The 922,746-nt window shown below is 38.7% G+C and carries 705 protein-coding genes, 8 tRNA genes, 1 other RNA gene, 3 pseudogenes and 1 riboswitch (1 of these 718 running past the window's edge); of the genes and pseudogenes, 352 read left to right on the top strand and 365 right to left on the bottom strand.

What is annotated here, in order from left to right; all coding sequences use genetic code 11:
* The first annotated feature begins 125 nt into the window (after positions 1-125).
* Entirely contained in the window at positions 126-1,970 is a 1,845-nt protein-coding gene (locus tag P0077_RS16375) for an Ig-like domain-containing protein (protein WP_276166284.1), read from the top strand.
* 30 nt (positions 1,971-2,000) lie between these two features.
* Here P0077_RS16375 and P0077_RS16370 read toward each other — a convergent pair whose 3' ends face one another.
* Positions 2,001-3,062 (bottom strand): sugar-transfer associated ATP-grasp domain-containing protein, encoded by a 1,062-nt coding sequence (locus tag P0077_RS16370; RefSeq protein WP_276166283.1) that lies wholly within the window; start codon positions 3,060-3,062, stop codon positions 2,001-2,003.
* Between the two features lie 300 nt (positions 3,063-3,362).
* On the opposite strand from P0077_RS16370, the pseudogene P0077_RS20970 reads away from it, so the two are divergent.
* From P0077_RS20970 to P0077_RS16295, 14 genes and pseudogenes are all read left to right on the top strand, one after another.
* Positions 3,363-3,947: pseudogene (locus P0077_RS20970) on the top strand (transposase); the annotation flags it as partial.
* A 341-nt stretch (positions 3,948-4,288) separates the two neighbouring features.
* On the top strand, positions 4,289-5,386 hold the full coding sequence (locus tag P0077_RS16355; protein ID WP_276166280.1) for a glycosyltransferase family 4 protein: 1,098 nt from the start codon (positions 4,289-4,291) through the stop codon (positions 5,384-5,386).
* 27 nt (positions 5,387-5,413) lie between these two features.
* Complete coding sequence (gene murJ / locus P0077_RS16350) at positions 5,414-6,754, top strand: murein biosynthesis integral membrane protein MurJ (RefSeq protein WP_276166279.1); 1,341 nt, start codon at positions 5,414-5,416, stop codon at positions 6,752-6,754.
* A gap of 115 nt (positions 6,755-6,869) precedes the next feature.
* On the top strand, positions 6,870-7,802 hold the full coding sequence (locus P0077_RS16345) for an ATP-grasp fold amidoligase family protein (protein ID WP_276166278.1): 933 nt from the start codon (positions 6,870-6,872) through the stop codon (positions 7,800-7,802).
* Positions 7,803-7,892: 90 nt separating this feature from the next.
* On the top strand, positions 7,893-9,032 hold the full coding sequence (locus P0077_RS16340; RefSeq protein ID WP_276166277.1) for an O-antigen ligase family protein: 1,140 nt from the start codon (positions 7,893-7,895) through the stop codon (positions 9,030-9,032).
* A gap of 45 nt (positions 9,033-9,077) precedes the next feature.
* Entirely contained in the window at positions 9,078-10,112 is a 1,035-nt protein-coding gene (locus P0077_RS16335; RefSeq protein WP_276166276.1) for a glycosyltransferase, read from the top strand.
* 74 nt (positions 10,113-10,186) lie between these two features.
* Positions 10,187-12,043, top strand: a complete 1,857-nt coding sequence (gene asnB, locus P0077_RS16330; protein WP_276166275.1) for an asparagine synthase (glutamine-hydrolyzing) — start codon at positions 10,187-10,189, stop codon at positions 12,041-12,043.
* A 22-nt stretch (positions 12,044-12,065) separates the two neighbouring features.
* On the top strand, positions 12,066-13,205 hold the full coding sequence (locus tag P0077_RS16325; RefSeq protein WP_276166274.1) for a glycosyltransferase: 1,140 nt from the start codon (positions 12,066-12,068) through the stop codon (positions 13,203-13,205).
* A gap of 45 nt (positions 13,206-13,250) precedes the next feature.
* Positions 13,251-14,396 (top strand): glycosyltransferase family 4 protein, encoded by a 1,146-nt coding sequence (locus P0077_RS16320; protein WP_276166273.1) that lies wholly within the window; start codon positions 13,251-13,253, stop codon positions 14,394-14,396.
* Positions 14,397-14,596: 200 nt separating this feature from the next.
* Positions 14,597-15,220, top strand: a complete 624-nt coding sequence (locus P0077_RS16315) for a sugar transferase (protein WP_276169217.1) — start codon at positions 14,597-14,599, stop codon at positions 15,218-15,220.
* Positions 15,211-16,230, top strand: coding sequence for a glycosyltransferase (locus P0077_RS16310; RefSeq protein WP_276166272.1), 1,020 nt, complete (start codon positions 15,211-15,213; stop codon positions 16,228-16,230). The genes P0077_RS16315 and P0077_RS16310 overlap by 10 nt, the downstream gene beginning before the upstream one ends.
* Positions 16,227-17,195 carry an ATP-grasp domain-containing protein gene (locus P0077_RS16305; protein WP_276166271.1) on the top strand — a complete coding sequence of 323 codons (969 nt, stop codon included), beginning with the start codon at positions 16,227-16,229 and terminating at the stop codon, positions 17,193-17,195. The genes P0077_RS16310 and P0077_RS16305 overlap by 4 nt, the downstream gene beginning before the upstream one ends.
* A complete protein-coding gene (locus tag P0077_RS16300) occupies positions 17,179-17,835 on the top strand; it encodes an HAD family hydrolase (RefSeq protein ID WP_276166270.1) in 657 nt (218 codons plus the stop codon). The genes P0077_RS16305 and P0077_RS16300 overlap by 17 nt, the downstream gene beginning before the upstream one ends.
* 445 nt (positions 17,836-18,280) lie before the next feature.
* Positions 18,281-20,332: an HAD family hydrolase gene (locus P0077_RS16295; protein ID WP_276166269.1), complete on the top strand. Its 2,052-nt coding sequence runs from the start codon at positions 18,281-18,283 to the stop codon at positions 20,330-20,332.
* Between the two features lie 5 nt (positions 20,333-20,337).
* Here the strand turns inward: P0077_RS16295 and P0077_RS16290 are convergent, their stop codons facing one another.
* The 9 genes from P0077_RS16290 to P0077_RS16250 form a co-directional block, all read right to left on the bottom strand.
* On the bottom strand, positions 20,338-21,516 hold the full coding sequence (locus P0077_RS16290) for an OmpA family protein (protein ID WP_276166268.1): 1,179 nt from the start codon (positions 21,514-21,516) through the stop codon (positions 20,338-20,340).
* A gap of 119 nt (positions 21,517-21,635) precedes the next feature.
* Entirely contained in the window at positions 21,636-22,091 is a 456-nt protein-coding gene (locus P0077_RS16285) for a hypothetical protein (protein WP_276166267.1), read from the bottom strand.
* An 8-nt stretch (positions 22,092-22,099) separates the two neighbouring features.
* On the bottom strand, positions 22,100-23,245 hold the full coding sequence (gene bshA / locus P0077_RS16280) for an N-acetyl-alpha-D-glucosaminyl L-malate synthase BshA (protein WP_276166266.1): 1,146 nt from the start codon (positions 23,243-23,245) through the stop codon (positions 22,100-22,102).
* A 143-nt stretch (positions 23,246-23,388) separates the two neighbouring features.
* Positions 23,389-26,301 (bottom strand): serine hydrolase domain-containing protein, encoded by a 2,913-nt coding sequence (locus tag P0077_RS16275; RefSeq protein ID WP_276166265.1) that lies wholly within the window; start codon positions 26,299-26,301, stop codon positions 23,389-23,391.
* A 105-nt stretch (positions 26,302-26,406) separates the two neighbouring features.
* Positions 26,407-26,889 carry an ABC transporter ATPase gene (locus tag P0077_RS16270; RefSeq protein ID WP_276166264.1) on the bottom strand — a complete coding sequence of 161 codons (483 nt, stop codon included), beginning with the start codon at positions 26,887-26,889 and terminating at the stop codon, positions 26,407-26,409.
* A gap of 39 nt (positions 26,890-26,928) precedes the next feature.
* Positions 26,929-27,720, bottom strand: a complete 792-nt coding sequence (locus tag P0077_RS16265; protein ID WP_276166263.1) for a (Fe-S)-binding protein — start codon at positions 27,718-27,720, stop codon at positions 26,929-26,931.
* A gap of 51 nt (positions 27,721-27,771) precedes the next feature.
* A complete protein-coding gene (locus P0077_RS16260; RefSeq protein ID WP_276166262.1) occupies positions 27,772-29,100 on the bottom strand; it encodes a 4Fe-4S dicluster domain-containing protein in 1,329 nt (442 codons plus the stop codon).
* Complete coding sequence (locus P0077_RS16255; RefSeq protein ID WP_276166261.1) at positions 29,101-30,078, bottom strand: MlaD family protein; 978 nt, start codon at positions 30,076-30,078, stop codon at positions 29,101-29,103.
* Between the two features lie 100 nt (positions 30,079-30,178).
* Positions 30,179-31,525 (bottom strand): N-acetylmuramoyl-L-alanine amidase family protein, encoded by a 1,347-nt coding sequence (locus P0077_RS16250; RefSeq protein WP_432422810.1) that lies wholly within the window; start codon positions 31,523-31,525, stop codon positions 30,179-30,181.
* Between the two features lie 131 nt (positions 31,526-31,656).
* Here P0077_RS16250 and P0077_RS16245 point away from each other — a divergent pair, with 131 nt between their 5' ends.
* Positions 31,657-34,404, top strand: coding sequence for a putative LPS assembly protein LptD (locus P0077_RS16245; protein ID WP_276166259.1), 2,748 nt, complete (start codon positions 31,657-31,659; stop codon positions 34,402-34,404).
* 86 nt (positions 34,405-34,490) lie between these two features.
* Complete coding sequence (locus tag P0077_RS16240) at positions 34,491-34,871, top strand: RidA family protein (protein WP_276166258.1); 381 nt, start codon at positions 34,491-34,493, stop codon at positions 34,869-34,871.
* Positions 34,872-34,930: 59 nt separating this feature from the next.
* On the opposite strand, the gene P0077_RS16235 is transcribed toward P0077_RS16240, so the two are convergent.
* The 4 genes from P0077_RS16235 to P0077_RS16220 form a co-directional block, all read right to left on the bottom strand.
* Positions 34,931-35,782 (bottom strand): N-acetylglucosamine kinase, encoded by an 852-nt coding sequence (locus P0077_RS16235; protein WP_276166257.1) that lies wholly within the window; start codon positions 35,780-35,782, stop codon positions 34,931-34,933.
* Between the two features lie 82 nt (positions 35,783-35,864).
* The gene (gap, locus tag P0077_RS16230; protein WP_276166256.1) at positions 35,865-36,866 is read right to left on the bottom strand and encodes a type I glyceraldehyde-3-phosphate dehydrogenase; all 1,002 of its coding nucleotides are present in this window, start codon (positions 36,864-36,866) and stop codon (positions 35,865-35,867) included.
* A gap of 21 nt (positions 36,867-36,887) precedes the next feature.
* A complete protein-coding gene (gene pfkA / locus P0077_RS16225) occupies positions 36,888-37,874 on the bottom strand; it encodes a 6-phosphofructokinase (RefSeq protein WP_194526833.1) in 987 nt (328 codons plus the stop codon).
* Between the two features lie 274 nt (positions 37,875-38,148).
* Complete coding sequence (locus tag P0077_RS16220) at positions 38,149-42,579, bottom strand: translocation/assembly module TamB domain-containing protein (RefSeq protein ID WP_276166255.1); 4,431 nt, start codon at positions 42,577-42,579, stop codon at positions 38,149-38,151.
* A gap of 81 nt (positions 42,580-42,660) precedes the next feature.
* Between P0077_RS16220 and tsaD the strand changes: the two genes are divergently transcribed.
* From tsaD to P0077_RS16170, 10 genes are all read left to right on the top strand, one after another.
* On the top strand, positions 42,661-43,692 hold the full coding sequence (tsaD, locus tag P0077_RS16215) for a tRNA (adenosine(37)-N6)-threonylcarbamoyltransferase complex transferase subunit TsaD (protein ID WP_276166254.1): 1,032 nt from the start codon (positions 42,661-42,663) through the stop codon (positions 43,690-43,692).
* Positions 43,693-43,760: 68 nt separating this feature from the next.
* Positions 43,761-44,468: a 16S rRNA (uracil(1498)-N(3))-methyltransferase gene (locus P0077_RS16210; protein WP_276166253.1), complete on the top strand. Its 708-nt coding sequence runs from the start codon at positions 43,761-43,763 to the stop codon at positions 44,466-44,468.
* A 155-nt stretch (positions 44,469-44,623) separates the two neighbouring features.
* On the top strand, positions 44,624-45,271 hold the full coding sequence (locus P0077_RS16205) for a DUF4159 domain-containing protein (RefSeq protein ID WP_276166252.1): 648 nt from the start codon (positions 44,624-44,626) through the stop codon (positions 45,269-45,271).
* Between the two features lie 24 nt (positions 45,272-45,295).
* Positions 45,296-46,396, top strand: a complete 1,101-nt coding sequence (locus P0077_RS16200; RefSeq protein ID WP_276166251.1) for an AI-2E family transporter — start codon at positions 45,296-45,298, stop codon at positions 46,394-46,396.
* 73 nt (positions 46,397-46,469) lie between these two features.
* The gene (locus P0077_RS16195; RefSeq protein ID WP_349292960.1) at positions 46,470-47,588 is read left to right on the top strand and encodes a THUMP-like domain-containing protein; all 1,119 of its coding nucleotides are present in this window, start codon (positions 46,470-46,472) and stop codon (positions 47,586-47,588) included.
* A gap of 317 nt (positions 47,589-47,905) precedes the next feature.
* Positions 47,906-51,121, top strand: coding sequence for a SusC/RagA family TonB-linked outer membrane protein (locus P0077_RS16190; RefSeq protein ID WP_276166249.1), 3,216 nt, complete (start codon positions 47,906-47,908; stop codon positions 51,119-51,121).
* 3 nt (positions 51,122-51,124) lie between these two features.
* The gene (locus P0077_RS16185; protein WP_276166248.1) at positions 51,125-52,828 is read left to right on the top strand and encodes a RagB/SusD family nutrient uptake outer membrane protein; all 1,704 of its coding nucleotides are present in this window, start codon (positions 51,125-51,127) and stop codon (positions 52,826-52,828) included.
* A 40-nt stretch (positions 52,829-52,868) separates the two neighbouring features.
* A complete protein-coding gene (locus P0077_RS16180; RefSeq protein ID WP_276166247.1) occupies positions 52,869-54,476 on the top strand; it encodes a fasciclin domain-containing protein in 1,608 nt (535 codons plus the stop codon).
* A 216-nt stretch (positions 54,477-54,692) separates the two neighbouring features.
* Entirely contained in the window at positions 54,693-58,025 is a 3,333-nt protein-coding gene (locus P0077_RS16175) for a VCBS repeat-containing protein (protein ID WP_276166246.1), read from the top strand.
* Between the two features lie 84 nt (positions 58,026-58,109).
* Positions 58,110-59,630: an FG-GAP-like repeat-containing protein gene (locus P0077_RS16170; protein WP_276166245.1), complete on the top strand. Its 1,521-nt coding sequence runs from the start codon at positions 58,110-58,112 to the stop codon at positions 59,628-59,630.
* Between the two features lie 45 nt (positions 59,631-59,675).
* Here the strand turns inward: P0077_RS16170 and P0077_RS16165 are convergent, their stop codons facing one another.
* Positions 59,676-60,395, bottom strand: coding sequence for a carboxylesterase family protein (locus tag P0077_RS16165; protein ID WP_276166244.1), 720 nt, complete (start codon positions 60,393-60,395; stop codon positions 59,676-59,678).
* A 127-nt stretch (positions 60,396-60,522) separates the two neighbouring features.
* Positions 60,523-69,297, bottom strand: a complete 8,775-nt coding sequence (locus tag P0077_RS16160; protein WP_276166243.1) for a T9SS type B sorting domain-containing protein — start codon at positions 69,295-69,297, stop codon at positions 60,523-60,525.
* Between the two features lie 136 nt (positions 69,298-69,433).
* Between P0077_RS16160 and P0077_RS16155 the strand changes: the two genes are divergently transcribed.
* The gene (locus tag P0077_RS16155; protein WP_276166242.1) at positions 69,434-70,555 is read left to right on the top strand and encodes a PQQ-dependent sugar dehydrogenase; all 1,122 of its coding nucleotides are present in this window, start codon (positions 69,434-69,436) and stop codon (positions 70,553-70,555) included.
* A gap of 51 nt (positions 70,556-70,606) precedes the next feature.
* Positions 70,607-71,008: a c-type cytochrome gene (locus P0077_RS16150; RefSeq protein WP_276166241.1), complete on the top strand. Its 402-nt coding sequence runs from the start codon at positions 70,607-70,609 to the stop codon at positions 71,006-71,008.
* A 2-nt stretch (positions 71,009-71,010) separates the two neighbouring features.
* Here the strand turns inward: P0077_RS16150 and P0077_RS16145 are convergent, their stop codons facing one another.
* Together P0077_RS16145 and P0077_RS16140 are read right to left on the bottom strand one after the other, a co-directional pair.
* Positions 71,011-71,820 carry an N-acetylmuramic acid 6-phosphate etherase gene (locus P0077_RS16145; protein WP_276166240.1) on the bottom strand — a complete coding sequence of 270 codons (810 nt, stop codon included), beginning with the start codon at positions 71,818-71,820 and terminating at the stop codon, positions 71,011-71,013.
* Positions 71,821-71,825: 5 nt separating this feature from the next.
* Positions 71,826-72,575 carry a DeoR/GlpR family DNA-binding transcription regulator gene (locus P0077_RS16140; RefSeq protein ID WP_194526818.1) on the bottom strand — a complete coding sequence of 250 codons (750 nt, stop codon included), beginning with the start codon at positions 72,573-72,575 and terminating at the stop codon, positions 71,826-71,828.
* A 195-nt stretch (positions 72,576-72,770) separates the two neighbouring features.
* On the opposite strand from P0077_RS16140, the gene nagB reads away from it, so the two are divergent.
* The 7 genes from nagB to acs all read left to right on the top strand — a co-directional run bounded on the left by nagB (position 72,771) and on the right by acs (position 82,971).
* The gene (nagB, locus tag P0077_RS16135) at positions 72,771-74,699 is read left to right on the top strand and encodes a glucosamine-6-phosphate deaminase (protein ID WP_276166239.1); all 1,929 of its coding nucleotides are present in this window, start codon (positions 72,771-72,773) and stop codon (positions 74,697-74,699) included.
* A 183-nt stretch (positions 74,700-74,882) separates the two neighbouring features.
* Positions 74,883-76,157 (top strand): MFS transporter, encoded by a 1,275-nt coding sequence (locus P0077_RS16130; RefSeq protein ID WP_276166238.1) that lies wholly within the window; start codon positions 74,883-74,885, stop codon positions 76,155-76,157.
* Positions 76,150-77,724 (top strand): glycoside hydrolase family 3 protein, encoded by a 1,575-nt coding sequence (locus P0077_RS16125; protein ID WP_276166237.1) that lies wholly within the window; start codon positions 76,150-76,152, stop codon positions 77,722-77,724. The genes P0077_RS16130 and P0077_RS16125 overlap by 8 nt, the downstream gene beginning before the upstream one ends.
* 3 nt (positions 77,725-77,727) lie before the next feature.
* Positions 77,728-78,804, top strand: coding sequence for an anhydro-N-acetylmuramic acid kinase (locus P0077_RS16120; RefSeq protein ID WP_276166236.1), 1,077 nt, complete (start codon positions 77,728-77,730; stop codon positions 78,802-78,804).
* A gap of 153 nt (positions 78,805-78,957) precedes the next feature.
* On the top strand, positions 78,958-79,218 hold the full coding sequence (locus tag P0077_RS16115; RefSeq protein WP_194530209.1) for a DUF4212 domain-containing protein: 261 nt from the start codon (positions 78,958-78,960) through the stop codon (positions 79,216-79,218).
* Positions 79,219-79,241: 23 nt separating this feature from the next.
* Positions 79,242-80,954 carry a sodium:solute symporter family protein gene (locus tag P0077_RS16110; RefSeq protein ID WP_276166235.1) on the top strand — a complete coding sequence of 571 codons (1,713 nt, stop codon included), beginning with the start codon at positions 79,242-79,244 and terminating at the stop codon, positions 80,952-80,954.
* 109 nt (positions 80,955-81,063) lie between these two features.
* Complete coding sequence (gene acs / locus P0077_RS16105; protein WP_276166234.1) at positions 81,064-82,971, top strand: acetate--CoA ligase; 1,908 nt, start codon at positions 81,064-81,066, stop codon at positions 82,969-82,971.
* A gap of 72 nt (positions 82,972-83,043) precedes the next feature.
* On the opposite strand, the gene P0077_RS16100 is transcribed toward acs, so the two are convergent.
* A complete protein-coding gene (locus P0077_RS16100) occupies positions 83,044-84,267 on the bottom strand; it encodes a multidrug effflux MFS transporter (protein WP_276169216.1) in 1,224 nt (407 codons plus the stop codon).
* Between the two features lie 109 nt (positions 84,268-84,376).
* Here P0077_RS16100 and udk point away from each other — a divergent pair, with 109 nt between their 5' ends.
* The 8 genes from udk to P0077_RS16060 all read left to right on the top strand — a co-directional run bounded on the left by udk (position 84,377) and on the right by P0077_RS16060 (position 91,828).
* Positions 84,377-84,985 carry a uridine kinase gene (gene udk, locus P0077_RS16095; RefSeq protein ID WP_194526809.1) on the top strand — a complete coding sequence of 203 codons (609 nt, stop codon included), beginning with the start codon at positions 84,377-84,379 and terminating at the stop codon, positions 84,983-84,985.
* Positions 84,986-84,989: 4 nt separating this feature from the next.
* A complete protein-coding gene (locus P0077_RS16090; RefSeq protein ID WP_276166233.1) occupies positions 84,990-85,322 on the top strand; it encodes an FtsB family cell division protein in 333 nt (110 codons plus the stop codon).
* A gap of 411 nt (positions 85,323-85,733) precedes the next feature.
* Entirely contained in the window at positions 85,734-86,507 is a 774-nt protein-coding gene (locus P0077_RS16085; protein WP_276166232.1) for a ParA family protein, read from the top strand.
* A complete protein-coding gene (locus P0077_RS16080) occupies positions 86,507-87,409 on the top strand; it encodes a ParB/RepB/Spo0J family partition protein (protein WP_276166231.1) in 903 nt (300 codons plus the stop codon). Before P0077_RS16085 ends, P0077_RS16080 begins: the two co-directional genes overlap by 1 nt.
* Positions 87,402-88,040 (top strand): DUF5683 domain-containing protein, encoded by a 639-nt coding sequence (locus tag P0077_RS16075; protein WP_276166229.1) that lies wholly within the window; start codon positions 87,402-87,404, stop codon positions 88,038-88,040. Before P0077_RS16080 ends, P0077_RS16075 begins: the two co-directional genes overlap by 8 nt.
* A gap of 56 nt (positions 88,041-88,096) precedes the next feature.
* Positions 88,097-88,798 carry a 4-hydroxy-tetrahydrodipicolinate reductase gene (dapB, locus tag P0077_RS16070; protein WP_276166228.1) on the top strand — a complete coding sequence of 234 codons (702 nt, stop codon included), beginning with the start codon at positions 88,097-88,099 and terminating at the stop codon, positions 88,796-88,798.
* 106 nt (positions 88,799-88,904) lie between these two features.
* Positions 88,905-90,605 (top strand): signal peptidase I, encoded by a 1,701-nt coding sequence (lepB, locus tag P0077_RS16065; protein ID WP_276166227.1) that lies wholly within the window; start codon positions 88,905-88,907, stop codon positions 90,603-90,605.
* Entirely contained in the window at positions 90,578-91,828 is a 1,251-nt protein-coding gene (locus tag P0077_RS16060; RefSeq protein WP_276166226.1) for a molybdopterin molybdotransferase MoeA, read from the top strand. Before lepB ends, P0077_RS16060 begins: the two co-directional genes overlap by 28 nt.
* 31 nt (positions 91,829-91,859) lie before the next feature.
* On the opposite strand, the gene P0077_RS16055 is transcribed toward P0077_RS16060, so the two are convergent.
* Positions 91,860-92,927 carry a DUF3810 domain-containing protein gene (locus tag P0077_RS16055; RefSeq protein ID WP_276166225.1) on the bottom strand — a complete coding sequence of 356 codons (1,068 nt, stop codon included), beginning with the start codon at positions 92,925-92,927 and terminating at the stop codon, positions 91,860-91,862.
* Between the two features lie 134 nt (positions 92,928-93,061).
* On the opposite strand from P0077_RS16055, the gene P0077_RS16050 reads away from it, so the two are divergent.
* Positions 93,062-94,522 carry an aminoacyl-histidine dipeptidase gene (locus tag P0077_RS16050; protein WP_276166224.1) on the top strand — a complete coding sequence of 487 codons (1,461 nt, stop codon included), beginning with the start codon at positions 93,062-93,064 and terminating at the stop codon, positions 94,520-94,522.
* A 55-nt stretch (positions 94,523-94,577) separates the two neighbouring features.
* Here P0077_RS16050 and P0077_RS16045 read toward each other — a convergent pair whose 3' ends face one another.
* From P0077_RS16045 to P0077_RS16030, 4 genes are all read right to left on the bottom strand, one after another.
* Positions 94,578-94,934 carry a DUF805 domain-containing protein gene (locus tag P0077_RS16045; RefSeq protein ID WP_276166223.1) on the bottom strand — a complete coding sequence of 119 codons (357 nt, stop codon included), beginning with the start codon at positions 94,932-94,934 and terminating at the stop codon, positions 94,578-94,580.
* Positions 94,935-95,159: 225 nt separating this feature from the next.
* Positions 95,160-96,272, bottom strand: a complete 1,113-nt coding sequence (locus P0077_RS16040; RefSeq protein WP_276166222.1) for a peptidylprolyl isomerase — start codon at positions 96,270-96,272, stop codon at positions 95,160-95,162.
* Between the two features lie 48 nt (positions 96,273-96,320).
* Positions 96,321-96,866, bottom strand: a complete 546-nt coding sequence (gene gldI, locus P0077_RS16035) for a gliding motility-associated peptidyl-prolyl isomerase GldI (protein ID WP_276166221.1) — start codon at positions 96,864-96,866, stop codon at positions 96,321-96,323.
* Positions 96,863-97,879, bottom strand: coding sequence for a DHH family phosphoesterase (locus P0077_RS16030; RefSeq protein ID WP_276166220.1), 1,017 nt, complete (start codon positions 97,877-97,879; stop codon positions 96,863-96,865). Before P0077_RS16030 ends, gldI begins: the two co-directional genes overlap by 4 nt.
* Positions 97,880-97,957: 78 nt before the next feature.
* Between P0077_RS16030 and P0077_RS16025 the strand changes: the two genes are divergently transcribed.
* Positions 97,958-99,007, top strand: coding sequence for an alkaline phosphatase D family protein (locus P0077_RS16025; RefSeq protein ID WP_276166219.1), 1,050 nt, complete (start codon positions 97,958-97,960; stop codon positions 99,005-99,007).
* Positions 99,008-99,055: 48 nt separating this feature from the next.
* The gene (locus tag P0077_RS16020; RefSeq protein ID WP_194526795.1) at positions 99,056-99,475 is read left to right on the top strand and encodes a nucleoside-diphosphate kinase; all 420 of its coding nucleotides are present in this window, start codon (positions 99,056-99,058) and stop codon (positions 99,473-99,475) included.
* A gap of 59 nt (positions 99,476-99,534) precedes the next feature.
* On the opposite strand, the gene P0077_RS16015 is transcribed toward P0077_RS16020, so the two are convergent.
* Genes P0077_RS16015 through recF form a run of 3 tightly spaced genes read right to left on the bottom strand, consistent with a single transcriptional unit; the run spans position 99,535 to position 101,349 of the window.
* Positions 99,535-99,831, bottom strand: coding sequence for a DciA family protein (locus P0077_RS16015; RefSeq protein WP_276166218.1), 297 nt, complete (start codon positions 99,829-99,831; stop codon positions 99,535-99,537).
* Position 99,832: 1 nt separating this feature from the next.
* Positions 99,833-100,249 carry a hypothetical protein gene (locus P0077_RS16010; protein WP_276166217.1) on the bottom strand — a complete coding sequence of 139 codons (417 nt, stop codon included), beginning with the start codon at positions 100,247-100,249 and terminating at the stop codon, positions 99,833-99,835.
* A gap of 20 nt (positions 100,250-100,269) precedes the next feature.
* Complete coding sequence (gene recF / locus P0077_RS16005) at positions 100,270-101,349, bottom strand: DNA replication/repair protein RecF (RefSeq protein WP_276166216.1); 1,080 nt, start codon at positions 101,347-101,349, stop codon at positions 100,270-100,272.
* A gap of 115 nt (positions 101,350-101,464) precedes the next feature.
* Between recF and P0077_RS16000 the strand changes: the two genes are divergently transcribed.
* The 7 genes from P0077_RS16000 to P0077_RS15970 all read left to right on the top strand — a co-directional run bounded on the left by P0077_RS16000 (position 101,465) and on the right by P0077_RS15970 (position 107,684).
* A complete protein-coding gene (locus tag P0077_RS16000) occupies positions 101,465-102,232 on the top strand; it encodes a tetratricopeptide repeat protein (protein WP_276166215.1) in 768 nt (255 codons plus the stop codon).
* The gene (ribH, locus tag P0077_RS15995; RefSeq protein ID WP_276166214.1) at positions 102,232-102,714 is read left to right on the top strand and encodes a 6,7-dimethyl-8-ribityllumazine synthase; all 483 of its coding nucleotides are present in this window, start codon (positions 102,232-102,234) and stop codon (positions 102,712-102,714) included. Before P0077_RS16000 ends, ribH begins: the two co-directional genes overlap by 1 nt.
* A gap of 170 nt (positions 102,715-102,884) precedes the next feature.
* Entirely contained in the window at positions 102,885-103,184 is a 300-nt protein-coding gene (locus P0077_RS15990) for a riboflavin synthase subunit beta (RefSeq protein WP_276166213.1), read from the top strand.
* Positions 103,184-105,040 (top strand): DNA mismatch repair endonuclease MutL, encoded by a 1,857-nt coding sequence (gene mutL / locus P0077_RS15985; RefSeq protein WP_276166212.1) that lies wholly within the window; start codon positions 103,184-103,186, stop codon positions 105,038-105,040. The genes P0077_RS15990 and mutL overlap by 1 nt, the downstream gene beginning before the upstream one ends.
* A complete protein-coding gene (locus tag P0077_RS15980; RefSeq protein ID WP_276166211.1) occupies positions 105,041-105,784 on the top strand; it encodes a rhomboid family intramembrane serine protease in 744 nt (247 codons plus the stop codon).
* Position 105,785: 1 nt separating this feature from the next.
* Positions 105,786-106,655 (top strand): rhomboid family protein, encoded by an 870-nt coding sequence (locus P0077_RS15975; protein ID WP_276166210.1) that lies wholly within the window; start codon positions 105,786-105,788, stop codon positions 106,653-106,655.
* A gap of 3 nt (positions 106,656-106,658) precedes the next feature.
* Positions 106,659-107,684, top strand: a complete 1,026-nt coding sequence (locus tag P0077_RS15970; RefSeq protein ID WP_276166209.1) for an endonuclease/exonuclease/phosphatase family protein — start codon at positions 106,659-106,661, stop codon at positions 107,682-107,684.
* Here P0077_RS15970 and P0077_RS15965 read toward each other — a convergent pair.
* The 9 genes from P0077_RS15965 to P0077_RS15925 form a co-directional block, all read right to left on the bottom strand.
* Positions 107,664-107,984, bottom strand: a complete 321-nt coding sequence (locus P0077_RS15965; protein ID WP_276166208.1) for a DUF6122 family protein — start codon at positions 107,982-107,984, stop codon at positions 107,664-107,666. The genes P0077_RS15970 and P0077_RS15965 overlap by 21 nt on opposite strands.
* A complete protein-coding gene (locus tag P0077_RS15960) occupies positions 107,977-108,609 on the bottom strand; it encodes a WbqC family protein (protein ID WP_276166207.1) in 633 nt (210 codons plus the stop codon). The genes P0077_RS15965 and P0077_RS15960 overlap by 8 nt, the downstream gene beginning before the upstream one ends.
* Before the next feature lie 27 nt (positions 108,610-108,636).
* Positions 108,637-109,413 (bottom strand): sulfite exporter TauE/SafE family protein, encoded by a 777-nt coding sequence (locus P0077_RS15955; protein ID WP_194530190.1) that lies wholly within the window; start codon positions 109,411-109,413, stop codon positions 108,637-108,639.
* Entirely contained in the window at positions 109,397-110,470 is a 1,074-nt protein-coding gene (moeB, locus tag P0077_RS15950; RefSeq protein WP_276166206.1) for a HesA/MoeB/ThiF family protein, read from the bottom strand. The genes P0077_RS15955 and moeB overlap by 17 nt, the downstream gene beginning before the upstream one ends.
* Positions 110,467-111,063 carry an NTP transferase domain-containing protein gene (locus tag P0077_RS15945; RefSeq protein ID WP_276166205.1) on the bottom strand — a complete coding sequence of 199 codons (597 nt, stop codon included), beginning with the start codon at positions 111,061-111,063 and terminating at the stop codon, positions 110,467-110,469. The genes moeB and P0077_RS15945 overlap by 4 nt, the downstream gene beginning before the upstream one ends.
* Positions 111,047-111,520 (bottom strand): cyclic pyranopterin monophosphate synthase MoaC, encoded by a 474-nt coding sequence (moaC, locus tag P0077_RS15940; protein ID WP_276166204.1) that lies wholly within the window; start codon positions 111,518-111,520, stop codon positions 111,047-111,049. The genes P0077_RS15945 and moaC overlap by 17 nt, the downstream gene beginning before the upstream one ends.
* Positions 111,521-111,524: 4 nt before the next feature.
* Positions 111,525-112,508 carry a GTP 3',8-cyclase MoaA gene (gene moaA, locus P0077_RS15935; RefSeq protein WP_276166203.1) on the bottom strand — a complete coding sequence of 328 codons (984 nt, stop codon included), beginning with the start codon at positions 112,506-112,508 and terminating at the stop codon, positions 111,525-111,527.
* Positions 112,509-112,583: 75 nt separating this feature from the next.
* A complete protein-coding gene (locus P0077_RS15930; protein ID WP_276166202.1) occupies positions 112,584-112,826 on the bottom strand; it encodes a MoaD/ThiS family protein in 243 nt (80 codons plus the stop codon).
* Between the two features lie 49 nt (positions 112,827-112,875).
* Positions 112,876-113,679, bottom strand: a complete 804-nt coding sequence (locus P0077_RS15925) for a DUF6503 family protein (RefSeq protein ID WP_276166201.1) — start codon at positions 113,677-113,679, stop codon at positions 112,876-112,878.
* A 62-nt stretch (positions 113,680-113,741) separates the two neighbouring features.
* Here P0077_RS15925 and P0077_RS15920 point away from each other — a divergent pair, with 62 nt between their 5' ends.
* The 12 genes from P0077_RS15920 to P0077_RS15865 all read left to right on the top strand — a co-directional run bounded on the left by P0077_RS15920 (position 113,742) and on the right by P0077_RS15865 (position 129,697).
* Positions 113,742-114,554, top strand: coding sequence for a TrmH family RNA methyltransferase (locus P0077_RS15920; RefSeq protein ID WP_276166200.1), 813 nt, complete (start codon positions 113,742-113,744; stop codon positions 114,552-114,554).
* Positions 114,555-114,610: 56 nt separating this feature from the next.
* Entirely contained in the window at positions 114,611-115,837 is a 1,227-nt protein-coding gene (locus tag P0077_RS15915; protein WP_276166199.1) for a M48 family metallopeptidase, read from the top strand.
* A 103-nt stretch (positions 115,838-115,940) separates the two neighbouring features.
* Entirely contained in the window at positions 115,941-118,145 is a 2,205-nt protein-coding gene (locus tag P0077_RS15910; RefSeq protein WP_276166198.1) for a RelA/SpoT family protein, read from the top strand.
* A gap of 55 nt (positions 118,146-118,200) precedes the next feature.
* Positions 118,201-118,656 carry a Fur family transcriptional regulator gene (locus tag P0077_RS15905; RefSeq protein ID WP_276166197.1) on the top strand — a complete coding sequence of 152 codons (456 nt, stop codon included), beginning with the start codon at positions 118,201-118,203 and terminating at the stop codon, positions 118,654-118,656.
* Between the two features lie 12 nt (positions 118,657-118,668).
* Complete coding sequence (locus tag P0077_RS15900) at positions 118,669-119,940, top strand: adenylosuccinate synthase (RefSeq protein ID WP_276166196.1); 1,272 nt, start codon at positions 118,669-118,671, stop codon at positions 119,938-119,940.
* A 197-nt stretch (positions 119,941-120,137) separates the two neighbouring features.
* A complete protein-coding gene (locus P0077_RS15895; protein WP_276169215.1) occupies positions 120,138-121,844 on the top strand; it encodes an OstA-like protein in 1,707 nt (568 codons plus the stop codon).
* On the top strand, positions 121,841-123,022 hold the full coding sequence (locus tag P0077_RS15890) for an aspartate aminotransferase family protein (RefSeq protein WP_276166195.1): 1,182 nt from the start codon (positions 121,841-121,843) through the stop codon (positions 123,020-123,022). Before P0077_RS15895 ends, P0077_RS15890 begins: the two co-directional genes overlap by 4 nt.
* A 97-nt stretch (positions 123,023-123,119) precedes the next feature.
* Positions 123,120-124,520 (top strand): tetratricopeptide repeat protein, encoded by a 1,401-nt coding sequence (locus P0077_RS15885; protein ID WP_276166194.1) that lies wholly within the window; start codon positions 123,120-123,122, stop codon positions 124,518-124,520.
* A gap of 115 nt (positions 124,521-124,635) precedes the next feature.
* Positions 124,636-125,550 (top strand): polyprenyl-phosphate transporter, encoded by a 915-nt coding sequence (locus P0077_RS15880; RefSeq protein ID WP_276166193.1) that lies wholly within the window; start codon positions 124,636-124,638, stop codon positions 125,548-125,550.
* Between the two features lie 11 nt (positions 125,551-125,561).
* Positions 125,562-126,590, top strand: a complete 1,029-nt coding sequence (locus P0077_RS15875; protein WP_276166192.1) for a DUF368 domain-containing protein — start codon at positions 125,562-125,564, stop codon at positions 126,588-126,590.
* Positions 126,591-126,620: 30 nt separating this feature from the next.
* Positions 126,621-127,361 (top strand): shikimate dehydrogenase family protein, encoded by a 741-nt coding sequence (locus tag P0077_RS15870; protein WP_276166191.1) that lies wholly within the window; start codon positions 126,621-126,623, stop codon positions 127,359-127,361.
* A 191-nt stretch (positions 127,362-127,552) separates the two neighbouring features.
* Complete coding sequence (locus tag P0077_RS15865; RefSeq protein ID WP_432422809.1) at positions 127,553-129,697, top strand: DUF349 domain-containing protein; 2,145 nt, start codon at positions 127,553-127,555, stop codon at positions 129,695-129,697.
* A gap of 54 nt (positions 129,698-129,751) precedes the next feature.
* Here P0077_RS15865 and P0077_RS15860 read toward each other — a convergent pair whose 3' ends face one another.
* Positions 129,752-130,483 carry a response regulator gene (locus P0077_RS15860; protein ID WP_276166189.1) on the bottom strand — a complete coding sequence of 244 codons (732 nt, stop codon included), beginning with the start codon at positions 130,481-130,483 and terminating at the stop codon, positions 129,752-129,754.
* 2 nt (positions 130,484-130,485) lie between these two features.
* Positions 130,486-132,447, bottom strand: a complete 1,962-nt coding sequence (locus tag P0077_RS15855; protein WP_276166188.1) for a sensor histidine kinase — start codon at positions 132,445-132,447, stop codon at positions 130,486-130,488.
* Positions 132,448-132,665: 218 nt separating this feature from the next.
* On the opposite strand from P0077_RS15855, the gene P0077_RS15850 reads away from it, so the two are divergent.
* The 4 genes from P0077_RS15850 (at position 132,666) to P0077_RS15835 (ending at position 136,065) form a co-directional block, all read left to right on the top strand.
* Entirely contained in the window at positions 132,666-133,184 is a 519-nt protein-coding gene (locus P0077_RS15850) for an ester cyclase (RefSeq protein ID WP_276166187.1), read from the top strand.
* A gap of 57 nt (positions 133,185-133,241) precedes the next feature.
* Positions 133,242-134,177, top strand: coding sequence for a nuclear transport factor 2-like protein (locus P0077_RS15845; protein WP_276166186.1), 936 nt, complete (start codon positions 133,242-133,244; stop codon positions 134,175-134,177).
* A gap of 398 nt (positions 134,178-134,575) precedes the next feature.
* Positions 134,576-135,178, top strand: a complete 603-nt coding sequence (locus P0077_RS15840; RefSeq protein ID WP_276166185.1) for a class I SAM-dependent methyltransferase — start codon at positions 134,576-134,578, stop codon at positions 135,176-135,178.
* 182 nt (positions 135,179-135,360) lie between these two features.
* A complete protein-coding gene (locus P0077_RS15835) occupies positions 135,361-136,065 on the top strand; it encodes a hypothetical protein (RefSeq protein ID WP_276166184.1) in 705 nt (234 codons plus the stop codon).
* A 105-nt stretch (positions 136,066-136,170) separates the two neighbouring features.
* Here the strand turns inward: P0077_RS15835 and P0077_RS15830 are convergent, their stop codons facing one another.
* Positions 136,171-137,481 (bottom strand): sensor histidine kinase, encoded by a 1,311-nt coding sequence (locus P0077_RS15830; RefSeq protein WP_276166183.1) that lies wholly within the window; start codon positions 137,479-137,481, stop codon positions 136,171-136,173.
* Between the two features lie 331 nt (positions 137,482-137,812).
* Between P0077_RS15830 and P0077_RS15825 the strand changes: the two genes are divergently transcribed.
* Positions 137,813-138,715, top strand: a complete 903-nt coding sequence (locus tag P0077_RS15825) for an RluA family pseudouridine synthase (protein WP_349292959.1) — start codon at positions 137,813-137,815, stop codon at positions 138,713-138,715.
* A gap of 10 nt (positions 138,716-138,725) precedes the next feature.
* Here the strand turns inward: P0077_RS15825 and thiH are convergent, their stop codons facing one another.
* The 9 genes from thiH to P0077_RS15780 all read right to left on the bottom strand — a co-directional run bounded on the left by thiH (position 138,726) and on the right by P0077_RS15780 (position 157,885).
* Positions 138,726-139,835 (bottom strand): 2-iminoacetate synthase ThiH, encoded by a 1,110-nt coding sequence (gene thiH / locus P0077_RS15820; RefSeq protein ID WP_276166182.1) that lies wholly within the window; start codon positions 139,833-139,835, stop codon positions 138,726-138,728.
* Between the two features lie 11 nt (positions 139,836-139,846).
* Entirely contained in the window at positions 139,847-140,617 is a 771-nt protein-coding gene (locus P0077_RS15815) for a thiazole synthase (protein ID WP_276166181.1), read from the bottom strand.
* A 2-nt stretch (positions 140,618-140,619) separates the two neighbouring features.
* Entirely contained in the window at positions 140,620-141,273 is a 654-nt protein-coding gene (thiE, locus tag P0077_RS15810; protein ID WP_276166180.1) for a thiamine phosphate synthase, read from the bottom strand.
* Between the two features lies 1 nt (position 141,274).
* The gene (locus P0077_RS15805; RefSeq protein ID WP_276166179.1) at positions 141,275-141,910 is read right to left on the bottom strand and encodes a thiamine phosphate synthase; all 636 of its coding nucleotides are present in this window, start codon (positions 141,908-141,910) and stop codon (positions 141,275-141,277) included.
* On the bottom strand, positions 141,911-143,770 hold the full coding sequence (gene thiC / locus P0077_RS15800) for a phosphomethylpyrimidine synthase ThiC (protein ID WP_276166178.1): 1,860 nt from the start codon (positions 143,768-143,770) through the stop codon (positions 141,911-141,913).
* A gap of 107 nt (positions 143,771-143,877) precedes the next feature.
* Positions 143,878-144,081: a sulfur carrier protein ThiS gene (gene thiS / locus P0077_RS15795; protein ID WP_276166177.1), complete on the bottom strand. Its 204-nt coding sequence runs from the start codon at positions 144,079-144,081 to the stop codon at positions 143,878-143,880.
* Between the two features lie 111 nt (positions 144,082-144,192).
* A riboswitch (TPP riboswitch) is annotated at positions 144,193-144,289 on the bottom strand.
* A 120-nt stretch (positions 144,290-144,409) separates the two neighbouring features.
* Entirely contained in the window at positions 144,410-146,347 is a 1,938-nt protein-coding gene (locus P0077_RS15790) for an OmpA family protein (RefSeq protein WP_276166176.1), read from the bottom strand.
* A 10-nt stretch (positions 146,348-146,357) separates the two neighbouring features.
* A complete protein-coding gene (locus P0077_RS15785; RefSeq protein WP_276166175.1) occupies positions 146,358-147,290 on the bottom strand; it encodes a PorP/SprF family type IX secretion system membrane protein in 933 nt (310 codons plus the stop codon).
* 23 nt (positions 147,291-147,313) lie between these two features.
* Positions 147,314-157,885, bottom strand: a complete 10,572-nt coding sequence (locus tag P0077_RS15780; protein ID WP_276166174.1) for a T9SS type B sorting domain-containing protein — start codon at positions 157,883-157,885, stop codon at positions 147,314-147,316.
* Between the two features lie 606 nt (positions 157,886-158,491).
* Here P0077_RS15780 and thiD point away from each other — a divergent pair.
* From thiD to P0077_RS15740, 8 genes are all read left to right on the top strand, one after another.
* Positions 158,492-159,292 carry a bifunctional hydroxymethylpyrimidine kinase/phosphomethylpyrimidine kinase gene (gene thiD, locus P0077_RS15775; protein ID WP_276166173.1) on the top strand — a complete coding sequence of 267 codons (801 nt, stop codon included), beginning with the start codon at positions 158,492-158,494 and terminating at the stop codon, positions 159,290-159,292.
* Positions 159,293-159,394: 102 nt separating this feature from the next.
* Positions 159,395-159,643 carry an ArsR/SmtB family transcription factor gene (locus tag P0077_RS15770; protein ID WP_349292958.1) on the top strand — a complete coding sequence of 83 codons (249 nt, stop codon included), beginning with the start codon at positions 159,395-159,397 and terminating at the stop codon, positions 159,641-159,643.
* Positions 159,644-159,688: 45 nt separating this feature from the next.
* Complete coding sequence (locus tag P0077_RS15765; RefSeq protein ID WP_276166171.1) at positions 159,689-159,958, top strand: CBU_0592 family membrane protein; 270 nt, start codon at positions 159,689-159,691, stop codon at positions 159,956-159,958.
* An 11-nt stretch (positions 159,959-159,969) separates the two neighbouring features.
* Entirely contained in the window at positions 159,970-160,572 is a 603-nt protein-coding gene (locus tag P0077_RS15760) for a short chain dehydrogenase (protein ID WP_276166170.1), read from the top strand.
* Between the two features lie 162 nt (positions 160,573-160,734).
* Positions 160,735-161,481, top strand: coding sequence for a 3-keto-disaccharide hydrolase (locus P0077_RS15755; protein ID WP_276166169.1), 747 nt, complete (start codon positions 160,735-160,737; stop codon positions 161,479-161,481).
* A 25-nt stretch (positions 161,482-161,506) separates the two neighbouring features.
* On the top strand, positions 161,507-163,015 hold the full coding sequence (locus tag P0077_RS15750) for an alpha-L-fucosidase (protein ID WP_276166168.1): 1,509 nt from the start codon (positions 161,507-161,509) through the stop codon (positions 163,013-163,015).
* Between the two features lie 15 nt (positions 163,016-163,030).
* Positions 163,031-164,425 (top strand): sulfatase-like hydrolase/transferase, encoded by a 1,395-nt coding sequence (locus P0077_RS15745; protein WP_276166167.1) that lies wholly within the window; start codon positions 163,031-163,033, stop codon positions 164,423-164,425.
* 28 nt (positions 164,426-164,453) lie between these two features.
* Positions 164,454-166,133 carry a sulfatase-like hydrolase/transferase gene (locus P0077_RS15740; protein WP_276166166.1) on the top strand — a complete coding sequence of 560 codons (1,680 nt, stop codon included), beginning with the start codon at positions 164,454-164,456 and terminating at the stop codon, positions 166,131-166,133.
* A 335-nt stretch (positions 166,134-166,468) separates the two neighbouring features.
* On the opposite strand, the gene P0077_RS15735 is transcribed toward P0077_RS15740, so the two are convergent.
* The 3 genes from P0077_RS15735 to P0077_RS15725 are packed head-to-tail and all read right to left on the bottom strand — an operon-like array spanning position 166,469 to position 173,550.
* The gene (locus P0077_RS15735; protein WP_276166165.1) at positions 166,469-168,472 is read right to left on the bottom strand and encodes a SwmB domain-containing protein; all 2,004 of its coding nucleotides are present in this window, start codon (positions 168,470-168,472) and stop codon (positions 166,469-166,471) included.
* 21 nt (positions 168,473-168,493) lie between these two features.
* The gene (locus P0077_RS15730) at positions 168,494-170,404 is read right to left on the bottom strand and encodes a RagB/SusD family nutrient uptake outer membrane protein (RefSeq protein ID WP_276166164.1); all 1,911 of its coding nucleotides are present in this window, start codon (positions 170,402-170,404) and stop codon (positions 168,494-168,496) included.
* An 11-nt stretch (positions 170,405-170,415) separates the two neighbouring features.
* Entirely contained in the window at positions 170,416-173,550 is a 3,135-nt protein-coding gene (locus P0077_RS15725; RefSeq protein ID WP_276166163.1) for a SusC/RagA family TonB-linked outer membrane protein, read from the bottom strand.
* Positions 173,551-174,237: 687 nt separating this feature from the next.
* On the opposite strand from P0077_RS15725, the gene P0077_RS15720 reads away from it, so the two are divergent.
* Together P0077_RS15720 and P0077_RS15715 are read left to right on the top strand one after the other, a co-directional pair.
* Entirely contained in the window at positions 174,238-178,488 is a 4,251-nt protein-coding gene (locus P0077_RS15720; protein ID WP_276166162.1) for a two-component regulator propeller domain-containing protein, read from the top strand.
* A 157-nt stretch (positions 178,489-178,645) separates the two neighbouring features.
* Complete coding sequence (locus P0077_RS15715) at positions 178,646-180,163, top strand: sulfatase family protein (RefSeq protein WP_276166161.1); 1,518 nt, start codon at positions 178,646-178,648, stop codon at positions 180,161-180,163.
* Positions 180,164-180,340: 177 nt separating this feature from the next.
* Here P0077_RS15715 and P0077_RS15710 read toward each other — a convergent pair whose 3' ends face one another.
* Entirely contained in the window at positions 180,341-181,897 is a 1,557-nt protein-coding gene (locus P0077_RS15710) for an alpha-L-fucosidase (RefSeq protein ID WP_276166160.1), read from the bottom strand.
* 361 nt (positions 181,898-182,258) lie between these two features.
* Here P0077_RS15710 and P0077_RS15705 point away from each other — a divergent pair, with 361 nt between their 5' ends.
* The 18 genes from P0077_RS15705 to P0077_RS15620 all read left to right on the top strand — a co-directional run bounded on the left by P0077_RS15705 (position 182,259) and on the right by P0077_RS15620 (position 214,163).
* Complete coding sequence (locus P0077_RS15705) at positions 182,259-184,736, top strand: glycoside hydrolase family 2 TIM barrel-domain containing protein (RefSeq protein ID WP_276166159.1); 2,478 nt, start codon at positions 182,259-182,261, stop codon at positions 184,734-184,736.
* A complete protein-coding gene (locus tag P0077_RS15700; protein WP_276166158.1) occupies positions 184,733-186,136 on the top strand; it encodes a glycoside hydrolase family 28 protein in 1,404 nt (467 codons plus the stop codon). Before P0077_RS15705 ends, P0077_RS15700 begins: the two co-directional genes overlap by 4 nt.
* Position 186,137: 1 nt before the next feature.
* Positions 186,138-187,715: an alpha-L-fucosidase gene (locus P0077_RS15695; RefSeq protein WP_276166157.1), complete on the top strand. Its 1,578-nt coding sequence runs from the start codon at positions 186,138-186,140 to the stop codon at positions 187,713-187,715.
* A 44-nt stretch (positions 187,716-187,759) separates the two neighbouring features.
* Positions 187,760-189,151 carry a glycoside hydrolase family 28 protein gene (locus P0077_RS15690; protein ID WP_276166156.1) on the top strand — a complete coding sequence of 464 codons (1,392 nt, stop codon included), beginning with the start codon at positions 187,760-187,762 and terminating at the stop codon, positions 189,149-189,151.
* A gap of 4 nt (positions 189,152-189,155) precedes the next feature.
* On the top strand, positions 189,156-190,724 hold the full coding sequence (locus P0077_RS15685; protein WP_276166155.1) for a sulfatase family protein: 1,569 nt from the start codon (positions 189,156-189,158) through the stop codon (positions 190,722-190,724).
* Between the two features lie 34 nt (positions 190,725-190,758).
* Complete coding sequence (locus P0077_RS15680) at positions 190,759-192,375, top strand: sulfatase-like hydrolase/transferase (protein ID WP_276166154.1); 1,617 nt, start codon at positions 190,759-190,761, stop codon at positions 192,373-192,375.
* 25 nt (positions 192,376-192,400) lie between these two features.
* Positions 192,401-194,215, top strand: a complete 1,815-nt coding sequence (locus P0077_RS15675) for an alkaline phosphatase D family protein (protein WP_276166153.1) — start codon at positions 192,401-192,403, stop codon at positions 194,213-194,215.
* Positions 194,216-194,254: 39 nt separating this feature from the next.
* Positions 194,255-195,520, top strand: coding sequence for a LamG domain-containing protein (locus P0077_RS15670; RefSeq protein WP_276166152.1), 1,266 nt, complete (start codon positions 194,255-194,257; stop codon positions 195,518-195,520).
* Positions 195,521-195,550: 30 nt separating this feature from the next.
* Positions 195,551-198,172 carry a VPS10 domain-containing protein gene (locus P0077_RS15665; RefSeq protein ID WP_276166151.1) on the top strand — a complete coding sequence of 874 codons (2,622 nt, stop codon included), beginning with the start codon at positions 195,551-195,553 and terminating at the stop codon, positions 198,170-198,172.
* A 49-nt stretch (positions 198,173-198,221) separates the two neighbouring features.
* Positions 198,222-199,484 carry a glycoside hydrolase family 117 protein gene (locus P0077_RS15660; RefSeq protein ID WP_432422789.1) on the top strand — a complete coding sequence of 421 codons (1,263 nt, stop codon included), beginning with the start codon at positions 198,222-198,224 and terminating at the stop codon, positions 199,482-199,484.
* A gap of 204 nt (positions 199,485-199,688) precedes the next feature.
* On the top strand, positions 199,689-201,221 hold the full coding sequence (locus tag P0077_RS15655; protein ID WP_276166150.1) for an alpha-L-fucosidase: 1,533 nt from the start codon (positions 199,689-199,691) through the stop codon (positions 201,219-201,221).
* A 45-nt stretch (positions 201,222-201,266) separates the two neighbouring features.
* Positions 201,267-203,741, top strand: coding sequence for a hypothetical protein (locus tag P0077_RS15650; protein WP_276166149.1), 2,475 nt, complete (start codon positions 201,267-201,269; stop codon positions 203,739-203,741).
* 59 nt (positions 203,742-203,800) lie between these two features.
* Positions 203,801-204,076, top strand: coding sequence for a hypothetical protein (locus tag P0077_RS15645; RefSeq protein WP_276166148.1), 276 nt, complete (start codon positions 203,801-203,803; stop codon positions 204,074-204,076).
* Between the two features lie 260 nt (positions 204,077-204,336).
* On the top strand, positions 204,337-206,595 hold the full coding sequence (locus P0077_RS15640) for a DUF7133 domain-containing protein (protein WP_276166147.1): 2,259 nt from the start codon (positions 204,337-204,339) through the stop codon (positions 206,593-206,595).
* 19 nt (positions 206,596-206,614) lie between these two features.
* On the top strand, positions 206,615-209,539 hold the full coding sequence (locus P0077_RS15635; protein WP_276166146.1) for a glycoside hydrolase family 2 protein: 2,925 nt from the start codon (positions 206,615-206,617) through the stop codon (positions 209,537-209,539).
* Positions 209,540-209,787: 248 nt separating this feature from the next.
* Positions 209,788-211,581, top strand: coding sequence for an FAD-dependent oxidoreductase (locus P0077_RS15630; protein WP_276166145.1), 1,794 nt, complete (start codon positions 209,788-209,790; stop codon positions 211,579-211,581).
* Entirely contained in the window at positions 211,578-212,696 is a 1,119-nt protein-coding gene (locus tag P0077_RS15625; RefSeq protein WP_276166144.1) for a hypothetical protein, read from the top strand. Before P0077_RS15630 ends, P0077_RS15625 begins: the two co-directional genes overlap by 4 nt.
* Positions 212,697-212,720: 24 nt before the next feature.
* Positions 212,721-214,163 (top strand): carbon starvation CstA family protein, encoded by a 1,443-nt coding sequence (locus tag P0077_RS15620; protein WP_276166143.1) that lies wholly within the window; start codon positions 212,721-212,723, stop codon positions 214,161-214,163.
* A gap of 9 nt (positions 214,164-214,172) precedes the next feature.
* On the opposite strand, the gene P0077_RS15615 is transcribed toward P0077_RS15620, so the two are convergent.
* The gene (locus P0077_RS15615) at positions 214,173-215,189 is read right to left on the bottom strand and encodes a GntR family transcriptional regulator (RefSeq protein WP_276166142.1); all 1,017 of its coding nucleotides are present in this window, start codon (positions 215,187-215,189) and stop codon (positions 214,173-214,175) included.
* 359 nt (positions 215,190-215,548) lie between these two features.
* Between P0077_RS15615 and P0077_RS15610 the strand changes: the two genes are divergently transcribed.
* From P0077_RS15610 to P0077_RS15545, 14 genes are all read left to right on the top strand, one after another.
* Positions 215,549-218,656 (top strand): SusC/RagA family TonB-linked outer membrane protein, encoded by a 3,108-nt coding sequence (locus tag P0077_RS15610; protein ID WP_276166141.1) that lies wholly within the window; start codon positions 215,549-215,551, stop codon positions 218,654-218,656.
* Between the two features lie 18 nt (positions 218,657-218,674).
* Positions 218,675-220,483: a RagB/SusD family nutrient uptake outer membrane protein gene (locus P0077_RS15605; protein ID WP_276166140.1), complete on the top strand. Its 1,809-nt coding sequence runs from the start codon at positions 218,675-218,677 to the stop codon at positions 220,481-220,483.
* Positions 220,484-220,671: 188 nt separating this feature from the next.
* Positions 220,672-222,261: a sodium:solute symporter family protein gene (locus P0077_RS15600; protein WP_276166139.1), complete on the top strand. Its 1,590-nt coding sequence runs from the start codon at positions 220,672-220,674 to the stop codon at positions 222,259-222,261.
* Positions 222,262-222,307: 46 nt separating this feature from the next.
* Positions 222,308-224,599, top strand: coding sequence for an FAD-dependent oxidoreductase (locus tag P0077_RS15595; RefSeq protein ID WP_276166138.1), 2,292 nt, complete (start codon positions 222,308-222,310; stop codon positions 224,597-224,599).
* Positions 224,600-224,614: 15 nt separating this feature from the next.
* Entirely contained in the window at positions 224,615-226,567 is a 1,953-nt protein-coding gene (locus tag P0077_RS15590; protein WP_276166137.1) for a glycoside hydrolase family 97 protein, read from the top strand.
* Between the two features lie 9 nt (positions 226,568-226,576).
* Entirely contained in the window at positions 226,577-228,868 is a 2,292-nt protein-coding gene (locus tag P0077_RS15585; RefSeq protein WP_276166136.1) for a glycoside hydrolase family 2 protein, read from the top strand.
* 23 nt (positions 228,869-228,891) lie between these two features.
* A complete protein-coding gene (locus P0077_RS15580; protein ID WP_276166135.1) occupies positions 228,892-230,331 on the top strand; it encodes a sulfatase family protein in 1,440 nt (479 codons plus the stop codon).
* Between the two features lie 14 nt (positions 230,332-230,345).
* Entirely contained in the window at positions 230,346-233,396 is a 3,051-nt protein-coding gene (locus P0077_RS15575; RefSeq protein ID WP_276166134.1) for a glycoside hydrolase family 2 TIM barrel-domain containing protein, read from the top strand.
* 4 nt (positions 233,397-233,400) lie between these two features.
* On the top strand, positions 233,401-234,552 hold the full coding sequence (locus tag P0077_RS15570; protein ID WP_276166133.1) for a glycoside hydrolase family protein: 1,152 nt from the start codon (positions 233,401-233,403) through the stop codon (positions 234,550-234,552).
* Positions 234,553-234,601: 49 nt separating this feature from the next.
* Entirely contained in the window at positions 234,602-235,903 is a 1,302-nt protein-coding gene (locus tag P0077_RS15565; RefSeq protein WP_276166132.1) for a glycoside hydrolase family 117 protein, read from the top strand.
* A gap of 176 nt (positions 235,904-236,079) precedes the next feature.
* Entirely contained in the window at positions 236,080-237,531 is a 1,452-nt protein-coding gene (locus P0077_RS15560; RefSeq protein WP_276166131.1) for a sulfatase family protein, read from the top strand.
* 29 nt (positions 237,532-237,560) lie between these two features.
* The gene (locus P0077_RS15555) at positions 237,561-239,048 is read left to right on the top strand and encodes a sulfatase family protein (RefSeq protein ID WP_276166130.1); all 1,488 of its coding nucleotides are present in this window, start codon (positions 237,561-237,563) and stop codon (positions 239,046-239,048) included.
* Between the two features lie 30 nt (positions 239,049-239,078).
* A complete protein-coding gene (locus P0077_RS15550; protein ID WP_276166129.1) occupies positions 239,079-241,019 on the top strand; it encodes an early set domain-containing protein in 1,941 nt (646 codons plus the stop codon).
* Between the two features lie 102 nt (positions 241,020-241,121).
* Positions 241,122-242,189, top strand: a complete 1,068-nt coding sequence (locus P0077_RS15545) for a lactonase family protein (RefSeq protein WP_276166128.1) — start codon at positions 241,122-241,124, stop codon at positions 242,187-242,189.
* Between the two features lie 90 nt (positions 242,190-242,279).
* Here P0077_RS15545 and P0077_RS15540 read toward each other — a convergent pair whose 3' ends face one another.
* From P0077_RS15540 to P0077_RS15500, 9 genes are all read right to left on the bottom strand, one after another.
* Complete coding sequence (locus P0077_RS15540) at positions 242,280-242,696, bottom strand: GreA/GreB family elongation factor (protein ID WP_276166127.1); 417 nt, start codon at positions 242,694-242,696, stop codon at positions 242,280-242,282.
* A gap of 11 nt (positions 242,697-242,707) precedes the next feature.
* On the bottom strand, positions 242,708-244,000 hold the full coding sequence (locus P0077_RS15535) for a Glu/Leu/Phe/Val family dehydrogenase (RefSeq protein ID WP_276166126.1): 1,293 nt from the start codon (positions 243,998-244,000) through the stop codon (positions 242,708-242,710).
* Between the two features lie 326 nt (positions 244,001-244,326).
* The gene (locus tag P0077_RS15530) at positions 244,327-244,692 is read right to left on the bottom strand and encodes a hypothetical protein (protein WP_276166125.1); all 366 of its coding nucleotides are present in this window, start codon (positions 244,690-244,692) and stop codon (positions 244,327-244,329) included.
* A gap of 31 nt (positions 244,693-244,723) precedes the next feature.
* On the bottom strand, positions 244,724-245,134 hold the full coding sequence (locus P0077_RS15525) for a GreA/GreB family elongation factor (protein ID WP_276166124.1): 411 nt from the start codon (positions 245,132-245,134) through the stop codon (positions 244,724-244,726).
* Positions 245,135-245,325: 191 nt separating this feature from the next.
* Complete coding sequence (locus P0077_RS15520; RefSeq protein WP_276166123.1) at positions 245,326-246,648, bottom strand: sigma-54-dependent transcriptional regulator; 1,323 nt, start codon at positions 246,646-246,648, stop codon at positions 245,326-245,328.
* A 2-nt stretch (positions 246,649-246,650) separates the two neighbouring features.
* On the bottom strand, positions 246,651-247,739 hold the full coding sequence (locus P0077_RS15515) for a sensor histidine kinase (RefSeq protein WP_276166122.1): 1,089 nt from the start codon (positions 247,737-247,739) through the stop codon (positions 246,651-246,653).
* A 171-nt stretch (positions 247,740-247,910) separates the two neighbouring features.
* Positions 247,911-249,041, bottom strand: a complete 1,131-nt coding sequence (locus P0077_RS15510; protein ID WP_276166121.1) for a Gfo/Idh/MocA family oxidoreductase — start codon at positions 249,039-249,041, stop codon at positions 247,911-247,913.
* Between the two features lie 12 nt (positions 249,042-249,053).
* Complete coding sequence (locus tag P0077_RS15505; RefSeq protein ID WP_276166120.1) at positions 249,054-249,911, bottom strand: sugar phosphate isomerase/epimerase family protein; 858 nt, start codon at positions 249,909-249,911, stop codon at positions 249,054-249,056.
* Positions 249,912-249,931: 20 nt separating this feature from the next.
* Positions 249,932-253,432: a PVC-type heme-binding CxxCH protein gene (locus tag P0077_RS15500; protein ID WP_276166119.1), complete on the bottom strand. Its 3,501-nt coding sequence runs from the start codon at positions 253,430-253,432 to the stop codon at positions 249,932-249,934.
* A 161-nt stretch (positions 253,433-253,593) separates the two neighbouring features.
* Here P0077_RS15500 and P0077_RS15495 point away from each other — a divergent pair, with 161 nt between their 5' ends.
* The 5 genes from P0077_RS15495 to P0077_RS15475 all read left to right on the top strand — a co-directional run bounded on the left by P0077_RS15495 (position 253,594) and on the right by P0077_RS15475 (position 263,245).
* Positions 253,594-254,457 carry an AraC family transcriptional regulator gene (locus tag P0077_RS15495; protein ID WP_276166118.1) on the top strand — a complete coding sequence of 288 codons (864 nt, stop codon included), beginning with the start codon at positions 253,594-253,596 and terminating at the stop codon, positions 254,455-254,457.
* A gap of 198 nt (positions 254,458-254,655) precedes the next feature.
* Positions 254,656-257,310 carry a PAS domain S-box protein gene (locus tag P0077_RS15490; protein ID WP_276166117.1) on the top strand — a complete coding sequence of 885 codons (2,655 nt, stop codon included), beginning with the start codon at positions 254,656-254,658 and terminating at the stop codon, positions 257,308-257,310.
* Positions 257,311-257,314: 4 nt separating this feature from the next.
* A complete protein-coding gene (locus tag P0077_RS15485) occupies positions 257,315-257,713 on the top strand; it encodes a response regulator (protein WP_276166116.1) in 399 nt (132 codons plus the stop codon).
* 551 nt (positions 257,714-258,264) lie between these two features.
* Positions 258,265-261,468 carry a SusC/RagA family TonB-linked outer membrane protein gene (locus P0077_RS15480; protein ID WP_276166115.1) on the top strand — a complete coding sequence of 1,068 codons (3,204 nt, stop codon included), beginning with the start codon at positions 258,265-258,267 and terminating at the stop codon, positions 261,466-261,468.
* A gap of 70 nt (positions 261,469-261,538) precedes the next feature.
* Positions 261,539-263,245: a RagB/SusD family nutrient uptake outer membrane protein gene (locus P0077_RS15475; RefSeq protein ID WP_276166114.1), complete on the top strand. Its 1,707-nt coding sequence runs from the start codon at positions 261,539-261,541 to the stop codon at positions 263,243-263,245.
* Positions 263,246-263,326: 81 nt separating this feature from the next.
* On the opposite strand, the gene P0077_RS15470 is transcribed toward P0077_RS15475, so the two are convergent.
* The 7 genes from P0077_RS15470 to P0077_RS15440 form a co-directional block, all read right to left on the bottom strand.
* Complete coding sequence (locus P0077_RS15470) at positions 263,327-265,207, bottom strand: sulfatase family protein (protein ID WP_276166113.1); 1,881 nt, start codon at positions 265,205-265,207, stop codon at positions 263,327-263,329.
* A gap of 166 nt (positions 265,208-265,373) precedes the next feature.
* Positions 265,374-265,664 carry a chaperone modulator CbpM gene (locus tag P0077_RS15465; RefSeq protein ID WP_276166112.1) on the bottom strand — a complete coding sequence of 97 codons (291 nt, stop codon included), beginning with the start codon at positions 265,662-265,664 and terminating at the stop codon, positions 265,374-265,376.
* 4 nt (positions 265,665-265,668) lie between these two features.
* Positions 265,669-266,568 carry a J domain-containing protein gene (locus P0077_RS15460; protein ID WP_276166111.1) on the bottom strand — a complete coding sequence of 300 codons (900 nt, stop codon included), beginning with the start codon at positions 266,566-266,568 and terminating at the stop codon, positions 265,669-265,671.
* Between the two features lie 264 nt (positions 266,569-266,832).
* On the bottom strand, positions 266,833-267,885 hold the full coding sequence (locus tag P0077_RS15455; protein ID WP_276166110.1) for a family 16 glycosylhydrolase: 1,053 nt from the start codon (positions 267,883-267,885) through the stop codon (positions 266,833-266,835).
* Between the two features lie 89 nt (positions 267,886-267,974).
* Positions 267,975-269,585 carry a hypothetical protein gene (locus P0077_RS15450; RefSeq protein WP_276166109.1) on the bottom strand — a complete coding sequence of 537 codons (1,611 nt, stop codon included), beginning with the start codon at positions 269,583-269,585 and terminating at the stop codon, positions 267,975-267,977.
* A gap of 66 nt (positions 269,586-269,651) precedes the next feature.
* Positions 269,652-271,418, bottom strand: coding sequence for a RagB/SusD family nutrient uptake outer membrane protein (locus P0077_RS15445; protein WP_276166108.1), 1,767 nt, complete (start codon positions 271,416-271,418; stop codon positions 269,652-269,654).
* Between the two features lie 56 nt (positions 271,419-271,474).
* Positions 271,475-274,561, bottom strand: a complete 3,087-nt coding sequence (locus P0077_RS15440; protein WP_276166107.1) for a SusC/RagA family TonB-linked outer membrane protein — start codon at positions 274,559-274,561, stop codon at positions 271,475-271,477.
* A gap of 929 nt (positions 274,562-275,490) precedes the next feature.
* Here P0077_RS15440 and P0077_RS15435 point away from each other — a divergent pair.
* Positions 275,491-277,065 carry a hypothetical protein gene (locus tag P0077_RS15435; RefSeq protein WP_276166106.1) on the top strand — a complete coding sequence of 525 codons (1,575 nt, stop codon included), beginning with the start codon at positions 275,491-275,493 and terminating at the stop codon, positions 277,063-277,065.
* Between the two features lie 149 nt (positions 277,066-277,214).
* On the top strand, positions 277,215-278,051 hold the full coding sequence (locus P0077_RS15430) for a phospholipase A (RefSeq protein ID WP_276166105.1): 837 nt from the start codon (positions 277,215-277,217) through the stop codon (positions 278,049-278,051).
* A gap of 70 nt (positions 278,052-278,121) precedes the next feature.
* On the opposite strand, the gene P0077_RS15425 is transcribed toward P0077_RS15430, so the two are convergent.
* The 5 genes from P0077_RS15425 to P0077_RS15405 form a co-directional block, all read right to left on the bottom strand.
* Positions 278,122-278,571: a ferritin-like domain-containing protein gene (locus P0077_RS15425; protein ID WP_276166104.1), complete on the bottom strand. Its 450-nt coding sequence runs from the start codon at positions 278,569-278,571 to the stop codon at positions 278,122-278,124.
* A 121-nt stretch (positions 278,572-278,692) separates the two neighbouring features.
* On the bottom strand, positions 278,693-278,914 hold the full coding sequence (locus P0077_RS15420; RefSeq protein WP_276166103.1) for a hypothetical protein: 222 nt from the start codon (positions 278,912-278,914) through the stop codon (positions 278,693-278,695).
* Between the two features lie 337 nt (positions 278,915-279,251).
* Entirely contained in the window at positions 279,252-279,773 is a 522-nt protein-coding gene (locus tag P0077_RS15415; RefSeq protein WP_276166102.1) for a DUF421 domain-containing protein, read from the bottom strand.
* A gap of 51 nt (positions 279,774-279,824) precedes the next feature.
* Positions 279,825-280,229: a VOC family protein gene (locus P0077_RS15410; protein WP_276166101.1), complete on the bottom strand. Its 405-nt coding sequence runs from the start codon at positions 280,227-280,229 to the stop codon at positions 279,825-279,827.
* 209 nt (positions 280,230-280,438) lie between these two features.
* Positions 280,439-281,293 carry an SDR family oxidoreductase gene (locus tag P0077_RS15405; RefSeq protein ID WP_276166100.1) on the bottom strand — a complete coding sequence of 285 codons (855 nt, stop codon included), beginning with the start codon at positions 281,291-281,293 and terminating at the stop codon, positions 280,439-280,441.
* Positions 281,294-281,569: 276 nt separating this feature from the next.
* Here P0077_RS15405 and P0077_RS15400 point away from each other — a divergent pair, with 276 nt between their 5' ends.
* The 3 genes from P0077_RS15400 to P0077_RS15390 are packed head-to-tail and all read left to right on the top strand — an operon-like array spanning position 281,570 to position 284,537.
* Positions 281,570-281,977, top strand: coding sequence for a hypothetical protein (locus tag P0077_RS15400; RefSeq protein WP_276166099.1), 408 nt, complete (start codon positions 281,570-281,572; stop codon positions 281,975-281,977).
* A 49-nt stretch (positions 281,978-282,026) separates the two neighbouring features.
* On the top strand, positions 282,027-284,168 hold the full coding sequence (locus P0077_RS15395; RefSeq protein ID WP_276166098.1) for a catalase: 2,142 nt from the start codon (positions 282,027-282,029) through the stop codon (positions 284,166-284,168).
* A 24-nt stretch (positions 284,169-284,192) separates the two neighbouring features.
* A complete protein-coding gene (locus tag P0077_RS15390; protein ID WP_276166097.1) occupies positions 284,193-284,537 on the top strand; it encodes a hypothetical protein in 345 nt (114 codons plus the stop codon).
* 65 nt (positions 284,538-284,602) lie between these two features.
* Here the strand turns inward: P0077_RS15390 and P0077_RS15385 are convergent, their stop codons facing one another.
* A complete protein-coding gene (locus P0077_RS15385) occupies positions 284,603-285,346 on the bottom strand; it encodes a DUF3891 family protein (protein WP_276166096.1) in 744 nt (247 codons plus the stop codon).
* 227 nt (positions 285,347-285,573) lie between these two features.
* Here P0077_RS15385 and P0077_RS15380 point away from each other — a divergent pair, with 227 nt between their 5' ends.
* The 3 genes from P0077_RS15380 to P0077_RS15370 all read left to right on the top strand — a co-directional run bounded on the left by P0077_RS15380 (position 285,574) and on the right by P0077_RS15370 (position 289,400).
* Positions 285,574-285,888: a hypothetical protein gene (locus tag P0077_RS15380; protein ID WP_276166095.1), complete on the top strand. Its 315-nt coding sequence runs from the start codon at positions 285,574-285,576 to the stop codon at positions 285,886-285,888.
* Positions 285,889-286,122: 234 nt separating this feature from the next.
* On the top strand, positions 286,123-287,190 hold the full coding sequence (locus P0077_RS15375; protein ID WP_276166094.1) for a substrate-binding domain-containing protein: 1,068 nt from the start codon (positions 286,123-286,125) through the stop codon (positions 287,188-287,190).
* Positions 287,191-287,228: 38 nt separating this feature from the next.
* Positions 287,229-289,400: a T9SS type A sorting domain-containing protein gene (locus P0077_RS15370; protein ID WP_276166093.1), complete on the top strand. Its 2,172-nt coding sequence runs from the start codon at positions 287,229-287,231 to the stop codon at positions 289,398-289,400.
* 135 nt (positions 289,401-289,535) lie between these two features.
* On the opposite strand, the gene P0077_RS15365 is transcribed toward P0077_RS15370, so the two are convergent.
* Together P0077_RS15365 and P0077_RS15360 are read right to left on the bottom strand one after the other, a co-directional pair.
* Positions 289,536-290,864 carry a Gfo/Idh/MocA family protein gene (locus tag P0077_RS15365; protein ID WP_276166092.1) on the bottom strand — a complete coding sequence of 443 codons (1,329 nt, stop codon included), beginning with the start codon at positions 290,862-290,864 and terminating at the stop codon, positions 289,536-289,538.
* Complete coding sequence (locus P0077_RS15360) at positions 290,864-292,273, bottom strand: 3-keto-disaccharide hydrolase (RefSeq protein WP_432422788.1); 1,410 nt, start codon at positions 292,271-292,273, stop codon at positions 290,864-290,866. Before P0077_RS15360 ends, P0077_RS15365 begins: the two co-directional genes overlap by 1 nt.
* A gap of 641 nt (positions 292,274-292,914) precedes the next feature.
* Between P0077_RS15360 and P0077_RS15355 the strand changes: the two genes are divergently transcribed.
* Together P0077_RS15355 and P0077_RS15350 are read left to right on the top strand one after the other, a co-directional pair.
* On the top strand, positions 292,915-293,346 hold the full coding sequence (locus P0077_RS15355; protein WP_276166091.1) for a response regulator: 432 nt from the start codon (positions 292,915-292,917) through the stop codon (positions 293,344-293,346).
* Positions 293,347-293,530: 184 nt separating this feature from the next.
* Positions 293,531-294,079 carry a lipid-binding SYLF domain-containing protein gene (locus P0077_RS15350; protein WP_276166090.1) on the top strand — a complete coding sequence of 183 codons (549 nt, stop codon included), beginning with the start codon at positions 293,531-293,533 and terminating at the stop codon, positions 294,077-294,079.
* Positions 294,080-294,149: 70 nt separating this feature from the next.
* Here the strand turns inward: P0077_RS15350 and P0077_RS15345 are convergent, their stop codons facing one another.
* Positions 294,150-294,545, bottom strand: coding sequence for a response regulator (locus P0077_RS15345; protein ID WP_276166089.1), 396 nt, complete (start codon positions 294,543-294,545; stop codon positions 294,150-294,152).
* 453 nt (positions 294,546-294,998) lie between these two features.
* Between P0077_RS15345 and P0077_RS15340 the strand changes: the two genes are divergently transcribed.
* From P0077_RS15340 to P0077_RS15320, 5 genes are all read left to right on the top strand, one after another.
* The gene (locus tag P0077_RS15340) at positions 294,999-296,795 is read left to right on the top strand and encodes an alpha-amylase family glycosyl hydrolase (RefSeq protein WP_276166088.1); all 1,797 of its coding nucleotides are present in this window, start codon (positions 294,999-295,001) and stop codon (positions 296,793-296,795) included.
* Between the two features lie 268 nt (positions 296,796-297,063).
* Positions 297,064-297,225: a lmo0937 family membrane protein gene (locus P0077_RS15335; protein ID WP_276166087.1), complete on the top strand. Its 162-nt coding sequence runs from the start codon at positions 297,064-297,066 to the stop codon at positions 297,223-297,225.
* Between the two features lie 18 nt (positions 297,226-297,243).
* Positions 297,244-298,128: a DUF808 domain-containing protein gene (locus tag P0077_RS15330; protein WP_276166086.1), complete on the top strand. Its 885-nt coding sequence runs from the start codon at positions 297,244-297,246 to the stop codon at positions 298,126-298,128.
* 584 nt (positions 298,129-298,712) lie between these two features.
* The gene (locus P0077_RS15325) at positions 298,713-299,276 is read left to right on the top strand and encodes an RNA polymerase sigma factor (protein ID WP_276166085.1); all 564 of its coding nucleotides are present in this window, start codon (positions 298,713-298,715) and stop codon (positions 299,274-299,276) included.
* Positions 299,263-299,922 carry a hypothetical protein gene (locus P0077_RS15320; protein WP_276166084.1) on the top strand — a complete coding sequence of 220 codons (660 nt, stop codon included), beginning with the start codon at positions 299,263-299,265 and terminating at the stop codon, positions 299,920-299,922. The genes P0077_RS15325 and P0077_RS15320 overlap by 14 nt, the downstream gene beginning before the upstream one ends.
* Here the strand turns inward: P0077_RS15320 and P0077_RS15315 are convergent.
* Entirely contained in the window at positions 299,919-301,019 is a 1,101-nt protein-coding gene (locus P0077_RS15315) for an adenylate/guanylate cyclase domain-containing protein (RefSeq protein WP_276166083.1), read from the bottom strand. The two genes, P0077_RS15320 and P0077_RS15315, sit on opposite strands and share 4 nt — an antisense overlap.
* Positions 301,020-301,238: 219 nt before the next feature.
* Between P0077_RS15315 and P0077_RS15310 the strand changes: the two genes are divergently transcribed.
* The 8 genes from P0077_RS15310 to P0077_RS15275 all read left to right on the top strand — a co-directional run bounded on the left by P0077_RS15310 (position 301,239) and on the right by P0077_RS15275 (position 307,646).
* On the top strand, positions 301,239-301,763 hold the full coding sequence (locus P0077_RS15310; protein WP_276166082.1) for a DUF5004 domain-containing protein: 525 nt from the start codon (positions 301,239-301,241) through the stop codon (positions 301,761-301,763).
* 396 nt (positions 301,764-302,159) lie between these two features.
* Positions 302,160-302,969: a hypothetical protein gene (locus P0077_RS15305; RefSeq protein ID WP_276166081.1), complete on the top strand. Its 810-nt coding sequence runs from the start codon at positions 302,160-302,162 to the stop codon at positions 302,967-302,969.
* 1 nt (position 302,970) lies between these two features.
* Positions 302,971-303,567, top strand: coding sequence for a hypothetical protein (locus P0077_RS15300; protein WP_276166080.1), 597 nt, complete (start codon positions 302,971-302,973; stop codon positions 303,565-303,567).
* 85 nt (positions 303,568-303,652) lie between these two features.
* Positions 303,653-304,888 (top strand): DUF3644 domain-containing protein, encoded by a 1,236-nt coding sequence (locus P0077_RS15295; protein ID WP_276166079.1) that lies wholly within the window; start codon positions 303,653-303,655, stop codon positions 304,886-304,888.
* Between the two features lie 113 nt (positions 304,889-305,001).
* On the top strand, positions 305,002-305,379 hold the full coding sequence (bamE, locus tag P0077_RS15290; RefSeq protein ID WP_276166078.1) for an outer membrane protein assembly factor BamE domain-containing protein: 378 nt from the start codon (positions 305,002-305,004) through the stop codon (positions 305,377-305,379).
* 322 nt (positions 305,380-305,701) lie between these two features.
* Positions 305,702-306,175, top strand: coding sequence for a hypothetical protein (locus tag P0077_RS15285; RefSeq protein WP_276166077.1), 474 nt, complete (start codon positions 305,702-305,704; stop codon positions 306,173-306,175).
* 381 nt (positions 306,176-306,556) lie between these two features.
* The gene (locus P0077_RS15280; protein ID WP_276166076.1) at positions 306,557-306,967 is read left to right on the top strand and encodes a hypothetical protein; all 411 of its coding nucleotides are present in this window, start codon (positions 306,557-306,559) and stop codon (positions 306,965-306,967) included.
* Between the two features lie 118 nt (positions 306,968-307,085).
* Positions 307,086-307,646, top strand: coding sequence for a hypothetical protein (locus P0077_RS15275; RefSeq protein ID WP_276166075.1), 561 nt, complete (start codon positions 307,086-307,088; stop codon positions 307,644-307,646).
* A 90-nt stretch (positions 307,647-307,736) separates the two neighbouring features.
* On the opposite strand, the gene P0077_RS15270 is transcribed toward P0077_RS15275, so the two are convergent.
* Positions 307,737-308,378 carry a hypothetical protein gene (locus P0077_RS15270; protein ID WP_276166074.1) on the bottom strand — a complete coding sequence of 214 codons (642 nt, stop codon included), beginning with the start codon at positions 308,376-308,378 and terminating at the stop codon, positions 307,737-307,739.
* 2 nt (positions 308,379-308,380) lie between these two features.
* The gene (locus tag P0077_RS15265; RefSeq protein ID WP_276166073.1) at positions 308,381-308,893 is read right to left on the bottom strand and encodes a hypothetical protein; all 513 of its coding nucleotides are present in this window, start codon (positions 308,891-308,893) and stop codon (positions 308,381-308,383) included.
* 451 nt (positions 308,894-309,344) lie between these two features.
* Here P0077_RS15265 and P0077_RS15260 point away from each other — a divergent pair, with 451 nt between their 5' ends.
* The gene (locus P0077_RS15260) at positions 309,345-309,806 is read left to right on the top strand and encodes a RidA family protein (RefSeq protein WP_276166072.1); all 462 of its coding nucleotides are present in this window, start codon (positions 309,345-309,347) and stop codon (positions 309,804-309,806) included.
* A 148-nt stretch (positions 309,807-309,954) separates the two neighbouring features.
* Here the strand turns inward: P0077_RS15260 and P0077_RS15255 are convergent, their stop codons facing one another.
* Positions 309,955-312,924, bottom strand: coding sequence for an Ig-like domain-containing protein (locus P0077_RS15255; RefSeq protein WP_276166071.1), 2,970 nt, complete (start codon positions 312,922-312,924; stop codon positions 309,955-309,957).
* 731 nt (positions 312,925-313,655) lie between these two features.
* On the opposite strand from P0077_RS15255, the gene trpB (P0077_RS15250) reads away from it, so the two are divergent.
* From trpB (P0077_RS15250) to P0077_RS15235, 4 genes are all read left to right on the top strand, one after another.
* Positions 313,656-314,858 (top strand): tryptophan synthase subunit beta, encoded by a 1,203-nt coding sequence (trpB, locus tag P0077_RS15250; protein WP_276166070.1) that lies wholly within the window; start codon positions 313,656-313,658, stop codon positions 314,856-314,858.
* Between the two features lie 156 nt (positions 314,859-315,014).
* On the top strand, positions 315,015-315,515 hold the full coding sequence (locus P0077_RS15245) for a hypothetical protein (RefSeq protein ID WP_276166069.1): 501 nt from the start codon (positions 315,015-315,017) through the stop codon (positions 315,513-315,515).
* A gap of 10 nt (positions 315,516-315,525) precedes the next feature.
* Complete coding sequence (locus P0077_RS15240) at positions 315,526-315,966, top strand: hypothetical protein (RefSeq protein ID WP_276166068.1); 441 nt, start codon at positions 315,526-315,528, stop codon at positions 315,964-315,966.
* Positions 315,967-316,080: 114 nt separating this feature from the next.
* Entirely contained in the window at positions 316,081-316,266 is a 186-nt protein-coding gene (locus tag P0077_RS15235; RefSeq protein ID WP_276166067.1) for a hypothetical protein, read from the top strand.
* A gap of 9 nt (positions 316,267-316,275) precedes the next feature.
* Here the strand turns inward: P0077_RS15235 and upp are convergent, their stop codons facing one another.
* Positions 316,276-316,929 (bottom strand): uracil phosphoribosyltransferase, encoded by a 654-nt coding sequence (gene upp / locus P0077_RS15230; protein WP_276166066.1) that lies wholly within the window; start codon positions 316,927-316,929, stop codon positions 316,276-316,278.
* Positions 316,930-317,088: 159 nt separating this feature from the next.
* Positions 317,089-317,388, bottom strand: a complete 300-nt coding sequence (gene trxA / locus P0077_RS15225) for a thioredoxin (RefSeq protein WP_276166065.1) — start codon at positions 317,386-317,388, stop codon at positions 317,089-317,091.
* A gap of 190 nt (positions 317,389-317,578) precedes the next feature.
* Between trxA and P0077_RS15220 the strand changes: the two genes are divergently transcribed.
* From P0077_RS15220 to P0077_RS15205, 4 genes are all read left to right on the top strand, one after another.
* Complete coding sequence (locus P0077_RS15220) at positions 317,579-318,214, top strand: hypothetical protein (protein ID WP_276166064.1); 636 nt, start codon at positions 317,579-317,581, stop codon at positions 318,212-318,214.
* 109 nt (positions 318,215-318,323) lie between these two features.
* Positions 318,324-318,752, top strand: a complete 429-nt coding sequence (locus tag P0077_RS15215) for a DUF1801 domain-containing protein (RefSeq protein ID WP_276166063.1) — start codon at positions 318,324-318,326, stop codon at positions 318,750-318,752.
* A 17-nt stretch (positions 318,753-318,769) separates the two neighbouring features.
* Positions 318,770-319,351, top strand: a complete 582-nt coding sequence (locus P0077_RS15210) for a YdeI/OmpD-associated family protein (protein WP_276166062.1) — start codon at positions 318,770-318,772, stop codon at positions 319,349-319,351.
* A 55-nt stretch (positions 319,352-319,406) separates the two neighbouring features.
* Positions 319,407-320,834 (top strand): DUF1593 domain-containing protein, encoded by a 1,428-nt coding sequence (locus P0077_RS15205; RefSeq protein ID WP_276166061.1) that lies wholly within the window; start codon positions 319,407-319,409, stop codon positions 320,832-320,834.
* Between the two features lie 28 nt (positions 320,835-320,862).
* Here P0077_RS15205 and P0077_RS15200 read toward each other — a convergent pair whose 3' ends face one another.
* The 33 genes from P0077_RS15200 to P0077_RS15040 form a co-directional block, all read right to left on the bottom strand.
* Positions 320,863-322,026, bottom strand: coding sequence for an alpha-hydroxy acid oxidase (locus P0077_RS15200; protein ID WP_276166060.1), 1,164 nt, complete (start codon positions 322,024-322,026; stop codon positions 320,863-320,865).
* A 67-nt stretch (positions 322,027-322,093) separates the two neighbouring features.
* The gene (fucP, locus tag P0077_RS15195) at positions 322,094-323,416 is read right to left on the bottom strand and encodes an L-fucose:H+ symporter permease (protein ID WP_276166059.1); all 1,323 of its coding nucleotides are present in this window, start codon (positions 323,414-323,416) and stop codon (positions 322,094-322,096) included.
* Between the two features lie 4 nt (positions 323,417-323,420).
* Positions 323,421-324,209, bottom strand: coding sequence for an L-fucose dehydrogenase (locus P0077_RS15190; protein WP_276166058.1), 789 nt, complete (start codon positions 324,207-324,209; stop codon positions 323,421-323,423).
* Positions 324,210-324,215: 6 nt separating this feature from the next.
* Entirely contained in the window at positions 324,216-325,070 is an 855-nt protein-coding gene (locus P0077_RS15185; protein ID WP_276166057.1) for a fumarylacetoacetate hydrolase family protein, read from the bottom strand.
* A 48-nt stretch (positions 325,071-325,118) separates the two neighbouring features.
* Positions 325,119-325,895, bottom strand: coding sequence for an SDR family NAD(P)-dependent oxidoreductase (locus P0077_RS15180; RefSeq protein WP_276166056.1), 777 nt, complete (start codon positions 325,893-325,895; stop codon positions 325,119-325,121).
* A gap of 7 nt (positions 325,896-325,902) precedes the next feature.
* Entirely contained in the window at positions 325,903-327,228 is a 1,326-nt protein-coding gene (locus P0077_RS15175) for an L-fuconate dehydratase (RefSeq protein ID WP_276166055.1), read from the bottom strand.
* Between the two features lie 159 nt (positions 327,229-327,387).
* On the bottom strand, positions 327,388-329,229 hold the full coding sequence (locus P0077_RS15170; protein ID WP_276166054.1) for an arylsulfatase: 1,842 nt from the start codon (positions 329,227-329,229) through the stop codon (positions 327,388-327,390).
* A 73-nt stretch (positions 329,230-329,302) separates the two neighbouring features.
* Entirely contained in the window at positions 329,303-330,808 is a 1,506-nt protein-coding gene (locus P0077_RS15165) for a RagB/SusD family nutrient uptake outer membrane protein (RefSeq protein ID WP_276166053.1), read from the bottom strand.
* 16 nt (positions 330,809-330,824) lie between these two features.
* Positions 330,825-333,968, bottom strand: coding sequence for a SusC/RagA family TonB-linked outer membrane protein (locus P0077_RS15160; RefSeq protein ID WP_276166052.1), 3,144 nt, complete (start codon positions 333,966-333,968; stop codon positions 330,825-330,827).
* A 405-nt stretch (positions 333,969-334,373) separates the two neighbouring features.
* The gene (locus P0077_RS15155; protein WP_276166051.1) at positions 334,374-335,801 is read right to left on the bottom strand and encodes a sulfatase-like hydrolase/transferase; all 1,428 of its coding nucleotides are present in this window, start codon (positions 335,799-335,801) and stop codon (positions 334,374-334,376) included.
* A 35-nt stretch (positions 335,802-335,836) separates the two neighbouring features.
* The gene (locus tag P0077_RS15150; RefSeq protein WP_276166050.1) at positions 335,837-337,645 is read right to left on the bottom strand and encodes an alpha-L-fucosidase; all 1,809 of its coding nucleotides are present in this window, start codon (positions 337,643-337,645) and stop codon (positions 335,837-335,839) included.
* 490 nt (positions 337,646-338,135) lie between these two features.
* The gene (locus tag P0077_RS15145) at positions 338,136-338,999 is read right to left on the bottom strand and encodes an AraC family transcriptional regulator (RefSeq protein WP_276166049.1); all 864 of its coding nucleotides are present in this window, start codon (positions 338,997-338,999) and stop codon (positions 338,136-338,138) included.
* A 28-nt stretch (positions 339,000-339,027) separates the two neighbouring features.
* Entirely contained in the window at positions 339,028-340,503 is a 1,476-nt protein-coding gene (locus P0077_RS15140; RefSeq protein WP_276166048.1) for a sulfatase family protein, read from the bottom strand.
* A gap of 38 nt (positions 340,504-340,541) precedes the next feature.
* Entirely contained in the window at positions 340,542-341,306 is a 765-nt protein-coding gene (locus tag P0077_RS15135) for an SDR family NAD(P)-dependent oxidoreductase (RefSeq protein ID WP_276169211.1), read from the bottom strand.
* Positions 341,307-341,339: 33 nt separating this feature from the next.
* On the bottom strand, positions 341,340-342,170 hold the full coding sequence (kduI, locus tag P0077_RS15130; protein WP_276166047.1) for a 5-dehydro-4-deoxy-D-glucuronate isomerase: 831 nt from the start codon (positions 342,168-342,170) through the stop codon (positions 341,340-341,342).
* Between the two features lie 21 nt (positions 342,171-342,191).
* Complete coding sequence (locus tag P0077_RS15125) at positions 342,192-343,505, bottom strand: sugar porter family MFS transporter (RefSeq protein ID WP_194526597.1); 1,314 nt, start codon at positions 343,503-343,505, stop codon at positions 342,192-342,194.
* 5 nt (positions 343,506-343,510) lie between these two features.
* Entirely contained in the window at positions 343,511-344,719 is a 1,209-nt protein-coding gene (locus P0077_RS15120) for a BT3233 family polysaccharide utilization protein (protein ID WP_276166046.1), read from the bottom strand.
* A 31-nt stretch (positions 344,720-344,750) separates the two neighbouring features.
* The gene (locus P0077_RS15115) at positions 344,751-345,491 is read right to left on the bottom strand and encodes a DUF6250 domain-containing protein (protein ID WP_276166045.1); all 741 of its coding nucleotides are present in this window, start codon (positions 345,489-345,491) and stop codon (positions 344,751-344,753) included.
* 105 nt (positions 345,492-345,596) lie between these two features.
* On the bottom strand, positions 345,597-347,255 hold the full coding sequence (locus P0077_RS15110; RefSeq protein WP_276166044.1) for a sulfatase family protein: 1,659 nt from the start codon (positions 347,253-347,255) through the stop codon (positions 345,597-345,599).
* 23 nt (positions 347,256-347,278) lie between these two features.
* Positions 347,279-348,718, bottom strand: a complete 1,440-nt coding sequence (locus P0077_RS15105) for a sulfatase-like hydrolase/transferase (RefSeq protein ID WP_276166043.1) — start codon at positions 348,716-348,718, stop codon at positions 347,279-347,281.
* Between the two features lie 298 nt (positions 348,719-349,016).
* On the bottom strand, positions 349,017-350,219 hold the full coding sequence (locus P0077_RS15100) for a putative glycoside hydrolase (protein ID WP_276166042.1): 1,203 nt from the start codon (positions 350,217-350,219) through the stop codon (positions 349,017-349,019).
* Between the two features lie 68 nt (positions 350,220-350,287).
* Entirely contained in the window at positions 350,288-350,590 is a 303-nt protein-coding gene (locus tag P0077_RS15095; protein WP_276166041.1) for a LamG domain-containing protein, read from the bottom strand.
* A gap of 12 nt (positions 350,591-350,602) precedes the next feature.
* Entirely contained in the window at positions 350,603-351,349 is a 747-nt protein-coding gene (locus P0077_RS15090) for an SGNH/GDSL hydrolase family protein (RefSeq protein WP_276166040.1), read from the bottom strand.
* Positions 351,346-353,037: an FAD-dependent oxidoreductase gene (locus P0077_RS15085; RefSeq protein ID WP_276166039.1), complete on the bottom strand. Its 1,692-nt coding sequence runs from the start codon at positions 353,035-353,037 to the stop codon at positions 351,346-351,348. Before P0077_RS15085 ends, P0077_RS15090 begins: the two co-directional genes overlap by 4 nt.
* Before the next feature lie 169 nt (positions 353,038-353,206).
* Entirely contained in the window at positions 353,207-355,714 is a 2,508-nt protein-coding gene (locus tag P0077_RS15080) for a glycoside hydrolase family 95 protein (RefSeq protein WP_276166038.1), read from the bottom strand.
* A 47-nt stretch (positions 355,715-355,761) separates the two neighbouring features.
* Positions 355,762-357,291, bottom strand: a complete 1,530-nt coding sequence (locus tag P0077_RS15075; protein WP_276166037.1) for a sulfatase-like hydrolase/transferase — start codon at positions 357,289-357,291, stop codon at positions 355,762-355,764.
* 41 nt (positions 357,292-357,332) lie between these two features.
* A complete protein-coding gene (locus P0077_RS15070) occupies positions 357,333-360,086 on the bottom strand; it encodes an endo-acting ulvan lysase-like protein (protein ID WP_276166036.1) in 2,754 nt (917 codons plus the stop codon).
* A 28-nt stretch (positions 360,087-360,114) separates the two neighbouring features.
* Complete coding sequence (locus P0077_RS15065) at positions 360,115-362,064, bottom strand: hypothetical protein (protein ID WP_276166035.1); 1,950 nt, start codon at positions 362,062-362,064, stop codon at positions 360,115-360,117.
* A 221-nt stretch (positions 362,065-362,285) separates the two neighbouring features.
* The gene (locus tag P0077_RS15060; protein WP_276166034.1) at positions 362,286-363,641 is read right to left on the bottom strand and encodes an alpha-L-fucosidase; all 1,356 of its coding nucleotides are present in this window, start codon (positions 363,639-363,641) and stop codon (positions 362,286-362,288) included.
* A gap of 16 nt (positions 363,642-363,657) precedes the next feature.
* On the bottom strand, positions 363,658-366,036 hold the full coding sequence (locus P0077_RS15055; protein ID WP_276166033.1) for a PDZ domain-containing protein: 2,379 nt from the start codon (positions 366,034-366,036) through the stop codon (positions 363,658-363,660).
* A gap of 3 nt (positions 366,037-366,039) precedes the next feature.
* The gene (locus tag P0077_RS15050) at positions 366,040-368,790 is read right to left on the bottom strand and encodes a heparinase II/III domain-containing protein (protein ID WP_276166032.1); all 2,751 of its coding nucleotides are present in this window, start codon (positions 368,788-368,790) and stop codon (positions 366,040-366,042) included.
* Positions 368,791-368,895: 105 nt separating this feature from the next.
* The gene (locus tag P0077_RS15045) at positions 368,896-369,768 is read right to left on the bottom strand and encodes an alpha/beta hydrolase (protein WP_276166031.1); all 873 of its coding nucleotides are present in this window, start codon (positions 369,766-369,768) and stop codon (positions 368,896-368,898) included.
* A 63-nt stretch (positions 369,769-369,831) separates the two neighbouring features.
* On the bottom strand, positions 369,832-371,025 hold the full coding sequence (locus tag P0077_RS15040) for a glycoside hydrolase family 88 protein (protein ID WP_276166030.1): 1,194 nt from the start codon (positions 371,023-371,025) through the stop codon (positions 369,832-369,834).
* Positions 371,026-371,780: 755 nt separating this feature from the next.
* Between P0077_RS15040 and P0077_RS15035 the strand changes: the two genes are divergently transcribed.
* The gene (locus tag P0077_RS15035; protein WP_276166029.1) at positions 371,781-375,095 is read left to right on the top strand and encodes a SusC/RagA family TonB-linked outer membrane protein; all 3,315 of its coding nucleotides are present in this window, start codon (positions 371,781-371,783) and stop codon (positions 375,093-375,095) included.
* Between the two features lie 20 nt (positions 375,096-375,115).
* On the top strand, positions 375,116-377,017 hold the full coding sequence (locus tag P0077_RS15030) for a RagB/SusD family nutrient uptake outer membrane protein (protein WP_276166028.1): 1,902 nt from the start codon (positions 375,116-375,118) through the stop codon (positions 377,015-377,017).
* 94 nt (positions 377,018-377,111) lie between these two features.
* On the opposite strand, the gene P0077_RS15025 is transcribed toward P0077_RS15030, so the two are convergent.
* Positions 377,112-381,278: a hybrid sensor histidine kinase/response regulator transcription factor gene (locus P0077_RS15025; RefSeq protein ID WP_276166027.1), complete on the bottom strand. Its 4,167-nt coding sequence runs from the start codon at positions 381,276-381,278 to the stop codon at positions 377,112-377,114.
* A gap of 412 nt (positions 381,279-381,690) precedes the next feature.
* Between P0077_RS15025 and P0077_RS15020 the strand changes: the two genes are divergently transcribed.
* Entirely contained in the window at positions 381,691-382,821 is a 1,131-nt protein-coding gene (locus P0077_RS15020; protein ID WP_276166026.1) for an MBL fold metallo-hydrolase, read from the top strand.
* 544 nt (positions 382,822-383,365) lie between these two features.
* Positions 383,366-384,151, top strand: a complete 786-nt coding sequence (locus P0077_RS15015) for a phosphatase PAP2 family protein (RefSeq protein WP_276166025.1) — start codon at positions 383,366-383,368, stop codon at positions 384,149-384,151.
* A gap of 228 nt (positions 384,152-384,379) precedes the next feature.
* On the opposite strand, the gene P0077_RS15010 is transcribed toward P0077_RS15015, so the two are convergent.
* The gene (locus P0077_RS15010) at positions 384,380-385,894 is read right to left on the bottom strand and encodes a Do family serine endopeptidase (protein WP_276166024.1); all 1,515 of its coding nucleotides are present in this window, start codon (positions 385,892-385,894) and stop codon (positions 384,380-384,382) included.
* Positions 385,895-386,270: 376 nt separating this feature from the next.
* Between P0077_RS15010 and P0077_RS15005 the strand changes: the two genes are divergently transcribed.
* Positions 386,271-386,720, top strand: coding sequence for a ferritin-like domain-containing protein (locus P0077_RS15005; protein WP_276166023.1), 450 nt, complete (start codon positions 386,271-386,273; stop codon positions 386,718-386,720).
* 378 nt (positions 386,721-387,098) lie between these two features.
* Here the strand turns inward: P0077_RS15005 and P0077_RS15000 are convergent, their stop codons facing one another.
* Positions 387,099-388,757 (bottom strand): hypothetical protein, encoded by a 1,659-nt coding sequence (locus P0077_RS15000; protein WP_276166022.1) that lies wholly within the window; start codon positions 388,755-388,757, stop codon positions 387,099-387,101.
* A gap of 287 nt (positions 388,758-389,044) precedes the next feature.
* A complete protein-coding gene (locus tag P0077_RS14995) occupies positions 389,045-389,527 on the bottom strand; it encodes an arsenate reductase family protein (protein ID WP_276166021.1) in 483 nt (160 codons plus the stop codon).
* Between the two features lie 895 nt (positions 389,528-390,422).
* Here P0077_RS14995 and tkt point away from each other — a divergent pair.
* The 10 genes from tkt (at position 390,423) to P0077_RS14945 (ending at position 406,829) form a co-directional block, all read left to right on the top strand.
* Positions 390,423-392,426: a transketolase gene (gene tkt / locus P0077_RS14990; protein ID WP_276166020.1), complete on the top strand. Its 2,004-nt coding sequence runs from the start codon at positions 390,423-390,425 to the stop codon at positions 392,424-392,426.
* 37 nt (positions 392,427-392,463) lie between these two features.
* The gene (gene tal / locus P0077_RS14985; RefSeq protein WP_276166019.1) at positions 392,464-393,558 is read left to right on the top strand and encodes a transaldolase; all 1,095 of its coding nucleotides are present in this window, start codon (positions 392,464-392,466) and stop codon (positions 393,556-393,558) included.
* A 532-nt stretch (positions 393,559-394,090) separates the two neighbouring features.
* A complete protein-coding gene (locus tag P0077_RS14980) occupies positions 394,091-395,656 on the top strand; it encodes a sulfatase family protein (protein WP_276166018.1) in 1,566 nt (521 codons plus the stop codon).
* 37 nt (positions 395,657-395,693) lie between these two features.
* Complete coding sequence (locus tag P0077_RS14975; RefSeq protein ID WP_276166017.1) at positions 395,694-397,283, top strand: sulfatase; 1,590 nt, start codon at positions 395,694-395,696, stop codon at positions 397,281-397,283.
* Between the two features lie 33 nt (positions 397,284-397,316).
* Complete coding sequence (locus P0077_RS14970) at positions 397,317-399,233, top strand: glycoside hydrolase family 97 protein (protein WP_276166016.1); 1,917 nt, start codon at positions 397,317-397,319, stop codon at positions 399,231-399,233.
* Positions 399,234-399,419: 186 nt separating this feature from the next.
* A complete protein-coding gene (locus tag P0077_RS14965; protein ID WP_276166015.1) occupies positions 399,420-400,946 on the top strand; it encodes a sialate O-acetylesterase in 1,527 nt (508 codons plus the stop codon).
* Between the two features lie 34 nt (positions 400,947-400,980).
* The gene (locus tag P0077_RS14960; RefSeq protein WP_276166014.1) at positions 400,981-402,426 is read left to right on the top strand and encodes a sulfatase family protein; all 1,446 of its coding nucleotides are present in this window, start codon (positions 400,981-400,983) and stop codon (positions 402,424-402,426) included.
* A 200-nt stretch (positions 402,427-402,626) separates the two neighbouring features.
* Positions 402,627-403,916 (top strand): DUF6786 family protein, encoded by a 1,290-nt coding sequence (locus tag P0077_RS14955; protein WP_276166013.1) that lies wholly within the window; start codon positions 402,627-402,629, stop codon positions 403,914-403,916.
* Between the two features lie 13 nt (positions 403,917-403,929).
* A complete protein-coding gene (locus P0077_RS14950; protein WP_276166012.1) occupies positions 403,930-405,522 on the top strand; it encodes an alpha-L-fucosidase in 1,593 nt (530 codons plus the stop codon).
* A 266-nt stretch (positions 405,523-405,788) separates the two neighbouring features.
* On the top strand, positions 405,789-406,829 hold the full coding sequence (locus tag P0077_RS14945) for a family 43 glycosylhydrolase (RefSeq protein ID WP_276166011.1): 1,041 nt from the start codon (positions 405,789-405,791) through the stop codon (positions 406,827-406,829).
* Positions 406,830-407,146: 317 nt separating this feature from the next.
* Here the strand turns inward: P0077_RS14945 and P0077_RS14940 are convergent, their stop codons facing one another.
* From P0077_RS14940 to P0077_RS14905, 8 genes are all read right to left on the bottom strand, one after another.
* Positions 407,147-409,186, bottom strand: a complete 2,040-nt coding sequence (locus tag P0077_RS14940) for a sulfatase-like hydrolase/transferase (RefSeq protein WP_276166010.1) — start codon at positions 409,184-409,186, stop codon at positions 407,147-407,149.
* Positions 409,187-409,268: 82 nt separating this feature from the next.
* Complete coding sequence (locus P0077_RS14935; protein ID WP_276166009.1) at positions 409,269-410,804, bottom strand: glycoside hydrolase family 30 protein; 1,536 nt, start codon at positions 410,802-410,804, stop codon at positions 409,269-409,271.
* A 25-nt stretch (positions 410,805-410,829) separates the two neighbouring features.
* Positions 410,830-412,422 (bottom strand): arylsulfatase, encoded by a 1,593-nt coding sequence (locus P0077_RS14930; protein ID WP_276166008.1) that lies wholly within the window; start codon positions 412,420-412,422, stop codon positions 410,830-410,832.
* Between the two features lie 94 nt (positions 412,423-412,516).
* A complete protein-coding gene (locus tag P0077_RS14925; RefSeq protein WP_276166007.1) occupies positions 412,517-413,173 on the bottom strand; it encodes an SGNH/GDSL hydrolase family protein in 657 nt (218 codons plus the stop codon).
* Positions 413,170-415,716 (bottom strand): alpha-amylase family protein, encoded by a 2,547-nt coding sequence (locus P0077_RS14920; RefSeq protein ID WP_276166006.1) that lies wholly within the window; start codon positions 415,714-415,716, stop codon positions 413,170-413,172. Before P0077_RS14920 ends, P0077_RS14925 begins: the two co-directional genes overlap by 4 nt.
* 115 nt (positions 415,717-415,831) lie before the next feature.
* Positions 415,832-417,307, bottom strand: coding sequence for an arylsulfatase (locus tag P0077_RS14915; protein WP_276166005.1), 1,476 nt, complete (start codon positions 417,305-417,307; stop codon positions 415,832-415,834).
* Between the two features lie 65 nt (positions 417,308-417,372).
* The gene (locus P0077_RS14910; RefSeq protein ID WP_276166004.1) at positions 417,373-418,929 is read right to left on the bottom strand and encodes a RagB/SusD family nutrient uptake outer membrane protein; all 1,557 of its coding nucleotides are present in this window, start codon (positions 418,927-418,929) and stop codon (positions 417,373-417,375) included.
* Positions 418,930-418,939: 10 nt separating this feature from the next.
* Complete coding sequence (locus tag P0077_RS14905) at positions 418,940-421,987, bottom strand: SusC/RagA family TonB-linked outer membrane protein (protein ID WP_276166003.1); 3,048 nt, start codon at positions 421,985-421,987, stop codon at positions 418,940-418,942.
* A gap of 286 nt (positions 421,988-422,273) precedes the next feature.
* Here P0077_RS14905 and P0077_RS14900 point away from each other — a divergent pair, with 286 nt between their 5' ends.
* The 5 genes from P0077_RS14900 (at position 422,274) to P0077_RS14880 (ending at position 430,353) form a co-directional block, all read left to right on the top strand.
* Entirely contained in the window at positions 422,274-426,386 is a 4,113-nt protein-coding gene (locus tag P0077_RS14900) for an ATP-binding protein (RefSeq protein WP_276166002.1), read from the top strand.
* Positions 426,387-426,541: 155 nt separating this feature from the next.
* On the top strand, positions 426,542-427,975 hold the full coding sequence (locus P0077_RS14895; protein WP_276169210.1) for a sulfatase: 1,434 nt from the start codon (positions 426,542-426,544) through the stop codon (positions 427,973-427,975).
* A 244-nt stretch (positions 427,976-428,219) separates the two neighbouring features.
* A complete protein-coding gene (locus P0077_RS14890) occupies positions 428,220-428,675 on the top strand; it encodes an alpha/beta fold hydrolase (protein WP_276166001.1) in 456 nt (151 codons plus the stop codon).
* A gap of 233 nt (positions 428,676-428,908) precedes the next feature.
* Positions 428,909-429,466, top strand: coding sequence for a Crp/Fnr family transcriptional regulator (locus P0077_RS14885; RefSeq protein ID WP_276166000.1), 558 nt, complete (start codon positions 428,909-428,911; stop codon positions 429,464-429,466).
* 77 nt (positions 429,467-429,543) lie between these two features.
* A complete protein-coding gene (locus P0077_RS14880) occupies positions 429,544-430,353 on the top strand; it encodes an SDR family oxidoreductase (RefSeq protein ID WP_276165999.1) in 810 nt (269 codons plus the stop codon).
* 195 nt (positions 430,354-430,548) lie between these two features.
* On the opposite strand, the gene P0077_RS14875 is transcribed toward P0077_RS14880, so the two are convergent.
* Entirely contained in the window at positions 430,549-431,709 is a 1,161-nt protein-coding gene (locus P0077_RS14875) for a PAS domain S-box protein (protein ID WP_276165998.1), read from the bottom strand.
* Between the two features lies 1 nt (position 431,710).
* Positions 431,711-432,523, bottom strand: a complete 813-nt coding sequence (locus tag P0077_RS14870; RefSeq protein ID WP_276165997.1) for an alpha/beta fold hydrolase — start codon at positions 432,521-432,523, stop codon at positions 431,711-431,713.
* Between the two features lie 449 nt (positions 432,524-432,972).
* On the opposite strand from P0077_RS14870, the gene P0077_RS14865 reads away from it, so the two are divergent.
* From P0077_RS14865 to P0077_RS14855, 3 genes are read left to right on the top strand one after another with little or no spacing between them, the layout of a single operon-like run.
* Positions 432,973-433,227: a SemiSWEET family sugar transporter gene (locus tag P0077_RS14865; RefSeq protein ID WP_276165996.1), complete on the top strand. Its 255-nt coding sequence runs from the start codon at positions 432,973-432,975 to the stop codon at positions 433,225-433,227.
* Positions 433,228-433,881: a guanitoxin biosynthesis heme-dependent pre-guanitoxin N-hydroxylase GntA gene (gene gntA / locus P0077_RS14860; protein ID WP_276165995.1), complete on the top strand. Its 654-nt coding sequence runs from the start codon at positions 433,228-433,230 to the stop codon at positions 433,879-433,881.
* A gap of 5 nt (positions 433,882-433,886) precedes the next feature.
* Positions 433,887-434,462, top strand: coding sequence for an urea carboxylase-associated family protein (locus P0077_RS14855; RefSeq protein ID WP_276165994.1), 576 nt, complete (start codon positions 433,887-433,889; stop codon positions 434,460-434,462).
* 347 nt (positions 434,463-434,809) lie between these two features.
* Here the strand turns inward: P0077_RS14855 and P0077_RS14850 are convergent, their stop codons facing one another.
* From P0077_RS14850 to P0077_RS14745, 22 genes are all read right to left on the bottom strand, one after another.
* Positions 434,810-436,372 (bottom strand): sulfatase family protein, encoded by a 1,563-nt coding sequence (locus P0077_RS14850; protein WP_276165993.1) that lies wholly within the window; start codon positions 436,370-436,372, stop codon positions 434,810-434,812.
* A 28-nt stretch (positions 436,373-436,400) separates the two neighbouring features.
* Positions 436,401-438,707, bottom strand: coding sequence for a family 20 glycosylhydrolase (locus P0077_RS14845; protein WP_276165992.1), 2,307 nt, complete (start codon positions 438,705-438,707; stop codon positions 436,401-436,403).
* A gap of 32 nt (positions 438,708-438,739) precedes the next feature.
* The gene (locus P0077_RS14840; RefSeq protein ID WP_276165991.1) at positions 438,740-440,041 is read right to left on the bottom strand and encodes an alpha-L-fucosidase; all 1,302 of its coding nucleotides are present in this window, start codon (positions 440,039-440,041) and stop codon (positions 438,740-438,742) included.
* 39 nt (positions 440,042-440,080) lie between these two features.
* Complete coding sequence (locus P0077_RS14835; protein WP_276165990.1) at positions 440,081-441,757, bottom strand: glycoside hydrolase family 172 protein; 1,677 nt, start codon at positions 441,755-441,757, stop codon at positions 440,081-440,083.
* Positions 441,754-443,217: a sulfatase family protein gene (locus P0077_RS14830; protein WP_276165989.1), complete on the bottom strand. Its 1,464-nt coding sequence runs from the start codon at positions 443,215-443,217 to the stop codon at positions 441,754-441,756. The genes P0077_RS14835 and P0077_RS14830 overlap by 4 nt, the downstream gene beginning before the upstream one ends.
* A gap of 87 nt (positions 443,218-443,304) precedes the next feature.
* Entirely contained in the window at positions 443,305-444,708 is a 1,404-nt protein-coding gene (locus P0077_RS14825) for a sulfatase family protein (protein WP_276165988.1), read from the bottom strand.
* A gap of 18 nt (positions 444,709-444,726) precedes the next feature.
* On the bottom strand, positions 444,727-447,075 hold the full coding sequence (locus P0077_RS14820) for a GH92 family glycosyl hydrolase (protein ID WP_276165987.1): 2,349 nt from the start codon (positions 447,073-447,075) through the stop codon (positions 444,727-444,729).
* 21 nt (positions 447,076-447,096) lie between these two features.
* Positions 447,097-448,581 carry a sulfatase family protein gene (locus P0077_RS14815; RefSeq protein WP_276165986.1) on the bottom strand — a complete coding sequence of 495 codons (1,485 nt, stop codon included), beginning with the start codon at positions 448,579-448,581 and terminating at the stop codon, positions 447,097-447,099.
* 5 nt (positions 448,582-448,586) lie between these two features.
* On the bottom strand, positions 448,587-450,443 hold the full coding sequence (locus tag P0077_RS14810; RefSeq protein WP_276165985.1) for a beta-N-acetylhexosaminidase: 1,857 nt from the start codon (positions 450,441-450,443) through the stop codon (positions 448,587-448,589).
* A gap of 3 nt (positions 450,444-450,446) precedes the next feature.
* Positions 450,447-451,229, bottom strand: a complete 783-nt coding sequence (locus P0077_RS14805; protein ID WP_276165984.1) for an SGNH/GDSL hydrolase family protein — start codon at positions 451,227-451,229, stop codon at positions 450,447-450,449.
* A gap of 11 nt (positions 451,230-451,240) precedes the next feature.
* Entirely contained in the window at positions 451,241-453,931 is a 2,691-nt protein-coding gene (locus P0077_RS14800) for a glycoside hydrolase family 3 protein (RefSeq protein WP_276165983.1), read from the bottom strand.
* A gap of 14 nt (positions 453,932-453,945) precedes the next feature.
* Positions 453,946-455,331 (bottom strand): sulfatase family protein, encoded by a 1,386-nt coding sequence (locus tag P0077_RS14795; RefSeq protein ID WP_276165982.1) that lies wholly within the window; start codon positions 455,329-455,331, stop codon positions 453,946-453,948.
* A 1-nt stretch (position 455,332) separates the two neighbouring features.
* Positions 455,333-457,621, bottom strand: coding sequence for a glycoside hydrolase family 95 protein (locus tag P0077_RS14790; protein ID WP_276165981.1), 2,289 nt, complete (start codon positions 457,619-457,621; stop codon positions 455,333-455,335).
* Between the two features lie 26 nt (positions 457,622-457,647).
* The gene (locus tag P0077_RS14785) at positions 457,648-459,459 is read right to left on the bottom strand and encodes an arylsulfatase (RefSeq protein ID WP_276165980.1); all 1,812 of its coding nucleotides are present in this window, start codon (positions 459,457-459,459) and stop codon (positions 457,648-457,650) included.
* On the bottom strand, positions 459,452-461,056 hold the full coding sequence (locus P0077_RS14780; RefSeq protein WP_276165979.1) for a sulfatase family protein: 1,605 nt from the start codon (positions 461,054-461,056) through the stop codon (positions 459,452-459,454). Before P0077_RS14780 ends, P0077_RS14785 begins: the two co-directional genes overlap by 8 nt.
* Before the next feature lie 25 nt (positions 461,057-461,081).
* Complete coding sequence (locus P0077_RS14775) at positions 461,082-462,716, bottom strand: alpha-L-fucosidase (RefSeq protein WP_276165978.1); 1,635 nt, start codon at positions 462,714-462,716, stop codon at positions 461,082-461,084.
* A 22-nt stretch (positions 462,717-462,738) separates the two neighbouring features.
* On the bottom strand, positions 462,739-464,232 hold the full coding sequence (locus P0077_RS14770; protein WP_276165977.1) for a sulfatase family protein: 1,494 nt from the start codon (positions 464,230-464,232) through the stop codon (positions 462,739-462,741).
* A gap of 31 nt (positions 464,233-464,263) precedes the next feature.
* Positions 464,264-465,862, bottom strand: coding sequence for a sulfatase family protein (locus tag P0077_RS14765; RefSeq protein ID WP_276165976.1), 1,599 nt, complete (start codon positions 465,860-465,862; stop codon positions 464,264-464,266).
* A 289-nt stretch (positions 465,863-466,151) separates the two neighbouring features.
* On the bottom strand, positions 466,152-467,861 hold the full coding sequence (locus P0077_RS14760; protein ID WP_276165975.1) for a RagB/SusD family nutrient uptake outer membrane protein: 1,710 nt from the start codon (positions 467,859-467,861) through the stop codon (positions 466,152-466,154).
* A gap of 12 nt (positions 467,862-467,873) precedes the next feature.
* Positions 467,874-471,428 carry a TonB-dependent receptor gene (locus P0077_RS14755; protein WP_276165974.1) on the bottom strand — a complete coding sequence of 1,185 codons (3,555 nt, stop codon included), beginning with the start codon at positions 471,426-471,428 and terminating at the stop codon, positions 467,874-467,876.
* A gap of 141 nt (positions 471,429-471,569) precedes the next feature.
* Positions 471,570-472,775: a FecR family protein gene (locus tag P0077_RS14750; protein ID WP_276165973.1), complete on the bottom strand. Its 1,206-nt coding sequence runs from the start codon at positions 472,773-472,775 to the stop codon at positions 471,570-471,572.
* Positions 472,776-472,962: 187 nt separating this feature from the next.
* On the bottom strand, positions 472,963-473,619 hold the full coding sequence (locus P0077_RS14745; RefSeq protein WP_276165972.1) for an RNA polymerase sigma factor: 657 nt from the start codon (positions 473,617-473,619) through the stop codon (positions 472,963-472,965).
* A gap of 208 nt (positions 473,620-473,827) precedes the next feature.
* Here P0077_RS14745 and P0077_RS20965 point away from each other — a divergent pair.
* Positions 473,828-474,283, top strand: a pseudogene (locus P0077_RS20965) (transposase); the annotation flags it as partial.
* Positions 474,284-474,599: 316 nt separating this feature from the next.
* Here the strand turns inward: P0077_RS20965 and P0077_RS14740 are convergent.
* The 3 genes from P0077_RS14740 to P0077_RS14730 form a co-directional block, all read right to left on the bottom strand.
* Positions 474,600-474,674: transfer RNA gene (locus tag P0077_RS14740), tRNA-Pro, on the bottom strand.
* 75 nt (positions 474,675-474,749) lie between these two features.
* Positions 474,750-474,838, bottom strand: a tRNA-Ser gene (locus P0077_RS14735).
* Between the two features lie 184 nt (positions 474,839-475,022).
* The gene (locus tag P0077_RS14730; RefSeq protein ID WP_276165971.1) at positions 475,023-477,071 is read right to left on the bottom strand and encodes an HD family phosphohydrolase; all 2,049 of its coding nucleotides are present in this window, start codon (positions 477,069-477,071) and stop codon (positions 475,023-475,025) included.
* A 121-nt stretch (positions 477,072-477,192) separates the two neighbouring features.
* On the opposite strand from P0077_RS14730, the gene P0077_RS14725 reads away from it, so the two are divergent.
* Together P0077_RS14725 and P0077_RS14720 are read left to right on the top strand one after the other, a co-directional pair.
* On the top strand, positions 477,193-478,365 hold the full coding sequence (locus P0077_RS14725; RefSeq protein WP_276165970.1) for an acetyl-CoA C-acyltransferase: 1,173 nt from the start codon (positions 477,193-477,195) through the stop codon (positions 478,363-478,365).
* Positions 478,366-478,390: 25 nt separating this feature from the next.
* A complete protein-coding gene (locus tag P0077_RS14720; protein ID WP_194526507.1) occupies positions 478,391-479,143 on the top strand; it encodes a C40 family peptidase in 753 nt (250 codons plus the stop codon).
* Between the two features lie 87 nt (positions 479,144-479,230).
* Here P0077_RS14720 and P0077_RS14715 read toward each other — a convergent pair whose 3' ends face one another.
* Together P0077_RS14715 and gyrA are read right to left on the bottom strand one after the other, a co-directional pair.
* Entirely contained in the window at positions 479,231-480,493 is a 1,263-nt protein-coding gene (locus P0077_RS14715) for a tetratricopeptide repeat protein (protein ID WP_276165969.1), read from the bottom strand.
* Between the two features lie 43 nt (positions 480,494-480,536).
* Positions 480,537-483,077 (bottom strand): DNA gyrase subunit A, encoded by a 2,541-nt coding sequence (gyrA, locus tag P0077_RS14710; protein ID WP_276165968.1) that lies wholly within the window; start codon positions 483,075-483,077, stop codon positions 480,537-480,539.
* 256 nt (positions 483,078-483,333) lie between these two features.
* On the opposite strand from gyrA, the gene P0077_RS14705 reads away from it, so the two are divergent.
* Together P0077_RS14705 and P0077_RS14700 are read left to right on the top strand one after the other, a co-directional pair.
* Positions 483,334-485,880 carry an ATP-dependent Clp protease ATP-binding subunit gene (locus P0077_RS14705; protein ID WP_276165967.1) on the top strand — a complete coding sequence of 849 codons (2,547 nt, stop codon included), beginning with the start codon at positions 483,334-483,336 and terminating at the stop codon, positions 485,878-485,880.
* A gap of 203 nt (positions 485,881-486,083) precedes the next feature.
* Complete coding sequence (locus P0077_RS14700; RefSeq protein ID WP_276165966.1) at positions 486,084-486,485, top strand: STAS/SEC14 domain-containing protein; 402 nt, start codon at positions 486,084-486,086, stop codon at positions 486,483-486,485.
* An 86-nt stretch (positions 486,486-486,571) separates the two neighbouring features.
* Here the strand turns inward: P0077_RS14700 and P0077_RS14695 are convergent, their stop codons facing one another.
* Positions 486,572-488,128, bottom strand: a complete 1,557-nt coding sequence (locus P0077_RS14695; RefSeq protein WP_276165965.1) for an NAD(P)H-hydrate dehydratase — start codon at positions 488,126-488,128, stop codon at positions 486,572-486,574.
* 378 nt (positions 488,129-488,506) lie between these two features.
* On the opposite strand from P0077_RS14695, the gene thrA reads away from it, so the two are divergent.
* From thrA to thrC, 3 genes are read left to right on the top strand one after another with little or no spacing between them, the layout of a single operon-like run.
* Positions 488,507-490,951 carry a bifunctional aspartate kinase/homoserine dehydrogenase I gene (thrA, locus tag P0077_RS14690; RefSeq protein ID WP_276165964.1) on the top strand — a complete coding sequence of 815 codons (2,445 nt, stop codon included), beginning with the start codon at positions 488,507-488,509 and terminating at the stop codon, positions 490,949-490,951.
* A 2-nt stretch (positions 490,952-490,953) separates the two neighbouring features.
* Entirely contained in the window at positions 490,954-491,877 is a 924-nt protein-coding gene (locus P0077_RS14685; RefSeq protein ID WP_276165963.1) for a homoserine kinase, read from the top strand.
* Entirely contained in the window at positions 491,877-493,172 is a 1,296-nt protein-coding gene (gene thrC / locus P0077_RS14680; protein ID WP_276165962.1) for a threonine synthase, read from the top strand. Before P0077_RS14685 ends, thrC begins: the two co-directional genes overlap by 1 nt.
* Before the next feature lie 44 nt (positions 493,173-493,216).
* Here thrC and P0077_RS14675 read toward each other — a convergent pair whose 3' ends face one another.
* The gene (locus P0077_RS14675) at positions 493,217-494,830 is read right to left on the bottom strand and encodes an aminopeptidase P N-terminal domain-containing protein (RefSeq protein ID WP_276165961.1); all 1,614 of its coding nucleotides are present in this window, start codon (positions 494,828-494,830) and stop codon (positions 493,217-493,219) included.
* 140 nt (positions 494,831-494,970) lie between these two features.
* Between P0077_RS14675 and gcvT the strand changes: the two genes are divergently transcribed.
* The 5 genes from gcvT to P0077_RS14650 all read left to right on the top strand — a co-directional run bounded on the left by gcvT (position 494,971) and on the right by P0077_RS14650 (position 499,005).
* Positions 494,971-496,056: a glycine cleavage system aminomethyltransferase GcvT gene (gene gcvT, locus P0077_RS14670; RefSeq protein ID WP_276165960.1), complete on the top strand. Its 1,086-nt coding sequence runs from the start codon at positions 494,971-494,973 to the stop codon at positions 496,054-496,056.
* Positions 496,053-496,967: a glutaminase gene (locus P0077_RS14665; RefSeq protein ID WP_276165959.1), complete on the top strand. Its 915-nt coding sequence runs from the start codon at positions 496,053-496,055 to the stop codon at positions 496,965-496,967. The genes gcvT and P0077_RS14665 overlap by 4 nt, the downstream gene beginning before the upstream one ends.
* 3 nt (positions 496,968-496,970) lie before the next feature.
* Positions 496,971-497,792 carry a sugar nucleotide-binding protein gene (locus tag P0077_RS14660; protein WP_276165958.1) on the top strand — a complete coding sequence of 274 codons (822 nt, stop codon included), beginning with the start codon at positions 496,971-496,973 and terminating at the stop codon, positions 497,790-497,792.
* Between the two features lie 92 nt (positions 497,793-497,884).
* Positions 497,885-498,172, top strand: a complete 288-nt coding sequence (locus P0077_RS14655; RefSeq protein WP_276165957.1) for a 4a-hydroxytetrahydrobiopterin dehydratase — start codon at positions 497,885-497,887, stop codon at positions 498,170-498,172.
* 122 nt (positions 498,173-498,294) lie between these two features.
* Positions 498,295-499,005, top strand: coding sequence for a YebC/PmpR family DNA-binding transcriptional regulator (locus P0077_RS14650; protein WP_194526493.1), 711 nt, complete (start codon positions 498,295-498,297; stop codon positions 499,003-499,005).
* 107 nt (positions 499,006-499,112) lie between these two features.
* Here P0077_RS14650 and P0077_RS14645 read toward each other — a convergent pair whose 3' ends face one another.
* From P0077_RS14645 to P0077_RS14610, 8 genes are all read right to left on the bottom strand, one after another.
* Positions 499,113-501,371, bottom strand: coding sequence for a DUF7133 domain-containing protein (locus P0077_RS14645; protein WP_276165956.1), 2,259 nt, complete (start codon positions 501,369-501,371; stop codon positions 499,113-499,115).
* An 878-nt stretch (positions 501,372-502,249) separates the two neighbouring features.
* Complete coding sequence (locus P0077_RS14640; protein WP_276165955.1) at positions 502,250-503,275, bottom strand: YncE family protein; 1,026 nt, start codon at positions 503,273-503,275, stop codon at positions 502,250-502,252.
* A 119-nt stretch (positions 503,276-503,394) separates the two neighbouring features.
* Positions 503,395-503,928 carry a 1-acyl-sn-glycerol-3-phosphate acyltransferase gene (locus P0077_RS14635; RefSeq protein ID WP_276165954.1) on the bottom strand — a complete coding sequence of 178 codons (534 nt, stop codon included), beginning with the start codon at positions 503,926-503,928 and terminating at the stop codon, positions 503,395-503,397.
* An 82-nt stretch (positions 503,929-504,010) separates the two neighbouring features.
* Positions 504,011-505,138 carry an iron-containing alcohol dehydrogenase family protein gene (locus tag P0077_RS14630; protein ID WP_276165953.1) on the bottom strand — a complete coding sequence of 376 codons (1,128 nt, stop codon included), beginning with the start codon at positions 505,136-505,138 and terminating at the stop codon, positions 504,011-504,013.
* Positions 505,139-505,141: 3 nt separating this feature from the next.
* Positions 505,142-505,843: an HAD family hydrolase gene (locus P0077_RS14625; protein ID WP_276165952.1), complete on the bottom strand. Its 702-nt coding sequence runs from the start codon at positions 505,841-505,843 to the stop codon at positions 505,142-505,144.
* Complete coding sequence (gene kdsB / locus P0077_RS14620) at positions 505,834-506,547, bottom strand: 3-deoxy-manno-octulosonate cytidylyltransferase (RefSeq protein WP_276165951.1); 714 nt, start codon at positions 506,545-506,547, stop codon at positions 505,834-505,836. The genes P0077_RS14625 and kdsB overlap by 10 nt, the downstream gene beginning before the upstream one ends.
* Before the next feature lie 84 nt (positions 506,548-506,631).
* Positions 506,632-507,207 (bottom strand): DUF4126 domain-containing protein, encoded by a 576-nt coding sequence (locus P0077_RS14615; protein WP_276165950.1) that lies wholly within the window; start codon positions 507,205-507,207, stop codon positions 506,632-506,634.
* A 103-nt stretch (positions 507,208-507,310) separates the two neighbouring features.
* Positions 507,311-508,750, bottom strand: coding sequence for an ATP-dependent DNA helicase (locus P0077_RS14610; protein ID WP_276165949.1), 1,440 nt, complete (start codon positions 508,748-508,750; stop codon positions 507,311-507,313).
* Positions 508,751-508,851: 101 nt separating this feature from the next.
* On the opposite strand from P0077_RS14610, the gene P0077_RS14605 reads away from it, so the two are divergent.
* From P0077_RS14605 to P0077_RS14595, 3 genes are read left to right on the top strand one after another with little or no spacing between them, the layout of a single operon-like run.
* Positions 508,852-509,505: a hypothetical protein gene (locus tag P0077_RS14605; protein ID WP_276165948.1), complete on the top strand. Its 654-nt coding sequence runs from the start codon at positions 508,852-508,854 to the stop codon at positions 509,503-509,505.
* Positions 509,480-510,313, top strand: coding sequence for a DUF3822 family protein (locus tag P0077_RS14600; RefSeq protein ID WP_276165947.1), 834 nt, complete (start codon positions 509,480-509,482; stop codon positions 510,311-510,313). Before P0077_RS14605 ends, P0077_RS14600 begins: the two co-directional genes overlap by 26 nt.
* Complete coding sequence (locus P0077_RS14595; protein WP_276165946.1) at positions 510,313-510,861, top strand: RsmD family RNA methyltransferase; 549 nt, start codon at positions 510,313-510,315, stop codon at positions 510,859-510,861. The genes P0077_RS14600 and P0077_RS14595 overlap by 1 nt, the downstream gene beginning before the upstream one ends.
* A 13-nt stretch (positions 510,862-510,874) precedes the next feature.
* Here P0077_RS14595 and rnpB read toward each other — a convergent pair.
* An RNA gene (gene rnpB / locus P0077_RS14590) (RNase P RNA component class A) lies at positions 510,875-511,184 on the bottom strand.
* A gap of 125 nt (positions 511,185-511,309) precedes the next feature.
* Between rnpB and P0077_RS14585 the strand changes: the two genes are divergently transcribed.
* Positions 511,310-513,145 carry a DNA polymerase III subunit gamma/tau gene (locus P0077_RS14585; protein WP_276165945.1) on the top strand — a complete coding sequence of 612 codons (1,836 nt, stop codon included), beginning with the start codon at positions 511,310-511,312 and terminating at the stop codon, positions 513,143-513,145.
* On the opposite strand, the gene P0077_RS14580 is transcribed toward P0077_RS14585, so the two are convergent.
* Genes P0077_RS14580 through P0077_RS14550 form a run of 7 tightly spaced genes read right to left on the bottom strand, consistent with a single transcriptional unit; the run spans position 513,142 to position 519,938 of the window.
* Complete coding sequence (locus tag P0077_RS14580) at positions 513,142-513,501, bottom strand: transmembrane 220 family protein (protein WP_276165944.1); 360 nt, start codon at positions 513,499-513,501, stop codon at positions 513,142-513,144. The two genes, P0077_RS14585 and P0077_RS14580, sit on opposite strands and share 4 nt — an antisense overlap.
* Positions 513,502-513,503: 2 nt before the next feature.
* The gene (locus P0077_RS14575; protein WP_276165943.1) at positions 513,504-514,877 is read right to left on the bottom strand and encodes an alkaline phosphatase family protein; all 1,374 of its coding nucleotides are present in this window, start codon (positions 514,875-514,877) and stop codon (positions 513,504-513,506) included.
* 3 nt (positions 514,878-514,880) lie between these two features.
* Entirely contained in the window at positions 514,881-516,074 is a 1,194-nt protein-coding gene (gene eboE, locus P0077_RS14570; RefSeq protein ID WP_276165942.1) for a metabolite traffic protein EboE, read from the bottom strand.
* Between the two features lies 1 nt (position 516,075).
* Positions 516,076-517,236 (bottom strand): 3-dehydroquinate synthase, encoded by a 1,161-nt coding sequence (locus tag P0077_RS14565; RefSeq protein WP_276165941.1) that lies wholly within the window; start codon positions 517,234-517,236, stop codon positions 516,076-516,078.
* Between the two features lie 32 nt (positions 517,237-517,268).
* Positions 517,269-518,171, bottom strand: coding sequence for a UbiA-like protein EboC (gene eboC / locus P0077_RS14560; RefSeq protein WP_276165940.1), 903 nt, complete (start codon positions 518,169-518,171; stop codon positions 517,269-517,271).
* Complete coding sequence (locus P0077_RS14555) at positions 518,171-519,079, bottom strand: TatD family hydrolase (protein WP_276165939.1); 909 nt, start codon at positions 519,077-519,079, stop codon at positions 518,171-518,173. The genes eboC and P0077_RS14555 overlap by 1 nt, the downstream gene beginning before the upstream one ends.
* Position 519,080: 1 nt before the next feature.
* Positions 519,081-519,938 carry an EboA domain-containing protein gene (locus P0077_RS14550; protein ID WP_276165938.1) on the bottom strand — a complete coding sequence of 286 codons (858 nt, stop codon included), beginning with the start codon at positions 519,936-519,938 and terminating at the stop codon, positions 519,081-519,083.
* A 178-nt stretch (positions 519,939-520,116) separates the two neighbouring features.
* Here P0077_RS14550 and P0077_RS14545 point away from each other — a divergent pair, with 178 nt between their 5' ends.
* Positions 520,117-520,698, top strand: a complete 582-nt coding sequence (locus P0077_RS14545; RefSeq protein ID WP_276165937.1) for a MiaE family protein — start codon at positions 520,117-520,119, stop codon at positions 520,696-520,698.
* Between the two features lie 61 nt (positions 520,699-520,759).
* Here P0077_RS14545 and ppk1 read toward each other — a convergent pair whose 3' ends face one another.
* The 9 genes from ppk1 to rpsA all read right to left on the bottom strand — a co-directional run bounded on the left by ppk1 (position 520,760) and on the right by rpsA (position 529,342).
* A complete protein-coding gene (gene ppk1, locus P0077_RS14540) occupies positions 520,760-522,862 on the bottom strand; it encodes a polyphosphate kinase 1 (protein WP_276165936.1) in 2,103 nt (700 codons plus the stop codon).
* Positions 522,863-523,348, bottom strand: coding sequence for a SixA phosphatase family protein (locus P0077_RS14535; RefSeq protein ID WP_276165935.1), 486 nt, complete (start codon positions 523,346-523,348; stop codon positions 522,863-522,865).
* Positions 523,349-523,410: 62 nt separating this feature from the next.
* On the bottom strand, positions 523,411-524,058 hold the full coding sequence (gene pdxH, locus P0077_RS14530; protein ID WP_276165934.1) for a pyridoxamine 5'-phosphate oxidase: 648 nt from the start codon (positions 524,056-524,058) through the stop codon (positions 523,411-523,413).
* A gap of 69 nt (positions 524,059-524,127) precedes the next feature.
* Complete coding sequence (locus P0077_RS14525) at positions 524,128-525,033, bottom strand: ribonuclease Z (protein ID WP_276165933.1); 906 nt, start codon at positions 525,031-525,033, stop codon at positions 524,128-524,130.
* 4 nt (positions 525,034-525,037) lie between these two features.
* The gene (locus tag P0077_RS14520) at positions 525,038-525,511 is read right to left on the bottom strand and encodes a DUF3291 domain-containing protein (RefSeq protein ID WP_276165932.1); all 474 of its coding nucleotides are present in this window, start codon (positions 525,509-525,511) and stop codon (positions 525,038-525,040) included.
* Complete coding sequence (locus P0077_RS14515) at positions 525,508-525,840, bottom strand: ribonuclease Z (RefSeq protein ID WP_276165931.1); 333 nt, start codon at positions 525,838-525,840, stop codon at positions 525,508-525,510. The genes P0077_RS14520 and P0077_RS14515 overlap by 4 nt, the downstream gene beginning before the upstream one ends.
* A gap of 7 nt (positions 525,841-525,847) precedes the next feature.
* Positions 525,848-526,774, bottom strand: a complete 927-nt coding sequence (locus P0077_RS14510) for an aspartate carbamoyltransferase catalytic subunit (protein WP_194526467.1) — start codon at positions 526,772-526,774, stop codon at positions 525,848-525,850.
* A gap of 2 nt (positions 526,775-526,776) precedes the next feature.
* On the bottom strand, positions 526,777-527,316 hold the full coding sequence (gene pyrR, locus P0077_RS14505) for a bifunctional pyr operon transcriptional regulator/uracil phosphoribosyltransferase PyrR (RefSeq protein ID WP_276165930.1): 540 nt from the start codon (positions 527,314-527,316) through the stop codon (positions 526,777-526,779).
* 193 nt (positions 527,317-527,509) lie between these two features.
* Positions 527,510-529,342: a 30S ribosomal protein S1 gene (gene rpsA / locus P0077_RS14500; RefSeq protein ID WP_276165929.1), complete on the bottom strand. Its 1,833-nt coding sequence runs from the start codon at positions 529,340-529,342 to the stop codon at positions 527,510-527,512.
* Positions 529,343-529,605: 263 nt separating this feature from the next.
* Between rpsA and P0077_RS14495 the strand changes: the two genes are divergently transcribed.
* Positions 529,606-529,986, top strand: coding sequence for a LysM peptidoglycan-binding domain-containing protein (locus tag P0077_RS14495; RefSeq protein ID WP_276165928.1), 381 nt, complete (start codon positions 529,606-529,608; stop codon positions 529,984-529,986).
* Positions 529,987-530,042: 56 nt separating this feature from the next.
* Here the strand turns inward: P0077_RS14495 and cmk are convergent, their stop codons facing one another.
* The gene (cmk, locus tag P0077_RS14490) at positions 530,043-530,735 is read right to left on the bottom strand and encodes a (d)CMP kinase (protein WP_276165927.1); all 693 of its coding nucleotides are present in this window, start codon (positions 530,733-530,735) and stop codon (positions 530,043-530,045) included.
* Positions 530,735-533,185, bottom strand: coding sequence for an endopeptidase La (gene lon, locus P0077_RS14485; protein WP_276169209.1), 2,451 nt, complete (start codon positions 533,183-533,185; stop codon positions 530,735-530,737). The genes cmk and lon overlap by 1 nt, the downstream gene beginning before the upstream one ends.
* Before the next feature lie 230 nt (positions 533,186-533,415).
* Between lon and P0077_RS14480 the strand changes: the two genes are divergently transcribed.
* From P0077_RS14480 to P0077_RS14465, 4 genes are read left to right on the top strand one after another with little or no spacing between them, the layout of a single operon-like run.
* Positions 533,416-533,970, top strand: a complete 555-nt coding sequence (locus tag P0077_RS14480; protein ID WP_276165926.1) for an RNA polymerase sigma factor — start codon at positions 533,416-533,418, stop codon at positions 533,968-533,970.
* 1 nt (position 533,971) lies between these two features.
* On the top strand, positions 533,972-534,532 hold the full coding sequence (locus P0077_RS14475; RefSeq protein WP_276165925.1) for a hypothetical protein: 561 nt from the start codon (positions 533,972-533,974) through the stop codon (positions 534,530-534,532).
* A complete protein-coding gene (locus P0077_RS14470; protein WP_276165924.1) occupies positions 534,513-535,604 on the top strand; it encodes a hypothetical protein in 1,092 nt (363 codons plus the stop codon). Before P0077_RS14475 ends, P0077_RS14470 begins: the two co-directional genes overlap by 20 nt.
* Positions 535,605-535,637: 33 nt before the next feature.
* The gene (locus P0077_RS14465; RefSeq protein WP_276165923.1) at positions 535,638-536,360 is read left to right on the top strand and encodes a head GIN domain-containing protein; all 723 of its coding nucleotides are present in this window, start codon (positions 535,638-535,640) and stop codon (positions 536,358-536,360) included.
* Positions 536,361-536,390: 30 nt separating this feature from the next.
* On the opposite strand, the gene P0077_RS14460 is transcribed toward P0077_RS14465, so the two are convergent.
* The 4 genes from P0077_RS14460 to glgB all read right to left on the bottom strand — a co-directional run bounded on the left by P0077_RS14460 (position 536,391) and on the right by glgB (position 543,032).
* On the bottom strand, positions 536,391-537,728 hold the full coding sequence (locus P0077_RS14460) for an MFS transporter (protein WP_276165922.1): 1,338 nt from the start codon (positions 537,726-537,728) through the stop codon (positions 536,391-536,393).
* Between the two features lie 60 nt (positions 537,729-537,788).
* The gene (locus tag P0077_RS14455) at positions 537,789-538,598 is read right to left on the bottom strand and encodes a M48 family metallopeptidase (RefSeq protein WP_276165921.1); all 810 of its coding nucleotides are present in this window, start codon (positions 538,596-538,598) and stop codon (positions 537,789-537,791) included.
* Between the two features lie 36 nt (positions 538,599-538,634).
* Positions 538,635-541,034, bottom strand: coding sequence for a glycoside hydrolase family 31 protein (locus tag P0077_RS14450; protein ID WP_276165920.1), 2,400 nt, complete (start codon positions 541,032-541,034; stop codon positions 538,635-538,637).
* A 99-nt stretch (positions 541,035-541,133) separates the two neighbouring features.
* Positions 541,134-543,032 (bottom strand): 1,4-alpha-glucan branching protein GlgB, encoded by a 1,899-nt coding sequence (gene glgB, locus P0077_RS14445; protein WP_276165919.1) that lies wholly within the window; start codon positions 543,030-543,032, stop codon positions 541,134-541,136.
* A gap of 188 nt (positions 543,033-543,220) precedes the next feature.
* On the opposite strand from glgB, the gene P0077_RS14440 reads away from it, so the two are divergent.
* The 5 genes from P0077_RS14440 to P0077_RS14420 all read left to right on the top strand — a co-directional run bounded on the left by P0077_RS14440 (position 543,221) and on the right by P0077_RS14420 (position 546,986).
* Positions 543,221-543,787: a collagen-like triple helix repeat-containing protein gene (locus tag P0077_RS14440; RefSeq protein ID WP_276165918.1), complete on the top strand. Its 567-nt coding sequence runs from the start codon at positions 543,221-543,223 to the stop codon at positions 543,785-543,787.
* Between the two features lie 166 nt (positions 543,788-543,953).
* Positions 543,954-544,451 (top strand): peptide-methionine (R)-S-oxide reductase MsrB, encoded by a 498-nt coding sequence (gene msrB / locus P0077_RS14435; protein ID WP_276165917.1) that lies wholly within the window; start codon positions 543,954-543,956, stop codon positions 544,449-544,451.
* Between the two features lie 51 nt (positions 544,452-544,502).
* On the top strand, positions 544,503-545,030 hold the full coding sequence (locus tag P0077_RS14430; protein WP_276165916.1) for a DUF1572 family protein: 528 nt from the start codon (positions 544,503-544,505) through the stop codon (positions 545,028-545,030).
* 165 nt (positions 545,031-545,195) lie between these two features.
* A complete protein-coding gene (gene lpdA / locus P0077_RS14425) occupies positions 545,196-546,587 on the top strand; it encodes a dihydrolipoyl dehydrogenase (RefSeq protein ID WP_276165915.1) in 1,392 nt (463 codons plus the stop codon).
* A 108-nt stretch (positions 546,588-546,695) separates the two neighbouring features.
* The gene (locus tag P0077_RS14420) at positions 546,696-546,986 is read left to right on the top strand and encodes a DUF3817 domain-containing protein (RefSeq protein ID WP_276165914.1); all 291 of its coding nucleotides are present in this window, start codon (positions 546,696-546,698) and stop codon (positions 546,984-546,986) included.
* A 17-nt stretch (positions 546,987-547,003) separates the two neighbouring features.
* Here P0077_RS14420 and P0077_RS14415 read toward each other — a convergent pair whose 3' ends face one another.
* The 3 genes from P0077_RS14415 to P0077_RS14405 all read right to left on the bottom strand — a co-directional run bounded on the left by P0077_RS14415 (position 547,004) and on the right by P0077_RS14405 (position 548,793).
* Positions 547,004-547,522, bottom strand: a complete 519-nt coding sequence (locus P0077_RS14415; protein ID WP_276165913.1) for an outer membrane beta-barrel protein — start codon at positions 547,520-547,522, stop codon at positions 547,004-547,006.
* Between the two features lie 171 nt (positions 547,523-547,693).
* Positions 547,694-548,110, bottom strand: coding sequence for a type II 3-dehydroquinate dehydratase (aroQ, locus tag P0077_RS14410; RefSeq protein ID WP_276165912.1), 417 nt, complete (start codon positions 548,108-548,110; stop codon positions 547,694-547,696).
* 95 nt (positions 548,111-548,205) lie between these two features.
* Positions 548,206-548,793 (bottom strand): porin family protein, encoded by a 588-nt coding sequence (locus P0077_RS14405; RefSeq protein ID WP_276165911.1) that lies wholly within the window; start codon positions 548,791-548,793, stop codon positions 548,206-548,208.
* Positions 548,794-549,032: 239 nt separating this feature from the next.
* Here P0077_RS14405 and xerD point away from each other — a divergent pair, with 239 nt between their 5' ends.
* Positions 549,033-549,929 (top strand): site-specific tyrosine recombinase XerD, encoded by an 897-nt coding sequence (xerD, locus tag P0077_RS14400; RefSeq protein ID WP_276165910.1) that lies wholly within the window; start codon positions 549,033-549,035, stop codon positions 549,927-549,929.
* 6 nt (positions 549,930-549,935) lie between these two features.
* Here the strand turns inward: xerD and P0077_RS14395 are convergent, their stop codons facing one another.
* The 3 genes from P0077_RS14395 to P0077_RS14385 all read right to left on the bottom strand — a co-directional run bounded on the left by P0077_RS14395 (position 549,936) and on the right by P0077_RS14385 (position 551,127).
* Positions 549,936-550,073, bottom strand: coding sequence for a hypothetical protein (locus tag P0077_RS14395; RefSeq protein WP_276165909.1), 138 nt, complete (start codon positions 550,071-550,073; stop codon positions 549,936-549,938).
* A 27-nt stretch (positions 550,074-550,100) separates the two neighbouring features.
* Positions 550,101-550,439 (bottom strand): hypothetical protein, encoded by a 339-nt coding sequence (locus tag P0077_RS14390; protein ID WP_276165908.1) that lies wholly within the window; start codon positions 550,437-550,439, stop codon positions 550,101-550,103.
* A gap of 178 nt (positions 550,440-550,617) precedes the next feature.
* Positions 550,618-551,127 carry a hypothetical protein gene (locus tag P0077_RS14385; RefSeq protein WP_276165907.1) on the bottom strand — a complete coding sequence of 170 codons (510 nt, stop codon included), beginning with the start codon at positions 551,125-551,127 and terminating at the stop codon, positions 550,618-550,620.
* A gap of 220 nt (positions 551,128-551,347) precedes the next feature.
* Between P0077_RS14385 and P0077_RS14380 the strand changes: the two genes are divergently transcribed.
* Positions 551,348-553,042: a glycoside hydrolase family 13 protein gene (locus P0077_RS14380; RefSeq protein ID WP_276165906.1), complete on the top strand. Its 1,695-nt coding sequence runs from the start codon at positions 551,348-551,350 to the stop codon at positions 553,040-553,042.
* Here P0077_RS14380 and P0077_RS14375 read toward each other — a convergent pair.
* Positions 553,027-554,349 (bottom strand): NAD(P)/FAD-dependent oxidoreductase, encoded by a 1,323-nt coding sequence (locus P0077_RS14375; protein ID WP_276165905.1) that lies wholly within the window; start codon positions 554,347-554,349, stop codon positions 553,027-553,029. The two genes, P0077_RS14380 and P0077_RS14375, sit on opposite strands and share 16 nt — an antisense overlap.
* Before the next feature lie 318 nt (positions 554,350-554,667).
* On the opposite strand from P0077_RS14375, the gene P0077_RS14370 reads away from it, so the two are divergent.
* Both P0077_RS14370 and P0077_RS14365 read left to right on the top strand, forming a co-directional pair.
* A complete protein-coding gene (locus tag P0077_RS14370) occupies positions 554,668-555,162 on the top strand; it encodes an RNA polymerase sigma factor (RefSeq protein ID WP_276165904.1) in 495 nt (164 codons plus the stop codon).
* 9 nt (positions 555,163-555,171) lie between these two features.
* Positions 555,172-555,822, top strand: a complete 651-nt coding sequence (locus P0077_RS14365; protein WP_276165903.1) for a DUF8845 family protein — start codon at positions 555,172-555,174, stop codon at positions 555,820-555,822.
* Here P0077_RS14365 and P0077_RS14360 read toward each other — a convergent pair.
* On the bottom strand, positions 555,819-556,634 hold the full coding sequence (locus tag P0077_RS14360) for a lysophospholipid acyltransferase family protein (protein ID WP_276165902.1): 816 nt from the start codon (positions 556,632-556,634) through the stop codon (positions 555,819-555,821). The two genes, P0077_RS14365 and P0077_RS14360, sit on opposite strands and share 4 nt — an antisense overlap.
* 25 nt (positions 556,635-556,659) lie before the next feature.
* Positions 556,660-557,304: an NUDIX hydrolase gene (locus tag P0077_RS14355; RefSeq protein ID WP_276165901.1), complete on the bottom strand. Its 645-nt coding sequence runs from the start codon at positions 557,302-557,304 to the stop codon at positions 556,660-556,662.
* On the opposite strand from P0077_RS14355, the gene P0077_RS14350 reads away from it, so the two are divergent.
* A complete protein-coding gene (locus P0077_RS14350; protein ID WP_276165900.1) occupies positions 557,303-558,019 on the top strand; it encodes a peptidylprolyl isomerase in 717 nt (238 codons plus the stop codon). The two genes, P0077_RS14355 and P0077_RS14350, sit on opposite strands and share 2 nt — an antisense overlap.
* Before the next feature lie 13 nt (positions 558,020-558,032).
* Here the strand turns inward: P0077_RS14350 and P0077_RS14345 are convergent, their stop codons facing one another.
* Together P0077_RS14345 and P0077_RS14340 are read right to left on the bottom strand one after the other, a co-directional pair.
* Positions 558,033-558,650, bottom strand: a complete 618-nt coding sequence (locus P0077_RS14345; protein WP_276165899.1) for a trimeric intracellular cation channel family protein — start codon at positions 558,648-558,650, stop codon at positions 558,033-558,035.
* A gap of 61 nt (positions 558,651-558,711) precedes the next feature.
* Positions 558,712-559,428, bottom strand: a complete 717-nt coding sequence (locus P0077_RS14340) for an RDD family protein (protein ID WP_276165898.1) — start codon at positions 559,426-559,428, stop codon at positions 558,712-558,714.
* A gap of 32 nt (positions 559,429-559,460) precedes the next feature.
* Here P0077_RS14340 and P0077_RS14335 point away from each other — a divergent pair, with 32 nt between their 5' ends.
* The 11 genes from P0077_RS14335 to P0077_RS14285 all read left to right on the top strand — a co-directional run bounded on the left by P0077_RS14335 (position 559,461) and on the right by P0077_RS14285 (position 571,887).
* A complete protein-coding gene (locus P0077_RS14335) occupies positions 559,461-560,420 on the top strand; it encodes a stage II sporulation protein M (RefSeq protein ID WP_276165897.1) in 960 nt (319 codons plus the stop codon).
* Positions 560,417-561,289: a hypothetical protein gene (locus P0077_RS14330; protein ID WP_276165896.1), complete on the top strand. Its 873-nt coding sequence runs from the start codon at positions 560,417-560,419 to the stop codon at positions 561,287-561,289. The genes P0077_RS14335 and P0077_RS14330 overlap by 4 nt, the downstream gene beginning before the upstream one ends.
* A gap of 2 nt (positions 561,290-561,291) precedes the next feature.
* Positions 561,292-562,032 (top strand): DUF4129 domain-containing protein, encoded by a 741-nt coding sequence (locus tag P0077_RS14325; RefSeq protein WP_276165895.1) that lies wholly within the window; start codon positions 561,292-561,294, stop codon positions 562,030-562,032.
* The gene (locus tag P0077_RS14320; RefSeq protein ID WP_276165894.1) at positions 562,025-563,248 is read left to right on the top strand and encodes a DUF4350 domain-containing protein; all 1,224 of its coding nucleotides are present in this window, start codon (positions 562,025-562,027) and stop codon (positions 563,246-563,248) included. The genes P0077_RS14325 and P0077_RS14320 overlap by 8 nt, the downstream gene beginning before the upstream one ends.
* Entirely contained in the window at positions 563,238-564,236 is a 999-nt protein-coding gene (locus tag P0077_RS14315) for an AAA family ATPase (RefSeq protein WP_276165893.1), read from the top strand. The genes P0077_RS14320 and P0077_RS14315 overlap by 11 nt, the downstream gene beginning before the upstream one ends.
* A gap of 2 nt (positions 564,237-564,238) precedes the next feature.
* Positions 564,239-565,570 (top strand): DUF58 domain-containing protein, encoded by a 1,332-nt coding sequence (locus P0077_RS14310; protein WP_276165892.1) that lies wholly within the window; start codon positions 564,239-564,241, stop codon positions 565,568-565,570.
* A 281-nt stretch (positions 565,571-565,851) separates the two neighbouring features.
* On the top strand, positions 565,852-566,385 hold the full coding sequence (locus P0077_RS14305) for a hypothetical protein (RefSeq protein WP_276165891.1): 534 nt from the start codon (positions 565,852-565,854) through the stop codon (positions 566,383-566,385).
* Between the two features lie 137 nt (positions 566,386-566,522).
* Entirely contained in the window at positions 566,523-567,542 is a 1,020-nt protein-coding gene (locus P0077_RS14300; RefSeq protein ID WP_276165890.1) for a DUF3500 domain-containing protein, read from the top strand.
* Between the two features lie 76 nt (positions 567,543-567,618).
* Entirely contained in the window at positions 567,619-568,074 is a 456-nt protein-coding gene (locus P0077_RS14295; protein ID WP_349292955.1) for a DinB family protein, read from the top strand.
* 98 nt (positions 568,075-568,172) lie between these two features.
* On the top strand, positions 568,173-568,406 hold the full coding sequence (locus P0077_RS14290) for a putative signal transducing protein (RefSeq protein WP_276165888.1): 234 nt from the start codon (positions 568,173-568,175) through the stop codon (positions 568,404-568,406).
* Positions 568,407-568,476: 70 nt separating this feature from the next.
* A complete protein-coding gene (locus P0077_RS14285) occupies positions 568,477-571,887 on the top strand; it encodes a HEAT repeat domain-containing protein (RefSeq protein WP_276165887.1) in 3,411 nt (1,136 codons plus the stop codon).
* Between the two features lie 65 nt (positions 571,888-571,952).
* On the opposite strand, the gene P0077_RS14280 is transcribed toward P0077_RS14285, so the two are convergent.
* From P0077_RS14280 to P0077_RS14260, 5 genes are all read right to left on the bottom strand, one after another.
* Complete coding sequence (locus P0077_RS14280; protein WP_276165886.1) at positions 571,953-572,894, bottom strand: NAD(P)H-dependent flavin oxidoreductase; 942 nt, start codon at positions 572,892-572,894, stop codon at positions 571,953-571,955.
* A 27-nt stretch (positions 572,895-572,921) separates the two neighbouring features.
* Positions 572,922-574,112, bottom strand: a complete 1,191-nt coding sequence (gene mnmA, locus P0077_RS14275) for a tRNA 2-thiouridine(34) synthase MnmA (RefSeq protein WP_276165885.1) — start codon at positions 574,110-574,112, stop codon at positions 572,922-572,924.
* A gap of 268 nt (positions 574,113-574,380) precedes the next feature.
* Complete coding sequence (gene yidC / locus P0077_RS14270) at positions 574,381-576,234, bottom strand: membrane protein insertase YidC (RefSeq protein WP_276165884.1); 1,854 nt, start codon at positions 576,232-576,234, stop codon at positions 574,381-574,383.
* A 120-nt stretch (positions 576,235-576,354) separates the two neighbouring features.
* Positions 576,355-577,971, bottom strand: a complete 1,617-nt coding sequence (gene pyrG, locus P0077_RS14265) for a CTP synthase (protein WP_276165883.1) — start codon at positions 577,969-577,971, stop codon at positions 576,355-576,357.
* A gap of 58 nt (positions 577,972-578,029) precedes the next feature.
* Positions 578,030-578,263, bottom strand: coding sequence for a DUF3820 family protein (locus P0077_RS14260; protein WP_276165882.1), 234 nt, complete (start codon positions 578,261-578,263; stop codon positions 578,030-578,032).
* Positions 578,264-578,311: 48 nt separating this feature from the next.
* Here P0077_RS14260 and P0077_RS14255 point away from each other — a divergent pair, with 48 nt between their 5' ends.
* A complete protein-coding gene (locus P0077_RS14255) occupies positions 578,312-579,181 on the top strand; it encodes a hydroxypyruvate isomerase family protein (RefSeq protein WP_276165881.1) in 870 nt (289 codons plus the stop codon).
* 30 nt (positions 579,182-579,211) lie between these two features.
* Here the strand turns inward: P0077_RS14255 and P0077_RS14250 are convergent, their stop codons facing one another.
* Both P0077_RS14250 and P0077_RS14245 read right to left on the bottom strand, forming a co-directional pair.
* Positions 579,212-579,958: a LytR/AlgR family response regulator transcription factor gene (locus P0077_RS14250; RefSeq protein WP_276165880.1), complete on the bottom strand. Its 747-nt coding sequence runs from the start codon at positions 579,956-579,958 to the stop codon at positions 579,212-579,214.
* Positions 579,959-579,965: 7 nt separating this feature from the next.
* The gene (locus tag P0077_RS14245; protein ID WP_276165879.1) at positions 579,966-582,044 is read right to left on the bottom strand and encodes a tetratricopeptide repeat-containing sensor histidine kinase; all 2,079 of its coding nucleotides are present in this window, start codon (positions 582,042-582,044) and stop codon (positions 579,966-579,968) included.
* Positions 582,045-582,284: 240 nt separating this feature from the next.
* Here P0077_RS14245 and P0077_RS14240 point away from each other — a divergent pair, with 240 nt between their 5' ends.
* From P0077_RS14240 to P0077_RS14215, 6 genes are all read left to right on the top strand, one after another.
* A complete protein-coding gene (locus tag P0077_RS14240) occupies positions 582,285-582,977 on the top strand; it encodes a hypothetical protein (RefSeq protein ID WP_276165878.1) in 693 nt (230 codons plus the stop codon).
* Between the two features lie 28 nt (positions 582,978-583,005).
* The gene (locus P0077_RS14235) at positions 583,006-583,290 is read left to right on the top strand and encodes a hypothetical protein (RefSeq protein WP_276165877.1); all 285 of its coding nucleotides are present in this window, start codon (positions 583,006-583,008) and stop codon (positions 583,288-583,290) included.
* A gap of 39 nt (positions 583,291-583,329) precedes the next feature.
* Entirely contained in the window at positions 583,330-583,884 is a 555-nt protein-coding gene (locus tag P0077_RS14230) for a hypothetical protein (protein ID WP_276165876.1), read from the top strand.
* 72 nt (positions 583,885-583,956) lie between these two features.
* Positions 583,957-584,646: a hypothetical protein gene (locus tag P0077_RS14225; RefSeq protein ID WP_276165875.1), complete on the top strand. Its 690-nt coding sequence runs from the start codon at positions 583,957-583,959 to the stop codon at positions 584,644-584,646.
* A 94-nt stretch (positions 584,647-584,740) separates the two neighbouring features.
* The gene (locus tag P0077_RS14220) at positions 584,741-585,259 is read left to right on the top strand and encodes a hypothetical protein (protein WP_276165874.1); all 519 of its coding nucleotides are present in this window, start codon (positions 584,741-584,743) and stop codon (positions 585,257-585,259) included.
* Positions 585,260-585,393: 134 nt separating this feature from the next.
* On the top strand, positions 585,394-585,924 hold the full coding sequence (locus tag P0077_RS14215) for a hypothetical protein (RefSeq protein WP_276165873.1): 531 nt from the start codon (positions 585,394-585,396) through the stop codon (positions 585,922-585,924).
* Positions 585,925-585,960: 36 nt separating this feature from the next.
* Here P0077_RS14215 and P0077_RS14210 read toward each other — a convergent pair whose 3' ends face one another.
* The 4 genes from P0077_RS14210 to guaA form a co-directional block, all read right to left on the bottom strand.
* Positions 585,961-586,509: a DUF922 domain-containing protein gene (locus P0077_RS14210; RefSeq protein ID WP_276165872.1), complete on the bottom strand. Its 549-nt coding sequence runs from the start codon at positions 586,507-586,509 to the stop codon at positions 585,961-585,963.
* Positions 586,497-586,901, bottom strand: a complete 405-nt coding sequence (locus tag P0077_RS14205; RefSeq protein ID WP_276165871.1) for an OsmC family protein — start codon at positions 586,899-586,901, stop codon at positions 586,497-586,499. The genes P0077_RS14210 and P0077_RS14205 overlap by 13 nt, the downstream gene beginning before the upstream one ends.
* Before the next feature lie 86 nt (positions 586,902-586,987).
* The gene (locus P0077_RS14200; protein WP_276165870.1) at positions 586,988-589,168 is read right to left on the bottom strand and encodes a LysM peptidoglycan-binding domain-containing protein; all 2,181 of its coding nucleotides are present in this window, start codon (positions 589,166-589,168) and stop codon (positions 586,988-586,990) included.
* A gap of 2 nt (positions 589,169-589,170) precedes the next feature.
* Positions 589,171-590,703 carry a glutamine-hydrolyzing GMP synthase gene (gene guaA / locus P0077_RS14195; protein ID WP_276165869.1) on the bottom strand — a complete coding sequence of 511 codons (1,533 nt, stop codon included), beginning with the start codon at positions 590,701-590,703 and terminating at the stop codon, positions 589,171-589,173.
* A 734-nt stretch (positions 590,704-591,437) separates the two neighbouring features.
* On the opposite strand from guaA, the gene P0077_RS14190 reads away from it, so the two are divergent.
* Positions 591,438-591,680 (top strand): carboxypeptidase-like regulatory domain-containing protein, encoded by a 243-nt coding sequence (locus tag P0077_RS14190; RefSeq protein WP_349293004.1) that lies wholly within the window; start codon positions 591,438-591,440, stop codon positions 591,678-591,680.
* Between the two features lie 309 nt (positions 591,681-591,989).
* Entirely contained in the window at positions 591,990-592,535 is a 546-nt protein-coding gene (locus P0077_RS14185) for a pyridoxamine 5'-phosphate oxidase family protein (protein WP_276165868.1), read from the top strand.
* Between the two features lie 13 nt (positions 592,536-592,548).
* Here P0077_RS14185 and bshC read toward each other — a convergent pair whose 3' ends face one another.
* Entirely contained in the window at positions 592,549-594,150 is a 1,602-nt protein-coding gene (gene bshC / locus P0077_RS14180; protein WP_276169207.1) for a bacillithiol biosynthesis cysteine-adding enzyme BshC, read from the bottom strand.
* Between the two features lie 151 nt (positions 594,151-594,301).
* Between bshC and P0077_RS14175 the strand changes: the two genes are divergently transcribed.
* Together P0077_RS14175 and P0077_RS14170 are read left to right on the top strand one after the other, a co-directional pair.
* Complete coding sequence (locus P0077_RS14175) at positions 594,302-596,758, top strand: M14 metallopeptidase family protein (RefSeq protein ID WP_276165867.1); 2,457 nt, start codon at positions 594,302-594,304, stop codon at positions 596,756-596,758.
* Between the two features lie 114 nt (positions 596,759-596,872).
* Complete coding sequence (locus P0077_RS14170) at positions 596,873-597,910, top strand: MBL fold metallo-hydrolase (protein ID WP_276165866.1); 1,038 nt, start codon at positions 596,873-596,875, stop codon at positions 597,908-597,910.
* Between the two features lie 6 nt (positions 597,911-597,916).
* Here P0077_RS14170 and P0077_RS14165 read toward each other — a convergent pair whose 3' ends face one another.
* A complete protein-coding gene (locus P0077_RS14165; protein ID WP_276165865.1) occupies positions 597,917-598,522 on the bottom strand; it encodes a DUF4337 family protein in 606 nt (201 codons plus the stop codon).
* A gap of 204 nt (positions 598,523-598,726) precedes the next feature.
* Between P0077_RS14165 and P0077_RS14160 the strand changes: the two genes are divergently transcribed.
* From P0077_RS14160 to P0077_RS14120, 9 genes are all read left to right on the top strand, one after another.
* Positions 598,727-599,251, top strand: coding sequence for a GNAT family N-acetyltransferase (locus P0077_RS14160; protein WP_276165864.1), 525 nt, complete (start codon positions 598,727-598,729; stop codon positions 599,249-599,251).
* Positions 599,252-599,433: 182 nt separating this feature from the next.
* Positions 599,434-600,366 (top strand): DUF6929 family protein, encoded by a 933-nt coding sequence (locus P0077_RS14155; RefSeq protein ID WP_276165863.1) that lies wholly within the window; start codon positions 599,434-599,436, stop codon positions 600,364-600,366.
* A gap of 149 nt (positions 600,367-600,515) precedes the next feature.
* Positions 600,516-600,845, top strand: coding sequence for an ArsR/SmtB family transcription factor (locus P0077_RS14150; RefSeq protein WP_194526392.1), 330 nt, complete (start codon positions 600,516-600,518; stop codon positions 600,843-600,845).
* 46 nt (positions 600,846-600,891) lie between these two features.
* Positions 600,892-601,359, top strand: coding sequence for a DUF6428 family protein (locus tag P0077_RS14145; RefSeq protein WP_194526391.1), 468 nt, complete (start codon positions 600,892-600,894; stop codon positions 601,357-601,359).
* An 11-nt stretch (positions 601,360-601,370) separates the two neighbouring features.
* The gene (locus tag P0077_RS14140) at positions 601,371-602,009 is read left to right on the top strand and encodes an arsenate-mycothiol transferase ArsC (RefSeq protein WP_276165862.1); all 639 of its coding nucleotides are present in this window, start codon (positions 601,371-601,373) and stop codon (positions 602,007-602,009) included.
* Between the two features lie 3 nt (positions 602,010-602,012).
* The gene (arsB, locus tag P0077_RS14135) at positions 602,013-603,062 is read left to right on the top strand and encodes an ACR3 family arsenite efflux transporter (protein WP_276165861.1); all 1,050 of its coding nucleotides are present in this window, start codon (positions 602,013-602,015) and stop codon (positions 603,060-603,062) included.
* A 188-nt stretch (positions 603,063-603,250) separates the two neighbouring features.
* Entirely contained in the window at positions 603,251-604,711 is a 1,461-nt protein-coding gene (locus P0077_RS14130; RefSeq protein ID WP_276165860.1) for a potassium/proton antiporter, read from the top strand.
* 45 nt (positions 604,712-604,756) lie between these two features.
* Positions 604,757-605,122 (top strand): hypothetical protein, encoded by a 366-nt coding sequence (locus P0077_RS14125; protein WP_276165859.1) that lies wholly within the window; start codon positions 604,757-604,759, stop codon positions 605,120-605,122.
* A gap of 98 nt (positions 605,123-605,220) precedes the next feature.
* Complete coding sequence (locus P0077_RS14120) at positions 605,221-605,706, top strand: hypothetical protein (RefSeq protein ID WP_276165858.1); 486 nt, start codon at positions 605,221-605,223, stop codon at positions 605,704-605,706.
* A gap of 67 nt (positions 605,707-605,773) precedes the next feature.
* Here P0077_RS14120 and P0077_RS14115 read toward each other — a convergent pair whose 3' ends face one another.
* The 4 genes from P0077_RS14115 to rimO form a co-directional block, all read right to left on the bottom strand.
* On the bottom strand, positions 605,774-606,772 hold the full coding sequence (locus P0077_RS14115; RefSeq protein ID WP_276165857.1) for an SMP-30/gluconolactonase/LRE family protein: 999 nt from the start codon (positions 606,770-606,772) through the stop codon (positions 605,774-605,776).
* Between the two features lie 34 nt (positions 606,773-606,806).
* A complete protein-coding gene (locus tag P0077_RS14110; protein ID WP_276165856.1) occupies positions 606,807-608,129 on the bottom strand; it encodes a GntP family permease in 1,323 nt (440 codons plus the stop codon).
* A 71-nt stretch (positions 608,130-608,200) separates the two neighbouring features.
* Positions 608,201-609,358, bottom strand: a complete 1,158-nt coding sequence (gene dgoD, locus P0077_RS14105) for a galactonate dehydratase (RefSeq protein ID WP_276165855.1) — start codon at positions 609,356-609,358, stop codon at positions 608,201-608,203.
* Positions 609,359-609,563: 205 nt separating this feature from the next.
* Positions 609,564-610,865 carry a 30S ribosomal protein S12 methylthiotransferase RimO gene (rimO, locus tag P0077_RS14100; protein WP_276165854.1) on the bottom strand — a complete coding sequence of 434 codons (1,302 nt, stop codon included), beginning with the start codon at positions 610,863-610,865 and terminating at the stop codon, positions 609,564-609,566.
* 120 nt (positions 610,866-610,985) lie between these two features.
* On the opposite strand from rimO, the gene P0077_RS14095 reads away from it, so the two are divergent.
* Positions 610,986-612,086: a serine hydrolase domain-containing protein gene (locus tag P0077_RS14095; protein WP_276165853.1), complete on the top strand. Its 1,101-nt coding sequence runs from the start codon at positions 610,986-610,988 to the stop codon at positions 612,084-612,086.
* A 30-nt stretch (positions 612,087-612,116) separates the two neighbouring features.
* On the opposite strand, the gene ftsY is transcribed toward P0077_RS14095, so the two are convergent.
* From ftsY to recR, 10 genes are all read right to left on the bottom strand, one after another.
* Positions 612,117-613,073 (bottom strand): signal recognition particle-docking protein FtsY, encoded by a 957-nt coding sequence (gene ftsY / locus P0077_RS14090; protein WP_276165852.1) that lies wholly within the window; start codon positions 613,071-613,073, stop codon positions 612,117-612,119.
* A gap of 178 nt (positions 613,074-613,251) precedes the next feature.
* A complete protein-coding gene (locus P0077_RS14085) occupies positions 613,252-613,404 on the bottom strand; it encodes a DUF4295 domain-containing protein (RefSeq protein WP_076456632.1) in 153 nt (50 codons plus the stop codon).
* 37 nt (positions 613,405-613,441) lie between these two features.
* A complete protein-coding gene (rpmG, locus tag P0077_RS14080) occupies positions 613,442-613,624 on the bottom strand; it encodes a 50S ribosomal protein L33 (protein WP_038234759.1) in 183 nt (60 codons plus the stop codon).
* Between the two features lie 12 nt (positions 613,625-613,636).
* On the bottom strand, positions 613,637-613,873 hold the full coding sequence (rpmB, locus tag P0077_RS14075; RefSeq protein WP_276165851.1) for a 50S ribosomal protein L28: 237 nt from the start codon (positions 613,871-613,873) through the stop codon (positions 613,637-613,639).
* 66 nt (positions 613,874-613,939) lie between these two features.
* Positions 613,940-615,190 carry a competence/damage-inducible protein A gene (locus P0077_RS14070; RefSeq protein ID WP_276165850.1) on the bottom strand — a complete coding sequence of 417 codons (1,251 nt, stop codon included), beginning with the start codon at positions 615,188-615,190 and terminating at the stop codon, positions 613,940-613,942.
* Positions 615,190-615,528, bottom strand: a complete 339-nt coding sequence (locus tag P0077_RS14065) for an Hpt domain-containing protein (protein ID WP_276165849.1) — start codon at positions 615,526-615,528, stop codon at positions 615,190-615,192. Before P0077_RS14065 ends, P0077_RS14070 begins: the two co-directional genes overlap by 1 nt.
* Positions 615,528-616,139, bottom strand: coding sequence for a fumarylacetoacetate hydrolase family protein (locus P0077_RS14060; protein WP_276165848.1), 612 nt, complete (start codon positions 616,137-616,139; stop codon positions 615,528-615,530). The genes P0077_RS14065 and P0077_RS14060 overlap by 1 nt, the downstream gene beginning before the upstream one ends.
* 20 nt (positions 616,140-616,159) lie before the next feature.
* Positions 616,160-616,936, bottom strand: a complete 777-nt coding sequence (locus P0077_RS14055; RefSeq protein WP_276165847.1) for a 3'-5' exonuclease — start codon at positions 616,934-616,936, stop codon at positions 616,160-616,162.
* 138 nt (positions 616,937-617,074) lie between these two features.
* Positions 617,075-618,451 (bottom strand): dihydrolipoamide acetyltransferase family protein, encoded by a 1,377-nt coding sequence (locus P0077_RS14050; protein ID WP_276165846.1) that lies wholly within the window; start codon positions 618,449-618,451, stop codon positions 617,075-617,077.
* An 82-nt stretch (positions 618,452-618,533) separates the two neighbouring features.
* Positions 618,534-619,154 (bottom strand): recombination mediator RecR, encoded by a 621-nt coding sequence (recR, locus tag P0077_RS14045; protein ID WP_276165845.1) that lies wholly within the window; start codon positions 619,152-619,154, stop codon positions 618,534-618,536.
* A gap of 57 nt (positions 619,155-619,211) precedes the next feature.
* On the opposite strand from recR, the gene P0077_RS14040 reads away from it, so the two are divergent.
* A complete protein-coding gene (locus P0077_RS14040) occupies positions 619,212-620,690 on the top strand; it encodes a sodium:solute symporter (RefSeq protein WP_276165844.1) in 1,479 nt (492 codons plus the stop codon).
* 62 nt (positions 620,691-620,752) lie between these two features.
* Here P0077_RS14040 and P0077_RS14035 read toward each other — a convergent pair whose 3' ends face one another.
* The 4 genes from P0077_RS14035 to P0077_RS14020 all read right to left on the bottom strand — a co-directional run bounded on the left by P0077_RS14035 (position 620,753) and on the right by P0077_RS14020 (position 624,446).
* Positions 620,753-621,112, bottom strand: coding sequence for a CoA-binding protein (locus P0077_RS14035; protein ID WP_276165843.1), 360 nt, complete (start codon positions 621,110-621,112; stop codon positions 620,753-620,755).
* A gap of 207 nt (positions 621,113-621,319) precedes the next feature.
* Positions 621,320-622,327 (bottom strand): 3-oxoacyl-ACP synthase III family protein, encoded by a 1,008-nt coding sequence (locus P0077_RS14030; protein ID WP_276165842.1) that lies wholly within the window; start codon positions 622,325-622,327, stop codon positions 621,320-621,322.
* Positions 622,328-622,438: 111 nt separating this feature from the next.
* Entirely contained in the window at positions 622,439-623,749 is a 1,311-nt protein-coding gene (locus P0077_RS14025; protein ID WP_276165841.1) for an ABC1 kinase family protein, read from the bottom strand.
* A 37-nt stretch (positions 623,750-623,786) separates the two neighbouring features.
* Positions 623,787-624,446 carry a TetR family transcriptional regulator C-terminal domain-containing protein gene (locus P0077_RS14020; protein WP_276165840.1) on the bottom strand — a complete coding sequence of 220 codons (660 nt, stop codon included), beginning with the start codon at positions 624,444-624,446 and terminating at the stop codon, positions 623,787-623,789.
* A gap of 426 nt (positions 624,447-624,872) precedes the next feature.
* Here P0077_RS14020 and htpG point away from each other — a divergent pair, with 426 nt between their 5' ends.
* The 3 genes from htpG to P0077_RS14005 all read left to right on the top strand — a co-directional run bounded on the left by htpG (position 624,873) and on the right by P0077_RS14005 (position 628,885).
* The gene (gene htpG, locus P0077_RS14015; RefSeq protein WP_276165839.1) at positions 624,873-626,765 is read left to right on the top strand and encodes a molecular chaperone HtpG; all 1,893 of its coding nucleotides are present in this window, start codon (positions 624,873-624,875) and stop codon (positions 626,763-626,765) included.
* Positions 626,766-626,866: 101 nt separating this feature from the next.
* A complete protein-coding gene (locus tag P0077_RS14010) occupies positions 626,867-628,213 on the top strand; it encodes a hypothetical protein (RefSeq protein WP_276165838.1) in 1,347 nt (448 codons plus the stop codon).
* 297 nt (positions 628,214-628,510) lie between these two features.
* Complete coding sequence (locus tag P0077_RS14005) at positions 628,511-628,885, top strand: hypothetical protein (protein ID WP_276165837.1); 375 nt, start codon at positions 628,511-628,513, stop codon at positions 628,883-628,885.
* Positions 628,886-628,940: 55 nt separating this feature from the next.
* Here the strand turns inward: P0077_RS14005 and P0077_RS14000 are convergent, their stop codons facing one another.
* Together P0077_RS14000 and P0077_RS13995 are read right to left on the bottom strand one after the other, a co-directional pair.
* Complete coding sequence (locus tag P0077_RS14000) at positions 628,941-629,750, bottom strand: inositol oxygenase family protein (protein ID WP_276165836.1); 810 nt, start codon at positions 629,748-629,750, stop codon at positions 628,941-628,943.
* A 63-nt stretch (positions 629,751-629,813) separates the two neighbouring features.
* A complete protein-coding gene (locus P0077_RS13995) occupies positions 629,814-631,412 on the bottom strand; it encodes a solute:sodium symporter family transporter (protein WP_276165835.1) in 1,599 nt (532 codons plus the stop codon).
* 214 nt (positions 631,413-631,626) lie between these two features.
* Here P0077_RS13995 and P0077_RS13990 point away from each other — a divergent pair, with 214 nt between their 5' ends.
* A complete protein-coding gene (locus P0077_RS13990; protein WP_349292954.1) occupies positions 631,627-632,361 on the top strand; it encodes an MOSC domain-containing protein in 735 nt (244 codons plus the stop codon).
* Entirely contained in the window at positions 632,358-632,717 is a 360-nt protein-coding gene (locus tag P0077_RS13985) for a DoxX family protein (RefSeq protein ID WP_276165834.1), read from the top strand. The genes P0077_RS13990 and P0077_RS13985 overlap by 4 nt, the downstream gene beginning before the upstream one ends.
* Before the next feature lie 62 nt (positions 632,718-632,779).
* On the opposite strand, the gene P0077_RS13980 is transcribed toward P0077_RS13985, so the two are convergent.
* Positions 632,780-633,364 carry a hypothetical protein gene (locus P0077_RS13980; RefSeq protein ID WP_276165833.1) on the bottom strand — a complete coding sequence of 195 codons (585 nt, stop codon included), beginning with the start codon at positions 633,362-633,364 and terminating at the stop codon, positions 632,780-632,782.
* A gap of 215 nt (positions 633,365-633,579) precedes the next feature.
* On the opposite strand from P0077_RS13980, the gene P0077_RS13975 reads away from it, so the two are divergent.
* The 3 genes and pseudogenes from P0077_RS13975 to P0077_RS13965 all read left to right on the top strand — a co-directional run bounded on the left by P0077_RS13975 (position 633,580) and on the right by P0077_RS13965 (position 635,562).
* Complete coding sequence (locus P0077_RS13975) at positions 633,580-634,467, top strand: AraC family transcriptional regulator (RefSeq protein ID WP_276165832.1); 888 nt, start codon at positions 633,580-633,582, stop codon at positions 634,465-634,467.
* Positions 634,467-635,066, top strand: a complete 600-nt coding sequence (locus P0077_RS13970; RefSeq protein WP_276165831.1) for an alpha-ketoglutarate-dependent dioxygenase AlkB family protein — start codon at positions 634,467-634,469, stop codon at positions 635,064-635,066. The genes P0077_RS13975 and P0077_RS13970 overlap by 1 nt, the downstream gene beginning before the upstream one ends.
* 216 nt (positions 635,067-635,282) lie before the next feature.
* Positions 635,283-635,562, top strand: a pseudogene (locus tag P0077_RS13965) (TIGR03643 family protein).
* 9 nt (positions 635,563-635,571) lie between these two features.
* Here the strand turns inward: P0077_RS13965 and P0077_RS13960 are convergent.
* Positions 635,572-636,342: a S1/P1 nuclease gene (locus P0077_RS13960; RefSeq protein WP_276165830.1), complete on the bottom strand. Its 771-nt coding sequence runs from the start codon at positions 636,340-636,342 to the stop codon at positions 635,572-635,574.
* A 106-nt stretch (positions 636,343-636,448) separates the two neighbouring features.
* Here P0077_RS13960 and P0077_RS13955 point away from each other — a divergent pair, with 106 nt between their 5' ends.
* The 3 genes from P0077_RS13955 to P0077_RS13945 are packed head-to-tail and all read left to right on the top strand — an operon-like array spanning position 636,449 to position 640,868.
* The gene (locus P0077_RS13955; RefSeq protein ID WP_276165829.1) at positions 636,449-638,698 is read left to right on the top strand and encodes a penicillin-binding protein 1A; all 2,250 of its coding nucleotides are present in this window, start codon (positions 636,449-636,451) and stop codon (positions 638,696-638,698) included.
* An 18-nt stretch (positions 638,699-638,716) separates the two neighbouring features.
* A complete protein-coding gene (locus P0077_RS13950) occupies positions 638,717-639,520 on the top strand; it encodes a Cof-type HAD-IIB family hydrolase (RefSeq protein WP_276165828.1) in 804 nt (267 codons plus the stop codon).
* Positions 639,521-639,551: 31 nt separating this feature from the next.
* Positions 639,552-640,868, top strand: a complete 1,317-nt coding sequence (locus P0077_RS13945) for a DUF819 family protein (RefSeq protein ID WP_276165827.1) — start codon at positions 639,552-639,554, stop codon at positions 640,866-640,868.
* 27 nt (positions 640,869-640,895) lie between these two features.
* On the opposite strand, the gene P0077_RS13940 is transcribed toward P0077_RS13945, so the two are convergent.
* The 3 genes from P0077_RS13940 to rpiA are packed head-to-tail and all read right to left on the bottom strand — an operon-like array spanning position 640,896 to position 644,164.
* Positions 640,896-641,861 carry an aldo/keto reductase gene (locus tag P0077_RS13940; RefSeq protein ID WP_276165826.1) on the bottom strand — a complete coding sequence of 322 codons (966 nt, stop codon included), beginning with the start codon at positions 641,859-641,861 and terminating at the stop codon, positions 640,896-640,898.
* Between the two features lie 10 nt (positions 641,862-641,871).
* Positions 641,872-643,440 (bottom strand): protein adenylyltransferase SelO, encoded by a 1,569-nt coding sequence (locus tag P0077_RS13935; protein ID WP_276165825.1) that lies wholly within the window; start codon positions 643,438-643,440, stop codon positions 641,872-641,874.
* Between the two features lie 49 nt (positions 643,441-643,489).
* Entirely contained in the window at positions 643,490-644,164 is a 675-nt protein-coding gene (gene rpiA / locus P0077_RS13930) for a ribose-5-phosphate isomerase RpiA (protein WP_276165824.1), read from the bottom strand.
* 207 nt (positions 644,165-644,371) lie between these two features.
* Here rpiA and P0077_RS13925 point away from each other — a divergent pair, with 207 nt between their 5' ends.
* Positions 644,372-645,073 carry a DUF4369 domain-containing protein gene (locus P0077_RS13925; RefSeq protein ID WP_276165823.1) on the top strand — a complete coding sequence of 234 codons (702 nt, stop codon included), beginning with the start codon at positions 644,372-644,374 and terminating at the stop codon, positions 645,071-645,073.
* Positions 645,074-645,116: 43 nt separating this feature from the next.
* Here the strand turns inward: P0077_RS13925 and P0077_RS13920 are convergent, their stop codons facing one another.
* The 12 genes from P0077_RS13920 to P0077_RS13865 form a co-directional block, all read right to left on the bottom strand.
* Entirely contained in the window at positions 645,117-645,386 is a 270-nt protein-coding gene (locus P0077_RS13920) for a hypothetical protein (protein WP_276165822.1), read from the bottom strand.
* A gap of 81 nt (positions 645,387-645,467) precedes the next feature.
* On the bottom strand, positions 645,468-646,430 hold the full coding sequence (locus tag P0077_RS13915; protein WP_276165821.1) for a type I phosphomannose isomerase catalytic subunit: 963 nt from the start codon (positions 646,428-646,430) through the stop codon (positions 645,468-645,470).
* A 39-nt stretch (positions 646,431-646,469) separates the two neighbouring features.
* Positions 646,470-646,877 (bottom strand): 6-pyruvoyl trahydropterin synthase family protein, encoded by a 408-nt coding sequence (locus P0077_RS13910; RefSeq protein WP_276165820.1) that lies wholly within the window; start codon positions 646,875-646,877, stop codon positions 646,470-646,472.
* Positions 646,861-647,406, bottom strand: a complete 546-nt coding sequence (idi, locus tag P0077_RS13905; protein ID WP_276165819.1) for an isopentenyl-diphosphate Delta-isomerase — start codon at positions 647,404-647,406, stop codon at positions 646,861-646,863. Before idi ends, P0077_RS13910 begins: the two co-directional genes overlap by 17 nt.
* A 138-nt stretch (positions 647,407-647,544) precedes the next feature.
* Entirely contained in the window at positions 647,545-648,498 is a 954-nt protein-coding gene (locus P0077_RS13900; protein ID WP_276165818.1) for a PorP/SprF family type IX secretion system membrane protein, read from the bottom strand.
* A gap of 5 nt (positions 648,499-648,503) precedes the next feature.
* Positions 648,504-650,531, bottom strand: a complete 2,028-nt coding sequence (locus P0077_RS13895) for a T9SS type B sorting domain-containing protein (RefSeq protein ID WP_276165817.1) — start codon at positions 650,529-650,531, stop codon at positions 648,504-648,506.
* 21 nt (positions 650,532-650,552) lie between these two features.
* Positions 650,553-659,801 (bottom strand): hypothetical protein, encoded by a 9,249-nt coding sequence (locus tag P0077_RS13890; RefSeq protein ID WP_276165816.1) that lies wholly within the window; start codon positions 659,799-659,801, stop codon positions 650,553-650,555.
* 547 nt (positions 659,802-660,348) lie between these two features.
* Positions 660,349-666,441 carry a PA14 domain-containing protein gene (locus P0077_RS13885; RefSeq protein ID WP_276165815.1) on the bottom strand — a complete coding sequence of 2,031 codons (6,093 nt, stop codon included), beginning with the start codon at positions 666,439-666,441 and terminating at the stop codon, positions 660,349-660,351.
* A 172-nt stretch (positions 666,442-666,613) separates the two neighbouring features.
* Positions 666,614-671,110 carry a beta strand repeat-containing protein gene (locus P0077_RS13880; RefSeq protein ID WP_276165814.1) on the bottom strand — a complete coding sequence of 1,499 codons (4,497 nt, stop codon included), beginning with the start codon at positions 671,108-671,110 and terminating at the stop codon, positions 666,614-666,616.
* Positions 671,111-671,396: 286 nt separating this feature from the next.
* The gene (locus tag P0077_RS13875) at positions 671,397-673,334 is read right to left on the bottom strand and encodes an OmpA family protein (RefSeq protein WP_276165813.1); all 1,938 of its coding nucleotides are present in this window, start codon (positions 673,332-673,334) and stop codon (positions 671,397-671,399) included.
* Positions 673,335-673,345: 11 nt separating this feature from the next.
* Positions 673,346-674,305 carry a PorP/SprF family type IX secretion system membrane protein gene (locus tag P0077_RS13870; protein WP_276165812.1) on the bottom strand — a complete coding sequence of 320 codons (960 nt, stop codon included), beginning with the start codon at positions 674,303-674,305 and terminating at the stop codon, positions 673,346-673,348.
* A 14-nt stretch (positions 674,306-674,319) separates the two neighbouring features.
* Positions 674,320-677,424, bottom strand: coding sequence for a T9SS type B sorting domain-containing protein (locus P0077_RS13865; RefSeq protein ID WP_276165811.1), 3,105 nt, complete (start codon positions 677,422-677,424; stop codon positions 674,320-674,322).
* A 387-nt stretch (positions 677,425-677,811) separates the two neighbouring features.
* Here P0077_RS13865 and P0077_RS13860 point away from each other — a divergent pair, with 387 nt between their 5' ends.
* Complete coding sequence (locus tag P0077_RS13860; RefSeq protein ID WP_276165810.1) at positions 677,812-679,401, top strand: peptide chain release factor 3; 1,590 nt, start codon at positions 677,812-677,814, stop codon at positions 679,399-679,401.
* A 57-nt stretch (positions 679,402-679,458) separates the two neighbouring features.
* Here the strand turns inward: P0077_RS13860 and P0077_RS13855 are convergent, their stop codons facing one another.
* The 25 genes from P0077_RS13855 to P0077_RS13735 form a co-directional block, all read right to left on the bottom strand.
* Positions 679,459-679,770: a DUF3467 domain-containing protein gene (locus P0077_RS13855; protein ID WP_038234848.1), complete on the bottom strand. Its 312-nt coding sequence runs from the start codon at positions 679,768-679,770 to the stop codon at positions 679,459-679,461.
* A gap of 55 nt (positions 679,771-679,825) precedes the next feature.
* Positions 679,826-684,124 (bottom strand): DNA-directed RNA polymerase subunit beta', encoded by a 4,299-nt coding sequence (rpoC, locus tag P0077_RS13850; RefSeq protein ID WP_276165809.1) that lies wholly within the window; start codon positions 684,122-684,124, stop codon positions 679,826-679,828.
* 54 nt (positions 684,125-684,178) lie between these two features.
* Positions 684,179-687,988 carry a DNA-directed RNA polymerase subunit beta gene (rpoB, locus tag P0077_RS13845; RefSeq protein ID WP_276165808.1) on the bottom strand — a complete coding sequence of 1,270 codons (3,810 nt, stop codon included), beginning with the start codon at positions 687,986-687,988 and terminating at the stop codon, positions 684,179-684,181.
* A 144-nt stretch (positions 687,989-688,132) separates the two neighbouring features.
* Complete coding sequence (gene rplL, locus P0077_RS13840) at positions 688,133-688,510, bottom strand: 50S ribosomal protein L7/L12 (protein WP_276165807.1); 378 nt, start codon at positions 688,508-688,510, stop codon at positions 688,133-688,135.
* Between the two features lie 50 nt (positions 688,511-688,560).
* Positions 688,561-689,076 carry a 50S ribosomal protein L10 gene (rplJ, locus tag P0077_RS13835; RefSeq protein ID WP_276165806.1) on the bottom strand — a complete coding sequence of 172 codons (516 nt, stop codon included), beginning with the start codon at positions 689,074-689,076 and terminating at the stop codon, positions 688,561-688,563.
* A 28-nt stretch (positions 689,077-689,104) separates the two neighbouring features.
* Positions 689,105-689,794 (bottom strand): 50S ribosomal protein L1, encoded by a 690-nt coding sequence (gene rplA / locus P0077_RS13830; RefSeq protein WP_276165805.1) that lies wholly within the window; start codon positions 689,792-689,794, stop codon positions 689,105-689,107.
* A 20-nt stretch (positions 689,795-689,814) separates the two neighbouring features.
* A complete protein-coding gene (rplK, locus tag P0077_RS13825) occupies positions 689,815-690,252 on the bottom strand; it encodes a 50S ribosomal protein L11 (RefSeq protein ID WP_276165804.1) in 438 nt (145 codons plus the stop codon).
* Between the two features lie 67 nt (positions 690,253-690,319).
* Positions 690,320-690,871 (bottom strand): transcription termination/antitermination protein NusG, encoded by a 552-nt coding sequence (gene nusG / locus P0077_RS13820; RefSeq protein WP_276165803.1) that lies wholly within the window; start codon positions 690,869-690,871, stop codon positions 690,320-690,322.
* A gap of 9 nt (positions 690,872-690,880) precedes the next feature.
* The gene (gene secE / locus P0077_RS13815; RefSeq protein WP_276165802.1) at positions 690,881-691,069 is read right to left on the bottom strand and encodes a preprotein translocase subunit SecE; all 189 of its coding nucleotides are present in this window, start codon (positions 691,067-691,069) and stop codon (positions 690,881-690,883) included.
* Between the two features lie 21 nt (positions 691,070-691,090).
* A tRNA-Trp gene (locus P0077_RS13810) sits at positions 691,091-691,163 on the bottom strand.
* A gap of 70 nt (positions 691,164-691,233) precedes the next feature.
* Positions 691,234-692,421: an elongation factor Tu gene (gene tuf / locus P0077_RS13805; RefSeq protein ID WP_276165801.1), complete on the bottom strand. Its 1,188-nt coding sequence runs from the start codon at positions 692,419-692,421 to the stop codon at positions 691,234-691,236.
* A 55-nt stretch (positions 692,422-692,476) separates the two neighbouring features.
* Positions 692,477-692,548 (bottom strand) — tRNA-Thr (locus P0077_RS13800).
* A gap of 69 nt (positions 692,549-692,617) precedes the next feature.
* Positions 692,618-692,690 (bottom strand) — tRNA-Gly (locus tag P0077_RS13795).
* A 55-nt stretch (positions 692,691-692,745) separates the two neighbouring features.
* Positions 692,746-692,827: transfer RNA gene (locus P0077_RS13790), tRNA-Tyr, on the bottom strand.
* Positions 692,828-692,853: 26 nt separating this feature from the next.
* Positions 692,854-692,927: transfer RNA gene (locus P0077_RS13785), tRNA-Thr, on the bottom strand.
* Positions 692,928-693,028: 101 nt separating this feature from the next.
* Complete coding sequence (gene hpf / locus P0077_RS13780; RefSeq protein ID WP_194526326.1) at positions 693,029-693,331, bottom strand: ribosome hibernation-promoting factor, HPF/YfiA family; 303 nt, start codon at positions 693,329-693,331, stop codon at positions 693,029-693,031.
* A gap of 45 nt (positions 693,332-693,376) precedes the next feature.
* The gene (locus P0077_RS13775) at positions 693,377-694,267 is read right to left on the bottom strand and encodes a tyrosine-type recombinase/integrase (RefSeq protein WP_276165800.1); all 891 of its coding nucleotides are present in this window, start codon (positions 694,265-694,267) and stop codon (positions 693,377-693,379) included.
* Between the two features lie 153 nt (positions 694,268-694,420).
* Positions 694,421-694,615, bottom strand: coding sequence for a 30S ribosomal protein S21 (gene rpsU, locus P0077_RS13770; RefSeq protein WP_038234876.1), 195 nt, complete (start codon positions 694,613-694,615; stop codon positions 694,421-694,423).
* A gap of 133 nt (positions 694,616-694,748) precedes the next feature.
* Positions 694,749-695,918 carry an acyl-CoA dehydrogenase family protein gene (locus tag P0077_RS13765; RefSeq protein WP_276165799.1) on the bottom strand — a complete coding sequence of 390 codons (1,170 nt, stop codon included), beginning with the start codon at positions 695,916-695,918 and terminating at the stop codon, positions 694,749-694,751.
* Between the two features lie 11 nt (positions 695,919-695,929).
* Complete coding sequence (locus P0077_RS13760; protein WP_276165798.1) at positions 695,930-696,829, bottom strand: ComEA family DNA-binding protein; 900 nt, start codon at positions 696,827-696,829, stop codon at positions 695,930-695,932.
* A gap of 19 nt (positions 696,830-696,848) precedes the next feature.
* Entirely contained in the window at positions 696,849-698,921 is a 2,073-nt protein-coding gene (locus P0077_RS13755; protein ID WP_276165797.1) for an amino acid carrier protein, read from the bottom strand.
* Between the two features lie 111 nt (positions 698,922-699,032).
* Positions 699,033-700,046: a potassium channel family protein gene (locus P0077_RS13750; RefSeq protein WP_276165796.1), complete on the bottom strand. Its 1,014-nt coding sequence runs from the start codon at positions 700,044-700,046 to the stop codon at positions 699,033-699,035.
* Complete coding sequence (locus P0077_RS13745; protein WP_226968015.1) at positions 700,043-700,270, bottom strand: PspC domain-containing protein; 228 nt, start codon at positions 700,268-700,270, stop codon at positions 700,043-700,045. The genes P0077_RS13750 and P0077_RS13745 overlap by 4 nt, the downstream gene beginning before the upstream one ends.
* Positions 700,271-700,331: 61 nt before the next feature.
* Entirely contained in the window at positions 700,332-701,606 is a 1,275-nt protein-coding gene (locus P0077_RS13740) for a DUF2851 family protein (RefSeq protein ID WP_276165795.1), read from the bottom strand.
* Between the two features lie 149 nt (positions 701,607-701,755).
* Positions 701,756-702,067, bottom strand: coding sequence for a rhodanese-like domain-containing protein (locus tag P0077_RS13735; RefSeq protein WP_276165794.1), 312 nt, complete (start codon positions 702,065-702,067; stop codon positions 701,756-701,758).
* Between the two features lie 160 nt (positions 702,068-702,227).
* Here P0077_RS13735 and P0077_RS13730 point away from each other — a divergent pair, with 160 nt between their 5' ends.
* The 12 genes from P0077_RS13730 (at position 702,228) to P0077_RS13675 (ending at position 712,621) form a co-directional block, all read left to right on the top strand.
* A complete protein-coding gene (locus P0077_RS13730; RefSeq protein WP_276165793.1) occupies positions 702,228-702,677 on the top strand; it encodes a MarR family winged helix-turn-helix transcriptional regulator in 450 nt (149 codons plus the stop codon).
* Between the two features lie 34 nt (positions 702,678-702,711).
* Positions 702,712-703,287, top strand: a complete 576-nt coding sequence (locus P0077_RS13725) for a YceI family protein (protein ID WP_276165792.1) — start codon at positions 702,712-702,714, stop codon at positions 703,285-703,287.
* Between the two features lie 241 nt (positions 703,288-703,528).
* Positions 703,529-704,926, top strand: coding sequence for an anthranilate synthase component I family protein (locus tag P0077_RS13720; protein ID WP_276165791.1), 1,398 nt, complete (start codon positions 703,529-703,531; stop codon positions 704,924-704,926).
* A 2-nt stretch (positions 704,927-704,928) separates the two neighbouring features.
* Positions 704,929-705,492: an anthranilate synthase component II gene (locus P0077_RS13715; RefSeq protein WP_194526316.1), complete on the top strand. Its 564-nt coding sequence runs from the start codon at positions 704,929-704,931 to the stop codon at positions 705,490-705,492.
* 56 nt (positions 705,493-705,548) lie between these two features.
* Positions 705,549-706,544 carry an anthranilate phosphoribosyltransferase gene (gene trpD, locus P0077_RS13710; protein WP_276165790.1) on the top strand — a complete coding sequence of 332 codons (996 nt, stop codon included), beginning with the start codon at positions 705,549-705,551 and terminating at the stop codon, positions 706,542-706,544.
* 27 nt (positions 706,545-706,571) lie between these two features.
* On the top strand, positions 706,572-707,354 hold the full coding sequence (gene trpC, locus P0077_RS13705) for an indole-3-glycerol phosphate synthase TrpC (protein ID WP_276165789.1): 783 nt from the start codon (positions 706,572-706,574) through the stop codon (positions 707,352-707,354).
* A 25-nt stretch (positions 707,355-707,379) separates the two neighbouring features.
* The gene (locus P0077_RS13700; protein ID WP_276165788.1) at positions 707,380-708,057 is read left to right on the top strand and encodes a phosphoribosylanthranilate isomerase; all 678 of its coding nucleotides are present in this window, start codon (positions 707,380-707,382) and stop codon (positions 708,055-708,057) included.
* Positions 708,058-708,131: 74 nt separating this feature from the next.
* Complete coding sequence (locus P0077_RS13695) at positions 708,132-709,388, top strand: glycoside hydrolase family protein (protein WP_276165787.1); 1,257 nt, start codon at positions 708,132-708,134, stop codon at positions 709,386-709,388.
* A 37-nt stretch (positions 709,389-709,425) separates the two neighbouring features.
* Complete coding sequence (gene trpB / locus P0077_RS13690) at positions 709,426-710,655, top strand: tryptophan synthase subunit beta (protein ID WP_276165786.1); 1,230 nt, start codon at positions 709,426-709,428, stop codon at positions 710,653-710,655.
* A gap of 72 nt (positions 710,656-710,727) precedes the next feature.
* Entirely contained in the window at positions 710,728-711,492 is a 765-nt protein-coding gene (gene trpA, locus P0077_RS13685; RefSeq protein ID WP_276165785.1) for a tryptophan synthase subunit alpha, read from the top strand.
* Positions 711,493-711,689: 197 nt separating this feature from the next.
* Positions 711,690-712,358 carry a DUF6563 family protein gene (locus P0077_RS13680; RefSeq protein ID WP_276165784.1) on the top strand — a complete coding sequence of 223 codons (669 nt, stop codon included), beginning with the start codon at positions 711,690-711,692 and terminating at the stop codon, positions 712,356-712,358.
* 119 nt (positions 712,359-712,477) lie between these two features.
* Positions 712,478-712,621: a hypothetical protein gene (locus P0077_RS13675; RefSeq protein ID WP_276165783.1), complete on the top strand. Its 144-nt coding sequence runs from the start codon at positions 712,478-712,480 to the stop codon at positions 712,619-712,621.
* Positions 712,622-712,692: 71 nt separating this feature from the next.
* On the opposite strand, the gene P0077_RS13670 is transcribed toward P0077_RS13675, so the two are convergent.
* The 4 genes from P0077_RS13670 to P0077_RS13655 form a co-directional block, all read right to left on the bottom strand.
* Positions 712,693-714,429, bottom strand: a complete 1,737-nt coding sequence (locus tag P0077_RS13670; protein ID WP_276165782.1) for a RagB/SusD family nutrient uptake outer membrane protein — start codon at positions 714,427-714,429, stop codon at positions 712,693-712,695.
* A 172-nt stretch (positions 714,430-714,601) separates the two neighbouring features.
* A complete protein-coding gene (locus P0077_RS13665; protein ID WP_276165781.1) occupies positions 714,602-717,148 on the bottom strand; it encodes a phosphoenolpyruvate carboxylase in 2,547 nt (848 codons plus the stop codon).
* A 300-nt stretch (positions 717,149-717,448) separates the two neighbouring features.
* Positions 717,449-718,114, bottom strand: coding sequence for a uracil-DNA glycosylase family protein (locus P0077_RS13660; protein ID WP_276169205.1), 666 nt, complete (start codon positions 718,112-718,114; stop codon positions 717,449-717,451).
* 16 nt (positions 718,115-718,130) lie between these two features.
* The gene (locus P0077_RS13655; protein ID WP_276165780.1) at positions 718,131-721,583 is read right to left on the bottom strand and encodes a pyruvate carboxylase; all 3,453 of its coding nucleotides are present in this window, start codon (positions 721,581-721,583) and stop codon (positions 718,131-718,133) included.
* Positions 721,584-721,776: 193 nt separating this feature from the next.
* Between P0077_RS13655 and P0077_RS13650 the strand changes: the two genes are divergently transcribed.
* A complete protein-coding gene (locus P0077_RS13650; protein ID WP_194526306.1) occupies positions 721,777-721,905 on the top strand; it encodes a 30S ribosomal protein THX in 129 nt (42 codons plus the stop codon).
* Positions 721,906-721,990: 85 nt separating this feature from the next.
* Here the strand turns inward: P0077_RS13650 and P0077_RS13645 are convergent, their stop codons facing one another.
* The 6 genes from P0077_RS13645 to P0077_RS13620 all read right to left on the bottom strand — a co-directional run bounded on the left by P0077_RS13645 (position 721,991) and on the right by P0077_RS13620 (position 726,532).
* On the bottom strand, positions 721,991-722,566 hold the full coding sequence (locus P0077_RS13645; protein WP_276165779.1) for a hypothetical protein: 576 nt from the start codon (positions 722,564-722,566) through the stop codon (positions 721,991-721,993).
* Positions 722,550-723,347: an alpha/beta hydrolase gene (locus P0077_RS13640; protein WP_276165778.1), complete on the bottom strand. Its 798-nt coding sequence runs from the start codon at positions 723,345-723,347 to the stop codon at positions 722,550-722,552. Before P0077_RS13640 ends, P0077_RS13645 begins: the two co-directional genes overlap by 17 nt.
* Before the next feature lie 73 nt (positions 723,348-723,420).
* Positions 723,421-724,029, bottom strand: a complete 609-nt coding sequence (locus tag P0077_RS13635; RefSeq protein WP_276165777.1) for a Crp/Fnr family transcriptional regulator — start codon at positions 724,027-724,029, stop codon at positions 723,421-723,423.
* A gap of 17 nt (positions 724,030-724,046) precedes the next feature.
* Complete coding sequence (gene yaaA, locus P0077_RS13630; protein WP_276165776.1) at positions 724,047-724,808, bottom strand: peroxide stress protein YaaA; 762 nt, start codon at positions 724,806-724,808, stop codon at positions 724,047-724,049.
* 107 nt (positions 724,809-724,915) lie between these two features.
* Positions 724,916-725,941: an RluA family pseudouridine synthase gene (locus tag P0077_RS13625; protein WP_276165775.1), complete on the bottom strand. Its 1,026-nt coding sequence runs from the start codon at positions 725,939-725,941 to the stop codon at positions 724,916-724,918.
* Positions 725,942-725,944: 3 nt separating this feature from the next.
* Positions 725,945-726,532, bottom strand: a complete 588-nt coding sequence (locus P0077_RS13620) for a PASTA domain-containing protein (protein ID WP_276165774.1) — start codon at positions 726,530-726,532, stop codon at positions 725,945-725,947.
* A gap of 94 nt (positions 726,533-726,626) precedes the next feature.
* Between P0077_RS13620 and P0077_RS13615 the strand changes: the two genes are divergently transcribed.
* The 5 genes from P0077_RS13615 (at position 726,627) to P0077_RS13595 (ending at position 732,367) form a co-directional block, all read left to right on the top strand.
* Positions 726,627-727,610 (top strand): D-alanine--D-alanine ligase, encoded by a 984-nt coding sequence (locus P0077_RS13615; protein ID WP_276165773.1) that lies wholly within the window; start codon positions 726,627-726,629, stop codon positions 727,608-727,610.
* A gap of 43 nt (positions 727,611-727,653) precedes the next feature.
* The gene (gene coaD, locus P0077_RS13610) at positions 727,654-728,109 is read left to right on the top strand and encodes a pantetheine-phosphate adenylyltransferase (RefSeq protein WP_276165772.1); all 456 of its coding nucleotides are present in this window, start codon (positions 727,654-727,656) and stop codon (positions 728,107-728,109) included.
* A gap of 203 nt (positions 728,110-728,312) precedes the next feature.
* Positions 728,313-730,166 carry a sensor histidine kinase gene (locus P0077_RS13605; RefSeq protein ID WP_276165771.1) on the top strand — a complete coding sequence of 618 codons (1,854 nt, stop codon included), beginning with the start codon at positions 728,313-728,315 and terminating at the stop codon, positions 730,164-730,166.
* Positions 730,153-730,557 carry a response regulator gene (locus P0077_RS13600; RefSeq protein WP_276165770.1) on the top strand — a complete coding sequence of 135 codons (405 nt, stop codon included), beginning with the start codon at positions 730,153-730,155 and terminating at the stop codon, positions 730,555-730,557. Before P0077_RS13605 ends, P0077_RS13600 begins: the two co-directional genes overlap by 14 nt.
* A gap of 34 nt (positions 730,558-730,591) precedes the next feature.
* Positions 730,592-732,367: a M14 family metallopeptidase gene (locus P0077_RS13595; RefSeq protein ID WP_276165769.1), complete on the top strand. Its 1,776-nt coding sequence runs from the start codon at positions 730,592-730,594 to the stop codon at positions 732,365-732,367.
* 2 nt (positions 732,368-732,369) lie between these two features.
* Here P0077_RS13595 and P0077_RS13590 read toward each other — a convergent pair whose 3' ends face one another.
* Positions 732,370-732,957 (bottom strand): NUDIX hydrolase, encoded by a 588-nt coding sequence (locus P0077_RS13590; protein WP_276165768.1) that lies wholly within the window; start codon positions 732,955-732,957, stop codon positions 732,370-732,372.
* Positions 732,958-732,964: 7 nt separating this feature from the next.
* On the opposite strand from P0077_RS13590, the gene pyrE reads away from it, so the two are divergent.
* Both pyrE and P0077_RS13580 read left to right on the top strand, forming a co-directional pair.
* Positions 732,965-733,606 (top strand): orotate phosphoribosyltransferase, encoded by a 642-nt coding sequence (gene pyrE, locus P0077_RS13585; RefSeq protein WP_276165767.1) that lies wholly within the window; start codon positions 732,965-732,967, stop codon positions 733,604-733,606.
* Between the two features lie 7 nt (positions 733,607-733,613).
* On the top strand, positions 733,614-734,006 hold the full coding sequence (locus P0077_RS13580; protein ID WP_276165766.1) for an SRPBCC family protein: 393 nt from the start codon (positions 733,614-733,616) through the stop codon (positions 734,004-734,006).
* Here P0077_RS13580 and P0077_RS13575 read toward each other — a convergent pair whose 3' ends face one another.
* Positions 734,007-734,738, bottom strand: coding sequence for a biotin--[acetyl-CoA-carboxylase] ligase (locus P0077_RS13575; RefSeq protein WP_276165765.1), 732 nt, complete (start codon positions 734,736-734,738; stop codon positions 734,007-734,009).
* A gap of 93 nt (positions 734,739-734,831) precedes the next feature.
* Here P0077_RS13575 and rsfS point away from each other — a divergent pair, with 93 nt between their 5' ends.
* Genes rsfS through P0077_RS13545 form a run of 6 tightly spaced genes read left to right on the top strand, consistent with a single transcriptional unit; the run spans position 734,832 to position 739,622 of the window.
* Positions 734,832-735,215, top strand: a complete 384-nt coding sequence (gene rsfS, locus P0077_RS13570) for a ribosome silencing factor (protein ID WP_276165764.1) — start codon at positions 734,832-734,834, stop codon at positions 735,213-735,215.
* Positions 735,216-735,224: 9 nt separating this feature from the next.
* Positions 735,225-737,228, top strand: a complete 2,004-nt coding sequence (gene ftsH / locus P0077_RS13565) for an ATP-dependent zinc metalloprotease FtsH (RefSeq protein ID WP_276165763.1) — start codon at positions 735,225-735,227, stop codon at positions 737,226-737,228.
* A 57-nt stretch (positions 737,229-737,285) separates the two neighbouring features.
* On the top strand, positions 737,286-737,900 hold the full coding sequence (locus tag P0077_RS13560) for an LUD domain-containing protein (protein ID WP_276165762.1): 615 nt from the start codon (positions 737,286-737,288) through the stop codon (positions 737,898-737,900).
* 4 nt (positions 737,901-737,904) lie between these two features.
* On the top strand, positions 737,905-738,708 hold the full coding sequence (locus P0077_RS13555; protein ID WP_276165761.1) for a phosphatidate cytidylyltransferase: 804 nt from the start codon (positions 737,905-737,907) through the stop codon (positions 738,706-738,708).
* A complete protein-coding gene (locus P0077_RS13550; RefSeq protein WP_276165760.1) occupies positions 738,698-739,381 on the top strand; it encodes a phosphatidylserine decarboxylase family protein in 684 nt (227 codons plus the stop codon). Before P0077_RS13555 ends, P0077_RS13550 begins: the two co-directional genes overlap by 11 nt.
* Positions 739,356-739,622, top strand: a complete 267-nt coding sequence (locus P0077_RS13545; protein ID WP_276165759.1) for an acyl-CoA-binding protein — start codon at positions 739,356-739,358, stop codon at positions 739,620-739,622. The genes P0077_RS13550 and P0077_RS13545 overlap by 26 nt, the downstream gene beginning before the upstream one ends.
* A gap of 12 nt (positions 739,623-739,634) precedes the next feature.
* Here the strand turns inward: P0077_RS13545 and P0077_RS13540 are convergent, their stop codons facing one another.
* The 5 genes from P0077_RS13540 to P0077_RS13520 all read right to left on the bottom strand — a co-directional run bounded on the left by P0077_RS13540 (position 739,635) and on the right by P0077_RS13520 (position 746,127).
* Positions 739,635-740,396: a creatininase family protein gene (locus P0077_RS13540; RefSeq protein WP_276165758.1), complete on the bottom strand. Its 762-nt coding sequence runs from the start codon at positions 740,394-740,396 to the stop codon at positions 739,635-739,637.
* A 72-nt stretch (positions 740,397-740,468) separates the two neighbouring features.
* Positions 740,469-741,737: a sterol desaturase family protein gene (locus tag P0077_RS13535; RefSeq protein ID WP_276165757.1), complete on the bottom strand. Its 1,269-nt coding sequence runs from the start codon at positions 741,735-741,737 to the stop codon at positions 740,469-740,471.
* Positions 741,738-741,815: 78 nt separating this feature from the next.
* On the bottom strand, positions 741,816-742,409 hold the full coding sequence (locus P0077_RS13530; protein WP_276165756.1) for a hypothetical protein: 594 nt from the start codon (positions 742,407-742,409) through the stop codon (positions 741,816-741,818).
* A gap of 294 nt (positions 742,410-742,703) precedes the next feature.
* Positions 742,704-743,273, bottom strand: coding sequence for a TetR/AcrR family transcriptional regulator (locus P0077_RS13525; RefSeq protein ID WP_276165755.1), 570 nt, complete (start codon positions 743,271-743,273; stop codon positions 742,704-742,706).
* Between the two features lie 223 nt (positions 743,274-743,496).
* Positions 743,497-746,127, bottom strand: coding sequence for a valine--tRNA ligase (locus P0077_RS13520; protein WP_276165754.1), 2,631 nt, complete (start codon positions 746,125-746,127; stop codon positions 743,497-743,499).
* Between the two features lie 199 nt (positions 746,128-746,326).
* Between P0077_RS13520 and P0077_RS13515 the strand changes: the two genes are divergently transcribed.
* The gene (locus P0077_RS13515) at positions 746,327-746,713 is read left to right on the top strand and encodes a DUF1573 domain-containing protein (RefSeq protein ID WP_276165753.1); all 387 of its coding nucleotides are present in this window, start codon (positions 746,327-746,329) and stop codon (positions 746,711-746,713) included.
* A 55-nt stretch (positions 746,714-746,768) separates the two neighbouring features.
* Here the strand turns inward: P0077_RS13515 and P0077_RS13510 are convergent, their stop codons facing one another.
* A complete protein-coding gene (locus tag P0077_RS13510) occupies positions 746,769-748,097 on the bottom strand; it encodes a PDZ domain-containing protein (RefSeq protein ID WP_276165752.1) in 1,329 nt (442 codons plus the stop codon).
* 140 nt (positions 748,098-748,237) lie between these two features.
* Here P0077_RS13510 and P0077_RS13505 point away from each other — a divergent pair, with 140 nt between their 5' ends.
* The 9 genes from P0077_RS13505 (at position 748,238) to P0077_RS13465 (ending at position 757,227) form a co-directional block, all read left to right on the top strand.
* Complete coding sequence (locus P0077_RS13505) at positions 748,238-749,428, top strand: pyridoxal phosphate-dependent aminotransferase (protein WP_276165751.1); 1,191 nt, start codon at positions 748,238-748,240, stop codon at positions 749,426-749,428.
* On the top strand, positions 749,428-750,447 hold the full coding sequence (gene murB / locus P0077_RS13500) for a UDP-N-acetylmuramate dehydrogenase (RefSeq protein WP_276165750.1): 1,020 nt from the start codon (positions 749,428-749,430) through the stop codon (positions 750,445-750,447). The genes P0077_RS13505 and murB overlap by 1 nt, the downstream gene beginning before the upstream one ends.
* A 207-nt stretch (positions 750,448-750,654) precedes the next feature.
* Positions 750,655-751,221, top strand: a complete 567-nt coding sequence (locus tag P0077_RS13495) for an RNA polymerase sigma factor (RefSeq protein WP_194526277.1) — start codon at positions 750,655-750,657, stop codon at positions 751,219-751,221.
* Between the two features lie 4 nt (positions 751,222-751,225).
* Positions 751,226-751,984 carry an anti-sigma factor gene (locus P0077_RS13490; protein ID WP_276165749.1) on the top strand — a complete coding sequence of 253 codons (759 nt, stop codon included), beginning with the start codon at positions 751,226-751,228 and terminating at the stop codon, positions 751,982-751,984.
* Between the two features lie 84 nt (positions 751,985-752,068).
* Positions 752,069-752,263 carry a membrane or secreted protein gene (locus tag P0077_RS13485; protein WP_276165748.1) on the top strand — a complete coding sequence of 65 codons (195 nt, stop codon included), beginning with the start codon at positions 752,069-752,071 and terminating at the stop codon, positions 752,261-752,263.
* A 51-nt stretch (positions 752,264-752,314) separates the two neighbouring features.
* The gene (locus P0077_RS13480; RefSeq protein ID WP_276165747.1) at positions 752,315-752,869 is read left to right on the top strand and encodes an RNA polymerase sigma factor; all 555 of its coding nucleotides are present in this window, start codon (positions 752,315-752,317) and stop codon (positions 752,867-752,869) included.
* Between the two features lie 171 nt (positions 752,870-753,040).
* On the top strand, positions 753,041-753,916 hold the full coding sequence (gene lipA / locus P0077_RS13475; RefSeq protein WP_276165746.1) for a lipoyl synthase: 876 nt from the start codon (positions 753,041-753,043) through the stop codon (positions 753,914-753,916).
* 75 nt (positions 753,917-753,991) lie between these two features.
* Positions 753,992-755,002 (top strand): type I glyceraldehyde-3-phosphate dehydrogenase, encoded by a 1,011-nt coding sequence (gene gap, locus P0077_RS13470; RefSeq protein WP_276165745.1) that lies wholly within the window; start codon positions 753,992-753,994, stop codon positions 755,000-755,002.
* Positions 755,003-755,076: 74 nt separating this feature from the next.
* Complete coding sequence (locus P0077_RS13465) at positions 755,077-757,227, top strand: tetratricopeptide repeat-containing hybrid sensor histidine kinase/response regulator (protein ID WP_276165744.1); 2,151 nt, start codon at positions 755,077-755,079, stop codon at positions 757,225-757,227.
* On the opposite strand, the gene lpxK is transcribed toward P0077_RS13465, so the two are convergent.
* Positions 757,217-758,215: a tetraacyldisaccharide 4'-kinase gene (gene lpxK / locus P0077_RS13460; protein WP_276165743.1), complete on the bottom strand. Its 999-nt coding sequence runs from the start codon at positions 758,213-758,215 to the stop codon at positions 757,217-757,219. The two genes, P0077_RS13465 and lpxK, sit on opposite strands and share 11 nt — an antisense overlap.
* A gap of 47 nt (positions 758,216-758,262) precedes the next feature.
* Between lpxK and P0077_RS13455 the strand changes: the two genes are divergently transcribed.
* From P0077_RS13455 to P0077_RS13445, 3 genes are all read left to right on the top strand, one after another.
* Positions 758,263-759,357: a Nif3-like dinuclear metal center hexameric protein gene (locus P0077_RS13455; RefSeq protein ID WP_276165742.1), complete on the top strand. Its 1,095-nt coding sequence runs from the start codon at positions 758,263-758,265 to the stop codon at positions 759,355-759,357.
* Positions 759,358-759,362: 5 nt separating this feature from the next.
* Positions 759,363-760,142: a zinc ribbon domain-containing protein gene (locus P0077_RS13450; RefSeq protein ID WP_276165741.1), complete on the top strand. Its 780-nt coding sequence runs from the start codon at positions 759,363-759,365 to the stop codon at positions 760,140-760,142.
* Positions 760,143-760,226: 84 nt separating this feature from the next.
* Positions 760,227-760,661, top strand: coding sequence for a DUF4174 domain-containing protein (locus P0077_RS13445; RefSeq protein WP_276165740.1), 435 nt, complete (start codon positions 760,227-760,229; stop codon positions 760,659-760,661).
* On the opposite strand, the gene P0077_RS13440 is transcribed toward P0077_RS13445, so the two are convergent.
* Complete coding sequence (locus P0077_RS13440; RefSeq protein ID WP_276165738.1) at positions 760,658-761,998, bottom strand: FAD-dependent oxidoreductase; 1,341 nt, start codon at positions 761,996-761,998, stop codon at positions 760,658-760,660. The two genes, P0077_RS13445 and P0077_RS13440, sit on opposite strands and share 4 nt — an antisense overlap.
* A gap of 339 nt (positions 761,999-762,337) precedes the next feature.
* Positions 762,338-762,886, bottom strand: coding sequence for a ClpP family protease (locus tag P0077_RS13435; RefSeq protein WP_276165737.1), 549 nt, complete (start codon positions 762,884-762,886; stop codon positions 762,338-762,340).
* Between the two features lie 321 nt (positions 762,887-763,207).
* Here P0077_RS13435 and P0077_RS13430 point away from each other — a divergent pair, with 321 nt between their 5' ends.
* Positions 763,208-763,888 carry a hypothetical protein gene (locus tag P0077_RS13430; RefSeq protein ID WP_276165736.1) on the top strand — a complete coding sequence of 227 codons (681 nt, stop codon included), beginning with the start codon at positions 763,208-763,210 and terminating at the stop codon, positions 763,886-763,888.
* Here the strand turns inward: P0077_RS13430 and P0077_RS13425 are convergent, their stop codons facing one another.
* The 4 genes from P0077_RS13425 to P0077_RS13410 form a co-directional block, all read right to left on the bottom strand.
* The gene (locus P0077_RS13425) at positions 763,889-765,046 is read right to left on the bottom strand and encodes an MFS transporter (RefSeq protein ID WP_276165735.1); all 1,158 of its coding nucleotides are present in this window, start codon (positions 765,044-765,046) and stop codon (positions 763,889-763,891) included. It abuts the gene before it with no gap.
* Positions 765,047-765,172: 126 nt separating this feature from the next.
* Positions 765,173-766,228, bottom strand: coding sequence for a M12 family metallopeptidase (locus P0077_RS13420; protein ID WP_276165734.1), 1,056 nt, complete (start codon positions 766,226-766,228; stop codon positions 765,173-765,175).
* Between the two features lie 201 nt (positions 766,229-766,429).
* Positions 766,430-767,701 (bottom strand): kynureninase, encoded by a 1,272-nt coding sequence (gene kynU / locus P0077_RS13415; protein ID WP_276165733.1) that lies wholly within the window; start codon positions 767,699-767,701, stop codon positions 766,430-766,432.
* Positions 767,702-767,757: 56 nt separating this feature from the next.
* Positions 767,758-768,225, bottom strand: coding sequence for a GNAT family N-acetyltransferase (locus P0077_RS13410; RefSeq protein ID WP_276165732.1), 468 nt, complete (start codon positions 768,223-768,225; stop codon positions 767,758-767,760).
* A 67-nt stretch (positions 768,226-768,292) separates the two neighbouring features.
* Here P0077_RS13410 and P0077_RS13405 point away from each other — a divergent pair, with 67 nt between their 5' ends.
* Positions 768,293-768,934, top strand: coding sequence for an O-methyltransferase (locus P0077_RS13405; protein ID WP_276165731.1), 642 nt, complete (start codon positions 768,293-768,295; stop codon positions 768,932-768,934).
* Here P0077_RS13405 and P0077_RS13400 read toward each other — a convergent pair.
* From P0077_RS13400 to P0077_RS13375, 6 genes are all read right to left on the bottom strand, one after another.
* Positions 768,900-769,472, bottom strand: coding sequence for a phosphatase PAP2 family protein (locus P0077_RS13400; protein WP_276165730.1), 573 nt, complete (start codon positions 769,470-769,472; stop codon positions 768,900-768,902). The genes P0077_RS13405 and P0077_RS13400 overlap by 35 nt on opposite strands.
* A gap of 2 nt (positions 769,473-769,474) precedes the next feature.
* Positions 769,475-769,813 carry a Sec-independent protein translocase subunit TatA/TatB gene (locus P0077_RS13395; protein WP_194526257.1) on the bottom strand — a complete coding sequence of 113 codons (339 nt, stop codon included), beginning with the start codon at positions 769,811-769,813 and terminating at the stop codon, positions 769,475-769,477.
* An 83-nt stretch (positions 769,814-769,896) separates the two neighbouring features.
* A complete protein-coding gene (locus tag P0077_RS13390; RefSeq protein ID WP_276165729.1) occupies positions 769,897-772,209 on the bottom strand; it encodes a M1 family metallopeptidase in 2,313 nt (770 codons plus the stop codon).
* 60 nt (positions 772,210-772,269) lie between these two features.
* On the bottom strand, positions 772,270-772,776 hold the full coding sequence (locus tag P0077_RS13385) for a DUF6702 family protein (protein ID WP_276165728.1): 507 nt from the start codon (positions 772,774-772,776) through the stop codon (positions 772,270-772,272).
* Positions 772,777-772,825: 49 nt separating this feature from the next.
* Complete coding sequence (locus P0077_RS13380) at positions 772,826-773,605, bottom strand: carboxypeptidase-like regulatory domain-containing protein (RefSeq protein ID WP_276165727.1); 780 nt, start codon at positions 773,603-773,605, stop codon at positions 772,826-772,828.
* The gene (locus P0077_RS13375) at positions 773,592-774,341 is read right to left on the bottom strand and encodes a hypothetical protein (RefSeq protein WP_276165726.1); all 750 of its coding nucleotides are present in this window, start codon (positions 774,339-774,341) and stop codon (positions 773,592-773,594) included. Before P0077_RS13375 ends, P0077_RS13380 begins: the two co-directional genes overlap by 14 nt.
* 329 nt (positions 774,342-774,670) lie before the next feature.
* Here P0077_RS13375 and P0077_RS13370 point away from each other — a divergent pair, with 329 nt between their 5' ends.
* From P0077_RS13370 to P0077_RS13350, 5 genes are all read left to right on the top strand, one after another.
* Complete coding sequence (locus P0077_RS13370) at positions 774,671-778,264, top strand: beta strand repeat-containing protein (RefSeq protein ID WP_276165725.1); 3,594 nt, start codon at positions 774,671-774,673, stop codon at positions 778,262-778,264.
* Between the two features lie 33 nt (positions 778,265-778,297).
* Positions 778,298-779,449: a T9SS type B sorting domain-containing protein gene (locus tag P0077_RS13365; RefSeq protein ID WP_276165724.1), complete on the top strand. Its 1,152-nt coding sequence runs from the start codon at positions 778,298-778,300 to the stop codon at positions 779,447-779,449.
* A 449-nt stretch (positions 779,450-779,898) separates the two neighbouring features.
* Positions 779,899-786,534: a phage tail-like protein gene (locus tag P0077_RS13360; protein WP_276165723.1), complete on the top strand. Its 6,636-nt coding sequence runs from the start codon at positions 779,899-779,901 to the stop codon at positions 786,532-786,534.
* Between the two features lie 157 nt (positions 786,535-786,691).
* Positions 786,692-787,576: a hypothetical protein gene (locus P0077_RS13355; RefSeq protein ID WP_276165722.1), complete on the top strand. Its 885-nt coding sequence runs from the start codon at positions 786,692-786,694 to the stop codon at positions 787,574-787,576.
* An 8-nt stretch (positions 787,577-787,584) separates the two neighbouring features.
* Positions 787,585-788,745, top strand: coding sequence for a T9SS type B sorting domain-containing protein (locus P0077_RS13350; RefSeq protein ID WP_276165721.1), 1,161 nt, complete (start codon positions 787,585-787,587; stop codon positions 788,743-788,745).
* A 370-nt stretch (positions 788,746-789,115) separates the two neighbouring features.
* On the opposite strand, the gene P0077_RS13345 is transcribed toward P0077_RS13350, so the two are convergent.
* Together P0077_RS13345 and P0077_RS13340 are read right to left on the bottom strand one after the other, a co-directional pair.
* On the bottom strand, positions 789,116-802,015 hold the full coding sequence (locus tag P0077_RS13345) for an Ig-like domain-containing protein (protein ID WP_276165720.1): 12,900 nt from the start codon (positions 802,013-802,015) through the stop codon (positions 789,116-789,118).
* A gap of 46 nt (positions 802,016-802,061) precedes the next feature.
* Entirely contained in the window at positions 802,062-802,781 is a 720-nt protein-coding gene (locus P0077_RS13340; RefSeq protein ID WP_276165719.1) for a phage tail-like protein, read from the bottom strand.
* A 456-nt stretch (positions 802,782-803,237) separates the two neighbouring features.
* On the opposite strand from P0077_RS13340, the gene P0077_RS13335 reads away from it, so the two are divergent.
* The 3 genes from P0077_RS13335 (at position 803,238) to P0077_RS13325 (ending at position 808,400) form a co-directional block, all read left to right on the top strand.
* Positions 803,238-803,603 carry a hypothetical protein gene (locus tag P0077_RS13335; RefSeq protein WP_276165718.1) on the top strand — a complete coding sequence of 122 codons (366 nt, stop codon included), beginning with the start codon at positions 803,238-803,240 and terminating at the stop codon, positions 803,601-803,603.
* Between the two features lie 191 nt (positions 803,604-803,794).
* Complete coding sequence (locus P0077_RS13330; protein ID WP_276165717.1) at positions 803,795-806,938, top strand: SusC/RagA family TonB-linked outer membrane protein; 3,144 nt, start codon at positions 803,795-803,797, stop codon at positions 806,936-806,938.
* A 4-nt stretch (positions 806,939-806,942) separates the two neighbouring features.
* Positions 806,943-808,400 (top strand): RagB/SusD family nutrient uptake outer membrane protein, encoded by a 1,458-nt coding sequence (locus P0077_RS13325; RefSeq protein ID WP_276165716.1) that lies wholly within the window; start codon positions 806,943-806,945, stop codon positions 808,398-808,400.
* A gap of 80 nt (positions 808,401-808,480) precedes the next feature.
* On the opposite strand, the gene P0077_RS13320 is transcribed toward P0077_RS13325, so the two are convergent.
* Together P0077_RS13320 and P0077_RS13315 are read right to left on the bottom strand one after the other, a co-directional pair.
* Positions 808,481-809,722 (bottom strand): hypothetical protein, encoded by a 1,242-nt coding sequence (locus tag P0077_RS13320; protein ID WP_276165715.1) that lies wholly within the window; start codon positions 809,720-809,722, stop codon positions 808,481-808,483.
* Positions 809,719-810,231: a TlpA family protein disulfide reductase gene (locus P0077_RS13315; protein ID WP_276165714.1), complete on the bottom strand. Its 513-nt coding sequence runs from the start codon at positions 810,229-810,231 to the stop codon at positions 809,719-809,721. Before P0077_RS13315 ends, P0077_RS13320 begins: the two co-directional genes overlap by 4 nt.
* A gap of 268 nt (positions 810,232-810,499) precedes the next feature.
* Here P0077_RS13315 and P0077_RS13310 point away from each other — a divergent pair, with 268 nt between their 5' ends.
* From P0077_RS13310 to P0077_RS20935, 3 genes are all read left to right on the top strand, one after another.
* A complete protein-coding gene (locus P0077_RS13310; RefSeq protein WP_276165713.1) occupies positions 810,500-811,234 on the top strand; it encodes a M15 family metallopeptidase in 735 nt (244 codons plus the stop codon).
* Positions 811,235-811,271: 37 nt separating this feature from the next.
* Positions 811,272-812,036, top strand: a complete 765-nt coding sequence (locus P0077_RS13305; protein ID WP_276165712.1) for a M48 family metalloprotease — start codon at positions 811,272-811,274, stop codon at positions 812,034-812,036.
* Positions 812,037-812,234: 198 nt separating this feature from the next.
* A complete protein-coding gene (locus P0077_RS20935; protein WP_349292952.1) occupies positions 812,235-812,402 on the top strand; it encodes a DUF6747 family protein in 168 nt (55 codons plus the stop codon).
* Positions 812,403-812,511: 109 nt separating this feature from the next.
* Here P0077_RS20935 and P0077_RS13300 read toward each other — a convergent pair whose 3' ends face one another.
* Positions 812,512-812,904 (bottom strand): ankyrin repeat domain-containing protein, encoded by a 393-nt coding sequence (locus tag P0077_RS13300; RefSeq protein ID WP_276165711.1) that lies wholly within the window; start codon positions 812,902-812,904, stop codon positions 812,512-812,514.
* 343 nt (positions 812,905-813,247) lie between these two features.
* Between P0077_RS13300 and gpmI the strand changes: the two genes are divergently transcribed.
* The 3 genes from gpmI to P0077_RS13285 are packed head-to-tail and all read left to right on the top strand — an operon-like array spanning position 813,248 to position 816,429.
* A complete protein-coding gene (gene gpmI, locus P0077_RS13295) occupies positions 813,248-814,765 on the top strand; it encodes a 2,3-bisphosphoglycerate-independent phosphoglycerate mutase (protein ID WP_276165710.1) in 1,518 nt (505 codons plus the stop codon).
* Positions 814,766-814,797: 32 nt separating this feature from the next.
* Positions 814,798-815,616, top strand: a complete 819-nt coding sequence (gene map / locus P0077_RS13290; RefSeq protein ID WP_276165709.1) for a type I methionyl aminopeptidase — start codon at positions 814,798-814,800, stop codon at positions 815,614-815,616.
* A 42-nt stretch (positions 815,617-815,658) separates the two neighbouring features.
* Positions 815,659-816,429: a class I SAM-dependent methyltransferase gene (locus P0077_RS13285; protein WP_276165708.1), complete on the top strand. Its 771-nt coding sequence runs from the start codon at positions 815,659-815,661 to the stop codon at positions 816,427-816,429.
* On the opposite strand, the gene P0077_RS13280 is transcribed toward P0077_RS13285, so the two are convergent.
* The 8 genes from P0077_RS13280 to P0077_RS13245 form a co-directional block, all read right to left on the bottom strand.
* Positions 816,426-817,436: an FAD:protein FMN transferase gene (locus P0077_RS13280; protein WP_276165707.1), complete on the bottom strand. Its 1,011-nt coding sequence runs from the start codon at positions 817,434-817,436 to the stop codon at positions 816,426-816,428. The genes P0077_RS13285 and P0077_RS13280 overlap by 4 nt on opposite strands.
* Positions 817,429-817,797 (bottom strand): DUF8840 domain-containing protein, encoded by a 369-nt coding sequence (locus P0077_RS13275; RefSeq protein WP_276165706.1) that lies wholly within the window; start codon positions 817,795-817,797, stop codon positions 817,429-817,431. The genes P0077_RS13280 and P0077_RS13275 overlap by 8 nt, the downstream gene beginning before the upstream one ends.
* Positions 817,798-817,908: 111 nt before the next feature.
* A complete protein-coding gene (gene nqrF / locus P0077_RS13270) occupies positions 817,909-819,216 on the bottom strand; it encodes an NADH:ubiquinone reductase (Na(+)-transporting) subunit F (protein ID WP_276165705.1) in 1,308 nt (435 codons plus the stop codon).
* A gap of 2 nt (positions 819,217-819,218) precedes the next feature.
* Positions 819,219-819,959, bottom strand: coding sequence for an NADH:ubiquinone reductase (Na(+)-transporting) subunit E (gene nqrE / locus P0077_RS13265; protein WP_194526231.1), 741 nt, complete (start codon positions 819,957-819,959; stop codon positions 819,219-819,221).
* A gap of 21 nt (positions 819,960-819,980) precedes the next feature.
* Positions 819,981-820,628, bottom strand: a complete 648-nt coding sequence (locus P0077_RS13260) for an NADH:ubiquinone reductase (Na(+)-transporting) subunit D (protein WP_038235046.1) — start codon at positions 820,626-820,628, stop codon at positions 819,981-819,983.
* 1 nt (position 820,629) lies between these two features.
* Positions 820,630-821,379 (bottom strand): Na(+)-translocating NADH-quinone reductase subunit C, encoded by a 750-nt coding sequence (locus P0077_RS13255; RefSeq protein WP_194526229.1) that lies wholly within the window; start codon positions 821,377-821,379, stop codon positions 820,630-820,632.
* Positions 821,380-821,381: 2 nt separating this feature from the next.
* On the bottom strand, positions 821,382-822,656 hold the full coding sequence (locus tag P0077_RS13250) for an NADH:ubiquinone reductase (Na(+)-transporting) subunit B (protein ID WP_276165704.1): 1,275 nt from the start codon (positions 822,654-822,656) through the stop codon (positions 821,382-821,384).
* Positions 822,657-822,658: 2 nt separating this feature from the next.
* Positions 822,659-824,011, bottom strand: a complete 1,353-nt coding sequence (locus P0077_RS13245) for a Na(+)-translocating NADH-quinone reductase subunit A (RefSeq protein WP_276165703.1) — start codon at positions 824,009-824,011, stop codon at positions 822,659-822,661.
* A gap of 152 nt (positions 824,012-824,163) precedes the next feature.
* On the opposite strand from P0077_RS13245, the gene P0077_RS13240 reads away from it, so the two are divergent.
* The 5 genes from P0077_RS13240 (at position 824,164) to P0077_RS13220 (ending at position 829,432) form a co-directional block, all read left to right on the top strand.
* Complete coding sequence (locus tag P0077_RS13240) at positions 824,164-825,408, top strand: type IX secretion system plug protein (RefSeq protein WP_276165702.1); 1,245 nt, start codon at positions 824,164-824,166, stop codon at positions 825,406-825,408.
* 30 nt (positions 825,409-825,438) lie between these two features.
* Positions 825,439-826,566, top strand: a complete 1,128-nt coding sequence (locus tag P0077_RS13235; RefSeq protein ID WP_276165701.1) for a DUF3667 domain-containing protein — start codon at positions 825,439-825,441, stop codon at positions 826,564-826,566.
* A gap of 11 nt (positions 826,567-826,577) precedes the next feature.
* A complete protein-coding gene (gene apaG / locus P0077_RS13230) occupies positions 826,578-826,964 on the top strand; it encodes a Co2+/Mg2+ efflux protein ApaG (RefSeq protein WP_155597605.1) in 387 nt (128 codons plus the stop codon).
* A 211-nt stretch (positions 826,965-827,175) separates the two neighbouring features.
* Entirely contained in the window at positions 827,176-828,804 is a 1,629-nt protein-coding gene (gene pruA / locus P0077_RS13225; protein ID WP_276165700.1) for an L-glutamate gamma-semialdehyde dehydrogenase, read from the top strand.
* Between the two features lie 115 nt (positions 828,805-828,919).
* Positions 828,920-829,432: a DinB family protein gene (locus tag P0077_RS13220; RefSeq protein ID WP_276165699.1), complete on the top strand. Its 513-nt coding sequence runs from the start codon at positions 828,920-828,922 to the stop codon at positions 829,430-829,432.
* Positions 829,433-829,948: 516 nt separating this feature from the next.
* On the opposite strand, the gene rsmG is transcribed toward P0077_RS13220, so the two are convergent.
* A complete protein-coding gene (gene rsmG / locus P0077_RS13215; protein ID WP_276165698.1) occupies positions 829,949-830,584 on the bottom strand; it encodes a 16S rRNA (guanine(527)-N(7))-methyltransferase RsmG in 636 nt (211 codons plus the stop codon).
* A 106-nt stretch (positions 830,585-830,690) separates the two neighbouring features.
* On the opposite strand from rsmG, the gene P0077_RS13210 reads away from it, so the two are divergent.
* Both P0077_RS13210 and P0077_RS13205 read left to right on the top strand, forming a co-directional pair.
* Positions 830,691-831,791, top strand: a complete 1,101-nt coding sequence (locus tag P0077_RS13210; RefSeq protein WP_276165697.1) for a fatty acid desaturase family protein — start codon at positions 830,691-830,693, stop codon at positions 831,789-831,791.
* Between the two features lie 71 nt (positions 831,792-831,862).
* Positions 831,863-833,071, top strand: coding sequence for a pyridoxal phosphate-dependent aminotransferase (locus P0077_RS13205; protein WP_276165696.1), 1,209 nt, complete (start codon positions 831,863-831,865; stop codon positions 833,069-833,071).
* A gap of 75 nt (positions 833,072-833,146) precedes the next feature.
* On the opposite strand, the gene P0077_RS13200 is transcribed toward P0077_RS13205, so the two are convergent.
* The 3 genes from P0077_RS13200 to trkA form a co-directional block, all read right to left on the bottom strand.
* On the bottom strand, positions 833,147-835,297 hold the full coding sequence (locus tag P0077_RS13200; RefSeq protein ID WP_276165695.1) for a zinc metalloprotease: 2,151 nt from the start codon (positions 835,295-835,297) through the stop codon (positions 833,147-833,149).
* Between the two features lie 311 nt (positions 835,298-835,608).
* Complete coding sequence (locus P0077_RS13195; RefSeq protein WP_276165694.1) at positions 835,609-837,099, bottom strand: TrkH family potassium uptake protein; 1,491 nt, start codon at positions 837,097-837,099, stop codon at positions 835,609-835,611.
* Complete coding sequence (gene trkA, locus P0077_RS13190) at positions 837,099-838,448, bottom strand: Trk system potassium transporter TrkA (RefSeq protein ID WP_276165693.1); 1,350 nt, start codon at positions 838,446-838,448, stop codon at positions 837,099-837,101. Before trkA ends, P0077_RS13195 begins: the two co-directional genes overlap by 1 nt.
* A gap of 213 nt (positions 838,449-838,661) precedes the next feature.
* On the opposite strand from trkA, the gene ubiE reads away from it, so the two are divergent.
* Complete coding sequence (gene ubiE / locus P0077_RS13185; RefSeq protein WP_276165692.1) at positions 838,662-839,390, top strand: bifunctional demethylmenaquinone methyltransferase/2-methoxy-6-polyprenyl-1,4-benzoquinol methylase UbiE; 729 nt, start codon at positions 838,662-838,664, stop codon at positions 839,388-839,390.
* A 77-nt stretch (positions 839,391-839,467) separates the two neighbouring features.
* Entirely contained in the window at positions 839,468-840,187 is a 720-nt protein-coding gene (gene porT / locus P0077_RS13180; protein WP_276165691.1) for a type IX secretion/gliding motility protein PorT/SprT, read from the top strand.
* Between the two features lie 3 nt (positions 840,188-840,190).
* Here porT and P0077_RS13175 read toward each other — a convergent pair whose 3' ends face one another.
* Positions 840,191-840,913: a TrmH family RNA methyltransferase gene (locus P0077_RS13175; RefSeq protein ID WP_276165690.1), complete on the bottom strand. Its 723-nt coding sequence runs from the start codon at positions 840,911-840,913 to the stop codon at positions 840,191-840,193.
* A 185-nt stretch (positions 840,914-841,098) separates the two neighbouring features.
* Between P0077_RS13175 and tamL the strand changes: the two genes are divergently transcribed.
* The 4 genes from tamL to P0077_RS13155 all read left to right on the top strand — a co-directional run bounded on the left by tamL (position 841,099) and on the right by P0077_RS13155 (position 846,375).
* Positions 841,099-843,711: a translocation and assembly module lipoprotein TamL gene (tamL, locus tag P0077_RS13170; RefSeq protein ID WP_276165689.1), complete on the top strand. Its 2,613-nt coding sequence runs from the start codon at positions 841,099-841,101 to the stop codon at positions 843,709-843,711.
* Positions 843,712-843,918: 207 nt separating this feature from the next.
* Positions 843,919-844,986, top strand: coding sequence for a class II fructose-bisphosphate aldolase (gene fbaA, locus P0077_RS13165; RefSeq protein WP_276165688.1), 1,068 nt, complete (start codon positions 843,919-843,921; stop codon positions 844,984-844,986).
* Between the two features lie 34 nt (positions 844,987-845,020).
* Positions 845,021-845,896: an acetyl-CoA carboxylase, carboxyltransferase subunit beta gene (gene accD, locus P0077_RS13160; RefSeq protein WP_276169204.1), complete on the top strand. Its 876-nt coding sequence runs from the start codon at positions 845,021-845,023 to the stop codon at positions 845,894-845,896.
* Positions 845,897-845,958: 62 nt separating this feature from the next.
* The gene (locus P0077_RS13155) at positions 845,959-846,375 is read left to right on the top strand and encodes a hypothetical protein (protein ID WP_276165687.1); all 417 of its coding nucleotides are present in this window, start codon (positions 845,959-845,961) and stop codon (positions 846,373-846,375) included.
* Between the two features lie 124 nt (positions 846,376-846,499).
* Here P0077_RS13155 and P0077_RS13150 read toward each other — a convergent pair whose 3' ends face one another.
* A complete protein-coding gene (locus tag P0077_RS13150; protein WP_276165686.1) occupies positions 846,500-847,417 on the bottom strand; it encodes a DUF302 domain-containing protein in 918 nt (305 codons plus the stop codon).
* Positions 847,418-847,668: 251 nt separating this feature from the next.
* Here P0077_RS13150 and rpsO point away from each other — a divergent pair, with 251 nt between their 5' ends.
* From rpsO to P0077_RS13095, 11 genes are all read left to right on the top strand, one after another.
* Positions 847,669-847,938: a 30S ribosomal protein S15 gene (rpsO, locus tag P0077_RS13145; protein ID WP_194526211.1), complete on the top strand. Its 270-nt coding sequence runs from the start codon at positions 847,669-847,671 to the stop codon at positions 847,936-847,938.
* A gap of 187 nt (positions 847,939-848,125) precedes the next feature.
* The gene (locus P0077_RS13140) at positions 848,126-850,354 is read left to right on the top strand and encodes a polyribonucleotide nucleotidyltransferase (RefSeq protein ID WP_276165685.1); all 2,229 of its coding nucleotides are present in this window, start codon (positions 848,126-848,128) and stop codon (positions 850,352-850,354) included.
* 164 nt (positions 850,355-850,518) lie between these two features.
* Positions 850,519-851,382, top strand: coding sequence for a sigma-70 family RNA polymerase sigma factor (locus tag P0077_RS13135; RefSeq protein ID WP_194526209.1), 864 nt, complete (start codon positions 850,519-850,521; stop codon positions 851,380-851,382).
* A 232-nt stretch (positions 851,383-851,614) separates the two neighbouring features.
* Positions 851,615-851,854: a VF530 family protein gene (locus tag P0077_RS13130; RefSeq protein ID WP_276165684.1), complete on the top strand. Its 240-nt coding sequence runs from the start codon at positions 851,615-851,617 to the stop codon at positions 851,852-851,854.
* A gap of 8 nt (positions 851,855-851,862) precedes the next feature.
* A complete protein-coding gene (locus tag P0077_RS13125) occupies positions 851,863-852,315 on the top strand; it encodes a tRNA (cytidine(34)-2'-O)-methyltransferase (protein WP_276165683.1) in 453 nt (150 codons plus the stop codon).
* A gap of 129 nt (positions 852,316-852,444) precedes the next feature.
* Positions 852,445-853,464, top strand: a complete 1,020-nt coding sequence (locus P0077_RS13120) for an adenosine deaminase (RefSeq protein WP_276165682.1) — start codon at positions 852,445-852,447, stop codon at positions 853,462-853,464.
* Between the two features lie 91 nt (positions 853,465-853,555).
* Positions 853,556-854,236: a ribulose-phosphate 3-epimerase gene (gene rpe, locus P0077_RS13115; RefSeq protein WP_276165681.1), complete on the top strand. Its 681-nt coding sequence runs from the start codon at positions 853,556-853,558 to the stop codon at positions 854,234-854,236.
* Positions 854,215-855,195 carry a YpdA family putative bacillithiol disulfide reductase gene (locus P0077_RS13110; RefSeq protein WP_276165680.1) on the top strand — a complete coding sequence of 327 codons (981 nt, stop codon included), beginning with the start codon at positions 854,215-854,217 and terminating at the stop codon, positions 855,193-855,195. The genes rpe and P0077_RS13110 overlap by 22 nt, the downstream gene beginning before the upstream one ends.
* 98 nt (positions 855,196-855,293) lie before the next feature.
* Complete coding sequence (locus P0077_RS13105) at positions 855,294-855,788, top strand: hypothetical protein (RefSeq protein WP_276165679.1); 495 nt, start codon at positions 855,294-855,296, stop codon at positions 855,786-855,788.
* A gap of 64 nt (positions 855,789-855,852) precedes the next feature.
* Positions 855,853-857,781, top strand: coding sequence for a tetratricopeptide repeat-containing sensor histidine kinase (locus tag P0077_RS13100; RefSeq protein WP_276165678.1), 1,929 nt, complete (start codon positions 855,853-855,855; stop codon positions 857,779-857,781).
* Positions 857,771-858,415 carry a response regulator gene (locus P0077_RS13095; RefSeq protein ID WP_276165677.1) on the top strand — a complete coding sequence of 215 codons (645 nt, stop codon included), beginning with the start codon at positions 857,771-857,773 and terminating at the stop codon, positions 858,413-858,415. The genes P0077_RS13100 and P0077_RS13095 overlap by 11 nt, the downstream gene beginning before the upstream one ends.
* Here P0077_RS13095 and P0077_RS13090 read toward each other — a convergent pair whose 3' ends face one another.
* The 6 genes from P0077_RS13090 to P0077_RS13065 all read right to left on the bottom strand — a co-directional run bounded on the left by P0077_RS13090 (position 858,416) and on the right by P0077_RS13065 (position 869,532).
* Positions 858,416-858,925, bottom strand: coding sequence for a hypothetical protein (locus tag P0077_RS13090; protein ID WP_276165676.1), 510 nt, complete (start codon positions 858,923-858,925; stop codon positions 858,416-858,418).
* 20 nt (positions 858,926-858,945) lie between these two features.
* Positions 858,946-861,324, bottom strand: coding sequence for a TonB-dependent receptor (locus tag P0077_RS13085; RefSeq protein ID WP_276165675.1), 2,379 nt, complete (start codon positions 861,322-861,324; stop codon positions 858,946-858,948).
* A gap of 122 nt (positions 861,325-861,446) precedes the next feature.
* A complete protein-coding gene (locus P0077_RS13080; protein ID WP_276169203.1) occupies positions 861,447-863,375 on the bottom strand; it encodes a heavy metal translocating P-type ATPase in 1,929 nt (642 codons plus the stop codon).
* A gap of 180 nt (positions 863,376-863,555) precedes the next feature.
* Entirely contained in the window at positions 863,556-864,755 is a 1,200-nt protein-coding gene (locus P0077_RS13075) for an efflux RND transporter periplasmic adaptor subunit (RefSeq protein ID WP_276165674.1), read from the bottom strand.
* A 4-nt stretch (positions 864,756-864,759) separates the two neighbouring features.
* Positions 864,760-869,097: a CusA/CzcA family heavy metal efflux RND transporter gene (locus P0077_RS13070; protein ID WP_276165673.1), complete on the bottom strand. Its 4,338-nt coding sequence runs from the start codon at positions 869,095-869,097 to the stop codon at positions 864,760-864,762.
* Between the two features lie 126 nt (positions 869,098-869,223).
* Positions 869,224-869,532: a DUF6660 family protein gene (locus P0077_RS13065; protein WP_349292951.1), complete on the bottom strand. Its 309-nt coding sequence runs from the start codon at positions 869,530-869,532 to the stop codon at positions 869,224-869,226.
* 254 nt (positions 869,533-869,786) lie between these two features.
* Here P0077_RS13065 and P0077_RS13060 point away from each other — a divergent pair, with 254 nt between their 5' ends.
* Positions 869,787-870,128, top strand: coding sequence for a hypothetical protein (locus tag P0077_RS13060; protein WP_276165671.1), 342 nt, complete (start codon positions 869,787-869,789; stop codon positions 870,126-870,128).
* A gap of 18 nt (positions 870,129-870,146) precedes the next feature.
* Positions 870,147-871,112, top strand: a complete 966-nt coding sequence (locus tag P0077_RS13055; RefSeq protein ID WP_276165670.1) for a TlpA family protein disulfide reductase — start codon at positions 870,147-870,149, stop codon at positions 871,110-871,112.
* 129 nt (positions 871,113-871,241) lie between these two features.
* On the opposite strand, the gene P0077_RS13050 is transcribed toward P0077_RS13055, so the two are convergent.
* Positions 871,242-871,379, bottom strand: coding sequence for a hypothetical protein (locus tag P0077_RS13050; protein ID WP_158499738.1), 138 nt, complete (start codon positions 871,377-871,379; stop codon positions 871,242-871,244).
* A gap of 549 nt (positions 871,380-871,928) precedes the next feature.
* Here P0077_RS13050 and P0077_RS13045 point away from each other — a divergent pair.
* The 10 genes from P0077_RS13045 to P0077_RS13000 all read left to right on the top strand — a co-directional run bounded on the left by P0077_RS13045 (position 871,929) and on the right by P0077_RS13000 (position 882,679).
* Positions 871,929-873,461 carry a TlpA family protein disulfide reductase gene (locus P0077_RS13045; RefSeq protein WP_276165669.1) on the top strand — a complete coding sequence of 511 codons (1,533 nt, stop codon included), beginning with the start codon at positions 871,929-871,931 and terminating at the stop codon, positions 873,459-873,461.
* Positions 873,462-873,734: 273 nt separating this feature from the next.
* On the top strand, positions 873,735-874,556 hold the full coding sequence (locus P0077_RS13040) for an alpha/beta hydrolase (RefSeq protein WP_276165668.1): 822 nt from the start codon (positions 873,735-873,737) through the stop codon (positions 874,554-874,556).
* Positions 874,557-874,686: 130 nt separating this feature from the next.
* Positions 874,687-875,268: a DJ-1/PfpI family protein gene (locus P0077_RS13035; protein ID WP_276165667.1), complete on the top strand. Its 582-nt coding sequence runs from the start codon at positions 874,687-874,689 to the stop codon at positions 875,266-875,268.
* 170 nt (positions 875,269-875,438) lie between these two features.
* Positions 875,439-876,770: a cytochrome ubiquinol oxidase subunit I gene (locus P0077_RS13030; protein ID WP_276165666.1), complete on the top strand. Its 1,332-nt coding sequence runs from the start codon at positions 875,439-875,441 to the stop codon at positions 876,768-876,770.
* 3 nt (positions 876,771-876,773) lie between these two features.
* Positions 876,774-877,847, top strand: a complete 1,074-nt coding sequence (gene cydB, locus P0077_RS13025) for a cytochrome d ubiquinol oxidase subunit II (RefSeq protein WP_276165665.1) — start codon at positions 876,774-876,776, stop codon at positions 877,845-877,847.
* 11 nt (positions 877,848-877,858) lie between these two features.
* A complete protein-coding gene (locus P0077_RS13020; protein WP_276165664.1) occupies positions 877,859-878,161 on the top strand; it encodes a hypothetical protein in 303 nt (100 codons plus the stop codon).
* A gap of 270 nt (positions 878,162-878,431) precedes the next feature.
* Positions 878,432-879,391, top strand: a complete 960-nt coding sequence (locus P0077_RS13015) for an MBL fold metallo-hydrolase (protein WP_276165663.1) — start codon at positions 878,432-878,434, stop codon at positions 879,389-879,391.
* A gap of 52 nt (positions 879,392-879,443) precedes the next feature.
* Positions 879,444-880,898: a nuclear transport factor 2 family protein gene (locus P0077_RS13010; RefSeq protein ID WP_276165662.1), complete on the top strand. Its 1,455-nt coding sequence runs from the start codon at positions 879,444-879,446 to the stop codon at positions 880,896-880,898.
* A gap of 74 nt (positions 880,899-880,972) precedes the next feature.
* Positions 880,973-881,599, top strand: a complete 627-nt coding sequence (locus P0077_RS13005; protein WP_276165661.1) for an O-methyltransferase — start codon at positions 880,973-880,975, stop codon at positions 881,597-881,599.
* A gap of 117 nt (positions 881,600-881,716) precedes the next feature.
* Entirely contained in the window at positions 881,717-882,679 is a 963-nt protein-coding gene (locus tag P0077_RS13000; RefSeq protein WP_276165660.1) for a tRNA dihydrouridine synthase, read from the top strand.
* A gap of 114 nt (positions 882,680-882,793) precedes the next feature.
* On the opposite strand, the gene P0077_RS12995 is transcribed toward P0077_RS13000, so the two are convergent.
* From P0077_RS12995 to mraZ, 15 genes are all read right to left on the bottom strand, one after another.
* Positions 882,794-882,867, bottom strand: a tRNA-Arg gene (locus P0077_RS12995).
* 4 nt (positions 882,868-882,871) lie between these two features.
* Positions 882,872-883,318, bottom strand: coding sequence for a GatB/YqeY domain-containing protein (locus tag P0077_RS12990; RefSeq protein WP_276165659.1), 447 nt, complete (start codon positions 883,316-883,318; stop codon positions 882,872-882,874).
* A gap of 99 nt (positions 883,319-883,417) precedes the next feature.
* Positions 883,418-885,385, bottom strand: coding sequence for a cell division protein FtsZ (gene ftsZ, locus P0077_RS12985; RefSeq protein WP_276165658.1), 1,968 nt, complete (start codon positions 885,383-885,385; stop codon positions 883,418-883,420).
* Between the two features lie 35 nt (positions 885,386-885,420).
* Complete coding sequence (ftsA, locus tag P0077_RS12980; RefSeq protein ID WP_276165657.1) at positions 885,421-886,764, bottom strand: cell division protein FtsA; 1,344 nt, start codon at positions 886,762-886,764, stop codon at positions 885,421-885,423.
* 3 nt (positions 886,765-886,767) lie between these two features.
* The gene (locus P0077_RS12975; protein WP_276165656.1) at positions 886,768-887,487 is read right to left on the bottom strand and encodes a cell division protein FtsQ/DivIB; all 720 of its coding nucleotides are present in this window, start codon (positions 887,485-887,487) and stop codon (positions 886,768-886,770) included.
* The gene (gene murC / locus P0077_RS12970) at positions 887,477-888,829 is read right to left on the bottom strand and encodes a UDP-N-acetylmuramate--L-alanine ligase (RefSeq protein ID WP_276165655.1); all 1,353 of its coding nucleotides are present in this window, start codon (positions 888,827-888,829) and stop codon (positions 887,477-887,479) included. Before murC ends, P0077_RS12975 begins: the two co-directional genes overlap by 11 nt.
* Before the next feature lie 20 nt (positions 888,830-888,849).
* Entirely contained in the window at positions 888,850-889,953 is a 1,104-nt protein-coding gene (murG, locus tag P0077_RS12965) for an undecaprenyldiphospho-muramoylpentapeptide beta-N-acetylglucosaminyltransferase (protein WP_276165654.1), read from the bottom strand.
* Positions 889,940-891,139 carry an FtsW/RodA/SpoVE family cell cycle protein gene (locus P0077_RS12960; protein ID WP_276165653.1) on the bottom strand — a complete coding sequence of 400 codons (1,200 nt, stop codon included), beginning with the start codon at positions 891,137-891,139 and terminating at the stop codon, positions 889,940-889,942. The genes murG and P0077_RS12960 overlap by 14 nt, the downstream gene beginning before the upstream one ends.
* A 12-nt stretch (positions 891,140-891,151) precedes the next feature.
* A complete protein-coding gene (murD, locus tag P0077_RS12955) occupies positions 891,152-892,486 on the bottom strand; it encodes a UDP-N-acetylmuramoyl-L-alanine--D-glutamate ligase (protein WP_276165652.1) in 1,335 nt (444 codons plus the stop codon).
* 1 nt (position 892,487) lies between these two features.
* The gene (gene mraY, locus P0077_RS12950; RefSeq protein ID WP_276165651.1) at positions 892,488-893,708 is read right to left on the bottom strand and encodes a phospho-N-acetylmuramoyl-pentapeptide-transferase; all 1,221 of its coding nucleotides are present in this window, start codon (positions 893,706-893,708) and stop codon (positions 892,488-892,490) included.
* A gap of 37 nt (positions 893,709-893,745) precedes the next feature.
* Positions 893,746-895,209, bottom strand: coding sequence for a UDP-N-acetylmuramoyl-L-alanyl-D-glutamate--2,6-diaminopimelate ligase (locus P0077_RS12945; RefSeq protein WP_276165650.1), 1,464 nt, complete (start codon positions 895,207-895,209; stop codon positions 893,746-893,748).
* Complete coding sequence (locus P0077_RS12940; protein WP_276165649.1) at positions 895,206-897,212, bottom strand: penicillin-binding protein; 2,007 nt, start codon at positions 897,210-897,212, stop codon at positions 895,206-895,208. Before P0077_RS12940 ends, P0077_RS12945 begins: the two co-directional genes overlap by 4 nt.
* On the bottom strand, positions 897,212-897,538 hold the full coding sequence (locus P0077_RS12935; protein ID WP_194526174.1) for an FtsL-like putative cell division protein: 327 nt from the start codon (positions 897,536-897,538) through the stop codon (positions 897,212-897,214). The genes P0077_RS12940 and P0077_RS12935 overlap by 1 nt, the downstream gene beginning before the upstream one ends.
* Before the next feature lie 36 nt (positions 897,539-897,574).
* A complete protein-coding gene (rsmH, locus tag P0077_RS12930; RefSeq protein WP_276169202.1) occupies positions 897,575-898,480 on the bottom strand; it encodes a 16S rRNA (cytosine(1402)-N(4))-methyltransferase RsmH in 906 nt (301 codons plus the stop codon).
* A complete protein-coding gene (mraZ, locus tag P0077_RS12925) occupies positions 898,458-898,931 on the bottom strand; it encodes a division/cell wall cluster transcriptional repressor MraZ (RefSeq protein ID WP_276165648.1) in 474 nt (157 codons plus the stop codon). Before mraZ ends, rsmH begins: the two co-directional genes overlap by 23 nt.
* A gap of 254 nt (positions 898,932-899,185) precedes the next feature.
* On the opposite strand from mraZ, the gene P0077_RS12920 reads away from it, so the two are divergent.
* Positions 899,186-899,950, top strand: a complete 765-nt coding sequence (locus P0077_RS12920) for an alpha/beta fold hydrolase (protein ID WP_276165647.1) — start codon at positions 899,186-899,188, stop codon at positions 899,948-899,950.
* Between the two features lie 36 nt (positions 899,951-899,986).
* The gene (gene yihA / locus P0077_RS12915) at positions 899,987-900,604 is read left to right on the top strand and encodes a ribosome biogenesis GTP-binding protein YihA/YsxC (RefSeq protein WP_276165646.1); all 618 of its coding nucleotides are present in this window, start codon (positions 899,987-899,989) and stop codon (positions 900,602-900,604) included.
* On the opposite strand, the gene P0077_RS12910 is transcribed toward yihA, so the two are convergent.
* The gene (locus P0077_RS12910) at positions 900,601-900,981 is read right to left on the bottom strand and encodes a GTPase (RefSeq protein ID WP_276165645.1); all 381 of its coding nucleotides are present in this window, start codon (positions 900,979-900,981) and stop codon (positions 900,601-900,603) included. The two genes, yihA and P0077_RS12910, sit on opposite strands and share 4 nt — an antisense overlap.
* Before the next feature lie 48 nt (positions 900,982-901,029).
* Here P0077_RS12910 and bla point away from each other — a divergent pair, with 48 nt between their 5' ends.
* Entirely contained in the window at positions 901,030-901,770 is a 741-nt protein-coding gene (bla, locus tag P0077_RS12905; RefSeq protein WP_276165644.1) for a subclass B1 metallo-beta-lactamase, read from the top strand.
* 27 nt (positions 901,771-901,797) lie between these two features.
* Positions 901,798-902,511 (top strand): pirin family protein, encoded by a 714-nt coding sequence (locus tag P0077_RS12900; RefSeq protein WP_276165643.1) that lies wholly within the window; start codon positions 901,798-901,800, stop codon positions 902,509-902,511.
* A 1-nt stretch (position 902,512) separates the two neighbouring features.
* Here the strand turns inward: P0077_RS12900 and gldC are convergent, their stop codons facing one another.
* Both gldC and gldB read right to left on the bottom strand, forming a co-directional pair.
* Positions 902,513-902,845 carry a gliding motility protein GldC gene (gldC, locus tag P0077_RS12895; protein WP_276165642.1) on the bottom strand — a complete coding sequence of 111 codons (333 nt, stop codon included), beginning with the start codon at positions 902,843-902,845 and terminating at the stop codon, positions 902,513-902,515.
* Position 902,846: 1 nt separating this feature from the next.
* The gene (gene gldB / locus P0077_RS12890; RefSeq protein ID WP_276165641.1) at positions 902,847-903,830 is read right to left on the bottom strand and encodes a gliding motility lipoprotein GldB; all 984 of its coding nucleotides are present in this window, start codon (positions 903,828-903,830) and stop codon (positions 902,847-902,849) included.
* 71 nt (positions 903,831-903,901) lie between these two features.
* On the opposite strand from gldB, the gene nadE reads away from it, so the two are divergent.
* Together nadE and P0077_RS12880 are read left to right on the top strand one after the other, a co-directional pair.
* Positions 903,902-904,690, top strand: a complete 789-nt coding sequence (gene nadE, locus P0077_RS12885; protein WP_276165640.1) for an NAD(+) synthase — start codon at positions 903,902-903,904, stop codon at positions 904,688-904,690.
* Positions 904,691-904,859: 169 nt separating this feature from the next.
* Complete coding sequence (locus tag P0077_RS12880; protein ID WP_276165639.1) at positions 904,860-905,489, top strand: response regulator; 630 nt, start codon at positions 904,860-904,862, stop codon at positions 905,487-905,489.
* A gap of 86 nt (positions 905,490-905,575) precedes the next feature.
* On the opposite strand, the gene dnaG is transcribed toward P0077_RS12880, so the two are convergent.
* Together dnaG and P0077_RS12870 are read right to left on the bottom strand one after the other, a co-directional pair.
* On the bottom strand, positions 905,576-907,555 hold the full coding sequence (gene dnaG / locus P0077_RS12875; protein WP_276165638.1) for a DNA primase: 1,980 nt from the start codon (positions 907,553-907,555) through the stop codon (positions 905,576-905,578).
* 68 nt (positions 907,556-907,623) lie between these two features.
* Positions 907,624-908,895 carry a PQQ-dependent sugar dehydrogenase gene (locus tag P0077_RS12870; RefSeq protein ID WP_276165637.1) on the bottom strand — a complete coding sequence of 424 codons (1,272 nt, stop codon included), beginning with the start codon at positions 908,893-908,895 and terminating at the stop codon, positions 907,624-907,626.
* Positions 908,896-909,127: 232 nt separating this feature from the next.
* Between P0077_RS12870 and P0077_RS12865 the strand changes: the two genes are divergently transcribed.
* Together P0077_RS12865 and P0077_RS12860 are read left to right on the top strand one after the other, a co-directional pair.
* Positions 909,128-909,553: a hypothetical protein gene (locus P0077_RS12865; protein ID WP_276165636.1), complete on the top strand. Its 426-nt coding sequence runs from the start codon at positions 909,128-909,130 to the stop codon at positions 909,551-909,553.
* A gap of 58 nt (positions 909,554-909,611) precedes the next feature.
* The gene (locus P0077_RS12860) at positions 909,612-910,220 is read left to right on the top strand and encodes an SIMPL domain-containing protein (protein ID WP_276165635.1); all 609 of its coding nucleotides are present in this window, start codon (positions 909,612-909,614) and stop codon (positions 910,218-910,220) included.
* An 87-nt stretch (positions 910,221-910,307) separates the two neighbouring features.
* Here P0077_RS12860 and P0077_RS12855 read toward each other — a convergent pair whose 3' ends face one another.
* From P0077_RS12855 to rsgA, 9 genes are all read right to left on the bottom strand, one after another.
* Positions 910,308-911,285 (bottom strand): polyprenyl synthetase family protein, encoded by a 978-nt coding sequence (locus P0077_RS12855; RefSeq protein ID WP_276165634.1) that lies wholly within the window; start codon positions 911,283-911,285, stop codon positions 910,308-910,310.
* A gap of 179 nt (positions 911,286-911,464) precedes the next feature.
* Complete coding sequence (rlmN, locus tag P0077_RS12850; protein WP_276165633.1) at positions 911,465-912,505, bottom strand: dual-specificity RNA methyltransferase RlmN; 1,041 nt, start codon at positions 912,503-912,505, stop codon at positions 911,465-911,467.
* An 86-nt stretch (positions 912,506-912,591) separates the two neighbouring features.
* Positions 912,592-913,641 carry a tRNA preQ1(34) S-adenosylmethionine ribosyltransferase-isomerase QueA gene (queA, locus tag P0077_RS12845; protein WP_276165632.1) on the bottom strand — a complete coding sequence of 350 codons (1,050 nt, stop codon included), beginning with the start codon at positions 913,639-913,641 and terminating at the stop codon, positions 912,592-912,594.
* 171 nt (positions 913,642-913,812) lie between these two features.
* Complete coding sequence (locus P0077_RS12840) at positions 913,813-915,042, bottom strand: 3-phosphoshikimate 1-carboxyvinyltransferase (protein WP_276165631.1); 1,230 nt, start codon at positions 915,040-915,042, stop codon at positions 913,813-913,815.
* Positions 915,043-915,143: 101 nt separating this feature from the next.
* Positions 915,144-915,470, bottom strand: a complete 327-nt coding sequence (locus P0077_RS12835) for a nucleotide pyrophosphohydrolase (RefSeq protein WP_276165630.1) — start codon at positions 915,468-915,470, stop codon at positions 915,144-915,146.
* Positions 915,436-917,496, bottom strand: a complete 2,061-nt coding sequence (locus tag P0077_RS12830) for a DUF3858 domain-containing protein (protein ID WP_276165629.1) — start codon at positions 917,494-917,496, stop codon at positions 915,436-915,438. Before P0077_RS12830 ends, P0077_RS12835 begins: the two co-directional genes overlap by 35 nt.
* 31 nt (positions 917,497-917,527) lie before the next feature.
* A complete protein-coding gene (locus P0077_RS12825) occupies positions 917,528-919,438 on the bottom strand; it encodes a DUF3858 domain-containing protein (protein ID WP_276165628.1) in 1,911 nt (636 codons plus the stop codon).
* 79 nt (positions 919,439-919,517) lie between these two features.
* On the bottom strand, positions 919,518-919,970 hold the full coding sequence (gene dtd / locus P0077_RS12820) for a D-aminoacyl-tRNA deacylase (protein WP_194529739.1): 453 nt from the start codon (positions 919,968-919,970) through the stop codon (positions 919,518-919,520).
* Between the two features lie 41 nt (positions 919,971-920,011).
* A complete protein-coding gene (rsgA, locus tag P0077_RS12815) occupies positions 920,012-920,965 on the bottom strand; it encodes a ribosome small subunit-dependent GTPase A (RefSeq protein ID WP_276165627.1) in 954 nt (317 codons plus the stop codon).
* A 175-nt stretch (positions 920,966-921,140) separates the two neighbouring features.
* On the opposite strand from rsgA, the gene P0077_RS12810 reads away from it, so the two are divergent.
* Positions 921,141-921,584 (top strand): hypothetical protein, encoded by a 444-nt coding sequence (locus P0077_RS12810; protein ID WP_276169201.1) that lies wholly within the window; start codon positions 921,141-921,143, stop codon positions 921,582-921,584.
* A gap of 65 nt (positions 921,585-921,649) precedes the next feature.
* On the opposite strand, the gene P0077_RS12805 is transcribed toward P0077_RS12810, so the two are convergent.
* A complete protein-coding gene (locus P0077_RS12805) occupies positions 921,650-922,732 on the bottom strand; it encodes a bifunctional 3-deoxy-7-phosphoheptulonate synthase/chorismate mutase type II (protein WP_276165626.1) in 1,083 nt (360 codons plus the stop codon).
* Positions 922,732-922,746, bottom strand: the 3' portion of a protein-coding gene (locus P0077_RS12800) for a prephenate dehydrogenase (protein WP_276165625.1). 846 nt of this gene lie beyond the right edge of the window; only the last 15 of its 861 coding nucleotides appear in the window; its start codon lies beyond the right edge, outside the window; the stop codon is at positions 922,732-922,734. The genes P0077_RS12805 and P0077_RS12800 overlap by 1 nt, the downstream gene beginning before the upstream one ends.

The raw sequence follows: 922,746 nt of genomic DNA, 5'->3' as shown, positions 1-922,746 counted from the left end.
ATATTTCAACAACAATATTTGGCATAATAAGGTTATGATATAACCAAAGATTTCTATACGTAATAACAGGTATATAATTAAAAACTAAGACAAGGATCCCAAATCCCAAATCTTAACACCTACTTATGAAAATTCTAAACATAAAAGCCATTAATTTGGCCATGCTATTATTTGCTCTAATTTTAAGTATTTCTTGCAGCAAGGACACTGACTTACTTGCCGAGTATGTCGTTTCCGATTCTCAAGAAGCCCAGTTGACCGGAAACCTATTTATAAATGACTCCTATGTGTTGACTGGCAAAGATGTAATGGTCTTAGACGTATTGGCCAATGATATTATCGCTAATCAAGATAAAGTTAAAATAGTTGACACTTCTCCTCCGGAAAATGGCATCGTAATCATTAATGAAGATAAAACTCTCACCTACATCCCTAATACAATTGATGAAAAACCAGAATCTACTAGTAATATAGGTGTAGAGGAAGAAAAGACGCAAGAACCAGAACAAACCATAGAAGAAGAAGCCCTCGCCCAATCAGAAAATATTACTGAAAATAACCAGAATTCTATAGAAAGTTCAGACGACACAGAAAAAAATTCTTCGGATGAAGACACCTTTACCTATACCGTGGAAATAGACGACAACGGTAAAAAAGTAACCCAAGAAGCAACAGTGAAAATTGTAAAGGATATGGGAGAACTTCGAGCCTTTCCTGGCGCTGAGGGTTTTGGCAAACACACAACTGGTGGACGTGGTGGATATGTATATGCCGTTACGAATTTAAAAGATTCCGGAAAAGGAAGCTTGAGATATGGCGTGGAGACAATCTCTGGAAATCGTACAATTATTTTTAATGTTTCCGGATACATAAATTTGACAAAACCTTTAAAAATAAGAAAAGGATTTGGAAACATTACTATAGCAGGACAATCAGCACCTAATCAAGGGATAACTTTAAAAGGCTCTAGCTTTTGGATACAGGACTCGAACGTAATTATAAGGTATATTAGGATTAGACCAGGTAAAGATTGGACGACGACGACAAACACAGCTTTGGATGAAAATTACGAACCCGATGATGTCTTAAGAATTATTGCTTATAGCGGCCAACATTTGAGCAACATAATTATTGACCACTGTTCGCTATCCTGGGGAAGAGACGAGATTCTTGATATCTCAAGTTCAAAATCTGGATCTATAAGTAATGTAACCATACAGAATTGTATAATCTCAGAAAACCTTGATAAGGGATACGGTGTATTAGTTTCAAACAATGTTAGCAATCTAACTTTTTACAAAAATGTATTAGCTCACAATAAGGAGAGAAATATTTTATTCAACAATTATGTTGATGGTGTTGAGTTTATCAATAATATTATCTACAATTTTAGCAGAGGAACAATTTTATTCTATGGAGTAAAAGGCGATTTGATTGGCAACGTTTATAAAACAAATTCTACATCCAACAGAAAATTAGAAACCGTTCGTTTGGAAAGTAGCGAAAAAGCTAAAGATAACACAGGTCTGTTCATATTCGATAATTATGAAAATTCTAATGATATTACAATATCGTCAAAAGGCTCTAACAATTTAATTACACATATTTCCAGCAATCGATTTTTTAACTCTAAAACACCGAACATTCCTAGCGGTCAGGTTTTAGATAATGTATTGCCAACCGTCGGCGCTTATCTCTTCCAAGACGCTATTGACAAAAGAATTATTACCGAAATCATAAATGGTAACGGAAAGAGAATCACTCACGAGAATCAGGTTGGAGGATATCCTTCCCTACAATCCATTTCACGACCAGAGAAATTTGATAGCGATTTAGATGGTATTCCTGACCAATGGGAATATTCAAATAACTTAGAACCTCTTAATTCTGACGACGGTTCTAGTGACCAAAATAATGATGGATTCACTAATTTAGAAGACTATTTGTATTCATTAGAAATTTCTAATTAAAACGAGGAATATCCCTTATTTTTGGGAAGGCTACAATTCATCCAAGAGCAATTTTAAAACAGGCCCATTATTCAGTTGATGAAACGTTATATCCTGACCTTTTAAATTTACTTCGATTAAAACAACATCTCCTTTTTTATCAATGGCCAAATCCCATGAAATTATTTTGAAATAAGGCATTTCACGATGAAATTGTTCAACTGATGACCTTATTTCTTCAAAAAAAGGTAGGTGAATTTGATCAAATTTAGTTCCAGTACTAGTAGCAAAAAATTTATCTCCTGATAGCTGATATCCTATTGCATTCAGTGTACCGTCAGGTTTAACCCCACAAGAGACACCTCCCGTAGTAGAATTATCTGTGACAGCTCCATTTCTTCCCATTCTAACAATAGCAGATAGAATAACAACTTCACTGTTTCTTAAATAGGTCATTACTCTAAAAGTATTGAGTGATGAGAAATTTAAATTAGCCATAAGTTCATGCTGCTCCAACTTTTGTTGAACTATAAAGTTTTTACCATAAACATCAAGTAATTGATTCAAATTATCTTTCCCCATATCCTTATTAGTCAGGATAGAAACATTCTTTCCTCCTCCAGTATCCAAAGAAGGTTTTATCACCACCGCAGCATATCTTTTTAAAATTTCTAAAACAGTATTTCTGGTAATGATTTCACCTTTATTGTTAAAAAAAAAACCATTAATGTTTTTAATTACAGTTTTAGGCTGTTTAAAGCCAGGGATAAGTTTCTCCAACATATTTTTATCCATCAATACAGAGGCTGTTTCTCTATTGTTTAATTTAGGTTCCATATATATATAAAACAAGTTCTCAGGGATATACTCAGCCGAATAAATTCCATTGCAACCAAAGTAAAATCTATGCCAATACGTTTTGATACCCTGTACCTTCTTTTCAGAATAAAATTTCTTAATATCAACAACTTGCTCTTTAGATAATTTCGGACAACGACCAGATTTAAGAAGATTTTTAATCTTTATCTGCCATTTCATATCGTGAGAAATCCTTGATAATACTTCATAAGCTTTCAAAGCCCCATAAATAAATATACTCAATGGATTCATCATCAATATAATTTTGATATTCTTCAGATAAATATACATTTAAATATCCAAACTTGAATATCTCAATAATTACCCATAATTTGAAAAGAAAAAATTGAATTAAGTGATAAGCTTTAACTATAACATCCAAAATCGCGCTCATCAATAAACATATAATCTACATGTTCAATACACTATCGAGAAGTTTTTCGAGGATGCCTTCAACAATGCCGATTCTTCAAAAGAAAGCAAAACCTCGATGATAAATACCCCAAAGAGACAGTAACCTGAACTCTGTCTGAAAAAAAGGTGCTCGAACAGTTCATGTCGGGCAAGAACCTTTTCGGAGAGGGGGGAGCCTTTGCCCCCATGTTGAAGAATATGATCGAGAAGGCTCTGGAGGCGGAGATGGACGACCATCTGGACAAAGGCTGGCGCAGCAATGGCAATAAACGCAACGACAAAATGAAAAAGACCCTGAAAAGTGGTTTTGGCACCTTCGACATCGACACCCCTCCCAAGACCGCCAGAGCAGCTTTGAGCCCGAGCTGGTGAAGAAACGCCAGACCATTTTGGCGGACAACCTTTCGGAGAAGATCATCGGCCTCTACGGCCTTGGGCCAGATCAGCGATAGGGTCCTCCCGGAGGTAAAAGCTTGGCAGAACCGCCCCCTGGAGCCCCTCTATTGCATCGTATGGCTCGATGCGATGCACTACAAGGTGAAGGTGGACGGGAAGATGGAGCACAAGTCCCTTTACAATATCCTTGGTATCAACAAGGAAGTTCTGGGCATGTACATCTCCGAGAGCGAAGGTGCCAACTTCTGGCTCCAGGTACTGACCGACCCAAACAACCGGGGATTGGAGGATATCCTTATCACCTGTACCGATGACCTGAAGGGCTTTACATGCCCCAGAGGGATTGATAGATCGGACAGAGTTTAATTTACATACCCTCAAATTACTTAAACATCTAAAAAATCACAATATCTTCCCTCTGGAAAGTTCTGTTAAAATTATAAAAAAACGTTGTTCTGAAGGATTAACAAACCCTTTTCTTTCAGAAATACTTAAAGTTTCAAATTGTAGAAATGCTCCCATAAGATTATCCATTGTGAATTTCTATCTTTGCAATTATATTAGAAATAATCTTTTTTAATCGTTTATCACATTGCCATAAATAGTTCTAAAAGCTTAGAAACAATAAATAATCTTCTCTATCGTTTGCTTTTGGCTTTATCCCTATAGAAATGAAAAAAAAAAATCTAGCTTTTGTAATACACTCAATGGCCTCAGGTGGGGCTGAGCGTGTAGTAAGTATTATTTCAAGTAGACTTGTATCCGAATACAACGTTTTTATTTTCACCCTCACCGCGGAAAAAAGCTATTATCATTTACCTCCAGAGGTAACACACATTTTTTGTTGTGAAGGCTCAATGCCCAGTGCTAATATTTGGGATGCACTAAAAACAAATTACAAGATATACAAAGCAATTATCAAACATCTAAAAATGTATCAAATTCATAACTGTATAGCTTTTATGACATCAACCAATATAATTACAACTTTAGCTAGTAAATCCCAAGGAATCCCCGTAATCATATGTGAGAGAAACAATCCCTATATAGAAACTAAATCAATAAATTTATTTTGGAGAATAATAAGAAGGTTAGTATACCCTTTAGCAAATAAGCTTGTTGTCCAAACAGATCAAGTCAAAACTTTCTATCAATCATTTATTATCGAAAAAAAGTTAAAAACTATACCTAACCCTATTAATCCTGAATTTCAAACCCTCAAAACTTCGAATATACCCAAAAAGAATATTCTTTTAAACGTTGGAAGATTAGAATATCAAAAAGGACAAGATGTGCTAATAAGAGCTTTTAAAAAAGCCAATCTTGAAAACTGGGTTCTATTTATCATTGGTGAAGGAAGCTTGAGAAACCCACTAGAAAATCTAATTGATGAACTTGGATTAAAGGACCAGGTATTTTTATTGGGTAAAAGAAAAAATGTGTCAAAATACTATCTCTCATCCACGATTTTCATATTCTCATCTCGCTTCGAGGGATTTCCAAATGCACTCCTTGAGGCAATGTATTTTGGTATGCCGTGCATCTCTACGGATTGTCCTACCGGTCCATCTGAAATGATCAAGGATAATGTAAGTGGCTTGCTAACACCCGTCGACAATGTTGACAAATTAGCAAAAAAAATATCTCTTTTATCAAAAAACCCCACCTTAAGAAACACTTTGTCAAAAAATGCTTACGAGTCTGTAAAACAATATTCTTGCGGAAACATAATAAGCGAGTGGAGAGACTTAATAGAGAAATTACCTTAATAAATCAAGTTAGATTTACTACCCACGATGAAAAAGATTAAACAATACCTTTATATTCTCAGAAATAATATTGTTGCTCAAAATATTATTTTAGTAGGCATAATTACTTTTATAATAAAAGGCTTAGGCTTTTTCAAAGAGACAATTGTAGCATCTAATTTCGGGTTAACTGAAGTACTAGACACCTTCTTTATCGCAATTCTTGTTCCCACATTTATTAGTAATGTTTTTTTAGGAGCTTACCAAAGTGTTTTTGTCCCGAATTATATTGCTGAACTGAAAATTAAAGGAGATAGGGCGTCTTTTCAAAGTTCAGGGTTTATTGTTACCCTACTGGTTAGTATTTTTTTTATGTTTATTGCCTATTTGGCTACTGATGTGTTTTTAGAAAACCTTTATCCTGGTCATGACACAGAATTTTACACTTTAGTCAAACAACAGTTTTACCTCATGCTTCCTTGTGTTGTCTTTTGGGGATTCTCTTCCTTATTTGGAGCATTACTGAACATAGCCAGTGCGTATCGCCTTTCTTCGTTTGCAAATGCCCTTACCCCTATTAGTGTAATTCTATCGTTGTTTTTCCTAAAAGATATACTCGGAGCAAAAGTTTTGGCTTTTGGCACACTGGTTGGCTCTGCACTATCCTTTATATACTTGCTTACCCTAGCAACCTCTAAAAAACTTATTGCGTTAGCTCCCCCCAATTTCAACAACAGAAACATTAAAATTTTATTTCGGCAAATACCAGCCAAAGTAGGCTCTGGTTTATTGACAGGATTGAACCCTGTGGTAGATCAATTTTTCGCGGCTAAATTGGCAATAGGTTCAATTGCAGCTCTAAATTACGGGCTAAAAATACCGGCATTTATCACTGGGCTAGTTACTATAGCCATATCTAATGTTATGCTTCCTTATTTCTCAAAATCTATTTTTGAAGATAAAAATAAAACATATTCCATCTTATTCAAATCACTTAAAATAGTGTTTCTAGGAGTCAGCATTTTAGTTATTTTAGGTTTCTTTTTTTCAGAAGAAATTATTGAAATTTTATTTGAAAGAAAGGAATTCACTAAAAACGATACTATTGTAGTCTCACAAATACAACAAATATTTTTGGTTTACCTACCTTTCTCCATATCGGGTATGCTTATGGTAAATTTTCTGACAAGTATTAACAAAAACGCAATTATGGCATATACCGCTCTAGTAGCAGTTTTTTTAAACCTATTATTTGATTTTCTCTTAATTGAACACTATGCCATAATTGGAATCGCATTAAGCACAACAATTATTGTAATTCTAAAAAATGTTTATACTTTTATTTACATTCGTTCCTTGAGAAACAAAGAAATCTCTTCGGAACTTTAGCACTCGAAAATTATCAGTTTAATTGAATAATACTAATCATAATATTCTAAAAAACACTAATTAATCAAATAACACGTTTTAACTTTAGTTATAATCCCATACGAGATAATTATACATGAAAACCTCCCTATTTAACTTTTATCATAAAACTATTTTAGGTAATGGGATCCGAAAGATTTTCCATATTGTTTTGCAACACCTTCCTGACTCCATCTACCAGAGATATAGATTTAAAAAATATACTGGTAAATATTTAAACCTTAATCAACCGAAAACTTTAAATGAAAAAATAAACTGGCTAATGCTGAATGACAGAAGACCTCTACTTACGCAGTGTGCGGACAAACTTGCTGTTAGAGACTACATTTCAAAAACAATTGGCCCTGAATTCTTAGTACCCCTATTCTTTTCCACAAAAAAAATAGAGGACATATCCCCTAAAACAATTACCCAAACCCCTTGTATAATAAAGACTAACCACGATAGTGGTGGAGGATATTTTATATATGATGTAGCAGAAATCGATTGGAATAGCATTCGGCAAAAACTTAAAGAAAGACTATCTAAAAATTACTATCGCAGTTCAAGAGAGTGGCAATATAAAAACATAGAACCAACTATAATTGTAGAGAAATTACTCTTGACAGAAAAGGGTGATATTCCATATGATTTTAAAATACACTGTTTCAATGGAAACGCTAGGATGATTCAAGTAGATGTTAATCGAGGAACCGATAAACACTATCGAAAATGGTATAATCGAAACTGGCTTCCAGAACCCTATGAATGGTTTAAAAAATCGAGAAATAAAGGGATAACATACTATGAAAAAGATGTTCCCAAACCAAAGTTGTTAAAGAAAATGCTCGAGTTATCCCAGCAACTGGCATCCCCTTTTGATTATGTCAGAGTTGATTGGTACGATGTGGACTCACAACTTTATTTTGGAGAAATGACCTTTCATCATGACGGCGGGACCAATCCTATTATACCGGAAATATGGGATTTGAAACTAGGTCAAGAATTAAAATTAACCAATCACCTGTAAGGTCATAATCAGAAAATAACTTGAAATTCGGCGTAACATTTTTTTCCGTGAATAAATTGTCGTTAGTTTTGTAATTAGACACTTAATAATTTGAGAGCTTTAGAACCAATAAAATATATTCTGTTATTTCTGTTGTTATGTAATATCCCTGCTTATTCCTTGGTTTATTTTGGGCCTGGATCAGGAGCGACAACAAGTGTTTTGAGTTCCCTGTTACTAATTATTTATTTTGCTCTTGCCAAACCAAAACATAAGCCACCCCTTCCTTTTATCATTTTTGGTCTAATGTTTTTTTGTTTTAGTAGCTTCAATTATTCCGAAGTAGACACGACTAACTTTTTTATCAAGGAGTTTTCTCGGTTTATGATTGTAGCATTCTGTTCAGCTACCTTGTTATATCATTCTAAAACTAGCGATTTTTTTTTTATTTTACTTATAGGCGCACTTAGTATTATTTGCAACGCTATTTTATTTCCCGAAGCGAATGCCGAACATAATTTGGTAATTGGCAGATTCAGTGGATTTTTCCTCAATCCGAATTATGCGGGTAGTGCCTGCCTAATCGGGTTTGCCCTTTCCTATAGAATAAATTCACGCTATATTATGCTTGCCGGACAGTTTCTCTTTACATTTGCAGGAATCCTAACACTGTCGCGTACATTTGTAATTGTTTGGCTATTAATTAATCTTATTGCCATTTATAAAAGCAGAAAAAACCTCATGGCTCCATTAATAGGGGTCGGCGTATTATTAGTGGTTTTTACAATGACAGATACTAAAATTTTTGCCAGTAACCGTTTCTCTGCTTTGGAAAGTTTTTTTGGTGATGGTCCGGTTGAAACGGAAACTTTAAAAGAGGATTCAAGAACAGATACATGGGCTATGTATTACGACATGATTACAGATAAGCCTTTGTTTGGACATGGGTTCATGAAATTACAAAAACATACCTCAGAATTACCGGGAGTTCATAATACATACTTATTAGTAATTGGAGAAGGAGGTATAGTCCCATTTTTGATTTTAATAGGAATTTATTTCTACCTCTTGATAAAAAGTTATAACCATTTTGGGTCACATCCTGAATTATTATATATCATTCTAATCGTAATGCTTTCTATGACCACTGGTCATACTTATTTTTTTATTTATAACAATATTCTGTTCTCAATCTATGTTTTTATAATGATAAAAAAATTAAAAGCTATGCCATCCTTGATTTCAGACTAAATTACTCTATGTAATTAACCAAATTCACTTACAATAAACACTGCCATGAACCCAAATTTTAAAAAAAAGACTGTTGTTTTTATAATCCCCTCCCTTTCTCCAGGAGGAGCAGAGAGAGTTTTTTGTTTTCTTTCCCAAAATCTTTCTTTGGAAAAATTTAACACAGAACTAATCGTAATCGGTAGTGCCAAAGACACATCATACGCTGTAGAAAACGTACCAATAACATACTTAAACAAAAATAGGGTAAGACAAGCAATACCCCAACTGTATTCTTTATTGGCAAAAAAAAAACCTGATTTTGTTCTTAGTTCAATAGCTCATCTAAATGTCATCATGGGCTTGTTCTCATACCTTTTTTCTAACATAAACTTTATTATTCGCCCAAGTAATATAGAAAATGAAAATAAAAATTTTATCTCTCAGTATTATTATCGCGGTATTTATAAAATTGTTTGCCAATCACATGACATGGCGAACAATTTTCGCAAGAAATATAAGGTTGCCCGAAATAAAATTATAATTATAGGGAATCCAATTACCAACTTTGAACATATTCAACCAAAAGAAAGTTACCGTACTCCAAAAAAATTTATAACGGTAGGTCGCTTAAACAAAATAAAAGGGCATTCTAGAATCATTTCCATTTTAAGTAAGCTTCAAGCCGATTTTCATTATACACTTGTGGGAGATGGGCCAGAACTAAATGAGTTATTTCGATTGGCAGAAACACTTCAAATAAGGGATAAAATTACACATATTCCATTCACTAAAAATGTAAACATGCACCTTAAGGAAAGTGACCTGTTTTTACAAGGCTCTTATTCAGAAGGTTTTCCAAACGCAGCTTTAGAAAGTTGTTCTGTTGGAGTACCCGTATTAGCTTTCGATGTTCCAGGAGGGACTAAAGAAATAATCGATAACTATAAAAATGGATTTTTAGCAAAAACAGAAGAGGATTTTCTAAATTTCATCAAATCCAAAACAAAATGGAATAATTTGAGTGTTCAAAGCACCGTTGCCAACAAATTTTCATCTAAAAATATCTTAAAAAAATATGAACAACTATTATCCTCTTAAAATTAAAAAACCCAGTATCTTGAAGAATATCATTCATCCAACCTAGTCGTCTTAAATAACTAACAACGAAAAATATGTGTGGAATATACGGAACTACAATTAGTTACACTGAAAGGCAAGTTAAAAAAAAACTTGAAGTAACAAGTTTTCGAGGGCCTGATCAAATGGGAATCGAGACCTATAAAAACAGGTTATCAACTATCACTTTTGGACACAACCGTCTATCAATTATAGATCTTGACCCACGATCAAACCAGCCTTTCAACTATCAAAACAGAGTGAATATAGTATTCAACGGGGAAATTTTTAATTTTGGGGAATTAAAAGCAATTCTTAGAAAGAAAGGACATTCATTTAGTACAGAAAGTGACACTGAGGTTATATGTGCAGCCTATTTGGAGTATGGCACAGAGTGTCTATCTCTCTTCAATGGAATGTTTTCTTTTGTTATTTACGATATTGAGAAACAACTTCTTTTTGGTGCTCGAGACCGCTTAGGCCAAAAACCTTTTTACTACTACCATAATGGAGATAAATTTGAGTTCGCTAGTCAATTATCTTCAATCCAGCTCTTCAACCCAAACTTAACTATCTCTGAAAATAGCATTACAAGCTATCTAAACTGGAATTCAGTACCTCCACCATCTTCTATTTTCAATGAAATAAAAAAATTAAAAGATGGGCATTTTCTCATCTTTGATATTAAAGATTCAACTCTAAACATTGAAAAATATTGGGATATTGATTATCAAGGTAAAACCCAATTTACAGGAAGCTATGAACTAGCCCAAACGCAACTAGAATCATTACTAAAAGACGCAATAAACAAACGTCTTTTTGCAGACGTCCCTGTTGGAGTATTTTTGTCTGGTGGAATTGACTCCTCTTTAATCGCTGCTATTGCAACTGAAACGAGTGAAAAACAAATAAAAACGTTCTCCGTGAAATTTGATGAAAAAAAATTTGACGAAAGTGAATATTCTAAAGAAGTTGCAAATCATCTGGGTACGAACCACAATATAATAGAATGTAATTATAAAGAAGGTATCAACTTAATTCAGAATTTTCATGACTTTTTTGATGAACCCTTTGCTGACTCGTCGGCAATACCTTCCATGCTACTATCGAAACACACAAAAAAACATGTAACCGTAGCCCTATCAGGTGATGGAGGAGATGAAGCGTTTTTAGGATATAGCCGATATACATGGGTAAAGTCCAAAAAGAAAATTTATAAAATCCCTTCTCCTGCAAGAGATATTATCTCAAATTTTCTAAATACAATTCCATACAAAAACAATAGGTTTAAAACATTTTCGCAATACTTAAAACTTTCGAATATCGAAGAGGCATATATTAAATCCATGACAACACCAGACACTACATGGATAAAACCTTACCCCAAAAAACAAACTATAGAAGAGCTGAAGTACTTATTCCACACAAAAAAAAATATTTATGAACGTATTTCCGATTTTGATTTAAAAACCTATTTATCTTGGGACATCAACACTAAGGTAGACCGAGCTAGTATGGCCTATTCCTTAGAAGTTAGGTCTCCCTTATTAGATTATAGAATTATCGAATTTTCACGTTCTCTTCCAACAAGTTATAAATTTGATGCAAACTCTCAAAAAAAGATTTTAAGGTCAATTTTATTTAAGTATGTTCCAAAAGAAATTTTTAATAGGCCTAAGAAAGGGTTCAGTATTCCATTTGAAGAATGGTTCAGAAATGAATTAAAGGATTTTGTAATGGATGAGCTATCTCCTACTCAATTAAAGACTATTCCTGGAATTAACCATTTAGAAGTAAAAAAACTTATAACACAACATATGGATGGATCATGGAATCATTATTTATTAATCTGGAAACTCTTAGTACTTAAACAATGGCTAGACAACAACGGAAAGGGTTTTTCTATACAATAGCCAGATTACATCTAAAAAAAGAATGAACGTAACCCTTTTTATATATTCCATGGCCGGTGGTGGTGCCGAACGAGTAGTTTCCTATCTACTACCCTACCTAAAAGAACAAGGATTTTCCGTTCATTTGGTGCTTATGAACGACACTATCAGTTATGACATTCCCAAAGACATTAATATCCATTATTTAGAAAGGTCAAAGGGCGATGAAAATGGAATAATCAAACTATTAAAACTACCTTTTTTGGCTTTTAAATATGCCAGACTACTGAAAAAAATAAATGTTAGCCATTCGTTTAGCTTGCTTACACGACCCAACTACATTAACACTTTGTCTCGGTTGTTTTCTTCATCTAGTCCTGAAATCATTATAAGTGAACGATCGTTTCCTAGTCTTCAATATGGCTATGGTAATTCTCAATCAAAAATAAATAATTGGCTAATTTCTAAGTTGTACCCGAAAGCCGATTATATACTTTGCAATTCACAAGGAAATGCAAACGATTTAATAGCAAACTATGGTATTGATTCAAATATAACCGATGTTATTTATAACCCGGTCGACATTGAGAATATTACCAAGAAGCAAGCGGCTAACTCGTTTTTCGACCCCGACTATTTCAACATGATTACGGTGGGGAGACTTGATACCGGTAAAAACCATGAACTTTTGATTCGTGCTCTACAAAATTTGTCCCAGGCCAGGTTATATATTTTGGGCTCGGGAGTACTATCGGAATATTTAACCGAACTCGCAAAAGAATTGAGATTACAAGACCGCGTATTCTTCTTGGGTTTTGACAATAATCCTTATCAATACTTAAAATCGGCCGATTTATTTGTTTTCGGCTCCAATCATGAAGGATTTCCCAATGTATTGTTAGAGGCCATGTGCTGTGGGTTACCTATCTTGACCACAAATTGCAAATCCGGTCCAAGTGAGATTATGAAGCTTGAAGAAGCCCATGACGAAGACATAATGATAACACCTTACGGCATCCTAACCCCTGTAGGTGATGTTCAGGCTATGTCAAAAGGAATGGCTTATTTTTTAGAAAATCCAGAATATTTAGAAAGCTGTAAAACCCATGTTCTTGAACGAATAAAAGACTTTAGCAAGGAAGGAATCTTAAAATCATATGAATTAGCTTTATCCAAACAATAAAGGCCTTCATCTATAATTTCATTGGTGCAAACACCTTAATCAATAATGAAAAAAAAACTTTTTAGAATCGCTGCTGCTCCCGGCTCACTTGCCGTGCTCTTAAAAGGTCAATTATGCTTCATGAACGAGAGTTTTGAGGTTAGCGCAATAGCTTCTGAGGGCGAGCAACACCAAACTATAAGAGAAACCGAAGGTATCAACACTATAGTGGTCAATATTGATAGAAGGATTAATATTTTGGCCGATATAAAATCCCTTTGCAAATTATATACCCTCTTTAGAAAGGAAAAACCGTTTATTATTCATTCTATTACTCCCAAGGCCGGACTTTTAAGCATGGTTGCCGGATACTTAGCTGGTGTACCCAATAGACTGCACACTTTTACGGGGCTTGTATTCCCTACTCAAACTGGGATCATGAAGAAAATGTTGATTTTTTTTGATCGTATCATCTGCTTCTGTGCCACAAACATCTACCCTGAAGGCCTAGGAGTCAAAAACGACTTAATCTCTTATGGAATTTCCAAAAAACCTTTAAAAATAATTGGCCACGGAAATATTAATGGAATAGACCTCAGTCATTTTGATCCAAATTTATACTCCAACACTGTACTGCAAGATATAAGGAACGAACTTTCTATTCTAGAATCCGACTTTGTTTGGTGTTTTGTAGGTCGCATTGGGCGTGATAAAGGTATAGAGGAGATGATTACTTCATTTACTCAGATACAGAAGCAATCAAAAAATTCAAAATTATTACTCGTAGGGCCATATGAAAAAGAACTGGACCCCTTACCTACTTCAATCGAACATGAAATTGAAACAAACAAATCTATAATTTCAGTTGGTTGGCAGCAAGATGTAAGACCTTATTTTGCTATCTCAAATGTTTTTGTTTTTCCCAGCTATAGAGAGGGTTTTCCCAACGTCCTATTACAGGCAGGTGCCATGGGTATTTACAGCATTGTTACCGATATAAACGGTTCCAATGAAATAATTGAGGACAAATTAAACGGCACCATAATTCCTGTCAAGGACAGCAATGCATTAACAGAAGCTATGCTAAACTGTCTAAAAGACAGGTCTAATCATGTCAATTACAATGAAAAGTATAGACAGATGATTGCTAAAAAATACAGTCAAGAGTATGTTTGGTCCGAACAATTAAAAGAATATCAGCTTCTAAAGTAATTAGCATTTATTGAACTATATAAAAATCTACTACTATTTTTAAGCTTAAACCCATTAAAATATAATGTAATTCTGTTTAAAACCTAAGCTAGACCTAGCTTTTAATTGTATTTTAACAAAAAAGCAAGTACTTGGTCTATATCCAAAATTAGTAGGTATTTTTATAGTTATTTTGCGATAGGAATTAGAATTGTTTTATGATTTACAGGCATTTTTTTAAGAGACTAATTGATTTTATACTGGCATTGTCAATTTTAGTATTGACTTCTCCCATTATACTGCTTGTCATTATCTTTTTAGGAATTGCAAATCATGGCAACATATTTTTTGTTCAAAGCCGTCCAGGAAAAAACGGTAAGGTTTTCAAAATACTGAAATTCAAAACCATGAACGATAAAAAAGATGCCTCAGGCAATCTTTTACCCGATGAAGTAAGGCTTACCACCGCAGGTAAATTTGTTAGAAAGACATCACTAGATGAATTGCCACAATTGTTAAACGTTTTAAAAGGAGACATGAGCCTCATTGGTCCTCGTCCTTTATTGGTTTCTTACCTGCCCCTTTACAGTGATTTCCAAAAGCGAAGACATGAAGTTAAGCCCGGCATAACAGGGTGGGCACAAGTAAATGGTAGAAACGCTATTTCTTGGGACAAAAAGTTTGAATATGATGTGTCGTATGTAGACCATTTGACATTTATACTGGATTTAAAAATACTGGTTAAGACCGTATTGAAAGTTATTAAAAGTGATGGTATTTCCTCCGATACAAGCGCTACAATGGAACTATTTACAGGAACGGGAAATAACAAATTATGCGATTAAGTATCATTATACCATGTTACAACATGGAACTTTATTTAAAAGAATGTGTAGACAGTCTTTTAGATCAACAAATGACAGAAACAGAATGTGAGATAATTATCGTAAACGATGAATCTAAGGATGCTACGCTAAAAATTGCTCAAGACTATTCCAATAAGCATTCCAATATCCATATAATTGACAAAAAAAACGCCGGAGTTGGTGCGGCCCGTAATTCGGGCTATGATTTAGCACAAGGGGAATATATTTATTTTTTAGATCCTGATGATTATGTTGCCGAGGGTACATTGCCCGTCCTTCTGCAAATTGCAAATAACAACAACCTAGATATTCTTACTTTCAAGACTAAATCTGTTGTAGAAAAGAGATATCCCGTTTCGGATAATTTGGGTGATACCTTAAATACTCTTATTATAGAGGACGGTATTTCCTATCTCGCGCACAGAAAACACCAAAACGAAATCTGGTGGTACCTCATAAAAAGAGAGTTTATAAAAAATACGGGCATACGTTTTATTGAAGGCAAATGGATGGAAGACGCTATACTTACTGCCGAGCTGTTCTGTCAGGCCAAAAGAATGGCGCATACCAACTTGGACGTACACAGATACCGGATTTTGCCAACGTCGGCAATGCGCAATAAGAGTCCGGAGCATTACAATAAAGTCATTTATGACAATGCCAATGCAGCCCATGTATTTGACAAGCTAATTGCAACTGTTCCCAAAGAACATGAAAATGCCCATGCATGTATTAAAAGATTAAAAACCAGACAGCAATCGTTTGTTTTTTTCCTTATGGTACGTCTAATGAAATCAGATATTTCGGTATCAGAAATTCCTGCTATGTTATCCGATTTTGAAAAAATAGATGCGTATCCCCTAAAAAAATTCTTAGGTGAAGATTATCACGGTATAGGCTATTCGTGCTTGGTTTTCGTATTTAATAGAAAGCCTTTGATAAATCCATTCATAAAGATGTTCCGATCTTTTTATTCTTTAACTCAATGAATATTCTTATATCTTCTGCCGGTAGACGAGTGTCTCTCGTCCGAGCATTTCAAAAAGAACTTAAAAAAATATATCCTAATGCAAAAGTCTTTGCATCAGATGCGAATCCTATACTTTCAGGAGCTTGCCAAATAGCCGATGGATTTTTTAAAGTTCCTTTTGTTACCCATCCAGATTATTTTGATGTCTTAATAAAAGAATGTAAAAGTCGAGACATAGGTTTACTCATCCCTACCATTGACACAGAACTACTTCCCTTGGCGGAAAATAGATCGCTTTTAGAAAAAAACGACATCAAACCCATTGTTGCTTCAACAGATTTTGTTGGTAAATGCAGGGATAAAAGGCAGATTCATACATTTTTTGAAGCACACAATGTAGAGGTGGCCAAAGAGTTTACTAAAGAAAACTACACGCTTCCCCTATTTATTAAACCCATTGATGGCAGCAGGAGCGTAGATACTTATCTGATAAGAGAGCAAAATGAATTAACGGATTATCATTTTAAAAATGATAAACTTATGTTCTTGGAGTATCTAGACCATGATATTTATGACGAATTTACATGCGACCTCTATTATGGTAAAGACCACAAATTAAAATGCGTAGTACCCCGCAAAAGGATAGAAGTAAGAGATGGTGAAGTGTATAAAGCCTTGACCGTAAATAATCTTTTGGTAGATTATATCAAAAAGAATCTAGCTACAGTAGATGGAGCTGTGGGGTGTCTTACTGCTCAGTTCTTTGTTCACAATACCGAAGATAAAGTACGTGCCATAGAAATCAATCCCAGGTTTGGTGGAGGTTACCCCTTATCCTATTTGTCCGGAGCGAACTTTCCTAAATGGATTCTAGAAGAGTATGTACAAGACAAACAAATTGATGAAAAATTTGATTGTTGGGAGAGTGATCTTCTAATGATTAGATATGACGATGAAATCTTGGTCCATGGATATAAAGGTTGATGAAAATTCGGTCATTGTTTTCGACTTAGATGACACTATCTATAATGAAATCGACTATCTCAAGTCTGCATACACTGCCATAGCCAAAAAACTGGACCCAGAGCAAGGGGAAATCCTTTTTTCTCAAATGTTCTCCATGTACCGTAACAAGGAGAATGTCTTTGAATATCTTACAACCCATTTTAATGTTAAAAAAGAGACATTAATTGAGCTCTATAGAAATCATATCCCTTCAATTAGTCCGTTTAAAGGTGTTTTTCCTTTGTTTAATGCAATTAAGAACCAAGGTGGGAAACTTGCTTTAATTACTGACGGACGAAGCAAAACCCAAAGAACAAAACTAGCGGCTTTGGGAATTGAGGAATATTTTGATAAAATAATTATTTCGGAAGAAATAGGGTCTGAGAAACCAGATGAGAACAACTACTTGGCGATAGAGAAAACTTTCAAAAATCATCGCTACTGTTACATTGCCGATAATGTTAGAAAGGACTTTATCTCTCCTAATAAGCTAGGTTGGGACTCCATTGGACTTATTGACAACGGACTGAATATCCATAGCGACTCCTATCTTTACTTTACTAAAAATTGTCTTCCAAAAAGATTTGTAAGAAGTATTGAAAATATTAAAATTATCTAATTCCCTTTAGGAAATCGACTAAAATGGGTGAAAAATTACCCTTTCATTTATTTTTACTACTTAAAAATCCTACTTGGTTATAGGAAAAAGGAGTAAATCTATGCTTTCCTATACTGCTATATAGTCCATCTTTTTAAGATAAACATATATAAAAACCAACCATTTCTAAATGGTTCTACTGTTTATCGATTTTTTTCTTAATATTTTCTTAAAAAACATCCATACACTACACTTCGTCGTATATATTCGCAGTTAAACCCCGTAAACGACAGCACCGTGGCTAAGTTAAAAAACAGTTCCCCAAAATCGAGCCTAAAAGTATGGTTCGCAGAATTAAAAGAAGATATTATTCTTTCAATCTATCATAGATCACCTATAATTTTTCTGTTGTTTATCCGTTAAATTCTTTCAATTTAGAATTTAACTTACTTTAAATAAACTCCCCTTGGTTGACCTGAAGCGTAGAATTACGCGGTTTTCTAATAAAGATGTAATTTTTACAGACTTCTTTGATACATTAGTTCACCGTACTGTACACCCTAATTATGCCTTACGCTTATGGGGCAAATTTATGGTTAGAGAACTTGGCATGAGCCTCTCCTCCGAGATTCTCTTTACGATACGTAACGAGTCCTTATCATACGTTGCCAAGAAGCAAGGTCGTTCTACCTTAGAAACCACGTACGAAGATGTTGTTAAGGAGGTTTATCAGAGACTGGTGAACACAAACCATCTGAAAAACACATCTTTTAGTAGGTTTAAAACACTTTTTGAAAAAGCCGATTTAATTGCGGAAACCTCAGTTCAATTTAAAAATGAGGAACTGATTGAAATTCTCTCTTATTTTAAACAAAAAGGATATCGTATTTACTTACTATCTGACTTTTATCTTTCTGAAAAAATAATTTCAAAAATTTTAGAATTTCATAAAATAGACCATCTTTTTGAGGATGTTTTTATTTCAGCTACCGTTGGAGAAAGTAAAGAAAAAGGCGGTTTATACCCGTACGTTTTAAACAAAATCAATACAGATGCCAAATCTGTGCTTATGATTGGTGACAATAAAAAAAGTGATGTCTCCAATGCTGCCAAGCACAATATTGATTCGTTACACTTAAAACATTTTTCTCATAAATTTCGAAACAAAAAGAACCTTTTTGGATCGGACAAAGGAGATTTTAAAAAAGTCTGCCATACTCTTGAATCTAAGTGCTTGCAAAGTGAATACCTCTTCAGTGAGTATATTATCCATTTTTATTTTTTTACCGAAAGGCTTTATATCAATGCCAAAAAGAATGGCATTAAAGACCTCTACTTTCTTGCTAGAGAAGGTCATTTTTTGAAACAATTATTCGATAGTTACCAAGAGATGAATCTTTTTCAGAGTGAAGAGAAGATACACACGCATTATCTTAAAGCCTCTAGGCAATCCGCTACTCAACTTGCTTTACGCCCATTAGCAGAAGAAGATTTTGAGAAATTGATGAAAAAGTTCGGGGATATGTCCTTAGAACATTTTCTTGATTGGTTTCCTTTTTCGGATGATACAAAAAACAGTATTATAAAAGGTATTCCTGTTGACAAAGATGAGACTACCGCCAACTTTTTTAGTTCGCATACCATGGGTCACCTTAGAAAAAATATAATTTTTCAAGAAGCCTATGAAAAGAACAGGATATTACAGAAAACTGCATTCTTAAAATATCTAGAATCTTTTGGAGCTAACTATAGAGAAGATGGTTTAGCGCTTGTAGATGTGGGTTGGGGCGGTACTATGCAGGAAAGCATCTATAAATTTTTCTCAAGAGAGATTCCCGTTACAGGTTATTATTTAGGTCTAAAAGAAATCTACACTATTGAGCAAGATACCAAGAGATATGGTCTAAATTTTTCAATATACCCGAATCATGATTTTTCGGATGATATTCTTATGGCCAACGGGCAACTTTACGAACAATTACTAGCAGCGCCTCATGGTAGTACCTTATCATACCAATTTGCTGAGGAGGGAAAATCTCCTACCGTTGAGTACCATGAACCTAGCGAAAAAAAGGTTTATGACGAATATATTGGTTCTATCCAAGAATACATGTTTTCAGAATTTAAGAACTTGTTCGCCCAGCTACGTCCCATAGATTATTCCCAAACCGTTACTCAGGAATATCTAACCGATATGGCTATGAGAACGGGAATATTTACTACCAGAAAGAAACTTAAGTTCATTCAACAAATTACAAAAGGCTTTTACCAAAATGTTGGTGAGAATAAGGTTGGACTTGAGTACAACCCTAATCACATAAGTATATCCAAAATTGGACTGTTAAAAACCTTTATTAAATCACCTGAAAAGGTTTTCCGTTACTTAGTTAAAGTTAAGCCGTTCTTATATTACAGGGGATACTATTGGCTATCGTGGCCCGTGAACCTGTCATATTACTACATTAAACTTAATTTTTGGGCCAAACGAAAATGGCTTAAAAAAGGCCTTATCTCATAGTAATCCTAAAATTTGGTGATTATAAATTCTGAACGCCTATTTATTTGGTGTTTTTCCTCTTTACAGTAGGTAGAGTCATCACATTCATTTAGCAGATGTGATTCACCGTAAGCCTCAGTTTGAAGCCTATTAATGTCTATACCTATTTTGATAAGATAATCCCTAGTACGTACAACTCTCCTTTCGGACAACCAATCGTTATACGTAGAAGCGCCTCGTGAATCTGTATGAGAACTTATCTTAAGTTCTAAGTCAGGATATTTACGTAATATTTGCGCTAAACCATCAAGCACGGATTTCGACTCCGCATTCAGATAAGATGAATTCAAATCAAAATAAGCAAATCCTAAATTATCTATTTCCGTTTTTATTTTCAATTCCTGCTGTTTTTTAGCATCTAATTTAGCTTTCTCGACAGCGGCCAAACGAGCTTGTTCCTTTTCTTTTGCTAGACGAGCTGCAATAGCAGCCTGTTCTTTCTCTCTTTGAACAGCAGCAATTGAATCTTGTTCTTTTTGACGTTTCGCTGCTAGTTCTTCTAACAAAGCTAGTTTTTCTTCGCCTTTCTTTGATAATCCTTTCTCAATACCAAATTGGTAAACTACCCCTATAGCGTGTTGTAGATGATTGGTTGCTTTATCATTATTGACCGCCCATTTACCGGACGAACTTAAGTCCAGCCCTATCCTATCCGAGAACCACGTTCTAAATCCTACTACCGCATTGTAAGTGGTACGTGGTTTATTATCCGCTTCAGTATAACCTGCTCCAACACCTAAATAGGGGTCAAACCAACCGGTTTCACCTATTAGTTTATTCAAGTCATAGCTCAATCGGGCATCTAAACTATAATAATGTGATTCTTCAAGATTGATACGTCCATCAATTAATTTCCCTACCCTATACTTATTGTAACTACCAATGGCCTCTACTCCAATTCCACTTTTAAAATAGCGACCAATACTTAGTCTTGAAGGATACGAAAGTGTGTTCCATTGTTCTGAATATGAAAATAAATCATCAAATACGTCTCCGGAATCATCAACAACATTATAACCAACCCCAAACATCCACGAGCTTTTTACAATACTGTCCTTTTGGGTAAGTTTTAACTCTTCCTGCGCCTGCAATAGATTGAACGAAGCGCATAGCAAAAGCGCCACATAATGGGTGTAAGTTTTCATAGCAACTAAATTTGGGTGTCCTCACCACAAAGTAATGACTATCAAAATAATAAGCCCAAAGAATGCTGTGAATGGCAGTAATAATCGGTAGTACGTAAAATTTATATTTTCATTAACAGCTACTCGCTTTGCTCCTGAAGTATAATTTTTTTTCCGGTAAGCGGTAATTTATAAACTGAAAACGGAGTAGTGATAGCGGTATTAATTTTCTCTGATTCTTTTTTTTCTACACCTAGAATTAGATTTTCAGATGTTTCATTTTCAATAAAGACTTTAGGTCGAGAAGAATCTTGTTGTTTTCCAGCACAGTAAACCACAAGTAATTCTTTAGTGAAATCTATTTCTGGAATTGGAAGACCGGGTTTTCGAGTTTTATTGACCGTTAAATAAAATTTTTGTAAAGTTTTTATATCCGATATAACTAAAAACTCCTCCGTATCCGAACCACTATAATCATCACTTTCAACCAATTGTAATCGGTCATTATCCATTGACTCTTCACCATTTCCTGCACTCTTCTCTTGTCCTTTACAGGATAAAAAAACCAGTAATACGCTGAAGAACAAATATTTCATACAAACAACTACAGATAAGATTTATCAAATCTGGCTTTATACGCTTTTTCGTAAAGCGACTCATACAGAGGAAGGACTTTAATTATATCGAAACGACCAGCGGACTCCACTGCATTTTTCTTAAATTCTTCCAAAGTAGCATCATTTCCTAAAATACGAATGGCGTTCTTGGCCATATCCTCAACATCTCCAACATCGCTTAAAAAACCTGTTATGCCATGTTCGTTAACTTCTGGTATACCACCGGCATTACTTGATATCACCGGTACTTTGTTGATCATTGCTTCTAGAGCAGCCAAACCAAAACTTTCCGACTCTGAAGGCAACAAGAACAAATCTGAAAAACAGAGAATTCTATCTATTTCATTGCTATTCCCTAAAAATATGACCCGGTCAGCTATTCCTTTTTCTTCGCATAATCTCTCGGCATTTTCTTTTTCAGGTCCTTCACCTACCATTACCAATTTTGCCGGAATCTCTTTTTGTATGCGATTGAAAATCTCAATTACATCAGGAATACGTTTTACTTTTCTAAAATTACTTATATGGGTAACGATTTTTTCATGGTCCTCGGCCATTAAAGAACGCTGACAGTCCGTAAACGAGGTGCTGTAATTAGATTTATCTATAAAATTAGGTACTACTTCAATTTCTTTTTTAATATCGAAAAACTCCATTGTACGTTGCTTCAAATTTTCCGATACAGAAGTAACCACATCAGATTGATTGATGCTAAATGTAACTGCAGGCTTATAGAACGGGTGTTTTCCTACCAACGTGATATCCGTACCGTGCAGAGTAGTAATCATAGGCACAAATATTCCTTCTTCCTCCAACATTTTTTTCGCCATATATCCTGCGTAAGCATGAGGAATGGCATAATGCACATGAAGTAAGTCTATATTATGTAGTTTGACGGTATCGACCAACTTACTGGATAAAGCCAGTTCATACGGCTGATATTTAAACAAGGGATATTCCGGTACATGAACTTCATGAAAGTAAATTTTATTACCCAAAAGTCCCAAACGAACCGGTTGCTTATAGGTTACAAAGTGAACTTCATGACCTCTATTGGCCAAAGCTATACCCAGTTCTGTGGCTACTACACCGCTGCCCCCAAAGGTGGGGTAACAAACTATTGCTATTTTCATTAGTCAAATTTAGCTAAATCTATAAAGTAAGTCGGTATAACTTCTTTTAAATTTCAAGACAGGGTACAGATAATACAATATGTCTGCTATTAATCACGTAAGCGATTCGTTTTCAAATAGCTAATACAATAAACTTGTTCGATTTAATTTAAGATAGCATCGTAGATGACTTGCTGAATTCGTGTTCGCAAACCTGATTTAATCAAAAGTGTATTTGAAGAGGATGGGTAAGTTCTATTGGAAAGAAACACATAAACAATCTCTTCTTCTGGATCGGCCCATGTATAGGTGCCTGTAAAACCACTATGTCCAAAGCTTTTTCGGGACACACAACCACAAGTAGGGCCACTATCTTTCAATTGTGGTTTATCAAAACCAACGCCTCTTCTTACATTTTCATCACAAAAGTAGCAGGTATTGAATTTCTTTACTGTTCGTGCATCTAAAAATCGAGTTCCTCCATAAATGCCGTTTTGCAAGTACATCTGCATGATTTTCGCCACATCTTCCGCATTACTGAATAATCCGGCATGGCCACCTACTCCTCCTTGCATGGCAGCCCCCATATCATGAACGTATCCTTGAACTCTATCGTAGCGGTAATATTTATCCTCTTCCGTAGGCACAATCCTATTTTTGGGGAATTTTTCAAGTGGATTATAACTTGTACTCATTGCACCAATAGGTTGGTACAAAAACTCATCCACTTGCTTATCCAACCTTTCTTTACCCACTTTTTCTACGAAATTTTTCATGACATAGTAAGCTACATCACTATACCGATAGCGGTTAGATTTTAAATCTTGACGTCCAATTCTGTTATAAATGGAATCGTTATACGCATCGGTTAAATAAAGCTTGTCCGTTACTTTATATGAAAATCCATCGGTGGGTTCCGTTCTATAAAATTCTTTTGATGGCTTTCTGTTTTTATCCAACGTATCAACATAAAAAGCAATCCACGCTGGCAGCCTGCCATAATGTGATAATGCTTTCAGTACGGTAACATTTTTAAGTTCAGAATCGGCATAAGCAGGAATCAATTCTTGAAAAGTATTGTTGAGCTTAATACTGCCCTCTTCTTCCATTTTCATTATCATGGGAAGTGTACCCAATATTTTGGAAATAGAAGCTAAATCATAAATACTTTTGGTGGTTATACTATCCTCGGAATCATATGTAGGTTTCCCAAATCCCTTATTATAGACCACTTTTCCTTTTCTTGCAATTAGAACCTGAGCACCTGGAAACATTAGGGAATCTATGCCATGTTGGACCATAGTATCTACCTTTGCTAATTTAGCGGCATCAAACCCAACTCTTTCAGGAAAACTATATCCCAATCTTAAAAGCGATTTTAACTTTACTTGAGTATTAACAGGAAACTCTTTATTTGCCGTAACCGGTAACTTTCCTTCCGCAGGAATAGCTCCAAATATCAACTGAGCTGCCTTACGCTGGGCCAGTTCGCTATTTTGATATGCCACCAAAACCCCATCAATACTTTTGAACGAAGGTATATCCAAGAGTGCATAAGGCTTAGCAAAAACAGAGAGTATTAGATTAGAAGTCCGTTCTTCTGCAATTTCTTTAAGCCATTGTAATTCTTTTTTAGAAAATTTATAGGCTTTCCAAGGGCTTTCATTGCTTTTATGATGACCTATAATCACCAAATTATAATTCTTTAATTTATTTTTTAAAGTACTAATATCACTAGCGTTAACTTGTGTTACAGAAGCATACTTATTAAGTTCCTCTATGAACGGGTCACTATCCGAATCACCAAACTTAACGTATGCGATTTTCTTATTTTCCAGGCGCTTAATCCCCATCAAATAAAAATCGTTTTTTAATACCGTCAATGCATTCTCAATAGCCTCTTCGTAAATAAGGTCGTCCGTTCGTGAGTTTAAGTCCTCATATAGATTCTCTACCTCCACAGGTTTGTACCTATTTAATCCCACTTTATATTTTGCCATCAAAATCTTCTTGACGGAACCGGCCAAACGCTCTTCGGAAATTTTGCCCTTATTATAGGCCTTGGTAAGTTTTTCTTTCGCCTTTTCTACTTCCGTTGGCATCAATAGAATATCATTACCCGCCATAAATGCAGCAACTTCTGCATCGCCATCTTTACCATGATTGGTAACACCTTTCATATTTAAGGCATCGGTAAACACCAACCCTTTAAAACACATTTCTTCCTTCAGTAACCCGGATATAATCTGTTCGGACAATGACGATGGAAGTTCTTTTTTCAGCTCAAGTGCCGGTACTTCCAAGTGAGCCACCATAACACTGCTCAACCCTTCATCTATTAATCTCCTAAACGGATATAATTCTAAACTATCTAAACGTTCTCTGGTAAAATTGATAATTGGCAAGGCCTTGTGGGAATCGGTAGCCGTATCCCCATGACCTGGAAAATGCTTGCCGCTAGAAAGCACACCTGCACTTTCCATTCCTTTCATAAAAGCGATACCTTTTTCAGCTACATTTTCACGGTCTTCACCAAAAGAACGGTTTCCTATTATTGGGTTTTGCGGATTAGTATTGATATCTACATCCGGTGCAAAATTAATATGTACGCCCAAACGCTTAGCGTGTTTACCTATTCGCTCACCTACTTTTTGTACAATAGTGTTATCCGTTATTGCTCCTAGGGTCATATTCCACGGAAAAGCATATGTAGAATCCAAGCGCATGGCCAAACCCCATTCTGCATCCATACCGATCAGTAAAGGTATCTTTGAAGCCGACTGATATTCGTTGGCAAGTTTTGCTTGACGGACCGGACCTCCAGTAGAAAAAATTACTCCACCTATTTGCTGCTCCTTAATTAATGTCCGGACTTTATCCGTACTTGCTTTAGACTGATCCGAAGCCACCATTACCATAAAAAGTTGCCCTAATTTTTCATCAAGGGTCATTTTATTGTATTGTGCATCTACCCAATTGCTTTGTGCCAAACTATCTTTTGTTACCAAAGGATGTTGCTGGGCACTGGCCGTTAGAAAAGCGAAAAATAATAAGGAAAAAACAGGAAAAAACCGCATTACTAGATTGATCTATGGCAATAACTAAAAACTAAAGGGAATATTGCATTTCATCCGATATATATAATAAAATCAATACTTCGGAAAACACAACAAACAGGAAACCTACATAAAACGGGCATGCCAACTTTCAGAAGCGGGCACTTCCCAATGTTCTTGGTACTCCTGTTTATTAGTAACCAAGTTGTTAAAAACAATGGTGTTTTTTGACACTGCTTTTTGTTTGGCCATCTTTTTGAAATCTACCAAAGACTTATAAGCAATATGCTCGCCTTGTTTGTAAGAAACATTCATCTTATCCAACAATTCAACATTGTACTTTTTCTCTAAATGCTGAATGAAATGAACTGAAGCATCTATAGAGCAACCAGAAGCTGCAGTTGCACTCTGATCTAAGGCAAGAATGATGAATCGCCTATATTTTATCTCATACCCGGCCTTTAATTGACTTCCATGGGCGGTCCATTCGGTTATAAAACTATCCAGCTCTTTGTGTATCTCGTCTAATTCCGCTTCCGTAAAACTACGGTTGGCTTGGTATATCCATATACGGGAAGCGTCCGGTAAGGTGTTAAATTCTACTAACATTAAATAGTGTTCTAATTTGGGGTTCTAAAATTGGAAGTTCTACAAGTCTCCGGCGGAAGCCATAAGCTCCGCTATATCCATAACTGCAATAGCTCCTTCTTTTTCTTTATTCTTTACGCCGTCTGTCATCATGGTATTACAAAATGGGCATCCTGCTGCAATTATTTCAGGTTGGGTTTCCATTGCCTGTTCGGTACGCTCAATATTCACATCCTTATCACCTTTTTCAGGTTCTTTGAACATTTGCGCTCCACCTGCACCACAACACAAACCTTTCTCTTTACAGCTTTTCATTTCGATAAGCTCGGCATCCAGTTTACGAATCAAATCCCTAGGAGCCTCATAAACATTATTTGCTCTACCTAAATAACAAGGATCGTGATAGGTAATACGCTTACCTTTAAATTTACCGCCCTCTAAAGTAATTCTTCCATCTTCAAAAAGCTTTTTTAAGAACTGTGTATGATGAACTACTTCATAATGACCTCCAAGACCTGGGTATTCATTTTTAATCGTATTAAAACAATGCGGACAAGCCGTTACAATCTTATTTATTCCGTACGCATTCATTACCTCAATATTGGTAACCGCTTGCATTTGAAAAAGAAATTCGTTACCAGACCTTTTTGCAGGATCCCCAGTACAACTTTCTTCTGTTCCTAAAACTGCAAAAGAAACATTGGCCCTGTTCAATAATTGAACAAATGCCTTGGTTATTTTCTTTGCCCTATCATCAAAACTTCCTGCGCAACCTACCCAAAATAACACTTCTGGTTTTTGACCTGCGGCAAAAAGCTCTGCCATTGTTGGAACTTTTAATTCGTTCGCCATTATAAAAAAATTCTAGTTCTAAAAATTAATTGAAAAAAAGCCGAAGCTTTCTTATTCTTCCTTGGCCCAATTTAATCGGTCCATTTGGTTAAAAGGCCATGGAGCACCATTATTCTCTACGTTCCCCATCATATTATTTAAGTCTGTAGGTGCTGCGGACTCTTCCATTACCAAGTACTGACGCATATCCATAATAATAGAAAGCGGGTCTATACTCACAGGACAGGCCTGAACACAGGCGTTACAAGTTGTACACGCCCAAAGTTCCTCTCTAGTAATATACCCGTCCAACAACTGTTTTCCATCATCTACAAACTGCCCTTTGTTGGCATCCATGTTTTTACCAACCTCTTCCAGCCTATCTCTAGTATCCATCATTATCTTTCGTGGAGATAACTTTTTCCCCGTCTGGTTTGCAGGACATTCATCCGTACAACGACCACATTCCGTACAGGTATACGAATTTAAGAGTTGTACCCAATTTAAATCCATAACATCCGAAGCTCCAAACTTAGCCGGTTCGGCAGATTCATCCTCGGCAGGTGCAGCGAAAGGGTCTGCAGATGGATCCATCATCAATTTCACCTCTGCCGTTACGACATCTAAATTTTTAAATTGTCCCTTTGGCGCCAACTTACCGTAGTAGGTATTTGGAAAAGCCAAAAGTATGTGCAAGTGTTTTGAGTAATACAAATAATTTAAAAAACAAAGAATCCCAATAATATGCAACCACCACGCGGTTCTTTCCAGAACAATTAAAGCACTCATGGACATGCCGTTAAAAAGTGGCGCAATAAACTGGCTTACAGGAAACATACCTGCCTCTGTATAATGTGCAGCACCCATTTGCTGTAATTGATAATCAGCACCGTTCATGGTTAAGAACAATACCATCAGTACAAATTCTATATACAGAATAAGGTTTCCATCCTTTTTTGGCCAACCGGTCATTTCTGGTTTTATGAATCTCTTGATGCGGACAATATTTCTTCGTACCCAAAAAACAGTAACCGCTACAATTACCAAAAATGCCAATACCTCAAAAGATGCAATCAGTATATCATACACCGTACCTAAAGGAGCAAATAAACGGTGCGTACCGAGAAGACCGTCTAAAATAATTTCTACGACTTCAATATTTATAATAATGAAGCCAACGTAAACTATAATATGTAGAAAACCGGCTATGGGGCGAACAACCATTTTGGTTTGGCCCAAGGCTATTTTCGCCATATTCTTCCATCGTTGGCCTGTATTATCAGAAACATCAACATCTTTACCCAATTTAATATTCCGTGATAGGCGCTTTACATTTCGGACAAAAAAGCCAATACCAACAAGTAGTACGACTAAAAATATAATATTCGGCAGGTATTCCATTTATTGTTGTGGTTGCGGTTGTAGTTGATTGGCTGGATCTTCTTCAGGAAGTTCATATTCCTTCTGTTTTTTACCAAAAACAGATACATTAACGTAACGTTTAGGATTCAAACGAAAATCTTGTAATAACAGATCTAACTCTCTAGATGCATTATTAAGGTTATTATAAAGCTCTTCATCTTTTACAAGTTTCCCTAAGGTACCATTTCCATTTTCTATATTGGCCATTAACTTATTCAAGTTACCCATGGTAGACTCTAGATTTGCCAAAGTACGCCCCAAACCTGCATTGTTTAACGAATCCGATAGTTTTGCAAAATTAGAAGTCAACTCTTCAAAATTATCCAAAGATTCGTTCAACCTACTTTCGTTGCCACTTAAAATTCTATTGAGCACATCTGCACTTTTCTGAAAACTGGCTACAGTACTGTTCAGTCCACTTAAGGTTTCCCGTAAATCCCGTTTTGCCTTATCATCCAAAACCTCATTAACGTTCATCAGTAAACTGTCCGCATTGGTAACCGCACCTTCAACCTTCTTCTGCAATGGAGTAAGTTGTTTTTGAACCAATTGAGTTAGCCCAAGTTGAACTTTACTAGGTAAGGTATCACCGGATTTAGCCATATTAGCTCCGTCAAAAACCGGCTTCACCTGTATGCCCTTACCTCCTATTATACCTGTATCGTACAGCTCGGCAGGACTATTCTTAGAAAATTCGAAATCGCTTTTAATAAAAAGCTCTACTACGAGATTACCACTATTATCTTTAAATCTTACGCCTGTAACATTACCTACAATAAAACCGTTAATGGTTACCGGAGTTCCCACCTGAAGTCCTCCAACTTCTTTATAAACAGCATATACCGTTTTTCCATCTTCAAATAATGGAGACGATTTTAAGTAGCTAAAGCCTAAGATGAATAACAGTATACCGCCTATTACGATGATTCCTGTTTTGATTTCCCTGGATAGTTTCAAAAGGATCGATTTTGGATTAATAAGAGACTTACTTAAATCTATAGGTCTCTAACAAAATTAGAAATAAAATATGGAAGGTACTTATTTATTGCTGTGAAACCTATTTGAGACTATCTTTAAAAGGTATTCGCTTACCGTCTCTATAGGCCACAATATATGATGTTTTATACCCTTTTAAATCTGCATTGGATTTTAACATTTTTGCCTCCTCCAATGAACTTGTTTTACCATACACGTATCTAAATAAGTTTTTAAAAGGCTCTTTCTCAACACGATTTAGTCCATTGAAAGAAGAGGGACGCAAAGGAATATTCTTTGCACTAGCCATAATTTGCACCTTATAAATTACATTGGATTTAGCTTTTGGTTCTTCTACATCATTTATTTTAGAAGGTTTGGCCACCTGCTTGGTTTCGGTTTCTTTTTTAGTGACAACCGTACTTTTACCGCTTTCTTTTGCTTCCTCTATAATCTGAGTCGCCGCTTTCGCTTTATCCTCCACGGGCAACTCTGCGGTTTTAGCTACAGAAGCCTCATCCTTTATCTCAACCACCTTTTCTTTCTTAGCAACAACCACTTCTTTTTTCTTTGGAGCTTCATTTTGCTTCTTTACAGCTTCAGGTTCTGGTGCTGCCGGAATGCTATTTGCCGAGAAGTCCGCTATATTGGCCATTGCATTCTTTTTATAGGTAACGATAGCGTCTGCAATAGAAGTTGCAATTTCTAATTGCCCTTTCTTTGAATTTAGATAAGCGCCTTCTTCTTTATTGGTTAAAAACCCTGTTTCCACTAAAACACTTGGCATTACGGTCTGATGTAAAACTATAAAACCGGCCTGCTTCACCTTTCTATCCGTTCTTTTTAACTTGTTTGAAAAATTATCTTGCATAAACTTGGCCAAGGCAATACTTTGATCCAAAAACTCTTCTTGCATTATGGTAAGCCCTATAACCGATTCAGGCGAATTGATGTCATAACCCGCATATTTAGACTTATAATTATCCTCAAGATAAATTACGGAATTCTCCTTTTTGGCAATTTCAAAATTCTGCTTGTTCGCATGCAACCCCAACACAAAGGTCCCTGCTCCATGGGCATTTGAAGTGTGGGAATCACAATGAACAGAAACAAAAAGGTCCGCATTGGCCTTATTCGCTATCTGTCCGCGTTCGTACAAATCCACGAACGTATCATCCTGTCGTGTATAAATAACTTTAATATCAGGGTTCTTTTCTAGCAGTTCACCTGCTTTTAGAACAATATTCAAAGCTATTTTCTTTTCCAAATAGCCATTTCCCAAGTTACCGGGATCATGTCCTCCATGACCTGCATCCAACACAACGGTAAATTTACCATCATCGTTATCTTGAGTGTTATTTTGATGAAAAGAAGATAAAATTAGCGTTAAAAAAACTATAGGAAATAAAAAAAACCGTCGTACACGCATGTTCACACTGTATTTGTAAGCCTTCATTATGGTTAAATTTATGGTAACACCCTGTATGGGGAACGAAAAATATATGTAAGTTTGAACTCCGAAAATAAAGCCAAACGGTTACAAAAATAGGATATATAGCCTTGCAATCAAACAAACATCTTTTTCTTTTACTGGCATTGCTATTTGTTGGCACTTTCTATTCAGTTGCTCAGGAAGATGGCATTATACCACTTCCCATTAAAGCTGAAAAGGATACAATTATTGCGCCACTTTTTCCGGACCCTGCTAAAAAAGACAGTATTTCGGGCGACTCCACTGCTTTAAAAAGAAACAATGGAAAAGAGCCCCTTTTGCTCGATAAAATTAAATACAAGGCCAAAGACCATGTTAGGCTTAGCCAAAAAGACCAAAAAATATACCTCTACAACGAAGCTGAAATCTATTACCAGGATACCGAATTAAAGGCCGGCATCATTATAATGGACTATATTAAAAATGAAGTTTATGCGGGTAGAATTAAAGATTCTTTAGGCAATTACACGCAGCTCCCCTATTTTAAACAAGGGGACAATGAGGTAAGACCAGATAGTATTCGTTTTAATTTTGATACTCAAAAAGCACTTATTTGGAATTCCAGGACCGAACAACAAGCTGGTTTAGGCCAATTGGGAAGTGATGCAATGAAAGTATATGCCGAAATCACTAAAAAAGAGAACGATTCTGTATATTTCTTACATGAAGGAAAACTAACAACCTCTGCGGACACCATAAACCCTGATTATTACATCCGTATTAGAAAAGCGAAATTTGTGCCCAAAAAGAAGGTTATTGCAGGTTTTAGCAACTTGTATATTGCAGACGTCCCTACGCCTATTGCGTTGCCCTTTGCCTACTTTCCTTTAACAGTAGGGCGCTCCGCTGGTGTAATGATGCCTACCTTTGGTAATGACCCGGATAGAGGGTACTTTTTACAGAACGGAGGATATTATGTTCCCTTTTCCGATTATGCGGATATTACCCTTACGGGGGATTTTTACACTAACGGAAGTTATGGTTTTAGAACACAAAGTGTATACACCAAACGCTATAGGTATCGAGGTAATGTAAACTTTAGATACGAAAACTTGGTGACAAGCCAGAAAGGATTTGACGACTACAGCAATAGCAAAGTCTGGAATATTCAGATTTCCCACTCTCAGGACACCAAGGCAAGCCCAAATTCGAGGTTTTCCGCCTCGGTGAACCTAGGAAGCAGCTCGTATTACCAGAACTCTTTAAATCAAGTTAACTTACCTTTAACGCAAAACAACAACCTGTCCTCGTCAATTTCGTATTCCAAGACGTTTCCCGCATACCCATCAGTAAATATGAGTCTTACGGCTAGCCACTCGCAAAATACGAGTCCCGCAGCGAGGGCCGACCCTGATTTAGATAATATACAGATGACGCTACCAACGTTTCAAGCCAGTATGGAGCGTATATTTCCTTTTGCCAAGAAAGATGGTATCAAAAAAGGGGTCATACAAAATATTAATTTTCAGTACGACGTTAACGCACGTAACTCGCTGACAACAAACGATGCAGACTTTTTAAAGGCTGCAATGTTTGACAATGCTTTGGTTGGCGCAAAACATAGAATCCCCATAAGTACCAACTTTAAAGTAGCCAAATTCTTTAGTGTTACAATGGGCGGTAGTTATGAAGATGTATGGGCCCTTGAAACTTACACCCAACGGTATGAATTAGGTGAAGATGGAGCTACAGGTTCAGTGGTTAGAGATACTATTTCCGGTTTTGACCGCTACAACAAATACAATATGAGTGCCAGTATCGGTACAACGGTTTACGGTACTTTTAATTTTGGAGAGGATAAGAAAATTCAAGCTTTACGCCATGTAATGCGGCCATCCTTAAGCTATGGCTACGCCCCTTCATTTGATCAGTTCTATGATGAATACCTGAATAATGACACCGGAGAAATTGTTCAGTACAGCCGGTTTGAAGGCACATTGAACGGAGCACCAAGTTTAGGAAAAAGTAACAGCCTTAGCTTTTCTTTAGCGAACACATTAGAGGCCAAGGTCAGAGATAAAGATTCCACTGCTACGGAACCAAAAAAAGTGCCTATTCTTAGCAATTTTAATATTTCGACAGGGTATAATTTTGAATCCGATTCTTTAAGATTGAGTCCGCTTAGAATTAATGGCGGAACCAATATTTTGGATAATAAAATGTCTATTAACTTTTCCGCAGGCTTAGACCCTTATGCTATCGATAATAATGGGAGTAGAATAGAAAAGTTCAATATTGACAACGGAGGAAGCCTGTTTAGGTTAACGCAGGCCAATATTAATGTAGGATATTCCATTGATAGCGAAACTTTTGGAAAAAGGAAGGAAGACGAAGAGGAGCAAGAAGAAGAGACTGGTGCCTACGATTATGTAGCACAAAGCGGTGGTAGAGATGACGACCTTTTTGGTAGGGCAGATAATTTTGACGACAGGCGAGGCTTAGACGACTACGATAAAGACAAAGATGAGGACATTGAAAATCCTAGATACGCCACTAAAATACCGTGGAACTTTCGATTGGCCTATTCTGCCAGTTATTTTAACTCTGCCAGACAGAATGAATTCAGTAGTCACTCTTTAATGTTCTCTGGAGATATTGAACTTTCCCCTCGCTGGAAAGTAGGTGGCTCTAGCGGTTACGATTTTAAAAATAAAGGATTTACCCTAACTCAGTTACGATTTGAAAGGGACCTTAAAAGTTTTAGAATGAACTTTAACTGGACCCCTTTTGGACAATACTCCAGATGGTATTTCTTTATAGGCATAAAAAGTTCTATCCTTAGCGACTTAAAATGGGAAAATCGTAGCCAGAACTAATTGGTTTAGTTTACACATCTCTTATCGTATTTATAGCTGTATTTAAGTATTTTTACTCCACACTTAAGACTTAAATACACAATCAGATGAAAAAAATAATTAATACCCCAAATGCCCCAGCACCTATAGGTCCTTACAACCAAGCCATCCTTAGCGGAGATACTTTATATATTTCCGGTCAAATTCCTATTGACGTAGCCACTGGAAAACTAATTGAAGGTGATATTAAAAAAGAGACACGCCAGTCTATGGAAAATTTAAAGGCCATCCTTACCGAAGCGGATATGACTTTTGAAAATGTTGTTAAAAGCTCAATTTTCTTAAACGACATGAATCAATTTACAGATGTAAATGAAGTCTATGGGGCCTATTTTGATAGTGAGACCGCTCCTGCCAGAGAGACAGTAGAAGTTGCCAATCTACCAAAATTCGTAAATGTAGAAATTTCAATGATAGCTGTACGCTAAATTAAAACGGGCCTTGATGTGATAATCAAGGCCCGTTTTATTAATATAGAAAACTAAATTTAGATGGTTTCCGCATGAAACTCCATCAAACCTTCTATTGGTCTTTGTCTTATGACACCAACAATTAAATCGTTACGTTCCAGTACCGTAATAAGCTCATCACGCAAGTAATGTGCAATACTACCTACAAAGTTAATTGGCACCTTGGTAGCTAGCTCAAACTGCATAATATAGTTGTTAACGAACTGCTGGAAGCCTTTGTCTATAACCCCTTTACAATACGGATGATTCTTATTCTCTACTAAAAACCTGGCAAAGGTTGCCAAATAGGTATTTGGATTGGGCTGCTTATACAGGTTCTCTTTTATCACATCGGCATCTAAGTCATGCTCTTTAGCGAATCTTATACCTAAGTCTTGAGGCATTTTATGAAAGTAGTAATCCCTAATTAGTTTTCTACCAAAAAAGTTACCACTGCCATCATCCATTGGTATATATCCCAATGAAGTTACCTTCTGAAACAACTGGTGCCCATCATAATAACTACAGTTAGAGCCTGTACCTAAGATACACACAATACCTTGATGCCCTATTTTTGTGGTGGAAAAAATAGCCGCATAAGTATCCTCCCTAACATCTGCCTTTGCATTCGGAAAAAAGTCCTTGAAAATATCTCTCAGAAAATTTTTCATACGCTCCGTACCACATCCGGCACCATAAAAATGTAACCGAGTAACCTTCTCTTTATTTTTAGAAAGTTCAAAATTATTGGCCAATCTATCTTCTATAACCTCCCTCGTTAATACTTCGGGACTCAAACCTAATGTTTGGGTCATAAACAACTGATTTCCCTTTTCATCCAAGGCAATCCAATCCGATTTTGTGGCACCACTATCTACAATTAAAATCATAATGTTCGTTTAAAAAAATAATCCTGAAAATAAGCAAAATTTTGCCCACTCTCAGGATTACAATTAGTAATATTCAAAAAAATTACAAACTAGCAACGTGCTGAGCTAAATCTACCATTTTGTTAGAGAAACCAGCCTCATTATCATACCAGCAAATTAATTTGAAGAACTTAGAGTTTAGTTCAATACCGGCACCGGCATCAAAAATACTCGTACGTTTATCACTTACGAAATCCTGAGAAACAACAGCTTCTTCAGTATAACCTAAAACACCGCTCAACTCCCCTTCAGAAGCAGCTTTAAATGCTTTTTTGATTTCTTCGTAAGAAGTTTCTTTTTCTAGACGGACCGTTAAATCCACTACAGAAACATCAGCAGTAGGAACTCTAAATGCCATACCCGTAAGTTTTCCTTCTAATGCAGGAATTACTTTAGTTACCGCTTTAGCTGCACCCGTAGACGCAGGAATAATATTTAACATTGCACTTCTACCACCTCTCCAGTCTTTCTTAGAAGGACCATCAACAGTCATTTGTGTTGCTGTAGTAGCATGAACCGTAGTCATCAATGCTTCCTCAATACCAAAGTTATCATTCAATACCTTAGCCATTGGAGCTAAACAATTGGTAGTACAAGAGGCATTGGAAACAATTGTATTAGAAGCTTTAACTTCCTTATGGTTAACACCCATAACGAACATTGGCGCATCTTTAGAAGGAGCAGAAATAACTACCTTTTTAGCACCACCATCAATATGGTATTGAGCCATTTCCAAAGTAGTGAAGATACCAGTACATTCAGCAACTATTTCAGCGCCAACAGCATCCCATTTAATACTTTTTGGGTCACGTTCTGCAGTAATTCTTACTGTTTTTCCATTGACGATCAAGTTACCATCTTGAATATCAACAGTACCATCAAATTTACCGTGTACCGAATCGTACTTTAAAAGGTAAGCTAAGTGCTCAACATCCAACAAATCGTTGATTGCCACTACATCTACACCTTCTCTTCTTACAGTTTCCCTAAAAACCAATCTTCCGATACGGCCGAATCCGTTAATCCCTATTTTTAAATCTGACATGCTCTATTGTTTTGAATTAAATTATGTTGTCATTATTTCCGATACTCTAATAAGCTCCTTATCTATTTTAGTATGCCCTTTTATAGCCTTACTGATAGGAGTTAATATAATTTTGTTGTTCTGAATACCAACCATAAAATTGGTCTGACCTTCCAACAAACTTTCCACAGCTTTTACGCCCATTCTACTTGCCAAGACCCTGTCATAACAAGATGGGGAACCACCACGCTGCATATGCCCTAGTACGGACACCCTTACATCATATATTGGCAAATGTTCCTCTACATATTCCTTAAGCTCAAAAACGCTTTTTCCGATTTTATCACCTTCGGCAACTACTACGATACTGGAGGATTTTCCCGATTTTTTGCTTCGTTTTAAAGACTCAAGCAAACGCTCAAGGCCACGGTTAGCCTCAGGAATTAGAATTTCTTCCGCTCCTGCACCAACACCTACGTTTAATGCAATATGACCTACATCCCTACCCATAACCTCTACAAAGAAAAGTCGGTTATGCGAACTAGCTGTATCCCTAATTTTATCAATTACATCCACAACGGTATTCATGGCCGTATCAAAGCCCACCGTATTGGATGTTCCAAATATATCATTGTCTATTGTACCAGGTATACCTATTATAGGAAAATGATATTCTTGATTGAATACCATTGCTCCGGTAAAACTGCCATCTCCGCCAATTACAACAAAAGCATCTATGCCTTCTGCCTGTAACTGTTCGTAGGCCTTTTTCCTGCCTTCTGGAGTTCTAAAGTCGTCACAACGTGCAGATTTAAGAATGGTCCCACCCTTATTGATGATGTTGTTAACGCTTCTTGCGTCCATTGGCTTAAAATCCCCTTCTATCATGCCCTGGTATCCTCTATAGATACCTACGCAATCTACTTTCATGTAGGCACAAGTTCTAACCACGGAGCGTATTGCTGCATTCATACCGGGGGAATCTCCTCCTGAGGTCAAAACACCTATTTTCTTTATTTCTGAAGCCATTAAAAAAAACTAAGTCGCAAAACTAACAAACTTATTTGAATTCCAACTGTCTTATCCTTCTAATTTAACGTCATGATAACTTAGCTCACATTTTCTTAGTTTTTTCTTTAAATTATAACAAACTTACACTTGTAAGCCCCTATATATTGAGAATGCCACAAAATGAGGTTTTACCCAAAACTATAACGTTTTCGTAAGTTTTTAGTGATTTTAGTATGACGGAACAACCCCATTTACCGTCGAAGTCTGGGGCTCATTTATCACATAAACAGTTTTAGTTTAACCGTTTATCCTTTGGGTAAAATCGCAATAGACTATCCTTACCCATTACAGCACTTGGCACTTCCTTGGGGTCCGGAAGTTTTTCTTTAGGTTCTTCTTTTTTCAAAAGATTTTTAAAAAGCTCCCTAAAACTGTTAAAATCTACCTCATAAGAGATACCTACACCCTGAGTATACCCTAATCTATCCGCTAAATATTCCTGAATTTCATTCTCCCGGTTGAAAAACTTGGCACTTAAAGTCCCTTCCTCGTTCAATAACAGCTGAATTTCAAAATTACCAGCAACAACGGTTTCCGTAGTTCCACCTACCGGAACCCCTACTTTACCATTAAAAAGTAAACGATCACTAATTTGGGTGGAGACGGTTACCCCTATTCTGTTTTCTGTCTGATAATCCGCACTTCTATCCAAAATACCCTGCTCATAGGATAATCCAAGATTGAATTTATCATTATTCCCTAAAACCTGATTCAACAGCCCCGAAGCGGACTGTAACAAGTTACCCGTTACCGCTTGTTGGTCAATACCGGTTTGGTCATTTACAAAAGAACCCTGTGCCAATAAAAACAGTGCATTCTTTTCCTCTACGGTAGGATCCTGTAGCCTATATTCCAACTCTGATTGCACAATGGAATTTGTTCCCGGAAAATCAATATTAAACTCAATATCCGGGCTTTCAAGGTCATCCGTTAGCTTAATTACCACCTCTGTTGCTATTCGCCTTGTGTACCCTGGATTATCCAGTAGCGGCGCTGGATTGGCATTTAATGCATAAACTGCCTCTAAATCCAAAGTTGCTTTTAGCGGTTCTCGATCCCAAACAATGGTACCACCGGGCTGTACTTGAAAAGTTTTATTGATTACACCGCCAAATTTATAATTGTACTGCCCTTCTACTACTACAAAATCACCGTACATTTCAAAAGCACCCCGTGTATTGATACGGATTAACAAAATACCAACACCACTTCCTTTTAACGAACTTCCTGTTTTGGTATCCGTTACAATTTCAACCTCCGCATCTGGCGTAACATCTAAATCAAATGTGAGTTCCAACCCCTGAAATTCATCAAGAATACGCTCTTCTTCAACGTGGTTTAACTGATTCTTTTCTACAAAATTTATGAATGAATAATCCCCTACCGACGCCACATCGCTCAGCGGAATTTTCAAAGAAGTACCCCTTGCCGTTTTTCCTTCAACCTTTATATTCAAAGCCTTTGTTGGCCCAAATATCCTTCCTTTTCCATCTAAATAACCCGTACCATAATACAGAACCTCTTCCTCAAAATCTGTATTCAATATTAAAAGACGGTCATTCTTGGTGTCTACATTTAAATCTAGGACCCAATTATCAAAAAAGGAATGAGAGATAGTCCCATCTAATGTTGCTTTGGTTTTCTTATCTACATCGGTAATTTTAATCTGATCAAAATCAAACGTTTGCTTATCCAAATTCACTCTTGAATTAGCGGCAAAATTATAATTCACATTCAAATAAGGTATGCCCAGTCCAGCTTTGTCCAACGAAAGGACACCACTAAAATCAGGATTATCTACCGGTCCTTGAATGCGCGCATTACCACTAACAAAACCTCTAATATTATTTATAACATCCTCACCCAAGGGCGCAAATGGCTCTAAATCAAACTTATCTAAGCTAACAAGTAAATTACTGGTAGGAATATCCCCTTTGTTACTCACATTACCCACCACGCTCAACTTCTCAACCCCCTTGTCCGTAATTTGCGAATTAACTGCAAATTCAGTCAAATCCTTATTCCCAACAATGCCTACGGTGAGGTCCCCCAAGCGCATATCATTGATTGAAAAATCCTCTACGGCCAAATTAGAAGATGGCAAATAAATATTATCTTTTTGCAAAATGTTCAAGGTTCCGTTCACCTCACCTTGCAATTTAAGACTGTCTATAGCCGGGGTTATCTTATTAAGGGAAACTATTTTAAACTGCAGCTGCAAGTCTTTATATGTAGAATCTGCCAATTGCCCTTTTAACCTGATCTGCTCTTGCTCGCTATTGTTCATTACAATCTCACGAATATCTATACTATCTAACGTACGGTTAATAACCACTTTGTTCTTATTGTCCCCGTCTTTATTAAGAACCCATTTGTTCCCTTTAAAGTTTACGTCAGATGTCTTTAAACCGATTACAGACTTATTGTCCTTGTTAAACGTATGATAAAAATTAAGGTTATAACTATCGTTGAGCTCACTACCTCCTTTAAATTCCGTCCTAAAAAACAGCGTATCCTTTAAAGTGGTATTAATTAGGTTGAAATCTTTTACATCATAATAGTTGGTAGAAAGATCGCTCACCGAAATATAGGTATTGAAGAGCGGATTCTTATTATCGATTTTAACATCAATATTATCGGCCTCATTACCAAAAGCGACTATACTTGGCGATTTAAAATTGAGTTTAAAATCGCCTTCATCTGCTACAATCCTGCCTTTTATAAAGGTATTAGGGTCAAACTTTACTTCTGGAAAGAAAACATCTACAATTTTATTGTAGATTTTAAAATTGAATGCAAGGGTCTGCCCGTCAGAAATTTGAAAAGGCCTGTAATTGGTATAAATACTACCTAAGGAGTTCTGGACCAAACGGCCTAACTCCTTTACCTTAAACCTACCTTTTAAATAGCCCGTAATAATATCTGGTGAGTTGATATCTATGACCCGAATATTATTATTCTCAAAAGTAGAGGACACCTTAAAATCTTCAAAATAGTAGATATCATTCTTATTTTGGAATATAGTTTTAGTAAATTTTACGTCTCCGACCAGATTATCAAGGGTATTACCCGTAATATCCATATTTACGTTTCCCTTAAATATGGAAATGCTATCGTTTATGAAATTTAATTTATTAAGGTCTGCATAATCAACAGAAGCAATAAAGTTGAAATTGTTTCTCGCCTCCCCAAAATCAGCAAGTCCTTTAAAACTAAACTGTATGTTTTCATCATTACTTAAAAGCGTACCGTCAAACAATTGCTCCTTTAAAATTCCCGAAACCTTTAAATCATTGTATTCGTAATCATTGAATTCTATAGCGTACACCTCCCCTATCACTTCCGTATTCAGGGTTTCCTGCACAAATCCCTGCCCTTCTACATTAAAATCCAAAGTTGTCTTCCCAAGCTGTTTATTATCCGTAAAATCGCCGAGGTCAAAATCAATTAGAGAAACGAAACCTTTATAGGTTGCATTATCTATATTATTAATGTCAGAAAGCTCAAGATCCGCATAGCTACTACCAATTGCCGTATTTAGATTTACCTTGGCATCTATAGAGTTTTCAGTCACTACGGTATTGCCCCGTATAGTAAACTGTCCTAATTTCTGAAACGAAGAAGGTAACGATTTACCCAGAATATTAGGCATTAACGAACGTAACTCATAATAACTAGAGGTTACATTTTTCATATCGGCCCGCATGATAAACGGCTGTTTTCTAACGAATAGATTTTTAAAATTAAAATCGCCCCTTATTCCCGTATTATCAGACTGTAGAAAAAGTTCCTTTGTATCCAGATCGTTTAATACACCACTCACTTTTGAAGAAAAATTGACCGTTTTTCCCTTTCCAAATTGATTATACAGTAGGTTTATCTCATCAAAAGCAACCTCAGACTCAACAAATTCGGCATTTAGATTCACCTTATTCAAGAAATCGGCAAAATCTTTTCGCTCATAATCAAAAACCAAATCTCCCTTTAAATGAGAACCAACCGTCTGTATTCGCAAGGAATCAAAACGCATCTGTTGTTTGGTATACTTAAAGTCCGTGGACATCTGCTCAACGTTGATACCACGCTGACTATTAAAGGCCATTGTATTGATATCCGCAGACACCTGAGGGCCTAAAATTTGAAAATCCGATGCGGCAATATTCAGCTCTTTAAAATCCAGTAAAAGTTCATTTTCAAAATTTTCATCTATCAAACGAAAGGTACTATTTGAAATCTCCACATCTGAAGACGAAAAAAAGAAAGGATCTGTACCCGGTTTTCGTGGCTGGCCATCATCAAACTTATCTATAAATACCTCTAAGTTGGTATTTCTATTATCTAAATAAGTTTTCAACTTAAAATCGAGCTCGTCAATTTTAATATCACCAAACTCCAGTTTTCCCTTGCTCAGATTCCGAACACTCAGAATTGAAGTAGTAAGTCTGTTAACGTAAAAAAGTGTGTCTTTTTGGTAATCTTCAATATAAACACCCTCAAGGTTCGTATCCCAAGTAATCAGGGATATACGTAGTTTATCTATATTAATATTTGTTCCAAAATCTTTGTTTAGGCTATCAGTGGCATATTTGGCAAAACTTGTTTGAACGAACGGCAAAGAAAGTATGACCGTACCCAAAATACAGATCAGCACGATCACCATCATGGCTCTAATCAGTATTTTTCTAAGTTTTTTGATAGATCTTTATGTTTTACCTTTGCGACGTCAACTTTTATTCCAAACTCGGTGAAAAACGAAACTATTTATATTCTTGCTATTGAATCTTCTTGCGACGACACATCCGCTGCTATTTTAAGCAACAAAAAAGTGCTCAGTAATGTTACGGCCACTCAAAAGATTCACGAGGAATATGGGGGTGTCGTTCCTGAACTTGCCTCACGGGCTCACCAACAAAACATTGTTCCGGTAGTACACCAAGCTTTGAATAAAGCAAATATCGACAAAAAACTAGTATCTGCCATAGCTTTTACACGCGGTCCAGGATTGATGGGGTCACTTCTTGTGGGCACCTCTTTCGCCAAGTCTCTTTCTTTGGGTCTCAACATCCCATTGATCGAAGTAAACCACATGCAAGCCCACATCTTGGCGCATTTCATTGAAGGGCAACCAGATGGCGCTCCAGAATTCCCTTTTTTAGCCATGACCATTAGCGGTGGACACACTCAAATTGTGCTGGTTAAAGACCATTTTGACATGGGAATTTTAGGGGAAACACTAGATGATGCAGTAGGCGAAGCTTATGATAAAAGTGCAAAAATTTTAGGTTTACCCTATCCCGGTGGACCATTGGTAGACAAATATGCACAAGAGGGAAACCCTAAGGCCTTTCTCTTCCCCAAACCAAAGGTGGATGGCCTAAACTTTAGTTTCAGCGGATTAAAAACGAGCATTTTATATTTTGTTCAAAAAGAAACCGCCAAGAACCCAAACTTTGTTGTAGAAAACCTGAACGACATCTGCGCATCCATTCAAAAAACGATTGTTCATATTTTAATGGATAAGCTCAAAAAAGCGGTAGAACAGACAGGAATTACCCAAATAGCCATAGGAGGCGGTGTCAGTGCCAATTCCGGAATTAGAAACGCACTGAAAATGGCAGAAAAAAATAGAGGTTGGAAAACGTTTATTCCTAAGTTTGAATATTGCACGGACAATGCAGGTATGATCGGCATTGTAGGTCATTTAAAATATAAACAAAACCAATTCACCAAGCAAGATGTTACCGCAAAGGCACGATATGTTCTGTCTTCCAAATAACATTGGTTAATATTTATCACGTCATATTGTGAACCGTAACCGTTCAAAATTGTTTATACCTTTGTGCTATGCAACTATTTTACAATCCAGATTTAGACAAGAGTGTTTCGCAGTTTACTTTCTCACAAGAAGAAAGTAGGCACATTGTAAAAGTACTCCGTAAAAAGGAAGGCGATGTACTGCACATCACCAATGGAAAAGGCTATATTTTTGAGTCCGAAATTTTATTTGCCGACCAAAAAAAATGTAAAGCCCAAATTATTTCTACAAAGAAAAAACACGCCAAGGCACATTGGCTTCATATAGTAGTAGCCCCCACCAAAAATAACGATCGTTTTGAATGGTTTTTAGAAAAAGCTACCGAAATAGGAGTAGATGAAATCACACCCGTCTTTTGCGATAGATCAGAGCGAAAAATCATAAAAAAAGAACGGTTGGAAAAGGTAATTCAATCTGCTATGAAACAAAGTTTACGCAGCTATTTACCAAAATTAAACGAAGCCATACCCTTCAAGGATTTCATTGAAAAAGAACAACTAGGGCTTCTTTTCATTGGGCATTGTGAAGAAGAGGAAAAAGTTGATTTAAAACGTAGAGTTGCACCTGATCAAGACATAACCATTCTTATTGGTCCGGAAGGTGATTTTTCCCAAAATGAAATTAAAACTGCCTATGAGAAAGGTTTTTTACCCGTTTCCCTAGGCGAGTACCGTCTTCGTACTGAAACTGCGGCAATTGTAGCCTGCACTACGGTAAATATGATCAATAACGGTTAATAATTTCCGATTTCATTTTACTATTGCTTGCTTTAGGCTTTTCCTAATTTTAGAACGTATTGTAACATCGCCGTGCAAAACAATACACATAAGAGCAATTCGTATCCCCATCATAATTCATACATTTGATTTATGGTTATTCAGTTTGATTACAAATGAAACAACTTTCGTATTTTGTTATTATCCTCACCCTAGCATTAGCACAGGTTCAGGCACAAGAAGTTGCTATTTTAAAATATAATGGCGGCGGGGATTGGTATGCGAACCCCACGGCACTACCCAATCTAATTCGGTTTTGTAATGAAAATGCCGGTACTGAAATAAATGAGAAACCTCAAACCGTAGAAGTGGGTAGCAGTACTATTTTTCAATATCCGTTTTTACACATGACAGGACACGGTAATGTAGTTTTTTCCGATGAAGAAGCGGAAAATCTAAGAACCTACCTGTTTTCCGGTGGTTTTTTACATATTGATGACAATTACGGCATGGCCCCTTACCTAAAAAAAGCGCTAGAAAAGGTATTCCCTAACAGTACTTTAGAAGAGCTAGGTAGTGACCATCCTATTTTTAAAGAAATTTACAAGTTTCCCGATGGATTACCTAAAATCCATGAGCACGACGGAAAAAGACCTCAAGCTTTGGGTGTTTTTCAAGAAAACCGACTCGTACTGTTATTCACTACAGAAAGTGATTTGGGTGATGGCTGGGAAGACCCATCCGTACATAATGACCCTGAAGAAATTAGAACAAAAGCACTACAAATGGGTGCCAATATAATGACCTATGCCTTTAAAAATTAGTGAAAGACAAAAACCAAATTACTAATGGACGCAAAAACAATTAGCCAAGGTATTCTACGCTCAGTAGGCATTATACTTGGTGTAGCGCTATTACTTTACTTTTTATGGATGATACAATCCGTAATTGCATATTTAGCTATTGCAGCGGTAATCGCCCTAATAGGGAGACCCGTTGTATTTTTCCTTAGACGTAAATTAAAAGTGCCCAACACCTTGGCAGTTATAATTACAATGGTCCTAATGGTAGGTATCTTAGCCGGGATTATAGCCCTTTTTGTACCCTTACTTACCGAACAAGGTAAAAACCTTTCTTTACTAGACATAAATCAACTGGAACAAAACCTAGACTCCTTACATGATCAAATTGTGAATTTCATAGGAACCGCACCTAACGTGGTTGACGAAATTATTGAAGAAACGGACTTTGAAAAGACCATTGTAGATAGTTTAAACATTGGTTTTATCCCCAATTTTCTTAATTCATTTTTAAATGTATTAAGTACAGCCAGTATTGGTCTGTTTTCTGTTCTTTTCATCTCTTTCTTTTTCTTAAAGGATAGCAACCTTTTTCAAAGTGGAATCTTGGCTTTCGTAAACGAGAGTAACGAAAAACGAACCATTCATTCTATAAATAAAATCAATAATCTTCTTTCCAGATATTTTGTTGGTTTACTACTTCAGATTTTTATTTTGTTCGTAATCTATACCATAACATTGCTCATCGTAGGTATTGAAAATGCCATTGTAATTGCCTTCTTATGTGCCTTGTTCAATATCATTCCTTATGTAGGTCCGATCATTGGTGGAGTCATCATGATCGTGCTTACAATGACAAGTAATTTGGGTATGGATTTTAGCACTGTAATTTTACCAAAAGCAGGCTATGTTTTAATAGGATTATTAGTAGGACAGTTAGTGGATAATTTCTTTTCTCAACCCCTAATTTTTTCGAATAGCGTAAAGTCTCATCCGCTTGAAATTTTCTTAATAATAATTATCGCAGGATTACTCTTTGGGGTAGTAGGAATGATAGTTGCCGTACCCGGATACACCGCAATTAAGGTGATTCTGAAGGAGTTTCTATCCGAAAATAAGCTGGTTAAATCACTTACCAAAAGTTTATAGTTTTAGTTTGAATAAAAATATATTACATACTGGTGTACAGAAATTTATAATAAAAAATAAGAGTACTGACATCATGTCAGTTTTACTCAAAAAACCTATTTTTACCAATGTTTCCAATAGTGAGCTGGTAGAACAGCTCGAAGCACGTAAAAAATCAGAAAAAAAACTACCAACTTGGTTTTCTGCCAGCAATATCTACTACCCCAACAAATTAAATATTGAGCAAACTTCTTCCGAAATTACAGCCAAATATAAAGCGGATTTAGTCAGTGGAAAATCCCTTGTAGATGTTACTGGAGGACTAGGTATTGACAGCTATTTTTTCAGCAAGAAAACAGATCAAGTTCATCACTGTGAACTAGACCCAAATCTATCTGAAATTGCAGCTCATAATTTTAAAATTTTGGAAGCCATCAACGTAACATCGCATGCGCAAAATGGCTTGGACTTTATAAAGAATTCTAAGACCAATTTTGATTGGATTTATATTGACCCATCCAGAAGAGACGATTTAAAACAACGTGTTTTTTTACTCTCGGATTGTCTACCCAATGTTGTCGAAAATTTGGATTTATTATTCTCCAAATCCGATAAAATTCTTATAAAAACAGCTCCCTTATTAGATATTTCCGCAGGAATAAATGAACTGAATCACATTAAGGAAATACATATAATTGCCATAAATAATGATGTAAAAGAATTACTATGGGTTTTACAAAAAGGGTATCATGGAGGCATTTCTATAAAAACAATAAATAAAAGCGCTCAAAACAATCAAACCTTTGATTTTTCCCTTAATTCCGAAAAAGAAGTGGTTTCCGAGTTCTCGGAACCATTAACCTACCTCTACGAACCCAATGCAGCCATCCTCAAATCAGGAGCGTTTAAAATCATTGGTCAAGTAAAGCAATTAAAGAAACTACATACAAATACCCATTTATACACTTCGGACAGCCTGATCGATTTCCCTGGTCGCAGGTTTATAATTGAAGACATCCTACCCTACAATAAATCGGCTTTAAAAAAAGCAGGAATCAAGAACGCAAACATAACTACAAGGAACTTTCCTGAAAGCGTAGCTACCATTAGAAAGAAGATGAAAATCAAAGATGGCGGCGAAAATTATCTCTTTTTCATTAGAAATCTTGACGAAAACGTTATAGTTCTACAGTGCAAAAAGGTCAAATTTTAACACTTGCCATTAAATTTTTGTGTTAATCTTTAATTTTTTTTTCAGAAAAACTAAACATGTTTACAACATATGAAGCATTGGCTAAAACACCCCTAATTGTTCGTATTAGACACAATATCAACGTAAACATAGTCCTACAAAAATTTATGCGCGACATCCATGCAACATTTTTACCATTGCCCTGATGATACGCTTACAAAAATAACCTGCATCCTATTTTTTACATATTTATATAATTGTTACATTTATTTTTTGTTTTTCTTAACATTCGGCAAGAAAAATAAGGATTTAATAAACTAACAAACAACACTCACACTATGAACCAAAAACGCGATTACAAATCGTTAAGGTCCAAGAGCAAAATTTCCACACTAGGAATTGGACTTTTCTCAATGATGATTTGTGCTGGGCCACAAACGGCCTTTGCAAATTCAAGTTCAGACCTCAAAATTGAGGTAAAGGACATTTTTCAAACAACAATTACCGGAACGGTGTTAGACTCTGGAGGTCTTCCGTTACCGGGAGCCAATGTAATAGTTAAAGGAACTACTACGGGCACACAAACAGATTTTGATGGTAATTACACCATAAATGCAGATGAAGGATCTGTTTTGGTCTTTAGCTACATCGGGTTTAAAAACCAAGAAGTAACTTTAGATGGCCAAACTACTGTAGACGTTACTATGGTAGAAGATGCTGCTGCATTAGAGGAGGTAATAGTTACAGGGTACTCTACACAAACTAGAGGAGATCTAACAGGTTCTGTTGGAAGCGTAGATATTTCAGAAGCCACCAAAGCTCCTATAGTGAACGCGGCAGAAGCGTTACAAGGTAGAGTTTCCGGGGTTACCATAACCAACAATGGATCACCAGGCTCATCTCCAACCGTAAGAATCAGGGGGTATGGTACTGGTAACAGTAACGATCCATTATATATTATTGATGGAGTGCAGACAGATGATGCCAGTATCTTAAACTCCATAAACCCTGCGGATATATCGCAAATGAACGTACTTAAAGATGGTGCGGCAGCTATATATGGAGCAAGGGCTTCTAACGGTGTTGTGATTATTACTACCAGAGGTGGTGGTTATAATATGGATACGGCAAGGGTCTCGGTTGACACCTATACTGGTTTTTCAACCGCCACAAACTTACCGGAGCTACTAGACACAGAGCAGCATGGAGCAATGATATTCCAGAGTATTAGGAATGACGGTGGTATCCCATCACATGCACAGTATGGTAGCGGAAGAAATCCCGTGACACCGGAAACTTTACAAAGAACCCCGGACGGAATTTCCGCAACTGTAAAACCAAATGGAGGAACAGACTGGCTAGATGAGATATACAGAACTGCAATTACTCAAAATGCCTCTATAACCCTTGAAAACGGAAATGAAAAATCTAAATTCTTGTTTTCAGCTAGCTATTTAAACCGTCAGGGTATTCAGATCGCTACTGGTTTTAAAAGGGGATCCACTCGATTGAATTCAGAATTCAAAATTGGTGATCGTATTAAAATAGGACAACACGCTAATATCTCTTTTGACAGAAAGAGCGGAGGTCAATCTTGGTTTAACTTTGCAACCAGAATGTCTCCATTAGTTCCTGTCTATGATGACGCAGGGGCTTACGCAGGTAACTATAGCAATGACACAGGACTCTCTAATCCTAACAACCCGGTTGCCGAAGCAAATAGGCAAGCAGATAATTTTGAAAAATCTTTCAGAGTTTTTGGTGATATATATGCAACACTCGACATAATTGATGGATTACAATTCAAAACTTCTATTGGTGGATCAATTAAAGCATACAATGATAGACGTTTTAGAGCTTTGATTCCTGAGTCTTCTGAGCCCATTGCCACAAACACCCTAGAAGAACGTGATTACGATAATTACGAATGGGTATGGAACAATACGTTAAGCTACAACAAATCTTTTGGTGAACACAGTATAAATGCTCTAGTAGGTATAGAAGCATTAAATGTTACATCAAAAGGTAAAGATATTTCAAGAACCGATTTTTTCTTCGAAACCCCTGAATACTATTTGTTAGAAAATGGTGGAGGCGCTGCAAACGTTGCAGAAGCCTATGACAATGCTTCTTCCCTATTTTCAGTTTTTGGTACTGCCAACTATAGCTACGGAGGTAAATATTTATTAACCGCTACTGTGCGTCAAGATAAATCTTCAAGATTCATCGGAGACAATAAAAGTGATATTTTCCCATCTTTCAGTGCAGGTTGGGTGGTTAGTAACGAAAATTTCTGGCCTGAAGATGGTCTCGTAAGTAGGTTAAAATTTAAAGGGTCATGGGGACAGTTAGGAAACCAAACATTACCTGTGGGCAACCCTACTTATAATATTTCTGTTTTAAGTGAACAATACGCCAATTACGGTTTTAATGGTAGTGGCGGTGTATCACAAGGTGCTATTTTAGAATCAGCAGGTAACCCAGATTTAAAATGGGAAACTAGTGAAACCACCAACTTTGGTATTGAACTTGGTTTCTTTGACAATAAATTAAGCCTTGGTGCGGAATACTTCATCATCAACACCAAAGATTTAATTAATCAAGATGGTAACTTATTTAGTTCTACATCAATTGCTTCAAATGCTCCCTATGTAAACCTTGGTTCTATAGAGAACAAAGGTATTGATGCTACTCTTAGCTTTGCAGATGAATTAAATTCAGGTTTCAGGTATGGTATTGACCTTAACTTCTCTAGTTACAAAAACGAGGTTACGGAGCTAATTAGCGCTTTTCAAGTAGGGTTTGATAACTTTAGAACAACGGGTGCTGTTACAAGAACACAAGAAGGGCAACCTATTTCTTCTTTTTATGGCAGAGTGGTTGATGGAATATTTGCTTCTGAGGCCGAAGTTAGTGCTAGTGCTGATCAAGGCTTTGCAACCCCTGCTGATGGTGTAGGTAGATTTAAGTATAGTGATTTAAATAACGACGGTACAATTGATGATGCAGATAGAACTTTCATAGGTTCTCCTCACCCAGATTTCACGTATGGTATTAACCTTACAATGGGTTATAAAGGTTTTGATCTGTCTGCCTTCTTACAGGGCTCTCAAGGAAATGACATTTTCAACAACGATAAAGTTTACACGGACCTTCCCACTTTCTTCAACGCTAATAGAAGCGTGAGAGTATTGGATTCATGGACACCAGATAATCTTGATGCTAGTTTACCGGCCCTTAGCCAAAGTATCACCAACAATGAAGGGTCTGCAAATTCATTTTTCGTAGAAGATGGTTCGTACATGAGAATGAAAAACCTTCAGATCGGTTACACATTTAATGATAAGATTTCTGGTTTATTAGGTATGGATAGTGTTAGATTCTATCTTCAAGGAACAAACCTATTCACTATTACTGGTTATGATGGTGTTGATCCAGAATTACAACCAAGATTTAAAGATGATGGTTCTATCGACAACCTTACAATTGGGGTATCCGATAACAACTATCCGTTAGCCTCAATTTATTCACTAGGTGTTAACTTAAAATTTTAAAAAATGAAAAAGAATATATTTTACTCAATAACACTCGCATGCGCTATGCTAGGTGCATGTAGTGACGACTTCACAGAAGTTGCCCCAACCGGAGCACTTTCGGACGAAGCCTTGCAAAATGCAACGGGCGTTGATTTGAAACTGACCGCGGCATACTCGGCAATGGATGGTGAACGCGTTAACCGACAAGGAGAAGGAGTTTCCACTGGTGGTGATAACTGGTGGACAGATGTAGTTGCTGATGATGCCCACAGAGGAAGTACCGATGGAGATAACACTGAATTATTTCAAATCGAGACCTTAGACTGGCAAACCGGTAACGGCTGGTTTTTAGGAAGGTGGAGTGCTCTATATGGTGGGGTCAATAGCGCAAACGCCGTATTGTCTTTAATTGCAACTATACCGGAAGGAGATTTTGCCCAACAATTTGGAGAAGCTTCTTTTTTAAGAGGATATTATAACTTTGAATTACAGAAATTTTACGGAAACCCTGCTTTTATTTCTGTTGAAAATCTTGATAATTTGGAATTCAACCAACCAAACCCAGGGCCGGTATGGTCTGAAATTGAAGCTGATTTTCAAGCTGCAATTGATAACCTAGGACCAGAAGTGGTTAATGGTAGAGCAAATTCTTGGGTTGCAAAAGCATTCCTAGGAAAAGCGTATTTGTATCAAGAAAAATGGGACGAAGCCTTTACTTTGTTAAACGAAGTTGCTATGGAAAGTCCATATTCCTTAAACCCTGAATACGTAAGCAACTTTAACTTCGCTGGAGAAAATAGCTCGGAATCAATGTTTGCCATACAGTTCGTCTCTGATGACGGACGTTCTTTTAATGGTAACGGTGCGGGAACTTTAAATTTTCCCGGTGGTGGTCCTTTAGGAACATGCTGTGGTTTTTACCAACCTACTCAAGATTTGGTAAATGCTTACCAAACAGATGGTAGCGGACAACCTTTGCTAGACACCTTTGCTAATACTGATGTAGCAAGTGACTACGGTATTGATAGTGCCGATGACTTTACCCCACACACCGGACCTTTAGATCCTAGGTTAGATTATACAGTGTCTAGAAGAGGTATTGACTATAATGGTTTTGGTCCAAATCCTGGAAAGGAATGGATAAGAGCTACTTTTAAAGATATCTCTGGACCTTATTTACCAAAAAAGAATGTATATCAAGCAGATGAAGTAGATGCTAACCGTGGTACAGGCGGCTGGGGGTCTGATTGGTCTGGGATCAATTACAACGTAATGCGTTTTGCTGATGTTTTGTTAATGGCTGCTGAAGCCGCTGTTGAAAAATCCACTCCAGATCTTTCTTTAGCACTTGAGTATGTAAATATGGTTAGAAACAGAGCGAAAAACATGACCTATGTTCAAAATGAAGCAGGTGATGGTCCTGCCGCTAATTACCAGATTGAGCCCTACGGAGCTTTTGCCGGCCAAGAATTTGCAAGAAAAGCGGTTCGTTTTGAACGTCGCTTGGAATTTGGTATGGAAGGTCACCGTTTATTCGACCTTAGAAGATGGGATGTTGCGGAACAGGTAATCAACACCTACATTGCCAATGAAGCAGAAGACCTTAACCAGTCCGATTATGGTTCTAAGTTTAAAACATACACGGAGAAACATGATTTATTCCCAATTCCTGTAAATGCAATTGACCAAAGTGGTGGCATTTTAGAGCAGAACCCTGGGTATTAATTAAAACTTTAAGCAATAAAAATCTTAACAAAATATAGACATGAATAATTTTCGAACTATAAGTATTGTTTTATCGATGCTCGCATTACTAGGACTCGGATCCTGTAATGACGATGATGTCGACGGGCTTGGCAGTGCCATCATTGGCCCGGGTACGGTTTATACAAGAATTAGTGCCAGTGGTAGCTTAACATCCTTGGATGCTGCCCTTAATACTGCTACAGGAGACCTACCCTCTACTTTAGAAGGTACTGGTCCCTTTACTGTATTTGCCCCCACCGATGGTGCATTTACTACGCTTGCGGAATCTCTTGGTTTTGAATCCAACGATGACAGATCCGCAACTGATGCTATGTTAGCGGATATAGATCCTACACTACTTTCACAGATATTAACATATCATGTAGTTCCTGGTAATCTAGAAGCCAGTTCATTATCAGATGGAGCAACACTAACCACTGTTCTAGGAGACGACCTTTCGGTAGTGGTTACAGCAGATGGAGATGTTCAGTTATTGGATGCTACTAAGCTAACACAAACCAACCCCGTATCTAACGTTTCCCAACCAAATGGTTATGCCGATAACGGTATTGTGCATTTTATTGATAAAGTTCTTTTACCACAGGGAGCAATTGAAGCTTTAAGTTTTGATACTAGACCTTCTATCCTAGAATGGGCAAAAGGTACAGAAGACTTAAGTCTATTTGCAATTGCCCTAGATACGGCAGGTTTGGCAGATGCAGTTGTAGAATTAGATACCGCAAGACTCCTAGCCCCTAACAATCAAGCTTTTGAGGATTTGTTTGCTGCATTGGGAAGTGACTACAACAGCTTTGAAGATTTTGATAATGATGTTGAAAAATCTTTGTTGGCAGATGTTCTTTCATATCATATATTAAAGCCTGTAGATGGGTCTATCGATTTAATGGCAGGAGCTGCCGAAACTCTTTTAGAAGATAACACTGTTGAAGTAACGGGGGCATCCGGAGGATTTGAGTTTGGAGATAGTACACCAATAACGGCTACTAGAGTTACCGCAGATATAGACGCTAAAAATGGCTTTGTAGATATAATTGACAAAGTACTTTTACCTCAGGCCGCATTAGATTTTATAGCATTGTTAGAATCTGACGATTTAGCAACTACAGTAGCCAGCACGCCTCAATTGAGCGTATTAGGGGAAGCCTTGGCTCAAACTGATTTAGTAAAAACCTTTGAGGACATGACCAATGTTCAAGATACTACGGCTACAAATTTCAGCTACCATATGCCTGCAACTGTATTTGCACCAACAGATGCAGCTTTTGCAGACCTATTTGATGCTTTTGGACCTGATTATACGAGTATAGCTAGTTTTGATACAGACGAAGAAAAGGAACTTCTTAGTGAAATACTTCTATATCATGTACTAGAAGGAAAAATAGCAAGTGAAGATTTAGAAGCGGGATCGGTAACCACAGTTTCCGAAAATGATATCGAAATCATTAGTGTTGTTGGCACTGAGAATTTTGTAATAGGTGATGCAACTAACGATGTAAATGCCAATATAACAACACCGGATGTTTTTGCAAGAAATGGTATTGCCCATATTATAGATAAGGTGTTACTACCAAAAAGTGCTATTGATTTTATTAATTCAATGGAGTAATAAAATTATTTTACCAAGACGTTGTTATCAAACGTCCATAACTACAAACCACCCTGTACCCTATGGCGTAGGGTGGTTTTTTATTAACACCTCTAAAAAGGTAATCTATTTATTTCCTACTGATTACTATGTATTTCTCTAAATTTGTTAACTACTTAATAGGATATTTTCGTAGTAGCTTATTTTATTACCTACCACAACACAAGTAAAAACACAATGAAAAAAATCATCTTCATTTCATTTATTACACTTATAGTACTTAGCTCTTGTGAGAAGAAAGCTGACACCCTGTTCACGCAAGTAAATTCTGACCATTCTAACATAACATTCAACAACACAATTGTTGAAACGGATAGTTTCAACATCCTTACCAGCGAATACATATTTAATGGTGGTGGTATCGCAGTTGGAGATTTCAACAACGATTCAAAACCAGATCTTTTTTTTACCGGGAATCAAGTAGCCAATAAACTTTACCTAAACCAAGGTGATTTTCAATTTAAGGACATTTCTAAAAAGGCAGGTATAGAAGCTATAAAATCTTGGAAAACCGGTGTGGCCGTAGTAGACATTAATAGTGATGGCTTTTTAGATGTATACGTTTGTGCGGCCATGTATACTAAACCAGAAGAAAAGACAAATATGCTTTTCGTAAATCAGGGGCTAAACCAAAATGGAGAACCTACATTTAAAGAATTAGCTAAAGAATATGGTATAGCCGATGCTGGCAACAGTATGAACGCTACGTTCTTTGACTATGACAAAGATGGGTTACTGGACCTTTATGTACTTAACAATGTAGACATTCATGAACTACCCTCTAATTACCGAGAAAAAATTACAGATGGTTCCGCATTGAGCAATGATAGACTATACAGAAATAACGGAGATAACACTTTTACCGATGTTACTTTAGAAGCTGGTATTACCATAGAAGGGTATGGTCTAGGCCTTGCTATTGCAGATTTAAATTATGATGGGTGGCCAGACATATATGTCAGTAACGACTACCTTACTAATGATATCCTGTATACCAATAATGGTGACGGAACTTTCTCTAACACCATAGATAAAGTTATAAAGCACCAAAGTAAGTTTTCTATGGGCTCTGATATTTCGGATTATAATAACGACGGTTTTTTGGATATCATTACCATAGACATGTTGGGAGAAACCAATTATAGACTTAAAACTACTGTCCGCGACAGCAGATATAATGATTATAACCTTAATGAGAAATTTGGCTATGGCTATCAATATATGAGAAATATGCTTCACGTGGGGCAAGGCTTGGATGTACCGTTTAGTGAAGTTGGGCTTATGGCGGGCGTATCACGGACGGACTGGAGCTGGTCTCCCCTATTTGTAGATGTTGATAACGACGGGGCCAAAGATTTACTTATTACAAATGGTTTCCCTCGCGATATTACGGACCTAGACTTTGGAGAGTTTAATTTTAATGTTCGCCGTTTCCTATCACCAAGTCAAATCTTAGACTCTATTCCTGTTGTCAAAATACCAAACTATAGTTACAAGAATGAAAAAAATGGTCTTTTTAGTGATGCTGGTAAAGAATGGGGACTAAATATTCCCTCTTTCTCTAATGGTGCTGTCTTTGCTGATTTAGATGGCGATGGAGATATGGATTATGTAGTGAACAACATTAATGAAGAGGCCTTTGTGTTTAAAAACAACCTTAACACAGGCAAAGAAAAAAAGAACAACTACGTTACAATAAAACTGCAGGGGCCAAGATCAAATGCTTCTGGTATAGGGGCTAAAATTGTAGTTCGCTCAGAAGACGGTTCTTTTCAATATCAAGAACATTATTTAACAAGAGGTTATATGTCCTCCGTCCAGGACATTGTTCATTTCGGCCTGGGCAACACTAAAAGTATTGCTTCAATAGAAGTAGTTTGGCCCGATGGAAAATTTCAGCAAATCAAAAATACGGAGGTAAACAAAAAAATAGATGTCAATTACGAAAATGCAAGCAGCTTAGAATTGAGTAAATTGAGTTTTCCTCTTATCCAAAAGGAGCTACCAACTATTTACAAAGAAGTTTCCAAAGCTGTAGGCATTGATTATGTTCATCAAGAACAAGACAAGGTAGATTATAATTTGCAACGCATCCTACCCCACAAACTTACACAGAACGGCCCATGTTTAGCCACTGGAGACATTAATGGAGATGGTACCGAAGACTTCATAGTTGGTAGTGCTTCTGGGTTTTCTCCTGTAATTTTTCTTCAAAACCAAGATGGGACTTTTGTAAAATCGCAATTATTTAAAGATGATAAAAACAAAGAGTTTGAAGAAGAAGGGATTGCATTGTTTGATTTAGAAAATGATGGCGACCTTGATCTTTACCTTGTTTCCGGAAGTAATGAGTTTGATAAAGAAAGTCCTTTTTATACAGATAGATTATTCATCAATGATGAATCCGGTAATTTTTCTATGACCACTGATAAAATGCCGAAAATTAACTCTAGTGGATCAGTTGTAAAAGCACATGATTTTGATGGTGATGGATTCGTTGACCTTTTTATTGGAGGAAGAACACCGTTTGCTAATTATCCACTCCCCGAAAACAGTTACCTTCTTAAAAATTCAGGAGGAACCTTAGAAAATGTTACTGACTCGTACTGTCCCCAACTCCATAAAATTGGTATGGTAACAGATGCTACTTGGGCAGATATGGACAAAGATGGATTGGCAGATCTAATAGTAACCGGAGAGTTTATGCCAATTACAATCTTTAAAAATGAGAAATCTAAATTTGTCAAATTTAAGGAAACCGGCCTTGACAGCTTAACAGGTTGGTGGGAAAGTATGGTAACCCATGATTTTGACAATGATGGCGATTTAGATTTAATTGTTGGGAATTTAGGTTCCAACAATATTTATCAACCTTCAAAAGACAGACCTGTTACTTTACTTTCTAAAGATTTTGACAACAACGGAACTGTAGACCCTGTTATGTTTGCATACATCAAAGACAATTTTAATGATCAAACATACCGGTCGTTCCCTATTAATTTTTGGGGTGATCTATCTGGTCAAAGTCCAATGTTTCGTGCAAAATTTGATTTTTACCGAGAATATGCAGAAACAACCCAAGCTGAATTATTTAGTCCAAAAGAATTAGAAGGCGCCTTAGAAATGAACGCTAACCATGATAAGACCAGCTATTTTGAGAACGTAGGGAATGGAGGATTCAAATACCATCAATTGCCCTTACAAGCTCAAGTTGCTCCTATAAACCGAATACTCACTACAGATTATGATGGAGATAATAATGCGGATTTGCTTATGATAGGCAACAATTATGGAAATGAAGTTTTTGTGGGTCGCTATGACGCATTTAATGGCGGGCTTCTAAAAGGTGATGGTACAGGTGATTTTAAATTTATAAATACATTAGAAAGCGGATTTAAAGTATCCGGAGACGCTAAGGATATGATTACGGTCAAAAATGCTAGTGGAGGCAATCCTTTTATTATCGTATCTCAAAACCGGGGAAAAATAAACGTATTTCAACAAAATTAAATCGTCTTAATTTTGAAAAAAATATCTTATAATCATTTTTATTGATCTCATACACTGTTATAGTAAAATAACAGTATAAAATAGATGGAAGAAAACAGATATTTTATCCGGGTTATCATTTTAGCAATCGTTGGGCTAGCTATTTCATGCACTTCTCCGTCTGAAAAAAAAGCTGCTGTTTTATACAATACCCATTGTGCTAGTTGCCACTTACTACCAGCCATAGATGACCTTCCAAAGCATATCTGGAAAAATGGCGTGCTACCAGATATGACTGCCAGAATGGGCATTAAGGATTCTACGGTAAACCCTTACAAAAATGTTTCTTTTACCGAGCAACATGCTATTATGCAAACAGGAATATATCCTTCAAGACCTCAACTGTCCTTACCTGAGTGGCACTTACTTAAGGAGTACATAATTTCTTTAGCACCAGATTCCTTGCGAGCTAGTGCTACCAAGGAATATAAAAAAATTGAACAGTTTGAAGCTGTACCTATTCAACTAGATAGCACAAAAGGAACATTTATAACATTTTTACAATTTGATGAACGAGACAATTCTATTATCTCGGGCGATTTAAAAGGGGACTTGTTAAAGTACAATTTTATACGCAAGAAAATAGATACGTTAACAACCACTGGCGGGCCTATTACAGGATACACCAATAACCTAAAATCTTCCTTCATTACAAATACCGGCAACCTAAATCCGTCTGAAATTGCTCGTGGTGATATCCAAATTAACTCCAAGAATGTTAATGAACAATTACCTTTTGTCCTCCACCGACCTGTTCATACGCTCGCAAAAGATTTAAACAAAAACGGTCATGATGAATTAGTGATATGTGAATTCGGAAACTTCACGGGAAGCTTATCATTACTTTCAAAAGAAAACAATGGGAATTATAAAAAAGAAATTCTGATAAATCAGCCAGGGTTTATAAGAACAATCGCCAAGGATATGAACGGAGATGGTAAAGATGATTTAATAACACTCGCCTCACAAGGAAAAGAAAGCATCTTTATTCTCTATCAACAAGGCAATCTTGAATTTACTATTGATCCTGTGATTAAATTTAGTCCTGTTTACGGTACTAGCTGGTTTGAGCTTATTGATTATGATGGGGATGGAGACGATGACCTAATTACAGTACATGGCGATAATGCGGACAAAAGCTATGTTCACAAACCGTACCACGGTCTTCGTATTCACATAAATGATGGTACAAATCATTTTGAAGAGAAATTTTTCTTTCCTTTAAATGGAGCCACTAGAGTGGTTGTAAATGATTTTGATCAAGATGGAGATTTCGATTTTGGCATACTATCTACATTTCCCGATTATTCAACGAATCCAGAATCCTCTTTTGTCTATTTAGAAAACAAAAACGCGCAGATGTTCTCCTTTAAGCCTTTTACTTTTTCAAACTCAAAACTAGGTCGTTGGTTATTGCTAGACTCAGGTGATGTTGATTCCGATGGAGACATAGACATTATTTTAAGCTCCTTTACATATGGCTTCACCCCCGTACCTAAAGATTTTCTAAACATTTGGAAAGATACGGATGTAGATATAATGTTACTCAAAAACGAGCTTAACTAATTTTAATAAATTTCAAGGAGAATAGAAAAGAAGCTGATACCCTACTCACTCCACTCGCTCCTGCTCCATAAACCACTCATACAATTCATCATCTTCATAAGCTTTTATCCAAGAATCGTGGCCTACTCCTGGATATCGCGTGAAGCGAATATCATGTCCCATACTTTTTAATTTGGAAACCATGGTTTCCGACTCTGAAATTGGAATGGATCGGTCTTCTTCCCCATGAAAAACCCAAATGGGCATTTTCTTATCTATCCAAGAAGCATAGGGCAAGGGCGTCATTCCGCAAACAACGGCCATGGCAGCAAATCTTGTAGGGTATTGAACTGCCATTTCCCAGGCGGCCCCTCCTCCTCTACTGAGCCCGGTTAGATAAATTCTATTTTTGTCCACGCGATTATTCGCTACTATAGTATCTAGCAATTGCATAACAGAACGGGTATTCCACCACATTTTCTTTTGTGGGTTCTGAGGTGCTAAAATCAAGAAAGGAAACTTCTTTCCTCTTTTAATCAATTTAGGCGGTCCGTTTCTTTTTACATATACCAAGCTATCTCCTGACTCTCCTCCTCCATGAAGGAACAATAATAAAGGATACTTTTCTTCCGGTTTTTCATCATATCCTTCCGGGAAGTATAAATAATAGCTATAATTCTCTTTGATAATTGTTTCTTGTTCAGCATCGACCAATTTATATTTTGACTGGGCGGCACAACTCTGTAACACAAAGCAGAGTAAAATGAAATATAATCTTTGCAGCATTTATCAATTCTTATCCGCAGAAGTACAGCGGAATTCATCCGTTAAAAATACGACATTAAAAAGAGCGCTAAAAAGAAACGGATGCCTAAATGGACATCCGTTTTTCATTTTAATAATTAATTAACTTTTATCTATAGAGTGTAAAATGTCCTACGTAGCGTATATCCCTATCATCATTTTGGTTCACAACATACCAGTAGTCTCCAGTTGGCAGCTCTTTACCATCATAAAGACCATCCCATTCGCTTACCTGGTCCAACTCCGCAACAACTCTACCATAACGGTCATAGATAATTACTTCTATATCCGGGAAGAACTCTCGGTTACCCGGTGCCCAGAAATCATTTTCATTATCACCGTTAGGCGTAAAGAAATTAGGTATTTCTAACATTCCAGTAAATTCAAACGGAATAACAGCTACTGCCACACAACCATTCTGATCTACTACTCTAATTTCAACCTCGCCACTTTCGGTAGTGGTATACAAGCCTTCGCTTCCATAAGACTGTCCATCAAAGAAGAATTCATAACCTCCAAAACCACCTTCCGCAGTTGCTGTAATTTCATTTGGACCTGTTTTCTCTGCCACTAATGTTAAAGGATCATACGCCTCAATCGTAAACTCAACAAAGTTGGTACATCCGTTTTCATGGTAAATATAAACCGTATGGTCTCCCGCAGGTAAGTCTCCCCATGAACGTTCGGTTGTGGCCAAAGCCGTAATGGCATCTGTTGGGTCTATAGGATTCAATGCGAACAACAGTTCAGGAATCAAACTCTCTTCTTGCATTTGAACCGAAGCCGTACTATTTGGGAATATACCTTCACAACCGTATTGAACTAGAGGTTCTGCTGTTAAATCTACTCCTATATCTATAGGAATAAACACATTTGTACTACACCCATTGGCATCTTGTACAAAAACAATATACCCTTCACCCCCTATTAAGTTATCAAAATATAAATTATCATTTCTTAAGAACACTTCGGTTCCATCAGAATTAGGACCAACTAAACGAGTCTCATAATACTCATCTAATGTTGTAGGGTCTACAAATGGCGTACCACCGGTTATTGTAATTTGTGCCGTACCATCTTCAAAACCGATACATGTTTCAGGGGTTGTACTGAAATCTGTAACTTCTAATTCTTCTGGTTCGGTTACGGTAATTTCAAAAGTCTGCGGACAACCTTCTGCATCTTGTGCCAATACCGTATACGTAGGGTTGCTGGGCGTATTAGCGGGTAAATCCGTAAACGTATAGACAGTTGGGTTATCTGGATCACTAAAGAACTCACTTAAATTAGGCTCTATGGCAAACTGAACTAAACCTGCCGTGGCACTTGTAACCTCCATTGTAATGGTACCATCATCCTCTCCATAACAAGTTGTTGGCGTGCTTGATTCAACAATATTTACCGGTATGGCTGGGTCTATGGTAAACGGACCTTCAACCACCCCGCAATTAGCGCGGCTAATTACAGAAATCCAGTAATCACCAGCATCTAGGTTTTCAAAAGTTCCAAAATCTTGCATTGTACGGTTTTGGTATGTAGGCATCGTTTCTGCTGCGAAAGCATCAGAACCTGGGTCAGAATTATAGATTCGGAATTCATAAATACCCGTACCTCCATTAGCAATACCTTCTATTCTACCATCTACTTCGTAGGCACACGAAACATCAAAAGTAGGAGAGTTTATATCTATACTCAATGGTTCTGCATCAGTAATGGTAATACCGTTGGTCTTAACTGCCAGACAAGAACTTAAACTACCCACCTTACGAACCTCATAGCGATATGAGTTACCAATAGTACCTGGAATACCAGTTGCTACCGGAAGCCCATTGGAATCTGTTCCACTAATAAGCGTCCAAGGACCACCAGATCCATTTACACTGTATTCGTACGTTCCTCCTTGCGGATTATTTACACGGATCATCATAGTCGCCGCGTTACCACAGGCCGGAACTGAAGTCTGAATCAATGCCGGATTAATTGGTGGTGGCGGAATTACTTGAATAGGTGCTGATACCACCCCACAATTTAATGTAGATGCTACTTCAACAGCGTACCAACCTCCAGGAATAACACCCGAAGTACCAGAAAATTCTGGGTCATTTTGGTAACCGGTCATAGAATCTATGTCGGTATTATCATTACTTCCTAAGTGCAATAATCGATACTGGTATCCTGCTCCAGGTTCACCACCAATTGCCCCAGGATTTGTTGTTCCCGGCTCCACAGCCACGATTATAGCATCATTACCCGTAGGGCATTCCAATTCTCGTGTGATAATAGCTTCCACCTCTATAGGAGGCAGAGCCACTAATTCAATCTCTCTACTATGGGTACATCCTTCAATGTCCCGTACGGTTACTCGGTAATTACCACTGGATAGACCTGTAAAGGTGTCATTGGTTCCATTGTTTGCAAAATCAGCATACGCAGGATTTGAATGAGGTGTGAATCCACTACCCACGGTACTTTCATATTCCAGCATATATTCATAAGGTGATGCATCCCATCCTCCTTGGGTAGTAGCTACAATCTCACCTAAATCATTAGTACATCCTACTCTACCAATTTCATCCAAAGAGGTGATAGCGAGGGTGCCATTAGGCGTGTTCAAAACGGTTACATTGCTAAATACGTTACAACCCGTTACTGTTTTTCCTTGTTCACGAATCACAACACGGTGGTTACCGCCTTCAATACCCGTAATTACAGCAGGGTTTCCATCTATTGCGGTATCAATTAATCCTGTTGAGTTTCCAGCAACCGGTGTTCCAAAAGCTCCACCAGTGAATCCTGGGTCAGAGGATTCATAAACCCAATATTCATATACTCCCGTAAATCCGCTTACATCAATTGTTAGCTCACCATCTGTGGCGCCAAAACAACCCACAGCTTGTGATTCCGTAATAGTAACAGTAGGCAATACCGGTTCATCTACATTATATGGCTCTAATGGATAGTTACATCCTCCATTATCGTTTATTTGCAAACGGTATTCACCAGATGACATTGGCAAGTCTAATATGGCAAAAGTAGCTCCGTTGACAACTTCCGTAGTAACAGGCATTACCGAGTTACCTTGATCAACTATACTAAAGTCAGTTGTACCAGTTACATCTATTCTGATAGTCTCAGGATTTTCACAATCCATAGCAGATTCTTGTGTAATTACCCCCGTTACATTACTAGGAGGACTAATAGTTACATCTGCACTAATATATTCACAACCATTACTATCTATGGCATATACATTAATAGTTTGGACTGATCCATTATCTACAATTTCAAAATCCATAGTATTACTACTTGTAGTTTGATAACTATCCGTAGCATTGATTTTAAAGCCATAATCAGAACCGTTACCAACTCCACTAACCGTAGCGGTCAGGATGGTTGTACTGAATCTGTTCGCTCCAACCTCACATAATAATGTACCTGCCGACGCATCTACAGTGAAAACTGGCGGTTCACCAATAATCACTTCTTCCCTATCATAGCAATTTCTATCCGTTACCACCTCTAATACATAGGTACCTGGAGCTAGGTTTGAGAAAGAACCTGATAAGTTATCATCGATGCGAGATGAGTTATCATAGTTTGAAGGCATCGAAGCCAAATCACTATTATACAAGTTGTACTCTTTAATACCATCTACATCAGTTCCCGCAATTAATGACGCCGAGATACTTCCATCATTTAGACCATTACAACTTACATCGGTAGCTCCCGTTTCATCAATATCCGGACTCGTTGGAGCGGACCTCACTATACCATTAACCGTAAATGTACAGGGGTTTATCCCATCTGTAACCTGATTATCAGTCACTTCTACTTGATAATCTCCGGCAGCAATACTTGGAAAAATACCGTCATTGTTAGGATCGGTAATATTCACGGGACTACCAAAAATATCCGTACCAGTCAGTACATAGGTGAAATCGCCACTACCGCCATCTGCCGTAATTGTAATCTCTCCATCCGTTTCTTCACAACTTGGCTCACTAGAAAAATCTCCTGAAGCCGATAACACTTGGTATACCTCTGCCACATCATCCACATCACATCCGTTGGCATCAATAACATTTACAGGGTAAGAACCTATATTGTTTACCGTAAACGTAGCTTGAGTAGGCGTACCAGCTACGTATGCAGGGGTTTGACTCTCACCATTCAAAGTGAAGGTAGGTGTATCTATATCTCCCGGAACCTCTACAGTAATCGTAAAGCCACCTACGGGAGTTGTAACATCACATTGGTTATCAACACTAATGGTTGGCGCTGGTAAATCAGGATTCAACTGTATAACCGCTGCAGAAATTCTATAGGCACAATCATTGGCATCCTTTACCCAAATATCATAATCAATACCGGGAGCCAATGCACCAGGCAGTGCAACCGTAGAAGCGTCACTAAAATCATCGGAAGAATCACTTGGCGTGGCTGTTCCGTCATTATCTACAGGAGTACCCGCTGGCACATAGGCATATAAATATGGACTTCCAGATGCATAAGGCGTACCTCCACTACCTCTGACCGTTAACTGACCCAGGGCATTACAGTTTGCATTTTCGTTACTAATAATATCAACTCGTGGAGCCAACAAAATTGCTTCGCCCTCATCTCCATAGGAGCAACCTCCATCATCCTCAACAGAGACCCCATATCTACCACCAGGAACTGAAATAGCAGATGCCATAGTGGTTAAAGAAGTACCTAAATCCGTATAGACAACCTCACCTGTATCAAGATTGGTTATAACCACGTCAAACGGAGCGGTACCTGAGGTAATATTATAATTTACACCAACATCACCATTTCTACATGTGGCATTATCCACAACTATGTCAACATCTCCTCCTGGGCCATCTGGCAAGGTAATTACTTCTTCATAGGTACAACCTGTACCTAAATCACGCACCTCAACAGTATAGGACACTCCCCACAACAAATTGTTGAAACAGTGGTTTGCAGGCGGGTTACTTGGTGTAGTCCATCCCACTAATGGATCCGGATCCGCCAATCGTATTTCATAACTACCTGATCCGTTTACGATATCTACACAAACTGTAGTTCCTCCCGGAGAGCAAATTGCTGGCGGTGGTGGAAATGTTGGAACAATATCCAAACTTAAGGTACCAATAGTAAACGCCTCAATATCTCTACACCCTCTTGAGTCCAATACAATTAACTGATAATTACCTGGAACAAGACTAGGGTCCGTCACGGTTAAAGAAAAATCAGAATCCGCTACGTTATTTTGTGTATAGAAGGGGTTTCCAAAATTATCTTCAATTATTACGGTATAGTCCTCTACACCAGGAGTAGGCAAACCAATAGTTACTCCACCTGATAGTGCACCGGGAGAACCGGGAGAGCAGGTAGCATCAATTGGAGTTGCGATAACATCCGGAGAGGGACGAGTATCATCGGCTACCGTTAAAGGAATTACTGCCGTGACACAATTTCTAGCATCCTTAACAACATACTCATAGTTACCGGCTACTAATCCTGAATATATAGTTTGATCAGAGAATACATAAGTTAATGTCGGATCCGGATTACTAGGGTTGGCAGTCAAGTTCCCAGCGGGAGCAAAAACGACCTCAAATGGAGGAATACCAGATGATACTGTAGGTATAACCTCAACAAACCCGCTATTTGGATCACCACAACTTGGACCTTCTATTCTATGCGTAGCAGCAATATTCGTAGGTTCTTCAAAAGTTATAATTTCTGAAGTATTGGCACATCCATTGGAGTCGGTAACTGTTACTTGGTAATCTCCATGGTTTCCAAAAGGAACTGTATAGTTGAAATTCCCAGAAGGTAGCTGTACCCCATCATGGCCCGATACGGGTGTAAAGGGATTAGGGCTTACATCACGATACTCAATAGTATATGATGTGGCACCCAAATTGGAAATATCGCCTCCATTTATACTTATTTCCATCTCTCCATCTCCTCCACAAGGTATTTCACTTGCTATATCCAAACTAACTTGAACCTGCGGTGGTATTCTAATTGATGATGTTGATGCCGTACAACCGTTACCATCTACTACCTCAATAGTATAATTACCCGGTACCAAACCTGTAAACGTATGTGTGCCACCGGTTCCTACCAATGATCCACCATTAATACGATATTGATGTGTACCCAGGGCTGCGGATCCCGCCGTTGACGTAACCGAAATCTCTCCTTGATTAGTGGCTGAATAGCAATAATCTATTGTTCCTTCTGCAATAGTTGGGGCATCTAAACTAGTCAACGAAAAAGTCGTTGAAGCCGTACATCCTTCAGAGTCTATTACCGTTAAGGTATATGTACCTTCTTCCGTTAAATTACCAAAAGTCCTTCCTGTTTTTGGGCCTTGTAAAGTTCCTCCTGGCCATTCCAATTCATAACGATATCCGCCAAAGCCGCCAACACCTGTTCCTGTTACTCTACCAATGTTGTTATTCTGACAACTCATATCGGTTACCGCTCCGGTAACACTTAACGGAGTTGCAGCTTCTATTACATCAAAAGACGCAGTTGAAGTACAGTTGGTATCATTATCGGTTACTGTAATTTCATAAGTACCGGCACCTAGACCCGTAATGGGAATTTCTTGATCTGTACTGGTTCCACTAGTAATTGTAGTACCAGGTAATTGAACTATGGTATAATCATAATCCACAGCAAAACCATCTATTAAAAATGCGCCGTTCCCATCTGTAGCAGAAGGACAAACTCTTCTATCTCCACCAGATTTTACACGAGCTCTAATAGTACTAAATCCACCGGTTGTAAAACTTGCCGTATGGGTACAACCACTATCATCTGTAATTTCAAATTGGTACGAAGTATCTAAATCCAAACCAGGAAAAACATTACTTGCCTGCGCTGGAGGAAGTGTCGTAGAAGGATTAGATGAAACAATTTCGTATTGTGTAACCGTATAAGTTGCCGGAAGAACATCAACAGTAACCCTACTGGTCCCTGTACTACAATCCAAGTTATCTTGAGCGAAAGTTATGGAGTCCGGTGGTGTCGGCTCCGTGATATCTATTGGTCCTAATGCCTGCAAACACCCTGCATCGTCCCTTACGTAAGGAATATAGCTGCCTGGCGTTAAACCAGTAAACGTAGTTCCGGATTGGAAGGTTACATTATCCACACTGTATTCGTACCCGGTACCTGAACCACCAGTTGCCGGTGTGAAGTCGATTATTCCTCCTCCATTGATACAAGTATAGTCTTGGGTCATTGAAGCCGTACTGCTCAGGCCACCTGCTGACGTAACCGTAACCGCAGGCAGAGACAATACACAAGTAAAAGCTCCTTGAGAATACTGAACTTCTACAATATTATAAGTTCCATCAGCAACAGGTATGGTAGAAGAACTTGTAAAAGGGTCGCCAGCGTTATTGGTAGCCCTAAATTCTAAGTTAAAACCTTTAGGATCGATAACGTTAAAATCTACCTTTCCACCTCCATTGGTACACGTACCTACTATGTCAGATGCTGTAACATCCGGCGCCTCCAATTCCGCTACATATTCAGATTTTTCCGCTGTACATCCCTGATCATCGGTAATATAAAATGTATAGGTACCTGGACTGGTAACCGTATATGAGCTAGTTCCTGTAAAGTTACCGCCCGAATTTCCTCCATCACTTACCGTATAGCTATACGTACCCGAACCTCCAGAAGGTGTAACATCTATATCTACACTTGAAATCGTTGAACATCCAAAGCTCATACCATTGGTATCCGTAATGACAGTTATAGGACTTAGCCCTGTTCCTACCGTAATTGGGTTTCCACTAGTATCCGTATATTGAATTGGAGCTGCAATTCCATTTGGAATATCTTCCTTACAATCATTTGTTTCTACTTTAACTGCATACGTACCTTCACTAACAGCTCCAAACGTATAGGTGTTACTAGATATAGTTGAAGTAAACTCTATTTCCGCTCCACTATCATCTAATAAAGTATACACATAAGGACCAGGAACTTCAGGATTCACCGTTACATCTATTGAACCTGTCTCTCCACTACATGTAGGATTTGTGAATGTTACATCAATTTCAATATCTACTGGCTCAATCTCAATAGGGCCAATTAAATATTCACATACCTGCCCGGAAATATTCAATCTTGCTTTTACGGTATAGGTACCTGGATCTAAATTTGAAAAAATAGAAGAAGATTGATAAGGCCTTACAACCGATCCTCCTTCGCTAAGGTTAAATTGATAACTGTTGGGAAGACCTGTAATCTCAATTCTACCAGGGTTGTTACAAACATAATCTTTAGAAGAAACGCCGTATGAAATAGTACTTTTCTTAACCTTAAAAAAGTATTGTTGCCCATCGGCAACAACACGATACTCTGCTCCAGAGGTAGCTGAAATACTACTCGCATCTAATTGAAAAGTATCCGTATTAGCTACTTCCGTATAACAGGATATATTTGTATTGGGACAATCTTGGTTTATATCAGGACTACAACTACCTCCTAGGACTTGCCACGAAACATTAGAGTATGAACCGGAAAGCGAAATAATTTCATCATCAGAATCACCACAAAGATTAAAACGTGCCACTGTAAAACCATTGGCCGTACAACCCACTTCTTCATCTGCATTCTGAATAATAGTCGAAAACATAGGAGCGGCAGCGGCTTCTTTAGCCGTGCTACTTTTTAGAGCCTTGGTTGAAATAGACTTGGCACTATTGGCAGCTTCGCTTTTAACTGAAACTACTTCTTTAACGGCAGAGGCTACTTCAGCATAGATATTGAAGGCCTTCTTGCCGGCTATAGCAGAAGTACAAACCACTGAAAAGGTCATTAACAGTAGCGCGTACAGAATACGCTGTGTTTTTTTTGGGAGCATAGGTTAAGTCATTTTAAAAAGAAAATGAGCGATTTGGGATGCATCACTTTCTCTCGGGTATTTCTTTTAAACTTATAAATTCTCGTTATCTTTAACCATAACGGGATACCTTAATAATATCATTTAACGTCAAATTATGCAAAATAGTGTATTAACGATAGCCTTAGCTGCGATAACTCTTAGTTATTCTTGCGCTCAAGATACTGAAAACAAGGTAGATACCCCACAAAACACCCCGTACACCGCTCAACTACTGATCGATGAACTGCAGACTCCATGGGGTTTCGTTTTTTTAAACGAAAATGAGCTTTTGATTACCGAAAAATCCGGAGAACTGATTCATTACAAAAACGGAGAAAAGACGAATGTAAAAAACGTTCCCGAAGTATACCAAAGAGGACAAGGTGGACTGTTAGATATTGAATTGCATCCAGATTATAAAACTACGGGGTGGATTTATATTTCTTATGCGTCAGAAGAAGGGGAAGAAAAAGGTGGGCACACGGCATTAATGCGATGCAAACTAAGTGACAACACACTGACTAACAAAGAGGTAATTTACAAAGCTTCTCCAAATACAACAAAAGGCCAACACTTTGGTTCGCGTATTGAATTTGATAATGATGGCTACTTATATCTATCCATTGGTGAACGTGGTGCACGAGATGAAAATCCACAAGACATAACCCGCGATGGTGGCAAAATTTATCGATTTTATGACGATGGAAGAATTCCTGAGGATAATCCCTTTGTAGGGAAAGAAGGTGCCAAAACCGCAATTTACAGTTACGGACACCGAAATCCACAGGGCTTGATTAAACATCCTGAAACCGGTGAAATATGGGATAATGAGCATGGTCCAAAAGGCGGAGATGAAATAAATATTATTAAAGCAGGTGCCAATTACGGATGGCCTGTGGTTACCTATGGTGTAAACTATAGTGGCACTTCTATCACGGATAAAACCGAGATGGAGGGCATGACACAACCTATTCACTATTGGGTGCCTAGCATAGCACCAAGTGGCATGGCGTTCGTAACTACGGATAATTATAAAAACTGGAAAGGTAGTATTCTTGTAGGTTCGTTAAAATTCCAATACATGGAACGTCTAGAAATGGAGGGTACCAAAGTTGTAAAAAGAGAAAAATTATTGACGGATTTAGGTCGGGTGCGAGATGTAAAAGAAGGTCCTGACGGGTTAATTTACGTAGCCATCGAAGGAAAAGGAATTTACAAACTAGCGCCTAAACCCTAGACAAAAAACTGTTTTATCAATCGTTTGCTTAATTTCAACCGAACAATATAAATGAAACTTATTTTCAATACCCTAGTCTGCTTGATTTCAATGGGATGCTTCGCACAAGCACAAGAATCTGAGTTAGCAGAAAGTATGCTCAGAGGTAGTGAAATCTATGCCGATTTCTGTGTTACTTGTCATTTAGAAGAAGGAGAAGGTATAGCAAGCACATTTCCCCCTTTAGCAGAGTCCGATTATCTTGCTCAAAACCGACAAGCAAGTATACATGGTGTAAAATACGGTCAGCAAGGACAAATGATTGTAAACGGAGTCACCTATAACAATATCATGCCTTCGATGGGGCTTGAGGATGAAGAAATAGCGGACGTTATGAACTACATAATGAATTCATGGGGGAATTCTTCAGACAAAATAGTAACACCTGAAGAGGTAGGGGCTATAAAGAAGTAAGCCTATGCACCAGCATCAATAGCCGCTTTTACAGACCCATGTTTTTTAAGTAATTTCTCCGCTTTATCGTAATCAATACCTAAACCTTCGGAAACATAGCGCGCTCCCCTATCCACCAATTTACTATTGCTCAACTGCATATTGACCATCTTGTTGCCTTTTACCCTACCTATCTTTATCATTAAGGCTGTAGAAATCATGTTTAAGGCCAATTTCTGAGAGGTTCCACTTTTCATTCTTGTACTTCCTGTCAAGAATTCAGGACCTACATTTAATTCTATGGGAATATCTACAGCAACCGCCAAAGGAGCCCCTGGATTATTTGTAATACCAGCTGTAAGAAGTCCATTTTTCTTTGCTTCGGCAATACCTCCTAAAACATAAGGGGTGGTTCCGGAAGCAGCAATACCAACTACCACATCAATATCTGTTATATTGTGCTCCATCATATCTTTCCATGCTTGCACACCGTCATCCTCTGCATTTTCAACTGCTTTTCGTATGGCAGTATCACCACCGGCAATTAGGCCAATAACCCTAGTATGTGGCATACCAAAAGTTGGCGGAATTTCAGAAGCGTCCAAAATGCCCAATCTGCCACTAGTTCCTGCTCCAATATAAAATAAGCGACCTCCTTTTTCAAAACGTTCCGCTAGCCCATCTACCAATTTTGTGATTTGTGGAATTGCCGCAGCAACGGCATCAGCCACTTTTTGGTCCTCTTCATTCATTTTTTGAAGTAAGGTAGTGGTATCCATCTTTTCTAAATGGTTGTGGTTAGATGGTGTTTCGGTTATTTTGGAATACTGCATACTACTTAAAGGATTCTAATATCGTGGTTTCTAAATGAGTTTAAAAGGTCGTTCTCTGGTTCTAACTCCGTTATTAGGGTATTAATTGCATTAATATCACATGTTTTATAGCGATGTTGCGAATTGAGTTTTTCTGAGATGGACAAAAGTACCGTTTTTTTTGAGCATTTAATTACGGCTTTCTTCACTTGCACAATATCCCAATCAAATTCTGTTAACCCAAAATATGAGTCCACATAACCGGTTCCAATAAAACTATAGTCTACTTTTATTTCCGCTAAATTGTGAATGGCATTGGCACCAATAGCGGTCTGTGATTCCCCTGAAACCTGCCCGCCAACCATTATAACGGTCACATTGGGTTTTGTAAGCAACTCCATCGCTACCGGTAGACTGTGTGTAAAACAGGTTACTTCTATATGTTCGGGTATCAACTGCGCCAACTCTAGACAGGTAGTTCCTCCATCAACAAAAATCACACTACCATCTTTTATAAGGGCCAATGCTTTCTCTGCTATTCTAATTTTGTCCTTCTGTTTATATATATTACTGTTACGTGTACTATTCGTAGTAAAACCCAGAGATATGGCTCCGCCGTGAACACGCCGCAACTTTTTTTCGGCATCTAGCTCCTTAACATCCCTTCTAATAGTATCAATAGAAACATCTAAAGTATCGGCTATATCGGTCAAGAGAATCCTATTATGCAGTTCCACTTCGTTAAGAATAGTCTGCTGCCGCTCTTCTTTTAACATTATCGCTTAAATTAAATTCATCAACAAAGATAGCAAAATATGAGAATTGCCGTTTTATTCTAGACTAAAGTTAAATTATCATTAATAATTGCAAAAAACAGCATCTTAAAAACGCATAAAACAGCAAAAATGGATTTCGTTTGCATATATTTGCCGTATTGAAACAAACACAACGCACACAAAATAGCAGCTAATATGAAAACAATTCTAGAAAAAAATAGGGCCGATATTAAGTACAGGCCCGTAGGTCAATTTGAAGAAACCCGCTTTGAGAAGATTCACAACGTGATATTCTCTGACTCTTACCAGGCTTCTATTAAAGTTGCCGAAGAGATTGCTACGCTCATCAGAAAGAAACAAGCTGCTAATAAGAATTGTGTGTTAGGCCTAGCTACCGGATCGTCTCCCATAAAAGTGTATGAGGAACTCGTTAGAATGCACAACGAAGAAGGCCTTAGCTTTCACAACGTAGTAACCTTTAATCTAGACGAATACCTTCCAATGGAAAAGGAAAACCGTCAAAGTTACTGGTATTTTATGCATGAGCACCTTTTCAATCATGTGAATATTGCACCTGAAAACATCCATATTCCCGATGGTACTATACCAAGCGAAAAAGTGATTGAATATTGTATTGCCTACGACGATAAAATCAAAAAAAATGGTGGGCTGGATTTTCAACTTCTAGGTATTGGCCGTACGGGTCACGTGGGGTTCAACGAACCGGGATCACATTACAATTCCGGTACACGGGTTATTACATTGGACCATATTACCATAGTTGATGCGGCACCTGCCTTTTTAGGAATAGACAATGTACCTAGAAAAGCGATTACCATGGGTATTGCCACGGTTATGAGCGCCAAACGGATAGTCCTTTTAGGATGGGGTGAAAACAAAGCTAGCATTATTAAAAAAACAGTTGAAGGAGAGATTTCCCCTCAAGTTCCGGCTACGTATTTACAAAACCACAAAAACTGTACGTTCGTTTTAGATACCGGTGCCGGGAGCCAATTAACACGTAACAAAACTCCTTGGCTCGTAGATGAGTCTTTAGAGTGGACAGAGAGTTTAAGCTCCAAGGCAATCGTCTGGCTTTGTAAAGAAACCAATAAATCTATCCTGAGCTTAACCGATAAGGATTACAATGACAATGGTATGTCCGGGTTGCTTGCCATGGAAGATTCCTATGACCTGAACATTAAAATGTTCAACAAACTACAACATACTATTACGGGCTGGCCGGGAGGAAAACCAAACGCTGACGATTCTAGCCGTCCCGAGCGCGCAGAACCTGCAAAAAAACGGGTGATCATTTTTAGCCCTCACCCTGATGATGATGTAATTTCAATGGGTGGGACCTTTGATAGGCTTATAGAACAAGGGCATGACGTTCATGTAGTGTACCAAACTTCCGGTAATATTGCCGTTTCGGATACTGACGCTATGCGATATGCCGAAATATCAAAGCGAATAGCACCCTCAGAGGCCGCTCAAAAGATAATCGATACGATTAAAGAGAAGAAAGACAGTAGTTTTGATTCTCTAGAAGTAAGAAAATTAAAGGGGAATATAAGACGAGGTGAATCTTACGCAGCCGTTCGCTATTTAGGTTTGGACGATTCAAATGTTTACTTTCTAGACCTTCCGTTTTACGAAACCGGAACCATCAAAAAGAACAACCTTTCCGAGACGGATATAAAAATTATGATGGACATTATTTCCGAAATAAAACCACATCAGATTTTTGCTGCAGGAGATTTGGCAGACCCACACGGAACTCACAAAGTGTGTCTTGATGCAGTTTTTGAAGCAATGAGAAGGCTAAAACCTGAACCGTTCATGGACGATTGTTGGTTGTGGCTTTACAGAGGTGCGTGGCACGAATGGGATGTTGATGAAATTGAAATGGCCGTACCAATGAGTCCTAGTCAAGTTCTCAAAAAACGTTATGCTATTTTCTGCCATCAGTCTCAAAAAGACGGGGTTATGTTCCAAGGTGATGACTCTAGAGAATTCTGGATGCGCGCCGAAGAACGAAATAAAAATACCGCCGAGAGATACCGTGCCCTTGGGCTTTCACATTACGCGGCCATGGAAGCTTTTGTACGGTACAGATTCTAATTAGCCTTATAAACAAAGGCCTGTTACGTAAAATTAACAGGCCTCTGTTATTTCTAGAAAACAAAAATCATCCTTCCCAGACATGTTAAAAAAATCTGGAACAAGGGTTGATTTCTACACAAGATACTCTTAAAAATAGTAGCTTTAAACCACTTTTAAATTTCAAGCTACACATTTCACTTCATGATAGAAAAAGACAAAGGAGCATGGGTCTGGGTACCCATTCTATATTTTACCCAAGGCCTACCCTACGTTTTAGTTGTAAGCGTATCGGTTATAATGTACAAACAGCTGGGCGTAAGCAATGAAGACATTGGCCTATACACCAGCCTTTTATACTTACCATGGGTTTTAAAACCGCTGTGGAGTCCGTTCGTAGACCTTAAAAGTACCAAAAGAAAATGGTTTTTGTCTATGCAGCTATTAATCACAATAGCTCTTTTTGGGGTCGCACTTACTATTCCAACGAGCCTTTTTTTAACCACTACCTTGGCTTGCTTTTGGATGGCGGCTTTTGCTTCGGCTACCAATGATATTGCTTCAGATGGTTATTATATGCTAGGTTTAACCGAGAAGAAACAATCGTTTTTTGTTGGCATGCGCAGTACTTTTTATAGACTTGCCATGGTTACCGGCGAAGGTCTAATTGTAGTGATGGCGGGGTTCCTAGAAAATAAATACGGAGACAATTCAAAAGCCTGGAGCCTCACGATGACAGCAGCCGCTTTTCTTATGCTCATCTTAACGGTTTCTAACTTTTTTGCAGCTCCCAAGTATGAAGCTTCAACAGAGGTTATCAAAGACACCCCAAAAGGTTTTTTTGAAGTATTCGCTTCCTTTTTCAAAAAACCGGGAATAGGCATTGCTCTAGCCTTTATTTTAACCTACCGTCTTGGTGAATCTCAATTGGTAAAAATGGCCGCTCCTTTTTTATTGGACGCTCCGGACCAAGGTGGTTTAGGCTATTCAACTGAACAATTAGGAACTATTTTTGGCACCGCTGGCGTTATATTCCTTTCTATTGGAGGGATTCTTGGAGGTATTTTAATATCTCGTGATGGACTTAAAAAATGGATGTTACCTATGGTGATATCCTTAAACCTACCCAATGTACTCTACGCTGTTTTAGCCATGACCAAAACTACAAGCGTTTATGCCGTTACAGGAACCGTAATACTTGAGAAATTTGGTTACGGATTTGGCTTCGCCGCCTTTTTAATGTACCTCATTTACATCTCCGAAGGGAAGTCCAAAACCTCTCACTACGCCATTGCAACCGGGTTTATGGCACTGGGGATGATGCTCCCGGGAATGATCAGTGGCTTTATGCAACAATGGTTAGGATACGGAGGGTTCTTTGTGTGGGTGGTTATTGCTGCACTACCCGCTCTATTTCTAGTGAAATTTATAAAATACCCCGCAGATTTCGGGAAAAAATCAACCAAATTAGATGCCTAAGATAGCACCATATACCCAAGCCGAGCAAACATTAAGCTTAGCCGAAAAAGTAGGGCAACTCTTCATGCCTGCCGCGTTCATCAATGACACTGAAGAAGAAATTCAGCAATTGGAAAAACTGATCAAAGAACACCATATTGGCTCTTTGTGCTTTTTCCATAGTAGGGCCAGTGCGGCGACTAATTTTGAAGGAAAGAAAAAAGTGGTTTCTAACGCAAAGAGTTTTGAAACATTACAAAATCTAATCGCCCGTTATCAAAAAGCAGCTAAATATCCATTACTCATTGCGATTGATGCGGAATGGGGACTGGCCATGCGTATTGAAAAAACACCTCAATATCCATATGCCATTACACTAGGAGCACTACCGGATGCACACAATGATTTGATTTATGAAGTAGGAAAAAGTATTGCAAAAGACTGCAAAGCTGCTGGAATTCATTGGAATCTTTCACCTTGTGTAGACATCAATAATAACCCAAATAACCCCGTTATTGGCTATCGTTCTTTTGGAGAGGACAGAGTAAAAGTTGCTCAAAAAGCCATGGCCTACATCCATGGCACCCGCTCTGAGGGAATATTAACAAGTATTAAGCATTTTCCCGGTCATGGAGATACGGCAACAGATTCACATTTGGGACTGCCCCTAATAAACAAGACCAAAGAAGAGTTGACCAATAATGAACTATATCCATTTCAACAACTAATTTTAGAAGGTGTAGATTCCGTTATGGCGGGACATTTATCCGTTCCTGCTCTAGCAAACGAAACGGATACACCTTCGAGCATATCAAAAGATATTATAAAAGGAGTTCTTAGAACAGAAATGGGATATAAGGGAGTGGTTATTTCCGATGCACTGAACATGCATGCAGTTTCAAAAAACTTTCCAACAAAAGGAGAGTTGGAATGGCTTGCTTTTGATGCTGGAAATGATGTGCTTTGTTTTGCTGAACATGTTAAAGAAGGCATAGATACCATCTTGAAAAATAGTTCCGAAACACAGATACAAGAGAGTTTTAATCGTTTTTGGAGATTAAAAGAAAAAGCGATTGCGTCCACAAAAATTTCAAGTACCACCTTAACAAATCCTGATGTATTAAACACAGAAATAGCCCAGCAAAGTATTACACTATACCAAGGCACAAATGAGGTAATTACCGAATTTAATACAGGAGCATTTACAGGTGTACAACTACCGTTGTATCATGAAAATCGGTTTTTTAACTCGATTAAAAAACACAAAAAATTCAACGTAGTATCAGATAAAACCCTTACTGAGGAAAGTGACAAAAATTTTCTTTTAGCGATTTTTCCACCTCAAATAAAACCTACTAACAACTTCGGTTTTACTCAAGACGAACTGGCTTTCATCAATGAAATTATAGCTAAAAAAAATGTGATTCTTTACCTATTTGGAAATCCCTATGTACTAAACCATATCAATGTTGAAAATGCTAAGGCAGTGGTTATCGCATATCAAAATTTAATATCGTTTCAAGAAGTCGCAGCAAATCATTTTTTAGGTAATTTAGAAGTACAAGGAAAACTACCCGTAACCATTTAAACTATGACAACATATAAAATTTTAGGGCTTATGTCCGGCACCTCATTAGATGGGTTGGACCTGGCCTATTGCACTATTTGGCAGGAAGGGCATACCTGGCAATTTGGTATTAAAAAAACCAAAAGTGTTTCATACTCCGCTGAAATGCAAAGCCAATTAAAAGACGCCATTCTTTTGCCCGCAGACTCACTTTTAAAACTAAATAATACATACGGCACCTGGCTGGGTGAGCAATGTAACTTATTTATTGAAGATAATGGCCTAGAGGTAGACTACATAGCTAGTCATGGTCATACAACGCACCACCAACCAGAAAACGGACTTACCTATCAGATTGGTAGTGGGCAACATTTAGCCAATGCAAGCAAGCAAAAAGTAGTATCTGATTTTCGTACGAATGATGTTGCCCTGGGTGGTCAAGGAGCACCTCTTGTCCCCATTGGAGACCGACTGTTTTTCAACAAATATGATTTCTGTTTAAATTTAGGAGGCATAAGTAATATCTCCTTTGAGCATAACGGGAGTCGGGTTGCCTATGATATTGGTCTCGCCAACATGATTTTAAATTACATTACCCGAAAAAACGACTTGGATTATGATGCGGGCGGAAATCTTGCAAAAAACGGCAAAATAAATACCGTAATGCTCCAAAAGCTAAATGCACTTGAGTTTTATAAGCTTCCTTTTCCAAAATCGATAGGGTATGAATGGTTTATAGAAGAGGTTGTTCCCATCGTTGAGAGTACAGAAGACAGCATGGAAAACCTATTGTGCACGGGAGTCCATCACATCTGTGAGCAGGTGGCTATTCAAATAAAAGCAAATAAGAAAAAAACCGGAAGTACACTGTTCGTTACCGGCGGAGGTGCATTAAATGACTTTCTTGTAGAAACACTTCAGCAAAAATTAGGTGATTCGGCAAAAGTAGTTGTTCCCTCTAAACAGTTGATCGAGTTCAAAGAGGCTTTGGTCTTTGCTCTAATGGGTGTTCTGAGAATAGAAAAAAAGATAAATGTTTTAAGTTCAGTTACCGGAGCAAAAAGAGACTCCTCTTGTGGCGTTCTTTTTTTGCCCAGCTAAAAACCCCTGCTTTATTTGAGTGAAGTACTTCAGGACAAGACCATGAGGCATTAAAATGATACAATTTGAATTCTAGGAAAGCCTAGGAGTATTTAATCTCTATTTATCGAGTAAAAATCATTATTTTCAACATCACAATCTAAATTCCTAAAAATGTCTGAAAAACAAGAACACGCATCTGCCTACTGGAAAGAAAATATAAAATATCTATTTATTTTACTGGCCATTTGGTTTGCGGTTTCTTACGGTGCGGGCATCTTGTTCAAAGAATCTTTAAATGAAATAAAAATTGGCGGATTTGAACTAGGTTTCTGGTTTGCTCAACAAGGTTCTATCTATGTTTTTGTCATCCTCATTTTTGTCTATGTACGGCTCATGAACAAATTGGATAAAAAATATGGATTCAACGAATAAATAGCAACCTAACCAACCCGATTATGACAGTTCAAACCTGGACGTACCTTTTAGTAGGACTCACATTTACCCTGTATATAGGCATTGCCATTTGGTCTAGAGCCGGATCAACAAAAGAATTTTATGTTGCCGGTGGTGGAGTATCCCCTTTGGCCAATGGTATGGCTACAGCCGCAGATTGGATGTCCGCCGCATCATTTATCTCCATGGCCGGCATTATTTCCTTTGCAGGTTATGATGGGTCCGTATATTTAATGGGGTGGACCGGTGGCTATGTACTGCTAGCACTACTCTTAGCCCCCTACCTCCGAAAATTCGGGAAATTTACGGTACCGGATTTTATCGGTGACCGCTATTACTCAAAGACTGCAAGAATCGTTGCGGTTATCTGTGCCTTAATTGTTTCGTTTACCTATGTAGCCGGACAAATGCGGGGCGTTGGGGTTGTATTTTCTAGGTTTCTTGAAGTAGACATCAATACAGGAGTAATCATAGGAATGGTTATCGTGCTGTTTTATGCTGTTTTAGGCGGAATGAAAGGTATCACCTATACGCAAGTAGCCCAATACTGTGTTTTAATATTCGCCTTTATGGTTCCAGCTATTTTTATATCCATTCAAATGACCGGAAACCCTATTCCACAATTGGGCATGGGCGCTAAATTGAACGATGGCTCCGGTATGTATTTACTGGATAAACTAAACGGCCTTTCCACCGAACTGGGTTTTGCTGAATACACCGAAGGAAAAAAATCCACAATAGATATTTTTATGATTACGCTGGCCTTAATGGTGGGTACGGCAGGATTACCTCATGTAATCGTTCGTTTTTTTACTGTAAAGCGCGTGAAGGATGCCCGAAAATCCGCTGGGCTCGCCCTGCTGTTAATAGCTATTCTTTACACCACGGCACCGGCTGTGGCCGTATTTGCTAGAACCAATATGATTAAAACGGTCAGCAATCAAGAATACGCCAAAATGCCTGAATGGATCACAAACTGGGAAACCACAGGGCTGTTAAATTTTACCGATAAAAATGGAGATGGAAAGATTCAATATGTAGCCGATAAAGCAAAAAATGAACTCATTGTGGACCCAGACATTATGGTTCTGGCAAACCCGGAAATTGCAGATTTGCCTGCGTGGGTAATCGCCCTTGTAGCAGCCGGAAGTTTGGCTGCGGCCCTATCCACTGCTGCAGGACTACTTCTAGTGATTTCCGCATCGGTTTCACATGACTTGATCAAAAAAATAATAGCACCTAGTATTACGGAAAAAGGAGAACTTTGGGCTGCTCGTGGCGCTGCTACCGTAGCAGTTGTAGTTGCCGGCTATTTTGGCATCAACCCTCCTGGGTTTGTAGCAGCAGTGGTTGCCCTAGCTTTTGGTCTCGCAGCGGCTTCTTTCTTTCCCGCAATTGTATTGGGGATTTTTTATAAGAAAATGAATAAAGAAGGGGCTATTGCAGGCATGGTCATTGGTATTTCCTTAATGTTGTTCTATATGCTAAAGTTCAAGTTTGGCCTATTTGATGGAGGAAAGGAAGCTGTAGCCGATCTAGAAAAAGATTGGTGGTTTGGCATATCACCAGAGGGTTTTGGAAGTGTTGCCATGTTCGTGAATTTTATTGTTTCCATCGTCATCATGAAATTCACTCCAGAACCGCCAAAAGAAGTACAGGAAATAGTTGAAGATATTCGCATTCCTACAGGTGCAAAAGAAGCAACAATCCACTAAATTTTATGTAATTTTAGGTATCCTTTAAAAATTACCATTAGATCTTAAAGATAAGTGGTAAATGATTTTTTTTGGATATTAACCATATAATTAAAACAATCAAGGCAGAATGAGTAATTACCACATTAAACATTTAGAAGAATACTACCAAGTATATAGAAAATCCGTTAGAAATCCTGAGGCCTTTTGGGAAGAGATTGCGGAAGAACATTTTGTTTGGCGTAAAAAATGGGACAATGTTTTAAGTTGGGATTTTACTAAGCCTGAAATTAAATGGTTTGAAGGGGCGAAACTCAATATTACCGAAAATTGCATTGATAGACATTTGCCCACACGGGGAGAAAAAACGGCCCTACTTTTTGAACCGAACGACCCTAATGAGGAAGCGCAACATATTACCTACAGAGACTTGCACGAGAGAGTATGCCGCATGGCAAACGTCTTAAAAGACCACGGGGTTCAAAAAGGTGATCGAGTTTGTATCTATCTACCGATGATACCTGAACTTGCTGTTTCCCTTTTGGCCTGTGCAAGAATTGGAGCCATTCATTCCGTTGTTTTTGCAGGGTTTTCATCCAATGCACTTTCCACGCGGATCAACGACTCCGATTGTAAGATTGTACTAACATCGGATGGTTCTTATCGGGGTTCAAAAACAATCGACTTAAAAAGCATTGTAGACAAAGCTTTAGAAGATTGCCCAGGAGTTAAAAATGTGTTAGTTGCAAAACGCATCAACACTGATATACCTATGGAAGAAGGTAGAGATAAATGGTTACAGCCATTGCTTGACGAAGCCTACGCCGATTGCGTTGCGGAAATTATGAATGCGGAAGACCCATTGTTCATACTATACACCTCTGGATCTACAGGAAAACCTAAGGGAATGGTACACACTACAGCGGGCTACATGGTCTATTCGGCATATACTTTTAAAAATGTATTTCAATACAGAGAGGAAGATGTATACTGGTGTACCGCGGATATTGGATGGATAACAGGACACTCGTATATTGTATATGGTCCGTTAGCTAATGGTGCTACTACGGTTATGTTTGAAGGTGTTCCCTCCTACCCAGATTATGGACGTTTTTGGGAAGTTGTAGAAAAGCACAAGGTGAACCAATTTTACACGGCTCCGACCGCCATTAGAGCGTTAGCCAAAGAAAACCTTGAATTTATAGACAAACATGATCTTTCCTCATTAAAGGTATTAGGCTCCGTAGGTGAACCTATCAACGAAGAGGCATGGCACTGGTACAACAACAACGTTGGAAAAACCAATAGCCCAATTGTAGATACTTGGTGGCAAACCGAGACAGGCGGTATTATGATCACCCCTATTCCTTATGTTACACCCACTACGCCAACCTATGCCACTTTACCGTTTATTGGTATACAGCCCGCATTAATGGATGAAGAAGGGAAAGAAATAAAAGGCAATCAGGTATCGGGAAGGTTATGTATTAAATTCCCATGGCCTTCTATCGCGAGAACTATTTGGGGAAATCACGACAGGTACAGAGACACTTATTTTTCCGCCTATAAAGACATGTATTTTACAGGAGATGGTGCATTACGCGACGCTGTTGGCTACTACAGAATTACGGGACGGGTAGATGATGTTATTATTGTTTCAGGGCACAACCTAGGAACAGCGCCAATTGAGGACGCGATCAACGAACATCCAGCGGTTGCGGAAAGCGCTATTGTTGGCTTCCCTCATGATGTAAAAGGAAATGCATTATACGGTTATGTTATTCTGAAAGAATTTGGGGAAACTAGAGATCGTGATAATGTACGAAGAGAAATTAACCAGCAGATTACAGAACATATCGGCCCTATTGCCAAGTTGGATAAAATTCAGTTTGTATCCGGATTGCCCAAAACACGTAGCGGAAAGATTATGCGCCGTATTCTTAGAAAAATAGCTTCAAAAGACACTTCCAATTTGGGAGATACCAGTACGCTCCTAAATCCAGAAGTGGTTGAAGAGATTATAGAAAATGCTATATAAATCAACATAAAATTCGGGTAGAAGAGACTACTTAATATACCCTTCTACCCGAATTATTTTACTTTCAAAAATTTAAAGACTACTTCGCTCAGCAGTGGCAAGCACCTTTCCTTTGGTTCCCAATAATATGGTCACCAAAGAAAGTACACCACAAATAGTAAGACCTGCAAACATGGGCCAAACCGTATCCTGAACATATCCGCCTATATAATTTGCTATAGGCACGGAAAGAAGGGTTGAAATAAAACCATTTATAGCAGCTCCAATTCCTGCTATATGCCCAATAGGCTCCATAGCTATAGATCTAAAATTTCCCCATAAAAAACCTAAACACAAGAATTGAGCGAATAAAAATGCAACCAGCACTGGCATACCCGGGTTGGGCCTACCCCAAAACATCACCACATAAGACATTGCTATGATACAAAATGCACTCATAGCCGTCAGCGCCAAACGGCGCATACCAAAGCGTATTACCAGCGTACCGTTCAAAAAAGTAGAAAGGCCAATGGAGCAAGCAAGACCTGCAAATATGTAGGGAAAGTTTTCCACCATACCGTATTGATCCTCAAATACATGCTGAGATGAACTTAAGTACACCAAAAAAGCACCCGTTACAAAGCCAGATGCAAATGTAAAAGCAACGGTTTCGCGATATCTAAAAAACTCTTTTGAGCCACTGATAAAAACCGAAGCAGAGAACGGTATTTTAAATTGAGGTTTTAAAGTTTCCGGTTGCCGTTTCCAAAACCAGATACTCACTATAAAACTGAAAAACAATTGGATGTAAAATATATATTCCCATCCAAAAGCGTCCATAATCCACTTGCCAATGGCTGGAGCCACTACAGGTACCAAAATAAAGAACGCGGTAACAAAAGACATAATTTTTGCCATATAATCGCCTTTATAGGTATCCCTAATTATAGAAATAGCTATGGTACGTGGTGCTGACAGGCCAATACCTTGTAGAATACGACCTACAATCATTATTTCCAATGTAGGTGCTAATACACATATTACGCTTGCAACAGCAAAAAGCGAGAAACCAATGTAAACTACAGGCTTCCTGCCGTAACTATCGGACAAGGGTCCAAAAAACAATTGTCCCACGCCAAGACCTAGGAAAATCATGGTGATTAACAGCTGATTTTTTATTGGGTCTAAGCTGTTAACGGTAATCCCAATGTTGGACAAAGCAGGCAATAACGCATCTATGGCCAAGGCCACAATAGACATAAGAGAAGCCATTAAGGCTATGAATTCAAAATTGGGTTTTACGTTGTCATTTTGCATGGTACAAAAGTACATATTCAGGTAGAAAAGGGCATTGTTAAAAGTTCCTTTTAGGTATAAGTCCAATAATGCTTCACAAATATGTATTTTTGACAAAAAATTAAATAGCATGCTGATAATTGGAATAGCGGGAGGCACAGGTTGTGGGAAAACTACAGTTGTAAATCAGATCATAGACTCGCTACCAGAAGGTGAAGTTGGAGTTATCTCGCAAGATTCTTACTATAACGACCTCTCCGAAATGCCATTGGAGGAAAGAAGAAAGACAAATTTTGACCATCCAAAATCCATTGATTTTGATTTACTTGAAGAGCATTTGAAGCTTCTAAAAGCAGGACATTCCATTAAACAGCCGGTATATTCTTTTTTAGAATGCAACCGCACGGGAAAAACGGTGCCTGTTCACCCCACTAAAGTGCTTATTGTAGAAGGTATTCTTATTCTGACCAATTCCCTACTTCGCAAAATGATGGACATTAAAATATTTGTTCATGCAGATTCTGATGAAAGATTGATTAGAAGGTTAAAAAGAGACGTAAACGAAAGAGGCTGGAACCTAGATGAAACCTTAGATAAATATCAGTCTAACATAAAACCCATGCATCTTCAGTTTATAGAACCTACTAAAGAATATGCAGATATTATCATTCCCAACAATAAATATAATACAGTGGCAGTTGATATTGTAAGAACAATCATCAACGAGAAACTGGTATAGAGAGATGGGATTCAAAGATTTGAAAAAGAAAAAATGGTTTAGCATACTTACCAATATGTACGTGTTGGTGCTGACCGTATTTGTTATATGGATGTTATTTTTTGACACCAATTCCTTATTAATTCATCTAGAACTCAAAAAAGAAATCCAAAAACTGGAGAAACAACAGGAATTCCTAAAGGATGAAATTGCTAATGACAAGAAGATCCTAGAGAAATTATCCGATCCAGAGGAGTTGGAAAAGTTTGCGAGAGAACAGTATTTTCTCAAAAAAAAGAATGAAGAAATTTACCTAATAGAGTATGAGGATAGCCTAAAAATCAAAGAAAAAAAGTGAGATCAGCATTGCTTTTCCCATAGTCATCTTAAGAATGTTAATAACATCCGTGGTTTTTATTAAGAAATTACTTTTCTGACAATTTCTGTTTAGCAAACGATAAAACACCTGTTAAAACAAGAAATTGAAAGTTTACATAAAAAACAGTAACCATCTAAAAACAAGTAATTTAATCCAATAAAAACCCTTAAAATCAAAAGTTGTTTGAATTTTCACTTCTAAATACCCCTTCCAATCCAGCTTCCAATTTTCAGCAGCAAATCTCCGTTTAGAAACATTATATTTCAAAAAAAGACACTTTCAGTTAACGAACTTTAACGCAAAAGGCCACACTTATTCACTTTGTGTTAACAAAATGGTTTCAATAGCATTGTAAATAATCGTATTTTTACCCCCTAACTCAGACTGATAATGGGCAAGATTATTGCTATTGCGAATCAAAAGGGAGGAGTGGGCAAAACCACTACAACAGTTAATTTGGCAGCTTCTTTAGGTGTTTTGGAGAAGAAAGTATTGCTAATAGATGCGGATCCACAGGCCAATGCTACTTCAGGTTTAGGCATTGATGTAGAAAGTGTTGAATATGGTACGTATCAACTTCTTGAGCATACTAAAAATGCCAAGGAAGCGATTATTAGCACTGACTCCCCCAACTTAGACTTAATTCCTGCACACATTGACCTGGTAGCCATTGAAATTGAATTGGTGGACAAGGATCAACGGGAATATATGATGAAGAAAGCAATATCTGACCTTAGGGACAGCTATGATTATATTTTAATTGATTGCGCACCTTCTTTGGGTCTACTTACTTTGAACGCCCTTACTGCGGCAGACTCGGTAATTATACCAATACAATGTGAATACTTTGCTTTGGAAGGCCTTGGAAAACTACTGAACACCATTAAAAGTGTTCAGAAAATACACAACGCCAACCTAGATATTGAAGGCATGTTATTGACCATGTACGATTCTCGTTTAAGACTTTCAAACCAAGTAGTAGAAGAAGTACGCAAGCACTTTGTAGATATGGTTTTCGATACTATAATTCAGCGTAACGTAAGGTTAAGCGAGGCACCTAGTTATGGGGAAAGCATTATAAAGTATGATGCAAGCAGCAAAGGCGCTACTAATTACTTGAACCTGGCCCATGAAGTCGTCAAGAAAAACAAAGAGATAGCTTAATGGCGAAAGCAACAAAAAAACAAGCACTAGGCCGCGGACTCTCCGCTTTATTAAAAGACCCTGAAAACGACATTCAATCTGCTGCAGACAAGAATGCGGACAAAGTGGTCGGAAATATTGTAGAGCTGGATATTGAGTCTATTGAAATGAACCCTTTTCAGCCGCGTTCTAATTTCAATGATGAGGCGCTTCAGGAATTGGCCACTTCAATTAGTCAATTAGGTGTTATACAACCTATAACGGTTCGTAAATTAGATTTCAATAAATATCAACTGGTTTCTGGTGAACGAAGATGCCGTGCTTCCAAACTGGCAGGTCTCACCACTATACCAGCATATATACGTATTGCGGATGATCAAGAATCATTGGAAATGGCCTTGGTGGAGAATATCCAACGCCAAGACCTAGATCCAATTGAAATTGCGCTGTCTTACCAAAGGTTGCTTGATGAAATTCAACTTACCCAAGAAAAACTTAGTGATCGTGTAGGTAAAAAACGCTCTACCATTACCAATTACCTGCGTCTCTTACGTCTAGACCCTATTATCCAAACAGGTATTAGAGATGGCTTTTTAAGCATGGGACATGGTCGTGCACTGGTAAATATTGAAAAGAAGAGTGACCAGATAGATCTATACGAAAAAATTATAGGCCAGAATCTTTCTGTACGTGATACGGAACGTGCCGTAAAAGCTTATCATGAAGGTAGTTCCCCTGAAAAACCTGCAAAAAAGGCTCCAAAAACCCCGGAATTTGCAAAGGGAAATATTAAACCCTTTACCGACCATCTTTCGGTAAAAGTAGATATTTCCGCTACAGAAAAAGGGAATGGAAAAATAACTATTCCGTTTCATTCTCAGGAAGAGTTCAAACGAATAAAAAAATTGATCCTAGGTGAGTAAATCCCTCCTAACCCTTGTTTTCATTACTCTTTTTACATTAACTGCTACTGCACAGGAAGAAACAGCTAAAGGTAAAGAGGTAGATTCACTCCAAACTGATTTAGCGGAAGAGGGAATTATAGTAGTGGATACGCTGAAAAAGAAAAAGGTTAGAATCAACCCGCTTGCCCCAAGCAAAGCGGCTTTTTATTCTGCTGTTTTACCTGGTTTAGGTCAGATTTACAATAAGCGGTATTGGAAAGTGCCAATAGTTTATGGAGCAATTGGTGCCGCTGTGTATGGGTATACTTGGAATAACAATAATTATCAACGTGTACGAACGGCTTTTAAAAGAAGAAGGGCCGGTTTTACCGATGATGAATTCTATGACCCTAACAATACCGGAAGTGGGCCGCTTTTAGGTTTAGACGATTTACAGAGTCAACAAGAACGTTTTCAAAATGATCGAGATTTGTTGTTACTTGTATCCATTGCATTATATGCTTTAAATATTGTAGATGCCAATGTAGATGCACATTTAAAACAATTCAATATTGATGACGATTTAAGCTTTGATATGGAACCGTTTCTAGATTTGGACCCCATAACCAACAACCCTAGTTACGGGATGGCCCTGATTATAAAATTTTAAACACAAATAACTGATTTTAAGGAGACTAAATTCAGTTGTCAAAATAATTACATACCTTGAAAATAGCACTATTCGGATACGGAAAAATGGGTAAGATGATTGAGAAAATCGCCCAAAGCAGAAACCACACTATTGTTGCAAAGATTGATGTTGATGCGGTTGATATTGATTTCTCCGAAATGGATGTCGCTATTGATTTTAGCATGCCAAGTGCCGCATTTGGCAACCTTACCAAATGTTTTGAACACGGCGTACCCGTGATTTCGGGAACAACAGGTTGGTTAGATAAATATGATGAAGCCGTCGCCTTGTGCAAGGAAAACAAAGGAGCCTTTATTTATGCATCCAATTTCAGCTTGGGGGTTAACGTATTTTTTGAACTTAACGAATATTTGGCCAAAATGATGAAAACCTTAGACCAGTACAAGGTATCTATGGAAGAAATTCATCATACCCAGAAGTTAGACGAACCCAGCGGTACGGCTATTACTTTAGCGGAAGGCATAATCAAAAACACGGATTATAAAGCTTGGAAACTTGAAAATGCGCCTGCGGGGGAAATTCCGATCGTATCAAAAAGAATTGGCACAACGCCTGGTACGCATAGCATTGATTATAGTAGCGAGGTTGATTCTATAGAAATTAAGCATACCGCCCATAACAGAGAAGGATTTGCCCTTGGCGCTGTTATTGCAGCTGAATGGATTGTAGGAAAAACTGGTGTTTTCACTATGAAAGATGTGTTAAACCTTGGTTAACGGATATAATAATTGAACAAGAATTAGGCTTATTTGCAATAGAAGCACTAGATTTCAATGCTTTAAGAATTTAAATAGGAGCATTTTTACAATATAAAATACACAAATGGACGCAACACAGTGGTTACTTTTTATTCTGATTATTCAGATAATCCATTTTGCAGGAACCTGGAAACTTTACGTAAAAGCAGGTAGAAAAGCTTGGGAAGCTGCTATTCCCGTATACAATGCTATAGTCTTAATGCAAATTATCAATCGCCCAAAATGGTGGACGATACTTTTGTTTATTCCAATTATCAATCTATTAATGTTTCCGATTATATGGATTGAAACCATACGCAGCTTTGGACGTAACAGCACTGCAGATACATGGTTGGTAATACTTACTTTAGGCTTTTACATCTATTATGTAAACTATGCTTTGGATGTCAAATATATTGAAGACCGAAGCCTTCAACCAAGAACGGCGACAGGAGAATGGGTAAGCTCAATAGCCTTTGCAGTTATCGCCGCAACCCTTGTTCATACCTATTTTATTCAACCTTACGTAATTCCGACACCTTCGTTGGAACGAACACTGCGTGTTGGTGATTTGTTGTTTGTTAGCAAGTTTCATTACGGAGCCAGAACCCCCATGACTACCATTGCAGCTCCAATGGTACATGACACACTGCCCCTTGTTCATACCAAATCATATCTATCAAAACCACAGCTTCCGTATTTCAGGCTTCCAGGTTTTACCAAAGTAGACCGGAATGACATTGTTGTTTTCAGCTGGCCTGCGGATACGGTGCGTCAGTTTTTCAAAAGAGAAAAAGGAGTTATAAAACCTATTGACAAAAAATCGAATTACGTAAAACGTTGCGTAGGTATTCCAGGGGATTCATTGGCTGTTAAAGATGGCTATGTTTATATCAACGGGAAACAATTGGAACTTTCGGATAGGGCTAAATTACAATTTGATTACGCCTTGTATTCCAGCAAAGGAGTTTCTTCCACCATGCTAGAAAAAGTGGATGCTACAGGATGGAATAGAAAGTATATCATCAATTCACTGAACCAACAGCAACTGAACAGTATCCAAAAATATGTAAAAGGCTACAGGCAACGAAATGATGGTAAGTTAGAAGTCTATACAAATGAAGGCGGTATTCCTATTTCTGTAGCCCGCAAAAATTCCATTTCCCTAGCCGAAGAAACAGGTCTTGAGCGTATTGCCCCCTTAACGGATGAAATGGTGGCGGAACTTAAAAAAGAGCCTTCCTTGGATTCTATCGTAAGGATAGTAGAGAAAAAAGGCGTTCCCGGAGGTAACATATTCCCTCAGAACCCAGATTACCCATGGAATTACGACCAGATGGGCACCATTTATATTCCAGAAAAAGGAGCCACAGTACCGCTAAATCTAAAGGTATTACCGCTCTACAAAAAAATTATAAGAGAATATGAAGGCAACACCATTAGTGTATCTGGTAACCAAATAAAAATTAATGGGGAAGTAGCGGACTCATACACCTTTAAACAAGATTATTATTGGATGATGGGTGACAACAGGGACCACTCAGAAGACAGTAGAGCTTGGGGTTACGTACCGGAAAACCACATTGTTGGTACCCCTATTTTTATTTGGCTAAGTGTTGATAATTTCAATGAAGGTATTTTTAACTGGAAACCAAGATGGGATCGTATTTTTACCACGGTAAACGGAAACGGCGAGCCGGTTTCTTATTTTAAATATTTCCTGATAGCCTTGGTTGCTTACTTTGTAGGAAGCTGGTTATGGAACAAGAAGAAAGCCAAGGGATAATTAAGAATCCCACTTCTAAAAATACATTCAAAATGATTGCCTTTGAAAATGCTTTTAATCAGGTAGTACAACATACTCTGGACCTTGGGAATGAAACGGTTGCACTTTTAAACAGTACCGGAAGAATTCTAAGCGAAGACATCAAAGCTGATAGGGATTTCCCGCCGTTCAATCGTTCCACTAAAGATGGCATCGTCATAGCTTTTTCAGCAATCGAAAAAGGAATTACACGTTTCAAAATTGAAGGTGTCCTTAGTGCAGGTATGCCCCAGCAATCGCTATCAACAGAAACCAATTGCCTTGAAATCATGACAGGTGCCGTCCTTCCAAAACAGGCCGATACTATAGTTATGTATGAGGAAACGGAAATTGAGGATGGTTGGGCAACCCTCAAGAATATCCCTAAGAAAGGTCAGAATATTCATGGCCAAGGCAGTGAGGAGCAAAAAGGCGCGATTCTCTTAAAAAAAGGAACAGAAATCACAGCTGCCGCTATAGGCGTACTTGCTTCGGTCGGAAAAAAAGATGTACTGGTAAAAAAGCTTCCTAAAATCTGTGTCGTCTCTACCGGAAACGAACTTGTAGAAATACACGAAACTCCACTACCTCATCAGATTAGGAAATCCAATTCCCTTTCATTGGCAGCTGCACTGGAAAAAGTAAAAATAATACCCACCCTCCTACATATAGCCGATGACAAAAAGACTATAGAAACAGAGCTTGAGAAGGCTTTTTCCAAATATGACGTTGTAATGCTCAGCGGTGGTGTCTCCAAAGGTAAGTTTGATTTTATCCCGGATGCTTTAGCTAATCTTGGTATAGAGAAAATATTTCACCGGGTTGCCCAACGTCCTGGTAAACCTTTCTGGTTCGGAATTCAGAAGGAGAAGCAAAAAGTAGTATTCTCCTTTCCCGGCAATCCTGTTTCCACATTTGCCAATTATCATGTTTACTTTTTACCTTGGTTAAAAAAATCGCTAGGCTTGGAAGTGGAAAAAGAGAGCGTTATTTTAGATGAAGCCATACAACCCCACCCTTCTTTAACCCTTTTCATACAGGTTACCACGCAATGGAAAGAAGGGAAGCTATTAGCAAAAACAATTAAGGGTAACGGGTCGGGAGATTTGGTAAGCTTGGCTCTCGCCGATGGATTTATCCGAGTTCCTCAAGGAGGTGAAGAAATAGCTCAGAATACGGTTTTTGATTTTATTGTGGCCTCCTAATTGTTTATTTCAAATTACTCCTATCTATTTCTTAAATTGGATATTTTTCGTGATACCCAACCATTAATTCTACGATTTTGCTATAACTTTTAATACCATCTTTTTGCTGATTTGCTTTTAAAAAGGTATTAAAGATAGATTTAAAAATAGGTTCAAAAGGATTTATGTACTCCATATTATGCTCATAAAGTTCCCGGTAATTCTCCTGCACTCCAAGATTAACTTTCGCATACAACTCATCAAATTTAGCCTTGTCCGAACGCCGTATCGCACTTAAACAATGACTTAGCGCGTAAGCTGAAGCCGAATATTGAAAATAGCGGTCCTTATTTTTTACGGTTACCAAATACCCAATAAAATTGGTTTCATTCTCTTTAGAGTATCCTACTTGATGTCCAACCTCATGCCCACTTACCACGGGAAACCGAAATACTGGAGTTAGTGCATTTACCTGCGCTTCGTTCGTGAACGGATTTAAGTATCCTCCAATTCCCATATAACTGGCCAATGAACTGAACATTGATTTTTTTAGACTACGATGTTTATATTTTAGCAGGGGCACCTCACCCTCTAATTGCTTGTATCCTTGTTCCGTCTTATCAAAAATTTCATTACCGGTATAGGGTACTTGCACTCTCTTGGTGCTATCCGAGGTCAATTCAAATTGAAGTCGGTTTGTTTTGACAACTAATTTCTCCGCAAGGTCTACCACCTCTTCCGTAGTAACGCTATCCCGGATGGCAAAGTTCTCAGCAATTGGTTTTCTATAATAATTCAATCCCCAAACCAGATTGAAAGTCAAATAAAACACGGACAGGACAACCACTATATTTCGCAAAAATTCAAGAGGTCGTTTTTTAATTTTCAATCGGTTCACATACACATACCTAATACCGAGAACAATGAGTAGTACGTAAATAATTTCACCAACCGAAAAAGGAACCCATCCAAAGAGAATTCTAAAAAACTGACTAATTACCGGGTAGATACCATTACTATAATATGTTTCTACAATTTCCGGGTTACCACCAAGCCAAGCCACTATTAGAATTTGTGGAAGTAGACTTAATGCAATACCATTTCTTAATTTGTTTTTCAATACGCAGCTTTTACTTGAAACAGGCCTACCCAATTAAATGATTTCTCAATTATATAAGGATATAAAGCCAAAATTAACCAAATATCATCCATACCAATTTTTGACTCCGTATTTTTGCAAAAATATAACATCACATGAACGAAGCTATAAGAGAATTACAACCCAAGGAGGTCTGGAATAAATTTGCAGATTTGAATGCCGTACCACGTCCGTCCAAAAAAGAGGAACGTGTTATAGAATTCATGTTAAACTTTGGGAAGTCACTCAATCTTGAAACTTTTAAAGACCATGTGGGCAATGTCATCATAAGAAAGCCCGCAAGTAAAGGTATGGAAGATAGAATTACCGTAACCTTACAGTCGCATTTAGATATGGTACATCAAAAAAACAATGACACTGTTTTTGATTTTGAGAACCAGGGGATTGAGATGTTCATACAAGAAGATTGGGTAAAGGCAAAAGGCACCACCCTTGGTGCGGATAATGGTATGGGAGTGGCGGCTATTATGGCCTTGCTACAAAGTTCTGAGATTACGCATCCAGCTATAGAGGCACTTTTTACTATTGATGAAGAAACCGGAATGACCGGTGCTATGGGACTAGAAGGAGGCGTTCTTAAAGGCGATATTTTATTAAACCTGGATACCGAGGAAGATGACGAATTAGATATAGGTTGTGCCGGCGGTATAGATATTACTGCCACCAGAAGTTATAATGAAAAAACAGCACCTCGTGCAACCACTGCTTATGAAATAAAAGTAAACGGCCTAAAAGGAGGTCACAGCGGCATTGAAATACATAAAGGTCTTGGTAATGCCAACAAGATAATGAACAGGATTCTATATACCGTTTCCAACTCATTTATGCTACGTATTTCTGAAATAGATGGAGGTAGTCTAAGAAATGCTATCCCAAGAGAAAGCGTAGCTAAGATCGTAATACTAAAAACTCAAAGTGATGCTTTTGAGAGTTCCGTAAAAGAACTAACTCAAACCATTCAAAAAGAATTGAGTGTTATTGAACCTAACCTACAAGTGACCCTTGAAACGACAAAATTACCAAAAACAGTGATGGGGCTTGGAGCTCAAGAACGTTTGCTGCAAGGTGTTTATGCCGCACATAACGGGGTTTATGCAATGAGCGCCGCAATACCGGATTTGGTAGAAACGTCTAACAACGTTGCTAGGGTTTTGGTAAAAAATGGAAAGGCCAAAATAGGATGCCTTACCCGTTCTTCCGTTGATTCCGCAAAAATGGATTTAGGTAATGCTTTAAAATCTACATTTGAATTAGCTCGTTTTGATGTTGAATTTAGTGGCACCTACCCTGGGTGGACACCAAATGCAGATTCTAAAATTCTTAAAGTTGCAGAAGAGAAGTACATTACTCTTTTTGGAGAAAAGCCAAAAGTAGCGGCATGCCATGCTGGGTTGGAATGTGGGATTTTAGGTCAAAACTATCCTGAAATGGATATGATAAGTTTTGGTCCTACAATTTTAGGAGCGCACTCACCAGATGAACGCGTGAGTATTTCCTCGGTACAGAAATTCTGGAAATTCCTTTTAAACATCCTAGAAGATATTCCTAAAAAATAATTTAAAAAAAAGGGTTTGCTGTTATAGCAAACCCTTTTTTTTTATTGTTATAAGACTATACTTTCTGTAAGCTAGCTTGTTCTTCACTTTTTGGGTTTGGACCATATTGGTTGTCTCCTTCCTCACTATCCGTACATGCCAAAATAAGATTGTAAATAGGTACAAGTATGAACCATCCGCTTTTACCAACATCATGCATTCTTCGTACACCCACGGCAATACCGGGAATTAATACCCCTAATGAGTAAATAAGCGATAAAAATAGAAGTGCTGGCACATCTATTACTACAGCTACAATTTGTAAACCGTAAGAAATTAAGATGTTGAACAAAAAGAACATCCAATATTCTTTTCTTCTGGCGCGGCCTTCAAATCCGGCATAGTTTTGCAATACTTTTAAGTACCAATTCATAGTTTAAGATTTAGGGTTAACTATTAATGAATGATATAAACGGACAGCATTACATTGTATTATGAATTATTAGATGAACTGCACAAAAAGAGAAAAAAACTCGGTGAACACTAAAAAATAGACTGATCAACCAAGTCTATTGCTATTTTAAACATGCCAAAAATCTTAAATATCCGCATAAAAAAACCCGCAACTTGCGGGTTTTGAATTGTATGTTCTTCTTTATTACTCGGCTATTCCGGTAATTTCAAGATCAAAAACCAAATCTGCACTAGGAGGTATCGGCCCTGTTCCTTGTGGTCCATATCCTAAATGAGAAGGAATAAAGATTCTTACTTTATCTCCAACCTTCATATTTAAAAGACCTTCTTTAAAACCGGCTATTAAACCCGCATCAGGACTATATTCCATGGGTATTGGCTCGTAACCTCCACCTTGCTTTCTTCTTGCATCAAATTTATTATACTTAGTAGCAACATCTTCATAGTTGCTATCAAATAAAGTTCCGTCTTCCAAGAAACCTGCATAATACACAAGTACTTGACTACCTATAGATGGCTTTTCTCCTTCACCTTCTTTTAGTGTTAGTATTTTCAGTCCGCTTGGTAACTCCTTGGCCTCTTGTTTTTGTCCCTCAAGACTAGCTTTAAAGTCGGTTTTCATTTTCTCAAAGGCAGCAATCTTCGCTTCTTCTTCCGCAAAATAATCGCTCATTACCTGAACGGCATCAAACTTTTTAGCTGTTTTTCCATTACGAACGATCTCAACAGTATTCATTACTACATCCACTACCGGTCTATCTTTGGTCATCGGGTCTTGAGAAACCTCTGTAGTAGCTATAGAATCAACTACATCCAAACCTTCAACTACATGACCGAAAACTGTGTGTCTTCCATTTAAAAATGGAGTTTCCTTATGCGTAATAAAAAATTGACTACCATTGGTTTTAGCACCTGAATTTGCCATAGACAAAATTCCTTTTTTATCATGCACCAAAGAGTCATTAAACTCATCTTTAAACTTGTAGCCTGGATTACCACGTCCCGTACCCGTTGGATCCCCTCCTTGAATCATAAAATCCTTAATGACCCTGTGAAAAATAAGTCCGTCATAATATTTCTTCCCTTTTAAGCTATCCGTAACAAATGGGCTATCGCCTTCCGCTAAGGAAATAAAGTTAGCCACCGTAACTGGTGTTTTCTCGTATTCTAATTTAATAATAATATCACCTTTGCTAGTATGGATATCAGCAAATACGCCATCACCTAATTCGGCATATTGACTTTTACAACTAGACAACAAAACCACTAGGGTCAATAAGTAATAGATTTTTTTCATCTTTAAATCCTTTGTTTTTATTTTACTTTTATTGTTTACTGGTAAGCGTTATTCAATTAACTCGTTTTCTTTTTCGATTTTAAAAATAGATAATGTAACCTTAAAGGGTACATTAATACCTATCCTATCATTATCTCCATGATATCCATATCCTAAAGATGAAGGAAACAAAAAAGTAGCTGTTTCCCCTTCTTTTAACATCTTTACACTATTTCTTAAACCTGGGAATAAATCTTGCTTGTCTACTTTATATGTTAACGTACCTATATCATCCGCACTGTAAATAGTATCGTTCCTTAGGCTAACAATATTGTAAGTCATCACCACTAAATCATCTGGCTGTGGGGTATAATTTGCATCTTCGTTCTTTTCGTCATAGTAAAACCATGACCCACTAGCGGAATGTGTATATTCATGCAAAGTATCATTGGCCATTACCTCTTGCATTAACTTTTCTTCTTTTGCCAAAAGTTCTTTACTCCGCTTAACGGATTGCTTAAAAAAACTGCCTGACTTAACTTCAACAGGTCTTCTAGCCTCTGGACCTCCACAGCCCACAAGTGCCATTAAAAAAATAAGACTTAAGATTCTCATGCCTGTAATTGATCTTTATAATTTTCTAAAAGTGACTCAAAATAAACCGCTGTTTCCTCTAGTGACCTATCACTTTTACCACCAGCGGCATTGTTGTGTCCACCGCCATTAAAATAGGTCCTAGCAAATTCATTTACGTTGAAATCCCCTATAGACCTAAAGGATATTTTTATTATTCCTTCTTCTTTATTTTCTATAAAAATAACAGCAAAGATAATACCTTCAAGAGTAAGTCCGTAATTGACAAAACCTTCCGTATCTCCTTTTTGATACTTATAGGTATCGAGTTCATCTTGACTTAACGTTATATAGGTCGTTCTGTACTGATCATGAATAACCATGTTCTTTAGGGCACACCCTAAAAGGTGTAACCTTCCTGGGGTATTCGTATCATAAACACGGTGATGTATCTGCGTGTTCTCGGCACCCCTATCTATTAAATCGGCAATAATACGGTGCGTTCTACCGGTAGTAGACCTAAATTTAAACGAGCCTGTATCCGTCATAATACCCGTATACAGACAATTTGCTATATCTGCCGTTATTTTATCCACATCACCCAAAAACTCAATGAAATTATACACCATTTCACAAGTAGAACTCATTGAAACATCTGAGTACATTATCTTTGCATAATCCGACGGTGCCTGATGATGGTCTATCATTATAAACGGAACTGTCAAATCCTCCAAAACAGCCTGCATTTGACCTATTCTTCCCAAATGATTGAAATCTAACGTAAAAACTACCGTTGCTTCGGCTATCTTCTCCTTAGCTTGACTGTTATGTTTTTCGAAATTCAATATATTCTCGTTGCCGGGCATCCATTTTAAAAACTTAGGATAATCATTGGGCGCGACAATAACGGCCTCTTGCCCCCTATCAAGAAGGTAATGACATAGCGCTAAAGTTGAACCAATGGCATCACCATCAGGGTTTTTATGTGGTACGATTACGATTTTTTGCGGTTGGGAAAGTAGTTGCTTTACCGCTTCTATAGACTCCAAATTCATGCGTGCAAAGATACAATTTAATAACGTAGTCTTTTACGACAATGTTTTATTTTTACCGCATCAATTTAAAACCAAAATATGCTCAATAAGTATTTGGCCTTTTGTTTCGTTTGTTTAATCGCTGCTTGTAAGACCAAGGAACAAACCACACAGACCATTAAAAATGAAATAACGGCCCCAACATTTACAACAGACTTTACATTAGCCTTTGGTTCTTGTAACAAACAAAACGAAACCAATTCGCTCTGGGACGATATTCTAAAATCCCAACCGGATGTTTGGGTTTGGGGCGGTGACAATATCTATGCCGATACCGGCAACATGAAGCGGCTAAGAAATATGTACGCACAACAAAATGCAATTGAAGGTTATAAAAAACTAAAGAACCAAGTACCTGTAATTGGTACGTGGGACGATCATGATTATGGCCTGAACGACGGCGGTGTAGAATTTGATAAAAAGAAGGAGAGCCAACAAGAGTTTTTAGATTTTATGGGGGTAGATAAAAATGACCCTAGGAGAAAACAAGAAGGCGTGTACGCTTCTCACACTTACAACACTCCCAACGGAAGCATTAAAGTATTAGTTTTGGACACCCGGTACTTTAGAACGGCCTTGACACCCGATATAGGTAGTACTAAACGCACCAAGCCCAACGAATACGGAGAAGGTACCGTTTTAGGTGAAACCCAATGGAATTGGCTAGCAACGGAACTAAACAGTTCAAAAGCAGATTTTAATATTTTGATCAGTAGTATTCAAATACTATCCAATGAACATGGTTTTGAAACTTGGGGCAACTTTCCGCATGAAGTAGATAGACTTGAAAAACTGATACTTGATTCTAATGCAGAAGGTGTAATTCTTTTATCAGGTGACCGACATATCTCCGAATTCTCAAAAACCGAGATATCAGGATTAACATATCCTATAATTGATTTTACAAGCAGCGGATTAACACATACCTATACCAAATTCAGTGGCGAACCTAATCCTTTTAGGGTTGGAGAAGTAGTTTCAACCAAAAGCTTTGGACTAATTAAATTCAATTTTAAAACTAAAGAGACGCAAATGCAAATGATGGGTAATGATTTAAAAGTTCTAGGAGAGTTACATCAAACCTATTAAAACTTGCCGATTGTTGAATAAAGCGTATTTTTGCAAAAAATTTTTACAATGACAACGAACAGAACATTTACGATGATCAAACCGGATGCGGTTGAAAACGGCCACATTGGTGCCATTCTGGAAAAAATAACTTCCGCAGGTTTCAAAATCGTAGCCATGAAGTATACACAATTGAGCACAAGAGATGCACAAGAGTTCTACGCCGTTCACAGTGAGCGTCCATTTTACGGAGAATTGGTAGAGTTTATGAGCCGTGGTCCTATTGTTGCCGCTATTTTAGAAAAAGACAATGCAGTTGAAGATTTTCGCGCATTGATCGGGGCTACAAACCCAGCTGAAGCAGCAGAAGGTACTATTAGAAAATTATTTGCTTCCAATATTGCAGAAAATGCGGTTCACGGATCAGATAGTGATGAAAATGCAGCTATAGAAGGTTCTTTCCACTTTGCTGGAAGAGAAATTTTCTAAGAATATTATAACTTTTATATAAAGCCTGTAGGTTTCTAGTTCCTGAAATCTACAGGCTTTTATCTTAATACCAGTTTTGTAACAAGCTCCTTACCCAAATCTTCATTGAGCATTCTAATAATTTTTGATTTGCCAAGACTCAGCTCCTCTCTAAGTACGGAAGACGATAACGCTACAAAAAGCGTATCTCCCCTAAGTTCAATATCCGTGGTGTAGTTATTTACACCGTTCCCCATTAGATTACGCCAGGCTTCCCGCGCATCTACCTTATCCATTCCTTTTTGCAGCCTATTCTCCTTGATGAATTCATTCAAGGCTTGACTCATATTCAAGTTCTCATTTCTTCTCTTTGCCATTTTATTGAATTGAAATAGGTTCAAATCTTTTGTAATCATACCGAATACCTTCTGCATTCTTTACCGAAAACGAAGTATCGTCCAGCTCAATTAGTTGCTCTGACCATTCACTAAGCTCAGTCTTATAGTCTATAGAAAAAGATTGTTCTTTTTGGGTGATCACAAATGCCTCGGCATCATCAGATGTTTCATACGTGCCGTTTAGCCTTGGTTGCATCTTTTTTCGGAAACCTTCCTCTCCATCTATGGAAATATAATCAACACTGGTATTTACGTTGTATTCTTTAACATTTCCATCGGGCAAAGTTACTTTTGTAATTTCCCAGTAGCCACCCAACTTACTTAAATCTTCCTTTGAAATACCCGAAGAACATCCCAAAACCAGGCCTACAAATCCTATTAAAACATATTTATTCATCCTTCTCAAAAATCTAGTCCTTATAATTTGAACAGTTTATACGTTTGATGGATCTGTTTTACAACCTCTTCCGTACGTTCCGCATGTGTATCACTAATGAAAATCTGTCCAAAATTCTCATTGTTCACCAAAGCTACAATATGTGACACTCGATGTTCGTCTAATTTATCAAAAATATCATCCAGTAATAAAATAGGTGTTGTTTTAGATCGGGCCTTTATAAACTGAAATTGGGCAAATTTTAGGGCGATCAAAAATGATTTCTGTTGCCCTTGGCTCCCAAATTTTTTTATAGGATGTCCCGAAATTTCAAACCCCAAATCATCTTTATGTATCCCAACCGATGTATACTGCAAGGCTTTATCCTTTTCAACGGACTTTTCCAAAAGACTCAATAAGTCTTCATTTAGCAATTTACTTTCATAACGCAATGCAACTTCTTCATGCCCTCCAGAAATGGCAATATATTGTTCTTTAAAAATAGGAATGAAATCCTCTAGAAAAGCAACGCGCTTATCAAAAATCTTGGTCCCATAATCATTCAATTGCTCATTGTACACCGCAAGGGTATCTTTATTAAAGGTATGGTTGGCCGCAAAATATTTTAAAAGCGAATTTCTTTGTGCCAACACCTTATTATACTTTATAAGGTCTTGGAGGTACTCTTTATCGGATTGGGAAATGACTCCGTCTATAAACTTCCGTCTTGTATCACTCCCCTCAATAATAAGGTCTCGGTCTGCCGGAGAAATTATCACCAATGGCAGTAAACCTATATGATCGGACAATCGATCATACGTCTTGCCATTACGCTTAATAATTTTTTTGGCTCCCCTTTTTAAGCTGCAGACCACTTTCTCTTCTCGTTCATCTTTTTGAAACTCGCCCTCGATCACAAAAAAGTCTTCATCGTGCTTTATGTTTTGTGTAGAAACCGGGTTAAAATAACTCTTACCAAAGGAAAGATGGTATACGGCATCCAACACATTGGTCTTCCCTACTCCGTTCGGCCCCACCATGCAATTGATTTTTTTATCAAGCTCTAAATCCTTTGAATCAAAATTTTTGTAATTAATAAGGGATAATTTCTTTAAAAACATGCGCTATAAATCCAGTTTTGACGGTACTTGGTTCACAAACCTCAAAAATAACGAATAAATACCTGTTCGGTTTTGGATAAAACCTTTATTTTTGCGCGACCAATAAAATTAGAAAATGGCAACATACAAGAAGCGGGGATTTAAACCAAAAGATAAGGTTGAAGAGCAAGAGTTTACAGAACAAGAAAGCGCGACTGCGGAAGTCTTTAGTACGTTAGACGAAAGTGCTTCAAAAACCGAAGCTTGGGTAGCCAGTAACCAGAACTATATTCTGGGTATCATTGGCGTTATTGCTGTTGGCGTACTTGGGTATTTAGCTTACGCCCAGTTTGTAGAGAAGCCTAAAGAGGCCAGTGCTGCAAATGAAATGTATTACCCACAGCAATATTTTGATCAAGCCCTTAACAGTCCAACGGCAAAAGATTCTTTATACAATCTTGCTTTGAACGGTGCTGAAGGAAAATATGGCTTTCTAGATATTATAGAAGAGTACAGTGGCACCAAGGCAGCTAACCTAGCGAATTACTCTGCTGGTATGGCCTTTTTGAACATGCAAAAATACCAGGAAGCCATTTCCCATCTTGAAGACTTCAGCTCTGAAGATGATATCCTTGGCGCTTTGGCAAAAGGTGGCCTTGGCGATGCTTTTATGCAATTAGGACAACCGGAAGACGCTTTAGGGTACTATGATAAAGCTATATCCCATAGCAACAACAACTACACAGCTCCTAAATTTTTGTACAAAGCTGGTGTTACAGCTTTAGAGTTGAACCAAAACGACAAAGCGCTAACTTATTTTCAAAAAATTAAAGACGAGTATTCATCTTCGGATGAAGCACGTTCTATAGATGCTTTTATAGGAATGGCTAAAACCTCCAATTAATGGCTACGGCAAATAAAAATTTATCAGTTTACGATAAGACAAAAATCCCAAATGCGAAAGACCTTCGGTTTGGGATTGTTGTTTCTGAGTGGAATACAGAAATTACGGAAGGACTATATTCCGGAGCTATTGAAACGCTTCTAGATTGTGGTGCACTGGAGTCCAATATCCTCCGCTGGGATGTTCCAGGGAGTTTTGAACTAACTTTTGGATGCAAAAAAATGGCAAACACACAAAATGTTGATGCCGTTATAGCTATTGGAAACGTTATTCAAGGTGAGACCAAGCATTTTGATTTTGTTTGTAGTGCTACGGCACAAGGCATCAAAGACTTGAACGTGCTATTGGATACCCCCGTTATTTTTTGCGTATTAACGGACAATAACATTGAACAGTCTAGAGAACGTAGTGGCGGTAAACATGGTAACAAAGGTACCGAAGCTGCAATCGCTGCTATTCAAATGGCTGTTTTAGGTAAATAATCACCTTACATCTGCTTTTAAAATCTTGCTTTTCCGGCATGGTATGCTTTAAAGTATTCATGCTTAAAATCTGCCTATCAGGACTTACAACCTCTCATTTTGTGGTCTGTTAACAAATTTTGGCAGCGGTAGCGCAGCATATTTTTCGATTTTAAGTAACTTTGACGTTCATGGGAATGCTAAGTAAATTTACACGCTTAAAGCGAAGCAAGAAGTTTGAATACAATCCTCGTTATTATGACGATAAGGGCAAGGGCAGTCCGTTTAAAATTGAACCAAAATTCGACCAATACAGAACTACGCTTAACCCATCAAGGGGTCTAAAGAATAAGTTTGGTAGTGCAATGTCAGATATAAAAAGGAAAGGCGATACCAATCTAAAAATACGGATGGGCGTCATTCTAGCCATTTTAGTTCTTATAGTCCTTTACATAATCGATTTTGACCTCTCTATATTCTTACCAAAATAATGGCAGATATTATAAAACTTTTACCGGACCATGTTGCGAATCAAATTGCAGCTGGTGAAGTGGTACAACGTCCTGCCTCAGTGGTTAAAGAGTTACTTGAGAACGCTATTGATGCCGGCGCCAACACTATAAAACTGATTATTAAGGACGGAGGTAAAATTCTCATTCAGGTCGTTGATGACGGTCTGGGTATGACCGCTACCGATGCTCGTTTGAGTTTTGAACGTCATGCCACTTCAAAAATTAAAAAAGCGGAAGACCTTTTCAATTTAAATACAAAAGGTTTTAGAGGCGAGGCTTTGGCATCAATTGCGGCAATAGCCCATGTGGAGATGCAAACCAAGCCCGAGAACGAAGAACTGGGTACACACCTAAAAATAGAAGGCAGTAAAGTCACATTTCAGGAAGCTACTGTAACGCCAAAGGGGACTTCCATGGCCGTTAAGAACCTGTTTTTTAATATTCCCGCAAGGCGAAATTTTCTAAAAAGTAATCAAGTTGAGCTGCGCCATATTACAGATGAATTCCATCGGGTTGCATTAGCGCACCCAACCATAGCATTTCATTTTTATAATAACGGAAACGAACTTTTTAACCTTCCGTCCGATAATTACCGGAAACGTATTGTCAATATTTTTGGAACCCGAACCAATCAAAAACTGGTTCCCGTAGAAGAAGAAACTCCAATAGTTAAGATAAGCGGCTTTATCACCAAGCCCGAATTTGCAAAGAAGAGTCGCGGTGAGCAGTTTTTCTTTATCAATAATAGGTTTATAAAAAGCCCCTATCTACATCATGCCGTAGTCGCAGCTTTTGAAGGGCTCATAAAATCAGATAGCTACCCTGGCTATTTCCTTTATCTGGAAGTGGACCCTGGTTCTATAGACATCAATATACACCCAACTAAAACCGAGGTGAAATTTGATGACGAGCATAGTTTGTACGCCATTTTAAGGTCTACGGTAAAGCACAGCTTAGGACAGTTTAACGTTGCCCCTGCTTTAGATTTTGAACACGACCCTAATTTACAGACGCCTTATGATTTTAAAAATAAGTCCGTTGTACAACCCAAGGTTTCGGTAGATGCCGCGTTTAATCCTTTTCAGGAAGCTAAAAGCACACCTTCCGCACCTCGTAATTCTAGTTATAAAAAACAGGAAACGAAAAGCTGGGAAAGTTTGTATGTTGGTTTGGAGTCAAAAATGGGTGCCGAAGATGATTTGGGCAGTATCAGCTTTGAATCTGACACAATTACAGGTTCTATTTTTGAAGGTGAAAAAGAAACTACGGAACCTGTTACGACTACTTTTCAAATTAGAAGAAAATATATTGTTACAACTATAAAATCGGGCATGGTGGTTATAGACCAAAGCCGTGCTCACCAAAGGGTTCTTTATGAAAAATTCTTAAAGAATAGCACTGTAAAACAAGCAGTTAGCCAACAATTACTATTCCCATTGCATCTCACATTTTCAAAGTCAGAAATTAATGCACTTCAGGAAATTGAAGATATTCTAGTTTCCATTGGTTTTATATTCGACAAGATTGAAGGAGAATCTATTACGGTAACCGGAGTACCTTTATTGGTGGCAGAAAGCGAAGTTGGCATGATATTAGACCAATTGATTTCTGATTACCAACAAGAACTAACGGACGAAAGTTTTTCTCATACAGATATCCTTTCTAAAACTTTAGCAAAAACATTGGCGGTCAAGACAGGAGAAACACTGGACAATGCTTCTCAAATTGCCCTTGTAAACGACTTGTTCGCTTGTAAGGAATCTATGGTGAGTCCGTTTAATAAACCGGTATACATCACCATTACCGAAAATGACATTGACAAAAAATTTATTTAGATGGGAAGATTGACCGACGCCATAAAACACCTGCTCATAATCAACATTTTGTTTTTTGTGGCTACTTCTATGTATGGCGACCAAATGTATCAATGGTTTTCACTTTGGTTTCCAAAGAATGAAAATTTCACATTTTACCAGATAGTTACCCATATGTTCATGCATGGAGGCTTTATGCATATTGCTTTCAACATGTATGCGTTATGGGCTTTTGGCACTCCCCTTGAACAGCTTTGGGGTCGGAATAAGTTTTTCTTTTTTTATTTTTCAGCAGGTCTAGGCTCTGCATTAATTCATACCGGGGTTAATTATTTTTATTTTAACGAAGGTATGCAGGCATTGGTCAGTAGCGGCATGACCGAAAGTAATGTACTAGAAATCATATCTTCCGGTCAATACAGTCCAGATTGGTATAATGTTGCCTCAAAAAGCACAATAGACAATTTTTTATCAGCATATAACACCCCAGCAGTAGGTGCGTCAGGAGCAATTTATGGAATTTTGGTTGCCTTTGGAATGATGTTCCCAAATAGCGAACTTTTCTTGATGTTCATTCCCGTTCCTGTAAAAGCAAAGTATTTTATACCTGTTTTAATAGGGTTGGATTTGTTTTCAGGGGTAACAGGGTACAGTCTTTTTGGTCAAGGCATTGCTCATTTTGCCCATATTGGAGGCGCTCTTTTCGGCTTCTTGATGATGTGGTATTGGAAGAAAAATCAGTTTAACAATAACCGCTGGGATTAATATGACAAATGGAGACTTAAGATATCAATATGCACGGTTGAGCGTTTCTGAAAAGCTCATAGCCATTAACGTTCTTGTTTTTATCGTTATGGGTCTTATTACAGCGCTTATAAGCCCAAGCGTTGAAAATTGGTTCGCCCTGCCCAAGGATTTTTTCGATTTTCTAATGCAACCTTGGTCTATTGTGACCTATTCGTTCTTGCACGGAGGTATTTTTCATATTCTCTGGAACATGTACGTACTCTACGTAGCGGGACGTATTTTACTCAACCTTTTTGACGGTAGGCGCTTCTTGAACATTTACTTTTTAGGAGTCATTCTAGGCGGCCTTTTATTCCTTTTAAGCTACAATATTTTCCCCTCGCTTATTGGTGTTAATGCCTCACTCATAGGAGCGTCGGCAGGAGTTATGGCCGTACTTATTTTTGTGTGCACCTATATTCCCAATCAAGAAGTACGTCTTTTTATTTTTAACGTAAAACTTTGGCAAATAGGTCTTTTTGTGGTACTAATGGATTTAGTTCAAATTCCTATGGGCGGTAATGTTGGTGGGCGGATAGCCCATTTAGGAGGTGCACTTTTAGGCTATATGTATGCAAGACAATTATTCAATGGAAGGGATATAGGAGAAGGATTTTCAAACTTTATCGATGCCATAGCCAACCTTTTCAAAAAGAGCGAAAAGAAAGCGCCCATGAAAACGGTTTACAAAAACAAACAGGCTACCGCATCTAAACGGGCGGCCAATCACGACAAAGAAACTCACCAGAAAAAAATTGATGCTATTTTAGATAAAATCAGCAAATCTGGATATGAAAGTCTTTCTAAAGCTGAAAAGGATTTTCTATTCAAGGCTGGCAAGGAAGACTAATATATGAGAGGGCTTTCGATTTTTAATAAAATTCTCTTTTTTATAAATATCATTGTTGCAGCTATACTTTTGGTTGCCTGCGCAGTGCCCTACCTTTCCTTAGAAATTTTTCCGTTTTTGTCTATTTTAAGTTTAGGTGTTCCCGCTCTGGTCGTTGCCAACACTATTTTTTTTCTATATTGGTTGCTAGGTCTCAAAAAGCAAGCCTTCACCTCTTTGTTTGTTCTTGTCTTTGGCTATTTTGTACTGGGTACTTTTGTTAAACTCTCTCCTAAATCTATTGATTTTAAAGAGGATGAACTAAAAGTAATGACGTTTAATGTACGAGGTTTCAATAAGTACAATTTTTTAGATAACGATAGCATTCCCCAAGAAATAAAGAACTTGGTACGGCAGGAAAGTCCTGATATTATTTCCTTTCAAGAGGTGGGTTATGATATGGAGGAAAATTATTTAGATTATCCGTATCATCATCTAGAGCGTATATATTCAGGCGAAAAGGTACACATGGGTATCTTTTCAAAATATCCGATTGTTAAGGCAGAAATCATAAATTTTCCCAACAGCATCAATAACGGGTCTTATGCGGATATTCTTTATAAAGGCGATACACTACGCCTCTACAACTTACACATGCAATCCCTTGGCATTACTCCCGGAACCGGAGTTTTGCGCTCACAGTCCTCAGAGAGGCTTTTGAGGCGTATGACCAGTAAATTTAAAAAACAACAGCAGCAAGCCCAGATTATAGCCGAGCATAAGGTAAAAAGCCCATACAAAACTTTAGTTTGCGGCGATTTTAACAACACTCAATTTTCATCTGTATATCATACCATTAAGGGCGATATGCAAGATACTTTTATTGAAAAAGGTTCTGGCTACGGACGTACTTACAACTTCTTAAAAATTCCTATCCGTATTGATTTCATTATGGCCGATGATAATTTTGAAGTAATGGCCCACAAGAATTATGACCAAAAATTATCGGACCATTTTCCGGTCATGGCCTCATTTCGACTGAAACATTAGCCAGCAATCGGTGATATCCGCCACAATATGAATTATTAAGGCCAACCCGTAAATTCTCGTTTTCTTAAAAAACAACAATCCAACATAAATGGCAATGGCCCAATAGCTATGTAAGGGGTGAAAACCGACACTACAGCGGTCTGGAGCAAAAATAGGAGTGGCCAACAGATGGTCTACATCAATTACAATACCAGCCAAAAGTATCACTATTGCTTTTGCTCGATACTCTTTATAGAAATACCAACCAATAACTATTGGCACTATAAAGTGGATGCCGTAGTGAACCAAGAACCTAAGCATCCAAAAAGCTTAATTTTTGATTTTTCAAATAGCTCAGCGCATTGGTTCCCTCGTTAAAAAGTACATCTAGAATACTAGCATTGGGGACAAAATCATTCCTGTCAGAAAAAACCTGAGTATATTCTTCCTGATTAAAGTTCAATTTGTTTTTTGCATCAACTAGAAAGCGACCATCAAAAAGATGTTCAGGTTTTGTTTCGTAAACCGTTGTTCTATCCTTTGGCATATCCATCTGAAGACAATCACAAATAGTTTCTATGGTCAGCAGGTTAAAATCCATCAGAAATTTATACTCCTTTTCATAAAGTGGTGCAATTTCATCCTCATAAAACTCAAAAAAAGGAGACGTTCTATACGCTGTTTGCATAGACCGCCAATGTTGACGTTGCCAATGATAGGCATTCTCCAATTTAACATCCCTATATTTTTGTTTGCCTTGCCCCTTGCCAATATGTTGAATAGGGATACTCAACATTTGTTTACCCAAATCATTACAGATATAGGCGCGGTTACGGTAGGTCTGTTTCTGAAAATTATCTTGAACCTCCCAGCAAACATCATGTTGAGCTATGGTAGAAAATGTGGCAACATCCGGAATATACGCTGGGCTTAAAAGAATCGTCAATGCTATTGTGTTTTTAAATCTGTTATTTTAGAATACCTGGGGAATATATTTCAGCAAAATACGAACCCCGACCACAAAAACCAATAGGGCCGTGACCCTTTTAATTCCTTTAGGCGTCAATCTTTTTAAACTGATCCGTATTCCCAATTGCCCTCCTACCAAAACGGAGACCACAAGCGCCAATGTTTCTTTCCAAGGTAACTCTAACATACCTCCTTGAACCAGTCCCGCTAGGCCCGAAATAGAATTCACCAATATAAAAAAACTGGCTAATGCGGCAATTTTAATCGATTTATCCCATTTAAGGTGATTTAAAATAGGTGCCAAAAAAATACCTCCTCCAATACCGACAAGTCCCGACAAAAGTCCTATTCCACCTCCTAAAACATAGGTCAAAAACTTAGGGTAATTGGCTGTCTTTTCAGAAGTTTCCCTCTTAGAAAAAGTCTGTGATGCCAAAAAAATGGCAGAAGTAACCAGTGAAAAGCCCAATAAAAGAAAGAAAACATGCTCTTCTAACCGAAAAGAAGCACCAATGAATGCCAACGGAATACTGGTTAGCACAAAAGGCAAAAAATCTTTTAGTTTAGCGTGACCATTTTTAAAATATAGATACGTACTACCCGATACCACCACCAAATTACAAATTAAGGCAATAGATCTAATGGCAAAAAAACCTCCTAAGAAAAGTGTTAATAAAGCTAAATAACTAGATCCACCACCAAATCCAACCGAAGAATACAAAGTAGCTACAATAAAAAAACCCACGCACAGGAGCACTAGGTTTTCAGTACTTAACAACATATTTAGAAATTTCGTTCATTCCTCCTTCAACATTGATCAAATTGGCATTAGCATAAACACCTTCCAAAAATTCAACGCCCTTACGACTCCTCACTCCTGACTGGCAAACCACATAAACCGGTACTTTAAATGAAATTTCATTGTGTCTTTCATTCAGTTCGGATAATGGAATATTCTTTGCAAACGACAAGTGGTTTCTCTCAAACTCCGTTGGCGTACGGACGTCAATAAGTTGCACCTCGTCTTTTTCAATAATCTTATGAAAAGTTTCCGAAGAAATAGAACTTACTGGTACTTCGCAATCAAAATCGTAACTATCTTGAAGTGTTTTTATATTCAAGTTATCTGGATTCACCGCAAAGCGGATTTTCTGAAAATTATTTGATAACCCATCACAAAGTAGCAATTTACCTGATAAGGTCTCCCCTATTCCCGTAATCATTTTCACCACCTCTAAAGCTTGAAAGTTACCAATGATTCCGGGTACAATACCCAAAACGCCATTTTCGTTGCAATTAGGCACCTCATCCGCTTTTGGCATTTCAGGAAAAAGACAACGATAGGTAGGTCCTCCTTCAAAATTAAAAACGCTAACTTGCCCCTCAAAACTATGCAATGCCCCATAAACAAAGGGCTTATTTAAAATCACACAGGAGTCGTTCACTAAATATCTTGTAGGGAAATTATCGGATGCATCAACCACCAGGTCGTAATGGGTAATAATTTCGAGTGCATTTTCACGTGTTAAAAACGTTTCGAGGGCAATGATTTCCGTCTCCGAGTTCTGCTCCTTTAATTTTTGAACTGCGACCGTAACTTTAGAGCTATTGACATCCTTTTCGGAATACAAAACCTGGCGGTGCAAGTTGGATAACGAAACCACATCATTATCTACAATACCCAAAGTTCCCACACCCATGGCGTTCAAATAGGTCAACACAGGAACTCCAAGTCCGCCAGCCCCAACAACCAAAACCTTGGCCGCTTGCAGCTTCAATTGGGCATCCATGCCAAATTCTTTGAGAATCGTCTGTCGGTCGTAGCGCTCAGTGTTCATTCCACTGCTAATTTCACGATGGCTTCCTTATACTCTTCCTCAGAATTGGCATTTAGAAGTACATTAGGGTTATCAGGAAAAACCAATTTTACATCACTATTAATTAAATATTTTCTTGGGCAAGTTCCATTACCACTTGCTAAATAAGCGATACTTTCTTCAAAGGCCTTGGGTTCCCAAATAGCACAAAGTGGCTCCGGTAACGGGTCTTCTTTTTGAGCAAAAGAAGTAGCTATTTTATTGGGGTCGCGAGCCGCAATCAACTCTTGCAAGGCCAGAAGGTCAATTAAAGGAAGGTCACAAGCCAAGACCAGCCATGCAGCATCAGGATGCTGATGGTGTGCGGATAACAGTCCATTATATGGCCCTTTATAAGTATTTTCATCTATAACAACCTCAATATCATCCTTTAACTCACTCTGTTGTTCCGGTCTGATACTCATAAAGGTTTTCTCACAAACCCTACCCAACAAATTATATAGATAGTCGCGCTGTGGCATTCCGTGATAAGGTATCAACCCTTTGTCTTTTCCCATTCGGGTACTTTTTCCACCAGCAAGCACCAAACCGTATATTTTAGGACCTATAATCATTCTTTCCCCCTGTTTTTTGTTTCAATTGAACATCAGTGATCTTAATATCATGAGAAAGTGCCTTGCACATATCATAAATAGTTAACGCACTTACAGAAACCCCGGTCAAAGCCTCCATTTCAACCCCTGTTTTTTCCGTACATTTTACCGTACAGTCAATTTCCAAAGATTGCCCGTTTGGCACAATATCTATCTGAACCTTTGACAAGTTAATTTGATGACAAAGCGGAATTAACTCAGATGTTTTTTTGACCGCCTGAATACCCGCAATAACCGCTGTCTGGATTATGCTTCCCTTCTTTCCTAAAAAATCCTGTCCTGCCAGAGTATCAAAAACCTCTTTAGGGAATTCTACCCTACCCGAAGCCATGGCCATTCTAGCCGTTACTTTTTTCTCGGATACGTCTACCATTGCCGCGTTACCCGAGGCATCAATATGTGAGAGTTTTTTTTTCATAAACCTATCCTCCTATTGAAGTCATTGAATTGGCGAAAACGCCTTTGTATTTCTCCTGTGCCTCAAAACCTGTTTTAGAACGGCTTCCTATCGCTTTTAAAATACTCTCCTTAATTTTTTCTTCCGAACCTTCACTTCTGAAAATATCACGAATATTCATACTAGGTTGGGCATAGAGACAAGTAATAACATCTCCCGTAGCAGAAACCCGTAAACGATTACAGGAACCACAAAACGTTCTACTAAATGAAGGAATTACACCAAAAGAACCTTTATAACCAGGTATTTTATAATTAATGGAGGTAGACGTTTTAGGGGACGGCAACTCATAATAATCAGGATGCGCCTCTTTTACATAACTTAATATACGCTTATAGTCCCACGCAATGCTTTCAAACTTCTTACTGCCTCCATTAAATGGCATTTCTTCCAAAAAGCGGACAGATACCTCATAGTGTTTGGTAAGTTCCAGCATAGGTAGAATATCTTCCGTATTCTGACCTTCCAATGCGATAAAATTGATGCGCACATTAAAACCTTCGGTAATTAACCTAATGATATTGTTATGTACTGTATCATACTGGTTACGGCGAGTGATTTTCTCAAAAGTTTCCTTATTAATGGCATCCATACTCACATTGATGTTCTTAATACCCAACTCTTTGAGTTCATCAATATATGGCCCGATCAGCGTAGCATTTGTAGTTACGGAGATATCGTTCAATCCTTCCATTTGAGACAGGTTGCGCATAAGCACCATCAAATCTTTACGCACAAAAGGTTCCCCTCCCGTAATACGTATTTTGTCCACACCCTGCGCTACTAAAATTTCGCTTAAACTAGAGAGCTCATCTATTGTAAAAAGCTTATCGTTTTTAGCAAAGTTTATTCCCTCTGCAGGCATACAATAATTACAACGTAGGTTGCAACGATCGGTAACCGCTAAGCGAACATAATTAATAGTTCTATTGTGATTATCTATCAGCATATATTGTTCCTTCTCATTTCATTTTCGGTAACTGCAATGCGTTACATCTATTACTTTTAATATTAAAAGTATAAACTACCCGCCACTAACGGGAGGGATTACAGCAACTTCGTCTCCTCTATTTAAATTCATGGCATCTTCTGCATACTCACTATTTACCGCTATCGCTAAAGAAGAAAGCTTCCCGAAATCCGGAAAGCTGTTTTTTAATTTCTGTTTCAACTCCAAAACAGATTTAGGCATTTCATCATTCTCCTCAAAACGAAAGGATGACCTACCTACTATATCTTTGGCAATACCAAATAACAAGACCTCCATATTCAAATAAAATTTTGAAGATACAAGGTACTATAAAAAATAGGAAATCTTAAGGTTTTAAGATGACTTTTGCATTTCCCGGGACGGCATAAAACGCATCAGGTTGTGAGCCTTCATGAAGTGAACTATTTTCAAAAACAACGGTTTTTTTAGGCTCTTTTATTGTTTTTCCATCATTTACATGCCAAGTGATGGATTTAGGTAATTTAACCCCATCAACATCTTCCCAATCATTATAACGAATAAAGCTCAATTTGTCTGATTTTTCATCTGTTCCAAAGGTAAAGGTATATGCCAACCAAGCCATTTCGTGCGATTCTGAATCATAGTACAAATAATAATCATCTTTAGAGGAAGCCCCTACCCCATCATTATAGGATATATGAATGCCCGGGTAGTTTTTACCCTCATACTCCAGGTCTTTTGCAACTTCATATTTTATACCGGGATCTGCCAAAACAAAAGGCATGGCATAAAAATAAAACATAAGATTATGATACAGCGCCGCATTCCCTTTATAGGCTTTTTGCTCATCCAACAACCAAGCATCTTTACCGTTAAAACCTAATGTAACCGGAGGAATCTCAATTTTATCCTTTCTGCTATACAAGTCTACCGTATGCGTTTCGTTTCCGCTAGGCTTAACGATTTCAAAAGTTAAAGTACGTTTGCTCTTAAAGTTTTTAAGGCCTCCGTGAGCATCAAAAACTTCAATCAATGCCTCCGGATAATTATTATCCTGTGCTCTCGTAATTTCAGTTTCCGCTTCAACCGGTTCAACATTATCTTTCTTAGTCGCCTCTTTACAGCTTAGTAAAGTTAGAATGACAAGTGTACTAACAATGATCTTCATGTCTTTATTTTTAGTTTTAGGGAAATAGGTCGCACAATTCCACTTTTATTTACATTTGTAGTATGCACAAAACTAAGCAAATCTCTAGCGTTCAAAATTCCCTGGTAAAGAAAATACTGCTTTTAAAGGAAAAGTCTAGAGAGCGAAAAAAATCGGGTTTATTTATTATTGAAGGCCACCGAGAAATACAACTAGCACTCAAAGGAGGTTATGAAATTGAAACGGTACTATTTCATCCGGAATTAATGAGCGAAGCGGAAACCTCCACACTTTTTGCGAACGGTTCATCCGCAGTAGATTTTATTGAAATAACAAAAGAAGTTTACCAAAAGCTTGCCTATAGACAAACTACGGAAGGTATTTTAGCAATTGCCAAAAGTCAATCTTCCTTATTGACCGACTTACAACTACCCAATAAAAACCCATTGATTCTTGTTGCCGAAGCTCCAGAAAAACCGGGAAACATAGGCGCTTTATTACGTACTGCAGATGCCGCAAATCTTGACGCCGTAATCATTGCCAATCCAAGAACAGACCTTTACAATCCTAATATTATACGTTCTAGTGTAGGTTGCGTTTTTACGAATAAAATAGCCACAGGAAGCACTTCCGAAGTTATTGAGTTCCTCAAAAACAAAAATACAAACATTTATTGCGCAGCATTATCAGCATCCGAAAATTATGTTGAAACCAATTTTAAATCCGCATCGGCAATCGTTGTTGGAACCGAGGCAGACGGACTCACTAAAGAGTGGCTCAATAGCTCAAAACAAAACGTAATCATTCCCATGCAAGGAGAGATAGATTCCATGAACGTATCGGTCTCGGCCGCTATTCTTATCTTTGAAGCAAAAAGGCAGCGGGATTTTAAATAGCCCCTGCTGTATTTTTTATCCAGACCAACCCCAATTCACCTAAAAACAAAAAGTAAATGAGCACATTGTTCTATATCATCATTACTATTCTCGTGCTACAGTTTATTCTAGAGACCGTTCTTGATCGCCTGAACGCCCAACGCTACAATGACCCTGTTCCAGAAGAACTAAACGATGTTTTTGACCAAGCTGAATACAAGAAATCTCAGAAGTACAAAAAGACCAATTACAATTTTGGACTTATAACATCTAGCTTTTCATTTATATTGACTTTAGGTTTCCTGATTTTTGGAGGCTTTGAGTGGGTAGACCAAATGGTACGTAGTGTAACAACAGAACCTATTCCCATGGCCCTTATGTTCTTTGGTATCATTATGATAGGAAGCGATATTGTAACCCTTCCCCTCTCTTACTACTCTACTTTTGTAATAGAGGAAAAATTTGGTTTTAACAAAACTACCAAAAGCACCTTCTTTTTGGACAAAATAAAAGGGTGGCTCATGATGGCCGTTGTTGGCGGAGCTATATTGTCTTTGATTATTTGGTTCTTTCAGTTGACAGGCTCATATTTTTGGATTTACGCTTGGGGGCTAGTAGCCGTATTCACCATCTTCATGAACCTATTCTACAGTAAAATTATTGTTCCATTATTCAATAAGCAAACCCCATTAGAAGAGGGAAGTTTAAAAACCAAAATAGAGACTTTTGCTAAAAATGTTGGCTTTGAGCTTAACAACATATTTGTTATTGACGGCTCCAAACGATCCACAAAAGCCAATGCCTATTTCTCAGGATTTGGCAAAGAAAAAAGAGTTACGCTATACGACACCCTAATCAACGATTTAGAGGAGGAGGAGATTGTTGCTGTTTTAGCCCATGAAGTGGGGCATTACAAGAAAAAACATATCATTTTCAACTTAATTGCTTCGGTAATGTTAACAGGCGTTACCCTATTCGTGCTGTCCCTGTTTGTTAACAATCCAGCTGTATCCGCAGCCATAGGAGTGTCCCAACCCAGTTTTCATGCGGCACTAATCGGTTTTGCAATTCTATATAGTCCTATTTCAGAAATCACCGGTTTGATTATGAACCATTTTTCAAGAAAATTTGAATATCAGGCAGATGATTATGCCAAAGACACCTATGCGGCGCTACCGTTAATCACCTCGCTCAAAAAACTATCAAAAAATAGCTTGAGCAATCTGACGCCTCATCCTGCATTTGTATTTATGCACTATTCCCACCCTACACTTCTTGACCGAATTCAGAATCTAAAGCGTTAAAACTGACATCGACATTTAAAATTAGTACCACTTTAGTCAGAGGCTTAAAAGAGGAATAATTTTTGTTGTACGACTGCTAAGATTGTGCTATTTTTATTTGAATATGACGCAGGAAGCTATAGAGAAAGAAAACAAAGAGATTGCCAAGCAATATAAAGAATTGCTACGCATTAGCTATCAACATCTATCCGATGATGACAAAACGCTGATACGCTCTGCATTTGAGATTGCGGTAGACGCCCATAAAAACCAACGTAGAAAATCTGGTGAAGCCTACATTTTTCACCCCATAGCGGTAGCTAAAATTGTAGCTTCGGAAATTGGCCTTGATGCTACATCCATTGCCTCTGCCCTTCTTCACGATGTCGTAGAAGATACGGAGTACACCTTGGATGATATTGAGCGTATGTTTGGGGAAACCGTGGCCCGTATTGTTGATGGTCTCACGAAGATAGCGCACCTTAAAAAGGACATGAGCACCTCACAGCAAGCGGAAAACTTCCGTAAAATGCTACTCACCTTACATGATGATGTTAGGGTTATTATAATTAAGATCGCAGACCGTTTTCACAACATGCTTACTATGGATGCCATGCCAGAGCACAAGCAGGTACAAATGGCTTCTGAAACTCTATATATCTATGCTCCATTAGCCCACCGTATTGGACTTTACAATATAAAGACCGAATTAGAAGACCTTAGTTTAAAATATACGGAACCTCATGTATACAATGGTATTAAGGATAAGATTGAGGAGTCCAAAGAGGAGCAGCAAGCCTATATTGACGCCTTTTCGGGGGTAATAGACAAATCACTAAAAGAAGAGGGTTTAAACTATTACATCAAAGGCAGGATGAAGTCAATTTTCTCCATCCGGAAAAAGATGAAGGCTCAAAACGTGACTTTTGATGAGATCTATGACAAATTTGCCATTCGTATTATTTATAAATCCGACCGGCAGAACGAAAAATTCCTAGCATGGAAAATTTACTCCATTGTAACGGATAATTTCACCCCTAACCCTGTACGGCTCAGAGATTGGATATCATCACCAAAATCTACGGGTTACGAAGCTTTGCACATTACTGTCATGGGACCAAAAGGCAGATGGGTAGAGGTTCAGATACGCAGTGAACGTATGCACGAAATTGCGGAAAAAGGATATGCGGCCCACTTTAAATACAAACATGGGGACCAAAAAGAACAAGGTATAGAAGTATGGTTAAACCGTTTGCAAGAAGCACTTGAAAACGCCAATACCAACGCGGTAGATTTTGTTGAGGAATTTAAACTGAACCTTTATGCTAAAGAAATTTTTGTCTTTACCCCAAAAGGGGAGTTAAAATCGTTACCCAAAGGTGCCACCCCTCTAGATTTTGCATTCAACATTCATACAGAAGTAGGTATGCGTACCCGAGGCTCCAAAGTAAATGGAAAACTCGTTCCTCTCAACACCACCCTACACAGCGGTGATCAGGTAGAGATAATTACCTCTGATCAAGCAAGGCCTAACCAAAATTGGTTGGATTACGCCACAACGGCAAGGGCCAGAGCAAAAATAAAATCTTCGCTAAGAGAAGAGAAAAAGTCGGTTGCGGAAGAAGGCAAAGAAATTTTACGCAGAAAATTAAAATCTCAGAAAGTTGCGCTTAATGAAGATTCCATTAATAAAATGGTGACCTTTTTTAAGCTAAAGACCAGTCTAGACCTCTTTTACAGAGTAGGCATTGGATCTATTGACAACCAGATGCTAAAAGAATTTTCCTCATCTTATTCCAATGCATTCATCAGTTTCTTCAAAAACAAAATGCGAAGAAACCCCAACCCTCTTGAGGTTCAGAAAGAAGAGATTACCACCAAATATGATGTACTTGTATTTGGAAAAGAAGAGGAAAAACTTGAGTATAAACTTTCTCAATGTTGCAACCCTATTCCCGGAGATGAAGTATTTGGATTTGTTAGTGTAAATGAAGGTATTAAGGTTCATAAGAAAAACTGCCCTAATGCCATACAATTACAATCTAACTATGCCTACCGTATTATTAGTGCTAAATGGATCGATTCCAGTCAGGAAGAATTCTTATCTGAGATTCGATTAACCGGAATAGACAACTTAGGTCTGGTAAGTGAGATTACGGAAGTTATATCCGATAATATGCACGTTAACATCAGAAACCTCAATTTCAGTACTGATGGCGGGACTTTTAAAGGCACCATTACCGTAGTAGTCAAAAATAATGGCATTCTAAAAAAGCTGATGGCAAATCTCAAGAAAATTAACGGAATAGATAAAGTCTCAAGAATTTAGAATTGTAATTAAAATATAACCGTACCTTTGCGGATTGACGAATATAACCCTAGTTATGGCAGCCAACAAAAATCAAGAAATAGTAAAAAATGTTTTCACCACTTTTTTAGAAGAAAATGGGCATAGAAAAACACCCGAACGCTATGCCATACTTCAAGAAATTTATGATAGCGAAGAGCATTTTGACATAGAGTCGCTATACATAAACATGAAGAATAAAAATTACAGGGTAAGTCGTGCTACGCTCTACAATACTATTGAACTTTTACTAGAGTGCAAATTGGTTCGCAAGCATCAGTTTGGCAAGAACCAGGCACAGTACGAGAAATCTTATTTTGATCGCCAACATGATCACGTTATCCTAACGGATACCGGTGAAGTTGTAGAATTTTGCGATCCTCGTATTCAATCAATTAAGAAAACCATTGAGGAAGTTTTTGATATAAAAATCAATACACACTCCCTTTATTTTTATGGTACTCGAAATAAAAACGAAAACACGAACAGCTAACCAAAATTTTAGATGGCAGTAGATTTATTGTTAGGATTACAGTGGGGAGACGAAGGAAAAGGAAAAATCGTTGACGTACTTACGACGGATTACGACATTATTGCAAGATTCCAGGGAGGTCCAAACGCAGGGCACACATTAGAGTTTGATGGTATTAAACACGTTTTACACACAATTCCTTCAGGCATTTTCCACAAAAACGCTTTAAATATTGTAGGTAACGGGGTAGTTATAGACCCTGTAATTTTCAAAAAAGAGTTAGACGCATTAAAAAAGTTCAATTTAGATATTAATTCAAAATTGTTCATTTCAAGAAAAGCGCACCTCATATTGCCAACCCACCGTTTATTGGATGCTGCTTCCGAAGCATCTAAGGGGAAAGCTAAAATTGGTTCTACCCTAAAGGGAATAGGACCAACATACATGGACAAAACAGGCCGTAACGGTATGCGTATCGGTGATCTTGAGATGTCTGACTGGAAAGAACAATATCGCAACTTGGCAAACAAGCACGAGGCTATGATTGCCTACCATAATGTAGATATACAGTATGATTTAGCTGAACTGGAAAAAGATTTCTTTGAGTCCATAGCCGAACTTAAAAAATTGAAGTTTATTGACAGTGAGGAATACTTGTACCAAGCTCAAAAAAGCGGCAAGAAAATTTTGGCCGAAGGCGCACAGGGCTCATTATTAGATATTGATTTTGGAACATATCCTTTTGTAACTTCCAGTAATACTACCGCCGCAGGTGCCTGTACCGGTCTTGGGGTTGCTCCAAATCAAATAGGTGAGGTAAAAGGTATCTTTAAAGCCTATACTACAAGAGTGGGTAGCGGTCCTTTTCCAACAGAACTTTTTGATGAAGATGGCGAAACTATGGCTCGCGTAGGTAATGAGTTCGGTGCTACTACAGGACGTCCTAGAAGATGTGGCTGGTTAGATTTGGTTGCTCTAAAATATGCGGTTATCATTAACGGTGTAACCGAATTGATGATGATGAAAGCCGATGTTCTAAGTGGATTTGAAACCTTAAAAATCTGTACGGCTTACAATTATAAAGGCGATAAAATAGAACACCTTCCTTTTAACATCGAAGCTGAAAACGTAACCCCTATTTACTCAGAAATGAAAGGCTGGAAAGAGGACCTTACTAAAATGAGTAGCGCAGATCAGTTGCCACAAGCATTACAGGACTATATAGATTTCTTGGAAAAAGAACTAGAAGTGCCTATTAAAATAGTTTCTGTAGGGCCAGACCGTACACAGACTATATACAGATAACCAAAGGTTAAAAAGAACTTCGGAACGTAAATTCCGATATGTAGTTTAGGATAGTGAGGAACAATACAGATTTCAGTGCGGTTTGTAATCGTCCTAAATCTATCCTAAACTACATTGCTTCCTTTAAAAAAAAGCTATTTTTGGTCAAAATTCAGATAGCATTGAATCTACTCCGTATTTTTTCGTTTTTCCTTGGCATGACTCTTATTGGCCATGCTCAAGAAGAAAAGACTTCCCCAAATGATACTACACAGAGTAAACAGATCAATATTGTTTACGGGGCCAACTTTACTAAAAATGAAGAACAATTTCCCGGAGCTTCAATCTTTAGTAAGGACGATAGACAGGTTCAATTTGAACATCAAGGCGCAGACCTTTGGTGCGATATTGCCATTTACTACCAAAAAGAAAATAGGCTACGAGCTTTAGGAAACGTTCGCCTTCAGCAAGGTGATTCTATAGAAATGACCAGTGGTAAAATCAATTATGATGGGGAAACAAGGCTGGCCAAGGCTTTTGAAGACGTACTTTTAGAAACCGATCAGCAGAGTGGTAAAATGACGCTAAGAACGGACACTCTCTATTTTGATCGTGAAAAACAAGAATCATATTACAATAGTTCAGGTACCATCATAGACTCTACCAATACACTTACCAGCGAAATTGGTCGATATTTTATGGAATTGGACAAGTATCAGTTTCTAGACAGTGTTCATATAGACAATCCGCAGTACATACTAGATTCCGAACAACTAGATTACTATACCTCCTCCAAGAACGCGTACATGTATGGCCCTTCTACAATTACTGGTGAGACATACAAAATTTATTGCGAGCGTGGTTTCTACGATACTAAAGTTGAAAGCGGATACGGTATAAAAAATACGCGCATTGACTACAACAACCGTATTATAGAAGGTGATAGTGTGTACTTTAACAAAGCCTCTGAATTTGCTTCTGCCACTAATAATATTACAGTTACAGATACCGTAAATAACGGAATTATCCGTGCGCATTATGCCGAAGTATTTAAGGCAAAAGATTCTGTATTTGCTACAAAACGAGCCGTTTCCATTAGCCTGGTAGAACAGGATTCTCTTTACATGCACGGTGACACCTTAATGATTACCGGAAAACCTGAAAACAGGGTGCTACGTGCCTTTAGAAATGCAAAATTCTATAAAACCGATTTGAGCGGAAAATGCGATTCCATTCATTCTTCTGAAAAAACCGGAATCACCCAATTAATACGCAATCCGGTTTTATGGAACGGTGACAATCAAATGACCGGAGACAGCATCCATTTGATATCCAACTTGGAAACAGAAAAATTAGATTCGCTCAAAGTATTGGAAAACGCTTTTATTATCTCGTTAGATAGTATAAGTATGACGGGTTATAACCAAGCCAAAGGCAAAGACCTATTTGGTAAATTTGTAGATAACGAGCTTAAATACATAGACCTGGTTAAGAATACCGAGGTTATTTATTATATGTATAATGATGATGACGAGCTTATAGGTATAGATAAGACCATTTGTAGTAAGATAAATATAGTAATGGCCAATAACGATGTTGAAGACCTTACTTTCTTTATTGAGCCCGATGGCGATATTTTTCCTGAAACAGAACTCCCTGTTGAAAGCCGAAAATTAAAAGGATTTATATGGCGAGGCGATGAACGTATTGCTACCAAAGAAGATATTTTTGACGATGACGATAACAATATTGTCTTACCCATCATTAGAGGTATAGAAAATCCTATTGATATTGATGCCGAGGAAGCAGAACGCTCCGGAAACTCAAATGATCCCGTCAATAATATCCCCCCTACCAACAACAAAGCCCCCAAGCCCATACTTAGGCCTAAGCTTAAAAAAGTGACATCAAGTCCTGTTCAATGAAACAAGATTTTCTAAAATATCAAGCGCAAACTTCACCACACCCACTGGCTTTAGAAGTTTCGCATGCCAAAGGCAGTTATATATATGACTCCCAAGGTAACGCACATTTAGACTTTGTGGCTGGCGTCTCCGCATGTAGTTTGGGGCATTGTCACCCCAAAGTGATTGCCGCTGTTCAAAAACAGGCCGAAACCTACATGCATGTTATGGTGTACGGGGAGTATGTTCAGGAACCTGCCGTAGCCTATACAAAACTGCTTGCATCGGTTTTACCTAGTTCTTTGGAAACAACATATATGGTCAACAGCGGAACAGAAGCCGTTGAAGGTGCCATAAAACTGGCAAGGAGAGCTACGGGGAGAAGCCAATTGCTGGCAATGAGGCATGCCTACCATGGTAACACCATGGGTAGTTTGAGCCTTATGGGCTTTGAAGAACGAAAAAGTGCCTTTAGACCACTTATTCCAGATGTAGGTTTTATTGAATTCAACAATGAAGAGGATTTAAATAAAATAACCAAAAAGACAGCAGGTATAATTATCGAGACCATACAAGGCGGTGCCGGTTTTATTGAACCTACAAACGGGTATTTAATAAAAGTACGTCAGCGCTGTAACGAAACAGGCACTTTGTTAATTTTAGATGAGATTCAACCTGGTTTTGGTCGAACCGGAAGATTGTTCGCTTTTGAGCATTATGACTGTGTTCCTGACATTTTAGTAACAGGAAAAGGAATGGCTTCCGGCCTACCCGTAGGTGCATTTACGGCTTCTAACAAATTGATGTCCACCTTACAGGATAGCCCTAAACTGGGCCATATTACCACTTTTGGCGGAAATCCGGTTATAGCGGCGGCCTGTCTGGCCACGTTAAAGGAAATTACCGAAACAGAACTCATTAAGGAAACACTAGAAAAGGAGACCCTTGTTAGAAATCTCCTCAAACACCGACTAATTAAAGAAATTAGGGGAAAAGGTCTTATGCTAGCTTTAATACTAGAAAATGCCGAGATAGCCAATCATTTAATCCTTACTTGTGCTAAGAAAGGTTTAATTCTATTTTGGTTACTTTTTGAGCCCACTGCGGTTCGGATTTCTCCGCCATTGACCATTTCTACAGATGAAATTGAAAGCGGTTGTGGCATAATACTTGAAGTTTTAGAAGGTTACAAGCAATAACCTGTTAACTAATTTGTTAATAATATAGGTGTAATCAAGTTTAAAAGAGTACTTCAAAAGGTTACTTTTAATAACATAGTTTAACCAAAACGTTCCTATGGCGTTAGAATCCAACGAAAGGCCAAACAGGCCGATTGCCAAATTTGAATCGATGCTTAAAACCGACGACATCTATTTCTTTGATGCCGAGGATTTTGAAGATATCATACATCATTATTTGAACAATGGTAAAATAGCGCTAGCGAAAAAAGCAATTAAAATTGGTCTACAGCAACATCCAGATTCCACGGAACTGAAGTTGTTGAATATTGAAGTGCTGGTTTTTGAAAACCAGTTGGATATTGCCGAGCAACATCTAGATGAGCTTCAGATATTAGATGCCACCAATGAGGAAATCTTTATTCAGCGGGCAAATATTTATTCAAAAAAAGACAACCACGAGGCGGCCGTAGCCCTGTTAAACCAAGCTTTGGATTTAGCAGAAAACAGCTTTGACATTCATTCTTTATTAGGAATGGAATATCTTTTTATGGACGATTTTAAATTGGCCAAAGAAAGCTTTATGCGTTGTGTTTCTTTTGACGAACAAGACTATTCCTCATTATACAATGTCATTTACTGCTTTGAATTCTTAGAAGATCACGAAGGGGCAATTGTATATCTTAACGATTATCTAGAGCGAAATCCGTATTGCGAAGTGGCATGGCACCAGCTGGGTAAGCAGTACATGTACAAGAAAATGTATACGGAAGCACTTGCCGCATATGACTTTGCCATAATATCGGACGACACCTTCATTGGGGCCTATTTTGAAAAAGGTAAAGTTCTTGAGAAAATGGGCAAATACAATGAGGCCATTGAGAATTATGAGGCTACCATAAAAATGGAAGACCCTACTTCTCACGCTTATTTACGAATTGGTAAATGCCATGAAAAGCTACAGAATGACGATATGGCCAAGTATTATTACTACCATACGGTTCACGAAGACCCTTTATTGGATAAAGGCTGGTTAGCAATTACCGATTTTTATTACCGTAGAGAAAATTACACTAAGGCACTTTACTACGTAAACAAAGCTCTAAATATAGATGGTGAAAACCCACTCTACTGGAAAAAATGCGCATACATAAATGCAGCCTTGAAAAAATATGATCAAGCCGACTTTGCTTTTAAACAAGCCGTAGACTTGGGTAATTATGAATTAAAGACTTGGCTTAATTGGGCAGATGTTGTTCTCAACAATGAAGATGCTACCAGTGCTCTACAAATTTTAGCGCAAGGCCAAGAGTTCTACCCTGAAAACGCAGAACTTAAATACAAAATTGCCGGTTTTCATTTAGCCAACAATGATATTATCAACGGGCGCATTAGTTTAATGGATGCCTTAAAACTTGATTTACAAAAACTACCACTTTTCTTTGAAGAATTCCCGCAATACACCAAATCTGACTGGGTATTGAAGGCTGTAGAAAAAGCCGAAAAGTCTTCAAAATAAACAACTAATTAACAAGCCCTTATGATTTTTATAGTATAAAATTATAAGGGCTTGTTCCATTTTTTCCTACGTTCAAATTTTAAAAGCTATTTTTGCTTTTCAACGAACAAATCACATGGAAAAAAGAAACTTTTTAGACTATACCTTTATTACCCTAAAAGGAATGGCTATGGGCGCTGCAGATGTTGTACCGGGAGTCTCAGGAGGAACAATTGCTTTTATTTCTGGAATTTACGAAGAGCTTATCACCTCAATAAACAACGTAGACCTTTCCCTCTTTAAAGAACTTAAAGAAAACGGACTAAAATCTGCATGGACCAAACTGAACGGTAATTTTCTCATGGCCCTATTTTTAGGTATTGGTATAAGTGTGCTCTCTTTAGCAAAACTTGTGAGTTGGTTGTTAGAAAATAAACCTATTCTAATATGGTCCTTCTTTTTTGGTCTAGTTATAGCAAGTATACTGCTTGTAGGTAAAGAGGTTCAAAAATGGAATGCAAAAACTATAATCGCTTTAATTGTAGGTGCAGCAATAGCATATTACATTACTATTTTACCACCTTCGGAAAGTGCGGACAGCCTACCCTACCTCTTCCTTTCAGGAGCATTAGCCATCTGCGCTATGATTCTTCCTGGAATTTCGGGAGCGTTTATTTTAGTTTTGCTAGGATCTTATAAAACTATAATAGATGCGGTACATAATCTTGATTTTAAGGTTATAGGCGTTGTTGGTGTAGGTGCTATTTTTGGCCTTTTAAGTTTTGCTAAGCTTTTAAAGTGGATGTTCAATAACCAAAAAAACCTGACCCTTGCCTTATTGACCGGGTTTATAGTTGGTTCTTTAAATAAAATATGGCCTTGGAAAAGAGTTTTGGAAACAAAGACCATTGGAGAAAAAATTATCACCATAGACGAAAATGTGAGTCCGTTTAACTTTGAAGGAGATAATCAACTTATGGTAGCTATCATAGCCGCACTGGCCGGTTTCTTGGTTATATTTATTCTTGAAAGAACTGCTTCAAAAAAATAAGTCCCCCGTGCATGTATAACACCAGAACATTTACTGACAAATTCTTTTTGGTCATAAAAGGTCTGTGCATGGGTGCTGCAAACAAAGTCCCCGGTGTTTCAGGTGGTATAGTCGCTTTTGTAGGCGGGTTCTATGAAGAGTTTATTTACTCCCTTCAAAAAGTAAATGGAAAAGCCTTCAAACTACTATTAAACGGAAGGTTTAAAAGCTTTTTTAGATATATAAACGGTACATTTTTATCGCTTCTTATTTTTGGAATGCTTGTAAGCTATTTCAGCGTTTCCAAACTGCTTGATTATTTTTTGGCACAAAAAGAGCTTTTTGTATGGTCTGCTTTTTTTGGGATGATTTTGGGTTCCATTTATTATATTTCAAAAGACTTTGAACACTGGAACAGAAAAACAATAATAGCTGGTATAGTTGGGCTTATTGTAGGAATTTCCATAAGTTTCCTAAACCCGGCAAAAGAAAATGATAATCTATTTTTCATTTTTGCCTGTGGTATCATTAGCGTATCCGGTATGACTTTACCTGGTCTTTCGGGCTCATTTATCCTTATACTTCTAGGCAATTATGTATTGCTCTTGGTAGATTCCGTAAACGCACTTTATGATACTTTTGCTGAACTTCTGAAAGGAGATTATAGTTTTACGAGTAACCCGGAACGACTGGACACTTTAACTATTCTAGCAGTTTTCACAGCAGGTTCAGCCACAGGCTTAGTAAGCCTTTCTCATTTATTGACCTATGTTTTAAAACACTTTAAACACATTACCACCGCCGTTATTATTGGGTTTATAACCGGTTCTTTAGGTGTAGTTTGGCCATGGAAACGTACTATTTTTAAAATGGATGCTTCCGGAGAAATGATTCTTGATAGTAATGGAAAACAAATTATTAGTAACTATGAGCGTTTTTTTCCTGACTTAGGGAGTTCTGAAACCTGGTGGGCGCTCTTTTTTGTTGCTGTAGGAATTGCCATTTTGTTAGTATTGGACTGGTATGGCAAAGTTAGAAAAGATACAGAGGCTACAGTATAAAAGGCTTCGCATTTATCTCAAAACAGAAAAATGAAAAAAGTAAGATTCGGATTAATAGGAAAAGATATTTCATATTCATTCTCTCGTGGGTATTTCACGGAGAAATTTTCTAATATGGGTCTAGATGACCATTCTTATGAGAACTTCGACTTTCAAGCTATTGAAGAAATTACAGACGTGCTAAAAGACAACAAGGATATTTATGGTATGAATGTTACCATACCCTACAAACAACAAGTAATGCCATTTTTAGACGAACTCGATCAGGAAGCTGAAAAAATAGGAGCCGTGAATACCATCCAATTTACGGAAAACGGCTTAAAAGGCTTTAATACGGATGCTTATGGATTTAAGAATGCCATGTTGCCTTTTTTAAAACCTCACCACACCAAAGCATTAATATTGGGTACCGGTGGTGCTTCCAAAGCCGTAGCATATGTTTTAGGTGAGCTTGGTATTTCCTATACTTTCGTCTCGAGAAGTCCTGGTAATAATAAAATAAGCTATGATCAAGTTACTAAAGACGTATTAAAAGATCATACAATTTTAGTGAACTGTACTCCTCTTGGTACTCACCCAAATATTGAGGAGCGTCCTTCCCTACCCTACGATTTTCTTAGTGATCAACATTTTCTATTCGACCTTATCTACAATCCTGAAAAAACTGCCTTTTTAAGAGCAGGAGAGTCCAAAGGAGCCCAAATCTGTAACGGTTTACGAATGTTAGAACTTCAAGCAGACCGTTCATGGCAGATTTGGCAAGAAAGTTAATCCGGTCTTCCTTCTTTCGTTTCACATCTAATCAACTTACTAAAAGACAGTTACAATTTCATTGGCTTTTACAAGGTCTGCGGAGAAATCCACATTTTTGCTAAAAGCTAAAATACCCCTATACCTTTTGTTGTTAGAGTGGTTGTTAGTATCTTACCCTTGCATTTTGCAAAATCAATATCTTAGAAATGATGGAAGATAAGGAACGGGAACTACAACATAACGTAGGGGAAGAAAACAAAGAAGAAATCATCGAAAATACGGAGAATTCCACTAGTACGGAGGCTTCTCAAACGGTGGCTACTCCTGAAAAAGAACTATCCGGAACACCCGAGGATGAAGGCTCTTACAACGAAGCACAAACAACGGTAACTCCCGAAGTTGAGCAACCTTCAGCTTCCGAAAAAGAATCTCCGTCCGAATCTATTAAAGAAGAAACTGCTACTGCTGCTCCTAAAAAAGAAGAGAAAACGGAGGAAAAAGAAGATGTTCTTGACGAAATTGACGAGAACAATGCTGAAGATGCAGAAGATACGGACAACAAAGAACGCCATACTATTCCACTTTTGGATTACCATTCCATGTCTATGGAAAATTTGGTAGGTGAACTTCAAAAATTGGTTCGTAATGAAAAAGTGCAGGCCATAAAGAAACATGTAGATGGCATTAAATCTGAATTTGACCTAAAATTTCAAGAATTCATTGAAGGGAAAAAGGAAGATTTTATAAATGGAGGAGGTAATGAAATTGACTTTAGATACAATTCAGTAACTAAAAGACAATTCAACGAGGTTTATGGTGATTATCGTGAGAAACGCAATCAATACTATAAATCCCTCGAAAAAAACCTCAAAGAAAATCTTAACAGACGCCTTGAGATCATTGAAGAACTAAAAGGTCTTGTCAATGTTGATGAGGACATGAACACCACTTACAAAGCGTTCAAGGAACTTCAGGAAAACTGGCGTAATGCTGGCCCCATACCAAGGACCGAGTACAACAATGTATGGCGTACCTATCAACATCACATTGAAATCTTTTATGATTTTCTACACCTGAACCGAGAGTTACGGGACCTTGATTTTAAACATAATTTAGAAGAAAAGGAGAAATTAGTGATACAGGCGGAAACCCTAGCCAAAGAGCCAGACCTGACCATTGCTTTTAGAGATTTACAGACCTTGCATAAAATCTGGAAAGAGGATATTGGTCCTGTAGGTCAAGAACATCGTGAGGAAATATGGGAGCGTTTTAGTAATGCCACAAAGGTCTTGCACCAGAGAAGGCAAGACCATTACAAAGAGCTTGATGCACAATACGAGCAGAATCTGGTTAAAAAGAATGAAATAATAGCTACTATTGAAGCTATGTCCCAAAATGTTGCTACCAGCCACAAAGCGCTACAGCAACAAATCAAAAAACTGGAAGAACGTAGAAATGCTTTTTTCGAAGCTGGTAAAGTCCCTAGAAGTCAAAATGAAAAAACCTGGGATGCTTTCAAAACGGCCGTTCGTAATTTCAATAGGAGCAAAAATGCCTATTACAAGAACCTAAAGAAGGAACAACAAGAAAACCTAGACAAAAAAAGAGCATTACTTGACCGTGCCGTTGCGCTAAAAGATAGCGAAGAGTATGACAGGGTTACCCCAGAAATGAAACGCATTCAGAATGAATGGAAGCAAATTGGACACGTACCTAGAAAATACTCAGATAAGATATGGAAGGAGTTCAAAACCGCTTGCAACCATTATTTTGACCGTCTACATGCCCTAAAAAATGAAGGGCTTAAAGAAGAGCAAGAAAACTTTGAGAAGAAAAGTGCCTGTCTTGAAAAAGTGTCCGCTTTTAAACTGTCCGGCAAGCGAGACGAAGACCTTAAAGCTATAAAAGCGTTTATTGCGGAGTGGAAATCATATGGTAGAGTTCCTTTTAAGAAAAAGAACATAGACCAAAAGTTCAATAAAATTCTAGACGGAATTTTCAAGAAATTGGATATTGACCGTCAAGAGTCGGAATTGTTGAAATATGGAAATAAAATTCAGGAATTGGCAAATGCCGATAACGAACGAGCTATACAAAACGAGCGTAGTTTCATCCGTAAGAAAATAGAGGAAAGTAAAGGTGAGATTCGTCAATTAGAAACAAACCTTCAGTTCTTCTCCAACGCTTCCGAAGATAACCCTTTAGTTCGTGATGTAATTAAACGCGTAGACGCGCATAAAGAAACTTTAGAGACCTGGAAAGCGAAGCTAAAGAAACTCAACATCTTAAAAAATGATTTAAACAGGGCTAACGATGCTGAGGAAGAAACAGCAGAAGGAAGCGAAGAAGAGTAAGATGTAGCTTTAATGCAGCTAATATATTTGAATGGTATGGGGAGTAATACCCCATTAAATGGTCTGTATCCTCTGAAATAGTAGTTCTTTCTGGGATTTACTCAATGGAATAACCTTTCTATTGATAACTAAATGGTCATCAGCAATTGTATCAAGCTTAGAGATGTTCACTATAAACGATCGGTGTACGCGAACAAAATTGGCTTTCGGCAGTCGTTCTTGCATTATTTTCAGGGTTTGGCTCAATACAAAACGTTTCGTTTGGGTCACCACAGTGCAGTAATTCCGGTTCGCTTCAATATAAAGCATATCATCTAGCAGCAGTTTTTCCATTTTACCATTATAGCGAATAAATACGCGATCCTCAAGAACTTCTAGATCAGGTAGCGATGCTGTTTGGACATTCTCCTTCACTAGCTGGTCAGCTACCAATTCTATAGTCCGCTCTAGATTTAATTTATTGAAGGGCTTTGTTATAAAGGCCTTGGGTTTGGTTTCCTTGGCCGCAGAAAATGTGGCTTCATCTGTATTGGCCGTAAGATAGATAACGGGAATATCACTATGCTTATGAATTTCCATTGCCGTTTGAATACCGTTCAAAGGTCCTTTTAAATTAATATCAAGCAATAAAATATCAGGTGCATTCTCTTTGGTTTGCATTAAAGCTTCCTCTCCCCTTGTTACGATGCCAGTAACTTCATATCCCAAACTCTCTAATTGCAATGAGATATTGGCAGCTATAATCATGTCATCTTCCACTATAAGTATTCGGGTCTTGTTCTTCATATTCACGCCGCTTTGCCAGGTTCAAATTGAATGGATACTGCTGTTCCCGGATTTATTTTAAGTATCATTTTGCCATCCAATTGTTTTGTAAGCAACTCTACCAATTGTGTGCCAAATCCTGTGCCTTGGGTATTTGTATCTAGTTGTTTCCCTATACCGTTATCCATAACCTCTAACTTTAGTTTCCCTTTTTCTTCTACCAGGCTTATTCTAATCTTCCCTTTTCTTCCTTTTGGAAAAGCATATTTTAGTGAATTCGTAAACAGTTCGTTTACAATAAGTCCAATGGGAATAGCCAAATCAACATCTAACTCTAGATTTTCCATTTCAACCTCTAAACGCACATTTTCATTGGCTCCAAAAGCATCAATAATATATTCGCCCAACTGCTTAAAATAGCCCTTCATTTCAACCGCTGCCAAATTCTTGCCGGTATACAGCTTTTGATGGATCATACCCATACTCTGAACCCTATGTTGGCTTTCCCTCATGGTGGAAAGCATACCGGCATCCTTTATTCGTGCAGATTGTAGCGATAGTAAACTAGATACAATTTCCAAGTTGTTCTTAACCCTATGATGTATTTCCTTTAGCAAAAATTCCTTCTCCTTATTTTGCTTTTCGAGCATTTTGTTTGCCTTTAATTTATTCTGAATTGCCTTGTAGGAAATTAACAGAAGTAAAAGTAACAGTCCGGCAATAACAATAATCAGGTTTTGTGTGGTACGCTGTTTTGAAATGAGGGCTTCTTGTGAGCGAATCTTTCCCTCTTTACCGGCTACGTCAAATTCTGTTCTTAACAATGATGTTCTATTGTCTGCCTCGGCCGTAAAAACAGCAGCCTTATATGTATCGTACTTAGCAAGTGCGGTATAAGCTTCTTTATACTGATGGTTTCCCGCATGCGCCTTGCCCAAAGCCTCATACGCCTGACTCAAAAAGAATGCATCGCCAAAATCATCTGTAGCTATGGTAATGGATTTTTCAAGACAGTCAATGGCAGAGGTATACTTCCCCTGCAGGTTCTTCACCTTACCAATGGAGAGCCAACTTCGCATCGTTAGAAAATTATTATCTAGCAACTCCGCATATTTCAAGGCATTGGAACCAGCTTCTTCAGCTTTTTCAAATTCGTTGAGATAAGCATATGTATCCAACATAACCATATAGGCATCGCTCAGGTTATTGTAAAAACCATAACGCTCGCCAATAGCAATAGAATGCCGAAGGTAGTTTAAGGCCTCTTCATGCCTGCCCAATGACAAGTAGTTATTTCCAACGACAAAAAGCGTAAAATCATAATCTAAATCATTAATACGGCGCTCTTCATATAGCAACAATGATTTGAGTCCGTATTCTAGACCCGTTTCAAACTTTGACTGTTTCCAAAAGAGATTACTTAAATCGCTATATGCCATTGCAATTGCCCGATTATCGTTCAATTTTTCACCTACTCGTAAGGCTTCAAGGGCATAGTCTGCGGCTTTGCCTAATTTCCCCCTACGCTCGTATACATACCCTAATTGGGTATTTAAATGCGCTAAATCCTTTTCCATAACCTTACACTTTGCACTTTCCAGCACTTTTTCGGCTTGGTCAAGCTTTTCCTTTCGGAGTAAAATTGCGGCTTCGGTTATCTGAAAACGGCCTTCCCACAGCGTGTCATTACTTGTTTTGGTCAATGCCAAGCCTACTTTAGTAAACTCCATCGCTTTGGTCAAGTTTCTAGTGTGCCAATAATAAGCAAGATCATTAAGCATGGAGAACTTAACGGAATCCGGTCTTGCCAAAGGATAAGATTTCTCTAGGAAATCTAAGTAAGAAGCTCCGAAATTATCCGTTTCTACAAATATTTTTTTATAGGATTTGCCATCGTACAACTCCGTAATTTGAGCAAAGAGCGGCGTACAATTCAGGATAAAAAAAGAAAAGAAAAAAACGGAGTAGAATATTTTTTTTTCCATGGTTGGTTGTGTTTCTCACCAGGGGAAAAAATGAGGATGTTTAAATATACAACAATCCTACAATATTTACTTCGGTAAAATTATTTGGCTATTCGGACAGTAATTAGAGTACTTCGTCCTTTTTCACAAACCTTGCGTATTAGAAATCAATAGCTTCATTCAAAATTATATGCAAAGTTCCTCCTGCTAAATTAATAACCTTCATATGTAGGGTAGCTATGAAAGCTTTAGGACTTTTATTCTCATTTCTTATCATTATACCGCTGTCTTGCAAAGACAATGGCACCACTCATGATCCTACCGCACAAGAGCAACAACTCACTGCTAATTTCAAAAACTTCATAGAAATAGCATGGAACGAAAAAAACATGGATACTCTAAAATCCACCATTGCAAATAATTATACCTGTAATCACAACGGTATCCGAATAGCCAATAACCAAAGTGAAAAGCAGGCCTTTATGACCCTCTATTTTACAGGCTTTCCGGATGCCAAAATCATCACTGAAACCATTACGATCAAGGATAGACAACTATTCACCCAATGGACATTCACCGGCACAAATACCGGAACATTTAGTGAAATACCTGCTACGGGCAAAAAAATTAAAATAAACGGCTACGCTACTATCCTATTTAATAACCAGGGTAAAATAGCACAAGAAGACATCTATTATAATGAGCTGGAGTTTCTTCAGCAGTTAGGCTACACCTTAAATCAACCTATACTTGAATGACAACTAAAATTAAACCCAATAAACATTAAACCACTTTAATAATCAAACCTTTACAAAATGAAAAAAACAATTGTAATTCTCGTAATGATGACTTCGCTCATCACTCTGGCCCAAAAGAAAAATGGAACCGTTTATTCTGAACACCCATCTATTGATGTCCTTGCAACTTTTACAGAGGCCTTTGCCAGTGGAGACACTGTTAAATTAGCCAGTTTATTGACCGATGATTTTAAATCTTATAATGGGGTGTCTACAGATTCTAATATAAAAGGAACAGAAAAGGCACGCTATTTAAAAAGTGCTTACCGCTGGTACGATGAACTTGACTACTTCTCTATAAGTGATTTCCCTGGTGCTTACCCTGATGCCATTGAGTACAAAAAGGACAATGAAAACGGTGAAATATGGGTGCAAACTTGGGAACTGATAAAAGGAGTTCATAAGAAAACCGGTGTGAAATTCACTTCCCCCGTTCACGGCCTGTACCTGCTTACCAAAGACCTAAAAATAAAAACAGAAATCATCTATATGAACGAAGGCATTTTTGAGGAAATGTATAAAAGTTTATCAGATCGTACCAATGGTACCATCTACAACCACCATGATAATATCAATACCGTCCGAAAGGCTGTGTATGCCTTTGAAAATGGGGATTTGGACAAGGCTATCGACTATTATAGTGAAGATGCCCGATTCTATAATATTAACGATGACTTGAACGCTCCAATTACTAGAGATGCCGTAAAGGCAGTCAGGCAAGAATTTTTAGACAATTTTGAAATAAAAAGTATAGATATGATCGGTTACCCTGATTATCTGGAATATGAAATGGACAATGGCAGATCGGTTCTATCCTGGTGGAATTTTCACCTGATTAGAAAGTCGGATAAAAAAGAAATAGAGCTTGCCATGCACATTAACGATGATTTTGATGAAGAAGGAAAAATCATATCAGAAATAATTTATTTCAACCGCACTTTATTAGAAAAGTAATACTGCTGAGCTTATCCCGAACAACTATAAACTCAAAACGATTGTGTCTCGTCACTAATGGTTTGAATTAGCTACTTACCAAAACTGACCGACTTTAGAAAGGCCCGGAATTCATTTCTGGGTCTTTTTTTTATACCGAAAAAGTCCGATTTCCAAATAATTGATAACATCTGATTTTAGGATGGAAGTTGAGTTAGAAGCTTATAACTTAAATTGAAAACAAAGTAAATCAGCCAGATATAGGCGTGCCGGGTTGTGTAAAAGTATAGCCCAAATTTAATATTGACTTTTATGCTTGTTCACAGAGTCTGTGTATCTTTAAGTTTATAAAACCAATTAACTGTTTTAGCTGCACTACAATTAAACTGGAAGGTTCGATAAAATAAAAACTATAAAAAATGGCAGAATTTTGGGAAGAAAATTTCAGCGAAAAACAAGAAATGTGGGGCCTTGACCCTGCAAAATCCGCTGAATTGACCAAAGATTTCTTTGTTGAGAAAAATTTAAGAAATATACTTATTCCTGGTATTGGATACGGGCGCAATGCGCAAGTTTTCAGAGAAAATGGAATTGAGGTTACGGGAATTGAAATCTCTAAAACCGCTATTGATTTAGCCCAAAAACATTATGGTACCGAAATGACCTTTTATCACGGTTCCGTTACAGAAATGCCATTTGACAATAAAAAATATGACGGTATTTTCTGTTACGCACTCATACACCTACTTGACACAAACGAAAGAACAAAATTAATACATGACTGCTATAACCAGCTGGCAGATAACGGCCAAATGGTTTTTACCGCAATAACAAAAGGTGCCCAAAATTTTGGTAAAGGAAAGCGAATTGAAAAAGACCGATACGAATTTCACAAAGGGGTGAAAATATTCTATTATGACAAAGAATCAATTGCATCTGAATTTGGTGATCATGGCCTCTATGAAATTGTTGAAGTAGAGGAAAACCAGCCCATGTTTTTAATTAAATGCGAAAAAAACTAAAAAATTTTTCCTCGCAAAACTCCAAACTTTCAGTTTTTCTTATGATTGCAGTCCCCATTTTTAATGAATGGTTTGCCTATTTTTGTACCCCAAAAATTTAACAAAGCTGCTGTATTATGGGTTTAGAAGTAAGTTGTTTTACCTATAGCTAACCCGATTATCGGAAACTTAAAAGAATGTTGATGGATACAAATGAAGAATTGCAAAATGGGAGCAACGCTATTGCCCCAACAGTTTCAAAACAAAGCCTACAGACAGCATACAATGATGTTTTTAGAAAGTCTGCCAATGAACCCGGATTTTACGTTTGGAATTTTGGAAATAAAATAGATTCCACAACATTTAGGCAAAATATGGTGGATATTAAAAACGAACTTTCTAAACTCTGTGAGCTGCACTTAAACAAGCAACTTAATTTTCAAAGTATCGGCAGGTTCAACCACCAACATTCTAGCAGACCTCACCGAGACACTGCCAAGCCACACTCATTTTTGATGTTGGGCTATGAACCAACAAAGGTGAACAATAAAGTATATGTTACGGACTATTCCAAATACATTGATAGCCAGCAAATTTCTCTTAAAGAATTCTTTGGAGGTGACCCAGATGCAAACCTTATTCTAGATAACAGTGTTCTAGAACCTTTTATTACCGAGTTAAACCCTTTCCCTAAAGAGAATTATAGACTATTGTTACTGAATAACAGTAAATCTTTTGAAGATGCCACATTTGGTGTTTTTCATAGTGCAGAAATCATAGAAAAACTTGAGGGAGAAAACAGGGTCCTAAACTACAACATGATGCATTTATGCAATTTAAACACTGAAGAAGAGTACAATTTACAAGCGATCAACGACTTTGTACAAACCGACCAAATTGATGGCTAATAAGTGATAACGTGGGGTATTCCAATTTCAAATAGAGCTTGACAAATTAAAAAAAAAGAACTTAGTTTAATTTATGGCCCTAATTGGTAATCATTAAATACTTAGCTACTTTTTTAAAATAGTAAAATAAAAGGTGCTTCCAGAGCCTTCTTGGCTTTCCACCCAAATCTTTCCACTGTGGTATTCCACAATTTTTTTAACAATGGACAAACCTATTCCCGAAGAGGAACTGGTACTTTCTAATTTTGTAAAAACCTTGAATATTCGTTCAAAATAATCAGGATTGATTCCAATTCCATTATCTTTTACAAAAAACTCGTAAAACTCATTGTTTTCAGTAAATCCAATTTCAATGACTCCTTGCTCTTTATCGCTATACTTTATGCTATTGGTAATTAAGTTTTGAAAGACTTTCTCAAACTTCCAAGTACTGCCAATCAGTTTTGGCATATTTTCCTGTACAGAAATTTTTATATTATCCGGTACCGTAATCGTCTTTAGAACCTCACCTATCAATCCGTTAATATCAATTTGCCTGTCATCAGACTCTAATTTATCAATTGTTGAATAATCTAAAATACCTTTAATAATTTGGTCCATTTTCTCCACATTAAAGAGAACTTTATGCAATGGCTCAAATGAATCTTCGCTCAGCGCCTCTTTATTATCATCTATAAACCAACTAATTAAGGTGTTTATATTTACTAACGGGGCCTTTAAGTCATGAGAAACGGCATGAGCATACTCATTTAACTGCTCATTCTGAAGTGATAAACTTTTTAGCAATTCTTCCTTTTTCCGTTCTTGTTCTTTAATAAGTTCTTCGTGCTCTTTTCTTTGGATAACATTTACCAGCATATTTGCGAACACAAAAAGAATTTCCTTCTCATTTTCGGAAAACTTGTTAATTTTTCTAACCGAATCAAAACCAATAAACCCGATTAATTCATTGTTTTTAATCTTTGGTATGGCAATTAGACTTTTAATGCCTTGAGGTTCTAAAATTCCACGCACACTATTTTCTCCACCATCAGGTAACTGGCTAACATCTTCTATATACAAGGCTTCACCTTTTTTATGGGCGTCCAGCCATTGGGTAAGAAACTCAATAGGAATATTTTGCAAATTATCAATCTCCGCCTCTATTCCCGTATTACACCATTCATAGGTATTAGAAGTAGTCCGATTGACCAAGTCATAAGAAAAAATATAGCTTCTGTCCGCTTCTACAAATTCACCAATTTGTTTTAAAGATTTGTTTAGAACCTCATCTATATTTGATAAATCCGTATTAATGTATGTGGTAGAAATACTGATTAATAACTCTTGAAAACGTAATTGGCGCTCTATAATTTTATCTTTCTCAACCTGTCCAAAATCATCTGTATTACTATCAATTAGATTCTTTTCGCCCATAACAATTTTGCTTTTTCCTTAAAGTTGATTTATCTAAAATCCTTTTAATTTTCTGTTATCCTATAGTGAAACGTTGCTGTCACACACTTTATTGGAGATTTGCATGTATTTTTATAATATTTGAAGGTAGAATTACAGACTACCTTTAAGAATTTACCCCTATATCTTTCTATAATATTATTCTTACAAATAATTTAAGATTTAAAGTTACCAAAATTCATAAATTAAGCGAAAGTTAAAAAGCTAAAAATGAATATAGTAACACCTACAAAACCGGATTAAAACATTCTACTACCTACAATAGGTTTCCAAAACCATATTTCTTTACTCTTTGTGGTATCTTGCACCTTTATCTAATGCTGATATCATCGCTTCAACAACTTACCATATCGTACCCCAACTGACCACGCCTATACGACTACAAGAGTACGGTGTGGGTATTTTTGCTTCGGTACCCACAAAATCCGCATGGAAAAAAGTCCTAAATAAAAATTTGGTTACGGTAAACGATACTATTGCCAATACAGCGACTTTTATAAAGGGCGGGGAAACCATTTCTCTCTTGAAACCACTGGAACCGAAAACTCGAAAAAAACTGATTTTTGAGCTCAAAGTTATTTTTGAAGATGAACATCTTGCAATAATTCATAAACCTGCTGGTATTCTGGTAAGTGGCAACAGTTTTAAAACCATTGCAAACGCGCTTCCTCAAAATTTAAAACCTAGCTGTCTGGTGGACGCCACAACGCCACAGCCTGTACATAGATTGGATTATGCCACCACCGGGCTTTTGTTAATTGGAAAAACGGCTAGTAGCATTCGCAAACTCAATTTACTTTTTGAAAATAAAAAGATTCAAAAGATCTATTATGCTGTGACCATAGGAGAAATGGAGCTTTCAGGAAAAATAAGCTCCGAAATTGACGGTAAAAATTCTGAGAGCCTTTATGCTGTGATTCATTCTGTTGCTTCAGAAAAATATGGATTATTGAACTTAGTAAAAATAGACCCAAAAACGGGAAGACGCCACCAGTTGCGAAAACATTTGGCTTCTATTGGCAATCCTATTCTTGGAGACCAAACCTATGGAAAAGAAGGTTTTATTTTAAAAGGAAAAGGACTCTATCTACATGCTTATTCGCTAGAATTCACCCACCCTTTTACGGCAGAGCAAATTCATGTGAAAGACAATTTACCGAAACGATTCACTAAAATTTTCGGCATACTAAAATAGATTTTCAACACTACCCTGCAAAAATCTCCCAATCTTTAAAAACAGGCTCATATCCTTGTTTCTTAATCATTTCGCTGATCTCGGAAGTGGAACGCTCATCGGAAATTTCAAATTGCTCCAAAGATTCCGGTTCGGCAGTGTACCCACCGGGGTTGGTTTTGGACTCTGCACTAATCGAAGTTATACCTAATTTAATGATGTTGTTTCGGAACGTTTCACTTTCCCGTGTTGACATTGAAAGTTCTACATCTTCATCCAACAGCCTGTAAGCACAAATAAGTTGAACTAAATCGGCATCGGTCATTTCAACCTTCGGCTGCACATCCCCTTGGTGTGGCCGCAATCTCGGAAATGAAATGCTATACTTCGTTTTCCAATACGTCTTTTGCAAATATTTTAAGTGCATGGCCGTATAAAAACTATCCACACGCCAGTCTTCCAAACCGAACAAAGCACCTATTCCTATTTTATGTATTCCTGCTTTTCCCAATCTATCTGGCGTATCCAATCGGTAATTGAAGTTGGATTTCTTCCCTTTAGGATGATGCACTTTATATGTAGCTTCATGATAGGTCTCTTGATACACCAAAACGGCGTACAACCCAGCCTCCATCAACTCCTCATATTCTTCTTGGTCCATGGGCTGCACCTCCATACTTATATTGGAGAAATGCGATTTTATCAACTCGATGGCATGTTTTATATAAGCGACGCCCACTTTTCTGTTCGCTTCACCGGTTACCAATAAAATATGGTCGTATCCCAATTCTTTGATATGGGCTACTTCTTTTAAAATTTCAGCATCCGTAAGTGTTTTTCTTGGGATTTTGTTTGTCATGCTGAATCCGCAGTAGGTACAAATATTTTGGCATTCGTTGGAGAGGTACATTGGCAGGTACATCTGTATGGTATTTCCAAAACGTTTTTTGGTCAATTGATGGCTCCGTTGCGCCATTTCCTCTAAAAAAGGTTTAGCGGCCGGAGAAATCAGCGTTTTAAAATCATCCAAAGAAATACTTTCCTTTTTTAAAACGGCAGCAACATCTGCTTCGGTTACGGTATAAATTTCCCGTTCCAACGTATTCCAATCATAAGTATCAAATGTATCTCTGAAGGACATAAAATTTGGTTCTAATTTAAAAATGAGGTCAACGGGCTACTCGCTTCGGCAACTTCTTTCATTGGTGCCAGTTTAGCTCGGTAGGCCATCCGACCTGCTTCCACGGCCATTTTAAACGCTATTGCCATTTCAACCGGACTTTGGGAAACTGCTATGGCTGTGTTCACCAAAACTGCATCTGCACCCAATTCCATGGCATAAGCGGCATGCGACGGCGCTCCAATACCGGCATCAACTATAACAGGTACATTGCTCTGTTCCATAATTATTTTGAGAAAATCATCGGTTTTTAAACCTTTATTACTGCCAATAGGCGCTCCCAAAGGCATAACGCACTGCACACCCACATCTTCCAATCGCTTGCATAATACCGGATCGGCGTGAATGTAGGGCATCACTACAAAACCTAGTTTCACCAATTCTTCGGTAGCTTTTAGGGTTTCAACAGGGTCTGGCAATAGATATCTGGGGTCAGGATGAATCTCTAATTTCATCCAATTCGTTTCTAAAGCCTCACGTGCCAATTGTGCTGCAAAAACGGCCTCTTTAGCTGTCCTCACTCCAGAAGTATTTGGCAATAGGTTGATATGTTCCGCATTCAAACTCGTAAGCATATCATCAGCCTTGTTCTCTACTTCTACCCTTTTTAATGCCACGGTAACCAATTCGCTTTCAGAAGCTAAAATAGCCTCTCGCATCTTCTCGGAACTTGAAAACTTACCCGTACCAGTAAATAATCTGGAGTTAAAAGTCTTATCCGCTATTTGAAGTACATCTTTCATGACTAAAATTTTGTTTCGCTATTCCAAACTTGCTCGTTTGCACTAGGTGCTTTCAATAATTGGTGAAAAGCATTTATTTTATTGAAGTCACGTGTAATTTCTCCTGATGCTGCAATACCGTGCACCTTTGTTTTTAATATTGCCGGAACATCATCTAAAGTGATGCCACCGATGGCAATTATGGGCGTATCGGACTTCAACTCTTCTACGATACTATGATACCCCATAAGTGGGATAATCGGACTCAGATTTTCTTTTGTTGTCGTAAAACGAAAAGGCCCAAGACCTATATAATCGACTCCCTTCTTCACTAAGGCCAAGCAATCATCTAGTGTATTTGCCGTACCACCGATCATGTAATATTCACCTAGCAGTTTTCTGGCTACTGCTGGGTCGGCATCAGTTTTCCCCAAATGAACTCCATCTGCTTTAACCTCTTTGGCAATTTGATAATGGTCGTTAATTATCAATCTCGTTTGATAATGAGCGGTAATCTCCCTTGCTTTCTCCGCGGTCTTCAACACCACATTTTTCTTTACGTTCTTCAAGCGCAATTGTACTAATTCCGCTCCTGATGTACATGCCTTCTGAATGTTTTCAAGATGTTCTTCAGGTGTCTTTCCTTGAGATATATAATGTAATTTTGGTATGTTCATATTACGTATTTCTATAAAATTCTTGCATCGCCTTAAAATCTTCAATAGGCGTTTTACTGTTCCAAATTCCTCCTAAAACCCCAACACCTTGAAATCCCAATTTTTGAATTTCAAGCAAATTGTTTTGGGTCACCCCACCCATACCAATGATTTTTTTATCGATATGGTTTACATCAAAACCCCTGCCTTCATATCCTTTTTTTGATATGGATGAAAACACGGGACTCAACAAATGGTAATCAAAAGCAAAGGTACAGTCCTGCAACTGTTCAGGTTCATGAAAGGAAGAACTTATAGTTTTGACCTTCGCCCTCTCCGCTCCCAATGACGAAATATATGCTTTTATTGTCTCGTCGGTGCTCTGCTTCTTTTCTCTTCCGGATTGAAAAATAGTTCTCCTCTTCTGCTCTTGAAAATGGATTCCCTTTAAATCAAATTCACTTATCAACTCATGATGAAGGTGTGTTATAATTCGGTTATGATATTTTTTATCAATTCTTTTCAAATATGCTAAATGCCCCTCGTAATCCTTATTAGGTTTACGTAGGTGATAATATTCCAATCCTTCTTGAAACAACTTATTTAGCAGCTCCAATTCATTGGTCACATCGGTTTCAGGGGCAATCAGAACAACCATTTACAAATATACTTCTGAACCTTTATCCTTAAATTCTTGCGATTTTTCTTCCATTCCCTTTTGAATGACTTCATTATCAATAATGTCATTTTCAGCCGCAAAATCACGTACCTCTTGAGATATTTTCATGGAACAGAATTTTGGTCCGCACATCGAGCAGAAATGTGCAATCTTGGCACCATCTGCAGGTAAGGTTTCATCATGATATTCTCGTGCCAGTTCCGGATCTAGACCAAGGTTGAACTGATCCTCCCAGCGGAATTCGAATCGCGCTTTGCTCAAAGCATTGTCACGATGCTGTGCACCGGGATGCCCTTTTGCCAAATCTGCCGCATGGGCCGCCAGTTTATAGGTAACAACCCCTGTGCGAACATCATCCTTGTTGGGTAATCCTAAATGTTCTTTAGGCGTTACATAACACAACATAGCACAACCGAACCACCCAATCATGGCAGCTCCAATACCGGAAGTAATATGATCATAACCGGGAGCAATATCCGTAGTTAAAGGACCTAATGTATAAAACGGCGCTTCGTCACAAACCTCAATTTGCTTCTCCATATTTTCCTTTATCATATGCATAGGCACATGACCAGGACCTTCAATAAAACATTGTACCTCGTGTTTTCTGGCAATCTGTGTTAACTCACCCAAAGTTTCCAATTCAGCAAACTGAGCTTCGTCGTTCGCATCGGCAACAGAACCAGGTCTAAGCCCATCACCCAATGAGAATGCTACATCATATTGTTTTAGAATCTCACAAATATCTTCAAAATGGGTATACAAAAAGCTCTCTTTGTGATGCGCCAAACACCATTTTGCCATAATAGAACCGCCGCGGGAAACGATACCAGTTACCCTTTTTGCGGTCATTGGTACATAACGCAACAATACGCCTGCATGAATGGTAAAATAATCCACACCCTGTTCGGCCTGTTCAATTAGGGTATCTTTAAAAATCTCCCAAGTTAGGTCTTCAGCAACCCCGTTTACCTTTTCCAACGCTTGATAAATAGGCACTGTCCCCACTGGTACCGGTGAATTACGAATTATCCACTCGCGGGTTTCGTGTATGTTTTGACCAGTTGAAAGGTCCATTATATTATCCGCTCCCCAACGGCAAGCCCAAACTGCCTTTTCTACTTCTTCCTCAATAGAAGAGGTTGTGGCCGAGTTACCGATATTTGCGTTAATCTTTACCAAGAAATTACGACCTAATATCATAGGCTCCGCTTCAGGGTGATTGATGTTTGAGGGAATCACTGCACGCCCACGAGCCACTTCTTCACGAACAAATTCCGGCGTTATTTTAGACGGAATAGCAGCACCAAAATGCTCTCCTTTGTGTTGTTTTACAATCTCTGTCATTTCATCTATTCGCTGATTCTCACGAATGGCAATGTATTCCATTTCTGGGGTAATAATGCCTTGTTTTGCATAATGTAACTGAGTAACATTCTTTCCTTTTTTTGCGCGCAAAGGCATTCTCAGATGCGAAAAACGCATATGGTCTAAACTGGTATCGTTTAAACGTTGGTTGCAATATTCCGAAGAAAAGCTATCTAATTGCTCTACATCATTTCGGTCTAAAACCCATTTTTCACGAATCCGCTCAATTCCTTTATGCACGTTTATATCCTTCTCTGGATCTGTATACGGACCCGAAGTATCATATACAGTTACAGGCTCGTTCGGAGTCAATTTTCCCGTTAAAGAATCTTTGGTATCGCTCAGCTCAATCTCACGCATAGCCACTTTAAGCTCTGGGTGAATTTTTCCATTTACATAAATTTTCTTTGAATTTGGAAAGGGCTGTCTTGTAATTTGACCTTCTTTTGGTGCAGTGTCTTTGTTTTTCATTTTTTTAGTGGCTATATGCTTTAAGCTATTTGCTCTTGGCTTGTTTAACTATGTGTTCAATTCTTTAGTAGATAGACTGATGGAAGTTGGATACGTATGTTTATCCATTAACCACCTTGCGCAGCTTGAATGACCAAAATCTGATCTTGGTCTTTCAGTTCTTGGGTCTGCCAATCACTTTTGGATACAACTTGTTCGTTAATAGCAACGGCAACACCATTTAGTGAAGAATCAATTTGATTGAGAAATTGATAAATGGTAGTTTTCGGGTTGACCTCTAACCGTTTTTGGTTCATGTGAATCGTTATCATACAGAATAGTTTTATGCTGTAACGATAGAGGCCCGTACGTCTTTGAAAAGAAAGTGCTCCGTGAGAAAACCTCGGACACTTTATTGAAAAGTGTTGTAAACATCTATTTCAAAATGTTTTTCAACTTTTCCCTTCGTCGGTACTAACCGCATCAGGTTCAAAGGGTATGTCTCAGTCCCAATAAATAGGAACACCCCTAAAGTTTACATTTACAAATGTATACAATGAAGATTAAAAAAAAGAATTTAGTTGCGCCAAATTGGTCAAAACAAAAAAAGGGAAAAAGCTATGCTCCTTCCCTTTCTTCCCTTCAAGTATTTATTTTCTTCTATTCTACTACTATAAACTCCGATCGTCTATTCATCTGGTGCTGTTCCTTGGTACAGGGCACCCCGTTGCTACAATCGTTGGTCAACTGGGTCTCGCCAAAACCTTCAAAGGAGATACGGTTCTCAGCAATACCCTGCCCTACTAAGTATTCTGCAGTAGACTTGGCCCTATTTGCAGAGAGTTGCATATTGTAACTGTCGTTCGCACGAGAGTCCGTATGCGATCGTACCTGTACCTTTACGTTCGGGTATTCGTTCAAATACGCCAGTACTTTGTTTATACTGATGCGTGCATCATCACGGATAAAGTGCTTGTCAAAATCAAAATAGATCGGTTCAATATTCAGATACTTCGCAAGGTCCGTCCCAACTGGTGCCGATTTATCCGCTTGCGCCAATACTACCTCTATACCCGTAGCGTCTTGCGCATTGACCGTAGCGAACATCTTGTCTCCCTCATCATAATCCGCCTTCGTGGCCACAATTCTATAGTTCCCGTCAGTACAGTCGCCCTCCATGGCAAATTCGCCGTTGGCATTCGTTTCGGAACTCGCCATTAGGTTCTTTTTGCTATCATACACTTTTATGGAGGCGTTGGCCAGCAATGCTCCTGTTGTTTTATCCTTAACCGTACCCGTAATATTGGTGTGGCAGGTAAAATCCAAAGATTCCGTCTCTAAGAAACCATAAATGTCGTCACTACCTAATCCACCTTCACGATTGGAGGCGAAGTATCCTTTTTTTGTTTCTTCATTTACTATGTACGAAAAATCATCTTCTTCACCATTCAATGGCCTTCCTACGTTAATGACCTTGCCACTATCATTCTTTAGGTCTGTAGCGAATACATCAAGACCGCCCAAACCCGGATGTCCGTCCGATGAAAAATAAAGAATATTGGATTCTGTTACAAAAGGAAAGGTCTCCCTAGCCTCTGTATTTATTTGTGGCCCTAAATTTTGTGGTGCCCCAAAAGTTCCGTCTTTGTTGATTTCCACGGAAAATATATCGGACTCCCCAGCTGTTCCCGGCATATCCGATGCAAAGAACAGTTTTGTTTCGTCCTTATTGAGCGTTGGGTGCGCCACGGAGTAACCGTCTCCGTTAAAAGGTAACTCTGTGATATTGCCCCATTCCCCGTCTAAAAGATTGGCCCTGTATATCTTCAGTCTACTTATCCCTTCCTCATCCCTGGAGAATTTACCATTGTCCGAGTTATTACGGGTAAAATACATGGTCTGCCCATCTTTGGTAAAGGCCGTAGAGGATTCATGTGTTTTCTTGTTCAGTTTTCGGTCCAGCTTTTCCAAAGCCGTAAAGTTACCTTGATCGTCTCCCGTAGCTTTGTAAAGGTTTAGAAAGGCTCCGTTGTTCCATCTATGGATGTTTTTGGATATCCGTCCGCTGTCTCTTGCTGTGGAAAAGACCAGGTCCTTTCCATAAAAAGAAGGTGCAAAATCCGATACTTTTGAATTCAGTGCTAGATTTTTTAGCTCGTATCTTCCCGAGCGTTCCTCGATCTGGTCCAAATAATCCAGGTTGTTACCAAATGCCAGTGCCCGTTGATCATTAGATCTTGCCGTCTTAAACTTGTTCATCCAAATATCGGAAGCCTCGTACTTTTCCAAGGACTTTAGCGTTTGGGCGTAGCGGTACATATATTCTGGGTCTATATCCGTTATCCCTAACTGGAACAATTGACCGTACCAATTGGAAGCTTCTTGATAGTTCGCGTTCAAATAGTTCGCGTTGCCCAGGTTTTTGAAGATCTCCTCTTCCGTATACCCATCCTCCACTAAATCCTCATAAGAACTTATTGCCGAGGCGTAGGCGTAGTTCGTAAACTTGGTATCCGCTTTTTTTATCTTTTTCTCTTGTGCCTGAGAGACCATGGTCATTACCGCTAGGCCACAGAATATATATCTTGCTTTTTTCATGTCTTGTCTATTAGAAGAATCTAGGGGTAATCACTCGTTTGTAACGGTTCAGGAATTCGTACCTAAGGAAGACTTCAAAAGAGCCATGATTGAACCTCGTTGCACCTAAATCGGTAATCTCTCGATCATAGGCGAGACCCAGCATTAACTGGTCGTTTAGCTGAAACCCGAACAGCGCACTCAGGGCAGCGTCCCATCTATAGGCAAGTCCTAACGAAAACTTATCGTTCATTAAAAAGTTAGCACTCAGGTCTACTTGTAATGGTGCTCCTTTTACCGCTTTGACCAATGCCGCAGGTTTGAACTTCAACCTTTGGTTTACATCAAAAACATAACCCGTAATGAAATAGAAGTTCATACGCTCCTCCGCAAGAAATGAACTGGCATCCGTATTGGAACCGTCAAAATGCTCCGTCTGAAGGAAGTTGGGTACCGATAGCCCCGCATAAAAATGGTCCGTGTGGTAGTATACACCGGCTCCAATGTTGGGAGAGAACTTATTGTCTATATTGGGCAGGTTACTTTCCGCTCCATAGTTCCTCAACTTAGAAAAATCTACGTTCAGAAGGTGACCGCCAGCTTTCAGACCAAATGACAGTTTGCCCTCACGAGACGTATTCACCGTATAGGAAAATGCCGCATCTACATAGGTATCCTGGTTCGTTCCGTTACCGATTTCATCGTTCACGATAGATAGGCCCAACCCCACTTTACCTGAAACCGGTGTATGGAAATTCAACGTCTGGGTCGTTGGGGCCCCATCTAGGCCCACCCACTGCGAGCGGTGCAGTGCGGCAATACTAAACACCCCTCTAGAACCTGCATAGGCCGGGTTTACCGATATGGTGTTATACATGTACTGTGTGTACTGTGCATCCTGCTGACTAAACACCGAGACCAGACCGGCAAATAAGAAGAGGATCGTTGTTACTACTTTTTTCATGGTTATTTGTTTTTTTGGGGAATTTATCTGTTGATATATAGGTAGCCTGCTTTACTTAAGTTCTCTCCGTTGTTTTCATATTTGATTACGTAGAAATACACTCCTACAGGTAATTCTGAATCCGTTTGAATTGTCATTCTTCCGTTAGAAATACCTCTAAACGAATTAGCTCCGTTGTCATAACCTGACATTTCATACACAATAATACCCCAGCGGTTATATATCTGTACGGTATTATTAGGATAGGATTCTATATTATCAATTATAAAAGAATCATTGGTACCATCACTATCCGGTGTTATAATCTCATTGGTAACAGAAACACCTGTTTCTACTAATTCCGGATCACAACCTGCTTCTAAGGTAGGTACTCCGTTCAATGAGTCGCACGGGTTAAGTGGATCTGTTCCATCTTCAATTTCCTGACCATCTACAATAGTATCTCCATCCGTATCCGCAACATCCGGATCGGTACCGATCGCTTCTTCTTGAGCCGTAGTTAAACCGTCTCCATCACAATCAGATATAAGATAATCCCCTTCTTGTTGTAAGGTAATACTATTTTTATTGTAATCGCAAGGATCTTCTGGATTGGTATCATCTTCTAGCTCCTGACCATTTATTACACCATCGCCATCACAATCTGCAATAAGGTAGTCACCTCTGAATTCTAAAGTAACGTTCTCTATTACATAATCACATGGGTCGTTCTTATCCGTGCCGTCGGCTTCTTCTTGGGTGTCAAGAACTCCATCTCCATCGCTATCCCCTATTTCCCTGAAATTCACTTCGGGAGTTGTAGCGTCATCATCATTATCCGTACCATCAGCACCAGTATCCAAATCATTGTTTACATCCAAACCTGGAGTATCATCAAAGCCATCATCCAACCCATCAGAATCAGAATCAACACCTGTAAAAGTTCCTTGTCCCGCATCTTCTATATCTAAGACACCGTCATCCTCGGAATCAAGGTCTAGATAATCCGGAGTTCCGTCGCCGTCCGTATCTTCTGGCACCAAACCACTTGGGTAGTTGGTATCCAAGCCTACTATATCATAAGCATTAGCAGGTACAACATACGATAAGGTTGGCTGTGCTTCCACGTTATCGGGGATACCGTCATCATCCGCATCGATATCCAAGAAGTTAGCTTCTCCAGAACCATCTGTATTTGGAGGTGTTGTCCCTTCCGAGCTATCGGCCTGACCGTTATCGTCCGTATCCGTGAAACCGGTATCGTTATTGTCGATTACTCCATCGTTGTTCGTATCAAGGTCAGCGCTACCGGCTTCCACTACATCTACGATACCATCATTGTCCGAATCGAAATCGAAGTGGTTGGGAATACCGTCTCCATCGAAATCGAAGGCCGGCTCCGTTGTTCCGTTCACGTCACCAATAGTTGGGTCCGCCGGGTCATCATCGGAATGGTTTGGAACACCGTCATTGTCATCATCTCCACTTGGATCTACAGCGTTGGCCTCGTCCAAATCGGAAATTCCATCGTTATCATCATCCAGATCAAATGTATCTGGAATACCATCTCTATCAAAGTCTAGAATATCCCTAAAATCAACTTGAGTTAAATCAGCATCATCTTCGTTATCCGTTCCTTCCGCTCCGGTATCCAAGTCATTGTTGACATCCAGACCCGGAGTATCATCGTAAGCGTCGTTAAGTCCGTCACCATCAGCATCAGCCATAGGGTCTGTCAATGTTCCTTGACCCGCCTCTAATGCATCTACTACTCCATCAGCATCTGAATCGGTATCAATATAATCAGGAATACCATCCATATCCGTATCTTCTGGTTCTAATCCACTTGGATAATTTGTATCCAAGCCAGAAGCATTAAGAGCATCTGCCGGTACTATATAATCATCCGTAGGTTGTGCTTCCACGTTATCGGGGATACCGTCATCATCCGCATCGATATCCAAGAAGTTCGCTCCGCCGGTACCGTCCGTATTTGGAGGTGTTGTCCCTTCCGAGCTATCGGCCTGACCGTTATCGTCCGTATCCGTGAAACCGGTATCGTTACTATCAATAACACCGTCATTGTTCGTATCAAGGTCAGCGCTACCGGCTTCCACTACATCTACGATACCATCATTGTCCGAATCGATATCGAAGTGGTTGGGAATTCCGTCACCATCGAAATCGAAGGCCGGCTCCGTTGTTCCGTTTACATCACCAACCAATGGATCGTTAAGATCATCATCGGAATGGTTTGGAACACCATCGTTATCATCATCTGCACTTGGGTCTATTCCGTTGACCTCGTCCAAATCCGAGATACCGTCGTTATCGTCATCTAGATCAAATGTATCTGGAATTCCGTCCTGGTCGTGGTCCAGAACCGACCTGAAATCGACCTCGGACATATCCGTATCATCCTCGTTATCCGTTCCTTCCGCTCCCGTATCCAAATCATTGTTCACATCATGACCGGGTGTATCGTCAAAGGCATCGTTCAGTCCGTCTCCGTCAGAATCCGCCAACGGATCGGCGATAACACCTTGACCCGCCTCCAACATATCCGATATACCGTCATCCTCGGAATCAAGGTCTAGATAATCCGGAGTTCCGTCGCCGTCCGTATCTTCTGGCACCAAACCACTTGGGTAGTTGGTATCCAAGCCTACTATATCATAAGCATTAGCAGGTACAACATACGATAAGGTTGGCTGTGCTTCCACGTTATCAGGGATACCGTCATCATCCGCATCGATATCCAAGAAGTTAGCTTCACCTGAACCATCTGTATTTGGAGGCGTTGTTCCTTCCGAGCTATCGACCTGACCGTTATCGTCCGTATCCGTGAAACCGGTATCGTTACTATCAATAACACCGTCATTGTTCGTGTCAAGGTCACCGTTACCGGCTTCCACTACATCTATGATACCATCATTGTCGGAATCGATATCGAAATGGTTGGGAATACCGTCACCGTCAAAATCGAAGGCCGGCTCCGTTGTTCCGTTCACGTCACCAATAGTTGGGTCCGCTGGATCGTCATCCAAGTAATTTACGATACCATCTCCATCAGCATCGCCACTTGGATTTACACCGTTCGCCTCGTCAGAATCGGAAATCCCATCGTTATCGTCATCCAAATCGACAGTATCCATAATACCATCTTGATCACGATCTAGGATAGATCTGAAATCGACCTCGGCAGTATCCAAATCATCCTCGTTATCCGTTCCTTCTGCTCCCGTATCCAAATCATTGTTCACATCATGGCCCGGTGTATCGTCAAAGGCATCGTTCAGTCCGTCTCCATCGGCATCGGCCAAAGGATCGGTGATTGCTCCTTGACCAGCTTCTACCGCATCTGGAGTACCATCATCGTCAGAATCGGTATCCAAATAATCCGGTATTAAATCGCCATCCGTATCTTCCGGTGTAATTCCGTTTGGATATTGTGTATCCAGTCCTTCAGCGTCAAAAACGTTATCAGGAGCGTTATAGGCCGCTGTAGGTTGTGCTTCCACGTTATCGGGGATACCGTCATCATCCGCGTCGATATCCAAGAAGTTCGCTCCGCCGGTACCGTCCGTATTTGGAGGTGTTGTCCCTTCCGAGCTATCGGCCTGACCGTTATCGTCCGTATCCGTGAAACCGGTATCGTTATTGTCGATTACTCCATCGTTGTTCGTATCAAGGTCAGCGCTACCGGCTTCCACTACATCTACGATACCATCATTGTCCGAATCGATATCGAAGTGGTTGGGAATACCGTCTCCATCGAAATCGAATGCCGGCTCCGTTGTTCCGTTCACGTCACCAATAGTTGGGTCCGCCGGGTCATCATCGGAATGGTTTGGAACACCATCGTTATCATCATCTGCACTTGGGTCTATTCCGTTGGCCTCGTCCAAATCCGAGATACCGTCGTTATCGTCATCCAAATCCGCAGTATCCGGAATTCCGTCCTGGTCGTGGTCCAGAACCGACCTGAAATCGACCTCGGACATATCCGTATCATCCTCGTTATCCGTTCCTTCCGCTCCCGTATCCAAATCATTGTTCACATCATGACCGGGTGTATCGTCAAAGGCATCGTTCAGTCCGTCTCCGTCGGCATCCGCCAACGGATCGGCGATAACACCTTGACCCGCCTCCAACATATCCGATATACCATCATCCTCGGAATCAAGGTCTAGATAATCCGGAGTTCCGTCGCCGTCCGTATCCTCTGGTCTTAGACCGTTTGGATAATTCGTATCCACACCATTTCTATTGAAAGCATCTGCAGGAGTAACATAAGCTGCTGTAGGTTGTGCTTCCACGTTATCGGGGATACCGTCATCATCCGCATCGATATCCAAGAAGTTAGCTTCACCTGAACCATCTGTATTTGGTGGCGTTGTCCCTTCCGAGCTATCGGCCTGACCATTATCGTCCGTATCCGTGAAACCGGTATCGTTATTGTCGATTACTCCATCGTTGTTCGTATCCAAAGCATCGTTACCGGCTTCGTACACGTCATATAGACCGTCGTTGTCAGAATCGATATCGAAGTGGTTGGGAATACCGTCACCGTCAAAATCGAATGCCGGCTCCGTTGTTCCGTTCACGTCACCAATAGTTGGGTCCGCTGGATCGTCATCCAAGTAATTTACGATACCATCTCCATCAGCATCCGCACTTGGGTCTACACCGTTGGCCTCGTCCGAATCGGAAATCCCATCATTATCGTCATCCAAATCGACAGTATCCATAATACCATCTTGATCACGATCTAGGATAGATCTGAAATCAACTTCGGACATATCCGTATCATCCTCGTTATCCGTTCCGTCCGCTCCCGTATCCAAATCATTGTTCACATCATGGCCCGGTGTATCGTCAAAGGCATCGTTCAGTCCGTCTCCGTCGGCATCGGCCAAAGGATCGGTGATTGCTCCTTGACCAGCTTCTACCGCATCTGGAGTACCATCATCGTCAGAATCGGTATCCAAATAATCCGGTATTAAATCGCCATCCGTATCTTCCGGTGTAATTCCGTTTGGATATTGTGTATCCAGTCCTTCAGCGTCAAAAACGTTATCAGGAGCGTTATAGGCCGCTGTAGGTTGTGCTTCCACGTTATCGGGGATACCGTCATCATCCGCATCGATATCCAAGAAGTTCGCTCCGCCGGTACCGTCCGTATTTGGAGGTGTTGTCCCTTCCGAGCTATCGGCCTGACCGTTATCGTCCGTATCCGTGAAACCGGTATCGTTATTGTCGATTACTCCATCGTTGTTCGTATCAAGGTCAGCGCTACCGGCTTCCACTACATCTACGATACCATCATTGTCCGAATCGATATCGAAGTGGTTGGGAATACCGTCTCCATCGAAATCGAATGCCGGCTCCGTTGTTCCGTTCACGTCACCAATAGTTGGGTCCGCCGGGTCATCATCGGAATGGTTTGGAACACCATCGTTATCATCATCTGCACTTGGGTCTATTCCGTTGGCCTCGTCCAAATCCGAGATACCGTCGTTATCGTCATCCAAATCCGCAGTATCCGGAATTCCGTCCTGGTCGTGGTCCAGAACCGACCTGAAATCGACCTCGGACATATCCGTATCATCCTCGTTATCCGTTCCTTCCGCTCCCGTATCCAAATCATTGTTCACATCATGACCGGGTGTATCGTCAAAGGCATCGTTCAGTCCGTCTCCGTCGGCATCCGCCAACGGATCGGCGATAACACCTTGACCCGCCTCCAACATATCCGATATACCATCATCCTCGGAATCAAGGTCTAGATAATCCGGAATTCCGTCGCCGTCCGTATCTTCCGGTGTAATGCCGTTCGGATATTGTGTATCCAGTCCTTCAGCGTCAAAAGCGTTATCAGGAGCGTTATAGGCCGCTGTAGGTTGTGCCTCTACATTATCCGGGATACCGTCATCGTCAGCATCAATATCAATATAGTTTGCACCACCTGTAGTATCTGTATTTAATGGGGTCGTACCTTCGGTCGCATCAGCTTGACCATTATCATTTGCATCTGCAAAGACATCGTCGGTACTGTCTATAGCACCATCATTATTGTTATCTAAAGCACCAGTACCGTTCTCAACTACATCTAGAATACCATCATTATCTGAATCTATGTCTAGGTGGTTAGGATTTGCATCACCATCAAAATTATCGATTGGCAACGCGGTACCCGTGCCATCTGCAGGCGTAGGTGTTGTATTGTCATCTGGATCTACGATATCCGAAAGTCCGTCACCATCTGCATCATCAATAGTACCTGTTCCGATAACACCATCATTATCTAGATCTGAACCACCGGCTTCTGTAACATCTGGAATTCCATCATTATCAGAATCTGTATCAATTCTATCATCAAACTCGTCACCATCGGTATTCGGATTTTCAAGAGGAGTACCTGGTGTAGTAGCATCCACTGGATCAACACTATCTGCTAAACCATCACGGTCTGTATCTGTTGCGAAAGTATCAATTACACCATCACTGTCCGTGTCAGGACCTCCGGCTTCAGTAACATCTGGGATACCGTCATTATCAGAATCCAAATCTAATCTATCTTCAATACCGTCGCCATCAGAGTCTTCGTCCGGTAAAGGTGTAGTTGCAATTTCATCTGCAAGACCGTCATCATTAGTATCCGTCATAGAAGTTGGGTCTCCCGGAATTGGGTAGTCTATATGACCGTCTCCGTCCGTATCCGTACCTCCTGCCTCCGTAACATCCGGAACACCATCGTTATCAGAATCTAAATCGATACTATCTGGAATACCGTCTCCATCCGTATCACCTGTTTCATCCGTGTCTAAAATTCCATCATTATCATCGTCAATATCGACTGTATTCATTATACCATCGTTATCCGAATCCAAAATAGATCTGAAATCAACTTCAGCTGGGTCTAAATCATCTACATTATCAGTAGCAATCGCACCAGTATCCAAGTCATTATTTACATCATAGGCTGAAGTAGTATCGTCAAAAGCATCGTTTAAACCATCACTATCGCCATCGGCCAAAGGATCGGTTATTGTTCCTTGTCCTGCTTCCTCCGCATCATCAACACCATCATTATCTGAATCTGCATCCAGATAATCTGGAATTAAATCATTGTCTGTATCTTCAGGAGTTAATCCTGTCGGGTAGTTATTATCTAATCCGTTTGTAGCTTCTGTTTCATCGGGAGCAATATAACCAGCTGTAGTTTGTGCCTCAACATTATCTGGAATGCCGTCATCATCGGCATCTATATCCAAATAATTCGGGCCACCAGTACCATCTGTATTTGTAATTGGAAGTGGAGAAGCTGATGTAGCATCATCCCAACCATCGGTTGTAGCGGTATCATCAAAACTATCTATGGCACCATTACCATCGGCATCTGTACCCCCTGCTTCGGTAGTATCCGTAATACCGTCATTATCAGAATCAATATCTATATGGTTCGGTACGCCGTCGCCATCAAAATTATCGATTGGCAGCCCTGTTCCAGGACCATCGCCCGGTGTTCCGGATGTGGCATTGTCATCTGGATCTACAATATCCGAAAGTCCGTCACCATCATCATCTGCGATAGCTCCCGTACCTATTCTTCCATCATTATCCGGATCTGTTCCTCCTGCTTCAATTACATCTGGAATACCATCGTTCTCTGAATCTAGATCCAATCTATCATCTAAACCATCATTATCCGTATCTGGATTTGGAATAGGAGTACCCGGGGTAGATGGACCAACTGGATCTACACTATCGGCAAGACCATCGCTATCAGTATCTGTTGCGAAGGTATCAATGATACCATCACCGTCACCATCCATACCACCAGCTTCGGTTACATCTGTAATGCCGTCATTGTCCGAATCTAAATCTAATCTGTCTAAAATTCCATCATTATCCGAATCTTCATCTGGTAAAGGCGTAGTATCTACGCTATCGGCAACACCGTTATCATCAGCATCAACAAAACTATCTATGGCACCATCACCATCCACATCTTCGCCACCAGCTTCTGTAGTATCCGTAATTCCATCGTTATCAGAATCCAAGTCCAATCTATCCTTAACACCGTCATTATCCGAATCTTCATCAGGTAACGGAGTCGTTGCAATTTCATCTGCAAAACCGTCATTATTCACATCTGTCATAGAAGTCGGGTCACCGGGAGTAGGATAGTCTACTTGACCATCGTCATCCGAATCAGTACCTCCAGCTTCGGTAATATCTAGAATACCATCATTATCCGAATCTAAATCCAAATGGTCCGGAATATTATCATTATCGGCATCCAACAATGTGCAATACTGGAAATGAAATAACTGCATAGTGACATTTCCGCTGTTTCCTGCACTGTTTTTCCCTGCTATTATTTTTATCTGTGTTACAGGTCCGGGTATAGAAACGAAAATACTATTTGAAGGGGCATTGCTTCCCGGTGCACTACTAACTACTGATTGACCTGTAAAGGTTCCATTTGCCCCTAAATTATCATCAGAAAGAAAAACGGAAGTATTCATTCCCGAGTTAGATGCAGTAAAATCCGACCTGTCATCATTATCCAATCCTCCCCATTGAAATTGAACATTGTAAACCGGGCCATTAACAAAATCAATAGTATAAACAGCGACATCCCCGTTGGAGAAATTTGTATTTTGAGGTTGTACATTTATATAATCTCCAGTAATGGACCCGTTACTTTGACTTGCCACACCAGAACTCCATGTGGTTGAACCTTGAAGTTCATAACTGAAATTAGCATCTACACCAGAGAAAGCATAAATATCATTTATTGTACCTGGATTACTTGTGGAAGCGAAACTTTGACCTAAATCTACAAAGCCAGGAGAACAGTTTAATTCGTCTGTATCTAATATTCCGTCATTGTCATCATCTAAATCGTCAAGGTTTCCAACACCATCATTATCGGTATCATATTGTACTGTAATTGTTTCCGACAAATCATCAGAATTGGTAATTGGATCCGCCAAGTTATCGGCGTTTGCAGCCCCACTAATAGTATTAGTGATTGCAGTTCCTTCTGTTCCCGGATCTACTTGAGCATTTATTTCTATGCTGGCCGAATTGCCGTTGGCCAAGTCACCAATTTCCCAAAGACCAGTACCACTATTATACGTATTTATTGTACCTCCGGTAGGATTGGTTGAGCTTACTAAAGTCAAACCTGTTGGTAGCAAATCGGTAACTTCTACATTAGTTACATCTTCAGGTCCGTTATTGGTAACATTTAAATTGAATTTAATTATTTCGCCCGCTATTGGGGTGTTATTGTCTACGGTTTTGGTAGTAACCAAATCACTATCAATAGTTGAACTAAAACAATAATCTAAAACAGGAAAGACTCCACAATCTAAAGAATTATAAACGCTAGACCCTGTATCATCACCATCACCAACATTACCTTCGGCTTTATGACCACCAAAGCAAGGTTCATCTTGCCCAAATTTCTTCACTAAAACGTAATGCCCCGAAATTCCTATGTAACTTGCAAATTCCGTTCCTTGAACAAAACCGTCGGGAACCCTTGGACTATTATACTGCGCCCCAGTACCCGTAAGCATGCTGGTACTATTATCTCCCCAGAAATAAGGGGTTCCATCACTTGTAATAGCCCCTGCTGCCGGGTGTCCTGGGCTATTGTCCGCAGCACTTAAAAAATTTACATTTTCTAAGTCTCCTGTATTTGTTTCATTTTGAACAATTACCCATGACAATTGATCTGTAGTATTACCTATTCCTAGTTGTCCATTTTTGTTTTCACCAAAAGTGTATATTTTATTATCATTAGGATTAAGAGCATAATAAGACATCATATCTCCTCCATCACCACTAGCTGTAACCGCTAATGAAACTGCTTGCCCCACAAAGGGTGCTGTCATCTGTGTTGGATTATTTCTGGAAGCAAATGCTGAGCCATCACCTAAAGCAGTCAAATTTCCCCATGTAAAATACTCCCCTGAAGTATTCATAGCGAATATGGCTTTTTCCGTTACTTTAATATTTGATACATTGGAAATATTGGCTTTGTGCCAATTCACATCCAAAGCGGTAGACCCATCACCAAATAATTCAAAATCATCATCGGCCATAACATATACATCACCAATATTGGTTAGTAATACAATTACACCTTTAGAGGCTGACATATATTTTATATCCGTTGGGTCTATACCAATTGGCATACCGGTAAGCGGATTTCCTGTTGGAGCTGATACGGTTAACAATTGAAATGCTTCACTTGTAGTTAGCGAACCGTCAACAACAGCATTCTCCTGCCCCCATACATATATACCGGCAGTTGTTAAGATAAAGTTTTGAGGGTTGGCCCCTCCTTGCGCATCATCACCAATGGTACCAAGTAGGGTTGTACCACTATAATTGTATCCATTGGCAGGTGTAATAGCCTGGGGGGTTCCGGTCGTAGCTCCACTGGCTAGTGCGTTATCCCCCCATATTACATAACCCGTTTCCGTACGGACCATTGTACTGTGATACCCTTCAATTAATATCTCAGAATCATTGGTAAAAGGTAAGGATGGACAATCCTGAGCATTTATACCGTTAAAAGATATGGTTGCCATAAGTAGAACCAATATCAATCCATAATTAATTTTAAATTGAAAAAAGTGCATTTTAAACAGAAACTTCAAATAAAAAACAGAATAGTAATTCGTTAAGTTCATTTCATTTTTTTTCATACAGGGGGGGGACTTGTCGGTTGTTATTGGATGTTAGCAATATAAGTAGGTGAAAGACTACATATATAAAGTTAATATTCTCAAATATATTTGCAAACCATAGCTTGTGCTATTTATTGTTGTCTATTATGAGAGATTGTATGGGAAAGTCCATATTTTGTATATGACACAACCAATTAAAATGCATTTCATCGAAAAAGCCCTTTATATCAACAGGTTCAAGACACAACGTTTTATCGACGAAACGCACTATCAACTATAACGTTATAGTTAACTCTTGTATTTTTTGGTTTTCAACTCAAAAAAACAATAAAAATATTATATCCAGAAAGTGCGTGATCCAGTGTATAGTTCAGGGAGAGGATAGAATGCAACCATCATATATTTGTAAGAATAAATACATGGACATACAAACTTCAATTCTACTTCTTTCCAATTTATTTTGATACATTTGGTTTTCTTATTCTCACCCTTTGTTTTACTGTAATTATGAATTCAGCATATCCTTGTGTCCTAACTATTGCCGGTAGTGATTCTGGAGGTGGAGCAGGTATTCAAGCAGACATTAAGAGTATTAGTGCTAATGGTGCCTATGCTGCTTCTGTTATAACAGCAACTACCGCTCAAAATACAATGGGTGTTTTTGACATTCACCCTATTCCCGTAGCCCATATTGAGAATCAACTAAAAGCAGTTCTTGACGATATTCAATTTGGAGCAGTTAAAGTTGGAATGCTCCATTCGTCAAATGTTATTGAAACTGTTCAGAACATGTTGCGCAAATACCGTATAAACAATATTATTATAGACCCAGTGATGGTAGCAACTTCAGGTGATAGACTGCTAGCCGAAAACGCGCTGGAAAGTCTAAAATCTTTTATGGGCGACGCCCTTCTTATTACTCCAAATATTCCAGAAGCTGAACTTTTAACCGGCAAAAAGATAAATTCAGGCAATCTGGCTCAAATTTGCATAGAAATTGGAAATACTTATAAAACTTCCGTATTACTGAAAGGTGGCCATTTGGAAACATTTGATCAAATGACGGACACTTTATTTCTATATGACACTCAGAAAACCATTTCTATTCACAATACCTATATTCAGACAAAAAATACCCATGGTACCGGTTGTACTTTGTCTTCGGCTATTGCCGCACAAATAAGCTTAGGCAAGAATTTAGAAGAAGCTGTAAAAGAAGGTTGTTCATATTTAAACAAAGCCATAACACAAGGAAAAAATATACGTTTAGGTCGGGGACATGGGCCTGTAAAACATTTTGTAAAATAAATCATGTTTTTTTACCCATCATATCGATATTTACCGATATTTGCATATATGAATTTAAAAGAAGCGGTTGAAATAAGTAAATGTTTATCAAATAAAACCCGAATGCAAATAATGGAGTGGCTCAGGGAACCTGAAAATAACTTTCCGCCACATGTAAGCATAGACCATTTTAATGATGGGGTCTGTGCTACCTATATATTCGAGAAATCTAAACTATCTCAATCAACCATTTCCAATTATTTGACCAACATGGAAAAATGTGGTCTATTGATTATGACCCGTCATGGAAAATGGTCTTATTTTAAAAGAAACGAAGCTATAATTACGGAATTTGCAAAATTCTTATTATAAAAATTTATTAATACAAATCGACATATATAGATATTACAATTTGAAATGAAACTCCTTATTGATATTTTTGGATGGATGGGCTCGGGGCTCATTATCCTGGCCTATGCCATCACCATGATGGAGAACCAAAAATTTATAGGCTACAGCAAGTACCTTAACCTGCTTGGTGGATTATTAATTGCGACGAACTGTTATTACTACAGTGCCATACCCCCATTTGTATCTAATATGTTGTGGAGTATTATAGCTACGCTTACTATTTATAAAACCCGAAAGAAAGGACCAAAACAGAATAATAGAAAACGTTTGACCTAAAAACATTGCACATGAAAATCTTAATTATTGGCGGACACGGAACCATAGGTAAAAAAGTAACCGCTCATTTTGCCCAACATAACCAGGTTATAATTGCAGGTAGAACAAAAGGCGATGTCCTTGTAGATATTGAGGATACTGCCTCTATAACCAAAATGTTAGAGCAAACTGGAAAATTAGATGCCATAGTCTGTATTGCCGGCGAAGCAAAATGGGCCAATTTCAATGACCTTACGGAAGACGATTTTCATGTTGGTTTGAACAGTAAATTAATGGGGCAGGTCAACTTGGTACGAATTGGTCAGAACTACCTTACCCAAAAAGGCTCTATAACACTCTCCACAGGTATTCTTGCGGATGACCCCGTAGCTATGACCACCAGTGCGGCAATGGTAAACGGTGGTATTCATAGTTTTATTCAGGCAGTTGCCTTAGAAATAGAAAGCGGAATTAGAGTAAATGCGGTGTCATTGGGTATGGTAGAGGACGCTTATGAGAAATATAAGGATTTCTTTCCGGGTCACAACCCTATTCCAATGAACAAAGTAGTTAACGCTTACATAAGGAGCGTAAACGGAAAAGGCAACGGCGAAGTTATTCGTATTTACGATTAAAACGGTTTTATTTTTAGAGACTTTTTCCATTTGGTCTACACAGCGGCATAATTATGCCGAAATTGGTTAAGAATAAACATATGTGGTAGAATAAAAAATGTTCGTCGCCCATCAACAGACATTATTTTTAGAATTTGCCACCGTGTTACTAGACCTTACCAAATGAAAATTAAAATCGCTTCTATTTTAACGTGGACACTTTTTTCTAGTGCCCTGTTATCTCTTTCAGCTCAAGAACCTGGGGTAAAATGGACCAACCCATTTCCAAAGAACGAACTCGGTTCCAGTTACACCATCACTCCAAATGAGTTACCCTCCAATCAAAAATTATTCGAAATAAAAAAGAATAAAATAGAGGTACTCTATGATTGGAAGGGAGAAAAAGCTCCCTTTGGTATGATTACCACAACCAAGGAGTACAGTCATTTTAACTTGGAACTCGAATATAAGTGGGGGGAGCGCAAATTTGCTCCCCGTCTCGAAGCCAAAAGAGATGCCGGTATCGTTTTTCATGTACAAGGAGAAAAGGTAATCTGGCCTACCTGTTTAGAATGCCAAATTCAAGAAGGCGATACGGGTGACCTCCGGGTCATAAAAGGACCACAAGTAACTTGGTTCCAAAAAGACGGTTCTGAAATATTTCTACAATCCAACGGTAAGAAGACATACATAGAAGGCGATAAATATGCCAACCATGAAGTAGAGGGTTGGAACAAGGTACGTGTGGAGGTTAGAGGTTCCGAAAGCGCCAAATTCTTTGAAAACGGCCATCTTGTTAACGAGCTGAAAGACTTTTTAGATTCCGAGGGCAATCCTTTGGAAAAAGGGAATATAGCCCTACAAGCTGAAGGTGCCGAGATTATCTACAGAAATATTAAGATACAAGAAATTGAACAATACCCTCAATAAATTTCATTAACCCTTCCCATATTAAATGAAAAATCTCTCTACAGTATTCCTATTAATCTTCACCTATGCCGTTTCTGCCCAAGAAAAATTTAAACCGGAATGGAATAGCCTTAAACAACATAAAGCTACACCTGAATGGTTTGCAGATGCAAAGTTGGGTGTCTATTTTCATTGGGGCGTATACAACGTTCCTGCCAATGGAAATGAGTGGTACGGGCGTTTCATGTACGAACATGACCGCCAAAAAACCTGGGGAAAGGATGTTTACGATTACCATACAAAAACTTATGGGAGAGATGTAGATTATCACGACTTTATACCACAATGGAAAGCTGAAAAATTCTCGGCAAAACGATGGGTGGATATGTTTGAAAACATGGGGGCAAAATTCATAGGAACCATTGCCGAACACCACGATGGATTTTCACTCTGGAAAAGTGATGTGAATCCTTGGAACTCATTTGATAAAGGTCCTGGTATTGACGTGGTACAACAAATTAGCGAAGAAGTAAAAAAACGTGACTTAAAGTTTATGACCACTTTTCACCACGGATTTCATATGCTTTTTTATCCTAAAAAGGAGAATAGTTTCCTTCGTCCGGTAAGTTCGCACTCGGTTACTTATGAAAACCCCGAAGTTCCGCAAGATGAAAAATACCGTATTCTATATGGAAATACCACGTACCAAGAAGAATGTGATATCTGGTTGGGAAAACTTAATGAAGTAATCAATGCCTATTCTCCGGATTATATTTGGATGGATTTTGCGCAGGGTTATGTAAAGGAAGACTATCGCAAGCAATTTTTGGCCAATTACTTCAATGAAGCGGCCGAACTGAACAAAGAGGTAGTGGTAAACACCAAAGGGTCGTTTTTCCCAACGGATTTAGCCGTGGTCAATCTAGAAAGAGCCACTGTAGAAGACATTGCTCCAGAAGTTTGGGTAACCGACTTTCAATTAGGTAGTTCGTGGGGATATAACAAAAACAAACGCACTGCTTTGGACCCCAAAAAAGCCATACGCATATTGGCCGAGGTTGTCAGTAAAAACGGGGTAATGATTTTAGCTGCGGCTCCAATGGCCGAAGGCGTTATTCCCCAAGAACAAGCCGAAGCCATGAAAGGTATTGGCGCTTGGCTCAAACTATATGGAGAGGCTATTTACAACACACGTCCTTTTGTGGAATATGGCCAGGGACCCACCCAAATGAAACGAAACCCAGAAGACGAGTGGAACGACTACGGAGCTATAAAAGCTGGTTTATACGACCTGAACGCAAAAGATATACGGTATACCACCAATAGTAAAACAGTCTACGCCATTCAATTGGGATGGCCAGCCGAGAACAAAGAATCCGTATTGACCGCTTTTGCCAACAAAGCAGAAAACATGGAAATTAAATCCGTCTCGGTCTTAGGAAGTAAACAAAAAATAAAATGGAAAAAAACCGCAGAAGGACTTACAGTTATCGCTCCAAAAAAAATGCCCGCTGAAGCTGAAGCCGCTTTAGTCTATAAAATCACTTTAAAATAAAAAAGAACACCATAAATGAAGAACATCAAACTCTTATTCATATTTGCTATAGGTTTTATGACAACCCTGCCGAGCAGAGCTCAACAACAAAAACCGAACATTATAGTAGTCTTAACGGATGATCAGGGCTGGGCAGACGTTGGCTTTAATGGTGCAACGGATATTCCTACTCCCAACCTAGACCGGATTGCCTCTGAGGGTGTAATCTTTGAGAACGGATACGTTTCTCATCCCTATTGCAGCCCTTCCCGTGCCGGACTTTTAACAGGTCGTTACCAAGCCCGTTTCGGACACGATTGTAACATGCCTTACGAAGCCGAAAACGATGATACGGTAGGCACTCCTCTTTCTGAAAAAATGATTCCCGAAGCCTTAAAGGAACAGGGCTATCGTACCAGCGCCATTGGTAAATGGCATCTGGGCGACCATGCCAACCTGCACCCCCCGCATCAAGGTTTTGACCATTGGTTCGGTTTTGCCGGTGGCGGAATGAACTATTGGGGCAAACCTAGTGGGCCAATAAAAACTGTTGTAAGAAATGGCATACCGGTTCCTGAAAATGAACTACGGTACCTTACGGATGACTTTACGGATGAAGCCATAGACTTTATCAACAAAAAAGATGATAAACCCTTCTTTATGTATTTGGCCTATAATGCCCCACACGCACCTGACCATGCTACAAAACAATATTTAGAGAACACAAAGCATATTGAATATGGTGGACGAAGTATTTATGCCGCTATGGTAAATGCCTTAGATGCAAACGTAGGCAGAATAGACTCAACACTAATTGTCAATGGTATGAAAGAAAATACAATTCTAGTATTTCTAAGTGATAATGGCGGACGCACGCAGCATGCGGACAACAGACCTTTTCGTGGTCATAAGGGCATGTTGTTCGAAGGGGGAATAAAAGTTCCCTTCTTTATGACATGGCCCAATAAATTGAAGGGCGGTCAGCGTTATGAGAAACCCATTAGTTCATTAGACCTCTTCCCTACCTTTCTAGAAGCAGCTGGAGGAAACGTAAAAAAGGAAAACCAATTAGACGGTACTACCCTTCTACCCTACATTTTAGAAGGAAAAACGGACACTCCACATGAAAAGTTGTTCTGGCGATCGGTGGGAGGTTTTGAATATGCCGTCCGAATGGGAGATTACAAACTCTACAAAAGCGCATACAAAGCTAAAACCCTACTTTTTAATCTGAAAAACGACCCTTGGGAACGAACGGATATAGCAGATAAACATCCTGAAGTAATTGCAGAATTAGAAAAAGCTTATACCGCCTGGGATGCTAAAAACCTAGTTCCGGGCTGGTTCGACCCCCACCAAGAAAATGTAATCAAAGAAGAAAAAGCATTGCAGGGCATGCGCAAAAAAGCCCAGGGTACTACGGGTAAATAAATAATACTAATAAAAATGCAATTATAATATGAACCGGACAGCTATAAAATCAATTTTCACACTGCTTTTTATTTACGTAACCTCAATAACTACAGGCTACGCCCAGGATAATCCGAACTTTATATTCATATTGACGGATGACCAGCAATATGGTCTTATGGGCTGCACAGGAAACACAATTGTTCAGACTCCGAACCTAGATAAATTGGCGAATGACGGTGTACTTTTTACTAATGCCCATATTACCAGTGCCATTTGCACGCCCAGTAGAGCCAGTATCCTTACGAGTCAGTTTGAAAGGAAACACGGTATAAATTTCAATTCGGGTACGAGCATGTCAGAAGAAGGCTGGACTAACACCTACCCTATGGTCATGAGAGAAAATGGCTATTACACGGGATGGGTAGGTAAAAACCATGTACCTGTAGGCGAAGGTGGATACGACAGCGGAGTAATGGAAAAAAGCTTTGATTACTGGTATGCCGGTCATGGTCATTTAGGTTTCTATCCTAAAGACCGCCACAAGATTTTTAAAGACGCTATAAACGATACTCAAGTAGAAGTAGTTGGTGAAGGTATTCAAGATTTTCTATCGAACGAACAGAAGCTAGGTGGAGCAATAAAATTCATTGATAACCGACCAACCAATAAGCCCTTTATGCTTTCCGTTTGCTTTAACCTTCCCCATGGGAACGGAACAGGCTCTATGGAAATGAGAGCGAGTGACGATGAGATATACAAAACCTTATATCGCGACCAAAACTTGCCTTTACCAGAAAATTATGTAGCTCGAAAAGATATTAAAACCCCGAAACTTCCTAAGGAAATCCATCATGCAGAAGACCGTCAGACAGGCTATGACTATGTAGATACACCTGAAGGTTTTAAAGAACGCTACACAAGACAACTAGAGGCTATGACAGGCATAGATCGACTTATTGGTCAACTAAGACAAACCTTGAAGGACCAAAAAATAGATAAAAATACCGTTATTGTTTTCACCTCGGACCACGGACTTTTTATGGGACAATTCGGACTTGGCGGAAAAGCTTTGTGTTATGAGGAAACCACTCACGTCCCTATGATTATATTTGACCCTAACACAAAAAAATCAAAGCGGGGTAAAACTTCGGATGCCTTGGTACAAAGCATAGATATTGCTCCCACTATGATGACCATGGCGGGTATATCCATTCCGGATAGCTACCAAGGCAAAAATTTGACACAATTATTAGCCGGAGAAGAAGATGCCGTTCGCCCTTACCTTTACACTGAAAATTTATGGTCCACTCAATTTGGAAACCCAAGATGCGAATCGGTTCAAGACCATGAATGGAAATACATTCGTTACTATAAAAACGAAAATCTATCCGCATTAAAAAAGATTGAAACAGCAAAAAAAATGGGCATCAACACGAGCGCCATGCTCTATAAAGTCCATGATCCAGATATAGCGTTGTACCGTTCTTTTGCTGATGGCCCTTTGCAAGGTGAACCCGCTGTTTACGAAGAATTGTTCAATCTAAAGAAAGACCCAAAAGAAACTACCAACTTAGCTTCGGATGCATCAAACCAAAGTAAATTAGAAGAGTTGAGAAAGGTGTGGAAAACAGAAATCACCAATGCTAGAGGCACTGAATTCCCAAAGGTTCTTAGGTATACCGCAGACAGTGAAGGAGAAAGAGGTGTTATTATTGAACCAAAGTAAAACTAAGGTTTGTAATTATAAAAATTAGTCCTATTGAAATAATTTGCAACCCAAGAGTAAATAAGTGGTCTGCCTGTTTTAAATTGTTAAGAGGTAAGAGCTTATTTGGTTTCCCCCAATCTTTTAAGGGTTGATTTTACCCCTGATTCATTCTTTCAAAAAATACGGTAAATTATTACACTGTCATGAATGGATTTTGCCAAGAACGTTTTAATAGCAACAGTTGCCTATCCATTTTTCTTTGAATAATAGATAAATAAAAACCGCTCCTATGTTTCCATAGAGAGCGGTTTTACCTAAACAATTAACACACTACTAACTCTACTCAAAATTATTTATGGCCGATTATCATCTACTTGAATTATATAATCGTCATAATAAACATCACTTATTCCTGCTGGTACGGGTTGAATCCTTACCGTTCCGTTTGAGGTGGCATCTGCAGTAAAAGTGAACTCAACCAACTGCCAAGTTCCCAATACGTCTTCCGCACCGTTCCAAGAATCATCAATTTGCTGATTCCCAAAATAATGCTTGGCAAATGTAGTTGTGGTGGTACTGCCCAAATACCTTTTGAATTTCACCCTGTATGCTACACCAGCTTCAAACGGAAAGGTTGCACTGGTAACCGTATTAGGTTTGTTCCCATCCGGAGCGGACAAATGCATGACGTTTCCTGTGGGCTCCACCATAGAGATGACATCAGGTGTTGGTGCCACAATTATATCAGCTGCTCCCGCACCATTAGAACCCGTATTTAACCAATCCGTATCAATCGGATTTTCATAATTACCTACGTCACCTAAAATATTGTCTTCATTCGCCATGACCATATCAGGACCAAAATCTACTAATTCCCCAGCCCCAATAGAACGAATATCGCCTGGACCAGCATAGGAAACGGTAATCTCATCATCTCTATATAACTCTTCGTTCAGTATCATTCTTAAACGAGTAGAATCTGCAGGATCCACTTCAACCGAGGCGACTGTTAAAGGAACACCGTTCACCATGACCGAAAAGCCCATAGCAGCGTCTGCAGAGGCAGTAACCGAAGTTGGGTCTAGCGGTTGGTCAAAAGCCACCAAAATTACATCGTCCTCAGTAGTTTTTTGAATCATTCCTACCCTATTCACAGGAACGGGAACATACACCTCAACGGGAGCACTACTAAAAGCTTCCAGCACACGTTCATCTACAGATTGCAATGTAGCACTACCACCGTCATAGGAAACCGTAACCGTATTAGCTGCATCAGTACCCTCTAATTGAGTGTCTAAGCTAAGTACAAGTACAGAGGCATCTTCAGGACTCTGTACTACAGAAGTAACAGACCTAGCCGTACCATTTACTTCAACTACAAAGTTGGTGGAAACATCTTCTGTAAGAGGTACCAATTTAGAACTTAAAGGCACTTCAATAGTATTATCCGCCAATTCAATTACATCTCCAGACTGTTCTAGAGCTTCGTCCAATGCGGTCACATTGAAAACTACGGGTATCTCATAAGTTTCGTCGTCTGCCTGAACGGTTTCGGTCCTATCTCTTCTTGAAACCAAGCGGCCTTTGAACTTACCAATACGCTTGTTAAAGGTTAGCGTATCAATAGTTTTTTCTTCGTTTACATTTATAATATTCACCTTGTCTTCTTCATTCTCCTCTATGGTATGAATAGTCCAAATTGTAGATGTTGGTCTAGAAGTATTGTTTTGGCGACTTAAATCTTCAAAAATAAGTTGCTCACCAAACTTAATATCTATTTCAGCTTGATTTTTAAAATCGATAGTATTCCCTTCCAAGTCCCTGATTTCCATATCTGCCACGATAGTATCATAAACATCAATAAAAATGGTGTAATCCAAAACCCAGGCCGAACCTTTTTGCACGGTCTTTAAGGTATCTATAATTACCGAGTTGGTTTCCGCATCCCAACCCGTGGGCAAAGCAAACTCCGTATATTCCTCATATTCATTATGGAGTTTTATAGGAGTTAGGGAATCTCCTTTTGTAAACAACACATGTACCGTTCTTTCATCCGAAACCTTTCCCGTACCCTCAATAATATTAGACTCAAAGCTATCTGCTCTGGTGGGTAGAGGCCCTTCCAGAAAAAAGGTTCCTTCCGGTATGGTCCATTCGTGTTTTGTGGTTCCATTGGATAGGTCCATAAACGACCCATAATTGTTGATATCTATATCTCTTACTGTCGCTGTACCCCATGTAGTGGTAAAAGCTGCATCTACAAAGGTATTCGGTGCTATGTACTCGTCATCATCTTCACAGCCAACAACAATCAGCAGCAAAAAAAGAAACCTAATACTATATTTTATATCTCTCATTTTCTTTGGTTTAGATTTGATTTATTGAACAAATTCGTCCCAATTAAGGTTAGAATCAATTTCACTTTGTGGCATAGGTAAATAGGCATGTAAGCTTTCATTAAATTTCTGAGCTCCTACCGTTGCATCCTGCACTTCCGGTGGTTGGTTAAATACCTTTTTACCCTCAAACGTTGCGGGCGCTTCTCCCGAAAGCGTCAAGAAACACTTGAATCTTGTACCATGTTTCCCGTTCAAGTTTTTCTCGTAATGCCAGTAATCATATTTTATTGAAGCTAGATTTTCCAATTGCTCCTTAAATTTACCCCAACGTCTTAAATCCGTAGCACGGTCTCCTTCCAGGGCTAATTCTAAAGGTCTTTCCGTAAAACGTAAATGTTCCATTAAGTTTTGAACGGTAACAGGCTGTTGGCCGTTTGAAGAATCAAAATCTATATCATCCATATAAGTCGTCTCCAAATTATTGAACTCTGCACCTGTCTCCGAAGACTTGCCCAATAAAACCAAGTGTGAACGCTTTCTAATTCTATTGATATACTTTAGGGCCTCGGATAGATTACCGGCCTCTAACATACATTCTGCATACATTAAATACACATCTGCCAAACGTATCACCGGAATATTAATCCCGGAACGATTGTTCATTAAGGTTGACCTATCTTCTCCTGCACCACCGCCAATGGTATTCCAGTGCAAGAACTTTTTAAACATATTAACACGGTTCCTGGCAAAAGGAGCAACCCCTGATGCATTACCGTACTCTCCATTTATCACACCATACATGGGGGAATCCGGGTCATCTACTTGCCCCATACAATCGCCCATTCTTTTACTGTACAACCGCATACGATCCTCCGTACCAATTACTTCCCCGTTATCATTGTACACATCTGCTCCAACATTAATATTAGCTGGATCCGCTGGATCCGGTTTTTCCGATCTATACTTCATTACCAACCATGAACTGGGCTGAATGTTAGCGTTAAAAACTATGTAAGTGATATTCTGGGATAATGATTCCTCTCCCGTCGTTTCAAGGTTTACATTGGTTGTATAATTAATCTCAAAAATAGACTCTGAATTGAATTCTGCTATGCCCGTTACGGTTGTAGCAATATCCTCTACCAATGCATAATTATAATTCTCAATTACACTTTTAAAGTAGACCTCAGCATTTTGAAAATCATTTTCCGTCAAATAACTTTTGCCCATAAGAGCTTCACATGCCCCGGCAGTAATACGACCTAGATTATTACTCCCCAATGACTCCCATTCCGAGTAGGTTTTGGGTAAATTGTCCATTCCATATTGCAAATCATCACGGTAAAAAGCCTGTACCGCTTCTGAAGAAGACAATGCTTTTTGAAAATCTTCAAAATTCTTAGGAACCGTACTTACCAAGGGTACATTCCCGTTATTGAAACTTGTATTAAGTACATAATAAAAATACCCTCTTAACGCACGTGCTTGCGCGTATATCCTTAGCCCTTCTTCTTCAGCCGCCTCAGTAGTATAGCTCTCTGCTAATCGCTCATAGTTCTCAATAACTTGATTGGCCCTAAACACACCTAAGTACAGCGCGTTCCATTTGTTCTCTACATACTTTGTATTTGACGTAAAATCCTGAAAATACATTTCATCCGGTCTTGTTGCTTGTCTATAACCGCTGGGAACGGCTAAATCTGTTCGGATAGATTCATTTTGAATACCTAAAATGTCATTATCCTTCAATGCACTATAAACTGAATTTAACCCCTGATTAAGTTGAGTATTGTTTTTCCAAAAACTTTTTGTAGTCAGGGAATTAGGATTTGTCTGGTCCAAAAAATCCTCGCTACATGCCTGAGAAACCAGCACTAGTAGGCACACCGCCATAGCTCTCCTGTAGAGACTAAGCATTGTTCTCTCTTTTATTTTATATATTTTTTTCATCTTTAGTTGTGTTAGAATTGTAATTGTAGACCCACTTTATATTGTGAGGTTACCGGGTATGTACCTTGGTCAATACCTCTGCTACTGAAACCATTGTTCCCCACCTCTGGGTCAAAACCTGAATAGTCGGTGATAGTAAGTAAATTCTGAGCTTGGACATAAATTCTAAGCTTGGCTATTTTCATCTTATCCGTAAGTTTTGACGGCAATGAATATCCTAGACTAATATTTCTAAGTCTAATGAAAGAACCATCTTCTAAGAAGTAATCCGAAGCATCTCTATATGAATCCGTATTTGGCGAACCATCATAATATGGAATATCCGATAATGGGTTAACCACGGTCCATGAGTAATAAATATCCGCATGTGTTCCCGATTGGTAGGCATAGGCTTTACTACCGTTCATAACTTCCGCACCTTGAGAACCATACCAGTTCATCGAAAAATCTACACCTTTGTAGTTCGCTCCAAAATTGAAGCCCATGTTAAAATCTTCTGAGCCACTACCCTTGTATACCTTATCATCTTGGTCTATTTTGCCGTCACCAGCATCTGGAATACCATCACCATCTGTATCTACGGTTGGTTGATCCACATACCTTAACTGGCCCAATGAGGCCGCTGGATCAATTTCTCTATATGCTTCCAGTTCCTCCTCCGTTTTAATAATTCCGTCCGTTTCACGTAAAAAAAAAGCCGCCGCCTCATAGCCTTCGCGGATAACACTTACCAGTTCCCTAGGTCCTCTCTGTGAGATATAACTATTATCCAAGAATATAACAGGGTTGTTAGGACTTGTTTTGGTTACCATATTTACGTTTTTGGCATAGGTAACACCAACATTCCATTTGAATCCTTTCTTACCATAGTGATTGAATTTCAGAGCCATTTCATGACCTGTATTTCTCATATCACCAATATTTAGAATACTACTTCTATTACCTCCAAAAACTCCTGTTGATGGTGGGTTGACTACTCCAAACAACAAATCTTTCTTTTCACTTACATATACATCATTGGAAAAAGTAAGCTTACCGTTAAAGAAGGCTAAATCAACCCCAAGGTTTCGTTCTTTGGAAGTTTCCCATTTTACATTTTCATTGGCATACCTCTCTTGCGTTGTTCCCAAAGCCGGTGTTTCTGTTGTAGAATTCAGACTTGGATCAACATCGGCACTTCCAAAAAGGTAATCCTGCCCAAGATCTACAACGGCTTGGTTGCTGTACGATGCAAACCTATCATTACCTGTGGTACCGTATCCGACCCTTATTTTAAAGGAGTTGACGGTTTCTTTAATTGGTTCCCAAAATGGTTCATCAGACACATTCCAACCAAAGGAGGCACTAGGAAACCAGCCCCACCGGTTCTGCGGACTGAACTGGGAGGAACCGTCCCTTCTAATACTTCCGCTAAAAATATACTTACCATCATAGTTATACTGTATCCTACCCAAATACCCAATAAGAGTTCTTGTATAGTCCCTTCCACCGGAAGTAATCAAATCTCCCGTAGTATAGCCATCAAAAACAGTTACTGCAGCATCGGCATTATCTCTTTTTTCTGCCCTGAAGTATTCATTTTCCGTACGTTCCATAGAGTTTACCAACAAAACGTTTACATCATGTTTACCAAACTTCTTATGGTAATTCATCATACCTTCAAACGTTAGCTTATTATTATCCGTGACAGCGGTCTGTATTAATGAAATATCCCATGGATTTGGCGGAATCAAATCACCGGCCGTATTATAAACGTCTAACCTTGGTATAATTCTAACCCCTTTTTCATGTGAAAAATTAGCTCCTCCCCTAGCTGTTAATTTTATAGATGGAGTGGCGTCAAAATCAATTTGAATATTGGCACCGTTACTGGTACCATCTCTTACCTCTTTGGTATTTAAATTTCTGGCTACCCCTCCTAGATTTCTAATCGGACCGATTCCTCCAGTCTCATCCACATCATCCTCAGTAACATCGGTCAATTCTGTTTGTCCAAGTTCTATATCCGGTTGATACGGTTTGTACTCCAAAATTTTATTGAAAACGCCATAATTAGGTAGTGTCTTCTCATCTCTCTTAAAGGTCAGTCCGGTTGCTATTTTCCATTTCCCCTTAGTAAATTGGGTGTTTGACCTAATATTAAAGCGACTATAATCCGAATTGATCATAATACCAGATTGGTCATAGAAACTAGCATTGAAGTTATACGTTAATCCATCTTTACCCCCAGAAACGTTTACCGAATGATTTTGAATAGGAGCTAAATCGTTAAGAATCAAATCTTCTAACTGAGTATCGTTTGTAAACCATGATCTATTTCTATGAATCTCTGCATTTACACCCCCCTGAACCTTGCCGCTGGATTGAGCGCCGCGTAGCATTTCCATATAGGTGAGTTGATAAGGGGTCATAAGTGGTGTGCCCGAAGTAATGTCCTGGACTCCATATTCAGAATTCACCCGAATATCCATTTTACCAACTTTACCCTGCTTGGTAGTAATTAAGATAACTCCACCCGCGCCACGCGTACCATAAATAGAAGCAGATGCGGCATCCTTTAAGACATCTATAGATTCTATTTCACTAATACTTAATTGTGGATCACTATTATAAGGAATACCATCAACCACATAGAGCGGGCCATTCTGCCCATCTAATAGCGAGCTAAAACCACGAATAAGAATATTGGCTTCCTCTCCGGGTTGTCCAGAACTGGCCGTAATGTTCACACCTGCAATCTGGCCTTGTAAAGCGGTACCGATATCCGATGTTGTAGTCTTGGTCAATTCTTCTGACTTTACCTGCACCACCGCACCGGTAAGTTCCTTTTTTCGCTGTGTACCATAACCGACAACGATAACCTCATCTAATTCCGAAGCGTCTTCCTCTAAACTAACGTTCAAATTTGTTTTACCGCTTACGGCTATTTCTTTGGTTGCAAAACCAATATAACTGAAGGTTAATACATCAGTAGACTTGGCAATAATACTATACAGACCGTCAAAATCTGTAACGGTACCGGTTTGCGTTCCTTTTACTAACACACTTACTCCCGGCAATGGAGCACCATCGGCGGAGACCGTACCCGAAACGGATAGCTCCTGCGCACTAGCAATACCAAAGCAGAGACCCAAGATGAGTATCATGAGCTTCCGCCTAGATTTTTTAATTAATAATTGCTTGTTTTTCATATATTCTCGTTGTTAAAGTTTAGTTAAACAAATGTTCCTTTTTTATTTCAACGAGATAATCACAGATGAGTTGATCTTTAGATCAAATGATTAATGACCAAGTAACATTGTGCCGTATATGGTTAATCAGCAATATCTTAACTCAAAAAAACCTAGTACAAAGAGTAAATAAAAAATGCAATTAACAGAGGTAATACTGCCAATGAAGTGTGTAATGACAGGCTTTCCAAAAGTTAAATTTATGTTATAGAAAGGCATTTATATAGGACAGACAAGAAATAGCTGAATACAATCAGAAGCACTATGATCAAAAGATAGTTAAAACAGAAATATTCCAAAATACCCCTAAAAACAAGGGCTAACAGAAATAAACCAGATATGATTAATCATATGTTTTACTATCAAAACCATTTACTCCATTTCAAATCTTAGTTTTATCTTACATTGTTATCAAAAAATGGACGAGATTTTTATCATACTCATTTCAGAAGAAAGAGAGTAAACCGCCAAACGGAAATTTGGATAAATGATAAGTTTCTTTTGAAGTATCTCAGGTTAGAATAAATTTTCCAAAAGTGAACAGTGGATTCCATTTATATCTCACCCTATAAGCTTATCATAATTATTAATGCATTGTATTAAATGGGTCAAGTATCTAACAAAATAAAATCAATTTATTTCTTCTCACTCCTATGCTTAGGGGTTCTGACGCATTCATTGGGTCAAAATCAAATCTCATTTCAGCATATATCTACCAAAGACGGGCTATCACAAAGTGATGTCAACATAATTTATCAGGACAAACAAGGCTTTATGTGGTTTGGAACCCATGACGGCATCAACAAATATGATGGATATGAATTCACGGTATATAACCTTGATGACAATGACCCGGAAAGCATAAGCAGTAATCTTATTTTTGATATTGCAGCGGATAATGATGGTAATCTTTGGATCGGTACAACCGGCAGCGGCCTCAATTTTTTTAATGTTACCACAGGTAAGTTCACGCAATACACCCACGATAAAAATAATCCTAAGAGTATTTCTAGCAACCATATTACCAAAGTTTTTATAGATAGTAAACAACGCTTGTGGGTAGGTTCTAGAAACGGACTTGATAAATTAGACCTCAATACCGCTTCTGAAAAATTAGATTCTGAAAAGCTAGAATTTGAACATTTCAATTCTGACATCAATTCTCATATTGCCAGGTATGACGGTACATTTGTAAGCTCTATTTATGAGAATAAAAAAGGGGGGCTGTTCGTAGGTGGTAAAAGTGGAATTTACAAGCTTAGAAAAGATGGCAAAGGCAAAGACTTCTTTGCCAATATTACTGATGAAATCGGATTACCTTCAACTACTATTAAAGGTATAGCAGAAGATGCCACAGGCCGGTTATTTATAGCTACCAGCAGAGGCCTATATTACCAAAGCCACGGATTGGAGAATAATTTTAAACGCTTTCATACAGGAACATTTAGCAGCATTCTTCTTGATAAGGATAATCATATTTGGGCAGGATCTGACCGTGGGCTATTTTATTTTGAAAATTTTACCCATGACAAACAACCCGTCTTTTTAAAAAAATTCATTTATGACTCAAAAGACCCTACAAGTTTAAGTAAAAATATTGTACGGTCATTATTCATGGATGATACGGGTATTATATGGATTGGCACCAACGGAGGAGGAATCAATACTTTTGACCCAAAGAGAAAACAATTTCAACATGTTAGAAACACCTCTGATCCTAAAAGTCTGAGTTATGACAAAATCAGGTCCATGTTCGAAGATAGTAACGGCACCTTATGGATCGGTACGGAGGGTGGTGGTCTTAATATGTTGAAAAAAGAAGAAGCCAATGGCACCTACAAAAATTTTAAGCATTTCAACTCCATTTCAAAAATCTTTGCCATAGAAGAAACCGTCATAGGCGATAGTCCCATCCTAATGATAGGCACGGAGGGGTTCCCCGGGCTTTACTTTATGGATATTAGCGATCCTCACAAAATATCAAAAGAGGCTTTGACCAAAACAAATTTGAACAATGGTGTTTTTAGCCTATTGTCAGATTCTAACGAAAATATGTGGATCGGCACTTATAATTCAGGAATTCATAGGTGGATAAAGACCGACACCGTGGGGCATTTTCAAAGACAAGCTTTTGGGTATTATCCCGGTAAATCAAACTCGATCTCTAGTAATATCATCCGGAACATTTTAGAAGATAGCAAAGGTAACATGTGGTTTGCTACCGGAGATGGGCTTGGCATGCTCTCCAATAAAGAGAGATATAAAAAAAGGCCTAAGTTTAAAGTATACAAACATGACCCGGACGACCCAACATCTATAAGCCATAATTATATTCTTTCTCTCTACGAGAGTACTGCGGGTACTTTGTGGGTAGGCACTTTTGGTGGCGGACTTAATAAGTTTATTCCGGGAACAGATGAAAGTCAGGCCACTTTTGAACTGTATTCTACTCTAGACGGGCTACCAAATAATGTAATCAAAGGAATCTTAGAAGACGGTAAAAAAAATCTCTGGTTATCTACCAACAAAGGGCTGTCTTGTTTTGATACTGAAAAGAAAACGTTTCAAAATTACAATCCAAGTGATGGCCTTCAAGACAATGAATTTCAAGAGCTTGCCTGCCTAAAAAGAGCAGATGGAGAAATGCTTTTTGGTGGCATTAACGGCTTCAATGCTTTCTACCCTGATGAAATACGTGAAAACAAATATCCCGCAAAAACGGTAATTACAGATTTACTATTATCTAACAAATCCGTAGAAATAGGCGATAAAATAAATGGCAGGGTTATTCTACAAAAGAACATCAGCAAAAGTAGGGAGATAGAGCTCAAATACGGTAACACCAACTTTTCCTTTGAGTTTGCCGCTCTACACTATGCCGCTCCTTCCAAAAACGAATATGCGTATATGTTAGAAGGTTTTGATACGGATTGGACACAAACAACTGCAAAAAAGAGGTATGCTACTTATACCAATTTAAAGCCCGGTAATTATATCTTTAAAGTAAAAGCGTCCAACAATGATGGTGTTTGGAACCCGGAACCCACTATCTTGCATATTAGAATTATACCTCCGTGGTATCTTACCCATATTGCTTACGTTTGCTATGGGTTAGTTCTAATAGGGCTACTTTGGTTATTTTGGAGATATACTTTTATTAGAACATCTGAAAAACATCAATTGGAACTGGAATCCGTTGAGCGCGAAAGGTCAGAAGAACTTCAACGTATGAAACTGGAGTTTTTTACCAATATTTCGCATGAGTTCAGAACGCCACTTACTCTTATAAAAGGCCCATTGGAATACGTTCAAAAAAACGTTTCCACCCTAGATCAAAAATCGCTTAAAGTGCAATTTGGCCTGATGCAAAAAAACACCAACTATTTATTACGTTTGGTAACGCAGCTTTTAGATTTCAGAAAAATTACTCAAGGTAAGATGAGGTTGGTTATGAGAAATAGCGATATTATTGCGTTTATACGTGAAGTCGCGGAACCCTTCCAATTCATGGCGCACAAGCAATCTATAGATTTTGAAGTGGATGCCATCTCGGATACGCTCATTACCTGGTTTGATCATGAGGCTTTAGAGAAGATCATGAACAACTTGCTCTCCAATGCTTTTAAATTCACCGAAGCAGGTGGCCGAATTAGAGTAAAAATATCAGAGGATATCATTGAGGGAAAAAACGAAGTCGTCATTAAAGTGAAGGATTCCGGAATTGGTATGCCAAAAGCCAAAATGTCAAAAATATTTGAACGTTTTAATTCTGCAAAAGAAGGGACTAACAATCAAAAAATAAACCCTGAAGGCATTGGTATTGGACTTTCGTTTACCAAAAACCTAGTGGAGCTCCATCAAGGACGAATTGAAATCTTTAGCAAACCGGATAAAGGGACCAAGTTTGTAGTTCACTTACCAAAGGACAAAGAAACCTATACCAATATTAACGAGATTAGCTGTAAAGACGTTTCCGATAATGATTTTCTCGTCCGCTCCTCGGAAACCGAATCTTTTGCCATTGGTCTAAACGATGACCTAATTGATGAGGGCTTATCCGAAACCAGGTCTAAACTACCTGTTTTATTGGTAGTAGATGACAACCCGGACATTCGTACGTTCATAAGCAAAGTGCTTGGCAAAACTTATACTGTCTATCAAGCGGAAAATGGTAAGAAAGGATTGGAAATCGCCAAAAAGGTAATGCCCAACATTGTTATTTGCGATATTGTAATGCCTATTATGGATGGTATTGATTTTTCCCGTCACTTGAAAAGTCAACCTGAAACCAGTCACATTCCTATCATTATACTAACCGCAAAATCATCGCAAGAGATAGAGCTAAAAAGTCTTGAATTAGGTGTTGATGAATATTTGCGTAAGCCTTTTGATTTTGAACTTTTAAAACTCAAACTTTCAAATATAATTAAGCGAAGAGAACAATTAAGAAAAAGGTTCAACAGAAAAATAACGGTTCAACCTAGCGAAATTGCCGTGACCTCCATGGATGAAAAATTCCTGAGCCAGGCCATAGAAATCGTTGAAAAACATATGATGAACACCGATTTTAATGTAGAAATGCTCGTAAAGGAAATGGGTCTGAGCAGAAGTACCCTCTACCTTAAATTCAAAGAACTTACTGGCTTATCTTCAAGCGAGTTTATTAGGAATGTACGTCTAAAACGTGCCGTGCAGTTCTTTAACCAGAGTAGCTATTCCGTAAAAGAAATCATGTACAAAACTGGTTTCAGCACCGCATCATACTTTTCTAAATGCTTCAAAAAACAGTTTGGAGTGGTCCCTAGCGAATACGTGAAACAAATCAGTAAGAAAAAAGAAGCTGCTGATACCTGAAAAATGTTGAAATATTCAATTGATACTAGTCAGTAATACACAAAAATCATTTATAATCAGAAGCATAATAAGTATCCAAAATACACTTTTGAACATGATTTAGTATATTTACAATGACCTTATTCAATACAAACTATTTAACCCAAAAATTAATCCTTTGAAAAATTTAACGCTTGCCCTTATCTCGGTTTTGCTATTCTCCTGCAAAGCCGAAAAAAAAGAAAAACCCCTTTCTAAACCTAATGTAGTTTTCATTTTTGCCGATGATATGACGTACGACGCCATAAACGCCTTGGGAAATAAAGAAATAAAGACTCCAAACCTGGATAAATTAGTCCATAACGGAACCACCTTTACACATGCCTTTAATATGGGCGGATGGAACGGTGCTATTTGCGCAGCTTCTAGAGCTATGATTATTTCCGGTAGAAAGTTATGGGAAGTAAATGAGTTTCGTAAAAACTGGAATAACGGTAAAGAGTTTGATAAAACATGGGGTAAACTCATGGAAGGTGCCGGATACGATACATATATGACGGGAAAATGGCATGTTGATGCCAAGGCTCAAAATGTATTTCAAAATGTAGTTCACACCCGCCCGGGAATGCCTGGAGACCTGTGGGCTAGCGAGAATATTCAGGCAAAATTTCGCACTTTAAAAGAAAAAGGACTGACTCCTGCAGATATAATGCCTACAGGATATAACAGACCCTTAAACGAAAGTGATACTACCTGGACGCCCAATAACATGAAACATGGCGGTTTTTGGAAGGGTGGTAAACACTGGAGCGAAGTCCTAAAAGATGATGCCCTTGGATTTATAGAACAAACTGAAACAAGCGATAATCCTTTCTTTATGTATTTGGCTTTTAACGCGCCCCATGACCCTAGGCAGGCGCCAAAAGAATTTGTAGATATGTATTCTTTGGATAGTATTAGTGTTCCGGAAAGTTTTCTTCCCCTCTACCCTTACAGAGATGGTATGGGCAATGGACCCAGTCTAAGGGATGAAGCTTTAGCTCCTTTTCCTAGAACCAAATTTGCCGTTAAAGTGCACACCAAAGAGTATTACGCCCTTATTACCCATCTAGATTTTCAAATCGGGAAAATTATAGAGGGATTGGAAAAAACGGGTAAAATGGATAATACGTATATTATCTTCACGGCCGATCACGGTCTAGCTGTCGGTAAACACGGACTTATAGGCAAACAAAGTCAGTTTGATCATAGTATACGAGCTCCTTTCCTAATAGCTGGTCCCAAAATACCTAAAGATAAAAAAATAGATGCCGATATTTATTTACAGGATGCCATGGCCACTAGTTTAGAGTTGGCTGGGATTAAAAAACCAGAGTATGTATTCTTCAATAGTGTGCTAGACCTAGTAAACGGGGATAAAAAAGAAAGTCATTACGATGCTATTTACAACGGCTATATAGACTTACAGCGTATGATTCGCAAAGACGGTTACAAACTGATCATATATCCTAAAATGGATGTAGTATTACTCTACGACTTGAAAGCGGACCCAAAAGAAATGAACGATTTGGCAGCAAACCCGGAATACCAAGAAAAAGTTGACACCATGTTCGCTGAGTTGCTACAACTTCAAAAAGATATGGAAGATACACTTGATATTAGTAGTGTACTTAAAAATTACAGAGCAAAAAAGTAGCACCTTCAAACAGAATACCATTATTAAATCGCCCTATTCGTAGTCATATGAACAGGCGGTTTATTTGTTTAAAAGCTTTTTATTACCTAAATACAGGCACAAAAAAGTGCCCCGGCTATGAACGACCGGGGCACTTAAAACTAACACAAAAAAAACAATCTTAAAATAGAGTTTACATTAAATTGAAATCTCTAATACATGGGCATATTCACCCGATTTTTCACCTAAATCCGTAATGGACAATGCATCTTCCGTTTGCTGAAAATTAACTGTAACATCACTGCCCAATAAACGAACCGATTTTATATTAAGGTCTTTGGCGTATTCCGTAGTGCTACCTAATGATTCAATAGCGATTTCACCATTTTTAGGCCAAGCCAGCATAATAGCGTAAAGCTTATCTCCTTTATGGGTAAAGCGAATATCCTGTCCTGTAAATTCTTTGTTTTTCCCTTCGGAATGGTGACCTTTCTTTACCTCCGTAGGGCCTTCGCCAAACGTTTTCCAATATCTGGTATCATAAATGGCATCTCCATTAACGGCAAGCCAATCACCAATTTGTAATAGAATTTCTTTCTGGTCATCAGGAATGGTACCGTCGGCTTTGGGACCTACATTCAATAGCAAGTTTCCGTTTTTGGAAACGATATCCACTAAATCATCGATCAGCTGATTGGCGGTTTTAGAATCCCAATTGGTAACATGAGACCATGAGTTTTTACCAATAGATGTATCGGTCTGCCATGGAAGTTTACGAATGCCAGGAAGTTTACCACGTTCTAAATCATAGATTACGGTTCCCTCGGGAAAAGCTTCGTGACCAAAATTCTTATCATTGATCAGAACCTCTTTGCCCCATTCACGACCTTTGTTGTAGTAATAGGCAGCCAATTTGGGTCTTAAATCGGCAAAATCCTCTATATCCACATAAAAATCAAAATAAAGAATATCCGGTTGGTAAGTATCTACCAAGTCAATGGTTCTGTTCCACCAGCGCTCTTTGAATTTTTCGGAAACAGGTTCTCTCAAGTCTTTTCCTTTACTGGAATATAAGTCGGCATACTCAGGGTCTACCGTATCAAACTTGTCCTTTTTATTGTAAAAAGACCAGTTGAAGGCAAAGTGGGAAGAGGCTCCCATTTTCAAGCCTTGAGCACGACCTTCCTTAAAAAGCTCTCCTAAAACATCTCTTTTCGGGCCCATGTTATACGAATTCCAACGCGTAGTGTTGGATTTGTACATAGCAAAACCATCATGATGATCGGCAACGGGAACCACATATTTGGCTCCTGATTTCTTGAATAAATCTATCCATTCTTTAGCATCGAATTTTTTGGCCTTGAACATTGGGATAAAATCTTTATAACCGAATTCCTTTTGGTCTCCCCATTTCTCTTTATGATGTGTATACGTTGCATTTGGACCCTTTTTACCAGGTTTTAATTGTGCCGAAAACGTAGCCGTATCCATGTACATTCTTCTGGGGTACCATTCCGAACCAAAAGCGGGAACGGAATATGCGCCCCAGTGAATGAAAATTCCAAACTTATCATCACTGAACCACTTTGGGTCTTTATAATTTTTCTTGATCGATTCCCAATTGGGCTGAAACACTTTAGAGGTGTCCGCAAGGCTCAACTGAGCTTTGTCCTTTTGATTTTTCTTATCCGAGCTGCCACAAGAAGCAATACAGACAATAGCGACGGATAATGCCGCTAAATGTTTAAAATTCATAGCGAGGTTGTTATGACGATAGTACTTTTCTATCGCCCTGTTAAGAATTGCTAAATTCTATTTTTACGGTCTATACACGCGCTACACATGTTCTAAAGTTTACAACAAATGGACATACAGGCATTTGTTTTATAATGGGGTCCGCACAAGTTTAAGGGTATCGCCCCACTTAAAACTTGACAATTCATTGACAACCTCTATTTTCTTATGAACGCCAATGCCTACTATAAAAAGGCATTAAACTAAGTGCTTCCGATATAGAGCAAACAAAAAAAACCATCTGTTCTATAATTTCAACTGTTCGTGGTCTTTTGCCCAATAATTATTTAAGACTTTCACCACAATAAATATTAACGTGAAAATGATGTTGAGAAAAAGCTTTCTATTTATCCTCTTACTTCAATTTGGTTTTTCCTTTGGTCAACTAAGTTCTAAAGCTACCCATGGTGATGTATCCTTTAATAACGATTGGCTCTTTACAAAAGGAGACCCAAAAGATGCAGAAAAAACCACTTTTAACGATGCCACATGGCGAAAATTAAATCTACCCCACGATTGGGCCATTGAAGGTCCTTTTGATAAAAAATATAATGCCCGCACGGGCGGTTTGCCAGTTCATGGTACAGCTTGGTACCGCAAACATTTTACTGTAGATAAGAAATATGCGGAACAGCAAATAGCGGTCTTATTTGATGGTATAATGAATAATAGTCAAGTGTACATTAATGGCAAATACAATGGCGAACGTCCTTTTGGTTATATGGGTTATGAGTTGGATTTAACCCCATACATAAAATTTGGAGGGGATAATGTAATTGCGGTAAGGGTCGCTCCGGAAGATTTAGCCTCCCGTTGGTATTCAGGTGCCGGTATCTATAGAAGTACCTACCTGAAAATTAACAATGGTGTTCATGTTCCATTATGGGGAACTTATATTACTACTCCCCAAGTATCCGATGAAAAGGCGACAGTTAAAATTGAAACTACAGTTAAAAATGCTGGCGACAAAAATGCTATTGTAACCCTGGAAACAAAAATAATTGGTGGGCTGAATAATGTAGTTGTAAGCAACAGTCAGGAAATTAAACTAGAAAAATCTACGGATAAAATTATTACAGAAGAGTTGGTCGTAGGCAACCCCAACCGCTGGAGCATTGAAAACCCTTATTTGTACGACGTAGTCACCCAAATTAAAAAAGGCAGTACAGTAATAGACGAATTTAAAAGCACGCTGGGTATCCGCAGTATTTCCTTTGATGCAAAAAAAGGGTTCCTACTGAACGAAAAACCTGTAGAATTCAAAGGGGTATGCATGCACCATGACCTTGGCCCTTTAGGTGCCGCAGTTAATTATAGGGCTACGGAACGTCAAATGGAAATCATGCAAAGTATGGGCGTGAATGCCTTGCGTACCAGCCACAACCCGCCATCACCAGAAATGCTACAGATTTGTGACAAACTAGGAATTGTGGTCTTGGACGAAGCTTTTGACGAATGGAAAATACCCAAAGTCATTAACGGATACAACAAGTTTTTTGACGAGTGGCATGAGCGCGATTTAAGGGATATGATAAAAAGAGACCGCAACCACCCCTCCGTAATCATGTGGAGTATTGGTAACGAAATCATAGAACAGCGCGAAAAAGATGGATGGAAAGTCGCCAAAATGCTGAATGACATCTGTCATGACGAAGACCATACCAGGCCCACTACAGCCGGTTTCAACAATTATAGGGGAGCGTTTAAAAATAAATTGGCCTATCAAATTGATATTGTTGGTCTTAATTATAAACCTTACGATTATGCCGCAACGGTAAAAGAAAACCCAAATATGATTCTGTACGGTTCTGAAACCTCATCGCAGACCAGTAGCCGTGGTACCTATCATCTACCCATTACCTATGAACATCAAAAAGAAACCCATCAAGTATCCAGTTATGATGTAACCGTAGGGCCATCGTGGGCGTATCCTCCGGATGTTGAGTTTGATGTGCAAGCCGAAAACCCAACGTTTTTAGGTGAATTTATGTGGACAGGCTTCGACTATTTGGGCGAACCTACCCCATATGGTGGTCGTGACAATTCTACAGATGGGTATTGGAATGATGATTGGCCCGTACACGCTTCTTTCTTTGCCCCCGTTGATTTATGTGGCTTTCCAAAAGACCGATATTATTTGTATCAAAGCCAGTGGACCACGGAGCCAATGGTACATGTTCTTCCCCACTGGAACTGGGAAGGCAAAGAAGGTGATGAAATTCCTGTTTTTGCGTATACCAATTGTGATGAAGTAGAATTGATCGTGAACGGAAAATCTATGGGCAGAAAAATAAAAGGAGTTGACACTACAGATATCCCGGCGGAATTCCGCGGGTTTGAAAGAGGAATGTACACTTCTAAATACCGATTGAGCTGGAAAGTGCCCTATCAACCGGGTAATCTAAAAGTTATAGGTTATAAAGACGGAAAACCCGTAACGGTAAAAGTTATCAAAACAGCTGAAAAAGCATCAAAGATAAGCTTGACGCCTGATCGCACCGAAATTACAGCAGACGGAAAAGACCTTTCTTTTATAACGGTGGATATCACCGATGCAGACGGAAATATAGCTCCCTTGGCCAACAATGAAGTGAGCTTCGCTGTAGAAGGTGCTGGGGTTTTAGCCGCTGTAGGAAACGGAAATTCAGCTTCCTTGGAAGGATTTCAAGAAACGAAAATCAAAGCTTTTAATGGAAAATGTTTGCTCATCGTAAAATCTACGGATGCAACCGGAAGTATTACCATCACCGCCACTTCCAATGGATTAGAAGGCGCAAAAACCACCTTAAAAACCCTATGAAACGAGTACAATTATTTTTTATAGTTCTCTGTGGTATTTCCTGCCTGCAGGCCACAGCTACTGATTTTAACGTGGTAAACTACGGAGCAAAGGCAGATGGAATTACCGTAGATACACAGGCCGTTCAAAAAGCGATAGATGCCTGTACAAAAAATGGCGGAGGCAGAGTTTTGATTCCCGCCGGAAAAACGGTCGTGACAGGTACTATTTACTTAAAGGACTTTGTAACACTACACGTAGAAAACGGTGCCGTGCTTTTGGGAAGTCCCAATTATAGGGATTATACAACCAATACCCATAAGAACATGTACAAAAACGAACCTCATATGGATCGTTGTTTGATTTTCGCCAAGGATGCACGCTCCATCGCCATTGAAGGCTATGGTACTATAGACGGTAATGGGCATAAAGAAAACTTTACCAAGAAAAAAGGAGGTAGACCTATGATGATTCGGTTTGTAAACGTAAAGGACATCCATTTAAACGATATCACCTTAATCAACCCTGCTGCATGGACCTCTGCATGGCTGTATTGCGATAATATTTCCGTGAGCGGCATCAATATTATCAGTCGCGTGAACAATAATGGTGATGGACTAGACTTTGACGGATGCACCAATGTGCGGGTTACCAATAGCAATTTTGATAATAGCGATGACAGTATTTGTTTACAAGCATCACGACCGGATAAACCTTGTAGGAACATTTCCGTAAGCAACTGTCACTTTAGTACCAAATGGGGCGGCATGCGTATAGGCTTATTGTCCCGTGGAAATATTGAATCGGTTACGGTAACCAATTGTACCTTTAAAAACATTCAAGATTCAGGACTCAAAATTCAGCAAAACGAAGGTGGGGAAATGAAGAATATGGTTTTTAGCAACTTGGTTATGGAGAACGTACCAAGACCGGTATTCATGACCTTTACACAACAACGAGCCTCCGTAGACACTCCAGAAGGAGAATTGGAGCCTCTAAAAAGAATGCACAATTTTAGCTTTAGCAATATTGTAGTGGACAATTCAAAATCGGACAAAAATTCGGCCTTTTTCTTAACAGGTTTCCCTGGGCACAATATAGAGGATATCACCATTAAAGATGTACAGTTTACGGTTTCTGGAGGAGGAACCCTAGAGGATGCCAAAAAATTGGAAATTAAGGAATATACCCAAGAAGTATTAAACGGCTGGTGGCCAGAATTCAGCTTGGTAGGCTCCCTACCCGCTTCCGGAATTTATGCAAGACATATAGACGGATTGGTAGTAGATAATTTTATTCTGAATACAGTAAATACCGATTCCCGAAAACCGATAGTACTTCAAAATGTAAAAAACGAAATGATTACAGGTGTACGGCTAAACCGAAAATCGATTTCAGAAAACGACATACTTAAACAATAACATGCTAGAACGAACACACAACAAAAACAATTCAATCAAGAAACACACTCTTCAAGGATACTTATGGGCAATTGTTGCCCTTGTTTCAATTCAAGTTAGTTCTGCCCAAGAATACCAAGCGGATTGGGAGTCACTAAAACAACACACTACTCCTGAATGGTTCTTAGATGCCAAATTCGGAATTTATTGCCATTGGGGACCTTACTCGGTTCCAGAATTCAAAAATGAGTGGTACTCCCATTGGATGTATGTAAACAAAGACAATCCCGAAGCTAAAAATGGCAAAGCAAGCCAATTCTATGAACATCACGTAAATACCTACGGGCCTTTAGACGAGTTTGGGTACAAAGATTTCATCCCCATGTTCACTGCAGAAAAATTTGACGCAGCAGAATGGGCCGACCTCTTTGAAAAATCAGGGGCTAAATTTGCCGGTCCGGTATCCGAACATGCAGATGGTTTTGCGATGTGGGACAGCGACCTCACCAAATGGAACGCCAAGAACATGGGGCCTAAGCGGGATATTATGGGGGAACTATCCAAAGAAATAAAGAAGAGGGATATGAAATTCATAGCTACCTTTCACAGGCATTGGTTATTGGGTTGGTTTCCTACTTGGGACGAATCTACGGATGCCAGTAACCCAAAATACGCCGGACTTTACGGCCCTAAAATGAAGAAGGGCGACTTTCAATATCCGCCTTCAACCCATGATATTGATGCAGGAATAGAAAAATATTATCCGCTTGCAGGTGAAGAGTTCAATAAAGAATGGTTGGCCCGTCTTAAAGAAATCATTGACAAATACGACCCCGATTTAGTTTGGTTCGATAATAAAATGGATGTTATTGGCGAGGATTACCGAAAGGAATTTCTTCAATATTATTACAACCAAGCTAAAAATAAAAAACAGGAAGTTGTTACTACTTACAAGTTTTATGATTTAGCCAAAGGCACGGCCGTTTTGGACCTTGAACGTTCCCGTATGAAAGACAAAATGGAGTTTCCATGGCTAACAGATGATTCTATAGATTGGAATTCCTGGAGCCATATTAAAAATCCCAAATACAAATCCGTTAACCGATTAGTTGATTTCTTAGTTGATGTGGTAAGTAAAAATGGAGCGGTTCTCCTTAATATTACGCCAAAGGCCAATGGCGAAATTCCCGAGCCCGTAAAAGAGCGTTTGTTAGAAATGGGCCAATGGCTAAAAGTAAATGGCGAGGCAATTTACGGAACAAGAACCTTTGAAGTGTACGGAGAAGGTGAAACTAAAGTTATTGAAGGTCATTTGAGCGAACAAAAAAATGCCGATAACACGTCAAAAGACATCCGTTTTACTACCAAAAACGATCAGTTGTATGCTATTGCCCTTGACTGGCCTTCCAATAACGAGTTGCTCATAAAAACATTAAAACAAGGAAACACGGTGTATCCAAAATCGATTAAAAAAATTGAATTATTAGGGTACGAAAAATCCTTGGAATTTGATGTTACTACAAAAGGACTACGCATACAGTTACCCAAAAAACAAGTGGGCGCGCATGCTTTCACCTTTAAAATCATCACTGAACAATAGCCATTTTGGAACCGCTTAAAATTAGAAGCCACAAAGAGCGCAAAATGAAATTGAAACAAAAACTAATTATTCCCGTAATACTCTTATTTTCAATGCTCATAGCCTGTTCCGAAAAAACGAACACCTATAATGTAACCGATTATGGTGCCGTAGGCGATGGCAAAACAATGAATACCAAAAATATTCAGAAGGCCATAGACGCCTGTAATTTTGCTGGTGGAGGCACTGTAACTATTGAAAATGGCGATTACCTTTCAGGAACACTTCTTTTAAAAGACAACGTAACCCTGCATGTAGCGGAAGGTGCAAAACTGATCGGAAGTTCAAATCCGTTAGATTATAAAAGTATAGATTCGTTTCAAGATGCCACTGGACAATTACGCGGCAATTGCCTAATTGGGGCAAAGAACGCAACAAACATTGCCGTAACCGGAAAAGGAATTATTGACGGAAACGGAGAAGCTTTTCTATCGAAAAATATAAAGGCAAAAATTCAGGAATTGAATATTACCGAAACTAAAAATTTTGGCTCCAATAGGCCCTTTCTTTTGCGGTTCGTAAACTCCTCTCAAATAAAAGTACAGGATATTCATTTACGCCAGCCGGCCGCATGGACTTGCCATTTCTATCAATCCAATGCTATCTTGGTAGATAACGTTTCCATTTATAGTCATGCCCACAAGAATAATGATGGTATTGATTTAGATTCCAGCTATGATGCAATAATCAAAAATTGCGATATCAATACGGGAGATGATGCCATTTGTATTAAGACTACAAGCCCAAAGCCTACGTACAATGTTCAAGTAAGCGATTGCAAGCTCAAAAGCGATTGGGGCTCTATTAAGTTTGGCACCGAGTCTATGGGAGATATGTACAACATAGATATTAAAAACTGTCAGATTTATGACACCAAAGGTGGCGGAATAAAAATCCTAAGTGTAGATGGTGCCAACATTCACGATGTGACTATAGACGGCATCCAGATGGACAGAGTAGATATGCCTATTTTCATTCGTCTTGGAGAACGCCTACGCACCTATCGTAATGCAAAAAAACAAGAAGTAGGCTCCATTACCAATGTGGTCATTAAAAATGTAAAAGGTAACGCCCGAGTTTTAGATAGTTCTAGGGTAAAGCCACCATCCGGTATACTAATTACGGGAACGCCGGACCATAAAATCGGTAAAATAACTTTAGAAAATATAAACTTGGAACTCCCTGGAGGAGGAACTATGGAGCACACTATGGCCAAGGTTGAAGAAGATGTAAAAAGGTATCCGGAATTCAGCTTTTTCAAGGTCCTTCCGGCGTATGGAATTTACGGTAGGCATATAGAAAGCTTACACACGGAGAATATCTCCTTTTCCTTGAACGATGATGATCAAAGAGAAACTCAAATTTTAGTGGATACACATTCAGTTCAATCAGAATAACAATATGAAGTTTAGAAATCGATTTTCACTTTGCTTTTTAGTCGTTTTTTGTACGTTATTGGTGCTTCCCGTAAGGGCTCAAAAACGTAAAACCAAAAAGAAAGACCGGCCTAATGTACTTGTAATCTATACGGATGACCATCGCTTTTCAGGAGTACATGCCTTGGGTGGCATGCAAGTAAAGACTCCAAATATGGATGCTTTGGTTGCTGATGGCATTTCATTTTCCAATGGATATTTAATGGGTGCTTTTTCCGGTGCTACCTGCGTTCCCAGTAGAGCTATGTTATTGACCGGTAGAAACGTATTTGAATTACAGGGTCAGGGACACACTATTCCGCCCGAACATTCAACCATAGGAGAAGCCTTACAGGCCCAAAACTACAACACCCATATTGTGGGCAAATGGCACCAAGATAATGCCAGTCTGTCTCGTTCTTTTGATTCAGGAGATCGTATAATGTCCAGAGGTATTTACTTGGTCGATCACTTTCGTATGCCTTCTTGGGACTGGAAAAAAGACGGTGATTACAAAAAAGAGGATGGATATCTACTAGTATATGATACCGATGGAAAAGTGGTCCGTAGACCGGTAACCAAAGAGGATAAAAGAGGCCCTTTCGGCACAGAAAAAAACGGTCCACATACCTCTCAAATCTATGCAGAAAGTGCTTCCAAGTTTATTATGGATTATAAAAAGAAAGATCCCTTCTTCATGTATTTGGCATTTCACGCGCCTCATGATCCAAGACAGGCACCACAGAAATACAAAGACATGTACCCAATTGAGGATATCATCCTCCCCCCTTCCTATATGGCACAACACCCTTTTGATAATGGGCATATGTTTTTAAGAGACGAAGAATTGGCCGTGTGGCCCAGAACACCGGATGTGGCGAAAGAACAACTTTCCGATTACTATGCCATTATCACTCATTTAGATGACCAAATAGGTAAAGTCATTGCATCATTGAAAGAAAGCGGCGCCTATGAAAATACGTTAATTGTTTTTGCTGGTGATAGTGGTCTGGCAGTTGGCAATCATGGTTTAATGGGGAAACAGAATATTTATGATGAAGATGGAGTTCATATTCCACTCGTTTTTTCAGGTAATCTCATAAAAGACAAGGGCGGTAAAAGAGAGGCTTTAGCCTATAACTTCGATATCTTCCCTACGATCTTGGATTTTATCGGTAATGATGTGCCTAGTTCGGTTACCGGTAAAAGTCTTTTGCCTGTAATCAATAAAGAAAAAACCAGTGTTCGGGATTATACCTACCATGCTTACAGGCAGTTCCAAAGGGCATATAGAAAAGGGGACTATAAATTAATTGAGTACGTCCGTGCAAATAATTATGACAAAAAGAGCGGTGAAACCGTAATGGGATCCCGCGTTACCCAATTGTTCAATATTAAAAACGACCCCTGGGAGGTTTATGACCTTTCCTTCTTTCCCGAATACGCCGATCAAGTACGGACCATGCGCAAAGAAATGAAGGAGAAAGCCAAGGAATTGGGTGATACTAAAAAAAATATTGAAGGTGAGAAATACGGATTTTGGGAATTTTATTGAATCCAGACTACTTAAAAACATATCAAACCAGAACATGAAAATTTCAAATCATAAAGTCTTATGGGTTTTACTAGGAAGCCTGATGATAACCTCATTAGGAATAGCCCAAGAAAAACCTAATATCATTCTTTTATATGCCGATGATATTAGTGCCCGTGAACTGCCCATTTACGGCTCTACGGTTTGGAGCCCTCCAAAAGGAGGTAATACCTCAGATATGCAATACCGTGCAGAAACACCTGTATTGAACACACTTGCTGAAGAAGGTTGTTATATTAAAACCGCCTGGGCAGCTACGGTTTGCGGACCAAGTAGGGCTATGATGATGACAGGCAGGTATGCGCATTTACACAAATGGTGGCATAATAAAGACAAAGGTAAAGCTCCCAACGGCAAAGGCGTTTGGAACTTATATGACAGTTCACCTCACTCCATCGCCAATGTGGCCAAAGCAGGTGGCTATGTTACGTTTTGGGCAGGAAAAACACAAATGGAGATTGAAGGATTTCAGTTTGACGAAGGGTGTTTTACGCCAGGAGAAGGCTCTTACAATAAAGCCATACACACCACGGACTTCCGTTTGGAAACTAGAGAAATAAACGGAAAGAAGAAGATTTTTAATGCCGATACCAATAAGGAAATCCATAAGAAAAGCTACGTACAATCCGGTTGGTATTGGAAACCACATGTACAGCTCATGAACCACCCCGGCACGAACAAAAAACTTGTGTGGTGGCCCAATACTAAAAAAGCGGAAAAAGAATTTGGATTGAACACCTTTGGTCCCGATGTGGAACTAGATTTTATTTTTGAGTTCATGGAAAGAAAGCAAAAAGAAAAAGAACCTTTCTTTGTATACCATACCAGTCACTTGGGTCATGATGCTTGGGACTTTTTCAACCCAGACTCCGGAAACAAATGGCCCGGTACGCCAAAAATTTCATGGGACGGATCAAAATACACACGTATTAAACCTAATGTTACCGGAGATAACGGAGTGTATGACACCCATGGTACGGTTACCGATAGCGGTATTCACCATCATATAAACTATCTAGATTATCAGGTTTGGCAGTACATGAACAAACTTAAAAAGCTAGGTATTGAGAACAACACCATTTTTATTTTTTGTGCGGACAATGGTACTAGTGGCTACGGCAAATCAAGTCCAGTATCTCAGAAAGGTACGCACGTACCTCTAATCATCTACGCTCCAGGAATGAATATGACCAAAAAAGGAATGCAAGATGTGCTTGCAAATATGTCGGATGTGCTCCCTACCATTGCCGATATCGCTAATGTAGAAATTCCCAATAGTTATGAAATCAATGGAGAAAGTTTAATACCCTTTTTGACTACGGATAAAACAACACATCGGGAGTGGGTTTACGGCTATCATAAAGAAACCCAAATTGTAAGAGGGAACCTTGTTCTAAAAGATGGAAACGATGTGTGGTATGATGTAAGTAAAACACCGGATGACCTTATCAGCTATCCTAAAATAAAAGATTGGAGTCAAGTTTCACAAGCACATAAAAATGAACGTGACAAATTATTAAAAACTATTCCTACTTTTAATCTTCATGAAACCCAACATGATGCTCCTACAAATGGTATAGGAAAAATTGATTCCCTTAAAAAAACAAAATAAGCGGTTGGGACTAAACTATTATCAAATGAAAACCATTTTAAAATCATTTATTTTACAACTTTTCATAGGTCTAACCATTGGTGTACAGGCACAGGCACAGAAAAAGACAGCGCCGCACTCCTCTAAAAGTCCGTCTCCAAAAGACAAAATATGCTTTGCCTTATATACCGTTCATGAGAACACCTTAAAACTTACCGCTCAGTTCTATCCTATAAAGGATTATGAACCATTTTCCGCAGAGCTACAGATTAAAGAAAATAATGAATGGAAGACCGTTCAAGAATCACGGATTAACTATCCTGGCTACACAGCTCTTTTCCGGATAGATAACTGGGACGACACCCTAAAGAAAGAATACCGGGTGGCGTATAATAAAAAGTCGTTTTACACAGGCACCATTCAAAAAAATCCTGTAAACAAGGAAGAAGTAATTATGGCCGCCTTTTCCTGTTGGTCCATTTACAAAAGACATGGCGGTCAAGGCCCAGCAGACGACATCATAAATAATTTAAACAAATTAAAACCAGATGTGCTGTTCTTTGCGGGAGACCAAGTGTATGACCATAGTCAGCATTACAGCTATTGGTTAAAATTCGGGGAGGTTTTTGGAGATATCATCAGGAATACGCCAACCATTACCATTCCCGATGACCACGATATAGGTCAAGGTAATTTTTGGGGCGATGGCGGAATAAAATCCGAAAACAGAGACGGTACAAAGGGAGGGTATTACATGCCTGTTTCATATATTCAGGAAGTTGAGCGTGCACAGACCAGCCACCTACCGGACCCCTATGACCCTACTCCTATTGAACAGGGCATAGGTGTCTATTATACCGATTTAAAATGGGGCGGAATCAGTTTTGCAATCATAGAAGACAGAAAATTTAAATCGGGGCCGGACCGCGTATTGAATAAAAGAGGTTTTACAGATACACGCGAAATGAACGTGCCCGAGGCTACCCTACTGGGAGAGCGCCAAATGGACTTTTTAGAAGATTGGACCACAGATTGGGAAAATGCGGAAATGAAAGCTGTACTCTCCCAAACCATTTTTGCCAGTGTTTCCACCCATTCCCCTACCCTAGAAAAAAGACAACGCTATAGTGTAGATTCCAACGGCTGGCCGCAATCGGGAAGAAACAAAGCACTCGGTATCATTAGAAAAAGTTTTTCCTGTATGATTGCGGGAGACCAACATCTAGGTTCTGTGGTTCATCATGGAATTGAAGATTGGAACAACGCCGGTTATTCATTTGCAGTACCTGCTTCATCTAACTTTTGGTTACGTTATTGGAAACCTGAAAAACCCGGAAAAAACAGAAAACCCGGCACAGCAGATTACACGGGTGAATATTTGGACGGATTTAAAAATAAAATTACGGTTCATGCCATTGCCAACCCTACCCATGAAGACAATACTCCCACAGAAAACCTATTGAACGGAAGAGCTTCAGGCTATGGCATTATTCGCTTTAACAAACCTAAAAGAGAAATCACTTACGAATGCTGGCCAAGAAATACGAATATGTTTGCAGACGATGCAAAACCGTATAGCGATTGGCCGATCACTTTTAAGCAAACGGATAATTTTCAAATTAAAAATGGTTATGAATTACCCGGTTTAAAGATTTCAAAACCCGATCAAGTAGTCACCGTAAAGGACTTTTATACAGGTGAAGTAATAACCTCTCTCCGAATAAAAGGTGCTGAATATAAACCCAAAGTGCTCCAACAAGGTGCTTACACCATTGAAGTTGGGGAAGGAGAAAAACTTCAGCGCTTTTATGAAGTTGAAGCACAAAAGAAAAATAACAAGAAAATAAGCGTGAGCATCTAACTTTTGCTCTCCAAAAAATAATAACCTAAACGAAATAAAATGATTTTTAAACACGCCATTATATTTTTTGCATTTGTAAGCGGTAGCCTATTTGCTCAAGAAATACCTAATACCAATGAAGAAACTCGCCAGGGACCCCCAAAACCGCCTATGGGCAAGCGTTGGGTTTTGAACCCTGATTTTTCAGATGAATTTAACGGTACAGAACTAGACACTACCAAATGGTACGACCACCACCCCACTTGGATTGGACGTCCACCGGGACTTTTTATGGCATCACAGGTTTCTGTGGGTGATGGTTTTCTGAAAATGACAAGTAAAAAACTTGAGAAGGATACTATAGTTCATGCCTACGGTAGAGATATAACTTTTAACGTTGGAGGGGCCGCCGTGGTTTCGAAAAAATCGACTCAATTTGGTTATTACGAATGTCGTGTTAAAGCTGCCGCTACGACCATGTCCACCACATTCTGGTTTTCGAGCAGCAACAATTTTAAAGGACCGAACGATTGTGACAAATACGGTTTAGAGTGGGATATTCATGAATCTATTGGGCGTGAAGGGGATTTTAATGGAAGTTACTTTGCCAGTGGAATGCACTCCAATTCCCATTTCTGGTATACGGACTGCGATGGCGAAAAACATGATTACCGAGCCCCACAAGTAAAATTTGAAGACGAAAAACTTACCTCGGAAGATTTTAATATATATGGAGGTTGGTGGCGTAATGAAAGTACAGCGAGCTACTATTATAACGACCGACAGCCAAAACATCAAAAATTTTACGATAAGATAAAAGAGAAACCCTTTGATCAACCTATGTACATGCGTTTAGTGAGTGAAACTTATCCATTTCCGTGGATAGAAATTCCTAGTGCCGAAGAATTAAACGACCCAAGTAGAAATACGGTGTACTATGATTGGGTTAGAGCTTATAAGCTGGTAGACGCCAATGACGCCAATTCAACGAATAAGAGTACGTTGAAACTTTATAAAGAAAATGTATCGTTCAATACGGCCATTATCTCTCAAAAAGAGTCTAACACTGTTCAAATTCCACTTACCTATCAGGCAAATCAAGACCGAGAAATAGAACTGAAATTGTTTGATGCAGAAGGCGAAAAAGTGGCGGAGTCCAAATTTATTGCTTATGCGGGATATGCCAATATTACCACAGTGGTTCAGGTGGAAGAAAAGCTATCTACCGAATCGCCCTATAAGCTAACGGCCAACATTCGACCTGTAAACGGTGATAACAAAAATATTTTAGATCAAAACACACTGTATATCAACTTGATAAAATAAATAGGCTTCCATTTTCCAAACCACAGTGATATGAGTAAAACCTCCCTTTCTAAAATAGCCACCCTATCCTTTCTCTTCATGGGAATGCTGATATTCGCTCAAGCACCGCAAAAAGGTTCTACTTTTTTCAAACGCCTAAAGACCGAAAAAGTATCATCCGACCCTTCTGTGGTTTGGCAACAATTTGGCCCTGGCATGAGTGGCAACAACAAATGCGCCTTTTGGCACCCTACGGACCCAAATGCTCTCTATATAAGCCCTAATATGGGTAATTCTTACGTTTCTTTTGATAAGGGAAAAACGTACAATACCATATTGAACGGTGATGAATCCGGTTACAGGGAAGGGCACCGAGGCCCCATGCAACTTTTTAGTGTAGATTTCTCCCACCAAAACCATGATTTTGGTTTTTGTAGCGATGACAAGAATAAGGGTATTTTCATTACCAAAGACCGAGGCCGCTCTTGGAAAAATCTCAATCATCCTGTTTTTAAAGGCAAATACGTTTCCTGCGTAACCGTCGACCCTAAAGACGATAATATCTGGTATGCCGGTGGTGGTGAAATGAGACATTTAGGTAGAATGTTGTTCCCCAATAGCAAACCCCACGGCTCTAAAGAACATGAACCTAGTTTAAACAAACTTTGGAAAAGTACGGACAAGGGTAAAAACTGGGTAGTACTGAACAAAGGTTTGCATCCAAAAACCCAATTCGAAACTTTATTGGTAGACCCAAAAGACTCAAATATTATATACGCCAGTACCAACTATGGTTTTTATAAAAGCGCGGATGGTGGAAACAACTGGTCCCAAAAAAACAATGGTTTTGATTATGATGTAATGCGAGCTATGAGCCATCACTACAACAAAAAAAATGATGTCCTAACCCTATACGTTATATGTAACCCCATGTGGAAAGCAGATGGTAAAACATTGACCAATGACAAGGGTGGGATTTTCAAAAGTATTGACCGTGGCGAAAGTTGGGAAAAATTAGATGGCAACTTGCCTTTGGATATGCGGCAATTTCAAAAGAATGCAGATGTCAAAAAGAGCTATGTACACTGCGCAGCTTATGTTTTTGATATGAAAGACCATGATTTTAAGGAAAAATTCCCGGAAATGCCCTCGGCCATTACCATCCGTTTTAACACTATTGCGGTAGACCCTAATGATGCAGATAATATTTACCTTAACAATGAATATTCCAACGCTTCTCGGAACAACTTCAAACCCGGTCAGATTTGGCGCAGTAAAGACGGAGGTAAAAATTGGCATGTTGCCCTTCGTAACGGAAAAGCCTGGAAAACGACCTCCAAAGATTATGCCTACTGGAAAGAAAGAGGCAACCCTATGGAAACCAACATCTCTCTTCGTTACCTAAAAGATTGGGTAGACAGGGACTTCTATGAACGTAAAGGGTCCAATTTTATACGATGGAATGCAGACGGTACAGTGCTTCACACCCAAATGGCCAAAATATCCCTAATGAGCTACGACAAAGGTGAAACTTGGGTAGATACTGATGATGAGTATACCACTCCGGATACGGAAAGTTATGTAGGGGCCGGAAACAGTAATCTGCCAGGTCATGGTTTCTACCAACATCCGGATATAAAGAATAAGGTATTCTGCATGGCGGGAGAAAACAGTTTGTGGATAACCAACGATGAAGGGTCTCAGGTTCGTCCCGGAGCTCAAGGTGCAGAATCCCATAATTTTCTGGACCATGAAACATCACTCAGTTGGTATGCCATACATCCAAAAGATACCTTGGTTCATTATGCTCTGTTCTTCAGACAGGCTGCAAAAGGTAAATTGTTAAAATCCGTTGATAATGGAAAAACATGGAAAGAACACGGTATTGCCATTCCTAAATGGGAGATAAAGGCGCATAGTGGAGACCAAAGCGTACATCAAAATCACCTTATCATAGACCCTAAAAATCCGGATAACATGTACTTTGTAGTCCCTAAGAATTCTATTGATATGGAATGGGTAGGTAATTCCGTAACCGGATTTGGAGTTCATAAAAGTCATGATGGCGGCAAAACCTGGCAAGAAGCCAATACAGGTCTGCCCGATTCACGAGATGCTACCAAAATAGCCTTTGACCCGAAAGACCCCAACACATTGTATGCCACCATACAGAATAAACATGGAGGTCTTTTTAAATCCGTTAATAATGGTACTTCCTGGGTAAAAGTTACGTCCACCGAGAACATATCGGGCAGTCAAGGCATAAATGACATTCATTTTTCCAGAGACGGGAAAGCCTATATTACCGCCGGAACCAAAAGAGGAAAGCCAAATGCCGGAGGAGTTTGGGTGAGCGATGATGACTTACGTACCTGGAAACCTATTTTTGATTATCCTTGGACCAACCGTATTGAAACGGCGTATTATAACCCGAATACCATTTTGGTATCTACTCTGGGTAACGTTTCCATCGGCACAAAAAATGCAGGTACCTATCTTTCCCAAGACGCCGGAAAAACTTGGACCAAAATTAATCGGGGCAATGGTCAAAGTGATCGTATAAACGATATTGCCATAGACAACTATACGCCAGGAAAATTCTATGTCTCTACTCGTGGTAGCGGGTGGTATGTAACGCAACACCCTAAGCCCAACCAAACCATTAAGCTATAACAAACAACTTTATAAAACATATTTCAACCACAAATACCAGAACAGTAATATGAAAAAATATATTTTACTAACATTAAGTTTGAGCACTTTTATTATGGCTCAAGGCCAAGAAAAGGCGTTCCCTTATGACTTGCCAGAGGAGAAACCCAACAGACCTTTAAGCGCTGCTTTACAACGGAACTATGATAATTATTTAGGCCCTCGTCAAGAAAGCAATGAACTTTACACTCAGTTTAAATATACGGAACTTAAAGGCTTTGATTACAATGGGAACGATGGTACTATAACCCGGCGTGACCCTTCAAAGGTGATTTTTGAAAATGGCCAATATTATATTTGGTACACCCACCGTGAAACTCCAGTGGCGCCAGTAGGAATATCAAGAGTTGAAGAATCTAATGATACCATACCTTCTGCAGATTGGGATTTATCAGATATTTTCTATGCAACCTCTAAAGATGGATTCACATGGGAAGAACAAGGTGTTGCCGTTCCGAGACCTCCAAAACCACAAGTTGGCTGGCGCTCGGTTACCACTACTGATATTTTAAAGTGGAAAGGGAAATACTATTTATACTACCAAGCTTTTTCTGAAGCCCCGGGAAAAAGTGGCGGAGACAATTGTCCCGTTGCCGTTTCTTATGCCGATTCTCCAAACGGTCCGTGGACACCTTTTAAGAAAGAAGTGATTCCCAATGGGGCTCCTGGCTCGTGGGACCAATTTTCAATTCATGATCCCTACCCCATCGTCCATAATGGAAAAATTTACCTGTACTACAAATCGGATTTTGGAAAAGTTAATGGAAAGAACAACGTACGCATGCACGGTCTTGCCATAGCAGATGACCCGTTAGGTCCGTTTAAAAAACATCCTTTGAACCCGATTATGAACTCCGGACACGAGACTACCTTGTTTCCGTTTAAAAAAGGAGTTGCCGCTTTTGCCATTAGAGATGGTAATGAAGCCAATACGATTCAATATGCCGAAGATTGGGTGAATTTTGAAATTGCGGCTATGGTTGAAATGATGCCCAATGCCGGCGGGCCTTTTGTTCCAGATGCTTTCACGGACACAAAGGATGGTCGTGGTATTACTTGGGGTATTTCTCACTTTGCAAATCCTAATCGCGATTGGAAAAAAAATCATGTTATTCTAGTCCGTTTCGATTGCGATCTAAGCCTAGACGTGGATGACAAACAAATGAAACGCCATCATAACACACCTAGGTTAGAATACTTGCTACAACACGGTTTAAATGCCGAACAACGTGAGCGTGTAGCTAATGAGACAAAGCAATTAAATCAAAAGTAATGTCTTTTCTAAAGCTTTAGCTCCCTTTTAAAAAAGAACGGAATCAATATTTGCCTTTATTTTCTAAAAGTCCAATCCCCTTACGGGCAAGTTCACTCCCGAAGAAAAATATGAAATGAAAGAGCTTGGTTTTTGGGATTATCGGCCATGGCGTTATGAAGCAGATGCCCTTCTTATCATTCGGAATTTAAAACCAAAAAACAAATGAAAAACCTAACTAAGATTAACCGGCTTAAACTACCAATATTCCTGATTTTCTTTGTGATAACCACAATAAATTATGCTCAAAATTCGAACCATGAAAATGAAATACCGGCTGTGCCGTATGCAGCAGATTGGTCGTCTTTACAAAAACACAATACGCCAGATTGGCTTTATGGATTGAAATTCGGGATTTACTGTCATTGGGGGCCGCAAACTGTACAAGTAGCTTCCAAAAACACCCAAATGACCATCCTTGAAGCAATTGATAAATGGAAAGGAGAAAAATTCGATGCCAAAAATTGGGTCGATTTAATGGAGGATGCAGGCGCTCAATTTGGCGGCCCAGTAGCATGGCACGGTAGCGGGGTCGTAAATTGGGATAGCGATATAACGGATTGGAATTCGGTAAAAAAAGGACCAAAAGTAGATATTTACGGTAGCTTGGCAAAAGAACTACGTAAACGAAATATGCCCTTGATATCCTCTTTCCACACAGGTGATTTTTGGAGCCGTATGTGGGGCCAACTATCCAAAGAAGACTCAACTTACCTCAACCCCTATGAAGACAATTCAAAGTACGCTAATGCCAATGAAGGCCGATTGGCGGAGGTTATTTTCAAAGCTTGGTTTGACCGCATTTCTGAAGCTATAGATACGTACGAACCGGATATGATCTGGTTCGATACCGGCTTTGGGGGAACCGTAAAAGGCGAATTAAAAAAGTACACAGATCGAGGCCGACTTTTACCGGCCGGGGATAACGAATTAATCAGTGTACCGGAAAGCTATCAACAAAAATTAATCAGTGATTATTTCAACAAGGGACTTGAATTAGGCAAAGAAGTAGAAGTCTTTTATAAAACCCATGATATTCCACCAGGAATAGGAATTCGCGATATAGAAGATGGGAACCTGCAGGGAATGCAATATGACCCATGGATGGCAGATATCAATATGCAACGTCACTTTGTATGGCCCAGTCCTTGGTTCTATAATCCTGCCAACAAGGTAAAAGAGGCCGGCACATTGATTGATATGCTCATTGACATGACCAGCAAAAATGGTAGAATGCTTTTAAATGTGCCTCCAAAGGCCGATGGTAGCTTTGCCGATGAAACTAAAAAGGAACTTTATGCCATGGGGCAATGGCTAAAAATTAATGGAGAAGCCATTTATAACACCATGCCATGGATATTTTACGGAGAAGGCCCCACGGAAGTAACCAATCCCGGCCATCACGGACAAGGTAAAAGCCATGGGGAATTGATACCAAAATACACTTCGGAAGATATTCGGTTTACCCAAAACGGAAAAAACTTGTACGCCATCTGTATGGAATGGCCAGAGAAACAAATTACCATTAGAACTTTAGGCAGTAAGGGAAAGCTCTATCCTGGAGACATTCAAAGTATTTCAATGTTGGGAAGTAAAGACCGTGTCAGATGGGAACAAAAACCCGAAGGTCTCGTTGTTCAATTTCCAAAAGAAAAACCATGCGATTTCGCTTATGTTTTAAAAATCGAGCGCCGTTAAAATTTCTCTATTAAGTCATATAACAATACTGTAGTCACTCAGAAAATGATACATCTAAATTACCATCTAAAAAAAGAAAATCTAGCAATTACATTTAAGTTATGTTCTATTATTTTCTTTATTTTTTGGAATCTGGGTGTATCGGCCCAAACCGTTCTTCTTGGGGATAACGCCCCCTACCCTAATGTAAATGATGGTGATTTTAATTTGATAAATGCCGGTTCTTGGCGTCTTGGGTTACAGTCTCCTTTCTGGACGCCCTCTAACCAACCTCAAAAAGAAGGACATTCCATGGGCTTGGTTCAAGGAAAGTACTTTAGTTCTTTTGACTATGCTTATATCCATTCGAAACCACTAAACACCAACTCGAATTACCGAATCTTAAAGGAAGGTGATGTATTACATTGGAGTATGGGTGCCGATTTAGAATATATCAGCAACGGTACGGTTTCATTACATCTCTTCTTTGGTGAACAAGCGCGACTTTTAGTCGAAAAAGTAAAGCTCATTGGCTCAGACAAAACGGTTGAACACTTCTCAGGAAATTATACCGTAACAAAAGAAGATGCCCTAGCGGGCGCCCCAAGTGTACGGGTTTCATTTTACTCAAGTGAAGACGTTAAGGTTTATCTGGATTATGTAAACCTGAGCCTGCAAACTCCCGAGAAAAGAGGTCCTACGCTGTCAGGAGAAATCGTTGAAAAAGGTATTCAATTGGATTGGAAAGATGAAAAAGCGAATTCAGACACTCAATTTTCAATCTACCGAAGTAAGGGAAAAAATGGAGCGTATCAAAAACTCACGACTACCCAAAATTTTAGTTTTACCGACACTAACCTCATCAACGGTATTGCTTATAATTACGTAGTTACTCGCCTTGATACTTCTGAGTCTACAGGCTCTAACAAAGTACATCTCAAGAAAATTGATAATGCATCACCCGCTCCTCCAACCGCCCTAAAAATTGAAGCCCTTAATACTGAAATTAAGTTGGAGTGGAACAAAAGTGTTGATATTGATGTGGCCAACTATTCAATCTATAGAGGTGATACAGAAGGCAAGAATCTAAGACAAATAGCACATGACATAAATGACACTGAATATATAGACTTTACACCAAAAAAGGACGTAACTAATTCTTATATAGTTTTCGCTCACGATTATTCCGGCAATAAGAGTAGAGCCTCAAAAATGATAAAAGCCAAGGTAAGAACTGTTTTGGGAACTTCTTTTAGCGACCTAATTCTTCCGATGCCCATACACAAAAAACTAAGAACCGACCTCTGGGGAGCGGATGCTGTTCTTCCACGAGATGCAGACAACGGAATTGAAGACCCGGAATGGAGTTACTGGGGAGGAAGACCTGTAAAAGACAAAGACAACAAATACCATATGTTGGTAACTAGGTGGCCAGCAAACGCAACCAAAGGTCATTGGGAGTGGCCCAATTCAACCGTTGCCCATGTGGTTTCCGAAACGCCTACAGGACCCTATAAAGTGAAAGAAGAAACAGTATATGACTTTCATAATGGGTTGGGGCACAATCCAGATATAGTTTTGTTAAATGATGGCTCATATCTCTTCTACTCTTTAGTAGATTGGGAAGCTACACTTTTCACTTCAAAATCTATGAACGGCCCTTGGAAACGGTTAGGAATTATGACCGTAGACTGGAAAAGTACGAATGAAAACAAAAAACTATCCTATCGGTATTACAGAAACTTATCGGGTGTGCAACAAGAAGATGGGCGTTTTCTGTGGGTAACAAAAGCAGGAGAAATGATGCAAAGTAAGACCGATGATCCATTAGGGCCCTATACCGTACTTACTGACCAAATTAGATATAACAAAATCATTCCAGAAAAATACCGAAACTCCAATTACGAAGACCCAGTGCTTTGGAAAGATGATGTGCAATATCATATGTTGATCAATGCTTTTTGGGACTATCGGGCCATCTACTTACGTTCACCTGATGGTATCCATTGGAAATTCAACCCCGGTACGGCGTACACTCCAGACAATACTTCCTATGAAGATGGTTCTAGAACCCATTGGTATAAATTGGAACGACCACATGTACTTCAAGACGAACATGGTAGGGCAACGCATCTTTCATTGGCTGTTATAGATGTACCAAAAGCAGACGATTTAGCACGAGATAAGCACAGCTCAAAAAACATCATTGTTCCCCTTACCGTACACAAGCGCATTCAGCTCTTGAACAAACAGAAAATAGGCCCATCAACAAAGAAGATAAGGGTCTTGATACATTCAGAAGCGGATTTTGACGCCCAAAACGATATAGAACTGCCCTCTTTACGATTTGGTGCTTCAGAGGAAGTCGATTTTGGAAGAGGATCAAAAGTAACCAAGACCAAGAAAAAAGGTAAAGACCTGATTATTGAATTTAACGGCAGGGGAAACGGATTGTCCGAAAACAATTTTGCAGGAAAACTACTTGGAAAAACAAAGGAAGGTAAGCTGATTATAGCGTATTCAAAGTTGCTTCATGAGTAAAATCATCTTCAGTTCAACTAGTTTGCCCGTCATACTCTGATTAAAAAAACAACACTTAAATGAAACCAATCAAACACCTCTACAGACTAGTTTGCTTCCTATTTCTTGCTATGATTCATATCTCATGTATGGCACAAGAAAACCCGAATATCATTCTCCTTATGGCCGACGACATCGGTCTTGGCGATATTGGTTTTTACCACAAAGATAATACTGGCCAAGAGCCTATTGTCCCCACACCTAATATAGATGAACTCATAGCCCTCATGGCACAAAAAGGGGATATAAAGACCGCTCTTTTTCAAAAATGGAGAAAGGTCTTCAACTATATTTAAATAAAATTATACTAGATGAATCTGCAAATGTTTTAAAATCAAATTGAACTAATTAACATTTCCGAAAGGAACAAAAATGATGTTCAGGAGCTTTCTACAAAGGAAAAATCACTAAAAATCCATTTGATATAGCCATCTGATCATATGTAACAAATTCAGCAAAGTGCTATGATTATTTTTACCTCTGGAGAAAATTTGTATTGATGTTTACTAAGACCCAAACAAAAACTAACAACGAGTACCGACTCAAAAAAAAGTATATGACTCAATTCCCTTACCAACTCAAAAAAATCTTTACCAACAACCACGTATTTTTTATTTCCGCTATTTTACTAAACTCCCTCGGCAGTTGTAAAAAAGAAAAACCGGTTTACGCAGATGTTATTTACTCTAAACCTACACTTGTAAAAGACCCGCCGGTCACTTTTATGTCGCCCGAGGAAAGTATGAAAACTATGCACCTGCCTGAAGGCTATAGAATGGAGCTGGTTGCCAGTGAACCCATGATCAATGAACCCGTAACTATTGCATGGGCTCCCGATGGCAAACTGTATGTTGCCGAAATGCTGACCTATATGCAAGATATAGATGGTACGGACGAAAATGAACCGTGGAGCCGAGTTTCTGTGCTTGAGGATTTGGACGGAGACGGCAAAATGGATAAGAGTACTGTTTTTGTTGATAGTTTGATTCTGCCGAGAATTCTACTTCCGTTAGACGACAGGGTGATCATTGGCGAGACATACAACCGCAGCCTTTACACGTACAGGGATACGGACGGCGACAATGTTGCCGATGAAAAAAAGCTCATCCTAGAAAATAATAAACGTGACAATGCAAATCTAGAGCACCAATCCGCCACAATGATTTGGGGGCTGGATAATTACCTTTATCAATCCAATGGCTCTTTGCGCTATAGATTTACAAAGGGTGAAATGGAGGTTGATACTTTAATGGATGCACCTTCGGGTCAATGGGGCATGACGCAAGACGAAGTAGGTCAGATTTATTATTCCAGCGCAGGTGGCGAAACCCCTGCATTGGGCTATCAACAACATCCCTATTATGGTAATCTAGAAATGGAAGGCAAATGGGAAGAAGGTTTTGAAAAAGTGTGGCCAATTATTGGAACACCAGATGTGCAGGGCGGTCTCCATAGGCTTCGAGAAGACGGTACACTCAACCATTTTACCGCAAGTTGCGGGCAGTCGGTATTTTTAGGCGATAAATTGCCCATGTATGGCGACCTTTTCATTCCCGAACCAGTTGGGCGCTTGATTCGTAGAGCGAAAGTGAACCTAGTGAACGGAAAAAAAGTACTTTCCAATCCGTATGGTGAAACAGAGTTTCTGGCATCCACAGATACCAACTTTAGACCAGTTGACACTCAAACCGGACCTGACGGTTGTTTGTACGTTGTAGACATGTACCGCGGAATTATTCAAGAGGGCAACTGGGTTAGAAAAGGTAGTTTTTTACGTCCTGTGGTAGAACGGAAAGGATTTGACAAGAATATTGGAAAAGGTAGAATTTACAGAATAGTTCATGAAGAAATTGCACCTGCCAAACAGGAAAACCTCTTGAACAAATCAAATGCCCAATTATTGGATTATCTGCATCACCCTAACGGTTGGTACCGTCTTACCGCTCAAAAACTTTTGGTACTCAAGGAAGACAAATCCATAGTTCCGGATTTAAAAGATATTGTAACTGGCGGTGACCCTTTTATGGGTTCAATGCTAGGTGATACGGATTATGCATTGGGTAGACTACATGCTATCTGGGCTCTAGATGGTCTTGATGCCATTGACAAATCTCTTATTCTATCAGCTCTGCAAGATGATGATGCCCGGGTACGTATGGCAGCGCTTCGGGTAGCCGAACCTTTGCTAAAATCCGGTGATCAAGAAGTTATTGAAGCGGTCCAGACATTAAAAAATGATACAAACCCAGAAGTGTTGCAACAACTGGTGCTTTCTCTAAGGTCTGCAAAAGACAAAGCAGGAAACAAAACCATTGCCCAGGTCATTTCCTCAAATCCATCAAACGAAGCTATTGCGGTCATTGGTGAAGAGAGTCTAAAAGAAGTACCTCTAGAAATAGAGCAAATCAAGAAGAAACACGTGCTTCAGAATACTCATACCCGCAGCAGAATTGTAAAGGGATACACGCATTTTAAAAATTTATGTGCGTCCTGTCATGGTAAAAATGGTAATGGTATTGAAGGCATGGCTCCTTCATTGATCGGTTCTCCCAGGGTGACCGCCAAAAAATGGGATATTCCCGTGAAAATTCTTCTAAATGGTCTTACGGGACCTGTTGATGGCAAAGAATATTCCGGTGTTATGGCAGGTATGAAACAACAAGATGATGATTACATTGCAAGCGTCGTCACCTATATCAGAACGCACTTGAACAATGAAAGAGGCGTTGCTCCTTGGCAGGTTGCCAAAATCAGAAGAGACCAAAAAGACCGAGAAGATTATTGGACCATAGAAGAACTGGAAAGCAAAAACTAAAACAATCAAATTACAGCCAATGCATAATAAACTCATAGTAAAATCTATACTCATAACGCTGCTATTTCATCTTACAGCTCATGCACAACAAACGACCTTACCCGAAGGTTTTGAAAAAACAGATCGTACCAAACTCAATATTAATCAAGGGTGGAAATTTCATTTGGGTCATCCTGATGCCGATTTTTTTAAGACGGATGTTGATGATTCCAGCTGGGAAACCGTAAACGTTCCTCACGGGCTGGAGCTCACCACAATGGACTTGAACGGCGTTCAAGATGATAAATACCAAGATACTTTTATGCGAAAAGTAGGATGGTACCGAAAAGAAATTGAGGTTTCGGACAACTCCCAAAGCAAAGTTTTTCTTGAATTTGAAGGCGTTCACCAAGTAACGGATGTATGGGTAAATGGCAAACACATAGGTCAGCATGCCGTTGGTGGGTACACCCCTTTCCATTTTGATATTACCGATTTTGTAAATCGAGATGCAAAAAATTTAGTTACCGTTTTAGCCGATAACCGCAAGCGCGAAGACGTGCCGCCGGACCCAGGCCCTATGGACTATATTAAATTTGCCGGTCTGTATCGCGATGTGTATTTGGTCGAAACCAATCCGTTACATATCACCTTTAATTGGGAAGCCGAAAACGCAGGCCAATACATTACCACCCCCACCGTAGATCCGGTGAATATGAATGCAACGATTAATATTAAAACTACGGTTCGGAACGAAAATAATCAACCTAAAATAACTACGGTTATAAATAGGGTTGTTGATGATAAAGGTTTGGTGGTTTTAAAATTGGAGCAGACAAAAACCATTGCTTCCGGTGCAGATGTTCAATTTAATGTAATAGGAAGTATTGAAGACAACTTGAAGCTTTGGTCTATAGATGAACCTAACCTATACCGTGTAAATACTTTGGTTTTAGAAGCCGATAAAGTAGTAGATCAGATAGAGGTAAAAACCGGATTCCGTAAGATTGAAATGAACAATCATGACGGTATTGTTCTCAACGGAAAACCTCTAAAACTCATTGGAACCAATTTACACCAGCACTATGGTTTTATTGGGGATGCCATGCCCAATTCACTGCATTACAAAGATATTCTTCAATTAAAAAAATTGGGAATGAACGTCATTCGTACGGCACATTATCCGCATGACAATTCGTTGTTGGAAGCCTGTGACGAACTCGGTATGCTGGTGTATGAAGAAGCCCCTACGTGGATGTCAATAGGTAACGAAGCTTGGTTCGATAATTTTGAAAAGTCCGCCAGAGCAATGGTGCGCAACCACAGAAACCATACGTCCGTTTTTATTTGGGGGGCTGGTATAAACCATAGAGGTTATGTTCCAAGGGCTCATAATGTTATCAAACAGGAAGATCCGGTTAGGTATACCGCATCACAAAGTAGTAGGTGGACAGGCTGGCAGACTTCCGGCTTGACCGATATTTATGGTCAAATGGTGTACGGCCCTTATTATTGGAGCGGAGATGAGCCTATGGTTGCCATGGAAGGCCGTCGCGGTCCGGAGGCGGTTAATGAATACATGAACGACCCAATGAAACTGGGACTTATTTCGTGGACAGCCCATGCCTACTATACTTTTCACCCTACTAAAACACCTAAAAATAGAAGTAGAGGTGGTTTCATGACGGCCTTTCGCTATCCTAGACCTGAGGAAAACTTGGCTTGGTACCCAGCTGAACTAACGGATTACCCCTATTTACATATTGCGTCCGATTGGAATGAAGACACAAAAGAAGTGGTGATTTTTAGTAATTCGGAAAAAGTACAGCTTAAAGTAAACGGTAAAACAATTGCCGAGGAACATCCTTCGCGAGCGGATAAGTACAAATATTTAAAACACGCACCATTTGTATTTTCCATTTCAAAATATGAAAAAGGAACACTGACCGCCAATGGATTGTTAGATGGTAAAATTGTGGTTTCCGAAACTACAAAAACTCCGGAAGAAGCCTATAGAATCATCCTAGAGCCAGATATGAAAGGACGTAAGTTCGTTGCCGATGGTTCCGATATTCTGGTGGCATATGCCAAAATAGTGGACAAAAATGGCATCTTGCTTGGTGATGCAGATGTAGCTGTAGAATTCTCAGTAAAGGGTGATGCCGAAATAATTGGAGACAAGGAAGGTATTGGCTCTAACCCTATGCAAACGGAATATGGAGTAGCTCCTGTTTTGATTCGTGCAGGAAACTCTCCTGGGCAGATAACCATCACAGCAAAGGCAAAGGGACTTAAATCAGCAACAGAAACAGTTACTACCGAAAAAGCGAATTTTGACATGATTACTTCTACTGCCGAACCTATTTATGATTTTGAGAGCATTCGGGTAGATTTAGGTGGAGATGAACAATTGGTGCAGTTTGATTGGATTCCGTGGAATGGAAAAGATAATGCTGCCTCTACCAAACAATTTGAAGAACTTGGTGGTTTTTCAGCTACTGTTCAAAGTAATGGCGATGCCAGCTCTACACGCTGGTTGGGCGAAATCAACGTCATAGGTAAATATGGATTTGCCCATGGCGAAGGGGTTTTAGGAGTTTCAAAAGAGGGGCTGACCTTAAAATTTTCTGGTTTGAAAAAAGGAAAATATAAACTGAATACGGTTCATCATGCACCAAGAACCAATACAGATAGTATGGACCCCAATCAAGAAAAAATGGCTACATATAGAATTTACAAAATTCCGTATACCAAAGAGCTGGATGTGACCATTTCAGATGCCAATGGAACCTCTACCCTATCGAACGTTACCGTTACCGAGGGCGAGACCATGCAAACTTCGCCGTTTCAACCCACCGAGATATATTTTGAATCCGATGGAAAAAGTAACATTCAATTCATTTTTAAAGGAACAGACCAAAAAGCAGTTTGGCTTAACAGTTTTGTGCTAAGTGAGTGGCATTAGATAATCTTTTCATCCATTAAGAAATCCCCGGAGCATGGCTTCGGGGATTTTTTTATGTCTATTTATTTGGGCTTTACTATATAACTTAAAAATCACCTTTATATCAAATCTTCATATTTACCCTACAATTAATATTAACATCACTTATTTGACGCTAGATTATTAGATTAAAAATAATTTTATATATTTACCAAAACCATACTAGACCATACTAGTTTTATTTTCACTATTTCTATTCCATGCCACTTATGAAAAAGTTACTGATTGTTACCCTGCTCCTCTTTAGTTCAATTTCTTTGTTCGCTCAAGACGTACTCGTTGAAGCCGAAAGCTTTGATAATCCGGGTGGTTGGCTGGTAGACCCACAATTCGTTGAGCAAATGGGTTCTCCTTATCTGAATGCACATGGTATGGGAAAACCCGTAAAAAATGCTTCCACAAAAGTTAATTTCAATAAATCCGGTTCGTACCATATTTGGGTGCGCACTATGAACTGGGTTCCAGGGGAATGGGAAGCTCCTGGAAAATTTCAGTTAAAAGTGAACGAGGCCGTACTAGATACGGTATTGGGCACACGTTCCGGTTGGGGCTGGCAATATGCAGGCGAAACAAAAATCAATAAGAAAAATGAAACACATATAGAGTTAGTTGACCTTACTGGTTTTAACGGCCGCTGTGATGCCATCTATTTTTCTACCAAAAAAACAACACCTCCATCATCTCCTAAAAAGTTAGCGGCTTGGCGTCAAGAACTAGCTGCGGAACCAAATGCACCAGAGGAATTAAAAACCTATGATTTAGTGGTTGTAGGCGGAGGATTGGCAGGCTGCGCTGCAGCAATAGCCGGTGCAGAACAAGGTTTAAAGGTGGCATTGATTCATGATCGCCCAGTTTTAGGGGGTAACGCCAGTGAAGAGATACGTGTTCATACCGAAGGTATTTATGGCAATTTTGAGCGTATCCTTAAAAAAATAGACACCAAGCACTACCCTAACGGTTCGGCAGAATCTAAACTGGACCAGCAAAAAAGAGACGAAAATGTTAAGAGCTATGATAATATAGATTTATTCCTAAACTGGCGTGCTTATGATGCTATTTCGGAAGAAAACAGTGTAAAATATGTAGATGCCAGACAAACGTTTACAGGGGAAAGAAAACGGTTTACAGCACCCTATTTTGTAGACTCTACAGGTGATGGCTGGATAGGTTTTTGGGCTGGCGCCGAATTCTCGTACGGTCGTGAAAGCGTAGATACCTACGGAGAATATTGGGAAGAGCACGGTGAATTATGGAGTCCAAAAGAAGCGGATAATGCTGTTATGGGTTCTTCCGTTCTTTGGGGATCTAAAGACACGGATAGTCCGCAGAGTTTTCCAGAAGTACCTTGGGCCATGCCGGTATCAAAGGATTATGCAGAAGTCAATGGCGAATGGCAATGGGAGTTCAGTAGAAACGACCTGAGCCAAATTGACGATGCCGAAGAAATACGCGACCACATGCTACGTGCTATTTATGGTTCATTTTCCAATGCCAAAAAAGACGAGGTAAACAAGAACCGAAAATTGGAGTGGGTTTCATACTTGGTTGGAAAACGGGAATCGAGAAGACTAGTGGGCGACCATATTTTTACCTTTAACGATGCTAAAGAAGGACGTGAATTTCCCGATGGCGTCGTTATCGAGAAAAGAGCGGTAGACGTTCATTACCAAACGGTATTAGAGGACGAGAAAAATCCAGATTTCATTTCGGAAGCCTTATTTTATAGAGGGCCGCAATATTACATTCCGTACAGAAGCCTGTATTCTAAAAACATTAGCAACCTTTTTATGGCCGGTCGTAATTTCAGCTGCTCCCACGCAGGGCTCGGTGGGCCACGTGTTATGCTTACTACCGGGCAAATGGGTGCTGCCGTTGGTTATGCGGCTTCCCTTTGTAAAAAATACGAGGTTATGCCACGTGAAATTTACACAGGTTATTTACAGGAATATCTAGATTTAATAGAAGAACAGAAATACGAAAAGATTCCTACGTCTAAAAAATGAGAAGACTTGCATTAGGCATCCTTTTACTTCTAACCCATCTTTGTGAAGCTCAGTTTGGGTCGGCTGTTTCTTTTCCTAATAGTTCGGAAAAAACGGTTTTGGATAAGAGTCCGGAGTTTTTTGTGTTGAGTTGGAAACAAGGCACTATTCTAAATAGATCAGAAACCCCAATGGAAATTGTTGTGGATTCCGTAGGTGCTCAAAAAGTAAATATTTTTCAAGATAATTCGGATGCACCGGTGCTGTATTCCTCAAATATTATTACCCCAGTTTGTGCCGATGGCGATTGTAGACTGATGCATATTACTTTGTATTGGACGCTTTTGGGCGATTACGCCGGTTTTGACCGATCTAGCGAAGAACCGTTGACCAAACATGACCATGACGAATTTTTGTTCTCCGACTACTGGAAGCTTCATGAACTGCTGAAAGACCACAATTCCATTTTAAAAAGAAGGGCTATAGATGAGCTGGTCACAAAACCGAAGCCTTCAACAATAGAAGGCGTAGATGCTTTGTCCGGTGCCACTATAAAAGAGGTAAAAGAATCTGTTGTCTCCGGTGCCCTTTACTCCTGTTATGTAGCCTGGCACCTGGTGCATGGTGATATTAAAGACCAAATAAAAGCATTTACCGTTGCACAACAAACTGAAGGAATGTTGGTTCGCATGTTGAACAATGAGAACATTAACTATCAAATGTATGCCCTTGAAAATCTGACCAAAAATCAATATGACACCAATTTTTCAAGAATATCAAAGCTTTTTAAGTCGGGTATTCCACTAGTACGTTCGTTCATCATTAAAAATTTAGCGGAATCCTTTTCAAAAGAACCGAATAAGATGCAACCCTTTTGGGATGCTTTACCTTATATTGACATCAACACTCGAAGCTTGTTATTGCAACACATAGATACTGCATCGGAAGCTACGGTGACCTCCATTTCCGGACAGTTAAGTGTGCTCACTAAAAATCAGATACGAGATTTTTTATCACATTTAGAAAATAAATCGCAAATTTCCTCCGAAATTCTCAAGAATCTACGCAATTTTGCAGGTTCTAACAAAGAGAAGAATTCTTATCTTGTAGTTCAATTTTTAGAGGATAATAGCTAATCTGCCGTTTAAAATCTACTCTTTATGGTTTCCTTCATTATTTCTGTTCTTGTACTTATACTGGGTTATTATACCTATGGCAAACTGGTAGAACGTATTTTCGGAATCGACACGGAAAAGGAAACCCCTGCAATTCGTTTACGGGATGATATTGATTTTATGCCACTACCGGCTTGGCGTATATTTCTTATTCAATTTTTGAATATTGCGGGACTAGGACCCATTTTTGGTGCCATTGCGGGAGCCATGTTCGGACCTGCCGCTTTTCTGTGGATTGTCCTGGGAAGTATCTTTGCCGGAGCCGTTCACGATTATTTTTCCGGTATGCTCTCCGTTAGACATGACGGATTGAGTATTAGCGAAATAGTGGGCATCTATCTGGGGCCTCAGATGAAACATATTATGCGTTTTTTCACGGTGATATTATTAATTTTTGTGGGGACCGTTTTCCTAATGGGACCGGCAAAAATTATAGATGGCATGACCGGAAACATGTGGAATCTTTGGATATGGGTAGGTATAATTCTAGTATATTACATTTTATCCACCTTACTCCCAATAGACAAAATGATAGGAAAATTGTATCCTATTTTTGGTATTGCCATGCTCTTAATGGCCTTTGGATTGGTCATCGCCCTCTTTTTTGGAGACTATCATATTCCGGAATTGGTACCGGCAAATTTAGTGAACATGACGTCTGACCCGGAAGCAACGCCGCTCTTCCCCATTCTTTTTGTTACCATTGCCTGTGGAGCTATTTCTGGTTTTCATGCTACACAATCCCCACTTATGGCCAGATGTATGAAAAATGAACGGTTAGGGAGAAAAATTTTCTTCGGCACCATGATTACCGAAGGTATCGTAGCACTGATCTGGGCTGCCGCTGCAATGACGTTCTTTGGCAATGTAGGCGGTCTAAACGACGCTATGTTGGCCAATGGAAATAACGCAGCTTGGGCGGCTAATGAAATCTCTTTAAACATGCTAGGTAAAATAGGAGGTGTTTTAGCACTATTGGGAATTGTTGCAGCCCCAATTACATCAGGTGATACCGCATTTCGCTCGGCACGATTAATTTTATCAGATATTATTAAAACCGACCAGAAACAGATTAAAAATAGGCTTTACATCAGTATTCCCCTATTTATCATCGCCTTTGTTCTCACTCAAATTGATTTTGGAATTATTTGGAGGTACTTTGCTTGGAGCAACCAGACCTTGTCCACCGTGGTCTTATGGACGATTACCGCATATCTTATTTATGAAAACAAATTGTATTGGATAACCCTAATTCCGGCCATATTTATGACCATGGTATGTACCACATATATACTTATTGCTCCAGAAGGCTTTGAACTAGAGAACAACATTGCCTACATAGGCGGTACAGTCCTTACCATTGGATTTTCATTACTGTTCTGGTATTATGCCGTTCAGCGAAAAAAAGTTTATGTGAGTTTAGGGTAAATTCTATTTCTAGAAAGAGCTTCTAAGAATCAGTTGGCTCTCATTTCCTTTCCGCTCTCTTCGTCCTTCTAAAATCATTTTAGCGGCTTCTTCTCCCATTTTCTTAAAATCGGTACTGATAACGGAGATTCCTCCATCTAAAATTTCCTTCGTACTCGTATCATTATAGCTGATAAGGCCTATTTCATTACCTAATTTCCAACCCACTTTGCGACACATTTTTATAATCTCTACCATATCTCTATCATAAGCATCAATAGTGATGTAGAGACAACCTTTCTCAAAATAATCCGTAGAAAAGCCATTTTGAACATCGCTTTCAAAAGAAAATTCAGTACAAAATCGTTCAAAGCCTTTCTGAACAAAATCTCCGTGAGGTGCATTTAATGGGTTCAATAGCATCAATTTGTTATACTTTTTCACCCTTTCAAGATTCTCTGACAGCAAATTGAAAATGTCATTTTCAAAATCTTGAAAAACCATGCCACAATCCCCATCAATATTAGGCTCATATTTATCTAGAATTATAAGTTTTTCCGGTGGAACCTTGTTCAGCACCTTCTTCACTGTTTTAGAATCCCTTATATATGTAGTGATAACGAAATGTGTATAATTTTTAAGATTGTCTAGAATTAATGGGGCAAATATCTCTTCGTTTTGATGATGAAAATAAAGACGAACCTTTACTTTATCACCTAACCGAGCAATTAAAGAGTTATATAAATCCTCTTTAAAAGGAGTAAATTTATCCAACATAAAAAACACCTTGAATTCCGTCTCTACGGAAAGGTCATTAACAAAGTAACCTATCTTGTCCACGGCCCTAACGATGCCCTTTTCACTAAGGTGGTTGAGCGCTTTAAATACGGTTTCTCGACTAAAATTAAAATGTGCCGATAGCTTGTTTACTGAAGGTAAACGCTGATTAAGAACCAGTTGCTTTTGTTCAATTTGAGAGGTAATACTGTCTGCCAGCAGAAGGTATTTGGGCTTCTTTGAGTTCTTTTCTATACTAAGCTTTACCATCTGTTCTGTCTTGTCAATTTGGAAAAACGCAAAAATACTAAAACCAAAATTATCTATTCTGTAGCCCAATTTGCAACAATTCGCTCCACTTTATAGAATAATCATCGATTTTTCAGTTTCTAATTTAGACAAAATCAGCTTAATAATCTTGTGACACCTCATTTTCGAGCAAGAAAAATCTTATAAATTATCAGGATATTTAAGAGAATACCAATCCTTACACCCTAAAATTCAACATTTAGCAAAAAATATTTGGCAAATATAGAATAATGTTATTTATTTGTTAAACAGACTAGACCAGACTAGACTTTTATTGGTCTGTATTGTATAACTCTCAATTATCAACTAAAACTACTCTTATGAAACAAGCAATTGTATGCTTTCTCCTCACGGTATTTGCATTTAGCGAAATATCGGCCCAAATTACGGTTTCGGGTACCGTAAGTGATGAACAAGGTGTTCCCATACCCGGGGTCAACATTGTAGAAAAGGGAACAACAAATGGAATTGTGGCCGACTTTGATGGCAATTTTTCCATTGAAGTACCTGAAGATGCCACTCTGGTATTCAGTTCAATTGGTTACGGAACCATTGAAAAACCAGTAAACTCCCAATCCACGATCAATGCTACCATGGCGGAAGAAGCGTCACAACTAGACGAAGTGGTCGTAGTGGGCTACGGGACCCAAAAAGCGGTTAATCTAACCGGTTCTGTAGAAACGGTAAAAGCGGAAGAAATAGCAAAACAACCGGTTGCCCAAGCCTCTCAGGCACTAGCAGGTCTTGTTCCTGGTCTTACCGCAACCCAGTCCAGTGGCCAGCCCGGTGCCGATGGTGCCGCTATTCGTATTCGCGGTGTAGGCACTCTAGGAAATGGCGCTAAGAACAATCCCTTGATCTTGGTAGATGGTATCCCGGATGACATTAACGGATTGGACCCTAGTGATATTGAATCCATATCTGTTCTTAAGGATGCTTCGGCTTCTGCAATTTACGGGTCTCGTGCCGCTAACGGTGTGATTCTTATTACTACCAAAAGAGGTAAGGAAGGTAAAATATCAACAACTTATAATACCTACGTAGGTATACAAAGCGTAGCGCAAAACTTAAAGTTCATGGACGCTTTGGGATATATGGAAGCCTTTAATAGCGCTGAGCCAGGTGCATTCTCGGAAGAAACCTTAAATCAATACCGTTCTGGGAATGGGGTTGGTACAGAGGCATTGCCCAATACGGATTGGGTAGACCTTCTTTTTAGTTCTGCAGCAATACAACAGTACCACAGCTTGTCCGTTCGTGGTGGTTCAGAAAAACTGAAGACCGCTAGTTCTATCTCTTTTACAGATCAAGAAGGTAACATAGCAAATTTTGATTTTCAGCGATACAACGGTAGGTTCAACATAGATTATGCGCTTAGCAAAAAGCTAGATGTTGCCTTTGACTTGAACTTTAGACGAGAAGTAAAAAGCCAGCCTGCAAGACTGCAAGACCTTACGCGGTCTGCATACCGATTACAGCCGCTATTTGTTGCGTATAATGATGACGGCACTTACGGCTCTGGTTTTGGTGGCAGTAATCCTGTTGCACTTGCAAACTCGACGGCAAAAGACGAAACAATTTCTAATTACTTTAGAGCGCTTGCCAAAGTAACATACCGGCCTTTTAACAATTTCTCTATTTCTGCAACCTATGCTCCTCAGTTTTTTGACAGAGATCAAGACGACTATAGAGCTAAATATATGTATTACGAAGGTTCTGGAGGAACAATGCAAACTTCTGTTGGAGGTGGTTCTTCTGAAAGTTCATTGTTCAAACAAACTTTTACCACTTTCCAAGACAACTTCAACGCTGTTGCCAACTGGGGAAAAGAATTTGGAGACCACAACGTTTCTGTTTTAGGTGGATATGAATTTTTAAAATTTCAATCTGAAATATGGTCTGCAAGCAGAAGAGGTTTCGTACTTGATGACTACAGAGGTTTAGACAATGGATTACCTGATACCCAGCTAAACTCAGGAAATTCCACACTTAACGGACTAGAGTCTCTATTTGGTAGATTCAATTACTCTTATAAAGACAAGTATCTTTTAGAGGCCAATGTTAGGAGAGATGCTTCCTCTCGTTTTGCAGAAGGTTTTCGTTCTGCAACCTTTCCTTCATTCTCTTTGGGATGGGTAGTATCGGAAGAAAACTTCTTAAAAGATAGCGAAACGTTGAACTTCCTTAAGTTTAGGGCTTCTTGGGGTCAACTAGGGAATCAATTTATCTTTTCGGCAAATCAAACGGATAACAATGGAGACGCTGTACAAGGAGCTGATGGCTCTGCGGTGGCACAGGAGGTTAATTTCCCTTATACGTCACTATTTGGTCTAGGTAACGCCAATGCTGTAATTGGTGGTACGCCAATTGTTGGTGGGGCACAGACGGTACTGGCAAATTCACAATTACAATGGGAAACGGGTGAGACCCAAAATATTGGTGTCGATGCAAAATTTTTAAACAGTAGACTTTCGTTTACCGGTGAATACTATGTACGTAAGACCAAAGACATTTTATTAGGCGTTACCATACCTACTTCCGTTGGCCTTGATGCTCCAGTCCAAAATGCCGGTGAAGTTTGGAATACAGGTTATGACATTTCAATTGGATGGAACGATATGATTGGTGAGGATTTTAGATATGGCATTAACCTTAACTATTCCGGTTTTGATAATGAAATCAAAGATTTGGGCGGATTGAACCAATTACCTCCTACAAACACGATAAATAGAGTTGGCGAGGAAATAGGTGCTATCTACGGTCTAAAGGTAGAAGGCTTATATCAAGAAAGTGATTTTGACACAGACGGAAATCTGAACAGCGCATTACCAAGTCCTGGTTTTGGAGCTATTCAGGCCGGTGATATTAAATATGCCGATATTTCTGGACCGGATGGCGTTCCTGATGGTGCCATCACAAATGATGACCGTACCATTATAGGAAGCAACATTACTACCGAAAACTGGGGGCTTGAGCTTTTCTCAGCGTATAAAGGTCTAGACCTTTCTATTTCTCTATTAGGAGCAGGAGGACGTGATGTAGTGTTGGAAGGTGATGCAGGTTGGGCGTTTTACAATGCCGGTAAAATTCAAGAATGGCAAGGTGATTACTGGACTCCTGATAATACAGATGCAGAGTATCCTCGTTTAACCCCAGGTAGTTCTCACTCAAACTGGAGAGTTAACGAAACCTGGATGCACGATGCCTCATACGTAAGGTTAAGAAATGTAACCTTAGGCTATAAACTGCCACGAGATTTTATCGATAAATTCAATATTGCGAATGCTAGAATCTACCTATCAGGTCAGAACTTGGCAACTTGGGATAATATGCCAGATGGCATAGACCCATTAACCCCGCAATTCTCAACTGGGTCATTTTACCCTGTAACCAAGGTATTTACCATGGGGCTTAACGTAACTTTCTAATCGTATAATTTCTATAAAATGAAAAATATAAAATATATCATCATCTTAAGTATCGGCCTACTTGTTTTTGGGTCATGCGAAGACAATGTCCTTAATCTAGAAGATCCCGGAAGTCCTACCGATGCAACCTTCTTTAGAACGGAAGCGCAACTAGAGGTAGCCTTGACCGGTATTTACGAACAAATAAATTATGTTAGTTCGGTTCCTTTTCCACAATTATTGGATCACACCACAGATTACGCTTTTAACAGAGGTAATGTAGGGGGAACCATTGCTGCAACCACTGGAGGCCTTACCTCTACTGAAAGCCTTGTAAATGGTTTTTGGAACAATTTCTATACAGGAGTGCAACGCGCTAACAACCTATTGACCAATATGGACAAGGCGGCAGACGCATCAGACCCTAATCGTTTTGAGCAAATTAAGGCAGAAGCCCTTTTTCTACGTTCTCTTTTCTATAGTTACCTAACGGAACTTTATGGAGATGTTCCCTTTAGAACCGAGGTAACCTCGCTAGAAGAACTGGAAATAGTAGCCAGGACCCCAAAGGCTGAAATAGTAGCAAGCATTATATCTGATTTGCAGGAAGCTGCTGCCATACTCCCTCCTACCCAACCGGCTACGGAGAGAGGTCGTGCATCGGCAAACGCTGCAAACGCACTAATCTCGCGTATTGCTCTCTATAATGAAGACTACGAATTAGCGGAAAGTGCCGCTCTTAAAGTAATGAACTCGCCAGAAACTCCTTCATTGTACCCAGATTACGAGGGGCTATTTACAGATGCTGGTGTAGGTTCTTCCGAAGTGTTATTTGACCTTTCCTATATTAACGGAACAAAAACCCACGGCCTGTCTCAAAGACAAGGTAGTAGATTTGGTGGATGGTGCCAATTGGTACCTGCGCAACAAACGGTAGACAGTTATGAAACAATAAACGGATTACCTATTGACGAAGATCCAGAATACGACCCTGCTAATCCGTTCGAAAATCGTGATCCAAGATTGGCGGCAACAATTGCCTTGCCCAACAGAGTTTGGACGGGCCATATTATTCAACAGCATAGTGATAGTATTGCTACATGGCGAATAGAAGACGGTGTTAAAGTAGAGCGTGTATTCAACCCAAATTCGGCCAATCCTGCAGGACGTACCATAGTTGATCCTTATGACGGTACGGAATATGTAACCGGCGGCGCTAACCGTTTTACCGCTTTTAGTGGTTATTTCTGGAAAAAATTCTCGGATGCCCCAAGGTTATTGGGCTCATTATCCGGTGGACCTAGCCCATTACAATCAGAACAGACCATTTATTTGATTCGGTATGCCGAAGTACTTTTAAACTATGCAGAAGCTAAAATTGAAGCTGGTTCCATAGACGGTAGCGTTTTAGACGCTCTTAATTCCGTGCGTGAAAGAGCTTATGCCAATAGTGGCGTTCCTTTTCCTGCTGTATCCACTACCGATCAGGCAGAGCTTAGAAAAATTGTTAGAAGGGAACGTAAAGTAGAGTTTGCAGATGAAGGTTTAAGATTGTTTGATATTAGGCGATGGAAAATTGCCGAAAAAGTATTGAACACCACTCTTTTGGGTGGCCCCGCAAACGGATTCAGTAAAATAGGAGATTTAGGTTTTGTACCTAACATTGATGATGACGGTCATATAGATTATACCGGAGCACCAACACAACCAAGGGTGGAGTTAGGCAACCTAGATTATAGAGAATTGGAAGAAAGAACTTTTGATGCAGGCAAGCATTACTTATGGCCTATACCACAGGCGGAAATTGATGCCACAGAAAAAGTTGTTACCCAAAACCCAGGATATTAAAAAGTGTGTTAGTTTTTGTTAGTTTTAATGAAATAGGAGGTACAAGTTTACCTCCTATTTCTTAACTAGCAAACTTATAAACAGTAAATCCAGCATTAAGAATGGGCCCAATAGATATTACAGTTATACTGATTTTCACTTTACTTGTCTTTGTATGTGGATTAAGCTTCTCAAAGTCGGGTAAAAACATGAAATCATTTTTTGCCGCAGGTGGTGCCCTACCTTGGTGGATGAGTGGTCTCTCCCTGTTTATGAGTTTCTTTTCCGCAGGAACATTTGTGGTATGGGGCTCCATTGCATATTCAAGTGGTTGGGTCGCCATTACCATACAAACGACCATGTGCATAGCCGGTGTTCTAATCGGTTTTTTCATTGCACCTAAATGGCAAAAAACAAAAGCTTTGACCGCAGCAGAATTCATTACGGATCGTTTAGGTTACAGCACTCAAAAAATATACACTTACCTATTTCTATTAATATCCATCTTTACCACGGGTGCCTTTTTGTACCCAGTCGCTAAAATTGTGGAAGTATCAACGGGTTTCCCTATAAGCACGAGCATTATCGTCTTAGGTATTTTAATATTAATATACACCGCTGTTGGCGGACTTTGGGCAGTAATTGTTACAGATGTACTTCAGTTCGTTGTACTAACTGCAGCTGTTTTAATAGTGGTTCCCCTTTCGCTAGATAAAATTGGGGGGATGAACAATTTCATTACACAAGCTCCCGAAAACTTTTTTGCTTTGGTGAACGAAGAATACACTTGGGGCTTTATGATTGCCTTTGGATTGTACAACCTTTTCTTCATTGCAGGAAACTGGGCCTATGTACAACGTTATACTAGTGTAGCCACGCCCAAAGATGCAAAAAAAGTAGGTTGGCTCTTTGGCGGACTCTATTTGGTAAGTCCTTTAGTTTGGATGTTGCCGCCAATGATCTATAGAGTTCTTAATCCGGAATTGGGCGGCTTGGCAGATGAAGGCGCCTATCTCCTAATGTGCAAAGAAGTGTTGCCGGTAGGAATGTTGGGCCTAATGTTGGGCGGAATGATTTTCGCTACTTCCAGCTCGGTAAATACCACCCTGAACATTTCTGCAGGAGTTTTGGCAAATGACGTTTATAAGCACTTTAGACCTAATGCAGACGGAGATAGACTTGTAAAAGTAGGTAGATTGGCCACCATATTTCTTGGCGTTCTTACCATTATCATAGCATTATTGGTTCCTTATATGGGCGGTATTGTAGAAGTAGTTATGAGTCTAGCGGCCATAACTGGCGGTGCTATGTTCCTACCTCCTATGTGGGCTTTATTCAGTAGACATCAAACAGGTAAAAGCGCTCTGATTGTTACGGTTATCACCTTAACAATTAATGCTTTTTTCAAATTCTTGGCCCCTACCCTTCTAAATTTTTCATTTGACAGGGCTCAGGAAATGGGATTTGGAATGGGTATTCCCATCGTTCTACTAGCGGCATTTGAAATATATGCCCGTACACAAAATACCACAACGGTAGAATATGACAATTACCAACTTAAAGTTGCTCAAAAAACATCGGAAGCGGAAGATGATGCTGCTTCTGGAAACAAAAAAGGTACTCGGGTCATAGGTATAGGCGTAGCGCTCACCGGCCTAATGATTTTAATACTGTCGTTCATAGCCGAAACTGGTGCCATATTAGTGGGTAGCATGGGATTTTTAGTAATGCTTTTAGGTAGTTATATCATTTTTAAAGCCACTAAAAAACACCCTGATCAAATGGCGCAATCCAATTAAGGCATATAAAATCCAAATCTAATTACTAAAGTACAAATCGCATTTTATGATTTCAGAAGCATATAGTTCCCAAACCAGAAAAACAAAGACCATACCCCTAGAAGCAGACTTGGTGGTTGTAGGTGGTGGTCTATCAGGTGTTTGCGCTGCAATTACGGCAGCCCGCTCAAACCTAAAAGTTGTCCTTATACAAGACCGACCCGTGCTTGGCGGCAATGCGTCTTCCGAGGTTCGTTTATGGAGCTTGGGTGCCACCTCCCACATGGGGAACAACAACCGTTGGAGCCGTGAAGGTGGATTAATCAATGAGATCCTATTAGAAAACCTAAAACGTAACAAAGAAGGAAACCCGTTAATTTTTGATACGGTTTTGCTTGAGAAAGTCTATGAAGAAAAAAACATCACCTTACTGTTGAACACAGCGGTGTATGAGGTTGAAAAAGGCTGTGATGAAAAAGTGAAAAATGTGACCGCTTTTTGTAGTCAGAACTCTACTACGTATATCGCCTCATCGCCTTTATTTTGTGATGCCTCCGGTGATGGTATTGTTGCTTTTATGGCGGGCGCCTCTTTTAGAATGGGTGCTGAGACCAAAGGAGAGTTTGATGAAGGTTTTGCCCCTAATATTAAAGATTATGGGAACCTTTTAGGGCATTCTCTTTATTTTTACACCAAAGATGTAGGCAAGCCTGTTTCATATACAGCACCTTCTTTTGCTATAAAAAATGCAGAAAACCTTCCTCGAATAAAAAATTATCAACTCGGAGACCATGGTTGTAAATTATGGTGGGTTGAGCATGGCGGTCGCCTTGACACCGTTCATCAGTCCGAAGACATTAAATTTGAGCTTTGGAAAGTTGTTTATGGCATTTGGGATTACGTAAAGAACAGCGGAAAATATCCGGAAGCGAATAACCTTACGCTAGAATGGGTAGGTACGATTCCCGGAAAGCGAGAAAGTCGTCGGTTTGAGGGCGATTTTATGCTGACCCAAAAAGATATTGTAGAACAACGCGATTATTACGATGCGATTTCATTTGGCGGTTGGGCAATGGACCTTCACCCTGCAGATGGCATCTACAGTGAACATAACTCGTGCACGCAATGGCACGGCAAGGGAGTATACTCTATCCCATATCGTTGCTATTATTCCAAGAACATAGATAATCTTTTTTTAGCGGGTAGAATCATCAGTGCCAGTCATGTTGCCTTTGGTTCCTCTCGTGTTATGCTTACGTGTGCCCATGGTGGGCAGGCGGTAGGCAAAGCAGCGGTTCTATGTAAAGAAGAAGGATTACTTCCCAGAGATATTGCATCTAAAGATAAAATAGAAAAATTGCAATTGGCACTGAATAGAGATGGGCAGAGTATTCCTAGACTTTCGTTGGAAGATACTGCGGACTTAACAACTAACGCAACTATCCATGCTAGTTCCACTTTGGAATTCAATGGTTTCGCTGCCGCGGATGATTGGCAGACCTTAACCTTTGGTCTTGCACAGATGCTACCTTTAAAAGCCAACGAAAATATAACCCTTGAAATTGAAGTTGAGGCTGTAGAGGATACCGTTTTGGAACTACAACTTAAAAGCAGTTCGGCATGTACGCATTTCACTCCTGATATTGTTATCGACAAACAAGAAGTTGAGCTTAAAAAAGGGAAGCAGACCGTCACTTTTTCAACTACTAAAACGCAAAGTCAAGACCATTATTCATTTTTCTGTCTTATGAAAAATGAAAATATTAAAGTTCGTCTTTCAGATGATCGTGTTACCGGTTTAATGACTGTAGAGAACAAAATAAACAAAGCTGTTTCTAACTACGGGAGACAAGACCCACCTGCTGAAATTAATGTAGATAGTTTTGAATTTTGGACGCCTCAACGTCGCCCTGAAGGAAAAAACATAGCTCTTAAACTATCAAAATCACTATCAGTTTTTCAGACCGATAATCTAAAAAATAGCGAAGTACGTCCTACTTCGAACGGAAACACTAATGCTTGGGTAGCGAATATAGAGGACAAATCTCCTAGCCTTGCGCTGCACTGGAATGAAAAAGTAGATATTAAAACCATTAAGCTCTTTTTTGACTGCGATTATGACCATGCCTTAGAAACTACATTGATGGGCCACCCCGAGGAGGTCATTCCTTTTGTAGTATCCGATTACCGGATAAAAGATGCTTCAGGTTCTATTCTTAAGGAAGTGACAGGAAATTACCAAGCCATAAACACTGTTGAATTGGAAGAATCCATTTCCACGGAAAAACTTCTTTTCGAATTTATTCAAAATGAAGAACAAATACCTGTTTCGGTTTTTAAAATATCGGTTTTCGCATAAAAAAAAATCAGTAGTATGAAAAAAGTAAAATACCAGTTTAGCCTTGTCATTGGTCTCTTTATGTTGATTTCGGCCTGTAGAAATAGTAATTCTCAGAAAGAAACGGCTACCTCAATGACAAGGGGCAATACAACCGTTTCCTTATTTACGGCAACCAACGGACAACTTGCTTTTCAGATTCATAAAGACCAAAAGATTGTTCTTGATACTTCCCTATTAGGTATTTTTATTGATGAGAGGCAACTGGGGAAAAATGCAGAAATAATACTTGAAGAACAAAAAGAAATAAAAACAGAATATCCGTTAAACGGAATTAAGAGCGAAGCTTCCTATACAGGAAATCAATACACGTACATAATTTCAGAAGCAGATGGAAGCCAATGGAATTTAGAATTTCAGCTTTCTAATGAAGGTGTAGCCTACCGGTATATTGTATCTGGTAATGGTACTCAAAATGTAAAGGGTGAAGAAAGTAGTTTTAAATTGCCCAGCGAAACCAAAGTCTGGTACTTTGAACGCGATAGCGACTGGAAATTAAAATCGCACGCCGGCGAATGGCTCTCCGCCGATATTTCCGAAATGCCTACCGTTTCTAAAATGGGGCCGATACAAGGGTTAACACTAACTTGTGAGCTTCCACAAGGTGGTTATGCCTTGCTAGCAGAAGCTGCTCTCTATAACTACAGCGGTATGCGACTAGAAGCCATTGGCAACAACACGTTCAAAGCTAATTTTGAGGAAGGCGATAATGGTTTTGCTATCAACGGAAAGGTTACCACTCCATGGCGCTGTATTCTTTTGGCAGATAACCTTAATGATTTAGCGAACAACACCATGGTGGCATCGTTAAACCCTGCTCCTGATCCTGAAATTTTTAAAAATACAGATTGGATAATTCCCGGAAAATCCGTTTGGCACTGGTGGTCAGGGAAATATGTAGATTATAACGAAGAACATGATATGGTAGATGATGCCCAAGCTTTAAATTTTGCCTATTCCATGGTAGATGAAGGCTGGGAAAGATGGGCAAACAAATGGGAGTCGGTTACCAAACTTTGTGACTATGCGGAGGAAAAAGGTGTTGGTATTTTTGTATGGAAACACTCCAAGGAAATTAACTTCCCAGAAAACGATTATGCCTTAATGGGCCATTTTTTAGATAGCGTGAAGCAAACTGGTGCCGTTGGAGTAAAAGTGGATTTTATGAACGGCCAGAGTAAAAGTATCATATCGTTTGATGAAGCCTTATTGAGAAAAGCGGCAGAAAGACAATTGATGGTCAATTTTCACGGCTGCCAACAAAGTTCCGGCGAATACAGAACCTACCCGAACGAAGTTACACGTGAAGGTATACGAGGTTTGGAGGTCAACCATATGAAAGAAGGTCCCTTAACGGCTTCCCACAATGCGGCATTGCCGTTTACAAGATACGTAACCGGACACGGAGATTACACGCCATTAGGGTTTACTGAACCGGGGGAAACCACATGGGCTCATCAATTGGCCACATTGGTTACTTTCTACTCCCCTTTTAACTGTATTGCGGAAAATACTCAGTTTCTACTTAAAACCAAGAGCATTCAACCCGCGTTGGATTTTATTAAGACCGTACCTTCGGTCTGGGATGAGACCTTTGTCTTTCCCCAAAGTAAAATTGGTGAATTAGCGGCCATAGCCAGACGTACGGACAACAATTGGTATTTGGGCGTTCTACGTAGTGGCCCGGCCCAAGAACTACAAATTGACTGTAGCTTTTTAGGCGATGGTGAGTATACTGCTGAAATATTTACGGATGACACCAAAGCCAAACGCATCAATTTAGAAGGACTCAATAACGAAGCTAACCTGCGCCAATGGAACACGGCCGTTCCTTTTAAAAAATCATCGGAAACGGTCTCCAAGGAAAAAACACTTACGGTTCACCTAGCGGAACATGGTGGTGCCGTCATAAAATTTATCAAAAAATAAAAAGTACCCATGAGAAATTTTGCTTCCATTGCACTTTTTACCATTGCCTTTCTAAGCGCCTGTACAGAGAAAAATTCGGAAACGTCTTCTGAAAACGAAATTCTATCCCTGAATGGGAACTGGCACTTTTTTGCCTCCAGCGATGAGAGTGATCAAGACCTACTAAATGCAGATTATGCACAATGGGACACCCTTACCGTTCCTGGTAATTGGGATGTTGAAAATGAATATGCCCACTTTAAGGGTAAAGGCTATTACCAAAGAGATTTTACCCTTCCCGAGAACTGGAACGACAAACAAATCCGATTAAAATTCGATGCTGTTTACGAAACATCCAAAGTATGGTTGAACGGCAAATTATTAGGTGAGCACGAAGGAGGCTATACCCCTTTTGAATTCAATATAACAGACCAAGTACGGACCGATAAACCCAACTCTCTTTTGGTCATGGCCGATAATACGTTTAAAAGAGGCGCTTGGTGGGCATGGGGCGGTATCAGCAGAGATGTTTCGCTACTCGCAAACAATAATGTACGTTTTGTATGGCAACACATTACCGCTGTGCCGGATTTTACTTCTAACGAAGTTGACTTTGCCATTTCGTATAAAATCGAGAACAATTCCAATGAGGTGCAAAACCTTGAAATAAATACCAAAATCAACAACCCTAATGGGCAGCAGTGGCATAATAAAACACTTAAAATACAGGTGCCCGCAAATAAGACCGTTGAAAAGACATTAAAATTCTCAAATGAGTTGAAAGAGGTTGAACTATGGCATTTTGACCGTCCAAACCTTTATGAACTGAAAAGTAATGTTTCAGCAGGTAACCAAGAAATTGATAGGGTAAAAGATAAGTTCGGTATTCGCAAAATGGAAGCCATTGGCGAACAACTTTATCTTAACAACGAACCTGTACGATTAAACGGTTTCAACCGAGTGCATGACCATCGTCTGTACGGGAACACAGAACCCGATGAGTTGATAAAAAACGACATTTTAGATATCAAAAAACTGGGCGGTAACTTCTCAAGAATTATGCATGCACCTTCTGCTGAAAACCTCTTAAAATTCTGTGATAGTATTGGGTACATGCTTATTGAAGAAATTCCGATTTGGGGTCGTGGTGCTCCAAACGCAATTCCAGATAATCCAAGAACGAAAAAATGGCTAGATGAAATGATTGCTCGCGATTTCAACCACGCAAGTGTTGTGGGTTGGAGTGTGGGCAACGAAATAGGCGACCCTGATGGTGATTGGCAAGAAATGACCATGACACCGGGGCAATATGAATATGTAAACGATATGATCGACCATGTGGCCAGTTTAGATTCCACAAGACTAAAAACGGTGGTCAGTTTTACATCCCATTTACCCTTAGCCAAGCCAGGGAACGAACCTTACGAAAAACTAGATTTATTATGCATGAACTCCTATGGGGAAACCTATGAAAAAGTGGGTAGAGCTCATGAAAAATTTCCTGGAAAACCTATTTTCATTTCCGAAATAGGTGATAACCAAATAGGACTCACTCCCGATGCTAAATTCACGGACCGACTTATAAGCGAACTGGGCAAAATTAGAACATTACCTTACGTGGTAGGTTCGTCTTTGTGGACGTATAATGATTATCGCAGCGATTACAAGGCAACTCCACCATCAGAAAATAGAGCTTGGGGTGTGGTTGATGTTTGGCGCAATAAGAAAAAGGCATACAAGCAAATTCAGGATATTTATGCACCCGTTCAAAGTTTAGGTGCTACCATGGACAAAAATGGAATAACAATCACTTTGCGCCCTAGAAACAAACAAGATATTCCCGCTTATATTATGGAGGGGTATACGCTGGTATACGAGCTTTTTAACGACCGAGACAAATCAATCGGTAAAGAACGAATTGATCTCCCGATCGTAAAACCTGGGGACGACTCCCTCGAATTCAGTTTCAAAAATGAGCAAAGTGCAACTCGAATAGATGTTTCCCTATGGTCGCCCATGCAAATTGAAGTTAAAACCTCCTCTTCAAAAGAATGGGAGAAACCGTTTGTTGAAAGCTCCAATTCTCCCGTTATAGAATTTTTGGGCAAGACAGATAATGGTATAGGCATAGGCTATACCGTGAGCGAAAAAGACTCCATTTTTACAGTTAAATACGGAAACAACAAACAAAACCTCAATAAAAAGAAGACCACAAACCTAAAAGGAGCTGTTAAAATTGAATGGCCACACAACGAACCTTTCTTTGTGAAAATAAAATCCGATATAACGGATTGGTCTCCCATAAAAGAACTTAAAAAGTAAATATTAATATAGCATCATCCCATATGAAACTGATTAAAATTCTACATCTGGCGCTTATACTTCTGCCTTTTACAGCGATATCGCAAAGCGATTCTTCCGAACGCCCCAATATTGTTTGGATAATGCTAGAAGATTGGAGTCCAGATTTAAGCTGTTACGGAACTAAAGGAATTGAAACCCCGGTTACCGATAAATTGGCCTCTGAAGGTGTGCGCTATACCAATGCTTTCTGTACTTCTCCCGTTTGTTCAACCTCCCGTTCTGCAATGCTTACGGGGTATCATCAAAATTATATTGGGGCAGAACAACACAGAACGGCAAAAGAAGAAAAAAAACCATTGCCTTTTGACATTAAACCTATGCCTTTACTTCTCAAAGAAGCGGGTTATTTTACATCTCTTTCAATCTATAATAAAACCGATGCCAATTTTAGCGGCGACTTAGGTTTTATGGGTAAGGATTGGAAGGAGCGTAAAAAAGGGCAACCTTTTTTCGCTCAGATTACCTTGGGAGGAACACATAGAGCTTGGAACCGTGACCCTAAAAACCCCATAGACCCATCAAAAATAGAGCTTCCCCCCTATTATGTTGATACGCCTTTTGCTCGACGCGATTGGGCGAATGGCCTTGAACAAATGCAAGTTTGCGACAGAGAAATTGGCGACATTCTACACCGACTTGATAAAGAAGGTTTGACGGATAACACTTTGATTTTCTTAATTGGAGACAACGGTAGATGCCATTTTCGTGGCAAGCAATTTTTGTACGACCCAGGTTTACAGGTTCCTCTTATTATAAAATGGCCCGGGCACGTAGCTCCTAACCAAGTGAACAAAGATATGGTTCAAACCATTGATATTACTGCTACCATCTTAGATGTAGCCGGCGCAAAACCTGAGCATCCATTACAAGGAAAGAATCTATTTAAAGAGGAATCCAAAAACAGGAAGTACATTTTCGCGGCACGCGGTCGTATGGGAGGAACACATGATGCTATGCGGGCTATCCGTTCAAATAAATACAAATTGATTCATAACCTAATGCCTGAACGAGCCTATTTGCAATACAGTGGTTACAAGGAAGATATGTATCCTATGCTGGCAGAAATGAATGTTATGAATTTGGAAGGAAAACTTAACGAAGATCAGGCCAAATTCTTTGCCCCTACCAAACCAGAGTTTGAGCTTTATGATATTGTAGCTGACCCTTATGAGCTGAACAATCTTGCTTCTGCCCCTGACTATGGAGACCTTAAGGATGAAATGTTGGAAGAACTTTATGTTTGGAGGAGGTCTATTAATGACAAAGGTGTTTCCCAAGAATTTAGAAAAGGTGGACTTTCATCAAAATACCCCACCCGAACTTTAGAGGAATGGAAAGAACGCTACGAAGCATGGAAACCGTGGGTTTTTAGAAAACCAAAAGAAAAAGTAAAACATCCTTTCGTTAAGAAAAACTATTAAAATATTTTGACTAAATGCAGCTCAAACCTCTCCTAACCAGCATTTTCATTTTAAGTCTCTGGTTTTGTCATGCTCAAAAGGCAGAATATGTTGCCGCTGGAGAAGAAGAACTTTTGTTAAGCGGTGATTGGAAATTCCATACTATTTACGGCGAAGGTTCCAATTACATTACTGTTTCCGAAACTCCTGAAGATATTGTAATTGAGAATTCCAGTAAAGAACATGTAAAGGTAAAAGGAGAATGGATATTGAAGACACAAGGCGACCGAGGTTCTACTTTCTATGGCAAAAACTACCTACAGCGTAGTTTTGGAAAAGATGAGTCTGAGAACAATTATGTGAGGTACAGTCCAGATTTACCCCAATCTGGGTTTTACGAGGCCTTTGTATGGTTTCCTTTCGCTTCGCACCTTACTGCCCAAGTAAACGTAAATCATGCTGGTGGTCTTACCTCTTCTTATTTTAACCAACGAAACCGATGTGACCAATGGTTAAGTTTAGGTGTATTCACTTTTGATAAAACCGATACCAATTATATTGAAGTGACCGCAATAACGGCAAATACCGTGGTTGCAGATGCCGTTATGTTCCGCCCGGTTTCCACCGAAAAAATGGAAACTTCCAAAGAAGAAAAAGCAACCATCTTTAAATCTGATTTTGACGATTCCAATTGGAAAAACCTAAGTGTACCGGGACATTGGGGAATGCTAAACGAATATTCCAATTACACGGGAATAGGTTGGTACCGCAAAACCTTTAACCTCCCTCCAAACTGGAAAAAGAGCTCAGAAGAACGTATTCGGATCAAGTTTGATGCCGTATATCACCTGGCAAAAATATTCTTGAACGGAGAGTTGATAGGTAGTCATCAAGGCGGTTTTACTCCGTTTGAATTTGACGTGACCGACGAACTCAATTTTAACGGTCCCAATGTAGTGGCCGTGGAGGTTGATAATAGTGCATTGGTAGGTGCTACATGGAATTGGGGCGGAATCATTCGTGATGTGCATTTGGTAAAAAACAATGATGTGCGCATCAGTTATCAGTACATACATGCCGAACCCGACCTAAAAAAAGGCTCTGCAAACCTGAAAATTAAAATTCGGGTCAAAAATTCATCCGCAAAAAAGCGTATGGTTTTGCTTGCTTCCCACATTGACGAAGCTCCACAAACAACTGATTTACAACACACGATAACTATACCGGCAAATAGCACAAAAGAAGTTCAGTTAGCAAGTACGTTGCCGGCAAGTGCAGTTAAATTATGGCATTTTGATGCGCCTCATTTATACCATATAACCACAACGGCAACTGAAGACGACAAAGTAGTTCATACTCAAAGAGACCGTTTTGGTATCAGAAAAGTAGAATTGACCGATTCCCAATTAATTTTAAACGGCGAACCTGTACGCTTAGCAGGTTTTAACCGTGTAAGCGACCATAGATATTGGGGTTCCTCAGAACCGCAATATTTAATCAATAAAGATGTAGACCTAATGAAAAATGCCGGTGCCAATTTTATGCGCATCATGCATGGCACACAGAATAAAAAGTTGATTGAGCGCTGTGATGAAAAAGGGATTCTAATTTTTGAGGAAGTCAATGTAAGAGAACTTACCAATCCTGAGTTTACGGCTCCAGATTATCCGTTGGCAAAACAATGGCTAAAAGAGATGATAGACCGCGATGTAAACCATCCTAGTATTATTGGCTGGAGTGTTGGCAACGAGCTAAAAGATCACTACGATTACGCTAAACTGACCATTGATTATGTTAAGAACGAGCTTGACCCCTACCGCTTAGTAACCTGTGTAAGTAACAGTGGATGGCGTGATACGGCAACTCCCGAGAACGACCCGAATTCGCTGGTAGATATGATTATGCACAACCTGTATCCGTTTCAAGGTAAACCGGAAGAAGTGTTTAAAACCCTACGTTCCAAATGGCCCGATAAACCTATTTTTATTTCTGAATATGGTATAAAACCAATGGCTACCACCTCCTTGGACGGTGATATTCCTGAAATATCAGAATGGAACTCAAGTTTACAAAACAAAAAACCTTTTGTAATTGGAGCTTCGTTGTGGACATTCAATGACTACCGAAGTGGTTACGCAGCAACATCACCTGAGGAAAATCGGGTATGGGGACTTGTAAATGCTTGGCGCCAAAAGCGGAAGTTATATAACAGAATAGAAAATGAGCATAGTCCTGTTGAGCAGTTAGAAGTATTGGACTTGGATGTTAAAAAAGGCCACGCACAAATTACGATTACGACCAAGAACTCGGGAAATTACCCAAGTTATACCTTAAGAAACCACAGTTTAGTCTGGTCGCTTCATAATACCAAAGGAGACACCTTAGCTAAGAATGCCGTAGAACTTCCCACGTTACAACCAGGAGATACTGCAAGTAAAATCAGTATGAATTGGAAACCGTATCTCACTGATGTCACCAGTTTAGATGTTCGCGTTCTTTCCCCCAACGGTTATCCCCGAAAGAAAAAACGTATTGCCCTAACCGTTCCTGAACGACCCTCAATTTCAACAATAGAAAATGGTGATGCTTCCGTTAGAATTCATTTTAATCCTGTTTTTAATGTAAATACCTACCATGTTACGCATCAAGATAATAAAGGGGAAATTGTAAAATCAAAAGAGACGATGACCAATTTCATAGAACTGAACAATTTAGAGAACGGAAAAGAATACTCCTTTAAAGTTATCGCCACGAATGAAAAAGGTGAAAGCAAGCCTTCCGAAACGCGGATGGCCAAACCTAATGGTAAAGTATTACCACCAGTTATCTGGGATGCATTTGTTGTTGGTGACAAACTTATTGTGGGCTATTCCGGAGAATCTAACGATGTGGAATATACCGTGAAATATGGGTTAAGAGAAACTTACTTTCAGTATAAAAGCACCACTATAACCAGAGGTATGACCGTTATTGCCTATGAAGGGGACGCTCCGCATTTTATCAGCATTATGAAAAAAACAAAAAATGGAAAGAGCGATTGGTCTAAACCAACACACGTTTATTCATTGATAAATTTTGACAAATAGAAATATGAAAAAATTAAATGTAATTCTTGCCTTTGCCACAGTTTCACTTCTCTTTTCGTGCAAATCGGAAAAGAAATCAAACTCGGAAGCTGAAACCTTGGCAAACTCAAATATTGCTGCGAACGAAGCGGTTCCCGATTATAAAATAGAATTCGGTGAAGTTTCTCCAAAATCCGTTTTCAGAAATGATAGTTTGAGCATCTGGGGCGGGTCGTTGGTCAAAGGAGAAGACGGACTATACCATATGTTCTATTCCCGATGGCTTAAGAATATAGGTTGGGAATGGGTAAATTATTCAGAAGTGGCCCATGCGGTTTCAGAATCGCCTTTCGGACCTTTTGAGCATAAAGATGTGACATTACCCGACCGCGGTGCTGAATTTTGGGACGGTTCTACCACCCATAACCCAACTGTGCATAAGTTTAACGGAAAATACTACTTGTATTATATGGGTAATACCGGAGACAAAAAGATTGTAAGTACCCCCGGTAAACCCAAGATTAACTGGGTACACCGTAACAATCAACGTATTGGTGTTGCCGTTGCCGACTCCCCCAACGGACCTTGGAAACGTTTTGACAAGCCCGTTTTAGATGTTTCCCCTAATGATGATTCTTATGACGCTCTAATGACTTCAAACCCATCCGTTTGTCAAATGCCAAATGGAAAAATATTAATGGTATATAAGGCTGTTGGCAAAACAGACCCATTGCCAGGCGGTGGTCCTGTAGTACATATGGTAGCTATTGCGGATTCGCCCACAGGTCCCTTCAAAAAATATCCTGATCCTGTCTTTACATTCGAAGGTGAACGTTTCCCTGCGGAAGACCCTTATATCTGGTACCAAGACGGTAAATTTAGAGCGATTGTAAAACGTATAAAACATGAAGGCAAAAAACGTGAATTCTCTTTGGTACATTATGATTCTGAAGATGGTATTAAGTGGGAAAAGGCCAAGAACTTTGAAATCTCTAAGCGCATTGTAACCTGGAAAAATGGCCGCGAACAACAATTTACCCATCTAGAACGGCCGCAAGTTTTCAGAGAAAATGGAGAACCGGTTGCACTGCTATGCGCTGCCGATACTCTTGATGCTAATGGGGTTCGAGAATCGTTCAATATTCAGATTCCTTTAAAAATCGAAAAAAACAAATAACTAAACACTTACAAACTAAAAACTCATTTCAAACTCTAAACCACATATTATGCAGCTCAAACCTCTGTACAAACACTATTTTTTGAGTTTTTTACTGGCGGGTTCTTTCATTGCCTGTTCAGATTCTAAATCAGAAAAAGCTCCTGCCGCTTCCGAAGAAACCGCTTCAACGGAACATCAAGTATTTCCACATAAACTACCTGCGGAAAAACCCGATATGCCATTGAGTGCTGCAGCCGAACGTATGTTTGATTATCCAGCTCCAAGAGTACAGGACAACGAACTTTTTTCTCAATTTAAATACACACGTTTAAAAGGTTTTGACTACAATGGCGGTGATGGAACCGTATCGCGTCGTGACCCTTCAAGACCCATTTTGGTAGATGGCAAATACTACATGTACTACACCAAAAGGGACACCAAAGTGCCACCTATTGGTTGGAACCGTGCTAAAGAGGCTACAGATGAAATTCCCTCTACGGATTGGGACCTTTGCGATATTTGGTATGCTACGAGTGAAGACGGAAACTCATGGAAAGAAGAAGGTATCGCTATTAAAAGACCTGAAAAACCAAATCCTGGTTGGCGCTCGGTTGCTACTCCCGATATTTTAATTTGGAAAGGAAAATACTACCTCTACTACCAAGCCTTTAACGAGCCAAGTGGATTGAGAGGTGACTGGTGCCCGGTTTCCGTATCGTATGCCGATTCACCTGCCGGTCCATGGACACATGGAGGAGATTCTGTAATTCCTTTTGGAAAGAAAGGGGAATGGGATCAGGATGCCACACACGATCCACAGCCCATAGTTTACAAGGGAAAAATTCACCTGTATTACAAAGCCGCCTATAATAAGTGGCCGGACATTCGTGATAAGTATGCCGTAGGTCATGGTCTTGCCATTGCCGAAGATCCCCTTGGTCCATTTGAAAAACACCCTTTAAACCCAGTTATGACTTCCGGACACGAGACCACTTATTTCCCGTTTAAGGAAGGTGTAGCCACATTGGCCATAAAAGATGGTAATGAAAGATACACCATGCAATATGCCAAAGATGGTGTCAATTTTGAAATTGCTTCGGTTGTGTCCCTAGCACCTACGGCAGCAGCTCCTTTTGCTGCGGATGCTTTTACCGATTCGGGTAACGGAAGAGGAGTTACTTGGGGACTTAGTCATTTCACAAATGCGGGCAGGAGCTCTAAAAAAGCATATTCCATTATGGCGCGTTTTGATTGTGACCTGAGTTTAGATGTTGATATTCCCTCTTATAAAAAAACAGGAGTGTATCATGACCCTGAAGTTTATTTTGCACAAAAACCTAATGAAAATAGAAATCCCGAAGGACGATAAAACAGTTTCCCTTTGAAATTATAACAGTCCGTGAGTAGGTTGTTAAACAGTGGTAAAAGCTTAATAAATACCTTACATTTAGCAAAGGACTTTTTTGAGGATCAAGGAGCTATCTATCCTCTTGCTCGTTCAAAAAAGTCCTTTTATAGTTCAATGACAACCAAACCACCGCTTACATGAAATACTCGTCTATTTTTCTCGTTTTAATCGCCCTACTCCCTATCAATCCCTGCTTTGGACAAAATCAAAATAATCGCCCACCTAACGTAGTTCTCGTTTTTATTGATGACGAAGGCTATGGGGATGTTGGTGTGTATGGTGCCACGGGTTTTGAAACCCCAAATATTGACCATCTGGCCGCTAAAGGCACACGATTTACCAATTATTATGCCGCGCAACCGGTTTGCAGCGCATCGCGAGCAGGTCTTTTAACCGGTTGTTACCCCAATAGAATAGGGTTTTCAGGTGCACTTTTCCCAAAACATGACATTGGACTGAACAAAGACGAACTTACCATTGCAGAAATGTTCAAAAAGCAAGACTATAAAACGGCATGTTTTGGGAAATGGCATTTGGGCTGGCAAAAAGCATTCTTACCTCTACAACATGGGTTTGACGAATTTGTTGGCCTGCCCTACTCTAATGACATGTGGCCACAAGATAATGTTACCGGTGAAAATCTTTCCGATAAGATGAACAGAGCTAACTTTCCGGACCTACCTTTAATTGAAGGAAACAAAGCTACATCCTACATCAAGAATTTACAGGATCAAGACCAACTAACTACGATCTACACTGAAAAAGCTGTCGACTTTATAAATCGAAATGCAGACGAGCCCTTTTTTCTATATGTACCGCACACCATGGCCCATATACCGCTGGGCGTTTCGGATAAGTTTAGGGGAAAAAGCGAGCAAGGACTTTACGGCGATGCGATGATGGAAATTGATTGGTCCGTTGGTGAAATCGATAAGGCCCTTAAAACAAACGGAATTGCCGATAATACCATCTTTATTTTTACCACGGATAATGGGCCTTGGCTAAATTTCGGAAATCATGCTGGGTCTTCCGGTGGTTTACGCGAGGGGAAAACCACCAGTTGGGAAGGCGGACAACGTGTGCCCTTTATCATTCGGTGGCCAGGCAATACTCCAGAAGGAACGGTTACGCACAAATTGGCCTGTGCCGTAGATTTACTTCCTACGTTCGCGGCCATTACAAACGGAAAATTATCCAACCATAAAATAGATGGCGTAGATATTTCATCTCTCTGGAAAGGAAAATTTTCCGAAACGCCCCGTAACACCATATTATATTATCACGGGAAGAACAACCTAAACGGAGTACGAAAAGGCAATTGGAAACTGGTATTGCCCCATACTTACGCCAGCTATAACACAGAACCCGGTAATAACGGTAATGGTGGTAGACGCATAAAAACGGTTGTTGAGGAACCTGAACTTTACGACATGATGCGTGACCCAGGCGAAAGGTTCAACGTAATTGCTTATTACCCAGAAAAAGTAAAAGAACTGATGCTTGAGGTCAATAAAGCTAGAAAAGAACTTGGCGACCTTAACGTTGGTATCGAAAAAGGTACCGAGAACCGAGAAATCGGGAAACTATAACAAATCACTTGAACTCAAAACAACTCCATATGAAACTCAACAAATTCTTCTTTTTAGTGGCTTCACTACTTCCACTACTCTCAATCGCACAAGAAAAGAAACCTAATATTGTTTGGATTTTTTCCGATGACCATTCCTATCAAACTATTGGTGCGTATGGCGGTAAACTTCAAACTTTAAACCCTACCCCAAACATTGATAAATTGGCTGCCCAGGGAATGCGATTTGATAAAGCTTATGTTGAAAATTCTATATGTGCCCCTAGTAGAGCCACTTTATTGACGGGAAAAATGAGCCACCTCCATAAAAAACTGGACAACACCAAGAAAACCATTTTTGACCACGATCAACAACAGTTTCAGAAAATCCTTCGTCAGAACGGTTATCAAACGGCTATGATCGGAAAGATACACCTGCCAGGTAAAATGCAAGGTTTTGATTATTGGGAGGTGTTACCGGGACAAGGAAAATACTACAATCCCGATTTTATCACCGAAGAAGGTAATACCAATTACAAAGGTGAATATGTAACGGATGTTATTACAGACCGAGCCCTTAACTGGCTTGAAAACGAGCGTGATCAGGACAAACCGTTTATGATGATGGTACACCATAAAGCACCACATCGTAATTGGGACCCTGCGGAGCGCTATATGAACAAATATGAAGACGTAGAAATTCCCGAGCCGGACAACTTTTTTGATGATTATGCTACACGTACTACAGCGGCCCATAAACAAGAAATGGATATTGCCACAAGCATGAATACCCATATTGATTTAAAAGCCGAAGGTGACCGCTACGCGAACGACCCAAGGTACAAACAGCGTTTTGAAAAGTTCAAAGCGGATAACCTTAAAGGCAAAGACCTTGTTAAATGGAAATATCAAACCTACATTAAAGACTATTTACGTTGCATTTGGTCCGTAGACGAAAGTGTGGGCGAAATAATGGCTTCGTTGAAAGCGCAAGGGCTTGATGAAAATACCATCGTAATCTATTCTTCTGATCAGGGTTTTTATATGGGTGAACACGGCTGGTTCGATAAACGTTTTATGTATGAAGAATCTTTCCGTACACCCCTTATCGTAAAATGGCCCGGTACCGTTAAACCGGGAAGCGTCAATACCGAATTGGTTCAGAATATAGATTTTGCAGAAACCTTTCTTGATCTTGCCGATGCCCCTATTCCAAATGATATGCAAGGTAAAAGTGTAGTACCGCTTCTAAAGGGAAAAGCCCCTAAAAACTGGCGAAAATCTATGTACTACCATTACTATGAATACCCTGGAGCACATGCGGTACGTCGTCATGAAGGGGTTGCAAATAAACGCTACAAACTCATTCGGTTTTATGGCGAGGATGTTCCTAACGGGGAAGAGTGGGAGTTTTATGACTTAAAAAATGACCCTTCGGAAATGAACAATATGTATGGTACTTCGGCCACCGAAAAAAAGGTTGCTGAAATGAAAAAAGAACTTAACGAGCTGCGTACTCAATATGCGGTTACCCAATAAAATAACTCCGTTATACAAACTGAAGATAGAATGAAAAAAATAGTATTGGCAGCCTTAATATTGGCTTCTATGTATTGCAATGCCCAGGAAACAAATGAAACCAGAAAGTTTGAACCCTATGTCAATCAATTAGGCTATAACCTAAACGAATCAAAACGCTTTGTTTGCTATGGGGCCGAAGATGGTACTTCTTTTAAAATTACAAACACCGGCACTTCAAAAGTTGTTTTTGAAGGAGAAATACTGAACAACGAAGGTTGGTTTTCAGATTTTAATCCGGACGGAATTACCGATGAATTTATAATTACGGTTGATGGCCATGGCAGTTCGGTTCCATTTTTAGTAGCCGATCACCTTCTGGAAACAACATCCTCAAAATTAGCCTATGACTTTTTTGTAGATGCCAGAGGATTTTCAGATTTAAACACCTATGATATGGCTGCGGTCTACGGTGGAGGACCTACGCGTGATGGTGGTGCTTACGGATTAGAAACTATTTTTGAAATTCTACAATATGCCAGTAACCCTGCGCTTTTTGACAACTGGAAATCTGAATTGGGCGATAAAAAAGTAGCCGACCTCATTGAACTGATTCTTTGGCATGCCGAATTTGCGTACAAGTATGTAGATTATAACGGTCCCGTAAAAAAACGCCATGGTACTTTAGGCTACCAAGGACAACCCAGAATGACCTATGATTATTGGAATACTTTAGATCAACTGGCTGCAGTTTGCGCTGCATACCATACTTTTCTAAAACCGCATCTAGACGAAGAAACCTATCAAAAATATCGAAAAGCCTGCTTGGACAACTGGGAAGCCTATGACCGGCATAAGGTGGTCCGGTTTTGGACGTATAGTACCAAATGGGTAGACCAAGGTTTTCAGGAATTCAATGAAATGGGCAATGCCTACGGGCAATCGGTTTTTCGTAATCTTTTAATGTATGAATGTGAAAGACATGAAAAAGATGGTTCACCGGAAAAATTTCTAAAATGGGCACAAGCCGGTGCATCGGATATTATAAAGAATTGGGATTTTGAAAATCCCAGACATATGTGGTGGATTAGAAATGCAGAACATATTACCCCACAAGCATTATCTTTCTTTTTATTATTGGCGCCTGAAAAAGCACCAAAAGAGACCAAAGAAAAACTGGAAGCCTGGGCACTTCACATGAAACAAAAAACCAATAATTTCTGGAAATATCGCATGCATAGCGAAACCGAATGGGCTCACCCAAAAACCAAAGAATTGGGAGGTGCACCTGCTCTTGGCGGATCTATGTTCGCTATAGCCTACCTATTGGAAGACCCTGAGCTACGAGCATTAGGATGGGCACAAACTGATTTTGTTTTTGGTGTAAACCCTGTTGGCACCCACCTGAGCAACAAAAGTGATGACCGAGTGAAAATTGGTGGTTATTGGCCAGGGGTTGAAAAAGGATGGCCACAATCCCATCCGCATGGGTATGGGGAATTGGGCAAAGTAAGAGGAACTTTAGATGGTTCTCCATTGGATAGTCAATTTCCTATAGCCGAAACCGTGGAAGCGATTGAAGGTAAAAATGAAGGTCGGGTTTTTGGTAAAAATGCCTACGCAACAGAAGGTTGGGGCATCTCCAACCGTGGATGGCAAGCTACGCTAACCTTTTCTACTTTGGGCAGTCATAGTCTAAAAATTCTTGATTCTGAAAGTACAACAGAAATTAGCGAGGTAAAACCCGGTCAGACGGTGAATATCCTGTTAAAAGCAGCTCTTAATGTGGACAGAAACACTAAAGATAAAGGCTGGGTTCTATTAAAAACAGGGGAACAAACTGAAAAAATAGCGCTTACCGAAACAGGTATAAACACTGGAATCTTTACTACCAAGTTTAAAATTCCCAAAAATACAGATGTAAATATTTTAGAACTATCTTACGGGTTCTTAGGATTTGAACAATCTTTGACCCTGAACGTACAGCACTAATTTAACGTCATTTTTAACATGAAACATTTTTCAAATTATCTAGTATTTTTTATTCTCGTAACAACGTTACTTTCATGTAAAAACGAGCCTAAAAAAACGGTTATGGACAATGCTGAACAAGAGATTGAAAATTCAAATTTAAAACTACTCGTCGGGACGCATGCAAGCGGTGACGAACAAGGTATATATCAATTAGACTTTAATGCTGAGACCGGAGAGTTATCAAATTCAGAGCATTTGGTGAAAGAAGACAATTCTGGGTATTTATACCTCTCCAAAGATGGCAAGCGCGTATATTCTTCCAACGGAACAAAACCGGGAAGTGTATCGGCATTTGAGTGGAACGAAGACGGAACTCAATTAACCAAAACCTCAAATTTTTCCAGTGAAGGCGATGGTGCTTGTTACATTGAGTTAAGTCCTAAGGAAGATCTTCTTGCCGCTGCCAATTATGGTTCAGGAGGTATTGTTATGTACCCTGTTGATGAAAAAGGAAATATCATAGACCAACCAGATGCCAAACAACATGTTGGCACAGGACCTCATAAAAATCAGAAATCGGCGCATGCGCACTGTGTAAAATTCAGTAAAGCAGGTGACTTTTTATATGCCGTAGATTTAGGAATCGATAAAATACTCGCCTACCCCATTGATAGTGATGATAAGCTAGGAAAGGTGCATATAGCCTTACAATTGGATCCTGGGGATGGTCCACGTCATCTTATTTTTCATCCAACAAAAAACAGGGTGTACATAATTAATGAATTAGGAAGTTCCGTAGTTTCTGCCAATGTGGATACCGAAACGGGAACTTTTACCAGAATTGATAAGAAAAGTACTTTACCGGAAGATTACGATGGAGATAACGCCTGTGCCGATATTCACTTGAGCAATGATGGTAAATTTCTATATGCAAGTAATAGAGGCCATAACAGTATAGCAACCTTTTCCGTATCCGATACAGGACAGTTGAATTTACTGGGGACCGAGTCCGTTCAGGGTGATTGGCCTAGAAACTTCTCACTATCACCGGATAATAATTTTCTGCTCGTAGCGAACAGAAAAACGGGAAATATAACTGTATTTAAAAGAGATGCAAGCTCTGGACTATTGTCCTTTACGGGTCATGAAGCAAAATTGCCTCAGCCTGTGTGTTTAAAATTTAGATAGCTTGCTCCCCTATTGGACTTCAAAAGAGTAAAAAAATTGCCATGAATTTACAGTGCCAATAAGAGAGCTCCGATTAGCTATCTTCTAAAATTAGATACTATCTATATCTATATACTTATGTTCTTGTTCTACAAGTTCTATGCGCATACGTTGCTCTCCCGCAGGGAAATCCCATATTAAAGAATCGCCTTGAGCATAACCAATTACAGCAGCTCCCATTGGAGTTAAGATGGATATTTTACTATTGTATACATCGCTTTCCGTGGGAAGTACCAGTTTAAACTTCTTTGTCCACCCATTTTCGGAGGTAATAGTAATAGTAGAATTGAACCGGATTACATCTTCGGGCATATCCGCCTCATCGTGTATTTGAGCCGATTCCAACTCACCCACCAATTTCTCTACTGATTTACGTAAAGTTTTATCCTTATAATAGCCTGAAAGGTTCATGAATCTCTTCAACAACACATATTCTTTCTTTTCTATAACCAAGCCACCGTATTTCATTTTACTAGTATTTATGGAAAAATTCCTCTTTGTACATACGTTTCTTCAAGTCTTTCAATTGCAATGATAAACGCGGCGGTTCTCATATCAATCTCTCTTTTAACCGAAGTTTCCACTACCTTAGTGAACGATTCCCTAAGCTTTTTTTCCAGTTTTTCCAAAACTTCATTTAACTGCCAAATCTCACCGTTACGGTTCTGAAGCCATTCAAAATAACTTCCTATTACCCCTCCGGAATTGCAAAGAATATCCGGTAAGATGGTAACGCCTCGTTTTAACAAAATTTCTTCCGCTTCAACATCTGTTGGTCCATTTGCACCTTCTGCAATTAAATATGCTTTTATTTTTGAAGCATTAGTCGCAGTAATTACGTTACCCAAGGCTGCAGGAATACATATATCACAATCCAAACCGAAAAAATCCGCATTCTCTAAGGTTTCCGCTCCGGAAAAGCCCATGATACTGCCTTTATTAGCCTTAGTATACGCCAATAGATCATCTACGGAAATACCTTCTTCATTTATGATACTACCGTAAGCATCTTGAACGGCAACCATTGAGGCCCCTTCTTTCTCAAGAAAGTAAGCTGCCCAAAAGCCCACATTACCAAAACCTTGGACAATAAAGCGTTTATCCTTTAACTCTATATTCTTGTGTTCTGCCCAAAATTTAATATTCAGAAAAACACCGTAGCCCGTTGCCCTATCACGACCTTGTGAGCCACCGGCGCCAATAGGTTTTCCGGTTACCACATGCATGTTAGTTGACCTTTCTGCCGGAGATTTTGTAGACATATACGTATCCAAAATCCAAGCCATAGTCTGCGGGTTGGTATTTACATCCGGAGCGGGAATATCCAACTCAGGACCAATATTGTCGCCCAATGCATAGGTAAACCTTCTGGTAATACGCTGCAATTCCTCGTTTGAATATTTTGTTGGGTCTAACTGAATACCTCCTTTAGCACCGCCATAAGGCAAACCTGCCAAAGAAGTTTTCCAAGTCATCCACATGGCCAAAGCCCTAGCCGCATCTATATCTACCGTTGGGTGATAACGCAAACCACCTTTATAGGGGCCCAAAGAATTGTTATGCTGTACTCTATAGCCCGTAAATATTTCAACTTTGCCATCATCCATCCTCACAGGAAAATGAACGACCAATTCATTATTGGTGACTTCTAATATCTTTCTGATATTAGAGTTTAAACCAATGATGTCCGCGGCATTATCAAATTGTCGCATGACGTTGGAGAGCATGCCTTGCTTTACAGCCGTTTTCTGCTCAGGAGTTTTTACAATCATAGATTTACACTTAAAATAAGACCTTTTTAGGTCTTCGTTTTTGAATTACGCGTTTTGGTACTTGTTTCTTTTGTACCAAAATTGCGTTTATCATTGGTTCATCTTCAAATAGATGAACGTATTCACTACAGGAGTTAATAGTGTTTTTGTTGGTTGTAATCACACAATGCGTAACGTACCTACAGGTACTGCAAATACTTCTTTTGTACCCATTCATTTTATGATTTGTTAGAAACTATAAATTAAAATCTACCCGATATTCCTGAGAATTCAACAAAAAACTCAGGTGCGGACAATCGGGTAGATATAAATAACCAACTATCAAACTAATTCATTAGCAACTCACCTGAAGCCAGTGCATTGCTTATATCTGCAGCAACAACGGTGTGGGTTCTAAAAAACCGGTTACCATCCTTACGCTTTATTTTTATCTCGGTAGAACCGTTTTTCTTGTTTTCTACAGAGGTTACAACTACATTATTGCCTTGCAAAGCTTTGTAATTTGCCAAACCACCTCTTTTTATAATAAAATTGGCTCTTGGAAATTTTATATGTTTATAATTCGTGGTTACGGGTGCACCTATCTCTAGGACATCTCCTACTTTCACGTTATTCGCGTTGATCTTAGTTTCATCTTGAGCATATAAAAAACTTCCTGAAAGCATTAAGGCTAATACAAATTTCTTCATCATCGATTCTATTTTAAATTAAACATATTACTTTTTACACTTCTACTCCCTCCGCTTCTACTCCGCCTACCTTTCTTATTCTTAAAGAAATACGATCTGCGGGAGGCCCATAATTAATAATATCATCTTCTGAGCGACCAATTACAGAAGCACCCATGGTACTTGTAACCGATATTTTTTGATTCGGAGAATCTTCATCTTGTAATAAAACCAGTTGAAAAGTATAGTCAACATTGGATATGCTGGACATCGTTACCGTAGACTCAATTCTAACGATATCATTTGGCATATCTTCAGAACTTAAAACCAATGCGCTCTTTAAATTTTTATCTAAGGTTTCAAGTGCGTCTTGATGTATATAGTCTACTAGGTACAAATTAGAATTTAGGTACTTTTTCAGTACCGTATAATCATTCTTTTCTATAACCAGACTACCATACTTCATCTCGTTTACTTTTCAATTTAGCCACCTATTACGGATGACGTCATCAAAAGCAAATGGTATGCCTATTGGAAGAACAAAAACCTAGACGCACACAACAACCTGATTATCAGAACTAAAAAATAAATTAAATTTTACAAGACAGAAAATGTAGTGGGGAGAATTTACCCGATTGGGTAAATTCTCCCGTGTAGTTATTTAATTTTTTCACGTAAAGTTTTACGGTCTATTTGAAGAATTTCTGCCGCTTTTGTCTTGTTACCCTGAGTATGGAGAAGTACACGCTGAACATATTCTTTTTCCATTTCCCGTAGTGGTTTATAGTTTTCTTCCGGGAAATCTATTTGGTATTTTAATGCCTCGGGAAGGTCTTTAACTCCAATGGCACCGTCACACATGATTACGGCCCGCTGTACTACATTCTCCAACTCCCTAATATTACCTGGCCAGTTGTATCTTTTTAATATCTCTAAAGCATCGGGAGATATCTTTAACAATCGGTCTTTGTACTCTACACCGTATTTCAACAAAAATTTATCTACCAATAACGGGATATCGCTTTTACGATTTCTTAGTGGAGGCACATTAATTTCTACTACCGTAAGCCTATAATAGAGGTCTTCTCTAAACCTCTTTTCTTGAATATCGTTCTGTAGGTCTGCATTTGTGGCGGCAATAATACGTATATCTATCTTTTCGTTTTTTCTGGAACCCACTTTGGTGATTTCCTTTTCCTGTAAAGCACGCAATAACTTTGTCTGCACGGTTAGCGGTGCGGTTCCTATCTCATCTAAGAAAAGTGTACCACCTTCCGCTGCCTGAAAGAAACCGGAACGGTTATCGTTCGCTCCCGTAAATGCTCCTTTTACATAACCGAACAGCTCGGATTCGAGCAAATTTTCTGGAATCGCCCCGCAATTAACCGCTACAAAAGGTGCTCGAGAAAACTTTCCTGAATAATGTATGGCACGCGCCACAAGTTCCTTTCCTGTTCCGCTTTCACCTTGTATCAATACGGTGGCCTTATTATCCTTTACTCTTTCTATTACATCCGTTATCTCTTGAAAAGCTGCAGACTCCCCTATCATTTCACTATGAACGGCCCTATTCCCATTAGCTTTTTTAGGCCGTATGTTTTTGCGGCTCTCGCCATGCGCAAAAGCTTTTTCAACCGCCAGTCTAAGCTCTTCTTTTGTAAAAGGTTTGGTTAAATAGTCTATTGCGCCAGATTTAATTACTTCTAAGGCCCCATCAACAGATGGGTAACCGGTAATAACCAGTTTTGGGATTTCAGGATAATGCTCATCCGAGAATTTTAACAATTGTAAGCCATCTACCTCGGGCATTTGAATGTCCGTTATCAACAAATCAATAAAAGTATCTTTCAATATATACAACGCTTCTTTTACCGAAACAGCCTTGTACGTATGGTAATTCATTGATTGAAGATGACGCTGTAAAAGCTCCAAAATATTAATATCATCATCTACCAGTAAAATATTCTCTCTTTTAAGCATACTTACAATTTAGGAAAATCTAGAACGAAAACCGTTCCCTTTGGTTTGTTTGGCCTATGTTGAATTGTACCCTTGTGGCTGCTAATTATACCGTGAACAACACTCAAACCCAAGCCAGAGCCTTCCCCCAAAGGTTTGGTGGTAAAAAAGGGCTCGAAAACTTTATCTTCTATCTTTGGATCAATTCCTTCGCCTTCATCTGAAATGCAAATTTGAATTTTCTTTCCCTTTTCAACGACAGACACTCCAACCGTGCCCTTTACCGGAGAATAGTAAATGGCATTCATAACCAAATTGAAAAGCACCTGTGTAAACTGAACTTTATCGGCACGCAACCGTATATCATCTGATCCAAACTTTTTAGTAAGCTTAATATTTTTGGTCCGTAAAGAAGGCGTCAGTAATTTTAACGTACTCTCTATCATTTTATTAAGCTCTACCGGCTGCATTTCCTGGGGCATCTCACACGCAAAGAACATCAGTTTTTTTACGATCTCACGACTAAATATAGTGTTCTCAACAATTTTATCCAGATCACGAACGGCTCCTGAGTCATCTATTCTTTCTTTTAGTAGTTCCGTAAAACCTAAAATATTAGCCAAGGGTGTATTGAGCTCGTGCGCAATACCGGCGGTAATTTCCCCTAAAATATGAAGCCTGTCCGTTCGTTCCATCTGCCGTTTCACTTTGGCTTCACTTTCCCTAATTTGTTTTCTTTCTAGCAAGTTTCCAATAGCGATGGTAACATTATTCAAAAGGTCTTTTTCCTCCTCAAGGAAATCCGCATAAAAATATCTGTCCTCTGGGTATCCTACTTTTATAATTCCGCTGATCTTATTGAAGACTTTTATGTTGGAATCCATCATGGTCATGGAATCACGAAAACCTTCGGTTTGGATCGTATAATCACCCAAACTGAGATGTACCTGCGTTACCTCATCAAATTGCCATGCATTTTTTAAGCAATACACTATAGCCTCCAAAGATGTTTCTATCTGATCAAAGTCGGAGTTTGCTATTATTGAAGTTACCTCATAAAGACAGGTCAACTCCTTTATACGCTCTTTTAATTTGTCTTTAACAGTAGTCATACACAAAAATAGTTCTTATTACAAAGATCATATTTAAAGTGGACTTCAAACAAAATATTTGAGATTCTTACAGTTTACACGCTAGAACTCCGAGAACATAAAACAGAAAAAGTTGAGATTTAAAAATGTTATCAACCTCAACTTCTAATTTTATTGGTACTTATATACTATTTAATTTTCAAGAGTGAAATCCGGTAGTTTTATAAGCTCACCTCCTTTTAATGCCGATTCATGTGCCAAAATACCAACACAAGTAATATTTGCCGATTGCCTTGCATTTGGGTAGGGTGCTATTTTCTCTATTAGGGCATTTACAAATTCATGCACCAAATGTGGATGTGAGCCTCCATGGCCCGCTCCTTGTGTAAAACTAAGGTGTTGATGTTCTTCGGAATCATAAACCCCTTGGGTGGTGAAATGCTGAATTTCTTTTGGTAACAATTTTGCGAAATCAGGACTTTCTATCTCCTCAGGAATTTCCGGTTCCGGTTTTTTTGCGGTGTGCACTACTAGGGGTTCACCTTCAATAAGTGGCCATTCTACGGATTTTTTAGAACCGTACACTTCAAAACTTTCCCTGTACTGACGTGCTACATCAAAAAGTGAACGGTATACCTGAGCACTCAAATCCGAGTTTCTAAATTTGATATGAGTGGTTTCCACGGCAAAAGGTGAGCTGTAATGGGGTATCAAATCCTCACGAATAGTACCAGAACCAAAACAGGACACATATTCTGCCTCGGCCCTATTTAAGGCTAAAACAGGACCAACGCAGTGAGTAGCGTAGTGCATAGGCGGAAGCCCCGGCCAGTAGTTGGGCCAACCATCCATATCTTGCTGGTGACTAGCTTTTAGAAATTGAATTTTACCTAGTTTACCACTTTCATATAATTCTTTCATGAATAAAAACTCCCTGGCATATACCACGGTTTCCATCATCATATAAGTTAGACCGCTTTCTTCCGTTAAACGAACTATTTGCTCACACTCCTCTAAAGTTGTAGCCATAGGTACAGTACATGCCACATGTTTACCCGCTTTTAAAGCCTGAATAGATTGCCTGCCGTGATCAGGTATGGGTGTGTTGATATGAACCGCATCTATATCCGGGTCCTTCAGTAGTTCTTCATACGAAGTAAAGCGTTTTTCAATTCCAAAAGTATCTGCAAGCTGAATTAACTTTTCTTCGTTACGCTGACATACCGCTACCAAATTTGCATACGGATGCTTTTTATAAATAGGAATGAACTCAGCTCCAAAACCAAGCCCGACAATGGCTATATTTAATTTTTCTCTACTCATAGTTCTCTTTTATTATGCGAATGTTTTCTTCAAAAAATCGATGCCTTTAACAGCAAACTGGTCTTGGCTATCTGCCAAATTTTTCCAGATACAAACGGCACCTGCCAGTTCCTTAATTTCCGGCGTAAAGCTTTCAATCACCAGTGCCCCTTTATAATTTATGTCATCAAGGCCCTTCTTAAAATCGCCCCACGCTGTAAGTCCCGTTCCGGGAATGCCCCGATGATTTTCCGATACCTGTACGTGAATTAATTTATCTCCTACTAAGTTAATGGCTTCCCTAATATTCTGCTCCTCAATAGTCATGTGAAACCCATCAAGTAAAACCTTTGCATTTGATTGATTAATATCATTGACCAACCGCATTACATCTTTTGCCGTATTGACCAAATCCGACTCAAAACGATTTAAGGGTTCCAAAGCAATGGATAGACCATAATCCCCCGCCATTTTGCACACCTTACCTAAATTGGTTACTGCACGGTTCCATTCTATTTTGCGCTGTTCTTCAGAAACCATGCGTGCTTTCCCCACCGCCGAATACATCGGCCCTGCAAAAAAATTGGTCCCTAAAACTGCACACAGCTCAAAACAATCGGCTATATAATTGAAACTGTTGCTATGCAAAGCGGCATCGTCTGCAGTAAAATCTTTTGTTGGACCGAACGCACCGCAGACAGTAGCACAAAGGCCATTATCGTCCAAAGCTTTTCTAACTAGCTTACCATCTATCCTTGCAGGGTCTTCCACTGGTATTTCGACCGTATCAAAACCCATTTCTTTTATCTTTGGAAACAGGGAAATAGAACCTGAGGTAAAGGGTGATTGCCATAACCAAGTACTTACCCCAAAAGATATAGTATTACTCATTTATCCGTTGTTAGAGATAATTAATTAGCTACAACCTTCATTACACCTTTCATTATGCGCCAGTGCCCCGGAAACGTACAAATAAACGGATATTCCCCTGGCTCAATGGGTGCTGTAAATTTTAAGGTTACCGTTTGCTGTGGATCAACCAATGCTGTGGCAAAAAGAACCTCATCCATTTCAGGAACATAATTTTGTTTAGCTCCATTAGGGTCCGCTGCCAGTTTATCTGAAGCCTCACCTACCTTATCCATCGTTCCTTGTTTTACAATGACCAAATTGTGCTGCATAAAGTCTACATTCTCCAGAATTAATTCTACAGGTTCGCCCGCTGGCACAACAAATTCTGAGAGATCGTATTTCATTTCGTTCTTAACCGTACGCATTCTAATTACAAGTCGCTCATCAACATCATCGTTTTTTTCTTCATCATCAATTTTATGCATATAGGCTTTGGCAAAAACTTCGGCAATGCTGGATTTAGAAAAAAGGTCATCTGTTTTCTGTAAAAGGTTTTTTTCCACTTCATATTTCCAATCTCCGGCCAATGCTATTTTCTCGTTTCCTAATGCTAAAAACATTAGATTTTCCTTACCATATATTCCACCACCTCCACCAGTGTCCTCTACGCGAATGGCAATGTGGTTTTCTCCTTTCTTTAAAATCCCTGTAGCTATTTTATATACACGTTCATCCGCATAGCTCTGCTCGGTCCCTCCAACCTTAACGCCGTTTATATAGACAACATCAGAGTCATCAATCGGCCCCATGGAAATGGTTGCTTTACGATTTAAAAGCTCTTCTGAAATGGCAACCGATTTGCGAAACCAAATGATTCCGTCCATATCCAGCCCGGCATCTTCTATATATTGAGGTAATTTCATTGTTTTCCAATGACTATCTTCATGGTTCATTTTATGTCTGTCTACACTTTCGTCTTTTTCGGTTGTAATACTAGTATCAACTTTAATATGCTGCATAAACCCCTTTCTATGCGAACTAGCTGCAGCATACACAGCCTGGGACAGCCATGGGTCTTCCACAATTTCCTTTTCAGTACTCATTTCGTACAGTAGGTTCCCCACCTGTAATGAAGGGGGGCGCTCCGTAAAATAAAGCAAGGCAGCCAAACGAACTTTTGGGTCTTTATCGAATAACAGTTTTCCGTTTAATATGGCCTCATCGGTTTTATCCGTTTTCGGTAATATTTGTATAGCTGCTTTGCGCACCGCTGCAGAAGGGTGATACAATGAATTGGTTACCACCTCATATATTTCAGGGTCTGATTCAATAGCTCCCAACCCTTCTAAAGTCCATAAAGTGTGTAGCACGGACGGATTCATACCCAGTTCATCAACTTGGGTATTAGAAATTAATTTGGCTAACTTTTTCAATACCGTTGCATCGCCACTTTCTACCAACAAGCGTTGGGCGGTCATACGCCAGAACAAATTACTATGAGAAAGTGTATTTATCAATTCCTCAGGTTTTTCTTTATGTAAAACTATCCTTTCATTTGATTTGCTGGCCTTGGAAACAACTCTATAAATACGTCCTCTAGATTTATCCCTAAGAGGATTTTCATACGCATTTCCCTTTCCGTTAACTGCATTATAGCCACCTCGGTCTACGTTTGGCGTAGGATTATGTTGAATGATAAAATTATACCAATCCAACACCCATACGGCACCGTCCGGACCTACTTTAGCTTCAACTGGTGATACCCACTCATCAGAACTAGCAAAAAGATTACCTCCATCCGTTTCTTTATACCCTGCTCCTGTTTCATTAATTTTTGCCATATGAACAATACCTCCAGTGGGTTCACAAACAAAAGCAACTTTATTAAAATAAGCACTAGGAAACTCTCTAGCGGTGTAAAAGTGGTGACCTGCAGCAGCAGTGAATCCACCAAAAACATCTACTTGCCTAATATTTCCTGTTATCGGTTGCATATCATAATGCCCGTCTATTTTTAAACTTCCATTTATAGGTATACCCTCTACGCCCTTTAAATTTTTGTCCGGAATACCTAAATAAACACTGTGTGTATTATTTGCTGTAGAGGCAAAAAGTGAATTGTCTTCGGTTATGCCCAATCCCCATGTATTATTACTGGTTCTCGTTAAGAAATCGAAGGTTTTCTTTTTGGGATCAAAATGATACATTCCTTGAGAAAACTGCTCATCTTTACCAAAAATACGTCCCGAAAACCCGGAATAACCAACTACCCCATAAATAGTATTATCAATTCCGTTCTGAAGGTTAGAAGGTCCTGCATGAGTATCAAAAACTCCCCACCCATCTATAAGGGTCTCTTTAATATCAGCTTTATCATTACCATCCGTATCCTTCAAAAATAAGAATTGGGGCGCTTGGGCAACTATAATTCCGCCATCATGGAATACGAAACTTGTGGGTATATTAAGTTTATCAGCAAAAACGGTTACCTTATCCGCACGACCATCACCATTAGTATCTTCTAATATTTTAATCTTATCGTCACCTACCCCTTTGTCATCACGAACCGTATTTGGATAATCTACGGTTTCTATAACCCACAGTCTACCTTTTTCATCCCAATTTGCGGCAATAGGGTTTATTATATCCGGTTCAGCTGCAAATAACTGCAACTCAAAACCGGCTGGTACTTGAATTAGTTTTGCCGACTCATCAGGTGCTAACGGCAACTGATATTTTAAAGGAGGATTCCGTTTTTCATAATTGGGTATATTCAGCCTTTCTTCATATTTCAATTGGGGCATATCTTTAGCAAAAACTTCCCAATTTTGTTTTACATTATCGTTCACCGACCAGAGAACCCCCTCTTTGATCAAGTTAAGAAACTCCAGATTCTCCCACGTCCGCTCATCATGCCCTAGGGCGGTGTAAAAAACTTTTCCTTTTCCGTATTTTTTTACCCAGGTATAGGGTTCACGATAGTTACCTTCAACACGCTCCATTAGTACCGTAATATCATCTGCTAACTTATCATGTACATAGGTCTCGTCCCAAGTCTTGAATTCCTTAACATTTCGCATAGCGGCATGTGTACTATCGATTATTTCTGCCGTGAAAGTTCCAGTTTCATGCGTTGCGAATTGAGCTCCGACCAAATCAATATATTTCTCTGAATTCTTAAAGCAAAAACTGGCCGAATGAATAGGAATAAACCCATTGCCCTGTTCTACAAAATTGAGCAATGCTTTTTCCTGTTCGCTATTAATCTCTTCGTGATTAGCATATATGATTAGCCCATCATATAGGTCTAGGTTTTCAGAATTTATATCCGACAGGCTCTCTGAATAAGTAAGATTTATTCCTTCCTTGGCTAAAGCTGAAGCCAAAATTGGCATATAGGCCCTAGAATTATGGTGCTCTAAATTGTGGCCCAAAAACAATAGTTCCATTCTCCGCGGACGATTGTCCAAAGCCTTGTTTTCTTTTGTTTCCCCTTTACAGGACAGGAATAAGACACCCATTACCAAAAAGCTAAAAAACACCTTCTTTATATTTCCCATAATCATGTATTCTTGATACACCCCAATTTTATAACTATTTCAAAGACGGTATAGACTTTCTAATATCATATTTTGACTCTTTTATATCATCATATATTATTATATGTATTTTTAAAGATAAATTAGTGTCGTTCTGTCAAAACATATTGAAAAAATCATTTATGAAAACCGCCCTCAGAAAATCGCCTATCCCCAAGACTCACGCATTTGTGGTGCAAAAGTTAAAACAACCCATTTTTGACCCTAATTGGCATTTTCACCCTGAATACCAATTATTTATGGTATTAAAAGGAAAAGGGACTCGGTTTATTGGTGACCATGTAGAACAATTTCAAGAAGGAGATATCACCTTCACCGGACCAAATCTGCCCCATTTATGGAAAAGTGACATGGATCATCCTGACCAAAAAATAAAAGCGGAGGGCATTGTAGTTTACTTTGATCATGATTTTATAAGTGCGCCATTGTTACACAAAGAAGAATACATTAGATTAAGGCAACTATTTAAAAAAAGCTTACGCGGATTTAAAGTAGTGGGAGCAACAGCAAAATCACTTCGAAAAAAAATAGCCGATCTACCCACTTTAGAAGGATTCGATTCTGTATTGGGCCTATTACAAATTCTAAATATTCTAGCTAAGACCGAAGACCTTAACCTACTTGCAAGTTCTGGCTATACAAATACTTTGCGAGAAGGAGATACGGAACGTATGAACCGGGTATACGCTCATGTAATGAAGCATTTTAAACGAAAACTACCCATAACCGAAATGGCGCAATTGACCAATATGACACCTACCTCGTTCAGTAGGTATTTTAAAACACATGCCAATAAAACATTTTCTGAATTTGTAAGTGAAATAAGAATAGGGCATGCCTGCAAATTACTTATAGATAAAAAGATGAATCCTTCGCAAGCCTGTTACCAGAGTGGGTTTAGAACATTATCAAACTTTAATAGACAATTTAAAATAGCTACGAGCATTACCCCAAGTGCCTATAAACAGAGGTATAGGATGAATTAATATATCAATTCTATACCGTAACCCCTGTTACCTCTTTGCAAAAATCATGAAACTACAATGACTACTACAATTGTACTTCCTAATCAAGTAATCCACACAAATATCAAATATTTGTCTTTTCAAAAATTACAGAATCACCTAAACTTATAGGTAAATTATGACTATATTGAAGGTGTATTCCTATAAATTACATGGATTTTGGAAAGAACCTCTAAAAAATCGAAGTCAAAAATACCATACCACGAAATATTTATTGAACAGGCACCTACTGCCATTGCCATGCTCGATAAGAATATGTGTTTTATAGCTGCTTCTAATCGTTGGGTTGAAGAATATAAATTACAAGGCATAAATATTAGCGGCAAAAGCTACTATGACTTATTTTTTGAAATAAGCGACGATGTAAAAGAACTTCACCAGCAATGTCTTGACCAAGCCATAAGTATACAAGACGAGGCTCCTTTTAAACGTAAAGATGGTACCGTGCAATGGTTGTACTGGGACATTAGCCCTTGGTATATAGCTAAAAACAAGGTAGGAGGGCTTTTTATTCATACTATTGATATTACACCCCACAAAGAAAATGAGTTAAAAAAGGCGAGAACAAAGGACATTTTCTTAAAAACAAAAGAGGTTGCTAAAATTGGTACTTGGGAATCAAACATAGCTTTAGATAAAGTATATTGGAGCAAAATGGTACGCAAAATACATGACCTACCGGAAGACTTTCAGCCCTCTTTTGAAAATACAATTCACTTTTATACCAAAGAGAGTCAGGAAAAAATCAATAAACTTATACCTACAGTTACCGAAAAAGGAGAATCATTTGATATTGAACTTGAGCTCGTTACCGCAAAAGATAATCATAAATGGATTAGACTGATTGGAAAAACAGAAGAGGTTGACGGCATCCCTAGCCGAATTTTTGGTATCGTTCAAGATATAACAGAAATAAAGCAAAACAAATTAGAACTTAACAAAGCACAGGCCGAGTTAAACGCCATATTCAATTCTGAAGCACTTTCTATTTTTTCTACGGACGCTAATGGTATGATAAAACACTTTAATAAAGGTGCTGAAAAATTCTTAGGTTATGCTGCCGAAGAAGTAATTGGAAAAATGAAACCCTCAGGCTTTCATCCGGAAAAAGAAGTCAAAAAATTTAAAGCCGACCTAGCCGCTAAATACGGTAAAAATCCTGTAGGATTTAATCATTATAAAGATTTAAGGAATGAAAATGTAAACGACACTAGACAATGGACTTACATTAATAAAGATGGTACCTCCCTACCCGCCCAAGCTACTGTCTCCTCTGTTAAGGATAATCAAGGTAAAAATATTGGCTTTATAGCCTTGGCAACCGATATTTCAGAAATAAAAAACTATCAAAACGAACTTCTTGCCAAAAATCAACTTCTCAATTTTGCCGAACAAATGACCTTAATGGGCCATTGGCGACGCAATTTTATTACAAACAAAGGGTATTGGTCAAAAAGTTTACATAGGATTTTTGAAAGTGAAAAAGATAGCTCAAATTTTAATCAAGAAAAATTTGAAAGCCTCATACATCCTGATGATCGACAAATAATTTCCGATCATATACAAGAGACCTTACAAACAAAATTATTTAAGAGTTTTTCACATAGAATTATTACCCCTTCCGGAAAATTAAAGACCATTCACGTAATGGGTAAAGTTATCACCAATGATAAGGACGAAATTGTGGAGATAATTGGTACAACGCAAGATGTAACCGAACTTAGAATGGCCGAAAAGAAATTTAAAGGCCTGTTAGAATCCGCTCCGGATGCCATGATAATAATAGATGAGCGAGGTTCTATTCAATTGGTAAATAAACAAACGGAAAGTTTGTTTCAATATTCCGCCAATGAATTAGTACACGCTTCCGTAGAACCTCTAATTCCGTGTATTACCGCTTCGGTTAAAGCTGCCAAATTTTCTATCAATAATAACACAAGACAAGTTGGTATCATAGAAGAGCTATTTGCTATACAAAAAATGGGTAAAAAAATACCCATTCAGATAAACATGGCTCCATTGCAATGGGAAGAAGGAATTTTAGTCTCTCTGGCCATACGCGATATTACCAAGCAAAAAGCTGCAGAGAGGAAACTTATTAAAGCTAAAGAAAACCTAGAAGGATTCGCAAAAAAATTAACGGAGCAGAACAAACAGCTTGCAGATTTTACTCATATCACTTCCCATAACTTACGTTCACCAGTTAGCAATCTTAACTCTCTCCTTGATATTTACAGAACAACAGATGATGAAACGCTACGAGCAAGTTTGTTCGAAAAATTTGAAACAGTAATAAATCATCTTACTTTAACACTAAATACCTTGGTAGAAGCGTTAAAAACAAAGAGTCTGTATTCCGATGAAGATATTCAAGAAGTTGAATTTGAAAAAGTACTGAATAAAACCAAGGAGGTATTGGCTGGGGAAATCCTGAAAACAGGCGCTATCATTAAAGCAGATTTTTCTAAATGCCCCGGGATTGAGTATCATAAAATATATATGGATAGTATTTTTTTAAATCTACTAAGCAATGCTATAAAGTACAGATCTAAAGATCGGAAACCAGAAATTGAAATTGAAACCATAATTGAAGATGGTAAAATAATGTTAGATTTTAGAGATAATGGGTTGGGCATAGATTTAGAACAACACGGTCATAAACTGTTTGGTCTAAATAAAGTTTTCCACAGACATCCAGACGCCAAAGGAGTAGGTTTGTTCTTAACCAAGTCTCAAATAGAAGCTTTGGGCGGTACCATTTACGCCACAAGTAAAGTAAATGAAGGCACAACCTTTACAATAAATTTTAATTGACCCAATGAAAGAAACACCAAAAATCTGTATTATAGATGATGATTATATCTATCGTTACACTGTAGTTAAAAAAATGGAAACCATGAAGTTACCTGTAGAAACAGTAACTTTTGGTGATGGTGAAATGGCTTTGGCGTATTTATTGGAAAATCTAAATATTGATTCTGAATTACCTGATGTCATCCTTTTGGATGTTGATATGCCCATCATGGATGGTTTTCAATTTCTAAAGGAATACTCTAAAATTGAAAAGCAATTAAATAAGAAAATACGTATTTACATGATTTCCTCTTCTTTGGACCCTATAGATATTGAAAGAGCTCAACGGGTACATTTTATTGCAGATTACTTTGTTAAGCCCATAAACACAGAACAAATAAAATCTGTTTTTTTAAACCTTTAAGTTTCTAGCTTTTACGTTTAAAGATTTCCACACTATTGCATCCTAAAAGCAGTTATAGGCTATTCCCTATACCCCAATCTTTATAAGTAATACTCCAAAGAATAACTATTATTCCCTCATTGTCATTCTATGGTAAGTAGTTTAGCTCAACGAATGTTTATTCAAATTTACATTATGAGCCACTCCCCTCTTTTCTGCGAATTGATTTGAATTTCTCATTAAACGAGACTTTTAATTAGCACACACTCAATTATTGCACAAATTTCACAACAAAACCTTAAAAATGGTAAAATAGTGCAATCGCTAGTTAAATTTCGCAAATACCCCCCCTTCTTTTTATGGTTCTTTTGTAGAAACAAATTGAATATTATCAATATCGCATACGCCATAACCAAATATGACTCACACAATTAATACTTTAAAAGCTAAAATATAACCGACCATAAAAGGAGAGTGCGCTAACACTCCCCTTTAGAAATTCATGCAATGCATGAAGTAAAGTAATACCCCATTGACTCTGGGGCATGTTTAACTCTAACTAATTCAAATTTATGAAAATTAAATGGTTCATTGATGGGGATTGCCTAGGCAACTCTATCAAAAGGTTACACGTTTTAAAATTCGTGCTAATCTTAGCAATAGCGATTCCCATGAAAGGGCATGCAAAATCAACTTCTACCGAATCGTCTTTAGAAAATGACCTCACAGCTAACTCCGTGCAACGTACGGTAACAGGTACGGTATCTGATGCAATGGGACCACTTGCCGGTGTTACTATCCTTGTAAAAGGTAGCACTAATGGTACTTCCACAGATTTTGACGGTAACTATAGTATTGAAGTACCAGATGACCAAACTACTCTTGTATATTCCTATATTGGGTATTCTTCAAAGGAAATCCAAGTAGGTAACCAAACCGAGATCAACGTAACTTTAGAAGAAGACGCCGCTAAACTTGATGAAGTGGTAGTTTTGGGGTATACGACACGTAAAAAAGGTGAGCTTACCGGGTCTGTAAGTACCGTAAGTTCAGAACAGATTGCCAAGGCAGGTAACAAAGATTTAGCCAAATCCCTTTCTGGAACCGTACCGGGATTGATCATAGCGGATAGAGGTGGCTTACCAGGTTCAACTAATGATGATGATTTAACCCTTCTTATTAGAGGTAAGTCTACCTTGGGAAACAATTCGCCTTTAATATTGATTGATGGAATCACAGCCAGTACATTTTCCCATCTGGCTCCACAAGATATCGAGTCCCTAACCGTACTAAAGGATGGTGCCGCTGCTATTTACGGAGCTAGAGCGGCTAACGGTGTTATTTTGATTACTACAAAAAGAGGTAAATCCGGAAAACCAAGCATTAATTTAAGTTCTTCCTATAACGTCTCCAAATTTTCGGTTGCGCCAAACTTAATGTCTTCAGAACAGTACGCCATTTACAATAATGAAATCGCAGAACGAAACGGAACACCGCTGCCCTATACACAACAACAGATTGACAATTATGCATCTGGAACAGACCCTATTAACTTCCCAAATACAGATTGGGCCGATCTTACTTTTGCCAAATCTTCACCGGAATCCCGTAATTCCATTTCCATTTCTGGAGGTAGTGACAATGTAAAGTATTTTGTGAGCGGCGATTTTATAAGTCAAACCGGGATGTATAAATCCGGTGATCTGAACTTTAAACAAAAGCAGGTACGATCTAATATTGACATTAACCTAACTGATAACTTTAAAATCGGGGTAGACCTTTCGGGTAGATTCGGAGATAGAAATCAACCGGGTGTAAGTGTAAGTGAAATTTATAGTCGCATCAATACCAACGAACCAACGGAAGTTGGCATCTACCCTAACGGTTTACCTGGGTGGGGTGGAGAAAATGGAGCCAACCCTTACGTAATGGCTACACAACAGTCCGGTTATTCAAAGCAAACAGATAATGAGCTTCGCGGAAGGTTCTCCTATGACTGGAACTTGGACAATTTTATCTCAGGACTTCGTTTAAAAGGGTTTGCGGGTGTAAGACGGATGAACAATGATATAAAAGCGTGGTACACTCCGTGGACCGTTTATACCTATCAAGAAAGTACGGACGACTATACTCCTTCGCAAGGTTTTGCCCAAGGGCAAGGAAGCCAGAGAACGCTTCGTGAGAGTTTTTGGAAGTTTGATGAGCTACTTTTAAATTCTACACTTCACTACTCCAAAAGTTTGGGAGACAATCATTCCATTAGCAGTTTTGTAGGTGTTGAACAAGCTACTTCCGATCAGCGTTCTTTTTGGGCCGAAAGAAGAGGTTTCCCAACTTCGGAACACAGTGAGCTTTTTGCGGGAAGCGATGAAGGCCAACAATCTTACGGAGAATCTCAGGAATGGGCGCGTGTTAATTATTTTGGTTCGTTTTCATATGATTTTAAGAAAAAATACTTCTTGGACCTTACCATACGTCACGATGGTTCCAGCAACTTTGGACCTGGAAAACGATTTGGTACATTTCCTGGTGTAGCCGCTTCATGGGCCATCAACAAAGAGTCATTTCTTGAAAATGTAGAATGGTTAAATGCTTTAAAAATAAGAGCTTCATGGGCAAAAATGGGTAATGACCGTATTGCGCCTTTTCAATATTTAACTCGTTATAACTATGGTGGACCAACAAACAATGCTCAGCCTAATTACGCCATTTTTGGTACTCCCGGCGTAAGTTACAACGGCTATACCAGTGCCAATGTTCCCAATGAAGACATAACCTGGGAAACGGCATATATGAAAAATATTGGATTGAACTTTACTCTATTTGACAACAAACTTTCTGGTGACATCAATTACTTCTACCAAAACAGAGAGGATATTTTGGTTACCCGTGCCGCAGCCATTCCTGATGCAGCAGGTATTACCCTTCCTGCAGAAAATATTGGAAAAGTAGACAACTTTGGTTGGGAGGTAGAACTAAGCTGGAGAGACAAAATAGGAGAAAACTTAAGTTATAATCTTGGAGCAAATTTTACCCAAGCAAAGAATGAAGTGGTATTCTTGGCGGAAGCGGCAGACGTTCCAGAATGGAGAAAAAGAGAAGGTCATTCATTGGATTCTTACATTACCTATCCAACAGCCGGTATTTTTAGAGACCAAGCTCAAGTTGATGCTACGGAAGTAAAATTAGATGGTACCGTAGAAGGTGAACCTATCTATTTAGATACGGATGGAAATGGTATAATAAATGCCAATGACCGTGTACGGGCCTACTCTTCCAATGTTCCTGAAATTCAATTTGGTTTCTTTGGAGGTTTCAATTATAAAGATTTTGACTTTAGTTTCTTGTTTCAAGGACAGGCCGAAGCTGAAATGCTGATTTTCTTTGAACGTCCCGGCGCTAGACCCGATTTCCTTTTTGATCAAAGGTGGACACCGGAAAACAGAAACGCAAGATACCCTAGAGCATACGCTACGGGCGACAAATTTAGTGGTAACCAAAGTGGAAGCTCAGCAGATTTTGAAGGTGCGGACTTCTGGTTGCACGATGCATCTTTTGTTAGATTAAAACAACTGGAACTGGGCTATACCTTCCATAAAGAAGATATTAAACTTGGTGATTTAAAGCTTTTTGTAAGAGGCTATAATATGTTGACCCTATTTTCTGATGTGGCCGATTTAGGCTTAGACCCAGAAGCTAATGGATACTATGATTTTAGAGAAAGTACGTATCCATCACTACAGACCTACACCTTGGGCCTTAATCTAAGCTTCTAATTTGTAATGAAAATAATCAAGCTCATTAATCTTATAGCGCTAACGAACGTTAACAAAAAACTAAATTGAAATGAAACATATTAATATAAAACAAGTCTGGGCATTAATTGCCCTATTTGCAACACTTGGTTGTGAAGATGTATTGGACACCGAAGCTTCGGATGCCTTTACGGAGGACATTATCTACAGTGAGCCTGCTCAGGTAGAAAGATTGGTTTACCCAGTTTATAACAGTACCGAAAGTTGGGGATTGAACAAGGCCCAATGGTGGTCACGTAGATTTAATATTGAAGTGGGTTCTTTTGAGGCCAAATTCAACTTCAATGATTTAGATCAACTTAGATTAAGAGCAGGTTGGTCGCCTAGCAATGTGGGGGTTCTTGCTCAAAAATGGAGTACTTATTGGGATTATGTTAGGCTTGCTAATGAATTCTTAGATAAAATAGATGACAGCGAGGCAATGAAAACTGACCCGGACAAGGTGGCTATTCTTAAAGCTGAAATGAAATTCCTTCGCGCTAATATTTACAGTAAGCTTATTAAATTTTATGGTGGCGTTCCTATCCTAGAAAACGCTTTAGGGCTTGATGCCGATTTTGCTTTGGTGAGAAACAGCTACGAGGAGTGTGTAGATTTTATTGTAAAGGAGCTTGATGAAGCTGCTGCTATTCTTCCGGAAACCCGTCCAGACAATGAATTTGGCCGTGCTACAAAACTCTCTGCATTAGCTGTAAAATCACGGACTTTACTTTACGCCGCAAGTACATTGCACGACCCAGCCACTGAGCCTAGCGGTCCACTGTATGACTATACCAAAACTAGTAAATGGCAAGATGCATCGGATGCCGCCAAAGAAATCATAGACCTGGTAGGTGCCCGTGACCTAATAGCCGTTACCAATGCCAAAGAGTATCAAGATCTATTCTTATCGCCCAATCAAGATATACTGTTTGCTCGCGCTTATAGTAGTCTGTATTATGATTTTGGTACGGATGCCAACTCGCTATGGAATCAAACCCAAGCTCCAAGTGGCTATGGAGGATGGGCGCTATCCTCTCCTACCCATAATTTTGCGTTACAGTTTAATATGGCAGACGGCACTAGTACGTCCGATGCTGGTTATGATCCTGAAAACCCAAATGACAATAGAGAACTACGTTATTATGCGGATTTGTTCTATCAAGGCGCATCCTTTAGAGGGAGACCTGTTGATTATGCTTTAGCGAATAACCCCACCGAGGCTACCCCACACGGATTGGATTCTCCAGAAGGTCTTGGAAACACCGGACATTCATCAAAAACAGGATATAACATCAGAAAGTTTCAAGACGAAAGCGTTGGCCTTACGGATGTATCCCCTAATCGCCCATACATATTATATCGCTTGGCCGAAATCTATTTGAACTATGCAGAAGCCCAATACCACTTAGGTCTAGAAGGAATTGCCCGTGAGTTCGTAAGCAAGGTTTCCACAAGGGGACTTCAACCGGCAATTACCGCCTCTGGCCCAGAACTACTTGAAGCCATTAAGCGGGAAAGACGAATAGAACTAGCTTTTGAAGGTCATAATTTCTTTGATGAAAGACGATGGATGAACGAAGAGCACCTTGGTTTTGATGTTAAAGGTTTAAAATGGACAAAAACCGCGGATGGTAGTTTAACCAATGAAGAATATACCGTAGTAGAAAGACCATGGTTTGAGAGACAATATTACCTACCCATACCACAATCTGAAGTTGAAAAGGCACCTTCAATGGTTCAGAATGATGGATATTAAAAACACCTGTAGGTACTTCTTATAAAAGTTGTTTGTTGAGTTAGTTTGTAACCGGAGCGCGATTAAACCGCTCCGGTTTTTTTATTTGATTTTTTTATTGTGCCTGTTTTTCAAAAACTCAAGTCGGCTTAGTAGTTCAGACTTTTCCCCTAGAAAATCTGTATTTATTTTCTTTTCGTCAACATTAAAATCATAACCGTAAGTTGAAGAATTTAGCAGCACGATGGAATTCAAAATAAGTAAAGCTTCTGTTTCAGATTCCGCAGAATAAAGCGCATCTAACATGGTAGGCACAGGATTTCCTGATTTTGTTATACCTAAAAATTCAGCTGCTCTCACTCTATTTATTCGCTCCTCATCATTCGTAACGATTTTCTTGATTATAGGGTTAAGGCCCTTCAATTCATCACCAAAACTGCTACAGACAATCAGCGCCCAATACCGTTGCCATGGATCTGAAGATTGCAGTGCTTTTTCCAACTCCGTCCGTATGGTGGCAGCATCGTTCAAAATTAAATTTGCTGTTTTTAAATAATTCTTAATATCCTTTTTATGCTCCCTACCAAATTCAACAGGGTTACCCAACGCATTTCTTACCAAATAAAACTCTGGATAGAAAGAAAGGTCGGGCATGTCTGAAATCCAATCATTTAACAGACCGCGCATTTCTTTTAAAGTTGGCTCAAAAGTAGAATTGTGCGCCAAGTTTGTAGTCTCATAAGGATCGTTTTCAACATCAAAAAGCATTTCTGGAGCACGAGATTTAAAAAAAGTAGATTGCACATCCGTTAATTTTCCTTCTTCGTACATTTGTTGCCATTCCCTATAGGCAGCCTGCTTATAACGGTATTCGTTCATTAGACCATCAAAATTGAACGTATTGAAACTTCTAATATATTTGTATTTTCCTTTACGTACCGATCGGACCATGTCATACTTTTCATCAAACCTGTCGGCATATCCATAGGCAACATTTTCTTTGGCAAGTTTTTTCTCATCTATATTTTTACCCAAAAATGGCACCCCGTCTATTTGCACCGGTATTTCTACTCCAGCCAAATTCAATACGGTTGGGGCCAAGTCTATAAAGCTTACAAAACGATCGGTTTGGCTACCAACCTCTAAGTCAACCATATCTTTATATTTTTCAGGAATGCGCACCACCATAGGTACATGAAGACCGGTTTCATACAAATATCCTTTGCTTCCGGGCAGTACCCCGCCATGATCACCATAATAGAATATAAATGTGTTTTCCAATTGCCCATCGGCTTCTAGAGCTTTTACAACTTCACCCAGTTCATTATCCATTTCAGAAATTCTATCTCTATATCGCGCATTTGTATAGCGAAAAAGGTCTGTATCTGGGTGATTGGGTTGTACGTGGTAGTCATTCACTCTTGCCTTAGTAGGGGCATCTTTCATATCACTTTCAGGAAAGTGAAGTCGGGATTCATGTGTTGTTCCTATATTGTGAACGTAGAAAAATGGCTGACCGGGCTTACGGTTTTTCCAATTCCCTTTTCCAGAAGATTCATTCCAAACATCATCTCCTTTAACGAAGTTGTAATCCTCTTTACTGTTATTCACGGTATAATATCCGGCATCACGCAAGTAAGCAGGGAACATACGAAGCGAATCCGGTAAATTAACCAATTTTGAGTGTCTATGAAATTGGGTTCCTGTTCGTGGGGCATAGCATCCTGAAATAATTGTAGACCGAGCTACACTACACACAGGTGCGTTAGAAAATGCTCGGTTGAATTGTACACCATGTTCAGCCAATGCTTTTATATTTGGAGTTTCAATTCCGTTGGGATCGAACATTTTTAAATAATGTTTTGAATTGTCTTCAGAAACTATCCAGACAATATTCGGTGGCTGTTCCGATACTTTTTCTTGCCCCTTGCAGGCCACATTAAAAATTAATAGAAGTGTGATAAGGAAAAAACGAAATTTCATAAGTATACGATTATAAGTGCCCACATTCATTGGTAATTTAAGGCCGAGCATCAAAAATGGCATATATCTTTTAAAATTCCCATTACTAAGGGCCTAAAATGTAGAACAAAAGTTTTTTGTATAACAGTTGTTAAGTTTTAAAAGGGGATGATTTACCAAAGAAGCACTACTCATACAAACTGAGTTTATTCCTGAGCTTTACCATTTCTTCATTTGCTCGTTCTATTCGCTCCAAGAGTCTTGTAATGACCTCAACTCCTTCTAGATTAATATTTAAATCTGTGTGCAGCCGTAGCATTTTTTCGGTCTTAGGAAGTTCTTCTAAGGGTATATATAAACTATCACTACGTTCTATGACTCTTACAAGTCCAAATTCGTTCAGCTGACTTATAATTGAGGTTGAAATGCTATGACCATTACAAAACTCGGTTACCGACACATATTCTTGTTGTTCCATAATCTTAGTTTTTAAGTGATGCTAATTGTTTGAAAAGGTTTTTCTCTTGATCCGAAAGATCACTAGGGGTTTGAACGGTATAGGTGATAAAAAGGTCTCCAAACTGGCCTTCCTTCTTATAAATAGGGAATCCTTTTCCTTTTAATTTCACCGTTGTTCCACTTTGTGTTTCAGGTTTTACCTTAAGTTTTGCTTTTCCATCAAACGTATCAACTGTGATTTCCCCGCCCAGAACAGCAGTATATAAATTAAGCGCTATAGTTTTATACAGGTTGTTCCCATCTCTTTTAAAAGAAGTGTTGTTATCTATACTAAAAGTTATGTACAGATCGCCTTTGGGGCCGCCGTTCCGGCCAGGGCCGCCATGACCAGATATTTTTATGGTCTGTCCGTTCTCTATTCCTGCGGGAATTGTTATTCTTATATTTTTACCATTTACCGTTAAGGTTTGCTTTTGAGTTGTATAGGCATCCCTTAAGTTGAGACGTAGTTCCGCATTGAGGTCTTGCCCCCTGAATCTGGCCTGCTGCCGACCACCAGTAGAAAATCCGCCGCTACCGCCAAACATCGATTCAAAAAAATCCGAAAAATCCCCACCTTCAAAGTCCTGGGTGTATTGTTGTCCCGAACTGCCTCGTGAACGTTGCTGTTGTGCTTTTGCTTCTTCAAACTGTTCGGCATGCATCCAGTCCTTTCCGTACTGGTCATATTTCTTGCGTTTTTCAGGGTCTCCTAAGACTTCGTTAGCTTCATTGACCTCTTTGAACTTTTTCTCCGCAGCGGCATCATTGGGGTTCACATCCGGGTGATACTTCCTTGCCATTTTCCTGAAGGCTTTCTTAATATCCTTTTCACTGGCGTTTTTGGTCACACCCAAAACTTGATAATAATCTATATAATCCATCTTAAGCTCTATTTAAAGAATGACGCTAATTACACTATGAAATTAACCAAAAATCGTCTCGGGGTCAACCCTTTAAAAGAATGTTTTTGATTCAAAAAAAGATAAATAGAAATGAATGATAAAAGTCAGGTAAAAGAACCTTAAGCACAAAAAAACCATAGGTTCATAGTTTAAATTATGAGGGAACTACCTATGGTTAATTACAAAATTTTAAAAAATCCTCTGATTACAGCTTTATATAGTTTTAGGCAAGAGTTGTGACATCTATTCCTTTACAGGTTTATAGATTCTTATCCAATCTACTTTAAACGTATTATTATCTATATTTTCCAATTCTTTATCAGTTGGTGTACGCGTTTCGGACTGAAGTCCAGATGCCGGGGATGACCTCCAGGTTTGGTCTTCCGTATTTATAATAATATCCATTTCTTTATTGAGACCAGTCCGAGTGTCAATTTCTGTGTTACCCGGTTCCGTGGCATTCGTAAAAAATTTAGGGTCTATGATATCCTTCCCGGAAACCGTACGTACCAAAATGCCGTCTATATAATATTCCAAATGCCATGGATTTTTCCAATACACACCGTAGGTATGAAAATCTTTGTTCCAAACTGTTCCATTTTCATACCAAGAACCGGCATCCCTAGGCTGATAGTCTTGAAAGGGATCGCGAATAAAAACATGATGACTGATATGGATTTTCTTTGAAAAATAAGACTGTTCACTTTGTGCACTTTCTGAATAATCTGCGCCATACGCTTCTAAAATATCTATTTCCTGAGTATCATCTGGGCTCAACAGCCATACATCCGAGGCCAAAGTAGAGTTCATTACCTTTGCCCTTGCCTCAATGTAAACAGGATAGACCACACGAGTTTTTGAAGTTATACACCCCATGTTGATTTTATTGGAGCTGGGTTTTCTTGTTGCCCACATCTGTAAATGACCATTTGCAACATAAGAAAACTCCCTTTTCCACTCTGTTAGTCCAGGGCCCGCCCAATTGTTATGGTAAAAGTCGTCCCATTTATCAAAAAAATTATCTCCCTTGTTATCTCCAGGAGCATTGTACTCAAAGTTATCGGAGATTTCTTGAAATTCCCAAATCATACCAACACCGGCATCTGCAGGCACGGGAAGTTCATTATAATCAAGGTCTACATTATTTTCTTCAACAGGAGCTTCTTGATCTTCATCAGTTTGAACTCCATCTAACGCTTCCTCTGTTGCAGTATCAACATTTGAACTTGTACCACAACTATATAGTAAAGCGAAGCAAAAGACCATTACAATATGGTATGCATATCTATTTTTCAATTTGATTGTCTTTGGAATTATTGGTTACTAAGCGAATAAAAAAGGGAGAACCTCTCAATTCTCCCTTAACTTAAACAACTCAATGGGGACTATGGTCTTTCTTCTTTTTCTACAATTGTGAAGTTGTCATAATAGACTGTCACGTCTGTCGTTTTCTCTGCGTTAGGTAGAATTCTAAGGTAGAATTGTGATAAAGCAGAAGTATTGACATATTCTTTTGTGATTGTTATCCAAGAGCCTTCAGGGTGCTCAAAAACAGTCTGTACTTGGAAATTCCAGTTCTGAAGTAAGAATAACCCTGTCTCCGCATCTTCAGAACCTACTGTACCGGGCTCCACATACATATCATAGGAAACTATATATGTTTTACCTTCTTCAAAAATTATAGGGTTCTCGAACATAGCACTAGCCTCTGCATTATCCTGACCCGCTTCAATTTGAAGCTTCAGGCTATAATCACCAGTTGCTGCTTGTTCAGTTGAATACTCCACAGTTCCCTTATTACTCCAAAATGTACCCCAGCTATCAGCTCCAGTCTCTAAACCAGAAATATCTGCTGGTACTAAATTAACAGTACTCATAATTACAGGTTCGTCCGTAAAGGATAATGCCTCTCTTGTATCTGCTGATTCTATAGTTCCTCCAGCATACGACACAGTCACGACATCCGGTCTATATATTGGCGCCGCCAACTTAATATCCATCTTTGTACCATCATCCTCATTAACTGTCACCGAAGCAACATCAAAAGGCTCACCGTTCACCATTACGGTAAAGAACTCTTCTTGACCTCCAAAAGGAGCGAATTCTCCATTATACGGTACTTGGATAGTTTCATCCTCTAGCTCTCTAATTTCGCCTGTAAGCTCAAAGGGTTTAGAAGAAGGGATTACTTTAATTGGTGCATTTATTGGGTAAGTGGTTGAAGCTCCAGGAATATTCTGCCCTGATCGAGAAAGGTTCATACTAGCTCTAAAACTCCCCAATTGATTGAAGGTAATATTGGCAATAGAATCTCCACTACTGTTCACTACAGGATTTTCTGCTACCTCTTCACCGGGTTTTAAAGCTCTTCTAATTGACCAATTACGACCTGTAGGCTCACCGATTGTAGATAAATCCGTAAACTCCAAGGTATTGCCCGCTTCTACATAAATGGTATCGTTGGCTTCATGATTCACCGTTGCGTCTCCATTTCTAACCTTAATTACCGGAACTAATTCAGGATATACCTTAACCATGAAAGTAGTATCAATTACATAGACGTCTCCTTTTTTAACTGCCGCCATTTCATAATCCACATCAGCGCGATTACCCTTAAAAGTCACCATTTCATTAAAGGTGTTATATAGCCTTACCTTTTTCATTCCAGAAGTCTGAAAAAGAACGTGCACCGTTTTGTCAAAAGACGTAGTTACCCTTGGTTCAATGATAAATTGTTCCGTAATAGAGTCCGTCCTGTCTATAGGCCCCTCAAGAAAAACATCCGTTTTCTCAATTGTCCATGAATGGGATACCGCTCCTTGGGACAGATCTGTAAAAGACAAGTATTGATCAAGGTTAATCAGAAGTTCGTTGGCCGTACCTTTACTTGTATAAAACCCTATATCCGAAAAAGGGAATGGAGCTTCGTAATCATCATCTTCACACCCTACGAAGAGCATGGCCAAAACAGCTAATATTCTTATTGCGTTTTTCATTTTATGATATTTTAATTTCTTGTTTTTTCGCATTTTGAATGATTTAATTATAGTTCCCTACAATTTTTAATCATTCAATTGTGGGTTAGATATAATTTCTGAATTCGGTAAAGGCCAGTAAGCATGTAAAGACTCATTATAATTAGCCGCTGCCTCCTGGAACTCGTTCCAGTTTTCGTCAATATCAGGATCACCTACTGGTAGTTCCTTTACAATTGATCCCCATCTAGTGACAGGTTCACCTTCTTCACTCACCATTTCATAATGATCTGCAGAGTATCTTTTCTGAGCCAGTTCTTGAAAACGTTCCGCCTTTACACCCCATCTTCTCAAATCGATATTTCTATTTCCATCACCTTCTGCCGAAAGTTCCAATGGTAATTCAGTGTACCTCAAATGCTCCATCAAACTTTGTGCGTCATATGCTACATTATCATGATCATTAGCCGGGAATTCACCCGTGCCTGCCAGTCCTAATAATTGTACCCCTGATCTTCGTCTCACTTTATTAATATACTCTAATGCCACATCAATATTACCTAATTCAATTTGACACTCAGCATATTGAAGATATATTTCGGCTAAACGAATCAAACGCTCATTTACTCCAGATCTAACTTTACCTGGAGACAAATCTTCTTCTGATCGTGTAATATCCCAATTGGTGTGTTTTCTCCAAAATGCTGTCATTTTCACATTAAAATTTGAAGCTTGCCCAGTTTCTTCCCTTAAATAATACCCCATATCAGTATCATCTACAAGGGCAACCGACCACGATGTTCTTAAACTAAATTTTCTAAAACTTTCGTTGCCTTCATCATCAATAATTTTATTTCTTGGGTCTGAAAAATCTAATGGTTCTTCCCTGTATTTTAAAATTAACCAGTTCGCAACAACGGCACCAAACCATTTACCATCACCACCAGTAAACTGTCTAACATAAGCAGCATTCGCAACATCTCTACCATCATAAGCATTTAGTTCATTTTTATAATCCAATGAGTACCCTACTTCTAGTATGGATTCCTCATTAAATTCATCCATAGTGGTAAAATTACTACCTATGTTTGGCGTTAAAGCATAACCAAAATCATTGATAACACTTTCAAAATATGTAGCCGCGGTTTCAAAGTTTCCTTCATAGAGGTAGGACTGTCCAATTAAAGCAACTGCCGCACCTGCTGTAACCCTACCCTTATCTTGACCTTCCCAAGAAAGAGGTAGGTTTTCTGAAGCAAATTGTAAATCATCTAGATAAAATTTCTTTACATCTTCTGCCGGGGAAACGGACTGATAGAATTCACTTTCTTCTACAGGAACAAAATCATAAATTGGCACAGAACCTCCATTAAAAGCATGATAGAGATTAAAATAGGTATAGCCTCTTAAAAATCGTGCTTGAGCAAGCATCACAAGGCCATCTTCCTTCTCTTTATCTGTAGTATATGTTTCTTCTAGCGCTGCTGCAGCTTCAATCACTTGATTAGCCCTGAAAATAGTGGTATAACTTGTACTCCACTTATTATTAGGTACGGACGAAGCGTCATTAAAGACCTGTAAGTAATATTCGTTGGTGTTATTTGGTCGTTGATATCCACTGGACCAAGCTAGATCGGTCCTAGCAAGTTCCCCCACCAAATTAATGGTATTAGCATTTGCGAAACCCTTATAGGTGGCGATTAACCCTTGTTCCAAATCTTTGTTATCTCTCCAAAAAGTTTCGGTAGAAATCTGATTGGGATTGGTCTGCTCAAGAAAATCATCTGAACAGCTCAAAAATGCTAACACAGGTACCAGTATGCATAGCAACCGTTTTGTTATCGTTGTTTTCATAACTCTTATTTTTTCATTTTTTTTATCGGAATTTATCATCTTCATTTCAATTTTCATTAAAATTCGATTTGAAGTCCGGTTCGTATCTGCGAGCTTACGGGATACGTTCCTTGATCAATACCTCGTGTACTTAGTCCGTTGTTACCAACCTCTGGGTCATACCCGTCATATTTGGTTATAGTCAACGGGTTTTGAGCAGCGACGTAAATTCTAAATTTTGTAACACCCAATTTTTCGGTATATTCTCTAGGTACTGTGTACCCCAAAGAAATATTACGTAATCTCACAAAAGTACCATCGTCCAACCAATAGTCCGTCTGACCTCTGAAGTTGTTATGGGTCGCATTTCTATAAACAGGTATATCCGAAGTGGCATTTTGTGGTGTCCACTGGTATACTAAATCTTGGTGATTTCCTTCTTTGTAGGCCAAAGCTTTATTTCCATTTATAATTTCTGAACCAAATGCACCATACCATTGCATGGAAAAGTCAAGTGCCTTGTAATATGCTGAAAAATTAAAGCCCATTTCAAATTCCGGGGTACCGCTACCCATATATTGACGGTCATCTATATCTATAGTTCCATTATTATCAAAATCAACATATTTTAAATCTCCCATTTTAGCATCGGGTACAATTGCCTGATAAGCTGCCAGTTCTTCTTCCGTTTTTATGGTACCATCCGTCTCCACTAGAAAGAATGCACCACCTTCGTAGCCCTCAGCTAAAGCCGATACCAAATCTTGGTCATTACTGTGGCCAGAAATACTACTGTCATCAAAATAAATGATTTTGTTGCTCCCACTCATTTTGGTAATAATATTATCGTTGCGAGTATACGTTACTCCTGCATTCCATGATAGTTTACCTGAGTGACGGTAGTTCATGGCGAATTCCACACCTTTATTGGTCATATCACCAACATTAAGTGTCACTTCTGCATTTTGACCACCACCCGCAGTTGGTGGTAACAATACAGGGAACAACATATCTTCCTTTTTTGTTTCATAAATATCTCCGGAAAGTGTCAATTTATTATCGAAAAGGCCCATATCGAAACCTGCATTCAAAGAAACCGAAGTTTCCCAGCGTACTTTTGGATTGGCAAATCCGGTTTGGATGGCACCCAGAACTAGATTTTGATCATCACCCGAACCTAGAACATAGTCATTTTCTAATGTTATTGTTGGCGTGTAGCTATAGTCTGCAATACCCTGATTACCTGTTGTACCTCTACTACCCCTCAATTTAAATGAAGAAATGGTATTTTTTATAGGATTCCAGAAATTTTCATCCGATACATTCCATCCGGCAGAAACCGAAGGAAACACCCCCCACGGTTCTTCTTTGAAACGAGAAGAACCGTCTCTTCTAACCGCACCACTTAGTAAGTATTTTCCTTTATAGTTGTATTGAAGTCTTGCCAGCATACCAATTAAAGTACTTTCACGATCTTGGGTCCACTGATTGTTACCCGAACCCACATTTGGATCGGCAGTAGCTCCATTTAACACCGTTATATCATTGGAAGCCAAATCGCTTTTTTCAGCGAAAAATTCTGAATAATTATATTTTTCCGAAGAATAAACCCCTGTGAAGTTAATATTATGATCACCAAAGCTTTTTTGATAATTCAATATATTCTCCCATGTAAATTTTTTCGCAAGAGAACTTAAATTACGCACTTTAGATCGTTGCGATGTTACTTCTGAACCATCATCTCTATACGCTGTAAATTTAGGGTTAATGGTGATTCTAGTTCCATTATCATAGCTGGTTGCCATTCTAGATGTAAACTTCAGGTTATTTGTGAAGTTATAGGTCAAACTCAAGTTACCATCAAAATAATTATTCTCTTGGTTATCTTCCTGCAAGAACTTATACCCTAAATTAGAAATGTTAGTAGCTCCATTTCCATCAGGTCCGGCATTTTCTATTACACTTTGGTTTGGGTCAATACTTGGGCTGTACGCCGTAAATCTAATGGCATCCCTAAGTAGCCCCCACGGAGCATGTTCCCTATTCTCTACCCGAAAAGACAAACCTGTTGTAATATTCCATTTACCTTTTACGAACTGGGTGTTTGCTCTAACATTAAAACGATCATATCCAGATTTAATGATGACCCCTTCTTGATCAAAATAGTTACCCGTTACGTTATACGTAAGACCATCTTTACCGCCCGATAGTGTAAGGCTATGGTTTTGTATAGGCGCCATATCGTTTAGAACAACCTCTGTCAAATCCGTATTGTTCGTAAGAAAATGTGGGCTTTGCTCAATTGTTGTCCACGTATTACCATAGCTACTTCCATTTAATGCAGCTCCTTGTATAAACTGAACATACAACTTGTCTTCAACATTCAGTAATGGAGTTGCAGAGGTTATATGTTGCAGACCGTAGTAACTATCAGCAGCAATTTTCATCTGCCCTTCTTTACCTCTTTTGGTAGTTATTAAAATTACACCTGCAGCACCTCTAGTTCCATAAATAGCGGCTGAAGCGGCATCCTTTAGTACATCTATAGTTTCAATTTCATTTATACTTAATTTAGGATCGCCCTCAAAAGGAATACCATCCACAACATACAGCGGTCTATTAGCACCACTAATAGAAGTAAGTCCACGAATTTGAACGTTAGCCTCGGAGCCTGGTGCACCAGAACTAGCAGTTACGTTTACACCTGCAATTTGACCTTGTAACGCGGCACCGATATCTGAAGTAGAAGTTTTCATCAACTCTTCAGACTTAACTTGTGCTACTGCACCGGTCAATTCTTTCTTCTTTTGGGCACCATAGCCAATGACCACTACTTCTTCAAGAGCGGATACATCTTCCTCTAGGATTACATTTACAGTTTTATTGCCTCTAACAGCAACTTCTTTTGATTTAAAACCAATGTAGCTAAACACAAGAACTGCGCTAGATTCTGCGTTTATGGAGTATAACCCGTCAAAATCCGTAACCGTTCCGTTGTTGGTTCCTTTTACTACCACACTAACGCCCGGCAAAGGTGCATCATCTGCAGATACTGTTCCACTTACCGTTTGAGACTTTACTGCGGCCGTAGTTAGGCACAGGACCAAAAACAGCACCATGCTCTTACCATGGAATCTGGAATAAAAAATGTTTTTGAAATTCATATTAAGTTTCTTGTTAAGTTTTAAATAATCTACAATCCAAGTGGCACTTTAGCATACAAGCAACCATTGAACAAAATCCGTTGCATAACGAAATTGCCAGTTGTTCCAGCTATTAAAGAAGATATTGAACGAGGCGATTGATCACCCTTTTTTCTATTACCTATTTCTTTATTTAGATAGAGATTATTCTTTTGTAATTTTTAATGAAAATTCCTGAATTCTAATTCAATAGTTATTCGTACTATATTCTTTTAGTAGAAAATTTGATTTTGCTCCGATCAGAGGAGGAGCATTGTTCTGTAAGAAACAATTTTTTCTTTTCATAATGAGTTGGTTTAAGTGTGAGTAATGTTTGTTTGTCAATTCATCAATTAAAGGCTTAAATAATTTTCATAAACCATTTAATCTGTGTCCAAAATAGAGATATTGTTAATTTACTCCTAAAAAAAGGGCTTGACAAAAACTTGACAAAACCATATGTTATACACATACTACCATCCTAAAACCCTGATAGAACCGTGTTTTGTGAAAAAAAACACCGTAAAACTACACTACAAACGGGCAAAATCAGACTATGTTAAAATTTGTTTAATTTTAGCTGGTGTAAATGTATCTAAAGAGTAAAAAAACCATTTGTAACCTTAAAACTGCCCCTATCATCAACACAGAATTTTGTAATTACTAGATAAAATGCCCGTAGACCAAGAAGTTAAAACGTAGACCTATAGGCGAAATAATTTTGATAAATTAAAGAAATTAGTTACACTTGATACGCTATGATAACATTGCCCTAATTTATAATAAAGATTAAAGAAACATACGAACACTTCTTTCATTCATTAAGTATTAAAAACAGTACTATACCATTGGGTTACACAAATAATATTAAAAGACGTTGGTCTCTTAAAAGCTGTATTATCTTTCTTTTTTTGAAGAGCTCCCTGCTTATTGCCCAGGACTCTTCAATTCCTTTGAATGCTGTCGTTACCAATAGTGATAGTACCACTGTAGTGGTTCAAGAAAACAATATAGATTTTCTTAAATCTGCGGTTGAAGAAACATTAAAGACCGGAGATACTGCACAAACCGCTTGGAAACTACTAACGTTAACGGATGCTTACAGCCATCATGCCAACTATGCAAAGGCCTATGAAACTATCTGGCGTGCACTTAGTTTAACGGACAATTATGACAACCAGGTCCTAAGATCATATATTTATAGACGACTTGGAGCACTATATAGCTATAACAAAAGGCAGAAAGAAGCGCTGAAATACTTGCAAATGTCCCTTGACATTATGAAAAATTTGGTGGATCGCGGCGTTATGCCCAGAGCTAGCCTAGCCAATAACTATTATACCTTCAGTTATACCTACAGAGGCTTAAACCAGGCCAAATTAGCTAGGAAATATCTGGACAGTAGCTATATCTACTATTCTGATACATCTGATAAACTAGCTCTTCCTTTTTATAAGTTTGAAGAATCATATGTGCTACGCGAGGAAGGAAAAAACGAAGAGGCCTTGCAAACTTTAAAAGATATAGAGCCTTGGTTTAAGGAAAACTATCCTTCATATCTTGTTCTGATCTATGCGTATTTTGCCGAGATCTATAAAAAATTAGGCGAACTAGAGAAAACAATCGATTACTATAAGAAGGCTATTGAGATTTCTGATAAATACCAAAGCCATATTGATTTTACGCCTTTCATATATGAAAAAATAGCAGAAAATTATCATCTGCTGAACAACGATACAGAGGCGTTTAGAAATCTAAATAAGGCGAAGGCCTTGAATGCCAAATTTTTTGATGGTAGAAGTGAAAATAACATTTCACTAATGGAAATCAAAAATGAATATCGGCTTCAAAAAGAGCTTCAAGAAGAAGTAATACGCCAGCAAAGGCTAGAAAAATTGGAACAGCAAGATAAGATTTCAATGCTGCAACGCATTATTCTCATCGGTTCGCTGATCTTTATTATTATCATTGGCTATATCTATGTAAAGCACATACGCTCCAAACATTTGGCAGAGAAGCAAATGATACGAAAAACCAAAGCGCTTGAGATGCAGAAAACCAAGGAGCTTCTGGAAACTAAAAACAAAGAATTGGCCGCCTCTACACTTCAACTTGTGGAAAAAGACGAGTTTTTGAAAAAACTTAAAACCGAATTACGCGGCGAAGACGGGACTATAAAAGTGGCCGAAATTAATAGGGTGCTAAAATCAATTTCAGTAGGAAGCAACAATAATTGGGAGGAATTTAAGCTACGGTTTACCGATGTTAATAAGAACTTTTATAAAAAGTTGAACAGCACCTACCCTAACCTAAGCCAGACCGATCAGAAAATTTGTGCCTTGATCAAATTGAATCTTACTAGTAAAGATATGGCGAGACTGTTGGGTATTTCCACAAAATCCGTTCATACAACACGACATCGATTACGCAAAAAAATGGGCCTTCAGCGTAGTGATAACCTTGAAGAATTGATAGCGTCGTTGTAAAATTGCCTTTGACATACTAAATCTGCCCTACTTAAATAGGGTGTCTTTTTTTCATTGCACTAAAAATTTGTGTTATCACAACAGGGCATAGACCACTGATGGGTTACTTTTGCAATCTCCTAAGTATCCATTAAAAAGAATACCATCTTATGAAACTTAAAATCTCGCTCTGGATTTTAATAGGCTTACAATTTCTTATTGCAGACCTATCCGCACAAACTCTTACTAGAGAAGAGGTGCGTGACACCATGCAAAGAATACCATCCTTCACCATTCATAAAGACAATTACTTTATTACCGGTATCCCCACAAACAACCCCATTAACAGTTCTACGGCAAATGCCAAATATCAAATAAGCTTTAAACAGATTATAACCCGTACAATTCTTCCTTGGGAAACCTATCTGTATTTAACGTATAGCCAAAAGGCATTTTGGGATATTTATAAGGATTCTTATCCTTTTAGGGAAATCAATTTTAACCCAACATTGGGTGTTGGCAAAGCTTTTTATAACTCTGATGACCGTGTGAATGGCCTAGCTACACTTGTCTTTGAGCACGAATCCAATGGAAGGGACAGTATTTATTCTAGAAGCTGGAACCGCCTTAGCCTTCAGTACTCTACTCTAGTAGGAAAGAAAACCATGCTTCATGTAAAAGGTTGGCTCCCCTTTGGATATAAAGAAGGAAACCCTGATTTATTGGATTATGTAGGGTTAGGGGAAGTGAGTGTATCGCGCGATTTGATTCCCGACAAACTAATTTTTGAGCTCAAAGTGAGAAAAGGTCTAGATTTTGATACAAGAGGATCTATCCGAACACGATTAAGTTACAGGCCGTTTAAACATAATTCCAATCAATATATTATGTTTGAGTGGTTTGCCGGCCATGCCGAAAATCTAATTGATTACAAACAGTATTCAAGTATGGTACGTATTGGGTATGTAATTAAAAGTACAGAATTTGGTTTCTTGAAACCAAAATAACAACTACTCCCTAACTTCTAAGACATAAAAAAAGCCCCATTTTAGGGGCTTTCAATTTAATTGAAAGTAATTATTTAACGTCTTCCAATGTTTTAATGGTTTTTAAATCTGTCATTAACCATTCTCTCTGCTTTCTAATTACTTCTGCAGCTTTAATTGGCAAATGTGTGTCTGCCAAAACTTCATTATACTCTTCTATTGCGGCTTTGTCACCACGTATAGCTTCTTCCAACATAGCTTCATCGTTATCTCCCGAGAAGAAAGTCTTCACATCCATCCAGGCTCTGTGCATAGCTCCTGTTGCGCTCCCATCTATATCTTCTCTAGTTTTAAGGGCCGGTGCCGCTGCTTTCAATTCAACAAGAAAATTTCTTCTTTCTATTGATTTATTCTGAAAATAACTCTTAAGACCTATTCCTTCCGCATTTTCTGCTGCTTTATCATATCCTTTGATTGCATCTTCGTTTTTCTGAATAATATCGTTCAGTCTATCTTCAATTTCTTTTATATCGGTATTCATGTCATTTTATTTTGCGGTAACTTTGATGCCTACCGTTTGGCATTTCTCCAAATTTAACTGGAAAACTTGGTCTAGATCGATTCCAAAAAATATCAATTGAACGTTTTTAAAAATATCTGTTTCATGCTACCCTCCTGCCATTACCTAGCCGAACTATACAGATATAATCTTCATTTGCCAATTTACATTCGCCCAAACGCTGCATCTCTGCCTCGGTTGCTATATATTGAAAAAAATCATTGTTACGCAAAACACCAATTTTACTCAAATCATTAATGTTCGAAAAAAGTGTTTCACCTGTAATTTTGTCTTTGACCGTGTACGTATACTTAAAATTCTGCATAACCTAAATATTTAATTAAAAACTAACCTGAACTTTCACAGGCTCTCTCATTGCTCTTTTTATCATACAGACTGTCATACCCCCTATTAAAAGGACACTCCCACCTATTGTATAAAAAGAAATACCAAATTTCAGTTGTACTTTCGGTTTGAAGTAGCGAAAGCGTAGCTATCCGTTTTAATGGAAATCCTACAAAACTTCTGAAATTTCTTATGAAATTATTTAATCTTATCTAGTTATTTGAACACTTTTAATAGAAAAATGAGCGCAATCAATTACAAAAAAGATACTTCCATTTTCATGGAAGTATCTTTTAGAAGAGTAATCTGTATTTTTATTATGAGCGGGTAACGTCTTCCATTAGAAAATCTTCAATGGGACGGTCATGTTGCTTGTGAAGTACAGAAATATCGCCAGTAGTCTCAAAAACAACTGCTTTTACCTCAGAAAGCTCGGTTATATTAGCCTCCCTTAATTTAGCTCGTAAATCGGATTTTGCTACTCTGCCCTTACGTAAGTTGTCTTCCAAAATGATTTCCCCATCCATGAGCAATAAAGGCGTATTGTCCATTACTTTTTTTACCATGTCGTTCCGTCTAGCGTAGGCGGCTCCCATTTGTAAAAGGTAAATTGTAACAATGCCAATAATACCATCATACAAACTCACTGTTTTTGATAGTACCGTGGTGGCTATTACAGACCCTACCGCTACGGTCATGGCAAAATCAAAACTCGACATTTTTGAGAAGCTACGATTACCGCAAATACGTGTCATTAGTATCACGGCAATATAAATACCCAAAGCGGTAATGATGGTAGCACCAAAAGCATCCCAGGAAAATTTAAACCACTCGCTCATACTTTTTTATCTATTCTGATTATTGTATTCACTTTACTTAGAAACAAAATGTTAGTTTAAATCACAGTTAATCATCCAATTAATACCATAACGGTCTGTAAAACGACCAAACAACGCATTCCATTCTCGCTCTCTCAATTCATGATGCACACGGCCACCAGCGGATAGCTTGTCATATAAATCCTGTGCCTCGTTCTTATTGTTTAGGTCTACACTTAAATGTATTTTAGTACCTTCTGTAAGCGGCGTATCCGGTGCGGCATCATAGGCCATAAAATTGACACCTTTACCTTTAAGCTCTGCATGCTGAAGTCTATCTCTATATGCTGAAGGAACATCTATTTTCTTATCGGCATAGGTCTGTCTATTTTTTATCTCTGCACCGAGTACATCGGCATAAAAATTAAGTGCTTCTTGACAGTTTCCATCAAATGCTAAATATGCTTGTGTTTTCATTGTATGATTATTTTAAGTTGAATAGCAAGATACCTCTAGATAATCGGCACTATTGATTTCATCACATTTAACCTTGACACAAATGATCAGTTTGATTAAAAAACGTTGATGACCGTCCATTTAATCCATTTTTGAAGATGATAACGAATAAAAAAAGGGCATCCGCTAAAAAGCGAACACCCTAGGAATCAAAAAAGCGTCTTTAAATCTTAACTCCCTATAATTTCACCTCCATTAATATGTAAGACCTGCCCTGTCATATAACTACTATCTTCGGATGCCAAGAAAACGTAAGCCGGTGCCACCTCAGATGGCTGACCACACCTACCTAAAGGGGTGTCTTCTCCAAAATCTTCTATATCATCCATGGTTGCAGGAATTAAGGGTGTCCATATGGGCCCCGGAGCAACACCGTTCACCAAAATATTCTTCTCTGCCAACTGCGAGGACAATGCTCGCGTAAAAGAAGTAATAGCACCTTTTGTAGAAGAATAATCTACCAATACCTTATTGCCCCTATAACTGGTTATGGAAGTTGTATTGATAATGCGAGCACCTTCTCGTAAGTGAGGATATACCTGCTGGGTAAGGTAAATCATTGCTACAATGTTCGTATCAAAAGTTTTCTTTAACTGTTCCAGTGGTATCTCGCTAAAATCTTCCTGGGTGTACTGGGTAGCCGCGTTATTGACTAAAATATCTATTCTGCCGTAGGCATCTATCACTTTTTCAACCAATTCATTACATAAATTATGGTTTCTAAGGTCTCCCGCAACGGTCAAACATTTTGTGCCTTCCTTTTCTACCATCTTTTTTGTGGTGTCCGCATCTTCGTTTTCATTTAGGTAGGCAATGGCAACGTTAGCCCCTTCTCTTGCATAATGCACTGCAATGGCACGGCCAATACCACTATCACCACCGGTAATCAATGCTACTTTACCTCTTAACTTATCACTGCCCTTGTAACTAGATTTTATAGTTTCTGGCTTTGTTTTCATATTCGCCTCAAGACCTGGTCTACCTAAATCTTCTTTTCCTTTTTCAATAGTTGCTGTATCTGACATAATGTATATTTTAAAATTAATTTTCGTGAACGACTTTTGAAGGTTATCGCATCTTTACAAAGCGAAATTTCCTTCAAAAACCAAATCGAATTTAATTATGAGATTCCACAAGAAATAGCTCAGTTACGATTAAAATTGATTCAAATACCTTTCGTTTCAATCTTTTAACATCCAACCTCGCATAATTAGCATTTGCACTAATAATCATTTTTTTACAGCCATAATCTTATAGTATCCTTGAATAATTTTATGTATTGTGAAATTTGAATCAACTCTATGGAATGTCTTGAACAACTTCTGAAAGTATATGTAATAAGTGAAATACACTATGTAGAATGCGCTTTGAAAGAGAAAAATCCAATGATGCGGATGCTCATGGAACAATGTGCTATTGAGCGTTCAAACTTCTTGCTGGATATATGGCACGTTGCTATAAAAGAATCGGATGAAATTGAATTTTCAGAATTGTACGCATGGCACAATCAGCTGTACGGTAAAAACTATCTTAATATGATGGTCGGCACCAGTCTAAACATTGACTTGTTGGATAGAAAAGCTTTGGAGATTTGTCATGTTATGATACAATTGGACCTCCCCCAAAAATTAAACTGCCTACTAATAGAACAGGCTACAAAAATAGAAGCCAGTATTCTGGCCAAAGCTCATTTCAGGGCAATGGATTAAAGCTAAAAAATTACTCCCCAACAATTTTCAATTAAATGCACTAAAAAATATGGAATCAAAAAAAAACTCCAATAAAGTAACTACAAACAAAGACGAACAACTTGAAAAGTATTCTGTAGACTACACCGGTAAACCGTTAACTACTAGACAAGGATTAAAAGTCAATGACACCAACAACTCTTTAAAAGCAGGTGCACGAGGCGCTACGTTGCTTGAGGATTTCATGTTGCGTGAAAAAATCCACAATTTTGACCACGAAAGAATCCCAGAGCGTATCGTTCATGCCAGAGGAAGTGGAGCTCACGGTTATTTTGAACTTTACGATAGCATTGAAGAATACTCAAAAGCAGGTATTTTTACGGATACATCTAGAAAAACACCAGTGTTTGTTCGCTTTTCTACAGTGGCAGGGTCTAAAGGTTCTACTGATTTAGCGCGAGATGTTCGGGGCTTTGCCGTAAAATTTTACACAGATGAAGGTACATGGGATCTAGTGGGAAACAACATGCCTATTTTCTTTATTCAAGATGCGATGAAATTTCCAGATTTGATTCACTCGGTAAAGCCAGAACCTCATCAAGAAATTCCGCAAGCAGCATCTGCTCATGACACATTTTATGATTTTGTATCGTTAACTCCAGAAACGCTTCACAACCAAATATGGTTAATGAGTGACCGTGCCATACCACGTAGCTTTCGTATGATGGAAGGGTTTGGTATCCACACTTTCCGTTTGATCAATAAAGAAGGAAAAGCCCATTTTGTAAAATTCCACTGGAAACCTAAACTGGGTGTACATTCCGTAACATGGGATGAAGCCGTAAAAATTAGCGGAGCGGATTCTGACTTTCATAGGAGAGATTTATGGGATGCCATTGAAGCGGGGCAGTACCCTGAATGGGAACTGGGATTGCAAATTGTACCTGAAGAAGACGAACATAAATATGACTTTGACCTTCTTGATCCTACAAAACTGATTCCGGAAGAGATGGTTCCTGTAAAAGTCGTGGGTAAAATGGTTCTGAACAGAAACCCTGAAAATTTCTTCGCAGAAACGGAACAGGTTGCCTTTATGCCCGGAAGTATCGTACCTGGTATAGATTTTACCAATGATCCTTTGTTACAAGGTAGATTGTTCTCATACCGAGACACCCAACTTTCAAGACTGGGCTCTCATAATTTTCATCAAATTCCAATAAATAGACCTGTGGCCGAAGCACAGAACAATCAGCGTGACGGTCATATGCAAACCGAGATACCAAAGGGCAGAACGGCATATTTTCCTAATTCAATCAGTGGAGGATGCCCATACCTTTCTACGGTTGCCGAGGGCGGTTTTGAGTCGTATCAAGAGCGAATAGACGCTAAAAAAATTAGGGCTCGTAGTGAGAGTTTTAATGATCATTTCTCTCAGCCTGCATTATTCTATAGAAGTCTTGCCGATTGGGAAAAAGAACATGTAGCCGGAGCCTATACCTTTGAATTGGGCAAATGCGAATTCAAGCATATAAAAGAACGTATGCTCTACCTCATTGACCAGATTGATTCTGATTTGGCTAAAAAGGTAGCTACAAACTTGGGTATTGAAGTTCCTTCTTCGGTTGAAATGCCATTAAACCAAGCTATTGGAGCGGATGCGAATGTGGAAGAACAACAACCAGGCGAGAAAAAAATATATCTGGACGAGTCCCCAAAATTGAGTCAGGCCAACACTAATTTTGACTCCATCGCCACCCGACAAATAGCTGTTCTTGTTGCGGATGGATTCCATATGGGTATTTTCAAGAAAGTGAAAGAAGAACTTGAAAAAGAAGGCGCTATGGTAAAATTGGTTGCCGCACATGGGGGAACGGTGAAATGTGATAAGGATAAGGACCATAAAGTAGATGCAGCTATAGCAACTACGGAAAGTGTCCTTTTTGATGCGGTCTACATTCCTGGAGGAAAAAAATCTATTGAAACCCTAATGGCACAGGCCAAATTTACCAAATTCGTTAACGAAGCCTATAAACATTGTAAGGCCATTGCTGTAGATGGAGAAGCAGAAGAGTTTTTAAAAAGTACAGCGGTTATGGATATTTCAGATGACGACGCTCTATTTGTGAACGGTAAGCCAGAAGCTTTTATCAAAGCAATAGCGAAGCACCGTAACTGGAAAAGAAGAGAGAAAGCGGAGAATATACCCGCTTAATTATAAAACTTAAACGATACTATTATGAGCAATGAATATGCAAAACATGAGTCGAATTATATTAAAGAATATGAAAAACTAGGATATACAGACTCCTACCGCTTTGTTGACGGAAAACTAAAGAGCACCAAGACGGATAAATCCTTTGAGGCAAGCGATATTACCATAGTAAAAGAACATAGATACGAAGGTATGAGCAACCCTTCGGACATGTCTTTACTCTACGTTATGGAAACAAGTGACGGTAGCAAAGGAACATTGTTGGCCGGTTACGGCCCAAGTGCCAATGCAGACCTGTATGAGTTTTTAGAAAACGTTCCGGAAGAGCAGGTAAAAGATAAAGATTTACTTCCCCCGAATGCAGTATAATTTTTGAGTTATACTACTAAAAAACCAGAAGCTAAGCTTCTGGTTTTTTTATGATTTTTAAATAGTTAATCGAATTTTGAAAACTGAAATGTTTTTATTTCAATGGAAGCTTCATCCAGTTTCTGGTTGAAATGTTTTTCATCTTTAAATTTAAGCTCCTTTAACACACGGGCGTCTACACATAAACTAAAATGGTTTTTTCTAAAAGGCCATGGTTCTACCGTAAAAACCGTGTCCTTTGTTTTGTAAATGAAGTACCGATGGTTCTTGATAGATTTATTTATTTCCAGCTTTCTGCCTAAGGTAGGTGTTTCTTCCTGACACAAAATAAGGGAAAGCCGATCTGAAAAAAGCATGATTTTATAGAGTTCCTCTGCTCCTGCTTCATCAATACCATGAAATTTAATGCTCTCTGACCGAAAATCCTTTAGTTCCTTCAAAAATGCTTTAAAGTCTTCTACCTCTTCCATTTTATCGGAATATAAAAATTCAAGATGGTAGGTAAGTAACATAGCCGACCAACTAGATTTTTTCAATACTTTTTTAAAAACGGCTTTGGCATGGACCAACATCTTTTCCAAAGGCACTTGGTGAGTAACAAAATCCATCGCCATACCCAAATCGGAAATATTGTTTTTGGCTTCATTGCTCAACTGTTCATCATCGTGCTCAATAATAGCAGTGAGCGTTTCCATCCAATGATTTTGGTATGGACGATTCTTTAGTTGATCCGCAATTTTACCTGCAAGCAGCCCGTGCGCAGGATGCGATATAACCTCTATACCCTTTTCTAAAAAATTAATGATCATAAAGTCTAAATGCTAGGTATTCCTAAATCCTAATTAAAAATAAAGTACGGTAACCAATTCCTTTGTTTTTAAAGTAATTAGGATTGATGCAATCGCTTATAGCGTATTTAAGTTCAGTAATTGCGATAAAATTTAGAGCAATTACGTTCCTTGTAAAACTATCACCTCTTTAAATTTGATGAAAATTAAGATTTATGAGGTCTCCCAGAATATCTAAAAACAGAAAAGTGATCAGAAAAATTGCTAGAGAAAATACATTGAATTTAAGAGCAAAGCATCTCAATAGACAGATTAGAGAACTAAAGAGAACCTTTGAAAATAACTTTCCACAGTACCCGTCTGATAAATTTGAAATGGTACGAGATTTTAATATCAAATTAGTTCGTGCCAAATCTCGTTTAAAACGTATTTCAAAAATAATCGTGAAGAATAGAAGACAAGCACGTCAAATGTTGATTCGTGTTACTAAAGAAATTCAAATATTAAAAGATACGAATAGACAGCTTTCTAAATCATCGGAGAGCAGTACCAACCTCTTGTGATTTTATTTGATTTTCCCTTTACACAGTAAAAGATAACATCAAAGAAAAAGTTTCGATATCGTAACGCCCATCTAATTCATTTTCTTAACCTAGCAAACCGTGTGCGTACACAAAAACAGTGCATTTGTTTCAAATCACTAGATTTATCCCTATATTTGGCATACAAATAATTCAACTCCAATAAATTAAACACCGAATGAACTGAGGTTGAATACTACATTTTAAACTAAGTTATTGAAAACGATTAAAGATATTGCCGAAGAAGCCAAGGTTTCAACAGGCACGGTAGATAGGGTAATTCATAAACGCCCTGGAGTATCTCCCAAGACTAGGGAAAAAGTTCAGAAATTACTTGATAAGTATGATTTTGAAAGAAACATTCTTGCGAGTACTTTAGCTTTTAAAAAGAAATATAGGATTGCCACCCTTATTCCCTCTGTCGTTTCTAAAAATCAGTTTTGGTACGGTCCCCATTTAGGTATGAAATCTGCCGCAAAGGAAATTCAAAAGTACGGTGTAGAAACACATCGTTTTTTCTTTGACCAATATGATTTAAAATCCTACGAACAAGCCCTGGACAAAATTCTGGCGCTAAAGCCCAATGGTATCGTCTTTGCTCCTTTCTTTTACAATACCTCATTGGCCTTTGCTGAAAAATTGAAAGAAGAAGAAATACCGTGTGTCTTTATAAATATTGATTTGGACACCTCAAACAAACTTACGTACATAGGTCAAAATGCGTTGCAAAGTGGTAACCTATGTGGTAAGATGATGAACCTGATTACTAAACCTGAAGACTCAATTGCTATACTAACCTCCCAAAAGAATGTGGGCAGGCATCTGGCTATTGAAACCCGAATAAAAGGTTTTCTAGATTACTTTTCCGATAACGTAAGCGATAAGAAAATCAAAAAAATAATCATTGATGATTTTGATACGGAAATGATTGAAAAAGCACTTTCTAAAGAATTAGAAAACGAAAAACAGATTACAGGTATATTTGTCCCTTCTAGTGCCATTTTTATGATTGCCAGCTATCTAGAAAGGAAAGGTATTACTACCATCCGCACTATTGGTTATGATACCCATTTGGACAATCTTGAATATATTAGAAAGGGAAGTATTGACTTTGCCATTGATCAAAACCCTTTTGAACAAGGGTATATGGGCCTAAAAATACTTACGGAATATTTATTATTGAATAAAACACCCAAACCAAAATATAGCTCTGCCATTAATATGGTTACTAAAGAAAATGTAGACTATTTTGATGTAGCCGATACTATTGAATACGCCGTATAGATTAACTTATTGCGTTGTATTTTACGCACAGACCAACCATGAAAAAACTACTTCTATTAACTCTGTTCTGTGTAGTTTGCATAGGCAATGCCCAGCACTCGGTTGCCAGGCAATGGAATGAAGTTTTACTGGGTGCCATTAGAGTAGATTATGCCAGGCCAACGGTACATGCACGTAATCTATACCACAGTTCCATGGTCATGTATGATGCTTGGGCCTTATTTGACAGCACTGCACAAACCGTTTTTTTAGGCCAAACGTATGGTGGTTATGAGTGTAGGTACAATGGAATTCTACAGCCCGATAACGCTGATGTCGCGCGACAGGAAATCATGAGTTATGCTTTGTTCAGGTTACTAACGCATCGCTTTTCTACATCACCGGGAGCCTTTGTCACTTTAAACAATATAGAAGAGTTATTCTTTTCTTTTGGATATGACCCAGAATTTACATCTACAGATTACAGCAGTGGTTCATACGCGGCACTTGGAAATTATTTAGGGAATGAAATGATCGCTTTTGGTAGACAGGACGGTTCCAATGAAGATTTTGAATATGGCAATCAGCTGTACAACCCTACCAATCCCCCATTAGTACTTGCGGAATATCAGGATATAACCGATATAGACCCCAACCATTGGCAGCCTTTGTCTTTTGACCTTTTTATAGATCAATCGGGAAACTCAGTTCCTGTAGCCATTCCTGACTTTCTTGGACCGGAATGGGGAACCGTAGTTCCTTTTGCCTTAGACGAAGCCGACTTACAGGTAAAGAACAACGGTTTTGACTCTCACCTTTATTTTGAAACTCAAGATCCACCACAAATAGGCGATTCTAGAGCTGATGGCATTAATGATCCTTACAAATGGAACTTCACATTGGTAGCTGCATGGTCTGCGCATTTAGACCCGGAAGACGATACTGAAATAGACATCTCTCCTGCAAGTTTAGGAAATGTCGATATTGACACCTACCCTACTACGTTTGAAGCGTTTCAAAATTTCTATAACCTTATGGAAGGTGGGGATACAGGTCAAGGATGGGACCTTAATCCGTATACGGACAGACCTTACGAACCTCAACTGGTAAAACGCTCCGATTATACACGGGTTCTGGCAGAATTCTGGGCAGATGGCCCAGATTCCGAAACTCCACCCGGACATTGGTTTACAATTCTTAACTATGTGAGCGACCATCCTATGGTCACTAAAAAGTTTAAGGGAGAAGGCGCTGCCATGACCAGTTTGGAATGGGATGTAAAATCGTATTTAGCGCTGGGTGGAGCTATGCACGATTCAGCCATTGCTACATGGGCCATAAAAGGTTATTATGACTATGTAAGACCTATCTCGGCCATTAGATATATGTGCGGTAAAGGACAAAGTAGCGATTCTTCCTTACCTAGTTTTGACCCACATGGCATTCCGTTAATCCCAGGGTTAATTGAACTTATTGAAGAAGGTGATGCACTTGCTGGTGCGATGGGCGAGTCCGTAGGAGAAGTTAAGATTAAAGCATGGCGCGGACCAGACTTCATAAACGACCCTGAAACCGATGTTGCCGGCGTTGGATGGATTTTAGGAACCCACTGGTGGCCCTACCAGAGAGGAACTTTTGTTACCCCTCCGTTTGCCGGTTATGTTTCCGGACATTCCACTTTTTCCAGAGCTGCTGCCGAAGTTATGACGCTACTTACAGGAGATGCATTTTTTCCTGGAGGTATAGGGACTTTTGATATTAAAGCGAATGAGTTTCTAGTTTTTGAAAATGGACCTTCAGAAGATATTACGCTGCAATGGGCAACATATAGAGATGCATCCGACCAAACCAGCCTCTCAAGAATATGGGGCGGTATACATCCTCCCATAGATGATATACCAGGACGCTTAATAGGTGATGAGATTGGTAAGCAGGCATTCGCTAAAGCGGAAAGTCTTTTTGGCGACCGTACGTCTTCCGAACAAACAACTGATAGCTCTGTACTCTACCCTATCCCCTTTCAACAAGAAATGAACTTGGCAACGGACCTACAGGGTATATGCACAGTTCAAATTTATAGTATGAACGGAGAATTAACCCATACCGAAACTATTGATCTAAACGAAAAATCGAAAATAGATACTTCAGCAATTTCTTCTGGTGTTTATATTTTGGTCATCAAGAATGCCGATGGAACTACAGTTCACCGCCAAAAGGTAATCAGGAGATAGTTTTCTTTACCCATTCATTATCGTTTTACAAAAAATATAAATACATAAAAAAGGTCCGCATAACATTGTCATGCGGACCAATTAACTAACAAAAAAACAAAATGTATTTAGCTTGCCCTTTGCTGGGTATGGCACTTATAATTTAGGCTCCCAACCTTGGGCATATTCCCGTTTCCAATTGGCCATAGCCTTTTCGTTATTCAAAATTTTACCGGTAGCCTGATCAATCTTTAAGGTTTCTCCTGCATCCTGAGCCATATTGCCCAAGTGGCACAACATGGTTGAAATACTGGCATCCTGTATATCTGCATGAAGCGATTTATCCGTTCTTATAGCATCAAAGAAGTTCCCTACATGATTTACATCTAACTGTCCCTGCCCCATTGTATTGGTTGTTGCACTGGCAGCTCCTTCTTTTTCCTCTTTTATAAGGTTACCTTCTAAATCGAATAATTTATAAAAGTTTCGGTCCAACTGAATAATACCTTTACTACCGTAAATGGTAGCGCCACGACCGGGTTGGCTAGGTAAAATTTTCCCTCGGCTATGTCCTGTCCATGTAATGAATTTATCATCTTTATATTTATAGGTAACCTGTTGGTTATCTACAAACTCCCAATCGTCATCATATGCATATTTACCCCCAAAAGAAGTAACACTTTCCGGTAGGTCTACACCCAATGCCCAACGGCATATATCAATCTCGTGTGTACCATTATTATGCACTTCTCCGGTACCCCAAGTTTTAAACCAATGCCAGTTATACGGGTGTACATTATCCCTGTATTTCTCTCTTGGCGCCGGTCCTTGCCACATATCCCAGTCTAATGTACCCGGAACGGCAATTTCAGTACCTTTGCCAATGGACCCTCGATTATTGCTGTAGTACGCCTCTCCTTTGTACACCTCACCTATAACTCCGTCCCTAATATCCTTAACACCCAAAATAGAGGTCTGTGCCGAACGTTGTTGGTTACCCATCTGTACTTTTTTACCGTACTTCTTATGCGCTTCAACCAGCAAATCGTTCTCATAAGGATTATGACTACATGGTTTTTCTACGTACACATGCTTTCCTGCCTGTAAAGCCATAATAGCCATTGGTGCATGCCAATGTTCTGGCGTTGCAATAAAAACAGCATCTACATCCTTATCTTCTAGAACCTTTCTAAAATCCTTTTCATTTTTAGGGATGTATCCAATATTTTCTTGGCACCATGCATTGTGTTCTTCCAAAATAGTATCATCCACATCACAGCTATAAATAATCTTAGCATTTTGCTGCTCATGAATTGCCATTACATGTGCCTTTGCTCTACTTCGAACCCCAATTATTGCACAATTGATATGGTCATTTGCACCCAAAATATTAGCATGCGCCATAGAAGGTAAAATAAGGCCGCTAAACGATAAGGCCATTGAACCTGTTGCCGTTTTCTTTATGAAATTTCTTCTACTGGTCATTACTTATCTTCTTTTGGTGTTTTTATTTGAATGTTTTTAAAGCTAACCCTATCTCCATGGTCCTGTAATAAAATCTGACCCGTTTCCAGCTCGCCAAAATTTGGCCACTTAACGTACTTACTTTCAGAAACCAATTTTCTAAAGTTGTCGCTCTTTCTTTCATATTCAAGAACTTTAGCGCCATTCAGGTAATGTTCTACGTGATTCCCTTTTGAAACAATGTGAGCCGTATTCCATTCGCCAATAGGTTTGATCGGCTTTTTAGGGTCTGCTTTAATTAAATCGTATAGTGAAGAAACCGTACGGCTACCTTCGTGGTTTCCTTTTTTAGCATCAGGATGTTTGTCATCGTCTAAAATTTGGTATTCCAAACCTATAGAAGAACCTTCACCTTTATTGATATTGGTATCAACATAGTATTTAATTCCACTGTTTGCGCCTTCGGTTAATTTAAAATCTAATTTCAATTCAAAATCACCATAGTTTTCCGTAGTAACGATATCACCACCTGCTGCCGATTCTTCACCTCCAGAAGATAAAACGGTAAGGATACCATTTTCAATTTCCCAACCCTTATCTGGGAAGCTTTCCAGTTTAGCACCTCTCCAACCTTCAGTAGTTTTACCGTCCCAAAGTAATTCCCAACCTTGGTCCTTTTCATTTTTGGTTAACTGATTTGCCATGTTTACTGCTGGCAGCGGTGTCTTTTGAGAATATTTCTCTACATCTTCTGTAATGATCTTAATATCCTTCCAAACGATTTCTGTACCAGGAGTTTTGTCCTTGCCGATAGAGTGTACCTGTAAACCAATAAAACCACTGTCTGTTTGCGTATCTATCAAATGCGATGCCGGTACTCCGTTAATCCACGTTTTTAGGGTATCACCAATGGCTTCTATACGATAATGATTCCAATCATTTTGTTTGAAAGCTTCTTTAGCCTTGGTATTGTCATCCGCTAGAGGATGCAACCAGCCTCTACGGGCTTCATCATAAATACCCGCACTCCAAGCACGATCAGACGGGTCAATTTCTACTTGATAACCATGTATTCTTCCATTCATATAAGGTGGAAAACTATTGCTACGAATCTGAATACCGGAATTCATGGAAGGGTCTACCTTATAATCTAACTCCAAAATAAAATCATCATACATTTTATCCGATGTCATAAAAGAGTTTGGAGTATTGCTAACCGTTGTTCCTACAATGGCATTATCCCTAACTTCATAAATGGCTTCTCCTCCTTTTTGGGTCCAGCCCGTTAATGTTTCACCATCAAAAAGTTCTGTCCATGGTTGAGTTTCTTTTTTTTCGGTCTCACAGCCTATAAAAAGACTTGATGCCATTAACAACAGTGCACTATTATATCCAAAGGTCTTTAGTTTGCTCAGTTTTAAGTACTTCATTTTAATTATTTAAATTGTTTTGATGTTTATGATCTTAGAAATATGTATGACTTATGTAGCCAAACACATTTCTTATAATTCTGTCTAACTCTAAACTAGTTTCAATATAATTTCGTCATCCATACTAATAAATCCTGTACATAAAGTCAATATTAGCTGGATATTCATATTTTATAACTATATAAATTTTTACGAATGTAATTTTCTGCCCTCAAATAACCTAGTAAAATCTCTTAAAATGTGTGCGCACACAGAAAATAATCGTGTCCGAACACGGTTAACATTATAGGATTCTATCAAAAAAGAGGTCTTATATTGTCAAAAACGTACCCTAAACCCTACCTAAGTAAGACTTTTAAAACCGCTCCCAAGGTTTACGAAAATCTATAATTTTTGAAAATAGCTCAGTCTTTTGAGTTAACTTCTGTACCAATCCAAGCCTTCTGTTTAATCTAAAGACGTTATTTTAGCACCATACTTTGTTTTTTGAATATATACACATAAAACAAGGTTCCAAACAAAACCACGTGACGTATATGTGAAAAATATTTTTTCTAAACTCAATATAGTGCTAGCCCATATTTGATAGATAAATGAAAGTGTACACACCGTTTCACGACCAAAAAAAATAAAACTTTGATATGCTTGACCTTTTTTTAGCGGATGATGATACCGAAGACCGAGAATTGTTTGTTGAAGCGCTTAGTGAGATCAACATGCCCACCAAAGTAACCGAGTTTGATAATGGTGTAGATTTAATGGATGACCTTTTCTCAAAATCTCCTCTACCCGATGCTATTTTCTTAGATTTAAATATGCCGCTCATGAACGGTTTTGAGTGCCTAACGGATATTAGAAACTTTCCTCGTTTTAAGGATATTAAGGTTATTGTATACTCTACCTCCTACCGTCAAAGAGAAGTAAACCAATTACAAACGGACGGCGCCAACCAATATATTCAAAAGCCCTCCTCTTTTGAAGATCTAAAAATTATGCTTCAAAAAAGCTTGAAAACAATAATTCAAAAAGATGCACAAGAACCGAGTGCTGCGCAATTTGTTATTCTGGTTTAAACCCTACACTTATTCTATTATAATGGGACGTAAAACCGTCGATTTAGTTGTGCTGAAATCCTTTTATTATTACTCCTAAAACTATACTTTTTTTGCATCATAAATTCAATTCATAGCGACAATCCAACTGGTAAACACCCTGTATTTTTGTGTCAGAATTAAAGTTTAATCTAAAACTAATGATATGAATATTACAAAATCAATTTTAATAACAGCAATGCTACTTTTCTCACTAGGTACGTATGCCCAAGATAGAGATGATCAGCGTGTTATAGCAGATGCCGAAAAAGCTAAAACTAAAATACAAAAGGCAAACTACGGTCTAGACCATTTCTTTGATAATGCATCAGGTTATGCCGTTTTCCCAAATGTTGGTGAAGGTGGCCTAATTGTAGGCGGTGCATCCGGTAATGGTGTTCTTTATGAAAATGGAAAAGCAATGGGAATGGCAGATTTGAAAAAATTGGACGTCGGACTTCAAGCGGGTGGACAAGCATCAACCGAAATTATATTCTTTGAAACCGAAGAGGCTTTAAATGAATTTAAAAGCGGAGACTTTGAACTTTCTGCTGAAGCTACTGCTGTAGCCCTAGAAAAAGGGGTTGCTGCCAAAGCTAATTATGATGACGGTGTTGTTGTATTTGCGAAGCCTAAAAAAGGACTTATGGCAGACCTATCCGTAGGTGGTCAAAAGTTTAACTATACAGACATGGAGCTGATTGAGAAGAAATAATACGTAAATTCCCCCGAATTAAAGCTGGTCCTAGACCGGCTTTTTTTATATCCATTTTTTAAATAAAAATCTAAAAGAGGTGTGTCATAACAATTTCCTTCAACTGTTTTTTTAAGTCTTCATAGGACCTAGACTTGGTTACGAACATATTCGCTCCTAAATTCAAACATTTGGAATGGTCTTCTCTGCTACTGGATGTTGAGTAGATAACCACCGGGATTTGCGAAAAGTGTGTGTTTTTTCTAATGTGCTTCAAACATTCTTCACCACTTACCACGGGCATATTCAAATCAACGAATATCAACTTAGGTAAATTAGATATGTCGTTACTTAACCGTTGTAAAAAAGACGTTCCACTTTCATAGGACTCCAAAGGCAGCTTTGGAAACAATTCTTCAATCGCTTCTTGAAACAACATGCGGTCATCTTCGTCATCATCAATATAAACAAGTGGCCCAAAATTCATACGCTCCAATTCTAAGTGTCCCGCCCCCCTATTAAGAACTTAAGGGGAATTGCAAAGATACATCACCCCGCGCCACAAAAATCACAAAAAGAGCTAATTAGGCATAATTTATCAAATTGACATAAAACACTTGTATTCCCTAATTTAAATCTTCCATATTCCTCCTTAGAAGCATTACTACCTCATTCTAATATGAATTTCGCAACCAGTTTATATGGTAACCCATAGGGTAATTCAGCAATTTTGTGATACATGTCATTATTTTGAGCGGACATCATTTGTGTTTTAAAAAAGGTTTTATGCATTCTCTACTTTAAAATTATTTATAGCGTTACTTTTTTAGATGATTTGGGTTATTTATAACGATGCGATTTCCAGCATTAAAAGTGGTTTCCGCGTATTTTTGACCTTATGGAATATAGGCTCCTTTGCTTATAGAAAAAAACAGATATCATGGAAACTATTGTAAATAAAAGTGAGGGTATGGGAGCCATCCTAACAGATGAGGGTACTACTACATTTAGGGTTTGGGCACCTAACGCCGATAAAGTTTTTGTCATTGGCGATTTTAACGATTGGAAAAAAGACAATTTTGAACTGGAACATGAAGAAAATGGCTATTGGGCAGGCGTTACCAATGAATGTAAAGAGGGTGATGAATACAAATTCTTGATTGTAAATGGAAAGGACGAATACCTGAGAAATGACCCATATGCAGTAGAGGTTACGAACAGTAATGGCAACTCTATTGCCAGAAAACTGGATTTTGATTGGAAGGATGACAATTTTAAAATTGCCAGTTGGAACGAACTGGTTATCTATGAACTTCATGTGGGTACTTTCAACCGTAAAAAACCGGATCAGGTGGGCACCTTTGAAGGTGTAATAGAGAAACTACCCTATCTAAAAGAATTGGGCATTAACTGCATAGAATTACTGCCCGTAGCAGAATTTGCCGGTGGTATTTCATGGGGCTACAATCCCGCGCACCCGTTTGCTATTGAGCAGGATTATGGCGGTCCGGACGGTTTTGCCAAAATGGTCAAAGAAGCCCACAAACACGGTATTGCCGTAATTATGGATGTGGTATATAACCATTTTGGACCGTCTGATGTAGACCTTTGGCAGTTTGACGGGTGGAGCGAAAACGACAAAGGGGGTATCTACTTTTATAATGATTACCGCTCGGAAACTCCTTGGGGAGATACCCGCCCTGACTACGGCCGGCCCGAGGTTAGAAAATACATTGCGGACAATGCCCTGTTCTGGATAGAAAAATACCATTGTGACGGTCTGCGTATGGATGCCACTTCTTATATTAGATTTGAAGGTGGCGGTCTAGGAATGGATACCGAAATTAACGAAGGGAATATTCTCATGCGAGATATTAACATGCAGATACAATCTAAATATCCACATATACTCACTATAGCAGAAGATTTAAAGGGCCATGATATGGTTACGGATGGTACGGAACACGGCGGTCTGGGCTATGGCTCTCAATGGGATATGAATTTTGTGCATCCCATCCGTGAGGTATTGATCCAATTAAACGATAAGGATAGAGATCTGCAGCAAGTGGTAAATGCCTTAACGTACTGCTACAGTGGCAATGCCTTTAAAAGAATAATATATACGGAATCCCATGACGAGGTGGCGAACGGAAAAGCTAGGGTACCCGAAGAGATTCAACCGGGCGATGCCGAAAGTCCGTTTGCAAAAAAGAGAGCTATTTTGGGGTTGGTACTAACTCTTACCGCACCCGGTATTCCTATGCTTTTTCAAGGTCAGGAATTTATTGAAGATGAATATTTTCAAGATACAAAAGAGCTGGATTGGGGCAAACTTGAAAAACTTAAGGGAATCAGCAAACTGTCTACGGACCTCATTGCCCTACGCACCGGAAAAGCAGAAAAGACCAACGGATTACGCGGCCAGCAGCTAGATATTGTTCATTTTAATCAAGACAATAAAATACTGGCGTATATACGGAGTACGGATGAAGAAAACAATGAGCCTGTTCTTGTCATTCTTAATTTTGGCAATACAAAGTTTGAGGAATACGGCATCGGCATAAAAAAAGATGCAGACTGGAAACTACGTTTTAATAGTACTTGGAAAGGCTATGATGAGGATTTCTCCGCTATAAAGGTTGAGGACATGGAAAAAATTGAAGAGTCAACGGACAAGAAACCGTTCACTGGTCAGGTTACCATTCCGGCCTATGCGGCGCTTATCTATTCAAAATAGAAATACGCAGGTTTTAAAGCTCATAAGGCTGCTCAATGGTATATAGACCTTCTAAATATCTTGGGCAGTTTTTCCGTATTACCCTTTTAGGTTTTAGTTGTACGCTTTCCATCAAAAATGGAACGGATAAGGACTACCCGGCTCAAAACCTACCCTTAACTTGGGCTAAATAAAAGAATAGTACCGTTCCACATCTGCCTAGATGTGGTAGGATTTATGTATAAAATTTCTGTAATACCATAGGAACACCTTAAAATAAATACGAATTATGAAATATCTCACATATACTCTAATAATACTATTGATTATTGGATGGATTTTAGGATTTTTGATCTTTAAGATTTTAGGAGGCCTCATTCACCTGTTATTGGTGGTGGCAGTACTCTTACTAATCTATAATTGGTTTACCGTACAAAAGAACAAACACTAACTAAAAGTACTTTTTCCTATGGCCTCCGGATTTTTTGCGTTACTAGATGATATTGCCACCCTAATGGATGATGTGGCCGCTATGAGTAAAATTACCGCTAAAAAAACGGCTGGTATTCTGGGCGATGATTTAGCCGTAAATGCGGAGAAAGCCTCTGGGTTTATGTCCGAGCGGGAGATTCCCGTGCTCTGGGCCATCTCCAAGGGTTCTATGATAAACAAGCTGATTATTCTTCCCGTTGCCTTTTTACTCAGTGCTTTTCTGCCTGCGGCTATTACCGTGGCCTTAATTTTAGGTGGACTCTATTTGGCCTATGAAGGAGCAGAAAAAATATATGAAATCTTTGTGCCGCACGATGATGCTTCCCACAACACCGTAAGTGCTGAAATGACGGAAGCGGATATTCTTGCTTTGGAAAAGGAACGTGTTAAGGCCGCTATTGTAACGGACTTTATTCTTTCGGTAGAAATTATAATTATAGCTTTAGGCGCCGTTGCCGCAGAACCACTTTCTATACAGATACCCGTGGTGTCGTTAATTGCTCTCATTGCTACGGTGGGAGTTTACGGTATTGTTGCCCTTATTGTGCGTATGGATGAATTTGGTTTAAGACTTATCAACCTTAATGAGGAAGAGAATAGCTTTTCTGACAAAGTAGGTAGACTGCTAGTGAGTGCCCTACCTTGGGTTATTAAGAGTTTATCCATAATAGGTACCATTGCACTGCTATTGGTAGCCGGTGGTATTTTTGCACACAACATTCATTTCTTCCATGACTTTTTACACCAACTTCCGGATATTGTAAAAGAATTTTTAGTGGGACTTATAGTGGGCTTTGTGGTGCTCCTGCTGGTTATGGGCGTAAAGAAAATCATCCGTTTATTTAAGGGGAAGAAACATTAAATTCAATTTTTTTCGCGATCAGCAAGCTTATTTAGCCTTGTAACACAAAAATATAGGTAAGGTTACGGTCAAAATTTTTAGACCACATATGAAAACCATTATCGGTTCCAATGCGCAGCGCATTATACCAATCCTTTCTTTCATATAGCGCACACTACCTTCTAAAGCGTTTTTACTCAAATCTCGTTCCTAATATGCCGGGACTCCAATGGTCGGTTTTTATAACAAGAAGAGACGCGTGCCGTTACTTCTAAATCTTCAATTTTAGTAAAGTCGATTTTTAATCATTTGGGTAATTCCATCCTAAAAATACGCATGCCCATCTTTTCCGGTGTTGAGAAAAGGAAGTCTAAAACAACCACAGAAAGGGCTCTTCACGAAATTCTACACCTCTAACTTCTATCCATTTTAGCTATCCTAATTTACAGGCGTCCAACAAACTATAAAAAAAATATTCATAAAAGTGTGATATATTTCAAGTGGATGCGAATAATATAGTAAACAATCATAAAACGAAACCATCATGAAACATGTAGTATCCAAAAGCACAAAACCCATATTTTGTAGTAGCTATTTACCTATGAATGTGGAAAGCACAAGACAATCATTTAAGAACCAAGATGCAGACGACTAAAAAAGAGCGATTCATAGGTTTAATAGATGAGCACAAAAAAATCATCTATAAAATTGTGAACTCGTATTGTGCCAACCCAGCGGACCGAAAAGACCTTGAACAAGAAATTATTATTCAATTGTGGGACGCCTTTGACAAATACAATCCGGAATTTAAATATAGCACCTGGATGTATCGCATTGCACTGAATACGGCCATCTCCTACTATAGAAAAGAGAAGAAGTGGCACACTAAAACGGACTCTTTTGACAACGCCACTATTTTTCATCTTAGGACAGAAGAAACGGAGCACCGGGAGCAAATGAACAAAAAGGTTGAAATGTTACAGCATTTTATTCAATCGTTGAATGAGCTGAACAAAGCCTTAATGCTGCTATACCTAGAAGAGAAAAGCCATAGTGAAATTGCCGAAATACTAGGGATTAGCAAAACAAACGTAGCGACAAAAATAGGTCGCATAAAACTTAAATTAAAAAACGAATTTTTAAAAAATCTGAATTATGAAACCGAATGAACTCAATGAAATCCTATCTGCTTACGACGCAAAACTAGACCGTATATTAAGCTTAAATAGCGCCTCAATTCAAAAAATAAACTTGCAAAAAACAAAGAAAAAGACCCAAACCGTATTAATTTTTAGAAGCATAGAAGTAGTCACATTTTCTGCCCTATTACTGTTTTTAGGCTCGTACATTGCAAACCATTGGTTCAGCACTCATTTAGCCGTTAGCGGTGGTATTCTTTTTGTATTTACCCTTATAGCCCTTATTGGCAGTATAGGCCAAGTAACGCTTTTAAATCAAATAGATTACTCAAAACCTGTTGTTGAAATTCGGAAAAAAATAGAAAGGGTCAATGCTCATGTGCTCTTGTTCGTAAAGCTTCTTTTTCTCTCGGGGCCGGTCTGGTGGGCGTATTCCCTGGTGGCTATTGATGTTTTTCTAGATACGGACCTCTATGTACATTTAGACCCGGACTTTGTACAGCGGTACCTGATTATTAACGGAGTATTGATTTTTCCTTTACTATGGTTTTTGAACAAACTGAGTTTTAAAAACTTACACCTAAAATGGGTGCGAACCATCATCTCTTGGGTTACAGGAACCAAAACGCAACAGGCCCTAACATCATTAAAACAAATTGAGGAATTTGAGAACTAGGCACGGGCAATCGTCACCAGTTCTACGGTTTCTTCTTTACCCCGTAATTGGGTCGTGCCCAAAGCCGTAGTTACAAAGTCGTATTTTAGGTTTAGTTGGCTGACCAGCTCTTGAGAAACAATAAAATCTACTTGGTAACTATTGCACAACCCTTGAATACGTGCCGTAGTATTAAGCACATCTCCGGTAAAAATAATCTCTTTTTTGAGTGCCCCAATTTCTCCGGTAGTTACCTTTCCATAATGCAGACCTGCTTTAAAAGTGGGAGCCACTCCAAATTTAGTTTGGTAGGCTTCCGCTTTTTTTGCTAGGCTGTCTTTCATGGCAAAAAAGCAGTTGATGCAATGGTTGTTCTTTATTCCGTTTTCGTAGGTCCAAGAAATTACAATCTCATCGCCAATGTATTGGTAGACCTCTCCGTAGTTATTTATAATGGCATCCGAGAAATCCGAGTAGTAGGTTTTAAGCAATTCAAAATAGGAAATGTGTCCCAGATTTTCTGCTATGGTTGTGGAAGACTTCATATCCAAAAACATAAAAATGCGTTTTTCCTCCACCGGTATATGGTATTTTCCGGTGAAAAAATTGGTCAGTACGCCATAGCCAAGGTTCTCACTGATTTCCGAATAGAAGAGCGAAAGAAACAAGCTGAACCCCAAAGTAACCAAGGTGCTTATAAAATCCATTCCCGTAAGCCATTCGGTAAACTTTTCCCAAACCATTGAATCCAGTGGGGAAACGTCCAACTCAATACTGGCCGCTATAGGATAGAGCACTATCATTACCCCCAAAAAAAAGAGGATATAGAATCCCATTTTAGAAGCAATTTCCTTGGCCAAACTCCGATTGTTAAAAATATTTTTCAACCAGAAAATTTCTATAAACCCCACCAACAAACCCAATAATAGCACGGAAATACTGGCAAACACAAACACCTCTAAAGTAAGGTGAATGGTAGCATTGGGGTTAGATGTCTGACTACCGCTTGCCACTTCTTGGGTAAACAGAATTATCCACCCCACAAGGAGCCAAATGACACCAAAAGGAATGATGCGGCTAATATTCCGTCTTGTTTTAGGTGATAGGCCCGTTTTCATGGCAGGTACGTTAAATCATAAGTCTCAACTACTAAAGTAAAGTTCTTTTTTTAAAACTATATAAACCTACTACTTAGAAAGATAAAAACCTTGTTTGCATCTTCTTTTAAATTCCCACCAACCCTATGCGGTGGTGGCATGCCACTTTTAACACCTCTCTTCGCAACCTTTTTAACTCCTTTACATCTAGCTATTAAACCTATAATCTAAACTATTGAAATGAGAAGAAAACTTATTTTTGTATTGACCGCTGTTCTTTGCAACGGATTGTTTTTAGCCTGTGATTCTACGGATAATAGTATTGACTGCCCTGAGGATTTTACCGGCGCTTTGACCACAAATGAAGAAAAACTGCCTGGTGATTGGGTGCTGACCGCTATGACGGCCGATACCGAAGTAGACCTGACCAATGACCAAACGGACAACCCCTCTATGGACCTTTTTGCACAGTACGAAGATTGCCAAAAGGATGCCAGGTATTCCTTTGGCGCCAACCGTACCTATCTATACCTACAAAGCCAAAATGCCGAAAATTGCGATAACGAGGTTACCCTTGGCGGTACCTGGCAACTTACGGAAGACCTATTGTCTTTAACCGGCTCTTGTAGCGTGAGCAATATTCCGTTGAACTTTAAAGATGATGCTACCGCTTTCTCTTTTACGGAAACTTTTAATATTGCGGATGCCGAAGGTAAAACCATACAGGCCAACGTAACCTTTACCTATACGCTTACCGAGTTATAACCGGTTATATGCTATCTGCGCCTCCTAATCTTTGGTACGGAGGCCCATTTGCCACTTTAGAACGAACGCGCTCTAAAGTGGCATTTTTTTGTTCCCTACTCTTCATAACTTCTTTTGTTAGAAGGCTTAAGAAAAATTCGATTTATAAAAACCGTTCCAGAACCCACCTTTTGACGATAAATTTCTACACTTAAACGAATAGTGTAATTCTTACACGCTACTTACGGATTTCTGTAAACATATTTTGATTTTTAGTGTGATATTTAAGGAGTGAATCTATAGGAGAAACTCATTTGTGGATAAAGCAACCTGCGTGTTTTCACATAAAAATTAAAGATATAGAGTGAGTAGTTGCTTTATACGATATTGTAGTGCATTTGAAGAAATATTCGAGTAATGAACAAACTAACTAAAGTAGAAGCAATAGAGAAAGTTAAAAACGAACTTTCTAAAATAGATGGAAAAGGAAAGAAAAATCGAACTGGACGATTTGTGGTTTCAGCTTTGAGCAGTATTCCTTGGGTTGGCGGTGTAATTGCTGCAAGTTCGGCTCTACACGCAGAAAAAGAACAAGGAAAAATTAATGACTTGCAAAGAATTTGGCTAGAAGAACATCATAGGAAAATCGAAGAATTGTATTATACGATTTACCAAATTCAAGAAACTTTAGACAACGCTGGAGAAGAAGTTCAAGAAAGAATGGAAAGCGAAGAATATTTAGCTTTAGTCAGAAAAGGGTTTAAAGAATGGGATAACGCTGAAACATTTGAAAAGAAAGAATATTTAAGAAAATTACTGACAAATGCTAGTGCGATAAATCTATCAACAGATGACTTAATCCAACTTTTTATAGAGTGGATTTCTAGATATCACGAAACACATTTTATGGTAATAAGAGAAATCTACAAAAATCGTGGAATAACAAGAGGTCAAATTTGGGACAACTTAAATGGCACTCTTCCTGCAGAAAACTCTTTAGAAGCAGACTTATTTAAGCGTCTGATTAGAGACTTAAGTATGGATGGAATTATAAGACAAGAACGAGCTACAGATTACGCTGGTAATTTTATAAAAAAATCTACTAGACGTTCTAAATCTTCAACTTTGAAGTCAGCTTTTGATAATTTAGAGCCTTATGAATTAACTGAACTAGGACAAAGCTTCGTCCACTATACAATGGAAGAAGTTGTAACAAAAATTGAATAATATGAAACACCTTTTCAAAAACATAAAATTTTATGATTTAGCAAATTCATTAGCGAAAGCGATAGAAAATCGAATCAATAATTATGACAAGTCTAAATTTGACAACAACACAATTGAAAATCTTACAGAGCAATTAGTAGAAGAATTTAAAATTGAGCTTCCCGAAATTAAAGAGGAAGCTATTTATCAAAACAAACCATCAGACACTAAAATAAGGCATTCTAGGAGAGAAAGTTATGGAAGAAATACATCGGTAGATGGAACTAAATATACTTTAATAATACCATTTACAGGAGATTCAACGATGTTTGGAATTTTTCCTTCATCTTTTACATCTGTTCTACCCTATGGAATCATAGAATCTGATGAACTAAAAGTTGTTTATGAAGTTCCTGTTGGACAAGATGCCACACGAATAAAAGTAGATTTCGATAATAATTTGGGAACTATTAAAAAGTATTTAGAATTCCTAGCGCAAGATATTACTGATTTTAACTTAAAATTAGAACCATCTATTAAGGCTCGTCTTGAACGCAGAAAAGACAAGCTGGATAATGATGATGAAATTGCTAATACTTTTGGATTCCCGATTAAATAAAAAACGCACTAAAACAAAGAATTGCAGAGAAAAACATATAAATAATTCATAGCGTAATTTATAAAATTTAACGAATACATTAAACATGGCAGTTAAATATAACGAGAAACAAAAACTAACTCTTCAATTTCTACAGGAAATGGAAAAAGAGGATATAGAATTCACTGACCTTGAGCTTGCAAATGCCTCCACTTACCCTTTAGGTGCTTCCCTGCGTGCAAAATTGAGTCGCAATGAATTTGGAGAGTTCATAGTAAAAAAAAGCAATGGTCTATTCAAAGCTCAAAACACTATTGGAATTAGCATAAATGATTATGCCCTAAGAGTTAGCTCTAAATATAGGCATGCAAACCCCGTTAAACATTCAACCGCAAATTCTACCTTAAAATTATCAAATACACTACTTGATAAAAGTGTGCAAGCCGCCTTGGCGGCTATTGAAATATATAATAAACCCGATTTTGGTTATCGTGAAGAAACTTTTTCTATTCTGTTAGTAAATGCTTGGGAGGTTTTATTAAAAGCAAAAATTTTAAAAGATAACGATGAAAAAATAGAATCACTATATATTGCTCATAAAGAAAATGCCGGAGTTTTCATTAAGTCTAAATCAGGGAATTATAGAACCATAACTATTGGCAGAGCATTAAGTTTAATCAATCTGGATGAAACATTAAGAGCCAACCTCTCTATTCTTGTCGAACTTAGAGACAACGCAATTCATTTTCGGAATGAAAGTCCAATTTTAAACACAAAACTTCTGGAAGTTGGTACTGCAAGTCTTTTAAGTTATTTAGAAATGTGTAAAGAATGGTTTCAAAAAGATTTAAGTAAATACAACTTTTATGTAATGCCAATGTCCTTTTTTCATCCACACGAACTTAAAAGTTATTCCGTGAATAAGGATAGTATTCAAAATCAAAATTTACTTAGATATATTGGTAAAAAGGAAAATAGCTTTCCTCATGACCCGATATCACAACATAGTATTAGCCTGAGATTGGAAACAAAATTCGTTAAAAGTAAAATGCAAATCAACCCAGATGATCCAGATGCTATATCTGTTGTAGTGGATGAGGAGGATGCTTTTACCAAGACTTATATTTGGGGTTGCAAAGAGCACCTAGTACCTGCATTAAAAAAAAGATACCTCGATTTTAAAGTTAACCCTGTATTTTGGAGCCTTTTAAAAACACTCAAACAAAATCCTAAATTTTGTAGAGTACGCTACCTGAATGCTAAGACAAAAACAGGTACAAAACAAGAATGGTACAACCCCAATATTATACGTGAAATTGACCGGCACTATACCAAAAAATAATGTTTAAAAGTTTGAGTAATTCATATCTAAAATATAGATACCAAAATTCTCATTTCACAATAATAACACATTAATTGACAAATAAGTAAGTTCCTGCAAAACCACTCTAACCTATGCAAAAATATCTACCACTTTTAATCCTAACTATATTTTTATCCTCTTGTGGTATTAACAAAAAGCACCTTAAACAAAATCTATCTACATCATATCAACTGAGTCCAGGAATGTCAAAGGCAGAAGTAGAAAAAATCATGGGTCAACCAGCTAAAAGTGATTTTTCAAAAAATGTGGAAGAATGGCATTATTGCAAGACAGGTATGGGATCTGACGAGTTTATAGCACTTTTCTTTTATGAAGGTAACCTAATTGAAAAATTAAATTACACAGTGACATTAGCAGATGCTAGAGGAGCGACAGGTTCTTGTGAGAAATTTATTAAAATGGGAAATTATCGAGAGCCAAGTCAAGTGTTAGAAATAAGAATGAGGTAAATTAAACAAAGAAATTATTATCTAATTGTATGGCAAAATTTACGGAAGACCAATTGTCTAGCTACACTAAACCCCCCGCTGGCGCTCGTTTGCAACAAGTGCTCTACACTATGTCTGCTCCTGAAATAAGTTTTACATATTTATAGTTAATTCTAATACAGATTTGCACCTCTAAATATAGCCTAATTAAGGTTTTTTGGCCAATACTCCGTATGGTACATAAATAATGGGTTTACATCTTTTCCTCTATCTTTGTTTTTCACAAACAACTTGTCCCTAATTGAAAACGCAACCGCTACCTACCCACTTCTACAATGTATTATTGATAGTTTTTCTAATAGCCTACAACCCTATTTTTGCACAAAAGAATTTAGAAAACAACAAGATAGTAACCACTGTATTCAAAGCCTTTAAAAAGAACAACGAAAAGAAAATTTTAAAGTGCCTGCCTACCAAAAAAGATATTGAACACCTTGTTCCGCTAATTAAAGAAGCACAACCGCAGGAAACCATTCCTGAAACAGATTCTGTATTAGCTAATTTTAAAGTGGAGCTAATTAAAAATTTTAGACAATTAATTAAAAAAGGAAACTCTTTTGGTGTGGAATGGGAAAATATAGCTTTAACGGGAGTCCGTTATAATGTTAATCCATACCGGAACATACTTGTTGAGCGAGGAGATATTACTCTAGAATGTTCTAGTGGTTCTATAGAATTTCTTTTAATCATAAAAAAGTCCATGAATATCCGTGGAAATTGGAGAATAATGAATCAAATGAAATTTAGGCTACTGTAACATTGCACAACAGAACTGTAGGTTTAAGAAGCTAAAAGAAGAGTTTCTTGTCATAAAATAGATTTACAACTCTAAATAGAAGCCTTTTAACTTTAAAGAAAATCGACTTTTGCAGAAACTAAAGGAGAAAAAAGGTTTAATCATTTTTTCAATCATTATTGCTGTTATACTCATTGGATATTATTCTAATTGGCGTAATGAAACCTCTTTAAACGCAAATAGAAAAATGACGATTGGTAGAGTAACCTGTAGCCTTCCCTAAAAATGTAGCCTTCCCTAAAAAGGGTAAGGCTACAATACAAAGGTGTTGGAACAGTATGGGAAAGAGAACCTAATAAAGATTGGAATGAAGTCTTTGACTATCCGTTAGAAGACGATTTTATGGTTGATAATCAATTAACCGAAAATTGGAAACTTTCAATTAATAATCTCTTTATTAAAAATAAAGATGAAGATGGTATCATGTTTACCACTAACGACAAAACACTACGTTTAGATATTTGGAGCTACGATGGTAAATCCAAAGAAGAAATTTTGAAGGAGAAAAAAGAAGAAATCAGCAATAGAAATGCTAAGAATGAGATACTGAAGAAGTATCAACTTGATCAAGGAAACCGAATTAAAGTTGGTTATCACATAAAAGAATATAGCCAACAAAAAGATATAGAATATAACTTAATTTGTGGCTTTTGTATTGTTGATAATGAAGTATTGAATGCCTTTTTTTATTTTGACAATGAAAATGATTTGGAATGGGCTTTAAATACTTGGAAAATGATTGAGTACAACTAACTAGTATCATATAAGCAAGCTTCTAGCTCTACAGGAGTATTAGACTTAGAATTACTATTTTTATTCATTCAATTAGTAATTATTTGTTACTAAAAACACCTTTCTAAAAGTTATAAGAATGAAAAACATTTTAATTGTAATAGTATTATTTACAGTTCAAACAACATCCGCCCAAAATAATTTTTACGAATTTACCTGTGATTGTATCAATCAAATAAAGGACAAATCCAATGAAAGTACCCTAGCCTATCAAACCAAAGACTGTTTAAAAAAATCAACCTCAAATCATCCTGAAAAAGTCAAGAAAATTTTAGAAAACTTCGCGAATGACAATCCTAAAAAAAGCCCTGAAATAATAGAAAAGAATACCTCTTACATATTAACCGAAGGACTAAAAGCCAATTGTCCAGAATTTGCTAGAATTGATTCCCTGTTTAGAACACTGCGAAACAATTCCGAAAATATTATCGAAAAAGTGGCTGATGACATTTGTACCCAGGCAAGAAATGAACCAGAATTATCAGGGCAAATCGTTGACAGAATTAGAAAAAACAGTATCGAAAAATATTTAATCAGTATTTATGGGCAGTATAACCTTAGTGATAGTTTAGATTTCAGCCGATTTGAAAATGATCTTAAAATAGAACTTGAGGAAAACTGTGATGTTCCAAACAAGTAAGAAACTAATGTTTCCTAACGAACCCGTGTTACAAATTAGACTTACATCCAATTAAAAAAGCAGTACCGGACATTGATTCCTAATAGCAACTCAATCCATTTCTATACTATTATATTCCCCCTGCTTTTTCAACATACCAATTAAGTGTTGTTTTATGGTTTGCATAGGTTCAGAATCCACCACAAAGTCCGTAGAAAATATGAGGAATAATTTATTGTTTTGTTGTACCCATATCCAACTAATGAATTTAAAATGTATTTCTCGTTCCCTATAATTTTGTAAACTCTGAAAACAAGATTTAGCGGTGTTCTCTTCTTTAAAAAACCATTCTTCCACCTTAATGCTTCCCTTTGGGTTTTCTTCTTTTTTGGTTAAAAAAGAAACGTTTAATCGGGTTGCCTTTGTAAAATCACTATTATCAAAATCTTGGGCCAAGGTTCCCGCAAATCTTTTGGCTTTGTAATTGTTTAATCTTCGTGTTACATATTCTTCATCCTCTACAGCTTCAGCATCTTTGTACAAACTGCTTAAGCTTTCATTAAGCAGTGTTAATTGTTCTACAGCGTCTGTCTGAACGCTATCAAATAGCACATTGAACACCTTAATGGGTGTTTCTGAAACACTATCACTTTGTACAGTTAATTGCTCAGGTATCAATTTGGTTTTGTTGTTAGCGCTCTTACAACTACAAAAAGTGAGAACACTAAATAAAGTAATATATATCCGTTTCATCTTTACACAAGTATTAAAGGAGGGCGTGTGGCGCTTTCATACTCAGCCGTCAACAATTGACTATTGCTTATCTGAGTTAAGCTATTCTGTCCTGTCAGATTCTTAATTGTATCATTAAATCGGTCCCATTCACCACCACCACAAATTTCTATGCACCCAATTGAACCATAACCACCGGAAATAGGATTACTGGGACCTTGATGAATAAAAAACCCATCATATACTCTCCATGCATCATCGTCCATTGTACTTATATAATCCCATGTTAGGTTATGTGTTTGAGCGTCGGCTAATCCCACAATACTAGGTCCTTCCGTAGTTGTTCTCTGCACTCCAAAACGTATAGCTTCAAAATCTTCGATTACCGAATTATTTCCGGAGGTCTTACCCTCAATGCTAACACGGTATAGAGGGACTCTATATAAAATAGAAGGTCTGTTTGGTCTATAAGGATAACTTGTTATGTGTGCATTTCCTAATGTTAGATTGGTAACTCGAACGGTAACGGCTCTCATGTTTATATAGTTTGAAAAAGTCCTTGAATTCTAAGCTTGCTTGCAATAGTGGAGCAAATACCTGAATAGCGGTTAGTCTTGACCAATATACTTATTTCAGTTTACTAAAATGTGTTTAGAAGACTAAAAGAGGTAGATTTCGTATCATATATACAAAATTAATTTAAACTGCTTTAAAGAAAAGAGCTACTTATTTGGAGATTAAAATTCTGATATTACATTTAATTTTGCTATTAACGTTCTATCAATTATCATCTTATTGGCACATTAGTGGTTTTACTTTGAATATGACAGAAGTCAAATAAAACAATTGCCTAGTCCTTACACCCTGCTAGCTACAATAAAACAGCTAATACAGGCTTGTCCAAGATGTTGTATATTATCCAAAAAGTTAACGCTTATTTGTTGGTGCCACTTTTCACAAGCCAGACGTTTTAAGTAATTTTAAAACATGAACCCAAAAGAAAATCTAAAAAAGCTGAACCTTGAACTCCCTGAGGTATCAACGCCAGGAGGAAGCTACGTTTCGGTCAACATTCGAGAAAACATAGCCTATACAGCAATTCAATTTCCTATACACAATGAAGAATACCTGTATCAAGGAAGGCTAGGAAATGAGATTACCACAGAACAGGGATATAAGGCAATGGAATTGTGTGCCTTAAATGTCTTGGCACAAGTAGACCATAAAATCGGTTTTGATAAAATTGTTGGCCTGAACCATATGGATGCCTATTTTCAGGCTGGTGAACATTGGGACGACTCTCCCATTGTAGTAAATGGAGCATCGGATTTATTTGTAAACGTGTTGGAAGAAAAAGGAAAACATTCCAGGGCTATTTTCGGCGTAGAACGATTACCAAGGAATTTTAGTGTAGGGTTAACCGCTACGTTTACCATACTTACGGGGTGAAATTGCTTGTAATAATGGATTCCGCTGGCACTAACGTTACACCAGTTTTCAGTATCAAACCAGTCCTGGAAAATCCGTCTAAAATCCTATTTATAAAAGGGAAGTACTTATAGTATAGTTTTGATGTTTTTCAATAAAAAAACACATACTATTGTATCTCACTATTCTCGGTCATAGTATGTGATTTCATGGATGATCCGTCATCTATAGAAACAAAGCTATCCGCCTGAGGAATAATAGAAAAATGTCTTCCATAAAAATAAACCTCTCCGCTAGGAGGCATTGTAAAACTACCATTGTCTTCATCTATAAATGATGAATTAACCGGTTCGTCCCAAGTAGTTTGTAAAAAAAGAAGAGAGGTTCCCGTCTGATTACTACCCGTATGCGCTCTTAATGTGGCATTACCTTTGCCCGTACCAATCGATTCAAGTTTCACATTTATTTGAGTGCCTGACGGAGCCGTATACCTACCTGTGACAGGGTCAAATGTTGTTGGGGTTTCTATTGTTATGCTAATTGTCACTGAATCACTTCCCCCATTACCGTCGTTAACCGTTAGTTCTACATCGTAATCACCGGTATTTGTATAGGTATGAGATGGATTCATTTGAGTTGAAGTATTACCATCACCAAAATCCCATGAATAGGTTAACGTGTCTCCGTTAGGGTCCGAAGAGCCGTTCCCTGCAAATAATACCACAGAATTAGGCGCAGCACTACTAGGGCCCGAAGCTACCGCATCCGGATCAATATTCATTACGGTTATCGTTAGGGTTGCACTTACTTCAGGGTTATTTCCATCATTTACCGTGTAAGTGATTTCATCCTCGCCGGAAAAACCATTGTTCGGAGTATAACTGATGATTGTTCCGGAGATGGTGGCATTACCGTTCGTAGGGCCAGTTCCTATACCCACCGCAAGGTTGTCATTCTCAGGATCATTGATTTCACCGGACAGTTCAATGGCATTGTTGCTAGAGTTACCATTTACCGTAACCGTAAAATCATTGGCCCTAGGCGGTTCGTTCGGCACCGCATTGACTTGTATGGTTAGCGTTCCGCTTACTGCAGGGTTGCTTCCGTCATTGACCGTGTAGTTGATTATGTCATTACCGGAAAAACCGTTGTTTGGGGTATAGCTGATAATCGTTCCGGAGATGGTTGCATTGCCATTAAAAGGTCCGCTTCCTATGTCCACGATGAGATTCTCATTTTCAGGATCGTTAATTTCACCGGACAGTTCAATGGCATTATTACTGGAGTTAGCATCTACCGTAGCCGTAAAATCGTTGGCCGTAGGTGGTTCGTTTACCGCCGCATTGACCTCTATAGTTAGCGTTCCGCTTACTGCAGGGTTGTTTCCGTCATTGACCGTATAGATGATTTCATCGTCTCCGGAAAAACCATTGTCCGGAGTATAAGTGATAACCGTTCCTGAAATAGTTGCAGTACCGTTGGCAGGGCCTGTTCCTATACCTACGGTAAGATTATCATTTTCTGGATCGTTGATTTCACCGGACACATCAATGGCATTATTACTGGAGTTAGCATCTACCGTTGCCGTAAAATCGTTGGCCGTAGGTGGTTCGTTTACCGCCGCATTGACCTCTATAGTTAGCGTTCCGCTTACTGCAGGGTTGTTTCCGTCATTGACCGTGTAAGTGATTTCATCCTCGCCCGAAAAACCATTGTCCGGAGTATAAGTGATAACTGTTCCTGAAATAGTTGCTGTACCGTTGGCAGGGCCTGTCCCTATGCCTACGGTAAGATTATCATTTTCTGGATCACCAATATGCGGTTCCATATCAATACTGTTGTTAACAGAATTAGTAATAACATTAACCGTAAAGTCATTAGCCGTAGGTGGTTCATTTGCAACCGTAGTGACCGTAACCGAATATACTTTAGTCATACTACCTTCCATGACCGTATACGTAACCGGATTACTAAAATCCTGTTCCACACCGGACATTGGGTTCACCGATTCACCAATAAACTCTATGGTAGGAACCAATGCCGTGACATCTGTGCCAGCTGGCAATTCTACCATAATTTCCGTGTCCGTAATACTTCCTTCTACTCCATTAATACTAAACGAAGTTATTTCAATAGCAATAGCTTGCTCCGTTACTGTTACCGTCCACTCTTTATCATCACCGTTCTCTGCTGTGACCGTATAGACAACCGGACTCATAAAATCTTGCTGCTCTTCTACTCCTGGTGAGACTGTGGCGCCCTCTGACACCGTCAGTACCGATGGAGCAATATTCCGGTCACTTCCTTCCGGAACAGTTACAGATATAGTGTGGTTATCAGAATCGATTATAGCCGTACCAATCTGTTCAGGTAGAGAAAAAGTTAGAATGTTATTCTCTCCGGATGAGAGTTCCTCCACTACTTCAAGGACCACCTCTGTTGTAATCACTTGTCCGTTACCGTCCTGAAGATCAAACGTAAGAACTATCCTGCCCAGTTCATTTGCTACGAAGTTATATCGATAAGTACCAGGAACAATTTGAACATACGCATCAGTTTCCAGTCCCGTGCCGTCTTCCTTAGTCCATTCCCCTGAACCCATGGTAATATTATAATTACGATCGTACGAGGTATATTCAGCTCCTTCATCACCAAGGATCACCGTAATAATTGTACCCCCTCCCACAAGAAGTTCCTTGTCGGCAGCGGTGGCCGTCCATGTTACAGGCACATTTGCAAAAGTATACATTAACTCAAGTTCCTCGGTAAAGCCATATGAATCTTCTGCTTGAAAGAGAATCTTATGCTCTCCGGCTTCAGAACCAATATAATTCAGGTTCCGGGACAACCCATCAAAAGTATACATTTCTCCCGGTACTAAGGGTTCTCCGTTATCATCCTCAAAAAAGCCTTCCCCTTCCTCTACCGTATATTTAAAACTATAGGTAATTCCCTCTAAAATTTCCTCTGGAGAAACAGTTAATACCGTTGGAAGAGATTCTTTAACATATCCTTCCTCCGTATTATCGCCCAATAGGTCGAACTCTACTTCAGTTACAAGGTTAACCTCCTTCGTACACGCGATAAGGATGGCCAACATCATAACAAAATACATCAAAAATTTATAGCTCTTGATCATACCGTTTTGGGACTCAAATATCTAAATAAAAACATAAGCTTATAGGCTCTTGTTCAAAAGTTTACCTCATTAGTTCCTCTAAATATAGATAACTTAAAGGTGAAGTAATTAACTTTTACGCAATAGCATAGCTCCTTCAGCATCAAAAATATTTAAATTAAACTCAATTATAAAAGAGATAGTTAAAACAGAAAAACTATAGCATTATTGCCACATAAAGTATTTTTCGACGTAAAGGGCACTGTGGTTTGACTAAAGTTAATCAAGTACAAATCAACCTGAATTGTAATTGTTACGAGCGCCCATAATTTTTGAAGTTTCAAGAGTTGTGAAAGCTTACAGCTTAGTGTACGCGCAATATGCAAAATACTCGCTACTTCTCTACTTTACTTTCAGAATACAGAAATAACTCCATATCAAAATCCCCACAAAATCTATAACTGTTTGTTAAGTAATTGTGGGATTGTTTTAGGGTTTAAATACCAATTTTAAGCTTATTCTAATTGACTTAAAAAAATCATCTCTCCTTCCAAGTAATATGTCCGTTTCCTTCTATTTTTTTATAAACCCTCAGGTTATAGACCTTAGTTTCTGTATATAAATCACTTACGAAATTGATTACAAAAAGTATACCCTACAATGCTGCAAAACTCTCCTAAAAAACAGACTTCACCACATATGACGATTACATAAATTTCATTACTTTAGTCTGTAAATAAAAAAGACATCCCATGAAAAATCATTTTAAAACATACCCTGACGAAAAAGGTTTCTTTGAAGACTATGGAGGAGCATTTATTCCCCCCGTGCTAGAAGTTGAAATGAAAAAAATAACGGATGCCTATCATAAGATCAGTAAATCTCATGACTTTATTCAAGAATTACGAAGCATAAGAAAACATTATCAAGGTCGTCCTACTCCTGTGTACTATTGTGCACGCCTATCGGAAAAATATGGGGCACGTATCTACCTAAAACGTGAAGACCTAAACCATACCGGAGCGCATAAATTGAACCATTGTATGGGTGAAGCGCTACTTGCCAAACACTTAGGCAAGAAGAAACTCATTGCGGAGACGGGAGCGGGTCAGCATGGGGTAGCATTGGCGACCGCTGCAGCCTATTTTGGTCTGGAGTGCGAAATACACATGGGGGAAGTAGATATCGCAAAAGAACACCCTAATGTGGTCCGGATGAAAATTCTGGGAGCTACCGTTGTTCCTGTTAGCCACGGTTTAAAAACTCTAAAAGAAGCGGTTGATTCTGCTTTTGAAGCGTATCTAAAAGACCCTGTTAATAGCATCTATTGTATTGGGTCTGTAGTGGGGCCTCACCCCTTTCCTATGATGGTACGGGATTTTCAGCGTGTGGTTGGTATTGAAGCCCGCGAACAGTTTTTTGACATGACCGGTGAGCTGCCGGATAATGTTGTGGCCTGTGTTGGCGGAGGAAGTAATGCCATGGGCATATTTTCCGCATTTCTTGATGATGAGGAATGTCAGCTTTATGGTGTAGAACCAGCCGGACGTTCTTTTGAATTGGGCGAACATGCGGCAACCATGAAATTTGGAACTCCGGGAATTATACACGGTTTTAAATGCTACACCCTACAAGATGAAAAAGGAGAGCCGGCACCGGTACACTCCGTTGCCAGCGGTCTTGATTACCCTGGTGTAGGACCAGAACACAGCATGTTGAAGGACATGGACAAGGTTAATTACGACAGTGCCAACGATAAGGATACTATTGATGCCTTTTATGAATTAAGTCGATTAGAAGGTATTATTCCCGCATTGGAAAGTGCGCATGCCGTGGCTTACGCATTGAAATTAGCTCAAAAAGAACCTCAAAAATCGATTTTGGTTAATTTAAGTGGCCGAGGTGATAAAGACATTGATTTTGTTGTGGACACCTACGGTCTGCCTAAGGAATAACATCCTGCTTTTTTCTGGAACCATACTTTAGTCCGTGCTACTTTCAATTTAGCATTCGGTAAGATATATCTCACGTTTATGTAGTCACATGTCCGTATATTTTACGATATTAGTGAGGTAATTTTCAGATTCGTATTCTATCATATTCAGCAGAACATGAAAACTAGAAGCAACTTCCCACTAACACTTACACAACGGCAAGAGGTTGCTATTTTAAATAATTTGCAAATAGATTCCCAAAGACTCCTTGCAGCTACGAACGGGTTTCTTCAAAAGCTTAATTTTAAAACAAAAGAGGAAATCAATAGCGTTGGTTTTATTTATCCGGTTGGGTTCACTACCCATTCAGGACAAAATGAATTAGAGGGAATGAGAACCTTACGGCAAGGGACCATTGAGCTCATTAAGCTGCCAAACGATAAAATTGAGATTAAAAGTAGTACCAACCTGAAACACCTTGCTATTGTGGCTAGCGGTATTGGATTGATATTTTGTCTCGTGGGGTTTTATATTTCAGAGGTCGATAGAACTATTGAACATATAGCGCTAAGCTTAATTCTCACAGTCAGTATTCTAGTAATCGGTAAAAATTACATCAAAAATAAAATTATAAGTATTCTAAATGAAATAGTGCAAAGCGCTGCTAAATCAATCTAAAAGTATTTCAATGAAAAAATTAATTCTAAGCCTATTTCTACTTCTATCCATAGTATCTTGCGACGACTGTAGTGTTGCCTGTGTCACTAGCCCACCAGTCTTTTATTTGGAACTTGTTGACAAGGTTTCCGGTGAAAATTTGCTTACCAATGGTACCTATAGTGAAAGCGATATAAGCATAACAAACCTTGAAGACCAGAGCGAAGAAGTGGAATTTGTCTTTGAAGAAGAAGATGGCGTGAACCTTATATATTTATATCCAGGCTCGGAACCGGGAAGTGTTGCTTACAATTTTAAAATTGGTTCAGAATCCATTTTTAATTTATTTGCAACCCTTGAAACAAGAGAAAGCGACTGTTGTTCTACTACAGTTACTACGGATTTTAGTATTGAAAATGCTGAGTACGAACGAGATGAAAATACCGGAAACTATAAAATTTTAATAGAATAGAAATTCTTTTTTATATTTAAAAGTTTTGTACTAACTTAGTAGAACGCCCCTTAAACTACTAGCATACAGTAGTATATGTTATCTTATTACCCTCTAATCTTAAACCTGAACACCATGGAGCTACTATTAAAAGGGAACACCTACACGGACTATTTTTTCATTCTTTTCGGATTAATTGGTGCTACATTGTACTTTATAAAAGGTAGTTATGCCCAAGGAAGCATTTTGGCCGTTATAGGTCTATTGTACCTGGTAAAAATTTTAGAGCCTTTATTTAAAAAGAACCGAAATCCTGTTTAATAGCTTTACTTAAAGCTTGGCTCCATACGCTAAATCGCCTGCATCTCCAATACCGGGCATGATGTACCCTCTTGCGTTCAATTCTGGGTCAATAGCCGAAATCCATAAATGGGTATTTTCTGGGAAAACTTTTTCTACATGTTCAATACCGGCTTGCGCGCCAATTACGGAAACAATATGTATCTGTGCCGGTGTGCCATGGTCCTTGAGTGCCTTGAGCACATTTTCCAAGGTTCTACCCGTGGCCAACATAGGATCGGCCAGCACTAAAATTTTACCTTCCAAAGACGGGGCTGCAAAATAGTTCACGATTACCTCAAACGCATCTTCATCTCCCTCATGATGCCGATAAGCGGATATAAAAGCATTCTCCGCATCATCAAAATAATTCAACATACCTTGGTGTAACGGCAAACCCGCACGTAATATAGAGCACAGAACCAACTGGTCAGTAGGCAATTGCAGGTCTTTAGTTCCCAAGGGGGTGGTTACCTCACTTTTTTTAAACTGTAAAGCCTTGCTCATCTCATAACTCAGCACCTCTCCTATTCGCTCAATATTGCGCCGAAAACGCATGGTATCTTTTTGGATGGCTACGTCTCTAATTTCAGCAATAAATTTATTCATGAGCGAATTGGTATCGCCAAGATTATGGATGGTCATAGCAAGTGTAGCTTTTGAGTTAAATATTCCGTTTCCAACAAAGGTATCTTACTTTTTTAATAATCTCAAGGGGTATTACATGAATTGGTTTAAAATAGAAAAAGGGCATCGCGTTGGCAACACCCTTTTTCCTTCCCCATAAATAAATATTCAATCCTATTATACTTTGGATTTGACAACTTGCACAATATCGTTCTTCTGTAGTACCCCAGACTGCCTCCATACTTGCTTGCCGTTCTTGAACAAAAGCATTGTAGGCACACCACGTACATTGTACTTACCCGCTAAGGGTTGGTTCTTATCTACATCGATCTTTACAATTTTTATGTTCTCGCCCATTTCGTCTTTCACTTCTTTTAAAATAGGAGCCAACATTTTACAAGGGCCACACCAGTCCGCAAAAAAGTCGACCAATACAGGCGTATCCGATTCTATGATTTTATTGAAACTGCTTTTCATTTCTCTTATTTTAGAGGTTACAAAATTACTTAATCTAAATCTGCCATAAACTGACTTTTATCATGTACAACAAAGTTTCTGTCGCTTACTTTTATATCATGACATGATTACGGCAAAATTGTATAAAAATAGTCGGTTGTACTCCAAAGACCTTACGCAATCGCATCACCCCTAAACTCCATAGAAAACCATGAAAAAACTAGCCTTACTAATCTTTTTTCTTTCTCTAGGATGTTCCTCAACTAGCCTAGTGGAAAATTGGAAAAATCCGGATATTGTTTTGTTTCATGCGGAAAAAGTGCTTCTAGTGGGCATGACCCAAAACCAAAGTGCACGCAATAATTTTGAATCTCAATTACAAAAAGAGTTTACCAAGAGAAATGTGGAAGCCATGCAGAGCCTTGATGTTTTTGATGTTTCTTTTACAGACAATCGCAAAACCGAAAAAGAATTGGATGCCGTAGAACAAAGCTTGCTAGACAAAGGGTTCGATGCCATTCTATTTACCAAAATAACAGGCTCTGAAAACCGCGAAAGTTTCCTAAGTACCATTTCTAAATTGGATAATTACAAAGGAAGATTTAACGATGATTATCTGAAAAACCAAAATATTTATTATGACGAAAACTATTACGATGATTTTAATATCTACCATGCCGAGACCACTCTATACTGCATTTGCCAAGGAAAAGACCGCTCTATGATTTGGCGCGGCAGTATTGATATTACGGACCCAAAAAACATAGACAAGGCCGTAGACGACTACATTAATTTAGTGGTGCGCGCTATGGAAGAGCAAGATTTGGTTTTTAGAAAAGACGATTAGATCTCTATTGGTGTTCCTACTACCCTGCTGCTTATTTTTGATTGCCAAAACGGATGCTTTTGGTTACATTTAACTGCGGAACCACGCAATCATCTTATTACTATAATCCATGGAAGGCATTCAACTAAAATCTAACCCGCAAGTAGCTTCGGTATTTACCAACTACCCCGATTATGTGCGTTCGCAAATGTTAACCCTTAGGGAGCTGGTTTTGGAAACCGCCAAAGAAATAGATAGCATTACCGAAGTAGAAGAAACGCTAAAATGGGGCGAACCCAGTTACCTCACCAAAATAGGAAGCACCCTTCGCATGGATTGGAAAGCGAAAACACCCAATCAATATGCACTCTATTTTAAATGCACCAGCAGGTTGGTAGAGACTTTTAAAGCTGTATTTAAAAATACTTTTGAATTTGAAGGAAAGCGGGCTATCGTATTTCAATTGAACAATGAACTCCCCAGAGAAGAACTTAGTTATTGCATTAAAGCCGCGTTAACGTATCATAAAGTTAAACACTTACCCACATTGGGTATTTAAAAAACATTCCGATTCGTATGAAAAAACCGGAACCTGATATGTTTTGCCCTTCTAATCCTGAAGAATGGCGAGTATGGCTCAAAACCAATCATGTTCAAAAAGATTCCGTGTGGTTAATCATTTACAAAAAGAGTGCTGCAAATGCTAATTTATCATGGAGCGAAGCGGTAGACCATGCGCTTTGTTTTGGGTGGATAGACAGTGTAAAAAAAACGATAGATTCAGAAAAGTACAAACAGTATTTTAGCAAGCGAAAAGCAACCAGCATATGGTCACGAATAAACAAGAATAAGATAGAGCAACTTACGGCACAAGGTCTAATGCAATCAGCAGGACTCAAAAGTATTGAAATTGCCAAAAACAATGGCTCTTGGTCAATTTTAGACAGTGTAGAAGCCCTCATAGTGCCCAAAGATTTAGCGGTTGCTTTGCAAAAAACAAATGGTGCTTCTTCGTATTATGAAGGTTTAAGCAAGTCTTCCAAGAAAATGCTGCTGTATTGGGTAATCAGCGCAAAACGACCGGAAACGAGAGAGAAAAGAATTATAGAAATCTCTGAAAACGCTGGTAAAAACCAGATGCCAAAATCGTTCAGGTAAAGCAAAATAACTACTTTTAATGGTAACCCCAACAAACCTCCAACCCAAGTCCATTATGAGAATATCCTTATATCTATTGTTTTTAGTATTGAGCCATAGTTTACTCAATGCTCAAGAAACGCTTCAGAAAAATAGAGTGATTATACTTACGGATATTGAAGCAGATCCGGATGACACACAATCTTTGGTGCGCCTACTTTTATATGCCAACGAGATTGATATTGAAGGCATCGTGGCGACAACCTCCTGTTGGTTAAAAAATTCCATTCACCCAGAATCCATACAAAAAGTACTTAAAGCTTATGGCAAGGTCCAGCCTAATTTGAAGAATCATAGTTCTGAATTTCCTGAGGTTGAGGAGCTGACTTCACTAGTAAAAAAGGGTTTGCCGGTTTACGGAATGCTAGGTGTGGGAGAAGGAAAAGATTCCGAAGGTTCTGACTGGATCATAAAAAAACTGGAAGAAAAAGATGAGCGCCCCTTATGGGTTTCCGTGTGGGGAGGTTCCAATACTTTGGCCCAAGCTTTATTTAAAATAAAGAATAGCAAAACAATAGCAGAGCAAAAACAGCTTATTTCTAAATTAAGGGTCTATACTATTTCTGATCAAGATGATAGTGGTATATGGATCAGGGATACATTTCCTGACCTATTTTATATTGTTAGCCCAGGAGATGATTATGGCAGTGCTACTTGGAACGGTATAATGACCGTTGTTGATAATATAGACAATTCAGAAATTAGTAATACATGGCTTTCTGAAAACATTCAACAAGCACACGGCCCACTTGGTGCACTATATCCTGATGTTGCTTGGGGAATTGAAGGAGACACACCCGCTTTTTTATCTCTAATTCCAAACGGATTGAACGCACCGGAACATCCTAATTGGGGTGGATGGGGCGGTAGGTATGAATTTATTAGACCTACCTTCTCCGGTCGTAAGCAAGGGAATTCCGGTGTTCCTTTTGAAGTTGAAACCAGAAAAATATGGACCAATGCAGAAGATAGTTACTCGCCCTATTTAGCTAATGATTATGGTAGAAACGTAAAACGGGACACTGAGGTTTTTAAAGGTGATAAAGTTACACTATGGCGTTGGCGAGACGATTTTCAAAACGATTTTGCCGCACGAATGGATTGGTGCACCCAATCTTTTTCGGAAGCTAATCATGCTCCCAAAATTGTTTTGACACCCGCAGATCCTATTACGGTCAAATCCGGCAAAAGCTTTACTCTTGATGCCTTTGATTCTTCCGATCCAGATGGCGACAGCCTAAGTTTTCTTTGGTTTGATTATCCCGAGGCGGGCACCTCTAAAAAACAGTTAACAATAGGTGGTACCGAAAATGCCCATTTGGTGTCCATTACAGCTCCAAGAGTAGAAGAAGAAGTTACCGCCCATATCATTCTAAAGGTAACGGATAAGGGCACACCTGCTCTTTCTAGTTACAAGCGAATTATTGTAACTATTCAACCATAACAAAGAATACACATCCTGAAATAGGATTCTATTTTGTAATCAGATGCTTTGGAAAATCTTCTACACGCTCACAGCAAATTTGTTCCATTACCTGTTGCAGTTCCGTTTTTAACAGTGAAATGGTGTGGTTTCCTCCGTTATTGCCCAACGCGCTTACACCATACATGAACGAGCGTCCCATAAAGGTAAACTTGGCGCCACTTGCCAAAGTACGTGCCACATCCGGCCCGGAACGTATGCCACTATCCATCATAACCGTAAGCTGGTCGCCATACTTCTCGGCAATTCGGGATAGGGGTTTTATAGTCGATTCCCCTGCGTCCAACTGTCTTCCACCGTGGTTGGAAACGATTACACCGTCTATTCCCAAACGAATAGCCTTTTCCGCATCGGCTTCATTGGCTACACCTTTTAGCACCAACTTACCTTTCCACATATCACGAATAGGTTTAATTTTCTCTTCGTTCAATCGGCCTGAAAACGTTTGATCCATGAATTTACCCAATTGTTTTAAATCCAATCCCTTGGGCATATAGGGTTTTAAGGTCTCAAAATTAGGCTGCCCGTGAAGAAGGGTTTTTATTGCCCATTCCGGTTTCCCCATAATCTGAAATATATTTTTCACTGACATTTTAGGGGGCATGGCCAGTCCGTTTCTAATGTCCCTTGGCCGAAAACCGAATGTGGGCACATCACACAGAATAACCAAAACCGGACATTCCGCTACTGCTGCCCTTCTGATAATATCATCTCGTAATGCATCTTCCGTAGGATGATACAATTGAAACCAAGCATTTCCCTCGGTTATTTCAGAAATCCGCTCAATGCTACTGGTGCTTACCGTACTTAAAATAAAAGGAATATTATGCTCAAATGCCGCTTTTGCCAGTATTTCCGGAGAATTGGGCCACATAAGTCCTTGAAGCCCTACAGGTGCAATTCCAAATGGCGCATCATAAGTATGCCCAAAAATTTCCGTTTTCATTACGGATTCCGTATGCTTGCTCAAGTAATAGGGTAGCAACTCTATATCACGAATTTCTGAGGTATTTTTGCGTAGGTTCACGTCCTCATTACATCCTCCATCCAAATACTCAAAAGCGAACTTCGGAATCTTTCGCATCGCTTTATTTCGTAAATCATCTACGGAAGGGTACCGTGTATCATAACCCTTTGCTATTTTTTTTCCCATGGTAGTCACTGTAAATTGAACGGCACGTCAGTAATTGCGGCACCGTGAACCTTTAAAACCAAATTTCTTATTCTAAACCGTACTTTTTATAAGCCCTATAACCGTAGAAAGCCACAACAAAAAAGCAGAGCATAGGAAGTATAAAAGAGAAATTTACCTCTGGTACCCCAAGTATAACAACATCACTATACCCAGATCCACCCAGATCTAAAATCAAACCTTGTAGCATGGGCATAAAAGCACCGCCAACAATGGCCATGACCAAAAATGCGGATGCGGATTTGGCATCATCGCCCAAGCCCGTTAGTGCTATTCCGTAAATAGTAGGAAACATCAAAGACATACAAAAAGAAACCATTACCAATGAATACAGACCTAGTTCCCCCTGAATGAAAATGGTACCCGCACAAAAGCCGATTGCCATGATGGAGAGTATCATTAAAAGTTTCCCCGAATTGATAAATTTTAAAAGATACGTACACAAAAACCGACTCAGCAGAAAAATAACCAGTGCAGCATAGGCGTAGTTTACTGCATCTGCATTGTTAATACCAATGTTCTCGGCGTACTGGTAAATGTAGGTCCAACACATGATCTGTGCACCTACGTAAAACATTTGGGTAAGCATACCGCCTACAAAACGTTCTTTTTTAAATATCCGTTTTATAGATTCCCCTAAACCAACAACTCGGTTTTCCTTCTTGCCTTCCGGCATTTTTACCAGTGCAATAACCACGAACATAAAAATAACGAACAGCCCCAAGCCCACGTACGGGTTTCGGATTACCATTAGATCGGAAGTCTTTACGGCCGCTTTTGCGGATTCTGACAACGTATTATATATATACGAACCGTCTTCCGCAACATCATCGGACTGTAGCGCACCTAGAATAAAAAACTGAGCCACGAACAAACCAGAAAGTGCACCTAACGGATTAAAAGCTTGTGCCAAGTTTAATCTTAAAGTAGCCGTTTCTTCATCGCCCATTGCCAGAATATAAGGATTGGCCGTAGTTTCCAAAAAGGCGAGGCCAAAGGTTAAAACGTACAATGCCAATAGAAAGAATAGATAATTTTCCATTGCCGCCGCTGGATAAAACATAAGCGCACCCACTGCATATAACCCCAAACCAACCAAAATACCGACCTTATAACTGAATTTCTTCACGACATAGGCGGCGGGCAAAGCCATGGTAAAATAGCCCCCGTAAAAAGCTGCCTGTACCCAAGAGGCCTGAGTATTGTTCAGTTCTAAAATTCGCTTAAATGCCGCTACCATGGGATTCGTAATATCATTGGCAAAGCCCCAAAGGGCAAACAAGGAAGTAATCAGTAAAAAAGGTACTAGTAATTCCCTAGGAACTACGGCTGGTTTTTGGTCGTTTTTCATGGTTTTATTTGGCTGTAATTGATCGGTCTAAATGTGTATATCCTCCGTCTACAAAAATTAATTGCCCCGTAGTGTGGCTAGATACATCGGATAATAGGAAAACCACTGTATTTGCTATTTCCGCAGCTTCGGTCATGCGATTTCCCAAAGGAATCTGGTCTGTAATGGATTTCAGTTTTTTCTCCGGTTCCGGAAACGTATTGATCCATCTTTCGTAAAGTGGGGTATAACACTCCGCAACAATTACAGCATTTACCCTAATTTCGTATGGCAAAAGCTCTACGGCCCACTCTCTGGTCATTGCATTTCTTCCTCCGTTGGAAGCTGCATAGCCCGATGTTCCACCTTGTCCGGTAAATGATGTTTTTGAGCCAATATTCACGATTGCCCCTTTGTTCTTTTTTAGCTCCGGCAACGCATATTGCGCCATTAAATAATAATGGACCAAACTTTTTTGAAGTGAGGCCATAAAATCTTCATAATTACCGTTTTCCAGACCTACACCATCATTAACACCCGCATTATTTACGAGTCCGTCTATTCTCCCGAACCTTGAAATGACCTGTTCTACGGCCACTTTACATTGTTCTGGATCCGTTAACTCCGCAAAGGCAAAACCCACTTGGCCACCGGTTTTTTCAATCTCTTTGGCCACCCCGATGATATTAGGTCTGTTTCTTCCTATGATATAGGGAATAGCTCCTTCTTTTGATAAAGCCTGACTTATAGCTAGACCAATACCTTTAGAACCACCGGTTACAATTATGACCTTATCTTTCAAGTTCAAATCCATAGGTTCCTATTTATATGCTTTGACTTGCTGTTTTGAAGTTCCCAAACCTTCAATACCCAACTCTACAACATCACCAGCTTTCAAATATTTATTGGGACTAAAACCAAAACCTACTCCCGATGGGGTTCCGGTAGAAATAATATCCCCTGGTAATAACGTCATATATTGACTAATATAACTTACTACTTGTTCTATATTGAAAATGAAGTCCGAGGTATTACTATCCTGTATTTTTTCTCCGTTCAACTTCAACCATAAGTCCAAATTGTTAGGGTCTTTAATTTCATCTGTAGTTGCTATAAACGGACCTATAGGAGCAAAGGTATCACAACCTTTTCCTTTACACCACTGCCCTTCTTTTTCAATTTGAAAAGCACGTTCGCTATAATCATTGTGTAGCACGTAACCCGCAATGTGGTCGTAAGCATCCTTCTCTTCTACATACGAAGCCTTCTTTCCGATAACGACTGCGAGCTCCACTTCCCAATCGGTTTTTTCACTGTTCTTTGGAATGATAACATCATCATTAGGCCCCACAATAGCAGAAGTAGATTTAAAGAAAAGTACGGGTTCCTTTGGAATGGCCATACCGCTTTCTGCAGCATGTTTGGCATAGTTTAAGCCCACACAAACAATCTTTGAAGGACGAACCAAAGGCGAACCTAAACGTACCTCGTTAGAAACTACGGGACAATTTCTTTCGTTTTTCGCTAACCAATCGCTTAACTCCGATATACCGTTACCTCCAAAAAACTCTTCGGTGTAATCCGATATAAATTCAGAGACGTCCAATCGCGTTCCGTTATCCAATTGCACACCCGGTTTTTCTTCACCTATACTTCCAAATCTTATTAATTTCATCTCTATTTTTTAAGTTGATATGTGTCTGTTTTCTTTAAAAGCAATATCCTATGAACCGTTTAAGGTAACGAATCCACCATCTATGGGGAAATTGGTCCCCGTAATAAATGACGCTTCTTCCGAACAAAGATATACCGCCAAATTAGCTACTTCCTCCGGTTTGCCCATACGACCTATAGGTTGGGTTTTTGAAAGTTTTTCAAAAATTTCCTTTTCCCTACCGGGATAATTTTTATTTATAAATCCGTCTACAAAAGGTGTATGTACCCTACCTGGAGATATGCAGTTGCACCGAATGCCATCTGCCAAATAATCCTTAGCCACGGAATAGGTCATGGTTAAAACGGCGCCCTTGGTCATAGAATAGGCAAACCTATCATTAATCCCCACCGATGATGCAATTGAAGCCATATTTATTATTACTCCGCTAGACTTTTTCAATGATTCAATACCTGCATGCATGCAATTATAGACGCCCTTAATATTAACGTCGTACAAACGGTCTAAATCTTCCTCTTTGCAATTCTCTAGATTTCCAATATGGGCAATGCCTGCATTATTAACGAGAATATCAATTTCCCCATTCTTCCGTAAGGTTTCAAATGCCGTTCTAACCTCACTTTGTACAGCCACATTACAACCATAAGCAAAAGCACTACCGCCCATAGTTTCTATTTGAGTAATCGTATCCGCGGCATTCTCTTTGTTCAACTCCAGAATATGAACAATTGCCCCCTGCTCCGCCAGAGCTATACAGATAGCCTTACCAATACCACTGCCGCCACCGGTGACCACAGCCGACTTATTTTCTAAACTAAATTTCATAGCTAAATTATAATGTTGCACTTAATTCTTTCTCCCAATAACTTCCGTTCGGAAAACTATATTCCGCTAGGGATTCGGGTTTCATCGTAATGCTATATCCTGCCATACTAGGTGGCATATACGCTCCCTTTTTAATGACTACGGGGTCGAAAAAATGTTCATGTAAATGGTCTACAAACTCAATAATACGATTTTCTAAAGAACCGCTGATTGCAATATAATCGATCATGGATAAATGTTGTACATATTCACACAAACCAACACCGCCCGCATGCGGACAAACCGGAATATTGAACTTTGCCGCCATAAACAGAATGGCCAATATTTCATTGACACCTCCTACCCTACAACTATCTATCTGACATATTTCTATGGCTTTGGCCTGCATCAACTGTTTGAACATTACCCTATTCTGACAGTGTTCACCTGTTGCCACTTTAATAGGTGCAATGGCTTTTGCAATCCTGGCATGTCCTAAAACATCATCAGGACTTGTGGGCTCTTCAATCCAATACGGATTGAACTTTTTCAGTGCCGCCATATTTTCGATGGCTTCGTCAACATCCCATTTCTGGTTGGCATCCATCATCAATCTTAAATCGTCACCTATTTCTTCACGAATAATCGCGGCTCGGCGCATATCATCTTGCAGGTCAGAACCGACCTTTATTTTCATATGGTCAAATCCAGCAGCTTTAGCCTCTCTACACAGCCTTCTCATCTTATCATCAGAATACCCCAACCAGCCTGCGGAAGTAGTATATGCCGGATAGCCCGATTCTTTCAAACGGTCAATTCGTTGTTGCTTTGAACTTTCTTTCTCTTTTAACATCGCAAGAGCCTCTTTAGGCGTAACGGCATCCGTTATGTACGTAAAATCAACACAACGCACCAATTCCTCTGGAGACATATCCGCTAATAATTTCCACAAAGGTTTGCCTTCCGCTTTGGCGTATAAATCCCAAACGGCATTCACCATAGCTCCTGTTGCCAAATGAATCACTCCTTTTTCGGGCCCCAACCAACGTAGCTGACTATCACCAGTAATCATTTTCCAAAAGGCACCCATATCCGCGGTAAAACTTTCTAAGGTTTTACCAATGACCAAAGGTGCTAAAGATTGAATAGCCGCAGCACACAATTCATTACCACGACCAATGGTAAAGGTTAATCCATGACCTTCCAACCCATCTACCGAATCAGTTTTGAGAATAACATAAGCTGCCGAATAATCCGGATCTGGGTTCATGGCATCAGAACCATCTAGTGATTTACTCGTTGGAAAACGGACGTCTTTTATTTGAACATCCGTAATTTTTATCGTTTTGGACATAAGTTCTATTTAATAGCGCAAATTTATATTCTCGTTTTACTCCAAACCACCACATTAAGCACCATATTCGATACTTTTTTTGCCTTTACTTGATTTTTAAGTAATAATTAGTCCTATTACTACAAGTGCTTGAGTGTACTAGTTGCTCTTGAAAAACCATTAGAGCTTTTCTATATACACATAATAAGCAGGGTGAACCCTTTTATCTTTATCTATTAATTGAGCCTCCATATTATATTTTCCTGCAGAAATATGGCTTGTAAAAGTTACTTCTTGTTGGTTTTTCTGAATTTCTGCCGTTTCTTCTAAATCAGCCACAAAAATATAAGCACTCTCAAAATCCGACTTTACACTAGCCGGCATCGTTCGATCTAGTTCTACTGTTTTTTTCTGCTCTGGGAAAGTCTCATTTATTCCGAATCCGCTTTCACGAGGAAACCGACGTAGGGTAATTTTATACTCACCATCTTCAACGAATTGAATTTTCCAACTACCCGTAGCTTGAACCGCACTGGCGGCTCCATACTGGTGCCACATATGGGAGAACTTGCCCGTTAACATATCATGGGCTGAAATACGACTGGGGTTCTCTTGTGGTGTTCCCACTTTGATATAGGCGTAGCGTTCGTTAACACCATCATCTGTTATAGATTGCCACCACTTTTCATAACCTAAAGCCAATTTTTCTACAACTTCTGGGTGCTTATCAAAAACATTGGTTATCTGGCTGCGGTCTTGATTCATATTATATAGTTCCGTACCGTTTACAAGACGCCAATTGTCATCCATTACAGCGTACTTTCGATACTTCACCAAATTCTGCAGGCGCTGGGTATCCATATATAAAGTTCTGTTAGGCCAATCTTGTGCAGTATCATAGAGCAAGGGTTTTAAACTTTTGCCATCCAATGGCTTTACCGGATTAAAATCAAAACCTAATAAATCTACAAACGTAGGAAGCAGGTCGTAATGTGCTACCAATTTATCAATATCCTTACCACCCGTAAGCTCACCATTTGGCCATCGGACTAGAAAAGGTACACGGTGGCCACCTTCATACTCGCTACCTTTAGAACCTCTTAGACCAGCATCAAAAACACGATTCCCTCCTGCGGTTCCATTATCCGTGGTAAAAATAAGAATGGTGTTATCCGCAATATTCAATTCATCTAGCTTATCTTCTAAAAGTTTAAAATTGTCATCTATATTGGTAATCATCCCATAAAAACGTTGGAACTTTTCTTCTAGACCTTTTACCCCTTTGTACATATTCATATACTCTTCTGGCACATTTAATGGTCCATGAGGAGCATTGGTAGCTATGTAACAGAAAAACGGGTTGTCCTTGTTCGTTTCTATAAAATCCATGGCTTCCGAAAAGAAGACATCCGTACAGTACCCTTCATATTTTTCAGTTTTACCATTGTGCCAATAGGTATCATCAAAATAATCATTGCCCCAATAATCCGGTCCTTGGGTTATACCACCTCCTCCATGACGCACAACTTCATGAAAACCTCTGTCTTCTGGACGATATGGATAATTATCACCCAAATGCCACTTGCCGAACATACCATTGGTATACCCATTTTGAGCGAATATTTGAGGGAGAATTACCTCATCTTCAAAAAGTATTGAACGCCCCGCAATTGTATGAAACACATTTAGGCGATTGGTATGTCTACCACTCATTATAGCCCCTCTACTTGGTGCACAGGTAGTAGATACGTGATAATTGTTCAATCTTACTGCATCTTTATAAAATGCATCAATATTGGGCGTTTTTATATACGGGTTTCCGTAGCACCCCAAATCTCCCATTCCCTGATCATCAGTAATGACCACGATCACGTTCGGTTTTTCCTTGGATGGACTTTGTGCTTGTCCAAACATTAACGACCCACAGAAAAAAAACATGAATATTAAAAGGTCTTTTAAAGCCAGGTTCCTGTTATTATAGCGCATGACTCCCTTACTGCTGTCTACTAATTTATAGTCCATTCTCATTTTTTATATCTGATATTTTTATTACTTCCTAAAACAAACAAATTACCCGTCAAAGGTCCACTTGCTATTAATATCCCGGATTTTGAACAAGATTCTCATTGTTTCTTAATTCATCCGTAGGTATGGGAAACAATAGTTCACGTTCCGTAACTGTTGGCCCATAGACAAATTGATGTCCTACATAATCATCAAAGGATCCAGTAGTAACGTTAAATGCTTTTCTCAATCTGACCATATCAAACCAAGTAACGTTTTCATAACTGAGTTCATGCCATTTTTCCTTCCACACAGCTTCTCTAAACTGGTCTTTACTGAGTCCTGATAATTCCGGAAGTTCCGCTCTTATCCTAATACTATTAATAGCTTGATAAGTATCAGCAGTTGGCCCTGAAACTTCATTTGCAGCCTCCGCGTAAATTAATAACACTTCGGCATAACGAATTAAGTCCCAATTTAAATCACTACTGGCGGTATCTAAATTAGCGGTGATATCAAAGTGCTTATACAAAAAATGACCTCCTAAAACTATGGTATCGTTCCTGTCAAATTTTGAAGTATAGGTCGTATAATAAAACTCTTTTTCCGCTACTCTTTTATCGCCTTCATCATAGGAATTTATGAATTCTTGATTGGCATAAATAGCCCCCGTTTGTTCGGAATAAGCAGAAATATTCATGTTATATGGTATAACCAAAGGTTGCCAATCTGATGGGTCAACAAATGCCTCATATTGGACCATAAATATGTTTTCTCCCATATTGTTTTTTGCAGGGTCGTGCAGGTCGCTGTAAGAAGGGAATAAACTATACTCTGCAGAATCTATAACTTCTTTGGCCTTATCCGCTGCTTTTTGATAATACTCAGAACCTTTCTGCAATGGGTATCCCGCCATTGTTAAAAACACGCCGGACAACAGTGATTTTACGGCTCCTAAAGTTACCTTTCCCGTATCATCATTAAATGGCAATCCTGACGATTCTGCCTTGGTTAAATCCACGACAATCTGAGCATAAATATTTTCTACCGTTTCTTGAGATGAATACAAGTTTTCCGAGCCTAAATCTATTGGGTCTATAATTAAGGGGACGCTACCAAAAATACGGACGAGATTAAAATAATAGTAGGCTCTTAAGAAATGTGCTTCACCTAATAGTTTATTTTTTTCAGTTTCATCCATAATAATATCGGGTATATTAGCAATTGCCAAATTAGCATTAGCTATGCCTTTATAACTGCTATCCCAATAGGACTTACCGTAAGCATTATCTGAAGTATTGGTTAGGTTTCGAATAATGTTACTATTATCTGCTTGGCCGAGGTCACTTTCAGCAATTCCTGTTGCAAACTCCATCATTAACCAAGGACTTCCTCCATATGCCCCTCCACGTACTGACCTTAGACTGGAATATATGGAATAGACAGAGGTTTCTGCATGCTCGGCCGTTTTAAAATAACTGTCTGCAGTAATATTGGATGGGTCTGTTTCATCAAGAAAATCGGAACACCCCACTCCTATTACAAGTAAGAATGCCATCAGCACTACTTGAATTCTAGTTTTTATTGTATTTTTCATGTTTTCTTTTTTTTGTTTAGAAAGTTGCATTCAATCCAATCATAAATACTCTGGGTTTAGGATACTGGTCAAAGTTTACCTCTCCTTGACCAAAAGTGGTATCACTGGTCTGCACCTCTGGATCATAACCTTGATATTTTGTACTCACGAAAAAGTTTTGAGCAGAAGTGTAAATTTTCAGTCTGCTCAACATTAGTTTTTCCGCTATATCCGGCGAAAAATTATAACTTAAGAGTAAGTTTCTTCCTCTAACAAATGAACCATCCTGAATCATATGGGAAGTATCTAAATTGTCATATCCTGCGGAAACAGGTCTCCATTGTGCAATTGGTGTATCTTGATTTTCTGGTGTCCATCCGTCTAAAACAGTAGAAAGACTATTAGCTATCCCCTGACGGTTTTCTTGAGGTCTTGTGGTTATATACATTACATCATTACCATACTGAAACTGCAAATCCACCAACAACTCAAAATTCTTATACCGAAAAGTGTTTATTAAACTTCCATAACCATCCGGCATACCTTTGCCTATAATGGCCCGGTCTGCCTGGTTGATTACCCCATCATCATTTCTATCTTCTATTTTAACATCACCGGGTAGTCTAAAATATTTTGCAGCCTCATCAGCTTCATCCGTTCCCCAAGTACCCAAATGCACCAATCCAAAAAATGAGCCCACTGGCTCGCCTTCTCGGATTATGGTTCGTCCAGAAAAAATATCGCTCCCTCCAGAAAGTGCCACTACTTCATTTTTGTTCATTGCGATGTTAAAATCCGTATCCCAAGAAAAGTCCGTGTTCACAATATTCTTAGTTCCCAAAGAAAACTCAACACCTTTATTTTCCATACTTCCTATATTTCTGAATACCGAAGCATATCCGCTACTTGTTGGTACAGGTGAATTCAAAAGCATGTCCTCTGTAAGTTTTCGATATATATCTGCTTCTAAAGAAACCCTTCCATCAAACAGACCAATTTCAATTCCCGCATCTACCTGATTTGTTTTTTCCCATTTCAAATCAGGATTAGCCAACCGGTCAATACCTATACCGTTTACCACCGCATCATTAACCACATAGGCATAATTGCCTAAGCCTGGTAACGCACCATATGCCGGTATTTCTGAATTTCCCGTTACCCCGTAACTTGCCCTTAACTTTAAGTTAGAAATAGTAGCGGATTCTTTTAAAAAGTTTTCTTCCGATACTTTCCAAGCTAAGGCTGCAGAAGGAAAGAATGCATATTTATTGGAGGCCCCAAATTTTGAAGATCCGTCTACACGACCTGTTACAGTTAACAAATACTTGTTTTGAAGACCATAATTTATTCTTCCAAAATACGAATTGAGGCCGTAGGCAAAAGCACTTGAGCTTGGTGATCCAATAACGGACCCTGCGCCTAAATTATCAAAGCTAAAAAAGTCATCAGAAAAATTTTCTGCTCTGGCACTAAAACCAGTATTGTTTATATGTTGCCAGGAAATACCTAATAAACCAGTTATTGAGTGAGTTTCTGCTATTTCCTTATTATAGGTTAGGTAATTTTCAAATTGCCAAGAAGTATACTCATTTGCTTCTCTAACCGCATATCCATTAGTATTTGTACCGATAAAACTAAGTTCACGACCTGCGTATTCATCCGTTTTTTGCTCAACATTGTTGACTCCTATAGAAGTTCTGAAATTAAGCCCTTTAGCTAGGGTTATATTCGCAAAGATATTTCCTAATATGGTACTGGTGCGTAAAAACTTTTTGTATTCTTCTCCAACCCGAACAGGGTTAGGCCCCCCTTCCATACCAGGGTAATCTGCGTTACTTGCCCAGCTTCCATCTGGGTATTTTACCGGAATAATTGGTATATTTTCAATCATGTTCCTCCCTACCCAAGAAGCATGAATTACTCTTTCCTTTTGATTATTGTAACTCAGGCTACCGCCAACTTTCATCCAATCCCTAATATTAGAATCAAAAACAAATCTTCCCGAGTAACGCTTTAACCATGAGTCTTTCATGATTCCCTCTTCGTTCATATATCCTAAAAAGGCTCCATAACTACCTTTCTCGCTTCCTCCTGTAAATGAAAGTTGATGATTCTGTGTAAAAGCGGCCCGGGTTACTTCATCCTGCCAGTCCGTATCGTACAAAGGATTTCCATTGGCATCAAAAAGGTTGGGATCCGTTCTTTTTAACGCTGGGTCAGTATACTTGCCATTTGCAAAACCCACAGCATCATATTTTTCTGCATTCTGATATGCTACTTCTTCTATCATCAAAAATTCTTCAGAATTCAACACTCCTACTTTTTTTGAAAGACTTCCTAAACTGTAATAGCTATCATAACTAATTTTTCCTCCAGAGACACTACCTCTTTTTGTTGTCACCAAAATAACCCCATTTGCCCCTCTAGACCCATATATTGCCGTTGCTGAAGCATCTTTTAGTACTTCAAGTGAAGCAATATCATTTGGATTAATGTAGTCTATGGGCGAACTATTGTTCGCCAATCCTGATGAGACCAATATAACTCCATCTACAACATATAAAGGATCATTAGAAAGACTGACCGATGAATTACCTCTAATCCTAATATTAGATTTACCACCTGGCCTACCGGAATTAATAGAGACGCTTACACCTGGCATTTTTCCCGATAATGACTGCGTAAGAGAGGCAGCGGGTCGCTCTTGTAATTCGGCCGCAGTAACTGAACCAACGGCTCCCGTAAGATCGCTTTTCTTTTGGGTACCATAACCAATTACCACCACCTCATCAAGACTAGCTGCATCTTCTTCCATGGTAATATCAACACTATTTGATTGTCCAACGGTAAGCGACTGCGTTTTCATTCCTATATAGGAAAAAATCAATATGTCACCAGCGCTGGCTTCAATGGTATACTGCCCATCAAAGTCTGTTTGGGTACCTATTGTACTTCCGTCAATTAGCACGTTTACTCCTGCCAATGGCACCCCTATATTATCTTTGACAACACCTGTAATTTGTTTCTGAACCTCGTTAAAATTAGATTCCGACACCCTGGGCACAGTTACAGCATAAACCTCTATGGAAAATGCGGATAAAAGGAATGCACAGCAGCAAACCTTAAAATGCTCCTTGAATGTTACCCAAAAAGGATAAACTTTGGTTTTCTGTTTTTTCATTTTTTTGTTATTAAGTTAAATTGGCTTAGAATTTAAGATTGAGTACATCTTAAAAAACCATTTACTATAACAAAATATCCACACTTATATGCTAAAATAATTATTGTTTTAGTAAATAATCTAACCAAAACTAAGAATGTGAAAAAGCTAAAACCACCTCAAAAAATACAAGGTTCGATACTTTTTGTGCAATTTCAATCCTTTTTCTAACTTTTCTAGATTATTCTTACCCAAACATATGTATAGAAAACATCTGTTGCCAAGACTGGAATTATACTCTAATTCACCTACAGGAAATGTTGCATTTAGACGTAATAAAACGGACAAGAAAAAGCTTCTGATCGGGAAACTTTTTCTCGTCCGTTTTAGCTAAATTATGCTCTCAGGGAAGAAATGAGGCCATTTTTATTTTCTATCGGCAAGTGTTCTTGCCTTTGAAAAGCAATTAGGAGATGGTATTATAGGTAAAGACACTTCAAAAGTTTTAAACTTCCCCATTAAGTCTTTTACTTTTTCCGGGTTTTCTGCAGACATATCTTTCTGCTCTCCCCAATCCGTAGAAATATCATATAGTTCCTCTCTTCCTAATTCTTCATTCATCAATAACTTCCAATTCCCTTCCTGTACCCCTGCACTTGGCCAAAAATGCGGTCGGTCATTTGGAAAACGCCAATCCCAGAAAATAGGTTTATCTCTTTTAAAAGACTTCCCTTTTATAGCCGAAACTATGCTCTCTCCATCAGATTGATAATTATCCAGAGAGGTTGTATTTGCCAGTTCTAAAAATGTAGGTAACAAATCAACAGAAGCTAGGGCTGTAATACTGTCCACCACACCAGCCGGTGCATTGTTTGGCCAACGTACTAAAAAAGGAATACGTACACCCCCAGCAAACAAAGAACGCTTACGGCCTTTTAATTCTCCTGTTTCTCCTACCGAATAATATGTTCCCAAACCGGGACCTGTAGAATTATCTTCCGTAATTTTATTTTTACCTGTTATTTCAGGACCGTTGTCCGAAGAAAAAATTACTAAGGTATTATCATCAATACCAAGAGTTTTTAGGGTTTGGAACAACTCCCCGATACGAGCATCATATTCCGCTACGACAGCAGCATACACCTGTTGCTGTTCATTAAGATGTGTAAATTGTTGCATGTACTCTTCTTTTGGGTAGTGTGGCGTATGCGTAGCATGAATCCATGCATTTATAAAAAACGGTTCATCTTTTTTACGCTTTACAAAATCTATTGTTTTGTATAAAGTTGAATCTGCTTGCATTTGATGAAGATTGTTTGACAGATTAAACGCTCCATACTCATCATATCCATATTCTAATGGACTAGGCGCATCTGTAACATGTGTATTAGAAAGGTGCCACTTACCAAAATGGGCCGTACTATAACCCGCTTCTTTTAGCATTTTAGGAAGCAAAGGTGCTTGAGGGTCTAGCCAATCCGGCATATTTCTTTTGATGTGCGATTCCACAGAGGCAAAATGTCCGTGAACACTCTGGCGAGCAGGAAATTGTCCGGTCATTACCGCAACCCTGCTTGGCGAACACACCGGATTCAACACTGAGAAATTTTGAAAATCAATACCTTCCGCGGCCATCTTATCCAAATTGGGTGTTTTGCAAAAAGTACTTCCATGGACTCCCAAATCTCCATACCCCCAATCATCGGCGAATATGAATATAATATTAGGTTGCCTGTCCAAATCTTCTTCTATTTCTTTTTTTCCTCCTTGCTCTTCACCACATGAAAGAAGTACAAAAGAGGTTAAGAGAAAAAAAGAACCGATACCTCTTGAAAATTTAATAATTTGGAACATACTATCTAATTTTAGCCTCTAAGATTTTTTACTACTTACTCAATACTTGCCCAAGGTGTCAATCTAATTTCCTTTAGACTGGCAATACTCTTTTCACCATCTATTAAAGACACGGATATGGTATGTTTTCCAGGCTTATTAAATTTTAAAAGGCCCATCTCATAATAATTATATACTACCGAGGAATTCTGTTGGTTCCGAACCACCTCTCCTTCTTCTGAAGTAATATTCCAAACCAAGCGACCATCTCCCGCATAATTAAGTTCGGTTTGGTAATAGCCAGGTTCCAAAACTTCTATTTCCCAGGTCACCTTACTGTAGTCCGTCCAATCTTGTGCTTGCTCAATGTGTTTCCACTCTCCAAATTTTTCCATCCATCTTTTTGCTGCAATAACACAATCCTCTGCACTGGCAAAATCTACTGGAAGTACAGTGGGGAGCACGGGGTCTATGCTATTTGATACAACCACCTCTGGGCTACCTTCAATCTCTATTTCTATTACCGATACTAATTTCTCACTTCTAGAAGCGGGAAGTGAAATAGCCACCCAACCATCTTTAGCACTGGTCTCTAACTCCCGTTGCTCTTTATTACTCCATAAGTTTGCAGATCGGATATGATTTTTGAGCCCTGGAAGCCATATTTTTCCATCTAAAGGCCACTTATAAACACAAATGTTCAATTTTCCATTTACCCCAATTGTAACGTCACCCCATGGTAACGCATGTCCCCAGGGTGAAGCATCTGAATTATATACAACTTGAGGGTATCTCCTAATCCATTCTCCAGATTCTTTGAGCGACTCTTGCGCTTGAACGGGAATGGTACCATCTGGTTCAGGACCTACATTTAACATATATGTACCTCCACGGGCCACAGTAGAAATGATACTTTTTAAAATCCGTTTTGGGCTTTTCCAATTTTGGTCATACCAAGCGTAACCCCAAGAGTCATTAGTAACATCCACTGTTTCCCAAAGTCCGCTTATATTTTTAATGGGAATATTCATATCCCCCAAAGACTTGTAATCTCCTAAACCATGCCCTGCCCGGCCTGAAATCATTGCATTGGGTTGGTGTTTACGAACTACCTCCACCAATTGCTCCACATATTTTTTTTCCATATCTCCTGGAGTATCAAACCAGACCATGTCGATATCTCCATAGTTGGTCACGATTTCTTTGACCTGCGGAAGACATTTTTTCTTAAAATAATAATCAAATCCAACCTCTTTACCCTTCTCATTCACCTTTGGTCCACCATTACCACCAGGAAATGTCCAATCTTGATTATGTGAATAGTAAAAACCAAAACCAAGTCCCAGTTCTTTACAGGCTTTTGATAATTCTTTCATTGGATCTCTGGCAAAAGGTGTTGCTTTAACAATATTAAAGTCATTACTTTTAGAATCATACATAGCAAAACCATCATGGTGCTTACTGGTTACCACAATATATTTCATACCCGCATCTTTTGCCAGTTTAGCAATGGACATGGCATCAAAATTTACAGGATCAAAAGTCTTTGCCTCTGCCATATATTCATCAACGGGAATGTTAGCACGTCTGGGATTCATAATCCACTCGCTTATACCATAATACGTACTATCTTTCCATTTGTTAGCGATATTTGAATAAATACCCCAGTGAATGAACATGGCATAATTACCTTCATCAAACAAGCTTGTTCTTGAATCTGGGGCTTTTTCTCCTAACGAAGTTTGTTGACCCCACATTTCATCCATATGCTTTTCTTTCTTCTGACCGAATAGAGTTCCGCTTTGGAGGATAAAAAATATCAGTAAAATTGATACTACGCTCACCCCGTTATTTTCAAGTTTCATTGGTTTGGTTTTTATGTTGTACTGATAAACTCTAAATAGGATATAAAGGGAATAAAATGAACTACACTTTAGATTCTAAAAATCACATAACCCAGTGTACGCTTTCCCTCGAACACTACTTATGAGACCGATTTCCTTTGTAAAACAATATCAGATGGACATACACCTTCAAATAGGTAATTTAAAGACTGCTGAAATCACAATATCTTAATTAAGTTCCTGTTTTTTTAAGAATATATCAGTGTTCATAAAACTAATAATCTATACAACTGTCGACTACCAAAAAAAACACCATTTACAATACTATTTTTGCCCAAATCCTCTAATTTAACTAACTATGGTTACAATTACTGAGAAATGAGAAGGATTTACCATATTAGGAAGATAGCTTCTATGGTAACAGCATTAGCTATAAATGAACAAGCAAATAATCTAAAAATACGTCTAAATATTGATGCCAAAATGGCCTGAAAAAGCTAACTTTCTAACTCTAAGAGGAATGATTTTTTAAATAAGCAGAGGGTGCCATATGGTGAATGGCCCTAAATTGTCTATTAAAATTAGAAATATTATTAAAGCCCGATAAATAGGCGATGGAAGTAATGCTTTCTTTGTTTTCCAATAGAAGTCTGCAAGCGTACCCCACCTTAATTTCATTAAGATATCTTGTAAAAGATTTTCTATGTGCTTTCTTAAAATACCGGCTGAATGCAGATTTATTCATTCCTGTCATCTCAGCAACATCGCTGGCACTTATACCATTATTAAAATTTTCAAAAACGTATGCATATATCTTATCCATGCGCAGATTATCCGTTTTTTGAAAGGAATTTACGAAGCTTGAACTTGACAACAATTGATAATTATCGTGTTTGGACAAAGCATATAAAACCTCTATAAACTTGAAAACCCTAGTGGTGGAGTCATAATTGATCAGGTTCGTGATTTCACTAATTCGGCTATCACTCAAACCCTTAAACTTGACACCTCTATTTGCCCTATCTAAAAGTGATGCTATCTGTTTCATTTCGGGTATATCAAAAAAACCTTCTCCTAAAAATCCTTTTGTAAAATGAATAGCAAAAGCCTCGGCCTCCAAGACACTATCGGGCTTAAAATAAACCTCATCATTCAACCACATATGTGGCAAATTTTTTCCGATGAGAACCACTTCCCCCTCTTGAAACTTTTCAATATTATCGCCAATAAAACGTGTTCCCGAACTTTTAAGGATAACCACCAGCTCAATCTCTGGATGATAATGCCATACCCTTAAAAAATTAGGATACAAATTATGTGAGATGGAAAACGACCGATCAGATACGGACGTTCTATTTAATAAATGAAGTTTCATGTTCTACAATTCAATTCAGAGCAATGGCCTATTTTGCTTGTTGATCCCATAATCTGTAGGGATCGTCATGGGATTCCATTTCAGACAACAATAAGGCTTCCATTTCAGTTCGCTTATCCGCAAATTTTGGGTTGTCGGCCAAATTGGTCTGCATTTCCCCGTCTTTATTATGATCTTTTAAATATTCATTGGGATTTTCTGCCAAATTAAAAAGCTGTGTTTCTTGTACCGCTCCATCCATCATATCATATTTAATCAACTTCCAGTCGCCTTTCTTAACGGTACGCATTCCCGGTTTCGTTCCTCCGCAATACATCCCGTACATAACCTCTCTTACGGTCTCCCTTTTCCCCTCCAAAACGGGTTTAAAGCTTTTTGCCTCTACAGTGGTAGGCGTTTCAATTCCTGCTAAATCACATAAAGTTGGCAGAATATCCATTAAATAAATATTGCCTTCTGCACGTTTTCCAGAAGGAAGCCCTGGGCCTTTTATTATCATGGGCACACGCCATGTATGCTCGTACAAATTCTGTTTTCCGGTGAGACCATGACGCCCAATGGACATTCCATGGTCCGATGTATAAATGATATAGGTATTATCCAATTCGCCCATAGCCTCTAGTTTATTGAGTACCTTGCCCAATTGAATATCTATATTTTCCGAACAGGCGTACTCCCTGCCCAACTCGTTACGAATGGTCTGCTCGTCCCTATTCTTCCAGACGCCGCTAACCCGTTCTTCATCCCGAAGTTGTGGATGCCCGTGAAAGAATGGATGGGCTTCCAAATAATTTTCTTGAAGCGGTGGTTGCTTGTCATTCGCAAGAGGAAGACTATTTTTATCCGTATGGTTTACGGCTCCATATTTTTCCAATAACTCTGGGGTGCCATCTCTTACATCGTGAGGATGTGAAAATCCAAAATAAATAAAAAACGGATTGTCTTCTTGCTCTTTTTCCCGGTCTCCCAAATACTCCAACACCTGCTTGGCATGCCAGGCACTGCCCGTTTCTTCGGTGCCGCCTCTTTTGGTAGCATCATGTACTACGGTGAACTGTTCGTTTGCTGCAGGATATGAATTTCCTTTTTTACAGGTTCTCATGGTTTTATAGCCCGCGCGATTAAATACCGCACCTATGGTCTGCTTTTCAAGACCTACAGGATTGTTTGGATTCTTAAACTCTCCTCTAGAGGGAAGGTGCCAAACACTACGCCCGCTCATAATCATATGCCGGGACGGGGTGCAAACAGCTCCTGACCATGATCCCATATGCCTCGCACTCTCTATTACCGTTCCTTCCGCTGCCAATTTTGAAATAACAGGGGTTTCCAATATGGATTTTGGGTCATAGACCTGTAAATCAAAAGGCGATTGGTCATCGACCAAAACAAATAGAAAATTAGGTCGCTTTTTAGGTTCCGGTTTTCTCTCTTCGGATTTATATGAGGATAAACTCAACATGATGATTAAAGTGAACAAGATGCCTTTGTATGCAATTTTCATTTCTGTTTGTTTTGGTTTTTGACTCTAATTGATTTTTGTTATCTGCCCATCCAGCCACCGTCTACGAGCATAACGGAACCTGTCATGTAGTTGGAAGCTTGTGATGCCAAAAACACAATAGGACCTTTAAAATCTTCAGGTTCACCCCATCTTCCGGCCGGAATTCGCCCTAAAATGGATGTACTACGGTCTTTATCATTTCGTAAAGCTTCCGTATTATCCGTAGAAATATAGCCTGGAGCAATGGCATTTACCTGTACTCCTTTCCCGGCCCATTCATTTGACAACGCCATAGTTAACTGACCTATCGCTCCTTTTGAAGCGGCATATCCCGGAACGGTAATACCTCCTTGGAACGTCAATAATGAAGCGGTGAAAATGATTTTTCCGTTCCCTCTTTTCACCATTTCTTTTCCTATTTCCCTAGAAAGTATGAATTGTGCATTTTGGTTTACTTCAATTACCTTATCCCAATACTCATCACTATGTTCGGTTGCCGGTTGTCTTAAAATAGTACCAGCATTGTTCACCAAAATATTAATAGTAGGGTTTTCTGATTTTACCTTTTCAAGAAACGCATAGAGTGCTTTTCTATCACTAAAATCGCACTGATAGGCTTTAAAGCTTTTCCCCAACTCGGTTATGCGATTTTCAATTTTTGAACCTGAAAGCTCCAATGAAGCGGAAACCCCAATAATATCCGCTCCGGCTTCCGCCAAAGCTTCCGCCATGGCAAAACCGATTCCACGCTTACACCCTGTTACCAAAGCTGTTTTTCCTTTTAAACTGAACTTATCCAATATCATAATTTGTTCTAACTATCGTTTTTAAAAAATTTAAAGTACCCCTTGTAAAGGTTCTCCATCCATATCCGTAAAAGCTTTATTTTCACCAGCCATTCCCCAGATAAACCTATAGTTATTTGTACCCGAACCTGAATGGATAGACCATGGTGGAGAAACTACCGCTTCAAAATTTTTCATGGCGATATGACGTGTTTCTTGGGGTTGCCCCATGTAATGCATCACAATATTATCCCCAGGAATATCAAAATAAAAATAGACTTCCATTCTACGTTCATGGGTGTGCGGTGGAAAGGTGTTCCAAACGCTTCCTTTTTTCAATTCGGTATATCCCATTACCAACTGGCAGCTCTGAATTCCGTCTTCATGAATGTACTGATATAATGTTCTTTCATTACTGGTTTCTGCAGCACCTAACTCTACTATATTAGCATCTGAACGGGTTGCTTTTTTGGTTGGATACTCTTTGTGTGCGGGAGCGGAATTCAAATAAAATTGCGCCGCCTCGGAATTGTCCGAACTCGCAAAACTTACCTCTTTTGAACCTTTCCCCACATATAGAGCCTCTAAATTTTCCAATTCAAAAACTTCACCGTCTACGGTAACTGTTCCTTTGCCTCCAACATTGATAACGCCCAATTCTCTTCTCTGCAAAAAATAATCGGCTTTTAGTTCATCATAACTTTCCAGTTGAAGGTCTTTGGATTTAGGAAAAGCTGTACCATATATAAAACGATCATAATGCGTATATACCATGGTTATAGCATCTTCACCCATAAGGTCCGAGCTGTGAAATTCTTTTCGTATTCTTTGTGTGTCATATAATTTGGCATCATCCGGATGCACAGCGTACTTAACTTCCATTTTCTGATTTTTTTGATTTAATTATTTTGTTATTATTTTTTGTAACTCTTCTAATGTCTTCCCTTTTGTTTCCGGCATCATGAAAATGACGAACAACAGCTGTAGCACCATCATACCGCTGAAAAAGAAAAACACAATACCAGGGTTTGATAAACTACCCAAGGCAATAGGCATGATGAGGGTTATCAATGCAGCGAGTACCCAATGGGTAGAAGTACCGAAAGACTGCCCTTGAGCCCGTAATTTTGTGGGGAATATCTCGGATATAAATACCCAGATTACCGCACCCTGCCCAATGGCATGCGAGGCAATGAACATGAAAAGGAAAATTGGCACCATCATTCCTTCCCAATCTAACATAAAGGCCAAACCGACCATAGTTAAGGAAATAATATACCCAATAGAACCGATGTACATTAATACTTTACGCCCTACTTTGTCTATTAAATAAAGTCCCAATAAAGTAAATACCAAATTTGTAACGCCTATACCAATACTACTCAGCAAAGCCGAATTTTCTCCCAAACCTGCAGAACTGAAGATCCGCGGTGCGTAGTATAGAAAGGCATTAATACCGGATAATTGATTGAAAAAGGCAATCAAAAAGGCCAGCATTAAAGGGAATTTGTATTTTTTAACGAACAATGCGGATTTCTCGGTTTGTTCAGCTTTCAACTCATGAATGACCGATTCATCCAACTCGGTACCCGTGAGGTCCAGTTGTATCCTCTTTGCTCCCTCCAAATCATTTTTCTTCTCCAGCAACCATCTAGGGCTTTTAGGAACCCCCAACATAGCCAAAGTGTAGATTAATGCCGGAAGCGCTTCAATACCGATCATCCAACGCCAAGGTTCCGAGCCAAAATCCTTCAACAAGAAGTTAGAGATAAATGCAATCAGAATTCCGAAAACGATGTTGAACTGATACAAGGCTACCAGACGGCCACGACTATTTGCCGGTGCTATTTCCGACACGTAGGTAGGTGCTGCAACTGTAGATGCTCCTACCCCCAATCCTCCTAAAAACCGAAAGAACGAAAATAGATACGGATCAGTGGCCAAACCTGAACCTAAGGCCGACACGAGATACAAAACACCAATCCACAACAGTGTATTTTTTCGGCCTATTTTATCACAGGGAATGTAGGCAAAAATAGCTCCTAAAACCGTTCCCCAAAGTGCCATAGACATAATAAAGGTGCCATGAAAAAGGTCTGAAGTACCCCATAAAGCCTGTAATTGTTGGTCCGCTCCCGAAATCACAACGGTATCAAAACCGAATAAGAATCCCGCTAGGGCCACTACAAAAGAGGTAAAAAGTAATTTATTTTTCATGAGGTTTATTTAGATTCCTGTATAGTTACCGCCAAAGGGTTGGATAGTATTTGTGCTTGTTGTTTTAAGAGAATTTCCCAATCATTAACCGAAGACACTTGCCCACTTTTTTGCCATGCAAAACCGGCGTAGTAGCTCAACTTTTCTTGAGGTTTGGTAACAATAAACAAGTTGCTTTGGTCCGTAACATCCGATTTATAAGCAATTGCATCCTTCACTATTTTGGGGTCAACAACAACACCCTCCCCTACTTTTGAGCTATCTATAGTTTCCCAATGACGGAACCACCCCTCTTCTTTGTTTATAGCGGCATCACCTTCATTTTTGTGCAGCGTAATCCCCACCGTGTAATTAGGAACCTCTTTTTCCGAAGAAAGGGATATATCGAATTTTGAAAAATTAGAACCTAAATCAAGGGTAATTCGCTTGGTTTCCTTCACTCCATATGCACTCCACGGGGCATAGTCCAGCTCAAAAACCGTTCGCAAAGGCCCGTCAGCCAATGTTCTAGAAGCCGTAAAATTATTGGAAACCAAAAGGCTGTCGTTTTCCCAAATACCAATACCACCGGTACCACGGCTTCCGCCCACATGGTACGGGTCATACCCCTCACCGCGATCTTTATGGTAAGCGCCAGGATTGGCTTCGTGCGCCTTGTACCATTTATTGATGATGGCCTTATTCGTACGTTTTAACCATAAGTCTATTCCGCTAGAAAGTGTACTGCCCGGAACGCCGGCCAAAGCTTCTTTTTCACCTGTTGGCCCATAGGTTCTGAAAGCTACTTTATCATTTTCCCATGTATAATCATCCGTTCTTTCTGGTACGAGACGCGAGTAGGCAATGACTTCACTTTCTTCCGGAGCCTTTGTACTATCGACTAAAATGACATATTCAGAACTTGCATTTGCCGCTATATCCGCTTGAAAAAGCAACTCGTCATTTGTTCCATCTTGATCGTTATCCATCCACTGTGTACGAAGGTACTCTTGGGAGCCAACTTTTTTAACCCGAAGGTGGTTCTCCCCATTATTTTTAAGAACTCCGGATAAATCTTGAATGTGCACGCCCACAATTTCATTTCTAGGGAAATCAAGGTTATTTTTAACCGCCACAGAAACTGTTTCACTCTTGGCTACAGGTTCGCAAGCCACCATCAGACAGAGTGCAGATAGCTGGGCGAGTTTTAAAGGAATAGATAGGTTGCTTTTCATGAGTTACGTTTTAGTGTTACTATGCTATTTTTTATTCAAGACTATAGACCTTAAAATTATCTATGGTCATGTGATTGTTAACTGTCCTAATACCGAAATATCCTGAGGAATATGCGTTTGGATCATTATACTCTATAATTAATTCCCCGTCTCGGTAGTACTGAATGATTCCGTTGTAGGCTATAATTTTTATCTGGGTCAACGCATTCGCCTCTAGAAGATATTTCTCTTTTGACAAATCATATTTTGGTAACAACGGCCGTTCACCATCTCCACTATACCTACGGAAACGGGTTTTGGTATTATCGTGGCCACCAACCCCCATATAGTACAATCTAAGATGGTCGTAGTTTGAAAATTTACCGCCACGTTTCGCAGAGTTAGCGAAAAGATTATCCGGGTTTTCCATATCCTTTGCCATCCAAAAACAATTAAGGTCTGATACACGATCTTGTGGTCCACCTTCATCTATTACATAAGCATCGTAGGTTATCATAAGTGGGCCTTGCAATTCTTTCATGAGCCAGACCGTACAACCGGCAACATCTGTAATTTCCATCTTTCCATCCTTTAAGGCTACCGTGCCTCCAGGCATCTGCTCAACCTTCCAATTTTCCATCCCCAATTCAAAAGAATCCAAATACATTAGACTAGCATCTGCTGTAAACGTATCATTAATTTTCACCTTTTCTTCTTGACCTATTACGGTATGCGTAATTGACCCTACGAGCAGTAGGATTAGTAGTATATTGTTTTTAATTCTGTTATTCATAAGTACTTTTAAAATCATCTTCTCTTCTCTCCTCCTATTTCTTCTTGAGTAAACTCTTCCTTTATACTTGAAGAAGTTTTGCTATTTATCCTATCAAATATCAGTCTACTTTTTTGCCTCCATTTCCTTATAAATGTCTATATACTTCTGGTCTAATTCTGGCGAGTCTTTATACTTCTTTCTAAGTTCTTTAAGCTTAGCTTGTAGTTCTTCTACGGTTTCGGCATATTCTGGATCATCAAAAACATTGTTCAGTTCTTTAGGGTCCTTCAATCTATCATACAATTCCCATTCATCTACATCGTAATAAAAATGCGCCAGTTTAAATTCTTTGGTAACGATACCATAATGGCGCTTCACCATATGTACGCTAGGGTATTCATAATAGTGATAGTATACCGCATCCCTATCCCACTTTTCACTTTCTCCTTTTAATAGCGGCATTAGACTTTCCCCTTGCATATCCGAAGGAACATCAATACCTGCAGCTTCCAAAAACGTAGGGGCAAAATCCAGATTCTGAACCATTTCATTTTCTACAGAACCGGGTTTAATAGTCTCTGGCCATTTTATGATGAGTGGGGTCTTAAATGATTCGTCATAAATAAATCGTTTATCGAACCAGCCGTGCTCACCCAAGTAAAATCCTTGGTCGGAAGTGTACACTACTATGGTATTTTCTGCCAATCCACTTTCCTCCAGATAGTCTAGTACTCTACCTACATTATCATCAACCGATGAAATACAAGCTAAATAATCTTGCATGTAGCGTTGGTATTTCCATCGCATCTTTTCCTCCTCTGTCATTGATGGCCAATTCTTTTCAAAATAGGCATTAATTTCATCTAATATCTTATCGTACTTCGCTTTTTGTTCGCTATTTGCACGATCGTACGGGCCATAAAACCCGTTCTCGAATTCCTCTACTTTAGGAGTTACCTTATCTCCCATTTTCTCTACCAGTTCCGGTCTTATCTTGCTATCATGACTGTACATCATATGTTTTAGCAAGTTCATTTCTGCTGTTTTTGCAGCCGTTCCCCTATTTTTGTAATCGTCGAACAGGGTTTCCGGCTCAGGAAATTCTTTCTTTGTAAACTCCTCGAATTTTTCTGGACTTGGCCACCATGGTCTGTGTGGTGCCTTATGAAGGTACATCATCATAAAGGGCTTGTCTTCTTCTCGGTCTTCTTTTAGCCAATTTAAAGTAACATCGGTAATAATGTCCGTAACATAGCCGGTAATAGTAGTATCTCCTTTGGATGTAATAAAATCAGGGTTGATATAATGTCCCTGTCCCGGAAGGATCATAAACTCGTCAACTCCCTTTGGATTGTTTCCAAAATGTAGCTTGCCGAACATGGCGGTCTGGTAACCGTTCTTTTGAAAAATCTGCGGAAAAGTAACCTGCGTGGTATCAAACGGCATCAGGTTATCGATCTTACCGTTAATGTGAGTATGTTTTCCCGTGAGAATAGTCGCTCTTGAGGGGGCACAAATTGAATTGGTTACACTGGCATTGGTAAACAACATACCTTCTTTTGCCAAGCGATCTATATTGGGAGTCTGTACCAATTTATTATCGTAAGCACTGATGGCCTGGTAGGCATGATCATCGGACATGATGAACAAAATGTTGGGTTGTTTCGCTTTTTCAGGCTTTTTCGTTTCCTTAATTTCGTTACACCCCACAAATGCTAAAACACCGGTAAGTGCCACTAAATAGCTCCTCATTTTTACTGTTCTAAACCCAATTCTGTTCATATCTATATTTATAATTATTCCGATTATTCTTGCCAGATATGACTACCGTTCAAAAGAGTTTGATATTCCTTTTGAAGCAAATTCTTCATTTGATTAAAAACTTTTGGGTCAACGGTAGCCAAGTTTGAGGCTTCCCTGCTATCATCCCTTAAATTATATAATTCAAAATCGGTCAATTCACTACTCTTAATCAGTTCTTCGTTTCCCTTATACATGTTGTTAAGGTTGGGAAGATACTCCCCATTGTTCTTCAGTCTGGCCAATATTTTATAATCACCGTGTCTCATAGCGACCTGGTGTTCGTTCAATGCATTATAAAATCCCCAAATTAGCGGTTTTTTTCTTTTAAACTGTCCATTTTTTAGAAGAGAAGCAAAAGATTCCCCATCAAGTTCTCTATTTGGCAATTTAGCGCCGGTAATTTCGCAAAGTGTGGGCAAAATGTCAAGTGCAGAAACTACGGCATCGGTTGTACCGTTATAGGTGTCCTTCCCGATCCATTTTACGATTCCAGGAACGCGAAAACCAGCTTCGGTCGTCCATAATTTTCTTCCTTTTAACCCTCCGGTCTGTCCAAAGGTTCGTTTTGCACCAGAATAACGCGAAAATGTTTCCGGTCCGTTATCCGAAGTAAAAATAACCAAAGTGTTATCCGTACCGTTTTCTTCTAAATATGCCAATAACCTACCCACTGCCTTGTCTACATTGGCTACATTGGCATAAAACTCGGCTTCGGCACGACCATTAGAATATGGTAAATACTCCTGAACCAAATCCTCTGGAGAAGCTATGGGTTCATGAGGTTCATGAAAAGTTACTTGTAAATAGAAAGGATTATTATTCTCCTTTTTATCGAGCCAATCGATAGCCTCATCAACCACAATCTGACAACTAAAACCTTCAATAAGACCTGCTTTTTCGCCATTTCTAACAAAGTTTCTAGGGTTCTCATGACTAGGTGAAGCATTATTGTGTGTTGCGAACCAATAATCGAATCCAAAATAATCGGGTTGTGGCTGTGCCGGATTGTTAAAAAGTGAGCTACAGTGCCATTTCCCAACCAAAGCTGTAGCATATCCTACCGTTTTTAAACGTTCAGGAATAGTTTCTTCCCCTTTCTGAAGATGGACCAAATGACGCAAATCTTCACTCTGTTTAGGACCCGGGATAAAATCATAAATACCCGCTCTATTGGGACTACGGCCAGTAAGAAGGCCAACTCGGGATGGAGAGCAAACGGGTGCCGCGGAATAGAAATCGGTCATTTTTATACCAGTTTCCGCTAGCTTATCGATATTCGGTGTTTTTATGGTTTGATGTCCGTATGCCGATAAATCTCCATAGCCCAAATCATCACATAGAAAAACAACAATATTGGGTTGTTTCGATTTTTTTTCGGCCTGTGCTTCGGCAGATAAAAATGAAACTATTAACATCAAAAAAGAAACAAAACGAATAGTCATTCTAACTAAATTTTCAAATTATTATTGAATTGCAAAGTAATTCTAGCGCTACAAATAGGATATAAACTATATGCCCTATACTATCACTCATGATTCATTTTGCTTAAAATCAAGGTGATATCAGGGCAATAAAAATCTAAGGACGTATTTCTATATCAAAAAATCCTTTGAGCAATGTTTGGGTATAAAACTAAACTTTTATACGTTCTACACCATCTTGTACTATCATGGTCAATAGCGCTTAAATTGAGTATAGCAACAAAGAAGACTCTAATAAATCCGTGACATCTTTAACCCATTAATGCCAGGTAATTTTTGCGGTTTTTGCTTCCGTATCCACCCAAACACTTGCATGTTGAAATTCTCGTGTAAATACCCAACCATCAGGTTTTTCACGTTTAAAAGCTCCTTTGGGCTTTCCTAACGGTTTTTGTAATGTAGGGTAATCAACCAAATTACCATCTGCTAGATTCCAACCCCAATTCCATTGAAAATAAGAATATGGCTGAGCGCCTATGAGGTAACATGCGTGGTGAAATTCTAACTGATCATGAGACCTCTTCTCTATTCCACCCGTCTTTGTAGCCCCTTTGGTAATATCATTTTTACCTTTTCCTTTGGCTCCAAAGCGATAGATTGATATTTTACCAGCTTCCGCAATGCGGGCCATATCGCTCCATTCTTTAAGCAAATTTTCTTTATTGGTCACGGATGAATTATAATGCTCGAACATAAACGCATCACAATGAGGAAAAACCTCTTTGGTTCGAGCCGCGTTATTCCCTACTAGTATTTTATCAGGTCCCATTTGTTCTTTTAGGGCAGCCATCATTTTCCCTTTGGCTTTTGCTAATTCCGCTAAATCGTCTACATGATAATCAGAATTCTCATCTACATTCATTCGGTCGACAAATATTCCGTCAGAACCTGAAATTTTAACACCCTCAACGGCCGATGCCACCCACCATTCACGAAATTCAGGGTTTAAGGCATCAAAATAGTACGAAAATGCAGGTCCGTTTGTCTTTTCCAAAAGTTTTCCAGTCTGGGGATCACGGGCCAAAAACTTGGTCAATTCTTTGTTTTTTACAATGCCTTCCCGAGTGAATTCTTTATTAAATTGGGAGAAAGGCCATACCACATACGAATTGTAGTAGAACAACACTTTAACATCTGGCTTCACTTTATGAAATGCCTCAACTTCATGCTTTGTACCCAATACCTGGTCACCAAGCTGGTTGTATGCATGTGATTTCTCCATGCAGATAAAATCCGTTCTATCTGATATAAATTGAATCTCTTCTGGTTCCAATACCCGGTCAATATCTCCAAAATGATAGTACATAGGCGTAGTGTCCCAACTGAATTTAGGGAAATACGACTTTCCTTTGAAGCTCGTATCATTCTGCTGTCCGTAAGCACATGCGATAACTGTAAATAAGCACAATATGGTAATCCGGATTCTATTTGAATGGTTTCGTATTAAGATTTCGTCTCTCATTTTAAGTCAGTTTATTACAATTCAATTTTTCGTAATGCATCAGCATTAAATTTCTTCTCCGAATGTTCTTAGGTTATAGTGATAGGGACTTCGTTATGCAATAGAAGTTCTCCTTCTTTAAACTCCAACACGATGTTGCCGAAACTATCTGGCATGCACTTAAAAACATGCACCATACCATCTTCAATAGTATATACTTCTTTCGCCTTGGCACTATCTCCATTCCTCAGTTTTAGATGCCAACCATCAAAATTTTCACCATTGAACAATTGTATAAAACCATTCTCAAACTTCTTTTGATTTTGTCCATTGGAGATACCCACATTTACAATTAGTGTGACGCAGATAAGTAATAATCGGTGATTTCTCATTGTTTAGTTTTTTCAGTTCTTGGTTGTTCTATTTACACGGTTGTATTCTTTTATAAAATTTTGAAGTATTGCGGGATAGGTATCTCCCGTAGCTGTTCCCCTGCCTTGCATACCACTGCCATAGGTTATAGAATCGCCTAGACAAATGATTTTCTGAGACTTTTCCAGTAGCTGGTTTTCCTTTAAATAGTGGAATACCAGTTCACCAATAAACCGATAGCCCAACGCCGTAGGATGCACTCCGTCCGCGGCACCACTATTGCTTATATTCTTAAAAAATAAATCGATGTTGTGTTTTGGCAAATCCATATCTTTAAAAATCTGAAATAGATCCAGATAATGCACCGACATTTTGTTTGCTACACGAGACACACTATTTCTTGCACTATCTAATTTAACGTTGGGTGCCTCATTGAACAACTTTTTATCATGCCTTTTAAACAAATACACGGAATCTGCCGGAGGTGAAGTCATAAGTATTACTTTACTATGCGTTTGCTTTATGCTTTTTACGATATGCTCTAAATTATCTTCATATGCCCGATATGAAACCAACTTTCTAGAATTCAGCATATCATTGGTACCGACCATTACTATTACCAGATCTGGTTTTTTTTCCAATACATCATTTTGTAATCTTTCTAAAAGTTGTACAGTAGTGTTACCGCCCACACCGGCATTTATTACTTGAGCATGGGTTGATAATGAAGTTGCAAAAAACAATGCGATGAAAATGATATGATTTCTGGTTATTCTCATTTAGACGCTTCAACTAGTTGTTTATTATACTCTAACACTTGGTCGTCTTTAAGCAACTGCTCCTTTAAAGCCGTATAGTCAACATCATGAATATTTTTATCCGCATCTATGGCCATCGCGGCAAGTGTACCTGCACTTTGACCCAAAATCATAAACACAGGCTCCATTCTTATAGAACCAAATGCAATGTGCGAACTAGAGACCGCCGCAGGAACCAATAAATTTTTACATTCATCTTGCTTTGGTAAGATTGTTCCTAAATGTATTTGATATGGAGCGTCTGGTTCTATTCCTAGATCACCTTCATTTTGTACATAACCTTCTTTGGTGATATAGCGTTGAACATTATGGGAATCCATGGCGTAAGAACCCATACCTATTGGTTTCTGCACTTTCTTTTTACCTAGGATCTCGTTATCTGTCATTACAAATTCCCCAATCATTCTTCTAGCTTCGCGAACGTAAATTTGATAGGGCCAGTGACCGTTATCCACAAACTCGTCTTTGGCAAGTCCCCACTTTTTAATGCTGGTTCTAAATCGCTCCGGTACACTTTCATCATGACCCCAGAAATAAAGCAAACCTTTGTGATAGTCTATATGCTCTTGCAATATTTCTTTTCTCTTTTCATAAGATGCTTCGGGATAATCGTAATTCATTCCAATATTATCTGAGCTGAACGGTCCTACGTTATTGACATCGCGCTTTTTATTGGGAATCTTTCCTCCTCCGAACATGGAATATCTACCACCTTCAAACACCCTTCTCAATAACTCATATTGTGCTGGGTCATAATTTTCTGGTTTCTCAAAAGGTACCACGTTACCTTCTGCATTGGTAGTACATAATCTATAGTTATATGCCTGCACACCTTTATCACCCGAACCATTTTCACCAGGTGGCGCTGTTGATATTCTTGGAAGCACACCGCTGGTGGAATCGCCAGGTATTACATACGGACTAATATTCAGCTGTTGAAAGTTGTGGCTATGGTGATAAATGCCTTTTTGTACGCCGTTCCATTCTTCACCATATACACTATTAGCTTCCCTACCTACATGATAATTGACACCTGCAGCTGCCATTAAATCTCCTTCGTAGGTGGCATCAACGAATATATTGGCTTTATAATTCTCCCCGTCTAACATGGTGATAGATTTGATCACGCCGTTCTCTACTTCTACCCCTTTTTCCCTATCGAGCCATTTATCGCGATGTATGGTAATGTTATGCTCCTTTATAAATTGCTCAAAGATTTGTTCAGCAACATGGGGCTCAAATGTCCACATGGTCTTGAGTTCATCATCTATAGCAGTAGTACCTTGCCCCTCGTTACCATACTCTTCCCTTGGTTGCCAGTTCCAAGCTTCTTCATTTTGGTAGTGCTTGTATACTTCTTGATAAAACTCTTTTGAAATACCACCGATGACCTCTTTATTTCCCAAATCGGTGAATCCCAATCCGCTAGATGAGAGTCCGCCAATATGGGTTTCCGGACAAACAATAATGACCGATTTATCCATTCTTGCCAATTGCACCGCTGTAGCAATGGCGGCAGATGTGCCACCATAAATGACCACTTCTGCATCTATATTTTTTTCATTATTTGGAGCGCATGCTATTTGCATCAGCAAAAATGCACAAACTATGGACTTGAAAATTGAGGTGTTCGATAAGAAATTCCACATAGGTAAGAACGAGTTATAAGTTGTTGATTATTGATTTAAACAAGTTTATTCTTTATTGAACAAAACGTGTATCTCTTATTGTTCAACTTCTATAAATTATCACCTATTATTCCAATACATGGGGTTTTAAGAGCACTAAAGCAAACAAGTAAGTTTGACTTTTATACTACTAGTTAGCAAGCAAGATGATTTCTTGCCCAACTTTTGTAGATATGTCATATAAGAATGTTGGTTTTAAATCTAGCCTTTCTGATTTTGTCGGATCGGAAACGACCGGCGTTTTTATTTTTGGCACTTGATAAAATTGATTTTGATTTTCTCCGGAAGCAGCAGCCAATTCCTTTGCATTCTGATTTTTTAGTTTACTGTATGAACGCACTCTAAGATTCCCTCCTAAATTCGACTTTATTTTTGCTTTTACAACTTTTCCTTCTTTCCATGCTAAGGAAGTTATTTCGAATCCTCCTCGAGCTTGTAAACCTAATACTTCACCATCTTCCCATACGTCTGGTAATGCAGGTAACAAATGGATTGCTCCGTCGTGACTTTGCACCAACATTTCCGCAACACCCGAAGTAAACCCAAAATTGCCATCAATTTGAAAAGGTGGGTGAGCATCGAGCATATTGGCATAGGTACCACCACCTTTTGGCGAATCTGGTCTACCGACCAACTTTATCTGGTCGCCCATTAATTTATAAGCGTGGTTGCCATCTAACATTCTAGCCCACAAATTAATTTTCCAGTTCATTGACCAGCCTGTAGAAGGGTCTCCCCGCTGTATAAGCGTGTTCTTGGCTCCTTGAAATAATTCCGGATTTCTATATGGTGAAATTTGATTGGAAGGATACAAACCGTACAAATGAGATACATGACGGTGATCATCTGTTGGGTCATCTAAATCTTGCATCCATTCTTGAAGCTGCTGATATTGACCAATCTTCATTGGTGGTAACTTCGCCAAAGCGGACTGCATTTCAACTACCAATTTATCATCTACCCGTAGTAATTTTGCTGCTCTTATTGTTTTTGTCAACATATCGAACACCAACTGATTATCCATGGTAGTCCCTGCCGCAATGAACACATTTTTAGAACGGTTCATGGGACCATGTTCTGGAGAGATAGATGGCGAAACTACCAGAAAACCATTTTCAGGTTCGGGGGTCAAGATGCTTAAACAGAATAGCGCGGCACCTTTCATGGCGGGATATACCGTACTTAAATAATCTAAATCTCCATTAAATTCAAATTTATCGAATAAGTGCTGGCTTAACCATGTGCCACCAGTGGGCCACATTCCCCATGTTGCACCATCTACGGGACCTGTAATTCTCCATAGATCGGTATTATGATGGGTTACCCACCCATCTGCACCGTACATAACCTTGGCGGTTTCTTTACCCGTTATTGAAAGGTCTTTTACCATTTCAATTAATGGATCATGCATTTCCGATAAATTGGTGACCTCAGCAGGCCAGTAATTCATTTCAGTATTGATATTTACGGTATATGCACTTTTCCAAGGCGGGACTAATAGATTATTCCATAAGCCCTGTAAGTTTGCCGGCTGACCACCAGGTTGCGATGAGGAGATCAATAAATATCTTCCAAATTGAAAATACAAAGCAACAAGCGATGGGTCAAAACCTGTACTAAATTCCTTTATTCTAACATCGGTGGGATTTTTTACCGCATTTGAACTGCCTAAATTCAATGAGACCCGGTTAAAATACTTTTGGTAAAAATCTGAATTTCGGCTTACCAATTCATCAAAGGTTTTAGATGTTGCCTTAACCATATAATCTGCCGCCCTTTTATGGGCATCTGCACTTACATCATCGTAGTCGACAAAATTTGTAGCTATTGAAATGTACAGCATCACGCTATTTGCCTTTGTTACTTTTAATTCTTTTCCTGTTGACGTTAGCGCTCCCCCTTCCGGAACTATTTTTATTCTGGCATCAAATTCTACTTCACCTTTAATTGAGTCTGCATTTTCCGGTAAGCGTTTGTTCTTATTATCACTACCAAAACCTGTCATGACCAAAATAGCATCACCTTCATTATACAAGCTAACTTTGGCAGGTGCGGGTCGATCCATTGTTGCCGTAAAACTAATTTGAGCTTCTTTATTTGCGGTAAGTCTCATTACAATAACCTCATCGGTAAAAGAGGAGAAAACCTCCCGTTTATATTCCACTCCTTCTACCGTGTACGTGGTGGTATTCACTGCATTTTCAATATCCAGTTCTCTATAGTAATTGGTGTAATTTTCTTGATCTTTAAAATTCAATCTCAAATTTCCAACCGTTTCATAGGGCATTCCATGAGAGGTTTTTGAAATAAAATCTCGATTAGCTAAGTTATGGGCTTCATCATATTTTTCTTCAAAAATCAATTCTCGTATATCGGATAATGATTCTTTTGCCTTTGGATTTTCGTTTCTGTGCGAACCACCTGCCCAAAGTGTACTTTCGTTCAACTGTATATTTTCACTTGTTGGATTACCGAAAACCATCGCTCCCAAACGACCGTTGCCAATTGGCAAAGCTTCGTTCCAATCTGCCGCTGGTGCCGTATACCATAATTTTAAAGGGTTTTCCTGTTGTGCATGACCATTACCCATAGCCACTAAAAGCAGTATGAATAGAATTTCCGAATATTTCTTTATCATTTCTTATAAATTAATTGTCATAGAAAATGTTGCTTTCATAGTTCTAGCTAGCGCAGTGCCTCTAAATACATTTCTTCCGTTTGTTTTCTTAAGCGCTTTAACACATCAACATACTCCTTATTATTTGCCAGATTATTTTGCTCAAGAGGGTCATTCTCTACATCGTACAATTCCTCAATTTTAGGGTTGTGTTCGTAGTAAACAAAATACTTATAACGATCTGTTCTTATTCCACGACTGCGGTAAGACCTGTTGGCGTTTATCAATTCTTGGTTAATTTCATCAACATTTTCTTTGTAACGTTGGTGAAACATTTCCTCAATAAAGAGGTCTTCCATAAATATGGCGTTTCTCCATTGAGACATATCTTGAGTCTTATTCAACAAGTTACTAAAGTCCTTGCCCTGCATACTTTTCGGAGCGGTTATACCTGCCAGAGATAAAATAGTGGGTGCAATATCTACTGATGAAATAAGGGCATTTTCCCTAAATCCACGTTCAGATTCCGGTACTCTACCATCATACACAATTAATGGTGCTTTCACCGATTCTTCATAAAGCAAACATTTATCAAAAAGACCATGAGTGCCTTGAAAACGACCGTTATCACTGGTATAAATGATAATTGTATTATCTAACAGTCCCTTATCCTTTAATTTTGCCACCAATAGACCAACTTGATCATCTACACTATACCCTTGCGTTGCAAAGCGACGCACCAACTTTTGCTGTAATTCTGGAGTGGACGACCTTTGTTTGTGTAAACGAACTCCGCGTGCATTTTCCTTCACAACTGTTGGCAATTTATCATTCTCCCCCTCAACCCAATTTTCTGGTACCGACAATTCTTTATCCTTAAATAAATCATGATGCGGCATGTACATATCTTTATCCCTATCATGTTTTACCGCATAAAAACTGACCGATAAACAAAAGGGCTGATTTTTGGGCTGGGTATCTATAAAGCGTAACATTGCCTCACCTGTTCTTAGTGTTCTCCCAGAATTGACCCTTCCTTTTTTATATATTTCCTGTAAACCCTTATCATCTTCTGGCCACATGACCACCCCATTTCTATCATGTTCTTGACTACCGGCAAAAAAATCGAATACAGCAGCCATATTCTGTTGATAAAAATGTTCTTTAGGCATACTTGGTCTCTGTGCTTCTTTAGTCACCGTAAAACCAACTTTCCCTATAAATCCGTTACGATATCCTGCTTTTTTTAGAATGGCAGGATACCCGTTATTAAAATCCCTTTGAGATAAAGTATAGTCGGTAGGAGCAACAAAACCTACCTTGTGGTTGGAGTTAAAACGACCTGTTATCATGGTCACCCTACTGGGCATACAAATTGCAACGGCTTGGTACGCTCTATCAAAAACTACAGCAGAACTTGCCAACTTATCAATATTGGGAGTATTAAATTCGGGCTTGCCATAACACCCCATATTATCCCATTTTTGATCATCCGTCATCAAGAAAATAATATTGGGCGGTTTTACTTCTTTTTGACCGTAACTACTAGATAGCACCAGTAATCCTAGGCAAAAAATAAAGTATCGTGTACTTTTCATAAGCATCTGTACTATTTATGCTAGTCACATATCTATTATTATTATTTTATAAATCGATACTCACCTACTGGGTAGTCATTGGCAACACCATCGATGGTTATCTTAACTGGAACTTCATTGTGCACATACCATTTTCCATCTTTACGCTCTAACACTACATTGCCTTTTTCCGCAGCGGAAATCGTTACATCTTTTGTTGTCAATTGTGTGCCATTGCCCATAAACATGACTAAATTTTCGTTATTCTCTTTGCTAATTAAAGCATATGTGGCATTCGTACTTGTTTCCTCATAGCTTGCTGTTTGGTTATCGACTGTAGAGAATACCATATCTTCCCTACCCGATTTATGTGTAATGCTCAAGCCTACAAATCCTTTACTATTATTTTGATCTTCAAAACCGTTTATACTGCTAATGCTTTTTCCTTCGGATGAAGTAAAGGGTTCATATACCGATACAAACGGATGCTCCCAAGCTTCGCCATGTTGACGTGCCGCAAAGGTTAAATATGGTTCTTTATCAACCTTGTAGGGAATACCATGATTGCCCCTGAATGCTTTATTTGGAGGCGATTTTATGGAAAATACTTCACGACCCTCGGTGCCTTTCATCCATAGGTTCATGAAAACATCTTCCTCGCCTTCGGGCATGTCTATTTTCCATTGGGCTTGGTAATCATTATCTAATTTTACCGATTTTTTATCCCACATATAATCCAATGCATAAAGGTGTCCGCCGGCGAACGCCATTTCTTCACTAGGTGTTAATGTTAGTGGATTTCCATCGGCATCCATCACACTCATGGTCTGACCTAAATTGTGGTAGTAGTAATCATGAAATTTATCGCCTTTACGTTGTTTTCTTGAGCGAAAAATGTCAATATAGTATCCGGAAGTTTCACCTGTTTTAACAATACTCACCAATCTACTTTGATCACTCTGGGTTTCAGGTTCTAAAAAATATACATCTGAATACGTGATATGTTCATAGAAGCCTTCTTTTTCTTCTGATTTTGGATATTCGCCCAAAAGGTCAAAAGCGTGGTAGCTCAACATTTCGGTATATGAGGAAGCCCCATCTACCATAACCGTATTATGTGCCGGAAATTGGGAGTAATATTCCAAATAAATTGGCTCTAAGTAGCCTGCTCCTTTGCCTGGATCGGCACCTTGTACAAAGCCTTTACCATACAATTCCATATTAATACCATTGGCATGCATATGGTTACCTAAAGAGCCGTTTAAAGAAACCATCATTCCGTCTTTTCCGCTTCCCATTCGTTGTACATGCCAACTTACATTTGGTGCATTAAATGTCTGGGTGATGTAATCTTTTATATCGTGCTGCTTGTACTTCGGATTCAGTACCAAAGGTTTTGTGGCAAAAAAGGAAGATATACCCTTATTTCTTCTGCCTCTATTTTTACCTGATGCATCCGTATCTTTTACGAACAAACGATACATACCCGTAAAATCTTCTTCTAGCGCATCATCGCCATTTTTTTGGGCAATTCTAATCATATCCCCAATTGCTTCGGTACTTATGGGTCCGTAGTACGAATCTCCAAATGCCACAATCTGATTGTTGGGGAATAAATATTGCGGCATCATTTTTACCGCTTTGCCCATCACCGGAGTGTAAGGCAGAATATTATGGTCAAAAGTATTGTCAAAATCCCTTATGAAATGGGTAAGACTGCTGGTTACTCCTAAAGAATAACTAGGGCATTCGTTCCACACTCCATTGCTTTCGTCATAGCCATAATCTATAAATTTTGATAACGACCATTGTCTTGCCGAAGTAACATTCAATATATAATCAATGTAATATTCACGTCCTTTTTTATCCTCATAATTTTCGTTGTCTTGCAGTACCATTGCAGCTTTTAAAATGATGTTTGCTTGGTGAAGGTTCCAATTGTTCTGCGGCACGCCGTTTTTAATGACCTGGTCTGTCCATCTTTTAATGGTCTTATCATACATTGCTATATGTTCTGGATGGTTGACTTCAATATATCCGTGTAAAAAATCATACAAAATGGAAACTTCGCGCAAAGCCCGTTCGTGTATTACTTGAAAATGCGTAAAACCAACAAGGGTTTGTATGTGACCGTTCAACAGATCTATAGGCTCGCTACGGTAAGACATGCCCTCCATATACGTATGGAAAATATCATAGGAAAACTTGGCAAAACGCTCATCTTTTTCTAACCAATACAAAAAAGCGGCATCTCTTGCCAAACCAATGATATCTTCGTTTATAGAAACAATGATATTACCGGTTTCTGACTGTTCTGCCCATTCAAATGGATGTCCTTCTTTGGTTTTATTCGGTAAATACAAACCTCTGGGATCATCCATATACGGTTGTATATCTTCTAGTTTTGGCTTGCCATATGCAGTGGCAGAATTTCTAGAACCTGTAAATCTAACGGTTGGCACAGGAGCTTCACCGTCTGCATGTGAATAATCTACTCCGTTGACATATACGTTGGTAGACTTTGTTTTCCAATACATCTGTAAACGAGACACCATCCATTCCGGATCAGAAACATGACGTTCTACGTGCTCATCTACCTTTTCATGTAACCCTGACAAAACATCTTTTGCCCATGCTTCTTTTTTGATGGTTTTTTGTAGGTCTTTCTTTTCTGAATTGGTAATGTACAGTCTTGGGTAGCCTTGTTCTAAATTAGTGGGTAGTGGGATTTTATTACTTTCCTGAGCCATTAGGAAAGAACCTATTGCACAAAGAATACCTGTTAGATATTTTCTGATGTTAGTTTCAATTGTCATAAGTGTTGTTGTTATTAAAATAGCCGTTCTATAAAGGTGTATATATAATTCTTAAAATCCCTTCTTCCGTAAGATTCTTAGCTTCAATTCCTATTTTGTACGCAGGACCGCCTTCTCTCAAATGCTTTACAGGAACTAGTTCATCTTTAATTCTAAATAAAAAACCCTGGCTCCTAATTTCGGCTTTTACTTTCTGATATTCCGTTTTTAGAATGACCGTATTTTCATCAATAATTTCATACGCATTTAAAGTCATTAGTGCAGAACCAAAACTAACGGGTTCTGTGGCTATAAAATGGTCTTCTATGGTTATGGTTCCTTTTCCGGACTTATCATTTGTTACGGTCCTTTCTAGGGTTTGCAACATGGGCAACTCATAAGCAGGCAAAATATCCATAACCACTTCATCCATTTTATCCTTGAAGTTGGTGCTTGTTATGATTCCTTTAAATTCTATTCCGTTAGACTGTAAAGTGTTATTGATCCTTGGCACAGGATGTCCCCAAGAACTTCTGGCTTTATTATCTGGCGAAAATGATCCTGCTCGATACGATGGAGCTCCTATATCTCCAGCAATAATTTCATCGTTTAAAACCAAAGAATAGGTACCAACATCACTGTGATTATGATTTTCTGCGTTGTGACCCGCTTTTACCGCTATTGAAAAGGGCACTTTTTGCTTTCCCCTTGAAATGACCATTCCGAAATCATTAAAATAAGTATGATCAGGTAACTGCGAGGTATTTGATGTATCCGCAACTTGAAACATTTCTGGGTTTTGCCAAGCAATTAATTGCTCTGCTGCTTCTTCCATTCTAATTTCCGTCGGGGTAATAGCTCCGTAATATTCAGCTGATAATACATCGGCAAAATTGCTACCCTTTCTGGAGATGGAGGAAACCCCATCTGAAAAGGGAGAACAGACCATTTTCTGAATTTCAAAACCTTCAGGAAAGTTGCCTACGTTTTTCATTTTTTCGGCATTATTGAATGTAAACAAATCGATTCTACCATCTGTATAATCATATAGTATTTGAGCTAAATACAAATAATGACCAAAGCCGTAGCCCCAATATCCCAAACCTTCCGAACAATACCCGTCATCGCCAAATCCGCTTAAATAATACGTCATGCTATTCAGCGCCGAACCTACTGTCGCCAAACGCTTTTCATAACTTTCTGAACTGGTAATCGTAGTCAATACCGTGCCACTTGTACAAACCGAATTCCAATTACTGGTACTCTTAATCCACTTATTATTTTCGTCCAAATACTTTGTACTTTTTAAATACGAATCGGTAATACGCTTTTGTAGCTGTACATGAATGTCGTCTCGTAACGACTTTGGTAATTTATCTTCCAACAGGTTTTCTGCCAATGCAAGAACTCCGCCAAATTTTCGAGCGCCCAAATCAATGGAAATTCTTCTTCCTTCCAGAACGCCATTATTCGCGTCATCATGATTGGGGTGCAACCATGATTTCATGCTCATTATCGCTTTACTATACGTTTCTATCTGTGGTAAAAAACGCCCATTATTCTCGATACACTCCGCAAGAATAAAACGTTCTAAACGGTCCATGGTTCGGTAGTATCTTGGTTTGTAAATTCCTCTGTTACCATCTTTATTGGCAAGACGATAAATACTGTCGGTAATGGGTACCTCGGGTTTTCTATCTAAACGCTCTAATGCCTTTGCCAAATATTCTTTACCCGAGGTAGTTTCCGAAATACCCCTCCAATACGCCCTGTTCGATATTTTTGGGGCTGGCTGAAATGCTTCTTTTGGCATAACTTCTTTAAGTATTGCCAATTGCTTGTCAGTAGGGTAAATAGTATCCTTATCGGCAAGGCTTAAATACACATTCATATCTAAACCTAAAGGCTTCTCACTATTTTGACTTGTACAAGAGAATACCATTACTAACAGTAAAGCCGGAAGAATGGTATGTCTTATTTTATGGAATGATTTTATCATAATCAAATTTCAAATAATACTGAAATGTGAAGGCAAAAAAATAACATTGCCTCACTTTGTTAAGCTGATAGCAATGTTACTTTTTAAACTGAAAATTCTATTAAATCATAGTTCATTCTTTATAAACTATGATGCTTTATATACTAATTAGCGTTATTTGATTTAAAAGCTACTTAAACCATTAAAAACCTTCAATTTATAACACATTGAAAAACTGTTTTTTATAGGCTCAATTTTACAACTGTAACAAATTCTTCTTTTGAAGTTTCCGGTAATTGTAATATGACACCTTCCGATGTTTTATCTAAACTGATATTAGCTTCAGTATTTGATAAAAACGAAGCTTTCTTCAGCTTAATAGCTTTGTTCAATTTCAACTTGCCATCTTCTGGCCAATTGAAAATGTGTGCGTAAATAACTCCATCTTTTGAGGTATATCTTCCCCACTCTGGCATATCGAACGGACTAGCTTTTGCTCCATAAACTGCTTCACCGTTTGCATCTGTCCAATCGCCCAAAGCCTTTAATCGTCTAATACTTTGAGATGGAAATCTACCATAACCATCAGGACCAATATTCAACAAGAAGTTTCCTCCTTTTGATACGATATCGACCAATTTTTGAATTAAATCTTCACTACTTTTCCATTTGGTATCGTCTGGCTTATAGCCCCAAGTACCGTTCATGGTCATACAAGCTTCCCAATCTTCATCTATACCCGTTGCAGGTATTTCTTGCTCTGGAGTACCAAAATCTCCTGCGAAATTCCCTTCCATATCCATGCCTTCCATGCCTTTTCTACCTTTATCAACCCTGTTGTTTATAATGGTATTCGGCTGCATATCTCGTATAAAACCGTACATTTCCTTACCCATTTCTGTGGTATAATCGGCAATCCAATCCCCATCGAACCAAACCACATCAATATCTCCGTAATTGGTCAGCAATTCTTTCACTTGTGGTTTGAGATAGTTTTTATAATACTGCGGAAACTCAGGATTCACAACGGTCTGGTCTTTTTGACCTGCATTGTAATTAGGGTAAAGATTTCCCTGCGCCTGTGGATGGTGCCAATCTACGATGGAGTGATACACTCCAAACTTAATTCCCTGCTTTCTTGAGGCTTCTGCCAATTCCTTAATAATATCGCGTTTAAAGGGTGATGCATCCATAATATCATAATTCGATACCTTAGAGTCCCATAAACCGAAACCGTCATGGTGTTTAGAGGTGATAACGATATATTTCATACCGGCATCTTTCGCCATTTTCACCCAATCATCTGCATTGAACAACTCAGGATTGAACATTGCCGGAAACTTTTCATACTCTTCAATAGTATAATCCAACTTATCCATTGCCCATTCAGCACCACCGCCTGCAATTTTTTCTCCTCTTTCTCCACCAATTATAGAGTAGGCTCCCCAGTGAATAAACATACCGAACTTGGCATCTCGCCACCACTCCATTCGCTCATCATCAGAAAGCTTTTTTACTTTCTTTTCCTGAGAAAAACCATTTCCCATAGTAAGCATTATTGCAAATGCCAATAAAGTTGATTTCATTATTATCTTCATTTTCCTTGATTTTAATTTATTTGGTTCTAATAGTTATTTTCTGTTCTTCTTGATCTCTCATAATCACTAAATCAAGCGTCTCTTCCGCTGAATATTCAGAGGTAAGTTTGAAAAAATCCTTAACCTCCTTTACTTTTTTTCCATTTGCACTTAGAATCACATCCCCTTGTTTTAGTCCATTATCCTTAACAGCAGGGCTTTGGTTCCAAACATTCAGCACGATAACACCTTCGGCAGTTTTAAGACCGTAAGCAGATTGCTCTTCCTGTGAATCAACACTTTTTAGGCCATTTCGCAACCACTGAACAACAGGAGAAGAATCATTGCCTACACCTTGCGGTTTTTCTAACTTAGGTACTTCAGGAGTTTTGGCTATTTCCTTTAGATTCGGTTTCTGCACACCAAATTTATCCATAGGAAAATTCTCAAATCCGATTTTTAGTGCAGGAGATTCCGGCAAAACAGAGAAATCTAGATTCTCAGGTTTTTTGAACATTGGGTCTCCATAAGCGCTATGCAGATCTCTATTGTATATCTGAGATTTAAGCATCGTCACTTCGTTAGGGAAAAGGTTATAGTCAAGTTCTTTGCCCCAACCCTCCAAACGTACATCTTGGTATGCACCGCCTACAATATTATGCTTAAAAACGTCTTCGCTATTGACGAACCAAACATGCGGGTGGAGTGAATTATTAACCATTATATTATTTTTGGCAACCCTATGAAATCCTTCCCTTAACTTCAGTCCGTTATTCAATAATAAATTGTTGTAAATATGGTAATTTGAGGATCCATCGTCCAAGTCAATATCCCAACCGTGGTCACACCTGAACCGGTTATTTCGGATTATAGTGGTATGCACAGCATCCCATTTCCACATATCCGGTCTTGCTGTTGTTAGACTATCCATTTCCTTACGATTCGGAAGCCAAAAACGGTCCCTCCCCCATGAATTAAACGAACCATGATCACTGGTTTCCAAAACGGTATTGAAAACGTCATTATATTCTAAAATGTGACCACCCCAAGTTCCATCTCCTATATTTATTCCTGCCCTAGGTACATCATAAATACTGTTGTGCCGAACGGTAATGTTCATTGCCATGGCTATCTGAACACCAGCGGTTTGCTTTTCTAGTCGACCTATTCTATGAATGAGGTTATTTTCAACTAAGCATTCACGAGGGTAAAATTCATTTTTAGGTCCGGGTACAGTATCCATTTCTGCCATGGCCACAAACTCAGAATAATTAAAAGAAGGCGATCGTACAGCTGAAGGGTCTCCTATAAAGGATATGGCACTAGCACCACAATTGTAGATATGATTACCACTTACAGTCAGGCCTTTATTGTACTTACTTGCCATAATTACATTCCCTCCCAAATTGGTAAAAACGCTATTTTCAACAGTGCAATTCTCCGTGTTTTCAAAGAAAAGAGATGCACCTCTATAGATCATCCAGTCACTACGTAAGAGCGGTTCATAATCCTTCATAAACGTGCGCTGGGTATTCTTAAAGGTTATTCCACTAATGCGCACATTAGTCACGGGTTCTTCTAACGTTCCTACCACCTTGACCAAATCGTCTAGAACCGATACCTCAAAAGTTGCAGTACTTAATTCTATATCCGAAGTTGGCCAATAAAATAATTTCTTCTTTTTAGCATCAAAAAACCACTCTCCAGCACTATCCAACTCCTCAAAAACATTCTCTACCATTCTAAACTCCTTATGAGGTTTTGAAGCTCTATTGTTCTGTTGTCCACCCTTTAAAACAGGGCTTCCATTGTCATCCACACCGGAAATCTCATAATGAAATCCGCCCCATCTGCCACTATGCAACGCATGAAAATAGGCTCCTTTAGGATGCTCCCAAGAAGCCAACCGCTCTTTGGAAACAGCATCTTCTGCATAGCCTTGCCAATATCTAGCTTCCTCATTATAATTGGGATAACGTGCCAAAACCTGAGGTTCTTGATTAACTAGAAACTGATCGAATTTTAAATCATCGTTAACCTCAGCAACAAATATATTTTCATCATACTTTTGCCACTTTAACTGAAGCTCTTTTCCTCCTGTTATAATTACCTCTTCAGCATCAGAACCTTTAATTGTCAGGTCACTTAATGATGCCGGTATTTTAATTGCTTCTTGAAGGTGATAAATACCTGGTGCCACAGTTATAACCACCTCTGCATCCGAAGTCTTTTTCCTAAGATTCACTGCTTGGTCTATTGCTTCTTTAAAAGTTACAAACTGAAGTTCACCCGGCTTGGCTTCACTCCCATTTTTAGAAACCGAAATTTCTATTATTTTTTCTGTTGTGGCGCATGAAAAAATCAACACTATAAAACCAAGTGCCACCACAAATTTTATTACCTGCCTTTTCCCCATCACTTAATAAATTATTTCAATTTTCTTATACCCTTTCGTTAGCTTAAACACCACTTGACCTGGGTCATTTCTATTCACCGTGGCCCTTCTACTCGATACCAATTTCCCATTTTCATACAATTGCATTTCAGGCATTTTAGCTCCGTTGGATATAGGCATATTTATTGTTATAGGATTATCATTACTAATGATATAGCCGTTTTCAATATTCTCTAGGCTAAAAGAAAAAGGTTTACCAGAAGAAACAATATCCCAACCATGAGATTCAAATTTTGTCATTCCGGCAAGAAACATAAATTGGATTTCTTTTTTTAACCTGGATTGACGAATGATAGATAACAATCCTTTTTGATAATACGCTTCGTCTAGAGCAACATCATTGTCCGAACTATTTAATACGATATGGTCTTCCCTTTTTTCGTCGTGGGACAAAACCTTAATAATCTGTGTATTCGGATAGTTTTTCAACGTAGAAAAGGACACGTTGGAAATAGGGTTTTCCTCTCCTTCTAGGTATGGATTAAATACCAAAGCGAAGGGATTCTGCCAAGCTGCTTCTTCTCTCTTTAGAATTAATGTTGGTATGGGTTTTTCCAAAACTTTCTTTGGAGCAGTGCCTTCACTAAGCGCATTGGATTTGGGAGAATTGACATTATACAAGGTTTGATTGTGACTTCCTTTCACCCATAACTTCATAAAGTTATCCGGATGGTTGTCGCTTTTTAAGGTAAACAGGGCCTTTATATCACCAGAATTGACGGTTTTTCTTTTATCGAAGAAATAGTTATACCCGTTTAAATCTCCTTTTTTAGAAGATAAATCATCCGTTGGCACCATTTTTAAAAGTTCATGGTCGGCATCAAAAATCTCCAGCGATTGCCCCAAATTATGGTAAATGTATTCATGTTTTTGTTTCCCTTCTTTTTGTTTTTTAGACCAAAATACATCTAGTATATAAGGTTTTGAAGATGTTGATTTTATCAAAGCTGTAAAACGCTGCTGGTCGGAAACCGTCTTAGGCTCTACAAAAGATACTTTTGAAAAGGTAACTTTATCGAACGTGGTTTCTTCTCCTGATTTGGGATATACGTGGTCTAACGTAAATGGAAAATAAGTTCGCATGGCCGCATAATCAGATTTACCATCAACAACCACCGTATTATGTGCGGGAAATCGGGAATAAAAATCGCGGTGGTCTTTATGCCAATAACTAGGTCCGCGACCCATATCGGGCCCTATGGCATAATTATTCGCGTAAAGTTCTAGTGAGATTCCATTGGCATGTGCGTGATTTCCATAAGAACCTACTGTTGAGGCCATCACCGCATTTTTCCCATCGCCCATTCTTTGATTTACCATGCTCACATTAGGAGCATAAAATGTTGGTGACACCAAATCACTGGTATTCAACTCTTCCGAAGGGTTATGTTTTAAATCATCTACATAGAAAAACAATTCAAAAAAGCCATTTGCCTTTCGGTCATACAGCCCTTCTGAAACCATGGCAGATAGAAGTCCGGATATCAATTTTTCCTTTTTCTCTTGACCGTACTTTCTATAGTTGGCTATTAGGAGTTCAAAATTCTCCGGAGGAAGGTTTTTATGATGTGAATCGCCAAAACCAACCATATAACCACTTGGGAACAGATATTGAAAAGAAGCTAACGCCGCTCTTTCTACCATAGGGTAATTATTGAATTCATTTGCATTTGTTGCATGATCCAATAAGGTAAAAATCTTTAAAAATGTTGTGATTACATGCACCGAATACGAAGCACATTCGGGCCACATGGCATTCTCTTGATCATAGACCAACAAACTTTCTTTTATGGCTATCTGTCTATCGGTTGAAATATTAAAAGTGTGATCCAAGAAGTATTCTTGCCCCTTTCCATTCTTGTAATTGTCATTTTTTTCAAGTACTAATCCTATGTACGTAAGAAAGCGAGCTTGAAACAAGTTCCAGTTATTATCCGGTATTCCTTTTTTTATAATTTGATCTCCCCACTTTTGAAATACAGCCACAGAAGTATCTAAATTTTGCCTATTCCTTTTAAAATAATTGTACAAAAAATCATAAGTGGCAACCAATGAAACCACAATACCTTCATGAATAACCTCAAAAGTGGCAAGCCCCGAAATATGTTGCTGATTCGAATTTGCCAAATCTATAGGGGCATCTCTATGATACATCCCTTCCATGTAGGTAAAGAATACAGGTGATGCAAAATCGGCATATTGCTTCTCACCGGTCAACCAATACAAAAATGCGGCATCGGCAACCAACGCCATAATTTGCTCATTGATTTTATCAATCGCAAAACCCGATTCAGAAGGATGGACCCATTCCATCTTTCCGGTTTTTTTATGTTTTAAATAGAGCCCGCGTGGATCATCAAAATACGGTTCAACCTCTTCTATTGAAGGTCTCATATACTCCGAAGCCCAATCTCTAGTGCCTGAATATCTTACCGTGGGAACTGGGGCTTCCCCTTCCGAATGCGAAAAATTACCCTCCCGTAAAAACACCTTATCATGCTTCGTTTTCCAGTTCATTTGAAGTCTGGAGACCAACCACTCTGGGTCTTTTTTACAATATTCTATATACTTTTCAAGCCGCTGTTTCTTCTTATCGACTAGTTCTTTTTTCCATTCTACTGTAGCTAATGTATTCTCAAAATTCTCTTTTTCTTGATTCGTAATATAAATTCTGGGATGTTGAATGGTTTGGCTTAAACCAATGAAGGCCTGCATCAAAAAAAGTAATGATAACAGACTTTGCTTTTGATGAAATATATAACTCAAAAAAAATATCCACTTAAACTTCATACTACGTAACAAGATACTTATTGATATTATTTAGATTGTTGGCTTCCCCTTTATATACCCTAACGATTCTAAAAACACATCTGCCTCATGTGTGGTTTTTCTATAAAATTCACCGTTACTTCTATCCTTATTAAAAAAACCATGGGTTTGATCCTTGTATAAAAAAAGATCACATCTGCTTCCTACCTCTTCCATTTTTGCTTTATACTTTTCTACCGTGGCTGTAGGTATCAATGCGTCTTTTCTTCCTAGAAAAATTATAGTTGGCGGTGTTCCTTTTTTTATGTTATGCATTGGTGAGAATTCAACGTAACGCTCCCCTATTCTATCATAACCGTACCCCTCTTTACTATTATCTATGACAGGGTTAAATAATACCAATGCATTTGGAACTGAACTTATATTCATATCATCACTGGTCTCATCCAGTCCGGTTAAAGTGGCGGTGGCAGCGGCTAAATGTCCTCCTGCAGATCCTCCTGAAGCTACAATCCTATCATCGTCTATCTGAAATCTATCAGCATTACTTCTTACAAATCGCATAGCGGATTTTGCATCGCTCACTGCTTCAAAAGGTGTAGTCTTATGTCTGGATTTCACTCTGTAATCCACCAAAATACCGATCATACCTCTTGATGCGAAGTATTTGGCTTGATTTTCAAACTGTTTGGTCGTGCCTCCGTTCCATCCGCCTCCAAAAAAGAAAACAATAGCAGGGTAAGTTTTCTTGCGTTTTATGTTTTGGGGATATATGAATTCCATTTTTAAGGTATCACCATCTACCACCTTATAAATCAATTCACTAGGCAAGGACGACACAGCAGCCGTTTCTTTTTGAGCTTGGGCCGTGGTCATGACCACCAGCATTAAAATTGATCCTACTTTAATTTTTAAATTATTCATCTGAAATATATTTGTTGATTCACAGTTCTTGATAAATTTAATAATCTTGACTGCAATATCTATTTATTCCGATGCTTCTAACTTTTTTAAACGCAACAGCGCCTCCATATAGTAATAATCGGCATAAACAATAGGGACATCTATTTCAGAATTTCTAGGATGATGTCCTGTAGAATGTAAAAGAAGAGCTTGGTTGGCATCTCCGCTATAATAAGGAGCGTTAGACAATTTTTCTATCAAAATCTTGGCTGCCTCAGTATATTTTTGTTTCTGTTCCAAATCCTCAACCAATCCTGCAAGTTCTAACATGCCACTAGCTGCTATTGCGGCCGCAGATGCATCTTTAGGCGCATTGGGGATTTTTGGGTCGTCAAAATCCCAATAAGGAATACCATCTTCTGGCAAACGCTCTAAAAAATGGTCCGTAAGTTTAATAGAAGTGTTCAAAAAGTCCTTGTTTCCCGTTTCTCTATAGGCAATGGCAAAACCGTAAATTCCCCATGTCTGTCCTCTTGCCCACATAGAATCATCTGCATATCCTTGATGGGTAACACCTTTCAAAAATTCGCCGGATTCACCATTAAAAGAACCTAAGTGGAACATAGAAGCATCATCACGTACCAAATTATCCATAGTTACTTTAGCGTGACTTTCCGATAACTCATACAAATGTTTACTACCCCCGTTCTTCGCTGCCCAAAAAAGCAATTCTAAATTCATCATATTATCCACAATAGTATTGTGGTCATATTCATCTTTTTTTATAGGCCATGACAGGATACTACCCACATTTGGGTTGTATAAAGTAGCCAAGGTATCCGCAGCAGCCAATAACACTTTTTTGTATTCTTCTTTTTTGGTAAGGCGATATCCGTTACCATAACTACAATATAGCATGAATCCAATATCATGGTTTTCTGCAGGGCTGTAAGCTATCTTTTCTAACGCTTCGGTAGATTTCATAGCATTACTTTTTAAGCCTGCATCGTTAGAGTGCTCATAGGCATACCATAATATACCAGGCCAAAAACCACTACACCAATCACGGGCGCCCACCATTTCCCAATTGGTCTGACCTTCGGGTATATTTCGTGGAAAATCACTTACGTTTTGTATTGAAGATTGTGCTTCCTTAATTTTCTCTACACTCTGGTCAAGTACTTTCTCCGGAGAGAATTGAGCAATTTCCTTCTTTTTGGAGGCGCATGAAAACAGTATAAACGAAACAAATAAAATTAATGATAGCCTTATTCTCATCTGAAGTAATTTTAGAACCTTAATAAGGTTCATTAAAGTATGGTTTATTGATTGCTGAAAAACGGAAGGGTCAGTACTTCTAAGACTAAAATTTCGAATTTTTAAGAAGTAGTTTACACCTTGGTTTTCTCTCTGTACAATTTTACCTAGAATGGAAATAAGGACTCATAAATTATGATGCATAAGCTATAAAATAGTGGCCTTTTACAGTTTTTTTGGACGAAAATCATACCCAAAATGTGCACACCCATATATTTTAAGTGTTTTTGATACGATTCTCTTTTTGCCATCTTAAAAGGATATTGAACCTCTTACAATTTAAACGGATTTTTTCCGTCAGCAACAATACCCTATGGAATTTCTTGGTCCATAGTCAAATCAAATCACCTACATTTTCTACAAAAAACCAATGAATATAGTAGCTGCGAAAGCACAACCCAAGTGAGCATAACCTTTTTCATAGTTCTAAGTTGAAAATTCCTGTCAATGAAACAAGCTATATTTAGTTAAAAACCTAACTATTCTATGCATGGTTTTTCTATCATTATTTCAGTTTTATAAACTGAAATTTTTATCAATATTTTAATTTAAAGCCATTGAAACTGATAATGAACAATAGTTTACAGTCATTGAATAATAATTTATCGGTTCTGGCCTCTATTCTCTTTAACATTGGCTTAACAATTTAATCGGCTCGTGTGTAGCTCATATGAATCGGAAAATTAATTCAACAAAAACTATTAAATAACACTTTTATGACCACTGAAAAAAACTATCGATCCAACTTGAAGTATGTGGCCGGTCTTTTAGGAATCTTAACATTTCTTATTAGCGGCACATGTACTAAACTATATGCCGCTACAGGCAGTAGTAGTATTCCGGACATTACAGATGTTCAAGACATGACCATAAGCGGTACTGTAATAGGTGCAGAAGACGGCCTACCAATCCCCGGGGCCAACGTAATCGTAAAAGGAACCAACACCGGTACCACAGCTGATTTTGACGGGAATTACTCTATCAACGTTCCTTCTACCAATAGTATACTCGTATTCTCTTCCATTGGGTTTGCTTCTCAAGAAATTACCGTTGGTAACAATACTACAATCAATGTTTCACTAGTTACTGATGTTGCTGCTCTAGATGAAGTTATTGTCGTCGGATTCGGAACGCAGAAAAAAGCCACCCTTACCGGTTCTGTAACACAAGTAAAAGGTGAAGATATTATGAAAGGTAAAGGAACCTCAAATGCTGCACTGGCCTTACAAGGTGAAGTACCTGGCGTTGTTGTGACCCGTACCTCTTCTCGGCCAGGTAATGAAGGTACCAACATAAAAATTCGTGGCGACATTTCGGTTAATAATATAGGTCCACTCATCTTATTGGACGGTCTTGAAATACCAGAATGGCAACTTGCTACCTTAAATGCAAATGATATCGAATCTTATTCAGTCTTAAAAGATGGTGCTGCCGCAATATACGGTACCAAAGCTGCAGGTGGTGTTATTTTAGTGACCACTAAAAAGGGTAAACAAGGTAAGATAAAAGTAAATTATAAGGGGGAAACACAAATGAACATTCCTCATGATTTTCCTACTGCCAACCTACAAGAATGGGCCCAGCTATGGCTGCAAGCTGGAGACAATGATGGAATCAGTTATGTAGATACAGATGGTGTAACACAGCAAGCCGCATCTAACTATCGCTTTTTTACTAGAGAAGAGTTAGTTTCAATCGGAGATGGCACATTACCGATGGCCCCTGATTCTTATTTCTGGCTCGGTAAAGACCATAGATTTGAAGACATAAACCAGTTCGATGCCATTTATGGTTCTACCCTTTCTCAACGACATGACCTTTCTGTTTCAGGTGGTAGTGAAAACGCTACGTATAGAAGTTCAATTGGGTATGCAAACGAAAGATCTCCTATATCTTTTGTATACGATGGTGCGAAGAAGTACAATTTTAGAACCAATCTTACCTATGATATAAGTGATATGTTTAAGACAGAACTTATTGTATCTTATGACAATAGGCTAGTAGACGAGCCGACCCAAGGTGTTGGTCATGGGGTTCAAGATATGTACCTCTTCCCTCTTTACAACCCGCAAGGTCAATACTACGATATTTTTGGTGCCAACAATTTACTTGCTAAGCTAGATGAAGGTGGCCGCATTAAGAACAAAGAAGAAATTTTTCGCTTAGGTGGTGTAATCACAATAAATCTAGATAAGTATGTAAAAGGGTTATCTTTTAAATATAATGGTAATTTCAGCTCTCGTAATGGTAGAAAAACTGAAAGAACAACTTCTGTAACCATGTATGACTGGGAAGGCAATGTAAGTTTTACGCCCACCACCTTGTTAACCTCAGGAGTAAAAATTTACCAAACAGAAATTATGTTTCAAAACCATGTAATGCAAGCAAATTACAACAGGTCTTTTGGCAAGCATAATATCGGACTTCTTTTAGGTATGACATCTGAAGAAGAGCAAGTGTATAGATATTTCCAATCACGCTCCAACATGGCCTCAGATGAATTAGACGACATAAATACAGGTGATGTTACTACCCAAGTAAATGGCGGGTCACCCAAAGACGCAAACGGAAACACTTTTAACTCAGGTAGTAATGCAGTCGGACTTGTATCCTACATTGGTAAAATAAACTATGACTACGATGGAATTTATCTTCTAGAGGCTTTAGGGCGCAGAGATGGTTCTTCAAGGCTACACCCCGATTACCGATGGAAAAATTTCTTTAGTGCGTCAGGAGGTATTCGTTTATCAGAAATGGAATTTATGAAAGATGGTTTCTTCAACAACTTAAAGTTACGAGCTTCTTATGGTGAAACAGGTTCCGTTACGGGCATAGGCGCTTATGACTATATTTCAAATATAACCGCAGGTACCACAATTTTTGGGGCTACACCAGCTTTAGCCAATACCGCAAGAATTGCCTCGCTTACCTCTACTGAAAGAACTTGGGAGCGTGTTGCCACTACCAACTATGGTGTTGATTTTTCAGTATTCAATAGCCGTTTAAGTGGTTCCGCTGAATATTTTAACAGGAAGAATAATGACATGTTAATTCCTATAACCTATCCACAAGTTCTAGGAGCTTCTGCACCTAAAACCAATAGTGGTGATTTTGAAACCAATGGTTGGGAAGTTTCTCTAAACTGGCGTGATCAAATTGGAGATTTAAAATACAACATAGGAGTTATGGTCTGGGACAGTAAAAGCGAGGTTACCCGTATGGAAGGCGCCACAGCTATTAATATAGGGGTTAACAAATCCAGTGGAACAGATGCTAATATTATTGAAGGTAAACCTCTAAATGCCATTTACACCTATAAAACAGATGGTTATTTACAAACTGAAGACCAAGTTTTAAACTATTACAACCAATATGGTTTTGTAGACCCTGAAAATCAGTTAGAGATGAAAGCCGGTACAGTTCTGCCTAATTACAGAAGTGCAGACCGTTTAGTACCAGGTACCGTAAACCGTATTGATGTTAATGAGGATGGTATAATTAACCAAGATGACCTCGTATATTTTGGTGATGCCAACCCTCATAAAAGTTATGGAATTAACCTTGGCCTAGAATACAAAGGGTTCGATTTCAGTGCATTCTTTCAAGGTGTAGGAGAGCAAAACATTGTTAGAGAAGGAGCTTTGGCTTATCCTTTTAGTAGTTGGTGGACAAACCAAAATTCTGCTTTCTTAGACACCACGTGGACCGCAGACAACCCGAACGCAGATTACCCTGCGAGTTTTTATAATGGTCAAAGAAAAAACTGGAACTACGGCCACACCAACGATATAAATGTTATAAAAGCCTCATACTTAAGAGCCAAAGTGTTGACTTTGGGTTATTCTTTACCTCAAGAAGTTTTAGGGCAGTCAGGGTTTGATAGAGTACGCCTCTCGGTAACCGGAAACGACCTATTCGTAATTTCAAATGTAAAAGATGGCATGGACCCGGAAATGGGCAGTAGTGCCAGTCAAGGTAATACCGTGCCTTATACATCGACTGTTTTATTAGGTCTTGAAGTATCTTTCTAACAAAACTAAACATCAATAAAATGAAAAATAAAAAATTAAATCAGCAAGTATCATATCTAGCTCTGCTTTTAGTGGTGGTCTTTTTAGGCGGATGTGACGACTATTTAGAACAAGTACCACAAGATTCGCTAAGTGAAGTGGTCTATTATGAAACACCTGAACAATTCACCAGTGCAGCAAATTTCTTTTATACGAGACTGGGCTTCGAATATGGAGATGAATCATCAGATTTATCGGGTAATATTTCAGGAGACCCTTTATATGGTCAGGGCAACACGATTACCCCAACCACCGATGATATCTGGGAAGACAATTACACCTATTTACGAGCACCAAATCAACTTATAGAAAAGGCTGAGGCCTACACAGGTGATATGGCCGATATAGCAGAACCTGTTGCCACCGCATATTTTTTTAGAGCTTGGCATCACTTTACTCTACTAAAACGATTTGGCGGTGTCCCATTGGCTACCGAAGCATTTAGTCTGGATTCAGATGAAGATATTATGGAGTTTTATGGTGCTCGAAATAGCCGATACGAAGTTATAGCACAAATTCTAAGCGACTTAGAAGTTGCGATAGCGGATTTACCTTCACAAAACCAATTGACCGACGATAAGCAAGGAAAAGTAACCCTAGAAGCTGCCAAATCATTTAAAGCACGTGTTTTGCTTTATGAAGCGACATGGGAAAAATACGTAGGCACAGCTACCGATGGTGATGGAACAAGTGAAGGTGCCGGTTCTACTGTACCAGCTAATTACCCGAGTATTGCTGACATGTTTTCACAAGCAAAACAAGCAGCCAAAGAGGTTATGGATAGTGGTGCTTTTGAATTATGGGATTATCGTAATGCCATCGGTGAAGACCATCTCTTCTACTTATTCAACCTAGAAGATGGTGGATCAAACCCTGCCGGTCTTTCAAAAGCTGATAATAAAGAATTTATTTTCCAAACGGTTTACGATTTCACATTACGAAAAATAAATCAAAACCTTACCCATGCAAAACCAATCAGTCCAACTAGAAAACTCATGGATATGTATCTTTGTACCGATGGTTTACCGGTTCAACATTCTGCCGTTTTTGAAGGGTATGATGAAATGTCATCAGAATTTCAAAATCGTGATTTTAGGCTAAAAAGTTTTATAAAAGAGCCTTTAGAGCAGTATTGGGGATGGGGTTCAAACACTAACGGTGGAGGTGCGCAATATGGTGTTGCTTTTGAAGATAGTGGAATTACTTTTGATTATATATATGTACCTCAATTGACATCTCCCGGTGGTGCAAGAAACGTAGGATATCAAGGTAGAAAATTTACCACTGAATATAGATTAAGAGAAACAAGGGAAGAATCTTATAACTACCCCCTAATACGTCTAGCAGAAGTTCTGCTTATTTATGCAGAAGCAGTTTGCGAAATGAATGGTGGTACTATCTCAGATGGCGACCTTAATATCTCTATTAACAAAATCAGAGAACGCTCAGGGGTTGCCCCATTATCAAATGCACTAATCGCACCGTATCCCGATTTGAATATGTTAGGTGAAATACGTCGTGAACGTGCTATTGAATTAGATGGTGAAAATTTCCGTTTCGATGACTTAAAACGCTGGAATGTAGCTATTGAGACTTTGAATAAAAATGTATGTCTTAATTATATTGCTGGAACAGAGTTTGAGACAGCGGAAAACCCTCTAGACCCAGGAAACCCTATTTATGTTGCTGGAGCATTTCCTTACGGATTGACACAAACGGAACAAAGTCCTTCTACTTACCAAGGTATTGCATCAACTAAACCTGGTGCCCTAATCCTAGATCCGGCAGGTAACAGAAATTGGACTATTAAAAATTATGTTGATCCTATTCCAACGAATCAAATAGAGCTTAACCCGGCTTTAAATCAAAACCCAGGGTGGTAAAAGCTTTCGTTCTATACGAGAAAATCGTTTATTTAGTTTTGAGTTAGTTGAGCTGAAAAGCAGTTGTATTTATATACAGCTGCTTTTTTTATTTCTATTCAGTTTCTTGCTTTTCTATAAACTCCGTAGGGGTAACATCAAAAAGTTCCCGGAATGTTTTACTGAAGTATGCCGTAGAATTGAAACCGGTCATATACGAAATCTCCTTTATGGAATATTGATTCTCCTTTAAAAGTTCAGAAGCTTTACGCAATCGCACGGTACGCATAAAATGACTGGGATTATTGCCCGTTAATGAGTTAATTTTTCGGTATAGCTGAGACCTTCCAATGCCTAATTCTTTAAGAAGGTCTTCTTGCTTAAAGTCCATATCACCCACATTGTCCAAAATAGTCTTTGTGACCTTATCTAAAAACACCTCATCAATATTGTTGGTGGTAACCTCACTGGCCGGAATAATACCTCCTATTTCTGAAAATCTCTGGCGCAATCTTTTCTTGGTTTCCAGCAGGTTATTAATTCGGGCAATCAAAACGCGTGTTACAAAAGGTTTTGAAAGATAACCGTCCGCCCCACTATCATACCCCTCAACCTTATCATCATCTAAACTTTTCGCCGTTAAAAGAAGTACCGGAATATGACAGGTTTCAAATTCGCTCTTAACGGCTTTACAAAGTTCAAAACCATCCATTATAGGCATCATTACATCGCTAATAATAATATCCGGCAAATGTTTCTTAGCCATCTTTAGCCCTTTCTCGCCGTTGGCAGCTTGCTTCACTTGGTAAAACTCCATCAAGTCATTTACCAAATGGGTTCGCAGTTCTTTATTATCTTCCACTACAAGTACGGTTGGGCGGTTCTTATCCTCAACTTGCTCCTTAAAATCTTTTCGTGTCACCAACTCATTGGTCGTAAGCATTTCATATTCCACGGCTTTCATGGAGTTGATTCGGAACTCATTCTTTATGTTCTCGGTACCGGCAGCTTCTTTATCTAAGTTCAATGGTAACTTCACTATAAACTTACTGCCTTTTTTAAACTGACTTTCAACGGATATATCTCCCCCATGCATTTCAACTAGGGCCTTGCTAAAGTTCAGTCCAATACCTGTTCCTGTTTTTGAAGGGTCTAGATTATAGAACCTAGAAAAGATGTTTTTCAACTGTACCTTATCCAACCCTCTACCGCTGTCCTCAACTATTATCTCTACATAATCACCCATTTTTTCTTTATAGAAAAAAACAGAATCGTAGGTTTTTACCTTTTGTGTGACCTTATGAATGGAAACCGTTATTGTTCCTTCCTGCGGTGTAAACTTTATGGCATTTGAGATTAAATTGGTAATTATTTTCTCCACTTTGTCCAAATCAAAATGAGCCAATATTGTTTCCGAATCTGCACTAAAAGTATAATTCAATTCCTTTTGATCGGCCAAACCTTTAAAGAGCATGAAAATGTCTTCGGAAAACTTAACAATGTTCCCTTTCTCTAATTGTAAAGGCATCATTCCTACATCCATCTTCCTATAGTCCAACAACTGATTTACCAAGTGTAACAATCTTCTGGCACTCCGCTGAATCGTTTGTGCAGAATTCATCATGGGACTAGACTCATTAATACTCGAAAGTATCTTGTCTACCGGATTCAAAATTAAAGTTAACGGTGTTCTGAACTCATGGGAAACATTTACAAAAAATTGTAGTTTCATCTGATCCAGCTCGTGTTGCTGATCTTCCCTTACTTTTTGCGTGTAGTAATTCATAATCACCCATAAAATAAGTCCGCCCGCAATTGCATACAGGGTATACATCCACCAGGTTTTCCAGAAAGGGGGTAAAATCTCTATGTTCAATTGGGTAGTGCCCGCCTCTGCCCATTTGCCATCAACAGAAGCTTTCACTTCAAAAATATAGTCGCCCGGCTGAAGGTTGGAATGATTTACTACCCTATTGTTGCCTATTTGAACAAAATTATCATCAAGTCCGTGCATCTTATAAGCATATTGGACCTGTTCTGGATTTTCAAAGTAAAGGGAGACAAACTCAAAAGAAATATAATTTTCATCATATTTTAATTTGATGTTTTTACCAGCGTCTAAATCGTCTTTTATAAGCACACGTCCGTTTAATGAATCGCCTTTTACAATCTTTTTATTGTTAAGTTTAAAGTCGGTAATTAAAGGTTTAAGTTTAACAGCTTCCGGTAGCTTAATATGATCTGGGTGAAAAATATTAAATCCGTTAATACCGCCCGCCAATATGCGGCCATCCATTGTTTTTTCTATGGATTTTGTCTGAAACTCGGAACCTTGCAATCCATCATGAGCATTAAAGTTCCTAATCTCGTCCTTTTCAGGATCAAGAAAGGACAATCCACTTTTTGTGGTAATCCAAAAATTATGATTGTCATCCTCCTCAAGCCCCACCACCAGGTTATTGGGCAGCCCATCTAGCGAGGAATATGACTTTATTGGCTTTAACTCTTTATTGAGTACAAAAATCCCAGAATCTGTACCCAACCAAATATTATCTTTGTGATCTTGTGTTATATAATTGATCCTATTGCCTTCAACCCCTTTTTCGTTGACTCTCCCAAAATCAATTTCCTCTGGTGCAAACTCTTTTAAGTTATTTAGTTCCACCACGTTCAACCCTAGTGTAGTTCCTATTAATAAACGTTCTTTTGAATCAACAAACAGATATAAAATTATATTACTAGTTAACCCAATATCTTTAATGACGGTGTTCTTATAGGTATAAAAAGTCTCCGTTCTAGGGTCTAAAATATTCAGGCCTTCCGTTCGTAAACCAAGCCATATTCTATTTTGAGAATCCTCGGTTCCCGCCCACACGGAATTCTGGTCAATAGATTGCGGATTATTAGCACTGTGTTGATACTGTTCAAAAACCTCCGTTTCCGAATCAAAACTATTGAGACCGCCATCTAGGGTACAGATCCAAATTTTTCCGTTAGACGACTCAAATGTGTAAAGTATTTTATCGGAAGAAAGCGAATTATTGTTTCCTGCTACATGATTATAATGCCTGTACGATTCATTTTTTTCATCGAACAAATTAAGGCCTCCATTATACGCTCCCAACCAAATTCGCCCTTTTGCATCTTCTAGCACGGATTGTATTATTTTCTCACTAAGTCCTTTTTCATTGTTCGGCTGGTAATAATAGTGACCAAAAGAATATTTAGAAGGATCTAACTTACTCACCCCTTTATCATAACTGCCAATCCATAAAATGCCGCTACGGTCCTCATAAATTATAGAGGGTTTATCATTGGCCAAGGAAAAAGGATCAAAAAGATTATTAACGATTTGTCTTGTTATTTGATCCGTTTTCTTATCGTATAAAAAGATACCTTCACCATCCGTAGACAACCATAAAATACCCGTATCATCTTGGTAGATGTTACTGACCGGAATATGGGAATTCGCCAAAGAAAAGTGCCTGAATTCATTTTTATCTCTCTTCCAAATAATCATATTGGACAGGTCGTTACCAATCAAAAAATCGCCCTCGTCATCTATAAATACCCTCTTAGGAATATGGTTAAGCTCATAGGGTCTTTCACTTTGGATAAACACTCGGTCAAAATCGTCCTTAGAGCGGTCGTACCGGTTGAGATGTTGACCATCGGTAGTAATCCATAATTCATTATTGGCTGCGGTAAGAATGGTGTTTACCTGATTATTGTCTAAAGAACGATTGTTTGAAGTGTCATTTAGGTAATAAGAAATTTTAAGGTTCTGCAAATAATCGGATTCCCCTAAATTAATTTTTATAGCTCCGTTTTGTGTAGCTACCCATATTGCATTCCCCGTTAGGTCATAGACCACATCGTTAATTATCTTTCTAGGACTGCTGGATAATGACAAAGGACCGTACAGATCTATAAGCGTAAATTTATTGGTCTGCCTATCATAAACGTTTAAGCCGTTATTCGTCCCTACCCATATTCTACCAAATTTATCTTCGGTAATGGTATTGACCCTATTGTTACTAATAGATGTAGGGTCATTTAAAACCGACCTGAAAATTTCAAATTCATACCCATTATATCTATTGAGTCCGTCTATGGTTCCAAACCATAAAAAACCCTCTTTATCTTGAAATATTTCTGAGCAGGTACTACTTGATAAGCCTTCCGGTGTCTCAAAATTTTCGAATTTTAAAGTGTTAAATTGAGCACTCAATGTGGTTGAGAACAGGAGAAAAAAAAAGTAAACATTCTTAATTGTAACCATATATGGCTTGGCTTTAATTTACGTGGTAAACAACGGATATTATTTACCGACAAAATCTACGAAAAGATGCATTAATAGTATAAGAAAACCGATACTTATTTATCTCGTTAACTACATTTTTATAAAATTTGATGAATAGAAAGGCTTAATCTATATGTTAATCTCTATTTCCTAATCCAACTAAAAAATTAAAACACGGAACCAGTCTTAGCTTTTCCGTATTTTGTGATCCAGAAAAATAGACAATTGAGCAATATGCTACATTACACCCTGAACTGTCGTATACAAAGATTTTAAAAACCAATTCTTCAATTATTCAATACGCATTATGGCTGCTCATTATATTATATCGATTTAAATCCTTTAACGAAAGAATACTAATTACCCAGTAAACAAACCAATCCATGTTACCATGCTAAAAATTCTAAAAAAAATTATTAAGTATCTATTCATTTCAATTCTTTCGATTATAGTATTCTTAATTATTGCCGCCACTATTTTTGTAAATACAAGTCCACAAATAGGGCAACGACCTGTGGGAGAGGATTTGAAGCGTATTCAAAACTCCCAAAATTATAGTGAAGACGTATTTGTCAATGAAATTGAAACAAGCCCTGGCAATATTTGGAAAGCAATGCAGAAAATGCCGGAAATGTTATTTAACGATACTAAAAACCCACATAAACCATTGCCTGTTGCCTTCTTAAAAGAGTCCGTGCAAGCTACTGACAGTCTAACGCACATAACATGGTTTGGACATTCCGCTTTTCTCGTAGAATTGCAGGGCAAACGAATTCTTATTGACCCTATGTTAGGTGACGTTGCCTCTCCACTTCCTTTTGGCACCAAACGTTTTGCCTATCAAAAACCGATTCCCCTAGATCAATTAACGAATATTGATGTAGTTATTATATCACACGACCATTATGACCATTTAGATTATCCAACTATTAAAAAAATAAAAGACGATGTAAAACATTTTATCGTTCCATTGGGGGTTGGTTCGCACCTTAAATCATGGGATATTTCGGCTAAAAAAATCACGGAACTAGATTGGTGGGAAGACACAAATTTGGCCGGCGTTCAATATACCGCAGCACCTTCACGCCATTTTTCAGGACGTGGACTTACTGACCGCGATGCTACCCAATGGGCCAGTTGGGCCATAAAATCCGATACTACCACAATTTACTTTAGCGGCGATGGTGGTTATGGACCCCATTTTAAGGAAATAGGCGATAAACTAGGTCCTTTTGATTTTGCCATGTTGGAATGTGGACAGTATAATGAAGCTTGGAGTAATATTCATATGATGCCCGAAGAAACCGTACAAGCCGGATTGGATGTAAACGCCCAAATTACCATGCCCATTCATTGGGGCGCTTTTAGATTGGCTCCGCATGGATGGACGGATCCCGTAGTTCGTTTTACCAAAACTGCCAATGAAAAACAGTTACCCTACATCCTTCCTAAAATAGGCGTACGTTTTCAACTTGGTAAAGACTACCCCAAGAAAGAATGGTGGTCAGAGGTTTTAAACTAGTAATCCCTTCGCACTGGGAGTGCAGGGATTTAAATCAATTAAACAGTCCCATATTCTTTCTTTCACCACATTTCATTCAGTAGATTCAGCTTTTTATCAGTTTTACCTTGTACCCTGTTAATCCATAAAAAATAAGGTATACGTAACATAACATAGGCACCAAAAAGGACATTTGAATACCAACTTCATCTACAACCGCCCTGTTAACAATAGGTACAATGGCTCCACCCACAATCATCATAACCAATAACGATGACGCTTGGCTTGTATATTTTTCTAAGTCTTTAATTGCCAGTGTAAAGATAAATTAGAAATGAAAAAATTCGACCAGCTACAAATAGGATTATAAAGCATCTTTTTGAGTACATTTCTGAACCTTTGGGCAATAACCAGATACCCCTTCCTTTGCCCCTATAAAAACCGATTTTCTATTTTTTAGCGATATTATTTTCCGCAATTACAGCAGCCTTAGTGTATGAAATCGCCCATCTTGCCATCAAACAAATTCATGCAACGTCTTACATTATATTTTTTGCTCAGCGTCGTGTTCCTATCGTTAGAGGTAAGAGCACAAACATCGGATTCCCCCTATGAATGGAACTGGAAAATAGATGGCCCATGGCTCGCCGCCGGATTCGGAGGCACCGCCGGAGGGCTTTTAATTGGAAGGGAAAAGAAAGATTTTACCGAGGCTGAACTCAACGATTTAGAAAAAAATGACGTTTTCGTACTCGATCGCTGGGCCGCTGGTAATTATGACAAAAATGCCGATTTAATTAGTGAATACCCATTTTACGGTTCCTTTGCCGTGCCCTTCGCCCTTTTGTTCGATAAAAGGGCCAATAACCATTCAGCACAAGTATTAGGGTTGTACATTGAAAGTCTTTCCACCACATCCGCCTTGTTTACCATTACGGCCGGACTGACCAACAGGGCCCGACCCTTGACTTATAGTGAAGAAGCCCCAATGGGCAGGCGAATGCGCAAGAACAGCAAGCGTTCGTTCTATTCCGGTCATGTAGCCGCAACGGCCACCGCACTCTTTTTCGCAGCGAAAGTATATGCGGACTTTAATCCCGATTCACCATTACGTCCCTATTTTTGGACGGCCGCTTTCGCCATACCCGTAGGGGTTTCCTATTTCCGTTTAAAGGCCGGAAAACATTTTTTGACAGATATTGTGCTGGGCTATACCCTGGGTGCCTTAACTGGATATTTAGTACCGGAACTGCACAAACGCAAAGACAGCTCACTGAGTGTATATCCGAAAATAGAAAGGACTCCTTTCGGCGAGGAAGCGACGAGTCTGGCGGTTAGTTTTAAATTTTGATTTTTTTGGAGTGGAAATCATGAAGTTTCTATAGCAGAAGGCTCATACCATAATATGTTTATTAGTAGCTAAGAACTATTAAGTCGAATATTTAGCTGCAATCGGTGTTATAGTTTCAAATAAGGAGTTGTTCATGAACTATTGAAACAATTAGTGCTTCTGAAAAAAGAAACCCCACCAGAAATTTTCCGGCGGGGCTTCCCACATAAACAACTAACCAACTTAAAATTAGCTCACTCCGAAAGCGTAGTATTTTTTACCTGGAGCATCTTCATAGACACCTTCCAGCATAACCCCGCCTTCTTTACTTTCAAGGGTTGCGACCACATCTTTGACATCGGTTACCTTTTTACCATCAATATGGGTAATAATAAATCCGGTGCGTATTTGGGTCTGTTGGCGCAATTGCCCTGCATATAGATTTTTGATTTTAACACCACCATCGATACCCAATTTCTTGGCGGTCGCCTTATCAACAGTCTCGAAATCAGCACCCAGGAAATTCAATACTTCCTTGTTTTCCTTTTTGATCATGTCGGTAGTACCGTTAGCATTTTCAAGGGTAACCTTAAGTTCCACCTCTTTTCCGCCACGGTTCACGACCACATCTAGTTGGTCACCGGGTCTATGCTGAGCCACAATTTCTTGTAATCTAGGCGAAGTAGTAACCCTAATATCATCGATTTTCACCAAAACATCTCCAGCCTTCATGCCCGCTTTATCCGCAGCACTATTTTCGCCTACGTTTTCGATCCAGACTCCATGCACGAAATCCATGTTCTTTTCTTTTGCCATACTACCGTCCATGGTACGGATGCTCACTCCGAGCATTCCACGCTGTACACCTCCATATTTGAGTAGGTCTTCTACCACTTTAGTAACGATATTGCTGGGAACAGCGAATCCGTACCCACTATAGCTTCCGGTCTTGCTGGCAATAGCAGTGTTAATACCCACAAGGTTTCCTTCTAAATTGACCAAAGCACCACCACTATTTCCCGGGTTGATGGCCGCATCGGTCTGAATAAAACTCTCTACCGCAAATTGCTCTTTATTGATATTAATATTACGTGCCTTGGCACTAACGATACCTGCAGTAACGGTAGAAGTGAGGCTAAACGGGTTCCCGATGGCCAGTACCCATTCGCCGATTTCGACATCGTCGGAGTTGACCAAGGAAATAGATTTAAGGTTATCGGCTTTGATCTGTATCAACGCCAAGTCCGTAGTTGGATCGGTACCGATTACCGTAGCTTCATAAGTTTCATTATTGTGCAAGGTAACTTCCAATTCTTGGGCATTATCTATTACATGGTTATTAGTTACGATATATCCTTTTTCATTGATGATAACCCCTGAGCCCGAACCGACTTGGGGTCGTTGCTGCATACCACCTTCCGGCATTTGAAAGCGATCCCCAAAAAATTGCTTAAAAGGGTCGGGAAGTTCGCGGGGCATTCCCTGTTTGTTCCCAACGGACTGCGATTGTGTGGCTTTGATATGTACCACGGCATCCAATACCTTTTCAGAGGTATCCGTAAAATCCAGAGGTGTAATATTTCCTTCTTTATCTGCCGTATAGAGTACGTGCTTTCCATTGACCCCTTCCACCTTTTGTAGTGCAACGGTATCACTTTTTTCATCTGATAGATACTTTTGTCCGCCAATGACACCGACACTCACAGTCAATGCGATCAAAGCGGAAAAAAAGTACGTTTTTGTACTTGAACTGTGTCTTTTCATTTTCTGTTTTTTTAGATTATTAGAATTCAAATATGTTTTGAACAAGAAATGTGTGTATTACAAATTCATTTCCGGTTAAGCAAAGGGCATGCCACGAAGTGTGAGTATTTTCTTAAAATAACTTAAGAAGTTGCTAATATTTTTCGATGACCTCCTCCCCTGTTTAAGTATCGGTATTTACCACCGGGGTCGGGCTCCTTTACTATACCCCATACTATTTAAGGTTCTACGGATTTTTTTATATCCGTTCTAGTGGTAACTTCTAAACCATCATAACGGTTTATCTTTAAGGTCACTTTTATTCGCTTTTGTAGCAAGAAATATCCTGCAAAAACAGCAACTTTACTTTTATTAACCCAAATAAAATTAGAATATCATGGAAACAAAATATGACAAGTTAGTTGATCAATTAGAAGAGATATTAGAGAAAAATAGAGATGCCGAAAAAGGCTTTAAAAAAGCGGCCGAGAATGCAGATAGCCCAAATCTAAAAGCCTATTTTGAAAATAAGTCGCGTGAACGCGCCCAATTCAACAATGCGCTGAAAACGGAAATGATAGCCAGTTATGATTCTATTGATGACAATAGTAGTTTTACTGGTAACATACATAGAGCATGGATGGACATTAAAGCACTCTTTTCTGCCGATAATGATGAATCTATGTTGGAAGAAGCCATTAGAGGGGACAAAGCCGCTATAGAAGAATATGACGAGGTTTTGGACGATACTACACTGCCCGCATCAATAGCTGCTCTCATACGCGATCAAAAATTAAAAATTAGAACTGATTTAAATAAAATCAAGTCACTTGAAGATTTGGCTTAATAGTCAATACTTTATTAATCAATTAGGAGCTATTTTACAATAGCTCCTTTTTTTGTTGCACTATAAAGATTTTCTTTTCGAACACGGTTCAAACAAAAAATATTTGTTCATCCGGTATCTCTTACCCCATTCTTTTCTAATTGTATTCATAATTATTTGCACCTACTGGGCTTAGTGCAATCGCCATTATAAGCTAGAATTTTGGTAAGTGAGCAAAACAAATGCCCTTTCGCTCCGATCTTTGGGATATGCTTTCGTAGAAATTGTTGTGATTTCAACTTTGAAGCTAATTCCTCCCAATGTATCGGTGCGGATAGGGCATTATGATATATCTAGACAAACAAAGATTGTCTGGCATTCCTAAATGCAGGCAAATGCCTAACTTATTGTTACTACGCTACCTACCATAGCTGCTACAGCAGATAATATGGTTGTTAGAACTAGCCACCACGCTGCAGACATAGCTGTTTCTCTTGCATGCTCTGCTTTGATAACCGCTTTTCGCTCTATTTTCTTGACACGCTTAAGAGCTTCCTCTTCTATTTTTTCCACCTTACCAGCAAGCTGTTCTTTAGCACTCGTAATTGAGTTTATTACATCGTCAACCTGACTTTCTTCAACATACTTGTTATCGGAAATATATTTTTTTACGGTCTCAAGATCCAAAGAGGCCAATTGACTCTTGATATCTGCCAAACTTTTATTGGGATTATATACAGCATTTTGCACTTTTCTTCCTAAATCTTTAAGTTCAAAAGAACTACCTGAGTCTGCTCCAGTGAAATACGCCGTTACCTTAGAACTCACTTTATTTAATAGCTCATCACCGCTCGCCTGATTCACCTGATTGCTTACGGTTTTGAAAAGGTTTTCAATCTTGTCGGCATAATCGCGGATATCTTCTTTATTCAGATTGCTGTTGTTGGATAGAATATTAATTATATTTTCCCTATCCAACCCACTTGTTTGATCTTTTAAAATTGCCTTAATCATTTTTGGATGATTAATCGCTCCTTTAAGAAGTGTTCCCAATTTATCTGCGGACAAATCTTCTGGAGTGGCATTGGAAATGTAGTCCTTAATTTTCTGACTCCTAGTATCAATTTCCTTTTTATCTAAAGAGGTAAATTCTTCAACCACGTTTTTAACACCCTCTTCCCGACTATCTGCTTGGTCAAAATTTTCACTAATAACAGTGACTGCTTCTTTAAGTTTTTGAGCTTTGGATTGCTTATCGGCGTCAGGGCTTTTGCTATTTTCAGAAATAGCACTGGTTACCATCTGTTGTATGGCCATCCATTTACCAGTAGAATTCTCGGATTTGGATTCTTTCGCAATATCTTCCAAATCTTTCTTTATCGTATCCAGATTTGGAGTTCGTTCATCTATTCTACTAAAAAAGTGGTCAATGACCGAATTAACGGTATCAGAATCCATTCCATTATCAAACTCAGAACGCACTTTGTCTATCGTATGGTCTAAAATATTATCAACTTTCTGATAAGGTTTTGTCTCAAACATAGAGGTAATGGCGCTTGCACTATTTCGGAATCCATTGGTTATAGTAGTAACAAGATTACCTAGCAATGAACCTACAATACGGGTCTCTAGGTAGAATAATATTAGAAAAAACAGACCCCAAATAACCAGAGCTGTAGTAATGTTGGAAGCCGACGATTCCATAGTGCTAATATTCAAGGCCAAGGCCGTTGCGCCAAATAAAGCTATACTAGTAGTTACCAGACTCCATATTCCGAATAGTGAGGTATATTTCACCCCGGCATTAATCGTGTCATTCTCATCTTGCTCGTTTTCACTGACTTTTGCTTTGGATTCTGCATAACTGCTCTTCAGGTTGCCTATAGAAGTGACTCCAGCGGCCACAGAAATTGCAGTAAGAATTATCTGAAACACCAAAGCCAATATAACTCCGGATAAGATGGTTATAAAAAAATTGGAGTCGAGCATAAAATTGTTAGCAATAGAACCTTGTAATGCAAACGTGTCTACATATAAAAGAAATAAGTTATTTATCATGGTTAAATTTTTTATGTTAAACTAATGTTATACAAATACAACACTATTTAAAATAAAAAGGGTGCTCTAAGAATATCAATTTTAGCCTAATGAGTTGGTGTAATGACAGATATAAATCCCAATCTAAATGCGTCATTTTTCCGAAGTAAACCTATACCCTTAAACCTAACTTTTATAGCACCTTATCCAAGGTAATCGGCAAGTCCTTCACTCGTTTTCCAGTGGCATTGTAGACTGCATTGATATTAAATTTATGATAAGCTCTATATACTTTGGGCATCATACCCTCAATCCATTGAACCTTTCTTTTTTATTTCAGGTACGAATGTTTCCTTTTCGGTTTTCGAAGAGATTTCGGGACCACCCTCTGAAGGACTCTGTTCCAATCCCGCAGAATCAACACCGTAAAATGAAAGGATATCGGCTCGAGATTCTATTAATTTAGCCCTGTTATTTAAGATTGCGATAGGTTTTTGCAAAAGAAAAGGGTTCTTATCCAGAATCTTCAACCAGCCCGTAGTATCAAAACTACCTTCTTTAACTATTTCTGGAGCGCTCGGATGTTCCGTTGCCAGGAAGTCTTCAAATGGCATCCCCAGCATTTCTGATATCTCTGTCCATATGGTGTTCCCGAGGTTTTCTCTAGAAATATCTACAGTCCGGATTTTTTTCTCAATTCCCTCAACATACCCCAGAACTTTTCTGCCCAAATCCGATTCTGAACTATAGATATAGCTAATTTGTCTTTTATTTTTTGCTAATACACTCATTTTATTTTTTTTTAATAATTATCGTTTTCCTAAGGTTTCAGTTAGTGCTACGAATACGTTTACACCTGCTCCAGAATCACAACTTTTGAGAAACCTGTACTCCCGCTGCTCTTCCTTGCGGAGCGTATCCTATTTCAATACTAGAAGGACCGCTGTTTCTACATTAGAGCTTACTTGCGAAACTATACCTGGTAAATCCCTTTTTTGTAATGCATTATACCCAAAGACACTTTCCCTTAAATCAATAGCGGCTCTATTATCAAAGTGAGGGCTAGCCCTTAGAAAAAAACATATGAAAAATATAGGGAACAAGCTCAAATAGTATCTTTTACTCCCGAGGAATTTAACCGAATTAAAATTACCTGATACCATATTTTCCATACGCTACATTTTAATAAAATGCCTGCAAAAGAAGTATTTACAATTAGGTAAGTATAAGGTTTTAAGACAAAGAAAATTAACGGTTGAGTATTTTAAACGCCGAATCGGAGTATTTTTTAGCCCATTTAAAACTTTAACAAATTGGGTTTTTTAAGAAATATAAAAAGCTCATATCTCAAACCTCTATTGATGATAATGCCCGCAACAGAAGAATAAAGCTGGCTTATACTAAAGAAAAATTACAACTGAGAAGTCAATTTTAAAAGTAGAACTCTTTCTTTCAACAGTTCTTTACCGGAACCCATTCTCCACTTTTTTAAATCCCATAACCCTATTTTAAACACAGATGGTCAAACCACTTAAAATTTTGCTGACAAAAATTCGCTAGTTATTAGAACAACTTTCTGATGGATTACGTCAACACACTTAACAAACAAGATATAATTTCATGTAAACAATTGAAAATCAATTTTTTGAAACCTATAGCTGCTTAAATAAATATAATACTCCAAATATGAACGAAACTATACAGAATCTAGAAACAAAAGCGATTGACACCGTACGAATATTAGCTGCAGACGCAGTCCAAAAGGCAGAATCCGGCCATCCGGGTACAGCCATGTCCCTAGCCCCTATGGGGCATGTTTTATGGACGGAAGCAATGAACTACAGCCCTAAAAATCATAAATGGCCTAATCGTGACCGATTTATCCTTTCTGCCGGGCACGCCTGTATTCTGCAATACAGTTTCCTATACCTAACGGGATACGATATAAGTATGGAGGATATAAAGAATTTTAGACAACTACATAGCAAAACGGCAGGACATCCAGAGTATGATTTGTTAGATGGTGTTGAAGTAACTACCGGCCCGTTGGGACAAGGTTTTGCTAATGGGGTTGGATTTGCCATTGCGCAAAAGTTTCTGGCATCACGCTTTAATAAACCCGATTTTGAAATCTTTGATTATAACATTTTTGTTATTTGTAGCGATGGTGATATGATGGAAGGTGTTAGTGCCGAAGCTGCTTCCTTGGCAGGAAATCTAAAGTTGGGCAATATGATTTATTTGTACGATGACAATCATATTTCCATAGAAGGTGATACGGATATTACATTTCGGGACAATACCGCCAAAAGATTCGAATCATACGGCTGGCATGTGCAGGAGCTTGATGATGGCAATGACACAGAAGCTATTGCCAAAGCCATTGAAAAGGCGAAACAGGAAGAAGACAGACCATCGCTAATAAAGGTGCGAACACATATTGCCTACGGTAGCCCAAATAAACAAGATACAGCCGAAGCCCATGGTTCCCCGTTAGGAGATGATGAAGTGAAACTGGTGAAAGAGAATTTTGATTTTGATCCGGAAGAAAAATTCAATGTCGATGATGATGTACTGGAGTATTACCGTCAAACAGGTGATAAAGGAGCCAAGAAGGAGAAAGAATGGAATCAACTTTTTGAGCGGTATAAAGAAAAGTATCCTGAACTGGCTCAAGAATACGAGCAGATAACGGAAGGCAAATTACCCGATGGCTGGAGAGATAAATTACCTGTATTCGATTCCTCAGAAAAAATAGCGACCCGAAAAGCATCAGGAAAGGTATTGAACGCTATTGCGGAATATTTTCCTAATCTAGTTGGTGGATCGGCTGACCTTGCCCCCTCTACAGCGACCAATTTGGATGACTATGAATCGTTTTCATTTGAAAATTGGGGAGGTCGCAATTTCCACTTTGGAGTTAGGGAGCATGCCATGGGAGCTATTTTAAATGGTATGGCGTTAAGTGACTACCTCATCCCTTATGGCGCTACATTTCTCATTTTTTCCGATTATATGAGGCCACCCCTGCGCCTTGCCTCCATTATGAAAATCAGTCCTATTATGGTCTATACGCACGATAGCATTGGCTTGGGCGAAGATGGCACCACCCACCAACCTGTTGAGCAGCTGGCCGGATTGCGTTCTGTACCTGACCTGACACTCATACGCCCCGCGGATGCCAATGAGACGGCACAAGCTTGGCGGATAGCACTTGAACATACGGGTGGACCGTTAGCCTTGGTACTGACACGACAAGGACTTCCAGTTATAAACCAGGAAAAATACACCAAGGCCACAGCACTTGAAAAAGGAGCCTACATACTTTCCGAAGCCGATAATGAGCCAGATATTATACTTATAGGCACAGGCTCAGAAGTGCATTTATTGCTTGAGGCACAAATGAAGTTGAAAGATGAGGAAATATCCGCACGCGTGGTAAGCATGCCGTCCTGGGAACTTTTTGAAAAACAGGATAAAGACTATAAGGAAAAGGTATTTCCAGTATCAATTCGTAAAAGATTGGCTGTGGAGGCCGCATCTCCTTTTGGTTGGTGCAAATACGTAACGGATGAAGGTGACGTACTTGGTATTGAACGGTACGGTGAATCTGCGCCCGGGGAAGAAATTTTAAAGGAATATGGTTTTAGTGTCGAAAACGTAATTAAAAAAGCAAAAGCATTGCTTTAACAAAACTCAGAAAATTAAACAATCTAAAAATATAAAGATGAACAGACTACATAAAATTCAGGAGCATGGCCAAAGTATCTGGCTTGATCTATTGGACAGAAAATTAATGGATTCCGGGAAATTAAAACAACTTATTGAAGAAGATGGCCTACGCGGTCTAACTTCCAATCCCGCTATTTTTGAAAAAGCAATTAGCAACAGTAGCGATTATGATGAAGATATCATAAGCCTATCACAAAAAGACTTGGACACCCAAGGTATCTTTTTTGAACTCGCTATAAAAGACATTCAACGGGCCGCAGATATATTCAAACCGGTCTATGACCAAACCAATGGAATAGATGGTTATGTAAGCCTAGAGGTCTCCCCTCTTCTGGCCAAGGATTCCCAGGCAACTTTTGAACAGGCGCAAGAGCTTTGGAACAAAATTGACCGTAAAAATGTAATGATAAAAATTCCAGGTACCGAAGAAGGCCTAGAAGCCATACAAAAATGTATCACAGAAGGCATAAACATCAACGTGACGTTGCTTTTTGGTTTAGATAGATATAGGGCCGTTGCCGAGACGTATTTAAAGGGCTTGGAAGATAGGGCAGCCGCCGGAAAATCCGTTAGCGAAGTGAGTTCCGTAGCTAGTTTTTTCTTAAGTCGTATTGATGTACTGGTAGAACCCTTATTAAAAGAAAAGGGATTGGAAGACTTGAACGGCGAAGTGGCCATTGCCTCTGCAAAGAAAGCATATGAAATCTACAACGAGGTATTTACCACGGACCGCTTTAAAGAACTAGAAGCGAAAGGAGCTAAACCGCAGCGGTTACTATGGGCAAGTACCAGCACCAAAGACCCTTCGTTTAGAGATGTAAAATATGTAGAGGCCCTTATTGGAGAAAATACCGTCAATACAGTCCCTATGGATACCCTTGACGCTTTTCGTGATCATGGAGAAGTAACCGATAGCCTGAGCACTGATTTGGATAAGGCCACAATGGCTTTGCACCGAATAGACCAGTCAGGAATTGACATAAGCGATTTAACCCAACAATTAGAAGATGAGGGAATTGAAAAATTCAATACCCCTTTTAATACGTTGCTGACCAGTATAGAAAACCAGAAAAAAGAATCCGTGCAGTAATATGTAATATTCACAATGGAGATAAAATCATATACTACCAACCGTAGTATATGATTTTTTTGGTTCTGGACTTAAAACTAGTACTGATTTGTTAAAATTCTAGATAGAAAAAATCCCTAGCAAAACTTTTAAATTTTGATAAAGAAGGCAGAGATAGTATTTGAAAGATTCAATCAATGTACGTCTTGTTTTAAAAAGTGACAAACCATCTCAAAAATTTAAAATGACCAAAGAGGAGATAAAGGCAGATAGATTGACCTGCCCGTTTTTACCTCCCAAGCCCCCTTGTTATTCCTACGACAATCAGGCATCAGATTATTCTAATTGCCTTCAGCAGTATTCCCTTTAACGGGGTTTTTTATTCCCATGAAAATTTCAATAACGAAGCATTAAAAGTCATTTTATGCAAAAAAAGTATCGAAAGGTGTAATTTTTATAGTGGCTATATTCTTTTACACCAACTAACTTTAAAAAATTTTTGATTGAAAGACCATTCGATTAACTCAACAAATTAACCTCCAACTTTTTATAAATGAGAAGATTCATAAATCATTTATGTATACTGCTAGTCTCAACACAATTTTATTGTTATTCACAGGAAGACCAAAGAACAAGTCAATTCCCCAACGTCATTTATATTCTCGCAGATGATTTGGGCTATGGCGATATTAAAACCTTTAATCCCGAAGGAAAAATTCCAACCCCGAACATAGATGCAATGGCTTCCAATGGTATAAAGTTTACAGACGCCCATACATCATCCGCTGTTTGTTCACCAACCCGGTATGGCATTTTAACAGGCAGGTACAATTGGCGCACATCATTAAAGAGTTCCGTACTAAGTGGCTATTCCAAGTCTTTAATAAAACAGGAGCGGACAACCATTGCAGAAATGCTTAAAAGGCAAGGATACAATACTGCCTACGTAGGCAAATGGCATCTGGGTTGGGATTGGGATATTTTAGACAAGAACCCTAACCTTGAACACGATAAACTAAACATAAACCCTAAGGTTAATTTTAGTACTCCTATAAAAAATGGCCCATCTACACACGGTTTCGATTATTCTTTTGGTTTTTCCGGTTCACTTGATATGGCACCATATGTATATGTAGAAAATGATAAGGCCACGATGTTACCTACGAAAACTACCATATCGGTGGATGAAAAAGGATTTTGGAGAGAAGGTTTAACTTCAGATGATTTTGTACATGCAAATGTGCTCCAAGATTTGACCGATAAAGCGGTTCAATATATCAATCAGAACGCTAAAGACACCTCTCCTTTCTTTTTGTACTTTCCGCTACCGGCCCCTCATACACCTATATTACCTACAACAGAATTCTTAGGAAAAAGTAATACCAACATGTATGGTGATTTTGTTATGCAGGTTGATGATGTTGTTCGTCAAATCCGGGAAACTTTAATTAAACAAGGCATCTCGGAAAACACCCTTTTGGTTTTTACCAGTGATAATGGGTGTTCTCCTAAAGCTGATTTTGAAGAGCTCGCAAAAGTAGACCATAATCCGAGTCATATCTTTAGAGGTACAAAAGCGGACATCTATGAGGGGGGACATCGCGTGCCTTTTATTATAGAATGGCCCAAAAAAGTATTGAAAAATTCAAGCTCGGACAAAACCATATGCACAACGGATTTTTTTGCCACCTGTGCAGAACTAACGGGTTATCAAACTCCAGATACCGAAGCCGAAGATAGTTTTAGTATGCTCCCAATATTAAATGGGGACAATACGGCGGAGGTTCGCGAATATATAGTTCACCATTCTATTGATGGGTCCTTTGCCATTAGAAAGGGAGATTGGAAATTAATAGCCTGTCCTGGATCTGGAGGATGGAGCTATCCAAGATTACAGGATATCAAACGTGAAAAACTGGAGCTACCCGCTATGCAACTCTTTAATTTAAAAGAGGATATAGGAGAAACGAAAAATTTAATTGTAGAACATCAAGAGAAAGCCCAGGAGTTAAAAACTGCTCTCAAAAAGATTATTCTAGATGGAAGGAGCTCCATTGGGACAACTCAAAAAAATGACGGAATGGAGGGTTGGAAACAAATTGAAACAGTTATTAATTAAGATTTCCCTCCAAACAAATCAACCAACACCTCAACCAATGCAACGATTTTATATATCCATTCTATGCTTGTTTTTTGTTTGTTCAACCGCTTGTCAAAAACAGCAAAGTAGCGATCGCCCTAACATTCTTTTTATTCTTGCGGATGATTTGGGCTATACGGATCTGAGCTGTATGGGCAGTACCTTCTACGAAACCCCAAATATTGATCGAATCGCAAATGAAGGAACCAATTTCACCAACGGTTACGCAGCTAGTAGGGTCTGCAGTCCTTCACGGGCAAGTATAATGTCTGGCAAATTTCCCGCTAGACATGATATTACCGTGCATATTGGGTCGCCTTCGGGTGAAGATTGGCGAAAAAGGAATCGCTTTACAAAATTGCTTCCCGCTGAATATCAGCATAATCTGCCCAAAGTGTATATAACAATGCCCGAAGCATTAAAGCAGGCAGGGTACAAAACATTTTTTACCGGAAAATGGCATTTGGGGGACAAAGGTTCTTGGCCGGAAAATCATGGATTTGATATTAATGTTGGGGGTTGGAGTTCAGGAGGTCCAAGGGGAGGTTATTTTTCACCCTATGAAAATCCCAAATTAGAAAATAGAAAAGATGGCGAGAACCTTTCCCATAGACTGGCCAAGGAGACCGTGAACTTTATTCAAGAAAATAATCCGCAGAATACCGGAAAACCTTTTTTTGCTTATCTCTCTTTTTACGCTGTTCATTCGCCCATTCAGACCACAGAAGAAAAATGGAGAAAATACAGAGATAAAGCGGAACAACAAGGAGTAGCGCAAAGCGCATATAAAATGGGAAAATTTCTACCTATTCGACAAACACAGGACAATCCCGTGTATGCAGGATTGGTAGAACAAATGGATGAAGCCGTTGGTCACGTTCTTTCTGCCCTGGATGAGTTGGGACTTGAGAAAAATACGATTGTGGTATTCACCTCTGATAACGGAGGCGTAGCGGCAGGCGATAATTTTTCTACAAGTAACAAACCTTTGAGAGCCGGCAAAGGATATCAGTTCGAAGGTGGCATAAGGGAGCCCTATTTCATCAAAATCCCTGGACTATCCAAAAGAGGAGAAAAAATTGATTATCCTGTTTCAGGAACAGATTTTTATCCCACATTATTAGAATTAGCGGGCGCTCAACAACTCCCCCAAGAGCATAATGATGGAATAAACCTCGTTCCACTATTCAAAGGCAAGGTTTTGGCCGAACGTGCCCTTATTTGGCACTTTCCCCACTACGGAAACCAAGGCGGAGAACCTTCTTCTATAATCAGAAGAGGGAACTGGAAACTCATCCATTACTACGAAGACGGAAGAAATGAATTATATAATCTGTCCAAAGACCTTAGTGAGACCACAGATCTAACGGAAACCCACCCTGACAAGGTGCAAGAACTTAATAAAGAGCTGTTCGACTATCTGACCGAGGTTGGTGCCAAATTCCCAATACCTGACCCTGAATACTCCGAAACTCAAGCAATCGAGTTTTTGCACAAAATGGAATATGATAAAATGCCAGCATTGGAAAAACAACGGATGAAGATGTTATCCAATGAATTTGACCCCAATAGTAACTGGTGGGGAAGTAAAGCAACAGTAGATTAAAATGATTCAGGTAAAAATTTAACAAATACAATAATGCGTAGAATTTTCTTTTTTATTGCACTCTTAACAGGCTTGTCATCGTGCCAAAAACCTCTTGACAATTTCACCCTAAGTTCTCCGGAGGGTAATCTTTCCTTTGATATAAAACTAATTAACAACAAGTTGAATTATCGTGTACACTCCGAAGATAAAGAGAGTATAGGTCTTTCAGAACTAGAAATTATTCCAAACGCCTCAGTAACTATTCTAGATGCTTCCGAAAGGGAAAGCAATAGCACCTGGAATCCGGTATGGGGGCAACAAAGCAGCATTAATGACCATTTTAAGGAATTACAACTAAATATAGATATGGATGGCATAGAGGGTAAATTGCTCGCTAGGGTCTATAATGAAGGGGTTGCTTTTAGGTTCGTGCTCAATGAAGGTGACAAACCAAAGGAGGCCCTATTAAAATGTAATTATAATTTACCTGACACAAGCAATTATTATACTCCTGCAGGCGAAAGCGAACCGTTAGGCCCTTTAGATTTTCAGGGGTTGAGCGATTATTTAAACGAAAAAAATCGTAAAAAAAGAAAAATAAGTGTTCCCCTAGTAGTGGAATCGCCGGATCAAGGCTATATAGCATTATTAGAATCTGACTTATATGCCGCGGAAGGTATTGACCCGATACAGCTGAATATAGCCGGTGCGGAAGAAAAAATAATAGCAACGAACAAAGTGGAACTAAACGAAAAGGAATGGGTAAGTCCGTGGCGGGTAATTCTTTTTGGAAAATCCGCTGGTGATTTAGTTGTGAACACCGTACCTATCAATTTAGCAACTCCATCAAAACTTGAAAATACAGATTGGATAAAGCCTGGTAAAACATTATGGGATTGGCGTGTTCATGGTTATACAGCTCCTGATGGTTTTGAGTATGGCATCAATACCGAAAGTTACTTTCGATTTATCGATTTTGCGGCTGAAAAAGAAATCGACTATTTCCTAATTGATGATTCTTGGTATAAAAAGGTAACCAAAGGACACTTTGAACTTTCGGATAAACTTGACCTCCAAAAGGTCATCGATTATGCTGCGGAAAAAAAGGTAAACCTAATGTTGTATTACGACAGAAGACATGGTGAATATGGTGACGAGGAACTATTTCCATACTATCAGTCTTTAGGTATGAAAGGCATTAAGTACGGGTTTATGGGCAGCGATGTTGATTTTACTAAAGATGCTATTCAACAAAGTGCTTTAAGTAATTTACTGATCGATTTTCATGACGGGCCGGTACCTTTAACGGGAATACGACGTACCTACCCTAATGCCATTACCCGTGAGTACTGTCATGCACAACAAGATTCACGACGCGCCTTTACCCCTGAATCGTTCATTAAAATGGCACTGATAAATGCCATTACAGGTCCTTTGGATATGAACAACGGTAACTTTGATCTAACGGGAATCAACAACGGACTACGGCAAAAAGGACCAAGAAAAACGAATAGCTATTTTTCAACCGTTACTTCCGAAGCCGCTAGAACACTAGTCATTTTTAGTGGTCTAGTCTGTATTCCTGATGCGCCGGAGGCGTATACCGCCAAGGCCGATTTGTTTGAGTTTATTCAAAAATTACCTGTTGGCAAATGGGACGAGAGCCAGATTCTACATTCCAAAATAGGCAAATATATTACAACGGCAAGACGCCATGGTAAAGAATGGTTTATTGGTAGCGTATACAACCAAGAAGGAGGAACTTTAGACATCAATCTAGATTTTTTGGAGGAAAACCAAGAATACGATGTTACTTTTTATGAAGACACACCAGAAACCCATTGCAAGACCAACCCTGAAGCTTACCAGGTACATAAAGGAAAAGTAAAAAAAGGCGAGATAATTAAAGCTGTAATGGCTCCAGGCGGCGGACATTGTATGTGGATAAGGCCTGCAAACGGTAAATAATTCTTATGAAGAACTTTCTATGGGCCTATCCCCTAATTGTTATATCTGTACAACAACATGCGAGAATGCTATTAAGATTAGCTGAGCCTTCTCGTGATTCAAGAGTAAATAGGGGCTTGATAAAACCGAACAAGCCGGTACGCCAAGCCAACTAATTCCCTCAAACTAAAATGTCTTATGTGTAAAATGACACGATTAAAATACTTAATAGCTTCCTTATTGATTTGTCTTGGTACGGCCATGGCACTTGGCCAATCTTTAAAAGCTGCTCACATTTTCGGCGATGATATGGTATTGCAAAGAGAAAAGCAAGTTCCTATTTGGGGTACTAGCTCACCAAATGAAAAAATAACGGTTTCATTTGGCGGACAGTCAAAGACCACTCAATCAGGTGCCGATGGCAAATGGATGGTAAAACTAGACCCTTTAGAAGCATCCTCAGACCCCAGAAAAATGATTATTACCGGAAAAAGTGAAGTTACTATTTCTAACATTCTGGTTGGAGAGGTTTGGATATGTTCCGGGCAATCTAACATGTTCTTTCCAACATCAAAAGTACCTGAAGCAACCGGTCTCATACCGTTTATCAAAAATATTAGAACTTTTGATGTTCAAAACACTGTAGCCTTAGAAGAACAAGAAGAAGTAAAAGGACAATGGCAAGCAAAGCACCCTAACAGCGCAGTAGCTATTTCATTTGCCTACTTTCTACATACTATCTCTGATGTACCCGTAGGAATTATAAAAACGGCATGGGGAAGCTCATCCATTGAAGCTTGGATGCCAAGAGAAATGACCGAAGTTCTACCTCACTTCAAGACTATAATGCAAGAGTTTGATTCAGACAGCACAAGACTTGCACGTATCAAAGAAATTATAAGTACTGCAAGTAAGTGGTCTAACAAAGATGACATCTATTTAAGACGCCAACCTAATATTTTGTACAATGCCATGATGCACCCGCTTATTCCTTTCGCCTGTAGAGGTTTGCTATGGTATCAAGGTGAGCGAAATACACGTTACATGTCCGGTATGCCAGAAGTTGGCAAAAACAACTGGTTTCACCGCGTGTCCGGCATGCGAGATTATGAAGACGTTCTTAAGAAATGGATACTTAATTATCGTAAACAATGGCAAGATCATGAAATGCATTTTATGGTTACCATGCTTCCCGGTTATGGCGGAGGACCTGAGAACCAAAAAAAAATAGACCCAGAAAGTCCTACCGCACCATCTTGGGCCTGGATGCGCGAATCGCAAATGGCCTCGCTTGACCTTCCCCATACTTCGGTAATCAATACTATTGATTTAGGGGATGTAACCAACATTCACCCCACGGACAAACTTCCCATAGGACAAAGAGCAGCTCTTCTTGCTGCAGATAAAACACTCCATAAAAATGTTCCTTCGGAGGGACCTTCTCTAAAAAATATAAAATTAAACGGAAACAAATTAGTCGTCTATTTCAATAATTCAACCGGACTGAGAACTATAAACATGAAAGTTCCTTCCGGTTTTTGGATTGCGGATGATTCAAAAAAATGGGTTTCTGCAGAAGCGGTGATTGACGGCGAATCTGTAATTCTGAGTTCTCCGGAAATAGAGAAACCTAAATATGTTCGCTATGCTTTTGCAGGTAAGCCTAATGTAAACTTAGTGAATGCGTATGGGCTTCCAGCTTACCCGTTTAGAACGGATAATTGGGACAAATAGTCAGCCTGTTTTTAAGTATCAGAAAACTCTTAAAATGGATATCAAACCTTCCTCGATTTTAATAAAAGTAATAGGCATTCTATCCATGCTCTTTTATTGTTCCGCTTTTTTAAAATTGCAGGCTCAAGAAACGCCGAACATTGTTATCCTTTTTGCGGATGACCTAGGTTACGGCGATTTAAGTTGTTATGGGGCTCAAGATGTTATTACAACTCATATAGACAAGCTGGCCAGTGAAGGGTTACGGTTTACGGATTTTCAGGTGACCTCGTCAGTTTGTAGTCCTTCCAGAGCATCATTACTAACAGGTCGTTACCCCATGAGAAATGGATTTCCAGTTGCTCAAAGCGAAATTGAAAAGCATGAGAACTATGGCCTGCATCCTGATGAAATTACAATAGTGGATATACTTTCGGGTAAAGGGTACTCAACTCTGGCTATCGGAAAGTGGCATTTAGGTTTTAATGAGGGTTCTCGGCCTATTGACCATGGTTTTCAACATTTTTACGGTTTACAATCCAATTGGCATAAAAGCCATCCTGACTTAGACGACCTCTATAGCGACGATAAAATAGTAAAAGAAAATGTTGCTTTTGAAAGCCTAATGAAAAGATACACAAATAAGGCTGTTCAATTTATAGAAGAGAATAAGAAGAATCCTTTCTTCCTTTACCTCGCATATCATGCAGTTCACTCCCCTATTCTTCCTAGTAAAGAATTTATAGGAACTTCTAAAGGAAGTCTTTACGGTGATTTTGTACAGGAACTTGATCATTATGTTGGTGAATTAATGACGTCAATAAACAAAAATGGTCTTGATGAAAATACAATTGTTGTGTTTTTGTCCGATAATGGTCCTGCTATTTGTCATTATGGAGGTTCGGCAGGAGCATTAAATGGAGGAAAATACACAACTATGGAAGGAGGTTTTCGCATTCCGGCAATCATCAAATGGAAAGGAAAATTTGCCACAGGAGTCAATAACACTATGTTGTCTTCTATGGATTTGCTTCCAACTCTAACATATCTAGCCGGTGCTGAACTTCCTAAGGATAGGGTAATTGACGGAAAAGATATCTCCTCCATTTTAAAGTCGGGAGAAGGAGGCTCACCACACGAATTTGTATATTATTATAACGGAACGAACTTACAGGCTGTAAGAAAAGGAAAATGGAAACTTCATCTGCCTAGAACATCAGAAGACCAACCTTTTTGGTCTAAAAACAAGAACGAAAAACCGTTCTATGGAAACAACTTAAAAAATATCTCATGCAAAGGGCTTTTAGTATTGGGGCGCCCACTGTTATTTAATTTGGATACTGATATGGGTGAGTTGACGGACATTTCCAACATTCACCCAGAAATTGTAAAAGAATTATTAAAAGAAGCTAATAGGGTCAGGTCAGAATTAGGAGATGTGCATAGTACCGGTAGTGACCAAAGAGTACCGCCGTTTAAGGATATTCAAGAAAAAATGTAAATAGAGAAGACAGGTAGAGTTAAAACTGCTATTGTGAACGGGAAAACAAAAAAAGACGCTCTACTTGCAAACCTTACAATCTTAAACAGATGTAAATTAAACTACCTATGTCTTAAATAAGCATCCTGACCTCGTAAATGAAATGGATTCGATTGTAGAAACATAGAAGCCAAAAACGAAAGAATGAACAAAATATAACCATGATGATGAAATCACTATTTACAAATATCAAAATCGGAATTCTACTATCTTTCATTTTAATCGTTAGTGCATGTAAAGAAGATTCAAAAAAAATAGAAGGACCTAGTAAAACCAATGTATTGAAGACGGTCGATAAAAGTACTATTACATATTCCGATGACATAGCTTTTATGAAATCATATATTGATGTAATTCAGATTTCTGACGCTTCTGGCACGTCTAAAGTAGCCATATCCGCGGCACTTCAAGGTAGGGTTATGACAAGTAGTGCTTCAGGAGAGGACGGAAGAAGCTATGGTTGGATCAACAAAACTTTATTTGAATCAAAAGATACTTTAGAACATATAAATGCCTTTGGCGGAGAAGAACGTTTTTGGTTAGGACCGGAAGGTGGCCAATATTCAATCTTCTTTAAAAAAGGAACTGAATTTACTTTAGAGGATTGGTATACACCACACCTTCTTGATCTAGAACATTTTGATGTAGAAACTCAATCTAACGATAAGGTTGTATTCACAAAAAAAGCATCGCTAAAAAACTATTCCGGATTTCAGTTTGATTTGGGAATTCGACGGGAAATTTCAATTCTTTCTAAAGAAGATTTACAAAAAGAATTGGGACTGAATTCGCTTAGTGACAGCATTAGATCCGTGGCCTATAAGACTACTAATACTCTAACGAACATCGGAAAATCCGATTGGAAAAAAGAAACAGGACTGCTTTCAATTTGGTTGTTGGGAATGTACAACCATTCCCCAAATACTACGATTATGATACCGTATACTGAAGGTGAAGAATCGGAATTAGGAGTGGCTGTAAACGATACCTATTTCGGTAAAGTGCCTTCCGACCGACTGGTGGTGAATGAGAACATAATTTACTTTAGTGGTGATGGCCAATATAGAAGTAAAATTGGTTTATCCCCTTCGAGAGCCAAAGATATTGCTGGCTCTTACGATTCCAAAGAGGGTGTTTTGACTATTGTGAAATATAACAAACCAAAAAATGAGACCGACTATGTTAATTCTATGTGGGAAATTCAAGACAACCCTTATAGTGGGGATGTTGTAAATGCCTATAATGATGGAGCGCCAGCACCTGGCGAAACACCTCTGGGACCATTTTATGAGTTAGAAACATCATCGCCAGCTTTAAAATTAAAATCTGGAGAAAGTGGAACACATGTGCAATTAACCTGTCATATTGAAGGAGATGAAAAAACGTTAAGCCCCATCATACGTCAACTTTTTAGAGTGAATATTGAAAATGTAAAAAAAGTTTTTAAATAATTATACAGATAAAATGAGCATTAAAAATCTAATTCCCATAGCAATTACAATCCTTATGTTCATGGCTTGTAATACAAATAAAACGAAGAAAGAAACTGTAAAACCTCCATATGACGGAAGCTGGGAGTCCCTTCAAAAAATGCCGGTACCCAACTGGTTTAACGATGGAAAGATTGGAATTTTCATCCATTGGGGGCCGTATAGCGTCATCGGCCACCGAAAAAGTGGTAAAGGATATGCCGAACATGTTCCAAAACTTATTTACTCAGATTCATCTTATTATTACCCATATTTACGAGAACGCTGGGGAGCTGCCCCACCAGAATTTGGTTACAAAGACATTATTCCCGAGTTTAAGGCAGAGAATTGGAATCCTGACGAATGGGCTGAACTTTTTGCCAAAGTAGGCGCAAAATATGTTGTTTTAACTGCAGAGCATCACGACGGTTGGGCCAACTGGGATTCAGAATTGACACCGTGGAACGCGGTAGACAAAGGTCCTAAGCGAGATTTGGTAGGAGATTTAGGGACTGCGGTCAAAAAAGTAGGTTTAAAATATGCTCCATCCTACCACAGAGAAAGACACACTAGCTTTTTTACAACAAAACAGTACGTAGTTGATGCAGAACCACATTATGATATTTTGGAGGAAATCAAAAGAAATCCAGAAGCAAAATTGCTTTATGGCCCTTTTGGATTCAGCAAAGAAGCTGTTGATGAATATGTAAGCCGTTGGAAGGAAATTCAGAAGAAATACCAACCCGACTTTTTGTGGATCGATGATATTCCGATTTTTACTAGAGATGGAAACAACACGCAAGTAGAACCCAAAGTGTTTAAGCCAGAAATACAATATCTGTATGACCAGAACAGGTTAATGATTACTGATTTTATGAATAACGGAATTGAAAATGGACAGGAAGTTTATGTCAATAACAAAGGATCAAATAGAAACTGGCCTGACGGGGTAGGATGTTTGGAAAAGGATAACTTAAAATTAGAAGTAATTGGTCCAAAATGGCAGAGCTGTACCACCTTTGGGACCTCCTTCGGCTATTTAGAGAATGACACTTATAAAACAGTAGCTGATATTATTACAGAGATGGTGGAGGTAATCTCCCGAAACGGCAACTTTTTAGTGAATATAGGCCCCAAGGGCGATGGCACTATTCCCCAAGAGCAAATAAATCGATTGCACGAAATGGGTAGGTGGCTGGATATAAACGGTGAGGCTATTTATGGAACTCGATATTGGAAGGTAAACGACCAAAAAGAAGCAAACTTAGCTTTTACTACCAAAGGAAAAACTTTGTACGCAATTGCATTGGAAAAGCCATCTTCTTGGATAACGATCGAGGCTACAAAAGGCTGGAAAAAAGAGGAGGTTAAATCTGTAAATTTACTAGGCTATAATGGCGAGGTTGAATGGAATATAACAAATGAAGGCTTGAAAATACTTCCTCCAAAAGATTTGGGCAAGAGTAAATATGCCTGGTCTTTTGAGATTGAAACGGCTAATGAACAACATGCCACCACCGCAATACAAACAGATGCAGATAAAGCTTTGAAAGGGACTAAAAAGGTTGATTTGGATGGGAAGCATTAAAATAAGTCTATGTTTCTTCCTCTGCCATTGTTGGACAGTAAACGGTTTGCAACACCTTACCTAGATATTTTAGTTGAAATAGATATGTGTTCAATCAAGCCTATAAGCAACCAGCATATTCACCCTAAAGCAATTATATAGAACATGAATTTTTACTATACCTGTGCTTGAAAAAGGAGATAACAATCATAATATATTCTCCCAATAAAGTCCAGCATCAACTTTATCTTTTTAACTAAGTCATTTAATAGAACCCCATCACACCTATGAAACTAATAAATCAAAACAGTTTAGGTTACTTTAAAACTTTTATGGCAATTGCCCTAATTTCTTTAGTAAGCTGTAAATCGAAAAATGAAAATAAATCCATAGAAACATCATCGGTAAAACCATCGAATTCAAATTTTTATAATTTTACCTATCAAGAGATTAAAGGTATTGGTCCTGATAGTACCTATAACAGACGTGATAATAGTGACATTATAAAAGTAGGAGACACGTATTATGTTTGGTATTCTAGAATGGATAGTCCGGTAACCTCCGGTTATTGGGCTACTATTTGGTACGCAACCTCAAAAGATGAAGGTTACACTTGGCAAGAACAAGGTATGGCTCTTGATATAGGAAAAAAAGGGGGATTTGATAGCCATTCCGTTTTTACACCTAATATTCTGGTCTACAATGGTAAATATTACCTGTATTATACCGGTGTGCAACCAACGCCAGGAAACCCGAACAATGAATTTGAGGGAAACCATACAACCGACTTTACGGCAATCGGACTTGCTGTTTCCGATAGTCCTGAAGGTCCTTTCAAAAGAGTAGAGAACAATCCTGTTTTGACTGTTAGTGAAACCCCGGAAGATTTTGACAGTTACAGAATAGACGATGCCAGCATGTTGGTCAAAGACAATAAAATATGGCTCTTCTATAAAGGAAGATCTATTGTAGATGGAGCAAAAGGGCCAGGTCTAACCGAAATGAGTGTTGCATACGCAGAAAAACCTGAAGGACCCTTCATAAAACATAAAGGTTCCCTTTTAGATAAAAGCCATGAAGTTTTGATATGGAAAAACAATACAAATATTGCCGCGCTTACCTCAATAAGCAAAAGTATATATAGCGCTGATGATGGCATACATTTTTCAATTCTGCAAGATAGTCTAACCCATATTCCTAAAGCACCAGGCTTATACCGACCCGATTTAGAAGATGGAAATACCGCTACAGAAACACCAGGTTGGGGCATAGCAATGAAAGGAAAGAAAGGTCAAGTTCATTTAGTTCGTTTTGAAATGAATAAGTAGAAAAGTAATTACTATAATCCAGTAAAAAATAATATAGACTCAACTTTAACCTGTCTTTAGCATCGCTCCTAAAAATGAGATATGAAAAGATAATAATTTCGATTTCTGAACGGCCCGTATTACAGCTCTAAGTCAAACCACTAAATCCATTTAGCCGTGGGTGTGCTTAACGGAATGCTTTTAGTGGGCGGCAATAGTAGAGTCTTGAAATTATTTTATTTTATAGATTTGAAAATCACCCCCCTATTTAGACAACTTTATATTCAAAATCAGCAACTAAAAAAGGTTCTATTAGCTATAGTAGCCAAATATCGCCTTTAATGAAAAATCAATTCCGCAGGAATTGTTTCTCGTGTAAAACCTGGCCCACTCCATTCCAAATTAAATTGTGGCTTTCCTTTTCTTCCATTTTTTAAATAAAGCCGAATTGGATGCAAGCCTGCCTCTAACCGATACTTCCCTCTCATATTAGAGTTTTTGACATATTCGAAGTCGGCATCAATAACCGTAGATTCATGTATGCGCAATACTCCACTGCGGCCAGTTCTTAGGTAAAAATTATATTCTCCATCAGAAGGAACTTTAATATACCCTTCAAAATAAGTTACATCACTTTCCTCTTTACTATTTATGGCCGACCTTATTTCATGAACGACTCCAGCATCCACAGGAGATAAGCCTTCAGTACGTGGCACCCAAGGAAAATACCCTTTGAAAGATTTGTAAACAATACCCTTTTTTAAATTTTCTATTGATACGGAAGGAACCAGAGCATCGTCATAGGGTCTGGCAGCACTTGGGTTCGGCATCCTTTGCTGCAAAACGGCGCCTTTCATTTCTTCTTGTAAGGATTTGAAATTAGCTTCTGAAGCAAGATTTTTGGATTGTCGCGAATCGTCGATTACATTATAGATTTCAAAATCATCGTTTTCCGATTGAATGTCGTATCGAATGCCTACATAATCCCCTTTTCGAATCATCTGCATTTGATTCCGTCTTCGTTTTCTTAAATCACTTGCGAAAGCATCATATTCAGGGGTTTTCCCAGATTCGTAGTACTCAATATACACGTTACTTTCAGGCTGATCGCCAATACCTTTTAAAGATGGCAGTAACGATGTGCCATCCGTAACCGCTGGTGCGGGAATCCCGGCAATTTCTGAAAAAGTAGGCATCCAATCGTATGAGATACTAGGGCTTTCAACTACGGTTTCTTGTTGAATTGTGCCTGGCCACCGTGCTATAGTAGGCATCCGAACGCCGCCTTCCCAACAATCTCTTTTAATACCTGTAAATGGTCCATAGCTCTCAAAAAATGTAGGTACAATCGGTTGGTTATCTAAATAGGACTCCACCGAAGGACCATTATCAGATGTAAAAACTACCAATGTATTATCATCAATATGTAAGTCTTTTAACAGCTGAATAATATCACCAACGGCACTGTCAATTCTACGCGTATCGGTAGCATAGCGTTTATATACATCAGGCCACGCTACGGGTTTCTTTGTCCCCTCGGGAATATACTTGGCATTGGCATAATCAGGATGCACCCATGAATCCACCGTACCACTTGCCGTATTTATCATTTTGTCCGGTTCGCCTGTCCATTGCAGGCCTCCTTCTAAACCGCCTCCTTTTGGGTAGGCTTGGGTAGGCAACTCTAAAACTGCGTGTGGCGTATCGTAAGCCAAATACATAAAAAACGGCTTGTTACCTTCTTCACCTTGCTTGTGATCTACGATCCATTTTTTAGCTGCGGCAGTCCATAAATCCGCTGTATAACATTTATCTAGATCGGGAGTAATATTTGTACGGTTCTCGTACACCTCTTTTGTACCCCGGTAAATACCTTCTTTTGGGTAATGCTCATGTCCATCTCCATGGCGAATGTATCCCAAATAATAATCAAAACCTTGATTTAATGGATGGGAGGGCCAATTGGGACCTTTGCCCTTACCTTGCAAACCCCATTTACCTATAGCCGCCGTTTTGTAATCTGCTGCCTGCAGAATAGTGCCTAAGGTATGGTTGTTTGCCAGAGCTTTGTCAAACTGATTGTCCCTAATGTTAGCATGACCCTGACTTTGCCCTAATAAAAGGGATGCCCTAGACGGAGCACAAACCGGGGCAGCAGAATAATGGTGAGGCATTAACGCTCCTTCTGCGGCCATACGATCTAAATTTGGGGTAAATTCCAACTGAGAACCAGTTTTTCCCTTATTGGTCCTCTGCTTTTGAAATAATACGCCTAGATCACCAAACCCTAAATCATCAGTTAGAATGAAAATAATATTCGGTTTCTGAGAAGTATCCCAGGTATTTTGTGCGCTTACATCCCAACTTAAAAAAATCATTAAAATTACAATAGTTGCGACACATCTTATTTTGTTAAAATGACCCATGCGTAATATTTGTTACCTGTTCTTAATTCAATTATTATCGGAAAACAAAAGTGGTTACTGATTTTCTGTTCAGTGTATATTTATCATTCCCCTGTTTTTCTAAATCCTTACTTTTTAAGTTCTGCTCGGCGTCCGTTACATAGCAGTTCACTTTCTTGAAGGATTCAAGATCTAGTGATAACATTAAATCTACAGCCGTATTCTTTTGGTTCACGGCCACTACCACCACGCTGTTATCCTTATTTTTATATGCCGAAATCAATACCCCATTTTGCAATGTTTCCGTGGAGGTATCGTTTTTATAGATTGCAGAAATTCTTGAAGCTCCAGGGCGAATGAAACGGGAATAATTACCAAAGGCCCAGAGCAGTTTTGAATCATAAATATCCCCATCGTCAACGCGCTTATCATGATATACCAATCCGTCCTTAAAATCATAGGGACTCATTGCCAGCCACCAATGCCATGCACTCGCATTGGCTATCGTGAGGTCTGCATGTATAACACGTGCTACATATAAAGCAGTTTGCATAGCTACCCCTCTCCCCTTGCCTTTGATTTCTTCGTTATTTTCCAAGATGCAGTATTCACTCATCCAGTATTCTAAAAATGGGTATTTATGTAATTTTTCCGCTATGCGTTCTCTCTCCCTTTTAAGTTTTTCAACATTCCAAGTAGTAAAGTAACTATGTGCAGCCACCTTGGGTGCCAGACCTTTAAGATTACCCAAGAAATGAGGGTTATCCGGATTAAAAAAGGTTTCTATTTGATCGCTTCTATTTGGATATTTCTCTTTACTTCCCGTTAAATAGTCAATGGCACCGGCTTCTGTGATTTCTATCTTCGAGGATATATTTCTAGATTGAAAAACAGAGTCGATCATCCGAGTTGCGGACGCCAGCTCGTCATTATTCCAAGGTGAGCCTTCTTGCCCTCCTTTCCATTCCCATTGTGGTTCATTAAAAGGACTGGTATAATTAAAATCAATCGCTAAACTATCTTTAAAATGTTTTAGTACATCAGCGAGGAAGTTGCCATAAGCTGCATAGTTTTCTGTGGACAAGTTTGCCGATTTACCATTGGTAGAATGTCCCTTTCCATTCATTGTCATTGATACGGGCGGACTGTTTGAAAAGGCTATGAACTGCTCTACCCCATTTTTCTTAGCCGCTTGCAAAAACCATTGCTGCCCTGCTTGTTTTTGCCAATCGTACGAAGAACCATCATCTTGCAAAAAACCTTCGCTACGTCGCCAAGAATCCTTTATACCACTTTCACCGCCCTGTCTAGCACTGCCTGCACCAATATTGAAACGCCATGCTGTTAAACCGATTCCTTTTGGAGACCCCATTTTATCCGTTTCGGTACTAAATAACCATTCTGCAACTTGGTTTCTTTTGACCTCTGGCCAAAGCCCAACATATTGTGCCGCCCAAGCATCTGAAGCAGCAAAATTATGAATGGTCTGAAAAGAAGTAGCTGTATCAATTTCTATAGAAATCACATTTTCTTGTCCTGATACAAAACAAAAATTACTAATTGCTAAACCGAATAAAACCCATCTTTTCATCTTGAACCTGAATATCTAAATTGTCCTAATTATTTTCCCCTTTGGAAACTGTTAGAATATTTCCCTTATCCGTATACAGTCCGTTTCTAAAATCCCCTTCACAGACTTTAAGAAGTTCCTTTTTAAGAGCCTCCACTTTTATGGGGTGTTCACCAGAGAGGTCGTGCTCCTCTTTATAATCATCGGGTAAAAAGAAAAGTTCAAAAACGTTCTTTTTCAAATCGGTTCTAAGCTTCCACCCTTCCTTGGTAATTAATGTGGGCCCGGTATATGATGAATAGACAATTGACGTATGCTCGTCACCTTTGCTTGAACTAACTAACTCATCGTAGAAAGAAATACCGTCCGTATGAAATGTTTTGCTAAAACCCGTGGCTTCCGCCAGTGTAGACAACAAATCGTAATTGGCAATAAGACGCTCACTGGTTTTTCCAGGTTTGACCTGGTCAGGCCATCTAATTAATAAAGGAACCCGGATGCCGCCTTGAAGGTTACTTCTTTTCAACCCAGCTTGTCCGCCGTTTCCATCAAATACATCACCCGCTAGGTGGCTATAATATTTGTGTGCTACATTATCGAACCGCTTACCTGTTTCAATATTTGCATACGGTTTTAAAACTCGTCCTTCTTGAGCGTAATAGATTTCATGACCGTTATCCGCAGTAAAAATGACAATTGTATTTTGGTCTAGTTCCAATGCTTTCAATTTTTGCATAAGCTGCCCCACATTATCATCCAACATTTTAACCATAGAGGCATACTCCTTCTCTATTGTGGTCAACCGATCATCGTTTATAAAATCAGAATGTATCTCAGGAATAGACACAGGACCGTGCGGTAGTTGAGTTGGGAAGTATAGAAAGAAAGGTTTATCTCGGTTGGCCTCCATAAAATTCAGGGCTTTATTCATAAAAAGGTTCTGAGAATATTGTACTTTACCTTTCAAATTATGCCTTTCTGCACGATTTTCCGGGGTTTCCGGCTCACCAGATTTTCCACTATTGGCAAGGGTATTCCCTTTAATATTTACCTTTTTACCATTTTCGAACAAGAAAGGAGGATAAAACCCATGTGCACGTACATGATCTAAATACCCATAATAATAATCCCATCCATGTCTCTTCATTTGCTGGTCCGTAGCCGAAAAACCCCATTCTAGCTTACCTATTTGCCCAGTTTTATACCCTGCTTCTTTTGCTATTTGTCCTAAAAACACCTGGTCTTCCGATATAGGACGAAGGGCTTTATTTATTCTATTTTCAATTTGAGCGTAGGATACGTTTTCTGTACTTATTTTTTTGTACATGGCTCCAGGAGTAATCTCAAATTTCTCAGCTCGGCAATCTCTGAGACCTGTAATTAGAGAAGCCCTTGCTGGTGCACATAACATATTGGAATAGGCGTTCGTAAAACGCATTCCTTCTCTGGCCAATGCATCTATATGAGGTGTTTTAATAATTTTTTGACCTTCTTGACCTAATAATCCAACACCTAAATCATCTGCATAAATCAAAATAATATTCGTCTTCTTTTTTACCGTTTTACTATTCTTATTCGAATCGCACGAAGAGAACAGAACGCACAACATCAATGTTACTAAAAAGGTTATTTTACTCATGTATTCTTAAGTTTTTCTAACTGACTTTTAGAATTTTATGGCGTTAAATCTGACTAGTTCGTTGGATAAACAACTCTCTTTATATACGTTGATTTCAAATGGATTTTAGATGTTTTTCTATACTTCTTACAACGGGTTCGGAAAGAAGTTTGTAACCTTTTTTTGTATAGTGTACATCACCTTGACCTGAAGCGTGTTTTCTATGTACTTTTTTTGCGAAACTATGTATATCATTAACGGTGATGCCGTGTTTTTTCATAACCGCTAAAGCCACTTTGTTATATAGATTATCAGATTTTACAACACGACCTACCTCTCCTTTTGGCACATAACTGGTGGTAGCGAAAATTAGTTTGGCTTTTGTTTTTTTCAAACGAACAACCAGCTTTTCGAGATTTTCACCATATTCCGTTGGAGTGTAAGTAACGGTTCCGTTTCTCTTATCTCTATTGCCGCTCTCTTTTGAGTCAGGATGTCGATAACACAAATCCCATAGGCCCCAATTAAAATGAATAATATCCCATTGTGTTTCTCCCAACCACTCTTCTATTTTCTCTAGACCAGTACCGGTGTGTTGGGCATTGCCTTCATTGTGGAATACATTGGCCCTATCCTGCAAAGCCGTTTTTACATAGGGAGTATAGCCTATAGAAATGGAGTCGCCTATAATGAGAACGTTAGGCTTGGTGTCCTGTTCAAAACCTACTAAAATTCCACATAATGCGATAATCAGAAGTAATTGTTTTTTCATTCGTACACATATTTAATAAATTTATAAGAAGCAGGGTTATCTATTTTGAACCTTGCTATACCATCTTCCTTTATATATACCGATTTAGATTCTCCACCTTCCAAATCTGTGAACACTACGTTTGTGTTTTTTAAAAACCTTAATTTCAATTCCGTTTCAGAATCATTATTTTCTAACTCTCTAAACAATAATAAATAACCTGATTTTCTATTCTCTTTATACCACTGAAAACCCGACCAAGTTTTATTATTGGGTTCATTACCAAGAGAAAACACATAGCTATCGTACATCTCCTTTCTATGTTTTTTATAAACCTTTAATAGTGCTTTTATTTCTTCCCTACTGTTTTGCTCGTAGTTTTGAGTTTCTTGAAAAAACAAAGGAGTCCCTACTAAACCGATGGCTACAGCATAAGGGTCGGTATGCAAATACGCATCGCTGACCTTTTTATTGGTCATACCGGTATTTTGAATAGAAGTTTGAAACTTATTGATATTTGTATAGTTGGTTAAATGCCAAATATCCCTTAAAACCAAATGTGGAATATAAACCACATTTTCAGGCTTATCCGGTTTGCGGTTTTCTAAATAAACACTGCCGTACTCTTTGGCCCAAAAATATCCAAAACGTGGTGCATTCTCTGTTAAATCCCAATTAACACGAACTTGCTGGTTGGTATACAGAATAAACTTTCTAATTTTACCCATGAGCTTTTCCATATTCTCATGCGTACCCAAACTTGCAAAATCTAATTTATAAGTGACAAAATTGGCCTGGTCAGAACTGTTTTTTAAAGCTTCATAGGTAACTGGCATTGCCGCTGCCCACAGTCCAAGCTTCACTCCCGTTTCTTTTGATTTGTTTACAACGTTCTGCCATCCTTCTGGATACCAATCTTTGCGTAAACCCCAATCATTATTCTGCCAACCGTCATCAATTTGTTGTATATCGATACCTAAATCTGCCTGAGATTCTAGCTCTAGCAATATATTCTCTTCTTGGGAAGCCGTTTTGCCCCTACCAGAACCCCACGTATTTGCCTGTATATAAATGTCCCTATCTTCATCTATAGGGTAACGAATACGATCAAACTTTTTAAGAGCCAGCTCACTCCCATATTCACCACCCGAATAAGCAATGCTCCATGATGGCCAACACCATTTATATTCTTCACTATTCAATTCCGAAGAAAACAGTGATGTTCCTGTATTCTCAATACCATTTTCACCAATGATAAACTCACCTGTATCTACCCCATATTGATTGACGCATTTGTGTGATTCTTTAACCACTATAATCCCAGAGCCTTCTTCATCTACTCGCACCATATTGCTCCATTGAACTTTTTGCGTTTCCTCTACCCGGGAGGTCTCTATCTTTATCAATGGCGTTTCCGTTTTATTACGGTGTTGCGTATCATTATAATATCCTATATGGGTCGTAGTTTTATTTTTGTTTGAAACCGGTAAAAAATCGACGCGGCCTGTAGCTACCATTTTTTCTGCTTGAATAGCTTCTCCACAATCAATGTACCCTATTAAAGAATACCCGTTAGGTGCTTCGGTTCTCAACTCTTCCAAGCGATTTACCATATTAGAAGAAATTTCCACTTTACGATTGCCCTTTTCATAAATGAAAACCTCGCTTACTTGAGCACGTTTGCCTTTTACTTTATCAAAAAAAACACGAAAAGTACCGTCATGTAGAATAGTTGAAGGCAAGTCCATTTGCCTAGCCTCATAGAGCCGCTTCTCATTTTTATAATCCGGCAATTTTGCCTCCTTAATTACTTTTTCATTAATTTCACCATCAACACTAGTTACCCTAACGTTCTGTACAAGCCCTTCTCCTTTAAAATCCCACCAAGTAAAACCAAGTTTATATTGCTTTTCCGGGTCTAGCCCTTTTACATGGTACTGTACCGAATTTTCATTTTGCGCAGTTGTTGCTATATATCTTTCAGCAGTCTCACCTGAGAAATAATCAAAATTTGACGTACCATTTACTAAATCATAACTGAAATTATTTTTAGGTCTCAAATCCGATTCATCCATATATTTTTTCGCATCACCTTTAATAAAAAGTTGGGTACGAATACCTGGTGCATCAGGGTATGCCCAAATAACATATTTAACCGAGCTCTCTATTTTAGGGTATCTAAACTCGGCAACTATCTCAATATGCTCAGATGTAAATTTTTCATCATCAGATCTTTTCGCCCTCAAGGAAATTAAATTTCCTTTTGTTTCGCCATTAATTAAGCCGTAGTATGCCCAATCACATTTTACACCAACTGATGGTGCGGAGTACGTTTCATCTGTTTCTAAATTTTTAAACGATGTTGTTATAAAACCACTTTTTGTTAATTGCCAAGTACGTTCTACGTTACCCGTAGAAACTATTAACCGATTTTCTATAGAGCGTACATTTGCTTTTTTAAAACTGAAATCTAGCGATGGTAGAAGTCCTTGCGCTTTATCTTGGCATGACGCAAAGTGACTACAAAACAAAAAGATGAAAAAATAATTCAATGGGATTTTCATAATACTCTGATTTCAGAAAAATACATTTTAGGCTAAACTAAAATAGTACTGAAATAAGAGGCCCTGAACAAGGGCCTCTTGTAAAAAAACTCAACTAACTAAAACGATTTTTTTTCTATTTGCTATTTAAATAGGTTTCTTGATTAAATGTAAACACGTCTGATGGGGTCCTTGCTTTTTCAAAGAGTACTTTCATCTCCTCAATGATTTCAGGATTTTTGCTAGCTACATTATTTTGTTCCCCAAGATCCGTGGTCAGATCATACAGTTGAATAGGCACATTGGAACCTTTAAAAACATCATACTTTACAGCCTTCCAATTCCCTTTACGAATGGCCTGTCTACCTCCTTTTTCATGAAATTCCCAATACAGGTATTCATGATTTTTCTGTTGATCGCTGTTTCCTAAAAGGGTGGGTAAAAACGAAATTCCGTCTAAGCCTTCGGGAGCTTCAATACCTGCTATGTCCGAAAAAGTAGGAAACACATCCCAAAAAGCCGATACTAACTCCGTTGTACTACCCGGCTTGATTTTACCTGGCCATGAAGCAATCATAGGAACTCTAATTCCTCCTTCATAAAGATCTCTTTTCGTTCCACGGAACGGCCCGTTACTATCAAAATATTCCGGGTCTGCACCACCTTCCGTGTGTGGCCCATTATCCGATGTAAAAACCACAATGGTATTTTCTGCAATACCCAATTGATCCAATTTGGCTATAATTTCTCCTACTTGTTCATCCAATAAATGGACCATAGAAACAAATGCTGCATGGGGTTGTTCCTGTGAGCGATAAGGCCCTTGATTAAACTCTGGACCGTCATCTACACCTTCATAAGGGGTTTCCGGCGGAAACTCACCTCTGTACTTTTTCATGATTTTTTCAGGAGCCGCCAATTCTGCATGCGGTATAATGGAGGCCACATACAAAAAGAAAGGATTGTCTTTGTTCAGCTCTATAAACTCTAATGTTTTTTCATGAATCAACCCCGGCGCATAGGTTCCGTTATTTCCTCCCGTATTATCCTTAAGAACCAAAGAATCTTTATTGGCCCATAGGTGACCTGGATAGTAATTATGCCCCAACCGTTGACAGTTATACCCAAAAAATGTATCAAAACCTTGGTTTAAGGGATCTCCTTCAGATCCCGGAAACCCTAAGCCCCATTTACCAAAAGCCCCTGTAGAATATCCTGCTTTTTTCATGGCTTCTGCCATAGTAAAGGTATTGTCCGGTAAAGGATATTGACCTTCAGGCATAATTTCTTTATTTCCCCTCACCACGGTATGGCCCGTATGCATACCCGTTAACAAAGCCGACCTGGAAGGTGCACAAACCGTACTACCGGAATAATGCTGGGTAAAAAGCATACCGTCTTTTGCTAGCTTATCTATATTGGGAGTTCTGAATTTTTGTTGGCCATAGGCACTCAAATCTCCATACCCAAGATCATCTGCCAGAATGTAGACAATATTAGGTTTTGTTAAAGACGTATTCGTTTCTGTATTAGATTCGTCTGTATTTTGAACTTTGTCTTTACATGAAAAAAAAACAGAAACCAGTAAAATTGAATAAAGAATTTGTTTCATATGGTGGGCTTAATAAATGCCATGAAACCACCAGCGTGCTCCATGACATTTATAATTTCAGTTAATTATCTATATCCGTTATTGGTAGGGTCTGTATCCAATAAGGCAGGGTTTAACTCTAACTGGTTTTGAGGGATCGGCAATAACACATGGTAAGGTTGAATGTTTGCCCCAGGATTGTTCCATGCCCTATGCTGAACCGTTTTTACTTTATCTAATAAAATACCCCAACGAATCAAATCCATACGACGATGTCCCTCTGCACTCAATTCAAATTTTCTTTCTTCATACATAGCCTCCCTGAATACTTCTTTGGACAAACCGCTCCATGGTTGGTCTGGCTCAAAAGCTCTTTCCCTAACCTTATTCACATAAAAATATGCAGCTCCAGGACCGTTCAACTCGTTTTCTGCCTCAGCTGCCATTAAATACACATCTGCCAAACGAAAAACAATATAATTTTCTGGATGATTTTCACGTAGGGAATTCTCTTGATCTAAATTCCAATTTTTTCGGAAGTAAGGGAACGCTAGTTTCCATCCTAAATACTCAGTTACAATAGTTGCATCATATCTTAGATCACCATCTTGCCAGTTTTCTTGTAAAGCAAACTCCGGTAGTGGTACTGACCAACCGTAACCGGTCATATCCTCGCCTTGATCACGCAAAAGGCCTTGAAATATATCCACTTTTGTTCCAGATACCCCATTTACAATAGTATCATTATTTCTACCTGCGGGTTCGTCCCTAATACGTGGATTGTAGTCATCTGTTCTTGTGGTAAATAAGCCATTATAATCTGCCTCAAAATCTATTACAAAAATATATTCCTCATTATATTGATTGCTAGGATCAGACTGATTAAAAACATCGGCATAATTATCTAATAACCGGTGCGCTCCACCATCTATTACAACATCACACTCCGCTTTTGCCAAAGCCCATTCCTCATCAAAAAGATGGTATTTTGCCTTTAACGTTGCGGCAGCCCATTTACTGGCTCTACCTAAATCGTTACCTGAGTAAGAGCTAGGCAGTAAGTCAAACGCCTTTGCCAAATCGTCCTTCATGGCACTTCTTACCTCTTCTTTTGGAGTTCTTCCTAAAACCGACCTTTCCAATACAGGCAACTGCTCCGTATAAAAAGGTACATCTCCCCATAAATTGGTTAAGTGATAATACGCCAAAGCTCTTAGGAAAAGTAACTCCCCTAATCTGCTATCCATAGCTTCTTTAGATAAATTTTCATTACCCTCAATATTTGAGATAAATTCTGTTGTATTATTAACCACTTTATACAACTGTATCCAAGTTCCGTTACCATCTGCTGTTCCTTCCTGAATTAGGTAATTATGAATAGAGCCGTTCACATCTCTATTGGCGGCTTGTATATCTGCACCGCTCGTGTAATAATTATCTAACCCGCGTTGTCTGTACACATTATTATCATGAAATAACCTATACACACCATTTACAGCCAATTCTGCTTCTTTGTCATTTGTAAAAAAGGCATCAGGTGTAATTTGATTTCTTAAATCCTCTTCCAGGAAATCATCACATGAGCTCAAAACAAGAAAGCCCACAAGTAGTATTAAAAATTTACTCATTATATTAGTTTTCATATCTGATTTTTTAAAATTCTACTTTTACACCTAATGTTATTGATTTCGCATACGGATATTGACCAGATGCAAAACCTTGGGAAACAGAGTTAAGACCGCTTCCATCGCTAAAATTATTTACCTCAGGATCACCCAAAGTAAAGTCTGTAAAAAGTAAAAGATTTGTTCCGGTAACATAAACGTTCAATGAACTGAACACATCACTAAGCCCCCCTGATTCTAAAGGCACATTGTAATTTAATGATAGGGTTTTTAACCTTAGGTAAGAACCATCTTCAATATTTAAACTACTATTTGGGTTAAACAAGCTGTTAGATGGCCCCGCTCTTGGAATATCTGAGGTTTCATTAACTCCAGCAATCCAGCGATCCAAAACAATAGGATCAACATTTTGTTCGCCTCTACCGAAATAGGCTGTCTGCGTTCTGACATTATAAATTTCGGCACCATAGCTACCATGAAAAAACATGTCTAGCGTAAGGTCTTTGTATTTAAATGTATTTCTAATACCGCCATAAAAATCTGGTATAGGACTACCTAACACTACAAAATCTTCATCATTAATGTTGGAGTCTCCGTTAAGATCCTCATATCTAGGTCCACCAATAAAAGAACGTCCCTCTCTACCATCAGCAATAATTTCATCTGCACTCTTGTACGTACCTAAATATGTAGCTCCAACAAAAGTTGGTAATGCTTCTCCAACAATTAATCGTGCTGAATTTCCTCCTTGATTTCCCGTAGATTGCAAAGATATATACTCTTGACCATCCAACTCTAATATTTCACTCTTGTTAGATGATACGCTCAGATTTGTTTCCCATGAAAAATTATCGGTCTCTACATTAACCGTATTCAACCCTATTTCAAAACCACTATTTCGTACAGAACCCAAATTCTGTAACTGGGTGGTTGAATTTGCTCCTACTTGACCAGATAATGCAACGGCCAACAACAAGTCTTCCGTGGTCTTCTTATAATAATCGGCTTCAAAACTTATCCTATTATTTAAAAAACCTAATTCAATACCTAAATCTAGCTGCTTAGTGGTTTCCCAGCTTAAACCACTACTAGGCACATCACCTACTACCACACCGTTCACCAAAGAACCGTTAAAGACGGTAGTTGTGTTATTATAAGTTGCTAAAGAATTGTAGGCAACAACACCTTGCTCCCCTACAATACCGTAACTACCTCTAAGTTTGAATCTATCGATAACCTCAGAATCTACCATAAAGCTCTCCTCATCCACATTCCAAGCCGCACCGATAGAGGGGAAAAAAGCATATTTATTACCGGTTTCGAAAACAGAAGATCCATCATACCTACCTACCAAAGTAAGTAAGTATTTACTTTTATAGCCATAGTTAACACGACCTAAAAACGAACTTAAGGTACGTTGACTATAACCCGAACCTACCACTGCAGTTGAAGCATCACCTAACGCCAAGTTATTAAATAGTACTACATCATTAGGAAACTGGTCTGCTTCTGAAAATGTACTTTCGTTATTGTCTTTCTGCCAAGTAAAACCACCTAGTACTTTTATGGAGTGGTCTTCTAAATCTAAATCATAATTAAGTGTATTTTCATTCAATATACTTTTAGAAAAATTGGTGTTGATTCTACCATAACCTCCATTTACTCTTTCAGGAAGAATACCTGGTAAATAGTTGTTTTGTTTTGTATAATTTAATTGAGCACCAAATGTAGATTTAAAAGAAAGGTTTTTTGCCAATTCATATTCTACATAAGCGTTAGTTATAATTTGGGTTACCAAATCGTGATCTACGCGCAACTGTATATCGGCCTCAGGGTTACGTTCCAAGCCTGCACTTATTGGATTTTCGAACGAAAAACTTCCATCTTCCAAATAAACTGGTCGTGTAGGAAGCACGCTAGAAACGATGTTCCCGTAGTTTACTTTGTTGTTCTCTATCTTGTAATGGGTAATATTTGCTCTAATACCTGTTTTAAACCTATCCGAAACCCGAACATCAAGATTAGTTCTAAAGTTTACCCTATCTAGGCCGGATCCTCTAAGAACACCGTTTTGACTAAAATAATTCCCTGAAATAAAATAGTTCGCATTTTCAGAGTTCCCCGTAACGGATACATCTGTATTGGAAATTGAACCTGGTTGCTCTACTAAATCCAACCAATCCGTAGTGGTTGTATTATCCGGATCTAAGACCAATGGTAAAGTAGTATCCGTAAATCCAAAACCATCTGGTCCGGGAACAAATTGATACGACTCATTTTTATAATCTACGAAATCTTGGCCGCCCAAAATATCTATGCGGTTAGCCGTTTCTTGCATGCTTTGGTAATGATTAATAGTAACCTTGGGTTTCCCTGGCGCCATACCTTTACCATTTTTAGTAGTAATTAAAATTACCCCAGACGCACCCCTTGTACCATATATAGAAAGGGCTGTTGCATCTTTTAATATTTCAATGGATGCAATATCGTTTACGTTTATTGTATTAAGGTTAAAACCTGTTCCCGCAATGAAACCGTCAATAACATATAACGGGTCATTATTTCCGTTGATAGAACTATTACCCCTAATACGAATAGTAGAACCAGAACCTGGTGTACCGTTATTTGAAGTAACCTCTACCCCAGTAGCACGCCCTTGCAACGCTTGATCTACTCTAGCTACAGGTTGGTTTTCTAGAACATCTGATTTAACAGAAGATACAGAAGACACTAAATCTTTTTTGGTAGATGTACCATATCCAATTACGACCACTTCGTCCAACAATGCTACGTCTTCTTGTAGCACGGTGTTTATAGTAGTTTCGTTCCCTACTTGAACGCTTTTGGCTACAAACCCTAAATAACTAAATTCTAAAGTAGCACCTTCAGATGCTTCAATAGAATAGTTTCCGTCAAAATCGGCTACGGTGCCTACCGTAGTTCCTTTTACTAAAACATTCACACCCGGTAGCGGTTGGCCAGACTCATCCGTAATAGTTCCTGTCAAATTTTGTTGTGCCTGTAGAGACACCATACTACCAAATAGCAGTAGCAATAACAATCTTTTTAATTTCATAGTGGTTTAATGTTAGTTACAATTAGTAGCCTTAAGTTGAGTTGTTGAAGGCCTATGGTAAATATATTGCAGGGTTTGATCGTGAATGTCTCATAATGGTACACTTATGTTGCATATTGCCATTTTATGGGCTTTAAGAGATCTTTTTGCAACATATATACCCTATATTTAGTACATCTTTTAACCTTCTTTTAACTTGTTGATATTGGAATAAGCATATTGGCCCTTAGAAAAAAACTATAAAACCCTATTTGAAACTTAGTAACCCTACCAACCAATACTCTTTATGAAACAAATTCTCCCCCTTTTCCTTTTTGTTTGTTGTTGGGTTACCGGTAATGCCCAAAACATTCCAGCCTATTTTCATGCACTACATATAGACGATAGTCGTTTTAACAAAAAGACAAACGTGGTCTTTGAAGATCACTTGGGCTATTTATGGTTTGGGACGGATAGTGGCCTATATAGGTACGACGGCCACGCTCTAGTGGAAAACCAATACGATGTTTTTGATGAGACATCCATTCCTAACAACAGCATAAATTCTATTATAGAGGATAACTATGGGAATTTATGGATTGGAAGTGAAAGTTATTTAATATGGTACCATAGAAGTACCAATAGCTTTAAAGGGTTTTATAAAAACAACACCACTGTTATCCTAGGAAAATCAAAAGATGGTACAGTCTGGGCAAATTTAAGGAATACCGGTATTGTCAAAATCACACCTAAGGATACACTTCCCGATATTAAATTTCAAACAGAACTAAATTATCAGCAAAAGAATAGCATATGGGCCAGTAACAACGTAATAAACTACTATGCCGAAGATATTTTTGGTAGAAGTTGGTTTGCAACGCCCAAAGGAATACTGGCGTTGAACAAGGAGGAGCAACTTATAGATACCGGATTTCCTAAGAACACCTCTTTTCTCATACCCGCAGAAAATAATACCTTTTTGGCAACTACAGATGCAGGTATGTTCCTTTTGGAATACAGAAAAGAGGAGTTTAAGCTCAAGATAGTGGAAAAAATAATAGGTTTTAAAGAAACTCCAGAACCCATGGAGTTTACTTCTATCTCAAGAGACCAAGAATCCGGTATAATATGGGTGAGTACTCAATCCGGTCTCTACAAGGGGCAAAGAGTGGCTAATTCCTATATTTTCAACTTTGTGGAAGAAGAGCAACAAACAAATAAAAATCCTTACGAAAACAGCATCAATTCATCCATTATAGATAAGTACAATAACTTATGGATTACTACCAACAAGGGTATTAAGAAACATATTGATAGAAATTCAATTTTCTCATACACAACCCTTGGCAAAAACTTGAACAACCGCTTCACCCAAGACCTATTAATGTTCGGAAACAACCAATTATTGGTAACGTTGGACAGAGACGGGCTATATAGTTTTGATGTAAATAACGATACCAAGAAATTATTAACGCACGCCAATCAAAATTACAGCGTTATCAAGAAAGATTTTTCTCAAAAGGAAATACTCTATGGCACCGGAAATCATCTATTGCTTTCCACAAATTATAGTACCGACAACAAAAATGTACAATTTGACACCTTAAAAAAATACCACTACAACGTACGCGATGTCATTGCCCTAAACCCAACTGAAATCTGGGTAGGACTTTGGGGAGGAGGTATACACATCATTAATCCAGACGATTCAGTAAACACTTTTAAAAAGAAAGCGGTTTCTACCCTTTTTGGAAAAAATGTTTCGGTCATGCATTTGGATCGGAATCACAATTTATGGATCGGAACGCGTGGTGATGGTTTATTTAAGATAAACCTAATTGAAGAGGAAATAGATATATTTAATCCTTCTGTAGAGAATGGTCTAAGTTCAAATGCCATTTTATGCCTACTTGAGGACGAACAAGGCAATATGTGGATAGGCACCAGAGGTGGCGGCCTAAATTTTTACAACACCAAAGATCACACCATTACCAGCTATGGTAAAACCGAAGGTTTGGTATCTACAACCGTTGCGAGTATTGCTAAAGATAAATCCCAGAACTTATGGTTGAGTACAAGAGACGGTATTTCACGATTTGATGTAAAAGAAAAAAAGTTCGTGAATTTTGGAATTGAAGATGGTGTAACCGAGAGTCATTTTATATTCAATTCATCTGCTGTTGCTGAAACTGGAGAAATTTATTTTGGTTGTCCAGAAGGTTTTTTTACGGTCAGCCCAAAAAATTATAAAAAGGAATTATTGGTACCCAATACTATTATTACCAACTATACCATATTTGGAGACTTCAACAAATCTAACACCGTAAACAAGAAAAGCCATTCAAAAAAGTTTCTCAACACCACAGATAGTCTACGATTGGAGCATAACAGAAACAACATTGCATTTGAGTTCTCTACCTTAGATTTTACGGCCCCCAATAAAAATGAATTTGCCTATATGTTAGAAGGCATAAACGATTTTTGGCACTACACCAAAGCCTCTAACAGAAATGCAAATTATAATGATTTACCTCCCGGAAACTACACATTTAAGGTCAAAAGCTCTAATAGTGACGGGGTATGGAACGAGAAACCTGCAACTTTCAATTTTACAATTAGTCCGCCTTACTGGAAAAGTACCCTAGCCTACCTACTCTACTTTCTTTTATTAATTATTTCTATCTACACAACAGGGTTGGTTATCAGAAGGTGGTATAAACTAAAAAAGAAATTGGTAGCGGAAACCGTAAGCAGAGAAAAAGACAATGAAATGAACCGTATGAAAATGGTATTTTTCACAGACATTTCTCATGAATTGCGTACACCCCTAGCCCTAATATTAGGTACCATAGAAAAGGTAGTTAAAGAAAAGAAGTTTACGTTAAGCCCCATTACATCACAAAGAATTTACAACAATACATTACGAATGCACCGGCTTATAAACCAGCTAATGGACATTCGCAAGTTTGATGAAGGCAAACTAAAATTACAGATTTCAAAAAATAATATTGTTAACGATATTGAAATCATAAAAAATGCATTCAATGACTTTGCCAAGATTTATGAAATAGATTACCTATTTACTACTGAAGAAAGTAAAATTATAGGGTGGTATGATGTAGATATTTTAGAAAAAATACTGTTTAATCTTCTCTCCAATGCATTCAAATACACGCCAAAAAAAGGAACGATAAAAGTTTCATTGAGTCTGGCATCAAAAAAGGAGAAAAGCCATTTTGGCAAACAATTTATACTGGCCCCCCATATAAAATGTAGTGTACGGGATAATGGCATAGGCATACCCAAAGAGGATATTGACCAAATTTTTGACCGTTACTATCAGGCAACTAAAAAATACAGTAACCAAATACCCGGAACAGGAATAGGAATGGAACTGGTACAAAAGCTTATAGAAAGACACCACGGTACTATACAAGTAGAAAGTGAGGAAAATGCCTTTACGGAATTTACCTTCTATCTGCCTATCAACAAAACCAGATATCATAAAAAAGAACGTATTAACAGGGGCACACCTCTCACCAAAAACTTTATTAAGAATTCAGAATTTCAGGTAATAGAAGAAATTTCTTCAGAATTTGATGCTCAGCCTGAGAAAACCAACACCTCTAAACCCAAGGTTTTGCTAGTAGAAGATAATGAGGACCTAAGGTTTATGGTGAAAGAGGAATTAAAAAGCGACTTTAATATAATTGAAGCTTGCAATGGCAAAGAAGGATACAACACCTGTTTAACCCAAAGTCCTGATTTAATTATTTGTGATATCCTTATGCCCATAGAAGATGGAATCTCTATGTTACAAAAAGTTAAAAACAATCCGGAGATTAAAACCATTCCCATTTTTATGCTGACGGCTAAAAATTCCGAAGAAACAAAAATAGAGTGTCTTAGTCTAGGTGCCGATGATTATATAGAAAAGCCGTTTAGTCTAGAGTTTGTAAAATGGAAGGTTAAGAACACTTTTAGCAGAAGAGAAGGTCTTAGGAATAAATACAGTAAAATTATTACACCCGAGCCATCAGAAATAAAAATAGACTCGAACGATGAAAAGTTTATCAGGAAGCTAATTGTCATTGTAGAATCAGCTATAGATGACAAAAATCTTAATGTTGAATTTCTGGCAGCAGAAGCAGGAATGAGTAGGGCCAATCTATACCGGAAGCTACAAGCCATAAATAACGATACTCCGGTAAATTTCATCAAACGAATACGGCTGAAACGTGCTGCTCAATTATTAAAGAACAACAATGTATATATTTCCGAAGTAGCTTACATGACAGGCTTTAGTAATCAGAAATATTTTAGTAAGTGCTTTAGTAAAGAATATAATATGAGCCCTACCGAATACGCAAAGCAATTACATAAAGAAACCCGCACAAACGTGGGAATACAAAACGAGTAACACCAACTTTTTACAAAGGTTAGACATTATTGCCCCCTATATGAATCATTAGAACCCTTACTCATTTACAAAAATGAAATATTTTCACAGTTTTGTAGTCCTATGACCCTGTTCATAAAAGGGACAACCTTAGTTTGATTCGATTAGATACCCATATGAACCTTTCCGTTAGCCACAACCTACTCAGAAAATCACTACTACTATTTTTCATATACATATTTCAAAGCTGTAAACCTGCTAAAACCGACTACCCAAAGGATACAAAACCAAACATAGTTCTAATTAACATAGATGATCTTGGGTATAAGGACGTTGGCTTTATGGGAAGCCAATATTATGAAACACCAAATTTAGACGCACTGGCTGCAGAAGGTATGGTGTTCTATAATGCATATGCCGGGGCTGCAAATTGCGCTCCTAGCAGAGCGTGTTTAATATCTGGTCTAAATACACCCAGACATGGAGTCTATACGGTCAGTCCTTCTGACAGGGGCAACGTAAAAACTAGAAAGCTCGTTCCTATAAAAAACACCGACCATTTAAACGATACTATTTATACGTTACCGGAAATGCTAAAATCAGCAGGTTATGTTACCGGTAGTTTTGGCAAATGGCATGTAGGGCATAATCCCAGCACTCAAGGAATTGATATTAACGTAGGCGGAAGCGCAAAGGGCAACCCCGGCAAAGGAGGTTATTTCTCTCCGTACAAAGTAGACCATATAACCAATGGAGAGAAGGGAGAATACTTAACGGATAGACTCACTAATGAAGCCATTGAGTACATAGAGAAATACAAAGACACCACTTTTTTTCTATATATGCCGTATTACACGGTACATACCCCAATAATGGGGAAAGAATCACTTGTTACCAAGTTTAAAGCGAAAAAAAGTAGTAATGGACAAAACAGACCTGATTATGCTGCAATGGTTTATGCTATGGACCAGAATGTGGGTAAATTATTAGATGTACTAAAATCGCATGGTTTGGAACAAAATACGCTTGTTATTTTCACTTCGGACAATGGCGGCATTAGAGCTATATCCGAACAAACACCTTTAAGGGCAGGAAAAGGCTCGTACTACGAAGGTGGTATTCGTGTTCCCTTGATCATAAAATGGCCGGAGAAAATCAAGCCCAAATCTACTTCAGTCCATATAATCAGCAACTTAGACATTTATCCTACGCTACAAAATATTGTTGAACCAAAGATTAAAGCAGGAGCTCTTGATGGCATTGACCTTATCCCCATATTAGTAAAAAATGATTCGGTTAAGCGCAATCTTTATTTTCATTTTCCTATATATCTTCAGAAATACAACGAGTTGAAAGACCAAGGCAGGGACCCACTCTTCAGAACTCGTCCTGGATCCGTCATAATTTCAGGAGACTGGAAACTTCATGAATATTTTGAGGACAGCGTTTTGGAGCTATATCATTTAAGTTCCGATATAGGTGAAAAAATCAACTTGGCACAACAAAACCCTAAAAAAGTAGAACAACTGTACGAAGACTTAAAGAAATGGCGCGAACGCACCAAAGCACCTGTACCATTTGAAAAAAACAAAGATTATATTCAAAATTAAGGTTATATCATAAGGAGATATCAATCTTAAAAGTCTCGTGTAGATTGCCCCTTCACTACCCTTGTTATCCCCTATCGCACATAGCTAAAATTCCTCAAATGCCTTGCACTTGGATATCTTTAAGATATCCCGAAAATGTAATTGGATTGCACTTAAACTATATTTCCGGCTCTTATAAGCCGAATTTAAAAGACGGAGAGCAGTTAACTGAAGAAGTTATAGCATATCAAAAATTTGCAATGGAATGGCTTCAAAAGAAGGTGCCTATTCCTATATTCAAAGTACAAAACCGTTGACTTTGCCCTACAGATTAAATGATTCGCCGGTAGGATTATGTACTTGGATTATTGAAAAGTTTAATTCGTGGAGTGATAACAATGGAGAAATGAATTCTGTTTTTACAAAGGACGAATTACCTGCAAACGCAACACTTTATTGGATTACTCAAACAATTCACTCGTCAATCCGAATGTATAACGAAAATAGTAAAAACCTTTTCCGATTTGGTGAAAACGATGATATAAAAGTTTCTGTTGGATTTGCTAAATTCCCAAAAGAATTACCCACGCCACCACGTTCATACATTGAAAAAGGTTTCAATATAACTCATTGGACTGAAATGGAATCTGGCGGACATTTTGCAGCAATGGAGCAACCAGATTTATTAGCAAAAGATATAAAAGAATTTTTAAACATTTAGCTCTTTAGAAAAAACGGCAGTTAACATGGTATAAAAATTATTGATTGGTTCTCAGTTACTTGTAGAATTCTACGGATTTTCGTCTGGTTCATTCCATTTTTAGTAAGTTAGTTGCTTCCATACGCAATCCTTACACATTAACGTTGCCAGCAAGACAAAATGACACTTAAGCTGAAAAAAATCCTTTTACCAAATGGTAAATAATACAGAAAGACTATTGTTAATTTTGTATAATGAACGAATTTATAGCATACATTCTTCAGTTTGGTAATTTAAACCAACAACAAATAAAGCTTGTCACAAGTAAAGCAAAAGAAATACAACTTAACAAAGATGACTATTTTGCTGAAGCAGGAAAAGTTTTAAGGCAAGTCGGTTTTATTATTGACGGCATTCTACGTATCTGCTATTACAACAATAAAGGAGAGGAAATCACCAAAATTTTTATTGAAGAAAAGCACTTGCTTTATAATCTGAAAAATGTACCCTCTACGGAATACATACAGGCTGCAACAGACTGTAAACTACTTGTGTTTTCCAATTCCGATTGGAAAGAAATTTCAGACACTATAATGGATTGGGAAAATATTATCCAAAAAATCACCAACAAATCACTTGCTCAAAAATTGGAAAGAGTTAGTCCACTCATTTCACAGGATGCTACTACACGCTATTTGGAATTTATGAGAAAATATCCAACACTTCTCAATCGAATTCCTTTGTCATACATTGCTTCGTATTTGGGAATCACACAACAATCCTTGAGCAGAATAAGAAAAAATATTCGCTAAATTGCTTTTTACCAAATGGTAAACAGGTTCTTTTTTTAAGTCTGCATTTTTGCCATATCAATTTTATAATTAAAAAAATGAGCAAATCAATTTTCATCACAGGAACTTCGTCAGGATTGGGAAAAGCGACCGCCAAATTGTTCGCCTCAAAAGGTTGGACCGTAATTGCTACAATGCGAAAGCCCGAAAAAGAAACAGAACTTACACAGTTGCCAAACGTACATCTCTTAAAATTAGATATAACCAATAAAAAGCAAATTACTGAAGTGGCTGAAAAAGCAGAAAGCATAAGCCCAATAAACGTACTAATCAACAATGCGGCGTATGGACTTATGGGTGCTTTTGAAGGAACTACCGACGAACAATTAGAACAACAAATCAACACCAATTTTTTAGGGACAATACTTGTTACCAAGGCACTGCTTCCCTATTTCAGAGCAAGAAAAAGCGGAACAATTCTTACGGTAACATCTTCAACAGCGAATATTCCCTATCCGTTTGTATCAGTTTATGCAGGCACAAAGTCGGCATTAGAAACGTGGACAGAAGCAATGAGTTATGAACTAAATCAATTTGGAATAAATATCAAAACGGTCGTGCCAGCCTATATGCAAACCAATTTTGGAAGTAATGCACAAATGGTTTCTCATCAAGATTACCAAGTAGTTTTCAATAAATACATTACAGCAATGAAAGCTGACTCTTCAACAAAACGAGACTTGCCCGAAGACATCGCTAACGTTGTTTACCAAGCAATTACAGATGATAAAAAACAATTACATTATACCGCAGGTAACCTTTCGACAACAGAATATGAATGGTTGAAAAAAGACGGAATAGAAAAAGTAATGGACACAATGAACAAACGATTTTTTGAGCACGAATAATGACGTGAGAAAGCTTAGCTGCTAACAAAGGCTGAGCTAAAAACAACTGTTATCTTGTTATTTATGCTACCATAAAAACAATCTTTGGAGCTTTTGCTGCCCAGTTTAATAAAAACTAACAAGATGGTCTTTTAGTCTACCTAGCTCGCTTTTACGTGTACATTAATTATAAGATACTTCCTTATTACTTTTCTTCTAAAGAGATACATAGGGAAGTACTATCTCTATACTAATTTTTCCGGGACCTAGGATTTCCAAGTTAAACGAGCCTCCATGTAGAGATGTTATTTTCTCACAGAAAGCGTTATCCAAGCTAACACCTAATAGGCGATGGCCACCACCCCTATCCATCATCCTTAAGGCATCCCCATTTTGTACTTCGGGATCTGCCATAAGCCTAATTATCAATTCCTTTCTGTTAGCGGAACTTGGTACGTCTTCAATTGCCTCTACTGTCGAAGCTACAGATGCTATATTCACGGACTTCACTCCATACGGACCTATTAGCCGGCCAATGAGATTAAACAATTCCGTAAATAATACATTTACCTTATTCTCATCTCCATAAAGCGAATTAATTTCCAAATCATAATTAAAACCATATTGAGATAAGGTGCTATGTTTCTTTGTCAATTCTATAACACCCACCAAATCTAGATGAGCCTTCCTTAATGGATAATATTCAAGCTCACTAAATAGCTGTAGCCGTTTGGTCAATGAGTGTCCCTCGTTTGCTATATCTATAATCCTATTCAGGTTGCGCTGTATAACTTCCCCACTGATTTCACCCGTAGGTTTTGAGAGGGTTTTACTGGCAAAAAGCTGAATTTTCCGTAGAGGTTCTTGCAAATCGTGAGAAATCATTTTGTTCAGTATACGCAATTCTTTATTGGTTGTCCTTTCCTCTTGTAATTGGTTTTCAAGTTCCTTTTGAACCTTACCAAGTTCTTTTTGAGCCAACATTAATTCCTTGTTTTTCAACAAGGCGGTTTCCGCTGCATTTTTAGCTTCAATAAGCCCACTCTCGAAATCACTTCTCTTATTTAGGAATAGTCCCGTGATAAGGATGCCACTAGCATCCATTGACATATTAAAAAGAAAAGGATGTTTAGTTCCGTCTTTTCCTGCAAGACTTAACACTATTTCATGAACTATATTCTTCCCCACTAGAATGGGGTAAAAATGAGTTTTATAAAGGATTCTACTACCTGGGCTTAAAAGTGAATTGATGCTGTTATTCTTCAGTTCTTCCAGTTTATAGCCTAATTTTTTAAGTATATATGGGTTTACATTAACTATTGTTTCCTTAAGATTTAAGCAAATTACCCCGGATGGCAACAAATCAAAGTCTGGCATTTTATCCAAGGAATTTTTCAGTAAAAAGTTCATTCTTCAGAACATCAATAGTCTCTTGCGGATGACTCATATGGGGGCAATGGCCCGATGCCTCCATATAGGCAATTTTACTGTTGGGCAAGTTATCCTTCACAAATTGACCCACTCTCTCATTTGCTATATCGTCTTCCGCGCATTGAATTATAAGGCAAGGAATATCCACTTTTTTCAAGTCCTGTCTATTGTCAGAAAAAAAAGTTACCCTAGCAAAATTCTTTGTGATGCTTTTGTCCATAGAGCAAAAGCTTTCGGCCAATTCCTGAGATAGGTGTGACCTTTCTTGGTTTTTCATGACTACCGGTGCCAGATAATTTGCCCATTCAATATAATTCGAATCAAGCATTTCCAATAAATCTTCCAATTCGTTTTTTTCAAATCCACCGTAATAATCATCCATATTCAAATAGCAACTGGATGGACAGATCATTACCATTGACTGAAAAATTTGTGGCCTTTCAATATAGGCCAACACTCCAATCATTGAACTTACAGAATGACCAATAAATATGGACTGTTCAATATTAAGTTCCTCACAAATTTCAATAATATCTTGGGCATACCCGGATAAAGTGCCATATCGATTATCATCATAAGAAGTAACATCAGATTTCCCACATCCTACATAATCAAAAACCAAAACTCTAAAATGTTTTTCTAGAAAGGGTATAACATAGCGCCACATTGCTTGGTCACACCCAAAACCGTGGGCAAGAATAATGGTTCGGTCTCCATTACCGAACAATCGTACATTATTTCTGATGCTTATGGAAGACAACTTATTGGGGATGTTTAGTAAGTCGCAAGTTAGACAAATAAAATTGATTTTTTCAAGGGTTGAAAGTAATCGATAGAATTAACATCCGCGTCGCTTAGCTTATATGAAAATTACTATTTATTACTTCTCATCTAACACATTTTTACTTTATGAACATGTTACAGATTTGCTCCCTAAAAATAAAAATACTGCGCTAAACATGACCGGTTGCTTAGTTTACTCGCAACGTCTTTTTTTGGTAAACACCAAAATACGCAATAAATGAAGTCCTACGCAACGCGAGAAAGCCATACTAAAGTATGAGCTTTTATTCCCCCTTTATTTACCACCATAATCCAATAGGGTTATCAATTATCCCTTTATAGACACCTTTCTTGGTTGTAGACATCTAATTTTAATCTTATTAGTACAAAGCACCTTTTATGATGCAAAAAATTTAAAGAGAATTTATGACCTCTACTGAAACTATTGGCTTATTAGCTGGCTTGTTTACTACAATTGCTGTTATTCCGCAAATTGCAAAAGCTATTAAATCTGGTGACGTAGGTAGCATAAGTCCATTTTTTTTTATCATCCTGATAATTGGTGTAGGTCTTTGGACGGCATATGGAATCTTAAAAGAAGATTGGCCCATTATTATTACTAATGGTATATCGTTTTCTCTAAATGTTACAATGTTATTTATTTACTATAGCAAAAATTAAATGGAAATTTTAACAAATAAAAAATTAGAAGCTGAGGCAATGGTTCGCGAGTTTATCCTTGATGACCACCCGTGTGTAATGGCCCAAAGTGTAGTAGCTGATGATAATCTTACCGTTTGCTCATATGACAATATGGGCGAGGGCGCCGCAAGAATACTTATAGAAGATTTAAAAGATTACCTAAACGATGCTTCCACAGACTCTATGAAGTTTCAAACCTTTATTGCAGTTTTCAATGAAAGCGAGTTTTCTACGGAAAAGGATTTTGAAATCGCCTTATGGGGCTTATTAAATAATTTACATAAATTGGATGACTCACCTTGGGACGCAAGAACAAGTCCGGACCCTCAATCTCCCAAGTTTAGTTTTAGTCTATTTTCCGAATCATTTTATATTGTTGGCATGCACCCTAATTCTTCCAGATGGGCACGTTCATCACCCGTACCAATGATCGTATTTAACCTTCATAGCCAGTTTGAACTGTTAAGGAAGGCAGATAGGTACACACGTGTTAGAGATTTAATAAGAAGAAGAGATAAGGCATACCAGGGATCTATAAACCCCATGTTGGAAGATTTTGGCACTCATAGTGAAGCTAGACAATATAGTGGTAGAGCTGTTGGCAAAACTTGGGAATGTCCTTTTAAATATTAAATAAAATGCAAATAATTCCTCCTAAATCCGGAACATCCTTCCAACTTAAAAAAGAGCAAGTACTCAAAGTTACAGATATTGAAGGCTCGCAAGTTTCAGATATCCTATTTTTTAATAATAGTGATGTCAAAGAAAAACTGTCCTCAGGTAAAACTATGGATTATGAAGAATCTATTCTCTTAACAAAAGGAAATTATCTATATAGCAACCGCAGCAACAAGATGGTTAAAATTATAGAGGACACGAACGGTCGTAATGATTTTTTGTTGGCACCTTGCGATGTAAAAACCTTTAAGCATTTTTATAATATGGATGGTCACCACCCGAGCTGTTTTGAAAATTTATATACCCATTTGGATAAGTTTGGAATTAACAAAGATGAAATCCCTACTGCATTCAACATTTTTATGAATGTACAGTTTAATGAAAAAGGTAAAATCAGCGTGATGCCCCCCACAAGTAAAGCTGGTGATTATATTTGTTTTAAAGCTGAGATGGATTTAATAGTTGGCATTACAGCTTGCTCCGCAAAGGATAGCAACGGTGGTAGCTTTAAACCAATTGGTTATGAAATTTTATAGGAGATGAAGAATTTTTAGAAACAATTTCAAACTTCGTATTTAGTACCAAAAATTGATAAACACAACACTCACATAACCTTGTCAAGTACCTTCAATTACAGTTGGCAAGAAATTCCTCCATTCGATGGGAATAGAAAGAGGCAGAGGTCTGAAAAGCGACATTGCGAAGTTAATGGACGACATCCTAGTCCATCCTTTCATTTTTTCGTTTTCGGTGCTGAGAAAACCTCTATGTTTTTCTTATAGAAATTCGGCTAATTTTCATATCACCATACTTAATTCATACACTCTATTTGTAATATTTCATGAAATCCGTAGTACGTATTACTCCTTATAAAAACGAAAACTTATTCAGAATATATCATGGTATCTTCTGGCCAATTCTCATCAATATAATCTTGCTGTGCCCCTGGGGTAGACCTCCCATTTTTTATAATTTTCGCAAACTTCTGCGTCAATTGTTCTACAATTTCTGGTTTTTCTAAAAAAAGATTAGTAGTTTCAGAAGGATCATTTGCCAAATTATACAGTTCAAACTTTGGTTCGCCAGACTTAGGTTCAATTAAAATTGGCCTCAATGAACCGCCTGATCCCCTCACAAAATTTAACTTCCAGTCACCATCACGTATGGCAAAAAATCCTTGAACGGAATGGTGAATTACGGGACCATGGGTAATTGTATCAGCGTTTTCGTCCTTTAAAATTGGTAACAAGCTAAAACTATCTTCTGCCTCGTCATCCCTCAATGGCTGATTGACAATATCGGCAATGGTGGCCAGATAATCGGTTTGACATACCGTTACATCCGTTTTACTTCCCGGTTTAATCATTTTAGGCCATCGCATTAGATAAGGCACTCTATGTCCTCCTTCATAAATATCTCGTTTTCCTCCTTTAAAATTAAGACTACTGTAATGCCCAAAAGTATCTCTTTGATATACATAGTTGGTTTCCGCTCCATTATCGGATGAAAAAATTACCAAGGTATTTTCTTCAATGCCGTTTTCCTTTAAGGCGTTCAGTACCTGCCCTACCCTGTAATCGGTTTCTTCTACAAACGCTCCGTAGTTACCGGCATCGCTCCTTCCTTGAAAATCTGGATGCGTACTATGTGGCAAATGCGGACTATTCAATGGAAGATAAAGAAAGAAAGGTTTTTTCTTATTGGCGTTTTCGTTAATATACGCAACGGCCTTATCCGCAAAATGCTCCAGGACATACTCATCATTAAACCCTGGTGCTACTTCTACCCAATTTCCTTTTCCTTCACGTATGGTGTCGTATGGTGAGGTCATTCGGTATGTTCTTGGTGTAACGTCCAGTTTTTTCTTCGTCCACAAGGTAGGTGCTTCTAGAACGCTATCGTTCTCTAAATAGGTCAATATTCCGTAGTTCATAGAGGCCGGTATACCGTAAAAGTAATCGAACCCTTTCTCAATAGGACCTTGTGTAAAAGGTTTGGACCAGTCCCTATTTTTACCCAAACTGCCTTCGAATTCCATTTGAAGATGCCATTTTCCTACCATTGCGGTATTATAACCGTTTTTTTGCAAAAGTGATCCAATCGTAGTACGACCTTCTTCTATTAAACATGGGCCATCCGCCCTCAGTACGCCTTTTTTCAAATCGGTACGCCAACTGTACCTTCCCGTTAATAACGAGTATCGTGAAGGAGTACAAACTGCATCGCTACTATGGCCATCGGTAAATATGATACCTTCATTAGCTATTTTGTCAATATTCGGGGTACTGAATTTTGCATCGGGATTCAGGGCACGTACATCGCCATATCCTTGGTCATCCGTATAAATAATTACTATATTCGGCTTTTCTGTATTCTGGCTCCACAAAGGAGCGCACAATAGACCAAGAAAAGAGAAGATCACAATCGTTCTTGCTTTGCTTTTCATCTGTATCTGTTTGTATTCAAGATTTGTTTCAATAGCCGGTTACTCCAATATCCAAAGGTAAAAGTGTTTCTCCTTGAGGAGCATATTTAACCTCTATTACCCTTTGGTTGTCACTTGGTCTATATTTTAAAATTATTGGATGCCATCCTTTTCGCAATGCAATTTTTCCAAATCGTTTGCGAGGACCGTGCCAACCACTATTGTCTACTACAAGTTTGTCCGATACATATAAATAATCTCCACCATCTGAACGGGTTTCAAACTCATAAATATCGTCCTTATCTGCATAGAAATACCCGGTATAGACCAAATTAAAGTTTTTTTCACCCTTAAAATCCGCTATATCCACGCTATCCACTTTTTCCCATTTAGCATTGGTCCATGCCTTTATATCATCAACTTCCTTAAATTTTCCTTTTACAATATAACACATTAGACCTTTCTCTTTTATGTTGGCGGTTGCTGCATCAACATACTCAGTCTTTACCACTTTGGCCGTTTTAATATCGTTGAATATATCGTCTCTATACGCTCTAGCCTTGATCGTCATGGTATCTTTTACCGTAAACGGTTTTTCATATTTCAAGGAGTTTCTAGTAGGTATGCTACCATCCTTTGTATAAAAAATCTCTACACCTTCCAACGGATATGCTAACTCTAATAGTACCGACGTACTATCTACAATCGCTATTTCCCTATCCAGCCCTTTAACCGCAGGTATGTAATAATGCACCCCTAAAACATCTAATCTATCGTATTGTTTTTCTACCCTTGTATTAAACGTTGCAAAATCCTTACCCTCTTTAGGTGCCCAACCATTTTCTGCTACGGCTAGCATTCTAGGAAATGCCTGGTATTGCAGTCGTTTAAAATTAGGAATCCACTCGGACCATAAATTGGCCTGTATACCCATGACATTCTCGGATTGCTCTTTAGTGAAACTTTCCGGTACGGGCTCGTAACCATAAATTCTTTCCAATGGGTTACCTTCATTTAAATAATCAAAATAATAGGCATCCGTAGTCGTAATCACCACATCATTACCATTTTCAGCAGCTTTCTTTAAGGCATCCGGGCGCCAGCCACGCCACCACATAATTGTTGCCTCTTTGGTTAAGCCTCCTTCAACAATTTCATCCCATCCCATTAGTTTTTTTCCTTTGGAGTGTAAAAATTTTTCTATATCCCTATTGAAATGAGACTGTAGTTCATGTTCATCCGCTAAATCATTTTCTTTGATAGCTTTCTGACAATGCGGACATTTTTCCCAAGATTTTATATTTACCTCATCACCACCGATATGAATATATTCGTATGGGAAAATTTCAACAACCTCCGATAAAATATTCTTCATGAATTCATATGTGGTTTCCTTACCCAAACAAGCTGGGTATGTAAACACCGTATCCCAACCGGAATCTTCATTACAGGACAAATACGGGTAATTATCTATAGCCGATTTAAAATGTCCTGGCATATCAATTTCAGGGATGACGGTAATGTTACGTTCTCCTGCGTAGGCTATGATTTCCTTGATTTCTTCCTGTGTAAAAAAACCACCGTACTTCCGTTCTCCATCAACTTCCTTAAAATTAGATTCGTCTATTTTATAAAGCTCATTTTCAACAGCTCTGGTATTACAGATACTATCTTGATTGTTGGGAATACGCCATGCACCTTTTTCCGTTAATAACGGGTACTTTTTAATCTCCATACGCCAACCTTGATCATCGGTCAGGTGCATATGGTAGGTATTCATTTTGTAGAGCGCCATATAATCCAGAAAGGATTTTACCTCCTCCATTTTAAAGAAATGACGGCTAAAATCCATATGCATACCCCGCCACTGAAACCTTGGTTGGTCCTTAATAGAGACCGCCGGAACAAACCATTCATTTTGTTTAGTATCGGCAGATTCAATCGTAACCGGAAGTAGTTGACGAAGTGTCGCTACCGCATTAAAAAATCCGTTTTCATCCGAAGCACCTATAATTACTTTGTCTGCATTTACATCTAAGGTATAGCCGCCTTTTTCCAATCCTTCAACTGTTGTAAAAACGATACTATTTTGATCAGCAGCAGCAGTGGTCTCTAAAGAGAAATCAGAGGCACGATCCAAAAGCTCTGCTAAAAGAGCTACAGCTTTCGTTTGGCTATCGTCCGTACTAACTAACTTGGTGTCCGCAAAAATTTTAAAGGAGCCTTCTCCCAACTCCATGCTTGCCGGTTTGGGCAATAAAGCAATATCTTCTTTGTTAAACGATGGATTAGGCGAAGTACACGCCGTTAACACTACTGTAACGGCTATCGCCAGAAACAAGATTTTCTTCTTCATCTATTTCCTTCTAGTTTTGTTTCTATTAATTTTTAACGTATTTCCATTTTAAAAATGGTATCTATACTATCCTCGTCCAAAGATTTTGGATATAGAAATATGCCTTCTTTAACCTGCTTGAACTTTATTTTTTCCGATCCATCAAAAGAAGAAACGGATTTTACTTTTTTAGTGAGTTCTGGAATAAAGATGTAGGGCTCGGAAGGTACATCCAACACATGTACGTAAAGGGTTTTTTCCTTTTGGGTTATAGTTCCCCAATCCTGTGTTTTTATCAGGCCGCCCCTTGTGCCGTAAATACTTTCTCCGTACTGGGTGGTCCACTCTCCCATTTCACCAAGGGTAGTAACAAATTCAGGTTGAATTTCACCGTTTGGCATTGGACCTACATTAAGCAATAAATTTCCGTTTTTACCTGCTGCTTTAACCAAAAAGTGAACCAGTTGTTTTGTGGTTTTGTACTTTTTATCGTTCAGGTCAAAACCCCATGTTTTAGCCATTGTAGCACAAGACTCCAAAGGCAAAGGGCTAATCTCTACACCAGCACTATATCCACCTTTGTTTTCCCCTGGCAGATCTCTTTCAAAAGTTTGAACATCTTCTCCCGGTATAGGCTGTATGTGGTGATTGTTGGCTATTAACGTATTAGGGCTCAACTCATGAATCAAGGTATACAGCTCATCATAATTCCAATTCGCTTTTTTCCTATCCCAGTGACCATCGAACCAGATGCAACCTATGTCACCGTAATTGGTAAGAAGTTCCGTTAACTGTGCTTTCATAAACGTAACATAATCTGCCCATGCTTCTTCATCGCCTTTCTTTCCTTTTTTATAATCGTCCCTGGCCCAATCTAAGAGCGAATAGTAGAAATTTAACTTGATGCCTTCTTTTTTACAGGCCTCGGCCAGCTCTCTAAGTGGGTCTCTTTCAAACCGCGTAGCATCTATAATATCATAGTCGGTAGCATCTGTGTCGAACATGCTAAAACTATCATGATGTCTTGAAGTTATAGTTATGTATTTCATACCTGCCGATTTGGCAATTTTAACCCATTCCTCTGCATCAAAATCTACTGGATCAAAGAATTTTGGAAGTTTTTTATAGGTGTCCAAATCTATTTTCTGCTGGTACATTACCCATTCGCCATCGCCTAAAACGCTATAAACGCCCCAATGTATAAACATTCCGAATTTCATATCCTGGAATTCTTTACGCGCTTCTAGGTTTCCCTTAGTTGGCGTATACTCCGGCATTGGGTATTCGTATTTTACCTGTGCGCCAACTTGGTTGACCATTACGGTTAATACAGCTAATAAAAATAACTTTTTCATCTGTTCAGTTTAATTTCTAGTTAATCTCGTTAATATTAATTATTCCTCTATAATTATTTTGGTAGCACCCAACAAATCTTTAACGGCCTCAGGATCTGCTTTACAATTAGATTTTGTAGCCGCATCTCCATACCAATACACCCCGACCCCATACTCCATATCGCATTTAGTCCAACTCCAAATTTCCATATCCAGTTGTAACGAGCTGCCAAAAGGCATACCGTCTAATGCGCGGGTTCTTGTTTCCGTGCTGTATTTTTGGGTGTTTCTATCACCTATCTCTGCTTCGGTTTTTCTATTGTGCTTATTGTATTTATTAGAGTTTGGTTGTGCATGAAACGGATGTTCATAAAAATCGTTGCTCATACCTCCCCATGAATATCCATAATAGTCTTCGGTTCCGGTTCCGAAAATTGATGGAAAATCTTCTCCGTCTACCCAAATCTTTTCATCGCCTTCACCCCACCATCTCTTTACAGGATTCCATATCGTTAAAGCATCACCAACATATACACCTCTTCCTTTTAGGGTTACATAATTCCAGTCGGAGAATGGTCTTGTAGAAACGGGATATTCCCCTCTCCAGGCCGCATTAAAATACATGCTATTTTCATCCCAGGTATAATCGCCAACTACAGCTTCTAACTTTACATCGATAGGATTGCTCCCTAGATTAACAACAGAGATTCTTCCGTTTTTTTGATATGGCATTACCCATCTACTGGACATCGTACCATCATTCGCAACGGTTCTGTACCAGCCTTGAAAAGGGTTCAAACCTATTCCACTACCAAAAAAGTCGCCAATAGGACTCCATACCGTTTCTTGCCCATCAAATTCGATTTTTAAAACTACCGATCGTGTAACCGTAGAATCTTTATAACTATCTAATTTCAATGATAAACCTCGAACAGCATTTGTACCAGAAGTTAATTCAACAGATTTTTCTTCACCTGTATTTAAGGTTTCCGATAACGTAAAATGTTTTCCTTCTGTTATTTTTTCCGGAGCCAATAAAGCATCACCAACTTTTTTAACTAAAGTATTTTCCTCTTTAAAATCTTTTAAAGTGAAGGTTTTAATTTTGGTTCCCTCATCATACTCGCGATACGTAAATTGATAGAAAAATGGTTTTTCGGTTACTGTTATCTTACAACTTTTAGCATATGGAATAGGAAAAAAAGAAACCGCCGATCGCAATGATTTATGGGCAAAAGGAAAAGGAAACAAACCCGTGCCATTCAAAAGTCCCAACATATTTCCTTGTAAAGTTGGTTCTTTAGCTCCATCTAGATAAATTTTGATAGTACTGGTTGTTGTTGGTTTTTGTGCGTTTAAAAAAGGCATCCACGTACGAACTATAGCACCAGGGCCTTGATGATCCATTAATACCCATTCTTTTTGGCCATTGATTTCTTCTGTTCGAATAAAATTTTGGTCTTCTTCCTTATTTTTCCTGTTGAAGTCCTGATTTGTAAACCAGCCTACCGTATCATTTGGTGTTTTTGATGCTCTGTTGTAACTACTTTCTTGATTTAAGCGAAAATCCTTTGTTGGGAATTTAGTAATAGCATCGCGATCGATCATTTCATTTAACAATGACGAAATACTTACACCGGATTCTTTAGTTTCTTGAGTTGTGCAAGAAACGGTTGATACAATTGCAACTATAGCTAAATGAAACTTTAATTGTCTTAAATTTAAAATCTTCTTCATTGGTTCGGTATATTAATCTGTCCAACAGGTCTTCGGTTCTCTTCTAGCCATTGATAAAAATGTTCTGCTTCTTTAAGCAGTTTATTTACTATCTCCGGGTATTGGCTTATTCTGTTATATTTCTCGGAAGGATCTTCGTTTAAGTGGTATAATTCAAGAGGTTTAAACTCACTGGAATCGGTTCTTTTTACAAATAATTTCCAATCTTTATTACGGATGGCTTTGTAATTAGAGGGCTTCTTATAATTATTCAACGCAAAATAATGAAGGTATTCATGAGGGCTACCTTCAGCTTGCCCGGTTAGTAGCGGCATTAAATTCTTTCCATCAACAACTCGGTCTTTTGGAATCTCTACCCCAGCTATATTAGCAAATGTTGCCAATAAATCTATGGTACTGGACATAGCATTGCTTCTCGCTCCGGAAAGAATAGTCCCTGGCCATCTAAATATCGCAGGAACCCGTAAACCACCTTCATACATGCTGCCTTTTGCTCCTTTTAATAGTCCCGCAGAACCACCATCGGTGGCGTATTTTGGTGTTGGCCCATTATCAGAAGAAAAAACAACCAAGGTATTATCATCTATTCCTAATTCTTTTAATTTATTTAGTATTTGTCCGGTACTCCAGTCGACTTCCATTACAGCATCTCCATATAAACCTCTTTCAGATTTTCCTTTATAATTATCACTTACAAAAAAGTTTGTATGTGGCATTGTGTGTGCCAAATAAAGGAAAAATGGTTCTTTGCTATTCTCTTCAATAAATTCAAGAGCTTTATCGGTATAACGTCTGGTCATTTCGTTTTGATCCGGATCTAACTCAATTACCTTTTCGTTTTCCATAAGTGGCAAATCAGGGAAATTCCAAGAACCTCCAACGGTATACCCTAACTTTTTCTTGCGCTTTAAAATTTCCTGCATCAAGACTGTATCCTTTAATTCTTCTACCACTGTGTTACAATGATAAGGCCACATATCGTGCGAGTACGGAAAACCAAAAAACGAATCGAACCCTTGATTTGTAGGTAAAAACTCGGGAACATCTCCCAAATGCCATTTGCCAATATGCATGGTTTTATAATCTGCTTTTTTTAAAACTTCGGCAATGGTAATTTCGTCTGGATGAAGTCCTAATTTTGAATTCGGTAATTCGTTAAAAGAATGACTAACTCTAGAATGGTAACTACCTGTCATTAATTGTGCGCGAGAAGGCCCGCAAACGGCTGCTGCATAAAAGCTAGTTAGCCGAATACCTTCACTCGCCATTAAATCTATATTTGGTGTTTCTATATTGGGCGAACCATAACAGCCTAAATCTCCATAACCTTGATCATCTGTAAAAATTAAAATGATATTAGGTTTAACAGCATCTTCAACAACATTAACAGCCTTTATATTTTTTTGTTTACACGACACAAATAATAAGATAACCAATGAAAACAGTGCTATTTTGTTCATCGGTTCAGCAATTAGTTTATATGTTAATCTAAATGTTTTTATTATTTTTTAATTTTAAGGAAATAAGTGTTACACCTCATAAGATTATTACTTTTTAGCTTGTAAAGCTATTTGATCTCCTTGTTGTTGCATCCATCTTTCGATGGCTGTTTTTAGCTCTTTAATATTTGATGTGAATCGGGAATCTTCGGCTAAATTGTTCATCTCAAACGGGTCATCGTCTAAATTATACAATTCAAATTCTGGTCTTTTTTTATAGCGTTGTACTAAGCTGCTTGCTGTGTTATCATACCCTGCTTTTTCAAGCCAAGAAAGATATATCTGTCTAACATCTCTATCTGGCATTTTTTTGTCTACATAACCATAATCAAACCCATTAATTACACGTACCGCATAAAGATTGTCAGGTGTTAAATTCCAGATAAGTTTAAATTTCCCATCCGTAACAGCTCTAGAAGCATACTCTGGACCTTCAGTACCACTGTTGTATAAGAAAAAAGCATAATCTCTATGTGTTTTAGCTTTCTTCTTAATAATTGGCATTAAGCTTTTCCCATCAAGATTAGCGGGTACTTTTCCTCCAGCTGCATCAATTAAAGTTGGAACAATATCACAATATTGAGCAATAGCATCGGTTTCCAAGTTTTGATTATAAGATTTTGGCCACTTCATTACACATGCAGACCGAACACCCCAATCGTATGTTGTCCACTTACCACCTGGCATACCAGTACCGTTTTCATCTAAAACAATCATAGCAGTACTGTTTTCTAAATCATTGTCTTTTATCAGGTTTATGGTTTTACCAACTTGTTCATCAAACGCTCTAACTTCAGCTAAATATTCTCGAAAATATTTACGAGTAACCTCCGTATCTACTAGATTGTCTGGTAATATTAAGTCTTCAGTATTCCATAAACTACTATCTCCTGCATCCCAAGGTGCGTGGGCATTAACAGAACATATAAGTAAGCAAAACGGTTGATTAGAATTGCGAGTTACGAATTCTTTTACTCCGCTCCAATCTTCTGGTGCTGGCCCTCTAAAACCAACACTTTTTGTAAACCCATCTATAAACTCATAGGGATAAACTGAATGTGGTTTAAAATGTCGCTTACCTGTTAAGCCTACACGATACCCTAATTTCTCTAAATGTTGCACAATACTAAGTGTGCCTTTTTTTGTGGCTGCATGGTTAATATCGCACCCGTTTTTTATTGGCATCATGCCTGTCATTAATTCTGCCCGAGCTGGTGCACATATAGCTTGAGAAACAAACATATTGGTAAACTTTATACCTTTACTTGCCAATTTATCTATGTTAGGAGACGTATTTGGATTTGGAGAACCGTAGCTACCTAAAGTATTGGCACTAATATCATCCCCTAAAATAATTACATAATTTGGCTTATTATTTTTTTGAGCATTAAGCAATGAATAAAAGCTTAAAAGCCCCAATAAGAAAAACTTTAGTGAACTATTAAATTGCATCCGGTTCTTATTTTAAATTTACTTTTTTGGTTCTGCTCCCATTTCTAGTTCTAAAACACCGCCTTTAGTTATTTCCCCATGCGTAATCCAATACCTATCTAATGTTTTTCCATTTAGTTTAATAGATTGGACATAGATATTCTCTTCTGAATTATTGTTTGCTATAATTTTGAAGGTTTTTCCTGAATAGTAATTGTTGTCTAATTTTATTTCAGCTTCAGAAAACACCGGACTTGTTATTTGATATTTATTATCACCGGGATTTATAGGGTGAATTCCTATGGATGCTAAAACATACCAAGCAGACATCTGCCCTACGTCTTCATTTCCGCATAAACCGAAGGCATCGGTTCCATAGGCATCACTACAAATAGTACGTGTGTATTTTTGAGTTAAATAAGGCACTCCGGCTTCGTTTAACATAAATGGCACATGATGAACCGGTTCGTTAGGGTGATTGTAATAATTGTTCCAAAGAAAATCTTCCGGTGTATCATCAAAGAAAGAAATCAATTCATTTTTAAAAGCTTCTTCACCGCCCATTAGCTCTTTTAAACCATCAATATCATGTGGCACAAACCACCCTTGTTGGTACGGATTACTTTCAATACAACCTTGACCATGTACAGTTTTTCCTTCCCATTCTAACCAAGTACCTGTACTATCTTTTGCTCTAAACCAATTAACCTCATCGTTCCAGATGCTTTTATAGTTTTTACTGCGTTTAAAATATTCACTGGCTATTTCTTTTTTTCCTAAAGACTCAGCCATTGTCGCCAAACACCAATCGGAATAGGCATATTCTAAGGTTTTTGAAATATGCTTATGTGAATATCCTAACTCACCATTGCCTGTATTATTAACTGTATTTAATGAATATTGAAATGCTTTCTCAATATCGTAATTACGGATGCCTTTTTGGTACGCATCATTAATTACTGAAACCGCAGGGTTACCTAACATAACACCTGAATACGAGTTTAGCATTTCCCAACGTGGTAGATATTCGCGACCGCTTAATTCTGCCATTTGTAATAATGAATTGATTTCATCATTCACCAAACTTGGGTTAATTATAGTTTGAAGCGGAAACTGTGAACGAAACACATCCCAACCACTAAAAATGGTTCGATATGTAAAATCGTTGGTCTGGTGTACTTTTTTATCGGCACCAATATAATTTCCGTTTACATCTGAAAAAGCTCGCGGATCTATTAACGTATGATATAACGAAGTGTAAAAAATAGTTTTTTCGGCATTTGTACCGCCTTCAACTGAAATATTTGAAATAGCATCACTCCAAAGATCTCTAGCTTCTTGTCTGGTTTTATCAAAATCCCAGTGGTTAATATCATGCTCTAAGTTTTCTTTGGCACCAGCTATGCTCACAAAGGAAATACCACTTTTTACTAAAACTTCCTCATCCTCTTTCGTATTAAAGTTTGTATAAAAACCTAGATGCTTGCCTTGTAATTCGGTTTTATCGGTATAAATCTTAGCATTTTTTACCGCATTTTGGTAATTGTCCTTTCTTATCCAACGCATTTTTCGTTTTACATCAGGTAAATCTGCACTCCAAATACCATAATCTTTTAAAGGCTTGCTAAACTGACAGTAAAAATATACTACATAATCGGCATTTCCGGCTCCAGCTCCCCAACCGCCACCTTCTGGTGGACATTTCATCCAACCTTCAATCGTGTTTTCATTTACAATTTTAATGTATTGCTCGGTTGATGTTCCACCAACTCTACGCGATAAGTCAATCTGTACACGGGAACTATCGCTTTCAGGATACGTAAACCTAATAATTCCAGCTCTTGGCGCTGCCGTTAGTTCTGTTCGCACCTTGTAATCCTCCATAGTTACCGCATAATATCCGGCTTCTGTAACTTCGGTATCATGGGAATAACGTGAACGGTAACCACTTTCCGGTTTCTCGGGTACACCACGGTTGGTCTGTAAAGCACCTACCGCTGGGGTAACCAGAAAATTACCTAAGTCTCCAAACCAGCCAATTCCGCTCATGTGGGTAAAGCTGAACCCTTCCATAGTGGGGTGTTCATAGGAATAACCCGGTCCGTTATCCCCTCCCGTAAAGGTATCCGGACTTAATTGTACCAGACCAAATGGTGTAGCGGCACCAGGAAAAGTTTTACCAAAACCATGGGCATCCTCTGACTTTTTGCCATAGGTAACCGCACCTATAATAGGGTCTATATAATCCACCGCCTGCTTTCCGATTATCGCTGCCGCTTCATCCTCCTGAACTACCTTGTTCTCAACATTTGTGGAAGAACAGGCAACCATGATACAAGATAGTAGCATGCTAAAACCTGCGGTTATTTTCATTTTTTCATTCTTCATATAGACGCTATGTTCTAGTTCTTAATGTGCTGTATCTTGTTTGGACGCTTTATTCTTGAATATATCTACGGTAACATCGTTGGCCTGTGCCGTTCCGGATGTTGTGCGCCCATTTTCAACAATACGCACCAACTCCACCGTTAATTTTTCTACCAACTTGGGATGTTTTTCAGACAGATTTTTAGTTTCCCCAGGGTCTTTCTGCATGTTGTACAATTGAATGGCAGGAAGTCCTATTTCAATAGCTTTATTATCCTTTGGATTACTCCAACCTCCAGAGCCAGGGGTAAGCTCTAATTTCCATTTCTTATTCCGAATAGAAAACTTACCGTTAATAGAATGATGCACCACCAACTTGTAATCCGTTTTGGTTTTTCTATTTTTCAGCATAGGTAGAATACTGTAAGAATCCACACCTGTGGAATCATCTAATGCCACGCCAGCAATTTGCGCTGTGGTCGCCATTAAATTTGTCTGGCAGATAAGCTGATTATTGGTAGTGCCGGGTTCTATTACCCCAGGCCATTTCACGATAAACGGAATCCGATGTCCGCCTTCCCAAATATCCGATTTATAACCTCTAAAATCCGCACTTGGATAGTGACCATAGTTCTTTTCCAATTGTTTTGCTTTTGAAACTGGTTCCGAACAACCGTTATCGCTTGTAAAGAACACCAAAGTATTGTCCGCAATCCCATTTTTTTCCAAGGCATCCAAAACCCTGCCAACTACATCATCCGTTTCCATCACAAAATCTGCATAATCGCCCATACCGCTTTTACCTTGCCATGCTTCGGATGGTACTACGGGACTATGGGGCGAGTTCAAGGCCAAGTACATGAAAAACGGTTCGTTTTTAGGCGTGGCTTTCGTAATATAATCTTCCGCCTGATCTCCTAAAAATTGAAGCATCTGTATAGGTGGCATTTTATCGATAACCTTATCATCTTTAACAACGGTCTGCATATCTCTAGAATGATGAAAACCAATATAACTGTCAAAGCCACGGGATATTGGTCCATTTGGAACGGTAGCGCCGATCGGTGCTCCAATCATCTTTTTGCCTTCGTATAATTCATAGGAGTTTCCTTTATCATCTACATAATCGAAACCCAAATGCCATTTCCCTATTGCTGCCGTGGTATAGCCCGCCTTCTTTAGCATCTTAGGTACCGTTGTCAGATCTTGCGCAATTAAAGGGTCTACACCACCTGTCAACACACCTGCCTGCAATCTCGTTCTCCAATTATACCTTCCTGTTAGTATTGCATACCTAGATGGCGTACAGACTGCCGATGCCGAATGAGCGTCTGTAAATGTCATAGCTTCGCTAGCCAATGCATCTACCCGTGGGGTTAGTATTTTACCCTTTTCAGGGTTCAAAAACTGTATATCTCCGTAACCCAAATCATCGCAGATAATGTATACGATGTTCGGTTGTGTCTGTGCCAATGCTAATTGTAGCCCAAGCAAGCAAAAAAATATTGTAGACCATGTCCTTTTCATATGCTTCACTTTAATCTTAATTCCAATACGTTACCCAATAGTTTTCCTTCTTTATTAAAAAGTCCAGCTTTGAGTAATGTTTTGGCTTCTGTTCTAAATTTTCCGTTGTACTTTTTACTCCTACTAGTCGGATCCTTGCCATCTAGTGTGTAATATATTTCGTTACCATCGGTCTCGGTCTGTAGAAAAACAATGGCCTGGTTATGCAATTCGTCTATTGCATAGGATGGGTATACGCTAAACACACTATGAGCGGCATTTACCTGCCAATCCTTTAATTTTTTAAAGTGATAATCACCTAACGATTGTTGAAACCTGAGCCAGTTTTTATTTTCAGGTACGCTCCATGACACCTCGGCACTTGCCAAAGCGCGCGGATATAGCATATATTCGTTATGTTCTTCTGTGGGGGTAAATTCTCCCCATAAACTGGCCTGATTGCCCAAAACCAATTCTTGTTGTTCTGCTGTCAATTCTTTGGGCATAGGTTCATGGCTGTATACTTTGGATAATGGGAGTACAACTTTAGGCCCTTCGGGCTCAGAAACGGTAGCACCTTGTATTTGACTGATGTACATGTATTTGTAGGATGTCATTATGGTAGGGTACCCGTTTTGAGGTGCAGTAATCTGCGGTGTATAAGTGCCGCGTCTCCATGCCATAATAGTTGCTCCTGGGGCTCCGTTTCCACTTAAGATTTCATCCCATCCTATCATGGTCTTTTTTTTGTCCTTTACGATTTTGTGTATCCTCTGAATAAAGTGGCTCTGTAGTTCTTCTTCATCCTTAAGGTTGTTTTCCGCTTTGGTTTTCTGGCAATACGGACATTTTTTCCAGTTACTCTTGTTGCACTCATCACCCCCTATATGCAGGTATTCCGAGGGAAACAATGCAGCAATTTCTTCTATTACACCTTCCAAAAATTCGTATGTATATTCTTTTCCGGCACAAACAGCATTATCTGGAGCCTTACCTCCTACGGCTACTTCAAAATTAGCCTCTGCATCATCATAACAGAACAATTCTGGATATGAGGCTACAAGTGCTTTACTATGGCCGGGAATATCTATCTCTGGAATTACCTCTACATTACGGACCTTTGCATAGGCGATTACTTCTTTTATATCTTCTTGTGTATAAAAACCTCCAACCGTTTTGGGCTCATCGGCCGTAGCCTTTTCTCTTTGCCACCAGCTAATTCCTGTTCTGTCTGCGCGCCATGCTCCTTTATCCGTAAGGTTGGGGTACTTTTTTATCTCTATCCGCCACCCTTGGTCATCCGTTAAATGCCAGTGAAATTTGTTGATTTTATAAGCTGAAAGCACATCTATCTGTTTTAAGATATACTCCTTATCCTGAAAATGCCTGGACACATCTAACATAATACCACGCCACCCAAATCTGGGGTTATCATTTACATTCATTGCAGGTATGGTTACTACTTCCGATTTTTCTAATGGAAAGGTTTGTCTCAGGGTTTGAAATCCATTAAATAGTCCGCCATAATCTTTGGCCGTAACAGTTATTGACTCTGGCGTCACCTCCAGCTGATAACCTTCATCCTGTAATTCTGATTTTTTGTTTAACTTAAAAAGTATATACTTTTCACCACGATTTGCTTCCTTGTAGGAATATGTCAGGTTTAGCTTAACGTCGTTTTGAAACTTTTCCGCCAAATAAGGAATTAACGTTCCCTGTAATTTTTTGGGTACAATGACTTTTACATTTTCATCTAGCTGAAAAGCTCCTTCTGTAAAAGAAACAGACTCCGGTTGCGGAATAAAAAAAGATTCTTGGGCCAAGGCCGGTAAACCGAAGACCAAGGCAGAAAAAACGATGATATGACTTATAAATTTATGCATGTATTACTGATCTAATTGTTCTAATATTACTTGTGCAACCCGCTTGCCCTGCGCTGTTCTTCCTAGTTTATTGTAATGTACATTTCCTGGTTCTTCCATCCATTCTTCATGATGCGGCAAAGTGTAGTCGTATAAGTCGTTTATACTTATAGATGGATAATTTTTTAAAACCTCCCGAGCGGCAGTATTGTATTTTTTAGCATCTCCGGCAAACCTGCCTTTGGCATTTTCCGGTACCGGCGTCGTAGTAGCAAAAACTAGTTTGGCTTTCGGAAATTTCTCTTGTAGATAGTCACAGATATTTTTTAAGTTTTCCTTGTATGTGGCTACGCTAGAGACAATTTTTCCATTCTCTTTGTCCAAACCTTTGCTACCCATATATTTTATATCATGCAACCCAACATTAAAATGAATAACATCCCATTCAAAACCCCAACCTCCTTTAAGGTACGGCTTGAACATGGTCTTTTCCAGCTTTTCCATCTTAGTGATCAATATGTTGCTGGACATACCATTATTATAAATTCTATAAACGGATGCTTTTCCCTCTAGTTCCGCTCTGACAGTCGTTGTATATCCAATGGAAATAGAATCGCCGTACAACAAAACATTGGGAACCCCTTTTTTAGGATGGACATATGCAAAAACAGGACCATCTCCTGACCGAATACCGGCCCATGCCGCTTCTGCTTTATTTTTGTTAGTAGCACAGGAATAGACTTGTGGCAAGAGTATCAAACCTATACTACCCGCTCCTGCTCTTTTTAAAAAATCCAGTCGTTTCATTCTATCTTACTTCAATTTTCATTCACTTTTACAAAACCTCTCAATCTAATATCTTTTGAGGATGCACCTACCATAATTCTAAAATCTCCTGGCTCTACAATACGGTTTAAGTCTTTGTCCAACATGGATAGCTCCTTTTCTCCCAACTCAAAGGAAACGGTCTTTTGCTGTCCCGGTTTTAAAGTAATTCGCTGAAAGCCTTTCAATTCCTTGATGGGCCTTACTACACTAGCCAACTCATCCCTTATGTACAATTGTACTACCTCATCTCCAATTACCTCCCCGGTATTTTCAACCTTACAACTTACCGTTACGGTTTCATCGGCGGAAATATTGGTCTTACTAAACTGCAGGTCACTGTATGTGAAGAAGGTATAACTGAGACCATATCCGAAAGGAAATAAGGGCTGACCGGTAAGATTATGATAATTGTCTCCTCTACCCGTTGGTTTATTATTGTAATATAATGGACATTGAGCCACGTCTACAGGGAAGGTTATTGGCAATCTACCCGCTGGATTGGCATCTCCAAAAAGGACATCGGCTAGACCGTTCCCTCCATTTTCACCGGAGTACCATGCCATTAAAATACCATCTATCTCATTGATCCAATTCCCCATAGTTATAGCGCTTCCGCCTACAAGAACAACAATTGTTGGGGTTCCCGTAGCGGCCACTGCCTTAATCAATTCTTCTTGGTGTCCCGGTAAATCCAACAGTGCCCTATCCCTGAACTCTCCTTCGTTAATACCAGCGGTAATTACGGCTACGTTCGCATTTTTTGCCGCGGTTACGGCTTTGTTTATCCGTGCTTGATAATCTTGCTCGACACCTGCATCCCAAACTAATTTAATTTTGGAATTCCCTGCGGATTCAAAAAATTCGATTCGGATATCGTATTCCTTGTCCTTTTCAAATTCGAATGGTTTTACAATGGTATTGTATGATTGCTTTTTCCAGTTGTCAATAAATAATTTACCATCAAGGTAAATCCTGTATCCGTCGTTCCCTTCTATACCAATAGTAACCGGACCGTTTTTAGGACCTTTGATCTTACCGTTCCAGCGCACGGAAAACCAATCGTACGGCAAATCTTCATGAGGCGAGAAAAGTGTCCATGAAAAAGCCATTTGCTTATCAATGCGCTTCACAGTTGGTGTGCCTTTTAGCGATATGTTATCGTAGTATTCGGCAGAAAGGCCAACAGCTTTTTTACCAGACTCCTCAGTAGACAGATAGGTTTTGTCTACTGTTTGGTAATTTTGTTCCTTTAATGGCACGCCGGGAGCATAGTTTATATTTTCTTTACCTATTTTGGCAACCAGGCCATCATACATAGAGACCACTTTATTACCAGGACCGCTATAGCCTCCTAACCTGGCCTCCTTGGCATCAAAGCCTATAAGGGCTACCTTTTTATTTTTATCGATAGGCAATACTTCTTGATCGTTTTTCAAAAGCACCATAGAGGAGGCCGCCGCTTTACGTGCCAATTCTTGATGGTCTTGATGACCGTTCCAGAACGCAGCATCCTTGGCATCTACATACGGATTTTCAAAAAGTCCAAGTCCAAATTTTGCTTTTAATATCCTTGAAACCGCTTCATCTATGGCTTTTATATCTACCATTCCCTTTTCATAGGCTTCCCAAAAAAGAGGATAATGATTATAACTGGTCTGAAACAATACATCTAGACCTGCTTCCACGGCATCTTCCGTAGCCTCTGCATAATCTTTGGCCGTAAAATGGAGCACATTAGCGCCACCAGTAGCTCCGGCATCGGAAATAACGAAACCTTCAAAACCCCATTCTTCTTTAAGTTTGGTTCTTAGCAACCATTCATTGGAAGTACAAGGTGTTCCATTTAGTGAGTTATACGATGTCATTACGGACCTTGCTCCCGTTTCTTTAAAAACCTCTTTGAAGGCAGGAAAATAGACCTCTTCTAGAATACGTTCGTTAAAATCTATTGGGTAGCTATCACGACCACCTGCACCTACATTGGCTACAAAATGTTTAGGCGTGGTTATGACGCCTTCACGCTCAAACGCTCCAATATAAGTTTTGGCCATTTGAGTAGTTAAAAACGGGTCTTCTCCATAGGTTTCCTCCGTACGGCCCCAACGTACATCTCGTGCAATGTTCAATACAGGAGAAAGAATCTGCCGAATACCCCTTGTTTTGGTTTCCTTCGTAACCGCACGGCCAACGTTGCCCACCAATGTCGTATCCCAACTTGCAGCTAAGGCTATTGCTTGCGGAAAAACCGTTGCCCCATCACGGGCCAAACCGTGTAAAGCTTCATTAAAAGGAATAATTGGAATACCCAACCGTGTTTCTTCTAGAAAATACTTTTGAATCTCATTGATTTTATTGGTCATTTCCTCTGCGCTACCAGAAGGACCGTAATCCATTAACTGTTCGGCTGCATTATCGTTTTTTCCTTTTGAGGATACTTGAAATCCGAAAATACCATGCTTATATTTTTCTTTTCCATCGGAAAGGTCTCCAGGAATCATAAACATTTGCCAGAATTTCTCTTCCAACGTCATCTTGTCCAAAAGATCGTTTACCCGATCTTCAATTGGCGCATCTGGATTTTTATATACGGGTGTTTTTTCTTTCTCATCCGTATAGGCAAAAATGGCAATCATTACCATGGAAAAGATTACAACTTTGGTTATTTGGTTCAAGTATTTCACTCTAACTAATCTATTTATTGATATCTGTTGACATCCGTTTTTAATTCCGCATCAAATTCATCTAACATCTTGGTCAGCTCTCTTACTTTTTTAGGGTTGGAAGATGCAACATTGGTCGTCTCCGATATATCTTCATCCAAATTAAAAAGTTCTATGACTCCTTCAACTCTGCGTAGTTTCCAATTTTCTTTTCTAACCGCTTCTGCAGTGGTTTTCTTATAGTAGTAAAAACCGGTTTTTGCATGTGGCGACTTTTTGGATTTACCTTGCATTATCGGCCAAATATTATAGCCGTCTATCTTTTCATCGGGTAGCTTGCAATCCGTTAGGTATGCTACGGTAGGCAATATATCTATGGTAGAGGTAACTTCGGAACAAACGGTATTGGCCGGTATTTGTCCTTTCCATTGTGCTATCATTGGTACGCGCATACCGCCTTCGTAGGTATTGAACTTATACCCTCTTAGTGGGTACGCACTACCTCCATGGCCGTTATCAAGTTTCCAAGGACCATTATCCGAAGCAAAAATCACCAAAGTATTATCGTCAATTTCTAGCGTCTCTAAAGATTTTAAGATTTGCCCCATGCTCCAATCCAACTCTTCTATCACATCCCCATACAAACCGCGGGCACTTTTTCCTTTAAAATTATCAGAAGCATATAATGGGATATGCGGCATAGTATGGGCTACATAGAGAAAGAAAGGATTGTCTTTATTCTTCTGAATAAACCCAAGAGCTTCTTGCGTATATCGCTGGGTTAAGGTTGTCTGGTCTACAGGATACTCTATTACTTCATCCTGTCTGAACAAGGGTACTTGACCTCCTCTCCATTTCTCTTCACGTAAACTATCCAAGGTCATTCCCTCTCTAAAAAGAATATTATCGGCAACCTTGGCGCTTGTATTAGCAGACATATCATTGCTAAAAGGAATTCCATAGTAAGAGTCAAAACCTTGTTTTATTGGTAGGTATTGCGCCTCATCTCCTAGATGCCATTTACCAATACAAGCTGTGGTGTATTTCTTGGTTTTTAACATATCGGCAATGGTCAGTTCTTTGTTTGAAAGACCGCCTTCTTTATTGGGCCACAACACCACTGGCACGTTAACTCTAGGCGGATATGCCCCTGTTAGTAAAGCAGCTCTAGAAGGAGAACAAACAGGAGAAGCGGAATAAAAATCTGTGAACCTCATTCCGTTTCCGGCCATCTCGTCCAAATTCGGGGTTTTTATCAATGGAGAACCAAATACGCCTACATCTTCATACCCTTGATCATCCATGAAAAATATAATCACATTTGGTTTCTTGACTCTCCCTTGTCCCCAAATATTAGGAACTGCTACCACCAAAAACATGAAAGAAATTACCAATATCCTCATCCTATCATTTTTTTTCATGCTACTTCAGTTCTTTGTTAAACTTATACTTTTTACCAGCTTCTGTCTTAAAGCTTAGGGTTTTGCCTTTATACTCCACTTTACAATCGGAACCATTTTTAGATAGTATTTCCAAAGATTCCATTTCTAAATCTTTCCATTTTAGGGAAATTTCAAAACCACCACGGGCCATTACACCTGTAATTTCTCCGTTTGGCAGTGCATTCGGCAGCGCAGGCAAAATTTCTATTTTATCCATATGGCTTTGTATCAACATTTCTAATATTCCCGCGGCGCCACCAAAATTTCCATCTATTTGAAAAGGTGGATGTGCATCAAAAAGATTGGGATATGAGCCTCCCCTAATTTTTCGCTCTGGAATTTCAGCAGGACTCAAAAGTCTGTGCATCAAACTATATGCCCTATTGCCGTCTTTAAACCGCGACCAAAAATTAATCTTCCAAGCCAAACTCCAGCCTGTACCATTGTCACCTCTATATTCCAAAGACTGCCTTGCCGCTTTCATTAACTCCGGCGTCTCTTCCCAATTTATCTCCTTACCCGGGTGTACGGCCCATAAATGGGATACATGTCTGTGATGATTTTCAGGATCATCCTTATCTTCCATCCATTCCTGTAATTGACCATGCTTTCCTATTTGGTTCGGGGCAATTTTAGGAATCATTGCCTCTAGTTTTGTAGCAAAAGTTTGGTCTTCGCCTAAAATTTCAGAAGATTCAATTACCGTTCGAAACAATGCTCTAATCAGTTGATGGTCCATAGTGGGCCCAGCTACTAGACCACCTATTTCTGGGGAATTGGAAGGAGAACTAATCAAATAACCTGTCTTCGGGTCTTCGTATAAAAACTGGGAATAGAACAATGCCGATTCTTTGATAATCGGAAAATACTCCTTCAGAAACTCTTTATCTCGCGTAAATAGATAATGCTCCCAAATATGGGAACTCAACCAAGCCCCTCCACCTAACCAGATACCGTGATTAGACGCGTTAACGGGTGCGGCACCTCGCCAGATATCTATGTTGTGGTGGGCTATCCAACCGTCTGCATTGTAATGCTTTTTAGCTACTGCCTTTCCGCTTTCGGACAGGTCTTTTATAAGCCCGAACAAGGGTTCGTGACATTCGCTCAAATTTGCAATTTCAACCGGCCAATAATTCATTTCCAAATTAATATTGGTAGTATAGCTACTGAACCATGGCGGATTTAATTTATGATTCCAAATACCTTGCAAGGTTGCAGGTTTTGTACCGGGTCTACTGCTCGCAATAAGCAAGTATCTTGCATATTGTACGTAAAGTGCCACTAGTTGAGGGTCATTGGGGTCTTTCCAAAAATCGTAAATTCGTTTATTCGTGGGTGATTTAGACCTGCCGTTATCACCAAGGTCTATGGTTAGGCGATTATATAACCCTTGGTAATCTTTAATATGTTTTGCTTTAATCTTTTTGAAGTCTTGCCCTTTTATTTTTGTTAAAACCTTATCTACTTCTCCTTCAGGGTTACCGCTGACATCCGTATAATCTACATAATTGGTGGCGGCCGTAAGATAGATTGTAGCGTAGGATGCTTTCGCGATTGCAACTTTACCATCTTCAATAGTTAGCTTCCCATCTGTCTCCACCTCAAATGAAGCAACGCCTCTTAACGCCCCGTCTTTAACCGCTACAGATAGCGTTTGTGTAGCTCCGGAAGTATCCAACTGTTTATTCTCGTGCAGGGCATCCATATAGACATTGAAATTCAATGCTTTGGATTTGCTCGCACTAATATTGAGGGCAAGTACATTGTCCGGAAAACTCGAGAGGACTTCTCTTTTATAATCTACTCCATCCACCTTATAAGAAACAGTACTTATGGCATTTGAGATATTTAGGTTTCGATTGTAGTTTTCATAATTTTTATGTTCAGGAAACTCTAGGAACAAATCGCCGAAAGGTTGGTAAGGCACTTGTTTTAGCGGTACGCTCATGAATTTTTCGGTGGCTAGATTTTGTGCTTCCAACTGTTTTCCTTTAGCAAGCAAGTTTCTAATTTCCGCCAAATAGTCTCCAGCTCCTTCATGAGAATAATCGTGCGGTTCTCCCGCCCAAAGTGTTTCTTCATTGAACTGAAGGTGTTCTTTCTCCACTCCACCAAAAATCATCGCTCCCAAACTACCATTACCTACGGGTAAAGCTTCCGTCCATTTTACTGCAGGCGTATCATAAGATAGTTTCATGCCGTCTTGCCCGTAAACTGACAATTGAGTAATAGTCAGCACTAGTGATAGAATATATAATCTCATCATTTCCATAATAGCTTTTCTTATAATTCTTATAAACTCTTAACCTCTACATAAAAGGGGTACTTGTATTCCATTTCTCCATTATGCATAACATAAAGTTTTGGCATTATGGTAATATCCCCTTCGCTTAGTTCTAGGTCTTTAAAAACAAAATTGGTCTGCCCCTCTCCCTTAAAGCTAAGTGCTTCTCTTTGGTCACCTATGACCAACTCCAGCTCACCATTATCCATCATTGCTTGGTCTAGATGGACGATGATGTCATAATTTTTTGTTTCCTTAATAATCGCATCCCAATAAATAAGTTCTTTTTTTTCGCCTTCTTTCTTTATAAAATTCGCATCGTTTTGGTTTAACATCACCGGGTTTTCAAAGACCGTACCTATAATTGGACGTGGCGAATCCAGTATATGCTCCGATGTTTCCATCGTATTAAGCCAATTGTCCATCTCAACCTTAAGTTCGTCAACCAATTTTTTATTCTCGCTTGAAATATCATTTTGCTCGTAAGGGTCCTTATCCAAATTGAATAACTGAAACTGATCGTTCCCATTATCGTCCTTACCTACGCCTACCAGTTTATAGTTCCCCTTTCTGGTAGCTATATTCCTGTATCTTACAGGTGCATCCCTAGACCAATACCGGTTGATAATACGCTCCGGCAACTCGCTTTCTTCTTTAGTCAATAGAGGCATCAAACTGGTTCCCTCAATCTTTAGGTCATCTGGAATCTTGGCTCCCGTAAGCTCCGCCAAAGTTGGCAGTATATCATAATGTGCGGCTGGTGTCTTAATATCCCTAGGTTCCTTAAATGCTTTTGGGTAATACCAAAAACTTGGCACTCTTACCCCACCTTGAAATGCCGAACCTTTTCTACCACGCATGCCTGCAATATATCTTGGATGCTGCGGACCATTATCCGTCATAAAAATCACTAGGGTATTTTCCTCAAGCTCCAACTCATCCAAACTTTTAAAAAGTAACCTTAAGTTATCATCGATATTGGTAACCATACCATAGACTTTTCGTGCGTTCTCCCTGCTGTGCTCGGTTACCTTAGGGTAAGGCAGGCCTTGGTCCTTAACATTTGCATCAGGGTCTATATCCTTATATAAATCATAGTACTTCTGAGGCAGTTGCAGCGGGCCATGTGGCGCATTGTACGACAGGTACAGAAAAAACGGACTCTCTTTGTTTTCCTTGACAAAATCTATAGCTGCTTCTGTAAAAACATCCGAGCAATACCCTTGGGTTTGTACCTGCTCTCCATTTTTCCATAGAATAGGATCAAAGTAGCTACGGTCTCCTTTTAAGGTATTGGGCCAGTCCCCATATTGACCTATACCCCCAGACAAGTGATTTAAAGTATAATCAAATCCTTGATCCTGAGGCCTCATGGGGTAATTATCGCCCAAATGCCATTTTCCTATCATTCCCGTCTTATAATCTGCTTCTTTGAGTAGCTCTGCAATGGTAACCTCAGATGGTGCCATCATAGCTCCTCCCCTATACGTATCATGCACACCGGTACTCATAGCATACTTTCCGGTCATAATAGCAGAACGCGTAGGAGCACAAACCGGGTTGACCAAAAATTCATCGAACCTTACGCTTCGTTCGGCAAGGCTGTCCAATACGGGAGTCTTTATATTCGGGTTTCCATAATAACCCAAATCTCCAAAGCCTTGATCATCCGTTATAATGAGTATAACGTTTGGCTTTTTGTCCGGTTTGTTCTCAGATTGGTTACTACAAGACAACATACCTTGTGCTATTATGAAAAATAACAGCAGTCGAAAAGCTTTTGATCCTAATACATCAATTGACACCCTCGTTTTAATCATTCCAATGTTTCTTGATAATTTCCAGTACCTCTTTATTATCGTCATCCGTATCACCCAAAGCTTTTCGTTGTGCCAATATCTCTTTTTTCATCTCTGAGATGATATCTTGATATTGAGGGTCTTCGTATGCGTTGTGTAATTCGTTAGGGTCTTCCTCCAAATCGTAAAAATCCCAGTATTTCCTTGGTTCCTCTCCCGGTTTGTACTCGTTAACCTTTAATCCATTTCCATAGAAAAAAGCCAACTTATAGCGTTTACCCCTAATTCCAAAATGACCCGGACGATCTTTAGAATGGTCCCAATACCGGTAATAGCCATATTTTCTCCAATCGCTTGGCGTATTTCCTTTTAGATTTTCACGGAAGCTACGTCCTTGCATAGTCTCCGGATAGTCTATGCCAGCATAATCTGCAAACAGAGCTGAAAAATCGGCATTTTCTATCAAATCTTTATTTCTAGCACCTGCACGTATTTCTTTTGGATATCTAATGACAAATGGCATATGGATGGATTCTTCAAAAATCAATCTTTTGTCGAACCAGCCATGTTCCCCTAAGAAATAACCTTGATCTGCAGTGTAAATGACTACCGTATTATCTGCAAGTTCGGATTCTTCCAGATAGTCCAATAGCTTACCGATGTTATCATCGGCTGCAGCTCCGCAACGCATAAAATCCTTTACATACTTTTGATAGGTCTGGTAACGTGCCTCATCATTGGTCAATCCATCTACGGAAAAAGGTAGTTCCGGATAGTTCATAAAATCTTTTCGCAAAGATGGGTCTGCCGTTGCATCCAAATAGCGTTTCTTCAGGTTGTCAATAGATTGTCCCTTAAATGAGCGCCCCGTGGTTTCCGATCCTTTATCGTAAAAAGACGCAGGAACTGGAATATCAACATCTCGGTTTAAATCGCTAAATCGTTCCGGATAATCAAAAGGCTCGTGGGTAGCTTTAAAGTGGCACATGGCCATAAAAGGTTTATCCTTATCCCTGTTTTCTATCCAATCAATCGTTTTATCCGCTATTAAATCTGTGCTGAATCCTTCATATTGTTTGCCTCCACCGTAATAATCTTCCCAATTTTCTTTGGTTTTCATTACAGGATTCCAATACTCACCTTGGCCTGGAAGCACGCAATAGTAATCAAAACCTGCAGGCTCTTGTTTAAGATGCCATTTACCAATTACCGATGTTTGGTACCCTCCTTTTTGAAGCTCTTTAGCAATGTTGTTATATTGAGGTGAAAGGCCAGCTCCCAAGGTAGTTACTCCATTTACATGACTATATTGCCCCGTAAGAATAGTAGCCCTACTAGGTGTACAAATTGAGTTGGATACCAAGCAATTTTCTAGAACCGTGCCCTCTGCGGCCAACCTCTTAATATTTGGTGTATGTACGTAATCTTCCAGAATGCCCCCATATATACCCCAGGCCTGGGAAGTGTGGTCATCCGCCATTATAAAAAGAATATTAGGCTTTTGTTTGGGTGCTTCCGGTTCCTTTTTTTCTGCTTGGTTACAGGAAATAAAAACTAACGTTACCGCACACAAAAGAACGGAATACATATGTTTTTTTAGTCGATTTAGTTTGGCCATGGTAAAATGAATTTGGATTTGCGTTTTAAAAGTTGACGTTTTTAAATTCAGCTTTAAAAACTATAGGATAACTCCTGCCATTAACGACGGGTATAGTTATAGATGTCCCTACCTCTGTTTGCTTAAAACTTATATTTGTATCGGTATCTAGGCGCACCAATGATTTTAGTTTTCCGGGATTTGTTGACTTGCCCAAACCAAGCGTTGGCATCAACAGCGGGCCTATTTCAGGGTTAAGTGCTATTATATAGAACGTTTTGTCCTTTACGGTAAACCTTACTTCGTCATTGGCATAAGCTGGCGAGGCGGTAGTACGCTGGTTGTAATGTTCGCCCTTGTGCCTCATGGTTACCGCATTCTCATCTACGTTTCTAATTTCTCCATTTGCGGAAAGAGAGCTGCCCCCACGTACACTTTCTCCGTCTCCGTATACATTCCATGGCCGTGTTTCATAAATTGCCTCACCATTTATCGCTAACCAATCACCAACAATATTGATTATCACCTCTTGTTCGCTAGGTATGGTTCCGTCTGGATGTAATTCTATATTTAGAAGTAAATTTCCGTTTTTGCTAACCGCATCTATCAGCATTTCTAAAATCGTCCGTGCATTATGCGTAAGATGTCTATCCTTTTTATAAAACCAATCGGTAAATGTTATTTCTGACTGCCATGGTTCATTACGTAATGTATTACTTCCTCCACTTTCAACCTCGTTAACTGTTCCCGGTACTCTGCCCTTTAACAACATTACGGCTTCAATAGTTCCGTTTTCCGCAAGACTGTTATTGTATAGGCGTCTACTTACTTCTTTACCATATTCCCCGTATGAAAACCTGCCTCCATCATAATACAGTAAGTCGGGTTTATACATATTCACTAGTTCCAGATGTCTTTTTTCCCAATTCTGCTTAATACTCTCAATGACTTTGGGCGTCCTGTTTTCCGGTATTGGTCCATATAGATCCGCAGGATCCAATCCTTCCCACCATTTCCCTTTTCCGTCTTCCTTGGTAAGTCTACCATCGTAAGGCACTCCTTTTAGTTCTTCGCTTTCATCAGCTCCAAAGGCCGGTTTCCACCATTCCAAATGCCTATTATCATGACTTGTGACCCCAAACTTTAAGTTGGATGCTCTGGCAGCATCTGCAAATTCCTTAATTATATCTTTCTTGGGCCCGACATTTACGGAGTTCCAAGGATGGTAGCTAGAGTTAAACAAATCAAAATGATCATGGTGATTTGCTAACGCTACAATATATTTTGCTCCATTTTTCTTAGAAAAATCAATTAGCTCTTCTGCATTAAAATTTTCTGCTTTCCATGAATTTATGACATCTTTAAATCCAAATTCCGAAGGGTGTCCATACGTTTTTAGATGATATGGATTAGCCATTTTACCAAAAACCTGTTTGCCCACATCTTTCATATACATGTGTCTTGCATACCATCCACCCCCTTGTTCAGGTACACTTTGTGGTCCCCAATGAAACCAAATGCCGAACTTTGCATCTCTGAACCATTCCGGACATTTATAAGATGCCGCCAGAGCATCCCATTCTAAATTTGTATCCCCCTCTTGGCTTTGAACGCACAACGTACAGAGCATTAAAGTACTTAGTATACTTATTTTAAAAAGTGAAATTCTCTTAATTTTCATTTAAATTCTTTGAACTATAGTTTTATTCGATGTGTTCATATAACCCAAACATATCTTTCTCTAAATCCGCCGGATCATTCACTCTTCGAATCAAGGTTTTCAGTTCTAACAGCAGGTCGGCTTTTATTTTTTCGTATTCTGAATTAGAATTAAGGATATTCAATTCCCAAGGATCCTTTTTTATATTAAAAAGTTGGTGGGTAACCTCACCATCCCTACTGCTCACTATTAATTTATAATCACCTTTTCGAACGGCTCTGTGCGCTCCTCTCTGATTGGGCTTTTTATCTCCAGGCCAAGCATTATATGCGTAGAGCATCGATTCTCTAACCTGTTCTTTTTCGCCCAATAAAACCGGAGTTAAATTTAAGGTCTGAGTGGATTCAGGAATTTCTAAACCCACCAACCCGCATAACGTTGGAAAAACATCATGTAAGTAGGCAAAAGCTTCTTTTTTTTCATTTTTTGGTATACTCGGACCTACAAAAATTAGTGGAACCTTTATACTATGTTCATAAACGCTTTGTTTACCCAACAGACCATGCTGACCTATAGCAAGACCATTATCCCCTGAAAAAACAATGATGGTATTATCTGCTTTTCCTGAAGCTTGCAATGCTGCCAATACTCTTTTAATTTGAGCATCTGTGGCGGTTATCATTGCATGATAATCTGATATATGTTTTTTCACCTCTTCTTTTGTTCTTGGAAAATCAGCCAACTTTTCATCGCGGATTTTCATATCGGCAATAGGAAAAGGGTGTTCTTCCATAAAATTTTCAGGAACTTTGGTTACTGCTGCCGGGTACATAGTATGGTATTTTTCCGGAGCGGTCCTTGGATCATGTGGTGCCGTAAAGGCTACATACATAAAAAAAGGACTATCTGACCTCTCATTTTCCAAAAAATGAATAGCGGCATCAGCGAAGAGCTCACTAGAAAATTTATTTTCATTGACATAAGGTTTGGACCAGCCTTCCTTTTTGTTGAAATCTTTGACCTTCGTACCAAAATGTTTGGTCATTCCTCCCAAATACAATGATTTTCCTTCATCAAAGCCTTTCTCAACCCACTGAACACCATTATGCTGTTTCCCAGTAGCAAAGGTGTGATAACCGTTAGCCTTAAAATATTCGGGAAAAGTCAAAAATTTAGAGATTCCCTTTAAACTATCGGCAACGGAGAACTGAGCGTATACATTAGGTTCTAGATTAAAATAATGCCGCCCTGTCATTAACATGGCCCTACTAGGTGAACAAACAGCTCCATGCGGAGCTCCCAAGATATAGGAATTGGTGAAAGAAGTGCCCTGCTCCATCAGACCATCTATTGCAGGGGTTGAGACCTCTTCAATTTCCAAACTACCAACGGATGTATAGCGCTGGTCATCAGTAAACAAAAAAAGTACATTAGGCCTATCTGTTTTTGCAACGGTTGTGGTTTGTGCTTTGCACCCTATTAAGAGTATAACCACCAATAATAGAATAAAGTAATTTAGGCTTATTCTGTACTTCATTAATCAATAGTTTTAAACTTTATTATTTTCATCATTTTTTTAATCCCTTGGCCTCTAAAAACCGATCTAAATTCTGTTGTGTAAGTTCGTCACTATCCCTATATTTTTTTCTCAGCTCATCTAACTTTTCATGCATTTCCTTTTTGATAGACCCATACTGAGGATCATTATATATATTATTCATCTCAGAGGGGTCCTCTTGAAGGTCATATAACTCCCAATTATCTATATCATAATAAAAGTGGATTAATTTATAGCGTTCGGTTCTAACCCCATAGTGTCTTTTTACCTTATGCTCGCCAGGAAACTCATAGTACGTATAGTAAACGGCATCCCTCCATTCGTCAGCTTCGCCATTAACCAACTTTCTAAAGGAATTACCTTGAATTTCTTTTGGGATATCAAGTCCGGCATAGTCTAAAAAAGTAGGTGCAAAATCAATATTCTGAACCAAATTATTGACTACAGTACCTGGTTTTATTTCTTTTGGATATTTGACCAATAATGGAGTTCTAAAAGATTCTTCATACATGAACCTTTTATCGAACCAACCATGTTCTCCTAAATAGAAACCTTGGTCTGAAGTATATACTATGATCGTATTGTCTTCTAAATCATTTTCTTTTAGGTAATCTAATATTTGGCCAACGCCATCATCTACGGATTGAACGGTGCTTAAATAGTCCTTTATATATCGGTTATATTTCCAAAGTGCCAAGGTTTCCCCTTCTAGTTCTTTTGATTTGAATTCCTCAATTATTGGATTATAATATGTATCCCAAGCTTCTTTTTGCTCAGGATTCATCCTGTCGTATTTTTTTTGAAACATATTGCGATATTTTGTTTTTATATCGCCATTCACGTCCAGCATTTTTAAATCGTATACCAAATCTAAATCCTTAAAAATGGACATTTCTTGAGTCTTGGCTGCTTCCCTACTCTCATAGTCATCAAAAAAATTGGCAGGTGGATCTATTGTTATGGTATCAAAAAGGCCTAAGTATTTTTCTTCAGGCATCCATGTTCTGTGTGGTGCCTTTTGGTGATAAAGCATTAAAAACGGTTTGGAGGAATCTCTTTTTTCAGATAGCCAGTTCAAGGCTAGATCCGTAGTTATTTGTGTCACGTAACCCGGAATAGTTTTTTTGACACCATTTTCAATAAAATCGGGAGAATAGTATTGCCCTTGCCCGGGGAGCACGTTAGAATAATCGAAACCTTGAGGACGGCCATCTAAATGAATTTTTCCGATTAAGGCCGTTTCATACCCTGCCCCTTGCAACGTTTTAGCAAAATTATCTTGATTCCAATTAAAAGGACTAATATTATCTACTTTACCATTTATATGGCTATGTTTACCAGTTAACATTACCGCCCTACTAGGAGCACAAATGGAATTGGTAACAAAAAAACGATTGAATATAGCACCTTCCTTACCAATTCTGTCAATATTTGGTGTGTTGTTCAGACCGTATCCATAGGCACTAATTGCCTGATATGCATGGTCATCACTCATTATAAAGACGATATTGGGAGGCTGATCCGTTATTCTATCATTAACTTTTGTTTGGCAACTTGTGAACAAGAGTGTTAAGAAACATACATTAACCACTACAGTTACTTTGTTCATATTACCTTTTTGGCAATACATTTTTTTCAGCTTCATCAATGATTCCATTAAGGATGATTCTCTTTTGTTAAAACTAGACCCTTTTAAAGAGCTAAATTGTTTGTTGTGCGTTGAAAATAGTCGTTATAGGATGTGCTATTTTTTGCCAGATTCCCTACAATTTAAAGACTTCATGGACAAGGTTGAATAATTTAGGAAAAGGTGATAAAAAAGGGAGGAAACACCTCCCTTCTCCAACTACTAAACTAATAAACAGAGGGAACTAACTAAAATTTTATAAAACAACTAATTACCAACCAGGATTTTGCTCTAGGTTGGGATTTAGTATAATTTCATTTGAAGGAATTCCGGTGAGATAGGCCTTTTCAGGGTCGAAGTTATAAGACCCATCACTTTGAAACGGATCTAAGTAACCATTGGCGTCTAATGATACTTCAGATTCACTAGCCATTGTTTCTATATGACCATCATAGAAGTAAGCTCCCTTAGGCAAACCACTGTTGATTAGCTCATGCGCCCTCCATCTGAATAAGTCGTCCAATCTAAAACCTTCACCAATTAACTCTACAGAGCGCTCCCTACGTATTTCGTATAGAACATTGGAAAGGGTGTACCCATAATCTGGCCACATAGGATCAGTAACGATAGTTGCCATTTCTAATGCCGGCATACCAGCTCTACTTCTCAATAAATTAATCGATATGTCTAAATCACTTTGACTCAGAGTACCCAATTCTGCTTTAGCTTCGGCATATATCAATAATAACTCAGCGTAACGCATAATAATTTTTGAAGTGTTTCTAGTAAATTGATTGGATGATTCCTCTATATTCGGATCTCTATATTTTTGGGATTCATATCCCGTACTGGCCGCATTCTGCCCCGTAATTACCGGAGCAACGAACAATTCTACCGAACCATCTGAATTTATTCTCACAGTATCCCCCGGTACCATAATGGTAGCGGCAAGTCTTGGGTCTCGGTTGTTCTCTATGGTCGAAAGGTCATCGTCACCTTCAAAAAGCGGACTTACCGAAATGGGATCTCCGTCAATGCTGAGATAACTTTCAAGAGCAAATTTTGTGTACGAAGATTTATTGGGCCAACCTATCTGTAAATCGTTACCAATATTAAGACCAATATAATCATACTGTCTCCAAAGCAAAACTTCACTATTTCCGCTTAAATCAGTTTGATTGAAAAGGGAACCATAATCGCCATGTAACCGAAAAATACCACTATCCATAACCTCTTTGGCAGCATCTGCGGCTATTTGCAAATATGAAGATCCATCTGAACCGTCTACACCGAAAACCGTACCACTATGATACTTTTCCCAGGTTCCTTCGTACAAAGCGATTCTTGCTTTAAGCGCCATGGCCAACTCTTTGTTAATTCGCTGTTCTGCTACATCTGGGTAAGACCCTAATAAGCCAATAGCAGTGTTTAAGTCTGAGAGAATGAAATCTACTACTTCGTTTCTTGGATCTCTTGCCTTATATAAATATTCTTCATCTGCATCGGTAATATAGGTATCGATTATTGGCAAATCGCCATAGTCTTTCAAAAGATCGAAATAATAATAAGCCCTAAAAAAATAACCTTCACCGGTATATTGATTTAAGTCACTTTGGTCTCCCTCTGCCTCATTTACCTTACTAAGATAAAAGTTAATTTCCCTTACTTCATCCCAGCTCCAAATGGCATTGGTAGCATCCGTCGGAGTAGTATAAAAACCTAAAAATCTATTAGTGGCAAATTCGCCAATAAGTAAATCGGAATTATTATCGGGTATTCCAGCAAAACCATTCCCGGCACCTTGCCATCTTTGTAATGGCAAATCTCCGTAAAAGCTGTTAACGGCCGTTTCTAAATCTTGGGCTGTTTTATAAAATTCTACTTCCGTAATATCGTCTAAAGGATTTCTGTCTAAATAGTCATCACAAGAAATCATCATCCATGCGAAGCTTATAACCGTAATTTTGAATATATTTTTCATATGCTTTTTTTTTTAGAATGAAAGATTAAGGCCGGTAGATATAATCATTGACAAAGGATATGATTGAGCACTACCGAAACCAGAAGGAATGGTCTCTGGATCGTAAAAAAGCATATCTGTTTTGGTAAACAAATTCTCACCACTAGCAAAAATCCTTAGTTTGCTAATTTTAAGTTTTTCGGTAAACTCAGTTGGCACGGTATAACCAATTTGCAAGCTTTTCAACCTAGTGTAAGCCCCGTTTTGTACATAGCGATTTACATTATACTGGTAATTCCTGTTATTCCTACCTGGGTTTTCAGAGTACGGAGCAGGAAAATAAGCGTCAGTATTTGGGCCTAAGGGGCTTGTCGTATCTTCTGGTCTGTAATAATCTACGTGCTCTTCAAAAACCATGGCATGAAAAGGGCCTTGAGCGGGACCCCTAAACCTTTGATGATTGGAAACGAGTACATCACGCTTTCCTACCCCTTGAAAGAATACATTAAAATCGATGCTCTTATAATTCAACCCTAAATTTAATGAGTACTGGTACCTAGGTGTAGTATTTCCTATTACGGACCAGTCACCCATATCTTCTGACGTAAACTCGCCTCTATCTATCACTCCATTCCCGTCTAAATCGGCATATTTGGTATCTCCGGCCCAAAAATTGCCCGCAACAAAAGATTGGTCAATTTCATAGGTTTGGTACTCTTCATCGGTAGAAAACCAGCCATCCCAAGTGAAGCCATAAATATCTCCCAAATCTTGACCTTCAAAATAGGGTTGTGCCAAAGAGCTTGTTTCATTCGGGTACTCGACCATTGTTCTCTGATAATCCGACAAAACGGCTCTCAAACTGTAGCTAAAATCTTGATTTATGCGTTGGTTCCAATTAATTTCAAATTCCCAACCCTCAATTCTAGAAGTACCAATATTAGTATTGGGCGAGGTGGTACCCAACACGGCCGGAAGGTCTAATCCTGGGCCTTGAATACCCTCAACATCTGTTCTATACCAATCGAAAACCACGCCCAGTTTATTTCCGAAAGCATTCACATCAAGGCCAAAATCTGTAGTTTTAACGGTTTCCCAAGTTAAACTCTGGCTCAATAAGTCAGGAGTACCTGCAAATATGGCACGATTTCCATTGAACAGGTAACCAGTACCTGGGCTATTTATAGGAATAGTAGATAAGTATTGATAATCTGCTACATTTTGATTACCCAAAGTACCATAAGAGCCCCTTAACTTAAAAGTGCTAACAGCGTCCAAAGGCCAAAAATTTTCTCTGGCAACATTATACCCTGCCGAGTAGGAAGCAAAACCTGCTACTCTCTCATCCGGCTCAAACCTTGAAGAGCCATCTGCCCGATAACTGACCTCAAAAAGGTACTTTTCATCGTAATTGTATCGCAACCTTCCGAAACCACTTTGGGTTGACCAATGGGTAATTACCTCATCTACTGTTTGGTTTTCACCTAATGAGGTATTGAACGAAACTACATTATCGGTAATCAAATAAGTAGTATTCGCACCTAATAAATGGTATTCGTTCAATTGACTCTGATACCCAATCGTAGCATCTAGATTATGTTTACCAATACTTTTATTATAATTAACAAAAAGGTTGGGCGACAAATATTCGTAATTAATAAAAGTAGGTTCATAAACCGTTGATTCTTGATCCCTGGCGAACACCGTCTCTTCAAATGAATTTAAATACGATGTAGTTAATAGTTTATAGGTATTTGAATCATTGTTTCTTCTGTAGTTGAGCTGTAAATTGAACTTAAGATTTTCTATAGGCTCAATAATTACCCTTGGGGATAGTACAATTTGATTGGTTTCTTCATGATATCTTTGATTTTCCCAATACGGATAATACGCTTGAATCAGTGGTTCTCCAAAGGGATCTACTGTTGGTAGAGTCGGCTTTATTTTTGATAGCAAATCAAATACCCTTGAGGTATTATTTGCTGTACTACCCCTATTAATATCGGTAGGATAATCAGATTCACTTTTGACTAATTTCGTGTACAGCTCCAATTCCAACCAATCTTTTGGTTTCGCAGAAAGCTTTGCATCTAAATTAAGTCTCTTATAATTTTCCAATCCAACCGCTAAAAGACCATCTTCTTGGTATAGACCGGTAGAAATGTAGTAATTTAATTTTTGATCACCGCCGGCAATACTAAGGTTATGCTTTTTTCTTTCTGCCCAATCCTTGAACAAAAAATCTTTCCAGTCGGTTGCACCAGTAGCCCCTAGGCCCGCACTACTTTGATCCCAATTACCATCATTATTTTCATCTAAAAGAGCCGGTGCACTTCCTGGGTTTTCAACATTCATTGCAATTCTCTGAAGAGCAGCTTCATCCCAATAAGCCCCCGCATTACTGTTGGCCCTAGCATCGTTCATAACATAAGCAAAGGTGAGAGCATCAACAGATTCTGGCCATATAGTAGGTTTTGACAATGAGTAGTTCATATTATAGGAAACACGAACACCACCTTCTAATTTTTTACCGGTTTTGGTAGTAATCACTATGGCTCCTCCGGCCGCTTCTGCACCGTATATGGAAGCCGCTGCCGCATCTTTCAATACCGATACCGATTCAATATCTTCGGGGTCAATATTGTTGATATTCATACGAATACCATCAACCAAAACTAGAGGTGCGCTGTTCGATAGATTACCATCGGCATCCGTAGCCTGAAAGCCGCGAATATTAATATTGGGGCTAGCTCCTGGCTGACCTCCACTTTCAGAATTTGTAATTACCAGATTGGACACCGCGCCCTGCAAGCCTCTACTTGTGTTTGCAATAGGCCTGTTTTCAAAAACCTCTGAATCTATTTGTGAAACGGAAGCTGTTAGATTTACTTTTTTCTGAGTTCCGTAACCAACAACCACTACTTCTTCAAGGCTTGAAGCATTTTCTGATAATGTAATCGACAATTGTGTCTCATTACCTACCGCTATTTCTTTTGTAGTATACCCTACATACGAAATCATTAAAATGGCATCATCGTTTTCCAAATCTATAACAAACTCCCCATCGAAATTAGCGGTAACTCCATTTGTAGTTCCTTTTTCAACAACATTGGCACCAGCCAATGGCATACCCTGTTCATCAACAATTACACCTGAAATTTGTGACTTTTGACTATCATCTGACGATTTTGCTTCTACATTTGAGCCGTCTCGTATATCGGGGCCTGAGATAGGAGTTAGCACAATTTGCCTATCAATTACCTTAAAATTGAGACTACCCTTGAATATTTCCTCAAGAATATTTTCAACCTTTTTCTTACTCACCTTAATACTGATATTACCAAGCGAAATTACATCTGGTCTGTGGTAAAAAAATTTAAACTCTGATTTTGATTCGATTTCCGTTATTACGTTGAGAACGGATACATTATGTAGATCTAAAGAAATTTTTGTCTTTTGGGCATAGCCTATGTTTGCTTGTAGCTGAAGCAAAGTAGTAAACAAAAAGAGTAGTGATAACTTCATCTTTAAATCGAATTTCGGAAAAATAAAATTCCAACATTCAGGAGCATTCCTTTGTTTTTTCATAATTTTGAATTGATTTTAGTTGTAAAGCGACTGAGTCATTTAATCTTCGGAAAGTGCTGCAACACTTTCCGATTTTTTTTGTTTCAAATCATGTTTTTTTTGATTTTAGAATTTGGTTGGTCATTGGCACCACTTTGATGCCTAAAAGTTTAGGTTATCTAATTTCTCTTGGATTACTATCTTATTTTTTTCTATAGAAAATTTAAATGGTGTATGTTCACTACAAATAGTAAGAATTTGCTCTAAAGATTCATCATCAAAAGTTCCGGTAAACTCTTTACTTCCCAAGGCCTTATATTGGTTGTCGATTTCAACATTGAAATTACGTTCCAACTCTTTTAATATCAAGTTAAACGGATCATTTACAAACAATAATTTATTGTCTTTCCAAGCAATATACTTATTGATGTTCACCACATCGACACCTATCTTATCATCCGCAAAAATGGCGCGTTCTCCCGGTACTAGTTGTACAGGTTCACGAGTTTCATTATTTGTAGTTTTAAAGACAACCACACTTCCTTCAACCAATACAGTTGAAGTATTATTCTCATTTTTATAACTCGAAACATTGAATTCAGTACCTAACACTCGAGTGTCCATATCATCGGTTATAACGGTAAAAGGACGTTCACTATCCTTCTCAACCGAAAAATATGCCTCTCCATCTAAGTAAACATTTCTTGGCATGCCCGATACAAAGTTTACGGGATACTTAAGTTTTGACCCCGAATTAAGAAAAACATGCGAACCATCTGAAAGTTCTACCTGAAATTTCTTTCCGTACGGAACCGTAAGTTGATTATATTTTAAAGTGTGAGATATTGAATCACTATGAGCGTAGTACAATGTATTTTGATTCTGCTCACCTACAGTTTTTCCGGAAGCATCGGTAAGGATTTTCATTGACCCTTCCTTTAGGACCTTTACGGTTCCGTCTTCAAGTTCTAACGTTATTTGAGAATGATTCTCAATAGAAGCGGAGGCTCCAAAACTTGTATAAAAAACAGCTAATGTAGTTGCCATAAGCCCCACAAAAACAGCTGCTACTTTTAAAGCAACATTTGTTTTTGACCTTTTTTCACCTTTATTATACGGAAGAACAACACTTCTTCTTTCCACGATATTTCGCCACATTGCATTAAAATCTTGTTCTGGCAGCTGATTTTCTTCAACATTCAACAACAGTACAAATCGGCGGGCCTTCTCTACCGTTTTTACCTTTTCCGGATAATCTTTTAACCAGTTTTGCCAAAAATTATCGCACATAGTATCAGAATCCAATACCCACTTTTGAAAGTATTCGTCCGCTATAAAATCTTCTAATAAATAATCATTATACCTCATTCTATACTATTGAATGCCTTTTAAATAGCTGCGTTCGATTAGTAAGAGAGAGTTAACATAATTTTTACTTAAAAAAAACATGCTTTTTTTGAAAAATTTAATAAATAGTAGTATTCATGGTGGTTTGCAAATAATTATAGAACCACTATAATTACCTCAAAACACTACCAGATTCAGAGAAAATATGTTAAAACTTAAAAGAAAGCATCATCAATGAGATAGTTACCCAATGCTGGCGAAGTAATTTAATAGTATGAGCCATAAGGTTATAGGTGCCCTTTTTATCCAAGGACATAATTTCAGAAATTTCATCGTAAGAAAGATTACCGAAATATTTCAAATGAATAATCTCACGTTGTTTATCGTTTAATTTATTCAAAGTCTTTACCAGCTTTTTTCTTTTATCATTGAAAAGTTGCTTCTCTATCAAGTTAATTTCGATAGAACTGGTTTCTCGGTGAATAACTTCCAAATCATGGCCATCACTAAATCGTTTTCTTTTCTTGGAAGCTTGTGCTATTAATTTTCTTCTAATGGATTTATATAAGTAGGATTTTATAGATTTTACATCTCCCAACTTCTCTTTTGCATCCCATAGCTCAACAAAAAGGTCTTGAATAGAGTCTTTTACCAAACTTTTATCATTAACCAATTTTATTCCGTAGCTATAGAGACGGGCTACATTGTCTTTATAGATTCTTGCAAAAGCACTCTCCTTACCCATTTTGAACTCTTGCCAAAGATAAAAATCAGAAGACTCGTAAGTGCCATTTTCATTAGTAGACATGCGCTTATCGGTCTCCTTAATAATTCCATTACCATTATGTAAAGACTTAGGATTCAAACTTAAAAATTAAATTTTTTTTCAAAAAATCAATGCAAAAAGCAAATAAATTTAATAAAAAAACAACAACAACTCAATAAATCTATTAAATTCTTAATAAAGAGTCTTTATCAACTGCTTTCTTAGCTGATTCAAAAATAATGGACTTACTATATTTAACCGGACAGTAAGATAAGAACATATTGGCTGTTTAAGTTAATTATGAAAGATGTCAGAAAAACGAGAGTACACACAGGAATTCAAACAAAAATCCATTGAACTAAGCTATGCCAGGGGCAATGCTGCGGAGGTATGAAGGGATCTGGGACTGAACCCTTACTTTCTTGTTCGTTGGCGAAGGGAGGCCGAGGAGTACGGCCCGAACAGTTTTCCTGGCAAGGGAAACCTGAAACTTACCGATGAACAACGGGAGATCGCCTAGTTAAAAAATAGTAGATAGAATTGATATCCTGAAAAAGGCGATAGCCACCTTCTTCTAGGACTAGGACGACATGAAAAATATAGGTTCATAAAGCACCATAGACTTAAATTTCCAGTTGGGAAGATGTGCAAAATATTTAAAGTAAGCAAAAGCGGGTATTACAATTGGCTGGACAGGGGGCCGTCCAAGAGGTGGTCGGAAAACCAAACGATATCCTGGGTCATTGGAGATATTTTCAGGGATGGGTGTATCTGACCGTAATCATCGATCTGTTAAATAGAAAGGTAGTGAGGTGGTCGAAACCTTAAATAGGTATTGAAAGTTGTTGTGCATCACTTTCGTTTTTAATTAAAAAATCAGTTAAACGAAAGCCAAATCGCCTCGAAAGTCAAATAAGGCATGTGCATAAATTCAGGAAATTATTTCCTAAAAAAATAGATCATTAAATAGGACACTAATAAATATGCCCACAAACGGGCATAAAAAAAACCAGTAAAAATGTATTTTACTGGTTTTCATTCATTTATGTATTAAAAAATTAATTTCAATACACTATTTGTCGGGGTGGCAGGATTCGAACCTGCGACCTCCGCGTCCCAAACGCGGCGCGATAACCGGGCTACGCTACACCCCGATACTATGGTTATCTTCTTTATTCAATATTTTGAGAAATATTTTCTGCCCTCGCAATTTGCTTTGACAGCCATTGCGGAGAGACAGGGATTCGAACCCTGGGTAAGTGTTTCCACCTACGACGATTTAGCAAACCGCTCCTTTCGGCCACTCAGGCACCTCTCCAATAATCTCTTCAAAGAACTTCAATTTAGTACGTCTCCGTGGCTAAAATTGCGGTTGCAAATGTATGTCTTAGAATTCAAGTTCGCAACTATTTTTCGCGTTTTTTTCAAGAAGTTTAAAACTATTTTAAATCGGCATATAAAAAAGAGAATTTCATCTCCTTTTAAGTGTTCGTACTTCTTTACTATTCAGGATATTCCACTCGCAAGTGATAAATATTTATCAATTTCTGTTTAAAAATCTTTTTTATCGCTTCTATCTCCTTGAACGTAATATTCGCATTTAAAAACTGCCCGGCACCCATTTGTCCTGCTACAATCTTATCTACAAAATCTTCTATAATACTAGATGTAGGATTCTTCAAGCTTTTAGATGCCGCTTCTACAGAATCTGCCATCATGAGTATAGCTGTCTCTTTTGAAAAGGGTATGGGCCCCGGGTATCTAAAATCACTTTCGTCAACCTCTTCCTCCAACTCTTGTTGCTTTTTGAAAAAATAATAAACGAAAGTTGTACCATGGTGGCATCTAATAAAATCAATTACACGATCTGGTAATTTATTTTTTCTAGCTAGTTCAATTCCATCAATCACGTGGTTAATAATAATCCTTCCGCTGTCTTTGGGGGATAATTCATCATGCGGATTCACATTGGTTATCTGGTTCTCCGTAAAATAAGTTGGATGGTTCATTTTGCCTATATCATGGTACAAAGCCCCTACTCTAACCAACATAGCGTTAGCTCCAATTTCATTAGCTGCGGCTTCGGCCAGGTTCGCTACTTGTAAAGAATGATGAAAGGTACCAGGTGCCTTGTTAGATAGTTCCTTTAACAGCTTAGAGTTCGTATCAGACAACTCTAACAAAGAAACGTCCGAAACCAGACCAAAGACTTTTTCATACACATATATTAATGGTTGTACGAACAGGGTTATCATTCCATTTAAAAAGAACAATCCTAATGTAAACCACTGTATGTTATCTAAATTACCTTCATGTATAATGTGAAACGCCAAATAGCCAACAACATATATCAGCGTAATTTGCCCTACGGATATAAAAAGATTCGCCCTCTTATATAGTTCCGAAACTGTCAATATGGTAACAATACCCACTATAATCTGTAAAAAGATATATTCAAAACTATTGGGCACTACAAAACCCAATATAAGTACAGTAAGTACATGCACAAAAAGTCCTAATCTAGCATCAAAAAAAGTTTTAAGCACTAAGGGCAAAATGCATATTGGCACCACAAATACAAAGGCTTCGTCATATTTCACCACCATAGTGGTAACGAATACCATAAATAGGATATTGAAGAAAATGAACGTAACCTTAGTGTTGTTCTCAAAAGTATCCTTCCTATATTTTTTAAGAAAAAGAAAAAGCATCATAAGTACTAATGCCACCAGAATGGTATACCCGAATAATATAAAATAGTAGTTATTAGCGGTCCATAATTCCGACTCATATTCTGTTTTAAGAGAATTTAAAATATTCAGGTTTTCGGCCTCAACTACCTCTCCCTTAGCAATTATCAACTTGCCTTCATCTACCGTGCCCCTAGTATGGGATATCCCCGATAGGGCATCGTTCAACGCTTTCTCCGACAAGTTCTTGTCATATGTAATATTAGGTTTTACAATATCTAGAAATAGGTCTTGGAATTCTTGAGCGTAGATGGCCAAGTCTTTTTTCTGCAATATTTTTTGCAATACCGATCTTAAATTTTGAATCTGAACAAGGTTATGTATAGATACACTCTCCGCTTGATTATCCTTTACAAGATATATCTCTTCTTTCCCTGCTCTTTTGCCCGTCTTAGCTAAAATTCCATTCTTATACAATTGTTTAAGAATGTCCTTTCCTGAAGAATCAAGAGCCTCTAGTGCGCTTGCGCTAAACCTTTCTCCGGTAAAAACTGTGGTGAATTTCTGGTCATATTCCTCGCTGACCGCATCTTTTACGGAAGAATCAAACCTAAAATAATCTATTTGATTATTGAGCAGCTCTGTCTTTTCCTTAGCAATATCATCACTACTTTTCTGAATGGAAAAATCAAAAGGAGCATATAAGTTTTCATACTGCCATGGCTTTCCTTTTTGAAACTCATATTTAAACTTTCCTCCTTGCGGAAAGAACAAAACAATACAAACAACCGATACCAAGTATAGAAAATACTTAAATAGAAGCGATTGGTTTTTAAAAAGTTTATCCAAAAAATTGCTCATGGGCCAGGTATCTGAGTCAAAAATAGAAAATTATAAACTTCCGAGGGGCTTTTATGAAAACTAGGAAATGTATTGCCCATTAATTTCTTAGTTTTGTCATAAGAGAAATTCTTGCTTTAATATGAAAAATGTAGTAATCGTATCTGCCACCAGAACTCCTATAGGAAGCTTTATGGGAGCCTTATCCTCTGTTCCGGCACCTAAACTGGGAGCCACAGCCATAAAAGCGGCACTGGACAAAATAAACCTTGACCCAAATCTAGTTGAAGAAGTTCTAATGGGTAACGTTGTACAAGCAGGAACCGGACAGGCACCAGCTAGACAAGCTGCAATTTTTGCAGGCATACCAGACAGCGTTCCATGTACTACTATAAATAAAGTTTGTGCCTCTGGTATGAAAGCGGTTATGCAAGCCGCCCAAGCTATAGCATTGGGCGATATTTCAATTGCCGTTGCAGGTGGAATGGAAAACATGAGCCTTATTCCGCATTATGTTCATATGAGAAATGGTCAAAAATTTGGCCCAACCACCTTAGAGGACGGGATGCAAAAAGACGGATTAGTGGACGTCTACGACCAACAAGCCATGGGGGTTTGTGCAGACGCTTGTGCAACTGAATACAAGTTCTCTAGAGAAGACCAGGATAATTTTGCAATACAATCTTACCACCGATCTGCGAAAGCATGGGAAGAGGGGAAATTTAATAACGAGGTAACACCGGTTGAAGTACCTCAGCGGCGTGGAGAACCCATTATTGTTTCCGAAGATGAGGAATTCAAAAATGTAAAAATGGATAAAATTCCGGCGTTGCGACCAGCATTTTCTAAAGATGGTACCGTTACCGCAGCAAACGCTTCTACGATTAATGATGGTGCCGCTGCATTGGTATTAATGAGTGCGGACAAAGCAAAGGAACTAGGACTTAAGCCTTTAGCAACAATAAGAAGTTATGCAGATGCCGCGCAAGAACCTAAATGGTTTACTACGGCCCCTGCAAAAGCACTTCCAAAAGCAATTGCCAAGGCCGGCCTCTCAATAGACGATATAGACTTCTTTGAATTTAACGAAGCCTTTTCTGTAGTCGGTTTGGCCAATATGAAAATATTAGGACTTACAGATACCAATGTAAACGTAAATGGCGGTGCCGTATCCCTAGGACACCCGCTTGGCTGTTCAGGAGCACGTATCCTTATTACGCTCCTCAACGTTTTAGAACAGAATAATGCAAAAATAGGGGCTGCCGCAATATGTAATGGCGGAGGTGGCGCTTCTGCAATAATTGTAGAACGATAAAGAATACCTTCACTCAACCAAACATATGCAATACGGAATTTGTCCCCTAAGTATAGTTTCCGTTCGTGTAAATGCCGATGAAACGTCCGAAATGGTCTCACAATTGGTATATGGCGAACATTTTAAAGTCCTGGAGCGCAGAAAGGCATGGAGCCGCATACGCATTGCTTTTGACAAATTTGAAGGCTGGGTAAGCAATCACCAAATGATTCTGATTTCGGAGGAAGCTTATAAAAATATTGAGTCTTCGGATAAAGTAGGCTACACATCTGATCTTATTTCTTTTGTTGAAACAGAAAATTCAGTACTCTTACCTGTAATCCTAGGCTCCTCTACCAGCAACTGTGCGGTACTTTCTCACTCATTTGACGGTAAGTGTAACGGCCACAAAAAAGACAAGTCACAGCTTATACAGACCGCTTTATTATATCTTAACGCCCCTTATTTATGGGGAGGCAAAACGCCTTTTGGAATTGATGCCGCTGGCTTTACCCAAATGGTCTACAAGATAAACGGATACCGATTGCTTAGAAAAGCAGCAGAACAATCTACCCAAGGGTATGCATTAAGCTTCATTGAAGAAACCGAAGCGGGAGATCTTGCTTTTTTTGATAATAATGAAGGGGAAATATACCATGTTGGCATTATCATGGAGAACAACTACATCATTCATGTAGATGGAAAAGTACGTATTGACCGCATTGACCATACCGGAATCTTTAATAACGAAACAGGGAGTTACACCCACAAACTAAGAGTCATTAAACAGATTGCCTAACATCTATAATTGATAACAACTTACACCATAAAAAAATCCCCTTGGAAATTTCCAAGGGGATTTTTTATTACTTGTTTTGGCTGTAAATTACTCGCCTAACATCTTTTTAATTCTCATAAAGTTCTCATTGTCGCCCATTGCGCCATAGATATTCTTTAATTGAGTTAAGATACCCTGGTTATCAGGGTTCATTTTTAAAGCATCTTCCAATACTGTAGCTCCTTGATTAAAAAGATCATCTTTTTTCTCTTTCAACTCATCGTAACGAGCGATGTCTTTCTTAGAATTACCCAAAGAGTTCATCTCATCAATAAGACCGTTACCTTCGTTTACATAAGTAGTAGAAAGGTTTAACTGCGCATTAGTATACCCAGGATTGATTTCCAAAGCTTTCTTATAAGACGCTCTAGCTTCCTCTAAGTTACCTTGCTCCATATTGATCACACCAATGTTATAATGCAAATCCGGATTGTCCGGAGCTACAGATGCTGCCTCAGCCATTAAAGCTTTAAATTGCTCCTTATCACCCATTTTGTAATACAAATTGGCTTCATTCAAGATAAGGTTAACATCGTTTGGATCGTTAGCTCTTGCCGCTTTATACGCTTCTAAAGCTTTATCATCCTGACCTAATTGCGTATAGATCAAAGCAGTATTCTTAACAATTTCCGCTTTCTTAGAAGGAGATTTCTCGTCTTTAGGATCTTTGTAAGTTCCAGACTTTACCATCAAATCTCTTTGAGTTTTGTCCATTTCTTCTTCCTGACCAGTCTCAACGTTAGTAGCTTTATAAACAACACCACTACCATCATAACCAATTTCTTGCAGCTCGTTATAATACGCCAATGCTTCCTCATAGTGACCACCGTTTACGGCGCTACTTGCGGCATAGTAAAGATAAGAAGTATCCTTTGGGCTAATTTTATAACTGGTATACAACTTTTCGGCAGCTTCTTTAAATTTCTTATTGCCGTTATCCTCTACAGCAGAGTTCACCAAATCGGCACTTAAAGCGGCCATATGTTGTTTGGTTTCGTCACTATATTTAGACTTACCACTAGCATCCTCTACTTCAATAACTTTTTGAAAAGCATCTGCTGCTTTTTTAAAAGCGCTTGCATCACCTTTTTTAGCTAAATCGGCATAAGCTTTACCACTAACAAAGTAGTATTGCGACTGTAACTTAGCATCGGCTCCTGAGATAGAACCCGAAACCGCCTCTAAAGAGCTGCTAGCAGATGCCGCATCTCCGGCTTTCAATGCCTTTTCGGCTGCTTTTATCTCGTTCTTCTGTGCGAATCCTGCCATGCAAAAACAAAGGCTCGCAACTATTAAAAATCTACGTTTCATTTTCAATTTAATTAAATATTAGCGTTATAATTATAGTTAAAATTTATTCTTCTTCGGGTGCTTCTGGCGTATCATTATCAAGAGCCGTGCCATCTTCCTCAGGCTTTACGTCAATATCCAACACATCAGCTTCAGTTAATTCATCCTCATCTTTCATAACCTTTGCTACAGCGGCAATTGAATCGTTTCCTTTTAGGTTTATCAAACGAACCCCTTGAGTTGCTCTTCCCATAACCCTTAAATCCTCCACACTCATACGGATGGCGATACCAGATTTGTTTATAATCATTAAATCATCAGAATCGGAAACATTCTTAAGAGCAACAAGTCCTCCTGTCTTTTCTGTAATGGAAATAGTTTTAACTCCTTTACCACCCCTATTGGTTATACGGTAATCCTCAATATCGGACCGTTTACCATATCCGTTTTCAGAAACAACAAGCAGGTTATCCTCCATATCATGAACGGATACCATACCAATTACCTCATCATTATCATCTGCCAAAGTAATACCACGAACACCAGAGGCATTTCTTCCCATTGGGCGCGTTTTACTTTCTTCAAAACGTATAGCTTTACCAGATTTCAAACCTAAGAAAATTTGGCTTGTACCTGTAGTTAATTTTGCTTCCAACAACTCATCGCCCTCACGAATACCTATGGCATTAATTCCATTTTGTCTTGGTCGCGAGTATTGCTCTAAGCTTGTTTTCTTAACTACACCTTTTTTGGTGGCCATAATAACATAATGACTATTTACATACTCCTCATCCTTAAGATCTTGAGTACAAATAAACGCCTTAACATTATCATCTTGCTCAATATTAATAAGATTCTGAATAGCCCTACCTTTTGAAGTTCTGCTGCCTTCAGGAATTTCATAGACCCTCATCCAGAAACATTTTCCTTTTTGAGTAAAGAAAAGCATGTACTGGTGGTTGGTTCCTACGAAAAGGTATTCTAAGAAATCCTCATTTCTAGTGGATGATGCTTTTTGACCTACACCTCCTCTGTTTTGAGTTTTATATTCGGAAACTGGAGTTCTTTTGATGTATCCGGCATGAGAAATTGTAATCACCACCTGCTCATCTGGAATCATATCCTCGATACTCAAATCCCCACCGGCCATATTTATTTCAGAACGACGCTCATCACCGTATTTATCTTTTATCTCTAAAAGCTCTTCGGTAATGATTTCCATTCTTCGCTCTTTTCTAGCCAAGATATCTTTGAGGTCCGCAATAGTTAAAATAATTTCATCGTATTCGGCACGAAGCTTATCTTGCTCCAGACCGGTCAACTGACGTAATCTCATTTCAACTATAGCCTTCGCCTGAATTTCAGTCAGCTTAAAGCGCTCCATCAGGTTTGTCCTAGCTTCATCTGCGTTAGACGATGCCCTAATAATGGCAATTACTTCGTCAATATTATCCGAAGCAATAATCAAACCTTCTAAAATATGGGCACGAGCCTCTGCTTTTTTAAGCTCAAACTCAGTACGTCTTACCACTACTTCGTGACGGTGTTCCACAAAATAATGAATCATCTCCTTAATGTTCAGCAACTGAGGACGACCGTTTACCAGCGCAATGTTGTTAACACTAAAAGAGTTTTGTAATGCCGTATACTTATATAAGGTATTAAGAACGATGTTTGGTATAGCATCTCGTTTTAAAATATAAACGATACGCATTCCATTTCTATCGGATTCATCTCGAATACTAGAAATACCTTCAATTTTCTTTTCATTGACAAGATCGGCAGTTTTCTTGATCATATCCGCCTTGTTGACCTGATATGGTATCTCTGTAACTATTATGCATTCCCTACCTTGCACTTCCTCAACAACGGCCTTTGCCCTTATCTTAACCCTACCTCTACCGGTATGAAATGCTTCTTTTACACCATCGTAACCGTAAATAGTACCACCTGTTGGAAAATCCGGTGCCTTAATATGGGTCATAATTTCATCGACCTCAATATCATTGTTCTCAATATAGGCTACAGTACCATTTATAACTTCCGTTAAGTTATGTGGCGGCATATTAGTGGCCATACCAACCGCAATACCTGAAGCTCCGTTCACCAATAAGTTAGGAACACGTGTAGGAAGCACTATAGGTTCTTGTAAAGAATCATCAAAGTTTAATTGATGATCTACCGTATCCTTATCTATATCCGCCAACATGTCATCGGCAATTTTTCTCATTCTGGCCTCAGTATAACGCATAGCCGCAGGGCTATCACCATCTACAGACCCAAAGTTACCTTGCCCATCTACGAGCATGTACCGTAAACTCCACTCTTGCGCCATACGCACCATAGAGTCATAAACAGAGGTATCTCCGTGAGGATGGTACTTACCCAGAACCTCACCCACGATACGCGCAGATTTCTTATGTGAGCTAGTAGATCGAACCCCTAACTCATACATTCCATACAACACCCTTCTATGTACCGGCTTTAATCCATCCCTAACGTCAGGTAAAGCACGTGACACAATGACCGACATCGAATAGTCGATGTAAGCAGATTTCATTTCCTCTTCGATGTTAATCGGAATCAATTTTTCTCCTTCTGCCATTTTTAAATCCTAGAATTATTTTAGTTAAAAAACATGCCAATATACACAAAATGATAGCCTTTAAAGCACATACACACTTCTTTATTAAACAATTTATCAACACTTTTTCAAGACCAAAACTTCCTTCTACTTTTACCTCTTAGGTTTTAACCTCATTCCTTTTTCAGTATTTAGGCCAATTTTATCTAATATTAGGTACACTATTTGCGTTAGATTGGTATAGTTTTACTAATTTTATAGATGAAAGGATAAATTTATGGATGATAATTTTTCACCGAGAGTAAAAGACGTAATTGCTTATAGTAAGGAAGAGGCGCTACGGTTAGGCCATGATTTCATTGGTACCGAGCATCTAATGTTGGGGCTTTTACGAGATGGTAACGGCAAAGCAATTAGTATTCTTGACGCTATGGAGGTCGATTTAGATCATCTTAGGCGAAAGGTCGAAATTCTTAGCCCTTCCAACCCTAACCCGAACACTTTACAAAAAGATAAAAAGAACTTGCATTTGACGAGGCAGGCAGAGCGTGCCCTAAAAACCACTTTTTTAGAAGCCAAGCTTTTCCAGAGTTCCTCTATCAATACTGCACACTTACTATTATGCATTTTGAGAAACGAAAATGACCCCACCACAAAACTACTTCACAAACTTAAAGTAGATTATGATGGTGTTAAGGAACAATTTAAATTTATGATTACAAGCGACGATGATATTGTAGATTCACCAACTTCTGAATCTTTCCCTAGCGATAATGATGATACCGAGGGCAAAGAAGGCAGTTTTGGTACTACGGCCGGACAAAAAGGCAATAAAAAATCCAAAACTCCTGTATTGGACAACTTTGGTCGTGATCTAACGCTTATGGCGGAAGAGAACAAACTAGACCCCGTTGTTGGTAGAGAAAAAGAAATTGAACGTGTATCACAGATCCTAAGTAGAAGAAAGAAGAACAATCCTTTATTAATAGGTGAACCCGGTGTGGGTAAAAGTGCTATTGCGGAAGGTTTGGCATTGCGCATTATCAACAAAAAGGTTTCGCGTATTCTTTATAATAAAAGGGTTGTAACCTTAGATTTAGCTTCTCTGGTAGCGGGCACAAAATACCGTGGCCAGTTTGAAGAGCGAATGAAAGCGGTTATGAACGAGCTTGAAAAGAATGATGATGTTATTCTTTTTATTGATGAGATCCATACCATTGTGGGTGCCGGTGGCGCAACGGGTAGCTTGGATGCCTCAAATATGTTCAAACCCGCCTTGGCCAGAGGAGAAATTCAATGTATTGGTGCCACTACACTAGATGAGTACCGCCAATATATTGAGAAGGACGGTGCCCTGGAAAGACGTTTTCAAAAAGTTATTGTAGAACCTACAACGGTTGAAGAAACCATTGAGATTCTTCATAACATAAAAGGAAAATATGAGGATCACCACAATGTAAACTATACAGATGAGGCAATTGTGGCATGTGTAAAATTAACGAACCGTTATATGACGGACCGTTTCTTACCGGACAAAGCTATTGATGCGCTTGATGAAGCCGGTTCCCGTGTTCATATTGTTAATATGGATGTTCCCAAACAGATTCTTGAGCTTGAAAAACAGCTTGAAGATGTTCGTGAACTAAAGAACAGTGTAGTCAAAAAACAGAAATACGAAGAAGCCGCTAAATTGCGAGACGACGAGAAACGTCTTGAAAAAGACTTGGCCAACGCACAGGAGAAATGGGAAGAAGACAGTAAACTGCACAAAGAAACCGTTAGCGAAGATAATGTTGCCGATGTTGTTTCTATGATGAGCGGTATACCGGTCAATAGAATTGCACAAACCGAAAGTAATAAGTTAGCGGAATTACCTAGTCTAATAAAGTCTAATGTAATTGGTCAGGACGATGCTGTTGCCAAGGTTGCAAAAGCGATTCAAAGAAACCGAGCTGGATTAAAAGACCCTAACAAACCTATTGGTTCGTTTATTTTCTTAGGACAGACCGGTGTTGGTAAAACCCAATTGGCAAAAGTACTTGCAAAAGAGCTTTTTGACTCAGAAGATGCGTTGATTCGTATTGACATGAGTGAATACATGGAAAAATTCGCTATTTCTAGGTTAGTAGGTGCACCTCCAGGATATGTTGGTTACGAAGAGGGAGGCCAGTTAACCGAAAAAGTAAGACGTAAGCCTTATTCCGTTATTCTATTGGACGAGGTTGAAAAAGCGCATCCAGACGTGTTCAACATGTTGTTACAAGTATTGGATGATGGTTATCTTACGGATAGTTTAGGACGAAAAATAGATTTTAGAAACTCTATTATCATTATGACCTCTAATATTGGCGCCCGTAAATTGAAAGATTTTGGACAAGGTATCGGTTTTGGAACTTCGGCAATGAAATCCCAAGAAGACAGCCACCAGAAGAGTGTTATTGAAGGTGCGCTTAAAAAAGCGTTTGCTCCTGAGTTTTTAAATAGAATTGATGATGTTATTGTCTTCAATGCTCTAGAAAGAGAAGACATCCATAAAATTATTGACATTGAGCTTCGTAAACTGTTCGCTAGAATTAAAGATATAGGTTACGATTTAAGTTTAACGGACAAGGCAAAAGACTATATTGCGGACAAAGGTTTTGACAAGCAATATGGCGCCAGGCCCTTAAAAAGAGCCATTCAGAAGTATATTGAAGACGCTCTTGCCGAAGAAATAGTAAATTCCAAGCTTGAGGAAGGAGACACTATTATGATGGATCTGGACCAAAAGAAAGAAGAGCTTACTATCGATATTAAAAAAGCAGAAAAATCTTCCAATACATAAACTTAACGTAAGAATTGTTTGCAAAGGGAGTCAATTAAATTGACTCCCTTTTTTCTTATGCTAAAATGCTGACTGTAAGAAAGAAAATACAATACCATTCCAACAACCGCACTATAAACGATATTTACGCTTTTAATCTATTATTTTTCACAATAGATTACGATACATCTACATTCGTCTCAGGACATTATAATATATTTAAAATGAAAGTGAGACGACCAAAAAAGACTGTCATAGTCAGGGAGTATCAATTAGATGTGGGAAAAATACAGGTTTATGAAAACTATATGGTTTCACTGTTCGATGAAGGGGCAACACTTACATTAGAAAGAGTTTACCAAATTATAGGGATTTCAGAGATTCATTTTAGGGATAAAAACTTTGGCTACATTAGCCTTAGAAAAAATTCCTATGCCGTAGACCCTACCATATACACCTACTTGAGACAATTAGACAATTTAAAAGCATTGGCCATTGTTTCCGTTAAGGAAATAGATATGCATAACTTCAAAATTGAAAAACTATTCTACAAAAAACCTATGAAATTCTTCATTGAATTTGATAATGCAGTAGCTTGGATCAAGAGACGTGTAAAAGCAAAATAAAACTATATACTGTACCAAAAAGCAAAGCCTCAAGATTTTAAATCTTGAGGCTTTTAAATTCATACCTGTTAGTTATACATTCATTCTTATTGTTCAGATGGCCTTTCATTTTCATTCACCTCCGGCCTATTCTCTGGTTGTGCGAACAAATCAATAAAAGCAGCGCCAATATTCGCTACAACATCAGTTGCGGTAAGCGCCTGGTACCCTGTTTTTTCAACTGCAATATCTCCTGCCCTACCATGCAAATACACTCCGAACACTGCTGCATTTAATGGATTGTACCCCTGAGCTATTAATCCGGTTATCATTCCGGTAAGCACATCGCCTGTGCCTCCCGTTCCCATACCGGGGTTTCCCGTGGTGTTCACATATCCTTTATTATCATACACAGTAATGGTATGCGAACCTTTAATCACTAAAACACAATCGTATTTTTTTGAAAATGCTTTTGCCTTATCAAGCTTGTCAAAATCTCCTTTCCAACTACCAATTAATCGTTCCAATTCTTTTGGATGCGGTGTTAGTACGGTTTGAGCGGGTAATTTTTCAAGCAAATCATTATTCTCAGAAAGTATATTTAGTGCATCGGCATCAACAACCAGGGGCTTTTTGTTTTCGGTCAAAAATGTGTCCAACGCTTTTACGGTGTCTTTATCTTTACCCAAGCCCACACCAATACCTATAACCGTTGGGTCTATATTAAATTCGATTTTAGAAACATGATTTTCATCTGCATCGGTCAAAACCATAGCTTCTGGAAAATTCGTTTGCAATGGTATATATCCGCATTTAGGCACATACGCGGTAACCAGCCCGCTCCCCGATTGTAGACAGGCTTTTGAAGCCAAATGTACGGCTCCTATTTTTCCATAACTCCCTCCTATTATTAAACCATGCCCATGCGTACCCTTATGGGAGAACTTTTCTCTAGGAATATAAACAGGAAGCATTTCATTTTTACCTATGAGTTCATATTCCGTTTCAGTAGTCATTAAAAACTCCGGATCTAGACCAATATCCAAAACTTCCCATTGTTCGGTAAAAATTCCGGTTTCCGGCAAGAAAAACACCAATTTAGGCACTTGAAAACTTAAGGTGTGATTCGCTTTCACGACCGCTTTTTCGTCTTCTGGCACCCTATCCGTAAATAATCCCGATGGTATATCCACCGAAAGCACAAAAGCTTCCGACTTTTGAATGTTTTCAAAAAGGTTCACTACCCATGCATCTGGAGTACGGTTCAGTCCAATTCCAAAAATAGCGTCAACTATAATATCATCCTTGCTTATTTCAGGTAAATCCGAACTTTCTTCTATAAACTCAGGCCATATTTTACGATCTTTCAATCGATCTAGATTCACTAAAAAATCATCTGACCTTTTCTTACTATAGTTAACGACATATACAGCAATATTATATCCATGATCTTGTAAGTGCCTAGCCAAAGCTATCCCGTCACCACCATTATTACCAATACCACAGAATAAGTGAATTTTTACCGGCGCCCCTTGAATTCTGTAATGCAACCAGTTGAAGAGTTGCACGGCCGCACCCTCCATTAATTGATCACTAGAAATATTATTCTTTTTAATCGTTGCTTTATCAGCTTCGTAAATTTGCTTTGCAGAGAAAATCTTCATGTAGAATAGTATAGAGTTATCTGGTTATTAAGTACGTTCCTAGTTGCTAATTATTAGTTCTGCATAAATAAGACAGCTGCTAAACCCTAAAATCATTGTGAAAATCTCACAAAAATTTTAATAATGTAAGTAATTAACATTCTAGCTCAATAACTAACAACAAAAATTTGATTAAGAATCCAAAAGTACTACATTTGATGCTTTCATTCTTACTATGTATAAGCATATCGCAAACATAACAACTGAATTTTTCTTCACGACCAATGGTTCAATCAACACATTTGGCACCATCACCCCATTGGGGTAGGCAAAAACATATCAGTTCGTTAACGCGTTATTTCGCACCCAATCTATTTTTAAGAGTTAATTTCATCTAACATGAAAGTTTTAAAATTCGGCGGCACTTCTGTTGCCAACGCCTCTAACATTGCATTAGTAAAAAATATAGTATCAAATGCCAATACGGATAAGACCATAGTAGTGGTATCTGCATTTGGTGGCATTACGGACCTTCTGTTAAATGCTGCACACTTGGCCGCTCAACAAAGTGAAGGCTACAAATCCATTTTACAGGAGATTGAGAAAAGACATTTGGATACCACAAAAGAATTAATCAATGTAAACGCACAGAGCAAAGTACTCAGCAAGGTAAAAAGCGAACTGAATACCTTAGAAACCTTAGTGGAAGGGGCATTTTTAATAGGCGAAACCACTCCCAAGCTTTCCGATAAAATCGTGAGCTACGGGGAGCTCTTATCATCCTACATTATTAGTGAATATTTTGCCCAAGACGGACTAAACGCTGGTTATATTGATAGTAGGGAACTTATAAGGACCAACAATATTAACGGAAAGGCCATGGTCAATTTTGATTTGACCAATGCAAATTGCGAGACATTTTTCAGCAAAGACAATCACGAAGTTGTGGTTATGGGTGGCTTTATCGCCTCTTCCGAAAATGGAAACTCTACTACCTTAGGTCGCGGTGGTTCCGACTATACCGCGGCAATTGTAGCTGCGGCCGTAAATGCCGAGTTTTTGGAGATATGGACAGACGTAAGCGGTATGTATACGGCCAATCCTAAATTAGTGAAGCAAGCCAAAGCAATCCCTCATATATCATACGAGGAAGCAATGGAGCTTTCGCACTTTGGTGCTAAAGTTTTATATCCACCAACGATTCAACCGGTTTTGGCAAAAGGTATCTCCATCCTTATAAAAAACACATTCCAGCCTGATAATTCGGGAACCCTTATTACGAAGAATAAAAACGAAAAAGGCAAGACCGTACGTGGCATAAGTCATGTTGAAAATATAGCTCTTTTATCTTTGGAAGGGCCAGGAATGGTAGGTATACCGGGAACTTCAAAACGGTTTTTTGAAGTACTTTCCCAAGCCGATATTAGTGTAGTTTTAATTACCCAAGCTTCTTCCGAACACTCTATCTGCGTAGGTATTTCCGCAGATGATATTGATAGGGCTACAGAAGTGGTCAACACTGCTTTTGAATATGAAATCGAAAGAGGTAAAATAAAACCGGTCATAGCTGAGAAAGATTTGGCCATCATCGCTCTGGTTGGTGATAACATGAAAAGCCATCAAGGTTTGAGTGGCAAAATGTTCAGTACTTTAGGGAAGAACAACGTCAATTTACGTGTGATTGCACAGGGAGCTTCTGAGCGAAATATTTCGGCTGTCATCAAAAAAGAAGATGTCAAGAAAGCCCTAAATGCATTGCATGAAGAGTTCTTTGAGGAAAACATAAAACAACTGAACCTATTTGTAATGGGTGTCGGTAACGTGGGATCCAAATTTTTGAAGCAGGTATACCAACAGAAGAAATTCTTAAAAGAAAATCTTAAGCTGAATATACGGGTCATTGGCATGTCAAATTCCCGTACTATGGTATTCAATGAAACCGGAATTCCACTTAAAGATTGGGAGACCGAATTAGCCGCCGGCGAAAAAGCGGATAAAGCAGCCTTCATGAAAAAGGTAAACGAGTTGAATTACCGCAACAGCATTTTTGTTGATAATACCGCAAGCGCAGAGGTTTCTCAAACGTACAACACCTATTTAGGAAATAGCATTTCGGTAGTGACCTGTAATAAAATTGCGTGCTCATCGGCTTTTGAGAACTATCAGGAATTAAAATCGTTGGCGAGGACCTACAACGCTCCGTTTTTATTTGAAACCAATGTGGGCGCTGGATTACCGATTATAGATACTTTGAAACATTTGATTGCCTCAGGTGATAAAATCCTTAAAATTCAGGCGGTACTTTCCGGTAGTTTAAATTTTGTTTTCAATAATTTCAATGACACCACTACATTTCATGACATCGTAAAACAAGCACAGGAAGAAGGTTATACCGAACCAGATCCAAAGATAGATTTAAGCGGTGTGGACGTAATGCGAAAAATTTTGATTTTAGCCAGGGAAAGCGGAAATCAATTAGAAATAACGGATATCGAAAATAAATCTTTCTTGCCACAAGAAAGCCTTGATACTGATAATAATGATGACTTTTTTGCTACCCTTATCAAACACGAAGGTGATTTTCAAAAGCTGTATAAGGACGCGAAAGATTCCGATAGCAAGTTAAAATATGTAGCCCAGTTCGAAGACGGAAAAGCAAGCGTAGGCCTACAGGCCATACCAAAAGGGCACGATTTCTATAACTTGGAAGGAAGTGACAATATCGTTTTATTTTATACGGAGCGCTACCCCAATCAGCCAATGATTATCAAGGGTGCAGGAGCGGGTGCCGATGTTACTGCATCCGGTATTTTTGCCGATATCATCAGAATTGGAAATTTCTAATCATGGAGGAAATCAAAGTATTTTGCCCAGCTACAATTGCCAATGTTTCTTGTGGGTTTGACGTTCTCGGGGTTGCCCTAGATAATGTGGGTGACGAAATGGTGGTTAGAAAAACCCAGGAAAAAGGGATTCGAATCACAAAATTGGAAGGTCAAGAGTTACCCATAGAAACGCTTCAAAACGTGGCCGGCGTAGCCGGTTTGGCACTCTTGGAAAAAAGTGATTACACGGGCGGATTTGAAATAGAGATATACAAAAAGATAAAAGCCGGAAGTGGTATAGGGAGTAGCGCAGCAAGTTCAACAGGAGCCGTGTGGGCCATGAACGAACTTCTGGGCAAACCTTTTTCAACACAAGAACTCGTTCAATTTGCCATGGAAGGCGAACGATTGGCAAGTGGCGTAGCCCATGCGGATAATGTGGCTCCTGCACTATTTGGTGGTTTTACATTAGTGCGCAGCTATACGCCTTTGGATATAGTTCCAATTCATACACCAAGTGATTTGCACGCAACCGTAATCCATCCACAGATAGAAGTTAAAACCTCTGATTCCCGTAAAATACTGAAAACCAATATTACCTTAGCAGACGGCATTAAACAATGGGGAAATGTAGGCGGACTCATAGCCGGACTATATACCGAAGATTACGACCTCATCGGGCGTTCTCTGGAGGATCACATTGTTGAACCCATTCGTTCAATTCTTATACCTGGTTTTGACCAAGTCAAAAGTGAGGCTTTAAAGGCCGGTGCTTTAGGTTCTGGCATTTCGGGCTCTGGCCCGTCTATTTTTGCGTTCAGCAAAGGCATAGAAACCGCTAATAAAGTGGCAACGGCAATGAAAGAAGTGTACAAGAACATCGGCATTGATTATGATGTTCATGTTTCTAAAATTAATAGTGAAGGAATTAAGACCATACAGTAATGAATTTTTACAGTCTAAATAAAAAAGCACCCGAAGTTTCTTTTAAGGATGCCGTTATACAAGGGATTGCACCTGATAAGGGTTTATATTTCCCCGAACGGATAGAACCGTTACCTCCCCGTTTCTTTGAAAACATAACGGATTTAACAAACCATGAGATTGCGTTTAACGCTATTCATCAGTTTGTTTCTAAGGAGATACCGAACGATAAGCTTCGTGAAATTATAGCCAAGGTTCTCGATTTTGATTTTCCCGTTGTAGAAATTGAAGAAAACGTAGCCACATTAGAGCTTTTTCACGGTCCTACCATGGCATTTAAAGATGTGGGAGCACGGTTTATGGCCAACTGCCTTGGTTATTTCTCGGAAGGCGAAAAACAAGACGTGACGGTTTTAGTAGCTACTTCTGGTGATACTGGCGGTGCTGTTGCCAATGGATTTTTAGGCGTGGATGGTGTTCGTGTCGTAATTTTATATCCAAACGGAAAAGTTAGCGACATTCAAGAACGACAATTAACCACTTTAGGACAAAATATAACCGCTCTTAAAGTTGATGGTACGTTTGACGATTGCCAAAAAATGGTTAAAACTGCTTTCTTGGATGAAGCACTTCTTGAAAAAATGCAGTTGACATCCGCCAACTCTATTAATGTGGCACGGTGGCTTCCACAGTTGTTCTATTTCCTTTTTGCTTATAAACAGGCTAAATCCCAAGGAAAAGAAATTGTCTTTTCAATTCCTAGCGGAAACTTTGGAAATGTATGTGCCGGTATGGTCGCTCAACGTTTGGGTATGCCCGTAAAGCACTTTATAGCTTCAACCAATGTGAACGATACGGTGCCTGAGTTTATGAAAACTGAGACGTACAATCCAAAGCCATCTACAGCAACGATTTCCAATGCCATGGATGTAGGTGACCCGAGCAATTTTATTCGCATTAGACACCTGTACCAAGACAATTTTGAAACCTTAAAAGAAAACCTTTCGTCCTACTCCTTTACGGATGATGAAACTAGGGAGACCATGAAGAAAATACATAGCGAAAGTGGTTATGTAGCGGATCCCCATGGCGCAGTTGGCTATTTGGGATTAAAAAAATACCAAGAGTCGCATCCTGATGTTTATGGTATTTTCTTGGAAACCGCCCATCCCGTAAAATTCTTGGACGTTGTAGAAGAAACTATTGGACAAACGGTTACTATCCCTGGGCAGATTAAGAAAGTGATGGATAAAGAGAAGAAATCCATATCAATTAAAGAATACGAAGAACTAAAACAATATCTGTTGAACAGATAAGATTTAAAAAGCCCCTAAAGAAGTTTCTTTAGGGGCTTTTTTTATTAGTTTAAAGTTGGAAGTTCAAACTTGTCCAACGGACTCGGTTGCTTCATTACTTTTTGAATTTCTTCTGCCTTTCTTGGCGCCATAGCGGAAAGATTCACGGGGCCATTTTTTGTAATAAGAATATCGTCTTCTATACGTACGGCAATTCCCCACCACTTTTCATCGCAATCACTGCCTTCTGGAATATAAATTCCAGGTTCAACCGTAATTACCGTATTCTCTTGAAATGGTTGATACGTGCCTGCGTCATGCACATCTAACCCCAAATAGTGAGAGGTTCCATGAGGGAAATAAATTCTAGCATCTTCCTCCTTTTTAATAATTCCCAACTTCATCAAACCTGCAGTTACCACTTTACTTGCCGCTTGTCCTGGAGCCTGAAACGGAGCTCCTAAAACACTCTCTTTGATTCCTGCTTCCTGAGCATCATAAACTATGTCATATATCAATTTTTGCTCTTTCGAGAATTTCCCGTTTGCAGGTATGGTTCTGGTTACGTCGGCTGTATATCCGTGATACTCAGCTCCTAAATCCATCAACACCAAATCATTACCAACCTTCATCTTGTTGTTTTCAATATAATGTAAAATACAGCCGTTATGCCCCCCTCCTACAATAGATGGATAACCTTCATATTCCGCACCGTATTTTTTGTACACATACTCATGGACCCCTTGTATCTCCGTTTCGGACATATTTGGATGCATGGCTTTCATTACCTCGATTTGACCCACCGCAGAAATTTCAATAGCTTTTTTCAGAAGTTCCATCTCCTCTGCAGATTTAGTTTCACGAAGTGTTGCCATAATTTCACCTAGCATTGACGAGTTTAAGTTATTGGCATCTAACTTAAGCGTTACTTTCTCCTTAATTTCACTTCTTAATTTATCATCGTTCGCATTTACAAAACCACTGATCAGTTCGTCTTTTTGCAACTCTTTGTCCCTGCTAAGATATCGACCTAATGTCTGAGCTACATTAGCACTGTTCTCAACATCGGTAGAAGTAATCATAGAATAAAAGCGATCCTTTGAACTATCATAATCCGCTGGATAATTGGCTTTCGTTTTAAAGGTTTGAATCAGGTCATATAGATCCGCTTCATCTCTAGAATCGCGATAATCGTTCTCGAAATCGAAGAAAAGTACTTTATCAAAATTTTTGAAATCGATATTGACATCTTTAAAGGCACTTCCGTTAAAAACAGTTGTAAAACCAAGTTTACCCTTTGCCCCCTCAACCCCTAATCGTTTTCCGTTCCATTGTTCGGCCCGTGGGTCCCTTTCCTGAACATATAATATTTCATTATCACTGGTGCCTGCAATTTGTTGTTCTTCCGAAAAGAGAACCAACACCGCATTAGGCTCCTTATATCCCGTTAGGTAATAAAAATTAGGGTCTTGGTGATACACATAATCCACATCATTTGCTCGATTACGCACGGCATTCGCAAAAAATACGGCCACGCTATTCTGGGGCATCATACTGCGAACAGCCTCTCTCCTGCCCTTATGAAAATCCGAGGAAAGAAAATCAGTGGGTTCGCCTTGAGCTATTATAGACAAGGGAACCAATAATAGGGCTACGATTGAATAAATGTGTCTTATCATGTTGTTTGTTTTAGAAAATTGGTTTTGAGCTAAAGCTATTCGTACTTGGTAATTTACAAAGATTATGCAAAACATAACAAAGCGCAATTATACAATAGTTAAATATTTCAATAGCTTTGCACACCTAAATACGAAGTACAATGAAAAATACTGCCTTGACCCAGACCCATGAAGCCTTAGGCGCTAAAATGGTTCCCTTTGCGGGATATAATATGCCCGTATCTTACGAGGGTGTAAATATTGAACATGAAACAGTACGTAAAGGCGTAGGTGTTTTTGATGTTTCGCATATGGGTGAGTTTTTAATCGAAGGCCCAAAAGCCCTTGATTTAATTCAAAAAGTATCTTCTAATGATGCTTCTAAACTTACTATTAGCAAGGCTCAGTATAGCTGCCTGCCCAACGAAACAGGGGGAATTGTTGACGACCTTATCGTATATCACATAAAGGAAGAAACATATCTGTTGGTAGTCAATGCATCGAATATTGATAAAGATTGGGCACACATTTCAAAATACAACGAGGAGATAGGTGCGACCATGCGCAATATTTCCGATGGGTTTTCACTTTTGGCCATTCAAGGTCCAAAGGCTGTTGAAGCCATGCAATCACTAACCTCAGTAGATTTAGCCGAAATTAAGTTTTATAATTTTGTTGTTGCCGATTTTGCAGGAATTGAACATGTTATCATTTCCGCTACCGGATATACAGGTTCTGGAGGATTCGAGATTTATTGCAAGAACAGCGAAGCACAACAAGTATGGGACAAGGTTTTTGAAGCTGGAGCTGATTTTGGCATTAAACCTATAGGTCTTGCCGCTCGTGATACTCTGCGTCTTGAAATGGGTTATTGTCTCTATGGAAACGATATAGATGACAGTACTTCTCCCTTTGAAGCAGGCTTGGGCTGGATTACCAAATTCACTAAAGATTTTGTCAACAGCGAAGCATTGGCCAAAATAAAAGCACACGCCCCAGAACGCAAACTCATCGGTTTTGAATTGGATGAAAGAGGCATTCCCAGACAGGGTTATGATATAGTGGACGGGCAAGGGAATAAAATAGGAGTAGTGACCTCCGGAACGATGTCTCCCTCTTTAGGAAAAGGAATCGGTTTAGGTTATGTGCCCCAAGTTTTTTCTGAAGTCGGCTATAAAATAAACATTCAGGTACGCAAAAAAGCAATACCTGCAACCGTAGTTAAGCCTCCGTTTTATAAAGCATGATAGATTATCAATCCATAATAGATAAAATTGTAACTCATTCTAAAGAAGCAACCAACAGAGGCGAGGTAGCTTCTTATATACCCGAACTTGCTAATGTAAGTCCGCAGAAATTCGGTATTCATATTCTTGATGCAAACAAGAATAATTATAGTTCGGGAGAGGCGTTAGAAGGTTTTTCCATTCAAAGTATTTCCAAAGTTTTAACGCTTGCCTTTTCTTTTGGGCTAGTAGGTGCTGATCTGTGGAAAAGGGTTGACGTTGAGCCTTCTGGTGACCCGTTCAACCACTTATCACTTTTAGAACAAGAGAATGGCATCCCAAGAAACCCTTTTATTAATGCCGGTGCCATAGTTATTGCAGATATACTCGTTTCAGAATTAAAAAATCCCAAAGAAGAGTTTCTGAATTTTATTCAAGAGCTAACAAATGACCCTTCTATTCGCTATAATGAAGAGGTTGCATTATCTGAAAAAAGAACAGGATATAAGAATTACGCTGCTGCCAGTTTGTTAAAATCTTACGGCAACCTAAATAACGATGTGGAAGCAGTCCTTGATTTCTATTTCTTTCAATGTTCGCTAGAGATGAATTGCCAGCAGCTCACCAGTGCTTTTTATATCTTCATGAACCACGGCAAATGCCAAAGAGGAAAAATGTACCTTACCATGAATCAGGTAAAGCGTATAAATGCATTAATGTTAACGTGTGGTTTTTATGATGAAGCAGGTGAATTCGCTTTTGAGGTCGGGTTACCTGGTAAAAGTGGCGTTGGCGGCGGTATCGTAGCCTTGCTTCCCAACACCTATTGTGTTGCCACTTGGTCCCCTGGTTTAAACCCTAAGGGAAATTCCAAACTAGGCATGGCAGCACTGGAAGAACTAACCACCAAGACGGGACACTCAATTTTTTAAGGATTGGAGATTAAAAAAATTTTAATACTTGGGGGAAGCGGCTTTATAGGTAACGCTATTTATAAGGAACTAAATCCTTATTTCAATACGTTTGCCACCTATAATTCCGCAAGGAGGTCATTCGATAAGAATCAGCAATTCTTAAAATATGACATGGAAGAGGATGACATTTATAGCATTCTCGAAAATCTAAAACCGCAAGTTATTATCTCTGCCGTGCGAGGCAATTTTGCCGCTCAGATTACGGCGCACCAACATATTGTAGAATATTTAAAAGATAACGATTGCCGCCTTTATTTTATTTCTTCGGCGAATGTCTTTGACGCCTATAGAAAATACCCATCGTACGAGCACGACAAAACCCTTTCCGAAAGTGTGTATGGAAGGTTTAAGATAAAAATAGAGAACATGCTATTAAGGCTACCTCAGAAAAAAATGGGCATACTACGTGTACCGATGATTTTTGGGAATGGTTCTCCAAGAATAAAAGACATAAAAAAATACATTTGGGACAATGAGCCGGTTGAAGTTTTTCCAAACCTAGTTTTGAACGTGACCAATGATGACAAGCTTACCCAACAAATTCATTACCTTATCAACCGAGATAAAACGGGAATCTTTCATCTAGGCAGTAAAGACCTTGTTCACCATGAAGATTTTATAAAAGAAGTAGTTGAGCGCATTGGTGAATTCACACCTATCTACAAACGGGTATTTACAACTAACGAAGAACGCTATCTGGCAGTGCTTCCAAAAGACAATAAATTGCCTAAAAATTTACATTTCGGTTATCAGGACATCATTGATCACCATGTAATGCGATAGTATTAAAAACAATCGCTTTCCAGACCTCTAAGAGATTTGATTTGTGTAATTTACAAGCATTAATTTTTACATAAAACCTCAATCTGAATCCTATGAAAAAACTATCTGAACAAGAAATTGAAAGTCAACTTGCGAAACTTAGCGGTTGGGAATATGTAGATGGTGCTATTGAAACCTCTTTTGAATTTAAAGATTTTAAAGATGCTTTTTCCGTCATGACACGAATTGCCTTTGAATGCGAAGCGCAAGAACACCACCCCGATTGGAGCAATGTTTACAACTCATTGAATATTAAGCTCAACACCCATGATGCAGAGGGTATTACCGAAAAAGATTTTAAACTCGCTCACAGCATTGAAGAAATTATAGAAAGTGAATAGCTAATTATTTGCTATAAAAACGAAATAATCAAAGTTCTTTTGAATAGATGCGGCGCGGTTACTTGCAACCATTACCATTTTTATTAAATTTGCTATCTTCAACAAATATTTAGTTACAGATTATGGGAAGAGCTTTTGAATTTAGAAAAGCACGTAAAATGAAGCGTTGGTCAGCAATGTCCAAAGCTTTTACACGTATTGGCAAAGACATTGTAATGGCAGTAAAAGAGGGTGGACCAGACCCAGATTCTAATGCCAAATTAAGAGCGGTTATACAGAATGCCAAATCTGTTAACATGCCTAAGGACAATGTAGAACGTGCTATTAAAAGAGCTTCGGATAAAAGTCTTGGTGATTATAAAGAAGTGCTTTTTGAAGGTTACGCACCGCATGGCATTGCTATATTGGTTGAAACCGCAACGGATAATAATACAAGAACCGTTGCCAATGTTCGTAGTTATTTTAATAAATGCGATGGTAGTTTAGGAACATCAGGTTCGGTAGAATTTATGTTTGACCATACCTGTAATTTCAGAATTCCCGCTGAAGGTATTGACCCTGAAGAACTAGAATTGGAACTTATAGATTTTGGTGCAGAAGAGGTTTTTGTTGATGATGATGGAATCTTGATTTACGCCCCTTTTGAAAGCTTTGGAGCTATTCAAAAAGAATTGGAAAACAGAGAGATTGAAATTCTATCTTCCGGATTTGAGCGTATTCCACAAGTAACCAAACAACTTACGGAAGAAGAAGCTGCCGACGTTGAGAAGCTTTTAGAAAAAATTGAAGAGGATGATGATGTACAGAATGTATATCATACCATGCAGGAGTAAGCTTCAGCAATTATTTAGACTAGCAAATAAAGTTCCTAAATAGAAATATAATAAAAAAGTGAGGTTTTAAACCTCACTTTTTTATTGCTCTAATATACCATTACTAGCTATTTCTTCGTCATTCGTTCAACCGCTTTGGCATAGGTCGTATCCATTTTAATTAGTTCGGCTTCTGTGTACATTTCACGGTCCTTCGTTTCTTTACGTACTTTCGCCACCTGTTCCGGAGTTATGTATGAAGCTCGGTTACCAAAAGTATTTCTAATATAAGACAGTACGGAAGCTATATACTTGTCGTCATTGGATTTTAAAGGCGTCATGACATCCGCTCCATATTTTTCACCTCTAAGAGGCCCTTTTAATCCATGCAGTGCCACACCAATAATCGCATCTGGGTTTTCAATGCCAATAATTTGGCTTCTAAAGAACGATGGCGCCAAAGTAAGGCCTCCTGATTTGGTTCCCCTTCCATTTTGTGCATGGCAACTAGCGCATAAGTTGTTATAATTGTTTTGACCCATTTCAAAAACCGGTCTATTCTCCTTTTGCCTTTGAGCTTCGGCAATACGCGTACGCTGTGCTTCGTACGTATGAATCAAGGATGAGAAATACTCTTGAAGCCCGTCTTTACCCTTATGCATATCCTTAATGGCCACAAGTTTCTTTTCTGCCGCTTCCTTCATGCATCGTTTTAGTGTAAGTGCATACTGTATAACCACTTTGGGGTTATCATGTATTCTGAGACCTTCAAAAATCTTAAGGTATTCTTTATTCCCATCAAGAATAGATGCTTCGGCAACTCGCATTGCCTGAATCATCATATTATCTTCTCCACCATCAACGATTTGCTTGATAATTTCTTTATCAACAACCCCTATACCTTCAAGACTCCATAATGCATGCATCTTTTCTAGTTCATTGGAACTGGAAAGTACAATACTTTTTAATTCGGGAATTATTGATTTATCCTGTTTGAGGACGATTAATTTTTGTGCAGTTGAACGCCACCATCCGTTTGGATGGCTCAGATAACCAACTAGTTCTTTTGCTGTCTTTTGCAAAAGCTGTGGTTTGTTGGTATCCCTTTTATAATCTTTATGTACAATCCTGTAAATCCTACCATTGTTGATCACTTTTGCCATATCTAACGTATCTATCACGCTACGCAAATACGATCCAGGCTTGGTCCAGTTTCCCTGCTGGATAATTCCCCTATACATATCTACTATGTACAAACAACCGTCAGGACCGGTACTCATGTTAACAGGTCTAAAATAGGCATCCGTTGTACGTATAAACTCTCCTTTATCCTTTTCATATGGATTTGAAAGGATTGTCTTTCCACTGGAATCATCTATTTGGCTACGGCGGATCAAACGCCCGACCGGCTCACAGAAAAACAATTCCCCTTGCACCTCTTCGGGCAAACGATCACCTCTAAAAATAGCAGGACCACACGTACCGGTAAAGTGGTTCAGCGTATTATCATTTCTTAAACGCTTACGCCCTCCTTGGGTATCCGGAATCTTATCTATTGGCCATACGGTTTGCCATAAATCTTTACCTTCTCCTTTTAATGACAACGGCCCATATTGAAGGATCTGTTGGAAATTTAACGGACCAAGCTCCCTACCTGCATTTACGTACCATACCTTACCATAATCATCTTGCGAAACTCCCCATTGACCGTTTCCTGCCGGGACTTTTTCACTATAAATTTTTCCATCTTTGTAACGTTGCCTATATTGGTTGTAAGTAGTGTATAGATAATTATCCATATTCCAAATTAAACCCGACGGCTGATGCTCCATATTCCCCCCTCGTTTGCCTCCTTCGAATATCAATTCTTTTGTATCCGCTTTACCATCTCCATCCGTATCCTCGTAAACATAGAGGTCTGTGGTGTTCGTTTCACCTATGACTACGCGACCACCCATAGGTAGTACCATTCTTGGCAGCAAAAGATTATCTGCAAAAACCGTACGCTTATCCATTTTACCATCACCATCCGTATCTTCTAGGCAAACCACGCGGGATCTAGCCTCACCCTCTCCGGTAAAATCTGCATCTTGCATATAAGTATTCATTTCGGCAACGTACATTTTACCGTCTCCATCCCAAACCACAAGAACAGGTTCTTGCACCATGGGCTCAGCTGCAACCAGTTCTAAACTGTAACCAGGTTGCATTTCCATACTTTTCATACTCTCCTCAGGACTTAGGGCCTTAAGGGTTGGATCGTTTTTATTTACAACCAATGTGTCTTGGGTTTGCAATTTTTCTTCAGAGCCTTTTTTCTTTTGCGTACAAGAACTTAAAAAAACAATTGCCAATATGGTAGTTATTGGCAGGAGTGATTTACTCATAATTCTAATTTGATCAAGTGGGGAACAGTTATTCATTCGGTTTGGTATATTAAAAAGTGTATTCAATAATGTATTACATATAGTGTTATCTATTTTATTAAAACTTAAGATTGGCGTTGATTACACCATGTATCTGGTATTGTTTTTATTTTGGCCGTTTTTTTTCTTTAGCGCGATTTTCGAAAAAAATCCTATTATAACATCTTCAAAAATCTACTCGCCGGCTGTATTTACACTTATACATTTTTCCAGTACAATCATAAATTCTCAAAATAAAAGCACATTGACCAAAATTAAACTATACCTGAAAATAGCTTTAGTTGTAATTTATTTCAGCAATCAAATACGAATCAGCCTCGTATAAAAAAATCAATTTAACAGAACATAAAACAATATAAATCAACATATTACTATTAGTTTAATTTTTAGAAATAGGTTTCGTAAAAGCAATCTCAAAATCTATGTTTTCCATTTCGTTTACAGTATAACCTTCGCTACAGCCACACAAAATCTTTCTTCAATGAAAATTTTGCAAAGCGGTTTCACGCCTAAAGCCTTAAATAAAACATCAGAATTATAAAAAGATATTACCTGGCTATATAGACTGTAGTCAAACGTATTCGTGCTAGTAAAATATCTTTGAGTCAACCTAAACTAATCCCTTTCATTCTTTATAAAGTATTGAATACTCTATGTAGTAAGAGGTGTGAATTAATATTTTACTGAAAAAATGCAGAAGATGAACCAAACTATGTGACCCAAGATATCCGATTACGCTCTAAAATCCTGTTGGAATACCTATGAAACATTCAGTTTAAAAACTAAAAAAGCGACCTGAATTTCAGGTCGCTTTATTCAACTATTTATTTTTTTTGGGACTAGTTAGAATAAAAATAAAGTGAAGAAGCAGAAGCTAAACTATTGTTCACTGAAGGAGCAATATTTCCACCTGCATCAGTATTTGAGAATGCCATTACACGTCCGCCGCCATTGGCTGCTTCAGCTATAAAGACCATTTTTGAATCAGCATCGTACTCAGCAGCTACTGGATTCCCCAAAAAGGTACTTGCACCAGCAACTCTAATTTGATTATCTTCTACCACCATAGTTTCTCCATTTGCTACAGCACCAAATTTGGAATCAAAATCCGAAATAATATGAAAGGCCCCATCCGAGTCGGAAGCAGCATCACCCACATCCGTAAGAACCATAGTTCCATCATCATAAGCCAAACCGTGCGTACGTACAATTCCTTCAATAGCTACACGCTTTGAAGCACTGACCGTAGCATCAGCTGTATTAGACGCAACAAAGTCAGTATAAACAGCTAACTCGTTTGTCTTATCGACTACCGCATATAAATCATCGCCCACCATTTCAATTCCCCAAAGGGCAAAATCCGTAGTAACCACGTTCCTCAAACTAATTTCTCCGTTACTTCTAGTATAGATAAATAATCGTCCATCTGGCGTGTCTGTATTTCCATCTACATCGGCATTATCGGCAACTACAATATAATCGTCGTCAACAGCAATATCTCTTGGACTTTCTAAATCCGCAGAGCTAGAAATAGAGGCTGTAATTGTAGCATCTACCAAAAAAGTAGAAACATCCGCAAATGCGTTCAATTGATTAGAAGACCTTGATGCTTGAATGATTTCATCTGTATCATCATCATAATAAATACCTTCCGCAGCAGTAGAAGTTGTAGTCAAAGTACTCACCTCTCCACTGGTCATATCATAGACCGTAACGTTTCCGTTACTATTGTTGGAAGCGAATAATTGCACTTGTTGTTCATCTTGCTGGTCCATTTCAACTGTATCGTCATCACTATCACATGAAACCATTAAGAAAGAACCTATTGTGATTGCTAAACCGAGTTGTATTACATTTTTTTTCATCTGTTCGTTTTTATATTTAACTATACCTACGAGGAATGAACAAGATGGTTTTAAAAAAAATGTTAAAAGTTGAAGACCGAATATAACACAATAATTGCCAGGTAATTAAAACGAAAAAACTATCTGGATACTTTACCTTCTACCCCTTTAAAAAATTCTTGATAGACTGCAAAATCGGCCTCTTTATCTGCGGTAGTAAATAATGGTTCTGAAATTTTGACTTGCTTTTTCCCAAAGTCAAAAGCGACTAAAACAATAGGTACCTGAGCTCCTTTGGCTATATAGTAAAAACCCGTTTTCCATTTATCAACTTTCTTCCGGGTGCCTTCAGGAGCAATTGTTAATCTAAATTTCTCCCGCTTTTGAAAAACCTTTACCGTGGCCGAAACCATATCATTATTCTTGCTACGATCTATAGGCTCACCTCCTAAACGTCTAAAAATATAACCGAAAGGAAATGTAAAAAGGCTTTTCTTACCTACAAAGTTGATTTGCTCATCCCATACTTTTCGGATAAGCAATCCTAGAAAAAAATCGACATAACTGGTGTGCGGGACAACCGCGATGACGAATTTGTTTAAATGGCTTGGGAAATTGCCCACCATTTTCCAGCCCATCACCTTAAAATATATAAAACTTGCCAGTTTTTGCATACGAGGGTTACTTTACAAATGGAAAAATGTAGAACACTTTAACCATAGTAAATAAATGTTCATTTCCCCAAAAAGGGTAAATCTATATTTTTCTGTAGATAGATTCTAATTTTTCTGGAGTAATGGTATCCCTCCAATTCTTACCCAAAGCATTTTCCCACAGCGGTACCATGTTCATTGCAACTTTAATCATGGTCTCAAACTCGGATTCACTCAAATTAGAGCAAATACCCGTAGGTAGCTCAATACCGTGTTTATCTTTCATTTTATTAAAAAGTGCTACGCCTTCAGGATAAAACTCTTCTAGATGCTGAAACACCAAACAATTACCAATACCATGCTTAACTCCTAACAAATATCCAAGTCCGTAACTCATAGCATGTGCAACACCTACTTGAGAATAGGCAATACTCATACCACCATGCCATGAAGCCATCATGAGTTTATCTCTAGATTCTTCTTCAGACAAATCGCCTAAATACACTTCTTTACATAGATCCAAAGCTTTTTCGCCATAACTCTGGCTAAAGGCATTTAAATAGGTACCCGTTAAAGACTCAACACAATGGATGTAACAATCCATACCGGTATAGAACCATTGCTCTTTTGAAACCCCTTGCGTTAAATCCGGGTCTAATAAGACCTGGCCGAACGTGGTATAATCCGAATTGATTCCCAACTTTTTCTCCGGCCCCAATAAAACAGTAGTTCTAGAAACTTCGGCACCCGTACCGCTAATGGTTGGTATACCTACATGAAAAATTGATGGTTTATGAACTAAATCCCATCCCTGGTATTCCGAAGAGCTACCATTATTGGTCAATAAAATAGCAACGGCTTTGGCTAGGTCCAATAGGGTTCCACCACCAATACCAACAATACCCGAGGGCAAATCTTGGTATTCATCTTTAATTTTGTCCACCAAAGCATCTACTTGAACCGTTTTAGGCTCTTCTTCCGCCGAAATAAAAATTATTTGGTCATTAAAGATTAAAGGAATTCTTTTGGCCAATTCTGTATTTTCAAAAACATCGTCGACCAAAAAAATAAAAGGTGCTTCAGAATGCTTTCGCTTAGGCATTAAAATATCGCCTAGCTGATCAAAGCTTCCTTTACCAAAAACTACTCTAGGTACCATCGGAAAATTCTTGAATTCCGGCTTAACACCTACAGCCACTTGTTCCTCTCGCATATCTTTCTTTAACTCCATATCCTATTTCAAATACTCTAATATATCTGACAATTTATTTATTTTCAGATACTTATACTCCCCTTCATTAATTTTCACTTGCTCATGCTCCCATGTGGTATGAAAAGGAACATGAACTGCTTGCGCCCCAATATCTATTAATGGCAAAACATCTGATTTTAGTGAATTTCCTATCATCAAAAACTCCTTCACATCTATTTCTAAGTGATCTAGCAAATGCTGATAATTCTCTTCTTTCTTATCGCTCAAAACTTCAACATGATGAAAAAATTCTGAAAGTCCTGATTTCTCTAGTTTACGCTCTTGATCTAAAAGATCACCTTTGGTCAAAACAATTAAGCGATAATTACCGCTTAATTTACGTAAAACTTTTCTTACGTCTTCCAATAATTCTACCGGTTGGCGTAACATTTCTTTACCAAGATTTAAAATATCCTCAATGGTCTGCTGCGAAACCTGATTATTAGATAGTTCTAAAGCAGACTCTACCATAGAAAGCATAAAACCTTTTACACCATAACCATATAGCTCAAGGTTTTTAATCTCCATTTTAAATAATTCCTGATCAATTTTATTTTTCGTTTCGTACCCTTCTAGAAGTGCACTAAACTTTTCTTCAGCCTCCCTAAAATAGGTCTCATTGATCCACAAAGTATCATCGGCATCAAACCCGATAACCTTAATTTTACTATAATCTATCTCCATGCTTGTTGCGCTCTTTTCAAATCTTCCGGGGTATCAATCTCAATTCCAGAAACGGTAGTTTCCACCATTTTAATCTTTTTTCCATATTCCAAATAGCGAATGGCCTCAATCTTCTCTATCGCCTCTAACGGCAACATGGGCAGTCTTTGGAAAGCCATTAAAGCACTTTTTCTAAAGGCATATATACCTTTGTGCTTGTAATAAACACTTTCAATTTCTTTATTTCTAGGGTAGGGAATTGGAGAACGTGAAAAGTACAGCGCAAAATTACGGTTATCCACTATGACTTTAACCGTGTTGGGGTTGCTTATTTCCTCTTCATCCGTAATTCTGACCATAAGAGAAGCTAAGTCTATTTCTTTTTCCGGATCATTTTTAAATACTTCCAAAACACTCGCTAAGCTCTCTCTATCGGTAAATGGTTCATCGCCTTGAACGTTTACGATAATATCTACGTCCATTTCAGTAACAGCTTCTGCAATTCTGTCACTACCACAATCATGCTCTTTTTGACTCATTAGAGCCTTCCCTCCCGCATTAGTGATGGCATTAAAAATAACATCACTATCCGTCACAACGTACACCTCATCAAATAATTTGGTGTTAATCGCTGCTTCATAGGTACGTAGAATTACGGGCTTCCCAGAAAGGTCTTGCATTAATTTTGCAGGAAATCTAGATGCCGCATAACGGGCCGGTATCATGGCTATTATTTTCACTCTGTATTGATTATCGTTAACTATTATACTTTTGGCTACTCGTAAAATTCACCTTTTTCAACTTGAATCTTAGGCTTGCTCATTCCGTTTTGGCCTTAATTTTCGGTAAATACGAAAAATAAAAACCAAAATGATTATCACCAGAATTACCGCTAGAACAGGTGCAAAAATAGAGGCAGTTGTAACCACTACCGCTGTACCCGTTTCTACAGTTGATACTACAGGATTTGCAAGCCCACCAGTTGTTGCCGTTGATGCCAACCTACTGGTCGCGCCCGCCCCTTTTATGGCCGTTGCAGTTCCTCCTCCCGCTATAATTGCCAAAGACCAAGTTACCACAGGGTCCAAATCAGCAACAGTAGACACCATTACCGCAGTACCCGCAATTGCCGCCAAAGGCACTGCAAAGCTATCCAAAACATTATCTACCCAAGGTATGAAGTATGCAAAAATTTCTACAAAAGTAGCAGCTCCTAAGGTAATCAAGGCAGCTACACTACCTATCCATTGCCAACTCTCGTTCAATTCCCATACACCAGTGTACGAGGCAAGACTCAATGCAAAAAGAGGTAAGAATACACGAAAACCCACCGAAGCAGCCAAACCTATACCCAAAAAAATACTGGTAATAGTTTCCAATGTCATGACAGTACAAAATTATTTCTGGTGAGTGAGAGACTAAAACAAAAGTCTTCTTAAATGAAGAAAACGGATTCCATCCCAACACTTTACAAAGTTGCAATTTAACCTATTCCGAACCAACAAAAAAATCATCCTTAAAACCAATGAGATACAGTTGTTTTTTTGCCCTAGTGACAGCAGTGTACAACCAACGTAGGTACTCTCTATCCACTCCATTGGGCAAATAAGGCTGTTCTACAAAAACAGTGTTCCATTGTCCACCTTGGGATTTATGGCACGTAATAGCGTACGAAAATTTTACTTGCAAAGCGTTAAAGTACTTGTTGCTCTTTACCCCTAAAAACTTCTTGTATTTGGAAGATTCATCTACAAAATCTTTCATTACCTCTTGATAAAGTCTATTCCCTTCCTCATAAGGCAATGAAGGTGTTTCCGCCTTAATGGTATCTAACAACAATACCGTTTCAAAAGGTTTTTGATTAGGATAATCTACCATTTGTACCTTCACTTCAGCAAATCTAAAACCATACAGCTCTTTTATTGCGAACAGCTCCAGCACCTCAATAATATCTCCGTTTGCAATAAAACCAGCCTCTGTATTGGGAGGTAACCAGAAATAATTATTCTTGACCACCATCATATAATCCCCTACGGAAATCTCGTTCTCCAAAAATAAAATCCGACTACGGATATTCTCATTATAAAGGTTAGCCCTTTTATTAGACCTGACTATAAAAGCGGTCTCTTCTTTTCCATTTTCAGAATAGCTCGTATCTATAGCCTCCTGTATTTCATACCCATCCACTAGCCGTACAATATCTCTAAAACTGCTGAGATGAAATTTAAACTCATCTACAAAACTACTTTGTAGCTGCTCACGAAGTAACGTTGCATTCACCAATATACCGGAATCTTCAGCTTGGCGCACTACCTCGTCCAATTCTAATCGCACTACCTCTTTATCATAATTCAGAGCCAATTTATCAGGATCCAAGGCAGGACTCAAATTTAAATGCACCGGTGGTAACTGAGCGGTATCCCCAATTAAGATCAGTTTACAATTATGGCCTCCATACACAAACTGAATTAAATCGTCCAAAAGGGAACCATTACCAAAAAGCTTAGAGTCCGTTGGGGCATCCGGTATCATAGATGCTTCATCAACAATAAAAATTGTATTTCTATGCTTGTTGGGAGCCAGAACAAATTGGATACCACCTCCACCCTGTTTTTTAGGAAAATAAATTTTACGGTGAATGGTAAAGGATTGCGTATTCGCGTAGTTAGACATCACCTTTGCCGCCCGGCCGGTAGGAGCCATCAAAACAGCTTTCATTCTAGTATTCCACAAGCTGCTTACCAAGGTTCCTACCAAGGTTGTTTTACCAGTACCGGCAAAACCTTTAAGTAAGAACACATCGTCCCTTCTGTCAGAAAGTATATACGTAGCTAGTTTTTGCAGTGCTATCGCTTGCTTAAGAGTAGGCTCGTGTGGAAATTTCTCCTTTAATATTTTGTAAAAAGATGCATCGTTCAACGTAGTCATAGGTATCAAAGATAAACAGGATTTTTAGGCGAAAAACTTTTGCGATTGAAAAAAAATTGTAGATTTGTGACAACCACTAAAATATAATTAACACTAGAGAAATGAAGACCATAATTCAAATTGTACTTTGGGTTGCTTGTGTAGGTTTAGCATACCTTATATATCAATCAGTTACAGGCCCTATCCAATTCAACGAAGTCAAAGAACAACGTTTCGGGCAAGTTATTGCTAAATTGAAGGACATTAGAAATGCTCAAGAGGCCTACAAAACGGTCAACAGAAGATATGCTAAAGATTTCAACAGTTTGATTAAGTTTATCGATACTGCAGAGTACACTATTACTCAGCAAAGAGATTCTTCTTATATGGAATTCGATAAAACATACCAGATTGACTTATTGAAAGAAGTGAAAATTATAGATACACTAGGTACCGTTTCTGTAAAAGATTCACTTTTCAAGAGTGACAATCGTTACAAGACCCTTATGGAAGTACCTTTTGCTAAAAATGGCGAAAAGTTTGAAATGAAGGCCGATGTTCTTACCAAAGGAAATTATAAAGCTCCTGTTTTTGAAGCTAAAGTTGACAAGTCAGTTGTTTTATACGATCAGCAGCCTACTCTTTTAAAGAAAGAAAAAGCAGAGGTTGGTGTTGAAGAAGTAAACGGACCATCCATAAAAGTAGGTTCTTTAACTGAAGTTAGTACTGCCGGAAACTGGCCCCCTATATATGATAAAAAAGGAGACCAAAAATAATACTGGAGAACCAGTGGAGAATTTTAAAAAACTGTCCATTCAAGTTAGCTTGAATGGACTTTCTTTTTGTGTTTTTGACACAGTAGCCCATAGTATTTTAGATTCCGAAAAAGTGGTTTTTGCAAAGGAACTGACCCCTTATGAAATACTTAAACGTTTAAAACTTCTTTTTTCCACGCATAAAATAGAGCAAGAACAGTTTTCTGAAATTGTAGTAGTACACAGAAACAACCTTTTTAGTCTTGTTCCAAAAACCCTGTTCAACGAAAACGAACTGGCCAATTACCTTAAGTTCAACACCAAAATATTGGCTAACGACCACTTGGCTTTTGATGAACTTGAAAGTTTTGATATCAACAATGTTTACGTTCCTTTTGTAAACATCAACAACTACATTTACGACCTTTTTGGTGAATTTACCTTTAAGCATAACGGCACCGTTATGGTAGAAGCATTAATGAACGGGCAAACCCCTAACAAAAATGCCGTGTGCTACATACACACATCACAACGCCAAATGGACGTGACTATTATTGCGTCAAAAAAACTGTTACTCTTCAATAGTTTTAATTTTGTCACTAAAGAAGATTTTCTCTACTACCTACTTTTCACCTTAGAACAGTTAGAACTTGATGCGGAATCAGTATCCATTAAATTGTTTGGCGATATTGAAAAGGATGATGATATCTACGATTTGTGTTACAACTACGTAAAGGATGTTTCCATGTTTTACCCATCGTTCACCGAATATCCCGGCATTGACAAACCAGAAGAAACTATTGATTTCACCGTAATAAACGCTTTTTAATGCGCATTATATCAGGTATACATAAAGGAAAGCGAATAACGGCTCCAAGAAAATTACCCGTTCGCCCTACCACGGATATGGCCAAGGAAGCCTTATTCAACATTTTGAACAACCGTTATTATTTTGATGAACTCGTTGTCCTGGACCTATTTGCAGGCACGGGAAACATCAGTTACGAGTTTGCTTCCAGAGGAACGCAACAAATTAGCGCGATTGATGCCGATTATGGATGTGTGAAATTTATAACCGAAACCTCGGAAGCACTTGAAATGGGCATCGTCGCCTTTAAAAGTGATGTATTTACCCATCTTGAAAAGTCAAGAGAAAAAGCAACCATAGTATTTGCTGACCCACCATACGACCTCCCTGTGGAATCTTTCGAAAAAATACCCGAAATGGTATTCAAAAATGGGCTATTACATAACAACGGTGCAGTCATAATTGAGCACGCCAGTCATATGGACTTGTCGCATATCGATAATTTTTCTGAAAAACGAAAATACGGAAGTAGCGTTTTTAGTTTCTTTGAGGCTCCAAATCAAGACTAACAATCACCAAAAAAAAATAAGCAGGCCATAAGCCGGATTCTGTTGAGTCCCTAAAGACCTCCCTATCATTTATCTAGTACTAACATTACTATTAGTCTCAAACCGCCTACCCTTCGGCTCGGGCGTGCAGCCCTCAAGCACCGATTTACATGACGTTTCACCGCATAGAGTTTACCTGGTTTCACTACAGCATTACCTGTACATACTTTCTGCTGCACTTGTCCTTTCCGTAAAACGGACGACGGGCGTTACCCGCTATGCTGCACTATGGTGTCCGGACTTTCCTCTCCCGTTTTCACGGCAGCGATAAGGCGGCCTGCTTAACGTGCTAAATTAGTACAATTGTTGATAAATAAAGACTTTATCCCATCGAAATAAAAGGCACTTACCATTCCTTATTTTATATTTGTAGTATTGAGTTAAAGTAAATTCTAAACCGCAAGTTTTTTTGGAACCCTTTATTGTATCGGCACGTAAGTATAGACCTCAAACATTTAGAGATGTTGTGGGGCAACAAGCCATTACCAATACCCTAACTAACGCCATTGAACACAATCACTTGGCGCAGGCCCTTTTATTTTGCGGTCCTCGTGGTGTGGGCAAGACTACTTGTGCACGAATCTTGGCCAAACAGATAAATTCTGATGGAACGGAACGGGAAGGTGAAGATTTTGCTTTTAACATTTTTGAGCTCGATGCCGCTTCAAATAACTCGGTAGATGATATTCGTAACCTTATTGACCAAGTGCGCATACCGCCCCAAGTTGGTAAGTACAAGGTATATATTATAGATGAGGTGCACATGCTCTCACAATCGGCCTTCAACGCTTTTCTAAAAACGTTGGAAGAACCACCAAAGCATGCCATTTTTATCTTGGCCACCACGGAAAAACACAAAATCATACCTACGATACTTTCTCGTTGCCAAATATTTGATTTTAAAAGAATTACAGTTAAAGATGCTGCAGAATACTTAAAATATATTGCGGAGAATCAAGGCATTGTTGCGGATGATGACGCTTTGCATATTATAGCTCAAAAGGCTGATGGCGCTATGAGAGACGCCCTTTCTATTTTTGACAGGGTTGTTAGTTTTTCAGGAAAGGAACTAACTAGAAAAGCAGTTACGGAGAATCTTAATGTTCTTGATTATGACACCTATTTCTCGGCAACAGATTTAATACTTGAGCATAACATTCCGCAGTTACTCCTTTTGTTCAATAAAACCTTATCACTCGGTTTTGACGGTCATCACTTTATAAGTGGTTTAGCTTCTCATTTTAGGGATTTAATGGTCTGTCAACATCAAGATACCATTAACTTGCTGGAAGTTGGTGACGTAGCCAAGCAGAATTACTTGGAGCAGTCAAAAAAGACCGGCATGCAGTTTTTACTTCAAGCTTTAAACATAGCCAATGACTGCGATTTAAAGTATAAAACCAGCAAAAACCAACGGTTGCTGGTAGAACTTACCTTAATGAAATTAGCTTCGATTGGATTTGAGGCAGAAAAAAAAAATTCTGAATCTGACGTCCTAGACGGTTCTACTATCGATTTTATAGCACCTGCTTCCTTTTTTAAAGGAAATAGCTCTCCTGAAAAAGCTCTGGCACAAACTGCCACACCCGCTAATCAGGAGCAACCAAAAACCGCTACTTCGGAAACAACTCCTACAGTTGAAAAACAGGAAAATCAACAGTACCAAGAAGAAGTAGCCACAAATGCACCTAGCACCAGAGCTGTTGCTGAACCTAGAATAGAAGAAACCAACACTCCTCAACCCGAAGCCTCACCAGCAAAGAAAATAAATATAGGCGGAGGAAAACGAATATCCGGACTTTCCATTTCTAGCCTAAAAGCAAAAAAAGAACACGAGCTTAGTCGCAAAGACGAAACCATTGACGAAAGCAAACTGCCAAAAGATGCTTTTACAGAAGAGGAAATGCAAAAACATTGGGCAGATTTTGTTGATAAAATCGATTTGGAAGGAAAGAAAATTCTAGCTTCCAACCTCAATGCAGATGTACCTAAATTAGTTCAAGACAAAATCATTTGGATAGAACTACCTAACGGAACCATGAAAAAGGAAATTGAGCGTGAGCAATATGGTTTAATGGAGCATTTAAGACGAAATCTCAACAACTACTTTATTGAACTGAAAATCACGGTTAATGAAACCGTAGCAAAGAAGTTTGCATTTACCCCTGAGGAAAAATATGAAAAGTTAAGGGAGAAAAACCCGGCTATAGACCTGCTTAGGCAAACTTTTGATTTAGACCTTTAATGCTGCACACGCTTATCAAAACGGATTCTAAGCGCATACATAAGCATTACTATTGCTATAATTAGCAAACCACAGGCTTCCCTTCCGCGTTCTATATTTTCTATCTCACCTTCACCTATTGTAAAACCTTCAAATTGAACGGGCCACTGTTTGAAAGTTCCTATAATAGACAACAAACAAAAGAAAATAGCGACTTTAAAACTCAAACGATTTATCACGAAAAGAATTGAAACCAAAGCCGCCAAGCCGTAGATTACATACCAGATCGTGGCGTCCGGGTCGTTATACTGCACAAGAGCTCCCCAAGCAAAAAGAATTGCAAACACAACACCCGTTATTTTGAAGAAAATTTTCATACTTACTCCGTTATATGGTCCTTTAGAATTGCATATACGTCCGTAGCCTCCACATCATCATTAAAATTTGCATTGACTTGATCGGTTATTAGGATAGGAAAATCTGCTTTATCTTCCGGTATCCTCCCGTGCGAACCTTTTACCAAAGTTGCATCCAAAGGAATGATGTTCATTACCGTTCTGAATCCCATTTTTTTCTTCAACAACATAGCTACAACCTTGGCCATCACTAATTTATCCTTAGGATCCGTCAACATCTCTACGGGATCATAACCCGGTTTTTTATGAATATCTACCATACGCGCATAATCTGGCGCCTTAGCATCATCCAACCAGAAATAATAGGTAAACCAAGAATCGGCATCGGCAACCACAACAAGGTCTCCGCTTCTTTCATGACTCAGATTCGCTTTTTGCAATTCATCGCCCGTCAATACTTTTTCCACGCCAGAAATGGATTCTAACAAAGCCTTTACCTCTAGCTTTACGGAAGGGTCATTTAAATAAATATGTGCAATTTGATGATCGGCAACTGCAAAAGCCTTACTCTGACCAGCATCCAAAAGTTCCAATCCACGCTCTTCTCGTATAGCTATATAACCTTTAGAGCGCAAGATTCTGTTTAAATGTATAGGGTTGTTTACATCCGTTATACCATACTCGGAAAGCAAAACAATTTGTGCATTACGCTCCTGGAAATGCTTTACCAACTGCTCCACTACCTTATCAATCTCTTTAAGGTCTTTTTTAATCTTGTCACAATCCAATCCATGACGTTGCAAGTTATAATCCAAATGAGGAAGGTATACCAATGATAAAGTGGGATTATGCATCTCGTCCGTCCGAATAGCTGCATCAGCAATCCATTTACTCGATTTTATAGAGGTTTTAGGACCCCAAAACTGAAACAAGGGAAAAGTACCCAATTCATCCTGCAACGTATCTCTCAACTCAGGAGGGTACGAATACACATCCGGTATTTTTCGACCATCCGCTAAATAGTTTGGTCTTGGCGTTAAACTATAATCTACGGAAGAATACATATTATACCACCAAAAATGGTTCGCTACGGTAAAATGTTCATCTTCTTTTTTAAGTTCGTCCCAAAGTTTATCAGACTGAACTAATTTATTAGACTGCCGCCAGAATTTCACCTCACACTCATCTTTAAAGTACCAACCGTTCCCAACAATACCATGTTCGTCAGGAGTTTTCCCTGTTAAATAAGTGGATTGTGCAGAACAGGTTACTGCTGGCAAAACAGGACTTATATAAGCCGATTTTCCTTTTTTTAGAAAGGATTCTATAAATGGGGTATGCTCCCCAATAAGACGCTGGGTCAAGCCCACCACATTAATCACTAGCGTTTTCTTCATCTTCTAAAACTTTTCTACAAACCAATCAATCTCCCTAATAATAGACTCCGAAAGGTCTTTTTTTAGAGCAGATGGGAGAACGTCCCAAGTATAGGTCTCAATCTCCAAATGTTTAGAAACAGGGTGTTCTTTTAAATATTTCATCACTTTTAGAATATGGTCTTGGGTAGAGTCTAAAGCGCCAAACCGTTCCAAAAATATAGGTACATGAAAATGTGCTCGTAATTCCTTAAATTCCCTTTTATGCTCAAGAACTATAGGCAGGTCATTATAGGTTTTCACCTTGCCACCTACCTTTTCAGTAACTTGATGTAAATAGGTAGGCTCATCAAAAAGAGCTAAAGCTTTCCATATTTCCTCATTTCCAGATGGATTTGAAAGGATTTTTAAAGCGGCACTTACTTGAATTTTACCTATTGCGATTCCTGCTTTTTCAAATTTTTCAAAAGTTTCCTTTGGCTCCTCATAAGCCAATGAAAAATGGCAGATATCATAACAAACCGTAAGATAACGGTAAATTAATTTCTTCGCATCTTCTACATCCAAGCCTAACGTATCACCTATCATGGTCTCACCAATAGGCAATAGATAATCTTTAAAAAATTGAAGAACCTCATCGCTATTCTCCAACATACCGTCCGGTTCCGGTTCAATATCAAGATGTAGATATTTTCCTGTTTCCTTTTCTATTTTATGCAGATGAATAGCGACTTCGACCATACCTTTGCCACCCGTTTCAAAAGCCGATTTTGTTGCCTCTTCCGTGGCGTGCCAATATTTATAACTTACAGGAGATGTTGAAATCCCACCTGTATTACCTTCCGGAAGCAAAGCGGCCAATTGATCAAACATTCGTTTCGTATAAATCAATCGCTCTGGAGTGGTCCAATCTGGTGCATGCACATCATCCTTAACACGTTCGTTATGAAAATTACCATAGGGAAAGCCGTTCATGGTAAAGACATATACCTCATTCTCACTTAACCATTGCTGAAATTCATCTAAATTTCCACTCAAGGCAAGTTCTTCACTCGCTTTATTAGACAATCTTAAACCCAACCCAAAAGGCTCACTAGGAGATACTTTTTGCTTAATCTGTGGAACATGATTCTTAAGACTGTCAAAAGTGGTCTTCCAATCAAATCCTGGGTGGATATTGGTACAATATGTAAGTTGAAAATTTTTATCTATGCGCAAGCTACTCTACTTTAAGTTTAGAAATTTCGTTTACCAACTCCAATGCGTTTTTCATGATTTCCCTATCTATTTCATGAACATCATGTTTTTTACCAATGTCCGAAATTAGAGTAATAGTGAGTTCTCCTCCTAAGTGCTCCCGGAATTCTTCAATTCCATTTAACAACTCCGTTACTTCTTTCTTAAAAGCCAACGGAAAACTCAGATCAAAACCTATATTCTGAAAAACACGTACCACACGATTTAAATCGGCTTCATTAATCAAACCGATTAAATGCGCATAGGCAACATCTAGAACAATTCCTTTTGCAACCGCTTCACCATGACGCAGTGCATAATTGGTCATATATTCTAATTTATGGGCAGCCCAATGTCCAAAATCCAATGGTCTGGAAGAACCACTTTCAAACGGATCTCCACCTTGAGCTATGTGATGCATATGCATTTCGGCACACCTATATATAGTGTACTGCATAGCTTCCATATTTCTATCTCTTAATAGATGTGCATTTTTTTCCAAATACTCAAAAAAGACCCCATCTTTAATCAGCGCAACTTTTAAAGCTTCCGAAATACCGGATATCCAATCGCGCTGCTCCAAGGTTTTTAAAAAATCCGTATCGTTTATTATAGCGAACGGAGGAACGAAAGTTCCTATAAAATTCTTCTTCCCAAAGGCATTTACACTATTCTTAACCCCTACCGCAGAATCATCTTGAGATAATACCGTTGTTGGTATACGTATAAGTTTCACACCTCTATGGGCAATTGCCGCGGCATAACCTGCCATATCAATAACCGCACCGCCGCCAATTACGACTACAAAAGAATGCCGGCAAATGGCGTATTCACTAACCGCTTTTAGAATATCTTCAACCTGACTCTCATCATTCTTACAGGCCTCACCACCTTGTACCAACATACTTTTTGTATGTACCAAATTCTCCTGATACTGCAAACAGTAGGTTTTAATGTTTTTTATTAACTCCGGATGCGCCTCGGCCACTCCATCATCAACAACAAAAAGCAACTTTACGGGCTCATTTTTATAAGCCTTGATTACATCCCTGAATAAGGTGTTTTTTATACCGAACAAGTTTTCGGTAAAGTGGAGGCCATATTGATATGAAACCTCAAATTTCTGTTCTATTGTTTTAAACATCGAATTTGTTTTGAACGCCAATAAAATTGGCCTTAAGTAACGGCAAATAGTTTTGACAAGCCTTTAGAAACCGGCAACAATGCCAATATTATTAATCCATACCACCAATCTGAAAAGACAACAGCGATAGACGAATCCAATAATATAAGCGATATAACTCCTGCCATTACCGCTTTTTTAATATTCTCAGGAGAGTTTACGGAATGGGCTTTGACCAAAGGCCTAAAGACCGTGAACGCAAACACTACTAGAAACAATAACGAAAATATTAAGGCATCCGTATATAAAATAGCTATCGATGCTACGGCCAAAATTACCATGCCATAAAGGACACCTGCCAATACAATATGGTTTTTGTTTTCGCCATGCACCTCCCCCCTACTAATCAGCGTGATAGCAAAGATATAGACGATAGGAATAATAGCCATAAACCAGTAATTGAAATCTCCTAATATGGACATTCCAAGCAAGAGATTTATACCTCTACACAGGCCCATACTCAATGGACCAAAAAAATCATATTTTTTAGCAATCCCATCATACAAAAGTATAGCCAAAGCGAGAGCAACTGCTACAACACCCGAAATATTGGACACCAAAAAGGCCAACATTACCCCTATAACCAATGCAACCGAACCATACAGAGTTGCAGCGGTTAGCGACACCACCCCACTAGGTATAGGACGTTCCGGTCGTTCTGCTTGATCTAACTTAAAATCAAAAACATCATTAAGAATAACCCCGCCGGCATATAAAAAAACGGACGAAAACACTAGGTACAGTATATGCGTAAACATTTCCGAACCTAAAAAGCCTAATGTAACACCACCCACAAAAACACCACCAATGGCTACACCAGCCAAAATATCGGCTGCTGCAGTCGGTAAGTTAGCAGGTCTTGCCAATCGCGCATATCCAAGAAATGTAGAATTCATTATGTAATCTGATCAGAATCTATCCTTGGCTCTTGCCCTCTTAACACACTATTATCATTAAAAAGTTGAGCCTGGTTCACCCCTTTAGGCTTCAGCCAGTGCTCCTCTTTCATTTTTCCGTTAGAACCAAAAATGTCCAATGCATTTTGGTAACAGGTTTTTACAACGTCTTCTTTTGCTATACCCCTTTTTAGCATAAGATTTGCTGTTTTTGGCACGGCCAAAGGATCACTTACACCCCAATCCGCAGAACTATCTACAATAATATTATTGCTTCCGTATTTTTCCACGACGGCAACCATACGTTCGTTCCCCATTTTTGTTTTTGGGTAAATAGTAAACGCTGCTATAAAACCTCTATCTAAAACGTCTTTAACCGTTTCTTCATTATTATGGTCAATAACAACTTTTGAAGGGTCTAAGCCATGCTCCAAACAAACCTCCATACTTTTTAAAGTACCGGCTTTTTTATCGCGGTGAGGCGTATGTACTTGCACGACCATATCCAATTCTTTGGCCATTTCTAGCTGCATACGAAAGTATTTGTCCTCCGCAGGAGTTTGATCGTCATAACCTATCTCACCTATAGCCACCACATTCTGCTTGTGCACGTACAAAGGCAAAAGCTCAATAACCTGTTCCGCCAGGGCCTCATTATTCGCTTCTTTAGAATTTAAACCTATTGTACAATAATGTTGAATACCAAACTGGCTAGCCCTAAACGGCTCCCAGCCTACTAAACTGCTATAATAATCTTGAAAAGAACCTACTTGAGTCCTTGGTTGTCCCAACCAAAAAGAAGGTTCAATTATAGCAACTACTCCGGCCGCGGCCATGGCTTCATAATCGTCCGTAGTTCGCGATGTCATGTGTACATGCGGGTCGATTATCATCATTTTATCTTCCATATTAAGCTTTTATATTTTTCCAGGTAATTTCTTTATTTGCTACTTGAGCTTCTAATTCCGGGTGCTTTGCCAATAATTCCTTAGCCCTTTGCTCTTGGGAACTATAGCAACACAATGCCGCTACTTTATTTTCAATAGGATTATCGCTAGCAAACAACCGCTCTATATCTTTCAATAGGGTATCATCTAAAAATGCCGCAACAGGCCGCCAAAATAACGGCTCTATGTCACGAGATGCCGCCCATCGCTCATGTGCGTAATCAGATATAATTCTTGTTAAATCCTTATTCGCTCGCTCATCAATACTTAAAATGGCAGAAAGATCTAACTGCATAAAAGCAGCTTTAAGGAACATTTGGTTCCATTGTTGATCATTAAAATATATTGCGGGATACGGATTCTGCATGCTTATTGCCTCGAATATGGTAGCAATATTGGTCCGCAAAGCTTCTACTGCGGTCTGCTTATAATTTTCGGCATTGGGCAACAGAATGAGGTACTTCAAGAATGTTTCCAGCTCAGAGGTATCTGCCACCTGTATAAGATTGGCAACTTTAGGAACAAAGAAATCCCCATCTGCCTTCAGGACCTTTATTAAAAGATAAATCCGCGCTATTTGCAGTGTTGTTGCGTTCTGTGCACGTAAATACTCCGTCACTTCATCTGTATCAGGACCTAAATTCAAAACAGTGTTCGAATCTATTTTACTAGCCAATAGGCTATAGGTCATGTACAGGTCTTTGGTTGAACTAGCACTAATTATTTGCTCTAGTTTTGAATGCAGCCATGAATTTGTATCAGGGTCTAAATTACTGCTCAATAAAGACTGAAGTTCTTGGTCTAATTTGGTTAATTCCATATTCTGTTTTTCGGGTTTCTTGATAAGTGGTAACAACCCTGTTTTCTTTTACCTTTTGGGCATAAAAAAAACAACTATTCACAAAACTAATTATTCTTTGGGATAACATGATATTTAAGATGCTAAATTCAAGTTATAGTTTACAAAGATTCTTGCTAATTTTACGAAAAATTGAATTATGCTAGGTTTAAAGTTGCCAACTGACCCAAGATGGGTAAATATTGTTGAGAAAAATATAGATGAAATATTGACCGATCATGCGTATTGTGAGCAAAAAGCAGCAAGCACAGCCATATCCTTAATCATAAGTTTTCCGGAATATACAGAGTTGGTGGAAGAAATGATAGCACTTTCACGGGAGGAAATGGCCCATTTTAAAATGGTTCATGACCGAATTACAGCAAGAGGCCAAAGCTTAGGACGTGACCGAAAAGATGAGTATGTTCTTCAATTAATAAAGTTCTTTCCAAAAGGTGGAAGCCGTACTACCCAATTGGTGCATCGTCTTTTGTATGCGGCATTAATTGAAGCTCGGAGCTGCGAACGGTTCAGGTTACTATCAGAAGAACTTGAAGATAAAGAACTTGCCGATTTTTACCATAAACTTATGGTGAGCGAAGCAGGTCATTATACCATGTTCTTAAAGTTTGCAAGACAATATGGAGACCGCACAGAAGTTGATGAAAAATGGCAGGCCCTTTTAGATTTCGAGGCTGAAATAATGAAGGACTTAGGCAGTAAAGAAAGTATTCACGGATAAGAATTTCAAGTTTTAGGTAAAGACAATTCAATTACCTAAAACTTGAAATATAAATTATGCCTTACTCCGTAGTGGGAATATCGGAACCTAATTTATCTAGATAATAATCATAAGTCGCAAACTGTGAACGCAACTTGGGCTTATCATTTATTCGATATGCATTATCCTGCGCTTCATTGAAAATCCTTGCTTTGACATTATCGTTCCAAGAAATCTCGTACGTATCTATCAATTCTTTTTTTACGTCTTCATCATAAATAGGACAACCTACCTCTACTCTATTTTCAAGATTACGGGTCATAAAATCTGCCGATGAAATAAATACTCGTGTATCTCCAGCGTTACAGAATATGAACATACGTGGATGTTCCAAGAATTTATCTACAATACTGATCGCTTCAATATTTTCACTCATTCCCTCAACTCCCGGAATTAAGCAGCAGATACCACGAACAATCAACTGTATCTTAACACCTGCATTGCTAGCCTCATATAATTTATCGATCATCTTATAGGAGGTGAAACTATTCATCTTAATTTTGATAAAAGCTTCCTTACCCGCATTTGCATTCGCAATTTCTTTATCTATCAGCTTTACAAAGAAAGATTTAGTATAATGAGGCGATACTATTAAATGCTTGTATTTGTTGATTTTATAGGTAGTCTCAAAAAAGTCAAATACTTTGTTCAACTCCTTCAAAATAGGCTCTTTAGCCGTAAACAAAGTATAATCTGTGTAAATTCTGGCGGTAGACTCATTAAAGTTACCCGTGCTAATAAAGCCATAGCGCTTCATAACGCCGTTCTCCTCGCGATCGATCATACATATTTTACTATGCACTTTTAAACCGGGTACGCCAAAAATAAGTTTTACGCCTTCCGCCTGAAGTTCTTCGGCATATCTAATATTCGCCTGTTCATCAAAACGGGCACGAAGCTCTATTTGTAAAGTTACCTGTTTTCCGTTCTTTACCGCATTAGAAAGACATGCCGCCACTTGAGAATCGTTGGCCAACCGATAAACGGTAATTTTAATGGCTTTTACCTTGGGATCAAGAGCTGCTTCCCTTAAAAACTTTAATATATAGGAAAACGTATGATACGGTGTATACTGTAAATAATCTTTCTCCGCTATTTGCTCTAGCAAACTCCCCTCAAGGCTAAGCCCTTTTACAGGTAACGGGGCTATCTTATCATACATTAAATCTTCTCTTCCCAAACTGGGGAAGCCCATATAATCTCTTTTATTATGATATCTACCTCCTGGTATGACGCTATCCGCATCTTCAATACCCATCTTTTCCTTTAAGAAATCCAGTGTGTCCGTTTCTATATTTTTATCGTATACAAAACGAACAGGATCACTAATTTTCCTATGCTCCACACTAGAGTATATTTTCTCGATAAAACTCTTACTCAAATCATTATCAATATCAAGTTCGGCATCCCGCGTAATCTTGATCATGTGAGAGGATATGGACTTGTAATCGAACATAGGAAAAACACTGTCCATACAGTAGCGAATGATATCATCTAGTATAATGACATAATTCTTATCCCCTTCTTTTGGCAGAACAATAAAACGATCAATACCTTTAGGAATCTCAATTAACGCATAGCGCTTCTCTTTTTTCTCAAACGTGCTTTTGGTACGATCATCACTTTTTAGGACCATTTTTACAGCTAAATAGGCTGCAGTATCCTTTAGCATTGGGAACTCCGCCAAATCATTTAAAATAATGGTCATGAGTTGCGGACTCACTTTTTGGGTAAAGTATTTTTTAGCGAACGCACCTTGCTTTTCAGAAAGTTCGGTTTCGTTTAGCAGATATATATCCTGGGCCTCAAGTTCGTTCTCAATGTTCTTAAGAATTTCAACACTCTTACGCTGCTGTTCTATTACAAACTTGGTTATCTCTTCAAGTAAATCCTTGGCTTTCTCACCACCAAGCACACTTTTACCAGATTTTCCTGCTTCAAAAATTCGTTTTACCGTAGCATAACGAACTTTAAAAAACTCATCTAAATTATTGGAAAAAATACCTAAAAAACGAAGACGTTCAATTAATGGCACGTTTTCATCCTCACACTCTTGAAGCACTCTTTCATTAAAACGTAGCCAACTTATCTCTCTATTTATATACTTCGGTTTTGTCTTTATCATTTATCTTAGGTCTTTCGGGAAAATTGTTTGTTTCGTGGTTCCTTTCTCAACTAAACTCCAGCTGTCTACATCAAAAACAAGATGTACCAACCCACTGGTAGAAACGTTGTCAATATAGGTATTTCCCAAAGAATTGGCAACATGCGTAAAAGCATGATTATGACCAAAAATCATTACCGTATCCAAAGAATCATCAAGCGCTGTTACAAAATCAAAAACCGACTCTCCCGAAAAATCATAGAGATTATTCGTTAAGCTCACAGATGCCAACGGAACCTGTAACTGTCGTACAAAAATCATACAGGTATGCAGTGCCCTATTTGCAGTACTTGAGAAAACCGCATCTATAGTATTACCTTCCGACTTGAATTTATCCGACACTAAAAGCGCATCGTTAATTCCTCTTTCTTGCAGTGGCCTATCTCGGTCGCTCACCGAATAATCCCAAGAAGATTTACCATGCCTGACCATTATCAACGTTTTCATTTAACCAAGATTTAAAGTTTTAAAAATATTTAAAAAAGTACTATCGGCACTAAAAAAACGGATTACGGCGCCAAACGCTCCATCTTCCAATCTATATTATCCATTAAAGAATATCTAATACGGTCATGCAACCGGTTTGGTCTTCCTTGCCAAAACTCAATAGACTGTGGTTTTACTATATAACCTCCCCAATGTTCTGGTCGTGAAATTTCTTTGTCTTCAAATTCCCGCTCAAGCGACCGGAGCTTATCCTCTAACACTTCCCTTGAGGAAATTACGGCACTTTGGTTAGAGACAATAGCCCCTAGTTTACTTCCCTCGGGGCGAGACTCAAAATAACCGTCCGATAAATTCTCCGCAATTTTTTCCGCCTTGCCCTTTATAATAATCTGCCTTTCTAAAGTAGGCCAAAAGAAAGATATACATACATTAGGATTAGCAGCAATAGCTTTTCCCTTCTCACTGTTATAATTGGTATAAAAAATAAAACCTTCATGGGTAAACTTTTTTAGCAATACCACCCTACTTTTAGGGTAACCATCCAAACCAATGGTAGAAACGGTCATAGCATTGGGCTCTTCAACCCCATCAGAAGCTTCGGTCTCATAGAACCACTTCTGAAACAGCTCCATTGGATTATCTGAAATAGCACCTTCTAAAAGGGCACTTTTTTCATATGACTTTCGGTAATCTCCTAAATCTTTTTGCATAGTCTTCTTGCTAAAATCCTTTTAATCAAAGTTCAGCAAAAGATTGGTAATGTAAAAGCTGTAAAGGGACTAAAAATCAAAAAACTTACCGTCATCCGCAAGCTCTACATTTGGAAAGACCTCTAAGGCCTCTTCTTTAAAAAGTTCAATAGACTTATAACGTGTGGAATAATGCCCTAGGATAAGCTGCCCAATATTGGCCGCTTTAGCAATTGCCGCAGCTTCCTTAGCCGTGGAGTGCTTTGTTCTTTCCGCTAGGTGAGCCTCAGACTCTAAGAAAGTAGATTCATGATACATGGTCGAAGCATTTGTTATTTGCCCTACAATATCAGGTTTGTATGCCGTATCACTACAATACGCATAACTTTTTGGCGTTGGAGGGTCAAAACTTAAATCCGTATTAGGAATTACCGTACCGTTATCCAAAACCACATCTCTCCCATTCTTAATATTTTGAAAATAGGCTTTATCGACTTTATATTTTGCAACTGCTTCCACATTCAACTTTCGTTCGCCCAGTTTTTCTTTAAAGAGAAACCCGTTTGTATATATCCTATGGTTTAAGCGAATGGTCTCTACCTTAATTTTATCGTCTTCAAAGACCACCTCTGGCTCTTTACTGGTGAGTTCATGAAAATATAAGGGGTAGTTGGTCCATGAATCCCCAAGTTTTAACAAAAGGGTAATTGCCTCTTTAATTCCATTTGGGCCGTATACGTGCAATTCTTTTTCCCTACCCAACAAACGAAAAGTTGAAATAAGACCTGGCAAACCAAAAAAATGGTCACCGTGTAAGTGAGAAATAAAAATATGGTTAATACGGGAAAACTTAATTTTATGTTTTCGCAATTGCACTTGCGTGCCTTCTCCACAATCTATTAAAAACATGTGATTTCTAACTTCCAACACCTGAGAAGTAGGGTTGGTCATTGTACGGGGTGTTGCAGCATAGCAACCAAGAATATGCAATTTCATTTTTCTAGTTCTTGGGCGTATAGTTCAGCGCTTCTTCAACTGTAAATTGCCCCTTAAAACTAAACGCATACGGAGACTCGCCATGCTCGTTAAGATATTTTAGGCGTTCTTTTGCTTCTGCCGGAGTTGGTATATGCCCCTCTTTCGTATACCAAAGACACATGTGCATATCTGACATAGCATGAAACCATTTTTTCTTTTTCATCATTACCCCGGCATGCTGTGAAGCATAGGTAAAATTGAACAAAGCTTCTTTAGTTGTCCATACAGACATGTTTATGATCAGAAAATCATCTTCAAAAACACGTAATGCCGTAGCATTGTCATCTTCACCTTTCAACCGCCATACGAACCCAGTACTTTTATCGGCAATACCATTAATACGATCCAGATCACTAACAAAATCTGCCATTATGGGATCGTCAATAGGCGCAAGCATTCTTGCTATGTTAACTTGTGAAAGGTGGTGGTTGATCATATTTCTAAATCACGTTCTATTTCCTCCATTTCAATAACATCCCTAGCCTCTTGAATTGTGGGCACAACCAGGATAGCATCTGGCACCTCATCATAAGAAACCTTATTGGTCACCAACACAAACGATTTCTTGGATTTTTTATGCAAATCTGAAAGTTGCAAAAATTCAAGAACATCACCTGCCTTTAGTTTTGAAAAGGAAAAAAGATTTACGACAATATTGTCATTTTTTATTTTTGGATAAGCCTCATTTAAGTTTTTCAAGAAAATAGAAAGCGTGGCATTTTCTTGAGAAACGATAGTTGTAGAACCGTCTGAATCAAAAATCATACTTTTATTATTTTATTTTTGAAGCTAGTAAATAAATTACTGCCATACGAATGGCTACGCCATTTTCTACTTGATTTAATATAATAGACTGCTTTGAATCCGCTACATCGCTCGTAATTTCAACCCCTCGGTTAATGGGTCCGGGATGCATAATTACGATTTCTTTGTCCAAACTATTTAGCAACTTTTTATTGACTCCAAATTGCTGGGTATACTCCCGTGTTGTGGGGAAGTAGCTAATATCCAGTCTTTCATTCTGAATACGTAACATATTGGCTACATCACACCAGTTCAACGCCTTTCTTAGGTCGGTTTCTACTTCTACTCCTAACGATTCTATATGCTTAGGCAATAAAGTTTTTGGTCCACAAACTTTTACATTCGCTCCCTGTAATTTTAAAGCAAAAATGTTCGATAACGCTACACGGGAATGCAAAATATCACCCACAATTACCACATTTTTACCAGCTACATCACCCAACTTTTCCCTAATAGAATAGGAATCCAACAATGCTTGTGTAGGATGCTCATGAGCTCCATCTCCTGCATTCACAATTGATGCATTAACATGTTTGGACAAAAATATTCCTGCGCCAGGGTTAGGATGGCGCATGACCACCATATCCACCTTCATGGACAGAATGTTATTGACCGTATCTATTAAGGTCTCTCCTTTTTTTACTGAAGATTGGGCTGCGGAAAAATTAATGACATCTGCGGATAGCCTCTTTTCTGCAAGTTCAAATGATAATTTTGTTCGCGTACTGTTTTCAAAGAAGATATTCGCTATGGTAATATCACGCAAGGAAGGAACCTTTTTGATAGAACGATTGATAACTTCCTTAAAATGATCGGCGGTTTCGAAAATGAGCTGAATGTCATTCTCATTTAAATATTTGATTCCTAATAAGTGTTTTACACTCAGTTCCGCCATTGTTATTTATTTATCAAATATATCACGTCTTCACCATCGTTCTCTTTCCAAAGAACCTTGACTTTTTCATTGTTGATTGCATCTACCTGCCTACCTCTGTAATTGGGTTGAATAGGTAGATGTCTACTAAACCGTCTATCTATAAGCGTCAGCAACTCTATTTCGGAAGGCCTTCCAAAAGATTGTATTGCCGTTAGTGCCGATCGTATACTACGGCCCGTATAAAGCACATCATCTACAAGCACTACTTTTTTATCCTCTATTAAAAAGTCTATTTTAGTTTTGGTCGCTTCCAGAGTTTTATCTCCCCTTCTAAAATCGTCTCGGTAAAAAGTAATATCCAGAAAACCTAGTTTAATTTCTTTTACGCCATATTTCTCTTTCAAGATTTTTGTTAATCTATCAGCCACAAAAGTACCTCTTGGCTGAATGCCAATAAGAACGGTATCTTTAAAATCCAGGTGATTTTCGAGGAGTTGACATGCCAAACGGTGAAGTATGATGTTTATTTCCTTTTCAGAAAGAAGTACCTTTTGACTCATACTGCTTTAATGGTTTAGCTTCACAAAAATAGGGAATTCTACTTAGAAAAAAAGCGCCATTCTAAATGTATATGGTTTTCTTTAGAAGTACTGGTATAATCTACATAAACCCATTACATTATAACATGTTTGAATAAAAAAAATCCCCATAACCAAAAAGGCTATGGGGATTTTATATGAATTGATATAAGGTTTACTTCTTACCTTCCATCTTATCTTTCAACGCTTGCAATGCTTCGTTAGCGTCACCTAATGTAGGTTTAGCCTCGTCTGCAGATGCAGCAGCTTTCTTCTGTGCTGCTTTAACGTTACGCTGCTCTTCCTCGCGGAAAATAGCAGTGTGACTTGCAACAACACGCTTGAAATCTTTATTGAATTCAATGATCTTAAATTCGGCTTCGTCTCCTTTACCTAATTTCTTACCATCTTCTTTCTCTAAATGACGTTGCGGAATGAAAGCAGTGATATCTTCGTTAAAGTCTATTGTAGCACCTTTATCAACGATATCGGAAATAGTAGCTTTATGAACGGTATCTACAGCAAATTCAGCTTCATACTTATCCCAAGGATTCTCAGTAGTCTGTTTGTGACCTAAGCTAAGCTTACGACCTTCAACATCCAACTCTAACACTTCAACTTCCATTTTGTCTCCTACAGAAACAAATTCAGATGGGTGCTTGATTTTCTTAGTCCAAGAAAGATCAGAGATATAGATAAGACCATCAATACCTTCTTCCATCTCAACAAAGACACCGAAGTTAGTAAAGTTTCTAACGATACCTGAATGCTTAGAACCTACAGGGTACTTAGTAGTAATATCTGTCCATGGGTCTGGAGTCAATTGCTTGATACCAAGAGACATTTTACGATCTTCACGATCCAATGTCAACACTACAGCTTCTACTTCATCACCAACTTTTACGAAATCCTGAGCTGAACGCAAGTGCGTAGACCAAGACATTTCAGAAACGTGGATCAAACCTTCAACACCTTCAACAACCTCTATAAATGCACCGTAATCTGCAATTACAACTACTTTACCTTTTACTTTGTCTCCAATTTTGATTTCATCGCTCAAGGCATCCCAAGGATGTTTCTCCAATTGCTTCATACCCAACTGGATCCTAGATTTGTTCTCATCGAAATCAAGTATAACAACGTTGATTTTCTGATCCAATTCTACAACCTCGTTCGGGTGGTTGATACGGCTCCAAGAAAGATCGGTAATGTGTACCAATCCATCAACACCACCAAGATCAACAAACACACCGTAAGAAGTAATGTTTTTCACAACACCTTCTAACACTTGTCCTTTTTCTAACTGGCTGATGATTTCTTTCTTCTGCTCTTCAATATCCGCTTCGATCAACGCTTTGTGAGATACTACAACGTTCTTGAATTCATGGTTAATTTTAACCACTTTGAATTCCATTGTCTTACCAACATACTGATCGTAATCACGAATAGGCTTCACATCAATTTGAGAACCTGGTAAGAAAGCTTCGATGCCAAAGACATCTACGATCATACCACCTTTAGTTCTACACTTAACGAAACCACTAACAATTTCTTCTTTATCATGGGCCGCATTTACACGATCCCAAGCCATAATGGTTCTAGCCTTTCTGTGAGAAAGAACCAATTGACCACTCTTATCTTCACGGATATCAATAAGAACTTCAACCTTATCACCTACTTTTAAGTTAGGGTTGTAACGGAATTCGTTCAATGAAATAACACCTTCAGATTTGGCGTTGATGTCTATAATCGCCTCACGGTCGGTTAAATAAACAACCTTACCTTCAACTACCTCTTCATCGGCAGTGTCTACGAAGTTCTCAGCTACCAATTTTTCGAATTCCTCTAATTTAGAGTCATCTACTCTTTCAATACCTTCCTCGTATTTCTCCCAATTAAAGTTTTCCAAAAACTCTTTTGGATCTTGCTTAGGAGCTTGTTCTTTTACTTCTTGTTTTGCTTCGGCAGCAGTTTCTTCTACCTGAGCTGTTGTTTTTTCTTCAGCCATTGCTGATCTTAAATTTGTATTCTACGATGTTACAAGAGCTAAACAATGACCGTAGAAGTAGTTATATGTAAAATTTTATCTTTCCTTTTCACTCTTGATGTATTTGTAAAAAAGGAGTGCAAAAATACATCTTTTTTATTAGTTTACCAACCTTCTTACAACCACAATCCTTTTAGGTCCTTTTTTTACTCTATTTTATACGCAAAACAGTGGTTTTATCGTTATCTTGGGGTCAAGAATATTAACCATTAAAAAGTATAAGTATGAGCGTTAAAGCAAAATATCAAGAAGTTTTAAATCTTGGTGAACAATTGGGTATAAAAAACGGGGATGTTTCCGAAGAAAACGGAGTGCTAAAAATTAAGGGCGAAGCCGAAACCCAATATGAGAAAAACTTGCTTTGGGATAAAATAAAGCAATTAGGTGGTGAAAACCCTTCTGACCTTAAAGCCAATATCACGGTAGCCGATTCTTCAGTATATCATAGACACACTGTAAAAAGTGGTGAATCTCTAAGTAAAATTGCAAAGGAGTATTATGGAGACCCAATGAAATACAAGCAGATTTTTGCTGCCAACACAGGTGTATTGAGTAACCCGGACGTTATTCACCCTGATCAAGTTCTTGTTATTCCTAATATCTAAGAATAACCGAAGACACATAAGCAAAAAGCTGCCAGATTTAAATCTGGCAGCTTTTTTTATACTTTTTCAATACAGCGATCGGCAATACTGAGCAGCCGTTCAAACTGCTCTTTCAGTCCCATATCACTATTATCAAATTCTATAGCGTTTTCTGCTTTTCGCAAAGGAGAAAACTCACGGTGAGAATCTATAAAATCCCGTTTTTGAACATTTTCCAAAACATCTTCATAAGAAACTTCTTCTCCTCTATTTAATAACTCTTTATATCTACGGGTAGCCCTTGCTTGTGGAGAGGCCGTCATAAACACTTTAAGTTCGGCATCAGGAAAAACTACAGTTCCAATATCCCTACCGTCCATAACAATACCCTTCTCCTTGCCCATTGCTTTCTGCATTTCCACCAACTTGTAGCGCACTTGCTCTATTTCAGCAATTCTACTAACAAAACTGGACACCTGCATGGTACGTATCTCCTTTTCTACATTCTCATCATTAAGATACATTTCAGAAAAACCTAGCTCCGGATTGGGTACAAAATGTAATTTGATCTTAGGTAAAACTTTCACCAATTCTTCTAGCCTTTCTTCTCCGCTACCAATGAAACCATTACGCATTGCAAACAATGTTATAGCACGGTACATGGCACCGGTATCTACATACACATAACCCAACTCTTTGGCCAGTTGTTTAGCTAGCGTACTTTTCCCTGTTGAAGAAAACCCATCTATGGCAATCGTTATCTTAGACATTAGAGTTTTTTAGCGTTCTTTACTTTCTGTCCCGTAATAGCTATATCCACCACTTCGTGCATATCCGTAACATAATGAAATTTCAGACCCTTAAGGTACTCTTTTTTTATCTCTAAAATATCTCTTTCATTGTCTTTACAAAGAATTAACTCTTTGATACGTGCCCTTTTAGCCGCAAGAATTTTTTCTTTTATCCCCCCTACCGGTAATACTTTTCCCCGTAGGGTTATTTCACCGGTCATAGCCAAACTCTTCTTCACTTTCTTTTGTGTGAACAAAGACACCAAGGAGGTTAGCATAGTAATACCCGCACTAGGTCCGTCTTTTGGAGTAGCACCTTCTGGTACGTGAATATGCACATTATACTTTTCAAAAATTTCCGGATTTATTTCAAATCGCTCTGCATTTGATTTGATGTACTCCATGGCAATCGTAGCCGATTCTTTCATTACCTTACCTAAGTTTCCGGTAATGTTCATAGCTCCCTTACCTTTTGATAAGATCGATTCAATAAAAAGAATATCGCCACCTACACTTGTCCATGCCAGACCCGTAACAACTCCTGCCACATCATTATTCTCATACTTATCGCGCTCCAAGCGTGCTGGTCCCAAAACTTTTTCAACCACCTCATTGGTGACCTTAATTATGTATTCTTCCTCAGTAGCAATGTTCTTTGCCGCATAACGCACCATTTTGGCAATCTGCTTTTCTAAAGAACGAACGCCTGACTCACGCGTATACCCTTCAACTATTTTTTCCAGTTGAGGCTTTCCTATTGACAAATCTTTTGAAGTAAGACCGTGTTCTTTTAATTGTTTTGGCAACAAATGTCTTTTAGCTATTTCAACTTTTTCTTCAATTGTATACCCCGTAACATTTATGATTTCCATACGATCACGAAGTGCAGGTTGAATAGTGCCCAAATTATTGGCCGTAGCTATGAACATTACCTTAGAAAGATCATACCCCATCTCCAAAAAGTTATCATAAAACTCACTATTCTGCTCTGGATCCAAAACCTCTAGCATAGCAGAAGAAGGGTCACCTTGGTGACTACTGCTAAGTTTATCTATTTCGTCTAGGATAAAAACAGGATTAGATGTTGCGGCCTTTTTAAGGCTTTGAATAATTCTACCCGGCATTGCCCCTATATAGGTTTTTCTATGCCCACGTATTTCCGCCTCATCTCTTAAACCTCCCAAAGAAATCCTCACATATTCACGACCAAGGGCTTCAGCAACCGATTTACCCAAGGAAGTTTTACCGACCCCTGGAGGCCCGTACAAACATAAAATGGGCGATTTCATATCATTTCTTAACTTCAAAACTGCCAAGTACTCAATTATACGTCGCTTCACATCCTCAAGTCCGTAATGGTCTCTATCTAGAATTTTTTGAGCGCGTTTTAAATCAAACTTATCTTTTGAAAATTCGTTCCATGGCAAATCTAGAAAAAGGTCTAAATAATTTCTCTGGATGGAATACTCCGCCACTTGCGGATTCATACGTTGCATTTTGGCCAGTTCCTTTTCAAAATGCTCCTTAACCTTATCGTCCCATTTTTTCTTTTTGGCCTTTTTTCGCATTTCAAATATCTCATCATCATGCGAAACACCGCCCAATTCTTCTTGAATGGTCTTCATTTGCTGATGCAAGAAATACTCACGCTGCTGCTGATCCATGTCATTGCGGACCTTAGACTGAATGTCATTCTTCAACTCCAATTTTTGGAGCTCCAGATTCATATGCTTTAAAGTAGCTAGCGCACGTTCTTGAAGATTATTGATTTCCAATAACTCCTGTTTTTCATTCACACCAAGATTTAGGTTAGAAGAAACAAAATTAATTAAGAACGAGTTGCTCTGAATATTCTTAATTGCAAAGGATGCTTCACTTGGTATATTGGGGTTATCCCTAATAATTTTTAACGCTAAATCTTTTATAGATTCAATAATCGCTAAAAATTCAGGTTCTGTAGGGTTAGGCCTTTCTTCATTCGTATCCCTTACGGTTGCGGTCATATACGGCTCTTCCGTAAGCATCTCGGCAACTTCAAAACGTTTTTTACCTTGCAGGATTACCGTAGTATTCCCATCTGGCATTTTTAACACACGTAAAATGCGTGCTACCGTACCCAGAACATTTATATCATTTACAGTTGGGTTTTCTGTATCCTTATCCTTTTGAGAAACAACACCAATTACTTTAGATCCATTATTCGCATCTTTTATAAGATTGATGGATGAATCCCTGCCCGCGGTAATAGGAATTACAACGCCAGGAAACAAAACGGTATTACGTAAAGGAAGGATAGGAAGTGTTTCGGGCAAAGCCTCGTTATTCATTTCCTCCTCGTCTTCTGCGGTCAAAAGGGGTATAAGCTCAGCATCTTCATCGATGGACTGTAGCGACATATTGTCAAAATTCGTGAATTTAGAATCTCCCATAGTATCAATTGCGGTCATTCTGTCATTTTAATGACAAAACCCTTAGTTATCTATTAACATCATATTCATCTAAAGTGCTAGTATAGGTAGCCTATACAAGCATAGCACCTTTTCTATCGGTGCAATATTGGCAATTCTTATGCCATCCTCCCAAATCATGTTTATTTATTTTTTTCGACCCAACTGTAACAATCCATAACTTACGTCATCTATAAAGAAACCATTCACTTTTGAGCCACGAAAGAGAACATATTGATACATTGTTACAATTGTGTCTAAACGGAAAGCAAAGTGCCCAGCTTGAAGTTTACAACCGCTATTACAAAGCCATGTACAACACGGCTGTGCGAATTGTAAAAACGAGCGACCAAGCCGAGGACGTTATGCAAGAATCGTTTCTAAACGCGTTTACGAAACTGCATACGTTTAAAGGCGAGGTTACATTTGGCTCTTGGTTGAAACGCATTGTAATAAACAACAGTATCTATCATTACAGAAAGCAACAGAAAAAAAACGAAGTTGCTTTTGAAGATGTGTTGTACAAGGTCGAAGATAACGAAATAGGCGTTGCCGATTCTCATGCGTTTACAGAACCGAAGGCTCAAAAAGTGATGGATACCATGAAGCAATTGAAAGACAATTATAGAATTTCTTTGACCTTACATCTTATTGAAGGGTATGATTATGAAGAGATATGTGAGATTATGAATATAAGTTATTCAAATTGTAGAACTACTATTTCCCGGGCCAAGGAAAGCCTGCGAAATAAATTAAAGGTAGCGTAAGATGCAAAAAGATAGTATAGATAAACTGTTCAAAAACTTAGAGGGTTCTTTTGACCTTGAGGCTCCTGCCCCTGGTCACGAACAACGATTTTTAGAAAGGTTAAATGTCCAACAGGGCGCTAAAACCTTAGACACTAAAAATAGAATATGGTGGAAGCCTTTATCAGTAGCGGCCTCAATTGCCATTATATGTGTAATTACTTTTGGTATTTATAACTCTGAACCCTCAATTGAGGAACAGGTGGCAGAAATCTCACCAGAAGTTTCACGTACCGAATTTTACTTTGCCAGTCTCATTGAGGAGCAGGTTAAAGAACTTAAAAACGAAAGCACGCCTGAAACCAAAAGAATTGTTGATGACACCATGATACAGCTTAAAAAACTGGAAACCAACTATACCAAATTGGAACAAGACCTGATTAATGGAGGGAACAGCAAACTTATCTTAAGCGCTATGATAACTAATTTTCAAACTCGTATTGACCTGTTACAGGATGTTCTCAATACCATTGAATCTATAAAAAACTTAAAAAACTACGATAATGCAGAAACTACTATATAACCCATTCACCATTCTGTTGTTCATGCTTCCCATATTGCTATCTGCAAACAATGGGCCGCTAAAGGGAAGGTATACCAAAGAAAAGACCATAAAAAAGGAGTTCCAGGTCAATAGTGATGCACTTTTGGATGTTCAAAACAGTTACGGAAACCTTAATATCATTTCTTGGAACGAAAACCGCATTCTAATAGAGGTACACATAACCACAAATAGCAACAATGAAGAAAAAGCTCAGGACAAACTAGATGAAATAACGGTAGATTTTGACGCTAGCAAAAGTTCCGTATCCGCTAGAACTATTTTCAATGCGAATAAAAGTAAATGGGGCTGGAACTGGGGCAGCAGTAACAATGTAAACATGCAGATCAACTACACCATAAAACTTCCCGTAAAGAGCAATATTGACTTAGACAATGATTACGGCAGTATTAGTATTGACCGTATAGACGGACATGCAAAAATAAGCTGTGACTACGGAAGGTTGGACATAGGGGAACTCAGAGGTCGTAACAATCAGTTAACCTTTGATTACACTACAAAATCAACAATTTCGTATATTAAGAGTGGTAAAATTTCAGCGGATTATTCTGGTTTTGAAATTGAAAAAGCCGGAAACCTTATCATTAGCGCAGACTATACCAATAGCTCCATAGAGCAGATGGAAAATTTACAATACTCAAGCGACTACGGAAAAATTGAGGTTGGCGAGGTCAGTAACGTTCAAGGGACAGGCAACTATATAACCGTACGATTAGGAACGGTTCATGGCAATGTAGATATAGCTGCAGACTATGGTTCTCTTAAAATAGAAAACATGGCAGAAGATGCAGGAAATATGCAATTGAAAACTGATTACACAGGTATAAAAATAGGGTATTCTCCAAGTTACCATTTCAATTTTGAAATCAATACCTCATATTCAGGAGTGAGTGGTAAAGACGATTTTGAGATCAACATAAGTCAAGAAAAGAATTCAAGTACGTATTACAAAGGCTTTCACGGTTCTGCAAATAGTGAAAATTCGGTTTCTATCGTTAGCGACTATGGAGGTGTATCATTTTACAAAAATTAAATCATCATCAAAAATCAATTAAAACAAACAGTCATGAAAAAATTTATTGTATTAGGTTTAGCATTTGCAACCATCTCTTGTTCCGCACAATGGGGCAAAGGGGTGAGAGGAAACGGAAACGTAGTTACCATAGAGCGTAACGTTAGCGATTATGAAGCCATTGCGGTATCCGGATGGTTTGATGTTGATTTAGTTAGCGGTAACGAGGGCGAATTGGTCATAAAGGGCGAAGAAAATCTCTTGGAATATATTATTACCGAAGTAGATAAGGGTAAATTGATCATCAAGGTTCAAAAAGGAGTGAACTTAAAACCTTCTTTACGCAATAATAGCATACAGATTAAAGTACCAGTAGAAAGCATAGATGCACTCAGTCTATCTGGCTCTGGTGATATAGTCGGCCAAACGACGCTAAAAACTTCTCGCTTAAAAACATCGATGTCCGGCTCCGGTGATATCACTTTAGAAGTTGATACGGATACGATGGTAGCTACCATGTCTGGATCAGGCGATATGAACCTCAGCGGAAACACCCGTGATTTTGAAGCTACCATTTCCGGTTCGGGAGACATTAAAGCCTATGACCTAATTGCCGATAATGTGGAAGCCACGGTTTCCGGTTCGGCCGATATTAAGGTTACGGCAAATGAAAAACTAAAAGCTAGAGTCTCAGGTTCTGGAGATATTAACTACCGTGGCAACCCTAAAAAAGTGGATACAAAAACATCCGGCTCCGGAGATGTTTCAAGTTATTAATACATCAAAAAGCGAATAACGGTCATCAAACTAAGCCTCTTTTATAGGGGCTTTTTTATTGACCCTCGTTAAAAGGAACATGCCTATTAAGAAAAATAGTCCCAAAAAGATAATTGAATATCTAATGCTTCCGGTTAGTTGTGCTATATAACCGTAACTCAACATTCCTATGACAATTCCTATTTTTTCGGCTACATCATAAAAACTGAAGTAAGATGCGGTATCGACTGCATCCTCTGGCAGAAGCTTGGAATACGTAGAGCGAGATAACGACTGTATACCCCCCATTACAAGACCGACTGCTCCAGCCGTAATATAAAATTCCATAGGTGTGGTTATGGTATAAGCAAAAACGCAGATGAAAATCCAAATGAGGTTTAAAACTACCAATGTGCTAATATTCCCAAAACGTGCAGAGCAACGGGAAGTTACGAATGCGCCTAACACAGCTACAATCTGAATTAAGAGAATACTCACTATTAGTCCCGTAGTAGAGTTGGTCGCACCCCAGTCCAGCTCTTCTATTCCAAAATAGGTTGCGATGAGCATAATGGTCTGTACTGCCATACTGTAGACAAAAAATGCGCCTAGATATCGTTTTAACGGTACATTGAGCTTAATTTTTGACCAAATCAATCGCAACTCTTTAAAACCGTTGAACAGAATATCCTTTGTAAAAGTTTCTTTCTTGTTACCCTTTGGCAGATGATAATAGGTGTATTGACTAAAACCTATCCACCAAAGCCCCGTAAGAACAAAAGACAGACGTGTTGGCATACCCTCATCTTCAAACCCAAAAGCATCATACTTAAGAATCATGGCCAAACAAATAACCAAAAGTATTACACTACCTATGTATCCTAAAGAATAACCTTTAGCACTGATGCGGTCCTGCTGCTCAGGAAAAGCTATATCGGGCAAATAGGAATTGTAAAAAACAATACTCCCCCAAAAACCAATTAAAGCCATAAAGTAACATAACAGGCCAAACCAAAGAAAATCCATACTAAACCAATACAGCCCAATACATGATGCAGCTCCTAGATAGCAAAAGAATTTCATGAAGATTTTCTTATTCCCCACATAATCCGCTATTCCACTTAAAAATGGACTCAGAAAAGACACGACCAAAAATGCTGCCGCCGTCACATAACTAATTAAAGTATCATTGTTAAAATCGACACCCATAAAGTGAACGGTATCGTCCAAAACTTTACCGTTTTCATCTTTCACCAAGGTAAGTGCTCCATAAAAGATAGGAAATATGGCAGATGAGATTACAAGGTTGTAAACTGAGTTGGCCCAATCATAGAATGCCCAAGCATTCAGGAGTTTTTTACTTCCTTTTGGAAGGTTGGTTTCTGACATAATGGTATAAAAAAACCGTTCTTTTTAAGAACGGTTTTAAATATACAATAATTGTAAGATCTATTGAAAGCTGGTTACACCAAACTTCTTAGCTTCTGCTCTTGCTGCTGGTGCCCATTCCGTTAAGTTATTGATTCTTGTATCGTTAGATGGGTGCGTACTCATAAATTCTGGTGGCGCTTCTCCCCCACTATTCGCTTTCATACGCTTCCACAGTTCGGCAGCTTCCTTTGGATCATACCCGGCAATTGCCATAATCTGCAAACCAATACGGTCGGCCTCGGTTTCATGACTTCGGCTAAAAGGCAACATTACACCTACTTGAGAACCTACACCATAGGCCTGATTGAACATCTCTCTTTTCTGTGGATCCTGAATAGCCACATTACCCGCTACAGCTCCTAATTGCTGTAATGTACCCGCACTCATACGCTGCGCCCCATGATCTGCCAAAGCGTGAGCTACCTCGTGGCCCATTACAACGGCAACACCTCTTTCGCCATCACAAATAGGTAAAATACCCGTATAAAAAACAATCTTACCACCTGGCATACACCATGCGTTTACCGTTTCATCTGCTACTAGGTTATACTCCCACTTATAATCCTGAAGATATCCGGAATATCCATTTGCGCTCAACCATCTTTCGGCTGCAGAAGAGATACGTTGACCAACTTTGGTTATCATCTTTGCCTCTGCCGAATTCTCAACTACCTTGTTTTCCGTTAAGAACTGGTCATATTGGGCAAATGCCGTTGGAAAAATTTGACTATTGGGATAAAAATTCAATACTTTTTTGCCTGTAAACGGATTTGTTTTACAAGCGGCTACCCCCAAAAATAGGGCTAAAACTAAAATTATCTTTTTCATTGCGGTTATGTTTAGAGCCGTAAAGTACAAAAAAAGTTATTCAGCAGTAATGCGCAATTGAGTAAAATCTTTGCTTACATGCACGGTATTATCCCCATTTGGCATAATGTCCTTTATGGATACCTTCTCATTATCTATCTGTACTTTTCCTATTTTAAAAGGAAGGCCATGCAATTTAATTTTAAATGTTTCATAGCTAGTTATAAAAGCACCGTCTTTAAATTGCTCTATCTTCAGCTCGCCCTCTTTCCCTAAAAGTTTAAAGTTTCTTAAACTATATTTTCCGTTTTCATACGTGTAGCCGTCTTCGGCATCTTCATAAACGGTAGAGTTTTCAGCGCCTTCTGTAAAATATACATCCAACGTTAATTCCTTGATTTCCAACTCACCTACATACTGCTGCACCGGGTATTTTGGAATAATAGCACCTGCTTTAATGAATAACGGAATCTTATCAATATCTGCAACTACCCATTTTTCTTTTCCTCCTTCTACAACTTCATCATTCCAATAATTATACCAATCGCCTCTAGGAATATACATTCTACGGCCTTTTGCGTTTGGTTCTTGAATTGGACAAACTAAAATCTGTTCTCCAAAAATGAACTCATCTGTTCTAAAATGTGTTTGTGTATCCTCTTGGTCATAACAAACTATTGGCAATAACATTGGCGTCCCTTCTTTAGAGTACCTCCAGAACATGGTGTACAAGTAAGGTAACAATTCGTAACGTAACTCAATGAACTTTCTAACAATGTCCGTAACCTCTTTACCGAAAGACCAAGGTTCTTGATCACCGTGATCACCACTTGAATGTACCCTACAAAATGGATGAAAAACACCCAACTGAATCCACCTTGCAAAAAGCTCTCCGTTAGGCTGCTCAGCAAAACCACCAATATCCGACCCTACAAAAGAATACCCGCTCATACACATACGCTGCATCTGAACGTTGGCGATCCATAAATGTTCCCAAGTGGCCACATTATCCCCTGTCCAAGTGGATGCAAAACGTTGCGTACCGGCATAGGCCGCTCTGGTTATTACCAAAGGTCTTTTAGGATATACATATCTTTTTACACCTTCATAGGTTGCCCGCACCATTTGCATACCATAAATATTATGCGCTTTTCTGTGGCTACTAGGGTTTCCGTCATAATCGTGGCGTGTATCCAACGGAGCTGTTTTCGTTGGCACTTCCATTACCGCAGGTTCGTTCATATCGTTCCAAACGGCATGAACGCCAATCTCGGCCATGAATTCCTTATAAAGTTCCGCCCACCACTCACGCACTTCCGGGTTTGTAAAATCTGGAAAATTACATTCTCCCGGCCATACTTTTCCTTTCATTCTTGGTCCATCGGCACGTTTACAGAAATAATCGTTTTCTACGGCTTCTTGATAGATCCAGTAATCCTTATCCACCTTAATACCGGGATCGATCATGACTACGGTCTTAAAACCATCTTCAAACAATTCATCGATCATACGTTTAGGCTCTGGAAATCTCTTCTTATCCCAAGTAAAGCACCTAAACCCGTCCATATAATCAATATCTAAATAAATGGCATCACATGGTATTTTTAGATCCCTGAACTGCTTTGCGATATCTTTTACATTGCTCTCTGGAAAATAACTCCACTTGGACTGGTGATATCCCAATGCCCATAACGGCGGTAGCTCGGGAGCTCCGGTTAAATTCGTATAGGCCCTAACTACTTTGTGCATTTCTGGCCCGTAGAAAAAATAATAGTTCATTTCACCACCGTCTGCCCAAAAGCTGGTGGTAGAACGGCGTTCATGTGCAAAATCAAAATGGGTCTTAAAACTATTATCAAAGAAAACACCGTAGGCTTGACCGCTGTGCAAGCCAATATAAAAAGGAATTGCTTTATAAAGTGGGTCTTGGTCTTTACCGTAAGCGTATTGATCCGTTACCCAATTGTTTACTCTTTTTCCTTTAAGGTTACTATGGGTAGCTTTGTCACCCATACCATAGAAACTTTCGGTATTTTGAGTGATTTTACTCATTTTTACAGTGTTACCACCGTGTTCATAGTTTTCTTCCCAATGAAAACCAAGTTCGTCTTCCATTATGATATTACCGTTTAAATCGGATATCTGGGTACGTAGTGTCTTTTTATCAACAAGTATCTGAAGCCTAGAGGTTTCAATTATGTACTCTGTTTTAGTTTCCAAACAGTCTAGATGACTGTAACCCCTGCTCGCATTAGGGTCTATAGCATAAGAAAAATCTGGCTGAAATGCATGTTCAGTTCCATAACGGAACCTAATAGTTCTATCTTGAATTACGGTAACTTCTAAAATTACCCCGTTTTCCGTAGTAAAATAAAACTTATCCTTATCCCTTACATAATCTACAATATGATTGGGGTATAAGTTTCCTTTATATTCTAGTTCTGTGTTGGTTATCATTTGTTTGATCTTTAAAGACTAACAAAAAAAAGACTTTAAACCTTAAAAACGAAATGATTTCAAAACATTTACCAACTATTATGATTAAAGATGGCCTACCTACTGAAAAATGACAATACTTAAAGGCGGAATCGTCAATTCTACCGATTGTTCGCGGCCATGCCAAGCGTTTTTCTTGATACTAGAAATTTTTGGATCCATACCGGCTCCTCCATATTTTTTATCATCGCTATTTAAGATGATTTTAATCTTACCAGAGGTCTTTGGAATACCTATTTTATATTTTTCCCTGGGAACCGGCGTAAAGTTACAGGCAATGAATATATCATCTTCCGTATCATGACCTCTTCTTATATAAGTCAAGACAGAGTTTTCATGGTCTCCATAATCTATCCACTGAAAACCATCCGGGCTAAACTGCTTCTGATATAAAGCCGGGAAACCTTTGTAGATAGCGTTCAAATCTTTTATAAGCTCTTGCACACCGCTATGCACTTCGTACTGCGTAAGATGCCAATCTAAACTTTTCTGAAAATTCCATTCACTGGTCTGTCCAAATTCGCCTCCCATAAAAATAAGGTTGGTACCGGGGTGCGTAAACATATAACCGAACATCAAACGCAAGTTTGCAAAACGCTGCCATTCATCGCCCGGCATGCGGTACACTAAGGATTGCTTGCCGTAGACCACCTCATCATGTGAGAAAGGCAACATAAAGTTTTCCGTAAAGGCATACGTGGCGCTAAAAGTAAGATCGTTCTGATGGTGCCTTCTATAAATTGCTTCTTTTTTAAAGTACTCTAAAGTATCATGCATCCAACCCATCATCCACTTCATACCAAAACCTAGCCCTCCATACATTACTGGTTTGGAAACCCCGGAAAAAGCAGTAGATTCTTCCGCAATGGTCTGTACATCCGGAAAGCTACCGTAAACCGCTTCATTAAACTCCCTTATAAAAGATAAAGCTTCAAGGTTTTCGTTATTGCCGTACATGTTGGGCTCCCACTCCCCATCTTCCCTAGAATAATCTAGGTAAAGCATTGAGGCCACAGCATCAACACGCAAGGCATCTGCATGAAACTGATCTAACCAGAATATGGCATTACTGATTAAAAAGGCACGGACTTCGTTTCTTCCGTAGTTAAAAATTAAGCTCTTCCAATCTGGGTGATATCCTCTTCTTCTATCTGGATGTTCATATAAATGAGACCCATCAAAAAAGCCAAGACCGTGTGCATCCTCAGGAAAATGAGAAGGAACCCAATCCAATATTACTCCTATTTCAGCTTGGTGCAATGCATCTACCAATAATTTAAAGCCTTCAGGATCACCAAACCTAGATGTTGGTGCAAAATATCCCGTAAGTTGATAACCCCATGATGGATCGTATGGAAATTCCATAATAGGCATGAATTCCACATGTGTAAAGCCCATTTCCCTAACATAAGCCACCAAGTCTTGAGCGAGTTGTTCATAGGTCAAAAAGTTTCCATCCTTATCTCTTTTCCAAGAACCTAAATGTACTTCGTAAACTGAGAAAGGTGCATCCAAAGCATTTTTCGCTTTCCGTGTTTCCATCCATTTTTTATCCTCCCACTTATAATCTTCCTTCCAAATAATAGAAGCGGTCCTTGGGGGCTGCTCGCAATATCTTGCAAATGGATCTGCCTTTTCGGTTACGGCACCATGGTTATTTGAATATATTTTATACTTATAAATCTCACCAACTCCAACTTCTGGAACAAAGCCTTCCCAAATACCACTGCCATCCCATCTAACATTTAGCAGGTGTTGGCTATCGTTCCAATCATTAAAATTACCAATTACGGATACCGCCCTTGCGGATGGTGCCCAAACTGCAAAATAGGTACCCTTTACCCCATTCAATTCCATTGGGTGAGAACCTAACTTTTCATATAATCTAAAATGTTTTCCTGATTTGAAAAGGTCAATATCAAAATCCGAGAAAAGACTAAAAACAGTTACTTGTGGCATAGTGTTCGATTAGTTAGGTGATGCTGACAAATCTAAGGAACTTTACAAAAAAGCTTACCTATTTGTTAATTAAGTTTTAATCAGCATTTCAATGTTACAAATAAAAGATACGAATAATTGAAAAATGGAACGCTTTTTGAAAAAAGAATCTTAAATATGTTAAGAAATTCAATTTTAAAATAAATATTATGAAGAGAACGCTTCTTTTACTCGGTACAGCTTTTACACTTTTTTTTATATCATGCGAAGGACCCACAGGACCTCCGGGATTTGACGGTGAACCTGGCCAGGATGGCTTAGATGGCATACAGGGTCAAGTATTTGAAGTAGATGATGTAGACTTCACTTATATACCAGAAGATAATTTGTACGAAAGCATTTTGGTCTTTGAAGATTTTACAAGTTTTGAGGTATTGCCCAACGATGCCGTATTAGTATACCAGTATGATAGAACAGTAGAATTTCAGGACGGTAGCCAAGATGATGTTTGGAATCTGATACCGCAAGCTTTCTTTACAAACAACGGAACCATTCAATATACTCCGGGGCACACTACAAAAGATGTAGAAATCCTTATTTCTGGCAACTATGACCTATCAAATTTAGAAACCCAATTTACACAAGGCCAGCTTTTCAGGTTCGTTATAGTGCCCGGTCAAGCTGCAACTGCCAAAATAGACAAAAGCAGCATTTCTGCGGTAATGAGCAGCATGGGGCTTACGGAGGCAGATGTTCAAAAAATATCACGGAAATAATTCACCCCCCGAGGTACAAAACAAACACCCTACTCATTTTTGAGCGGGGTGTTCGTTTTTACGGCCAAATCAAAACTATTCTTAAAAAACACCGTAAATACAGTTAAATTTGAAAGGAAGCCACTTCTCTTTCGTCTAATAAAGAACTGAAAAACTAAAAAAAGCTATGTACAAAAATATACTTATTGTCATTGGATTTGCCCTTGTAGGCTGCCAAGGAAATTCTCAGAAAAAGGAAATAGCACAGGAAACAACCGAGAAAAAAGAATCTAACTTTAGTGTTGTAAAAACCGAAGCCGAATGGCAAAAGGAGCTTACCCCTGAAGAGTTTTATGTACTTCGTAAAGCGGCTACGGAAAACCCTTTTACATCTGACCTGTTGGACAACAAAAAAGAAGGCACCTATGTCTGTGCTGCTTGTGGTACAGAACTTTTTAAAAGTAATACCAAATTTAAGTCCGGTACGGGATGGCCAAGTTTCTATGAAGAAATAAAGGGAAATGTAGCCTACGATGTTGATTATAAAATTGGCTACAAAAGAACCGAGGAACACTGCGCTACTTGCGGAGGACATTTAGGTCATGTTTTTGAAGATGGCCCTGAGCCTACAGGACTAAGACATTGCATTAACGGAGTGGCATTAGATTTTGTGCCTGCCGAATAGTGCAACTACTTGGGTATTTCAATAATTTTATATTCAAAATCATTCACGAAAATGGAATACCCCAAAGAGTTTATAAAAAGTGTCCTTTTTGAATTTAGTCGCTACAAAACCATGGGCGAGCAAACTTTTGTTCAGCTCAACGAAAGTGATATACACTGGAAACTGAACGAAAGCGACAATTCTATTGCCTTAATTGTTAAACACATGTCCGGCAATATGCTCAGCCGTTGGACCAACTTCTTAACCGAGGACGGAGAGAAACCGTGGCGCAATCGCGAAAACGAATTTGAGCAACCATACCGGACCAAAGAAGAAATGCTAGCTGCTTGGGAAACCGGTTGGCAGTGTTTGTTCAACGCATTGAATTCGGTATCTCCAAAGAATTTCAACACAGTACTAAAAATAAGAAACGAAGACCACACTATAGTCCAAGCTGTACACAGACAGTTGGCACACTATAGCAGCCATGTAGGGCAAATTGTACTGCTGGGAAAGATGATCAAAGCAGAAAAATGGAAACCCCTTTCTATTCCAAAGGGCGAGTCCGAACGTTTTAACAAAGACCATTTTAATAGGTAAGGTGTTACGAATACCACAAAAAGTTAGTTTTAAGCAACACTCAACCTGTTCTTTTTGGCTTTAGACTTTAAATTTGGTATTGATCTTTCCGTTTGGTTTTGTACTTTTGCACCTGCTTAGCTACGGCGGGCTTCATAATTTTACAACAGCTAAAAAATAAAAAATATGAGCAATTTCGATGTTATTGTTTTGGGTAGCGGGCCCGGAGGATATGTTACCGCTATTAGAGCCTCACAATTGGGCTTTAAAACGGCCATAATCGAGAAAGAAAGTTTAGGCGGTGTATGTTTAAATTGGGGGTGTATACCTACCAAGGCACTTTTGAAATCGGCTCAGGTTTTTGAATATCTGAAGCATGCTGGAGACTATGGTCTTTCCGCAGAAAATGTAGACAAGGATTTTGATGCCGTAGTTAAGAGAAGCCGTGGCGTTGCCGATGGTATGAGCAAAGGGGTTCAGTTTTTAATGAAGAAGAACAAAATTGAAGTTATCAAAGGTTTTGGCACATTAAAACCGGGCAAAAAGATTTCCGTTAAAGACGCCGAAGGCAAAGAAACAGAATACAGTGCAAACCATATTGTTATTGCCACCGGAGCTCGTAGCCGTGAATTACCTAGTTTACCGCAAGACGGTAAAAAAATTATTGGGTACCGTGAGGCTATGTCTTTAAAGGAACAACCAAAGAAAATGGTTGTGGTAGGTAGTGGTGCTATTGGTATTGAATTCGCACATTTTTATAACGCTATGGGTACGGAAGTAACCGTAGTAGAGTATTTACCCAGCATTGTACCGGTAGAGGACGAAGATATCTCCAAACAACTAGAGCGCAGCTTAAAGAAAGCGGGTATAGAAATCAAAACTTCTGCAGAGGTTACTTCTGTTGATACTTCTGGAGAAGGCGTTAAAGCAACTGTAAAAACTGCTAAAGGCGAAGAAATTCTAGAAGCGGATATTGTACTTTCTGCCGTTGGTATCAAAACCAACATTGAAAACATAGGTTTAGAGGACGTTGGTATCTCTACGGACAGAGATAAAATTTTGGTAAACAACTACTACCAGACCAATATACCGGGATACTACGCTATTGGTGATGTAACTCCAGGTCAGGCGCTAGCACACGTTGCTTCTGCCGAAGGTATTCTATGTGTTGAAAAAATAGCGGATATGCATGTTGAGCCGTTAGATTACGGAAACATACCAGGATGTACGTACTGTACACCTGAGATTGCATCTGTTGGTCTTACCGAAAAACAAGCCAAAGAAAAAGGATTGGATATCAAAGTAGGTAAATTTCCTTTCTCCGCAAGTGGTAAAGCTAAAGCTGCTGGTACTCCAGATGGTTTTGTTAAGGTTATTTTTGATGCTAAATATGGCGAGTGGTTAGGTTGCCATATGATCGGGGCCGGTGTTACGGATATGATTGCCGAAGCCGTTGTTGCTAGAAAACTAGAAACTACAGGTCATGAAATCCTAAAAGCGGTTCACCCTCACCCCACCATGAGTGAAGCTGTTATGGAAGCTGTAGCGGCTGCTTATGACGAAGTGATACACTTGTAACCAATTTAAATTAGATTAAATTATACATGGGCCTATAAGATTGTTCTCAAAACACATCTCTTAGGCCCATTCTTTATCTCAGAACGAATACATTAAAATCCATTCCGTATGCTAAGTCTTTTTCGGGTTACTGCAATTTTAGAAGGTATTTCTTATTTGGCCCTATTTGCCGTTACTATGCCGTTAAAATATTTGGCAGATTTACCCATGCCCAATAAGTATGTTGGGTACGCGCATGGCGTGCTCTTTATTGCTTATATTATTTTAGCAATTGTTCTGTGGATGGAGCAAAAATGGAGTATCAAAAAAGCGTTCTTTATACTCATTGCATCTCTTTTGCCTTTTGCTACTTTTTATGTAGAAAAGAAATATTTAACAGAAGACGCTACTCCAGCTTAGAGCCCAGTTCAACCAAACTATCTAAAATGTCTTGCCGACAAAAAGGTGTAGACATATCCCATTGTAATTGTAGACCATGTGCTATCATTTATGGTGATACCAGTGTACGAGAAGTTAAGTTCGGATTGCGGACCTACCTGAAATCCAACTTGTGGTCTGTAATATAACCCACCATCATTTCCTTCATTCAATCCAAAAGCATTCCCAATATCGCCTCCAATGGAAAATGTTTTTGCAGGCCATAATCTAATTGAAGCTGCAAGTGGCAAAAACTGAACACTAGGATAATCAACAGTGATATTCTGAGCCGTAAAAGTTTCGGCAAAACCGTGAACGATTCCTGCCTTTATACCCAGGTCAAAAACTTTGTTCGGGGCCCACATATAGCCTACATCAGCACCAATAACGACACTAACATAATCATTATACTCTCCAAGAGGCATACCGGCATGCGCGCCAATTTTAAAGCCCTCTTGGGCAAACATTGAAATACACGAAAACGTAAGGGTCAGAAATAAACAAAAAGATTTGGTCATGGCAATTTAAGATTTGGTTTGTGCTTGGTTTTTTTGGTAAAACTAAAGGCTAAACGAAATTCATTACCTTTTTGTTGTAGCTACAAATCAAAAATCGGTGTGTGACAGGAGAGCAAGCTCTCTTAGAAACCATGTTTATAAAAGAAATATCTACCTATATCAGTATTGTGCCTACTTCAAAAAACTCTGAATTGCCAAATCATAACTCTGAAGACCAAAACCTAGAATCACACCTCTTGCCACAGGAGAAATATAAGACACATGCCTAAATTCTTCACGTTTATGTGTGTTTGAAATATGCACTTCAATGACCGGTGTTGTCACTGCCTTTATAGCATCACCAATACCCACTGAAGTATGGGTGTAGGCCGCAGCATTTAAAATGATGCCGTCATACGAAAAACCTACTTCCTGTATTTTATCTATAAGTTCACCTTCTATGTTAGACTGATAATATTCCAGTTGAACTTCTTTAAACTTAAACTGCAAATCTGCAAAGTAGTCTTCAAAAGTTTTGTTCCCGTATACTTCGGGCTCACGCTTTCCTAATAGATTTAGATTAGGACCATTGATGATGATTAATTTCATATTTCAAAAATAAACTTTTTACGGTGATATTAGATACTCCCTACAAAAAACGACCACTCTAGGCGGCCGTTTAATTCTATATTTTGTTTCTATACTTACAAGAAGTACACCGCACCTACAGATACAGCTCCATTTCTCGCGTTTGTTATATCCAGAACCTTGGAAAGGCCAACGCCTATTCTTAGTTGAAAATAAAAATTTTCGTCCATACGGTAACCACCTCCCAGATTAAGGCCTATATCAATTGACTTTGTATCTTGAAATTGCAAGTCTTCTTCCCAGTTATCCGCTAAAAGGAATCCTATTTGAGGCCCTAGCTCTACAGCAAACTCTTCCGTTATGTGATATTTCCCCATAACAGGCAATTGAATATAGGCCAAATTCACATTAGACGGTCCTAAATCCGCACCTTGCAATGCAAATAATAATTCTGGCTGTACATAAAAATCATCCATAACGGGTATTTCTGCAATACCTCCAAAATAAGCGCCCACTTTGGCAGAAACACCATCAAAATCGTTTCCAAGCCAAGTGGTAAAATTAAGCCCTGCTTTACCTCCAAAAGAAATATCTCCAATGTTAAATCCGCTAGAGGGACCGGTGCCTTGAATCACAGTTTGTGCAACGTTGCTTTGAACTCCAAAAAAAACCAGCGCTATAAAAGCGCAAAACTTAATTTTCATAATTACAGTTGTTTTTACGTACCCAGTTTTTAATTGCTACCACTCCCTGTTTTATAGTTCACATGGGGTTTAAGGAGTAGGAAACATCAAATAAAACTAGACTTGGTTTATAGTTATATCAAAATCAAAGATAGAAAACTTTACTTAGCGTCAGTTCTTTAGCTACAATTTCACCCATTATTTTTGTCATCCCATTATAATTGAATTGCCACAACCCTAGCAATGGTTAACTTTACACTATGAATTGGAACAACGCGCTTCAAGACTACGGGCATTATCTTAAAATAGAACGAGGACTATCGGACAATTCTATTAAAAATTATAGTTGGGACATTACGAAGCTCATCGACTTTTTAAAAAACAATTCATTAAAAGACACCCCGGTACAAATACAAAAAGAAACCCTTCAGCAATTTATTTATGAAGTGGCAAAGACCATGAACCCACGGTCTCAAGCGCGCATAATATCTGGCTTAAAAAGTTTTTTCAATTACCTGGTATTCGAAGATTACAGAGAGGACAATCCTATGGACCTCATAGAATCCCCTAAAATAGGACGAAAACTACCGGACACTTTATCTGAAGAGGAGATAAACGCCCTAATTGGCGCTATAGATCTCTCAAAACCCGAAGGTGAACGTAACCGAGCCATGTTAGAAACACTTTATGGATGTGGACTTCGGGTTTCAGAACTAGTCGGCTTAAAAATTTCTGATTTATTTTTTGAAGAAGATTTTATAAAAGTAACCGGTAAAGGAGACAAACAGCGGTTTGTTCCCATAAGTGAGGTAAATAAAAAATACATTACCATTTACCGCAATGAAATACGGGTGCACCAAGATATTAAAAAAGGTTTTGAAGATATACTTTTTCTAAACCGCAGAGGCCGTCAATTGACCCGCGCCATGATTTTTACGATTATAAAAAGGCTTGCGGTAGAAATTAACTTAAAAAAGAGTATTAGTCCGCATACTTTTAGACACTCATTTGCAACACATTTATTACAAAATGGGGCAGACCTAAGAGCTATTCAACAAATGCTGGGCCATGAAAGTATTACAACTACCGAAGTTTATGTTCATGTAGACCGCACACACCTTACAGAGGTTATGAACAAGTTTCACCCAAGAAAATAGTAGGTTTTAGAATTTTATTTTGCTCTTTACAGAAAGTAGACTTGGCATTCCATAAGTGCCTATGTTGGATTGATTGAAATTCAAGTCGTGATTAACCTCCATCATAACATTTTTGTTAAGGTCATAACCAACGCCGTTGGTCATAATATAACGTGGCTTGGCCGCATCAAATCAATGTTTATCCAATTCTCGCTCCATTGCAACCCCGTTCACGAAGTATAACTTATCACTAACATATTTTTTTAGTTTAAGTTCTACACGTTGCACATCAAACGTTCTATAGGTATCATAAAAATTCTGGAGTTCTACCGCAAATTTTTCATCCAACTTATAGCCCAATGTAAATTCTGAATGCATTTCATTATCCATAAAAACAGGATAAGAAAAGGCCTCTATTGAAAGTTTGGAAGTTTCAACTTGTGGTTCAAACGCACTTGACTTTTGAGGGTTTTGAGCCCTTCCTACAATCATACAGAGAAAAATAAATAGGATTCTAACCAGTGTAATCATAGCTTGGTTTTACTTCCCTAAATATAAGAATAGTCAATGACCCTAAGGTCTGATTCTGAAAAGTTTAACCTTTTGAAAAGAAAAATAAATGATTACAAAAAAGCCGATTAACCTAATTGAGAATATCAATTTTTTTAAAATAATAAGTAAAAGTAAACAAGGGTTTAACACTGCTCGTCTAAAACTTAAATTTGCTTAGAACACTAAACATACTAGATTTTCCCGGAGCCTTATTTTCGTTTTTATTGATGTTCAGATCATACCTTGCTTCCATCATCGTATTTGTTTTTACTTCGTAACCCACACCATTTGTTAACATAAATTGGGGTTTGGGCGCTTCTTGACCATGTTTATCTAATGATTTCTCAATAGCTACCCCGCTAAATAAGTACAGCTTGTTATTTAGGTAATATTTCAGCTCCAATTCTGCACGGTGTAAATCATGAGTCCTATAAGTATTATAATAATTTTGAAGTTCCATCATAAAATTATCATCAAACTGGTAACCTATGGTAGCTTGTGTATGCATTTCATTATCCATAAAAACAGGATAAGCAAAACCGTTTGTATAGAATTTAGAGCTTTTAGCTAATTGGTATTGCCCCAGGTTGAGATCAAGAACCGGATTTTGAGCTTTTCCTATAGCCGCACAAAGAAGAAAAAATATGATTCGTACCAGCGTAATCATAGTTATGATTTGTTTTGATAAATATAAGCATCACTCAAAATTATGTAGTCCGTTTCTTATAAATTTAACCTTTTAATTAAACATCAAATTGCAATTCTTAGCTCACAAAACTAGTGATCAAAGAAATTTATGAACCGAAAACGTTGTAGTTCCAGCGCATATACTTTAACGCCGTTTTCTTTCATTTACTAATTCTATCTTTAAAGCTAAATAGTTGAATATGAGCAATAGTTCTGAGCGAAAATGGTGGAAAGAAGGTGTTGTCTACCAGATATATCCAAGAAGTTTTCAAGACACTACAGGTAATGGAGTGGGCGATTTACAAGGAATAATCAAAAGACTGGACTACATACAAAGTCTGGGGGTAGACATTATTTGGCTTAACCCTGTTTATACCTCTCCAAATGACGATAACGGATACGATATTTCCAACTACAGAGATATCATGGCCGAGTTTGGCTCCATGGCAGATATAGATGAGCTTATGGCAGAAATGAAGAAAAGGAACCTTCGTTTGGTAATGGACCTTGTGGTAAATCATAGTAGTGATGAGCACCAATGGTTTGTAGAGTCCAGAAAATCCAGGGATAATCCATATCGTGATTATTACCACTGGTGGCCCGCGGAAAAAGGCACACCACCAAAACGGTTTAGCTATTTTGATGTGGATAGCAATGCATGGAAATATGATAAGCCTACAGACGCCTACTACCTGCACTACTACTCTGGCAAGCAGCCTGACCTAAAATGGGAAAACCCTAAAGTGCGACAAGAGGTATATGACCTTATGACCTTTTGGTTCGATAAAGGTATAGACGGCTTTCGTATGGACGTTATTTCTTCCATATCCAAAGACATTGACTATCCTGAACTTCCTAAGCGCTATAAAGGGGATTTCATTACCTATTACGCAGAAGGCCCGAATTTGCATGATTATTTACGAGAAATGAATAGAAAAGTTCTTAGTAAATATGATGTAATGACCGTGGGTGAAGCTCCCGGCGTTCATAAAGAGCAAGCATTGGATTTTGTTGATGAAGACCGGAACGAACTAAATATGTTCTTTCATTTTGACCTTATGGGATTGGACAGAGAGCCGGGTGAAACATTTAAAATGAGCCAAGAACCTTGGAAACTGACTGAATTTAAAAAAATATTCTCTGATTGGGATGATACTTTTTCAAAAAAAGGGTGGGGAAGCCTGTACCTAAACAATCACGATTTTCCAAGGAGTGTAAGCCGCTGGGGCAACGATTCTAAGGCGCACTGGAAAAACTCGGCAACTTTATTGCAAACCTTTTTACTTTCCATGCGCGGTACCCCCTACTTTCTTTATGGTGAAGAAATTGGCATGACCAATATAAAGTTCGACAGTATTACAGATTACCAAGATATCAATACCCTAACACGCTATAAAAGCATCAAAAAAGCAGGAGGCGATTTAGAAGCTTTTATAAATGATGAAAAAAAAGCCGGAAGGGACAATGCCAGAACTCCAATGCAATGGAACACGGATATTAATTCAGGCTTTTCAGAAGAAAAACCATGGCTTAAAGTAAACGAAAATTTTAAGGAAGGAATTAACGTTGCCGAACAGGAAACGGAAACGGATTCCGTTCTCAACTACTTTAGAAAAATGGTACAAGTTCGTAAAGACTCCCTAGGACTAGTATATGGTTCATACCGTCTGCTATTAAAGGACAACGAGAAGGTTTATGCCTATTTACGTACATGGGAAGAAGAACGATTTTTAGTGCTGCTAAACTTCTCCACGGAATTAAGTTTGGTAGACCTGGATGAAGTGCAATTTAATCAAGCACAACTAGTAATTTCAAATGACAATGCCGCTAGTCACAAAACAGACCACAGTTTTGAACTTAACCCATATCAAGCAGCTATCTATAAAGTCTTCTGATTTTTAAACAAGGAATAATCGCGTTGGTAGGGACGTATGATCAATCGTGCTTCCCTATCAAAACGCACATAATTATACACCCAGTTTACGAATACCACTACCCTATTTCTAAATCCTATTAAAAAGAAAAGGTGCACGAACATCCAAACGAACCAGGCAAAGACCCCTTGAAATCTATACTTTTTTAAATCTACCACTGCCTTATTCCTACCTACTGTGGCCATGGTTCCCTTATCCTTATACACAAAAGGCTCCAGAGGCTCATTACGCACCAATCGCAATAAATTATCTCCTAGATTTCGCCCTTGTTGAATAGCAGGTTGCGCCATCATTGGATGACCACGAGGTGTATCTTCGGTCTGTATGCAGGCAATATCGCCAATAGCAAAAATAGCCTCTTGACCCTCAACTTGATTGAATTCATTTACCTTTAGTCGGTTACCCGGAACCAAAAACTCCTCGGCATCCAAGCCACCAATAGGTACGCCTTTTACACCAGCGGCCCAAACAAGGGTAGCTGCTTCAAAAACAAGGTCTGTCTTGGTACCTGCCGTTTTGCCATCATAGCTAACAACCCTAGTGTTTTTCCAAATATTGACGCCAAGGCCTTCAAGAAAATCTTCGGCTTTTTTAGATGCGTTATCACTCATTCCCTTTAAGATCTGATTCCCGGACTGGATCAAATTTATTTGCGCCCTACGCGTATCTAAATCTGGATAATCTTTAGGAAGTATTCCCTTTTTAATTTCAGCTAAGGCACCTGCTAACTCAACACCCGTAGGCCCTCCTCCCACAATCACAAAATTCATTAAAGCATCCCGCTCATGAAGGTCATCCGTTAATAACGCTTGTTCAAAATTTTCAAGAATAAGGCTTCTAAGGTTCAAGGATTGTGGTATACTTTTCATAGCCATACCATTGGCCTCTATCTCTGTATTACCAAAAAAATTGGTGGTTGAACCTGCCGCTATTACCAAATAATCATATCCTAGTTTACCAATGTTAGTGGTAACCGTTTTTGATTGCGGCTCTACGTTTTGCACTTCCGCCAAGCGAAAGAAAAAATTACTGTAATCCTGTAATATCTTTCTAATAGGGTATGCGATAGAATCCGGCTCAAGGCCACCTGTAGAGACCTGATACAATAATGGTTGAAACGTGTGATAATTATTCTTGTCCAGAAGCACAACTTGTACTTCTTTCTTACTTAATTTTTTTGCTAAGGCTACCCCTCCAAATCCTCCACCAACAATTACAATTCTTGGTAGGCTAGATTTAGGTAAGTTAAGTGCATCTGTATCTGACATGGACTAAAAAATATGGGCAAAATTAAACATTCGTAGCGTACCCCAACCGATAAACTATAGGTTTTATTATATTTAAACCATTCAAAATGTAAGAAAATTCTATGGTTCGTTAATTTTACTGGCATATTGAACAGGAGGCAATCATTAAACAAAAAGCAACACCGGACAATTCTTCTATTTAAAAAAATACAATCCTCTATAAATCAATAAAATCAGAATATCTCAACTCATAACTTTATAAGATTCTTCACTCAAATTAAATATGTCTGTAACAATTAATCCTTTTAGGCTACTTATAGTCTAACAACTACCAACTGCGTGAACAAAGAACTGGAACATCAATTTGTGACGGAACTTGAGAACAACCAAAACATTGTTCACAAGGTCTGTACCCTATACACTAATGATAGAGATTCTCACAATGACCTGTTTCAAGAAATTACGATTCAGCTCTGGAAAGCTTACCCTAAATTCAGAGGGGAATCCAAATTTAGTACATGGATGTACCGCGTGGCTTTGAACACAGCTATTACGCTGTACAGAAAGTCTAAACGACGGGTTCAGACGCAGGATTATGAATCGGTAATTTTTAAAATAAAAGCCGACGAATATGATGCTACGCAAGAAGAGCAATTGAAGCTCATGTACAAAGCCGTAAAGCAATTGGGCGATATAGATAAAGCCCTAGTTTTCTTATACCTAGAAGACAAGGATTACAGAGAAATAAGTGAAACTCTAGGTATTACCGAAGTAAATGCGCGTGTGAAGATGAACAGGATCAAAACAAAATTAAGAACCATATTGAATCCTTAAGGAGCTGAGATGATGGACGAACTGGAACTTTTAAAGAAAGATTGGCAAAAGAAGGGAGATCAACTTCCTAAATTGACCTATACGGATATACACAAAATGACTTGGAAAAAATCTTCTTCCATAGTCAAATGGATATTGATCATCAGTATCCTAGAAATTGTACTACCCAACCTTTTATATTTAATACCGTCCTTTAGAAAAAGTATGAGCATCTACGAAAACACCATTGTAGACCAATACTTTTTAGGTATGACCATTATTTACTACCTGGTAGTATTTTACTTTGTATATCTATTTTACAAGCGATATAAAGAAATTTCCGTGCTGGATAGCGCTAAGAGCTTAATGCGCAAAATTATTAGAACCAGAAGAACTGTTAAGTACTATGTTATATTTTCATTATCCACCATTCTAGTATTCATAGCCATTGTTATTATAGGTATTTACCTAAATGATAGTTTTATGGATAATTTTACGGAAATGGCCGGTGATGGTGAAAGTGTTTCGCCAGAAAAGTTAAAAACTACATTAATGGTATCTATGGCTATTTTAGGCGTATTAATGATCGCCTTCTTTGGCGGCATCTACTTCCTGCTCTATGGTTTGCTACTACGCAAACTAAAGAAAAACTATAAGGAACTAAAGAAATTAGAGGTTTAGATTTTATGTCTGTTACGATATCTACGCAGTTCATTCTCCTCTTCGTAGGCTTGTAGGTCCTCTTTAGAAATTACCTTTAAGAAAGATGGGTGCTGCTCAATTGCATACTCTAGCTTTTCAATAATGGACTCAAAGGATTCGTTCTCATAATCTATGTCCAACGGTTCTTTGATTACTATAGATTGAAGGATACCCTTTTTCTTGATACGAAGTCCTTTCTTATCAAAAGAACGTCTAAAACCATCAATAACTACCGGAACTACAACCGGTTTATATTTTTTAATAATGTGTGCGGTACCCTTTCGTAAAGGTTTCCACGGCATAGTGGTTCCTTGGGGGAAGGTAATTACCCAACCGTCATTTACAGCTTTCCCTATACTTGAAATATCGCTCATTTTAACCTGACGCTTCACATCTTTTCCTTCGGCACGCCACGTCCGCTCCACGCTTACCGAGCCTGCATATGCGAATATTTTGGTTAAAAGACTCTTTTTCATGGTCTCCGCGGCAGCAACATAGTACATGTTCAACTTAGGGTTCCAGATATAACCTACATTCTTAATGTTATTATCCCTCCCTTTAAGACTTGCATTGAATACATGAAACATGGCAACCACATCTGCAAAATAGGTTTGGTGATTACTAACAAAAAGCACCTTCTTATCCGGCAGTGATCGGATAACGTCCGATCCTTCTATTTCTAGACTATTAAACCGTTTGTACCTAGAGTGCGTAACTATCCCGATAAGGCGGATCAACCACTTTTTTAGAAACAAGATATGCCCGAAAGGATTTTCTTTAAATAAGCTCATAGGCGGTAAAAATACAAATTTACCCCTATAAAACCTGTTGTAACAAACTCTTGATTTCACTTAGCATCATTCCTGTAGCTCCCCAAACCGTATAACCATTTAGTTTAAAGGCAGGTACAGGAACGTTCGAAGCATATGAAGTAGTCATTTCTTCTATAAAAATATTGCTGTCATCCATAAAATCTATTAACGGAACCTCTACCAACTCCTCTACTTCAGTCTCTTGAAGTAAAAAAGGTTTTGGATTTGTATAAAGCCCCATAAAGGGATGAACATTAAAATTACTGGGAGGAATATAAATTTCGGTGAGTGATTTTATAACTTCTATTTCTTTAGGCTTAACCCCCACTTCTTCATAAGTCTCACGAAGGGCAGTAGCCATCATATTGGCATCCTCAACCTCAACCTGCCCACCTGGAAAACCTATTTGATTGGAATGAACGTCTTTGGGGTGGCTCTTTCGTAAAATGAGCAAAAGCTTGGTAAGGTTAGCCGTATCAGGATAAAAAAGAGCCATTACAGCTGCTTTTTTTGTTATTTGAGGCTTTTCTCGTGCCGTTTGAAGCTCCTCCAATCTAAACTGGGGTGCCATTTTTAAATGCGAAGCCTCACCTGGTAAAGGCAGATTCTTTATTTTTGGTATCCGAATAGAGAAATCATCAAAATTCATGGCAATCAGAAATTCTTTTTTAGTAACAATATTACCACTTATTTTTCTTGCTGCTTGTGGCGAAAGTCCTAAAGAAAAGCAAAAACCTTCTGTTCAAGAGGAAAAAAAGAAGGACTCCGTCCAGATAGATTCCGCAAAAATAAAGGAAGAGGAAAAAGAAGAGTTTGTACTGACGGAAGAGAATGCCATTGATTTTTTCTATGAATATCAAAAAGACTTAAAAGTTGACAAAGTAAAAATCACCACACGATTTGGAAGTTTCACGGTTCTGCTTTTTGACAATGTACCTTACCACAAAGCCAATTTTATCTATTTAACACGCAAGGGGTATTTTAATGATACACAGTTTCACCGTGTGGTAAAGAATTTCATAATTCAGGGCGGTAATTCAGATGATAGAAAAACGGGTAAAAAACGAAGTGAAATAGGAAGGTACCTACTTCCTCCGGACACCCGTAAAGGCCATAAACATCACAGAGGGGTAATATCTATGCCCAGTAGTGAAATTGACAATCCGCATATGCTTGCATCACCTTACGAGTTTTTTATTGTGGTGACCAAACCAGGATCCTATCATCTAGACGGTGAATTTACTCCCTTTGGTAAAGTAATTGAAGGTATGGATGTAGTGGATAAAATAAATAGTGTAAAAATAGGAGAAGGTGATTGGCCATTACAGAATATCTACATTCAAAAAGCAGAAGTCATAGAATAAAAAAACGAGTTATTCAACTATCTGTTTTCCCGTAAATATTGGGCAAAGCTAAGCCCAATTTCACCGCCAACAAACGAGTAATTATAATGATTAGTATGGCCGCAATGTATGCATAGGCTCCATCTATGGGTAAGAGTACCAATACAAAATAACTGATACCACCTAAAATACAGGCTGTAGCATAAATTTCTTTGGTTCTAAAAATCACTGGAATCTCATTACATAACATATCCCTTATAACACCTCCAAAACAAGCCGTAATAGTCCCCAGGGCAATACACATTACCGGTAATAAATCTACCGTCAATCCTTTTTCTATTCCCAACATCGTAAAAAGGCCAATACCAATGGTATCGAACAAAAACAATGTTCTCCTTAAGTGCTTTAAATGTCTTGCAAAAATCACAGAAAAGACAACAGCACCGGCAATTACGGTAATATAAATGGGCTCACGCATCCAAAGTACGGGCGTGTTGCCTATAAGCATATCTCGCAGCGTTCCACCACCCACTGCAGTAACGAATGATATAATAAATATACCGAACAGATCCAGTTTTTTATCCATCGCCACCAAAACTCCAGAAATAGCAAATGCTATGGTACCCAGAATATCAATTAAGAAGTAAAACATATGGTGAGATGTATTTTTGTTTTCTCGCTACCTACAAGGCTTCCCAAAAAGGAAAATATTCTTAAAGCTGCTGGGTATAGTAACTATAATCCTTGATAACCCTATCAACAAAATCCACAGGTATCATTTCTGTGGCTATGCCAGTAACTTTTTTAATTTGATCGCTCAAAGATACAATTACATTGTGATTTCCGTTACGTTTTGCCGCATCATAAAATTCTTTTATGGTCTGCATCTCGCGATCTTTAAAAATAGTGACTTGTGGAAATTGTGGTTTGTAATCTTCGGGCAAATCACGCAGCAAGGTATCTTTGAGAGAAATTCGTTTTTTTTCACTGATCACGGTCGTTCCTGCAGCTATATCACCTACTCTTTGCCCATTACCTCTTATCAAAATTGTTAGTACGGCAACGCCTCCTGTTGTGAGAACAACATCTATAATTCGTAAAATCCATCGTACAAAATAACTAGAGAAACCAGGTTTAGAACCATCTAGTTTCACCACCCGTATTTTCATTACGGTCTTACCCACGGTTTGCCCATCCATAAAGGTTTCCAAAAGCACGTAGTACAGGAAGGCCGGCAAACTAATGAGCATATAGAGTGCCCACATATCCCCAAAATCAATATCCAAAGAAAGCAGCGCCATAATCATGAGTATGGTGTAGGCCAGAATGATAAAGCTATCTATTATATAAGCAAGCATACGATCTCCCAGATGGGCCGTACGCTGATTTATGGTTATATTTTGGGCTGTTTCTATTTGAAATTGTTCCATAGTTTCGTTTCTTTGGTATAAACCAAACGTTAATGCGCGAAGCCGCCTTTGTAAAGCAAAATAAAGACAAATGGGCTACTTTTGAAAATGCCCTGACCAACAAAACGGCTTTGACCCCTGATAAATTGTCCGATCTCTATATTGAAATTACGGACCATTTAAGCTACGCCAAAACCTTTTACGCGGGCAGCAATACAGAGTTCTACCTAAACACCTTGGCCTCACAGGCACACCAAAAAATATACAAGACCAAGCGGGAACCTAAAAACCGCATTCTAGAATTCTGGAAAACGGAATTTCCTACAATGTTCTTTCACCACCAACGCGAACTTTTAATTGCCTTTTTGGTCTTCTTCTTTTTTAGCTTAGTAGGTGCATTTTCATCTGCTAACGAAGGTACGTTTGTTCGTTCTATTTTAGGCGATGGCTATGTAAATATGACCTTAGAGAATATTGAAAAAGGAGACCCAATGGCTGTTTATAAGCAAATGGGAGAATTCAATATGTTCTTGGGTATTACCATTAATAATATTCGGGTGGCATTAATGGCTTTCGCTTATGGTATTTTATTGGGAATAGGAACCTTATTTGTAATGATGCAAAACGGAATTATGCTCGGCAGTTTCCAATATTTCTTCTACGAAAAAGGGTTACTTTGGGAATCCGTTCGTACCATTTGGATACATGGTACCATAGAAATATCCGTTATTATTATTGCGGGCTGTGCAGGGCTTGTTCTTGCCAATGGCATTTTATTTCCCGGTACGTACACACGACTGGAATCTTTTAAAAGAGGGGTGCAAAACGGATTAAAAATTATGATGAGCACCGTTCCTTTCTTTATCATTGCCGGTTTTTTGGAGGGCTTCGTAACCCGCCATACAGAAATGCCCGATGCATTGGCAATCCTGATAATTACTGGCTCTTTGGCACTAATTTTATTTTATTACGTTATATATCCTAATCGACTTAATAAAAAACCTACTGCATGAAACAATATATTGAGTTTAAGAAACAACGGGAGATGAGTCAGATTCTATCTGATACCTTTGGCTTTTTACGCAATGAGTTTAAATCGTTTTTTGGCGTGTTTTTTAAGATCATTGCCCCTTATTTAGTGGTAATGCTCATAAGTTATGGATTCTACATGTTTCAGGTAGGCGATTTAATGAGCCTTAGTTTAGGAGGCTCTGAATCAATTATTAACGGTATGGCCATTTTTATGATTGCCCTCATCTTTATTATAGCCACGGTAACTACCTACGTTTTGGCACAGGCTACTACCCTTTTCTACATTAAATCGTACATTAAAAATAACGGCGCCATTGATTTTTCTGAAATCAAGCAAAATGTATACGGCTCTTTCTGGAAATTTATAGGACTAGGCTTTTTATTTGTCATTTGTGTGGGTGCGGGTTTGATATTTTGCATTATACCTGGCGTTTATCTTTATGTACCTCTTGTACTATCTTTTAGTATTTTAGCTTTCGACGAAAAAAGCATTACAGATGCTTTTAGTGATAGTTTTACTTTAGTCAAGGAGTATTGGTGGATCACCTTTGCCTCTCTATTTGTAGTGTTTATAATTGTCATGGTAGCTGGGTCTGCATTTGCCCTTCCCGGCACTATATATTCCTTTGCAAAAACGAGTATTCTCCCTGGAGAAATGGATGCAGAAAATTTTAATTTTGCAGACCCCGTCTCCATTATTCTAGGAATAATTAGCAAGCTTGCCCAATTTCTATTACATCTTATCTCTATTGTTGCAAGTGTTCTGATTTACTTTGATTTGAACGAGAAAAAAAACTTTACGGGTACTTTTGAGCGCATAAAAAATCTTGGAGGAGATACTGAAGAATAAATATGCGGAAACTGCATTTTCTTTTACTACTTATTTTATGTTGTGTTGGAGGTACTTCTGCCCAACAAGATTCTTTGAGAATTGCTTATGACACGGTTCCCCTTCAGGTGAAAACCATTAGTGAAAAAGAACTAAGTAAGTTTTATGAAGATGCCGCCTTTCAATATGAAGCTTCAGAGACCGACCCTACCTGGTGGGACGATTTTAAGAGTTTGCTCGCCAATATAATGCTCCGTATTTTTGAAGGTATTTTTGGGGTTGATGAAGCTTCAGGTATTCTTGCTCTGGTGATTCGTATTTTTCCCTATGTTCTATTGGGAATATTGATTTATATTCTCATTCGGTTTTTTCTGAACATCAACTCTACTTCACTAAAACAAGCTAAAGCCAATGCAGCTTTGGTTTCGCTATCGGAGGAAGAACAGATTATTAAGAACGAAAATATTCATGACCTAATTGAACAGGCCCTTGCCCAAAAGGACTATCGCTTAGCCGTACGTTATTCGTATTTGCATGTACTGAAATTAATGAGCGAGAAGGAATTGATTACTTGGGAACCGCAAAAAACCAATGACGATTATTTGCAAGAGATTTCAAAAACTAACCTCCAAAAACCATTTACAGCAATCACCCGTTTATACGACTTTACTTGGTATGGTGATTTTCACATTAGTGAAATAGATTACCAAAAGGCAAAAAGAACATTTCTATCCATAGAACAAACAATTGGCACTAATGGATAAAAAGGGACTCAAATACATAGTCATAGCCGTGGCAACCGTTGCTTTGTTAATGGTCATGCAGTACAACAGTCCTAAAGAAATAAACTGGACCAACTCCTATGTAGCCAAACACAAAATTCCTTATGGCACTTTTGTATTGAATGATGTAATGGAGCATCTTTTTGAGAATAAAATACAAGATGTACACATACCTCCTTTTGAATTTCTGCAAGCAAATGAAGATGTATCGGGAACATATTTTTTTGTCAACAATACTATCAATTTTGGTGAATCGGAATTATTTTCACTTTTAGATTGGGTAGATAAAGGGAACACCCTTTTCATCGCGTCTGAAAATTATGAAGAACAACTTTTGGACACTTTGAAGCTAAATACCGCTACTCTTTTCAGTGGATTGGAAAATATACGTTCACACAAACACAGACTTGTCAACCCTCAATTGGCGTCTAAAGATGGTTACTTTTTTAACAAAGAAGACCATGTCACCTACTTCCAAGATTTTAAAACGGATACTATGACCATCTTAGGGACGGTCACCAATATAGATAAGTCCAAAACCGAGGTAGAAACAGAACAAGTTAACAATGTAGTTAAAACTTCATTTGGTAAAGGAGAAATCATACTAAGCACTTTTCCAAAAGCCTTTACCAACTATTTTATTTTAAAGGACAACAACAAACAGTACACGGCAGGCCTCCTATCTTATCTGGATGACTCTCGTACGATTTACATGGACAACCATCATAAAAGCGGCAAAGCTGTTTATACCTCGCCCATGTACGTTTTTTTAAATACAAAAGAATTTAAATGGGCGTACTATTTAGCTCTGATAGGGGTAGTGATTTACGTGTTTTTTGAAGGAAAACGGAAGCAGCGTGCCATACCTATCATAATTCCGCTTAAGAATCAGACACTGGCGTTTACGCGGACTATTGCAGATATGTATTTTGAAAAGGGAGAGCGCAAACAAATTGCAGCACATAAAACTGCCCACTTTTTAGAATACATACGCTCCAATTTTTATTTGAACACATTTAATAAAGATGATGAGTTTTATGAAAATTTAGCCGCACGAAGTAACCATAGCAAAGAAGAAGTTAAAACACTTTTTTCGTTAATAGAACAACTGGAAGCAAAAGATATTTTGACCGATACGGAGCTACAAAAGCTCAATACGGCAATAGAAAAATTTAAAAAGAAATCACATGGAAAATAATGAGATTCAAAACGAAGATCTTAACTTCAATAACCGCATTCCGCTAGAAGATTTAAAGAATGCCGTTAGCGATATAAAAAGAGAGCTTTCTAAAGTTATAATCGGGCAGGAAAACTTTGTAGAACTGCTAATTGTTTCGTTGTTGGTTGACGGGCACGTACTCATTGAAGGGGTGCCCGGCATTGCTAAAACGGTTACGGCAAAGCTATTTGCCCAAACCCTAAAGACGGATTTTAACCGAATTCAGTTTACGCCAGACCTTATGCCCAGCGATATTTTAGGCACTTCTATTTTCAACGTAAAAACGTCTGAGTTCGAATATAAAAAAGGGCCTATTTTCTCTAATATTGTTCTAATTGATGAAATAAACAGGGCTCCTGCAAAAACTCAGGCCGCTATGTTCGAAACCATGGAAGAACGCCAAGTTACCATGGATGGTACTACTTATAAAATGAAAGCTCCATTTATGGTTTTGGCCACCCAGAACCCAATTGAACAAGAGGGCACTTACGCCCTGCCCGAAGCCCAGTTAGACCGGTTTCTATTCAAGATAAAGGTAGATTATCCTTCGGTAGAGGAAGAAATATTAATTATAAAAACGCATCACGAACGCAAAGGTGCCATAGTTAAAGAACTAATTAACGGCGTGCTAACCCCTGAACAATTAGTAAAGTATAAAGCCAATATTCAGGACGTGATAGTAGAAGAAAAGATAATAAAATATATTGCTGAGATTATCTCAAAAACAAGAAACCATCCGCATCTATATTTGGGAGGTTCACCAAGAGCTTCTATTGCCACCTTAAATGCGTCAAAAGCCTATGCAGCAATAAGCGGAAGAGATTTTGTAACCCCAGAAGACATTAAAAAAACACTTGTACCCATTCTTAACCACCGGGTAATTCTAACCCCGGAACGTGAGATGGAAGGCATGACCACAGAAAGTGTAATTCAAATGATAACAGAGTCGGTTGAAATACCGAGATAAGTATGCAGTTTCTAAAATCGTTCTACATACACAATGTTTTTTTTAGGTATACAGCTATACTTTCGGCCAGCTTTATCCTTAGCTACTGGATACCTGTACTCTACCCTATCGCTTGGCTTCTGAGTCTACTCTTAATTGCCCTGTTTTTGTTTGACACCTACCTTTTGTACGCAGCTAACAAAGGAATAATCGCTTCTAGAATTCTTCCTAAGAAATTATCTAATAGCGACCTTAATCCTATTCTAATAAAGTTTGAAAGCCATTACGCATTTATAACACAAGTATCGATTATAGATGAGCTTCCCGTTCAATTCCAAAAACGTGATTTTGAACACAAAGCCAGTTTATCAAAAGGAGATAAAAAAGAATTTAATTATACCGTTAGGCCGGTAGACCGCGGAGAATACGTTTTTGGAAATCTTATTGTTTTTGCTTCTTCGCCTTTAAAAATAGTAAAGCGAAAATTTGTTTTCCAAAAAGACCAGATGGTACCGGTTTATCCTAGTATCATCCAAATGCAGCAATATGACTTTCTAGCCATAAATAACCGACTTACAGAAGTTGGATTAAAAAAAATACGCAGGATTGGGCACACTCAAGAATTTGAGCAGATAAAGGAATACGTACAAGGGGACGACTTTAGAACCGTTAATTGGAAAGCAACGGCCAAACAGAACCATTTGATGGTCAATCAATACCAAGATGAACGCTCGCAACCCACTTATTCCATTATTGATACTGGGCGGGTAATGAAAATGCCTTTCAATGAGTTAAAATTGCTCGATTACGCAGTAAACTCTGCTTTGGCTTTTTCAAATGTTGCTTTAAAGCGAAATGATAAAACCGGAATGATTTCATTTTCAAAAAAAATAGAATCGTTCGTGCCTGCCGTTCAAAAAATCACGCATCTAAATACTATTTTAGAAAAGCTGTACACCATCAATACCGAGTTTACCGATGCCGATTTCGGGATGCTTTATGCCCATATTAAACGTAAGGTAAATCAGAGAAGTCTACTACTGCTCTACACTAATTTTGAGCATATTTCAGCTTTAAAGAGGCAGCTTCCGTTTTTGAGTGCTATTTCCAAAAAACATGTGCTTGTGGTTATCTTCTTTGAAAACACGGAACTAGAAGCTTTAATTTCTAAAGACGCCGAAGACTTACAAACCATTTACCACAAGACAATCGCCGAAAAATTTACTTTAGAAAAGCGCTTAATGCAAAAAGAATTGCAGAAGTATGGCATACAGACCATCCTGACGAAGCCAGAAAATCTCACTATGAACACAATCAACAAGTACCTAGAAATCAAAGCAAGAGGGCTTCTATAATCACAATAAACATTTATCACCCATAAAATTTAAAAAAGTTTTCAATAAGTTATCACCAATGATTTTGTTGATAACTTATAATTGGAGTATTAAGGTATTCGCAACCCTAAATATTCCGAGTCTTCATCGATAAAGTGTTGTTTTTATAACCTCAACTTATAGCTCAACAGTCGTTTAAGCGTTCAAAAATATCGTCATAATTCTGTAGATTGCAGTCCCCCAAGGTATGTAGAATACCGCCCCTTATTATCTAACAAACCAACCAAACCTGCTGAACAGAAATGAAAAGTACGTCTTCTTCAACTGCGAAATTGTCCACGTCTTTTTTTAAATTTCTTAAACCCAAAAAAAAGTTCAAATTTAGACTTGTAGACTTTAAGAACAAGGACTACAAAACAGATTTACTTTTAAGTCAGACCAAATGTAATTTAGAAATATTGCCAAAGGGGATAATGGTGGTTGGCAACTTTGATAATCATGAAAGTATCATTCCCGTTTTAAAAGATGAGATAGAATCTATTAACCTTGTTCGTGGCAAAGAAACTATAGATACTTTTTATTTGTCTCCCATGCATATTTTAATGAAGTTGGGCATGCCTAGCCGTATATCTCGTTTTGTCAAAGTCTTCCCTTCAGAGTATAAAATATCTGAAACGCAGATTATAATTAAATGTGAGAACTATCAATTAAAATTAATTACCAACGGCAGTAATTTTGAATCCATCCTGCGCAACTTTAAAAAATCTGGATATTCAGAAGAGCTAGACCTTCTGCGCAAACCTACTCTAAGTCACCTTAGCTATAGTGTTTATTAAATTTCCGAATCTTATATAACACCTCCTAGATACCATTTGCGCTAGTACTTAAATTTTAGGTCTAACCCCTCGTTAGAACTAATTTTAGTTAACTACATTTATGAATTGCCAGAACATTAGACCGCCAAACTTTTCTCATGAGACTAAAAAATATATTTTTCTCCATCATTAATTTCTTCATGTTGACAATGGGGCAAGCGCAAGAATTGCATGAATTGGCCCAAGATTTCCTAAGTACTTTGGACCATGAACTTCTAGAAAAAGCCCAATTTAAAATCAATGATGATGAACGTTATAATTTTAATTATGTGCCTATAGCCCGTAAAGGGCCCACTTTTAATGATTTTAACCCAATTCAAAAGGAGGCAGCAATCCATTTACTAAAAGCTTCATTAAGCGAAGAGGGATTTAAAAAAACATCGGAAATCATGGCGCTAGAAAACGTGCTGATGGTTTTAGGACAGAATAAAAAGAAAATGCCCGATGGTACTCCTATGCGAGATGCCTTAAACTACCATTTTACTATTTATGGAAAACCGGACAAAGATGAATTTTGGGGTTGGCGCTTTGAAGGTCATCATGTATCATTAAACTTTGTTGCTTCCAAAGAAACCATTCTATCCGGCACACCAACCTTTATGGGCTCCAATCCTGGCGTTGTGCCCAGCGGAAAGTCAAAAGGAAAACAAGTATTAAAAAAAGAGACCGAAATAGGTTTTGAACTACTCAATTCACTTTCAAAAGAACAATTATCCCAAGCCCTATTCACTGAGGAGGCCCCTTACGAAATATTCTCCCGAAATAACAAAACTGCCATCAATTTAGAACCCAAAGGAGTTCCATTTTCCGCCTTATCCCAAGAACAAAAAGTTATTTTTCAGAAACTACTAAACCTCTATTTAAATAACTACGAAGCTGAATTCTCAAAAATATTCAGAACCAAAATAGAGCATGCGGATATCAACAAGCTCTCCTTTGCTTGGGCAGGAAGCATAGAACCCGGAAAAGGCCATTATTACCACATCCAAGGACCCACACTTTTAATTGAGTATGATAATACTCAAGATAATGCCAACCACGTACATACTGTAGTACGTGATTTAACCAATGATTTTGGAGAAGATGTTTTGAAAAAACATTACGAGCACAGCCATTAAACCTTAATTAAACAGCATGAAAAATACAAAACCCGAAGTTTGGCTCCGCGGCCCTCTCCCTAACGTTCCTTTACTATTGCAACCAGCAGCACATGCGCTACTACAATCTTCAGAAGAAGTAGAACGTTACCTGGCTGATTTTCCCAAAGACCAATTATGGACGCAAATTGCTGGCCGAGCTTCCGTTGGTTTCCATTTGCAACATATTACTGGTGTTCTGGATCGTATGATGACCTATGCTAAATCAGAAACATTATCCCAAGCGCAATTTGCATACCTTTCCGAAGAAGGTAAACCTAACACTACAATCAACGTTGATGATTTAGTTGCAGCATTCCAAAATAAAGTTGAAGAAGCATTATCGTTTTTCAATACACTTAATGAAGCTACCTTGAAAGGAACTAGAACCGTGGGCCGAAAAAAACTGCCATCCACAACATTAGGTCTTCTCTTCCATGCCGCCGAACATAGTCAACGGCATATAGGTCAATTATTAGTAACTAAAAGTGTCCTTACGTTTTCGGAAGATTAGATTAAGAGCCTAATATTTATTTCATCAATAATTAATGTTTTAAGGTTCTTGAATTTTAAATAACACCCTAAATTTATATTGTTATAAAAACTCACACTATGGAATCTAACTACACAAAAATATACTCCGGAAATCGTTTTACCGCTCAACGAATTGAAGAAAAACTACTTGAAGTTGGCATCGTCGCAATTATGAAAGATGAGTCTGAATCCGCTCGCTTAGCGGGTTTTGCAGCAAATATTGATGGCGCACTCGAGGTTCACGTTCAAAAAGAAGAGGAAGAAAAGGCTATGATGATTGTCAGAGCTATTGCAGCTCAACAAAAAGATTAGTAAGCATTGCCATCCTGTATTCATTATTCCCTATTTTTATCGGCTCTATACCAATGAATACATAACAACAATGACAATCAACACCAAACTCACCCAATTTTTAACATTCTCACTAGTTTTCTCCCTTTTACTCTCTTGCGAATCAAAGCCTAAAAAACCAAAGGAAACCCCTTTGGTTATCACTGAAGACTCACTCACGGAAGTCAGCAGGGCAAAAGAAATACGCGAAGGCATCAGTCCTAAAATTGCAGACGGACTGGAATTAACGCTCTGGGCTTCGGATTCTTTGGCTCCCGACCCTATTGCTATGCAAATAGATGACAAAGGTAGAGTCTATTTAACGCGTACCAATCGCCAAAAAAATTCGGAATTTGATATCCGCGGACATCAAGATTGGATGACCCCGTCCATCTCATTACAATCCGTTGAAGACCGTCGGAAATTTTTGCATGAAACCTTTGCTCCTGAAAAGAGTGAAGAAAACGAATGGTTCCCAGACCTTAACGAGGATGGTAGTCATGACTGGAAAGACCTTACCGTAGAAAAAGATGAAATTTGGATGCTAGAAGACAGCAATAACAATGGTATTGCAGATAAATCTACCCGAATTCTAGAAGATTTTAATGATGAAATCACAGATGTTGCCGGTGCACTTCTAGTGCGCGAGAACGATGTGTTTGTTGGCGTAGGCCCAGATATGTGGCGAATGACCGATACTAACGATGATTTAATTCTGGACGAAAAAACATCTCTAGCCCATGGTTTTGCCGTGCATATTGGTTTTGCCGCCCACGGAATGTCCGGTGCTATTGAAGGCCCAGATGGTAAAATATATTGGGGAATTGGAGACATTGGCGCTAACCTTACAACTGTGGACGGTCAGAAACTAAAATATCCTAATCAGGGTGTTATTGTGCGCTCCAATCCGGATGGAAGCAATTTTGAAGTATTTGCCAGAGGTTTACGTAACACCCATGAATTTGTTTTTGATGCCTACGGAAATATTATTTCTTCCGATAACGATGGTGACCATGCCGGCGAAAGTGAAAGACTCGTACACTTGGTAGAAGGTTCGGATTCTGGATGGCGTTCCAACTGGCAGTACGGTAAATACACAGACCCTAAGAACAATGGCTACAAAGTTTGGATGGATGAAAAATTGTTCACTCCACGTTGGGAGGGCCAGGCTGCCTATATTGTTCCTCCTATTAAAAATTTCCATAACGGACCAACGGGTATGACCTATAACCCAGGTACTGCTTTGGGTAAAGATTGGCTGAATAAATTCTTTTTAGTGGAATTTGTGGGTAACCCTGACCGTTCCAATATCTGGTCTTTTGACCTTACTCCCAAAGGGGCCTCTTTCGATTTAAAAACCGACACCAGTATCTTAAGCGGTGTACTCCCTACGGGTATTCAATTTGGTCCTGATGGAGCCATGTACCTTGCAGATTGGATTACGGGTTGGGGAACAAAGAATTATGGTCGTGTTTGGAAGTTAGATGTCAGCGATTCTAAAAACGACCTTGAAAAAGAGCGTCAGGAAACAAAACGCCTAATGACTTTGGACTATAATGAACAGTCCACAGAGGAATTGGTAAAATTACTTTCCTATGGCGACATGCGAATTAGAAAAAAAGCACAATTTCAGCTGGTTAAAAATGGTTCCAAAGGGTATAAGGCCTTAAAAGAAGTATCTGCAGATAATAAAAATCAGTTTGCACGTATCCATGCCATTTGGGGAATAGGTCAAATTGCTGATAAAGATGCTTCCGAAGCAGAACCTCTTGTTTCCCTTTTAGCTGATAGTGACCCTGAAATAATTGCTCAGGCCGCTAAGATTTTAGGCGATGTAAAATATACCGAAGCAGGTTCAAAATTGATTCCGCTTTTAAAACATGACAATGCAAGAGTTAAGTTTTTTGCTGCCCAAGCATTGGGTAGATTTAAGACCGAAGCTGCCGTTCAGCCCTTATTGGACATGATTGTAGCGAATAATGATGAAGATGTTTATTTAAGACATGCTGCTGTATTGGCCCTGTCTCGAATTGGCAATACCGAATCCATAACTACTTTGGCCCATAACCCAAACCGAAGTCTTAGAATTGCCGCGGTGCTGGTTTTACGCAGACTTCAAGACCCTGCCGTTGCCGAATTCTTAAATGATGAGGATGAATATATTGTTACGGAAGCCGCAAGAGCCATTAATGATGATTGGTCTATTGAAGCCGCTTTACCTGCATTGGCCAATATGCTTACGGTAGAAAAATTTAACTCAGAGCCATTACTTCGTCGTGCTATAAATGCAGCGTTACGCGTTGGTGGAGATAAAGAATTGGAAAACCTTATTGCATTCGCCAAGGACAAAAATAGGTCTAACGTGCTACGCGGCGAAGCTCTTGCCACTATTGGTACTTGGGCAGAACCTTCCGTACTTGACCGTGTTGATGGCCGTTTTAGAGGAGAAATTAAAAGAGACCCGAATATAGTTAAGCAGAAAATAGAAAAAGATATTCCAAGTTTCATTGAAGACACGGATACGGATATCCTTATTGGTATTTCTAACACACTGGCCAATTTAGGAATAGACTCTCATAATGATGCGCTTTTTGCTGTTATGAAAAAACATAAGTCGGCTAAAGTCCGTTCTGAAATGTTGAAAGCCCTGGGGACGCTTAATTTTAATAAGATTGAAACGGCCATGCAGTATGGTATGAAAGATGACGATAAAAATGTTCGTACCACAGCTATCAGCCTAATGCCCAAAATGGATATTTCAAAAGAAAATCTACCTAACATTGTAAACCCCATTTTCAAAAATGGTTCAGTACGCGAGCAACAACAATTATTGAGTGTTTTAGGTGAATTACCAATTGAAAAAAGTGGAGAGTTACTGGGAAGTTTAATTAAGCAAGCTACTGCAGACCGCTTGAATCAAAGTGTTATACTAGATTTAATCGAAGCTGTAGAATCCACGGAAAATGAAGATTTAATAGCACAACTTAAACCACTTAAAGAAAACGGAAACTCAGTAGAGGCTTTTAAAGAAACCTTAGTAGGCGGGAATTATAGAGATGGTCGGAATGTATTCAATAAAAACCCAACCGCTCAGTGTACCCGTTGCCATGCCATAGGCAGTGCTGGAGGAGACGTTGGTCCTTCATTGGAAAACATAGGAAACATTTTAAGCCGTGAACAGATTCTAGAGGCACTTATTGAGCCTGGAGCTCGTTTGGCACCTGGTTACGGAAGCGTTACCCTTACTTTAAAAGACGGTTCTAAAGTAAGCGGTATACTAGAAGCCGAAACCGATGAGGAGCTAACCCTGAAAACCGGTGAAGCAGAACCTTTGGACATTCATATTTCAAGAATAGAAAAACGAGAAAATATGCCATCTGCCATGCCACCAATGGGTCGTTTAATATCCAAAAGAGAACTGCGAAACTTAATAGAGTATCTAGCCAACCTCAAAGAAGGTTAAATAGAGTCCCAACAAAAAAATCCCTCCAATCTGGAGGGATTTTTATTTTTATGAATCCCTATATGTTATAAGGAAGCTACAGCCTTTTTAGCCTGCTCAAATTCAGTCATCATATCATTTACAATAGTTGCAGCTGGTTTTATGCTCTTAATAAGCGAAGCTACTTGACCTATTTCCAATTCGCCTTCCTCCATATCACCTTCAAAAATCCCTCTTTTAGCACGTGCTCTTCCAAGCAGGGAAATCAAATCTTCTTTAGTGGCTCCATTGGCATACGCCCGTTGCACATCATTATAAAATTTGTTCTTTATGAGCCGAACTGGCGCCAATTCTTTTAGAGTAAGATGAGTATCGCCCTCACCTGCTTCTACTACTTTCTGTTTAAATAATGGATGAGATGATGCTTCTTCACTTGCCACAAAAAGGCTACCTACCTGTACCCCATCAGCACCTAAAATCATTGTAGCGAGCATTGCTGCACCTGTGGCAATTCCGCCTGCGGCAATTATGGGAATGTCTATTTTCTCTTTAACTGCGGGAATAAGCGTTAGTGTAGTGGTTTCGTCTCTTCCGTTATGACCTCCAGCTTCAAAACCTTCGGCTACAATAGCATCTACTCCAGCCTCCTGGGATTTTAAAGCAAACTTTAAACTACTGACCACGTGAACTACGGTAATCCCTTTTTCTTGCAAATAAGAAGTCCATGTTTTTGGGTTTCCAGCGGAGGTAAACACAATTTTAACCCCAAGGTCAACAATGATTTCCATGAGCTTGTCCAAATCTGGATAAAGCATAGGAACGTTTACTCCAAAAGGTTTATCCGTGGCCTGTTGACACTTTTGAATATGCTCGCGCAAAACCTGCGGATACATACTACCGGCACCTATTAGCCCCAAACCTCCTGCATTGGATACGGCGGAAGCCAGACGCCAGCCACTGGTCCATATCATACCCGCTTGTATAATTGGGTATTTTATTCCAAAGAGTTCTGTTATTCTATTTTGCATGCAATTCTTATATTGATAGCCTTCCTACTATGAAATTACACCGGAGCCAATAAGCTCGTCACCTATGTACCAAGCCGCAAACTGGCCTTCCATAATAGCTGATTGTTTTTCTTGAAAATCAACATACAAACCTCCTTCAACTTTATACAAAGTAGCTTTTTCCAAAGGTTGGCGATATCTAATACGCGCCATTACCTCCAAAGTTTCATCTTCTTTTAAAGCTAAGTCCGTCCGTACCCAATGTAATTCCTCGTCCGTAATAAACAGTGTTCTACGGTATAAACCTGGATGCATTTTACCTTGACCCGTGTATATCACATTCTCATTTACATCAGTTTCAATAACGAACAAAGGTTCCTTTGTTCCTCCTACATCCAGCCCTTTTCGTTGTCCTTTTGTAAAATAATGCGCTCCTTGGTGGTCACCCACAACTTTTCCATCTTCAACTTTATATACAGGCTTCTCTGAATAAAAAGATAACTCTTCTTGTTTGCTCTCAAATTGAGGCAATTCTCTTTGATATTGAGAAACATCAGAAGACACCTCAACAATAACTCCCTTTTTAGGTTTTAATTTTTGCTGAAGAAACTCAGGTAAACGCACTTTTCCAATAAAGCAAAGCCCTTGAGAGTCTTTTTTATCAGCGGTAATCAAACTATTATCCGCAGCAATTTGGCGCACTTCAGGCTTATTTAAATGACCTATAGGAAATAGAGTTTTTGATAATTGTTCCTGTGAAAGCTGACAAAGAAAATAGGATTGGTCTTTGTTGCCATCCACACCTGCCAAAAGCTGATAGGTTTCCGTGCCGTCATCATTCTTGATAGTCCCTTTTCGACAATAATGTCCTGTAGCTACATAATCCGCTCCCAATTGCAGGGCTATATCCATAAAGACATCAAACTTGATCTCACGATTACAAAGTACGTCCGGATTTGGCGTACGCCCTTTTTCATATTCAGCGAACATATAATCTACAATACGCTCTTTGTATTGAACGCTTAAATCTACGGTCTGAAATGGAATACCTAGTTTTTCGGCCACAATTAATGCATCATTGCTATCTTCCAACCATGGGCATTCTTCTGAAATAGTAACCGAATCATCATGCCAATTCTTCATAAACAAGCCAATTACCTCATATCCTTGTTCTTTTAAAAGATACGCGGTTACGCTTGAATCCACTCCTCCTGAGAGGCCTACAACTACTTTTTTCATTATTCTAATTATTGCATACAAAAATACGAAAACTTGGTCAAGACTTCCTTACATACCTTACATACCTTACATCTAAAATACACACATCATTATCACCTGGGTTAGCATACAAAAAAGAGCTCTTGACAACTCTCTTTTTTTTAAAGCTTGGTTAAGCTGCATCTTTACAATCCCAAATCTTATCAAACCAAACTAACTAAATGCTAAAAACCCCGACAGAGATGTCAGGGTTTTTTCGTATTAATAAAATCTAAGAGATTCTTTCTAATTACTTTCTGCCTGTCTTTTTCTGTTCCTCGGCCTGCTCCATCATTTCGCGCATTTTCTTCTGAAACTTATTCTCTTTCTTAGGCTTTTTCTTATTCTCCTGTATTTGGGCGTGTATTTTATCATCGTCCAAAATAAAGTTCTTTATCACCAACATGATACCAATAGTAATTAAGTTGGATACAAAATAATACAAACTCAATCCACTTGCGTAGTTGTTAAAAAAGAACAACATCATTAAGGGCATTAAGTACATGATGAATTTCATGTTGGGCATACCAGGTTGTTGTGGCATGTTCTGCCCTGTAGTCATAGTCATATAAAAGAAAATAGCTACAGAAGCTAAAATAGGAAACAAACTTACGTGATCTCCGTAGAAAGGAATCTCAAAAGGTAAATTGGCAACCACATCATAAGACGATAAGTCATCTGCCCATAAAAATGCTTTTTGACGTAACGCGAACGAGGTTGGGAAAAACATAAACAACGCATAGAAAATCGGCATTTGCAATAATGCAGGTACACAACCGCTCATAGGGCTGACACCGGCCTTACCATAAAGCTTCATGGTTTCTTGTTGCTTCTTCATCGCATTGTCTTTGTACTTCTCGCCCAGCTCTGCCAATTCAGGTTTTAAAACCTTCATTTTTGCCTGAGATAAATACGACTTATACGTTACAGGAGACATTGCCAACCTAACCAAAATAGTCATAACAATAATTGCTACACCAAACGGTAAGAACGAACTTAAAAAGGAATAGAAAGGAGTAAAGAAATAACGGTTCAACCAACCAAAAATGCCCCATCCAAAAGGAATGGAATCATCCAATCCCAACTCTTCATACTGATTCAACACCTCAACATCAGTAGGGCCATAATACCAATGCATATTTTGAGCCAATTCACCACCTGTAAGTTCCAAAGGCGCTGAAGCACCAAACAATTTGGTGAATTTTGTTTCCTTACTTTCCTCTTCCACTAAATTTTTGGAAGTAAGTGTCGCATTCTTAAAATTATTTTTGTTTGCTAGGATAGAGCTAAAAAAGTGCTGGCGGTAGGATAACCATTTTACATCTTCTTCCTCTTCCTCATCATCACTGGTAAGAGACAGATAGCTTATTTTACCATCTTCATGATTATAGGTAAGCTCAGTATACTTATTCTCGTATTCTACACTTTTATTATGGCGAATACCTTTTAAACTCCATTCTAAATCTATTGGTCTTGTACCATCTATTATACCATTAAGACCCTGAGAACGGATGGTAAAGTCTACGAGATAATCATCTTCTCTCATTTCATAACGGTACTCCAAAAATTTATTCGGACCTGCTTTGGCCTTCATTGAAAGTACCGTATTACCATTACTCTCAGTTACCGATGGCTCAAAATAAAGGTCTTTGGTGTTCAACACTCTATTATCCGATGTGGTAAAATTCAAACCAAAAGAAGCATTACCTTCATGAACAAGATACACAGGTATAGAATCATAGGTATGGAATTGCTTCATACGTGCCTCTACAATTTGCCCACCCTTATTACTTATATCTAAAGAAAGTAGTTTATTCTCTAATTTGGTAATCTTGTCAGAGGGCTGTGTATATCCAAAAGCACCTATTTTACCTTGGTAGTTGGCAACAGCTGTAGAATCCTGAAGATTAATTTCCGGAGTCTGCGCTACATTTTCAGACGGCAAGGCTTCATTACTTTCCTCATTTGCAACCTGCTCTTGTTGTGCCTTTTCAGCTGCTAACTCTTCTGGAGTAGGCCTATTCTGATAAAACATAAATATCAATATTCCGAAAATCAGCACAAAGCCAATTATGGAATTTATATCTACTTTCTTTTCTTCCATCTAGATAATTGTTAGTAGACCGATCGTTCAATTAATTAAATCGGTCATGTACAAGGGTTTGATTCAGTCAATTAGCAAATATATGTCCAATTGACCAGATTATGCCAGAATGGCATTAGTTTATTGCTTTTTATGTTTTAATGCCGCTTTTACAAAGCCTATAAATAAAGGATGCGGACTAACCACCGTACTTTTGTATTCTGGGTGATATTGCACTCCTATAAACCAAGGATGCTCCGGTATCTCAACAATTTCTACCAGACCCGTTTCTTTATTTATTCCCGTTGCTTTTAAGCCTTGTTCTTCAAGTTGATCTTTAAAATCACTATTAAACTCGTAACGGTGACGGTGTCTTTCTGAAATATTTTCGGCTCCTTTATAAACGCCCTTTACCAAACTACCTTCCAACAACTCACAGTCCCAAGCACCTAAACGCATAGTACCTCCTTTGTTCGTTATAGTTTTTTGCTCTTCCATAAGGTTGATGACCGGGTAAGGCGTTTTTTCGTCCATTTCGGTTGAATTGGCGTCAGCAAGCCCCAGTACGTTCCGAGCATATTCAATTACCGCCATTTGCATGCCCAAACAAATACCCAAGAACGGAATATTGTTTTCACGTGCGTATTGTACGGCCTGTATTTTTCCTTCAATACCCCTTTCACCAAAACCAGGAGCAACGAGTATACCGTCTAAATCACTAAGTTTTTTCTCTAGACTTTTGCCCAGTAAATGTTCTGAGTGAATAGACTTAATATTTACACGAACCTCATTGACGGCTCCTGCATGGATGAAAGCCTCTAAAATAGATTTATAAGAATCTTGAAGCTCAACATACTTACCAATTAAGCCAATGTTTATCTCATTCTGAGGATTCTTATGTTGATCCAGAAAATCTTTCCATTGGTCCAAATCAGGTTTTACAGTATCGGCCAAAGCCAATTTTTTAAGTACCACTGTATCCAAACCTTCTTCTTGCATTAATAACGGAACGTCATAAATGGTAGAAGCATCAATAGATTGTATAACCGCTTCTCGTTTCACATTACAAAAAAGCGCTAATTTTTCTTTTATCTCGTCAGATATTTCATGTTCTGTTCTACAAACCAGCACATCAGCCTTTATACCACTCTCCATCAACGTTTTAACGGAATGCTGTGTTGGTTTTGTTTTCAATTCGCCCGCAGCAGAAAGATAAGGCACCAATGTTAAATGAATAACGATACCATTATTATCTCCAAGCTCCCAAAGCAACTGTCTAACAGATTCTATATAAGGTAAGGATTCAATATCACCTACAGTACCCCCTATTTCGGTAATTACTATATCATATTCACCGCTCTTCCCCAACAGTTGAACACGTCGCTTAATTTCATTGGTAATATGTGGGACAACTTGCACGGTCTTTCCCAAAAACTCTCCACGGCGTTCTTTGTCAATTACACTTTGGTAAATACGCCCGGTAGTTACGTTATTGGCCTGAGAGGTACGAACATTTAAGAAACGCTCATAATGCCCAAGGTCCAAATCGGTCTCGGCCCCATCATCTGTCACATAGCATTCGCCATGCTCATAAGGGTTTAACGTACCTGGATCTACGTTGATATACGGGTCTAATTTTTGAATCGTTGTCTTATAGCCACGTGCCTGTAGCAATTTGGCGAGCGATGCGGCTATAATACCTTTCCCTAGAGAAGAAGTAACACCTCCCGTAACGAAAATATACTTTGTCTGCGACATATTGGTGTTCTTTGTTACGGGGCACAAAGATATAAATTGCCTAGTGAAATCATAGGTATTACCTGGGAAAATCTTTTTGAATCTTACGAATTAACGGCTCTAGTCCATTAATCTTAATTTCTAACATGGATTTAAGTAGAATTCCTAATTTTCCGTCAGGAAACCCTTTCTGTTGATACCAAACAAGATATGGTTCAGGAAGGTTCACCAAATATCGTCCCTTAAATTTTCCGAAAGGCATCTTATAATGTGCCAATTCAATCAATTTTTCTTTATCTGGTGCCATATTCATTTTTAAATCTAAAAATTTTATCTTTATTTTCGCCTAATAGCCAAAATTATGAAACGAAGAAAATTTATTGGTACATCTGCCGCTGCATCGGTTGGTATGGTGGCCTGCAAAACTACGAATGCCATGGCACCTTCTAATACAGAAAGCGTAAAATTAAAGGAAAATATTCATCATAGTGTTTGCCGCTGGTGTTATAAGGATATTCCCATGGAAGATTTCTTAAAAAGCCTAAACGAACTAGGTATTAAGGCCATGGACCTTACCGGTCCCGAAGATTGGCCTTTGATGAAAAAATATGGTATTCATGCCTCTATGTGCTGGGGTGCCGGTTTTGGGATAGAAAAAGGCTTCAATGACCTTTCTCTACATGAAGAATTAATAGCCGACTATTCACAACACATTCCAAAAGTTGCAGAAGCGGGCTATACCAATCTCATCTGTTTTAGTGGAAACCGAAACGGAATGGACGATGCCGAAGGATTAAAAAACTGCGCCGAAGGCCTTAAAAAGCTAATGCCTATTGCAGAGAAACACGGTGTTGTTCTTCAAATGGAACTCCTAAACTCCAAAGTAAACCACCCGGATTACATGTGTGATACCAGCGCATGGGGCGTTGAACTTTGCAAAGCCATAGGTTCCGAGAATTTTAAATTGCTTTATGACATTTACCATATGCAAATTATGGAAGGTGACATTATCCGTAACATTCAGGATTACCACCAATATTTTGGCCATTACCATACAGGAGGAAACCCTGGCAGAAATGAAATAAACGATACGCAAGAACTTTTTTACCCTGCTATAATGAAAGCAATTCTAGCAACGGGTTACAAAGGCTACGTGGCACAAGAATTCATACCCACATGGGATGACCAAATTGCAGCCCTAAAAGAGGGGATTACCATTTGCGATGTATAAAATTATAAGCCTCCCTTAGGGGAGGTTTTTTTATCCCATTAATTTTTTTAGGAAGTCTTCTTTTCTGCGCACGGCTACTTCTATATGTGAACCATCGTTCATGAGTGCGTACCCACCTTTCCCCTTCACATATTTATCTACGCAGGTAAGATTTATTAAATGCGATTGATGTGCTCTATAAAAATGGTGTTTCTCCAAAAGAGCTTCAAAATATTTTAATGTTTTTGCTACCGTAAGTTTTCTATCACCTTTTAAATAAAGGTGGGTGTAATTAACGTCTGACTGACACCTTACAATATCATATATGGCAATCATGGAAAGTCCATCGACCGTGGGAACCGCTATTTTCTGAAAATCACTGGCCTTTTGCCCTTCTAGATTATGGAACAGGACCTCCATTTTTTTTGATATTTCCTGTAGGGAAACTTTCTTTGTCAGCTTCTCCAATGCCGTATGCAAATCCTCTTCAGCAATGGGTTTCAACAAATAATCTAAGGCCGAAAACTTAAAAGCTTCCAGTGCATACGTATCATAACCCGTGGTAAAAATAACCTCAAAATTAATATCCGGCACTGCTTGAAGCAGTTCAAACCCTGTTCTATCATGCAACTGCACATCCAAAAAAACCACGTGAGGGCTATATTTTTTTATAGCAGCTAGACCTTCTTCATATGAAGATGCCACATTAAGCACCAGAACAGTATCAAAAGCATTCAATAGGAGCAGTAATCTATCCTGACAGTGTTTTTCATCGTCTACAATAATTGCATTTAACATACACTCATTAAAATTGAAGTTCCAAAGGTAATTTCAGTTCAACGCGAAGTCCTTCATTCTTATCGAACATTTGAATGCTTCCGTTTTCCTTTTTCAACTGATTAATAATATCAAGCCTGTTTCTGGTAATTTTGAGTCCCATTGAAGTTTTTCCCTTTTGAGCTGCACCATTTTTTTTTCGCCCTACCCCATCATCATCTACTCTACAGACCAAAAACTGATTTTCAATTTTCACCGAAACATCTATATGCCCAAGGGTTTCTTTTGGTGATATACCATGCCATATACTATTTTCAATAAACGGCTGTAGTATTAATGGTGGCACCATGGTATTTTCTACATCAACTTTTTCATCAATACTAAAAGAGTGCACAAATTTGTTCTTTAAACGCAGTGCTTCAATTTGCATATAAAGCCCTGTGATTTCCAAGTCCTCCTCTAACGAGATCCATTTTTTCTCCGAACTTTCTAAAATAGCCCTAATCAACTTGGAAAATTTCACTAAAAAAGTATTGGCAGTTTCCAAATCGTTCTTAGCCATATAGTCACTAATGGAGTTCATGGCATTAAAAATAAAGTGGGGGTTCATTTGTGACCGCAATGCCTTTAGTTCAGTTTCTGCCACTTTGGTCTTAAATTCGGAAATTTTCTTTTCGGACAATATCCGTTCTCTTTTTTTATACAATTGAAAGGCAATAGCCGAAAAAACCACAATCAAAAGCGCCCCCATGGACAAACCCGTTATCATTAGTTTTTGACGTTCCATTTCTGCATTAGAAATGGCTTGCTCCTTTTCATGGGCAGCCAATAGGGCTGATTTTTCTTTTTCATACTCGTAATCGGCCTCAAGAAGTGCTATTTCCTCTTTTTTCTCAACGGAAGCAAAACTATCGCGTAGAACCACAGCATCTGTTTTATTTTTATAGGCATTCTTATAATTACCCATTTCATTTTGCAAAACCGCTAGTTGATCAAGTGCATTAAACTGTAGATTTATACTCCCCGCTTCCTTGGCATATTGAAACGAAGTTTGATAATTCTTTTCGGCAAGCTTTAGGTTTTTCTGCTTTCCCAAAGCGTAACAATCGCCTAAATGTTGGTGCACTATAGCCAGATTATTGGCATTCTTTAACTTTTCATAAATCCTTTGGGTCTGCTTAAAATAAGCTATAGCCTCCTCATATTGCCCCATTTCCGTATAAGCGATTCCCGTGTTGGTCAAAGCACTGGCCATTCCCCTTTCATTGCTATTCCGCTCCATTATGTCATAAGCCTCCTTATAACTCTCTATGGCTTTATTGGATTTTCCCGTTTCATTGTAAACCCTACCAAGATTTGTAAGGGCATTTGCTACACCTTCTTGAAAATCATTCTTCTTAAAAAACGAAAGCGCTTGTTTCTGATAATCTTCCGACTGGTCAAATTTCTCCAATCTGGCATACAAAAGTCCTATATTACTTAAAATTGACGCATATTGCTTGTCGTTTATCAAGTCAATATCCTCATAAATACGCTTGGCATCCAAGTAACTCTTAATAGCTTCTGGATATTGCGAAAGATACATATGGTTAATACCAATACTATTCAACATTTTAGCCATTAAAAAGCTATCCTTAGCCTGCTCAAAGACCTTGTAGGCTTTTCGGTTATTATCGTTGGCACGGGCATAGTCAGATTCATTAAAGTAGACCAACCCCTTATTATATATTAGTCTCGCGGCGCCTATTTGATCATTATTTTCCTCTCTTATCTTCATTGCCTTATCGTACGCATCCAAAGCCAGTGAATCCTCCCCTAATGCGCTGTAGTTATGACCCTGATATGCATAACTAGTAGCAACAGCTTTATTATTTTTTAACTTAAAACCAAGTTTTACGGCATTTTTAGATAGTTCCACACCCTGCCTAGGATCAATAGAATAATAGGTATAGGCCAATTCATTTAAAATATTCAACCTAACGGAATCTTGTTTCGGGGCCTTTTTTAGAAGATAATTTAAACTATCTATTTTAGCGCGCTGTGCACTTAAACCATATACTGACAGCAAAAGCAATAAGGTGAGTAGTTTTATTCTATTGTAAGGCATAGACACATATGTATATGAACTCCAAATTTAACAGTTTAGCAGAAGTGAGCACTACACAGGCTGAGGAAATATTGTGATAAATTGTTCTTTTTGAGGTTTCTACATATAAATGAGGCCAGATTACGATTATACCTAAAAAACCTACACATACCTCACCCATCATCACGGTTAATAAATACCCATGGTGAGGTAAACCGCTTCTGCTTACTTTCATTGTACCAAACCAAGCAACCAATAGCTATGACCAAACAAAATTACTCTTTCACAATTTTTGCTATCCTTATCCTTATTCCCCTGATGTTCCTTACGGGATGCGACAGTCACCCCGCGAATGAACTAGCCGAGGATATAGCTGATCAAATTGAGGAAATTGAAGACGACTCAAAATTAGAGGAAGAACAAGAGCAGGAAGAAGAAGAAGAAGAAACCGTATACACCGGTTCCATGACCGCTACAGCTAACGGAAAAGAATTTCAATCATCCGAATATTCAGAACAATTCAACGGTATGCCCGCAGCCATTACGAAAACTGATGGAATATATATGGTGTACATTTCAGGTTATGACACAAGCTTGGGCCTAGTTAATACAAAAGCTGTTGTTTTATGGGCCGTAGGAGAAGATTTTTCCACACTAAAGGTTGGAAAAACATGGGATTCCCCTCTAGTAGATTTTCTTCATGAAGGAGTGATTGCCAATTATTACGAAGCTGAAGTGACCGATGATGATGATGATGATGATGATGATGATGACGACGACGACCCCAACCTTGAAGAAGTAGATAATATATATCTAAAAATTACCGCAATTGATTTCGAAAACCAAAAATTTTCCGGTGAGTTCAGTTTTGCAGGAAAAACTGAAGACGGTACCTCCATAACCGTAACCGACGGCAAGTTTACCGACTATACTTTTGAATATAACGAACAATAACAACCTTACCTATAAACCGACCAAGACCATGAAAAAATCATTCTTTTATTTATCAGCTTTTCTTTTAGCCTTAGCAACCCTAGTAAATTGCTCTGTAAAAGATGTTGTAGACGACCTTAGCGACACACAAAAAGCACTGGACTGCGCCAACTTATTGGTAGAAATAGATGAAAAATGGGACGAGCAAGACCGCAATTGCAACGAAATAAAGTCTGATGTAGCCAGGATTCTAGACACTTGCAATGATTTTTTAGATGCAGAACAAAAAGAACAACTGCAGTTTTATATTGATAATTGCGTTGAAGACAATTAACTCCGTAGACCAAACTTAACCTCAAAAAATGTTCTGCAGATGAAAACCTCCAGAATACACCTTAACCACTACCGCACTAACCTACTTTTACTAGGCCTAAACCTACAGTTGCCCATTAGTAACAAACCCACCCAAAAATCCAAAAAGAAAGACCAAAGCATCCTAGGAGAAATAGTATTGTCCGGCAAGGAAACCAAAAACCTGGGCACCACTTTAAAGGTTGGTAATTTAGCTATAGGCCGCTCAAACCGAAAAGTTAAGGGCAAAACAATAATACTTACGGACCGCCACACGAAAATTAACGAAAACGGACCTATACCCAATGACCGCCCAAACAACTTTATAATTATTGGTTTGGACATAGAAGCATCTAAAATATGTAATGCCAGCAGGTCATTATCCATGAATATCACTGTAGACGGCATGGAGTATAAACACAGCCGTACTCCCGCTAATTATAAGGCCTACACCAATTGCTCCTCAGATTTCAAAATAGATTTTACAAATAAAAAAATCACATTTATAGAAACCAAAATTACCAACACAAAAACGGATGCCGTTTTAACGATAAACGGAACCATAACTTGGAAATAGTTCTTGAAACCTACTATCCCTTTTAAGTGACACGGAATATTATTAGCAATTAACAATCTTGAACACTACAAAATGAAATCATCAAAAATCATATCAGCAATACTAATTGCCTTTTTTCTATGCTTCACCACTTCATGTTCTGAGGACAACACCCCTATTGATCAAGAACAAGAACAGGAAGAGCAAATTGAAGAAATAGAGGAGGAAACACAAGAAGAAGAAGAAGAAGAAGAAGAAGAAGAAGAAACTGAGGAAGAAACCGAGGAAGAAACCGAGGAAGAAAGCCAAGAAGAGGAATCAGAAGAGAATCAAGAAGCAAGCGATGGTTTTGGCACCATAAAATTATCCGGCGATGAAACTTCCGATGTGGGCACTACGTTAGTTGTAGGCCACCTTAAGGCAGGCTTGGCCCACCTAACAGGTAACGAACGTACGGTTATCATAACGGACGAAAACACACCCATTTCAGAAGATGAAGGGCCAGAACCGAACGATATAGGAAATAATTTTATAATTGTAGGCTTAGACTTAGGAGATCAGGCAACCCAAGATGCAGAAAGAGGCCTCTCCATAAATATTTCGGTAGATGGCACCGACTACAAATATGCCTGTGCCGTTCCGATTGTTTCTGATTTCGTTCATTGTGGTGAGGATTTTCAAATCGATTTTGAGAAAAAAGAGATTCTATTTTCTGAAACCAAGGTCATCAATACAAAAACAGCATCCATTCTAACTATGGATGGGACAATTACCTGGGAGTAACCTCAAAAGCCGAATTACTTATTAAAAACGAATTGCACCATAGAACTGCACCTATAAAGTCCCTGTCAGAACACGAAACTTTAAAACCAAAAAAATGAAAACAACAAAGACACTATTCGCACTTATTTTTGTCTTTTTCTTAAGCACAAGCCATCTGTTGGCGCAAGAAAGCAAGGGACAAACTGAGACCACCAAAGAAAAAAGCTCGATCAAAGAGGTTGATCAAATAAACCAAGCTTCAGGCGAGATTAACGAGACATCCGCAAATACCGCCGAAGCCGTTAAAGGTACCGTCTCAAACACTAAAGAAACCTTTAAAGAACTTGGCTCTTTATTCGGCTCCAACAAGGAAAAAGGAGTAATCAGCATCGGCATTAAGCCTATTACCTATGACGACCCTAATTTAAATGCACTTTATAATCAAATTAAAGATATTCGTGGCGTCAAAAATCCCAATAAAAATTTTAGCGACAACAGTGTAAAGATTACCGCTGAATACAAAGACGGAGCAGATGCGCTATGGCAAAATGTAACTAGTGAAGTACGGGCCGCCTTTAAAATGGTACAAATGGGAAACGACATGATCGTAGTAAAGCCGGCTGACCAGAAGTAACTTAAAAATCAAATAATATAAAAAAGTCGACAAAATGTTGAAATAATTTAGATATTTACCCAATCAAATGAGAACAACACTTTAACGCTAACTAATTTAACCAGTATAGATTTTTAAAGTTCAATTATATGAAAATGAAAAAAACAATTATTTATCTAGCCCTAACATTTCTAACGATTTCGTTTGCTAATGCACAGGAATTTGAACAAGGCACCAACGTTATTAATGCCGGTATTGGGCTTGGCGGTTATTATGGAGGATATAATACTTCCACAACCAGCCCCGTATTCAGTGCCAGTTACGAAAGAGGTATTTGGGATGTTCCCGGCCCTGGGGTAGTTAGCCTTGGAGGTTATCTTGGCTATAAAAGATTTACTTATGACAACAACTTTAATAATGTGGATTATAGCTGGTCCTATACGGTTATAGGAGCTCGTGGTGCGTATCATTACACCGGCCTGAACGTTGACAACCTAGATGTTTACGGCGGAGCTATGCTATCCATGCGTATTTATAATGGTGATGATTTTGATGATTTAGATAGTAGACCAGGTGCTACTGCTTTTGTTGGTGGGCGCTGGTACTTTACGGACAGTGTAGCTGGTTTTGCAGAAGCAGGTTACGGAGTTGCCTTCTTAACATTAGGAGCTTCTTTCAGGTTTTAGAACCACTGAATCATATCAAAAAAAATCCTTCTCAATTTAGTTTTGAGAAGGATTTTCTTCTTTTAGTGCCGCTTCAATTTGTTTGTTCCAAAGCAATTGCTGGTGTAAATCCCTAGAAAAATTGGTTTCCCTATCGTACTTATTTTGGAAATTCATTAGTTCTCGCAAAATAGCCTTATAAATAGTTCTGACCTCTGCCTTAGCATCCATTGTAAATTGGGTTTGAGCAAGTTGTTCACGAAATTTTCGGGCATAGAGCTCGGATATATCAAAATGCAATTGTTCGTGGCTTAAAATTACCGAATCGCAAATTTCGGGCCTGTACCAAGATTTGTTAGGGTAAAACTCGCTCTGTACCACAAAATCCAAATACAACTGACCTTCCTTTTCAAAAGACGAAAACGAGTAACTTATACCGCTGGCAGTTGTTGCCGCAGCCCATTCCGTCTTAAAATAACTCCCTTTGAAATCTGACCATTGCAGTTTTGTATCCGCATTCCAAAGCATTACCTCCTCTTTCTGTGCAGAAGCTATACTGACAACACATAGACAAATTACCCCAAGAACGTATTTTAAAGCTCCCAATTGAATGTAATTACTTTTTCTATATCTGGATGCAAGCTATAATGTACGGGGCACGTCATAGCCGTATGCTCTAAAATCTTCCTGTTCTTATCAGAAACATGTGCAGGTAAAATTAATTTTGCTTCAATTTTAGAGATTCGTCTTGGCCCGGCAGCCATGTGTTTCTTGATTTCTACAGTAGATCCGTTCAAATTTACATCAAGACCTTTGGCTTTGATTCCCATCATGGTCATCATGCAACTCCCTAATCCGGTAGCCACAGTGTCCGTTGGGGAAAAAGCTTGTCCCAGGCCATTGTTGTCCACAGGCGCATCCGTAATAAAGGTATCCCCAGAGCGCACATGCTCACAAGTGGTCCGTAAATCTCCGTTGTAGGTTACTTTTGATGTCATACTAAAATTGGGTTTAGAATTAATAACTCTGTTTGTTTGCCCTAAGTTAGTACTAGACTTTTCAAAAAAGAAATTAAATCGCAGATTTACTCGGCTTCCTTTATACGAAGGTCTTCAAACTTTAGAATATATGAAGACTGGTTGAAGTAACCTGAAGCGCCTTCCTTTTCATAATCAAACTTATTACCTGAGTACTCAGTCTCACCAATCACCTTTGAAGCTTCAATAAGATTGTTCTTATACGCCAACTTTAACAAAAGGTCATACGTAATATCAAAACCTCTTACAGCATATCTATCCGGTGTGCTTCCAAATCGTTTTTCATAGCGCTTGGAAAATGAATCATTAGACCCCATTTTGTACACCGATGGATAAGTGAATTGAAGATTGGACAAATGTGCGTTACTGATTACCTCATTATCAAAAGCACTGTTCTTGTTCGTCGTGAACATCCGCACTTTGATATCTTCAGTATTCATTGAATTCAAAATAGAAGTAACACTGGACACCAATTTAAAGTTGTCTGTTTCTACAAACACCCAATTATCTCCCTCTTCCGAGAGCATTTCGGTTAACTTCTTAATATCAATTCCAATATTTTTCTCTTCTTGAGTCACCTTTAAGGTATCGGATTCCGGAAAACTCGTCATTAATTGTCCTTGAACCGCTTTATTCTTATCATCTGCAATAATTATGACATGCTGGTCTTCCAATTTATCTTGCACATAGCTAATCATCCGATCACGAAGCACCTCATCAGAAGTATAGGAGAAGAACACATTAGACAGACTCAAATCACTTTTTGCCGGAATGGGCGCAACCAATGGTACGTTCTTACCATTAGCCCTTACTGCCGTTTCCTTTAGGGATGGCATATCTAGGGGTCCTACAACAGCACTATATGTCGAAAGGTTTTCTTGTTGTAAAATCTCTTTTGTCCTTGCTAGATCTAATTGGTTATCAAAAGTCTTAACATCTACAGAAACCCCTAGGTCCGCAATAGAATCTATAGCGACCAAAGCCCCCGAATAAAGACCTAGGCTATATTTTAAGCTGTTTCTCTTATCAATAATAGTAGCAACACGATCTTTATCACTAAGATCTAACTTATCCAACCTAAAAGGCAAAAGAAACATCAACTTGGGTCTATTGACCACATTGACACTATCCAAAAGGTTGATTTTATCCAAAACCAATGAATTTCGAACTTCAAAATTACCCTCTTGTTCTTTTGGCAGTTTTAAAATCATACCCGCTTTCAGCCCTTGTGCCAAATCAGGATTCAATGCCAAAAGCTCTTTATAGGTAATCCCAAACTTACGGGTAAGAGAAAATTCTGTCTGTTTAGGCTTTACTACGTAAAAGTTATAATTATCGGTATTGATTTCACCGCTTTCCGCTTTGGCTTGTGGAATACGAATGACCATACCCTCTTTGAGTCCGCCTCTTTCTGTAATCTCCGGATTCAAGCGAACAATTTCATCCGATTTCACCCCAAATTTCTGCTCCAACTGAAAGAAGTTCATTTTTGGAGGAACCGTATACGAGGTATATAATTGTGTTTCTTGATTCTCAACTGTACTACCTGCAATTTTTGGCAATCTTAATTCCTGCCCTACGGCCAAATAATCATTTGATGCCGAAAGCTCGGGATTTAAAACCACCATACTATCTACGGTAATACCATACTTATAAGCTATACTCCATCTTGTTTCCTTTGGAGCGACTTGATACGTTTCATAATCATCTTCGTTAACAATAACCTCATCTTCCGGTTTTACCCTTCGGTATTTCGGAATTTTAAGTGTTATTTTTTTCTGCAACTGAGAAGAATACAGTTCAGGATTGTATTTCTTTATATCCTCTTCCGTAATATGAAAACGCTTGGCTATACTATATAAAGTTTCTTTCTTTTTAACACGATATGATGTAAAACCAATAGGCTCCTCCTGCTCTTCATTACCCTTACTTTTCCCGATTGTAGCTTCAGTGGAAGTTTCAAGATTTCTTGTAGATCCTGCTGCAACCGCCTTGGCTTTACTATCTTTTGGAATCACCAATATTGTATTCACCCTCAGCTCATCACCCCTTCTTACTTCTTTGTTTAATTTAAGAATGGTCTGAGCATCTACCCGATACTGCTTTGAAATGCTTTCAAGCGTTTCACCCTTCTTAACAGCGTGGGTGGTAAACTTCTGTGCAGATGATTTACACCCTACAAAAACAAATAATAAAAGTGTAAGACTAACTTTAAAAAACTGATTCATATTTATTCCCATTCAATGGTTGCCGGTGGTTTTGAGCTTATATCATAAACAACCCTATTTACACCTGGCACTTTGTTGATAATATCGTTTGATGTCTTTTGCAAGAATTCGTAAGGTAAATTCACCCAGTCAGCAGTCATACCGTCCGTACTTTCTACGGCTCGCAAAGCTACACATTTTTCATAAGTGCGCTCATCACCCATTACCCCTACACTATTTACGGGTAAAAGCATTGCTCCGGCCTGCCAAACCTTATCATAAAGACCCCAATCACGTAAGCCTTGAATGAAAATATGATCTACCTCCTGTAATATAGACACCTTTTCTGGCGTAATGTCACCCAAAATACGAATTGCGAGTCCAGGACCTGGAAATGGGTGTCTTCCCAAGCGCTCATCACCTATAGCCATACTCTTACCTACGCGACGAACTTCATCCTTAAATAACATCTTTAAAGGCTCAACTACTTTTAACTTCATAAAATCCGGTAAACCACCTACGTTATGATGACTCTTTATTGTTGCCGAGGGTCCACCTGTTGCAGAAACGGATTCTATAACATCTGGATATATCGTTCCTTGAGCAAGCCACTTAACATCCTTTACAAGATGGGCCTCATCATCAAAAACGTCTATAAAAATCTTGCCAATAATCTTGCGTTTCTTTTCAGGATCACTTTCTCCCGCAAGTGCATCCAAAAAGCGTGCCGAAGCATCAACACCCTTTACATTAAGCCCCATATGCTCGTACTGATCCAGTACATCTTGAAATTCGTTCTTTCTAAGAAGTCCGTTATTTACAAAAATACAGTAGAGGTTCTTTCCAATAGCCTTATGAAGAAGCACAGCTGCAACCGTAGAATCAACGCCACCGGAGAGACCCAACACCACTTTATCATTTCCAATCTTTTGTTTCAACTCCGCAACCGTCAAATCCACAAACGCATCTGGCGTCCAGGTTTGAGCAACATCTGCAATGTTTACCAGGAAGTTTTCCAGTATTTTTTTACCGTCTTTAGAGTGATAAACCTCTGGATGAAATTGAATAGCATAAGTACTCTCGTTTTCAATTTTATACGCAGCATGTTTAACATCGTTTGTACTTGCCAAAACCACTCCGTAATCAGGAAGTGTCTGAATGGTATCACTATGGCTCATCCACACTTGGCTCCCTTCTGAAACACCTTCAAAAAAAGCTTCATCAGACTTAATATAAGACAGATTTGCACGACCGTATTCTCTTGTGTTTGACGGAGCAACATTACCTCCACCGAAGTGAGCCAGATATTGCGCACCATAACAAACTGCCAACAAAGGTTTTTTACCCCTTATTTGCGACAAATCAGGATGGGGAGCATCATCTGCCCGCACCGAAAAAGGCGAACCTGATAAGATTACAGCTTTATAAGACGACAAATCGTCTGGAAGCTTGTTATACGGCTTTATTTCACAGTAAATATTGAGTTCTCTAACCCTTCTAGCGATGAGTTGTGTGTACTGAGAACCGAAGTCTAGGATAAGGACGTTGTTTTGCATGGCCAAAAATAGCAAATTCCGTCCGCTCAAAAAGACTCTTTAGGCATATTTATAATCGGGTTTTTAACAATCACCCCAAATAACACCAATATCCAACTAGAGGGTAGGCTAAAATGAAACACCTAATTCCTACAAGTGATTCAAAATATTACGCCGTTATAAAAACTTTATTCCCAATATTATTCAGGCTTAAATTAAAATCACCAATCTACTTTAAAGATATTTTTTCAAGAATTTACCAAGGAAATCACTCAAAATCCCAGATTTTACTCAAAATGCAAAAATATGAATCAAAACTTTATATACTTTATTTTAATAAACTGGATTTAAGTTAATTAAGTTAATTCCTACAAAATGTTAAATTGTATTAAAAATGACCAAAATAGACCTGTTTAACCACTTTTTCCGAAGTTTTAAGGTTATACCCTTAAAAAAACGAGCTTGATTTCTTGTCTAATTTAGACTTGTTTTTATTTATCTTTTCATTAACCGTTTCCTCTAAAGGTTACGACTTTCTTGCATAAGAATTTACTGCTGTATTATCATTTTATCAATGTGTAAAAGCAGTAATTATATCAATCAAAAAACGAACATATCTTGAAAAAAGCGATCTTGCTGTACCTCATTTTTTCTTGCACTTTTTCATCAAGGTCAAGCAAAAATGAGTAGACTTCCATGCCTGCCCAAAAGTGGAATTCACAAAAATATTGGAGCTCTTTTGATTTTTAAAGACAATCACCCAACACGTAATAAAGCTGAAAAAAAAATATATAGTTAGTGGGTATCTTACGGAAAGTGGAAGCGGGAAACATCTCATGGGAGTTTCCGTTTATGTTCCCGAACTAAAGTTGGGCTCCACTACAAATGACTACGGGTTTTTCTCTTTGACACTTCCCGAAGGAAACCACGAAGTAATCATTTCTTACATTGGTTACGGAAATGAAAAACGGAAGACAAAACTTTCTCCGTTACGTTAAAACCTTCGACCCAAAATCTGGACGAAGCAACTACTGCTGTAAACAGGAATAAGGGAGAGTAAGGTTAATTAAATGGCTGTATTTAATAACTATTTTAAAAAGGAAGATTGTAAATTACAATCGCTTAAAAAAGTAAAAGTCCGGGATACCAAACCCGGACTTTTCATCAAAATCAAAAAAACCAACCTAAACACATGAAACGGTTTAATTAAAAATCGTTTTCATAGCATTTTTACTAATAACACCCTACTTTTAAAATACCCTACCCGCTTTTAAAAGTTTTTTCTAATTTTATTCAAAAAGACGTACATGACTTCTACTTTTTGGAACGAAACGCTAGCCGAAATAAGAAAAGGAATTACCGAGAGAGGCCACCCATTTAGGTTTTTCACCTTAGCTTCTACAGGGCAGTCAGGAGCTCCAAACCAACGCACCGTAGTTTTTAGACATTTTAATGACGATTTAAGTTTGGTATTTTATACGGATGAACGCTCGCCAAAAGTCTCACAAATTCAAAAAAACGACACGGTTAGTCTATTGTTCTATCACCCAGGAAAGCTTTTACAGATTACTATAGAAGGAAAAGCCTCAGAAGTTACGGACCCGCAAATATTAAAGGAGTACTGGAGCCATGTACCTGATGGCAATAAAAAGGATTACACCACTCATATTGCTCCAGGAAGCACTATAAAAGCACCGGACACTTTAGAATATTTAAATGGTGACCACCATTTTTGCGCCATACAAATTGAGCCCACAAATATTGAGTACCTAAAAATAAAACAACCCAACCACATACGGGTACTTTTTTCTAGAACCAATGAATCATGGCTGGGAGAATTTTTAACGCCTTAACTAATTACCGAGTTTATGTTTTTATAATGGTAAACTCTTGCTGTAAGGGCTGCAACGTGTCAAGAAGCATTGGAACCAAGTTCTCCCCTAATTCCAAATAAAGTTCAGAAAAATTCACATTCCGCTCTTGCAGCGATTTATTTGGAAAAAGTTCGTTCTGAATTTCGGTCATGCGGAGAACATGATCCTTCAGTTTACGCTTCTGAGCTTGCAGCAGTCTTTTTTCTAGATGGTCCAGACCTTTCTTTTGTTTTACCTCTTGCGCCTTTACCGCGCCTAAAAATGAAGCATCGGTCTGTTCCGCTAATTCATACATACCTTTGAACTGCTCTTCAAGAAGTTGTTTTTGAGCCGAAAAATCAATATCAATATTGGATATTTCCCTTATCTTTTTATTGATAAAGCTACTTTGCTTTAAGAAAAGGTCTTTTACGGAGAGGTTCATTTTAATCAACTTTTCCGTTTGTTTCTCGGTAATAATTAAGACTGAATTCCTAAGTAACAAAACAGGAAAGGGTACTTGCATAGCCTCAAACATGGCTTTCAATTCCAACCAATAGGCTATTTCGCCTCCTCCACCAATATAACAGAGGTTAGGCAAGATAACTTCTTGGTATAATGGTCTTGCAATTACGTTGGGGGAAAATCGTTCAGGATGTTCCTTCAACTCCTTCTGGAGCTCTTCTTTGGTAAAATGGATTTCGGTATCGTTTATAAAATAGGTGTCGTCCTGCCCTACTATGCGCTCCCGAAGACCATCTTTTAAATAAAAGTAGTTGATTTCACGCGGGTTTACCTGCACGCCATAATTTTGGTCAAGGGCATCAAACTCCGTTACGGTTTCCGATACTTTTTTATGTGCCAGATTATCAAAAATATCTTTCTCCGCATAAGGGACTAAAAGACTTTTTAAACTCTTATCATCACCATCTACAATCACCAAACCTTCCGAACCAAAAAGTTCATTTGCCAAATATCGGGTAGCATCGGCTAAATTATCATGCTCTAAATATGATTTTTCAAACAGCTGCTTTAACGCAATGGCATTTGTGCTATTTCCTATTTGATTTGAAAAAGCTTCAAAAATTTCATCAAGGCCTTTTGTATCTAAATGTCCTACCGCACCAGATGCATTTTTGTTCCACTTTAACTTTTTTCCACGAAAATTAAAATAGTTGATTTCTTCAAAGTCATGGTCTTCCGTAGCCATCCAATACACGGGTACAAAATTATACTTTGGATATGCTTTTTTGAGTTCCTTCGTCAGGTTTATAGTGGAAACTATTTTATATAAAAAATACAAAGGCCCAGTAAACAGATTAAGCTGATGCCCTGTAACAATAGTAAAAGTGATAGGTTCCTTAAGTTTCTTAAGGTGTGTTTGGGTTTCATTGCCAACCTTAAACCCCTTGTATTGCAATTGCAATGCATCATAAAGAATTTCTCTGTTTTCATCAGGGAAACTGGTAGCCTTTTCAGCTATTTGCGCTTCAAAATTCTTTAGGTTCGGAAACCTATTATAAAAGTTTTGTACTTGAGGTTTTTCGGCAAGATAATCACAAATAAATTCCGAAAAATAGCCGGTCCTGTAAAAGGGTAAACAGTCAATATCCATAAGGGTGTAAATATAAAACTCTTCATCTATGCGACTTCCTAAAAATACGTTAATTACTTTAACCTGATTTATGTGCCGGTAATGGGAAATCCATCCCTTTATTTGGCAATAATCAGTAGCTTTGGTAGTAGTCCAGGGAAATACCTTACATATGAAGTTATTAGTATCCTTTTTTGCACTTTGCATTTGTCTTTCCGTTTCAGCACAAGAATTAAAATCGCCTTCTGAATTTTTAGGTCATGAACTTGGCACCCAATTTACCCGTCACCATAGAGTAATAGACTATTATAAGCACCTTTCAGAATCAGCATCCGAAATGGTACAACTAGAATACTACGGACAAACCTACGAAAGCAGGCCCTTGGCCTTAGCGTATATTTCTTCGGCTGAAAACATTAAAAACCTAGAAAAAATTCGCCTGGAACATCTAAAAAACACAGATGGTGATGGCAGCCCTACCATAGCAATCGTCTGGATGAGCTACAATGTACATGGCAATGAAAGTGTAGGTACGGAAGCCTCTATGAAAACGGTTTATGAACTGCTGACCGAAAAAACCGAATACCTTAAAAATACAATTGTAATTGTAGACCCATGTGTAAACCCAGATGGCCGTGAACGTTACGTAAACTGGTTTTATCAATTTAAAAACGGACCAAGTACGGTAGACCCTAATAGTAAAGAGCATCATGAACCGTGGTTAAACGGAAGACCAAATCATTATATGTTTGATCTAAACAGAGATTGGGCATGGTTAACACAAGTGGAAAGTCAACAAAGAATTAAAAAGTATAACAAATGGCTGCCCCACGTACATGTAGATTTTCATGAGCAAGGCGTTGACAATCCCTATTATTTTGCTCCCGCTGCGGAACCATTTCATGAGGTTATAACAGATTTTCAAAGAGAATTTCAGACAACTGTTGGCAAAAATCATGCAAAATATTTTGATGCCAACGGGTGGTTTTACTTTACCAAAGAGGTTTTTGACTTGCTCTATCCCAGCTATGGAGACACTTACCCAACCTATAACGGGAGTATTGGCATGACCTACGAGCAAGGCGGTAGCGGCAGTGCCGGTTTAGGAGTTATTAGCAGTATTGGCGACACCCTTACTTTAAAGGATAGAATTCTGCACCACCACACCACTGGACTTTCAACGCTTGAAGTTGCATCACAAAATGCGATACGGTTAAACGAAGAGTTCAAAAAATTCTATCGCCCCAAAGATTATAAATACAAAAGCTATGTTTTAAATGGGCCCAATGATAAGTTGAACGTTCTGACGCAATTACTGGAAGCACATGAAATTAAATATGGCTGGGCAAATACTAAAACTTCCAAAGGCTTTAACTACAGTACCGGAAAAAATGGTCAAATAAAAACATCCAACCATAGTTTGGTCATAGATACGGACCAGAAAAAAGGAACGTTGGTAAAGGTACTTTTTGAGCCTAATACCAAACTTACGGATTCTCTAACGTATGATATAACCGCCTGGTCCCTACCCTACGCCTACGGACTTGAGGCTATAGCCTCAGAAACAAAGGTAAATGCCGATTTAGATTCCGGAAACATTATGAAGACCGCTTCCAACCACTATACCAATAACGCTTATGCCTTTATTGCGGAATGGAACAGCTTTAACGATGCGCAATTTTTAGCAGACCTTCTTAAAAACGACATTAAAACAAGATATGCCAAAGTACCATTTGTGCTAGATGGAGTTTCATATGATCGTGGCACACTCATTATTACAAAAGCAGATAATAAGAACACACCAGATTTCTTAAACACCCTTTCTGCGTTAGCTACTAAACACAAACAGGTTTTAAACTCTACCGACACCGGTTTTGTTGAAGATGGAAAAGATTTTGGTTCTGCTTCGGTACAGCCATTGAAAGAAATGAAAGTCGCTATACTTTCAGGCAAACCTACTTCTACCTTAAATTTTGGTGAAATCTGGCACTTTTTTGAACAGCAATTAAATTATCCTGCTACTATATTGGACTCCGATTATTTCAAAAACATCGACCTTGCCCAATATGACATACTCATTCTACCAGATGGTAATTATAAAAAATTCCTCAATGAAAGCAGAATGACCGAACTCAAGGATTGGATCAATGAAGGGGGAAAATTAATTGCTCTAAGCGGTGCTTTAAAAACACTCTCTAAAGAAGATAAGTTTCAATTGAAAGCAAAGCAAAACGAAACAGATAGCACCACAGTTATTCCTGTTTATGATCACAACCAAAGGAATCAAATCAAAAATGAAATTACGGGTGCTATTTTTAAGACCAAAGTAGACTATACACACCCTTTGGCATACGGCTACGGCGACTCCTATTTTAGCTTAAAATTAGGAGGTGCCGCTTACAACTATCTTGAAACAGGTACTGTAGCATATCTAGACCTTGATAATACGATTCCCGTTTCTGGATTTGCCGGTAGTGATGCTCAAGCCAAGATTGGAGAAACCTTAATTTTTGGTGTTGAAAAATACGGTAAAGGTGAGTTGGTTTATTTGGTTGATAATCCTTTGTTCAGAGGTTTTTGGGAAAATGGAAAACTACTTTTTGCCAATGCTCTTTTCATGGTCAACTAATAGCTCATAAATAGTATCCTTACCTAAAACCGCTTCCCAGTTTTTTTTGAATGAAGTCAGCCTCGTCCCACTGGTAATGGTTTACCTTTGTACTCCATAAGGCATAACGTTCAAATGAAAAACTTTAAAAAACAGTTCGGAGCAAAGTCAACGGATTCTGATATTAAACTTTACAGTCAATCCAAAAATTGGAAAAAAGGCAAGTTTCTTAATCTTGAAGAAACAAGTATGTCTATCAGTTTTTGGGAGATTCCCAAACTGTTGTACAAACAGTTTACCGATAAGGAAAAAAGAGAACCTGCAAAACCCATACCGGTTACTCCTTTTAATAAAGCAGCTTTCTTATCGGACGATATTGAATTTAAATACATCTGGTACGGCCACTCCGTTATATTAATGCGTCTGAACGGCAAAACCATTTTGATAGACCCCATGCTGGGCCCGAACGCCTCCCCTATTGCTCCTTTCAAAACGAAACGTTTTTCGGAAAATACCTTAAGTTTAATCGATGATTTTCCTGAGGTAGACCTTATGCTGATTAGCCACGACCATTATGACCATCTTGATTATGACAGTATCAAAAGATTAAAAAGCAAAACAAAAGAATATTTTGTAGCCCTGGGTGTAAAACGCCACTTGGTCAGTTGGGGAATAGACCCTGAATTAATTACCGAATTTGACTGGTGGAATGACGCTACCTATTCGGACATAAAAATTACCTTCACCCCCAGTAGACATTTCTCTGGTCGTGGCCTAACCGATAGGGCAAAATCACTTTGGGGAGGGTGGACCTTCAAAACACAAAACCATAATATCTGGTTTAGTGGAGATGGTGGTTATGGGAAACACTTCAAAGAAATTGGAGAGAAATTAGGGCCATTTGATTTTGGTTTTATGGAAGATGGCCAGTATAACGAGAAATGGCATCAGATACATATGTATCCTGAAGAAAGCGTTCAAGCCGCAATAGATGCCAAGGCTAAAAAAGCTATGCCGGTACATTGGGCAGGATTTGCCCTGGCCCAACATGATTGGACGGAACCTGCGGAAAATTTCAAAATTGCCGCTCAAGAAAAGGGGTTGGACGTTGCTTTTCCCCAATTGGGAGAATTATGTTCGCTTAAGGATGATAATGATACGTCTTGGTGGTAATTTAAATTATAGAATTGCGTAGTATCCATAAAAACAAACTGCTAGACCTATAAATCCAACGCCTATCATAAATAAAGTAAAAACCTGTTGCAGCTTTTTATTTTCATTGATAATAAGTCCTAAAACGCCAAATAAAATGCTGATTTGAAGAAATAGGATACCAATATCTATTTGTGTAACCAAACTTCTAGTCTTTAGACTTATGTCTTCCCAAGACCGCAGACCAACAATTTTGCCCATTTCACCGTTTAAATCCTGAGACCATGCAGACCGAGCTATATTATTTGAGCCCAACAAAATTTCGGTCTTTTCCTCTTCATATTTCCGAATAAGGTCATCGGTCACATCTATTCTAAAATCTAACTGCTCTAGTTTATCTTCTGCCACTAATCCTGTACCACGCAAAGACTCTAGATAATCTCGTTGGTTTTCTTTTAAAATTTGTTTGATACTTTTTGCATTATACCAACTGGAATAACTTACATGTTTGTAATTGGCACGTGCAATCTTTTCTTCTAGATTACTATTAACCACTTTCATAACGGCCAACATTGCCACAAGAATTATAATTATTACCCCTCCTCTATTCTCTATTTTATTATTTTTAGACATTACTTTGTTTTAATGACGTGCTTGGTTTTGGTCAAGACTAACTTTGAAAAAAATCAATCTTATATAGTATACGTAATAAACCCCGGTTATAGTTGGCGCGGAGCCTCTTACATCTACCCTTTTTCGACAATAGGCCTAGTTTATAGGAAAATAGGTTGTCATATCTTTTAATCACTCACAAATAAAAAATATATTCCTACAATAATGTATTTAGATAGTTTTGAAACAGACCGCTTAGAATTAAGGGCCACAACACAAGATGACGCAGACTTCCTATACCAATTATTAAATTCACCTAGCTGGCTCAAATATATTGGTGATAGAAAAATATACAGTACGGCACATGCCGAAGCTTATATCAACACCAGAATAACGCCTCAATTTAAAAGGCTAGGTTTTGGCAACTATACGATTACCCGAAAATCCGATGGTGTAAAAATGGGGTCTTGCGGTCTTTATGATAGGGAAGGACTCTCTACAATTGACATAGGTTACGCCCTTCTACCTGAATATGCCAAAAATGGGTATGCTTTTGAAGCCGCGCTGAAGTTGAAAGAAATGGCATTCTCTACCTTTGAACTAGAAAAATTATGTGCCATTACCTCAAAGGATAACATAGCTTCCCAAAAACTGCTGTCCAAATTAGGCCTTGAATCCAAAGAAACGATCACGTTACCGGGTGACACTATTGAATTAATGCTCTATACTATCAATAAAACAAACTCCTAAGTTTTTAAATTTCAGCTTATAAACCTAAAAGTCATTTGAAAGAAAATATCCTGTTAAACCTTTACTAACTAGAATATTCTTTCATTAATTGACCTTAAATTTGCCCTCCCAAATTAAATCCGGCTTACGGGTATAATCAAGGAACATCATTAAAATTTGTTCCAAAAAAGCAATTAATAAAAATGAAACTCCTCATTATTTCTTTATTTCTTACCCTCGCAACTACATGCAATAGGCAGTCCCTAGAACTGGAAGTCACCAATACTAAATTACTACAAGACGTCCCCAGTGCTTCCGGTATTACCAAGGGCGGTAATAATTTTTATGTTGTAGGCGACGACTCCCCGTACCTCTTTGAAGTAAAGGGTGACGGAGAAATATTAAATAAGACAGCAATTTATTCTACCGCATTATTAGAGGGAAACCGGCTTGACAAAGTTAAAAAACCAGATTTTGAAGCTTTGGAAACTATAAACAACAATGAAATACTTGCCTTTGGATCAGGAGCAAAATCGCCAGAACGAGATATTTTTTTACATATTTACACCAAAGATAGTGTGAGCGTAAAAACCTATCAAATTACTGAATTCTATGATAACTTAAGAAAACATAGTATTCTTAAAGACGCGCATTTAAATATTGAAGGTGTAGCTCTATATCATAAAAATATTTACCTTTTTAATCGAGGAAAAAACGTGATTTTCAATTTTGTTTATTCCGATTTACTTGATTTTCTAGAAAACAGGAAACCTTTTCCTGCATTTACTACCATGGCTTATGAATTGCCAAAGATAGATGGGTATCAATCCGGATTTTCAGGTGCCACTATTCTAGAAGATGAGAATTTGGTAATCTTTACCGCTTCGGTAGAAAAAACGGGTACAGCCTATAACGACGGAGAAATAGCAGGGAGTTTCATTGGAGTAATCCCAATAGTTAACGGTACTTTTTCAAAACAATATAGGGTGGCCCCTATTCCCAATTCAGATGAACCCCTAAAGGTAGAATCGGTTACAGTAGCCAACAAAATAGCTCACAACAAGTTTGAAGTTGCTTTAGTTACAGATGATGATAAGGGAAATTCACTACGGCTAAACTGTTTGCTGAAATTATAGCGGGAAAAACAGTCTCCTTCCAGCTAAAAAACAAAATTCAACTTAGTCATAACCAATCAACTAATCCCCAAATCTACAGTTAATTGGTTAATAAATTCGTTAAGTCAAATATTAATCGTAATATTGCAATATACTAAACAAGCAAAAAAATGGGACTTGCCAAAACCGAAATATTTTCAGACGTTCAAAATGAAATTGCACTATATGCAAAAGTCTTTGGGCACCCGGCAAGAGTCTCTATTTTACAACATTTGTTTAAAATAGATACATGCGTTTGCGGAGATTTGGTTAATGAAATAGGCCTAGCACAACCTACAATTTCTCAACATTTAAAAGAACTTAAAAATTTAGGGCTTATACAGGGTACGGTTGAAGGCACCAGTGTTTGCTATTGTATTCATAAGGAAAATTGGACTAAAATGAAAAATGTAATGTTTGAGTTCTTGGATCAAGATATATCCAAATCCGATTGTTGCTAAAAAAATTTGAAATTATTTATCGTAAAATTACAATTAATATATAGTTATGAAATTATCACAGATTAAATCAGAGCTTTCAAAATTAGACAAAATAGCATTTCAATTACCTAACGGAGAGTTAGTACCTAACCATTTTCATGTAACGGAGGTGGGTAAAATCACCAAGAACTTTATTGATTGTGGCGGTACGGTTAGAAATGAAGAGGTTGTAAACTTTCAACTTTGGAATGCAGATGACTACGATCATAGATTACACCCAGAGAAATTAGTCCATATTATAGAGCTTTCTGAAAAAACCTTAGGTATAGGCGATTTGGAAATTGAAGTGGAATACCAAGGAGACACTATCGGTAAATTTGGATTGGATTTTGACGGAACCAACTTTCTGTTAACTACCAAACAAACAGATTGTTTAGCCAAAGACAATTGTGGTATTCCTGCCGAGAAGCCAAAATTACAATTTTCGAGTTTAAGCCAAGGAAGTTCATGTGACCCAAAAAGTGGTTGTTGTTAAAAACATAGATTATGATACCTAAAACAGTACAAATGCGCACTTTTGAAAAGATTGAGAACACTATTGCTTCTCTGCAAACCGACTCTATATCTAAAGAGCGACAAGAAACATTGCAGCCCTTAATTGACTTTATTCAAGAAAAGGTGACAGCAAATGAGGAAATTAGACTAAATTTTATTTGCACCCACAACTCACGTAGAAGTCACCTTTCACAAGTTTGGGCTCAGGCAATGGCATATCACTTTAATATAAAGAACGTTTTCTGTTATTCAGGAGGAACGGAAGCTACGGCATTGTTCCCCATGGCAGCGGAAACGCTTAAGAATACCGGTTTTGAAGTTGTTAAACGTTCTGAAGACAAAAACCCGGTTTACAGTATAAAATATGCTGAGAACGAACATCCGGTTATTTGTTTTTCTAAAACCTTGGATGATGATTTTAATCCAAAATCAGGTTTTGCTGCAATTATGACCTGTAGCCAGGCAGATGGCGGTTGTCCTTTTATTGCTGGAGCGGAAAAACGTATTCCTATTACTTTTGAAGACCCAAAAGCTTTTGACAACACACCGCAACAAGCAGAAAAATACAATGAGCGAAGTATTCAAATTGCTACAGAGCTATATTTTGTTTTCTCTAAAATAAACTCATAGAAAATGCCCAAAAAGTTAAGTTTTTTAGATAGTTACCTAACCCTATGGATATTTATAGCCATGATACTGGGGGTTGCCATTGGCAATTTTGCACCCCAGTTTCCAGAACTTATAAATTCCGCAAGCAGCGGAACTACGAACATACCCATAGCCATAGGTCTAATTTTGATGATGTACCCGCCACTGGCCAAAGTGAACTATGCATTGCTGCCCAAAGTTTTCAAAAACGTAAAGATTCTATCCATTTCGTTAGTGCTCAATTGGGTTATTGGTCCTGTACTCATGTTTTTATTGGCCATTACGTTTCTACAAGATTATCCTGAATATATGGTGGGTCTAATTTTAATTGGGCTTGCTCGTTGTATTGCCATGGTCTTGGTTTGGAATGACCTTGCAGAAGGCAGTAGTGAATACGGCGCAGGTCTTGTAGCTTTAAATAGCATTTTTCAGGTCTTTGCCTATAGTTTTTACGCCTATATCTTTATAACCGTTCTACCTCCATACTTTGGCTTTGAAGGTGCAATTGTAGATATCTCCATTGCTACTATTGCCGAAAGTGTAGCCATCTATTTAGGTTTACCCTTTCTATTAGGAATTTTAAGTAGGGTGATATTGGTAAGGTTAAAGGGCGAAGAATGGTATACCCAAAAGTTCATTCCCACTATTTCTCCAATGACACTGATTGCCCTATTATTTACCATTGTGGTCATGTTTTCATTAAAAGGAGAAATGATTGTTGAAATCCCTATGGATGTTCTGATTATTGCCGTACCGCTGCTAATCTATTTTGCCTTAATGTTCCTAATTGGCTTCTTTGTTACAAAAGCTACCGGTTCTGAGTATGATAAAACTACCTCAGTAGCATTTACTGCTGCCGGAAATAATTTTGAACTTGCCATTGCCGTAGCTATTGCGGTCTTCGGGCTAAATTCTGGGCAGGCTTTTGCCGGGGTCATAGGACCACTAGTAGAGGTTCCTGCTTTAATTTTACTTGTTCGGGTGTCCTTTTGGTTGAAGAAAAAGTATTATAAAAAGGAAGAAAAATTCGCTTAACAGTTTATTTAAGAATACCATCATTATCAGCGTCAACCGTGTTTTACGCCCTGATATTGATGGTATTTTTTTTATTTCCGCTTAAAACGGTATTTATTCGCTTAAACCATAAACTCCCTCTTCGTTTTGATTGATTACCTTACCTAGAAACGATATCTTGCACAGATATTTTTAAGGACACAAAAGGAATGAATCTCACTATTGAAAATATTGTCTTAATTGGCTCTTTACTGTTGTTCATTAGCATTGTTGTAGGTAAGACTTCCTATAAATTTGGAGTTCCTACACTTTTACTTTTCCTTGGTATAGGCATGTTGGCCGGTTCTGAAGGCATTGGCGGTATTTTATTTGATGACCCAAAAATGGCCCAGTTCATTGGTGTGGTCTCCCTTAATTTCATATTGTTCTCCGGCGGATTGGATACGAGTTGGCCTGCCGTAAAACCCATCCTTAAGGAAGGTATTCTGCTTTCTACTCTTGGCGTTCTCCTAACTGCGGTATCACTTGGTACATTTGTCTATTTCGTAACGGATTTTACGGTCTATGAAAGTTTATTATTGGGTTCTATTGTTTCATCTACAGATGCTGCTGCGGTCTTTTCAATATTGAGAGGCAAAAGCCTTGCCCTTAAAACCAATCTAAGACCTACGTTGGAGCTTGAAAGTGGTAGTAACGACCCTATGGCATACGTACTTACCATTGCCTTTCTTTCTTTGGTAGTGAATCAGGACCAAGGTTTGGCATCAATTATACCGCTATTCTTGCAACAAATGATTTTAGGCGGAGCAGCAGGTTTTGGCTTTGGAAAGTTGAGCAAAATTGTAATCAATAGGATACGATTAGATTTTGAAGGTCTGTATCCCGTACTTGTTATTACCTTGATGTTCATTACCTTTTCGGCAACCGACTTTATTGGCGGCAACGGCTTCCTTGCCATCTACATTTGCGCCGTGTATTTGGGTAATCAAGACCTTATCCATAAAAAGACCATCTTTAGAATGTTTGATGGATTAGCTTGGCTGATGCAGATAGTACTCTTCTTGACATTAGGTCTTTTGGTTTTTCCAAGTCACGTAATCCCCTATATGGGTATTGGTCTGCTTATTTCGTTATTCTTGATTTTTGTAGCACGTCCTATTGGTGTATTCATAAGCCTCATGTGGTTTAAGATGAAACTACGTAGGCGGTTCTATATTTCTTGGGTCGGGCTTCGCGGGGCTTCACCAATTGTATTTGCCACCTACCCCCTATTAGCGGGTATTGATAAAGCAAATATCATTTTTAACATTGTTTTCTTTATTTCGGTTTCCTCGGTTCTGATACAAGGTACCACCTTGGCCGTGTTGGCAAAATGGCTACATGTTGGGCTACCCGAGAAAGCCAAACGTATTTACGAAAACGAGAAGTTTCTTGCCGAAATTCCAAAGGCGGTTATGAAAGAAGTGGTCATAACTCCAAAATGCTTTGCCGTAGGCAAAAAAATTGTTGAGCTGAGTTTTCCAAAAAATGCCATAATCGCTATGATCAAGCGAAAAGATGTGTACATAACCCCAAAAGGTTCTACAGTTATTGAAGCAGGTGATACTTTGGTTGTTCTTTCAGACAATGAAGAAGGTCTCAAAGAGGTTCAAGAATGCCTAAATCAATAACATTTTTTTGGCAACTTCAATTGATTATAGTTTTACCTTTGCTTTGTGAAATCGGTTAAAAAAATATTTGGCTTATCCTTATTGACGGCAATTTATTGCTGTGCAATTGGTATGGGCTTAAGCGGCGACCAAACACTTAGAGTAAATAGCTCTGACAATTCGCAAAAAGAATTGGTGTCTTCGGTCAATGCCAAACTTTATTTTCACACCTCCGAATCCGAAACGGCCGTTGACAACCCTTCAAACAATTCTCAAAATCCACTTGAAGGCCCGAGCAAACTATCGGGAACACAAAAAACCAGCGAAAATATCTTTGAAAGTAGGCTGGCACAATACACGCGTTTTTCGCAAAACCTTCTTATCTCCAAGCGAAAGACAGATATTATTTTCCCTTTTCATTATTTCTGGTAATTCCATTTTTGAGTAACCCGCGTCAAATCCTGTTTTGACAACTACTATTGGGCTTGCAAAATGCATTGCCCTATTTATCAATTTAAAAAATTTAAAAAATGGATTTAGATTTAGGCACGACCCTTATTGGGGCCGTATCCGTACTACTATGTGTAACCCCTTTTGTACTGGTTACCAGAAGCGTAAAGAAAAAAGAAAAAGCAATGCTCCGTTCCTTGAGTAATTTTGCGGAACAAGACAATTGTAAAATACATGAACATGAGTACGTTGGCGATTTTATAATAGGCATGGATACTAATAAAAGCGCTGTTTTTTTCTATAAAGAAGAAAAAGATGCTACAGAAAAATTATCCGTGAACCTGAAAGATGTAAAAAACTGCAAGGTTTCCAAAATAGGAAAATCAGTTCGTAACCATGGAAAAGTAGAACAGACCATTGAGCGAATTGAGCTCATCTTCAATACGAGTCCATCGGCCAGTAAGGATGTTGTTTTTGAACTTTTTAACTATCAAAATAACTTGCAATTAAATGGAGAGTTACAAACGGCAGAAAAATGGGCCAACAAGGTAAACGCTATTGTTTAAACAGAAGTCCACAAATCAAAATCCCCATAGCAAGCTGTGGGGATTTTTCTTTTCCTAGAACAGGACTTTATTTAAGTGAAACGGTCATGATATAATCATCAGCGGTCAAATAGAGTACTTTCTCATCTTTTCCAAAAGCACAATTGGCCGTTTTCTCACCTGTATGAATTCGCGCCAATGCTTTTCCTGTTTCATTGAATACCCAAACTCCACCAGGACCTGTGGCGAACAAATATCCTTTACTGTGCATTTTCATACCATCTGGCAAACCTTGCTGACCATCTTGTCCTATTAAGTTGGTTACATCATAAAACAACTTTTTATTATCTGCAGTGCCTGCATCGAAAATATCATATTGGTACCATACGGCATGTTCAGGATTGGAAACCGCTACGTACAATTTAGAACCATCATTACTAAGCGCCACACCATTAGGTCTAGACAATTTATCTACCAAAACCACCTCTCCTGAGGTCTTTAAACAGTATACACCTTGGTAATCCAGCTCCTTGTTTGAATCTTCCATTTGTTTAGGAAGCCCGTACGGAGGGTCTGTGAAGTACAGATTACCATCGGCATCAAAAACCCCATCATTAGGGCTATTGAATCGTTTTCCTTTGAATGAATCCGCAAGAGCAACATACTCCGCTTTAGGCGCACCTAAATCAGCTGTCATTTGTGCTACTCGTCTTTCTCCATGCTGCATCAAAATTAATTTTCCTTCCGGACTTAATAACAATCCATTAGAACCGGGCTCCGCTCCGTAACCACTTTTCCCCAAATAGCCTGACGGTTTTAAGTATTCACTTGTTTTCCCCAAAGCATCAATCTTAAAAACGGTATTATTTGGTATATCAGAAAATAAAAGGTAATCGCCATCAGCAATCCACAATGGACCTTCCGTCCAAGTAAAACCACTACCTATTATTTTGATTTCGGCGTTCTCATCAATAATTGATAATGCTTCATCATCAAGAATTTCAACTGAAAACAAATGTTTTTTTTCTTGAGAAATAAGAGTTGCGTGAAGTCCTAATATTAAAACAAGCATATAAAATTTACTCATGGCCACATAATTTAAAATCGATTATAAATTGATACTAACCCATAATTTTTGAAATACAGAATATTAACGTCATGGCAGATGTACCTAAAATTAAGGTACCCACCGTTTGTATTTGATTTCCTTGTTTTACATCCATACCCGTTAATTGTGTAAACACCCAAAAGAAACTATCATTGGCATGCGAAACCACAGTAGAACCGGCACCAATAGCCAAAACGGTCATGGTTTTCATAAAAGCTTCATCCAGACCTAGTGCAGGCATCATTGGTGCTACAATTGACGCTGTGGTAATTAAGGCGACGGTTGATGAGCCTTGCGTAGTCTTTAAACAAGCTGCCAATAAAAATGGAAAAAACAGACCTATGGACATTCCTGAAAAGCTTTCAGTAATCAGGTCTGCAAAACCAGAATTCTGAAGCATGGCACCAAAAATACCTCCAGCACCGGTAATCAAAATAATAGGTGCCGCAATACGCAATGAGTCCCCTAACCAACCTGTAGCCGAATACACTTGCTGGTCCAATTTTTCAGGCAACAACAATGACAAAACAACTCCTATTAAAAGTGCTATTACCGGCGTACCTAAAAAAGCAATGACAGGATAAATAGCGAACCCGGTCATATGGAGTTCTGGATAATCAAATATCGATTTTAAGACAATTAAAATAATGGGGACTATAATACACAATAAAGAAAGTGACAATTTTGGCCTATGCACTACATCCGGAGCCACTTCCATACGAATAGGAACGTCCACTTTGGAAGCAATTTTGGTTGCAAAAAAATAACAAGTGATCAAAGACAATGAACTCACTATCAAACCCCATAGAATTACACTGCCCAATTCCGCATTCAAAATTCCTGCTGCGGCAATAGGACCGGGAGTGGGTGGTACCATTACATGCGTAGCCGTAAGCCCCAGCGCCAAAGCTGCCGTGGTACCTGCATAAGCTACCTTTGCCTTTTCCGAAAGGGCTTTGTTCAACGCGTTCATTATAATAAAAGCACTATCTGCAAAAACGGGTATGGAAAGCAAATATCCCGTTAACATCATGGCCAAGTGAATTGATTTTTCGCCAATAAGCTTAATCATCCGGCTAGCAATGACCATAGCTCCACCAGATTTTTCCAGTACCGTACCAATAGCTACACCAAAAAAAATGATGAGCCCTATTTTGCCCATAATACTGCCAAAACCATTATTGACCGAATCAATGATTGTCTCAACGCTCATTCCGGTTATGAATCCATAACCGATTGCGGCCAATAATAACACAAAAAATGGATGAATTTTCCAGCGAACGATACCCAAGATAATAAATGCAAGAGCGCAGACCAAGGCAATAATATAAAGCATAATCGGTTGGTTTAAGTTCTCTGAATTTAAGAACTAAATCGTTCAAAAACTGTAATTTACATAGTTTTTTTTTACCATTCGGCAAAACTACCATCTTCATTTCTCCACACCGGATTTACCCAGTTATGTCCAATTTTCTGACCTTCTTTTAACTTCTCTTCATTGATATCCACTCCTAAACCGGGCTTCTTCAGCAGCTCTACATAGCCATCCTTTACATCAAAAACTTCAGGATTATCCATATAATCCAACAAATCAAAACCTTTGTTATAATGTATGCCCAAGCTACTTTCTTGGATTACCGCATTAATAGAATTAAAATCTACATGAAGACAGGAAGCAAGTGCAACAGGACCTAATGGGCAATGAGGCGCCAAGGCAACATCATAGGCTTCCGCCATAGCGGCAATTCTTCTTACTTCTGAAATACCTCCGGCATGACTTAAATCCGGCTGAATAATATCTACCGTGCCTCTGTGCAATATTTCTTTAAAATCCCAACGAGAAAACATTCGTTCACCAGTAGCAATAGGCACACTGGTGTATGGATAAATATGATCAAAAGCCTCTTTGTTCTCGCTCAACACGGGTTCTTCAATGAACATTGGGCTGTATGGTGCCAGTTCATCAATCAAACGTTTTACCATTCCCTTATGTATTCTTCCATGAAAATCCAAGCCCACGTCTAGCGTATCTCCAAATTCTTCACGAAGCATCCGAATGTTATTGGCAACGGTCTTTACCTTCTGCAATGAATCTATCCAGGCAAAAGCACCTGTCGCATTCATCTTAACCGCCTTATACCCTTGTGCTACTTTTTCCCGTGCTTGCTCTAGGACAACTTCTGGATGGTCTCCCCCGATCCAACAGTACATTTTCATTTTCTTACGAACGGCACCACCTAAAAGGTCATAAACAGGAACGCCCAAATGCTTGCCTTTTATATCCCAAAGCGCTTGATCTATACCAGAAATTGCACTCATAAGAATAGGACCTCCACGGTAAAAACCTCCTCCGTACAAGGTTTGCCAAATATCTTCTATATCATTGGCAGAACGACCGATTATATATTGCGAAAGTTCTTGGACACAGGCCTCAACCGTAGCAGCTTTACCTTCTACAACAGGTTCCCCCCAGCCTATGATTCCGCTTTTAGTAGTTATTTTTAGAAAAAGCCAACGTGGTGGCACTTTAAAAAGTTCAATTTTTTCAATTCGCAGGTCATCCATACTATTCTACTAAAGTTCAAAGTTTGATTAATAAAACAATCTAGGTTTAATGTGATTAGATTGGTTTCCCCTAAAGTAGTGAATATTATTGAAGTGTAATTAATACGTTTAAAATGATAGGAAATAAGTAACCCGTTGATATAAAAAAACCTGTCCGACATCGGACAGGTTTTAACTATTTCTGTAAACAACTAAAATGAATTAATTATGCAGGTTCCCCGTACAAATCAAAATCCGCTGCTTCTGTAATTTTTATATTTGCAAATTCACCTTGTTTCAAATAATACTTTGCGGCATCAATAAGGACTTCATTATCTACATCCGGAGAATCAAATTCAGTACGGCCTACAAAATAATTTCCTTCTTTACGGTCTATGATACAACGGAAAGTCTGTCCTATTTTTTCCTGATTCAGCTCCCATGAAATCTGAGATTGTAACTCCATTATTTCATTCGCCCTTTCCTGTTTCACATCCTCTGGCACATCATCTTCCAAGGTGTAAGCATGGGTGTTTTCTTCATGACTATAGGTAAAGCAACCTAAACGTTCAAAACGCATATCTGCCACCCATTTTTTTAAGGTCTGAAAATCTTCTTCAGTCTCTCCCGGATATCCCACGATTAGAGTAGTACGAATGGTCATTTCTGGAACAGCCGCCCTAAACTCCTTCAACAATTTTGTCGTTTTAGCCTGTGTAGTTCCACGACGCATACTTTTTAGAATAGCATCTGAAATATGTTGTAGCGGAATATCCAAATAGTTACAAACCTTTAGCTCTTCTTTCATTACATCAAGCACATCCAATGGAAAACCTGTTGGAAAGGCATAATGCAACCGTATCCACTCGATACCCTCAACTTTCACCAAAGCCCGAAGTAGTTCCGCCAAATTTCGTTTTTTATAAAGGTCAAGACCATAATACGTAAGATCTTGTGCGATAAGAATAAGCTCTTTAACCCCTTTTGAAGCTAATTTCTCTGCTTCAACAACTAAATCTTCAATAGGCGTGCTTCGGTGTTTACCTCTCATGATAGGTATTGCACAGAAAGAACAAGGTCTATCACATCCTTCCGCAATCTTTAAATACGCATAGTTTTTAGGTGTAGTAGTTAAACGTTCTCCTATGAGCTCATGCTTGTAATCTGCACCAAGAGCCTTCAATAAATTAGGTAATTCACTAGTTCCGAAATACTCGTCTACATTTGGAATTTCCTTTTGCAAATCTGGCTTATAACGCTCACTAAGACATCCGGTTACGAATACTTTATCTACATGACCCGCTTCCTTTTTCTGAACATATTCCAAAATGGTATTGACACTTTCTTCTTTTGCGTTCGCGATAAATCCGCAGGTATTGATTACAACAACATTGCCTTCCTCTTCATGTACCACTTCTTTCTCATTGGCACGCAACTGCCCCATAAGCACCTCGGAATCATACACGTTTTTCGAGCATCCCAAAGTAACTACATTAATCTTATTCTGCTTCTGCGATTTTGTTCTCATAACTAGAAATTGAGCGCAAAAATACAACAAGATGAACGAACAGCTTCCTTTTGGCACGATTTCTTGATGAATTACGTTAAACTTTAATAACTAACTGATGGCCAACACGAAACTGGAATTATGAAAAACCATATTTCTCACCTATTCGCTATAATCCTTACCGTTCTTACAAGTTGCTCAAAAAACAATGCCGAAGTTGGGCCTGAATATGATAACGACCCCATGGAATTGTATTTCCCCGAAATAGGGACTACCCCTTGGGAAACCATAAGTCCCGAACAACTCAATTGGAACGAAGGAAATTTACCTGATTTATACGACTACCTAGAAGCCAAAAATTCCAAAGGGTTCATCATTCTTAAAAATGGACGGATTGTAGTTGAAAAGTATTTTAACGGTCATTCCCAAAATAACAATTGGACCTGGTATTCTGCTGGAAAAACTTTAGTTTCCAGCACTGTAGGTATCGCGCAGGAAGAAGGGTTATTATCCATCACCAATAAATCATCTGATTATTTAGGTAATAATTGGTCATCATTGACCACAGAAAAACAAGATCTAATAACGGTTAAGGACCATCTTAGTATGAGTACGGGCTTGAAAGATTATATTGGACAGACCCTAAAATGGATTTGTACCGCTCCCCTGTGTTTTGAGTATGAAGCCGATGCTGGTTCTAGGTGGGCCTACCACCAAGGTGCTTTTACCGCGTTAAAAGATATAGTAACCTCCGCCACAGAAACCAACTTTAATGAATATTTCTATGCCAAAATCAGGGATAAAATAGGCATGAACGGTTTTTGGCATGAAGAAACATTGCTAACCTTATACACTAGCGATACCAGGAGCATGGCACGTTGGGGCTTATTGATTCAAAACGAAGGAGTTTGGGATACGGAAACTATTATTAGCAAAGATTATTTTCATGCAATGACCAATACTTCTCAAGAAATTAATAAATCCTACGGATATTTATGGTGGTTAAACGGTAAAGAAAGTTACATTGGAACTACCTCACAAACTGTAATTCAAGGTTCTTTGATACCGAGCGCTCCTGCAGATATGTTCGCTGCCTTAGGAGCAGATGACCAAAAAATATATGTTGTACCTAGCCAAGATTTAGTCGTAGTACGTTGTGGAGATAGCGCCGAGGAAATGCAACTAGGTCTTTCTAGTTTTGACAATGAATTATGGAAAAAAATAAATGCGGTAATAGAGTAAAGTTCTTAATAGAAACTATATAGTACTGTTTTAAACATTAAAAAACGAGTCTACAAACTCATGTTTATTGAACACCTGAAGGTCTTCAATTCCCTCTCCTACCCCAATATACTTAACAGGAATTTGAAACTGATCTGATATACCAATAACAACTCCACCTTTTGCCGTACCATCTAATTTGGTCACTGCCAATGAAGTTACCTCTGTTGCTTTGGTAAATTGTTTGGCCTGCTCAAAAGCATTCTGCCCAGTAGAACCGTCTAGTACCAACATAACATCATGCGGTGTATTTTCTACTACTTTTTGCATTACACGTTTTACCTTGGTCAACTCGTTCATTAGGTTGACTTTATTGTGAAGGCGTCCAGCAGTATCTATAATAACAACATCTGCATCCTGTTTTACCGCTGAACTTAACGTATCAAAAGCCACCGATGCTGGGTCACTACCCATATTCTGTTTTACAATAGGCACATCTACCCGGTCTGCCCACACCTGCAATTGGTCTATAGCGGCAGCTCTAAAAGTATCTGCTGCGCCTAGAACTACTTTTAAACCTTGTTTTTTAAATTGATAGGCAAGCTTACCAATGGTCGTAGTCTTACCTACCCCATTCACACCAACTACCATAATAACATACGGTTTTTTATCTTTAGGTATAGAAAATTCCGTTTGGTTACCTAAGTTGGTCTCAGAAAGCAGTCCGGAGATTTCGTCACGAAGAATAGCATTGAGTTCATCGGTACCCATATACTTATCCTTAGAAACACGAGCTTCTATTCGCTCAATTATTTTTAAGGTCGTGGTTACACCAACATCCGAAGAAACAAGAACTTCTTCAAGGTTATCCAATACATCATCATCTACTTTAGACTTACCCGCAACAGCTTTGCCCAGCTTAGAAAAAAAAGAAGTTTTAGATTTCTCCAAGCCCTTATCAAGGCTTTCTTTTTTCTTTGATGAAAATATATTCTTGAATAAACTCATTTGTTCTTTGTATTAATAGGTTCAAAGATAATAAAGTAAGCGGAAGTTTTTACTTTAAATAACACTACCATTGGCTTATTGGCACCTGTAATACATAGAAACCGAACTAAGTTGTACTTCTATCAACAAAAAAAGCCCCTTCTATATGAAGAGGCTTTATAATACTATTGAAAGTATCTTACTTTTTAGACAACCATTCATTAACCGCTTCTGGGGCCATAACTGACTCAACAAAAGTGTATGAACCACTTTTTGCCGACTTTACCATTTTAATGGCTTTTGTCAATCTTTTTGAACTTGTCTGTAAACTTGCTACCGTCTTCTTTGCCATGACTAATATGCTTTTATGTTCTCGCTAAAACGAAAACTTATTTAATCTCCTTATGGATTGTCATCCTCTTTAAAATAGGATTGAACTTTTTAATCTCCATTCTTTCGGGAGTGTTCTTTTTGTTCTTGGTAGTAATGTACCGTGAAGTACCTGGCTGCCCCGATTCTTTATGCTCGGTACATTCCAATATTACTTGTATTCTATTTCCTTTCTTTGCCATCGTATTCTAAGCTTATTTTACCAATCCTTCTGCCTTTGCGTCTTTCAACACAGCAGAAATACCCTTTTTGTTGATAATTTTCAACGCCTTCGCAGAAACCTTTAAGGTTACCCAACGGTCTTCTTCGGGAAGATAAAAACGTTTCTTAGAAAGATTAACATTGAACCTTCTTTTGGTCTTATTAATAGAAAACGATACGTTGTTACCGAACATCGCTCTCTTTCCCGTAATTTCACAAACTTTTGACATCGCGCTGATTTTTCTTTAAACAGGGTGCAAATTTATATCATTTTTATGGATAGACAAAACAATATTTCAGATTTTTGAAATTTCTTTTTGCAACAGCTCAAAAGCCTTGTTTACCGACTTCTCTACAATACGCTCTCTATGGTTGCCCATATTGAATTTTTGTGCGTATACACCTTCCGGAGAAGCAATTGCTATGAAGGCCGTTCCAATCTCTGCATCCGAGTCCCCCTTTGTAGGTCCTGCATTTCCCGTAGTGGATATGGCATAATCCGTTTTGAAAAGTTTCCTTACATTTTCCGCCATCTCCTTGGCTACCTCCGCACTTACTACTGAATAGGCGTCCACAACATCACTGGAGACCTTAAGCACATTTATCTTTGCTTCCGTTGCATAACTTACCACACTACCTTTAAAATACGCGGAAGCACCCGGCAAAGCGGTTAAATGCTCCGCAATCTTTCCTCCCGTAAAACTTTCTGCAGTTGCCAATGTCAATCCCTTTTTCAAACAGAGTTTAGCAACCACCTGCTCTAGTGTTTCTTCGTCTTCGGTACCGTACATGATATCACCGATCAGCGGATATAACTTTTGAATTTCCGCATCTACGGCCCCTTCTATTTCTTGTTTATCGACACCTTTGGCAGTCAACCTCAACCTTACCTTGCCTAAATTGGGTAAATATGCCAATCTAATGTAAGGGGGTAAATTATTCTCCCAATCTTCAATTTTATCGGCAATAGCACTTTCACCTAAACCATAGGTAACGACCGTTTTGTGCAAAATAAAAGGACGTTTAAACTCCGAAATAATTTTAGGGATTACCTTATCCGTTATCAAATTCTGCATTTCATAAGGCACACCAGGTAATGAAACAAATGCAACTCCATCTTCCTGTATCCACATGCCGGGCGCAGTACCAAAGGCATTATGCAAAACTGTAGCCTTAGAAGGAACCAAAGCTTGTTTTCTATTGATATCCGATATTGGAGTGGTAGTAATATATTTTTTAAATAGTTCCTCTACATGCTCTAAAACACCTGTATCCTCTACCAAAGTATCGTTAAAAAACTCGCACAATGTATGTTTTGTAATATCGTCTTTTGTTGGACCAAGGCCTCCGGTTATGATAACCACCTGAACTCTCTTTTTAGCGTCTTCCAACGCCTGGAGTATATGTTCTTTATCATCTTGAATGGAGGTTATCTGGTATACAGAAACTCCAATTTTATTAAGTTCTTTGGATATAAAAACGGAATTGGTATCAACAATCTGCCCGATTAAAATCTCATCTCCAATAGTAATTATTTCGGCAAGCATCAGAAATTAAAATCTTTTTTAAGCTCGGACACCACTTGATCTATGTCTTTTTTTAACATAGGAAATACCACTTGTATCTCAGACATATTGGCTTCCGCCTTTCCTAAAGTCTCTATTTGTAAGGCCGCCGCACGGGTTTGCTCCATACCAAGAAGATCTACATTAGGTTTTATTTTATGAGCTAATTTATAAACCTGATCATGGTTTTGCTCATTTAGTGCAACTTCAAGGAGTTCCAAATCCTGAGGCACTTCTTCTAAAAATACTGAAATAACCGAGTTGATGAAATCTTCATCTCCTTCTGCCATCTCATTGATTTTATCAAGATTGTAAATCATTATTTTACTTTTAAGTGAAAAAGTTCACGTTCCCCCAGAATACCCGAAAGGTAATCATTTGCTTCAATTCTACCAACACCGGCAGGTGTTCCTGTAAAAATCACATCGCCTTTTTTTAACATAAAAAATTGAGATACATAAGAGACCAGTTCATCTATCTTCCACAACATGAGACCAGTATTGCCCTTTTGCACTTCATTATTGTTCTTCAACAAAGAAAAATCTATATTGTTTAAATCTTCAAAATTTGTTTTCGGTAGCCACTCTCCAATAACCGCAGCTCCGTCAAAACCCTTAGCTTTTTCCCAAGGCAAACCTTTCTCTTTAAGCTTTGATTGTAAATCTCTTGCAGTAAAATCTATACCCAAACCAATCTCATCATAATAATTAGGTGCGAATTTTTCGCTTATATGCTTCCCTACCTTTTTTATTTTAACAAGCACCTCTACTTCATAGTGTACATCTTTTGAAAAATCCGGAATATAGAAATCTTGTTCTTTGGGTAAAATTGCAGAATCCGGTTTAATAAAAACAACTGGTTCTTCCGGCCTTTCATTTGCTAACTCCTCTATATGCTCAGTATAATTTCTACCGATACAGATAATTTTCATTAAAGTCTTTTTAGAGTTTTCTAACCTAACTTGTTATTGAGCTGACTCAATTTTACTTGGGTCAATACTTTTTTTGTGTACAAAGGAAAATCCGCATTAAGAATCCAACCAAAGTAACCGGGTTCTTTCTCTAGTACATCTAGCACCTTTCGACCTTTGTGTTTGCCGAACGCAAAAATTTCAACTCCGTCCTCATCATACCCCAAAAAGCCCGCAAAATCAGCAAACTGGCGATGGGTTGAAAATTCAGCCAATTTCTTAACGTTATTTTCAAGTTCCGGATATTTATCCAACTGTGACAATAAAACCTCGTAAGTTGCCAAGGTATCGGCTTCTGCACTATGCGCATCAGTAAGATCCTTATCACAATAAAATTTATACGCAGCCACTAAAGTCCGCTTTTCCATTTTGTGAAAAATAGTCTGTACATCTATAGAAACCATACTTTTCATGTCAAAGTCCAGATCGGCCCGTAGCATTTCTTCTGCCAATAAAGGAATATCAAAACGATCAGAGTTGAATCCGCCTAAATCGCAATCCTTGATCATGCCATAGATAGTTCTAGAAAGTTCTTTGAAAGTTGGTTCGTTTGCCACTTTCTCATTTGAAATACCGTGTATGGCAATTACCTCTTCAGGTATTTCCATCTCAGGATTCACTAGCCAAGTCTTACTTTCTTTATTCCCGTTAGGGTATACCTTTAAAACAGATATTTCTACAATTCGGTCTTTGGCAACATTAGTTCCCGTAGTTTCCAAATCAAAAAAACAAATGGGACGTGTGAGGTTGAGCTCCATAGTCTTTGCAATTTTTTTTAACAAAGATAATCTTTAACAGGGTTCAAGAAAGCATATCCATACTTTTCTTAGGAAAGAAAATACAGTTAAAGGCTTGTATTTACTACAGTATGAAAAAAGAGGAATTAATAGTATATACTACACCTCCCTATCAATGTCCCAAGCTTCAAGATAATCCGCAACTGCCTTGGCAAACATACTCCCAAGTGCACCATTTACCACTCTATGGTCATAACTATGGGATAAATACATCTTACTACGGATTCCAATAAAATCACCTTCTTCGGTTTCTATGACCGATGGAATTTTACGGATTGCACCCAATGCCAATATACCCACTTGCGGTTGATTAATGATGGGTGTGCCAAAAACACTACCAAAAGTACCCACGTTAGTTACCGTGTAGGTACCATCTTGAATTTCATCTGGCTTCAACTTATTCTCTCTAGCCCTAGATGCCAAGTCATTTATTACTTTGGCCATACCTACCAAATTCAATTGGTCTGCATTCTTAATTACCGGAACGATAAGATTTCCGTCCGGTAAGGCTGCGGCCATACCTATATTAATGTTTTTCTTTTTGATAACCGTATCACCTACCAGAGAAATATTCATTAAAGGATACTTCTTTAATGCCTTTGCTACGGCCTCAATAAAAATGGGGGTAAATGTCAGCTTCTCGCCTTCTCTTTTTTCAAAAGCGTTCTTTACCTTGTTTCTCCAATTAACAATCTTAGTAACATCTACTTCAATAAAACTCTGTACATGTGCGGAGGTAGAAACACTATCCACCATGTGCTTTGCAATCAATTTACCCATTCTGGACAATTGAATTACTTCGCCATCAGCACCCTCTTTTACACCTATTCCGTTCGTAGAAGACTTAACTTCCGGAGTTTTTGGACTAGCGCTAGCCGGTGAAGGTTCTTTTACTTCCGGGGCAGTAGTTTTTGCTACTGGCTGCCCTACCTCTTTACCACTCCCGTTTTCTAAATACGCAAGAATATCATTCTTGGTCACACGGCCATCATTACCGGTACCTTCAATAGTATCTAGTTCTGCAACGGAAATACCTTCTTGTTTTGCTATATTCTTTACCAATGGTGAATAAAAACGTTCGGAAGATTCCGATTTTTGAGCTTGATGAACCGGTGCAGCAACGGCTTCCTTAGCAACCTTAACCGTTTCCTCTACCATTGCGGCAGATTCCTCTGCTCCATTGAAAGCCTCAACCGGAGTATTTTTTACCGGAGGTTTTACAACCTCTACAGATTGTTCCGTTTCAATAATAGCAACAGTATCACCTACTTTGATTACATCGTCTACATCAAAAAGTTTCTCCACCAAAACGCCTTCTACCTCACTAGGAACTTCTGAATCTACCTTATCCGTAGCTATTTCAAAAATAGGTTCGTCCAATTCAATAGTATCCCCAACTTCTTTCAACCAAGTGGTCAACGTTGCCTCTGCAACACTCTCACCCATTCTCGGTAATTTCAGTTCAAACTTTGACATATTCTTATTTTAGACTGCTTTTATTCTAATTTTATCGCAAAAATACCAAAAAAAACACCCATCAGTTACACTTATCATATTTTTAATTCGCTTTCAACGAACCTTCAAACGGAATTCGGTTTAAGATACTCCGTCCTAACGTAACCTCATCGGCATATTCCAATTCATCACCAACCGCTATCCCCCTGGCTATAGTAGAGGTATTGATATCTAGACCGTTCAATTGTTTATAAATATAAAAATTGGTCGTATCCCCTTCCATAGTAGAGCTCAGCGCAAAAATAAACTCTTTTACCTCTCCCCTTTTAGCCTTATCCACTAAAGAACCAATGGTCAGGTCTTGAGGACCTATGCCTTCCATAGGCGATATTTTACCTCCTAAAACGTGATATAAGCCGTTATATTGACTTGTGTTTTCAATAGCCATTACATCTCGAATATCCTCTACCACACAAACCAAACTTCTATCTCGCTTAGGATTGGCACAAATCTCACAGAGAACCACATCTGAAATATTGTGACAGTTCTCACAAAATTTTATCTCGCTACGCAAACTCAATAGCGCATTAGAAAGCCTTTCCGTTTGCTCTTTAGGCTGCTTTAACAAATGAAGCACCAACCGAAGTGCCGTACGTTTACCGATACCTGGTAATTGCGACATTTCGTAAACGGCGTTCTCAAGAAGCTTAGATGAAAAATCCATAGGCACAAAATTACGTACTATTTTTACTTTTTGTACTTTGGTTTGAAATTTTATTACATGACCGCCACCCATATCCTAATCTTAATAGGGGCTTATTTCCTTCTGCTTTTACTGATATCCTATTTTACGGGGAAAAATGATTCCAATATCGATTTTTTTAAGGCAGGAAAATCATCACCATGGTACTTGGTAGCCTTTGGCATGGTAGGCGCCTCATTATCAGGAGTTACATTTATATCCGTTCCAGGTTGGGTAGAAACTTCTGAGTTCAGTTATATGCAGGTAGTCTTTGGCTATTTGGCAGGATATTTTGTTATTGCCTTTATTTTATTACCCATCTATTACCAACAGAATGTTACCTCTATTTATGAGTACTTAAAAAAACGTTTTGGCACAGTAAGTTACAAAGTAGGCGCCGTATCTTTCTTTATTTCTAGGGTTCTGGGTGCCGCTTTCAGACTTTTTTTAGTGGCTATTGTTCTGCAACAATTTGTATTTGATGAACTGGGAGTACCTTTTGAAGTTACCGTTATCATTTCTATTTTATTAATATGGATCTATACTTTTAGAGGAGGCATTAAAACGATTGTTTGGACGGATACACTGCAAACTGCCTTTATGCTTTTATCCGTTGGACTTAGCATTTACTTCATCAACCAAAAATTAGACTGGAGTTTTTCCGAATTCTTAGTATCCGAAGAACTAAAACAATACAACCAAATACTATTTACCGATAGTTTTTTTGATAAGAACCATTTCCTAAAATCTTTTTTAGGCGGTATGTTCATAACCATTTGTATGACGGGCCTTGACCAAGACATGATGCAAAAGAACCTGACTTGCAAATCCTTAAAAGATGCTCAGAAAAACATGATTTCTTTTAGTGTGGTATTAGTGGTCGTTAACTTTGTTTTTCTATTGTTAGGAGCGCTGTTGTTCATCTATGCCGCTAAGTTCAATATTGCCACTCCATTAATGGACGGACAACCCAAAGCGGACCTTCTGTTTCCGGAAATAGCTTTGAATAGTGGCCTGGGGATGGTAGTTGCCATCACTTTTATGCTAGGTTTGATTGCTGCTGCCTATAGTAGCGCAGATAGTGCCCTTACTTCCCTAACCACCTCTTTTTGTGTAGACTTTTTAAATATTGACGAAAAGGCCGAAAAAGACCAAAATAGAATACGGAAAACAACGCATATAGGCATGAGCCTACTTTTGATCGTAACCGTAATTCTGTTCAAATATATTCTGGACCGTAACGTTATTGACGGCCTTTTAACCGTTGCCACTTATACCTACGGTCCGTTATTGGGGCTATTTACCTTTGGTATATTTACAAAGTTCTCTGTAAAAGACAGATATGTGTGGCTAGTAGCTTTTCTATCCGTTGTGGGCATATTAAGTTTTGCCAATCTTCCAATAGAATACCTAGGCGGTTATAAAGTGGGATATGAATTACTACCTTTGAACGGGCTTTTGACCTTTATAGGACTGTATGCTATTCGTAATAAAAAGGTTACCCAAGTGGCGGAATAGACCATAATTGCTAAACGTTAAATTTACATAGGAAAAACCCTACTAGCAGTTCGTCGGTCTTTTTAATATTGCCCCGTTGCCAAAAGAACTAAAGTACAAGCTACTAGCACCTCAATCCCTTCTTTTTCAAGTATTTTATAAAAATCGGGATTTTCGGTTCCAGGGTTAAAAATAACCCGTTTCGGCTTCAATTGTAAGATTTTGTCGATATATTCAGGCTGACGGGCGGGTCCTATGTACAAAGTAATAGTATGAATGTTTTGAAATTCATTTAAATTGGTCTTTATTTGTAATTCTCTTATTTTACCCTCGCGTAAGCCGAATGCTTCAGTTTCAATGTTATGGTCCAAAAGTCGATTAACGGCAAGATTACTATAACGATTCGTTTTAAGGGAGGCTCCGAAGACTAGTGTAGTTTTCATATGTTAAATATGATGTTAAAGTTCATAAAAGGTGTAACTTTTGAAGAAAATAACCGTCTATTGTAGAACTCGGTCTAAAAAAGATACCTTTAAAAAATATTGGTCGGTGATAAAGCTATATGTTTATAGTTAATGGTTAGTGTTTAGTATAGCAGAATCAACGACAGAAACCCCGATGGAAACATCGGGGTTTTGTGTACTATAAATTTACCATTGTATAATGGCGCTGCCCCAAGTAAAACCACTACCAAAAGCAGCAAGGACTACTAAATCCCCTTCTTTTACTTTTCCACTCTCCCAAGCCTCTGTAAGGGCTATAGGTATAGATGCAGCAGTAGTATTACCGTATTTCATTATATTATTAAAGACCTGATCATCTTGCAGACCAAACTTCTTCTGAATGAACTGGGAAATACGCAAGTTTGCCTGATGTGGCACCAACATATCAATATCTTCTGGTGTTAGGTCATTGGTTTTTAGACCTTCCATGATTACTTCACTAAACCGTACTACCGCATTTTTAAAAACAAACTGCCCATTCATGTACGGAAAGTACGATTCATCATTAGGGTCATTATCCTCCATAATATCCGTAACCCAACGTTTACCCATTCCCGGGGCCATTAAGGATAATTCTTCGGCATGTTGGCCCTCACTATGCAAATGGGTAGAAAGTACTCCTTTTGAAGTATCTTCTTCCCTACTCACAACGGCGGCACCAGCTCCATCTCCAAAAATAACGGACACCGCCCTACCTCTTGTTGTCATATCCAAACCATGGGAATGCAGCTCGGAACCGATAACAAGAATATTTTTATACATCCCCGTCTTAATATATTGATCTGCCACGCTAAGTGCATAAATAAAACCGGAACACTGGTTTCTTACATCTAATGCTCCTACGGTCTTTATCCCTAAATCTCGTTGCACCAATACACCTGGACCTGGAAAATAATAATCTGGACTAAGGGTTGCAAAAACAATAAAATCAATATCATCTTTATCTATACCGGCCCTTTCAATAGCAATCTTTGCCGCTTTAACGCCCATAGTAGTGGTAGTATCCCCACCTTTAACTACATGTCTTCTTTCTTTGATACCGGTTCGTTCTTGAATCCACGCATCATTAGTGTCCATAACCTTGGACAAATCATCATTGGTCACTACGTTTTCGGGCACAAAGTATCCTAGTCCCGTTATTTTTGAATTATACATAGAAGGTTTTTTAAAATAATTAAAAGCACAAGCTTTCAACCGAATTGCAAAGTAACCCGTAATTTTCTAAGATAAGCAAAATTAATAAGATGATTTTTACCTCAATGCCATTTAAGATAGGTATTGTTTAAAGCTATTCACCTCAATTTTAGCCTTGAGGTCGTGTAGTAAGTTATAAAGACCAAAGAAAGTTCTGTTCATATACAGAAAGTGCTTGGACCCTCTGTTTCCGTTCATTTTACGAATCTGACTATCTTTAGAATAACGCTCGCTCAAATCTGCTATTTTCTCCCAAAACTCATTTGAACCAAAATCAAAATGAGTTTCATGAAAAGGGGAAGTAAAAAGCGTTAACATCTCTTTAAATAGAGCCTTGAAGAATTTTAATTCTTCCGGAGAATCTGTTTCTGTTAGAATTTCCAACTCGTACAGTTTTTCCATGAAAATGGTATCATTTTCTATATTCTGCTTTTGGGCCAACTCAAAATAAGGCACATAAAATTCGTTAGGCACTTCTTTTATACATCCAAAATCAATAGCAATCAGTGTTTCTTTTTCACTAACTAAAAAATTTCCGGGATGTGGGTCTGCATGCACTTTTTTTAAACCATGAATCTGAAACATATAAAAGTCCCAAAGCGTCTGCCCTAATTTATCACCAAGTTCTTGTTCAAAATCCTTATTTGTAAACTCACTTAAATGCTGACCGTACATCCAGTCCATGGTAATGATACGCTCGCTTGATAATTCTTTGTAATATTTGGGAAACTCAAGATCCTTAATAACCGAACAACTTTCAGTAATGTCTATACTTTGCTGTATTTCCAAAAAATAATTGGTTTCCTCAATAAGCTTACTTTCAACTTCTTTAAAATATTTATCGGAATCTTTGCCTTGCAGGTTAAACATTCTAATAGCAATAGGTTTTACCAACGCCAAGTCACTAGATATACTTTGGGCTACACCTGGGTACTGAATTTTAACCGCCAATTCCTTACCGTCTTTGGTAGCCTTGTGTACCTGACCAATACTGGCAGCATTAATACTATCTTTCTCAAAGGTGTCGAACAATTCTTCCGGGTACTTTCCTAAATACTTTTTAAATGTTTTACGAACCAATGGTGCGGAAAGTGGTGGAACAGAAAACTGCGACAACGAAAACCTATCTACATACGCCCTTGGTAACAGATTCTTTTCCATACTAAGCATCTGGGCCACTTTTAAAGCGCTGCCTTTAAGATCTTTCAGTCCATCATAAATATCCTCTGCATTATTTTCATTCAGTTCCTCCTTATCCAATTCAGGGTTCACCAACTTTTTACCAAAATACTTTACATAATTACCGCCGATTTTCACACCCGTCTTTACCAATTTACCGGCTCTTTCTATCTTTCCTGTTGGTATACTATCTAATGTTTTCATAGCATTTTTTTTAAAGCGTAATTACGCTAACCTTCTATTAAACAAATGTTTCTTTATACAGAAACTTCCCAAAGTCCAGTATATTTTCAAGCGGTGTATTGTCAAAAATATCAAATACGGTATTAATTGATTTTTCTATGGCCATATCGGTTTTTTCGAACCCAGCAGAACTATCTTCCATCCAAAACTTAAGAACGAATAAAAACTGTAACCAAGCTCCTTCCGAGAAGACTTTAGGATTATACCTGGTAATTTTCAGGTTCTTATCTGCATTTGCATCGTTTATGAGCCCTACCGCAAAAGTTTTAATGTGTTGACGAAGTCCTTTTAACTGTCCTAAATTTTTAAGCGGACTGTCATTCTGTTTTAAAGCGAACAAAACATAACTACGGTTTAAGGTAAGAAGCTCAAAAAAAGTATAGAAAAACGTGAGCATCTTTTCCTTATTGGTAAAAACTTCATACTCCTTGTTTTTAAGAAGAAGAGCTTCGGTATTCGCATAGAATTTGTTCCAAATCTCTTTTTGCAGAACCTCTATGGACCTGTAAAAGGAATAAAAATCGGTCTCAGAAATCTTATTCTCTTTACAAAATTTATATATGGATCTAGGAACGCTATCGTGCTCCAAGACATACTCCATATACATTGTTATAATGCCATCTTCAGTAACCTTATTTGCTTTTGCTTTTGCCACCATCTTAAACAATTTTATATAGTAAATTTACGGCTAAAGGGCTGTTTTTACTGTTAAGGGTATACCAAATTCTTGAGAAAATAAAAACGTGCTTTCGCATGAAAGCACGTTTTAAAACAACCTAACCAATAAATGATTATAAACGTGATATTGATCGAAAATTTTCCCTTTCACAGCAATCTTAATCACATCTGTATCAAATATATAAAATGTTTAACAAAAACAAAAATAAATTAAACAAAAATTATTTTAAGCCTACAATTTAGTCAGCTAAAGGTGTCAGTTTGTCACAATCTTTGCATATGGTATTTTTTTTGACAACTACGCAACAGGTAAGCACTACCCTATTCTGTTATTATTTAATAGAGAGAAAACTAGTATTAAACAAAGTTCAAGCGCTAGCAAGAACATTTATAAAATTTATAATTTATGGCTACAGGTAAAATCAATGTTTCGGTGGAGAACATATTTCCGCTGATTAAGAAATTTTTGTACAGTGACCACGAGATCTTTTTAAGAGAGCTCATATCCAACGCAACAGATGCTACTTTAAAGTTAAAGCATCTTACTTCTATAGGTGAAGCCAAAGTAGACTACGGCAGTCCTAGAATAGAAGTAAAAATTGATAAAGAAGGAAAAAAAATACATGTTATTGACCAAGGTATCGGTATGACCGAAGACGAGGTTAAAAAATACATTAATGAACTTGCTTTTTCCGGAGCTGAAGAATTTTTGAACAAATATGAGGATGGCGCCAAAGAATCTGGAATTATAGGCCATTTTGGTCTTGGTTTCTATTCTGCATTTATGGTTGCGGATAAAGTGCAGATCAGCACTAAAAGCTTTAAGGAAGATGCAGAGCCTGTGTTGTGGAGCTGCGATGGTTCGCCTAACTTTACGCTAGAACCTGGTGACAGACAAGAGCGTGGTACGGAGATTATTCTTCATATTGCAGATGACTCTACTGAGTTTTTAGAAGAGAACCGTATAACCGAGCTTCTAAACAAGTACAATAAGTTTATGCCTATTCCGATCAAGTTCGGAATGAAAACGGAAACTTTACCTAAGCCAGAGGATGCAAAGGAAGAAGATCCTGCACCTACGCAAGAAGTAGATAATATAATCAATAATCCTAACCCAGCTTGGACAAAGCAACCGGCTGATCTAGAGGACCAGGATTATAAAAATTTCTACCGTGAGCTATATCCTATGCAGTTTGAGGAGCCTTTGTTCCACATTCACTTAAATGTAGACTATCCGTTTAACCTTACCGGTATACTTTACTTTCCTAAGCTGACAAACGATCTTAACGTACAGAAAGACCGTATTCAATTATACCAAAATCAAGTTTTTGTTACAGACAACGTAGAAGGTATTGTACCGGAATTCTTGACCATGTTACGTGGGGTAATCGATTCTCCGGATATTCCTTTGAATGTTTCTAGATCGTATCTTCAGGCAGATGGAGCGGTAAAGAAAATCTCTTCTTATATTACTAGAAAAGTAGCTGATAAATTGAATTCGCTCTTTAAAAACAGTAGAGAGGAATTTGAGCAAAAGTGGAACGATATTAAGATCGTTATTGAATATGGGATGCTTAGCGAAGATAAATTCTTTGATAAAGCAGATAAGTTTGCACTCTACCCTACCGTAGATGGTTCTTACTTTACTTTTGAAGAACTTCAAGAAAAAATTAAAGAAGCACAAACAGATAAGGATGACAAGCTCGTTGTTCTGTACGCTTCGGATAAAGTTTCTCAGCACAGTTATATTGAAGCTGCAAAAGCTAAAGGATATGAGGTTCTGTTGATGGATTCTCCCATCATTGGTCACTTAATGCAAAAATTGGAAACATCTAAAGAGAAGGTTTCTTTTGCTCGTGTAGATGCGGACCATTTGGATAATCTTATTAAAAAAGAGGATACTCAAATCTCTAAATTATCTGATGAGGAAAAGGAAACTCTTAAAAAGAACCTAGAAGAAGTAATTGAGGACAAGAGTTATACTATACAATTGGAACCGATGGATAGTGATGCATCTCCATTCATCATTACGGAGCCTGAATTCATGCGCCGTATGAAAGAAATGCAGCAGACCGGTGGCGGTGGAGGCATGTTTGGCATGGGTTCTATGCCAGATATGTACAACCTTATCGTAAACACCAATCACGAATTGGTAGGCGAAATTTTAAACACCAAAACTGCTAAGAAACGTGAGCGACTAATAAGCCAGTCTATTGACTTGGCACGACTTTCAAAAGGTTTATTGAAAGGTGAAGAGTTGACTAACTTTATCAAACGTAGTTATGATATGGTGAAGTAGTTTCAACCCAAACAAATACAAAAACGCCCGATTGCTGAATTCAGCAATTGGGCGTTTTTTCTTGTTAAAATTCATAACTTCCGAACAAATTTGTATAGGATATGGATTATACCAGTTCTGAATTTAAAAAATGGTTAGATAAGCTTCAACAAGAGAGTTGGCAATTAGAACTAATTATATCCGGATTCGCTATTTACGGGTTACTTATGGCCTATGAGCCGCTTCAGATTAAACTATTCAAGTTGTCATTGGCCGACCAAGAATTACAATCCAATGCCCTTCAATTAGTTCTAATATGCTGCAATATACTTACCTTCAATCTTATACTGCACGTTCTGCTTAGAGGTCTCTGGATTGGAGCCATAGGCCTCAGATATGTTTCCGGTGATATTGATTTTGAAAAATTAAATTATTCTGAAAAATTCGATTCATACTTAAAGAGAAAAGTAGGTTCTTTTGATCGTTATATTTCTAAATTAGAGAACTATTGTAGTATACTGTTCACCATTTCCTTTCTCCTTATTTTTTATATCACGGGTATTTTTACCGCTTTTTCTGCTTTTTATTTGTGCTTCCAATTGCTTGACAGCTTAACATTCGTTCCGGAAAATATTCTTGAAATTTTGGGAGGGTTCATTGAAATTCTATTTTTATTGGCCTCTCTTTTTGTAATGGTTGATTTTTTCGGTCAAGGTATACTCAAGAAAAAAAGATGGACTTCAAAATTCTTCTTTCCAATATACTGGGTGTTTAGTAAAATTACTTTCTCTTTTTTATATCGCCCTTTGGCCTACAATTTCTTAGATAACAAATTAGGCAAAAGAGTAGTTATATTACTGATTCCCATCTACATTCTATTAGCACTAATTACAGATTCTTATTATAAAAACTCTGGTTACCTATTAAATTTAAATAATTCTACATCGTTTTATGCAGACTCTAGAAATTATGAAAACGAAACTTTAAAGGATACCGAATTCATTAATATTGCAAGCATACCATCAAAAGTTATCGATAAAAACTACCTAAAAGTCTTTATGACATATAGGGAACATATTGAAGATTTTGTAATAGAGAAAAATGAATCATTAAAATCTGATGATAATGAAAGAGGATATACTTCTTCTTTCTTGGATGGTGTCTCCGTAGCAGTAGATAAGAAGGAGGTAATTGGAGAAAAAAAGCAAAGTAATCTAGATTTATATTTAAAAACAGTTGATCAGCTTTATTATATTAAAATAGACTCACTGCCCTATACTAGTAATTTTGTGGTTTCCAGAAATGCAAAAAAAAGATTAGGATTTGAGACTTATTTAAATATCAAGAATCTTTCAGATGGAAAACATGTATTAACAATTACTGGCCCTGCAAAAGAAAACAAATGGAATGAAGATTCAAAAACTATTTCTAAGACTTTGCTCACCATACCTTTTTGGTATTACCCCTGAATAAAATTATTTTTTTTGTGAAACGCAGTCATCTTTATTCAACCTTATTCTATACAAGAAATTACAACATATACACAGTCTCTTCTAAAATTCAATTAATTTCAACCATATATTCTTGTTAAAATTTAAACAGTTTATACCGAAATGCAACAAATATTCATCAGATTTTGTACTATTTTACTTTCTTTAATGAATATTCTTGATGATCTTTGTGATTGAAAAAAACTACATAATTTCATGTCACTGCACCTGTTCCCCCTATCAATTGTGCACTACAGTACAATCTAATCATTTTGCATGGTCATAACAGAACTAAACCCAAAAGGTAATTTCGATAATTGGAATAAAGACAAACTCAAGGAAATTGAAGAAGGTAACTTCAGCGATGATATAGGTGAAATTCTTTTTGAAAATGATGAACTAGCTTTTAGGGAAATTATCTTAAAACCTAAAGAGCGTCTTCCGTTCAGAATTCATAAATATGACTGCAGTTGTACCAGTTTTACCGATGGATTGTTACTTTCCAGAAATATCAACGGAAGAATATCCTTGCTTCGTATAGAACAGAAAAAGTGTTTTTATTGGACCAGTGGTAGAGACGATATGATCCATGATCTAGAAAATATTAGCGACAATACAGTAATTATCCGCATTATAGAGATAAGAAAATAACAGCCACTTTATTTTAATTAAAGTGGCTGTATACATTTTTTTGTCAAAAAATCGATTACCAATAAATAGGTCCTTTACCCAAATATTTTTCTGCTATAGGCTGGTAATAATCCCTTACATCTTCTAAATCATATATTTTTTGAGATTTGGTATAAAGATCGTATTTATTAAAATCTTTAATCAGCTCCAAATATTCTTTATCTCCTTCATTTAGTAGTTCTTTATAGCTTCCTCCGGTATGCCAAGGATAGAAAGAATGGTATCTGATCATAACCATTGCCTCCTTTGGTAAAGTATTTTCTTTATGGTTTGCAAGTACCTGATATAAGTATTCATCATGGCCCCAAGCCAATTCAAGATTATCCATACCGCATCCTTTCTCATAAATTCCGGTAGGTGTATTGTAACGGGCATCCGCCATATCCGGATTCAACTGATTAAATTCTGGGTAGACACAAGTATTGGGAAATTCACAACCTACCACAAATACATCTCCAACAGTTCCCCATTGTTCGTCTTGACTGGTTCCGTCTTCATCGCTTCCCCACAGAAACATCACCTTACCCAAATCATGAATGAGTCCGGTAAGTTGCATCCAATCCGGGCGGTTATCTTGCCTTATGGCTTCGGCACTCTGTATTAAATGTTGTACGTTGGGCAAATCCAAATCCGGATCACTTACATCTATAAGCTTATTTAAGTGCCCCATAGCTTCCCACAAATCCATGGGCTTGTCATAGGTCAGATACTTTTTCTTCATTCGCTTAACATAGTCTACAGTTTGCTTTTTTCGCATTTTTCTATAATGCTCCTTAACAGCCGCCGACACATCTACAGCCTCATAATCCCTGAACGTTTTTTCCATCTTTAACAATTTAACATTAAACAACTTACCACAACTACCTCACTTCATTACCCGGGGCAACATTTAGACATTCCCCAGAATAAGGTATAAAATAACAGTAAACACCACTAGAAAGAGACTAAAGGGTTTTGCATACTTCCATGGTTTAAGGTTCAAAACACCCACATCTTTCATTATAAATCTTTCTTCTTTTTTTGCAAAGGCCGAAACCAAATGCATAATCAATATATTAAGTACAAATTCTATTCCCCATATATGTATAAAATGAAGGTTCACTTCAATTACATAATACATTACTACGTAGAACAGCAATCCAAACCCGAGTCCTGCTTTTGCTCCAGTAGCGCTCACCCGAGGAAAAAGGAAACCAGCAATAATAACACTAGCTATTGGAATGAAAAATATACCGTTCAATTGCTGTAACAATTGGTAAAGACCATCTGGAGCATTTGCTACAAAAGGAGCTATACCTATGGCCAGTACGGCCAAAATAGCGGATGTACTTTTCCCAATAATTACTAGCTTCTTTTCACTAGCATTTTTCTGAATGTATTTTTTAAAAATATCCAAACTAAAAACAGTAGCGGCACTGTTTAAAGCACTATTAAAAGTGCTTAAAATGGCACCCATCATTACAGCTACAAAAAAACCGGTAAGCCAAAGCGGCAATACTTTCTTCACCAAAAGAGGATATACATTATCCGGATTATCATAAAGGCTTTCTCCAAAATAATAAAAACCGATTAAACCTGGCAATACGATTACAAGTGGCACTAAAATTTTCAGTAAACCGGTAAATAGCAGACCTTTTTGAGCTTCTTTTAAATTGACGGCCCCCAGCACCCTTTGAATTATAGATTGATGCATAGTCCAGAAATATATCTGGTTCACCATAAGACCCGTAAACAGGACTTCAAACGGTAATATTGCGGAACGGGCTCCCTCACCTACCCCTGACTCATTGCTCACCACATTAAATTTTTCGGGACTATGATTAAAAACAGTTGCCATTCCCTCGAGTAAATTTCCTTCCCCAATACTCAATAACGCCAAAATGGGAACCAATAAGCCGGCTACTAAAAGCCCAAAACCATTAATAGTATCCGTATAGGCCACCATCTTCAATCCGCCAAAAATGGCATATATGGCACCAATAGTGCCTACAATTAAAATCGTTACCCATATGCCTTCGCTCTTCGTAACATTCAATAATTCAGAGATATCAAAAATAGCTTCTATATTCAGCGCTCCGGTATACAGAACAATAGGCAATAATGTAGCAACAAACGATATAATCAAGAGCATAGCTACGAACGTGCGTGTGAGTCCATCAAATCGTTTTTCCAAAAATTCCGGAATTGTGGTCAATCCCATTTTTAAATAACGTGGTGCAAAATACAGCGCAGCAACGACCAGTGCCAAAGCAGATGTTACTTCCCAAGCAACAATTATAGCACCATTTCTATAGGACGATCCATTCATGCCCACCAAATGTTCCGTAGAAATATTGGTTAATAACAGTGAACCTGCAATAACAATTCCCGTTAAAGACCTACCCCCTAAAAAGTAACCATCTTTGGTATTTAGTTTGTCGCGTCTAAGCTTATAGGTAGCATAAAATGCAACAAAACCAGTGAATAGTAAAAATGTCAATAATGCCATATAGAACAATATTAAATAGGAAATATTAAAAATTAACCTCCTATAAATATCAAATTAACATAAATAAAATGAATAAACCGGTGTAATTTCAAACTTTTCGTGTGCGCAAACGAAAAATTGTATTATTAAGACGTTTACTGTAGTATTCATGAGACCACTTGATGTTTATCTCCAATAAAATGCTTCTCATAACATAATACAAAATGCCTATCATATGGACCTAGATATTTTACCTTACCATAATACCAATGTTTTAAACCCTAATTATCATTCGTTAATTGCCTTTAGTTTATCTATTTTTAATCCCATGAAAGTTATCTCTACCAATATTGGCAGCCCTACCACAATTGCTTGGAACGGCAAAGAAGAGCTGACCGGTATATATAAATATCCGGTTGAAGAACCTCTATTTTTAGGAAAAACAGAGGTAGCCAAAGACACCATAATTGACCGGAAGCACCATGCAGGAGTAAACAAGGCTTGCTACCTATTTTCTAAAAACCACTATGCCTACTGGAAAAACTTATATCCAAACCTGGATTGGAACTGGGGTATGTTTGGTGAAAATCTGACCATTAATGGTCTGGACGAATCTAAAATTCGAATAGGAGATATTTATAAACTAGGGACCGCATTGGTACAAGTTTCCCAACCCAGAGAACCTTGTTATAAATTAGGTATCCGTTTTGAGGATCAAAGTGTTTTAAAACAGTTCATAGATTATGGATTTCCAGGCACCTACGTACGCATACTAGAAGAAGGAGAAGTAAAAAAAGGAGATGCACTGGCCTTAGTGGAACAATCAGAAAATACGCTTACGGTAAAAGATTTCTATCACCTTCTATACATGCGCCCTAAGGATCCTAGAATATTGCAACTGGCTTTATCAAATACCGCATTGCCCGAATACAAACGAGAACGACTTAAAAAACATTTACCTAAACCATGAATTATCCTTGGCACTTATACCTAATGGGTATAATTTACGTGATGGCGGGCATCATGCATTTTATAAAACCGAAATCCTATATGAGGATTATGCCTCAATATTTACCCAATCACAAACTATTGGTACTTCTTAGTGGCGTAGCAGAAATTGTTTTGGGAATCGGCATTTGTCTGCCTCCCACAAAAAACTACGCCATTTATGGTCTAATTCCTATGCTAGCCATCTTCTTGTTGGTGCACTTTTACATGCTATCTAGCAAAAAAGCTTCGGCAGGCTTTCCAAAATGGTTGTTGCTTTTGAGATTGCCTTTACAATTTGCTCTAATGTATTGGGCTTATAGCTACTTACCGCTATAAAAAAAGCCCCTAACGCTCTCAACAACATTAGGGGCAATTAACTCAACTCAACTTAAACTATCTTAATTTACCGAAACCTCTTTGTAATAAGTTTCCTTACTATCTCTTACTACAACGGTGTACTCACCTTCGTAGGCTTTGGTAAAATCAAATGCTTTCTCAATAACCATTTGGTTTTCTCTTTTTTCCGAGAAGACCAATCTGTTACTGCTATCAAAAACCTTTATTTCAACATCTTTGCTGTCAAGGTTCAATAAGTTCAAGAAAACCATACCTTCTTTTACTCTAAAAACTGGCTTGCTGTTTTCTTTTTTATCAACTATCTCAATATCCTTTCCTTTTACACTAATTGTGTAAGAAACTGAACTTAATTCATCTTCAGATTTGAAGAAGTACAAACCATCTTTAAGGTTAGAAAGGTCAAATTTCTTGGCATAGTCAGCCTTTTCAACAGTTTCAAAGAATATAATATTTTGCTCTTCGTCCATGAACTTGATAGTTGTTCTTCCCGCATGGGAATCTAGTTCATATACAAAGCTTTTTACATTTTCATTAGGTACAACGCTAAGTTTGGGTTCGCTGGCAAAGCCAACTGTTGTAGATAATAACAAAGCGATCATTGCGGCGGTTCTTACTACTCTTTTCATATCGTTTTTGTTTTAGTATCCTGTTGTGAAACAGGGTAGGTTAATATTACAGTACAAACTTACCGCTGTTTTTCCCCTCTCACTACTCCACAATTCGCCAATAAATGTGCTATTTTACCATCGCTCATATACTAAAATGGCCTTTAGGGTAAGATTGAATATATTTTGGTTAATTTTGCAAAGAAATCAAGAAATAGCTTGTTTAATTTTGTACTATGAGTAAACCCCCACTAATAAATCAGAAGCCCGCTTTTGAGTCTATAGAACCAAGTTTTGGGCATTCTTATACGTATCAAAGATTTGATGCGAGTAAGAACAATAAGAATACGGTCTGGCATTATCATCCGGAAATAGAACTAGTTCACGTTAATGGTGGATCGGGGAAAAGACAGATTGGTAGTCATGTGTCATACTACTCTAAAGGAGACCTTATATTAATAGGTAGTAATTTACCGCATTGTGGACTCACCAATGAACTTACCGGTAATGAAAGTGAGACTGTTATTCAAATGAAGTTGGATTTCTTAGGAAATGATTTTTTTAATATTCCAGAGATGAAAAAAATCCAATCCCTTTTTGAAATGGCCAAAGGTGGTATTGCCTTCTCTGGTAAGACCAAAAGAAAGATAGGTGAGAAAATGCAGATACTGGAATACCAGACGCATTTTCAACGTTTACTTTCCATATTGAACATCTTAAACGAATTGGGTAGCTCCAAAGAGTTTAAAATTCTCAATGCCGAAGGATTCTCTATGGAAACCGAAGTAAAGGACAACGACCGTATTAACGTAGTCTTTAATCACGTTAAAAACAATTTTAAAGAAGAGATTACTTTAGATGAGATAAGTAATATGGTTAGTATGACCGTTCCTTCTTTCTGTCGTTACTTTAAAAAGATTACCAATAAGACTTTTGTTCAGTTTGTAAACGAGTATCGCTTGGTACATGCATCTAAGCTTTTGGCAGAACAACCATTAAGTATAACGGAGGTTTGTTTTGAAAGCGGATTCAACAACTTTTCTCACTTTAATAAACAGTTCAAGAACTTTACAGGACAAAACCCTTCTGAATATAGAAACGAATTGAAAACGGTTCTTAAATAATGAACGGTCTGTTCTCAGATGAAATACATTTAAATTTACCTGATAGTGATATCATCTATTATCCCAATTTTATGGATCAGGAAGAGGCTGATGGTTATTTTAATGTACTGCGAAAAGAAACTCCCTGGCAACAAGATGATATTACCGTATTCGGTAAAACCTATGCGCAACCTAGACTTACGGCATTATATGGAAATAACGGAAAGCCCTACTCCTACTCTAACCTTATTATGAAGCCATATGCATTTACGGCTGAATTGTTAGGGGTTAAAAAAAAGGTGGAGAAAATAACGAATTTAACATTTACCACCTGCCTCCTCAACCTCTATAGGAATGGGCAGGACAGCAACGGTTGGCATGCAGATAATGAGAAAGAGTTGGGAGAAAATCCAATTATTGCTTCGGTAACTCTGGGACAAGAACGCTTCTTTCACCTAAAACATAGAGAAAACAAAAGCCTAAAAAAGAAGATTCTATTGAAGCACGGTAGTCTTTTAATCATGAAAGGTTCTACACAAAAACATTGGTTACATCAAATTCCAAAGACCGCAAAAGATGTTGACGAGCGTATTAACCTAACTTTTAGAATAGTGATATAAAAAAATCGGCCATTAAAAATGACCGATTTTTTTTTGCCCTTTACTTATGAGAAGGCTACTGTCTTTAACCGCTGGGCTCCGACTAATTTCCTCGCTACCATCTACTTAAATATAACGCTAGATGATACCTATTTATGTATATTCTCGTTGAATTTCTTATTTTTTAGTCCTATTGAATCATTTGTTTTATTCGGTCTTTTGTAATTTTACATAGCTATGAAAAAGAATTTTACAGAAAGAGAATTAGACCGAATAATAGAAATGGCTTGGGAAGACCGCACCCCTTTTGATGCAATTACTTTTCAATTTGGCATATCAGAACAGGAAACAATTGATATAATGCGTTATACCCTAAAACCAAGCAGTTTTTAGAATGTGGCGAAAAAGGGTTCAAGGTAGGAGCTCCAAACACTCAAAATTAAACACTACCAATGACCACCGGTTTAAAAGTACCAGACAGCGTACTATTTCTATGAACAAAATATCAAAACGTTAATAAGGGCCATTAGAAAAGTTCGTTCAAGACCTTTGCCAAGCGTAGGCCACCTTTTTGCAATTGCGTTTCTACGGTACCCCACCAATTATAACTATAGCGATAATATAACTTCTCACCCATCTCTACGGAGTCATACAACTTGTTTGCAATTTCCTGAGACTCTTCAACCCAATCATAAATATCCCCCTCCTGAATAGCTTCCACCTGTTCCGTTGAAACTTCCGGTAAGTTAGATGCCAGTTCGGTATAGCTCATTCCGTAATCATCGATCATATTGGAGTCCCACACCCTATGTAAATTTGTTCCTTGATTGAACCATTGTAACTGAATATCGTTCCCTCCTTTATCCTCAAAGCGGCCAACGTGCATAGGCTGATGCAGGTCTCCTATTAAATGAACCAGCATTTTAAGGTAGAAAACCTTGTCTTCTTTTTTACTGTTTTCATCTTTAATGATTTCTATACATTTATTTATACCAATAATAAGGTCTCCATGCTCACTAGGCTCAATATCAGCATAATCCTTGCCTTCAGGAATATTCACATAATGCCACGCACTGAATTCTTTATAGGCCCTGTCGGCTTTTATCTCATCTGCAAACGTAGATACATGGGCAAGGCTCTCTCCGTTCAAAAGTTTTTTTAGAGCCTTCTTTGCTTTTTTAGAAAGATGGTGTTGCGCAACTTCGCCCACTGTTCGGTGTCCAGTTTTAGACCATTCACCATCATTTGCGTTAGAAAGCGTTGTTATTAAGAACAGAAAGAATACTATTTTACGCATGAAATAAATTTAGCGGTAAAAGTAAAAAAATGAAGTTTAATCTATTGTTAAGAAACTCAAGGGTTTCGATTTTTAATTTGATATTGCACCCATAAAATTTATCAGTTTGATTTTAAAAAAAATAAAGTCTCCATTTTTAAGATATGCCGTTTTAGCACTTCTTACATTAGTTGCGTTCTTCTTTGTATTTATTATTAGTATTTACTGGGGTGCCTGGGGCAAAATACCGGGTAAAGAAGAGTTATCCGACTTCCAATACCAAAGGGCATCAGAAGTATATACGGCCGATAGTGTGCTTATTGGTAAATTTTATTTGTACGATAGGCAACCCATTCCTTTTGAAGCTATTCCCAAACATGTGCTGAATGCATTGGTGGCCATTGAAGACGAACGTTTTTATGACCACAAAGGTATTGACTACCAAAGTTTGGGTCGTGTAGCCGTAAAGACCGTACTGATGCAAGACCAGTCAGCAGGTGGCGGTAGTACCTTAACACAACAGCTTGCTAAAAATTTATATCCCCGAAGGGATAGAAAAAGGGCCAACATTGTGGTCGATAAAGTTAAGGAGATGTTCATTGCTTCACGATTGGAAGAAATCTATACGAAAGATGAAATCCTTGCCCACTACTTGAATACCGTTTCTTTTGGTGATAATACTTTTGGGATTGAAAGTGCCTCTCTCAAATTTTTCAATAAGAAAACAAACGAATTAACCGTTGAGGAAGCTGCTGTTTTAGTGGGTATGTTGAAGGCTACCTATGGTTACAACCCTCGGATATTTCCAGAAAGAAGTCTTACTCGAAGAAATCTGGTGTTGCTCTCAATGGCGAACAATGACTACATTTCCGCAGAACAAAAAGATAGCCTAACTGATATCCCAACAAAACTGGACTATCGTGAATTTGATAACAATGCCGGGTTAGCACCTTACTTTCGGGAAGAAGTTAGAAAGCAATTGCTAAGATGGAATGAAAAGCAGAAAGAGGAAGGCAACGAGTACAACATTTATACTTCCGGCTTAAAAGTTTACACTACGCTAGATTACAACATGCAGTTTTGGGCGGAAGAGGCTATGCGAGACCATATGAAATCGTTACAAAGTAGCTTTGAAAAAAGTTACGGCAAGAATGCGCCATGGAAAACGAACAAAAAGCTGATTGAAAAAGTGGTTAAAAATTCAGAGGTCTATAGGAAACTCAAAAAACAAGGTCTGGAACATCCACAAATTATGGATTCCCTCAGCATTAAAAAGCAATTGGTCCTGACCGATTGGGATGGTGAGAAAACCATTAAGGGAAGCTCTATAGACAGTATTACCCATTACATGAAATTCCTGAATACAGGTTCTTTAGGTATCGACCCAAAAACAGGAGCCGTAAAAACGTGGATCGGTGGCGTAGATTTTGAACACTTTAAATACGACCACGTTGCTCAGAGCAAGCGTCAAGTAGGTTCTACTTTTAAACCGATTGTATACACAGCAGCACTCGAAACTGGAATATTGCCTTGCACTTATTTTTCTGCGGAAGAGGTAGAGTATAAAAACCTAAAAGGATGGTCGCCCAGTAATTCGGGGGATAAAGACGAGACGTACCTCAACTATTCAATGAAACAAGCGTTGAGCCATTCTGTAAATACCGTTGCCGTTAAGGTTATGGAAGAAGCTGGAATCAACAATGTTATTACCGTAGCAAAAAACATGGGTATATTCTCCAAACTACCGGCAGAACCTTCTTTGGCTTTGGGTACGGGTGAGATTTACTTGAACGAACTTGCCGGGGCATATGCTAGCTATGTCAATGACGGAAGGGCCGTTCTTCCATATCTCATAGAGAAAGTTACGGATAGAAAAGACTCCCTTTTAACCAAATTTGAACCTAAAAGGGCTGCAGAAAAGGCTTTTTCTGAAGAGACAAGACAAATTATGGTAGAAATGATGAAAGGTACTATTGACGAAGGCACCGCTTCAAGAATTCGTTCTTCATATAAATTGAATAATGACATTGCCGGAAAAACGGGAACTACACAAAACAACAAAGATGCATGGTTTGTGGCCATTACACCAAAATTACTGCACGTTACCTGGGTAGGATTGGACCATCATGAAATCGGTTTCCGAAGTACCAGTTTAGGACAAGGAGCAAATGCCGCCCTTCCTATTTTTGCCAAATGGATGCAAGAAATGAACAAACATCCATCTTATAACGAGATTACAAAGGCAAAGTTCAAACGCCCTAATCCCGCCACTTTGGAAATGCTAGACTGTGAACCTATTAAACGCGACGGCTTTTTTAAACGTTTGTTTAAAAACCCTGACAAGAAAAAGACTAAAGAGTTTAGAAAGAGAAATTAAAAATTTAAAACCAAACCATTGACATACAAAATACTCTGTTCAGATTTAGATGGGACTTTATTGACCTCCAAAAGTGATATTTCCGAACTAACTATATCCGAAATAAAACGCATAAAATCAGAGGTGAAAATTATTCTGGTTTCCGCGCGTATGCCCACTGCCATGACCTATATTCAAGAAGACCTTGGTATTAAAAACCAACCTATTATCTGTTACAACGGTGCTTTGGTTCTTGATGGCGATAAGGAAATTTCTTCAGTACATATTGGTACAGAACTCCTTGATGAGATATATCATTTAGCCGAAATCAATGATACTAAACTCGGTTTATACTACAATAATGAATGGTATGTAGAAGAAGATTCCGAACGGGTTCAAAAAGAAATCAAGTACACCAAAACTACACCTGTTTTTAGACCCACATCGGATACGCTTACCGATTGGGCAACCCGCGAAATTGGAGCTCACAAAATAATGCTCATGAGCACCAAAGACAGTGCAGATACCCTCTATCCTATTCTGGAAGAAAAATTTGGCGAACATCTCAACTTATATCGGTCAAATGATACTTTAATTGAAATCGCTCCAAAATCGGTTTCTAAACTATCGGCTATAGAATCGTTGCTGCAAGAAGGTGAATCCCTTAAAGATATCATCTCATTTGGTGATAACTATAATGATATTATAATGTTAGAAAGTAGCGGTTGTGGTGTGGCCGTTGGCAATGCCAGAGAAGAAGTAAAAGCTGTTGCCAATGCCGTTACCCTACCCAATACGGAGAATGGGGTTGCTCACTATATTAAAAAGCATTTGGTAATTTGATTATATTTGGAGAAAAGCATCCAAAAAGCATATGACCGAATCATTGTTACCCGCTCCGCTAATAACCGATGACACCGTTGTTTTTGGGTTATTAGCGCTCTGCCTTGGCTTTATTTTTTATGGCTCATCCAAAAAAACAGGGTTTTGGAGTAAATTCTACGGTATAGTTCCGGGAGTACTTATGTGTTATCTTTTACCCGGCATATTGGCCTCTACAGGCATCGTAGCCGAAAAATGGGAAACCGTAAACGAGGCGGGCGAAGTCATTACGCATACCTCCAGTCTATATTATGTAGCTAGCAGATATTTACTCCCCGCAGCTCTAGTTCTTATGACGTTGAGCATTGATTTAAAAGCTATAATGAACTTGGGTTCAAAAGCGCTTATTATGTTCTTAACGGGTAGCGCAGGCATCATTATTGGCGGTCCTATTGCTATTTTAATCGTTTCTATATTTTCTCCCGATACGGTGGGCGGCAATGATTTTGATGCTATTTGGAGAGGGCTTGCCACCATTGCCGGTAGTTGGATCGGTGGCGGTGCAAACCAAGCTGCCATGTACGAGATTTTCCAATATACGCCTGAAAAATATGGCGCTATGGTCTTGGTAGACATTGTGGTCGCCAATATTTGGATGGCAATTATTCTTCTTGGCGTGGGACGTACCAAACAAATAGATAAATGGTTAAAAGCTGATACCTCGGCTATTGAAACCCTAAAAGTAAAGGTGACCGCTTTTGCCGAAAAAATAACCCGTGTCCCCACTTTAAAAGATTATATGATGATGCTCTGCTTTGCTTTTACAGCCACAGGTATTGCGCATTTCTTCGGTAATCATATGAGTACCGTACTGACCAATTCATTTGAAAGTGTAAGCGATCAGAAAAGCTTTTTGTCTTTCTTAGGCTCTAGTTTCTTTTGGATGGTGGTGATTGCCACAGCTGCCGGTATAGCCTTATCCTTTACCAAAGCAAAAAATTATGAAGGTGCCGGAGCCAGTAAAATTGGTGGTATGTTCATTTACCTTTTGGTTGCGACCATAGGTATGAAAATGGATCTCGGAAAAGTTTTGGAAAATCCCGGTTTGATTGCTATTGGCTTTATATGGATTTCGATTCATGCGGGGTTACTGATTCTCGTGGCCAAACTCATTAAAGCTCCCTTTTTCTTCTTAGCTGTAGGTAGTCAAGCGAATGTAGGTGGGGCTGCTTCTGCTCCAGTTGTTGCTGCTGAGTTTCACCCATCATTGACTTCTGTAGGCGTGCTTTTGGCTGTTTTTGGCTATGTAGTAGGTACTGGTGGAGCGTTGTTGTGTGCGTATTTAATGGAAGTGGCTTCGGCTTTGTGAGTTGAATCAAAACGTATTTACGTAGACTCAATCCCAACTCAACTTACTTCGCTCTTCCCAATACTTTCTAGAATCCACTTTTTCTTTCGAAAGTTGAGCCAATTCATCTTCGCTTAAAGTAAAGTAATTCGCTTTTAAATTTTGCTCCAATTGTTTTATATCAGCTGCGCCACTGAGCACAAAATCGGGTTGTAAAGCATCCATAACATACCGTAAAGCTATGGCATCTACACCTACTTCATATCTTTCTGCTAACGACTGCAGTTTGGCATACAAAGATTGATAATGAGGATATTTTTCATTTTCAAAAACCCGACCGTTGGCCATGGCTTCCTTTATAATCAGTTTTTTACCTTGAGCTTTTACATCTTGTAAAACGGATAGTGTAGCTTGTTCAAGCATATTGAAGGTAACCTGAAAACTATCAAAAACCACCTCGCCATTTATCCGGATTTGCAAAGCATTTTCTATGACCTCATTTTGGTTGGATCCACTTGTAGAAATACCAATTTTGAGTCCGGTCGTTCTTTTTATTTCCAACAACTTTTCTAAAACGGGTTTGTTTTGAAGCACGCCACTCTCAAAAGTTGCGGAATGAACCTGATAATATTCTAAAGCAGGAAGCAAGTATTGTGACACCTCCCACTGTTCCGTAAGCTTCGCTAGTGAGTGTTCCTTTACTTCGTGAGCGCCTTCGTATCCCAATTGCCAGTCGGCTACATAGGTATACCCCCACTTTGTACCCAGAACTACATCCGTATAATTACGGCTATCGTTCCAGTCTTTTAAAAAGGCTTCTCCTTTCCCATAAGAGGGTGCTGTATCAAAATAACGTACTCCTTTTTCGTATGCGTCATCTAGCACTTTGAAAGCATTTGTACGAAAGGCAACTTCCGATTTATCCCTCCCAGAACTATCTATATTTATGTACTCGGGGCGGCCTAAAGCGGCCATGCCCAAACCTATTTCGGTTTTGGATTTCTTCTCTGTCATAATTACTGGTTTATGAACTGCAGGACAACATAGAACAACCTACTTTGTTACGAGCCCAATCGGGACGTTTGGCAAACCACTTCTGATGTTGGGGTTGTTCGTCATAGGGCTTTTTCAAAAGATTGAATAATTCATCAATTAGAGTATAATCCCCTTCATCTGCAGCATCAATCGCCAATTGCGCCATATAGTTACGCAATACGTATTTTGGGTTTACGGCATTCATTTTTTCCTTTCGTTCAGCATCAGTAAGACTTTCTTTACTCAAACGAGCTTGATAGGTATCAAACCAAATCAACCATTTATCCAATACTTCACCTTTAACCTCTTCAGGAATATAGAACGCATCTTCAACCACTTTTACATAAGAGTCCGCATTCTCAACTTCTTTTTTAAAATCGGCTAGATTTCTAAAGAATAGGGTCATATCGGTTTCTGTCAGTTGTAAATTTTCTTCTAAATCATCTAACAACTTTTGGTCATTTACATCCTCAGAAAACAGTCCGATTTTAGACTTCATCATCTCCCGGTACTTCTCCTCAAACTTCGTTTTAAAACCTTCCAGAACATTTTCTAATGGTTCCGCTTCCTCAACCAATGGATATATAGCATTGGCAAGTTGAAATAAGTTCCATAAACCGATGTTTGGTTGATTTCCGTATCGGTACCTACTATGCTGACGGTCAGTTGTATTTGGTGTCCATCCATGGTCATAGCCTTCCAACCAGCCGTAAGGGCCATAATCTATTGTTAGGCCAAGAATAGAAAGGTTGTCCGTGTTCATCACACCGTGTACAAAACCTACGCGCTGCCAATGCACCAACATTTCTAAAGTAGCATCTGCCACTGCCTGAAAAAACTGAACATACGTTTCTTTAGATGGTTCGCCCAGCTCCGGAAAAAAATGTTTGATCGTATAATCTACCAGCGTTCGCATAGTTTTAATGTCTTCCCGAGCAGCAAAAATTTGATAATTCCCAAAACGGAGAAAAGAGGGCGCAACGCGACAAACAATGGCGCCTTTTTCATACGCAGCATTACCATTATACAGCACATCGCGAAGCACTTGATCTCCGGACAATGCCAATGAAAGGGCTCGTGTTGTTGGCACACCCAAATGAAACATAGCCTCGCTACATAAATATTCCCGAATGGATGAACGTAAAACCGCGAGTCCGTCCGCTGTTCTAGAGTACGGTGTTTCTCCGGCTCCTTTTAACTGCAAAGCCCAATGTTTACCATTGTGTTCTATTTCGGTAAGATTAATAGCCCTACCATCTCCTAATTGCCCCGCCCAATTGCCAAATTGGTGTCCACCATAACACATGGCATAAGGAGTGGTTCCTTCTAAAACTTTATTACCAGTAAAGATTTTTAGAAATTCCTCGCTCTGAACGTCCTCTTCGGAAAGGCCTAATTCTTTTGCCATTTCCGGAGATACATGAACCATACTTGGGTTGGCGGTCTGCTTTGGTGCGGCATAGGAAAAACAAGCTTTTACTACCTGTCTCCTACTATTCTCCAAAATTGGGTCCGCTGGTAATTCTTTATTAAAAGTCTCTTGTATATTGAATTTCATCTGTTTCTCATTTTTCATTTTCTCGCCCTCAACAAACAGCTAAAAAAGTCTACTTCTTAAATGTTGCCACCTTGTTTCCCTGCCCTACCAAAACCAGATCCGTAGAGGACAGAAAAAGACCTGTTTCGACGACTCCAGGAATTTGAATAAGAAGCGTATTTAATTCTTTTAAATCATCCTTTTGAAAAATATCAACGTCAAGAATGTAATTGTTCTCATCCGTTTTATACACCTCATCGTTTTTCATTCGCAACTTAGGCTGCAAATCCAAATGTTCCAACTCCGCAATAATGGTCTGGGTTGCAAAGGGAATAGTTTCTATGGGAAGTTTAAATTTTCCTAAACGTTCTACTTCCTTACCCGAGTCTGCTATAATTATATTGAACCTTGAGTTATGTGCCAATATTTTCTCCCGAAGCAATGCTCCTCCTCCACCTTTTATTAACTGTAGCTGTGGGTCGAATTCATCCGCTCCATCAATGTTGATATCCATGGTTCCCGCCTCATCCAACGAAAGCAAGGAAATGCCTGCTTGTTTTGCCAATCTGGCCGTGGCATCTGATGAAGGTACACCCTTCATAATCAATCCGCCTGCTACCCTCTTACCAAGTTCGGCAATCATGAAGGCCGCAGTAGATCCTGAGCCTAAACCTACCAGCATGCCGTTCTTTACATAATCTGCGGAGGCGATTGCTGCAATCCACTTTTCATTTTCAACATTCATATACTAACTTTTATTAAAGTTCAATAACCGAAAAGATATTGAATTATTTGCAGAATAACAGCTCTTGTTAGTCGTAAACTGAGCTATTTTCTTTCTTATTTCTACTACAAAAATACGGTACACTTTGTGAACTGCTTCTCAATTTTGAAAATAGCTTCTAAAGGAAACCAAAAAAAATATGGATATTTGCCCCACCAAAAACTAAACATGAAAAACATAATTCTTTTAAGCGCTATTTCTCTTCTGTTGCTTTCTTGTGGAGGTGATAGCAAAAACACTATGACCGTTACCGGAAATGTAAAGGGACTCAAGAAAGGAACACTATACCTTCAACATGTACCGGATTCCGTTTTAACCACTATAGATTCCTTGCAGATAGAAGGTGATGGTAATTTTAGTTTTACTACAGAACTTGAAAGTCCAGAGATCTTTTATCTCTACCTCAACAAAAAAGATGCTAATGATGTGAACGACCGTATCACTTTTTTTGGTGAGCCTGGAACTATTACCATTAACACCTCTTGGAACACATTTGATACCAATGCTAAAATAACCGGTTCTGAAAGTCAGGAAAGACTGGAGGATTACCGAAAAACAATGTCCCGGTTCAATATGAAAACCTTAGAAATTATTCAAATGGCTAATGATCCGGATAATGTATTGGATTCTTTACAACTGGATTCAGTTCAAAGATTAAGTGATCGCAATATCCAAAGAGGCTACGCTTTTTCCCTGAACTACGCATTAAACAACAAGAACTCATATATAGCGCCGTATATAGCGCTTAACGAAGTACCTGATGCGAATGTAAAATATCTGGATTCTATTTATAATGTACTCTCGCCAGAGGTATCCGAATCTAAATACGGCAAACAATTGAAATCGTATTTAGAACGTATTAAAAAGTAAAAAAGCCCGCAAATGCGGGCTTTTTCATTAGTTCTAAAAAGGCTTAAGCCAATTTGTTCACCTTTTCAACTAGACCTGTAGCCTTAGTTTCCAATTCTTGACGAACTGCTGTTAGGTGTTTCTTTCTATTATCAACACCTCTTTGGTTTACTTTCCGAATTAAGTCATCAAAAGTTTCAATAGCTTCATCAATAACTTTTGCTCCTTCTTTAGACTCTTGGTTCTCATTTGCAGCCTCTACAATGTATACCGCTTCAATGATGTCTCCCAAGACATTATTAATGTCTTTCTTTAATTCTTTTACACTTGCCATTATCAATAAATTTTACGCAAAAATACGCTATTTATAATCAATTTGAACAGAAAATATATGAAGTGAAACGCTAAAAAGGCGTTAAATAGTCACCTCTAAAAGTTTTGCTCCCGTTGTTGTTATTTTTATAGAGTTGGTTTGAGCGGGCAAGAGTGTAGTTTCCCCTTTTTGAATTTGTACCGAACCACTTTCATTTGCAATGGTTGCCGAACCACCCACGCACATAAAAATGGTGAACGAATCACGCTCCGTAACATCTTGGGTTAACTCCGAGTCCAAGTCTAAAAAATCGGTTTTAAAATATGGGCAATCTACCATATCGTTCACCTTGTTCTTATCATTGTTATACTTTACCTTAAAATCATCTTTCTTGGTATAGTCAATTGCATCTAAAGCCTGTTCTGTATGCAACTCTCTAAGGTTTCCGTTTTTATCCTTTCTGTTGAAATCAAAGACACGATACGTAACATCTGATGTTTGCTGAATTTCCGCTAAAAGAACACCCGCACCAATAGCATGAATTTTCCCGGTATTAATAAAAAAGGTATCCCCTTCTTTCACTTTCTCGTAGTTTAAAAGGTCTAGAAGCGTATCGTCTTTAATACTTTTGGCATATTCCTCTTTACTAACATCTTTGTTGAAACCCACTATTAGGCTAGCATCATTATCTGCATCCATAACATACCACATTTCTGTTTTTCCAAAAGAATTATGGCGTTTTTTGGCCAGTTCATCATTAGGATGCAACTGAATGGAAAGGTCTTGCTTGGCGTCAATAAACTTAATTAGGATTGGAAAATCCGTTCCAAAACGTTCGTAAACACTTTTCCCCAATACATTTTCCGGGTCTTTTTCTATTAGGTCTTGTAGAGAAGTTCCTGCTAGTTCTCCATTGGCAACTACAGAAATATCTCCTGGAACCGTAGAAAGCTCCCAACTTTCTCCTGTAATATCATTTTCAATTGGTTTACCCAAAACATCTTTGAGTTTAGTTCCGCCCCAAAGGCGCTCTTTTAAAATAGGGTTGAATTTTAAGGGGTGCATAGCGTTACAGTGTTTGTTTATTGTTAATTATTTTTCTGTTTAACCGGAATAGGTAACAAAATTTCGGGGGGTTTCATATAGTACGACCTCAAGTTCATGATTTTTATTGATATGAGGTCTCAATTTATTCCAGATTACAAGAGATATATTCTCGGCAGTTGGGTTGATATCTTTAAATTCAAGAACTTCAACATTTAAGTTTTTATGATCCAGCTCATCTTCTACCTTTTCAGCTATTAAGTCTTTCAAAACCTTCATATCCATAACAAAACCTGTTTCTGGATCTATTTCTCCCGTTACACTCACAATCAACTCGTAATTATGACCGTGATAGTTGGGATTATTGCATTTACCGAAGACCTGGGTATTTTTCTCATCATTCCAATCTTTTCGATACAAACGATGTGCTGCATTAAAATGTGCCTTTCTACTAACCTTTACTTTCATCTTCCGTGTTATTTTGACCGATGTACCCATAGAACTTTTCAAAGATAATCTTGAACCATGCCGTATACGCATCTGGATTTTCCGCGATATCCTTTTTAACGTCTTCGGGTTTCATCCATTTCCAATCGGCAACCTCATCTGGGTTAATATTCGGTTCGGCATTATAGTTTCCCATCATAACATGATCAAACTCATGTTCGGTAAGTCCGTTATCAAAAGGAGCCTTATAAATAAATGAAAATAATTCTTGAAGTTCAGTTACAAAGCCCATTTCTTCTTGCAACCTTCTTTTTCCGGCTTCTATATTACTCTCACCCATGCGTTGGTGACTACAACATGTATTCGTCCAAAGTTGGGGTGAATGGTATTTATGGGCCGCACGCTGTTGCAACATGGTTTCCCCTTTATCGTTCATTACAAAAACTGAAAAAGCCCTATGGAGTTCAGCTTTTTCATGGGCTTCCATTTTAGGCATGGTACCTAATGGGTTATTCTCTTTATCAACTAAAATTACTTCTTCCTCTTTCAAATATATCTTTTTTACGTAGTGCTTCAAAAAAATGCACTTCCACAAAAATAATATCTTTAAACTAGTATATTGTGAACAGGATGATAAATTATGGAAAGTTGTTTTATTGTGATAAAAATTACTTCTTTAGAATCGGTTCTAAAAGAAACGAGGTGATTTCAAATTGCTTTTTGTACTGATAAAATCATATCGTAAAATAGCTTCAAAAGACCCGGAATTGAATACCGCTTGACCCAATTCAGTTACCTCACGATCGTAAGCAAGACCGATAAAGAATTTTTCAGATATATTAAAACCTACCATGCCACTTACCGCTGCGTCCCATCTATAAGCAGCACCTAGAATGAATTTCTCACTGAACATAAAATTGGCTGAAACATCAACCTGTAGTGGTGCTCCCGTAACTAATTTGGTCAACAGTGCAGGTTTAAATTTTGTATTATCGTTCAAATCCCAGACATAGCCCGTTATCAAATAAAAGTTCATCTGTTCTTTTGCCGTTGTAGGCTCCGGGCCATCCTTAAAATGTAGCGTCTGTAAAATTCGTGGCACGGATAGACCTGCATAAAACCGTTCATTATGGTAATAAACCCCTGCACCAACATTAGGTGAAAATTTATTCTCTATATCGTTCTGCAGACTTGAATCTGAAGTATATTGGTTCAATTCTGAAAAACGGACATCAAGTAGATGAGCACTCCCCTTTAAGCCAAAGCTTAGTCTACCTTCCGTAGACGTATAGACCGTATATGAAAAATCCACATCAAAATAAGTTTCAGAGGTTGGTCCAATTTTATCGTTTACGATAGATAACCCCAAACCTACTCCCCTATATCCTATGGGTGAATGTAAATTGAAAGTCTGGGTGGTAGGCGCACCATCTAATCCCACCCATTGTGAACGATGTAACAATGCCGTACTCAAATGACCTCGTGAGCCTGCATAGGCCGGATTAACACTCACCGTATTATACATGTACTGCGTGTATTGTGAGTCTTGTTGTGCCGTTAGGTCTTGAATTGCCGTGATAAAAAGAAAGGCAACCAAAATACCTAGTTTACGAGCGGTTATTCTGAGATTTGGGATCATCATTACTGCTATCTGTTAATATAAATATATCCTGAAAGGGATTTCTGTTCACCCTGTTGGTCTTTGTAATCTAAAATATAGAAGTACGTACCCACAGGAAGCTTTCTATCCGCATCAACAGTTACCCTACCTTGAGAGGTTCCATCAAATACATTTCCTTCCGTATTGTAGGCTTGCGTATTGTAAACCAGAACCCCCCATCTGTTATAGATTCTAATTGAGTTATCCGGATAGTTTTCCAAACCTGTAATTGTAAGAACATCATGGGCTCCATCATTATTAGGTGTTACCACATTGAAAACTTCAATAGGGTCTTCCTCTACATTAGGCTCTAGATATTCGGGTATACCATTTCCATCTATATCGTCATTGGCATAATTACCGTCAATATTGGTGTCTTCATCCTTACTTTGAATACCATCATCATCATCATCCGTATCTCTGTAATCAGATTCTCCATCACCATCGGTATTTGGTAAATCATTATACGGATCATTAATTTCATCATTGACATCAAGATCAATAGCAGCTTCCCCTTCATAGCCATCATCAAGACCATCTCGGTCTTTATCAGAACCGATTAAAGTAACATCAGGAATACCGTCTCGGTTGTAATCATGCGCTTCTATGCGATCGGGTACGTTGTCATTATCACTATCATCATCAACATAATCCGGTAAATCATCTCCGTCTGTATCCTCTGGAATAATTCCTAATCCACCATTATTTTCATAGGCATCATCCACTCCGTTTCCATTCTGATCTAATCCGCTCGGTGGTATATAATCTATAGTAGTTTGAGCCTCCACATTATCTGGTATTCCATCATCATCACTATCTATATCCAAATAATCAGGAACTCCATCATTGTCCGTATCCGTTGGATGTGTAGACGGGTCATTATCCGCATCTAGATTCAGATCTTCAAAACTGTCTAAGATTCCATCGTCATCCGTATCCAAATCAATAGCATCGGATACCAAAATAGTTACCGTAGCCGTATCACAATTACCCACCGCATCACAAAGTGTATAGGTGAATGAATCGCTACCATCAAAATTTTCGTTCGGAGTGTAATTTACCATGTCATCCGAAGGGTCGTTAGGTGTTCCTCCATTATCTACAGTAATAGTTCCATTGGATGGATTGGTCGTTGTTAAGGTTCCTACTGATGGAATATCATTATCATTACCCAAAATATCCAACAGAATAGGAGTGTCCTCAGTTGTTGCGACGCTATCGTCAATGGTATCTAGAATTGGAGTCGCCTCAATAGTAACGGTAGCCGTACTACAATCACCATATATATTACAAACCGAATAATTAAACGAATCCTGACCGTTATAATCGGGATTAGGTATATAAGTTACAATATCATCAGTCGGGTCATTTGGGGTACCGTTATTATCTATGTTGACAGTGCCGTTGGTTGGATCAGTAGTTGTTAGATTTCCTTCGGTAGGAAGTTCACTATCATTGGCAAAAATATCCACTACGACAGAATCATCTTCATCAACGGTAACCAAATCATCAACCAGAATGGCAGATTCATCAATACAGACCACGGTAAAACTAGGTAAACTTTTTGCATTGCCCGCCTTAGTAATAGTAGCTATATAGCGCTCTACGTTCTGTGTGGCGATAACCATAGGAGCACTCTGGTCTCCTGGCAAAGGAGGGTTCCAACTGACCGATGCTCCCGCCGAAAGATTATCCGTATTGTCACTAATATCCAATGTAACTTCATTATAAGGCGAATTACAGTTGGTTACTATAAAATAACTCGTTGCATTCTTACCACATAAGGTACCATCATAAGTGGCGAAATAAATTCCCTGATCGGTTACCTCTAAAAAAGATTCCGTACTCAAAATTGTACTTGTATCTTGCGCCTCGTACCACCTGAAATTAGTTCTGGTCTCCTCAGCGGTATCATCCGGTGCCCTCAATAAATACTGAGCGTTGGATATGGCAAGCCCCAGAATGGTAAAAACCAAACTGAGGACAAGTTTTTTATATGTAGATTTTGCTTTCAAATCGATTGGTTATCGTTTAGATTATTTTACTACAAAAACTACATTGATCAATGAGTTATAACTTGCTGGTTGGGCAATGACATCATAGGTCATTACTCCCGAAGCATTAACGGATACATTGTCAAAAACAGCCGTATCGTAAAAAGTCACATAGTAATACAACTCCGTGTTAGCATACGTTGGAATAGCCGCTGGTGCAGCGTTACTAGCTACCATTGGAGAACCAAATTGTGCTACGTATTGAGCGTGTAAGTCTATAGTTCTTCCTGTTCCATTTGTTGAAGCATCAACCTCAATAGACGGTGGATAGAAAATTCTAGCTGCCTTAGATGTAATTGGAGCTATAGCTTGAATTACCTCTTGAACGTTCGTTTCTTCCGTATATCCCTGCGCCGCACTTTTACCGGCGTCATCAACATCGATTGCTGTTCTAAGCGGAACCTCATCGTCATATTGATCATCGGTTCCCAAAGCGGATAATGGAACATTTCTAGAGCCACCACCATCTGTTAACCGTAAATTATTACCAACAACTGCAAAGCCGGTATTATATTCATTTGCGGGATCCGAGTCCGCATCGTTTACATTTAAAGTAATAGCATTACCGCCAGATATTGCAATATGACCTGCATTACCGTTAGTTGATAATGTTTGATCATCCGTAGCGGGATCTCCTGCTGGACCTATTTCACCCTGAGGACCCTGTGCTCCAGTTTCTCCTTGGATTCCCTGCGGACCTTGCGCGCCTGTGGCTCCTGTATCCCCTTGCGGGCCTTGTGCTCCAGTTGCGCCAGTTGCCCCAGTATCTCCTTGTGGGCCTTGAGGACCGACTTCGCCTTGAGGACCCTGTGCTCCAGTTGCTCCTGTATCTCCTTGTGGACCTTGAGGACCAACTTCGCCCTGAGGACCCTGTGCTCCAGTTTCTCCTTGGATTCCCTGAGGACCCTGTGCTCCAGTTTCTCCTTGGATTCCCTGAGGACCTTGCGCGCCTGTGGCTCCCGTGGCTCCTGTATCTCCTTGCGGGCCTTGGGCTCCAGTTGCACCAGTTGCTCCGGTATCTCCCTGCGGACCTTGAGGACCGACTTCGCCTTGTGGACCTTGTGCGCCAGTTGCTCCTGCATCCCCTTGCGGGCCTTGAAGACCTGTTTCACCCTGAGGACCTTGCGCTCCAGTTGCACCTGTATCCCCTTGTGGGCCTTGAGGACCGACTTCGCCTTGTGGACCTTGAGCTCCAGTTGCACCGGTTGCTCCTGTATCCCCTTGCGGGCCTTGTGGGCCAACTTCTCCTTGTGGACCTTCCGCTCCCGTTGCACCAGTTGCTCCTGTATCCCCTTGCGGGCCTTGAGGACCGACTTCGCCTTGCGGACCTTGTGCTCCCGTGGCTCCTGTTTCTCCTTGTGGGCCTTGGGCTCCCGTTGCACCGGTTGCTCCTGTATCTCCTTGTGGACCCTGAGGGCCAACTTCACCCTGAGGACCTTGCGCTCCCGTGGCTCCGGTATCTCCCTGTGGACCTTGAGGGCCTGTATCTCCTTGCGGGCCTTGGGCTCCAATTGCACCAGTTGCTCCGGTATCTCCCTGCAGACCTTGAGGACCGACTTCGCCTTGTGGACCTTGCGCTCCAGTTGCGCCGGTTGCTCCTGTATCCCCTTGCGGGCCTTGTGGGCCAATTTCTCCTTGTGGACCTTGTGCTCCAGTTGCGCCAGTTGCTCCTGTATCTCCTTGTGGACCCTGAGGGCCGACTTCACCCTGAGGACCTTGCGCTCCCGTGGCTCCTGTATCCCCTTGCGGGCCTTGAGGACCGACTTCTCCTTGCGGACCTTGTGCTCCAGTTGCGCCAGTTGCTCCTGTATCCCCTTGCGGGCCTTGTGCTCCGGTTGCTCCTGTATCTCCTTGCGGACCTTGAGGACCAACTTCTCCTTGTGGACCTTCCGCTCCCGTTGCACCTGTATCTCCTTGCGGGCCTTGAGGACCGACTTCACCTTGGGGACCTTGAGGGCCTGTATCCGGATTAATCCATGAATAAGTTCCCGTACCGTCTGTAGAAAGCACTTGGCCATTGCTTCCACCTGAAGGCAACTCTATTTCGTTCGTCGGGTCGGAATCCGCATCATTTACTTTATCTATGGTTGTAATAATATAAGGGTCCGTACTGGAGCCATGACCAGTTACCGTAACATTCGCATTGCCTGACTGAACTATTGTTTCCGTCCCATCGGCAGCAGCTACGGAAAGGTCATAATCATTTCCGGTTTGTGTCAAGCTTACGGAACCGTCCGTTGAGGTTATAGTCTGAATTTCGTTCGTGTCGTTATTGGCATAAGGACTTAAATCGATTGCAGTAGCAGTTGGATCATCACTTAACGTAAGGTTGTCACCTGTTAAGCTTAAATCCTGAAATTCATTGGTTGCATCGTTATCATTATTTGCAGGAATGGTAATCGATAAATCGAAATCATCACCTGTTCTTACTACATCTACAGAACCGTCAGCCGAAGCTACCGTCTGTATCTCATTTCTTGCGTCGGCATCTGCATCATCAACATTTAGGTTGATAGCATTTCCTTCAGAAATACTAACATTACCAGGATTTCCATCGGTACTCAACGTTTGGTCATCACTAGCGTTATTGGCCAAATCCTCCAAAGCCTCTTGAACCGTAGTTTCGTTTACCGTATCCCCATCAACATCAAAAGGGGTATTCAAAGCTACTTCTGTTGCATCTTGCTCGTCTAAATCTACACTACTGATTTGATAAGGGCTAGCTGAAGAACCATCTCCCGTTACCGTAACATTTGCATTGCCCGATTCGACCGCTGTTTCCGTACCATCGGCAGCGGCTACAGATAAATCATAATCATCGCCTGTTTGATTTAACGTTACCGACCCATCCGTAGAAGTAATTGTTTGGATTTCGTTCGTAATATCTCCATCTACTTCTGTACCGGTAACCACATAAGGACTGGCTGAAGTTCCATCTCCACTTACCGTATTGATGCCTGCTCCGGTTACTTCTGTTTCGGAACCATCGGCTGCCGCTACTGATAAATCATAATCATTTCCGGTCTGATTTAATGTTATAGAACCATCGGTAGAAGTAATGGTCTGAATTTCATTTGTTGGATCTGGATCCGCATCTGGACTCGCATTTCCTCCTACTTGTTGCCAAGTTGTACCGTCGTAAACATATAATTGTCCTGTTAAAGTATCTACATATGTTTCTCCAGTATTAGTTCCTGCAATTCCTGTAGCTGCTGGTGTACCTGCATCAACAAAAGTAAGTTCATTGGTAATATCTCCATCCACTTCTGTACCGGTTACAACATAAGGACTGGCTGAAGTTCCATCTCCACTTACCGTATTGATTCCTGCTCCGGTTACTTCTGTTTCGGAACCATCCGCTGCTGCTACTGATAAATCGAAATCATCACCTGTTCTTACTACATCTACAGAACCGTCAGCCGAAGCTACCGTCTGTATCTCATTTCTTACGTCGGCATCTGCATCATCAACATTTAAGTTAATGGCGTTTCCCTCTGAAATACTCACATTCCCAGGATTTCCATCCGTACTCAACGTTTGGTCATCACTAGCGTTATTGGCCAAATCCTCCAAAGCTTCTTGAACGGTAGTTTCATTAACTGTATCTCCGTCTACATCGATTGGAGTGTTCAAAGCTACCTCAGTGGCATCTTGAATCTCGTTAGTCGGGTCGGCATCCGCATCTTGAATATTTATCGTTGTTGAACCACCTCGTTCCAAATCGATATCAACCGTTTCGTTTGCTGTTCCGACTGCACTTGTTATTTGCTGGTCGTCACTGGCATTGTTGGCCAAATCTTCTAAAGCTTCTTGAACTGTGGTTTCGTTTACCGTATCCCCATCAACATCAATTGGAGTGTTCAAAGCTACTTCTGTTGCATCTTGCTCATCTAAATCTACACTGCTAATTTGATAAGGACTAGCTGCAGAGCCATCTCCCGTTACCGTAACATTTGCATTTCCTGATTCGACCTCTGTTTCTGTACCATCAGCTGCTGCTACTGATAAATCGAAATCATCACCTGTTCTTACTACATCTACTGAACCGTCAGCCGAAGCTACCGTCTGTATCTCATTTCTTGCGTCGGCATCTGCATCATCAACATTTAGGTTGATAGCATTTCCTTCAGAAATACTAACATTACCAGGATTTCCATCGGTACTCAACGTTTGGTCATCACTAGCGTTATTGGCCAAATCCTCCAAAGCCTCTTGAACCGTAGTTTCATTTACCGTATCACCGTCTACATCAAATGGAGCATCCAATGGGACTTCAGAAGCGTTTTGCTCATCTAAATCCACACTGCTAATTTGATAAGGGCTAGCTGAAGAACCATCTCCCGTTACCGTAACATTTGCATTGCCCGATTCGACCGCTGTTTCCGTACCATCGGCAGCTGCTACTGATAAATCATAATCATTTCCGGTCTGATTTAATGTTACTGACCCATCGGTAGAAGTAATTGTTTGGATTTCGTTCGTGTCGTTATTGGCATAAGGACTCAAATCGATTGCCGTAGGAGTTGGATCATCGCTTAGCGTAAGGTTGTCACCTGTTAAGCTTAAATCCTGAAATTCATTGGTTGCATCGTTATCATTATTTGCAGGAATGGTAATCGATAAATCGAAATCATCACCTGTTCTCACTACATCTACAGAACCGTCAGCCGAAGCTACCGTCTGTATCTCGTTTCTTGCGTCGGCATCTGCATCATCTACATTTAAGTTGATAGCATTTCCTTCAGAAATACTAACATTACCGGGGTTTCCATCGGTACTCAACGTTTGGTCATCACTAGCGTTATTGGCCAAATCCTCCAAAGCTTCTTGAACGGTAGTTTCATTAACTGTATCTCCGTCAACATCGATTGGAGTGTTCAAAGCTACCTCAGTGGCATCTTGAATCTCGTTAGTCGGGTCGGCATCCGCATCCTGAATATTTATCGTTGTTGAACCGCCCCGCTCCAAATCAATATCAACCGTTTCGTTTGCTGTTCCGACTGCACTTGTTATTTGTTGGTCGTCACTAGCGTTATTGGCCAGATCCTCCAAAGCTTCTTGAACGGTAGTTTCATTAACTGTATCTCCGTCAACATCGATTGGAGTGTTCAAAGCTACTTCTGTGGCATCTTGCTCATCTAAATCCACACTGCTAATTTGATAAGGACTAGCTGAAGAACCATCTCCCGTTACCGTAACATTCGCATTTCCTGATTGGACTCTCGTTTCTGTACCATCGGCAGCGGCTACCGCAAGGTTATAATCGTTCCCTGTTTGCGTCAAGGTTACCGAACCGTCCATTGAGGTTAACGTTTGTATTTCGTTGTTCGGGTCACCATCCAAATCCGGGGTTGCATTTCCTCCTACCGCATTCCACGAGGTACCGTCATAAACATATAATTGTCCAGCAACCTCATCTACATACGTAACTCCACTATTACTTGGTGTAACCGTTGGAGAGCCATTACCTAATAATGTAAGCTCATTTGTTGGGTCGGCATCGTCATCATCCAAAGAAGGAACATCCACCGTTAAATTAGGATATGTACCTCCTACAACAACATTTCCGCTACCACCATCCGTAATAGTTACCGTTTGGTCCGGGGCCGCATTCACCACTTCAAAGTTCTGTCCCGACTGATTTACCGTAATTCCGGTTCCTGCCGAAACCGTCTGGTTTTCGTTAGTCGGGTCGGCATCCGCATCTTGAATATTTATTGTAGTTGAACCACCGCGTTCTAAATCGATGTCCACTGTTTCATTTGCCGTACCGACAGCACTTGTTATTTGCTGGTCGTCACTAGCGTTATTCGCTAAATCCTCCAAAGCTTCTTGAACTGTAGTTTCATTTACCGTATCTCCATCAACATCAAAGGGAGTATTCAAAGCTACTTCTGTGGCATCTTGCTCATCTAAATCCACACTGCTAATTTGATAAGGGCTTCCTGCCGAACCATCTCCTGTTACCGTAATATTGGCATTGCCCGATTCGACCGCTGTTTCTGTACCATCAGCAGCTGCTACTGATAAATCATAATCATTTCCGGTCTGATTTAATGTTACCGAACCGTCCGTTGAGGTTAACGTTTGTATTTCGTTTGAAGCATCCGCATCCGCATCCTGAATATTTATCGTTGTTGAACCACCGCGTTCTAAATCGATGTCCACTGTTTCATTTGCCGTACCGACAGCACTTGTTATTTGCTGGTCGTCACTAGCGTTATTCGCTAAATCCTCCAAAGCTTCTTGAACTGTAGTTTCATTAACCGTATCTCCATCTACATCAAAGGGAGTTGCCAAATCTACTTCTGCAGCATCTTGAATCTCGTTCGTTGCATCGGAATCCGCATCCTGAATATTTATCGTTGTTGAACCACCGCGTTCTAAATCGATGTCCACTGTTTCATTTGCCGTACCGACAGCACTTGTTATTTGCTGGTCGTCACTAGCGTTATTCGCTAAATCCTCCAAAGCTTCTTGAACTGTAGTTTCATTTACCGTATCTCCATCAACATCAAAGGGAGTTGCCAAATCTACTTCCGCAGCATCCTGAATTTCATTGGTTGCATCGGAATCCGCATCATCAACATTTAGGTTGATAGCATTTCCTTCAGAAATACTAACATTACCAGGGTTTCCATCGGTACTCAACGTTTGGTCATCACTAGCGTTATTGGCCAAATCCTCCAAAGCTTCTTGAACCGTAGTTTCATTTACCGTATCCCCATCAACATCAAAAGGAACGTTCAGAGCAACTTCCGTAGCATCTTGAATCTCGTTCGTTGCATCGGAATCCGCATCCTGAATATTTATTGTAGTTGAACCACCTCGTTCTAAATCGATGTCCACTGTTTCGTTTGCTGTTCCTACAGCACTAGATATTTGTTGGTTGTCGCTGGCATTATTAGCCAAATCCTCTAAAGCTTCTTGAACCGTAGTTTCGTTTACCGTATCTCCATCAACATCAAAAGGCGTATTTAAAGCTACTTCCGTAGCATCTTGAATTTCATTGTTTGGATCACCATCCAAATCAGGACTGGCATTACCCCCTACTTGATTCCAGTTTGCACCATCAAAAACATATAACTGGCCGGCAACATCATCCACATAAGTTACCCCTGCATTTGAAGGCGTTATTGTTGGTGCACCGCTATCTATTAATGTAAGCTCGTTTGTTTCATCTTCATCCGTATCAGTAGAGTTAACGGTGTAGTTTCCATTCCCGTCATCTGTAACCGAAATAGCTCCTGTACCCGCAATTACCGTTTCCACAAGAGATGATAAGTCTACATTTGCAGAACTACCTCTTTCTATATCTATCTGAAGTTGATTTGTTCCGCTTAAAGTAGCACCCGTTAAATTCTGATTATCGCTAGCGTTAGCTGCCAAATCAATAATAGCTTCTTCTACTGTAGTTTCATCTACGCTATCTCCGTCAACATCAAAGGGAGTCGTTAAATCAACTTCCGTTGCTTCTTGATCGTCCGTACCGTCAAAACTGGTTGAAGTACCATTTTCCGACGCATAAGTATAAGTAACATTATCAGCTGTAGACAATGTTGTAATCGTCTCGTCTATCTCCGTAACTGTCCCATCGGCTTCGGTTACCGTGGCGATCAGGTTACCCGAAATAACATCCGTAATGGCGATTCCGTTGGTGTTGATGTCAACATCCGTACCATCGCCGTTTGTAAAACGATACACACCACCACCTAAATCCGTAATATCAGATTTTGAAACTGTTACACTTGTTCCGGCCTCATCAACCAAAGTGATGTTTCCGTCGTTATTATCCTCTATCCGTACGATGCTCTCCTGGATGGAAACCGTTGTCCCATCTTCCTTTTGGTATACACCGATCTCATTTCCCGATGTACTGGTTCCGGTGATATCCGTTACCGTTTCGTCTATTTCAGTAACTGTTCCGTCGGCTTCGGTTACCGTGGCGATCAGGTTACCCGCAATAACATCCGTAATGGCGATTCCGTTGGTGTTGATGTCAACATCCGTGCCATCGCCATTTGTGAAACGGTAAAGTCCGCCTCCCAAATCAGTGATATCGGATTTAGAAACCGTTACACTTGTTCCGGCCTCATCAACCAAAGTGATGTTTCCGTCGTTATTATCCTCTATCCGTACGATGCTCTCCTGGATGGAAACCGTTGTCCCGTCTTCCTTTTGGTATACACCTATCTCATTTCCCGATGTACTGGTTCCGGTGATATCCGTTACCGTTTCGTCTATTTCAGTAACTGTTCCGTCGGCTTCGGTTACCGTGGCGATCAGGTTACCCGCAATAACATCCGTAATGGCGATTCCGTTGGTGTTGATGTCAACATCCGTGCCATCGCCATTTGTGAAACGGTAAAGTCCGCCTCCCAAATCAGTGATATCGGATTTAGAAACCGTTACACTTGTTCCGGCCTCATCAACCAAAGTGATGTTTCCGTCGTTATTATCCTCTATCCGTACGATGCTCTCCTGGATGGAAACCGTTGTCCCGTCTTCCTTTTGGTATACACCTATCTCATTTCCCGATGTACTGGTTCCGGTGATATCCGTTACCGTTTCGTTAATATCAGTAGTAGACCCGTCTGCCTCAGTGACTGTTGCAATACGGTTACCTAATACTGTATTGCTAATAGCCATTCCATTAGTATCAATTGTGACATCTGTACCGTCTCCATTTGTAAATTGGTATACGCCACCTCCTAAATCTGTAATATCTGACTTAGCTACTGTAACCGTTGCTCCGGTTTCATTCGTAAGCGTTATATTCCCATCACCAGCATCACTAATATTCGTAATAGTTTCATTAATAGTAACTAAATCACCATTCTCGTTTTCATATACTCCAATAGCATTTCCTGTAGCTGCCGTTGCCGTTAAGGTAGTAATGGTCTCTACCGGTAGAATGACGGATGCCGTACCTCCATTTTCGAGAGTAAGAGTAAGTTCTCCGCTTAAACCGTCAAAAGTAAAGTTTTGAAGTTGTTGGTCATCGGAAGAGGTCAGCTCCCAAGAATCACCATCCCAAAAATAGATAGTCCCAGTATCTGTATTTACGTAAATATCGCCGATATCAGCTCCCGCTGGTGTAGACAATCCCGGAGCCGTAACATCGGTACCACTTAACACCTCACAATTACATTGGTCTTCTAAATTGACCGTAGTCTGTGCAAATGCTAATCCGGAGATTAGGAAAACTAAGATTATACTTATTTTTTTCATGACCATTACTTTACTTAAAAATGTATTGTTCAAACTCTTTATGATTACTAGGCCAATAGATATCTGGCATAGTGAACTTATTATTCCCTAAAAATTATCTGAATTACGCCCCGAGCACTGCACGATTTTCGTGCTTTTTGGAATGGTAAAGAGGATGATTGAAAGTCCCGAATGCCATTTGTTTTTTTAGAAATAAAACCGATGTCAAAGTTTGGTTAAGTTATTCAGTTTTTGGGTTGTATTGAACCAATCTTATTGAGAATGATCCAATTACACCTTACAAAATTACTCTTAGAGCTAGCAACAGAAAATAATTGTTGTATAAGTGTTAATTCTTATTGTATACGTACTGAAAAATGAGGTCTTGGTTTGTTTTTTTCCTATGCTGATCGTCGATAAGTCCAATAATATCGCCGACTTGCAAAGCATAAAAAAATGATGTTTTCCCGAAAATCACAGAATTTAACTCTTGAAATAGACTAAGGTTTTAGGCTATCCAAAACCCTAAAAACACACCTTAAAAACAAGGCTTAAACCGAAAGAAAAATTAATTCTTTTTGACGCGGTGAGTTATTCTTCTATTGGTAATAACCGTTCTGATCTTAACGTATAAAAGTGCAGCATTTGATGAGACCTCAGCACAAGAAGTGGCCGAATTAGAGGCCAATACTCGATACGAATATCCCTCTTTTTGTTTGTCTACGTTATTAACCGTCAATGTAGAAGTCTGGGTACCCGAATGTTCCGAGTCATCAACTAAACTGGTATAGCTAACACCATCAAGACTAACTTGCCATTGGTACGTGTCCGCATTCGTAATAGTAGCCGTAAAGGTAGCATCTTCACCGGCAAATACGGTTTGATCGGTTGGTTGGGCCGTATAAGTTACAACAGGTGTAGTATTGATAACGTAATCTCCTAAACTAATAGGACAAGCATTGTTGCCCCATCTTACCCATAAAGGATAAGTACCTGATGATACATTTGAAAATGTATAACTTCCTGCGGAATCTCCAGAGTTCACATAATTAGCTCCATCGTCTATGCTAAATTTTATTCCCGTTCTGTTAGGATGGTCTGGAAAATTAAAAGTGATACTTCCATTGTCTGTGCCACAGCTTGCATCAACAGTATTTATTGTTACTGTTGGATTAGAGTAAATCGTTACATTTACCGCATCCGTATCACTACATCCATTTGTATCCGTTACAGTTACGGTATAGGTTACCGTTGTATTTGCATTTGGATTACCTGTAGGACTTACTGAAATAGTTGGCGTAGTTTCACCTGTGCTCCACACATAGCTAAATCCTGAGCCACTGCCGCCTGTGGCCGATGCACTTAAAGTAGCGGAATCACTATCACACATAGTTTGATTTGGCCCTGCATTTGCAAGGGGCGGCGTATTCTCTGTAACCGATACAGCCGTTCTGGTGCCACTCACACAACCAGTAGAGGTATTTCTTGCCTCTGCATAATATGTTCCTGCCGCTGTGGGTTGATAGGTTAGACTATTGCTCTGTAATAGATTACCTCCTGAGGAAGCATCATACCAATCTATTGTTCGTGTTCCCCCATTTGTGCTTGCCGATATTTCTGGAACTGTATCTCCTTGACAGTATTCTTTATCTCCATCATTAGTGGGAGGGTCTACAACAGGACAAACACAATTAGGTGCTGAAACCGGTAAATCCTGACTACAGTTCCCCTGTGTAGCCGTGACAATAACATCTGTACCGTCTGGCACATCTGCTATTCTCCAAACATTCCCCGATGGATTTGTAACCGTACCTTCGGTAGCCGTTACCGTGCCCCCGCTTACGGTAACTTCTAAAGTGTAAGTTGTAGGCTGAAATAATCTAAAATTACAACTTGGAGAACTTGTTACCGTAATACTGGGTGTTGGCTCTACGGTTACCCTAACCACATCCGTGTCTATACAACCATTACCGTCTGTTACGGTAACCGTATAATCTACATTTACATTACCGCTTGTATTGCCAGGTGGAGAAACCGTAATAGTTGGAGTTGTTTCTCCCGTACTCCATTGATATGTATAACCACTACCACTACCCCCGGAAGCTGTAGCGGTAAGTATGGCAGATTCGCCAGCACATATGGTTTGGTCTGTTCCTGCATTGGCAGTTGGTACCAGAACTCTTAATCTAGCTTGATTAGATGTTGTATTCTCACAGGCATAAGAAGAGTTGGAAACTACCACGCGATATCTATTGTTGTGATCTGATAGTGCCGGGTTTGAAATAGTTAGTTCATTGGTATCAGTACCGCTATGTATTCCTGTATCGGACAAATCCGTCCAAGTACCACTTATCAATTGTTGCCATTGATATATATTTCCTCCTGTATCTACAACGTTAAATGTTGCAGAACCACCTGGACAAGCATTTGTATTTGTTGGTTGCGTGGTTATGACCGGAGCAGACCCTGCTTGTAAAAAATCATAACTTCCGTTGGAATCCTCATCTCTTGGTGTAGCATAAGAAGCTGCCACAACCGAACCATCTGAATTTACAGTTGGGGTTCCTGTACCATACATTCCGTTGTTATCTGCGTCGGCATTAGCATCTGCATAAGCCTCATCCGCATCATTACAACCATCGCCATCACTATCATCATCCAAATGATTAGGGTTTGCATCACCATCTAAATTACCACTTCTACAAGCTGTGATGCCAAAAGCAACATCATCAAAAATAGAATATGTTTCCGAAGAGTCGTTTATTTGTCCATATACATAAAAACGAAATGTATACTGTGTATTTGCTTTTAAGTAAACCGGTGCTGTTGCCAAATGCTGAAAACTAGCGTATGATGAGCCATTATCTGTATGTAATACATCTGTAGATAACGTTTTCCAAGCATTAGAGCCTGTTATTGTATATGCGGTTGCCGAATAATAAGAGTCTCCTTGGTTTGGCAAATACCAGCCAGAACGTATTTCATTTAACTCAAATGAGGAAACCTCAGCGCTAGTAGTAAATGAAACTTCTATATAATCATTATTCTGGACCGCTTCTTCTTTTGTTTGGGAAGTAAAACTTTCTATTCTAATATTACTGCCCGAGACATTAAACTGTGAACCGTTTAATACCATTGTTTCCGTATCGCTTAATGCCCAATCTCTAATTTTTGCGTCATAATTAGTATCCATTTCTAGATTTCCTGAAGGACTATTTAGGGTCCATGCAAATTCATTTGTGACACTATCAATAGATTCTTCACAGTCCGACACACCATCATTGTCATCATCTACGTCGCATCCGTCGGGAACGCCATCATTATCACTATCTATAGCATCATCAAAATATGGGCACTTGTCATTTGCGTTATTGACACCATCCCCATCATCATCACATAAACCTGATGTAACCGTATAATCGCCAGCGCTTCCTCTTGTCTGTCCACCACTTACAGCAGTCGGGATTCCGTTTTCATCCACAGGACCAGCAATACTACCATCTCCGTTTAGATCGGAAAAATCTAAACTACCTGAACCCTCTAAAGCATCAAAACATCCATCTCCATCACTGTCTAAGTCGTAAATATCTGCTGTACCATCACCATCTGTATCAGTTGCTTCACAACTTTTAGATTGTTTTACATTATCTACATATATAGAATCATGATCGTTAATGGATGAAGAACCGGTAAAGCTTAATGAAACCGTATTTGTGGTTGGAGTAAATGTAAAACTCCTAGCTGCCATATTTAAAGCTTCATTACCTTCCTGCGCATTACCACCATTATTAGTGGCTATTTGAGTTGACGTTTCTAGAAACTGAGAAACACCATTTATTTGTACATCTAGTGTAGATTCTCCTGTAAAACTGGCATTAGACCCCACATCAAACGTAATTGTATTTGGAATATTGGGAGTTACGGTTATAGTTTGGGAAAACGTTGCTGCACCTACACCATTCCATCGTGCATAATAAGCACGTTCCGAATCTGTGCGCCAATTATTACCTGAAGCCGTCCAGCTATCATTAAAAATCCACTCACTAAAATCTCCATTTTTTACTAGTTCTGATGAATTAGACTTAGAAGTAAATAATGTTGAAAAAGGAATATTCTGTTTAGCAATAGACGGACCTCTATAACTTACATCTAGTGTAGCTGCACCAGCTCTTTCAAAATACAAAACTTTTATTCTATGTATACCTGCTGCCAATGTAATATTCCCAGAAAGTTCTCTTGCTCCATGACCACCATCATTATCTACTACTTCTACGTCATTAATAAACAATTTAGAACCATCATCCGAGTTTGTATAAAAAGTATAACTACCAGGAGTTTCTATTTTTATATATCCATTATATCTAATAGAATAGTAGTCCGCGTCTCCTGAGTCTACTAAATTTTGTAATGCATTCACATCAAAATCACTAACCGTTCCGGTTGCTAATGCTCCCGTAGTTGGTATATTATCTACAGTAAAACCATCTACATCACCATCATAAAACTCATAATTTAGTACTCCTTCTTCTCTACAGGAACTATTTTCATCAGCATCTAAAATACCATCGTTATCATTATCTAAATCACAAACATCATTAATACCATCACCATCTGTATCTATACCTGTTGGATCGGTGCAAGGCTCAAATATTCGTACCGTGGCAGAATCACTCTTACCTAAGGAAGGACAAAGAGAATCCGTAGAATCGGTAATAGTATAATCAAAAGTTGTTTCACCAGGAAAAGGGTTTGCCCCGCTATAGGTATAAGTTACAAGTCCGTTTTCCGCATCATCAATAACCACAGATCCCACAGATGGTTGCGTAATACTTTCTATTGAGAAATTATCTCCATCTGCATCAGAGTCGTTGGTGAACAGTTGTATTTGCACCGAAATAGAATTGCCGTAAGCTACTTGAACTTCATCATCTTCTGCAACTGGTGCATTGGGATTTTCTATTGCTTCTGCATCTGTGGTAGTTAACGTATAATGATTTGTTCCAGCAATTGTGCTTGGTTGTGCAATGGCCGTAGCTATTAATCTTGAAGTACCAGTACCGCTAGAAGAATCATAAAAATTAGGGTAATGTACTTCTATAATATAGGTTTCATTTTCACCTAGGGGCAAGCCAAAATGCACTTCTTCCGGTTGTTGTGTACCGTGACCATAAACCCCATTTACCTGACGTAAGCCACTAACTATATTACCGGAACAATCTCTGATCAATACATTTGTACCAATAGCTACCCTACCTAAAAATCCTCCGGTTGAGCCATTAGCTCCCCTATCCTCCGTAACATCTATAAGCAAATGGTTATTACGGTTAGCCGCTGGTAAATTATTGATATATAGTTGGTTTGCGCTATTATTTATATTAATGTAGATATCTAAATCACCATCATCATCGACATCGACCATAGTAGTACCCTCACCATCTCTACCAGAATTAAATTGCTGAGAATCCAATGAAAAGTTCATAGCTGCCCCACTGCCTATAACACCTGGAGCGGGAGTTGGACTATTTAATTGATTTATGTATAAATAACTTCTACTATTCCCGACCAAAATAATATCTATATCACCATCATTATCAATATCACCACCGGCCAAAGCATCTATTCGTGCGCCAGAACTGCCATTATTTACATTTCCAGGCTGAGGCAAACCAGGAAAAACAGCAGCTCCCAAAGGTGTAAAAACCCCACCACCATCATTCCTATGTATTTGTGTTAATCCATTTTCTGTCCAGACAGCATCTAAGTCGCCGTCATTATCCAAATCCCAAAGTCCGTTACCTCCTTTGTTATTGTTTTGAGCCTGACCTAGATCCGCTCCATTAGAAAATGTACCTCCTTGGTTTAAGAAAAAATCGTTTTCATCGCGTTTACGCATAAAAATATCAACCCAACCATCATCATTAACATCTGCTGCCGTACCATAATCCCCATCTGTAGCAAATTGGTTTAAACCAAATTGAGTAACCCCACTGCCGTTACCTGTGGTAATATGTGTGAATAAGGCATTTGCCGCTGGGTTAACTACCGTATGATTTGTATGGTTTATGAAATTATTTCGTAAAATTTCAATACCCATGTCATGGTTATCAAAGAAAATATCTAAATCCCCATCTCCTTCAAAATCGAAAAAACCAGTTCCTTCTGAATTTACCCCAGGTATATTTATTGTAGCCCCTGTTCTACCTATAGTAATAGGCGCGGTTCCGCCTGCACCATTACCAAAAGTACCGTTCGTATTTTGAATAAAAATCTGTATGGCATGCCTAGCATTGGAATTACCTGAAGAGTTAATCATAAAATCTGGCCGCCCATCATTATTAATATCTCCCCAAGCTGCCTGCCTTTCTGCATGATCTCCTAACATACCTGGTACTAAGGTAGATTGAACATTGGTAAACGTATTGTTACCATTGTTACGCATTAAAAAACTTTTTATGTTTGAGTTGTCATTATCCTCTAAAACAAGAACATCTAAATCTCCGTCCCCATCAAAATCTGACCAAGCGTGACCACCATCTTTTGGTTGACCTAAATTTAAGCCATAAGAGGCTGCACTTTCTGTAAAGGTGGTTTGGGCAAATGAAAAGGTAGCAACATGAAAAATTAGTACAGTAAGTAACTTGTACAATTCTCTTTTTTTCATCTTTATTGGTCGGTTTGGTTAAGGGCGGTCATTTGTTGCAACCAGTAAAATCAAAACAAACTACCCTTTACCACAAAATTAGGAAGTGAAGTCTCCCACAGAAATAATTGTTGTATATGTCTCAAAAACAATGGCGTACATGTTGTTTTCTGAGGTAACCAACTATACCGTTTTAGTTGGGTTTTACCCGGTAGGTTATTCGTCTATTTGTAATTACCGTATAAGCCTTAACGATGCTCAAAGGAGAAAACTCAGAAGTAGAGTTTGCCAATGTAGCCGTGGTAGTTACCGTGCTACCTAAACCGACACCTGAAGGTAGTGGAATACTGAACTTAAACTTGTTGGTATTGTCCACATTATTATCATCATCGTTATAAGCGGTAATTCTTGATTCCGAATCAGTACCAGAACCTTCTACCATGGTTGCTAGGTACCGTTGCCCCTCGCCATAGTCATACGTCATTCCTAACCTATTATCTCCTACGGTGGCGGTACCTTCATTAATATCGGTTGCAAAAAGCTCTATTGTAGCTCCCGGTCTTGACCAACCTTCTACCACTAAATTTGTTCCGGAAACATATGCCCCCGTAATTATAGGGAAGTTTAAAAGCCCGTTTGGACCATTGTCCGTGTCTCCAGAGTCATTTATAGTTACGCCATCACCTAGTCCGTTTGACACATCAATATCGATACCTAAAGCGGGACTAGCTGTTCCGTTGTTATAAATAGAATTTCTAGAAATCAGATTTCCAGAAGTATTGCCACCGCTTAAAACAATACCCGCACCTCCATTAGAAGCTATAGTATTGTTTGTTATTGACGAATTGCTTCCATCTAAACGAATACCTACGTTTGCGACCTCTCCTGTACACTGACCTCCATCTTGACCTGAGTTGGAAATTGTATTTTCCGTAATTGTCAAAGAACCGCTTATCCCTTCCGCATCAATACCTAAGGAAGCAGCTCTATCAATTAAATTTTGTTGGATTACGATACCGGAGCCACCACTAACTTTTATATTATCGAAACAAGCATTGTTTCCATTATCCGTAATATGATTATTTTGGATGATTGTTGATGTACCTCCGTTTACCAAAACACCTTCGTCCGTGTTTCTCGCAATATAATTACCGTTAATAATTGATACCCCTCCTGTAATTTCAACACCATAGTTAATATTACCAGAGGCATTTCCAAGTGCATTCACGCCTAAGAAACTGTTTGAAATTGTAGCTGAACCACCTTGAACGATAACACCTGCATTATTATTGGCACGGACAGCAAGATTACGTGCTACCACATCGGTACTGTTCAATTGAAGGACATCACCGGTAGCACTATACAGTTCTATTTCAGGTCTATCAAAATTGGGCAAATTTATATTTGATGTTCCTACCCCCGTGCCTCCAGAACCGACATTTCCCGTGTTTGAATTTCCTGAATATGCGGTCTGTGTACGACCGTCGATAACCGTATTTGTACCAGTAACCACAGGCAATATGTAGGGATTAGACATGGTTATAGTAAAGTACCCATTCGCAAAATTTGCATCGGCCGTTCGCCCTAATGGATCCCCTGTAGTAGGTATCATAAATATGGAGGTGTCCTCACCGGCGGCAGGATCGAATATACCGTTTGCTTCGATATCTAAACCAACTTCACCTATGGCATTGGAATTCAATATAAACTGAGTAAGCGAACCTTGCCCTGTTTCATTAGTGTTAACTACGGTATTAAAATTAAATCCAAAATTAATACCTACAACACCGTTACCGGCTACTTCAACACTAGATATACTTTGAGCATTATTAAAAACACCTAAAGACACATCTTGGGTTGCTGTTGGATCGGTTCCTCCAACCTCATCGGTTATATCCGTGATACTACCTGATATCATTTCAGTTTTATAAGTCTGAACCGGATAACAGGCAGAGCAGTTCGCTCCACTATCCCTAGTGGACCTGACCGTTGAGCTTACTACTTTTATAAAATAGTCGCCATCGGCCATGCCTCCAAACGAATAATTCCCATTTGCCTCTGTATTTTTTCTTTGGATAAAAGTACCCGAAGAATCAAAAAGTTCTACGATTGCACCCGAAATTCCTATTCCTCCCGAAGCCAATTGATCACGGCCCGCACCACCAGGATAATTAACATCTTCAAAAACACGGCCTGCAATTAAGTTGGACGGTACTTTTAACACCACGGCTGCAGAAATCACAAAATCCTGACCTACATCAACGTTTGCTGTAACCTCACTATCCGCAGGTTGTATGAATGATGAAATATCATACGTATCTAAATCCACACCGTATGTACTCGCATTGTTATATACAGGACCAACAGTATTGTCATAAATTGTGGAGTTATATGAATTGTTACCTGTTTGACCTCCATCGCCTGTAAGCACAAAATTCTGGTTTCTTTGATTGGTAATGGACAACTCCTCAGGATTGGTAGAACCTGAACTAGATCCGTTCAGATCAGGGTCACCCTCCCATGATAAAAATGAAGCTTTGGCACCTGTTCCCGATATGGCATAAAATGAATCCAACGTAAAAGAGTTCCCGTCATTACTAAGTCCATCAAAACCTTGATACAAATTAATATTTACGGCCGGCAAAGAACGATCTTCATAAAAAACCATTAATGCCCAACCCCCTAGAACCGTACTCGTACTGCAGTATTCACCCGTATTATTTATGGTAAGTCCACTAAAATCAAAAACATTACTAGACAAGTCAGTTACTCCTTGAACTATAGAGGTAACATCACTTACATACCCAAAAAAGTTCCTATTGCCTAAAGATGTCTGATATAAAAAATTAGCAGAAACGCTTTGACCTTCAAAAGTTACATCTGCATCACGTACCGTGCTTGAATGCGACCAGTAAAGGTATGCTCTTTCTACAGAAGCCGTTGCCGGAACAGGAGAAACCAAACTATTGGATGATGATGTGGTAACCGCACAGGGACTAGCACCATTAGGGCTTGTACGTAGCGTTCCCCCAGTAGTTGAATAATCATAATACCCATCAAATTCTTGAAATAAGGTTAATGGGTCATTCGCTAAAATTTGAGAATTTATGGTTCCCTTACCCGTGTCATTATAATTGACCACTGTATACTGAGCAGTTGCTCCAGTAAAAACAATATCAAAATCTTCTGCAAATTCCGGAACCCCATCATTGGCTATAGGCACCGAAATGGTCTGAATATTATTCAACTCACCTGTAAACGTCAACGTTCCCGATGTGGCGGTATAATCACTTCCTGCCAATGCCAATCCGTCTACGGTTTCAAAATCTACCGTAAAAGGAGCTTCAACAAAACCGAATAAAAATACGTTTCTACCATGTGCTGCTCTGGTAGACCGAACGGTAAACACGGCATTACCCACATCTTCATCAATTGTAATATCCTCAATAACAATTATTGGGCCGTCTGGAAAACAATTAATTTCAGCCTCCCAACCAGCACCTGTATTGCTTCCATTAGAAACAAACCTAAATGTTAAACAGCCTGATGCTGCTGAAGAATTTATTGATGTTGGCACATTTGCACTATCATACTGTCCTATTAAGGTAGCACCGGTTGAATTACCATCATATATGTACAGTACATCTCCTGAAACTATCTCAAAGCTAGTAAAATTGACATTCAAGTACGTGTCTGCCGTATCCGGACATATGGTATACGTTACATCTTGGTTGTTGGAATAGTTAGAAAGTCCACCTGGATCAAAGAAAGTATCACTACACGTAGTAGCACTACCTCCATCCGTCATTATTAGGGCATCATCATCTATTATCGTTCCTGTAGCGGTGTCACTAATATCTACTTGAGGGTCTGATGCCAGAGTAAACTCCAAAGTAAAATTTTCAGGATTCTCTATAGTTCCATCATTTAAAATAGGGACAGTTACAGTTTCCGTATCTCCTGCCGTTCCATTAAAGTTTAAAATACCGGATGTTGACGTGTAATCGTTACCATCAATAGCCGACCCATTTACCGTTTGATAATTAACCGTAAATGGAGCCGTTGCGTTTGTACCTGTATGCCGTACCGTAAAAGTAGCATTGCCCGCATCTTCATCTATCGTTATATCATTTACTTCTATTACTGGGATAGGTGCTGGAAAAGTTGCTGTTATCTGAAAATTGTCAATGTAGGCATAATCATCATTTCGCCAGTTACTATTAGTCTTAGCAAACCTTACCGTAGTAGTTGCCGAAATAAATCCTGAAATATCTTGACTGAATGTTCCTGTGCTATTGTTTCCTGTAACAGTACCAACTGTAGTATACGAAGCACCTCCATTATTTGAAACTTGAACGGCCAATGCTCTATTTCCCCCAAGACTTATAGCTTGCCAATTAAAACTCAACACTGCTGTTGCTGCTCCATTCAAATTAGCAGACCTACGTATAGTTTCGCTGTAAATCCAATATAGTTCTAATCGGTTACTGCTTATTCTAATATATTGACTAGCAGGCCCATTATTTGTATCCCCTGTTTCTATCCAATTGGTAGAAAAGTTAGAAGTACCATTGTTGTTGGAATAGGATACACTGCTAAAATTGTCACGATAGGTTTCCTGAGCGACCAACTGTAAAGAACACAGCATCGCCAAAAGAACATAAAAAAACTTGGTATGGTTAAACAACATTTTTAGCAACTCAATATAGCTTTGAATATTTGCCGACCGAATAGATCGAACGCATGAACGAGCAAATATATCTGTACTTAAGCTACTTAAGAAAAATTTGTTGTGAAGACCTCAATTGTAGGCGTAACGGATTGTTTTTGCAATGTTAAGGTATTTTAAAGTATGTTGAATTGCCTTTAAAATATATACGTAATCGATTAAATACCCATCTATTTTGTAAAGACACATCAAACAAAAAAGGCCGCTATTTGTTATAGCTGCCTTCTCAAATATTATTAGATAAAAATTATTCAAGAATAATAAATTCTGATCTTCTGTTCAGTTCATGGTCTTTGTCTGAACATTTGACACCATTGGCACATTGGTTGATCAATTTAGTTTCCCCGAAGCCTTCGCTATCCAATCTCTCTTTGGCGATACCTCTTTTTATCATATAATTAACCGTAGATTCTGCACGTTTTTGAGAAAGCCATAAGTTATATGAATCTTTACCTCTACTATCCGTATGAGAATTTACTTTGATTCTTAAACTTGGATATTTTTCCATTGCAGCAATCACCTTTTCAACCTCTATTTCAGAATCCTTACGGATATTGTACTTATTAAAATCGAAATAAATCGTACTCAATTGAAGTAGTTTGGCTAAATCATCTCCAAAACCTGCGGTGACAGAGTCTCTTTCCAAATAGAAATCAATTGTCTTTGGCTCTCCGTCAGATTTACTTAAGTATTCCTCTGATGGAATATAACCTTCTGTCATTGCTCTTACAAAATTACCTTGAGTACAATCTACCAATAGGCTATACTTTCCTTCGGCATCTGTAATGGCCGACATTACTTCTTCATTATTTTCGTTGATGACCTTAACCGATGCCCCAATTAAAGGTTCATTAGATATTTTGTCCCGCACCACACCAGTAATAGCTTGTTCACAGTCAATAACTAGCGACCTGGTTTCCAAGAAGGCGTAAATATCATCGGCTCCCTGCCCTTCCGAACGGTTAGAGGCAAAAAACCCTTTTTTTGTTTCTTCGTTGAAGATAAACGTAAAGTCATCCATTCTTCCATTGACGGGTTCACCCACGTTCATAACGTTTCCATCTAATCTTCCATTGGCAACTTTAGTAGCAAAAATATCCAAGCCTCCAAGTCCTGGATGACCGTCAGAAGAAAAATATAGAATGTCTTCACTGGTTATAAAAGGAAATGTTTCTCGTGCCTCCGTATTGATAACCGGACCTAAATTTTCAGGCGTTCCGTAAGTTCCGTCTTCGTTTATGGAAACCCTAAAAATATCGGATTCACCTAAAGTACCAGGCATATCCGAAGCAAAATACAGGGTCTTTTCATCAAGACTTAATGTTGGGTGTGCCACTGAATAATTGTTACTATTGAACGGTAACTCTTCAATTTCGGACCATACGCCTTCAATCATTTTAGCTTTGAATACTTTAAGACGAATTACTCCATTATCGTCTTTAATATATTTACCAGCCTTAAAGTTATTCCGTGTAAAATAAAGAACATCCCCAGCCTTGTTCACTGTAGAAGTTGATTCGTGCAATCTTGTATTCACATGATCTCCAAACTTAATAACCGTGCCTTGAGAAATACTATCGGCATTTACCTTGTATAAATCCAAAAAATCCTTTGAATTCCAAGTGTGACGGTATCGGGCAAAGTTACCGGTATCCCGATCTGAAGAAAAAATAAGCCCCTCTTTATAAAAAGAAGGTGCAAACTCTGAATATGGAGAATTATATTGAAATGGCGAAACGTTATATCTGCCTGAATTCCTTTTGATATCGTTTAAATAGTCTTTCTCATCCTTATAGGCAGAAGCTCTCACATCATCTGACGTAGCTTCTAAAAACTTGGACATAACTTCTTTGGAAGCATCATACTCTTCTAAAGTTTTTAAGGTCTGAGCATATCTAAAATAATACTCTGGACCAATTTCACTGGGATACTCCTCTACTAGCCTCTTATATGTTTTTGCCGCATCTTCATAATCTGCATTGTAATAGTAAGAGTTACCTAATTTTTTAAGCAAATCTGCCGAGGCATACCCACGGTCCAAAACTTTTTTATAGATATCTATAGCTGGACTGAACGAGTACTCGTCATATTTTTCATTGGCTTTGGTAATTAACTTTTCTTGGGCAAAACCACTCTCGCCCATAACAAAGACCAAAATAAATAGAATGTGTATTTTTTTTATCATAAGGCAAGGGTTTAGAAGAAACGAGGAGATACTAGTTTTTCAAATGACTTCACCAATTCCCATCTTAGAAAAATTTCAAACGATCCGCTGTTGAACTGGGTACTACCAAAATCCGTAGTTTCCTTGTCATAGGCCAATCCTAGCATAATTTGGTCAGATATCTGAAAGCCTGCAAGAGCGCTCACCGCAGCATCCCATCTATACGCCGCTCCAAACGAAAATTTCTCGGCAAAAAGAAAATTAGCGGATACGTCTACTTGAAGTGGAGCACCACCAACCACCTTTGTTAAAAGAGCTGGCTTGAATTTAAGATTATCGTTCAAATCAAATACGTAACCCGTAATCAAATAAAAGTTTACACGGTCTTTTGCTAGAAAATCTATCTGATTAGCATCATTATCCTCCGTGTCAAAATGTTCAACCTCCAATAAATTAGGAGCAGAAAGTCCCGCATAAAATTTATTGGTATGATAGTACATACCCAAACCTACATTAGGAGAAAATCTATTTTCAATATTATCCGTACCTACAGCTTCTTCAAAACCAGGTCTCTGTCTTAGTTGTTCAAAATCCAAATTCAGGATATTTCCTCCTAATTTTAATCCAAACGATAATTTTCCTTTTAGAGAAACATCAATTGAATAAGAAATCAACCCATCAATATATGTTTCCTGTACGGTACCTTCGCCTATTTTGTCATTTACCACAGATAACCCATACCCTACATTACTGTTTCTAATAGGAGAATGTAAGTTGATGGTAAAAGTCTCCGGAGAACCGTCCAAACCAACCCATTGCGACCTATATAGACCCGCTATACTGAGCTGCCCCCTAGAACCCGCATAAGCCGGGTTTACACTCATAGTATTAAACATATATTGTGTGTACTGGGCATCTTGCTGGGCAGAAGCTGTTTGACAATATATCAATACCAAAAATAAGGCGGCCAGTAGTTTGTTTTTTAAAATCATATCTACTTTAAAGATTATTTACTGATGTAAATATAACCACTATCGGTTACATTTTGTTGGTTCGCAGTGTTGTACTCAAAGATATAAAAATACACGCCCGCCGGCAGATAGTCTTGACCGCTTATAGTTGAGCGACCTTTTGATCTACCATCAAAAACATTGTTCTGATTGTTATACTCTTCTCCTTCATAAACTGCTACACCCCATCGGTTAAAAATCTTAAGGCTATTATTTAGTGCTTTGTCCACGTTTTCAATCCACAAGAATTCATTTTTACCATCACCATTTGGCGTCACCATTTGCATAACAACAATCTCAGTATCCTCTTCTGGATCTAGGTAGGAAGGAGTACCATCTCCATCTAAATCATCATCAGTGGGATCTCCGTTGTTGTTTCCGTCCTCGTCAGGTGTATCAATTCCATCACCATCATCGTCTAAATCTCTGTAGTTTACATCTTCCGTACCATCTGTGTCAGGTAAGTCATTCGCTGGATCATCTATTTCATCATTGACATCAAAACCATCGTTGATATCACTTCCTTCGTAACCGTCGTCTAAACCGTCGCCGTCCGTATCCGTTCCTGTAAATGATTGATCAGGAGCACCGTCATAGTTAAAGTCATTGCCCTCATTATTATCGAATACCAAATCGTTATCACTATCCAAGTCTATATAATCTTGCTCATCAGTACCATCTGTGTTGACTGGATTTAATCCGTCCGGGTAAGCTGAGTTTAAACCATCGTTCTCCGCATAAGTTGCCTCGTCATCATCATTTGGCGCAATGTAGCCATCTGTGGTCTGTGCTTCTACATTGTCCGGAATACCGTCGTCGTCAGAATCAATATCTAAATGGTTTGGTCTGCCGTCACCATCAGAATCCAATGGATTAGTCAATGGGTTATCGTCACCGTCCGTATTTGGATCTTCTACCGTATCTAAAATCCCATCATTATCATCATCTAAATCTACTCTGTCCGGAACGCCATCACCATCTGTATCTCTGTCATTATTAGGGTTAGGATTAGAGTCTGGATCTAAATAATCCGGTGTGCCATCCTCATCCGTATCATCATTAGTTGGGTCGCCATCACCGTCTGCGTCTTCATCTGGTGTATTGTAACCGTCTCCATCATCATCTAGATCGCGATAGTTTACGTCCTCAGTACCATCTGTATCCGGTAAATCATTAGCTGGATCATCTATTTCATCATTAACATCAAAACCATCATTAACATCGCTACCCTCGTAACCATCATCTAGACCGTCTCCGTCTGTATCTATCCCCGTATAGGTCTGATCAGGAATACCATCAAAGTTGAAGTCATTGCCTTCATTATTATCAGGAACCGTGTCATTGTCACTATCCAAGTCTATGTAATCTTCTGTGTCTTCACCATCTGTGTTCACAGGTGTAAGACCATCTGGGTAAGCTGAGTTTAAACCATCGTTGGCTTCATAAGTTGCTTCATCGTCTTCGTTTGGCGCAATATAACCCTCTGTAGTTTGTACTTCAACATTGTCTGGAATACCGTCATCGTCAGAGTCAATATCCAAATGATTTGGAATACCATCTTCATCCGTATCCAAGGGGTTTGTTAACGGGTTATCATCACCATCTGTATTAGGGTCTTCATCCGTATCCAAAATACCATCGTTGTCATCATCCAAATCCGTTGAGTCCGGAACACCATCGCCATCTGTATCGGTAGTATTATCTTCATTAAATTCAAGGTAATCCGGTGTTCCGTCTCCATCTGAATCATCATTAGTTGGGTCACCATCTTCATCTATGTCTTCATCTGGAGTATCAATACCATCTCCATCATCATCTAAATCACGATAATTTACATCTTCAGTACCATCCGTATCCGGTAAATCGTTAGCTGGATCATTAATTTCATCATTTACATCAAAACCGTCATTAACATCGCTTCCTTCGTATCCATCATCCAATCCATCTCCATCTGTATCTATTCCAGTATAGGTCTGATCAGGAATTCCGTCAAAATTAAAATCGTTTCCTTCGTTGTTATCCGGAACATCATCATTGTCACTATCTGCATCAAGATAATCTTCTACATCATTTCCATCTGTATTCACAGGAGTTAATCCATCTGGGTACGCAGAATTTAAACCGTCATTTGAAATGTATGTAGCTTCATCATCCTCATTAGGAGCGATATACCCTTCAGTGGTCTGGGCTTCTACATTATCTGGAATACCATCGTTATCAGAATCAATATCCAAATGATTTGGAATACCGTCTTCATCTAAATCATAAGGGTCCGTTAGTGGGTTATCATCACCATCAATATTAGGATCTTCATCCGTATCGAGAATACCGTCATTATCATCATCCAAATCTGTAACATCCGGAACTCCGTCATTATCAGTATCTACCTCAAGACATTGAACTGGAATAATACTTAGATGTATTCCGTTAATTGGAGCATCAGAAGTTGTATAAAATTGAACTTCATCAACTAAATCTTGGGACTCCCAAGTGAAGCGACTACTAGAGTTTATATCATTATCAGTTGTATTTTCAACGTAATAATCATTTCCATCATTACCTGAAATAACACCGTTGGGCAAAGTATTTGTTCGGATATACGCTACATCATCAAGCGCAATAATCCCATCCCTATGATTTGCATCTACTCTAATAGAATGTTCTGCAAGAATTTTTACAGGAACTGTACCGGAGAAAGAAAAAGTAGTTGGAATACTATTATTTACCTCAAAAGACCCGCCAGAACTTTTAGTATTTGCTCCGGTAACAGAAACCAAAACACTACCAGCAGGAAGCCCCCATTTTGAACTTAAATCTACATTCTCGGCGGAAAGACTACCATCAGTAACTCCATCTTCAAAGCCAAAATCATCACCGAAAATTTCAATAGTAGTAAATTCTATACAGTCATCAGTGTTGGGCATGTTAGCTGCTGCTCCTCTAACACTTTCAACTTTCGCATCATCTTTGCCACTAAGTTTATCAATACTACTTTCATTAGCGTACAATGAAGAGCCTAAACCAAAAACGGCCAAGGTAAAGGTATACGTCACAGTTTTAACCGCAACATTTTTAAAATTTAGTAGAGTAATTTTTTCCATAAATGTTTAGCTTTCATTAAACTAATCACCATGGCGTGTAGGTAAAAAAGTATGCAGTAAGAAGTTGGGACACTTCAATTCTAGGTGCAAGATATATTTAATATTTCGTTAACCAAATTGTTTTGAAAGTATAAATTATGAATTATCTTCTAAAGACATATATATTCGGTAAAGGGCTGAAAACAATACCTTTCTACTCATTTTAGAACCAATAAAATTGAACATAACTTAAGTTCATGATTAACGAAATCGATATTTTTTGCAGTTTACCGATTTACATAAAACCATAGCTTTTTACAGTGCCCCTAGAGCTATTTAGCTCAGTTTTTACTAAACTTAAGTCAGGTCATAACTATAATTTAACGTATTTTTGCCCAAATTTTCTTCATGAGTTTTAAAGATGAGATTCAACGGCGTAGAACCTTTGGAATAATTTCCCACCCAGATGCAGGTAAGACCACATTAACGGAGAAACTTCTGTTATTTGGTGGAGCTATTCAGGAAGCTGGAGCCGTAAAAAATAATAAAATAAAGAAAACAGCCACTAGTGACTTTATGGAAATAGAGCGCCAAAGGGGTATTTCTGTGGCTACTTCAGTCCTGGCGTTTTTATACAAGGATAAAAAAATCAATATTCTTGATACTCCCGGTCACAAAGACTTTGCGGAAGATACGTTTAGAACGCTTACCGCAGTAGATAGTGTCATAGTTGTGATCGATGTTGCCAAAGGTGTGGAGGAGCAAACCGTGAAATTGGTGGAGGTTTGCCGTATGCGCAACATTCCCATGATTGTTTTCATAAATAAATTGGATAGGGAAGGTCGTGATGCATTTGACCTACTTGATGATTTGGAACAAAAATTGGGTCTTGCCGTTACGCCTTTAAGCTTCCCTATTGGTATGGGGTACGATTTTAAGGGAATCTATAATATCTACGAGAAAAACATCAACCTTTTTAGCGGAGACAGTAAAAAGAACATTGAAGAAACCATTGCTTTTGATTCTATAGAGAGTCCGGAGCTAGAACAAATTATTGGCAATAGTGCCGCCGAAGAGCTGCGCGACAATCTAGAATTGGTAAGAGGTGTATATCCGGATTTCGATAAGCAAAGTTATTTGAACGGAACGCAACAACCCGTATTTTTCGGCTCTGCCCTAAATAATTTTGGTGTCCGTGAGCTATTGGATTGTTTTATTGAAATAGCTCCTTCTCCCAGACCAAAAAAAGCCGAAGAAAGAGTTGTAAATGCCAATGAAAAAGAAATGTCCGGTTTTGTATTTAAAATACATGCCAATATGGATCCTAAGCACCGTGACCGATTGGCATTCATTAAAATTGTTTCGGGGACTTTTGAACGAAACAAGCCCTATTTGCATGTCAGAAATGGCAAAAAACTAAAGTTTTCCAGTCCAAACGCCTTTTTTGCCGAGAAGAAAGAGATTGTAGATATATCATACCCAGGAGATATTGTAGGGCTTCACGATACCGGTAATTTTAAAATTGGTGATACATTAACAGAAGGCGAAGAGCTCCACTACAAAGGCATTCCAAGCTTCTCTCCGGAGCATTTTAGATACATCAACAATGCCGACCCAATGAAGTCCAAACAACTGTACAAAGGTATTGATCAGTTAATGGATGAAGGTGTAGCGCAGTTATTTACCCTTGAGATGAACGGAAGGAAAGTTATTGGTACCGTAGGAGCCCTACAGTTTGAAGTTATCCAATACCGTCTTGAACATGAATATGGAGCTAAATGTACGTACGAGAACTTCCCAGTATTTAAAGCTTGTTGGGTAGAACCAGCGGACCCTAAGAACGAAGAGTTTAAAGAATTCAAAAGGGTGAAGCAAAAGTTTTTAGCAAAGGACAAGCGAAATCAACTGGTCTTTCTTGCGGATTCACAGTTCTCCTTACAAATGACACAACAAAAATACCCAAGTGTAAAGCTTCACTTCGTTTCTGAATTTGATTAAGGACAAAAAAGAGTTAATAAAAAATGCCCTTTGCAGCTGCAAAGGGCATTTTTTATTTTAAGCCTCTCCTGTTGGGCCAAAATTCATAGGTATTGGTGGTTGCTCATAGTCCTTTATAGTTCCATGTGCCGCCTCAAAACGCTTTACATTATCATTCAACGCCTTTAAAAACTTTTTGGCATGTTGTGGTGTTAAAACTATTCTGCTCTTCACCTTAGCTTTTGGTGCTCCGGGCATCATACTAATAAAATCAACTACAAATTCTGAAACTGAATGGTTGATAATAGCTAAATTAGAATATATCCCTTCCGCTGTCTTTTCATCCAGCTCTATATTAATCTGGTTTTGCTTTTGTTCTTTTTCGCTCATATATAGAAAAAATAAACCCTCAATAGAAACTATTGAGGGTTTGAATTATTTGAGTTTAAAATTTCAAGGCTTCTTTGCGCGCCATGATTTCATCATACTCTTCTTTAGAGCCTACAATGATGTTGCTATAGTCTCGCATACCTGTACCTGCTGGTATTTTATGACCAACAATTACATTTTCTTTCAAACCTTCTAACGTATCTACTTTACCACTAACAGCAGCTTCGTTCAATACTTTAGTCGTTTCTTGGAAAGATGCTGCAGATATAAACGATTTAGTCTGTAAAGACGCACGTGTAATACCTTGCAAGATAGGTGTAGCCGTAGCTGCAACTGCATCATTTGCCGTTACAAGATTTTTATCTGAACGCTTCAAGACAGAATTTTCATCTCTCAATTCACGAGCTGTAATTATCTGACCCGCTTTAAGGTTATCAGAATCACCAGCATCAACCACAACCTTCTTACCAAAGATATCATCGTTTTCACGGATAAAATCATCTTTATGAACCAATTGGTTCTCTAAGAATATAGTATCACCTGGATCTTGAATACGCACCTTACGCATCATCTGTCTTACAACTACCTCAAAGTGCTTGTCATTAATCTTCACACCTTGTAAACGGTATACTTCTTGAACTTCGTTCACTAAGTATTGTTGAACAGCTGATGGGCCTTTTATTTTAAGAATATCTTCTGGAGTAATAGAACCATCCGATAACGGCATTCCTGCACGAACATAATCATTTTCCTGAACCAAAATCTGATTAGAAAGCTTTACCAAGTATTTCTTGATTTCCCCTAATTTAGATTCAATAATGATTTCACGGTTACCTCTCTTGATTTTCCCAAAAGAAACAACACCATCTATCTCAGAAACAACTGCTGGGTTAGAAGGGTTACGTGCTTCAAAAAGTTCAGTTACCCTTGGAAGACCACCCGTAATATCACCTGCTTTAGCAGATTTACGTGGAATTTTCACAAGTGTTTTACCCTCTTTGATCTTTTCACCATCATCTACCATGATATGCGATCCAACAGGAAGGTTATATGAACGTAATGTTTCACCTTTATTATCTTGTATCAAAAGAGTTGGTATCAACTTTTTGTTACGAGATTCTGAAATTACTTTTTCTTGGAAACCGGTCTGCTCATCAATTTCTACTTGATATGTAACACCTTGCTCAATGTTTTCGTAAGCAATTTTCCCTGGAAATTCAGAAACAATTACACCGTTATATGGATCCCAAGAACAAATTACATCATCCTTAGAAATCGTTGCTCCATTATCAATGAACAATTGAGAACCGTAAGGTATATTATTAGTACTTAATGTTATACCCGTTTTCTTATCTATAACCTTAATCTCAGATGTTCTAGAAATTACGATTGTTGCCGGATTCCCTTCTTTATCTATAGAAACAACAGTTCTTAAATCTTCAATTTCCGCTACACCGTTAAATTTAGCGATCAACTTGTTATCTTCAGAAATGTTACCTGCAATACCACCCACGTGGAAAGTACGCAATGTAAGCTGTGTACCCGGCTCACCAATTGATTGTGCCGCAACAACCCCAACAGCTTCACCTCTTTGTACCATTTTATTAGTAGAAAGGTTTCTACCGTAACATTGAGCACAAATTCCTTTAGGAGCTTCACAAGTCAATGCTGAACGTACTTCAACTTTCTCCACAGGAGAATCTTCAATTCGCTTAGCATCACTCTCCATTATTTCCTGACCTGCAGAAAGTAACTGCTCTTGAGTTAACGGATCAAACACATCATGTAGAGAAACTCTACCTAATATACGTGCTCCTAACGACTCAACAACTTCTTCATTCTTTTTCAATGCAGAAACTTCCACACCTCTTAAAGTCTCACAATCTTCGATATTAATAATAACATCCTGAGAAACGTCTACCAAACGACGAGTTAAGTAACCTGCATCTGCTGTTTTAAGAGCCGTATCCGCAAGACCTTTACGTGCCCCGTGAGTAGAGATAAAGTATTCAAGAATAGAAAGACCTTCTTTAAAGTTCGATAAAATTGGATTTTCAATAATCTCACCACCACCGGCAGTAGATTTTTTAGGCTTAGCCATCAAACCACGCATACCTGTTAACTGGCGAATCTGTTCTTTAGAACCCCTTGCACCAGAGTCAAGCATCATATATACCGAGTTGAATCCTTGCTGATCTTCGCGAATACGCTTCATAGCAAGTTCGGTCAACATTGCATTGGTTGATGTCCAAACGTCAATTACCTGATTATAACGTTCATTGTTGGTAATAAGACCCATGTTATAATTGGTCATAATTCCATCTACCTGACCGTTAGCATCAGCAATCATTTCATGCTTCTCCTTAGGAATAATAATATCCCCCAAACTAAAGGACAATCCACCTTTAAAGGCAAAATCGTAACCCATAGTTTTAATTCTGTCCAAGAAATTAGCCGTTGCAGGTACGTTTGTAACAGCCAAAATATCACCAATAATATTTCTTAAAGCTTTCTTGTTAAGAACTTGGTTGATGTAACCCGCTTCTTCAGGAACGTTTTTGTTGAACAATACACGACCAACTGTAGTAGGTATGATTTGGTTTACCAAATTACCCTCTTCGTTAAAGTCTTTAGCACGTACTTTTATACCTGCGTTCAATTCAACCTGACCTTCGTTAAAAGCAATCTCCACCTCTTCTGCAGAATAGAATGTCAACCCTTCACCCTTAACAGGAACTTCCGGTGTTGATTTTCTTTCTTTGGTCATATAATATAGACCCAGAACCATATCCTGTGATGGTACCGTAATAGGTGATCCATTAGCAGGGTTCAATATATTCTGAGAAGCCAACATTAATAATTGAGCTTCCAAAATAGCTTCAGGGCCTAATGGCAAGTGAACCGCCATCTGATCTCCATCAAAATCCGCGTTAAACGCTGTACACGCCAACGGGTGAAGACGTATTGCTTTACCTTCAATAAGTTTTGGTTGGAAAGCTTGAATACCTAAACGGTGCAACGTTGGGGCACGGTTCAATAGAACTGGGTGACCTTTCAGTACGTTTTCAAGAATATCCCAAACAACAGGTTCTTTTTTATCTATAATCTTCTTAGCGGACTTTACTGTCTTAACAATACCTCTTTCTATCAGTTTTCTGATAACGAAAGGCTTATAAAGCTCAGCAGCCATATCTTTAGGAAGACCACATTCATACAAATTCAATTCCGGCCCAACAACAATTACCGAACGTGCAGAGTAATCAACACGCTTACCTAGTAAGTTTTGACGGAAACGACCTTGCTTACCTTTTAATGAATCAGATAGTGATTTTAAAGGTCTGTTAGATTCCGTTTTAACAGCTGATGCTTTTCTGGTGTTATCGAAAAGAGAATCTACCGCTTCTTGAAGCATACGTTTCTCATTTCTAAGAATTACCTCAGGAGCTTTTATCTCTACCAACCTTTTTAAACGGTTGTTACGGATAATCACCCTTCTATACAGATCATTTAAATCTGAAGTAGCGAAACGACCACCATCTAGCGGTACCAATGGACGCAATTCTGGTGGAATAACCGGAATTACCTTCATGATCATCCACTCAGGTCTGTTTTCTCTGTTTTCTTGAGATTCACGAAGCGCCTCAACAACTTGAAGTCTTTTTAACGCTTCTGTTTTTCTTTGTTTAGAAGTCTCTGTATTCGCTTTGTGACGTAACTGGTACGAAAGTTCTTTTAAGTCTATACGAGCTAAAAGATCTATAAGACATTCAGCTCCCATTTTAGCTATAAACTTGTTAGGGTCCGAATCTTCTAAATATTGATTTTCAATTGGAATAGATTCCAAAATAGTTAAATACTCCTCTTCGGTCAAGAAATCCATTTTATTGATTTCTTCACCTTCAGGACCTTTAGCGATACCCGGTTGAATTACTACATAACGTTCGTAGTAAATAATCATATCCAATTTCTTGGAAGGCAAACCTAAAAGGTATCCTATTTTGTTAGGCAACGAACGGAAGTACCAGATGTGAGCTACAGGAACTACCAAGTTAATGTGCCCTACTCTATCTCTACGTACTTTCTTTTCAGTAACCTCTACACCACAACGGTCACAAACAATACCACGGTAGCGAATTCTTTTATACTTACCACAAGCACATTCATAATCCTTTACAGGACCGAATATACGCTCGCAAAAAAGACCGTCACGCTCTGGCTTGTGCGTTCTATAGTTAATAGTTTCAGGCTTAAGAACTTCCCCTCTTGACTCCGCCAAAATTGCTTCTGGAGAGGCCAATCCGATAGAAATTTTATCAAACCTTTTTACTGGATTATTATCTTTTATTCTAGCCATAATCTAATGGTGATACTAATTAAAATGAGTGTTCTTCAATCGCTACAATCGATTCTATTCTTCCAAACGGATATCCAAGCCCAAACCTTTAAGTTCGTGCATCAATACGTTGAAAGATTCCGGTAAACCGGGTTCTGGCATGGTTTCGCCCTTAACTATTGACTCATAGGTCTTGGCTCTACCGATAACATCATCCGATTTAACGGTCAATATTTCACGTAAAGTTGCCGAAGCACCATATGCCTCAAGAGCCCAAACTTCCATCTCTCCAAAACGCTGACCACCAAACTGTGCTTTACCACCTAATGGCTGCTGTGTGATTAGAGAGTACGGTCCTATAGAACGTGCGTGCATCTTATCATCTACCATGTGTCCAAGTTTCAGCATATAGATCACACCAACTGTTGCCGGCTGATCAAAACGTTTACCTGTTCCACCATCATGAAGGTATGTATGACCAAATCTTGGAATACCAGCTTCATCTGTATACTCATTAATTTGCTCCAATGTAGCACCATCAAAAATAGGTGTCGCATACTTTTTGCCCAACTTAAGACCGGCCCAACCTAATACGGTTTCGTAAATCTGACCAATGTTCATACGAGAAGGTACACCCAATGGGTTCAATACAATATCAACTGGCGTTCCATCTGCCAAGAACGGCATATCTTCCTGACGAACGATACGAGAAACAATACCCTTGTTACCGTGACGACCCGCCATTTTATCACCTACTTTAAGCTTACGCTTTTTAGCCACATAAACTTTAGCCAATTTCATAATACCTGCCGGTAACTCATCACCCACAGAAATTGTAAACTTGTCTCTTCTTAGGTTACCCTGAAGATCGTTTAATTTAATCTTATAGTTGTGGAGTAAATCGGCAACAGACTCGTTTGTATCCTTATCCATTGTCCAGCTACCTCCTACCAAGTGAGCAAAGTCATCTACAGAGTTCAACATCTTAAGTGTGTACTTCTTACCTTTTGGCAATACTTCTTCACCTAAATCGTTCAATACCCCTTGAGACGTTTTACCGTTAATTAGACTAAAAAGTTTCTCGATCAAGATATCTTTCAACTCTTGGAACTTCACTTCGTACTCTAACTCTAACTTGTTAAGCTCTTCTTTATCTTCAGAACGCTTGCGCTTATCTTTAACTGAACGAGAAAACAACTTCTTATCGATAACAACACCACGTAATGATGGAGATGCTTTTAAAGATGCATCTTTTACATCACCTGCTTTATCACCAAAAATAGCTCTAAGTAACTTTTCTTCAGGTGTTGGATCAGACTCACCTTTTGGTGTAATTTTACCGATCAAGATATCACCAGGCTTAACCTCCGCACCAATACGGATCATACCGTTTTCATCCAAATCCTTAGTAGCCTCTTCCGAAACGTTAGGAATATCATGGGTTAATTCTTCAGCACCTAATTTAGTATCTCTAACTTCTAAAGAATATTCATCTACGTGAATTGACGTAAAGATATCCTCACGAACTACTTTTTCAGAAATTACGATAGCATCCTCAAAGTTATATCCTTTCCAAGGCATGAACGCTACGGTAAGGTTACGACCTAACGCCAATTCCCCTTTCTCAGTAGCATATCCTTCACAAAGAACCTGACCTTTCTTAACTTTATCGCCTCTTCTTACAATTGGTTTTAAGTTAATACTTGTACCTTGGTTTGTTTTCCTAAACTTAACCAAGTTGTATGATTTTGAATCTTCTTCAAAACTAACCAAACGCTCAGCATCAGTACGATCATACTTAACCGTAATCATCTTTGCATCTACATACTCAACAGTACCATCACCTTCTGCATTTATAAGTACTCTTGAATCTGAAGCAACTTGACGCTCAAGACCTGTACCCACAATAGGAGATTGTGGTCGTAACAATGGCACAGCTTGGCGCATCATGTTAGAACCCATCAAAGCACGGTTGGCATCATCATGTTCCAAGAAAGGAATAAGTGATGCTGAAATAGACGCTATCTGGTTTGGTGCAACATCCGTATAGTTAATTTCACTTGGATCTACAACAGGGAAATCACCTTCCTCACGTGCAATAACCTTCTCAGTATCTATCTGTCCATCTTCTTTCAAAGGAATGTTTGCCTGAGCAATTTTCATTCCTTCTTCCTCCTCTGCACTTAGGTAAACAAATTCTTCAGTGTTAACCTTAGCATCATCAACCTTACGGTATGGAGTTTCCAAGAAGCCCATTGGGTTTACTTTAGAAAATACCGCTAATGAAGATATCAATCCAATGTTTGGACCTTCAGGAGTTTCAATAGGACAAAGTCTACCGTAGTGTGTATAGTGTACATCACGAACCTCAAAACCTGCACGCTCTCTTGAAAGACCACCTGGTCCTAATGCAGATAACCTACGTTTGTGCGTAATCTCTGCCAATGGATTGGTTTGATCCATAAACTGAGACAACTGATTCGTACCAAAGAAAGAGTTGATTACAGAAGACAAAGTCTTCGCATTAATCAAATCTATTGGTGTAAACACCTCGTTATCACGAACGTTCATACGCTCACGAATAGTTCTTGCCATACGAGCAAGACCTACACCGAACTGAGATGACAATTGTTCACCCACAGTACGAACACGACGGTTAGAAAGGTGATCGATATCATCAATCTCTGCTTTAGAGTTAATAAGTTCGATCAAATATTTAATAATAGTTATGATATCTTCTTTAGTCAAGACCTGCTTGTCCATTCCAATATCCAACTGTAATTTTTTATTCATTCTATAACGACCAACTTCACCTAAGTTGTAACGTTGATCAGAAAAGAATAATTTATCTATAATACCACGAGCAGTCTCCTCATCGGGCGGCTCGGCATTACGTAATTGACGATAGATATGCTCAACAGCTTCTTTCTCTGAATTTGTTGGATCTTTCTGTAATGTATTGTGAATTATAGAATAATCTGATTGCGCATTACTCTCCTTATGAAGAAGAATAGTTTTAACATCAGTATCCAATATTTCAGCAATATGATCTTTTTCTAAAACAGTATCACGATCAATAACTATTTCGTTTCTTTCAATAGAAACAACTTCGCCCGTATCCTCATCAACGAAATCTTCATGCCAAGTGTTCAAAACCCTAGCGGCCAATTTACGTCCTAATACTTTTTTAAGACCTGCGTTTGAAACTTTAACCTCTTCAGATAGGTCAAAAATCTCAAGAATATCTTTATCTCTTTCAAAACCGATAGCTCTAAAAAGAGTAGTTACCGGCAACTTCTTTTTACGATCAATGTACGCATACATTACACCGTTAATATCTGTTGCAAATTCTATCCACGAACCTTTAAACGGTATTACTCTGGCAGAATATAACTTGGTACCGTTTGCGTGAAATGACTGACCGAAGAAAACACCAGGTGAACGGTGCAACTGAGAAACTACAACTCTTTCCGCTCCGTTGATAACAAATGTACCACTTGGCGTCATGTAAGGTATAGTACCCAAATACACATCTTGCACGATAGTTTCAAAATCTTCATGCTCAGGATCGGTACAGTATAATTTTAATCGTGCCTTTAACGGAACACTATAAGTAAGACCACGCTCTATACATTCTTGGATAGAATATCTTGGCGGGTCTATGAAGTAATCTAAAAATTCAAGTACGAACTGGTTTCTTGTGTCCGTAATAGGGAAGTTTTCCATGAAGGTATTGTACAAGCCTTCATTGCCTCTTTCATCAGATTTTGTTTCTAGCTGAAAAAAGTCTTGAAACGATTTAATCTGGATGTCCAAGAAATCCGGATAATCCGGTGTGTTCTTAGCGGATGCAAAATTTATTCTCTCAGTCTGTTGTGTGAACATCTATGGACAGTATTTTGAACGTGAATACTAAATTGGGGTCGTATACCTCATCATATACGTGGGTCTTACTTGTATAAAAAGGCTTAGGTCTAGCTCCGCTAGAAGCGAAGAAAGACCTAAACCAAATTGTTATGGTTGCTGATACTATTTAAGCTCAACTTCCGCTCCTGCTTCTTCCAAAGATTTTTTGATTGCTTCAGCTTCGTCTTTAGAAACACCTTCTTTAACTGCTTTTGGCGCGCTATCAACAATGTCCTTAGCATCTTTCAATCCAAGACCTGTTAATTCTTTTACCAATTTAACTACAGCTAGTTTAGAACCACCTGCTGCTGTTAATACTACGTCAAATTCAGACTTTTCTTCAGCGGCTTCACCAGCTTCACCAGCACCACCAGCGGCAACAGCTACTGCAGCAGCTGCAGGCTCGATACCATACTCATCTTTTAATATATCTGCTAACTCGTTTACCTCTTTTACGGTTAAGTTAACCAATTGTTCTGCGAAATCTTTTAAATCTGCCATTTTTACTATCGTTTAATAAATTTTTAAAATATACTTAGTTTAGTGCGTACTTATCTTTCTGATAATGTCTTAAGGATACCTGCCAGTTTACCACCGCCAGATTTAAGTCCAGAAATAACATTCTTAGCAGGAGATTGTAATAACCCAATAACCTCACCAATCATTTCTTCTTTAGACTTGATGCTTACAAGCGCATCCAAATTCTCATCACCAACATATACTGATTCTTCTACATAGGCTCCTTTCAACAGAGGCTTATCAGACTTTTTTCTAAAGTTCTTTATAAGCTTTGCAGGAACATTACCTACTTCCGAAAACATCAATGAAGTATTGCCCTTAAGCACTTCAGGAAGTTCTCCGAATTCTTTATCAGAAGCTTCCATTGCTTTTGCAAGCAATGTATTTTTGACTACCGCCAGTTTAACATTAGCCTTAAAACATGCTCTTCTCAAATCTGAGGTCTGCACTGCGTTCAAGCCTGAAATATCTGCTAAATAAATAGTAGCGTTTTCACCCAACTGTGAAGTCAAATCCTGTATTACGATTGCTTTTTCTTCTCTTGTCATACTGTAAATTTTGAACTACCCAGTTCGATTAAACTGTTTTTGGATCCAATTGAACACTAGGACTCATAGTGCTAGACATGAAAATACTTTTCATATACACACCCTTTGCAGCAGCAGGCTTCATTTTCACTAGAGTGTCCAACAACTCTCTAGCATTTTCCTCCAATTTCTCAGCAGAGAAAGAAGCTTTCCCCACAGCAGCATGAACGATTCCCGTCTTATCTACCTTAAAGTCGATTTTACCAGCTTTTACATCAGTCACCGCTTTAGCGACATCCATAGTAACTGTTCCTGTTTTTGGATTAGGCATAAGACCTCTTGGTCCTAAAACTCGGCCCAAAGGCCCTAATTTACCCATTACGCTTGGCATAGTGATGATAACATCAACATCTGTCCAACCGCCTTTAATTTTATCCAAATACTCATCCAATCCTACAAAATCAGCACCGGCCTCAGTAGCCTCTGCTTCTTTATCTGGTGTTACCAAGGCCAAAACCTTAACATCTTTACCTGTACCATGAGGAAGCGTTACAACCCCACGTACCATTTGGTTTGCTTTTCTTGGATCTACACCCAAACGCACCGCCAAATCTACAGATGCATCAAATTTTGCATTGGTAATCTCTTTTACCAAAGCAGCACCTTCGCCAACAGAATAAAGTTTATCTTTATCTATCTTAGCGTGCGCGTCTTTTTGTTTCTTAGTTAATTTTGCCATTTCAAATTGCTTTTAAGATTTTAGAAAGGTCGCTTACCCGCAACTTTAAGACCCATAGACCTTGCCGTACCAGCAATCATGCTCATCGCAGATTCTACTGTAAACGCATTAAGGTCTACCATTTTGTCCTCGGCAATTGTTTTAACTTGATCCCAAGTAACATTACCAGATTTTACACGGTTAGGCTCGCCTGATCCTTTTTTAATCTTAGCCGCTTCCAATAGCTGAACTGCCGCTGGTGGTGTCTTAACGATAAAGTCAAATGACTTATCCTTATATACGGTGATAACAACAGGTAAAACCTTACCTTGTTTGTCCTGCGTACGAGCATTGAACTGCTTACAGAACTCCATGATGTTAACACCGGCAGCACCTAAGGCGGGTCCAACCGGTGGCGACGGATTCGCTGCACCTCCCCTAACTTGTAGTTTAACTACTTTACCTATTTCTTTTGCCATTGTTTAAAATTAAATTTCAGCTGTATCAATTTGGAAGCAACACAACTTTAAATATGTAACACTTAACTTATACTTTCTCTACTTGCATATAACTAAGTTCCAATGGTGTTTTTCTTCCGAAAATCTTAACCATCACCTCTAGCTTACGCTTCTCTTCGTTGATTTTCTCAACCGTACCATTAAAACCATTAAACGGACCATCAATAACCTTAACCGTTTCACCATGAGTGAAAGGAATTGCTACAGCATCCGTATTAACAGCCAACTCATCTACCTTACCTAACATTCTATTCACTTCGGTCTTTCTCAACGGAACAGGATCCCCTCCTTTTGTCTCGCCTAAAAAACCGATTACATTCGTAATTGAACGTATTATGTGAATCATTTCACCGCCAAGGTTGGCTTTTATCATTATATAACCAGGAAAATAAACCCTTTCCTTGTTAATTTTTTTTCCGTTACGAATCTGAATCACTTTTTCCGTAGGAACCAAAACATCTTCTAAATAATCAGAAAAACCATGGCGCTCTACTTCACTTTCAATATAGCCTTTGATTTTATTCTCTTGCCCACTGACAGCTCTCACTACATACCATTTCTTTTCCAATACTTCTGACATAGCGATAAACTAGTTTAAGATGTTATCGAAATACAACCGAACCAATTTGCTGAATGCACTGTCCACACCCCAAGTCGCCAAAGCGAACAATATAGAAAACACCGCAACCACAACCATAAGATTAGATGATTCGGCCCTTGTAGGCAAAGTAACATTGTTACGAAGCTCTTCTATAGATTCTTTTATATACGTTAACATAATGATTCTTACTTAAATTCGCACGGGAGGAGAGACTCGAACTCCCGACACCTGGTTTTGGAGACCAGTGCTCTACCAACTGAGCTACACCCGTTTATAATTGCATTTAAAGGTGCCCTACTAAAGCAGAACACCCTTAATTACATTATTTCCTATATAATAAATTAATCTATAATCTTAGTAACCTGACCGGCACCAACAGTTCTACCACCTTCACGGATAGCAAAACGTAGACCTATACTTAATGCGATAGGCTGAATAAGATCAACTGTAATAGTAAGGTTATCACCTGGCATTACCATCTCAACTCCAGAAGGAAGAGAAATGTTACCAGTTACATCTGTAGTTCTAACGTAGAACTGAGGACGATAGTTATTATGGAATGGCGTGTGACGACCACCTTCTTCTTTCTTAAGAACGTAAACCTCAGCTTCAAATTTAGCGTGTGGAGTTACAGAACCTGGCTTACAGATTACCATACCTCTGCTGATTTGTGCTTTTTCAATACCTCTCAACAAGATACCAACGTTATCACCAGCTTCACCTCTATCCAAAATCTTACGGAACATTTCAACACCAGTAATAGTAGAAGTCAATTTCTCAGCTCCCATACCGATAATCTCAACAGGATCACCCGTGTTAGCAACACCAGTTTCAATACGACCAGTTGCAACAGTACCACGACCAGTAATAGTAAACACATCTTCAACAGGCATTAAGAAATCCTTCTCAACATCCCTCTTAGGAAGCTCGATCCAATCATCAACAGCAGCCATCAACTCCATTACAGTGTCAACCCATTTTTGCTCACCGTTCAAGGCACCAAGTGCAGAACCAGAAATTACAGGTCCGTTATCACCATCATACTCATAGAAAGAAAGCAATTCTCTTACTTCCATCTCAACAAGCTCTAAAAGCTCCTCATCATCAACCATGTCAACTTTGTTCAAGAAAACAACGATTCTTGGAATACCAACCTGACGACCTAAAAGGATGTGCTCACGAGTTTGTGGCATAGGACCATCAGTAGCAGCAACAACAAGAATAGCACCGTCCATCTGAGCAGCACCAGTAACCATGTTCTTTACGTAATCCGCGTGACCAGGACAGTCAACGTGAGCGTAGTGACGATTAGCTGTTTGATACTCAACGTGAGAAGTGTTAATAGTAATACCTCTCTCTTTTTCCTCAGGAGCGTTGTCAATAGAGTCAAAGCTTCTAAGCTCAGACAAACCTGCGTTCGCCAATACCGTAGTAATAGCAGCAGTCAATGTTGTTTTACCGTGATCTACGTGTCCAATAGTACCTATATTCAAGTGCGGTTTGGAACGATCAAAAGTTTCCTTTGCCATTTTTAATGAATTTTAATCTTAGTTATATATTAGTGTACAAATAATGCCTTAATTGAGCCAACGACGGGAATTGAACCCGTGACCTCTTCCTTACCAAGGAAACGCTCTACCCCTGAGCTACGTCGGCTTATTAGGTTCAAGGTTCAAGGTTCAACGTTGCAGATTCAAAACCACACACATTACCTTGGCTTATTAGAGCGGGAGACCGGGTTCGAACCGGCGACATTCAGCTTGGAAGGCTGACGCTCTACCAACTGAGCTACTCCCGCAATTATAAAAATTCAACATTTCAACACCCAAAAAAAATTGGGCTTTTAAAAAAAGTGGGGAGAGCAGGATTCGAACCTGCGAAGACGTAGTCAGCAGATTTACAGTCTGCCCTCGTTGGCCGCTTGAGTATCTCCCCAAACCAATTTTTTAAAGAACTTTTAGAGCCGATGGAGGGACTCGAACCCACGACCTGCTGATTACAAATCAGCTGCTCTAGCCAGCTGAGCTACATCGGCTTTTCTACATCGTTTCCGGCATAAAAAAGTCCGCTATTTCTAACGGACTGCAAATGTATACGTTTTTTTGTTTATTCAAAACAAAATTTGAAAAAAATTTATCATGCTTGAACACGAGATTTTTCCTTGTGTTTTATTAGCTTCCTTTCCAGAGAGTTACAAGCAGAGTCAACTGCCTCCTCAAATTTCTTACATTGCTTTTTTACCATGAATTTATCTCCAGGTATGTTCAATTTGATTTCTACTATTTTATTTTCCTTTGAACTCGTATTCTCGACTTTTAAATAAACGTCTGCGCTAATTACCTTATCATAGAAGGTTTCAAGCTTATCTAATCTGCTCTGTAAAAAGTCTATAAGCGATCTATCCGCATTAAAATTGACTGATTGCGCATTTACTTTCATAGGTTATAGTTTTTTATGTTAAACAATGTAATCTAAAATTGCCAGCTACTTTTTACCCCTAGGGTGTGCACTGGCATGTACCTTTTTTAATTCTGCTATACTATTGTGTGTATATACTTGTGTGGATGCCAAGCTCGCATGACCCAGCAATTCTTTTACAGAATTCATATCCGCCCCTTTATTCAACAGATGGGTCGCAAAAGTATGTCTTAAGATATGGGGACTCTTTTTAACCTTAGACGACACCTCACTAAAATACTTATTTATTAATCGATAAACAAGGTTTTCATACAGTTTATTGCCTGATTTCAATAAAAAGACATGGGTTTTATCCGTTATCTCCAATAGCGCTTCTCTTTCCTTCAGATATGCTCTCAAAAGGATTTCAACAGAAGGCAATAAGGGCACCACACGTTCTTTATTACGCTTTCCCAAAACCTTCAAAAGATGTTGCGAGAAATCAACATCTATCATCTTTAAATTTATAAGTTCCGCTCTACGCATACCTGTAGTATAAAACAACTCAATAATGAGCCTGTCCCTAACCCCTTCAAAATCATCTCCGAAGTTAATTTGAGAAAGCACTTCCTCCATTTCCGCTTCCGAAAAAGGAACTTCGATTTTTTTTGATGTTTTCAGGGCTTTATGTTTCGCTAAAGGATTCACCTTTATAGCTCCAATATTTTGAAGAAATCTATAATACGCCTTTAACGAGGCCATCTTTCTATTAACCGATCGGTTGGACACCCCGGAATCTACCAAGCTCACGATCCAACTCCTAACAAAGCTGTACGCCACAGCATCAATATTCTTACAATCATAATTCTGGTCACAAAACTCACCAAACGCCTCTAAATCTCTTTTATATGCGGTTACCGTATGGGCAGAATAATTCTTTTCCAAAGCCAGATACGATATAAAGGAATCCAATGACATAATACGAAGTTAACAAATTGACAGCAACAGCAGTTTTAACAACGCTAGGAGAAAAGAGAGATTGTAATAAGAGGTAGAAATATTTAAACAAAAAAAATCCCATCATAATGATGGGATTTTTCTATTTGTACACTAAACAAAGTCTATTAGATATTAAATTTCTTCTTTATCTCTTAAACCTTGAATGTATTCTGCTTTCTGTATCTGCGCTCTGCGCTCAACGGAAGGTTTTGTGAATTGTTGACGCTTACGCAATCTGCGCATCGTACCCGTTTTATCGAATTTACGCTTGAAACGTTTCAAAGCCCGATCGATGTTTTCTCCTTCTTTTACTGGTATAATTAACATTGGCTACAACCTCCTTTCTTTATGATTAAGGCGGCAAATATATAAACTAATTTACAATTGAGCACTACGTATCTCTAAATATACTTCAAAACAATACATTAAAAACACCGCAGCCCCTTAGTATATAGACCTCCTACCCTTTTGGCATTCTGTATTCTTTTTTATCAATAACGATTTTTGCAATGATTTCTTTTAGTATTTCTGAAGTTCCTCCACCTATTGGACCCAAACGACTATCCCTGAACATACGTGCCATAGGGTAATCCTCTATATACCCGTACCCACCCAAGAATTGCAAACAATCGTAAGCTACTTTATCTGCCATTTCAGTAGACTTCAATTTTGAAATAGTAGCTTCCCGAACAACATATTCGCCTTTATCCATCTTATAAACTACCCCATAATTATATTGCTTGCATATTTCCATATCTGCATGAAGATCAACAAACTTATGGCGCAGGGCCTGGTATTGATTTATAGACTTACCGAAAGTTTCCCGCTCGGACATATATTGCAATGCATATTCTAAAGCATATTCCGCCCTAGCATGGGCATTTATTCCCATAACCAAACGCTCCAAAGCAAAAGCTTCCATTATAAAGGAAAAGCCTTTTCCCTCATCCCCCATTAAATTACTAACAGGAACCTTAACATTATCAAAAGCAAGTTCTGCCGTATCCGATGCCCTCCAACCTAACTTATTTAACTTACTTGCAGAGACACCTTCACTTTTTAAATCCACTATAATGATACTTATACCTTTGTTCCCTGCGGATGGATCCGTCTTTGCAGCCAGAATACAATAGTCTCCGTACACACCATTTGTAATAAATGTTTTGGATCCATTAATTATATAATTGTCGCCTTCTTTTACAGCTGTTGTCCTCATACCGGCGACATCACTACCACCAAATGGCTCCGTAACACCTAAACACCCTATTTTCTCTCCATTTACACTAGGCATCAAATACGCCTTTTTCTGCTCATCATTTGCATTCTTGTTCAAATGCGTCATTGCCAAATATGCATGCGCCCACATTGCCGCGGCAAAACCACCCGAATTCACTCTTTGAAGCTCCTCCAGAAATATCACGGTATAAAAAAGGTCCAACCCCAATCCCCCATACTTTTCGGAGGTAGCAAGGCCAAAATAACCCATTTCACCAAATTTCTCCCAAATGAAAGGCTCAATTGTTCCTGACGCTTCCCATTTATCAATATGAGGTACTACTTCTTTCTTTAAAAAATCCCGGAGACTCTCTCTGAATAATTGATGTTCTTCCGTAAAGTACATGCTTTGCATTGCCAATAAATTTATAAGGCCAAATATAACTTAATTCTATCAATCTTCTCTACTGGAAAATTCTCTATTTTTAATAATTCGTTAAAAGAAAGTATAGTTCCGTTATCATTCCTGTAATTTACTATGCTTTTAGAGACCTGTTTTTGAAGATATACTAATTTTGACAGTTTTTCGGCCGATGCTGTATTTATGTTAATTTTTTCAACAACAGGCTTTTTAAGCACCTGAAACCTCTTTAATGTCCGCTCTACAACTTCCGGCTCCAGCCCATACACATCATACAATTGTTCGTTTACCAAAAATCCGCCTAACCTATCTCTAAATTTTACAATTCTAGCCGATAGCTTTTCACCAATACCATTGATTTCGCGCAGCTCTTCAATAGTTGCCTGATTTATATCAGTAACCATCTGCTTCACTTCACTCTGATTACTGGAGCTGCCTTGATCTTTAGTATGGTATGTTTTATATGACGAAGTGGACTTTTCCCTACCCTGCGTCCATTCTGGAAATTTAAAATAGGGCGAAATTAACTGAAGTAACGAATCTGAAATCTTGGTAACTTTTTGAAAGTCCTCAGCACTATTGGCAAACTTCCCCTCTTTTCTAAAATTATGCAGTCTATCTATCTCTTCTAGGGACATCCCCAAAGTATACCCCTTATAGTCCGTTATATAATTGGGATTAAAGGGATAAATTTTAATAGCGTCTTTCTCTAGAGCTTTATCCTTAAGACTATCTATTTGAAGCTGAAGTTGTTTATCCTCAAGAAAATCAACATTCCCATCAGAAGAATTTGATGAGCTTAGGATGAAATAGGCTACCTGAAGCGCAACTATAATAAAGAGCAAATAAAAAACCCCACTCCGTTCTTGCTTATTGAACCTGAAGTGGGATTTAAAGTTTTTCATCCGCGAATAACTAGGTAAACTATTCCTTAGCGGTTATTTGTTTTTTAAAAAGCTCATTAGCTTTTAGTTTTCTCCAGTACGTTGTTAAATCACTTTTAACTTCACCAGACATTATATAAAGACCTATGATATTTGGAAAGGACATGGCCAAAATCATCATATCAGAGAAATCAAGTACGGCACCTAAACTTACGGAAGCACCTATTACAACAAATACCAAGAAAAGCATTTTATAAATCATCTCTGATTTTTTACTCTTACCAAAAAGGTAAGTCCAAGCACGCATACCGTAGTAAGACCATGAAATCATTGTAGAGAAGGCAAAAAGAAATACTGCTAAAGCCAATACATAAGGGAACCATGAAATCTGGCTACCAAAAGCATCAGACGTTAGCTGTGCTCCTGCCATACCTTCAACCTCATGCATACCTGTAAAAATAAGTACAAGCGCTGTAAGGGTACAAACCACTACGGTATCTAGAAACGGTTCAAGAAGAGCTACAAAACCTTCAGATGGTGGGTGATTGGTTTTTGCGGTACTATGTGCAATGGCCGCAGAACCAACACCCGCTTCATTAGAGAAAGCAGCTCGTTGAAATCCAATAACCAAAACCCCTATTACACCACCTTTTAAAGCAGATGGACTAAATGCACCATCAAATATTGCCGTAAATGCAGGTCCAATATTCTGAATGTTCATTATAATTACGGCCAAAGCCGCAATAATATATATGGAAGCCATAATTGGCACCACCCTACCGGTAACCTTAGCTATGCTATTGATACCGCCAATAATTACAACCCCTACAAGAATAGCCGTAACTACACCAAACCAAAAGCCGTGACCGACCAATGCCGGGAACTGACCCGCTAATTGCTCAAAAGATTGGTTGGCTTGAAACATATTACCACCACCAAAAGAAGCTCCAATGGCCAAAACGGCAAATAAACCAGCTAAGACCTTACCGAAACCTTTCATGTTACGCTTTTCCAGTCCGTATCTTAAATAGTTCATTGGACCTCCAAAAACTCTTCCATCAGGTAATATATCTCTATATTTTACACCCAACGTACATTCTACAAACTTGGAAGACATTCCTAACAAACCACAGACAATCATCCAAAAAGTAGCTCCTGCACCACCTAATGATACCGCTACGGCAACACCGGCAATATTCCCCAAACCAACAGTTCCTGAAACTGCTGTGGCCAACGCTTGAAAATGGGTAACCTGACCAGGCGCATCCGGATCATCATATTTACCTTTAGCAAGGTCTATGGAATGCCTGAAACCTTTAATGTTAATAAAGCCCATTCTAATCGTAAAGAACGTAGCTCCTAAAACCAACCAAATAACAATAAAAGAAATACCATTAGTAATAGGGTCTCCATTAGGATGCGTCATTACCAAAGGCTCATCGTACTTTATTTCTGCTAAGTAATGCGCCCCTTGCTCAATAACATGTTTTGCATTTTCAGAGTTATAGATAACCTTCCCTTCGGACACTAAATATTTCAATTCGCCTGTAGCCGTAGCAGAAACGGTCAAGTCCTCATCATCATTGCTAGATATGACAGCAATATCTTCTCCCTTTTTTACTTTAGCTCCCTCAGGCTTCAGCCATTTTTTGAGTACAAATTTATTTTGAATATCATTTGTCCAGCCCGGCGTACCTATCAATTTAACATCAGCATACACAACAGGATCATAAATACCTATTGCCGCAAACGGATCCCAGAAAAGTATAGAGCCTAATGCACTTACCGCAGGAGTCATTGTACCATTAAAGACCTCAGCAATTGCATTGGTCTCTACTTCAAATACTTTTGTTTCGGAATTACCGGCTGAATCCGTTACCAAGACATCATAAGGGACTCCTTCTACCAAACCACTAGCCCTTGAAGATGACAAAGCCGTTTCTTGATTACTCCATTTATAAGTATATGGAGGTGTTCCCCCTGTCACGTCTACCTCTACTACACCATCATTAATTTGTGAAGATGGATTGTAAACTTTTCCTTTTACAATAAGTTCTTGAGAAAAGGCTGCTACACCAAGTAGCAGGAAAAACAATAAGGTAAATTTCTTCATATGTATTTTTGTGGGTTCAGTGTTACGTTAAGGTTTTTAACACAATTTCGGCAATATCTTAAAAAATAGTAACACAATCAAATAATAATGTTCAATTAACGTAGGTTACGACTAACCTATGGAGAACATTTCATTCAATTTTCGTATTTGTTCGGGCCTACCTAAAACAATTACCTTGCTTTTAGGCTGCAATTGTAAATCTGCTTCAGGGTTAATAATATAGTTTCCGTCAGGTTCAATGTAACCGATTATAGTACAACCGGTTCGCTTACGTAAATCTAAATCGCGTAAGGAGTTACATTCCACCTGACCTTTAAAATCCTCAATAGCTACTTCCTCTAGATTTGTGGTATGTTCCCCTTCCACACCCAACTTATCCATAAAAGTAATAAGATCTGGCATCACAATTAATGAAGCCATATGGTCTCCGCCAATTTTATCCGGCATAATTACTTTATTCGCTCCAGCTAAAAGCAACTTTTTCTGTGAGGTTACCAGAGACGCCCTAGTGACTATGAACAAACTTTTATTCAATTGTCTTGCGGACAGCACCACAAACAAGTTAGCCGCATCATCTGGAAGTGCAGTTATTAAATGTTGAGCACGGTCAAGTCCGGCCGCAAGTAGAGTTTCATCTTCATTGGCATCACCTTCTACAAATAAAAGTTCCTCATCATATTTATCGATCACCTCTTTATCCCTCTCTATGACAACAAAAGGTTTTTTATAGGCCTTTAAACGTTCAACGGCCTGCATACCGTTTCTACCAAATCCACAGACAATAACATGACCGGAAAGATTATCGATTTTATTTTTCACTTTTTTCTTTTTTAATTCTTGTAGTGAATTTCTACTTAAAATATATTCTGTAATGACCGAGATAGAAAATGCTAAAATAAAAACACTGAGTATGATAAGTATTACAGTAAATATTTTCTCTTGGGTATCCATAGGCCCCACTTCCGAAAAACCTACTGTGGTCACGGTAATAATGGTCATATAAAGCGCATCTACCCAAGTAAGATCAGATAAAAAACGATACCCCAAAACACCGATCAACAATACGCTAAGCATTAAAGTTAGTGCTATGTATATTCTAGATTGAAAGAAATGTGTCAATTTCATAGATCAAAAACAGAAGTACGTTTGGTATATACCAAGTCTTTAATACCTAACCAAAAAGCTAAAAATAAATAGAGCGCAAAACCAAAACCTAAAGTAACAAATGTGAGATAAATAAAAGACGTACGTACAACCCTAGCCCGTATACCCAGCCTTTCAGCTATTCTACGACACACCTCAAAACCTCGTTTCTGAAAATAATACAGTAATTTATAGAAGATGTTCATAGGGGTATTAGAAACTAATTAAATCGTTTTTTTAAAATCTTCAATATCAAATTTAACCATTTCAACGTAATAAATTAGTACCTACGGCACATTGTAGGCATTTGTTTTGAGTGCAATACCCATTATACAATTGCAACAACGCCTGACTTTCTTGCGCATTGCCAACGGAAAGGCCATGAGTTTTAAAATTACGGACAACCGTATTTTCTTCTTTCTTAATATTTGATATAATATTGATTATACTTTCATTAACCTCTTTACCTTGATATTTAGCGTAGCAAAATTGAAGTGGCAGGATTGCATTTATTATTAGTAAATCTATAAATTTTGGAGTTAGCTTTTTTATACTCTTTTTCGATTCTTTACCAAAAGTATAATGATTGTTCCAATACGGGCTGGCCGAAACCGCAAATAGCAGGTACATCTCCTCTAAGCTAGATGCTGAAATTACTTTTTGAAACAATGAGGAATGCGAACCATACAAATTGGCCAGCTGCGATAAACGTATCGTAGGAAAATTAGGAGGCCTAAGTTTAAAAAATTGCGGCTTTAATACACCTTCATCCTTTAAATTATATTTCTTTTTCTGATACCTATATTCTTTCTTCAACTGAAGATAATGCTCGTCCAACACCTGATCGTCTTCCAATAGGTGGGTCATACCAAACAACAGACTCTCCATCTGAAAAACATTCCCCTGTTGCTTTCTAAAAACCGAAAATTCAAGAGCAGCCCCCAAACTTTGAAAACATGCACCATTTATTTTGAGTCCAAAAGCCTTTAATAGCAAGGTAAAAAGCACCTGCTCCCAATTATTATTAGATTTTTCAAGAAGCTCCAGTACAAATTCAGCTTTGGCTTCTAATCTTTCAAAATATAACCGTTCCAGCCAATTCTTAACCAAAAATTCTTCAACCTCTTTAAGGTCCTTTTCGCAATTAATAAAACGAATGTCCTTCTTATCGAACAACTTTTGATACGATTGCAGCAATTGCAAAGGAATATATTTACGTAACTCCAAGGTAGGTATTTCACTATTGTCATTTCTAAAAACCTCACCATCATCCTCCCAAACCACATGTAATATTACATTGTTATAGTTATCATCTTCCTCGTGGTGATGTGCATACCAATCCGAAGATTTTAAGTGCATCTCTACATTACCCGCCCAGACCTGACCATCAATATCTATTTTAGCATTAAAAAAATCAGGTCCCGCCAAATGATTATGCGTACCAAAATCCAAAAGAAACAAACGCTCTCCACGGGTAGTTGCCAAGTCCGTTACTTGTAATTTTTTGTACTTCCAAATAAAGTGAAGAAGGTCTTCCCGCATGGCAAATGGTTTATTTAGGAATGTACAATTTAGATACAAAATTTGTAAAAACTAAAAAAGTCCTCAAAAGACACTTTATGCAAGTATCAATTGAGGACTCATTTTACGAGTTATAGAGACCTATATATTTAGGACACGTTAAAAAGCTATTACTCGCCTTCTACCGCACCGTCCCAATTCATAAAGCCACCTTCTAGGTTATAGGCATTTTCAATTCCCACGCTATTCATAATCGCGCAAGCCTGCCCGCTCCTATTTCCACTGCGGCAGTAGACATAGTAATTCTTACTTTTATCAAGCTTTTCGACTTCGTTTAAAAAATCTTGTCCAAGATAAAAATCTATATTAGTAGAATTTGGAATATACCCTTCCTCTACTTCTTCCGGGGTTCTAACATCTAGAATAAATGCGTTATCGTCTTTTTCCAGTTGCTCTTCCCAATCTTCTTGTGATAAATTCATAACGTTCTTTTTTATCGCTAAAGCGAATATCAATTAAAATTCAAAATTACGGATTTTACAGCAAATGCTTCTCCCAAACATTTAACAAAAAATTAAAGTGTAAACACATTTCCATATCAAACATTCAACATACATTTGTATATACAATAGTTGTAGTAACATGAATGTTGAAGATGTTTTAAAGATTGAAAAAGAACTCCCCTTAAAAAGCCGAACGCTGATTCACTTTTTACTGGTTGGCAATCTTATAAATGAAGCATTAACGGCGGCATTAAAACCGTACGGAGTATCATTGCAGCAGTTTAATGTTTTACGTATCCTAAGGGGGCAGAATGATAAGCCCGCAAGTTTAGCTACGCTAAACGAACGTATGGTAACCAAAATGAGTAATACCACTCGGTTGGTAGACAAGTTAATATTAAAAGGGTTTGCAAAAAGACAAGTTTGCCCATCCAACCGAAGAAAGGTTGAAATACGTATAACAAAGGAAGGCCTTAACATCCTAAAAAAAATGGATATTGCAATGTCTGAAGCAGAAGACAAGATTCTTCAAAATCTATCGGACAAAGAAATGAAACAACTGAACATATTGTTCAATAAATTTGAATAGAAACACTATTATCAATTAATTTTAAACATCAATTATGAAAAAAGGAGTATTAAGTTTGGCGCTTGCCATGGTATTTGGCGTAGCAACAGCAACTGAACCAGTAGCTGAAGAAAAAAAAGAAGTAAAGACCGAAGCAAGTACAATTACTTGGAAGGCGTACAAGGTAACCGGATCACATTACGGAAATGTGGACTTAAAATCCGGTACATTAATTTTTGACGGCGATAAATTGACCGGCGGAGAATTTGAAGCTGACATGACTACTTTAGTGGCTACAGATTTAGAAGGGGAATCAAAAGGAAAATTAGAAGGCCATTTAAAATCTGACGATTTCTTTGGTACCGAAAAGCACACTGCCGCTAAATTGGTTTTCACCAAAGTTGAGCCTACAGGAAAAAATTCTTACGAAGTAACAGGAGACCTTACTATTAAAGGTGTTACTAAACCTGTAACTTTTGATGTATCTGTGTATGGTAGCAAAGCAACTGCTACCGTAAAAGTAGACAGAACTGCTTATGACATTAAATATGGTTCCGGTAGTTTCTTTGACAACTTAGGCGATAAAGCCATTTATGACGAGTTTGACCTAGTGGTCGACCTAGAATTCTAAATTGGTACAACTGTAAAATTTAAGCCCTGCATTTCACACGATTGCAGGGTTTTGTTTTTTTCAAACAAATGGGTTTGTGGTTTTAAAAATGATTTCTATATTTGAGCCAATGAACAGAAATAACACAAATACTTGGTGGTGGAACAACTCTCGACAGATATCGTGAGCTAAGCATCATTGTAGTAAAACTATATAAAGGCTTGTCATCACGACAAGCCTTTTGCATTTGAATACTATCAACATGAAGTACAAATTAAAATCATTCCACAAAAAAATCCTGGCCGATACCATTACGCCGGTAAGCGTTTATCTAAAAATTAGAGACCGCTTCCCTAATAGTATCTTGCTTGAAAGTAGCGACTATCACGCTAACGACAATAGTTTTTCGTATATCTGCTGCAACCCTATTGCATCAATAAAAATAGAGAACGAAACGATTATTGAGCGTTTTCCTGACCAAACTTCACAAGAAACGGAAATAAACGAAGGTACAGACGTTGTAAATGTCCTGCACGAGTTCAGCAAAAAATTTGAAGCCGACGAAAGCGATTTTAAATTCATTAACAATGGTATTTTTGGTTATATGGCCTATGATGCCGTGCGCTACTATGAAGATGTAGAAATCACCAAAAAGGACAATTCTATTTCCATTCCCGATATTTACTATGCGGTCTACCAAAACATCATTGCAATAGACCATCATAAGAACGAGGCTTATATTTTCGCACATTGTTTTAATACTGATGAAAACACCTCTGAAATAGCACATATTCTAAACGTACGCACTTTTGCTTCCTATAATTTCTCTTTGGATGGAGACGCTACTTCCAATCTGGAAGATGAAGAGTATAGAGAACACGTTCGGTTAGCTAAAAAACACTGTCAACGTGGTGATGTTTTTCAACTGGTTTTATCTCGTAGATTTTCTCAAGGATTCAAAGGGGATGAATTTAACGTGTACCGAGCACTTCGCTCCATCAATCCATCGCCTTACTTGTTTTATTTTGACTACGGCGATTTCAAGATTTTTGGAAGTTCTCCTGAAGCGCAACTTATTGTAAAGGAAGGCAAAGCAGAAATTCACCCTATCGCCGGAACCTTTAAACGTACCGGAAACGATGAACAAGATGCCATTCTTGCCAAACAACTTAAAGAAGACGACAAGGAAAATAGCGAACATGTAATGTTGGTAGATTTGGCTCGTAACGATTTAAGCCGAAACGGTAGTTTGGTAGAGGTAACCAATTATAGAGAAGTACAGTTCTTTTCCCACGTTATTCATCTGGTATCAAAAGTTGTAGGGCAAAAGAAAAAAGATACGCCTACCATGAAAGTGGTTGCGGACACCTTTCCAGCAGGAACGTTAAGCGGCGCACCAAAACATATGGCCATGCAGCTTATTGAGAAGTATGAAAAAACCAGTAGAGGATACTATGGTGGCGCCATCGGCTTTATGGATTTTGATGGTAATTTCAACCATGCCATTATGATCCGTACGTTCTTGAGCAAAAACCACCAGTTAAATTACCAAGCGGGCGCAGGTCTTGTTGCCGCATCAAACCCCGAAGACGAATTGCAAGAAACCTATAACAAATTGGGCGCACTGACCAAAGCATTGAAAATTGCTGAAACCATATAACCATGAAGAAGATTTTAGTAATAGACAACTACGATAGTTTTACATACAACTTGGTTCATTATTTAGAGGATTTAGATTGTCAGGTTATAGTAAAACGTAACGACCAATTGACTTTGGAAGAAGTTGATGCTTTTGATAAAATAGTGCTTTCACCTGGACCAGGAATTCCGGACGAAGCAGGACTTTTAAAGGAAATTATTGCCAAATATGCACCTACCAAGAGTATTTTTGGGGTGTGCTTGGGCCAACAGGCCATAGGTGAAGTTTTTGGTGGTTCAATAATTAATTTAGACGAAGTATACCACGGTATCGCTACTGAAATAACCATTACCAAAGACGACCCTAATTTTGAAGGCCTTCCCAAAAAGATAAATGTGGGACGCTACCATTCATGGGTAGTGGACCCAAATTTACCGGAAAGCCTAGAAGCTACCTCAGTTGATGAAAACGGTCAGGTTATGTCACTTCGCCACAAGGTCTATGACGTTTCCGCAGTACAGTTCCACCCTGAATCGGTTTTGACTCCTGAAGGCAAAAGCATTCTTTCTAACTGGTTGAAAAATTAAATTTAGAAGTCTAAAAAAATATATCAAACCGTTTCCATAGTAGTAAGAACAGTACCATGAAAGAAATATTAAATAAACTCATCAATCACGATATTCTTGAAAAAGAGGAAGCAAAGCAAGTGTTGGTGAATATTGCAAAAGGAGATTACAATACAAGTCAGATTGCGGCATTCCTAACCGTTTATATGATGCGTAGTATTGCTATTGAAGAGCTGGAAGGTTTCAGAGATGCCCTTTTAGAATTGTGTTTGGCCGTAGACCTTTCCGACTACAACCCAATTGATTTATGTGGAACCGGTGGTGACGGAAAAGACACTTTTAACATCTCTACCTTGGCTTCATTTGTTACCGCAGGTGCGGGAGTGCACGTAACCAAACATGGTAATTATGGTGTCTCCTCCAAATGCGGAAGTAGTAATGTAATGGAATTTCTGGGGATTAAGTTCAGTAACGAAGCTGACTTCCTAAAGAAATCTATTGATGAAGCTGGAATTTGTGTTTTACACGCTCCTTTATTTCACCCAGCCATGAAAAATGTTGGCCCTATTCGGAGGGAATTAGCGGTAAAGACGTTTTTCAACATGCTTGGACCAATGGTTAATCCGGCTTTTCCGAAGAACCAAATGGTAGGTGTTTTTAATTTGGAACTTGCTAGAATGTACGGGTACCTATATCAAAATACCGATAAAAAATTTACTGTTCTTCATGCTTTAGATGGTTATGATGAAATATCATTGACCGGAAATACAAAAACCATTTCCAACAATTCAGAAAGCATGTTGAAACCTGAAGATTTTGGGGTTCAAAAAATACAGCAGTCTCAGATTGTAGGTGGCGACTCCATTGAAGATTCGGCACAAATATTTGTAAACGTGTTGCAAGGCCGCGGTACGGAAGCACAAAACAATGTAGTCTGTGCCAATGCGGGTATTGCCATTGCAACGGTTAAAAACTTGACTCCCTTGCAAGGTTTTGAAAAAGCCAAAGAATCACTTTTAGCCGGAAAAGGTCTAGATGCCTTAAGGAAGTTGCAGGAGTTGAGTAAAAATTAAATCAGTATTCAAGAGCGAATCATTAGCATGAACATTCTAGATAAAATAGTAGCCGACAAACGCAAGGAAGTAGACCTTAAAAGCTCGCTTATTCCCGTTTCACAATTAGAGAAATCGGTTTTGTTCTCACGAAAAACAGTGTCTTTGAGCAATGCACTTCGTAATAGCAATAGCGGTATTATTGCGGAACACAAACGTCGGTCTCCGTCAAAATCGGAAATCAATCAAGGGCTGAACGTTCAAGATGTAGCTACCGGATATGAAAATGCAGGGGTCTGCGGCATGTCCGTTCTAACGGATGGGAAATATTTTGGAGGTTCATTAGATGACATGATATTGGCTCGAGCAGCCGTACAGATGCCATTATTGCGCAAAGAGTTCATTATAGATGAATATCAAATTTTAGAAGCTAAAGCCCATGGAGCGGATGTCATTCTATTAATTGCAGCTATTTTATCCAAAGAAGAAATAAAAACACTTTCGGAGCTCGCCAAGAGTCTTGACCTAGATGTTCTTCTTGAGGTTCACAACGAAGCTGAGCTACATAAAAGCATTATGCCCAGCCTAGACATGTTAGGTGTCAATAACAGAAATCTAAAGACCTTTGAGGTGAGCTTGGAAACCAGCAAATCGCTTTCAAAGATAATTCCAGATGAATTTGTAAAGGTCTCAGAAAGTGGAATCAGTTCCATAGAGGCCATTAAGGATTTAAAACCTTATGGCTACCAGGGATTCTTAATTGGTGAGAATTTTATGAAAACCGATAATCCCGGTGAGAATGCTAAAGAATTTATAAACCAACTGTCTTAATGACGACCCAAAAGCTATGTCTCAAATGAACTATCATTACACCACTAAAAAAGAAGTGCCTTCTACCATAGAAAACGCTCCTATTAAATTAAAGGTGTGTGGTATGAAGAAAAACACGGCCGAAATTGCCGGTTTAAAACCCGACTATTTAGGTTTTATTTTTTGGGATAAATCAAAACGACACTTTTCAGGCCCAATGACGGCCGTTCCGCATACGATAAAGAAAGTAGGTGTATTTGTAGACGCTAACATTAAAACCGTACTGGAACGCGTAGAAGATTACAATCTTTTGTTGGTACAATTGCACGGTTCAGAAACACCGCAGTATTGTGCAGAACTGAAACAGAAAGCAAAGCATATTGAGATTATAAAAGTATTTTCAATCAAAAACAATTTTGACTTTGAAATGCTTAAGCCTTACGAGGCAGTTTGTGATTTCTTCCTTTTTGATACCAAAGGAGAATTACCCGGAGGAAACGGTTATGCTTTTGACTGGGGTGTTTTAAAAGACTATCCGTCAACCAAACCTTATTTTCTAAGTGGAGGAATAGGACTAAATGAACTAGATTCCTTAAAGAAATTTATGAAAAGGCCCGAAGCAAAATATTGCCACGCCATTGACGTGAACAGTAAATTTGAAATTGAGCCAGGACTGAAAGATGTTGAAAAAGTAAAAGAATTTAAAAGTTTGATAGCAATCTGAACAAATTTATGAGCAATCTCAAACTAACCAGTAACCCAAAAAAGAGAAAACTACTACTGACAAAAACCAATATAATGACAAAATGTACCAAACTACTACTTTTTAGTATTTGTTCTTTACTTTTCGCCTGTCATGACGCACCTAAAAAAATTAAATCCAATAGCGAGTCTAATACCCATGAAACAATAGCTACATTTGATTTAGAAAGCGCTATCGATAATTGTGAATCTCAATTAGAAACATCAGTTCCAAAATTAACGGACCTAACCAAACACCCACGACTTATAGAAACTAACGAAAAAGAGTGGAAAGAAGTTCCCAATGGAAGGTTGGTTTGGACCTCGGGCTTTTACCCCGGTATTCTATGGTACATGTACGACCTGACCAAAGATGAAAAATGGAAAACCGAAGCCATTAAAAGAACTGAAGTTTTTGAAGATTATAAAACAATTACAGAGCATCACGATATTGGTTTTATGATGTTTCCTGCATTTGGCAATGGCTATAAGCTAGGAGACAAAAAAGAGTATAAAGACATTCTGTTAACATCGGCAAAATCATTGGTATCGAGGTACAACCCAAAAGTAGGCACAATAAAATCTTGGTCTAACAAGATGCACCCAAGATGGCAGCAACATATCACCATAATCGATAACATGTTGAACCTAGAGCTCTTGTTTTGGGCTGCTAAGAACGGAGGAGATTCTGAGTTGAAGGATATCGCGATCAAACACGCCGAGACCACCATGAAAAATCATTTTAGAGATGATTATACATCTTGGCACGTTATAGAATATGATTCCATCACGGGCAGTGTGCTGAACCATCATACCAAACAAGGCTACGCAGATGATAGTAGATGGTCAAGAGGTCAAGCATGGGGGATTTATGGATTCAGCATGGTATATCGTGAAACAGGAGATAAGAAATTCTTGGATTTTGCTCAAAAATTGTCGGACAGATACCTTGAGCTTTTACCTGAGGATTATGTTCCATATTGGGATTTCGACGTTCCTAATTTAGAAAAAGAAGAAAGGGACGCTTCCGCTGCTGCAGTTGTTGCTTCAGGCTTATTAGAGCTCAGCACCTTTTTAGAGGATACAACTCAAAAGCAAAAATATTATAACGCCGCCTTAAAAATGTTAAGCTCTTTAAGTTCTGAAAATTATTCAGGCGTTGGTAAAGCCAATTCGTTTTTATTACATTCTACAGGTGCAAAATCATTAGGTTCAGAAATAGATGTTGCACTAATCTATGCCGATTATTATTACATAGAGGCATTGGATAGATTGAAAAAAATCAAAAGCCAAAAAGAAGTTGCTCAATTATAGCTATAGAATAGTTCTAGCTAGCAATAAAAAAATTATCATGACAAACGTAAACAAAACAGTTCCGTATAAAAATGAATTAGGGGATAGTTCTTATCAAGCGGACGAAAAAGGATATTACGGGGAGTTTGGAGGTGCTTTTATTCCTGAAATGCTATACCCGAATACTGAAGAACTTCGGCAAAACTATATTCGCATCATGCAAGAACCTTCTTTTAAGGAAGAGTTTGACCAGTTGCTGAAAGATTATGTAGGACGCCCTACCCCACTCTATTTTGCAGATAGACTTTCAAAAAAACACAATACCAAAATATACCTAAAACGCGAAGATCTTTGCCATACGGGAGCGCACAAAGTTAATAATACCATTGGGCAGATTCTTATGGCCAAGAAATTGGGCAAAAACAGAATCATTGCAGAAACGGGTGCAGGACAACATGGTGTTGCGACCGCTACGGTATGTGCGCTAATGGGTATTGAGTGTATTGTGTATATGGGCGAAATAGATATTGCCAGACAAGCACCCAACGTAGCTAGGATGAAAATGTTAGGAGCTGAAGTTAGACCGGCACTTTCCGGAAGTAGAACGCTAAAAGATGCTACTAATGAAGCTATTCGCGATTGGATTAATAACCCGGTAGATACCCACTATATCATTGGTAGTGTTGTGGGTCCACATCCTTACCCGGATATGGTAGCGCGGTTTCAATCGGTTATTTCAGAAGAAATAAAATGGCAGTTAAAAGAAAAAGAAGGTCGTGAAAATCCCGATTACGTGGTTGCTTGTGTTGGTGGAGGAAGTAACGCAGCCGGAGCTTATTACCATTATTTAGACAATCCTGATGTAGGTATCATTGCGGTTGAAGCTGCGGGAAAAGGAATTGACACCGGTGAAAGTGCAGCTACCTCAGCATTGGGAAAAGTGGGCATCATTCACGGAAGCAAAACCTTATTGATGCAAACCAATGACGGCCAAATTACAGAACCTTATTCTATTTCTGCAGGATTGGATTACCCTGGTGTGGGACCTATGCACGCCAATTTATTTGCATCCGGCCGTGGTGAGTTTATTTCTATTACGGATGAAGATGCTATGAACGCAGGTTTGCTACTGTGTAAAACGGAAGGTATTATCCCTGCCATAGAATCTTCACATGCCTTGGCCGTTCTTGAACATAGAAAATTTAAACCCGAAGATGTGGTAGTCATCAACCTATCCGGTCGGGGCGATAAAGACCTTAATAATTACATCGAATTTTTTAATTTATAAAATATCGGGATAGGTATAGTGAACACACCTTGCCTACTCCATCCTTTATAAGGAAAAAAAGCATTTGAAACTATGGCGAATAGAATCAACAATAAATTAAACGAAGACGGGAAACTCCTTTCCATCTATTTCACAGCGGGATATCCAAAATTGGATGACACAGTTACAATCATACAAAATCTAGAGAAAAACGGAGTTGATATGATAGAAATAGGGCTTCCTTTCAGCGACCCTTTGGCTGATGGCCCAACGATTCAACAAAGCTCCACAGCGGCTCTTAAAAACGGTATGACCACCGAAATTCTTTTCAATCAACTGAAAGATATTCGGAAGTCGGTTTCCATTCCACTTATCATCATGGGCTATTTCAACCCGATGCTTCAATATGGCGTTGAAGCCTTCTGTAAAAAATGCCAGGAAATAGGTATAGACGGACTCATCATCCCCGACTTACCCGTTGATGTATATCATGACGAGTACCAAGAAACGTTTGAAAAATATGGACTCATCAATGTCTTTTTGATAACGCCACAGACTTCCGAAGAGCGTATTCGTTTTATCGATTCAGTTTCCAACGGGTTTATTTATATGGTAAGTTCCGCCAGTGTTACGGGATCTCAATCCGGTTTTGGCGATGAACAGCAAACCTATTTTCAACGTATTGCAGATATGAACCTAGAAAACCTTCAAATCGTAGGTTTTGGCATCAGTAATTCGGAAACTTTTGAGCAGGCTACCAAATCTGCAAAGGGAGCTATTATTGGCTCGGCATTTATCAAACATTTGAACGGTCATGGTGTTGACGGAATTTCAACCTTCACCAAGACCATTAGATAGATATAGCTATCTAGATTTCAAAAATATCCTTACAGTGAAAGTTTAGCAATTCAACGAATAATTGAACTGCTGAACTTTTGCTTTTTATACCCTTTTTCCAATTCTATAACTTTCACCAAAAATAGAGAAGCGCTTTGGATTAGGCCATTTTCCCTATTAAATGTACTAAAGATTATTTACCCATAAGCCGCCTCATTATGATTACAAAATTTTTCTCAATTGTTTTTTTGACCTGCTTCTTTACAAATTTGAATGCCCAGACACCATATCCGCAAGGTGTCTATATGTCAATTGAAGAGATTCAAAACAAAACACCTTCCAAAGAAATTGAACTCATAGTAGAAAAAAGGTCAAAAAGTGACATTAAAATGAGCGGCGGTAATGATTACCGTTTAATTTCCGAAGACAAATCAGTTTCTAAAAAAGATATTCGAAAGCATATTTTAGCCTACTCCAATAACGATACGTTATTCATAAATTGCACCAAATACAAATTACAAAATCGGTATGCTCCCGTTCGCAACAACGGAAGGTTTTTACTGTTTACCGCCGGAATCGCTCAGGATACAAATACATACAATTATCAAATTGAAGAAACCAAAACAGCAACATTTTGGTCTGATTTTGGAGCAATCGGTGGAGGTATTCAAGGTATAAAACTCGCTTTGTTAAGATTTCCGTATCTGTTGGACACAAAAAATAATACAGTAACCTACCTTAATACTTTCGCATTACGAAAACTTTTGGCAGACCATGACTTAGCACTACTGCAGAAATATGATGAAGAAAAAAAATCAATCGCAGACGATGAAAAAGAGAAAGCTCTCTTAACTATAAAATATGTTCAATCGCTCAATGATTTTTAAAAAGGATGTTACTCAGTCTTTCTCCCTTTTAACATTCACTAACAAAGCTTTATTCATCCTTTAACCGAGTTTTGCACAATTTTTTTCTAAGTTACAAACTAACTTAAAAACCAAGAAACATGGGAATGATTGATGATAAGAGAAAATTTAAAAGAAAAGTAGAACAGAGTAATCCTACAAATCCGACCGGAAATACAAGTGTTGACACCAATGAGTTTGATATTGAAAAAGACACAATTAAAGGTCAACAAAATAAGCAGTAGGATTATTAGCTATAAAGCAAAAGGGTCCGTACGTCTAACGTACGGACCCTTTTGCTTTATATTGAAAAATATCAATATCCCGGATTTTGTTCGACCCCTGGGTTCAGATTTATTTCAGATAAAGGTATGGGCCAAATATACTCGTGTGACTGATAATCCTTATTTTTTTCTGGATTCTCTAGATTAAACTCATTGATGGCATCCTCTAAAAGTTGCCAACGTACCAAATCATCTTTTCTATGCCCTTCATAGCAAAGCTCCAGTTTTCTCTCGTTAAAGATCGTCTCAAAAAATTGCTGTTTATTTAATCCAAATGGAATATCGTTTTCATCATTTTTAAATGCTCGTTGTCTTACTGCATTAATTGCATCATAAGCCAATTGAGTGGGTCCGTTCACTTCATTTTCGGCCTCTGCCAGTAGTAACAGTATATCGGCATATCTCAACACAGGAAAATCAGAAAGACTTTTGTCAGAACCCGCTTCTATATTACTTCTTGACAAAAATTTTAATGGCCTCCAGTCACTAACATCTGAAGCATCAAATGTTTGGTTATTAACTACATTGAAGGTTGCTATATTTTGAGCAAAACGTGTATCGGCTATATTTAACGGAAACGAAACAGGGTTCTCTGAATTTTCTGTAAAACCATAACTTGTAATAAAGTCGGAATTCAAAAGTAACCCATCGGAATCTGTAAAACCTAATGGTCCCCAAACACTACCATACTTGCTGCGAGATTCAATTTGATCGGCATTAAAGTCAAAACTAAATATGACCTCATTATCAGCGGCTTGATTTTCAACACTAAAAACATCAGCATAATCAGCTTCAAGTTCAAAATTACTTGTTATTTTTTTGAACTGCGTCAATGCTAAAGCATATTTATCGGTTTGCAATAAAGGAAACCCTGCCATTTGCATATACACCTTACCCAGCAATGCCTGAGCAGCTTCCTTGGAAGCTTTATATTTTGTAGCTTGTGGTAAATATTGTTCTGCAAAAATCAAATCTTCAAGTATTTGATCATATACTACTTCGGCACCTTGTACCGGGGTAGTAGAAACTGATAAATCAACTTCTGAGGTAGTTACCAAAACGGGGTTGCCATATATCTTGACTAAATTGAAATACGCCAACGCACGCAGAAACCTGAATTCAGCTTCTGCAGCCTCAACATCAATTTCTTGGTCGCCTAAACAGTCTTCATCTTGCAAACAATCCAACCCTGTATTTGTATGTAGTATTGCGACATAATAATCTGCAAAAACCTTCTCTATTATACTTTCTCCTACCGTAAAAGAATACGTATCCAAAGTAGACAGTTGATTGATAGCAGCCCGATTTACATGAACAATATCAGTTCCTATATCTCCCCAGACCATTACATGATTATCAAAACCATATATATTCCGAAATTCATTGTAAACTTCAGCAATCAACTTTTGAATTTCTAATTCAGATGGTACTAGAAAAAGGGCAGGATCAATCTCTAATCCTAATAGTGTATTTTCTCCTTCAATTATTGTAGTTGTGGTACTAAAAGTTTCGTTCCCTAAATCAGGAAGAACCACTGTTACCTCATACTCACCCAGCTCAAGATCTCTAAATACAGCAGTCCCTAGAGCATCGGTAATTAGACTATCCGTTTCAGGAAAAGTAGTGACAATTGCATTAGGGTAAGGGTTTTCCCCAGAAAAAACATACACGCCCAAATCTCCTGTTTTTATAATAGGAACGCTTTCTTCATCGTCAGAACAACCCATTAAAAAAATGAAAAGTACGATAAGTGAAAATTTATAATTCATTCAATCTTTTTTAAATTTTAATTCTGCAGCCATAGTACAATCTTTTTCAAAAGAGGCCACATGACAGATAAAGATTACAAATATAAATTCCAAAGCACGATAAAAAAAAGAAACCTCCGACCGTTGAACGGTCGAAGGTTAGTTTTAATCGAAAAAACAGGAGAATCCTCTTTTATGCAGAGTTCCTACTGGCATTAATATTACCGTAAAGCGAACGAGTAACGATTTTTTCATACTCTTCTTTAAAGTCACTTCCCTTACCTATTTTCTGTAGTGCGAACTGCTGTATAACCAACAACGGCAGCACAATGTTCTCACGTATTTTAATGGATTCACGAGAAACGGCCTCGTTCTCCATTAAGATTTTACTGCCAGATATGAGCAGTAACATTTTCTTTGATAACATATACTCTTCGTGAAGGATGTTCCAGAATGCTCCGTATTCCTCATCTTGTTTCATATATGAGGTCAACTCAAAGTAGCACTTAGAAAGAGACATCATACTATTGCTCATTAAAGCTTTAAAGAAAGGTACTTCTTTGTACAACTTCTTAAGTTCCGATAATCTGCCTTCGTTCTTTATGGTTTGAATAGCTGTTCCCAAACCAAAATACCCTGGTACGTTTTGCTTCAATTGGCTCCAAGAACCTACAAAAGAAATCGCTCTTAAATCGGTTAGTTCCAACTTTTTCTTATTCCCTCTTTTACCTGGCCTACTACCAATATTTGCTTTTTGATAGTATTTTAGGGTACTTCTGTTCTCCAAATAGGAAATAAACTTATCATGTTGCTTAAGCACATCATACTTTTCAAAGCTCAACTCAGAAAGTTGTTCTATTAGTTTTCTATGGTCTTTAGAAATCACATTCTCCTTACCGAAAAGGTTGTTTGAAAGACCAGCCGTCAACAATTGCTCACTGTTATGAATAAACTGCTCTTTAGTACCGTATGTACTTGTAATGGTCTGCCCTTGAATCGTCAATTGAATTTCATGATTGGCAATACTCTTGGTTTGTGCTGCGTAGAAACGATGTGTTTTTCCACCACCACGTGCTGGTGGTCCACCACGACCATCAAAGAAAATAGCATTAAAACCATTTTTATCGCAAACCTTGGAAAGGGTTTCTTTGGTCTTGAAGATAGCCCAGTTGGCTTTTAAATAACCACCATCTTTTGTACCATCGGAGAAACCGAGCATTATGGTCTGATTGTTATTTCTTCTTTCCAAATGCTCCTTATATTCAGGTAGATCAAAAAGTGTCTGCATGGTCTTTTCAGCGCCATCCATACCGTTCATGGTTTCAAAAAGAGGAACAATATCAAAACTGATATCCTCTTTCTTCCAACCACACCATCTGAACAATCCGAATACGAACAATACAGAGAAAATATCTTCGGAATTACTAATTATATAGCGGTTACAGCCTTCTTCACCATTAGCATCCTGAATACCTTTTAACTGCTTTATGTTGGTTATGGTATCTTTTACGATATCCTCCGAAAAATCATTAGCATCTACTGACAAATCCTTATTGATCAAAAGGTCTACCAAAGCCTCATCTGAAAGCTCACTGATATCTTCTTTAATCAATTTGTTTTGCTTTAGTATATTCTCTACCGCCAATACATGTTTGCTGTGGTCTTGTCTTACATCTAAAGTTGCAAAGTGGGTTTTGAAGATTTTTACTTTATCTATAAAATTCTCCAGGTCCTTACTGTAAAGACCATGATATTTGTTTACCAACAACTCCTTAGTATCAAGAAGCGGCTGAAGAATATCTTCATACCCTACTGATTTTTTAGAATCGAACATGGCAGTATACAAATTACCCCGAAGCTTCTGAAGAGGCTCTTGTACATCTTTAAAAGTCAGTTTTTTCTGAATGATTTTTAAATCATTGTAGTAACACTTCATTAAAGTGATACGAAGCTCGTCCGATACATCTTTAGTGATATCCGCAGTTACGAACGGGTTACCATCACGGTCACCACCGGGCCAAAAGCCCAACTTCATTATATTGTGATTTTCAAAATCGGCCTTATTGATGTTTTCCTTGATATAGGCGTACAAATCACCAACAGCATTGTAATACACGTGACGCAAGAAGTAAATGATATTTTTTGCTTCGTCTAAAGGTGTCGGTTTTTTTGAATTGATCAAAGACGTTAACCCTAACTGCTGCAAAGCGATATCAATATCGTCGATTTTATCCTCTAAAATCAACGAACGTAATTTTTCAATAATATCTAAAACTGCTGGTGTATAGAACTGAGTGGGGTGAGCTGTCATTACCAAACGGGCACTGAACGTAGAGAGTTTCTTGGACACTTTGTCCCAACTCTTGTTTTTATCCACTAGTTCAAAATAATCTTTTATAGATAACGAACGCGTATGTTCCTGAAGCTTAGGAAAAGCAGCATCCTCAACACTATCATATAAAACTACCTGCCGTTCTACATATTGAATAATCCTGAACATGAAATCAATTTGGTCCTTTTCAGATTCAATATGTGCATAATTTTCAAAGAATGCCTCCAAAATCTCTTGCGGATTCAACCCTGAACTTAAGCCCTTCTGACATTGATCAAGTAACAAAGGTATAAGCATACCAACGTTCTCAATATTCCGATAAGGTAAATTTAAGAAGAGGCTATTGTAGACATTGAACTTATTATTGACCGATTTTTTAAACTCAACCAATCTTTCTGAATGCGGCATAGGCAATATTAAAATTTAAGCAATTATATATCAATTTCAATCTGTAAATATCGGTAATAATACATGACTATTACTACTCAGATACATCATATAACAAAAATATCACACTACACCACAAAAACAACAGACTTGACAACAATAATTACGCTACCACACCATAACAGGGTACATTTACCATGTAATTAAAACGGATTTAAATTTTTTCATTTTCATATAATGTTCTCGTAAAAGAGTCTTATCGAAACCGATAGGACTCTTTTTAGTTTATAGCTATTCCATTTTTTTTACGAAGGATATATCTTAGGAAAGAAAAAAACCTTGGTATTGAAGAACCCGGAAATCCATGGTGTTAAAATTGGGGTCTGCAGCTTTCATTTCTTTATAGGAGGCCAAGCTACCCACTGCCCTATTTGCTGCCCCTGACGGTGCCGTTAAACTAACCGTACGAACAATTCGTTTTGATTTTGGCAACTGAAGTTCGTATACTCTAGGAACTTGGTCCGTAACGGTCTTTAATTGAAGACCTGCTATTTTAAGCTGTCTTCTAAAAAAATACTCCGGGCCGTTTTTACTGTTGCCTCCCATGAAAAGAACGGTTTTTAAATTTGGGTAAAGTTCTAAATAATGCACCAAGTCTCTTAACTGCACATTTTGCATACCCAAATCAGAGGCATCTATTTTATCGCGCTCGGCACTTTCAACAATGTCACAAACGCCAATTCTATTTTTAAGTAAAAAATTCTTACGTTGCTCAATGGCTAAATGAGTGTTCTCATACACCAACCCCAACTCAAAAATACGATCAAGTATAGGCCATAACATACCATTTCTACTGCCATAGCAAAAATCTACGTCATCAACCTTCAACTCACCCGAAGTAAACCTAGGTGGCGGAAGCGTGCCAACAATCAGCTTCTCAGTGTCTTCAAAAATAAAAGGCTCGTATGGGTGCGTATGTAAAAACATCGGCACAAAAGTAGCCTTATTTTAGGGTTAGCACCAAATCCTCTGAATTTACCAATGAACCACCTTGTAACTGAATCTTAGCCACTGTACCTTCTTCGGTAGCGGTTACCGTAGTTTCCATTTTCATGGCTTCAATAACGAACAAGGGCTGATTTCTTTTCACCTCTTGCCCTGTTTTTACCAGAACACTAGAAAGTAAACCTTGCAATGGCGCTCCAATTTGTTTTGCGTCACTTGAATCTGCTTTTACATTTTCTTGCTTTTCAACCTTTACCGAAGTGTCTTTTATTAAAACGTTTCTAAGCTGACCGTTGATTTTAAAGAAAATACTAACGTTCCCAGCTTCATCTGGCTCACCTACGATCATCAACGAAATAAGAACATTCTTTCCGCCTTCTAACTCTACCATTATTTCTTCGCCCACTTCCATACCATAAAAGAAATTTTTGGTTGGTATATTCACCACATTGCCATATTTCACGTGGTTATTGTAAGCCTCTGTAAATACTTTTGGATACAGTTTATAGGAAAGGAAATCGGTCATTTCTAGATCTCTACCCATACCCTTTTTAAATTTCCTTTTAAAAGCTTTGAACTCTTTATCAAAGTCTATGGGCTCCAAATGCGCATTGGGTCTGTTGGTATATGGCTTTTCATCTTTAAGGACAATCTTTTGTAGTTTCTTTGGAAACCCACCAACCGGTTGTCCCAAATCCCCTCTAAAGAAGCTTTTTACCGATTCCGGAAAGGAAATATCTTCTCCTCTCTCCATAACATCTTCCACAGTAAGATTATTACCTACCATATATTGCGCCATATCTCCTACTACTTTAGAGCTTGGTGTAACCTTTACAATGTCTCCAAACATTTGGTTGACCTCAGCATACATTTTAGTTACCTCAGTGAACTTTGTTTCAAGACCTAGAGCGATTGCCTGACCTTTTAAATTCGAATATTGTCCACCAGGTATTTCATGATGATACACACCACCAGTACCAGATTTTAATCCGGATTCAAAAGTGTAATAATAGTTTCTGACGGATTCCCAGTAATCGGAATACTCCGCTAACTTATCCGTATTCATTTGATTCTCGCGCTCATTAAAACGAAGCATCTCTACCACCGAATTAAAATTAGGCTGAGAAGTCAAACCAGAAAGGCCTCCTAAAGCAACATCTACCACATCCACACCCGCTTCGATAGCTTTCATGTACGTTGCCGTTTGAACTGACGATGTATCGTGAGTGTGCAAATGAATTGGAATGTTCAATTCTGATTTTAATGCCTGAATCAGTTCAAAAGCGGCATTGGGCTTTAATAGTCCTGCCATATCTTTTACGCCCAGAATATGAGCTCCGGCATTTTCAATATCTTTTGCTAATTGAATGTAGTATTTAAGGTCGTATTTTGTTTTAGAGGGATTTAAAATATCACCAGTGTAGCAAATAGAACCTTCGGCAAGACCACCTGTTCGCTTTCGCACATGTTCAATACACGGCGCAAGGGATTTCATCCAGTTTAAAGAATCAAAAATCCTAAAGACATCTACTCCTGTATTCCATGATTCTTCAACAAATTTCTCAATCAGGTTATCAGGATAAGCTGTATACCCCACGCCATTAGATCCACGTATTAGCATCTGAAGCAATACATTGGGCATTGCCTTTCTTAAAAGTGCCAAACGCTCCCATGGGTTTTCATGTAAAAACCTCAGACAAACATCAAAAGTAGCACCGCCCCAAACTTCCATAGAAAAAATCTCGGGATGGTTTTTAGCATAACCTTCCGCCACTTTCATCATATCTACCGTTCGCATACGGGTTGCCAACAGACTTTGATGGGCATCGCGCATGGTAGTATCCGTAAAATGGACCTGCTTCTCATTTTTTAACCATTGGGCAAATTTCTCCGGGCCCATTTCCGTGAGTAAATCTTTGGTTCCTTTTGGATATCCTTCCGTTTTTGAAAATGATGGTACTTTTGGTTTTGTGAACTTACGGTTAGGGTCATAATTCTTCACATCGGGATTACCGTTTACTATCGTTTCCCCTATAAATGTAATAAGCTTATTCGCTCTATTCCGAGGTTCTACAAACTCAAAAAGCTTGGGCTCGTTCTTAATAAAATTGACAGTAACCTTGCCTTCACGGAAAGTCTCGTGCTTTAGGATATTGTCCAAAAAGGCCATATTCGTATTCACTCCGCGAATACGGAACTCAGCTAGCGCTCGTCGCATTTTTCTACAACAACCATCTAAAGTACGGCTACGTGCAGAAACCTTAACCAACATAGAGTCAAAGAAAGGTGAAATAACAACACCTTGATAGATACTACCGGCATCTAACCGTATACCAAAACCAGAAGCACTTCTATAGGTCGTAACTACGCCATAATCCGGTTTAAAATCATTGGATGGATCTTCCGTAGTTATTCTACATTGTAGTGCTATCCCCGTAACCTGAACCGATTCTTGATTCGGTATTTTAATTTGTGTATCGGATAGCTTATATCCTCCGGCAATAAAAAGTTGTGCCTTGATCAAATCAATGTTCGTAATCATTTCGGTAACCGTATGCTCTACCTGAACACGCGGGTTTACCTCAATAAAATAGATACTTCCGTCATCATCCACCAAAAATTCAACGGTACCGATGTTATTATAATTTACCGCCTTGCAAATTGCAATTGCATAAGCGTAAAGACTATCTTTTGTCTCTTGCGGAAGCCCTATTGAGGGAGCAAACTCTATTACTTTCTGATACCTTCTTTGCACGGAACAGTCCCGTTCGTACAAGTGTACCATGTTACCATGCATATCGGCAACAATCTGCACTTCAATGTGTTTTGGGTTTTCCACAAATTTTTCTAGGAAAACCGTATCGTCGCCAAAAGCGTTCAAAGACTCCCTTTTAGCTTCTGGAAAGCCTTTTTCAAGTTCTTCTTGGGTTCGAATAACCCGCATTCCACGACCACCCCCACCAGAGGCAGCTTTCAACATTAACGGATAGCCAATGCGGTCCGCTTCCGTAATGGCCGTTTTTATATTATTTAAATCTTTATCACTACTCTGAATAATCGGAATATTATTAGCAACCGCTACTTCTTTGGCCGTAATTTTATCCCCTAAAGCCTTTAATACGGATACTTTAGGTCCGACGAAAACAATTCCATTATCTGCACATTTTTGGGCAAAATTGGAGTTTTCCGAAAGAAACCCATAACCAGGGTGAATAGCATCAACATTATTCTCTTTGGCCACCTTAATAATGGCATCTATATCCAAATACGGTTTTAACGGCTCATTGTCCTCCCCTATCTGATAGGATTCATCGGCTTTATAACGATGTAAAGAATACCGGTCCTCATACGTATAAATACCAACCGTGCGCACTCCAATCTCAACACAGGCCCTAAAAATACGTATAGCAATCTCTCCTCTATTCGCTACTAAAACCTTCTCTATTTTCATTTGTACGCTGTTTAAATTTGTATTTAAAAACCGATTCAAACAAACTTAACTTTTTTGGGTAAGGATAACAATAGGATATACTTATTAATTCTAGGAAATTTGTGATGTTTTTATAGGCGGATAAAATGGTTTTTAGACACTTTATTTGACATTCCAAACCTAAAGCCCTATATTAAAATAAAGACACATTTATATGGGAAGAGGTGATAAAAAATCGAGAAGAGGTAAAATAGCAAATCGCTCTTTTGGGGCAAGGCGACCAAGAAAAATAAAGAAACGCCCTACCGTAGAAGAGAAAATAGATATTAAAAAGAAAAAGTAACTGCTGTTATATGTAAAGTGGCTAGTTCTTACACTGGATTTTAGAGGGTATTTAGATAGCAGTTAAAACTACTATCTTTTCTATTTTATTTATATCCAAATATTTTGGTCCATCCAATCCCTATTTGATATCCAGATTGCGCTTTATCACTAACTAAGGGCAAAAAACCGTAAAGTCCAAGACTATTGGTGCTACTAATCTTATATTTTGGAGAAAAAAATAAGCCATAGTTAAAGAAAGTTTCATTATTAGAAAAGTCCCTTTCAAAGCCTATTCGTTCATTAACCAAAGTGCCTTTTGTTCTTGCAAAACTTAAACCAACAGGTACTTCTACATTTACCTGTATCCTATTAAAATTAAGAGAGTATCCAAAATTTGCCGTTGGTATTAAACGCATATCTACATCGTTTTTTAAATATGCATCAGGCTCGGATTCTCCTTTAAAATCAAAATATGCAACCATAGAAAACCCTAAAGTAAAATGATTTTTATTTTGGGAAAGTGGTATAGTATATTTACCGTAAGCACCGTAATACAATGCTTCATCACCAGCTGCGAGCACCCCTATCTCTATTGAATTAGTATTTGCTTCCTGCGCCCATACAGCTGACCCAATAAAAAGAAATAAAATAACTACTGCTCCTTTAATTGATAAATACATAGTCCAATCCCTTTTTAAATATTTCACTTGTAGAACCACTATGTCCACTTTTTTCTATTAATTCACTCCGATGCTTAAAATTTGGATAATTTCTAGAATTGAGCCTTTGATTCATTTCTGCAAAGGACCCCAGCATAACCCCACCTTCTAAGGTGCCCATACCGTTGTAGAATTTTACCTCCAAATCTTTATGTGTGTTGGCATAGGATTCCTCAAATTCGAATATAACCCCAGCATCATACCAATATGATGTACCGCTTGATATGAATTTGTTAAAAGGGTTTGAAGCTCTTTCTTGAGCCATTACGTATTGGGTAAAGAGCCCACCAAAGGAATGGCCAACTAATGTTTTGTTATTGGAGGAGTCTATACTGTATCTAGATTCTAATTCCGGTATTAATTCATCCTTAATAAACCGATAGAAGTTTTGAGCACCACCAGAACCGTGGGCATAAACAGTAGGGGTATAATCCCTATTTCTTTGCTTGTTATTACCAACAGCTACTAAAATACAAGGAGGTATACTTTCCTTTTGTACTTTATCCGAAATAATCCCTGCAATTGTATTAAACCTTGTGTCTCCGTCCAAAGCAATAATCAATTGATGTACTGAATTACCATTATAATTTTCAGGAAGAAAGACATACACAGGGTAACTGTCATTTATTACAGAAGAGGTTACAACAAATTGTTCTTTTTTACCGATGACATCAAAACTATCATCATCATTAGAGCAGCTAAACAGTAAACTAGAGAATAAAAGAATTGTTGCAAGTTTCATAGCCTTAGACTTTGCTTCAAAAGTCCAAAATCTTTAAAACTTAAAACTTATTCCAAATCAAGAAATTACCCTTTTAAGCGTTTTTTAAGTATGTTTTTTTCACCCTGCTATAGGTTTCTGCTGTCATACCTAAATAATTGGCAATTAATTTTTGAGGCACCTCTTCTAAAAATCTTTTAGATTTAGAAATTGTAATCAAAAAAAGTTCGTATTTTTTGTAGGCATTCTTATGCTGCAGTATTAAAGATCTCCTTTCCCGCTCTAGATGAACTTGTTCAAATAGTTTCGTATAAATAAAAGAAAATGGGTGGCTTAGTAATAGAAGTTTATCTATGTCCTCTTTTTCAAAATAGATAATTTCAGAATCAGTTAATGCTTCTTGTATTTGATTGGAAGGTGAGTTTTCCATATAACTTGTAAAATTATTGAAACTCATACCTGTCAGAGAAAAATCTATTGTAAACAGATTATCTTCAATAATGGTGTATTGATGGATAAACCCTTTTAAAACTAAACTGGTCTTGGTCTCCACCTGCCCTATATCCAACAGAAACTCTCCCTTTTTTATTTTTTTCTTTCGTATAACCTTAGCCAAAGGCTCAAAATCATTTTCAGTTAATGGATATACCTGATTGAAAAAATCAAACAGAATATTCTCTTCAACAGAAAAGTGCTCTTTCATAAGGTTAATTTTACTAACTACCTGATAAAAACGGGTTCGTTTTCTTTTACGGTATGCGCTTCACTGTACTCATACTCGTCATAATTGAACCCTTTTAGCTCATCTAGCGTATTTACATCTTTATCTATAATATAGCGCACCATGGAGCCACGGGCCTTTTTAGCATAAAAACTAATAATCTTTAACTTATCATTTTTCCAATCTTTAAAGACGGGACTAATTACAGGCACTTTTAAAGCTTTGGTGTCTATTGCACTAAAATATTCATTACTAGCTAAGTTGATGAAAAGTTCATCATCCTGCATTTCGGAATTCAACTCGTCCGTTAAGGTTTTTTTCCAGAACTCATACAGGTTCTTTTTTCTACCTACTTTTAAATGCGTACCCATCTCCAGACGATACGGTTGCATTAAATCCAACGGTCTTAAAAAGCCATAAAGGCCAGAAAGAATACGTAAGCTTTCCTGTAGTTTTTCCATTTTTTGAGAAGGCATGGTATACGCATCCAACCCTTGGTACACATCCCCATTAAAAGCGTAAACGGCAGGGCGTGCATTTTTAAGTGTGAAAGGCACTTCAAAATCTTGGTTTCTTTGATAATTTAACTGCGCCAAATTATCTGAAATACCCATAAGCTCAGATAAAGCTTTAGGGTTTTTCTTAGCCAAAATCTTATTCAGTTTTAAAGCCTCTTCTAAAAATTGAGGTTGTGTTTCTTTATATTTAGGGTATTCCTTATCAAAATCCAAAGATTTTGCCGGTGAGATAACAATCTTCATACTAGTGTCTATTTTGAAAAACTTCAAGTAAAAATACTGATGATTATCAATATAACCTATGGCATAAGAAAAGAGTTATTGATACGAGTATCAATGTTATTTATGACCTAGTTACTGTGCTGTGAATAATGTCGCCATTTTTCAATACAGTCCACCATGTCCTGTGGAATTTCAGAATCAAAACGCATCATTTCACCAGTTACAGGGTGTACGAAACCCAATGTTTTAGCATGTAGTGCCTGCCGTGGCAACACCTTAAAAGCATTATCTACAAACTGTTTATACTTGGTAAATGTTGTTCCCTTTAAAATCTTATCACCACCATAACGCTCATCATTAAAAAGTGTATGGCCAATATATTTCATGTGAACCCTGATCTGGTGGGTACGACCGGTCTCTAATTTGCAGGAAACCAAAGTTACATAACCCAATCGCTCCATAACGGAATAATGTGTAACCGCTTCTTTACCTTCATCTCCTTCAGGAAAGACATGCATTTGCAAACGGTTTTTGGGATTTCTGGCTACATTACCTTCTATAGTACCTTCATCATCCTGTACATTCCCCCAAACAAGAGCTACATATTCCCGTTCAGAAGTTTTATCAAAGAATTGTTTGGCAAGGTGTGTCATGGCCGCCTCTGTTTTGGCCACTACCAAAAGTCCTGAAGTGTCCTTATCAATACGATGCACAAGACCAGGACGTTCATTACTGTTTGCCGGTAAATCTTTAACATGGTGCAAAAGTGCATTAATAAGAGTGCCCGAATAGTTTCCGTGACCGGGATGCACTACCATACCTGCAGGCTTATTGACTACCAACAGTACATCATCCTCATAAACCACATCTATAGGAATATCTTCGGGAACTAAAAGAAACTCATGGGGAGGGTGCTCAAACAATACCTTTACCTCATCGTTAGGCTTTACCTTATAGTTCTGTTTTACAATAGTGCCGTTTACCCAAATATGCCCATTCTTAGCAGATTGCTGAATTTTATTCCGAGTAGCGTATTCTATAAAGTTCATTAAGAATTTATCCACTCTTAATGGCACTTGCCCTTTTGAAGCTATAACACGATGATGTTCAAAAAGCTCATCATCGTTCAATTCTTGATTTTCCGGTGTTTGCATGTACTATTCTGAATCTGCTTGAACCTTTGCTTGCTCGGTTATGGAACCATTACCGCAAACCAACTCAATTTTAGAAGTTTTAGGTAACTTATCACCAGGCTTCACTTGTTTTCCTTTATACTTTATATAATAGACCATATCTTTTCCTAATTGGTCTATATAGGTAACACGCTGCACATCTAAACCTACAGCACGTAGCATAGAGGCCGCATTACGTTGTGTAACCTGTATAATATTAGGAACGGAAACTTTCTTATAGCCAGACGGATTGACCGTAAAATAAATTTTTCGGTTTTCCTTAACCTTGTTGCCAGCAGGTGGATTTTGTTCTATAATTGAAAATCTAGGGTAATCCGGATTAAAATTGGCGGAATCCAAAACCTCATACCTTAATTTAGCCTCTTCTACAGATTTACGCATTTCCGGTACGGACATTTTAGAAAAGTCAGGCACTTCAACAAATTCTCCATGGTTGGTAGTTGAACTTAACCAACGTAGCATAAAAAACACCAAGAGTACCACAACTAGAATGGCCAGACCTATTTGAATAAAAAATACCTTACTTTTTAAAAAATTGAAAAAATTACGCATTGGGTTCCTTTTAACGCAACAAATATAGTGAACTCGTGTTGCTTTTTTTGTTTAATTTCGGTTTCGTTTTACAGAGTAAATTTTAAACGGTTGTATGAAGAAGAATATTGCCATAATTATGGGTGGTTATAGTAGCGAATATAAAATTTCGCTTACCAGTGGAAACGTAGTGCACAAATACCTAAATAAAGAAAAGTTTAATACGTATCGCATTCATATTTTCAAGGATAAATGGGTATATGTAAATGAAGACAACGAAGAATACCCAATAAATAAAAATGATTTTTCAGTAGACCTAGAAAAAGAAACAATACACTTTGACTGTGTTTTTAATGCTATTCATGGTTCACCAGGTGAAGATGGTCTAATGCAAGCATACTTTGAGCTGACCGGTATTCCCCAGACTTCATGCGATTATTACCAATCTGCGCTTACCTTTAATAAACGAGACCTTCTAAGTGTACTTAAGCCCTATGGTATAAACGCAGCCCCATCTTATTATTTAAACCTCGGAGATCCAATAGACGAAGAAGCCATTATCAAAAAAGTAGGTCTACCCTGTTTTGTAAAGGCCAATAAAGCGGGAAGTAGCTTTGGCATTTCTAAAGTTCATGAAAAAGAAAATTTAAAAGCGGCTATAGACAACGCTTACAAAGAAGACGATGAGATTATAATTGAAGCTTTCCTAGATGGCACGGAGGTCTCCGTTGGCGTGATAACCTATAAGGGAGAAACCAAGGTATTGCCCATTACCGAAATTGTATCTGAGAACGACTTTTTTGATTACGAGGCGAAGTATGAGGGTAAATCCCAAGAAATTACACCCGCACGTATTTCCAGAATACAACAGGAAAAAGTTGAAGCACTTGCCAAACGCGCTTATGAGGTATTAAAAATGAAAGGGTATTCCAGAAGCGAATTTATTTTTATTGGTGATGAGCCTTATATGTTAGAAATGAATACCACTCCTGGTCTAACTACGGAGAGTATCTTACCTCAACAAGCAGAAAAGGCAGGTATATCACTTGAGGAATTGTTTACCAGTGCCGTAGATGAAGCTCTAAATAAAAAAGGGTAACTTTATAAGAACGAGCAACTAATCCTATAATTCCAATACACTTATGAGACGTGCAATATTTCCTGGTTCCTTTGACCCACTTACCCTAGGTCATTCTGATATTATTCAAAGGGGTATTACCTTGTTTGATGAGATTATAATTTCTATTGGTGTAAATGCCGATAAAAAATATATGTTTTCCCTGGAACAGCGCATGAAGTTTATTGAGGACGCTTTTAAAGATGAACCTAAAATAAAAGTACTTACATACCAAGGGCTCACTGTAGATTTTTGTAAGAAAGTGAATGCCCAATTTATTTTAAGGGGATTGCGAAACCCTGGGGATTTTGAATTTGAAAAAGCTATAGCTCACACAAACAGAAAGTTGTCTGAAATAGAAACCGTATTTTTATTAACATCCTCAGGAAAATCCTACATTAGTTCTTCAATTGTGCGAGACGTCATCCGAAATGGAGGAGATTACACCAGTCTTGTGCCTGATACTGTCCGCACATTATAGTTTTATCACCTTATCTTCTAATAACACATTTAAAAAGTGTTAATTATTAAATATAATTTGTAATTTGTAGGTAAATACAACATAATTAGCTTTTATTTTGTTCATACAACCCTTTTTTCGTACAACACAACGAGTTTGATACTATTCACAACAAAGGTTTAGATATAACGCAAAATGCAGCTACTTTAGTCAGAAATTACAACATGACCTTGAGCGGAACCACAACCATAGCAAATAACCCCCTAGTAAAACAGCTGCCTACAGCAACTGTTTTTACGAACAAAAAGTTCGAGGTTATTTATGCGTCCGACAAGTTTTTTGCCGATTTTGGTTTTGACTCAAAAAATACATTTGGCAGACCCATAAACGAATTATTCACAACACTCAGCGAGGATTGGGAAAACACCCTATACCACTGTCTTTCAGACAAACCCGACCACTCAAATTTAAATTATAGCTTAAGTAGCGCCTCCGGCCCTAACTGTTATAAATGGACATGTACCGCATGGCAAAATGAAGACGACAGTACTATTGGCCTCATTATTAATTTTGAGGATATTACAGATAAGAAGTTTAGAAAAGAACAGGTAAACACACTTCAATCCCTTCTGGATGCCATGTGCGAGATAAGCAAAATTGGTGTTTGGGATTACAACATTGAAAATGATAAGCTCATATGTTGCGACACCGTTCGCGTGATTTATGAAGTAGGCAACGAGCATGTGTTCTCTTTTGATAACGCAATAGCTTCGTATAAAGATGGGCACAACAGAAATACAATTTCAATGTTGGTTCATGAAACCATCAACAAGGGCACATCTTGGAGCGAAAAATTACAATTGAATACCGCAAAAGGCAATCAAATTTGGGTACAAGTAGCTGGCATACCCACATATTCAGATGGTAAAATTGTAGGTATTAAAGGAACATTACAGAACATTGAGGAACAGGTTCAATCAGAAACCAAGACCAAGGAAAATGAGCTGTTGCTACGAACCCTAATTGACAACTTACCTCTTAATGTATTTATAAAAGATACAGAATCTAGAAAAATTCTGGTCAACAAATCCGAATGCGACTACATGGGCGTGGATAGCGCTGATGAGTTATTAGGAAAGAGTGACTTTGAACTTTTCAACAAGGATATTGCATTAATTTCCAGATCGGAAGATTTACAGGTAATGGAAACTCTTACACCTATTTTAGGCAGGGAAACCATTAGTGAAACTAAAGACGGTAGAATCTCTACATTCCTTACATCAAAAATTCCACTGAAGGGAAATAATGGTAAAGCACAAGGTCTAGTAGGCATCAGTATGGATATCTCGGACCTTAAACAAAAGGAACAGGAACTACGTGATTTAATTAATGTTACCTCGCAACAGAACAAAAAACTAGTGAATTTTGCACATATTGTTTCTCACAATTTGCGCTCTCATACCGCCAATTTCTCAATGTTATTGGATTTTCTTGCCAATGAGAAAAACGAGGAAGAGAAATCTAACATCATAACAATGCTCACCCAAGCTTCAGACAATTTACTTGAAACTTTGGAAAATCTAAACGAGGTAGTAGCAATCAATACAAATATTAATCTTGAGAAAAAGCCTGTAAGGTTAAATCAGCGTATTGTTTCCGTAAAACGAAATCTCAAAGCATTTTTAGTAAATAATAATGCTAAAATAGTAAATGCTATTTCCGAACACACGAGTATTAAAGTTATACCGGCATATATTGACAGTATTCTAATGAATTTCATCACTAATGCAGTAAAATACAGACATCCGGACAGACCACCGTTAATTACCTTAAATACGGTTAATGAGAATGGTTATGTAGTGTTATCCATTGAGGATAACGGACTGGGTATTGATCTTAAAAAATACGGAAACAAATTATTTGGCATGTACAAAACCTTTCACGATCATAGTGACGCCAGAGGCATAGGTCTTTACATTACTAAAAACCAAATAGAGGCAATGAACGGCAAAGTGACAGTTGCCAGTAAGGTAGGCCTTGGCACTACCTTCAAAATATATTTTAATGAACAAAATTGAAAGCATTTGTATTATTGATGATGACCCTATTACCGTTTTTGGCATTCAAAAGATGTTAAGCCTAGTGGTTGATTGCAATGATATTAGCGTATACCGCAATGGCAAAATGGCCATTCAAGGGATTAAGCAGCGAATCGAGGAAAATAAAAAAGTACCCCAGGTTATTTTTTTAGATATAAACATGCCTATTATGGACGGGTGGCAATTTCTAGATGAGTTCATCACCCTTAAACTAACCGAAAAAGTACGAGTAAATATCATTACATCTTCCATAGACACCTTCGATTTACAGAACTGGGAAGAGTTCAAGAAAAAAACATGCCATACCATTACCTTTAACAACAAACCTATCCGTAAGGAACACGTTGCCGAGATTACCAAAATTGCATAGTATAAGCTTACCCGTTTTTGCTTATTTTTGATATATGCAACGAATATCTATACCCTACAGTCCTCTTTTATGCATTTTTCTTCTTGCGGCCCTATTCATTTTTTTCTCGTGCGAAACGGAGCAACAAGATAAAACCGAGGACTATAAAACCCACTTTGAACTCAGCAACGGCACCGAAACCGCAACATATCTAGAGACCATAGATTTCTACATTAGGCTAGCCAAAGAATTTCCTGAAATAAACATGCAGACCATTGGAGAAACAGATAGTGGCTACCCGTTACATATAATCACCTACAATCCGGATGGCGACTTTAATTTTCAGAAAATAGCAGATAACAAGACCATACTTTTTATTAATAACGGTATTCACCCTGGTGAAAGTGATGGGATTGATGCCACAATGTTGTTATACAGAGATTTTGCAACTGGCAAATTAAATGCTCCAAAAAACACCGTATTGGTAACTATTCCAATTTATAATATTGGAGGAGCTTTGAATAGAAACAGCACCACAAGGGCCAATCAAAATGGTCCTATTTCCTATGGCTTTAGGGGCAACACTCTAAATTACGACCTCAATCGAGATTTTATTAAGGCAGACACTAAAAACGCACGTACGTTTTTTGAAATCTTCCATATGGTCAACCCTGATATCTTTATTGACAACCATGTTAGTAACGGCGCTGATTACCAATACACCCTTACCCACTTATTTACTCAACACAACAAGTTAGGAGGCAACTTGGGTGATTACGTTCATAATAAAATGATGCCTACCCTAGAAAAGTCTTTGCAAATAGCAGATTGGGAGATAACACCTTATGTGAATGTTTTTAATCAAGTTCCGGAAAAGGGGTTTTCCCAATTCATGGATTACCCCAGATATTCCACAGGCTATACCTCATTATGGAATACTTTGGGCATGATGGTAGAAACCCACATGCTCAAACCCTATAAACAAAGAGTAGAAGGCACATATATGTTGATGACCAAAATGATTGATTTAGCTGAAACCGATTCAAAACAAATAAAGCAATTACGGGCCGAAGCAAAGTACAGACATAAGGAATGGAGCCACTACCCTACCAAATGGCAGATAGACACCACAAAAACAACCATTTTAGATTTTAAGGGGTATGAAGCCGATACGCTAACCAGTGTAGTAACAGGGCTCACAAGACTAAAATATGACAGGACCCGACCTTTTAATAAAAAAACACCATATCAAAACTTCTATACACCAACAGATTCTATTGAAATTCCTGAAGCTTACATACTTAAAAAGGGTTGGCGCAGGGTTATTTCACTTTTGGAACTCAATGAAATAAATTATACAACATTCCAAAAGGATACTATGCTCACAGTGCAATCCTATAAAATAGAAAGTTACAACACTGTAGACAAACCTTACGAAGGCCATTATCCGCATTATGATACAGAAGTAAAAAACTCAACTGAAAAAATAAAATTTCAACAAGGAGATATTTTGATTCCTACGGATCAGAAAGGCATTCGTTATATATTGGAGACCTTAGAGCCGGAAACCAAAGATTCATTCTTTAACTGGAACTTTTTCGATTCGGTCTTGCAGCAAAAAGAAGGATTCTCTCCATACGTTTTTGAAGATGAAGCCGCCAAATTATTAGAGGAAAACCAGACTTTAAAGGATAGTTTTCTATACAAAAAAGCCAATGATTCTCTTTTTAACACTAACTGGTATGCGCAGTTAGACTGGCTATTTAAGCGTTCTGACCACTACGAGAGTAGCCACATGCAATACCCTGTTTATAGAATTATGAAAGAGTAAGATTACGCCCCAAAAAGGATTTTTATATTATTATAGGAATTTTGAAGTGCTTCCTGAATTTTTTTAGGTCCTTTCCATTTTACTTTAACTATTCCCTCTTTCTTTTCAGGTTTAAGCTTACCCGTATAACTGGTTCGCATAGCATACCAATGCACCTCTTTTAAGGTATAGACCCCACCATTGCTAATGATATGATACGTGGTTTTTAGAAAATTCTCCACCCTAAGTTCTTTTACGCCGGTTTCCTCCATAACCTCCCTTACGGCACACGCTTCTATAGATTCTCCTTTGTCTAATTTCCCTTTTGGCAAATCCCATTTATCATTTCTGTAAATAAATAGCACTTCACCAATATCATTGGTCACTACTCCCCCGGCGGCAACTACCAAAGGTATACTATGTGTAAATTTCTTAAGTATTTCCTCCGAATTCGGATGATAGATAAATGCTTTGTCCAACTTTTTTTTACGCAAAGCCTTTATAGCATCTTGTATAGAAGCCTCGTTCAACAAAAAATATTCGCCGCCTTTCGTTTCCGAGAGTTTATTTGTTAGGATCAAGGGCAATTCGTTCACAAAAACTTTATACATTTGCGTCATGGTTTTAGACAAAAATACCGCCAAAAAAACGGCCGAACTTCTACTGCAAATTAATGCAATTAAGTTGAAACCGGAAAATCCTTTCGTATGGGCTTCCGGATGGAAATCTCCAATATATTGTGACAACAGAATAATACTCTCCTATCCTGTCATTAGAAACTTCATAAGAGAAGAGATGGCCAAGCAGGTAGAGGCTCTTTATGGTAAGCCTGATATTATTGCAGGAGTAGCTACAGGAGCCATTGGTATTGGTGCTTTAGTTGCCGATTTTCTAGGGCTTCCGTTTATTTACGTCAGACCGGAGCCTAAGGCACATGGAAGAAAAAACCAAATTGAAGGCCAATTAGAACCCAACCAGACCGTTGTGGTCATTGAAGATTTGATTAGTACGGGAAAGAGTAGTTTAAACGCTGTAGAGGCTTTAAAAGAGTCCGGAGCCAATGTAAAGGGCATGCTAGCCATATTCACCTATGGTTTTGACGTTGCTCAGCATAATTTTGAAGAAAAAAATGTCTCTTTGAATACGCTTAGTGATTATGACCATTTGATCGAGCAAGCCTCGGATACTCAGTTTATTAAAGAAGACCAGTTAAACACCTTACTAGGATGGAGAAAGAATCCTTCTAAATGGGAACAATAATAGTACTATGCACATAGAGACACCACAAAGAAATATTTCAAAAGGAGATAAAGAAGTTTTTGAGTTCTTAACGGATCTAAAGAATTTTGAAAAATTAATGCCCGATAATATCGATAAATTTGAAGTAATTAACGAAGACCGCTTCCTATTTGCCTTATCAGGAATGCCACAAATTGTTTTACAACGACAGTCACAAACCCCAAACAGCCAAATAGTTTTAGGTGCGGCTAGCGATAAACTACCCTTTACACTTACTGCAGATATTTTAGCTGTCAGTGATACGGAAAGCAAAGTTTCCCTAAGTTTTGAAGGCCAGTTCAACGCTATGATGGCAATGATGATCAAGCACCCAATAACGAATTTCATGGGTACGCTATCGGATAACTTAGCTAAGATTTAATTAGTAGAGCAATTTTACCTCTTTAATATCAAATTCTTTTAAAGCATTGTCTTCCAAGGCTATTTGTAGTTTCCCTTGTGGGGAAACCCCGCGAATAAAGCCCATGAACAGTTCGTTTTCCCTATTCTCAAAAGTAGAGGGCTTGTCTTTTCTAAAAAGTACCTGCTCGTAAGTCTGCCATAAGCTTTCTTTGCTACTCGTATTCGACTCTAAAAAAACAGATTTCAAACTTTTTAATAGATTGAACAACAACTCGTCCAAATCAAAACTTCTCCCCACAATTAATTTTAGAGACGATGCATTTTCGAGTGTTCCAAAAAAGGTTTGGTTCACATTCAGCCCTATTCCTATAATTGCGGTATTGATTAAAGTTCCCGACAGCATATTTTCAATAAGAATTCCACAAATTTTTGACGTACCTGACAGAATGTCGTTGGGCCATTTTATGGTTAAATCTGGTATTTGATATGTTTTTAAAGTATTATAAACGGCCAATGACACGCAAATATTCAGTAAAAAATAATCATTTGCCCCTAACGTCAAATCCTTCCTTAACACACTAAAAGTAAGGTTTTTACCAGAATCAGACTCCCATTTAGCGCCCATTTGCCCCTTTCCACTGTGTTGCTCTTTAGCGGAAACGACCGTAAAATCAGTCCTTTCGCCATCAGACAACAAACGCTTTAAATATGCGTTTGTAGAGTCCGTGGCATCAAGTTTGATTATATTCATGCTAGGCTCATTTTGAAGATATTGTATCTATTATAAAAAACTAGGTCTAAAAGAACAAAAAAATAATAACTTTGTAGAAACTAAAATTTTTGAATGCAAAAAAGCAAAGCCAGTGCAGATGAACTAATTGCATTGATATTACAGGGGATAGAAGAAGTTAAGGGGCAAGATATAAATCTCCTTGACCTTAGAGATATAGAAAACACCGTTTGCGACTACTTTATAATTTGTAATGGTACTTCAAATACGCACGTAAACGCAATAGTAGGTTCAATTCGTAAAATCGTTAGCAAATCCATACAAGACAAACCTTGGCACGTAGAAGGTGAAGATAATGCCGAGTGGGTATTAATGGACTATGTTAACGTTGTTGTACACGTTTTTCAAAGACAAGTTAGAGAATATTATGATATTGAAGGTCTTTGGGGAGATGCCAAAGTAACCACAATAGAAAGTAGTAGCAGTTTGAATCAGTAAAAAATAATAATGGCTAAAGATAATAATACAAACAACAAGAAACCGAAGTTCAGCTCATGGTGGATTTATGGATTGATTGCAATACTTTTAATAGGTTTTCAATTTATAGGTAGCGGCAATTTGGCCAGTACCAGAAAGACAACAACTTCAGAGCTACAAGAGTATCTTAGAAACGGTGATGTCAAAGAAATAATGATTATCACCAATACGCGTCAGGCCAAAGTTTTTCTTACGGAAGAAGCTATGGCCAAGGATGTTCATAAAGATGTAGCGGAAAAGCCTTTTCTACCCTCAACAGGTGCTGTACCCCAATATGTATTGGATTACGGTGATTTACAGAACTTTGAGAACGAAATAAAAAACATCAAAAAAGAAAACAATTTAGATACTATTGTTGATTACGATACGGACAATAATTATCTAATGGACCTTCTATTGGGCATACTACCTTTTGTACTAATAATTGGTATTTGGATTTATTTGATGCGCAGAATGTCTGGCGGCGGCGGTGGCGGCGCTGGTGGTCAAATCTTTAATATTGGAAAATCCAAAGCCAAGCTTTTTGACGAAAAGACAGATACCAGAACTTCATTTAAAGATGTTGCAGGTCTTGAAGGGGCCAAAGAGGAAGTAGAAGAAATTGTAGAATTCCTAAGAAACCCGGACAAGTACACTTCCCTGGGTGGTAAAATACCGAAAGGAGCCCTTTTGGTGGGCCCTCCGGGAACAGGTAAAACCCTTTTGGCAAAAGCTGTTGCTGGTGAGGCCAAAGTACCTTTCTTTTCCCTATCAGGTTCTGATTTCGTAGAAATGTTCGTAGGTGTAGGTGCTTCAAGAGTACGCGACTTGTTTAAACAAGCAAAAGATAAATCACCTGCCATTATATTTATTGATGAGATAGATGCCATTGGTAGAGCACGTGGCAAGAACAACTTTACCGGATCTAACGATGAACGTGAAAACACCTTGAACCAGTTATTGACTGAAATGGATGGTTTTGGAACGAACACCAATGTTATTGTTTTAGCGGCTACCAACCGTGCAGATGTTTTGGATAAAGCTTTAATGCGTGCCGGTCGTTTTGACAGACAGATATATGTAGACCTTCCGGATATTAGAGAAAGGGAAGAAATTTTTGAAGTTCACCTAAGACCTATCAAAACTTCTGAGGCTTTAGACCTTGATTTCCTAGCCAGACAAACACCTGGTTTCTCTGGAGCGGATATTGCAAATGTTTGTAATGAAGCTGCATTAATCGCGGCTAGAAAAGAGAAAAAGGCAGTTTCAAAGCAAGATTTCCTGGATGCTGTTGACAGAATTGTTGGCGGATTGGAGAAAAAGAACAAAATTATAACTCCTGGTGAAAAGGAAACTATTGCTTTTCATGAGGCAGGTCACGCTACTACAAGTTGGATGTTGGAGCATGCCGCTCCATTGGTAAAAGTTACTATCGTACCAAGAGGGCAATCCTTAGGTGCCGCATGGTATTTGCCAGAAGAACGCCTTATTGTACGCCCAGAGCAAATGCTAGATGAAATGTGCGCCACTATGGGAGGTAGAGCTGCGGAAAAAGTAATTTTCAATAAAATTTCTACCGGAGCCTTGAGTGATTTGGAAAAAGTAACCAAGCAAGCAAGGGCAATGGTAACCATTTACGGTCTTAACGACGAAATAGGTAACATTACATATTACGATTCATCGGGACAAGACTCATATGGTTTCTCCAAACCTTACAGTGAGGATACTGCCAAAAAGATTGATGAGGAAATATCTAAAATTATTGAGGAGCAATACCAAAGAGCTATTCAGGTATTGACCGATAATAAGGATAAACTTACCATCCTTGCAGAAAGATTATTGGAAAAAGAAGTCATCTTTAAAGAAGACTTAGAAAAGATTTTTGGCAAAAGATCTTTTGGAGAAGAGTTCGATAAAAAAGGACAAGAAAAAATTTCTAATGGTTCAATATCCTCAGAGGATGCGTTAACTGAAGAAGGAGAAGAAAATAAATAAGAATATTTAACGTTTTCTTTAACTAGAGAGAACGCATATTGAGTTTTACAAGAGCAAATGGGGCTATTTGATAAATTATTCGGTGGCGGCAAGCAAAAGAAGGTTTCCAAAGAAACAGCGGAAACTAGAGGTGCACATATGCCTGATCTGAACATTCCTGTAGATGAGAAATTTACCATACATTTTAAACAGAATGGTGGTAAATTTCTTTACTGCGATTCGTTTTCCGAGATTTCTCAGGCGGTAAAAAATATCGTTAATGAGAATAGCTGGCAGGAACATCCGTTCTATGTCATAAACCCTAAACTCAAAGAAAAATTTTCCAAAGAAAATATTAGCTTCACCAATGTTAGTAAAGAAAGTGAAGTATTCTTTACCACTTGCGAGCATTTAATAGCTCAAAATGGTTCTATTTTGGTTTGTTCCAATCAGTTAATGGATAAAAAACTTAACGAACTACCATATAATGTAATCGTATTTGCAACTACTAGTCAATTAGTTGAATCTATAGGAGAAGGTTTAAAAACCATTAAAAAGAAATACGATCATAATATACCCGCAAACATTACTACATTAAAACACTTTCAAGCCAACGAAGGAAATTCAGATGATTTTCTAACTTACGGAAGCAGTTCTAAAAACCTGTACCTCCTACTTCTGGAAGACCTATAATAACATGAAGGAAGTTTTAAGACGGTCGCTTACAGGAGCTGTTTACATCTTTTTATTGTTGTCCGCAGTCTTTTTAAGTTCAGATGCCTTCGATTTTTTATTCATGATATTTGGCCTTGCCTGTCTCAATGAATACAAAAAGCTTGTTGATTTAAAAGGGCTTCATATTTATGGCGCCTATTTAATTCTATGGTGGGCATTTATCTACTTTGTAAGTGATATGATTTTGGTGTATGTCCTTTTGGGATGTACCTTAACCGTAAATTGCATGTTGCTTTATTACCTTTTTTCTAAAAGGACAAAACTATTTAATACCGTTCAAAAGTTTCTTATTGGTTTATTCTATGTAGGAGGTGGCTGTATCTACCTAACCATGATTCCTTACACCAATAATGACTTCGCAAAATTTTTAATTATAGGTATTTTTATCTTAATTTGGGTAAATGATTCGTTTGCTTACATAGTAGGTCGTAGCTTTGGACGTACCAAATTGTTTCCTGCGGTATCTCCAAAGAAAACGATTGAAGGTGCATTAGGCGGATTAGTTTTTGCTGTTGGATCAGCTTATTTTATGGCTAAATATGAACCTATTTTAAACCCCATGCAATGGGTAATATTAGCCGTAGTTATAGTAATAGCTGGTAACTTAGGTGATTTAATTGAATCAAAATTTAAAAGAACGGCAGGCGTAAAAGATAGTGGTGCTATTTTACCTGGCCATGGCGGTATGTTAGATCGTCTAGATAGTTTAATATTTGCTGCACCATTTGCGTACTTAACCTTAAAAATATTCGCCCATGTTTCATAGAGAGGGTCAAAAAATTATTCTGATTACCTTTTTTATCGTTGCAGTAATCATACTTGGTTCTCAGTATGCAATTGATATACCTTGGCTACGCATGGGTATTCAATTGATTGCCGTTGTTTTTCTTATATTGATTCTTCAATTTTTTAGAAACCCAACGCGTAGGGCCGCAAAAAACTTTGATGACATCTTAGCTCCTGTGGATGGAAAAGTAGTTGTTATTGAAGAAGTGGAAGAAACGGAATATTTTAAGGACAAACGTATACAGGTGTCTATTTTTATGTCGCCAACCAACGTGCATGTTACCCGTTACCCTGTTAGCGGAAGTGTGAAATTCTCTAAATACCATCCGGGTAAATATTTGGTTGCTTGGCATCCTAAATCCAGCACGGAAAACGAAAGAACAACTGTTGTTATCCGTACACCAAAGTTTGGCGATATCCTGTACAGACAGATTGCCGGTGCATTAGCGAGACGTATTGTCAACTACGCGGAAGAGGGTGATAATGTTCAGCAGGGAGAAGATGCAGGTTTTATAAAATTTGGATCTAGGGTGGATTTATTTTTACCCTTAGATTGTGCAATTACGGTTAAATTAAATCAGAAAGTAATCGGTGCTGAAACTTGTGTTGCCGCTGTTCTAAAAAAGAATGAAGAAGGAGAAATTACATACTGATTTTGACAAAGCGGTAGAGTTCATGAATAACTTTACCGAACCACTGCCTGCAGATTTACTACTAAAGCTCTATGCTTATTACAAGATAGCTAATAGAAACTATAGCAATCCTGGTAGTAGCACTCCATTAATCAATGCTTTTAAAGCTAATGCACTTATTCAGGCAAAGAGTATAAAGCGAGAGGACGCAATGAAAGCATACATTAAACTCGTTAAGAACGAGGTACGTAAAAAAAACTGATTACCATCTTGTCTACTCGTATAAATCGTTAGTATCCGCTTTACACAGTTCGTAAATAAAATCACCCATTTTTAGGGTCACATCGTTAAAAAATCGCTCACCCTTTTCTTTTGTTGCTTTATGAGGATTGCCCACGCCGGTATCCTCACTTATTTCCGACCATTTTCTTTCGGCCCAAGCCCAACCTTCCGAAAACGGTTTGATTTTATATTTCTTAGAAGCCCCATCACCCCATTTTTCCCTGGGCAATACCAAATCTGGTTGCAAATGAAGCATCAGGCTAGTTTCCATCTCATCTGCATGATCTCCTTTTTCTTCAAAATACAAACCTTTGTTCAATACCCCCGGAAAGAAACAAAAGCTAATAAACATCTTAGGGAACTTATAGCCCAGCTCACGTACCAAAGGTTTAAAGTTATTGCCGCCATGACCATTAAATATCAATAATTTATACACGCCTTGTCTATTAAGAACCTCTACTATGTCAGTCAAAATAGCAAGCTGTGTACTTGGATTTAAATTAATATCTAGATATATATCAGATTGGCCTGTATTAACACCAAACGGTACGGTAGGCAACACAACAGGCCTCCCTCCTTTCTCCCATGCCACTCGCGCTGATTCCGCGGTCATATAATCGGCCTGAATATTATCGGTCGCATAGGGCAAATGATAATTATGCGCCTCTGTGGCTCCCCAAGGCAGTATAGCCAAGTCAAACTTTTCATCCTTTAGGGCTTCCCAATTGGTTTCTGCTAAAATATAAGGTCTCATAAAGTTAATTTGATTTAAAAGTACAGTCTTTTTGAGGGCAGACATCTCAAAACTACTTTAATAAAAAAACAATCAAACCATTGTTTTGCTATTTTGAACTACAGATTCAAAATAAGTAAAGTATACACCGCAAAAGGCAGTAATCAAAAAGTAAATACCCACAAGCCAACTTCCGAAAGTAATGTAGCTATTCATACCGAACCAATCACCCGAAATAGAAATCAACACTAATCCTACTATACCCCTGAAAAGTTCAATATAAACGGCATATGGTTTTCGGTCCATTAAAGTAGTGTACCCATAAATACCAACAAAAACTATAAAACCGAATACTAAAAGTCCGCTCACTCCAATCTCGGTATAGTTAAAAAACATGAACCATAAAAATAGTGTTGTGGCAATGAGTTGAAAAATAGCGTATACTTTTAAAGCTATGGATGCCTGGGTGTCGTATCGCGTAAAGCCATAGACATCTTCAATAATTTCGATAGGATATTTTGTTTTGACGTCCTCTGGCCTCCAACCCGTGGGCATAAACCATATACGCAATTTATCTAAATAGCTCTTAGTGCGCCACGCATCTTGCATCAATCGCCAAAGGTGTTGAAAATTAATAGGAATAGGATTCCATGTAGAAGCTGGTTTTAATACGCCATACTGGGGAGGTACGTCCTCCAACTCTTCTTGAAACGTACCAAACCAACGATCCCAGACACAAAGAATCTGTCCCAAATTCTTATCTATATATTCAGGATTTATTGCGTGATGAACCCTATGTTGTGATGGCGTAACAATGATATACTCTGCCCAACCCATTTTACCTATGTGCTGTGTGTGGTACCAAAATTGCGCAAATAAATGAATTGGAGCTAGTATGGCTATTATCTCGTTAGGCACCCCAAAGAAAGCAGCCGGAATCAATAGTAAGGGAAAATAACCAATCAAATTAGAAATAGACTGGCGCAACGCACATGCAAGATTAAACTCTTCGCTGCTGTGATGAATAACATGTTGATTCCAGAAAAAGTTTACCTTATGATTTAGCCTGTGGTTCCAATATCCTGCAAAATCTATGACTACAAAGGCCACAATCCATAGAAGCCAAGTACTCTCTAATGTAAACACGGCCAAATTCTCCAATAAAATAGGATAGGTCACCAAGATAAAACCCAAACCCAAAGTATCTTTGATGATATTGGTAAAACCTGCGCTGATACTTGAAACCGAATCCAGCACTTTATGCTTCTGATCTTTCACAAAATAGCCATATCCTATTTCTATGGCCAAAAGCACCACAAAAAATGGAATTGCATACAAAAGCGCCTGAGCATAACTTTCCACTTTGTGAGTTTTAAATTTTTATTTAGTATTGATATTTCTCTATAAATAGAGACGAACAGTTTTTTAATTGAGCCGAATTTAATTAAAAGGACCAACCATTATATGAGCTCGAAAAGTTCCGGGATCCATTAACCAAGGCATTCCCTTTTCATGTGGTTTTGATGGTAAACCGGTAGTCTCAACAGTAGCAAAGGGTGTATAAATAACATAACGATATTGACCATCTCCCAACTCACCTGTTTTCTTGTCATACGCCTCGTCACTTCCGTAATAAATATAGAGCATACTAGGAACGATAGGCATTTGCCATTTACCCGCTGCAACCTCAGCGCCTTGTATTTCTCTTTTCTCCTTTGTATTTTTTCCTTCCAACGTAAGCTCTCTTCCTCGCTTCATAAAAGGCTCTAACGACTTTGAATAACAAGCTACACTTATTCCCTCTTTTGACGGATCATCTGCAATACAAACAAGATTATTGGAACCTTCCCTGAGAACCATCAAGCTTCCCGAGCTATCATAACCATAGACCATTGCAGCATCTTTATCTGCTTCCGGAGCTGGCAAAACGGCTGTTTTTATTTGAATTTCCGGAGAAAGAATCTCCACCTTAGTTTCTTGAGAAGTCATGAAAAAGACTGAGAAAAAAGCAATGCAAAATAGGATGTTTTTCATAATATGCTGGTTTACATAAATATAAAGCGAAAAATTAATTTTTACACCAAAAGCAGCAAAATTTATGAGGGAAGTCTAAAAAGAAGGACCCCGAAGCCATAAAGTGGGGGAACACGTAGGATTATGACAAATGGGGCCTCCAATGACTTAAGCAGATTAGACAATCCTCAAAAAATAAGTATCCAAGTAAGACTATGGAGCTATTATAATCTAATTTTTCATGTCGTTACACTGATAAGACATTACAATATACGTTTATAAATGAATATAGGTTCATTTATAAACGTTAAAATTTTATGATTTTATGGCATCCCAACACACACGAAAAGATTGCTCCATCAAACTATCCGTTAACTCAATTTTATCCTTGACCAATTGTCTCGCAAAAGTATTGGCGTATCCATATAACAATGAAATCATCAAACGGTTATCAATATTTTTTACAATTAGCTCTTCTTTACCTTTATTCAACATCGTTTTTAAATAGCTTAAAAACTGTTCATCAAGTTCATTTGTTTCTTCCGATACATAAGATGAATACCGGAATTGATGCATAAAAACCACCTCTGAGCTATTGGACACACGGAATTTTAATACGTTAGACCATATAATCCAAAATTGTTTTTTCAACGGAAGATGCTGTACAGAAGGTAATAATGAAAGTGTACCGCGAACTAACAAATGCTTGTACAGCTCATTTAATAGTTCTTCTTTACTATCAAAATATATATACAAAGTTCCGGAAGCCAATTGAGCCTTTTCGGCAATAGATGACATGGTAAGTTTATTTAACCCAACTTCAGAAGTCAACTCAATAGTCGCTTCAAAAATTGTATTAATCTTAGTGTCATCTTTAACTCTCACCTGACTAATATAGCAATTAAAGTGAATATATATTCATTTATTGCGATGCAATTTTAGTTGAAACATCTGTACAACAGCCTGAATATAGGTGCTCTATCCTGCTCCACTAATCCAGCATTACTGGTGAAAAAGTTGTTTGGAACTATTTCATCGCCCCAAAACAAAACGGCCGGATACTCTAGAAATAGAATAACCGGCCGCAATTATTGTACTAACAAAAAGTTTATCCCAAACTGGCTAAACTTTTTTCTAAGGTTTCAATTTTAGCCTCGGCATCTGCTTGCTTTTGACGCTCTATTGTAATTACCTTTTCAGGAGCATTATTTACAAAACGCTCATTGGAAAGTTTCTTCTGTACAGATTTTAAAAAGCCTTTGGTGTACTTCAACTCCTCTTCAATCTTTTTGATTTCCGCTTCAACATCTATTGCTCCGCTTATCGGCACAAAGTATTCGTTGCTTTTTACACGAAAGGACAAAGCGCCATCAACCGTGGCATCAACATATGAAATCTCGGAGACATTGGTCAGTTTTTCTATAACCACATCCCAAGTTTTGGCCAATTTACCCTCATTTAGAACCATAAGCTCTAAACTTTCTTTCATAGGTATGTTCTTTTCTTTACGAATGTTCCGAACACCGGACACCACTTCTGCTGCTATATCAAAACTTTCTATAAGAGCATCGTCCACCTTTTCCAATTGAGGCCATTTTGCTACTACCAAAGCCTCTTCCGGAGTACGCTCTGTTATGTGTTGCCAAACCTCCTCAGTTAAGAACGGCATAAACGGATGTAACAACTTTAAGTTTTGTTCAAATAAATCGATAACCGCTTCATAAGTGGCCTTATCAATTGGTTTCTGATAGTCTGGCTTAATAATTTCCAACAACCATGAACTATAATCATCCCAAACCAACTTATAAATAGCCATTAAAGCATCTGAAATACGGTATTTGCTAAAATGGTCTTCAATTTCAACCAAAGTTTTATTGAATTTAGCTTTGTACCACTCTATACCCAATTTTGATGCTTCGGGTTGTGGTAAATCTGCTATCTCCCACCCTTTCAGTAATCGGAAGCCGTTCCATATTTTATTGGCGAAGTTTTTACCTTGTTGACACAAATCTTCATCAAACATCAAATCGTTACCCGCAGCTGAGCTTAACAGAAGCCCTACTCTAACTCCATCTGCTCCGTAATCTTCTATTAACTTAAGTGCATCTGGTGAATTTCCTAGCGACTTGGACATTTTTCTACGTTGCTTATCACGCACCAATCCGGTAAAATATACATTTTGGAAAGGACGTTCATCTCGATATTCGTAACCGGAAATAATCATTCTAGCCACCCAGAAGAAAATAATATCCGGACCTGTCACCAAATCATTAGTTGGGTAATAGTAGTTAACCTCATCATTATCCGGCTCTAAAATACCGTTAAAGACACTTATTGGCCACAACCAAGATGAAAACCAAGTATCCAGGGCATCCTCGTCTTGTTTTAGGTCCGCTTCTGTCAAATTGGCATTGCCTGACTTTTCCTGTGCTAGTTTTAAGGCATCTTCAATAGTTTCCGCAACTACAAAATCTTCTTGTCCGTCACCAAAATAAAAGGCCGGAATCTGTTGTCCCCACCATAATTGACGAGAAATATTCCAATCCCGAATGTTTTCCATCCAATGGCGATAGGTATTCTCGAACTTTTTGGGGAAGAACTTTACTTCTTCCGTCTTAAGAACAGATTCTATGGCCGGTTTAACCAAATCTTCCATTTTTAAGAACCATTGATCGCTCAAACGTGGTTCGATAACAGCTTTGGTCCGCTCAGAAGTACCCACCTTATTAACGTAGTTCTCCTTTTTTACCAAAAATCCTTTTTCTTCCAGCTCTTTGGTAATTTCCTTACGAACTACAAAACGGTCTTTTCCTTCGTAATGCAATCCAAAAGAATTAAAAGTAGCATCCGCATTAAAAATATCTATGGTTTCTAGTCCGTGTTTTTCTCCTAAGGCTTTATCATTAATATCGTGGGCAGGAGTAATTTTTAAACATCCGGTACCAAATTCAATATCAACATATTCATCTTCAATAATTGGTACAACCCTACCGGAAATAGGTACAACTACCTTTTTTCCTTGTAGATGACGATAACGTTCATCATTAGGATTGATACATACTGCCGTATCCCCTAAAATGGTCTCTGGCCTCGTAGTAGCAATGGTTACACGCTCATCAGAACCTTCAATAGGATATGAGAGGTAGTACAAAAGTCCTTGTTTTTCCTCATAAATCACCTCTTCATCAGAAAGTGTGGTCTGCGCCTCCGGGTCCCAGTTTACCATACGGTACCCTCTATAGATCAATCCTTTATTAAATAAATCAACAAATACTTTAATGACCGACTTATACATGTCGTCATCCATAGTGAATTTTGTACGTTGCCAATCACATGAAGCACCTAATTTCTTAAGCTGCTCAAGAATTACACCGCCGTATTCATCTGTCCAATCCCAAGCGTGCTTTAAAAATTCTTCACGGCTCAGATCGGCTTTATCTATACCTTCTGATTTCAACTTGGCTACAACTTTAGCCTCTGTAGCAATTGAAGCGTGGTCCATACCTGGTACCCAGCACGCGTTTTTACCCATTAAGCGCGCACGTCTTATCAATACATCTTGAATAGTATTGTTAAGCATGTGCCCCATATGAAGTACTCCTGTTACGTTTGGCGGAGGAATTACAATAGTGTAAGGCTCTCTCTCATCTGGAGTAGATGAAAAATAATCATGCTCCATCCAGTAATCATACCAATGATTTTCAGCTTTTAAGGAGTCATATTTAGAAGGGATATCCATATTTTTGGAACGGTTTTTGACTAAGGAATGTCGGTCATAACAATAAAGACCGAAATAAGAAGTTGCGTTATTAATAAATTATGGCAATTTTGCCTTGTTTCAAATACGAAACAAAAATAAGTAACGTTAACAGATAACAAAAGAATTTTGGAGGTTCATCTGAAAAGATTTATTTTTGAGATTCCCTAAATTTAATAAAATGAAAAAAATAGTACTCGTATTATTTGTTGGCCTAATGGGATTAACCCTTACCGCACAGGATAAGGCCGCTAAAATTGAATTCAAATCTGAAACCGTTGATTACGGCGAGATTCAAAAAGGGGCCGATGGTGTTCGTGTTTTTGAATTTACGAATACTGGTCAAGCTCCATTGATTATTAGCAAGGTAAGCTCTAGCTGTGGTTGTACCATACCTAAAAAACCAGAAGATCCAATTTTACCAGGAAAAACAGGTGAAATTCAAGTAAAATATGACACCAACCGTGTTGGTCCGATTAGAAAGGCCATTACAGTAATTTCTAATGCCGACACACCAACAAAGGTGCTAAAAATTAAAGGTGAGGTTAAAGCTTCTGAAGGCAAATAAACTCATCTTATCTTAAAAATTGAATAAAAGACCTGATCGCAAGATCGGGTCTTTTTTATTTAAGCATATTTTTGAGTACAAAAGTGAATAGCAAATCGGAATTATAACGCTCAATTAATAGCTTAATACGCTTGCCCTCTTTTTCATTGATCATCTCTAAAATATCTTGAAGTTTGTACCGGTGAACACTTTTTCCGTTTACCGCCAAAATAACATCTCCTTCTTGCAAACCGGCCTCATGCGCCGGACTACCTGCACGAATAGAAGAAACAATAATTTCCGGAGCAACACTTAATCGGGTCTGATTTTCAAAAAGTAGTTGCACATTACCAAATTCACGTTTATCCGCATACACTACTCCTCGCCCGTCACTAATACTTTCTGCTATATAGCGAATGCCTGCATGCTGCAAATCCAATCCGGACAAGTTGTATTTAAAAGGTCTATTGAAATTAGAATTCTTACGAAGTATAATACGGTTTCTTTGATAATCGAACACAACGCGGAACCTTTTTAAAACCGAGCCACCTAAACTACCGTTACGATTCACCAAATTTGTAAGTTCTCGAAAAGAATCCTTATCGGGAAAAGCTGCTTTAGCATCATTCAACATAAAACGACCTATTTTTAAACCATTTACCTTAGTTCTTTTACCGTAAATATTTCCGTTAAGGCCCTTCCCCAGAAAATCATCATAATGTTTATCCGGTACCTGAACCGAATCACTCTCAAAGAGCCAAAGTGCATCACTGCTGCCCGTATCCAGAAGTAATCTTGCAGAAACCTCCTTTCCATCATTCAAATAGAGTCCCGTATTCAAATACGCTTTTTTAGCCCTAATGGACAAAGGCAGGACTTCATTGCTTTTGTTTTCCCTATATACATACGTCTCCGGGTCACGAAAACGGATACTCTTTTTGGTATAGTTGATATCTACCACAAAATCCCTAAAAATATCATAGCCAATAATACCATGTACAGGGATTCCCAAAGAAGTAGAAAAATTGATACTCTTATCCATCACGACGAATAATTTCTGATTCTCGTTCACGATATTTTTCAGACGAAATTGATTCCCTTTTGAAGCCAAGGCCTTAATTGGTTCATTATCGCCAAAACCTTTAATGGTAATTTCAGAAACATGGTTTATTTGAACCGAATCCGTTTCGGAGATATTGAACAATATGGGAGAACTTACTCCGGAGTCCAATAAAAAAGAAAGTTCCGTACCATTCACTTCAATAGGCACTATAATGAGGTTGTTTATAAGCTGAAATTTTACCTTTTCGGATTTTTGGCCTTCGGGCAAATTAAAGCCCTGCCCTGTTACCGAAAAAGAAAGCAGCATTAGAAAGAATATGATATGTGGACGAAGGCAGTTCAACTTTTTTCATATTTCCTTCTATAATTTACGATTTTTTCACATACACCACTTGTTTTTTAACAAAAGACCAATAAACGAATTCCCAAGGCGTATGGTTTTGTCATTTGGTTTCCTCATTTTTGCAGCAAAATTGTACTTATATGCCAAAAGTATCTCAAAAAGGGCTTTCAATGCCCTCATCACCAATTAGAAAACTAGTTCCTTACGCAGAAGAAGCGAAGAAAAAAGGGGTTAAAGTAATACATCTAAATATTGGTCAACCAGACATAAAGACTCCACAAGTAGCGCTGGATGCAGTAAAAAACAACACCTTGGACGTTATTGCCTATAGCCGTACCGAAGGTTCAGAAGAATACCGTGAAAAGCTTGCTGCCTATTACGCTAAGAATGATATTCACGTAACTGCACAAGATATTATAGTGACCACAGGTGGCTCCGAAGCTTTAGCTTTCACCATGGGCAGTATCGCGGATAATGGCGATGAAATAATCATTCCCGAGCCTTTTTATGCCAATTACAACGGATTTGCTACCGCTACAGGGGTAAAGGTTGTTCCGGTAATATCCAATATCGATTCTAATTTTGCCCTTCCAGCCATTGAAGAGTTCGAAAAACTGATTACACCTAAAACAAAGGCTATTCTTATTTGTAATCCGGGAAATCCTACGGGATACTTATATACCCGTGAGGAAATAAAGAAACTAGCGGCCATCGTTAAAAAACATGATCTGTTCTTAATTGCGGATGAAGTATACCGTGAATTTACTTATGACGGAAAAGAGCACTACTCTATTTTACAGGAAGAAGGGTTGGAAGAACATGCCATTATCGTAGACTCCGTTAGCAAAAGATATAGCATGTGCGGGGCTCGAATAGGTTGTTTGGTCACCAAGAACCAAGACATTATTAAAACAGCCATAAAATTTGCACAAGCAAGATTATCGCCACCAACATATGCTCAAATAGCCAGTGAGGCCGCTTTGGAAACTCCACAAAGTTATTTTGACGATGTCAAAGAAGAGTATGTAGGCCGTAGAAACCTTCTAATTGAAGAATTGGAGAAAATTGAAGGCATTAAAATAGGTAAGCCTCAAGGTGCTTTTTATTGCATTGCGGAATTACCCATAACAGATGCAGATGATTTTGCTCAGTGGCTGCTAGAAGATTTTAGACTGAACAATGAAACCGTAATGGTTGCACCTGCTGCAGGATTTTATGCTTCAGAAGGACATGGTAAGAACCAAATAAGAATTGCCTATGTTCTTGATAAAGGCAACTTAAAGAGAGCTGTTCACATACTAAAGGAGGCGCTAAAAAGTTATATAGCTTAATGGAGGTAAAAAAAGATATATCCCTTAAGCCCTATAATACCTTTGGAATAGATGCCAAAGCTAGATTCTTTGTTGAAATCAATAGCCTGGAAGACTTAAAAGAAGCTCTTCAACTTAACGATTACCCCAACAAATTTGTTCTTAGCGGGGGAAGTAATATGTTGATTACCACTAACAATGTTGATGCATTGGTTTTACACATCAACTTAAAAGGAAAAGAAGTTCTTGAAGAGAGTGACGACAATGTACTTTTAAAGGTTATGGCCGGCGAAAATTGGCACCAAATGGTACTATGGACGCTAGACCAAAATTATGGTGGATTAGAAAATATGTCTCTTATTCCTGGTAACACTGGTACGGCCCCAATTCAAAACATTGGCGCTTACGGTGTTGAACTAAAGGATAATTTTGTTTCTTGCGAAGCAATGCATATTGAAACTCAAACCCTAAAGACTTTTTCTAAAGAAGACTGTCAGTTTGGCTATCGTGATTCTTTTTTTAAGAACGAAGGAAAAGGAAAATACATTATCACTTCGGTAATCATACAACTGTCGAAAAAGAACCATAAGAAAAACACCTCTTACGGTGCTATTGACGCTGAATTGGAAAAAATGGGCATTTTAGACCCTACTATAAAAGATATTTCAAATGCTGTAATAGCAATTAGGCAAAGTAAATTGCCAGACCCCGCAGTTTTGGGCAATAGCGGGAGTTTTTTCAAAAATCCGATAATTAGCCTAGAAGATTACACCCGGTTCATTACACTCCATCCTGAAGCTCCATCCTATAAAATTACGGATGAAAGCTATAAAATACCAGCAGGCTGGCTAATTGAACAATGTGGTTTTAAAGGTAAAAGATTCGGTGACGCCGGTATTCATAAAAATCAGGCGTTGGTTCTTGTCAACCACGGTAATGCTACAGGTGAAGAAATGTTAAATTTAGCCTATAGAATAATTGAGGAAGTAGATAAGAAATTCGGTATTAATATATCACCGGAGGTAAACATCATAAAATAAATAACCCCCAAAGAAAAATCTTGGGGGCTATACCAAACCAAACTAACCAAAAATTAAATGTGCAGTTACCAAGTGCACATTTATATTATTAATATTTTGAAAACGCCTATATAAAAATCATTTTATAAATTAGCGTTTAAACATATACGGTTCTATCGATTAAATTGGATGCCCAAACATCCATTTTTTTTGCACCGACACTAAAATATGAGTACACTACTTGAAAAACACATTGTAGAACTGCTTCAAGAAAGAGATGAAAAAGCTATTTCACTTTTGTATGAGCATTATGGAGACACACTTTTGGGGGTTGCCAACAAGGTAGTTCGAAATGAAGAATTAGCACAGGATGTCTTACAGGAAAGTTTTATAAAGATTTGGAAAAAATCCGATTCTTATGATTCATCTAAGGCTAAACTTTTTACGTGGTTATTTCGTATAACACGTAATACGGCAATAGATAAATTAAGAAGCGTTAATACAAAAAGTGATAAGGAAATCCAAATTGATGTTTCTGACGTATATAATTTAGGCGTCAACAGTACAAGACCAGAGTTTATGGACGTCCGTGAAAATTTAGACAAGATAGAGACCAAATACCAAATTGTGTTAGATGCCTTATTTTTTGAGGGTATGACGCAACAGGAAGCTAGCGATGAGCTTAATATTCCGCTGGGAACTATCAAATCTAGATTAAAAATCGGGCTCAGGGAACTCAAGAAAATTTACGGCCCTACATTACTGTTGGTGTTATCATTAAACCTGATATCCTAATACCATGAAAGAAAAAATAAAATTATTCCTAGATTCCGATTTATTGGAAAGCTATCTTTTAGGTACTACTACAACTGAGGAAGCACTACAAGTAGAACGCTATTTGTCTATGTACCCAGAAGTTCGTGAAACCTACAATGAGCTACAAGACAATTTAGAAACGTATGCAAAATTGCATGCCGTTAAAGCACCGGAAGCACTTAAAGAAAGAATTCTTAACAGTATTAATAAAGAGTCCAACTTTAAAAGAAATTTCTACCGCATGGCGGTTGCGGCCAGTTTTGCCGTATTGGTTTCTGCAGGTGCATCCTATTTCTTCTGGGACAAAAACCAAAGTCTGGAAGAAGAGAACTCTATTGTCAATAACAAAATTGACGATTTGGAAGAAACTATGCGTGCCCAGTTGGAAGATGTTAGAAACCAGTTTATTGTTCTACAAAACCCGGAAACAAAAAAGTATACCGTAAAAGGAAACAAAAAAGCAAAAGAGCTTAAAGCCGTGGCCTACATAAATCCGGTAAAGAGACTTTCTTATATTAATGTAAGCAAGCTTCCGCATTTGCCAAAAGACCAATGTTACCAGATGTGGACAGAGGTAAACGGAGAAATGGTGAATTTAGGTATCATAAAAGAAGCTAGCAGTCAAGAAAAATTATTGGCATTGCCCTACGCAGAAGATGCCGTTAGTTATATTACCATAGAACCACAAGGAGGCAACCAAAGCCCTACCGTAGAAAATATAGTAGCGAACATTGCATACTAAGCAATTGTTTATTTAATATATCATTAAGCCTCGAAACTTCCATTTCGGGGCTTAATTTTATATCTTTGTCCCAAAATAATCTTTATGAAACTCATTTTATTGACCATCGGGTTATTAGCATTGGGATTTGCAGGAATAGCCATTAAAATCTGGGCGAAAAAAGACGGGAAATTTGCGGGTACTTGCGCTAGCCAAAGTCCATTTTTAAACCAAAGTGGTGAAGCCTGCGGAATGTGCGGTAAGCTACCAAGCGAGCAAGAGTGCAGAAATGAAGCATAATCTAAACCTTCATAACTCAATTTAAATTCTCATTTTTCAAACTATCTTCTTTTGGCAAAAGCCGATGACAACATCCAAATTACCATACAAAAAGCCCTCAAAGGAAGCCAAATAGCCTACAGCACACTTTTAGACACCTATTGGAACGGAGTTTACGGTTTTCAACTAAAACGTACCGAAAATGAGAACGATGCAGAGGACATTACCGTTCAGACCTTTTCAAAGGCCTTTGACAAACTCGGTACCTATAATAAAGACTATGAGTTCAAGACCTGGTTAATTACCATTTCAAAGAACATTCACGTTGATCTGATTCGTAAACGCAAAAAAAGCCTTGAAACCAGCGGAAACCAAGATGCGGTAAAAAAAGTTCTTGATGATGCTCCATCTGCCGAGGACCAGTTGATTAGAGAACAGAACCTGGCCAGTCTTTTAATGCATATAAAAAAGCTAAAACCGCACTACCAGGAAGTCATCAACCTTCGTTATTTCAAAGAATTAAGCTATGCAGATATAGCAAAGGAACTTAACGAACCCATTAACAATGTAAAAGTAAAGCTGTTAAGAGCTAAAAAACTTTTGGCAGAAGTTATCCGGAAAAAGTAATTTTCCTAATCAATCTCCAACCCATTTAACCCTGAAAGAAATATTACTTTCAGCTTAAAACAGCTATAATATTAATTTCCAAAGAATTACAGTTCAAGCAAAAGCAAAAACAGCCCAATAACAGCGGTGCTGCACAGCTAAATTGTATATTTGTATAAAATTGCATCAATTATGAGCACAGATACTATAGGCAACGTTATCCCTCCAAAGGGAAAGCCAAAATGGCTTAGAGTTAAACTTCCTACAGGCAAAAAATATACTCAACTTAGAGGATTGGTAGATAAATATGACCTTCACACTATTTGTACCTCGGGTAGTTGCCCTAATATGGGCGAATGCTGGGGAGAAGGTACTGCTACATTTATGATTTTAGGTAATGTATGTACCCGTTCTTGTGGTTTTTGTGGTGTTCAGACCGGCAGACCGGATACGGTAGATTGGGCCGAACCTGAAAAAGTGGCTCGTTCCATTAAAATTATGGGCATTAAACATGCTGTTATTACTTCAGTAGATAGAGACGACTTAAAAGATATGGGGTCTATTATTTGGGCAGAGACCGTAAAGGCTATTCGTAGAATGAACCCAACGACCACCCTTGAAACTCTTATTCCTGATTTTCAAGGCATAGAAAGGCATTTAGACCGTATTATAGAAGTAGGTCCCGAGGTTGTTTCCCATAACATGGAAACCGTTAAAAGACTTACTCGTGAAGTACGGATACAAGCCAAATATGAGCGTAGCCTTGAGGTGCTCCGTTATTTACGTGCTAATGGCGTAAACCGTACGAAATCTGGAATCATGCTTGGTTTAGGTGAGTTAGAAGAAGAAGTTATTGAAACCATGCAGGATTTACGAGATGCCAATGTTGATGTTGTTACTATAGGACAATATCTTCAACCCTCTAAAAAACACTTGCCTGTAAAAGAATTTATTCTTCCGGAGCAATTCAAAAAATATGAAGAAATAGGTCTAGAAATGGGCTTTAGACATGTAGAAAGTGGCGCTTTGGTACGATCTTCCTATAAAGCACACAAGCACATTCACTAAAATTGACAAATACAATTTTACCCAACAATGAAAAATAGCTTGGGATAGCTTTATCCTTTAGCCCCTAATTTCCCTATGAAGAAGACCAATATAGGCATTAACGGATTTGGCCGAATAGGTCGAACGCTCTTTAGGCTGTTAGATGCTTACCCCAACCTAAATGTAGTTGCTATAAACGATTTGGCAGATGCCAGAACACTATCGCACTTATTAAAGTATGATAGTATTCATGGGGTTTTCCACCATCCTGTTTCTTTTAAAGAAAATACGATTCTTGTTGACGACAAGGCAATACCTTTAACCAATCATAAGACACCAACTGACATAAAGTGGTCTGATTATGATGTAGATATTGTTGTGGAATGTTCTGGGAAATTCAAAACAAAGGAAAGCCTTGAGCCTCATCTGACAAACGGTGCCAAAAAAGTAATCTTATCTGCACCACCCGTAGAAGATGATATAAAAATGATTGTTCTGGGTATTAACGAAACTTCGTTACATGCAGATGACAATATTATTTCAAATGCATCTTGCACTACAAATAACGCAGCTCCCATGATCAAAGTAATTGATGAGCTCTGCGGTATTGAGCAGGCCTACATTACTACCATACACTCATACACCTCCGATCAGAGTTTGCATGACCAACCTCATCATGATTTAAGAAGGGCACGAGCGGCATCACAGTCCATTGTCCCTACCACTACAGGGGCAGCAAAAGCGCTTACCAAAATTTTTCCTCATCTGGCAGATGTAATCGGTGGTTGCGGAATTCGAGTTCCAGTACCTAATGGGTCTTTAACAGATATTACTTTTAATGTTAAGAGCGAAACATCTATAGACCAAATAAACACTATTTTTAAGGAAAAATCCGATAAAGAGCTCAAAAACATACTTTTATACACGGAAGACCCTATAGTATCCATTGACATAAACAATAGTTATTACTCTTGTACGTTTGATTCTATGATGACTTCGGTTATCGGTAAAATGGTGAAGATAATCGGCTGGTATGATAACGAAACAGGTTATAGCAGCAGATTAATTGACCTAATTTTAGTTTTGAAACGAAATAATTACGTTTGAATCTTGATTTTCTACATATCGACTTAAAAAAGATACTATCGATTTTCGTATTGATTTGGGTCACCCAAAACGGAATGGCCCAAGACAGTCTTATCGTTAAAAACAATGATGTACGCATTTATTTTGAAGAAGCACGGGCGTATCGCAATAGAGATCAAACAGATTTAGCTCTTGAAGCCTTAGAAAAAGCAGCAAAAGTAGCAGAGGAAAACGAAGATGTAAAAGCCCTTATAGATTGCTATCATAAATTTGCCTTGGTTTACCTTAAACTTAAAAAAGAAGAAACCACCTATTTTTATTGGGACAGGGCCAAAGCTTTATTAAAGGATATAGAATACCCTTATGGCAACGCCATGCAAAAGTATATTGAAGCCATTCTACTTTTTCATGACGATAAAAATTTTCAGGCCATATTTATGCTAAATGAGGCCAAACAGCTAAATAACGATCGTAATTTTTTCAACAATATTTTACTGGCGGAAGGCAATATTTTCCTCAAATTGCAAAAGTATGATAGTGCCGCCAAGAACTTTAACTCACTAATAATCAATACTGATATATACGAAAGTGATTATCTAGCCACCAAGGCTTATTTAGGTCTGGCCCAACTGGATCTAGAGACAGAAAAATTAGAGGAAAGTGCAGAAAACGGTGAGCAGGCCTTTAAACTAGCCAAAAGGAATAAGTTTTTTAAAGAAATATGGGAGGCCAATGAAATGCTTACCATAATATATGAAAGACTGGGAGAATATGATAAGGCATTAACCAATAACCGGAACCTATTACATATACGAGACTCGCTTTTTAACATTGCAAAAATGAAGACCGAGGCTAAAACTGCCGAGAAAATTCAGTTTGATTTTATGAGCGATGAGATAAAGCGCCAAGAACAAAAAATTGAAGAACTGAACGAGTCTAAGAACAAATCTGATATTACGGCCATACTTACCTCTGCCCTATTGACGATTATAACACTTTTGGCTGTTTCCCTATTTAGGAACAATCAGATCAAGTTAAAGACCAATGATCTGTTACAGACCAAAAACAACGAACTGAAAGCTGCAAGAGACGCCGCAGTAAGTGCCATGGAAGCCAAAACCAACTTCTTGTCTACTGTAAGCCACGAGCTTAGAACACCACTCTACGCCGTTACGGGACTTACGCATCTATTGCTGGAGGAAAACCCTAGCAAAGGACAAAAAGAACACCTTAAGGCCCTAAAATTCTCCGGAGATTACCTGTTGAATTTTATAAATGATATTCTACAGATCAACAAAATTGATGCGGACAAACTAGAACCCCTTAACGTGGAGTTCAACTTGAAAAAAGTACTGCAAGAAGTTATTGACTCATTAAAACAAAGCGCACAAAGCAACAAGACCAAATTAACTTTGGAATACGACAAAAATATTCCATATCACTTAATGAGCGATCCATTAAAGCTCTCCCAGATTTTCTTGAATTTGGTCGGTAACGCCTTAAAATTCACCAAAGGGGGAGAAGTGAAGGTTATTGCCAAGGTCATTAAAAAAGTTGATGATAATTTTACCCTATATTTTGAGGTAAAAGACAACGGTATAGGAATTGCCAAAGAACAACAACAGAACATTTTTGACGGTTTTGAACAAGGTTCAATACAAATAAATAGAGAGTACGGTGGTACCGGACTTGGCCTTACCATTGTAAAAAGTTTACTTGGGCTTTTTGAAAGTAAAATAGAATTAGAAAGTGCATTAGGAGTTGGAAGTTCATTTTTCTTTGAATTGGAAATGAAAGGTAAGGATAGCCTTGTTGATGATATTCCGTTTGAAGTAACACCAGAGGATTTCAACTTTAAAGATTTGAACATATTAATTGTTGAAGACAACAAGATAAATCAGGTCATCACCAAGAAAATGCTGACTAAAAAAGAGATTACGAGCGACATTGCCAATAATGGTGGTGAAGCAATTGACATGGCTCGCGAGAACTATTACGATGCTATTTTAATGGATATTCATATGCCAGGTATTGGAGGTGAAGAAGCTACGATTGAAATTCGGAAGTTTGATATTGTCACCCCTATTATTGCGCTTACGGCTATTTCTTTAGACGATAGTCTAGAGAGCTTCTATGCCGCAGGCTGTAATGATGTCATTACCAAACCCTTTAAACCAGAGGTGTTCTATCAAAAAATAGGCGAGAATATATTCAATAAGAAAGAACTTAAGAACACTACTTCATAAACTCTTCTAGCGTACGCTTTAATACCGTTTCACCCTCATCCAAAAACCGATGTTGTACGGGAATAAAATAAAGATTATCAACCTTATTTTTAAGCCGTACAAAGTCTTTTTCTGTAGTTAGAATACATTTCCTTTGTCTCAATTGGGTTAATTCCGTCTCACTAAAATCATGATGGTCTTTAAACTTTAGATGCTCAAACTTTAACCCTTCAGATTTTAAATATTCCACCAATGGTTTGGGATTAGCAATACCCGTCACAAGGGTAACTTCTTTCGACTTTAAACCTTCCAATGATACTGAAGCATCAATTGTCTTCAAAGTATCATCATAAGCCAAGTAAGAGAACAATACTTGTTGGTAAGACTCTGGATTTAGCTTTAAAGTTATCGTCTCCTTTACTTGATCACTTAGGTTTTTTGGGCATTTAGTCACAACAATAACCTGTGCCCTACCCGCTTCTTTTTTACTATCCCTTAAGTTTCCTGTTGGCAAATACCAATCATCAACATACAGGTCACCAAAAGAAGTTAAGAGAATAGAAAAGTCGCACTTCACTTTTCTATGCTGATACGCATCATCCAATAAAATTAATTCTGGTTTTACACGCTCCTCAAGAATTGTTATTCCATTTCTTCTATCCGCATCTACCGCCAACGTAATATCCGGATACTTGGAAAATATCTGAAAGGGTTCATCTCCAAGGGATCCTACGGTAGCATTTTCGTCCGCAAGAACAAAACCTTTAGATTTTCTACGATAACCTCTACTTAATACGGCAATTTTTGAAGTCTCTTTTAACATAGCTACCAACAACTCTACCATGGGCGTCTTACCGGTACCGCCTGCACTCAAGTTTCCTATACATATCGTAGGCGTTTTAAAGCTTTTGGAACTTAAAACTCCCTTATCATAGAAGTAATTCCTAATGTAAACCACCAAAGCGTAAACCAATGAAACCGGAAATAATATTTTTCTGAGTACTTGCACAAAGGCGAAATTATAATATTTTATCTTTAGACCTCATAAAAATACCTATGACCGTAAAAGAAGTTACAGATATAATAGAAGATTTAGCCCCTTTACCCTATGCCGAAAGTTTTGACAATGTAGGGTTATTAGTAGGCAACAGTGCTACAAAGGTTTCAGGAATACTCGTAACTTTAGATACCTTGGAGAATGTTGTAGATGAGGCTATAGAGCATAAATGCAATCTTATTGTTAGCTTTCATCCCATTATTTTTGGAGGGTTAAAAAAATTGACCGGAAAATCTTATGTAGAAAGAGTGGTTATAAAAGCTATAAAAAATGATATCGCTATTTATAGCATGCATACTGCTTTAGATAATGTACCACAAGGCGTGAATGCTAAAATCTGCGAAGTTCTAGGAATAAAAAATCCGCAAATATTAATTCCCCAGAAAGAAACAATCAAAAAGTTAACTACATACGTACCTGTAAAGGATGCTGAAACCCTTAGGGAAGCACTTTTTAATGCTGGAGCGGGAAATATTGGCAATTATAGCAATTGCAGCTTTAGCTCCAAAGGAACAGGTAGCTATAAGGCTGAAGAAAATGCAAATCCTACAATAGGGGAAATCGGAAAAACACATTATGAGGAGGAGGCTCAATTAAATGTCACTTTTTCAAAAATTCACCAGGCAAGAGTTATGAAAGCTCTTTTTACCTCCCATCCTTATGAAGAAGTAGCTTATGAGGTCATTACTTTAGAAAATACCAATCAAAATATTGGTATGGGAATGATCGGAAACCTTGAAAAACCAGTTGATGACATCTCTTTTTTAGAAGATATTAAACTAAAAATGGGAGCTGAGGGCATACGCCATTCGCAACTATTGGATAAAAAGGTTCAAAAAGTAGCTGTTTTGGGTGGAAGTGGTGCCTTTGCAATAGGAGTTGCAAAAGCCTCAGGAGCCGATATTTTGGTCACAGCAGACATAAAATACCATGAATTTTACAAAGCAGAAGGCAAAATGATAATTGCAGATATCGGACACTATGAAAGCGAGCAGTTTACAAAAAACCTTTTAGTTGACTATCTTACAAAAAAAATCCCTAATTTTGCAATCCGTTTATCGGAAAGTAAAACCAATCCCATCAAGTATTTATAAAATATATGGCAAAAAAATCAGAAGCAACGGTAGAGGAAAAGTTAAGGGCATTGTACGACTTGCAATTGATTGATTCAAGAGTAGATGAAATACGTAATGTACGTGGCGAACTTCCTTTAGAAGTAGAAGATTTAGAAGATGACGTTCTTGGTCTTAAAACCAGATTGGACAAGTTAAAAACAGATGTTGAGACTATCAATTTTGAGATTGGTGCTAAAAAGAATCTTATAGATGAGGCTAAAGCACTCATTAAGAAATATACGGAACAACAAAAAAATGTTCGGAACAGCAGAGAGTTCAACTCTATTAGCAAAGAACTTGAATTTCAAGAACTAGAAATTCAATTGGCCGATAAGAACATTAAAGAGTTTAAAGCTCAAATAGAGCAGAAAAAATCTGTTATTTCCGATACGAAAGAGCGCTTGTCTGAGCGTGAGTCGCATTTGAAGCATAAGAAAAGTGAACTTGACGCTATTTTGGCCGAGACCGAAAAAGAGGAAAAAGCACTTATTGAGCAGTCTGAAAAATACCAAAGTGAGATAGAGGAGCGCCTAGTTAAGGCCTATACCCGTATCCGCAACAATGTTAAGAATGGTTTGGCAGTAGTGCCAATTGAAAGAGGTGCCTCAGGTGGTTCTTTCTTTACTATTCCACCACAGGTACAGGTTGAAATTGCCTCTCGTAAAAAAATCATTACTGATGAGCACAGTGGTAGAATTTTGGTTGATCCAGTTCTAGCTGAAGAAGAGCAAGAAAAAATGGGTAAAATGTTTACAAAAATGTAACAACCCGTTTACCAAATAAATTAGAGCCATCCACTTTTAAGCGGATGGCTTTTTTAGTATCTTAAGAATTGAAAACTATAGTTCATGCGATTCTTAAAACATTTTATATTCACTTTGCTATATATTACATCATCGCAAATGGTAGGACAAGGCTTAGAGGACTACAAGTGGAAGAATAGACTCTTAATCTTTGTTACCCAAAACTCAGATAACCAAGCACTCAAAACAAACCTGAACGCATTTACGGAAGAACAACAGGACCTTAGCGAAAGAGACCTTCTACTTTTTATCCTCAACCCTGAAAGCATCAATAACCCGAATGGAAATGATTTAGATTTGAATGCAGAAGTAACCTACAATCAGTTGAACCTAACTTCTGATTTTGACGGTGTTCTATTAATTGGAAAAGATGGCGGCATTAAGGCAAAGGAAGCTTATCCGGTGACGCCAGAGACCATATTCACTAAAATAGATGGTATGCCAATGCGCCAAGCAGAAAAACGAAATGGAGAACGTTAGATTAAACTTAGAATTTTCTGTTCTACCTCCTTACTATCCCATTTCTCTTCAATATTGGGCATGTTCATCACCTCTTGCATAATCTTTTCCTGCTCATCACCAAGAGCAAGCGCCTCCGCATAAGGTCTATTGGAAAACGTAACCCTGGAATACGCCGGAATCCACCTGTCTGGATGTAAACTTGCAAAATGCTTTTCAATTTTTTTCTGTAGCAAAAACTTGGGATCTGCCGTTTTACTGCTCATTTCAACAAAATTTCGGTAGCTTAATTCTGCAATAGCATCTGCATTGGGTTTACGCTCTTCTTGATATTCGCTAAAAACAGCTCCCCAATCATCACCGTACTTTTTGATTTTTTGCTTTAAAACAAAAATATCCTCAAAGCCGGCATTCATACCTTGTCCATAAAAAGGCACTATGGCATGGGCAGAATCACCTACAAGGGCTACTTTATCCCAATAGGTCCACGGGTAGCACTTCATCGTTACCATGGCGCTTGTAGGGTTGTTGAAGAAATCCTGAGTTAAGTTTTCAATCTCCTTTCTAACGTTAGGAAAATAGGTTTTAAAGAAAGATTTAGCCTGTTCTTTGGTTTTAAGACTATCAAAAGACACCTCTCCCTCAAATGGCATAAACAAAGTACATGTAAAACTACCGTCTATATTGGGCATGGCAATTAGCATAAATTTACCTCTAGGCCAAATATGAAACGAGTGTTTATCTAATTTATGGGTGCCATCTTCATTGGCAGGAATTGAAAGCTCCTTATATCCTACATCTATAAAATCTTGTGAATAATCAAACCGGCTACGGCGTTGCATTTTGTGCCGTACACGTGAAAATGCTCCATCACAACCAAAAACTATATCGTAATTGTATTCTTTCCACTCGTCTTTCTCGGTCTCTCCAGTATACAATGCAGCTTCAGGCAGATCCACGTCCCAGACTTTCTCGTTAAAACGAAACTCCACACCGGCCTCTTCCGCCAGATCTATCATTTTTTTGTTCAGTACGCCTCTGGAAATAGACCAAATAGCCTCTCCTTCTTTCCCGTACTTCTGAAAATAGATAGGTTTGTCTATCACGTGCATAGCACGTTTATCTAAAGGAATAGCAATTTTCTTAATTTCTTCTTCTATACCAACTTCGGCCAAAGACTGCCAACCTCTATTACTCATTGCCAGGTTTATAGAACGACCAGAGAATTTTATATTCCTAATATCCGGTCTTCTATCAAAAACAGTAATGGTATGGCCCATTTTTTTGAGATAAATGGCCAATAATGAGCCGACAAGGCCTGAACCAATAATGGCAATGTTCTTGGAGGTTTGTTTCATATTAATTTAAGATGATGAGAAAATCGTAAAGCTGTAAATGTACTAAATTCTATAACAGTCTCTAAATAGGTTACAATAGGCAACAGAAACGTCTTACCCTATTAATTATCCATTGCGAAAATAGAACACAATTTAAGAAGGGTCATATTAGAATTTAAAGCCTGAATCAACATTAAGAGTTTTAGTACTTTTTTAACTATTACTAAACATCCCGAAGCTTCTAATAATTCGTATTTATAATGAAAATTCCGCGAGAGCGTCTATATATATCCAAAAAAAAGACCTTCATAATTTCTAATTACGAAGGTCTTTTTTATTCATCAAAGTGGAATAGCGTTTTTACTCCAATACCCCGTCTACGATTCCATATGCAATAGATTCTTCGGCATTCATCCAATAATCTCTATCAAAATCCTTCAACACTTTTTCATAATCTTGACCACAATTATCCGCCAAAATACGGGCGCTCAATTCTTTGGTCTTAATTATTTCTTTAGCTTGAATTTCAATATTTGATGCCTGACCCCTTGCACCACCACTAGGCTGGTGAATCATAACCTGTGCATGCGGCTGAATAAATCTTCTGCCTTTTTTCCCCACAGAAAGTAAAATAGACCCCATAGAAGCTGCAAGACCTGTACAAATTGTAGACACAGGGCTTTTTAGCGATTTTATGATATCATACATTGCAAAACCAGAAGTAACATACCCCCCTGGACTATTGATGTATAACTGTATTTCTTCATTATTCTGCATATCTAAATACAACAAACGATCAATTACGTGCTTGGCAGAATCATCATCTACCATGCCCCATAAGAAGACTTTTCTTTCTTCTAACAATTTTTCGTCTATCGCTTCTTGAACTTTTCCTTTTTTAGCACTCATTTCCTATTGTTTATACATCTCAAAATTAAACAATTTATTTGTACCAAAATAGTGTTACACTATTATCCATGTAATTACCCTTCATCGCTTTTTCTTACAACCCATCACAGACCGCTTGTTTATCCTAATCGATAGAAATAAACCGCTCATCTAAAGATAAATTCTAATCTATGAGTTGTTTGATTGTGGGCTAAAAGCAATGAAATCTCCACGTTATTTCTAGATAGAGCTATCGTTTCAAAAAAAAACGCTTCATTATCCATTTTACTTTACAGTCCTTGTTTTAAACAAAAGCGGTTATCTTTGGGAAAAAATCTGGTTATGGCAAAGTACTTTTCCGCATGTTTACTTTTCACAATTCTTTTTATCAGCTGTAAAGAGACCAAAAAAACAGAAGCACCTCAACCTGAAAAGGAACTAACTATTTTAGAGAAAATAGCCTATGCAAACGGTTATAAAAATTGGGATAAAATTGATGAACTAAAGTTCACTTTTAATGTAGATCGGGATACGTCTCACTTTGAACGTACTTGGATTTGGAAACCAAAAACGAACCAAGTAACTTCCATATCCACCAAAGACACTTTGGTTTACAACCGAAAAAACATGGACAGTATCGCTTACAAAACCAACGGTGGGTTCATAAATGACAAATACTGGCTTCTAGCTCCTATTAATATTCTATGGGATAAAAATGGAAGTACAAATGAACACACTCCAAGTGCAGAAGCACCAATTAGCAAAAAACCGATGCAAAAATTAACCGTTGTTTATAAGCAAGAAGGCGGCTATACCCCTGGTGATGCATATGATTTTTATTTTGGCGATGATTATTTGGTGAAAGAATGGGTATTTAGAAAAGGAAACCAAGAAGAGCCCTCAATGACTACTACTTGGGAAGATTACACTGAAACAGGCGGACTTAAAATTGCCAAAATGCATCAAAACGAAGATGGTAGTTTTAAGCTTTATTTCACCAACCTAGAAGTGAAAACCAATTAATTACGAGGTCTTTTTTCCGTTTCGTTTCAACTTAAAAGTAACTGCCAATACAAAAAGGGCACAGGCAAATAACACCAAAAAGCAAGTTTTTAAGGAGAAACTATCGGCAATGAAACCTAAAATTGGGGGAGCTACTAAAAAACCTGTATAACCTGTTCCCGCTATAAAGGATACACTCTGGGCGGAATCTACACCTCTTACTTTTCCGCCTATTCTAAAAACTTCGGGTACCATTACGGAAAAACCAAGTCCACTTAAAGCAAATCCAGAAATAGCCATATAGGTTTCGGTACTCAATACCATAACATACCCGATCAACACCAATACGGTGGCAAAGGTTACCATCTTAACCGAGCCGATTTTCTCACTGATGCCATCACCCAAAAACCGTCCTAAAGTCATGGTTATTTGAAAACCCAAAAATCCGGCTCCCCACAATAGCTCGGGTGCCAAACTGATTTCTTTTAAATAAAGTCCGCTCCAATCTACTATAGCTCCTTCACTTCCCATAGCAATAAACGAAATCAGCCCAAGAAACAACATCGGTTTGAAAAGTTTTAAACTGAATGCCTCCTTTTCTTCTGTTGCTGCAACGATATTTTTGTACTTTCCATGAAAAATAAAATTAACAGTCAGAACCAGTATAACGGCCAGTAGCATATGTAAGGGCGGATTACTGAGCGGGCCTATAAGAAAGCTTCCCAGACCGGCCAACACACCTCCTAAGCTAAAAAAACCGTGAGCGGCACTCATAAAACTTTTCTTATCCTCTTTCTCTAGTTCCGTCACCAATGTATTCATGGAAATATCCGTAAAACCATTGGAGGCCCCAAGCAGAAACAGCGCAGCCATTAAGGTATAATAGCTTGGTGCCACTAACGGTAAAAGAGCTGTTAGGCTACTCAGAATAACCCCGTACCAAGTGGCACGCCCTACCCCTATTCTATTGATAATGGATGAAGCCAATGGAAACACCGTAAAAACGCCAAGCGAAAGAAAAAATATAGCCAGACCTAATTGCGATTTATCTATCTGAAGCTGTTCTTTCACCGCTGGAATATAAATAGCCCAAGTACCAAAAAGGATATTTATACTGGCAAATACCCAAGCCGCTCCAAAATAACGGGAATTGGTCAGAATAAGACGTAACGATTTCATGCTATATATTTCATGCGAAGGTAATTCAATTACAGCTGTCCAAAAACGAAAAAAGACCACCTTTTAAGATGGTCTTCCTTAATTCGTATGAGCATTAATCCGCTCTATTCTAACCCCTGGTTGGTATTAAAAACAATTTTTAATGTAATTCCATCGGGTATAATCCCTTTGGTATAAACGACCATAATACAGCACATAATCGCCTACACTATAAGCTATGCTAGATGAATAATTTGGAGCCGTATCACATAAATCCTCGGGTTCCGGATTCGGATTATCGCCTCCTCCATTGGTAGAAGGGTAGGCCGCATTCGTTCCTTCAATATCCAATGAAGACAAACGGGCTTGCCTCTGGGGTAATGTATTTCCGCTAAGGTCGGTTATAGTAGGCTGCCCATTTTTACTGAAAGTATAGCTACCGTACATCATAATAGAATTGATATCAAAAGCACCGGTTAAAAAGGTTGCCGCGGAACTTTTATAGAATTGATCTTGGGCATTAGGTTGAATGTTCTCCGTTCTAATAATAATATGATCATCCCTATCTGATCTATTCTGCTCATGAATATATCCCAAGGTATGTCCCAATTCATGGATAATAACTACCGCGGTAGCCCGAGTTCCCAGTTGAATATATCCACGGGAATTATACATACCCAAAGTAGCCACTCCAGAATTACTATTTGAACCTGAAGAGGATATTGTTACATAATTAGACTGGTTGGTGCGCTCCTTAAAAGTGACATTGGTTTTATTGGACCACTCATCAAATGACTTTTGTAACTCACTGCGCACACTAGAGCCCAATCCATCAATTACATAATACACCGTATTGTTCGTCCATTTTCTAACACCTCCTCCTAGTGCCAAAGCGGAAAGCTCTTCACCAGGAACCGGATTAGGATTATAAGCATCTGGAGAATCGGCAAGTTGATCTTCAAATACGCGCGTATCTGTACCCGCAAGACTATAGGTGCCATCAGCTTCTAATTTTACCTGAACGGCATCACCCATGAAATACTTGGTAATAAATTGAGAATCTTCTTCAGCTAGTACTTCTGTTTCAGAAGCTACGGAAGCACCTGTTTCTTGCTCAATGGTATCTTCAGTACACGCACTTAAAACTAAGGTGCATGTTGCCATAAAAAGCATAATTCGTGTAGGGAACATTTTGTTTTTCATTTTTTAAATTTTTAGTGTTGATGTTCATTTTAAATTTTGGGGTCAAAACTTACATATTAGGTACGTAAACAACCACTTCACTAGCCGTCTAGTTCATCGCATTCTCGATGAACTACACAAATGAAAAACACAAAAAACTAAAAAATTACTTGTCCAAACCCGTTGTTTTGGGTGATGGACCATTATGAAGAATAAACAAAACTAAATACTTTGAATACCTTCTTTTAAAATCTGACCAAAACGGAACATATCTTCATACGAGCAGTAAAAAGGAGCTGGCGCCAAACGGATAACATTAGGCTCCCGCCAGTCCGTAATGACTCCATTTTCCATTAAATAATCAAAAAGGGGCTTTCCTTGCCCGTGAAGAAAAACAGATAGCTGCGTACCCCTATCCTCTGGAGTTATGATTTCAAAAGTAGTGCCCTCCATTTCTGCATCTATTTCATGGAGAACAAACTCCAAATATGCCACTATGCGCTCCCTTTTGGCTATAAGAGCATCCATACCTACCTCTTCGAACATCTCCAAAGAAGCCAAATACGGTGCCACGGACAGTACCGGTGGATTACTTAACTGCCAAGCATCGGCATTTGCCATAGGTTCAAATTCCGGTTTCATTAAAAAACGGGTTTCCTTTTTGGTTCCCCACCAACCTTCAAACCTGGGAATATCTTTCTTATTCAAATAGCGCTCGTGAATAAAAATCCCAGAAGCATTTCCAGGACCGCTATTCATGTATTTATAACTACACCAAGCAGCAAAATCGGCACCCCAATCATGTAACTTTAATTCTATATTACCTGCGCCATGGGCCAAATCCCAACCCACATTGGCACCAACGGCCTTACCTGCTTTGGTAATCGTTTCCATGTCAAAAACCTGACCGTTATAATAGTTTACACCCCCTATGAGAACCAAGGCCAGTTCGTTACCTATTTCATTTATTTTTTCAAGGATATCCTCGGTACGCCAGAAGTTTTCTCCTTCTCTTTTTTTCACCTCTAACAGAGCATCATCAGGGTTTAGACCATGATGCCTCACTTGACTTTGCAGCATATACTGATCGGATGGAAATGCTTTCTCCTCACAAAGAATTTTATAGCGTTTGGCCGTAGGCCTATAAAAAGTAACCATCAAAAGGTGCAAGTTTACGGTAAGCGTATTCATTACGGATACTTCCTCCGTCTTCGCTCCTACTACTTTGGCCAAGGGAGCCGCTAATTGCTCGTGATAATCCCACCACGGTTTATCCGAGTGAAAATGACCTTCAACCGCAAGGTCTTTCCAATCCGTCATAACCTCATCCACAAACTTTTGAGTCCGTTTGGGTTGCAATCCAAGAGAGTTTCCTGTAAAATAAACAACCTGTTTTCCGTTCACTTTAGGGAAGTAAAATTCATCGCGATAGCTTCGCAATTCATCTTCAGAATCCAGTTTTTGAGCAAACTCTAAGGTGTTATCGAATTTCATAATGGTCTTTTTGTCAAAAATACAATTTCGGCAGGGATATTAGAGCTATTGCTACGCTACTTTAAATCAACAATTCGCATCTCAACAATGTGCTTCTTAAAACCCGCTTTTTCATAGGCTTTAATAGCGCCATAGTTTTCATCATAAACGGTAAGGCGTATTTCCGTAATACCCTTGGAGACGGACCAATCCTTTAACGTATTTACGACCATCTTATTAAGCCCCTTTCCCCTAAAATCCGGATGGGTATACATAAATCCCAAATAACTATAATTTTCGTGATTCAGGTAGGGTTTGGCAGGTCTAATTTTGGCATAGCCAGATGCTACTAAACGTCCATCAGATTCAATAACAACAACCTCTGCTGTATCACTTTTTATCAGCTCCCCCAAATCATAGTAGCTAATTGGATCAGGCTTAAGCGTTGGATCGTACGGTCGCTCAAAAGCGATGATACCTTGCTCAAATTCAAGCAATGTCTCTAAATCGTCTAATAACGCACTCCTGGTTATAAATTCACTCATAGTTTCAAAGGTTGTATTCTATGGTTACGAAGTTCTAAAATACTATATATTTGCAGAAATTTCAGGCATGCATTTCTTATCTGCGGATTTAGAGGATTATATCCAGGACCATTCAGAAAACGAACCACAATTACTTCAAGAGCTCACTAGGGAAACCCACCTTAAGGTTGTTCGCCCCCGTATGCTTACCGGGCATTTTCAAGGAAGGGTTTTGAGCATTTTATCAAAAATAATTTATCCGAAGAACATTCTTGAGATTGGCACATACACAGGGTATTCCGCTCTTTGTTTAGCCGAAGGCATGCAAAAAGATGGACAGCTACATACTATAGATATTAACGAGGAACTTCAGGATATTCAAGAACGTTATTTTTCGCGTAGCCCCTACAAAGACCAAATTTTTCAGCATATTGGTGACGCCAAGAACATCATACCAGAACTTGAAGCTACCTTTGACCTTGTTTTTATTGATGCCGAAAAAAAAGATTATCCCGATTATTTTGAGCTTGCTCTTCAAAAAACCAGACCGGGCAGTGTTATTCTATCCGATAATGTATTATGGTCAGGAAAGGTTGTGGAACCCGTGGATCGAAAAGATAAGGTGACGCCAATTCTCTTGGACTTCAATAAGAAACTAAAAGACGACCCTCGTGTGGAAACCGTTCTATTTCCCATTAGGGATGGCTTAACCCTAAGTAGGGTGCTATAAGCCTAACATAAATGGTATAGAAAAATAGCGCGGAAAGAACCCCTACCGTAGAGCCCACTATAATATCCGTGGGGAAATGTACGCCCACAAAAATACGACTAGACACAAAAAGTATAGGCCAGATATAAAATAACCAACACCATTTAAAGCGGTTTCTTAGAAAAAGTACCACAATGGTGGTTGCCGAAAAGGAACTTGAGGAATGTCCTGAAAAGAAACTAAAACTTGGAGAAGGTTTTAGAATACGTATCAGTTTATTGATGGTTTCATCATTATTGGGGCGTAGACGTGCCACCACTTCTTTGGTCAAGTCCGTGAGTGTAGCCACAAAAAATACCATTGCTACTATGGTAAGTACTACATAAACAGCTTCTCGTCTCGGATATTTTAGAAAAATAAGAATGAAGAATAAGGCAAATAAGGGAAGCCAAGTACTGAATTGGGTAACAATGAGCCAGAACTGGTCATATTCTTCAATACCTAAATTGTTCAGGTAGATAAAAGTTTCCCTATCCCATTCTAGAATACGGTCCAGCAAATCTAACTTCTTTTGATAGTTCCGGTGACATCATCAACGCTCTTCTTAACGCTGCTCACCCCTTTCTTGAGGTCGTCACCTATTCCTGAAGTAAGATTGTCTTTAACATCATCAATATCCTTTTTAATGTCCGTGATAAAGCTGGTATCAACACCCTGCTTATCCGCACTTTTCTGGATTTCTTGTTTAATATCTTCCGTAGCATCTTTTAGTTGACGCATACCCTTGCCCAACCCCTTGGCTATGCCCGGGATCTTATCAGCACCAAATACCATTACCACGATGAACATGATAAAGAATATTTCGCCTCCGCTAATGAATAAAAAGTGTAGTGAATACATATCACAAATATAATGAAGTTTAAATAGAAAATCCTGTCAGGCAAAGAAAACCTAACAGGACTTTTTGTGATATTAACACTATTTTATTTGCCTTTAACAGCATTTTCCTTCATCCTTTCAAAATCAGATTTCTCTTCTTTCTTAGGCCATGAGTTATTAGATGTATCTATATCTGCTGTTTCTGCTTTTGGATCAATAACAATACCTTTAAGTTCTGTCTGTGAAGATATCACTACACTCACTTCTTTATCGCTCTTTCTCCAAATTTCAGGTGGGTACGTAACATTCTTTGTAGTACCGTCCGCATAAGTGTATTCTACAATTATTGGCATAGGTATACCGCCTGGTTTATCATACGTAACTTGGTAAAAATACTTTGGCTCTTTAACCGCTGCTCTTTCGTCTGCCGTTAAGTTATCCATCATAAATTCTTTAAGCGACTGTGAGCTTTCGGATGGTGCTTTGCCTTTTAAGTTGTTATCCAATTCGTCACTACCTTCCTCGGCCATATACACCATTGGTGGTAAATCTGATTCTGTAATACCACGAGCCGCCATATACGCTTGCATTTTTTCGCTAGGCTTATCCGTCACATAGTATTTTTTAATGTCTTTTACTCCTATATCCACAAAATCCGTTGTGTAGAACCAACCTCTCCAGTACCAATCTAAATCTACCGCAGAAGCATCTTCCATGGTTCTAAAGAAATCTTCCGGTGTTGGGTGTTTGAACATCCAACGGTGCGAATACGTTTTAAAAGCATGATCAAAAAGCTCCCTGCCCATAACGGTCTCACGAAGAATATTTAATGCCGTAGCAGGCTTTCCGTAAGCGTTAGGCCCCAACTGATAGACATTTTCAGGGTTTGACATTATTGGTGCAAGTGTACTTTGATCACCCGCCATGTAAGGAACAACTTTTGAAGGATCACCCCTTCTTGATGGATACTTATCGTTTGGCGCTATAGCTTCCGGATATTTTTTACCAAATTCTTGTTCTGCCATATACTGCATAAAGGTATCAAGACCTTCATCCATCCAGCCCCACTGACGCTCATCGGAATTAACGATCATTGGAAAATAGTTATGGCCTACCTCATGAATAATAACACTGATCATTCCGTATTTTACACGATCGGAATACGTTCCATCCTCATTAGGACGACCATAGTTCCAGCAAATCATTGGGTATTCCATACCTTGTTGCTTAGCATGAACGGAGATTGCTTTTGGGTAAGGATAATCAAAAGTGTGAGATGAATATGACCTTAACGTATGTGCCACTGCCTTTGTAGAATACTCTTCCCACAATGGGTTACCTTCTTTTGGGTAAAGCGACACTGCCATAACATCTTTGTTACCCACTTTTACCGCCTGCATATCCCAAATAAACTTTCTTGAAGTTGCAAAACCGTAATCTCTTACGTTCTCTGCTCTAAACTTCCAGGTTTTCTTCTTTTCTGAAAAGCCTTTCTCTGCCTCCTCGGCCTCTTCTTGGGTTACAATCAATACAGGCTTGTCATAAGACTTTTTGGCCTTTTCGTAACGCTTCATCATTTCTTTGGAAAAAACATCCTTTCTATTCTGAAGTGTTCCCGTAGCATCTAAAATATGATCTGCCGGTACCGTAATATTTACATCATAATCTCCAAAAGTAAGGGCAAACTCACCGCTTCCCCAAAACTGATGGTTCTGCCAACCCTCTACGTCACTATACACTGCCATTCTTGGAAAGAACTGCGCAATAACATAAGAGCGGTTGCCATCCTTTTCAAAATACTCATATCCGGAACGTGCACGATTTATAGTGTGGTTTGGAATATTATAATCCCATTTGATAGAGAATGAAATTTGTTCTTTACTTTTTAATGGCTGTGGAATATCTATACGCATCATAGTCTGGTTGATGGTATATTTTAAAGGCTTTCCGTTTGCGTCTTTTACATAGGCTATATTGAAACCACCGTCAAAAGGCTCCGTCATATATTTTTGGGCAAAAGCACCTGCCTGTTCTGCCATTGGCACACCACCACCGTTACGCAAAGGCGACTTTGATGTTTTGGCACGTACGTTCTGATCCAACTGCAACCAAAGATATTCTAGATTATCAGGAGAATTGTTGGTATAGGTAATGGTTTCCGTACCGTAGATTTTTGCATTTTTATCATCAAGCTCAATATCCATTTTATAGTCAGCTTGCTGCTGATAATAGTCAGGACCGGGAGTTCCTGAAGCCGAGCGATAATTATTGGGAGTTGCAAACTCTTCATACAACTGTTTGAATTTGCTTTGATTGTAGTGGCCTGGTTCCTTGTCCGCATTAATACCTTGTTGTGCCATTGAAATATTGGCAAATACAAAAAGTAACGAAGCAAGACAGTACTTAAATTTGTTCATATATCTGTGTGGTTTTAATCCGTGAAAATTATAATATTTTAAGGAATAGTTACCTAAATGTTATAATTTTAACATTCCTTTAGTACGCGATTTTACCAAAACGAAGCTCTTTTTATCATTTCCTAATTTTAAGTGCACTACATTTTGCTGATCCTCAAAAAGGTCTGTAAGGATTTCGTTCTCTATTTGGATAGATTTCAGGGAAGACAACTCAATATTTGGTACTTCAACATAAAAAATAAGCACATCCGCATCATATTTTCTACCTATATATGTATATGGAGCAGTGCTTCCGTTTACTTCCACCACAAATTTTGATCTCAGATATTTCTCCAAGTACTCATCTGCCAAACGGGATTCATTGTCTGTATTCAACTTCGCTTTTATATCATAACGCTCTAACAACAATTTATCCAAATCATCTATAAAAACACGGGAGGTAATCTGCAATGCCATGTCCTTTTCCGAATAGTTAACGTTCGTTACGCTAACGTAAAACTTGTGTGCGGCGGAGAATGCCAATAAAGGAAGTACCAATACTACCAAGAACTTTTTTAAAGACTTCATAATCTCATTTTCTACTGCAAAAATAGGCAAATGTTATGCCAAAAAGGTATCAATCTAAGGTGTTGTTTTTTCTGTAGACCGCACTTTTCCGCTCCATGAACGCCCAAATTTTTAAATGGTCATGGGTATCTACAACCTCCTGAAAAGTAGCATCTACCTCACAGAAATACATAAACTCATCTATTTTATCCAAGGGAATTTTTAATTCAGATGTAAAAAGAGAATCCGGATAGAACTCACGGACCCGCTCCGTTCTAGCATACGTATTATTCCGTTTTACGCGAGCTTTCAACATTTTTTTTCGTCCTGTAATCATATTGATCAAAGGATCAAAGCTCATATACGGGTTTGCCGTTGCAGCCTGAAATTCGCGTTCGGCTTTACTTATAGGCTTTACATATGCATTGGGAAGCCCCATTGTGGAAGCGGTAACAACTGGCTCCGTTTTTAAATTTCTTAGATCACTGGCTATATTCCCGGAAAGACTATAAGGCATAACCACCACCTCTTCTAACTCCGTAAGCGATTCCTCCAAAGGGACCATCAAAAGTTTACTTTCTAGCAGGCTTTGCGTAACCACAATTTCCTTACGCTTGTACTGTACGGCGGAAAACACCAAAGTGTCATTCAGATTTGCGCTAATATTAAAAAACCCTTCAATATCTGTAATCGTCGCCTTTTTTGTAGTGGTATTCAACACATGGGTGGCGGCAACATCTCCATCTTCACTATAAACTCGACCTTCAATTTCTGTCGATAAAAAATTCTGGGCACACAATGATGCCAGAGGTAGGAAAAAAAATAGATAAAGAAGTTTATTTCTCTTCATTCATTTGTTCTCGGTACGCTTTGCTTTTGTTTACAAGAAAATCAATCAACTCAAATTCGTTTTTCTTTAAAAGCAACGCATATTCAGGTTCATGGGTATCTATATATTGTAAAAAATCATCTATTGAAGCCTGAGAAAGGTTAAGGTCAACTACAAAAAATTCATCATCATATACCTGTCTTAGCACCTGGCTCATTTTCATACGTGGTCGCTCGTCCGCATCTTCGGATTTTGCCGTTTTTGCCAATGCCTTAAAAATATTCACAAAGTTAAGTCCGTCTTTCATTCCTCTATCGGATTGACTCAAAGCTATATTTTCTACTTCCGAAGAACGATCAATATCATATTCCACTTTTTTAAACTCCTCGTTCTGCAATTGTATAAACTTTGCTTCGTTTTCCGGACTTACCACAACCTCATCTAATTCCGTAACTTTTTCGTTTACTTCAACCACTAAACGACCGTTTTTTATAATGTCTTCTGTAATTTTCACTACTTCCAATTGGTAGTTAACCGCTGTAAATGCCAATTCATCACCTACTTTGGCCATAATTGCAAACTGCCCCTTTTCATTAGATATTACCGCACTTTCCGTAGTAATATTTATAACATTCTCGTTAGGCACACTTATATTTCGGTACAACACCGTACCACGCAACAATGAGCGATCATCATCTTGGGCTGTTACGGATAAGAAAGTAAAAAGTATACATAGTACAGTAGGGATAATCTTCATCTGGTTGTTTTATAGGTAGTCTTGAAAAAAGACACGGTTTTTTTATACTAAATTTTAAGGCAACTTTATAAGCAGTACTTTCGTACCATATAGAGCTATAGCTCTGTTAAATTAAGTGGATAAAGAAAATACAACTTTTGGTCTTAAAAAAAACATGGTGGCTAAACTTTTGTTAATTCGTAATAGAACTAAAATCAATGACATAACTACCTCATTACTAAGGCCCGTAATCCTTTTAGCTAGACTAAGCTGTAGTTTGTCTTGTTAAATTAGATTAATACTAAGATAATTTTATTTTTGTTGACCCTAATACCTTAAATCGCAATAGTATGCAAAAGCGCATCTCGATTCCGTTATTTTTTATCGGTTTTTTCCTCATCAGTTTTGCTCAAGCACAAGTAAAAATAGGTGATAACCCCCAGACCATTGATCCCGCCTCTATTCTAGAACTAGAAAGTTCAGATAAGGTTTTGGTCATTACAAGAGTAGATTCTTTGCAAATGACTACCATAGCTCCCAACCGTGGAGCCTTGGTCTACAATACTACTGCAGATTGTGTGTATTATTATGATGGCGCGGCATGGATCAGCATGTGCGAAGGTGCAGATGGTGGTGCCCATACGGCAACACCCATTGTAAATTCCCAAAGTACTATTGTTATTACGCCAACCGAAGGCGGCAACAATTTTGAGATAGCCCCTAATAGTATTACCAGTGACCAAATTTTGAACGGTGGTATTAACGGGGTAGATATACAAAACGGATCTATTGGCCGGGGAAAATTAGCGCCAAATGCTGTGGATAAAGCTAGAATTGCACAAAACGCGGTTGGCCCGTATGCCATTGACCGTGATAGTCTTCCTTTAAGTTTTTTTAATAACGATGCCGGTTTTATTACCGGTGCCAACGTTGTAAGTGGCGATGCAGATAATGATATTTTAGTAGGAAGCGATAGCGGAGCCTTTTTTGACGCAACCACTTTAGAGGATAATATTGCAGTAAATACAGCTGCCATAGCGGCCGATGGTGACACAAGTAATATTAATGAACTACAAGACTTAACTCTAACAGGAGATCAACTTTCAATATCTGGCCGTCCAGGTTTTGTTACTATCCCTACAGCAGATGGATCGGATACCAATATAGATGAAGGCGACAATATAACCATTACCGGGAACGGTACGGCCGCTACCCCATATGTTATTAATGCGGACGATGAAGTTGATGGCAGCATAACCAACGAATTGATTACAGGTGCTGTTTTAAATGCCTCTAACCAATTGGTTATAACAGAAGCAGGAAACAACACCACCGTAGACTTAAGTTCTTTGGCAGGAGGAGGCGGCACAGCAGATGGTGTTATCTCAAATGTAGTATTTACAACAGCTGACAATAAGCTAACATTTACTGGTACTGGTGGCGGTTTTAATGGAGTCATTGATTTAGACGATTTAGATGGTGGAGGAACAGGAACCACTCCGGATCTTGGAGAGGTTTTATCTGAAGATAATAATGCCGATGGATCAAAAATCATAAATCTTGGTGTTCCAACTTTAGATCAAGATGCAGCCACAAAAAAATACGTAGATGATGTAGTAGCTGCTGGGGGTAGCTTAGCCAATGGCAAAATCCTAATAGGTAATGCTACGGGCGCTCCGGTTGCTCAAACGATTAGCGGTGATGCCACTATTGATAATGCGGGTATTCTCACTATTGAAGATGATGCCATTGACACAGACATGATACTAGACGCCACTATTGGTCTTACGGATCTGAGTGACATGGGAGCTACAGCAGACGGCCAAATATTAAAATGGGATACCGCTACAACTTCTTGGATTGTTTCAAACGGCTCAAGCCATTTTGGTGCTGAGAACGCCATATTTTTTGGAGATGATGTAGATGGTTCTCCAACCGATGCCGGAAATGAGTTATTTTGGGATCCAAATGCTAGAGAAGAAAATGGAGGTAATTTTGGAGCACTTGGAATCGGTTTAGATGGAGGTGTAATGAGCACCAGAGTGAAAGTACATGTAGCGGAACAACTTAATGGCAAACTTTCTTACCCTTTAGAAATCCAAAATAGAACAAATCAAAACACTAACAATTCTTCGGTAGGTTTACTATTTTCTGTTGATTTGGATAATGCACACGGCAAAGGAGCTTTATCCTATGAACGAACGGGTGCATGGGGCGTTGGGGATTTTCATTTTTTACAAAACACCATTACTACTGCAACAAATCCAACTCTTACGGACAAAAGCTTTAGCATTCGTAGCAACAAAGACATCGTCCTTTACAACGGTATTGAAATTGCAGGAGATCGTGGAGATGCCAATCAGGTATTGACTTCTAATGGAACTGGAGCCGTTTCTTGGGAAGATGCAGGTGAACTTTCCATTACTGATACTGATACAGATGACGCTTTGGTAGTCCAGGCTGATGGTAAGGGTTATAATATTGGTGTTGATGATACTACGATTGAAATAATATCGGATGCTTTACAAGTTAAAGATGCCGGAATAACAGCTGCAAAGTTAAATGCAGATGTGGCCGGAACAGGCATTACACAAGATGCAACTGGTGCACTGCAAATCGACCCTGCGACCATTACCGGAAATGGAGATATCACCTCTACATCGATAACCGTTAGTGGTGACACAGACGCTTTGCTCGGGGATGTCACACTTGAAATAGCAACAGACGGAGTCACAGCTGCAATGATTAATGCAGATGTTGCCGGAACAGGCATTATACAAGATGCAACAGGTGCCCTGCAAATCGACCCTACGACCATTACTGGAAACGGAGATATCACCTCAACATCAATAACCGTTGGTGGCGACACAGACGCTTTGCTCGGGGATGTCACACTTGAAATAGCAACAGATGGAGTTACTGCCGCAATGCTTAATGCCGATGTTGCCGGAACAGGCATTACACAGGATGCAACAGGTGCCCTGCAAATCGACCCTTCGACCATTACTGGAAACGGGGATATCACCTCAACATCAATAACCGTTGGTGGCGACACAGATGCTTTGCTCGGGGATGTCACTCTTGAAATTGCAACCGATGGAGTTACTGCCGCAATGCTTAATGCCGATGTGACCGGAACAGGCATTACACAGGATGCAAACGGTGCCCTGCAAATCGACCCTTCAACCATTACCGGAAACGGGGATATCACCTCTACATCGATAACCGTTAGTGGTGACACAGACGCTTTGCTCGGGGATGTCACTCTTGAAATAGCAGCCGGTGGGGTAACTGCTGATAAAATCGCAGTCGGTGCTATTTCTGGTGGAGCATCAGGAAATATTGCGGCTAATTCAATAACACAAGGTGATATTGGTCTTAATGCAATAGGATCAGGAGAAATTCAAGCTGATGTAGTAGGTACATCTGAATTAAAGCCGGATGCAGTTACTACTGCGGAAATACTTAACGGAACAATTTTAGATGAAGACTTAGCTGGTAGTATTGATGGCAATAAAATTATTCCAAATTTTGGTGCTCAAAATATTACTACCGGTGGCACTATTTTAGCTACGGGAGATATTACAACTAATGGTGATTTTGTAGATACAACACCTGATTACGTTTTTCAAAAATACTTTATAGGTAATTCTAGTTTGAACCAAAACTATGAATTTCAAACTTTGGATCAGGTAGAAGCATTTATTAAACAGAATCATCATCTTCCAAATGTTAAGTCTGCATTGACAATAAAGAAACAGGGATATTGGAGTTTAACAGAATCAACTCAAAAAAACCTAGAAAAAATAGAAGAACTTTTCCTTCACACCATAGAACAGGAAAAGGAGATCAAAAAACTAAAAGCGGAAAAAGAAGCCATGGCCAATGAATTAAAGTCCATGAAAAATGATATAGAAGAAATTAAAGCCCTTCTTAACCAATAAAAACAGGCCACTAAAGCGCAATCTGCATTGAACATGAAGAAACATCTTTACATAGCGGCTCTTATTTTGGCAACGGGCGTACAAGCACAAGAGGCATTGTACAACACCGGTAACCTCCGCATTCACGATGGCGGTGTAATGGGTCTCCACACCAATTTGGTCAATGACGGTAGTTTTGATGAGAATCTGGGTTTGGTCGGTTTTTACGGGGACAATCTCCGTACCGTTAGCGGAAGCTTGCCCGCAACCTTGTATGATGTGGAGTTCGTAACGGGTGGAGGTACTGTTTTACAGAACTCATTAAACGTATTGAACAACGCCAACTTTATAACAGGAGATATCATTACCGATCGCGTACAATCTTCTATAACCCTTAACTTTCTGGCAGATGCCTTTCCTAACGGTCAGAGCAATATTAGTAAGGTAGATGGGTATGTAAGCGTAAACAATCAGCAGAACTTTATTTTCCCGGTAGGTGATTTTCAGTATTTACGCCCCTTAATATTAAACACGGAAGGTGTAAATACCGTAGCCAGATGTGCCTACTACATAGAAGACCCAAATAGTCCAAGTATACTTCCGGGTGCATTCAACACCAATAATAAAGAAGTAGAAATTGGGGATATTAGCAATATTGAGTTTTGGCATTTAGAAGGATCCGTGCCTTCTGCAATTCAACTCTCGTGGAACGAACGTAGTAATATGGGCCTTTTGACCAATGATGTTAATGAAATTGTCATTGTAGGTTATAGCAAATCCTCTAACCGATGGGAGAGTCTTGGTGGCCCTGCCCCTGCCGGCAACCTGAATGAAGGGGTGGTTGCTTCTGCTTCCTTTGTTCCAGATGAATATGAAGTACTCACTTTTGCGGCATTGGGCGAGCCTAGGGATTATCTGGAGCTGGAAAATTATTTTGTTTCTCCTAACGGAGACGGCATCAATGATTTCTTGGAAATTCCGGAATTGGCACTTTCACCAAATAACTTCATGCAGATCTATAACCGTGAGGGACTCAAAGTATTCGAAAAAGCGAATTACACCAATGAGTTCAACGGACTTTCAACACAAAATAACTTTGTTGTAACAAGAGGGGACGGACTTCCGTCCGGTGTATATTTTTACATTGTTACACTAGAAGATTTAGACCTTGAATTTCAAGGATTTTTATATTTGGCGAACGATTAATTACAAAAAGAGACCTAAAACGGTCTCTTTTTTTACCGTTCATCGATGTTCTACCCTGTGCTATTATCCCGACAGAAGATACCTACAACTTATTCTTCTTGCTACACTACACTTTCCCTTGGCTTCACAACAAATTCTGTGCAGTTCATCGATCAGCACCTAAGTTTACATTAAAATTGAAATTCCCCTGCCTATAAAAGAAGATGGCCCCATGAATTGGTCTAACCAAATACAAGCCAGATTCCGTAGTGCATTCTTTTTTATGATGAAATGATTAAGACCGCTATTACCATTAGAATTTAGGCGCTATCTCCATTTGAGAAGTTCCTTTTTCAACCTACCAACGGGTTTGATCATAATTAATTTAGAACCGAATAATTAAAATATAACCTTAACCGCTCAGCATTTTATTTTTTAAATTGAAATGTTAAATAAATCTTAAAGCAAAGATGAAAAACGTTCCCCTAATCGTTCTCCTCTTTTTAGCGCAACTAGCCTACTCACAAGTCAAGATTGGAGATAATATCAACCAAATTGATGCCGCCTCCCTTATGGAGTTGGAAAGTGCCTCGCGCGTATTGGTCGTCACTCGGGTAACCAATGCCCAAATGAGCACAATTACACCTTTGAACGGTGCTCTGGTTTTCAATACGGACGAAAACTGTCTTTTTCAGTACAAAAATAATGCATGGTCTAGTCTATGTGTTAATGTTGCAGCAGGAGAAACGGTCACCGCTTTGTTGGATAATAATGACGGCACTGTAACCTACACCAACGAAGCCGGAACGCCAGTTACGTTTTCAAAAGCCAATTTAACGGATAATCTAGACGGTAGTTTTACCTTTAATAATGGTAACGGACCGTTAAACTTTATAGGTACCGACGATCAAAACCTTGAAAGTGCCATTTTAGATGAAACCACTTCCTCTCTATTAATTGAGATCGAAAATGGAAATAGCACCCATGCCGACCTTTCCGCTTTGGAAGAATCCGCAGATATTACCGCCGTACAGGATGATGTAGACCAGAACGAGGCTGATTCCGATGCTGCGATATTGGCCGTACAGAATGATGTAGACCAAAACGAGACTGACGCAGATGCGGCAATTCTAGCCGTACAAAACGACGTTGACCAGAACGAGACCGATGCGGACAATGCAGTTGCTGCAGTTCAAACTGAGGTTGACCAAAATGAGGCTGACGCTGACGCAGCGATATTGGCCGTGCAGAATGACGTTGACCAGAACGAATCCGATGCGGACAATGCAATCGCAGCGGTACAATCCGACGTCGACCAAAACGAGACTGATGCAGATGCTGCGCTACTAGCTGTCCAAAATGATGTAGACCAAAACGAGACAGATGCCGACAACGCAATCACATCAGTTCAATCTGATGTTGACCAGAACGAAGCTGACGCTGATGCAGCAATACTTTCCGTTCAAAACGACGTGGACCAAAATGAAGCAGATGCAGATGCGGCAATCGCACTTAAAGAAGATTCTGCAAATAAATCCGATGATGTAACCCTTGCCGATGCCACAAATACCAAGTTCCCAACGGAACTGGCCGTAAAGACCTATGTGGACGGACAAATCGCCGCTACCGCCGATGACGATATCACCGGGGCCTCCATAGATACCTCCAGTATATTGAAGATAGACGAAGGGACTTCTTCCGTAACGGTCGACCTTTCCGCTCTGGAAGAATCCGCCGATATCACCGCAGTGCAAAACGACGTGGACCAAAACGAGTCCGACGCGGATGCCGCAATTGCTGCAGTTCAATCTGACGTGGACCAGAACGAAGCCGATGCAGACAACGCTATTGCTGCAGTTCAAACTGATGTAAACCAAAACGAAGCAGATGCTGATGCAGCGATCGCACTCAAAGAAGACTCCGCAAACAAATCAGACGATATAACCCTTGCAGATGCTACGAATACCAAGTTCCCGACGGAACTTGCCGTAAAGACCTATGTGGACGGACAGATAGCCGCCACCGCCGATGACGATATCACCGGTGCCTCCATAGATACTTCCAGTATCCTGAAAATAGACGAAGGGACTTCTTCCGTAACAGTGGACCTTTCCGCTCTGGAAGAATCCGCGGATATCACCGCAGTTCAAAACGATGTGGACCAAAACGAGACTGACGCGGACAACGCTATTACTGCACTTCAAACTGACGTGGACCAGAACGAAGCCGATGCGGACAATGCAATCGCAGCCGTTCAAACTGACGTAGACCAGAACGAGGCCGATGCCGATGCGGCGATTGCACTCAAAGAAGATTCCGCAAACAAATCCGACGATGTAACCCTTGCCGATGCAACGAATACCAAGTTCCCGACCGAGCTTGCCGTAAAGACCTATGTGGACGGACAGATTACAGCCACTGCTGATGACGATATCACCGGGGCTTCCATAAACGCATCAAGTATCCTGAAAATAGACGAAGGGACTTCTTCCGTGACGGTGGACCTTTCCGCTTTGGAAGAATCCGCCGCCATCACAGCCGTACAAAACGATGTAGACCAAAATGAGTCCGACGCGGACAGCGCTATTACTGCTGTACAGAGTGACGTGGACCAGAACGAAGCCGATGCAGACAATGCAATCGCAGCCGTTCAAACTGACGTAGACCAGAACGAGGCCGATGCGGATGCGGCAATCGCACTCAAAGAAGATTCCGCAAACAAATCCGATGATGTAACACTTGCCGATGCCACGAATACCAAGTTCCCGACCGAACTTGCCGTAAAGACCTATGTGGACGGTCAAATAACAGCCACTGCAGATGACGATATCACCGGGGCTTCCATTGATGCTTCAAGTATATTGAAGATAGACGAAGGGACTTCCTCAGTTACGGTTGACCTTTCCGCTCTGGAAGAATCCGCCGCTATCACCGCAGTTCAAAACGACGTGGACCAAAACGAGTCCGACGCGGATGCCGCAATTGCTGCAGTTCAATCTGACGTGGACCAGAACGAAGCCGATGCAGACAATGCTATTGCTGCAGTTCAAACTGATGTAAACCAAAATGAAGCTGATGCAGACACAGCAATACTTGCCGTACAAAACGATGTAGACCAAAACGAGACCGACGCGGACAACGCAATTGCTGCAGTTCAAACTGACGTAGACCAAAATGAGTCCGACGCAGATGCGGCAATCGCACTCAAAGAAGACTCCGCAAACAAATCGGACGACGTTACCCTTGCGGATGCAACGAATACCAAGTTCCCAACGGAACTTGCCGTAAAGACCTATGTGGACGGACAGATAGCCGCTACCGCTGATGACGATATCACAGGGGCTTCCATCGATACTTCCAGTATCCTGAAAATAGACGAAGGGACTTCTTCCGTGACAGTGGACCTTTCCGCTCTGGAAGAATCCGCGGATATCACCGCAGTGCAAAACGACGTGGACCAAAACGAAGCCGATGCTGACTCAGCAATTCTAGCTGTACAGAATGACGTAGACCAAAACGAAACGGATGCAGACAATGCAATCGCTGCAGTTCAAACTGACGTTGACCAAAACGAAGCTGATGCTGATGCAGCGATACTAGCTGTCCAAAACGATGTCGACCAAAACGAGACTGACGCAGATGCGGCAATTCTAGCTGTACAGAACGACGTTGACCAAAACGAGTCCGATTCGGATAACGCAATCGCAGCCGTTCAAACTGACGTTGACCAGAACGAGTCCGATGCCGATGCGGCAATCGCACTCAAAGAAAATTCCGCAAACAAATCAGACGACGTAACACTTGCCGATGCAACGAATACCAAGTTCCCGACCGAGCTTGCCGTAAAGACCTATGTGGACGGACAGATAGCCGCCACTGCGGACGACGATATCACCGGGGCTTCCATTGATGCTTCAAGTATCCTGAAAATAGACGAAGGGACTTCCTCAGTAACCGTGGACCTTTCAGCTCTGGAAGAATCCGCCGCTATCACCGCCGTACAGAACGATGTAGACCAAAACGAGACCGATGCTGATGCTGCGATACTAGCTGTACAGAACGACGTTGACCAAAACGAGTCCGACGCGGACAGCGCTATTACTGCTGTACAGAGTGACGTGGACCAGAACGAAGCCGATGCAGACAATGCAATCGCAGCCATTCAAACTGACGTAGACCAGAACGAGGCCGATGCCGATGCGGCGATTGCACTCAAAGAAGATTCCGCAAACAAATCCGACGATGTAACCCTTGCCGATGCAACGAATACCAAGTTCCCGACCGAACTTGCCGTTAAGACCTATGTGGACGGACAGATTACCGCTACCGCTGATGACGATATCACCGGGGCTTCCATTGATGCTTCTAGTATCCTGAAAATAGACGAAGGGACTTCTTCCGTGACAGTGGACCTTTCCGCTTTAGAAGAATCCGCCGATATCACCGCAGTGCAAAACGACGTGGACCAAAATGAAGCAGACGCAGACGCAGCGATATTAGCCGTGCAGAACGACGTGGACCAGAATGAAGCTGATGCAGATGCGGCGATACTTGCCGTACAAAACGATGTCGACCAAAACGAGTCCGACGCGGACACCGCTATTGCTGCAGTTCAAACTGACGTGGACCAAAACGAAGCTGATGCCGATGCCGCAATCGCACTTAAAGAAGATTCCGCAAACAAATCGGACGATGTAACACTTGCCGATATTACAAACACCAAGTTCCCAACGGAACTTGCCGTAAAAACCTATGTGGACGGACAGATAGCCGCCACTGCGGACGACGATATCACAGGGGCTTCCATCGATACTTCTAGTATATTGAAAATAGACGAAGGGACTTCTTCCGTTACCGTGGACCTTTCCGCTTTGGAAGAATCCGCCGCTATCACCGCCGTACAGAACGATGTAGACCAAAACGAGTCCGACGCTGACGTAGCAATATTAGCTGTACAGAACGACGTTGACCAGAACGAGTCCGATGCGGACAATGCAATTGCCGCGGTACAATCCGATGTGGACCAAAACGAGTCCGACGCGGACAGCGCTATTACTGCTGTACAGAACGACGTTGACCAAAATGAGACCGACGCAGATGCGGCAATCGCCTTAAAGGAAGATTCCGCAAACAAATCAGACGACGTAACACTTGCCGATATTACAAACACCAAGTTCCCAACGGAGCTTGCCGTAAAGACCTATGTGGACGGGCAAATTAGCGCAACTGCGGATGACGATATCACCGGAGCTTCCATTGATGCTTCAAGTATATTGAAGATAGACGAAGGGACTTCCTCAGTTACGGTCGACCTTTCCGCTCTGGAAGAATCCGCCGCTATCACCGCAGTTCAAAACGATGTCGACCAGAACGAGGTAGATGCCGATGCAGCGATATTGGCCGTACAGAATGACGTGGACCAAAACGAGGCTGACGCAGATGCGGCAATCGCACTCAAAGAAGACTCCGTTAACAAATCGGACGACGTAACACTTGCCGATGCAACGAATACCAAGTTCCCGACCGAACTTGCCGTAAAGACCTATGTGGACGGACAAATCGCCGCTACCGCCGATGACGATATCACAGGGGCTTCCATAGATACTTCCAGTATATTGAAGATAGACGAAGGGACTTCCTCCGTAACCGTGGACCTTTCCGCTTTGGAAGAATCCGCCGCTATCACCGCAGTGCAAAACGACGTGGACCAAAATGAGTCCGATGCTGATGCAGCGATATTAGCTGTACAGAACGACGTTGACCAGAACGAGTCCGACGCGGACACCGCTATTGCTGCAGTTCAAACTGATGTGGACCAAAACGAAGCTGATGCCGATGCCGCAATCGCACTCAAAGAAGATTCCGCAAACAAATCAGACGACGTAACACTTGCCGATGCAACGAATACCAAGTTCCCGACCGAGCTTGCCGTAAAGACCTATGTGGACGGACAGATAGCCGCCACTGCGGACGACGATATCACAGGGGCTTCCATCGATACTTCTAGTATATTGAAAATAGACGAAGGGACTTCTTCCGTGACCGTGGACCTTTCCGCTCTGGAAGAATCTGCCGCTATCACCGACGTACAGGATGATGTAGACCAAAACGAAGCTGATGCTGATGCAGCTATAGCCGCGAATGCAGCTGCAATAACTGCTCACAATTCTGCAGATAACGATTTGAGCGAAACAAACGAAATTCAAACTTTATCCGTTTCAGGAAATGATTTACGCATATCTGGAACAGGTGGAAATACCGTTACCCTACCCTCTATTTCCGGTACAGAAGGCTCTGTATTTTTTGCGGATGCGAGTGGAGCTCCTACCGAAGATAATTCCCAACTATTCTGGGATGCCACCAATAATCGATTGGGAGTTGGTACAAATACCCCAGATAACAAATTTCAAGTTATCGGTGCCATCCGATCAAGAGGAATTCTAAATTCTGATGGAAATGCCAATGAACCTGCCTACCGTTTTGCGGATGACACAAACACGGGTATGTACAGTCCTGCAGCAGATGAAATAGGATTTACCGTAGGAAGTATTGAAGCTATGAATATTGATGAAACATCTAACAGTACAACCGTAACCATAAATGAAACATTGGAATTGAATGGTCCTGTACTTGATGAAAACGATTCTTCTGGAACCGCTGGACAAGTTTTATCGGCAACCGCTACAGGTACGGAATGGATAGACCCCCCTACTGCAACAGGAAATGCCAGTATTAGCGCAGATGAGGGGAACAGTATTACCACAGGTTCGGACTCTGGTGTTTTTTACGCCAGTCCTATCAAAGCCTTTGGAAAAGTTTCTGCGCTTGGTGTAGTCGTTAAATCCACACCTAATATAATAGTCACCAAACTTGCAGGGCTAGGCCATTATCTTGTAACCCTGCCTATTGGAATTACTTTAGATTCTGATTATATCATTCAATTGAGCCAACCAGGAAGAAATGGTGTTGGAAATGATGATCCGGGAATATCATACAGTAACCAGACCGTTAGGACATTTGAAGTTATTATAGGAGACAATGACAATGGTGGAACCGACCGAGCACGATTTGACTCGGAGTTCATGTTCACTGTTTTAGACTTGTAACCAAACTAACATAGTATCAGAAACTTAGCCGATACTATATAATTAAAAATTGCGTAATTTCTCTTATATTACAAAGTAAAATCTTATTAAAATATTTACACTATAACTGATAAAACACCTATAACCCACCATTAACCAAACATACAATCAGCTGGTCATGAGACAAATACATATCACTTTCTCCATAATTCTAACCTTGGTAGCAACTAAAAGTGTTTCACAAATAGATGGCAACTATTTATTTGGACTCACACAAGCAACTACTTTAGAAATGAACACCTCAATAAATCCGGTTATTGGTTCACTATTATATAATACGGACGAAGAAAAAATGTATTTGAATACGGCCACGGGCTTTAAAAAAATTCCCTCTATAGATACCAATTCAGTCGATTTTTGGAATTCTACAGGCAATGCCTTAACCAATCCCCTACTTCATTACATAGGCACATCGGATTTACAGGACTTTATTCTAAAGACAAACGATATAGAAAGAATACGTTTTTCCGCTACGGGCAACATTGGTATAAACAACGCTACACCAAATGCCCAATTAGATATTGAAAGTACAGCCGTACCGCTAAGAATCCAACCGAGTACCATTACTCCAACAGGAACCGAAAGCGGACAGATTTTTATGGGTGATGATGGAATCCTTTATGCCTATGACGGGACTAGAATGAAATGGCTAAGTGTTGACCGAACCATGATCGGATGGGGTATGAACAGTGCAATCACCACAAACGCATACCTAAGACAGTTTAATGGCGCCGATTCGGATAATACAGGATGGCGCATGCTTAGAAATGGTACTATAACCGGAATTTCCGCACAAAGCAACAATGCCAATACATGGACCGTTGAAATTCGAAAAAATGATGGGCTCATTCCTATTACGGCCCTTGTAATTACCGCTGCCGATGGCAACCAAGATGCAACTTTAAATGTTGATTTTAACGAAGGTGAATTTCTACAGGCGTATTGCAACGGAATATCCGTAGAGTATCCAGAAGCCTTAATTGAAATAGCTTGGAGAAAGTAACCTGAACTATGATGAAAAAACATATAATTTTCTTTGGCAGCTTTGTTTGTAGTCTGTGCAGTCATCAAATGGTTGCGCAAGACTCGTTTCATAATTTTGGCAATATAAAAATGCATGAAAATGCCCAAATCGGTTTCTACCAAGATTTGATAAATGACGGGTCTTTTGACGAGAACAAAGGACTAGCTGGATTTTATAACGAAGATGTAGCTTACATTAGTGGTGCCTTTAGACCTGTTTTTAAGGACTTGGAAATTGTTGTAGATAATGACCTTGTACTAGAAGTTGGTATTGGTGTTACCAATAATAGCAACTTTATTTCAGGAGATTTGGTTACCCCAAGATTTTTGGTCGATACCAATATAGAATACATTAACAACTCCTTTTATAATGGCGATGCCAACTTTACGAAAGTAAACGGATACGCTTCGGTAAAAAATAAAAAGGACTTTATCTTTCCTATTGGTCATTTTGATAAATTAAGACCATTAAAACTAGCTTCGGACGAAATTAATGAAAATGCCAAGTCGGCTTATTTTTATGAGGACCCTAACAGTCCTTCTACTTTTCGCACATCATTTTACACCGAAAACAGAACGGATATACTCATAGCTATCAGTAATCAGGAATTTTGGGACTTAGATACGAAAACACCTTCTAAAGTAACCTTAGGGTGGGATACAGAAAGTAACCTGTCTAGTTTTCTTGATGCCATAGAAAACCTAAGAGTAGTAGGTTGGCATTCGGAAAGAAATATTTGGGAAGATTTGGGAAACACGGGACTGGATGGTGATTTTGAACAAGGTGAAATAACTTCGGATGTTTTTACTCCGGACGATTATACCGTAATTACTTTTGGAGGCAGTCTTAGCATGCAAAGTGTGGATCTGGGCAACTACCTCTTAACCCCAAATGGGGATGGTAATGCCGATTTTTTTGTTCTGAAAGCCGTTTCCATATCACCTAATAACAAACTTACCATTTTTAACAGATGGGGGCGTTCTGTCTACGAGGCCACCAACTATGACAATACCTTTGAAGGCACCGCTAATGTTAATGGAGTTTATAATACTGCCAAAAAATTACCAGCAGGCGTTTATTTCTATACTATAGATTTAAAGGATATTGGTCTTAAGCACCAAGGATTTATATATATAAACCAAGAATAACTCTTCTTCTTTTATATAGATTCACAACTCAACTCACTACGGGAATGGACACTTTAAGGAAGGTGTTGGCTACAAACCACTAAGGCATTGTATTGTATCTGGCATTCGTGTACCCTATTTAATAAAATCTGTACTATCATTTATTCTCTTTTCAGTGGAATGCCCGTCTTTCAATAATTGGCCGTCCAATTCATTTTCTATGCCGATATCTTTTCTTCATGGAAGAGTAATCAAGTTGAAATGGCAATACAAGAGTCATTGAGCAATTCTATCTTTCTCTTTAACTCCGTATGCTTTCAAACTGATATTCCAGTAAAAAAGTAACCCCAAAGCTTTGGCCTTGAGGTTACTTTTTTTAGTATGGTTTTCTTTATCGATTGATATATAGGTATCCAGATAAACTTTGATTATTATCACCGGCCACGTACTCAATAATATAAAAGTACACGCCTACTGGCAACTCATCATTAGCTCTAATAGTTATCCTTCCTGTAGACATTCCCGTAAATACGTTGGCCTCATTATCGTATCCATCTATCTCAAACACTTTAATACCCCATCGGTTAAAGATTTTTACGGTATTTTGTGGGTAACTCTCTATGTTTTCAATAAGGAATCGACCCTCGTTGAGCTCTGGCGTTACCAAATCATTCTCTACAGAAATACCACAGACCACAGTTTCCGGCGGAGTACCACCTATAGAACTACATGCGTTTAATGGGTCCGTATTATCCGAGACTTCCTGACCGTCTAAAATCATATCTTCATCGGTATCAGCTATATTAGGATCCGTTCCCCTAATGGCTTCCTCCGCGTTGGTAAGTCCGTCGCTATCACAATCTGAACTGTCCAGAGGTGTACCATCAATTGAATCACAATCATTCAACGGATCAGTAGCATCTAATACTTCTTGACCATCATTAATACCGTCCCCATCAGAATCAGGGTTATTAGGATCTGTTCCCAAATCGTCTTCCTCATCATTGGTAAGTCCATCATTATCAAGGTCGTTATCTACAATATCTACTGCATAAGATTTGCTTTCGTTCACCGAAGTACTATTCCCTGCAGTATCTAAAGTGGTAAGGCTTACTTCAATTGAAGAATCATTATCCGCCACCAAATCGCTTCCCGGAACATCAATACTAAAATTACCAAGAGCATCTACCGTGCCTGTATAAGTATTCCCATTTACAACTATGGTTACCGGGTCATTCTCATTGAAATCTCCACTTACCATTCCTGTTATTGGAATGTCAGAACCTGCTTCAGCTGCGTTAATACTATTATCGTTTGTAATATCATCAACGATTACGGTTGCCACAGGGGCTATATCATCTACACTATATGTTTTTATTTCTGCAGATGTGCCTGTATTTCCGTTGATATCGGTTGTAGAAATACTTCCGTCTATAGTGGTATCATTATCCGCTGCCAAAGCACTTCCTGGTATATCTATACTGTATGCCCCTAAAGCATCTACAGCACCGGTATAATCTGTACCATCTACGGTTAATGTCACTATATCTCCATCGTTAAAATCCCCAGTAACATTTCCGGTTACCGTTACATCAGCACCCGCTTCCGTAGCGTTCAGTATATTGTCCGCTGTAACGTTGTCTATTGAAAGAACAGGAGCAGGGTTTACCGTATCTACTGTATAGGTTTTGGCTTCCGTCAAGGTTGTGCTGTTTCCGGCGGCATCCGTTGTCGTTACGCTTCCGTCCACCGTGGTATCCGTATCGGAGGCCAATGCGCTGCCCGGTACATCGATACTGTAATCTCCAGCTGCATCGATGGTTCCCGTATAATCCGTTCCGTCCACCGTTAAGGTCACCGTATCACCGGTGTTGAAATCACCGCTTACCGTTCCCGTTACCGCTACGGTTCCTCCTGCCTCCGTGGCATTGAGTATATTGTCCGCAGTGATATCATTTATTGAAAGTACAGGAGCAGGACTTACCGTATCTACTGTATAGGTTTTGGCTTCCGTCACGGTTGTGCTGTTTCCAGCTGCATCCGTTGTTGTAAAACTTCCCTCTACGGTAGTATCGCCATCGGCCGCCAAGATACTGCCCGGTATATCGATACTATAATCACCCGCCGCATCAACAGTTCCTGTATAATCGGTTCCGTCAACCGTTAACGTGACCGTATCACCTGTATTGAAATCACCAGTAACATTTCCTGTTACGGTAACATCGGCACCAGCTTCTGCTCCGTTTAGTATGTTGTCCGCCGTAATGTCACCTATACTCAGTACAGGTACCGGTGGAGTTGCATCATGTTCAACATCCCTTGTTCCTTGGACAGCAGCGTTGCCACCAAGGTCGCTAACATCTGCTGTAATGGTTGCATTTGCAGGAAGTGCTTGGGCATCCGCTGCAGGAATATCCAAAGTCCAAGCATTGCCGGAAACAATTGCGGTATACGTCTCACCGTTTAAGTTCACCGTCACAGTTTGACCGTTCTCCACATTTGAAGTTGTACCACTAATAGTAACCGGATTGTCATCTTCCGTATCATTTATAATATCATCCCCAGCCACAACATTTATAGAGACAGCAGGTGATGTGGTATCCACCGTATATGCCTGTGTATCCGTTACCGTTCCCGTATTCCCAGCGGCATCCGTTGTCGTTACGCTTCCGTCCACCGTGGTATCGCCATCGGAGGCCAAGGCACTGCCCGGTACGTCGATACTGTAATCTCCGGCTGCATCGATGGTTCCCGTATAATCCGTTCCGTCGACCGTTAAGGTCACCGTATCCCCGGTGTTGAAGTCACCGCTTACCGTTCCCGTTACCGCTACCGTTCCTCCTGCTTCCGCTGCATTTAAAATGTTGTCCGCGGTGATATCGTCGATGTCTAGTACTGGAACTGGCAATGTGGTATCCACCGAATACAATTGTGTATCCGTTACCGTTGCGCTGTTCCCGGCGGCATCCGTTGTCGTTACGCTTCCGTCCACCGTGGTATCGCCATCGGAGGCCAATGCGCTTCCCGGTACGTCGATACTGTAATCTCCGGCTGCATCTACCGTTCCCGTATAATCCGTTCCGTCCACCGTTAAGGTCACCGTATCCCCGGTGTTGAAGTCACCGCTTACCGTTCCCGTTACCGCTACCGTTCCTCCCGCTTCCGTAGCGTTCAGGATATTGTCCGCGGTAATGTCGTCTATTTCCAAGACCGGTACCGGTAAGGTAGTATCCACCGAATACAATTGTGTATCCGTCACCGTTGCGCTGTTCCCGGCGGCATCCGTTGTCGTTACGCTTCCGTCCACCGTGGTATCGCCATCGGAGGCCAATGCGCTGCCCGGTACGTCGATACTGTAATCTCCGGCTGCATCTACCGTTCCCGTATAATCCGTTCCGTCCACCGTTAAGGTCACCGTATCCCCGGTGTTGAAGTCACCGCTTACCGTTCCCGTTACCGCTACCGTTCCTCCCGCTTCCGTAGCGTTCAGGATATTGTCCGCGGTAATGTCGTCTATTTCCAAGACCGGTACCGGTAAGGTAGTATCCACCGAATACAATTGTGTATCCGTCACCGTTGCGCTGTTCCCGGCGGCATCCGTTGTCGTTACGCTTCCGTCCACCGTGGTATCGCCATCGGAGGCCAATGCGCTGCCCGGTACGTCGATACTGTAATCTCCGGCTGCATCGATGGTTCCGGTATAATTTGTTCCGTCGACCGTTAAGGTCACCGTATCACCGGTGTTGAAGTCACCGCTTACCGTTCCCGTTACCGCTACCGTTCCTCCTGCTTCCGTTGCGTTTAGGATGTTGTCCGCGGTAATGTCGTCTATTTCCAGTACTGGTACCGGTACCGTAGTATCCACCGAATACAATTGTGTATCCGTAGCACTTGCCGTATTCCCGGCGGCATCCGTTGTCGTTACGCTTCCGTCCACCGTGGTATCGCCATCGGAGGCCAATGCGCTTCCCGGTACGTCGATACTGTAATCTCCGGCTGCATCTACCGTTCCCGTATAATCCGTTCCGTCCACCGTTAAGGTCACCGTATCACCGGTGTTGAAGTCACCGCTTACCGTTCCCGTTACCGCTACCGTTCCTCCTGCTTCCGTTGCGTTCAGGATGTTGTCCGCGGTAATGTCGTCTATTTCCAAGACCGGTACCGGTAAGGTAGTATCCACCGAATACAATTGTGTATCCGTCACCGTTGCGCTGTTCCCGGCGGCATCCGTTGTCGTTACGCTTCCGTCCACCGTGGTATCGCCATCGGAGGCCAATGCGCTTCCCGGTACGTCGATACTGTAATCTCCGGCTGCATCTACCGTTCCCGTATAATCCGTTCCGTCCACCGTTAAGGTCACCGTATCCCCGGTGTTGAAGTCACCGCTTACCGTTCCCGTTACCGCTACCGTTCCTCCCGCTTCCGTAGCGTTCAGGATATTGTCCGCGGTAATGTCGTCTATTTCCAAGACCGGTACCGGTAAGGTAGTATCCACCGAATACAATTGTGTATCCGTCACCGTTGCGCTGTTCCCGGCGGCATCCGTTGTCGTTACGCTTCCGTCCACCGTGGTATCGCCATCGGAGGCCAATGCGCTTCCCGGTACGTCGATACTGTAATCTCCGGCTGCATCTACCGTTCCCGTATAATCCGTTCCGTCCACCGTTAAGGTCACCGTATCACCGGTGTTGAAGTCACCGCTTACCGTTCCCGTTACCGCTACCGTTCCTCCTGCTTCCGTTGCGTTCAGGATGTTGTCCGCGGTAATGTCGTCTATTTCCAAGACCGGTACCGGTAAGGTAGTATCCACCGAATACAATTGTGTATCCGTCACCGTTGCGCTGTTCCCGGCGGCATCCGTTGTCGTTACGCTTCCGTCCACCGTGGTATCGCCATCGGAGGCCAATGCGCTTCCCGGTACGCCGATACTGTAATCTCCGGCTGCATCGATGGTTCCCGTATAATCCGTTCCGTCGACCGTTAAGGTCACCGTATCACCGGTGTTGAAGTCACCGCTTACCGTTCCCGTTACCGCTACCGTTCCTCCTGCTTCCGTTGCGTTTAGGATGTTGTCCGCGGTAATGTCGTCTATTTCCAAGACCGGTACCGGTAAGGTAGTATCCACCGAATACAATTGTGTATCCGTCACCGTTGCGCTGTTCCCGGCGGCATCCGTTGTCGTTACGCTTCCGTCCACCGTGGTATCGCCATCGGAGGCCAATGCGCTTCCCGGTACGTCGATACTGTAATCTCCGGCTGCATCTACCGTTCCCGTATAATCCGTTCCGTCCACCGTTAAGGTCACCGTATCCCCGGTGTTGAAGTCACCGCTTACCGTTCCCGTTACCGCTACCGTTCCTCCCGCTTCCGTAGCGTTCAGGATATTGTCCGCGGTAATGTCGTCTATTTCCAAGACCGGTACCGGTAAGGTAGTATCCACCGAATACAATTGTGTATCCGTCACCGTTGCGCTGTTCCCGGCGGCATCCGTTGTCGTTACGCTTCCGTCCACCGTGGTATCGCCATCGGAGGCCAATGCGCTGCCCGGTACGTCGATACTGTAATCTCCGGCTGCATCTACCGTTCCCGTATAATCCGTTCCGTCCACCGTTAAGGTCACCGTATCCCCGGTGTTGAAGTCACCGCTTACCGTTCCCGTTACCGCTACCGTTCCTCCCGCTTCCGTTGCGTTCAGGATGTTGTCCGCGGTGATATCGTCTATGTCTAGTACTGGAACTGGCAATGTGGTATCTACCGAATACAATTGTGTATCCGTAGCACTTGCCGAGTTTCCGGCGGCATCCGTTGTCGTTACGCTTCCGTCCACCGTGGTATCGCCATCGGAGGCCAATGCGCTGCCCGGTACGTCGATACTGTAATCTCCGGCTGCATCGATAGTTCCCGTATAATCCGTTCCGTCCACCGTTAAGGTCACCGTATCACCGGTGTTGAAGTCACCGCTTACCGTTCCCGTTACCGCTACCGTTCCTCCCGCTTCCGTAGCGTTCAGGATATTGTCCGCGGTGATATCGTCGATGTCTAGTACTGGAACTGGCAATGTGGTATCTACCGAATACAATTGTGTATCCGTAGCACTTGCCGAGTTTCCGGCGGCATCCGTTGTCGTTACGCTTCCGTCCACCGTGGTATCGCCATCGGAGGCCAATGCGCTGCCCGGTACGTCGATACTGTAATCTCCGGCTGCATCGATAGTTCCCGTATAATCCGTTCCGTCCACCGTTAAGGTCACCGTATCACCGGTGTTGAAGTCACCGCTTACCGTTCCCGTTACCGCTACCGTTCCTCCCGCTTCCGTAGCGTTCAGGATATTGTCCGCGGTGATATCGTCGATGTCTAGTACTGGAACTGGCAATGTGGTATCTACCGAATACAATTGTGTATCCGTAGCACTTGCCGAGTTTCCGGCGGCATCCGTTGTCGTTACGCTTCCGTCCACCGTGGTATCGCCATCGGAGGCCAATGCGCTGCCCGGTACGTCGATACTGTAATCTCCGGCTGCATCGATAGTTCCCGTATAATCCGTTCCGTCCACCGTTAAGGTCACCGTATCACCGGTGTTGAAGTCACCGCTTACCGTTCCCGTTACCGCTACCGTTCCTCCCGCTTCCGTAGCGTTCAGGATATTGTCCGCGGTGATATCGTCGATGTCTAGTACTGGAACTGGCAATGTGGTATCCACCGAATACAATTGTGTATCCGTTACCGTTGCGCTGTTCCCGGCGGCATCCGTTGTCGTTACGCTACCATCTACCGTATTATCACTATCGGCTGCCAAGGCACTGCCCGGTACGTCGATACTGTAATCTCCGGCTGCATCTACCGTTCCCGTATAATCCGTTCCGTCCACCGTTAAGGTCACCGTATCCCCGGTGTTGAAGTCACCGCTTACCGTTCCCGTTACCGCTACCGTTCCTCCCGCTTCCGTAGCGTTCAGGATATTGTCCGCGGTAATGTCGTCTATTTCCAAGACCGGTACAGGTACCGTCGTATCCACCGAATACAATTGTGTATCCGTTACCGTTGCGCTGTTCCCGGCGGCATCCGTTGTCGTTACGCTTCCGTCCACCGTGGTATCGCCATCGGAGGCCAATGCGCTGCCCGGTACGTCGATACTGTAATCTCCGGCTGCATCGATGGTTCCGGTATAATTTGTTCCGTCGACCGTTAAGGTCACCGTATCACCGGTGTTGAAGTCACCGCTTACCGTTCCCGTTACCGCTACCGTTCCTCCTGCTTCCGTTGCGTTTAGGATGTTGTCCGCGGTAATGTCGTCTATTTCCAGTACTGGTACCGGTACCGTAGTATCCACCGAATACAATTGTGTATCCGTTACCGTTGCGCTGTTCCCGGCGGCATCCGTTGTCGTTACGCTTCCGTCCACCGTGGTATCGCCATCGGAGGCCAATGCGCTTCCCGGTACGTCGATACTGTAATCTCCGGCTGCATCGATGGTTCCCGTATAATCCGTTCCGTCGACCGTTAAGGTCACCGTATCCCCGGTGTTGAAGTCACCGCTTACCGTTCCCGTTACCGCTACCGTTCCTCCCGCTTCCGTAGCGTTCAGGATATTGTCCGCGGTAATGTCGTCTATTTCCAAGACCGGTACCGGTAAGGTAGTATCCACCGAATACAATTGTGTATCCGTCACCGTTGCGCTGTTCCCGGCGGCATCCGTTGTCGTTACGCTTCCGTCCACCGTGGTATCGCCATCGGAGGCCAATGCGCTGCCCGGTACGTCGATACTGTAATCTCCGGCTGCATCTACCGTTCCCGTATAATCCGTTCCGTCCACCGTTAAGGTCACCGTATCCCCGGTGTTGAAGTCACCGCTTACCGTTCCCGTTACCGCTACCGTTCCTCCCGCTTCCGTAGCGTTCAGGATGTTGTCCGCGGTGATATCGTCGATGTCTAGTACTGGAACTGGCAATGTGGTATCTACCGAATACAATTGTGTATCCGTAGCACTTGCCGAGTTTCCGGCGGCATCCGTTGTCGTTACGCTTCCGTCCACCGTGGTATCGCCATCGGAGGCCAATGCGCTGCCCGGTACGTCGATACTGTAATCTCCGGCTGCATCGATAGTTCCCGTATAATCCGTTCCGTCCACCGTTAAGGTCACCGTATCACCGGTGTTGAAGTCACCGCTTACCGTTCCCGTTACCGCTACCGTTCCTCCCGCTTCCGTAGCGTTCAGGATATTGTCCGCGGTGATATCGTCGATGTCTAGTACTGGAACTGGCAATGTGGTATCTACCGAATACAATTGTGTATCCGTAGCACTTGCCGAGTTTCCGGCGGCATCCGTTGTCGTTACGCTTCCGTCCACCGTGGTATCGCCATCGGAGGCCAATGCGCTGCCCGGTACGTCGATACTGTAATCTCCGGCTGCATCGATAGTTCCCGTATAATCCGTTCCGTCCACCGTTAAGGTCACCGTATCACCGGTGTTGAAGTCACCGCTTACCGTTCCCGTTACCGCTACCGTTCCTCCCGCTTCCGTAGCGTTCAGGATATTGTCCGCGGTGATATCGTCGATGTCTAGTACTGGAACTGGCAATGTGGTATCCACCGAATACAATTGTGTATCCGTTACCGTTGCGCTGTTCCCGGCGGCATCCGTTGTCGTTACGCTACCATCTACCGTATTATCACTATCGGCTGCCAAGGCACTGCCCGGTACGTCGATACTGTAATCTCCGGCTGCATCTACCGTTCCCGTATAATCCGTTCCGTCCACCGTTAAGGTCACCGTATCCCCGGTGTTGAAGTCACCGCTTACCGTTCCCGTTACCGCTACCGTTCCTCCCGCTTCCGTAGCGTTCAGGATATTGTCCGCGGTGATGTCGTCTATTTCCAAGACCGGTACAGGTAGCGTAGTGATATGTTGAATATCTCTAGTGGCTTGAACTGCTGAAGTACCTAAACTATTTTCCACATCGGCAGTAATGGTTTCCGTAGGGTCTAAAGCTTGTGCTTCGATAGCTGTGATATTGAATGTCCATGCCCCTGAAGTAACCGAAGGAGAATAGGTAGTTCCGTTCAAGATTACCGTTGCTATTTGTCCATCCTCGACATTGGTTGTAGTACCAGAAATCGTCACCGGACTATCGTCTTCCGTTGCATTTATAATATCATCCACAGCAACGACATTAATAGCAATAGTCGGAGTTGGAACCACGGTTACGTTCACAGTAGCAGTAGACGAATCGTTATTTGCATCTGTAATGGTATAGGTAAAAGAATCTGCTCCGCTATAACCTGCTGCAGGTGTATACAATACGGTATCATCTGTTGGATCTAAAGGCGTACTATTATTATCTATAGAGACCGTACCCCCATTAGTACTCGTAGTACTTGGGAGGGTAATTGCTCCGGCATTAGGACCGTCACCTCCAAAGGAATCAGGACCATTACCATTATTGGCCAATACGTCAATACTGTTATTACTTGTATCTTGAGCAATTGAAACCTCATCATCTTGAGCAGTTGGCAAACTATTCACTCCAACATTTACCGTAACCGTAGCTGTATCGCAATTTGTAGGATTGGCGGCATCACAAATTTGATAGTTAACTGTGTAAGAGCCTGTGCCTGTATTATTCGCTACATCTACAGAACCATCCCCGTTTACCGTTAAAGGTCCATTGGTAACCGGCGTAATAGTTACGCTAGTAGGATTGAGTACTGCACCATTAAATTCATCATTATCAAATACATTCAACACATCCGTAACACCAAAGAAACCTTCTACAGCTGTTATACCTGCAGAATCATCTATAGCATCTACATTATTTATTACCGTTAATGTAGCTTGAGCTTCTTCTGGACAAGAGTTGTTAGCACTACTAACCAGGACTTTATAAATATTCCCATCCATGATAAGAGTAACATCTGAAATAGTTAAACTGGAATTAGTAGCTCCCGAAATGTCTGAAAACGTTGACCCAGAATTTGTACTCACTTGCCATTGGTAGGTTAAACCAGCATCTGCATTCACATCATAAGTAGGCGTCCCCGAAGAATACGAAGAGGCGTCTAGGGCTGAAGCCGCTACTGTAAAGGTAGCATCGTCACCCACGCGTTCTTCTTGGTTCGTTGGCGTTGTATCAATACTAGTTTGTGAAGCAGTCGTTACTCCGTTCGTAGTACCGGTATATGCCGTTGCTGCCCCTGTAACCTGACCGTTAGCATCATAGCCAGAGCCATCTACCTCACCATCATTATCCGTATCTAAATGTCCAGCTTCTACAGCATCTAGACAACCATCGTTATCTGAATCTGTATCTAAATGATCAGAAACACCATCAGAGTCAATATCGAAGCTATCTACGACACCATCACCATTAGCATCTATTCCAAAATCAGAATCTTTATAATTTTCTATTCCATCGCTGTCATCATCTACATTTGGGTCAAAACCTCCTGCATTTTCCGCTGTATCCAAAATACCATCGTTATCATCGTCTAAATCTACACTATCAATGACACCGTCTTCATCAGAATCAAATTGAGTTCCCCTAAGGACTATTATAAGGTTTGCAGTATCTGAATTGGATCCATCTGATAATCTGTACTCAAAAGTTTCCGTTAACGTATCACCAATTAACAAATTTGCAACTAACGGATTATTCGTATCTGGTGTATATGTATAAGAACCATCTGATTGTACTACAATAGAACCATAAATACCAGTATAAACAGCATTTACATTTGCTGCACTACCATCTATTTCAGATATTACGATATTGGGGTTCTCACCTTGCCAATAAATATCTGAAACACCTGCTATTTGGCCCAATTGGTCAGCATCAGTAGCATCTGGACCGTAATTGTAACTTAAAACCAATTGATTTATCGGTTCTTCGAAAAATACGTTAACATTACCCGTTGCATCACTGGGTATAGCGCTACCTATACCATAATAAGTATCATTCCCTGCATTTACTACACCTCCTGTAGTTGTAAAATTAAAATTTGACTCAGTACCATCTAAATACCCTTTTATTTTAATTTGATCTTGCCATGAAGAACCTTGAGGAAAATCGATATCTGTTATCAAGAAACCTAAATTAAACACAGGTTCAGTAAAATCTATTGTTAATTCTGTATCTGCAGAAGGGTTGGTATCTGCATCTATGGCAAATAACAAATATCCCGTATGTCCACCATTTGTACCTGTTTGAACAACTGTTTGATTTTGATCATTTATTCCAATGGCAGAAGGGTCGGTAGAAGTAAAATCTAACGTAACTCCTGAAATTGTTCTGTTTTGACCATTTACAGGAGCTGAAACTCCAGCAAAAACACCTCCTGGAGCGCTAAACTCATTTTCCCATACTAAAGTGGATAATCCCCTATCTATAAAATCTGCACCATCAACACCTATATCAGATATTATATTTCCAGAAACACTTACTTCTGTAACCACGTTAATTTCATCTGTATTGTCTAATGCCACGGGTGCTTCATCTACCCCATCAATAGTAATAGTAAGAATACCGTAATCAATAAGATCGTTTTCATCTTTTAAGGTGTAAGAAACAATATCTTGGATACTCTCTCCATTTTTTAATCCGGTTACTGCAGAGTTGGTTTCATCTACATCATAGCTATAGGAGCCATCCATATTAATTGTAAACGTACCATAAAGTGTTTCATAAGGAACACCTACTTGTGCTGGATAAACATCGACTTCTGAAACTGTAAGTCCTGTTCCTGAATCCGGTGTACCACCTGTCAAAACATTTCCGGTTACCGTACCTGTGTTATTTGCTATTATGGTATTAGCATCATCCACCGCTACCGGTGCTGTAGTGTAAACGTTAATTTTAGAGGTAGCAGTGGCCGTTCTAGAACTTGTGTCTGTAATAGTTATCGCTGCTGTTCTAGGACCATCTGTGTAGGGGTCACTTAAATCTCCATATCTTAATAAGTTAAGAAAATCTACAAAATCTTCATTTAAAATAGAGCCTCCAGAACTCTCTTCAATGGTAAAATTGTTCAAACTTTGTGTTATTCTAATAGATGAGCTACCTACAGTGTAAACATTAGACTGTGTAGTTGTAGTAAAAAAGTAAGGGTCGCCACCAGCACCTTGTACTACATAAAGAAGTTCTAACGGATCTACATGCCCTGCAAATTCTATGGTTGCACTAGATATTGATCCATCATCAGAAGCCACAAAAGGATTGTTTACAAATATCCCAACACTATTGGTTGTAGGCCTAAATGGTAATTCGTGGTCTACACCTGCAGTGAATTCATTTAAGTCTATAATAGGTGATTCTCCTTCTGAAAGTGTCCATGGCGAAAATTCACTTATCCTTTCTATCATTAAGGTATTAGCACTTGCATCTAACACTGCAGCTCCTTTTTTCTGCCATCTATCAACGTTTGTATCATATCTGTAAGCAGATAAATTTGCTTCCCCATTTGATGGTACTTCGTCTTCGGTATAAGTTAATGTAAGGTCAGCTTCTCCTGTTCCAGTCTTATCTAATTGCCAAAATCTATTAACAGAAGTGCTATTTAAATCCCCTCCACCTTCATCTAACATCGTTACAACCGCCTCTGGTTGCATAGGTAAGGGTAGCATATCTGAACCTACAGAATATGTGGATACCGTAATAACTCCTAAATCTCCAGATGCTCTTTCTATACTTAAAGGGATTAACTCACCAGCAGTAGTCGCAAATGGAATGGTATATTTTTCTTGTGTAGAGGACAAAGGTGATGTTTGCCACATCACTTTACTTTCGTTCAAAACATCTTCACTAACAATATATCCCTCATTTGAAATAAGCGCTCCAATTAGTGAATTGGTAATTTGCAGCGTATTGGAATTTAGGTCCAGCCTAGAATCATTAAGGTTTATAACTCCCAGATTAGTGCCTGAAACGGATCCCCCAACAATAGTGTTAACTTCTAATGAAGCTTGGTCCACTTCTAAAACCAAGTTGTAAAAAAGGGTTGTTGTAGATCCACCAACGGTAGTAACATCTGTAGTTTTGGTTAGGATTACCGTTCCTTCGGAATCCGTTGTAAAAACTTGTCCCGTACTATTATTGTTCAACCAGTTGCCGTCTACACTTATTGCGGATTCATTCTTTACCTCGGCGTCTCCCGAAACTCGAAAATCTCCATTTAGTACACGAACAGTTGCACCGGGGGTTATTGAAATATCGGCTCCTGAGATATTCAATCCATCTTGAGCGTTAATGCTCATGGAACAGAAAAGAATCAGGAAACCTATTAGGTAGAAATTTTTCATGGGCTTGGTTATTTTGTAGAAGATTGCTGTAAGAGGAAGGGATATTTTATCTCATTTCTGCCATGAGCAGGCCAAAGCCTACCTGAACCCCTATTGCACTGTTGGAAGTACCTACAATCCTAAGTTGAACATCTTGTTTAGCAGCGGCATCAATTTCGACCCATGGGGTGGCAATAAGTCCGTTTGCAGAAATTGAAACACCCGGTCCAAATGAGGCCCCATTTAAATAGGCCCATGTAGCTCCATTATCCGTTGAATATTGCAATGCTATATCTAGCTCTGTACCAATTGTTATAGTTAATCCTGTTACATTCGCCACCACTCGCATTTCCGTTACATCTGACAAATCCAGTTGAAAACGATAAATGTCAACTCCCAATAATTCAACTGGGGATACACTACCGATGTTTAGCCAACCCGTAGGCACTATACCAGATAAAATTGTTACTGCCGATGTAGCCACACGGTTATACAGCTCAAAGGCCGTACCTTGAACGAACATCATACTATTATTCAAATCAGTATTATAGACCATAAGACCGTCTGGTGGGTTAACCAGTGCATTCATTTCTCCCGTGGTCATCCTGGGCATTAAGAGACCACCCGTGGTAGATTGAATATCCAATGCAGCTGCCGGATCGGGAGTCAATGTATTTATACCCACGGACTGAGCTTTAGCAGAGTATGCAAAGACAATTAGTAGAATGACTATAAAATAGTTCTTGGTCAACTGGAATTCAGGTTTAAATACGGCTACTGATTTCATGTTTATATGAGATTTACAGGTTAGGTTGTTCATTTACTTACGAAAGGTTTACTGAATATACTTATTAATCTAATAAAATTGTAAGATTATTACTATTTAATTAATTATTAAAACAAAAGTATTATGAAAATTTATTAATGAAATAGAATGTTGTAAAAACCCTATAAATGCGATGTGAAACTGCTATTTTTGTTGTTTTAAAAAATTACAACAATCAATATAACAGTGATTTATGACTACACCTTATAAAGCAACGAAAACGATGTAGTGAAAAAAACAAGGTTACAGATCAAATATATTTTGAGTAAGATTTTTTACCCAAACACTAAATACATTTTTGTAAGAATTATTTTAACCTCTTTTGTTTGGCAGAACTAAATTAGCCCCTATTTTTGCTGTTTTAATTAAACAGGTAGACCCATGTATTTGGATTATTAGTCCCTTAGAGGTATACTAATGAAGCATTTATTACTCATTTTAACGGTAACCATGTTATTAAAGCCTTTGTGGCCTTTAATCAACTACGCCGTTAACTATGACTACATTGTTACCAATCTCTGTGAGAACCGTAATCAACCCGTGCTTCATTGTGACGGTAAATGTTTCTTAGCAAAACAACTGGCCCAAGAATCTGAAGAAAAAGAAAAAAATCCGTTTGAAAGCGAGCTTTCTAAACTGAAGTTACCCATGGTAGATTGGTTTGAATCCTATCAGTCCAACTCCATTCCATTGGATTCCGCACCGTCTAATCACAAGAGGTATATTGCGTTGGTTCCCTTCCAACTTATTTCAGAAACAGGGCAACCGCCCCAAACCACCTAGCAACACTACGCCATTGCCGCATTTTTCACTTTCGTCTTTTCCGAAGGTGTTCTTGTGTTACCCGATGAGTTTTTTTCACTGGGCACATGCAGCATAGAATTCCACCTATATTTTTAAATCAACCTGATCGTAAGAAGGGATTGTCCCATAGTATTTGACCATCTCGTTATTGCTTTCACAATGTAAAATCAATGATATTTTTCACCTTATTCAGGAGATTCAGACCACCTTTCAATCTGTCTTCAAGAGTGGTTTTTGCGCTATTCTTGATACACCTTTACACTCATGCCTTAAAGGCCGAAGCGGCCGTCAGCTCCTCAACTTTTATTCAAACCCATACTATTAACGGGACTATTACAGACGAAAATGGCACACCACTGCCTGGGACCAATATTTTAGAAAAAGGTAGCACCAACGGAACCCTTTCCGATTTTGACGGAAATTTTTCCCTCCAAGTTCCTTCGGACGCTATCTTAGTCGTTTCCTATTTGGGTTACATCACTCAAGAAATAGCCGTAGACCAACAAACTTCTCTTTCTATCCAAATGCGCGAAGATGCCACCGGCTTAGATGAAGTTGTTGTTACCGCCTACGGTACATCCAACAGAAGAAGTTTTACCGGATCAGCTAAAAAAGTAGCCACTGAAACCCTTACACGATCATCCACAGCAAGTTTTGAAACTGCTTTACAAGGTAATGTTTCAGGGGTAAACATTTTTACATCTGGCCAACCCGGGGGTGCTTCAACGGTACAAATAAGAGGTGTGGGGTCTATAAACGGACTTACAGAACCTTTGTATGTGCTAGATGGTGTGGTCATCAATACCGACAAGACCCTTAGGGCCAACGGTTCCGGAGCCACTGCTTACAATCCTCTGTCCACCATTAATTCGCAAGATATAGCCAATATCACCATATTAAAGGATGCTGCAGCAGCTTCGCTTTACGGTTCCAGAGCGGCCAATGGTGTAGTTATCATCACTACCAAAAAAGGAAAGAACGGGGATACGGAAATCACGTTCGGTATGGAATTAGGTACTAGCCGAAACCTTACTCAAGAGAAAAATGTAAATAACGAGCAATTTAAAAGCCTTTGGCAAGAAGGACAGGTAAACCAGTACATTCAGAATAGCGAAAATGGGGAATTTTCCAGAGTGTATGGCGATGATGCTCTTTATGCCTCATATCAAAATCAGGCGCAGAGCGATTATGAGAGTATTTACGGCACTACTGATGCCAATTCTGATTGGTTGGATGCCATTTACCAGCCAGGTACCCTTAAAAAATATAATCTTTCCGCTAGAGGAGGAAGCGAGAAAACTTCTTTTTATATCTCCGGAGATTACTTTGACCAAGACGGAACCATTATTACCACTAGCCTAAAACGGTATTCGGGAAGGGTAAATCTGGAAAACCAGGCCAAAGATTGGTTGCGCATTGGCATCAACCTATCCGTTGCCAAAACCGAAAGAAATGCCGGGAACTACGACAGCGGTTATGCCGGCGGATTGAATCCGTTGTATATGGCCCGCGTATTGCCTCCAGCTGCACCAATCTACGACCCCAATGGTTACGAAGGTATTGCGGACCTGCCCAATGCCATAGAAAAAAATGCCAATCCTGTGGGGGTTCTTGAAGTAGGGAAATACTTGAATACCGAGTTTCGTACCCGTGGTGATATTTTTGCCGCTATAGACCTGACCAAAGACCTTAAATTCAAGTCCACTTTTGGGGTGGACCACCAATCCAATGCGGAAACTTTCTATGACAACAAGGAATTTGGTGCCGGTGGTGGCGTATGGAACGGTGTCCTTTACGTCATAAAGAGTGAGGTTTTACAGTACACGACATCCAACCTACTCACCTATAACAAGCAACTGAACAAACATGGTTTTGGTGCGCTTCTAGGCCTTGAACTACAAGAATCGGAAATGAGCTCCATCAACAATTCCGGGTATGACGTTCTAGATAGCAATTTGCTTTCCTCAAGTTCTATTGGAACCCTTTGGTCATGGAACGGATACAGCGAAAATTATTCGCTTTTATCCTACTTCTCTCAATTCAACTATAATTTTGACCAGAAGTACTATTTGGCCGCCAGTTACAGAAGGGACGGTTCTTCCCGCTTTGGTGAAGATTCTAGATGGGGCGATTTTTGGTCCGTTTCCGGAGGATGGATCGCTACGGAAGAAAAGTTCATTGACCTTAAAGGACTGGATTATTTTAAATTAAGGGGAAGCTACGGAACCAACGGAAACTTACCTCCGGAATTTTACGCTTCTTTGGCATTCTTTGATACTAGTGGTAAAGGCTATGGCGGTTCTTCCGGACTTTCTTACGGACAATTGGCCAACCCAGACCTCTCATGGGAGTTGAGTTACAATTTTAATATTGGTTTTGATGCGGTACTTTTCAACAAGTTGAACATGACCGTTGAGTACTTCTCCAAAAATACAAAAGACTTGTTATTGAACATTCCTGTTTCCGGTACTACAGGCTTTAGCGACCAATTACAGAATTTTGGCGAAATGACCAACAAAGGTTGGGAACTTGAACTGGGATACTCCCCTATCACAACCGATAAATTTTCTTGGAATTCTAGGGTAAACCTAACCTTTCTGGACAATGAAATTACCAAATTAAAAAGTGATCTTGTTCCTAGCTACAGCTCGCAGTACGGGCAAAACCCTACTATTATTAAAGTTGGCGAAAGTCTGAATTCCTTTTACTTAAGAGACTATGCCGGTGTTGACAAAACCAACGGTAGCGCTCAATATTATGTTCTTGAGAACGGTGAGCGTACAGGTGAAATCACCACCAATGCAGAAGAAGCCGGTTTTGGCATCTTTGGAAAGGCCTTGCAGGATGTTCAAGGCGGTTTTCACAATCAATTTACGTACAAAGATTTCAGCCTTGACTTTCTTTTCACTTTTGGTATAGGAGGTAATGCGTATGACCGTACGGCATTTAAAAGAGATGATGATGGTTTTGCTCCGCAGTTCACCAACACCGTAGCACAATTGAACCCTTGGAACCCGAACAACTCGGACTCCAACGTGCCTATCCGTATAAACGGTAATACAAGTTTCTCCAATGACGTTTCTACAAGGCATTTGTACAGTGGCGATTATTTAAAATTGAGAAACCTAAAATTGAGTTTCAACTTACCGGAACTGAAGTTTATAAAAAGTGGAACACTCTACGTGCAAGGCGATAATTTATTCTTGGCAACCGAGTTGGATGATTACGACCCCGAAGCGGTTTCCAATGGCGTTAACTTTTTCCAGGTACCGACGGCTACAAGTATTTTATTAGGCCTTCAAATAAAACTATAATCAGATGAAAAGTATTCAATATATAAAAATAGGCCTTTTGGCAGCCGTGCTGACCATTCAACAAGGATGCAATGAAGATGTTCTGATCCAAGAACCGGATCACGTTATTTCGGAATCATTGGTTATCAATTCCGTAGAAAAACTTCAGGATTTATTGAACGGTTCGTACAGCGAAATTTCAGATGGTTCTTATTTAGGAAGAACATTATATAAAAGAGCTGCCGTAAAAGGAACGGATTTTAGATTCGTAAAAACTACTTTCAACCCAAGAGATTACGAACAGACCGAATATAGATATGAAGAAAGCAGCAACAATAACGGTAGCGCAGAAAGTATGTGGTTACAGTGTTTCAAAGCTATTGGTAACCTCAACCTAATTCTTGACAATATAGAAACTGCAGAAGGAAACGACAGCGAAAGACAACAAATTAAAGCACAAGCCCTTGCATTAAGAGGGATGATTTATTTTGATCTTGCCCGTACCTTTTCCTACCCGTGGATACGGGAAGGCGCCAGTGCACAAGGAATGCCACTGAATTTATCCTCTACCGAAACCATAACCGAACGGAGTTCACTTGGTGAGACCTACGAGCAAATCATTACCGACCTTACCGCGGCCTTAAACGTAATTGAAGACAACACCTGGGAGCAGGGCAGCACAAAGTATATGACCAAAAGTGGCATTCACGCCCTGTTGGCACGCGTATACCTGTACAAACAAGATTGGGAGAACGCCCTCACCTACTGTAAAGAGATTCTTAGTGTAAAAAACGAAGGGGATTTAATGGATATTTCCACCTATATTTTTGATGACTATACTACAGAATCCCTTTTTGAGCTGAGCATAACTACAGATAACTCCGTAGGAAGTAACGGTCTTGGAGCACAGTTCGATTTTAGGGACGGAGGTCAAGGCGATGTAATTGCCACCCAAACTTTTGTTGACCTTTTACAGGCCTATGAAGGCGATCCACGTGCCGCTTTGCTACTTGAAGATAAGGAAGGTACCAATGCTGCATTCGTAAAATACATTAACCGGAGCGGCGGTAGCGGATTAAGCATTCACAACATTCCTATTCTTCGCCTCTCGGAAATTTATTTGATAGCTGCGGAAGCATGTGCCAATGGAGCAACTGGTGGTGACACGCAGGCTTTAACCTATCTAAATACATTAATTAGCAAGCGAACAACCAACTTTCAAGCTAGTCAAGCAACAGAAACCGGTGAAGCCTTAAAAGCAAGGATTGCAGAAGAAAGAAGGCGAGAACTTGCTTTAGAAGGCCATGCCATTTATGATTACATCAGAACAGAAAAAGACATTAACAGACCAGAGTCCGACCATGTAAATACTGGCGTTAACGTAAACAATCTAAATATTGAAGCTACATCGGCTAAGACCATCTATCCTATTCCCGCTAGCGAAATAGAAGCTTCACAAATGCAACAGACAAAAGGTTACTAAACACTATACCATCATTACCTTTTGAAAACAGCGGAGCAATGCTCCGCTGTTTTATTTTATCCAATCATAAGTTCCCGGAACTAAAAATCGCTCAATACTATGTAAGCTGTTTTTATGGTTGATGTGTCTTCGCTAACATGCGTCCACGCAAAATGAACCTTATTTTTAACCAAAGTCATCTGAGGAAAGCCTGTTTTTCTAGAAGCGCCAAGCTTGCTTACAACAATCTCCTTTGACATTTCACCGGAACGATTCACCTTCACCGCCTTAATCTGAGCTTCTTGATCCACAGTCTCCATCCAACTGACGATGACATTCTCCTTATCGATTAAAACAAGGTCCACCCTACCCATAGTATTTTCATCACTAATTAAAATAGGGGATTCAAAATTTTCACCTCCGTCTAGAGAAAACACCAGTTTTACTTTAGGTTCATTATTCACAGCCGTGAACCAAGCTACCGCCAAATCATTATTAATAGCATCTGCTTTGGGCCCGTTTACCGGACATCCATTTATCTTCCATCCATCATTAAAAATAAATTTAGGTTTCGTCCATTCACCATCTACCATTCTCGTAATGGCTATATCCCTTATTTCCGTATCCGTTCTATCCCTATACAAAACAACTGGGCCATTATCTGTAATTGCTGCTGCAGTTTGGCAGCAACTGCATGTTTTGCCATCCAAAAGCACATCATTACTGACCGTACCATCTATTGCTACTTCTGCAGCACGGATATTCATGTTCCCTTCATGCCCACGGCTTCCACCTCCCGTATTTCTGCCATCTAACCAAGTAATAAAAAATGCATCTTCTTTAAGGGGCAGCATCGTTACAAACCCGTGCTCCGTTTTGGTACCATCTGTATGTAACGGTAGGTTCTTATTCCAAGAAGAACCGGTCTTAGACTTAAGATTTAACTGAACGTCATAAGCAAACGTTTCTTTGGAAGATTTTTTTAGTACATGCGATAAAAGGTTTCCGTTGTTCTCTGCAATCGTTGGAAAATCGGCCCAATTAATGAACCAATCCGAGCCTTGAACTATGGTTTCCGGTTCTTTCCATTGACCCTCTGATAATTGGGCGTATTTCAATTCCGCTAAAGAATCATTTATTTCGTGCACCCAAGATAACAACGCGCCATCATTGGTCGTAAATAAACTAGGTAAAGAACTCCCCTTCTTTGCTGGAGAAACAAGGTGATTCACAATCTTCTTTTCTGCTTTGGCTTTGGCTATTTTTTTCTTTTTTGGAGATTCCTTACAAGCTGAGAACAGAGTCATAACGATCATTATAACCACACACTGCATATTTTTCATTTGTGTATCTCTTTTAATTTTTTAATCATTTCCGGTGAATCCCAATCCGTAGCACCTACAATCTTTTCAACCTTTTTACCGGACTCATTATAGATAAAAGTGGTGGGTAACGCATGAATATTTAATTGCGAAAAAGCACCATTATATCTTATATAATTAAATTCAAACGACTCCGACTCCTTAAATCCTTTTATTTCTTTTAGTGACTCATCTGAAGCTAAAAGAATGACGTACCCTTCATTTTCTAAAATACGCTTAGCCTTCAACAAACTTGGCATTTCCTCTATACAGGGTCTACACCACGTTGCCCAAAAATTAAGGAGAATCCGTTTTCCTTTAAAGCTAGATAGAGCTATAGTATTGCCTTCCAAATCTGAATATGTGGTATCTTCCGCACGTTCGTGAACTGTATCTTTAATACCTGTATCTACCGTGCCTTTTTTAGAAACCTCTTGGCAGGATACCAAAAGCAACCAACAACATATAAAAAACCTATATTTTCCTTCCATTTTAATAGCACAATGCGAAGAACAAATGTACCCAAAGCAGATAATTTAACGGTTGTATCCCTTTTAAAATTTAAGTTGAACGACTTATAAATCTGTAAACCTACTTATCGTTACATTCAAAAAAATTAAATTATTTTTCAACAACCAGGACAAAAATCACACAATAAAGACACCTTCAAACGTTAGTAATACAACTACAATCTATACTTGGCACTAAATTTGGGTATCTTTGTATAGATTGTCATCACGACTAAATTCAATTGATACAATGGAACGACGAGCATTCATAAAAAAAAGTGGAATTGCAGGCCTTACTTTAGCAGCACTGCCCAATTTGGCATTCTCTAAAGATTTTGAATATGGCATCTTAGAGTTAATGGGTAAAACGGATATTAAACTCTATGGAAAAGGCATTAACTTACGCAAAGAAGCACATGATGCATTCGTTGAAATGAAAAAAGCGGCGTATAGTGATGGTATTGATTTAAAAGTAGTTTCCAGTTATCGTAATTTTGAGCGACAACGCTCTATCTGGGAACGCAAATACCTAAAATATACAGATGACAATAATATGGACCCACTGGCGGCCATTGACAAAATTATTGAATACTCTACTATTCCGGGTACCAGTCGTCATCATTGGGGAACTGATATTGATATTGTGGATGGGAACCGAAAAGTGAGTGGAGATATGCTCGTCCCTTCCAAATTTGCCGAGGGCGAACCTTATGCGGATTTTAAAAAATGGATGGATGAAAACGCCAAAGATTTTGATTTTCATTTAGTATACACGGACACCCCGGGACGGCGAGGTTTTAAATATGAACCATGGCACTTTAGCTATGCCCCCATTTCAATACCTATGCTAACGGAATTCCGCAGAAAAAATATTATGCAATTGTTGAAAGATGAGGATTTTTATGGTAATGAACATTTTACCGAAGGTTTCCTCACCAACTACATTCAAGATAATATACTGGATATCAACACAGAACTTTTGTAAGTCTTTCGTATATTGGAGTGCTAAATAACACTATACCATGCGAGGAGGAAGTTGGAAAATCAGGATATTCATTGGCTTGGCCATTGTTGCATTTGCCTTTATTAAGCGTTGTAGCAGTAAAGAAGAAAACCCATATACCGGAAGGATACAGACCATAAATATGAGTGCCGAACAAGAAATTGCCATTGGCCTTCAAAGCACTCCGGAAATCGCGCAACAATATGGTGGTCTTTATCCTGACGAAAAACTTCAGGCCTATGTGGATCAGGTAGGAAACAAGCTTGTACAAAACAGTATAGCACGGGAAACTCCCTATCAGTATGATTTTCATTTACTGGCAGATGATCAGACTATAAATGCTTTTGCCCTGCCGGGAGGCCCTATTTTTATTACCTATGCCCTATTCAAACAACTTAACGAAGCACAGTTGGCAGGTGTCCTCGGTCATGAAATAGGCCATGTTATCGGTAGGCATTCCGCAGAACGTATTGCGGAGAGCGAACATTGGCAATTACTTGCTACCGGTGCCTCTGTGGGCGCAGATGCAGGTAATCTTATAGGTGGAATAGGCCAGAACATCCTTTTAAAAAACGGTCGCGGCGATGAATTGGAAAGTGACGATCTTGGAGTTCTCCTCATGATGAATTCTGGCTACCAACCGGAAGAAATGATCAAAGTCATGGAAATCCTAAAGGCGGCCGCAGGTCCAAACCGTGTGCCTGAATTTCAAAGCTCACACCCAGATCCTGAAAATAGAATGGAAAAAATACAGGAATCCATAGAAAAGTACAGAAACCAATAAGATTCTTTGGAGACCATTATTTTTTATTTTACAAATCCCTTGAACGGTTGTTAAATTCGTTGAAATGCAAAGTGTTGTGCGCTAATTTGACTACCTTTACGGCTCCCAAATACTACTCGTTGCTTGCGCAACAATTTAACCCCTTATAGCTTTTACATTAACCGATGCCCCTAGACAAGGCATCTAAAATAAAACTATATGGGAACACTATTGCACTTTAAAAATTTATATACCGAAGCATTTGAGAACTGCAAACCTGAATTAGTAGTAATACTTCTGAAGGCCTATTCGGTATTTTGTGGATTAATGTTGTTTATGGCAATTTACGCGTTTGTACACAGAGCCATAAACGGATTTGAATTTTAATCCGCAGCGCTTTACCGCTCTTTTACGAGATACTATATGAAAAAAAACCCGTCCATATTTCTATGGCCGGGTTCTTTGTTTTTCATAGCAATTGGGCTAATTCAAATTGTTAGCTTCCCATCGCAGTTTCGATTACCGCAAGGGCATCCGATGCATTTGATAGTTCTGCATATTTTTTAACGGAATAACCTTTATCACATTTAATTTTTAAGTTGGCCCCGTTATTTATCAATACTTCTAAAATCTCCGCTTTGTTATAACGGGCTGCAAAGATGGCCGGTGTCATACCCAAAGATTTTTTATTGACGTCTTCGCCAAGTTCTATTAGTTTTTTTACGGTATCCACATCTCCTTGCATTATTGCTTTACAGAATGTAGATACATCTGCAGCATCGTACATTTCAAATGTAGGTGCATCCGTAGTTGCGATTGTTTCATTGGCCATTACGGCTGAAGTTCCGACCAAACAGGCCATTGCGAAAGTTAAAAACGTTTTTCTCATGATGAATGATTTAAATTGATGAATATTATTTGATTGTATAAAGATAGACTGGTTATTTGCGATATTGTTACAGCACCAAGGCCATAATAACACAATTTTAACAAAAGTGAATTTTGATAACACCCAATTAAAAAACTGATAATCAATCCATAAAATTAAATTTATAAAATTGTAAAAAGTTTTCTTACCCTCATTTTATTTACCTCGAATTAAAAAAAATTCGGCAGGAGACAGCAAAAATGTGGCATCTCTAACAAAGCTGAAATCACATTAAAAAAGCAGCCCTATAATTGGCATTTCCTCTTAGATCACAGTACTTTTGGAAATCTAATTTATCAAAGCCATGAACAAAAAAGTAATCCTTATGATTCTTGATGGTTGGGGCAAGTCTCCCAACCCAAAGGTCTCCGCAATAGATAATGCAAACACTCCATTTGTTGACTCCCTATATAAAGACTACCCAAATGCAAACCTTCTTACGGACGGTATGAATGTTGGTCTTCCCGAAGGTCAAATGGGAAATAGTGAAGTAGGCCATATGAACCTAGGTGCAGGCCGTATCGTCTACCAAGATTTAGCTAAAATTAATTTAGCGGTTAAAGAAAATACGCTTAAAGATGAAAAAGCCTTACGAGAGGCTTTCACCTATGCTAAAGAAAACAACAAGCCTGTACACTTTTTAGGTTTGGTGAGCAATGGTGGTGTTCATAGCCATATTAACCACATAAAGGGTCTTATTAAGGCCGGAAACGATTCTGGTGTACAGAATATGTACGTTCATGCTTTCACCGATGGTAGAGATGTTGACCCCAAAAGTGGAAAAGGCTTTTTAACGGATCTTAGTGATTTTGCTTCTGGTAAAAACACCCAATTAGCTTCTGTAATAGGTAGATATTTTGCCATGGACCGTGACAAGCGGTGGGAACGAGTGAAAAAAGCGTACGATGTAATGGTAAATGCCGAAGGCGAAAAAACTACCGACATCGGTGCTAAAATGCAAGCGAATTATGACAATGGCGTTACCGATGAGTTTATTGAACCTATAGTAATGACCGATAGCAGTGGAAACCCTGTTGCTAAAATATCCGAAGATGATGTTGTTATTTTCTTCAACTTCAGAACGGACCGTGGCCGTGAACTTACCGAAGTATTGAGTCAAACCGATATGCATGAACAAAACATGCACAAACTAAAACTTTACTACGTAACGCTTACCAACTATGATGCCTCTTACAATGGTGTTCATGTGGTTTATGACAAAGCAAACATAGAGGACACGCTTGGTGAAGTCTTAGAAAGAGCCCATAAAAAGCAGATTCGTATTGCGGAAACCGAAAAATATCCTCACGTAACTTTTTTCTTTAATGGCGGTCGTGAAGAGCCTTTTGATGGAGAACAACGTCTTTTGTGCCCTTCTCCAAAAGTGGCTACTTACGATTTACAACCTGAAATGAGTGCTTATGAAATTAAAGATGCGATTATTCCCGAGTTACAAAAAGGAGAGGTAGATTTTGTTTGTTTAAACTTCGCCAACCCGGACATGGTGGGTCATACCGGCGTTATGGAAGCGGCAATTAAAGCCTGTGAAGTAGTTGACGAGTGTGCAAAAGCTGTAGTAACCGCTGGACTAGATAACGGGTATACTTCTATTGTAATTGCCGATCACGGTAACTGTGATACTATGGTCAACCCTGATGGTAGTCCAAATACAGCTCATACAACTAACCCTGTTCCATTAATTTTAGTGGACAAGGACATTAAAGCAATTAAAGATGGTGTTTTAGGTGATATTGCACCAACTATTTTGAAATTATTGGGTGTACCTCAACCAGAATTAATGACAAGAGAAGCTCTTGTATAAAAATTAACATCAAATATTTTACCTTTGCCGCTATGATTAAATTAAAAACACCCGAAGAAATAGAACTAATGCGCGAAAGCGCCTTGGTGGTATCAAAAACTTTGGGCATGCTGGCATCGGAAATAAAACCAGGTGTCACCGCCCTATATCTTGATAAATTAGCTGAAGATTTTATTAGGGAACAGGGTGCTGAACCAGGTTTCTTAGGAATGTACGACTTTCCGAATACTTTGAACATGAGCCCTAACGCTCAAGTAGTTCACGGTATTCCAAACGCAGAACCACTGAAAGAAGGTGATATTATTTCGGTGGATTGTGGTGCCTTAAAGAATGGGTATTACGGTGATCATGCCTATACCTTTCCTGTTGGAGAAATTGCACCTGAGACTGCAAAACTTCTGAAGGTAACCAAGGAATCTTTATATCTTGGTATTTCACAATTCAAGACCGGTAACCGAGTGGGCGATGTTGCTTTTGCCATTCAGAATTACTGTGAGAACCACGGGTACGGTGTTGTTCGCGAGTTAGTAGGACATGGGCTAGGAAAATCATTGCATGAAGGTCCAGAAATGCCCAACTACGGTAAACGTGGTCGTGGTAAACAATTTAAAGAAGGACTTGTAGTTGCCATTGAACCTATGATTAACATGGGCACTAGGCGCATAAAACAACTTAAGGACGGTTGGACTATATTGACAGCAGATGGACAACCAAGTGCGCACTTTGAGCACAACGTGGCCATTGTAAATGGTAAACCTGAATTGCTGTCTACGTATCAGTACATTTACAAAGCCTTAGGCATTGAAAGTGATGAAGAAGACAATTTTCGTCAGACAAAATTGGCTCTTTAAACCTAGGTCTGCAAAGGTAATCTGTGCTAATTGATGTAACACGTGTCTAAAATTTTTAAGTTTATTCTGAATGCCGTTCCAAGGCCCTTACTCATTAGATTAAGCTATCTGGTGCGGCCTCTATTGGGGTTATGGATGCGGGGCAATCGCTATGAAGATCCTATTGACGGAAAGAAATTTAAAAGTTTTCTTCCATACGGCTATGAAAGTCCGCGGGAAAATATTCTCTCGCCATTTACCCTTTCATTGGAGAGACATCGTTTGCTGTGGCTTTATTTAAAGAACGAGACCAATTTCTTTACCGAGAAATTAAAAGTACTCCACTTTGCGCCAGAACAAGCTTTTTATAAACGATTTAGAAAACTAAAGAATCTAGAGTACATAACTACGGACCTCTTATCCCCATTGGCAGATGTAAAAGCAGATATTTGCAATTTACCTTTTGAGGACAATTCTTTTGATGTTATTTTTTGTAACCATGTTCTTGAACATATTCCGGATGACACTAAAGCGATGCAAGAATTATATCGGGTACTTAAAAAAGGAGGCTGGGCAATCTTGCAAATCCCACAAGACTTGGATCGCAAAATTACTTTTGAAGATGATTCTATTACCGATAAAAAAGAACGTACCAAAATATTTGGTCAATATGACCACGTTCGCATTTACGGATGGGACTATTTTGATAAATTAAGAAGCATCGGTTTTATCGTGGATGAAGTAGATTATACAGCCACGTTATCCCCTGAAGATATAGACCGATACAGACTTGCTAAAGGAGAAATCATTCCCTTTGTAAAAAAACCTCTTTAACTCTTAGTTACCAAAGCTTCAAAGCCAGGAGTCATAAACTCTTGAATTTCTCCCTTTTCATCAATAAATATGATGTAAGCCTCTAGCTCTTGCTTTGTTCTTAATAATTTTAGAACAAGTTCCAAATCCATCGCCATAAAAGAAGTGGCATAGGCATCTGCCTTGGCACAATTATCGGCCAGAACTGTAGCTGCTAGTGTATTGGCATTCTTAGTAAAACCCGTGGTGGGATCAATTGTATGTACAAACTTTGTACCCGTAACAGGATCTTCTCTAAAATGCCTATAATTACCCGATGAAGCTAATGCCTTATCCTGTAAGCGTATTGTTGCTTTCAGTTTTCTGGCATTTTCTACCGTTGGGTCATCTATTCCCACAATCCATGGTTTTTGCTTCAATTGGTTTTGTCCTTTTGCAACGAGCTCCCCTCCTACTTCCAATAAGTAATTTTCAACGCCCTTAGCATCCATCAACTTTGCCAGTCTATCTATAGAATATCCTTTAGCAATAGCATTAAAATCAAAATAGATATTAGGGTTTCGTTTTCTAATAGTATTCACAGCCGTTAGTTCTACCTTATTAAAGCCTACATATTCTAACAAACTATCCACACGCGTGCTATCCATTTGTATCTGCTTTTCAGGCCCAAAACCCCATGCATTTACCAATGTGCCCACAGTAGGGTCAAAATAACCGTTAGTAGCCTCATAAACCTCTTGAGACTGCTTAAATACTTCTTGAAACATGGAGTCGACCACTAAAGTAGAGTCTCCTTTATTTATTTTAGAAATATCCGACGCCGGAATATAAGTAGACAACGAATGATTAATAGCATCAAATACCGAATCTACTTCCTTCTGAAGATTTAGTTCCTCCGGAGATAAATAAATAAGATTGTAGGAAGTACCCAGAGCAGCACCAGAAGCTTCGTTTCTAACCAGACCGGAAGGGTTTCCTCCACAAGCAGCTAAACATATGGCGCCCAAAAAAACTATAATTCTATTCATCTTTAATTTCGATTAAACCAATATAATCCACCACGTAAGCCTCGTTTAAATATACCGGCAACTCTGGATTTTCAGCATTAGAAAGTCCCACACCTGCATAGTACGTTTTAGCCTCATGCTTATCTGCATGGTCCTTCATCTTCTTCATAAGTGCCTGATCATATATATTCGGGTTTTCTGGATGCGGAACATATCTCACTACAATAAAGTGCAATATTTTATCCTTCAGGCATACAAACTGAGGATTTCTTTTAGGTTCACTGTTAACGCCCATAAAATCATAACCTTCAGATTCAAGCTCGCGCCCAACAATATTCATTGCCAAATTATGCAGTTCCCTTTCAGATAATGGTTTGCCCATAACGTTAAAAATTAGGTCAAAAAAAACCGATGCGTAAACATCGGTTTTTTATGTATTTGATTTGCTAGGGAGCCATATACAATTGGAATCCCTTCACAATTAAAAATCGTCTTATCCACCGAAATCATCAAAGCGGATGTGCTCATCGGGAATACCAAAGTCTTCACCCATTTTTTGCACGGCTTTGTTCATCAATGGAGGTCCACAGAAATAAAGCTCAATATCTTCAGGAGACTCATGCTTGCTTAAATAGTTGTCAATAACACAGTTATGGATAAAACCTACAAAACCGTCACCTGGAGCATCTATATCCTCTTTAACTTTCCAATTATCCTCTTCCATTGGCTCAGAAAGCGCCAAGTAGAATTTAAAATTAGGGAAGTTTCTTTCCAATTCTCTAAAGTGCTCAAGATAGAAAAGCTCTCTTTTAGAACGACCACCGTACCAATATGTAACTTTTCTATTTGTTTCTAATGTTTTGAACAAGTGATACAAATGTGAACGCATTGGTGCCATACCTGCACCACCACCTACATAAAGCATTTCAGATTCAGACTCGTTGATAAAGAATTCACCATAAGGTCCTGAAATAACCACGTCATCACCGGGTTTTAGATTGAAAATATAAGATGAAGCAACACCTGGGTTAACATCCATCCAGCCGTTCTTAGCACGATCCCATGGCGGGGTAGCGATACGAACGTTCAACATAATCTCTCTACCTTCTGCTGGGTAAGAAGCCATAGAATAGGCCCTTTCCACAGTTTCCGGGTTTTTCATCACCAATGGCCAAAGATTAAATTTGTCCCACTCTGCTTGAAACTTATCTGGAGTTTCATGCTCTTCCGGGTGGGCAGTAATATCAATATCAGAATATTTAATTTCACATTCTGGAATTTCAATTTGAATATAACCACCAGCTTTATAACCCATATCTTCAGGAATTTCAACTACGAATTCCTTAATAAAAGAAGCTACGTTATAATTACGCACTACCTTGGCTGGCCATTTCTTAATACCGAATACCTCTTCAGGAATGGTAATATCCATATCCTGCTTTACTTTCACCTGACACGCCAAACGAGCACCTGCATTCAATTCTCTTTTGGAGAAATGAGGTGTTTCAGTTGGAAGCGCCTCTCCACCTCCAGAAAGTACATGACATTCGCACTGAATACAAGTACCACCGCCACCACATGCTGACGGTAAAAATACTTTTTGGTTACCCAAGGTTGAAAGTAACGAACTTCCAGAGCCTACTTCTATTTTCTTCTCTCCGTTTATTGTAATGGTAACCGGTCCTGATGGAGACAGTTTTTCTTTGGTGAACAGCAAAAGGGCCACCAAGACCATCAATAGTATCATAAAGGCGACAACGGTGATTAAAATCGTTCCTCCAGTACTTGTAGCTAATAGCATATCTATTTGTTTATGGCGTCGTTATAAGAGACATCTTTACTGTCAATCTCTTCTTTAATTTCTTTCTTCTCTATTACTTTCTCAGCTGTTGTTTCTTCAACTGGTGCAGGTGCTTCTTCACCACCTCCAGTTAACATACCTCCAAAACTCTGAAAACCGATACCCATTAAACCAGTAATGATAAAAGTAATACCCAAGCCTCTTAATGGAGCAGGTACGTTTGAATATCTAATTTTTTCACGAATAGCGGCAATGGCCAAAATAGCCAAGAACCACCCGATACCAGAGCTGACCCCATAATTAAGTGCCAGACCCAAAGTTTGAATATCTCTAGCTTGCATAAACAGAGAACCACCCAAAATAGCGCAGTTTACCGCAATCAATGGCAAGAAAATACCCAATGAGTTATATAAGGATGGAGAAAACTTTTCCACTACTATTTCTACCAGCTGAACCATTGTTGCAATGGTTGCTATAAAAAGAATGAACGAAAGAAAACTTAAGTTGTAATCTGCATATTCAGGACCTAACCATACTAACGCACCATCTCTTAATAGATACTGATCTAATAACCAGTTCAACGGCACGGTAACTGCAAGTACAAAGATTACAGCTGCCCCTAAACCTACGGCAGTAGCTACTTTTTTGGAAACCGCTAGGTAAGAACACATCCCCAAGAACACGGCAAATACCATGTTATCTATAAAGATGGATTTAAAAAATAATTCTATATGCTCTAACATAATTCTATCTTTTTACCTTAATTAATTATCTTCTACCAGTGCAGGATTCCTTGAGCGCTGTACCCATATGATAATACCCACAACTATAAGCGCTGCTGGTGGAATAATCATAAATCCGTTGTTTTCATAGCCTGTTGCGTATAATCCGGTTTTTGCAATTGGGTCACCCAAAACTTTATAACCTAAAAGAGTTCCTGAACCTAAAAGCTCTCTAAAAAAACCTACGATTATTAATATTACGCCGTAACCCAGTGAATTTCCTATCCCATCTAAAAAGGATTTCCATGGTCCGTTTGCCAAAGCGAAAGCTTCAAAACGACCCATAATTATACAATTGGTAATAATTAAGCCAACGAATACGGACAAGGTTTTACTAAGCTCGTAAGCAAAGGCTTTAAGTACCTGGTCAACCACAATCACCAAAGTAGCAACCACAATTAATTGCACGATAATCCTAATTTTTGAAGGAATGACATTTCTCATTAAAGAGATTACCACGTTACCTAGGCCCAATACGAACATTACGGCAACGGCCATAACAATTGAAGCTTTTAGTTCTGCAGTAATTGCCAAAGCGGAACAAATACCCAATACCTGAATGGTAATCGGGTTATTATCCGCTAACGGATCCGTTATTAAACTTGCATCTTTTTTTGTCAATAGTGCCATATTATTTTGCGCTAACGGTTTGTAAATAGTCTTTATAGAGATTTAAACTCTCTTTAATCATAGCAGAAACACCGTTACCAGTAATAGTGGCCCCAGCTAAAGCATCTACTTCATTATCATCCTTAGTGTTGTTCAAAGGGTCATTGTTACCTTTGGCAACAGCGATACCAGCATATTCGGTACCTTTAAGAATGCTTTCTCCTGTAAAGTCATCCATAAAATAACGTTGCTTGATGTTGGCACCCAAACCTGGAGTTTCCCCCTTGTGATCAAAGTAAACACCTTGTACCACCATTTTGTCATCTAGTGCAATAAAGCCCCAAATAGCATCCCAAAGTCCTTTTCCGTACATTGGAATGATGTAGTACTTTTTACCATCTTTCTCGCCTATCATCAACGGTAGCTTAGGTGTTTCACCTTTACCAGCGATAGCCATTTGCTTTTTCATATCGATCAAATAAGCTTCGTCATTTTCTGTGATTTTATCACCTTCAATAACCAATTGCTCTTTGATGTATGATTTAAACTCTCCTTCTACCTCATCGGTTGAAACAAAATTTACACTTCCCTCATCAACATTATCATTTACACCCATGGCGTAAAGAATGTTCTGTTGTTTTTCGAACCGTTCGTTTTCGGTGATTCTATCTTTTAAGCTCGAAGACATAAAAGCAAGAATAGACCCTACTATCACCACCATAACGGCAGCAAAAACAACGGTGTATGAATTTTTATCTGTATTGATTGCCATGATTATACGGTTTCTGCGTGAAGTTCATTTGCCTTGCCAGCTGAATCTTTTGGCAAGATGGTTGCATTTTTCAATCGTTTCATTCTACGTTTTACGTTTCCACGAACCACATAATGGTCAATTGTTGGTGCAAATACGTTCATTAAAAGAATCGCCAAGAAAACACCTTCTGGATACGCTGGGTTAAATACACGAATCATTACCGAAAGGAAACCGATAAAGAAACCATAGAACCACTTACCACGGTTGGTCTGTGCGCCCGTAACAGGGTCAGTTGCCATATAGACAATCCCGAAAGCTAAACCACCAACAATAAGATGCTGCCAGAAATCAAAACTCATTAAACCGTAAAATTTACTGGTTTCTCCAATCCATCCCGCATCAACAACTCCATTAAATATCAAGCCCATTACCAAAGAACCTACAACGGCACTTAGCATAATACGCCAGCTAGCTATTTTACTAAAGATCAAGAACAATCCTCCCAAAAGAATTAGGAATGTTGAAGTTTCCCCTACTGATCCCGGAATAAATCCAAAGAACATATCAGAAATAGAATAAGACATCTCCGCCCCTTTATTCTGCGCTAAATACCCTAAAATAGTCTCACCAGAAATAGCATCTGGACCACCAGCACGCTCAACAGCTTCGTACACCCATACTTTATCTCCACTCATCCAAGTAGGATAAGCAAAGAAAAGGAATGCCCTAATGGTCAAGGCCGGGTTAAGAATATTCATTCCCGTACCACCAAATACTTCTTTACCGATGACAACACCGAAAACAACGGCTACCGCCAACATCCAAAGTGGTGTATCTATTGGTACGATTAATGGAACCAACATACCGGTAACCAAGTAGCCCTCTTCCACTTCGTGACCTTTGATAACCGCGAAAATGAACTCAACCACAAGTCCCACTCCGTATGATACCACTACTAATGGTAGAACTTTTATTATTCCAATCCAGAAATTGTCCCAAGTAAGAAAATCGTTCATTAACGAAAATTCCGAAGGAAAGCCATTAATAGCCGAATAATGTTGGTAGCCCGCATTGAACATAGAAAAAAGCAATACCGGAATCAGGGCCATAATAACCGTATTCATGGTACGCTTTAAATCATCTGCCGCCCTAACATGAGAACCCGAATGGGTAGTCTCATCCGGAGCAAACAAAAATGTATGCAATGCATTAAATGCAGGTGCCATTTTTTTACCGCGATAATGGTGCTTTAAAATGTGCAGCCTTTTTTTGAAAGTCAGTCTTTTATCACTCATCTTTATCCTATTTCTTTATGCAATAGATCTAATCCTTCTCTAATAATCTGTTGATGCGGTTGTTTTGAAACACAAACAAACTCGGTCAACGAGAAATCTTCTGGCGCCACTTCATAAAGCCCCAGTTGCTCCATCTCATCCAAATCTTTCACCATACATGCCTTTAACAATTGCATAGGAAATATATCCAATGGAAATACTTTTTCGTACATACCTGTTACCACAAAGGCACGATGCTCGCCATTGGTATTTGTATCAAGTTCATACTTTTTATTGGGTTGCATCCAAGAGAACGTTAATGCTCTTGTAGCTGATATTTTATTGAAAACAGGCTTATTCCAACCAAAGAATTCATAATCATCTCCTTCCGGAATAGCAGTTACAGTATTATTGTAATACCCTAAATGACCATCAGGTGCGGACTTTGTACCCGTAAGCACATCGCCATTTATCACTCTAAAATTGTCTCCTTCAACACCACTACCATATAAGAAGGTAGAAATTTCGGTTCCGATTTTAGTTGTGTAATATTTTGGAGCTTTTACAGAAGAACCAGCTAAAGCAACAATACGTTCTGCATTGAATTTACCTGTTAATAACAACTCACCAATAATTACTAAATCTTGAGGTGTAACCGTCCAAACGGTTTCGCCCTTATTAATAGGATCCACCCTATTGATCTGCGTACCAACCAAACCGGCCGGATGCGGACCTGAAACCTTATGAATCTCAGCACCGTTTAAATCAGCTAATGGAGAATTTTCAGATTTTCCAACGGAAACGTGAACTTTACCAGGCGTTAATTTACCCAAAGCGGTAATTGCAGCTTGTAATTCCTTTTCTTTTCCTTGCAGCACATAATTCAAATCTGCCGCTAATGGAGCCGTAACATACCCTGAAACGAAAATCGCTTTTGGATTTGCATCCGGATCTGCGATGATATCATACGGACGTTGCTTAATAAAAGGCCAACAACCACCATTTAAAAGGTAGGCTTTAACCTCTTCTTTTGAAGCACTTTCTACGTTTAACAAATCATGCGCAACACCTGTCTGCTCTTTATCCGCCAAAATTTTAAGTGAAAGTATGCGTCTTCGCGCTCCTCTTACAATCTCAACAAGCTCACCACTTACCGGTGAAACGAAAAGCATGCTTTCCTTGTTCTTATTGAAAAAAAGTGGTTCTCCCGCTTTGATCTCAGCACCCTGTTTTACCAACATTTTAGGTGTGACTCCGTGAAAATCGTTTAAGTTTATAGCATAAACGTTACTTAAAACGGCTTTTGAGGTGGTTTGCTCTGCAGCTCCAACAAGTTTTATGTTCAAGCCCTTTTTAATCCTGATGTCTTTAGACATATTGTTCTAGACCTTAGGTTAACAAAATTTCGAGCAAAAATAATACTAAAAGGATTGTTTTCATAATAAATGCCTAGAAATTTGGGCAACACACCGATCTAAATTTTTTGGGTACGCTTTTTGCTTACCTTTACCGCAAAAAATAGCAGGTAATGCGTTTGAATCTTACACAGGTATTTTTCTTCATTTTAACATCTTCATTGTGGGCCCAGGTCCAAGTAGAAGTTAACCCACCAGAGAAAATAAAAACCGTAATTTTTGGAGGACCTACCGAAGATCAATTCCCTGTAGTAGAGCTTGGTGAAACCATAAAACTAGAATTTGACGACATCACAGCTTCCGAGAGCGATTACTATTATAAGATAGTCCATTGTGATTATGACTGGCAACCTTCGCAACTTTTAAAGTCGCAATATTTAAACGGTGTAGACAACCAACGCATCACAGATTATGAAAACAGCTACTCTACCCTACAATCCTACTCTAATTACAAATTAACGATACCCAACGAAAATGTGCGGTTAAAAGTAAGTGGTAATTTCATGTTAGAAATCTACAATGACCGCTATGAACTTCAATTTTCGAGACGTTTTGTTGTATATAAGGATATCGTAACCGTAGGGGGAACCATTAAACGTTCCCGTGATTTTAATTTTATAAACGAAAAGCAGGTGGTTCAACTGAGCATCAATGCCGGAAACTTTCAACTTGTAAACCCAAAAAAAGAGGTCAAAATAGCCATTCTACAAAATTACCAGTGGGAAACGGCCCTTTACAATATAGCACCACAATATACTATTGGCACGGAACTGGTATACAAATACGATCAAGAAACTAGTTTTTATGGTGGTAACGAATTTTTAAATTTTGACACTAGCGACCTTAGAGCTCCTACTTCGCAAATTTCAAGGATAGAAGTTAACGAACTCTACAACCATTACCTGTTTTCCAATACCTATAGAGCAGATAGACCATATTCCTATTTTCCCGATATAAACGGTGATTTTGTTATCCGCACCTTACAAGGAGAGGATAATTCTAGAGAAGCCGAATATACTAAAGTCCATTTTTCCCTACCCTACGATGAGTTATTGGGATTAGACGAAGTATACGTCTTTGGCAAGTTCAATAACTACGCCCTATCCGAAGAAAACAAAATGACCTACAATGAGAATAACGGTATGATGGAAGCCGAAATAAAACTAAAGCAAGGTTTCTACAACTACAAATACGTTATAAAACGTGAAGATGGCACCATAGAAATCAATACTATTGATGGTAACTTTCACTTTACCGAGAACAGCTACCTAATTCTGGTATACTACAGAAACTTTGGAGACTTGTACGATAGCATTATTGGTGTGGGCTCCGCAAATTCTAGAAATATCAGTAATTAGATTATATTTATCCTTAATTCTATTGGATAAATGACCGACAAACCTGTTGTTCCTGAAAAAGGAAGATATAAACTAGACTACCGAGGCACAGAATGCCTTAACTGTGGGCACCCTTTAGACTTAAGCGACAAATACTGTCCAAATTGCTCACAAGCGAACAGTATTAAGAAAATTACTATCAAAGATTACTTGGATGAATTTTTTGGAACCTTAATTTCCTACGATTCAAGGTTGTTCCGTACACTTTCTAGCTTATTAATAAGACCGGGAAAAATCACAAAAAGTTACATAGACGGAAAACGGGTCTCCTACACCAACCCTTTTCGTTTTTTATTGAGTCTTGCTATAATCTTTTTCTTGATCATTAATTTTAGCGGCAATTTCTCTAAGTACGACAAGTATGGAACTCAAGATTTTTCGGAAATAGGCAAATTGGCCTATGAATGGAGTATGGAGCAAAATGCTGATGATACCGCAGAACTCTCAGAACAACTAGACTCACTTAAAAACGTAGTAAATTACAATGGCTATGTAAAACTTGAACGGGAACGTGATTCACTTATACTTTTTGACCCCATCGCATATTTTAAAAAAATTGACCAAGGCCCCTTTGGAGACCGTAATAATCAAAAACAGGCTTTCTTTAGTACTATTTTAGAGCATGACACCATATATAGCTATGAGGACATAGTAGACAAATACCAGATTCCAGAAACTTTTGAAAACAAACTCATATTTAATGGTGTAAATGGATTTTCAAAGTTCAGAAAGTCGCCCGGAAGCTTTTTAAGTACATTAATATCCAAATTACCGTTCGTCGTATTTTTCTTTTTACCGGTCTTTACAGTGTTCATTTGGTTGATTTATATCAGGAAAAAATACAGTTATACCGATCATTTGATCTTTAGTTTTCACAACACAGCATTATTATTTATCTTGCTCATTATTAGCTATTTGATTGATTCAATTTTCAAGTTTGAGAGCAGTTGGATCTTTTTCATGATTTTTTCGACATATCTCTTTGCGGCTATGCGAAATTTCTATGGTCAGAGTATATTTAAAACAATTGTTAAATATCTCTTTCTAAACGCTATTTTTTTTATATTGGCTTTATTATCAACGGTACTACTTTTTACCGGTAACCTTATTACCTTTTAGAAGGAATGCATATGATCACACAAGTAACCAAAGGCATTAAAATTTCCGTGAATACTAGTTTTGAAGGTACATTTTTCAAAAACTACAAGATGCACTTTGCTTTTGGCTATACGATTACCATAGAAAACCAAAGTAAAGATTCTGTTCAGCTTACCTCTCGGCATTGGAAAATCTATGATGCCCTTAATGAACTAGAGGTATTAGATGGTGAAGGTGTGATCGGCAAAAAACCGGTCATTAAACCAGGAGAATCCCACACCTATACTTCAGGCTGCCTTTTAACCTCTCCTATTGGCGCAATGAAAGGCCATTACAATATGGTAAACTTTAGCTCTACGGAAAAATTCAGGGTTTACATTCCTACTTTCAAATTTCATGCACCTTTTGCATTAAATTAGACCATTCAGTTATAATCTACAGTGCTTTAATTGCTTCTAGCTATCAATCTATTAGCACATAGCTTTGGACTCTAATTCATTTTGCTGAAATCTAATTTTTATTAAGATTTTTTTAGCACAATCCTTTTGTACCATTACCGCTTGGCGAGTTTTTTATTCGCACTAAGAAACCTACCTTTACGCTCTATTTTTTAAACTTAACAATAGTATTATGAGCAAAGGTTTTTTTCACGTACCGACAGCGATTAACGAGCCAATAAAGAGTTACGCACCAGGATCTCCCGAAAGAGAAGAAGTGCTAGAGCAATACCGTTCTTATTTTAACGGGAGTGTAGATGTACCTTTATATATAGGCAGCGAAGAAATTAAGACTGGCAACACTAAGCCAATGTCCCCTCCACATGACCACAAACATATTGTTGGCCAATATCATGTTGCAGAAAAATCGCATGTAACAAAAGCCATTGAAAATTGCTTGGCTTCAAGGTCCGCTTGGGCAGATTTAACTTGGGAACAGCGCGCCGCTATTTTCCTGAAAGCTGCAGAATTGATTGCAGGACCATACCGTGCTAAGATTAATGCCGCAACTATGATTGCACAGTCAAAGAACATTCACCAAGCTGAAATTGATGCTGCGTGTGAATTGATTGATTTTCTGCGTTTCAATGTGGAATACATGTCTGAGATATATGAGGAACAACCGGATTCTGCAGAAGGAATCTGGAACCGTGTAGAATATAGACCGCTAGAAGGTTTTGTATATGCCATTACCCCTTTTAACTTTACCGCTATTGCCGGAAACCTTCCTGCAAGTGCCGCAATGATGGGTAACGTTGTGGTATGGAAACCAAGTGACAGTCAAGTTTTCTCTGCAAAGGTAATTGTTGACATTTTTAAAGAAGCCGGTCTTCCCGATGGCGTTATCAACGTAGTTTACGGAGATCCGGTCATGATTACCGAGACCGTTTTGGCAAGTCCGGATTTTGCCGGCATACACTTTACAGGTTCCACACATGTCTTCAAAGAATTATGGAAGCAGATTGGAAACAATATTCACACCTATAAAACCTACCCAAAGATAGTTGGAGAAACTGGAGGAAAAGACTTTATTATAGCGCATCCTTCCGCAAAACCTCAACAAGTAGCTACAGCAATTGTTCGTGGTGCCTTTGAATTCCAAGGTCAAAAATGTAGTGCGGCCTCAAGGGTTTACCTTCCAAAATCACTTTCGGAAGAAATTCTTGAATCGGTTAAAAAAGACATAGCCACTTTTAACAAACCGGGGAGTCCGGAAGATATGTCTAACTTTATAACTGCGGTTATTCATGAAGGTTCATTTGACAAATTAGCCAAGTATATAGACCAAGCTAAGGAAGATGACAATGCTGAAATTATTGCAGGCGGAAACTATGACAAGTCCAAAGGCTACTTCATTGAGCCAACCGTAATTCTTACAACAGACCCAAAATACACTACAATGGAAACGGAATTATTCGGTCCTGTAGTTACCATATATGTTTATGAGGACAAGGATTGGTCAGAAACTTTAAAGTTGGTTGACAGTACTTCCGAATACGCTCTAACAGGAGCCGTTCTATCTACGGACAGGTATGCAATTGATGAAGCTACAAAAGCATTACAAAATTGCGCGGGTAACTTCTATATCAATGACAAACCTACTGGCGCCGTAGTGGGGCAACAGCCATTTGGAGGAGCTAGAGCTTCAGGAACGAATGACAAAGCCGGTTCTGCCCAGAATTTATTAAGATGGGTATCCCCTCGTCTTATTAAAGAGACTTTTGTAACTCCAACGAATTACAGATATCCATTTTTAGGATAAGAATAAATTAAATCACACTGATAATCAGTGTTTTATTATCAAATTTTATTAAATTCCCCAATCCTTTTTTTATTAAACGGATTGAGGAATCTTTGTAACCACTAAAACTAAGAAAATGAAAAACCTATTTGTAACCGCATTCTTCATGGTAGCCGCCATGACGTATGCGCAAGAAAAATTGACACAAAACACCATTCAAGGGGTTTTACAAGGAAATCAAGGACAAGTTGTTGCTTTGGCAGAAGCTTTTTCCGAGGAACAATATGATTGGCGCCCTATGGATGGTGTAAATTCCGTAGCTGAAGCATTGTTACATGTTGCTGGAGGAAATTATTATTTAGCCTCTAAAATGGGCTTTGCGCCACCGGAAGATGTAGACATGATGAACCTATCAAAAATTACGGGAAAAGAAAACATCATTGCAGCTCTTAAAAAATCGAATGAGTTTGTTCTTGAAAAAATAATTTTAGTAGAGGATGACCAATTTGGAGAAGAAGTAGATTTTGGTTTTGCTAAAATGAATAAGCTTGGTGGTCTATTAGCCATAATGGAACACAATGGAGAACATAAAGGACAGCTAATAGCCTACGCTCGTTCAAACGGTGTTACCCCTCCTTGGAGTAAATAAGTCCAGAAAACAGTAAAAAGCCCTTGCTTATGACTATAAGCAGGGGCTTTTTTATGCCTTATTTTCAAATTTTACCGACAAACTGCACAATTTAGATTCTTGGTTAACGTTATATTTACATTAAGCTAACAAATAAGCGACATTCGGCTTTTATAAAATTTCCTCAACTAAGACTAAACACATCATAAGTAGTTGATTTTTAAATATTTAATATTTTACTTTTTTATTTAAAATCAACATACAAAAATTGATTTACAAAGCTGATTTTCAGTAAAAAACTTAACTAAATATCAGTAAAACATACTTTTAGTGTAAATTTAACGTTAAGTTATTGTAAATTAAACGTAATAATTACGTACTTTGTAGTAACTGTAAAAATGAAGATTATGGATATGCAGAAAACATATAGTCAATTTAGAATGCTAGCAGACTGCCTACATATACATATATGGGCTCATTTAAAAATTTTCGCAAGAAAATATAGAAAAGCGTATTACCACTTATTAAGCTTGTAGTTTAGCCTTTATATTTCATGGGTAAGTACACCACTTTTTTAGTTTCAAAAAAAGCTTCATCAAAATAATTGGTGAGGTCATAGATTTCTATGGCCTTATATCCATCAAGTTCCTCGGACAAATCACCACCTTTTAGGTAAAGAATTCCGTTCCGCCTTTCATGCAGTGATTCTTTCTTTATTTTACCTTTTACCCAATGCACAAATGTGGGCATTGCAGCAACTGCCCTACTTACAATAAAATCATGTTGGCCTTTAGTTTCTTCGACCCTAGAATTAACAGCAGTTACGTTATCCAAATCCAATCCTTGGATTACTTCCTGAACTACCTTTATTTTTTTACCAATTGAATCAACTAAAGTAAACTGCACCTCTGGAAACAATATAGCCAGTGGAATACCTGGGAAACCTCCACCTGTACCCACATCTAGAACAGACGCCCCATCGTTAAATTGCTGAACCTTAGCTATTCCCGAAGAATGTAATACATGTCTTAAATAAAGCTCATCTATATCTTTCCTAGAAACAACATTGATCTTCTGATTCCAATCTTTATATAATTCTTCCAGTAATATGAACCGTTTTTGCTGAAGATCTGATAAATTGGGAAAATATTTAAAAACTAATTCGGCAGTCATGCGTATATTTGTATAGTTGCAAAACTACTATATTCGTTGATGAAATAACATTTTATCACCATATAAAGCTTAACATTTCTACGATATCTATCAATAATATTATTTTATGGACCAAAAAACAGTACGATTCTCCAGGAAAGATCCCGCACAGTTCTTCAGAACATTGAACAAACGCGTAAACGATTATTTTAAGGAGAACAAATTAAAGAAAACAGGCAACTGGCGCTTACACCTTAAAACGGTGATTATGTTCGCTATGTTCCTAACCCCCTATTTTTTAATTTTAACTTTAGGACTACCCATTTGGGCCAATCTTCTACTAACTATTGTCATGGGCGTTGGTATGGCCGGTGTAGGCATGAACGTTATGCATGATGGCAATCATGGTGCCTATTCCAATAAAAAGTGGGTCAACAAACTTATGGGGAGCAGCATCTATATTTTGGCAGGAAATGTATATAACTGGCAGGTTCAGCACAATGTACTGCACCATACCTACACCAACATTCATGAACATGATGAAGATATGGAAGCTGGCCGTATTCTGCGTTTTTCCAAGCATGCTGAATGGCAAAAGCACCATAAATTTCAACATTTTTACTCTGTTTTCCTGTATGGCCTTTTAACTTTCAACTGGGCTATTACAACAGATTTCCAACAGATGTACCGTTATATGAAACGAAAGCTTTCTTATGGCAAACTACCAAGTGCAGCCATGAACTGGAGTACGCTTGTGATTACAAAAATTCTATACATCACCATATGGATTGTTCTACCCCTTATTTTCGTTGATATGGCTTGGTGGATGATATTAATTGGCTTCTTTATTATGCACTACGTAGCCGGTGTTATTCTAAGTGTAGTTTTTCAATTAGCACATATTGTTGACGAAGCGGACACGCCTCTTCCTGACGAAACGGGGACGATGAAAAACACATGGGCTATTCACCAGTTATTTACAACTGTAAATTTTGGTACTAAGAACAAGATTGTAAACTGGTTTACCGGGGGATTAAACCACCAAGTGGAACATCACATTTTCCCTAATATTAGCCATGTACATTACACAAAAATTGCAGAAATTGTGAAAGAAACGGCAAAAGAATTTAATTTGCCGTACCACGAGTACGAAACTACCCGAAAAGCTATAATTTCGCACTTTAGACATTTAAAGGAACTGGGCAAAAGACCTGCCTTGAACCTGTAATAGACACAATAAAAAAAACTTTATTAGCACTGGTAATTTAAGTTACACAGCGTACAAACCTTAGTTTTATTATGACATCATCAACTGCTACGAAAAATCAACTTTCTGACCGCATCAACAGTCTTACCCCTTCGGCTACATTAGAAATGGCTGCCAAGGCTAGAGAATTACGTGCTGCAGGTAAAGACATTATCGGTTTAAGTTTGGGTGAACCTGACTTTAACACACCAGATTACATTAAAGAAGCTGCTATAGAAGCGGTAAACCAAGATTACAATTCATACACACCGGTAGATGGTTATGTTGATTTGAAAGAGGCTATTATTACCAAATTCAAGAGAGATAATGGCATTACGTATGAACCTTCTCAAATTGTTGTATCTACAGGTGCAAAACAAGCTTTGTATAACATTGCCCAAGTTGTTTTGAACGAAGGCGATGAAGTTATTTTACCTTGTCCTTACTGGGTAAGCTACAGTGATATTGTAAAATTAGCAGATGGTGTACCTGTAGAAGTTGCTACAAGCATTGAAAGTGATTTTAAAATGACACCTGAGCAATTGGAAGCTGCAATCACTCCCAAAACAAAAATGCTTTGGTACAGCTCTCCTTGTAACCCAAGTGGTTCTATATATAGTAAGGCTGAATTACGGGCTTTAGCAGACGTTTTACAGAAACACCCACAGATTATAGTAGTTAGTGATGAGATTTACGAACACATCAACTATGGTGTTACCGAACATGCCTCCATGGCCGCGTTCGATGATATGTTTGACCGTACCGTTACCGTAAATGGAGTTGCCAAGGCATTTGCAATGACCGGGTGGCGTATTGGATATATTGGAGGCCCAACTTACTTAGCTCGTGCTTGCAATAAATTGCAAGGTCAAGTTACAAGTGGAGCCAACTGTATAGCTCAGCGTGCAGTTATTACGGCCTTAACAGAATCGCCAGACCGTATAAACTATATGGTAGACGAGTTCAAAGAACGTAGAGCTATTATTCTTGAACTATTGAATGGTATAGACGGATTTAAATGTAATGAACCGGATGGTGCATTTTATGTATATCCTGATGTAACTGCTTATTTTGGAAAAACCTTAAACGGCGTTACAATAAATAATGCTTCTGATTTTGCCATCTACCTGTTAGAATACGCAAATGTAGCTACCGTTACAGGTGATGCTTTTGGTAACGGAAACTGCATCCGTATTTCTTACGCTGCAGCTGAAAAAGAAATTAGAGAAGCTATTTCTAGAATTGAGAAAGCCCTGAAATAGTAGGTTTATACCAAATAATTTAAAGGGAGGATGTTTTGAACATCCTCCCTTTTTTATATATAAACTTTTAAGTTATTAGTTACTTCTATATGTATTGAGGTCTTTTTCAATCTTATCTAGGTTTTTACTGCTGTCATTAGATTTGATAAAACTGATAATCTCATTTAGATGTTCGTCAGTGGACGCTGCCCCGTAAGTTTTAGCAAATTGCTCCGTCCTCGTTGTTGCGATATCAATAAAAGCCTGTGCCTTTTTTGGGTCAGCTTTTAGGGTTTCGAAAGCTGCATTTTCTTCAGAAGCACTTTTGGTCATAGCCTGAGGTGTATTTTCCTGAAAGCTCATCATCTTATAATCTTTCATATAGGGCCTTGCCAAAGCCATTGCAGCATGTATGGACGCATTGCTCTCCGGTACGGCTTCTACAACTTTCTGTAACGCTTCATTACCGGATTCAAGTACGCGACTACCGTTAAAAAACAAAATACGAGCAACATCTTCTGTGAAATATTGATTTGCCAATAACTGCGACTCAGTTGTTTTGGGCAAAAGAACTTCTAAATCAAGATTATTAGAACTATACACCTGATTGTCCCTCTCTACCATAGCAGTAATTTTATAGCTCCCGCTATCTTTTATATACCATCCATCCGGACCTGCCGAGATAAAATGCTTTTGGGTCATACTTTCATTGGGAAGCAATATCTGTTCTTTCTCCTCCATTAGATACTCTACAAAACTACGTACCTTAGAAACCTTGCCACTAGGCCCTTGAATAAGAACCAGAACATTCTTCAGGTTTTCCATTAGATGCCTATCTACCGCCATTGGCGCGCCCGAAGAATTTTGCAATTTAAGCTCTAGATAGACCGGCTCAAGAAACTCAGCAACCTGTTGATTTTGAACCATACTGATTTCTAGCGACAATCTATTGTCCGTCACAGTATGTTCATCTTCAAAAGCATGATTATCAAACCAATCGCTATTGCCCATTTCCACAAAATTGTTAGGTGCATGTCTCAAAAACAAAAGCTCATTATCTGTAAACCTAAAATCAAAATCAGCATAAAAAGCATTTTGACCGCCACTTACATTATAAGGATAATTCATGAAACTACGATCTTCCGGGTTATTAACTAATGGAATCCAAGAAGAGCCAAAACCAGGATAATTTTTCTGCCATGAATGCGCCAAATTAAAGGCATGACCGATCTCGTGAGCCGCTGTCCAAAACTTGGAGCGCTCAATAAAAGCCGCCGGATTACTATCGCCCGCTGGTGCATTATTAATGAAAGATTCATAAAAAATTGCCGTTCCCTGTCTGTGATTAGGTCCTATATCATCAAACATAATCCCCCCTAAACCGGACCCCATATCATGTTGTTTGGCAAAGAAAGTCCATAAAGCCCACTTGGGAGCAGCACTAAATTTTGACCAATATGCCTGCATAGCATCATGCATCTCCATATTGCTCCACGTACCATTAGCTCCTTTTAAAGAAGAAAGAACTTCGTCATCACCAGACCGAGAAACATTAAAACCAGCACGCTGATATACCTTTGACAAACTTAATTTCTCCTTAGGTAAATCGGTCGGCCTGTTAGGATGACCATGTGTATTAATTTCCAATACTGGCTGCACATCCTCTTCATAATCAAACTCAAAATCAATTTTTCTATAGTAAGAACTACTAAAGTTATAAGTAGATATTCTTTGTGTTTCCCCTCCCCCGTAAAAAGTTACTTTAGCTTTTTTGTTCTTAGGGAAAATAGAATTAGTAAGTTCAATTTTCAGGTATTTATAGGCAAAGGAAGTCACATTGCCATGCTTAAACCAAATTTTCCCTAAATATCCATTTCCGGATTTACTCAGTTTGGCCACATAATGAACCCCAGGAAACCTTAAGTAACCACTAGCGGTCATTAATGGGAACTGACCATCAATATCCAGTCTAAATTCTTCATAAGAAAAGAAGGGTATAATTGGCAAACTAGCCCGTTCTTCTTCATTTAGGATATCCAAGTCTATGGCACTTTCCATGCCTGTTGGTTTTGCCTTGATCGGTATTTTTGGAAACACCGGATAAAACTTACTTTTTTTAATGTACAGGCCACTGCTCTTATACCAGAGCGGCAAAAATTGAGCTTGCTGCTCCAATCCTTCAGGAGTCATTTCACCATCTAACTCAACTACACTTTCAATACTTGAATCTAAAATTTTTTTTCCCATGATAAGCATCTTTTATATTAATAAAATTTGTTGCTGCAGACTTCAAAATATAAGATGAAATACATCTCTATTTGTCAGGGGAAAGTTGAAAATGAACCCGCAAGAAAGAGACAACTACATGTAACTTTCAAACTACGGTTTACATCAAAAGTTTCTAAATGTAAGATTTTATCTACAAAAAATAATAAACAATGTATGCATAGATCTGTTTAAATGACAAATTGCTAGAATATTTGTACAAATGGAGAAAATTGCTTGTAACCAACAACAGAGACCTGACAAGAATATGAGAGCCTAAAAAAACACGGAAACTAAGTACGCTTCCAGAAATAAGGGGTAAGGAGTATTAGAACCGTGAAGAGCTCTAATCTACCTGCAAGCATAAGGAAACCACACCACCACTTACCAGCGTCCGGCAGACCATTAAAATTACTTAATGGATAAAGACCTCCAAATGCAGGCCCAACATTTCCTAAAGAAGAAGCAGAACCACCTATTGCGGTTACAAAATCGATACCCAAAGCACCAAGGACCAAAGCCCCAATTATAAATAGTAACATATAAAGCACAAAGAAGGCAATGATATTATAGACAATTTGCTCTTTTACCGTCTTATTGTTATATCGCACAGGAATAATAGCATTAGGATGTAGCGTACGTTTAAATTCCAAAAGTCCATTTTTGATAATCAGTATATGGCGCATTACTTTAATACCACCTGATGTAGAGCCAGCAGACCCTCCCAAAAACATCAATCCGAAAAAGAAAACCGTAAGAAAAGGGGTCCAGCTTGTAAAATCCGCTGAAACAAAACCCGTAGTAGTTATCACAGAAATTACTTGGAACAGCGTATGCCTAAAAGAGCTTTCCGCACTTCCTAATACCATAGGATGGTATTCCGTAACAGGCACTTCCGCCTTAAGGTACACTACCAACGCAGCAATTAGCGTAAATACCACCACAAAACCACCGTAATACCTAAACTCCTCATCCTTTAAAACCCGTTGCACTTTACCCTTAAAAGCAAAATAACTAAGTACAAAATTGCTTCCTGCAAGAAACATGAACAAGATAATGATATACTGTATTAAAGGCTGGTCGTTCCAATAGGCAACACTTAAATTTTTGGTTGAAAAACCACCAGTAGACAAGGTGGCCAAGGAATGGTTAATAGCATCAAAAAAGCTCATTCCCGCCAATTTCAAAAGCACAGTTTCCGCTAAGGTATACCCCACATATATTAACCAAAGTCGCTTTGCGGTATCCGTAATGCGAGGATGAAGTTTATCGGCACTGGGACCTGGGGCCTCCGCAGCAAACAACTGCATACCTCCAATACCCAATAATGGCAAAATAGCTATGGCCAGAACAATAATACCCATACCGCCTATCCAATGGGTAAGGCTACGCCAAAAAAGTAATCCTTCCGGCAATACTTCGATATCATCTAAAATTGAAGCTCCGGTAGTGGTGTACCCAGATACGGTTTCAAAAAAGGCATTGGTAACCGTAGGTATAGCCCCTGAAAACAAATACGGCAACATCCCGGAAAAGGACATTACCAGCCAGCCAAAAGTTACAATTATGTAACCTTCCCTTCTTTTTACTTCTTTTTTATGTCCGCGGGTATAAAACATAGCAAATGTACCCACAAACATGGTAGTTATAGCTGCCAACGCAATGCTTAAAGTTGCCCCATCCTTATAGATGCCGCTAACCAAAGTTGCCAATAACATAAAGCCTCCGTTGCATAGCAACAGTAACCCCATGATATGAAATATTATTTTAGAGTTTAACTGCATTAAAGAAACAATCGTTCTATTTTAGGGATGGCTTCCGGAAGACAACAGACAACAACACGGTCTCCCGCTCGAATTTCAAATCCACCTAAAGCAATAATTCCTTCCTCCCCACGAATAACACCGCCAATGGTAGCTGCTCTTGGAAATTTAAGTTCACGAATTACACTACCAGTAACCCTTGAGTTTGGTTTAACCACAAACTCCAGGATCTCCGCATTAAGGTTGTTCAAGCGCATCAACGCCACTACTTCACCTTTACGTATATGTCTAAAGATATTGTTTGCAGCCAATAGCTTTTTATTTATCAACGTATCTATACCTATAGAATGGGATAGCTGAAAGTAATCCATATTCTCAACCATTGCTATGGTTTTCTTAATATGCTTGGATTTGGCTACTAAACAGGACATAATATTGGTTTCGGAATTTCCGGTAACCGCTATAAATGCGTCCATGGACTCTAGGCTCTCCTCCTCTAGTAATTCAACATTTCGTCCATCGCCATTAATAACCAGAGCATTTGGAAGATCATCTGCAAGATCAAAGGCTTTTTCTTTATCTTTTTCAATCAGCTTTACATTAAACTTACTTACGCAAAGGTCACGGGCCGCTTTAAAGCCCACTTTACTACCGCCCAGAATCATTACATTTCTAATTGATTCTTTCTTCTTACCGGTAAGCTTATACAACTGCTCTACTCCCTCCTTGGTAGTAATAAAATAAACCTGATCACCGTGTTTAAAGACAGTATCACCACGGGGCACTACCGTATACTGGGTTCCCGTACGCTGTAAAGCGATAGGCATAAAATTCAACTCAGGAAATATTCTTGCTGCCTCTTTCACCATTTTACCCACAAAAGGTGCAGAAGCCGGTAAGGAAACCCCTATCATGATCAGCTTACCTTCTTCAAACTCGTAGGTATCATTAAATGCCGACTTGTTCAATAACAGTTGAATCTCTGTAGCGGCAAGCTCTTCAGGCGATATCAACTCATCTATACCCAAATTAGGAAAATTTATTTCTTCTTGGTTTTCGACAAATTCGGTATTGGATATTCTTGCAATAGTTCGTTTGCACCCCAATTGTTTGGCCAACATACATAACGTAATGTTAGTGGTTTCAGAGGAAGTCACCCCAATAACCAGCCTAGAGTTCTGTACATCGGCATCTTTAAGCACGGATACAGAAGTAGCATCGCCTCTTAGTACACGAATATCCAAGTGAGTATCGGCATAGGCCAGACTCTCTTTTCTTGTATCGATGAGCGTAATATCCTGGGATTCGTAAGATAGCAGTTTAGCTAAGTGAAAACCTACTTCACCAGCACCTGCGATTATAATTTTCATTTATCAGCAACTTAATTCGGGCCTGCAGTTTATAAACCCTCTATGAATGAAAAACCACTTTGTAGTTTATATTTGCTGCGCAAAATTACACAATATTTTGGTTGGCTATTTAAAATGAGGTTAAAATGCACTTTATGCCCAAAATGCATTCCTTACTTTGCTTAAACGTTTACTTAAAACGATATTGTATCTTTGCCCAAAAAATTGCCCATTATGGCCAAAAAGGTTACGCCCTATAAAGATTCTGTGCTTGGCAAAAAAGACCAAGTCACCCAAATGTTCGATAATATATCGGAAAATTACGATGGCCTTAACCGGGTTATTTCTTTTGGTATTGATATTAAATGGCGTAAACGAGTTGTTGCCATTCTAAAGGCCAAGCAGCCCAAGAACATATTAGATATTGCAACCGGAACTGGTGATTTGGCCATAAACCTAGTAGAAACGGGTGCCGACAAAATAGTAGGCCTGGATATCTCTCCTGGCATGCTAGAGGTTGGCAAAAATAAAATAGCACAGAAAAAGCTGGATAAGACTATTGAAATGGTAGTTGGCGATAGTGAGAACCTACCCTTTGAGACGAATAGTTTTGATGCTATTACCGTTGCTTTTGGGGTTCGCAACTTTGAAACTTTAGAGAAAGGGCTTGCTGAAATTCACAGAGTCCTTGCTCCTGGTGGTACTTTTGTGGTTCTTGAAACATCCGTACCTACTAAAACACCTTTTAAACAAGGCTATAATCTCTACATTAAATACATGTTGCCTACAATTGGCAAACTCTTTTCCAAAGACAAATCCGCTTACACCTATTTAAGTGAGTCCGCTTCTGTTTTCCCACATGGTAATGCGTTCAACAATATTTTACGGAAAATCGGGTTTATAGAGGTAGAGAACAAACCCCAAACATTTGGGGTTGCATCTATATATGTTGCTACAAAATAATTTCACAGCCGTAAAGGCCAGTAAAAATAGTGGTTCGTCATTTTTAAACTGAAAAGCGAACGAATAATATTTTTTGAATGAAAAGATTTTTTTTGCTTTTGGGAGGTGTTTTATTTCTGTCCCTACCGGCGAATGCCCAATTTAACTCCAACCCCGTTCTAAATATAGAGAACAAGGATAAAAAGTTCCTGAACTACGGATATTTTCTCGGATTTAATAGATATGGATTTAAATTTGACTATAAACAGGACAGAGGGAACCAAGGCACCGACATTCAAGTTTTACAATCCACAGGTTTTAACGTAGGTCTTATTGGTGAAATGCGACTGAACGAATTTTTAGATGTACGTATAGAGCCAGGCTTATACTATAATGCCCGAACTTTAGGTTTCCCTGGCTTTACAGCTACCGAAGAAGGTGCTAGAGATGCGATAACCGAAGTAAAATCTACCTACATAAATTTTCCTGTTCTCTTAAAAATAGGCACTCGACGTTTTGGTAATTTCAAACCCTTTTTGGTTGCCGGCCCATCTGCTTCATTAAACTTGGGAAGTAATGAAGAAAGTATTGATGATAATAGCAGTGGTACTTTTAGAATGAAAAAATGGACCTACAACTACGAACTTGGTTTTGGAATTGATTTCTATTTGGAATATTTTAAGTTCACACCTTCTATACGTGGTGTTTTTGGCCTAACGGATGAATTGGTTCGTGACAACGATCCTAACAGCCCTTGGACCGGAAATATAGATAGCATGAAAACCAGAGGGCTTTTTATCAATTTTACTTTTGAGTAAAATCTAATTTCTTTTTATCTCATTCAACAAAATAGCGGTGGCTGTTGCCACGTTTAGACTTTCTGTTGTATTTTTTCCAAATTGAGGAATACTAATTTTCTGTGTCACTAAAGCTTCTATTTCCTTAGAAACACCATTAGCTTCATTACCCAATACCAATATTCCAGACTTGGGCAAGTCTGTTCCATACACAACATCTCCCTCCATGAAAGCTCCAAATACACCAACGGGTGCGTTTTGCAAAAAAGTCTGAAGATTCGTGTAACCAATATTCACTCTAGATATAGAACCCATTGTGGCCTGTAATGTTTTGGGATTATAACAGTCTACCGTATTGGCCGAGCAAACCAAATGCTCAACACCAAACCAATCGCACAACCTTATAATGGTTCCTAAATTCCCTGGATCGCGAATATCATCTAATACAACTACCCATCCATCAAAATTTGGCTTTTGGTTTTTTGGTATTTCAAACACCCCTATTATTTTATTGGGAGCGGTCAAGGCACTCATTTTTTTTAATTCCGCTTCGGTCACGAGCTCTATTACATCTGGTGTTCCCAAATTAATTTCTGAATCTGAACTATACAAAGAGTTTACCTTAAAATCAGAATTCACCAGTTCCCTAACCACCTTTATTCCCTCGGCAACAAAAAGGTTATGAATATTTCGGTACTTTTTTTGATGTAGACTTCTTACAAGTTTGATTTGATTTTTTGAAACCATAACAATCTATACTTCTATCAATGTTTTTTATTTACGCAAAAATGTTATTTTACTCCTATCATTTCAACCTATATAAGAAAAATAAGCTCTCAGGATTCCTTAAAACGACTCATCCCCATAGAAAAACTTATATTTTCAGCTTCAAATAAAAAAGTTTAAATGAAATCAATGTATTTTTGATCTCTATGGGCAAAATGTTACGCTTTACTACTACCGCTACAAAAATAGGCCTATTATTTGTAGTTCTGGTTATCAACTCGTGTAACACGCTAAAACGGGTTGGCGAGGATGAATTCTTGCTTAAAAAGAACACCATCTATGCAGACAGTGTAGAGGTGAAAGATGAGGATATTGAAAGTCTGATCCTCCAAGAACCCAACACCAACCTTCTAGGCTACCCATTACGGTTAAATCTATACAACTTAGCTAAGAAAAACCCTGATTCCTCGTATAACGCCTGGTTAGACCGAAACGAAAAGAGAGAACGCAGACTCATTAGCCTTCTTTCTAAAAAGCAAGTTGATCGTTTAGGCGAGTCATTTTTAGTAAGCGGATTGAGCGAATGGCTCAAAAAAGTTGGGGAAGCACCTTCTATTTTAGATACCGCAAGAACCAAGCGCACCTTAGAGAGGCTAAGTGCCTACTATGGCAGTAAGGGCTATTTTAACAACAATACAAGCTACCAAATAGACTCTCTTGTTGAAAAAAGACGGGCTTCCGTTTCATACCAAATAGACCTAGGCGAACCTTTTATGATTGATTCCGTATCTAGAAAAATAGCATCAAAAGCTATAGATTCTATTTACCTGCTTCATAAGAATGAAGCGTTTGTTCAAGATGGGGACCAGTTTGACCTTTCTAAATTTGCTAGCGAAAGAGAGCGCTTAAGTGCTATTTTTAGAAACTCAGGTATTTATAACTTTCAAGAAAGCTCCGTTTCCTATAATATAGCTACCGATACTACCAAATTAGCCAATGATCAACAAATGAACATTGAGCTGAACATAGATAATTTTAAGAAACGAGGTGACAGCGCCGTAACGAGCTCGGAATACAAGGTGTATAAATTTGACAAAATCAATATTTACACAGATTTCTTGTACGATGAGCGCAATAGCGACCAAAAGTTTATACGCTACGGAGATTACACTATTTTCTACAGGAACAAATTAAGGTTTAAACCTAAAACTTTGGCAAATGCCGTGTTCTTTGAAAAAGATAGCATCTATAAAGATATAGACCGCACACGAACCTACAGACAGATTACCAACTTGGGCGTTTTTAAGTACCCTACCATTACATCAACCCCTAATGACAGCTCCGCTACCCTGGATGCTAATATCTATTTAGCTGCTCGTCCAAAATATTCACTTGGAACCTCTTTTGAAGTCACTCGTTCCAATATTCAGCAAATTGGGTTAGCGCTTAGTCCTTCTTTACAGGCCAGAAACCTATTTGGCGGGGCGGAAAACCTAAATTTATCGGGTAGATTAAGTATTGGAGCTTCCAATGACCCCAGTATTATTGACAGTCGGTTTTTCAACATTCAAGAATTTGGAGCAGATTTAACCTTGGACATCCCCAGAATTTGGTTGCCCTTTATCAATACCAATAAAATCATACCAAGTTACACCCTTCCCAGAACACGTATTTCTATTGGTACCAGCTTCCAAAAGAATATAGGATTGGACAAACAGGCCTTCAACACTATTTTGGGTTATAATTGGATTCCATCGGACTTTATTAAGCACGATGTAGAGTTATTGAACATCCAGTTTGTTAGGAACGTTAACCCTGATCGGTTTTTTAATGTATACGGAAACTCATACGATCAATTGGATAATATTGCAGATAGTTTTGACAGCTACAACGATGCCATTGCGTATCCTGAGCTAACCCGCTATTTTGAAACCTCAGAAACTTCGGATGATCCAAGTTTGCGTATTCCCACAGGAACTACGGAGTTTACAAAAGCCATTCTTAACAATGATGTACCTGGTACTACTGATCAGTTCCAGACCGTAAGCAGAATTGAAGAAAGGAGACAACGTCTTACCGAGAACAACCTTATTTTTGCCAGCAACTATACTTTTAACCTCAATAACCGCAAAGGTGTTACGGATAATAATTTCTTTCAATTTAGATTTAAACTGGAAAGTGCCGGTAATGCCCTATCCTTACTTTCCAATATAATTCCGTTTAACGAAAATGACAGTGAAGACCAATTAGTTTTTGGTGTTCCTTACAGTCAGTATATAAAGACCGAGTTCGATTATGTAAAATATTGGTCCATATCCCGTAGTAATGTTTTAGCGTTCAGGAGCTTTTTCGGTATTGCAATTCCTTACGGAAATTCAGACAACATACCGTTTGTGCGCAGTTATTTTGCTGGGGGCGCAAATGATATAAGAGCATGGTCTCCCTATTCCCTAGGACCGGGCCGTACGGATGCTATTAACGATTTTAACGAAGCAAACCTGAAAATAGGTCTTAATCTAGAATACCGTTTTCCTCTTTTCGGTAATCTTAAAGGAGCGCTTTTTGCGGATGCCGGCAATATTTGGAACGTTTTTGACAACGTAGAAGACCCAGAAGCCACCTTCACAAGCTTAAAATCACTAGAAGATATTGCTTTAGGAACTGGTTTTGGCCTTAGATATGACTTTACTTACTTTGTGTTACGGGCAGATTTAGGCTTCAAAACCTACAATCCTGCAGAAGTAACCTCAAAAAGATGGTTCAGAGATTATAATTTTGCCAATTCTGTACTTCAAATCGGTATTAACTATCCGTTCTAAAGCATCCTTTGATTACTACTGATTTTCATTGGATTTTGAGAGCAAAACCTATTCCGTTTAATGAGACACGAGGCTAAAAAACATCCATTTTGTAACATTATTCAGCCTTAAACCTTATAAACTTATAAACACCAATCTTTTTAGACCTATTTATTTTATTACATTTGTCCTATTCATTTTTCACATATAACATAGACCAGAAACATTATGGCTCATAGTATAAAACCAGGTGTCGCAACAGGTGACGAAGTACAAGCAATCTTTAACTATGCTAAAGAAAAAGGGTTTGCCCTTCCAGCAGTAAACGTTATTGGCTCTGACACAATTAATGGTGTCCTAGAAACAGCAGCAACTTTAAATGCTCCTGTAATCATTCAATTTTCTAATGGCGGTGCTCAGTTCAACGCTGGTAAAGGCTTGTCTAATGAGGGTCAGAAAGCAGCCGTTCTTGGTGCCGTAGCCGGAGCAAAACATGTACACCAATTGGCAGAAGCTTACGGAGCTACCGTAATTCTTCATACAGACCACTGTGCTAAGAAATTATTACCTTGGATAGACGGACTTTTAGATGCTAGTGAGAAACATTTTGCCGAGACTGGAAAATCTCTTTTCAGCTCACATATGATCGACCTTTCCGAAGAGCCTCTTGAAGAAAACATTGAAATCTGTAAAGGGTACTTAGAGCGCATGAGCAAAATGAACATGACGTTAGAGATAGAACTTGGTATTACAGGTGGAGAAGAAGATGGTGTTGACAATTCTGATGTTGATGACTCTAAATTGTACACACAACCAGAAGAAGTAGCTTATGCTTACGAGGAGCTTTCCAAAGTAAGCCCAAGATTTACAATTGCAGCAGCTTTTGGTAACGTTCATGGTGTGTACAAGCCAGGAAACGTTAAACTGACTCCAAAAATCCTTAAAAACTCTCAAGAGTATATCACTGAAAAATACGGTGTAGAAAACAACCACATAGATTTTGTTTTCCATGGTGGATCAGGTTCTACGGTCGAAGAAATAAGAGAAGGTATTAGCTACGGTGTTATTAAAATGAATATTGATACAGATTTGCAGTATGCATTTTTAGCTGGAGTTCGTGACTATGTTCAAGATAAAAAAGACTTCCTTCAAGCTCAGATTGGAAATCCAAATGGCGCAGATGAACCTAACAAAAAGTTCTATGACCCAAGAGTTTGGTTACGCGAAGGAGAAAAGTCTTTTGTTGAGCGTTTGAAAAAGGCTTTTGAAGATTTAAACAATGTAAATACCTTATAGGTAAAGTACATCCCCAAAACTAATTATGGAAGATATGACGGCTTGGTTCAGAAGAAAGGAAAAGGGAATACAAACGGCTACCGAAGAGAAAAAAGACACCCCAAAAGGGTTGTGGTACAAATCTCCAACGGGAAAAATTGTTGAATCAGAAGTACTTGCCAAGAACTTTTACGTAAGCCCTGAAGACGATTATCACGTTCGCATAGGCAGTAAAGAGTATTTTGAAATGCTTTTTGATGATAACAAATTCAGGGAACTGGATGCCAAATTGACCTCTAAAGACCCTTTGAAGTTTGAGGACACCAAAAAATATTCGGAAAGACTAAAGGCTGCACAAAAGAAAACTGGACTTAACGATGCCGTAAGAACCGGTTTTGGTAAGTCTATAGGCAAAGATATTGTTATAGCTTGTATGGACTTTAATTTTATTGGTGGGTCTATGGGTAGCGTTGTTGGTGAAAAAATTGCACGTGCCATAGATTACGCTATAAAAAGAAAAGTTCCTTTTGTAATGATTTCAAAATCTGGGGGAGCCCGTATGATGGAAGCCGCCCTGTCTTTAATGCAATTAGCCAAAACATCGGCAAAATTAGCACAACTGGCAGAAGCTAAACTTCCATATATATCACTTTGTACAGACCCTACCACTGGTGGAACAACCGCGTCCTATGCAATGTTAGGGGACATTAACATATCAGAACCTGGTGCATTAATTGGTTTTGCAGGCCCCAGAGTAGTAAAAGAAGCTACGGGAAAAGAACTTCCCGAAGGTTTCCAAACTGCAGAGTTTGTTAAGGACCATGGTTTTTTGGATTTTATCTCACATAGAAGAGATTTGAAAAAGAAAATCAACCTTTATATAGATTTAATTCAGAACAACCCTGTGAGAACTGAAAAGGTTTCGGCATGAAACCGTTAGTTATTACACTAATTTCATTTTGGTTTTTTTGTTGTTCAACAGATAAAGAAAGTATGCCCGCCGAATCGGATTTGGCGGGCATTTTATCTGATTCCGCAAAAGTTCTTGAAGTTAAAGTATCGGGCACTGAGAACAACTATACTTTCAGTACAACCATTCAAAGCCCGGATACCGGTTGTAATCTATATGCAGACTGGTGGGAAATCATTGATTTAAAAGGAAACCTTATTTATAGGAGAATTTTAACTCACAGCCATGTAGAGGAACAACCTTTTACTCGTTCCGGATCAAATATTACCTTGGCAAAAACTACTGAAGTTTACATACGCGCGCATGTACACCCAGTAGGCTACACCTCTGAGGTTCTAAAAGGCTCAGTTGAAAATGGCTTTATGGAGGTAGAATTAGACTCAGAATTCGCCATAGAATTGGAGAAAGCGGAGCCTCTTCCTGCGGGATGTGATTTTTAGATTTTCAAAACTGGCTTAAATCCATGCTCTATTTTACTTAAAAAATCACCTTCTACTTTTTTTTGAGAAACAAAAAAAGCCCCACTATTTCTAGTGAAGCTCAATTCATTTTTTTTAAATTACTCTATTGGTTTACAGATGTAGCAATACCTTGTAATGCAGCTAAAATAGTTTCTAAAGTAGCGTCATTATCCGTAACACCATGTCTTGACATAAATAGTTCTGGACTGTTAAAAGCAATTTTCACCTCACCCTCCGCATTTTCATACACCAATATTTTTTGTGGTAAATCAAGTGCTGAAGTTTGCTTGTCTTGCATTAACGGTGTTCCCAAGCTTGGATTACCAAAAATAATTACGCTAGTAGGCAACAACTCCAACTCAACATTGGCCGCATTGGCTTGATGATCTAATTCCGCAACAATTTTAAGATTTGGGTTACCTTCAATCACACTCATTATACCTTCGTAGGTAGCGTCAAATGTTTCTTGACTTACAACTGTCAACACTTTATAATCGGCAGGCACTTCACTAGGCTGCTCCGTTACCTCTCCAATTCCGGCATTTTCGCTTAAATTCCTCAATGCTCCTGCCATTGTAGATAATGTAGATACATCCCCTACTGTATGGCGATTAGCTAAATATGTTGTAGAATTATAACCTATGTAAACTTCTTCACTATCACTTTGATAAACCAAAATACGTTGTGGCAAATCTAATCCCGCCTGTTGGTTTACCTGCATTAATGGTGTTCCTAAATTAGGGTTGCCAAAGAAAATTATTTTCGTTGGGTTTAGCTCCAACTCCGCTGAAGCCGCGTTGGCCGTATGATTTACTTCGGCTACAATTGTAATATTTTCATTTGCCTCTAAACTTGCTTTAAGAACAGCATAGGTCTCATCAAAAGATTGTGTACTTTTTAGAAAGTTCATACCTACTACATTTGGAGCGGTATCCGTCTTTTCAGGTTCGTTTGTTTCATCTTCATCGCATGCAATAAAAGCTAATACCAAGCAAACACTCATAAAAAATTTCAAATTCATAATCATATTATTTTTTAGGGGGACTTAAGTCTATATCGGTGTTCTAATCAACAGACCGCCATTAATAGTATAATAATATACGCAAGGTATTAGCAATCGGTTTTTTCTGTATCACACAGTTTTTTTTACCTACCAAGGCCACAATACATTTAATTGAACAAATTATTTGTTTTATGCTCATAAATCGTATCTTTGCAGCTTGATTGAAAATCAGTCATATATACATAAAAATCATTTAAAACAATATTGGAATGTATTTAACAAAAGAAGTAAAAGCCGAAATCTTTAAGAAACACGGCGGTAGTGAAACAAACACAGGTTCTACAGAAGGCCAAATCGCTTTGTTCACACACAGAATTAACCACCTAACCGGTCACTTAAAAAAGAACCACAAAGATTACAACACTGAGCGTTCATTAGTAAAGTTGGTAGGTAAAAGAAGAAGCCTACTTGATTATATGATCAAGAACGATATTGTTAAGTATCGTGAGCTTATTAAAGAACTAGGTATTAGAAAATAAGTATTTTACAAAGGGCTGAAATTTTCAGCCCTTTTTTTTTATATATTAGTCATCCTAAATAATTAGGATTTTACAAAAAGCTGCACCCAGTTTTTCATTGGTCAACACAACACAACAACTTCGGCCTTAACAAGTCGATAAGACCATTGTTTAACAATTCGCCCATTGGCGTATTTAATTAAAATTTATGATTCCAAAAGTATTTAAAGAGGTCATAGACCTTGGTGACGGTAGGGAAATTTCTATCGAAACCGGAAAATTGGCAAAGCAGGCCCACGGTTCTGTTGTTGTACAGTCAGGAAAATGTATGCTATTGTGTACGGTTGTTTCCAACTACAAACAAAGTGATGTTGACTTTCTTCCATTAACGGTAGATTACCGCGAAAAATTTGCAGCTGCGGGCCGTTACCCAGGTGGTTTCTTCAAAAGGGAAGCAAGACCTAGTGATGGTGAAGTATTGACTATGCGTTTGGTAGACCGTGTACTTCGTCCACTTTTCCCAAAAGATTATCACTCTGAAACTCAGGTGATGATTCAATTAATGTCTCATGATGATGACGTTATGCCAGATGCAATGGCCGGTTTGGCTGCATCTGCTGCAATTCAATTATCGGATTTTCCATTTGAATGTGCAATCTCTGAAGCTAGAGTTGCCCGCGTAGACGGTAAATTCGTTATCAACCCAACTAGAGCTCAATTGGCCGAATCCGACATTGATATGATGATCGGTGCTTCTGCTGATTCTGTAATGATGGTTGAAGGTGAGATGGATGAAATTTCTGAAGAAGAAATGACCGAGGCCATCAAATTTGCACACGAAGCCATTAAAGTACAGTGTGCCGCTCAATTAAAACTTGCTGAAGCTTTCGGAAAGAAAGATGTACGTGAGTATGAGCCAGAAAGAGAAGATGAAGACTTGGCCAAGAAAATTCACGACATGGCATATGACAAAGTATATGCCGTAGCTAAAGCAGGTTCTGCCAAACATGAGAGAAGCGCTTCTTTTAGTGAAATAAAAGAAGAAATTAAAGCTACTTTCTCTGAAGAAGAACAAGCTGACTTTGGTGGTATGATTTCAAAATACTACAATAAAGCTGAAAAAGCTGCTGTTCGTGATCTTACCCTAAACGAAGGTTTACGTTTAGATGGTCGTAAGACCGATGAGATTAGACCTATCTGGTGTGAAGTAGATTACCTACCATCAACACACGGTTCCGCTATATTTACCCGTGGGGAAACTCAGGCATTGGCTACTGTAACCCTAGGTACTTCTAGAGATTCAAACAAAATTGACATGCCATCTTACGAAGGTGAGGAGAATTTCTATTTACACTACAACTTCCCTCCTTTCTCAACTGGTGAAGCAAGACCTATCCGTGGTACTTCTCGTCGTGAGGTAGGACATGGTAACTTGGCACAACGTGCCTTAAAAGGAATGGTCCCTGCAGATTGCCCTTATACAGTTCGTGTAGTATCCGAAGTGTTAGAATCTAACGGTTCCTCTTCTATGGCTACTGTTTGTGCTGGTACTATGGCAATGATGGATGCTGGTGTACAATTGAAAAAACCGGTTTCAGGTATTGCAATGGGATTAATTTCTGATGCGGACTCTGGTAAATATGCCGTTCTTTCCGATATTTTAGGTGATGAAGATCACTTGGGAGATATGGACTTTAAAGTAACCGGTACAGCAGATGGTATTACCGCTTGCCAAATGGACATTAAAGTAAAAGGTCTTTCTTACGAAATCTTGGTAAATGCCTTAAAACAAGCAAGAGAAGGTCGTTTACACATTCTTGGAAAACTGACGGATACTATCTCTGCTCCTAACGCAGATGTGAAGCCTCATTCTCCAAAAATGGTTACACGTACTATTCCTAATGAATTTATTGGTGCACTTATTGGACCAGGAGGAAAAGTAATTCAAGAACTTCAAAAAGAAACAGATACTACTATTGTTATCAATGAAGACCCGGTTACAGAAGAAGGTATTGTTGAAATTTTAGGTACGGACCAGAATGGTATTGACGCGGTATTGGCCAAGATCGATGCCCTAATGTTCAAACCTGCAGTTGGTAGTGCTTACGAAGTTAAAGTAATTAAAATGCTAGACTTTGGCGCTGTTGTAGAATACCAAGATGCCCCGGGCAATGAAGTATTGTTACATGTTTCCGAATTGGCATGGGAAAGAACCGAGAATGTTTCCGATGTTGTGAACATGGGTGACGTTTTTGATGTGAAGTACTTAGGTACCGACCCAAGAACCCGTAAAGAAAAGGTTTCTAGAAAAGCTCTTTTACCAAAACCTGAAGGTTTTGTAGAAAGACCACCACGTAACGATAAAGATCGTGGTCGTGGTAGAGATGACAGACGAGGTGGTAGAGACAACCGTGATCGTAAGCCAAGAAGAGACTAAACACTCTTTTCTTTAATACATATTTAAAGCCTCAACATAGTAAGTTGAGGCTTTTTTATGCGACTTATCTAAAAAGTAAAGTTTTTTTCACCCAATTGTAACATTTCTATGTTTTTTACGTATAAGTATATGCAGTCTATGCAAACTGAACCTAATTTATTTACATGAGACAGCTTAAAATCACAAAACAGGTCACCAACAGGGAGACCGCATCTTTGGACAAGTACTTGCAAGAAATAGGCAAAGTAGACTTGATTACAGCAGATGAAGAAGTAGAATTGGCACAACGTATCAAGGCAGGCGATCAGGTCGCTCTTGAAAAACTAACAAAGGCCAATCTTCGATTCGTTGTATCGGTAGCTAAGCAGTACCAAAACCAGGGACTTACTTTACCCGATTTAATTAACGAGGGTAACCTTGGCCTTATTAAGGCCGCACAACGATTTGACGAAACGAGGGGATTTAAATTTATTTCCTATGCAGTATGGTGGATTCGTCAATCTATATTACAAGCTTTGGCGGAACAATCTCGTATTGTACGTTTGCCATTGAACAAAATTGGATCGATCAATAAGATTAACAAGACCTTTGCTTTTCTAGAGCAGGCACACGAACGTATGCCTTCACCAGAAGAAATTGCAAAAGAATTGGATATGACGGTTGCAGATGTTAAGCAGTCGCTTAAAAACTCTGGTCGTCATGTATCTATGGATGCGCCTCTTATTGACGGTGAAGATTCTAACCTTTACGATGTACTTCGTAGTGGTGAATCTCCAAATCCTGACAAAGAATTGTTGCACGAATCTTTGCGTACTGAAATTGAGCGCGCTTTAGAAACTCTAACTCCAAGAGAAGCAGACGTTATCCGTTTGTACTTTGGTCTTGCCGGGCAACATTCTATGACATTGGAAGAAATTGGTGAAACTTTTGACCTAACGAGAGAAAGAGTTCGTCAGATTAAAGAAAAAGCTATTAGAAGATTAAAACATACTTCTAGAAGCAAAATCCTTAAGACCTATTTAGGTTAAAAACACCATAAAATTGCACGTTAAATATTCCTTAAATTGGAAATTTGGCATATATATTGTAATTTTAAAAGCAACAACAGTTTATCATGACTGTTCGTTTTTTGATTGATGAATAAACTCCGGCTGATTACCGGAGTTTTTTCATTTATAATATATAGTACAATCACCCACAAGCCCTTTATTTAATGGGCCTGATGGAAAATAACAAGAATCACACATTTAAAGTACCACTATGGAATCCGAAAAAAAATCATCCAACACCCAACCTAACAATCCATTACACGGTGTAAAATTAGTGGACATATTGGAACAGTTGAGAAAAAAATACTCATGGGAAGAATTGGCAGAACGTATAAACATCAATTGTTTTAAAAGCAACCCTACAATTAAGTCGTCTTTAAAATTTTTAAGGCGTACACCATGGGCCCGAACCAAGGTAGAACAGTTATATTTGAAATCTTTTCATAAATAGATTGTTATATGCCCTTCAACATTGTACTTGTAGAACCCGAAATACCCAACAACACCGGAAATATTGGCAGATTGGCACTTGGCTCAGGGTCTACCTTACATCTCGTTAAACCATTTGGCTTTGAATTAAACGACAAACGCTTAAAACGTGCAGGACTTGACTACTGGCCCCATTTAGAGGTACACATTTACGAAAGTCTGGACGACTTTTTGTCGCAACACGGTGAGAAAAATCTAATATTGTTTTCTAGTCATGGCACTAAAAATCACTGGTCCATTCCATTTGAGGATGGTCAATTTCTTGTTTTTGGCAAAGAATCCGTAGGCTTACCTTCCTCCTTGGTATCTTCGTACAAAGACAGTTTGTATAAAATTCCACTTTATAGTGAACACATTCGAAGTTTAAACCTAGCCAATGCCGTAGGTATCGCGGTCTATGAAGGGCTTAAGAACATCCAATAAAGAAGAAAGTAATCACCCTCCATTACGACTGTTAGTTGACCATACTAAATTTTAAATTAGTCGATATTTATAAAAAAACGATTAACTTGAAGTATCTCATTGGTATTCAAAAATTTAACGCGTTTGTCTATGAAAGATTCTGAAATGCTTTCCTTTATTCAAGGATTGCCAAAAACCGAACTCCATTTACATATTGAAGGCTCTTTTGAACCTGAACTTATGTTTAAGATTGCAAAACGCAATAACATTAAAATTAAATATGCCAATGTTGACGAAATTAAACAAGCCTATAGTTTCAATAATCTTCAAGAGTTTCTAGACATCTATTATGCAGGGGCTTCTGTTCTACTTACGGAGCAAGATTTTTATGATCTTACTTGGGCGTATTTGACAAAAGTTCATGAGCAAAACGTAAAACACGTAGAGATTTTCTTTGACCCTCAAACCCATACGGACCGTAACGTTCCTTTTGAATTCGTTTTAAACGGAATTTACAATGCACTAGAAGACGGTCAAAAACAATTGGGCATAAGTTTCAGGCTAATTATGAGTTTCTTGAGGCATCTAGATGAAGCTTCGGCCTTTAAAACCTTAGAACAGGCTTTACCCCATAAAGATAAAATTGTAGCCGTAGGATTGGATTCTTCGGAGGTGGGCAACCCGCCTTCTAAATTTCAACGGGTCTTTGAAAAGGCCCTTAACGAAGGTTTTTTAACGGTAGCCCATGCGGGCGAAGAAGGCCCTTCGGAATATATTAAGGAAGCGCTAGACCTCCTAAAAGTCACCAGAATTGACCATGGCAACCGTTGTCTGGACGATGCTGATTTGGTAAAAAGACTAGTTGAGCAGCAAATGCCACTTACCCTGTGCCCCTTATCCAATCTTGAGCTTAAAGTTATTCAGGATTTAAAAGAATATGCACTGCCCACCATGATGGAACACAATTTACTGGTCACTATCAACTCTGATGACCCTGCTTATTTTGGCGGGTATATGAACGAAAATTTTTGGGAAATAACCAAGGCCTTAAATTTATCGAAGTCGCAAATTGCGGAACTGGCAAAAAATGGGTTTAAGGCAAGTTGGTTATCGGAACAAGAAAAACAAGGCTATTTACAAGAGATCGACGAATATCTGAAAAACAACTAACTCCGTACGGTGTTATTCTTTAGCCGGTATGCGTTACTTCGTAAAAACACAATTCACTACTTTTGCATAAATTCTTTTTAACAGACACAAAATGAGCAAAACAAAAATTGCACCTTCTCTTCTAGCGGCCGATTTTGGCAACTTACAGCGCGATATAGAAATGGTAAACAACAGTGATGCTGATTGGCACCATATTGACATAATGGACGGCGTTTTTGTTCCTAATATATCATACGGCATGCCAGTTGTGAAAACAATTGCTGAGCATGCCACTAAGCCATTAGATGTGCATTTAATGATTGTTGACCCAGACCGCTATATTAAAACTTTTGCTGAATTGGGCGCAACACACCTTACGGTTCATTATGAAGCTTGCACGCATTTACACCGAACCATACAGGCTATAAAGGCGGAAGGAATGAAAGCTGGGGTAGCATTGAACCCACATACCAATGTTAACTTGCTCAAAAATATAATCAAAGATTTGGACATTGTTCTCATTATGAGTGTTAACCCTGGTTTTGGCGGACAAAGTTTTATAGAGAATACGTACGAAAAAATACACAACCTAAAGGAATTGATTAAAGAATCCGATGCCTCTACTTTGATTGAGGTTGATGGTGGGGTAAATTCCAAAAATGCCAAAGCCCTTATAAAAGCAGGAGCGGATATTCTTGTGGCAGGCAGCTTTATTTTTAAGACCGAAGACCCAACGAAAACAATTCAAGAACTTAAAAAATCTACGGATAGATGGAGCATTTTCGAGTTGTAATTATAGGTGGAGGACCTATAGGAATAGCATGTGCCCTTGAAGCCCAAAAAAATGGATTGAACTACGTGATTCTTGAAAAAGGCCCTATCGTAAATTCATTGTTCAACTATCCGCAGAACATGCAGTTTTTCTCTTCTTCGGAAAAGTTGGAAATAGATAACATTCCATTTATAAGCACAGAGGCAAAACCTAAACGCAATGAAGCGTTAGAATATTACAGAAGGATAGTTACCTCCAATGATTTAAATATAAGGCTATTTGAAAAAGTGAAAAACGTAGAAAAGACACAGAATGGATTTTCGATCGTTTCCTCAAAAAATACGTACACCGCGGACAAAGTTATTGTGGCTACCGGATTTTATGACTTACCAAATACGCTGAACATACCGGGAGAAGACTTACCTAAGATAGCTCACTATTACAAAGACCCGCATTTTTATGCCAGTCAAAAACTGGCTGTTGTAGGCGCCAGTAATTCGGCTATTGATGCTGCTTTAGAATGTTACCGCAAAGGTGCCGAGGTTACTTTAATTATTAGAGGTGACGAAGTTGGCCCCAGGGTAAAATACTGGGTTCGTCCTGATATAATCAACCGTATTGAGGAGGGCAGTATTAAAGCCTACTTTAATTCGAAATTAACGGAAGTGCGGCAAAGTGAAATTGTAATTGATACTCCAGAAGGAACGGTTACCCTTCAGAACGACTTTGTATTGGCTTTGACCGGTTACATGCCCAATTTTGATTTTATAACCCATATGGGTATTAAACTTTCAGAAGACGCCAAGAAGCTACCTCAATATGACCCAGAAACCATGGAAACCAATGTTGCCGGCATTTACTTGGCCGGTGTGATTTGCGGTGGTATGGAAACCCATAAATGGTTTATTGAAAACTCTAGAATACATGCTAAAATGATAATTTCCTCCATTCTAAAGGAAAAAGAGATTAGCACTACATAACTACTTACCCCTGTTTTCAGGGGGTAACATTTCACGGTTACAGGTATATTTTTCGGTGGTGCAAAACATGACATTTGTACCACTAAAGAACCTGAACTATGAAATATATCTACCCAAAACTCCTGCTCATCTGTCTGGCTTTCGCCATTTATTTCAATAACAAATCAGTTGAAAATAAAGATTTATCGCATTTAAGTAAAGTCAACCAATATTCTTTATTAGTTCAACGCGGGGCTTTTCATTTTGATTCGTTTAAAATCGTAAAGAACAAAATCTCGCATATTCCCGGTATTTCGTCCAATTTTGAAACGGCAACTTACAATGAAAATAGTCAGACTTTTTTAGACAGTTTACAAACTTTAGGCTTTTTCAAAAAGCTAGAAGCTCAAGGTTTTTGGAACCTGAAAACCCACTATGGTTCAGAAACCTCATGTAACAGTCAACTTATCGTGACCTTGACTACGAATGGAAAATCAAAAACCGTAATTTGCGATGATTACCAAACGGATTGTCCCGAACTCATAAAATATATAGAGAAAAAAGTTGTTGAATTGGAAGGAAACGATTTAAAACGAATCTATTTACCAGGATAAAACCATACCGCTGAAAACAAAACATAAATCCTATTTTTTCCGTTTGTTGCACATCTACTGTTTATTGGCAACAGTTATTCTGTTGGGCGCTTTAAATCTGCATGCCCAAGAATCTGGGAAAGACTTGCATGCCCCACCGCCACGCATCACTTTTTCGACCATTCCAACCCATCAGGAAGAATCGTTAAAATCACATTACGAAGCTTTAAAATATGCCGAGTTTGGAAATCAGCGGTTTTCCATATTTGAGCAATTAATGGAAGAACATATTACAAGAGGCAACACGGATTCCATTTTACACTATGGCAATCTTTACGTAAAAGAATTGGGCAACTGGCAAAAACCGGACTCCTTAAAAACGTTCCACTATGCTAAAGCACATTACTTTTTAGGCATCGGAAATCATTTTAATGGCCTTTTAGACAAATCTATTGAATGGCATATAAAAGGGCTTCAAGATGCAGAAGCTACGAACTCCACTGAATTTCAATACCGGAATAAAATAGGTCTATCACACAACTACATCCTAAAATCAGAAACGGATAAAGCGCTAGTGGTGCTTACCAAAGCCGTATTGAATTATGGAACAGAATTTCCAAAACTGACCATACAAGCCCATCTTCTCATGGGTAATGCCCATCTTTTTAAACAAGAATATGACCTTGCCCGTACAGACTACGAAGAGGCATTGCGCATGGCGTTGGACTTTAAAGATGCAGAAAAAGAATTATCGGCTAAATTAAATTTAGCCAAACTTGCCGAAGCACAACAAGATTATGAAAAGGCATTTCAAGGGTATGAATCCGTTAGGAATCAAGCTTTGGCCCGTGATTTTACCGCTATCTATTTTGAAGGCTCATTGCTCTTGGCCAAATTGTACTATAAAGAGGAAATGTACAAAACCGCAAATATTGCATTGAGTTTTGCCTATATCAACGCCATAGATCGCGAAAACCTTCAGTTTCAAAAAGAAGCTTTGATGATACAGGCCAGGAGTTTTGCCAAGTTAGATGATTATAAAAATGCGTACGCGGTAATGACCCAATTGTCCGGTGTCAACCATCAAATAAATACCAAACAACAACGGGAAATCATAAAAGAACTAGAAATTCAATATGAAACTCTAGAAAAAGAAAAGGCTATTTCCAGCCTTGAGGAAGACCAACTCATCAAGGCTGCAGAACTCAAAAGGCAGAAGACCGTTCAAAAAGCATTTCTTATTGGTTTCCTCGTGATTCTAATTCCTATAATCGCTTTACTCTATGTCTACTATCAAAAGATACAGACGCAAAGCGAATTGAACAAAAAGCAAGAAATAATTAATCAACAAAAGGTTACTACGCTAAAACAGGAACAAGAACTTAACCTTATTAAAGCATCTATTGATGGGCAAGATGAAGAGCGGAAAAGAATTGCCCAAGAACTACATGATAGTATTGGTGGCAACCTTGCCGGAATAAAGTTGCAAGTAGCTTCCATGACCAGTGAATCCGATAGATGGAAAGATATTAACGGACAATTGGACGAGACATATCAATTGGTACGGGACATCTCACACACGCTGATTCCCAAAAAGTTTAGACAAAATGCTTTTTCCGATTTGATACGGGAATATATTGCCTCTATTTCGCGTAGCGGAACACTAAAAATAGGTTTTCACCCACATCCTGAAGTGGATATTAATGCGATTGACGATACGGTCCAAATGGAACTTTTTAAGATGATACAGGAGTTAATGACCAATACGTTAAAACATGCGGAAGCTTCAAAAGTAGACCTTCACCTGAGTCTTTTAAACCATGAACTATCCTTACTTTTTGAAGACAACGGCAAAGGTTTTGACACCACAGCAACGAACCACGGTATCGGTTTTGAGAATATACAAAGTAGAATCACCCAACTTAACGGCACGCTTCACATAGACTCAACACCCAACAGAGGAACCGTAATAGCTATTGAAATACCTATAAAAAAAATATCACATGAAATATAACCTCATCATAGCAGATGACCATAAAATGTTTATAGATGGTTTACTGAGCATCTTAAACGATGCCCCTGAATTTTTAGTAGCTACTACGGCTAAAAATGGTGCGCAGGTGGTTAAATATCTAGACATTAACGGGGCCAATGAACTTCACTTGCTCATTACCGACCTCAGCATGCCGGAAATGGATGGTATTGAACTGAACCGTATTGTAAAAGAAAAATACCCTACCCTAAAAACATTAGTGGTAAGTATGCATATTGATGGAGGAATGATCGAGAAACTCATTCAAAACAATGTTGACGGTTATGTTCCGAAGAATGCAGAAAAGGACGAACTCCTAGCTGCCATGCGAACTATAGTTAAAGGAGAAAAATACTTTTCACAAGAAGTAAAACGTGTCTATACAGACGCTATGTTCGAAAATAAAAAACAAGAAGAAGTTCATCTAACCGACCGAGAAAAAGAGGTACTTAAACTCATTGCGGATGAATATACTACCCAAGAAATTGCAGATGAACTTTTCCTGAGCAAGCACACCATAGAGAGCTATCGTAAGAACTTAATCTCTAAATTACAGGTGAAAAATTTAGCAGGTCTTACCAAACATGCCATTAAAATTGGGCTTCTGGACTCCTAATTAAACAAACAGTAAAATAAGGGTAAGTACCAGTCCGCCAAGGGCAAAATAAATACCCTTCTTGAATATAGGAGCACTAGGTCTGAACATCCAAAAAGCAGATATTACAAAGAATAGCAGTGCCGCACCAAAGAAAATATTCAAGAAAAATAAAGGCTGACTAGAAGTTGCTTTGTGTATTTTGGTCATTTTTCCCAAAACATAAGGTAAATTTTTCTGAGTGTATGTGGTAAATCCAGTCTGACTATCATAGGTTCCGCCTTCAAAATAAACAGTTCCTCCCTCCTCTTTTTCTACTTTAAAGTGTTTAATCTTCAAAGCCTTGCCAACATCTTCTGCCTTTATATTAGGTTTTATTGTTTTTTCTACGGCAACTTCTTTTTTAAGAAAATCCGTATCCCTAAAAATTAAAATAATACCGCTTATAGCGTACATGGCCATTATTCCTGCCAAGAAAAAGCCTAAGTACCTGTGGTAGGTACGCATCTTTTCTTCTGTTTTTCTTCCCATAGTTGGTTTGGTTTGTTGGTTTACCTTCTTCTTCCCGAATACTCCATGGCTTCACCTTTACCAAAACCATAGCTAAAGCCAAATGTAATAAACCTGCCCCTTTGTCTACGACTATATGTTGAAAAAGTATCTTGGGTAATTTCGGATTCTTGTACCCGTGAGGCAAAAACATCCCTAACGCCTAGACTAACCACACCTTTACCTTTAAGGATTTTTCGGCGAGCACCAAGGTCCAGAAAGAGGTTGTCACTGGTTTTTCCTTGTACGGTCTCATAGCTACTTTGGTAATTACCGGTTGCTTCAAAATCTATATCGGCGGGCATTTTAATTTTGGCCATAAGTTTAGCAGACCATCTATCCGCATTAAAATCGAAATTTAGGGTATCGAGGCTCCCTTCTCTTACAAATCTGTTATAGTTTAAATCCGTAGTTGCGGTAAACCATTTTAGCGGACTATACTTTGCATTGAACTCCACACCTGTTGCTTTGTTGGTTCCGATATTCTCTGGTTTGCTAATATTCACGTCTCCTTCCAATGTATTGATAGACTCAATTACATCTGTAGTATAACGATGATAAACACTGGCGTTCAAGGATGCTTTTTCAAGAATAAAAATACTGGTAACCTCGTACGAATCGGTGAATTCTGGTTGTAAATCTGGATTACCTTGACGGATATTGAAATTATTTCTGATATTAAAAAACGGATTCAAATCCCATAAATCCGGGCGATACACCCTTCGTGAATAACCCGCTTGCATAGAAACTTTATCGGTAAACTTATATGAGGTATGCGCACTAGGAAAAAGATTGGAATACTTCTGCTCGTTCGCTTCGTTCGTATTTTTCAGTAAGGTGTTAAGGTTGGTCTGTTCCATACGTACCCCAGCCTTTATGCCCCATTTTTCACCTTCATAAGCTCCTGTTCCATAAAGGGCAAACACCTTTTGGTCGTATTCAAATACATTGGTTAAATTGGTATCGGACACGTAAGCACCGCTTATCAGGTCTTGCACCTCATAATCGTTACTTACATCGTTCATCACATACTGCCCCCCAGCTTCCATAGTCCATTCTTCGGTAAAGGGTCTGGTATAATCTAATTTAAACGTATACTCCGCTTCTTTAAACTCGGTTCGCGTGCGCTGAACAGCATCTTGATCATCCCCTGAAATAGTGAAATCCTCAAAATCCGAAGACTGGTCTTTTCCAAAGAAATTACCCAAAGCACTGAATAAAAGATCATGGTCTTCATGGTCCTTAAAATCGCTTTTATACTGAAGTTCATATTGATATTTGGGATTTGTTGCTTCGGTAGTTTCCGTACGTTCCCATTCCGAAATTAATTGGTTGTCCCCATCCCTAGATTCATAATTGGTTTGTGAGGGCTGGTCCTCTATTTCATAGGCAAAATTCCCTGAAAGGGTCAATACATTATTATCATTGATGTAATAGTCCGTACCGAGAATGATATTATAAAACTCCTCATTTCTAAACTCCTCACCTACGGAGGCTATAGATGAACCATCGGTCAAATCCCGATTGATATTTTCTACATCGTTCGGAAGTTCTCTATATCCCGCTCCAAGTTGACTAAAGAGATTAAAGCGTTCTGTACGGCGGTTGAGACTTAAACCAAAGCTATGATTGTCCGGAGACCCCGTATTTAAACTAATTGAACCGTTAAGGCCCTCCCGTTCTTCTTTCTTTATGACGATATTTATGATTCCCGAGGTACCTTCCGCATCATATTTCGCCGATGGATTGGTAATCACCTCTACCCGTTCTATCATATCCGAAGTAATCGTACCCAAGGCATTCCCACCTTCTCCGGTTAGAATAGAAGGTTTTCCATTTATCAATACCTGTACCCCTTGGCTTCCGCGTAAGCTAATTTGCCCTTCGATATTTACATTTACGGAAGGTACATTGTTCAGCACCTCCAATGCACTAGCGCCTGTGCTACTAATATCTTTTCCTACGTTAAAAACACGTTTATCTAACTTAAACTGTGTTCGTGACACCTCACCTGCTACAACAACTTCAGAAAGTTGTTGCGCATCTGCTGCCAGTGTTATTTCCTTTAAATCTATCTTACCGTTTGCGGACACGAGATTATCAAATCTTTTTTTCTCAAAGCCTATAAAACTAATTTCAACGAAGAAGTTCTCTGCATCCGTTTTTAAACTAAAAGTACCATCATCTAAGGTGGTGGTTCCCGTAATTCCTTTTTGTGTGGCTTTATCGCCAATCAGTACCGTAGCAAATGCCACGGGCTGTCCGCCGGTTTCCACGACCGTACCTGTAATCTCGATCTCTCCATTTTGAGCCTGGCTAATATTCGCTAGAAAAAGCGTTAAAAGAAGTGGTAAAAAAGTAGTGGTAAATTTTAGATGCATGGTAAAAGTTGTTTGGAATATAAAAGTGCATAAAAAAAGTATCTGACCGAACTCAATAACATCAATTTAACAATTTTAACAATCGTTCTAACCGCTGAATTCTATGCCTTTACACGCTGTACTCAATCCCATTTCATATGCTGTAAACGCACTGCGTTAAGAATTGCCAACAATGCCACACCCACATCTGCAAAAACGGCCTCCCACATGGTAGCCATACCAGAAGCACCCAAAAGCAGAACAATAGCTTTGACACCAAATGCAAGAGCTATATTCTGCCAAACGATACGCCTTGTGGATTTTGCTATTTCTATGGCCTGTGCCACTTTGGTGGGCTGATCGGTCTGTATGATAATATCGGCCGTTTCTATGGCTACATCACTGCCCAGACCACCCATTGCGATACCCACATCACTAGCTGCCAATACTGGCGCATCATTAATTCCATCTCCTACAAACGCTACAGTAGCTCCAGGCTTCTTTTTTAGACGCTCTACTTCGTTCAGTTTGTCTTCGGGCAAGAGGCCGCCTTTGGCATTTTTTATATTTAGTTTTTTTGCTACCGCTTGAGTGATGGCATCCGTATCACCGGAAAGCATTATTATATTGGTGACACCCGTCTTTTCCATTTCCAGAACGGCCTGCCCGGCATCGTCCTTCAACTCATCCGCAATGGTTACATACCCCACAAATGCATCATCAATAGCTATCACAACTAAACTGTCCGCTATAGCCAATGCAGTATCGGGTACTCTTATGCCATGAGCAGTCAATAAAGTTTCATTACCTGCAAAGACCGTTTTACCGTTAACGGTACCTTTTAGCCCCATGCCGGCTACTTCGGTAACCTCCGTTGCGCTAAACCCTAAATCTTCCTTCAAATGAAAGTCCATTATGGCTTTGGCTATCGGGTGTGTAGATTGTGACTCCAGAGCTGCGAGGTAGTTCATTAGCTCATTTTGGGTGATTGTGCTTTCATTTTGTCCATTTCCATGTAATACAATATCCCTGATTTTAAACACCCCTTTGGTCACCGTTCCCGTTTTATCCATCGCTATGGTATTCAGCTTGGTCATGGTATCCAAAAACGATGCGCCTTTAAACAGAATACCATTCCTAGATGCCGCACCCAATCCCCCAAAATATCCCAAGGGAATAGAGATGACCAGCGCACAAGGGCATGAAATCACTAAAAACACCAATGCCCGGTACAACCAATCCTGAAAAGCATATGTTTCTACGAAAAAATAGGGCAACAAGGTAAGTGCAATTGCCAAATACACTACGATAGGTGTATAAATCCTAGCAAATTTTCTAATGAAAAGTTCGGTCTTAGATTTTCTAGCCGTAGCATTCTGAACCATATCTAGAATACGGGCAATGGAACTATCCTTAAACTCCTTGGAACTTTCCACTTCCACCACACCATCCAAATTGATGCTGCCCTCAAATACTTTAGCTCCTTTAATAGCGGATGTGGGTTTGCTTTCCCCGGAAATGGCAGCCGTGTTCAAACTTGCTTTTTCCGAAAGCAAGATGCCGTCTATGGGTATCTTCTCCCCTACACGTACCTGAACTTTTTCCCCGATTTTGACTTTGTCCGGCACTACGGTTACATACTCCCCATTGCGAAAAACTCGCGCCTCTTTGGGCCGGACATCCAATAAGGCCTGGATATTGCCTTTTGCCCTAGACACGGCCGCATCTTGAAACAGTTCGCCAACAGCATAAAATAACATTACCGTGACGCCTTCTGGATACTCCCCCAGTACAAAAGCACCTACAGTAGCTACGGTCATTAGAAAAAATTCCGTAAAAAACTGTCCTTTTAAAATAGCGTTCCAGCCCATTTTCATAACGGGAAAACCCACAGGAATATAGGCCGCTACATACCAAATAAGGCGAACCCAACCCTGAAAGAATGGCACTTTAAAATAATCCATTGCCATACCGGCCAACAAAAGCGTAAAACTTAGGATAGCCGGCAGGTACGGGTTGTTACTCTTTTCCGTACTACAACTGTCACCAGAACCGCAACATCCCTCATTCATTTCATGCGCATGTACGTCTGTTGTATCTGTCTTTTTATCCTCTCTCATCATTCAAAAATTTGAGCTACCAACCCGTTCCCAACTGGTTTCAATAGATTAAAATAAACCTGATTTTAAGAATATAACCCATCTCAAAACCATTAATTATTATCCTTATCGTTCTCTTTGCTTTTAATTTTCTCAGTGGCTATGTTCTGCCTCCCCTTTTTTCATTTCCGCCATTAAATAATAGGCATTGTTAAATGCAAATGTAGCGGTGAATTCAATTTCTTTGAAAAAATCTATAGTCACCCAACCATCATCTACGCTTCCTATAGTAACCTCATGCGGAACAAAACGAAATGCATCGCCCTCTTTCTCCACGGTAAATACAAAACTCTTATTTCCGTTTTTGGCAATGGCACTTTCTGGAATTGCCTTTACATCATCATTAGCCACTTGAATCCTGCCTTTTATATACATTCCTGGAATTAAATTTCCCTCTTTATTCTCAATCTCCGCATGCACATGTAGTGCTTTTGGACTTTGCTCAAAGGTTTTACCAATGGAATAAATCTCAGCAATCAACTCCTTATCACCCAAAGATTGCACGTAAAACTTAACCGTTTGCCCCTCTTTGATCTTATACACATCTTTCTCAAAAACCATAAGGTCAGCATGCACGTGGTGTGTATCCACTACTTCAAAGAGATGGGCTTGGGGATCTACATATTGTCCCGTTTTCACATTTACTTTTTGCACGTGACCTTCAATAGGACTACTTAATGCCACCCGTTGATAAATGGTTCCCTTTTGCACACCGGCAACGTTTATGTTCAATTGCTTTAACTGCGCGGCCATACCTATCACTTTACCTCTTGATGCTTGATATTCGGCCTCTGCTTTCTGAAAGTTCAATCCGCTACCTACACCTGCCCCATACAATTTTTGCTGTCGCTCATATTCTTTTTTCAAAAACTGACTAGAACTAAAAGCGTCTAAATAATCGGTTTGTTTTTGAATGATATTTGGGTGAGAAAGATACGCTACAGTTTGGCCCTTTTCTATTTTATCTCCTTCTATTACTTCTATAGCTACTACGTTTGCCCCCACTACAGAAGTAATGGCTGCTTCGTTCTGTGGTGGCACTTCTAATTGTCCGTTTGCTTCAACATAACCGCTCATATTCCGCATATGCAAAGTATCCGCCTGCATTTGCAAAGCATCATACTGTTTTTGGTTTAGCATTACTTCTTCTGTTCCTTCCTCGTGCCCCTCAGATTCTATATGATCATGATCTGCTTCGTTCGTATGTTTTTTCTTTTGACTATCTCCACAAGAGCTGAGACCAAGCATAAAAAGGAGCAGTGCTACTGATATATATTTGTGTGAATTTTTCATGTTTTTATTGATTGAAATATTGTAGTTCGTATATAGTTTCTAAGTAGTTATCCAACGCATCAAGGCCATCCATTTCTGTTTGAACGGCATCACGTATAATTTGGGTAAAGCCCAAATAATCCACTGCCCCCTCTTTGTAAGCCAACAGAGCACCTTTATGTTGCTCTGCGGAAAGAGGAAGCGCCTCGTTTTTATAAAATAACCATGACGCTCTCCATTTTTGATAGGACATTAAAGCTTGTTGGTATTCGGACATGAACTGACGCTGCTCAAATTGTGCATCTGTTTTTACAATCTCTGTATTGATTTTAGCCGATTTTTTCCTGCTCCGGACCGTACCCGAAAAGAAAGGAACCGTAATACCCGCCTGATAGCTATAAAAACCATTGTCTCCATTTATTTGCTGTAAACCACCCTGCACATTAAATTTTGGTAACATTTCTGCCTGCGCAGCCTTAAAATCGGCTTGAGCTTCATCAATTCGCTTTTCCGACAATTGGTATTCAGGATGATTTTTAAAATCTGGATGAACCTCAAAAACCGCGTCTACCTCATCTCCTAAAACATCAGAAACCGTATAATAGATATCTGAAGCCAACCACAGGTTCAACTGCTGCAACGCTATGGCATAATCGCCTTGAGCCTGTTGGTATTTATTTTTCATCTGCAAGGCTTGGTTTATGGCAGAAGTATATTCCAGCTTTGAAATTGCTTCTACCTCATAATTTAGTTCAATAGCTTTTTGAAACTGCGAATAGACCGAATCCAGTTCCTGATACAGGAGGTATCCTTTTTTAGCCCGGTACGCCCTAGCCCAAGCTTTCTTCACTTCCTGTTCTACTTGGAGTTCTGAAAGTTTATAGGTAGCCTCTGCTAGTGCAACACGTTGTCTGTACAATTGTTTTTTAGCATTAATTCCCAATACATCTATGTTTTGCTGCCCCACACCAACCAAGGTATACACGCCGCGGTTATCCGCAATTTCTTCGCCACTACTATAGAGCCACGTATTTCCTAAGTCATAAATTTCCGATTTCTGGGAAGCTTGTTGTTCTATTTGCAATTGACCGGATTTCAATAAGGGAAAGTTACGCTTAGTGGTTTCCACCGCTTTCTCCAAAGAAATAGTAGGTAATGAAGTTTTAGTTTCCTGGCTATACCCATTAAAGGAGACCACCAAAAAAACTGAAATAAGTAAGGTTGTTTTAAGCTGTGGTTTCAATTTTAATTTTTGTTCTTGCCTGTTTTCGACCCACTGATAAAAAATAGGAAGTATAAAAAGCGTCAATAAAGTTGATGTTAGCAGCCCCCCGATAACCACGGTAGCCAAAGGACGTTGTACCTCAGCTCCCGCAGAAGCCGAAATTGCCATAGGCAGAAAGCCTAAAATATCCGTGAAAGCGGTTAACATTATAGGGCGAATACGCCGTTTTGTACCCGCTATAATTCGGTCTTTTAGATTGGTAACACCTTCTTCTTTCAGCTCGTTCAATCCACTTACCATAACCAGTCCGTTCAGCACTGCAACTCCAAAAAGCACAATAAAACCTACACCTGCGGAAATACTAAAAGGCATATCTCGCAGCCATAAAGCAAATACGCCCCCAATAGTTGCCATGGGAATAGCCAAATAAATCATTATAGTTTGAGGAAGGGATTTTAAAGCGAAATAAATAAGGATAAAGATGAGTAGCAGCGCTATGGGCACTACCATTTGTAATTTAGCACTTGCCCTTTCTAAATTCTCAAAAGCGCCTCCGTAACGAATGAAGTAACCGGCAGGCAGTTTGAATTCCGCATCTAACTTTGCCTGAATATCCAATACAACCGACTTCACATCTCGATCCCTTATATTAATACCTACATAAGTTCTGCGGTTAGTATTGTCCCTACTTATCTGCATTGGTCCGGGTTCATAACTTACGGTCGCCAATTCCCTAAGCGGAATCTGAGACCCATCTTCAAGATTTACGAACAGGTTTTGCACATCTTCAATACTATTCCGGTTTTCCTCTTTTAAGCGCACCACTAAATCAAATCGTTTTTCGCCTTCAAAAATCACTCCTGCCTTTCCACCTGCAAAAGCAGCCTGCACCAAACTATTCAATTGATTTACACCAATACCATACTGTGCCAATTTGCTTCGGTTGTAATGAATGGTAATTTGCGGAAGTCCGTCCGTTGCTTCCACCTTCATATCTGCCACACCGGGAATATTTGCAATGAGCTTCCCCATTTCTTCGGCCTTACTGGCCAAAACCTGCATATCTTCCCCAAAAATCTTAATAGCCACATCTTCTCTAACCCCAGTAATAAGCTCATTAAAACGCATTTCTATAGGTTGGGTAAATTCATAATTCACCCCAGGCAAAATACTAATGGCTTCTTTAATATCATTTATAAGCTCTTCCTTGCTTCGCCCAGATTCCCATTCACTTTGTGGTCTTAAAATGGCAAAAACATCGGCAATATCCATAGGCATGGGATCCGTGGGAACATCTGCGACCCCGATCCTACTTATGACCCGTTTAACTTCGGGGAATTTTGCTTTGACTATTTGCTCAACCTTGGTTGTTGTTTTTATACTCTCACTTAATGAACTGCCCGGTTTTAGAATGGCATGAAAAGCAATATCGCCCTCATCCAATTGTGGAATAAACTCCCCTCCCATTTTGGTGAAAGTAAATATGGCCAGCAGAAAAAATACTACAGCCATACCAATAATCAGTTTTGATTTTGCCAATGATTTTAATAAAAGTGGCTGATACCTCCTTTCTACCCAATGCACAAAACGGTCTCCGTATGATTTTTTATTTGACTTTGGGGGGCGTAAAAACAAGGCCGAAACCATGGGTACGTACGTAAGGCACAACAGCATGGCCCCGATCATGGCGAAAATAAAAGTAAGTGCCATAGGACGAAACATTTTACCTTCTACCCCTTCTAAAGCCAGAATAGGCAGGAAAACAATCAGTATAATCAATTGTCCAAAAAAGGCGGCATTCATCATTTTTTTTGAGGCCTTTGCAGAGATCTCGCTACGCTTTTCTGGTGTTACGTTCTTTTTTTTCATCACATAAGAATACATGAGAAAGACCGTACCTTCTACAATGATAACCGCACCATCTACGATAATACCAAAGTCTATGGCGCCAAGACTCATAAGATTCGCCCAAACATCAAAAACATTCATAAGTATGAAAGCGAACAATAAGGATAACGGAATGGTAGATGCCACAATAAGACCACCGCGCCAATTGCCCAACAAAAGCACCAAAACAAAAATCACGATCAGCCCCCCTTCCAAAAGGTTGCCCTTGACCGTACCCGTAGTTTCTGCAATCAATTCACTACGATCTAGAAAAGGCGCTACTTTTACACCTACTGGCAACGATTGCTGAATCTGGTCCATACGTTCAATAACATTTTCTATTACTTCATTGGAATTGGCACCTTTAAGCATTAAAATCATACCCCCAACAGCCTCGCCTTTTCCGTCTTTAGTAAGCGCGCCATATCGTACGGCGCTCCCCATACGCACCTCGCCAACATCCTTTATTTTAATAGGGACACCACCTACGGTTTTCACCACCATATTTTCAATATCCGAAACGGTTCTGGCCAAACCTTCTCCCCTAATAAAATTAGCTTGATGGTTACGTTCTATATAAGCACCACCCGTATTCTGGTTGTTTTTCTCCAAAGCGGAAAATACCTCGGATATAGAAATATCAATAGCCCGCAACTCAGTTGGGTCTACCGTTACCTCATATTGTTTTTGATTTCCACCAAAGGCATTTACCTCTACCACACCCGGCACCATAGCCATTTGCCTGCGGATAATCCAATCTTGAAAAGTCCGTAAGTCCGTAATGGAATATTGATCTTTATATGCTTCTTCTACTTCAAGTACATATTGATAAATTTCACCTAGACCTGTAGAAATAGGCCCTATAAAAGGCTTACCAAACCCTGCTGGAATCTGTTCTTGAACTTCCCGTAGTTTTTCGGCCACAAGTTGCCTGGGCAGATACGTACCCACCTCATCATTAAAAACAATGGTAACTACGGAAAGCCCAAAACGGGAAACCGAGCGTATTTCTTCTACATTAGGCAAATTGCTCATGGCCACCTCTACCGGATACGTTACAAATTGCTCTATATCTTCAGTACCCAAATTGGGCGACTGTATAATGACCTGCACCTGATTGTTGGTAATATCTGGTACCGCATCTATGGGTACTTGAGTCATGCTATAAATACCCGCACCAATTAGTGCCAGCGTAAACAGACCTACAATGAATTTATTATTGATTGAAAAATCAATGATTCTATTAATCATATGTATTGCTATAATTCAGTTAAAAAAATGGATGTTTCCTTCGTGACGTGTAAACGTACAGGAATTAGGTAACGACTTAAAAAAAGCACATTACAACAGGATATAGGTTTCCTCTAAAAAACTGAATTATGCCCGGGGAGGTTGTAGTAAGTTGTAAAGAATGTCTTTGCCCATACTATCAAAATGGACAAGCTCTTGCTGAGAAATTAGGGGTTGAAAAGGCTCAAAACTAAAAATCTCAAAATTTACCGTATGTGTATGACAGCAATGACATTGGCAAAAAGGCGAACACGAATCATTATCTGTATGCCCGTGGCCATCACCACCGTCTGAAATAACGGCGACCTCATCTCCAGGACTAGGTTCTGCGTCGCTACATGGCATAACATTCAGTGCCAAAAAATAAAGGGACAGTATGAGGGTCAATAACTTCACTACTCAAAGATAATAAGATTATGAATGTTCCTACATTTTATTTCACACAAAAAACTTGGAAGGTTTCTTGTAAATCCAGAACCGTTTGTAAACGTATGTTATGCATATACTATACTTCTAATTCTTTTTATATCCCTTAAAAATAGGAGATTATGCATATCTTAGAGGTATAGATAAAATATAGTTACTAGTGACTATATATAGTTGTTACCTGCAAGCTGAAAAAACGAACCCGATTTAAAATTTAAATAAACATGAGAATTAAAACTACATTACTATTAAGCATATGTTTATGTATAATGACAGGTTGCAAAAAAGACAACATTTTAGAACTACCTATCACCTATCACAAAGGATTTAGCCCTTTCGAAGCATCTACTGGTGGTGCAGGTCTTTATATTGATGATAAATATTTTAAAGATAAAATAAACCCTTGGAAAAAAACACATTTGAAAGTTTCTGGAGTACCACAAAATTGGACAGATGCAAAAGTTGGACACATTCAATCAGATATGGAACGATATGTCTATCAAAACTACCTTTTGGGAGATATGTCAAAAGAATGGTATGAACAGCTACAAGATATGTGGAATTGAGAACCAGATACATTGAATTTGTCAAAAGAGCCAATAAAAACCAGAGTTGCTTTCGCTGTTGGAAATGATTCCGTTGGAAATACGATGGTCGTTGTAGATGCCAATAATAATTATGATTTCAGTGATGACGTGCCTTTTGAACTAGTTCAGAATGACAGTGAATTAGATTGGGATTCACGGTTAAATAATGAAGCAATATATGTTACCTTTGAACGCCTATTAAATGACAAAAAGATTCAGGTTGAAGTTCCTCTCTTGATTTCCGATGGCAATATAGATCTAAATTACTTAAATTGTAATTTCGCTCAGTACCGCACTGCAAAATTAGAGAATCACTTAATAAACATCTATTCTAGAAGTATCTTTCCATTTAGCAATGTAGGGATAACCATTAGCCAAAGTCTCGATGGAGAAAAAATAGATTTGGATAAAGTAGCTTTTAACAATGAATATATTCAAATCGGAACTAATCTATACAAAAATTTAGGAGTAAAGAGGAATAAAGATGTTTTACTTTTAGAAAAACTAGACTTACCTAAAAATGAAATACGCTCTACTCAAATTGGATCTAAAGCAATTGATTTTTCAGGAAGTCAGTTTGAACGTGAAAATACTATTTCATTAGATAGTTTAAAGGGGAAATATGTACTTCTCGACTTTTGGGACACTGGGTGTGGCCCTTGTCTCCTAGAAATCCCAAATCTCAAGACCTTATATAATAAAACTAATCGATCAAAATTTGAAATCATTAGTATTGTTGTAGACAGTCCAATAGAGGATTTGGAGCGATTGATGAAAGAACATGAAATAACATGGCCTCAAATTATATCCGATGATTCTAACAAAATCAAAGAAAATTACGAGATACAAAAATATCCTTCAACATTTCTAATTAACCCAGAGGGAATAATTATTGCAAAAGATTTAAGAGGAAAGGAGTTGGAAACCAAAATAGATAGTTTAATAAATAAAGCCAGCAGGTAATCGAGTGGATGGCTCCGCCATCAAATGACGGAGTGCACCCCTCACACCACCGTACGTACGGGTCTCGTATACGGCGGTTCGTAAATCATCAAACCAAGGCTCTTTTCACCCTTGGCACTATCTTCTAATTTAGGCATAGGCTACAACATGTGCTCCTATGCGAATTTTGAAGAGAATTACGTTCGGTCCTTCCTTGTTTGTGAGACCTCTAGGGTACTGCCCTAGCTCGTTTCCCGTAAGTACTATGACCTCTGCTGACTTCTCCATGTAGCTACACGTAACTTTGGAGACCTCCCTAGGTAAGAACATCTTCTTTCGCTCGATCCCTGCCGTATCTACATATCTACCCTTTTGATGTTCTTAGGGCGTTACAATGATGTGCTTGCTTACCCCAAGTAAATATGCCTCCGTATACGGTTCCTGCTTGGTTTATCCTGAGCATAGCCGAAGGGTCTGTCCCGAGTTTTGTAGTCTCGCTTTCTTCAGATGTAACCTCACGATTACCACCCTTGCGACTTACTAATGGTTCAAGACGTTACGCCAGCGCATGAGGGACTTGCACCCTCTAGATTAATTAACTACATTTCTGTAGCGTAAAAGATGTCCATACTGGGCACACATACCGTATAAAATTAATTGCTAGTGCAAGCCTACTTACGAAAATCCTCGCGGATTTTATATTAGGTTTCTAAACACGCAACTAATCTTATACAAACACGTTAGCAAAAACTTGTGAAGTGACTTATCTAAAAGTGATATTTCATCAAATAAAAATTAAAGAACTCTTAAGGTTGAACAGTGTAAAGAAAAAATAAAATGAAATATAGATACATCCTAATTTTAATAATTTTAATAAGTTGTAAAACAGAAGTTGATAACAAACTAACAAATAGTCATATAAAGTCCAAAAACTTATACATTAATGGAACTGCTGATGAAAGTAGTTTTATTAAATATTTCAATCTTTTCGATGAATCAAATTTTTACAATAAAAATTATAATTACAAATCAAAATCTACAAATGAAGATTCAATCAGTTTTCATTTAAACAATATAGATTATCCTCGAGTAATGGAAATTATGGCTTTTCAAAAAAACCTATTTCATAATACAAGAATATTTGTAACTCCAGGAGATAGCGTTCAATTTGAATTAAAAAAGGGAATTCTAAAATTTTTTGGAAAAAATGCTGAACATTATAATTTCTTTTTAGAAATGGATAGAAAAAATAGGGAATGGGGTACTTTAAGTTTTAGTAATTTAGAAGGTGGTTTTGAAAGTTATAAAAGAAAATGTGATTCTCTTTACAATAAAAGGCTAAATTTTTTGAATAATTACACTCAAAGAAATAAAGCTGTATCCAATGAATTTATTAAAACTATAAAAGAGGAATTTTATCTTGAGCATTTACTGAATTTAATAAAGCCTCGAACAGAAGTTCAAGGAGGTTATTCTATAAATACTCAAGAAGACATTGCTTTTATTTTAGAAAAATCAAGAAGGAAAGAAGGAGATTTTTTCGACTTCAACAAGTATCTAGATAATGTAAAGACTGAAGATTTAAACAAACCACATCTAATTAATAATTCATTTTTCAAAATGAGTATCGTTCCACTTATAAGACAATACTTTGTTACAAGTGACAAGGCTCCTTTTTCTAAAGAATCCTTCATAGAAGAATTATCATTTTTGAGGGAAAATTTTGATTCAAAAATTGTAAAATATACTACTGGAAGATTAATTGTAGATTACTATAAAAAAGGATTTGGAAAAGATGAAAATACTAATCAATTTATGAAAAAAATTATAGATGATTATATGAAAACAATTACAGATTCAACATACATAGAAGCTATTACAGATATAAAAACTGAATTAAGTGCTTTAAATAAAGAATTACCTAAAAACTTAAAAGAATTAGCTCTTAATTTATCAAAAGACACTATCAGTCTGAATTATGTACTTCAAAAAAAGAAAATTAAAGTAATTGATTTTTGGGCTAGTTGGTGTTCTCCTTGTATAAAGGAAATAATAAAATCAAAAGAGCAAAGAGCCAAAATTATCGATAAATTTAATATTGAATTTATCTATTTGTCTGTAGATTCAAATACTGAAAAGTGGGTTGATAAAAGTATAGATTTAAGCAATTATTTAATTTCTGTAAATCAATATAAAGTTTTAAACCCTAAAAAATCAAATTTTATAAAAGAACTAAATATTAGAGCAAGTTATGGTTTGTCTATTCCAAGATATGTAATCCTAGATGAGAATAATCGAATAATTGACAATAATGCACCTAAACCATCTAATTCCGAATTTGAAGAAATAATTACTAAAATAAGTTACTGAAATAAAACCCGCATTTGCTAATCGAGTGGATGGCTCCGCCATCAAATGACGGAGTGCACCCCTCACACCACCGTACGTACGGGTCTCGTATACGGTAGTTCGTCATTCATACTTTCAATTGCTCTTTGCTTCAATCGAAACTATTACGTAATTTTCTATAGCTAAAAAGACGTCCATTCTGGGCAAGTACTGTATAAGAAATCATAGTCGCCTATAGTTAGGCTACACCTGCAATACTCACCCTTGTGAGCAATTAAAACAGAAGAACAGCAAATGAAAAATTTATTCATATTCGGGATTCTCTTACTATCAAATTCGATTTTTGGGCAGGAGAAGCTTGACCCTGACAAATATTATGCAAAGTCTAAAACCGTATTTATAGAATCGAAAATCTATGCAGAAAAAAGAGAGTTGGAAATTTTTATTCCTGACGAATATGTATGGGAAAAAGAAAAAGAATTCAAGGTGCTATACCTTTTCGACGCTCAAAACACACGGATTTTTAATTATATAAGCGGAAATGTTGAATTTCTATCAATGAATATTATAGAACCCGTAATAATTGTAGGAGTTGTAACGGAAGACAGATGGGATGAGTTTTTACCACCAAACAATCACAAAGAAACATTGGAAATATACGAACCGCCAATGGGTCATGCTGACATGTTGGTTGAACACATCCAAAAAGAAATAGAACCGTATCTGAAAAAAAATTACCGCGTGCAGGACTACCGTCTAGCAATTGGTCATTCTTTGGGAGCTACCTTTGTAACCTATGCCGCAATGAAAACGGACAAGTTGTTCAATTATAACATACTCTTGAGCCCCAATTATAGTTATGACAAAAAACAGTTTGTGGACAGATTTAAAGAGTTTTTAAAAACAGATTTAACCATAAACAAGGAATTCTACTTTGTAAATGGATATGGAGATAAATATGAAAAAGAATTTGATGAACCTTTACGAGAAGTGATCAAGGCTTTTGAAAGCTCCAACAATGAAAAAGTAAAGTGGAACTATAAAAAACTGGACATCGATAATCACGGACTAATCTGGCTGGGAGTTTATAATGGGCTATTGAACTGGAGAAAATAACAACTCCCAACCCGGCAGATAGATCCAACTTTAACTATCATTCCACTTAAGCTATTGAATTTAGCTAAACACCTTATCTTCAACCATAAAAACAAGCACCAAGATAAATAGTTGGCTATACCACGAATAAATGAAAATCGCATATATACTCTTTGACGAAATAACTCTTTTGGACTTTATTGGCTTTTATGACCCCATAAAAAATATAAAGACCAAAGGGTTAATGGAAAATTTAAACTGGGATTTGTGTGCCACTAAAAAATCGATAAAGGATAGCTTTGGAATGGAAATTATCGTCGATAAAATTAAACCTCATTTATCCGATTATGATATGATAGTTGTACCTGGCGGATATGGGACAAGAGAACTACAATACAATACGGAGTTCATTGAATGGCTGAGAACTGGAGAAAATGCCCACTATATAATTTCAATTTGCACAGGTAGTTTATTAATTGGGGCCGCTGGATTTTTGGAAAACAAAATTGCCACGACCAACTTTAATGAATACAAATCATTGAAAAAGTACTGCGGCAAAGTTGCTCAAGTAAGAATTGTTGACGACAATAACACCATAACAGCCGGAGCAGTTGCATCCTCTTTAGATTTGGGATTATACGTTACTGAAAAACTAATTGGAAAAGAGAAAACAGAAGAAATACGAATTGGAATGGACTATCATCCAGAAAAATTTGAAATAGTAACCGTATAGGTTTTAAGTCTTAAGACCTATACTTAAATTTTCAGCTGTAGCCTTATTTCTCCGGTTGTTACCAAATTCACAAAATAACTGTTAATGTTCTTTTTACGAAGATATTGTGTACCAAAAGTTACCCTGCTATTTAGCTAGATAGGTTATTTTTGCATACACAATCCTCTCTTATGGAAGACATGATTTTTTATGATAGACTGCAGTTTGCTTTTACTATCACTTTCCACTATATATTTCCCCAATTAACGATGGGACTATCGTTAATGATAGTCTATTTTAAATACAGATACCTCAGAAACAAAATTGAAAAGTACAATGATGCCGCAAAATTTTTCATGAAAATTTTTGCCATTAATTTTACTATGGGCGTTGTTACGGGAATTCCTTTGGAGTTTCAATTTGGCACCAATTGGGCTAAATTTTCAGAGCTAACAGGGGGCATAATAGGCCAGACTTTGGCCATGGAAGGAATGTTCTCTTTCTTCTTGGAGTCTTCTTTTTTAGCCCTATTTATTTTTGGCGAAAAATTAATGGGACAAAAACTACATCTCTTAACCGGTTTCCTTGTATTCTTAGGCTCTTGGGCCAGCGGTTGGTTTATTTTGGCAACCAATGCCTGGATGCAGCATCCCGTAGGGTATGAAATACTGGATAACGGCAAATTTGTATTACAAAACTTCTCGGCTTTATTCAGTAATCCTTGGCTTTTACCGGCTTTTTTACATAATCAGTTAGCCTCTGTTGTCACTTCTTCTTTTGTGGTAGCCAGTATAGGTGCTTTCTATATTCTAAGAAATAAGCAAACGGAGTACGGTCAATTGTTTTTAAAAACCGGAGTGATTTTTGGTTTGGTTTCTAGCATTTTAGTGGCTTTCCCTACGGGAGATTGGAATGCAAAAAATGTGGCAAAATACCAACCTGCTGCCTTTGCCGCCATGGAAGGAATTTTTGAAACCGAAGAAGCCGGAGCAGAAATTATACTCATTGGACAACCCAATATGGTAGAAAAGAAGTTGGACAATAAAATTGCCGTTCCAAACATCCTTAGTTTTTTAACCCATCAAGAATGGGATAGGCAAATTCCCGGCATGGACCAATTTAAACAAGAGGAGTTACCGGACAATATTCCTGCCCTATATTATTCCTATCATATAATGGTTGGCCTAGGCACAATTTTTATAGGCTTAATGCTCTTGGCCACCTTTCTTTTATGGCGCAAAAAGCTATACACTTCAACGTCCATACTTTGGGCAATTATGTTTATAGTTCCTTTTCCGTACATTGCCAACCTTACCGGTTGGTATACGGCAGAACTAGGTAGACAACCCTATTTGGTGTACGGCCTTTTAAGGACTACGGAAGGGGTTTCTCCTTCTGTTTCATCAGGTAACACCTTATTTACTTTACTAGGTTTTGTGGCGCTATATATGCTTTTGGGTCTATTATTTTTAGTATTAGTGGGCAAAACCATAAACGAAGGTCCAAAACACCAAACACATTAAATTATGGAAACATTTTGGTTCATAGCAATTAGCATCGTACTGGTAATATTTTTTATCCTGGACGGATATGATTTTGGTGCAGGAATCATTCATCTATTTTTTGCAAAAACTGAAAAAGACAAAGAGGTTATCACCAAATCCGCAGGTTTATTTTGGGATTCCAATGAAGTATGGCTGGTTGCGGCCGGAGGAATGTTATTTATGGCTTTCCCCACATTCTACGCATCGGTCTTTAGCGGTTTTTACTTACCATTGATTATTGTGCTGTGGCTAATTATTTTTAGAGCTATCGGGCTAGAATTAAGAGGTCAGTTTAAATTTCAAATGTGGAAGGATATCTGGGACAAATCTTTTGGTCTTTCCAGCTTATTGCTCGCCCTATTTTTTGGGATTGCTCTAGGCAACATTGTTAGAGGCGTAAATTTAGGTGGTGTGGAAAATGGAGAATCTGCCTATGAGGGCCATTATTTCTTCTTGCCCTTATGGGACAGTAGTTTCAGCCCGTTGAGCAAAACACCGGGAATCATAGATTGGTTTACCATTATCATAGGTTTAATTGCGGTAGTCACCTTAGCCATTCATGGCGCTAATTGGATTATCCTAAAAACAAACTCCTCTATAAATTCCTATTTAAAGAACATCATTTTTAAGTTGAATATTAGCCTTGCCGTACTTACCATAATTTCCTTAGCGGTATGGAATTCGGTCAACCCCAACTCATTCAACAACTTTGGCCACAAGCCCTATTTGCTAATATTCCCGTGTATTTATTTGGCAGGATTAATCGGACTTTTCTTTATTAAGAAATTAAAAAAGGACATTCACGCTTTTACATTATCCACCCTTTTGATAGTTGGCGGGATTACATCATCATTAGCTTCCCTGTTTCCGGTAGTTCTTCCTTCGGTGAACACTATCCATGAACCCTTAACCATATATAATACTTCTGCATCTGAATATGGCCTTACGGTAGCCATGAACTGGGCTTTTATTGGCTTCATACTTCTGGTAGTTTATGCCATTGTTCAAAAAAGATTGATGGCCGGAAAAATTGATCATATGGATTACGGCCATTAACATCCATTCATATGACAGATACCTTAATTTCACTCCTAAGTATATTGATCGGTATAATTGGGGCATATAGTACGGCAAGGATTTTTAAAAAATACTCCTTTGGCATTATAGGAAATACCATTGCTGGGGTATTTGGCAGCATTCTGTTCATAAAATCTTTTGGCCGGTTAGGCTTTAACCCACAATCTATCATGGAATTTGGGGAATTCCATCCTACCCTGTTTATTATAAATCTTGTTGTTTCGTTTTTAGGCGGAAGCCTTGCCATTATTTTAATTTCAAAACTGAAACACAAAATGAACAGGAGCAAGTAAAATACACAAGCAACTGCGAAACAACACATTAGTAATCCTTTTTTTTTTAAAAGTACAATACTTACTGAACCGTACTTTTCTGGCTTCTATTTAAAATAACAATGGGGCAAGACCGGTTATTTTTAAAGCGAAATAAAAAATCAATCTTCTCAGATTTTAGACCGTAAAATCACCTACTGGTTCCACATTTACCATTTTTACCATCATTTTGATAAAATTATAGCTTCGGACATACGTGACCTTTGCAGCAATAAATAATTTAAAACTAAAATGATGAAACACTTAAAATTAAACTTTTGGATTCTTGCGTTATTTACGGCGCTATTTATTTCGTGTAATGATGATGATGCCAGCGCTGAGCCTGATACTATAGAATTCGCTGCTGCACCTTCTAGTTCCTTAATTACGACTGGAACAGTAGACGTAATTACAGAAAACACAGTGCGGTACCATACTATTAATTTTACAGATGCCCCGTATACCGTAACAGTAGTAGAAACAGAAAACAATATTGTTATTGTAGATTTAGGTCCCGCTCCCGATTTTGCAGTGGAACTGGAAGCGTATGTGAACGCAATTAACAAACCCGGTGCGGTAATCATTACCCATAATCATGGTGATCACTATGGCGGAGCAGGTAACTTTACGGACTTAGACTTTTACGCCGAAAGCACTGTTGCCGATCAGTTAAATAATACGGATGACTTTACTGCCTTATACCCAAACGCTGTAACCGGTGTTAGCGGTAGCCAAACTATTGGTGATTTAGACTTCTCCTTTGACAAAGTTTCCAATGCCGAAACCGGAGAAAATGGATACATCTACAATGAAGAACACAAGGTTCTATTTTCTGGAGACCTCATATATAACCTAGCCCATATTTACCTAAGAGAGTACACTCCTAATGAAGGTGAGGATGAAGTAGACAACTGGATCGCAGGATTAAATGTATTGAAAACCAACTTTTCAGACTACAATCATGTATTTGTTGGCCATAACGGTTCGCGCTCGGATATAGCTTCTGCAATTGATGAGAATATAGAGTACTTAGAGAATGCCCAAGCCATCATTAAAGGCACCCAAACAATAACCGGAGGAGAAACTGCTACCACACATCAGCAGGTTATTGATGAGCTTCAGGTCCTTTACCCTACCTATAAAGAAGGAGGTCTTCTTCTATCTCTTCCAGATGCATTCTTTCCCGGAGACCCAGGCGCAGATTGGTTTTAATTTTTTATTAAAGTTCCCCCATTTTAATAATGAATAACTAAACACAATAATTATGAAAATTAAGTTAGTAGTACTCGCATTTATAGGTTTCCTCTTTTCTAGTTTCAAAAGTGAACAAAAAAGAATGGACACCGTGTTAGAGGTCACCAGTTTTAACCTAAAAACTACGGCAAGCGAACAAGAATTCAACAAGTTAGATGCTGAAGTTCAAAACAATTTCACCAGTGAACAACCAGGATTTATTAGACGCCAAAGTGGTGTTGACGAGAATGGTAAATATGTAGTAATCGTATACTGGAAATCGCTTACAGATGCCAAAGCTTCTATGGATAAATTTATGAAAGACCCCTCTGTTGCCACATATGCAGGAATGATAGAAGGTTCTACAATGAAAATGTCTCGTTTTACAATTTCGGATGAGTTTACGGCCCATAACAGCACGTTTACAGAAGTTATGACTTTTAACACAAATAAAGAAACCGACATAACCGCTTTCAACAAAATAAACAAAAAAGTAGAAACAGGGTTTACCAACAAGCAAAAAGGTTTTTTACAACGTATTACGGGCTCCAACGAGGTTGGAGAGCAAGTAGTGGTAGTATACTGGGATTCAAAGAAAAACTCTGATGCCGTACTAGTTGATTTCATGAATGCCCCTATAGCCAAAAGTTTTATGGGAATGATGGATCAATCCAGTATAGATATGATCCGATACCAGTCATTACAATCTTTAAAAAACGTAGAATTAACCAAGAAAGATAAAGTAGTTGCCTTGCTGAACAGCTTTAATACGGGAGACCAAACACCTATATCCTATATAAACCCAAATAAATACATTCAGCATAACTTAGGGGTTGCAGATGGTTTGCAAGGGTTTGGCGCTCTAATGCAAAATGCACCTAAAGGTGGTTTTAAAGCGGATATTAAACGTGCTTTTCAAGATGATAATTACGTTTTTACACAGACCAAGTATGACTTTTTCGGCCCAAAAGCAGGGTTCGATATTTTTCGTTTTGAAGATGACCTAATTGTAGAACATTGGGATAATTTATTACCAGTACAAAAACTCAATCCTAGCGGTAGAACTCAATTTGATGGAGCTACAGCACTCTCGGATTTAGATAAAACGGAAGCCAACAAAGCTGTGGTAAGAGGGTTCATTCAGAACGTATTACTCGATCATCAGATGGATCAAGTAGCTACCTATATTAACCCTAAAGAATATATTCAGCACAATCCCGCTGTAGCGGATGGTTTGGATGGTTTTGGAGCTGCAATGAAATCATTTGCTGAAAATGGATGGGTTATGGAGTACGATACTTTACATATGGTATTGGGCCAAGGAAACTTTGTGCTAAGCGTTAGCGAAGGTAAATTTGGCAAAGGAGATCCTACAGCATATTATGATTTATTCAGACTAGAAAACGGACTTATTGTGGAACATTGGGATGTTATCGCCCCCATTCCACCAGCAGCTGAATGGAAAAATGATAATGGTAAATTTTAATAAAAGATACTATTGATTAACCCAAAAAGGAATAGCAATACTATTGCTGTTCCTTTTTTTAATACCTACGTAATATGATTACAGCACAACAGAAACAAATAAAAATCACTTTAGATGAACTTTATACAGACGCCAAGAACGACCAGAGGAGATTAATGAAAAGTTTTGCGAAGAACATTTTCAGACCTATGCAGCCCGTAGATTTTAAAGATGTCTACCTCTCAATAACTAAACGACAAGGAGAAGAGTTAATTGAAATCATAAAAGAGAATAGGATAAAGAACGTAATAGAGTTTGGAACTTCTTTTGGTATATCTACATTGTTTTTGGCACATGGTGTCATAGAAAATGAGGGTAAAATAATTACCACTGAACTGATTGAATCGAAAGCACAAAGAGCAATTGAAAATTTCAGAAATGCAGGTGTAGATAACCTAATTGAAGTTAGAGTTGGTAATGCCCTAGAAACCTTAGAAAACCACAACCAAAAGATAGACTTACTATTTTTAGATGGCTGGAAAAATTTATACCTCCCCTTGTTCCAGATGCTAGAACCTAACTTCCACAGCAAAACCTTAATTTATGTGGATAATGCAGACATGGCGGAATCCCAGGATTTTTTAAAAGAGATCAGCAAAGACAGTCACTATCAGTTTCAAAATAAATACCAAGGTAAAGTAGTTTTAATTACTAGGAAGTAGTGGCCAGCCTTAGCTAAGCAATGCTTTTTAAAATTGATATTAAGTCATCATCGGGGACCATTTAGACGACTAGACTAAGGTGATATTGCATTATCTTTATCGCTTTAAAACCTATTCATGTCCTATACCCTATTATCCTCTCCTTTACAAGGCTTTACAGATGCCACTTTTCGTAATGCCCAACAAAAATTCTTTGGAGGGATAGACACCTATTATGCACCATATATCCGGTTTAATAGAAAGATGATCATAAAGGGCTCCTACCAACGTGATCTGAATCCTGAGGTGAATACCAACTTAGAGCTTATACCACAGGTAATGACAGCGGACGTTGAGCATTTTTTATTTGTCATTAAGTACATTCAGTCTTTAGGGTATAAAGAACTGAACTGGAACTTAGGCTGCCCCTACCCGATGGTCACCAATAGCGGAATGGGCTCTGGGCTTATATGCAACGCCGAAAAAATAGACCACATTTTAGACCGCGCCCATAGCGAAACCAATGTTACCATTTCTATGAAAATGCGTTTGGGGTATGAGAATAGCTCGGAAATATTAGATGCTTTTGCCATACTTGACAAGTACCCGCTTAAAAATATTGCCATTCATGCACGTTTGGGAAAGCAATTATACAAAGGAGGTGTTGATCTAGAGGCTTTTCAGAAGTGTATAGATGTGGCCAAACATACCTTATACTATAACGGCGATATAACTACAGTAGCGCAGTTTAAAGCTATGCGCGAACGTTTTCCTTCCATTGAGCACTTTATGATTGGCCGTGGTCTTATAGCCGACCCATTTTTACCGAGTATGATAAAAGCCGATACCACAGAATACCCTGTGAAACGATGGGATATTTTTAGGGAGTTTCACGATACGATATATCAGCAGTATGATGCCGTACTCTCTGGCCCCACACCAATAAAAATGAAGATGCTCGGGTTTTGGGAGTTTTTCTCCCAGTCTACACATAACCCCCAGAAAGTATACAAAGCCATTAAGAAAGCAGGGAACCCAATGAAATACCGTCAAGCTGTTGGTGAAATTATGGCGGCTCAGAAACGCAATGTTACTAGATAAAGTACATTCAAGTATTTTATTTAAGTGCCAACTTACCCTATTCTAAACCGGCACACTCCTTAAAAAAGAAAAAGCTCTCTAAACCTAATGTTTAAAGAGCTTTGGATAAAATTGTGACCCCGGCAGGATTCAAACCTGCAACCCTCAGAGCCGAAATCTGATGCGCTATTCAGTTGCGCCACGAGGCCAATTTTATGCTAACTTTTTCTTTACTATGGCAGAAATGGTTTTCCCATCTGCTTGTCCGGCCAATTCTTTGGATACCACACCCATAACCTTGCCCATATCTTTCATTCCTGATGCTCCAGTAGCATCTATAGTCTGTACGACTACTTTTTCTATTTCTTCTTCTGTAAGCTGTTCCGGTAAAAACTGTTCAAGAACTGCTATCTGAGCCAATTCTGGCTCCGCAAGATCTTCTCTACCTTGATCTTTAAATATGGTAGCACTGTCTTTACGTTGCTTTACAAGCTTCTGAACCAGTTGAATCTCATCATCTTCGGTCAATTCTTCATCCGTTCCACTAGTCTGTGCCATAAGCAGGGCAGATTTAATGGCGCGAAGCGATTCCAAAGCAACCGTATCCTTTGCTTTCATTGCCGCTTTCATCTGCTCCATTACCTTTTGTTGTAAGCCCATGCCTTTTTTATTTAGGACTGCGAAGATAAAAAATAAACCCGAAAAAAAATTAATTTTTTCGGGTTTAAACTTGAGTTAGTTAAGTTTACTTTAAAATCTTTAATCTACATTATCGTGTAGAAAAGAATTGTTGGAACGCAACCTGATTTCGTCGTTACTATCCTCTCCTAACGTAGTTCTTGAAACCTTGCTTTCTTCTCTTCTGGCATCACTTAAATCAATACCTTGACGCTTGTAAGCGGGTTCCTTTTCAATTTCGTCAATGCTGCTTACGCTATTCTGAAATTTATAGTTAAAGTCTTTTAATTTTCTTCTTCTCTCGTCCGCTCTTTCCTTTAACAGTTCGTCTATAGGACTGTTCATAGGGTCTATCTCCGTAGGTGCATCATTTTGTGGAACTTCAACACGCTTCACTTCCATTTTAGGTTCTTCCCTAGCCATAGGCTGTGGTTTCGGTTGTGGTTTTGGAGCCGGATTCGGTTTTGGAGCAGGCTTAGCATTTGTCAGCTCATCCTCAACTTCCATATAATCATCAAGGCTATACCGTTTCTCACCTTCTTCATTATATTCCATAACGGGAACAACCTCAACGGGATTCGTAACATCAATATCCTTAACGTCCTCGTCCAGACTAAAAGTAATTACGTTGTCTTGCTCTTCTTCAACTTCTTCCTTCTTAGCAAAAGGCATATCAAAACTCATGGTAATTTGCTCCTCTTTTAACGCGTCATAGGACACGGTCATAGGATCAACAACCTCTATATCATTAATGGCATCTTGTGCATTTACGATTACAAAATCGTCTTCTGAGGTACTCACCTTAGCTACTTCTTCTATTACTTCTTCGTAAAATACATTGAAGTTTTTGATATAGCTGGTGGTCTCGATTAAATCCATACCCGGCTCTTCTTGCACATCTTCCTCAAGGGTGTGTTTAATTACCGGTGGTTCTTCCTTTACTTTTTCAATTGGCAATTGATGAACTACATTTTTCCTTGCCATTAAATCATGCTGAGCGCGTTGCTCATCTTCCAACGTATGTATGATTTTTTTTGTCTCGGTATTTACGATCTCATCTTGTTGGTCAACATCAAAACCCGTAGCAATAATTGTTACGGCAATAGCTTCGCCTAAATCCTCGTCTTCACCTACACCCATAATGATGTTGGCTCCATGACCTGCTTCCACTTGAATATAATCATTGATCTCACCTATCTCATCAATAGTAATTTCTTGAGAACCGGAAACGATAAGTAATAGAACGTTCTTAGCTCCACTAATCTTATTATCGTTCAACAATGGAGAATCCAATGCCTTTGTAATAGCTTCATGTGCTCTTGCCGAACCTGTTGCCTGCGCAGAACCCATTATGGCCGTACCGCTATTAGAAAGTACTGTTTTAGCATCTCTAAGGTCAATATTCTGAGTATAGTGGTGTGTAATTACTTCCGCAATACCTCTAGCTGCGGTAGATAAAACTTCATCCGCTTTAGAGAAACCTGCTTTAAAGCCTAGGTTACCATATACTTCACGAAGCTTGTTGTTATTTATAACAATTAATGAATCTACATTAGCACGTAATTTTTCAATACCTATACGCGCTTGCTCGCAACGCATTTTACCTTCAAACTCAAAAGGCATGGTAACAATGCCCACGGTAAGCACGTCCAATTCTTTTGCTTGTTTTGCGATAACAGGAGCAGCACCAGTACCGGTACCACCACCCATACCAGCGGTAATAAATATCATTTTGGTAGTAGTGGCCAACATCTGTTTGATCTCCTCCATACTCTCCAAAGCGGCCTGTTCACCTACCTCAGGGTTGGCACCAGCACCCAATCCTTCTGTTAATGAAACCCCTAATTGTATTTTTGTAGGCACAGAACTATTGTTCAATGCTTGTGAATCTGTATTACATATTACAAAATCCACTCCGTTGATTCCGGATTGAAACATGTGGTTGATTGCGTTGCTACCACCGCCTCCTACGCCGATTACTTTAATTACATTGCTTTGATTCTTTGGAAGATCAAAGGATATTCCATCAAATTCCGTGTTGTTGTTCATAGTGTATTTTATTACTGGTTAATGTGTGTCATACTTTACTCGGCATTATCTAAAAAGTCTTTCAACTTTTCGGACCATTTGTCAAACACCGTTTTGCGTTCTTTTTGAACTTTTGCCGTGGCCTGTTGTTGCTGATGTTCCTCTTCTTCATGCCCTGCCATAACAAGTTCTCCCTCGTCTACAGGCTCTTCTTTAACTTCAACAACTTTACCTTTCTTTTCATTTGCTACCGCATTCATCAATAGACCCACTGCCGTAGCATATAAAGGACTGGCGATTTCGGCATCTGAATCGCCCGCCAAATGTTCATTAGGGTACCCAATACGTGTATCCATACCCGTAATGTATTCCACTAATTGCTTTAAGTGCTTCAACTGGCTTCCACCACCTGTAAGTACAATACCTGCAATCAGTTTCTTTTTTTGTTCATCATGTCCGTAATTCTTGATTTCCGTATAGACTTGCTCTACGATTTCAACCACACGTGCATGAATTATTTTTGATAGGTTTTTAAGGGTAATCTCTTTTGGCTCCCTACCTCGTAAACCGGGTATAGAAACTATTTCATTATCCTTATTTTCTCCTGGCCAAGCAGAACCGAACCTTACCTTTAAAAGTTCTGCCTGCTTTTCAATAATAGAACATCCTTCCTTAATGTCTTCGGTAATAACTCCACCACCAAAAGGAATTACTGCCGTGTGCCTTATGATACCATCTTTAAAAATGGCCAAATCGGTCGTACCACCGCCTATGTCTATCAATGCCACACCTGCCTCTTTTTCTTCCTTGCTCAAAACCGCATCAGAAGAAGCCAAAGGTTCCAATGTTATATTACCTAAATCCAGACCGGCGCTTTTAATACACCTACCTACATTTTTGATTGAAGAGACCTGCCCAACAACCACATGAAAATTAGCTTCCAAACGACCACCGTACATACCGATCGGCTCCTTAATTTCGGCTTGCCCATCTACTTTGTATTCCTGTGGAAGTACGTGAATGATCTCTTCACCTGGAAGCATCACCAATTTGTACACTTGATTACACAGCTTATCCAAATCGTCATCATTGATAACTTCTTCAGAATCCGCTCTGGTGATATAATCGCTATGGTGCAGACTTCTTATGTGCTGCCCAGCAATACCCACAACGACAGAACCGATTTTCAAACCTGAATTAAGTTCAGCTTCTTCTACCGCTTGTTGTATGGACTGTATGGTTTGCGTAATGTTATTTACAACACCACGGTGCACCCCTAAACTTTTAGATTTACCGATGCCTAAAACCTCAATCTTACCGTACTCGTTTTTCTTACCGATTATGGCTACGATTTTGGTTGTTCCAATGTCCAATCCTACCGAATAATTACCTACTTCCATAACTTAAATTTTGGTGCACACTACTTGATTGTCAAACTCTAAACTAACAACATCATAGTGTTGCAGAGTTTTGTCTTTATTTGCTTTGGCGTAAAATGCCTTGAAATTGCTAAACTTTTCTTTCAATTGCTCTACATCTCCCAAATTGACAACAAACTCTTCGGTTCGAAAACGAAGCTGGTACTTCTCTTCATTTTCGATATGTAACCCTATGATGTTTTTCTTTAAAAACTCGTCCGTATTGATATAATTCAAAATTTCATAGACATCCGCTAGACCATTGTCCGTTATTTGACCCGTAATTATAGGTACGCGTGCTGAATAACTATTTGACAAAGGCATCTGTTTTCCGTCCTCGTCAAGATAAAATTTTGAATCCCCTTCTATACGTCCGATTGGAGTGCGCTGAACAACTTTCGACGCTAATTTACCGTTTACAGTAAGAAAAACTTGGGCACTTTTTACCATTTTGTTGGCCTCAATGACCTTCTCCATGTTATTCAAAGCTAATTTTTCTTTGGGCACGTTTTCAAGGCTGCCGAATTTTTGTATTAACAATTTATTAACCGCGCCTTCCGTAATGAATAAATTCTGATTTTCTACAAATTCTATAGCAATGCCCTTAACATTTTTCTGAGCTCTTCTTTGATTAGAAAATGCAAAAAGCCCTGTTATTACAACGATTAGAGCCAATAGCTTTATGTAGTTATAATTAATACGCATCTTGCAATTCTTTTGTAATCTTAGTTACCTCTAAACCTATATCGCCAGCACCCATGGTAATAAGCACTTGCGGATTTTGTTCTTTTATCTCGTTTATTAATTTGGATTTCTGAATTGTTTTTACCAAGGTATTCTCCATTTTACCCAACAACCATTCCGAAGTTATACCTTCAATTGGTTTTTCTCTTGCAGGGTATATATCCAACAACAGCACACTGTCAAATTGGGAAAGACTTTTCGCAAATTCATCCCCAAAATCCCGAGTTCTCGAAAATAAATGAGGTTGAAAAATGGCTACTGTTTTTTTATTCGGATGCATTTCCGTTACCGCATCATATACCGCATTTATCTCTGTAGGATGATGCGCATAATCATCTATAAAAACAAAATCTTTCGTCTTTATTTTATATGAAAATCGTCTCTGCACGCCTTTAAAGGTAGCCAATGCATTTGCCAATTTCTCCGCAGAAACTCCGGTATGTAATGCCATGGCAAAAGCCACAAGACCATTCAATAAATTATGTCTTCCGGGTTTATTGAATCTTATATCTACCAACGTTGCATCTGGCATGACCAAATCAAAAATGTAACTCCCGTTTTCTATTTTAAGATTAGTGATGCAGTAATCCGCACCATCATCTATACCATATGTAATTCCCTCCAAAGGCAAACCTTTACGAACGAAAATAGCTCCCTCTGGCGCCACTTTATCAGCAAACTCTAAAAACGACTTCTGTAATTCTTCCGGATTACCATAAATATCAAGGTGGTCCGCATCCATAGAAGTAATACAGGCAACATTAGGAAACAATCTTAAAAACGATCGATCAAACTCATCTGCTTCTACCACGGAAAAATCAGTTCCCTCAAAAACAAAATTACTATTGAAATCCTCTGAAATTCCACCTAAAAATCCGGTAAAACTTACCCCTGTTTCTTTTAAAAGATGCGCCAAAATACTGGTCGTGGTAGTTTTACCATGGGTACCCGCAACGGCCAAACAGAAACTACCTTTGGTAATCAACCCTAAAACCTCTGAGCGCTTCTTAATCTCGAAGCCATTAATTAAAAAGTATTGATACTCTTCATGCTCCACCGAAACTGCCGGAGTATATACTATTAGCGTATTTTCTTTGTTCTTAAATCCATCAGCAACCACATTTATATCGTCCTCGTAATGAATATCAATTCCTAAACCAGACAGTTCTTCCGTAAGTGGCGTTTGAGTTTTATCGTAACCGGCAACATTCTTTCCTTCGAACTTAAAATAACGCGCCAAAGCAGACATACCAATGCCTCCAATGCCAATAAAATATACGTTATGTATGCGTTTTAAGTCCATTTCTACCAATTCTCATGCCCTTATTTACTGGTGGCATTCCCAATTAATTTTTCTATTTCGTCCACAATGTCTTTTGTAGCGTTTGGCAAAGCCAATTGTTTAATATTCTCAGCCAAGCTTTGTCTTTTACTATCATCTTCAAAAAGGGCGGTAAAGACTTCTTGAAATTTTGCATCCAACTCACTTTCTTTCAACAGTATTGCTGCATTCTCATTTGCCAATGCCCTTGCATTTTTTGTTTGATGATCCTCTGCCACATTAGGCGATGGCACAAATATTACCGGCTTTCCCACAATACAAAGCTCGGAAACCGAACCTGCACCTGCACGTGATATAATCATATCAGAAGCCGCATAGGCATAATCCATCCTATTCATAAAGTCCAGCACTTTAACCGTGTCTGAATTGAATTTTGTATACTCATCTATATACAGTTTTCCACACTGCCATATTAACTGAACCCCTAATTTTTCAAAAAGCTCAAGATTACTAGCAACCAACTGATTTATTCTTCTAGCCCCAAGGCTTCCTCCTAATATTAAAAGTGTTGGCACTCCGCTTTTCAATCCGAAGAAATCTAAAGCCTCATTTTTATCCGCCTTCATTTCAACCAAATCTCCACGAACGGGATTACCCGTTTTTACAATTTTATCCTTTGGAAAAAAGCGATCCATTTCATCATAGGCCACACAAATTTTAGCCACTCTATCCTTCAATAATTTATTGGTAATACCTGCATACGAATTCTGCTCTTGTAATACACAAGGCACACCCTTACCAGAGGCAACACGTAACATGGGACCACTGGCAAAGCCACCCGTACCTATTACGGCATCAGGTTTAAACTTTCGTACTATTTTACCAGCTTTCATTAAACTACTAATTACTTTAAAAGGAAACATTAAATTTTTAAGTGTCAGTTTCCGTTGCAACCCACTGATCCATAATCCTTCGATATCATAACCCGCCTGCGGCACTTTTTCCATCTCCATTCTGTCTTGGGCACCAACGAATAAAAATTGAGCATCAGGATGCCTTCTTTTCAATTCGTTCGCAATAGCAACCGCTGGGTAAATATGCCCACCTGTTCCTCCTCCGGATAATATGAATTTATAATTGCCCACTCAGTACTTCTAAAGGGTTAGTTTCATCTATATCTGCGGATGATTTTTCCGTACTTGTATTTTTATTGCTCACGCTTAAAATAATACCGATGGCCAAACAGGTCATCCAACTACTGGTACCACCACTACTGATTAAAGGCAGGGTTTGACCCGTTACCGGAAAAAGCTCTACCGCCACCGCCATGTTTATCAATGCCTGAAAAACTATTGGAAGCCCAACACCAAGTGCCACCAATTTCCCAAAAATAGTTCCGCTACCATTGGCAACGACCACAATTCTAAATAGTAGAAACATATAAAAGAACATCAAGGCAAAACCACCTACCAGTCCATATTCCTCTACAATTATGGCGTAAATAAAATCTGATGAACTCTGAGGCAAAAAGTTTTTCTGAATACTTTTTCCCGCTCCTTTACCCACAATACCACCCGTTGCAATAGCAATCTTGGCGCGTTCTATTTGGTAATCAGCTTCGGTATCTTCGGCATCTGCAAAATTCTCCACCCTACTGATCCAGGTATCAACACGGTTAGGGAATAAGCCAGGTATAGCCTTGGCCGTTAATATAAAAAAGGCCAAAATGAGTATACTCGCCCCTATAATTCCCATTAAATATTTTAAAGGATATCCACCTAAAAAACAAAGCAAAAGTACCATTGAAAAAATGATAGCCGCCGTTGAAAAGTTAGCTGGTAAAATAAGTGCCACGGTCAGAAATACCGGAAGCCATAATGGCAAAACACTCTCTTTAAAAGTGATATCCTTGTGGCGCACCTTACTTAAGTAACGTGCCACATAAATCATTAACACCACCGCAGCCAAGTTCGATGTCTGAAACGAAATACCTACCAGTGGGACACTGATCCACCTGCTGGCATTCGCACCATCTATCGTTGTTCCCTGCGCCAAGGTAAACACCAACAAAACCAAAACTATTGGCATTGCTATAAGCGACAAGCCTTTAAAGAAATGGGCGGGAATACGGTGAATACCGAAAATAATCCCAAAACCCAATGACAATAGCAACGCATGTTTTACCAAATACCCAAAGGTAGTTCCGTTACCAACTACATACACCAGATTACTACTGGCACTATATACCGGCAAGAACGAAAATAAGCCCAAGAGGGCCGCAATGGCCCAAATAGCTTTATCTCCTTTGATCTTTTCAAAAAATCCGTTCACCTTCTACCTTTCTTATAATGTTTTTACTGCTGCTTTAAACTGATCGCCACGGTCTTCATAGTTTTGAAATAAATCGAAACTTGCACATGCAGGCGATAATAAAACCGTATCACCACGCTCCGCTATTTTGTAAGCTACTTTTACAGCCTCTTCCATAGCGAAAGTTTCCACCATAAGATCCACTACATTGCCAAAAGCATCCTTTATTTTTTCGTTATCCAAGCCTAAACAAACTATGGCCTTTACTTTCTCGCGTACCAACGGCATCAATTCTTTGTAATCATTGCCTTTGTCCTGCCCACCAACAATCCACACTATAGGCGTTTTAACGCTGTCCAATGCATAAAACACAGAGTTTACGTTGGTTGCCTTAGAATCGTTTATGTATTGTACGTGGTGTATCTTCAGTACGTTTTCAAGTCTATGGGGTGCGCCCTGAAAATTAGCGATACTATCACGTATCGAAGCTTTACGAATGCCTACTAATTTTGCCGCAGTCATTGCCGCCATGCTATTTTTTAAATTGTGTTTTCCTTCTAATGCTAGTGTCTCTTTTGTCATTTCCAGTGTCTCGTTAGTTAAGTTCAATATTATTTTGTTGTTCTGTAAATAAGCCCCTTCTTCCAGTTCTCGCTCTATAGAAAAAGGCAGCAATTTTGATTTAATGGGGTGCTTTTTAAGCCACGCGACAATCACCGGATCATCTGCGTCATATATAAAAAAGTCATCTTCGGTCTGGTTCTGCGCAATGCGGAATTTTGAAGCGACGTAATTTTCAAATTTGTAATCGTACCGATCTAAATGATCCGGCGTAATGTTCGTTAGAATAGCTATGTGCGGTTTAAAATCTACAATACCATCTAACTGAAAACTGCTGATTTCCAAAACGTAGAAATCAAAATTGTTCTCTGCTACCATCTTGGCATAACTATCACCAATATTGCCCGCCATACCCACATTAACACCACCCTCTTTTAAAAGGTGATTTGCAATCATGGTGGTAGTAGTTTTTCCGTTACTTCCGGTAATTCCGATTATAGTAGCATCAGTATATTTTGACGCAAACTCAATTTCAGAAATAACAGGAATTCCTTTTTCATGTAATGCTTTTACCAAGGGAACCGTATCCGGTATTCCCGGGCTCTTCATTACCAAATCGGCATTTAGAATCTTTGCTTCCGTATGCTTTTCAGCTTCCCAATCAATATCAAAATGTTCAAGAACGTTTCTATACTTCTCTTTTATCTTTCCTCTATCGGATACAAAAACTTCGTATCCTTTTTGCTTTCCTAAAATAGCTGTTCCTACCCCACTTTCGCCTCCGCCTAAAATCACCAACCTCTTCATCTTATCTCACTTTGAGGGTAACAATGGTAATGACCGCCAACAGGATACCCACAATCCAAAATCGGGTTACGATCTTGCTTTCGTGGTAGCCTTTAACCTGGTAGTGGTGGTGGACAGGCGACATGAGAAAAACACGTTTACCCTCGCCAAATTTCTTTTTGGTGTACTTGAAATAGCCCACCTGTATCATTACCGATAATGACTCGGCAAAGAAGATTCCGCATAACACGGGAATCAATAGTTCTTTTCTAATTATAATGGCGATTACCGCGATAATTCCCCCTATAGTCAAACTCCCCGTATCTCCCATAAAAACCTGCGCTGGGAAAGCGTTGTACCAAAGAAAACCTACTAAAGCCCCTACGAATGCCGTTATAAAAACTACGAGTTCACCCGAATTGGGTATGAACATAATATCCAGGTAATCCGAAAAAATAACGTTACCCGAAACCCATGCAAAAATACCGAGTGTAAATACGATTATTGCCGATGTACCCGCCGCCAGACCATCAATACCATCCGTAAGGTTAGCTCCGTTAGAAACGGCAGTTACAATTAGAATTACAATAGGAATGAATATCAACCAAGCATAATCTCTTGCGCTTTCGCCGGCCCAGCCGATGAAATCACTATAATCCAACTCGTTATTCTTAAAAAACGGAACAGTAGTACGTACCGATTTAATCTCCTGCCCTTGAACATCCCGAACCTGAAGTTGCTCCGTTATAATTGTACTGGAATCCTCTCTCATGGTCACCCCTGGATGGAAGTACAACGTAGCACCCACACCAAGACCCAATACGACCTGACCCAATACTTTAAACCTTCCCTTAAGCCCTTCTTTATCCTTTTTGAATACTTTAATATAATCATCTGTAAAACCGATAAAGCCCATCCAAAGTGTGGTAACAATCAATAAGATGATGTAAATATTATCCAACTTGGCCAATAACAACACCGGAATTAAAGTAGCCATGATAATGATAAGACCACCCATAGTAGGCGTGCCCGCTTTTTGCTTCTGTCCTTCTAGCCCAAGGTCCCGAACGCTTTCCCCTATTTGTTTCTTCTGAAGAAAAAGAATAACACGTTTACCATACACCGTAGCGATCATTAACGAAAATAGAATAGCCATAGCCGCCCTAAAGGTGGTGAACTGAAATAAGCTCGCCCCTGGCAACTGGTACTGTTGTTCTAAATATTCGAATAGGTAGTATAGCATCTTTTAGCTTCTAGTCTTTATTTGTTGGTCTTTGTTGTTATTTATCCAAACTCTTTAAAACGTCTTGAACCATCTCAAAATCATCAAAATGGATACGCTTTCCGTTGGTCTCTTGATAGGTCTCATGACCTTTACCCGCAATGAGTATAATATCATCGGCATTCGCCAATTGACATGCCGTTTTTATAGCCTGTTCCCTATTTTCTATGGATAGGATTTTCTTTACGTTCTGCGGTTCCACACCTTCTTCCATCTCTGTAATTATGGTCGATGGCGATTCACTTCTTGGATTATCCGAAGTAAAAATTGCCTTGTTGCTCATTTCCGAAGCTATATGACCCATTACCGGACGCTTAGATCTGTCTCTATCGCCACCACACCCCACAACGGTGATGACGTTTTCATTTCCAGTTCTCAATGTGCTGATTGTTTCCAGAACATTTTTTAGCGCATCCGGCGTATGGGCATAATCCACTATGGCAGTAATCTTTTTACTAGATATATAATATTGGAAGCGACCGTCTACATTCTCCAGCTCACTTAACAATCGTAAGGTTTCCAAGGTCTCCATTCCCAGCAAATCCGCTGTAGCGAAAATGGCTAACATGTTATAGGCATTAAAATGCCCGATCAACCTGGACCACAATTCATGTTCGTTTATTTTTAAAAGCGTACCGTCAAATTGACTCTCCAAAACCTGTGCCCTGTAATCTGCATAGGTCCTGAGCGCATAACTGTATTTTTTGGCTTTTGTATTCTGAAGCATTACAGCCCCATTCTTATCGTCAATATTTGAAATCGCAAAAGCGCTTTTCGGCAATTGATCAAAAAGAATTTTCTTAGTATCCCTATACTCAGCAAATGTCTTATGGTAATCCAAATGATCATGAGAAAGGTTTGTAAAAATGGCACCTTCAAAGACCAAGCCTTGGGTTCTTTTTTGATGGATACCATGCGAACTCACTTCCATAAAACAAAACTCAACCCCAGCCTCGTTCATAAGGTATAGGTGTTTATTTATGGTCAATGCATCTGGCGTAGTATGGCTCGTGGCATGAACTTCTTCATCTACCATAATCTTAATAGTAGATAAAAGACCTACTTTATACCCAGCCTTTTTGAACAGTTGATACAACAAGCTAGAAATAGTGGTCTTGCCATTGGTTCCCGTAACACCAACCAATTTCAAATTTTTAGAAGGATTACTATAGAAGTTTGATGCCATTACGGCCAAAGCCGTATTACCATCTTTTACCTCAACATAGGTTACCCCATCTATCAATTGTTCCGGCAGTGTTTCACAAACTATTGCCTTTGCGCCAAGATCTATCGCTTTAGCAATGTATAAATGTCCATCTGTAACGGTGCCTTTAACAGCCACAAAGACATCGTCCATCTCAACTTTTCTAGAGTCAAAACAGATGTTATTCACCAACACGTTCGTTGAACCGATTACATCGGTCAGGCTTGCACCGAACAATATGTCTTTTAACAATTTCACGATAATTCTAGCGTAATTTTTTTAGCATCCTTTAAGTTGGTCCCTTGAGAAACGGACTGTCTTTTTACTTTTCCATTGCCCCTTACCTCTACTTCTATTCCTAAATTTTCAAGAATTGAAATAGCATCCATACCGCTCATACCCTTAACATTTGGCACTTGCTTGTAATTCTTTTGAGCTTCGGCATAATATCTTTGATACGATTTATCCAATCGTTGATCTTTTACCTTTTCCATATCTATCTCATCCACCAAAGGTGAAGTAGCGTATACTTTTTGGGCTACCGATTTAAACACTGGCCCCGAAACATCAGCTCCGTAATACCCCACACTCTTATCTGGCTCATGAATTACCACTATACAAGAGTACTTTGGGTTTTCCGCAGGAAAATAACCTGCAAAAGACGATATGTACCTTAACTTATCCGGATCCTTGGACACGTAATTCTTTTGTGCCGTTCCCGTTTTTCCTGCCATTGAAAAATTAGGAGAATACAGACCGTGACCGGTTCCGTATTTTTTCTCCACCACATTTTTCAATAATTGCTGAACCTTTGCCGCCGTTTCTTTTGAACAAACAGATTCATTAATTACCTCTTTCTCAAACTTCTCAATGGTACGGTCCCACTCCTTAACCTCTTTGATCAATCTTGGCTTTACCATCTCCCCGTCATTGGCGATAGCATTATAAAAAGTCAATACTTGCAAGGGAGTCATAGCCACCTCATATCCGTGAGACATCCACGCTAATGAAATACCGGACCAACCCTTATCCCCAGGAAACCTGATAACCGGCTCTCCCTCTCCTTTAATAGGAAGGTCAAGTTTTTTATTCAGGTTCATACTCATTAATCGGTTGACGAATTTTTCCGGATCATTCTTATAATTGTTATGGATCATTTTAGCAAAGGCCGTGTTTGAGGAAACCTCAAAAGCATGACCCGCAGAAATTTTACCGTAACCGCCCCATTTGGAATCTTTCACGGTTCTATCGTAAATTTTCCATCGTCCTTTTTCCGTATCAATTACTGTACTTGTATCAATTACTTTATCCTCAAGTGCAGCAACCAGCGACATTAACTTAAATGTAGACCCGGGCTCACTAGCCTCACCAACAGCGTAATTCAACCGCTCATAATACTTGCCCGCTTCCGTTCTACCCAAATTTGAAATAGCCTTTACCTCGCCCGTTTCAGTTTCCATAACTATAACAGTACCATGATCGGCCTTGTAATGTTCTAATTGCCCCAGCAAAGCGTGGTGGGCGATATCTTGAATATTAATATCGATGGTAGACACCAAATCATACCCATCTTTAGGCTCTACGATATTCTCCCACCCGATCGGCTTCCACTGGCCTTTGGCAATTTTTTGTTTTAAACGTTTTCCTTGAACTCCTCTTAAATATTCTCCATAAGCCCTTTCCAAACCTACGCCAGAGTAATATCCGTTCTCATCTACATTTTCATACCCTACGCTACGTTCCGCAATTTTACCCAACGGATGCTCCCTTACCGTTTTCTGTTCAATGATCAACCCGCCTTTATACGGACCTTTATTGAAAAGCGGAAAATCCTTTACCGTGATATATTCCGAATAATCCAAGTTTCTAGCGATCAACGCATACCGGTTCTTGTTCACTTTGGCCTTTCTCAACAACTTCTGATAATGTGAAGATGGTTTTCCCAGCATTTTTGAAAGCGAATTGGACAACGGAACAATGTTCTTTCTAAAATCTTCGTCACTGACCGTAACCGCATCAAAACGGATGGTATAACGCGATACCGAAGTAGCCAACAAACTACCGTCATCCGAATACAGGTTACCACGATTTGGAGCTATAGTGAACATCTTTTCAGTGCGCTCCATAGCCAAAGCCTTGTACTTTTCACCTTGCACGAACTGTATGTTCACCAACTTGAACAGTACCGCAACGGCAAACAAGAACATGAACGCCGTTACAACGTACAACCGGGTCAATATGCTTTTTTCGGTTACAGCCACTATTCCTCTTTCTTATTCGATTTTACTTTGATCTGTTTGGGCGGCACCTGCGAAGGAAACAACCCTTTTTCGGCAACAATTTGCATTACCGTAGATTCCAACTTTAACTGCTGTACATCTGAACGTGCGTCTACAAATTCATTACGAAGTTCTTTCACCTCTTCATTCAATGCCGCTATTTGATGCACCTTTTTATCGGCACTATGTGAGCTACCGATCATTACGGTAGCAAGAAAAGAAGTGAAAATGATGAACAGCCAGTTCTTAGGCGCATCATCGCTCACCAAAAACCTACCTTTAAGTATGTTCAACAATCCTTTTTTCATATTTTTCTTTTCCTTTTTCAACTTTCAAATTCAACTTTATATGCGCTCCGCAATTCTCAATTTTGCACTTCGCGCTCTATTATTCTTTGCTATTTCTTCTCTTCCAGGAACAATAAGCGGACCCACTTTTTTAAACGGAACGTCTATATTTCCATAAAAATCCTTTGGCGCCTCACCTTCAAATTGTCCTTCCCTAATAAATCGTTTCACCAAACGATCTTCTAAAGAGTGATAACTTATTATACTCAACCTTCCTCCTACATCTAGCAATTCCGGTGTTTGCAACAAAAACTCCTCAATAACAGCAATCTCTTGATTCACCTCAATACGGATGGCCTGATAAATCTGAGCCAATATTTTATGCTCTTTTGCATTTGGCAAAAACGACCTCAAAACCTCTTTCAACCGCTCCGTGGTCTTAATCGGTTCTTCCTCACGTTTTGCAAGAATAGTCTTAGCCATTGCATTTGCATTCCGTAAATCGCCATATTGAAAAAGAACTTTTCTTAAATCGTCATAATCATAGGTATTGACCACATCGTATGCCGACAAAAGATTTCTTTTACTCATTCGCATATCCAAATCAGCTTCAAAACGAGTGGAAAACCCACGTTCCGCTTTATCAAATTGATGCGAAGACACTCCGTAATCCGCCAAAATCCCATCCACCTTTCTAACCCCATGAAATTTTAAGAACTGCCTGATATACCTAAAATTTTCATTGATCAACGTAAACCGTGGATCACCCAAAGTATTTGCAAGCGCATCTTCATCTTGGTCAAAAGCGAACAATCTTCCTTCGCTCCCCAATTGCTTCAATATGTGTTTTGAGTGTCCGCCGCCACCAAAAGTGACATCAACGTACACGCCGTCTTCTTTTATATTGAGTCCGTTTACGGACTCCTCCAATAAAACCGGGTTATGATACATAGCTTTCGTCATCTCCGTCATCTCCCATCACCTCTTCTGCCAACTCGGCAAAATCCTCTGCAGTTTCTTCCAATACTTTCTCGTAACTATCCTTGTCCCAAATTTCAATAATATTGATTGCCGAACTTAAAACCACCTCTTTGGAGATATTCGCAATCTCCACGAGGTTTTTAGGAATCAACATTCTACCTGTTGCATCAATTTCAATAACCTTTACACCAGCAGAAAAACGACGGATAAAATCGTTGTTCTTTTTCTTGAAACGGTTTTTCTTGTTCATTTTCGTCATAAGAAGATTCCACTCCTCCATTGGATATAATTCTAAACAAGGCTGAAAAACAGATCTTTTGATTACAAAACTTTGGCTCAAAATAGGAGACATCTGATTTTTTAGGGCAACTGGTATCATTACCCTACCTTTGGCATCGGCCTTACAATCGTATGTCCCAATGAAATTAACCACTTAAAAAACCTGTTTTACAATACTATAACTCAAAACTACAAATTTTATTACCACATTTTACCACTAATTACCACTTTGTTAATAACTAGTGGCTTTTGGGCATAAATTATGGTCAAATTTTAGCTCGAAAAAAGGGTGTTTTTGCAGAGTGATCGAAAAATTATAGTCAATTCTCGCTTTATTGACCTATACTTGTACTATAGTCATAATAGGATAATGCCTATCTTTGGCGAACAGACCAAGAAGTATCTTGAATGGAAGAAAATTTAATTAAGGAAGGAAAATTCCGGTATATAGAGATAGGAGAAGGAACCCCTATCATTATTTTACACGGTCTTATGGGAGGGCTTAGCAATTTTCACGGTGTTACTGAATATTTTCCCAAAAAGGGATATAAGGTACTCATACCGGAACTACCCATTTACGACATGCCGATGCTTAAAACAAATGTGAAGCAATTTGCAAAGTTTTTAGCAAAATTCATTGAATTTAAAGGGCTTAGCGACGTAATTTTATTAGGAAACTCCCTTGGCGGACATATTGGTCTTCTACACACCAAGCTCTACCCCAAACTAGTTAAAGCCCTAATTATAACAGGAAGTTCAGGATTGTACGAAAGTGCCATGGGAGATGGTTACCCAAGACGAGGTGATTACGAATTTATCAAGAAAAAGGCACAAGATGTTTTTTATGACCCGGCCATAGCCACCAAAGAAATTGTAGACGAAGTTTTTGCAACCGTAAACGATAGGTCAAAAATAATCAAAACACTAGCCATTGCTAAAAGTGCCATTCGTCATAATATGGCAAATGACCTTCCTAAAATGCATACACCAATATGTATTATTTGGGGAGAGAACGACAGCGTAACCCCTCCAGATGTAGCAGACCTTTTTCATGAATTACTTCCAGATTCGGACCTATATTGGATTGAAAAATGTGGTCACGCCCCTATGATGGAGCACCCGGAAAAATTCAACGAAGTGCTAGATACTTGGCTCACAAAGCGTAAGTTTTAACCCTCAGCATACCTTCAAATTAAATAGTTTTAAAAGGTGAATATTAAATCGGCAAATTTTGTAATCAGTAATACCGATGTAGCCAAATGCCCCAAAGAGCCACTGCCAGAATACGCCTTTATTGGCCGGTCTAATGTTGGTAAATCTTCATTAATCAATAGACTAACGGAAAGAAAGAGTCTGGCAAAGACCTCAGGACGACCGGGAAAGACCCAGCTGATCAATCATTTTAAAATAAATGAAAATTGGTTTCTGGTAGATTTACCAGGTTATGGTTACGCCCGAGTTTCCAAGAAGAGCAAAAAGACCTTTCAAAAGTATATAACGGATTATTTTGTAAAACGAGAACAGCTTGTATGTGCTTTTGTTCTAGTTGACATACGACACGAGCCACAAAAAATAGATATGGAATTTATGGAGTGGCTGGGCGAAAACAGTATCCCGTTCTGTATTATCTTCACCAAAGCAGATAAACTGAAGCCAAAAGCCATAGAAAAAAATGTAAACAGTTACATCTCCGAACTATTGAACGGCATTTGGGAGGAAGCTCCACAGTATTTCATTACCTCATCGTCAAAAGGCTATGGCCGAGATGACGTTCTTGATTTTATAGACAACATAAATACAGATTTTTTCAAGGCGACTAAAAATTAAGCCCCTACCCTTTCCTGAATAACTTTAACTAGAGATTCTGAACTTTCAATAGCATTCATTTCTTCAGTACCAACAAACACTTGTAAATCATCTGATGTTTGCGCAAGTATGATGGGAAAGGTAAACTTGTTCCCAAACTTAGAGGCATACTGTTTTTGGTATTCATCTTTATGCAAAAACTCCATTTCCAAATCAGTTTCTTCTCTAAATTTCCTCCAGACCTTATTCTCCGTAAAAACTCCAAACGTAATATCGCACAAATTACAATCGTACGTACTTGGGCTCAATATTTTGTGTGCACTATCCAAAAGCGAACTCTTAAGTCCCGAGTTCGCATTATAGATAAAAACAAGTTTTTGAATAACTGAATCTTTCATTATTGCAAGGTAAAATTCTATATTTATAACACCTAAAAGAACAACATCATGAATTCCAAACCAACTATATTACTAGCTTTCTTTTTTGCTGTTCTATTGGGATGTAAGTCACAAAACACAGGTATAACTTACAATAGCGAAACCCTAAAAATCATCCCCATTTCCAAAAAGAGTTTTATTCATGTCTCTTATTTACAAACCGATGATTTTGGAAAAGTGGCCTGTAACGGATTAATCTATATGAATGAGGGCGAAGCAGTGGTTTTTGACACACCCGTAGATATTGAAACCTCTGACGAACTTATTGATTGGATTACCAAAACAAAAAAGCAATCCATAAAAGCTGTGGTTATAAATCACTTTCATGATGATTGCCTTGGCGGCGTTGAGGCTTTTCACCAATTGAACATTCCCTCCTACGCCAACCATAAAACAATTGAACTTGCTAAAAGAGAAGGAAACGCTATTCCACAAATCGGTTTTGATGGCAAAAACGAGCTTATGCTAGGCAAGCAAAAAATAATAAACAGACATTTTGGGGAGGCACACACCAAAGACAATATTGTTAGTTATATACCCAGTGAACATTTGCTTTTTGGCGGATGCCCCGTAAAATCTTTAAACGCCACCAAGGGCTATCTTGGTGATGCCAATATTAACGAGTGGAGCAATACTGTCAACAATATAAAAATAGCATACCCTGACCTAAAAATTGTTATTCCAGGGCATGGGGATTATGGAGATGTTGAACTATTGGACTATACTATTTCACTTTTCAAAACTGAGTGAGATTTCTGAACAAACCTAAACCTTATTATGAAAAGTACACTTCACAAAGCAAATACTCGAGGCCATGCCAACCATGGATGGCTCAATAGCTACCATAGCTTTAGTTTTGCCAATTACCACAATCCGGACCGCATGAATTTTGGTGTTTTAAGGGTGCTAAATGATGATGAAGTAGCCGCCGGCATGGGTTTTGGAACTCACGGACATAGCAATATGGAAATAATTTCCATTCCGTTAGAAGGCGATTTAGAGCATAAAGACGACATGGGGAACACTACGGTCATTCGCCAAGGCGATATACAGGCCATGAGCGCAGGCTCAGGAATTCAGCATAGTGAAAAGAACAAAAGTCGGGACGAATTGGTGAAGTTCCTACAGATCTGGATTATTCCCAACAAGGTAAATGTTACACCCCGTTATGACCAGATTACACTATCTGAAAACAGTTTAAAAAACCGATTGCATCAAATTGTATCTCCCAATGCTGATGATGAAAGCATTTGGATTCACCAAAACGCTTGGTTTCATATGGGAGAATTTGATAAAACACAGACAAGCAACTACACCCTAAAAGACCAAAACAACGGAATCTACATTTTCCTCTTGGAAGGAAAATGCACCGTAAAGGATATGGTATTAGAAAGAAGGGATGGCCTTGCCATTGAAGACACTCCCATAATTGACATCACTTATAATGCAAACTCAAAAATTCTCTTAATGGAAGTACCCATGGCAAACTAGCTTATTTCAGCTCTAGCTTTTCCGCAAAATAATCACAGAAATCCTTCATGGTAGCCGTCATTTTTTCATCTTGAGTGGCTTTCATAAACGTATCCGACAACGAAACCAAAGTCTGGTGAAAGAATATTTTCATCTCATCTACGGGCATATCTTTGGTCCAAAGGTCAATTTTAAGTGACTCTTGATTTTTGCTATCCCATACGGATAAAAGCATAGCCTTAGCTTTTTCATTGTTTATTCCACCATCTTGTGCCGACCATGTAAGTTCTTCCGGAACACGATTTTCATCTAACCCTACTGTTAAAGTTATTTCTGAAGTATGAAGATCTGCCATATTATTTTTTCGGTTTGTAATTAGATTTTTTAAATATTTCCTCTGCCGGTAAGCTCAGCATCTGCTGTAACGTTACCTCATTCCTATCCATAAAAGCACGCACTACCTGCCAACCTAAATATCGCCCAACGCGTCCTGGCGATTCATTATCCAACTCCAATCCAAATTTGGAAAACGGAGCAGGATCTAGGAAGCGTCGTGCCAACGTATTATCCGTACTATACAAATATTCGTTCTCAATAAAATTACGCCAAATGGGCTGCTCGTTTGCCTCTGACCATGCATACTGCGTCTCTGAATAATGTATTTTTTGGGCATCAGTCGCCAAAGGGAGCAGTTTCTCCTTTAAGTACAATTCCTTTCCGTAATAAATAAGCTGAGCAAGAAAGGTCCTCTCTTGTGGTCTAGGGACTACTTTCTTTGCAAAAGCGCTGGCCACATCAACATCTATATATTGTTCGTCTAAATCTGCACTAATATATTTCTGAATATCACGATAAAACCGGTGATCGGGCCCAAGGTAATTATCCAACCCAATAAGTAGCATCGTATCCGTTAGGATTACACGATTGCTGTAATCCACATCAGAAGTTACGGTAACCACTTTGGGTACTTCAAATTTTGGAAAGTAATATTTAATATGCTTAAACAGGAGTTCTAAACTCTGTTCCTCCCGTGAGAAATCAGAAAATGCATTTTGTACCTCAGACAACAATTCAACCTGAATAGTATCTTTCATTTTTGCCACCCAAACACTATCTGTATATTGAGCAGGAAATAGATATGGGTACTTGTTCTTTAAAACCGATAGATTTTCCGATGTAGCGCCCGCAAATTCCGCATCAAACCTATCAACCTTTAATTCTACATTTATCTTCTGAACATCTTCGGAGACCTTTGGACCCTCATTACATGCTAAAAACAAGAATGAAATTGTAAAAATGGCAAAAATAGCCACATGTTTGCAAAGTAATTTCCGATACATTTTAATATTTAACCGCAAGACATTATTTTTAAGCTCACAAAGTTAGTCGATCTAGACATAATGAACATCCTATGCACACAGAAAAGGTAGTAGATTACATAGTAAATTGGTTAAAAGAATATGCAGTAAATGCAAAAATGAAGGGTTTTGTCATAGGAATATCAGGAGGAATAGACTCTGCCGTTACATCTACCCTCTGTGCCAAAACAGGCCTTGAGCTCATGTGCTTGGAAATGCCAATTCACCAAGCTGCAAATCAAGTTACCCGTGCATCGGACCATATTGATTGTCTTCAGAATAATTTTGACAAGGTAAAAAGACAGCCTGTTAACCTTACTCCGGTTTTCGATAGTCTTATAGAAGCGTTGCCCAAGGTAGAAAATGAAGAAGACCGTTTTATGTCTTTGGCCAATACCCGAGCACGTTTACGCATGACAACGCTTTATTATTTTGCGGCACTCGAAGGTTATCTTGTTGCTGGAACCGGAAATAAGGTAGAAGACTTCGGTGTAGGATTTTACACCAAATATGGGGATGGTGGGGTTGATTTGAGCCCAATTGCCGATTTATTAAAAACACAGGTGTATGAAATTGCCAAGTACCTGAATATCAATACAGACATTCAAAAAGCCGCCCCCACTGATGGCCTATGGGGAGACGACAGGACTGATGAAGATCAGATAGGAGCAAGTTATCCGGAACTGGAATGGGCCATGAAAATGCAAGATGAAGGAAAAAACTTGAGCGATTTTACGGGCAGGGAGAAGGAAGTATTCCTAATTTATACGAGATACAACTCAGCTAACCAGCACAAGATGAACCCTATACCCGTTTGCGAAATACCTGATGCTCTTTTTTAGTAATTTACCCGTAAATAAGGTAATCTAATCGAATAAATTCATAAAACAAGCTATTTTTATGAAAAAAACACCAATTTTGTTTAAGGAATTAGATATTTAAACCTTACATTGCATGTCAGTATTTTAGACGAGCTTAGGAACGTTTAATATCTAGATTAAAACTATCAACATGATTAAAGTATTAATTGCAGACAACCATCCCATTATTAGAATGGGAGTGACTAATGTTCTTGAATCTGCTAATGGATTTGAAATAGTGGGAGCGGTATCCACTACTTCTGAGCTCTTCGACAAATTGGAGACCTCTAGTCCTGATGTAGTAATGCTGGAGATGGACATTCCGGAAATTAACGGAATTGCCACGCTGCGAAAAATCAAAAAAGAACACCCAAGTGTGAAGGTATTAATGTATAGCGGTCAATCTGAAGACGTATATGCACTTAGTACTATTCGCGCAGGTGCCTTTGGATATCTTTCAAAAGCCTCAGACATAGACTACATCATAACAGCAGTGAAAAAAGTAAGCGAAGGCAACATGTTCATTACAAATGAACTAGCTCAACGTTTAGCTTTTGATGAAGGTACCCAAAAACCTAGAAGGTTCTTTAGAAAACTTTCTACTCGTGAGGTTGAGGTACTTAAATTATTGGCTAGCGGAAAGCGTAACAAAGATGTAGCCATCGGTTTGAACTTAAACGAAAAAACAGTGAGTACCTACAAGGCTCGTTTGATGAAAAAATTAAACGTAGACAATATGGTAGATCTTTTGCAACAAGCAAAGGCACTAGAACTTTATTAAGAAGTTTACATTCGTAACACGTACAGACCCTGATGTTTTCGTTAGGGTTTTTTTATGCCCAAAATTTACGGTTTACCTAGCGGATGTTAAGAAAAAACACGGTTCAGCTTTTTGTTGAGCAGTTTGTTGAGCTGTAAATAATTCATAATTTCCTCTAGAGTCTCCCTGTGGTCTTGCTGACTTTCTTTTGTATTATCTTGTAAAGCCGTCATCCGCTTTTTTATTAAGAAACAGCGTAATGTTAAAATAGTCTCACTAACCAATTGCGCTACACCAACTTTCTTTTCTTTGGGATAGATATCCTTTCTTTCCCAACTATGCAAAACGTATTTTTCTTCCTCCATTAGAATAGAAGATATTTCTGAAACCAACTGCTGATCCAAGGTGCTCAAAAATGTACTAATTGTAAAATCCTCTTCTTGGTTCAACGCTTCAATAAGCTTATAATAAATTTGGCGGAATTGTTCATTTGCCAATTCAATCTCATCGTCCTGTAAGTCTAAAAAAATCTTTTCATAAACCTTGGCCTCAATAGATTCAGGCTCCAAAACCAAATCACCAGCTTCACTTTCCTTGAGTACCAAATCTTCAAACTCTTCTTTTTCACTTCCGTACAACAGCAAAAGTTCAATAATTTTTCGCTCTAACAAATACTGTACATCTACCTTTTCTTGCGGTACTTCATTCTTGACAACATCAAACGCCTTCTGCTCCGGTTGTTGCTTTTTTAAAACATCTGTAGCCCCTTTTTTACCCATTTGAGCCAAGGTCGTAAACAATACACCTTCTGAGACCTTCATGATGTTAGCACACTCCTGAATGTAGATTTCTCGCTTAATAGCATCAGGTATCTTGGATATACTCTGTACAATATCACGAACCGTATCCGCTCTTTTTATTGGATCATTGGCCGCTTCTTGAGCCAACAAACCAGCTTTAAACTGAATAAAATCCTGTGATTTCTCTTCTAAATACTCCTGTACATCTTCTAGCGCATTATTTTTTGAAAAACTATCAGGGTCCTCTCCTTCAGGGAAAGTGCAGACTTTCACGTTCATACCCTGTTCCAAGATCAAATCAATTCCACGAAGAGAAGCTCTTAATCCTGCCGCATCACCATCAAAAAGAACGGTGATATTTTTAGTCAGCCGGTTAATTAATCTAATTTGCTCCGGTGTTAGTGCCGTACCACTTGACGAAACTACATTGTGAATTCCTCTTTGATAAAACTGAATAACATCTGTATACCCTTCTACCAAATAACAATTATCCTCCTTAGCTATTGCTTGTTTAGCATGATAAATGCCATAAAGCACTTTACTCTTATGATAAATATCACTTTCCGGGGAGTTCAGATACTTAGCAGCTTTTTTGTCATTACCCAAAATACGCCCTCCAAAACCAAGCACTCTACCGCTCATAGAGTGAATAGGAAACATTACCCTTCCTTTAAACCGATCAAATGTTTTAGGGCTGTTAGGATTTTGCGCATCTTCTTTTACTATGGTTAGGCCTGTTTGTTCTAGGTACTTTAACTTGTACCCTTCCTCAAAAGCAGCTTTTGTAAATCCATCCCACTGATCAAGACAATACCCTAGGTTGAATTTCTTTATCGTTTCTTCTGTAAAACCTCTTTCCTTAAAATAACTGAGACCAATGGCCTTACCCAATTCGGTATCCCATAACATATGGGCAAAATGTTTCTGAGCGAATTCCGAAACCAAATACATGCTTTCGCGCTCATTGGCTTCTTGCTTCTGTTCATCGGTACGCTCGGTCTCCTCTATTTCAATATTATATTTTTTAGCCAAGTATTTTATGGCTTCAGGATAGGTGAAGTGTTCGTGTTCCATTAAAAACGCGACCACGTTACCTCCTTTTCCACTACTAAAATCCTTCCAAATCTGTTTTACGGGAGACACCATAAAACTAGGTGTACGCTCATCTGAAAACGGACTAAGCCCCTTAAAGTTAGAACCTGATTTTTTGAGTTGCACAAAATCTCCGATAACCTCCTCTAAACGGGCAGTTTCGTAGACTTTATCAATTGTTGTTTTTGAAATCAAAATAGTAGAAAAATAAAAATAGTGTCTAAAGATAAGACACTATTTTTCATTTAAAAATTAGGATTTATTTATTTGGCTGCAATTCGCCATATAATCCCACCGTCATCATCATTAACCAGAAGCGAACCATCTGTTGCAACTGCCACGCATACAGGTCTTCCATACACCTCACTCGCTTCTTCGTCCGCTATAAAACCACTCAAAAAATCTTCTGGTGGTTGTGGTTTACCATCTACAAATGGTACAAAAATTACTTTATAGCCAGAAAAAACCGCCCTATTCCATGAACCGTGCTGACCCACAAAAGCTCCGTTCTTATATTTTGAAGGGAATTGGTCCGCTCCGTAAAAAGTCAGCCCTAAAGAAGCAGTATGGTTCCCGACCGGCACATCTGGAACAATAGCTTTATCTACCATATTTTGGTGCGGGTCATCTTCCCAACGTGGGTCTTTAACACTACCATAATAGCTATATGGCCAACCGTACCAACCGCCCTTTTCTACACTTGTAATATAATCGGGCACTAGATTGTTCCCAATTTTATCACGTTCGTTTACGGCAGTCCACAACTCTCCCGTAACCGGGTTCCAGTCCATACCAACCGGGTTTCTTAAGCCAGCTGCATATATAATTTCTCCTGTTCCGTCTAAATTTACCTCCAGAATATTAGCACGGCGTTCTTCCTTTTCCATTCCTTGTTCGCCCACATTACTTGCAGAGCCAACGGAGATATAAATTTTATTGCGGTCTCGGTTCGTGATAATATTTCGTGTCCAATGATTATTGTAACCACTTGCCGATAGCTCTACAATTTTTTCACCATCACCCTCTAATTTCTCCTGACCTGCTTTGTATGGGTAACGATATAATCCATCTGTATTGGCTACATAGAAAAAATCATCTATAACCAACATTCCAAAGTTCTGGTTTAATCCCTCCTTAAAAATATGGCGCTCGTCAACCGTGCCATCTTGATCGGAATCTCTAAGTAGTGTAATTTGATTCGCACTATTTTTCGTATCCGATTCCGCCACAAATATGTCTTTATTAGGCGCAATGTACGTCCATCTAGGATGCTTTAGTCCATCTGCAAACCGAGACACGTCAAAGCCATCTGGAGCTATTGGAGTCTTACCCTTGGGCCAATCTATTATTTTGCTTTCCTTGGTAACCGATTTAGATGAAAAAGGCGCTACAAGTTCTAAAGGACCTATGGCCGTTTCAACGGTAGTAGAACCGCTATTGGCCAATTCTTCTTTTTCTTCTTTTGAAACATTTTTTGTTTCCTTACATGCCATAAAGGTAAGACCAACTAATATGAGTAGTACTGTTTTTTTCATATTCTTAAATTTTTCCTGAAAATAACATTTGCACTCTGCTATTTATAGCTCTATCCGTAGTAATATACGCTCTATAAAGCGAATAATAATAACTGAACAATCCAAGAGATTTACCTTTACCCTGTTTTCAGGGATACTATTTTAGCTACTACAAGGGAATTCTAATATGGCACATTACCTCAACTTTGCCTCATAGATTTTTAACCCTTATACAAACCTAAAAAACAAAATTATGATCTGGGGAATTGCATTAGTATTATTGAGCATTGTAGCCGTACCGTCTTTGTTATTATCAAAAAAACCAAATGCCGAAGAACTTTTAGAAAAAATAGAACCCTACCAAGGTTGGATCGGAATCCTATTCTGCTTCTGGGGCGTGTGGGGAATTATTACGGCCATTCTAAATCTAGGCTGGTTAACCACCTCCCCTATTTGGTGGGTTACCTTTTTGGCCGGAAATATAGTTTCAGCAGGATTGGGTTTTATGTTAGGGTCAGGCTTAATAAACAAATTGTTCCTTTCCAATAGCCAAGCAGCACGTGTCAGAGCCGAAGAATTACGGGCTAAAATCGCACCTAAACAGGGTAAACTGGGAATTTTGGGGATAGTAATAGGTAGTTGGATGATTGCAGCATCATTTTTATTCTCAGTCGTATAAGTTTTCACAAACAAAAGTCGTTATCCTTTCAAAACATCTACACCTTAAATATAATATCATGAAAAAATTAATAACAAGTATTACCCTAATAGCCTTCTCATTTATGGCTTTTGCACAAAACAATTTTCAAAATAACATTAACGTTAATGGTTCTTACGAATATAGTATTACACCTGAGTATTCAAGTAAAATGATCGTGAGTCTAACCAATGTATACTATGATGCTCAAACTATGAGCCTTGACGAAATAAAATCTGGTTACCGCGAAAAATTGCAAAAAGCCGGTATAGATATGGACCTGCTTAAAGAAAGACCGTTATACTATTCTCTTTTGGGGTATGAAAAAGAAGGCACTGTGTTTGAGTTTACAACAAAATCTCTTGAAGAGATGCAAAAATTCCTTAATGTAAAAGCTATTGGCGTTACCCGTTCAGACACTACTCTTGACGCGAAATTAAGCGACAAACAGATGGCCGACTATGCAAAACTTGCTTTTGATAACGCCCAGGCCAAAGCAAAAGCTATAGCAGATAAAATTGGACGCAAAATAGGTAAGGCTATTTATATTAGTGATACCAATTCAGAGAAAATAACAGAATCCATGTACTATGGGAACACTCAAAAAGAGAGAACATATTTTGTTTCCGTTTCCTTTGAATTATTGTAAGAACGCATCTTTTTCCAAATAAAAACCTCTGTAGGATTCCCAGTTTCATGGTAATACTACAGAGGTTTTCTCTTATTTAGATAAAGGCTATTTTTTACGATCCACTACATAATTCACCATCAATTCCAGAGAATCCCTGTATTCGGACTCAGGGTATGTGGACAATATTTTCAGTGCTTCCCCTTTAAAGTGTAACATCTTTTCCACGGCATAATCCAATCCACCATTAGCCCTCACAAAAGCAATTACCTCTTTAACCCGCTTCTTATCCTTGTTATGATTCTTTACGGAATTGATGAGCCACTTCTTATCTTTTTTTGAACAGGTATTAAGGGTATGAATTAAAGGTAAGGTCATTTTTTGCTCTTTAATATCAATTCCTGTAGGTTTTCCTATTTTATCCTCACCATAATCAAACAGGTCATCTTTTATTTGAAAAGCCATGCCACAAAGCTCGCCGAACTTACGAAACGTTTCAACATCTGTTGATTCCGGTTGCACGGAACAGGCCCCCAAACTACAACATGCCGCAATTAGTGTTGCCGTTTTTTGACGGATAATATTATAGTATACCACTTCGGTGATATCTAACCGTCTTGCTTTTTCAATCTGCAAAAGCTCTCCTTCACTCATTTCACGTACGGCGACCGAAATAATCTTCAACAAGTCAAAATCTTCATTATCTATGGACAACAAGAGACCTTTTGACAAAAGGTAATCGCCTACCAAAACTGCAATCTTATTTTTCCAAAGTGCATTGATGGAGAAAAAACCTCTGCGCTTGTTGCTTTCATCCACAACATCATCATGTACCAAAGTGGCCGTATGTATCAACTCTATAACCGATGCGCCTCTATAGGTACGCTCGTTAACCTCTCCATTGTTAAGCATTTTAGCCGTAAGAAACACGAACATGGGTCGCATTTGCTTCCCTTTACGGTTAACAATATAATAGGTTATACGGTTCAATAGCGCCACTTTTGAAGACATTGCCTCACGAAACTTCGTTTCGAAAAGTTCCATTTCGTGGTTTACGGGCTCTTTTATTTGCGCTACTATTTTCAAAAAAACGAGTTTTTCTTGCTACTTGCTTTAGCGTATAAATTTAGGGAAAAAGAAACGAGTAAAACGTATGGTTGGACCAGTAATCACAAAAAGTCTAAAAGATACACCTAGAACCGAATCTCCATGTAGAAAATACGGACAAATTACAACATACAATTAACCAAAAAACCTTGGCTTTCCTATTGTTTATTGGCCAACTGGCCACAAGCTGCATCTATATCCTTACCTCTAGACCTTCTTACCGTAACTACAATGCCATTTCTTTCCAATGTATTCACGTACATGTCTATAGCACTATTTGCTGCCTGCTGAAACTCCCCATCATCTATAGGGTTGTATTCGATTAGGTTTACTTTGGAAGGTGCAAATTTGCAGAAATTCACCAAAGCGTCCACATCTTTCTGAGAATCATTAATCCCCTGCCAAACCACATATTCATAGGTAATTCTACTTTTGGTTTTGGCATACCAATACTCTAGCGCTTCCCGTAAATCAGTAAGCGTAAAAGTGGCATTAAACGGCATGATAGAAGTACGGATCTCATCAATTGCGGAATGTAAGGAAACCGCCAACTTGAATTTCACCTCATCATCTGCCATTTTACGTATCATCTTGGGCACACCAGAGGTTGATACCGTAATACGCTTAGGAGACATCCCCAAACCTTCTGGAGAGGTGATTTTATCAATAGCTTTTAATACGTTGTTATAGTTCATGAGCGGCTCTCCCATACCCATAAATACAATATTGCTCAACGGTTTTTCAAAGTACAAACGACTCTCGTTGTCAATAGCTACCACCTGATCATAAATTTCATCAGGATTTAAGTTGCGCATTCTTTTTAAACGTGATGTAGCACAAAAACGACAATCCAAGCTACAACCCACTTGACTTGACACACAAGCCGTGGTCCTGGTTTTAGTTGGTATAAGTACAGATTCTACCACCAAATCATCATGCAGACGTACGGCATTTTTAATGGTACCGTCATTACTACGCTGCATTTGGTCTACCTTAATATGATTGATCACAAAATTGGCTTCTAGCATATCTCTCGTTTCCTTTGAGATATTGGTCATTCCTTCAAAAGAATGTGCCGCCTTCTGCCAAAGCCATTCATACACCTGATTGCCCCGAAAAGCTTTATCTCCATTGGAAACAAAGAATTCTCTCAATTGATCTTTGGTAAGTGCCCGTATGTCTTTTTTTTGTGTCTTCACATTTAAAAAGCTAAAAACCCTTCTTTACGTATTATATAATAGAAAGAAGGGCTTAAAAGATTATGCTTTTGCCAGTTAGGCAAAAATTATATTACTAACATTGCATCACCATAAGAGTAGAACTTGTACTGTTCTAAGATGGCTTCTTTGTATGATTTTTTCATTAAATCATGACCAATAAATGCAGATACCATCATCAACAAAGTAGATTTTGGCAAGTGAAAATTCGTCACCATACAGTTGGCGATACTAAAATCGTACGGAGGAAAGATAAACTTATTTGTCCATCCATCAAAAGTGTTCAAAGTATGATCTGAGGAAACAGCACTTTCAAGTCCGCGCATTACTGTAGTACCTACAGCGCAAATACGTTTTTTATTCAGTTTAGCATTGTTTACTACCTCTGTAGCTCGCTCATCAATGACAAGCTCTTCGCTGTCCATTTTGTGCTTGGACAAATCTTCAACCTCAACTGGATTAAAAGTTCCTAAACCTACGTGAAGGGTAACTTCAGCAAAATCAACACCTTTGATTTCAAGACGCTTCAATAGGTGTTTTGAAAAGTGAAGACCTGCAGTTGGTGCAGCAACAGCTCCTTCATGTTTTGCATAAATAGTCTGGTAGCGCTCTTCATCTTCTGGCTCTACATCCCTCTTTATGTACTTTGGCAATGGAGTCTGACCTAAATCACGAAGTTTTCTTCTGAAATCGATATACGAACCATCATAAAGAAAACGCAATGTTCTACCTCTAGATGTAGTGTTATCAATAACTTCCGCTACTAAAGTCTCATCTTCGCCGAAATATAATTTATTACCGATACGTATTTTACGGGCTGGATCAACAAGAACATCCCATAGGCGTTGTTCTTCATTTAATTCCCTTAATAAGAATACCTCGATTCTTGCACCTGTTTTTTCCTTATTACCATATAAACGCGCAGGAAAAACTTTGGTATTGTTCAAAACCATTACATCGCCTTCATCAAAATAGTTGATAAGGTCTTTGAACATTTTATGTTCTATTTTTCCGGTTTCACGGTGAATAACCATTAACTTGGACTCATCCCTATTTTCAGCAGGATACTCGGCCAATAAATTATCAGGTAATTCAAAATTGAAGTGCGATAGTTTCATCTATGAAATTTTGTTAAAAGTTTTGCGGTTGCAAATATACGATGTGCAGATAGGGGTTGTCAAGTAAAACGGTGATTATATTGATTCTTACCCTATTGTAATTATCAATAAATCAATCTAACAAACACAAAATATTAAAAACATCAGTTCAAACAACTAAAATACAGTGAGTTATACTGATTTAGAAATAAACCCCAATTTCTCAAGGTCTCTCCAAAAATCCGGGTAGGATTTTGAAACTACCTCGGCATCGTTCACAAATAAAGGTGTTTTCAGAGCCAAAGGAGCAAAAGCCATAGCCATTCTATGGTCATTATATGTATCTATGGCCACATCAACATTCAAAGTGTTAGAGACGTTTAATGTCAAATCTTTATCAGTTACAGAAATACTAGCTCCAAGTTTTGATAGTTCTGTATGCAGCGCTTCCAAACGATCGGTTTCTTTTATTTTAAGGGTATGCAAGCCCGTTAAATGACACTCCATTCCTAGTCCAAAGCAAGTTACCGCTATAGTTTGGGCAATATCCGGTGCATTACTTAAATCAAACTCAACTTTTTGTTTTTTTGGCATTTCAACTTTACGAAGAACTACTGTATTTCCTACAAATTGACTTTCAACCCCAAACTCCGTATACAATTCCTGAAGCACACTATCTCCCTGTAAGCTAGAACTCTTATATGCGGAAAGAGTAATTTCACTACCTACATCGCTCAATGCTACAATACTGTAATAATAGGATGCCGAACTCCAATCTGACTCTACCACTAAATTAATATTCGCTACGTTTGCCTTAGGTGATACTTTTATGGTATTTCCCTCAAAAGAATTCTCAACTCCTATTTGAGATAACAGGGCCAGCGTCATTTTTATGTATGGCACCGAAGTGATTTTCCCAACAAGCTCCAGTTCCAATCCGTTCTTAAGACTAGGAGCCGTTAATAAAAGTGATGAAATGTACTGACTACTGATATTGGCAGGAAGACTTACTTTGCTTTCAGTTAACTTTTTACCCTTGATACGAATGGGCGGATACCCTTCATTTTTTTCATAGGTTATTTCCGCACCTAACTCCTGAAGCGCTTCCACCAAGACTTTTACCGGTCTTTCCGTCATACGTTGAGAACCTGTAAGAGTTACTTCTTTTCCCTCTTGAGAAGCAAAATAACTAGTTAAAAAACGCATTGCAGTACCCGCATGATGAATATCCACTACTCCGTTTTCAATTTTAAGCCCTTTTTGCATCACCTCTGCATCATCAGAATTAGAGAGATTTTCAATACTTATATTCGAGTACAATGCCTGCAACAAAAGGGACCGATTAGACTCACTTTTAGAGCCGGTAATCTGTATGTTGTTCTGCAATAGCGTATTTGACGGGGCGGATAGGTGTAGTTTCAAAAGCTGTTCTCTTTATAGGTTCTTAAATAAGACAGATTTGCTTTCAAATCCATCCGTCTACCCTACTTCGCAGGATATAATTTAAGTTGCCAAATATAACACTATTTCAGCTTTTCATTGTTGTGATGACGGTCATGATCTCGTTTTGTTTTCAAATCGAGTTTTTTATCAAAAGCTTCTTGCAGATCTACACCTGTTTGGTTCGCCAAGCAAAGGGTAACAAAAAGAACATCTGCTAATTCTTCTCCAAGGTCTTTATTTTTATCGGACTCCTTTTCACTTTGCTCACCATACCTACGAGCTATAATACGGGCCACCTCACCTACTTCTTCAGTAAGCTGGGCCATATTGGTAAGTTCATTAAAGTAGCGAACACCGTGCTCATTTATCCATTTATCTACCTTTTCCTGTGCTTTCTGTAGTTCCATTGGAAGAAATTTTTGATAAAACTACTTTTTCTGTTTGTTTTTCAACCAGATTCTTGAAAAATTCTTTTAAATAAGAATAGTGTTCAGCACCTATTACTGCGTGGTTTAATTTAAGATCTACAACTAATTGCAGGTTTTGCCCTTCACCTAGCATTTTATATTGAAAGCTTCCTATACCATCTGCCATTGCAATGCTCATATCCTCCGGTTTAGATATCACCTTATAAGCATCCGGAATAGAGATGTTGATCATATATTTATCTCTTCTAGGAAAAGTAAAATCTATAGGATATTTTCTTTCATCCAATTTAAAAGGATTCTCTGTTTGCAAGAGATGAAATAAAGGTGAAAAGTAAATCTTGTCACCAATTACATCTGCCTGTTTATCTAAAACAAATTCGTAGCTTTCTTGCACGGGCTTACCTACACCCTCTTTATTTTTAATCTGGTAGTTAGATATTTCCATGCCGTTGTTTCTATTTTCTAGCTTTTCCAGATAATCCTCTTCATCACTATTGGCATATTTATTTCGGAACAAATAGGCATTGTAATATCGGTTGGTATGCCTTAACTTCCCATTTAAACTTCCATCTTGATATAAATCAACATTCATTTGAACGCTCTCTTCTGAAAGTTGGCTAGGCAAAAGATTTATTGAAACCGAAGACCCATCTTTCCTAACTTTTTTACCAAACCAGTTTAACACTCTTGTAGGCAAAAGATTTGGTCTGGCATACTTATTTGTAGCATCTAACAATACCTGTTGTCCATCTAAATCAACAGAAGCAATTACATAGTTAAAACCTTCTCTTGTTGGAAACATAGGCACCCCATGGCTTCTGGTACTAACCAAAACCGGACTAGCTTCAAGACCTGCTTCTTGGAGCATAGCAGTAAGTATCAAGTTTATATCCGCTATGTTACCGGTGCGTTCTTTATAAGCGGTCTTCACCCCCTTATCTGCATAATAGCCGTAAATACTGTTCCAATTCATTTGGTTCTGTACATGAAAATATATAGCGCTCATCAATTCAGCCGGAGACGAAGTCTTACCTATTAGGACATCCAAATCATCTTTAAAATATCTAGTGGATTTTAACTGTAGACCAAAACCATCACTTTTGTATATTTTTTTGATAACAGCTTCCCAAGTCGTCGTATAATTTTCCTGCAGCTGTTGCGGAAACTTTATGTATTGAAGCTCATATTTAACCGAGCTTCTGTAATTATTTATATCATTCACAAAAGGCTCCTCTTTTAAGGCTGGCACATTGACCATATCATATTCTGCAGTATGCACAGTATAATCTATATTTTGGTTTGAATATGTAGTAGAGGTAACAAGAGCTCCATTTCCATCACTTCTATTTTTATTCGTGAAATTTATATTTCCTGATTTTGAACTACGCTTTGGGCTTACAGACAGATACCCCTTCATATTTGCTTTAAAATTGAAATATTCAGGTGTAGCAATACTAATTTCCTGTTTTTTTATAGGAATATCGTATTGCAGGGCAATCTCATCTATAGAATAATAGAACGGGGATGTAACTTTGTATTGATACTCTATGACACAGCCCTCTTTAATGTTCGGAAGTGTGAATTTTTCTTGGTTTCTGTACTTACTCAACTCGGTAGTAAAAACAGCAGATTTATCCATCTTGCTTTTTTCAACTTTTCCGTTCTTCAAGTTATAGGTATATGCTTTTAGTCCGGAAATGGATTCAATATCGTTATCACTTTTATATAAGGATTGCGAAATTGTAGCATAATCAAACCCGGACTTATCATAAATTTTGATTCGTTCAAACACATCGGTCAATATACTAAACCCAGCACCTTGGTTATAAATAAACCTAACATTTTTGCTCCTATACAAAACAGTAGCGGCAGCAGAAGAGTCATTAGGGTTAAGGGTTTCTTTTAACTCTTCTTCAGAGACTTTCCCGAATTTAAAATTTTGAGCATTTAAAGAAAATGCCATCGCAAACAGTACTAAAAAAACAGTGGTTCGAATCTGTAACATATTATTGGTTTTAATGTAAAAGGCGGTTCGGTTATTTTTTAAGGAGAACAATCTGTGCATTGTCCATACTCGCTACTTCTTTTCTGAAATCACGGTATGCATTATACTTCTCCTTTGGATATAATCCTTTTTTAAGAAGGAAACTGCGCTGGTAATCCACGGAATTATCCTCGGGCAAGTACTCAAAACTAACGGTGTATATACCGAATTCATTCTCAATTTTCTTCGCTTTGGGCAATGCCTCCACAATGTACCCCTCAGGTAGTTTTATGATAGATCGGTCTTCATCTAAAAAACCACGTTGAATCTCAAAAGGCAATTTTCTATTCCTGTAGCGGTCCGGCACCACATTTTTATTGTTAAAAGCGTTTGCCGTAAAGAGTATTCTATCTCCGCTAAGTGAGGCATAATTTGTTGCACTTAAAACAATGGTCTCATTAAAGACCACATCATTCTTATTATTGTCAAAATTGTAGTTGGCTACCGTAAGATTATTTATTGTGCTCCATCTACGTTTAAACTCTTTTACTATCTCCTCATCCGTATCATGATTCAACTGAAAATGCCTATTATATTGACTTCCTCTAGTCTCAATATCGGTTGTTCCCGAGATACTCCCATCTGATTTTAACTCGTACGTAGCCGAAATAGATTGATAATTTTCTTCATTTAAATAAGCTGTTGTAGTAACAATTTCGCCACCTTCCGGCTTTACGACCAATACTTTCCTATCGTCCGTAAATCCACTTGTATAACCAAACGGTATGATTTGCGATGTAGCATCCACCCAATAATAGGTGTCATTATATGGAATAGCCAAAATTGCATGATTGCCTTGCCCCAAATCTGCAAAATCATCTTCAAAGTCAACTTTATCACCACCCGCTTGCACAACCACATAGTAAGAATCTACCCCCACCTCTTTTAAAAGAGCTTTTGTGTAGTTAGACAGTCCTTTACAATCTCCATATTTTACATTATCAACCTCAATAGCTGCAATAGGCCGTAGACCGCCAATACCAATTTGCACACTAATATATCTGGTATTGTCCTGAACATATTTATAAATTATTTTTGCTTTTTCAAGATCATCTTCAACACCGGTCACCAATGATTTAACCTTCTTAGAGGTCTCCGGAGATAGCTCATCCCTTCCGGATAAAAGGTTTGTATTTACCCAAGTCCCTAGGTCCTTCCAGTTATCTATTGACGCATCAAAACCTTTGTAATGAAAATTCTTTATCCGAGTCATTAACCGAGGGCATATTTTCTTAAAAGATGGACTCATACTTTCCCTCTTCATAGCCTTAATATTATGGGCTGTGTAGGTAACGGAATTGTTAGTTTCTTTTTTATCAAACTCTATTTCCCCTAAATTTTTCTCGTGAATGATTGGTTTAAGAGATTCATTGGGGTAAGTTATCCTATATTGACTCTTTTCTACACTCAAACCAAATCCGCTCAAAAAATACCACGATGGTAAACTTCCCGTATCCGGGGATTCATATTCATACTCAAACACCAAAGTGTAAGGATAACTTATGGGCGTGTAGTCATAATAAAGATGCCGATAATCGTTGTAAAGAGAAAAGCCATCGGCCGCGTTTACATCCTTAAACTCCTTCCTTTTTATTTTTTCAATTTCGTTACCCATCGCATCATAAATTATGATATCAAGACTTTTTATTTTCTTTGAGTTATCATAACCTAATCCGGTTCTTGCATGCCGGTTGCCCGCCCTGTTTAAAACCGTCACCACTTGTTTGGTCTTCACAACCATTTCTCGTTGAGAAAGTATCTCAACATCTAACTGATCCAAACGAACAACTGCGTTTGCATTCTCGGTTAGCGTTTTGTTGAGCAGAAGAGTAGTGTAACTTAATTCTTGGGCATATGATAAGAAGCCAATAAAAATCAAGGGGAGTAAAAGTGAAAATCGCATTGCCGTGTTTGGTTGAAAGAATTTCAAACAAAACACCCATTTTTCTTACAAACTCAAGAAAATAATCGTCAAGAAGAGCTTATTCCCTGTTTTTGGTATCTATTGCAATAGTAACCGGACCATCATTTAACAATTGCACCTTCATATCAGCACCAAAAACTCCAGTTCCTACATTTTTCCCTAAATCGAGTTCAATTTGTGTGATAAATTTTTCGTACAAAGGAATGGCTACATCTGGCTTTGAAGCCTTAATATATGAAGGTCGATTCCCTTTCTTTGTAGCAGCATGCAAGGTAAACTGACTAACGACAATAGCGTCTCCGTTCACAGCTTTGAGAGACTCGTTCATGACTCCTTCGGAATCATTAAAAATTCTAAGGTTCACGATTTTTCTTGATAACCATTCTATATCTTCCGGGCCATCTGCATCTTCTATGCCCAATAAAATTAAAAGTCCGTTTTGTATTTCTGAAATTGTCTTGCTCTCTACTGTTACACTGGCACTAGAGACTCTTTGAATAATGGCTCGCATGGTTGCTGAATTGGCAATTAATTTTTATTCTAGTAGGCAGGTTACTTTTTTGTGTCGTGAATATCTACTCTGTAATTCTCTTCTTCTCCAGTTACCATCTGTACATAGCTTCGGTAACGGCTCCATGCTACTTCTTCATTTTCCAATGCTTCTTTTACGGCACATTTAGGCTCGTCTAGGTGAAGACAATTGTTGAATTTACACTCTCCTTTCAATTCAAAGAACTCAGGAAAATAGTCCCCTATTTCCTCCTTTTCCATGTCTACAATTCCAAAGCCTTTAATACCCGGCGTATCAATAATACGAGCACCAAAGTCTAAATCGAACATTTCTGCAAACGTAGTGGTATGCTGCCCTTGAAGATGTTGCTCAGAGATTTCGGTGGTCTTTAATTCTAATTTGGGTTCTAGCGCATTGACCAACGTAGATTTACCAGCTCCGGAGTGCCCTGCAAACATGCTGGTCTTATCCTCCATCATTTCTTTCACTTTGTCCACATTTTTACCGGACTTCGCAGAAATACCAATACAGGTATACCCAACGTTTCTGTACAACTCGGCCAGATATTTTATTTCCGCTAATTCTTCAATTGTATAGGTATCCACTTTATTGAACAATAAAATGGCAGGAATATCATACGCTTCGGCGGTAGCCAAAAATCGATCTATAAAAATGGTGTAAGTAGTAGGGTTGTTTAAAGTAACCAGCAAAAACACCTGATCCAAATTGGCCGCAATAATATGCGTTTGTTTAGAAAGGTTGACCGATTTTCTGATGATATAATTCTTACGATCTTCAATACTGTGTATGGTACCCACTGTATCATCACCCAGCTGCTCTATTTTAAAAGACACTACGTCACCTACAGCAATGGGGTTCGTACTCTTTATACCCTGAATTCTAAATTTACCTTTAATACGGCATTCGTAAAATTCGCCGTCTTGCGCTTTCACGGTATACCAACTTCCAGTAGATTTATATACAGTTCCTTTCATTCATTTTCAATTTCAGTACAAAGAAACAACTTTACTTTATACTATCACCTTAAAACAGACGGTCTTAAAGGTTCTTTTCAAAATACCAATTCCGTTTCTTTCCTTAATTTATGCTCATAAATGCAACCTTTTGAGACACTTACTTGTCTTTAACAAAAAAACTAAAGATTAAATGATGAAAAAATTACTATTACTAACCGTTGTTTTAATAGCTACAACCTTTGAGGTTACGGCACAAGAGATAAAAATAATCACCAGCGTAGAATCTATAGTACCCAGTGGATTAGGCAGATCTAGAATTATTGACGCTCAGGAAGATAAAGATTTTGAGGAGTTTACTTCTGAACAGACAGAAGAAGACAACAGCAGAAACAAATCAAAAAGAGGCAATATTAGAGTAAAGAATTTTGAGGAAACCAAGCTTCTCAACTTTTATAATATTGCAGGTATCCGTTTTCAAAACATAGCAGCCAACGATGCGGTTATCTCATCAAAACTTACGGATATGCTCAAAGAAGGTTGGGAACTTATCTTTGTAACTAGTGGTGTGGAAGCCGATGCCGGTGACAGCGATTCTCAAGGTATTTTCATTACCCGTTACGTTTTCCGAAGAGACTAAAACAAAAAAACACGGCTTACCAAAAGGCAAGCCGTGTTGTTATTTATTATTCTACTAACGTACAATTATGCGTTTACAATCTTCTCTTGGTGATTGATGGACTCTTGGTGAATAGCCTTGAACATTTTAAGAACAAATTCTTCACTCAAACCTTTTGATTCTCCTTCAAGAATCATAGCTCCAAGGATTTGGTTCCAACGGTTGGACTGAAGAACGGCAACGTTCTTTTGTTTTTTCAACTCGCCAATACCATCGGAAACTTTCATACGCTTACCCATAGTCTCGATCAACTGATTGTCTAGAATATCTATCTGCGCTCTTAAGTTGCTCAATTTGGCATTGTATTCTGCTTCGCTATCAGATTCTTTCCTGATTTTTAAGTCTCTCATGATTTGCACCAATTTCTCTGGTGTAACCTGCTGAGCAGCATCACTCCATGCATTGTCTGGATCATAATGAGTCTCGATCATTAAACCGTCAAAGTTTAGATCAAGTGCCGTTTGAGATACATCAAAAATCATATCACGCTTACCTGTAATGTGAGATGGATCGTTGATCAATGGCAAATCTGGGAACTTGTTTTGGAACTCAATAGCCAACTGCCATTCTGGAATGTTTCTGTACTTTGTTTTCTCATACGTAGAGAAACCTCTATGAATAGCTCCCAATTTTCTGATTCCGGCCGTATGCAAACGCTCAATACCACCTAACCATAAAGCTAGATCCGGGTTTACCGGGTTTTTCACCAATACAATTTTGTCTGTACCTTCTAAGGCATCTGCCAGTTCTTGCATGATAAACGGACTAACCGTTGAACGTGCACCGATCCACAATAAATCTACATCATGTTCCAACGCTAACTCAACGTGTGCACGGTTCGCTACCTCTGTAGCAGTCTTTAAACCGGTTTCCGCCTTTACCTTTTGTAACCACTTTAAACCAAGTGCGCCAACACCTTCAAAGTTTCCTGGTCGTGTTCTTGGTTTCCAGATACCCGCACGGTAGTAATTTACGTCGGTATCTTTTAACTCGTGAGCAATACGCAACACTTGTTCTTCGGTTTCAGCACTACATGGCCCTGCTATTACTAGTGGATGGTCTAAACCCATATCATCCAACCATGTTCTCATTTCTTTTGAATTCTCCATTACTTCTTGTTTAG

The organism is Zobellia alginiliquefaciens, assembly GCF_029323795.1.
Taxonomy (GTDB): domain Bacteria; phylum Bacteroidota; class Bacteroidia; order Flavobacteriales; family Flavobacteriaceae; genus Zobellia; species Zobellia alginiliquefaciens.
The sequence above is the reverse complement of the archived record's forward strand: the minus strand, read 5'-3'. Positions and strand labels throughout refer to the sequence as shown.

Excerpts from the sequence above, each read along its gene's own strand:
- P0077_RS12825 (WP_276165628.1), bottom strand. The coding sequence starts at position 919,438 with ATGCGATTTTCACTTTTACTCCCCTTGATTTTTATTGGCTTCTTATCA.
- P0077_RS13730 (WP_276165793.1), top strand. The coding sequence starts at position 702,228 with ATGAATGTTGAAGATGTTTTAAAGATTGAAAAAGAACTCCCCTTAAAA.
- apaG (WP_155597605.1), top strand. The coding sequence starts at position 826,578 with ATGATCACACAAGTAACCAAAGGCATTAAAATTTCCGTGAATACTAGT.
- P0077_RS15655 (WP_276166150.1), top strand. The coding sequence starts at position 199,689 with ATGAAAAACCTAACTAAGATTAACCGGCTTAAACTACCAATATTCCTG.
- P0077_RS13000 (WP_276165660.1), top strand. The coding sequence starts at position 881,717 with ATGTCCTATACCCTATTATCCTCTCCTTTACAAGGCTTTACAGATGCC.
- P0077_RS13670 (WP_276165782.1), bottom strand. The coding sequence starts at position 714,429 with ATGAATTATAAATTTTCACTTATCGTACTTTTCATTTTTTTAATGGGT.
- P0077_RS13250 (WP_276165704.1), bottom strand. The coding sequence starts at position 822,656 with ATGAGTGATAAAAGACTGACTTTCAAAAAAAGGCTGCACATTTTAAAG.
- P0077_RS15965 (WP_276166208.1), bottom strand. The coding sequence starts at position 107,984 with ATGCTTAGGTTCTTGGTTCACTACGGCATCCACTTTATAGTGCCAATA.
- P0077_RS13995 (WP_276165835.1), bottom strand. The coding sequence starts at position 631,412 with ATGGCATTATTGACATTTTTACTATTCACTGGTTTTGTTGCATTTTAT.
- P0077_RS14695 (WP_276165965.1), bottom strand. The coding sequence starts at position 488,128 with ATGAAGATTTTCTCTGCAAAGCAAATTTACGAAGCTGATAAAGCAACG.
- P0077_RS15030 (WP_276166028.1), top strand. The coding sequence starts at position 375,116 with ATGAAAAATAAAAAATTAAATCAGCAAGTATCATATCTAGCTCTGCTT.
- P0077_RS16000 (WP_276166215.1), top strand. The coding sequence starts at position 101,465 with ATGGCAACATACAAGAAGCGGGGATTTAAACCAAAAGATAAGGTTGAA.
- P0077_RS15575 (WP_276166134.1), top strand. The coding sequence starts at position 230,346 with ATGCAGCTCAAACCTCTCCTAACCAGCATTTTCATTTTAAGTCTCTGG.
- P0077_RS15785 (WP_276166175.1), bottom strand. The coding sequence starts at position 147,290 with ATGAAAAAAGTAGTAACAACGATCCTCTTCTTATTTGCCGGTCTGGTC.
- P0077_RS15360 (WP_432422788.1), bottom strand. The coding sequence starts at position 292,273 with ATGAAGTACTTAAAACTGAGCAAACTAAAGACCTTTGGATATAATAGT.
- P0077_RS13640 (WP_276165778.1), bottom strand. The coding sequence starts at position 723,347 with ATGAAACTTGCAACAATTCTTTTATTCTCTAGTTTACTGTTTAGCTGC.
- P0077_RS14945 (WP_276166011.1), top strand. The coding sequence starts at position 405,789 with ATGAAACTAATAAATCAAAACAGTTTAGGTTACTTTAAAACTTTTATG.
- arsB (WP_276165861.1), top strand. The coding sequence starts at position 602,013 with ATGCCCAAAAAGTTAAGTTTTTTAGATAGTTACCTAACCCTATGGATA.
- P0077_RS14235 (WP_276165877.1), top strand. The coding sequence starts at position 583,006 with ATGAAAAAATCATTCTTTTATTTATCAGCTTTTCTTTTAGCCTTAGCA.
- htpG (WP_276165839.1), top strand. The coding sequence starts at position 624,873 with ATGGCTACAGGTAAAATCAATGTTTCGGTGGAGAACATATTTCCGCTG.
- P0077_RS15970 (WP_276166209.1), top strand. The coding sequence starts at position 106,659 with ATGAGAGGGCTTTCGATTTTTAATAAAATTCTCTTTTTTATAAATATC.
- P0077_RS15000 (WP_276166022.1), bottom strand. The coding sequence starts at position 388,757 with ATGATAAATAACTTATTTCTTTTATATGTAGACACGTTTGCATTACAA.
- rplJ (WP_276165806.1), bottom strand. The coding sequence starts at position 689,076 with ATGACAAGAGAAGAAAAAGCAATCGTAATACAGGATTTGACTTCACAG.
- P0077_RS13155 (WP_276165687.1), top strand. The coding sequence starts at position 845,959 with ATGCCCGCCGAATCGGATTTGGCGGGCATTTTATCTGATTCCGCAAAA.
- rpmB (WP_276165851.1), bottom strand. The coding sequence starts at position 613,873 with ATGTCAAAAGTTTGTGAAATTACGGGAAAGAGAGCGATGTTCGGTAAC.
- P0077_RS14910 (WP_276166004.1), bottom strand. The coding sequence starts at position 418,929 with ATGAAAACTAATATAATGAGTAAATTTTTAATACTACTTGTGGGCTTT.
- P0077_RS15050 (WP_276166032.1), bottom strand. The coding sequence starts at position 368,790 with ATGCAGGCCTTCATTGGTTTAAGCCAAACCATTCAACATCCCAGAATT.
- P0077_RS13080 (WP_276169203.1), bottom strand. The coding sequence starts at position 863,375 with ATGAATGAGGGATGTTGCGGTTCTGGTGACAGTTGTAGTACGGAAAAG.
- P0077_RS15385 (WP_276166096.1), bottom strand. The coding sequence starts at position 285,346 with ATGATCATTAATTTTTTAGAAAAGGGTATAGAGGTTATATCGCATCCT.
- P0077_RS16195 (WP_349292960.1), top strand. The coding sequence starts at position 46,470 with ATGTCAGTTTTACTCAAAAAACCTATTTTTACCAATGTTTCCAATAGT.
- asnB (WP_276166275.1), top strand. The coding sequence starts at position 10,187 with ATGTGTGGAATATACGGAACTACAATTAGTTACACTGAAAGGCAAGTT.
- P0077_RS13300 (WP_276165711.1), bottom strand. The coding sequence starts at position 812,904 with ATGAGAAAAACGTTTTTAACTTTCGCAATGGCCTGTTTGGTCGGAACT.
- P0077_RS15205 (WP_276166061.1), top strand. The coding sequence starts at position 319,407 with ATGAGAATATCCTTATATCTATTGTTTTTAGTATTGAGCCATAGTTTA.
- P0077_RS15305 (WP_276166081.1), top strand. The coding sequence starts at position 302,160 with ATGAACAAACTAACTAAAGTAGAAGCAATAGAGAAAGTTAAAAACGAA.
- tuf (WP_276165801.1), bottom strand. The coding sequence starts at position 692,421 with ATGGCAAAGGAAACTTTTGATCGTTCCAAACCGCACTTGAATATAGGT.
- P0077_RS13195 (WP_276165694.1), bottom strand. The coding sequence starts at position 837,099 with ATGCAGTTAAACTCTAAAATAATATTTCATATCATGGGGTTACTGTTG.
- P0077_RS16045 (WP_276166223.1), bottom strand. The coding sequence starts at position 94,934 with ATGAATTGGTACTTAAAAGTATTGCAAAACTATGCCGGATTTGAAGGC.
- P0077_RS13980 (WP_276165833.1), bottom strand. The coding sequence starts at position 633,364 with ATGAAAAGAGTAGTAAGAACCGCCGCAATGATCGCTTTGTTATTATCT.
- P0077_RS15860 (WP_276166189.1), bottom strand. The coding sequence starts at position 130,483 with ATGAAGAACAAGACCCGAATACTTATAGTGGAAGATGACATGATTATA.
- P0077_RS14790 (WP_276165981.1), bottom strand. The coding sequence starts at position 457,621 with ATGATGAGATTATATATTCTATCACTAGTGCTGACTATTACTCAATTG.
- P0077_RS14810 (WP_276165985.1), bottom strand. The coding sequence starts at position 450,443 with ATGCATAAATTTATAAGTCATATCATCGTTTTTTCTGCCTTGGTCTTC.
- gcvT (WP_276165960.1), top strand. The coding sequence starts at position 494,971 with ATGAAAAATACTGCCTTGACCCAGACCCATGAAGCCTTAGGCGCTAAA.
- P0077_RS13235 (WP_276165701.1), top strand. The coding sequence starts at position 825,439 with ATGACCGACAAACCTGTTGTTCCTGAAAAAGGAAGATATAAACTAGAC.
- P0077_RS13350 (WP_276165721.1), top strand. The coding sequence starts at position 787,585 with ATGATGAAAAAACATATAATTTTCTTTGGCAGCTTTGTTTGTAGTCTG.
- P0077_RS14070 (WP_276165850.1), bottom strand. The coding sequence starts at position 615,190 with ATGCTTGCCGAAATAATTACTATTGGAGATGAGATTTTAATCGGGCAG.
- P0077_RS13655 (WP_276165780.1), bottom strand. The coding sequence starts at position 721,583 with ATGAAAATAGAGAAGGTTTTAGTAGCGAATAGAGGAGAGATTGCTATA.
- P0077_RS14580 (WP_276165944.1), bottom strand. The coding sequence starts at position 513,501 with ATGAAAATTTTCTTCAAAATAACGGGTGTTGTGTTTGCAATTCTTTTT.
- P0077_RS16170 (WP_276166245.1), top strand. The coding sequence starts at position 58,110 with ATGGAAGAAAACAGATATTTTATCCGGGTTATCATTTTAGCAATCGTT.
- P0077_RS14960 (WP_276166014.1), top strand. The coding sequence starts at position 400,981 with ATGGATATCAAACCTTCCTCGATTTTAATAAAAGTAATAGGCATTCTA.
- P0077_RS13260 (WP_038235046.1), bottom strand. The coding sequence starts at position 820,628 with ATGGCACTATTGACAAAAAAAGATGCAAGTTTAATAACGGATCCGTTA.
- P0077_RS13890 (WP_276165816.1), bottom strand. The coding sequence starts at position 659,801 with ATGAAAAAAATAAGTATAATCTTAGTTTTCCTAATCTCCGGATTAGCA.
- P0077_RS14150 (WP_194526392.1), top strand. The coding sequence starts at position 600,516 with ATGGGACTTGCCAAAACCGAAATATTTTCAGACGTTCAAAATGAAATT.
- P0077_RS15955 (WP_194530190.1), bottom strand. The coding sequence starts at position 109,413 with ATGTTGTTAAGTACTGAAAACCTAGTGCTCCTGTGCGTGGGTTTTTTT.
- thiC (WP_276166178.1), bottom strand. The coding sequence starts at position 143,770 with ATGAAAAACAAAGACACTGCACCAAAAGAAGGTCAAATTACAAGACAG.
- P0077_RS13375 (WP_276165726.1), bottom strand. The coding sequence starts at position 774,341 with ATGAAGATTATCCCTACTGTACTATGTATACTTTTTACTTTCTTATCC.
- trpB (WP_276165786.1), top strand. The coding sequence starts at position 709,426 with ATGACAAACGTAAACAAAACAGTTCCGTATAAAAATGAATTAGGGGAT.
- lon (WP_276169209.1), bottom strand. The coding sequence starts at position 533,185 with ATGGGAGATTCTAAATTCACGAATTTTGACAATATGTCGCTACAGTCC.
- P0077_RS15885 (WP_276166194.1), top strand. The coding sequence starts at position 123,120 with ATGGCGTTAGAATCCAACGAAAGGCCAAACAGGCCGATTGCCAAATTT.
- P0077_RS16190 (WP_276166249.1), top strand. The coding sequence starts at position 47,906 with ATGAACCAAAAACGCGATTACAAATCGTTAAGGTCCAAGAGCAAAATT.
- P0077_RS14390 (WP_276165908.1), bottom strand. The coding sequence starts at position 550,439 with ATGATTACACTGGTTAGAATCCTATTTATTTTTCTCTGTATGATTGTA.
- P0077_RS14930 (WP_276166008.1), bottom strand. The coding sequence starts at position 412,422 with ATGAGTAAAATAACCTTTTTAGTAACATTGATGTTGTGCGTTCTGTTC.
- P0077_RS13920 (WP_276165822.1), bottom strand. The coding sequence starts at position 645,386 with ATGGCAAGTGTAAAAGAATTAAAGAAAGACATTAATAATGTCTTGGGA.
- P0077_RS15395 (WP_276166098.1), top strand. The coding sequence starts at position 282,027 with ATGGAATCAAAAAAAAACTCCAATAAAGTAACTACAAACAAAGACGAA.
- P0077_RS14950 (WP_276166012.1), top strand. The coding sequence starts at position 403,930 with ATGAGCATTAAAAATCTAATTCCCATAGCAATTACAATCCTTATGTTC.
- P0077_RS14465 (WP_276165923.1), top strand. The coding sequence starts at position 535,638 with ATGAAAAAATTTATTGTATTAGGTTTAGCATTTGCAACCATCTCTTGT.
- P0077_RS15695 (WP_276166157.1), top strand. The coding sequence starts at position 186,138 with ATGCTAGAACGAACACACAACAAAAACAATTCAATCAAGAAACACACT.
- P0077_RS15145 (WP_276166049.1), bottom strand. The coding sequence starts at position 338,999 with ATGAAACTTCATTTATTAAATAGAACGTCCGTATCTGATCGGTCGTTT.
- P0077_RS13135 (WP_194526209.1), top strand. The coding sequence starts at position 850,519 with ATGAGACAGCTTAAAATCACAAAACAGGTCACCAACAGGGAGACCGCA.
- P0077_RS15355 (WP_276166091.1), top strand. The coding sequence starts at position 292,915 with ATGCTTGACCTTTTTTTAGCGGATGATGATACCGAAGACCGAGAATTG.
- mutL (WP_276166212.1), top strand. The coding sequence starts at position 103,184 with ATGGCAGATATTATAAAACTTTTACCGGACCATGTTGCGAATCAAATT.
- P0077_RS14000 (WP_276165836.1), bottom strand. The coding sequence starts at position 629,750 with ATGGAAAAAACGTTCAGGGATTATGAGGCTGTAGATGTGTCGGCGGCT.
- P0077_RS14715 (WP_276165969.1), bottom strand. The coding sequence starts at position 480,493 with ATGAAACGTAGATTTTTAATAGTTGCGAGCCTTTGTTTTTGCATGGCA.
- P0077_RS15900 (WP_276166196.1), top strand. The coding sequence starts at position 118,669 with ATGGCAGTAGATTTATTGTTAGGATTACAGTGGGGAGACGAAGGAAAA.
- eboC (WP_276165940.1), bottom strand. The coding sequence starts at position 518,171 with ATGAATTCTACATTTCTTGGATATGCGCGATTGGCAAGACCTGCTAAC.
- P0077_RS14935 (WP_276166009.1), bottom strand. The coding sequence starts at position 410,804 with ATGAAAAGATGGGTTTTATTCGGTTTAGCAATTAGTAATTTTTGTTTT.
- P0077_RS13060 (WP_276165671.1), top strand. The coding sequence starts at position 869,787 with ATGAGAATTAAAACTACATTACTATTAAGCATATGTTTATGTATAATG.
- P0077_RS14835 (WP_276165990.1), bottom strand. The coding sequence starts at position 441,757 with ATGAAGAAGATTTTAAATTTAAGACAATTAAAGTTTCATTTAGCTATA.
- moaA (WP_276166203.1), bottom strand. The coding sequence starts at position 112,508 with ATGCTGATAGATAATCACAATAGAACTATTAATTATGTTCGCTTAGCG.
- P0077_RS15460 (WP_276166111.1), bottom strand. The coding sequence starts at position 266,568 with ATGGATTATATAGATTATTATCAAGTTTTGGGTGTGACCAAAAACGCC.
- P0077_RS14095 (WP_276165853.1), top strand. The coding sequence starts at position 610,986 with ATGAAAAACCATATTTCTCACCTATTCGCTATAATCCTTACCGTTCTT.
- P0077_RS14175 (WP_276165867.1), top strand. The coding sequence starts at position 594,302 with ATGAAGTTATTAGTATCCTTTTTTGCACTTTGCATTTGTCTTTCCGTT.
- P0077_RS13280 (WP_276165707.1), bottom strand. The coding sequence starts at position 817,436 with ATGAATAGAATTATAGTTTTTTTGGGCGCCATATGTTTAGCTGCTTGT.
- P0077_RS14170 (WP_276165866.1), top strand. The coding sequence starts at position 596,873 with ATGAAAAACTTTAAAAAACAGTTCGGAGCAAAGTCAACGGATTCTGAT.
- P0077_RS16085 (WP_276166232.1), top strand. The coding sequence starts at position 85,734 with ATGGGCAAGATTATTGCTATTGCGAATCAAAAGGGAGGAGTGGGCAAA.
- lpdA (WP_276165915.1), top strand. The coding sequence starts at position 545,196 with ATGAGCAATTTCGATGTTATTGTTTTGGGTAGCGGGCCCGGAGGATAT.
- P0077_RS15275 (WP_276166075.1), top strand. The coding sequence starts at position 307,086 with ATGAAAAACATTTTAATTGTAATAGTATTATTTACAGTTCAAACAACA.
- P0077_RS14830 (WP_276165989.1), bottom strand. The coding sequence starts at position 443,217 with ATGAACAAAATAGCACTGTTTTCATTGGTTATCTTATTATTTGTGTCG.
- P0077_RS13555 (WP_276165761.1), top strand. The coding sequence starts at position 737,905 with ATGAAGGAAGTTTTAAGACGGTCGCTTACAGGAGCTGTTTACATCTTT.
- P0077_RS14365 (WP_276165903.1), top strand. The coding sequence starts at position 555,172 with ATGATGGACGAACTGGAACTTTTAAAGAAAGATTGGCAAAAGAAGGGA.
- P0077_RS13015 (WP_276165663.1), top strand. The coding sequence starts at position 878,432 with ATGATGAAACACTTAAAATTAAACTTTTGGATTCTTGCGTTATTTACG.
- P0077_RS13545 (WP_276165759.1), top strand. The coding sequence starts at position 739,356 with ATGAAGAAGGAGAAATTACATACTGATTTTGACAAAGCGGTAGAGTTC.
- P0077_RS15365 (WP_276166092.1), bottom strand. The coding sequence starts at position 290,864 with ATGACCAGTAGAAGAAATTTCATAAAGAAAACGGCAACAGGTTCAATG.
- P0077_RS12910 (WP_276165645.1), bottom strand. The coding sequence starts at position 900,981 with ATGAAAGATTCAGTTATTCAAAAACTTGTTTTTATCTATAATGCGAAC.
- P0077_RS15090 (WP_276166040.1), bottom strand. The coding sequence starts at position 351,349 with ATGAGAATAACCAGAAATCATATCATTTTCATCGCATTGTTTTTTGCA.
- pyrR (WP_276165930.1), bottom strand. The coding sequence starts at position 527,316 with ATGAGTCAAAAGGTACTTCTTTCTGAAAAGGAAATAAACATCATACTT.
- P0077_RS13075 (WP_276165674.1), bottom strand. The coding sequence starts at position 864,755 with ATGAAAAATTCACACAAATATATATCAGTAGCACTGCTCCTTTTTATG.
- P0077_RS15110 (WP_276166044.1), bottom strand. The coding sequence starts at position 347,255 with ATGAACAGAATTGGGTTTAGAACAGTAAAAATGAGGAGCTATTTAGTG.
- P0077_RS13045 (WP_276165669.1), top strand. The coding sequence starts at position 871,929 with ATGAAATATAGATACATCCTAATTTTAATAATTTTAATAAGTTGTAAA.
- P0077_RS13605 (WP_276165771.1), top strand. The coding sequence starts at position 728,313 with ATGACCTTGAGCGGAACCACAACCATAGCAAATAACCCCCTAGTAAAA.
- P0077_RS14405 (WP_276165911.1), bottom strand. The coding sequence starts at position 548,793 with ATGAAAATTAAGTTTTGCGCTTTTATAGCGCTGGTTTTTTTTGGAGTT.
- P0077_RS14330 (WP_276165896.1), top strand. The coding sequence starts at position 560,417 with ATGAAACAATATATTGAGTTTAAGAAACAACGGGAGATGAGTCAGATT.
- P0077_RS14825 (WP_276165988.1), bottom strand. The coding sequence starts at position 444,708 with ATGCAATTTAATAGTTCACTAAAGTTTTTCTTATTGGGGCTTTTAAGC.
- hpf (WP_194526326.1), bottom strand. The coding sequence starts at position 693,331 with ATGAAAGTAAATGCGCAATCAGTCAATTTTAATGCGGATAGATCGCTT.
- P0077_RS15740 (WP_276166166.1), top strand. The coding sequence starts at position 164,454 with ATGAACCGGACAGCTATAAAATCAATTTTCACACTGCTTTTTATTTAC.
- P0077_RS15665 (WP_276166151.1), top strand. The coding sequence starts at position 195,551 with ATGAGTAAAACCTCCCTTTCTAAAATAGCCACCCTATCCTTTCTCTTC.
- P0077_RS15545 (WP_276166128.1), top strand. The coding sequence starts at position 241,122 with ATGGACAATGCTGAACAAGAGATTGAAAATTCAAATTTAAAACTACTC.
- P0077_RS14880 (WP_276165999.1), top strand. The coding sequence starts at position 429,544 with ATGAGCAAATCAATTTTCATCACAGGAACTTCGTCAGGATTGGGAAAA.
- P0077_RS15515 (WP_276166122.1), bottom strand. The coding sequence starts at position 247,739 with ATGACTACTGTTAAAGACAAATTAAAAGAGCGTATAAAGGAGTTGACC.
- P0077_RS13450 (WP_276165741.1), top strand. The coding sequence starts at position 759,363 with ATGGCAAAAAAATCAGAAGCAACGGTAGAGGAAAAGTTAAGGGCATTG.
- P0077_RS15415 (WP_276166102.1), bottom strand. The coding sequence starts at position 279,773 with ATGAGCGAGTGGTTTAAATTTTCCTGGGATGCTTTTGGTGCTACCATC.
- P0077_RS15565 (WP_276166132.1), top strand. The coding sequence starts at position 234,602 with ATGCAGCTCAAACCTCTGTACAAACACTATTTTTTGAGTTTTTTACTG.
- ftsY (WP_276165852.1), bottom strand. The coding sequence starts at position 613,073 with ATGAGTTTATTCAAGAATATATTTTCATCAAAGAAAAAAGAAAGCCTT.
- P0077_RS15260 (WP_276166072.1), top strand. The coding sequence starts at position 309,345 with ATGAACCCAAAAGAAAATCTAAAAAAGCTGAACCTTGAACTCCCTGAG.
- P0077_RS13695 (WP_276165787.1), top strand. The coding sequence starts at position 708,132 with ATGACAAAATGTACCAAACTACTACTTTTTAGTATTTGTTCTTTACTT.
- P0077_RS13735 (WP_276165794.1), bottom strand. The coding sequence starts at position 702,067 with ATGAATTTATCACAAGAAGATTGGGAAGAGCAACTGGAAAAAGACGAT.
- P0077_RS14155 (WP_276165863.1), top strand. The coding sequence starts at position 599,434 with ATGAAACTCCTCATTATTTCTTTATTTCTTACCCTCGCAACTACATGC.
- P0077_RS12870 (WP_276165637.1), bottom strand. The coding sequence starts at position 908,895 with ATGAAAAAAACAGTACTACTCATATTAGTTGGTCTTACCTTTATGGCA.
- P0077_RS13580 (WP_276165766.1), top strand. The coding sequence starts at position 733,614 with ATGCACATAGAGACACCACAAAGAAATATTTCAAAAGGAGATAAAGAA.
- P0077_RS14110 (WP_276165856.1), bottom strand. The coding sequence starts at position 608,129 with ATGCTTTATATTATTGCCTTGGTCTGCGCTCTTGCATTTATTATCTTG.
- rsmH (WP_276169202.1), bottom strand. The coding sequence starts at position 898,480 with ATGACGAAAGCTATGTATCATAACCCGGTTTTATTGGAGGAGTCCGTA.
- P0077_RS13330 (WP_276165717.1), top strand. The coding sequence starts at position 803,795 with ATGATATTTTTCACCTTATTCAGGAGATTCAGACCACCTTTCAATCTG.
- P0077_RS13680 (WP_276165784.1), top strand. The coding sequence starts at position 711,690 with ATGATTACAAAATTTTTCTCAATTGTTTTTTTGACCTGCTTCTTTACA.
- P0077_RS14535 (WP_276165935.1), bottom strand. The coding sequence starts at position 523,348 with ATGAAAACGTTGATAATGGTCAGGCATGGTAAATCTTCTTGGGATTAT.
- P0077_RS13520 (WP_276165754.1), bottom strand. The coding sequence starts at position 746,127 with ATGGATATCCCTTCTAAATATGACTCCTTAAAAGCTGAAAATCATTGG.
- P0077_RS14320 (WP_276165894.1), top strand. The coding sequence starts at position 562,025 with ATGGATAAAAAGGGACTCAAATACATAGTCATAGCCGTGGCAACCGTT.
- P0077_RS13220 (WP_276165699.1), top strand. The coding sequence starts at position 828,920 with ATGAAAAACCTATTTGTAACCGCATTCTTCATGGTAGCCGCCATGACG.
- P0077_RS13650 (WP_194526306.1), top strand. The coding sequence starts at position 721,777 with ATGGGAAGAGGTGATAAAAAATCGAGAAGAGGTAAAATAGCAAATCGC.
- P0077_RS15710 (WP_276166160.1), bottom strand. The coding sequence starts at position 181,897 with ATGAATTTTAAACATTTAGCGGCATTATCCGTCGCTATTGTCTGTATT.
- P0077_RS13105 (WP_276165679.1), top strand. The coding sequence starts at position 855,294 with ATGAAATATATCTACCCAAAACTCCTGCTCATCTGTCTGGCTTTCGCC.
- P0077_RS15390 (WP_276166097.1), top strand. The coding sequence starts at position 284,193 with ATGAGCAATGAATATGCAAAACATGAGTCGAATTATATTAAAGAATAT.
- P0077_RS15945 (WP_276166205.1), bottom strand. The coding sequence starts at position 111,063 with ATGATTATAGGTCCTAAAATATACGGTTTGGTGCTTGCTGGTGGAAAA.
- P0077_RS15210 (WP_276166062.1), top strand. The coding sequence starts at position 318,770 with ATGAAAAAACCGGAACCTGATATGTTTTGCCCTTCTAATCCTGAAGAA.
- P0077_RS15320 (WP_276166084.1), top strand. The coding sequence starts at position 299,263 with ATGAAACCGAATGAACTCAATGAAATCCTATCTGCTTACGACGCAAAA.
- P0077_RS14685 (WP_276165963.1), top strand. The coding sequence starts at position 490,954 with ATGGAGGAAATCAAAGTATTTTGCCCAGCTACAATTGCCAATGTTTCT.
- P0077_RS14200 (WP_276165870.1), bottom strand. The coding sequence starts at position 589,168 with ATGAATCAGTTTTTTAAAGTTAGTCTTACACTTTTATTATTTGTTTTT.
- P0077_RS13125 (WP_276165683.1), top strand. The coding sequence starts at position 851,863 with ATGCCCTTCAACATTGTACTTGTAGAACCCGAAATACCCAACAACACC.
- tamL (WP_276165689.1), top strand. The coding sequence starts at position 841,099 with ATGGGCAAAATGTTACGCTTTACTACTACCGCTACAAAAATAGGCCTA.
- P0077_RS15980 (WP_276166211.1), top strand. The coding sequence starts at position 105,041 with ATGGGAAGATTGACCGACGCCATAAAACACCTGCTCATAATCAACATT.
- cmk (WP_276165927.1), bottom strand. The coding sequence starts at position 530,735 with ATGTCTAAGATAACGATTGCCATAGATGGGTTTTCTTCAACAGGGAAA.
- recR (WP_276165845.1), bottom strand. The coding sequence starts at position 619,154 with ATGGATTTTTCATCTAAGCTTCTTGAGAACGCCGTTTACGAAATGTCG.
- moeB (WP_276166206.1), bottom strand. The coding sequence starts at position 110,470 with ATGAACACTGAGCGCTACGACCGACAGACGATTCTCAAAGAATTTGGC.
- P0077_RS13430 (WP_276165736.1), top strand. The coding sequence starts at position 763,208 with ATGGCAAAGTACTTTTCCGCATGTTTACTTTTCACAATTCTTTTTATC.
- P0077_RS15835 (WP_276166184.1), top strand. The coding sequence starts at position 135,361 with ATGGATACAAATGAAGAATTGCAAAATGGGAGCAACGCTATTGCCCCA.
- P0077_RS16080 (WP_276166231.1), top strand. The coding sequence starts at position 86,507 with ATGGCGAAAGCAACAAAAAAACAAGCACTAGGCCGCGGACTCTCCGCT.
- P0077_RS13070 (WP_276165673.1), bottom strand. The coding sequence starts at position 869,097 with ATGATTAATAGAATCATTGATTTTTCAATCAATAATAAATTCATTGTA.
- P0077_RS13445 (WP_276165740.1), top strand. The coding sequence starts at position 760,227 with ATGCGATTCTTAAAACATTTTATATTCACTTTGCTATATATTACATCA.
- P0077_RS13150 (WP_276165686.1), bottom strand. The coding sequence starts at position 847,417 with ATGAATTTGAAATTTTTTATGAGTGTTTGCTTGGTATTAGCTTTTATT.
- P0077_RS15725 (WP_276166163.1), bottom strand. The coding sequence starts at position 173,550 with ATGATACTCATCTTGGGTCTCTGCTTTGGTATTGCTAGTGCGCAGGAG.
- pyrG (WP_276165883.1), bottom strand. The coding sequence starts at position 577,971 with ATGTCGCAGACAAAGTATATTTTCGTTACGGGAGGTGTTACTTCTTCT.
- P0077_RS15555 (WP_276166130.1), top strand. The coding sequence starts at position 237,561 with ATGAAACTCAACAAATTCTTCTTTTTAGTGGCTTCACTACTTCCACTA.
- P0077_RS15505 (WP_276166120.1), bottom strand. The coding sequence starts at position 249,911 with ATGAGTAATACTATATCTTTTGGGGTAAGTACTTGGTTATGGCAATCA.
- rpsA (WP_276165929.1), bottom strand. The coding sequence starts at position 529,342 with ATGGCTGAAGAAAAAACAACAGCTCAGGTAGAAGAAACTGCTGCCGAA.
- P0077_RS14755 (WP_276165974.1), bottom strand. The coding sequence starts at position 471,428 with ATGAAAAAACAAAGGAATGCTCCTGAATGTTGGAATTTTATTTTTCCG.
- P0077_RS14655 (WP_276165957.1), top strand. The coding sequence starts at position 497,885 with ATGAAAAAACTATCTGAACAAGAAATTGAAAGTCAACTTGCGAAACTT.
- P0077_RS13005 (WP_276165661.1), top strand. The coding sequence starts at position 880,973 with ATGATTACAGCACAACAGAAACAAATAAAAATCACTTTAGATGAACTT.
- P0077_RS15830 (WP_276166183.1), bottom strand. The coding sequence starts at position 137,481 with ATGGGCGAAAAGAATCTAATTGATAGTAATACAGATGATTTTGGACAG.
- P0077_RS15115 (WP_276166045.1), bottom strand. The coding sequence starts at position 345,491 with ATGAATAACAGAATTAAAAACAATATACTACTAATCCTACTGCTCGTA.
- P0077_RS14760 (WP_276165975.1), bottom strand. The coding sequence starts at position 467,861 with ATGAAAAATATATTCAAAATTACGGTTATAAGCTTCGCATGGATGATG.
- P0077_RS14285 (WP_276165887.1), top strand. The coding sequence starts at position 568,477 with ATGACAATCAACACCAAACTCACCCAATTTTTAACATTCTCACTAGTT.
- P0077_RS16305 (WP_276166271.1), top strand. The coding sequence starts at position 16,227 with ATGAATATTCTTATATCTTCTGCCGGTAGACGAGTGTCTCTCGTCCGA.
- P0077_RS13970 (WP_276165831.1), top strand. The coding sequence starts at position 634,467 with ATGAACGGTCTGTTCTCAGATGAAATACATTTAAATTTACCTGATAGT.
- P0077_RS14920 (WP_276166006.1), bottom strand. The coding sequence starts at position 415,716 with ATGAAAATCCCATTGAATTATTTTTTCATCTTTTTGTTTTGTAGTCAC.
- P0077_RS15020 (WP_276166026.1), top strand. The coding sequence starts at position 381,691 with ATGCTAAAAATTCTAAAAAAAATTATTAAGTATCTATTCATTTCAATT.
- P0077_RS14885 (WP_276166000.1), top strand. The coding sequence starts at position 428,909 with ATGAACGAATTTATAGCATACATTCTTCAGTTTGGTAATTTAAACCAA.
- acs (WP_276166234.1), top strand. The coding sequence starts at position 81,064 with ATGAGTAATTACCACATTAAACATTTAGAAGAATACTACCAAGTATAT.
- P0077_RS15880 (WP_276166193.1), top strand. The coding sequence starts at position 124,636 with ATGGAAAAAAGAAACTTTTTAGACTATACCTTTATTACCCTAAAAGGA.
- P0077_RS15540 (WP_276166127.1), bottom strand. The coding sequence starts at position 242,696 with ATGAAATACGGTGGCTTGGTTATAGAAAAGAAAGAATATGTGTTGTTG.
- ribH (WP_276166214.1), top strand. The coding sequence starts at position 102,232 with ATGGCTACGGCAAATAAAAATTTATCAGTTTACGATAAGACAAAAATC.
- P0077_RS15475 (WP_276166114.1), top strand. The coding sequence starts at position 261,539 with ATGAAACATATTAATATAAAACAAGTCTGGGCATTAATTGCCCTATTT.
- P0077_RS14305 (WP_276165891.1), top strand. The coding sequence starts at position 565,852 with ATGAAAAGTACGTCTTCTTCAACTGCGAAATTGTCCACGTCTTTTTTT.
- P0077_RS14385 (WP_276165907.1), bottom strand. The coding sequence starts at position 551,127 with ATGATTACGCTGGTACGAATCATATTTTTTCTTCTTTGTGCGGCTATA.
- P0077_RS13090 (WP_276165676.1), bottom strand. The coding sequence starts at position 858,925 with ATGGGAAGAAAAACAGAAGAAAAGATGCGTACCTACCACAGGTACTTA.
- P0077_RS14980 (WP_276166018.1), top strand. The coding sequence starts at position 394,091 with ATGAGAAGATTCATAAATCATTTATGTATACTGCTAGTCTCAACACAA.
- P0077_RS14845 (WP_276165992.1), bottom strand. The coding sequence starts at position 438,707 with ATGAAGAAGAAAATCTTGTTTCTGGCGATAGCCGTTACAGTAGTGTTA.
- P0077_RS14665 (WP_276165959.1), top strand. The coding sequence starts at position 496,053 with ATGATAGATTATCAATCCATAATAGATAAAATTGTAACTCATTCTAAA.
- P0077_RS15345 (WP_276166089.1), bottom strand. The coding sequence starts at position 294,545 with ATGAATTTTGGGCCACTTGTTTATATTGATGATGACGAAGATGACCGC.
- P0077_RS13130 (WP_276165684.1), top strand. The coding sequence starts at position 851,615 with ATGGAATCCGAAAAAAAATCATCCAACACCCAACCTAACAATCCATTA.
- P0077_RS14770 (WP_276165977.1), bottom strand. The coding sequence starts at position 464,232 with ATGAAGTACAGAATAAGCCTAAATTACTTTATTCTATTATTGGTGGTT.
- P0077_RS14345 (WP_276165899.1), bottom strand. The coding sequence starts at position 558,650 with ATGTTTTACTTCTTAATTGATATTCTGGGTACCATAGCATTTGCTATT.
- P0077_RS15630 (WP_276166145.1), top strand. The coding sequence starts at position 209,788 with ATGAAAAAGTTACTGATTGTTACCCTGCTCCTCTTTAGTTCAATTTCT.
- P0077_RS13345 (WP_276165720.1), bottom strand. The coding sequence starts at position 802,015 with ATGAAAAATTTCTACCTAATAGGTTTCCTGATTCTTTTCTGTTCCATG.
- P0077_RS14085 (WP_076456632.1), bottom strand. The coding sequence starts at position 613,404 with ATGGCAAAGAAGACGGTAGCAAGTTTACAGACAAGTTCAAAAAGATTG.
- msrB (WP_276165917.1), top strand. The coding sequence starts at position 543,954 with ATGTACAAAAATATACTTATTGTCATTGGATTTGCCCTTGTAGGCTGC.
- P0077_RS13620 (WP_276165774.1), bottom strand. The coding sequence starts at position 726,532 with ATGCGTAATTTTTTCAATTTTTTAAAAAGTAAGGTATTTTTTATTCAA.
- P0077_RS14750 (WP_276165973.1), bottom strand. The coding sequence starts at position 472,775 with ATGAGGTATAATGATTATTTATTAGAAGATTTTATAGCGGACGAATAC.
- P0077_RS15895 (WP_276169215.1), top strand. The coding sequence starts at position 120,138 with ATGACTCTTATTGGCCATGCTCAAGAAGAAAAGACTTCCCCAAATGAT.
- P0077_RS13210 (WP_276165697.1), top strand. The coding sequence starts at position 830,691 with ATGGACCAAAAAACAGTACGATTCTCCAGGAAAGATCCCGCACAGTTC.
- guaA (WP_276165869.1), bottom strand. The coding sequence starts at position 590,703 with ATGCAAAACAACGTCCTTATCCTAGACTTCGGTTCTCAGTACACACAA.
- P0077_RS16050 (WP_276166224.1), top strand. The coding sequence starts at position 93,062 with ATGAACGAAGCTATAAGAGAATTACAACCCAAGGAGGTCTGGAATAAA.
- P0077_RS15650 (WP_276166149.1), top strand. The coding sequence starts at position 201,267 with ATGATACATCTAAATTACCATCTAAAAAAAGAAAATCTAGCAATTACA.
- P0077_RS13205 (WP_276165696.1), top strand. The coding sequence starts at position 831,863 with ATGACATCATCAACTGCTACGAAAAATCAACTTTCTGACCGCATCAAC.
- P0077_RS13425 (WP_276165735.1), bottom strand. The coding sequence starts at position 765,046 with ATGAAATCGTTACGTCTTATTCTGACCAATTCCCGTTATTTTGGAGCG.
- P0077_RS12835 (WP_276165630.1), bottom strand. The coding sequence starts at position 915,470 with ATGGAACTACAGAAAGCACAGGAAAAGGTAGATAAATGGATAAATGAG.
- P0077_RS16325 (WP_276166274.1), top strand. The coding sequence starts at position 12,066 with ATGAACGTAACCCTTTTTATATATTCCATGGCCGGTGGTGGTGCCGAA.
- lepB (WP_276166227.1), top strand. The coding sequence starts at position 88,905 with ATGGACGCAACACAGTGGTTACTTTTTATTCTGATTATTCAGATAATC.
- P0077_RS14470 (WP_276165924.1), top strand. The coding sequence starts at position 534,513 with ATGCAGAAACTACTATATAACCCATTCACCATTCTGTTGTTCATGCTT.
- P0077_RS15635 (WP_276166146.1), top strand. The coding sequence starts at position 206,615 with ATGCATAATAAACTCATAGTAAAATCTATACTCATAACGCTGCTATTT.
- P0077_RS16240 (WP_276166258.1), top strand. The coding sequence starts at position 34,491 with ATGAAAAAAATAATTAATACCCCAAATGCCCCAGCACCTATAGGTCCT.
- P0077_RS15920 (WP_276166200.1), top strand. The coding sequence starts at position 113,742 with ATGCACAAAACTAAGCAAATCTCTAGCGTTCAAAATTCCCTGGTAAAG.
- thiE (WP_276166180.1), bottom strand. The coding sequence starts at position 141,273 with ATGAACATACCAAAATTACATTATATATCTCAAGGAAAGACACCTGAA.
- P0077_RS15535 (WP_276166126.1), bottom strand. The coding sequence starts at position 244,000 with ATGATTGTAAAAACTCCTGAGCAGAAAACGGCTGTAAAGCAAGGCATG.
- P0077_RS15095 (WP_276166041.1), bottom strand. The coding sequence starts at position 350,590 with ATGAGAAATCACCGATTATTACTTATCTGCGTCACACTAATTGTAAAT.
- P0077_RS14815 (WP_276165986.1), bottom strand. The coding sequence starts at position 448,581 with ATGAAAAGGACATGGTCTACAATATTTTTTTGCTTGCTTGGGCTACAA.
- lipA (WP_276165746.1), top strand. The coding sequence starts at position 753,041 with ATGAGCACAGATACTATAGGCAACGTTATCCCTCCAAAGGGAAAGCCA.
- P0077_RS14185 (WP_276165868.1), top strand. The coding sequence starts at position 591,990 with ATGACTTCTACTTTTTGGAACGAAACGCTAGCCGAAATAAGAAAAGGA.
- P0077_RS15850 (WP_276166187.1), top strand. The coding sequence starts at position 132,666 with ATGAAAGCTTTAGGACTTTTATTCTCATTTCTTATCATTATACCGCTG.
- P0077_RS13665 (WP_276165781.1), bottom strand. The coding sequence starts at position 717,148 with ATGCCGCATTCAGAAAGATTGGTTGAGTTTAAAAAATCGGTCAATAAT.
- yidC (WP_276165884.1), bottom strand. The coding sequence starts at position 576,234 with ATGGAAGAAAAGAAAGTAGATATAAATTCCATAATTGGCTTTGTGCTG.
- P0077_RS16150 (WP_276166241.1), top strand. The coding sequence starts at position 70,607 with ATGAAACTTATTTTCAATACCCTAGTCTGCTTGATTTCAATGGGATGC.
- P0077_RS16040 (WP_276166222.1), bottom strand. The coding sequence starts at position 96,272 with ATGAAAAAAATCTATTACTTATTGACCCTAGTGGTTTTGTTGTCTAGT.
- P0077_RS15755 (WP_276166169.1), top strand. The coding sequence starts at position 160,735 with ATGAAAATTAAAATCGCTTCTATTTTAACGTGGACACTTTTTTCTAGT.
- P0077_RS14250 (WP_276165880.1), bottom strand. The coding sequence starts at position 579,958 with ATGTTAAATGCAATTATTGTAGACGATGAAAAACACTGTCAGGATAGA.
- P0077_RS15450 (WP_276166109.1), bottom strand. The coding sequence starts at position 269,585 with ATGAAAAACGCAATAAGAATATTAGCTGTTTTGGCCATGCTCTTCGTA.
- P0077_RS16115 (WP_194530209.1), top strand. The coding sequence starts at position 78,958 with ATGTCTGAAAAACAAGAACACGCATCTGCCTACTGGAAAGAAAATATA.
- P0077_RS14890 (WP_276166001.1), top strand. The coding sequence starts at position 428,220 with ATGGCTTCAAAAGAAGGTGCCTATTCCTATATTCAAAGTACAAAACCG.
- P0077_RS13645 (WP_276165779.1), bottom strand. The coding sequence starts at position 722,566 with ATGTATTTATCAATTAAAGGAGCAGTAGTTATTTTATTTCTTTTTATT.
- P0077_RS16320 (WP_276166273.1), top strand. The coding sequence starts at position 13,251 with ATGAAAAAAAAACTTTTTAGAATCGCTGCTGCTCCCGGCTCACTTGCC.
- P0077_RS14565 (WP_276165941.1), bottom strand. The coding sequence starts at position 517,236 with ATGTTTAAAACAATAGAACAGAAATTTGAGGTTTCATATCAATATGGC.
- rpsU (WP_038234876.1), bottom strand. The coding sequence starts at position 694,615 with ATGTTAATTATACCAGTAAAAGAAGGAGAAAACATCGATCGGGCTTTG.
- P0077_RS13370 (WP_276165725.1), top strand. The coding sequence starts at position 774,671 with ATGCAAAAGCGCATCTCGATTCCGTTATTTTTTATCGGTTTTTTCCTC.
- P0077_RS16125 (WP_276166237.1), top strand. The coding sequence starts at position 76,150 with ATGCCTAAGATAGCACCATATACCCAAGCCGAGCAAACATTAAGCTTA.
- pyrE (WP_276165767.1), top strand. The coding sequence starts at position 732,965 with ATGGTTTTAGACAAAAATACCGCCAAAAAAACGGCCGAACTTCTACTG.
- P0077_RS14940 (WP_276166010.1), bottom strand. The coding sequence starts at position 409,186 with ATGATTTTTTTAAGTTGGGATGTAAGCGCACAAAATACCTGGGATACT.
- P0077_RS13405 (WP_276165731.1), top strand. The coding sequence starts at position 768,293 with ATGCATTTCTTATCTGCGGATTTAGAGGATTATATCCAGGACCATTCA.
- secE (WP_276165802.1), bottom strand. The coding sequence starts at position 691,069 with ATGTTAACGTATATAAAAGAATCTATAGAAGAGCTTCGTAACAATGTT.
- P0077_RS15790 (WP_276166176.1), bottom strand. The coding sequence starts at position 146,347 with ATGAAAAAAGCAAGATATATATTCTGTGGCCTAGCGGTAATGACCATG.
- porT (WP_276165691.1), top strand. The coding sequence starts at position 839,468 with ATGAAAAGATTTTTTTTGCTTTTGGGAGGTGTTTTATTTCTGTCCCTA.
- P0077_RS14595 (WP_276165946.1), top strand. The coding sequence starts at position 510,313 with ATGCGCATTATATCAGGTATACATAAAGGAAAGCGAATAACGGCTCCA.
- P0077_RS15750 (WP_276166168.1), top strand. The coding sequence starts at position 161,507 with ATGAAAAATCTCTCTACAGTATTCCTATTAATCTTCACCTATGCCGTT.
- P0077_RS14925 (WP_276166007.1), bottom strand. The coding sequence starts at position 413,173 with ATGAAAAAACAATTACTTCTGATTATCGCATTATGTGGAATTTTAGTA.
- P0077_RS14915 (WP_276166005.1), bottom strand. The coding sequence starts at position 417,307 with ATGAAACAAATTCTTTATTCAATTTTACTGGTTTCTGTTTTTTTTTCA.
- P0077_RS16030 (WP_276166220.1), bottom strand. The coding sequence starts at position 97,879 with ATGAATTTGGAGTCTATAGAAGCGGTAAAGCAACTACTTTCCCAACCG.
- P0077_RS15890 (WP_276166195.1), top strand. The coding sequence starts at position 121,841 with ATGAAACAAGATTTTCTAAAATATCAAGCGCAAACTTCACCACACCCA.
- P0077_RS16235 (WP_276166257.1), bottom strand. The coding sequence starts at position 35,782 with ATGATTTTAATTGTAGATAGTGGTGCCACAAAATCGGATTGGATTGCC.
- P0077_RS13395 (WP_194526257.1), bottom strand. The coding sequence starts at position 769,813 with ATGTATTCACTACACTTTTTATTCATTAGCGGAGGCGAAATATTCTTT.
- P0077_RS13465 (WP_276165744.1), top strand. The coding sequence starts at position 755,077 with ATGGCCCAAGACAGTCTTATCGTTAAAAACAATGATGTACGCATTTAT.
- P0077_RS15525 (WP_276166124.1), bottom strand. The coding sequence starts at position 245,134 with ATGAAGTATGGTAGTCTGGTTATAGAAAAGAATGATTATACGGTACTG.
- P0077_RS16205 (WP_276166252.1), top strand. The coding sequence starts at position 44,624 with ATGAAACAACTTTCGTATTTTGTTATTATCCTCACCCTAGCATTAGCA.
- P0077_RS16290 (WP_276166268.1), bottom strand. The coding sequence starts at position 21,516 with ATGAAAACTTACACCCATTATGTGGCGCTTTTGCTATGCGCTTCGTTC.
- P0077_RS15605 (WP_276166140.1), top strand. The coding sequence starts at position 218,675 with ATGAAAAATATAAAATATATCATCATCTTAAGTATCGGCCTACTTGTT.
- P0077_RS15720 (WP_276166162.1), top strand. The coding sequence starts at position 174,238 with ATGGGTCAAGTATCTAACAAAATAAAATCAATTTATTTCTTCTCACTC.
- P0077_RS15700 (WP_276166158.1), top strand. The coding sequence starts at position 184,733 with ATGAAACGAGTACAATTATTTTTTATAGTTCTCTGTGGTATTTCCTGC.
- bshC (WP_276169207.1), bottom strand. The coding sequence starts at position 594,150 with ATGGATATTGACTGTTTACCCTTTTACAGGACCGGCTATTTTTCGGAA.
- P0077_RS13020 (WP_276165664.1), top strand. The coding sequence starts at position 877,859 with ATGACAGATACCTTAATTTCACTCCTAAGTATATTGATCGGTATAATT.
- mnmA (WP_276165885.1), bottom strand. The coding sequence starts at position 574,112 with ATGAAAAAAGTAGTTGTAGGCCTCTCAGGAGGAGTGGATTCAAGCGTA.
- P0077_RS16025 (WP_276166219.1), top strand. The coding sequence starts at position 97,958 with ATGCTCAATAAGTATTTGGCCTTTTGTTTCGTTTGTTTAATCGCTGCT.
- P0077_RS15610 (WP_276166141.1), top strand. The coding sequence starts at position 215,549 with ATGAAACAAGCAATTGTATGCTTTCTCCTCACGGTATTTGCATTTAGC.
- P0077_RS15025 (WP_276166027.1), bottom strand. The coding sequence starts at position 381,278 with ATGGTTACAATTAAGAATGTTTACTTTTTTTTTCTCCTGTTCTCAACC.
- P0077_RS14575 (WP_276165943.1), bottom strand. The coding sequence starts at position 514,877 with ATGAAGAAAACGCTAGTGATTAATGTGGTGGGCTTGACCCAGCGTCTT.
- P0077_RS15040 (WP_276166030.1), bottom strand. The coding sequence starts at position 371,025 with ATGAGAATAAGGCTATCATTAATTTTATTTGTTTCGTTTATACTGTTT.
- P0077_RS14545 (WP_276165937.1), top strand. The coding sequence starts at position 520,117 with ATGCTAGGTTTAAAGTTGCCAACTGACCCAAGATGGGTAAATATTGTT.
- gldC (WP_276165642.1), bottom strand. The coding sequence starts at position 902,845 with ATGGCAGATCTTCATACTTCAGAAATAACTTTAACAGTAGGGTTAGAT.
- P0077_RS15185 (WP_276166057.1), bottom strand. The coding sequence starts at position 325,070 with ATGAAATTAATAAGATTTGGAAGTATAGGTGAAGAAAAACCGGGTGTG.
- P0077_RS16335 (WP_276166276.1), top strand. The coding sequence starts at position 9,078 with ATGAACCCAAATTTTAAAAAAAAGACTGTTGTTTTTATAATCCCCTCC.
- P0077_RS14420 (WP_276165914.1), top strand. The coding sequence starts at position 546,696 with ATGCTAAGTCTTTTTCGGGTTACTGCAATTTTAGAAGGTATTTCTTAT.
- P0077_RS14215 (WP_276165873.1), top strand. The coding sequence starts at position 585,394 with ATGAAAAAAACAATTATTTATCTAGCCCTAACATTTCTAACGATTTCG.
- mraY (WP_276165651.1), bottom strand. The coding sequence starts at position 893,708 with ATGCTATACTACCTATTCGAATATTTAGAACAACAGTACCAGTTGCCA.
- P0077_RS16185 (WP_276166248.1), top strand. The coding sequence starts at position 51,125 with ATGAAAAAGAATATATTTTACTCAATAACACTCGCATGCGCTATGCTA.
- P0077_RS13715 (WP_194526316.1), top strand. The coding sequence starts at position 704,929 with ATGAAGAAGATTTTAGTAATAGACAACTACGATAGTTTTACATACAAC.
- P0077_RS15105 (WP_276166043.1), bottom strand. The coding sequence starts at position 348,718 with ATGACTATTCGTTTTGTTTCTTTTTTGATGTTAATAGTTTCATTTTTA.
- P0077_RS16100 (WP_276169216.1), bottom strand. The coding sequence starts at position 84,267 with ATGCAAAATGACAACGTAAAACCCAATTTTGAATTCATAGCCTTAATG.
- P0077_RS14040 (WP_276165844.1), top strand. The coding sequence starts at position 619,212 with ATGACCGCCACCCATATCCTAATCTTAATAGGGGCTTATTTCCTTCTG.
- P0077_RS13985 (WP_276165834.1), top strand. The coding sequence starts at position 632,358 with ATGAATTATCCTTGGCACTTATACCTAATGGGTATAATTTACGTGATG.
- P0077_RS16260 (WP_276166262.1), bottom strand. The coding sequence starts at position 29,100 with ATGGAATACCTGCCGAATATTATATTTTTAGTCGTACTACTTGTTGGT.
- P0077_RS16285 (WP_276166267.1), bottom strand. The coding sequence starts at position 22,091 with ATGAAATATTTGTTCTTCAGCGTATTACTGGTTTTTTTATCCTGTAAA.
- glgB (WP_276165919.1), bottom strand. The coding sequence starts at position 543,032 with ATGCCACAAGTAACTGTTTTTAGTCTTTTCTCGGATTTTGATATTGAC.
- P0077_RS15430 (WP_276166105.1), top strand. The coding sequence starts at position 277,215 with ATGAAACTTAAAATCTCGCTCTGGATTTTAATAGGCTTACAATTTCTT.
- P0077_RS15480 (WP_276166115.1), top strand. The coding sequence starts at position 258,265 with ATGAAAATTAAATGGTTCATTGATGGGGATTGCCTAGGCAACTCTATC.
- P0077_RS13550 (WP_276165760.1), top strand. The coding sequence starts at position 738,698 with ATGTTTCATAGAGAGGGTCAAAAAATTATTCTGATTACCTTTTTTATC.
- P0077_RS14900 (WP_276166002.1), top strand. The coding sequence starts at position 422,274 with ATGAAACAAATTCTCCCCCTTTTCCTTTTTGTTTGTTGTTGGGTTACC.
- P0077_RS15005 (WP_276166023.1), top strand. The coding sequence starts at position 386,271 with ATGGAAACAAAATATGACAAGTTAGTTGATCAATTAGAAGAGATATTA.
- P0077_RS14355 (WP_276165901.1), bottom strand. The coding sequence starts at position 557,304 with ATGAATTTTGATGATTTCTCTATTCGGATACCAAAAATAAAGAATCTG.
- P0077_RS12865 (WP_276165636.1), top strand. The coding sequence starts at position 909,128 with ATGATCTGGGGAATTGCATTAGTATTATTGAGCATTGTAGCCGTACCG.
- rpiA (WP_276165824.1), bottom strand. The coding sequence starts at position 644,164 with ATGAATGTTGAAAATGAAAAGTGGATTGCAGCAATCGCCTCCGCAGAT.
- P0077_RS13990 (WP_349292954.1), top strand. The coding sequence starts at position 631,627 with ATGGACCTAGATATTTTACCTTACCATAATACCAATGTTTTAAACCCT.
- P0077_RS13760 (WP_276165798.1), bottom strand. The coding sequence starts at position 696,829 with ATGAAAAACTTTAAATCCCACTTCAGGTTCAATAAGCAAGAACGGAGT.
- nusG (WP_276165803.1), bottom strand. The coding sequence starts at position 690,871 with ATGTCAGAAGTATTGGAAAAGAAATGGTATGTAGTGAGAGCTGTCAGT.
- P0077_RS13200 (WP_276165695.1), bottom strand. The coding sequence starts at position 835,297 with ATGGGAAAAAAAATTTTAGATTCAAGTATTGAAAGTGTAGTTGAGTTA.
- P0077_RS15370 (WP_276166093.1), top strand. The coding sequence starts at position 287,229 with ATGAAAAAACTACTTCTATTAACTCTGTTCTGTGTAGTTTGCATAGGC.
- P0077_RS15585 (WP_276166136.1), top strand. The coding sequence starts at position 226,577 with ATGAGAAATTTTGCTTCCATTGCACTTTTTACCATTGCCTTTCTAAGC.
- P0077_RS14995 (WP_276166021.1), bottom strand. The coding sequence starts at position 389,527 with ATGAGTGTATTAGCAAAAAATAAAAGACAAATTAGCTATATCTATAGT.
- xerD (WP_276165910.1), top strand. The coding sequence starts at position 549,033 with ATGAATTGGAACAACGCGCTTCAAGACTACGGGCATTATCTTAAAATA.
- cydB (WP_276165665.1), top strand. The coding sequence starts at position 876,774 with ATGGAAACATTTTGGTTCATAGCAATTAGCATCGTACTGGTAATATTT.
- P0077_RS14450 (WP_276165920.1), bottom strand. The coding sequence starts at position 541,034 with ATGATAACCAACACAGAACTAGAATATAAAGGAAACTTATACCCCAAT.
- P0077_RS13960 (WP_276165830.1), bottom strand. The coding sequence starts at position 636,342 with ATGCGTAAAATAGTATTCTTTCTGTTCTTAATAACAACGCTTTCTAAC.
- murB (WP_276165750.1), top strand. The coding sequence starts at position 749,428 with ATGGAGGTAAAAAAAGATATATCCCTTAAGCCCTATAATACCTTTGGA.
- P0077_RS13340 (WP_276165719.1), bottom strand. The coding sequence starts at position 802,781 with ATGAAATCAGTAGCCGTATTTAAACCTGAATTCCAGTTGACCAAGAAC.
- P0077_RS14360 (WP_276165902.1), bottom strand. The coding sequence starts at position 556,634 with ATGAGCTTATTTAAAGAAAATCCTTTCGGGCATATCTTGTTTCTAAAA.
- kdsB (WP_276165951.1), bottom strand. The coding sequence starts at position 506,547 with ATGATACCGGCCCGTTATGCGGCATCTAGATTTCCTGCAAAATTAATG.
- rplL (WP_276165807.1), bottom strand. The coding sequence starts at position 688,510 with ATGGCAGATTTAAAAGATTTCGCAGAACAATTGGTTAACTTAACCGTA.
- P0077_RS14130 (WP_276165860.1), top strand. The coding sequence starts at position 603,251 with ATGAATCTCACTATTGAAAATATTGTCTTAATTGGCTCTTTACTGTTG.
- P0077_RS15570 (WP_276166133.1), top strand. The coding sequence starts at position 233,401 with ATGAAAAAATTAAATGTAATTCTTGCCTTTGCCACAGTTTCACTTCTC.
- P0077_RS15045 (WP_276166031.1), bottom strand. The coding sequence starts at position 369,768 with ATGAATAATTTAAAAATTAAAGTAGGATCAATTTTAATGCTGGTGGTC.
- P0077_RS13660 (WP_276169205.1), bottom strand. The coding sequence starts at position 718,114 with ATGTTTTTACATACGCACCCATACGAGCCTTTTATTTTTGAAGACACT.
- P0077_RS14120 (WP_276165858.1), top strand. The coding sequence starts at position 605,221 with ATGGATTTAGATTTAGGCACGACCCTTATTGGGGCCGTATCCGTACTA.
- nadE (WP_276165640.1), top strand. The coding sequence starts at position 903,902 with ATGCACACAGAAAAGGTAGTAGATTACATAGTAAATTGGTTAAAAGAA.
- P0077_RS15200 (WP_276166060.1), bottom strand. The coding sequence starts at position 322,026 with ATGGGAAAAAAAATAGCAAAGGGTTATGATACACGGTACCCTTCCGTA.
- P0077_RS15155 (WP_276166051.1), bottom strand. The coding sequence starts at position 335,801 with ATGTTCCAAATTATTAAATTTTCAAGAGGTATCGGTTCTTTTTTTCTC.
- gap (WP_276166256.1), bottom strand. The coding sequence starts at position 36,866 with ATGTCAGATTTAAAAATAGGGATTAACGGATTCGGCCGTATCGGAAGA.
- P0077_RS15520 (WP_276166123.1), bottom strand. The coding sequence starts at position 246,648 with ATGCTTAAAAGAGAGAATATTTTACTGGTAGATGATGATATTAATATT.
- P0077_RS14720 (WP_194526507.1), top strand. The coding sequence starts at position 478,391 with ATGCAATACGGAATTTGTCCCCTAAGTATAGTTTCCGTTCGTGTAAAT.
- P0077_RS14020 (WP_276165840.1), bottom strand. The coding sequence starts at position 624,446 with ATGGTGGCAAAAGCAAAAGCAAATAAGGTTACTGAAGATGGCATTATA.
- P0077_RS13910 (WP_276165820.1), bottom strand. The coding sequence starts at position 646,877 with ATGAAAGTAAAGGTTAGTAGAAAGGCACATTTTAATGCAGCACATCGT.
- P0077_RS15085 (WP_276166039.1), bottom strand. The coding sequence starts at position 353,037 with ATGTGGAATTTCTTATCGAACACCTCAATTTTCAAGTCCATAGTTTGT.
- P0077_RS15915 (WP_276166199.1), top strand. The coding sequence starts at position 114,611 with ATGAGCACATTGTTCTATATCATCATTACTATTCTCGTGCTACAGTTT.
- rimO (WP_276165854.1), bottom strand. The coding sequence starts at position 610,865 with ATGAGAACAAAATCGCAGAAGCAGAATAAGATTAATGTAGTTACTTTG.
- ftsA (WP_276165657.1), bottom strand. The coding sequence starts at position 886,764 with ATGGAAGTAGGTAATTATTCGGTAGGATTGGACATTGGAACAACCAAA.
- P0077_RS16090 (WP_276166233.1), top strand. The coding sequence starts at position 84,990 with ATGGGATTCAAAGATTTGAAAAAGAAAAAATGGTTTAGCATACTTACC.
- P0077_RS15235 (WP_276166067.1), top strand. The coding sequence starts at position 316,081 with ATGGAGCTACTATTAAAAGGGAACACCTACACGGACTATTTTTTCATT.
- P0077_RS15765 (WP_276166171.1), top strand. The coding sequence starts at position 159,689 with ATGAAACTCCTTATTGATATTTTTGGATGGATGGGCTCGGGGCTCATT.
- P0077_RS12975 (WP_276165656.1), bottom strand. The coding sequence starts at position 887,487 with ATGCGTATTAATTATAACTACATAAAGCTATTGGCTCTAATCGTTGTA.
- P0077_RS14615 (WP_276165950.1), bottom strand. The coding sequence starts at position 507,207 with ATGACATTGGAAACTATTACCAGTATTTTTTTGGGTATAGGTTTGGCT.
- P0077_RS14030 (WP_276165842.1), bottom strand. The coding sequence starts at position 622,327 with ATGTATAATTCAAAAATAACGGGACTAGGATACTTTGTGCCCGAAAAC.
- P0077_RS15465 (WP_276166112.1), bottom strand. The coding sequence starts at position 265,664 with ATGGAACAACAAGAATATGTGTCGGTAACCGAGTTTTGTAATGGTCAT.
- P0077_RS14010 (WP_276165838.1), top strand. The coding sequence starts at position 626,867 with ATGGATTATACCAGTTCTGAATTTAAAAAATGGTTAGATAAGCTTCAA.
- P0077_RS16345 (WP_276166278.1), top strand. The coding sequence starts at position 6,870 with ATGAAAACCTCCCTATTTAACTTTTATCATAAAACTATTTTAGGTAAT.
- P0077_RS13745 (WP_226968015.1), bottom strand. The coding sequence starts at position 700,270 with ATGAACATCTTCTATAAATTACTGTATTATTTTCAGAAACGAGGTTTT.
- P0077_RS13360 (WP_276165723.1), top strand. The coding sequence starts at position 779,899 with ATGAAAAACGTTCCCCTAATCGTTCTCCTCTTTTTAGCGCAACTAGCC.
- bla (WP_276165644.1), top strand. The coding sequence starts at position 901,030 with ATGAATTCCAAACCAACTATATTACTAGCTTTCTTTTTTGCTGTTCTA.
- kduI (WP_276166047.1), bottom strand. The coding sequence starts at position 342,170 with ATGGAAGTTAAGTACGCTGTGCATCCGGATGATGCCAAATTATATGAC.
- pfkA (WP_194526833.1), bottom strand. The coding sequence starts at position 37,874 with ATGGCTTCAGAAATAAAGAAAATAGGTGTTTTGACCTCAGGAGGAGAT.
- P0077_RS16300 (WP_276166270.1), top strand. The coding sequence starts at position 17,179 with ATGGATATAAAGGTTGATGAAAATTCGGTCATTGTTTTCGACTTAGAT.
- P0077_RS14290 (WP_276165888.1), top strand. The coding sequence starts at position 568,173 with ATGGAATCTAACTACACAAAAATATACTCCGGAAATCGTTTTACCGCT.
- P0077_RS15325 (WP_276166085.1), top strand. The coding sequence starts at position 298,713 with ATGTGGAAAGCACAAGACAATCATTTAAGAACCAAGATGCAGACGACT.
- P0077_RS13615 (WP_276165773.1), top strand. The coding sequence starts at position 726,627 with ATGAAGAAGAATATTGCCATAATTATGGGTGGTTATAGTAGCGAATAT.
- P0077_RS15930 (WP_276166202.1), bottom strand. The coding sequence starts at position 112,826 with ATGGAGGTCTTGTTATTTGGTATTGCCAAAGATATAGTAGGTAGGTCA.
- P0077_RS15500 (WP_276166119.1), bottom strand. The coding sequence starts at position 253,432 with ATGGGAAATATAAAGAAGGTGTTTTTTAGCTTTTTGGTAATGGGTGTC.
- P0077_RS15600 (WP_276166139.1), top strand. The coding sequence starts at position 220,672 with ATGAAATCATTTTTTGCCGCAGGTGGTGCCCTACCTTGGTGGATGAGT.
- P0077_RS14840 (WP_276165991.1), bottom strand. The coding sequence starts at position 440,041 with ATGAAAAAGTTATTTTTATTAGCTGTATTAACCGTAATGGTCAACCAA.
- P0077_RS16155 (WP_276166242.1), top strand. The coding sequence starts at position 69,434 with ATGCAAAATAGTGTATTAACGATAGCCTTAGCTGCGATAACTCTTAGT.
- P0077_RS14260 (WP_276165882.1), bottom strand. The coding sequence starts at position 578,263 with ATGAATATGGCACCAGATAAAGAAAAATTGATTGAATTGGCACATTAT.
- trpC (WP_276165789.1), top strand. The coding sequence starts at position 706,572 with ATGAACATTCTAGATAAAATAGTAGCCGACAAACGCAAGGAAGTAGAC.
- P0077_RS16250 (WP_432422810.1), bottom strand. The coding sequence starts at position 31,525 with ATGCGTGTACGACGGTTTTTTTTATTTCCTATAGTTTTTTTAACGCTA.
- murJ (WP_276166279.1), top strand. The coding sequence starts at position 5,414 with ATGAAAAAGATTAAACAATACCTTTATATTCTCAGAAATAATATTGTT.
- P0077_RS13355 (WP_276165722.1), top strand. The coding sequence starts at position 786,692 with ATGAGACAAATACATATCACTTTCTCCATAATTCTAACCTTGGTAGCA.
- coaD (WP_276165772.1), top strand. The coding sequence starts at position 727,654 with ATGAGACGTGCAATATTTCCTGGTTCCTTTGACCCACTTACCCTAGGT.
- P0077_RS14630 (WP_276165953.1), bottom strand. The coding sequence starts at position 505,138 with ATGGAGTTAAAGAAAGATATGCGAGAGGAACAAGTGGCTGTAGGTGTT.
- P0077_RS16200 (WP_276166251.1), top strand. The coding sequence starts at position 45,296 with ATGGACGCAAAAACAATTAGCCAAGGTATTCTACGCTCAGTAGGCATT.
- P0077_RS13625 (WP_276165775.1), bottom strand. The coding sequence starts at position 725,941 with ATGCAAACACCGGAAAATCAAGAATTGAACGATGATGAGCTTTTTGAA.
- P0077_RS15815 (WP_276166181.1), bottom strand. The coding sequence starts at position 140,617 with ATGAAAGATGTACTTCAAATAGCGGATAAGACTTTTAACTCCAGATTA.
- P0077_RS15255 (WP_276166071.1), bottom strand. The coding sequence starts at position 312,924 with ATGATCAAGAGCTATAAATTTTTGATGTATTTTGTTATGATGTTGGCC.
- P0077_RS15845 (WP_276166186.1), top strand. The coding sequence starts at position 133,242 with ATGAAAAAAACAATTGTAATTCTCGTAATGATGACTTCGCTCATCACT.
- ftsZ (WP_276165658.1), bottom strand. The coding sequence starts at position 885,385 with ATGAACAACAACACGGAATTTGATGGAATATCCTTTGATCTTCCAAAG.
- P0077_RS16010 (WP_276166217.1), bottom strand. The coding sequence starts at position 100,249 with ATGAATAAATATGTTTTAATAGGATTTGTAGGCCTGGTTTTGGGATGT.
- P0077_RS15400 (WP_276166099.1), top strand. The coding sequence starts at position 281,570 with ATGGAATGTCTTGAACAACTTCTGAAAGTATATGTAATAAGTGAAATA.
- P0077_RS14970 (WP_276166016.1), top strand. The coding sequence starts at position 397,317 with ATGCGTAGAATTTTCTTTTTTATTGCACTCTTAACAGGCTTGTCATCG.
- accD (WP_276169204.1), top strand. The coding sequence starts at position 845,021 with ATGACGGCTTGGTTCAGAAGAAAGGAAAAGGGAATACAAACGGCTACC.
- P0077_RS14440 (WP_276165918.1), top strand. The coding sequence starts at position 543,221 with ATGAAGAGAACGCTTCTTTTACTCGGTACAGCTTTTACACTTTTTTTT.
- P0077_RS15440 (WP_276166107.1), bottom strand. The coding sequence starts at position 274,561 with ATGAATTTCAAAAACATTTTTTATTCCAGATTCCATGGTAAGAGCATG.
- P0077_RS14025 (WP_276165841.1), bottom strand. The coding sequence starts at position 623,749 with ATGAAAACATTAGATAGTATACCAACAGGAAAGATAGAAAGAGCCGGT.
- P0077_RS15910 (WP_276166198.1), top strand. The coding sequence starts at position 115,941 with ATGACGCAGGAAGCTATAGAGAAAGAAAACAAAGAGATTGCCAAGCAA.
- P0077_RS13700 (WP_276165788.1), top strand. The coding sequence starts at position 707,380 with ATGAACTATCATTACACCACTAAAAAAGAAGTGCCTTCTACCATAGAA.
- P0077_RS13275 (WP_276165706.1), bottom strand. The coding sequence starts at position 817,797 with ATGGGCAAACCATTATCTGAAAGGGAACTGCATAATTTGGCAATGAAT.
- P0077_RS15315 (WP_276166083.1), bottom strand. The coding sequence starts at position 301,019 with ATGAAAACGGGCCTATCACCTAAAACAAGACGGAATATTAGCCGCATC.
- P0077_RS13860 (WP_276165810.1), top strand. The coding sequence starts at position 677,812 with ATGAGTTTTAAAGATGAGATTCAACGGCGTAGAACCTTTGGAATAATT.
- P0077_RS16130 (WP_276166238.1), top strand. The coding sequence starts at position 74,883 with ATGATAGAAAAAGACAAAGGAGCATGGGTCTGGGTACCCATTCTATAT.
- P0077_RS15405 (WP_276166100.1), bottom strand. The coding sequence starts at position 281,293 with ATGTCAGATACAGCAACTATTGAAAAAGGAAAAGAAGATTTAGGTAGA.
- P0077_RS13675 (WP_276165783.1), top strand. The coding sequence starts at position 712,478 with ATGGGAATGATTGATGATAAGAGAAAATTTAAAAGAAAAGTAGAACAG.
- P0077_RS15530 (WP_276166125.1), bottom strand. The coding sequence starts at position 244,692 with ATGATGAAGAAATTTGTATTAGCCTTAATGCTTTCAGGAAGTTTTTTA.
- P0077_RS16270 (WP_276166264.1), bottom strand. The coding sequence starts at position 26,889 with ATGTTAGTAGAATTTAACACCTTACCGGACGCTTCCCGTATATGGATA.
- P0077_RS15300 (WP_276166080.1), top strand. The coding sequence starts at position 302,971 with ATGAAACACCTTTTCAAAAACATAAAATTTTATGATTTAGCAAATTCA.
- P0077_RS15170 (WP_276166054.1), bottom strand. The coding sequence starts at position 329,229 with ATGGACTATAAATTAGTAGACAGCAGTAAGGGAGTCATGCGCTATAAT.
- P0077_RS15705 (WP_276166159.1), top strand. The coding sequence starts at position 182,259 with ATGATGTTGAGAAAAAGCTTTCTATTTATCCTCTTACTTCAATTTGGT.
- P0077_RS15840 (WP_276166185.1), top strand. The coding sequence starts at position 134,576 with ATGGCAGAATTTTGGGAAGAAAATTTCAGCGAAAAACAAGAAATGTGG.
- P0077_RS13315 (WP_276165714.1), bottom strand. The coding sequence starts at position 810,231 with ATGGAAGGAAAATATAGGTTTTTTATATGTTGTTGGTTGCTTTTGGTA.
- P0077_RS14140 (WP_276165862.1), top strand. The coding sequence starts at position 601,371 with ATGATACCTAAAACAGTACAAATGCGCACTTTTGAAAAGATTGAGAAC.
- rplA (WP_276165805.1), bottom strand. The coding sequence starts at position 689,794 with ATGGCAAAATTAACTAAGAAACAAAAAGACGCGCACGCTAAGATAGAT.
- P0077_RS14165 (WP_276165865.1), bottom strand. The coding sequence starts at position 598,522 with ATGTCTAAAAATAATAAAATAGAGAATAGAGGAGGGGTAATAATTATA.
- rsmG (WP_276165698.1), bottom strand. The coding sequence starts at position 830,584 with ATGACTGCCGAATTAGTTTTTAAATATTTTCCCAATTTATCAGATCTT.
- P0077_RS13380 (WP_276165727.1), bottom strand. The coding sequence starts at position 773,605 with ATGAAGAGAAATAAACTTCTTTATCTATTTTTTTTCCTACCTCTGGCA.
- P0077_RS13945 (WP_276165827.1), top strand. The coding sequence starts at position 639,552 with ATGACCGAATCATTGTTACCCGCTCCGCTAATAACCGATGACACCGTT.
- P0077_RS16120 (WP_276166236.1), top strand. The coding sequence starts at position 77,728 with ATGACAACATATAAAATTTTAGGGCTTATGTCCGGCACCTCATTAGAT.
- P0077_RS15730 (WP_276166164.1), bottom strand. The coding sequence starts at position 170,404 with ATGAAAAAAATATATAAAATAAAAGAGAGAACAATGCTTAGTCTCTAC.
- P0077_RS13880 (WP_276165814.1), bottom strand. The coding sequence starts at position 671,110 with ATGTTGTTTAACCATACCAAGTTTTTTTATGTTCTTTTGGCGATGCTG.
- thrA (WP_276165964.1), top strand. The coding sequence starts at position 488,507 with ATGAAAGTTTTAAAATTCGGCGGCACTTCTGTTGCCAACGCCTCTAAC.
- P0077_RS13595 (WP_276165769.1), top strand. The coding sequence starts at position 730,592 with ATGCAACGAATATCTATACCCTACAGTCCTCTTTTATGCATTTTTCTT.
- P0077_RS14550 (WP_276165938.1), bottom strand. The coding sequence starts at position 519,938 with ATGGAATTAACCAAATTAGACCAAGAACTTCAGTCTTTATTGAGCAGT.
- P0077_RS13095 (WP_276165677.1), top strand. The coding sequence starts at position 857,771 with ATGAAATATAACCTCATCATAGCAGATGACCATAAAATGTTTATAGAT.
- P0077_RS14315 (WP_276165893.1), top strand. The coding sequence starts at position 563,238 with ATGGAAAATAATGAGATTCAAAACGAAGATCTTAACTTCAATAACCGC.
- P0077_RS14855 (WP_276165994.1), top strand. The coding sequence starts at position 433,887 with ATGCAAATAATTCCTCCTAAATCCGGAACATCCTTCCAACTTAAAAAA.
- P0077_RS14555 (WP_276165939.1), bottom strand. The coding sequence starts at position 519,079 with ATGGAAGATAAAATGATGATAATCGACCCGCATGTACACATGACATCG.
- P0077_RS16060 (WP_276166226.1), top strand. The coding sequence starts at position 90,578 with ATGGAACAAGAAGAAAGCCAAGGGATAATTAAGAATCCCACTTCTAAA.
- P0077_RS15150 (WP_276166050.1), bottom strand. The coding sequence starts at position 337,645 with ATGAAACTTGAAAATAACGGGGTGAGCGTAGTATCAATTTTACTGATA.
- gldB (WP_276165641.1), bottom strand. The coding sequence starts at position 903,830 with ATGTATCGGAAATTACTTTGCAAACATGTGGCTATTTTTGCCATTTTT.
- P0077_RS15330 (WP_276166086.1), top strand. The coding sequence starts at position 297,244 with ATGGCCTCCGGATTTTTTGCGTTACTAGATGATATTGCCACCCTAATG.
- P0077_RS15240 (WP_276166068.1), top strand. The coding sequence starts at position 315,526 with ATGAAAAAATTAATTCTAAGCCTATTTCTACTTCTATCCATAGTATCT.
- P0077_RS15690 (WP_276166156.1), top strand. The coding sequence starts at position 187,760 with ATGAAATTGAAACAAAAACTAATTATTCCCGTAATACTCTTATTTTCA.
- P0077_RS14255 (WP_276165881.1), top strand. The coding sequence starts at position 578,312 with ATGAAACGAAGAAAATTTATTGGTACATCTGCCGCTGCATCGGTTGGT.
- fucP (WP_276166059.1), bottom strand. The coding sequence starts at position 323,416 with ATGAAAAACGACCAAAAACCAGCCGTAGTTCCTAGGGAATTACTAGTA.
- rpsO (WP_194526211.1), top strand. The coding sequence starts at position 847,669 with ATGTATTTAACAAAAGAAGTAAAAGCCGAAATCTTTAAGAAACACGGC.
- P0077_RS15175 (WP_276166055.1), bottom strand. The coding sequence starts at position 327,228 with ATGTCCAAAACGATAAAAATTACGGATGTTCAAATAAAAGACGTCCGT.
- P0077_RS14230 (WP_276165876.1), top strand. The coding sequence starts at position 583,330 with ATGAAAACCTCCAGAATACACCTTAACCACTACCGCACTAACCTACTT.
- trkA (WP_276165693.1), bottom strand. The coding sequence starts at position 838,448 with ATGAAAATTATAATCGCAGGTGCTGGTGAAGTAGGTTTTCACTTAGCT.
- P0077_RS14220 (WP_276165874.1), top strand. The coding sequence starts at position 584,741 with ATGAAAACAACAAAGACACTATTCGCACTTATTTTTGTCTTTTTCTTA.
- dtd (WP_194529739.1), bottom strand. The coding sequence starts at position 919,970 with ATGCGAGCCATTATTCAAAGAGTCTCTAGTGCCAGTGTAACAGTAGAG.
- gyrA (WP_276165968.1), bottom strand. The coding sequence starts at position 483,077 with ATGGCAGAAGGAGAAAAATTGATTCCGATTAACATCGAAGAGGAAATG.
- rsfS (WP_276165764.1), top strand. The coding sequence starts at position 734,832 with ATGCAAAAAAGCAAAGCCAGTGCAGATGAACTAATTGCATTGATATTA.
- P0077_RS14725 (WP_276165970.1), top strand. The coding sequence starts at position 477,193 with ATGAAAAATGTAGTAATCGTATCTGCCACCAGAACTCCTATAGGAAGC.
- P0077_RS15640 (WP_276166147.1), top strand. The coding sequence starts at position 204,337 with ATGACTCAATTCCCTTACCAACTCAAAAAAATCTTTACCAACAACCAC.
- P0077_RS15670 (WP_276166152.1), top strand. The coding sequence starts at position 194,255 with ATGATTTTTAAACACGCCATTATATTTTTTGCATTTGTAAGCGGTAGC.
- P0077_RS13390 (WP_276165729.1), bottom strand. The coding sequence starts at position 772,209 with ATGAACAAATTTAAGTACTGTCTTGCTTCGTTACTTTTTGTATTTGCC.
- P0077_RS13435 (WP_276165737.1), bottom strand. The coding sequence starts at position 762,886 with ATGAGTGCTAAAAAAGGAAAAGTTCAAGAAGCGATAGACGAAAAATTG.
- P0077_RS14875 (WP_276165998.1), bottom strand. The coding sequence starts at position 431,709 with ATGCCAGACTTTGATTTGTTGCCATCCGGGGTAATTTGCTTAAATCTT.
- murD (WP_276165652.1), bottom strand. The coding sequence starts at position 892,486 with ATGAAGAGGTTGGTGATTTTAGGCGGAGGCGAAAGTGGGGTAGGAACA.
- P0077_RS14625 (WP_276165952.1), bottom strand. The coding sequence starts at position 505,843 with ATGGAGATAGATTATAGTAAAATTAAGGTTATCGGGTTTGATGCCGAT.
- P0077_RS13515 (WP_276165753.1), top strand. The coding sequence starts at position 746,327 with ATGAAAAAAATAGTACTCGTATTATTTGTTGGCCTAATGGGATTAACC.
- P0077_RS15100 (WP_276166042.1), bottom strand. The coding sequence starts at position 350,219 with ATGAGAGACGAAATCTTAATACGAAACCATTCAAATAGAATCCGGATT.
- P0077_RS14820 (WP_276165987.1), bottom strand. The coding sequence starts at position 447,075 with ATGAAGAATGAAAAAATGAAAATAACCGCAGGTTTTAGCATGCTACTA.
- P0077_RS16110 (WP_276166235.1), top strand. The coding sequence starts at position 79,242 with ATGACAGTTCAAACCTGGACGTACCTTTTAGTAGGACTCACATTTACC.
- P0077_RS13750 (WP_276165796.1), bottom strand. The coding sequence starts at position 700,046 with ATGAAATTGACACATTTCTTTCAATCTAGAATATACATAGCACTAACT.
- P0077_RS13385 (WP_276165728.1), bottom strand. The coding sequence starts at position 772,776 with ATGAAGTCTTTAAAAAAGTTCTTGGTAGTATTGGTACTTCCTTTATTG.
- gap (WP_276165745.1), top strand. The coding sequence starts at position 753,992 with ATGAAGAAGACCAATATAGGCATTAACGGATTTGGCCGAATAGGTCGA.
- thrC (WP_276165962.1), top strand. The coding sequence starts at position 491,877 with ATGAATTTTTACAGTCTAAATAAAAAAGCACCCGAAGTTTCTTTTAAG.
- P0077_RS14675 (WP_276165961.1), bottom strand. The coding sequence starts at position 494,830 with ATGATAAGACACATTTATTCAATCGTAGCCCTATTATTGGTTCCCTTG.
- P0077_RS13455 (WP_276165742.1), top strand. The coding sequence starts at position 758,263 with ATGACCGTAAAAGAAGTTACAGATATAATAGAAGATTTAGCCCCTTTA.
- P0077_RS15865 (WP_432422809.1), top strand. The coding sequence starts at position 127,553 with ATGGAAGATAAGGAACGGGAACTACAACATAACGTAGGGGAAGAAAAC.
- P0077_RS15220 (WP_276166064.1), top strand. The coding sequence starts at position 317,579 with ATGAAAAAACTAGCCTTACTAATCTTTTTTCTTTCTCTAGGATGTTCC.
- P0077_RS13870 (WP_276165812.1), bottom strand. The coding sequence starts at position 674,305 with ATGATTTTAAAAAACAAACTACTGGCCGCCTTATTTTTGGTATTGATA.
- P0077_RS14730 (WP_276165971.1), bottom strand. The coding sequence starts at position 477,071 with ATGAGCAATTTTTTGGATAAACTTTTTAAAAACCAATCGCTTCTATTT.
- aroQ (WP_276165912.1), bottom strand. The coding sequence starts at position 548,110 with ATGAAATTAATCATCATCAATGGTCCTAATCTAAATCTATTAGGAAAG.
- P0077_RS14225 (WP_276165875.1), top strand. The coding sequence starts at position 583,957 with ATGAAATCATCAAAAATCATATCAGCAATACTAATTGCCTTTTTTCTA.
- P0077_RS15140 (WP_276166048.1), bottom strand. The coding sequence starts at position 340,503 with ATGAAAATTGCATACAAAGGCATCTTGTTCACTTTAATCATCATGTTG.
- P0077_RS13925 (WP_276165823.1), top strand. The coding sequence starts at position 644,372 with ATGAAAAACATAATTCTTTTAAGCGCTATTTCTCTTCTGTTGCTTTCT.
- P0077_RS15445 (WP_276166108.1), bottom strand. The coding sequence starts at position 271,418 with ATGAAAACAACGATAACAAAACGGTTGCTATGCATACTGGTACCTGTG.
- P0077_RS16210 (WP_276166253.1), top strand. The coding sequence starts at position 43,761 with ATGCAACTATTTTACAATCCAGATTTAGACAAGAGTGTTTCGCAGTTT.
- P0077_RS14975 (WP_276166017.1), top strand. The coding sequence starts at position 395,694 with ATGCAACGATTTTATATATCCATTCTATGCTTGTTTTTTGTTTGTTCA.
- trpA (WP_276165785.1), top strand. The coding sequence starts at position 710,728 with ATGGCGAATAGAATCAACAATAAATTAAACGAAGACGGGAAACTCCTT.
- P0077_RS13035 (WP_276165667.1), top strand. The coding sequence starts at position 874,687 with ATGAAAATCGCATATATACTCTTTGACGAAATAACTCTTTTGGACTTT.
- P0077_RS16140 (WP_194526818.1), bottom strand. The coding sequence starts at position 72,575 with ATGTTAAAAGAAGAGCGGCAGCAGACTATTCTTAACGAAGTGGAACTG.
- P0077_RS15620 (WP_276166143.1), top strand. The coding sequence starts at position 212,721 with ATGGTTTCCTTCATTATTTCTGTTCTTGTACTTATACTGGGTTATTAT.
- P0077_RS14905 (WP_276166003.1), bottom strand. The coding sequence starts at position 421,987 with ATGAAATTAAAAAGATTGTTATTGCTACTGCTATTTGGTAGTATGGTG.
- P0077_RS16275 (WP_276166265.1), bottom strand. The coding sequence starts at position 26,301 with ATGCGGTTTTTTCCTGTTTTTTCCTTATTATTTTTCGCTTTTCTAACG.
- P0077_RS15735 (WP_276166165.1), bottom strand. The coding sequence starts at position 168,472 with ATGAGAGATATAAAATATAGTATTAGGTTTCTTTTTTTGCTGCTGATT.
- P0077_RS15990 (WP_276166213.1), top strand. The coding sequence starts at position 102,885 with ATGGGAATGCTAAGTAAATTTACACGCTTAAAGCGAAGCAAGAAGTTT.
- P0077_RS12830 (WP_276165629.1), bottom strand. The coding sequence starts at position 917,496 with ATGTTACAGATTCGAACCACTGTTTTTTTAGTACTGTTTGCGATGGCA.
- rpoC (WP_276165809.1), bottom strand. The coding sequence starts at position 684,124 with ATGGCTAGAATAAAAGATAATAATCCAGTAAAAAGGTTTGATAAAATT.
- P0077_RS13865 (WP_276165811.1), bottom strand. The coding sequence starts at position 677,424 with ATGGAAAAAATTACTCTACTAAATTTTAAAAATGTTGCGGTTAAAACT.
- ubiE (WP_276165692.1), top strand. The coding sequence starts at position 838,662 with ATGGCCAAAAAGGTTACGCCCTATAAAGATTCTGTGCTTGGCAAAAAA.
- map (WP_276165709.1), top strand. The coding sequence starts at position 814,798 with ATGATTAAATTAAAAACACCCGAAGAAATAGAACTAATGCGCGAAAGC.
- gntA (WP_276165995.1), top strand. The coding sequence starts at position 433,228 with ATGGAAATTTTAACAAATAAAAAATTAGAAGCTGAGGCAATGGTTCGC.
- upp (WP_276166066.1), bottom strand. The coding sequence starts at position 316,929 with ATGACCATCCATAATCTTGGCGATACCAATTCGCTCATGAATAAATTT.
- P0077_RS13490 (WP_276165749.1), top strand. The coding sequence starts at position 751,226 with ATGAAAGAAAAAATAAAATTATTCCTAGATTCCGATTTATTGGAAAGC.
- P0077_RS13940 (WP_276165826.1), bottom strand. The coding sequence starts at position 641,861 with ATGACAGAGAAGAAATCCAAAACCGAAATAGGTTTGGGCATGGCCGCT.
- P0077_RS15495 (WP_276166118.1), top strand. The coding sequence starts at position 253,594 with ATGAAAACCGCCCTCAGAAAATCGCCTATCCCCAAGACTCACGCATTT.
- P0077_RS13590 (WP_276165768.1), bottom strand. The coding sequence starts at position 732,957 with ATGTATAAAGTTTTTGTGAACGAATTGCCCTTGATCCTAACAAATAAA.
- P0077_RS13365 (WP_276165724.1), top strand. The coding sequence starts at position 778,298 with ATGAAGAAACATCTTTACATAGCGGCTCTTATTTTGGCAACGGGCGTA.
- P0077_RS14460 (WP_276165922.1), bottom strand. The coding sequence starts at position 537,728 with ATGTCAGAAACCAACCTTCCAAAAGGAAGTAAAAAACTCCTGAATGCT.
- P0077_RS13175 (WP_276165690.1), bottom strand. The coding sequence starts at position 840,913 with ATGGTTTCAAAAAATCAAATCAAACTTGTAAGAAGTCTACATCAAAAA.
- P0077_RS12935 (WP_194526174.1), bottom strand. The coding sequence starts at position 897,538 with ATGAAAAAAGGATTGTTGAACATACTTAAAGGTAGGTTTTTGGTGAGC.
- P0077_RS14205 (WP_276165871.1), bottom strand. The coding sequence starts at position 586,901 with ATGACATCAAAAGTAACCTACAACGGAGATTTACGGACCACTTGTGAG.
- P0077_RS14520 (WP_276165932.1), bottom strand. The coding sequence starts at position 525,511 with ATGATCAACCACCACCTTTCACAAGTTAACATAGCAAGAATGCTTGCG.
- P0077_RS14380 (WP_276165906.1), top strand. The coding sequence starts at position 551,348 with ATGAGCAATAGTTCTGAGCGAAAATGGTGGAAAGAAGGTGTTGTCTAC.
- P0077_RS14310 (WP_276165892.1), top strand. The coding sequence starts at position 564,239 with ATGCAGTTTCTAAAATCGTTCTACATACACAATGTTTTTTTTAGGTAT.
- P0077_RS15590 (WP_276166137.1), top strand. The coding sequence starts at position 224,615 with ATGAAAAAAGTAAAATACCAGTTTAGCCTTGTCATTGGTCTCTTTATG.
- thiH (WP_276166182.1), bottom strand. The coding sequence starts at position 139,835 with ATGTCCTTCAGAGATACATTTGATACTTATGATTGGAATACGTTGGAA.
- P0077_RS14050 (WP_276165846.1), bottom strand. The coding sequence starts at position 618,451 with ATGTCAAAGTTTGAACTGAAATTACCGAGAATGGGTGAGAGTGTTGCA.
- P0077_RS13120 (WP_276165682.1), top strand. The coding sequence starts at position 852,445 with ATGAAAGATTCTGAAATGCTTTCCTTTATTCAAGGATTGCCAAAAACC.
- P0077_RS15075 (WP_276166037.1), bottom strand. The coding sequence starts at position 357,291 with ATGAAAAGTACACGATACTTTATTTTTTGCCTAGGATTACTGGTGCTA.
- P0077_RS14475 (WP_276165925.1), top strand. The coding sequence starts at position 533,972 with ATGCAAAAAGATAGTATAGATAAACTGTTCAAAAACTTAGAGGGTTCT.
- P0077_RS13530 (WP_276165756.1), bottom strand. The coding sequence starts at position 742,409 with ATGAAAAACATCCTATTTTGCATTGCTTTTTTCTCAGTCTTTTTCATG.
- P0077_RS15745 (WP_276166167.1), top strand. The coding sequence starts at position 163,031 with ATGAAGAACATCAAACTCTTATTCATATTTGCTATAGGTTTTATGACA.
- P0077_RS14335 (WP_276165897.1), top strand. The coding sequence starts at position 559,461 with ATGCGCGAAGCCGCCTTTGTAAAGCAAAATAAAGACAAATGGGCTACT.
- rpoB (WP_276165808.1), bottom strand. The coding sequence starts at position 687,988 with ATGTTCACACAACAGACTGAGAGAATAAATTTTGCATCCGCTAAGAAC.
- P0077_RS15060 (WP_276166034.1), bottom strand. The coding sequence starts at position 363,641 with ATGAAGATAATAATGAAATCAACTTTATTGGCATTTGCAATAATGCTT.
- P0077_RS14005 (WP_276165837.1), top strand. The coding sequence starts at position 628,511 with ATGGTCATAACAGAACTAAACCCAAAAGGTAATTTCGATAATTGGAAT.
- P0077_RS13140 (WP_276165685.1), top strand. The coding sequence starts at position 848,126 with ATGATTCCAAAAGTATTTAAAGAGGTCATAGACCTTGGTGACGGTAGG.
- P0077_RS16220 (WP_276166255.1), bottom strand. The coding sequence starts at position 42,579 with ATGATGGTGATCGTGCTGATCTGTATTTTGGGTACGGTCATACTTTCT.
- P0077_RS14700 (WP_276165966.1), top strand. The coding sequence starts at position 486,084 with ATGAAAGTGAGACGACCAAAAAAGACTGTCATAGTCAGGGAGTATCAA.
- P0077_RS13240 (WP_276165702.1), top strand. The coding sequence starts at position 824,164 with ATGCGTTTGAATCTTACACAGGTATTTTTCTTCATTTTAACATCTTCA.
- P0077_RS15550 (WP_276166129.1), top strand. The coding sequence starts at position 239,079 with ATGAAAAAAATAGTATTGGCAGCCTTAATATTGGCTTCTATGTATTGC.
- yaaA (WP_276165776.1), bottom strand. The coding sequence starts at position 724,808 with ATGAAGATTGTTATCTCACCGGCAAAATCTTTGGATTTTGATAAGGAA.
- P0077_RS14065 (WP_276165849.1), bottom strand. The coding sequence starts at position 615,528 with ATGATTTACAATCTTGATAAAATCAATGAGATGGCAGAAGGAGATGAA.
- P0077_RS15510 (WP_276166121.1), bottom strand. The coding sequence starts at position 249,041 with ATGAGTAGAGAAAAATTAAATATAGCCATTGTCGGGCTTGGTTTTGGA.
- P0077_RS16355 (WP_276166280.1), top strand. The coding sequence starts at position 4,289 with ATGAAAAAAAAAAATCTAGCTTTTGTAATACACTCAATGGCCTCAGGT.
- P0077_RS12990 (WP_276165659.1), bottom strand. The coding sequence starts at position 883,318 with ATGGGCTTACAACAAAAGGTAATGGAGCAGATGAAAGCGGCAATGAAA.
- P0077_RS13885 (WP_276165815.1), bottom strand. The coding sequence starts at position 666,441 with ATGAAAAAAAGAGAATTGTACAAGTTACTTACTGTACTAATTTTTCAT.
- P0077_RS12880 (WP_276165639.1), top strand. The coding sequence starts at position 904,860 with ATGATTAAAGTATTAATTGCAGACAACCATCCCATTATTAGAATGGGA.
- gldI (WP_276166221.1), bottom strand. The coding sequence starts at position 96,866 with ATGAGAATCTTAAGTCTTATTTTTTTAATGGCACTTGTGGGCTGTGGA.
- P0077_RS14495 (WP_276165928.1), top strand. The coding sequence starts at position 529,606 with ATGAGCGTTAAAGCAAAATATCAAGAAGTTTTAAATCTTGGTGAACAA.
- P0077_RS15780 (WP_276166174.1), bottom strand. The coding sequence starts at position 157,885 with ATGGCAACCATATCTTTTAACGGTATAAATGCTCAGGATTGTCCATCC.
- P0077_RS15760 (WP_276166170.1), top strand. The coding sequence starts at position 159,970 with ATGAAAATCTTAATTATTGGCGGACACGGAACCATAGGTAAAAAAGTA.
- P0077_RS15265 (WP_276166073.1), bottom strand. The coding sequence starts at position 308,893 with ATGAGAGCCGTTACCGTTCGAGTTACCAATCTAACATTAGGAAATGCA.
- P0077_RS14850 (WP_276165993.1), bottom strand. The coding sequence starts at position 436,372 with ATGAAAAGCAAAGCAAGAACGATTGTGATCTTCTCTTTTCTTGGTCTA.
- nqrE (WP_194526231.1), bottom strand. The coding sequence starts at position 819,959 with ATGTTAGAGCATATAGAATTATTTTTTAAATCCATCTTTATAGATAAC.
- P0077_RS14055 (WP_276165847.1), bottom strand. The coding sequence starts at position 616,936 with ATGGAGCTCAACCTCACACGTCCCATTTGTTTTTTTGATTTGGAAACT.
- P0077_RS14115 (WP_276165857.1), bottom strand. The coding sequence starts at position 606,772 with ATGAGTAAATTTTATATGCTTGTTTTAATATTAGGACTTCACGCAACT.
- P0077_RS14510 (WP_194526467.1), bottom strand. The coding sequence starts at position 526,774 with ATGGCGGAACTGAGTGTAAAACACTTATTAGGAATCAAATATTTAAAT.
- P0077_RS13725 (WP_276165792.1), top strand. The coding sequence starts at position 702,712 with ATGAAAAAAGGAGTATTAAGTTTGGCGCTTGCCATGGTATTTGGCGTA.
- P0077_RS14635 (WP_276165954.1), bottom strand. The coding sequence starts at position 503,928 with ATGCAAAAACTGGCAAGTTTTATATATTTTAAGGTGATGGGCTGGAAA.
- P0077_RS15180 (WP_276166056.1), bottom strand. The coding sequence starts at position 325,895 with ATGAAATTTAGTTTAGAAAATAAGTCGGCTGTGGTCACCGGTGGCGGC.
- P0077_RS15625 (WP_276166144.1), top strand. The coding sequence starts at position 211,578 with ATGAGAAGACTTGCATTAGGCATCCTTTTACTTCTAACCCATCTTTGT.
- P0077_RS15065 (WP_276166035.1), bottom strand. The coding sequence starts at position 362,064 with ATGATAAAATCATTCCATAAAATAAGACATACCATTCTTCCGGCTTTA.
- P0077_RS13010 (WP_276165662.1), top strand. The coding sequence starts at position 879,444 with ATGAAAATTAAGTTAGTAGTACTCGCATTTATAGGTTTCCTCTTTTCT.
- P0077_RS15560 (WP_276166131.1), top strand. The coding sequence starts at position 236,080 with ATGAAATACTCGTCTATTTTTCTCGTTTTAATCGCCCTACTCCCTATC.
- P0077_RS16375 (WP_276166284.1), top strand. The coding sequence starts at position 126 with ATGAAAATTCTAAACATAAAAGCCATTAATTTGGCCATGCTATTATTT.
- P0077_RS14955 (WP_276166013.1), top strand. The coding sequence starts at position 402,627 with ATGATGATGAAATCACTATTTACAAATATCAAAATCGGAATTCTACTA.
- P0077_RS15675 (WP_276166153.1), top strand. The coding sequence starts at position 192,401 with ATGAAAACCATTTTAAAATCATTTATTTTACAACTTTTCATAGGTCTA.
- P0077_RS15160 (WP_276166052.1), bottom strand. The coding sequence starts at position 333,968 with ATGAAAAAACAGAAAACCAAAGTTTATCCTTTTTGGGTAACATTCAAG.
- P0077_RS15805 (WP_276166179.1), bottom strand. The coding sequence starts at position 141,910 with ATGGTTGTTCTGATTGCCCCTGAAACCGATGTGACCAATGAATTGGAG.
- P0077_RS13335 (WP_276165718.1), top strand. The coding sequence starts at position 803,238 with ATGAAGCATTTATTACTCATTTTAACGGTAACCATGTTATTAAAGCCT.
- P0077_RS14060 (WP_276165848.1), bottom strand. The coding sequence starts at position 616,139 with ATGAAAATTATCTGTATCGGTAGAAATTATACTGAGCATATAGAGGAG.
- P0077_RS14785 (WP_276165980.1), bottom strand. The coding sequence starts at position 459,459 with ATGATTAAAACGAGGGTGTCAATTGATGTATTAGGATCAAAAGCTTTT.
- P0077_RS14805 (WP_276165984.1), bottom strand. The coding sequence starts at position 451,229 with ATGAAACGACTGGATTTTTTAAAAAGAGCAGGAGCGGGTAGTATAGGT.
- P0077_RS13495 (WP_194526277.1), top strand. The coding sequence starts at position 750,655 with ATGAGTACACTACTTGAAAAACACATTGTAGAACTGCTTCAAGAAAGA.
- bshA (WP_276166266.1), bottom strand. The coding sequence starts at position 23,245 with ATGAAAATAGCAATAGTTTGTTACCCCACCTTTGGGGGCAGCGGTGTA.
- P0077_RS16165 (WP_276166244.1), bottom strand. The coding sequence starts at position 60,395 with ATGCTGCAAAGATTATATTTCATTTTACTCTGCTTTGTGTTACAGAGT.
- P0077_RS13635 (WP_276165777.1), bottom strand. The coding sequence starts at position 724,029 with ATGAAAGAGCACTTTTCTGTTGAAGAGAATATTCTGTTTGATTTTTTC.
- rplK (WP_276165804.1), bottom strand. The coding sequence starts at position 690,252 with ATGGCAAAAGAAATAGGTAAAGTAGTTAAACTACAAGTTAGGGGAGGT.
- P0077_RS13085 (WP_276165675.1), bottom strand. The coding sequence starts at position 861,324 with ATGCATCTAAAATTTACCACTACTTTTTTACCACTTCTTTTAACGCTT.
- P0077_RS13755 (WP_276165797.1), bottom strand. The coding sequence starts at position 698,921 with ATGAAGAAATTTACCTTATTGTTTTTCCTGCTACTTGGTGTAGCAGCC.
- P0077_RS14340 (WP_276165898.1), bottom strand. The coding sequence starts at position 559,428 with ATGGAACAATTTCAAATAGAAACAGCCCAAAATATAACCATAAATCAG.
- P0077_RS14895 (WP_276169210.1), top strand. The coding sequence starts at position 426,542 with ATGAACCTTTCCGTTAGCCACAACCTACTCAGAAAATCACTACTACTA.
- P0077_RS13030 (WP_276165666.1), top strand. The coding sequence starts at position 875,439 with ATGGAAGACATGATTTTTTATGATAGACTGCAGTTTGCTTTTACTATC.
- P0077_RS14600 (WP_276165947.1), top strand. The coding sequence starts at position 509,480 with ATGATAAAAAAGGAGACCAAAAATAATACTGGAGAACCAGTGGAGAAT.
- P0077_RS16180 (WP_276166247.1), top strand. The coding sequence starts at position 52,869 with ATGAATAATTTTCGAACTATAAGTATTGTTTTATCGATGCTCGCATTA.
- P0077_RS14865 (WP_276165996.1), top strand. The coding sequence starts at position 432,973 with ATGACCTCTACTGAAACTATTGGCTTATTAGCTGGCTTGTTTACTACA.
- P0077_RS15120 (WP_276166046.1), bottom strand. The coding sequence starts at position 344,719 with ATGAAAAGCAACCTATCTATTCCTTTAAAACTCGCCCAGCTATCTGCA.
- P0077_RS14160 (WP_276165864.1), top strand. The coding sequence starts at position 598,727 with ATGTATTTAGATAGTTTTGAAACAGACCGCTTAGAATTAAGGGCCACA.
- P0077_RS15215 (WP_276166063.1), top strand. The coding sequence starts at position 318,324 with ATGGAAGGCATTCAACTAAAATCTAACCCGCAAGTAGCTTCGGTATTT.
- P0077_RS14350 (WP_276165900.1), top strand. The coding sequence starts at position 557,303 with ATGGCAATCAGAAATTCTTTTTTAGTAACAATATTACCACTTATTTTT.
- tkt (WP_276166020.1), top strand. The coding sequence starts at position 390,423 with ATGAACGAAACTATACAGAATCTAGAAACAAAAGCGATTGACACCGTA.
- P0077_RS14280 (WP_276165886.1), bottom strand. The coding sequence starts at position 572,894 with ATGCAAAATAGAATAACAGAACTCTTTGGAATAAAATACCCAATTATA.
- P0077_RS13040 (WP_276165668.1), top strand. The coding sequence starts at position 873,735 with ATGAAAAATTTATTCATATTCGGGATTCTCTTACTATCAAATTCGATT.
- P0077_RS13935 (WP_276165825.1), bottom strand. The coding sequence starts at position 643,440 with ATGAAATTCAATATACAAGAGACTTTTAATAAAGAATTACCAGCGGAC.
- murC (WP_276165655.1), bottom strand. The coding sequence starts at position 888,829 with ATGGACTTAAAACGCATACATAACGTATATTTTATTGGCATTGGAGGC.
- P0077_RS14415 (WP_276165913.1), bottom strand. The coding sequence starts at position 547,522 with ATGACCAAATCTTTTTGTTTATTTCTGACCCTTACGTTTTCGTGTATT.
- P0077_RS15645 (WP_276166148.1), top strand. The coding sequence starts at position 203,801 with ATGAAACCAATCAAACACCTCTACAGACTAGTTTGCTTCCTATTTCTT.
- P0077_RS13875 (WP_276165813.1), bottom strand. The coding sequence starts at position 673,334 with ATGATAAAAAAAATACACATTCTATTTATTTTGGTCTTTGTTATGGGC.
- P0077_RS15070 (WP_276166036.1), bottom strand. The coding sequence starts at position 360,086 with ATGACAATTGAAACTAACATCAGAAAATATCTAACAGGTATTCTTTGT.
- P0077_RS16020 (WP_194526795.1), top strand. The coding sequence starts at position 99,056 with ATGACAACGAACAGAACATTTACGATGATCAAACCGGATGCGGTTGAA.
- pruA (WP_276165700.1), top strand. The coding sequence starts at position 827,176 with ATGAGCAAAGGTTTTTTTCACGTACCGACAGCGATTAACGAGCCAATA.
- P0077_RS15770 (WP_349292958.1), top strand. The coding sequence starts at position 159,395 with ATGCAAATAATGGAGTGGCTCAGGGAACCTGAAAATAACTTTCCGCCA.
- P0077_RS13305 (WP_276165712.1), top strand. The coding sequence starts at position 811,272 with ATGCGAGGAGGAAGTTGGAAAATCAGGATATTCATTGGCTTGGCCATT.
- trpD (WP_276165790.1), top strand. The coding sequence starts at position 705,549 with ATGAAAGAAATATTAAATAAACTCATCAATCACGATATTCTTGAAAAA.
- P0077_RS15615 (WP_276166142.1), bottom strand. The coding sequence starts at position 215,189 with ATGGTAAAGCTTAGTATAGAAAAGAACTCAAAGAAGCCCAAATACCTT.
- ftsH (WP_276165763.1), top strand. The coding sequence starts at position 735,225 with ATGGCTAAAGATAATAATACAAACAACAAGAAACCGAAGTTCAGCTCA.
- P0077_RS15485 (WP_276166116.1), top strand. The coding sequence starts at position 257,315 with ATGAAAGAAACACCAAAAATCTGTATTATAGATGATGATTATATCTAT.
- P0077_RS16015 (WP_276166218.1), bottom strand. The coding sequence starts at position 99,831 with ATGGCAAAGAGAAGAAATGAGAACTTGAATATGAGTCAAGCCTTGAAT.
- P0077_RS13900 (WP_276165818.1), bottom strand. The coding sequence starts at position 648,498 with ATGATGATCCCAAATCTCAGAATAACCGCTCGTAAACTAGGTATTTTG.
- P0077_RS15580 (WP_276166135.1), top strand. The coding sequence starts at position 228,892 with ATGAAACTGATTAAAATTCTACATCTGGCGCTTATACTTCTGCCTTTT.
- thiD (WP_276166173.1), top strand. The coding sequence starts at position 158,492 with ATGAATTCAGCATATCCTTGTGTCCTAACTATTGCCGGTAGTGATTCT.
- recF (WP_276166216.1), bottom strand. The coding sequence starts at position 101,349 with ATGTTTTTAAAGAAATTATCCCTTATTAATTACAAAAATTTTGATTCA.
- P0077_RS14645 (WP_276165956.1), bottom strand. The coding sequence starts at position 501,371 with ATGAGTAAATCACTCCTGCCAATAACTACCATATTGGCAATTGTTTTT.
- P0077_RS12805 (WP_276165626.1), bottom strand. The coding sequence starts at position 922,732 with ATGGAGAATTCAAAAGAAATGAGAACATGGTTGGATGATATGGGTTTA.
- P0077_RS14325 (WP_276165895.1), top strand. The coding sequence starts at position 561,292 with ATGCGGAAACTGCATTTTCTTTTACTACTTATTTTATGTTGTGTTGGA.
- P0077_RS14240 (WP_276165878.1), top strand. The coding sequence starts at position 582,285 with ATGACCAAACAAAATTACTCTTTCACAATTTTTGCTATCCTTATCCTT.
- P0077_RS15010 (WP_276166024.1), bottom strand. The coding sequence starts at position 385,894 with ATGAAAAGACACAGTTCAAGTACAAAAACGTACTTTTTTTCCGCTTTG.
- P0077_RS14455 (WP_276165921.1), bottom strand. The coding sequence starts at position 538,598 with ATGAAAAAGATAATTTTAGTTTTAGCCCTATTTTTGGGGGTAGCCGCT.
- fbaA (WP_276165688.1), top strand. The coding sequence starts at position 843,919 with ATGGCTCATAGTATAAAACCAGGTGTCGCAACAGGTGACGAAGTACAA.
- P0077_RS12810 (WP_276169201.1), top strand. The coding sequence starts at position 921,141 with ATGAAAAAATTACTATTACTAACCGTTGTTTTAATAGCTACAACCTTT.
- P0077_RS13110 (WP_276165680.1), top strand. The coding sequence starts at position 854,215 with ATGGAGCATTTTCGAGTTGTAATTATAGGTGGAGGACCTATAGGAATA.
- tal (WP_276166019.1), top strand. The coding sequence starts at position 392,464 with ATGAACAGACTACATAAAATTCAGGAGCATGGCCAAAGTATCTGGCTT.
- P0077_RS14515 (WP_276165931.1), bottom strand. The coding sequence starts at position 525,840 with ATGATTTTTGATTCAGACGGTTCTACAACTATCGTTTCTCAAGAAAAT.
- P0077_RS13050 (WP_158499738.1), bottom strand. The coding sequence starts at position 871,379 with ATGGAGAAGTCAGCAGAGGTCATAGTACTTACGGGAAACGAGCTAGGG.
- P0077_RS15280 (WP_276166076.1), top strand. The coding sequence starts at position 306,557 with ATGGTTGATAATCAATTAACCGAAAATTGGAAACTTTCAATTAATAAT.
- P0077_RS14610 (WP_276165949.1), bottom strand. The coding sequence starts at position 508,750 with ATGACTACGTTGAACGATGCATCTTTTTACAAAATATTAAAGGAGAAA.
- P0077_RS13540 (WP_276165758.1), bottom strand. The coding sequence starts at position 740,396 with ATGAGACCTTATATTTTAGCAGAAACCAATTGGGAAGCCCTAAAGGAT.
- P0077_RS13855 (WP_038234848.1), bottom strand. The coding sequence starts at position 679,770 with ATGAGCGAAAAAGAACAAAAGCAAAACCAGATTAATATAGAGCTGGAT.
- P0077_RS13765 (WP_276165799.1), bottom strand. The coding sequence starts at position 695,918 with ATGCAAAGCATGTACTTTACGGAAGAACATCAATTATTCAGAGAGAGT.
- P0077_RS13420 (WP_276165734.1), bottom strand. The coding sequence starts at position 766,228 with ATGAAAAACAAAATGTTCCCTACACGAATTATGCTTTTTATGGCAACA.
- gpmI (WP_276165710.1), top strand. The coding sequence starts at position 813,248 with ATGAACAAAAAAGTAATCCTTATGATTCTTGATGGTTGGGGCAAGTCT.
- P0077_RS14705 (WP_276165967.1), top strand. The coding sequence starts at position 483,334 with ATGGATGATAATTTTTCACCGAGAGTAAAAGACGTAATTGCTTATAGT.
- P0077_RS13575 (WP_276165765.1), bottom strand. The coding sequence starts at position 734,738 with ATGAATATAATCAAACTTGATGCCACGGACTCTACAAACGCATATTTA.
- dgoD (WP_276165855.1), bottom strand. The coding sequence starts at position 609,358 with ATGGATGACCTGCGAATTGAAAAAATTGAACTTTTTAAAGTGCCACCA.
- P0077_RS15190 (WP_276166058.1), bottom strand. The coding sequence starts at position 324,209 with ATGGATTTGAACTTGAAAGATAAGGTCATAATTGTAACCGGTGGTTCT.
- moaC (WP_276166204.1), bottom strand. The coding sequence starts at position 111,520 with ATGAAAAAAAAACTCTCACATATTGATGCCTCGGGTAACGCGGCAATG.
- P0077_RS15270 (WP_276166074.1), bottom strand. The coding sequence starts at position 308,378 with ATGAAACGGATATATATTACTTTATTTAGTGTTCTCACTTTTTGTAGT.
- rsgA (WP_276165627.1), bottom strand. The coding sequence starts at position 920,965 with ATGAAAGGAACTGTATATAAATCTACTGGAAGTTGGTATACCGTGAAA.
- P0077_RS13310 (WP_276165713.1), top strand. The coding sequence starts at position 810,500 with ATGGAACGACGAGCATTCATAAAAAAAAGTGGAATTGCAGGCCTTACT.
- P0077_RS12920 (WP_276165647.1), top strand. The coding sequence starts at position 899,186 with ATGGAAGAAAATTTAATTAAGGAAGGAAAATTCCGGTATATAGAGATA.
- P0077_RS14145 (WP_194526391.1), top strand. The coding sequence starts at position 600,892 with ATGAAATTATCACAGATTAAATCAGAGCTTTCAAAATTAGACAAAATA.
- P0077_RS15035 (WP_276166029.1), top strand. The coding sequence starts at position 371,781 with ATGACCACTGAAAAAAACTATCGATCCAACTTGAAGTATGTGGCCGGT.
- P0077_RS13505 (WP_276165751.1), top strand. The coding sequence starts at position 748,238 with ATGCCAAAAGTATCTCAAAAAGGGCTTTCAATGCCCTCATCACCAATT.
- trpB (WP_276166070.1), top strand. The coding sequence starts at position 313,656 with ATGAAAAATCATTTTAAAACATACCCTGACGAAAAAGGTTTCTTTGAA.
- P0077_RS15595 (WP_276166138.1), top strand. The coding sequence starts at position 222,308 with ATGATTTCAGAAGCATATAGTTCCCAAACCAGAAAAACAAAGACCATA.
- P0077_RS14395 (WP_276165909.1), bottom strand. The coding sequence starts at position 550,073 with ATGACCAACGGCGTTGGTTATGACCTTAACAAAAATGTTATGATGGAG.
- P0077_RS13485 (WP_276165748.1), top strand. The coding sequence starts at position 752,069 with ATGAAACTCATTTTATTGACCATCGGGTTATTAGCATTGGGATTTGCA.
- P0077_RS15335 (WP_276166087.1), top strand. The coding sequence starts at position 297,064 with ATGAAATATCTCACATATACTCTAATAATACTATTGATTATTGGATGG.
- P0077_RS15680 (WP_276166154.1), top strand. The coding sequence starts at position 190,759 with ATGAAAATTTCAAATCATAAAGTCTTATGGGTTTTACTAGGAAGCCTG.
- P0077_RS13775 (WP_276165800.1), bottom strand. The coding sequence starts at position 694,267 with ATGTCATTGGATTCCTTTATATCGTATCTGGCTTTGGAAAAGAATTAT.
- P0077_RS13440 (WP_276165738.1), bottom strand. The coding sequence starts at position 761,998 with ATGAAACAAACCTCCAAGAACATTGCCATTATTGGTTCAGGCCTTGTC.
- P0077_RS15125 (WP_194526597.1), bottom strand. The coding sequence starts at position 343,505 with ATGAAAAATAAATTACTTTTTACCTCTTTTGTAGTGGCCCTAGCGGGA.
- P0077_RS16175 (WP_276166246.1), top strand. The coding sequence starts at position 54,693 with ATGAAAAAAATCATCTTCATTTCATTTATTACACTTATAGTACTTAGC.
- rpmG (WP_038234759.1), bottom strand. The coding sequence starts at position 613,624 with ATGGCAAAGAAAGGAAATAGAATACAAGTAATATTGGAATGTACCGAG.
- P0077_RS14375 (WP_276165905.1), bottom strand. The coding sequence starts at position 554,349 with ATGTCAGATACAGATGCACTTAACTTACCTAAATCTAGCCTACCAAGA.
- trxA (WP_276166065.1), bottom strand. The coding sequence starts at position 317,388 with ATGAAAAGCAGTTTCAATAAAATCATAGAATCGGATACGCCTGTATTG.
- nqrF (WP_276165705.1), bottom strand. The coding sequence starts at position 819,216 with ATGCTATTAGCTACAAGTACTGGAGGAACGATTTTAATCACCGTTGTC.
- P0077_RS14780 (WP_276165979.1), bottom strand. The coding sequence starts at position 461,056 with ATGGCCAAACTAAATCGACTAAAAAAACATATGTATTCCGTTCTTTTG.
- P0077_RS15340 (WP_276166088.1), top strand. The coding sequence starts at position 294,999 with ATGGAAACTATTGTAAATAAAAGTGAGGGTATGGGAGCCATCCTAACA.
- P0077_RS15420 (WP_276166103.1), bottom strand. The coding sequence starts at position 278,914 with ATGCAGAATTTTAAGTATACGTACACGGTCAAAGACAAAATTACAGGT.
- P0077_RS15905 (WP_276166197.1), top strand. The coding sequence starts at position 118,201 with ATGGCAGCCAACAAAAATCAAGAAATAGTAAAAAATGTTTTCACCACT.
- P0077_RS15295 (WP_276166079.1), top strand. The coding sequence starts at position 303,653 with ATGGCAGTTAAATATAACGAGAAACAAAAACTAACTCTTCAATTTCTA.
- P0077_RS15925 (WP_276166201.1), bottom strand. The coding sequence starts at position 113,679 with ATGAAGATCATTGTTAGTACACTTGTCATTCTAACTTTACTAAGCTGT.
- thiS (WP_276166177.1), bottom strand. The coding sequence starts at position 144,081 with ATGATAACGATTCACATGAACCAAAAACGGTTAGAGGTCAACCCGAAA.
- P0077_RS14965 (WP_276166015.1), top strand. The coding sequence starts at position 399,420 with ATGACACGATTAAAATACTTAATAGCTTCCTTATTGATTTGTCTTGGT.
- pdxH (WP_276165934.1), bottom strand. The coding sequence starts at position 524,058 with ATGCAAAAAGATTTAGGAGATTACCGAAAGTCATATGAAAAAAGTGCC.
- P0077_RS15975 (WP_276166210.1), top strand. The coding sequence starts at position 105,786 with ATGACAAATGGAGACTTAAGATATCAATATGCACGGTTGAGCGTTTCT.
- P0077_RS13325 (WP_276165716.1), top strand. The coding sequence starts at position 806,943 with ATGAAAAGTATTCAATATATAAAAATAGGCCTTTTGGCAGCCGTGCTG.
- kynU (WP_276165733.1), bottom strand. The coding sequence starts at position 767,701 with ATGAAATTCGATAACACCTTAGAGTTTGCTCAAAAACTGGATTCTGAA.
- queA (WP_276165632.1), bottom strand. The coding sequence starts at position 913,641 with ATGAAACTATCGCACTTCAATTTTGAATTACCTGATAATTTATTGGCC.
- P0077_RS13320 (WP_276165715.1), bottom strand. The coding sequence starts at position 809,722 with ATGAAAAATATGCAGTGTGTGGTTATAATGATCGTTATGACTCTGTTC.
- P0077_RS15870 (WP_276166191.1), top strand. The coding sequence starts at position 126,621 with ATGAAAAAAGTAAGATTCGGATTAATAGGAAAAGATATTTCATATTCA.
- P0077_RS15080 (WP_276166038.1), bottom strand. The coding sequence starts at position 355,714 with ATGATAAAGAAATATTCGGAAATTCTATTCATACTGCTTTTAGTGGCT.
- rpe (WP_276165681.1), top strand. The coding sequence starts at position 853,556 with ATGAGCAAAACAAAAATTGCACCTTCTCTTCTAGCGGCCGATTTTGGC.
- P0077_RS13245 (WP_276165703.1), bottom strand. The coding sequence starts at position 824,011 with ATGTCTAAAGACATCAGGATTAAAAAGGGCTTGAACATAAAACTTGTT.
- P0077_RS15875 (WP_276166192.1), top strand. The coding sequence starts at position 125,562 with ATGTATAACACCAGAACATTTACTGACAAATTCTTTTTGGTCATAAAA.
- P0077_RS15425 (WP_276166104.1), bottom strand. The coding sequence starts at position 278,571 with ATGAATACCGATATAAAAGAAATTGAAGATAGACTGAACGATATTATT.
- P0077_RS20935 (WP_349292952.1), top strand. The coding sequence starts at position 812,235 with ATGGGAACACTATTGCACTTTAAAAATTTATATACCGAAGCATTTGAG.
- nagB (WP_276166239.1), top strand. The coding sequence starts at position 72,771 with ATGAAAACAATTCTAGAAAAAAATAGGGCCGATATTAAGTACAGGCCC.
- P0077_RS14300 (WP_276165890.1), top strand. The coding sequence starts at position 566,523 with ATGAGACTAAAAAATATATTTTTCTCCATCATTAATTTCTTCATGTTG.
- P0077_RS14605 (WP_276165948.1), top strand. The coding sequence starts at position 508,852 with ATGAAGACCATAATTCAAATTGTACTTTGGGTTGCTTGTGTAGGTTTA.
- P0077_RS14035 (WP_276165843.1), bottom strand. The coding sequence starts at position 621,112 with ATGAAAACTACACTAGTCTTCGGAGCCTCCCTTAAAACGAATCGTTAT.
- P0077_RS16265 (WP_276166263.1), bottom strand. The coding sequence starts at position 27,720 with ATGGCGAACGAATTAAAAGTTCCAACAATGGCAGAGCTTTTTGCCGCA.
- P0077_RS14765 (WP_276165976.1), bottom strand. The coding sequence starts at position 465,862 with ATGAACAAAGTAACTGTAGTGGTTAATGTATGTTTCTTAACACTCTTG.
- P0077_RS15310 (WP_276166082.1), top strand. The coding sequence starts at position 301,239 with ATGAGAAGAAAACTTATTTTTGTATTGACCGCTGTTCTTTGCAACGGA.
- P0077_RS13720 (WP_276165791.1), top strand. The coding sequence starts at position 703,529 with ATGAAGTACAAATTAAAATCATTCCACAAAAAAATCCTGGCCGATACC.
- P0077_RS14430 (WP_276165916.1), top strand. The coding sequence starts at position 544,503 with ATGGAATACCCCAAAGAGTTTATAAAAAGTGTCCTTTTTGAATTTAGT.
- P0077_RS15855 (WP_276166188.1), bottom strand. The coding sequence starts at position 132,447 with ATGGAAAAAAAAATATTCTACTCCGTTTTTTTCTTTTCTTTTTTTATC.
- P0077_RS16370 (WP_276166283.1), bottom strand. The coding sequence starts at position 3,062 with ATGATGAATCCATTGAGTATATTTATTTATGGGGCTTTGAAAGCTTAT.
- P0077_RS12900 (WP_276165643.1), top strand. The coding sequence starts at position 901,798 with ATGAAAAGTACACTTCACAAAGCAAATACTCGAGGCCATGCCAACCAT.
- P0077_RS12860 (WP_276165635.1), top strand. The coding sequence starts at position 909,612 with ATGAAAAAATTAATAACAAGTATTACCCTAATAGCCTTCTCATTTATG.
- P0077_RS15055 (WP_276166033.1), bottom strand. The coding sequence starts at position 366,036 with ATGGGGAAAAGGCAGGTAATAAAATTTGTGGTGGCACTTGGTTTTATA.
- P0077_RS13255 (WP_194526229.1), bottom strand. The coding sequence starts at position 821,379 with ATGGCAATCAATACAGATAAAAATTCATACACCGTTGTTTTTGCTGCC.
- P0077_RS15165 (WP_276166053.1), bottom strand. The coding sequence starts at position 330,808 with ATGAAAAATACAATAAAAACTAGAATTCAAGTAGTGCTGATGGCATTC.
- P0077_RS13975 (WP_276165832.1), top strand. The coding sequence starts at position 633,580 with ATGAGTAAACCCCCACTAATAAATCAGAAGCCCGCTTTTGAGTCTATA.
- P0077_RS15350 (WP_276166090.1), top strand. The coding sequence starts at position 293,531 with ATGAATATTACAAAATCAATTTTAATAACAGCAATGCTACTTTTCTCA.
- P0077_RS16145 (WP_276166240.1), bottom strand. The coding sequence starts at position 71,820 with ATGCAGTATTCCAAAATAACCGAAACACCATCTAACCACAACCATTTA.
- P0077_RS13740 (WP_276165795.1), bottom strand. The coding sequence starts at position 701,606 with ATGCGGGAAGACCTTCTTCACTTTATTTGGAAGTACAAAAAATTACAA.
- P0077_RS15245 (WP_276166069.1), top strand. The coding sequence starts at position 315,015 with ATGAAAACTAGAAGCAACTTCCCACTAACACTTACACAACGGCAAGAG.
- P0077_RS14245 (WP_276165879.1), bottom strand. The coding sequence starts at position 582,044 with ATGCCTTACAATAGAATAAAACTACTCACCTTATTGCTTTTGCTGTCA.
- P0077_RS14795 (WP_276165982.1), bottom strand. The coding sequence starts at position 455,331 with ATGAAAAAAAATGATAGGATGAGGATATTGGTAATTTCTTTCATGTTT.
- P0077_RS15685 (WP_276166155.1), top strand. The coding sequence starts at position 189,156 with ATGAAGTTTAGAAATCGATTTTCACTTTGCTTTTTAGTCGTTTTTTGT.
- P0077_RS15470 (WP_276166113.1), bottom strand. The coding sequence starts at position 265,207 with ATGAAATTTCGTTTTTTCCTTATCACACTTCTATTAATTTTTAATGTG.
- P0077_RS13915 (WP_276165821.1), bottom strand. The coding sequence starts at position 646,430 with ATGCACCCCTTAAAATTCAACCCTATTTTAAAAGAGCGCCTTTGGGGC.
- P0077_RS14775 (WP_276165978.1), bottom strand. The coding sequence starts at position 462,716 with ATGAAAATTAAGAGAATTTCACTTTTTAAAATAAGTATACTAAGTACT.
- udk (WP_194526809.1), top strand. The coding sequence starts at position 84,377 with ATGCTGATAATTGGAATAGCGGGAGGCACAGGTTGTGGGAAAACTACA.
- P0077_RS14640 (WP_276165955.1), bottom strand. The coding sequence starts at position 503,275 with ATGAAAAAAAATGTAATACAACTCGGTTTAGCAATCACAATAGGTTCT.
- bamE (WP_276166078.1), top strand. The coding sequence starts at position 305,002 with ATGCAAAAATATCTACCACTTTTAATCCTAACTATATTTTTATCCTCT.
- P0077_RS15660 (WP_432422789.1), top strand. The coding sequence starts at position 198,222 with ATGAAAAAATATATTTTACTAACATTAAGTTTGAGCACTTTTATTATG.
- P0077_RS16160 (WP_276166243.1), bottom strand. The coding sequence starts at position 69,297 with ATGCTCCCAAAAAAAACACAGCGTATTCTGTACGCGCTACTGTTAATG.
- P0077_RS13600 (WP_276165770.1), top strand. The coding sequence starts at position 730,153 with ATGAACAAAATTGAAAGCATTTGTATTATTGATGATGACCCTATTACC.
- P0077_RS16310 (WP_276166272.1), top strand. The coding sequence starts at position 15,211 with ATGCGATTAAGTATCATTATACCATGTTACAACATGGAACTTTATTTA.
- P0077_RS14650 (WP_194526493.1), top strand. The coding sequence starts at position 498,295 with ATGGGAAGAGCTTTTGAATTTAGAAAAGCACGTAAAATGAAGCGTTGG.
- P0077_RS13410 (WP_276165732.1), bottom strand. The coding sequence starts at position 768,225 with ATGAGTGAATTTATAACCAGGAGTGCGTTATTAGACGATTTAGAGACA.
- ppk1 (WP_276165936.1), bottom strand. The coding sequence starts at position 522,862 with ATGATAAAGACAAAACCGAAGTATATAAATAGAGAGATAAGTTGGCTA.
- P0077_RS14525 (WP_276165933.1), bottom strand. The coding sequence starts at position 525,033 with ATGAAATTGCATATTCTTGGTTGCTATGCTGCAACACCCCGTACAATG.
- P0077_RS15410 (WP_276166101.1), bottom strand. The coding sequence starts at position 280,229 with ATGAAAACACAAGCATATTTAGCATTTGATGGAAACTGTCAAGAAGCA.
- P0077_RS13560 (WP_276165762.1), top strand. The coding sequence starts at position 737,286 with ATGGGGCTATTTGATAAATTATTCGGTGGCGGCAAGCAAAAGAAGGTT.